This window comes from Micromonospora sp. NBRC 110037 (assembly GCF_001652995.1).
GTDB classification, from domain to species: Bacteria; Actinomycetota; Actinomycetes; order Mycobacteriales; family Micromonosporaceae; genus Micromonospora; species Micromonospora chalcea.
The window spans coordinates 511,493-1,434,238 of record NZ_BBVA01000002.1; the positions used below are offsets into that span (position 1 = coordinate 511,493).

Consider the following 922,746-nt stretch of genomic DNA (forward strand, 5'->3'; position numbering starts at 1 on the left):
TGCCCGCGAACGCGAGCGGGCCGCCCCGCGCGGGGTCGCGCACGACGTACCGGTCCTCGGCGAGGGACGCTCCCGGGTCGTACGCGAGCAGTCCCGCCCGTACCGCGTCGAGCGCGGCGGGGGCGGCATGGAAGCCGAGGCTCAGCCGCCCGGCGGGGGAGTCCTCCGGGTCGAAGAACCAGTCCATGCCGGGATCGGCCCGGCGGGCGGCGGCGACCAGCCCGGTCAGGACGGTGCCGACCAGCTCGGTCAGCCGCGTGCCCGGGCAGCCGCCGGCCGGTACGGCCGAACGGGCGAACAACCAGCAGCGTTCCAACGACGGCACCTCGGCTGACGGGCGGGTGGAGCACGGGATTCGACGGTCCGCGGGGGTCGCCCCATCATCGGCCCGCGGGCCCGTTCCACCACCCGATCGGCGCTCCGAACTGGGGACGACTTAGGGGGTGACAGGGGTAGGACACCGGCAGGGTGCTCGGAAGACTTGGGCCGCTACGGCGAGCGAGGTCTACGCCGCGGATGAGGAGTCTCGCCGACGGATGGATGTGGTGACATGCTTCGGAGCGACCTGATCCAGCCGTTGTCCGATCTGATCGAGGCGCACGCCGCCAGGTCGGGGAACAAGGTCGCATTCCGCGACGACCGCCGGGCGGTCGGATACGCCGATCTGGCGGCGCGGACCCGTCGGCTGGCCGGTCACCTGGCGGCGGCCGGGGTCGCCCGGGGCGACCGGGTGGCCTTCTGCCTCGGCAACCGGGTGGAGACGGTGGAGACCTGGCTGGCCGTCACGCGGGCCGCCGCGGTCGGCGTGCCGGTGAATCCGCACAGCACCGACGCGGAACTGGCCCATCTGCTGGACGACTCCGGCGCGGTGCTGGTGGTCACCGACCCGCGTCACCTCGACCAGATGCTGCGGCTGCGTACCGGCCGGCCGGCCCTGCGGATCGTGGTCACCGGGGACGACCCGGTTCCGGACGGGGTCGTCGCCTGGCGCGACCTGGTCGACACCGAGCCGTCCGTGGGGGCCCGCGACGACCTGGGCCTCGACGAGGTGGCCTGGATGCTCTACACCTCCGGCACCACCGGCCGGCCCAAGGGTGTCCTTTCCACCCAGCGCACCTGCCTCTGGTCGGTCGCCGCCTGTTACGTGCCGATCCCCGGGCTCACCGCCGCCGACCGGGTGGTCTGGCCACTGCCGCTGTTCCACAGCCTCTCGCACATCGGGTGCGTGCTCAGCGTGACGGCGGTCGGGGCCACGGCCCGGCTCATCGACGGCTTCTCCGCCGACGACGTGCTGCGCGCGGTCGACGAGGACGAGGCCACAGTGCTCGCCGGTGTGCCGGCCATGTACCACCACCTGGTCACCGCCGCCCGGGAGACCGGCTTCCGCGCCCCGGCCCTGCGGGTCTGCCTGGTCGGCGGGGCGATCACCACCGGCGCGCTGCGGCGGGCGTTCGACGAGGTCTTCGACGCGCCGCTGCTCGACGCGTACGGCAGCACGGAGACCTGCGGCTCGATCGCCGTCACCCGGCCGGAGCAGCCCCGGGTCGAGGGCTCCTGCGGGCGCCCGGTGCCCGGCGTCGAGGTGCGCCTGGTCAGCCCGCAGACGGGTCTGGACGTGCCGACCGGCGCCGAGGGGGAGGTCTGGGTCAGCGGTCCGAGCGTCATGCTCGGCTACCACGGCCTGCCGGAGGTCACCGCCGCCGCCCTGCGCGACGGCTGGTACCGCACCGGCGACCTGGCCCGCCGCGACGCCGACGGCAACATCTTCGTCACCGGCCGCCACCAGGAGCTGATCATCCGGGGCGGGGAGAAGATCCACCCGGGCGAGGTGGAGGAGGCGCTGCGCGCGGTGCCCGGCGTCGCCGACGTGGCGGTGACCGGCCGGCCGCACGAGGTGCTCGGCGAGGTGCCGGTGGCGTTCGTGGTCCCGGGGCCGGAGGGCTTCGACCCCCGTGCCGGGTACGCGGCCTGCCGGGAGAGGCTCAGCTACCACAAGGTCCCCGAGGCGCTGTACGAGATCGGGCAGGTGCCCCGCACCGCGTCCGGCAAGGTCACCCGCCGGCTCCTGCTCGACGGGCCGGCCCGGCTGCGGGCGGTCAACGGCAGCCACCACGAGGCGCTCAGCCTGCTCGCCTGGCGACCGCTGGACCTGGCGGCCGTACCGCCGGTGGCGGCGCCCGTCCCGGCGGCCGCGCAGGACGCCGCCGCCCCGGCCCGCCGCTGGGCGCTCGTCGGCGCCGGGAGCGAACCGCTGGTGGAGCCGCTGCGCGCGGCGTCGCCGGGGGAGCGGTTCCGGGCCCACCGGGATCTGGCCACCCTGCGCGAGACTCCCGACGCGCCCGACGTGACGGTACTGCTGGCCGGGCCGGCCGACGCCGACGCGGCGGACCTCGCCGACCGGTTGCGTGGCTGGCTCGACGACGACCGCTTCGCCGGCACCCGGCTGATGCTGCTGACCGGCCCGGCCGGCGACGCGGCCAACGGCCCCGGCACGAGCGGTGCCGGCAGCGCGGGCGACGCCCCCGCGCAAGACGCCGCCGCAGGCGAGACCCCTGCGGGAGACGTCGCCGGGGGAGCCGCCGCCGGGGGCGACGCCGCCGGGTGGGCCGGGCCCGATACGGCGGCCGGCGCCGTCTGGGCGGTCGGGCGCAGCCTGCAGGCCGCGTACCCGGACCGGATCGTGCTGGTCGACCACGACGCCGCGGACCGCTCGCTCGCCCTGCTGCCCGCCGTCGTGGACGCCGGCGCCGCGCAGGTCGCCCTGCGGGCCGGGGCGGCCCGGCACGCGGCCCTCGTGCCCGCCCCGGCGACCGTGCCGGGACGGCCGGCGACCGTGGCCGACCCGGAGCGCCCCGTCCTGGTCACCGGCGCCGACGGACCGACCGGCGCCGCGCTGGCCCGGCACCTCGTCGCCGCGCACCGCGCCCGCCGGCTGCGGCTGCTGCACACTGGCGCGACGCCCGCCCCGGCCCTGGCGGACCTGGCCGCCGAACTCACCTCCGCCGGTGCGGAAGCCGTTCCGCTGCCCGCCGAGCGGGCGGGCGACGAGGCGTTCGGCGCCGTCTTCCTCTGCCCGTGCGACGACGACCTGGCCGACGCCGAGGCCGCAGCCCGGCTGCTCGGCCTCGCCGCGACGCTGGACGCCGCGAGCCGGCACCCGGGGGCCGCGTTCACCGTCCTCGCGCCGTCCGCCCTCCTGCTGGGCGCCGCGGGCCGGGAACGGGCCGCCTCGGCCGTCGGCGCCCTGCACGCCCTGGCCACCCGCCGCCGGGCCGCCGGTCACCCGGCCCGGCTCGTCGGCACGACCGGGCCCGCCGAGCGCGGGCCGGCGGCGACCGGACCCGCAGCGGGCACCGCGTCGGCGGCCGTCCGTGCCGACCTCGCCGCGTTCGACGTGGCCCACGACGGCGCCGACCTGGTCGTGCTCGCCCGCCCGGCGGGCCACGCCGACGCCGCGCACCCCGCCTGGCGCGGGCCCGTGGCCGAGCCCGGCGACGCCACGGACGACCGGGACGCCGCCGAGCTGCGCCGCCGGCTGGCCGGGCTCACCACCGCCGAGGGGGACCGGCTCCTGCTCGACCTGGTCCGCGCCGCCACCGCGCAGGTGGCCGGGCTGCCCGGCCCGGCCGCGGTCCGCCCCGGCCGCGCCTTCAAGGAACTCGGCTTCACCTCGGTCGCGGCGGTCGCGTTGCGCGACCGGCTGGCCCGGGCCACCGGGGTACGGCTCTCCGCCACGGCCGCGTTCGACCGGCCCAGCCCCCAGGCCCTCGCCCGGCACCTCGCCGCCCGGCTGCGCGGTGCCGCCGCGCAGGCCGCTCCCACGACGGACCCGGCGGTGGCGCCGTCCACCGGGGACGATCCGGTGGCCGTCGTCGCCATGGCCTGCCGGCTCCCCGGCGGCGTCGCCTCCCCCGAGGAGCTGTGGGAGCTGGTCGACCAGGGCCGGGAAGGGCTCACGGAGTTCCCCACGGACCGGGGCTGGGACCTGGCGAACCTGTTCTCCGACGACCCCGACCGCCCCGGCACCTCGTACGCCCGGGTGGGCGGCTTCCTCACCGGCGCCGCGGACTTCGACGCCACCCTGTTCGCGATCAGCCCGCGCGAGGCGCTCGCCATGGACCCGCAGCAGCGGCTGCTGCTGGAGACGTCCTGGGAACTGTTCGAGCGGGCCGGCATCGACCCCACCTCGCTGCGCGGCAGCGCCACGGGCGTCTTCACCGGCGTCATGCACCACGACTACGCCGCGAACCTGCGCCAGGCGCCGCCCGGCACCGAGGGCTACCTCGGCGTCGGCACCGCCGGCAGCGTCGTCTCCGGCCGGGTCGCGTACGCGCTGGGGCTGGAGGGGCCGGCTGTCACCGTCGACACGGCGTGCTCGTCGTCGCTGGTGGCGCTGCACCTTGCCGCCCAGGCCCTGCGCGCCGGGGACTGCTCGCTCGCCGTGGCCGGCGGCGTGGCGGTGATGGGCACCCCGCAGGCGTTCGTGGAGTTCAGCCGGCAGCGCGGGCTCGCCCCGGACGGCCGGTGCAAGGCGTTCGCCGACGGCGCCGACGGAACCGGCTGGTCCGAGGGCGTCGCCGTGCTGCTGCTGGAACGGCTCTCCGACGCCCGCCGGCACGGGCACCCCGTCCTCGCCGTGCTGCGCGGCTCCGCCGTCAACTCCGACGGCGCGTCCAACGGGCTGACCGCCCCCAACGGGCCCGCCCAGGAGCGGGTCATCCGCCGGGCGCTGGACGCGGCCGGGCTCTCCACCGCCGACGTGGACGCCGTCGAGGCGCACGGCACCGGCACGTCCCTCGGCGACCCGATCGAGGCGCAGGCGCTGCTCGCCACGTACGGGGTGGGCCGCGGTGACGCCGAACCGCTGCGGCTGGGCTCGCTGAAGTCCAACCTCGGCCACACCCAGGCCGCCGCCGGGGCCGCCGGGGTGATCAAGATGGTGCTCGCGATGCGGCACGGGACACTGCCGCGCACCCTGCACGTGGACGCCCCGACGTCCGAGGTGGACTGGTCCGCCGGCGCGGTCGAGGTGCTCACCGAGGCCCGCCCGTGGCCCGACGTACGCCGGCCCCGCCGGGCCGGCGTCTCGTCGTTCGGCATCAGCGGCACCAACGCCCACGTCATCGTCGAGGCCCCCGCCGATCCGCCGACCGCCGCCGGGGACGCCGCCCGGCAGTCGCCGCCCGCCACCGCTCGGCCGCCCGTACCGTGGCTGCTCGCGGCTGCCTCCGGCGAGGCGCTGCGTGACCAGGCGGCCCGCCTGCTGGCCTGGCTCGACGGGCCGGGGGCGCACGCCGACCCGGCCGACACCGGGCACGCCCTCGCCACCACCCGCGCCGCTCTCGAACACCGGGCCGTGGTGCTGGTGGGCGACGCGGAGTCCGCCCGGACCGGGCTCGGCGCGCTGGCCCGCGGCGGACCGGACCCGGACCTGCCGGGCGTGCTGACCGGCCGGGTCGTCGACGGCCGACTCGGCCTGCTCTTCGGTGGGCAGGGCGGCCAGCGCGCCGGCATGGGCCACGAGCTGCACGCGGCGTACCCCGTCTTCGCGGCCGCCTTCGACGCGGCCTGCGCCGAACTCGACCGCTGCCTCGCCGGCCACGCCCCGCTCCCCGTCGCGGACGTCGTCCTCGCGGCCGAGGGCACCGCACCGGCCGAACTGCTCGACGAGACCCTGTACACCCAGCCGGGCCTGTTCGCCTTCGAGGTGGCGCTCTACCGCCTCCTGGAGCACTGGGGGGTCCGCCCCGACGCGGTGCTCGGCCACTCCGTCGGCGAGCTTGCCGCCGCGCACGTGGCCGGGGTGTTCTCCCTCGCCGACGCGGCGGCGCTGGTCGCCGCCCGCGCCCGGCTGATGCAGCAGCTGCCCGCCGGGGGCGCGATGGTCGCCGTCGAGGCCGACGAGGCCGAGGTCGCCGCGCACCTGACCGACCGGGTGGGCCTCGCCGCCGTCAACGGCCCCACCAGCGTCGTCCTGTCCGGCGACACCGACGCGGTGCTGGCCGTCGCGGACACCCTGCGCGCGGCCGGGCGCCGCACCAGCCGGCTGCGGGTGTCGCACGCGTTCCACTCGCCGCGCATGGACCCGATGCTCGACGAGTTCCGCGCGGTCGCGGCCGGCCTCACGTACCGCACCCCGCACCTGCCGGTGGTGTCCAACCTGACCGGCCACCCCGTCGACCCGGCCCGGCTCTGCTCGCCCGAGCACTGGGTGGCGCACGTGCGGGGCACCGTCCGCTTCCACGACGGCGTACGGGCCCTGCACGGGCAGGGCGTCACCACCTTCCTGGAGATCGGCCCGGCCGGTGTGCTCACCGCGATGGCTCAGGACTGCCTCGTCGCCGAGGCCGACGAGCTGGCCTTCGTCCCCGCCGTACGGGGCACCGCGGGCGAGGCCGAGGCGCTGCTCGCCGCCGTGGCGCGGCTGCACGTGCGGGGCGTCGCGGTGGACCGTGCCGCCCTCGCCGGCCCCGGCCCGCACCGCCGCGTCGACCTGCCCACGTACGCCTTCCAGCGCCGGCACTACTGGCTGCCCGCTCCCACCGGCGCCGGCGGTCCCGTCGGCACCGGACTGGCCGACGCAGGGCATCCGCTGCTCGGCGGCCTGCTGGCGGTCGCCGGCACCGGGCAGGTGGTCTGCACCGGGCAGATCGCCACGGCCACCTCGCCGTGGCTGGCCGCGCCCGGCGACGGCACGGCGCCGCTGCTGCCCGCCACCGCCCTGCTGGACATGCTCACCCACCTCGGCGACCGGCTCGGCGCCCCGAGCGTGCGGCGGCTGCGCGTGCCCGAGCCGGTTCCGCTGCCCGCCGAGGCAACCCTCGAGGTGCAGATCGACGTGGGCGCGCCGGACGAGCACGGACGCCGGGTGGCGCACTGTCACGTCCGGGCCGGCGAGGGGCTGCCCTGGCGGGAGGTCGCCGAGGCCCTGCTCGCACCCGTCGACCCGGAGAGCGGCCGGGGCGCCCTCGCCCCCGCCTGGCCACCTGCCGGGGCCCGGCCGGTGGACCTGAGCGCCCCGCCGCACCGCGCGCCGGCCGGGGAGCTGGCCCGTGCCGCGTGGGTCGCCGCCGACCGGCTCTACGTCGACGTACGCCTGCCCGACGACGCCCGGGACCCGGACGCCGAGCGGTACGGCGTGCACCCGCTGGTGCTGGACGCGGCCCTGCGCCTGCTCCCGCTCGCCGGCTTCGCGTCGGTCGCCGACGCCGGGCCCACCGCCCGGCTGCTGCCCACCGAGTGGGCGGGCGTGCGCCGCCACGCCGTCGGGGCGCACGCGCTGCGCGTCTGCCTGGCCCCCGCCGGGGCGGACGCGGTGACGCTGAGCGCCGTCGACGACGCGGGCGGGCCCGTGCTCGACGCCGACCGGGTGGTGCTGCGGCCGGTGGACCTGCCGCCCGCCGACCCGCCGGCGCCGGCGGCCACCCCCGCCGGGCTGTACGCCGTCGACTGGCTGCCCGCCGCGTTCCCGGCGACCCCGGCGCCCTCCTGGACGCTCGCCGACGGCACGCCGCCGGACGGGCCGCTGCCGCCGCTGCTGGTGCTGCGGGTCGGCGACGGCGAGCCGGGCCGGCCGGTGCCCGACCGGGCGCACGCCGTCGGCCTCGCCGTGCTCGACGTGCTCCAGACCTGGCTGGCCGACCCCCGCGCGGAGACCACCCGCCTGGCCCTCGCCGTGCGCGACGGCGACCCGGTGCACGCCCCCGTGGCCGGGCTGCTCCGCGTCGCTCAGGCCGAGCAGCCCGACCGTTTCCTCCTGCTCAGCCTCGACACCACCGACGACGCCGCCATCCGTTCGGCGCTGGCCGCCGCCGACGACGAACCCGAGGTGGCCGTCCGCGACGGCCGCGCACTGCTGCCCCGCCTCCGCCCCGTCGAGCGGCCCCCGGCCGGCGCGCCGCTCGCGGCCCTGGCCGGCGGCACCGTGCTCCTCACCGGCGGCACCGGCGGGATCGGCCGGCACGTCGCCACCCACCTCGCCACCGCGCACGGCGTCACCGAACTGGTGCTGGTCAGCCGCAGCGGCCGGGCCGGCGACTGGACGACCGCGCTGACCGACGTCGGCGTCACGGTGCGGGTGGTCGCGGCCGACGTCGCCGACCGGGCGGCGCTCGCCGAGGTCATCGCCCCGCTGGCCGACCGGCTCGTCGCCGTCGTGCACGCCGCCGGGGCCACCGACGACGCCCTGCTCACCGACCTCGACCCGACCCGCTGGGCCCGGACCCTGCGCGCCAAGGTGCACGGCGCCTGGCACCTGCACGAGCTCACCGCCGGCCTCGACCTGGCCGCGTTCGTGCTCTTCTCCTCGGCCGCCGCCACCTTCGGCAGCCCCGGCCAGGGCAACTACGCGGCCGGCAACGCGTTCCTCGACGCGCTCGCCGCGCACCGCCGTGCCCAGGGCCGGCCGGCGAGCGCCCTGGCCTGGGGGCTGTGGGCCGCCGAGGACGGGATGGCCGGCCGGCTCAGCCCCGCCGACCTGGCCCGGCTCGCCCGCGGCGGCACCCGCCCCCTCGACACGGCCGCCGGGCTGGCGCTGTTCGACGCCGCCCTGCACGTGGACCGGCCGGCGCTCGTGCCGATCGGGCTCGACCTGGCCGCCGTACGGACCTCCGGCGAGGTGCCCGCCCTGCTGCGGGCGCTGCTGCCCCCGCCGCCCCGCCGGGCGGTCAACGCCGCCTCCGCGCCCGCCGCCGCGAAGGGCTTCGCCGACCGGCTGGCCGAACTCGCCGAGCCCGAGCGCGCCGAACTGCTGCTGGACCTCGTACGCGCCCGGTGCGCCACAGTGGTCGGGCACACCGGCCCCGAGCAGGTCGAGCCGCGCCGCCCGTTCAAGGACCTCGGCTTCGACTCGCTGATGGCCGTCGAGCTGAGCAACCGGCTCACCGCCGTCACCGGGGTCCGGCTCGCCCCGCACGCCGTGTTCAACCACCCCACCCCCGAGTTGCTCGCCGCGCACCTGCACGCCCGGCTGCTCGGCACCGCCGCCACCGAGGTCGCCGACGCGAGCACCGTCGCCCTGGACGAGCCGGTCGCCATCGTCGCGATGGCCTGCCGTTTCCCCGGCGGGATCGGTTCCCCGGAGGAGCTGTGGCGGCTGCTCGACGCGGGCGACGACGTCATCGGCGACCTGCCCGACGACCGGGGCTGGCCGCTGGCCGACCTCCACGACCCGGTGCCCGGCACGCCCGGCCGGACGTACGTGCGCTCCGGCGGGTTCCTCACCGGCATCGCCGATTTCGACGCCGAGTTCTTCGGCATCAGCCCCCGCGAGGCCCTCGCCATGGATCCGCAGCACCGGCTGCTGCTGGAGACCTCCTGGGAGGCGCTGGAACGCGGCGGCATCGACCCGGCCACCCTGCGGGGCAGCCGCACCGGCGTCTTCGCCGGCACCCACGGGCAGGACTACGCCGACCGGGTCGCCCCCGGTGTCGTCTCCGACGACGGCGAGGTCACCGCCGACGAGGGGCACCTGCTGACCGGCACCGCCGGCAGCGTCCTCTCCGGCCGGGTCGCGTACGCGCTCGGGCTGGAGGGGCCGGCTGTCACCGTCGACACCGCCTGCTCGGCGTCGCTGGTGGCGCTGCACCTGGCCGTCCAGGCGCTGCGCCAGGGCGACTGCGACCTGGCGCTGGCCGGTGGGGTGTCGGTGATGTCCACCCCGGCCGGGCTGACCGGCTTCAGCCGCCAGCGCGGTCTCGCCGCCGACGGGCGGTGCAAGGCGTTCGCCGAGGACGCCGACGGCTTCGGCATGTCCGAGGGCGTCGGGATGCTGGTGGTGGAGCGGCTCTCCGAGGCCCGCCGCCGGGGCCACCCCGTGCTGGCCGTCGTGCGCGGCTCGGCGGTCAACTCCGACGGCGCGTCGAACGGGCTGACCGCCCCGAACGGGCCGTCGCAGGAACGGGTCATCAAGGCCGCGCTCGCCGCCGCCGGGCTGAGTGCCGCCGACGTGGACGTGGTGGAGGCGCACGGCACCGGCACGTCGCTCGGCGACCCCATCGAGGCGGAGGCGATCCTCGCCACGTACGGGCAGCGCCCGGCCGGCGCCGCGCCGGTGCTGCTCGGCTCAGTCAAGTCCAACCTCGGGCACACCCAGGCCGCGGCCGGCGTCGCCGGCGTGCTCAAGATGGTCCTCGCCATGCGGCACGGGCGGCTGCCCCGCACCCTGCACGCCGAGCGCCGCAGCTCGCGGATCGACTGGGACTCGGGAGCGGTGCAGCTGCTCACCGAGGCCCGCCCGTGGCCGGCGGCGGACCGGCCGGTGCGCGCCGGCGTCTCGTCGTTCGGCATCAGCGGCACCAACGCCCACGTGATCGTCGAGTCGGTCGCCGAGGCGCCGCCGGAGGCCGCCGAATCCGAGCCGCCGCAGGAGCGCGCGCTGCCGTGGCTGCTGTCGGCGCGTACCCCGCAGGCGCTCGCCGGCCAGGCGCGGCGGCTGCGGGAGCACCTCGCCGCCCGCCCCTACCAGCGGCCCCTCGACGTGGCGTGGTCGCTGGCCACCAGCCGGGGCGCCTTCGACTCCCGAGCGGTGCTGGTAGCCGCGTCCGCGCAGCGGGTCGCCGACGCCCTCGACGCGCTCGTCGAGGGCCGGCCCGACCCGGCGGTCACGCGCGGCGAGGCGCGGCCCACCGGCCGGTGCGTCTTCGTCTTCCCCGGGCAGGGCTCCCAGTGGCTCGGCATGGGGTTGGACCTGCTCGACCAGGCCCCCGTGTTCGCCGAACGCATGGCGGCCTGCGACGCGGCGCTGCGGCCGTACCTGGACTGGTCGCTGCTGGACGTGCTGCGCCAGGCGCCGGGCGCGCCCGGCCTCGACGAGGTCGACGTCGTGCAGCCCGCCCTGTTCGCGATGATGGTGTCGCTGGCCGAGCTGTGGCGCTCGTACGGCGTGCAGCCGGCCGCCGTGGTCGGCCACTCCCAGGGCGAGATCGCCGCCGCCTGCGTCGCCGGGGTGCTCTCCCTGCCCGACGCCGCCCGGGTGGTGGCGCTGCGCAGCCGCGCGCTACGGGCTCTGGCCGGGCACGGGGCGATGGCCTCCGTCGCGCTGCCCGCCGACACGGTCCGCGACCGGATCGCCCGCTTCGGTGAGCGGATCTCGGTCGCCGCCGTGAACGGGCCGGTCGCCGTCGTGGTCTCCGGCGAGCCGGAGGCGGTCGAGGAACTGCTCGCCGAGCTGGCCGGCGAGCAGGCCCGGGTGCGGCGCATCGCCGTCGACTACGCCTCCCACTCCGCCCAGGTGGAACGCATCCGCGACGAGCTGGCCGAGGTGCTGGCCGGCATCGCCCCCGGCCCGGCCGCCGTGCCGCTGTTCTCCACCACCGACCTGCGCTGGCTCGACGGCGAGGAGATGGGGCCCGACTACTGGTACCGCAACCTGCGCCGGCCCGTCGAGCTGGAACGGGCGATCCGCGCGCTGGCCGCCGAGGGCCACGACACGTACGTCGAGTGCAGCCCCCACCCGGTGCTCACCGTCGGCGTGGAGGAGACCCTCGCCGACCACGACGGCGATGCCGTGGTGGTCGGCTCGGTGCAACGCGACCAGGGCGGCCGGGAGCGGTTCCTGCTCTCCCTGGCCCAGCTCCACGTGTCCGGGGTCGCGGTGGACTGGCGGCCCGCACTGGCCGGCGGCCGGCGCGTCGACCTGCCCACGTACGCGTTCGCCCACCGCCGCTACTGGCCCCGGGCGGTCTCCGGCCCCGGCGACGTCGGCGCCGCCGGTCTGGACGCCGCCGGTCATCCGCTGCTCGGCGCGTCGGTCGTGCTGGCCGAGACGAGGGGCCACCTGTTCACCGGGCGGCTGTCGGCCGACGCGCAGCCGTGGCTGGCCGACCACCGGGTCACCGGCAGCGCGCTGGTGCCCGGCACCGGCCTGGTGGAGTTCTGCCTGCGCGCCGGCGACGAGGTCGGCCACCCGTTCCTCGACGAGCTGGTCATCGAGGCCCCGCTGACCCTGCCCGCCGACGGCGCGACGCAGGTGCAGGTGGCGGTCGGCGCGGGCGCCGGCGACGGACGCCGGCCGGTGACCGTGCACTCCCGGCCCGCCGACGCGCCGGCGGGACAGCCGTGGACCCGGCACGCCAGCGCCACCCTCCGCGCCGACCAGCCCGCGGTGTCGCCGCAGCTCACCGCCTGGCCGCCGCCCGACACCCGGCCCGTCGACCTGACCGGCTTCTACGCCGGCCTGGAAGCCGACGGGTACGCGTACGGGCCGGCTTTCCAGGGCCTGCGCGCGGTGTGGACCGGCGGCGACGAGGTCTACGCCGAGGTGGAGCTGCCGGCGGCCCAGCGGGTCGACGCCGACCGGTACGGCCTGCACCCCGCCCTGTTCGACGCCGCCCTGCACGCCGCGCACTTCGGCGGTCTCGCCGGGGCCGGGGCCGGCCAGCTCCTGCTGCCGTTCGCCTGGAACGGCGTCAGCCTGCACGCCACCGGGGCCACCGCCCTGCGGGTACGGCTGACCCGGGTCGGGCCGCACGCCATCGCGCTGACCGTCGCCGATCCGACCGGCGCCCCGGTGGCCGAGGTGGCCGCCCTGACGATGCGCCCGATCTCCACCACCGAGCTGGCCGTCACCGACGACCGGGCCACCCGCGACGCCCTGTTCCGCGTCGACTGGACGCCGCTGCCGCCCGTCGAGACGGCCACCCCGGTTGACGCCGTGGCCGTCGCCCCCGGCCTGGACGGGTTCCCGCTGCACCACGGGCTGGACGGGCTCGCCGACGCGGTGGACGCCGGACTGGCCCTGCCCGGGGCGGTGCTCGTGCCGCTCGGCGCGCACCCCGCGCAGCCCACCCCCCGCGCGGCGCGCCACGCCGCCGTGCAGGCCCTCGACCTGGTCCGGCGCTGGCTCACCGAGCCCCGCTGGGCGGCGTCGCGGCTGCTGCTGGTGACCCGGGGCGCGGTGGCCGTGCACCACGCCGGCGAGGTGACCGACCCGGCCGCCGCGGCGGCGTGGGGCCTGGTGCGCTCCGCCCAGTCGGAGAACCCGGGCCAGATCGTCGTCGTCGACGTCGACGGCGACGGGATCGGCCCCGACGAGGTGGCCGCCCTCCTGGCGGCGGACGAGCCGCAGGCCGCGATCCGGGTCGGCGCGGCGTACGTGCCGCGGCTGGCGCGGGCCGGGTCGGCCGGCGAGCTGCCCGCACCGCCCGCCGCCGCGTGGCGGCTGGACGCGCCGGTGCGCGGCAGCCTGGAGAACCTCACCCTGGTCGCCACCGACGCCGCCGACGCCGCGCTCGGCCCCCGCGAGGTCCGGGTCCGCGTCCGCGCCGCCGGCCTCAACTTCCGCGACGTGCTCAACGCGCTCGGTCTCTACCCGGGCGACGCGGGCCCGCTCGGCGGCGAGGGCGCCGGCGAGGTCGTCGAGGTCGGCGCCGAGGTGACCGACCTGCGCCCCGGCGACCGCGTCTTCGGTGTCTTCGTGGGCTGCTTCGGACCCGTCGCGGTCACCGACCGCCGCCTGCTGGCCCCGATGCCGGCCGGCTGGTCGTACGTCGAGGCCGCGTCCGTGCCGGTGGTCTTCCTGACCGCGTACCACGGGCTGGTCAATCTGGCCGGGCTCACCCGGGGCGAGTCGGTGCTGGTGCACGCGGCGGCCGGCGGCGTCGGCATGGCCGCCGTGCAGCTCGCCCGCCACCTCGGGGCCGAGGTGTACGCCACCGCCAGCCCCGCCAAGTGGGACGCCCTGCGCGCGCTCGGTCTCGACGAGGAGCACCTGGCCTCGTCCCGGACCCTCGACTTCGAGACCCGCTTCACCGACGCCACCGGCGGCCGGGGCGTGGACGTCGTGCTGGACTCGCTGGCCCGCGAGTTCGTCGACGCCTCGCTGCGGCTGCTGCCGCGCGGCGGGCGGTTCGTCGAGATGGGCAAGACCGACATCCGCGACGCCGCCCGCGTCGCCGTCGACCATCCGGGGGTGGCCTACACCGCCTTTGACCTGACCCTGCAGGAGCCCGACGAGGTGCAGCGCATGCTGGTCGTTCTGCTGGGGCTCTTCGAACGGGGGACGCTCACCCCGCTGCCCACCCAGGTGTGGGACGTCCGCCAGGCGCCGGAGGCGTTCCGGCACGTCAGCCAGGCCCGGCACGTCGGCAAGGTGGTGCTCACCATGCCCCGGGCGTGGAACTCCGACGGCACGGTGCTGCTGACCGGCGGCACCGGGACCCTGGGCCGGCTGGTCGCCCGGCGGCTGGTCGAGACGCACGGCGTACGGCGGCTGCTGCTGGTCAGCCGCCGCGGCGAGCGGGCCCCCGGCGCGACCGAGGCGCTCGACGAACTGCGGGCCCTGGGGGCCGAGGCCACGGTGGTGGCGGCCGACGTGTCCGACCGCGACAACCTCGCCGGGGTGCTGGCGGCGGTACCGGAGCGGCACCCGTTGACCGCCGTCGTGCACCTCGCCGGGGTGCTCGACGACGGGGTGGTCACCGCCCTCACCCCGCAGCGCGTCGACACGGTCTTCGCGCCGAAGCTCGACGCCGCGTGGCACCTGCACGAGCTCACCCGCCACCTCGACCTCGCCGGGTTCGTGCTCTTCTCCTCCGGCGCCGGAGTCTTCGGCGTCCCCGGTCAGGCCAACTACGCGGCGGCCAACGCGTTCCTCGACGCGCTCGCCCTGGCCCGCCGTGCGCAGGGGCTGCCGGGCCGGTCGTTCGCCTGGGGGCTGTGGGAGCAGGCCAGCGAGATGACCGCCAAGCTGGACCGGACCGATCCCCGGATCACCGCCCGTGACGGGCAGCTCGCCATCCCGTCCGAGCTGGGGATGGCCCTGTTCGACGCGGGCCTGCGGCTGGCCGAGCCGGTGCTGGTGCCGACGAGGATCGACGTCGCCGCGCTCGGCGAGCGGGCCGAGCGGCCCCCGGCGCTGCTGCGCGGGCTGCTGCGCCGGGAGCGGCCGACGGCGCGGGCGGCCACCCCGGCCGGCGGCGGGCGCACGCTCGCCGACGAGCTGGCGGCGCTGGACGGGCCCGAGCGCCACACCCTCGTGGTCGACCTGGTACGCGAGCAGGCGGCGAGCGTGCTCGGGCACGGCAGCCGGGTGGCGGTGGCCCCGGGCCGGGCGTTCAGCCAGATCGGCTTCGACTCGCTGACCGCCGTCGAGCTGCGCAACCGGCTGACCACGGCCACCGGCCTGCGCCTGCCGGCCACGCTGATCTTCGACTACCCGGATCCGAACGAGCTGGCCACGTACCTGGTGTCCGAGCTGGCGCCGGACACCGGACCGGCGGCCCCGCCGGTCCTCGCGGACCTGGAGAACCTGGAGCGCTCGCTGACCGAGGCCACTGTGGAACCGGAGCTGCACGACCAGATCGGGTCGCGCCTGGAGGTGCTGATCGCCAAGTGGCGGACGATGCGCGCCGGCACGGGCGGCGATCCCGACCTCGATCTCGAACTGGCCAGCGACGACGACCTGTTCGACCTCATCGACTCCGAACTCGGCATCTGATGGCCGTCCGGCCGCCCCGCCCGCCGCAAGCCGACCCCGTGTCCGACCGACCCCTGAGGAACCGATACCGATGCTGACGACCGACGTCCTGATCGTGGGCTACGGCCCCGTCGGTGAGATGCTCACGATCCTGCTGGCGCAGCGAGGGCTCACCGTCACGGCGGTCGAGCGGTGGGCCACTCCCTACAACTTCCCCCGCGCGGTGTCGTACGACGGGGAGGCGAGCCGTGTCCTGGCCGCCGCCGGCGTCGCCGACCGCCTCGGGCCGGTGGTGGAGTCGTCCGGCGAGTACACCTTCAAGAACGGCTTCGGCCGGACCCTGCTGCACGTCAAGGTCACCGGCGACGGCCCGATGGGCTGGCCCGACTCGGTCTCGTTCTACCAGCCGGGACTGGAGGCGCTGCTCGCCGAGCGGGGCGCGGAGCTGCCGGGTGTCACGGTGCTGCGCCCGTACCAGGTGACGGGCCTGGTCGAGCACGACGACCGGGTCGAGGTGACCATCGCCGGCCCGGACGGCGAGGAGGTCCGCGCGGCCCGCTGGGTCATCGGCTGCGACGGGGCCAACAGCTTCGTGCGGGAGCACCTGGGCAGCGGCGTCACCGACCTCGGCTTCACGTACGACTGGCTGGTCTGCGACGTGGTCCCGCACGAGGCCCGCGAGTTCAAGCCGAACAACCTGCAGGTCTGCGACCCGGCGCGGCCCCGCACGGCCGTGTCGGCCGGCCCGGGGCACCGGCGGTGGGAGTTCATGCGGGTGCCGGGGGAGAGCCGCGAGGAGTTCGAGAGCGCCGCCAACGTGTGGCGGCTGCTCGGCCTCTTCGACATCACCCCCGACAACGCCACCCTGGAGCGGTACGGCGTCTACACCACCCAGGCATGCTCGGCCGGGCGCTGGCGTTCCGGGCGGATCCTGCTCGCCGGCGACGCGGCGCACGTGATGCCGCCGTTCATGGGGCAGGGGATGAGTTCGGGCTTCCGCGACGCACTCAACCTCGCCTGGAAGCTCGACCTGGTGCACCGCGGCCTCGCCGACGAGGCCCTGCTGGACACCTACCAGGAGGAGCGCTGCGCGCACGTGCAGCACGCCATCCGGATGTCCATGGACTCGGGCACGGTGATCTGCGAGACCGACCGCGCCGCCGCGGCCGGCCGCGACGCCGCGATGCTCGCCGAGCTGCGCCGGCGTACCGCCCGCCCGCGCACCCGGTCCCTGCTGGAGCCCCTGTCCGGCGGGATCCTGCACAGCGGCTGCGAGGCCGCCGGCGCCCCGATGCCGCAGGGCCGCGTCGAGGTCGACGGCCGCGCCGGGCTCTTCGACGAGGTCGTCGGCACCGGCTTCGTCCTGCTCTGCGCCGAGGACCCCGACGACCTGCTCGACGCCGACGCCCGGGCCTTCCTGGACACGCTCGGCACGCGGGTCGTCCGGATCGTTCCCGCCGGCGCGCCCGTACCCGGATCCGGCGCCGCGCCGACGGCCTTCGACCTCGACGACGTGTACCTGCCCCACCTCAAGCGGTACGACGCGGTGGCGGTGCTCGTCCGGCCCGACTTCTACGTCTTCGGCGCCGCCGCCGACCCGGCCGTCGTGCCCGCGCTCGTCGAGGATCTGCGCCGGCAGATCCGGCGCGGCTGATCGGCATCCACCCACCGGAAGGAACCGACATGTTCGAGAACCTGAAGATCGCCGGCCGGGCGATCCGCACGGTCTTCACCGCCGACCCCATCACCCGGGTCCGGCGCTTCTACGAGATCCAGTCACCCGACGTGGAGTTCGCGGCCCGCCGTACCCACTACATGAACGTGGGCTACTGGTCCGACGGGGTCACCGACATCGACACGGCCGCCGACGCGCTGGCCGACAAGCTGGCCGACGCCGCCGGGCTCAAGCCCGACGACACCGTGCTCGACGTCGGCTTCGGCTACGGGGACCAGGACTTCAAGTGGCTGCGGGAGCGCCAGGTCGCCAAGGTGTACGGCCTGAACATCACCCCGCACCACGTCGAGGCGGCACAGCGCCGGGCGCAGGAGGAGGGGCTCGCCGACCGGACCGACTTCCGGCTCGGCAGCGCCACCGAACTGCCCTTCGAGGACAACACCTTCGACCGGGTCGTCGCCCTGGAGTCCGCCTTCCACTTCTACCCGCGCAGCGCGTTCTTCGCCGAGGCGCTGCGGGTGCTGCGCCCGGGCGGCGTGCTCGCCACGGCCGACATCATCCCGGTCAGCGGCGACGTCGTCCGCGCCGCCATCCAGTCCGGCCCGCTGAGTTTCGTCAAGTTCAGCATCCCGAAGGAGAACTGGCACGACCGGGACACGTACCGGCAGCAGTTGGTCGAGGCCGGCTTCGCCAACCCGGAGGTCCGCTCGATCAAGGAGCAGACCTGGGAGGGCTGGCGGGCGTACATGGCCGAGCGGACCAACGACCCCGCGTTCCGGGCCGTCGTCAAGCCGGCCGTCCGCAAGAGCATGGCGGCCCACTGGAAGAACCAGGACCTCATGAAGCGTGAGCTGGCGCAGATGGACTACGTGATCGCGGTCGGCCACAAGCGGTGACACCGCGCACGGACGAGGGGCCCGCCGACCGGTCGTGACGACCGGCGGACGGGCCCCTCGTCCGGTGGGATCAGACCGCCGGCGCCGCGCTCAGTGCCGTCGAGATGGCCCGCAGGATCGCCGGCTGGTGCTCGGCGAGGAAGAAGTGCCCGCCCGGGTAGACCTTCAGGTCGAACGCCGCGGTGGTGTGGTCCGACCACGCCCGGGCCTCCTCGACAGTCGTCTTCGGGTCGTCGTCACCGGTGAGGACGGTGATCGGGCAGCTCAGCGGCGGCCCCGGCCGGTAGGTGTACCGTTCGGCGGCCCGGTAGTCGTTGCGGATCGCCGGCAACGCGGCGCGCAGCATCTCCGGATCCCCGAGGACGGCGGAGTTGGTGCCGCTCAGCTTCCGGACGTCGGCCAGCAGCCCCTCGTCGTCGAGCAGGTGCACCGTCTCGTGCCGTGACTTCGACGGCGCCCGGCGCCCGGAGGCGAACAGGTGCGCGACGCTGCCGCCGTCCTGCTCGATGAGCCGGGCGAGTTCGAAGCCGAGGCTGGCCCCCATGCTGTGCCCGAAGATGGCCAGCGGCTCGTCCCGCCAGGGCCGCAGCACGGTGAACACCTCGCGCGCGAGGTCGTGGATGTCGCCGATGCACTTCTCGTGGCGCCGGTCCTGCCGTCCCGGGTACTGGATCGACAGCACCTCCACGGCGGGGGAGAGAGCGCGGGACACCGGGAAGTAGAAGCTTGCCGACCCGCCGGCGTGGGGCAGGCACACCAACCGCCTCGCGCCGCCCGGAGCGGGGTGGAAGCGTCGCACCCACAAGCCGTTGTCGGTATCTGGCGTCGTCATCCTCTGGTGGTCCTTCCGGCGGCTGCGGTTGCCGACCGGATCGGCGCGGACCCGGTCGAGGCGACGCTAGTGCGACGGGTCGGGACCGGACACCCCTAGCTGGTCGGTTGCCTGGTTAGGGGTTGTCCGCGCTCGCGCGCAACCAATAACTTCTCCCGGCAGATGGGGATCTGCGTGGCTCTCGGCCGAGCGAGCCGAACGACAGATACAGGTGTCGCCTGAGACTTCTGCGCATTCGTACCGTCGCTTACGTCGAGTCTCCGCCGTGAATCGCGATGGGCTGGGTTGATGGACACCGAAGAGAAGCTCCGGGAGTACCTGAAGAGAGTCACCGCCGACCTGCGGCGGACCCGGCAACGGCTCCGGGACGTCGAGGCCGACGCGCAGCAGCCCATCGCGATCGTCGGCATCGGCTGCCGGTTCCCCGGCGGGGTGCGCACCGCCGAGGAACTGTGGGATCTCGTCGCGTCCGGCGGTGACGCGATCGCCTCCTTCCCCACCGACCGCGGCTGGGATCTCGACGCGCTCTACGACCCGGAGCGGTCCCGGCCGGGCACCTCCTCGGTCCGGGAGGGCGGATTCGTGGCCGACGCCGCCGAGTTCGACCCTCGGCTGTTCGGGGTCTCGCCGCGCGAGGCCCTCGCCATGGACCCGCAGCAGCGGCTGCTGCTGCAGACCTCGTGGGAGGCCGTCGAGACGGCGGGGATCGACCCCACAAGCCTGAAGGGCGCCCGGGTCGGGGTCTTCGCCGGCATGACCCACAGCGGGTACGCCCACCCGCCGGAGACCCCGCCGGCGGGCGTGGAGGACTACCTCGGCCTCGGCAACGCGGGCAGCATCGCCTCGGGCCGGGTGGCGTACTCGTTCGGGTTCGAGGGGCCGGCGGTGACTGTGGACACGGCGTGTTCGTCGTCGCTTGTGGCGTTGCACCTGGCGGTGCAGGCGCTGCGGTCGGGGGAGTGCGATCTCGCGCTGGCCGGTGGCGTGACGGTGATGCCCACTCCCGCGGTGTTCGTCGACTTCACCCGGCAGGGCAACCTGTCCCCGGTGGCCCGGTGCCGGGCGTTCGCCGACGCGGCGGACGGCACGGCGCTCGCCGAGGGCGTCGGTGTGCTGCTGGTGCAGCGCTTGTCGGACGCGCGACGCGACGGGCGTCGGGTGCTGGCGGTGGTGCGGGGTTCGGCGGTGAACCAGGACGGTGCGTCGAATGGTTTGACGGCGCCGAACGGCCCCTCCCAGCAGCGGGTCATCCGGCAGGCGCTCGCCAACGCCCGGCTGGGCGTCGCCGACGTGGACGTGGTGGAGGCGCACGGTACGGGTACGACGTTGGGTGATCCGATCGAGGCACAGGCTTTGCTGGCGACGTACGGGCAGGGCCGGGATGTGCCGCTGTTGCTCGGGTCGGTGAAGTCGAACATCGGTCACACGCAGGCCGCTGCGGGGGTGGCGGGCATCATCAAGATGATCTCGGCGATGCGGCACGGGACCGTGCCGGCGACGCTGCACGTGGATGTGCCGTCGTCGCATGTGGATTGGTCGTCGGGTGCGGTGGAGCTGGTGACCCAGGCGCGCGAGTGGCCGGGCGTCGAGCGCCCTCGGCGGGCGGGTGTGTCGTCGTTCGGCATCTCGGGGACCAATGCGCACGTGGTCCTGGAACAGCCGGAGGCCGAAGCCGATCCCGAGCCCGTCGCGGTGCCGGTGGGTGTGCCGGTGCCGTGGGTGGTGTCGGGGCGTTCGGAGCGTGCTCTGGTGGGGCAGGCGTCGAGGTTGGCGTCGTTCGTGCCTGGGTCTGGCGTGTCGTCGTGGGATGTGTCGTGGTCGTTGGTGAGGTCGCGGGCGGCGTTGGAGCACCGCGCGGTGGTGTGGGGCTCGGACGTGGACGAGCTGGTGGCCGGGCTGTCGGCTGTTGCCGAGGGCCGGTCGGTGGTGTCGGGTGTGGTGTCGGCGGGTCGTCGGGCGGTGTTGTTCACCGGTCAGGGTTCGCAGCGTGTGGGTATGGGCCGGGAGCTATACGAGACGTTCCCGGTGTTCGCGCAGGCCTTCGACGGGGTGTGTGCGGGGTTTGAGGGTTTGTTGCCGCGTGCGTTGCGGGATGTGGTGTTCGCGCAGGCGGGGTCGGATGAGGCTGCCCTGGTGGATCAGACCGTCTTTGCCCAGGCGGGGTTGTTCGCTGTTGAGGTGGCGTTGTGGGAGTTGCTCGCGTCGTGGGGTGTGCGGGCTGATTTCCTGGCGGGTCATTCGATCGGTGAGGTGACGGCCGCGTACGTGTCGGGGATGTTGTCCCTGAGGGACGCGTGCACGTTGGTGGCGGCGCGGGGCCGGTTGATGCAGGCTCTGCCGTCGGGTGGGGTGATGGCGGCGGTGGGCGCGGCGGAGGAGGCTGTCGCCGAGCTGATCGCGTCGTCGGGTGTGGACGTGGCGGCGGTGAACGGTCCGGCGTCGGTGGTGGTGTCGGGTGCCGCCGGCGAGGTCGCTTCGGTGGTGGCGGCCTGCCGTGAGCGGGGTTGGCGGGTCAAGGAACTGGCGGTCAGTCACGCGTTCCATTCGCGGTTGATGGATCCGATGCTGGACGAGTTCGCGTCGGTGGTGGCGGGGCTGGACTGGCAGCCGCCGCGGGTGCCGATCGTGTCGAACGTGACCGGCGCGGTCGCGGACGCGGCGGAGCTGACCGACCCGGGCTACTGGGTGCGGCACGTACGCCAGCCGGTACGGTTCGCCGACGCGGTGCGCACCCTCCACCAGCAGGACGTCACCCAGTTCCTGGAGGTCGGCCCCGACGCCGTACTCACCGCCATGGCGCAGGACTGCGTCGAGGCGGCCGGCGAGGTCCGGTTCACCGCCACGATGCGCGCCGGGCACTCCGAGGCCGACACGCTGCGCACCGCCCTCGCCGAGTGGTACGTCACCGGCGGCCACGTCGACTGGACCGGATACCTCGCCGCCCTCGACGGGGCCGGCCCCGAGCGGGCAGCCGAGGCACGCCCCCGCGCCATCGCCCTGCCCACGTACGCCTTCGACCAGCAGCGCTACTGGCTCAACGCCAGCGCGGGGGTCGAGACGGCGCCCGGGCTCGGTGTCCGCCCCGTCGACCACGCGCTGCTCGGCGCCGCCGTACGCGTCGCCGACGACGACGTACGGGTGTTCGGCACCGAACTCTCCGTACTGACACACCCGTGGCTCGCCGAACACGTCGTCTGGGACTCGGTGGTGGTGCCCGGCGCCGCCCTGGTCGAGATGGTCCTGCACGCGGGCGCGCAGGTCGGCTGCGACACCCTCGACGAGCTGACCCTCCAGGCCCCGCTGGCGCTCGCCGAGGACGGCACCCGGGCGGTGCAGGTGAAACTGGGCGCGGCGGACGAGGACGGTCGCCGGACGGTCGCCATCCACTCCCGCGCCGCCGCCGACCCGGACGGCGAGTGGGACCGCCACGCGGCGGGCGTCCTCGCCCCCGCCGTACCGCAGCCCGACCGGTCCGATCCGGCGCCGTGGCCGCCCAGCGCCGCCACCGCCGTCGCGGTCGACGGGATCTACACCGAGCTGTCCCGTCTGGGCGTCGAATACGGCACCCTCTTCCGTGGCCTGCGCGCCGTCTGGCGCACCGGCGACGAGGTGTGCGCCGAGGTGGCGGTGCCCGACGGCGCCGAGGTCGCCGGCTTCGGCCTGCATCCCGCCCTGCTGGACGCTGCGCTGCACGTCGTCGGCCTGCTCGACTCCGACGCGGATGATGCCTCCGGCGTACGCCTGCCCTTCGCCTGGACCGGCGTCACCCTCTCGGCGGTCGGCGCGACCGCGCTGCGGGTACGCGCCCGGCGCAGCGGCGGCGGCGTGGCCCTGACCCTGACCGACCCGGCCGGCGCCCCCGTCGCCCGGATCGACTCCCTGGTCTCCCGCCCCGTCACCGCCGACCAGGTGCGCGGCGGTGACTCCGCAGCCGACCCGCTGTACGCCGTCAACTGGCAGAGCGTGCGGCCGGGTACCCCGGCGACCGTCCGGGTGGTGCTCCTCGGCGACGCGCCGTCCGACCTGTCCGAGATCGCCAGGTACAGGCTCGCCGAGCTGGCGGAGGCGGTCGACTCCGGCCGGATCGACCCGGAACTGGTGCTGCTCGCCGCGTACACCGACGACGAGGACGCCCCGGTTCCCGCCGCGACGCGGAGCCGGCTCACGGCGGTGCTGGCCGCCGTCCAGGGCTGGCTCGCCGACGACCGGCTGGCACAGCGGCGGCTGGTCGTGCTGACCCGCGGGGCCGTCGCCGCCGGCGACACCTGTCGTACGGGCGACCTGCCCGGCGCGGCGGTCTGGGGCCTGCTGCGCTCGGCCCAGGCGGAGCACCCCGACCGCTTCGTGCTCGTGGACCTCGACGAGGCGCGGCAGCCGGAGTCCTGCACCGTGGACCTGGTGGCCCGTGCGGTCGCCACCGGCGAACCCCAACTGGCGGTCCGGGACGAGCAGGTGCTGGCGCCCCGGCTCGCGCCAGCCGTCCTCGACCCGGCGCCGGCCGCCGCCCTCGACCCCGACGGGACGGTCCTGGTCACCGGGGCCACCGGCGCCCTCGGCGGTCTGCTGGCCCGGCACCTGGTCAGTACGCACAAGGTGCGCCACCTGCTGCTGGTCAGCCGCCGCGGAACCGACGCCCCCGGCGCGGCGGAGCTGCTCGCCGAGCTGACCGCGCTGGGTGCGCAGGCCCGCCTGGTCGCCGCCGACGTGGCGGACCGGGACCGCCTGGCCGCGGTGCTGGCCGACGTTCCCGCCGAGCACCCGCTCACCGGCGTGGTGCACGCCGCCGGCGTCCTCGACGACACGGTGATCTCGGCGCTGACCCCCGGCCGGCTGTCAGCCGTTCTCTCCGCCAAGGCCGACGCCGCCTGGCACCTGCACGAGCTGACCCGATCGCGGCCGCTGGCGATGTTCGTCCTCTTCTCGTCGGTCGCCGGTGTCCTCGGCGGCCCGGGGCAGGGCAATTACGCCGCCGCGAACGCGTTCCTCGACGGCCTCGCCGGGCACCGGCACGCCTGCGGCCTCGCCGCCACGTCCCTGTCCTGGGGCCTCTGGGCCGCGGACAGCGGGATGACGGGCGCACTCGACGCCGCACAGCGGCAGCGGATGAGCCGCAACGGCCTCAGCCCGCTCGGCACCGGCCAGGCGTTGCGCCTCTTCGACGCCGGCCTGCACGGTGGACGCCCCCACCTGGTGCCGGCGCTGCTCGACCTCGCCGCGCTGCGCCGCCAGGCCGACGCCGGCCAGCTCCCGGCGCCGCTGCGCGGCCTGGTCCGGGCCCGGCGGCGCGTCGTCGACGGCGGCGGCGACGGCGGCCCGTCCTTCGCGCAGCGCCTCGCCGGCACGCCCGAGGCCGAACGCGGCCGGCTGGTGGAGGACCTGGTCAAGGCGCAGGTCATCGAGGTGCTCGGCTACCCGCCGGCCACCGTCGTGCCGTCCGGGCAGACGTTCACCGGCCTCGGCTTCGACTCGCTGACAGCCGTGGAGCTGCGCAACCGGCTGACCGCCCTCACCGGCATCCGGCTGCCGGCGAGCCTCATCTTCGACTGCCCCACGCCCGCCGCCCTCGCCGACTTCCTGCTGGTCGACGCCGCCCCGCCGAAGCCCGAACCGGGCCTGCTCGCCGAGCTGGACCGGCTGGAGGCCGCGTTCGCCGCGACCGCGCCGGAGGAACTGGAGCGGCTGGCCGCCGACGACGAGACGCGTACCGCCGTGGCGGTCCGCCTCCGGGCGCTGGTCACCCGGTGGAGCGACACCACCGACCGGCCCGACGACGTCGGCCAGGCCCTCGACGACGCCTCGGACGACGAGCTGTTCGACTTCATCGACCAGAAGTTCGGCCGATCCTGACCACGAGTCCGCCGCTTGCCCCTTAGCGACAGGTGATCAACCCGATGGCGAACGAAGCCAAGCTCCGCGAGTACCTCAAGCGCGTCACCGCTGACCTGCACGAGACCAGCGAGCGCCTGCGGGCCGTCGACGAGCAGAATCACGAGCCGATCGCGATCGTGGCGATGGGCTGCCGCTACCCGGGCGGGGTGCGGACTCCGGAGGCGCTGTGGCGGCTGGTCGAGTCCGGCGTCGACGCCGTCACACCCTTCCCGGCGGACCGGGGCTGGGACGTGGAGAGCCTCTACGACCCCGACCCGGACGCGCACGGCAAGTCGTACACCCGCGAGGGCGGCTTCCTGCACGACGCCGGCGAGTTCGACGGCGGCTTCTTCGGCATCTCGCCCCGCGAGGCGCTGGCCATGGACCCGCAGCAGCGCCTCCTGCTGGAGGTCGCCTGGGAGACGGTCGAGCGGGCCGGCATCGCCGCGGACTCGCTCAAGGGCAGCCGCACCGGCGTCTTCACCGGCGTCATGTACCACGACTACGTCTCCCGGCTCAACGGCGTGCCGCAGGAGGTCGAGGCGTTCGTCGGCACGGGCAACCACGGCAGCGTCGTCTCCGGCCGGATCGCGTACACGTTCGGCTTCGAGGGCCCGGCCGTCACCGTCGACACCGCCTGCTCGTCCTCACTGGTGGCGCTGCACCTCGCCGTCCAGGCCCTGCGTTCCGGCGAGTGCACCCTCGCGCTGGCCGGCGGCGTCACCGTCATGTCCAGCCCCGACACGTTCGTCGGCTTCAGCCGCCAGCGTGGCCTGTCCCCGGACGGGCGGTGCAAGTCCTTCGCGGCCACCGCCGACGGCACCGGCTGGAGCGAGGGCGCCGGGCTGCTGCTGCTGGAGCGGCTCTCCGACGCGCAGCGCAACGGCCACCGGGTGCTCGCCGTCGTGCGCGGCAGCGCGGTCAACTCCGACGGCGCCTCCAACGGCCTCACCGCTCCGCACGGCCCGTCGCAGCAACGCGTGATCCGCCAGGCCCTCGCCAACGCCCGGCTCGCCCCGGCCGACGTGGACGCCGTCGAGGCCCACGGCACCGGCACCCGCCTCGGCGACCCCATCGAGGCGCAGGCCCTGCTCGCCACGTACGGCCGGGACCGGGCCGACGACCAGCCCCTGTGGCTCGGGTCGATCAAGTCGAACCTCGGGCACACCCAGGCCGCGGCCGGCGTCGCCGGCGTCATCAAGATGGTCATGGCGATGCGTCACGGCGTCCTGCCGCGCACCCTGCACGTCGACGAGCCGTCCCCGCACGTCGACTGGTCGGCCGGCGCGGTGAGCCTGCTCCGCGAGCCGCGCCCGTGGCCGCGCGCGACGAGGCCCATGCGCGCGGGCGTCTCCTCGTTCGGTGTCAGCGGCACCAACGCCCACGTCATCGTCGAGGCCGCCCCGCCCGCGCCGCAGCCGGCCACCGACGCCGTCACCGGCCCCGACCCGCTGCCGTGGGTCGTCTCCGCGCGCAGCGCCGCAGCGCTCGGCGCCCAGGCCGACCGGCTGCGCTCCTGGCTCGCCGAGCACCCCGACGCCGCACCGGCCGCCGTGGGCCGGGCCCTGGCCACCGGCCGGTCCGTCCTGGAACACCGGGCGGTGCTGCTCGGCGCCGACCGGGACGAACTGCTCGCCGGGCTCGGCGCGCTGGCCGACGGGGTCCCGGCCCCGTCCGTGCGGCGCGGGGTCGCCAGTCCCACCCGCGTCGCCGTGCTCTGCACCGGCCAGGGCGCCCAGCGCGTCGGCATGGGCCAGCGGTTGTACGCCGCCTTCCCGGCCTTCGCCGACGCCTTCGACGCCGCCTGCGCGGAGCTGGACAGGCACCTCGACCGGCCGCTGCGCGGCGTGCTCGACGGCCCCGCCGACGTGCTCGACCGCACCGGGTACGCCCAGGCGGCGCTCTTCGCCATCGAGGTCGCCGCCTACCGGCTCGTCGAGTCCTGGGGTGTCGTGCCGGACTTCGTGGCCGGGCACTCGGTCGGCGAGGTGGCCGCCGCGCACATCGCCGGCGTGCTGTCGCTGCCCGACGCCGCCCGCCTGGTGGCCGCCCGGGGCACGCTGATGCAGGCGCTGCCCACCGGTGGCGCCATGGTGTCGATCCGCGCCACCGAGGCGGAGGTCCGCGCGCACCTGGCCACCGCCGGCGGGACGCCCGGCGCCGGGCTGGCCGCCGTCAACGGCCCGGAGTCCGTCGTCGTCTCCGGCGACGAGGACGCCGTGCTGGCGGTCGCCGCACACTTCGCAGCCCTCGGCCGCAGCACCAGGCGGCTGCGGGTCAGCCACGCGTTCCACTCCGCCCGCATGGACCCGATGCTCGACGCGTTCGGCGACGTGCTCGGGCAACTGACCTTCGCCGCGCCCCGCATCCCCGTGGTCTCCACCGTGACCGGATCGGTGCTCGACCCCGACGAGGTGTGCTCCCCGGCGTACTGGCTGCGCAACGTCCGCGACACGGTCCGCTTCGACGCCGCCGTGACCACGCTGCGTGAGCTGGGTGTCGGCGCGTACGTCGAGGTGGGCCCGGGCGGAGTGCTCTGCGCGCTCACCCAGGAGATCGTCGGCGCGGACCAGGCGGTCTGCGCCCCCGTGCTGCGCGCCGAGCACGACGAGGCGACGACCGCCCTGGCCGCCGCGGCCACCGTGTGGGCCAGGGGCGTGCCGGTGAACTGGGCGGCCCTGTTCGCCGGCCCGCCCGTGCCGGTCGACCTGCCCACGTACGCGTTCCAGCGCGAACGCTACTGGCTGCTGCCCCTGCCGCAGCCCGCCGACGTGACCGCCGCCGGGCTGACCCCGACCGGCCACCCGCTGCTCGGCGCGGTGTTCCGCTCGGCCGACGGCGACGAGGTGACGCTCACCGGCAGGTTGTCCGTGGAGACCCAGCCCTGGCTGGCCGAGCACGCCCTGCGCGACGTCGTGCTCCTGCCCGGCACCGGGTTCGTGGAACTGGCGATGCGGGCCGGCGCGGAGGTCGGCGCCGAACGGCTCGCCGAGCTGACCCTCCAGGCGCCGCTGGTGCTGCCCGAGACCGGCGGCGTCGACGTGCAGGTCGCCGCCGAACGCACCGGCGGCGGAGCGTGGCAGCTCACCGTCCACGCCCGCCGCGCCGGCACCGACGACATCTGGGTACGGCACGCCACCGGCCTGCTCACCGAGGAGCCGGATGAGGACACCGGCACGCTGGCGCAGTGGCCGCCGAGCGACGCCACCTCCCTGGACGTGTCGGAGCTGGCCGGGCGGGCGGCACGGGCCGGGTTCGCGTACGGCCCGGCCTTCTCCGGGCTGCGTGCCGCCTGGCGCGTCGGCGCGGACGTGTACGCCGAGGTGGCGCTGCCCGAGCCGGCGGCCGGCGACGCCGGTGGGTACGGGCTGCACCCGGCGTTGCTCGATGCCGCCGTGCAGGCGGTCGGGCTGGGCGTCGTCGACCCCGGCGAGGCCCGGATGCCGTTCGCCTGGTCCGACGTGACGCTGTCCGCCCACGGCGCCGACACGCTGCGGGTGCGGTTGACCCCCACCGGTCCGGACACGGTGTCCATGCTGGTCGCCGACGCCACCGGGGCGCCGGTCGCCCGGGTCGGCTCCCTGGTACTGCGGCCCCTGCCGGCGGGGGAGCTCACCGCCGGCGGGTCCGCGTGGCGGCGCTCGCTGTTCCGCCTCGACTGGCTCCGGCACCCCGTCGCCGGGGGCGCTGCCGACGGCACGACCTGGGCGGTGCTCGGCGAACGTCCCGCCCCGCTGCCGTCCGGCCCGCCCGCCGCCCGGTACGCCGACCTCGACGCGCTCCGCGACGCCGGGGTACCCGACGCCGTGCTGTACCCGGTGGCCGGCGCGACCGGCCCCGGCGCCGTCCACGACCTGCTCGCCGAGGTCCTCGCCGTGCTCCAGGGCTGGCTCGCCGCCGAACCGCACACCGGCGACTCCCGGCTGGTGGTCCTCACCGGCGGCGCCGTCGCCGTGGACGACGACGCGGAGGTCACCGACCTCGCCGGCGCCGCCGTGTGGGGCCTGCTCCGCTCCGCCCAGGCCGAGCACCCCGGCCGCTTCCTCGTCGTCGACGTCGACGACGAGGAGAACTGCGCGGCCGCCCTCGCCGGCCTGCTGTCGGCCGACGAGCCGCAGGCGGCGGTACGCGACGGGGCGCTCCGCGTGCCCCGGCTCGTCGCCGCCCCGGAACCCGACGCGCCGGCGCCGGCGCTGGACCCGGAGGGCACGGTGCTGGTCACCGGCGGCACCGGTGCCCTCGGCGCACTGACCGCCCGCCACCTGGTCACCCGGTACGGGGCCCGGCACCTGCTGCTCACCAGCCGGCACGGCGCCGACGCCGACGGCGCAGCCGACCTGGTCGCAGCCCTCGCCGACCTGGGCGCCACCGCGACTGTCGAGGCGTGCGACGCCGCCGACCGGGCCGCCCTCGCCGCGCTGCTGGACCGGATCGACCCGGCGCACCCGCTGACCGGCGTGGTGCACACCGCCGGCGTGCTGGCCGACCGCACCCTGACCTCGCTCACCCCCGAGACGCTCGGCGACGTGCTGCGGCCGAAGGTGGACGCCGCCGCGAACCTGCACGAGCTGACCGCCGCCGGCCGCCTCGCGCTCTTCGTCACGTACTCCTCGGCGGCGGGCGTGACGGGCAGCCCCGGCCAGGCCAACTACGCGGCGGCCAACGCCTTCCTGGACGCGCTCGCCCACCGGCGACGGGCCGCGGGCCTGCCGGCGCACTCGCTGGCCTGGGGCCCGTGGGCGGAGTCGGGCGGCGGCATGACCGCCGGCCTCGACCGCGCCGACACCGACCGGCTGGCCCGGGCCGGCGTACGGCCGCTTCCCGCGGCGGACGGCCTCGCGCTCCTCGACGCCGCCCTGCTCACCGGCCTGCCCGCGACGGTGCCGATGGCGCTGGACGGGCCGGCGCTGCGCGCCCAGGCCGAGGCGGGCACCCTGCCGCCGGTCCTGCGCGGCCTGGTCCGGGCGCCCCGTCGCCGCGCCGCGCGGTCCGGCCCGGCGGAGACCGCCGCGCTGACCGGGCGGCTCGCCGGCCTCGACCGCGAGGAGCGCGCCGCGGCCCTGCTGCGGCTCGTCCTCGACCAGGTCGCGACGGTCCTGGGGTACGCCGACGCCGCCGCCGTCGAGGCCGGGCGTCCGTTCACCGAGCTCGGTTTCGACTCGCTCACCGCCGTCGAACTGCGCAACCGGCTGGGCGCGGTCACCGGCCTGCGCCTGCCCGCGACGCTAGTCTTCGACCACCCGACCCCGCTCGCCCTCGCCGACCACCTGGACGCCGAGACCGCAACGGACGCCGGCACCCGGGCGGCTCCGGTAGCCGCCGTCGCGGCGCTCGACGAGCCGATCGCGATCGTCGGCATGAGCTGCCGCTACCCCGGCGGCGTACGCAGCCCCGAGCAACTGTGGGACCTCCTCGTCTCCGGTGGCGACGGCATCACCGGCTTCCCCGCCGACCGCGGCTGGGACGTCGACGACCTGTACGACCCGTCCGGCGCGCGCCGGGGCAGCAGCTACGCCCGCGAGGGCGGCTTCCTGGCCGACGCCGCCGACTTCGACGCCGACCTGTTCAAGATCTCGCCGCACGAGGCCCTCGCCATGGACCCGCAGCAGCGGCTGCTGCTGGAGACCTCGTGGGAGGCCATCGAGGACGCCCGGATCGACCCGCTTGCGCTGCGTGGCCGCCCCGTCGGCGTGTTCGCCGGCATGATGTACCACAACCACGCCGCAGGGCTGGCCGACGTCCCCGAGACCCTCGACGGCTACCTCGGCGTCGGCACCGCCAGCAGCGTGTTGTCGGGTCGCGTGGCGTACTCGTTCGGGTTCGAGGGCCCGGCGGTGACTGTGGACACGGCGTGTTCGTCGTCGCTTGTGGCGTTGCACCTGGCGGTGCAGGCGCTGCGGTCGGGGGAGTGCGACCTGGCGCTGGCCGGCGGCGTCACGGTGATGGCGACGCCCGAGACGTTCATCGACTTCTCCCGGCAGCGGGGCATGGCCCCCGACGGCCGCTGCAAGTCGTTCTCCGACGCGGCGGACGGCACGGGCTGGTCCGAGGGCGTCGGGGTGCTGCTGGTGCAGCGGCTGTCGGACGCGCGGCGTGACGGGCGCCGGGTCCTCGCGGTCGTGCGGGGCACGGCCGTCAACCAGGACGGCGCGTCGAACGGTTTGACGGCGCCGAACGGCCCCTCGCAGCAGCGGGTGATCCGGCAGGCCCTCGCGAACGCCCGGCTGGGCGTCGCCGACGTCGACGTCGTGGAGGCGCACGGCACGGGCACGACGCTGGGCGACCCCATCGAGGCCCAGGCGCTGCTCGCCACGTACGGGCAGGACCGCGACGACCGGGACGCGCTGCTGCTGGGGTCGGTGAAGTCGAACATCGGTCACACGCAGGCGGCTGCGGGGGTGGCGGGTGTCATCAAGATGATCTTGGCGATGCGGTACGGGGTGGTGCCGGCGTCGTTGCACGTGGATGTGCCGTCGTCGCATGTGGACTGGTCGTCGGGTGCGGTGGAGCTGGTGACCGAGTCCCGTGAGTGGCCGGGCGTGGGGCGTCCCCGGCGGGCGGGTGTGTCGTCGTTCGGCATCTCGGGGACGAACGCGCACGTGATCATCGAGCAGGCGGAGCCGGAGCACGCCGCGGGGTCTGCCGCGCCGGTCGGGTTGCCGGTGCCGTGGGTGGTGTCGGGGCGTTCGGAGCGGGGTCTGGTGGGTCAGGCGGCGCGGTTGGCGTCGTTCGTGCGGGAACGGTCCGGCCTTGTGGTGGCGGACGTGTCGTGGTCGTTGGCGACGACTCGGGCGGCGTTGGAGCATCGGGCGGTGGTGTGGGGTTCGTCGGTGGACGAGTTGGTTGCTGGTCTGTCGGCGGTGGCTGAGGGCCGGTCGGTGGTGTCGGGTGTGGTGTCGGCGGGTCGTCGGGCGGTGTTGTTCACGGGTCAGGGTTCGCAGCGTGGGGGTATGGGCCGGGAGTTGTACGAGGCGTTTCCGGTGTTCGCGCAGGCCTTCGACGGGGTGTGTGCGGGGTTTGAGGGTTTGTTGCCGCGTGCGTTGCGGGATGTGGTGTTCGCGCAGGCGGGGTCGGATGAGGCTGCCCTGGTGGATCAGACCGTCTTTGCCCAGGCGGGGTTGTTCGCGGTCGAGGTGGCGTTGTGGGAGTTGCTGTCGTCGTGGGGTGTGCGGGCCGACTACCTGGCGGGTCATTCGATCGGTGAGGTGACGGCCGCGTACGTGTCGGGGATGTTGTCGTTGGCGGACGCCTGTTCCCTGGTGGCGGTGCGGGGTCGGTTGATGCAGGCTTTGCCGTCGGGTGGGGTGATGGCGGCGGTGGGCGCGTCGGAGGAGGCTGTCGCCGAGCTGATCGGCGCGTCGGGCGCGGCCGTGGACATCGCGGCGGTCAACGGCCCCGCGTCGGTGGTCGTCTCGGGCGCGGCCGATGAGGTCGCTTCGGTGGTGGGGGCCTGCCGTGAGCGGGGTTGGCGGGTCAAGGAACTGGCGGTCAGTCACGCGTTCCATTCGCGGTTGATGGATCCGATGCTGGAGGAGTTCCGGTCGGTGGTGGCGGGGCTGGACTGGCGGGTGCCGCGGGTGCCGATCGTGTCGAACGTGACCGGCGCGGTCGCGGAGCCGCTGGAGCTGGTGGATCCGGAGTACTGGGTGCGGCATGTGCGGCAGCCCGTGCGGTTCGCCGATGGGGTGGCGGCGTTGCGGGCACAGGGGGTGGACACGTTCCTGGAGATCGGCCCGGATGCGACGTTGACGGCGATGGTGGCGGAGATCGTCGCGGATGCCGGGGTGCGGCGGGTTCCGGTGTCGCGGCGGGACCAGTCGGAGCTCGCTGCGGTGACGGCGGCCTTGGGGCAGTTGTGGGTGGCGGGTGTGCCGGTCGACTGGGCGGCGTACCACGGTCAGACCGGCGCCCGGCCGGGTGTGGTCGACCTGCCCACGTACGCCTTCGACCATCGACGTTACTGGATCAATGCGACGACGCGGTCCTACCGTCCCCCCGCCGCCCGGCGTACCGCCGCCGACGAGGACTTCTGGCGGGCGATCGAGGCGGAGGACCTGACGACCCTCGCCGAGAGCCTGGCCGTCGACGCCGACGCCCCCCTCGCGGACGTGCTGCCGGCGCTGTCCACCTGGCGACGCCGCCGGGACGCCGAGGCGGCCCTCGACTCCTGGCGCTACCGGGTGGCCTGGCAGCCGCTCACGCACGACGCCGCCCGCGCCGAGGCGACCGACTTCCTGCTCGTCGTACCGGCCGGCGCCGACGCGGCCGTGACGGACTGGGCCGCCGCCCTCGGCGCCGCCGGCGGGCGGATCGTCGAGGTCGACGCCACGTGCGACCGCAAGCGCCTCGCCCACGACCTCGCCGAGGCGTCGACCGGCCGCGACGGGGACGTGCTGCCCGTACTCTCCCTGCTGGCCCTCGACACCCGGCCGTACGCCGGGGCCGCCTCCGTGCCGACGGGCCTCGCCGGCACGGTCGCGCTCGCGCAGGCCCTCGGCGACGCCGGGATCACCGCCCGGCTCTGGATCGCCACCCGCGGCGCGGTCTCGGTCGGATCCCGTGACCGGCACGTCGACCCCGTGCAGGCCATGGCGTGGGGCTTCGGCAGCGTGCTGCGCGCCGAGCACCCGCACCGGTGGGGCGGGCTCGTCGACCTCCCCGAGCAGCCCGACCAGGGCGTCGTGCGGATGCTCCGGACGCTGATCGCCGGCACCGGCCGGGAGGACGAGATCGCCCTGCGCGGCACCGGCGGCCACGCCCGCCGGCTCGTTCGTGCGACGTACGGCGACACCGGTGCGCGCGGTTCCTGGACGCCGCGCGGCACGGTGCTGATCACCGGCGGCACCGGGGCACTCGGGGGACACGTCGCCCGCGCGCTGGCCGCCGACGGAGCCGAACACCTCCTCCTGGTCAGCCGGCGGGGTGGCGAGGCGCCCGGCGCGACCGCCCTCGCCGAGGAACTCGCCGGGCTCGGCGCCCGGGTAACCCTCGCGTCCTGCGACGTGGCCGACCGGGCCGCGCTCGCGACGCTGCTCGACTCGATCCCCGCCGAGCTTCCGCTGAACGCGGTCGTGCACACCGCCGCCGCCCTCGACGACAACGTCGTCGACGCCGTGAGTGTCGACCAGCTGGCCACCGCCCTGCGGGCGAAGGTCGACGCCGCGCGCAACCTGGACGAGCTGACCCGGGGCAGCGACCTCTCCGCCTTCGTCCTCTTCTCCTCCCTCGCCGGCCTCATGGGCGCCGCCGGCCAGGCCACGTACGCGCCCGGCAACGCGTTCCTCGACGCCCTGGCGCAGCGCCGCCGCGCCGAGGGACTGCCGGCGACCTCGCTCGCCTGGGGCCTGTGGGCCGACGGCGGGGTGAGCGCGGGCGACTTCGAACAGCGGCTCAGCCGTACCGGTTTCGGCGCGATGGCACCGGAGACAGCCGTGCGCGCCTTCAGCCGGGCGCTGGACCGCGACGAGACGTACCTCGTCGTGGCCGACATCGACTGGGCCCGGGTGGCCGCCACCGGTCCGCGGCGCGCCCACCCGCTGGTCCGCGACCTGCTGGCCGAGGCCGGCGCGGCGGTGCCCGCCGACGCCCCGGTGCCGGCGGCCGACCTGCGCCTGCGCCTGTCGGGAATGCCCGGCGCGGAGCAGTTGCGCGTCCTCGGTGAGCTGGTACGCGCCGAGGTCGCCGCCGTGCTCGGCCACGATTCCGTCGAGCGGGTGGCGCCGGACCGGGCGTTCCAGGATCTCGGTTTCACCTCGCTGGCAGCTGTCGAGCTGCGCAACCGGCTCGACGCGGCGACCGGCCTCGCGCTGCCGACCACGCTCGCCTTCGACTACCCGAACTCGGCGGCGCTGGCCGGCCACATCCACGCCGAGCTGCTCGGCGGGCAGGCGCTGCCCGTCCCCGCCGCCACCGGCCCCGTCGTGGGCGACGACCCGATCGTCATCGTCGGCATGGGCTGCCGTTTCCCGGCCGGAGCCGAGTCTCCGGAGGGGCTCTGGGACCTGCTGACGGCCGGTGCCGACGCGATGTCGGACTTCCCGGCCAACCGGCACTGGGATCTGGAGTCGCTGACCGGCACCGACTCCTACGTCTCGCGCGGTGCCTTCCTGGCCGACGCGGGTGGCTTCGACGCGGAGTTCTTCGGCATCTCGCCGCGGGAGGCGCTCGCCATGGACCCGCAGCAGCGGCTGCTGCTGGAGGTCTCCTGGGAGGCGTTCGAAGACGCCCGGATCGAACCGCTCGCGCTGCGCGGCAGCCGCGTCGGGGTGTTCGCCGGCACCAACGGCCAGGACTACGAGACCGTCGTGCGCGAGGCCGGTGAGTCGCTCGCCGGGTACGGCGCGACGGGTGCCTCCGCGAGCGTGTTGTCGGGTCGGGTGGCGTACTCGTTCGGTTTCGAGGGGCCGGCGGTGACTGTGGACACGGCGTGTTCGTCGTCGCTTGTGGCGTTGCATCTGGCGGTGCAGGCGCTGCGGTCCGGCGAGTGCGACCTGGCGCTGGCCGGCGGCGTCACCGTGATGTCCACCCCGGGCGCCTTCATCGAGTTCTCCCGCCAGGGTGGGCTGTCGGCGGACGGCCGCTGCAAGGCCTTCGCCGAGTCTGCGGACGGCACCGCGTGGGGCGAGGGTGTCGGTGTGCTGGTGGTGCAGCGGTTGTCGGATGCGCGGCGTGACGGGCGTCGGGTGCTGGCGGTGGTGCGGGGTTCGGCGGTGAATCAGGATGGTGCGTCGAATGGTTTGACGGCGCCGAATGGTCCGTCGCAGCAGCGGGTGATCCGGCAGGCGCTGGCGAGTGCGGGTTTGTCGGCGGTTGATGTGGATGTGGTGGAGGCGCACGGTACGGGTACGTCGTTGGGTGATCCGATCGAGGCGCAGGCGTTGTTGGCGACGTATGGGCAGGGTCGGGATGTGCCGTTGTTGTTGGGGTCGGTGAAGTCGAACATCGGTCACACGCAGGCGGCTGCGGGGGTGGCTGGGATCATCAAGATGATCTTGGCGATGCGGTACGGGACCGTGCCGGCGACGCTGCATGTGGATGTGCCGTCGTCGCATGTGGATTGGTCGTCTGGCGCGGTCGAGTTGGTGACGGCCTCGCGTGAGTGGCCGGGCGTGGAGCGTCCCCGGCGGGCGGGTGTGTCGTCGTTCGGCATCTCGGGCACGAACGCGCACGTGATTTTGGAGCAGCCGGAGCCCGAGGCCGTCCCCGAGGTCGCGGCGGAGCCGGAGTCTGCCCCGGCGTCTGCCGGGGGCGCTTCCGTGGCTTTGCCGGTGCCGTGGGTGCTGTCGGGGCGTTCGGAGCGGGGTCTGTCGGGTCAGGCGGGGCGGCTGGGGTCGTTCGTGCGTGGTCGTGGTCTGTCGCCGGTGGATGTGTCGTGGTCGTTGGCGACGACTCGGGCGGCGTTGGAGTATCGGGCGGTGGTGTGGGGCTCGGACGTGGACGAGCTGGTGGCGGGCCTTGCGGCGGTGGCTGAGGGTCGGTCTGCGGGTGTGGTGTCGGCGGGTCGTCGGGCGGTGTTGTTCACGGGTCAGGGTTCGCAGCGTGCGGGTATGGGCCGGGAGCTGTACGAGGCGTTTCCGGTGTTCGCGTCGGCGTTCGACGAGGTGTGCGTCCGGTTCGATGGTTTGTTGCCGCGTGCGTTGCGGGATGTGGTGTTCGCGCAGGCGGGGTCGGATGAGGCTGCCCTGGTGGATCAGACCGTCTTTGCCCAGGCGGGGTTGTTCGCGGTTGAGGTGGCGTTGTGGGAGTTGTTGTCGTCGTGGGGTGTGCGGGCTGATTTCCTGGCGGGTCATTCGATTGGTGAGGTGACGGCGGCGTACGTGTCGGGGATGTTGTCCCTGAGGGACGCGTGCACGTTGGTGGCGGCGCGGGGCCGGTTGATGCAGGCGTTGCCGGCCGGTGGCGTGATGGCGGCCGTCGGTGCGTCGGAGGAGGCTGTCGCCGAGCTGCTCGGCGTGACCGGCGTGGCGGTGGACGTGGCGGCGGTGAACGGTCCGGCGTCGGTGGTGGTGTCGGGTGCGGCTGACGAGGTCGCCTCGGTGGTGGTGGCTTGCCGTGAGCGGGGTTGGCGGGTCAAGGAACTGGCGGTCAGTCACGCGTTCCATTCGCGGTTGATGGATCCGATGTTGGACGAGTTCCGGTCGGTGGTGGCGGGGCTGGACTGGCGGGTGCCGCGAGTGCCGATCGTGTCGAACGTGACCGGCGCGGTCGCGGAGCCGCTGGAGCTGGTGGATCCGGAGTACTGGGTGCGGCATGTGCGGCAGCCCGTGCGGTTCGCCGACGGGGTGGCGGCGTTGCGGGCACAGGGGGTGGACACCTTCCTGGAGGTGGGCCCGGACGTGACGTTGACGGCGATGGTGGCGGAGATCGTCGCTGATGCCGGGGTGCGGTGTGTCGCGGTGTCGCGGCGGGATCAGCCGGAGGTCGGCGTGTTGACGTCGGCGCTGGGGCAGTTGTGGGTGGCGGGTGTGCCGGTCGACTGGGCGGCGTACCACGGTCAGACCGGCGCCCGGCCGGGCGTGGTCGACCTGCCCACGTACGCCTTCGACCACACCTGGTACTGGCCCGAGGCGGCGCCCGCGGCCCGCCGGGACGTGCACGGCGAAGCTCTCGACGGGCGGTTCTGGGCGGCCGTGGAGTCCGGCGACCCCGACCTGGCCGGCGGCGAGCTGGGTGTCGGCGCGGACGAACCGTTCAGCGCGGTCCTGCCGAAGCTCGCGCAGTGGCGGCGGGCCGCACAGCAGCGGTCGACGGTGGACTCCTGGCGCTACCGCGTGGTGTGGCGGCGCCAGGACGTGACCGGGAACGAGAACCTGACCGGCTCCTGGCTCGTGCTGATGGTGCCCGGCCAGGAGGACCACCCGTTGCTGGCCGGGCTGGCGGAGCGGGGCGCCGAGATGATCCCCGTGGTGCTGGACGAACTGGACCGGGACGGGATCGCGCGTCGGCTGTCCGCCGCCTCGGCGGCCGCAGGACCGGTCGCCGGGATGATCTCGCTGATGTCGCTGGCCGGCGCCGGTGTCGTCGAGGCACTGGCGGTCGCGCAGGCGCTTGCAGTCACTGAGGTCGAGGGTCGGCTGTGGTGGTTGACCAGCGGTGCCGTCTCCGTGGACGACTCCGAGCCTCTGACCGACCTGGACGGTTCTGCGGTGTGGGGTTTGGGTCGGGTGGTGGGTTTGGAGGTGCCGTTGCGGTGGGGTGGTTTGGTGGATTTGCCGGGTGTGTTGGGTGGTGGTGTGTGGGGTTGGTTGTGTGGGGTGTTGTTGTCGGGGGTTGAGGATCAGGTGGCGTTGCGGTCGTCGGGTGTGTTTGTGCGGCGGTTGGTGCGTGCGGGTTGTCCGGCGGGTGCGGGTGCGGGTGCGGGTGCGGGTGCTGGTGGTGGTTTTCGGTTGTCGGGGACGGTGTTGGTGACGGGTGGTACGGGGGCGTTGGGTGCGCGGGTGGCGTTGTGGGCGGTGGGTGTGGGTGCGGAGCATGTGGTGTTGGTGAGTCGGCGTGGTGGTGGTGCGGCGGGTGTGGGTGAGTTGGTGGGGCGGTTGGAGGGTTTGGGTGTGCGGGTGTCGGTGGTGGGTTGTGATGTGGCGGATCGTGGTGCGGTGGCGGGGTTGTTGGGGGATTTGGTGGGTCGGGGTGAGCGGTTGCGGGCGGTGGTGCATGCGGCTGGTGTGGCGCAGTTGACGCCGTTGGGTGAGGTGGGTGTGGGTGAGGTGGAGGAGGTGTTGCGGGCGAAGGTTGGTGGTGCGGTGGTGTTGGATGAGTTGACTGCTGGTTTGGATTTGGATGCGTTTGTGGTGTTTTCGTCGATTGCGGGGGTGTGGGGTTCTGCGGGTCAGGTGGGGTATGCGGCGGCGAATGCGTTTGTGGATGGGTTGGTGGTGTCGCGGCGTGGGCGTGGGTTGGTGGGGACGTCGGTGGCGTGGGGGCCGTGGGCTGAGGCGGGTATGGCGGTGGGGGTGGCGGGGGAGCAGTTGAGTCGGCGTGGTTTGCCGGGGATGGCTCCGGAGTTGGCGGTGGCGGCGTTGCAGCGGGCGCTGGATGGTGGTGAGGGTCAGGTGGTGGTGGCGGATGTGCGGTGGGATCGGTTTGTGCCGTCGTTCACGGCGTTGCGTCCGTCCCGGTTGTTCACCGACATCCCCGAAGCACAGCCCGCACCGGCCGAGGAGGCGCCGAAGGGCGAGGACCGCGGCGCGGCGTCGGCGCTGCGCGAGCGGCTCGCCGCCGCCTCCGGGCCGGAGCGCGACCGCATCCTGCTCGACCTGGTCCGCGGCACCGCCGCGGCGGTGCTGGGACACGCCACGCCGAGCGGGATCAGGCCCGCCCGCGGCTTCCTCGAACTGGGCTTCGACTCGCTCACCGCAGTCGAGCTGCGCAACCGGCTGACCGCCGCAACGGGCATCGGACTGCCCGCCACCCTCGTCTTCGACCATCCCACCCCGAACGCGCTCGCCGGTCACCTGCGGGCCGAGTTGGCGCCCGAGCAGCCGGCGTTGCCGATCGTGGCCGAGATCGAACGCCTCGACAAGCTCCTCGGCGGGCTGCCGGGCGACCAGGTCGACGACGCGGTCGTCGGTCGGCTGGAGGACCTGCTGACCCGGTGGCGGGGCCGACCCGCCGCCACCGCACCGGCGCCGGCCGCCGCAGAGGAGTTGGAGTCGGCCAGCCGGGACGAGCTCTTCGACATCATCCAGCGGGAGTTCGGCAAGTCCTGAGCGGATACTGCCCGACCCGGGCGGGACGGGCCGGGGAAAGGGGCACCCGACGGCGCCGGACGCCTGACCGGCGCTGTCGGGCAGGCGCGGCTGCCTAGGGGTCCACATATCCCGTCTAGGGGTGTGCCGGTGTGGATCCGGCTCCGTAGGGTCGGAGCACGCCAGGCCGTCTCGCCCTGCCCACCGGCAGCCGAGCGGTACGGATGTGGGTGCGTGCGGTACCCCGGATGGACGGGAGGTCCGCATGGCCGGATCCGGCTTGCCTCAACTGCTCGCCATCAGCGACCTGCACGTGGTGCACGCGGAGAACAAGGCCATCGTCGAGCGGCTGCGGCCGGAGCGCGACGGCGACTGGCTCGTCGTCGCCGGCGACGTCGGGGAGTTCGTCGGCGACATCGAGTGGGCGCTGGGACTCCTCAGCCGCCGCTTCGCCAAGGTCATCTGGGCCCCCGGCAACCACGAGCTGTGGACTCCCCGCGAGGACCCGATCCAGCTGCGGGGGGACGCGCGCTACCAGCACCTGGTGGAGCTGTGCCGGGGGCTCGGGGTGGTGACTCCGGAGGACCCGTACCCCGTCTGGGACCCGCAGGGCGACGACCCGGTCCTGATCGCGCCGCTGTTCCTGCTCTACGACTACACCTTCCGGCCCCCGGGGACGTACACGAAGGAGCAGGCCCTGGCACGGGCCCACGAGGTCGGCGTGGTCTGCACCGACGAGATCCTGCTGCACCCGGACCCGTACCCGACGCGGGACGCCTGGTGCCGGGCGCGGCTGGCCCTGACGGAGCGCCGGCTCACCGCCGAGCGCGGCGGGCTGCCCACCGTCCTGGTCAACCACTTCCCGCTCGTACGCGAGCCCACCCGGATCCTGCGGTACCCGGAGTTCGCCCAGTGGTGCGGCACCGAGACCACTGCCGACTGGCACGTCCGCTTCGACGCCCGCGTCGCCGTCTACGGTCACCTGCACATCCCGCGCACCACCTGGTACGACGGGGTCCGGTTCGAAGAGGTCTCGGTCGGCTACCCGCGGGAGTGGCGCCGCCGGTCGACGCCCCCCGGCCGGCTGCGCCGCATCCTGCCGTCGGCCGCCTGAATGGCCCTCGTGGCGCTGGTCACCGCCGCTCCCGGAGCCTGCCGGGACGCCGCCCGCGGGCCGGTCGATCAGGGGTTCTCTAGGGGTTGGGCGGGTGTTGGGCGCTCAGTACCGTCCAGTCACGGTGGCGGGCGTGTGTCGGCGGGACTGTCCGGCGTGGCGGGCGCCTGAGCAGGCACGACGACCGGAATCAGGAACAGGTGTGGGTTTCGTGAGCCGAACGGCCGCGTCTGCACCCACCTGTGCACGAAGCCGGCCCGCCGGCGGTGGTGTGGTCAACGAATCGGCAGATTCCGATCGATAGCAAGCTCTGGGCGGGTGGGTCATGGCGGACGAAGACAAGCTCCTCGAACACCTGAAGTGGGTGACCTCCGAGCTCCGCCTGGCGCGTCGGCGCCTGACCGAGCTGGAGGACGAGGACGCCGAGCCGATCGCGATCGTCGGCATGGCCTGCCGTTTCCCCGGTGGCGTCGCCTCACCTGAAGACCTCTGGGACGTCGTCGCCGGCGGGGTGGACGCCACCGGCGCGTTCCCCGACGACCGGGGCTGGGACCTCGACCGGCTCTACGACCCCGACCCCGACCACCCCGGCACCACGTACAGCAACCGGGGTGGCTTCCTGCGCGACGCGGGTCTGTTCGACCCAACCCTGTTCGGGATCTCGCCGCGCGAGGCGCTGGCCATGGACCCGCAGCAGCGCCTCCTGCTCGAGGTGACCTGGGAGGTCTTCGAGCGGGCCGGCATCGACGCCGCGTCGGTGCGGGGCAGCCGTACCGGGGTGTTCGTCGGCACCGCGGGGCAGGACTACACGTCCGTGCTGCGGCAACTGCCCGAGGGCACGGAGGGCTACGTCCTCACCGGCACCGCCGCGAGCGTCATGTCCGGCCGGCTGGCGTACTCCTTCGGGCTGGAGGGGCCGGCCGTCACCATCGACACCGCCTGCTCCTCGTCGCTGGTCGCCCTGCACCTCGCCGGTCAGGCCCTGCGCGACGGTGAGTGCTCCCTCGCCGTGGCCGGCGGCGTCACCGTGCTGGCCACGCCGGGCGCCTTCGTCGAGTTCTCCCGCCAGCGGGGGCTCGCCTCCGACGGGCGGTGCAAGGCGTTCTCCGCCGACGCCGACGGGACCGGCTGGTCCGAGGGCGTCGCCATGTTGCTCGTCGAGAAGCTCTCCGACGCCCGGCGCAACGGGCACCCCGTCCTGGCGGTGATCCGGGGCAGCGCCGTCAACCAGGACGGCGCCAGCAGTGGGCTGACCGCCCCCAACGGCCCCGCGCAGCAGCGGGTGATCCGGCAGGCGCTGGAGAACGCCCGGCTCAGTCCGTCCGACGTGGACGCCGTCGAGGCGCACGGCACGGGCACCCGGCTCGGCGACCCGATCGAGGCGCAGGCGCTGCTGGCCACGTACGGGCAGGGCCGCACCGCCGACCGCCCGCTGTGGCTGGGCTCGCTGAAGTCGAACATCGGCCACCCGCAGGCCGCGGCCGGCGCCGGCGGCGTCATCAAGATGGTGATGGCGATGCGGCACGGCGTGCTGCCGCCCACCCTGCACGTGGACCGGCCCTCACCGCACGTCGACTGGTCGACCGGCGCCGTGGCCCTGCTCGACGAGGCGCGCCCGTGGGCCGGCGGCGAGCACGTCCGCAGGGCGGGCGTGTCGTCCTTCGGCATGAGCGGCACGAACGCCCACCTGATCCTGGAGCAGGCGCCGGCCCCCGACCCGGCCGGCGACCACGCCACCCCGTCCCGCCGTCCCGCCGTCGTGCCCATGCTGCTCTCCGCCGCGCAGCCGGCCGCGCTCGCCGCGCAGGCGGACCGGCTGGCCCGTTGGCTCAGCGACGACGAGGAGCCGCGCCCGCTCGATGTGGCCTGGTCGTCGGTGGTGTCCCGCTCGACGCTCGACCGGCGTGCGGTGGTGGTCGCCGGGGACCGTGGGGGCCTGCTGGCGGGCCTGGAGTCCCTGGCGGCGGGCGCGCCGTCGGGCACCGTGGTCACGGGCCAGGCCGGGGACCGCGGTCCGCTGGCGGTGCTCTTCTCCGGCCAGGGCGCGCAGCGCGCCGGCATGGGCCGCGAGCTGTACGCCGAGTTCCCCGTCTTCGCCGCCGCCCTCGACGAGGCGTGCGGGCATCTCGACCGGGTGCTGCCGCGCCCGCTCAAGGAGGTGCTGTTCGCGCCGGAGGGCTCCGCCGAGGCGGAGCTGCTGGACCAGACCGCGTTCACCCAGGCCGGGCTCTTCGCCGTCGAGGTGGCGCTGTTCCGCCTCGTGGAGTCGTTCGGCGTGGTGCCGGACTTCGTGGGCGGGCACTCGATCGGTGAGATCGCCGCCGCGCACGTGGCCGGGGTGCTGTCCCTCCAGGACGCCTGCCTGCTGGTGGCGGCGCGGGGCCGGCTCATGCAGTCGCTGCCCGACGGCGGCGGCATGCTCGCCGTGGCCGCCGACGAGGCGGCCGTGACGGAGTCGATCGCCGGGCTGACCGACCGGGTCGGCGTCGCGGCCGTCAACGGCCCGACCTCCGTCGTGGTCTCCGGCGCCGTCGACGCCCTCGACGAGGTGGAGCGCGTCTGGCGCGACCGGGGTGTGCGTACCCGCCGGTTGGCCGTCAGTCACGCGTTCCACAGCCCGCTGATGGAGCCGGTGCTGGAGCGCTTCCGCGGCATCGTCGAGCGGCTGGACCTCGCCGCCCCCACGCTGCCGATCGTGTCGAACCTGACCGGTGCGCTCGCCGACGCCGACGAGATCCGCACCGCCGACTACTGGGTACGGCACGTCCGCGAGGCGGTCCGCTACGCCGACGGGTTCGCCGCGCTGCGCGCCGCCGGGGTCGACACCTTCCTGGAGGTCGGCCCGCAGAGCGTACTGACCGCGATGACGACCGACGTGCTGCCCGACGACGACGTGCTCGCCGTCGCAGCCCAGCGCCGGGACCGGCCCGAGGCGCAGGCGCTGCTGCACGCCCTCGCCGAGCTGCACGTGCACGGGTTGCCGGTGTCCTGGCGGGAGTGGTTCGCCGACACCGGCGCCGCCCGGGTGGACCTGCCCACGTACGCCTTCCAGCGGGAGCGGTTCTGGCCCGAGGTGCTGCCGTGGCGGGTCGGCGACGTGTCGGGCGCCGGCCTCGGCGTCGCGGGGCACCCGCTGCTCGGCGCGGCGGTGCGGCTCGCCGGCGACGACGAGGTGGTGCTGACCGGCCGGCTGTCGACGTCGACGCACCCGTGGCTGGCCGACCACGTGGTCGGCGGCAACGTGGTGGTGCCGGGCACCGCCCTGGTGGAGCTGGCGGTCCGCGCCGGCGACGAGGTGGGCGCGTCGCGGGTACGGGAGCTGACCGTGGCGGCGCCGCTGGTGCTGCCCGACTCCGGGGCGGTACGCGTGCAGGTGCGCGTCGGCGCTGCCGACGACGCCGCCGTCCGGACGGTGTCCGTGTACTCCCAGCCCGAGGAGGACGACGACACCGACTGGGTGCGGCACGCCGACGGCCTGCTCGAACCGGTGTCGGCCGACGAGCCGGGGCTCGGCGAGTGGCCGCCGGCGGGCGCGACCGAGGTGGACCTGACCGGCTGGTATCCGGCGCTGGCCGAGCACGGCCTGTCGTACGGGCCGGTGTTCCAGGGCGTACGGCGGGCCTGGACGGCCGACGGTGGGGCGTACGCCGAGGTGACGCTGCCGGACGGGGCGGCCGGCGAGGCGAGCGCGTTCGGGGTGCACCCGGCGCTGCTGGACGCCGCGCTGCACCCGGTGGCGCTGCTGCTCGAGGCCGAGGCCACGGGCGGGCCGCGCGTGCCGTTCGCGTTCGAGGGCGTGCAGGTGCACGCCTCGGGCGCCCGGACGCTGCGGGTGCGGCTGACCCGGGACGGCTCCGGGGTGCGGCTGGTCGCCTGCGACGGCTCGGGCGCGCCGGTGGTCTCGGTGGACTCGCTGGTGCTGCGGGAGATGACCGCGACGGCGACCCGGGGCGCTGCCGCCCGGTCGCTGTACGAGGTGACCTGGCAGGCCGAGCAGATCGAGAGCGTCGACGACCTTCCGGGGTGGGCGGTGCTGGGCCGGCCGGCACCGGACGCGCTGCCGGAGGTGCCGGTCTTCGCGGACGTGGCGACCCTGGCGGCGGACGGGGCCACGGCCCGGCAGGTGCTGCTGACGGTGCCCGCCGGCGATCCCGGCGTCCCCGTGCCGGAGGCCGTGCGGGCGGCCACCAGCGGTGTGCTGGACGTGCTGCGGTCCTGGCTCGCCGCCGAGCCGCTGGCCGACACGAAGCTCGTGGTGGTGACCCGGGGCGCGGTGGCCAGCGGGGACGACGACCAGGTCACCGACCTCGCCGCCGCCGCCGTCTGGGGCCTGCTGCGCTCGGCGCAGTCGGAGCACCCGGGGCGGATCGTCGTCGCCGACGTCGAGGGCGAACTGACCCCCGCGACCCTCGCCGTGCTGGCCGGGGCCGCCGTCGACCCGTCGGTCTCCGGCGGCCAGCTCGCGGTGCGCGGCGAGCGCACCCTCGTGCCGAGGCTGGCGCGGCCGGTGGGCGACGAACTGACCCCGCCGCCCGGCCCGTGGCACCTCGCCCCCGTCACCGGCGGCACCCTGGACGGGATCGCGCCGGTGCCGGCCACGCCCGCGGAGCTGGGCGAGGGCCAGGTGCGCATCGCCGTGCGCGCGGCCGGCGTGAACTTCCGCGACGTGCTGATCGGCCTGGGCATGTACCCGGATCCGGCGGCCGTGATGGGCAGCGAGGGCGCGGGCGTCGTGGTCCAGGTCGGCCCCGGCGTGACCGACCTGGCGCCCGGCGACCGGGTGATGGGCATGTTCGAACTCGGGTTCAGCCCGCAGGCCGTCGCCCATCGCCGGCGCATCGCCAAGATTCCCGCCGGCTGGTCCTTCACCCAGGCGGCGTCCGTCCCCCTGGTCTTCCTGACGGCGTACTACGCGCTGCGGGACCTCGCCGGGCTGCGGTCCGGCGAGTCGGTGCTGATCCACAACGGCGCCGGTGGCGTCGGGATGGCCGCCATCCAGCTCGCCCACCACCTCGGCGCCACCGTCCACGCGACGGCGAGCCCCGGCAAGTGGGGTGTGCTGCGGGGCCTGGGGGTGGCCGGGGAGCGGATCGCGTCGTCGCGGACCACCGAGTTCGAGCAGGTCTTCGGCGCGGCCACCGGCGGTGCCGGGGTGGACGTGGTGCTCGACGCGTTGGCCGGTGAGTTCGTGGACGCGTCGCTGCGGCTGCTGCCGCGCGGTGGCCGGTTCGTGGAGATGGGCAAGGCCGACGTACGCGACCCGGAGGCGGTCGCCGCCGACCACCCGGGCGTGGCGTACCGCGCGTTCGACCTGAACGAGGCGGGCAGCACCCGCATCGGCGAGATGCTCACCGAGATCCTCGACCTCTTCGCGCGGGGCGCGCTGCGTCCGCTGCCCGTACGGGTGTGGGACGTGCGTCAGGCCCGGCAGGCGCTGCGGCACGTCAGCCAGGCCCGCCACGTCGGCAAGGTGGTGCTGCGCATCCCCGCGCCCGCCGACCCCGACGGCACCGTGCTGCTCACCGGCGCGGCCGGAACCCTGGCCGGCGTACTCGCGCGGCACCTCGTCGCCACCGGCCAGGCCCGCCGCCTGCTGCTGGCCTCCCGCCGCGCACCCGGCCGGGACGACGCGTACGCCACCCTGGTCCGGGAACTGACCGACGCGGGCGCCGACGTCACCGCCGTGGCCGTCGACGTCAGCGACCCCGCGCAGGTCACCGAGCTGGTCGCCGGGATCGACCCGGCGTACCCGCTGACCGCCGTGGTGCACACCGCCGGGGTGATCGCCGACGCGACCATCGGTTCGCTGGACGAGTCCGCCCTGCGTACGGTGCTGGCGCCGAAGGTGGACGCCGGGTGGGCGTTGCACGAGGCGACCGCGCACCTGGACCTGTCGGCGTTCGTGCTGTTCTCGTCGGTGGCGGCCACCCTCGGCTCGCCGGGGCAGGGCAACTACGCGGCGGCGAACGCGTTCCTCGACGCCCTCGCCCGGCACCGGCGTGAGCAGGGGCTGCCCGCCACCAGCCTCGCCTGGGGCATGTGGGCCACCGACAGCACGATGACCGCCCACCTCGACGGCGACGACCAGCAGCGGCTGCGGCGCGTCGGGATGAGCCGGCTCTCCCCGGCCGAGGGCGTCGAACTCTTCGACGCCGCCCTGCCGGCGGCCCGGCCGGTGCTCGTCGCGGCCCGCCTCCACGTCACCGGCGAGGCGAGCGGCGTACCGCCGCTGATGCGGCACCTGCTGCGCGGCGGCGGCCGGCGCCGCACCGCCACCGATCGGCCGAGTGCCGGGGCGTCGTGGCGGGAGCGGCTCGACGGCCTGTCCGAGGCGGACGCCCGGCGGGCGCTCGTCGACCTGGTCTGCGGCCAGGCCGCCACGGTGCTGGGGCACGCCTCGGCACAGGCGGTCCCCGCCGCCCGCGCCTTCAAGGACCTGGGCTTCGACTCGCTGACCTCGGTGGAACTGCGCAACCGCCTCGGTGCGGCCACCGGGCTGCGGCTGACCGCCACGCTGGCCTTCGACCATCCCACCCCGGCCCGGCTGGCCGAGCACCTGTTCGCGCAGCTCGGCCCGGCCACGGGAGCCGGCGCCACCGTCCGTACGGTCGTCACCGCCGACGCCGACGAGCCGATCGCCATCATCGGCATGGCCTGCCGCTACCCCGGCGGCGTCGCCACCCCCGAGCAGCTGTGGCAGCTCGTCACCTCCGGGGCCGACGCCATCGGCGAGTTCCCGGCGGACCGCGGCTGGGACCTCGACCGGCTGTACGGCACGGACGGCGACCAGGCCGGCGGCACCGTCACCCACCAGGGCGGCTTCCTCTACGACGCGGCCGACTTCGACGCCGGCTTCTTCAACATCAGCCCCCGTGAGGCCCTCGCCATGGACCCGCAGCAGCGGCTGCTGCTGGAGACCGCCTGGGAGAGCTTCGAGTACGCCCGCATCGACCCCGCCACCCTCAGCGGCACCGCCACCGGCGTCTTCGTCGGCGCCGCCTCATCCGGCTACGCCACCAGCGGACGCGACGACCTGGACGGCCTCGAGGGGCACCTGCTGACCGGCACGGCGGGCAGCGTCGCCTCCGGGCGGGTCGCCTACATGTTCGGCCTCGAAGGCCCGGCGGTCACCGTCGACACCGCCTGCTCCTCGTCGCTGGTGGCGCTGCACCTCGCCGCCCAGGCGCTGCGCGGCGGCGAGTGCGACATGGCCCTGGCCGGCGGGGTGGCGCTGATGGCGCAGCCCGGCATGTTCTCCGAGTTCTCCCGGCAGGGCGGCCTCGCCCCGGACGGGCGGTGCAAGGCGTTCGCCGCCGGCGCGGACGGCACCGGCTGGTCCGAGGGCGTCGGCATGCTGCTCGTGGAGCGCCTCTCCGACGCCCGGCGCAACGGGCACCGGGTGCTCGCCGTGCTGCGCGGCTCCGCCGTGAACCAGGACGGCGCGTCCAACGGGCTGACCGCGCCGAACGGCCCGTCGCAGCAGCGGGTCATCCGCCAGGCCCTGGAGAACGCGCGGCTCGCCCCGGCCGACGTGGACGCGGTCGAGGCGCACGGCACCGGCACCGTCCTCGGCGACCCGATCGAGGCGCAGGCGGTCCTGGCCACCTACGGCCAGGACCGTGCCGCCGGCGAGCCGCTCTGGCTCGGCTCGATCAAGTCGAACATCGGCCACTCCCAGGCAGCGGCCGGGGTGGCCGGCGTGATCAAGATGGTGCTGGCGATGCGGCACGGCGTGCTGCCGCCGACCCTGCACGTGGACGAGCCCTCGCCCCACGTCGACTGGAGTGCCGGAGCCGTCGCCCTGCTCACCGAGGCCCGGCCGTGGCCCGCCGTCGACCGGCCCCGCCGGGCCGCCGTGTCGTCGTTCGGCATCAGCGGCACCAACGCGCACACCGTCATCGAGCAGGCACCCGGCGAGCCGGCCCCGACGCCCGTGCCGGCGGGGCACGTTCCCGGCCTGGTCGGGCCCGCCGCCGTACCCCTGCCGGTCTCCGGCAGAAGCCCCCGCGCGCTCCGGGCACAGGCTGCCCGCCTCGGCGAACGGCTCGCCGGCGACGCCGACCTCGACCCGCGGGACCTCGGCTTCTCCCTGGCCACCCAGCGGGCGCACCACCCGTACCGCGCGGTCGTCGTGGCCACCGGCCGGGACGACGCGCTCGCCCGGCTGGCCGCCCTCGCCGACGGCGACACCTCCCCGGCGGGCGCGGACGCCGCGTCGAAGGTCGTCTTCGTCTTCCCCGGCCAGGGCTCCCAGTGGACTTCGATGGCGCTGGACCTGATGGAGACCTCGCCGGTCTTCCGGCAGCGGATGGACGAGTGCGCCGAGGAGCTGTCCCGGCTGGTCGACTGGAACCTGGGGGACGTGCTGCGGCAGGCGCCCGGCGCGCCGCCCCTGGACCGGGTGGACGTGGTCCAGCCCGCGCTCTTCTCCGTCATGGTGTCCCTCGCGCATCTCTGGCGCGCGTGCGGCGTCGAACCGGCCGCCGTCATCGGGCATTCGCAGGGGGAACTCGCCGCGGCCTGCGTCGCCGGCGCGTTGACCCTCGCCGAAGCCGCGCGGCTCGTCGTGGCGCGCAGCCACGGCCTGCTGTCGATCGCGGGTCGCGGCGGCATGGTCTCCGTGCCGCTCCCGGCCGCCGACACCGAGCGGCTCATCGCGCCGTGGCGGGGCAGCCTCTCCGTCGCCGCCCTCAACGGCGCCGCCGTGACAGTGGTCGCCGGCGACTCGGCGTCGGTCGCCGAACTGCTCGCGCACTGTGCCGAGCGCGACGTCCGCGCCCGGCAGATCGCCGTCGACTTCGCGGCGCACAGCGGCCACGTCGACCCGATCCGCGACGAGGTGATCGCCCGGTTCGGCACCGTGGACCCCCGCTCCAGCACCGTGCCCTTCCACTCCACAGTCACCGGCGAGCCGATCGACACCGCCGGGCTCGACGCCGACTACTGGTACCGCAACCTGCGGGAGCCGGTCCGGCTCGCGCCGGTCGTGGACCAGCTGATCGAGCGGGGCTTCCGGACGTTCGTCGAGGTCAGCCCGCACCCCGTACTCAAGATCGCCGTGCAGGACGCGCTCGACCGGAAGGCCGACGGCGGCGTGGTGGTGGGCTCGCTGCGCCGCGACGGGCACGGGCCGCGTCAGCTACTGGCCAACCTCGGCGAGCTGCACGTCGCCGGCGTGCCCGTCGACTGGTCGCGCGTCTTCGCCGGCTCCGGCGCCACCCCTGTCGACCTGCCCACGTACGCCTTCCAGCGGGACCGGTTCTGGCCGGTGCTCGACCGCTCCGCCACCGGCGACGTGTCGGGCGCGGGGCTGGGCGCGGCCGGGCACGGGCTGCTCGGCGCGGCGGTGCGCCTCGCCGGCGACGACGAGGTCGTGCTGACCGGCCGGCTGTCGGCGTCCACGCACCCGTGGCTCGCCGACCACGTGGTCGGCGGCGCCGTGGTGCTGCCGGGCACGGCCCTCGTCGAGCTCGCGGTGCGCGCCGGCGACGAGGTCGGCGCCTCCCGGGTGCGGGAACTGACCGTCGCCGCGCCGCTGGTGCTGCCGAACCCGGGCGCGATCCGCGTGCAGGTGCGCGTCGGCGCTGCCGACGGCTCCGGAACCCGGAGCGTGGCGGTGCACTCGCAGCCCGACGGCGACCCCGAGGACCCCTGGACGCGGCACGCCGACGGTCTGCTGGAGCAGGCCACCGACGAGCCGGCGCTGGGCTCCTGGCCGCCGGCCGGAGGCACCGAGGTGGACCTCGCCGGCTGGTACCCGGCGCTCGCGGAGCGCGGCCTGGCCTACGGACCGGCGTTCCGGGGCCTGCGGCGGCTGTGGACCGCCGGCGACGAGGCGTACGCCGAGGTGACCCTGCCGGACGAGGCGGCCGGCGACGCCGACGCCTTCGCCGTGCACCCGGCGCTGCTGGACGCCGCCCTGCACCCCGTCGGGCTGCTGCTGGCCGAGCGCTCCGGCGGACCGCGTGTGCCGTTCGCGTTCGAGGGCGTGCAGGTGCACGCCTCCGGCGCCCGGACGCTGCGGGTGCGGCTGACCCGGGCGGGCTCGCGCGTGCGGCTGGTGGCCGGGGACGAGTCCGGCGTGCCCGTGGTGTCGGTCGAGTCGCTCGCCCTGCGGGAGATGACCGACGCCACCGGTGCGGAGGCCGCGGAGCGGTCGATGTTCGAGGTGACGTGGCAGGCCGAGACGGCCACCCCGGCGCGGGACGTCTCCGGCTGGGTGCTGCTCGGCGACGGACCCGCCCCGGCGGACCTCGTCACGCCGGTGTTCCCGACCGTCGGCGAGCTGACCGCGGCGGTCTCGGCCGGTACGGTCGAGGCGCCCCGCGCGCTCGTGGTCCCCGTGCCCGCCGGCACCCCGGACGGCGACCTGCCCGACGAAGTCCGTACGGCCACCGCCCGCGTCCTGGCCGTGCTGCACTCCTGGCTGGACAGTGAGGCGCTGGCCGACACCACGCTCGTCGTGCTGACCCGGGCGGCGGTGGCCGCCACCCCGGCGGACGCGGTGCGGGACCTGCCCGGCGCGGCGGTCTGGGGTCTGCTGCGCTCGGCCCAGTCCGAGCACCCGGGGCGGATCGTCCTCGCCGACGTCGACGGGGACCTCACCCCGGCCACCCTCGCCGTGCTCGCCGCCGTCGCCGAGAACCCCTCGCCGACCGGCGGCCAGGTGGCCGTACGCGGCAACGAGGTGCGCACGCCCCGCCTGGGCCGGCCCGCCGGCCAGGCCGCCGACGAACTCGTCCCGCCGGACGGACTGTGGCGGGTCGGGGCGGTCAGCCCCGGCACCCTCGACGGCGTCGGCATGGTGCCCGCCGCCACCGCCGCCCTGGACACGGGCCAGGTGCGCATCGCGGTGCGCGCGGCCGGCGTGAACTTCCGCGACGTGCTGATCGGCCTGGGCATGTACCCGGATCCGGCGGCCGTGATGGGCAGCGAGGGCGCGGGCGTCGTGGTCGAGGTCGGCCCCGGCGTGACCGACCTGGCCCCCGGCGACCGCGTGCTCGGCATGTTCGAGCCGGCCTTCGCCCCCGAGGTGATCGCCACCCGCGACCTCGTGGCGAAGATCCCCGCCGGCTGGTCGTTCGCGCAGGCCGCCTCCGTGCCGGTGGTGTTCCTGACGGCGTACTACGCGCTGCGGGACCTCGCCGGGCTGCGGTCCGGCGAGTCGGTGCTGATCCACAACGGCGCCGGTGGCGTCGGCATGGCCGCCATCCAGCTCGCCCGGCACTGGGGCGCGACGGTCCACGCCACCGCCAGCCCCGGCAAGTGGGGCGTGCTGCGGGAACTCGGGGTGGCCGAGGAGCGGATCGCGTCGTCGCGGACCACCGAGTTCGAGCAGACCTTCGGCGCGGCCACCGGAGGTGCCGGCGTCGACGTGGTGCTCGACGCCCTCGCCGGTGAGTTCGTGGACGCGTCGCTGCGGCTGCTGCCGCGCGGTGGCCGGTTCGTGGAGATGGGCAAGGCCGACGTACGCGACCCGGAGGCCGTCGCCGCCGACCACCCGGGCGTCACCTACCGCGCGTTCGACCTCAACGAGGCCGGGCACCGGCGCATCGGGGAGATGCTCACCGAGCTGCTCGACCTGTTCGCACGCGGCGCGCTGCGCCCGCTGCCGCTACGGGCGTGGGACGTGCGCCAGGCCCGGCAGGCGCTGCGCCACATCAGCCAGGCCCGGCACATCGGCAAGGTCGTCCTGCGGGTGCCCGCCCCCGCCGACCCGGACGGCACCGTGCTCGTCACCGGCGCCGGCGGCGCCCTCGCCGGCGTGTTCGCCCGGCACCTCGTCGCCACCGGCCAGGCCCGGCACCTGCTGCTGGCCTCCCGCCGTGGCCCCGAGCACTACCGGGAGCTGGTCGACGAGCTGACCCGCGCGGGCGCCCGGGTCACCGCCGGCACCGCCGACGTGACCGACCCCGTGCAGGTGACCCGGCTGCTGGAACTGGTGGACCCGGCGCACCCACTGACCGCCGTGGTGCACACCGCCGGGGTGATCGCCGACGCGACCATCGGTTCGCTGGACGAGTCCGCCCTGCGTACGGTGCTGGCGCCGAAGGTGGACGCCGGGTGGGCGTTGCACGAGGCGACCGCGCACCTGGACCTGTCGGCGTTCGTGCTGTTCTCGTCGGTGGCGGCCACTCTCGGTTCGCCGGGGCAGGGCAACTACGCGGCGGCGAACGCGTTCCTCGACGCCCTCGCCCGGCACCGGCGTGAGCAGGGGCTGCCCGCCACCAGCCTCGCCTGGGGGCTGTGGGCGACCAGCAGCGCCATGACCGCTCACCTGGGCGGCAACGAGCACCGCAAGGCGATCCGCGCCACCAGCGCCCCGTTGACCGACCGGCAGGGCGTGGCGCTGTACGAGCTGGCGCGACAACGCGGTGCGGCGCACCTCGTCCTCATGAACCTGCCGCCGGCGTCGCGGGCGACCGGCCAGAACGTGCCCAGCCTGCTGCGGGACGTGGTCCGTGCGGGAGGCCCGGCCCGGCGCGCGGTGGGTCGCGGCCTCGCGGACACCGCCTCCGTACGCGACCGGCTGGCGACGCTCGGCCCGGCGGAGCGGCGCTCCCACCTGCTCGACCTGGTGGCCGCCGGCGTGGCGGCAGTGCTCGGGCACCGCTCGGCGGAGACCGTCGACGCCCAGCGCGCCTTCAAGGAGCTGGGCTTCGACTCGCTCACCTCGGTGGAGCTGCGCAACCGGCTCTCCGCCGCCACCGGCCTGCGGCTGCCCGCCACCGTGGCGTTCGACTACCCGAGCCCGGTGGTGCTCGCCGAGTTCCTGGACCGGGAGCTCGGCGGCGCGGCAGTCGTGGACCGGCCCGCCGCGGTCGGCACCGCCGCCGCCCTCGACGAACCGATCGCCATCATCGGCATGGCCTGCCGGTTCCCCGGCGACGTGCAGACCCCCGAGCAGCTCTGGGACGTGGTCACCGCCGGCGCCGACGTCATCTCGCCCTTCCCCACCGACCGGGGCTGGAACCTCGACGACCTGCGCGCCGGCGGCCAGGACCCGGACGCCGTACCACGGCAGGGTGGCTTCCTCCACGACGCCGCCCAGTTCGACGCCGCCTTCTTCGGGATCTCGCCCCGCGAGGCCCTGGCGATGGACCCACAGCAGCGGCTGCTGCTGGAGACCTCCTGGGAGGCCTTCGAGCGGGCCGGGATCGACCCCCACTCGGCGCGGGGCAGCAGCACCGGCGTCTACGTCGGCCTGATCTACCACGACTACGCCTCCCAGGCCGCCGGCGGCACCGACGAACTGGACGGCCACGTCGGCAACGGCAGCGCCGGCAGCGTCGCCTCCGGCCGCATCTCGTACCTGTTCGGCCTGGAGGGCCCTGCCGTCACCGTCGACACCGCCTGCTCGTCGTCGCTGGTGGCGCTGCACCTGGCCACCCAGGCGCTGCGGCAGGACGAGTGCCGCCTCGCCCTCGCCGGCGGGGTGAGCGTCATGTCCACCCCCGGCATGCTCACCGAGTTCTCCCGGCAGCGCGGCCTGTCGCCCGACGGGCGGTGCAAGGCGTTCGGCGCCGGCGCCGACGGCACCGGTTTCGCCGAGGGCGTCGGCATGCTCCTGCTGGAGCGCCTCTCCGACGCGCAGCGCAACGGTCACCGCGTGCTCGCCGTCGTCCGGGGCAGCGCCGTCAACCAGGACGGCGCCAGCAGCGGTCTGACCGCGCCGAACGGCCCCGCACAGCAGCGGGTGATCCGGCAGGCGCTCGCCAACGCCCGGCTCGCCACCACCGATGTGGACGCCGTCGAGGCGCACGGCACCGGCACCGCCCTCGGCGACCCGATCGAGGCGCAGGCGCTGCTGGCCACGTACGGGCAGGGCCGACCGCAGGACCGTCCGCTGTGGCTGGGGTCGGTCAAGTCGAACATCGGCCACGCCCAGGCGGCGGCCGGCGTCGCCGGTGTGATCAAGATGGTGCTGGCGATGCGGCACGGCGTGTTGCCGCCGACCCTGCACGCCGAGAAGCCGTCCCCGCACATCGACTGGACGGCCGGGTCGGTCGCGCTGCTCACCGAGGCCCGGCCGTGGCCCGCCGTCGACCGGCCCCGCCGCGCGGCGGTGTCGTCGTTCGGCATCAGCGGCACCAACGCGCACACCATCGTCGAGCAGGCCCCCGAGCCCGCCCCGGCGCAGGCCGCCCCCGCCACGGGCGTCCCGGGCGACCTCGTCGCCTGCGTCCTGTCGGCCCGCGACGCCGCCGCCCTGCACGAGCAGGCGCGCCGGCTGCGGACCCTGGTCGACGGCGAGCCGGACCTGACCATCGCCGACGTGGGCCGGGCCCTCGCCACCGCCCGCAGCGCCTTCGAGCACCGCGCCGTGCTGCTGCCCGCCGACCGCGCCGGGCTGCTCGCCGCCCTCGGTGCGCTGGCCGACGACGAGCCCTCGGCCGCCGTCGTGCGGGGGATCGCCCGCAGCGGCCGCACCGCCGTCCTCTTCTCCGGCCAGGGCGCGCAGCGCGCCGGTATGGGTCGCGGGTTGTACGGGGCGTTCCCGGTGTTCGCCGCCGCGTTGGACGAGGTGTGTGGTCACCTGGATCCGTTGTTGCCGCGTCCGTTGCGGGAGGTGCTGTTCGCGTCGGAGGGCACGCCCGGGGCGGAGTTGCTGGATCAGACGGTGTTCACCCAGGCGGGGTTGTTCGCGGTCGAGGTGGCGTTGTTCCGCCTGGTGGAGTCGTTCGGTGTGGTGCCGGACCTGGTGGCCGGGCACTCCATCGGCGAGATCGCGGCGGCGCATGTGGCGGGCGTGCTCTCCCTGGCTGACGCGTGTGCGCTGGTCGCCGCGCGGGGCAGGCTCATGCAGGCCCTGCCGGCGGGCGGTGGCATGCTCGCCGTGGCCGCCGACGAGGCCGCGGTGGCCGAGTCGATCGTCCCGTTCGCCGACCGGGTCGGCGTCGCCGCCGTCAACGGGCCCACCGCCGTGGTGGTCTCCGGCGCCGCCGAGGCCCTCGACGAGGTGGAGCGGGCCTGGAAGGACCGGGGTGTGCGTACGCGCCGGCTCACCGTCAGCCACGCGTTCCACAGCCCGCTCATGGAGCCGATGCTGGCCGAGTTCCGGCAGACGCTCGACGGGCTGACGTTCCACTGGCCCGTCCTGCCGATCGTGTCGAACCTGACCGGGCAGGTCGCCGACCCCGACGAGATCGGCACCCCCGACTACTGGGTCCGCCACGTACGCGAGACCGTCCGCTTCGCCGACGGGGTCGCGAGCCTGCGCGAGCGCAACGTCCGTACCTTCCTCGAACTGGGCCCCGACGCGGTGCTCGCCGGCATGGTGGGCGCCTGCCTGCCGGACGACGACGCGGCGGCGGTCGTGGCGACCCTGCGCCCCGGCCGACCGGAGCCGGCGTCGCTGGTCCACGCGCTTGCGGAGCTGTACGCGCACGGCACGCCGGTCACCTGGACCGCCCTCCTGCCGGCCGGAACCCGCCCGGTCGACCTGCCGACGTACCCGTTCCAGCGGCAGCGCTTCTGGCCGGCCGTGGGCCGGCTGCGCGCCGGCGACGTCAGCGGCGCCGGCCTCGGCGTTGCCGAGCACGGTCTGCTCGGCGCGGCCGTGGACCTGGCCGGCGACGACGAGATCGTGCTGACCGGCCGGATCTCCCCGACCACCCACCCCTGGCTGGCCGACCACGTCGTCTCCGGCGTGCCGCTGGTCCCGGGCACGGCCCTCGTGGAGCTTGCCGTCCGCGCCGGCGACGAGGCGGACCTGCCGCGGCTGCGGGACCTGACGGTGCTCGTGCCGCTGGTGCTCCCCGAGTCCGGCGCCGTACGGATCCAGGTGCGGGTGTCCGCGTCGGAGTCGCCGCAGCGTCCCGTCGCCGTCTACTCCCGCCCCGACGACGACCCCGAGGCGGGCTGGACCCGGCACGCGGAGGGCGTGCTGGAACCGGCCACGGCCGACGAACCGCAGCCGACCGCCTGGCCGCCCGTCGGCGCCACCGAGGTGGACCTGACCGGCTGGTACCCGGCGCTCCTCGAACACGGCCTGTCGTACGGGCCGGCGTTCCAGGGGCTGCGCCGGGTGTGGACCGGCGAGGACGACGTCTTCGCCGAGGTGGTCCTGCCGGACGACGCGGCGGCGGAGGCGGCTCGCTTCGGCGTGCACCCGGCGCTGCTGGACGCCGCCCTGCACCCGATCGGGCTGCTGCCCGGCGCCGAGGAGACGGGCGGGCCGCGTGTGCCCTTCGCCTTCGAGGGCGTACAGGTGCACGCCTCCGGCGCGAGGCTGCTGCGGGTGCGGTTGACCCGCAACGGCTCCGCGGTGCGGCTGACCGCCCGCGACGAGGCGGGCGCGCCGGTGGTGTCGGTGGACTCCCTCGTCCTGCGGGAGCTGACCGGGGTGGCCGCCCCGAACGCGGCGTCGCGCTCCCTGTTCGAGGTGGCCTGGCAGGCCGAGGAGGCCGACCCGGTCGACGACGCGTCGGGCTGGGCGGTGCTGGGCGGGCCGGCCCTGCCGGGCGTCCCCGGTGGCCCCTCCGCCGAGACGATCCGGCAGCTGCGCGCCGCCATCGACGCCGGCATCGCCCCGCCGCGCCTGCTGCTCTTCACGCCGGCCGCGTCGCCCGCCGACGACGGCGACCCGGCGGAGGCCGTACGCACTGTCACCGCCGACGTGCTGGGCCTGGTGCAGGAGTGGCTGGCCGTCGACGCGCTGGCCGACTCGAAGCTCGTGGTGGTGACCCGGGGCGCGCTGGCCGTCCGCGACGGGGACCGGGTGAGCGACCTGGCCGCCGCGGCCGTGTGGGGCCTGCTGCGCTCCGCGCAGTCCGAGCACCCCGGTCGCATCGTCCTGGCCGACGTCGACGACGCGATCAACCCCGGCACGCTGGGCGTCCTGGCCCGCTTCGCCGCGGACCCGGCGGGCGGTCAGGTCGCGGTGCGTGCGGGCGCGGTGTTCGTGCCGCGTCTGGTGCGTGCGGTCGCTGCGGCGTTGGTGGAGACGCCGGTTGTGGGTGGCGGTGCGGTGCTGGTGACCGGTGGTACGGGTGCGCTCGGGGCGTTGGTGGCGGAGCATCTGGTGTCGGCGCATGGTGTGCGGTCGCTGGTGCTGGTGTCGCGTCGTGGTCCGGCGGCTGCGGGTGCGGGTGAGTTGTCGGAGCGGTTGTCGGCGCTGGGTGCGTCGGTGCGGGTGGTGGCCTGTGACGTGACCGACCGGGAGCAGGTCGGCGCACTGGTGGCGGAGGTCGTTGCCGGGGGTCGGCTGGCGGGTGTGGTGCATACCGCTGGTGTCCTGGATGACGGGGTGATCGAGCGGGTCACCGAGGAGCGTCTGGCAAGGGTGTTGGCGCCGAAGGTGTCGGCGGGTTGGTTGTTGCACGAGGCGACGGCGTCGCTGGGTCTCGACTTGTTCGTGGTGTTCTCGTCGGTGGCGGGTGTGCTGGGTTCGCCGGGTCAGTCGGCGTACGCGGCGGGTAACGCGTTCCTGGACGGGTTGGCGGTGTGGCGGCGGCAGCTCGGGTTGCCGGCGGTCAGCCTCGCCTGGGGCATGTGGGACACCGCAGGCATGGCCGCCTCGATCGGCGGCAACGACCGGGCCCGTACGGCACGCGCCGGACTCCGACCGATGAACGCCCGCACCGGCCTGGAACTCTTCGACGCCGCCGTGGGGGCACAGCGGGCGGCGCTGGTGCCGGCCGCGATCGACGTACCCGCGCTGCGGGCGGCAGCAGCCGGCGCGGTCGTACCGCCGATGCTGCGCAACCTGGTCGACGTGGCGACGACCCGCCGCCGCGCCGGCCAGGGCGCCCCCGGCGGCTGGGCCGACCGCCTCACCGGCCTCAGCGCAGAGGACGGCCTCGCGCAGGTCGACCAGCTGATCCGGGGCCTGGTCGCGCAGGTCCTCGGGCACGGCGGCGCCGAGGCGGTGCCGGCCGACCGGGCGTTCAAGGACCTGGGCTTCGACTCGCTGACCGCCGTCGAGCTGCGCAACCGGGTGAACGGCGCGACCGGCCTGCGCCTCACCTCGACCCTGGTGTTCGACCACCCGTCCCCGCAGGTCCTGGCGGCCCACGTGTACGCGGAACTCGCCGGCACCCGGCCCGGCACCGTCACGACCGACGAGGCGGCGACCGGCGACGCCGACGAGGCGATCGCGATCGTCGGCATGGCCTGCCGCTACCCCGGCGGAGTGGAGTCTCCCGACGAGCTGTGGAAGCTGGTCAGCACCGGTGGGGAGGGCATCGGGGAGTTCCCGGCCGACCGGGGCTGGGACCTGGAGACGCTGTACGACCCGGACCCCGACCACGCCGGCACCTCGTACACCCGCCACGGCGGTTTCCTGTACGGCGCGGCGGAGTTCGACCCCGGCTTCTTCGGTGTCTCGCCGCGCGAGGCCCTCGCCATGGACCCGCAGCACCGGCTGCTGCTGGAGGCGTCCTGGGAGACGTTCGAGTCGGCGGGCCTGGACCCGTCCGGCCTGCGGGGCAGCCGGACCGGTGTCTTCGCGGGCGTCATCTACCACGACTACTCGACGCGCCTGATGGAGACGCCCGAGGTCGAGGGCTACATCGGCACCGGCAACTCGGGCAGCGTGCTGTCCGGCCGGGTCGCGTACACCTTCGGCCTCGAAGGCCCGGCGGTCACTGTCGACACGGCGTGCTCGTCGTCGCTGGTCGCGCTGCACCTCGCGGTGCAGGCGTTGCGGTCGGGTGAGTGTGATCTGGCGCTCGCCGGTGGTGTGACGGTGATGGCCACGCCCGGCACGTTCGTGGAGTTCTCGCGACAGCGTGGCCTGTCGGCCGACGGCCGGTGCAGGTCGTTCGCGGCGTCGGCCGACGGCACGGGCTGGTCCGAGGGTGTGGGTGTGCTGCTCGTGCAACGGCTCTCCGACGCGCAGCGGGAGGGCCGGCGGATCCTGGCGGTGGTGCGGGGCAGCGCCGTGAACCAGGACGGTGCGTCGAACGGGCTGACGGCGCCGAACGGTCCGTCGCAGCAGCGGGTGATCCGGCAGGCGTTGGCGAACGCGCGGCTCACCACCGCCGAGGTGGATGTGGTGGAGGCGCACGGTACGGGTACGACGCTGGGTGACCCGATCGAGGCGCAGGCTCTGCTGGCGACGTACGGGCAGGAGCGTCCGCAGGATCGGCCGCTGCTGCTCGGGTCGGTGAAGTCGAACATCGGGCATGCGCAGGCGGCTGCGGGTGTGGCTGGTGTGATCAAGATGGTGTTGGCGATGCGGCACGGCGTCGTCCCGGCGACGCTGCATGTGGACGAGGCGTCCCCGCACGTCGATTGGACGGCCGGGGCGGTCGCTCTGGCGACCGAGGCGGTGCCGTGGCCGCGGGTGGGTCGGCCGCGTCGGGCGGGGGTGTCGTCGTTCGGGATTTCCGGCACGAACGCGCACGTGATCATCGAGCAGCCGCCCGCCGAGGTGGTTGAGGGGGAGGTCGTCGTCCGCGAGGTGCCGGTGGTGCCGGTGCTGCTGTCGGCCCGCGACGCCGCGGCACTCGCCGGCCAGGCGGGCCGGTGGGCGCGGTGGCTCGCCGTGGACGAGGCCCCACGCGGCGTGGATGTGGCCTGGTCGTCGGTGGCGTCGCGGTCGGCGTTGGAGCACCGGGCGGTGGTGTCCGGGGCGAGCCGGGACGAGCTGCTGGCGGGTCTCGCGGCAGTGGCGGCCGGCGAGCCGTCGGGGGCCGTCGTGACCGGTTCTGCCGCCGCGCGCGGCCAGTTGGCGCTGTTGTTCTCGGGTCAGGGTGCGCAGCGTGCGGGGATGGGTCGGGAGTTGTCGGCCCTGTTCCCGGTGTTCGCCGTCGCGTTGGACGAGGTGTGTGGGCACCTGGATCCGTTGTTGCCGCGTCCGTTGCGGGAGGTGCTGTTCGCGTCGTCGGGGTCCGCCGAGGCGGAGTTGCTGGATCAGACGGTGTTCACGCAGGCCGGGTTGTTCGCGGTCGAGGTGGCGTTGTTCCGTCTGGTGGAGTCGTTCGGGATCGTTCCCGATGTGGTGGCTGGTCATTCGATCGGTGAGGTGACCGCGGCGCATGTCGCGGGCGTGTTGTCCCTGGCGGATGCGTGTCAGTTGGTGGCGGCGCGGGGCCGGTTGATGCAGGCGCTGCCGACCGGTGGCGGGATGCTGGCCGTGGCGGCCGACGAGGCTGCGGTGGCGGAGTCTCTCGCGGGGCTGACCGGCAGGGTTGGTATCGCGGCGGTTAACGGGCCTGCCGCTGTGGTGGTGTCGGGTGCCGTTGACGCGTTGGATGAGGTGGAGCGGGTTTGGCGGGATCGGGGGGTGCGTACCCGTCGGCTCGCGGTGAGCCACGCGTTCCACAGTCCGTTGATGGAGCCGATGCTCGCTGATTTCCGGGCCGTTCTCGACGGGTTGGAGTTCGCCGCGCCGTTGTTGCCGGTCGTGTCGAACGTGACCGGGGCCCTGGCCGGCGATGAGATCCGTACGCCGGAGTATTGGGTGCGGCACGTGCGCGAGGCGGTGCGCTTCGCCGACGGGATCGCCGCTCTGCGGGCTGCCGGGGTGGACACGTTCCTGGAGGTCGGCCCGCAGAGCGTCCTGACCGCGATGACCGCCGACGTGCTGCCTGATGACGAGGCCGTGCTGGCGGTGGCTGTGCAGCGCCGGGACCGTCCGGAGGTGCAGGCGTTGCTGCACGCGCTGGCGGAGTTGCACGTGCATGGGATGCCGGTGACCTGGGCACAGTGGTTCGCCGAGACCGGCGCGCGGCGGGTGGACCTGCCCACGTACGCCTTCCAGCGGGAGCGGTACTGGCCCGAGCCGGCGAACCGGCCGCGGCAGACGGCGACCGACGGCGGCGACGCCGACTTCTGGAAGGCCGTCGAACGCGGCGACCTGAGCGCCCTCGCCGCCCAGTTCGGCGACGACGGCGCCGCCCTGGACGCCCTCACCCCGGCCCTGCCGGTCCTGTCGACCTGGCACCGGGCGCGCACGCAGCGGGCCGTCCTGGACGCATGGTCGTACCGCGTCGGATGGAAGCGCGCCGACATCACCGCCGGCCCGGCGCGGCCCGGCTCGTGGCTGCTCGTGACGGCCCAGGACGACCTGGCGGACGGCACCCGGGCGGAGGCGGTCACCAAGGCCCTCGCCGAGGTCGGCGCCGACGTGGTCCGGCTCACCGTCGACCCGGCCGGCACCGACCGGGCGGGCCTCGCCCGGCGGCTGGGCGACGCGCTGGCCGACGGTCCCGTCACCGGCGTGCTCTCCCTGCTCGGCCTCCGCGATCAGCCGCACCCCGCCCACCCGGCCGTGCCGGTCGGGACGGCCGCCACGCTGCTGCTGCTCCAGGCGCTGCACGACACCGGGGCGACGACCCGGCTGTGGTGCCTGACGCAGGGCGCGGTCAGCACCGGCGACGGGGACACCGTGCACGCTGCCGTCCAGAGCGGGCTCTGGGGCCTGGGGCTCGTGGCGGGCCTGGAACACCCCCACCTGTGGGGCGGGCTGGTGGATCTGCCCGAGCAGGCCGACGCGACGGCCTGGGACCGGCTGGCGCGGGTGGTGACCGGCGCCGGCGACGAGGACCAGCTTGCCGTACGCCCCTCCGGGGTGTTCGTCCGTCGCCTGGTCCGCTCGGCGCCCGCCGCCCCCGACACGGCGCAGCGGTGGCGGCCGTCCGGCGCCGTGCTCGTCACCGGCGGCACGGGCGCGCTGGGCGCGCACGTGGCCCGCTGGGCGGCGGCCAACGGGGCGGAGCACGTCGTGCTGACCAGCCGCCGCGGCGGGGACGCCCCGGGGGCCGTGGAGCTGCGCGAGGAGCTGACCGCCCAGGGCGTACGGGCGTCGGTCGTCGCCTGCGACGTCGCCGAGCGCGACCAGGTGGCGGAGCTGCTGGCCCGCCTCGACGAGGATCCGGCGCCGCTGACGGCCGTGGTGCACGCGGCGGGCGCCGGCGAGTCCGGGCTGATCGCCGACACCGACCTGGCCGCGTTCGCGGGCGTGCTCGACGGCAAGGTGGCCGGCGCGCTGCACCTGGACGCCCTGCTCGGCGACCGGCCGCTGGACGCGTTCGTGCTCTTCTCCTCCATCGCCGGGGTGTGGGGCAGCGGCGGGCAGTCCGCGTACGCCGCCGGCAACGCCTTCCTCGACGCGCTCGCCGAGCAGCGGCGCGGCCGGGGCCTGGCGGCGACGTCCGTGGCCTGGGGACCGTGGGCCGACGGCGGCATGGCCACCGGCGAAGCCCAGCAGATGCTGGCCCGGCGCGGCCTGACCGCCATGGCGCCGGCCGACGCCGTGCACGCCATGCGGTACGCCGCCGGCCTGCCCAGGGCGGCGCTGACCGTGGTGGACGTCGACTGGGCGGTCTTCGCCCCGGCGTACGCCTCGGCCCGCCCCCGGCCGCTGCTCGACGACATCGCCGAGGCCCGGGAGGCGCTGCACGCCCACGCCGTGGAGCAGCAGCCCGGCGGTGCCGCCGACGCCCTGCGGGAGCACCTGCTCACCCTGCCCCGCCCCGAGCGGGTCCGGCACCTGGTCGACCTGGTCCGCACCCACGCCTCGGCCGTGCTCGGCCACGCGGGAACGGACCGGGTCAAGCCGCAGCGGGCGTTCAAGGAGCTCGGATTCGACTCGCTGACGGCGGTCGAGCTGCGCAACCGACTGACCGGCGTCACCGGCCTGTCGCTGCCCGCGACCCTCGTCTTCGACTACCCGAACCCGGCCGTGCTCGCCGAGAACCTGCTCGACGGTCTGCTGCCCGAGGCGGCGCAGGCGGACGACGGCGACCCGGCGGAGGCGGCCGTCCGGCAGACGCTCGCGGCGATCCCGCTGGCCCGCCTCCGTGAGGCCGGGCTGCTGGACCTGCTGCTCAACCTCGCCGACACCGACGGCGACGACGGTGACGAGTCCACCGACGAGGACCTGGACCTCGACGACCTCGACACCGACGCCCTCGTCAGGCTGGCGCTTGACGGAACCGATTCCTGACCGTTGTCCCCAGTACGGAGCTCATGATGTCTACGTCCGCAGACAAGGTCGTCGAGGCGCTTCGCGCGTCGCTCAAGGAGACGGGCCGCCTCCGTCAGCTCAACCAGCAGCTGACCGCCGCCGCCAGGGAGCCGATCGCCATCGTCGCGATGTCCTGCCGCTATCCGGGTGGCGTCGCCAGCCCCGAGCAGCTCTGGGACCTGGTGGCCTCCGGCGGCGACGCGATCGGCGGCTTCCCGACGGACCGGGGCTGGGACCTGGACAACCTGTACGACCCGGACGCCGACCGGGCCGGCCGCTCCACCACCCGCGAGGGCGGCTTCCTCTACGACGCGGCCGACTTCGACGCGGAGTTCTTCGGCATCTCGCCGCGCGAGGCCGTGGCGATGGACCCCCAGCAGCGGCTGCTGCTGGAGACGTCGTGGGAGGCGTTCGAGCACGCCGGCGTCGCGCCCGCCTCGATGCGGGGGCAGAAGGTCGGCGTCTTCGTCGGCACCGCCGCCAACGGCTACGGCATGGGCCCGCAGAGCGAGGCCGAGGGCGCCGACGAGGGCTACCTGCTGACCGGTACGGCCACCAGCGTCGTCTCCGGGCGGATCGCGTACGCCCTCGGCCTGGAGGGCCCCGCGGTCACCGTGGACACCGCCTGCTCGTCGTCGCTGGTCGCCCTGCACCTGGCGTGCCAGGCGCTGCGGCAGGGCGACTTCGACCTGGCCCTGGCCGGCGGCGTGTGCGTCATGGCCACCCCCGGCCCGTTCGTGGGCTTCTCCCGGCAGCGAGGGCTCGCCCCGGACGGCCGCTGCAAGTCGTTCGCCGCCGCCGCCGACGGCACCGGCTGGTCCGAGGGCGTCGGCATCCTGCTGGTGGAGCGGCTGTCGGACGCGCAGCGCAAGGGGCACCCGATCCTCGCCGTGATCCGCGGCAGCGCCGTCAACCAGGACGGCGCGTCCAACGGTCTCACCGCACCCAACGGGCCGGCCCAGCAGCGGGTGATCCGGCAGGCCCTCGCGAACGCGCGGCTGACCACGGCCGACGTGGACGCCGTCGAGGCGCACGGCACCGGCACCGTCCTCGGTGACCCGATCGAGGCGCAGGCCCTGCTGGCCACGTACGGTCAGGGCCGCCCCGCCGACCGGCCGCTGCTGCTCGGCTCGATCAAGTCGAACATCGGCCACAGCCAGTCGGCCGCCGGTGTGGCCGGTGTGATCAAGATGGTGATGGCGATGCGGCACGGGCTCGTGCCGTCCACCCTGCACGTCGACGAGCCGACGCCGAAGGTGGACTGGTCGGCCGGCGAGGTGTCGCTGGTGACCGAGGCGACGCCGTGGCCCGCGACCGACCGTCCCCGCCGGGCGGCCGTGTCGTCGTTCGGGATCTCCGGCACGAACGCGCACACCATCATCGAGGAACCGCCCGCCCCGGACCCCGCCGACCCCGCCGACACCGGGCCGGCCCCGACCGTCGCCCTGCCGGCGGTGCCCGTGCTGCTCTCCGCCCGCTCCGAGGCAGCGCTCAGCGCGCAGGCGGGTCGCTGGGCCCGGTGGCTGGAGGACGACGAGGCCCTGCGCACCGTGGACGTCGGCTGGTCGTCGGTCGTGTCACGCTCCGCGCTGGAGCACCGCGCGGTGCTCACCGCCACCGACCGCGAGGAGCTGCTGGCCGGGCTGCGCGCCCTCGCCGCCGGCCAGCCGTCCGGCGCGCTGGTCGCCGGGCAGGCCGCCGACCGGGGTCCGCTCGCGGTGCTCTTCTCCGGTCAGGGCGCGCAGCGTGCCGGCATGGGCCGGGAGTTGTACGCGGAGTTCCCGGTCTTCGCCGCCGCGCTGGACGAGGTGTGCGCACAGCTCGACGCGCTGTTGCCGCGCCCACTCAAGGAGGTGCTGTTCGCACCCGAGGGTTCCGCCGAGGCGGAGCTGCTGGACCGGACGGTGTTCACGCAGGCGGGTCTGTTCGCGGTCGAGGTGGCGTTGTTCCGCCTGGTGGAGTCGTTCGGCGTCGCCCCCGACCTGGTCGGCGGTCATTCGATCGGCGAGGTCACGGCCGCGCATGTGGCGGGGGTGTTGTCGCTGGCGGATGCGTGTGTGTTGGTGGCGGCGCGGGGCCGGTTGATGCAGGCGTTGCCGGCCGGTGGTGGGATGTTGGCCGTCGCGGCGGCCGAGGCCGATGTGCTGGCGACGCTGGACGGCTTGACCGGTGTGGGGGTCGCGGCTGTCAACGGGCCGACGTCGGTGGTGGTCTCCGGTGCGGTGGAGGCGCTCGACGAGGTGGAGCGGGTCTGGCGTGGGCGGGGTGTGCGTACGCGCCGGTTGTCGGTGAGTCATGCGTTCCACAGCCCGTTGATGGAGCCGATGCTGGACGAGTTCCGGGTGGTCCTGGACGGGTTGACGTTCGAGGCGCCGGCGTTGCCGGTCGTGTCGAACGTGACCGGTGCGCCGGCTGACGTCGACGAGATCCGTAGTCCCGACTACTGGGTGCGGCACGTGCGGGAGGCTGTGCGTTTCGCCGACGGGGTCGCCGCGCTGCGCGCCGCCGGGGTGGACACGTTCCTGGAGATCGGCCCGCGCAGCGTCCTGACCGCGATGGTCGGCGACATCCTGCCTGCCGACGACGGGGTGCTGGCCGTCGCCGCGCAGCGCGCCGACCGCGCCGAGGCGCGGGCCCTGCTCGCCGGCCTCTCCGAGCTGCACGTCAACGGGGTACCCGTCGACTGGGCGGCCCTCTACGCCGGCGCCGGAGCGACCCCGGTCGCCCTGCCCACGTACGCGTTCCAGCGGCAGCGCTACTGGCCCGAGCAGATGCCGGCCTCGGCCACCGGCCCGGTCAGCCCGGACGTGGTGGACGTCGAGTTCTGGTCGGCCGTCGAGCGCTCCGACGTGGCGGCCCTCGCCGCGCAGCTCGGCACCGACGGGGCGGGCGTCCTGGCCCCGGCCCTGCCGGTCCTGTCGTCCTGGCGCAAGGCGCGGCTGCGGGACGCCGTAGTCGACAGTTGGTCGTACCGGGTGGTGTGGAAGCGGACCACCGTCCCCGCACCGCTCACCCCGCCGGGACGCTGGCTGCTCGTGGAGCCCGCCGACGACGCCGCCACGACCGAGCGGGCCGGGGCGCTCGCGGGGGCGCTGAGCGCCGCCGGCGGCGAGGTGTCCCGGCTGGCGGTGGACCCGCTCGCCGAGCGCGACCAGGTGACGTCGCGGCTGGCCGGCGCCGCGGGGGACACCCCGTTCACCGGGATCGTCTCCCTGCTGGGCCTGCTGGAGCGACCCCACCCCGGCCAGCCGGCGGTGCCGCTCGGCACGGCCGCCACGATGACGCTGGTGCAGGCCCTGCACGCCGCCGACGTCGCGACACCACTGTGGATGCTCACGCGGGGCGCTGTCGGCACCGGCGACACCGACCCGGTGCGCAGCGTCGCCCAGGGCGGGCTGTGGGGCCTGGCCCGGGTCGCCGGGCTGGAACACCCGCAGCTCTGGGGCGGCCTGGTCGACCTGCCGGACGCGCCCGGGCGCGGCGACTGGGACCACGCGGTGGGCGTCCTGACCGGGGGCGGCCACGAGGACCAGGTTGCCGTGCGGCCCTCCGGCGTCTTCGTGCGGCGCCTGGTGCGCGCCACGCCGGCGGCCGTCGGCACCGTCGACCGCTGGCAGCCGTCCGGCACCGTCCTCGTCACCGGCGGCACCGGGGCGCTCGGCGCGCACGTGGCCCGCTGGGCGGCGGCCAACGGCGCCGAGCACCTCGTGCTGACCAGCCGCCGCGGCGAGCACGCCCCCGGGGCGGCCGAGCTGCGCGACGAACTGACCGCGCTCGGCGCCCGGGTGAGCCTGGTCGCCGCCGACATGGCCGACCGCGCCCGCGTCGAGGCGCTGCTGCGCGACGTCGACGCCGACCCGGCGCCCCTGACCGCGGTGGTGCACGCCGCCGGGGTGGGCCAGCTGAACTTGCTCGTCGACACCGACCTCGCCGGCCTGGCCGGGGTGCTCGACGGCAAGATCGCCGGCGCCGTGCACCTGGACGAGCTGCTGGGCGACCGACCGCTCGACGCGTTCGTGCTGTTCTCCTCCATCGCCGGCATCTGGGGCAGCGGCGGCCAGGCCGCGTACGCCGCCGGCAACGCCTTCCTCGACGCCCTCGCCGAGCGGCGCCGCGCCCGCGGCCTGACCGCCACCGCGGTGGCGTGGGGCCCCTGGGCCGACGGCGGCATGGCCAGCGGCGAGGGGCAGGAACTGCTGGCCCGCCGTGGCCTCAGCCCCATGTCGCCGGCCCAGGCCGTGTACGCGCTGCGCAGCGCCGTCGGCCGGGCCGGGCCGGCGGTGACCGTGGCGGACGTCGACTGGTCCCTGTTCACCCCGGCGTTCGCCGCCGCCCGCGCCCGCCCCCTGCTCGACGACATCGCCGAGGCGCGCGACGCCCTGCGCGTGGTCGACGCGGAACCGGAGGGGACCGTCGGCGGCGGGCTGCGGCAGCACCTGCTGACGCTGCCCCGCGCCGAGCAGGACCGCCACCTGACCGAGCTCGTACGCACGCACACCGCCGCCGTGCTCGGCCACTCCGGCACCGAACTGGTCAAGGCCAACCGGGCGTTCAAGGAACTCGGCTTCGACTCGCTGACCGCCGTCGAGCTGCGCAACCGGCTCGGCGCCGCCACCGGCCTCAACCTGCCCACCACCCTGGTCTTCGACTACCCGAACCCGGCCGCCCTCGCCGACCACCTGTCGGCGACGCTGCGCCTGCACGAGGTCGAGACCGTCACCGCCTGGGGCCCCGCCGGGCCGGTCGACGACGACCCGATCGTCATCGTCGGCATGAGCTGCCGCTACCCGGGCGGCGTGGCCAACCCGGACGACCTGTGGGAGCTGGTCGCCACCGGGCGTGACGGCATCAGCGGCTTCCCCGACGACCGCCACTGGGACATGGGCCGGCTGCTGGCCGTCGACGCCGACGGGCAACCCGTCTCACACACCCGCGAGGGCGGCTTCGTCGACGGCGCCACCACATTCGACCCGGGCTTCTTCGGCATCTCGCCGCGCGAGGCCGTCGCCATGGACCCGCAGCAGCGGCTGCTGCTGGAGGCGTCCTGGGAGGCCATGGAGCAGGCCGGCATCGACCCGGAGGAGCTGCGCGGCAGCCGTACCGGCGTCTTCGTGGGCGCCTCCCCGTCGGGCTACGGCACCACCGACACCCCGGCCGAGCTGGCCGGCTACCAGCTCACCGGCGGCGCGCACAGCGTCATCTCGGGCCGGGTGTCGTACACCTTCGGGCTGGAGGGCCCGGCGGTGACGGTCGACACCGCCTGCTCGTCCTCGCTGGTGGCTGTGCACCTGGCCGCCCAGGCGCTGCGCGGCGGCGAATGCGACATGGCGCTGGCAGGCGGCGTCACCGTCATGGTGACGCCCGGCGCCTTCGTCGAGTTCTCCCGCCAGGGCGGCCTCGCCCCGGACGGGCGCTGCAAGTCCTTCGCCGCCGACGCCGACGGCACCGGCTGGTCGGAGGGCGTCGGCGTGCTGCTCGTCCAGCGCCTCTCCGACGCCCGGCGGCAGGGCCGCCAGGTGCTCGCCGTGCTCGCCGGCAGCGCCGTCAACCAGGACGGCGCGTCCAACGGTCTCACCGCCCCCAACGGGCCGGCCCAGCAGCGGGTGATCCGGCAGGCCCTCGCGAACGCGCGGCTGACCACGGCCGACGTGGACGCCGTCGAGGCGCACGGCACCGGCACCGTCCTCGGTGACCCGATCGAGGCGCAGGCCCTGCTGGCCACGTACGGCCAGGGCCGCCCCGCCGACCGGCCGCTGCTGCTCGGCTCGATCAAGTCGAACATCGGCCACAGCCAGGCCGCCGCCGGCGTCGCCGGCATGATCAAAATGGTGCAGGCGATGCGGTACGGCCTGCTCCCACGGACCCTGCACCTCGACGAGCCGACCCCCCACGTGGACTGGTCCGCCGGCGCGGTCTCCCTGCTCACCGAGGCGCGCCCCTGGCCGGCGGTGGACCGGCCCCGCCGGGCCGCCGTGTCGTCGTTCGGCATCAGCGGTACGAACGTGCACCTGATCCTGGAGCAGCCGCCCACGCCGACCGACGCGGACGAGCCGGCCGACGGCGACGAGCCGGTCACCGGTGACGAGCCGTCCCGGGTGCCGGCGGTGCTGCCGCTGCTGCTGTCGGCCCGCGACGCCGCCGGGCTGTCGGCACAGGCCGGCCGCTGGGCGCAGTGGCTCGGCGGCACCGGGGCCCCGCGCCCGCTCGACGTGGCGTGGTCGTCGGTGGCGTCGCGCTCCGTACTGGAGCACCGGGCCGTCGTGTCCGGGGCGAGCCGGGACGAACTGCTGGCGGGCCTCGAAGCCGTGTCGGCGGGCGAGGTCTCGGCCGGCGTGCTCACCGGCCCGGGCGGCCAGCGCGGCCAGTTGGCGCTGTTGTTCTCGGGTCAGGGTGCGCAGCGCGCCGGGATGGGTCGGGAGTTGTCTGCCCTGTTCCCGGTGTTCGCCGCCGCGTTGGACGAGGTGTGCAGTCACCTGGATCCGTTGTTGCCGCGTCCGCTCAAGGAGGTGCTGTTCGCTGAGGCGGGTTCCGCCGAGGCGGGGTTGCTGGACCAGACGGTGTTCACGCAGGCCGGGTTGTTCGCGGTCGAGGTGGCGTTGTTCCGCCTGGTGGAGTCGTTCGGGGTCGTGCCGGACATGCTGGCTGGTCACTCGATCGGTGAGGTGACCGCGGCGCATGTCGCGGGCGTGTTGTCCCTGGCCGACGCGTGTCAGCTCGTCGCCGCGCGGGGTCGGTTGATGCAGGCGCTGCCGACCGGTGGCGGGATGCTGGCCGTTGCCGCCGATGAGGCTGCGGTGGCGGAGTCGATCGTCGGGATGACCGGCCGGGTCGGTGTCGCGGCCGTCAACGGGCCTGCCGCCGTCGTCGTCTCCGGTGCCGTCGAGGCCCTGGACGAGGTGGAGCGGGTCTGGCGGGAGCGGGGCGTGCGCACTCGCCGGCTGACGGTGAGCCATGCGTTCCACAGTCCGTTGATGGAGCCGATGCTTGACGATTTCCGCGCGGTCCTGCACGGCCTCACGTTTGCTACGCCGTTGTTGCCGGTGGTGTCGAACGTGACGGGTGCCCTGGCCGACGCAGGCGAGATCTGCACGCCGGAGTATTGGGTGCGGCATGTGCGCGAGGCGGTGCGGTTCGCCGACGGGATCGCCGCTCTGCGGGCTGCCGGTGTGGACACGTTCCTGGAGGTCGGGCCGCAGAGCGTGCTGACCGCGATGACCGCCGACATGCTGCCTGATGACGAGGCCGTGCTGGCGGTGGCTGTGCAGCGCCGTGACCGTCCGGAGGCGCACGCGCTGCTGCACGCCCTGGCCGAACTGCACGTGCACGGGATGCCGGTGACCTGGACGCAGTGGTTCGCCGAGACCGGCTCACGGCGAGTCGACCTGCCCACGTACGCCTTCCAGCGGGAGCGGTACTGGCTGCCGCCCACCGGCCAGTCCGCCGACGTCTCCGGGGCCGGCCTCGGCGTGGCGCGGCACCCGCTGCTCGGCGCGGCGGTGTCGGTCGCCGGCGAGGACATGGTGGTGCTGACCGGCCGGCTGTCGGTGCCGACGCACCCGTGGCTCGCCGACCACATCGTCTCCGGCGCCGTGGTGGTGCCGGGCACCGCGCTGGTGGACCTCGTCGTCCGCGCGGGCGACGAGGTCGGCGCTTCCCGCGTCCGCGAGCTGACAGTGCTCGCCCCGCTCGTGCTGCCCGCCACCGGCGGCGGGGTACGGGTCCAGGTCCGGGTCGGTCCCGTCGACGGGACCGGCAGCCGCTCGGTGACCGTGCACTCCCAGCCCGAGGACGACTCCGAGTCGGGCTGGACCCGGCACGCCGACGGGCTCGTCGGCGTCCCCACTGCCGACGAGCCCACCCCGGGCGCCTGGCCGCCACCCGGCGCGTCCGAGGTGGACGTCACCGGCTGGTACGCGACGGTCGCCGAGCACGGGCTCGCGTACGGGCCGGTCTTCCGGGGCCTGCGCCGGGCGTGGACCGCCGACGGCGAGGTGTTCGCCGAGGTCGCCCTCCCCGACGAGGTCACCGGTGACCCGGCGGGCTTCGGGGTGCACCCGGCGTTGCTGGACGCCGCCCTGCACCCCGTCGGGCTGCTGCCCGCCGACCAGTCGGGCGGCGGTCCCCGGGTGCCGTTCGCGTTCGAGGGTGTGCAGGTCCACGCCGTCGGCGCCCGGACGCTCCGGGTCCGCCTCACCGCCTCCGGCAACTCGGTGCGGCTGGTCGCCGCCGACGAGACGGGCGTGCCCGTGGTGTCGGTGGACTCGCTGGCACTGCGCGAGATGACCGGCCTGGCGGCCGCGCCGGACGAGGCGTACCGATCCCTGTTCGAGGTCTCCTGGCAGCCCGAGCAGATCGCCGCGCCCGACGGCGCGTACGGCTGGGCCGTGCTCGGTGACCGCCCGCTCGACGGCGCGCCGCAGCTCCCGGCGTACGCCGACGTCGCCGCTCTGACCACGGCGGCGACGGACGGCACCGCCCCGGCGGCGCTGCTGCTACCCGTCACCCCGGCGACCTCCGGGACGGACGTGCCCGACGCGGTGCGCTCCGCCACGACGGACGTCCTCGGCGCGGTGCAGGCGTGGCTGGCGGCCGAGCCGCTGGCGGACTCGCGGCTGGTCGTCGTGACCCGCGGCGCCGTGACCACCGGCGCCGACGACCGCGTCAGCGACCTGGCGGGGGCGGCGGTCTGGGGCCTGCTGCGCTCGGCCCAGTCGGAGCACCCCGGCCGGCTCGTGCTGGCCGACCTGGAACCCGGCGCCGACCTGGACGCCGACCTGCTGGCCCTGCTCGCCGCAGCCGCCGACGACCCCGACCTCGGCGGGCAGGTCGCGGTGCGTTCGGGTACGGCGTACCTGCCGCGGCTGGTCCGCGCCACGGGCGCCGCGCGGACCCCGGCGACCCTCGGCGGGGGAACCGTCCTCGTCACCGGCGGCACCGGATCGCTGGGCGCCCTGGTGTCCGAACACCTCGTCACCGCCTACGGCGTGCGTTCGCTGGTGCTGGCGTCCCGGCAGGGCCCGGCGGCCCCCGGAGCCGACGAGCTGGTGCGGCGGCTGGCCGCGCTGGGCGCGACCGCCCGCGTGGTCGCCACGGACGTGACCGACCGTGAGCGCGTCGGCGAGCTGGTCCGGTCCATCACCGCCGAGGACCGCCTGGCCGGGGTGGTCCACACCGCCGGCGTCCTCGACGACGGCATCGTCAGCGGGATCACCGCCGACCGGCTGGCGGACGTGCTGGCCCCGAAGGTCACGGCGGGCTGGTGGCTGCACGAGGCGACCGCCGAGCTGGACCTCGACCTGTTCGTGCTCTTCTCCTCCGTCGCCGGGGTGCTCGGCTCTCCCGGCCAGGCCGCGTACGCGGCCGGCAACGCCTTCCTGGACGCCCTCGCCGTGCTGCGGGCGCAGCGCGGGCTGCCCGCCGTCAGCCTCGCGTGGGGCATGTGGGACACCGACGGCATGGCCGCGTCGATCAACGACACCGACCGGGCGCGGGTGACCCGGGCCGGTCTGGTCCCGATGACCGCCCCGGTCGGGCTCGGGCTGTGGGACGCCGCCCTGACCCACGGCGGCGCGGCGCTGGTGCCGGCCGTTGTCGACCTGCCCGCCATGCGGGCACGGACCGCCGCCGGCCGGGTGCCGGTGATGCTGCGGGGCCTGGTGGGACCGGCCGCGAAGCGTCGCCGCTCCGGCACCGGCGCGTGGGCCGACCGGCTGGCCGGCCTCGACCCGCAGGAGGCGCGTACGCAGGTGGCCCTGCTGGTGCGCGGGATGATCGCGCAGGTGCTCGGCCACGGCGGCGCCGATGCGGTGCCGGCCGACCGGGCGTTCCGGGAACTGGGCTTCGACTCGCTGACCGCCGTCGAGCTGCGTAACCGGATCAACAGCGCGAGCGGACTGCGGCTCACGTCGACGCTCGTTTTCGACTACCCGACCCCCGCTGCCCTGTCGGAGCACCTGTACGAGCAGCTGTCCGGCCAGGTCGCCGAGCAGCAGCGGGCCGTGCGGGCGACAAACGTCGACGAGCCGATCGCCATCGTGGGCATGGCCTGCCGCTACCCGGGCGGCGTGACGAACCCGCAGCAGCTGTGGGAGCTGGTCGCCGCCGGCGCCGACGGTATCGGCGAGTTCCCCACCGACCGGGGCTGGGACCTCGACCGGCTCTTCCACCCCGACCCGGACAACCCCGGGACGTCGTACACCCGCCACGGTGGCTTCCTGTACGGGGCCGCCGAGTTCGACCCGGACTTCTTCGGCATCTCGCCGCGCGAGGCGATCGCCATGGACCCGCAGCAGCGACTGCTGCTGGAGGCGTCCTGGGAGACGTTCGAGTCGGCCGGCCTCGACCCGTCGCGGCTACGTGGCAGCCGGACCGGCGTCTTCGCCGGGCTGATGTACCACGACTACGCCTCCGGCGTGCAGGACCTGCCCGAGGGCGTGGGCGGCTACCTCGGCACCGGCACCTCCGGCAGCGTGCTGTCCGGCCGGGTCGCGTACACCTTCGGCCTCGAAGGCCCGGCCGTCACTGTCGACACGGCGTGCTCGTCGTCGCTGGTGGCGTTGCACCTCGCGGTGCAGGCACTGCGCGGCGGCGAGTGCGATCTCGCCCTGGCCGGTGGCGTGACGGTCATGGCGACGCCGGGCACGTTCATCGAGTTCTCCCGCCAGCGGGGCCTGTCGCAGGACGGTCGCTGCAAGTCGTTCGCGGCGTCGGCCGACGGCACGGGCTGGTCCGAGGGCGTCGGTGTGCTGCTCGTGCAACGGCTCTCCGACGCGCAGCGGGAGGGCCGGCGGATCCTGGCGGTGGTACGGGGCAGCGCCGTGAACCAGGACGGTGCGTCGAACGGGCTGACGGCCCCCAACGGCCCGTCGCAGCAGCGGGTCATCCGGCAGGCCCTGGCGAACGCCCGGCTCACCACGGCCGACGTGGACGCCGTCGAGGCGCACGGCACCGGCACGACCCTGGGTGACCCGATCGAGGCGCAGGCCCTGCTGGCGACGTACGGGCAGGACCGGCCCGCCGACCGGCCGCTCTGGCTGGGGTCGATCAAGTCGAACATCGGCCACACCCAGGCCGCCGCCGGGGCGGCCGGCATCATCAAGATGATCATGGCGATGCGGCACGGGGTGCTGCCGTCGACGCTGCACGTCGACGAGCCGTCCCCGCACATCGAGTGGAGCGCCGGGGCGGTCTCCCTGCTCACCGAGGCCCGCGACTGGCCCGCGGCGGGCCGGCCCCGTCGCGCCGCGATCTCGTCGTTCGGCGTCAGCGGCACCAACGCGCACGTGATCATCGAGCAGCCCCCCGCCGAAGCGGAGCCCACCCGGGGCGAGCACGCGCCGACGCCCGCGGCCGGGTCGCTGCCGGCCCCCGTGCTGCTCTCGGCCCGCTCCGAGGCCGCCGTCGCGGCGCAGGCCGACCGCTGGGCCCGCTGGATCGCCGACGACGAGAAACTGCGCCCCGCCGACGTCGGCTGGTCGTCGACAGTCAGCCGGGCCGTGCTGGAGCACCGTGCGGTGGTCACCGCGACGGGCCGGGACGAACTGCTGGCCGGGCTGCGGGCGCTCGCCGCCGGTGAGCCGGCCGCCGCCGTGGCAACGGGGACCGGCACGACGCGTACGCAGCTGGCCGTGCTCTTCTCCGGCCAGGGTGCGCAGCGTGCCGGGATGGGCCGGGAGTTGTCCGCCCTGTTCCCCGTGTTCGCGACCGCGCTGGACGAGGTGTCTGCGCAGCTGGATCCGTTGTTGCCGTGTCCGTTGCGGGAGGTGCTGTTCGCTGAGGCGGGTTCCGCTGAGGCGGGGTTGCTGGATCAGACGGTGTTCACGCAGGCGGGGTTGTTCGCGGTCGAGGTGGCGCTGTTCCGTCTGGTGGAGTCGTTCGGGGTCGTGCCCGACGTGGTGGCTGGTCACTCGATCGGTGAGGTGACGGCGGCGTACGTGGCCGGGGTGTTGTCCCTGGCCGACGCGTGCGTTCTCGTGGCCGCGCGGGGTGGGTTGATGCAGGCGCTGCCGACGGGCGGCGGCATGCTGGCCGTGGCCGCCGACGAGGCTGCGGTGGCGGAGTCGATCGTCGGGATAACCGGCCGGGTCGGTGTCGCGGCCGTCAACGGGCCTGCCTCCGTCGTCGTCTCCGGTGCCGTCGAGGCCCTGGACGAGGTGGAGCGGGTCTGGCGCGAGCGGGGCGTGCGGACCCGTCGGCTCACTGTCAGCCATGCGTTCCACAGTCCGCTGATGGAGCCGATGCTCGACGAGTTCCGCGCCGTCCTGGCGGGGCTGGCGTTCCGGGCGCCGCTGCTGCCGGTGGTGTCGAACCTAACCGGCGCGCTCGCCGACCCGCAGGAGATCACCCGCGCCGAGTACTGGGTGCGGCACGTGCGGGAGGCCGTCCGCTACGCCGACGGCATCGCCGCCCTGCGGGCCACCGGGGTCGACACCTTCCTGGAGATCGGCCCGCAGAGCGTCCTGACCGCCATGAACGCCGACCTGCTCGCCGATGACGCGCTGGCGGTGGCCGTCCAGCGTCGGGACCGGCCCGCCCCGCAGGCACTGCTGCACGCCCTCGCCGACCTGCACGTCCACGGTGTCCCGGTGACCTGGACGCAGTGGTTCACCGACGCCGGCGCCGCCCGGGTCGACCTGCCCACGTACGCCTTCCAGCACCAGCGGTACTGGCTCGGCGCGGGCCAGACGCGTACCGCCGACGTGTCCGGGGCGGGCCTCGGCGTCGCCGGGCACCCGCTGCTCGGCGCGGCGGTCTCCGTGGCCGGCGAGGACATGGTGGTGCTGACCGGCCGCCTGTCGACGTCGACGCACGCGTGGCTCGCCGACCACGTCGTCTCCGGCGCGGTGATCGTGCCGGGCGCTGCCCTGGTGGAGTTGGCGGTGCGGGCGGGTGACGAGGTGGGTGCGTCGCGGGTGCGGGAGCTGACCGTGGCCGCGCCGCTGGTGCTGCCGGAGTCCGGCGCGGTGCGGGTGCAGGTGCGCGTCGGCGCGGCCGACGAGACCGGCACCCGGGTCGTGGCGGTGCACTCGCAGTCCGAGGGTGATCCGGAGGCTGACTGGGTGCGGCATGCGGAGGGCGTGCTGGAGCCGGCGTCGGCCGACGAGCCGCGCGTGGGGGAGTGGCCGCCAGTCGGTGCGTCCGAGGTGGACGTGGCGGGCTGGTATCCGGTGCTTGCGGAGCGTGGCCTGGCATACGGGCCGGTGTTCCGGGGGCTGCGCCGGGTGTGGACGGGCGGCGACGAGCTGTTCGCCGAGGTGGCGTTGCCGGATGAGGTGGCGACGGAGGCGGCGCGCTTCGGTGTGCACCCGGCGCTGCTGGATGCGGCGCTGCATCCGATCGGGCTGCTGGTGGGTGCGGAGGGTCCGGGTGGGCCGCGGGTGCCGTTCGCGTTCGAGGGTGTGCAGGTGTATGCCTCGGGCGCGCGGGTGCTGCGGGTGCGGCTCACGCGTGCGGGCTCGGCGGTGCGCCTGGTCGCGTGCGACGAGTCGGGCGCGGCAGTGGTCTCGGTCGACTCCCTCGCCCTGCGCGAGCTGACCGGCGTGACCGCGGCGGGCGCGGCGGCCCGCGCGATGTTCGAACTCACCTGGCAGGCCGAGGAGATCGCCGCCGCCGGGGACCTCTCCGGCTGGGCGCTGGTCGGCTCGCCGGCAACCGCCGACCTGCCGGCGTACGGCGACGTCGAGGCGCTCGTCGCGGCCGTCGACGCCGGCCGGACGATCGCACCGAAGGCGCTGCTGCTGCCGCTCGACGCGGCGGAGAGCGCCGTCCCCGACGCGGTACGCGCGGCGACCACGGCCGTGCTGGCGACCGTGCGGTCCTGGCTGGCGGCGGACGCGCTGGCGGAGTCGCGGCTGGTGGTGGTGACCCGGGGCGCGGTGTCGGTGGCGGCGGACGATCGGGTGTCCGACCTGGCCGGTGCGGCGGTGTGGGGTCTGCTGCGTTCGGCGCAGTCGGAGCACCCGGGCCGCATCGTGCTGGCGGACGTGGACGGCGACGTGGACGCCGGGCTGCTGGGTGTGCTGACCACGGTGGCCGACGAGCCGGTGGCGTTCGGTGGTCAGGTCGCGGTGCGTGCGGGTGAGGTGTTCGTGCCGCGTCTGGTGCGTGCGGTCGCCCCGGTGTCGGTGGAGACGCCGGTCGTGGGTGGCGGTGCGGTGCTGGTGACCGGTGGTACGGGTGCGCTCGGGGCGTTGGTGGCGGAGCATCTGGTGTCGGCGCATGGTGTGCGGTCGCTGGTGCTGGTGTCGCGGCGTGGTCCGGAAGCCGCGGGTGCGGGTGAGTTGTGGGAGCGGTTGTCGGCGCTGGGTGCGTCGGTGCGGGTCGTTGCCTGTGACGTGACGGACCGGGACCAGGTGTTCGGTCTGGTGGCGGAGGTCGTTGCCGGGGGTCGGCTGGCGGGTGTGGTGCACACCGCTGGTGTGTTGGATGACGGTGTCGTGGAGGGGCTGACGGCGGAGCGGCTGGCGGGGGTGTTGGCGCCGAAGGTGTCGGCGGGTTGGTTCCTGCACGAGGCGACGGCGGGTCTGGATCTGGATCTGTTCGTGGTGTTCTCGTCGGTTGCTGGTGTGTTGGGTTCGCCGGGTCAGTCGGCGTATGCGGCGGGTAACGCGTTCCTGGACGGGTTGGCGGTCCACCGGCGGCAGCTCGGGTTGCCTGCGGTGAGTCTGGCGTGGGGGATGTGGGACACGGCCGGCATGGCCGCCTCGATCGACGAGGCGGACCGGGCGCGGTCCGCGCGGGCGGGTCTGACACCGATGAGCGCCGAGATCGGGCTGGAACTCTTCGACGCCGCCCTGGTGGCGGAGCGGCCGGCGTTGGTGCCGGCTGTGATCGACGTACCGGCGATGCGCGCAGCGCTCGGCGCCGGCCCGGCGCCGGCCGTGCTGCGTACCCTGATCGGGTCGACGGCGTCCCGGCGACGGGCCGCGCGGAGCGGCGACTGGGCCAACCAGCTCGCGGGCCTCGCGCCCGACGAGGCGCGCGCCCAGATCGACGTGCTGGTGCGGGGTCTGGTCGCGCAGGTGTTGGGGCACGGTGGTGCGGAGTCGGTGCCGGCGGACCGGGCGTTCCGGGAGCTGGGCTTCGACTCGCTGACGGCGGTGGACCTGCGTAACCGGTTGAACGCGGCCACCGGGCTGCGGCTGGCCTCGACGCTGGTGTTCGACTATCCGACCCCGGCCGTGCTCGCCGACCACCTGCACGAGCAGGTCTCCGGGCAGATCACCGCCCGCCAGACGGCGGTGCTCACCGCCGGTACCGACGAGCCGATCGCGATCGTGGGCATGGCCTGCCGCTACCCCGGTGGCGTCGACAGTCCGGACCAGCTGTGGGCGTTGCTGGCCGGCGGCGGCGACGGGATCTCGGAGTTCCCCACCGATCGCGGCTGGGACCTGGAGAGCCTGTTCGACCCGGACCCGGAGCACAGCGGTACGTCGTACACGCGCCATGGTGGTTTCCTGTACGGGGCGGCGGAGTTCGACCCGGGTTTCTTCGGTATCTCGCCGCGCGAGGCCCTGGCGATGGATCCGCAGCAGCGGTTGCTGTTGGAGGCGTCGTGGGAGTCGTTCGAGTCGGCGGGGCTTGATCCGCAGCGGTTGCGGGGCAGCCGGACGGGTGTGTTCGCCGGTGTCATGTACCACGACTACGCCTCCCGCCTGATGGACCTGCCGCCGGACGCCGAGGGCTTCGTCGGCACGGGCACGTCGGGCAGCGTGCTGTCCGGTCGGGTCGCCTACACCTTCGGGTTGGAGGGCCCGGCGGTCACCGTCGACACCGCTTGTTCTTCCAGCCTCGTCGCGCTGCACCTCGCCGCGCAGGCGTTGCGTTCCGGCGAGTGTGATCTGGCGTTGGCCGGTGGTGTGACGGTGATGGCGACGCCGGGGACGTTCATCGAGTTCTCCCGTCAGCGCGGGCTGTCGCAGGATGGTCGCTGCAAGTCGTTCGCGGCGTCCGCCGACGGCACCGGCTGGTCCGAGGGCGTCGGCGTGCTGCTCGTGGAGCGGCTGTCGGACGCGCGGCGCAACGGGCACCGCGTGCTGGCGGTGGTGCGGGGCACGGCCGTGAACCAGGACGGTGCGTCGAACGGCTTGACGGCGCCGAACGGTCCGTCGCAGCAGCGGGTGATCCGGCAGGCGCTGGCGAACGCCCGGCTCACCACCGCCGAGGTGGATGTGGTGGAGGCGCACGGCACGGGTACGACGCTGGGTGACCCGATCGAGGCGCAGGCTCTGCTGGCGACGTACGGGCAGGAGCGTCCGCAGGATCGGCCGCTGCTGCTCGGGTCGGTGAAGTCGAACATCGGGCACACGCAGGCCGCCGCCGGTGTGGCTGGTGTGATCAAGATGGTCATGGCGATGCGGCACGGTCTGGTGCCGGCGACGTTGCATGTGGACGAGGCGTCGCCGCATGTCGACTGGTCGGTGGGGGCGGTGGCCCTGGCCACCGAGCCCACCCCGTGGCCGGCGGTGGACCGGCCGCGTCGGGCGGCGGTGTCGTCGTTCGGGATCTCCGGCACGAACGCGCATGTGATCATCGAGCAGCCGCCCGCTGAGACGATCGAGGGTGAGGTCGTCGCCCGCGACGTGCCGCCGGTCGTGCCGGTGCTGCTGTCGGCCCGCGACGCCGCCGCGCTGTCGGCGCAGGCGGGCCGGTGGGCGCGCTGGCTGACCGCCGACGAGGCCCCGCGTCCGCTGGACATGGCCTGGTCCTCCGTCACCACCCGGCCCGCGCTGGAACACCGGGCGGTCGTCACCGCCGCCGACCGGGACGACCTGGTCGCGGCGTTGACCGCCCTCGCCGACGGCGACCCCACCGGTACGGTCGTCTCCGGCGCCACCGGCCAGCGCGGCCAGATCGCGCTGCTCTTCTCCGGCCAGGGCGCGCAGCGCGCCGGGATGGGCCGGGAGTTGTACGCCGGGTTCCCGGTGTTCGCCGCCGCGTTGGACGAGGTGTGTGGGCACCTCGATCCGTTGTTGCCGCGTCCGCTCAAGGACGTGCTGTTCGCGTCGGAGGGTTCCGCTGAGGCGGAGTTGCTGGACCAGACGGTGTTCACGCAGGCCGGGTTGTTCGCGGTCGAGGTGGCGCTGTTCCGTCTGGTGGAGTCGTTCGGGGTCGTGCCGGACATGCTGGCTGGTCACTCGATCGGTGAGGTGACGGCGGCGTATGTGGCCGGGGTGTTGTCCCTGGCCGACGCGTGCGTTCTCGTGGCCGCGCGGGGTCGGTTGATGCAGGCGCTGCCGACGGGCGGCGGCATGCTGGCCGTGGCCGCCGACGAGGCTGCGGTGGCGGAGTCTCTCGCCGGGATGACCGACCGTCTCGGTATCGCGGCCGTCAACGGGCCTGCCGCCGTCGTCGTCTCGGGTGCCGTCGAGGCCCTGGACGACGTGGAGCGGGCCTGGCGCGACCGGGGCGTGCGCACTCGCCGGCTGACGGTGAGCCATGCGTTCCACAGTCCGCTGATGGAGCCGATGCTGGCCGAGTTCCGCGCGGTCCTGCACGGCCTCACGTTTGCCACGCCGCTGCTGCCGGTCGTGTCGAACGTGACCGGGGCCCTGGCCGGCGACGAGATCCGCACGGCCGACTACTGGGTGCGGCATGTGCGCGAGGCCGTCCGGTACGCCGACGGGATCGCCGCTCTGCGGGCTGCCGGTGTGGACACGTTCCTGGAGGTCGGCCCGCAGAGCGTCCTGACCGCCATGACCGCCGACGTGCTGCCCGACGACGACGGTGTGCTGGCGGTGGCTGTGCAGCGCCGGGACCGTCCGGAGGCGCACGCGCTGCTGCACGCCCTGGCGGAGCTGCACGTGCACGGGATGCCGGTGACCTGGACGCAGTGGTTCGCCGAGACCGGCGCGCGCCGCGTGGACCTGCCCACGTACGCCTTCCAGCACCAGCGCTACTGGCCCACCGCCGGCCGGGCGCGTACGGGCGACGTGTCCGGGGCCGGACTCGGCCGCACCGGGCACCCGCTGCTCGGCGCGACAGTGGACCTGGCCGGCGACGACGAGATGGTGCTGACCGGCCGGCTCTCCCTGACCACGCACCCGTGGCTGGCCGACCACACGGTCTCCGGGCTGACGCTCGTACCCGGTACGGCCCTGGTCGAGCTGGCCGTACGGGCCGGCGACGAGGTGGGCCTCTCCCGGCTGCGGGAGCTGACCATGGCCGCCCCGCTGATGCTCCCCGAATCCGGCGGCGTACGCATTCAGGTGCGGGTGTCCACGTCGGAGTCGCCGCAACGTCCCGTCGCCGTCTACTCCCGCCCCGACGACGATCCCGAGGCGGGCTGGACCCGGCACGCGGAGGGTGTGCTGGAGGCGTCCACCGCCGACGAGCCCGACACGATCACCTGGCCCCCCGCCCCGACGTCGGAGGTGGACCTCGCGGGGTGGTACGCGACGCTGGCGGAGCACGGCCTGGCGTACGGGCCGGTCTTCCAGGGACTCCAGCGCGCCTGGGTCGGCCGCGACGAACTGTTCGCCGAGGTGGCCCTGCCGGAGGCCGCCGCCACGGAGAGCGCCGGATTCGGCGTGCACCCGGCGCTGCTGGACGCCGCCCTGCACCCGATCGGGCTGCTGCTCGGTGGCGAGGAATCGAGCGGACCACGGGTGCCGTTCGCCTTCGAGGGCGTGCAGGTCCACGCCGCAGGCGCGGGGACGCTGCGGGTGCGCCTGACCCGCGACGGCTCCGGGCTGCGGCTGGCCGCGTACGACGAGGTGGGCGCGCCGGTCGTGTCGATGGACTCCCTCGTCCTGCGAGAGCTGACCGGCGCGGCCGCGCCGGGCGTGGCCTCGCGGTCGCTGTTCGAGCTGCGGTGGCCGGCCGTGCAGGCCGCACCCGCCGGGGAGCTTTCCGGATGGGCGCTGGTGACCGGCGGCCTGGAGCTGCCGGCACCGGTAGGAATGCCCACGTACGCCGACGTGGCGACGGTCACGGGGGAGGAGTCCGTCCCCCGGACGCTGCTGCTGCCGGTGTTCCCCGCGCCCGGCGCGGCGACGCCGGAGTCGGTCCGGGCAGTGACCTCGGACGTGCTGGCGACGGTGCAGTCCTGGCTCGCGGCGGATGCCCTGGCGGACTCGCGGCTCGTGGTCGTGACCCGGGGTGCGGTGTCGATCGGCGACGGCGACCGGGTGACCGACCTGGCGAGCGCTGCGGTATGGGGTCTACTGCGTTCGGCGCAGTCGGAGCACCCGGGCCGCATGGTCCTCGCGGACGTCGACGGCGACCTGGACGCCGCGCTGGTTGCCCTGCTGGACGGCGTCCTGCGGGAACCGGCCACGACCGGCGGCCAGCTCGCCGTCCGCGAGGGCGCGGTGTACTCGCCGCGCCTGGTCCGGGCCGGCGTCACGGCCGCGCAGACGCCCAGCTTGGGTGACGGCGCGGTGCTGGTGACCGGCGGTACGGGTGCGCTCGGGGCGCTGGTCGCGGAGCACCTGGTGTCGGTGCACGGCGTGCGGTCGCTGGTGCTCGTCTCGCGGCGCGGTCCGGAGGCCGCCGGTGCGGGTGAGTTGTCGGAGCGGTTGTCGGCGCTGGGCGCGTCCGTGCGGATCGCCGCCTGTGACGTGACCGACCGGGACCAGGTCGGCGCTTTGGTTGCCGAGGTCACCGCCGAGGGTCGGCTGGCGGGTGTCGTGCACACCGCCGGCGTCCTGGACGACGGTGTCGTGGAGGGGCTGACGGCGGCGCGGCTGGCCGGGGTGTTGGCGCCGAAGGTGTCGGCGGGTTGGTTCCTGCACGAGGCGACGGCGGGTCTGGATCTGGATCTGTTCGTGGTGTTCTCGTCGGTGGCGGGTGTGCTCGGCTCGCCCGGTCAGTCGGCGTACGCGGCGGGCAACGCCTTCCTCGACGGGCTTGCGGTCCACCGGCGGCAGTTGGGTCTGCCGGCCGTCAGTCTCGCGTGGGGCATGTGGGACACCGCCGGCATGGCCGCCTCGATCGACGAGGCGGATCGGGCGCGGTCCGCGCGGGCGGGTCTGACGCCGATGAGCGCCGAGATCGGGTTGGAACTCTTCGACGCCGCCCTGCGTGCCGACCGTCCGGCCCTCGTACCGGCCGTGATCGACGTGCCCGCGCTGCGGGCGGCGACCTCCGGCGGCCCCGTGCCGGCCGTGCTGCGCACCCTGATCGGCGTGACCGGCACCCGCCGCCAGGCGGGGCAGGGCGGTGGCGGCTGGGCCGACCGGCTCGCCGGGCTCACCGAGGACGAGGGCCGCGCCCATATCGACGTGCTGGTACGGGGTCTGGTCGCGCAGGTGCTGGGGCACGGTGGTGCGGAGTCGGTGCCGGCGGACCGGGCGTTCCGGGAGCTGGGCTTCGACTCGCTGACGGCGGTGGACCTGCGTAACCGGTTGAACGCGGCCACCGGGCTGCGGCTGGCCTCGACGCTGGTGTTCGACTACCCGACCCCGGCCGCGCTCGCCGACCACCTGTGGTCGGAGCTGGCCGGCGTCAGCGCGTCGGCCAGCGCACAGGTCGCCGGCACGGTCGTCGGCGCCGACGAGCCGATCGCGATCGTGGGCATGGCCTGCCGTTACCCGGGCGGGGTGGAATCCCCCGACGAACTGTGGGAGTTGCTGGCCGGCGGCGGTGAGGGGATCGGGGAGTTCCCGGCGGATCGCGGTTGGGACCTGGAGTCGCTCTTCGACCCGGACCCGAACCGCAGCGGTACGTCGTACACGCGCCACGGCGGTTTCCTGTACGGCGCGGCAGAGTTCGACCCCGGTTTCTTCGGTATCTCGCCGCGTGAGGCGCTCGCGATGGATCCGCAGCAGCGGTTGCTGTTGGAGGCGTCGTGGGAGTCGTTCGAGTCGGCGGGGCTTGATCCGCAGCGGTTGCGGGGCAGCCGGACGGGTGTGTTCGCCGGTGTCATGTACCACGACTACGCCTCCCGGCTCATGGACCTGCCGACCGAGGTGGAGGGCTACGTCGGGACCGGCACGTCCGGCAGCGTGCTGTCCGGTCGGGTCGCCTACACCTTCGGGTTGGAGGGGCCGGCGGTCACCGTGGACACGGCGTGCTCGTCGTCGCTGGTGGCGCTGCACCTCGCCGCGCAGGCGCTGCGTTCCGGCGAGTGCGATCTGGCGTTGGCCGGTGGTGTGACGGTGATGGCGACGCCGGGCACGTTCATCGAGTTCTCCCGGCAGCGCGGCCTGTCGCAGGATGGTCGCTGCAAGTCGTTCGCGGCGTCCGCCGACGGCACCGGCTGGTCCGAGGGCGTCGGCGTGCTGCTGGTGCAGCGGCTCTCCGACGCCCAGCGCGAGGGCCGGAAGATCTACGCCGTGGTGCGGGGCACGGCCGTGAACCAGGACGGTGCGTCGAACGGGCTGACCGCGCCGAACGGTCCGTCGCAGCAGCGGGTGATCCGGCAGGCGTTGGCGAACGCGCGGCTCACTGCGGCCGACGTGGACGCCGTGGAGGCGCACGGTACGGGTACGACGCTGGGTGACCCGATCGAGGCGCAGGCCGTCCTGGCCACGTACGGGCAGGACCGGCAGGGGCGGGAGCCGTTGTGGCTCGGCTCGGTCAAGTCGAACATCGGGCACACGCAGGCCGCCGCCGGTGTCGCCGGTGTGATCAAGATGGTCATGGCGATGCGCCACGGCGTCGTCCCGCCGACCCTGCACGTGGATGAGCCGTCCCCACACATCGACTGGACGGCCGGGGCGGTGGCCCTCGCGACCGAGCCCACCCCGTGGCCGCGGGTGGACCGGCCGCGTCGGGCGGCGGTGTCGTCGTTCGGGATCTCCGGCACGAACGCGCATGTGATCATCGAGCAGCCGCCCGCCGAGACGATCGAGGGCGAGGTCGTCGCCCGCGACGTGCCGCCGGTCGTACCGGTGCTGCTCTCCGCGCGCTCCGACGCGGCCCTGGCCGGCCAAGCGGGCCGGTGGGCGCGCTGGCTCGCCGCCGACGAGGCCCCGCGTCCGCTGGACGTGGCCTGGTCCTCCGTCACCACCCGACCCGCGCTGGAACAGCGCGCCGTCGCCGTGGTTTCCGACGGCAACGACCTGCTCACCGCGCTTCGAGCCCTCGATGCGGGCGAGCCGTCGGGGGCTGTCGTGACCGGTTCTGCCGCCGCGCGCGGCCAGTTGGCGCTGCTGTTCTCGGGTCAGGGTGCGCAGCGTGCGGGGATGGGCCGGGAGTTGTCCGCTCTGTTCCCGGTGTTCGCCGCCGCGCTGGACGAGGTGTGTGCGCAGCTCGATCCGCTGCTGCCGCGTCCGCTCAAGGACGTGCTGTTCGCGTCGCCGGGGTCCGCCGAGGCGGAGTTGCTGGACCAGACGGTGTTCACGCAGGCCGGGTTGTTCGCGGTCGAGGTGGCGCTGTTCCGCCTGGTGGAGTCGTTCGGGATCGTGCCGGACATGCTGGCCGGTCACTCGATCGGCGAGGTGACCGCGGCGCATGTCGCGGGCGTGTTGTCCCTGGCCGACGCGTGTCAGCTCGTCGCCGCGCGGGGTCGGTTGATGCAGGCGCTGCCCACGGGCGGCGGCATGCTGGCCGTTGCCGCCGACGAGGCTGCGGTGGTCGAGTCGATCGCCGGGCTCGCCGACCGGGTAGGCGTCGCTGCGGTCAACGGACCCACCGCAGTGGTGGTGTCCGGTGCCGTCGAGGCCCTCGACGAGGTGGAGCGGCACTGGCGCGACCGGGGCGTGCGCACTCGCCGGCTGACGGTGAGCCATGCGTTCCACAGTCCGTTGATGGAGCCGATGCTGGCCGAGTTCCGCGCGGTCCTGCACGGCCTCACGTTTGCCACGCCGTTGTTGCCGGTGGTGTCGAACGTGACGGGTGCCCTGGCCGACGCAGGCGAGATCTGCATGCCGGAGTATTGGGTGCGGCATGTGCGTGAGGCGGTGCGGTTCGCCGATGGGATCGCCGCTCTGCGGGCTGCCGGTGTGGACACGTTCCTGGAGGTCGGGCCGCAGAGCGTGCTGACCGCGATGACCGGCGACGTGCTGCCTGATGACGAGGCCGTGCTGGCGGTGGCTGTGCAGCGCCGTGACCGTTCGGAGGCGCAGGCGTTGCTGCACGCCCTGGCCGAACTGCACGTGCACGGGATGCCGGTGACCTGGACGCAGTGGTTCGCCGACACCGGCGCACGGCGGGTCGACCTGCCCACGTACGCCTTCCAGCACCAGCGCTACTGGCCCGAGGGCACGGCCGAGAAGCGGGCCGCCCCGGACGGCGGCGACGTCGAGTTCTGGACCGCCGTCGAGCGTGGCGACCTGGCCGCCCTCGCCGCCGAACTCGGCGACGACCCCGACGCCCTGGACACGCTCGGCCCGGCCCTGCCGGTCCTCTCGCGCTGGCGTCGTCACCGGTCCCGGGACACCGCGCTGGACGGGTGGTCGTACCGGATCGGGTGGGAGCCGGTCCGGCCGAACCCGAAGACCAGGCTGTCCGGGCGGTGGCTGATCGTCACCGTCGACAGCGGCGCCGACGCGGGCGTGGCGAAGACCCTCACCCAGGCCGGCGCCCGGGTGGACACGCTCACCGTGTCGTCCACCCTCGACCGCGCCGACCTGGGCGAGCGGCTGCGCCGGATCAGCGGGGACGGCTGGGCCGGGGTGCTCTGCGTCCTGCCCCGCCAGGACCGGCCCCCGGCGCACACGCCGGCGTTGCCCGCTGGCACGGCCGCCCTGCTCACCCTCGTCCGGGCGCTCACCGACACCGGCCTGGCCGGACGGGTGTGGGCGCTCAGTCGGACCGCGATGCCCGTCACGGCCGGCGAACGGGTCGACGACGTCTGGGCGGCCCTGGCCTGGGGCCTGGGCCGGGTCGTCGCCCTCGAACAGCCGGACCGCTGGGGCGGCCTGGTCGACCTGCCCGCCCGCGCCGACCGCGGCGCCCGCGCCGGGCTCGTCGCGGTCCTCGCCGACGGCACCCTGGACCAGGTGGCCATCCGGCGCAGCGGCATCTTCGGCCGGCGGCTGGTGCCGGCCGTGCCGCCGGTGGGTGTGGGTTGGCGGCCTGCCGGGACGGTGCTGGTGACCGGTGGTACGGGTGCGTTGGGTCGGCATGTGGCGCGGTGGTTGCTGGCGAACGGGGCCGGTGAGGTGGTCCTCGCCTCGCGGCGGGGTCCGGGGGCGCCGGGTGCGGCGGAGTTGGTGGCCGAGTTGGGTGCGGTGCGGGTGGTGGGGTGCGACGTCACCGACCGGGCCGCCGTCGACGCCCTCGTGGCGGACCTGCCGGAGCTGACCGCCGTCGTGCACACCGCCGGGACGTCCGGCGGCACCACCCCGGCGTACGAGGTGACCGACGGCGAGCTGTCGGACACCCTGGCCGGCAAGGTGCTCGGCGCCCTGCACCTCGACGCCGCCTGCCGGGGTCGCGACCTCGACGCGTTCGTGGTCTTCTCCTCGGTCGCCGGTGTCTGGGGCGGCGGCGGGCAGGCCGGCTACGCGGCCGGCAACGCCCTGCTCGACACCCTCGTCGCAGCCCGCCGGGCGAAGGGCCTGCCCGCCACCGCGCTGGCGTACGGCCCGTGGGCGGAGGACGGCATGGCCGCCGGGGAGACCGCCGACGGCCTGCGCCGCCGCGGGTTCAGCCCGCTCGCGCCCGACGCCGCCGTCGCGGCGCTCGGCCGCTGGGTGAACGCCCCCGAGGCGGCCCCGGTGATCGTGGACGTCGACTGGTCCCGGTTCGTCACGGCGTTCACCGCCGCACGGCCGAGCCACCTCTTCGACCGGGTCGCCCCCGCCGTCGCCGAGGAGCGGCAGCGGCCGGAGAGCGCCGCCGCCACCGACGGGCTGCGCAACCGGCTCGCCACGCTGCCGGCGACCGGCCAGGAGGCGCTGCTGGTCGACCTCGTCCGCGCGGAGGCGGCGGCCGTGCTCGGCCACCCCACCACCGACCAGGTGCCCGCCGGCCGGGCGTTCCGGGAACTGGGCTTCGACTCCCTCGCCGCCGTGCAACTGCGGGACCGGCTGGGCCGGGTCACCGGCCTGACCCTGCCGTCGACAGTGGTCTTCGACCACCCGTCGGCGGCGGAACTGGCCCGCTTCCTGCGTACCGAAATCGTCGTCGGCGCGGACGGCGGCCCGGTCACCGGCGGCGTGGCCTCTGCCCGGCCGGCGGCCGACGAGCCGATCGCGATCGTCTCCATGGCCTGCCGCTTCCCGGGCGGCGTGTCGTCGCCGCAGGAGCTGTGGCGCCTGCTGGCCGAGGGGGTGGACGCGGTCACGCCGATGCCGGCCGACCGGGGCTGGGACCTCGACGGCCTGTTCGACAGCGACCCGGAGCGGGTCGGCACCAGCTACACCCGCAGCGGCGGCTTCCTGCACGACGTCGTCGGCTTCGACGCCGCGTTCTTCGGGATCAACCCGCGCGAGGCCCTCGCCATGGACCCGCAGCAGCGGCTGCTGCTGCACACCACCTGGGAGGTCTTCGAACGCGCAGGCATCGACCCGCACCGGGTACGTGGCTCCGCCACCGGCGTCTTCATGGGCACCAACGGGCAGGACTACGCCACGCTGCTGCTGGGCGCCCGCTCGCAGGTGGAGGGCTACCAGGCGACCGGCAACGGCGCGTCCGTGGTCTCGGGCCGCCTGGCGTACTCGTTCGGGCTGCACGGCCCGGCGGTCACCGTCGACACGGCCTGCTCGTCGTCGCTGGTGGCGCTGCACCTGGCCGCGCAGGCGCTGCGCAGCGGCGAGTGCGACCTCGCCCTCGCCGGCGGCGTGACGGTGATGTCGACCCCGGGCGCGTTCCTGGAGTTCTCCCGGCAGCGCGGCCTCGCGGCCGACGGGCGGGTCAAGGCGTTCGCCGAGGCCGCCGACGGCACGGGCTGGGGCGAGGGCGTCGGCGTCCTGCTGCTCCAGCGGCTCTCCGACGCCCAGCGCGACGGCAACCGGATCCTCGCCGTCGTACGGGGCAGCGCCGTCAACTCCGACGGCGCGAGCAACGGCCTCACCGCCCCGAACGGGCCCGCCCAGCAGCGGGTCATCCGGCACGCGCTGGACAACGCCGGCCTCACCCCCGCAGACGTGGACGTCGTCGAGGCACACGGCACCGGCACCACCCTCGGCGACCCGATCGAGGCGCAGGCGCTGCTGGCCACGTACGGCAGGGACCGAACCGCCGAGCGGCCGCTGTGGCTCGGGTCGGTGAAGTCGAACATCGGCCACACCCAGGCCGCGGCGGGCGCGGCGAGCCTGATGAAGATCGTGCTGGCCCTGCAACACGAGGTGCTGCCGAAGACCCTGCACGTCGACGCGCCGACCCCGCACGTCGACTGGTCCTCCGGCACGCTGGCGCTGCTCACCGAAGCACGACCGTGGGCCGCCACGGACGGACCCCGCCGGGCCGGCGTCTCCTCGTTCGGCATCAGCGGCACCAACGCCCACGTGATCATCGAGGAGGCCCCGGCGCCGGTCGCCGCCGCCGACACCGCCGTGTTCGACGTGACCGCGGGGCACGGCGAAGCGCGACGCGACCACCGCGCCGTGGCCCTGCCGTGGCCGGTCTCCGCCGCCGATCTGCCCGCCCTGCGCGAGCAGGCCGGGAGGCTGGCTGACCACGTCGCGACCGGCGACGACCCGGCCGGCCTGGTCGCCTGGGCGCTCGCCGACGGCCGCGCCCACCTCGGCCGGCGGGCCACCGTGATCGCCGCCGACCGGGAGACCCGGCTGGCCGCGCTGCGCGCCCTGGCCGCCGGGGAGGAGCACCCAGCGGTGGTCACCGCCCGGCGACGCGCCGGCAGCCTCGCCGTCCAGTTCTCCGGCCAGGGCGCCCAGCGCCCCGGCGCCGGCCGCCAGCTGTACGACACATTCCCCGTCTTCGCGGCGGCCCTCGACGAGGTCTGCGCGGCCCTGGACCACCAGCTGCCGCAGCCGCTGAAGCCGGTGCTGTTCGCGGCCGAAGGCAGCGCCGAGGCGGCGCTGCTCGACGAGACGGTCTTCACCCAGGCGGGGCTGTTCGCGCTGGAGGTGGCCCTGTTCCGGCTGGTCGAGTCGTTCGGGGTGGTGCCCGGGCACGTCGCCGGGCACTCCATCGGCGAGATCACCGCCGCGCACGTCGCCGGCGTGCTGTCCCTCGCCGACGCCGCCACGCTGGTGGCCGCCCGGGGAAGGCTCATGCAGGCCCTGCCCGCCGGGGGCGGGATGCTCGCCGTCGCCGCCGACGAGGCTGCCGTCGTCGAGTCCCTGGCCGGGCTGGGTGACCGGGTCGGCGTCGCCGCCGTCAACGGCCCCACCGCCGTGGTGCTCGCCGGGGCCGTCGACTCCCTCGACGGGCTGGAGCGGCTCTGGCGGGAACGCGGGGTGCGCACCCGCCGGCTGCGGGTCAGCCACGCCTTCCACAGCCCGCTGATGGAGCCGATGCTGGCCGAGTTCCGGGCCGTCCTCGACGGGCTGGCGTTCGCCGCGCCGCTGCTGCCGATCGTGTCGAACCTGACCGGGCGGCTCGCCGAGCCCGACGAGATCCGTACGCCCGACTACTGGGTGCGCCACGTCCGCGAGGCCGTCCGGTACGCCGACGGGATCGCCGCGCTGCGCGACGCGGGCGTGGACACCTTCCTGGAGCTCGGACCGCAGGCGGTGCTGACGGCGATGGCCGCCGGCCTGCTGCCCGGCGACGAGGACGGCACTGCCGTGGCGGCGCTGCGCGCCGGCGCCGACGAGCCGGCCGCCCTGCTCGCCGCGCTGGCCGTCGTGGACGGCACCGGGCGGGACGTCGACTGGGCGGCGGTGCTCGCCGCGCTGGCCGGCCCCCGCCCGGATCCCCGCCTGCTGCCCGAGCTGCCGACGTACGCGTTCCGGCCGCAGCGCTACTGGCCGACCCTCGACACGTCGCCGGCAACGGTCGCCGACCCGGTCGACGACGCGTTCTGGCGGGCCGTCACCGACGGCGACCTGGGCCGCCTCGGCCTCGACCCGGACCAGCCGATGCGCGAGCTGCTGCCGGAACTGGAGTCGTGGCGGCGTCGCCAGCAGCTCGACGGCACCCTGGCCGGCTGGCGGTACCGGGTCACCTGGGAACGCCGGGCGCTGACCGGCGCCGACCCGGGCACGTGGCTGGTCGTGGCCCCGCCGCACCAGGTCACCGACCGGGTGCTCGCCGCCCTCACGGCCGGCGCCGCGGCGGTGCACCTGCTGACCGTCGACCCGGCCACCGCCACCCGCGACGGTCTGGCCGCCGACCTCGACCGGCTCGCCGCCGCGCACCAGCCGACGGCGCTGCTGTCCCTGCTGGCGTTGGACGAGGCGCCGCACCCGGAGCAGACCGCACTGCCGACCGGCCTGGCGGCGAACCTGCTGCTGGTGCAGGCGCACACCGGCCGCTCCGGCCCGGCCGTACCGCTGTGGCTGGCCACCACCGGCGCCGTCGCCGTCGACGGGGAAGCGGTCGCGCACCCGGCGCAGGCCACCACGTGGGGCCTCGGCCTCGTCGCCGCGCTGGAACACCCCCGGCACGTCGGCGGAGTCGTCGACCTGCCGGCGGGCCCGGCCGAGGCGGCGTACGCGGCCCTGGTCGGGGCGCTGGTCAACGTCGACGGTGAGGACCAGCTCGCCGTCCGGGAGGCCGGCGTGCACACCCGGCGGCTGGTCCGCGACACCGGGCTGCCGGCGGCGGGCGACGGCTACCGGCCGAACGGAACCGTCCTGCTCACCGGCGGGACCGGCGCCCTCGCCCGGCACACCACCGACTGGCTGGGACGCCACGGCGCCGAGGTGCTCCCGCTGGCCGAGCCGGCCACGGGCAAGCTCGGCGACCTGATGGAGCAGCTCGCCGCCGAGGAACGGTCGGTGACCGCGCTCGTGCACGTCCCGGCCGAGACCGGCTCGGTGCCGCTCGCCGAGCTGACCCTCGCCGGCCTGGCCGCCGACCTGGCCGCCACCGTCGGCGACGTCCCCAGGTACGCCGACGAGCTGGCGCACCGCCCGCTCGACGCGTTCGTGCTGTGCACCTCGACCACGGGGGTGTGGGGCGCGGGCGGCCGGGCCGGCCAGTCCGCCGGCGATGCGCTGCTGCACGCGCTCGCGGCGAACCGGCGGCACGGGGGACTGGCGGCCACCGCCGTGGCGTGGGGCCCGTGGAGCGACGACCCCGAGTCGCCCGAGCAGGCGCAGCTGCGTCGGCGGGGCCTGCCGGGGCTGCCCCCGGAGCTGGCCCTCGAGGCGTTCGGTCAGGCGCTGCGGGCGGAGGCGGGGCTGATCGTCGCCGACGTGCGCTGGGACCGGTTCGTGCCGACGTTCGCGTCGATGCGGCCGTGCCCGCTGCTGACGGGGGTCCCGGAGGCGGGCGCGGCGATGCCCGCCGACGACGAGCGCCAGCCGGCGGACGACGAGGCGGCGACCGCGCTGCGGGAGCGGCTGCGGCCGCTGAGCCCCGCCGAACGCGAAGGCGTCCTCGTCGACCTCGTGGGCGGCCTGGCGGCGACCGTGCTCGGCCACGGCGGGGACGCGGGGCTGGAGCCCGACCGGGCGTTCCGCGAGGTCGGGTTCGACTCGATGACGGCCGTGGAGCTGCGCAACCGGCTCCGCGCCGCCACCGGCGTCCAACTGCCCGCCGCCGTGGTGTTCGACTACCCCACGCCGGCGGCCCTCGCCCGGCACCTGCGCGACCGGCTCGCGGAGGACGGCGCCGCCGCGGCGGCCCCGCTGCTCGCCGAGCTGGAACGGCTCGACGGTGTCTTCGCGGCCGGCGCGCCGGACCGGCTGACCCGGCAGAAGCTGCTGGTGCAGCTGCAGGCGTTCGTCGCCCGGTGGGGCGACGACCGTGGTCCCGTCGAGGAGAAATCGGCCACGCACACCCTCGACGACGCCACCGATGCCGAGATCTTCGATTTCATCCACCGCGAGCTGGGTGGCCCCGGCGGCAATTTGCCGGGGATCTAGGAATGGTGTCGTACGACCGTTGTCGACGGTCGTGACACGCTGGGCCGGGCGGGTCCGCGCACCCGCCCGGCCGCACCCCGCGAGGGCGGTGCGCCACACCGGTCGCGGGGCGGGTCGGCCCAGCCTGCGCCCCCGCCACCTAGGGGCACCCGTAGGGGCACGCTAGGGGTTGTGACCGCCGTCCGGCGACAATTACCTTTCGTCCGGCGCGTAAGACCTGGTGGGGGGCTGAAACGCCATTTTGTCTGGCAATTCGTGGTCGGCTGAATGGGTTTGGATCTTCGCGGCTTGTGGCGTCCGTGGACGGTATTGGGTCGCTGTTTCTCTCCGACCCGAAGAGGTGGCGTCAATGGCGACTGAAGATACGCTCCGGGAGTACCTGAAATGGGTGACGGCGGACCTTCACCAGACCCGGAGGAAGCTCGGCGAGCTTGAGGCGGCCAACCGCGAGCCGATCGCCATCGTCGGCATGGCCTGCCGCTTCCCGGGCGGGGTGGCCTCGCCCGAGGAACTGTGGGAGCTCGTCGACTCCCGCCGCGACGCCTACTCCGCGTTCCCCGCCGACCGCGGCTGGGACCTGGCCCGGCTGTTCCACCCGGACCCCGACCACCCCGGCACGTCGTACGTGGCCGAGGGCGGCTTCGTCGACTCCGCCACCGAGTTCGACGCCGCGTTCTTCGGCATCTCGCCGCGCGAGGCGCTGGCCATGGACCCCCAGCAGCGGCTGCTGCTGGAGACGTCGTGGGAGGCGTTCGAGCACGCCGGCATCGACCCCTCGACGCTGCGCGGCCACCAGGTCGGAGTGTTCGCCAGCACCACCGGCCAGGACTATGTGGGGCTGCTCCAGCAGCCGCCGCCCGGCACCGAGGGCTACATCCTCACCGGCACCGCGGCCAGCGTCGTGTCCGGCCGGATCTCGTACGCGCTCGGCATCGAGGGCCCCGCCGTCACCGTCGACACCGCCTGCTCGTCGTCGCTGGTCGCGCTGCACCTGGCCTGCCAGGCGCTGCGGCAGGGCGAGTGCACCCTGGCACTGGCCGGTGGGGCCACCGTCATGTCCACCCCGTCCGCCTTCATCGGCTTCAGCCGCCAGCGTGGCCTGGCCATGGACGGCCGGGTCAAGTCTTTCGCGGCCGCCGCCGACGGCACCGCCTGGGGCGAGGGGGCCGGCCTTCTGCTCGTCGAGCGGCTCTCCGACGCCCGCCGCAACGGCCACCCCGTCCTCGCGGTCGTACGCGGCAGCGCGGTCAATCAGGACGGCGCGAGCAACGGTCTGACCGCTCCCAACGGCCCGTCCCAGCAGCGGGTCGTGCTCCAGGCGCTGGCCAGCGCCCGGCTCGCGCCCGAGCAGGTCGACGTGGTGGAGGCGCACGGCACCGGCACCACCCTCGGCGACCCGATCGAGGCGCAGGCGCTGCTGTCGACGTACGGGCAGGGCCGCCCGGCCGACCGGCCGCTCTGGCTCGGCTCGGTGAAGTCGAACATCGGCCACACCCAGGCCGCCGCCGGCGTGGCCGGCGTGATCAAGATGGTGATGGCGTTGCGGCACGACACCGTGCCCGCCACCCTGCACGTCGACGAGCCGACGCCCAACGTGGACTGGACGGCCGGCGCGGTGTCGCTGGCGACCGAGCCGCAGCCGTGGCCCGCCGGGGAACAGCCCCGCCGCGCGGGCATCTCCTCCTTCGGCATGAGCGGCACCAACGCCCACGTGATCATCGAGGAGGCGCCGGCCGCCGACCCGGCGGACGCCCCGGACGGCCCCGCCGCCGCGACCGACCCGGTCACCGCGCCCGTCACCGCCCCGGTCGACGGTGCCGGCCTGGTGCCGGTGCTGGTCTCCGCCCGCGACGCCGCGTCCCTGACCGTGCAGGCCACCCGCTGGGCCGACTGGCTCGACGAGCGCCCCGAGCCGCGGCTGACCGATGTCGGCTGGTCCTCGGCGAGCACCCGGGCCAGCCTCGAGCACCGCGCCGTGCTGCTCGCCGGCGACCGCGCCGACCTGGCCGCCGCCCTGCGCGCGCTGGCCACCGGCGGCGACGCCCCGGGCCTGGTCACCGGCGCGGGCCCGCGCGGCGGCAAGCTCGCGTTCCTCTTCTCCGGCCAGGGCGCGCAGCGCAGCGGCATGGGCCGCGAGCTGGCCGCCGCGTTCCCCGTCTTCGACCGGGCGCTGACCGAGGTCTGCGCCGAGCTGGACCGGCACCTGCCCCGCCCGCTCGCCCCGGTGCTCTTCGCACCCGAGGGCGACGAGGCGGCCGGGCTGCTCAACCAGACCCTCTACACCCAGGCCGGTCTGTTCGCCGTCGAGGTCGCGCTGTTCCGGCTCCTGGAGAGCTGGGGGATCGTCCCGGACGTGCTGCTCGGCCACTCGATCGGCGAGCTCTCCGCCGCGCACGCGGCCGGTGTGCTGTCGCTTCCCGACGCCGCCACGCTGGTGGCCGCCCGGGGCCGGCTGATGCAGGCCCTGCCGGCCGGCGGCGCGATGCTGGCCGTCCAGCTCCCCGCCGACGCCGTCCGAGCCGCCCTGGCCGGCGTCGAGGACGCCGTCGCCGTGGCCGCCGTCAACGGGCCCACCGCCGTCGTCGTCTCCGGCGCCGCCGACGCCGTCGAGGAACTCGAACGCCGCTGGGCCGACCAGGGCGTACGTACCAGGCCGCTGCGGGTCAGCCACGCCTTCCACAGCCCGCTGATGGAACCGATGCTCGCCGAGTTCGCCGCCGTGGTGCGCCGGCTGGAGCTGCAACCGCCGGCGCTGCCGATCGTGTCGAACCTGACCGGCGCCGTCGCCGACGCCGACGAGATCCGCACCGCCGAGTACTGGGTGCGGCACGTGCGGGAGGCGGTCCGCTTCGCCGACGGCGTCGAGCAGCTGCGGGCCCTGGGCGTGCGTACGTTCCTGGAGGTCGGCCCCAGCGGGGTGCTCACCGCGCTGGCCCGCGACGTCCTGGCCGACGACGAGACCGCCGCCGTGGCGCTGCTGCGCCGCGACCGCCCCGAGCCCACGTCGGCGCTCACCGCCCTCGCCGAGCTGCACGTCGGCGGGGTGGAGGTCGCCTGGACGCGGCTGTACGCGGGCGCCGAGACCGCGCGGGTGCCGCTGCCCGGGTACGCCTTCCACCGCCAGCGCTTCTGGCCCGAGCCGCCGCCCGCCGGCCCCGACACCGCCTCCGCCGACGGCGACGACGAGTTCTGGGCCGCCCTGGAGCAGGCGGACGTCGACACGCTGCGCGGCGAGCTGGGCGACGACGACGAGCAGGTGCGGGCGCTGCTGCCGGCCCTGCCCGTGCTGTCCTCCTGGCGCCGGTCCCGGCGGGAACGCTCCCTCGTGGACGGCTGGTCGTACCAGGTGAGCTGGCAGCCCGTGCCGGTCGGGGACGGCGACGCCCCGGCGGGCCGCTGGCTGGTCGTGCTGCCCGCCGAGGACGCGCCGGCGTGGGCCGACGGCCTGGCCGGGCTCTTCGGCGACGCCGAGCCGCTGGTGCTGCGCGTCGGCGCCGCGGACCTGGACCGCGCGGCGCTCGCCGCCCGGCTCCGGGTGCTGACCGGCGGCCGCGCTGTCGACGGCGTGCTCGCCGTCGTCGCCGGCCAGGACCGGCTGCTGCCCGAGCACCCCGGCGTGACCCTCGCCGCCGCCGGCACCCTCGCCCTCGTCCAGGCGATGACCGACCTGGACCTGGTGGCGCCGCTGTGGTGCGTCACCAGCGGAGCGGTGGCGGCGGCCCCGGGCGACCGGGTCACGCACCCGCTGCAGACCGAGGTCTGGGGCCTCGGCCGCGCGGCGGCCGTCGAGCAACCGCACCGCTGGGGCGGCCTGGTCGACGTGCCGGCCACCGTCGACGCCGCCACCACCCGGCGGCTCGCCGCCGTGCTGGCCGGCCACGGCGGCGAGGACCAGGTGGCCGTGCGCCCCGGCGGCACCTGGGCCCGCAGGCTCACCCCGGCCCCGCCGCCGACCGACGAGAACCCGGCCGGTGACTGGTGGTCCGGCGCCGTCCTGGTCACCGGCGGCACCGGCGCCCTCGGCGGCCACGTCACCCGCTGGCTGCTCGACCGGGGCGCCGGGCGGGTGGTCCTGGCCAGCCGCCGGGGCGCCGCCGCCCCCGCCGTGGCGGACCTGCTCGACCGGTACGGCGCCGACGGGCGGGTCACCGCCGCCACCTGCGACGTCACCGACCGGCGGTCCGTGGCGGACCTGGTCGGCTCGCTGCCCGACCTGACGGCGGTCGTGCACGCCGCCGGCACCGACCAGCTCACCCCGATCACCGACACCACCCTCGACGAGTTCTCCCACGTCGTCGCGGGCAAGGTACTCGGCGCCCTGCACCTCGACGCCTGCCTCGCCGAGCGCGACCTCGCCGCGTTCATCATGTTCTCCTCCATCTCCGGCGTGTGGGGCAGCGCCGGGCAGTGCGCGTACGGCGCCGGCAACTCCCTGCTGGACGCCCTGGCCGTCAACCGGCGCGACCGGGGCCGGCCGGCCACCGCCGTCTCCTGGACGGCCTGGGGCGGCGCGCACGGCATGGCCGCCGAGAACGTCGCCACCGAGCAGCTCAACCGGATGGGCCTGCCGCCCGTCGATCCGGAGAAGGCGCTCGTCGCCCTCGACCGGGCGCTGCGGCGGCCCACGCCCTGCGTGACCGTCGCCGACGTCGACTGGAGCCGGTTCCACCCCGCGTTCACGGTGGCCCGGCCCAGCCCGTTCCTCGGCGACCTGCCGCAGGTGCGGGCGCTCGTCGCGCAGGAGGAGGCCGCCGCGCCGGCGGACGGGGTCGCGGCGCCGCTGCGCCACCTCGCGGCGCTCCCGGCGGCGGAGCAGGAGCGGGAGCTGCTGCGGCTGGTCAACGAGCAGACCGCGGCGGTGCTGGGCCACGCCACCCCCGACGAGCTGCGCGGGCGCCCGTTCAAGGACCTCGGCTTCGACTCGCTGACCGCCGTGGACTTCCGGGGGCGGCTGAACGCGGCCACCGGCCTGCGGCTGCCCACCACGCTGGTCTTCGACTACCCGACCCCTGCCGAGCTGGCCGCGCACCTGCGCGAGCTGGTCTCCGGCGCCGCCCCGGCCGACGCCCCGCAGGCCGTCGTCGTCGACGCCGACGAGCCCGTCGCGATCGTCGGCATGGCCTGCCGCTACCCCGGGGGCGTCGACGGGCCGGAGACGTTCTGGCGGCTGGTCGCCGACGGCGTGGACGCCATCTCGCCGTTCCCCACCGACCGGGGCTGGGAGATCCCCGAGCCGGCCGAGGGGACGCACCCGCCGGCGGGCGGCTTCCTCCACGACGTGGCGGACTTCGACCCCGCGTTCTTCGAGATCTCTCCCCGCGAGGCCCTCGCCATGGACCCGCAGCAGCGGCTCACCCTGGAGACGTCCTGGGAGGCGCTGGAGCGGGCCGGCGTGGACCCGGCGTCGCTGCGGGGCACCCGTACGGGCGTCTTCGTGGGCGCCTCCACCTCCGGCTACGGCACGGGGCTGACCGAGGTACCCGAGGGCGTCGAGGGCTATCTGATGACGGGCGCCGCGCACAGCGTCATCTCCGGCCGGGTCGCGTACGCCCTCGGGCTGGAGGGCCCCGCCGTCACCGTCGACACGGCCTGCTCCTCGTCCCTGGTGGCGCTGCACCTCGCCGGGGCGGCGCTGCGGCGCGGCGAGTGCGACCTGGCGCTGGCCGGCGGCGTGGCCGTGATGGCCACCCCGACGGCGTTCCAGGAGTTCTCCCGCCAGGGCGGACTCGCCTCCGACGGGCGGTGCAAGTCCTTCGCCGCGACGGCGGACGGCACCGGCTGGTCCGAGGGCGTCGGCATGCTGCTCGTGCAGCGGCTCTCCGACGCCCGGCGGCAGGGCCGCCGCGTCCTCGCCGTGGTACGCGGCTCCGCCGTCAACTCCGACGGCGCGTCGAACGGGCTGACCGCCCCCAACGGCCCCTCCCAGCAGCGGGTGATCCGGCAGGCGCTGGCCGGCGCCGGGCTGGCGGTCACCGACGTGGACGTCGTCGAGGCGCACGGTACCGGCACCGTCCTCGGTGACCCGATCGAGGCGCAGGCGCTGCTGGCGACGTACGGGCAGGACCGGGGCGACGCCGGCCCGCTGCTGCTGGGCTCGGTCAAGTCGAACATGGGCCACGCGCAGGCCGCCGCCGGTGTGGCCGGCGTGATCAAGATGGTGCTGGCGATGCGGGAGGGCACCGTACCGGCGACGCTGCACGTGGACGAGCCGTCGCCGCACATCGACTGGTCGGCCGGCGACGTGGAGCTGGTGACCCGGTCCCGGCCGTGGCCGGCCGCCGGCCGGCCCCGCCGCGCGGCGGTCTCCTCGTTCGGTATCTCCGGCACGAACGCCCACGTGGTCGTCGAGCTGCCCGCCGACGCGCCCGCCGGCGCCGAGGCGGCCGACGCGCCGATGCCGCCGCCAGCCGCTGCGGCGGGGGAACGCCCCGCCGGGCTGCTCACCGCCGACGTGGTGGCCTGGCCCGTCTCGGCCCGCTCCGCCTCGGCCCTGGCCGCGCAGGCGTCCCGGCTGGCCCGGCATCTGCGCGCGCACCCCGGCCTCGCCCCGGCAGCGGTCGGCTGGTCGCTCGCCGCGACCCGCTCGGCGTTCGACCGGCGCGCCGCCGTGCTCGGCGCGACCCCCGGCGAGCTGCTGGCCGGCCTGGACGCGCTCGCCGCCGGCACCCCGGCCGGCAACGTCGTGACCGGCACCGTCGCCAACCACGGCGCGGGACCGGTGTTCGTCTTCCCGGGCGCCGCCCCGGCGGGCGCGGTGGCCGAACTGGTGGGCCGCTGCCCGGTCTTCGACGACACCCTCGCCGAGTGCCGGCAGGCCCTCGCGCCCTGGGTCGACGTCGATCCGGCCGCCCTGCTCACCGGCGCGGACGCTGCCTGGGCCGACCGGCCGGAGCTGGCCCGGCCCGTCCGGTTCGCCGTCGGCGTGGCGCTCGCCGCCGTCTGGCGGCACGCCGGTGTCACCCCCGCCGCTGTCGTCGGCACCGGCGACGGCGAGGTCGTGGCCGCGTACGTGGCGGGCCTGCTGTCCCTGCCCGACGCCGCCCGCACGGTGGCGATGCGGGCCCGCGCCGCCGCCGGCGGCCTGGACCACGACGGCCTCCGCGCCGCCCTGGCGGGGCTCGCGCCGCAGCCCGGGACCGCCCGGCTGGCCTCCACTGTCACCGGGGACTGGGCCGACGCGGCGGGCCTCGGCGTCGACCACTGGACCGACCCGGCCACCCCGGGCACCGACCCGGCCGTCCCCGGCGCCGGGGACGGGGGGCCGGAGCGGCTCGACGCCGCCCTGCGTGCCGCCGTCGCGGCCGGCCACCTGACCTTCGTGGAGGTCTCGCCGGAGCCGGCACTGGCTGCCGGGATCGCCGCCGCGCTCGACGCCGCCGGCACCCCCGGACACGTCCTGGACACCCTCGGCGGCTCGGCCGACGCCGCCACCCGGCTGCTGACCGGCCTCGCCACCGCGCACGCCCTCGGCCTGCCGGTGGAGCACCGCCGGCTGCTGCCCGAGTCCGAACCGGTCGACCTGCCCACGTACGCCTTCGACCGGCACCGCTACTGGCTGGAGCGCACCGGCGCGCACCGCTCCGTCCTGCCCGCCGTTGGCCTCGACGTGGTGGACCACCCGCTGCTCAGCGCGGTGGCCGACCTGCCCGGCGACGAGGGCCTGCTGTTCACCGGCCGGATCACCCTCACCACGCACCCCTGGCTCGCCGACCACGCCGTGCTGGGCACGGTGCTGCTGCCCGGGACGGCCCTGGTGGAGCTCGCGTCCTGGACCGGCCGGCAGGCCGGCGCGGCGACCGTCGCCGAGCTGAACCTGGAGGCGCCCCTGGCGATCCCCACCGAGGGAGGAATCGACCTGCGGGTACGCGTCGGCCCGCCGGACGAGACCGGGCACCGGCCCGTCGCCATTCACACCCGGCGCGACGACGACACCGCGGCCGACGGTTCCCGGCCCTGGCAGCGGCACGCCTCCGGGCAACTCGCCGACACCGCCGACCCGGATCCCGCGCCGGCCGCCGTGTGGCCGCCGGCCGCCGCCGAGCCGATCGCGCTCGACGGGCTCTACGCCCGGCTCGCCGCCCAGGGCTACCACTACGGCCCCACCTTCCGGGCGCTGCGTGCCGCCTGGCGCTCGGGCCCGGACATCCTCGCCGAGGTCGCCCTGGACGCCGACGCGTCCACCGACACCACGGCGTTCTCGGTGCACCCGGCCCTGATGGACGCGGCGCTGCACGCCATCGGCGCCAGCGCCACGGCCGACGACCCGGCCGGCGGCGCGTCGGGCACCGAGGGCGGCCCCGGCATCCGCCCGGGCCTGCCGTTCACCTGGTCGGGCGTCACCATCCGGCCCACCCGTGCCCGCGAGCTGCGGATCCGGCTGCGCGCCACCGACGCCGGCTCCGTGGCCCTGACCGTCACCGACACGGGCGCGACCCCGGTCGCCTCCGTCGACGGTCTGGTCCTGCGGCCCATCTCCGGCGAGCAGCTCAGCGCCGCCCGCCGCTCCGCCAGCCGGTCCCTGCACCGCCTCGACTGGCTCGCCCCCACCACCGGCCGCGCGGACACCGCCTCCCGGCTGGTCGTCCTCGGCGCCGACTGGTCCGGCGCCGACCGGCACCCGGACCTGTCGACGCTGGTCGCCGACGTACGCGCCGGTGCCGCCGCGCCCGACGCGGTGGTGGTGACCTGCGCCGGAGCCGCCGCCGACGAGCCGCACCCGGCCGCCCAGGCGCACCGGGTCGCCCACCGGATGCTCGCACTGGCCCAGCAGTGGCTCGCCGAGGAGGCCCTGACCGCCGCCCGGCTGGTGGTGGTCACCCGCGGCGCGGTCCGGGTCGACCCGGACGAGCGGATCGCTGACGTGCCGGCCGCCACCGCCTGGGGCCTGCTGCGCTCCGCCCAGTCGGAGAACCCCGACCGGATCGTGCTCCTCGACGTCGACGACGACGCCCCGGCCGCCGCGCTGCTGCCGGCCGCCCTCGCCACGGGCGAACCCCAGCTCGCCGTACGCGCCGGGCAGCTCCGGGTGCCCCGGCTGACCCGCCTCGGGCCGCCCCCGGCCGAGGCGTCCGGCCCCGACCTGGCCGCCGGCACCGTCCTGGTGACCGGGGCGACCGGCCTGCTCGGGCGGCTCGTGGCACGCCGGCTCGTCACCCGGCACGACGTACGGCACCTGCTGCTGGTCAGCCGCAGCGGAGCGGACGCCCCGGGCGTCGCCGCGCTGGTCGACGAGCTGGCCGGACTGGGCGCCACCGTCCGGGTGGCCGCCTGCGACGTCACCGACCGCGAGGCGCTCGCCCTGCTGGTCGACCAGCTCCCCGCCGACCTGCCACTGACCGGCGTGGTGCACGCCGCCGGGGTGCTCGACGACGGTGTCCTGCCGGCGCTCACCCCGGAGCGCTTCGACACCGTGCTGCGACCCAAGGTGGACGCGGCCTGGCACCTGCACGAGCTGACCGAGAAGCTGGACCTGGCCGCGTTCGTGCTCTTCTCCTCGGCGGCCGGCCTCTTCGGCGGCCCCGGGCAGGCCAACCACGCGGCGGCGAACTGCTTCCTCGACGCCCTCGCCCAGCACCGGCACGACCGGGGACTCCCGGCGCTCTCGCTGGCCTGGGGCCCGTGGGTCAACGACACCGGCGACGGGCAGACCGGGCACGTCGACGAGGCCCGGATGAACCGGGGCGGCTTCGTGCCGCTCGGCGCCGAGGAGGGCATGGACCTGTTCAGCGAGGCCCTGCGCTTCGCCGAGCCGGTGGTCGTACCGGTCGACCTGGACCTCGCGTTGATCGGCCGGCACGGGCCGGCGGCGGTGCCGCCGGTGCTGCGGTCGCTGGTGCGGCCGGCGGCGACCGGCGCGGCCCGGGCCGCCGAGCGGAACCCGGCCGAGGCGCTGCGGGAGACCCTCGCCGCCACGGCGGAGGCCGACCGCGACCAGGTGCTCTCCGACCTGGTGCGGACCCACGCCGCCGCCGTCCTCGGCTACGCGTCGATCCGCTCGATCGACGCCGAGCGCGGCTTCGTCGAGCTGGGCTTCGACTCGCTGACCGCTGTCGAGTTCCGCAACCGGCTCAACGCGGCCACCGGCCTGCGGCTGCCCTCCACGCTGATCTACGACCGGCCGACCACGGCCGCGCTCGTCGAGTACCTGCGCGGCGCGCTGCTGGCGGAGCGCAGCACGTCCGCGCTGACGGTGCTCGGCGAGCTGAACAAGCTGGAGCACGCCATGCGCGCGGTGTCCACCGGCGACACCGACCGGGCCGCCGTCGGCGTCCGGTTGCGCGAACTGCTCTCCCTGTGGACCTACACCGAGGCCGGTGCGGACTCCGCCGCCGACGAGGGCACCAGCCTCGAGTCGGCCTCCGCCGAGGAGATCTTCAGCCTGCTGGACGAAGAGTTCGGCTCGGCCTGATCCGGCATGTCGCACACCTCGAACCCCGATACGGAGTGGCCCGATGCCCACTGAGGCAGAGTTCCTCGACTACCTCCGGCGTGCCACTGCCGACCTGCGCGACGCGCGCCGGCGGGTACGCGAGGTGGAGGCCAAGGACCGCGAGCCGATGGCCGTCATCGGCATGGCGTGCCGGTTCCCGGGCGGGGTGTCCAGCCCGGCCGAGCTGTGGGACCTCGTCGACCGGGGCGGCGACGGGGTGGGCGACTTCCCGACCGACCGGGGCTGGGACCTGGAGCGGCTCTTCAACGTCGACCCGGACAACCCGGGCACGTCGACCAGCAACCAGGGCGGCTTCCTCTACGACGCGCCACAGTTCGACCCGGGCTTCTTCGGCATCAGCCCCCGTGAGGCCCTGGCGATGGACCCGCACCAGCGGCTGCTGCTGGAGACCTCCTGGGAGGCGTTCGAGCACGCCGGCATCGACCCGCAGGCGCTGCGTGGCAGCCGGACCGGCGTCTTCGCCGGGGTCATGTACCACGACTACGCGTCGCGGGTGCTGGACCTGCCCGACGGCGTCGAGGGCTACATCGGCACCGGCAACTCCGGCAGCGTGGTGTCCGGCCGGGTGGCGTACGCCTTCGGGCTGGAGGGCCCGGCCGTCACTGTGGACACGGCATGCTCGTCGTCGCTGGTCGCCGTGCACCTCGCGACGCAGGCGCTGCGCCAGCGGGACTGCGACTTCGCGCTCGCCGGCGGTGTGACGGTCATGTCCACCCCGGGCACGTTCGCCGACTTCTCCCGCCAGCGGGGCCTGGCCTCCGACGGCCGGTGCAAGTCGTTCGCCGCCGCCGCCGACGGCACCGGCTGGTCCGAGGGCGTCGGCGTGCTGCTCCTGCAACGGCTCTCCGACGCCCGCCGCGACGGCCGGCGCATCCTCGCCGTCGTCCGGGGCAGCGCGGTCAACCAGGACGGCGCCAGCAGCGGACTCACCGCCCCCAACGGCCCGTCGCAGGAGCGGGTGATCCGGCAGGCCCTCGCCAACGCCCGGCTCTCGCCGGCCGACGTCGACGTGGTCGAGGCGCACGGTACCGGCACCACCCTCGGCGACCCCATCGAGGCGCAGGCGCTGCTGGCCACGTACGGGCAGGACCGGGGCGACGGCGGGCCGCTCTGGCTGGGCTCGGTCAAGTCGAACCTGGGTCACACCCAGGCCGCCGCGGGCGCCGCCGGCCTGATCAAGATGATCGAGGCGATCCGCCACCGCACCATGCCCGCCACCCTGCACGTCGACGAGCCGTCCCCGCACATCGACTGGTCCGCCGGGCAGGTCTCGCTGCTGACCGAGGCGCGCGCGTGGTCGGCCACCGACCGGCCGCGCCGGGCCGCCGTGTCGTCGTTCGGCATCAGCGGTACGAACGCGCACGTCATCCTGGAGGAGGCGCCCGGCGACGACGCCCCGTCCACCGACGAGGCACCCTCCGCCGTCGACGCGCCGGTCGCGCTCCCGCTCGCCCCGGTGTTCCTCTCCGCCCGTACGCCCGAGGCGCTCGCGGGGCAGGCCGGCCGCTGGGCCGACCACCTCGCCCGCGTCGACGCCCCACGTCCGGTGGATGTCGCGGTCTCCTCGGTCAGCCGCGCGGGGCTCGAACACCGCGCGGTCGTCCTGGCCGGCGACGCGGACGACCTGCTCGCCGGGCTGCGGGCCCTCGCCGCGGGCGAGCCGACCGGCGCCGTCATCACCGGCGCGTCGGCCCCGCGTGGCCGGGTGGCCTTCCTCTTCTCCGGCCAGGGCGCGCAGCGCGCCGGTATGGGTCGCGGGTTGTACGGGGCGTTCCCGGTGTTCGCCGCCGCGTTGGACGAGGTGTGCGGTCACCTGGATCCGTTGTTGCCGCGTCCGTTGCGGGAGGTGCTGTTCGCGTCGGAGGGCACGCCCGGGGCGGAGTTGCTGGATCAGACGGTGTTCACCCAGGCGGGCCTGTTCGCGGTCGAGGTGGCGTTGTTCCGCCTGGTGGAGTCGTTCGGTGTGGTGCCGGACCTGGTGGCCGGGCACTCCATCGGCGAGATCGCGGCGGCGCATGTGGCGGGCGTGCTCTCCCTGGCTGACGCGTGTGCGCTGGTCGCGGCGCGGGGTCGGCTCATGCAGGTCCTGCCGGCGGGCGGCGGCATGCTCGCCGTGGCCGCCGACGAGGCCGCGGTGGCCGCCTCCCTGGCGGGGCTGACCGGCCGGCTGGACCTGGCCGCCGTGAACGGCCCCGCCGCCGTGGTGGTCGCGGGCGACGTCGAGGCGCTCGACGAGGTGCAGCGGGTGTGGTCCGAGCGGGGTGTGCAGACCCGCCGCCTGCGGGTGAGCCACGCCTTCCACAGCGCCCGGATGGACCCGATGCTGGCCGAGTTCGCGGCCGTCGCCGAGGGGCTGACGTTCCGGCCGCCGACGATCCCGGTGGTGTCGAACCTGACCGGCCGCGTCGCCGACGCCGACCAGCTCTGCGACCCGGGCTACTGGGTGCGCCACGTACGCGGCACCGTTCGCTTCGCCGACGCCGTCGACTGCCTGCGCGCCGAGGAGGTCGACACCTACCTGGAGGTGGGACCGAACGGCGTCCTCACCGCCATGACGCAGAACTGCCTCGCCGAGCGCGCGGAGGACGAGCCGGCGCCCCTGCTGGTGCCGGTGTCGCGCCACGACCGGCCTGAGCCGCAGGCCCTCCTGGAGGCCCTCGCGTCGCTGCACGTGCACGGCCGCGCCGTCGGCTGGGCGGGCCTGCTCGACCGGGCCGGCGGCCGGCACGTCGACCTGCCGACGTACGCCTTCGAGCACCAGCGCTACTGGCTGGAGCCGGCGGGCCGCTGGACGGACGTCTCCGGTGCCGGCCTCGGCGCGGCCGGGCACCCGCTGCTCGGCGCGGCGGTCTCCGTGGCCGGTGAGGACATGGTGGTGCTGACCGGCCGGCTCTCGACGTCGACGCACGCGTGGCTCGCCGACCACGTCGTCTCCGGCGCGGTGATCGTGCCGGGCGCTGCCCTGGTGGAGTTGGCGGTGCGGGCGGGTGACGAGGTGGGTGCGTCGCGGGTGCGGGAGTTGACCGTGGCCGCGCCGCTGGTGCTGCCGCAGGCGGGTGCGGTGCGGGTGCAGGTGCGCGTCGGCGCGGCCGACGAGGCGGGCGTGCGTGTGGTGGCCGTGCACTCGCAGCCCGAGGGTGATCCCGAGGCGGAGTGGGTTTCGCACGCGGAGGGTGTGCTGGAGCCGGCGTCGGCCGACGAGCCGGGCGTGGGGGAGTGGCCGCCGGTCGACGGTGTCGAGGTGGACGTGGCGGGCTGGTATCCGGCCCTGGCCGAGCGTGGCCTGTCGTACGGGCCGGTGTTTCGGGGGCTGCGCCGGGTGTGGGCGTGCGGCGACGAGGTGTTCGCCGAGGTGGTGTTGCCGGACGAGGTGGCCGGTGACGCCGCGGGGTTCGGCGTGCACCCGGCGCTGCTGGACGCCGCGCTGCACCCGATCGGGCTGCTGTCCGGCTCGGAGGGCTCGGGCGGGGCGCGGGTGCCTTTCGCGTTCGAGGGTGTGCAGGTGTGGGCCTCGGGTGCGCGGGTGCTGCGGGTGCGGTTGACCCGCAACGGCTCCGCGGTGCGCCTGGTCGCGTGCGACGAGTCGGGCGCGGCCGTGGTGTCGGTGGACACCCTCGCCCTGCGCGAGCTGACCGGGGTGTCGGCGTCCCCGGACGCGTCGGCCCGGTCGCTGTTCGAGGTCGCCTGGCAGGCCCAGGAGGTCGCCCCGGCCGGGGACGCCTCCGGGTGGGCGCTGCTCGGCTCGCCCGCCGCCGGCCTGCCGGCCGTCGCTGAGCTGCCGGTGTACGCCGACGTCGAGGCGGTCGCCGTGGCGTCGGGTGTGGCGCCGCGTCTGTTGCTGGTGCCGGCGGGTGGCCTGCGCCGGGCCCTGCACGCCGAGACGGAACCTGCTTCGGTCTCCGGTGAGATGCCCGCCGCCGTCGACAATGGCCCCGAGTCGGTGCGGGCGGCGACGTCGCAGGTGCTGGCGACGGTGCGGTCCTGGCTGGCGGCGGACGCGCTGGCGGAGTCGCGGTTGGTGGTGGTGACCCGGGGTGCGGTGTCGGTCGGGGACGGAGACCGGGTCACCGACCTGGCCGCAGCGGCGGTCTGGGGTCTGCTGCGATCGGCGCAGTCGGAGCATCCGGGTCGCATCGTCCTGGCGGACGTCGACGGTGACGTGGACGCCGGGCTGCTGGCTGTGCTGACTTCGGTGGCCGACGAGCCGGTGACGTTCGGTGGTCAGGTCGCGGTGCGCTCGGGTGAGGTGTTCGTGCCGCGCCTGGTGCGCGCGGTAGCGTCCTCGTCGGCGGACGGTGCCGTGGTGGGTGACGGTGCGGTGCTGGTGACCGGCGGTACGGGTGCGTTGGGTGCGTTGGTGGCGGAGCATCTGGTGTCGGCGCACGGGGTGCGGTCGCTGGTGCTGGTGTCGCGGCGTGGTCCGGAAGCCGCCGGTGCGGGCGAGCTGTCGGAGCGGTTGTCCGCGTTGGGTGCGTCGGTGCGGGTGGTCGCCTGCGACGTGACGGACCGGGACCAGGTGTTCGGGCTGGTCGGTGAGGTTTCCGCCGAGGGTCGGCTGGCGGGTGTCGTGCACACCGCCGGCGTCCTGGACGACGGTGTCGTGGAGGGGCTGACGGCGGCGCGGCTGGCCGGGGTGTTGGCGCCGAAGGTGTCGGCGGGTTGGTTCCTGCACGAGGCGACGGCGGGTCTGGATCTCGACTTGTTCGTGGTGTTCTCGTCGGTGGCGGGTGTGTTGGGTTCGCCGGGTCAGTCGGCGTACGCGGCGGGTAACGCGTTCCTCGACGGGCTTGCGGTCCACCGGCGGCAGCTCGGGTTGCCTGCGGTCAGCCTCGCCTGGGGCATGTGGGACACCCCCGGCATGGCCGCGTCCCTCGACGAGGCGGACCGGGCGCGATCGACCCGGGGCGGCATCACCGCGATGAGCGCCGAGACCGGGCTGCGGCTGTTCGACGCCGCCCTGACCGCCGGCCGGCCGGCCCTGGTGCCCGCCGTGATCGACCTGGCCGCCCTCCGGGCCGCTGCCGGCGCCGGCCTGGTGCCGCCGATGCTTCGTAACCTGGTCGGTACGACCACGACCCGCCGCCAGGCGGGACAGGGCACCACCTGGGCGACCCGCATCGGCGGCCTGACCGCCGACGAGGCGCGCGCCCAGCTCGACGTGCTGGTACGCGGCCTCGTCGCGCAGGTGCTCGGGCACGGCGGGGCGGAAGCCGTGCCCGCCGACCGGGCGTTCCGGGAGTTGGGCTTCGACTCGCTGACCGCCGTCGACCTGCGTAACCGCGTGAACGCGGCCACCGGCCTGCGGCTGCCCTCGACGCTCGTATTCGACTACCCGACGCCGCAGGCGCTCGCCGCCCATGTGCACGCCGAACTGGCCGGCGCCGCAGGTCGCCCCGCCGCGCCGGGCGCGCGGACCACCACCCGCGCCGACGAGCCGCTCGCGATCGTGGGCATGGCCTGCCGCTACCCGGGCGGCGTCGAGACGCCCGACCAGCTGTGGGCGCTGCTGGCCGCCGGCGGGGAGGGGATCGGGGAGTTCCCCACCGACCGCGGGTGGGACCTGGAGAGCCTGTTCGACCCCGACCCCGACCACCCCGGCACGTCGTACACCCGCCACGGCGGTTTCCTGTACGACGCCGGCGCGTTCGACCCCGCCTTCTTCGGCATCTCGCCCCGCGAGGCCCTCGCCATGGACCCCCAGCAGCGGCTGCTGCTGGAGGCGTCGTGGGAGACGTTCGAGTCGGCCGGGCTGGACCCGCAGCGGCTGCGGGGCAGCCGGACCGGTGTCTTCGCCGGCGTCATGTACCACGACTACGCCTCCCAGCTGATGGAGCTTGCCGACGAGGTCGAGGGCTACGTCGGCACCGGCAACTCCGGCAGCGTCCTGTCCGGCCGGGTCGCCTACACGTTCGGCCTCGAAGGCCCGGCGGTCACCGTCGACACCGCGTGCTCGTCGTCGCTGGTGGCGTTGCACCTCGCGGCGCAGGCGCTGCGGTCGGGTGAGTGTGATCTGGCGTTGGCCGGTGGTGTGACGGTGATGGCCACGCCCGGCACGTTCGTGGAGTTCTCCCGGCAGCGGGGTCTGTCGCAGGACGGCCGCTGCAGGTCGTTCGCCGCGTCGGCCGACGGCACGGGCTGGTCCGAGGGCGTCGGCGTGCTGCTCGTGCAACGACTCTCCGACGCGCAGCGGGAAGGCCGGCGCATCCACGCCGTCCTGCGCGGCACGGCCGTCAACCAGGACGGCGCGTCGAACGGGCTCACCGCCCCGAACGGCCCGTCGCAGCAGCGCGTGATCCACCAAGCCCTCGCGAACGCCCGCCTGACCCCGGCCGACGTGGACGCCGTCGAGGCGCACGGCACCGGCACGACGCTGGGTGATCCGATCGAGGCGCAGGCTCTGCTGGCCACGTACGGGCAGGAGCGTCCCGTCGACCGGCCGCTGCTGTTGGGGTCGGTGAAGTCGAACATCGGGCACACGCAGGCCGCCGCCGGTGTGGCTGGTGTGATCAAGATGGTCATGGCGATGCGGCACGGCCTCGTCCCGCCGACCCTGCACGTGGACGGGCCCTCCCCGCACGTCGACTGGACCGCCGGGGCGGTCGCACTCGCCACCGAGCCCACCCCCTGGCCGGCCGTGGACCGGCCGCGTCGGGCGGCGGTGTCGTCGTTCGGGATCTCCGGCACCAACGCGCACGTCATCATCGAGCAGCCGCCCGCCGAGACAGCCGGCGCGCGGCCCACCGACCGGCCGCGCGCCGACGTCGTACCCCTCGTGCTCTCCGCCGTGGACGCCCCGGCGCTACGCGACCAGGCGGCCCGGCTGAAGGCGCACCTCGCGGCACACCCGGAGCTGGCGCCGGCCGACGTCGCGCACGCCCTGGTCACCACCCGGGCCACGTTCGACCACCGCGCCGTCGTCCTCGGCCGCGACACCGTCGACCTGACGCGGGCCCTGGAGTCGTTCCACCTCGGCGAGGCCACCGCCGCCGTCACCGGCGTCGCGGCGCGCGCCGCCGACCCGGTCCTCGTCTTCCCCGGCCACGGCGACCCGTGGCCCGCCGCGACCGTCGAGCTGCTGGACCGGGCACCGGAGTTCGCCACCGCGATCGCCGCCTGCGAGGCGGCCCTCGCCCCCCACGTGGACTGGTCGCTCGCCGCCGTGCTGCGCGGCGCGGACGGCGCTCCCACCCCGGCCGAACCCGGGGTGGCGCCGGCCGTCCGGTGGGCCGTGGCCGTCTCGCTGGGACGCTGGTGGCGCTCCCTCGGCGTACGACCCGCCGCCGTGCTCGGGCACGCTCACGGCGCGCTCGCGGCCGCCTGCGTGGCCGGCGCGCTGTCGCTGGAGGACGCGGCGAGGACGATCGCCCTCGCCAGCCCAGCGGAGGACGGCCCGGACGCGCTGGCCGGGATCACCCTCCGGGCGGCCGACGTGCCGCTGTACTCGGCGACGACCGGCGGCCCGGTCGACACCGACGGCCTCGACGCCGCCCGGTGGTATCGGGACCTGACCACCGACGCCGACGCCGAACCGGCCGTACGCGCCCTGCTCGACCAGGGCCACCGGGTCCTCCTCGAGGCTGCCCCGGCGACCGTGCTCGCCGCCGGCATCCGCGAGAGCGCGCGGGCCGACGACGCCGTCGTGGTGGCCGCCGACGACACCGTGGCCGGCGGCTGGCAGCGCATGCTGACGGTCCTCGCCGGACTGCACGTGCACGGCGTGCCCGTCGACTGGACGGCGATCCTGGGCGCCCCCACCGGCCCGCCGCCCCCGCTGCCCACGTACGCCTTCCAGCGCCGGCGCTACTGGCCGCAGCCGACGGCGGCGACCGCCCCCGCCCCCGCCGGCACCGACGAGGCGGACCGGCGCTTCTGGGAGGCCGTGGAACGCGCCGACGCGTCTGCGCTGGCCGCCGCCATGCGCATCGACGAGGCCACGGTCAGCTCCCTCGACCCCGCGCTGCCGCTGCTCTCCTCCTGGCGCCGGCGCCGCCGCGACGAGTCCACCGTGGACTCGTGGCGCTACCGGGTGACCTGGAAGCCGCTGGCCGTCAAGCCGGAGGCCACCCTCGCCGGCACGTGGCTGCTGGTCGTGCCGGCCGCCGAAGCCGAGCACCCCCTGGTCGACGGCGTCGCCCGGACGCTGGGCGAGGGCGGGGCCGAGGTCGTCCGGATCGACGTGCCGGAGACGGGCCGGCCGGTGCTGGCCGAGCGGCTGGCGCGTACCGGCGGGCCCGTCGCCGGGGTGCTCTCCCTGCTCGGCCTGGACGACGCGCCGCACCCGGCCCACCCGGTCGTCCCGGCGGGTCTCGCCGCCACGTACGCCCTGGTCCAGGCCCTCGGCGACACCGGCGTCACCGCCCCGCTGTGGTGCGCCACCGCCGGCGCGGTCTCGACCGGCCGCGCCGACCAGCTCGACCGCCCCCGCCAGGCGATGCTCTGGGGGCTCGGCCGGGTGGTCGCCCTGGAGCACCCGGACCGCTGGGGCGGACTGCTGGACCTGCCCGCCGAGCTGGACCCCCGGGACCGGGCCCGGCTCGTGGCGGTGCTGGCCGGCGTCGACGCGGAGGACCAGCTGGCGCTGCGCCCCTCCGGGGTGTTCGCCCGGCGACTGGTCCGCGCCCGCGCCGAGCGCACCGCGACGCAGGACTGGCGTCCCGCCAGCGGCGCCGTCCTGGTCACCGGCGGCCTCGGGTCCATCGGGGCCCAGGTGGCGCGCTGGCTGGCCCGCGAGGGCGTGGGTGAGCTGGTGCTGACCGGCCGCCAGGGCCCCGCCACGCCCGGCGCCGACGAGCTGGCCGACGAACTGCGCGCCGCCGGCGCCACAGTCACCATGGCCGCCTGCGACGTCGCCGACCCGGCCGCCGTACGGGCCCTCGTCGAGCGGCTCGCCGGGCAGGGCACCCACATCGGGGCCGTGTTCCACACCGCCGGCGTCGCCCACGCCGCGCCCGTCGCGGCCACCGACGTCGCCGACCTCGCCGACGCCCTGCGGGCCAAGGTGGCCGGCGCGGTCAACCTCGACGAGGCGTGCGGCGACGAACTGTCGGCGTTCGTGCTCTTCTCCTCCGGCGCGGGCGTCTGGGGCGGCGGGCACCAGGGCGGCTACGCCGCCGCCAACGCCTTCCTCGACGCGCTCGCCGAGGACCGGCGACGGCGCGGACGGGCCGCCACCGCCGTCGCCTGGGGTGCCTGGGACGGCGGCGGCATGGTCGACGCCGAGGGCGCCGCCGACCAGATGTTCCGCTCGGGCGTCCGGGCCATGCGCCCCGACCTCGCGGTCTCCGTCCTGGCCGAGGCGCTCGACCACGGCGACACCACGCTCACCGTGGCGGACATCGCCTGGGACCGGTTCCTGCAGACCTACACGCTGGCCCGCCCCCGGCCGCTGATCGCCGACATCCCCGAGGTGGCCCGGCTGCTCGCGGCCGGGCAGCGCGACGGCGGCACGCCCGACGCGGCGTCCCCGCTCCGCGGCCGGCTGGCCGGCCTCGCCGCACCGGAACGCCGTCGGGTCCTGCTCGACCTCGTACGCGTCCACGCGGCGGCGGTGCTGCGCCTGTCCTCGCCGCAGGCGCTGGCGGCGGACCGGTCGTTCCGGGAGATCGGCTTCGACTCGCTCAGCGCCGTCGAGATGCGCAACCGCCTCGCCGAGGCGGTGGGACTGAACCTGCCGGCGACCCTGGTGTTCGACCGCCCGACGCCCGACGCCCTCGCCGAGCACCTGGCGGGCAGGCTCGCGGGCGACGACACCCCGGCGACCGAGCCCGTGCGGGCCGCCACCGCGCTGGACGAGCCGATCGCCATCGTCTCGATGAGCTGCCGCTACCCCGGCGGCGTCGCCGGCCCCGAGGACCTGTGGCGACTCGTCGCCGAGGGACGCGACGGCATAGCGGAGTTCCCGACCGACCGGGGCTGGGACCTGGCAGCCATCTACGACCCCGATCCCGACCGGCCCGGCACCTCGTACGTGCGCGAGGGCGGCTTCCTCACCGACGCCGCCGGCTTCGACGCCGCCCTGTTCGGCATCTCCCCGCGTGAGGCGATGGTGATGGACCCGCAGCAACGGGTGCTGCTGGAGAGCGCCTGGGAGCTGTTCGAGCGGGCCGGCACCGCGCCCGCCGACATGCGGGAGACCAACACCGGCGTCTTCGTCGGCACCAACGGCCAGGACTACGCGACGCTGCTGATGGCCGCCCGGGTCGAGACCGAGGGCTACCAGGCCACCGGCAACGTCGCCGCCGTCATCAGCGGTCGGCTGGCGTACCACTTCGGGTTGCAGGGGCCCGCCGTCAGCGTCGACACCGCCTGCTCGTCGTCGCTGGTGGCGCTGCACCTGGCCTGCCAGTCCCTGCGGCAGGGCGAGTGCGACGTCGCGGTTGCCGGCGGCGTGACGGTGATGGCCACCCCCGGCCCGTTCCTGGAGTTCGCCCGGCAACGGGGGCTCGCCCTCGACGGCCGGTGCAAGTCGTTCGCCGGGGCCGCCGACGGCACCGGCTGGGGCGAGGGCGTCGGCTTGGTGATGTTGCAGCGGCTCTCCGACGCCCAGCGCGACGGCCGGCGGATCCTCGCCGTCGTGCGCGGCTCGGCGATGAACCAGGACGGCGCCAGCAACGGCCTGACCGCCCCCAACGGGCCCGCGCAGGAGCGGGTGATCAACCAGGCGCTGGCCAACGCGCGGCTGAGCGCCGCCGACGTGGACGCCGTCGACGGGCACGGCACCGGCACCCGGCTCGGCGACCCGATCGAGGCGCAGGCCCTGCTGGCCACGTACGGGCGGCAGCGCCCCGCCGACCGGCCGCTCTGGCTCGGCTCCGTGAAGTCGAACATCGGCCACACCCAGGCCGCCGCCGGCGTCTCCGGCGTGATCAAGATGGTGCTGGCCCTCCAGCACGACCTGCTGCCGCCCACCCTGCACGTGGACGAGCCGTCGCCGCACGTGGACTGGTCGTCCGGTGCCGTCGCGCTGCTGACCGAGGCGCAGCCGTGGCCGGACGTGGACCGGCCGCGCCGCGCCGGCGTGTCGTCGTTCGGGGTCAGCGGCACCAACGTGCACGTGATCCTCGAACAGGCGCCCGCCACGCCCTCGGCCGACACCGCCGCCCCCCGTCCGGCCGGCGCCGCCGCGCCCACGACCAGCTCCAGCCGCGGCACGCTCGGCGCCGCCGACGGGACGCCGCTGCTGCCGTGGGTCGTATCGGCGGACACCGCCGACAGCCTGCGGGCGCAGGCGGCCCGGCTGGCCGACTGGCTGCCGGGCAGCGGAACACCCGCGGCCGACGCGGCCCGGGCACTGGCCACCGGACGGTCCCCGCTGCGGCACCGCGCGGTGCTGCTCGCCGCCGACGCCGACGCCGCCCTCGCCGGCCTGCGGGCCCTGGCGGCCGGGCAGGACCACCCCGGGCTCACCCGGGGCGCCGCCGAGCCCGGCGGCGCGCTGGCGGTGCTCTTCTCCGGCCAGGGCGCGCAGCACGCCGGGATGGGCCGACGCCTGTGGGAGACGTTCCCCGTCTTCGCGGCGACCCTCGACGAGGCGTGCCAGCACCTGGACGCGTACCTGCCGCGGCCGCTGCGCGGGGTGCTGTTCGCCGAGCCCGGCACCGCCGAGGCCGACCTGCTCGACCAGACCGTCTTCACCCAGGCCGGGCTCTTCGCCGTCGAGGTGGCGCTGTTCCGGCTGCTCGAACACTGGGGGGTCCGGCCCGACTTCGTGGCCGGGCACTCCGTCGGGGAGATCAGCGCGGCCCACGTCGCCGGAGTGCTCGACCTGGCCGACGCCTGCGCGCTCGTCGGCAACCGGGGGCGCCTGATGCAGGCCCTGCCACCCGGCGGCGGGATGCTCGCCGTCGCCGCGCCCGAGGTCGACGTGCTGCGGGCCCTGTCCGGCACGCCGGGACAGCCCGCCGTCGCCGCCGTCAACGGGCCGGCCGCCGTCGTCGTCGCCGGCGCCGAGGACGTGCTGACCGAACTGGCCGCCCACTTCGCCGACCTCGGCGTACGCACCAAGCGGCTGCGGGTCAGCCACGCCTTCCACAGCCCGCTGATGGAGCCCATGCTCGCCGAGTTCGCGGCCGTCGCGGCGACCCTGTCGTACGCCCCGCCGACGGTGCCGCTGGTGTCGAACCTGACCGGCACGGTCGTCGACCCCGAGCAGCTCTGCACACCCGACTACTGGGTCCGCCACGTCCGCGAGGCGGTGCGCTTCGCCGACACCGTCACCCACCTGCACTCCCACGGGGTGACCCGGTTCCTGGAGATCGGGCCGGACACCGTGCTGACCGCCCTGACCGCCGACGCGCTGCCGGTGGACGCGCCGGTCGTCGTGACCGGCGTGCAGCGGCCCGGCCAGGACGAGGTGGCCACCCTGCTCGGCGCGGTGGCCCGGCTGCACTGCCACGGCGTGCCCGTACGCTTCCCGGCACTGCTGCCCGGCGCCGCCGCCCCGGTGGACCTGCCCACGTACGCGTTCGCCCACCAGCGGTTCTGGCCGACCCTCGACGCGGCGGCGACCCACACCCCCGCCGCCGCGCACGACGACGTCGACTCGGCGTTCTGGCGGGCCGTGGCGTCCGGCGACGGCGACGCGCTCGCCGGCCGGCTCGGCCTCGACGCGGACCGGCCGCTGCGGGAACTGCTGCCGGAGCTGAACCGGTGGCGGCGCCAGCAGCAGGAGGACACCCTCGCCGGCGGCTGGCGCTACCGGATCACCTGGCGCCCGCGGGCTCTCGTCGCGGGTGCCGTCGACGGCACGTGGACCCTGGTGCACAGCGGTACGGACCAGCCGGTCGTCGACCGGCTCGCCGAACTGCTCACCGCGCGGGGCGGCACCGTGCGGCAGCTCGCCGTCGACCCGGCGACGACCGACCGGAGCACGCTCGCCGGGCAGCTCGCCGCCGCGGCGCCCACCCGGATCGTGTCGCTGCTCGCCCTCGACGAGCGGGCGCACCCCGACCGCTCGGCCGTGCCGCTGGGCCTGACCGCGAACCTGGCCCTGGTGCAGGCGGTCACGGACGCCCTGCCACCGGTGCCGCTTTGGCTGCTCACCCGGCAGGCCGTGGCCACCGGCGCCGACGACCCCGTAGCCCACCCCGCCCAGGCCACCACGTGGGGCCTCGGCCTGGTGACCGCGCTGGAACACCCCCGGCACTGGGGGGGCCTGCTGGACCTGCCCGCCACCCTGGACACCGCCGCCGCCGAGGGAGTCCTGGCGGCCCTCACCGCCGCCGGCGACGAGGACCAGCTCGCGGTGCGTGACTCCGGGACGTACCTGCGGCGGCTGGAGCGCGCGCCCCGCGCCGAGGCGCCGGCCGGCTGGCAGGCGCCGGGCACCGTCCTGGTCACCGGCGGCACCGGCGCCGTCGGCCGGTACGCCGCCGGCTGGTTCGCCCGGCACGGCGCGCGGCGGCTGCTGCTGGTCAGCCGGCGCGGCGCGGCGGCCCCCGGCGCGGACGAGGCGGTGGCGGAACTGGCCGCCCTCGGCGCCGAGGCGCGGGTGCTGGCCTGCGACCTGGCCGACCGGGACGCGGTCGCCGACCTGGTCCGTGGCCTGCGCGCCGACGGTGAGGCCGTGCACGCCGTGGTGCACGCCGCCGGGGTGGGCCGGCTCAACCCGGTCGCCGCCGTGACCGAGGCGGAACTCGCCGACGTCGTCTCCGGCAAGATCGCCGGCGCGCGGCACCTCGACGAGTTCCTCGACCCGGAGGCGCTCGACCTGGTCGTGCACTTCTCCTCCATCGCGGCCGTCTGGGGCGTCGGCGACCACGGGGCGTACGCCGCCGGCAACGCCTTCCTGGACGCCTGGGCGCAGTCCCGGCCGGCCGGGCGGGCCCGGCACCTCTCGGTGAACTGGGGACCGTGGGCCGGCGGCGGCATGGTGACCGACGCGCACGCGGCGGCCATGAGCCGGCGCGGGGTGTCCCTGCTCGACCGGGAACCGGCGATGGCCGCCCTGCGCGCCGGCCTCGACGGCGACGACACCGCCCTCACCGTCGCCGACATCGACTGGGAACGCTTCGCGCCGGTGTTCGCCTCCGCCCGGCCCCGGCCGCTGATCAGCGAGATCGCCGAGGTGGCCGCCCAGGCCGCGGCGGCGCGCGCCGACGCCGAGGACGGCGACCAGGTCGCCGGCGAACTGCGCAAGCGGCTCGGCGAGTTGTCGCAGGCCGAACAGGCACGGCTGCTGGTCGATCTCATCCGCACCGCCGCGGGCGAGGTCATCGGCCACGACAGCCCGTACGCCGTGGAGGCCGGGCGGCCCTTCCGGGACCTCGGCTTCGACTCGCTCACCGCCGTGGAGCTGCGGGGCCGGCTGGCCCGCTCGACCGGCCTCAGCCTGCCCAGCTCGGTGGTGTTCGACCACCCGACCCCGCAGGCGCTGGCCGAGCACCTGCGGGCCGAACTGCTCGACGAAGCGTCGGTCGAGGCGCTACCCACCCTCGCGGAGCTGGACCAGTTGGAGGGCGCCCTCGCGCTGCGCGACCCGGACGACATCGGCCGGGTGCGGATCACGATGCGCCTGCACAGCCTGCTCGAACGGCTCGGCGCCGCCGAGGAACGCCGGGAGGACACCGCCGAGGTGGCCGGCCGGCTGCGGGCGGCCAGCAACCAGGAGCTGTTCGACCTCATCGACCAGGACCTCGGGCTCTCCTGAGCCGCCCGGGGATCTGTGGTGTCACGAGAAAGCGAGATGTCATGGCGGACGAAGATCGGCTGCGCGAATACCTGACGCGCGTCGTCGCCGAGCTGCAGCAGACCCGCCAACGGCTGCGCGAGGTCACCGCCGAGGAGTCCGAGCCGGTGGCGATCGTGGCGATGAGCTGCCGCTACCCGGGCGGCATCAGCTCGCCGGAGGAGCTCTGGGAGTTCGTCTCGTCCGGCGGGGACGCCATCGGCGACTTTCCCACCGACCGCGGCTGGGACCTGGACCGGCTCTACCACGCCGACCCGGACAACGCCGGCACCTCGTACACCACCGCCGGCGGGTTCCTGCGCGACGCGGGGCAGTTCGACGCCGCGCTCTTCGGCATCTCGCCGCGCGAGGCGGTCGCCATGGACCCGCAGCAGCGGCTGCTGCTGGAGGTCACCTGGGAGCTGTTCGAACGCGCCGGCATCGCCCCGCTGTCGCTGCGTGGCAGCCGCTCCGGCGTCTTCGTGGGCACCTCCGGGCAGGACTACGCCGCCGTGCTGCACCGGGCGCCCGGCGTCGAGGGGTACGTGCTGACCGGCACCGCCGCCAGTGTCGTGTCCGGTCGGCTGGCGTACACGTTCGGCCTCGAAGGCCCGTCGGTCACCGTGGACACCGCCTGCTCGTCGGCGTCGGTCGCCATCCATCTCGCCTGCCAGGCGCTGCGCCAGCGCGAGTGCGGCCTCGCCCTGGCCGGCGGCGCGACCGTGCTGGCCACCCCCGGCCCGTTCGTCGAGTTCTCCCGGCAGCGCGGCCTCGCCGCCGACGGCCGGTGCAAGTCGTTCGCCGCCTCCGCCGACGGCACCGGCTGGTCCGAGGGCGTCGGCATGCTGCTGCTGGAACGGCTCAGCGACGCCCGCCGCAACGGCCACCCCGTGCTCGGCGTCATCCGCAGCTCGGCGGTCAACTCCGACGGCGCGTCGAACGGCCTCACCGCCCCCAACGGCCCGTCCCAGCAGCGGGTCATCCGGCAGGCCCTGGCCGGCGCGAAGCTCACCCCCGACCTGGTCGACGTGGTGGAGGCGCACGGCACCGGCACCACCCTCGGCGATCCGATCGAGGCTCAGGCGCTGCTCGCCACGTACGGCCGGGAGCGGGGCGACGCCGCGCCGCTGCTGCTCGGCTCGATCAAGTCCAACATCGGGCACACCCAGGCCGCCGCCGGCATCGCCGGTGTGATCAAGATGGTGCTGGCGATGCGGCACGGCGTCGTGCCGGCCACCCTGCACGTCGACGAGCCCACCCCGCACGTGGACTGGGCCGCCGGCGCGGTCACCCTCGTCACCGAGGCCACGCCGTGGCCGGCCGTGGACCGGCCGCGCCGGGCCGCCGTCTCGTCGTTCGGGATGAGCGGCACCAACACCCACCTCATCCTCGAACAGCCCGAACCGGCCGACGTCGAGGCGGACCACCCGGTGCCGCCCGCGCCCGCGCCGGTGCTGCTCACCGGCCGCACCCGCACCGCGCTGCGCCGCCAGGCCGAGCGCTGGTCGGCCTACGTCGCCGACGACGCGCACCTGCGCCCGGCCGACGTCGCCTGGACCTCGGCAGTCTCCCGCTCGCCCCTGAAGCACCGGGCGGTCGTGCTCGCCGACGACCGCGACGGCCTGCTCGCCGCGCTGCACGCCCTCGCCGACGACCGGCCCGCCCCCGGGCTGGTCACCGGCGCCGCCGCCGAACGCGGCGGGGTCGCGTTCCTGTTCTCCGGCCAGGGCGCCCAGCGCGCCGGTGCCGGCCGGGAGCTGTACGAGGCGTACCCGGTCTTCGCGGAGGCGCTCGACGAGGTCTGCGGCCACCTCGACCACCGGCTGCCCCGGCCGCTGAAGCCGCTGCTGTTCGCCGAGCCCGGCACCGCCGAGGCCGACCTGCTCGACCAGACCGTCTTCACCCAGGCCGCGCTGTTCGCCGTCGAGGTGGCGCTGCACCGGCTGCTCGGCTCCTGGGGCCTGGCCCCCGACATGGTCGCCGGGCACTCCGTCGGCGAGCTGACCGCCGCCCACGTGGCCGGCGTGCTCAGCCTCGACGACGCGTGCGCCCTCGTCGCCGCCCGGGGGCGGCTCATGCAGGACCTGCCCACCGGCGGCGCGATGCTCGCCGTGGCCGCCGACGAGGCCCGGGTCGCCGAGTCGATCGCCGCGCTGACCGGCCGGGTCGCCCTCGCCGCCGTCAACGGCCCCGACGCCGTCGTCGTCTCCGGCGACGCGGCGGCCATCGACGAGCTGGCGGAACTGTGGACCGGCCGGGGGGTGAAGGTGCGGCGGCTGCGGGTCAGCCACGCCTTCCACAGCCCGCTGATGGAGCCGATGCTCGCCGAGTTCGCTGCCGTCGCCGCCCGCCTCGACCTGCGCGCCCCCACCCTGCCGGTGGTGTCCAACGTGACCGGCGAGCTGGCCGACCCGGCGCAGCTCACCGACCCCGGCTACTGGGTGCGCCACGTCCGGGAGGCCGTCCGCTTCGCCGACGGCGTACGCGCCCTGCGCGCCCACGGCGTCGGCACCTTCGTGGAGGTCGGGCCGGACGCCGTGCTCACCGCCAGCGTCCAGGAGACCCTCGCCGGGATCGAGACCGACGCCGCCTCCGCCGTGGTGGTGCCGGTGCTGCGCCGGGACCGCCCGGACCGCCGTGCCCTGCTCGCCGCCCTCTCCCAACTGCACGTCGCCGGCACGCCGCCGCACTGGGCGGACGTCCTCGCCGGCCGGCTCGTCGACCTGCCCACCTACCCGTTCGAGCGGCAGCACTACTGGGTGCCGGCCGAGGCGCCCGCCGACGACACCACGACGGGCGGGGCCGGCGCGCTCGACCGCCGGTTCTGGGCAGCCGTCGAACGCGCCGACCTCGACGCGCTGCGCGACACCCTCGCCGTCACCGACACCGCCGCCGCCGAGTCGCTGCGTACCCTGCTGCCCGTCCTCGCCGACTGGCGGCGGCAGCGGCAGGAACACTCGGTCCTCGACGGCTGGCGGTACCGGGAGGAATGGCAGGTGGCCCCCGAGCCCGCCCCCGCCCGGCTGGCCGGCACCTGGCTGCTGGCGCTGCCCGCCGACGACGCCGACGACCCGGTGGCGCGTGCCGTCCGGGCCGCGCTGACCGGCGCCGGCGCCGACGTGCTGCCGCTGACGGTGGAGCCGGACGCCGACCGGGCCGGCCTCGCGGCGGCCCTCGCCGGCGCCGAGCCCGCCGGCGTCGTGTCCCTGCTCGCCGGGGAACCACGCACCGCCGACGGCACCGTCCTGCCCGGCCTGACCACCACCCTCGCCCTCGTGCAGGCGCTCGGCGACGCCGGCGTGGCAGCGCCGCTGTGGCTGGTCACCCGGGGCGCGGTCGCCGCCGCCTCGTACGACCGGCTCGCCGACCCGGCGCAGGCCGCGATCTGGGGCCTCGGCCGGGTCGTCGGCGTCGAGGCGCCGCACCGCTGGGGCGGCCTGGTCGACCTGCCGTCCGACCCCGACGACCGGGCCGCCTTCCGGCTCGCCGCGATCCTCACCGGCTCGACCGGCGAGGACCAGCTCGCCGTACGCGGCCCCGGCGTCTTCGCCCGCCGCCTCGTCCGCGCCGCCCTCGGCGACCGTCCGCCGGCGCGCCGGTTCACGCCCACCGGCACCGCCCTGGTCACCGGCGGCACCGGCGGGCTCGGGGCGCGCGCCGCCCGCTGGCTCGCCGCCGCCGGAGCCGAGCACGTCGTGCTGGTCAGCCGGCGCGGACCCGACGCCCCCGGCGCCGCCGAGCTGGAGGCCGAGCTGGCCGGCCTCGGGGCCCGGGTCACCGTCGCCGCCTGCGACATCGCCGACCGGGCCGCCCTCGCCGACCTGCTCGACCGGGTCGAGGCCGACGGCCCGCCGGTGCGCACCGTCGTGCACACCGCCGGCGTCGCGCAGGCCACCCCGCTGGCCGAGGTCACCCCCGCCGAGCTGGCCGGGGTGACAGTCGGCAAGACCGCCGGGGCCACCCACCTCGCCGACCTGCTCGCCGACCGGGAGCTGGACGCCTTCGTCGTCTACTCGTCCATCGCCGCCACCTGGGGCAGTGGCGGGCAGGCCGGGTACGCGGCCGGCAACGCCTACCTGGACGCGCTGGTGCGGCGGCGGCGCGCCGACGGCCGGGCCGGCACCGCCATCGCCTGGGGCCCATGGTCCGACGGCGGCATGCACGCCGCCGACGCCGAGCGGAACCTGCGCCGCCGGGGCCTGCCCGCCATGGACCCGGCCGTCGCCATGGCCGCGTTGCAGCAGGCCCTCGACCACGACGACGTCACAGTGACGGTGGCCGACGTGGACTGGACCCGGTTCGCCCCCGCGTACGCCTCCGCGCGCCGCCGGCCGCTGCTGGAGGGCGTACCGGAGGCGCGGGCCGCCCTCGACGGCGGCGCCGCGGCCGACGACGGCGACGACGGCCCGGCGGCCACGCTGCGCCGGCGCCTCGCCGCGCTGACCCCGGCCCGCCGCGAGGAGACCGTCGCCGACCTGGTCCGCGAACTCGCCGCCGACGTGCTCGGCCACGACGGCGGGGCTGCCGCCGTGGGCGCGACCACCGCGTTCCGCGACCTCGGCTTCGACTCGCTGACCGCCGTGGAGCTGCGCAACCGGCTCGTCGCCGCCACCGGGCAGGCGCTGCCCACCACCCTGGTCTTCGACCACCCCACCCCGGTGGTGCTGTCCCGCTTCCTGCTCGCCGGCCTCTTCGGCGCCGACGCCGGGGAGGCTCCCGTCGACGTCCCGGCCGCCGTGGGCGACGACGAGCCGGTGGCCATCGTCGCCATGGCCTGCCGCTACCCCGGCGGCGTCGACGGCCCCGAACGGCTGTGGCGCCTCGTCGCCGACGGCGTCGACGCGATCGGCGACTTCCCGACCGACCGGGGCTGGGACCTCGACCGGCTCTACGACCCCGACCCGGCCAACCCCGGCACCACGTACGCCGACAAGGGCGGCTTCCTGCACGGGGCGGGCGAGTTCGATCCCGGTTTCTTCGGGATCTCGCCGCGCGAGGCGGCGGCGATGGATCCGCAGCAGCGGTTGCTGCTGGAGGTTTCGTGGGAGGCGGTCGAGCGGGCAGGGGTTGCGCCTGGGGTTCTGCGGGGTTCGCGAACAGGGGTGTTCGTGGGCACGAATGGTCAGGACTATGGGGCCCTGCTGATGGCTGCGGGGGAGCAGGCCGAAGGGTTCGGGGCCACGGGCAACGCCGCCAGTGTGGTGTCGGGCCGGGTGGCGTACGCGTTGGGGTTGGAGGGGCCGGCGGTGTCGGTGGACACGGCGTGTTCGTCGTCGCTTGTGGCGTTGCACCTGGCGGTGCAGGCGCTGCGGCGTGGCGAGTGCGACCTCGCCCTCGCCGGTGGCGTCACGGTCATGGCCACCCCCGGCACCTTCTTCGAGTTCTCCCGGCAGCGGGGCCTGGCGGCCGACGGCCGGTGCAAGGCGTTCGCGGCGGGTGCGGATGGCACGGGCTGGGGCGAGGGTGTGGGCGTGCTGCTGGTGGAGCGGTTGTCGGACGCGCGGCGCAACGGGCACCGGGTCCTGGCGGTGGTGCGTGGGTCGGCGGTCAACCAGGACGGTGCCTCGAACGGGCTGACCGCCCCGAACGGCCCGTCGCAGCAGCGGGTGATCCGCCAGGCCCTCGCGGGGGCCCGGCTGGGCAGCGCGGATGTCGACGTGGTCGAGGCGCACGGCACGGGCACGACGCTCGGTGACCCGATCGAGGCGCAGGCCCTGCTGGCGACCTACGGCCAGGGCCGCGAGGGCGGCGAGCCGCTGCTGCTCGGCTCGATCAAGTCCAACATCGGCCACACGCAGGCCGCCTCGGGCGTCGCCGGTGTGATCAAGATGGTGCTGGCGATGCGGGAGGGCGTGGTACCGGCGACGTTGCACGTGGACGAGCCGTCGCCGCACATCGACTGGACCTCCGGCGCGGTGGAACTGGCCACGCAGTCGCGGCCCTGGCCGGTGGTGGACCGGCCGCGCCGGGCGGCGGTGTCGTCGTTCGGCATGTCCGGCACCAACGCCCACGTGATCATCGAGCAGGCCGACGAGCCGCAGGCCGTGGCTGCCGCTCCGGCCGAGCAGAGCCCCGGGCTCGTGGCCTCCGACGTCGTGGTGTGGCCGCTGTCGGGACGGTCGAAGGGTGCCCTGACCGGCCAGGCGGCTCGCCTGGCGGAGTACGTGCGCGAGCACGGCGAGGTGGACGCGGCGGCTGTGGGCTGGTCTCTCGCCGCCACCCGGTCGACGTTCGACCAGCGGGCGGCTGTGGTCGGGTCGGGCGTGGAGGAGTTGCTGGCGGGGCTGGACGCTCTGGCGTCGGGGTCGCCGGCCGGCAACGTGGTCGCGGCGGCGGCTCTGTCGCATGGCGCGGGTGCGGTGTTCGTGTTCCCGGGTCAGGGTGCGCAGTCGGCGCGGATGGCGGCGGGTCTGGTGGGTCGTGCGCCGGTGTTCGACGCGCGTCTGGCGGAGTGTCAGCGGGCCCTGGCCCCGTACCTGGACGTCGATCTGGTGTCGGTGTTGACCGGTGACGACGAGTCGTGGCTGGAGCGGGTCGAGGTCGTGCAGCCGGTGCTGTGGGCCGTGGGTATGGCCCTGGCGGCGGTGTGGCAGCACGCCGGGGTCACCCCGGCGGCGGTGGTCGGTCACTCGCAGGGTGAGATCGGCGCGGCGTGCGTGGCCGGGATCCTCAGCCTGGAGGACGCGGCGAAGGCTGTGGCGTTGCGGTCGCGGGCGCTGACGGTGCTGCGGGGCACCGGGACGATGGCGTCGGTGGACCTGTCGGCGGAGGCGGTGGCCGAGCGGCTGCCGGCGTTCCCGGGTGTCGGGGTGGCGGCGGTCAACGCCCCGTCGACGGTCGTGGTGTCGGGTCCGCCGCAACCGGTCGCGGATCTGGTGGAGGCGTGTCAGGCCGACGGGGTGCGGGCGCGGTTGATCCCGGTGGACTACGCGTCGCACTCCGTGGCGGTGCAGGACGTCGCGGAGCAGTTGCGCGCGGACCTGGCCGACGTGAGCCCGCAGCCGGGGCACACTCGGCTCGTCTCGACGTTGACGGGGGACTGGGTGGACCCGTCCTCGATGGACGCCGGCTACTGGTACGACAACCTGCGGCAGACGGTGCGCTTCGACGCCGCCGTGCGGGTGGCGGTCGAGGCGGGTCACACGACGTTCGTGGAGATCAGCCCCCACCCGGTGCTGACGATGCCGGTGACGGCGATCCTGGACGATGCGGGCGTCACCGGGCACACCCTGGGCAGCCTGCGCCGCGGTGACGACGACGCGACGCGGCTGCTGACGAACCTCGCGACCGCCCACGCGATCGGCCTGCCCGTCGACCTGACGGCCGTCCTCGCCGAGACCGACGTGGTGGCACTGCCCACCTACGCCTTCGAACGGGGACGCTACTGGCTGGACGCGCCCGCGCACCGCGTACGCGACGTCGCCTCGGCCGGCCTCCAGGACACCGGGCACCCGCTGCTCAGCGCGGCCGTACCCGTCGCCGACGACCGGACGGTGGTGCTGACCGGGCGGCTGTCGGTGCGTACCCACCCGTGGCTGGCCGACCACGCCGTCGGCGGGGCGGTGATCGTCCCCGGCACCGGCGTCGTCGACATGGTGGTCCGGGCCGGAGACGAGGTCGACGCCGGCCAGGTGGGCGACCTGACGCTGATCAACCCGCTGGTGCTCCCCGCGACCGGCGCGGTGCAGGTGCAGGTACGAGTGGGCCCGCCCGCCGACACCGGCGAGCGGAGCGTCACCGTGCACTCCCGCCCCGAAGAGGACGCCGACGCCGAGTGGACCCGGCACGCCGAGGGACTCCTGCTGCCGCAGCTGCCCGCCCCGACCGCCGTACCGGGGCAGTGGCCGCCGGCCGACGCCGTCGAGGTCGACGCCGACCTGGACGCCTGGTACGTGCAGACGGCCGAGGGCGGCCTCGGCTACGGCCCCTCCTTCCGGGGGCTGCGCCGGGTGTGGCGCGGCGACGGCGAGGTCTACGCCGAGGTGGCCCTGCCCGAGGAGGCGAGCGCCGACGCGTCCCGCTTCGCGCTGCACCCGGCCCTGTTCGACGCGGCCCTCCAGGCCAGCGGCGTCACCGCCCTGCTCGGCGACGCGGCGGACACCTCGGGGGCGGGCTGGATGCCGTTCGCCTTCCGCTCGGTCGCCCTGCACGCCCACGGCGCCACCCGGCTGCGGGCGCGGCTGCGCCCGCTCGGCCCGGACACCGTCGCGGTCACGCTCGCCGACACCGCCGGCCAGCCGGTCGCCACCGTCGAGTCGCTGACGTTCCGCCCGGTCGCCGCGGGCCGGGCCGACGAGGCCGCCGCCCTGCGCCGCACGTCGGTGTTCCACCTGGACTGGACGCCGTTGACGGACACCGGGGCGGCGGCCGGGGAGGCCCGCTGGGCGCTGCTCGGCGACGACACCCTCGGCCTCGCCGGGACGCTCGCCGCCGCCGGGCACCCGGTGCGGTCCCACGCCGACCTGGCGGCGCTGGTCGCCGAGATCGGGGAGTCCGGGGACGTACCCGATGTGGTGCTGGACCTGCGCTCCGGCGCGGAGCCGGACCCGCAGCGGGCCGGTGAGGCCGCGCACGACGCGGCCCGCGACGCCCTCGCGCTGGTGCGGCAGTGGCTGGGCGAGCCCCGGCTGGAGCGGTCCCGGCTCGTGCTGCACACCCGGGGCGCGGTCGGCGCGGCCCCGGGGGAGGCCCCCTGCGACCTGGCCCGGGCGACCCTGTGGGGGCTGGTCCGCTCGGCGCAGTCCGAGCACCCCGGCCGGTTCACGCTGCTCGACACCGATGACGCCGCCGCCTCCCTGGCGGCCGTCCCGGCGGCCGTCGCCTCCGGCGAGCCGCAGCTCGCGCTGCGCGACGGCGCGCCGCTCGTGCCCCGGCTGGCCCGGGCCCGCGACGCCGGTGTGTTGCCGCTGCCCGCCGACGAGGTGCCGTGGCGCCTCGACGTCACCGAGAAGGGCACGCTGGAGAACCTCGCCCTGCTGCCCGGTCCCGAGGCGGGCGGGGAACTGCCGGCGGGCCACGTCCTGGTCGGGATGCGCGCCTCCGGGCTGAACTTCCGCGACGTGGTGCTGGCCCTCGGCATGGTCCCCGACCAGGAGGTGCTGGGCAACGAGGGCGCCGGAGTGGTGCTCGGCGTGGGGCCGGGCGTCGCCGACCTCGCCCCCGGCGACCGGGTGATGGGCATCTTCTCCGGCTCGTTCGCCTCGGCGGCGGTCACCGACCGCCGGCTGGTCACCCGCATCCCCGACGGCTGGTCCTACACCGACGCCGCCGCCGTGCCCGTGGTCTTCCTGACCGCCTGGTACGGGCTGGTGGAGCTGGCCCGGCTGCGCGCGGGCGAGTCCGTGCTCGTGCACGCGGCGGCCGGCGGCGTGGGCATGGCCGCCGTGCAGATCGCCCGCCACCTCGGCGCGGAGGTCTACGGCACGGCCGGCCCCGGCAAGTGGCCGGCGCTGCGCGACACCGGCTTCGACGACGCGCACCTCGCCTCCTCCCGCAGCCTCGACTTCGCCGACGAGTTCGCCCACCGCACCGGCGGGCGGGGCGTCGACGTGGTGCTCAACGCTCTGCGCGGCGAGTACGTCGACGCGTCGCTGCGGCTGCTCGCCGACGGCGGCCGGTTCGTCGAGATGGGCAAGACCGACAAGCGGGACCCGCGGCGGGTCGCCGCCGACCATCCGGGCGTCAGCTACCAGGTCTTCGATCTCATCGAGGCCGGCCCGGAGAAGATCGGCGCGATGCTGGGCGAGCTGATGGCGCTTTTCGCCGCCGGTGCGCTGCGGCCCCTGCCCCGGCGCACCTGGGACGTCCGGCGCGCCCCCGAGGCGTTCCGCTTCCTCAGCCAGGCCCGGCACGTCGGCAAGCTGGCCCTGAGCATTCCGCAGGCGCCCCGGCTCGACGGCACGGTCCTGGTCTCCGGGGCGACCGGCACCCTCGGCGCGCTGCTCTGCCGGCACCTGGTCACCGCGCACGGCGCCCGGCAGCTGCTGCTGGTCAGCCGGCGCGGCCCGGACGCCGAGGGCGCCGACGAACTGCTCGCCGACCTGAAGGCGCTCGGCGCGGACGTGTCGATCGTCGCCGCCGACCTGGCCGACCCGGACGCCGTGGCGGACGTGCTGTCCATGGTGGACCGGCGGCATCCGCTGCGCGCCGTCGTGCACGCCGCCGGCGTCCTCGACGACGCCACCGTCGAGTCGCTCACCCCCGACCGCCTCGCCGCGGTGCTGCGGCCCAAGGTCGACGTGGCGTGGAACCTGCACCGGGCCACCCTCGGCCACGACCTGAGCGCGTTCGTGCTCTTCTCCGCCGCCGCGGGCGTGTTCGGCGGTCCGGGCCAGGGCAACTACGCCGCCGGCAACGCGTTCCTCGACGCGCTGGCGGAGCACCGGCGGGCCCTCGGCCTGCCGGCGGTCGCGCTGGCGTGGGGCCGCTGGGCACAGGCCAGCGGCATGACGGGCCACCTCGACTCGGCCGACATCCGCCGCCTCGACCGGGGCGGCATGGCGGCGCTCTCCGACGCCGAGGGGCTCGCCCTGTTCGACGCTTTCTGGCGCTCGGAGCGGGCGACAATCATGCCCGCCAAGATCGCCACCGGCGTGGCCGCGCCCGGGTCGCCCGTACACCCGCTGCTGACCAACCTGGTCCGCGCCGCCGGCCGCCGGGCCGCGGCCGGCGAGGCCGCCGACGGGCAGGCGTACGCCGAGACGCTGCGCGCCCTGCCCGACGACAAGCGGGTACGTGCCCTGCGCGACCTGGTGCTGGCGCACGTGGCGGTCGTCCTCGGCCACGGCGACCCGGCCGGCATCGAGCCGACCCGCGCGTTCCGGGAACTCGGCTTCGACTCGCTGACCGCCGTGGAGCTGCGCAACCGGCTCGGCGCGGCCACCGGGCTGCGGCTGCCGGCGACGCTGGTCTTCGACAACCCGACGCCCGAGGCGCTCGCCGTCCACCTGGCCGGGCAGTTCGCCCCGGTGAGCCCGGCCGGTGAGCCGTCGGCGGCGGGCCGGGAACTCGACCGGCTGGAGGCGGCGCTCGTCGGGCTGGACCCGGCCGACGACGAGTTCCGCCGGATCACCGACCGGCTGCACGGCCTGCTGGGCCGGCTGACCGAGCGGCAGGCGGACGCGGACGGCGACGACGACCTGGAGTCGGCCACCGCCGAGAACATCTTCGACCTGATCGACCGCGAGCTGGAGACGTCGTGACCACCAGCCGCAACGACATCGGCATGCCGAGTGAGGTAGGTCCACGGTGAGCAACGAGGACGAGAGGTACGTCGAGTACCTGAAGCGTACGACCTCGGAGCTGCGGCGTACCCGGCGTCGGCTGCGCGAGCTGGAGAGCCGGGACTCCGAGCCCATCGCCATCGTGGCGATGAGCTGCCGCTACCCGGGCGGCGTCGACAGCCCCGAGGCGCTGTGGCAGCTCGTGCACGACGGCGGCGACGGGATCGGGCCGTTCCCCGCCGACCGGGGCTGGGACCTGGAGAACCTCTTCCACCCCGATCCCGACCACCCGGGCACCAGTTACGTGCGCGAGGGCGGCTTCGTCTACTCCGCCGCCGACTTCGACGCCGACCTGTTCGGCATCTCGCCCCGCGAGGCGCTCGCCATGGACCCGCAGCAGCGGCTGCTGCTGGAGACCTCCTGGGAGGCGTTCGAGCGGGCCGGGCTGCCGCTGCCGGCCGTCCGGGGCAGCCGTACCGGCGTCTTCGTCGGGGCCTCGTCGCACGGCTACGACGGCATGATGGCGCAGGCCGAGAACGGCGAGGGCCACCTGCTCACCGGCAACGCCACCAGTGTCATCTCCGGCCGCGTCGCGTACACCCTCGGGCTGGAGGGGCCGGCGGTCACGGTCGACACCGCCTGCTCGTCCTCGCTCGTCGCCATTCACCTGGCCGCGCAGGCCCTGCGCAACGGCGACTGCGAGCTGGCCCTGGCGGGCGGCGTGACGGTGATGCCCACCCCGGCGGTCTTCGTCGGCTTCAGCCGGCAGCGCGGTCTCGCCGCCGACGGGCGGTGCAAGGCGTTCGCCGCCGGCGCGGACGGCACCTCGTGGTCCGAGGGCATCGGCATGCTGCTGCTCACCCGGCTCTCCGACGCGCAGCGGCACGGCTACCCGGTGCTCGCCGTGGTACGCGGCAGCGCGGTCAACTCCGACGGCGCGTCCAACGGGCTCAGCGCCCCGCACGGCCCCTCCCAGGTGCGGGTCATCCGCCAGGCCCTCGGCAACGCCCGGCTCACGCCCGAGCAGGTCGACGTGGTGGAGGCGCACGGCACGGGCACCCGGCTCGGCGACCCGATCGAGGCGCAGGCGCTGCTGGCCACGTACGGGCAGGACCGCGACGAGGCCGCGCCGCTGCTGCTCGGGTCGGTGAAGTCGAACATCGGGCACACCCAGGCAGCCGCCGGCGTGGCCGGTGTGATCAAGATGGTGCTGGCGATGCGGCACGGCGTCGTGCCGCCCACCCTGCACGTCGACGAGCCGTCGCCGCAGATCGACTGGACCGCCGGGGCCGTCACCCTCGCCACCGCCGTCACGCCGTGGCCGGCCGTGGACCGGCCGCGCCGGGCCGCCGTGTCGTCGTTCGGCGTCTCCGGCACCAACGCGCACACCATCATCGAGCAGGCCCCGGCTCCCGCCGAGGTCGAGGCCGAGGCCGAGCCGACCACGCCGCAGGCCCGCACGGTGGCCCCCGTGCTGCTCTCCGCCCGCTCCGACGCCGCGCTCGCCGCGCAGGCCGGCCGCTGGGCCGCCCGGTTCGCCGCCGACGACACCCTGCGCCCGCTCGACGTGGCCTTCTCGTCGGTCACCTCCCGCTCCACCCTGGACCGTCGGGCCGTGCTGTCCGCGACCGGCCGCGACGACCTGCTCGCGGGGCTGCGCGCCCTCGCCGCCGGGGAACCGGCCGGCACCGCCGTGCTCGGTGCCGGCGCGCCGCGCGGCCAGCTCGCGGTGCTCTTCTCCGGCCAGGGCGCGCAGCGCGCCGGCATGGGCCGGGAGCTGTACGCCGAGTTCCCGGTGTTCGCTGCGGCCCTCGACGAGGCGTGCGGGCACCTGGACAGGGCCCTGCCGCGCCCGCTGCGTGAGGTGCTCTTCGCCGCCGAGGGCTCGGCCGACGCCGAGCTGCTGGACCAGACGGTGTTCACGCAGGCGGGGTTGTTCGCCGTCGAGGTGGCGTTGTTCCGGTTGGTCGAGTCCTTCGGGGTCGTGCCGGATTTCGTGGGTGGCCATTCGATCGGTGAGGTCACGGCCGCGTGTGTGGCTGGGGTGTTGTCGCTGGAGCACGCCTGCGCGCTGGTGGCGGCGCGGGGCCGGTTGATGCAGGCGCTGCCCGCCGGGGGTGGGATGCTGGCCGTCGCGGCCACCGAGGCCGACGTGGCGGCCACGCTGGACGGGCTGGCCGGAGTGGGGATCGCGGCGGTCAACGGTCCGCAGGCTGTCGTGGTCTCCGGCGCCGTCGAGGCCCTCGACGAGGTGGAGCGGGTCTGGCGTGAGCGGGGCATACGCGTCCGCCGCCTCACCGTCAGCCACGCGTTCCACAGTCCGCTGATGGAGCCGATGCTCGCCCGGTTCCGCGCGGTGCTCGACAAGCTCACCTTCGCCGCGCCGTCGCTGCCGGTCGTGTCGAACGTGACCGGGGCACTGGCCGACGCCGACGAGATCCGCACGCCCGACTACTGGGTGCGCCACGTCCGCGAGGCCGTCCGCTTCGCCGACGGGGTCGCCGCGCTGCGCGCCGCCGGGGCGGACACGTTCCTGGAGATCGGCCCGCGCAGCGTACTGACCGCGATGGCGGCCGACATCCTGCCCGCCGACGACGCCGTGCTGGCCGTCGCCGCGCAGCGCGCGGACCGGCCCGAGGCGCACGGGCTGCTGGCCGGGCTGGCCGAGTTGCACGTGCGCGGGGTGGCGGTCGACTGGCGGCAGTGGTTCGCCGACACCGGCGCGCGCCGCGTGGACCTCCCCACGTACGCCTTCCAGCACCAGCGCTACTGGCCCGAGGTCGGCGGCACCGCCGCGACGGCCGTGCCGGGTGACGCCGCCGAGGGGGACTTCTGGGCGGCCGTGGAGCGTGGCGACCTGACCGGGGTCGCCGCCCACCTGGCCGTGCAGGACGATCCCGCGGCAGTGGAGGCGCTCGCCCCGGCCGTACCGGTGCTGTCGTCGTGGCGGCGGGCCCGGCAGCGCGACGCCGTGGTGGACGGCTGGACCTACCGGGTCGAGTGGGAACCCGTACGCCCCGCCGCCGTTCCGGCGCCGACCGGCCGCTGGCTCGTCGTCACCGCCGACAACGACGACGCCGGGGTGGCCGGCACGTTGACCGGTGCCGGCGCCCACGTCGACACCCTGACCGTCGCCCCGGGCGTCGATCGCGCCGAGCTGACCGGGCTGCTGCGCGGCCACGGCGAGCAGGGCTGGGCCGGCGTGCTCTGCGTGCTGCCCGCGACCGACCGGGCGCTGCCGGACGCCCCGGCCGTCTCCGTCGGCGCCGCGCTGCTGCTCACCCTCACCCAGGCGCTCGCCGACGCGGGCCTGCCCGGCCGGCTCTGGTGCCTCACCCGGGGCGCCGTGCGCGCCGGGGCCGGCGAGACCCTCACCGACCCGTGGGCCGCCCTGGCCTGGGGCCTCGGGCGGGTCGTCGCCCTCGAACAGCCGGACCGCTGGGGCGGCCTGGTCGACCTGCCCGCCCGCGCCGACCGCGCCACGGCCGACGCGCTGCTCGCCGTCCTCGCCGACGCCGGGCACGACCAGGTGGCGATCCGCCCCCAGGGCGTCCTCGGCCGGCGGCTGGTGCCGGCCGTGCCGCCGGTGGGTGTGGGTTGGCGGCCCGCCGGGACGGTGCTGGTGACCGGTGGTACAGGAGCGTTGGGTCGGCATGTGGCCCGCTGGTTGCTGGCGAACGGGGCCGGTGAGGTGGTCCTCGCCTCGCGGCGGGGTCCGGGGGCGCCGGGTGTGGCGGAGTTGGTGGCCGAGTTGGGTGCGGTGCGGGTGGTGGGGTGCGACGTCACCGACCGGGCTGCCGTCGAGGCTCTGGTCTCCGGGCTGCCGGAGCTGACCGCCGTCGTGCACACCGCCGGCGTGATCGACGACGGCGTCCTCGACGGGCTCGACCTGACCCGGATGCAGGCCGTCCTCGACGGCAAGGTCCGCGCCGCCCGGGTCCTGCACGAGGCCACCGCCCACCGCGACCTCGACGCGTTCGTGCTCTTCTCCTCCCTCGCCGGCGTCATCGGCAGTGCCGGGCAGGGCAACTACGCGGCGGCCAACGCCTATCTCGATGCGTTCGCGGCCTGGCGACGCGACCAGGGCCTGCCCGCCACCGCCATCGCCTGGGGCGCCTGGGCTGAGGACGGCATGGCCGCCGCCCTGACCGCCCGGCTCGCCCGGGGCGGGGTCGACGCGCTCCCCGCCGCCGAGGCCGTCACCGCCCTCGGCCGGCTGGTCAACACCGCCGAGCCGGCGGTCACCGTCGCCGCCGTCGACTGGGGACGCCTCGCCGCGTCCTGGGGCCGGCCCACGCCACTGATCGCCGCCCTGCCCGGGGTGCCCGCCGTGCCCACCGGTCCCGTCCGCGCCGTGGTGGTCGGCCGGTCCCTGCCGCAGCTCGCCGACCTCGTACGCACCCAGGCCGCCGTCGTGCTCGGCTACCCGGCCGGGCGGCCGCTGCCCGAGCGCACCTTCCGTGACCTCGGCTTCGACTCGCTCACCGCCGTCGAGCTGCGCAACCGGCTGACCGCCGAGACCGGTATGACCCTGCCCGCCACGCTGGTCTTCGACCACCCCACGGTCGCCGAACTCGCCGCCCACCTGCACGGCCTCACCGCCGGGCACACCACCGGCGAGGTGGTCGCCGACGGCACCGGCCGTGACCGCGAACCGATCGCCATCGTCGCCATGAGCTGCCGCTTCCCCGGCGGGGTCACCTCGCCCGAGCAGCTCTGGGACCTGCTGGCCACCGGCACCGACGCGCTGAGCCTGATGCCCGGCGAGCGCGGCTGGAACCTCGCCGAGCTGTACCACCCCGACCCCGAGCACCTCGGTACCAGCTACGTCCGGGAGGGCGGCTTCGTCGCCGGTGCCGGCGAGTTCGACCCGGCGTTCTTCGGCATCAGCCCCCGCGAGGCCCTCGCCATGGACCCGCAGCAGCGGCTGCTGCTGGAGACCACCTGGGAGGCGTTCGAGCGGGCCCGGATCGACCCGACCGCCCTGCGCGGCAGCCGCACCGGCGTGTACGTCGGCACCAACGGCCAGGACTACGGCTCGCTGCTGATGGCCACCGGGGATGTCGACGAGAACTACCTCGCCACCGGCACCTCCGCCAGCGTCATCTCCGGCCGGCTGGCGTACACCTTCGGGCTGCACGGCCCGGCCGTCACCGTCGACACGGCCTGCTCGTCGTCGCTGGTCGCGATGCACCTGGCCGCGCAGGCCCTGCAGACGGGGGAGTGCGACCTGGCCCTGGCCGGCGGCGCCACCGTGATGGCCACCCCCGGCATCTTCGTCGGCTTCTCCCGCCAGCGCGGTCTCGCCGCCGACGGCCGGTGCAAGCCGTTCGCCGGAGCCGCGGACGGCACCGGCTGGGGCGAGGGCGTCGGCCTGCTGGTACTCCAGCGGCTCTCCGACGCCCGCCGCGACGGCAACCCGGTCCTCGCCGTGCTGCGCGGCAGCGCCGTCAACCAGGACGGCGCCTCCAACGGCCTCACCGCCCCCAACGGCCCCGCCCAGCAGCGGGTGATCCGGCAGGCCCTCGCGAACGCCGGACTCACCGCCGAGCAGGTGGACGCCGTCGAGGCGCACGGCACCGGCACCACCCTCGGCGACCCGATCGAGGCGCAGGCCCTCATCGCCACGTACGGCCAGGACCGGCCCGCCGACCGGCCGTTGTGGCTCGGCTCGATCAAGTCGAACATCGGGCACACCCAGGCGGCGGCGGGTGTGGCCGGGGTGATGAAGATGGTGCTGGCGATGCGGCACGGGGTGCTGCCGCCCACGCTGCACGTGGACGAGCCCACCCCGCACGTCGACTGGACCGGCGGCAGCGTCGAGCTGCTCACCTCCGCCCGGCCGTGGGAGCCGGCCGACGGGGTACGCCGCGCCGCCGTCTCCTCGTTCGGGATCAGCGGCACCAACGTGCACACCATCCTCGAACAGGCCCCCGCCGACGAGCCGGAGCCCGGACCGGCGGCCGACGTGCCGACCGGGGAGCTGCCCTGGGTGCTCTCCGGGCGCACCGTCGACGCCCTCACCGCCCGCACCCGGGACCTGCGCGAGCACCTCGGCACAGTGGACGACGACGCGCTCGCCGACGTCGGCTGGTCGCTGGCCGCCACCCGCGCCGCCCACGACCACCGGGCCGTCGTCTTCGCCGCCGACCGCGACGACCTGGCCGCGTCCCTCGACGCGCTCGCCGCCGGCCGGCCCGGCCCGCAGACCGTCACCCGCGCCCCCGGCACGCCGGGCGAGGTCGCGTTCGTCTTCCCGGGCCAGGGATCGCAGTGGGCCGGGATGGCCGCCGAGCTGCTCGACACCGCCCCCGTCTTCGCGGAGACGTTCGCCGCCTGCGCCGAGGCGCTGCGCCCGTACGTCGACTGGTCACCGACCGACGTGGTGCGCGGCGCGCCCGACGCCCCGTCGCTGGAGCGCGTCGACGTCGTGCAGCCCACCCTGTTCGCGGTCAGCGTCTCGCTCGCCGCGCTCTGGGAGTCGTACGGGGTGCGCCCCGGAGCCGTCGTCGGCCACTCCCAGGGGGAGATCGCCGCCGCGTACGTCGCCGGTGGCCTCACCCTCGACGACGCGGCGGCCGTGGTCGCGCTGCGCAGCCGGATCATCGCCGGCATCGCCGGGGACGGCGGCATGGTCTCGGTCGCCACCACCGCCGACGAGGCCACCGCGACGATCGCCCGCTGGGCCGGCCGCATCGCCCTGGCCGCCGTCAACGGACCCACCTCCGTCGTGGTCTCCGGCGACGGCACCGCCCTCGACGAGCTCGTCGCCCACTACGAGTCCCACGAGGTGCGGGTGCGCCGCGTCCCCGTGGACTACGCCTCCCACTCCGCGCACGTCGAGCAACTGCGCGAGCAGCTCCTGGAACTGCTCGCCGGGCTGCGGCCCCGCACCGGCGAGGTCCGGTTCCGCTCCACCGTCGAGGGGGACTGGCTTGACACCGCCTCCCTCGACGCCGACTACTGGTACCGCAACCTGCGGCAGACCGTCCGCTTCGACGAAGCGGTACGCAGCCTCGTCGCCGCCGGCTACCAGACCTTCGTCGAGGTCAGCGCCCACCCCGTGCTGACGATGGCCACGCAGGAGAGCGTCGAGCTGGCCGCCGCCGACCCGGACGCGGTCACCGTCACCGGCAGCCTGCGCCGGGGCGAGGGCGGCCTCGGCCGCTTCCTGCGCGCCCTGGCCGAGGTCTGGGCCGGAGGTACGGCCGTGGACTGGCGGCCCGCCTTCGCCGGCCTCGCCGGGCGTCGCCTCGACCTGCCCACGTACCCGTTCCAGCGGCAGCTCTACTGGCCGCAGCCGTCGACCGCGCCCGCCCCCGCGGTCGGGACCGCCGGTGCCGTGGCCGACGACGAGGTCGACGCCCGGTTCTGGGCCGCCGTCGAGGCGGAGGACCTGACCGCGCTCACGGCCGAACTCTCCGCCACGACCGAGCCGGGGCCCGTCCCGGAGACGGCGTTCGCCGACGTGCTGCCGGTGCTCGCCGCCTGGCGTCGCCGGCACCGCGACCAGGCCACCGTGGACTCGTGGCGGTACCGGGACAGTTGGACGCCCGTCGCCCCCGACGCCTCCGGCGAGCCGGCCGTCACCGGCACCTGGTGGCTGCTGACCGGCCCCGACGACACCGGCGCGGCCGAGGCCGGCTTCTGCGCCGAGGCGTTGCGGCGCCACGGCGGTACCGTCGTACCGCTGGCGCTGGACGCCGACCGCACGGACCGCGCGGCGCTCGCCGCCCGGCTGCGCGACCTCGCCGACGGCGGCCCCCGCCCCGCCGGGATCGTGTCGCTGCTGCCGCTCGACGAGACGCCCGCCCCGGCGTACCCGTCCGTGCCGGTCGGTTTCGCCGGCACCGTCACCCTCGTGCAGGCGCTCGGCGACGCCGGCGTCCGCGCGCCCCTGTGGTGCCTCACCCGGGGCGCCGTCGCGACCGGCCCGGCCGACCCGCTGCCGCACCCGCTCCAGCAGCTCACCTGGGGCTTCGGCCGGGTCGCCGCGCTGGAGCACCCGGACCGCTGGGGCGGCCTCGTGGACCTGCCCGACGAGCTCGACGACGCGGCCGGCCGCCGGCTCGTGCGCGTCCTCGCCGGCGCCGACGGGGAGGACCAGGTCGCGCTGCGGTGGGCCGGCGCGTTCGGCCGGCGACTGCTGCACGCCCCGCTCGGCGACACGCCCGCCCCGCGCGCCTGGCGGCCCTCCGGCACCGCCCTGGTCACCGGCGGCACCGGCGCGCTCGGCGGGCACATGGCCCGCTGGCTCGCCGCCAACGGCGCCGCCCACCTGGTGCTGGTGAGCCGGCGCGGCCGGCAGGCCGAGGGCATCGCCGACCTCGAGGCCGAGTTGGTCGCACTGGGCGCCCGGGTGACCGTCGCCGCCTGCGACGCCGCCGACCGCTCGGCGCTCGCCGCCGTCCTCGCCGACCTGCCGTCCGAGCACCCGCTGACCACAGTCGTGCACACCGCAGCCGTGCTCGACGACTCGGTGATCAACTCGCTGACGCTGGACCAGGTCGACTACGCGCTCAGCGCGAAGGTCACCGCCGCACTGAACCTGCACGAGCTGACCCGCGCGCTGGACCTCGACGCGTTCATCCTGTTCTCGTCGATGGCCGGCACCGTCGGCAGCTCCGGCGTGGGCAACTACGCCCCCGGCAACGCGTTCCTCAACGCCCTCGCCGAGCACCGCCGCGCCCTCGGCCTGCCCGCCACCTCCATCGGTTGGGGCGCCTGGGGCGGCGGCGGCATGGCCGACGGCGAGTTCGGCCGGATGCTGCACCGCCACGGCGCACCCGAGATGCCGCCGCGGCTCGCCGTCGCGGCCCTGCACCAGGCCGTCGAGCACGACGAGACGTTCCTGACCATCTCGAACATCGCCTGGGAGCGGTTCTTCGTCGCGTTCACCGCCACCCGGCCCGGCCCGCTGATCTCGGAGATCCCCGAGGCGCAGCGGTTGCAGGCCACCAAGGGACTGGCCGAGACGAAGGAGACCGACGAGGCCGGCCCGGCCGGCGCGTTCACCCGGATGAGCGCCGCCGAGCGCCAGCAGGCGCTGCTCGACCTGGTCCGCGACCAGGCGGCCACGGTCCTCAGGTACGCCGACGGCCAGGCCGTCGACCCGCACCACGCGTTCCGCGACCTCGGCTTCGACTCGGTGACCGCGGTGGAACTGCGCAACCGGCTCGCCACCGCCACCTCGCTGCGGCTGCCGGTGACCCTGGTCTTCGACTACCCGTCGCCGACCGCGCTCGCCCGGCACCTGCACGAGGAACTGGGCGGGGAGGCCGCCGTGGCCGTCGAGGCCGCCCCGGTGGCGTTCGGCGACGACGAGCCGGTGGCCATCGTGGCCATGTCCTGCCGCTTCCCCGGCGGGGCCAACGATCCCGAGCGGTTCTGGCAGATGCTGCACGCCGGCCGCGACGCGGTGTCGGACCTCCCCGGCGATCGGGGTTGGGACGTCGAGCGCCTCTACGACCCCGACCCCTATTCCACCGGCACCTCCTACGTCCGCAGCGGCGCCTTCCTCTACGAGGCGGCGGAGTTTGATGCCGGTTTCTTCGGGATTTCCCCCCGCGAGGCGTTGGCCATGGACCCGCAGCAGCGGTTGTTGCTGGAGGTTTCGTGGGAGGCGGTCGAGCGGGCAGGGGTTGAGCCTGGGGTTCTGCGGGGTTCGCGAACAGGGGTGTTCGTGGGCACGAATGGTCAGGACTATGGGGCCCTGCTGATGGTGGCGGGGGACGAGGTGGAGGGCTTCGCGGGAACGGGCAACGCCGCGAGTGTGGTGTCGGGTCGGGTGGCGTACGCGTTGGGGTTGGAGGGGCCGGCGGTGTCGGTGGACACGGCGTGTTCGTCGTCGCTTGTGGCGTTGCACCTGGCGGTGCAGTCGCTGCGGCGTGGCGAGTGCGACCTGGCCCTCGCCGGCGGCGTGACCGTGATGGCGACGCCCGGGCTGTTCGTGGAGTTCTCCCGGCAGCGGGGCCTGGCGGCTGACGGCCGGTGCAAGGCGTTCGCTGCGGGTGCGGATGGCACGGGCTGGGGCGAGGGTGTGGGCGTGCTGCTGGTGGAGCGGTTGTCGGACGCGCGGCGCAACGGTCACGAGGTGCTGGCGATCGTGCGGGGCAGTGCGGTCAACCAGGATGGTGCGTCGAATGGGCTGACGGCGCCGAACGGTCCGTCGCAGCAGCGGGTGATCCGGCAGGCGCTGGCCTCGGCGCGGCTCTCCGCGGCCGATGTGGACGTGGTCGAGGCGCACGGCACCGGCACCACGCTCGGCGACCCGATCGAGGCGCAGGCCCTGCTCGCCACGTACGGGCAGGAGCGCGACGAGCCGCTGCTGCTCGGCTCCGTGAAGTCGAACATCGGCCACACCCAGGCCGCCGCCGGCGTCGCCGGCGTGATCAAGATGGTGCTGGCGATGCGGGAGGGCGTGGTTCCCGCGACGTTGCACGTGGACGAGCCGTCGCCGCACATCGACTGGACCTCCGGCGCGGTGGAACTGGCCACGGAGTCGCGGCCGTGGCCGGCCGTGGACCGGGCGCGCCGGGCGGCGGTGTCGTCGTTCGGCATCTCCGGCACGAACGCCCACGTGATCATCGAACTGCCCGAGGACCTCCCCGCCGAGAGCGTGGAGCCCGACGGCGAGGCCGCCGAGGATCGCAGCCCGGGGCTCGTGGCCTCCGACGTCGTCGTCTGGACGGTGTCGGGGCGGTCGAAGGGCGCGCTGGCCGGTCAGGCCGCTCGCCTGGCCCGGCACGTCCGCGCGCACGCCGACCTCGACGCGGCGGCTGTGGGCTGGTCTCTCGCCGCCACCAGGTCGACGTTCGACCAGCGGGCGGCTGTGGTCGGGTCGAGCGCGGAGGAGTTGCTGGCGGGGCTGGACGCTCTGGCGTCGGGGTCGCCGGCCGGCAACGTGGTCGCGGCGGCGGCTCTGTCGCATGGCGCGGGTGCGGTGTTCGTGTTCCCGGGTCAGGGTGCGCAGTCGGCGCGGATGGCGGCCGGCTTGGTGGGTCGTGCGCCGGTGTTCGACGCGCGTCTGGCGGAGTGTCAGCGGGCCCTGGCCCCGTACCTCGATGTGGACCTCGTTGCGGTGTTGACGGGTGACGACGAGTCGTGGCTGGAGCGGGTCGAGGTCGTGCAGCCGGTGCTGTGGGCCGTCGGCGTCGCCCTCGCCGCCGTGTGGCAGTACGCGGGTGTGGTTCCGGCTGCGGTGGTTGGTCACTCGCAGGGTGAGATCGGCGCGGCGTGTGTGGCGGGGATTCTCTCCCTGGAGGACGCGGCGAAGGCGGTGGCGTTGCGGTCGCGGGCGCTGACGGTGCTGCGGGGCACGGGGACGATGGCGTCGGTGGACCTGTCGGCGGAGGCGGTGGCTGAGCGGCTGTCGGCGTTCCCGGGTGTCGGGGTGGCGGCGGTGAATGGTCCGTCGACGGTGGTGGTGTCGGGTCCGCCGCAGCCGGTTGCGGATCTGGTGGAGGCGTGTCAGGCCGACGGGGTGCGGGCGCGGTTGATTCCGGTGGACTACGCGTCGCACTCGGCGGCGGTGCAGGAGGTGGCGGAGCGGTTGCGCGCCGACCTGGCCGACGTGACGCCGCGACAGGGCAACGTCCGGCTCGTCTCCACCCTCACCGGGGACTGGGTGGACCCGTCCTCGATGGACGCCGGTTACTGGTACGACAACCTGCGGCAGACCGTCCAGTTCGAGGCCGCCGTGCGGGTGGCCGTCGAGGCGGGTCACACGACGTTCGTCGAGATCTCACCGCATCCGGTGCTGACGATGCCGGTCACGGCGATCCTGGACGACGCCGGCGTGACCGGGCACACGCTGGGCAGCCTGCGGCGCGGTGACGACGACGCGACGCGGCTGCTGACCAACCTGGCTACCGCCCACGCGATCGGCCTGCCCGTCGACCTGACGGCCGTCCTCGCCGAGACCGACGTGGTGGCACTGCCCACCTACGCCTTCGACCGCAGCCGCTACTGGCCCACCGCCGTGACCGGGCAGGACGGCGCCGAGGAGACCCCGAGCGGCGTCGACTCCGCGTTCTGGGCGGCCGTCGAACGCGAGGACCTGGCCGCGCTCGCGGAACTCACCGAGCAGGACGCGACGGAATCCCTCGAACGGCTGGGCGGGGCCCTGCCCGTGCTCGCCTCCTGGCGACGCCGGCAGCGCAACCGGTCCGCCCTGGACGACCTGCGCTACCGCAGCGTCTGGCAGCCGTACACCGGCACGCCCGTCAGCTTCCTCCCCGGCGCCTGGTGGGTGATCGCCGACGCGCGGCACCCGGAGGAGGGCGAAGCCGCCGTCGCCGAACTGTCCCGCCGGGGCGCCGACGTCCGGCTGGTGTCGCTGCCGGAGAACCTGACCGACCGGGCCGCCCTCACCGCGCACCTGAGCGGTGTCACCCGTACCTCCGACGGCGGAACGGCCCCGGTCGACGGGGTGCTGTCCCTGCTCGCCCTCGCCGACGGCGCGGTCGACGACACCCAGCCGGTGCCGCCGTTCCTCGCCCGGTCGCTGGCGCTGATCCACGCGCTCGGGGACCTCGACGTCGCCGCGCCGCTGTGGTGTGTCACCCGGGGCGCCGCCGGCACCACCCGGGGCGGCACCGCCGGCCGCCCGGAGCAGTCGCTGCTCTGGGGCCTCGGCCGGGTCGTGGCCCTCGAACACCCCGAGCGGTGGGGCGGCCTGGTCGACGTACCGGCCACCCTGGACGACCACGGCTGGGACCTGCTCTGCGCCGCCCTCGCCGGCCTCGACGGCGAGGACCAGCTCGCGGTCGACGGCGCCACCATCCTGGTACGCCGGCTGGTACGCGCGCCCGGCGGCGAGGCGCCCGCCGACGACGCCGGCTACCCGGGCACGACGCTGGTCACCGGCGGCACCGGCGCGCTCGGCGCGGAGGTGGCCCGCTGGCTGGCCGCCCGGGGCGCCGAGCACCTGATGCTCGTCAGCCGCCGCGGCGCGGACGCCCCCGGCGCCACGGCACTAGTCCGTGAGCTGACCGGGGCGGGCACCCGGGTGACCGTCGCGGCCTGCGACGTGGCCGACCGGGCCGCGCTGGCCAAGCTGCTCGACGAGGTGCCCGCCGACGCGCCGCTGACCACCGTCGTGCACGCCGCCGGCGTGCTGGAGGACGGGGTGCTCGACGGGCTCACCTCCGACCGGCTCGCCACCGTCCTGCGACCCAAGGTGCTCGGCGCCCTGCACCTGCACGAGCTCACCCTCGGGCGGGAACTGCGCGCGTTCGTGCTGTTCTCCGCGATGGCCGGCCAGCTCGGCGCCGCCGGTCAGGGCAGCTACGCCGCCGCCAACGCCTACCTCGACGCGCTCGCCGAGCAGCGGCACCGCCAGGGCCTGCCGGCCACCTCGGTCGCCTGGGGCCCCTGGGCGGCCGGCGGGATGGCCGCCACCGACCAGGCCGTCGAGGAGCGCCGTCGGCGTACCGGCGTGGCCCGCCTCGACACCGCGCTCGCGCTCACGGCGCTCGCCCAGTGCGTCGCGCGGGGCGAGCCGGCGACGATGGTGACCGAGATCGACTGGGCCCGCTACGTGCCCGGCTTCGTGGCCGTGCGGCCCAGCCCGCTCATCGCGGGTGTGGCCGAGGCACGGCGGGCCGTCGCCGAGCGGGCCGAGGACACCGGCGTCTCCGCGGAGTCCCTGGCCGCCCTGCTCGCCGGGCAGACCGACGCCGAACGACGCAAGACCCTGCTGGAGCTGGTACGCGGGCAGGCCGCCGCGGTGCTCGGGCACGCCTCGATGGACGCCGTCGAGCCGGACCGGGCGTTCCGCGAACTCGGCTTCGACTCGCTGACCGCCGTGGAGCTGCGTAACCGGCTCACCGCGGCGACCGGCGTGCGGCTGCCCGCCACCGTGGTCTTCGACTACCCGACCGCCGCCGGGCTGGCCGAATACGTGCGGGCCGCGATCGTCGACGGCGGCGTGGCCGGGGTCGCACCGGTCTTCGGTGAGCTGGACAGGTTGGAAGCGGCACTCTCCGGCTCGGCGCCGGACCGCAGCGCCCGGATTCGGATCACCGAACGGCTGCGGGCGCTGCTGGCCTCCCTCAACGAGGCCGACGCCCCGGCGGACGGCGACACCGTCGCCGAGAAGCTCCAGGACGCGACGCCGGACGAGGTCTTCGACTTCATCGACCGCGAGCTGGGGATGTCCTGACGTGATCGCTGCTGCGACGACGGGTCAACACAAGGAGTGCGCGGTCCATGGCTGACGAGGCGAAGCTTCTCGACTACCTCAAGCGGGTCACCGCTGACCTGCACCAGGTGCGCCAGCGCCTGCGCGAGGTGGAGGCCGGTGAACAGGAACCGGTCGCCATCGTCTCCATGAGCTGCCGCTTCCCCGGCGGGGTGCGCTCTCCCGAGGACCTGTGGGAGGTGGTCGCGTCCGGCCGGGACGTGGTCACCGACTTCCCCGAGGACCGCGGCTGGGACCTCGGGTCGCTCTACGACAGCGACCCCGAACAGAGCGGCACGTCGTACACGCGGCAGGGCGGCTTCGTCCACGACCTGGCCGACTTCGACCCGGGCTTCTTCGCGATCTCCCCCCGCGAGGCGCTGGCGATGGACCCGCAGCAGCGCTGGCTGCTGGAGACATCGTGGGAGGCCCTGGAGCGGGCCGGCATCGACCCGCACTCGCTGCGCGGCAGCCGCACCGGCGTCTTCGCCGGCAGCACCGGCCAGGACTACGGCACCGTGCTGATGGGCGCCGCGCAGGGCCTGGAGGGGCACCTGATGACCGGCAACGCCGGCAGCGTGGTCTCCGGCCGGATCGCCTACACCTTCGGGCTGGAGGGCCCGGCGGTCACCATCGACACCGCCTGCTCGTCCTCGCTGGTCGCCCTGCACCTGGCGGGGCAGGCGCTGCGGCAGCGGGAGTGCACCCTGGCGATCGTCGCCGGGGTCACCGCCATGTGCACCCCGGCCGCCTTCGTCGAGTTCTCCCGGCAGCGCGGCCTCGCCGCCGACGGCCGCTGCAAGGCGTTCGCCGCCGCCGCCGACGGGACCGGCTGGTCCGAGGGCGTCGGCGTCCTGGTGCTGGAGCGGCTGTCGGACGCGCAGCGCAACGGCCACCCCGTCCTCGCCGTGGTGCGGGGCAGCGCCGTCAACCAGGACGGCGCCTCCAACGGCCTGAGCGCCCCGAACGGGCCGTCGCAGCAGCGGGTGATCCAGCAGGCGCTGGCCAACGCCGGCCTCGCCACCGGCGGCGTGGACGTGGTGGAGGCGCACGGCACCGGCACCCGGCTCGGCGACCCGATCGAGGCGCAGGCGCTGCTCGCCACGTACGGGCAGGACCGGGGGGACTCGGCGCCGCTGCTGCTCGGGTCGGTCAAGTCGAACATCGGTCACGCCCAGGCCGCCGCCGGTGTCGCCGGTGTGATCAAGATGGTCATGGCGATGCGGCACGGCGTCGTACCGCCCACCCTGCACGTGGACGAGCCGACGCCCGAGGTCGACTGGTCGGCCGGCGAGGTGTCGCTGGTGACCGAGGCGACGCCGTGGCCGGCGGTGAGCCGGCCGCGCCGCTCGGCCGTCTCCTCGTTCGGGGTGTCCGGCACGAACGCCCACACCATCCTGGAGCAGGCTCCGGCGCCCCAGCAGTCCCCGTCGGCCGACGCCGCGTTGCCGGTCGAGCGGCCGGTCGTGCCGGTGCCGGTGTCGGCCCGGGACGCGGCCGGCCTCGCCGCGCAGGCGGGCCGCTGGGCGGCCCGGATCGCCGCCGACGAGACCCTGCGGCCCCTGGACGTGGCCTTCTCGTCGGTCACCTCACGCTCCACCCTGGAGCACCGGGCCGTGGTTTCCGCGACCGGCCGTGAGGAGTTGCTGGGCGGGTTGCGTGCCCTGGCCGCCGGGCAGCCGTCGGGTGCGGTTGTCGTGGGCCAGGCCGGCGGCCGGGGTCCGTTGGCGGTGCTGTTCTCCGGCCAGGGTGCGCAGCGCGCCGGCATGGGCCGGGAGCTGTACGTCGAGTTCCCGGTGTTCGCCGCCGCCCTCGACGAGGCGTGCGGGCACCTGGACAGGGCCCTGCCGCGCCCGCTGCGTGAGGTGCTCTTCGCCGAGCCGGGTTCGGCTGAGGCGGAGCTGCTGGACCAGACGGTGTTCACGCAGGCGGGGTTGTTCGCGGTCGAGGTGGCGCTGTTCCGTCTCGTCGAGTCCTTCGGCGTCGCCCCCGACCTGGTCGGCGGCCACTCGATCGGCGAGGTCACGGCCGCGTACGTGGCGGGGGTGCTGTCGCTGGAGCACGCCTGTGCGTTGGTGGCGGCGCGGGGCCGGTTGATGCAGGCGCTGCCGACGGGTGGCGGGATGCTGGCGGTCGCGGCGGCCGAGGCCGATGTGGCGGCGGCGCTGGACGGGCTGGCCGGTGTAGGGATCGCGGCGGTCAATGGTCCGCAGGCTGTTGTGGTCTCCGGTGCCGTTGAGGCCCTCGACGAGGTGGAGCGGGTCTGGAAGGACCGGGGTGTGCGGACGCGTCGGCTCGCGGTCAGCCACGCGTTCCACAGTCCGTTGATGGAGCCGATGCTCGCTGATTTCCGGGCCGTTCTCGACGGGTTGGAGTTCGCCGCGCCGGTGCTGCCGGTCGTGTCGAACGTGACCGGTGCCCTGGCCGGCGATGAGATCCGCACGCCGGAGTACTGGGTGCGGCACGTGCGCGAGGCGGTGCGGTTCGCTGACGGGGTCGCCGCGCTGCGCGCCGCCGGGGCGGACACGTTCCTGGAGGTCGGCCCGCGCAGCGTGCTGACCGCGATGGTCGGCGACATCCTGCCCGCCGACGACGCCGTGCTCGCCGTGCCGGCGCAGCGCGCGGACCGGCCCGAGGCGCACGGGCTGCTGGCCGGGCTGGCCGAGCTGCACGTGCGCGGGGTTGCGGTCGACTGGCGGCAGTGGTTCGCCGAGACCGGCGCGCGGCGCGTCGACCTGCCCACGTACGCCTTCCAGCACCAGCGCTACTGGCCCGAGGCGGGCGCCGGGTGGACCGGCGACGTCACCGCCGTCGGCCTGCGCCCCGCGCAACACCCCCTGCTCGGGGCCGCCATCGGCGTCGCGCACGCCGAGGGGTTCCTGTTCACCGGCCGGCTGGCCCGGCGTACCCACCCGTGGATCTGTGACCACGTCGTCTTCGACACCGTGCTGCTGCCCGGCACGGGCTTCGTCGAACTCGCCCTCCAGGCCGGCGCGCACGTCGGCGCGGACCACGTCCGCGAACTCACCCTGGAGTCGCCGCTGATCCTGCCGGAGACCGGGGGCGTCGACATCCAGCTCTGGATCGGCCCGGCCGACGAGACCGGCTGCCGGTCCGTGTCGCTGCACTCCGCCCAGGACGGCGAGCCGGCCGAGGGCGCGGGCGAGCGGACCTGGACCCGCAACGCCAGCGGTGTGCTGGCCAGCGGCCCCGCCGCCCCGAGCGGCCCCGCCGGCTGGTCCGACCTGACCACCTGGCCGCCGTCGGGCGCCACCGAGGTCGGCACCGACGACCTCTACCTGAACCTCTCCGCCCAGGGCTACGACTACGGTCCGTCCTTCATCGCCCTGCGCTCCGCGTGGCGGCGCGGCGACGACCTCTTCGCCGAGCTGGCGCTGCCCGAGGCCCCCGCCGCCGAGGCCGGCGGGTACGGCCTGCACCCGGCCCTGCTCGACGCGGCGCTGCACACCCTCGGCCTGACCACGTCGGCCGGAGAGCCTTCAGGGGCGGGCATGCCCCCGGGGTACGGCCGGCTGCCGTTCTCCTGGAACGACGTCGCCCTGCACGGCGCCGGGGCCGCGGCGGCCCGCGTCCGGGTCTCGCACACCGGCCCCGACAGCATCTCGCTGCTGCTCACCGACGTCACCGGTGCGCCCGTCATCTCCGTCGGCTCCCTGGTCCTGCGGCCGGTCTCCGCCGACCAGCTCCGCACCGCCTCCGGCGGCGGCACCGAGTCGCTCTTCCAGGTCGATTGGGCGCCGCTCGCGCTGCCCGCCGGCCCGTCCACTGTCGACTGGGCGGTCATCGGCGACGCCGCGGCGCTCACCGACGCGGTCGCGGCCACCGGCACGGCCGTGGCGGCGTACCCCGACCTGACGGCCCTGGCCACGGCGATGGACGACGGGACGGACGCGCCCGGCGTGCTGGTCCTGCCGTTGCTCGACCCGCCCGCGTCGGCGGACGTGCCGCGCGCCGTCGCCGAGGCGACCCACCGGGTGCTTGCCGTGCTCCAGCAGTTCCTCGCCGAGGAGCGCTACGCGGTGTCCCGGCTGGTGGTGCTGACCTCGGGCGCGGTCGCCACCGACCGGGACGCCGACCTGACCGACCTGGCCGGCGCCGCCGTGATCGGCCTGCTCCGCTCCGCCCAGTCGGAGAACCCCGACCGGTTCGTGCTTGTCGACGTCGACGACGTGGCCGGCTGTGCCGCCGCGCTCGTCCCGGCCGTCGCGACCGACGAACCGCAGGTCGTGATCCGCGCGGGTGTCGCCGCCGGCGCCCGGCTCACCCGGGTTCCCGCCCCGGCCGAGCCGCCGGCCGCCCCGTTCGACTCCGACGGCACCGTGCTGATCACCGGCGCCACCGGCACCCTCGGCCAGCTGATGAGCCGGCACCTGGTCAGCACGTACGGCGTCCGGCACCTCATCCTCACCAGCCGGCGCGGCCGCGCCGCCGGGGGCGTCGCGGAGCTCTGCGCCGAGCTGGAGGCGCTCGGCGTGAGCGTCACCGTCGCCGCCTGCGACGTCGCCGACCGCGCCGCCGTGGCCGAGCTGCTGGCCGGCATCCCGGCGGAGCACCCCCTCACCGCTGTCGTCCACGCCGCGGGCGTCCGCGACGACGGCGTCATCTCCTCGCTCACCCCCGAGCGGATGGACGGCGTGCTGCGGCCCAAGGTCGACGCCGCGTGGCACCTGCACGAGCTGACCGCCGACCTCGGCCTGAAGGCGTTCGTCTCGTACTCCTCGCTGGCCGCCACCGCAGGCGGCCCGGGCCAGGGCAACTACGCCGCCGCCAACGCGTTCCTCGACGGGCTGGCCCACCACCGCAAGGCGCGCGGCCTCGCCGCGCTCACCCTCGCCTGGGGCCTCTGGGCCGACCGCAGCGGCATGACCACCGAGCTGGACGACGTCCACCTCAACCGGATCTCCCGCTCCGGCGTCGCCGCCATGGAGGCCGAGGAGGGGCTCGCGCTCTTCGACGTGGCCTGCCGCACCACCGACGCCGCGCTCGTCCCGGCCCGGCTGGACCTCGCCGCGATGAAGGTGCAGTTCGCCGGCGGGAGCATCCCGCCGCTGTACCGGGCGCTGATCCGCACGCCCGCGCGCGCCGCCGCGGCCACCACCGGCGCGTCACTGGTGCAGCAGCTCGCCGGGCTGGGCGACGCCGAGCGGGCCGCCGCGCTGGTCGAGATCGTCCGCGGGCAGGCCGCCGCCGTGCTCGGCTACCCCGACCCGGCGGCCATCGAGCCGCGCCGGGCGTTCAGCGAGTTCGGCTTCGACTCGCTGACCGCCGTCGAGATGCGCAACCGGCTCAACAACGCCTTCGGGATGCGGCTGCCGGCCACCCTCGTCTTCGACTATCCGACCCCGCACGACCTGGCGGGCTTCCTGGGTACGGAGATCGCCGGCACCCCGGTCCCCGTGCGACCCGCGACGACCACCGTGCCGGTCGGCGACGACGAGCCCCTCGCGATCATCGGCATGGCCTGCCGGCTGCCCGGCGGCGTGTGGTCGCCCGACGACCTGTGGCGGCTGGTGGTCGACGGCGTCGACGCGATCAGCGACCTGCCGACCGACCGTGGCTGGGACCTCGACAGCCTCTACAGCCCCGACCCCGACGCCCCCGGCACCTTCTACGCCCGCGGCGGCGGCTTCCTCAGCGGCGTGGACCGGTTCGACCCCGGGTTCTTCGGCATCTCGCCCCGCGAGGCCCTGGCCATGGACCCGCAGCAGCGGCTGCTTCTGGAAACCACCTGGGAGTCCTTCGAGTCCGCCGGCATCGACCCGGCCGACGTACGGGGCAGCAGCACCGGCGTCTTCGTCGGCACCAGCGGCCAGGACTACGGCTCGCTGCTCGCGTACTCGCCGGAGGCCGCCGAGGGCTACATGCTGACCGGGATGACCAGCAGCGTCATCTCCGGCCGGGTGGCGTACACGTTCGGGCTGGAGGGGCCGGCGGTGTCGCTGGACACGGCCTGCTCCTCGTCGCTGGTGGCCCTGCACTGGGCCGGTCAGGCGCTGCGGCGCGGCGAGTGCGACATGGCCCTCGCCGGTGGCGTGATGGTGATGGCCACCCCGACCGCCTTCGTCGAGTTCTCCCGGCAGCGCGGCCTGGCCGCCGACGGCCGGTGCAAGTCGTTCGCCGCGTCCGCCGACGGCACCGGCTGGTCCGAGGGCGTGGGCATGCTGCTCGTGCAGCGGCTCTCCGACGCGCGCCGACAGGGCCGCACCGTGTACGCGGTGGTGCGCGGCTCGGCGATCAACCAGGACGGCGCCTCCAACGGGCTGACCGCCCCGAACGGTCCCTCGCAGCAGCGGGTGATCCGGCAGGCGCTGGCGTCGGCCCGCCTTACCACGGCCGACGTGGACGTGGTCGAGGCGCACGGCACGGGCACGACGCTCGGTGACCCGATCGAGGCGCAGGCCCTGCTGGCCACGTACGGGCGGGAGCGGCCCGCCGACCGGCCGCTGCTGCTCGGCTCGATCAAGTCGAACATCGGCCACGCCCAGGCCGCCGCCGGGGTGGCCGGTGTGATCAAGATGGTGCAGGCCATCCGGCACGGCCTCGTCCCGGCGACGCTGCACGTGGACGAGCCGTCCCCGCACATCGACTGGACCTCCGGCGCCGTCGAGCTGGCCACGGAGTCGCGGCCGTGGCCGGCGGTGGACCGGCCGCGCCGGGCGGCGGTGTCGTCGTTCGGCATCTCCGGCACGAACGCCCACGTGATCATCGAGCAGGGTGACGAGCCGGTCGACGCCGCACGCGTGGACACCCGGCCCGGCCTCGTGGATTCCGGCGTCGTGGCATGGCCGCTGTCGGGGCGGTCGAGGGAAGCCCTGACCGGCCAGGCGGCCCGGCTGGCCCGGCACGTACGCGAGCACGGCGAGGTCGATGCGGCGGCGGTGGGCTGGTCCCTGACGACGACCCGGTCGACGTTCGACCACCGGGCGGCAGTGGTCGGGTCGAGCACGGAAGAGTTGCTGGCGGGGCTGGACGCCCTGGCGGCTGGTGCGCCGGCGGGGAACCTGGTCACGGGTACGGCCGTCGGGACGAGTGCGGTGTTCGTGTTCCCGGGTCAGGGTGCGCAGTCGGCGCGGATGGCGGCCGGTCTGGTGGGTCGTGCGCCGGTGTTCGACGCGCGTCTGGCGGAGTGTCAGCGGGCCCTGGCCCCGTACCTCGATGTGGACCTCGTTGCGGTGTTGACCGGTGACGACGAGTCGTGGCTGGAGCGGGTCGAGGTCGTGCAGCCGGTGCTGTGGGCTGTTGGTGTGGCGCTGGCGGCGGTGTGGCAGTACGCGGGTGTGGTTCCGGCGGCGGTGGTCGGTCACTCGCAGGGTGAGATCGGCGCGGCGTGTGTGGCGGGGATTCTCTCCCTGGAGGACGCGGCGAAGGCGGTGGCGTTGCGGTCGCGGGCGCTGACGGTGCTGCGGGGTACCGGGACGATGGCGTCGGTGGACCTGTCGGCGGAGGCGGTGGCTGAGCGGCTGCCGGCGTTCCCGGGTGTCGGGGTGGCGGCGGTGAACGGCCCGTCGACGGTGGTGGTGTCGGGTCCGCCGCAGCCGGTCGCGGATCTGGTGGAGGCGTGTCAGGCCGACGGGGTGCGGGCGCGGTTGATCCCGGTGGACTACGCGTCGCACTCGGCGGCGGTGCAGGACGTCGCGGAGCAGTTGCGCGCGGACCTGGCCGACGTGAGCCCGCAGCCGGGGCACACTCGGCTCGTCTCGACGTTGACCGGTGACTGGGTCGAACCGTCCTCGATGGACGCCGGCTACTGGTACGACAACCTGCGGCAGACCGTGCAGTTCGACGCCGCCGTGCGCGTCGCTGTCGCCGCCGGGCACACCACGTTCGTCGAGATCAGCCCCCACCCGGTGTTGACGATGCCGGTGACGGCGATCCTGGACGACGCCGGCGTCACCGGGCACACGCTGGGCAGCCTGCGGCGCGGTGACGACGACCCGACGCGGCTGCTGACCAACCTGGCTACCGCCCACGCGATCGGCCTGCCCGTCGACCTGACGGCCGTCCTCGCCGGGACCGACCCTGTCGCCCTGCCCACGTACGCCTTCGACCACCAGCGGTACTGGGTCGAGCCGCCGGCGCACCGGGCGCAGGACGTCAGCTCCGCCGGTCTCCAGGACGCCGGGCACCCGCTGCTCAGCGCCACGCTGACGTTCCCCGACAGCGAGCGGATGGTCTTCACCGGGCGGCTGTCGGTGCGTACCCACCCGTGGCTCGGCGAGCACCGGGTGATGGACAACATCCTGCTGCCCGGCACCGCCTTCGTGGAACTCGCCACATACGCCGGTGCGCAGGCCGGCTGCCCGACGGTGGAGGAGCTGACGCTGCTCGCCCCGCTCGTCCTGCCCGAACTCGGCGCGCTCCAGGTGCAGCTGACGGTCGGCGACCGCGACGACGACGGGCGGCGCACCGTCCAGCTCCACTCCCGGCCCTACCGGGACGGCTCCGACGAGATCCTCGCCGACGTCGCCTGGACCTGCCACGCCACCGGCCTGCTCGGCCCGCAGCCGGCCGACGCCGCGCCTGCCTTCGACCTGGGGGTGTGGCCGCCGCCCGGCGCGACGCGCGTCGAGTCCGACGACTTCTACTCCGGCATCGAGGCGACCGTCTTCGGGTACGGGCCGGCGTTCCGGGGTCTGCGTGCCGCGTGGATCCGCGACGACGAGGTCTTCGCCGAGGTCGAGCTGCCCGCCGGCCACCACGCCGAGGCCGGCCGCTTCGGCGTGCACCCGGCGCTGCTCGACGGCGCGCTGCAGGCCATGTCGATCGGCGGCTTCCTCGGCCGGATGGGCGACGGCGCCGACGCCGGCGTGCCCCGTCTGCCGTTCGCCTGGACCGGGGTCTCCCTGCTCGCCGCCGGGGCCACCGCCCTGCGCGTGCGCGTCGCCGCGGCCGGCGAGGTCGGCGTCTCGTTCCAGGTGGCCGACGCCACCGGCGCCCCGGTGCTGCACGTCGACTCGCTGATCATGCGCCGTGTCTCCGGGGACTCCCTCGGCGCGGCCCGCTCCGGCCGGCACGAGTCGCTGTTCCAGGTGGACTGGCCCGTGCTGCCGGTGCCCACCGGCCCCGTGCCGGCGGCCATCCGCTGGGTGGCGCTCGGCGACGACCTGGTGCTCAGCGCGGCCTGCGAGGCGGCCGGTGCCCGGGTGCGTACCGACGTCGGGCTCGACACCCTCGGCGACCTGCTCGCCGGGGGTGAGCCGGCGCCCGAGCTGGTGATCGTCCCGATCGGCGACGCCGGGAACCCGTCGGACCCGGAGCTCGCCGCGCAGGCGCGCGCCGCCACGCACCGTACGCTCGCCGCGTTGCGGACCTGGCTCGCCGACGACCGGTTCGCCGACTCGCGGCTGGTGCTCGTCACCCGGGACGCGGTCGCGGCGGGGGAGCAGGAGCAGGTGAACCTGCGCCAGGCCCCGGTCTGGGGCCTGCTGCGCGCCGCCCAGCTCGAACACCCGGGCCGGTGCCAGCTCGTCGACCTCGACGACGCCCCGGACAGCGCCGCCGCGCTGGCCGCCGCCATCGCCTCCGGCGAGCCGCAGCTCGCCGTGCGCGACGGGCAGGTCCGCACCCCACGGCTCGGCCGGGTTCCGGCCGGTGTCGAGCCGCTGCCCGGCGGGATCGACCCGGCCGGCACCGTGCTGATCACCGGCGGCACGGGCGTGCTGGGCCGCATCCTGGCCCGCCACCTCGCCACCAGCCACGGCGTACGGCACCTGCTGCTGGCCGGGCGGCGCGGCGCGGCGGCCGAGGGGATCGGCGACCTGGTCGACGAACTCGCCGGCACCGGTACGGAGGTGACCGTCGCGGCCTGCGACGCCGCCGACCCCGAGGCCCTGTCGGCGCTGCTGGCCGGGGTGCCGGCAGCGCACCCGCTCACCGCCGTGGTGCACGCCGCCGGCGTCCTCGACGACAGCGTGCTGGAGTCGATGACCCCCGAACGGGTGGACGCGGTCGCCGTGCCGAAGATCGACGGTGCCTGGCACCTGCACCGCCTCACGGCCGACGCGAACCTCGCGGCCTTCGTCCTGTTCTCGTCGGCGGCGGCCACGCTGGGCAGCGCCGGCCAGTCCAACTACGCGGCGTCGAACGCCTTCCTCGACGCCCTCGCGGCGCACCGCCGGGCACGCGGGCTCGCCGGCATCTCGCTCGCCTGGGGCCTGTGGGCGCAGGCCAGCGGCATGACGGGCCACCTCGGCGGCGACGACGTGCGGCGGATGGCCGAGCAGGGCGCCACCGGCCTGGCCACCGAACAGGCGCTGGATCTCTTCGACGCCGCGTGGCGGCTCGACGCGGCAACCGTCCTGCCGATGCGCCTGGACGTCGGGACGCTGCGCGGGCAGGCGGAGACCGGCACCCTCGCGCCCATGCTCCGGGCCCTGGTCCGGGTGCCGCTGCGACGCTCCATGGACGCCACCGGTGCCCGCTCCGGCGGGGTGCAACTCGGCCGGCGGCTCGCCGGACTGGCCGCCCCGGAGCGGCTCAAGGTGGTGCTCGACGTGGTACGCGCGAACATCGCCGCCGTCCTCGGCCACGCCGGCTCGGACGCGGTCGACCCGAACCGGCTCTTCACCGACCTGGGCTTCGACTCGCTCACCGCCGTCGACCTGCGCAACCGGCTCAACAGCCTGTCCGGTCTGCGGCTGCCGGCGACGCTCGTGTTCGACTACCCGACGCCGACGGCGCTCGCCGAGAAGCTGACGAGCGAGATCGCCGCCGACGCGGCGCCCTCCACCCAGCCGCTCTTCCAGGGCATCGACACGGTGGAGAGCCTGCTCACCGCCATCCCGCTCGACCCGGCGGCCCGCGCCCGGTTCACCGCCCGGATGCAGGACCTGCTCGCCAAGGCGTCCGACCTGGCGGCCGGGCCCGCCGTCGAACCGGACCGGCCAGACCTCGACTCGGCCAGCGACGACGAGATCTTCGACTTCATCAGCAAAGAGTTTGGAATCTCCTGAGATGACCAACCTTCGGACCGAGGCAGGGGCCACCCGATGAGCGACGACAAGCTGCGGTACTTCCTGAAGCGGGTGACAGCCGACCTGCACGACACCAAGCGCAAGCTGCAGACCGTCGAGGCCCGCGACCAGGAACCGCTGGCCATCGTCTCGATGAGCTGCCGCTTCCCGGGTGGCGTGCGGTCGCCGGAGGACCTGTGGGAGCTTGTCGCCGACGGCCGGGACGCGCTGACCGAGTTCCCGGACGACCGGGGCTGGGACCTGGAGGCGCTCTACGACCCCGACCCGAACAAGCCGGGCAAGAGCTACACCCGCATCGGCGGGTTCCTCGACGGCGCCGGTGACTTCGACCCGTCCCTGTTCGGGATCTCGCCGCGTGAGGCCCTCGCCATGGACCCGCAGCAGCGGCTGCTGCTGGAGACGTCCTGGGAGGCCGTCGAGCGGGCCGGCATCGACCCGCTGTCGCTGCGCGGCAGCTCCACCGGTGTCTTCGTCGGGCTGAGCACCTCGAACTACGGCATGGGTCTGCCGAACGTGCCCGAGGGCGTCGACATGTACATCGGCACCGGCAACACCACGAGCGTGGCGTCCGGCCGGATCTCGTTCACCCTCGGCCTCAACGGCCCGGCCGTCACCGTGGACACCGCCTGCTCCTCCTCGCTGGTGGCCCTGCACCTCGCCGTGAACGCCCTGCGCCGCGGCGAGTGCGACCTGGCCATCGCCGGTGGCGTCACCGTCATGGTCACCCCCGGCGTGTTCGTCGTCTTCTCCCGGCAGCGCGGCATGTCCGTCGACGGCCGGTGCCGGGCCTTCGCGGCCGGCGCGGACGGCACCGGCTGGGGCGAGGGCGGCGGCGTGCTCGTCGTGGAGCGGCTGGCCGACGCCGAACGCAACGGCCACCCGGTCCTCGCCGTGATCCGGGGCAGCGCCCTCAACCAGGACGGCGCCTCCAACGGGCTCACCGCCCCCAACGGCCCCTCTCAGCAGCGGGTCATCCGCCAGGCCCTCGCCAACGCCCGGCTCGGCTCCGCCGACGTCGACATGGTCGAGGCGCACGGCACCGGCACCACCCTCGGCGACCCGATCGAGGCGCAGGCGCTCATCGCCACGTACGGGCAGGACCGCCCGGCGGACCGTCCGCTGTGGCTGGGCTCGGTGAAGTCGAACATCGGCCACACCCAGAGCGCCGCCGGCGTCGCCGGGCTGGTCAAGATGGTGATGGCGCTGCGTAACGGCGTCATGCCGGAGACCCTGCACATCGACGAGCCGTCCCCGCACGTGGACTGGACGGCCGGGGCGGTCTCCCTGCTCACCGAGTCCAAGCCGTGGCCGGAACTGGACCGCCCCCGCCGCGGCGGCGTCTCCTCCTTCGGGGTCAGCGGCACCAACGCCCACGTCATCCTGGAGGAGTACCGCCCGCGCGTCGCCGAGGCGGCGACCGTCGACGGCGGGCAGGCGGACGGGACCGGCGCCGTCGAGCCCGCGCGCCGGCCGGGCCTGGTCGCCTCGGACGTGACCCTCTGGCCGGTGTCGGCCCGGTCGAGGACCGCCCTGGGCGGGCAGGCGGCCCGGCTCGCGGACTTCCTGCGCAGGCGCGGCGAGATCGATCCGGCGGCGGTCGGCTGGTCGCTGGCCACCACCCGCTCGACGTTCGACCACCGTGCCGCCGTCGTCGGGTCGACCGCCGACGAGCTGCTGGCCGGGCTGGACGCCCTCGCCGCCGGCCAGCCGGCGGGGAACCTCGTAACCGGTACGGTCACCAGCGCCGGCGCAGGTCCCGTCTTCGTGTTCCCGGGTCAGGGGGCGCAGTCGGCGCGGATGGCGGCCGGGCTCGTCGGTCGTACGCCGGTGTTCGACGCGAAGCTGGCCGAGTGCCAGCGGGCCCTGGCGCCGTACCTCGACGTGGACCTCGTCGCGGTGTTGACCGGTGACGACGAGTCGTGGCTGGAGCGGGTCGAGGTCGTGCAGCCGGTGCTGTGGGCCGTCGGCATCGCCCTGGCGGCCGTGTGGCGCGCGGCGGGCGTCGTCCCGGACGCGGTGATCGGTCACTCCCAGGGCGAGATCGGGGCGGCCTGTGTCGCCGGGATCCTGAGCCTGGAGGACGCCGCGAAGGCAGTGGCGTTGCGGTCGCGGGCGCTGACGGTGCTGCGGGGGACCGGGACGATGGCGTCGATCGACCTGTCCGCCGACGCGGTCACCGAGCGCCTGGGGGAGTTCCCGGGCGTCGGAGTCGCGGCCGTCAACGGGCCGTCCACCGTCGTGGTGTCCGGCCCGCCGCAGCCCGTGGCCGACCTCGTGCAGGCGTGCCAGGCGCAGGGCGTCCGCGCCCGGCTGATCCCCGTGGACTACGCGTCGCACTCCGAGGCCGTGCGGCAGGTGGCCGAGCAGCTCCGCGCGGACCTGGCCGGCGTCACCCCGCGGGCCGGCCACACCCGGCTGGTCTCCACCCTCACGGGCGAGTGGGCCGACCCGCTCACCATGGGCGCGGAGCACTGGTACGACAACCTGCGGCAGACCGTGCAGTTCGACGCCGCGGTCCGTACGGCGGTCGCCGCCGGGCACACCACGTTCGTCGAGATCAGCCCGCACCCGGTGCTGACGATGCCGGTCACCGCGATCCTCGACGACACCGGCGCGAGCGGGCACACCATCGGCAGCCTGCGCCGGGGCGACGACGACGCGACCCGGCTGCTGACCAACCTCGCCACCGCGTACGCCGTCGGCCTGCCCGTCGACCTGGCGGGCGTCCTCGCCGAGACCGAGGTCGCGCCGCTGCCCACGTACGCCTTCGACCACCAGCGGTTCTGGCTCGACGGCAGCGGCGGGCCCGACCTGGAGACCCTGCTGTCGGGCATGAGCGGCGACCCGGGCGACGCGGGCTTCTGGGCCGCCGTCGAGAGCGGGGACGTCACGGCGCTCGCCGAGACCATCGCCACCGAGGAGACCCCGGCACACGAGGTTCTCGACGCGCTGCTGCCGGCCCTGCCGATGCTCACCTCCTGGCGCCGGCAGCGGCGCCGGCAGGCCGACATCGACAGTTGGCGCTACCAGGACACCTGGAAGCCCCTGACCGGCGTCGCCAACCGGGGCATGGACGGCACCTGGGTCGTGGTCATGCCGACCGGCGACATCATCGAGCCCTGGCAGGACGCCTGCGTCGAGGCGATCGCGGCGGCCGGCGCGACGCTCGTGCCGGTGGCCGTCTCCACGCCCGACGTCGACCGCGACCAGTTCGGCAAGCTGCTGCAGGAGGCGCTCGCCGCCGCACCGGGCGGCGACGCCACCGCCGACGCCGCCGGCGTGGTCTCGCTGCTCGCCTTCGACGAGCTGGCCCACCCGCTGTACCCCTCCGTGCCCGGCGGCTTCGCCGCCACCGTCGCGCTCTTCCAGGCCCTCGGCGACATCGGCCTGCGCGCGCCGATGTGGAGCGTCACCTCCGGCGCCGCGTCGGTAGGCATGGCCGACCTGCTGCGCGCCCCGGCGCAGTCGCTGGTCTGGGGCTTCGGCCGGGTCGCCGCGCTGGAGCACCCGCAGCGCTGGGGCGGCCTCGTGGACCTGCCCGAGGCCGTGGAGGACCGCTGTGCCGACCTGCTGGTCGCGGCCCTCACCACCGCCGGGGACGAGGACCAGATCGCGGTACGCCCGAGCGGCCTGCTCGCCCGCCGGCTCACCCGCGTCCCGCTCGGCGACAGTCAGCCCGCCAACCCGTGGCAGCCGTACGGCACGGGGCTCGTCACCGGCGGCACCGGCGCACTCGGTGGGCACGCCGCCCGCTGGCTGGCCCGCAGCGGTGTGGAGAACATCGTCGTCGTCAGCCGGCGGGGCATGGCCGCGCCCGGCGCGCAGCAGCTCGTCGACGACCTCACCGCGCTGGGCGCCCAGGCCACAGTGGTCGAGTGCGACGCCTCCGACCGCGACGCCCTGGCCGAGCTGATCGAGGCGATCCCCGCCGAGTACCCGCTCACCGCGGTCGTGCACGCCTCCGCGGTCCTCGACGACGCCATGATCAACGACATCCGGCCCGAGCAGATCGAACGGGTGCTGCGGGCCAAGGTCGACGTCGCGTACAACCTGCACGAGCTGACCCTCGACCACGAGCTGTCCGCGTTCGTCATGTTCTCGTCCTTCGCCGGCAGCGTGGCCAGCTCCGGCGTCGGCAACTACGCCCCGAGCAACGCGTTCCTCGACGCGCTCGCCCAGCACCGCCGGGGCCTCGGCCTCACCGCCACCTCCGTCGCCTGGGGGGCGTGGGCCGGCGGCGGCATGGCCGACGGGCCGCTCGGCGAGCTGCTGCACCGCCACGGCGTACCCGAGATGACCCCGGAGGCGGCGATCACCGCGCTGCACCAGGCCGTGGACCACGGCGAGGCGTTCCTCACCATCGCCGACATCGCCTGGGAACGGTTCTCCGTCGCGTTCACCGCCACCCGGCCCGGTCCGCTGATCAGCGACCTGCCGGACGTGCGGCGGCTCGCCGCCGCCGAGGCGATGGGCAGCGTGGAGGTCGGCGACGGCCCGGAGTCGTTGCGGGAGCGGCTCGCCGGGCTGCCCGCCGCCGAGCGGTTCGCCGTGCTGCTCGGCCTGGTCCGTGGCCAGGTCGCCGCCGTGCTCAACTACCCGTCCGCCGACTCCGTGGACGAGCATCGGGCGTTCCGGGAGCTGGGCTTCGACTCCGTCACCGCCGTCGAGCTGCGTAACCGGCTCGGCGCGGCCACCGCCGTGGCCCTCCCGGTCACCCTGGTCTTCGACTACCCGACCCCGACGACCCTGGCGGAGTACCTCTACGCCGAGGTCGCCCACGACGACGTGGTCACCCCGAACGCGCTCCTCGACGATCTGGACCGGATCGCCGAGGGCCTCGACGTGGTCGCCCGGGACGAGGCGGCCCGGGTGCGGGCCACCGTACGCCTGCAGGCGATGCTCTCCCGGCTCGGCCAGGACAGCGGTGGCGCCGACATCGGCCGGCACCTCGACGACGCCACCGACGACGAACTGTTCGCGATGGTGGACAAGGACCTCGGCATCTCCTGACCCAGCTCCAGCTCTCTCCCGTCTCTTTCGAGGAAGCGGCACTCCGATGGCCAACGAAGACAAGCTCCGCGACTACCTCAAGCGGGTCATGGCTGATCTCCACGACACCCGCCGCCGACTCAGCGAGGCCCAGTCCCAGGAACTGGAGCCGGTGGCGATCGTGGCGATGAGCTGCCGGTTGCCGGGCGGGGTGCGCAACCCCGACGACCTGTGGGAGCTGTTGCGGGACGGCCGGGACGCCGTCGCGCCCTTCCCCGACGACCGGGGCTGGGACCTGGAGCGCCTCTACCACCCCGACCCCGACCACCCGGGCACCTCGTACGCCCGGGAGGGCGGGTTCGTCGACGGGGCCGGCGACTTCGACTCCGCCTTCTTCGGCATCTCGCCGCGCGAGGCGCTGACCATGGACCCCCAGCAGCGGCTGCTGCTGGAGACCTCCTGGGAGGCGGTAGAGGCCGCCGGCATCGACCCCGCCTCGCTGCGCGGCAGCCGGACCGGGGTGTTCGTCGGCACCAACGGGCAGGACTACGGCACCCTGCTGATGATGTCGCCCGACGGCGACGAAGGGCACTCGATGACCGGGGGCGCGGCGGCCGTCGCGTCGGGCCGGGTGTCGTACGCCCTCGGGCTCGAAGGACCGGCCGTATCCATCGACACGGCCTGCTCGTCGTCGCTGGTGGCGCTGCACCTCGCCGTACAGGCGCTGCGGGCGGGGGAGTGCGACCTGGCGCTGGCCGGCGGGGTGACCGTGATGGCCACCCCGGGCCTCTACATCGGATCCAGCCGGCAGCGCGCACTCTCCACCGACGGGCGCTGCCGGTCGTTCGCCGCCGCCGCCGACGGCGCCGGGTTCTCCGAGGGGGTCGGCTGGCTGCTGGTCGAGCGGCTGTCGGACGCCCGCCGCAACGGCCACCGCGTCCTGGCTGTGGTCCGCGGCACCGCCGTCAACCAGGACGGCGCGTCGAACGGGCTGACCGCGCCCAACGGGCCGGCCCAGCAGCGGGTCATCAGCCAGGCCCTCACCTCCGCCCGGCTCTCCACCGCCGACGTCGACGTGGTGGAGGCGCACGGCACCGGCACCAGGCTGGGCGACCCGATCGAGGCGCAGGCGCTCATCGCCACGTACGGGCAGGACCGTGACGAGGCACCGCCACTGCTGCTCGGCTCGGTGAAGTCGAACATCGGCCATGCCCAGGCCGCCGCGGGCGTGGCCGGCGTGATCAAGCTGGTGCTCGCCATCCGGCACGGCCTCGTGCCGGCGACGCTGCACGTCGACGCGCCGTCGCCGCACGTCGACTGGACGGCCGGCGCGGTGGAACTGGTGACGCAGGCCCGCCCGTGGCCCGAGACGGGCCGGGTACGCCGGGGCGCCGTCTCCTCGTTCGGCATCTCCGGCACCAACGCTCACGTGATCATCGAGCAGTCGGCTGAGCCGGTCGAGTCGGATGCGGGTGGGCGTGGGGCGGGGTTGGTCGCTTCGGATGTGGTGGCCTGGCCGGTGTCGGCGCGGTCGGGGACGGCGTTGGCCGGTCAGGTTGCCCGGCTTGCGCGGCACGTGCGTGAGCGGGGTGGGATCGATCCGGTGGAGGTGGGCTGGTCGTTGGCGGCTACCCGGTCGGCGTTCGATCATCGCGTCGTTGTCGTCGGGTCGTCCGTCGAGGGGTTGCTTGCCGGGCTGGATGCCTTCGCTGCCGGTCAGCCGGCGGGGAACGTGGTCACGGGGGTGGCGTCGAGTCCGGGTGCGGGTCCGGTCTTCGTGTTTCCGGGTCAGGGCGCGCAGTCGGCGCGGATGGCGGCGGGGCTGGTGGGTCGTACGCCGGTGTTCGACGAGTGTCTGGCGGAGTGCCGGCGGGCGTTGGCGCCGTATCTCGATGTGGATCTCGTGTCGGTGCTCACGGGCGAGGACGAGTCGTGGCTGGACCGGGTCGAGGTGGTGCAGCCGGTGCTGTGGGCCGTCGGTGTCGCTCTGGCGGCGGTGTGGCGTGCGGCGGGTGTGGTTCCGGACGCCGTGATCGGCCACTCGCAGGGTGAGATCGGCGCGGCGTGTGTGGCGGGCATTCTGAGCCTGGAGGACGCGGCGCGGACGGTGGCGTTGCGGTCGCGTGCGCTGGCGGTGCTGCGGGGTACCGGGACGATGGCGTCGGTGGACCTGTCGGCGGAGGCGGTGGCCGAGCGGCTGCCGGCGTTCCCGGGTGTCGGGGTCGCGGCGGTCAACGGCCCGTCCACCGTCGTGGTGTCGGGTCCGCCGGAGCACGTCGCCGGCCTTGTCCAGGCGTGCGGGGCCGAGGGTGTTCGTGCCCGGCTGATCCCGGTGGACTACGCGTCGCATTCGCCCGCGGTGCAGGAGGTCGCCGAGCAGCTTCGGGCGGACCTGGCCGGTGTCGGTCCGCGGGCCGGTCACACCCGGCTCGTGTCCACTCTCACCGGGGACTGGGTGGATCCGGCGGTGATGACCGCTGACTACTGGTACGACAACCTGCGGCAGACTGTGCTCTTCGACGCGGCCGTGCGGACGGCTGTTGCTGCCGGGCACACCACGTTCGTCGAGATCAGCCCGCACCCGGTGCTGACGATGCCGGTCACCGCGATCCTCGACGACACCGGCGTGAGCGGGCACACCATCGGCAGTCTGCGTCGTGGTGACGACGACGCGACCCGGCTGCTGACCAACCTCGCCACCGCGTACGCCGTCGGCCTGCCCGTCGACCTGACGAGGGTGCTGCCCGCCGCGGCCACCGTCGACCTGCCCACGTACGCCTTCGACCACCACCGGTACTGGCCCGCGCCGCCGCTCTTCCTCACCGCGGCCGACGCCGCCCCGGACATCGACCGCTGGCGCTACCGGGTCACCTGGCGGGCCCTGCCCGACCTGCCGCTGACCTGGCTCGCCGGCACCTGGCTCGTGCCGGTGCCCGCGGCGCTGGGCGACGACCCGCTGGTCACCGACGTGCTGTCGGCCCTGGGTAACTTCGGCGCGGACGTCGTCCCGGTGGAGTTGGACGTCACACACGACCCGGCGGCGCTGGCCGAGCGGCTGAGCGCCGCGCTCACCGGCCCGGACGGACCCGTCGCCGTGCTCTCGCTGCTGGGTCTGGACGAGCGGGCGCACCCGGAGCACCCGGCCACCTCGCTGGCCGTCTCGGGCACCGCCCTGCTGGTGCAGGCGCTCGGGCTGCTCGGCGTCGAGGCGCCGCTGTGGTGCGCCACCCGGGGAGCCGTCGTGGCCTGCGCCGACGACCCGGCGCCGCGCCCCGCCGCCGCCTCCGTCTGGGGGCTCGGCCGCGCCGTCGCCCTGGAACACCCCGCCCGCTGGGGCGGCCTGCTCGACCTGCCCGACGTGCTCGACGCGCAGGCCGGCGCGCTGCTCTGCGCGGCGCTCGGCGCCAGCGGTGGCGAAGACACCTTCGGCGACGACGGCGCGGAGCAGTCCGGCCGGGGCGAGGACCAGCTCGCCGTCCGCGCCTCCGGCGTCTTCGTCCGCCGCCTCACCCGGATCACCGAACCCGAGCCGGTCGACTCCGGCGACGCGGACGACACCCGGCGGATGCGCGGCACCGTGCTGATCACCGGTGGCACCGGCGGACTGGGCGGGCATCTGGCCCGCTGGGCGGGCCGCTCCGGCGCCGCGCACGTCCTGCTGGCCAGCCGGCGCGGCCCGGACGCGCCGGGCGCCGCCGAGCTGGAGGCGGAGCTGACCGGTCTCGGCGTACGGGTCACAGTGGCCCGCTGCGACGTCGCCGACCGGGCACAGGTGGCCGACCTGCTCGCCGCCGTCCCCGCCGACGCCCCGCTGAGCGCCGTGCTGCACACCGCCGCCGTCCTCGACGACGGCATCGTCGACACCGTCACCGCGCAGCGCCTGCACACCGTCGCCGCGTCGAAGTGCGTCGCCGCGCTGCACCTGGACGAGCTGACCCGCGACCTCGACCTGGACGCCTTCGTGCTCTTCTCCTCGGTGGCCGGAACCACCGGCAACGCCGGGCAGGGCGCGTACGGGGCGGCCAACGCCTTCCTCGACGCCCTCGCCGAGCGGCGCCGGGCCGAGGGACTGCCGGCCCTCTCGGTGGCCTGGGGCGCCTGGCGCGGGGCCGGCCTGCCCGCCGAGAACGAACGCGCCCAGGAACGGCTGCGCCGGGGCGGCATGATCGGCATGGACCCGGAACTGGCCGTCGAGGCCCTCGCCCGGGCGCTGCGCCGCGACGAGCCCACCACAGTCGTCGCCGACATCGACTGGGCCCGTTTCGCCCCCGCGTTCACCCTGGTGCGGCCCAGCCCGCTGATCGGCGACCTCGCCGAGGCCCAGGAGGCGACGCAGCCGGCCGGGCAGCAGGAGGCCGCCGAGGAGGAGACGGGCGTACCATCGGCCCTCGCCCGGCGGCTCGCCGCGCTCGCGCCGGGGGAGCGCACCGCGACACTGCTGGAGCTGGTGCGGCAGTGCGCGGCGACGGCCCTCGGCTACGGCGCCGCCGACGACATCCCGGCCACCCAGCCCTTCCGCGACCTCGGCCTGGATTCGCTGACGGCAGTCGACATGCGCAACTTCCTGGCCGCCGCCACCGACCTGCGGCTGCCCGCGACGCTCGCCTTCGACTATCCGAACCCGACGGTGCTCGCCGCGCACCTCGGCGAACTGCTCACCGGGATCGTCCCCGACGCGACCACCCCCGCCCCGGCCGCCGCGGCCGAGGACGACGACCCGATCGCCATCGTGGCGATGAGCTGCCGCCTGCCCGGTGGGGCGGACACCCCGGAGCAACTGTGGCAGCTCCTCGCCGCCGGCGGCGACGCCATCGGGGAGTTCCCCACCGACCGGGGCTGGGACCTGGACCGGCTCTTCGACTCCGACCCGGAGAAGGAGGGCACCAGCTACGCCCGTGAGGGTGGCTTCGTCACCGGCGCCACCGACTTCGACGCCGGCTTCTTCGGCATCAGCCCCCGCGAGGCCCTCGCCATGGACCCGCAGCAGCGGCTGCTGCTGGAGGCGTCCTGGGAGGCGGTCGAGCGGGCCGGGATCGACCCGCACACGCTGCGCGGCAGCGCCACCGGCGTATTCGTCGGCACCAACTACCAGGACTACCGCAACCTGATGTTCAGCGCCGAGGGCGCCGAGGGGCACCTGATGACCGGCAACGCCGGCAGCGTCCTGTCGGGCCGGGTGTCGTACACCCTCGGGCTGGAGGGCCCCGCCGTCTCGGTCGACACCGCCTGCTCGTCGTCGCTGGTCGCGCTGCACTGGGCCTGCCAGGCGCTGCGCCGCTCGGAGTGCTCACTCGCCCTGGTCGGCGGCGTCACCGTCATGTCCACCCCCGGGGTGTTCGTCGGCTTCAGCCGGCAGCGGGGCCTCGCCCCGGACAGCCGGGTCAAGGCGTTCGCCTCCGCCGCCGACGGCACCGGCTGGGGCGAGGGCCTCGGCCTGCTGCTCGTCGAGCGGCTCTCCGACGCCCGCCGCAACGGTCACCCGGTGCTCGCGGTCATCCGGGGCAGCGCCGTCAACCAGGACGGCGCTTCCAACGGCCTCACCGCCCCGAACGGGCCGTCGCAGCAGCGGGTGATCCGGCAGGCGCTCGCCAACGCCGGCCTCGCCCCGGCCGACGTGGACGCCGTCGAGGCGCACGGCACCGGCACGAAGCTCGGCGACCCGATCGAGGCGCAGGCCCTGCTCGCCACGTACGGCCGGGAGCGGCCCGCCGAGCAGCCGCTCTGGCTCGGCTCGATCAAGTCGAACATCGGTCACACCCAGGCCGCCGCCGGTGTCGCCGGGATCATCAAGATGGTGCTGGCGCTGCGGCACGGCTACCTGCCGCAGACCCTGCACGTGGACGAGCCGACCGACCAGGTGGACTGGAGCGTCGGTGCGGTCGAACTGCTCCGCGAGGGCCGCCCCTGGCCGGTCACCGACCACCCGCGCCGCGCCGCCGTCTCCTCGTTCGGCATCAGCGGCACCAACGCGCACACCATCCTGGAGCAGGCCCCGGAGCCGGTCGAAGCCGAGCAGCCGACCGGTGACCCGGCGCGGCTGCCGGTGGTGCCGGTGCTGCTGTCGGGCCGTTCGGGGCTCGCGCTGGCCGCCCAGGCGCAGCGCTGGTCCGAGCAGCTCACCGGGCTGGAGGCGCCACGTACGGTCGACGTCGGCTGGTCGTCGGCCGTCGCCCGGGCCGCCCTGGAACACCGGGCCGTCGTGCTGGCCACCGACCGGATCGCGCTGGGCGCCGGGCTGCGCGCCCTCGGCGCCGGCGAGGACGCGCCGCTGGTGGTCACCGGCGTGGCGGTGCCCCGGCCGAAGGTGGCGTACCTGTTCTCGGGGCAGGGCGCCCAGCGGGCCGGGATGGGTCGCGAGCTGGCCGAGGCGTTCCCCGTCTTCGCCGCCGCCCTGGACGAGGCCTGCGCCGCCCTCGACGCGCACCTGCCCCGCCCGCTCAGGCCACTGCTCTTCGCCGAGCCCGGCACGCATGAGGCCGAGGCGCTGGACCGCACCGAATTCACCCAGCCGGCGCTGTTCGCCGTGGAGGTGGCGCTGTTCCGGCTGTTCGAGGCGTGGGGGGTCCGCCCCGACGCCGTCGCCGGGCACTCGATCGGCGAGATCGCGGCCGCCCACGCCGCCGGTGTGCTCTCCCTGGCCGACGCCGCCGAGCTGGTCGCCGCCCGGGGCCGGCTGATGCAGGCGCTGCCGGCCGGGGGGGCGATGCTCGCCGTCGCCGCCACCGAGGCCGAGGTGACCGCCACGCTCGGTGAGCGGGCCGACCGGGTCTCCGTCGCGGCCGTCAACGGCCCCGCCGCGGTCGTGGTGTCCGGGGCCGGCGACGCCGTCGAGGAACTGGCCGCCCAGTGGGCCGCCCGGGGTGTCCGGGTCCGGCGCCTGGCGGTCAGCCACGCGTTCCACAGTCCGCTGATGGATCCGGTGCTCGACGACCTCGCCGCCGTCGCCGGACGGCTGCGGTACGCGGCTCCGAGCATCCCGATGGTCTCCACCGTCACCGGCGCGCCGGTCGACGCGGCGGAGATCGGCGCGCCCGGCTACTGGGTGCGCCACGCCCGCGAGGCGGTACGCTTCGCCGACGCCGTCGTGGCACTGCGCGAGCGCAACGTCACCGGCTACGTCGAGATCGGCCCGGACGGGGTGCTCACCGCCCTCGCCCAGGCCGTCCTGGCCGATGCCCCGGCCGGCGGCCGGGCCCCGCTGGTGGTGCCCGCCCTGCGCCGGGACCGCGCCGAGCCGAGCACCCTGCTGCGCGCGCTCGCCGCGCTGCACACCCACGGCGTCTCCCCGGACTGGTCCGCCGTCTACGCCGGTACCGGCGCCCAGCGGGTCGAGCTGCCCACCTACGCGTTCGACCGGCAGCGCTACTGGCCGGAGCCGCCGCCGTGGGCCGCCCTCGTGGCCGCCGACGAGGCCACCGAGGTCGAGCGCCGCTTCTGGGCCGCGGTCGAGGCCGAGGACCTGGAGTCGCTGGCCCGCGACCTCGACGTGCACCGCGACCAGCCGTTCGGCACCGTGCTGCCCGCCCTGTCGGCGTGGCGCCGGCGCGGCCGGGAGCAGGCCCTGGTCGACGGCACCCGCTACCGGGCGGTCTGGGAGCCCATCGCGGAGACCTCGCAGGAGCAGGACCCCGGCCGGTGGCTGGTGCTGCTGCCCGCCGACCGGGCCGACGACCCCGACCTGCACTCCTGCACCTGGGCCCTGGGCGCCGAGGTGAGCATCGTGCCCGTGGACACCGCCGCCGACTCCGAGGAGCTGTGCGGCGGGTTCGCCGACGTGCTCACCGAGGCGCTCGGCGCGGGCGACGGGCCGCTGTCGATCCTGTCCTTCCTCGGCCTGGACGACGCCCCGCACGCCGAGCACCCGGCGCTGCCGCGCGGCCTCGCCGCGACCGTGCACCTGCTCCAGCAGCTCGTCGACCTCGACGCCTCGGTCCGGCTCTGGTGCGTCACCCAGGGCGCCGTCGGCCTCGGCGACGGCGACGCCCCGGCCAACCCGCGGCAGGCGATGCTGTGGGGCCTGGGCCGGGTGGCCGCGCTGGAGCAGCCCGCCCGCTGGGCCGGGCTGGTCGACCTGCCCACTGACCTGGAGCCGTGGACGGCGATGCGTCTCGGCGGCATCCTCACCGGCGGCGGCGTGGAGGACCAGCTCGCCGTCCGCGAGTCCGGGGTGCTGGTGCGGCGGCTCGTACCGGCCACCACCACCGACGGGGAACTCACGCCGTGGCAGCCCCGGGGCACGGTGCTGATCACCGGCGGCGCCGGTGCGCTCGGTGGGCACGTGGCCCGCTGGGTGGCCGCCGAGGGCGCGCAACGGGTGGTGCTGACCAGCCGGCGGGGGACCGGCACCCCGGGCGCCGCCGAGCTGATCTCCGAGCTGGCCGGGCTCGGCGTGGACTGCCGGGTGGTCCGCTGCGACGCCGCCGACCGCGCCGCCGTCACCGACCTCCTGGCCGATCTCCGGCGGGAGGGGCCGCCGCTGCGCGCGGTGGTGCACGCCGCGGGTGTCAGCGAGGTGGTGCCGCTGGCCGACACCACCCTGGAGGACCTGGCGTACGTCATCGCCCCGAAGGTCTGCGGCGCCGAACACCTCGACGAGCTGCTCGGCGACGCCGAACTGGACGCGTTCGTGCTCTTCTCGTCCATCTCGGCGGTGTGGGGCAGCGGCGGACAGGGCGCGTACGCGGCCGGTAACGCCTACCTGGACGCGCTCGCCGAGCGGCGACGCGGCCAGGGCCGGGCGGCCACCTCCATCGCCTGGGGACCGTGGACCGAGTCGGGCATGTACACCGAGGGTGCGGCGGAGCAACTGCGCCGCCGCGGCCTCCAGGTGATGCCGCCCGGCGTGGCGATGGCCGGGCTGCGGCACGCCCTGGCGGTCGGCGACAGCTGCGTCACCGTCGCCGACGTCGACTGGGCCACCTTCCAGCCGCTGTTCACCTCGCTGCGGCCCAGTCCGCTGCTGGCCGACCTGCCGGCCGTACGCGGGCTGGCCGCCGCCCCCGCCGAGGCGCCGGAGGCGGTCGCGCCCGGCGCCCGGGACCTGCTCGCCGGGCTGCGGGCGCTGCCGGACGACGAGCGGCGGGCCGCACTGCTGGAGATGGTGCGGGTCGACGCGGCGAAGGTGCTCGGCCACCCCTCCGCCGACGCGATCGAGACCGACCGGGGCTTCCTGGACCTCGGCTTCGACTCGCTCACCGCCGTGGAACTGCGCAACCTGCTCACCGCGGCGACCGGGCACGACCTGCCCACCACCGTCGTCTTCGACTACCCCACCCCGGACGGCCTGGCCGGCCACCTGTACGAGCAGCTCTTCGCGGGCGCTGCGGGGGAGGACGGCGACGGCGGCGACGAGGAGTCCGTGCGCCGGGCCCTCGCCGCGATCCCGCTCGACGAGCTGCGGCAGGCGGGCCTGCTCGACCAGCTGCTCCAGCTGGCCCGTACGAGTGCCGGCACGCCGGCCGTGGCGTCCGCTGCCCCGGTCACGCCGTCCGCACCCGAGACCCAGATCCGCGAACTCGACGTCGCCGGCCTGGTCCGGATGGCCCTGGAAGGCTCCGACTCGTGACCCGGCCGGCCCTGAGGAGCGCCCGATGAATGTTTCCCTGGACGAGGTCGTCGGCGCGCTGCGTGCGTCCCTGCTCGACAACCAGAAGCTCAAGCAGCAGAACCAGCAGCTCACCGCCGCGCTCAGCGAACCGGTGGCGATCATCGGCATGAGCTGCCGGTTCCCCGGCGGTGTCGGGTCACCCGAGCAACTGTGGGACCTGGTGGCCGCCGGCGGCGACGCGATGTCGGCGTTCCCGGACGACCGGGGCTGGAACCTGGGCGCGCTCTACGACCCGGACCCCGACCCCGACAGCCGGGGCACGTCGTACGTGCGTGAGGGCGGGTTCCTCTACTCCGCCGGGGACTTCGACCCGGCGTTCTTCGGCATCAGTCCCCGCGAGGCCCTCGCCATGGACCCGCAGCAGCGGCTGCTGCTGGAGACCGCCTGGGAGGCGTTCGAGCGGGCCGGCATCGACCCCACCCGGCTGCGCGGCGCGCCCACCGGTGTCTACGCGGCCACCAGCAGCCAGGGTGACTACGCGGCCCTGCTCACCGGGGTCACCGGCGGCGTCGAGGGCTACCTCGGCACCGGCAGCGCCGCAGCCGTGGCGAGCGGCCGGATCTCCTACGCTCTCGGGCTGGAGGGGCCGGCGGTCACCGTGGACACCGCGTGCAGCTCGTCGCTGGTCGCGCTGCACCTCGCCTGCCAGGCGCTGCGGCTGGGCGAATGCACGATGGCGCTGGTCGGCGGGGTGTCGGTGATGGCCACCCCGACCGTCTTCGTGGAGTTCTCCCGGCAGCGGGGCCTGTCCACCGACGGCCGGTGCAAGTCGTTCGCCGCCGCCGCCGACGGCACCGGCTGGTCCGAGGGGGCCGGCATGCTGCTCGTCGAGCGGCTCTCCGACGCCCGCCGCAACGGCCACCCGGTCCTCGCCGTGCTGCGCGGCAGCGCCGTCAACCAGGACGGTGCGAGCAGCGGGCTGACCGCTCCGAACGGCCCGTCGCAGCGCCGGGTGATCCGGCAGGCTCTGGCGAACGCGGGGCTGGGTGCCGACCAGGTCGATGTCGTCGAGGCGCACGGTACGGGCACCACGTTGGGTGATCCGATCGAGGCGCAGGCGCTGATCGCGACGTATGGGCAGGGTCGGTCCGCGGATCGGCCGTTGTGGCTCGGCTCGGTGAAGTCGAACATCGGGCACACCCAGGCGGCGGCGGGTGTGGCCGGGGTGATGAAGATGGTGCTGGCGATGCGGCACGGGGTGCTGCCGCCCACGCTGCACGTGGACGAGCCCACCCCGCACGTCGACTGGTCGGCCGGGGCGGTGTCCCTGCTGACCGGCCCGCAGCCATGGCCGGAGACCGGGCAGCCACGCCGGGCCGCGGTCTCCGCGTTCGGCATCAGCGGCACCAACGCACACGTCGTCATCGAGCAGGCCGCCGCGACGGACACCGACGACGTCCGGCCGGCCGGTACGCCCGCCCCGCCGGTACCGTGGATCGTCTCGGCCCGCTCCGCACCGGCCCTGGCCGGGCAGGCGCGGCGGCTGCTGGCGCATCTGGCCGATCACCCCGATCTGACCCCCGCCGACGTGGCGTACTCGCTGGTCACCACCCGGGCGGCCCTGCCGTACCGGGCAGCGGTGATCGGCGGGGACCGCGACGCGCTGCGGGCCGGCCTGCACGCGGTCGCCGAGGAGCGCGACACCCCCGGCGTGGTGCGAGGCGTGGCCCGCCCGGCCGGCAAGGTCGCGTTCCTCTTCACCGGGCAGGGTGCCCAGCGCCTCGGCATGGGCGCCGAGCTGTGCCGCCGGTTCCCGGTCTTCGCCGCCGCCTTCGACGAGGTGGCCGGGGAGCTGAACCGGCACTTGAGCCGGCCGCTGCGGGAGGTGGTCTTCGCCGAGGCCGACTCGCCCGGCGCGGATCTGCTGGACCGTACCGAGTTCACCCAGCCGGCGCTGTTCGCCTACGAGGTCGCCGCATACCGGCTGGTCACCGCCTGGGGGCTACGCCCGCAGTTCCTGCTCGGCCACTCGGTCGGCGAGCTGGCGGCGGCACACGTCGCCGGGGTGCTGTCGCTGGCCGACGCGGCGACCCTGGTGGCCGCCCGGGCCCGGCTCATGCAGCAGTTGCCGCCCGGCGGGGCGATGCTGGCGGTGCAGGCGTCCGAGGCGGAGGTGGTCCCGCTGCTCGACGAGCGGGTGTCCCTGGCCGCCGTGAACGGCCCCCGGTCGGTGGTGCTCTCCGGCGACGAGGAGGCCGTGCTCGCGGCGGGGCGGCGGCTGTCCGCCGAGGACCGGCGGTCCCGTCGGCTGCGGGTCAGCCACGCCTTCCACTCCGCCCGGATGGACGCCATGCTGGCCGACTTCCGGATCGTCGCGGAGAAGGTCGCGTGGCACCCGCCGAACCTTCCGATCGTCTCCGACCGCACCGGCGAGCCGCTCACCGCCGCCCAGGCCACGGACCCGGGCTACTGGGTCGACCACGTCCGGGACACCGTCCGTTTCCACGCGGGCGTCGCCACCCTCGCCGCCGGCGGCGTCGGAACCTTCGTGGAACTCGGCCCCGACAGCGCCCTGACCGTGCTGGCCCGGGAGTGCCTGCCCGACATGGAACCGGCGGCCTTCGTGCCGCTCGCCCGCCGGGACCAGCCGGAGGCGACCACGCTGCTCGGCGCGCTGGCCGCGGTCGACCTGCGCGGTGCCGGGGTCGACTGGGCGGCTCCCTTCGACGGCAGCGACGCCGCGCGCGTCGAGCTGCCCACCTACGCCTTCCACCGCGAGCGTTTCTGGCCGGACCCGCCCACAGTGGATCTCATCCCGCCCGCCGCGACCGGAGAGGACGAGGAGTTCTGGGCGGCCGTGGCGCAGGGACGACCGGCCGAGCTGGCCGCCGAGCTCGGCCTGCCCGCCGACCGGCAGGACGCGCTCGCCGACGTGCTGCCCGCCCTCGCCTCCTACCGGGACCGGCGGCGTCGCGGATCGGAGCTGGACGGGCTGCGCTACCGCGCCGACTGGGAACGCGTCGACCTGTCCCCGGCCCGTACCACGCCGACCGGCCGATGCCTGCTGGTGGCCGGGGCCGGCACCGACGCCACCGCGGTGCTCACCGTGCTGCGCGCCGAGGGCCTGGAGCCGACGCTGGTCACGGTCGGAGACGACCTGGACGCCGTCGCCCGGGCCTCGCTCGCCGACGGCACCTGGTCGGTCGTGGTCTCGCTGCTGGCGGCGCAGGACCCGGCGGCCGGCGCGGGAACCGGCGCGCTCGCCGGGACGGCCGCGCTGGTGCGGGCCCTCGCCGCTGCGGGGAACGGCACGCCGATGTGGACCGTGACCCGGGGCGCGGTGGCCGTCGACGCGCACGACGCCGCTCCCGGCGTGGCCGGGGCGTACCTCTGGGGCCTGGGCCGGGTGCTGGCGCTGGAGCAGCCGCGCGTGTGGGGCGGGCTGGTCGACCTGCCGGCGGAGCCGGACGACGTCGCGCTCGCCGCGCTCGCCCGGGTCGTCGCGTCCGGCGGCGACGAGGACCAGGTGGCGGTACGCGCCGGCGGGGTGTATGCCCGGCGGCTCCGCCGGGCCCCGGCCGGCGCCACCGATACGGACTGGCGGCCCCGCGGCGCGGTCCTGGTGCACGGGTCCGCGCAGGTGCGTACCCCGCACCTGCTGCGCTGGCTCGCCGAGCGCGGCGCGTCGCACCTCGTCCTCGTGGGGCCGGTGGCGGATGCCGACCCGCCCGGCCCGGACGTCACAGTCACCGCCGTCGGCGACCTGGACGGGCTGCCCGAGGTGCTGGACCGACTGGCCGCCACCGGCAGCGAGATCCGCACCGTCCTGCACGTCGCCGACTCCGACGGGGCCGGCGACCCGGTGGCGGTGCTGGACCCGCACGAGCTGGCCGACGCCGTGGCCGCCCGTACCGCCGCCGTGGAACTGCTCGGGCGGGCCTGCGCCGGCCTGCCGGTCGACGAGTTCGTCGTCTTCGCCTCGACGGCCGCCGTCTGGGGCAGCGGGGGAGCGGCGGTCGCCGCCGCCGTGGGCGCCGGGCTGGCGGCGCTGGCCGCGGGCTGGCGTGCCGCCGGCCGCCCGGCCACCGTCGTCGCGTGGGTGCCCTGGGCGGACGAGATCACCGACGCGGCGCAGTTGCGCCGCCGGGGGGTCCGGCCGCTGCCCGCCGACGTGGCCCTGTCCGCGCTGGGGCAGGCTCTGGTCCGCGGCGACGACCAACTGGCCGTGGCCGACCTCGACTGGCCCGCGTTCGTGCCGGCCTTCACCGCCGTACGGCCCAGCGCGCTACTGCGCGGCGTGCCCGAGGCGACGGCCGGCGCGGAGCCGGGGGCCGGCGACGCCGCGACCGATCCCGCCCGCGCGCTGCGCGAGCGGCTGGCCGGCGTTCCGGCCGGCGACCGGCACCGGATCCTGCTGGACCTGGTCCGGGCGCGGGTGGCCACCGTCCTCGGGCACGCCTCGCCCAACGCGGTCGAGGCCGACCGGGACTTCCTGGAACTCGGCTTCGACTCGCTGACCGCACTGGAACTGCGCGACGCGCTGCGCCAGGAGACCGCGGTGGAGCTGTCGGCGACCCTGCTCTTCGACCACCCCACCCCTACGGAGCTGGCCGTTCACCTGCTCGGCCAGCTCCTCGGCGCGGACGACGCCGGTGGACCTGCCGGGGAGAGTGCCGGCGGCGGACTGCTCGGTGGGTTGTTCAACCAGCCGAAGGCGCGCGAGGACCCGGCCGGGTATGCCGAACTGCTGGTCAAACTCGCCCAGTTCCGCCCCCGCTTCCGCGAGCCGGCGCAGCTCACCCGCCCGGCCGGGATCCTCCGGCTGGCCGAGGGCGGCGCCCGGGCGCAGTTGGTGTGCTGCTGCACGATGTCGCTGCTCTCCGGCGCGCACGAGTACGCCCGGCTGGCCGCCGGCTTCCGGGGCGTACGTGACGTGTGGGCCCTGCCCAACCCCGGGTTCGGCGTGGGCGAGGAGCTTCCCGCCGACCTCGACGCGCTGCTGCGGGTGCACGCCGACACGGTGCTGCGTACCGTCGGTGCCGGCCCGTTCGTGGTGGCTGGTCACTCCGGTGGTGCGATGGTGGCCAACCTGCTCGCCGGGGAGCTGGAACGCCAGGGCCGCCCGCCGGACGCGGTGGTGCTCATGGACACCTACCCGGCCGACAGCGAGGTGCTCGGCGGGTGGGTGCCGCAGCTTCTCGACGGGATGATCGACCGGGACACCGCGTACACGCCGATGGACGACTGGCGGACGACGGCGTGGGCGGGCTACCTGCCGCTGTTCCTGGACTGGCAGCCGACCGAGATGGCGGCGGCGACCCTGCTGGTGCGGGCCACCGAGCCGCTGGGGGAGTGGGACGGCGAACCGGACGGCTGGCGGTCGCGCTGGCCCTACCCGCACGAGGCTGTCGACGCGGCCGGCGACCACTTCAGCATGGTCGCCGACCGGGGGCCGGAACTCGCCGGCACGGTCCAGCGCTGGCTGGCCGCGCGGGGTCTGTGACCGGTTCCGCCCCTGGCGTGCCCCTAGCGCCCCCTATCGGCACACATACATCTATCGGACCGACGTTCCAGGACGGAGCATGACGACGTGGACGAGGCAGTGGTGGTCACGGAGCTGGTCAAGCGGTACCAGCCCAACATGCCACCGGCGGTGGACGGGCTGAGTTTCTCCGTCGCCGCCGGTGAGGTCTTCGGCCTGCTCGGGCCGAACGGTGCGGGCAAGACGACGACGATCGGGGTGCTGACCACACGGGTGCGGGCCACCTCGGGCCGGGCCCGGGTGTGCGGCGCGGACGTGATCGGCTCGCCCGCCGCCGCCCGGCAGTTGCTGGCGGTCGTACCGCAGCGGGTGAACCTGGACCGGGCGCTGACCGTCCGGCAGAACCTGCTGTTCCACGCGGCCTACCACCGGGTGCCCCGGGCGCAGCGCATCCGGCGGGCGGACGAGCTGCTGGACCAGATGGGGCTCAAGGACTTCGCGAACCACCGCACCGACTTCCTGTCGGGCGGCCTCGCCCAGCGGACGATGATCGCCCGCGCGCTGATGCACTCGCCCCGGGTGCTCTTCCTCGACGAGCCGTCGGCGGGCCTCGACCCGCAGTCCCGGCTCTTCGTGCACGACCGGATCGCCGAGCTGAAACGGGACGGCGTGACAGTGGTGGTCACCACGCACGACATGGACGAGGCGGAGAAGCTCTGCGACCGGGTCGGCATCGTCGACCACGGCAAGCTGCTCACCATGGACACGCCGTCCGCGCTGACCCGTACGCTGCCGGGCAGCAGCACCCTGACCCTCGTGGTGACCCCCGGCGCCTCCGCCGAGGAGGTGCGGGCCGCGCTCGATGCGATCCCCGACGTGGAGCAGGTGGAACACTTCAAGATGACCGCCAAGGTGCCCGTCGCCGCGCCGGCGTTTCCCGGCATGCCGGCGATGCCGGTGCCCGCCCCGGTCCCGGACGCGCCCGCCGACTCGGACGCCCCCCTGTCCTTCCGGGTCTACACCAGCGGTCAGCCGGCCAACGCCATCCCGATGGCGATGAAGATCCTCGCCGACCTGGGTTGCGAGGTTCGTGACCTCAACATCGGCCAGCCCAGTCTGGAAGATGTCTTCATCCACCTGACCGGAAGGGAACTTCGGTGAGCGTCACCGCCCCCGCCCCCCCGTCCGCGCCGTCACCGCCCGCGGCGCCGCCGCCGGTGCGCGCGCTGGACCAGCTCGCCACCTTCCGCGCGGTGCTCTCGCGGGACCTGTTCGTCACCGGCCGGGAGCTGATCGGCTTCCTGCTCCAGGTCTTCATCCAGCCGCTGTTCATGCTGCTGATCTTCGGCAAGGTGCTCAGCGACCTGGGCTACGCCAGCGACGACTTCTCCAACGTGCTGCTGCCCGGCGTCATCGCGCTGAACGCCTTCCTGATCGGCCTGGAGAACACCGCGCTGCCGATGATGATGGACTTCTCCTTCACCCGGGAGATCGAGGACCGCCTCCTGGCGCCCATGGCGACCCCGCTGGTGGCGCTGGAGAAGATCGTTTTCGGGGGCATCCGTGGCCTGATCGCCGGTGTGGTGCTGATCCCGGTCGGCATGCTCATGCTCGGCGTCACCTGGCCCTGGGCGGTGGTGCTCAAGGTGGTCGGGGTGTTGGCGATCGGCGCGCTGGTCGGCGCGGCGGTCGGTCTCGCCTTCGGCACCCTGGTGCCCACGCAGCACATCCAGATCATGTTCACCGTGGTGATGACCCCGATCATGTTCACCGGCGCCACCCAGTTCCCGCTGCTCGGCCTGGACTCGCTGCGCTGGTATCAGGTGATCTGTTCGCTGAACCCGCTGACCTACATCAGCGAGGCGACCCGGTCGCTCGTCGGCCCGCCGGGGGTCGAGTCGCTGCCGCTCTGGCTGTGCATGTGTGTCCTCACCGGGGTCTTCGTGGTGTTCTCGGCGATCGGCATGCGTGGCTTCATGCGCCGCGCCATGGACTGACCGCCCGGACGCGATCCGCCGAGGGCCCGAACCGCAGATGCGGTTCGGGCCCTCGCTTTCGCCCCGTGTCGCAGGGGGGCCGGTGGTCACCGCGCCCCTGCGACAGCCGTCAGGACGTGGCGCTCTGTGCCTCGTCGGCCAGCGTCTCGGCATACACGACGAGCCGGGACGGCAGGTCGGTCCGGCGCTTCACGTCGAGCTTGCGGTAGACCCGGGTCAGGTGCTGCTCGACAGTGCTCACCGTGATGAAGAGCTTGCTGGAGATCTGGCGGTTGGTGTGGCCGTGTGCGGCCAGCGCGGCAACGCGCCGCTCGGCGTCGCTCAGCCCGTCGTCCGGTTCCTGGAGTTCGGCGGCGGCCGGGTACGCCGGCAGTCCACTGCCCGGCTCCCGGCGGATCAGCCGCTGAGCCAGCACCGACGCCCCGCAGTCCTGCGCGAGCTGGTAGGCGCGGCGGACGAGCAGCCGGGCGCGGGCGGAGTCTCCGGCGCGCTGCAGCGTCTGACCGGTGTCGCCGAGGGCGCGGACGAGCTCCAACCGGTCGCCGCTGGACTGGAGCAGGTTGACCGCTTCGGAGAGCAGCTTGCGCCGGTGGTCCTGGGCGGCGGTGGTGGCGAGCAGGCGCAGCGTACGGCCCCGGGTCCGGTCGTCGACCCCGTGCGGCACCCGCAGTTGCTCCTGCAGGAGCTGCATGGCCTGCGTCTTGTTGCCGACGCTGAGCTGCACCCGGGCCAGCTCCAGCCGCCACGGCACCAGTCCGGCCGCGTCGATCCCCCACGTGCGCATCAGCTCGCCGCAGCGCCGCAGGTCGGTGGTGGCGGCGTGCGGCCGGCGTACGGCCAGGTGGTGCCGGCCGCGTGCGGCCAGGTAGTGCAGGCCCAATGGGGTGCGGAAGATGCCGGGCGGGGTCGGGTGGGCCAGCCACCGGTCGGCCTCGGCGAACCGGCCCGACTCCGTCGCGGACGCGATCAGGGTGGACAGCGGTCCGGCGATCGCCACTCCCCAGGCGGGGGCTGGCATGTCCTCCAGGGCCGCGCGGGCGTGGTGCTCGGCACCGGGCAGATCGCCGACGCGCAGGGCCGCCTCCGCCCGGATCGCCCGGATCACCGCCCGCCAGCCCGGCGCGTGCTGAACCACCGGCCGGTCGAGCAGCACGTCGCCCCAGACCACGGCCCGGTCCGACCGGCCGGCCCAGAGCAGCGCCAGCAGGGGCGCGGTCAGCAGGCCGAGGGCGCCGTCGTCCGTGTGGTGGCGCTGCAGGATCTGCTCGGCGGTCGGCGCCGTGTCGTTGTCGGCGGTCGGCGTCAGCGCGGTGCCGAGCACCGTGACCGCCTGCAGGAGCGGGCTGACGGTGGTCGGGGCGCCGGCCGCGCGGCTCCAGGTGGCCGGCGTCTGCCGTACGCTCGCCAGGTGGTCCGGGTGGGAGAGGGAGACCAGAAGCTGCATGATCCGCAGGCGGCCGGGCGGGGTGGCCGGAGCCTGCTCCTCGTCCGCCGAGAAGCCGCTGACGGCCTCGGCAGCCTCGTCGACGCGGCCCTGCCAGAGCAGGTACGGCACCGCGGAGAGGCTCGCATCGGTGGACCAGCCGGCGGCGCGCGCCGTCTGCACCAGCTCCGTCAGCTGCCCGTTCACCGTCAACGGGTTTAGCTGCCAGCGGGCATTCACCAGCATCTCGGTGGTGGCGGTGCGTTGCCGCTCGTCCACCGGCGCGCTGGCGAGCAGCCGCAGGCAGGCCGCCGCGACGTCGGGCCGGCCGGACGAGAGCGCGTGACCGGCGGCGTCCTGGAGCACCGGCACCCGCCAGCCGGCCACCGTCGCACCGGCGGCCACGAGGTGCTCGGCTACCACGCTCGCCTCGGCGCCGCGGTCGTGCAGCACCTCGGCGGCCCGCTGGTGCAGGGCGCGCCGCTCGTCGGCCGACATGTCAGCGAGGATCGAGTGCAGGATACGCGAGTGGCGTAGCTGGTCGGACTCCATCAGACCCGAGGTACGCAACACCCGCACCGCCGGGACCGTGGTCGCGGGCATCACGTCGAGGAGGTGGCCGAGCAGTTCGGCCGACGCGGGCCGGTCGAGCACGGCGAGCGCCTGGGCCACCCGGCGTACCCCGGGCTCGTGGCGGTAGAGACACCCGAGGACGGCCTGGTCGAACGCGTCACCGACGGACGGAAGGTCGTGGTCGCTGCCCCCGCCACCGGCCCGTTCGTCGAGCAGCGCCCGGGTGAGCAGTGGATTGCCTCCGGTCATCCGTACGTAGTGTTCCGCGGTCCTGCGGGTGTCGGCGTCGTCGACGGCGCCCTCGACCAGCCGGGCGACGGCGTCGACGGTCAGTGGTGGCAGGCCGATCCGGGAGAAGTGCGGCTGGCTGAGCAGCTCGGCGCGGAACAGCTGGTGCGGCGGGCGCAGCGTCGACGCCTCCGCGAACACGACCATGATCCGGGCGTGGCGCAGCCGCCGGGTCACGTAGAGCAGGCAGTGCAGCGAGGCCGGGTCCGCGTGGTGCACGTCGTCGACGAGGAGGACCAGGGGCCCGTTGGCCGTCAGGTCGATCAGGGTGGTGAAGAGGCCGTGCAGCAGGGGTGCCCAGGCCCGGTCTACGTCGGACGCCTCGCCGCCGACTTCGGGCAACGGCACCGCGGAGGTGGCGTCGCGCAGCAGCTTCCCGACGTGGGCGGCGGCCTCCGGGGCGAGTCGTGCACTGTGGAACAGCTGCCCGACGACTCCCAGGTGGAGACCGCGCTCCGCCCGCGAGCCGGTCGCGCTCATCACCTGCCCGCGGGAGCCGGCCGTCCACTCGCCGAACGACTCCAGCAGGCTGGTCTTGCCGCTGCCCACGGCACCGGTGACCAGCGCGACGTGTCCGCGCTGCTGCTCTTCGCACGCGTGGAACACGCGCCGCAGACGGGTGATCTGTTCCTCTTGCTGAACCAACACCTGCGCGTAAGCCCTCCTTGTACGCGGCGCGGGCCTGGAAACGCCGGTGCGGCCCGACACCGCCACCCCTGCCGGAGACAGCCGCCCCTCCGCCCGCGTCTCGACGGGTAGGGGTGGAGCGCGCCGGGCGGCCACGCCGGGTGGACCTGAAATCCTTCGTCGGACCGGTCTTCTCGCCGTACGGTCCGCGTGTCGAGGCGAGTCTGGCACCGGCATGATGGTGCGACAACGGGCGTGAGACCCCATCGTTTCGCATCCAAACCTGCGGGCCCCGGAAGGCATTTAGGGGTTGCGCGGTTCGGGGTGATGGGTGTTGGAGCCGATCGGCCCGGGGGAGGCGACACGCCGGTGAGCGGCTGGTGTCGGGGCGTACGGCTCGATGGTGCCACACCGCGACTCCCGGCGCACGCCGATGGTACCCACAGTGGTGGTGAGCGAACTCTTCGCGACGGTCGGCGAGGGTGACGGTCGCGTGACGCCCGTCGGCTGTTCCGTGCGGAAGCCCGACCGGGATCAGCGCGGCCGAGGGCCGGACGGACGGCCGCCCGGGGGGTCCGTGCCCCGCGTCAGCGGATCCAGCACCGTCGTGCCGGAGCGGTCGAACCGCAGCCGTCCGGCGAGTTCGCCGCGCGAGTTGACGTCCAGCTTCCGGTAGATGCGCGTCATCCGCTGTTCGATCGCGCTGACCGTCAGGAAGAGCTTCTCGGCGATCTCACGATTGGTGTGACCCTGGGCGGCCAGGGTGGCCATCCTGGATTCGGTGTCCGTCAGGCCCTGGACCAAGACCGCCGCATCCGCCCGGCTGCCGGTGGCGCCGTCCCTGGTGGACAGGGCGCTGGGCCACAACGTCGGGATGCCGCACTCCTCGGCGAGAGCCCGGGCCGACCGGGTCGCGGCGCGGGCCTGCCGCCGGTCGCCGGCCTGCTCGTAGGCGTGACCGAGGTCGGCAAGGTTGTGCGCCAGTTCCATCCGGTCGCCGCACTGCCGCAGCAGCCGTACGGCGCTGCGCAGGTGCGGGATCCGTTCCTGTCCCTCCTCGGTCGCGGCCAGAACCCGCAGGGCCGCGGCCCGGTACCGGACATGGACGGGCCGCAGCCGGGCCAACTCGTCGCGCACCAGCTTGCGCGCCTGCAGACGGCGGCCCATCCGGAGCAGTGCCCGAGCCGACTCGGTGCGCCACGGCACCAGGCCCGAGAAGTCCAGCTGCCACCGCTGCATCAGCTGCCCGCAGAGCTGGAAGTCGGCCAGCGCGGCCTCGGGGCTTCCCGCGGCGAGGGCGTGCGTCCCGCGGGCGTGCAGGTAGTGCAGCCCGAGCGGGGTCTCGAAGATCGCCGGCGGCACCGGCACCTGAAGGCAGGCGGCCGCCGTGTCGAGCTGGTCCATATAGGTCAGGGCCCGTATCCGGACGGCGAGAGGTATCCCGATCACCACCCCCCAGCCTTTCGGCGAGAGCTGCCCCAGTGCCTCGTCGGCCAGCTTGCCGGCGCGGGGGAGGTCGCCGAGCCGGCCGGCGACGGCGGCCCGCAGGGCGGTGAGCGTGGCCGAGGGGGTGGGGTGGTGCGGGGTGGCGAGGTGGCGGTCCAGCCGGTCGCACCAGTCGTCGGCCAGGTCGAGCTGGTCGGCGTAGATCATGGCGATGAGGGCGCAGATGACCCTCCACATGTGCGGTTCGTCGTCCGGCCCGGTGGTCGACAGTGTCCGCTCGGCCTGCTCGACCACGCCCGCGTCACCCCGGGCCAGCACGCCGGACAGCAGGATGACTCCGCTGAGCCCGTGCTTGACCCGGGCCAGCGTGAGCGGATCCCGCGCGGCCACGGCGGGCGCGGGCCGGTCGACCATGACCCCGGGATAGAGCGTCGAGATCCAGCCGGTGATGATGAGCAGCTCGGCCACGGACTGCGGATCTGCGGGATCCGACCGCTCGCTGAGGTGCCTGACCAGGTCGACGGCCTTGTCGATCTCACCGTGCCAGAGGAGGTACTGGATGGGACCGGCGGCCTGTTGGCTGCCGAGGTGCCCGGCCCGGATGGCGGTGGCGACGCTGACCAGGTGGGGGATCGTGGCCTGCGGGTCGAGTCGCCACTCGGCGCGCGCCAGCGCGGAGCGGATCCGCGCCCGCAGACACTCGCCGACGCCACTGCGGTGCGCCCGGCGCAGGTACCGCAGGGCGGTCTCCACCTCGCCGTCGAGCAGCGCCTGCTCGCCGGCGTCCAGCAGGGTCTGCGCCATCCAGGGTTCGGCCAGCTCGCCGATGTCCACCAGGTGCGGCGCGATGCGGGCCGGGGGCGCGCCGTCGTCGTGCAGCAGGCGGGCTGCTCCCAGATGCAGCCGTACGCGTTCCTCGGCGGTCATCCCGTCGATCACGGCCTGGGTCACCGCCGGATGGCGCAACCCCTGTTCGTCGATCAGCCCCGCGCTGGTCGACTTGTCGACAGCGCCCAGCGCGGGGTGCAACCGGGCGTCGACGAGATGCGGCAGCAGGCTGCCGTGCAGCGGCTCGCCGGTCACGGCGAGCACCCGGGCGGCGTTGAGCACCAGGCGGTCGCAGCGGTACAGGCAGCTCAGCACGGCCTCCCGGAACGACTCGCCGACCGCCGGGGCGCCGGCGGACCGTGGCGCGGCTGCCTGGTCATCGGCGAGCGCGTGCACCAGGAGCGGATTCCCGCCGCTGATCCGGTGGCTCTCCTCGGCGATGCTGCGGGCGAGCGGGATGTCGAGCCGCTGGGCGAGCAGATGGAACGTCCCCTCGGCGGTGAGCAGCGGCAGGCGGATGCGGTGCAGCTTCGCCGGTTGCAGCATCTCGGCGTGCACGTCCGCCTGCCACGGCCGGGTGCGTGGCGCCTCCGTCAGGACCATCAGCACGGATAGGCCGGAGAGCCGCCGGGCCACGTAATCGAGACAGCGCAGCGACGGCACGTCCGCGTGGTGGATGTCGTCCACCACGATGACCAGCGGCCCCCGCGAGGTCAGTTCGAGCAGGGCGCGCCCGATGGCGGCGGTGAGCCGGGCGTTCTCCGCGTCCGCCGGATCGGCGTCGCTCCATGCGAGGGCGCCCGCGTCCAGCAGCCGGGCGAGGCGGGCCCGGATGTCGGGGGCGTCCGCGGCGCACGACGGCACCGCGCGGACGAGCTGCCGGACGACCTCCAGCGGTACGCTGCGCTCCGCGCGGGAGGCGCTCGCGCCGATGACCCGTGCTCCGGCGTCGCAGGCGCGCCGGGCGAAGGCCTGTGAGAGCGCGGTCTTGCCGGAGCCGACCGGGCCGGTCAGCACGGTCACCGGCCGGTCGGTCGGCGAGGTGCCGCCGCGGAGCAGGTCTGCGAGTCGGCGCTCCAGCAGGCCGAGCTGGCTCGAACGCTCGGTCAGCTCCATCACCGCCCCCTCCGGGGGAGGGCCGGGTGCCCGGTGCGGCCCGACAGCTCGACCAAATTGGAGACCGGCAATTCTTGACCCATTCCATTATCGGCAAGGATCGACTGGTGTCGAGCTTTGCCGGTGCGCCATCGACCGACTTGACCGGTTGGCTGCTGCGAGCCGTGTTCCCGTGTGCGTCGGCGATAATTCCCCAGCTCTCTCGGGGTCGACACTTCCTATCGACCTGCTTGATGGTGGGAGTATGGCAGTTGGGCAATTGGGCGGCAAGCCGAGTTGTGTAAAGGATGGGCAAACATGGGTTACTTGTCTCGGGTGACCCGACCGGGGGTGGCGACGGAAAGTCGCCGGCTGGTCCCGTACCGTGACAGAGCGCTCTCCTGAGCCGATGGTTCCGCTTATTCGGCCCGCCTGCTGATTGGCGAATGGGCTCTTCCGTGCTAATCCGACGTCCGGGCGTTACCGGTCGCTCTCGCCGCAAGGTTCGAAGCTGCCGCGGTCGCGGCGTGCGGAGGCGTCGAGCTGGGCGTCATCGTCGTTGAACTCGGCGTTCGTGACCCCGCCCGTGCCGATCCCGGCGCGGGCGGGCGTGGTGCCGGAAGCTGCTGTGGAGGTGTCGTCCGTCCCCGGGGCGGGGCCGTGGGGTCCGGTCGGGGCTCCGGCAATTGCCGGAGGCGCTCGATTGTTGCGATGTAAGGCATTGATGCCGGAACTGCGATCGATGCCTGTCCGGCCCTGCCGGCGGTCGAGGCTTGGTGTGCGTCGGCGGGCCACGATTCGGACGTTTGGGAGATTCTGCGATTATGTATGAAAAAGAATTATGAATCCGAGTGTCCCGTTGGTTGCGGAGGCCTGCGGTCCCATCCGGCCCGAAGGCTGGTCTCATGCGGCACACGTCAATGCGATAAAGCCGTGACGGCTAGCTGCCGGGCATCGAGGAGGACGTTTTACGGTCGATTTTCGCTCGCTGAGGACAAATGCGGCCTCTGCATTGTTCGCCGAGCCGGAGTGAGCGCTCGTGTCGGCCGTTGTGTCAGGACGGCCGGGATTCGGTCCTAGCTGGCCAGTAGGCCCGGACAGGGGGATTCGGACTCGGCGGCTAGGGGTTGTGCCCGACGATAGCCCGGCCCTAATTTCGGGGCACCCGGTCTCCACCGTCTGGATAGCCGGACATGGGGCCGTGCAGGCCCGAGACCTGAAGGGTTCTGTGGCCGTCGTGATGTCCCAGCTGCCGCCGCGACTCGTTGCGGCCCCGCGCAGGGGATAGCGGAGATGACACTGCTGCCGGTGCTGCGTGGATTCGGTGCGGATCGGGCCGACGCGGTCACGGTGGCCGGAGAAGCCCTCTCCAGCGAGGCCCTGCTGGGCTGCGTCACCGCCGTCGCTGATCGGATCAGGGGCGCGACCGCGGTCGCGGTCGAGGGCACACCGACGCTGGAAGCGGTGGTCGGAATGCTCGGCGCCCTCCTCGCCGGGGCACCGCTCGTACCGCTGCCTCCCGGCGCCGACGAACGCGAACGCCGCCGTATCCTGCGGCAGTCCGGAGCGACGGTGATCCTCGGCCGTGCCCCGTCCGGGGCCGACGGCCTGTCCACGATCCCGGTCGACCTGCGAGAACACGCCTCGACGCGGCATCCCGAGCCCGCCCCGGGCAGCGACGCCGTCATCCTCTACACAGGTGGCGCATCAGGGCCGCCACGAGGGGTGCGCATCTCGCGCCGCGCCATCGCCGCCGACCTCGACCTTCTGGCCCGTGCGTGGCACTGGAGCGAGGAGGACGTGGTCGTCCAGGGCACCCCGCTGTTCCGGGCGTACGGTCTGGTCGTCGGCCTGCTCGGCGCGCTGCGGGCCGGCAGCCGTTTCGTCCACCTCGACCACGCCGGCACCGGGCCGGTCGGCTCCGTGCACCTGGCGTCGCCCGACCAGTGGGCGAAGATAGCGCTGGACGGCCACCGGGCCCGGCCGCTGTCCGCGGCGCGGATCCTCGTTTCCGCGGACGGCCCGCTGGCCCGCGCCGTGGCCGAACGGCTCCGACTGCTCACCTCGCACCGGCCGGTGCAGGCCTACGGCACCACCGAGACGCTCGTCGCGCTGACCGGGCGCCCCGGCGACCGTACGGTGCCAGGCGCTGTCGGCACCCCCCTGCCCGGCGTCGAGACGCGCGTGCTGGACCGCGAGGACCGGCCGGTGCCGGCCGACGGCCAGTCGGCGGGCGAGCTGAGCGTCTGCGGGCCGATGCTGTTCAGCGGGTACGTCGGCGGGCGGAGCCTCGCCGCCGGTCGCTGGCACGCCACCGGCGACCTGGCCAGCGTGGCCCCCGACGGCACGTACCGGATCATCGGGCGACGCGGGCTCGACGTGGTGCACAGCCGGGGCCGGCGGATGCCCGCCGGGCAGATCGAGGAGGCGTTGCTGAGCCACCCCGGCGTGCGCGACGCCGCCGTCGTCGGCACGCCGCACCACGCGCTCGGCGAGCAGGTCACCGCCTACGTCGTCGCCGAGGGGGTGACCGCGCAGGTGCTCATCGACCACGTCGGCCGGTACCTCTCGGCGGGCCAGCGCCCCCGGCGGGTGCACTTCGTCGACGAGTTGCCGCGCAGCGCCTTCGGGCGGATCAGGAAGTCCCTGCTGATCGCCGGCGGCTGAGCCGGCCGGACAGGGGGCAGCGGTGACCCGCCCCCGCCACGGTCAGCCCTCCACCCAGCCGTGCCGCCGGGCCAGCTCCAGCATCCTCGCACGTACCGCCACGATCTGCGCTCCGGTCAGGTCCGACACGGAGGTCACCAGCGCCTCGGTGGTCTCCGCGGAGAAGGCCCGCTCGGAGAGGACGTCGCACAGGCCCTCGTCGTCCTCCGCGCCGCCCGTGGCCTGTCCGCTGTCCCTGCTGCGCCCGCCGCCGACCGCGACGCCGGACACCCGCACCAGCACGGCCTTGGGCCCGCGCTCGGTCTCCACCGCGTCGTACTCGACCGGGACGCCGGGCGTCAGTGCCCACTTGTCGCCGTCGAGCATGTTCGCGTGCACGAACACGTCGTCGCTGCCGTCGTCCGGGGCGATGAACCCGTAGCCCCGCACCTCGTCGAACCGCACCACTTTGCCAGTGAGCATCGCCATTCCCGCGTCCATCCGCCCCAAATCCAGGTGCCCCGCCCGCAGGACCGGGACGGCGCTCAGAGTGGCACCTGTCCCGTGCAGGCCGGCACCCGTACCCGACCCCTATGGTGCACCTATCGCCGAGGCCCGCCGCGGCGAGGGGTGCCGCAGCGCCTACCATCGGCCAACGTGATCGAGCAGATCCTGCCCTCCACCGTGGCGGTGTCCGAGTCCTTCACCGATCCCGCCGGCGTGACCCTGTTCCCCGAGGAGGAGGCGCTGGTGGCACGGTCGGTGGAGAAACGACGCCGGGAGTTCACCACCGTGCGGCACTGCGCCCGGCTGGCCCTCGGCGAGCTGGGCCTCGCCCCGGCGCCGATCGTCTCCGGCGCACGCGGTGCCCCGCTCTGGCCCGACGGCGTGGTCGGCAGTATGACGCACTGCGATGGCTACCGGGCGGCGGTCGTCGGCCGTACGGCGGCGTTCGCCAGCCTCGGGGTGGACGCCGAGCCGCACGCCCCGCTGCCCGACGGGGTGCTCGGAGCGATCGCCCTGCCGGCCGAACGGTCGCGCACCGTCACGCTGGCCGCGGTCCGCCCCGCCGTCTGCTGGGACCGCCTGTTGTTCAGCGCCAAGGAGGCGGTGTACAAGGCGTGGTTCCCGCTCACCGGCCAGTGGCTGGACTTCTCCGAGGCGGACATCGTGTTCGACCCGGCCGGCACGTTTGAGGCCCGGCTGCTGGTGCCCGGTCCGGTGCTCGGCGGGGCCGAGGTGCGGGCGTTCGCGGGCAGGTTCCTGGTCGAGCGGGGACTGGTGGTCACCGCGATCAGCATCCCGGCGGTCGCGTCCTAACCGTCGGCGCTGAGCCGCGTCTTCTGCACCTTGCCCAGGGCGTTGCGGGGCAGGGCGTCGACCAGGCGCACCTCGCGTGGTCGCTTGTGCGCCGAAAGGTGCCGGGCCACGAAGTCGATCAGCTCGGCCTCGCCCACCCCGTCGCCCACCACGTACGCGGTGACCTGCTGACCGAGGTCGGGGTGCGGTGTGCCCACCACGGCTGCCTCACGGACCCCCGGGTGCGTCAGCAGGGCGTCCTCCACCTCCCCCGCGCCGATCCGGTAGCCACCGCTCTTGATCAGGTCGGTCGACGCCCGGCCGACGATCCGGTGCCAGCCGTCCGGGTCGACGGTGGCGACGTCCCCGGTGCGGAACCAACCGTCCGGGGTACGGCTCGCCGCGTCGGCGTCCGGACGGTTGAGGTAGCCGTCGAACAGCGTGGGGCCGGTGACCTGAAGCTCGCCCATCGTCGCCCCGTCGGCCGGGAGCGGGGTGCCGTCGTCGCCGACCAGCCGCGTACGGACCCCGGGCAGCGCCAGCCCGACGGTGCCGGGCCGGCGTGGGCCGTCCGTCCGGGCGCTCACAGTGATCAGGGTCTCGGTCATCCCGTACCGCTCGACGACCCGGTGACCGGTGAGGGTGGCGAGGTCGGCGAAGACCGCCGCCGGCAGCGCCGCGCTGCCCGAGACCAGCAGCCGCGCCGGACGCAGCGCCCGGGCCGCGTCCGGGTCGGCGGCGATTCGGGACCACATCGTCGGCACCCCGAAGTACATCGTGCCGTTGGCGGCGGCGTACCGGTCGGGGCTGGGGCGGCCCACGTGGTGCAGCCGGCCGCCCAGCCGCAGTGGTCCGAGCACGCCGAGCACCAGCCCGTGCACGTGGAACAGCGGCAGGCCGTGCACCAGCAGGTCGTCCGGCGTCCATGCCCAGGCGTCGGCCAGCCCGTCGAGGCAGGCGGCGATCGCGCGGCGGGAGATCACGGCGCCCTTCGGGGCGCCGGTGGTGCCGCTGGTGTAGAGGATCACCGCGGTGCGGGCCGGATCCGGCTCGGGGTGGACGGTGTCCGACCGGCGGGTCAGGTCGACGGGTACGACGGGCCGGCCGGCGTCACCGACGGTGCGTTCCGCGCCGGCCGGGGCCAGCAGCGCCGTCGCGTCCGAGTCGCGCAGGATGTGATCGCGCTCCATCGGCCCGGCGTCCGGCGGGATCGGCACGACCGCAACCCCGGCCGTCAGCGCGCCCACCACGCCGACCACGGTCTCCAGGGTGGCGGTGGCCTCGATCGCCACCCGGTCGACGCCGCGCAGCTCGTCGGCCACCGCCGTGGCAAGGCGGCGAAGCTCCACCCAGGACGCCGCCCGGCCGCCGACCCGGATCGCGTCCGGGTGCTCGTCGGTTGTCTTCGTCAGCCAGCCCAGCAGCGGCATGGTGCGATCCTCTCAGCGGCCCGGTCCGAGCCCTGCCGGGGGCCGCGACGCCGGTAGGGTCGTGGGGTACCGCCGGATCCGGGCGGGCGAGTGCGCCGCCGGTGGGCCGGGAGAACGGTCCTGACCGTAGTCGGGGGTCTCCGCGGCCTGCCACCCCTACCGGCCGTGGCGGTCGTGCGGGCGGGGAGGTGACATCGATGGTCGCGAGGGCGACGGCGGCACCCGACGGTGTCCGGGCGGTGGTGTTCGACCTCGACGGGGTGCTGGTCGACAGCCTCGCCGTGGCCAGAGAGGCGTTCGCCCTCGCCTACGCCGAGGTGGTCGGCGACGGCCTGGCCCCGGTCGACGAGTACTGCCGCCACCCGGGCCGGTACCTGCCGGAGGTGCTGGAGCTGATGGGTCTGCCGGCGGCGCTCGCCGAGCCGTTCGTGCGGCAGAGCAACCGCCTTGCACACCGGGTCAGCCCGGTCGTCGGCGCGGCGGAGCTGCTGCGCACCCTGCGTCGGCGGGGGATCGGGCTCGCCGTGGCCACCGGCCGCAGCGGTGTACGCGCCCGGGACCTGCTCGGCCGGCTCGACCTGTTGCCGCTCGTCGACCACGTGGTGGGCTCGGACGAGGTGCCCCGCCCGAAGCCCGCGCCCGATATCGTACGGCGGGCGCTGCACCTGCTCGGGGCCCGGCCGGAGGAGGCGCTGATGGTCGGCGACGCGCCCAGCGACCTGGCCAGCGCGCGGGCGGCCGGGGTGACGGCGGTGGCCGCGCTGTGGGGCGAGTCCGACGAGGAGACGCTGCGCGCGGCCGGCCCGGACGTCGTTCTGACCCGGCTCGACGAGCTGCTGCCGCTCTGCCCGGCACGGCGGTGACGAGCCACACCGGATCCGTGGGCGAGAAGCCGCCCGGAGCCGCCGCCCGCCCGGACGGGACGCCCGGACACCTGGCGTGACCGGGCGACACCCCTGTCGCCGGGCGGTACCCCTGTGGAGGATGGTTTCCCGCCTCGACACCCCCGATTCGTCACCTGATCAGTTGATCGGGGCATCGGTTGCGCGGATGATGTCGGGCGTCGGTCGGCCCGGGTCCGGCCCGTTGCCGCGGACCGACGCCGCGATCAGCCGAGTGGTCCGCCCTTCCCGGCGGCAAACCGCACATGAAGGAGGACCATCCCGGATGCCGGTCATCGAGGTCGATCATCTGCAGAAGCGGTACGGCGAGAAGGTCGCGGTCGACGACGTTTCCTTCACCGTCGAGCAGGGCGAGATCTTCGGCGTCCTCGGCCCGAACGGCGCCGGCAAGACGACCACTGTGGAATGCGTGCAGGGGTTGCGCCGTCCCGACGGCGGGACCGTCCGGGTGTTCGGGCTGGACCCGGTGCGCGACCGCACCGAGGTGCGCCAGCGCGTCGGCGCCCAGCTCCAGGAGAGCCAACTGCCGGACAAGGTGCGGGTGCGGGAGGCGCTGGACCTGTACCGGTCCTTCTACCGCAACCGGGCCGACATCGACGAGCTGCTGACCGACCTCGGCCTGGCCGAGCAGCGCAACACCTACTTCCAGAAGCTCTCCGGCGGGCAGAAGCAGCGGCTGTCGGTGGCCCTGGCGCTGGTGGGCAGGCCGGAGATCGCCATCCTCGACGAGCTGACCACGGGCCTCGACCCGCAGGGCCGCCGGGACACCTGGGATCTCGTCGAGCGGATTCGCGACCGCGGCGTCACCGTCGTGCTGGTCACCCACTTCATGGAGGAGGCGCAACGACTCTGTGACCGGATCGCGATCATCGACAAGGGGCGGATGGTGGCCATCGACAGCCCCGCTGGCCTGCTCGCCCGGGTCGGCAGCGAGCACCGGGTGCACTTCCGCCCGGCGGAGCCGGTCGAGGACGCCCTGCTGCTCGCCGCGCCCGACGTGACCGGGGTCAGCCGCTACGGGGCGGAGGTGACGGTGACCGGCACGAAGGACGTGCTCCAGTCGGTCCTGGCAGTGCTCAACGGGCGCGGGACGACCTACACGGACCTGCGGGTCGAGCAGCCCACCCTCGACGACGCCTTCGTCGCCCTGACCGGCCGCGGCGGCCGGGCCGCCGCGCAGTCCCCGACCGACGGGAGGTCGTCGTGAGCGCCCTGTCCAAGCTGATCGCCGTCGAGACGAAGCTGTTCCTCCGGGAGCCCGTGTCGTTGTTCTTCGTCTTCGCCCTGCCGATCGGCCTGATGCTCGTCTTCGGCCTGCCGCAGCGTGCCGGTACCGCCGCCGACACCGGCCAGCACGCCGAGCAGACGTTCCTGCCGTCGCTCGCGCTGGCTCTCACCATCGGCATGCTCGCGCTCTTCACCCTGCCGATGGCGCTGGGCATCTACCGGGAACGCCGGATCCTGCGCCGTCTGGCGACCACCCCGGTGCAGCCCGCGCTGCTGCTGGTCGCCCAGGTCGTGGTCAACCTCGTGATGGGCGTGCTCGGTGCGGTGGTCACCTCGATCGCCGTGCGGTTCCTGCTGGACCAGCCGGCGCCGGCCAACCTGCCCGGGTTCGTACTGGCCTTCCTCCTCGGGGTCGCGTGCCTGTTCGCCGTCGGCCTGCTGATCGCGGCGCTGGCGCCGTCGGCCCGGGCGGCACAGTCGATCGGCCCCGCGCTGTTCTTCCCGCTGCTCTTCCTGGCCGGCGCCTGGCTGCCCCGCGACCGGATGCCGGGTGCCCTGGCGGCCGTGGCCGACTACTCGCCGCTCGGCGCGACTGTCGACACCATCGGCGCGGCGTGGGCGGGGGCCGACCCCGAGCTGCCGCAGCTGATCGCCCTGGCCGTCACGGCCGCCGTCGCCGCCCTGGGGGCGACGCGGTTCTTCCGCTGGGAGTGAGCCCGCCTCCCGACCGGGCTGGTCCGCCGGCATCGTCGCTGCCCAGGGCCGTTTCTAGGGGTGCGCTAAGGGTGCTCACGAAATGTGATCTGCACTACGTTCGGAGCTGAACGGGTGGCCGCTCACCGGACAAGGACGTTCGACCGCGGAGCGTCCGTTCACCCGGCAACGGGTGTCGTTGGACCTGTGTGGACCGAACCGCGTCGCCCCTGCGGCGGCTCGCGGGGTGTGCGGAATGCGACGGAGGTCGTGCCATGAAGGACGTTTCGCAAGCTGATCCGGTCGCCCGGGACGCCGCCGGCGTCATCGATGTCGTCCTGGAGGGCGGCCCGGCCGGCCTGCCGGCCGATCTGCGCAGCCGTCGGGTGTCCAGGGCCGAGAAGAAGATCAAGATCCTGTACTACGGCGGGTACGAGCACTTCGAGCGGGGCACCGCCGCCGCGACGGTCGAGCCGGTGGTCTTCCGCTGGACCGGCCGGACCCGGATCGCCGAGTAGCGAAGGGACGCAGCAGTCTCATGCGGGCACAGGACCAGCGGACGGGACCGCACCTGACGGTCAGCGACACGAGCGAGGCGATCGCCTTCTACACGGACGTCTTCGACGCCGTGGCCATCCAACGGGAGTGCCTGCTCGACGGGCATGTCGTGCACGCGGAACTGGCCGTCGGCGGTCATCGCCTGATCGTGAGCGAGTGGTGGGAGGCGGGCGACCCGTCGGTGGCCGCGAACCGTGACGAGGTGTTGACCATCGAGCGGACGGACCCCGAGTCGGTGCTGCGGCGGGCGGTGGCCGCGGGCGCCCATGTCGAGCCGCCGGCTGCCCCGTCGCACCAGGTCACGTTGCGCGACCCCGCCGGCCTCTGCTGGACCGTCGTCGGCCCGCAGCGGGCGGGGTAGGGCGAGTCCCGGCGGACCCGGGACAGGCCGCGGGAACCCGTGCGTACGGCGCGGGTTCCCGCGGCCTGTCCGGCGGGACGTCGCCGGAGTCCGCGCGGTGCGCGGCGCCTGGGCGCTCCTCCGGTCTCCTGGTCAGCCGCGCGGCGGTCCCGCCGACAGTCCGGCTTCCGCCGTCAGGTCCTGAGTCGTACGCGGGCCGGCGGGGGCGACGATCACCTGATCGTCTGCCGGGCCGACGGTTCCCTCAGCGCCTCCGCCACCAGCGTACGCAGCCGCCCGGCGGTCGCCCCGGCCGGCACACGCGGCGGTGGGCGTGCACCGTTCGCCGTTGGTGTCGGCCGGAGGTGTCGGATCTGGGCAGGGGTGTTCGTAGTCAATGAGCGGGGCAGCCCACGAGGCTGCTGGGTGATGCGCCCGTGCGTCCAGGCTGTTGCGGTTGACCATCGAGAGGTAAGGCATGGCCAAGCTGATCTATGTGAACAACGTGTCGCTCGACGGCTACATGGAGGACGAACGCGGCGCGTTCGCCTGGTTGCCGATGGACGACGAGGTGTTCGTCGTCTACACCGATCTCCTGCGGTCCGTGGGCACGTTCCTCTACGGACGGCGGCTGTACGAGGCGATGGCCGTATGGGAAACCGACGCCGCTCTGGCCGCGCAGTCCGACCTCATGGCCGACTTCGCAAGCGCCTGGCAGGCAGCGGGAAAGGTCGTGTACTCCACGACCCTCGCCGCGGTGTCGACCGCCGACACCCGGCTCGAACGCCGCTTCGACCCCGCCGCGGTACGCGAACTGAAGGCCACGGCCGGCAGCGATCTCACCGTTGGAGGTGCAAACCTCGCGGCGCAGGCTCTTGAGGCCGGGCTGGTCGACGAGTGCCAGCTGTTCGTCTGGCCCGTGGTCGTCGGCGGGGGTAAGCCGGGCCTGCCGACCGGCATGCGCGTCGACCTCGAACTCCTCGACGAGCGCCGATTCCGAAACGGCGTCGTACACCTCCGCTACCGCCCTGTCGGGCAGTGAACGACGGCCCGTCCGATCGCCTGCGCTTGCGTGAAGGTGGGGCGCTGACGGCTGATCCGACCGGATGAGGTCGACCATCACCCACTCCGGTGAACGCATCCCGGGCGCGGCTCAATCCCCGCTCTCGGTGTTCGGTGTTCGGCAGCGGCACCGTGGCAGCTTCTGTGACGCTGTCCTGGTGAGCGCGCCCGGTGACGAGGCTGTCGAGCTGCGTGTTCACGGGGTCTCCGGCGCGTCGGCGGAGACCATCGTCGATCATCCGATCGTGGTGCGGGTGGCGGGGGACCGGCACGCCGGGTTCTACCGGGTCCGGGAGGGACTCGGTCGGGCGGGCGGCGCCACCGCCGGGGTGGTGGTGGAGGCGTACCGGTGGGGGGCCCTGACCGCGGGGGTGGCGGTGCGGACGGCGTCCATGCTGCTGCTGTTGCCGTTCATGCTGGGCAACCTCGCGGTCTGGCTGCGCCCCACCCTGGCGGACCGGTTCGGCCTGCTCGGCGGGTTGTGTCGCCTGCTCGCCGGGTCGCTGACCGTGGCGTTCACGCTCGCGCTGGTCGGGGTGAGCATGAACCTGCCCGGCTGGCAGTGCGTGCCGTACGTGGAGTGCCGGCAGGGGCGGCCGTACCTGTCCTGGCTGGCGGCGTTGCCAATGGGCCCGCGCCTGGCGGTGCTGGCATTGGTGCCGCTGCTGGCGTTGCGGGTGTTCTGGGCCGTCGGCGCGCGCTCGGCGCGTGCCTTCGAAGGCTTCGAGGCCACCCCGCCACACGAGCGGCTGCTGGAGTCGACCGGGAGCCTAGCCGCACCGGGGATCTGGCACGACGAGCGGATGACGTCGTGGCTGCGTCAGATCCATGTCGGGCTGGGCGCCGGCACTGTTTACCTCAGCCTGGTCGTCGCGGTGTCACACGATCGGTGGAACGGCGTAGCCGTCGCGCTGCTCGGCCTCACCGGCGGACTCGTGCTGTTCTGCGCCGCGCTGCTGCTGGTGACAGTGAGCGTGAGGTGGGCCGGCCCGCTGCGACGCCTGCTGTGGATCCTCGTCGCGGTGGCCACCGTGTCGAGTCTCGGATACGCCGTGTCCCGACGGGAGGTGCCGGTGGTGGCCGGGCAGATGCCCGGCTACGAGGGCGCGGCCGCCGGCCTGGTCACCGCGCAGGGACTGCTGCTGGTCCTGATCGCCGCGGTGACGCTGGCGCGGCAGCGCACCCGGCCGGCCGGCTCGCGCGCGCTGCTGCGCGGACTCGGCACGCCGCTGGTGGCGGCGATGTCGGTCACGGTCACCTCCGCCTACACCACCACGTTGGTGTTCCGGACCGCCGACCATCTCGACCGGGGCCGCATCCCCGACCCGATCCGGCCCAGCCCACCTGCGCTGGGCCCACTGGAACCACCGGTGGCGTACTGGTGGGCCGCGCTCGCCGGGCTGGCCGCGTTGCTCGTCGTCACCGCGGCGATTGCCCTCACCCTGCCCGCCGCCCGGCGCCGTCGTCGGGCGTACGCGCAACGCGTGGTCGAGCGGGACTACCCCGACGCGCCCGCTTCGGCGGCGCCGCGGCTGGCCGCGGTCCGCGACACGGTCGCCCGCTCCTTCGTCACCGAGGAACTCGGGCCGACCCTGGTCGCGTTCTTCGTGGTCTCCTCACTCGGGCTCGCCACCGTGGCGCTCGACCTCGTCGGGATCGGCCCCACACAACTCGCCGCCCGCCTCAATCGGCGCCACGACGTCCTCGCCGTGCTCACCGCATATGTCACCGACATCGGTATCTGGATCATCAGCCTCATCGTCGTCGGACTGCTGATCCTGGCCTACCGCGCGTACCGGTCGCCGGAGACCCGCCGGCTCGTCGGCGTGTTGTGGGATCTGGGCACCTTCTGGCCCCGGACGGTGCACCCGTTCGCACCGCCCTGCTACGCGGCGCGGGCCGTGCCCGAACTGACGCGGCGGGTCTGCGCACTGGCCGCGCATGGGCCCGTGGTGATCTCCGGGCACAGCCACGGCTCGGTACTGGCCGCCGCCACCGTCCTGCACCTGCCATCCGAGACTCTGCCACGGATCGCGTTGCTGACCCACGGCAGCCCCCTGTACCGGATCTATGCCCGCCTCTACCCGGCCTACCTCGGCGAACGGGTGCTGTGGGAGCTCGGTGAGCGGATCGACTGGCGGTGGCGCAACCTGTGGCGTGACACCGACCCGATCGGCGCGCCGATCTTCGACCATCCCGACCTCACGCCTGGCGTACCTCGGGAGGCCGCAACTGTCGACGTGCGGCTGCGCGATCCCCGCGGTGTCACCGTGGAGCCGACGGACACCGTTCCGCCCGCGGTGGAACGCCACTGGCCGTATCACACGCAACCGGAGTACCAGGACGCTGTCAGGCTCCTCGTCGGGAGGATCCGTGGCCGTGCGCCGTAGGTGGCGAGGTCAGGTTCGGGGCGCGGCCTGGACGACCACGGGGGGAGTCGCCCAGGCCGCGTCGGTGGTCAGGTGTGACGACGGTGACAGCGGGTACCCGCGCCCGTGAACAACGGGTGGCGGGAGCATCCTCATGCCCGGATCCCTCCCGGAACGTGGCCTGCACCGGATCGCCGGTGTGGCGGCGGAGGGATCGTCGTGGTGTCGGCCGACATCGGCGCGGGCCACGACGCTGCCGCCGCTGAACTGGCTGCCCGGCTCGCCCTCGACGGCGTCGAGGTGCACCACCTCAACTTCTTCACGTCCCTGCCCAAGCCCCTGCACGGGATGATCCGCGAAGGTTACCGGTCGCTGTTGCGCTGGTGCCCGCTCAGCTACGACGCCTTGTTCACGATCACCGACCGTTCGCCACCGCTGGTGGCTATGATCAGGTCCGCCTTACGGTCGGCCCGCCGGCGGATGCTGATGCAAATGCCGCCGGACACCGGCCTGGTCGTGTCGACGTTCCCGTTCGCCAACCAGGTCCTCGGCCCGCTGCGCCACAGCGGGAGGCTGAGCACACCGGTCGTCACCTATGTCACCGACTTCGTCATCCACCCGACCTGGATGGCGACCGGCGTCGACACCTACTGCGTGATCCACGAGGCCACCCAGCAGCAAGCCGCTGTTCGTGGCGCACCGGACGTCCGACTCGTCGACCCGCTTGTAGCCGCCCGCTACCGGCCACCGACGGATGCCGCCAGACGCGCCGCCCGCGCCCAGTTCACGCTGCCCGAAAAGGGAAGACTAGCGCTCATCGTCGCCGGGTCCTGGGGTGCCGGCGACGTGGCCCGTACCGCCAGGGAGGTGCTGGCCGCCGGCTGTGTCACACCGGTGGTGGTATGCGGACGAAACGACAGCCTGCGCCGGCGCCTGGCCGGCTTTCCCGGGCACGTCATGGGCTGGGTCGACGACATGCCCACCCTCATGCAGGCGGTGGACCTGATCGTGGAGAACGCTGGTGGCCTCACCTGCCAGCAGGCACTGGCCGCGGGTCTGCCCACCATCACCTATCGCCCGCTTCCCGGCCACGGCCGAGCCAATGCGCAGGTGCTCGCCGGCGCAGGCCTGACCACCTACGTCCGAAACCCCGCCGACCTGTGCCAGGAGTTGACCCGCACAGCGGCTTCCGCCCTGCCGGCGTTCACCAGCGCCGACGACATGGCCGCGATCGTGTCCGCGACCCTGCGGTCCGGGGCCGGAGTGGATGGGAACCCGCGGTGACGTCCCGGCGCTCACCCGCGGACCACTCCTGCACCCAGCCATGATCTTTTACGCGCTGGCCGGGGCCTTCAGCTTCGCGCTGTCCGCCGCGCTGCATCAGCGCGCCGCGGCCCAGCAGCCGCGCTTCGCAGCGCTCGACCCGCGGCTGTTGCTGCGGCTGTTCCGCAACCGCCTGTGGCTTTCCGGCTGGATCCCGGACACGGCCGGAGTCGTCTTCCAGGTGCTCGCGTTGCGTTCCGGCGCGCTCGCGGTCGTGCAACCCATCATGGCCAGCGGGCTGTTCATGGCAGTGCTGATCGAGGCCGTCATCGCCGGCCAGCGCGTCGCGCGCCGGGACCTGCTCGCGGTTGCGGTGGGCGTGGTGGGCCTGACCGCGTTCCTGCTTCTCGCCGACGTCCGCGCCGGCGTGACCCGCCCTGCGCCGACGGCCTGGACGGTCGCCATGAGCTGCGCGGTGGCGGCCATTACGGCCTGCGTCCTGGCCGCGCGTCGCCGCCATGGCGCCGCGCGGGGCGCGCTGCTGGGCGTGGCCAGCGGCGTCGCGTACAGCTTCGCGGCGGCGCTGGTCAAGGACCTCGCCGGCGGCTCCCCGGGCTCCCTGCTGTCCGCCGTGGTCAGCTGGCGATCCGCGGCGCTGATAGTGGCCGTCGCCATCGGGCTGATCCTGAATCAGGCCGCCTTCCAGCACGGTCGCCTCGCCGCACCCCTGACAGCTCTCACGCTCACCGACCCCGTCGTCAGCGTTCTCGTCGCCATCACCGTCTTCCGGGAAACACTCTCCGACGAGCCCATCCGTATCGTCGGCCTTGTCCTGGCGGCCGTCACGGTCGGCGGCGGCGTGTGGCTCGCTGCTTCCGCCTGCTCGGCGGGATCGGTCGAACACCGCCGACGGTGACCGTCACCCTTCCCGGTGCCTTCGTGGGCGTGCTGCTCGGCGTCGGCACACCCGTCGAGGCGGTCGCCGTCGCGGTGACCATCGAACTGGTCGCCGACGGGCTGCTTCGCCGACCGGAACGCCGCGGATAACCCGATCTCCCCGAGGTCCCGCCACCGAGTCGGCAGGATGACATGGTGAACTACCGCCTGTTCGAACTCATAAACGATCACGCCGGACGCATCGACGGTATCGACGACGTCATGGAGTTCGCCGCGACCAGGCTGCTGTATCTGATCTTCGCAGTCACCGCATTGCTTGCCGTGGTGACACTGCGCCGCCGACGAACACGCCCGGTCGTCGAGCTCGGCGCCGCCCTGGTCCTCGCCTTTGCCGCAGCCACCGTCCTGGCGCATTCGAACAGTCAGCAGCGCCCGTTCCAGAGTCATCACGTGCACCAGCTGATCCCTCACGGTGCGGGAGTTTCGCTGCCCAGCGACCACGCCACCGCCGCGTTCGCGCTGGCGTTCGGCGCTTACGCCTTCCTGAGCCGCCGGTGGGGCGTGGTACTGGCCGGAGCGGCGCTTGTCGTCGGGGTCGCCCGCGTCTGGGTCGGCGTGCACTACCCAGGCGACATCCTCGCCGCGGCAGTCATCGCCGGCCTCGCCGTCGTGGCCGTCAGCCTGGCGGGCCACCGCCGGCGTCGACTCGGCGCACCGAGTCGACGAACATAGCGGGGCACCAGTCAGCCGGACCCTGGCTCCGATCATCACATTCACGAGGCGCCACCGCGTGAAGCCTTCGGTAACGACGAGGCCGTCACCCGTGATGACCGGCGTATGTCCCAGGAAGTGCCTCATGCCGGGCTGCCGCGAGGCAGACCATGCGTTGGGCGCTCTGCTTGTGACGCCCCTGCCATGGCCGCCGCCCCCGTAGGCGAGGTGCGGGGGCGGTGGCTGTGCCTCGGGGAGCGGGCTGCCCGTTGGGCCCTACGAGGCGTCCGCTTGGCCTGGGCGGTCAGGGGACCCAGCAGACGGAGGTTGCCGTGGGCCGGGACGCCGGGGTCGGTGGTGCAGAGGAACAGCGTCTGGTCCGGGGGCACCCGGCATGGCGCCTCGTCAGCATGCTCGGTCCGACCGCCGGGTGGCTCATCCGCTTGATGCCGTGCCCGCGCTCGTACACGTGGTGCCTGTTGCGGCAGGTACCGGACTGCGGATTCCTGATCGGCAGCTCGCTGACGAGCTGGTTGTTCGGGTGCACGGGTCGCCCGGCACGCCTGCACGGCCGGTGCATGTGGTCACGCACCGACCGTTCTCGGCCCGCCGGAGGTCACCCGCAGCGGTGACGCTCCCGCTTCGGTGTCTGGGATCGGCTCGTTTCGGCAAAGATCGGAGGGCGGGGCAGGCGCAGCAAGGGCACGAATGGGTGTCTGCCCGCCACATCGACGCTCCGCCAGCAGGGGCGAGTTCCTACGGAGGGTGTGGTGGCCGACGGGAACGCAAGCGACAGGGGCCTACGGCTGGCGGCTGTCCTGCTGGGCCTGGCCGGGATCTTCGACGCGGTAGCTGGTGCGGCCGACCTGAGCGGCACCCGCTACGTCTCGGTTGCTGACGGTGCCGTGCACGAGCACGACCTCACCGGCTGGGCTTGGCTGCATCTGGCCGTCGGGGTGTTCACGGCGCTGGCCGGAGCCCTCGGACCGCTCCGCCGCCGTTGGTCGACGTCCCTGGCTCTGGCCGCGGTGGTGATCTTCGTCGGGCTCCACCTGTTCTTCCTCACCTATCACCCGATCCGCACGGTGCTGGTGCTCGGACTGGCACTGGCTGCCGCCCGCTTACTGATCATCAATCGATCTCGCGCTGTGGCTTGAGAGCGTCCGGGCGACGGTACCCGCACGCCTTGGCAAGGCGAGCGGCCGGCTCCGCGGTGGGCCGGCGACCAACGAGGACGGATCAGTCGGTTGGCTGACACACCTTCCCCGTGAAGGCGGGATCGGGTTGCCGGAACGCGGACCAGGCCGGGTTGGCCGCGATGGGCAGGGGCGGGGCCTGCCAGGCGGCGCCGAGACGTTGCAGGAGTGGGTACTCCTCGCGTTCCTGCTGGATCGGTTCGCCGGAGAGGAAGGTCAGGAGCCGGTCTTCGACCAGGCTGCGGTTGAGAAGACCCCCGTGTACGCCGGGCATCTGGAAGACGGGGATCCCGCTGTAGTCGCCGGGTGGCGCCTCTGCGGCCGTGGTGGTGGGAATGAAAGCGACCATCCGGATCCCGGGCACCGGACACATGAGTTGGTTACGGTAGAACGGCGCGTCGTCGACCAGGGAGCGGATGAACGGTTCGTCGGGCCCGGCATGTGGGCCACCGAACAGGCGCATCACGCCGAACACGATCCGAAGCTGCGATCCCGTCGCCACGCCCCAGCCGTGGTTCTCGCGCGGGGGCGGGTAGTAGGCGCGACCCGCGTTGATCAGGGGACTGAACATGGCCAGCGTGTCGACGGCGGGGTGCGCTCGCTGCTGAAGGTAGGTTCGGGCGACGATCGCGCCTTCGCTTTCCCCGATCAGGGCGATCGGCCGGCCGGTGCGCTGGTGTAGCCGTCGCACCTGTTCGTCGAGGAGTCCCACGCTGTCCGCCACCGAGATCGTGGTGTCGTGCGGCCGGTAGGGCAGGGGTGTGCCGTCCCGGCTCAACCCCCGGTAGGAGAACCTCTCGACACGATTGTCGAGAGGTTGCTCGCCCCCGTACGACGACCCGTAACCTGCGAGGACGATGACTGCCTGCGGCACGTCGGGCGGCAGCGGGTGGTCGAGGACCACCGCCTCGGCCCGCAGGCTCTTGTCCGGCACGGCATCCACCATCGGCGGGATGAGCAACGGCACCGCAAGGGCGAGAACCGCCGCGACGGGAGTCGCCGGCACCCTCACCCACCGTGTCGATGGATTGATCAGCGCGGTACGGACCGTCCGGTTCCACAGCAGCCCGTTGACCACCCCGGCCACGGCGGCCACCGGCACCGACCACCAGCCCGGCAGACTCCAGCACAACGCGCCGGCCACGGTCAGCACCACGAAGTTGAGCATCGACCATCCCACCAGCGAGATCGACGGCAGGCCTCGCCACCACGGCCCTACCACAGCCGCCCGTTGCAGGAATGGCGCCAGCAGGAACAACGGCACCAGGGAGGCCAGCAGGACCCAGGACAGCGCCACCACCGACGCGGCCACCGAGATCAAGGCCCACGGGGCGACGAAGACCGCCACCAACGCGGCGAGCCCGACATTCCGTTTCAACAGCCACCGCGCCGGTGGCCGAGGCACCTCAGCCGGCCATGCCAACATCACCAGCAGCGTGTGAAAGAGCCCTCGGGCCACCACCAGCAAACTGAGCCAGAATACGAATGACGGCCACGAGTCGTGATAGACATACAGCCACCGCAGGTCGTGGTAGGTGTCGTACGGCCACACCGCCGCCGCCTGCGGCGCGAGGCCCCGCGCCGCGACGAAACCCAGCGAGACCAAGACGACGGCCTCGACCGTCGGAGACACCGCGGTCAGCAGCAGCAGGCCCACCAGTCTGCGGTCCGCGACCAGCACGCTGCCTCCCTTGCCGTTGCCCTCTGCATGGAGATTTCCGCACACCACACCCAAACGACGGCGTATCCCGCAAGGCCGTACCCGATAGGAACAGCACCGCCGCGCCTGCCGGGATGGCCGGACCGCGAAGGCGGCGTTGCTGGCGCCGCCGGCTGCCCTTCTGGGAGCGGGTTCGGACCCTTGTCAGCGAGTCGCCATCCGCGCACCGCGCCGGCTACCCACCACCGGGCGGGCCCTCACCCTCCGGCAACCTGTCCGACATCGACGCCGCCGGCCGCGGTGGCTGCACCTGCGTCCTCGACGTAGGGACGAAGTTCGGCGACGCTCGGTGCGGCAACCTCGTGCCATCGCGGCAGCGCGTTCGAGCACCGCCTGCCGTCGGATCTCCTCGTCTTCGCACCACAGTTGCAGGAATACCCGACGACGGCTTCCCCGACGTGCGCCCGCGTCAGCTCGCGAATGGGGTACTGCGGGAGTCCCTGGCGTGCCCTCCGACCCGGACACCGGCAGGGCTCGATCCCTCACACCGAGCACACTGTTGCCCCCGCCGGTGGCGATCCTCTACGGTCTGCTCAAGCGGTGGGCGGTGCGGTCCGCATCCGACCGACACCGCCGGGTGCCCGTCGAGCGGGCCGGGATGGTGGAGTCCCGGGCCACCCGTAGGCGGCGTCGCGGCGGTCGTGTGACTCCAGCTCGTACTCCGGGTGGTCCTGCCCGGCGCGGCTCCACGCGGAGCCGACGGCGAGCGGGCCACGCCGACCCCACCGGAGAATCCCGTGTTCCTCAGCCCGCACGAGCAGGACCGCCTGCTCGTCCACGTCGCGGCCGACGTCGCTCGCCGCCGCCGCGAGCGCGGCCTGCGACTCAACTATCCCGAAGCCGTCGCGATCATCACCGCTTTCCTTCTCGAAGGGGCCCGTGACGGACGGTCGGTGGTCGACCTCATGTCGGCCGGCCGGAGCGTGCTCGGCCGCGAGGACGTCCAGGACGGCATCCCCGAGCTGCTGAGGGAGGTGCAGGTGGAGGCGACGTTCCCGGACGGTACCAAGCTCGTGACGGTGCACCACCCGATCCCGTGATCCCCGGGGAGATCCTGCCGGCGGCCGGCCCGGTCGAGATCAACGTGGGCCGGCCGGTGACCACTCTGGTCGTGGTCAACACGGCCGACCGTCCGGTGCAGGTCGGCTCGCACTACCACTTCGCCGAGGCCAACCCGGCCCTGATGTTCGACCGGGCGCTCGCCTGGGGTCAGCGTCTCGCCGTTGCGGCGGGCACCTCGGTCCGGTTCGAGCCGGGCGTGAGCCGCACCGTCGAGCTGGTTCCGCTCGGCGGCGCACGCGTCGTGCCCGGCCTGCGCGGCGAGTGCGCCGGGCCGCTGGACGAAGCGCCACCGGCCGCGCCGGGAACAGACGCGCCGACGAGCGGGGCGCCGACGACCGACGGGCCGACGCGGTGACCGCCGTGCGGCGGGACCGCTACATCGATTTGTACGGGCCGACCACCGGCGACCGCATCCGGCTGGCCGACACGAGCCTCCTGATCGAGGTGGAGACCGACCACTGCGCAGGCGGCGACGAGGCGGTCTTCGGCGGCGGCAAGGTGATCCGCGAGTCGATGGGCCAGTCGCGGGCGACCCGCGCCGAGGGCGCCCTCGACACCGTCATCACCGGCGCGGTGGTGCTCGACCACTGGGGGGTGGTCAAGGCCGACGTGGGTCTGCGCGACGGGCGGATCGTGGCGCTGGGCCGGGCCGGCAACCCGGACACCATGCCCGGCGTCCACCCCGAGCTGGTCATCGGCCCGGCCACCGAGGTCATCGCCGGGAACGGCCGGATCCTCACGGCCGGCGCCGTCGACACGCACGTGCACTTCATCTGCCCGGAGATCGTCACCGAGGCGCTCGCCGGCGGCATCACCACACTCGTCGGCGGCGGCACCGGCCCCGCCGAGGGCACCCGGGCCACCACTGTCACCCCGAACGCCTGGCACCTGGCCCGCATGCACGAGGCGCTGGACACGCTGCCGGTCAACGTGCTGCTGCTCGGCAAGGGCAACACCGTCTCACCGGAGGCGCTGTGGGAGCAGCTGCGCGCCGGCGCGGGCGGTTTCAAGCTGCACGAGGACTGGGGCACCACACCGGCGGCGATCGACGCCTGCCTGCGGGTGGCGGACGCCTCCGGGGTGCAGGTCTCCATTCACACCGACACCCTCAACGAGGCCGGTTTCGTGGCCGACACGCTGCGGGCGATCGCCGGCCGGGCCATCCACTCGTACCACACCGAGGGTGCGGGAGGCGGGCACGCGCCGGACATCATCACAGTGGCCGGCGAGCCGAACGTGCTGCCGTCGTCGACCAACCCGACCCGGCCGTACACCGCCAACACCCTCGCCGAGCACCTGGACATGCTGATGGTCTGCCACCATCTCAACCCGTCCGTGCCGGAGGACCTGGCCTTCGCCGAGAGCCGCATCCGGCCGTCCACCATGGCCGCCGAGGACCTGCTGCACGACCTCGGCGCGATCTCCATCATCGGCTCCGACTCGCAGGCGATGGGCCGGGTGGGCGAGGTGATCCTGCGAACCTGGCAGAGCGCGCACGTCATGAAGGAGCGGGTCGGCGCGCTACCCGGCGACGGCGCGGCCGACAACCACCGGGCCCGCCGGTACGTGGCGAAGTACACCATCTGCGCGGCGATGGCGAACGGGCTGGACCGGGAGATCGGTTCGGTCGAGCCGGGCAAGCTGGCCGACCTGGTGCTGTGGGATCCGGCGTTCTTCGGCGTACGACCGCACCTGGTGCTCAAGGGCGGCATGATCGCGTACGCCCAGATGGGTGACGCCAACGCGTCCATCCCGACGCCGCAGCCGGTGCTGCCGCGCCCGATGTTCGGGGCGTACGGCGCCGCGGCGGCTGCGACCAGCCTGGCGTTCGTCGCGCCGGCGGCCCTCGACGCCGGGCTGCGCCTGGACGTGCGGCGACGGGTGGTGCCCGTCGCGGACGTGCGCTCGCGGGGCAAGGCCGACCTGCCGGAGAACGACGCGATGCCCCGGATCGAGGTGGACCCGGACACGTTCACCGTGCGGATCGACGGTCAGGTGGTGGAGCCGGACCCGGTGACACGCCTGCCGATGGCCCAGCGGTACTTCCTGTTCTGATGACGACGTCGAGCCTGTTCCTGCTGCTGGCCGACGGTCGCTTCCCGGCCGGCGCGCACGCCCACTCCGGCGGCCTGGAGGCGGCCGTCGCCGCCGGCCGGGTCACCGACCTGGCCACGTTGGAGGCGTTCCTGGCCGGCCGGCTGGCCACCGCCGGGCTGGTCGGTGCGGCGTTCGCGGCGGCGGCGCACCGGGCGGTGACGTCGGGTTCCGCCGTACGCGGGTCCACGCTGGCGTTGCTCGACGCGGAGCTGGACGCCCGGACGGCGGCGCCGGCGCTGCGTACGGTGTCCCGCCGCCAGGGACGGGCCCTGCTGCGCGCGGGCCGGGCCATCTGGCCGGAGGCGTCCTTCGACGACCTGCCCGCCACACCCGGCGGAGCGCACCAGCCGTTGGTGCTCGGGCTGCTCTGCGCCGCCGCGGGCCTGAGCCGCGCCGAGACCGCCACGGTCGCCGTCCACGGGACGGTGACCGGTGCGGCCAGTGCGGCGGTACGCCTGCTCGGCCTCGACCCGTACCGGGTCCAGGCCCTGCTTGTGGGTCTCGCCGGCCGGTGTGACGGCATCGCCGCGGCGGCGGCCCGGGCCGCCGACGACCCACCCGAGCGGCTGCCCGCGGCGGCCGCCCCGCTTGCCGACATCCATGCCGAAGCTCATGCCACCTGGGAGGTGCGTCTCTTTGCGTCCTGACACCGTTGCGCCCGAGGCCGACCGGAATCCTGCCCCGCACGACGAGACCGTTCCGCACACCCACCCCGAGCCGGGGGTGGACCCGCATCCGCCGCTGGCCCAAGCCGGCCGGGCGCTGCGCGTCGGCATCGGCGGGCCGGTCGGGTCCGGCAAGACCGCCCTGGTGGCGGCCCTGTGCCGGGCGTTCGCCGGGGAGCTGCGACTCGGCGTGGTCACAAACGACATCTACACGACCGAGGACGCCGACTTCCTCAAGCGGGCCGGTGTGCTGGACCCGGCCCGGATCCGCGCCGTGGAGACCGGTTGCTGCCCGCACACCGCCATCCGGGACGACATCGGGGCCAACCTCGACGCCGTGGACGAGCTGGCCGAGGCGGTCGGCCCGCTGGACCTGGTGCTGGTCGAGAGCGGCGGGGACAACCTGACCGCCACGTTCAGCAGAGGGCTGGTGGACCGGCAGATATTCGTGGTCGACGTGGCTGGTGGGGACAAGGTGCCGCGCAAGGGCGGACCCGGGGTGACGTCCGCCGACCTGCTCGTGATCAACAAGACCGACCTGGCCCCCATGGTGGGCGCGGACCTGGCCGTCATGGACCGGGACGCGCGGGCCCGGCGCGGCGACCTGCCGACCGTGTTCCTGTCGATCGTCGGCGACCCGGCGGCGGGACGGGTCGCCGACTGGATCCGCCACGAACTGGCCCACCACGCGGCTCTGCACCCGGTCGCCGCGCGGGGCGGCCCGGCCTGATGCGCGCGTACGCCCGGCTGGTGGCCCGGGCCGACGGCCGGGGCGGCACGGTCCTCGCCGAGCTGCGCGGTGAGACACCGCTGCTGCTGCGGCAGACGCCCGGGCGCGGTCGGGCCGTGACGGTGTACGTGGTCGGCGGGGCGGCCGGCCCGCTCGCCGGCGACGACCTGCGGCTGGAGATCGACGTGGGACCGGGGGCGGCGGTGCGGCTGCACACCGTCGCCGCCTCGGTCGCCCTGCCCGGCCGGCCCGGCGTCGTGTCGCGGATGGTGGTGCGTGCCGTGGTGCGCGACGGCGGCGCGCTGCACTGGCTGCCCGAGCAACTGGTCGCCGCGGCCGGCTGCGCCCACCTCGCCGAGTCCCGGGTCGAGGTGGCCGCCGGGGCGAGGCTGACGTGGCGCGACGAGGTGATCTGCGGCCGGTACGGCGAGGCGCCGGGCAGCGCGGTCGTGCACACCCGGGTCGACTACGACGGCCGTCCGTTGCTGCGCCAGTCGCTTGCCGTGGGACCGGGCGCGCCCGGCTGGGCCGGCCCCGCGGTGCTCGGCGGCGCGCCGGCCACCGGGTCACTGCTGGTGGTGGACCCGTCGCTGCCCCACGAGTCCGCGACGGTCGAGGGCACCGTCGCCCGGCTGCCCCTGGCGGGCGGTCCGGCGACACTGTGGACCGCCACCGCTGCCGACGCGCACACGCTGCGCGCCCACCTCGAAGGCGAGCCGCTGCTCACCGAGGTGTAGTGAGGCGAAGGCCGGCCGTCTCAGCGTCATCGCGCCGAGCCGCCGGGTCGAGGCGGGCGATCAGGTCGGCGAGGTGGTCGAGCAGGGCGGTGTCGGCCGGTACGCCCGCCTCGGCGAGGCTGGTGCGGACCCGCTCGTCGAGGCGGGCGTGCTCGCGGCGGCCTCGGGCGGTCAGGTGGGCCCGGATGCGTCGCCGGTCCAGCGGGTCGATCCGCCGGAACACCAGGTTCCGGTCGACGAGCTGGTCGACCAGCTTGGTGAGGGTCCCCGGCGGCAACGACGCCTCGGCGGACACTTCGCTCATCGGATGGCCCTGCCCGTCGGCGAGCAGGCAGAGCACCCGCCACGCCTCGGTGGTCAGGTCGTCGTCGGCCAGCACGGCGGCCAACCGGCGGGAGAGCAGCCGTTCGGCGCGGGTGAGCGAGCGCAGCAGATCGGCTGGCGCCCCGGGCACGTCTGACATGGAACTCCCTGGGCCGGTGGCCCTGCCATGGTAGCGACTCGTCCCGCTCCATGGAGAGCTATGGTTTTCCCACGTCGGCCGGGCAATCATGGGCTCATGTCCGCGCCGGCCCCGCCGTGGCTCACAGTCGATCGGGCCGTGGTCAGCATCGCGCTGGTGTACCCGATGCGCGGGCCGGCGGGAATGTTCGGCCCGACCTGCGAACTCTGCGCCCAGCTCGCGGTCGAGGAGATCAACGCCGGTGGCGGGGTGCTGGGCCGCGAGGTGCGGCTGGTGCCGGTCGACGGTGGCGCACCGCCGGCCGAGGTGGCCGCCCAGGTGGAGGCGCTGGTGTCGGTGGGCGCCGTGCAGGGCGTGACCGGCTGGCACATCTCCTCGGTGCGGCAGGCGCTCGCGCCCCGGGTCGCGCACCGCGTGCCGTACGTCTACACCGCCCTGTACGAGGGCGGTGAGCGTACCGAAGGGGTCTATCTGACCAGCGAGACGCCGGACGCGCAGCTGTGGCCCGCGATGCGGCTGCTCGCGGGGGAGCAGGGCGCGCGCCGCTGGTTCGTGGTCGGCAACGACTACGTGTGGCCCCGGCGCACCGCGCGGGCGGCCCAGCGGTACGCGCTGCGCGGCGGTGGTCGCGTGGTGGGGCAGGCGTTCCTGCCGTTGGAGACACACGACTTCGACGACGTGTTGCGCCGGATCGAGCGCAGCGAGGCCGACGCGGTGGTGATGCTGCTCGTCGGCGCGGACGCGGTGCGGTTCAACCGGGCGTTCGCGCGTGCCGCGATGGACCAGCGCTGCCTGCGGCTGAGCACCCTGATGGACGAGAACATGCTGCTGGCCAGCGGGGCGGGCGCGACGCGGCGGCTCTACAGCACGGCGGGCTTCTTCGCCGGCCTCGTGACGCCGGAGAACCTCGACTTCCACGGCGAGTTCGCCCGCCGGTTCGGGGTGGAGGCGCCGCCGCTGGGCAGCCTGGGGGAGTCCTGCTACGAGGGCGTGATGCTGCTCGCCGCGCTGATCGGGCAGGCCCGCACCCTGGACGTGCGGGCGATCGAGACGGCTGCCGACACGGTGGCGTACCACGGGCCGCGCGGCCGGCTGCAGCTGCGTCGACGGCACGTGCGCCAGCGGATCTACCTCGCCGAGGCAGACGGTCTCGACTTCACAGTGCTCGCCCAGCTCTGACCGCCCGGTACCGGCCCTTGACACGTCCACCCGGCCCGGCCCTAAGATACTTCCTGCGTGAAGTATCTACCCCAGGGGTGGATACCGCGAATGTCTGTCCACCGTCGGCGGAATCTGTCCGCCGACCATTGTGGTGGCGCAATTCCTCACCGAATTAATCACGGCCGGCACCGCCTCGCACGGGGCGGTGTCAGCCGTTGCGGCGTGCGTTCTCTCTGGGTTTCCGGGAAACAGTCAATTAAGGGCCGGGAAACGTCCGCGCAATCATGCCGGTCAACGCTTTGCGTGCCCAAAGCCGATGCGATGACCACAGGCGACGTCCACCCGTCGACCCCGGCATCGCCAACTCCACCGGACCGCACCGACCGTCCTTTCGCTACTTGAGCGCACCGCAGGGAGATTAGATGTCACTTCTTTGGGGCCGCCGCATCCTGGCGGGGGCCATGACCCTCATCGCCGCGGTCGCCGTGACCGCGTGCGGCAGCAAGACCAGTGACGAGGGCGGCGCGGCCGGCGTCACCGCCGACGTCTCCGGCGACACCGTCAAGGTGGGCCTGCTCAACTCGCTCTCCGGCACCATGGCGATCAGCGAGGTCACCGTCCGCGACTCCATCATGCTCGCCGTCGAGGAGATCAACGCGGCCGGCGGCGTCCTCGGCAAGAAGATCCAGCCGATCGGGGAGGACGGCGCCTCGGACTGGCCCACCTTCGCGGAGAAGGCCGAGAAGCTGATCTCCGAGGACCGGGTCGCGGCCGTTTTCGGGTGCTGGACGTCAGCCAGCCGCAAGGCGGTCAAGCCGGTGTTCGAGAAGAACAAGGCGCTGCTGTTCTACCCGGTGCAGTACGAGGGCCTGGAACAGTCGCCCTACATCTTCTACACGGGCGCGACGACAAACCAGCAGATCGTCCCCGGGCTCGACTACCTCAAGGCCCAGGGAACGAAATCGGTCTACCTGGTCGGCAGCGACTACGTCTTCCCGCGAACGGCGAACAAAATCATCAAGGCGTACGCGGCGGCGAACGGCATGACTGTGGTCGGTGAGGATTACGCGCCGCTCGGGTCCACCGAATTCGGCACGATCGTCAACAAGGTCAGGTCGTCCGGCGCGAAGGCGGTCTTCAACACCCTCAACGGCGACAGCAACGTGGCGTTCTTCAAGGAGTACAAGTCGGCCGGGCTCACCGCCGCCGCGATGCCTGTGGTGTCGGTGTCCATCGCCGAGGAGGAGGTCAAGAGCATCGGCACCCAGTACCTGGAGGGCCAGCTGACCGCCTGGAACTACTACCAGACCACGCCCGGCGCGGCGAACGGCAAGTTCGTGGCCGCGTACAAGGCGAAGTACGGCGCGGACAAGCCGACGAGCGACCCGATGGAGGCCGCCTACGTCAGCGTCTACCTGTGGAAGGCGATGGTCGAGAAGGCCGGCGCGTTCGACGTCGAGAAGGTCCGTGGCGCCTCCGACGGCATCACCTTCGAGGCGCCGGAGGGCCTGGTCACCGTCGACGGCAAGACCCAGCACATCGCCAAGACCGCCCGCATCGGCAAGGTCGGCGCGGACGGCCTGATCACCGAGGTGTGGAACTCCGGCAAGCCGATCGCGCCGGACCCGTACCTCAAGACCTATCCGTGGGCGAGCGGCCTGAGCTGACGACGCCGGCCCCGGGCGGGGTGGCCCCGCCCGGGGCTTCGACCAGCAGTACGGGAGTACCCACCGTGACAGTCCTCTTCGGTCAACTCTTCACCGGCATCAGCATCGGCGCGGTGCTGCTGCTCATCGCGCTCGGGCTGGCGCTGACCTTCGGCCAGATGAACGTCATCAACATGGCGCACGGCGAGTTCATCATGGCCGGCGCGTACACCACGTACGTGCTGCAACAGAGCATCACCGGCGCCGGCCTGTCGCTGCTGGTCGCGCTGCCGGTGGCGTTCGTGGTCGCCGGCACGATGGGGGTGCTGCTGGAGATCCTGCTGATCCGCCGGCTCTACGCCCGTCCGCTGGACACCCTGCTGGTCACCTGGGGCGTGTCCCTGATGCTGCAACAGCTCGCGCGGGACATCTTCGGCAGTCCGAACGTGCAGACCCGCGCGCCGGATCTGCTCACCGGCAACGTGGCGGTGCCCGGCGGGCTGACGGTCGCCAACAACCGGCTGTTCATCCTGGCCCTGGCCCTGGCCGCCGTCGCCGCCCTCACGCTGGCGCTGCGGTTCACCCCGCTCGGACGCCGGATCCGCGCGGTCGTGCAGAACCGCGACCTCGCCGCGGTGTCCGGCATCCCCACCGCGCGGGTCGACCGGACGACCTTCTTCCTCGGCTCGGGCCTGGCCGGGCTCGCCGGGGTGGCGCTCACCCTGCTCGGCCCGATCGGCCCGACCATGGGCACCAACCTGATCATCGACGCCTTCCTGGTCGTCGTGGTCGGCGGGATCGGTCAGCTCAAGGGCAGCGTGATCGTCGCCTTCGCCCTCGGGGTCCTCCAGGCCACCGGGGAGTACCTCACGACCCTCAGCGTCGCAAAGGTGATCGTCTTCGTGGCGATCGTCGCGTTCCTCCAGTGGCGGCCACAGGGCCTGTTCACCCTGCGGACCAGGAGCCTCGCATGACCGCCGTGACACCCGCGCCGCCTAGCACCGCCGGCGCACCGGCCCCGGCCGACGTCGCGCCTGGGAGCCGGCCCGGTGGCCGGTCCCGGCTGCGCGCGGCCGCGGGGTTCGCGTTCGGCGCGGCGCTGCTGTTCGCCGTCGCGCCGCTGGCGCTGTCGGACTTCCGGCTGGCCCTGCTCGCCAAGTACCTGTGCGTCGCCATGGTGGCCGTCGGCATCGGCATCGCCTGGGGGCGCGGCGGCATGCTCACCCTCGGCCAGGGCGTCTTCTTCGGCCTGGGCGGCTACGCGATGGCCATGCACCTCAAGCTCGCCGACGCGGGTCCCGGTGGGATGCCCGACTTCATGCAGCTGTACGGGCAGCTCGACGAACTGCCGGTCTGGTGGCGGCCGTTCGCCAGCCCGTGGTTCGCGCTGCCGGCCACGGTGCTGCTGCCGATGGCCGTCGCGTTCGGGCTCGGCTCACTGGTGTTCCGCCGCCGGGTGCGGGGCGCGTACTTCGCCATCCTCAGCCAGGCGCTCGCCGCCGCCATGGTGATCCTGTTGATCGGCCAGCAGGGGACCACCGGCGGCACCAACGGGCTCACCGACATCCAGGGCTTCTTCGGTTACGACCTGGACGACCCGGTCAACCAGCGGATGGTCTACTTCATCATCGCCGGCGTCCTGCTCGCGCTGCTCGCGCTGGCCCGCCAGATCGTCCACAGCCGCTACGGGGAACTGCTGGTGGCGGTGCGGGACAGCGAGGAGCGGGTCCGCTTCCTCGGCTACGACCCGGCGTCGGTCAAGCTCGTCGCCTACGTGGTGGCGGCGGGTATGGCGGGCCTCGCCGGCGCGCTGTTCGTGCCGGCGGTGGGCATCATCTCGCCCGCCCTCATCGGCATCGTCCCGTCGATCGAGTTCGTCATCGGTGTGGCGGTGGGCGGCCGGGCCACGCTGCTCGGGCCGGTGCTCGGCGCGGTGGCGGTCGCCTGGGCGCGTACCGCCCTCTCCGAACGTTTCCCGGGCACCTGGACGTACCTGCAGGGTCTGCTCTTCGTGGTGGTCGTGGCGTTCCTTCCCGGCGGCCTGGCGTCGCTGTGGGCGCTGGCCCGCCGCCGCGCCGAGCGGGCGGAGGTGCACCCGTGAGCGACGACCGGCTGGACGGGCTGTCCGTCCGTGACGTGCGGGTCAGCTTCGACGGCTTCACCGCCGTCGACGGCGTCTCGCTGGAGGTGCCCGCCGGTGACATCCGGTTCCTGATCGGGCCGAACGGCGCCGGCAAGACCACCCTTGTCGACGCGATCACCGGTCTGGTGCGGGCCACCGGCTCGGTGCGCTTCGGCGACCAGGAGCTGCTGGGTCGCCCGGTGCACCGGATCAGCCGGCTCGGCGTCGGCCGGACGTTCCAGACGTCGACCGTCTTCGAGGAGCTGTCGGTCGTGCAGAACCTCGACATCGCCGCGGGCGCCCGCCGGAGCTGGGCCACCCTGGCCCGGCGCCGGCGGGGGATCCCCGACGAGGTGGCCGCCGCGCTGGAGACCATCGGGCTGGCCGGCCGGGCCGACCAGCTCGCCGGCACGCTCGCGCACGGCCAGAAGCAGTGGCTGGAGATCGGCATGCTGCTGGTGCAGGACGCGCGGCTGCTGCTGCTCGACGAGCCGGTCGCCGGGATGAGCCACGAGGAGCGCGACGCCACGGGCGCCCTGCTGGAGACGGTGAGCCGGGACCGCACGGTGGTGGTGATCGAGCACGACATGGACTTCCTGCGTCGCTTCGCGCGCAGCGTCACCGTGCTGCACGCGGGGAGGGTGCTCAGCGAGGGCACCGTGGCGCAGGTCCAGGCGGACCCGCGCGTGCAGGAGGTCTACCTCGGCCACCCGGTCGACGCCGGGTCGGTCCCCAGCCCTCTGGAGGCATGATGCTGACCCTGCGTGGGGTGCACGCCGGATACGGGCGTTCCCGGGTGCTGCACGGCGTGGACCTCGCCGTCCCGCCCGACGGGGTGGCCGCGGTGCTCGGGCACAACGGCGCCGGCAAGAGCACCCTGCTGCGGGTCGCGGCGGGCCTGCTGCGCCCGAGCGCCGGCACCGTCGAGCTGGACGGCGAGGACGTCACCCGTCTCGCGCCGCACGAGCGGGTGGCGCGTGGCATGGCGTACGTCCCGCAGGGCCAGCAGTGCTTCCCGCACCTGACGGCGGCGGAGAACCTGCGCCTCGTCGCCGACGCCCGGCGCGACGGCGCGGTGGCGACGGCGGAGGCGCTGGACCTGTTCCCGGCGCTGCGTCCGCTGCTGCGGCGGCGGGCCGGGCTCCTCTCCGGCGGCCAGCGTCAGCAACTCGCCATCGCCCGCGCGTTGATCACCCGGCCCCGGCTGCTCATGCTCGACGAGCCGACCGAGGGCATCCAGCCGTCGGTGGTCGCCGAGATCCAGGAGCGGATCGTCGAGCTGACCCGGCAGTCCGGCTTCAGCGTGCTGCTCGTCGAGCAGCATCTCGGGTTCGCGCTGCGGGTGGCGAACCGCTATCACGTCCTCGAATCCGGCCGGGTCACCTCGCACGGCGACGGGGGAGTGACGGCGGAGCGGGAGGTACGGGCGGCTCTCGCGGTCTGATCCGGGACGGGTCCGATTTACATTGACGGCGGTCTTTACTAAGATCGTGGCTGGGAGTCGCCAAGCGCTGCTGGGCAGCAGTGCCGTCCACCTGGTGGGCGGCTTGAATCGATCGGCGTCACCTTCTCCGGGGTGGGCACCCAGCGAGGGCCACTGGGCGTCGGCGCATCCACTGGAGCATCATGAAAATCTCACGGACAGCACGCCGTCTGGGACTGGCCGCGGCCGCAGTTCTCGTCGCCTCGTTCACGATGGTCGTGGTCAACCAGGCCGGTCCGGCCTCGGCGCACGGATCGGTCACCAACCCGCCGTCACGCAACTACGGATGTTACGAGCGCTGGGGTTCCGACCACCTCAACCCCACGATGGCCCAGACCGACCCGATGTGCTGGCAGGCGTGGCAGGCCAACCCGAACACCATGTGGAACTGGAACGGCCTGTACCGCGAGAACGTCGGCGGCAACCACCAGGCCGCCGTGCCGGACGGGCAGCTGTGCAGCGGTGGTCGCACCCAGAACGGCCTGTACGCCTCGCTCGACGCGGTCGGCGCGTGGACCGCGAAGTCGATGCCGAACAACTTCACGCTGACGCTGACCGATGGCGCCAAGCACGGTGCCGACTACATGTTGATCTACATCACCAAGCAGGGTTTCGACCCGACCACCCAGCCCCTCACCTGGAACAGCCTCGAACTGGTGCTGCGCACCGGCAGCTACCCGACCACCGGGCTCTACGAGGCGCAGGTGAACGCGGGCAACCGCACCGGGCGGCACGTCGTCTACACCATCTGGCAGGCGTCCCACCTCGACCAGCCGTACTACCTCTGCAGTGACGTGATCTTCGGCGGCGGCAACAACCCGCCGCCGACGACCCCGCCGCCGACCACGGCGCCGCCCACCACGCCGCCGCCGACCACGGCGCCGCCCACCACGCCGCCGCCGGCCGGCAACGGCGCCTGCACCGCCACCTACCGCAAGACCAGCGAGTGGTCCGGTGGCTTCGGCGCCGATGTCACCGTCCAGGCCGGCAATGCCGCCATCTCCGGATGGACTGTGGCGTGGACCTGGCCCAACGGCCAGAGCATCACCAACGCCTGGAACGCGACGGTCACCTCCAGCGGCTCGTCGGTCTCCGCGTCGAACGTCGCCTACAACGGTTCCCTGAGCGCCAACGCCAGTACCAGCTTCGGCTTCAACGCCTCCTGGAACGGCACCAACTCCGCACCCACCCTCACCTGCACCGCCCGGTAACAGCGTCTGCGGTGGGGTGGCGCGGCACGCGCCACCCCACCGCCGGCAGGGCCCTGCGCCAGCATCAGGAACCGCGACGAGGTGAGGAACGACAATGATTTCCCGGGTAGGCGTCGGCGGCTGGTACCGAAGCGTCTTCGTGTGGATCGAGGTGTGCCTGCTTGCCGCGTCGCTCGGTGTGGCCGCCCTGGTCACCTCGACCACCCCGAGGACGGACCCGGCAGTTCTCCGCCAGGAGATCCTGACCCGGATGCGTACGACCCTCGAGCAGGCGGACCCGAAAGATCATCAGCACGCCGGGCACACCGCCCCACAGGCGCCGGCCGGAGATCAGGCGCCGCCGGCGATCGTCTGCGGAGTCCATGTCTACGGTTACGAGCCCACCGGGGCCGCCACACTGGCCGACGTCGAGACGGTCTACGGCTTCCACCTCTGCGGCGTCGCCGAACAGAAGCGCCACTGGGACGGGGCGGTCAAGCTCGTCGGCCCGGTGATCATGGACATGACCACCCAACCTCCCGGCATTCAGGTGGTCGAGGCGACCGCCGACGTCAGGTTCGTCGACCGGCTACGGGAGATGTTCCCCGACAAGTACGAGGAACTGGCGCTCAGGGAGGCGTTGCCCGCATCGGAGATGGCCGACCTGCGGCGCCGGTACGACGCCGCCGCCGGCCTCTGACCACGCCGGACGGCCGACACCCGCCGGCGGGCAAGCGGCCTGGCCGGCAGCAGATCGTCACCGGCGGGGATGCTCTCCTTCCGCCGTCTGTGGCAGCTGTTGCGCCGGTTCACGCCCGCGGCGGGTCCAAAAAGCGTTGTGCCAGATCGGCGAGGGTGTCGGCGGTGGTGTCGACGGGCGCGGTCGGCAGCACGATGTGGCTGACGACCAGTCGCGCGAGGGATTCGGCGCCGACGGTGACGTCATCGGCCGGCACCCGGGGCAGGTGCGTGCCCGCCCACTCTCTCAGCACCGTGACGGCGGCGGCCAGGGCCAGGTCGGCGCGGGTGGTCAGGTAGGGGAGCAGGGCGTCGGTGCCTCGGGCGCTGTTGAGGACGGTTTTGACCAGCGGGTCGGTGCCGGCCTGCGTCAACACGAACGTGACCGCGGCATGGACGGCGGCCCGTACGTCGCCGCCGTGTGCGGACAACGCCTCCCGTACGCCGTCCGTGAACCGGTCGATCTCGCGGTGTGCGATGGCTTCGCCGAGTCCGGCCTTGTTGGTGAACTCGTTGTAGAGCGTCTGCCTGCTCACGCCCACGCGGGCCGCCACGTCGGCCATTCGTACCGCGTCCCAGCCGCGGTCGATCGCCAGGTCGCGGCCGGCCTTGAGGACCGCGTCGCGCAGGTGGCGGCGCGCGGTGTGGCGATAAGGCGGAGGGTCGACCATGGTGCGCCGAGTCTATCGACTGGACACATGCGCCTTGCATGCCCACCAAATTTACGCGGGGTCAAATATTGTCAAGCATGGGTATCCGTGTGACAGTCGACGCAGCGCTCGACACTCCGGAGGCGGCACATGCAGACCTCGATCGATGCTCCAGCGGTCGCCGCCGGTTGGCATGACGGCAAGAAGCACCTGTGGCCACTGGCTCTTCTCGTACCGGTGCTGCCGTTCCTGGCGTACGCGTTGTGGCAGGCCGGTGCGGGACCCGCTGCCTGGTGGCTCACCCCGGCGGTGGTCTTCGGACTCATCCCGGTCATCGACGTGCTGCTCGGTGACGACGGGGAGAACCCGCCCGACGACGTCGCCCGGCGGTTGCAGGAGGTCCGTTACTACCGCTGGATCACGTTCCTGTTCCTGCCGGTGCAGTACGCCGCCCTGCTGCTCGGAGCATGGGTCTGGACGCGTGGCGGCCTCGGTCTCGCCGGCGCCGCCGGCCTGGTCGCCACCATCGGAATCGTCAACGGACTGGCCATCAACACCGCACACGAGCTCGGCCACAAGCGCGAAACGGTCGAGCGGTGGATGTCGAAGATCGCGCTCGCGCCCACCGGGTACGGCCACTTCTACGTCGAGCACAACCGCGGACACCATGTCCGTGTCGCCACACCGGAGGATCCGGCCAGCGCCAGGCTGGGGGAGAGCTTCTACTCGTTCTGGCCACGTACGGTCTGGGGCAGCCTCATCTCGGCGTGGCGGCTGGAGACCGGCCGCTTCCGGCTGCGGCACAAGAGTCCGTGGACGCTGCGCAACAACCTGCTCAACGCCGGGCTCATGACCGTCGTGCTCTTCGCCCTGCTGATCGCGGTGTTCGGGTGGCGGCTCGGGCCCTTCCTGCTCCTACAGGCGATCGTCGGCTTCTCGCTGCTGGAAGCGGTCAACTATCTCGAGCATTACGGACTGTGTCGCCGGCGCACGGCCACCGGCCGCTTCGAGAAGGTCGACCCACGGCACAGCTGGAACAGCGACCGCGTCGTCACCAACGTGTTCCTCTTCCAGCTGCAACGCCACAGCGACCACCACGCCAACCCGCTGCGCCGCTACCAGACGCTGCGCAGCTTCGACGTCTCGCCGCGGCTGCCCGGAGGCTACGCCTCGATGGTGTTGCTCGCTCTCGTTCCGCCGCTGTGGTACCGGGTGATGAACCCACGGGTTCTGGCGCACTACGGCGGCGACCTGAACCTCGCCAATCGCAACCCCCGCGCCGAGGCCCGGCTGCGGCGCCGCTACTAGACCTCGGCCCTGCGCCGCGAATTGCGAGCACCCTTCTTATTTGCATCGACCGGGATTACGCTCTGGGCCAGTCCTGAGGTGGATCACATCGGAGGTTCCTATGAGGAGAATGACCATCCGTCGCACTTCTGCGCTCCGCCTGGTGTCGGGCGCACGCCGGCTGTGGATCGAGTGGTGCTGGTAACTGCCGGTCCGGCGGGCGCTTCCGGGCGCCCGCCCCTGCGGCGGTGGGCCCTGCGGTGACCGGCGGGCCGGAACGTTACGACTGCCACCGCGACCACGGGCCGTACGCCGGGGTCTCGGTCTTTCTGGGTCGGGTCGCCGCCGACCGGCCCCGCCTGGCGGCCCGGCACGCGGTCGAACTGCGCGCGATCGCCCCCCGGCTCGATCCGGCGGCCCGGCCGGCCGCCGAGGAGGAGCCCATCCGCTTCCACCCCGCCCGCCGTACCGCCTGCCTGGCCTACGGCGCGGCGGAGCTGGTGGCGGCCTGGGCCGGCACGCTCCGGCGGCCCGTGACCGTCCGGTTCGATCACGTCGCCAGCGCCGACGAGACGACCACCGAGCTGCTGGACGCGCTGGCCCGCCGGCTCGGGCCTTCCCCGGTGCGCCTCGACCTGCGCGACGAGGGCGCCCCCGACCCGGCGCCCGACGGGCGCACCCCGCAGGCGCTGCGGCGGGCCCTGGGCGACAGCCTGGCCCGCGGCTACTACCACCACGCGGCCCGGGTCGCCCGGCGCGGGCGGGCGACGGTCACCCCCGACGGCGACCTGCGGCACTGGTGGGCGTTCACCACCGGCCTGGCCACCGCCCTGGCGGCCCTGAACCGGGCCGCCGAGGCGCTCGACCTCTACGACGAGGCGCGGGCAGTCACCGACGATCCGAAGATCACGATGTCGGCGGCGTACGCCACCGCCATGCTGCACGCCCGGCACCTGCCGGTGGCCGAGCAGGACCCGGCGCTGGCCCGGCAGTGGCTGGAGCGGGCGCTGTACCTCGCCGCCGAGCTGGCCGACCCACGCCAGCGGCTGTTGTCGACGGTCTTCTACGAGCAGGGCCTGGCGCTGCTGGACAGCCGGGCCGGCCGGCCCGACCGCGCGCTGCGGCTCGTCGACGACGGACTGGCCCGGCTGACGGCCGCGCTCGGGCCCGGCGAACGCCCGCAGGACCTGGCCCGGCTGCGCCACAACCGGGCGCAGGTTCACCTCGCGCTGGGCGACCCGGCGCGGGCGCTGGCCGACCTGGACACCGTGATCGCGCACGACCCGGACAACTGCGAGTACTACGTGGACCGCGCCGCCCTCTACCGGGCGGCGGGCCGGACCCGGGCCGCGATCAGGGACTACGACGCCGCCATCCGGCTGGGACCGCACCTGCCCGAGGCGTACTACAACCGGGCCGTGCTCCACCAGGAGCGGGGCCGCCCCGAGCGGGCGCGCGCCGACCTGGAGCGGGTGCTCGCCATCGAACCCGGGCACCTCGACGCCCGGATCGCCCTGGTCAACCTGCACGTGGAGCGCGGCGAGCTCGACGCCGCCGAGGCCGGCGCACGGGCCGGGCTGGCCGGCGCTCCGCACGAGCCCGCGCTGCTGTGCACCCTGGGCCTGGTTATCGCCGAGCGCGGCCGGCCCGCCGAGGCCGACGAACTGCTCACCCGGGCCCTGAGCGGGGACCCCGAGCTGGTGGAGGCGTGGACGAACCGGGCCGCCGCCCGGTTCGAGCGCGGCGACGTGGCCGCCGCGCTCGCCGACCTGAACCGGGCGGTGGCGCTGTCGGAGGCCCCCGTGCCGCGCTACAACCGGGGCACGGCCCTGACCCGGCTGGGCCGGTGGGACGAGGCGGCCCGCGACTTCGCCCATGCGCTCGCCCAGCCCGGCCTGGACCGGGCCCTGCGCCGGGATCTGCGCGCGGAACTCGCCCGCTGTCGCCGGGCGCTGGCCGGCTGACCCGGCCGGGCGTAGCTCGGGAGACGGCCGAAGACGCGCGGATCGCCACTGCCGCTCCGGCCCCGCCCACGATCGCCCGCCGTCGCCGGCGTTCACAGCAGCCGGCGCCGGGTCAGGAGCCGGAAGGCCAGATATCCCGGCGGTACCGGGAGCCAGAACGTCGCGAGACGGTAGATCAGGGTGCCCGCGACGGCGGCGTCCAGTGGCACTCCGTAGAGCAGCAGACCGGAGACGAGCGCGGCTTCGGTGGCGCCGAGCCCGCCGGGGGTGGGCGCGGCGGACGAGACACCCTCGCCGACGAGGCAGACCAGGATCACCGGGGGCAGGTGGGCCAGCGGGACCGGGCCGGCGGCGATCAGCGCGACGTAGAGACAGAGGCCATAGGTGAGGGTGAGCGCCGTCGACGCGACGACGAGCCACCGCAGCCCGTGCTGGTGGCGCAGTTCGCGCAGCGCGGTCACGACCTGGCCGGCCGCGGCGCGTCCACGCCGCCGGACCCGGGGTACGGCGAGCACGCCGGCGAGGACCAGCAGCACGGCCAGGGCGCCCAGTAGCAGCGGCAGTGCCCTGGCCGCGTCGTGGGTGAGGATGCGGGCGGGCTGGCGTGCGAACGGCAGCAGCACCGGCAGCAGCAGCACGACGGACACCACGCCGGCGGCGCGGGAGACGGCCACGGCGGTGCCCGCGTCAGCGGCGACGAGTCCCTTCTGGTGCAGGTAACGCAGGCTGAGCGCGGCGCCGCCGAGGCTGCCGGGCGCCAGCCGGTTGGCGAACGACGCGGCCACCTGCACCAGGGTGGCCTCGCCCAGCGGGACCCGGCCGGCCGTGGCCAACCGGAGCACGAGACCGCTGAGCAGGTAGGTCAGGGCGGAGCCGAGCAGCGTCGCGGCGACCGCTACCGGGTTGGCGTGCACGATCAGACCCAGGGCGGTGCGGATCTCGCCGAGCTGGGGGAGCAGCAGGTGCACGACCAACCCCAGGACCAGCAGCTCCAGGACGGTGCGGCGGCTGATCCGGACCACCTTCGCCGCCGGGCGGTCGCGGTCCGGGCTGCGTCGCAGGATCTCCTGGTGAAGGCTGTCGAGCATGCCGGGCCGGGCGCGCAGGGCGGTCCGGCCGGCGCGGGACAGCACCGCGGGTTGCAGGAACGGCACGCTGTCCGCGACCGCCGCGACACCCAGGCGGTCGATCGCCGCATCGACCACGCCGGCCGGGTCGACCCGGCCGGCCAGGGCGACCATCAGCTCGACGACGTCGCGGGCCCGCTGCTCGGCCGAGGCGTCGTCGGCGCCGAAGCCCAGGTCCACCAGGTAGACGTGGTCCCGGCCGACGAGCACATTCGCGGCCCGCAGGTCCCGGTGCGCGATGCCCACCCGGTGCAGACGCGCCACCTGGTCCCAGGCGTCGCGTACGGCGGCAAGCGGGACCGGCCCGACGACGGCGTCCAGCGGGGCGGCGTCGATGAACTCCTGCACCAGCACGGCGTCGCCGCCGGGCGCGGCGGCGGTCGTGACGACGGCCGGTATCCGCACGCCGGCACGCGCGGCGAGCAGGGTCAGACAGGTCTCGTGTTCGCTCTGCTGCCGTGCGCTCAGGTACGGCGGCGCGTCGGCCACGTGGCGGTAGCGCATCCGCCGGTAGAGCTTGTAGACCCAGTCCGCGTCGCGTTGCTCGCCACCGGTCACCTTGACGAACAGTCGCCGACCGCCGGTGGTGACCGCCTGCCACGGCTGCGAGCCACGGGCGTCGCCGTGGATCGGCGCCAACCATGCCACCTCGATCCCGCGCCGCCGCAGCGTCGCCCGCAGTGCGGGCACCGACCGTTGCGGCCCGACCTCGCCGACCACGAGTCGGGCCAGACACACCGCGAGCCAGCCGACGAGGACACCGCCGGCCACATCGATCGGCAGATGCGCTCCGACGTGGATCCGCGCGACGGCGACCAGCCCGATCACCACCCAGGCGGCGCGGCGCCACCGGGGGCCGCCGGCCCGCGCGGCGACGAGCGCCAGGGCGGTGGCGACCGCGACGTGTCCCGACGGGTACCCGAGGCGTCCGGTGATCGTCTCGCGCAGGACCACGTCGGTGAACAGCGCCGCGGGCCGCTGCCGGGCGACCGCGGCCTTGACGGCTGCCGCGAGCCAGTACGCTAGATTCCCGGCCAGCAGGAGAGTCCACGCGGCGCCGATGCGGCGTGCGATGACGGCTGCTGCGGCGGCGACGAACACCGCCGGGTACGAGCCGAGCTGCATGACCAGGACCAGGACCGGGGTCAGCCCGGCCGGAAGGTGGTTGAGCAGGGTGAACAGGTCCTGCTCCCAGCGAGGCACCCGGTGGCTGCGTACGGCCGCGCTGAGCGCCGCCAGAAGGCACGCCGAGACGGTCAGGCTGACCAGCAACGCCGGCGACGGGCGATGCGTACGCGCTCCCACCGGTCCTCGGCCGCCCCTCGTCCGGCACCGTCCCTGCCGTCGACCCGAACCCTACGGTTCGTCCGCCCGCGGGAGGCGCTTCTCTCTCACCGGCCACTCTCCGGGGCGACAATCATCGGGTGGACAGGATCATGGCGGTGCTCGTGGGGCTGCCGCCGCTGCTCGTCCTGACCCTGGTGATCGTCCTGCCGGCCCTGGAGTCCTCGACGCTGCTCGGGCTGGTCGTACCGGGTGAGACAGCGATCCTGATCGGCGGGCTGGTGGCCCACGGTGGCGCGCTGCCGCTGTGGGCGGTGGTGGCCGCCGGGGCGGCCGGGGCCTGTCTCGGTGACCAGGCCGGGTACGCCCTCGGCCGCCGGTACGGCGCGGGTGTGCTCGCCCGCGCCCCGCGAGTGCTGCGCCGGCGCCTCGACATCGCGCGGGCCCGCCGCCTGGTCGCCCGCCGCGGGGCGTGGGCGGTGCTCATCGGACGCTGGGTGGCGGTGCTGCGCGCCGTGGTTCCCATGATCGCCGGCGCCGGTGGGATGCGGTGGCCGGTGTTCCTGCGGGCGAACCTGGCCGGCGGCCTGGTGTGGGCAGCGGCCGTGGCGCTGCTGGGCTACCTGGGCGCCGCCTCCTACCGCTATCTGGAACGGGAACTGGGCATCGGGGAGTGGGCGCTGCTGGCCCTGATCGGCGTCGGCGTGGCGCTGCGGGCGTGGCAGAGGGCACGGCGCGAACCGGCCGACGGTGAGCGGGCAGGCCAATCACCCGCGCGCTGTGGGGCGGATCGGTAGCGTCACTCGTGGGGGTGGCCGGCGACCGCGGAGTGCGCAGTGGGGCGAGCAGACGACGGGCGCGCGGCGTTCTGGGCCGGGCCGCTGCCGCAGGCCGTGGCCGCCGTCGGAGCCTCCACGGCCGGGCTCACCGGTGAACGCGCCGCCGCCCTGCTGCGCGAGCACGGGCCCAACCGGGTCGACGCGGGCGCCAGGCGGGGCTGGCGGCTCCTGCTGTCGCAGTTCACCAGCCCGATCATCCTGATCCTGATTGCCGCGACCCTGCTGTCGATGGCCGTCGGGGATCTGATCGACGGCACCATCATCCTGGCCATCGTCGCGGCCAGCGGTGGCCTCGGCTTCTGGCAGGAACACGCCGCCGGGCGGGCCGTCGACGCGTTGCAGGCCCGGGTCCGGGTGGACACCGAGGTGATCCGCGACGGGCGTGAGGTGTCCGTACCGGTCGAGGAGGTCGTCGTCGGCGACCTCGTGGTGCTGCGCGCCGGGGACGTCGTCCCGGCGGACTGCCGGATCGTTGAGGCGGAACGTCTGCAGGTCGACCAGGCGGTGCTTACCGGTGAGTCGTTCCCCGTACCCAAGTCGGACGACCCGTCGCCGCCGGACGCGGAGCTGACCGCGCGCGGCAACGCGCTGTGGATGGGTACGCACGTGGCCAGCGGCACCGCGCGCGCGGTGGTGATGCGCACCGGCCGCGACAGCACCTTCGGAGCGGTGTCCCGCCGGGTCGCCTCCCGCCCCGCCAGCACCGGCTTCCAGCGCGGGCTGACCCGCTTCGGGCTGCTGCTCGTGCGGATCATGGTGGTCCTGCTGGTCGGCATCTTCGTCGCCAATCTGCTGCTGCACCGCCCGGTCATCGACTCCCTGCTGTTCTCGCTCGCCCTCGCCGTCGGGCTGACCCCGCAGATGCTGCCGGCGATCGTCGCGGTCAGCCTCTCCGCCGGCGCCCGTGCGATGGCCGCGCACCGGGTCATCGTCAAGCGCCTCGAGGTCATCGAGGACTTCGGCGCCATGACCGTGCTGCTGACCGACAAGACCGGCACCCTCACCGCCGGCACGGTCACCCTCACCGGCTGCCTCTCGGTCGACGGTGAGCCGGACGCCGAGGTGGCCCGGCTCGCGAGGCTCAACGCCGGCCTCCAGCGTGGATTTCCCAACCCTGTCGACACGGCGATCATGAGGGGGCAACCACCCGCCGACCCGGGCACCCGCATCGCCGAGGCGCCCTACGACTTCACCCGCCAGCGCCTGTCCCTGCTGGTGCGCGACGGAGACGAACCGATCCTGGTCACCAAGGGTGCGCTACGCGCGGTGCTCGACGTGTGCGCCACCGCACGCACCGCCGCGGGCACGGTACCGCTGGACGAGGTACGCGAGCGGGTCCTGCGACGGTTCGCCGCGCTCAGCGACCAGGGCGACCGGGTGCTGGGCCTCGCCGTGCGAGCCATGCCCGGCGCCACCGCCGTCGCCGTCGCCGACGAACGGGAGATGACGCTGGTCGGGCTGCTCGCCTTCCAGGACCCACCCCGCGCAGACGCCGCCGCCGCCATCCGCCGGCTCGCTGACATGGGCGTCACGGTCCGACTGGTCACCGGCGACAACCGGCACGCCGCCCGGCACGTCGCCGCCAGCGTCGACCTCGCCGGCGAACCGCTCGTCGGCGCCGACCTCGCCGCCTGCCCCGACGACCAGTTGCCGGAGCGGATCACCGACGTCACCGTGTTCGCCGAGGTGGACCCGCTGCAGAAGGAACGCATCCTGACCGCGCTGCGCCAACGCGGCGACGTCGTCGGGTTTCTCGGCGACGGCATCAACGACGCTCCCGCGCTGCACGCCGCCGACGTCGGCATCTCCGTCGACACCGCTGTCGACGTCGCCAAACAGGCCGCGGCGATCGTGCTGCTCGACAAGAACCTCGACGTGATAGCCGACGGCATCCGCCTCGGCCGCCGCACGTTCACCAACACCTTGAAGTACATCCGGGTCAACACCAGCGCGTCCTTCGGCAACGTCGTCAGCATGAGCATCGCCGCGCTCCTGCTGCCCTTCCTGCCGCTGCTGCCCCGTCAGGTCCTGCTGCTCAACTTCCTCTCCGACATCCCCTACACCACCCTGTCCACCGACTACGCCGATGCCGAGCAGATCCAGCATCCGCGTACCGTCGACGTCCGGACCATCCGCAGGTTCATGCTGGTGTACGGCTCGATCAGCATCGCCGTGGACCTCCTCGTACTCGGCGCCCTGCGCTGGTGGTGGCACGTGTCGACCGACGTCTTCCGCGCCGCCTGGTTCGTCCAGTTCACCGCCACCGAGATCATCGCGCTGCTGGTGCTGCGCTCCAATCGGAGTTTCCTGCGCAGCCGCCCCTCCGCCGCGCTCGCCGGCACCGGACTGTTGCTCATCACGGTCACCGTCGCGCTGCCCTTCAGCCCACTGTCCGCGCCACTCGGACTCGCCGCGCTCCCGCCGGTGGTGCTGGCGGCCCTCGCCGCGGTCACCCTGGTCAACGTCGCCGCCAACGAGACCGCCAAGCACGTCGTCCCGCCGGACCCGACCGCTGCACGGCGGGTGCCCCGCCCGTGACGGTCTCGCATCCATCGGTGATCGCCTATTGACAAACAATATTAACAATTGGACCCTGCTGAGAGAGCGCTCTCCCGTCCCTGTCTCCAGCGAGGTGTCGCCATGCGTCTTCGAAGAAAGCTGCTCGCCGCCGCGTCCGCACTGCTCGCCGGGCTCGCGGGCACCGTCGTCGCCACGCCCGCCCACGCGGTCGGACCGGCGTTGCTACCCGTCACCGTCACTAACACCACCGGTCGCACCGACCCGGTCTACCTCTACGTCATCGGCGTCCAGCTCTCCTCCGGCCGGCTCGGCTACGTCACCGCCGGTGGCGCCTTCGTGCCGTGGAGCGGCGGGCAGATCCCGCCGTCGCCCGCGCCGGACGTCTCCATACCGGGCCCCGGCAACGGCGGTAGCACCACGATCCAGTTCCCCCGGGGCTTCTCCGGCCGGGCCTACTTCGCCCTCGGGCAGAAGCTGAAGTTCTTCCTCACCCCGGACGGGCTGGTGCAGCCCGCGCCCTGGGCGGCCGGTGACGCGAACCGCGACATCCTCTTCGACTGGAGCGAGTTCACCTACAACGACTCCGGGCTGTGGCTCAACAGCTCCCAGGTCGACATGTTCGCGATCCCGCACGCGGTCACGGTGACCGGCGCCAACGGCGTCACCAAGCGCACCGGCGACGTGGTGGCCAACGGACGCAACGCGGTCATCGACGGCATCCGGGCGCAGCCGGGCTGGGCCAACACCGTCCACACCCGCTCCGACGGGACCGTGCTGCGCGTCCTGGCTCCGGGGAAGGCGGCCGGGGCCGGCCTGCTGAGCACCACCTATCTGGACTCCTACATCGCCTCCGCGTGGAACGCGTACACCACGAAGACGCTGACCGTGGCGCCCTTCGCCGACCAGCCGGCCATCCGGTACTACGGCCGTACCTCGGGCAACACCATGACCTTCACAAACGGCAGCGGCCAGGTGGTCGCCTCCTTCAACCGGCCCTCCTCGGCCAGCGTCTGGGGATGCGACGGCGACCTGCCCGCGCCGAACGACCAGGTGGTCGGCCCGATCTCGCGCACGCTCTGCGCCGCCCTCAACCGAGGCACGCTCGGCACCATCGACACCCAGCCCAGCACGAACGCCGCCGACTTCTACCGCAGCAACCCCACCAACCAGTACGCCCGCCTGATCCACGCCAACATGACCGACGGCCGGGCGTACGCGTTCGCCTTCGACGACGTCGGCGGATTCGAGTCACTGGTGCACGACGGCGACCCCCGTTCGGCCGGACTGATCCTCAGCCCGTTCACCGGCGGTGGGGGCGGCAACCCGGCCACCGGGGTGCCCGTGGTCAGCAACTGGAGCAACAAGTGCATCGACGTGCCGAGCTCCAACTTCGTCGACCGCGCGCCGCTGCAGATGTGGAACTGCAACAACACCAACGCGCAGAAGTGGACGTTCAGCGGCACGGCGCTGAAGAGCCAGAACAACAAGTGCATGGACGTCGACGCCGGGTCCACCGCCAACGGGGCGGTGGTGCAGCTCTACACCTGCAACGGCACCGGCGCCCAGCAGTTCACCCTGAACTCGGCCGGGGACCTGGTCAACCTTCAGGCCAACAAGTGCGTCGACATCAAGGACCGGAACGGCAACGACGGCGCGAGGCTCCAGCTCTGGGACTGCACGGGCACGGCCGGCCAGAAGTGGCGCAAGGGCTGACCGGCCCTGCGACGGGGGGCGGGGGCGACCGCGAGTCGCTCCCGCCACCCGCCGCGACGGCTCGCCGTCCCGCAGGACGGACGCGCCGACCACGTCGGCTTACCGCCCCATACGATGGACAACGGTGCTGGTTCGCCGTGCCCGTGAAGGGTGTGGCGTCGTAAGAGGGAACCCGGTGTGAGTCCGGGACTGCCCCGCAGCGGTGAGTGGGAACGACAGCCGTCATCGAAGCACTGGACCGTGAGGTCTGGGAAGCGACGGCCAGTAGGTGACCGGGTGGATCCGGTCGCGCCCGCGAGTCCGAAGACCTGCCCGCACCGCGCGCACCGTCCGGTGTGCGCCGCCGACGGTCGCTCGGGACGGCCGGTGCGGAAGCCGGTACGCCGTCTGTACCCCTTCCCTCCCCGCCTCGATCGGCCTCGTGTGCTTCGAGGGAAGGGATCTCCATGAGTACCGCATTCGGTCAGAGCACCGTGCTGGGCTATCCGCGTATCGGGGGCAACCGGCAACTCAAGAGGGCCGTCGAGGCCTACTGGGCGGGCCGGATCGACGCCGAGGAGTTGGCGGCGACCTCTGCCGCGCTACGGGCGAAGGTGTGGCGGACGCTGCGCGACGCGCGCCTGGACGCGATCCCGTCCAACACGTTCTCCTACTACGACCACGTGCTGGACACGGCCGTCGCCGTCGGCGCGATCCCGCGCCGGTTCGCCCGTCTCGGCCTCGGCGACCTCGGCACCTATTTCGCCATGGCCCGGGGCGTCGATGCCGAGCCGGCGCTCGAACTGACGAAGTGGTTCGACACCAACTACCACTATCTGGTTCCCGAGATCGGCTCCGACACCACCTTCGCGGCGAATCCCGACAAGGCGCTGCGCGAGTACCGCGAGGCCCGCGAGCTGGGAATCGACAGCCGGCCGGTGCTGGTCGGGCCGGCGACATTCCTGCTGCTGGCCAAGCCCACCGAGGCCCGCGGCGAACCGTTCGACCGGCTGACCGACCTGGTCGACGTGTACGCCGGCATCCTGCGATCCCTTGCCGCGGCGGGCGTGCGATGGGTGCAGCTGGACGAACCCGCCTACGTCGCCGACCGGAGCGCCGCCGAGATCGACGCGCTGCGGGAGGCGTACACCCGGCTCGGCGCGGTGGAACAGCGGCCGGCGATCTTCGTCGCCACCTATTTCGGCGAGCTCGGTGACGCGCTGCCCGCCCTGCTCGACACGCCGGTCGAAGCGGTCGGCGTGGATCTGGTTGCCGGGCCCGGCAACCTGCGGCGGCTGGCCGGTGCGGGACCGCTGCGCGGCAAGACGATCGTGGCCGGCCTCGTCGACGGCCGCAACGTCTGGCGTACCGACCTGCGGGCCGCCGTGGCGGCCGGTGCCGCCGTCACCGCCCTCGCCGACCACGTCGCCGTGTCCACCTCGTGCTCGCTGCTGCACGTGCCGGAGGACCTGTCCGCCGAGACCGCTCTCGACCCGGCGCTGCGTCAGCGGCTCGCCTTCGCCCGGCAGAAGGTCGATGAGGTCGTCCGGCTCGGCCGCGCGCTGCGCAACGGCACCACGTCCCTGCCCGAGCCGCTGCCGCCCACCCCTGCCGCCTGGCGCGACGACACCGTACGCGGTCGGCTCGCCGCGCTGCGCGCCACGGATCGGCAGCGCGGCGCGTACCCGGAGCGTGCGGCGGCACAGCAGGCCCGGCTGAACCTGCCGCCCCTGCCGACCACGACCATCGGATCGTTCCCGCAGACCGACGAGCTGCGCCGCGCGCGTGCCGAGCACCGGGCCGGGCGTCTCGACGACGCCGCCTACACGCAGCGGATGCGCGCCGAGGTCGAGCACGTCGTCCGGCTCCAGGAGCGGCTGGGCCTGGACGTGCTCGTGCACGGCGAGCCGGAACGAAACGACATGGTCCAGTACTTCGGCGAGCAGCTGGACGGGTTCGCCGCCACCGAACACGGCTGGGTCCAGTCCTACGGCTCCCGATGCGTGCGTCCGCCCGTCATCTACGGCGACGTGGCACGCAGGGCGCCGATGACCGTCAACTGGTCCACCTACGCGCAGTCGCTGACCGACCGGCCGGTCAAGGGCATGCTCACCGGCCCGGTCACGATCCTGGCCTGGTCGTTCGTCCGCAGCGACCAGCCACTGGCAGACACTGCGGACCAGGTCGCGCTCGCCCTGCGCGACGAGTGCCGTGATCTCGAGGCAGCCGGTATCCGGGTCATCCAGGTCGACGAGCCGGCGCTGCGTGAGACGCTGCCACTGCGCAGGGCGGACCAGAAGGCGTACCTGGACTGGGCAGTCGGGGCGTTCCGCCTGGCCACCTGCGGAGTCGCCGACGACACCCAGATCCACACCCACCTGTGCTACTCGGAGTTCGGGGAGGTGATCACGGCCATCGACGCCCTCGACGCCGACGTCACGAGCATCGAGGCATCCCGCTCCCGGATGGAGGTCCTCGACGACCTCGCCGCGATCGGATACCGCCGGGGTGTGGGGCCCGGCGTCTGGGACATCCACTCACCCCGGGTGCCGTCCCACGACGAGGTCGTCGGCGCGCTGCGCCGGGCCGTGGCCGCGGTGCCGGCCGAGCGGCTGTGGGTGAACCCCGACTGCGGCCTCAAGACGCGCGGCTATCCCGAGGTCGAGGCGTCCCTCCAGCACCTGGTCGCCGCCGCGGCCGAGCTGCGCGGACGCTGAGCCGCCGGCCGGGCGGAACGCCGCGCCGTTCCGCCCGGCCCGGGCCCGGTTCAGCCCTTGACAGGCCGTGCCCGGAGCGCCGAGGCTGCATGAAGTGATGTATGTCGATGTTACGGGGGCATGATGCGACGCAGGATCTTCGCGCTGGCTACAGCAGCCGCGGTCGTCGTCGGCGGGGCCATGACGATGGCGCTGCGGCCGGCCTACGCCGCGACGGCGTGCACGGTGGACTACACCATCACCCGGGAGTGGTCCAGCGGCTTCTGGGCCGAGCTCACCGTCACCAACCTGGGCGCTCCCGTCACCGACTGGTGGCTGCGGTTCCGGCAGGCGAACGGTCAGACGATCACCATGGGCCTCGACCGGCTGCCGGACGGATACACGCTGGGCAGCGGCGAGATGTATCCGATGACCATGCTCCGTCCGCCGGCGGGATCCACGCTGCCGACCGGCGCCTCGGTGACGGTGCGGTTCGGCGGCAACTACCAGGGTGCCGACCCCGAGCCGACCGACTGGGTGTTGAGCGGCCAGCCGTGCGACGGGGACGGCGCCGACCCGACCGGCTCGTCGCCGCCGCCGGCCTCGGGGAGCCCGCGGCCCAGCCCACTGCCGGGCGGGCCGTCGGTGGCGCTCACCTCGCCCCTGCCCAATGACTTCTTCGCCGCGCCGGGCGTCATCCCGATCCGTGCCGAGGCCACGGCGGCGCCCGGCCGGCGGATCGAGCGGGTCGAGTTCCGCGAGCGCGGCAGGCTGCTCGCCGTGGACACCACCGCGCCGTACGCGTTCGACTGGCGCGGCGTGGCGGCGAACAGCGGCACCCGCGTCACCGCCACCGCCTACGACAGCAGCGGCGCCCAGGCCACCGCCGAGGTCCGCGGCATCCGGGTGCTCCCGCCGCAGGCGCCCGGCGCCGCGCCTGCGCTGAAGGCGTTCGGCAACCGCATCCTCACGGTCACAGCCAGTCCGAGGCCGTACCGGCCCCGTGGAATCATCCGGTCGGCCGCGCCCGGCGAATGCGCATGGGGACCGATCCACTGGGACGGCCCGGTCGACGACGCGTCGGTAGGCGCGCTGCGGGCCCGCGGCGTCAACGCGGTACGGGTCGTGCTGAGCGACGCCTGCTACGCCTACACCGGCAGCCCTGCCGATCGGCAGAACCGCGTCGGCTACCTCGACGAGGCGGCCCGGTACGTCGACCGGCTCGTCGGGGCCGGCATCACACCCGTCGTGTCGCTGCGGCAGAGCGACATCTCCGCCACCCGCACGTTCTGGAGCGCGGCGGCGGAGGTGTTCGGCGACGACAACGCAGTGGTCTTCGACATCTCGCCGTACGACTTCCCGGCGGCCGGCGGCACCGATCCCGCGGCGGTCTGGACCTGCTGGCGCGACGGCGGATCCGAGTGCGCCGGCGCCGGTCTGCCGAACTTCGGCGTGCAGGAGCAGATCCGCCTGCTTCGCGTCCAGGGCTCGTTCAACCTGGTCCTCGCCGCCGGGATCGACGGCGGCAACGATCTGAGCCGGTGGCTGGAATATCGCCCGGCTGACCCGGACGGCCGCAGCGTGGCCGCCGCCTGGCGCGTCGACGACCGCTCGGCCTGCGCCACGCCGGCCTGCTGGCGGTCCACGCTGCTCCCGGTCGCCGCCCAGGTGCCGCTGGTCGCCACCGACGTCAGCGCCGGCTCGGGGGCGCCGACGTTCGTACCGCGGACTGTCGCCTGGCTCGACCAGCACGGCATCGGCCACCTGCGCCGGTGACCGGGGGAGGGGAGGCCGCGGCCGGAGGGCCGGTCAGACGGCCGCGCGCGCCCACTGCTGGTTGGTGCCGCTGCCTCTCCTACCCGTACGACCCCTCGACCGGGTCGGCGTGGGCGGGACATCGCACATCGAGCCGTCCATCGACGTTCATCCAACAGATCGGCGTGCGTAAGCTCCACACGGTCGGATCCATGGAACCTACGGAGGAGGTTCCATGGATCGTCGAACGATGTTGCGGGCCACCGTTGTCGGTGCGGGCGCCCTCGCCCTGCCGTTCACGGCGTGGTCGGCGGCGTACGGAGCCCCGGCACAGAACGCGGCGGGGCCCTACGGCGGGCTTCAGGCAGCCGACGCCAACGGCATCCAGTTGCCGGCCGGGTTCACCAGCTCGATCGTCGCGCGTTCCCGGCGGACGGTGCCGGGGACGTCGTACACCTGGCACGACGCTCCGGACGGTGGCGCCGTGTTCGCGAACGGCAGCGGCTGGATCTACGTGTCGAACTCCGAGGTGTCGGCCGGTGCGGGTGGCGGCGTCTCGCGACTCGTTTTCAACTCCAGCGGGGCCGTGGTCGGGGCGTCGCGGATCCTCTCCGGCACCAACAACAACTGCGCCGGTGGCAAGACACCGTGGAACACCTGGCTCTCCTGCGAGGAGGTGTCCCTGGGACGTGTCTTCGAGACGTACCCTCTCGGCGGGACCGCGGTGGCGCGTCCCGCGATGGGCCGGTTCAAGCACGAGGCGGCCGCGGCCGACCCGGTCCGCCGCGTGGTCTACCTGACCGAGGACGAGACCGACGGCAAGTTCTACCGCTTCGTGCCGGCCACCTGGGGCGACCTGTCCGCCGGAACCCTCCAGGTCCTCCGCGCCGGTACGGCCACCTCCGGCACGTTCACCTGGGCCACGGTGCCCGATCCGGACGGCTCGCCCACCCCGACCCGGCAGCAGGTGTCCGGCGCGAAGACGTTCAACGGTGGCGAGGGCTGTCACTACGCGGACGACACCGTCTGGTTCACCACGAAGGGCGACAACCGCGTGTGGCAGGTCAACCTGGCCGCCGGCACGTACGAGCTCGCCTACGACGACAACCTGGTCAGTCCGGGCGCCCCTCCGCTGACCGGGGTCGACAACATCACCGGGTCCACGGCCGGGGACCTCTACGTCGCCGAGGACGGCGGGAACATGGAGATCTGCATGATCACGCCGGACGACAAGATCTCGGTCTTCCTGCGGATCACCGGACAGAGCGGTTCGGAGATCACCGGGCCGGCGTTCACCCCGGCGGGGGACCGGCTGTACTTCTCCTCGCAACGCGGCACGACCGGCTCGTCCTCCGGCGGCATCACCTACTGCGTCACCGGTCCGTTCCGCCGTTGACCGGCTCCCGGTCCCGCCGGCAGTGACCACACGGTGAGGGACGCCCGGTCCTCACCGGGCGTCCTTCACCGGCGTGCTCCACGCGGACGCGCCGGGACGACGGCCTCTCGACGTCGGGGTGTGAAACCGCCGATTCCGCCGGCCGTCACGGCACGTGGCCGGTTCCTGGCGCATTGACATCGGCGCACCGGCCACAGCAGACTGTCGCGACAACTCAACCACCGCGTGTACGTGCGGGGGAAGACCGGTCGAAATCCGGCGCTGGCCCGCAACGGTAGGCCGCCCAGAGAACTCTGCGGCGGCGAGCCCGAATACCCGTCGTACGCGTGCAACCGCTCCCCACCCGTCGTGGCCCACGGGTCGGAGTCCCGGACGCCCCCGCGTACTGCGGCCGTCCGGGCTTTCGACGACCGCCGGGCCGGAAAGGCGCTTCCGATGGTCGTCCGCCGAAGCCGGCACCGCCTGCTCGCGCTCCTCTGCGGCGTACTCGCCGCCCTCACCCTCACCACACCGGCCGTCGCCGCCCCCGATCGCGCCGCCCTCACCCGCCCGGAGGCCGCCGCCGGCTGGCTCGCCCGGCAACTCGTCGACGGCGAACGCTTCGAGGCGGTCTTCGACGGTGTCGCCTACCCCGACCAGGGGCTGACCCTCGACGCCGTGTTCGCCTTCGCCGCCGCCGGCGTGGCCGACGACCACGGCGCCGGCGCGCTGGCCTGGGTCACCCGGCCGGACATCCGCGACGGCTATCTCGGCGACGGCGTCTCCGAGGCGTACGCGGGCGCGACCGCCAAGCTCGCCCTCGCCGTGCAGGTGCGCGGCGGCGACCCGGCCGACGTCGCCGGGGTGGACCTGATCGCCCGGCTGCGTTCGCTGCAGACGCCGGCCGGCCGGTTCAGCGACCGGTCCGCGTACGGCGACTACAGCAACGCGTTCAGCCAGTCCTTCGCGCTGCTGGCGCTGGACCGTACGGCGGCCGGGGCGCCACCGGCGGCGGCCGCCTGGCTGGCCGGCACCCGATGCCCGGACGGCGGCTACCCGCTGCTGCCCGCCCAACCGGTCTGCACGTCCGACGTGGACGCCACCGCGCTCGTGACGCAGGCGCTGCGCGCCGCGGACCGTCCGGCCGACGCCGCCGCCGGGCTGCGCTGGCTGGTGTCCGTTCAGCGTGCCGACGGCGGCTTCGCCAACGCGGCCGGCACACCGAACGCCAACAGCACCGGCCTCGCCGCGCAGGCCCTGCGCGACGGTCACCGGCTGCCGGCCTGGGCGCGGTCCCGGGCATTCCTCGCCGGACTCCAGGTCGGCTGCGCCGGGGCGCCCGCCGACCGGGGCGCTGTCGACTTCGACGGTGGCGGCTTCGACCCGGCCACCGCGCCCCGGGCCACCGCCCAGGCCGTCCTCGGTCTCACCGGGATCGGGTACGCCCGTCTGTCCGCCGCCGGCGCCGACCCCGGCGCACCGGTGCTCGCCTGCCCGTGAACCGCCTCGCCGCTCACCCGATCACAGGAGGACCCGTGTTCCGTCACCGTCCCACCGCCCGCACCTGGATGGCCGGCCTGCTGGCCGCCGTCGTGGCCGGCGTCGCGCTGACCGCAGTCGAACCCGCGCCCCGGTCGGCGCACGCCGCCGCCTGCGCCGGCACCTCGGGAGTCACTGTGGTCGTCGACTTCGCCGCGCTCGGCGGCGGCGTCCAGGTCGCCTGTGCGCCGGGCGATCCGGCCACCGGCCTGGCCGCGCTTCAGGCCGCCGGCTTCACCGTCACCGGCACCGCCCGCTGGGGCCTGGCCTTCGTCTGCCGGATCAACGGCAAGCCCACCGCCGCGACCGAGCCGTGCGTCAACACCCCGCCGGCCACCGCGTACTGGTCGTACTGGCACGCGTCCAGCGGCGGCTCCTGGTCCTACAGCACGTCGGGGGCGACCGGCTACAACCCCGCGCCGGGCAGCGTCGAGGGCTGGTCCTTCGGCGCCGGCGCCCCGCCGAGCATCGCCGCTCCCTGACCCGCCGGCTGCGAACGGTGTGACCAGCGGCGCACCGGGTACCGGCAGCTGCTCTGGCGTCGTCGCGCGCCCGGGCGGTACGGTGTCGGCACCCGGTGCGCCGGGCACAACTGCATACGTCCCGTGTGGGGGGAAGCCGGTTCGAAGCCGGCGCTGACCCGCAACCGTGAGCGAGAGTCCCTTTCGCGAGCCGGAATGCCCCGCCCGGGACGAGCGGCTTCCACTGTCGAGGTCTACAGGGTGAAGTCCGGGCGCCGAGGTCCGACCACCCCGCCCACCGCAGCACGCGGAGCGGGGTGTCCGTCTCTCGGGGTGCTTTCCGGAGGTTTCACCGACCGCTCTGCGAAAGGCACCCCTGATGCCCCTGTCCCGGCGTCTCACCACCGCTCTCGGTACAGCCACGGTGACGGCTCTCGCCGCGATCACCGGCGCCCCGCCGGCCGTTGTCGCGGCACCCGCCCCGGCCCACGTCACCGCCGCCCGCGATGCCGCGTCCTGGCTGGCCGGCGAGTTCACCGACGGGGCGCTGCCCGGCCCGTTCGCCCCCGAGGACTGGGGGCTGACCATCGACGGCCTGGTCGCGCTGTCCGCCACCGGCGTCGACGCACCGACCCGGCAGGCGGCGACCGCGCAGGTCGCGACACACGTACGGTCCTACAACAGCTACGACGACTGGGGCATCGAGGGCTTCACCGACGGCGGGGCCACCGCCAAACTGCTCTATGCCGCAGCCGCCGCCGACGCGGACCCCACCGACTTCGGCGGCTACGACCTGCGGGCGGAAACCCTGTCGCTGATCGCCACGGCCGACGCCGGGCACCAGCGGGGACGGATCACCAGCCGTACCACCGCCGACAGCGGCCCGGACGCCAGCAACACCTTCGACCAGTCCTTCGCCGTGCTCGGCCTGGCCCGCAGCGGCGACCTGCCACAGGATCCGGTGGACTTCCTGATCCGGCAGCAGTGCGCGGCGGGCGGCTTCCGGCTCTACCCGGACGCCGCCGACGGGCCGTCGCCGTCCTGCGACGACCAGCCCGGCGCCACCCTCGACGTCGACTCGACCGCGATGGCCGTGCAGGCATTGCTGGCCGCGGCCGAGGACGGCGCCACGGGCGCCGGCGACGCCGCCCGCAAGGGCGCCGACTGGCTGGTCACCCAGCAGCACGCCGACGGTTCCTTCGGCGGCTCGGGACCGACCACCGGCGCGAACTCCAACAGCACCGGCCTGGCCGGGCAGGCCCTCGCCGCCGCCGGCCGCGACGACGAGGCCGCCCGGGCGGCGACGGCCCTGGCCGCGCTGCAGCTCACCGCGGGCAACGGTGGCGCGGCCTCCGCCGACGCCGGCGCGATCGCCTACAACACCGACGGATTCACGGCTGCCGCGGCGGCCGGGATCACCGACACCGACCGGGACCAGTGGCGCCGGGCCACCGCGCAGGCCCTGCTCGGGCTGGCCCAGGTCCCGCTGGGCCGGATCGGCCTCGACCCGCCGCCCACGTCGACTCCCACCCCGACCGGCACGGCCTCGCCCACCGCGCCGTCCACGCCCTCCGCGTCTCCCACGCTCACCACGTCGCCTCCACCGACCGGCACCGCCGGCCCGACGCCGAGCGTGACCAGCCCTCCGGCGACACCCGCGCCCACGACCGCGGCGCCGGCCACCGCCGCGCCGCCGATCACGACCCCGGCCGCGTCCGGGCCGGGCGGGCTGCCGACGACCGGCGTGGCGATCGGTAGCTACCTGCTGATCGCGCTGCTGCTGATCGGTGGCGGAGTGACACTGCTCGTGCTCGGCCGACGGCGGGCGGGATGAGCCTCCGCGCCGCCCGTGGCGCGCTGGCCGTCGCCCTGGTCACCGCCTGCACCACGATCGGACCGGGCAGTCCTGCGGTGGCCGCCGGGTCGGCCGGCTACTGCCCGGACGCCTCCGGGGTCACAGTCGTGGTGGACTTCAACGAACTCGGCGGCGGGACGGTGGTGCGGTGCGCGCCGGGCACCCAGGCCACCGGCCTCGCGGCGCTCAAGAACGCGGGCTTCCCGATCACCGGAACCCTGCGCTGGGGCGAGGGGTTCATCTGCCGGATCGACGGCAAGCCGTCGGCCGCGACGGAGAAGTGCGTCGACACCCCGCCTGCGAGCGCCTACTGGTCGTACTGGCACGCCCCGAACGGCGGCAGCTGGACGTACAGCGACAAGGGCGTGCTCAACCGCAAGCCGGCGGCCGGTAGCTTCGAGGGCTGGTCGTTCTCCCTCAACCGCAACGCCGACGACGCGCCCCGTCCCGGAGTCGTGCCGAAACGCCCCGCCCCTCCACCGCCACCGCCACCACCGCCGCCGCCCACGGGCGGTGAGCCGGCGGCGCCACCACCGGCGGGAGGAACCGTCGCACCGCCGCCGGTCGCCGGTGGCCGGCCCGGCGAGCCCACCCGGCCGGGCGGCACCTCCGGCCCGCCGGTCTCCGTCGGCCCGCCGACCTCCGCCGGCACGTCACCGACGGCCGGTACGCCGACCCTGACGGCGACGCCGGGCGCCGCCACCGGCACGGCACCGCAGGGCTCCTCCGACGAGCCGGTGGTGACGGATGTCGCCGCGTCCCGTGACGACGACGGCCTGCCACTGGGCACGATCGCCGGGGTGCTTCTGCTCGCCCTGCTCGCCACCGGCGCGCTGGTCGCGGCCCGACGACGCCGTGCCGCCGACCCGGATGACTGACGTCACGGTCACCGGGTCGCGGCCGGCCGACGCCCGTCGTCTGCCGGGCCGATGGCCGGTGTGGTGGCTGCCCCGGGGGCTGCACCCGGGCGCATGGTGGCTGTGGGCGCTCGGCCTGGCCACCGCGGCCAGCCACACCACGAATCCGCTGCCGCTGGCCCTGCTCGTCGCCGTCGCCGGTCTGGTGGTGGTGCGCCGCCGGGGCGACGCGTCGTGGGCGTTGGCGTTCCGCATGTACGTCTGGCTCGGCGCGGTGATCGTCACGATGCGGGTGGTGTTCCGGATCGTGTTCGGCGGCGGCCAGGGCGACCACATCCTGGTCCGGCTGCCGGAGATCCCGCTGCCCGCGTGGGCGGCGGGCATCCGCCTGTTCGGACCGGTCGCCGCCGAGCAGATCCTCGGTGGCTTCTACGACGGGCTGCGGCTGGCGACGATGCTGATCTGCCTCGGTGCGGCGAACGCCCTGGCCAACCCGAAGCGGCTGCTCAAGGCCGTACCCGGAGCGCTGTACGCGATCGGCACCGCCGTCGTGGTCGCGTTGTCGGTCGCCCCGCAGCTGGTGGAGAGCGTGCTACGGGTCCGCCGGGCCCGGCGGCTGCGCGGCGCGTCCGCCCGCGGGATGAGGGCGCTGCGCGGGATCGCCCTGCCGGTGCTGGCCGACGCGTTGGACCGGTCCCTGGCCCTCGCGGCCGCGATGGACTCCCGTGGTTACGGCCGCACCGCGGCGGTGCCCGCCGGGCAGCGAACCGTCACCGGGGCGCTCGTCCTCGGCGGGCTGGTCGGCGTCTGCGCCGGCACCTACGGGCTGCTCGACACCGCCGCACCCGGCTACCTGGGGCTGCCGATGCTCCTGGCCGGACTGACCGCCGCCGTGACCGGCATGCTGCTGGCCGGTCGCCGGGTCCGCCGCAGCCGGTACCGACCGGACCGCTGGCGCCCGGCCGAGCTGCTCGTGGCCGGCTGCGGGGTGGCCGCCGCGGCACTGACCATGCTCGCCGGCTCGGTGGACCCGGAACTGCTCTACCCGCCGGTCAGCCCGCTCACCTGGCCCCAGCTGACCCCGCTGATGCTTCTCGCCGTCGGCGTCGCGGCGGCACCCGCCTGGCTGGCGCCGCCACCACCGCCGACGGTACGTGCCGGACGCCCGCCAGCGGTGGACCGGCCCATCCCCGTCACGGACGTGCCGGCAGACGGAGTGCGCGCCGCGAGGGCATCGACACCGGGAGACCGCCCATGATCACTTTCGACCGGGTCACCGTCCACTATGTCGAGGGCGGCCCGCCACCGTTGCGGGATGTGACGTTTCGCGTCGAGGAAGGTGAACTCTGCCTGGTCGCGGGCCGTACCGGTGCCGGAAAGTCGACGCTGCTGCGGGCGATCAACGGTCTCGTCCCACACTTCACCGGCGGCACCCTGCACGGCGCCGTCACCGTCGACGGCAGGGACACCCGCACGCACCCGCCGCGCGATCTCGCCGACGTCGTCGGCGTGGTCGGCCAGGACCCGTTGGCCGGCTTCGTCACCGACACCGTCGAGGAGGAACTGGCGTACGGGATGGAGCAGCTCGCCCTGCCACCCGCGGTGATGCGCAAGCGGGTGGAGGAGACGCTGGACCTGCTCGGCATCGCCGACCTGCGCGACCGGCCCCTGCGGACGCTGTCCGGCGGTCAGCAACAGCGGGTCGCCATCGGCGCGGTGCTCACGGCGCACCCCCGGGTGCTGGTGCTCGACGAACCCACCTCCGCGCTGGACCCCACCGCCGCGGAGGACGTGCTCGCCACCGTCACCCGGCTGGTGCACGACCTCGGAGTGACAGTGGTGCTGGCCGAGCACCGGCTGGAGCGCGTCCTGCAGTACGCCGACCGGCTGCTGTACCTGCCCGGCGACGGCCATGTCCACGACGGGACGCCGGCGACCGGGCTGGCCCACATCGACATCGCGCCACCCCTGATCGAGCTGGGTCGCCTCGCCGGCTGGACACCGCTGCCGTTGTCGGTCCGTGACGCCCGCCGACGGGCGTCCGACCTCCGGCACCGGCTCGCCGGCGTGGCGCCGCCGCCGGTCCCGGCGGGCGCGGACACCGGTCCCACGCTGACCGCGCGGAAGATCGTCGTACGGTATCCGGGCACCGTCGCGGTGGCCGGCGTCGACATCGATCTGCGCGCCGGCCGGGTCGTCGCGTTGATGGGCCGCAACGGATCCGGCAAGTCCAGCCTGCTCTGGGCGGTGCAGGGCAGCGGCCCACGCCACGGCGGCACCGTCGCCGTGACCGGGCCGAAGGGCACCGTCGACCCGAAGGCCCTGCCGGCCGGTCAGGCCCGCCGGCACGTCGGCCTCGTCCCGCAGGACTCCGGTGACCTGCTCTACCTGGAGACAGTCGACGCGGAGTGCGCCCAGGCCGACCGGGAGACCGGCGTGCCGGCCGGCACCTGCCGGGCGCTGGTGGACCAGCTCGTCCCCGGACTGCCCGGTGACCGGCACCCCCGGGACCTGTCCGAGGGACAGCGGCTCGCCCTCGCACTCGCCGTGCAGCTCACCGCCGCTCCGCCGGTGGTCCTGCTCGACGAGCCGACCCGCGGCCTGGACTACCATGCCAAGCGGCAGTTCACCGCCGTCGCCCGGATGCTGGCCGGCAGCGGCCGAGCCGTGGTGGTCGCTACCCACGACGTCGAACTCGTCGCCACCCTCGCCGACCGGGTGATCGTGATGGCCGAAGGGGAGATCGTCTCCGACGGCACCACCGCAGAGGTCATGCTCGCCTCGCCGGCGTTCGCGCCGCAGGTGGCCAAGGTCCTCGCCCCTGCCCCCTGGCTGACAGTGGAACAGGTCGCCGCCGCGCTCGACGAGACCAGGGCACCGGCATGAGCGTGCTGCGGGTCGCCCCGCGTACCGCTGTGGTGCTGACCCTCGCCTCGGCCGCCGCGCTGGCCACCTTCACCTGGCCGTTCTTCGTCCCCGCACACCCGGAGAGCACCGCCCGCACCGGCGAGGCGCCGCTGGTCTTCATCGTCATGCTGCCGGTACTCGTGGCGCTCGTCCTCGCCGAACTCACCTCCGGCGGCATCGACAGCAAAGCCCTGGCGATGCTCGGCGTACTCGCCGCCGTCAACGCCGCCCTGCGCCCCCTGGGTGCGGGGACCGCGGGCATCGAGACCGTGTTCTTCCTGCTCGTCCTGGCCGGCCGGGTCTTCGGACCCGGGTTCGGGTTCCTGCTCGGTGCCACGTCGCTGTTCGCCTCCGCCCTGCTCACCGCAGGCGTCGGGCCGTGGCTGCCGTTCCAGATGCTCTGCGCCTCGTGGATCGGCCTCGGCGCCGGCCTGCTTCCGGCCCGGCTGCGCGGCCGCGCCGAGGTCGCCGTCCTGGCCGGGTACGGGATGCTCGCCGCCTACGGCTACGGCCTGCTGATGAACCTGTGGTTCTGGCCGTTCAGCGTCGGCGCGGACACCCAGCTGTCCTACGTCGCCGGTGCCCCCGTACTGGAGAACCTGCACCGTCTCGCCCTGTTCACCGCCGTCACGTCCACCTTCGGCTGGGACACCGGCCGCGCGATCACCACCGCCGTGGCGATAGTCCTCGCCGGTCCCGCCGTCCTCGCCGCGCTGCGCCGCGCCGTCCGGCGGGCCGCGTTCGGCGCGCCGGTCACCTTCGCCGCGGCGTCCGACAGGCCCGCGGCGAAGGTGACAGGCATCCCGCAGTCCTCCTCGCAGGCGACGTAGGGCGCCGGCCGGAGGGTCGGTCAGACGGTCGTACGCGACCACTGCTGGTTGGCGCCGGTGTTGCACGCGTACTGCTTGAGGACCACACCGTCAGCGGTCGATGCGGCCGGTACGTCCACGCACTTGCCGCTGTGCCGTGCCCGGAGTTGGAAGTAGCTGCCGCCTGTGACCATCTGGAACTGCTGGTTGGTGCCGGTGCCGCAGGTGTACTGGATCAGTTCGGCGCCGTCGGCGGTGGACGCGCTCACGACGTCGAGGCACTTTCCGCTGTTGCGGCTGACGAGTCGCCAGTAGCCGTTGCCGGCGTCCTGGAACTGCCACTGTTGCCACGTGTTGCCGTTGTACGTGTACTGGCCGACGCGCGCGCCGTTGTCGGTGTTCGGTTGCTGGACGTCCATGGCCTTGCCGCTGTGTCGCACGGTGATCCGGTAGAACGTGTCAGTCGACGGCGGGGGCGTCGTGGGGCCGCCGCCGATGGTGTCGCCCCAGGCGTACCGGATCTGGTCGGCGCCGGAGGTGTTGCGGACGGTCAGGTTGAGGTCGGTGCCGCTACCGCTGAGCGAGTACATCGAGTACCAGTCGTAGCCGATGGTGCCGGGCTTGCCGCCGAGCGCGGGCCAGTAGGTGCCGCCCATCCGGTTGTCGCGCATGACCTGGGCCATGGCGCGGATGTGGCGCACGAAGTTGTCGGTGCTGTTCGCGTCGGCGTAGTTGCGGCCGTCGTTCATGGGTGCGCCGAACTCGGTGGCGACCGCCCGCGACGCGCAGTTGCCGAGGCGGGTCTGGATGTGGCTCCGGAAGGCGTCGTAGGTCATCTCGCCGTAGAAGAATGCGTAGTGGTGGAACGACAGCAGCGTCGAGGCGAATCGGTTGTCGTTGCAGATGTCGCGCAGGTCCTGACTGAACCCGGTGCCCCCGATGAGCACCCGGCTGGGCACCGCCGAATAGTGGTAGCTGAGCCAGTTGGCAGCGACGTTGCGCCACTCCGTCGAGCTGTAGCCGTGGGGCTCGTTCATCGGCTCGAAGTAGACGTTGGAGTTCGAGCCGTACGTGTTCGTCACCGTGGACCACATCGCGTTCCAGGCGGCGAGGTTCGTGATCCGGCCGCCGGAGGCGGCGCCGTCCTCCCAGTAGGCGAGGATGACCTTGAACCCGCGGGCGGTGGCGGCGTCGATGGTGCCCCGGTAGGCCTCCCACCACGCCGTCCCCACCGTGTGGGTGTTGATGGGCAGCCGGACGGTGTTGACGCCCATGGTGGAAGCCATGTCGTCGTAGAGGGCGTTGGCCTTGGCTCGCACCGTCGCGTTGCTGTCGGAGGAGCTGAGGCCCTGCACGACGAGGGGACCGGTGCTGAAGTTGTCACCCAGCACGGCCCAGTTCATGCCTCGGAACTGGTTCGTGGCGGCAGCGGCCGGCGACGACATGACGGCGACGCCGCCGACCATCGCCGTCGTCGCGGCCACCAACACGATCAGCAGCCGGCGTAGTGACCTGGTGCTCCGCGACGGGCCCGCTGGGCGGCGCCGCGACAAGGTGGTCCGCGTCGGGAAGTGGTCGATCATCTGATCCAGCCTCTCTGGCTCCGGACATCGGGCCGACCGCCGAATCCGCTGCTGCCCGTAGTGGTCCCGGCCGTCGTGAGGTCCCTCTGGAGATGGACGCTGTTAGCGCTAACGCCGGTGGAGCGGCGTACCTCCGGGCTTCAGCGGCGGGTTGCGTGACACCGAGGCAGGGGTATGCCTTCTGGCTGTTAAATGTGCGTTGCGAACAAGTGTTCGCGATAACATCCGGGGTGTCAACGCATCGACATGTGTCGTCCCCTGTGGCGATCGGGGTGCCGGGGTGGGGCGTGGCCCTGCGTCGACCTCGTGATCCAATGAGGCGCATGGTTCTCCAGTGGATCGCCGCCGGCCTCCTGTTGCTGATCGGGCCGGCGCGCTCGGCGGGCGGGCGCGGCGGAGGCGTCGGATACTGGGTCGATGACCAACCCCGACCTCGATCCCGAGGTGTACCCGCCGATCGACCCGCGTGAGGACGTGCCGGACGACCCCGGCGAACTCCTCCCGGACACGCCCGGTGAACTGCCCGAGGCGCCGGTCGAGCCGATGCCCGACGACGGGGAGCCCGGGGGTGTGCCCGAACCGGCCTGACCGGCCCGGCGCCGGGGTGCCCGATAGATCGACGATGGTGGATAATCTTGCGGTGACCGGCGCGCGGACCGCAGGGGAGACCGGATGAGAATCGTCGACGCCCGGGTGATCGTGACCTGCCCCGGCCGGAACTTCGTGACCCTGAAGGTCGTGACCGACGCCGGCGTCACCGGCGTCGGTGATGCCACCCTCAACGGCCGGGAACTGGCCGTCGCGTCCTACCTGCGCGACCACGTCGTGCCGCTGCTGATCGGGCGTGACCCGGCCCGGATCGAGGACACCTGGCAGTACCTCTACCAGGGGTCGTACTGGCGGCGCGGGCCGGTCACGATGAGCGCCGTCGCCGCCGTGGACACCGCGCTGTGGGACATCAAGGGCAAGGTCGCCGGGCTGCCGGTCTACCAGCTGCTCGGCGGCCGGTCCCGCGAGGGCGTGACCGTGTACGGGCACGCCAACGGCGAGACGGTCGACGAGGTGCTGACCGAGGTCGCCCGTTTCGTCGACCTCGGCTACCGCGCGGTGCGGGTGCAGTGCGGCGTGCCCGGCCTGCCCCGGACGTACGGCGTCAGCGCCGACAAGATGTTCTACGAGCCCGCCGACGCCGCGCTGCCGACCGAGACGACTTGGTCGACGGAGGCGTACCTGGCCCACGTGCCGGGCGTGTTCGCCCGGGTCCGCGAGGAGTTCGGGCCCACCCTCCGGCTGCTGCACGACGTGCACCACCGGCTCACCCCGATCGAGGCGGCGCGGCTCGGCAAGAGCCTGGAGCCGTACGCGCTGACCTGGATGGAGGATCCGGTCCCGGCGGACCTGCAGGAGGGCTTCCGGCTCATCCGCTCGCACACCACCACGCCGATCGCCGTCGGCGAGGTCTTCAGCAGCATCTGGGACGCCGCCCAGCTCATCCGGGAACAGCTCATCGACTACGTCCGTACCACTGTGGTCCACGCCGGCGGGATCACCCACCTGCGACGCATCTTCGACCTCGCCGCGCTGCATCACGTCCGCAGCGGCTCGCACGGAGCCACCGATCTCTCCCCGGTCTGCATGGCCGCCGCGCTGCACCTGGACATCGCCATCCCCAACTTCGGTCTGCAGGAGTACATGCGGCACACCGAGGCGACGGACGAGGTGTTCCCGCACGGCTACCACTACGACGGCGGCTACCTGCATCCGGCCGAGACTCCGGGGCTCGGCGTGGACATCGACGAGCAGGCCGCGGCCCGCTACCCGTACGCGCCGGCCTACCTGCCGGTGAACCGGCTGACGGACGGCACCGTGCACCCCTGGTGAGCGCGCCGGCTCAGTGGATGCGGCGGCCGTGCGCGTCCGGGATCCCGGACTTGCGGAAGAAGTACGTGTTGATCTGGTCCCGCCACTCGACGGCGCTGCGGAGCTGTTCGTCGAGGCGCTCGGCCACCCGGTCGTGGACGGCCGGGTCGACCGCCCCGGCGACGAGCCGCCACCGCTCCCGCATCGCCATCACCTCCTCGACCCCGGCGAAGTGCGTGTCGTAGATGTGCTGGATCACGGTGCGGCCGCTGTGCAGCACGTGCCGGTAGGGCACGTGATGGAAGAACAGCAGCAGTTCGTCGGGGCAGCGGTCGCGGGACTCGTACACCTCGGACCACGGCGGCGGGTACTGGCCGGTGAAGCCGGTCCCGGTCGCCCGGGTCCGGTCCACCCCGACGCCGTCGCGGTCGGCGAAGTGGTAGGTGCCCCACGGGGTGTACTCGTAGCCGTCCACGTCCGGGCCGTAGTGGTGGCCGGGCCGCACCATGAACCCGACGCCGAGCGGGGCGGTGTAGCGCTCGTAGGTGCGCCAGGAATCGTCCATGATCGCGTGCATCGTGCGCCGCAGCGCTTCCGGGTCGCCGGTGGTCACCGGCAGCCACGTCAGGTCGATCCACTCGTCGAGGATCGCGCCGGGATCCAGCAGCGGATCCCAGGCGAGCCGGCCGAAGGCGTACAGGTTCGCCTGGGCCAGCGGGTGCCCGGTCCAGAACGGGTCGTCGCCCACGTTGGACACGGCGACCAGGCCGCCACCGGCGCCCGCCCGTCCGGCCGCAATGTCGGCGATCGTGTCGCCGGCCGCGCCCCGGGGCCGGAACCGCAGCACCTCGCTCCACCAGGGCGCGAGGTAGCAGACGTGCCGCTGCTGGCCGGTGTACTCCTGCGTCGCCTGCACCTCCACCGCCAGCCGGGTAGCAGGCATCGCGGCGAGCACCGGGGACACCGGTTCGCGTGGCTGGAAGTCGATCGGGCCGAACTTCACCTGGACGATCACGTTGTCGGCGAATCGTCCGTCCAGCGGCGCGAAGTGGTCGTGGGCGGCCCGGGCGCGGTCGGTCGACCGGTCCCGCCAGTCCTGGTGGTGGTCGTAGACGAACGCCCGCCAGCGCACCACGCCGCCGTGTGGCGCGAGCGCCTCGGCGAGCAGGTTCGCGCCGTCGGCGTGGTCGCGCCCGTACGCGAACGGGCCGGGCCGGCCCTCGGAGTCGGCCTTCACCAGGTAGCCGCCGAAGTCGGGAATCCGCTGGTACACCCGCCGGGTGGCGGCGGCCCACCAGTCCCGTACGCGCTCGTCCAGCGGATCGGCGGTGGGCAGGCCGCCGAGGACCACCGGGGCGGCGAAGGTCACCGCCAGATGCACCCGGATGCCGTACGGGCGGAACACCTCGGCGATCTCCGCGACGTCACCGAGCCGGTCGGTCAGCAGCAGTGCCTCGGTGTCGTGCACGTTGACGTTGTTCACGCAGATCGCGTTGACACCGCAGGCGGCGAGCAGGCGGGCGTAGTCGCGGAGCCGGGCGGGCTCGTGCCGGGCGGCGCCGTCGCGCCAGAACAGGGAGCCGCCGGCGTAGCCCCGCTCGACCTGGCCCGACACCGGGTGCAGGGCCACGTTGTCCCAGTGGTCGAGCATCCGCCGGTCCAGTGCCGGCCGGTGCCGCCGCGCCGGAAGGTCGTCGTGGAAGGCCGCCGCGCCGAGCCGGATCACGTGGAACATCCCGTACAGCAGGCCGGCCGGCGCGTCGGCGAGGACCACTGTCACGCCGCTGGCCCGCGTCAGCAGGTACCCCTCGTCGCCGAGCGCGCCGTCGCCGGTGCCGTTCACCGCCGGTGTCGCGCCGAGCCGGACCGTCTCCGCCGCCGCGTTCGGCACCGGGCCGGCGCCGCGCAGGGCCAGCACCAGGTCGGCGTCGACAGGCCACGGTGGCCCGTGCCAGAGCCGTCCGCCGTAGCGGGCGCAGGCCCGGCTCACCTCGCCGAGGACGGTGTCGACCAGGAGCCCGTCGCCGTGCACCAGCACCGGCCGGGAACCGAGCTCACGGAACGCCGCAGTCGGTAGCCAGGCGGCATGCCAGGCCGACTCGCCGCTGTCGGCCGACAAGCGGCCGGTGACCGGGACGCTCACGCGGTGAACTCCGCCCGGATGTCGTCGATCATGGGAGCACCGATCCGCAGCAGCGCCAGCACCAGGAGCGCGGCGAGCAGGGCGAGCACCGCCTCGGAGAACACCGCGGTGACGCCGGCGGCGGCGACCAGCAGCGCGACGTTGCCGATTGTGACGCTGGGCTTGCGCGCCACGTAGTACACGGCGAGCCGGAGCACGTCGCGGGTGCGGAAGGTGAACAGCGAAACGATCACCAGCGCGTTGACCCCGACCAGGATCACCCCCGCCCCGACCACGACGAGCGGCACGGCCCACCAGCCGGGGACGGCGGCGGCGGGCAGGTTCGCCAGGTTGACCGCGATGACTGCGAGCCACAGCAGCGTCGGCGCCCAGACGCGCAGCACGCCCGCCAGGTTGGCCCGGTAGGCCCGGCGGAACGCGGCGGCGGGACGGAGATCGGTCAGGTCGGGGCGCTGGTGCCGCAGCGTGTGCAGCGCGGCCGAGACGGCCGGACCGACCGGCAGCGCGGCGGCGGCGACCAGCGGAAGGTTGCTGCTGTCGCGGTCGAGCAGCACGAGCACGGCCAGACCGGGCAGCGTGCTCACCAGGAGCAGCAGTTCGACCACGAGCAGGGTGTGGACCGTCGCGGCGGCCCGCGACAACGGCCCGTCGCCGAACTCCGGCAGCCCGCCGGTCGCGCCGGTCACCGTCGGTCCTCGTGCGGGTCGAGCAACCTGTCGTCCCACCACGGCGGCGTCTCGTCCACTACCGGGGTCAGCTCGGCGAGAGTCACCTCGTGCCGGGCGAGGACGAGGTCGAGGTCCGCCCGCCCGCCCGCGACCGGCACTGCGCGATGGGTACGGGCCGGCTCGGCGGCCTCCCGCAACGCGTCGAGCTGCCGTGGCCGGGGTGAGTGCGGGCTGCCCATCTCCCGCCAGGCCGCGAAGGCGTTGCCGGCGTCCTCACTCACTGCCGAGCGGAGCAGGAACGCCGACGCGGTGCCCGGCGGGCCGATCGGAACCGACAGCGACAGGGTGTGCCGCTCGGGTACCGGCTCGCGGCCGGTGACGTCCACCGGGGCCCAGGCCAGCACCGCGACCCGGCCGTCGGGGTGCCGGGTGACGAGATGGTCCGGCCCGCGCGCGAGCACCTCGTCGCCGAGCCGGGCCATGAACGCGTACAGATGGTAGGTGGGTTTCTTGATCTGCCGGTGGGTGAGCAGGCCGAAGCCGCCGTGCAGCGGCGCGGTCGGCACCCCCTCCTCCTCGAACACGTCGCTGAAGGTCCAGTAGGAGAAGGAGTCGACCAGATCCCCGCCGCCGGCCAGCACCGGAGCGAGGTAGGCGGCGTGGAAGGCCGTGTCGTGGATCGGGTTGTCCGGCCGGTAGGAGGAGTTGAACTCGGTGATGTGCACCGGGTGGTCGGCCAGCGCGGTGCCGGCCAGGTGCCGGCGGGGCGCGGCGAACTGTTCCAGCAGCTCCGTGGCCGGAGCCAGGGTCTGCCGGGTGCCGAACGGCAGGTGCCGGGCCGGGCCGGAGGTGTAGGCGTGCCGGCTGACGAAGTCGACAGGCACGTCGCGGTCGGTGACGAACTCGGCGAACGGCTTCAGCCACTCGTCGGCGCCGGGGGACAGGGCCGGGCCGCCGACCTGGAGCGCCGCGTCGACGTCCTTGACGGCGTGCGCCGAGACCTCGTACAGGCGGTGGTAGGCGTCCTGGTCGGCGCCCTGCCAGAACGCCGGCAGGTTGGGCTCGTTCCACACCTCGATCGGCCAGCCGCGCACCTCGTCGAGGCCGTACCTGTCGACCAGGTGGGCCACCGTGGCGCGCACCAGGTCACCCCATTCGGTGTACGACCGGGGCGGCGTCACGTTTCCCCGCCACCAGAACACGGTCTGGTCGCCGGAGGCGAGCGCCGAGGGCATGAACCCCAGCTCCACGAAGGGTCGGATGCCCAGCGCGAGGTAGGCGTCGACGACCTGGTCCACGTAGGTGAAGGCGTGCCGCACCCGGCGCTCGCCCCGGTATTCGTACGGGCGGTGCACGCCGACGCCGTCGCTGAGCAGCCCGTGGCCGCGGATGTGCCGGAAGCCGATGTCCTGCTGCACCAGCGCCAGCGAGTCCTGATAGTCACGTCGCAGAGCCAGGTCGAACCGGCCGGTGCCCACGCAGGTACGCCAGGCGTCGGTCAGCCGGCCGGCAGGCCGGTCGGGGACGAGGAGCCGCGTCATCCGTGGTTCTTGCGGTACCGGTCGTACGCCTTGTTGACCAGGTCGATGTAGGCCTGCGCGTTCTTGCCCTTCAGCTCCGAGACGTAGGCGTCCCACTCGCTCAGCGGCCGCTGGCCGAGGGCGAACTTCAGCGTGTTCTGGGTGACGTGGTCCTTCAGCGCGGTCGCCCACAGCGTCGTCTGCTCCCGCTCGGAGTCGCTGAGCGGCGCCGGTGGCGGAGTCACCCAGGGCGCGGCCTTGCGGGCGCTCATCTCCTTCTGGAACTCCAGTTCCTCGGGTGAGAAGAACGACTGCACCAGGTCGAGCTTGCCCCCGTAGGCGAAGACGCCGTTGTAGAAGCCGAAGTCCTTCTGCAGGTGCTTGGTGCCCTTGGGGTTGAGGCCGATGACGTTGACGTCCGGGGCGAGGGTGCGCTTGCCCGAGCCGTCCTTGGTGTACGTGGTTCCCTCGACGCCCCACTTGGCGAACTCCTGGCCGGCGTCGGAGTACCAGAGCCAGTCGACGAACTGCATCATGGCCACGAAGTTCTTGCCGTCGCGCGCCTTGCTGGAGATCATCACGCCGTTCTCCAGCCGGGTCGCCGGGTTGACCGCTCCGGCCGGCCCGACCGGGAAGAGGATCTTGCCGAGCCGGGCGTTCGGGTTGATCTTCGCGATGTCCGGGCGGTAGTCGTTCACCAGGGTCTGCGCGTTCGTGCTGATCACGAAGGACTTGCCGCTGGCGAGCTTCTGCCGGGCCTGGTCGTCGGTCTGGGTGAACGTCTCCGGGTCGAGCAGCCCCTCGGCGACCAGCTTGTGGAGGTACTCCACCACCTGCCGGTAGCCGTCCGAGGCGCCGGTGAAGATGTACTTCCCGGCCCCGGAGTCCCAGCTCGTCGGCTGGTAGTTCCAGCCGGCGCCGGGCAGGCCGTGCGCGAGGGCCAGCATGTTCAGCAGGTTGCCGGCCGGGTTGGGCTTGCCGAACCGGTCGGAGAACGGGATGACGTCCGGGTGGGCCGCCTTCATCGCCTTGAGCATGGCGTACACCTCGTCCCAGGTGGTCGGGGACGGGATCTTCAGCTGCTCCAGCACGTCGGTGCGGACCGCGAGCGTGTAGTCCTGCCAGGGCTTCTCGTGCAGGCCGGGCAGCAGGTAGAACTTGCCGTCCTCCTGCCGGAGCGTGTCCATCTCCGGCTGGAGCTTCCACTTCTCGATCTTGTCCTTGAAGTGCGGCATCAGGTCGAGGTAGTCGCTGACCGGCAGGATCGCGCCGGAGGAGACGTACGAGTTCTCCTGCGGGTGGTAGGTCTTCGGGATGATCATCGGGGCGTCACCGGAGCCGACCAGCACGCTGCGCTTCTGCTCGTAGTCGCTCAGCGGGACGGCGACCGGGTCCAGCTTGACGTTCGTCCGCCCGGCCAGCTCGGTCCAGAACAGCCACTCCGGCTTGAGCGGGTAGTTCGGGTGGTTGTTGTAGAGGATCGAGAACGTGACCGGCTCGGTGGCCTTGAACTGGTCGCCGATGCCGTACTTGTCCATCGCGCCCGTACGGTTGCGGTCGAGGTCCTTCTTGTCCGGGGTGTCGTCGCCGCAACCCGCCAGGGCGACGACGGCGGCCGCGCCGCTGGCGAGCAGTACCTGGCGCCGGGACAGCTGGGCCATGGGTTCTTCCTTCCGGTGGTGGGGTGGTGGTGCGGGCGGCGGCTATCCCTTCACGGCGCCGAGCATGATTCCGGAGACGAAATAGCGCTGGATGAAGGGATAGACCGCGAGGATCGGCAGGATCGTCAGCACGATCGTCACGGACTGGATGGTGGCGGCGGACTGGACGACGTCGCCGGCGCTGCCGAGGCCGCCGCCGGTCTGCGTGGCGTCGGTCGCGCCCGCGATGAGGTTGCGCAGATAGACCGTCACCGGGAGCAGGTCCTGCCGGTCCATGTAGAGGAACGCGGCGAACCACGAGTTCCAGAACGAGACGGCGTAGAACAGCACCATCGTGGCGACCATCGCCTTCGACAGCGGCAGGACGATCCGCAGCAGGGTGCCGTACGTGTTCAGCCCGTCGACGGCGGCCGCCTCCTCCAGCTCGACCGGCAGGCTCTCGAAGAACGCCTTCATCACCAGCAGGTTGAACACGTTTATCGCGTTGGGCAGGGCGATCGCCCACACCGTGTTCTTCAGCCCGAGGCTGGTGACCAGGACGTAGTTGGGGATCAGGCCGCCGGTGAAGAACATGGTGAACACGGCGATCCCGACCAGCGCGGTCCGGCCCCGCAGGTGCCGCTTCGACAGCACGTACGCGTAGCAGGTGGTCAGCACGACGGAGACGAGCGTGGCGACCACCGTGTAGAAGACGGTGTTGCGGTAGCTGACCCAGAACGTCGGGTCCGACGTCACCACCCGGTACGCGGTCAGGTTGAACCCCCGCGGCACGAGGTTCACCTCGCCCGCGACGATGTACGCGTTGTCGCTGAGCGAGCGGGCCACGATGGTGAGGAACGGATACAGGGTCACCACCACGACGCCGGTCAGCACGAGGGCGTTCACCACCTGGAAGACCCGGTAGCCGCGGGTGGGCCGGGGGCCACGCGGCCGGGCCACCGGTTTCCGTGTGCGGGCCTGGGCGCGGGCCTGCGTGCTCACCACAGGCTCGTCCCCACCGTGCGCCGGGAGATCGCGTTCGCCGACAGCACCAGCGTCAGCCCGATCACGGACTCGAACAGGCCGATGGCGGCGGCGTAGCTGAGGTTCCCGGAGACGATGCCCACCCGGTACAGATAGGTCGAGATCACGTCCGCCGTCGGGTAGGTGAGCGGGTTGTACAGCAGCAGGATCTTCTCGAAGCCGACGGCCATGAAGGTGCCGATGTTGAGGATCAGCAGCGTCACCATCGTCGGCCGGATCCCCGGCAGCGTCACGTGCCAGGTCTGCCGCCACCTGTTGGCGCCGTCGATGCGGGCCGCCTCGTACAGGTCGCCGTCGACGGTGGTGAGCGCGGCGAGGTAGAGGATGGTGCCCCAGCCGACGGTCTGCCAGACCTCGGAGGAGACGTAGATCGTCCGGAACCATCCGGCCTGCTGCATGAACGCCACCGGCTCGCCGCCCACGGCACGCACCATCTGGTTCACCGTGCCGTCCACCGACAGCAGTTGGAGGACCATGGCGGCCACGATCACTATCGACAGGAAGTGCGGCAGGTAGGACACCGACTGGACGAACCGCTTGAGCGCGCGGTTGCGCACCTCGTTGAGCAGCAGCGCGAGCACGATCGGCAGCGGGAAGCAGAACACCAGCGTCAGCGCGCCCAGCACCAGCGTGTTTGTGAACACGCTCCAGAAGGTCGGGTCGGTGAAGAACAACCGGAAGTACCGCAGCCCGGTCCAGTACTCGCCGAAGAGGCTGCCGCCCGGCTGGAAGCGCCGGAACGCGATCACGTTGCCGAGCATCGGCAGGTAGCGGAACGTCAGGAAGAACAGCAGCGGCAGGACTGCGAGCGAGTAGAGCTGCCAGTCCCGGCGCAGGGCCCGCCGCCAGGGCGTACGGCGACTGCGCGGGGTCGGGGCTGCCAAGCTCGTCCTCCCCCTGACCGTCGGCCGGAACGTTTCCGGTAATACGTCGTAAGCCTTTCGGAAATTTATGGGTATCGTTATCTTCGTGTCAAGAGCGTCGATTGATATCTCCCTAGGCCAGCTCCGCCGCTACACGCCGGCTGTCGTCGAGCCCGCCGACTTCGACCGGTTCTGGCGGGCCACCCTCACCGCCGCCGCGGCCAGCCCGGTGCTCGTCGACGTCCGCCCCGAACCCACCGACCTGCGGCTGCTCGACGTGTGGGACGTGACGTTCGCCGGGTTCGCCGGCGAACCGGTGCGGGCCTGGTACACCCGTCCCGCGGGCGTAGCCACACCGCTGCCGGCAGTGGTGGAGTACCCCGGCTACGGGCGCGGCCGGGGCCTGCCGGGGGAGCGGCTCACCTGGCCGGTGGCGGGCTACGCCCACCTGCTGGTGGACAACCGGGGACAGGCCGGCCTGTACAGCCGCGGTGACACCCCGGACCCGCACGACGCTCCCGGCGGGCCCAGCCCCGCCACGAGGGGAATCCTGTCCCCGGACGACTACCACTACCGCCGCCTGATCACCGACGCGGTCCGCGCGATCGACGCCGTCCGCGTACTGCCCGGGGTGGACCCGGCCCGCGTCGCCGCGGTGGGCAACAGCCAAGGTGGTGGACTCGCGCTCGCGGCGGCGGGCCTCGTCGACGGCCTCGCCGCGCTCCTGGTCACCGCCCCGTTCCTGTGCGACATCCAGCGCGCCATCGAACTGACCGAGGCGTCCCCGTACGGCGAGATCGCCCGCTACCTCGCGGTGCACCGCGAGGCCGAGGAGCCGGTCCGGCGCACGCTGTCCTACGTCGACGGCGTCAGCTTCGCCCGGCGCGCCACCGCCCCGGCGCACTTCGGGATCGGTCTGCGCGACGAGGTCTGCCCACCGAGCACCGGCTTCGCCGCCTACAACCAGTACGCCGCTGCCGCATCGGCCACTCCGCTACGGGAGATGCACACGTACCCGTTCAACGGCCACGAGGGCGGGGAGGCCGTCCACGTCCGGCGGCAGCTGCGCTGGCTGGACGCGGTGATGCGTTCCGCCGGGACGGCAGCCGGCTGACGGACTCACCGGATGTCCGATGCAGGGCGCTAGATCACCCGGCGGCGTACCCGCCACACCACCACGCCGATCAGGATCGCCGCGACCGCGACGAACACCGCCGCCTCGATGAGCTGGAACGTCCAGAACCGGTCGGCCGGGTGGTAGACCCCGAACCGCTGGATGCCGCGTTCGTGCAGGAACTGGCTGAGGTTCGTGCCGGCCTGGTTGGCCGCGTCCTCCAGTTCGTAGTACTCCGTCGAGCTCAGCCTGCGCCCGGCGGCGTCCGCGTAGCCGCGTTCGATCACCCAGTCGGCGACGCCGGCTCCGGCCTGACCCTTCGTGCCGCCGGCGGGGACCGGCTCCATGGTGGTGAGCGGCGTGGCGTACGCGGGACGGGCCAGCAGCGCCACCGACATCCGGGCGGCGAGGAACGCCCCGAACGCGACGCCGAACGCGGGCAGGCTGCGCCGCAGGATCGCCCCCGCGGCGGTGGCGACGCCGAACGCGAACAGCGCGTACGCCAGCGGAACGAGCCCTTCCAGGTCGAAGGCGTCGTACTGGAACCGCCCTTCCCAGGCATCGAACGGCTGCCGGAACCAGGTGAGCACGGCGGTGAACATGCCGGTGAGCGCGACTGTGACGCCGGCCAGCGCGGCGAGCTTGGCCGCCAGCCAGCGCATCCGCGGCACGGCCTGGGTCCAGGCGAGCTGCCAGGTGCCGTCCTCCAGTTCGCGGGCGAGCAGCGGCGCGCCGAGGAACGCGCCGATGACGACGGGCACCAGGTAGAAGGCCGCGAGGAGGTTCTCGACGTATCCGTACTCCTCGTCGAGCCGGCGGAAGGCGGCCGTGCACGTCTCGCCGGCGCCTGCTGTTCCCGCGCACCGGGCGGGGCCGCCGGGGAACAGGTCGTGGGCCTGCGTCCCGAGCACGAGCAGGGCGATGCCGAACACGCCGAGAAGCAGACCGAGGACACAGACCTCGGTGCGGTGCTGGCGCCAGATCAACCACGTCATGCCGCCACCTCCGACGGGACCGCGGCGCCCGGCTCGGACGGCCGGCGCAGGTACGCCAGCACCAGGTCCTCCAGCCCGACCGGCTGGGCCTGCCAGCCCGGCGCGGCCGGGATGCCGCCGTCGCGTACCAGCAGGGTGGTGTGCCGGTCGCTGTGGACGGCGTCCACGACGGCGCCGGCCCGGTCGAGGTCGGTGGCCGTGCGCGGGCCGACGAGCAGCCGGTGCTCGGCGAGGAGGGTGTCGATGTCACCGGTGAGCGTGACCCGGCCGTGGTTGAGCACGACCAGGTGGTCGCAGACACGTTCCAGCTCGTGCACGACGTGGGAGGAGAACAGGACCGTCACCCCGCCGTCGGCCACCGCGCCCATGAGGACCTGCAGGAATTCGCGCCGGGCCAGCGGGTCGAGGCTGGCCACCGGCTCGTCGAGGACCAGCAGGTCCGGCCGTTTCGCCAGGGCCAGGGCCAACGCGACCTGGGCCTGCTGCCCGCCGGAGAGCGAGCCGGCCCGGCGGTCCAGCGGGATGCCCAGCTTCGCCAGCCGGCGCTCGGCCAGCCCTTGGTCGAAGCGGAGGTTGCAGGCCCGGCCGAAGCGGAGCATCTCGGCGACGGTGAAGCGCTTGTACAGCGGGTGGTCCTGGGCCAGGAACCCGATCCGGGACAGGGTCTGCGGGGTGCTGGCGGTGACGTCGTGGCCGAGGACCTCGACGGTGCCGGTGCTCGGCGCCAGCAGTCCGACGATCAGGCGCAGCAGCGTGGTCTTGCCCGCGCCGTTCGGCCCGACCAGGGCGATCACGCCGCCCGCCGGCAGGGTCAGGGTGCAGTCGCGCAGCGCCCAGCCCTTCCGGTACCGCTTGCCCACGCCGTCGGTGCGCAGCGCGATCTCGGTGTCTGTCACGCCACGTCCTCGTTTCTCGTCTGCTGGTGGACGGAGGTGAAGAGCGCGTCGACCGCCTGCTCGTCGAGGCCGGCCTCGTAGGCGCGGCGCAGCCACGTCGCCAGGCCGCGGCGCAGCGACGTGTACGTCGACGGCGACATCGCGGCCGACTGCTGCTCGGTGACGAACGTGCCCTGGCCGGGCCGGCCGGTGACCAGGTTCTCCTGCTCCATCTGCCGGTACGCCTTGGCCACGGTGTTCGGGTTGATGGCCAGGTCCTCGACCACCTCGCGGATGAGCGGGAGGCGGTCGCCGGGTTGGAGGAAGCCCAGCAGCACCGCCTGGCGGACCTGCTGGACGAGTTGCAGGTACGGCGGCACGCCGGAGTGGGTGTCGAGCCGGAAGACGAACACGGTGTCCCTTCGCTGCTTTACTAGTACCGTAGTAAAGCAGCAGGTGGGCGGTCAAGAAGGGCGGGTTGGCCGCGGCTGGGGGATCGACATGATCGCCGATGGCTGTATCGTTGCCGACGCCGCATCCCGCAGGCCGCTTCCAGCAAGGACGACCATGACCGCCTCCACCGTCACCGCCGTCATTGACCTCGACCTGACCGGCCCCACCATCTCCCGCCACGTCTACGGCCACTTCGCGGAGCACCTGGGGCGCTGCGTCTACGGCGGCTTCTGGGTGGGGGAGGGCTCCGCGATCCCGAACGAGGGCGGGATCCGCCTCGACGTGGTGGAGGCGCTGCGCCGCATCGGCATCCCGAACCTGCGCTGGCCGGGCGGCTGCTTCGCCGACGACTACCACTGGCGCGACGGGATCGGCCCGCGCGAGCTGCGGCCCCGCATGGTCAACTCGCACTGGGGCGACGTGGTCGAGGACAACTCCTTCGGCACGCACGAGTTCATGGCGCTGTGCGAGCTGCTGGGCGCGGATCCGTACGTCTCCGGCAACGTCGGCTCGGGCAGCGTGCGGGAGATGTCCGAGTGGGTCGAGTACCTGACCCGCGGCGACGACTCTCCGATGGCCGCCCTGCGGCGGGAGAACGGGCGCGACGAGCCCTGGCGGGTCCCGTTCTGGGGACTGGGCAACGAGGCGTGGGGCTGCGGCGGCAACCTGCGCGTCGAGCAGTTCGCCTCGCTGGCCCGCCAGTACGCCACCTACGTCCGCGACCACGGCGACAACACCGTCTACCGGATCGCCGCGGGCGCGAACAGCGACGACTACCACTGGACCGAGACGTTGATGCGCTCCTTCGACGACCTCGCGGCGCCGGACTCCCGCGCCTGGCCGTTCCAGGCCGTCTCGCTGCACTACTACACGATGACCCGGGGCTGGTCGTCGAAGGGCGCGGCGACCGGCTTCGACGAGGAGGAGTGGTACCTCGCGCTCCGGAACGCGACCCGGATCGAGGAGCTGGTCTCACGCCACGAGGCGGTCATGGACCGCTGGGACCCGCAGCGCAAGGTCGGCCTCGTCGTGGACGAGTGGGGCACCTGGTGGGACGTGGAGCCGGGCACCAACCCCGGCTTCCTCTACCAGCAGAACACGCTGCGCGACGCGCTGGTGGCCGCGGTGCACCTCGACACGTTCCACCGCCACGCGGCGCGCGTCGTGATGGCGAACATCGCGCAGACAGTGAACGTGCTCCAGGCCATGATTCTCACCGACCCGGAGACGGGCGCGCTCGTGCTCACGCCCTCGTACCACGTGTTCGCGATGAACCGGGCCCACCACGACGCGGCGTCGCTCGCGGTGACTGTCAAGGGCGAGGTCCCGGTGCGCGAGGTCGCGGGGGATCACCTGGCGACGCTCTCCGCGTCCGCCTCGACGCGCGGCGACACGGCGCTGGTCTCGCTGTCGAACCTCGACGCGCGGCGTCCGGTGACCGTCGTCCTCGACCTGCGCGGTCGGGACGTCACCTCCCACCGTGCCACCGTCCTGACCGCCGACGCGCTCGACGCGCACAACACGCCGTCGACCACTGGCGTCGCGCCCCGCGAGCACGCCGGGGTCACGGACCACCCGCGTGGCCTGGAGGTCGAACTGCCGCCGCACGCGTACGTCACGGTGGCGCTCGACCTCGCCTGACCGCCGGACACACGGCTCCGCGCACGGCCGCGTGACGACAGCGGTCCGGTGACGCCTGCGTTCCTCTCCTCACTCCGGCGCCTGGGGCCAGTAATCGCCAGTGACCTCGGTCGATCGAGTTCGCCCAGTGGCGCGCTGCTCGGTCCGATAATTTTCGGTGCTGTGCCGGTCGGAACGTCTGCCTCTTGCCCGGTGCTACCGCAGGCAGCGGGGTCGTTGACGGATGGCGGGGCACTTAGTAGCCTCAGCGCACACAATCCTGGCATGTAAATATCTCGATAAGTTTCGGAGACGACGACCTCGCCTGCGGTGCCCACCGCCGGAGGGACCGTCGCGCTGATTCGCCGCGGTCACCCGACCACCGCCGCGCACGATTACCGCATGGAGGGCCGTTGAAACGCGTCCGGAGCACCGTAGCCATCATCGCCACCGCCGCGCTCCTCCTCGGCGGATGTGGCGGATCAGACGGCGAATCCGACTCGAAGACCTTCGAGTTCTGGTCGTTTGCCAACATCAACCAGAAGGCCGACGTCGACGTCTACACCAAGGCGCACCCCGATGTGCGCATCAAGCTCACCGAGGTCGGCAGCACCACCGAGACCGCGCAGGCGCTCACCGCCGCGCTGGCCGGTGGCAAGGTGCCCGACCTGGTGCTCATCCAGGCCGACGACCTGCCGAAGTTCATGCAGTCGCCGGACAACTTCGTCGACCTCACCACGCTGGGCGCCGGCGACATCAAGGGGAACTACCTCGACTGGGTGATGTCGCAGGCGACGACCAAGGACAACAAGATCATCGGGGTGCCGACCGACGTCGGCGGGCTGGCGGTCGCCTACCGTACCGATCTGTTCAAGGCGGCCGGCCTGCCCACCGACCGGGACGAGGTCGCCAAGCTCTGGCCGACGTGGGACGAGTTCATCAACGTCGGTAAGCAGTACGTCCAGAAGACCGGGAAACCGTTCGTGGACAACACGCCGACCAGCGTCTTCTTCCAGGCGGTCAACCAGGGCAGCCAGCGCTACTACAGCGCCGACCGCAAGCTCGACTACGACAACGAGCAGGTCAAGGCGGCGTTCGACGTGACGCTGAAGGCCTTCGAGGCGGGCATCTCCGCCAAGCAGGGGTCGTTCTCCTCCGGCTGGACCGCGGCCATGAAGAAGGGCGACTACGCGGTGGTGTGCTCACCGTCCTGGATGCTCAGCCAGATGAAGACGAACGCCCCCGAGACGAACGGCAAGTGGGACATCGCCACCATTCCCGGGGGTTCGGGGAACTGGGGCGGCAGCTTCCTCGCCATCCCCAAGCGCGCCAAGAACGCGAAAGCGGCGTGGAACTACATCTCCGAGATGCAGTCGCCGAAGGGCCAGCTCGAGCACTTCCTGATGCAGGGGTCGCTGCCCACCACGCCGTCGGTCTACACGGACCCGCAGCTGGTCGGAAAGACCGACCCGTTCTTCAGCAACGCGCCGATCGGCAAGATCTACACCCAGTCGGTGCTGGGGATCAAGCCCTTCTACTTCGGCCCGCAGGACGGCCCGATCGGCACCGAGTTCCTCAACACGCTCACCAGCGTCGAACAGGGCAAGGTGAGCCCGGCGAAGGCCTGGGACACCGCGCTGACAAACGTCAAGAACGCCGTACGCGAATGACCGAGGGCTGACGTGCGGCAGCCGGGCACCGCCCGGCTGCCGCCCATCGCGGAGGTGACGCTTTGACCACCATGCTCAGCCCGGCCACGGCCCCGCCGGACCTCCGGCGGCCCCATCGCAGACGGCGGATCCAGCAGGGCGTACGGGAGTTCTTGGCGCCGTACGCGTACATCGCGCCGTTCTTCGTGCTCTTCCTGATCTTCGGTCTCTTCCCGCTGCTGTTCACCTTCTACATCTCCCTGTTCGACTGGGATCCCATCGGTGAGCACCGTTTCGTGGGGCTGGACAACTTCACCGAACTTCTGCACGACCCGCGCTTCTGGGGCGCGTTGCGGAACACGTTCAGCATCTGGGTGATGTCGACGGTGCCGCAGTTGCTCCTGGCGCTCGGCCTGGCGCATCTGCTCAACCACGCGCGGCTGCGGCTGGCCGCGTTGTTCCGGATGTCGGTGCTCGTCCCCTACGTCACCTCGGTCGCGGCCACGACCATCGTCTTCGCGCAGATGTTCGACCGCGACTACGGCATGATCAACTGGTTCCTCGGGCTGCTGGGCTTCGACCACATCGACTTCACAGCCTCGCTCTGGGGCAGCCACGTCATGATCGCCACGATGATCGCCTGGCGCTGGACCGGGTACAACACGCTGCTGTACCTCGCCGCGCTGCAGTCGGTACCCCGGGAGCTGTACGAGGCCGCCGCCGCCGACGGCGCGAACGGCTGGAAACAGTTCCTGCACATCAGCATCCCGTCGTTGCGGCCGATCATCGCGTTCACCGTCGTGACGTCGACCATCGGCGGGTTGCAGGTCTTCACCGAGCCGCTGCTGGCCAACCCGGTGGGTGGGCTCACGTGCGGGGCGGCACGGCAGTGCCAGACCGTCACCCTCTACCTCTACGAGCAGTCCTTCGGGCAGTTCCACTTCGGCTACGGCGCGGCGGTCGGCGTCGCGCTCTTCGTCATCGTGGTCGCCTTCTCCGGACTCAACTATCTGCTGGCCACCCGCGTCCGCTCGGAGCGCCCATGAAGCCCGCACCCTCGACCGCCGCGCCCGTACGGACCCGGCGGCGCTCGGCCAACCGCGTCTCGATCGCGGTGTACGCGCTGCTCACGCTCGTGGCGCTCGCCAGCGTCTTCCCGCTCTACTGGATGTTCGTGGTGGCGACGACGGACTCCGCCACCGCGACGACCCTCCCGCCGACGATCACACCCGGCGGCAACTTCCTGCACCTGGCGGAGCTGGTCTTCACCATCGTGCCGTTCGTGCAGTCCCTGCTCAACAGCGTCATCGTCGCCGGCACGATCGCCGTGGGCCAGGCGGTGCTCTGCGCGCTGGCCGGGTTCGCCTTCGCCAAGCTGTCCTTCCCCGGCCGCAACACGCTGTTCCTCATCGTCGTGCTGACCATGACGGTGCCGGCGCAGCTGGCGGTGGTGCCGCAGTACCTGATCATGTCCCAGCTGGAGTGGGTCGACACCCTGCAGGCGGTGATCGTTCCCGGTCTGGTCAGCGCGTTCGGCATCTTCTGGATGCGTCAGCACATCGGCAGCACCATCGACGACGAGCTGATGGCCGCGGCACGTGTCGACGGCGCCACCACCTGGCAGATCTTCTGGCGGATCGCGTTCCCGCTGGTCCGCCCGGCGGCGTACGTGCTGGGGCTGTTCACGTTCGTCTACGCGTGGAACGATTTCCTGTGGCCGTTCATCGTCCTGAAGTCGCCGGAGAACTACACCGTCCAGATCGCCATCAAGGCGCTGCAGCAGAACCGGGACATCGACCTGGGGCTGGCCATGTCCGGCTCGTTCCTGGCCACCATTCCGCTGCTGGTGCTGTTCGTGTTCGTCGGACGCCGTCTGGTGCAGGGAATCATGGAAGGCGCATTCAAGGGGTGAGGTCCGTCTCGGTCCCGTCAGCCGGCCGGCCGGTAGTCGAACCAGTCGAAACCGGCGCTTCCCTCGGTGACGTACATGCCGATGACCCGGCCGGTGAACCCGGAGGCGACCTCGGTGGACAGGTAGCGCCCGTCGAGCTCCGCCAGGCACGACCAGCCGTCGCCGGTCTCGACCTCGAAGCTGATCGTGTCACTGCCGGCCGCCGTGACGCCGACGAGGCCCGCCCGCGCCAGGTCGCCGGACGAGGTGACCGTCGGGGGCAGCACGCCGGTGGTCCGGATGGCCAGCGCCACGGTCACCGCCCCCGCGGGCACCGGGCACTCCCCGAACACCTGCCGAAACGGTCCGACCCGGCCGACGACCCGGGCCCGCCCCCGGGCGAGCTCCAGGTCGTAGTGGTGGGCCTCGTCGATCCTGATCGTCAGGCCGGACCGGCCGGAGCCGGGATCGAGGCGGGCGCTGACCCGGCAGTCGTGGTGCTGCTGGCGGCGGCCGACGACGGTGGCGCCACTGCGGTCGAGGCTGTCGCCGGTCGCGTGCAGCGTCAGCCAGCCGGGCCGGTCGGTCAACGACCACGCCGAGTCGGGCCGGCTACGGGGAGAGATCCACTGTGGGCCGAGCCGCTCGTCGTCGAAGTCGTCCCGCTCGGCCCACCGGCTCGTCCCATCCGGGCCGTTGGCGATCGAGACCGGGTCGACCACCGGCCACCCGTCGACCCAGCGCACCGGCGCCAGGAACGTCTCCCGTCCCAGGACGTGGTAGGGCGGCCACTGGCCCTTTGGCCGGATCCCCAGCAGAACCATCCACCAGCTGCCGTCGGCCGCGTCGACCATGTCGGCGTGCCCGGTCGCCTGCACCGGCCGGTCGGTGCCGCGATGCGTCAGGATCGGATTGGCCGGCCCCGGCTGGAACGGCCCGCGTGGCGAGCGGGCGCGAGCGACACTCACCGCGTGGCCGGTGTGGGTGCCGCCCTCCGAGACGAGCAGGTACCACCAGTCGCCGACCCGGTACAGATGCGGCGCCTCCGGGTACTGGCCACCCGTCCCCGACCACATCGCCACCGGCCCTTCCAGGACCTCTCCGGTACGCGGGTCGATCCGGTACGACTCGACCCCGGACACCGTCATCCAGCAGGTGCCGTCGTCGTCCCACGCCAGCGACGGGTCCACGCGGGGCAGATCCAGGTAGACCGGGTCCGACCACGGGCCGGCCGGGTCGGTCGCCGTGACGATCAGGTGCCGGTCGAGCGTGACGTTCGTCGTGACGACCCAGAACCGGCCGTCGTGGTGGCGGATCGTCGGCGCGTAGATGCCCCGCGAGGCGAGCGTGTCGGCCGGCAAACGGAGCTGATCGGCGCGGTCCAGCACGTTGCCGATCTGCTGCCAGCTGACCAGGTCACGACTGTGGAAGATCGGCACACCGGGCGCGTACTCGAAGCTCGAACACACGAGGTAGTAGTCGTCACCGGCGCGGCAGATGCTCGGATCGGGCCAGAAGCCCGGGAGGATCGGGTTGCGGTAGCCGTCGTCCGCAGGCTCCGGTTCCATTTCCGCTCCTTCTCGTACGGGCACAACGCCTCCACGAGTGTCGATGTCGCGAACCGTATCGGACAACCCGCGAGTGGGCGATGACAGTTCTCGGCCGCCTCCTGTCCCGGCGCCCCCGTCGCGACGCGGCCACGGAGTTCCCGTACACCTTCACCGTGCGGCGCGGGCTGCGCGTGCCGATGGACGACGGCGTCGAACTGGTCGCCGACCTCTACCAGCCGGTCGGCGTGGTGGAACCGCCGTTGCCCACGATCGTCGTCCGCTCCCCGTACGGCCGGCACGGCTCGCTGACCCACGCGCCGGCGCTGGCCCGCGCGGGGTTCACGGTGCTGGTGCAGAGCTGCCGCGGCACCGGTGGCTCCGGTGGCAGTTTCCGGCCCCAGCTCGACGAGGAGCGCGACGGCATCGCCACCCACCGGTGGGTACGCCGCCAGCAGTGGTGCACCGGCACCGTCGCGACGTACGGGGAGAGCTACCTCGGCTACACCCAGTGGGCGGTGGCCGGACGGATGTGCCGTGACGACCCCGGCAACGCCCCGGACGCGCTGTGCCTGAACGTCACGATGGCCGACTTCGGCCCGATCACCTGGACCAACGGCGCGTTCTCGCTGGAGGGCTCGCTCGGCTGGTCGCGCCGGATGGACCTGCGGGGCCTGCGCGGCGCCCTGGTCCGGGCGTGGCTCGCGCGGCGGCCGGACCGGAAGCTGGCCGCGGCCTTCGACGTGCTGCCGCTGTCCCGTGGCGACACCGCGGTGGCGGGCCACCCGATCACCTGGTACCAGGACTGGCTGGCCCACGAGAAGCTCACCGACGACTACTGGACCCGGCAGTCGCACACCGCGTCGGTGCCCGACGTCACCGCGCCCGTGTACCTGGCCACCGGCTGGTACGACATCTTCCTGCCGTGGCAGCTGCGCAACTACGCCCAACTCGTCGCGGCCGGCCGCCCGCCCCGGCTGACCATCGGCCCGTGGGGCCACAGCAGCGCGCAGAGCCCGTTCCTCACCGAGTCGATCGCGTTCCTCAGGGAACACTTCGCCGGCGTGCCCACGACCCGGCCGGCGCCGGTGCGCGCCTTCCTCACCGGCGCGGAGCAGTGGCACGATCTGCCCGCGTGGCCACCGCCGGGCACCGTGGCGCAGCGGTGGCACCTGCACCCGTCGGGGCTGCTCGACCCGGCCGTCCCCGGCGCGGGCAGCACCCGCTACACCTACGATCCCGACCGGCCCACGCCCGCGCTCGGCGGCCCCGGCATGGGCCCGTCCCCGGGGCCGGTCGACAACAGCGCCCACGAACGCCGCGCGGACGTGGCCGTCTTCCGCAGTCCACCGCTGGCGCACGCGCTCGTACTCGCCGGGGAGCCGACCGCCCATGTCCGGTTCCGTTCGACGGCGGCCAGCGCGGACGTGTTCGTGCGGATCTGCGACGTGCACCCCGACGGCCGCTCGATGAGCGTGTGCGACGGGATCCGCCGCGTCGGCGGCGTCGGTACCGCGGCTACCGACCCGCAACCGGACGAGGACGGGTTCGTCGAGCTGGAGGTGCCGCTGTGGCCGGCGTTCCACCGCTTCGCCGCCGGCCACCGCGTCGCCGTGCAGGTCAGTTCCGGAGCGCATCCGCGCTACGCCCGCAATCCCGGCACCGGCGAGCCGGCCGCCACCGCGGCCAAAACGGTGCGGGCGGAGCAGGAGATCTCCCACGGCGGCGACCACCCGTCCCGGATCGACCTGCCGGTATGGACCTGAACAGACATCTCCAGAAGGGACCCCCGGATGGCATCCGTATTCCATGTGGCGACAAGCGGTTCCGATCGCGCCGACGGCTGCGCCGAGCGGCCGTTCCGGACGATCAACCGGGCGGCCGGCGTCGCCCAGCCCGGTGACACGGTGGTGGTGCACGCGGGGGAGTACCGCGAGTGGGTGAAGCCACGCCACGGCGGTCTCAGCGACTCCCGCCGCATCACCTACGAGGCCGCGCCCGGCGAGCACGTGGTGATCAAGGGATCGGAGCGCGTCACCGGCTGGGAGCCGCTCGGCGGGACGGTGTGGCGGGCACGAGTCGACAACGCGCTGTTCGGCTCGTTCAATCCGTTCGCCGAGGAGGTGACAGGTGACTGGATCGTCCACCGCACCGGCACGCCACCCAAGCACCTCGGTGAGGTCTACCTGAACGGCCTGAGCTTCTTCGAGGTGGGGAGCCGCGCGGAGGTCGAGGACCCGCCCCGGCGTACCGAGGTCGTCGACGACTGGACCGGGGTGACCCGTCCGGTCGGCGATCCCGACCAGACCCGGCTCGTCTGGTACGCCGAGGTCGGTGAACAGACGACGATCTGGGCCAACTTCCAGGGCGCCGACCCGAACACGGAACTGGTCGAGATCAACGTACGCCGCAGCGTCTTCTACCCGGAACAGCCGCACCTGGACTACATCACCGTCCGTGGCTTCGAGTTGGCGCACGCGGCCAGCCCGTGGGCGCCACCGACCGCCGACCAGCCGGGCCTGATCGGACCCGGCTGGGCGAAGGGCTGGGTCATCGAGGACAACGTGATCCACGACGCCAAGTGCTCGGCGATCTCGATCGGGAAGGAGGGCTCCACCGGGCAGAACTTCTCCGCTCTGCGCGGCGACAAGCCGGGCTACCAGTACCAGCTGGAGTCGGTCTTCGCGGCCCGCCGGATCGGGTGGGACCGGGAGCACATCGGCTCGCACGTGATCCGCCGCAACACGATCTACGACTGCGGCCAGAACGCGATAGTTGGTCACCTCGGGTGTGCGTTCTCCACCATCGAGGACAACCACATCCACCGCATCGGCCTGAAACGCGAGTTCTACGGGTACGAGATCGCCGGCATCAAGCTGCACGCCGCCATCGACGTGGTGATCCGGCACAACCGGATTCACGACTGCTCGCTCGGCACCTGGCTGGACTGGCAGGCGCAGGGCACCCGGGTCTCCCGCAACGTCTACCACGACAACTGCCGGGACCTCTTCGTCGAGGTCAGCCACGGCCCGTACCTGGTCGAACACAACATCTTCGGCTCACCCGCCGCGTTGGAGCTGTTCAGCCAGGGCGGTGCCTTCGTCAACAACCTGATCTGCGGCACGGTGCGGCTGGAGCCGGTGCTGGACCGCGCCACTCCGTACCACCTGCCGCACAGCACGCAGGTCGCCGGGTACGCGGTGATCTACGGTGGGGACGACAGGTACGTGGGCAACCTCTTCCTGGGCGGCGATCCGGGCGCGGCCTACGCGACGGGTGCGGAGGGTCGGGGGACGCCGCTGGGCGGCACCGCCGGATACGACGGCCATCCCGCGTCGTTCGCGGAGTACCTGGCCCGCCTGGACGAGCAGCCGCCCAGCGACCAGAAGAAGTACCTCGACGTGAAACAGCCGGTGTACGCCCGGGCGAACGCCTACGCCGCGGGCGCCCGGCCGTTCGCGGGCGAGCGTGAGCCGTGGGTGCTGGGCGCCGCGACGGTGACGGTCGTCGCGGAGGGGGACGCGGTCTGGCTCGTCACCGATCTGCCCGAGACGTTCGACGAGGCCCGTGTCGGTGTGGTCACCGGCCGGGATCTGGAACGGGTCCGGTGCGCCGACGCGGATTTCGAGGAGGCGGACGGCAGCCCGGCCGTCATGGACGTCGACCTGGTGGGGGAACTCCGGCAACCGGGAGGGGAAGGCGCCGTCGGCCCGATCGCGGGCCTCGCATCCGGGTCGCGCCGCACGCGCGTCCTCTGACGGCGGACCCGCCCGTACGCGAACGGAGACGGTGACGCCGGGCGGCGTCACCGTCTCCGTCTGCCTCAGCCGCGCGCGGCCCAGTCGCCGAGGGCCCAGTCGCGCACCTCGGGCATGTCCTCCAGGTGCTCCACCACGTACGTCTCGTGGCGGTCGAGCTGGCTGCGGCACCACGCCTTGAGGTCGGCGGCGCCGCGTGGGAGGCGCTTGGCGTTGTTGATGGCGTCCATCACGAGGTGGTACCGCGACGCCTTGTTGCGCACCGTCATGTCGAACGGGGTGGTGGTCGTGCCCTGCTCGATGAAGCCACGCACGCGGAACCGGTCCGCGTCCGGGCGGCCGTGGACGAGCTGGTGGATCGCGCCGGGGTAGCCGTGGAAGGAGAAGATCACGTCGACGTCGTCGGTGAACAGCTCGGTGAACAGGGTCTCGCTCATGCCGTGCGGGTGGTCCTTGGGCCGGACCAGGGTCATCAGGTTGACCACGTTGACCACGCGGACCTTGAGCCCGGGCAGCCGCTCGCGCAGGATCTGCGCCGCCGCGACCGTCTCCATGGTGACGACGTCGCCGGCGCAGGCCAGGACGATGTCGGGGTCGCTGGTGCCGTCGTCGGTGCCGGCCCACTCCCAGATCCCCGCGCCGCGGGCGCAGTGTTCGATCGCCTCGTCCATGGACAGGTACTGCAGCTGCGGCTGCTTGTCGATGACGATCAGGTTGATGTACGACCGCGACCGGAAGCAGTGGTCGGCCACCGACAGCAGGGTGTTGGCGTCCGGCGGCAGGTAGACCCGGGCGACGTCGCCCCGCTGGGTGAGCACCACCTGGATCAGGCCCGGCCCCTGGTGGGAGAAGCCGTTGTGGTCGTTGCGCCACGCCGTCGAGGTGAGCAGCACGTTGAGGCTCGGCACCTTCGCCCGCCAGGGCAGGTGCTTGGCCTCCTGCAACCACTTGCCGTGCTGCACGGTCTGCGAGGCGCTGACCATCGCGAACGCCTCGTAGGTGGCGAACATGCCGTGCCGGCCGGTCAGGTTGTAGCCCTCCAGCCAGCCGTGGCAGTTGTGCTCGCTCAGCACCTCCATCACCCGGCCGTCGCGGCCGATCGCCACGTCCTCCGGTGTCACCCGCTCCATGAAGGCACGGTCGGAGACGTCGAAGACGCTGCCGAGGCGGTTGCTGTTGGTCTCGTCCGGACAGAACAACCGGAACCGGTCGGCGTTGCGCGTGTAGATGTCGCGGATCATCTCGCCCAGCTTGCGCGTCGACTCGGCCCGCTGCTGCGCCGGCCGGGGCACCTCGATCGCGTACGACCGGAAGTCCGGCAGGTCCAGGTCCCGGGTCAGCAGTCCGCCGTTGGCGTGCGGGCTGGCGCTCATCCGCAGGTCGCCGCCGGGGGCCTGGTCCCGGATCAGCGCCACCGGCGCGCCGGTGGAATCGAACAGCTCCTCCGGACGGTACGACCTGAGCCAGCGCTCGAGCAGCGCGAGGTGCTCCGGGTTGTCCTTGACGCCGGACAGCGGCACCTGGTGCGAGCGCCACGTGCCGGTGACCGGCGTCCCGTCGACGGTGTCCGGGCCGGTCCAGCCCTTCGGCGACCGCAGGACGATCAGCGGCCAGGTCGGGCGGGTGCCGTCCCAGGAACCGTCACGGGCGGCGGTCTGGATGTCGTGGATCCTCGTCCACGCGGCGGCGAGCGCGGCGGCGAAGCGGTGGTGCATGCCGGGCAGGTCGGAGCCCTCGACCTCGATGACGTCGTAGCCGTGGCCCCGCAGCAGGTGGCGTACCTCCTCGGGGGCCTTGCGCCCGAGTACGGTGGGACCGGAGATCTTGGCGTCGTTGAGGTGCAGGATCGGCAGGACCGCGCCGTCGCGTTCGGGGTTGAGGAAGGACACGCCCTTCCAGGAGCCCTCGAGCGGCCCGGTCTCGGCCTCGCCGTCGCCCACCACCGCGATGGCCAGCAGGTCGGGGTTGTCCATCACCGCGCCGAACGCGTGGACCAGGACGTAGCCCAGCTCGCCACCCTCGTGGATGGAGCCCGGGGTGGTCACCGACACGTGCGACGGGATGCCGCCCGGGCTGGAGAACTGCCGGAACAGGCGCAGCATCCCGGCCTCGTCCTGGCTGACGTCCGGGTAGATCTCGCTGTAGGTGCCCTCCAGATAGCCGGCGGCCACCAGCGCCGGCCCGCCGTGGCCCGGGCCGGCCAGGTAGATCGCCTGCTGACCGGTGTGCCGGATCAGCCGGGAGACATGCGCGTAGATCAGCGACAGGCCGGGGCTGGTTCCCCAGTGGCCGAGCAGGCGCGGCTTGATGTGCTCGGCCGACAGCGGCTCGCGCAGCAGCGGGTTGCCCTGCAGGTAGATCTGCCCGATGGTCAGGTAGTTGTTCGCCCGCCACCACGCGTCCAGACGGGCGAGTTCGGTGTCGTCGAGTTCGGCGAGCGTACGGATTTCGGATTCGACCGCGGTCACCGTGCTTCCTTTCACTGATCTCGTCATGTCCGGACCCAGGTTAGGCCCAGCCGGGCTCGTTCACCGGGGGCCGCAGACCGCAAGCCGCGGGACCTTCGGCCCTCTCGATCCGTAGTACGCGGCGCGCATCAGTTCCCGCATGTCGCCGAGCATCGGCATCCGCGGATTGGCCGGCGCGCACTGGTCCTCGTACGCGTTCAGCGCCTGCTGCGGCAGCGCGGCGAGGAAGGCCCGCTCGTCCACCCCGACGGCCGCGAACGACGGCTCGATGCCGACCTCGTCGCGCAGGCGCTCGATCGCCGTGGCCAGGGCTTCGACCGCTTCGGCGTCGGTGGCCGCGGGCAGCCCGAGGGTACGGGCGATGTCGGCGAAGCGCTGCGGCGCCCGGTACGTCTCGTACCTGGGCCAGCCGGTGAGCTTGCTCGGCACGGTCCCGTTGTACCTGATGACGTGCGGGAGCAGGATCGCGTTGGTGCGCCCGTGTGCGACGTGGAACGTGGCACCCAGGGTGTGCGACATGGCGTGCACGATGCCGAGGAAGGCGCTGCCGAACGCCATGCCGGCGATCGTGCCGGCGTTGTGCATCTTCTCGCGGGCCACCGGGTCCGCGGCGCCCTGGTGCACGGCCCGGGCGAGGTTGCCGAAGATGAGCCGGACGGCGTGCAGAGCCAGACCGTCGGTGAAGTCGTTGGCGTAGACCGACACGTACGACTCGATGGCGTGGGTGAGCGCGTCGAAGCCGCTGTCCGCGGTGACCACCGCCGGCAGGTCGGCGGCCAGGACCGGGTCGACGATCGCCACGCTCGGGGTGAGCGCGTAGTCGGCGAGCGGGTACTTCTTGCCGGAATCGGTGTCGGTGATGACCGCGAACGGGGTGACCTCGGCTCCGGTGCCGGAGGTGGTCGGAACGCAGACGAGCTGGGCCAGCGCGCCGAGGGTGGGGAACTTGAAGGCGCGTTTGCGGATGTCGAAGAACTTCTCCCGCAGATCGGCGAAGACCACCTCGGGGTGCTCGTAGCGCAGCCACATCACCTTGGCGGCGTCCATCGCCGAACCGCCCCCGAGCGCGACGATGGTGTCCGGCCGGAACGAGCGCATCAACTCGGCGCCCCGGTCGACCGTTTGTACGCTGGGCTCCGGCTCGACGTCGTCGATGATCTGCAGGGCGACCTGCTCGCGGCGGCGGTGCAGCACGGACAGCACGCGGTCCACGTACCCCAGTCTGGTCATGGTGTGGTCGGTCACCACGGTGACCCGGCGCACGCCGGGCATGTCGGCGAGGTAGCGGATCGCGTTCGGCTCGAAGTAGATCTTCGGCGGCACCTTGAACCACTGCAGGTTGTTCGTCCGCCGGGCCACCCGCTTGATGTTGATGAGGTCGACCGCTGTGACGTTGTGCGACACCGAGTTGTGGCCGTAGCTTCCGCAGCCCAGCGTCAGCGACGGCAGGAAGGCGTTGTACATGTCGCCGATGCCGCCCTGCGAGGCCGGCGCGTTCCAGATGATCCGGACGGCCTTGACCCGGCGGCCGTACGCCTCGGCCAGGTCGGCGTCGCGCGTGTGGATGACGGCGCTGTGCCCCAGGCCGTCGAACTCGACCATCTGCTCGGCGTACTCGAATCCCTGGTCGTGGCCGGTGGCGGGCAGCAGGGCGAGCACCGGGCAGAGCTTCTCCCGGGTCAGCGGCTCGGCCGGGCCGACCCGGTCGACCGGAACCAGGATGATCGAGGTGTCCGGGTCGACCGGGAATCCGGCGTGTTCGGCGATCCAGGTCACCGGCTGCCCGACCACGTCCGGGTTGAGCTTCCCGGAGCCGAAGAGCAGCTTCTCCAGCAGCGACTTCTCCTCCGGCGTCGCGATGTGGGCGTGCAGTCGCCGGAACTCGGCGAGGGCGGCCGGCCGGATCGCGTCGTCGATGATGACGGCCTGCTCGGAGGCGCAGATCATGCCGTTGTCGAACGCCTTGGACAGCACCACGTCGTTCACCGCGCGGGCCACGTCGGCCGACGCCTCCAGGTACGCGGGGACGTTCCCGGCGCCGACGCCCAGCGCCGGTTTGCCGGTGGAGTAGGCGGCCCGGACCATGGCGTTGCCACCTGTCGCCAGGACCACCGAGACGTCGGGATGGCGCATCAGCTCGTTCGTCGCGGCCACCGACGGCTCGTCGATCCACTGGATGCAGTGCTCCGGCGCGCCGGCGGCGACGGCGGCGTCGCGGACCGTGCGGGCCGCTTCCTGGCTGCACCGTTGCGCCGCCGGGTGGAAGGCGAAGATGACCGGGTTGCGGGTCTTGAGGGCCAGCAGCGCCTTGAAGATGGTGGTCGAGGTCGGGTTCGTCACGGGCGTCACCGCGGCCACCACGCCGACCGGCTCGGCGATCTGGGTGATGCCCGTGATGTCGTCCTGAGCGATCACCCCGACCGTGCGGACGTCGGCCATGTGGTTGGTGACGTGTTCGCAGGCGAAGATGTTCTTCACCGCCTTGTCCTCGAACACGCCGCGACCGGTCTCCTCGACCGCCAGCATCGCGAGTTCGGCGTGCCGGCCGAGCGCCGCCACCGACGCCTTCTTCACGATCCCGTCGATCTGTTCCTGGCCGTAGGAGTCGTAGGCGGCCAACGCCGTGAGACCGTTCTCCACCAGGGTTCCGATCATGCTTCCGCCCTCCATCGGTCGTCACCCCGAACATAGATCCGCGGTGATCGATGCGACTATGGCCGGTGGGCCCGCGAGGACGGGACCACCGGCCCGCGCTTGGCCCGCTGGATCTGCTCGTAGACGTGGGTCCGCAGTTCGGTGAACCGGGGCAGGGCCCGGGTGGTGAGCTGATCGCGTTCCGCCGGGAGGTCGATCACCAGGTCCTCCTGCACCCGGGTCGGTGAGTTCGACAGGACGAGCACGCGCTGGCCCAGGTAGACGGACTCGTCGATGTCGTGCGTCACGAAGACGGTGGAGATCCCCCGGGTCAGGTGCAGTTCGCGGACGAGGTCCTCCAGGTCCGCGCGGGTCTGCGCGTCCACCGCGGCGAACGGCTCGTCCATGATCAGCACGTCCGGCTGGTACGCGATGGCGCGGGCGATCGCCACCCGTTGCTGCATTCCGCCGGAGAGCTGCCACGGGTGGCTGCGCGCCGACTGCGGCAGCCCGACCGCGTCGAGGGCGTCGGCGACCAGCCGGGCGCGTTCGGCGCGGGAGAGCTTCTTGTGGCGGAGCGGAAGCTCCACGTTGCCGCGGACGGTCAGCCACGGGTAGAGGCTGCGGCCGTACTCCTGGAAGACCACGGCCATCGCCGGGCTCGGCCCGGTCACCGGCGAGCCCTCCATCTCGACCAGGCCGCTGGTGGGCCGCAGCAGTCCGGCGAGGCATTTCAGGAGCGTGGTCTTGCCGCAGCCGGAGGGACCGACGACGCACAGCAGCTCACCGGGATCCATGGTGAAGCTGAGATCCCCGATCGCCTCGACCTCGCCCCGGCCGGAGGCGTAGACCTTCCGCAGGTGCTCGACCCGCAACAGGGGGGTCCCGTCAGGCACGGGTGATCTCCTTCATTCCGTGGTACCAGCGCAGGACGCGGCGTTCGACGACACCGAAGGCCACGGCGAGGAAGACGCCGATGAGACCGAGCAGGAGGATGCCGCTCCACATCTCGGCGATGAGGTAGTTCCGCTGGAAGTAGGCGATCCGGTAGCCGAGGCCCGCCGACGACGCGAACATCTCCGAGATGACCATGAGGATCAGGGCCACCGAGAGCGCCTGCCGTACGCCGGTCATGATGCGTGGACTCGCCGCCGGGAGGATCAGCAGCCACAGCCGGTCCCACCGCGAGATCCGGAACGAGCGCGCGGTCTCCAGCATCACGCTGTCGGTCGACCGGACGCCTTCGATCGTGTTCAGCAGGATCGGCCAGATCGCGCCGGAGGTGATGACGACGACCTTCATGGTGTCGGTGATGCCGAGCAGGAGCATCGCGACCGGGATCAGCACCGGCGGCGGAATCGCGCGGAAGAACTCCAGCAGCGGCTCGAGCATCTCGCGTAGCGGGCGGAGCCGGCCGATGACGACGCCGGCGGCGACGCCGAGCAGGATCGACGCGAACAGGCCGATCAGGAGCCGGTACACGCTCGGCAGGACGTCCTCGACGAACGCCGGGCCGATCCAGGTCTGCCGGAACGCGTCGAGGAGCGTGCCGGGGCCGACGAGGAACCGGCTCGTCGACCGGGTGGACCAGACCGCCCAGAGGCCCACGGCCAGGACCGGAAGGCCGACCGCGAACAGGAGGTTCTCGGCGACCCTGACGCCCAGGTCACGAGGGCGGGCCTTTGCCGCGCCGACGGCGGTCATCGGGCCGCCTCGTCCGCGAGCACCGACTGGTGCCAGGCCAGCGAGCGGCGTTCGACGAAGCGGAACACGACGTTCACCAGCAGGCCGAGCATCCCGGTGACCACGACGAGGCCGTACAGGCCGACGGCGTCACCGGCGGAGCGGGACAGCTCGATCATCCGACCGAGGCCGGGGTTGCCGATCACCATCTCGGCGGTGACGGCCAGGATGAGCGCGACCGCCGCGCCGAGGCGCAGGCCGGTCATCAGGTACGGCAGAGCGGTCGGCAGGATGAGGTAGCGCAGCCGCTCGGCGCGGGTGAGGCCGAAACTCCGCGCGGTGTCCCGGGCGACGCTGTCGACGTCGGCGACGCCGTAGATCACCTGCACGAACACCTGCCAGAACGCCGCGTAGACGATGATGACGAGAGCGGCGCGCATCTGCAGGCCGAACATCAGCACGGCCAGCGGGATCAGCGCGACCGACGGCACCGGTCGCAGGAACTCGACTGTCGTGTGGGTCGCGCGACGCAGGAACGGCACCATCCCGACCACGGTGCCCAGCGCGACCGCCGCGAGCGTCGCCACCGTCAGACCGATCGCCCACGACGTCATGGTGAGCCGGACCCGACGCCAGAACGCCAGGTCGCGGACCTCCTGGGCCAGCCGTCCGAACACGTCGGTGGGGTACGGCAGGTAGTCCGGGTCGACCAGCCCCAGCGCCGGGATCAGTTGCCAGACGACGAGGAACCCCAGCAGGCCGACGGCGCCCAGCAGGATCTTGCGCATCGGCCGGCTACTGCTGCTGCTGGATGAGGCGGTCGAAGTCGGGTCGCCGGTCGAGTACGCGGTACTTCTGGGCGAGCGTCGCCAGTTGCTCCAGGCCGGCCCGGTCGAGCTCCCACCCGAACGACGGGAGCCGCACGGAGTCCGCCACCGCCTCCGGCAGTTCGAGGTTGTCCTTGATGGCCTGGCGCAGATCCTTCTCGTTGGCCGGATCCTTGGCCCAGGTGAGCGTCTTCTTCATCGCCGCCGAGAAGTCCGCGACCAGGGCGGCATCGGAGTCCTTCAGCTTGCTCGACGTGATCGTCGTCAGGGTGGTGAGTCCGGGGACGGTGGCCTGGTACGGAGCGACCACGAGGACGTCGCCGCGCTTGCGCATCTGGGTGATGAACGGCTCGGTCACCCAGGCGGCGTCGATGTTGCCGGCGGCGAGCTGGGCGGGCGCGTCCGGGAAGGCCACCTCGACGAACTTGACCTTGGTGGGGTCGCCGCCGTCCTTCTCGACCGCCGCCATGATCGTGACGTCGCCGGCGGCGCCCAGGCTGTTCACCGACACCTTGCGCCCGGCGAGCTGGGACGGCCGGGTGATGCCGGATTTCGCCGACGCCAGCACGGCGTTGATGTCGTCACCGTCGGCGTAGGACGACGCGTAGTTGCCGATGATCACCACGCCGAGGTTCTGCAGGTCGGCCCGGAACGGGCCGAACGGCTGACCGATGGCGAAGTCGATGTCGCCGTTGATCAGGGCCGGGATGGCCTGGGCCCCGCCCTGTGCGGGCACCACTTCCACGTCGAGCCCCTGCTCCCGGAAGATGCCCGCCTTGATGCCGCCCCACAGCGCGGCGGTCTCGCTGATGGGCAGCGCCGCCACGCGGACCTTGCGCAGCTCGCCGCTGGACCCGGGGGACGGATCGGTGGCATCGGAGTCGGTGCAGCCGGTCAGGGCGATCGCGACGCTGGCGAGAACAGCCAGGGCGGTGACCTTCTTCATGGACGAGCCCTTCCGTGCGAAGCGCTGGTGCATCCGGAGGAGTGGGGGCCGGCGAACAGAGGTGAACCATCCGACCGCGTCGATCAGCGTCGTGCAGAGTTGATTGATTGTCAAGAATTCTGATAAGGCGACTCACATTGCGCCCGAAGCGGTCCGACCTCGATGACAATGCGTCTTGACGAATGACGATTTTGTGACCAAACTGTGCGGTGGCGGAGGGGGCGACGACTTGGCGATCGTGATCGTGGGCGCTGGTATCGGTGGCCTCACCACCGCGCTCAGCCTGCACCGGGCCGGCTTCCGTGACATCGCCGTCTATGAGCGCGCCGACGCGCTGCGCCCACTCGGCGTCGGGATCAATCTGCTTCCGCACGCCGTCCGAGAGCTGACCGAATTGGGCCTCGGAGAACGCGTGGAAAGGCTGGGCGCCGCACCCGGCACACTGGCTTACTACAACCGGCACGGTCAGCAGATCTGGAGCGAGCCGCGCGGACTGGACGCCGGATATCGCTGGCCGCAGCTTTCCGTGCACCGCGGCCGGTTCCAGATGGAACTGCTCGCCGTGGTGCGGGAACGGCTGGGCGCCGACGTGGTGCGCACCGGGCACCGGCTCGTCGGCGTCCACGACGGCGTCGCGCGCTTCGCCACGGCAGCGGGAGAGGTGAACGTCGCGGCCGACCTGATCGTCGGCGCGGACGGCATCCACTCCGCGCTGCGCCGGCAACATCAGCCCGACGAGGGTGAGCCGCTCTGGAACGGGCTGACGCTGTGGCGGGGGACGGCCCGGGCACCCGGATTCCTGGACGGGCGAACCATGATCATGGCGGGGGACGCGGAGCAGAAGTTCGTCGCGTACCCGATCGGTCCCGGCGTGATCAACGTCGTGGCCGAGCGGCGCGGCCCCGGCTTCGCCGGGCCCAACGCGGACTGGAACCGGACCGTCGACCCCGCGCCCGTCGTCGCGCTCTTCGCGGACTGGCGTTTCGCGTGGCTCGACGTGCCGGAACTGCTGGCCGCCGCCGACGAGATCCTCGAATACCCCATGGTGGACCGCGACCCCATCGACACGTGGACCCACGGGAACACGACACTGCTCGGAGACGCGGCACACCCGATGTACCCGAACGGCTCCAACGGGGCGTCGCAGGCGATCCTGGACGCGCGTACCCTCGCCTTCCACCTCGCCACCGCGACGACGGTCCCGGCGGCGCTGGACGCCTACGAGGCGGACCGGCGGCCGGCGACCACCGCGCTCGTGCTGAGCAACCGGCGGCAGGGCCCGGAGCAGGTGATGGTGCTCGCCCGCGAGCGCGCGCCGGACGGGTTCGCGCACATCCACGACGTCATCCCGCCGGAGGAGCTCACCGAGATCGCCACCGGCTACAAGAAGGCGGCCGGCTTCCTGCCCGCCGATCTCAACGAACGCGCCTCCCTGACGCCGACGGTCTTCTCCGGTGTCCTGCCGTGACCGGCCCCGAATCGGCCGAACTGGACGCGGCACGCCTGGCCTCGGTCATCTCACCGCTGCGCCGCACGCTGCTCGCCGCGGCCCGGGCCGCCGAGCACCTGCCGGAGATCCCGGACGCGCAGATCGAGATCGTGCGGGCACTGCCCCGCGGCACCGTGTCCGGCCCCGGTGAGCTGGCCGAACGACTCCGCCTGAGCCGCTCGACGGTCAGCAACCTGCTCACCACGATGGAGGGCAACGGCCTGGTCGAGCGCCGCCCCCGTCCCGGCAACCACCGCCACGTCGACGTCCTGGCCACCCCGAAGGCCCTCGACCTGTTCGACCGCTTCGACCTCGCGAGCGGAGACCTGGTCGCCCGCGCCGCGGCCACCCTGTCGGCGGCGGACCGCGCGGCCCTCGCCGCCGCGGTGCCCGCGCTGGAGCACCTGCGCGACGCGCTCGCGGACACCAAGGACACCCCATGAGTACGCGTCGACCCGCGGTCAGCGCCCCGGCGGTGCCCGGACTGGAGGCCGCGTTCGACGTGAAGGTGCGGCTCGGCGCGCTGGAGGACCACGGGGTGACCCGCGCGGGCCACCGGCGCGTGGTGCCTGTCGTCGGCGGCCGGGTCACCGGCCTGTTCGACGCCGACATCCTGCCCGGCGGCGCCGACTGGCAGCTGGTCCGCCCCGACGGCGCGATCGAGATCGACACGCGCTACTCGGCGCGCACCGCCGACGGCGGCCACGTCTACCTCCGGACGTTCGGCGTCCGCAGCGGCCGCCCGGAGGTCCTCGCGGCGTTGTTGCGCGGCGACGCGGTCGACCCCGCCGAGTACTACTTCCGCCTGGGCGTACGACTGGAGACGTCGGTGCCCACGCTGGCCGCGCTGGAGCAGTCGATCTTCGTGGCGTCGGCGATCCGCGAGGCCGACCGGGTGCGCTACACCGCCTACCGCGTCACCTAGGTGGTCCCGGGCGGCGGGTTGTGCGCGATCGCCCTCCCCGTGCCCGGCCCCTGTGCTATCCCATCTACTATGCGCCTGTAGTAGATGCTCGAGCCTGCGGAGGGGGTGGGATGGGACGCACTCACCCCCTGCTGCGGCTGGCGTTGTTCGTCGCCGTGGCGTTCGGGGTGTTCGGCATGCACACCTTCGGCCATCCGGCCGGACCCGACGCCGCCCACGCGAGCGCCGCACACGGGAGCACCGGCCACGGCGTCGGTGCCGCCCACGAGATCGCCGCCGCGCCCGGCGTCGCACACGAACCGGACGGCTCGCCCGGGCATCGCGACGGGGCGCACGCGTTCACCGTGTGCCTGGCGGTGCTGGGTGGCGCCCTGGTCCTCGGCGTCCTGGCCCTGTTGCGCCGACGCCACCGGGGCGCCGGCACACCGACTGGCCCCTGGTCCCGGATGAACCGCCCGGACCGGGGCCCACCCCGCCCGACCATCGGGCTGCGACTGCGAGCCGTAACGGTCCTGCGGACGTGAGGAGAGCACGGTCCGGCGTCTCGCCCGGACCCGACGACTCCGTTCCGGAACACCTCACGACAAGGACCACGTACTGATGAAACCGACCATCCTGCGCCGCGCCGCCCTCGCGGGCGTCGCCCTGTCCGCCCTGCTCGGCACCGCCGCCTGCGGCGGCGCGGACGACACCGGCGGCATGACGCACGGCACCGGCAGCAGTTCCGCAGCGGGCGCCTCGCCCTCGGCCGACGCCACCGTCAACGACGCGGACGTGATGTTCGCCCAGATGATGATCCCGCACCACCAGCAGGCGGTGACGATGGCCGACCTGGCCCCGACGCGCGCGAACGACCCCGAACTGAAGGCCCTGGCTGCCAAGATCAAGGCGGCGCAGGATCCGGAGATCGCCACCATGAAGGGGTGGCTCACGGCCTGGGGCAAGCCCACGGACCTGCCCAGCGACCACAGCATGCCCGGCATGAGCGCCACGCCCGGGCACGGCATGCCGGGGATGGACTCGGGGATGCCCGGCATGATGTCCGAGCAGCAGATGAAGGACCTCGCCGCGGCGAATGGCGCTGCCTTCGACAAGATGTTCGCCGAGATGATGATCGCCCACCACAAGGGTGCCATCGACATGGCCAGGACCGAACAGGCCGACGGGAGCAACCCCGAGGCCAAGGCGCTGGCCGCCAGGATCGCCTCGGATCAGGCCGCCGAGGTGCAGACCCTGCAGAAGATCCTCGACCGCCTGTAGGCGACCGGGTGCGGCCGGCCCTGGCGTCGGGACCGGCCGCACCGCCACGACACCTGACGTACCCTGACCGGCACGAAGGGAGAGCGCGTGGCGGAACTGGGCCGACTCGAATCGGCAGTGATGGACGTCCTGTGGCGTGCGCCCGAGCCCGTGCTCGTGCGCGACGTCCTCGACGCGGTGACCACCGACCGGGTCCTGGCGTACACGACGGTTCTGACCGTGCTGGACAACCTGCACCGCAAGGGCTGGGCCGTACGGGAGAAGGACGGCAAGGCCTACCGCTACCGTGCCGCCGGTACCCGCGAGGAGATCATCGCGCGGACACTGCGCCGGGTCGTCGAGACGAGCACCCACCCCGACCTGGTGCTCCTGCACTTCGCCCGATCCGCCTCCGACCGCGAGCTGCACATCCTGCGGCAGGTCCTGGACGAGCGGGAGTCCGGGAAGTGAGCCTCGCGCTCGCCCTCGTCACCGGCGCGGCGATGGTCGCCTGGTGTGGCCCCGCCGCGTTGCGGCTGTGCTTCCGGCACGTCGCCGACCCCGTCGCGATGCTGCTCGGCTGGCTCGGCCTGATCGTCGCGGTGTTCGCCACCTTCGTCCTCGCCACCGTGATGCTCCTCGCGCCGGGCAGCACCCGGCAGTGGGCGCTGCACGATCTCGCCCGCATCTGCTGGCACTGGGCGCAACCCAGCCGGCCGCCCGCCGTCGACGAGATCGTCGGGGCGACCGGCGCGCTGCTCCTGCTGGCCGTGCTCGCCCGGTTCACGGCGACCTGCACCCGCCGGGCGCTGCGCGCCCGCCGTGCCCGCCGCGCCCACGCCGACCTGCTCACGCTCGCCAGCGACCCGTCGGAGCGCGGCGAGGCGGCGGTGCTGTGGATCCCCCATCCGACCCCGATGGCCTACAGCCTCGGCGGATCCGGCGGGCTGACGGTGCTGGCCAGCGCCGCCGGTGACCTGCCGGCCGAGCAGCTCGCCGCGGTGCTCAGCCATGAGCGGGCACACCTGCGGGAGCGTCACCACCTCCTGGTGGCCGCCGTGGAAGGGCTCGCCGCCGCCGTACCGTGGCTGCCTCTGACCCGCCAGGCGCCCGCGGCCGTGCGCCTGCTCGTCGAACTGCGCGCCGACGCCGCCGCCGTCCGCGAGTGCGGCCCGACCGCCGTCCGCGACGCGCTGCTGACCTTCGCCGGCGCGCCGCACCCGCCGTCCGCGCTGTCGATGGCCGGTGCCGATGTGGCCATCCGGCTGCAGCGCCTCCAGGGGCGCCGCCCGCACCGCCGTAACCTGCTCGCCCGTGCCGTGCTCGCCTCGACCACCCTGGCGGCCCCGCTGGGCGCCGGTGTGGTCACCGGCATCCTGTTCTGCCTGTAGACCCCGGGACCACCCGGGCGTCGCGGCCTACGTGCCGGTGTTGACCAGGATCGCGGTGGCCAGCAGGACAGCCACCATCAACACCGCCTCCGCCAGCACCGTGCGGCGCAGGCGACGCATCCCGTCCGGGGTGGGGTCGTCCAGCCGGGGCACCACCCGCCTGCTGTTGTAAAGCCCGACGACGGCCACGACCGCCACCAACGCGACCTTGACCAGGAGCACCCGTCCCCAACCGGTGCTCACCAGGTGACTGGGTCGATCCAGGATCGCCACTGTCAGTGCGACGCCTGCGACACCCGTCAACGCCACGGCGGCGCTGGCCGGAACGGAGAATCGCACCGCCATCTCGGCGGCGCCCGTCGGCACACCGAGACGCGCACGCCCGAACAGCAACGCCGCCAGGAGCAGAACCCCGCCGACCCACACCGCCGCGGCGAACGTGTGCGCGACGTCCGCCGCCACGACGATCATCCGCGGTCCCGCGGTGACGGTGTGCCCGTCGAACAGGAACGAACCGAGCAGCAGCGCCACTGTGACACCGAGGAGCACCGGCCGGGCCGCTCGCGCGCGTATCCGCTGCGCCTCGCCGCCGCTCACGTCACCGGCGGGCGGCACGACCAGGGGACGAGGGGCGGTCGGGATCGCGGCGACCGTCGCCACGGCGTGCCGCCCGACCGCGTGCCGGCCCCGGATCAGCGCCGCCTCCAGGGAACCGGCCACGAGTAACCCGGCCGCACCGGCGAACCGCAGGCCCAGCCCGGCGGCCACCGGCGTACGGCCGAGCGCGGTCAGCGCCGGTACGCTGACCGCCGAGGTGAGACCGCCCCCGCCGAACACGGCCGCCAGGGCCGCCAGTTCGAGCACCACACCGGCCGCCACAGTCAGCCCGGCGACGCGTACCCAGACCTGGACCAGCCGGATGTCGCTGCGCGTACCCACCAGTGTGGTCAGCGCGAAGACCAGACCACCCACACCGAGCAGGATCGCCCCGTAGGACAGCCACCGCCCCGCCGTGCCGACGAACCGCACCGAACCCTGGTCGGCGTCAGCCGTGTGACCCACCGCGTGCCCAGCGGAATGGGCCGGTGGGGACGCCGACGGAACGGCCGGTCCACCGTGACCGGTGTGCCCGTGCGAACCGGCCGTGGGCCGGGGGGTGGCCGTCGCGCCCGGTGGCGCGTCGGCCGGGACCACGGTGAACGTGACATCGCCGGTCAGGGGATGGGCGTCCGGGGCGGCCACGCTCCAGCGCAGCGTGAACTCCCCGTCGGTCAACGCGGCGGAGGGGTGGACCAGCCAGGTACGGCCCCCGTCGGGGGTGTGAGTGGTCACCGGAACGGCCGCACCCTCGCGGGAGAGCCGGAAGCCGGCCGCGGTGGGCGTGCCGGGGGCGCTGAACGTCAGCCGGATCTCCGCGACCGCGGCGTCCACGCGCGTGCCGTCCGCCGGTACGACCTTGAGCAGCTTGAAGTGCGCGGCGGCGGGCGACGCGAACCCGAGCACCACGAACACGGCGGGACAGCACGCCAGCCACACCAGCAGCACCCACCGTGCCGCGCCGCGCGCCGGTGACCGATGACGCCCCGGGAAAGGCACCGCTGATCCCTTCGTCGAGGAGGCGTGGAGCCGGCGCCCATCGCTCCGACCTGATGCGGTCGCCATCCTAAGGGAACTACTAGCAGTTGGTAGTAGAGAGCTGGCCTGGTCAACGGAGCAGTGCGTCTTCGTGGCGTCGGCGATCCGCGAGGCCGACCGGGTGCGCTACACCGCCTACCGCGTCACCTAGGTGGTTTGCGTTCCGGGCCTCAGGCCTGCGCTCCCGCGTAGATCCACGGCACGATCAGCGCGTACCCGAGCAGGAGCGCGCCGACGGTGACGACCGGTGAAGGTCATGTGGGTGCCGGGTACGCCAGGGCGCGCTTGTCCGGCTTGCCGCTCGCCGCCACCGGAACCCGCTCGATGGCCTGGATCGTCTTCGGTGCCGACGAGTCGCCCAGCGCCTCCGTCACCACGGCACGCAGCCGCCCGGCATCGATGTCGTGACCGGCGGCCGGCACCACGTACGCGTGCACCGCCTCCCCGGTGACGTCGTCGGGACGGCCGACGACGTACGCCTCGGCGACCGTGGGATCGGCGGCGAGGACCCGCTCGATCGGGCCCGCGTACACCAGGTTGGCGTGCACGATGATGACGTCCCGGATCCGGCCGAGCAGGTGCAGGTAGCCGTCGCCGTCCAGCCGGGCCAGGTCGCGGGTGCGCACCCAGCCGTCGACGAACACGTCGGCGGTCTCGTCCGGGTCGTCCCAGTAGGCGGTGGCCTGCGCCGGTGTCCGCACGAACAGTTCCCCCTCGGTGGCGGGCCGGCCGTCGGCGTCCCGGATGGACAGCGCGGTCACCGCCGGTGGGCGGCCGACCGAGGCGAGCGCGGCCGGGGACGCCAGCATCTCGGCCGGCGTCACCATCGTGATCATGCCGGTCTCGGTCTGGCCGTAGCCGTGGAAGACGACGGGGCCGAGCACGTCGAGCGCCTCGGCCAGCCGGCCCGGTGGGAGTGGGGAGCCGGACACCAGCAGGGCCCGCAGGCTGCTCAGGTCGACCGGATCGGCGCGCTGGTCGCGCACGAGCTGGTACAGCTTGCCCACGGTGATGACGCTGGCGGTCGCCCGGTGCCGGGCGATCATGCCGGGGAAGCCCGGGGGCCGGGCCGCGACGAGGGTGCCGCCCGCAGCCAGGGTGAGGATGCCGTACTCCAGCATCACCTGGCTGCTCAGCGAGCCGAAGACCAGGTAACGCTGGAGCCGGGTGGCGAGGTCGGCGATCGCCGGGGGCCACCGGTCCGGGTACGGGGCCCAGGCCGCGCTCATCGCCGCGTACGTCTGCGCGCAGCCCTTCGGGCTGCCGGTGCTGCCGCTGGTCCAGACGATCCGGGCGACGTCGTCCGGGCGACCGGCGGCGATCAGCGGCCTTCCGTCGTCGGGGGTGCCCGCCAACTCGGCGACCCGGGCGTCGTCGACCAGCAGCGTGTTCTCGCCGAGTTGCCAGGCGCGGTGGGCCGGTGTCAGGTCGGGGCGGATTCCGGATACCCGGGCGCCGACCGCGAACGCCGCGATGATCGCCGCGAACGCCTCCGCGGTGACGCCGAGCCGCAGGGCCACCCCGACGCCGGGGCCGGCCCCCGCGGCCCGGAGCCCGGCGGCGATGCGCCGGACCAGCCGGTACATCTGGGCCGTGGTCACGGTCTGGTCGCCGTCCTCGAAGACCGGCCGGTTGTCACCGGTGGCGAGCAGGTCCAGCACGGGCTGCGGCCAGACCTCAGCCGGCATCGGAGAGCACGCCCTTGACGAAGAGCACGAGCGGCTGGTGGTGCACGTCCGGCAGATTCCAGTGGTTCTCCAGGTTCTCCGCGAGGTGGTGCGTCGCGACGACCCGGCCGCCGCGATGGACCCGGACGACCGGGTGCAGGTAGCTGGCGTCGTGCGCGTGCGCGGCGTCGTTCTCGGCGATCCGGGGCACCGTGACGTCGAACGGGTCGACCTGGTCGTGGTCCGGCCCGTACTCCAGGGTGACCACGAACGCGAACGGCTCCGGGCCCAGGCCGCCGTCGTGCACGTACGCGACGGGCACCTCCTCGTGGTAGCGCGCGGTGTCGCCGTCGACGACGACGACGTCGCCGAGGACCGCGAACTGCTGCCACAGCGCGGAGGTGCGGTTGATCCGGGCGATGACCGCGTCGGCGATCGCCTCCGGGGTGGGTTCCAGCGGCGTGGCCGGCCACGGGGTGTCGTGGTGGCGGGCGCCGAGGATGCGGTGCAGGGCCCGCACGCCGTACCGGAAGCCGTGGATGAACCCGTTCGTCGAGCGCTTGAAGTCGCGCTGCTGGGTGAGGGTGCCGGCGAAGTAGAGGCCGGGCACGTTCACCGACTCGTACGCCGGGGTCTGCTCCGGGAAGCGGTCGTTGATGACCAGCCGCGGCCGGGCGGACGGGTCGAAGATGCTCGCGTCGAACCGGAATCCGGTGCAGAGGATGACCCGGTCGTAGTCGATCTGCCGGATCGCCTCGACCGTGCGGGCGTACCGGAAGTCGATCCGGTAGCCGCCGTCGTCGCGCCGGGCGATCCGCTCGACGACGCCGTCGAGGACCGCGTTCTGCGACTTGAGCTGGTACGTGTCGAGGAAGTTGTTGTTCACCGCTCGCAGGTGCCCGACGTAGTGCGACTGCCACGCCAGCTTGATCGAGTGCGGGCCGGCGACGTGGATGACAGCGGCCGTCTCGACCAGGGCGTCAGCGGTCTCGAAGGCCGAGTTGCCCTTGCCGATGATGAGGACGCGCTGGTTCGTGAAGTCGTCCGGGTCGACGCTGACCGTGTCGTACCGCTCGGCGAGCGCGGCGCCCTCGATCGGCGGGACGTACAGCTGGGACACGCCGGTGGCGACGACCACCCGGCGGGCGGTGAGGGTGTCGTCGCCGGTGTCGACGGTGAACAGGTCGCCGTCGCGCGCGATCCGGGTGACCCGGGTGTCGTATCTGACCCGGAGGCCGCGTGCGAAGTCGGCGAGGTAGCGCACCAGGTCGGCCGCGTCCGGGAAGTACCGGCGGCTGTAGTTCTTGAACAGCAGCGCCGGATCGTCGGTGAGCAGCGAGTTCCAGTCCGCGCGCAGGTTGAACTCCGGATCGTCGGACCCGGTCCAGACCTTGTTGATCGAGATGAGTTGCCGGTGCCGGGGGTAGGTGGTGAAGAACGTGCCCGGCGCCGGGCCGGCCTCCAGGACCAGGTAGTCGCGGCCGTCGCGCTCCAGCAGGTGAGCGAGCTGCAACCCGGCCGGTCCGGCTCCGATGATCAGATAGTCGACCGTCATGCGCCGCAACGTAGCGACTCGATCTCAGAGCGTTCTGAGAATTCGTCTCTAGGGTGCGATCGCATGACGACAGAGGTGGACCTCGATGTCCCACTGCGGATCGCCGACCTCCGTGCCGCCCGTGACCCGGTCAAGGTCGTTGTCGGAGCACAGGCCAGGGAGCGCGTCACGGCCGCCCGTACCTTCCTGTCCGCGGTGCTCGGCGACGACCGTGCGGTGTACGGCGCGACCACCGGCTTCGGCGCTCTCGTCGGGTACGCGGGCCGCGCCGACCTGCGCGACCAGGCCGACAACACGCTCGCCCACCTCGGCGCGGGGCAGGGCCCGGAACTCGACCCGGAGGTGGTCCGCGCGACTCTGCTGCTGCGGGCGGCGTCGCTGGCCCGGGGCGCGTCGGGGGTCTCGCCGCACGTCATCGACGCGCTCGCGGCGATGCTCGCGACCACGTTCGTCCCCGTGGTGCCCCGGCTGGGTTCGGTCGGCGCCAGCGGTGACCTGATCCCGCTGGGCGCCGCCGCCCAGGCGTTACGGGGCCGTGGGCACGCCTACCTGGACGGGGTACGGCTACCGGCGGCCGAGGCGCTGCAGCGGGCCGGCCTGGAACCGCTGCCGCTGGACGGGCGGGACGCGCTCGCCCTGGTCAACGGCACGTCGCTGACCACCGCGGCGACGGCGCTGGCGCTGGACGCGGCCCGCTGCGCGCACCGGGCGGTCCAGGTGCTCACCTGCCTGCTCGCCGATCTGCTGGGCAGCGACACGCAGTTCCTCGACGCCCGGCTGCTGGCCGCGTACGGCCATCCGGGCGCGGTCGACGTGGGCGCGCGGATGCGGCGGGTCGGCGCCGGGATCGTCGCGTCCGGGGCGCGCCCGTTGCAGGAGCCGTACAGCATCAGGTGCGCGCCGCAACTGCTCGGCGCGGCCGAGGACGCGCTGCGCTACGTCGACGCCGTCGTCGGGGCCGACCTCGCGAGCGTGACCGACAACCCGCTGTTCTTTCCCGACGAGGACCTCGTCGTGCACGGCGGCAACTTCTTCGGGCAGCCGGCCGCGTTCGCCGCCGACGTGCTGTCGATGGTCGTGGCGCAGGTCGGCAACCTCGCCGAACGGCAACTGGATCTGCTCGTCGACCCGAACCGCAACGGCGGCCTGCCGCCGATGCTGGCCGCCGGCCCGGGACAGCAGCACGGGCTGCAGGGCGTGCAACTGGCGGCGACCGCCCTGATCACCGAGATTCGCCGGGACACCATGCCCGCGAGCATGCAGAGCGTGCCGACCAACCTGCACAACCAGGACGTCGTCCCGCTCGGCACCCAGGCCGCGCTGCGGGCGCTGGACCAGACCCGGCTGCTGCACCTGATCGTCGGATCGCTCGCGGTGGGACTGCGCCAGGCGGCGTACGTCGGCGCGCGTGCGCCGACCGCGCCCGGCTGTGCCGAGGCGCTGGCCGCGGTGGCCGCTGTCGTACCGCCGATCGACCCGGACCGGCCGCTGGACGCCGACGTGCGGCGCGCCGCCGATGTGATCGCCGATTTCTCCGTTTCCTTCTCCTGAGGTGGACGCACATGACGCTTGACTACCTGATCGTCGGAGCCGGACCGGCCGGCCTGCAGCTCGCGGCCCTGCTGGAGGCCGACGGCAAGCGCGACTATCTGGTCCTGGAACAGGCGGGGATACCGGGGGCGTTCTTCGCCACCTTCCCCCGCCACCGGCAACTGATCTCCATCAACAAGCCGCACACCGGCTCCGACGATCCGGAGCTGAACCTGCGGCTGGACTGGAACTCGCTGCTCAGCGACGACCCGGCGCTGCGGTTCACCGGCTACACCGAGCGGTACTTCCCCGACGCCGACGTGATGGTCCGCTACCTGGCCGACTTCGCCGCGAAGACGGGGGCGCGTGTCCGGTACGGCTGCCGCGTGACGTCGGTCGGCAAGGTCGACGGGGTGTTCGAGGTCCGGGCGGGGGAGGAGGTGTTCCGGGCGCGACGGCTCGTCGTCGCCACCGGCGTCTCGCAGCCGTACCGGCCGGAGATCCCGGGCCTGGAACTCGCCGAGCAGTACGCGGAGATGTCCGTCGACCCGCGCGACTACCTGGACCAGAAGGTGCTGATCATCGGCAAGGGGAACTCCGCGTTCGAGACCGCGGACAACCTGATGGAGACCACCACGCTGATCCACGTGGCCGGGCCGAGTTCGATCCGGATGGCCTGGCGCACGCACTACGTGGGACACCTGCGCGCGGTGAACAACAACTTCCTGGACACCTACCAGCTGAAGTCGGCGAACGCGATCCTCGACGGCGACGTCAAGCGCATCGAGCGCGACGGCGACGGCTTCACTGTGACGTTCTCGTTCTCCCGCGCCGACGAGGTGGTCAAGGAGCTGCGGTACGACCGGGTGCTCGCCTGCACCGGGTTCGCCTTCGACGCGTCCATCTTCGACGACACCTGCCGTCCGCAACTCGCCATCCGGGACCGCTTTCCGGCGCAGACCCCGGAGTGGGAGTCGGTGAACGTGCCCGGCCTCTACTTCGCCGGCACGATCAGCCAGGAGCGGGACTTCAAACGCTCGACGAGCGGCTTCATCCACGGTTTCCGGTACGCCGTTCGGGCGCTGCACCGGATCCTGGAACGACGGTACGGGGACACGCCGTGGCCGGCGGAGAAGCTGGACGCCACCGGAGAGCTGATCGCCGACGCCGTCGTCGCGCGGGTCAACCGCACCTCCGCGCTGTGGCAGCAGTTCGGTTTCCTCGCCGACGTGGTCACCGTCGCCGGGTCCGACGCGCGCTACCACGAGGAGGTGCCCGTCGAGTACTTCACCGGCACCGGCCTGCGTACCCCCGACCACGACTACGAGCACGCCTTCGTGGTCACCCTGGAGTACGGTCCCGAGCACGACCAGGTGGACCCGTTCGACGTCACCGTCAACCGGGTCGCCCAGGACGTCGCCGGCCAGGCCCACGACGCCGCCTACCTGCATCCGGTCGTCCGCCATCACCGGGCGGGCCGGCTCGTCGCCACCCACCACCTGGCGGAGAACCTGGAGAACCGGTGGGACCGCCCGGAGACCCACGTCGCGCCGCTCGTCGCGTTCGTCGACAGCTGCCTGAGCAGTGCCGAGAGCTGAGATGCGCCCGCTCGACGCGGCGCTGGACGGTCCGGCGCTGAACCTGGCCGAGCTGGCCGCCGACGCGCGGGGCCGCCTGGACCCGGTGCACTGGGACTTCTTCTCCGGCGGAGCCGGCGAGGAACGTACGGTGCGCGCCAACGAGGCGGCCTTCGCCCGGCGCTACCTGGTGCCCCGCGTCCTGCGCGGCGCCGCCCGGCGCGACCTGCGGGTCTCCCTGTTCGGCAGCCGGATCTCGATGCCGGTGCTGATCGCGCCGACCGCGTTCCACCGGCTGGCCCACCCCGAGGGCGAGGTGGCCACCGCCCGCGCCGCCACCGAGGCGGGCACGATCATGGTGGTCAGCATGGCGGCCACCCGCCCGGTCGAGGAGATCGCCGCCGCGGGCGGGCCGCTCTGGTTCCAGCTGTACCCGCAGCCGGACCTCGACTTCACCGCATCGGTGGTACGGCGGGCGGAGGCGGCCGGGTGCAGCGCTCTGGTCGTCACCGTCGACTCGCCCGTGTTCGGCCGGCGCGAACGCGACCTGCGGCACGGCTTCGTCGACCTGCCGGCCGGGCTGAGCTGCGAGAACATGCGCGACGCGACCGGCCGGGTGCGGGACATCGAGATGGACGCCGGGCTGGACTGGGCCCGGATCGCCCGGCTGCGCGAGATCACCGCGCTGCCGATCCTGCTGAAGGGGGTGCTGCATCCGGCGGACGCGGCGCTGGCCGTCTCGTACGGTCTCGACGGTCTGCTGGTCTCCAACCACGGGGGCCGGCAGCTCGACGGCGCGCTGGCCACCCTGGACGCGCTGCCCGCGGTGGTCGAGGCCGTCGGCGGGCGGCTGCCGGTGCTGCTCGACGGCGGTGTCCGCCGGGGCGCCGACGTCCTGGTGGCGCTGGCGCTCGGCGCGAGCGCGGTGCTGGTCGGCCGCCCGGTGCTGTGGGGGCTCGCGGTGGGCGGCGCCGCCGGGGTACGCCACGTGCTCGACCTGCTCCACGCCGACCTCGACCGGACGCTGACGCTGGCCGGCGTCACCGGGCCGGCCGACCTGCGCGACGACCTGGTCGCCACGGTGGCGTGCGGATGAGCGCCCTGATCGTCCTGCTGGTCCTGGCCGGGATCGGGTGGACCGTGCCGTACTGGCTGCCCCGCACCGTGGTCCGGCTGCGGGAGTGGGTGTTCGTCAGAGTCAACGGTGTCGAAGGCGTTCCGGTGCCGGGCCCCGTCGTCGGCATGGAGCACTTCGAGCGGGTGTACGCCGATCCTGCGGCGGACGGACGCAGCCGCGGGGCCGGGCTGTCGGACCTGTTCTGGTACTGGCTGGCGCCCGGACCGCACATGCACCAGGAACATCTGGAGCCGGGGGAGCGCTACCGCACCGTCGCCGCCACGACCCGGCGGGTGCTCGCGGTACGCCGCGAGCGCTGCGACGCTCTCGCCACCGCCGCCACCCGGCGGGTGCTCGACCGGTTGCCGGCCGACCGGACCAGCCACGTCCGGCTGCGTGACCTGATGATGCCGGTCTGGGCCGAGGTCTACTACGAGCTCGTCTTCGGCGAGGCGTGCCCGCCGCACGCGCGGGCGCTGATCGTCGCCAACGCCGACGACGTGGTCAGCGGGCTGAAGTGCACCGGACTGCGGCACATGCGCCGGCGCGAGCGGCTGACCGGGTATCTGCGCGACCGGATCGAGGCGGGCACCTGCCCGGTGACGCTGCCGCCGCCGTTCACCGCCCAGGAGACGGCCTGGTATCTCCAGGGCGCGTTCTTCAACACCGCCGTGGTGCAGATGTCCGAGGCGATGGCGCACGTGCTGCTCGCCCTCGCCACGCACCCCGACGTGCAGCGCGGGCTGGACGGTGACGACGCGCTGGACCGGGTGATCGACGAGACGCTGCGGGTGCACCCGCTCTTCGGCGTCGCGCACCGGATCACCTCGGCGCCGATCACGCTGCCCACCGGCGTGTCGCTGCCGGCCGGAACGGTGCTGCTCTTCAACTACCTGGCGTTCCACCGCGGTGGGGCTGCCGGTGACGACCGGTTCGACCCGGACCGGTGGCTGACGCTCAAGCGCGGCGACGCGCACTTCATCCCGTACGGGGTCACCGCGAACCGCGCCTGCCCGGCCCGCGGCGTCGCGCCGGTGATGATGCGCGCCGCGACCCGCGAGGTGCTGCGCCGCTACGTGCTGACCTCCTCCGTCTCACACACCCGGTCGCTGCCCAGCCGGGGCCCGGCGTATCTGACACCGGTCGGGAGCCCCCCGCCGGGGCGGCTGCGGCTGGCCGCGATGCGGTCGCGGGACCGGTGGGCCGACGTGGGCCGCAGTATCCGGCAACTGGTGTTCGGCACCTGGATGGTGGTCGACGCCCGCCGGCAGCGGTTGTGCACCGACTACTTCGAGAGGGCTGTCCGATGACACCAACGGAGCTGGCGCCACGGTTCTTCATCGCGGTCACGGTGATCCTGATCTTCTGCAAAGGGGTCGCGTGGCTGCTCGGCAAGGCGGGCCAGCCCGCCGTGGTCAGCGAGATGCTCGCCGGCGTACTGCTCGGCCCGTCGCTGCTCGGGCTCCTCCTGCCGGACGTGCAGAACGCCCTGTTCCCGGCCCCCCTGCTCCCGGTCCTCTACATCGTGGGTCAGGTCGGCCTGGTGCTGTTCATGTTCCAGGCCGGGTACGCGTTCAGCAGCCATCGGGTCACCGGGCTCGCCGGCACCGCCGGCGTGATCTCGCTGGCCGGAGTCACCGCGCCGCTGCTGCTGGGGGCGCTGCTGGTGCTGGTGACGGCGGGCGTTGTGCCGATCCAGGCCGACGGGACGTCACTCGGGGTCTCGGCCGCGTTCGTCGGCGTCGCCCTGGCCATCACCGCGTTCCCGATGCTGGCCCGGATCATCACCGAGAAAGGGCACGCCGGCACCCGGCACGGCACGCTCGCCCTGGCCAGCGGCGCGATCGACGACGTGGTCGCCTGGATCATGCTGGCCGCCGTGCTGGCGGTCGCGTCCGGCCGGGCCGGTCCGGCGATCGTCACCGCGGGCGGAGCGGTCCTGTTCGGGCTGGTGCTCTGGTTCGGCGGGCGTACGGCCGCCGCCACGCTGATGACCCACCGGGCCCTCAACGACCGCGCCCGGCTGCTCGGCACCGTCGCCCTGCTGTTCCTGGTCGCCTGGTACACCGACGAGATCGGGCTGTACGCGGTCTTCGGCGCGTTCGCGGTCGGCGTGGTGATGCCGCGCACCGACAACACCGACAAGGTGGTGGACACGCTCACACCGGTCGCCGCGACGCTCTTCCTGCCGTTGTTCTTCACCTACTCGGGCCTGCGTACGGAGTTCGGCCTGCTCGCCTCGCCGCCGGTGCTGTTGTTCGCGCTGGCCTGCGTGACGGCGGCGATCGCCGGCAAGTTCGGCGCCTGCTGGGCGGCGGCCCGGCTGCGGGGTGAGCCGTCGAGCGTCGCGATGCGGGTCGGCGCGCTGATGAACGCCCGTGGCCTGATGCAGCTCATCGCGCTGAACGTCGGGCTGGAGGCGGGCATCGTGAGCCCCGCCCTGTTCACCGTGCTGGTGCTGGTCGCGCTTGTCACCACGCTGATGACGACGCCGGCGCTGAGCTGGATCGAGCGCCGGGAGGCGCGGCAGCCTGACGGCGTACGGACGCCCGCGCTGGCGGTTTCAGATAGTTGAAGAGGCAAGTACTGACGCTTCCATCGTCAACCATCTATGAGATCGTTAACATATGCGGGGCGGAACATCGAACCGGCTGTTGCTGGTCGAGGACGACGCGGATCTGACCGAGATGCTCACCGAGACGCTCGGCCACGAAGGTTACCTGGTCGACCAGGCCTTCGACGGCCAGCGCGGGCTGCATCTCGGGCTGACCCGTCCGTACGACGTGATGGTCATCGACCGGATGCTGCCGGCGCTCGACGGCCTCGACCTGGTCACCCGCCTGCGCGCCCGGGCGGTCCCGGCCCGGACCCTGATGCTCACCGCCCTCGGCACCGTCGACGACCGGATCGCCGGGCTGGACGCGGGCGCCGACGACTACCTGGTCAAACCGTTCGACCTCGACGAACTGAGCGCCCGGGTCCGGGCGCTGTGCCGGCGCCGGCCCGAGCCGACCGACGTGCTGCGCATCGGCGCCGGGCGACTCGACCTGGGACCGCGCGAGGCGGTGCTGCCCGACGGCACCCGGGTGGCGCTGTCCACCCGCGAGTTCGAGCTGCTGCGGGTGCTGGCGGCCCGGCCGAACGCCGTCCATCCGCGAGCCGTGCTGCGCCGCAAGGTCTTCGAGGAGGCCGCCGGCGCGTCGATAGTGGACACGTACGTCTACTACCTGCGGCGCAAGCTCGGCCGCGCGGTGGTACGCACCGTGCACGGTCTCGGCTACCGCCTCGGGACCCTCTGATGGAGGCGGTCGAGAAGGCGATCGTCAGACGGGCCCGGCTACGGATCGGCCTGCTCGTCGGCCTCACCATCGGCGGCCTGCTCCTGCTGGCCGGCGGCATCTCCTACGCGGTCCTGGTCCGCGGCCAGGAGGCGCAGATCCAGCGTGAGCTGGCGTGGGGCACGGAACACGGGACGATCGCCGGGCCGCCCGCATGCAGTTGGATCTTCCGGTACGACGGCGCCACCGTGCGCACCGGCGCGAACCCGCCGCCACCGGGCTTCCCGTTGCACGACACGCTGGCCACCGTGGCGGCGAACCGGACCACCGAGATCACCACCGTCGCGCGTAACGGCACCACGTACCACGTACGCACCGAGGCGCGCGGCGACACCGTCGTCCAGGCGGTGTTCGACGCCCGCTTCCAGCTCTCCGACCGCCGGCACCTCCTGCTCGCGTTCAGCCTCGCGGCGGCGGCCGGGCTGCTCGCCGCCGTGCTCACCGGTGTGCTCGTCGGCCGCCGTGCCGTCGCGCCGCTCGCGGAGGCGCTGACCCGGCAGCGCCGCTTCGTCGCGGACGCCAGCCACGAGCTGAGGACGCCGATCGCCCAGGTGCACACCCGGGCCCAGCTGATCGCGCGCCGGGCACGCAACGACGGCGCCGCCACGAACCTGGACGACCTGGAACGGCTGATCGGCACCACGCGCCGGCTCGGCGAGATCGTCGACGACCTGCTGCTCTCCGCCCGGCTCGCCGCCGCGCCCGCCGACCGGGAGCCGGACCCGCCGGTCGACCTCACCGCGCTGATCGGTACGACAGTCGCCGCCGAAGGCGACCGGGCAGCCGAGCGCCAGGTCACGCTCGTCCTGGACGTCCCGGGTGACCCGCTGCCGGTGCCGGGCGTCGAGTCGGCCCTGCGCCGGGTCGTCGGCGAACTGCTGGCGAACGCGCTCGCCCACACCCCCGCGGGAGGCCGGATCACCGTGACGCTGCGGGCGGTGGACAACGCCGCGGAGTTCGTGATCGCCGACACCGGCAAGGGCTTCGACCAGGCGGACGCCCGGCGGATCTTCGACCGGTTCCACAGGGGCACGGGCGCCGGAGACCGCCGCTTCGGCCTGGGGCTGTCCCTGCTCCAGGAGGTCGTCACGAGCCACCACGGCACAATCGAGGCCGAGGGTCAACCGGGCCGGGGAGCCCGCTTCACCGTACGTCTTCCGATGCGACGATCGCCGAGCGCCGCAGGCCGGGCAGCGCGGATCAGGAACCTTCGGATGTGGCAGCTCGGCGCCGGTACGTGATCGCCGGAAGTGGAGCGCGTCCTGTCCTGCCGGGCCCGCCAGCCGTCCCGGTGCACAGTAGCGAGCGGTATCTCCACCGACGCGTACCCGTACCGGGTGCTCGGAGGTGCGCTGTTCCCTCGTAGTTTGAGACGTGGTCGAAGCCGGTAGTTATGCGCGCAGCCAGCCACCCCACCGGCCGTCGTCTTTGAGGCGCTCACCCAGCCCGACCGCGGCCCGGCGCGTCCGTGGCTACCCGAGGACGGGCAGCCGCCTCAGATCCTGCCGCCTGTCATCCGGGTGTGGCCGTCTGGTCGTCGCTGTGGGCCAGGCGACCGGATGCGTAGGTGCGTTTCGGGCTGGTGTCCGAGGGTGGGGAAGGCACCTATCTGCGCTGAACACTGCTCGTCGTCGAGCCCCATACCCGACCCGTCGCTCTTGGGACGCCTACGAAGCGCCTCAACCAACTGGTCAACTCGAATTGACCTCGTCGCGCTGACGCCAGTGCTTGGAGTCTTAGCTCGGGTCAGATCTGTCGCAATCTCTTCTCCACCAAGTACCGCAGATGGCAGGAGGACCTGCTCGGCACCCTACGGCCGAGTCGCTGGTCCACCGTTCGGGTGATCGAGCTTCGGTTGATGAGGACTGTCTAGTGTGGTCGATCATCTGTATCTGCATGGTTGCGGGGCCTATTGGCTGCGAACCACGCAGGCGATAGAGTCACGCCCGCGAAGCTTTCGATCAGAAGCGGCGCACTTGCTTGCCTGCGCGGCGAGCTGCGAGTAACAGAAGGGCGACGATGAGTGCGAGCCGGACCCGCACCTGTTCTTGGTGCGGTGAAGAAGGGCACGACAAGCGGTCGTGCGCGGTATCTCCGCACGCTGGGCGGTGCAGCGTGTGTTCCTATCACGGGCACGATAGGCGTAACTGCCCACGTAAGTGACCGCGGTGGCGGTAGCGCCTAATCGTCGGTGGGGACAGTCGGTCGAAGGCCGCAGCATCGGTGTTGTCGCAGGGGTTTCCAGCGGCTGTCGTTGGGCGTGCCGACGGCTCCACTTGCTTCGATTGTGTCGTGTCGACAAGGGTTACCGCGTCGGGCCGGGTTAGCGCGCATCCGCAGCTCGTTGTTTTCCTAAGACGAAAGATCGGAGTGGTTGCCTGCCGTGGCATGTGGTCGGCGCGAATCTAGCTGGTGGCCTTCTGGTGAATAACTAGGCAGTGCGAAGCGGACGCGATCAACCGCGGCTGCTCGTCGGGAGTGAGCCGTTTGGCGTGGTCGGATCGGCCGTTTCAATGAGGACGCGCAGAGGGGACGTCGGCAACGCTATCCATCCCTCGGAGCGGGCGAGTGGCCGTTGTTCGTCATTCGGCCCGTTGACCCTGCCGGTCGCAGCCGCACGAGCCGCCAACGAAGCGATCACCGCGTCGAACGCGTCGTGGCTACGCCGGGCCAGCGCCTCGAACGCGCCGAACTCCAGCCAGGGCGCGGCGTTGCTCAGCGCCGTCACGATATCGCCGGGCTGGACCTTGCGGCGTCGGCCCTTGTAACCGCGATGGGTCAATCCCCAGCGGTTCAGGGCTGCTGCCGGATACACCTCGACGGCACGGCCGTCACCGCAGCGATCGACATCCTGGCCGTCCGCGGCGAGCATCGACAGCAGGCCGGCGCAGCGGAAGGCAGCGTGCCCGATACGGTCCGCAGCTACGCTGAGCGGGACGATCCCGGTTTTGTCACGCACCACCTCGTCGGTCAGGCGATAGGCCAGCTCGCGTCGCCAGGCCCCACCCTCGACGTCGGCGACGGTCGTAACGTGACCGGCCTGGTGCGCTACGACGAAGGCGACGAACGGTGCCGGCCAGCCGAACGGGCAGTCAATCCCTGTCTTGTCCGCGTGCCGGCTCGCCTCGACAATCTGCGCGTCGTTGATGCCGAGGAGCAGGTCGCGCACCACCGCCCGGTCGGGCAGCCATTCGATCGCGGCCATCGCCGTACGCTCGTTCGCGGCTGCTAAGTCGACGCCGAGGGTCCGCACCGCACAACCGTAGTTATGGCCGGGGCTTCGCGGCCATAATCTGAACGACGATTCGATACGAGATGTTCGGGCGGGTGCCAGTCCACAGAACTGAGGGGCCGGTCCGCGGCCGCTAATCGGTTGCCCGTCGCGGTGACGGCTGCCTAGATTGCCGATCATGCACGACATCGACGGGCGTTCCGGATGAGCAGCCGTCTCCGCGAGATCGCCCGGCAGACGGTCGCGATCGCCGAGTCGGGGCGCTACCGCAACAATGCCGGCGAGGACATTACGATCGAAGCGGCGGTACGCGCCGCGGTCGACGGCACCCGCGAGCACCTGCCGGACGAGGCCCTCCACCTGGACGGCACGAAGCCCGGCGCCGACACCGTCGAGGTGACGTACGAGTCGACGTTGCAGGCGGCCCGCCGGCTCGGACCCGGCGCGGCGTGTCTGGTGTTCGCGTCGGCGAAGAACCCGGGTGGCGGGTTCCTGGGCGGGGCGAAGGCGCAGGAGGAGAGCATCGCCCGCTCGTCGGCGCTGTATCCCTGTCTGCTCGCCGCCCCGGACTTCTATGCCTTCCACCGGGGGCAACGGGATCTGCGCTACAGCGACCGCGTCGTCTACTCCCCGGGCGTGCCGGTGTTCCGTGACGACAAGGGGAACCTGCTCGACCGGCCGTACACGACGTCCTTCCTGACCGCGGCGGCGCCGAACCTGGGCGCGATCGTGCGCAACCAGCCGGAGCGCGCGCCGGACGTGCCGGCGGTGCTGGGCCGGCGGGCCCGGCGGGTGCTGGAGGTGGCGGCCGCGCACGGGCATCGGACAGTGGTGCTGGGCGCGTGGGGGTGCGGGGTGTTCCGCAACGACCCGGCCGTGGTGGCCGGCGCGTTCGCCGACGCGCTCCGGGTGGTCGACCGGTTCGGCCTGGTGGTGTTCGCCGTGCGCGACGGGCTGCCGGGCACGCCGGTGTACCGCACGTTCGCGGAGCGCTTTCGGTAGGTTCGTCGCATGAGTGAGGACACGCTCCGGTCGGTGGAGATCGAGCGCACCAGCGTGGGCAGGTACGTCGTGCGCAACGCCCGTGGCGGCGAGCTGTCGATGGGTACGGGGGAGGACGCGACCTTCACGCCCGTGGAACTGCTGCTGGCGGCGCTCGGCGGCTGCACCGCCGTCGACGTCGACCTGGTGACCAGCCGGCGCGCCGAACCGACCCGGTTCGCCGTCACGGTGAGCGGTGACAAGATCCGCGACCCGGAGGCCGGCAACCGGATGGAGAACCTCACCGTCACCTTCGCGGTGGCGTTTCCGGCCGGCGCGGACGGTGACCGGGCCCGCGAGGCGCTGCCCCGATCTCTGCGGCAGTCACACGACCGGCTCTGCACCGTGTCCCGCACGGTGGAGCTGGGCACCCCCGTCACCATGGTGGACGCGAGCGACAGGGGCCCGGCCGAGCCTCGGTGACCGCCGGAGACCCGGTGCCACCCGGGCCGATCCGCCAGGTCTGTTAACGCTAACCATTGCCGAGGCAGTGTCCCGGCATGGGTCGCCATCCGGCCACAGAAAAGCCTTCGGAAAGCTTTGACCCCCCGATTACCTTGACAGCCGTCTATGTTATCGAAAACATGACTGGTAACCCGGACGTAACGCCGCTGCCATGATCGCTCGCCCCGTCTCGTGATCTCGGGAGCGGAAGCGACCAAGCGCGGGAGGTTTCGGTGGCACGAACCGCTCAGACGACGCGGACGGTTGCGGTGGTGGTCTCGGCGACCCTGGCACTCGGCGCGGGGGCGCTGGCCGGGGTGCCGCCCGCGTCGGCGGCGACGGTGGACACGACCGCGTCGTACGTGTTCGTGAACCGGCACAGCGGCAAGGCGATGGACCTGTACGACTGGTCGACGGCGGAGAGCGCGCCGGTGAACCAGTGGACGCGCAACGACCTCGCGGTGCAGCAGTGGCAGTTCGTGGACGCCGGTGGCGGCTTCTACAGGGTGCGGTCGCGGCACAGCGGGAAGGTGCTGGAACTGCCGAGCGGCAGCGACGGCACCCAGCTGGTGCAGTCCACCGACAGGTCGTCGGCCACGCAGCAGTTCCGGTTGCAGGACTCCGCGGGCGGGTTCGTGCGGTTCGTGAACCGCCAGTGGAACAAGGTGATCGACGTGTGGGGCTGGTCGACCGCCGACGGCGGCCGGCTGGCCGGCTACTCCGACCTGGACGGCGGCAACCAGCAGTGGCAGCTGATCCGCCTGGGCGGCGGGACGCCGACCACCCCGGCACCCACCACTCCGGCGCCGGCCTATCCGCAGCCCGGCCGGGTCACCGGCGACATCGGCGTGCACGACCCGACGGTGGTCAGACGACCCGACGGCACCTACCTCGTCGCGCACACAGGTGACGACATCGCGTTGAAGACCTCCACCGACCGGGTGGCCTTCCGCAACGCGGGCACCGTCTTCCCCGGTGGCGCGCCGTGGACCACCACGTACACGGGTGGCGCGCGCAACCTCTGGGCGCCCGACCTGTCGTACCGCAACGGGCGCTATCACCTGTACTACTCGGCGTCGACCTTCGGCTCCAACCGTTCGGCGATCTTCCTGGCCACCAGCGCCACCGGAGCCTCCGGGAGCTGGACCAACGAGGGGCTGGTCGTCGAGTCGCGGACCACCGACGACTTCAACGCCATCGACCCGAACCTCACCGTCGACGACCAGGGCCGCTGGTGGCTCACCTTCGGCTCGTTCTGGTCCGGCATCAAGATGATCCCGATCGACCCGGCCACCGGGCACCGGCTCGGCACCGCCATGTACGGTCTCGCGAACTACGGCCCCGGCATCGAGGCGCCGGTCCTGGTCAAGCGCGGCGCCTGGTACTACCTGTACGTCTCGTTCGACAGATGCTGCCAGGGCGCCGCCAGCACGTACCGGATCATGGTCGGCCGTTCGGCGAGCCCGACCGGGCCGTTCCTGGACCGCGCCGGCCGGGACATGCTCGCCGGGGGCGGCACCCAGATCCTCGCCTCGCACGGCAGCGTGCACGGGCCCGGCCACCAGGCGGTCCTCGCCGACACCGACGGCGACGTCCTCTTCTACCACTACTACGCCGACAACGGCGCGTCGCTGCTCGGCGTCAACCGCATCGGCTACGACGCCGACGCCTGGCCCTACGTCTACTGACCCGGGACCACCGATACCTGGCCCACCTGGGAGGGCACATGCCGCTTCGACACCTGCTCCGCACGGCCCACCGGGCCGGCGCGGCGCCCGCACGCCGTCGCCTGCGGCCGATGCTGGCCGCGGCGCTCGCGGCGATCGCCGTGACCGCCGGCCTGCCGGTGGCCGGACCCGCGCAGGCCGCACCGGCGGTGAACCACACCAACCCGCTGGTCAACCAGCGTGCCGATCCACACATCGTCAAGCACACCGACGGCTACTACTACATGACCGCGACGGTGCCGGAGTACGACCGGATCGTGCTCCGGCGGGCCACCACCCTCCAGGGACTGGCCGGCGCCGCGGAGACGACGATCTGGCGCCGGCACACCAGCGGAGAGATGGGCGCCCACATCTGGGCGCCGGAGATCCACTTCATTGACGGCAAGTGGTACGTCTACTTCGCCGCCGGACGCACCGACGACGTGTGGCGGATCCGGATGTACGTGCTGGAGAACGCGAGCGCGAACCCGCTGTCCGGCTCGTGGACCGAACGCGGCCGGATCACCACGCCGTGGGACACGTTCAGCCTGGACGCCTCCACGTTCGTCGTGAACGGGGTGCGGTACCTGACCTGGGCCCAGCAGGAACCCGGCATCTCCACCAACTCCAACGTCTACCTCGCCCGGATGGGCGCCAACCCGTGGCAGATCACCGGCACGGTGACCCGGCTGGTGGTGCCGACGTACGACTGGGAGACCCGGGGTTACCGGGTGGCCGAGGGCCCGACGGTGATCCAGCGCAACGGCCGGGTGTTCCTCACCTACTCGGCGAGCGCCACCGACGCCAACTACTGCCTCGGCATGCTGACCGCGTCCGCCGGCGCGAACCTGCTCGACGCCGCCGCCTGGAGCAAGAGCCCGACCCCGGTGTTCGCCAGCAGCGCCGCCACCGGCCAGTACGGCCCCGGACACAACTCCTTCACCGTCTCCGAGGACGGGCAGAGCGACATCCTGGTCTACCACGACCGCAACTACCGGGACATCAGCGGCGACCCGCTCAACGACCCGAACCGGCGGACCCGGATCCAGAAGCTGTACTGGAACGCCGACGGCACCCCGAACTTCGGCATCCCCGTGCCCGACGGGGCCACCCCGGTCCGGCTGCGGTCACACGACCTGACGACGAGCTACGTCCGGCACTACGACTACCGCGCCCGCGTCGAGCCGAACGTGACGAAGCTGGCCGACTCGCAGTTCCGCATCGTCCCCGGCCTCGCCGGCGGCGGATCGGTGTCGCTGGAGTCCACGAACTTCCCCGGCTACTACCTGAGGCACCGCGCGTTCGCCCTCTACGTCGAACGCGACGACGGCTCCACCCTGTTCGACAACGACGCGAGCTTCCAGCGCCGTCCCGGCCTGGCCGCGCCCGAGGCGCTCTCGCTGGAGTCGCAGAACTACAGCGGCCGGTACGTCCGCCACCGCGACGGACTGCTCCAGCTCGAAGCGGTGGACACCAGCGCCGACCGGGCCACTGCCACCTTCCACCTGGAGTAGGCGCCCGCAAACCGGCGTACCCCCTTTGGAGGTCCACGATGCTCAACCCCGCAGTGACGTCGCCGCCCGGCGCCCGACGGCCCCGGCGGGCCGGCCTGGTGCTGGCCCTGGTGGCGGCGGTGGCCGGCGCGATCGGCGTGGCGGTGGTGGCCGCGCCGCCGGCGCAGGCCGCCACCATCGACACCAGCGCCTGGTACGTGCTGGTCAACCGCAACAGCGGCAAGGTCCTCGACGTCCGGGACACCTCGACCGCCGACGGCGCGGTGATCCAGCAGTGGTCCCGCAACGACGGCGCGTGGCAGCAGTTCCAGTTCGTCTCCTCCGGCAGCGGCTACTACCGCCTGCGGGCCCGCCACAGCGGCAAGGTGGTCGACCTGTGGGAGTGGAACACCGCCGACGGCGCCGAGTACCGGCAGTGGCCCGACCTCAACGGCACGAACCAGCAGTTCCAGGTCCTCGACTCGGACAGCGGCTACGTCCGCCTGATCAACAGGCACTCCAGCAAGGCCCTGGAGGTCTGGGAGCGGTCGACCGCCGACGGCGCCCGGATCAGCCAGTACGCCGACCTCAACGGGTGGAACCAGCAGTGGCAACTGGTCCCGATCGGTACCGGCACACCCACCACGCCGCCACCGGCCACCGGGTGCGGCAGCGGCTCGTACCAGGCCGAGGCCGCGTTGAACGGTGGAACCTGGACGGCCCGCAACGGATCGTCGACCGTGTACACCGGCTCGGACATGCTCGCCGCGATGCAGGCGGCGGTGAACTCGCTGACGCCGGGACGGACCGCGAAGCAGCGGGTGGTGGTGCGCGGCTCCGGCTCGATGAGCGCGGGCTCGCGGTTGTCGCTGCCGTCGTACACGACGCTGGCGGTCTGCGGCACGATCAACGTGACCGGCTCGGGGTCGGGCGACTACGCGCCGGTCTACTCCCGCGGCACCACCGACGTCGAGGTGCAGAACCTGACGCTCACCGGTGCTCCGCTGTACGGCATCTTCATGCGCAACGTGAACAACCTGACGCTCGGCCAGATCGACATGCGGCTGTCCGGCGGCCTGGGCGTGCGGATCGACAACCACGGTGGCGACCGGGCGGTCAAGGTGCGCAACGTGCGCATCGACACCGTGTACGTGTCGGGGACCGGCGCGCACGGCGTCGAGACGTACGGCGTCGACGGCCTGACGATCGGCACCGTCACTGCGCGCAACACCGGATACTCCGGTCTGCTGCTCAACGACACGATCAACGCCACAGTGGGCACCGTCGACGCGCAGGGCGCCGGCACCGGAACCGGCTACGCGGCGTTCCGGATGGCCAACCGCAACGGCCGGATCGGCAGCTCGTACCCGACGAACATCCGGGTCGGCACCGTGATCGCGTCCGGTGGCGGCCGGGGGGTCTTCTGCGTGTCGGAGTCCGGCGGCGCGGTCATCGACCGGGTGACGATCTCCAACACCGGCAACAACTCGATCCTCGTGGAGAACTGCTACAACGTCACGATCGCCGGGGTGTCCGGCACGGTGACCGGCGGCGGCGAGGTGCGCATCGCCTCCCGGACCGAGTTCCCGATCTCCTCGGGCATCCGCTTCCAGAACCTCACCGTCACCAACACCAACATCACCCAGAGTCCCTGCGGCGGAGCGAACAACACGATCAGCAACGTCACGCGGGTCAACTCGACGCTGACCTGGTGTTGAGCGCCGCAGGCGCACCCCCCCCCGCACCACCCACCCACCACCACCGTCCACCGGAGGAGTCCCCGTGACAACGGCTCTCACCACCACCGAAAGGCGCCGGCGGCACCGCTGGCGGTCAGTGGTCGCCGCCGCCGGCGCCCTCGTCGTCGGCACCGTCGGCGCGGTCGTCGCATCGCCCTCGGCGCAGGCCGCGACCATCGACACCAGCGCCTGGTACGTGCTGGTCAACCGCAACAGCGGCAAGGTCCTCGACGTCCGGGACACCTCGACCGCCGACGGCGCGGTGATCCAGCAGTGGTCCCGCAACGACGGCGCGTGGCAGCAGTTCCAGTTCGTCTCCTCCGGCAGCGGCTACTACCGCCTGCGAGCCCGCCACAGCGGCAAGGTGATCGACCTGTGGGAGTGGAACACCGCCGACGGCGCCGAGTACCGGCAGTGGCCCGACCTCAACGGCACGAACCAGCAGTTCCAGGTCCTCGACTCGGACAGCGGCTACATCCGTCTGATCAACAGGCACTCCAGCAAGGCCCTGGAGGTCTGGGAGCGATCGACCGCCGACGGCGCCCGGATCAGCCAGTACACCGACCTCAACGGGTGGAACCAGCAGTGGCAACTGGTGCCGATCGGCGCTGGCAGCCCCGGCACGCCCCAGACCGGGCTGGTCGGCTGGGCCACCCAGAACGGCGGCACCACCGGCGGCGGCAACGCCGCCGTCACCACGGTGACCAGCGCGTCCGCCCTGTCCAGCGCGCTCGGGTCGTCCAGCGCCGCGGTGATCCGGGTCTCCGGCACGATCTCCTGCTCCGGCATGCTGCGGGTCCGCTCCAACAAGACGATCCTCGGCAACGCCGGCGCGACGATCTCCGGCTGCGGATTCACCGTCAGCGGCGACCGCAACGTCATCGTCCGCAACCTGAACTTCCGCAACTGGAACGATGACGCGATAAACGTCGAGCAGTCGGCCACCAACATCTGGATCGACCACAACAGCTTCACCAACGGGTACGACGGCGCTGTCGACATCAAGCGCGGCTCCGACTTCGTCACCGTGTCCTGGAACCGCGTCTACGGTCACGACAAGTCGATGCTGCTGGGCCACAGCGACGACAACGGCAGCCAGGACGTCGGGCACCTGCGGGTCACCTACCACCACAACTGGTTCGACGGCTCCAACCAGCGCCACCCGCGGGTGCGCTTCGGCAACCCGGTCCACGTCTACAACAACCTCTACAGCAACGTCGGCGGCTACGGGGTGGCGTCGACGATGAACGCCGGGGTGCTCGTGGAGGGCAACTACTTCGAGAACACCGCCGACCCCTACCACCGGGGCGAGGGCTCCTCCGGCCCCGGATCCCTGGTCGCACGCAACAACTGCTTCGTCAACTCGGGGGCCGGGCAGGCCGGAGGCAGCGTCGCCGGCATCCCGTACCCGTACACGATGGACGCCGCCTGCGACGTGAAGTCCGTCGTGACGGCGGGCGCCGGCGCCGGCCGGATCAGCGTCTGACCGCGCGCCGCCTGGCGCCACCACGTCACCGGCTGGGCCGGCCCGGGCTTTCTCGGGCCGGCCCGGCCGTCGGAAGCAGGGCCGGGCCGGGCTCTCATTGCGGGGCCGCCGAGGGGGTGACGGGATGAACTATCGGAAGAAGTTCCGGAAACAGAAAGCGCTAACAGAACACAGATGGACTGGTCGTCGACATTGTCACTAGAACGCTTCAACGGATAGTCTGTGCCGGTCGGGCGATCGAAGTTCGCCGAAACTTTCGACAAGCTACCGCTACGGAGAAGCGACATGACGACCGCAACAAAGAGCCCCGAAACAGCCGGGCCCCACGGCGGCGAGGTGCGCGGCCGTCTGATCCGAAATCCGGTTCTTCCCGGCTTCAACCCCGACCCGTCGATCTTGCGCGTCGGCACCGATTACTACATCGCGACGTCGACCTTCGAGTGGTACCCGGGTGTCCGCCTGCACCACTCGACCGACCTGGTGCACTGGCGCCCGCTCGGCGGCGTCCTCACCGAGCGGCGTCTTCTCGACCTCACCGGAGCGGGTGACTCCTGTGGCGTCTGGGCGCCCGATCTGTCCTATGTGGATGGCGAATTCCATCTCCTCTACGCCGACGTCGCCAGCTTCGCCAGCGGTTACTGGGATCCCCAGAACTACCTGGTGACCGCGTCCGACCTGGCCGGGCCCTGGTCGGATCCGGTGGTGCTGCACGGGCGCGGGTTCGACGCGGCGTTGTTCCACGACGAGGACGGCACGACCTGGATGCTGTCGATGACCGCGGACTGGCGGCCCGGCCGCGACCGGTTCGCCGGCATTCAGATTCAGCAGTACGACCGTGAGGCCCGTCGCCTCGTCGGCGCCGAACGGGTCATCTTCCACGGCACCACGGTCGGCGTCACCGAAGGGCCGCACCTGTACCAGAAGGACGGCTGGTACTACCTGGTGACCGCGGAGGGTGGCACGTCCTGGACGCACCAGGTGACAGTGGCCCGCTCGCGTAGCCTGTTCGGGCCGTACGAGGTCGATCCAGCCGGCCCGATGCTCACCTCGCACGGTCGTCCCGAGCTGGAGCTGCAGAAGGCCGGCCACGGCAGTCTCGTGTCCACGCCGGACGGGCGTTGGTACCTGGCGCACCTGACCGCCCGGCCGTACACCCCACTCGGCCGGTGCGTGCTCGGCCGGGAGACCGCGATCCAGGCCGTGCAGTGGCCGGAGGGGGAGTGGCCGCGCATCGAGGGCGGGGTACCGGCGGTGACGGTGCCGGTGCCAGGCGAAGCCGAGCCGGCAGAGGATCCGACGGAGGACCGGGACGACTTCACCGGGCCGGTGCTCGGCCCGGAGTGGTCGACGCTGCGCCGCCCCGCCACTGCGGACTGGGTGGACCTCACGTCGCGTCCGTCGTACCTGCGGATCCAGGGCGGGCAGTCGCCGGTCGGCCGCCAGCGTCCGAGCCTGGTCGCGCGCCGTGTGACCGCGCAGCAGTGCGAGCTGACCGCGCACATGCGCTTCGAGCCGGCCAACTACCGCCAGCTCGCCGGCGTCACCGCCTACTACAACACCCGCAACTGGCACTTCGCCTACGTGACCGCCGACGACGACGGGCGGCCGGTACTCGAGGTGATGTCGTCCGACAACGGCCGGCGGGCCATGCACGACGCGTGCCGCGTCGAACTGCCGGAAGCGGGGGAGATCACGCTGCGGGTCACCTTCGACGGTCCCCGCGTCACGTTCGCCTATCAACCAGCCGGCGCGGCGCACTGGATCGGGCTGCCGGCGGAACTGGACGCCACCATCCTGTCCGACGAGTACGCGGCGACGCTCGTGGACGGTGAGCCGGAGGGCTGGGGCTTCACCGGCGCGTTCGTCGGCCTGTGGGTACAGGACCTGGGCGCCGAAGGCGGATACGCGGACTTCGACTGGGCCTCGTACCGCTCCTGGTGAGTAGTGGCCGGCCTGATCGCGGCCGGGTGTGTGCGCCGTCCCCGGCGTCCGCGCCCGGCCGCGTCGCGTTGCGCACCCGGTCGGTCGACGTCTCGGCGCGGCACGTGGAAACATGGTCGACGTACGTCGATCGATCGAACGGGGGATCATCGTGACGACGCAATTGTCAAAGGCCGCCGTCGTGCCGGGTCCGGCCGGGCATCCGCTCCTCGGCATGCTGCCGGCGCTGCGCCGCGACCTGCTGGGCACGATTCTGGACGGCTTCCACACGTATGGCGACGTGGTGGCGTACCACGTCGGACTGCCCCAGGGACCGCGCGCCGTCAGCATGGACGTGGTGAACGTGCACCACCCCGACGGCATCCACCAGGTCCTCACCACGCCGCAGGTGTTCAGCCGCCGCGCGAGCGCGTACGAGATCCTCCGCGAGTTCATCGGCGAGGGCCTGCTGACCAGCGACGGAGACCGGTGGCTGCGACAGCGGCGGACGCTGCAACCGCTGTTCACGCCGCGCCGGGTGGCCCGCTACACCGAGCTGATGACCGAGGAGGCAGCCCGCGTCGCCGACGACATGGCGCTCACCACGGGATCCGTCGTGGACCTCTACCAGGTGATGCAGCGCTACACCATGCGTGTCGTCGGCCGGGCGCTGTTCGGCGACGACATCGACGAGGTCGTACCCCGTCTGCAGGAGCTCATGCCGATTCTGGGCGACCTCGCGCTGGCGCGCGCCCTGCAGGTGGTCAAGCTGCCGCTGAGCTGGCCGACGCCGCGGGCACGCCGGATCGGGCAGGTACGCGCGAGTCAGTACGAAATCGTCGACCGCATCATCGCCGATCGACAGGGCCGGGCGGTCGGGGAGGGTAAGGAGGATCTGCTCAGCCGGTTGTTCGCGGCCGAGGATCCGGAGACCGGGCAGGCGCTGTCCATCGAGGAGATCCGGGACCAGGTCCTGGTGTTCCTGCTCGCCGGCCACGAGACGACCTCGGCCGGGCTGGCCTTCACCATGCACCTGCTGGGCCGCCATCCCGACGTGCAGGAGCGGGTCGCGGCCGATGCCGCCACGGGCGACGGGGAACTGGTGCGGGCCGCGGTCCTGGAAGGCATGCGGCTGTACCCGCCCGTGTACAGCATGGAGCGGATGTCCGAGACGGACGTCGTCGTCTCCGGTCACCGGATTCCCGCCAACACCAAGGTGGTACTCGCTCCCTGGGTCACGCACCGGCACCCGGAGTTCTGGCCCGACCCCGAGCGTTTCGAGCCCGACCGGTTCCTCGGCCGGCAGGAGCGACCGCGCTATGCGTATTTCCCCTTCGGTGGCGGGCCGCGTAGCTGCATCGGGGAACACTTCGCGCTGCTGGAGATGACCGTACTGCTGAGCGCGTTGCTCGCCCGCTATCGCGTCGACACGCGCGACGAGAGGCTGGAGCTCGTACCGATGGTCACTCTGCGTCCGGCCGGCGCGGTCCGGGCCACGCTGACCGTCCGGTGAACCGGCGCCCTGGCTGATCCGACGGGGTCAGCCAGGGCGCGTCCGGCTCCGGTGAAGGTCGGTCGCTACGTGACCCGCGACCCTTCGCCCTTCGCGGCGGGCACCGCCTCGACGGCTGGTGGAGCGCCAGTCACCGCGGCGGGCCGGGGATCGGCGGCACGCCTGCGGGGCCTGGCGAACCGGCGCATCATCGGCCGTTCCACGCTGACGTGCAACAGCGACGCGAGGCCGAGCGTCACCAGGTACGCGCCGACCATGACGGCCAGCGCAGCGGCGACACCGAAGCCGTTCGCGGACATGTTGCCGGCGCCGTACAGCACCAGGATGTGGATGAGATAGAAGGCGAAGGACGTGTCGCCCAGCCAGCCGGCGACCGGCCCGCGCAGTGGTGAGCGGTGCCCCTCGACGTCGGCCCGGGCTGCGGCGGCCACCAGCAGCGCGAGCGGGACGACCATCGCCGCGACGACCGAGTAGAGCAGCGGCACGACCTCGGAGACGCCGTAGAAGGCCAGCGTGACAAGTGCGGCGGCGGGCAGGCTCAGCCGGAACCACAGGCCCTGCATGACGAGCCGGGCGATGACGATCCCGAGGAGGAAGTCCAGCATCCGGATCAGCGGAAACTGTTGCACGAACCAGAACTGCGGAAATGCCGCATCCGCATAGGTGTACGTCGGCTCGGCGGGAAGGAACGCCGTGGAGACGACGGGGGCGACGAGCATCGCGGCGACGATGCCACCGGCGATCCACCAGAGCCAGACGGCGGAGAGCCGCCGGAACCCGGCGAGCAGCCACGGGAACGACGCATAGAAGAAGATCTCACAGCTCAGCGACCAGCTCGGCGGATTGATTCCGTTGAAGATGAACTCGTCCGGAATCCAGCTCTGCACCAGCGTGATGTTCGCCAGCGTCGGCCACAGCGGCGCGCCGCCCCGGATCAGGACCATGAGAACGACGACCACGGCGCACACGACCAGATGGTTCGGCAGGATCCGGGCGGCCCGGCGGCGCCAGAACTGGCGCTTCGGCTCGTGCTCCGGAGCCGACCAGGTCAGGACGAAGCCGCTGAGGATGAAGAAGAAGCCGAGGGCGGCAGAGCCGGTCCGGCTGAGGACGGCGAACCACCAGTCGTCGATCCGGCCGTCGGCGAAGAAGCCGAACAACGTCGTGTGGGAGAAGAAGACCGTCACGGCCGCGATCCCCCGCAACCCGTTGAGCGTCGGCAACTGCCGGGCCATGCGGCCCGCCTGCTGTGTCATCGGCGGCCACCCTCCGTGGTGTCGGACAACTCCTGTCGGCGTACCGGCCGGCGCGTCCGGAACGCCTGCTCCGCGATGTCGGCCGCGCGCCGTACGCCGTCCAACTCCGCGATCCTGCGCTTGTAGTGCTGGGCCTTCGCCCGGTAGGCGGGGTCGCCGCTCACCCTGTCGACGGCCGCACGAAGCCGCCCCGGAGTCACCTTGTGCACCGGGATGAACTCGCCCGCGCCGAGGTACTTGAGCCGGGCCGCCACGCCCGGCTGGTCGTTGCCCACGGGTAGCGCGACCATCGGCACGCCGTGGGCGAGGGACTCCAGCGTGGTGTTGATTCCGGCGTGCGTGATGACGAGGGACGCCCGCGCCAGCAGGTCGAGCTGTGGTGCGTACTGCACCACGATCGGGTTGCCGGCCAGGTCGGCCGGCGGCTCGACATCCGTGCTGCCGAGGGAGACGACCAGTTGCGCGTCGAGTCCGGAGCACGCCTGGGCGATCGCCCGGAATATGTGCGGGAGGCGGTTCTGGAGGGTGCCCATCGACGCGTAGATCAACGGGCGACCGTCGAGCTTCTCCCACGGGAAGGACACCGGCTCGGTGCTGTCCTCGTCATGGAACGGCCCGGTGTAGTGGAACGTGTCCGGCAACCGGGTGCGCGGGAAGTCGAAGAACGGCGGCTGCTGGGTGATCTGGGCGAGGTCCGAGCCGTCGTTGACTCCCTTGACCGGCGGCAGGCCCCATGCGGCGCGACGTTCGTTGATCCGTTGCACCACCGGCCGGATGACCCAGGCGATCACCTGGTCGCCCAGCATGTTGCGCACGCGCGCGAGCAGTGAGGGATGGTACGGCCACGCCGTCATGAACGGTGGTACACCCGGCTCGGTGTTCAGCGCCAGCGCGTTGCAGACGTTCACGACCGGAAGGTCGAGGTGTTCCGCGACGGAGTTGCCCGCGCCGTAGACCTGGTCCACCAGCAGCGCGTCAATGCCGTGCCGCTGCACCAGCCCCGGTAGGTCCCGTAGGAGGACCTCGACCTCCCGTACGTAACCGCGGACGATGAAACGGATCGCGGCGAGACCGGTCAGCCGGCCCTGTTCCTCGGAGAAGCGGGCCAGCGTACCGACCGGAAACTCGCGCTCGCCGATCGGTGCGAAGGCGAACCCGGCCGTGAACGACCTCGTCCCGGCGTCCGGCAGGGAGACCAGGGTGACCCGGTGGCCGCGTCGGAGCAGTTCCCTGCCGAGCGTCGCCATCGGGCTGAGCTGACCGGTGTAGTCGGGGACCACCAGTCCGATGTGGAACGTGTTCGGGGCAGGCATGTCTCGCTCCCTCGCTGGGCTCATACCACAGTCGTCAGACGCGACTGATGTATCGAAAACTCGGCCGGGGTACGTCCGACGATCTCGCCGTCCACCTCCACCGGCAGCGGACTGTCCGCGTCGACACGCACGGTGCGCACCTCCTGCCGGTGGATCGCCGGGTGTCCCGCGGCGGCGCCGCGGAACACCCGCCACATCAGCCCGGCCACGCCGGCCCGGCCCACACCGGCCACCCGGACCGCGTCCAGGTAACCCGCCCGCGGCGGCTCGGCGCGGCCGAAGGTCAGCCCGCCGGCGAAGTACGGCACCTTGAGCACGGCCAGATTGGTGATGATCTGGTGCGACGGTTCGCCGTCGAGTTCCAGCCGCACCGCGACGGGCCGCCAGCGGGCCAGCGTCCGGATGCTGGACGCCGTCTCGGCGAGTTGGAGGTTGAGCCGCTTGAGGACCCGGTTGGCGGGTGTCTTCTCGGTGAACCGCTGGCCGATCACGCTGATCAGCCCGACCGTGCAGCTGACGAGGAAGTACCTGTGGCCCCGGGTGCCGTCGGGCCGGGTGAAGGTCACCTCGCCGACATCGGTCTCCCGGTCGCGGGCGCGGTCGAGCAGACCGCCGAGGTCGGCGACCGGCCGCAGGCCGCGGGCGAAGTCGTTGCAGGTGCCGGCCGGCACGTACGCCAGCCGCACCTTCTCCCCGCCCGCCACCAGCACCCCGTTGGCGACCTCGGACAGTGTGCCGTCACCACCGACCGCCACCACCGTGCCGTACCCGTCCTCCACCGCCTGTCGCCCGAGCGCGATGCCGTGCCCGGGGTGGCGGGTGAACCAGCAGTCCGCCTCGGGTAGCTCGGTGGCGATCCGCTGCTCGATCGTGCGCCCGCGCTGGACCCCGGAAGCGGGGTTGACGATGCAGACGGCCGGGCCGCGCTCACCGGCCGCCATGTGCCTGCTCCTTCGTCAGGTCCGCCAGGGAGTGGCTCAGCGCCTCCGCGAAGCCGACCCGTGGTGAATAGCCGATCGACCGGATCCGGCCGACGTCGTACCGCATTCCTCCGGCGACGGACCGGACCGCGTAACGGGTGAGCAACGGCCGGCCCGACCCGGTGCCGATGCCGGCGAGCCCGGCCAGTTCGGACAGCGCGCCCACGGCCAGCGCCGCGCCGAACGGGACCGACGAGGTCGGTGGCCTTGCCCCGATCCGCTCGGCCACCGCGGCGAACAGCCGCCCCAGGGTCAGGCCGTACGAGTCGCCGACGATGAACCGCCCACCCGCGCACCCGGGTGCGGTGCCGGCCAGCACGATCGCGTCGGCCAGGTTCGCGCTGTACGTCAACTCGATCGGGGGCGCGCCGCGGTCGAACTGGACGAGCTTGCCGTCTCGCAGTCCGCGCACGAGCTCGGGCAGGAAATTGCGGTCACCGGGTCCGAAGACCCAGGCGGGGTACACCACAGTGACGTCCAGGCCGTTTCCGTGGTACGACCACGCCACGTCTTCCCCGGCAGCTTTCGACAGCGGGTACGGGTATCGCGGCACCCGCCGCGGTGACGCCTCGTCGATGACCTTCGCGGCGTCGAAACCGAAGACGTCGACGGTGCTCAGGTAGACGAACCGGGAGACGCCGCAGCGTCGCGCCTCGTCCAGCACCGCCCGGGTGCCGTCCCGGTTCACCTGCCAGATGCGAGGGCCGGGCCGCCAGTCGGTCAGATCGGCGGCCGCGTGCACCACGAGGTCGACGCCCGCGCAGGAGCCACGCAGCGACTCCGGATCGGTCAGGTCACCGAGGTGCGCCGCGTACGTCGCGTGGTCCGGTGCGGGCGTCCGCACCAGCCCTCGTACCGACCAGCCGTTCTCCGCGAGCGCGGCCGCGACCGCGCGGCCGACGCAGCCGGTGACACCCGTCACCAGCGCGACACGGGACCCCATCACGAGCCGCCCGTCAGCAGTGCACGCAGGTCGGCGAGCAACGACCCGGCCGGGTCGAGCGCCCGCATGCGCGGCAGCAGGTTGCGCAGGTCCCGGCGCTGGCCTGACTCGTCGATCAGCAGCAGTTCCGGGCCGGCGACGAACTGTCCCACGTGCGCGGGCTGGAGGCCGCGCTCCGACATCGCCCGGGAGCATCGCTCCGCGTCGGCCGGATCGATCGCGTACAGCAGCTCGAATTCGCCCCACTCCGCGGCAGCCGAGCACCACCGGGGCAGGTGGGCCGCCTCCGCGACGGCGGAGGCGATCGGCGCGTACATCTCGTCGTGCAGCACCACCTCGACCCCCAGGCCATTGAGCTCGGCCAGGCTGACCGCCGCGCTCAACAGGCCGTCGCTGGTGTCGATGCACGCCCGGGCGTACCGGCGCAGTGGATCGCCCGCGGCCACCCGCGCCTCGGGCAGCCACGGTTCGCCCGCCGCCGTGCCGCCCAGCGCCAGGGTGCGGAATCCGACCGCGTTGCCGGCGCCGACCGGACCGGTCACGTAGAGCGCGTCACCGGGCCGGGCGCCGAGCCGGCTCAGGACGGAACCGCGGCGCAGCGTACCCAGGGCACACGAGGTGAAGCTCTCCTCGTTGGCCCAGTTCGTGTCACCGCCAACGACGTGGCAGCCGTAGCGTTCGGCGGCCTCGGACGCGCCGCGCCCGAACTCGCGGGCGTCCTCGAGAGTCCATCTGTCCCGGCGCAGCGAGCAGGAGACGAGCACGGCGACCGGGTCGGCGGCCACCGCGGCGAGGTCACTCACGCTGACGGTGGTGGTCAACCACCCCTTCGCGTACGGTGTGGTGGCGGTGGCCAGCTCGGCGCCGTCGTTCAACGTGTCGACGGTCAGTGCCAGGAGCCCGCCGGCGCCCAGATCGAGGAGTTCGGCGTCGGCCTCGAAGGCGTTGTTGAGCTGCCGGGGCGACCGGACCATGCACTCGCGTATCGCGGTGATCAGGCTGCCCTCGGCCGCGTTCAGGGACAGCCGGTTCCAGGCGGTGGAGGTCATGTCATGCCTGCCGGGAAGACTGGGTCGCGCGCAACGTCAGCTCCAGATAGGCCATCATCGGAACGGCGACGACGAGGAAGAGCGTCGGCCGGTGCAGCGCGCCGAGCGACAGGAAGAACAGCGTGGTCGCCCTGATGAACCAGACCAGCGCCTCGTACGCGCGGGTCTCCGGCGCCCTGATGAGCGTCACGAGACTCTGCGTGAACCCGAGCCCGGACGCGACGAGCAGCGCCCAGAAGACGACCTCGGCATAGGCGCCCGCGCGATCGGCGCCCGCCACGGCCGCCGCGCCCGCGGCCACCACCGCCACGACCGGGAACACCACGGCGATCCGGCTGGAGGCCCTGGTCCCGATGGCCACCGGCAGCGTCCGGTAGCCCGCGACCCGGTCGCCTTCGATGTCCTTGAAGTACCCCACGAGGCAGAAGCCACTGAACGCGACCGCGACGAGCGCCGTCTGGAACCAGGTCACCGCCGGGATGTCGAGCCATCCCGCGTCGGGTCGGACGGCCACGGCGCCGAGCACCGTGAACAGCGCCATGTCGACGCCGTTGACGAGGTTGCCCAGCATGGGGATGCGCTTGGTCCAGGAGTAGACCAGGTGACCGCCGATCGCGATGACGCTCCACAGGGCCAGCGTCGGTGCGGCCACGACAGCCACCAGCATCAGCGCGGTGGACAGCGCGAGCGTCAGCCCCAGCCCGACGTGGGGGTTTATCAGCCCGGTGACGAAGGGGCGGTCCGGCGCGTTGACGGCGTCGGCCTTGCGGTCGAACCAGTCGTTCATCACCACGCCGACGCCGTATCCGAGGGTGCAGAACAGCAGCCCGATCACGATGCTCGCGGCGCTGGCCCCGACCGGCGGCGCCGTCATGCCGACCAGACCGGCCGACAGCGAGAAGGGCACGAAGTGGAGCCGCCACATCCGCGCCCAGGCCACCAGCAGGTCCCGGGTGCTGACTGCGGGTTCGAGCCGGCTGACGGTCATCGGTCCTCCAGGTGCATCAGGTCGCGGACTTCGGCGAACGCGGCGACGACGCGCTTGAGCTGCTCCGACGTGTGCGTGGTGGCGAAGCTCGCCCGCAGCCGGGGCGAGGCGGCCGGGGGGACCACGGCGTTGACGTACACGCCGTGGTCCAGCAGGCTGCGCCACGCGAGCAGGGTCTGCTGGACGCCGTCGAGCCGCACCGACACGATCGGCGTCTCACTCGGTATCGGGTCGTAACCCAGGGCGGTGAGCTCGCGACGCACGTACGAGGCGTTCTCGACCGCCTGCCGGCACAGCCATGGTTCCGCCCGCAGGATGCGCAACGCGGCGTAGGCGGCGGCCAGGTTCGCCGGCGGCGCGGATGCGCTGAAGATGAGGCTGCGCGCGTGGTGGCGGAGGTACTCGATGACATCCTCCGGACCGAGCACCGCGCCGCCGATCGACGCCAACGACTTGCTGAAGGTGACCGTGACGAGGTCGACCTGATCGGTGACGCCGAAATGGGCGCTGGTGCCCCGGCCGTCGGCCAGCACGCCGATGCCGTGCGCGTCGTCGACGAGCAGGCGGGCGCCGTACTGCCGGCACAGCCGGACCACCTCGTTCAGCGGGCACAGATCGCCGGCCATCGAGTAGACGCCGTCGACCACGACCAGCCGGCCGGCGTCCGAGGGGCCGGCCGCCAGCTGCCGCTCCAGGTCGGCCATGTCGTTGTGGGCGAACCGGCGGGTCTTCGCACGGCTCATGCCGCAGCCGTCGTAGGCCGAGGCGTGCGCCTCGCGGTCGAGGATGACCTCGTCGTGACGAGACAGCAGCGACGCGATGACTCCGACGTTCGCCTGGTAGCCGGTCGGGAACACCAGAGCGGCCGGCATGCCGAGGAACTCGGCCAGCTCGTGCTCCAGTTCCTCGTGCAGAGGTGTGTTGCCGTTGAGCAGCCGAGAGCCCGTACGCGACGACCCGTACGCCTCGATCGCCGCCTGCGCCGCTGCTTTCACCTGGGGGTGGGAGGTGAGTCCGAGGTAGTTGTTCGAGCCGCACATCAGGATGTCGCCGTCCCCGGTCTGCGCGACGGTCGCGTCCTGCCCCTCGAAAGGAGTGAAGTACGGGTAGAGCTTGGCCGCGCGAGCCTCCCTGCTCTCGGTGTACGACCGGCAGCGGCCGAAGATGTCCACTGTCACCACGTTCGCGTAACCCCTCTCGTCTGGTACCCCGTGTGCATCAGGTCATCGGGCGGACCTGCTGCCCCAGCTGTCGGCGAACTCGCTCCGGACGGCGGCGCACCGCCGACCGGTTCCGGCCGGCACGGAACCGCTGTGCGGAGGGAGGTGGGCGATCGGACGCGGACGGCGTACGGAGGCTCTGCGGGTGGGTGCCCGCCGAGGCGGGCCCGGGCTCTCGCCGCAGGGTGGCCGGACCTGCCCGGCGGCCTGGCGCAACGGCGCGCCGACACGCCGGTGGCGGGTTCGCCCGGGTGAACGACGGCCGCCGGCCGCGGTTCGGCCATTCCGAATGCGAGCGGGTGATCCGGGCACCGCGGCCTGCACTTCGATCCGGGGCCGGCGATATCAGCCGGCATCAGGCCATCAGGCTTGCGAAGGCTCTCGGAAGCCAGGACCAGAACCAGAAGACGCGCTTCTACAGCAGCCCGATGAAAACGGTATTTCGACGGCAACACATAGACCGGTACCTCCCCCGTTCCGCTGTCGACATTCATCAGCGGCGAATCGCTAAGCGATCTCTCTGGGGCAGGATGCTACGCCGGATCCGCAGCGCGAGTCCACCCCGCTTCGGGCGTCGGTTCCTCCCGGGCGCGGGGTCCACGCCGGCTTCCGGTGCGGTGCGCAGGGCGGTGATCGAGGGCTTGAACAGGGGCCATCCGGCCGGTTCGACAAGATCAACGAATAGTCGTCGATGAATAACCCGCATCTTCGTTCCGGCTGCCCGGCTTTGACCGGTCGCGCATCGGGCAGGCGAATCGGCGGGAGAATGTGGATAATGATCGTCGTGGCGCATCGCAGCAGACTCTCGACGATCCTGATCGACGTGCCGGGCGGTGAGGCGCCCGCAGCCGCCGCCTTCTGGTCGACGGCACTCGGCGTTCCGGCACGTACAGTCCCCGACGAGCCGCAGTTCACCTCTCTGCACGGCGCGTTGCCCGGCCTGGTGCTCGCGATCCAGTCCGTGGACGAGCCGGCTCGATATCACGTCGACATCGAGACCGACGACGTCGAGGCCGAAGCGCGCCGGCTGATCGCCCTCGGCGCTGTCGAGGTCGGCCGCTGGCTGGAGTGCATCACCTTACGGGCTCCGGGCGGTCATCTCGTGTGTGTCATCCCGTGCCACAGCGATCCGAAGACCTTCGAGTCCCTCTCCCAGGCGTGGGAGTAGGCGCGCGGCCACGCAGGCGTCCGCATGGCCCGTGTCATGCTCGAAGCGATGAGCACCCAGCGTCCGCGCGACCCACGTCCCCTCCGTCGGCCGCGCCGCCCCCTGGCCCGCGTCGCGTTGGTCGCCGGCGTCCTCGCCGCGTTGGGCGCCGTCGCTGTGGTCGTGGTGCCGCTGCTGCGGCCGCCGGGCCCTCGACCGGCCTTCCAGCTCCCGGTGGCCTGCGGTGAGACGTGGCGCCTGTCGACCTATCCCGGGCACGACGACTACGACATCGACCTGTTCCCGGCCCGGGGCGAGGCGTGGGGACGGCCGGTGCTGGCCTCCGCCGCCGGCACCGTCACCGTGGCCGGGGTCAACGGTTCCCTGGGTGGTCGCACCCCGCAGGACCCGAACGGGCCGAAGGGGCGCGGCGGCGGCTACTGGGTGAAGATCGACCATGGCGGGAAGTGGGAGACGCAGTACCTGCACCTGCTCGAACCGCCGCTGGTCGAGGCCGGTCAGCGGGTGGCCCGCGGCGATCAGCTCGGGCGGGTCGGCAGCACCGGGAACTCCGGCGCCCCGCACCTGCACTACGAGCAGCGCCGGGGCTGGGAGAAGGTGGAGGCCCACTTCGACGGCGTGCCGTCCGGCATCACGTCCGACGACCGCGAGTACACCGTCCGGCTGACCAGCGCGAACTGCGACCAGGGTCGCCGGTAGCCACGGTTCGGCGTACCACCGGGGTCGCGCCGGACGGCGGCGAGAGCGGTCCCGGCGATAGGATCACCGGCACCCGCCGCCCGTACCCGCTGGAGCCCCGCTGTCCCGGCAGCCCGCCACCCGTCCCGCCCGGCGTGCCCGCCGGGCGCTGGCGCTGGTGTGCCTGCTCGTCGTGGCCGGGCTGCCCGCAGGGTCGGCGCCGCTCGGCGAGCCCGGGTCCGGGACGCTGCGGGTGCTCCAGATGAACCTCTGCAACAGCGGCCGGGCCGGCTGCTACACCGGCCGGGCCGTCCGCCAGGCCGCCGACGTGATCGCCGTCGAGCGGCCCGACCTGGTCACGCTCAACGAGATCTGCCGCGACGACGTGGAGACGCTGGAGCGCGCGCTGCGGGCCGCCCGTCCCGGCGGCACGGTGGTGTCCGCGTTCCACGCCGCCGGTGACCGCCCCAACGCCGGGCCCACCTACTGCAACAACGGCCAGCCGTACGGGATCGGGTTGCTGACCCGCCTCGACGCGCGCGGCGCGCGGCCCACAGTGCACCGCGGCACCTACCCGGCGCAGGATTTCGCCGACCCGGAGGAGCGGGTCTGGCTCTGCCTGCGGGCCGCCGGGCTGCTGCACGCCTGCACCACGCACCTGGCGAACACCAGCGGTCAGGTCGCGCTGGCCCAGTGCGCCCAACTGGTCGGCGCGGTGGTGCCGGCGATCCGCCGCGACGGCGGGTACGCGCCCACAGTGCTCGCCGGTGACCTCAACCTGCGCGTCGGCGGCACGCCGGACGTGCGGTCGTGCGTGCCGGCGGGTTACCGGCGGATCGACGACGGCGCCCGGCAGCAGATGGTGACGACGGGCGACGTCACCATCTGCTGCCACCGGCCGGTGGACATGCGCGGGACGACCGACCATCCGGCGCTGCTGGCGACGGTGTCGATCGACGGCGAGCCCGCGACGGACCTACGGTTTGCGGGCGAGTAGCCCGACGAACGTGTGGTAGGTGTCGGTCTGCTGCGGCGCGGGCGCGCCCGGATCCGGACGCCACTCGGCCAGCGGCACCAGCCCCGGCTCCAGCACCGTCAGCCCGTCGGCGAAGGCGAGGATCTCCTCGTCGGTACGCCAGCGGCCGGTGCCCAGCGACTCGTTGAAGACCCGCTCGACCTCGCGCGCCTTGCGGGAGCCCTCCGGGTCGCGCTCGCCGGGGTCGCGGAAGTGCGAGATCGCCACGTAGCTGCCGGACGGCATCGCGTCGATCAGCTCCGCCGCCACCGCGCCCGGGTCCTCGTCGTCGCCGAGGTGGTGCAGGATCGCGAAGAGCAGCAACCCGATCGGCCGGTCGAAGTCGAGGAACCGGCGGACGTCCGGGTCGTTGAGGATCTCCTGCGGTGCCCGGACGTCGGCCTGGATCACCGTCGCGGTGCCCTCCGCGGCGAGCAGCGCCCGCCCGTGGGTCAGCACGATCGGGTCGTTGTCCACGTAGACCACCCGGGCGGCCGGGTTGTGCTCGGTGGCGACCTCGTGCACGTTGCCCTGCGTGGGCAGCCCCGAGCCGAGGTCGAGGAACTGGTCGATGCCCGCCTCGGTGACCAGGAACCGGATGACCCGGCGCAGGAACGCCCGGTTGGCCTGGCCGGCGGCGGGCCCGTCCGGCGTGATCCGCAGCGCGTGCTCGGCGACCTTCCGGTCGACCTCGAAGTTGTCCTTGCCGCCCAGGAAGTAGTCGTAGACCCGGGCGACGCTGGGAACGTTGAGGTCGATGCCGGGGGGTGCCGCCTTGTCGCGGGTCACAGGCGTCTCCATTCGATTCTGATCAGCGCCGCCCGCCGGTGGGGTTACGGGCGTTTTCGGGGAGTGTAGCGACCGGACGGCCCGAATTGTGGCCCCGGCTGGTACCGCTCCCACGGCGTCGGCCCGTCACCAGCACGTTCACCGTGCGACACGCGGAACGCGCCGGGCCGGAACCGGTTCGCCGATGTCCGATGTGGCGTTCACACTGCCATACTCGGCATCGGACAGGTGAACATCGTCGTAAGGGTGATGGCGTGCGGTTCCGGGTGCTGGGTCCGCCCGGCATCGACCGGGACGGGCGAGGCGTGCCGCTCGGCGGGCCGAAGCAGCGGGCCCTGCTGGCCCTGTTCCTGCTGCGGCCGAACCGGTTCGTCGCCGCCGACTGGCTGGTCGAGGCGCTGTGGGACGGGCGACCGCCGGCCAGCGCCCACACGACGCTGCGCACCTACGTCGCCGGACTGCGCCGGGCGGTGGAGCCCGAGCGGTCCCACCGCGAGCCGGCGCGCGTCCTGCGCAGCCGCCCCCGGGGGTACGAGCTGCGGGTCGAGGACGATGCCGTCGACGCGATCCGATTCGGACGCCTGGTGGACCGGGCGGCGGACACGCTCGCGGCCGGGCAGCCGGCGGTCGCCGAGCGGACGTACGCCGAGGCGCTGGCACTGTGGCGGGGCGAACCGCTCGCCGGCGTCGGCGAGCTGAACGCGGTGCGTCCGGAGGTGGCGCGGCTGACCGAGCTGCGGCTCACCGCCGAGGAGGGCCGCCTGACGGCTGCCGTCGCGGCCGGCCGGCACGCGCCGCTGCTGGCGGAACTGCGCCGCTTCGTGTCGGCGAATCCGCTGCGCGAGGGGGCCCGCGCGCAGTTGATGCTGGCGCTGTCCCGGTCCGGCCGGCAGACCGAGGCGCTCGCGGCCTTCGACGAGGGCCGCCGGTTCCTCGCCGCCGAGTACGGCCTCGACCCCGGTGAGCAGATGCGGGCGGCGCACCGGCTGATCCTGGAGCAGGCCGTACCGGCGCAGCCCGGACCCTCGGCGGTGGCCGGCCGGCAGGTCGTGCGGGCGGCCGGGCCCGCGCCGGCGCCGGCCGAACCCGAACCGGGCCCGGCCGCGGAGTCGCCGCGGCGGCACGCGGACCCGCTCGTGGGGCGCGGCGCCGAGCTTGCGCTGCTGCGGGAGACGCTCGACGCGGCCACCCGGCGCGGCGGGCGGGTGCTGGCAGTGGTGGGGGAGGCGGGCATCGGCAAGACCAGCCTCGCCGCGGCGCTCGGCGACCGGGCCGCCACCGGCGGCGTGCCGGTCGTCTGGGGTCGCTGTCCCGACGTCGGGCAGGCGCCACCGTTCTGGCTGTGGAACCAGGTGGTACGCGCGCTCGCGGCGATGCCGGACGCCGGCGCCACCGGCTCGGCGAGCCGCCTGGGCGGGTTCGCCGCCGGATCGCTGCCCGGCCCCGCGGAAGGCGGCGGCCTCGACCCCACGGCGCGGTTCCAGGTGTACGAGGCGGCGTCCGGCCTGGTGCACGCGGCGGCCCGGCGGCACGGCCTGCTGGTCGTGCTGGACGACCTGCACGCCGCCGACCCGGACTCGCTGCTGTTGCTGCGCTACCTCTCCGCCGGGCTGTCCACGTCCCGGGCGCTGGTGGTCGCCACGCTCCGTCCGTACGACCACTACCCGGCCCTGGTGGCGACGGTCGCCGAGCTGGCGCGCGGCCGCGACTTCGGTCAGCTCCGGCTCGCCGGGCTGGACGCCTCCTCGGTCGCCACCCTCGTCCGGCGCCGGACCGGGGTGGCGCCGCCGGAGCCGGTGGTGGCCCGCCTCGTCACCCGCACCGGCGGGAACCCGTTCTTCCTCACCGAGCTGCTGCGGTCCCGCACCGACGCGGCGGCCGACGCGGAACTGCCGCCGAGCATCCGGGACACGGTACGGCTGCGGCTCGTCGGGCTGCCCGAGCCCGCCCGACGCTGCCTCGACCTGCTCAGCGTGGCCGGACACGACCTGGACCTGCAGGTGATGGCGGCGGCGCTGGACACCACCGCACCGGCGCTCGCCGAAGCGCTCGCCCCGGCGTACACGGCCGCGCTGGTCACCGAGGCGGGGCCGGGCACCGTCACGTTCCGCCATCCGCTGATCGCCGAGGTCACCTACGCCGAGCTGGTCCCGCCGCGCCGGGCCGCGTTGCACGCCCGGCTGGCGCGCGCGTACGAGCGGGCCGCCGGTGTCGCGCCGGCCGAGCTGGCCCGCCACTACGGTCAGGCGATCGGCCTCGGACACGGCGAGGACCACCTGCGGTGGTCGCTGCGCGCCGCCGACGACGCGACGCGGCGGGTCGCCTACGAGGACGCGCTCGGCCACCTCGAACGCGCCGCGCACCGGCTGGCCCCGGCCGCGCAGACCTCGCCCGACGCGGCGTCCACCGAACTGACCGTCCAGCTGCGCCGCGCGGCGCTGTTGCAGATGACCGTCGGCGTCGGCAGCGACGCCGTCGACCAGGTCTGCGCCCGCGCCCGGGAGCTGCTGACGCTCGTCGGGCCGGACACCGACCTCCGGCACGCGCTCTGGGCGCTGGGTGAGCTGGCCGCCAACCGGGCCGAGTTCGCGATCTGCGCCGACCTCGCCGGGCGCCTGGTGCGGTCCGCGGACGACGGCAGCGGGCTGATCGCCGTGGCCGGTGAGTACCTGCTCGGCGCGGTCGGCTACTTCACCGGCCGTCAGGCCGAGGCCGAGCGGCGGCTCAGCGCCGGCATCGAACGGCTGCGTACCGTCGACCGGGCGCTGCTGCGCCGGGAGGTCGGCCGGCGGCCGGTGCTGGCCTGCCACAACTTCCGGGCGCTCGTGCGGTCGATGCGCGGCGACCCGGCCGGCGCCCGGGCGGACATCGCCGACGCCGAGGCTCTCGCCGAGGAACTGGACGACCCGTACGGCCGGGCCAACGCGGCGCTCTACGCGGCCTGGCTGGCGATGCAGGAACACGACGTCGACGCGGCCGACGCCGCGGGACGGCGGTGCCGGGACATCGGCCGGGCCACTGGCCTGCCGCACATGACGGCGACCGGCGCGTACTTCCTGGAGTGGGCCGCCGCCCGCGCCGGCGACCACGGCCGGCTCGACGCGATGCGCGCCGCCGCCGACGGGTTCTACCGTCCCGGGTTGCGGTCCACCCGCACCATCACGTGTGCCGCGATGGCCGAGGCGTACCTGACCGCCGGTCGCGCGGAGACCGCCGCGACGCTGGCCGAGGAAGGGCTGGCCGTGGCGGACCGGTTCGGTGAGCGCGTCGTCGTCGCGGAGCTGCACCGGATCCGTGGGGTGGCGCGCCGCGACCGCGCGGAGTGGGACCTCGGCGCCCGGATCGCCGCCGACCAGGGCGCCGCACTGCTGCGGCAGCGGTTCGCGACGTTCTGACCGGTGTGGCGGCCCGCCTCCACGCCTTCTCCACACCCTTTCCACGCCGGGCTGGTGCCCTGGTCGGCGTCGGACGGCCGGAGCCGTCCGGGACCACGTTCCGAAAGGGCATCACGATGGGATCAGTTCAGCCGCCGGATCGCCAGGCCGTCCAGGAGGTCGACGTCGCCGTCATCGGCTGCGGGCCGGTGGGCGCGCTCACCGCGAACCTGCTCGGCGCCCGCGGCGTCCGCACGCTCGTCGTGGAGCGCAGTGCGACGGCGCACGGCCAGCCGCGGGCCTTCTCCTGCGACGACGAGGCGATGCGCATCTACCAGCAGGCCGGCCTGCTCGACGAGATCCGCGACGCCACTGTCGCGCCGCCGCTCGTGGAATACGTCAACGGCGCCGGCCGGGTCTTCGCCCGGATGGCGCTGTCCGAGACGGACTTCGGGTACGGGCACGCGCCGCTGCGCTTCTTCGACCAGCCGCGGCTGGAACACACGCTGCGTACCGGGCTGGACCGGTTCCCGCACGTGCAGCTCTCGCTCGGCACCGAGATGGTCGGCCTCACCCAGGACGAGGACGGGGTCACCGTGCTGCTGTCCGACGTGGCCACCGGGCAGCGGCGGACGGTCCGCGCCCGGTACGTGCTCGGTTGCGACGGCGCGCGCAGCGCCACCCGCGCCGCCGTCCGGATCCCGCTGTCCGGGGCGAGCTACGCCGAGCCGTGGCTGGCCGTCTCCGGCGACGTGCCGCCCGACGCGGTACGGGTCGGGGACACCCGGTTCGTCTGCGACTGGCGGCGTCCGGCGTTCGTGTCCCCGGGCGCGGCAGGCAGCTACCGGATGGAGTTCATGCTGCGCCCGGGGGAGACCGAGGACGAGATGCAGCGGCCCGGGACCGTCGCCGCGCTCGTCTCGCCGTACGTCGACCCGGACCGGTTCACAGTCACCCGCGCGGTGGTCTACACCTTCCACCACCTCATCGCGCGACGGTGGCGGGAGGGACGGGTGTTCCTGCTCGGCGACGCCGCCCACCAGATGCCGCCGTTCATGGGCCAGGGACTGTGCAGCGGCCTGCGCGACGCGGCGAACCTGTCGTGGAAGCTGTCGCTGGTGCTGTCCGGCGTCGCCGACGCCGCAGTGCTCGACACGTACGAGATCGAGCGGCGCCCGCACACGGTGGAGATGGCGCGCACGAGCGTCCGGCTGGGGCACGTCTTCCTGGCCCGCAACCGGGTCACCGCCGGAATGCGCGACGCCGCGCTGCGGGCGGTGCAGACGATCCCCCGGGTGCGGCGGTTCGTGGAGCGCTTCGAGTTCAAGCCGGTGCCGGCGTACCGGCGGGGCCTGATGGCCGGCGGGCGGCGCGCCGGCGTGGTCGGGACGATGTTCCCCCAGCCGCGGGTCCTCGTCCCGGGCGCGCCCGGGGAGCGCCTGCTCGACGAGGTGCTCGGCGACGGTTTCGCCGTGCTCGGCCGCGCCGGCGTGGACAACCCGCTCGGAGCGTGGCGGTCGGCGCGGTTCGTCGCGGTCCACCCGAGCGGTACGTCGCTCGCCGACCTGCCGGATCCGCTTGCCGGCCCTCCGGCACCCGGCGGGCCGGACCAGGTCGACGTGGTGGACGCCGATGGGGTGCTCGGCGGGTGGCTGCGACGGCACGGCGCCGACCTGGTGGTGCTGCGGCCGGACCGGTTCGTGTTCGCCATGGTGGCTGCCGGTGGGATCGAGCAGGCCGGGCGGGACCTGTCCGACGCGCTCGGCGCGGCGCCGCACGGAGGCCGGAGCCGGGCGGACACAGCGGGACTCGCTGCGGCGCCGGGTTCGTGACCTGAGCCCCGGTGCCCGTGGCTCCCGCTCCTATCATCGTTCACTGTGGATGACGCGAAGGTCGACCGGGTGGCTGTCGACGGGGCGGGCTCGATCGCGCACCTGCTGCCCAGGTCACGCGGCCGGTGCGGCATCTACGAGCTGACCTTCGCCGACGGTGAGCGGTACGTGGGGCAGGCCGTCGACGTGGTGGCGCGGTTCGGCATGCACCGCCAGAAGTGGCACGACATCGTCGAGATCGCTTTCCGGCGGGTGCCGCGCGACCGGCTCGACGAGGAGGAGCGGGATCAGATCCGCAGGCGGGAGTCGGCCGGGGTGCGGCTGCGCAACGTCGTACACACCGCCGGCCGGCTCGGCGCCGCCGACCTGGACCGGATACTGCCCCCGCCGCGGCAGCAACGCTGGCTGGCCGGACACGAGCCGTGCCCGATCCCCCTCGCGCTCGGCGAGGGGGATCCCGACCTGCGCCGCCGTACCCGCCACCAGTTCGACCGGCTGCGAGCCGATGCCCGGTTCACCGCCGAGATGGGCCGTCTGGTCGGGGCGTACCTGCGCCTCACGATCCCCGCACCGGAGCAGACCGAGCGTGACTTCTGGACGCTCACCGCGCTGCCCGGCACCAACGCCGCCCGCTACCCGCGCCTGTTCACCGTCTCCGTGCACGCGCTGGAGACGCTGTTCGTCTGCCATGACCGGCGGCGGCCGCAGGCTCCGCACATCCGCCTGAACATCGACGAGACCGTGGCCCGGTCACAGTTCCGCACGCGGCTGCGGCTGCGAGCGATGGGTGCGGCCCGGGCCCCCTACCGCGTCCGACCGGGGGTTTTGGCGCTGGAGTTCGAGTCGGTCGAGAGCGCGCACGACGCGCTGACCCGGCGGCAGATCGTCAAGGCTGCTCGCCGGCTCAACCTGGACCTGATGAGGAAGGGACCCGCGCTCAACTGGAAGACCCACTGCCCGGACCTCGTCCGGCACGTGCTGTCGAGTTGAGCACGGGAAGGTTGGTGCGCTGCCGGGCGCGGCGGCCGCGACGGCGATCCCTTGCCGGGATGCGTGCACGCGCGTAGGAAGAGCACCACCATCCACCACCGTCGTACCACACTCCGATGCCGAAGGAGACGCGCGTGCCCACCCCCAGACGGCTCCGTCTCGCCGTGTCCGCGCTGGTGACCGTATCGGCCGTGTTGCTCGGCTCCGGCGCCGCCGCGGCGCCGCCCGCGCCGGCCGCGAACCGGTCCTGCGACCCGATCGACCCGGCGGCCTGCCTGCTGCCGTTCCCCAACGACTACTTCACCGTGCCGGACCGCAGCACGCCGACCGGCAAGCGGGTGCGGTTCGCCGCCTCCGCGATGCCGGCGAACGTGCTCGGCGTACCGATCGACCCGGCGGAGTGGAACCGGCAGGACGGGTTCAGCCCCGGCTCGCCGATCCTGGCGCGCGTACCCGGTCTCGACGCCACGCGGACCCGGATCGCGCCGGTCACCGACGTGGGCCGCTCGCTGGCGCCGGACGCGCCGATCGTGCTGCTCGACGCCCGCACCGGGCGGCGTACGCCGTACTGGGCCGAACTGGACGCGCACGCCGCCGGCAACCCGGACCGGCAGGTGCTGATCATCCGGCCGGCGGTCGCGCTGACCGAGGGCGCCCGGTACGTCGTCGGCCTGCGCGGCATGCGCGACGGCGACGGCGCGCTGATCCCGGCCCCGAAGGCGTTCCGCAGTTACGTGACCGGCGCGGGCCTGGACCGGCGTGACCCGCGCGCGCCGCAGATGAAACGGATCCTCGCCGACCTGACCCGGGCCGGCGTCAAGCGGCACAGCCTCTACCTGGCCTGGGACTTCACCGTCGCCAGCCGGCACGGTCTGACCGGGCGGATGCTGGCGGTCCGGGACGGCGCGTTCGCCGCGCTCGGCCGCCGCGCCCCCTCGTTCACCGTCACCCAGGTCACCGACTACACGCCCGAGCAGGACCCGCTGATCGCCCGGCAGGTGACCGGCACCGTCGCCGTGCCGTCCTACCTGACCGGTGACGGGGGACCGGGCTCCCGGCTGCACTACGGTCCGCCCGGCGGCGACGGCACGCCGCCGATGCCGAACGCGCTGCCCACACCGTCCGGCACGACGGTGGCGGCCGACTTCGTCTGCAACATCCCGCGCAGCGCGTCCGCCACGAAGCCAGCCCACCTGTCGCTCTACGGCCACGGGCTGCTCGGCCGGCCCACCGAGATCAACGCCGGCAACGTCAAGACGATGTCGCAGACGTACGACTTCACCTTCTGCGCGACCAGCTGGATCGGCATGGCGGCGGCCGACGTCCCGTACGTGGCGGGCGCCTTCACCGACCTCAGCGCCTTCCCGGCGGTGGCCGACCGGCTCCAGCAGAGCTTCCTGAACTTCCTCTTCCTCGGCCGGACGATGATCCATCGCAACGGGTTCGCCGGCCACCCGGCGTTCCGCGACGCCGCTGGACGGCCGCTGATCGACGTGGCCGGCGGGCTGCACTACGACGGCAACAGCCAGGGCGGCATCAACGGCGGCGCGCTGACCGCCATCGCCCAGGACTGGACCCGCTCGGTGCTCGGCGTGCCCGCGATGAACTACTCCACGCTGCTGCAGCGCAGCGTCGACTTCGCCCCGTTCCAGACCGTCCTGGACGGCTACTACCCGGACAAGATCGATCAGCAGCTCGTCTTCGGGTTGTTGCAGATGCTGTGGGACCGGTCCGAGGCCAACGGGTACGCCCAGCACATGACCGACCGGCCGCTGCCGCGTACCCCGGCGCACCGGGTCCTGATGCACGTGGCCTTCGCCGACCAGCAGGTCTCCACCGCGGCGGCGGAGGTGCAGGCCCGCACCATCGGCGCCCGCCTGCACACTCCGGCGCTCGCCGACGGCTGGTCACCGGACGTGCGCCCGTTCTGGGGCATCGCGCCGATCCGCAGGTACCCGTACGCGGGCTCGGCCATGGTGGTCTGGAACAGCGGCGCGGCGTACGCGCCACCGCCGACGAACCTCGCCCCGGCCGGACCGGAGTACGGCGAGGACTCGCACGAGTTCCCCCGCGCGCAGCCCGGCGCGCAGCGGCAGAAGGCCGTCTTCCTGCTCACCGGCAAGGTGATCGACGTCTGCCCGGGCCGGCCCTGCCCGTGACGTACGGACCGGGCGTGCGATGGCGCACGCCCGGTCCGCCGCCGGGGGAGTGGCGCCACCGGCAGCGGCGTGCGGCGTCTGATCGCTGACAGGTGAATCAGCGATTGGATATCCCGCGTCTTTACGGCCAGATCCCGAACAAGACCTCATTATCCGGCTCTTCTCCGCAGTAGGAACTGTCTCCGATAAGGCGCCGATTCCACATGAGACGGACATGTCCCTCCAGTCCGTGATTGCGGCACGGGTGGATGAGGCCGGCCGGCACGGTCTCCTGGGCGAGAAGTCAACCCCGTGGATCAGGGCAATTTTGAGGACTTCTTCCTCTTGTTTTCCCCCACTCCTTTCCTTTGGTCGACGCGCTTATCGCGCGCCCCGATCCGGATGCGGAAGCCATTTCCGCAGGTCGCGTGGAGTGTCGTGAGCATACTGATCTTGGCTGCCCGGATTGGCGGCCCTGATTGGCGTGATCGACGGGCAACGCAGAGCGACGCCTGGTGTTATGCTGCGCTCCGGGGGAGGTAGTCTGGATGATGTCATCGGCTATCAGACGGGCCTTGGCCAGGAGTTTCAGGCCCGTACACGACGGCGTTTATTCCACTCGTCAATATGTGCGGCGAGGACGGCATAGGCGGGGCGGATGACGCCCGCCGACGTGCTTCTTGGCTGAAGCGCACCATCCGTCACAGGCATGGCGCAGCGGGGCATGTAGGCCGCCGTACGCGCGTTCGCCCGCGTTTTCCCTGCGGCAAGGCGCGCCGCTGTGTATGCCATGATGGCCTACGGCCTGCGCTTTTGCGCGCTCCCTGCCGGGCGGGGCGCTGCTCCGGGTCGACTGTCGGGTAAGTGGCGCGCAATTATCCGACAGTGGCAGAGCCGCGTTCACCTGCAGTTATGAAAATCGTTCCCGCCTGTCGGAGAGTTGGCGCTCGGTGCGTTGCTTGCGCCTCCTGGGAAAACCGAGTTACACAAACTTTATCAACGATCAGGGTTGACACTCGCCGATGAACGCCGGGATGCTGGTGCCGCCGCCGTCCTGGTAGTCGGCGGGACGAACGCGGATCATTTCGCGAAGTCCAGAACGTGCTTTCCGGACTATTAACGTGGTGCGAACGCAGCATTAATCATGCATTCGTGCCGGACCTGCTGTGCCTTTACCGGACGTCAGAAGGAATCGGATCGTGGGCATTTCCCTGCCAGGACGAGGCGATGCGGCCGACCCAGTGCGACAGTCGGCCGGGTCCGCCGGTCGCGCTGGTCAACCGCCGAAACCCGGCACCCTGGTCGACCGGTTCCGTGCGGTCCTTCTCGACCGTCCGGACGGCGTGACCTATCGGTTCCTGGCCGACGGCGAGAACGACGAGGTCGCCATTTCCAACGCCGACATGGATCGGCGGGCCCGGGCCATCGCCGCCACGTTGCGAGAGCGCGTGAACGAGGGCGAGCGGGCGCTCATCGTCTGCCCGCCGGGCCTGGACTACCTCGCCGCGTTCCTGGGCTGCCTCTACGCCCGGGTGATCGCCGTACCGGTGTATCCGCCGAACCCGGTGCTGCTCAAGCGGACCCTGCCCCGGCTGATCGGCGTGATCCAGGACGCCCGTCCCGCTGTCGTGCTCGCGCCGGCGGAGATCACCGCGATGGCCGGCCAGATCACCGCGCTGGCGCCCGCGCTGGGCTCGCTCGTCTGGCAGGCCGTCGACCGGATCGACCCGGCCGTGGCCGACGGGTGGCGCGAGCCCGGCCTCGGCGGTGACGACGTGGCGTTCCTCCAGTACACGTCCGGCTCCACCGGGCGGCCGAAGGGCGTGGTGCTCAGCCACGCCAACCTGCTGGCCAACCTCGAGGTCACGAACCAGCGTTTCATCACCGACGTCGGGACCACCCGGCTGGTGAGCTGGCTGCCGCCGTACCACGACATGGGGCTGATCGGCGCCATGCTGCAGCCGCTCTACGCCGGGTTCCCGGCGACCTTCATGTCACCGACGTCGTTCCTCAAGCGCCCGCTCCGCTGGCTGCAGGCCATCTCCACCTACCGGGCCACGCTCAGCGGCAGCCCCAACTTCGGTTACGAGCTGTGCCTGGCGAAGACCACCGCGGACGAACGCGCGGCGCTGGACCTGAGCAGCTGGCGGCTGGCGTTCAGCGGGGCCGAGCCGGTCCGGGCCGAGACCATCGACCGGTTCGTGGCGGCCTTCGGGCCCAGCGGGTTCCGCCGCGAGGCCTTCTACCCCTGCTACGGCCTGGCCGAGGCGGCGCTGTTCGTCGCCGGCGGGCTGGCCGGCACCGAACCGGCAGTACGCCGGGTGCGTGCCGCCGACCTCGCCGACAACCGGGCGGTCGAGGCCGGCCCGGACGAGGAGAGCCGGACGCTCGTCAGCTGCGGAACGGCGGCCGCCGGGCACGAGCTGGTCATCGTCGACCCCGCTACCTGCGAGCGGCTCCCGGCCGGCCGGGTCGGCGAGATCTGGTTCGGCGGCGGCAGCGTCGCCCAGGGCTACTGGGGACGCCCGCAGGAGAGCGAGGAGACCTTCCGGGCCCGGCTCGCCGGCAGCGGCGACGGCCCGTTCCTGCGCACCGGCGACCTGGGCTTCCTGACCGACGACGGGGAGCTGTTCGTCACCGGCCGGCACAAGGACCTGATCATCATCGCCGGGCGGAACCACTACCCGAGCGACATCGAGGTGACGGTCGAGCAGAGCGATCCGACGCTGCGTCCGGGCTGCGGCGTGGCCTGTTCGGTGGAGGTCGACGGCGAGGAGCGGCTCGTCGTCATCCAGGAGGTCGGCGGCAGCCGCGCCCGGCTCGACGCCGAGCGCGTCGTCACGGCGATCCGCGGCGCGGTCGCCCAGGAGCACGGCCTCCAGGTGCACGACGTGGTCCTGATCAAGCAGGGCAGCATCCCGAAGACCTCCAGCGGAAAGCTGCAACGGCGGGCGGCCCGGCAGTCCTTCCTCACCGGCGACCTCACGGTGCTGGCGCGCTGGAGCGCGGCCGACCCGGAACACGTCACCGGCGGTGCGGGCAGCACGCCGGCACCGGCCGTGGCCGCGCCCGGTCGCGCCGAGGTCGAGCAGCGCCTCGTGGCGGAGCTGGCCGCCCGGCTGGGGATCAGCCCGCAGGCGGTGGACCCCACCCGGCCCGTCGCCACGTACGGGCTGCAGTCGGTGGAGATGGTCGGGCTCGTGGGCGAACTGGAGACGTGGCTGGGCCGTACCCTGTCCGCGACCCTGATCTGGGAGTACCCGACCATCGAGGCGCTGGCCGCCCACCTCGGCGACCCGGCCGCCGGCTCCGAACCCGCCGCGCCGGTCGAGCCCACGGCGCCGGCCGATCCGGCCGCGACCACGGCGACCGGCGCCGAGGCGACCGCGGGCCACGCGGACGCGACCGACGAGGCCGTCGCCGTCATCGGCATCGGCTGCCGCCTCCCCGGCGGCGTCGACGGACCGGAGAGCTTCTGGCGCCTGCTGACCGAAGGACGCGACGCGGTCCGCGAGGTGCCGGCCGACCGGTGGGACGCCGACGAGCTGCACACCGACGACGCGTCGACGCCTGGAAGGACGACCACCCGCTGGGGTGGCTTCCTGGACCGGATCGACCAGTTCGACCCGCACTTCTTCGGCATCGCCGCCCACGAGGCCGCCCGGATGGACCCGCAGCAGCGGCTTCTCGCCGAGGTGACCTGGGAGGCGCTGGAGGACGCCGGACTGGCCGCCGACGACCTGGCCGGCTCCCCGACCGGCGTCTTCATCGGTATCGCCACCAGCGACTACGCCCAGCTCACCCTCGCCGACCTCGACCGGGTCGACGCGTACACCGGCACCGGCAACGCGTTCAGCATCGCGGCGAACCGCCTGTCGTACCTGTTCGACCTGCGCGGCCCGAGCATCGCCGTCGACACCGCCTGCTCCTCCTCGCTGGTCGCGGTGCACCAGGCCGTCACCAGCCTGAGCCGGGGAGACTGCACGCTGGCCGTCGCCGGCGGGGTCAACGTGGTCCTGTCACCCGCGCTGGCGATCAACTTCAGCAAGGCCGGCGCGATGGCGGGCGACGGTCGCTGCAAGACCTTCGACGCCCGGGCCGACGGCTACGTCCGCGCCGAGGGCGCCGGCGTGGTGATCCTCAAGCCGCTGTCCCGGGCGCTCGCCGACCAGGACCCGATCTACGGGGTGATCCTCGGCGGGGCGGTCAACCAGGACGGCCGGACCAACGGGCTGATGGCGCCGAACCCGCACGCCCAGGAGGCGGTGCTGCGCAGCGCGTACGAGCGGGCCGGCGTGGCGCCGGAACAGGTCGGCTACGTCGAGGCGCACGGCACCGGCACGCTGCTCGGCGACCCGATCGAGGCCAAGGCGCTCGCCGCCGTGGTCTGCGCCGACCGCGATCCGGCGCGGCCCCTGCTCATCGGATCGGTCAAGTCCAACCTCGGCCACCTGGAGGCCGCCGCCGGGATCGCCGGCCTGATCAAGGCCGCGCTGGTCCTGCGGCACCGGCAGATCCCGCCGACCCTGCACTACCGGCAGCCCAACCCGCACATCCCGTTCGCGCAGCTCGCGCTCCAGGTGGCCGACACCGGCCAGCCGTGGCCGGACGGGTACGCGCGGGCCGTCGCCGGAGTCAGCTCGTTCGGCTTCGGCGGCACCAACGCGCACCTGGTCCTCGCCGAGGCGCCCCGGTCCGACCGGCACGCCTCCTCCGAAACGGCCGCCGCGCCCGGCGACCTCCGCCTCAACGGCAGCGCGCCCGCCGGAGGCGCCCCGGCGGACCCGGCCCGGCTGCTGACCATCTCGGCCCGTACCCCCGAGGCGCTCGGTGAACTCGCCCGGCGGTACGCGGCGAAGCTGGCCCCGCCCGGCGAAGGCGCGGACCTCGCCGCCGTCTGCGCCGCCGCCGCCGTGCGCCGCACCCACCACGAGCACCGGCTGGCCTGCGTCGGTGACTCGCCCGAGCAGGTACGGGACGCGCTCGTCGCGTACGCGGCCGGCACGGAACGGCCCGGGCTGTCGTGGGGCGCCCGGCGCGTCTCCCGGCGCCCGAAGCCCGTCTTCGTGTTCTCCGGCCAGGGGCCCCGGTGGTGGCCGATCACCGAGGACCTGCTCGCCGAGCCGGCGTTCCGCGACACGTTCGCGCAGTGCGACCGGGCGCTGCGGCAGTACGTCGACTTCTCCCTGCTCGACCTGGTCACCGGCCGGGACGACGCGAGTCTGCTGGACGACCCGGCGGTCGCCCAGCCCGCGCTGACCGCCGTGCAGATCGCCCTGGCCGCGCTCTGGTGCTCCTGGGGCGTCGAGCCGGCCGCCGTGGTCGGGCACAGCGTCGGCGAGGTGGCCGCCGCCCAGGTCGCGGGCGCGCTCGGCATCGCCGACGCGATGCGGGTCGCCCGCCAGCGGGGCCGGGTCATCCGCGCCGCCATCGGCAACGGCCGGATGGCGGTGCTCGGCCTCCCGCTCGACCGGACCGAGCAGTTGCTCGCCGAGCGGCGGCCGGGCGCCGTCTCGGTCGCCGCCACCAACGGACCGGAGTCCACTGTGCTCTCCGGCGACGGCGCGGCCCTGGCCGCCCTCGCCGAGACGCTGACGGCCGAGGGGACGTTCTGCCGGATGCTCGAATCGGTCGACTACGCCTCGCACAGCCCACAGATGGAACCGCTGCGCGCCGAGCTCGGCGCGCTGCTCGACGGGCTCACCCCGGGGCCCGCCGCCGTGCCGATGCTCTCCACGGTCACCGCCGGGCCGATCGACGGCGCCGCGCTCGACGCCGCGTACTGGGCCGACAACCTGCGCCGGCCGGTGCTGTTCGACACCGCCGTCACCCGGCTGGTCGACGCCGGGCACGACGTGTTCGTGGAGATCTCCCCGCATCCCATGCTCGGCGGCCCGGTCACCGAACGCATCGCCCGCCAGCAGCGTGACGGCGTCGTCGTCGCCTCGCTGCGGCGCGACGAGCCGAGCCGGGCCACGGTCCTCGGTGAGCTGGGCCGCCTCTGGACCGCCGGCTGCCCGGTCGACTGGCGCCGGATGTACGGGCCGGTCGTGCCGATGGCCGCGCTGCCGGCGTACCCGTGGCAGCGGGAACGGCACTGGCTCACCGACGAGTACCCCCGGACGCGGCGCACCGCCCACCGCGGGCACCCGGTGCTGGAGACGTACGTCCGGTCCGCCGCCGAACCGGGCGGACACCACTTCGGCGTCCGGCTCGACCTGGCCGGGTTCGGCTACCTGCGGGACCACGTCGTCGAGGACAGCCCGGTGCTGCCGGCCAGCCTGCTGCTCGACGCGGCGCTGGCGGCGACCCGGCGGCTCCTCGACGATCCGGCCGCGGTGGTCGAGCGGATCGAACTGACCCGGGTCACCCTCGTCGAGGAGCTGGCCGAGGCGGACACCGTCCAACTCGTCCTGCTCCCGGAGACCGCCACCGGCGGCACGCTGCGGATCTACAGCCGCGGACCGGACGACGCCTGGAACGAGGTGGCGCACGGCCGGTACGGCGCCGCGCAGCAGTTCCCGGCCGGCGCCGTCGAGCCGCTGACCACGGTCCGCTCGCGCTGCGGCGAGCAGCGGGACAGCGCCGAGCACTACGCCCGGCTGGCCCGGTCCGGCCTGCGCTACGGCCCCGCCTTCCAGGGCGTCGCCGCGCTCTGGCAGGGCGAGCGCGAGGCGGTCGCCGAACTGCGCGACCCGGCCGAGCTGACCGGCGACCGGGAGCCGTACCTGGTGCACCCCGCCCTGCTGGACAGCTGCCTGCAGGTGCTGGCGGCGGCCATGACCGGCGCCGACGACGGGACGTACCTGCCGGTGGGGGTGGAGCGTTTCGCCCTCGCCGCCGGCCCGGGCGTACCCCGATGGGCGCACGCCACCGTGGGCGGGGCCGCCACCGACGGCCCGGAGATCGACGGCGCCCGGGTGGTGCTCTACGACGCGGCCGGCGACCCGGTGGGCGAGATCGCCGGCGTGCGGCTGCGCCGGCTGGCCGGCTCCGGCCCGGCCGACCCGGTCGGCGAGGCGCTGCTCGACCTGGCCTGGCAGGAGGCCACCGACGGGGCACAGACGCCGGAGACCGGCGGCTGGTGGCTGCTGCTGGCCGGCGCCGACCCGGTCGGCGGCGACCTGCGGGCCGCGCTGTCCGGCCGGGGCGTGGACACGGTGACCGTCGCACCCGGTGACGCCTACCGGCAGGTTGCCCTGGACCGGTACGAGGTCGACCCGGCCCGGCCGGCGGACTTCGTGACGCTCCTGACCGACCTGCGTGCCGCCCGGCCGGAGCCGTGCGCCGGAGTGCTGCACGCGTGGAGCCTCGACGTGCGCCTCACCGAGCAGAGCCCGGCCGACCTGCCGGACACCCCACTGGACCGGCTCGAACTGCTCGGTCCGGTCGCCGTCACGCATCTGGTGCGGGCGCTCACCGAGGTCGGCGGCCGGTCACCCCGGCTGGTGCTGGCCACCCGGGGCGCGCAGGTGGTCGCCGCCGGCGCGGGCGCGCCGGACCCGGCCCAGGGCGGCCTCTGGGGACTGGCCCGGGTGGTCGCGCTGGAACACGCCGAGCTGCGCCCCACGATCGTCGACCTCGACCCGGCCGACGGGCGGCACGGCGTTCCCGGCCTGGTCGACGAACTGCTGCACCGGCCCGGTGGCGAGCAGGTCGCGCTGCGCGGCGGCCGGCGCTACGTGCCCCGGCTGGTCCCGTGGCGCGCGCCCACGGCCACGCCGGCGCGTCCGCACCCGTTCGACCGGTCCGCCGCCGACGGCAACTACCGGCTGCTGTCGGTGCAGGGACACCTGGGCAGCCTGACGCCGGTGCTCTCCGCACGCGTGCCGCCCGGCCCCGGCCAGGTGCAGATCGAGGTGGCCGCCGCCGGACTCAACTTCAACGACGTGCTCAAGGCGATGGAGATCTGCCCCGGCGTACCCCCGGGCATCGTGCCGCTGGGCGGCGAGTGCGCCGGCCGGGTCACCGCGCTCGGCGCCGGAGTCACCGGCCTGAGCGTCGGCGACGCGGTGATGGCGGTGGCCCCGTCCAGCATGGCCGCGTACACCACCACCCGGGCCGAGCTGGTCGCCCCCGTCCCCGGCGGGCTCACCGACGAGCAGGCCGCCGCGCTGCCGATCGCGTTCCTCACCGTGGTGTACGGCCTGGAGTACCTGGCCCACCTCGGCGAGGGCGACACCCTCCTGATCCACTCGGCCACCGGCGGCGTCGGCCTGGCCGCGCTGCAGGTGGCCCGCCGCAACGGCGCCGAGGTGCTGGCCACCGCCGGCAGTGAGGAAAAGCGGGAACTGCTGCGCCGCCTCGGCGTCAAGCACGTGATGGACTCCCGGTCGCTGCGTTTCGCCGACGAGGTGCTGGCCCTCACCGACGGCCGGGGCGTGGACGTCGTGCTCAACTCGCTCACCGGCGAGGCGCTCACCCGCAGCCTCGGCCTGCTCGCGCCGAACGGGCGGTTCGTCGAGATCGGCAAGCAGGACATCTACGCCAACAGCCACCTCGGCCTGCGGGCGCTGCGGCACAACCGCTCGTTCCTCGCCGTCGACCTGGAACGCGCCTTCGCCGAGCGGCCGAAGCTGATCGCCCGCCTCTTCGCCGAGGTGCTGCGCGGCTTCGACAGCGGCGAGTTCACCGCCCTCCCGGTGACCACCTACGACTACGCCGACGCGGCGGCGGCGTTCGGTCTCATGGCGCAGGCCCGGCACACCGGCAAGATCGTGCTCCGGCCCGGCGGGCACGAGGTGGCCGCCGTACCGCCGGGGGAGGTCCCGGTCCGGCCGGCCGCCACGTACCTGATCACCGGTGGTCTCGGCGCTCTCGGCCTGGAGACCGCCCGCTGGCTGGCCGGTCGCGGCGCGCGGCACCTGGCGCTGCTCGGCCGCAGCCGGCCCTCGGCGTACGCCGGGCAGGTCCTCGACGAGCTGCGCGGGCAGGGCGTCGACGTCCAGGTCCGGCAGGCCGACATCGCCCGCCACGAGGACGTCACGGCGGTGCTGGCGGACCTCGACCGGACGATGCCGCCGCTGGCCGGCGTCGTGCACGCCGCCGGCGTGCTGGACGACGGGCTGATGCTGCAGCTCGACCGGGCCCGGTTCCGGGCCGTGGCCGCGCCCAAGGTGGACGGCGCCTGGCATCTGCACCGGGCCACCCTGGACCGGGACCTCGACTTCTTCGTCCTCTACTCCTCGGCCGCCGCGCTGCTCGGCTCACCGGGCCAGGCCAACTACGCCGCCGCGAACGCGTTCCTGGACACGCTCGCGCAGCGGCGCCGGGCGCAGGGACGGGCCGCGCTGAGCGTCAACTGGGGTCCCTGGTCCGGGTCCGGCCTGGCGGCCCGCCCGGACCGTGGCGGCCAGCTCGCCGGTCAGGGCATCGTCGGCATCGACCCACGCGACGGCATCGAGGCGCTGGACCGGCTGGTGCGGACCCCGGCGGCGCAGGTGGCCGTCCTGCCGCTGGACCTCGACCGGCTCCGCGCGGCTGCGGCCGGCGGGCTCGTGCCCGCGCTGCTGGCCGACCTGGTCGCGGTGGACACCCCGCGCACGGCCGAGGGCCGGGCGCGCTCCGGCGAGGTACGCCGGCGGCTGCTCACCGTCGAGCCGGGCCGCCGCCGGCGCGCCCTGCTCACCGGGCACGTCGCCGGTGAGGTGGCCCGGGTGCTCAAGGTGGACGCCGACCGGGTCGACGTCACCTCGCCGCTGGCGAACATGGGCTTCGACTCGCTGATGTCGCTGGAGCTGCGCAAGCGGCTGGAGACGTCGCTCGACGTCGAACTGTCCGCCACGCTCGCGTGGCGCTTCCCGACCATCGACGCGCTCGTACCGCACCTCGCCGAGCGGATGGACGTGGCGCTGGAGGCCGGGCCGGACGCCGACGTCTCCCCGGCGGGGACGGGCCCGGCGACCGCGCCCGGCGCGACACCGGCCGCCGGGACCGACGACCCGGCCACCGACCTGGAGCAGCTCTCCGACGACGACGTCGAGGCGCTCCTGCTGGCCAAGCTCAACCAGATCGAGGAAGGGCGTCAGGGATGACCACGACCGGGCAGCAGGCGCAGGCGCCGAACTCCACGCTCAAGCGCGCCTACCTGCAGATGGAGCGGATGCAGCGGCAGCTCGCCGAGTACGAGCGCGGCCGGACCGAGCCCGTCGCGGTCGTCGGCATGGGGCTGCGCTTCCCCGGCGGCGCGGTCGACGCGGAGAGCTTCTGGCGGATCCTGCGCGACGGCGTCGACGCGGTCGCGGAGATCCCGGCCGACCGCTGGCCGGTCGACGAGTTCTACGACGAGCAACCGCAGCAGCCCGGCAAGATGCGGACCCGCTGGGGCGGCTTCCTGGACCGCGTCGACCACTTCGACTACGAGTTCTTCGGCATCTCCCGGCGCGAGGCGCTGGCCATGGACCCGCAGCAGCGGCTCGCCCTGGAGGTGTCCTGGGAGGCGCTGGAGAACGCCGGGAAGGCGCCGACCGCGCTGGCCGGCAGCCGTACCGGGGTGTTCCTCGGCGTGTGCAGCAACGACTTCGCCACCGAGAACTTCCCCGGGCTGGAGGACATCACCGCCTACGCCAGCACCGGCACCGCGCACAGCGTGGTGACCGGGCGGATCTCGTACGTCTTCGACTTGCGCGGCCCGAGCGTGGCGGTGGACACCGCCTGCTCCTCCTCGCTGGTGTCGGTGCACATGGCGGTGCAGAGCCTGCGGTCCGGCGAGTGCGACCTGGCCCTCGGCGGCGGGGTGAACGTCGTCCTGTCGCCGCTGCCCAGCGTGGCCTTCTCCCAGTTCCCCGGCATGGTCGCCCCGGACGGCCGGTGCAAGACCTTCGACGCCCGCGCCAACGGCTACGTCCGCAGCGAGGGCTGCGGCATCATCGTGCTCAAGCGTCTGACCGACGCGGTACGCGACGGCGACCAGGTGCTCGCGGTGATCCGCGGCGGCGCGGTCAACCAGGACGGTCGCAGCTCCGGGGTGACCGCCCCGAACGGGGTGGCGCAGCGCGACGTGCTGCGCCGGGCGCTCGCGGCGAGCGGCGTCGCCGCCGAGCAGGTCTCCTACATCGAGGCGCACGGCACCGGCACCACGCTCGGCGACCCGATCGAGGTCGAGGCGCTGGCCGAGGTGTACGGCCGGGAGGAGGGCGCACCGGTCTACCTGGGGTCGTCGAAGACGAACGTCGGCCATGCCGAGGCCGCCTCCGGCATCGTCGGGCTGATCAAGGTGGTGCTCGCCCTGCACAAGGGCGCGATCCCGCCGAACGTGCACTTCACCGAGCTGAATCCGCACATCTCCTTCGCCGGCACCACGTTCGCGGTGCCGACCGAGTTGAGCGAGTGGCCGGCGGTCGCCGAGCGGCCGGTGGCCGGGGTGAGCAGCTTCGGTTTCAGCGGCACCAACGCCCACCTGATCGTGCAGGCCGCGCCCGAGCCGCCGGCCGTACCGTCGGAACCGGCGGTGGAGCGGCCCCGTTCGGTGCTGCCGCTGTCGGCCCGGACGCCGGACGGGCTGCTGGAGCTGGCCCGGCGCTACCAGCAGCGACTGTCCGCCGACCCGGGCGCGGCGCTGGCCGACGTCTGCTTCTCGGCCGGCACCGGACGGGCCCACTTCCCGCACCGGCTGGCCGCCGTCGGCGCGTCCGTCCGGGAGGTCGCCGACCAGCTCGCCGACTTCGTCGACGGGCTGCCCGGCGACCTGCCGGTGGTGGGCGAGGCCGGCAGCGACGACGTGGTCTTCCTCTTCACCGGGCAGGGCCCGCAGCGCGTCGGCATGGCCCGCGCCCTCTATCAGACGCAGCCCACCTTCCGGCAGGCCGTCGACCGCTGCGACGAGATCCTGCGGCCGCTGCTGGACGTCCCGCTGCTGGACGTGATCTACCCGGCCGACCCGGACTCCGACCTGGTCTACCGCACGACCTACTCGCAGCCGGCGCTGTTCGCGGTGCAGTACGCCATGGCGCAGATGTGGCGCTCCTGGGGCGTCGAGCCGGTGGCGGTGCTCGGGCACAGCTTCGGCGAGTACGTGGCCGCCTGCGTGGCCGGCATGATGAGCCTGGAGGACGGGCTGCGGCTGGTCGTCGAACGCGGCCGGCTGATGTGGGAGCTGAACGGCAACGGCGCGATGGTGGCCGTCTTCGCCCCCGAGGCCGAGGTCACCGAGGTGCTCGCCGGGTACGCCGACCGGGTGTCCGTCGCCGCGGTCAACGGCCCCGGCACCACCTCCATCTCCGGTGAGCGGGAGGCGCTGGCGCGGATCTGCGCCGAGTTCGACAGGCGCGGGGTGAAGACCAAGCAGCTGCACATCACCACCTCGTCGCACTCGCCGCTGATCGAGCCGATCCTGCCGGGCCTGCGCGCGGCGGCCGACGCGGTGACGTTCACCCCGCCGCGCATCCCGCTCGTGGCGAACCTGACCGGTGAGCTGTGGCCGTGGGACACCGCCCCGGACGCCGACTACTGGTGCCGGCACGCCCGCCAGCCGGTGCGCTTCGCGGCCAGCATCGACACGCTGCGCGAGCTGGGCTACCGCACCTTCGTCGAGATGGGACCCGCGCCGACGCTGCTCGGCATGATCAGCGACAACCTGCCGGCGGGGGAGGCCCTGCTGGCGCCGAGCCTGCGGCCCAAGCACGACGACTGGGCGGTGCTGCTGCACACCGTCGCCCGGCTCTACACCGCCGGCGTGGACCTGGACTGGGCCGGTTTCGACCGGGACTACCGGCGGGCCCGGGTGCCGCTGCCCACCTACCCGTTCGAGAAGACGCACTGCCGGCAGGAGCCGCGCCGCACGCAGCGGCAGCAGCAGCGGCACACCAGATCATCCACCGTGGACGACACCGGCGAGGACGGCGCCGCCGCGTACGCCGACGACGACCTGCTCTACCGGCTCGACTGGCAACCTGTCGACGCGCCCGCGCCGGCTCCCGACCCGGAAGCAACCCCGGCCCGGACCTGGCTGGTGCTCACCGACTGGACCGGGGTCGGCGCCGGGTTCGCCGACGCCGTCGCCGCCCGGGGCGAGCGGGTGGTACGGGTGTCGCCGGGCCCGGCGTACCGCGTCGACGGCGCGCGGGCCGAGGTGCGCCTGGACGGCCCGGCGGACCTGAGCCGGCTGGTGGACGAGCTGGCGCTCGACGGCGGCGAGCTTCAGGTGCTGCACCTGTGGAGCCTCGACGACACCGACCCGGACGGCGCGGCGGACGCCGCCGCGCTGCTGCGGGCCACCGAGCGGGGCAGCCTCAGCGCGGTCCACACCGCGCAGGCCCTGGCCCGGGCGCGGGGCCCGGAGACGGTACGGCTCTGGCTGGTCACCCGCGGCGCGGTACGGCCGGCCGACGCCCCGGGCGGCCCGGTGTCGCTCGCGGTGGCCCAGTCGGCCCTGTGGGGCCTGGGCCGGTCGTTGCAGCAGGAGCACTCGGCGCTCTGGGGCGGCCTGATCGACCTCGACCCGGCCGCCGACCCGGCCACGCTGGCCACGCGTCTGGTGGGGGAGCTGACCGCCCGCGACGCCGAGGACCAGGTCGCGTTGCACGGCGACCGGCGGTACGTGGCCCGGCTCGTCCGCGAGGCGGTGCCCGAGGCCCACGCCACCGACGGGCCGTGGCGGCCCGACGCGAGCTACCTGATCACCGGCGGCCTCGGCGGCATCGGCCTGGAGGTGGCCCGGTCGATGGTGCGGGCCGGCGCGCGGCGGCTGGTGCTGCTCGGCCGCACCGTGCTGCCGCCCCGCGCCGAGTGGACCGCCCTGCCCGCCGACCATCCGGCGGCGGCACGTGTCGCCGGGGTGCGCGAGCTGGAGGCGCTCGGGGCCGCCGTGCACGTGGCCTCCGTCGACGTCGCCGACGAGGAGGCGGTACGGGCGTTCCTGACCGGCTACGACCGGGAGGGCCGGCCGCCGATCCGGGGCGTCGTGCACGCCGCCGGCACCGGTGAGGTGGCCCCGCTGATGGAGCTGACCCGGGCCGACCTGGAACGCCCGCTGCTGCCCAAGGCCGTCGGCGCCTGGGTGCTGCACCGCCTGTTCGCCGGCCGGGAGCTGGACTTCTTCATCCTGTTCTCCTCGACCAGCTCGCTGCTCAGCTCGCCGTTCGTGGCCGGGTACGCGGCGGCCAACGCCTTCCTCGACGCGCTGGCGGCGCAGCGCCGCGCCGCCGGACTGCCCGGTCTGAGCGTCAACTGGGGTATCTGGGAAGGGGTCGGCCTGGCCAACCGGGGCGCCGACGCCACCCCCGGGCTCAGCAAGGGCATGGGCACGCTGCGGCCCGGCCAGGCGCTGCGGGTCTTCCACCGGCTGCTGCGCCACGACGAGCCGCAGATCGCCGTGGTCCCGGTCGACTGGACCGAGTGGGGGCGCCGCTACCAGGAGGTCTCCGGCTCGGCCCTGCTCGCCCCGCTGCTGCGCGGCGACGGCCCCGCCCGGCCCGCCCGGCGTACGGCCCGGACCAGCCTGCTGCCCAGCCGCGCGCAACTGCTGGCCCTGCCGGCCGACCGGCGCGCCGAGACGCTCACCGGGCAACTGGTGCTCGCCGTCGCGGCCACCCTCGGCTCCGCGACGGCGTCGGTCGGGCTGGACCAGCCGCTGTTCGACCTGGGCCTGGACTCGCTCATGGCGGTGGAGCTGAAGAACGAGATCGAACGCCAGCTCGGCGTCTCGCTGTCCATCGCGGTGTTCCTGGAGGGCGCCACCCTGCGCACCCTCACCGAGCAGATCGTCAGCCGGCTGCCGGCCGGTGCGGACGACGGCGGCGCCGACACGGCGGCCATCGGGCGGGTCGAGCGGTTCGAGGACGTCGCCTCGGAGCTGCTCGCCGAGCTGGAGGGCCTCTCCGACGAGCAGGCGCGGGCCGTACTGGGCCAGGAGGCGTGAGATGACCGACCTCGACGCACGGCTCGCCGCGCTCTCCCCGGAGAAACGGGCGCTGTTCGAGAAGCTGCTGCGCGAGCGGGGCCAGGCGCGGCCCGCCCGGCGGGAGAACGTCTTCCCGATCTCCGTGATGCAGCAGGGCATCTGGTTCCTGGAGCAGCTCCGCCCCGGCAACCCGGCGTACCTGATCCCGGCGGCGGTGCGCATCCGCGGCCCGCTGGACACCGCCCTGCTGCGGCAGGCGGTCGACGGGATCGTCGCCCGGCACGAGTCGCTGCGGACCACGTTCGAGCTGCGCGACGGGCGGCCGGTGCAGGTGGTCCACCCGGCGCTCGCGATCCCGCTGGCCGAGACCGACCTGCGCGGCACGCCGGCCGGCGGCGACGAGCTGGAGGCGCGGATCGTGGCCGCGCTGCGCGAGCCGTTCGACATCACCACCGGCCCGCTGCTGCGGCTGGCCCTGCTCCGGCTCGGTGACGACGACTGCGTGCTCGGCGTGGCGATGCACCACCTCGTCTCCGACGGCTGGTCCGTCGGGGTGCTGCTGGGTGAACTCTCCACCCGGTACGCCGCGCTGGCCACCGGCGACCGGCCGGCGCTGCCCGAGCTGAGTGTCCAGTACGGCGACTACGCCGCCTGGCAGCAGGACTGGCTGCGCGGGGAGGACCTGTCGGCGGACCTGACCCACTGGCGGGAGCACCTCGCCGGGGCGCCGGCCGTGCTCGACCTGCCGACCGACCGGCCCCGCCCGCCGGTGCAGGGCTTCCAGGGCGCCTCCCACCCGTTCACGTTGCCCGAGCCGGTGCTCACCGCGCTCGGCGCGCTCGGCAAGCAGCACGGCGCGACCACGTACATGGCGCTGCTGGCCGCCTTCGGCGTGCTGCTGCGCCGCTACAGCGGGCAGGACGACGTGGTGGTCGGCGTGCCGATGGCCAACCGGGACCGGGCCGAGGTCGAACCGCTCATCGGGTTCTTCGTCAACACCCTGCCGGTCCGCGTGGACCTGACCGGCAACCCGACCTTCACCGAACTGCTGGGCCGGGTCCGGGACGCCTGCCTCGGCGCGTACGCCCACCAGCGGGTGCCGTTCGAGAAGGTGGTGGAGGCGCTGAAGCCGGCCCGCGACCTCAGCCGGCCGCCGATCTTCCAGGTGGGGCTCTCCTACCAGAGTGACCCGCTGCCCACGCTGGCCCTGGCCGGGGTGGAGTTCGAACGGCTGCCGCTGCGCGCCCAGGGCGCCCGCTTCGACCTGGAGCTGCAGCTGTTCAACGACGCCGGTGGGGTCAGCGGCTGGTTCGAGTACGACCGGGACCTGTTCGAACCCGCCACCATGGCCCGGATGGCCGGGCACTACCGGCGGATCGTCGAGCTGGCCGTCGCCGGCCCGCACACGGCTGTCGACGAACTGCCGTTGCTGGACGCCGACGAGCGGGACGCGGTGCTGGCGCTGTCCCGGGGCGAGGCGCGGCGGTGGCCCGGCGCGGGCTGGGCGCACGAGCAGATCGCCGAGCGGGCCCGGCGGACGCCGGAACTGCCGGCGGTGCGGTTCGCCGGCCGCACCGTCGGCTACGGGGAGCTGCTGCGCCGGGCCAACGGGCTGGCCCGGCGGCTGCGTGCCGCCGGGGTCGGCCCCGGCGTGCGGGTCGGCCTGGTGCTGGAACGCTCGGTGGAGCTGGTGGTCGGCCTGCTGGCGATCTGGCAGGCCGGCGGCGCGTACGTGCCCGTCGATCCGGGCCTGCCGGCCGGGCGGGTGGCGCTGATGCTCGACGACGCGGACCCGGCGGTGGTGCTCACCCAGCGGCGGCTCGGCGAGAAGCTGTCCTGGGACGGGCCGCTGTGGTACGCCGACGAGCTGCTCACCGACGACGTGCCCGCGGACGCCGCCGACGACCGGCCCACCCCGGTACGCGGCACCGACGTCGCCTACGTCATCTACACCTCCGGGTCGACCGGCCGGCCCAAGGGCGTGCCGAACACGTTCGCCGGCATCCGCAACCGGCTGCTGTGGATGCAGGACGCCTACGGCCTCGGCCCCGGCGACCGGGTGCTGCAGAAGACGCCGTACTCGTTCGACGTCTCGGTCTGGGAGTTCTTCTGGCCGTTGATGACCGGCGCGACGCTCGTCGTGGCCCGCCCGGACGGGCACCGCGACGGCGCCTACCTGGTCGACACGATCCGCTCTGAACAGGTCACCACCGTGCACTTCGTGCCCTCCATGCTCCAGGCGTTCCTGCGCGAGCCCGACGTCGAGCGGTGCGTGAGCCTGCGTCGGGTGATCTGCAGTGGCGAGGCGCTTCCGCGCGACCTGCAGGACCGCTTCTTCACCCGGTCCGCCGCCGAGCTGCACAACCTGTACGGCCCGACCGAGGCGGCGATCGACGTCACCGCCTGGGCCTGCCGCCGCGACGACCCCCGGCCGGTGCCGATCGGGCGGCCGATCGCGAACACCCAGGTGTACGTGCTGGACCGCCATCTGCAGCCGGTGCCCGTGGGTGTGCCGGGCGAGCTGCACATCGGCGGGGTCAACGTGGCGCTCGGCTACCTGAACCGGCCCGAGCTGACCGCCGAACGGTTCCTCGCCGACCCGTTCGCCACACCGGCGCCGGCCGGCGGCACGGCCGTCACCGGCGACCGCGACGACGACCGGCCGCCCGCCCGGCTCTACAGGACCGGTGACCTGGGCCGGATCCGTGCCGACGGCGCGATCGAGTACCTGGGCCGCCTCGACCACCAGGTGAAGCTGCGCGGCTTCCGGATCGAGCTGGGCGAGATCGAGGCGGCGCTGACCGCCTGCCCCGGCGTCACCGAGGCGGTGGTGGTGGCGCGTGCGCACGGCGGCGACACCCGGCTGGTGGCGTACCTGGTCGGGCCGGCCGTGCCGGCCACCGGTGAGCTGATCGGCCGGTTGAAGGAACGGCTGCCCGACTACATGGTGCCGGCGGTCTTCACCACGCTGGACGCCCTGCCGCTGACCCCGAACGGCAAGGTGGACCGGTCGGCCCTGCCCGAACCCGACCTGGCCCGCCCGGAGCTGCGCAGCCCGTACGTGGCGCCGCGCGACGAGCTGGAGCGCACCGTCGCCGGCATCTGGCGGGAGCTGCTCGGCGTGGAGCAGGTCGGGGTGGACGACAACTTCTTCGAGCTGGGCGGCCACTCCCTGCTGATGGCCGAGGCCCGCCTGCGGCTCGTCGCGGCGGCCGGCCGGGACGTGACGCTCGTCGAGCTGTTCCAGTTCCCGACCGTCGCCGCGCTCGCCGGTTACCTCAACCGGCCCGGCGCGGACGGCGACGGCCTGGGCGACGCCCAGGAACGGGCGGCCACCCGCCGGCAGTCACTGAGTCGACGTCGCCGCCGCTCGTCGGCCGCGCAGGCATGAACGGTAGGTGAGACAGATGTCAGACGACGTCGAGAACCTCGACCAGATAGCCGTCATCGGCATGGCGGGGCGCTTCCCCGGCGCGGCCGACGTGGACGAGTTCTGGGCGAACCTCACGGCCGGCCGGGAGGGGATCGCCCGCCTGTCCGACGAGGAGCTGCGCGCCGACGGCGTCGACCCGCAGGTGGCCGCGCGGGACGACTACGTGCCGGCCAAGGGCGTCCTGGCCGACGCGGACCGCTTCGACGCGGGCTTCTTCGGCTACCACCCCCGCGAGGCCGAGGTGCTCGACCCGCAGCACCGGGTCTTCCTGGAGTGCGTGTGGACGGCGCTGGAGTCGGCCGGCCACGACCCGAAGACCTTCGACGGGCGCATCGGCGTCTTCGCCGGGTCGAGCCTGAACTCGTACCTGCTGTTCAACCTGCTCGCCAACGAGCAGGCGGTGGACGCGGCCGGCAGCTACCAGACGCTGATCTCCAGCGACAAGGACTTCCTGGCCACCCGGGTGTCGTACAAGCTGAACCTGACCGGGCCGAGCATGACCGTGCAGACGGCCTGCTCCACCTCGCTGACCGCGGTGCACCTGGCGGCCCAGAGCCTGCTCAACGGCGAGTGCGACCTGGCCCTGGCCGGCGGCGTGTCGGTGAGCGTGCCGCTGCGCGGCGGCTACCGCTACGAACAGGGCGGCATCCTCTCCCCGGACGGGCACTGCCGGCCCTTCGACGCGCAGGCGCAGGGCACCGTCGCCGGCAACGGTGTGGGCGTGGTGGTGCTGCGGCGGTTGACCGACGCCCACGCGGCCGGGGACACAGTGGACGCGGTCATCCTCGGCACCGCGGTGAACAACGACGGCTCGCTGAAGGTCGGCTACACCGCGCCGAGCGTGGACGGGCAGGCCCGCGTCGTCGCCGAGGCGCTCGCCGTGGCCGACGTGGACCCGGACAGCATCGGCTACGTCGAGACCCACGGCACCGGCACCGCCCTCGGCGACCCGATCGAGATCACCGCGCTGACCCGCGCGTACCGCAAGCACACCGACCGGGTGGGCTACTGCGCGATCGGCTCGGTGAAGAGCAACGTCGGGCACCTCGACGCCGCGGCCGGGGTGACCAGCCTGATCAAGGCGGTGCTGGCGCTGCGCCACGAGGCGATCCCGGCGACCCTGCACCACACCCGGGCCAACCCCGAGCTGGCGTTGCCGACCAGCCCGTTCTTCGTCAACACCGAGCTGCGGCGGTGGCCCCGGCAGGAGACGCCGCGCCGGGCCGGGGTCAGCTCGTTCGGCATCGGCGGCAGCAACGTGCACGTGATCCTGCAGGAGGCACCGGCCCCGGCCGCGCCGGCCGCCGCGCCGCCCGCCGCACCGGCCGTAGCCCGGGTGCTGCCGCTGTCGGCCCGCTCCGCGCCGGCGCTGGCCGCCGCGGCCGGCCGGCTCGCCGACCACCTGGCCGCCCACCCCGACCTGGACCTGGACGACGTCGCGTACACGCTGGCCGCCCGCCGCCGGGCCTTCGAGCACCGTACGGCGGTGACCGGCCGGGACAGCGCCGAACTGGTCGCCGCGCTGCGGCGGGCCGCCGACGCCGGCACGGGCACGCCTGCCGGACGGGACGCGCCGGTGGCGTTCCTCTTCCCCGGCCAGGGCGCGCAGTACGTGGGCATGACGCGGGGCCTGTACCGCAGCGAGCCGGTGTTCGCCGCCGAGCTGGACCGCTGCGCCGACCTGTTCGCCGGCCACCTCGGCGAGAACCTGCGCGTGCCGCTGTTCGCCGCCGACGACGAGACCGGCGACGCGGCGCTGGCGCTGGCGCGTACCGCTGTCACGCAGCCGGTGCTGTTCGCGGTGGAGTACGCGCTGGCCCGCCTGTGGATGTCGTGGGGCGTCCGCCCGGCGGCGATGGTCGGGCACAGCGTCGGCGAGTACGTGGCCGCCTGCCTGGCCGGGGTGTTCTCCCTCGAGGACGCGGCGGCGCTGGTCGCCACGCGGGGGCGCCTGGTGCAGTCGACGCCGGCCGGGTCGATGCTCGCGGTGTTCCTGCCCGAGGCGGAGGTGACCGGCCGGCTGACCGGCGGCCTGTGCGTCGCGGCGGTGAACTCCACCGGCCTGTGCGTGGTGGCCGGCCCGACCGCCGAGGTCGACGCGCTGGCGCAGCGGCTCACGGCGGACGGGGTGGCGTGCCGCCGGCTGCGCACCTCGCACGCCTTCCACTCACCCAGCATGGACGCCGCTGTCGCGCCGTTCGTCGACGCGGTCCGCCGGGTCGCCCTGCGCCCGCCCGCCACCCCGTTCGTCTCCAACGTCACAGGCGCCTGGATCACCGACGAGCAGGCCACCGACCCGGAGTACTGGGGACGACACCTGCGCGCGCCGGTGCGTTTCGCCGACGCCCTGGACGTGCTGCTCGCCGACGAGGAGCTGGTGCTGCTGGAGGTCGGTCCGGGGCAGACGCTGCGCAACTTCGTCCGCCAGCACCGCGCCTGGCACGAGCGGCGGACGGTGGCCGGATCGGTGCGGCACCCGGACGAACCGCGCGACGACCAGGAGTACCTGCTGGCGGGGCTGGGTGAACTCTGGGCCGCCGGGGCGCCGGTGGACTGGGCCGCCCGCGCCGGGGACACGCCGCGGCGGCTGCTGCGCCTGCCCACGTACCCGTTCCAGCGCCAGCGCTACTGGATCGAGCCGCGGCCCGGCCCGGTCCGGCCCGCGCCGGTCGCGGCGACCGGGCCGGACGCGCAGTGGTTCCACGTGCCCGGCTGGCGGCGGCTCACCGCGCCGGCCGCCGGGACCACCGACGGGGCGACCTGGGTGGTGCTCGGCGCCGAGCTGCCGCTGGGCGTGGCGCTGGCCGGGCGGCTGGCCGACGACGGCGCGACAGTGCTGCGGGTCAGCGCCGGCGACGAGCTGCGGGAGACCGGCGAGCGGGCCTGGTCGCTGGACCCGGCCAGCCGGGACCAGCACGCCGCCCTGCTCAAGTCGCTGGAGGTGGACGCCGGCCGGACGATCCGGGTGGTGCACCTGTGGAGCCTGACCGTGGAGCCGGGCGACGGCCCGGATCCGGACCGGATCGACAGCGCCCGGCGGGTCGGGTTCGACAGCCTGCTGGCCCTGGCCCAGGCGATCGGGGACGTGCAGCCCGCCGGCCCGGTGGAGATCGACGTGCTCAGCCGGGGCCTGTTCGCGGTGACCGGCGAGGAGAGCCTGCAGCCGGAGAACGCCCCGCTGCTCGGCGCCACCACGGTCATCCCGCAGGAGGTCCCGGACGTCACCTGCCGCGTGCTGGACCTGCCCGGCGCCGACCTGCCCGCGGCCGACCCGGCGCCCGGCCCCACGACCGTGCTGGCCCGGCTGACCGCGCCCACCGCCGACCGGGAACTGGCGCTGCGCGGCCGGCACTGGTGGGTACGCGACTTCGAGGCCCTGCCCGCCGACGCCGCCGGCGGGACGGGCGGCCGGCTGCGGCCCGGCGGCGTCTACCTGATCACCGGCGGTCTCGGCGGGGTCGGGCTGGCGCTGGCCGAGCAGATCGCCCGCTCGGTCGACGCGCCGGTGCTCGGGCTGCTGCACCGCTCGGCGTTCCCCGACTCGACGCGGTGGCCGGACTGGCTGGCCGAGCACGGCGAGCAGGACGACACCAGCCGGCGGATCCGCGGCGTGCAGCGGCTGCGGGAACTGGGCGCGCGGGTGGTGGTGCTGCACGCCGACGTCACCGACCGGGCCGCCCTGTCCGACGCGGTCGGACGGCTGCGCGCCGAAGGCGGTGGCCTGCACGGTGTCGTCCACGCCGCCGGCCTGCCGTCGCGGGGACTGATCGCGGTCAAGTCCGGCCGGGACGTGACCGACGTGCTGGCCGCCAAGACCGTCGGCACGCTGCACCTGGACGCCGTCTGCGACGCCGACGGACTGGACTTCCTGCTGCTCTGCTCGTCGCTGACCGCGCTGCTCGGCGGGCCGGGGCAGAGCGACTACTGCGCGGCGAACGCCTTCCTGGACGTCTACGCCCAGTGGCGGCGAGCCACCACCGGGGCGCCGGTCGCGGCTGTCGCCTGGGACACCTGGCGCAACACCGGCATGGCCGCCGGCCTGGTCGAGCGGCTGCACGGCGGCGCCGCGCTGACCGGGCACCCGCTGCTGCAACGCCTGGTCTCCTCGACCGGCACGTCCCGGACGTACGCCACCACGCTCAGCACGGCCGACAGCTGGATCGTCGACGAGCACCGGATCATGGGCCACGGCCTCGTTCCCGGCACCACGTACCTGGAGCTGGTCCACGCGGCGGTCGCCGACCGGGCGGCCGGCCGGGTGGTGGAGCTGAACGACGTGCTGTTCCTGATGCCGGTGATCGTGCCGGACGGTCGGAGCCGCGAGCTGTTCACCACGGTGCAGGAGCGCGACGGGCAGCTCCGGTTCAGCGTGCAGAGCCGCGTCGACGGGGAGGCCGGCCGCTGGCAGGAGCACGCGAGCGGCACCGTGGCCTTCCACGAGCGGCCGGCGGACACGGCCCGGGACCTGGACCGGCTGCGCCGCGACTGCGCCGTCACCGAGGTGATCGACACCGAGGACGAACTGAAGCGGCGGCTGAAGCTCGACCGGGTGGAGCAGGGCGGCCGGTTGCAGTTCTCGTTCGGCCCGCGCTGGCGGTGCCTGCGCCGCATCGAGGCCGGCGAGCGGCGGCTGATGGTCACGCTCGAACTGGCCGAGGAGTTCGCCGCCGACCTGGAGCGCTACCCGCTGCACCCGGCGCTGCTGGACGTGGCCGGCGCGTCCGCACGGATCCGCGCGCGGGACGTGTTCTACCTGCCGTTCACCTACCGCAGCCTGCGGGTCTTCGCCCCGCTGACCCGGGTGGTCCACTGCCACGTCGAGGTGGACGAGGCCGGTGACTCCGGCGAGACGCTCACCGTCAGCATCGAGCTGATCTCCCCGCAGGGACAGCTGCTGGCCCGGATCACCGACTTCACCATCAAGCGGATCAACGACATCGACGGCCTGCTGGAACAGGTGCGCGACGGCGCGGTGACCGCCGCCGGCACGGGCGCGGGCGAGGCGACGCCGGGCACCCTGCACGTGCTCAGCGAGGGGATGACCGCCGCCGACGGGATGGCCGCCTTCGACCGGCTGCTCGCCGCGCCCGAGCTGCCGGAGCACGTGGTGGTGACCGGCCGGGACCTTTCCGGGCTGCGCCGGCTCGCCGCCTCGATCACCCCCGCGCTGCTCGCCGGGGAGGTGGAGCAGATCGCCCCGCCCCGGGGCAGCCACCCCCGGCCCGATCTGGACACCCCGTACGTGGCGCCGGGCACCGAGGCCGAGCGGACGGTGGCGGAGATCTGGCAGGAGGTGCTCGGCCTGGACCGCGTCGGCGTGCACGACGACTTCTTCGCCCTCGGTGGACACTCGCTGGCCGCCGTGCAGATCGGCGCGAAGATCCGCGGCCGGTTCGGGGTGGAGCTGAACCTGCGGGGCTTCTTCGACAGCCCGACGGTGGCGCACACGGTGACCGTGCTGGCCGACCCCGGCGGGCCGGGGGATCGGGGCGCCGACCGGATCGAAGTGGTGAGCCGGGACGTGCCCGACGACGAACTGGCCGGCCTCGACGAGCTGTCCGACGAGGAGATCGAGGCACAGCTCGCCGCCCTGCTGGCCGAGGACGACGGCGGGGGACGGGCATGAGCCGGCCGATTCCGCCCGCCCCGGCGCGTGCCCGCCGTACGCGAGCGCCGCACGTCCTGTCCGCAGCCGTGTCAGCTCACCCACACACCGAGGATGATCGCCCGTGACGACCACCGACCTGGGCAGCCTGTCCGCCGCCGAGAAGCGCGCACTGCTGGCCGAGCGGCTGCGGCAGAAGAAGCAGCGGCGGGAGTTCCCGGCCTCCTTCTCCCAGCAACGACTCTGGTTCCTGGAGCAGCTCTCGCCGGGCAGCGCCGCGTACAACATCCCCGGCGCCGTCCGCATCCTGGGCCCGCTGGACCTGGAGGTGTGGCGGCGCTGCTGCAACGAGATCACCCGCCGGCACGAGGCGCTGCGGACCACGTTCACCGAGGTCGACGGCGAGCCCCGGCAGCTGGTCAACGCCGTCTGCGAGCCGGAGTTCACCGTGGTCGACTGCGCCCACCTGCGCGGACCGCAGGGTGAGGCGGGCATCCAGGAGCTGGCCCGGGAGGAGTTCACCCGCCCGTTCGACCTGGCCGGCGGGCCGCTGCTGCGGGTGCGGTTCCTCCGGCTCGGCCCGCAGGAGCACATCCTGCTGCTGACCATGCACCACATCGCGGCCGACCTGTGGTCCATGTCCGTGGCCATCGCCGAGCTGGTCGAGCTGTACGGGGCGTTCGCCGCCGGTCGCGAGTCGACCCTGCCGGACCTGCCGATCCAGTACGTCGACTACACCGTCTGGCAGCGGCAGCGGCTGGAGGGCGACGCGCTCGACGCCGACCTGGAGTACTGGAAGAAGACGCTCGCCGGGGCGCCGGCCGCGCTGGAGCTGCCCATCGACAAGCCCCGCCCGGCGGTGCAGAGCACCCGGGGCGGCTCCCGGCCCTTCGCCCTGCCCGAGCCGGTGATGACCCGGCTGCGCGCGCTGAGCCAGCGGGAGGGCGCCACCCCGTTCATGACCCTGCTCGCGGCCTTCCAGGCGCTGCTGCACCGCTACAGCCGCGAGGACGACATCGTGGTCGGCGTACCGGTGGCCAACCGGAACCGGCCGGAGATCGAACGGCTCGTCGGCTACTTCGTCAACACCCTGGCGCTGCGCACCGACCTGTCCGGCGACCCGAGCTTCCACGAGCTGGTCGGGCGGGTCCGGCAGACCTGCCTCGGCGCGTTCGCCCACCAGGAGGTGCCCTTCGAGCGGCTGGTGGAGGAGCTGGCCCCGCGCCGGGACCTGTCCCGCTCGCCGATCTTCCAGGTGCACTTCATCTTCCAGAACATCCCGATGCCGAAGTTCGACGTGGCCGGGCTGCGGCTGGAGCCGGTCGACGTGGAGAGCTCCACCGCCCGGTTCGACCTGGAGCTGCAGGTCTTCGACCGGCCGGACGGGCTGACCGGCTGGTTCGAGTACAACACCGACCTGTTCGAGCCGGCCACCGTGGAGCGGATGTCCCGGCACCTCGCGCAGCTGGTGGAGAACCTGCTCGCCGACCCGGACCGGCCGATCGACCAGGTTCCGATGCTCGGCGCCGACGAGGAGCGTGACCTGCGGCTGCGGTGGAACGACACCCGCCGGGACTGGCCGCAGCCGGTGTGCGTGCCGCAGCGCTTCGCCGCCCGGGCCGCCGCCACCCCGCACGCCCCGGCGCTGCGCACCGACCGGGAGAGCCTGACCTACGCCGAGCTGGACGGGCGCTCGACCCGGCTGGCCCGCCGGCTGCGGCGGCTCGGGGTGGCCCGGGAGACGATGGTCGGCATCTGCCTGGAGCGTTCGGCCGACATGGTCGTGGCGATGCTCGCCGTGCTCAAGAGCGGCGGCGCGTACGTGCCGCTGGACCCGGGTTTCCCGCCGGACCGGATCGCCTTCATGCTCGCCGACTCCGACCTGTCCGTGCTGCTCACCAGCAGCGACGTGCTGGCGGGCCTGGGCGGGGTGAAGGCGCAGCCGCTCTGCCTGGACCTGCTCGGTGACGAGCTGGCCGCCGAGTCGGCCGAACCGCTGGACGTCGACGTGCGCCCCGACGACCTGGCGTACGTCATCTACACCTCCGGCTCCACCGGCCGGCCCAAGGGCGTGCAGGTGCCGCACGGGGCGCTGGGCAACTTCCTGCTCGCCATGGGCGAACGCCCCGGCGTCACCGCCGACGACGTGCTGCTGGCGGTCACCACGCTCTCCTTCGACATCGCCGGGCTGGAGCTGCTCCTGCCGCTGGTCGAGGGCGCCTGCGTGGCAGTGGTGAGCCGCCAGGTCGCCGCCGACGGGGAACGGCTGGCCGCCGCGCTGGACACCTTCGGCGCGACGGTCATGCAGGCCACCCCGTCCACCTGGCGGATGCTGCTCGACGCCGGCTGGACCGGCGAGGCCGGGCTGCGGGTGCTGGCCGGTGGCGAGGCGCTCCCCGCCGAGCTGGCCCAGCGCCTGCTCGGCCGGTGCGCCGAGCTGTGGAACATGTACGGCCCGACCGAGACGACCATCTGGTCGGCGGTGGCGCGGGTCGACCACGGCCCGATCTCCATCGGCGAGCCGATCGCCAACACCGAACTGCACGTGCTCGACGGCAGCGGCCACCTGGTGCCGCCGGGTGTCCCCGGCGAGCTGCACATCGGCGGCGCCGGCCTGGCGCGGGGCTACCTGGACCGGCCCGAGCTGACCGCCGAGCGGTTCGTCCGGCACCCCTTCCCGATCGGGCTGGGCGACCGGCTCTACCGCACCGGCGACCTGGTCCGCCGTCGCGCCGACGGGAGCATCGAGTTCCTCGGCCGGCTCGACCACCAGGTGAAGCTGCGGGGCTTCCGGATCGAGCTGGGCGAGATCGAGTCGGTGCTGGAGCGGCAGCCGCAGGTCAACCAGGCGGTGGTGACCGTACGCGAGGACACCCCCGGCGACCAGCGGCTGGTGGCGTACGTGGTGGCCGGCGCCGACGCCCGGGCCGAGGCGGCGGCGCAGTGGCCGCACGAGGTGGAGCAGTGGCGCGACGTCTGGGACGCCGCGTACGACGTGACGGACACCGGCGAGGTCGACCCGACGTTCGACACCCGGGGCTGGAACAGCAGCTACACCGGAGCGCCGATCCCGGTGGCGGAGATGCGCGGCTGGGCCGAGGCGACCGCCGAGCGGATCCTCCAGGACGGCCCGCGCTCGGTGCTGGAGATCGGCTGCGGCACCGGCCTGATCCTCTACCGGGTCGCCCCGCACGTGCGCCGCTACTGGGGCACCGACATCTCCGCTGTCGCCCTGGACCGGCTGCGCGCCGACGTGCCGGCGCGGGGACTGTCCGGGGTGGAGCTGTTCGGCTGCGCCGCCGACGAGCTGGACGCACTGCCCGACCAGCTCTTCGACGTGATCGTGCTCAACTCGGTGGCGCAGTACTTCGCCGACGAGGACTACCTGCTGCGGGTGATCGAGGGCGCGCTGCCCCGGCTCGCCCCGGGCGGCTCGCTCTTCCTCGGCGACATCCGCAGCCTGCCGCTGCTGGAGACCTTCCACACCTCGGTGCAGGTGGAGCGGGCCGAGGCGCAGGACAGCGCCGAGCAACTGCGCGAGCGGGTGCGCCGGGCCGTCGCCGACGACCGGGAGCTGGTCTTCGACCCGGGCTTCTTCACCGCGTTGCCGGCCCGCTTCCCCCGGCTGACGGAGGTACGGGTGATGCCGAAGCTCGGCTCGGTGAGCAACGAGCTGACCCGGTTCCGCTACGACGTACGGCTCACCGTCGACGGCGACGTCGTCGACGCCGGGGACGTGACGTGGCTGGACTGGCGCGACAGCGGGCTCACCGCGGCCGGGCTGCGCGAGCGGCTCACCGCCGACCGTCCGGCGCTGCTCGCGCTGCGCGGCGTACCCAACGCCCGCGTCGACCGCTGGGCGCGGGCGGCGACGGCGCTCGCCGGGGCGGCCGGCACGGTCGCCGACCTGCGGGCCGAACTGGCGTCCCCTGTCGACCCGGCCGCCGTCGAGCCGGAACAGCTGCGCCGGCTCGCCGACGAGACCGGCTACCGGCTGGACCTGGACTGGTCCGGTCACGGACCGGCCGGTGACCTGACCGTCGTGCTGCGCCGGCTGGCCGGCGACGGCCGGCCGGAGACGCCGCTGCCCCGGCTCGCCGGGCCGCCCGCCGCCGAGCCGCGCTGGGACTCGTTCGTCAACGACGCCCTCGGCCGCCGGGCGAGGCGGCTGCTGCCGCGGTTGCAGGCCGCGGTCGGCGAGCAGTTGCCCGACTACATGGCGCCCTCGGCGTACGTCTTCCTCGACGCGCTGCCGCTCACCCCGAACAACAAGGTCGACCGCAAGGCGCTGCCCGCGCCCGAGTCGGGCCGGCGGCAGGTGACATCGGCGTACGTGGCGCCGCGCACACCGGTCGAGGAGGTGATCGCCGGCATCTGGGCCGAGACGCTCGGCGTCGACCGGGTCGGCGTGGGCGACGACTTCTTCGCCCTCGGCGGGCACTCGCTGCTCAGCACCCGGATGGTGGCCCGGGTCCGGGAGGCGTTCGGCGTGGACGTGCCGTTGCACAAGGTCTTCACCGACCCGACGGTCGCCGGGCTCACCCGCGCGCTGACCGCCGACCCCGCGCAGCGGACCGTCGTGGAGAAGACCGCCGAGCTGCTGATCCGGCTCAGCGACCTGTCCGACGACGAGGTGCAGCAGGCACTCGACCGCGCCGACGGAAGGACGCAGGCATGAGCACCAGGCGGTTCGCCCTGTCCGCGCAGCGGCTCGCGCTGCTGGGCAACCTGCTCCAGGAGGAGGGCATCGACCGCGCCCCGGCGCGGACCGTGCCACCGCGCGCCGACCGGGACGCCCCGGTGCCGCTGACCTTCTCGCAGAGCCGGATCTGGTTCCTGGAGCAGTTCGCGGCGCACACCTCCGCGTACGTCATCTCCACGGCGATGCGGGTGCACGGCGACTTCCGCGCGGACCTGTTCGCCGGCGCCTGCGCCGAGGTGGTCCGCCGGCACGAGTCGCTGCGGACGGTCTTCTTCGAGCGGGACGGACGGCCGTACCAGCAGGTCCGGGCCGACCTGCCGCCGGACGTGCGGGTCGAGGACGTGCCCGGGGTGGCGCCCGGGGAGGTCGACGCCGAGCTGCGCCGCCGCGAGGAGGAGCTGATCGGCCGGCCGTTCGACCTGGCCGCCGGTTCGCCGGTGCGGGTCCGGCTGCTCCGCTTCGGCCCGCAGGTGACCGGCGTGCTGCTCAACCTGCACCACCTCGTGTCCGACCGCTGGTCGATGGGGGTGCTGCTGCGCGAGCTGATCGACTGCTACCGCGCCCTGCTGACCGGTGGGCCGCACGGCCTGCCCGAGCTGCCGGTGCAGTACGCCGACTTCGCCCTCTGGCAGCAGGAGCCGGACGCTCAGCAGGCGTGGGCGGCGGACCTGGCGTACTGGACGGGCCAGCTCGGCGGCGCGCCACCGGAGATCGGCCTGGTCGGTGACCGGCCCCGGCCGAGGGAGAAGAGCTACCGGGGTGACTCGGTGCCGGTGGAGATCCCGCCGGCCGTGGTGACCCGGCTGCGGGCGCTGTCCCGGCAGGAGAACGCCACGCTGTTCATGGTGCTCCAGGCCGCCTTCGCGGTGCTGCTGCACCGGCTCACCGGCGACGAGGAGGTGGTGGTCGGCTCGCCGGTGGCCAACCGGCGCCTGGTCGAGCTGGAACCGCTGATCGGGCTGTTCATGAACACCGTGGCACTGCGTACCGACCTGCGCGGCGAGCCGTCGTTCCGGGAGCTGCTGCGCCGGGTCGGCGCGGTGTGCCTGGCCGCGTACGACCACCAGGGCATCCCGTTCGAGCGGCTGGTCGAGCAGTTGCAGCCGGAGCGGTCGGCGGCCGGCACCCCGGTCTTCCAGGTGCTGTTCTCGTACCAGAACGTGCCGTTCCCGTCCTGGCACGACGGGCCGCTGCGGGTCGAGCCGGTCTCGCTGGACGCCCGCAAGGCCGAGTTCGACCTGCTGCTTGACCTCTTCGAGGACGGCGACACGATCTGGGGGCGGCTGGAGTACAGCACCGACCTGTTCGACGAGGCGACCGCCCGGCGTCACGTGAGCATGTTCCACCGTCTGCTGCGGGGCCTGCTGGACGACCCGGACACCCCGATCGGCGTGCTGCCGCTCGTCGGCCCGGTCGAGCGGGACGAGCTGCTGGCGCTGGCCACCGGCCCGGCGACCGACGCCGGCCGTCCGCTGGTCGGTGACGCCTTCGCCGCGGCGGTACGCCGTGACCCGGCCGCCCCGGCGGTGCGGTTCGGCTCGCGTACGGTCGGCTACGGCGAGCTGGACGCGCTCGTCGGCGCGCTCGCCGACCGGTTGCGGGCAGCGGGCGTGCGCCGGGGCACCCGCGTCGGCGTGCGGCTGGACCGGTGCGTGGAGCTGGTGGCCGCGCCGCTCGCCGTCTGGCGGGCCGGCGGGGTGGTCGTACCGGTGGACCCGGCGCTGCCCGCGGACCGGGCCGCCGCGCTGCTGACGGCGGCCGAGGTCGCGTTGCTGCTCACCGCGCGCCCGCAGGGCGGCGTCCCGCGCTGGTCCGGGCCGACCTGCCTGGTGGACGACCCGTCCGCCGACCCGCGCGCCGTGCCGGACGCCGCCGTGCCCGGTGCCCTCGTGCCGGACGCCGTGGCGCCGGCCGGCGCGGGCACTGTCACCGGCGGCGACCCGGCCTACGTCACCTGCCCGCCCGACGGTGCGCCGCGCACCACGGTGCACAGCCACGCCGCGCTGCGCGACCGGCTGCGCTGGTTGTCCGAGGCGGCCGGGCTGACCGCCGCCGACCGGGTGCTCCAGCAGGCGCCCCTGGCCGCCCCGGCGGCGGTCTGGGAGCTGTACGCCCCGCTGCTGAGCGGCGCGGCCGTGGTGCTGGCCCGGCCCGGCGGGGACCGCGACGCCCGCCACCTGGTCGGCCTGATCCGGGCGGAGCGGGTCAGCGTGGCCTGCTTCCGGCCCGACCTGCTCGCCGACCTGCTCGACCAGCGCGGGGTGGAGCGCTGCGCCGCGCTGCGGCATGTGTTCTGCGGTGGGGCGCCGCTGTCCCGGGACCTGGTGGCGCGCTTCGCGGAGCGGTCGCCGGCGGCCCTGCACCACGTGCTCGTGCCGCCGGACGTGGCCGCGCCGGTAACCGCCCACCTGTGCGCCGTCGACGGCGAGCCCACCGATCCGGCCACGCCCGACGGCGGGCCCACCGACCCGGCCACGCCCGACGGCGGGCAGCGGCAGTTGATGCCGGTCGGCCGCCCGGTGCCGGGCACCCGGGTGCACGTCCTGGACCGGGCCGGTCAGCCACTCCCGGCCGGCGTGCCGGGGGAGCTGTACGTCGGTGGCGACCCGCTTCCGGCGCCGGCCGGAGACGTGGCGGCGCTGCTGGCGCCGGACCCGTTCGGCACGGCGCGCGGCGCGCGGCTGCTGCGCACCGGCGAGCGGGCCCGGATGCGCGCCGACGGCGTGATCGAGTACCTGGGCCGCCTCGACCACCAGGTACGGCTGCGCGGCTTCCCGGTGGACCTGGACCTGGTCGAGACGACCCTGGCCGGGCATCCCGCCGTGACCGGGGCCGCCGTGGTGGCGCACGACGACCGGCTGGTCGCGTACGTCGTGGGGCAGGCCGGGGCCGGTGAGCTGGCGGCGTACCTGAGGCAGCGGCTGCCGGAGAATCTGCTCCCGGCCGCCTGGGTGGCGCTGCCGGAGCTGCCGCGCACCCCGGCCGGCACCGTCGACCGGTCCGCCCTGCCCGCGCCGCAGCCGCCCGCCGGCGAGCCCGCCGCCGCTGCCGAAGCGCCCCGCGACGAGGTGGAAGCGGCGATCGCCGACATCTGGCGGGAGCTGCTCGGGGTCGACGAGGTCGGCCGGGACGACAACTTCTTCACCCTGGGCGGGCACTCCCTGCTCGCCACCAAACTCGCCGCGCAGATCGACGCCCGGTACGGCGTACGGCTCGCGCTGCGCGACCTCTTCGGCAACCCGACCGTCGGCTGGCTGGCCGGGCAGGTCCGGCGGCACGCGAGCGGCGCGGACACCGGCCCGGCCCCGATCCCGCGCGTCGGCCGCGACGGCGACCTGCCGCTGTCGTTCAGCCAGGAACGGCTGATCCGGCACCACCCGCTCGGCCCGGCCGACCCGATCCACAACGTGGTGACCGCGCTGCGGCTGACCGGACCGCTGGACGAGGCGGCGCTGCGCCGCGCCCTGGACGACGTCGCCGGGCGGCACGAGGCGCTGCGGACCCGGATCGTGGACGGCCCGGACGGGCCGGCGCAGCGGATCGAACCGGCCGGCGGCTGGCCGTTGACGGCGGTGGACCTCCGCGACGCCGACCCGGGCGAACTGCGCGCGCTGATCGAGGAACAGGGACGGCGGCCGTTCCGCATCGACGCGGAGCCGATGGTGCGCGGCCTGCTGGCCCGCCTCGGCGAGGACCGGCACGCGCTGGTGCTCACCATGCATCACCTGGTCACCGACAACTGGTCCTACGGGGTGCTGGTGCGCGACCTGACCGAGTTCTACGGCGCCCACGCCACCGGCCGGGCGCCGCAGCTGCCGGAGCTGGCCGTGCAGTACCCCGACGTGGCGGCGTGGCAGCGCCGGCAACTGGCCGGCGGCGCGCTCGACGCGCACGTGGACCACTGGCGGCGCGCCCTCGCCGGCCTGCCACCGGCACTGACGCTGCGGCCACCGGCCACCGGGACGACCGCCGCCGACGGCTTCACCCGCGCGTTCCGCGTCGACCCGGCGGTCACGGAGAAGCTGCGTGGGCTCGCCCGGCAGGAGGGGGCCAGCCTGTTCATGGCGCTGCTGGCCGCGTACCACCTGCTGCTCGCCGCCTGCTCCGGCCGCGACGACATCCCGGTGGGCTTCCCGGAGGCGGGCCGGGACCGGGCCGAGACGGCCGACCTGATCGGCTGGTTCGTGCACCCGCTCGTGGTACGCGCCGACCTGACCGCCGCGTCGACGTTCGCCGGGCTGGTGCGGCAGGTCCGGGACCGGACGCTCGACGCGTACGCCAACCGGGCCGTGCCGCCGTGGCTGGCGGCGCCGGCCACCGCGGACGGTGACCCGACGCGGACCCTGTTCAACCTGCTCAACGCCGAGGTGCCGGAACTCGCGTTGCCCGGGCTGCGGGTCGATTCGTTGGAAATCGGTGACGACTACGTCTTCTCCGAGGTGCTCGGCACCAACCTCAGACCGGCGGAGGTCGACTTGGCTCTGATCATGCGGGAACAGGGCGCGGAACTGCACGGCACCTGGATCTTCTCCACCGACGTCCACGACGCCCGGGCGCTCCAGGCGCTGATGCGACGCTGGGACCTGCTGCTCGGCCGGCTGGCCGACTCACCGGCGGCGCCGCTGACCACGCTCCGTGCCTGGCTGGACGAGGTGGGCGCATGAGCCTCTTCGCCTACCTGCTGCGCTACAGCCGGGGCCCGTTCCTGCTGGCCATCGCGGCGGGCATCGTCAGCGGCGGCACCGGCGCCGCCTTCATCGCCATGGTCAACCTGGCGCTGGCCGCCGACGCCGCGCCCTCGCAGCGGCTGATCTGGGGATACGTGGCGCTCTGCCTGGCCACGCTGGTCACCAAGTTCGTCTCCCAGAGCATGCTGTACCGGCTGTCTCAGGGCGCCGTCTACCACCTGCGCCGCCGCCTCATCGACGGCATCCTGGACGCCCCGCTGCGGACCGTGGAGCGGACCGGCACGGCGCAGCTCTACTCGGCGCTCGCCGACGACGTGGTGGTGATCGCCGACGCGCTGCCCGGCCTGCCGGGCATCTGCTCGGGCGCGGCGTTCGTGCTGGTGGCCATCGCGTACCTGGTGATCGTCTCACCGGCGGTGGCGCTCGCCACCGGCGCCACGGTCGTCGTGGGCGTGCTGCTCTACCTGCTCGTCTCCGCCTCCGGCCTGGGCGCGCTCAAGGCCGCGCGGCGGGAGCAGGACGCGCTGTTCGGTCACTTCCGCTCGGTCACCGAAGGGCTCAAGGAGCTGAAGCTCAACCGGGAGCGGCGGGCCGCGCTGATCGACGGTGAGCTGACGGCCACGGCGTCCGCCTACCGCCGGCACAGCGTCTTCGGCCTCTCCGTCTACGAGGGCGCCACCGGTGGCGGCCAGGCGGTCTTCTTCGCCTTCATCGGCCTGCTGCTGTTCGCCTTCCCCGCCTGGTTCGCCCTGTCCGACCAGACGCTCACGTCGTGCGTGCTGATCCTGCTCTTCGCCGTCTCCAGCCTTCAGGGCGTCCTCGTCTGGTTCCCCGCGCTGGGCCGGGCGTCGGTGGCCCTGGGGAAGATCAAGGAGCGGCTCGCGGAGCTCGACGCGGGTCTCGGCGGGCCGGGCGCGGGGCGGGCGCCCGCCGTGCCGAACAGCAGGGTCCCGGCCGCCGCGGGCCGGGCGGGCAACGTCTTCGCCGGGTGGCGAAGCATCGCCTTCCGCGGAGTCAGCCACGTCTACCCCGGACCGAAGGGCGAGCAGTTCGTGCTCGGCCCGCTGGACTTCGAGTTCCGGCGCGGCGAGATCCTCTTCGTCGTCGGCGCCAACGGCAGCGGCAAGACCACCCTGGCGAAGGTGCTCACCAGCCTGTACGAGCCGGAGAGCGGCGCGATCCAGGTGGACGGCACCCAGGTCACCGCGGCCAACCGGGAGGACTACCGCAACCTGTTCTCCGCCGTGTTCTCCGACTTCCACCTCTTCGACAGCCTGCTCGGGCTGCCGGCGGGGGAGCAGGCCGCCAAGGCGCAGCGGTACCTGGAGCGCCTGCAACTGGACCACAAGGTACGCGTCGACGGGGACCGGTTCTCCACCACGGCGCTCTCGCTCGGGCAGCGCAAACGGCTGGCGTTGCTGGTGACGTACCTGGAGGACCGCCCCTTCTGCCTGTTCGACGAGTGGGCGGCCGACCAGGACCCGGTCTTCAAGGACTTCTTCTACCGGGAACTGCTGCCGGAGCTGCGGGACCGGGACAAGGCCGTCGTGGTGATCAGCCACGACGACCGCTACTTCGACGCCGCCGACCGGCTCGTCCGGCTCGACTACGGCCAGATCAGGGAGGAGGAGGTTCCCCGTGGACAGTCGGTGGCTGGGCGGTCAGGTGTGGAATCCGGACGCTGACGTCCGCCTGTTCTGCCTGCCGTACGCGGGTGGCGGCGCGGCGTCGTTCCGGGGCTGGCAGCGCGCCGCGCCACCCGGAGTCCAGGTGGTGGCGTTGGAGTTGCCCGGCCGGGGCACCCGGCTGCAGGAGGCGCCCTTCCTGCGCCTCACCCCGCTGATCCGGTCCCTCGCCGACGCGCTGACCGGCGCGCTGGACCGGCCGTACGCGCTGTTCGGGCACAGCATGGGTGGCCTGCTCGCCTTCGAGCTGGCCCGGGCGCTGCGCCGCCGCCCGGTGCGCCAGCCGGAGCACGTGTTCGTCTCCGCCGCCGCGTCGCCGGACTCCCCGTCGTCGCGACCGCTGCTGCACTGCGCCGCCGACGACGAGATCCGCGCGCACCTGGCGAAGCTGGGCGGCACCCCGCCGGAGGTGCTCGACAACGCCGACCTGATGCGGCTGATGCTGCCCGTGCTGCGGGCCGACTTCTCGGTGCTGGAGACGTACGAGCACCGCCCCGAGCCGCCACTGGCGACGCCACTGACGGTGCTGGGCGGCCGGGGGGACCGGATCGTGCCGCCGAGGGCGCTCGACGGGTGGCGGCGGCACACCTCGGCCCGGTCGCGGCTCTGCCTGTTCCCCGGCAACCACTTCTTCCTCCACGGCGCGCGGGCCGAGGTGGTGGCGACGGTGGCGCGGGATCTCGCCGCCGTCGTACCGCCGCCCTGGGTGTCCGGCGCCGCCGACCGGTACCACCACCGACCGCCCCCGACCACAGTCGCCGCCGTACCCGCCCGGAGCGGGCCGCCGGTGGACCGGAACCCAGGAGACGAGACATGACCCCCCTCGACCCGGCGGTGGACGCGGCCGACATCGAGCCGTTCACGCTGCTCAGTCCCCGGGACCGGGCGATCGTCCCGGCCGGCGTCAGCGACGCCTATCCGCTGCCCGACGTACCGGCCGACCTGGTCGCGCAGGCGTCGGCGTTCACCGAGGTCGACCTGGACGGCCGGCGGATCGAGGACCCGGCCCCGTTCGCGCCGGAGCGTTTCGCCTCGGCGGTCGAGGCGGTGGTGCGCGCGCACGAACTGCTCCGTTGCTCGACCGACCCGTCCGGCGGCACCGAGCCGCTGTACCTGGCGCATCCGGACGCCACGGTCCCGCTGGCCCGGCACGACCACCGCAGCGTCGACGCGGACAAGCGCGACGCGATGCTCGCCGCGCTGCTGGAGACCGAACGGGCCACGCCGTTCGACCCGGCCGCCGCCGGGGCGCTGCGGCTGACCGTGATCCTGGAGACCGAACAGAGCTGGACGCTGCTGGTCGCCGCGCCCCGGGCGCTGAGCTGCGTGGCCGACCCGGCGGGCATCCTCGCCGAGCTGCTGCGCGCCTATTACGCCGCGGCGCCGGTCACCGCCACCCGGCACGCGCCCTGCGTCGCGGACGCGCTCGACGCCGCCGCCGACTTCGAAGGCGAGGAGTACTGGACCCGGGCGCTGGCCGGCGGCTCCTGCGCCCTGCCCGGCGGCTGGGGCGGCGCGGCCGGGAGCACCGAGCTCACCGTCGACCTGGCCGGGATGTCCGCCGGGCTGGCCGTGCTCGCCGACGCCGCCGGGGCGCCGCTGTCCACTGTGCTGTTCGCCGCCCACCAGACCGTGCTCGGCATGCTCGGCGCCGAACCGGCCGGGCACACCGACGCCACCCTCACCCCGCACGGCGGCGCCGCGCGCCCGGACTGCGAGCGACTGCTGCACCGCGTGGTGCGGCCCGTGCCGACGGCCGCCCGCGCGGCGACCTGGCGGGCGCTGGTGCGCGACGTGGCCGCCCACGAGCGCGACGCGTGGACCCACCGGCTCGCGTACCGCCCGGTCACCGGCGGGCCGGGGCAGGGGCAGCACGCCCTCTTCGAGTGGGACCCGGCCGCCGGCCTGCCCGGTGAGCCGCTGCCCGGCCTGCCGGCCGACCGGGACGGGTACGGCCTGCGGGTCACCGCCGGGCCGGACCGCCTGCGCCTGCGCGTCGCCGGGGAGACAGTCGACCCCGGGTACGCCCGCCGGCTCGCCGCGCTCTACCGGGAGGTGCTGGTGGCGATGGCCGCCGACCCCGACGGTGACGCCGGGCGCACCTACCTGCCGGCGGACGAGCGCGACGCGGTGCTGCGCGACTGGGCCGTCGCGGAGACGGCGCACCGGGGCGACGTGACCGTGGTCGACCTGATCCGGGCCCAGGCCGACGCCACTCCGGACCGGATCGCCGTCCGGGTCGGCGACAGGCGGCTCACGTACCGGGAGCTGATGCGGCGGGCCAACCGGCTCACCCACCACCTGCTCGACCTCGGCGCCGGCCGGGACACCCTGGTCGGTGTGTGCCTGGGCCGCACACCCGACCTCATCCCCGCCCTGATCGCGGTCTGGCAGTCCGGGGCCGGCTACCTGCCGCTGGATCCGCAGCTGCCGGCGGAACGGCTGCGCTACATGATCGAGGCGGCCGGCAGCCCGGTGGTGGTCACCTCCACCGTCGAGCAGGCCACCCTCACCGGCCTGTACGACGGCGTCCTGGTCCTGGTCGACGCGGACGCGGCGGCCGTCGCGGCCCGGCCCGACACCCCGGCGACCGTGCCGATCGACCCGGCCCAGCTCGCCTACGTCATCTTCACCTCCGGCTCCACCGGGCGGCCCAAGGGCGTGCTGGTGCCGCACGCCGGCCTGGCCAACTATCTGCTCTGGACCGTCGGCGCGTACGCCGCGCACGGCCCCGGCGGCGCCCCGGTCTTCTCCTCGATCTCGTTCGACCTGGGCATCCCGAACATCTTCACCCCGCTGATCACCGGGGAGCCGGCGCACCTGCTGCCCGAGCCGCTGGACACCGCCGACCTCGGGGCGCACCTGCTCACGGGCGCGCCGTACAGCTTCATCAAGATGACCCCGGGCCACCTGGACCTGCTCACCTGGCAGCTCACCGGGGAGCAGGCGCGGGACCTGGCCGGCATGGTCATCGCGGCCGGGGACTCGTTCACCGCGGCGCTGGCCGAGCGCTGGCTGGATCTGGCCGGGCCGGACGGCACGAAGGTCGCCACCGAGTACGGCCCCACCGAGATCACCATCGGCAACTCGGGGCAGCCGATCAGCGAGCCGCCGGCCACCGAGCTGGTGCCGCTCGGAGTGCCGATCGTCAACACCACCATGTACGTGCTGACCGAGCGGCTCGACCCGGTGCCGGTCGGCGTGCCCGGCGAGGTCTGGATCGGCGGCGTCGGGGTGGCGCGCGGCTACCTGGGCCGCCCGGACCTGACCGCGGACCGGTTCCGGCCCGACCCGTACGGCCCGCCGGGCAGCCGCCTCTACCGCAGCGGCGACCTGGCCCGCTGGCTGCCCGACGGCACGCTGGAGTTCCTCGGCCGCATCGACAACCAGGTCAAGATCCGGGGCTACCGGGTGGAACTGGGCGAGATCCAGGCCCGGCTCGCCGCCCATCCGGGCGTCCGTGACGCCGTGGTGCTCGCCCGCGAGCCCAGCCCCGGCGAGAAGCGCCTGGCGGCGTACGTGGTGCTCACCGCCGGCGCGGCGGTGGACGCGGCCGCGTTGCGCGCCCACCTCGCCGTCGACCTGCCCGACTACATGATCCCGGCGGACGTCGTCGCCATCGACCACATTCCGCTCACCACCAACGGGAAGGTGGACAGCCGCGCGTTGCCCGCCCTCTGATCCGCTCCCACGAATCCCCTCCGTGCCGACACCGGCCCCCGTGCGCCGGGACGATCGCGCACGCCGTACGAGAGGACGAATCCATGACCACGACATCTGACCGGTCGACGCGCGGCGCGCAGGGACTGAGGCTGGACCTCGCCGACGACGAACGGACCGCCCTGCGGGCGCTGGCCGAGGAACTCGTCGCCGCGTCGCCGCGCCTGCTGGACGACCTGTCCTGGGTGACGCAGGCCCGGCAGGCGAGCTGCCGGATGCCGCTGCGGCTGATGGAGACGCTGCGCGACTTCCGCAGCGACGCCGGGGCCACCGGCTCACTCGTGCTCGCCGGCCTTCCGGTGGACGAGCGCGACCTGCCGAGCACTCCGACCGTCCGGGAGTCGGTGGAACGGGCGACCACCGTGCCGGCTGTCCTGGCCATGCTCGTCGGCCTGCACCTCGGCGAGGTGATCGCCTACCGCAGCGAGAAGAGCGGCGCCCTGGTGCAGAACGTCGTCCCGGTGCGCGGCCTGGAGGACTCCCAGAGCAACGCCGGGTCGGTGCCGCTGGAGTTCCACGTGGAGAACGCGTTCCACCGGGAACGCCCCGACTACGTCGGCCTGCTGTGCCTGCGCAACGATCACGCCAAGCGGGCCGGCACGCTGGTCACCTGCATCCGGCAGGCCCTGCCGCTGATCGAGGAGACCGACCGGAAGGTGCTGCGCGAGCCCCGGTTCGTCACCGCGCCGCCGCCCTCGTTCCGCCAGGGTGACCGCACCACGCCGCACGCGGTGCTCACCGGCAGCGTGGAGGACTCGAACATCTGCCTCGACCTGAACGCGACCACCGCGCTGGACGAGGAGGCCGGCGAGGTGATGGCGCGGTTGAAGCGGATCCTCACCGACGTCTCCACGCCGCTGGTGCTGCAGACCGGGATGATGGCGCTCATCGACAACCGGCTGGTGCTGCATGGCCGGTCCGAGTTCACTCCCCGCTTCGACGGGCGGGACCGTTGGCTGCACCGGGTCTACGTGCACCTGGACAACCGGCGGAGCCGGGAGTTCCGGGACGACGCCGGCGCCGTACTCAACTGATTTCGACGTTCACAAGGTCCACAAAACGGCCTCTAGTGGACGGTAGGCTGACCGGCGCCGGAAGGGGGCGCCGGCAGCCGTACCGCAGTGGCCGGCGGACATCAGTGCCAACCGTGAAAGGGATTCGATGACCGACACGCTGTCGCGCACCCGCCGAGGTGGCGAACACCGGCCGCTGGAGGAAGGCTTCCTCTACCGCTGGGCCGTCTGGGCGGCGCTCAATCCAGTGAAGGTCATCCTGGTCTGGCTGGTGCTGCTCGCCGGCGCGGCCGTCTCGGCCGGCTACTTCACCTCGCACCTGACCGGCAACACCAACTCCGTGATCGGCTCCGACTCGGAGAAGGCCGCCGAGCTGATCAGCGCCGAGTTCCCCGACACGCCGAGCGAGACCGACTTCGTGGTCCTGCACTCGACCTCGATCGACGCGCAGGACCCGGCGTTCCGCGAGGTCGTCCGCACCGCTGTCGAGCGCTACCGCCAGGCCCCGGACGTGCGCACCGTGGTCAGCCCGTACGACGCGCCGGACCGGCTCATCGCCCCCGGCGGGAAGACCGCGCTCGTGCCGGTCAGTCTCGACGGCGACGACAAGAAACTCCAGGAGCAGGCCGGGCCGCTCGGCGAGATCGCCGAAGGGCTCGGCACCGGCCAGGTGGAGGCGTACTTCACCGGCGTCTCGCCGCTCGCCGCGGCCGCCGTCGAGCAGGGCAACGAGGACCTGTCCATGGCCGAGACGATCGGCTTCCCGGCCGCCGCCATCGTGCTGCTGCTCGCGTTCGGGTCGCTCGTGGCGGCCGCCATCCCGCTCCTGCTCGGTGTCGTCGCCGTGCTCGCCGCGTTCGGCGCGCTCGGCATCGCCACCCACTTCACCACCTTCGACGTGTTCGTGCAGACCGCTGTCAGCATGGTCGGCATCGCGCTCGGCATCGACTACACGCTGTTCATCGTCACCCGGTTCCGCGAGGAACTGGCGAAAGCAGGTGACAGCGGCCGTCCGGAACGGGCCCGGGCCATCGGGCGCACCGTGGCCACCGCCGGGCAGGCCGTCCTGTTCTCCGGCATCACCGTCGTCGTCTCGCTGGCCGGGCTCTGGCTGGTCCGCTCCGCGAAGGTCTATTCGATGGCCGTCGGCATGACAGTCGCCGTGCTGGTCATGATGCTCATCGCGGTCACCCTGCTGCCCGCCCTGCTCGGTCTTCTGGGCCCCCGCATCAACCGCTTCGCGCTGCCCTGGGCCCGCCGGTCGCTGGCCCACCCGGACCCGGAGCACTCCGGCTGGGCCAAGGCCATCGCCGTGGTCATGCGCCGTCCGCTGCTCGTGGCCGCGCTCGGCACCGTCCTGCTCGGCGCCCTGTCCATCCCGGTCTTCCACCTTCAGTACGGCGTCGACCTCGGCGCCGGCGCGGTGGCCGAGTCGCCGCCGGGCAAGGGGTACGGCATCGTCTCCGAGGCGTACGCGCCCGGCGTGCTCGCCCCGATCACAGTTGTCGTCTCGGCCGGCGGCGACCGGTTCACCGACGCGCAGCTCGACGCCGTCGCCCGGTTCAGCGACCAGGCCGCCGGCAACCGGGAGGCCGCTGACGTCGTGAGCGTCACCCGGGTGCTCGACGCCCAGGCCAAGGGGCACACCACCGCCCACCTCGAAGCCGCGACGCGCGCCGCCGGCCCGGCCCTGGCCGAGCTGGTGAGCCGGGACGGGGACACCACTGTGGTCACCGTCCGTCCACGGCACGGCGCGGACACCGACGAGACGGCCGATCTGGTACGCGAGCTGCGCACTCAGGCCGGTGGCGCGTTCGCCGGCACCGGGCTGACCGCTCACGTCGGCGGTGGCCCCGCCGAGATCGTGGACATCACCGACGAGAGCTCCCGGGCCATGCCGCTGGTCATCGGCGCCGTGCTGGCGGCGAGCTGGCTGCTGCTGTTGATCGCCTTCCGCTCGCTGGTCCTGCCGTTCGAGGCGATCTTCATGAACCTGCTCACCTCGGGCGCGGCCTTCGGCGCGGCGGTGCTGGTCTTCCAGGAGGGGCACGGCGCCGACCTCCTCGGCGTCGAGCGGACCGGGTTCATCCAGGTGATCCTGCCGCTGTTCGCGTTCGCCCTGGTCTTCGGGCTCTCCATGGACTACCAGGTGTTCATGCTCTCCCGGATGCGCGAGGAGTGGGACCGTACCGGCGACAACGCCGCCGCCGTCCAGCTCGGACTGACCCGCACCGCGAAGGTGATCACCGCCGCCGCGGCGATCATGGTCGTGGTCTTCGCGTCGTTCATGTTCACCCGCATCCTCGAGATCAAGCAGATGGGCTTCATGCTGGCCCTGGCCGTGCTGATCGACGCGACGATCGTCCGGCTGCTGCTGGTCCCGTCCCTGATGCGGCTCATCGGTCGCGGAAACTGGTGGCTGCCCGGCTGGCTGGACCGGATCCTGCCACGCACCCGGCACTGACCGCGGCGCCGTCGAGGTCCCGCCGGACCGGCACGATCCGGCGGGACCGGCCGTTCGGGGCGGCCGGGCGGCCCGCTCAGGCGGCGGCCGGCTCGACCAGCTCGACCAGGATTCCGCCCGCGTCACGCGGGTGGACGAAGTTGATCCGGGAGCCGGCCGTGCCGCGCTTGGGCTGCTCGTAGAGCAGCCGTACGCCGCGCTCACGCAGCTCGGCGGAGGTCTCCTCGACGTCGTCGACGGTCCAGGCGATCTGCTGCACGCCCGGGCCGGACTGGCTGAGGAAGCGGGCGATCGGCGAGGTCGGGGTCAGCGGGGCGAGCAACTGCAGCCGGCCCTGGGCGGGGTCGGGGCCGATCGACATCATCGCCTCCCGGACTCCCTGCTCGGCGTTCTCCTCCACGTGCACGCACCGCATGCCGAAGACGGTCTCGTACCGCTCGATCGCCTCGTCCAGATCATTCACCGCCAGGCCGATGTGGTCGATGCCGCGCAGGCCGATTCCGGACAGCGCAGACTGCTGCGCCGAAGGTGAAAGCTCGTCAGACATGTCGTCAGCCTAGTGCCGGAAACGGGTTCTTCGAATAGGCGTCCATCGACGGAATGACGACCGGCGAGGGCGTGCGTGGCGTCCGGGCGAGGCGCTTGCCCCGCGTCCGAACCGGCCGTACCTTACATCGATGATCCTCAGTGACGGGTCGTCCCGGGACGTCGGCCACGGCGCTCCGCCGCCCGAGGACCTCGGCGGCATCGCCTACCTGCGCGGACTGTCCAGACGCGGGCTCCTCACCGGCGCCGCGCTGGCCGCGTCCGGGGTGTCGGCCGCCTTCGCCCTGCTGCCCGGCTCCGCCCGGGCCGCCGGCGGCTACCAGCGGCCGTGCGGACGTGTCCGCATCTCCAGCTCCTGGCAGGACCACCGGAACCGGACGCCGCCCTCGGCCGAGCCGGGCACCGACTACGCGGTCGGCGCCGGCACCCCGGTCATGGCGGCGGCGAACGGCACGATCCGGTTCGTGAAGGCCGACACGTCCACGGCCACCGGGCGGGTCGTGGGGATGGCCCACGACGACGGCAACTACACCCGGCACCTGCACCTGTCGGCGGTCGCCGTCTCACCCGGTCAACGTGTGTCGCGTGGCCAGACCATCGCGTACTCCGGCGCCTCGGCCAACGGCAGCGAGTCCGGCGTCGGGCCGCACGTGCACACCAGCCTCTGGCTGAACACCGCCAGTCCGACGGATTTCCGCGCGACAGTCGATTTCGAGAGCTGGGCCGGAGACGTCACCAACCCGAACCCGCCCGACCAGGAGGCAGACGACGTGTTCATCGCGAACGTGAAGGGCAACTGGTATCTCGTGGTCCCCCAGGGCACCGGCAAACCGCGGGCGGTGGTCCTCGGCGGCGACAGCAACGCCGCCGCCTCCGGCATCCCCGTCCTGAACTTCACCTGGGATCCGTCGATCAGCGCGCTGCGGGCCGCGGTCGACGGCATCGGCTGACCCGATCCCGCGTCCGACCGCGGCCCGTGCGCGCGGGACCAGCGGTCAGCGCCGGGCCGGCTCCGCCCGGGCGACGACCGCGCCGTCCACGAGCGTGCCCGCCGCGCCGAGGTAGCCGGCCGGATCACCGATCCGGGCCAGTTCCTCGGCGGTGTAGCGGCCGCGCAGCTCCGGCGTCTCCGCCAGGACGTCGTACAGGGGGCGGTCGGTCGCGTCGGCCTCCGCGGCGGCCCGGGTCAGCACCTCCTTGATCCGGTCCCGGCCGACGACGGGGGTGAGCCGGGCGGCGACCCGTTCGGAGGTGAGCTGGCCCCGGGTCAGCGCCAGGTTGGCCGCCATCCGCTCCGGGCGCACCACGAGCCCCCGCGTCAGCGTCACGGCCGCCTCCGCGGCGCCGCCGGTGAGCCGCAGGCACTCGCGCAGCAGCAGCCACTCGGCGTGCCACACGCCGGCGGACCGCTCGTCCTCGCTGAGCAGCGCCTGGGTGAGCCCGGCCGCCAGCGGCGGCACCTGGAGCGCGGCGCTGCGGATCAGCGTGGCGAAGACCGGGTTCCGCTTGTGCGGCATCGCGGAGGAGGCGCCGCGCCCGCTGGCCGCCGGCTCGGCCACCTCGCCCACCTCGCTGCGCGCCAGCGAGAGCACGTCGACGGCGATCTTGCCGAGCGCGCCCGTCACGAACGCGAGCACCGCGGCGAGGTCGGCCAGCGGCGTACGCAGGGTGTGCCAGGGCAACGCAGGCCGGCTCAGGCCGGTCTCCTCGGCGAACGCCGCCACGAGGCGGTCCACGTAGCCGGGGTCCGGCTCGGCCGCGCCGTCCAGCGCCGCGTACTCCAGATAGCCGGCCAGCGTGCCGGCCGCGCCGCCGAGCGACACCGGCAGGCCCTGGTCGCGTACCCGGCACAGCCGCACCCGGGCGTCGCGCAGCAACTGGTGCCAGCCGGCCGCCTTCAGCCCGAACGTGGTGGGGGCGGCGTGCAGGGCCAGCGTCCGTCCGGCCATCGGCAGGTCGCGGTGGGTCAGCGCCAGCCCGGCGAGCGCGTCGACGGCGGCGGCGAGGTGGTCGTCGATGACGGTGAGCGCCCGGTGCGCGACTGTCATCGCCGCGGTGTCCAGGATGTCCTGGCTGGTGGAGCCACGGTGGACGTACTCGGCGGAGGCCGGGTCCAGTTCGGCGACCGCGCGGGTCAGCTGGGCCACAAGCGCCACCACCGGGTTCGCGGTGTCCCGGGACGCCATCGCGACGCCCCGCAGATCGAACAGCTCGGCCCGGGCGGTCCGGGTGATCACCGCGGCGGCCTGGACGGGCAGCGTGCCCAGCCGCGCCTGGGCGCGGGCGAGCGCCGCCTCGGCGTCCAGCATGGCCTGCAGCCAGGCCCGGTCGCCGACCACCGGCTCGATGCTCGTGCCGGCGCGCACCGGTGAGAGCAGGCCGCTGTCCACCGCCACCTCCAGCGTGTCGATCACACGATCACCCCCGGGAAGCGGGCCGGCCCGGAGGCCGCGCGGTCGGCCACCGCATGTCCGGCCGGCGCGAGCGAGCGCACCTCGGCGGCGATCGCGTCGGCGTCGGCCAGGATCACCGAGTCGTTGCCCGGCCGGATGCCGGCCGCCGTCACCCAGTGCACCGACTCGGTGGGCACACCGAACGCGAACCGGCGCGGGTGCGGCTGATCCTGGGCGTCGACGACCCGGTAGGGACGTTCGGTCACGGCGAGTCCTCCTGTCTCGTACGTGCCGCCGTCGTAGGGGATCCGGTACGGCCGGCACTGTTCGGTGTCGAGCATGTGGCGCAGCAACGGGTCGGCGGTGCCGCGCAGGTCGGGTTCCGGCAGCCGCGCCTCGATGAGGACGCCGGCGCGGACCGGGGGACCGGGCACGGTCCGGGACGTCGCTTCGAACGCGGGTGTCTCGGTGTCGATGACGATCTGGGTGTCCGGCCCGGTCAGTTCCAGCACACCGGCTTCGATCAACGCGATCGTCTCCTCGATGCGCCGGGCCGGCGGGCCGATCGAGAGGAACGCGTTGAACGGGGTGAACCAGCCGGTCAGCTCGTCGCGGTACGAGTCGCCGTCGATCCCGCCGTGATCGACCGCCAGGCGGATCTCGTTGCGCAGGTCACGCAGGACGTCCAGCGCTGCCTTGAGCGGCCCGTCGACGTTGCCGGCCCGCGCGTGCGCAACGTCCCGGGCCAGGTGGTCCAGCGCCCAGGCGCGGAAGTCGTCCCGGTCGCGGAACTCGCGCCCGCGGTACGGGTGGGCCAGCCGGTCCCAGTCCCAGCGCCGCGCCGGCGGTATCGGGTACTCGTCGAGCAGCGCCGGCCGCCGCTCGGCGGGGGTCGCGAGGTAGCGCACGGTGAAACTCTCGGCCAGGCCGGCGTGCCCGGTGCGGCGCAGCAGCGTCGCGTAGTAGACGCTCTCCACCTCGGCGGCGATCAGCGGCCACACGTCGCGGCGGAACCGGATCGACTCGCCGCGGGCGCGGCGGGCGCGCAGCCGCGCCACGGCCTGCGCGGTCAGCAGCCGGGGCAGGTGCCGGCCGGTCACACCCTTCTGGTTGTCGCCCCGGGCGTGCGCCGGGATGCCCCGGCGGGAACTGGCGGACAACCTCGGTTCGGCGCCGCTGGGCCGGTACCGCAGTCGTCCGCCCTCCTCGGTGAAGCTGCCGCCGCGGCCGACGGTGAGCAGGATCAGGTGGTCGAAGAACGTCAGGCCCAGCCCGCGCAGCAGCACCGGCGCGCCCGCCGGGATGTGGCCGAGGTCGACGTCGGCGGGGTTGGCCTGGGGGAGATAGGTGAGTCCGTGCACCCGGGACAGGCTCGCCGTGCGTGCCTGCCGGGGATCCAGCCGGGCGGCGGCGTGTCCCAGGGCCAGCACCACGGCGTCCAGGTGGTGCAGCCGGGTGCCGTCGGCCAGCCGTACGCCCTGCGGACCGCCCGGCACGCCCGACGTGTCGGCGCTGGCCACCGCGCGGGAGCGGTGGCACCGGATCGAGACGTGCGGCGGCGCGCGGCGCACGATCCGGCGGAAGCTGTCCCGCAGGTAGTGGCCGTAGAACGCCCGGGTCGGATAGTCGTCGGGGCCGAGGGCGCGCGCCTCGTCGAGCACGTCGGGGTCGAGCGCGCCCCACGGGCCCGCCGACGCCACGCTCCGGGCCCACTCGTACAGGCTCGGCCCGGGCTCGATCGGCCCGGCCAGCCGGCAGCTCGGATCGGTGTAGACGGTGATCTGTGAGGCGACGGTGTTCGTCAGCAGCAGCCGGGACTGGTCGGTGCGCCACACCGCGCCGGCGCCGGGCGCGGCGGGGTCCACCACGTGCACGGTGAGGCTGGCGCAGGCCCGGTCGTGCCGTTCCTGGGCGCAGAGCCGCTCCAGGACGGACAGTCCGCGCGGGCCCGCGCCGACGATGCAGATCCGCAGATGCCGCGGGCCTGTCATCGCACGGCCTCGCTCGGGCGCTCGCCGCGCACCCGGGCGGCGTGCATCCAGGCCACCGCCGTGTGCAGCTCCTGCGGCGTCATCGCGGCGAGCGCCCGGTTGCGGGCCGTCGCCGCGTCCCCGGCGGCGTGCCAGAGCCGGATGCTGTCGCGGGAGACGGCCTGCACCGCGGCGGTCCGCTCCCGCCGTTGCGCGACGTAGCGGCGGAGCACCTCGGGCACCGGCTCGGCGCCGTCGCCGAGCAGGTCGCCGAGCACCACCGCGTCCTCCAGCGCCTGGCAGGCCCCCTGCGCGGCGTAGTGCAGCATGGGGTGCGCGGCGTCGCCGAGCAGGGCGACCCGGCCGTCGGCCCAGTCGTCGACGGGCGGCCGGTCGACGAGCACCCAGGCCCGCCACTCGTCGCTGAGGCGCAGCAGGTCACCGACCGCGCCGAGGCGCGACATCGCGGCCCGGACCAGTGCGCCGTCGGTGGGCCGGCCGGCGAACAGCGTGGGCGCGCCGTCGGCGTGACTGGCGGCCATGTTCAGGTACGCCCCGCCGCTGATCGGGTAGTGCACGAAGTGGCAGTCCGGTCCGGCCCACCAGGTGACCGCGTCCCGGCGTACCCGGGCCGGCACCTCGGACATGGGGACTATGGCGCGGTACGCGGTGATGCCGGAGTTGCGCGGCTCGCCGTCGCCGACGAGCTGGCGGCGGATGCGGGAGTGGATGCCGTCGGCGCCGACCACCATGTCGGCGGGGATCCGTTCGCCGGAGTCCAGGCGCACGGTGGCCTCGGCCGCGTTCTGGTCGTAGCCGGCCACCGAGGTGGCCGGGCGCAGCGTGATCCGGGGCAGCCGCCGGGCGGCGTCGAGCAGGCGGCGGTGCAACTCGGCGCGGTGCACCACCACGTACGGGCTGCCGAACCGGCGCTGGTAGCGCTCGGTCAACGGCATGCTGGTGACGTGTACGCCGGTCACGCCGTCCATGAACCGCAGTTCCGCCATGGCGACCGCGGTGGCCCGCACCTGCGGTCCCACACCGAGCGCGTCCAGCGCGTACAGGCCGTTGGGGGCGAGCTGGATGCCCGCGCCCAGCTCGGTGAACTCGGGCTGGCGTTCCAGGACCGTCACGTGATGGCCGTGCGCCGCGACCGCCAGCGCCGTGGCGAGCCCGCCGATGCCGCCCCCGGCCACGACCACGCGTACGGGCGTCCGGGTGCTCATCCGGCCGCGCTGTCCCGGTCGAGCAGCTGCCGGGCCAACTCCAACCGTTTGATCTTGGTGGTGGCGGTCTGCGGGAGATCCGCCAGGCGCCGCTGCACCGGACGGGCCATCGGCGGCAGCGTGGCGACCGCGCCGGCCCAGCGGTCGATGTCGATCGGCAGGTCCTCGCTGGTGCAGATCACCGGCACGGGCGGCCCGTCCGGCGCCGGCAGGATGATCACCTCGACGAGTTCGTCCAGCCGGGTGAAGAGCGTGTCCTCGACCGCCAGCGTGCTGCCGAACCCGTCGATCTCGTCGACCTCGCGGTCGAGCAGGTGCAGGCAGCCCAGCCGGGTGCGGTAGCCCAGGTCGCCCATCCGCCACCACGATCCGTGGCGCTGACCCTCGTACCGCTGCTGCTCGCCGAGGTAGGTGACGATGCGCCCGTCGGTGCGTACCTCGATGTAGCCGGGGTTGTCGCGGGTGGGCGGGCGTCCGTTGCGGCTGACCACCCGGATGTCGGTCATGCCGGGGAACGGCATGCCGACGCAGCGCCCGTCGGCGTCCTCGGGCCGGCGGCGGGTGAACGCGCGGGCCGCGACCGGGCCGACCTCGCTCTGCCCGTACAGCTGGCCGAACACCGGCTTGGGATGCGCGGAGGCCCCGAGCATGCGCCGGACCGTGCGCGGGTGGATGGCGTCGAAGGTGCTGCTGAAGTAGCGCACGGTGGCCAGCGGCGCGCGCGGGTCGTCGGCCAGCCGCTCCCACCGCAGGAACGAGTTGGGGTGGGTCTCCAGCACGCCCGGACGATGGGTGAGGAACAGGTCGGTGGCCTGGTCCGGGTCGTTGTCGGCGAGCACCAGCAGCGGGAAGCCGCGCAGCATCGTGATCGCCAGCGCGGTGAACAGGCGCGAGTGCACGAACGAGACGTGGATGGCGACCGGGCAGCGGCGGCGCACCAGCGCGGCGACCGACGCCTGCGGGCGGTAGCGCGCCTGCAGCGTCCGTCCGGTGTGCACGGCCAGCTTCGGCAGCCCGGTGGTGCCGGAGGTGTGGGTGACCAGGGTGGGATGGTCGGGGGACATGACGATCGGCGGGACGCTCGGCACACCGGTCAGGGCGCGCAGCGACGTGGCCGACGGATGCTCTCCGGAGGCGAGCAGCACCCCGGCGACCGCCGGGAACACGGTGTCCGCCAGTTCTCCGTCGAGGGTGGCGCGGTCGGTCAGCAGGTACGGCCGGCCGGCCCGGCGGATCAGGTGCAGCACCGTGGTGGCGTCGAGGTGGGGGGAGAGCAGCACCGGCACGGCCCCGATCCGGGCCAGCGCGCACGCGCTCAGCGTGATGTCGAAGTTGTGCGACTTGTGGACCACCACGCGGTCGCCCGGTCGTACGCCGGCGGCGTGCAGGCGGGCGGCCAGGTCGGCGACCAGGCCGGCGACCGCGCCGACGGTGAGCCGCCGGCCGAGTTCCGGCGCCACGTCGAGGTCGTGGTCGAGGGTGACGCTGTTGTCCGGGTGCCGGGCCGCGGCCCGGTCGAAGAGTGTGCCCAGTCGGATGCCGCGATTGGCGATCGTCTGCAGCAACATGTCCGGCTCCTACCGTTCGGTCTCGATGATCGACTTGAGTCGGCGCAGCGTCTCGTGCAGATCGGCGCCGACCTTGGCGCCCCATTCGGTGACGAAACGCCGGCGCTCGTCGTCGTCCATGTCTCGGGTGATCTTGCGGATGCCCTCGGTGGGCTCGTCCATCCGGAAGTGGTGCGTCAGGCGGCAGCCGGCGCCCTCGGGGCTCATCCGGAAGGCCCACACGCTGCTCTGGGCGCGCCCCCGGCTGTCCCGCATGGCCCAGCTGAACTCGACGCCGGGGATCGCGGTGTGCACCTGCGACTCCGTGGTCCAGACGCCGCGGACGACCGGCGCCCAGGCGACGACGTCCTCGCCGCGGACGTTGTGGCCGCGGAACACCGCCCCGGCGGCGCCGGGACGGCCGCTGATCCACTCGCCTCCGGTGCACTCGGTGCTCCACTCCCGGCACCGGGGAAGGTCACTGACGAGCGCGTAGACCTCGTCCGGAGTGGCGTCGACGACGATTTCCGCCTGCGATTCGAACAGTGGCGTGGTGGTATCGGTTTCGGCCATGCGGAGAATCGTCGTTATCGGCTTCCCGAAGGGTCAAAGTGTTCGACTCTGATTCATCAGGTTCGACGTCTTTCGTGGCCGGGGCGCCTATAATCCGGCGCAGATCCGCGACGCGACTACGGACACGGGAAGAGTCATGGGGGGGAGCACGGAACAAGGCACCGCCGTGCCCGGCTCCGCCGACGACGCCGGGGTGCCGCACGACGAAGGCGGTCTGCTGCGGGACATCGCTCGGCAGGGCCGTCGGCTGCTCGACGCGCCGGCCGCCTTCGTCGCCGTCGTGTCCGAGGACGGACCGACGATCACGGTACGGGCGGCGGACGGCCCCCACGAGGACGGCCGGCTGGACCTGCCCGGTCACCATCCCTCCGGCGCGGCGCTGCTGGACGGATCACCGCTGTGGTGCGGTGACGCGGAATCCGCCCCGGCCGCCGCGCCGGTGTCCGGATCGGACGACGACGGGGCACTGCACGCGGTGGTCGCGGTACGTCTGGGCCACCTGCGCGGATACGCCCCCCGCCGGTCCGTCGCCGCGCTGTACCTCGCCGACCGGCGCCCCCGGACGGTCACCGAGGGGGAGCGCGTCCAGTTGACCTCGTTCGCCCGGCTCGCGGGCGCGGCGATGGAGAAGACGCAACTGCTGGACGTCGCGATCGCCCGGCTCTACGGGCTGGAGCAGCAGTCCGCCCGTACCGCCGCCGACCTGGACCGGATGCGGGCGCTGCGCTCCGCGCACTACGGCTTCATCGACCTGGCCGTGGCCCGCGGCGACGCGCGCGCCTTCGTGGTGGAGGCCGACCGGCGTCTCGGCGCGTCGGTGCGGCTGTGCACCGACGACGGTCTGGTGGTCGCCGCGAGCCGGTCCGCCGCCGCCGGACCGGAGCCGGGCGTGCCGGACGGCCGCCGCATGGTCGTCCCGGTGCTGGCCGGCGACCGGCGGATGGGAGACCTGCTGCTGGAGATGGACAGCCCGCTCGCCGACCCGGACGGGCAGCTCCTGCTCCTGATCGCCCAGGCGGCGGCGGTGATCCTGCGCCAGCTCGACGACAGCCGGGAGAGCCAGGCCCGCCGTGCCCTGCTCAACGAGCTGATCACCACGCCGCAGCCCACCGGCACGCTTGTCGGACGGGCCCGGCGGCTGGGCGTGCGGCTGGACCGGCCGTACGTCGTGGTGGTGTTGCGCCCGGACGGCGTCAGCCCGCACTGGGCGTCGATGTGGAGCGCGGCGTTCGCCGCCCGGGGTGACGGTCTGTCCGCGCTGCACGACGACGACATCGTGCTGCTGCTGCCGGGGGAGGCCGACCCGGCCGAGATCGCCCGGACGGCGGCGGAGGAGTCGGGCGCGCTCTTCGGCCGCCCGGTGACGGCCGCGGCGTCCGACAGCGGTTCCGGGCCGGAGCGGGTGGCGGTGCGCTACCGGCAGGCGCTGCGCTGCCTCGACGTCATGATCTCAATGGAGCTGGCCGGTCGCGGCGTGTCGGTACGGGAGCTGGGTTTCCTGCCGATGCTGCTGGCCGGCCGGGAGGGCATCGACCAGTTCATCGACGCCACCCTCCAGCCGGTGCTCGACTACGACCGGCACCGCGACGGCGACCTCGCCCGCACGCTCGACGCGTACTTCGAGGCCGGCCGCAGCCCGACCAACGCGGCGGAGCTGCTGCACATGCACCCGAACACGGTCACCCGGCGGCTGGACCGGGTGAAGCGCCTGCTCGGCCCGACCTGGCAACTCCCGGCACGGGCGCTGGAGATCCAGCTCGCGCTACGCCTGCACCGCCTGCTCACCGAGCTGTGACGCCGCGCCGTCCGGGACGACCAGGGCCCGCCGCCCGCGCATCTCGCCGTCCTCCACCATCCGGTGCGCCTCCCGCATCGCGGACAGCGGAAGCCGCACCACCTCGCGCGGGCGCAGCCGGCCGGCCGCGAGCAGCCGGTTGATGAAACCGGCCGCCTCCGCCAGTTCCGCGGTCGTGGCGAGCGAGATGACGAAACCGACTATCGACCTGTCGTTCGTGTACAGCTCACCGGCGGGCAGCGCCGGACGGGTCCGCGCGCCCGCGAGCAGCACGATCCGCCCCCGTACGGCGAGTTGCCCGACCGCCAGGTCCAGGTCGTTGGTGCCGGAGGTGTCCAGGTAGACGTGGACGCCCTCCGGGCAGGACGCGGCGAGCCGGTCACCGAGATCCGGTGCGGCGTAGTCGACCACCTCGACCGCGCCGGCGGCCCGGCAGAACGCCTCGTCCCGGGGCGCCGCGGTGGCGACCACGCGCGCGCCCAGCGCCGTCGCCGTCGTGATCAACGCGGAGCCGACGTTGCCGCCGCCACCGCCCACCACCACCGTCTCACCGGGGCGCATGCGGCCGTGCACCGCCAGCGCCAGGTAGGCGGTGGCGGCCGGGTGCAGCACGGTGACCGCCTCCACCGAGGCCGCCGCCGGTAGCGGGTACAGCCGGTCCGCGGGCACCACCACCTGCTCGGCGGCCGCGCCCTGACGTCCGCCGTGGCCCAGGCTGTTGCACCAGACCCGGTCGCCGGGGCGGAAGCCGGCCACGCCGTCACCGGCGTGCGCGACCACGCCCACCACGTCCCGGCCCACCACGAACGGCAGTGGGACCGGCGTACGGTACGTGCCGGCCCGCACGAACGTGTCGACGTGGTTGACGGTGGTGGCGAGCGTGTCGACCAGCACGTCGGTGGGGCCCGGCCGGGGCGCGGGCAACTCGCCGTACCGGATCTCGGTGGCCAGGCCCAGCCGGTCGACGTAGGCGGCCCGCACTGTCGTCATCGGCGGGCCGGCCCGCCGTCGTCGTTCTGGAAGAACGCCATGCGCGACGACTGGTCCGCGTACGGGCTCGGCGTCGGCGGTTTGTCCAGGACGATCCCGAACCACCGCCGGTACGCCTCCAGCAGCGCGTCGTCGTCGGTGAGCGTCTCGACGCTCCGGCGGTCGCCGGCGATAACCGTCAGCACGTCGCCCTGCAGGGTGACCCGGCCGTCGGCGGTGGGCAGCGTGCAGAACATGTTCCGCAGGAACGGCGAGTCCGGGCAGGTGCGGTACCACCACAGGTTCTGCCGGAAGTCGGCCAGGTCGGCCGGCTCGTCGTGGAACCGGTACTGCAGCGCGTCGTTGCGGTACACGTCGACGACCCCCGGCTCGACCCGCCGGGTGGCGAACCGGCCGTGCGGGTCCACGTACGGCTCGGCCGCGTCGAGCCGGAACGGGAACCGGCTGTTCTTGCCGAAGCCGACGTCGACCAGCCAGCGGGAGCCGGTCTCGGGCAGGTCCACGGTCAGCATCAGATGATTGTGCGGGCCGTTGAACCGCCCGGAGAGCCAAACCCGCCCCTGATGCAGCGTCACCGCGAAACCCAGCGCCCGCAACAGGAAGAACAGCGAGGTGTTGATCTCGAAGCAGCCGCCGCCGCGGCGCTGGCGGATCACCTTGTCCAGCACCCGCTCGTCCATGTAGATCTCGTGGCCCAGGTGGTAGTCCAGGTTCTCGAACGGCACCGTGCACGTGTGGCGCTCCTGCAGGTCGCGCAACGCCGCGAGGTCCGGCCGCTCGGGGCGGGCGGCGCCGATCCGGTCCAGGTAGCCCCGCACCTGCTCGTCGGTCAGCACGGCTCAGTCCCGCTCGTACGACATGCGCATCGACTTCTTGACGTGCGGACTCGGCTTCGGCGGCGCGTCCAGCTTGATGCCGAAGTACTTGTCGTACGCCGCCAGCAGGTCGTCGTCGTTGGTGATCCGTTCGATGCGCCGCTCGTCGCCGTCGATCACGACGAGCTTGTTCTCCCGCAGGATGATGCGCCCGTTCTCGGTCGGCAGCGTGCAGGACAGGTTCTGCAGGAAAGGCGAGTCCGGTGAGGTGCGGTACCACCACAGCACCTGCATGCCGTCGGCCGCCACGACCGGCTCGTCGTAGAAGCGATACTGCAGCGCGTCGGCCCGGAAGACGTCGGTGGCGTTGTCGGCGACCCGCTTGGTGGAGAAGGTGCCGTGCGGGTCCTCCTGCGGCTGCGGCGACTCCAGGAGCAGCGGGTAGCGGCTGCTGCGACCCAGGCCGACGTCGCTCAGCCACCGCTGCTCGCCGATGCGCACCGTGGTCACCGAGTGGTTGTACGGCGGCGTGAACTCGTGCCCGAGCCAGACCCGGCCCTGGTGCAGCGTGACGTCGAAGCCCAGCGCCTCCAGCAGGTAGTGGAACGCGTTGTTGATCTCGCCGCAGCCGCCGCCGCGGTTCTGGTACACGATCTTCTCGACCACCCGCTCGTCGATGAAGATCTCCTTGCCGAGGTGGTAGTCGATGGTCTCGAACGGCACCGTCAGCTCGTGCTGCGCGTGCAGCAGCCGCAGCGACTCGGCGTCGAGCCGCTCCGGCCGGGCCACACCGATGCGGTTCAGGTACGCGTCGACAAGCGTGTCGTCGAGCATGTGGTCACTCTCCTGTCGAGGGGAAACGGGCGAACAGCTTCGCCGCGTTGGACCGGTTGACCGCGGCCCACCACCCCGGATCGAGGTCCGCGTGGCGCGCCACTCCCGCACCGATCGAGGCGCCGAAGGACTCCGGCATGAACGGGTAGTCGGAGCCGACCAGGACCCGTTCCGGATCGGCGAACAGCCGCAGCGAGGCGAGCGCGTGCCGGCCGCACATCGCCACGTCGAAGTAGAGGCGGCGGAGCACGGCGAGGGGATCGTCCGGCAGGCGGTCGGCGAGATCGCGGTTGATGACCGGGCCGTAGGTGAGCCGGTCGGCGTAGTAGGTGACCCCGCCGCCGCCGTGCGGCAGGATGATCCGCAGCTCGGGGAACCGCTCCAGCGTGCCGTTGTAGAGCAGCTGCGCCACCAGCCGCACCGTCTCGAACGGGAACTCGTACAGCGACAGCGGCAGCCCGAAGGCGGGCTGGCCGGTGGCCGGCGGCACCGCTGGGTGCACGAAGATCGGCGTACGCCGCCGCTCGGCCTCGGCCAGCAGCGGATCGAGCCGGCGGTCGCCGACGTAGAGCCCGTCGTAGTTGGTGAGCAGCCCGAGCCCGTCCAGGCCGAGCACGTCGATGGCGTGGACGAACTCCGCCACGCAGTCGTCGAGGTGGGGGAAGGGCAGCACCGCGAACGCGCCGAAGCGGCAGTCGCCGGCCGCCACGAACTCGGCCAGGTACTCGTTCAGCCGCCTCGCGAGAGCGCGGCTGCGGGCGCGGTCCAGCGGGGGTACGCCCGGCCACAGGCTGACGATCGCGGCGCGTATTCCCTGCCGATCCATCATGGCGAGGCTGCCCGCCCGGCTCCACGTGGGGCGGTCGACTCCGGAAAGAACAGTGGAACCGCCCAATTCGCGAAGCTCGGCCGCATAGAAGTCGGGAATTATGTGATGGTGCACGTCGATGGCGTCCATCCACGGTGACCCGGCCGGACCGTTTACGGGTTTGGCGTCCACATCCGCATAGTGGTGACCGGATCGCGCCCGGCCAAGGCGGTGCGGGCGAATATGTCACGTCGGCTCCGCCGGTTGCCCTGCCCGCTGCGGTTGCCATACATTGACCGCAGGTCTGGTCTGGAGGACCGTCGACACTATTCGCCGCGAAGTCGGTGCCCGTCCTTATCGCAATTCCGCGTTCGACGGCTGGTGAAGAAATGGACCTGGCGCATGCTCACATATTCGCGTGGCGACCGGCCGATCGGTGTGCTCGGCACCGGCTCCTACCTGCCCGGCCGGGTGGTGACTAACGACGAGGCGGCCGAGCACGCCGGCGTGACCGGCGACTGGGTGTTCGAGAAGACGGCCATCCGGCAGCGGCGGTGGGCCAAGCCGGACGAGGCGACCTCCGACCTGGCGATCGGCGCGGCGCGCGTCGCCCTCGCGGACGCCGGCGTCGACGCGGCCGACCTGGCGCTCGTCGTGGTGGCCACGTCGACGCCGGATTCGCCGCAACCGCCCACGGCCAGCGTCGTCGCCCACGAGATCGGCGCCGGACGGGGTACCGCCGCGTTCGACGTCAACGCGGTGTGCAGCGGCTTCAGCTACGGGCTCGCGGTCGCCGAGCGGCTGGTGACCGCAGCGGGGGACCGGCCGGCGCTGGTGATCGGCGCGGACGTCTACTCGCGCATCCTGTCGCCGCAGGACCGCCGCACAGTGGTGCTGTTCGGCGACGGCGCGGGCGCCGCGGTGATCGGGGTCGGTGGCGCGCACCGGGTCGTGGCCACCCGGCTGCTCAGCTTCGCCGAGGCGCGCGGGCTGATCGGCGTGGCGGCCGGTGGCAGCCGCCTGCCGGCCTCCGAGCAGACGCTCCGCGACGGCTCGCACCACTTCCGGATGGACGGCCGGGGAGTACGCGAGTTCATCGACACGTACGTGGTCGCCGGCATCGCGGAGTTCCTGGCCGAGCACGGTGTGCCGCCGCACCGGCTCGGGCATCTGGTGCCGCACCAGGCAAACGGCCGGATCCTCGCCTCGATGGCGGAGCGGCTCGGGCTGCCCTTCGACCGCGTCGCCAGCACGTACACCGCCTACGGCAACACCGGCGCCGCCGCGGTGCCCATCACCTACGACCAGCTGTGCCGCTCCGGCCGGGTCCGCGCAGGCGACCTCGTGCTGCTCACCGCATTCGGCGGCGGGATGTCCATGGGGATGACCCTGCTCCAGGCCGGCTGAGCCCGCCCGTCGCGCGTCAGGAGGTGCGCCGCAGGGCCGGCTCCGGCCGGCCGTGCGTCGCGAGCACCGTGTGCGCCGCCGACGCCAGCGTCACGTGGCGGTGCCAGCCCCGGTACGAGCGGCCGGTGAAGTCGCGTAGTCCCACCTGGTCGCCGGTGGACTCCAGGTCGTCGGTGACCCGCCGGACCAGCGCCGCCCGGCGGACCAGGTCGGCGAGGCCGATGTCGCCGCGACTGGTCAGCCACAGCTGGCCGGGCTCACCGCGCCCCGGCGCGCTCAGCTCCACCAGGAGCAGGGGATCGTAGCTGCGGGTGCTGGGCAGCCGAACCGCGACGGTGCCGGCCAGCACCGGCGGGCGCGCCGTGAGCCCGAAGACCGGCCGGCGCTGGTGCCGTACGGTCGCCGCCAGGTCGCCGGCCGGCTCGGCGGTGGCGCCGGCGGCCGGGACCAGCCGCAGGCCGGCGGGCACCCGGACCAGCACCGGCGCTCCGGCGGCCCGTAACCGGCGGACCACCGCCTCGACGTCCATCTCCCGCGCGTCCACCACGACCAGCTCGCCGGCCGGCGCCCCCAGTTCCAGGTACGCCTCGACGGTGCAGGCGCCCAGCGACTGGGCGACCAGGTCGTCCGGGATGGCCGCGCGCCGGCGGCGCTTCTCGTCGGACAACCAGTCCTCGTTGAGGTGCAGCCGCCAGTTGACCGGCGTGACGACGCTCGTCGAGGCCGCCCAGAGACCAACCGCGTGCTGCGCGTTGAGGGACTGCCCCAGGCCCGGCGAGTACCGGCGGCCGACGCCCACCGAGTGCGTCCCGGCCTTGCGGATCAGGGTCGGATGCAGCACCCAGGTCCGGGCCCCGCAGAGGCGCGTGACGTGCCGGGCGAGCGCCCGCCGGACCGGCATCCAGTCCCAGGTGGAGTCGCTGACGAAATGGTGCAGCGCCTGCTCCGCGGCGGGTTCCGTGGAGATCGCGGCGATGTTGCGGATCGACTTGCGTCCCCGGGCCAGCAGCAGCCCGCGGACGTACTCCCGGCCGCGCCGTCGCTGATCGCTGCGCGGCAGCCCGGCCAGGATGTCGTCGCACAGATCCGTCAGGTCCTCGTCCAGCAGCATCCTGCCTCCTCGCGGCGCGGCGGCGAATGCACACGAGCTTGGAACCCGCGGCGAGGATGGTCGAGGTGCTGGCGGCACCGCCCTCGGGGCCACAGTGGTTGGCCGAGGCGCAGGTCGCCGGGAGGCCCGCGGGGCGGGCGTCACTTGCCGATGTGCAGCGCCTCCCGGATGAACATCTGCGCGAAGGTCGGCGCGCCGGTGGTGGTGACCACGTCGATGAACTGGTCGACGTGGAGGTCCTCGGTCGCCTCCCGGACGAGCAGGTCGGCCAGGTCGGTGCGGGAGGTGAACCGGCCGGGGAGCCGGCGCGGCTCGGCCCGGTAGTCGGTGACGCCGTCACCGTCGAAGAGACCGGCCGGACGGATGACGGTCCAGTCCAGACCGCTTTCCGACACCACCTTCTCCATCCGCGCCATGTCCTCGTAGACGGTGCGTCCCATCCGCAGCAGGATCGGTGCGATGATCTTCTTGAACGTGAACGTCTCGCCCTCGGCGTGCTCGCCGCTGGTGCCGGTCGACGTCACGCAGACCAGCCGGCGCAGGCCGTGGGCCCGCATCGCGGCGATCATGTTGGCGGCGCCCTCGGAGTAGGTTCGCACCGTCTCCTTCGTGTACGGCACACCCAGCGTCGAGATCACCGCCTGCTGGCCGGCGACGGCGGCGTCGACAGCCGCGGCGTCCAGCACGTCGGCGCCCACCACCCGCAGGTTCTCGCCCCGCACCGGGAAGGACTCCGGACGCCGGGTCACTGCTGTGACGACGTGGCCCCGGGCCATCGCCAGCTCGGTGGCCAGCCGGCCGGTGGGCCCGTTCGCGCCGAACACCACGAGTCTCATCTGGCCCCACCTCTTCGTCGGCGCGAGGGTCGAACGACGGTCCAGCAGTCGAACAACGTTCCGGTGCCCGACCAATGTACTACGCTCACGGGCGGAACAGGCAGATTTCGGGCGAGGCGGGTGACGGGATGGCGGAGCGGAGCCGGAGCCTGTGGCTGCGGACGACGTCGGCCGGGCGGCCCGACCCGCCACTGACCGTCGAGCGCATCACCGCCGCCGCGGTCGAGCTGCTGGACGAGGACGACGTCGGGCAGCTCACCATGCGCCGCCTCGCCGACCGCCTCGGCGTCGGCACCACCACGCTCTACTGGCACGTGGACACCAAGGAAGACGTGATCGACCTCGCGGTCGACGCGGTGTTCGCCGCCACGCCGCCACCGCCACCCGGCGACGACTGGCGGGCGGACGTCACGACGCTGCTGACCGAGCGCCGTGCCGCGCTGCTTCGGCACCCGTGGTCGGCGGTGATGCGACGACGCCCCGCGGTCGGCCCCGGCTTCCTGTCCTGGATGGAGTTCCTCCAGGCCACCCTGACCCGCGCCGGGTTCACCTCCCGGGACGTCACCGCGGCGAGCTGGGTGCTCTACAGCCACGTCCAGGGCTCCGCGGCCAGCCAGGCCACGCTGCGGTGGTCGGCGGCCGAACGCCGGGAGGGCCAGCTGATGCTGGAGCGGCACAGCGCCAGCTATCCCACACTGGCCGCGCAGCGGCACCTGCTCGACGACGACTGGGACACGAACTTCGCGCTCGGGCTGGCGTACGTGCTCGACGGTCTGACCGCCCGCGCCGCAGCCGGCGCCACCTGAGGCCGGACACGCCGAACCGGCCCGCGCCGGGCGGGCCGGTTCACGTCGGAGTCAGAGGCCGAACTTCTCCGCCAGCAGCCGGCGGTCCACGTACCTGATCGCCGACGTGGTCTGCTCGCGGCCGATCTTGTACGCGGTGGCCACCTCGACCAGCCGCAGCGCCTGGTACTCGAGGGCGGCGAGGTTGTCCTCGTGGACGTTGTTCGCCTCGTGCCGGGAGACGCTGCACGTGCCGTACGGCGCGCCGTTGTTCGGCAGGCCGAGCACCTCCACGCTGGAGCCGTTCGGGACGATCAGCGAACCCCAGTGGCAGATGCAGTTGTGCAGCGCCAGGATGGCCGCCTGCTGCCCGGCGTGCGGCATCGAGCCGGACGCGAACACGGACACCACCTTGTTCGCCAGGTCACCCGGAATGGCGACCGGTCCGGAGTGGTCGATGAAGTCGAGGATCTGCGGAGCCGGCAGCCCGTAGTGCACCGGCGTGCCGATCATGATGGCGTCCGCCGCGACCAGGTCCGCGAGCGTGGCCACCGGGACGTCCGCGGTCTCGGCGTTGAGCTCGGCGTACGCCTTGTGGTCGAGCACCATCGGGCTGGGCAGGTCGGGCACCTTGTAGAGCTGCGCCTCCGCGCCCGCCTTCACCGCCGCAGCCGCCGCTGCCACGGCCATCTGGTAGGTATTCCCGCTGCGGGAGTGGAAGATGATTGCCACCTTGATCACAGGAACGCTCCTCACGAGTCGATGCGCCTGGGCATCGCATGGACCATCTACGGGCATCCTGTCGGCCGCGCCCCGCCCGGCAAACGGCGCGGATCTTAGTTAGTCACCTCGATGTCCGCCGGGGCCGCGACCTGACAGAACCGGCCCGTCGTCGTTGACCGGTCCGTCCCGGTCCGGGTGTGCTGCGCCCATGTCGAACGCTTCCGCGGAACCGCCCGCCGCACCCACCGACCCCGCCGCGCTCCTGCCCCTGTTCGAGCGCGCGTTCAACAACCGCGATCTCGACCAGCTGGAGCAGCTCTACGAGCCGGACGCCCTGCTGATCCTCGCCCCCGGCACGGTCCTGACCGGCGACCAGAGGCGCGCGCGCAGCCGGGAGGAGCAGCACTTCCTGCCGATCAAGGTGGCCGTCCGCCACCAGTACGTCACCGGCGACATCGCCCTGGTGATCAACGACTACGTCCACGAGGGAACCGGACCCGACGGCACCCCGATCCGGATCGAGGGCACCGCCGTCGACGTGCTCCGGCGCGGCGCGGACGGCGCCTGGCGCTGCGTCATCAGCAACCCCGCCGGACTGGGCGCCGCCGGTCCCACCGCACCCTGACCACTGTCGACACCGGGCCGCAGCGGCGCCGGTGACCGGCCGGCCGGACGGTCAGCCCGTCAATCGGGCGACGATGCCGGCGGCCGGGCCCGGCGCGGCGGACGCGAAACCGGTCCCGGCCCACAGGTTCAGCGCCTCGGCGTCACCGAGACGTGCCGCCGCGGCCCGGATCGGCGCGGTCAGGTGGTGCACCGCCGGATAGGCGACCGGCGCCGCCGCGGAGTAGGCGTCGGTGAAGCGGTTGGCCAGGGCCCGCGCCGGATGACCGGTGAACGCCCGGGTGACCACGGTCCGGCGGAAGTCGCCGGAGAGCATCGCGGCGCGCTGCGCCGGCCGGGTGCCGGCCTCGTCGGCGAGCAGGAACGCGGTGCCGCTCTGCACCGCCGCCGCGCCGGCCGCGCGCAGCCCCGCGACATCCTCGGCGGACGAGGTTCCGCCGGCCACGACGACCGGCAGGTCCGTGACCGACCGTACGGCGGCGAGCAGGTCCCGCGCCTCGCCGCGCGGCCGGTAGCCGGACGGATCGGTGGTCGAGGCGTGCCCGCCCGCCGTGCCCGCCTGCGCGACGAGTGCGTCCGGTCCGGCGGCGACCGCCCGGCGGGCCTCGTCGGCCGAGGTGACGGTGATCAGCACGTGGCATCCGGCGTCGCGCAGCGCCCGCACCACACCCGCCGGCGGTACGCCGAACGCGAAGCTCACGAGCGGGACCGCGTACGCCACCGCCAGGTCCACCTTCGCGGCGAAGTGGTCGTCGTCGTGCCGGCGCGGCGTCGGCAGGTCCACCCCGTACCGCTGCGCCTCCGGCAGCAACAACCGGCGGTACGCCTCCACCCGCGCCGGGTCCGGCTCGGCCGGGGTCGGCACGAAGATGTTGAGCCCGTACGGCACGCCGGCCGCGCGCGTCGCGCGTACCTGGTCCTCGACGGCCTCGGGGGTCTGGTAGCCGGCGGCGAGGAAGCCGACCGAGCCGGCCCGGGCGGCGGCGGTGACCAGCGCCGGGTTCGACGGACCTCCGGCCATCGGGGCGACCACCAGGGGAGGGAGCAGCTCGGTCATGGCGTGACCCTACGTCGGTTCCGGACGACAGCGAGTGCGGGGAACCCCGTCCAGGGGTCCCCCGCACCCTGTGGGGGAAGGGCTCAGATCCGGGCCGCTTCCTCGACCCCGGCCGGGGGAACCGGGGCCGTCTTCGCCCGCCGTCCGGGCATCCACCAGTTGGCCTTGCCGCACAGCTCCATCACGGCCGGGACGAGGATCATCCGGACGATGGTGGCGTCGACGAACACCGCCACCGCCATGCCCAGGCCGACCTGCTTGACCGAGACGTCGGGGCCGAGCATGCCGGTGGTGAACACGGCGATCATGATGGCGGCCGCCGCCGTGATCACCTTGGCGGTACGGGCCAGACCGCGGGTCACGGCACGGCGGGTGTCGCCGGTGCGCTCGTACTCCTCACGGATCCGCGAGATCAGGAAGACCTCGTAGTCCATGGAGAGGCCGAACAGCAGCGGGAACATCATCATCGGCACCCATGTCGTGATCGGCATGGAGGTGGGGAAGCCGAGGGCGGACCCGAGCCAACCCCACTGCACGATCGCCACCAGCACACCGAACGAGGCGCCGATGGACAGCAGGTTCATCACCGCCGCCTGCAGCGCGATCGTGACCGACCGCACCAGCACGACGAGCAGCAGCAGGGACAGCAGGATGACCACGGTGATCATCACGGGCAGCCGGGAGCTGGTCTCCTCGGCGAGGTCGATCGCGCCGGCGTTCGGGCCGCCGAGATAGACCTCGCGGCCGCCGGACGCCGCGGGGAGCACGTCGTCGCGCAGCTTGTGCACCAGGTCCGCGGTGGCCTCGTCCTGGGCGCCGGTGCGGGGGAAGGCCATGAAGACGGCGGCCTGCCCGTCCTGGCTGATCCGGGGCGGCGTCGCGTACGCCACGCCCTCGGTGCCGCTCACCGCGGCGACGACCGGACCGAGGTCACTGTTTCCGTCGCCGACCTCGGCGGCGAAGATCAGGGGAGCGCCGTAGCCGGGGCCGAAGCCCTCGGACAGGATCTCGTACGAGGTGTAGCTGCTGCGGTCGCGGGGCTGGACGCTGGCGTCGGGCAGGCTCAGCCGCATCGACAGCAGCGGCGCGGTCAGCACCAGCAGGATGGCGGTTGCCCCGAGCGCGGCGATGACCGGGCGGCGCTGCACCACGCCGGCCCAGCGTTCCGCGAGCGTGCGGCGCTCCTGCTTCGGCGCGTCGGAGCCGGCCTGCCGAAGGGGGCCCCGGCGCGGTACGCGCAGACCCTGGATCTTGTAGCCGGCGAAGCCCAGGAAGGCCGGCATCAGCGTGACCGCGGCGATCATCGTCACCAGCACCGTCGCCGAGGCCCCGAGCGCGACGCCGTTCATCATCTTCTGGCCCATGGCGATCAGGCCCAGCAGCGCGATCATCACGGTGGTGCCCGCGAAGAGGACCGCGTGACCGGCGGTGGTGATGGCCTTGACCGTGGCGCTCTCGGGATCGTCCCCCTCCACCAGGCTGTCCTTGAAGCGGGTGAGGATGAACAACGCGTAGTCGATGCCGACGCCGAGGCCGATCAGCACGGCGATGAGCACCGTGAAGTCCGGTGAGGGGACCAGGTGTCCGACGAGCTTCATCAGCGCGACGCCGCCGAGCACCGCCAGCAGCGCGGTGACGATCGGCAGGCCCATCGCCACCAGCGAGCCGAACGCGAGGAACAGGATCACCGCGGCGGTCACCACGCCGACCGCCTCGGCCGGACCCTGCGGGGGTGTCTCCGCCTTCTCCGCCCGCTCGCCGCCCAGCCCCAGCGTCACGCCGTCGCCGGAGGCGTCCTTGACCGTGTCGACGAGTGGCTTGGCCTCGGCCTTCTCCACGTCCATCGAGGTCAGCGGGATCGTCGTCCGGGCGATGCGGCGGTCGGCGGTGACCAGGTTGCGGTCGTCGTAGGGCGAGACGATCGGCCCGGTCACCGGTGAGGCGTCCAGGTCGGAGATGACCTTCTCGATCTTCTGCCGCGCCGCCGGGTCGTCGATGCCCCGCTCGGCCTTGATGGCCAGGGTGAGCGTGTCGCCCCGCTGCTCGGGGAAGTGCTTCTCGATCAGGGCCTGCGCCCGTGCGGAATGGGAGTCCCCGCCGGAGTAGACGTTGTCCGGGGCGGCGCCGTAGCGGAAGCCCAGGAACGCCAGGGCGATGACGCCGACGATCCAGGTCAGGAGCACCAGTCGACGACGCCGGTAACAGAACCGCGCCAATCCCGCCAGAGCTCCGTCTGTGCGGGGAGTCTCGGTAGGCATCATCTTCTCCTCAAGTCAATAAGCGCTCTACCTAATGGTCGTGAACAGGCACTTCTGTGTCGCCGTACGGATGCAGGCACTTCCTGGACGTCGCTACCACGGTTGCGGTACTCCATTTGCAGTACACCTGTCGGTATCCGGTCAGCGCCGTATCCTGCGCTTTCTCTGTCGGCAGAGCGGTGCGGTGACCCGCCGCCGTCGACCGCCCGCGGGAGCGGTCGCGTCCGGACCGGGCAGGAGTGACGCCATGTTCCGGTCGGAGCTTGTTTCACCTGGTCACGATGGTGCTGGACGTTCGGCCGGCCGGTCCGGGACGGTCCGCGGCGAGGGCTGTTTCGGTCATGCGTGCGAGTTCTGCCAATCGTGGCATTGTTTAGGTAAGTCCGATATCAGCGGGATGCTGCCTGATATATGACGGCTGCGCCGGGGCCTGCCGGATAGTTATGATGAGCGACGACGGTGATCGATGGCAAATGTGGTTGCTGTGGGGTAGCGTCATCGACCGAGTCCAGGCTTTTCTTGAGCTGTGTGCGCATATTCCGGGGGGATTATGACAACGGGACGGCCGCGGGAGTACGAGGCGACAGCCGCAGCACGAAATCCGGTGTGCGCCGCCGGGGGGCCGGTGTCCCAGCCGGGGGGCGGAGGGAGCGACGAGCAGGTCCTGCGCGAGATCCTCGGGGTCGACGTGCACCGCGAGCTGATTGACTTCGCGGGCGGTGCCGGCGGAAATCCGCACCTGGTCGCCGAACTGGCGCGCGGGCTCGCCGAAGAGGGATTGATCCGGGAGAGAAATGGTCGGGCGGAATTGGTTTCCCGTCGAATTCCCCGGCGTGTGCTGAGTTTTGTCATGCGGCGATTGAATGACGTGAGCGCCGGCTGCCAGCAGTTTCTTAAGGTTGCCGCCGCATTGGGCAGATCCTTCATGCTGGAGGACGTCTCGAGAATGCTGGGCAGATCGTCGGCGGCCCTGCTCCCGCCGGTGGACGAGGCGATCGCCTCGGGCTTCGTCGTGGCCGCCGAGCATCAGCTCGCCTTTCAGAGCGATTTCCTGCTGCGCGGCATCATCGAGGCCATTCCCGGGCCCGCCCGCGACGCCTTACGACGTGAGGCGATGAGCCTTTCCGGGCGACGCAGCCCGGTGGCCGACCAGAATCGCCGGATGGACGCCGCGACTGCCGCGCCGGTGAGCGCGACCGGAGAGGACGCCACCAGATCCCGTTCCCGCGCGCACCGCCTGATCATGAGCGGGAACGCCGAGGCCGGCGTCCGTGTCGCCGAGGCGGTTCTCGCCGGCCCGGCCGCGTCGCCCGCCGCCCGGCGTGACGCGCAGGCGTGTCTGGTGCTGGCCGATCTCCTGCTCGGCGGCGAGGGCGCCGATCCGCTGACCGAGGCGATCCTGCGGGAACGCGACGCCGAGTCCGGTGACGCCGCGCTGGCGATGGCGCTGACCGCCCGGTCCACCGGGCTGTGGTCGGCGGGAAAGCTGGCGGAGGGCCTGGAGCTGGGACGGGCGGCGGTGCGGGCCGGCGCGGAGGCCGAACCGGTGTGGCGTCTGCACGCCCAGCTCGCGCTCGCCGGCAAACTCGCGAACCTGCGTGAGTTCGACGAGGCCGAGGCGCTGATCAACGAGGCGGAGGCCGGCCTGCGCGGACTGCCCGCGCCGATCTGGACGGCCGCGCCGGCGGTGATGCGGTCCCGGCTGCTGCTGCAGGCCGGGCGGATCGGGGACGCGCGCCGGGAGGCGGCGCTGGCCACCGCCGCCGTGGCCGGGGACGCGGTGCCCATGCTGCGGCCCCTCGCCTACGCGGTGCTCAGCACCTCCTCCTTCTACATGGGCGACGTGCCCGCCGCGATCGAGTACCTCAGGCGGGGGCAGGAGGACGCGGACCGCCACGTGGTCCTCGACTCGGTGCAGTACTCGTGGGCGGAAGTGCTGATCACGGTCAAGCAGGAGGGCCCGCGGGCCGCCGCCCGGCTGCTGGCGGGCAAACACCGCCGCCTGCCGACGCGACGCCGCCTGTACGTCGAGGTGCCGAGCGCCGCCGCCTTCCTGGTCCTGCTCGCCCGCGACGTGGACGACCGTGACCTCGAACGCCGCGTCCTCGCCACGGTGGACGGACTGGCCGCGGACAATCCCGGGATCCAGGTCGTCAGCCTCACCGCCATGCACGCCCACGCGCTGGCGAACAGCGCCCCGGCGGCTCTGGCGCTCATCATCGTGCAGTCACGGGACCCGATCTCGGTGGCGCTGGCCACCGAGGAGCTCGCCAAGCTCTACGCCGCGCAGGCCCAGGCGGGGGGACGGCCGGTGACACCGGCCCGCGCCGAGGAAACCGGCGTCCCACCGGCGAGCTGCTGGTCGACCCTGTCCGACATGGAGCAGCGGATCGCCTACCTGGTGAGCGTGGGCCTGACGAACCGGCAGATCGCCAAGCAGGTCCACCTGTCCGCGCACACCGTCAACTACCACCTGCGGAAGGTCTACCGGAAGCTGGGCTTCAACACCCGGGCCGAGCTGGCGCACGCCGCGGCCACCTACTCCAGCCGTGCGGCGATCTATTCGATGACCGGCGAGCCGGACTGGGACACGGGCTCCGTGACCGGCAAGGCCAGCTGAACCGCGTCTCCGGCGTCCGCCGGCTGAACCGCGCCCGTCCGCCGGACGGCCCGCTCAGCCGGCGGACGCCGGCTGGCGTGGGGTGGCCAGCGCCGGCCGGACCGCCTCGTGCGCGATGAAGCAGCGGGTCAGTTCGACCCGGCTGTTGATGTCGAGCTTGGAGAAGACGCGCCGCAGGTGGCTGTCGACGGTGTGCGGGGACAGGAACAGCGAGCTCGCCGCCTCACGGTTGGTCATCCCGTCCACGATGGCCCGCACGACCCGCAGCTCCGCGCTGGTCAGGCTCTCCCACCCGGACCGGGGCCGGTCCGGGACCAGCGGGCGGACGTTGTGCGCGGGCACACCACGCAGCTCGGCCTCCACGCGGTCCAGGTCGCGTCGCGCGCCGCACTCGCGGTAGGCGTCCGCCGCGGCTTCGAGGAGCCGGATGGCCTCGGCCCGGTCCCGGGTGCCCCCGGCCGCGTCCTCCACCGCGCCGGCCGCGGCCAGCGTACGGCCGGCGAGCCGGTGCAGATCCGCGGCCCGCAGCAGTGCCGCCGGATCGTCGCGCAGCAGACCCGCGGCGTGCTCGGCCGCCGCCGCCAGCGACTGGACGAACGGGTTGCCGCGGGCGACGCGCCGGGCGACCTCCACGGCCCGCTCGGCCTCCGCGTCGAGCCCGGCCCGGCGGGCGTGGCGGACGAGCGCCGCCGCCGCGGCCGGCGCCTCGGTGAACAGCAGCGGATCGGGTACGACCTGCCCGGCGACGTTGATCAACGTCTGCACCATCATCGCCGGACGGCCGCTGGCCGCGTGGAACCGGGCCAGCGCCCAGTCCATCCGCGCCGTGTCGTCGGCGCCGGCCAGCCGCTCGGCCGCCCGTAACTGGTCGCTGGCCGTGGCGAGGTCACCGCGGTGCACGCTCAGGTGGGCCAGGACCAGGCGCGCCGGTACGCAGTCGGCCGGCCGGGCGCGATCGGCGGCTCGCAGCGCCGCCTCCGCCTCGGCGCGCGCCTCCTCCAGCCGTCCCGCCGCCGTCAGCAGCTCGGCCCGGTGGCCGCGCCGGAGCGTCTCCGAGCCGGTGTGGCAGGACTCCCGCGTCGTCGGCCGTACGGTGTCCAGCACCGCCTGCGCCTCGTCGCGCTGATCGGCCGCGGCCAGTGCCCGGACCAGCCAGGTCCACAGCGGCCGCCCGCCGGGCGCGCAGCCCGGCGACGGGGTCCCGGGCTCCGGCCCGGCGGGCGACGCGCCGCCCAGGCGCTTCGTGACGTCCGCGAGCGCCCGGTCCAGCTTGGCCCGGTCCAGCTCGCACACGTCGTGGCGGGCGCGCGTGCGCCGCAGGAAGCCGGCCGCCAGGCGGTGGCTGCCGGCGGCCCGCATGCCGTGGCCCAGTTCGAGCACGAGTTGCGTCTCGACGTCCGCGGGGAGGTCGCGGCGCAGGATCACCTCCGCGAGGCGGCCGGCCTCGGTGGGCCGTCCCGCTCCGGCCAGCAGGCGCAGCGCACGGGCCAGCGCCCGCGGCGCCTCGGCGGACCTGTTCTGCAGGTGGGACACGGCCTCCGCCACCACCTCGTCGCACCCGCACCGGCCGGAGCGCGGCGCCGGCCCGGCCGCCGCGACGGGCACTGCCGCCTCCGGCGCGGAGCGGGCGACACGTACGCCGGCGGGGGAGTGGGGCGGACCGAGCCGCCCGCGCGGGGCCGGGCCGTCCGCCACGTCGCCCGCCGCCGGCGCGGTGGCGGGCTCGGCGCGCTCCGGTCGCGGGTACGCGGCGTGCCGAAGCGCCTCGCCGACGACCTGGTGGGCGAAGGTCAGCTCCGCGCCGTCGCGCCGCAGCAGCCCGACCCGTACCGCCTCGTCGATCGCGGCGGACACGTCGGCGGCCGGCCCGTCGAGCAGGCCCGTCACCCGGTCGGCGGGGAACGTGTGGCCGAGCCGGCCGGCGGCCGCGAGCAGGCGCCGCAGCGGGGGCGGCATCTCCTCCAGCAGCCCGTGGACGGCGGTGAGGACACCGTCGGGCAGCCCGTCGGACACCACCGACGCGGCGCCGTCCACGATGATCATCTGGCCGGCCTTGATGAACGCGCTGAACACGTTCTCCATCACCTTCGGGTTGCCGCCGCAGCGGGCCGCCCAGCGCAGGACGGAGGCGTCCGGCCGGGCGCCGAGGAGGCCGGCGCACAGGTCGGCCACCGCCTCCTCGCCCGGCTCGCGCAGCCGTACCCGTACCGCGACGTGCTCGGCCAGCCAGTCGACGGCGTGCTGGGCGATCGACCCGGCGGCGACCGGCCGTCGGGCCAGCAGCCAGAGCACCGGCGAGGACGCCAGCCGCGGCACGAGTCCGCGCAGGGCGAGGGCGCTGACGTCGTCGATGCGCTGGGCGTCGTCCAGGGCGACCACGAGCGGACGCCGGCGCGCCGCGACCTCGACCAGATCGCCGACCCGGTCGATCAGCCAGAACGGGTTGGCGCCCGGGACGGCGAGCTGCTCGACCGCCGCTTCGCCGGGCATCGCGTGGCGCAGGAAATTGACCAGCAGGTGAACGGGCACCGGCTGGTCCGTGACGCTTGCCCGCCCGGCCACCACTGTCAGCCCGCGGGCTGCCGCCTCCAGGCCGGTGACCTTCAGCAGGTGGGTCTTGCCGATGCCGAACGGCCCGTCGACCACGACGCAGCCGCCGGAACCCCGCACGGTGGCGTCGAGCAGTTCCCCCAATGAGGACAATTCCCGCTCGCGCCCCGCCATGCGATTCATGATGACCATCCCGTTTTTCCTCTGCTGAATCGTCCGACGCGCGCCGCGAGTCGAGGTCCTCGGGCGTTCGACCGTCCGTTCTGGACAGTTGAACGCCGGATCGGTGCGGGCTACTCAGTTATACGGGATCTGCGGCCGTTCGTCGGCGACGTCGCTGGCAGCGCCCACTACTCGCGTGAGTAGTGGGCACGGTGACGGAGCGCGATTACTGTCAGGCCATGCCGGAATCGGCATGCCGGCGCGGACGAAATGGCGGCGCCGATGGGGAGATCGGCGTCGTTTCCGCGCCGGCGCGACCGTCCGGAACGGAATCGACTGATCGCGGCTCGACGTGACTGGTCCAGCGAATCCAGGGGAGTCCGAGATGCGTGAGTGTAATGGTGAATGCCGCCTCGATCGGGAGACCCGGGCATGACCGTCGGACATCTCGGGACGGTCACCGACTCGGCGCCCGTCGACGCCGCGCTGCGGGACTTCTTCGCCGAGCGCCGCGCCGAGGCCCGCGAGCTGGGCGACGACTTCGCGGCCCTGGTCGCCGAGCTGGAGAGCTACGTGCTGCGGGGCGGCAAACGCATCCGGCCCGCCTTCGCCTGGCTGGGCTGGATCGGCGCCGGCGGCGACCCGGAGGACCCGGTGGCCGGCGCGGTGCTGAACGCCTGCGCCGGGTTCGAGCTGCTGCACGCGTCCGGCCTGATCCACGACGACATCATCGACGCGTCCCAGACCCGCCGCGGCCATCCCGCCGCGCATGTCGCGTACGCCGAACGGCACCGGGCGCGGCGCTTCTCCGGTGACCCGGGCACGTTCGGCACCGGCACCGCCATCCTGATCGGCGACCTGGTCCTGATCTGGGCCGACGTCCTGGTCCGCGCCTCCGGCCTGCCGGCCGACGCGCACGTGCGGGTCTCGCCGGTGTGGTCGGCGGTGCGCTCCGAGGTCATGTACGGCCAGCTGCTCGACCTGATCAGCCAGGTCAGCCGGAGCGAGGACGTCGACGCGGCGCTGCGCATCAACCAGTACAAGACCGCGTCGTACACGGTGGAGCGCCCACTGCAGTTCGGCGCCGCGATCGCCGGCGCGGACGACGACCTCTTCGCCGCCTACCGCGCCTTCGGCGCCGACATCGGCATCGCGTTCCAGCTCCGTGACGACCTGCTCGGCGTGTTCGGCGACCCGGTGGTGACGGGCAAGCCGTCCGGCGACGACCTGCGGGAGGGCAAGCGGACGGTCCTGCTCGCCACGGCGCTCAAGCGCGCCGACGAACGGGACCCGGACGCGGCGGCCTACCTGCGGGCAAAGGTCGGCACCGACCTCGCGGACGAGGAGATCGCCCGCATCCGTGGCATCTTCCGCGACGTCGGCGCGGTCGAGGAGATCGAGCGGCAGATCTCGCTGCGCACCGACCGCGCGCTGGCCGCGCTGGAGGCCAGCAGCGCCACCGCCCCCGCGAAACATCAGCTCGCCGACATGGCGATCAAGGCCACCCAGCGGGCCCAGTGATGTCCACGGAACCGGTGACCGTCGTCGCCCGCCGCGTCCTCGACGACAGGGGTGACGGAGCGGTCCGCCTCGGCGCCGGCCGCGCCCACGGCAAGGCCATCCTGCTGGGCGAGCACGCCGTCGTGTACGGCGCGCCGGCGCTCGCCGTCCCGGTGCCGCAACTGACCGCCGTGGCGAAGGCGCGCCGGGTCGGCGGCGACGGCCCGGACGAGATCTCGTTCGCCATCGCCGGGCTGGAGAGCCCGGAGGTGACGTCGCTGCCGACGGACGGTCTGCAGCACCTGGTGACGGAGTTCCGGCAGCGGGCCGCCGTCACCGATCCGATGCGCGTCGACGTGCTCGTGGACTGCGCGATCCCGCAGGGCCGGGGGCTCGGGTCGAGCGCCGCCTGCGCCCGCGCCGCGGTGCTGGCCCTCGCGGACGCGTTCGACCGCCGTCTCGACGCCGGCACGGTGTTCGATCTGGTGCAGGCCTCGGAGAACGTGGCGCACGGCCGGGCCAGCGGCATCGACGCGCTGGCCACCGGCGCGACCGCGCCGCTGATCTTCCGCAACGGCGTCGGCCGGGAACTGCCGGTCGCCATGGCGGGCTCCGCGCGGCTGTCCGACCCGGCCGGGTTCGACGCGGTGCTCGTCATCGCGGACAGCGGCGTCAGCGGCAGCACCAGGGACGCGGTGGAGTTGCTGCGTGGGGCCTTCGAACGCTCCCCGCGCACGCGCGACGAGTTCGTCAGCCGGGTCACCAGCCTGACCGAGGCGGCGGCGCACGACCTGCTCCAGGGCCGGGTCGCCGAATTCGGCGCGCGGCTGACCGAGAACCACCGGCTGTTGCGTGACGTGGGGGTCAGCACCGACCGGATCGACCGGATGGTCGACGCCGCGCTCGCCGCGGGCAGCCCGGGCGCCAAGATCAGTGGCGGTGGGCTGGGCGGCTGCATGATCGCGCTGGCCGGGGACCGCCGGGAGTCCGCGGCGGTGGTGCGCGGCGTCCGGCAGGCGGGCGCCGTCCGCACCTGGGTCGTCCCGATGGGGAGGTTCGCCGGCCATGACGACTGACCACCGGACGCAGCAGTCCACGCCGGCGCTGGACCGGCGGGCGACCGCGGTGGCCCATCCGAACATCGCACTGATCAAGTACTGGGGCAAGCGCGACGAGCAGCTCATGATCCCGTACGCCGACAGCCTGTCGATGACGCTCGACATCTTCCCGACCACCACCACCGTCCGGATCGACAGCGGCGCGCCGGCCGACGAGGTGGTCCTCGACGGCTCACCCGCCGGCGGCGAGCGGCGACAGCGCGTCGTCGCCTTCCTGGACCTGCTGCGGCAACTGGCGGGGCGCACGGAACGGGCCCACGTCGACACCCGCAACTCGGTACCGACCGGCGCCGGCCTGGCGTCCTCGGCGAGCGGATTCGCCGCCCTCGCGCTCGCCGGCGCCGCCGCGTACGGCCTCGACCTGGACGCCACCGCGCTGTCCCGGCTGGCCCGGCGGGGGTCCGTGTCGGCCTCCCGGTCGGTCTTCGGCGGCTTCGCGATCTGCCACGCGGGCCCCGGCGCCGGGGCCGCCGCGGACCTCGGCTCCTACGCCGAGCCGGTGCCGGTCGCGCCGTTCGACGTCGTGCTGGTGGTCGCCATCGTCGACGCCGGGCCGAAGGCGGTGTCGAGCCGTGAGGGGATGCGGCGGACCGTCCGGACCTCGCCGCTCTATCCGTCGTGGGTGGCCTCCGGCCGGGCCGACCTGGCCGAGATGCGGACCGCGCTGCTGCGGGGCGACCTGGACGCCGTCGGCGAGATCGCCGAACGCAACGCCCTCGGCATGCACGCCACCATGCTGGCGGCCCGGCCGGCGGTGCGCTACCTGGCGCCGGTCACGGTGGCCGTGCTCGACAGCGTGCTGCGCCTGCGCGCCGACGGCGTCGGCGCCTACGCCACCATGGACGCGGGACCGAACGTCAAGGTGCTCTGCCGCCGTGCCGACGCCGACCGGGTGGCCGACACCCTGCGCGACGCCGCGCCGGGCTGCGCCGTGGTCGTCGCCGGACCGGGCCCGGCGGCCGCGCCGGACCCGGGCAGCCGGCCGTGACCGGGCCGGGCGCCGTGCGCCACCACGCGCCGGGCAAGCTGTTCATCGCCGGTGAGTACGCGGTGCTGGAGCCGGGTCACCCGGCGCTGCTGGTGGCTGTCGACAGGGGAGTGGACGTCACCGTCTCCGGCGCCGACGCCCACCTCGTGGTCGACTCCGACCTCCGCCCGGACCGGGCGCGCCTGCGGTGGCAGGACGGCCGGCTCGTCGCCGCGGACGACGGGCAGCCGGCGCCCGCCGACCTCGGCGCCGTGACCTCCGCGATCGAGGTGGTCGGCGAACTCCTGGCCGGGCGCGGACTGCGCCCGCTGCCGATGCGGGTGGCGATCACCAGCCGGCTGCACCGGGCCGGGACGAAGTTCGGGCTCGGGTCGAGCGGGGCGGTGAGCGTCGCCACGGTGACCGCCGTGGCCGCGTACCACGGGGTGGAGCTGTCGCTCGAATCGCGGTTCCGGCTGGCGATGCTGGCGACGGTGCGCGACGGCGCCGACGCCTCCGGCGGTGACCTGGCCGCGAGCGTCTGGGGCGGCTGGATCGCCTACCAGGCGCCCGACCGCGCCGCCGTACGCGACATGGCGCGGCGGCGCGGCGTGGAGGAGACGATGCGCGCGCCCTGGCCGGGCCTGCGGGTCCGGCGGCTGCCACCACCGCGTGGCCTCGCGCTGGAGGTGGGCTGGACCGGTGAGCCGGCCAGCAGCAGCGCGCTGACCGGGCGGCTGGCCGCCTCCCGGTGGCGGGGCAGCGCCGCGCGGTGGAGCTTCACCAGCCGCAGCCAGGAGTGCGTACGCACCGCGATCGACGCGCTGGAGCGGGGCGACGACCAGGAACTGCTGCACCAGGTCCGGCGGGCCCGGCACGTGCTCGCCGAGCTGGACGACGAGGTCCGGCTCGGCATCTTCACCCCCCGCCTGACGGCGCTGTGCGACGCCGCCGAGACCGTCGGCGGTGCGGCCAAACCGTCCGGCGCCGGCGGCGGCGACTGCGGCATCGCGTTGCTGGACGCCGCTGCCGCGACGCAGACCGCGCGGCTGCGCGAGCAATGGGCCGCCGCCGGGGTGCTCCCCATGCCGATCCAGGTCCACCAGAGGAACGGGAGCGCGCGATGATCGCCAACCGCAAGGACGACCACGTCCGGCTCGCCGCCGAGCAGCAGGGCCGGCTCGGCGGTCACCACGAGTTCGACGACGTGTCGTTCGTGCACCACGCCCTGGCCGGCATCGACCGGTCCGACGTCTCGCTGGCCACCTCGTTCGGCGGCATCGACTGGCCGGTGCCGCTGTGCATCAACGCGATGACCGGCGGCAGCACCAAGACCGGCCTGATCAACCGGGACCTGGCGATCGCGGCCCGGGAGACCGGGGTACCCATCGCCACCGGGTCGATGAGCGCCTACTTCGCCGACGAGTCGGTGGCCGAGACGTTCAGCGTGATGCGCCAGGAGAACCCGGACGGGTTCATCATGGCCAACGTCAACGCCACCGCCTCCGTCGAGCGGGCCCGGCGGGCCGTCGACCTGATGCGGGCCGACGCGCTGCAGATCCACCTGAACACCATCCAGGAGACGGTGATGCCGGAGGGGGACCGGTCGTTCGCCGCCTGGGGGCCGCGGATCGAACAGATCGTCGCCCGCGTCGGTGTCCCGGTGATCGTCAAGGAGGTCGGCTTCGGGCTCAGCCGCGAGACGCTGCTGCGGCTGCGGGACATGGGCGTCCGGGTGGCCGACGTCGCCGGCCGCGGCGGCACGAACTTCGCCCGGATCGAGAACGACCGGCGCGACGCCGCCGACTACTCCTTTCTCGACGGGTGGGGGCAGTCGACACCCGCCTGCCTGCTCGACGCCCAGGGCGTCGACCTGCCCGTGCTGGCCTCCGGCGGGGTCCGTAACCCGCTCGACGTGGTCCGTGGGCTGGCGCTCGGCGCCGGCGCCGCCGGGGTGTCCGGGCTGTTCCTGCGGACCCTCCTGGACGGCGGCGTGCCGGCGCTGCTGTCGCTGATCTCCACCTGGCTCGACCAGATCGAAGCCCTGATGACCGCCCTCGGCGCGCGCACACCGGCCGACCTGACCCGGTGCGACCTGCTGATCCACGGACGGCTGAGCGCGTTCTGCGCGGCCCGGGGCATCGACACCCACCGCCTCGCCACCCGCTCCGGCGCCACCCACGAGATGATCGGAGGCATTCGATGAACGACGCCATCGCCGGTGTGCCCATGAAATGGGTGGGTCCCGTGCGGATCTCGGGCAACGTGGCACAGGTCGAGACGGAGGTCCCGCTCGCCACGTACGAGTCGCCGCTGTGGCCGTCCGTGGGCCGGGGCGCGAAGATCTCCCGGCTGGTCGAGGCGGGCATCGTCGCCACGCTCGTCGACGAGCGCATGACCCGCTCGGTGTTCGTGCGCGCCAAGGACGCGCAGACCGCCTACCTGGCCTCGCTGGAGGTCGACGCGCGGTTCGACGAGCTGCGCGACATCGTGCGCACCTGCGGCAGGTTCGTCGAGCTGATCGGGTTCCACCACGAGATCACCGCGAATCTGCTGTTCCTGCGGTTCAGTTTCACCACCGGCGACGCGTCCGGGCACAACATGGCGACGCTGGCCGCCGACGCTTTGCTGAAGCACATCCTGGACACCATTCCGGGAATCTCGTACGGCTCGATCTCGGGCAACTACTGCACCGACAAGAAGGCCACCGCGATAAACGGCATTCTCGGCCGGGGCAAGAACGTGGTCACCGAACTGGTGGTGCCACGGGAGATCGTCCACGACAGACTGCACACGACGGCGGCCGCGATCGCCCAGTTGAACGTGCACAAGAACATGATCGGCACATTGCTCGCCGGCGGTGTCCGCTCGGCCAACGCGCACTACGCGAACATGCTGCTCGGGTTCTACCTGGCGACCGGGCAGGACGCCGCGAACATCGTCGAGGGCTCCCAGGGCGTGACGGTCGCCGAGGACCGCGACGGCGACCTCTACTTCTCCTGCACGCTGCCCAACCTGATCGTGGGCACCGTCGGCAACGGCAAGGGTCTCGGCTTCGTGGCGGAGAACCTGGAACGGCTCGGCTGCCGCGCCGCGCGTGATCCGGGCGAGAACGCCCGGCGGCTCGCGGTCATCGCGGCCGCGACGGTGCTCTGCGGCGAACTGTCCCTGCTCGCCGCGCAGACCAACCCGGGCGAGCTGATGCGGGCGCACGTCCGGCTCGAACGCCCGACCGAGACCACGAAGATCGGAGCCTGACGATGGCCGCGAGACCCGCCGTCGGCATCCACGACCTGTCCGCCGCGACGACGCACCACGTGCTGACGCATGCCACGCTGGCCGCTACCAACGGCACCGACGTGGCCAAGTACCACCGGGGCATCGGCCTGCGGGCGATGAGCGTGCCCGCCCCGGACGAGGACATCGTGACCATGGCCGCTGCCGCCGCCGCGCCGGTCGTCGCCCGCCACGGCACCGACCGGATCCGGACCATCGTGTTCGCCACCGAGTCGTCGGTCGACCAGGCGAAGGCGGCCGGGATACACGTCCACTCCCTGCTCGGCTTCCCCTCGGCCACCCGGGTGGTCGAGCTGAAGCAGGCCTGCTACGGCGGTACGGCGGGACTGCAGTTCGCCGTCGGCCTGGTGCACCGCGACCCGTCGCAGCAGGTCCTGGTGATCGCAAGCGACGTGTCGAAGTACGCGCTGGGCGAGCCCGGCGAGGCGACCCAGGGCGCCGCGGCGGTCGCCATGCTCGTCGGCGCGGACCCGGCGCTGGTACGCGTCGAGGACCCGTCGGGCATGTTCACCGCCGACGTCATGGACTTCTGGCGGCCGAACTACCGCACCACCGCCCTGGTCGACGGGCACGAGTCCATCTCCGCCTACCTGCAGGCGGTGGAGGGCTCGTGGAAGGACTACACCGAGCGCGGCGGCCGCGCGCTGGACGAGTTCGGCGCGTTCTGCTACCACCAGCCGTTCCCCAGGATGGCCGACAAGGCGCACCGGCACCTGCTCAACTACTGCGGGCGCGACGTCGACGACGCGCTGGTCGCCGGCGCCATCGGGCACACCACCGGGTACAACGCCGAGATCGGCAACAGCTACACCGCGTCGATGTACCTCGGGCTCGCGGCGCTGCTCGACACCGCCGACGACCTGAGCGGCCGGACCATCGGCTTCCTCAGCTACGGGTCCGGCAGCGTCGCCGAGTTCTTCGCCGGCACCGTCGTGCCCGGGTACCGCGAGCACACGCGACCCGACGAGCACCGCGCGGCGATCGACCGGCGGCAGGAGGTCGACTACGACACGTACCGGGAGCTGCACGAGCACGCCTTCCCGGTCGACGGCGGTCACTATCCCGTGCCGGCGGTGACCACCGGCCCGTACCGGCTGGCCGGGCTCTCCGGCCACAAGCGCGTCTACGAGCCGCGATAGCGACCGGCCAACGCCGGGCGCCCCCGACCGAACGACACATGCTTGGAGGATCGATGTCCGGAACTCCCGAGGTGGCCGAGCTCTACTCGACCATCGAGGAATCGGCCCGGCAGCTGGACGTGCCCTGTTCGCGCGACCGGGTCTGGCCCGTCCTGTCCGCGTACGGCGACGCGTTCGCGCATCCCGAGGCGGTGGTCGCCTTCCGGGTGGCGACCGCGCTGCGTCACGCGGGTGAGCTGGACTGCCGGTTCCGGACGCATCCGGACGACCGGGACCCGTACACCTCGGCGATCGCCCGGGGCCTCACCCCGCGGACCGACCACCCCATCGGCGGCCTGCTCGCCGAGGTGCACCGGCGCTGCCCGGTGGAGAGCCACGGCATCGACTTCGGGGTGGTCGGCGGCTTCAAGAAGATCTACGCGGCCTTCGCCCCGGACGAGCTGCAGGTGGCCTCGGTGCTCGCCGGCATCCCGGCGATGCCCCGCAGTCTCGCCGCGAACGCCGGGTTCTTCACCCGGCACGGTCTCGACGACCGGGTCGGCGTGCTGGGCTTCGACTACCCGGCCCGGACCGTGAACGTCTACTTCAACGACGTACCGCGCGAGTGCTTCGAGCCGGAGACGATCCGGTCGACGCTGCGGCGGACCGGGATGGCCGAGCCGAGCGAGCAGATGCTGCGGCTCGGCGCCGGGGCGTTCGGGCTCTACGTGACGCTGGGCTGGGACTCCCCGGGGATCGAACGGATCTGCTACGCCGCGGCGACAACGGATCTGACCACGCTTCCCGTACCCGTGGAACCGGAGATCGAGAAGTTCGTGAAAAGCGTTCCGTACGGCGGCGGGGACCGCAAGTTCGTCTACGGCGTGGCGCTGACCCCGAAGGGCGAGTACTACAAACTCGAGTCGCACTACAAATGGAAGCCGGGCGCGGTGAACTTCATTTGAACGCCGGCCGGTGCCGCCCGGCCGGCGGCACCGGGATCAATGCCTGTTCGCTCGGGGCTCAACCCTGGCACCCTCCGCTAAAGTGCGATTATGAGGACTGGACTGTCCAGTGTGTGGGCCCGGGTGAAGAACTGGGTCATCGCGGTCGGTGTGGCGGCGGTGCTGTTGATCAGCGCGCTGGCCGGTGACCATCCCGCCCCCGACGGCCTCGGGCTGCTCGGCTACGCGCTGGTGGTGGCGAGCGGCCTGGCGCTGGCCGCCAGTCGCCGGGCTCCGGTCGCCGTGCTGGTCGCCACCGGGCTGTGCGTGGTGGGCTACAACGCGGTCGGCTTCGGGGTGCCGGCCATCGCGTACCTGTTCGCGGTGTACGCGGCGGTCCGGGCCGGGCACCGGCTCGTCACGCTCGGGGTGAGCGCGGCCCTGCTCGTCGTGCTGCCGCTGGCGATCATGGCCTCGCCGGCGGACGGCGCCCTCAAGGAGGCGCTCGCACAGTCGCGGGGCGTGCTCGAACTGGCCTGGCTGGTCGCCGCGGCGGCGGCCGGTGAGGCGTTGCGGCAGGCCGAGCGGCGGGCGGACGAGGCGGAGCGCACCCGCGAGGAGACCGCCCGGCTGCGCGCGACCCAGGAGCGGCTGCACATCGCACGGGAGCTGCACGACTCGCTCACCCACCAGATCTCGATCATCAAGGTGCAGGCGGAGGTCGCGGTCCACCTGGCCCGAAAGCGCGGCGAGCAGGTGCCGGAGTCGCTGCTGGCGATCCAGGAGGCCGGCCGGGCGGCGACCCGGGAGCTGCGCGCGACCCTGGAGACGCTGCGCGACCTGACCAAGTCCCCGTCGCACGGGCTCGACCACCTCCCGGAACTGCTGGCCGGGGCCGAGAAGATCGGCCTGGCCACCACGCTGACGATCGAGGGTGACCAGCGGGACGTGCCGGAGGCGGTGGGCCGCACCGCGTACCGGATCGTCCAGGAGTCGCTCACCAACACGGCCCGGCACGCCTCCGCCGCGGCCGCCGCGGTCCGCATCGACTACCGCCCGGACGCGCTGAGCATCCGGATCGACGACGACGGCACGGCCCGGCCGGGCGCCGCCCCGGTGCCCGGCGTCGGGCTGCTCGGGATGCACGAGCGGGTCCTCGCGCTGGGCGGCCGGCTCCGGGCGGAACCCCGCAGCGGCGGCGGGTTCACCGTCCAGGCAGAACTCCCGGTGGTGCGCGTCCCATGATCAGGATCATGCTGCTCGACGACCAGCCGCTGCTGCGCAGCGGGTTCCGCGCGCTGCTGGACGCCGAGGACGACATCGAGGTGGTGGCCGAGGGCGGGAACGGCCGGGAGGGCCTGGCCCTGGCCCGGCACCACCTGCCCGACCTCGCCCTGATCGACATCCAGATGCCGGTCATGGACGGCGTCGAGACGACCCGGCAGATCGTGGCGGACCCGGCGCTGGCCGGGGTGCGCGTGGTCATCCTGACCAACTACGGCCTCGACGAGTACGTCTTCCACGCGCTGCGCGCCGGCGCCACCGGCTTCCTGGTCAAGGACATCGAGCCGGACGACCTGCTGCACGCCGTGCGGGTAGCCGCGCGCGGGGACGCGCTGCTCGCGCCGTCGATCACCCGGATGCTGATCAACAGGTACGTGTCGGAGCCGCTCTGCGCGGACGTCACGCCCGGCATGGAGGAGCTGACCAACCGGGAACGCGAGGCGGTCGCGCTGGCCGCCCGGGGTCTGTCCAACGACGAGATCGCCGATCGCATGGTGATCAGCCCGCTGACCGCGAAGACCCACGTCAACCGCGCCATGACCAAGCTCCAGGCCCGTGACCGCGCACAGCTGGTGGTGTTCGCCTACGAGTCCGGCCTGGTGTCACCCGGCAATCGCTGACCGGGCGGCACGGCCCGGTCTGTCGCTCGCAGTGCTGCGACTGCGGTATACGGCTGCTCCGCGCGCAGACGCCGCACCGCGGGAATACCGTCACCGCAGTAGATCGATTGTCTCCATCGGCATGACGACCCGTAGCGGCGTCGTTACCTACGCTGGCGCAGATGCCTGTTCCCGCAGCCGAAGGGGCTCCCATGTTCATCCGTCGTCTGCTCACCGCCGCCGCAACCGGCGTCCTCGGTGGGCTCGCACTCGTCGCGCCGGCGGCCGCGCAGGTGACGGCCGCCGACGGTGACGGTGGTTCCGGCCGGGCCGGGTCCGTGCTGGCGCTCGCGCTCGCGTTGCTCGGCCTCGTCCTGGGCGTGTGGGCGTTGCGCTCCGCGGGGCGCGGCGGCGGTCGTGGCAACGCGATCGCCGCGCTGGTGCTCGCGGCGGCCGGCCTGATCGCCGGTGTGGTCGCCCTGGCCGGCTCCGACGGCGGTGTCGGCAGCGGCAACGGCCGTGGCGGCGCCATCGTGTCCGTCGTGCTGGCGCTGATCGGGATCGCCGTCGGCGGTCTGGCATTCACCCGCTCCCGGCGCACCGCCTGACCGGCGCCGCCGACCGAACACCCCGGTGACCCAACCGACCCGAAGGGGAGTCCCATGCGCAAAGTGTTCGCCGGACTGGCAGCGTTCCTGCTGCTCGTGCTCGTGGTGCAGTTCTTCCTGGCCGCCAGCGGCGCGTTCAGCAACGAGGCCAACGAGGAGGCGTTCCGCCCCCACCGGATCCTCGGTCTGGGGAGCATCCTCGTCGCCGTGGTGCTGACGGTGGCCGCCGCGGTGATGCGGATGCCCGGCCGGATCATCGGCCTGTCCGGCCTGGTCGCCGGGCTGGGGATCCTGCAGGCCCTGATCGCGGTCATCGCCAAGGCGTTCGGCGACTCGGCCGGCGACTCGGCCGTCGGCCGGTACGTGTTCGGCCTGCACGCGGTCAACGGGCTGGTGATGGTGGCCGTCGCCCGCGTCATCCTGCGCAGCGTCCGGCCGGGGCCGGACACGACGACCACGCCCGGCGTGGACACCACTGTGACCGGCCCGGCGGCCGACTCGGCGCGAACGGCCTCATGAGCACGCTCCAATGGATCCTCGTGGACCACGTCGTGGCACTGCTCGGTGTCGCGACGTGGTTCGCGGCAGGCGTGACCGCCGCGCTCGGCCGCAACCGCCTCGCGCTGGGCCTGCTCGCCGCCGCGGTGCTCGTGACGATCACCCGGCTGGGCACCGTGGCGCTGCTGGCCGGGCGCGGCTGGTGGTTCGTCCAGGAGAAGGTTCTGCTGGGGCTGCCGCTGCTCTTCGCCGCCGGGGTCGTCGCGGTGCTCCTCGCCGGCCCGCGGCTGCTCGCGGCCCGGCAGTCGCCGGCCACGGGCCTGCCGGCCGGCGGGCTCGTCGCGCTGCTGACCGCCGGTTACGCCGCGCTGGCCGGCCTGGTGGTGACGTTCACCGCCGGCTACCCGTTGACGTTGAGCACCTCGCTGATCGCCGTCGCCGTGGTCTGCGCCGGCGCGCTGCTCACCGCCCGGGTGGTCGGACGACCCGCCGGGCAGGGCGCGGACGCGGGCGCCCCGGAACGCTCGGCGGCGGCTGACGCGGCTTCCGCCGAACGCTCGGCGGCGGCTGACGCGGGCTCTCCCGAACAAGCGCCGGTGGCGGCCGGGGCGTCGGCGCTGTCCCGCCGCCGGTTCCTCGGCGTGGCCGGGGGCGTCGTCGCGGCGGGCGCCGGCGCCACCGGCGTCGGCCTGCTCTTCCGGGAGCCCGAGGCGATGGTCACCGGAGGCGGCCCCGGACACGCCGGTGGCGCCGGCCCGAAGGTTTCCGTGGCGGACCTGCGCGGCCCCGGCGCTCCGGCGGCGGGCGGCACCGCGCGACGCCACGTGCTCACCGCCCGGACGGGCAGCGTCACGCTGCCGGCCGGGCGTTCAATCGACGCCTGGAGCTACGAGGGCCGGCTGCCCGGGCCGGCCATCACCGCGACCGAGGGCGACCTGATCGAGGTGACGCTCCGCAACGCCGACATCGAGAACGGTGTCACCCTGCACTGGCACGGGTACGACGTGCCGTGCGGCGAGGACGGCGCGCCGGGCGCCACGCAGCACGCGGTGCGGCCCGGCGGCGAGTTCGTCTACCGGTTCCAGGCGGACCAGGTGGGAACGTACTGGTACCACACCCACCAGGCGTCGCACCCCGCCGTGCGCAAGGGGCTGTACGGGACGCTCGTCGTGACGCCGCGCGAGGACCGGCCGGACGCGGAGCGCGGGCTGGACCTGACGCTGCCGGTGCACACGTTCGACGACGTCGTGATCCTCGGCGACCAGGAGGGACGCGCCGTCCACGACGTCCGCCCGGGTCAGCCGGTGCGGCTGCGTCTGATCAACACCGACTCGAACCCGCACTGGTTCGCCGTCGCCGGCTCGGCGTTCCGGCTGGTGGCCGTCGACGGCCGCGACCTCAACCAGCCGGGCGAGGTACGCGAGGTCGGCCTCCGCCTGCCCGCCGGTGGCCGGTACGACGTGGTCCTGACCATGCCGGACGCCACTGTCACGCTGCTGCTCGACCACGACCCCGACCAGGGCGTCCTGCTGCGCCCGGCCGGCGCCGGCGGCGGCGACCGCACCCTGCCGGACACCGGCGACTGGCCCGAGCTGGACCTGCTGGAATACGGCGAGCCGGCACCCGTGCCGTTCGACCGCGACGACGCCGACCGGCACTTCACCATCGTCCTCGACCGCGCCCTGGCCATGGTCGACGGCAAGCCCGCCTACGCCCAGGCCGTCGACGGCCGCGCGCACCCCTCCGTCCCGGACCAGCTCGTCCGGGAGGGCGACGTCGTGCGCTTCACGGTGGTCAACCGGAGCCTGGAGACCCACCCGTGGCACCTGCACGGTCATCCGGTGCTGATCCTGTCCCGCGACGGCCGGCGCTACTCCGGCAGCCCGCTGTGGATGGACACGTTCGACGTGCGGCCGGGAGAGGTCTGGGACGTGGCGTTCCGGGCGGACAATCCGGGTGTCTGGATGAACCACTGCCACAACCTGCCGCACCAGGAGCAGGGCATGATGCTGCGGCTCGTCTACGACGGTGTCACCACGCCCTTCGACAGCACGAGCCACGCACACTGAGGGGGACTGCCATGACCGCAGACGTGCACGCCCTGGCCGGCGTCCGTTACGTCGTCGACGACGTGCCGGCGGCGATCGAGTTCTACACCGCCCACCTGGGTTTCACGGTGTCGACCGCGTTCCCGCCGGCCTTCGCGGACGTGGTGCGCGGGCCGCTGCGGCTGCTGCTGTCCGGTCCGGCCAGCTCGGGCGCCCGGGTCACGCCGGCGGACGCGGCCGGGTGCGGGCGCAACCGTATCCACCTGATCGTCGACGACGTCGACGCGGAACGGGAGCGGCTGCAGCGGGCCGGGGTGACGTTGCGCAGTGACATCGTGTCCGGGCCGGGCGGTCGTCAGTTCCTGGTCGCCGACCCGGCCGGCAACCTGGTCGAGATCTTCGAGCCGACGGCCCGCGGCTGAGCCACCGGACCCGACCGCCTCCCGTCTACCCCGGACCGTCCGCGCCGATCTTGCACTTACCGCCCTTCCAGTGCCGGGGATATCCCTTTTGCGGGGGCCGAAAGTGCAAGATCGCGGAGGCCGGGAGGGACGGTGGCGGGATCAGTACCGGTTCGTGGTGGGTGCGGAGAGCCGGGCGGCCAGGATGGGGATGATCACCGCGCCGGCGATCACGTGGGTGCCGGCGAGGACGAGCTGCGTGGACACGGCGGTGTCCTGGGCGAAGGCCGGCGCGGCGAGGGACAGCACTGTGAACGCGACAGTGCCGGCCACGAAGACGCGTACGGGCCGCCGGGCCCGCCGGGCCGCGACCACCGCCAGGACGATCCCGCCGATCGACCAGAGCACGACGCTGCGGGCGATGGCGCCCACCGGGATCGCCTGCGCCTGCTCCTCCCAGACCCCGGCCGCCTCCATCGGCACGCCGAGACCCCGGGCGGCGAGCGTGAACGCCTCCGCGGCCACCGCCCCGGCGAGGGTGGCCAGCACGCCGACCAACCACACCGGGGTGGTGGCCGGCGACCGGTTCGACCGCGCCGCGACGGGGGGTCGGTGAGTGGCCTCATCCACGGCGTCGCCTCCGGTCCGGTGCCTCGATGTGTTCTCGGGAGAATGCGGGGACGCCACGACGGCAGTCAATCGTGGACAGTTGAACGCCGAGGCGTCACGGCCGGGTCCCGCGCCGGCCCGCCGCCTCGGCCGCGGCGGCGGCCGTGCCGTCGGCGAGCAGGGAGACCAGCAGATCGCCCAGGATCCGCGGGCCGTGCTGGGTGAGGACCGACTCCAGGTGGAACTGGACGGAGCGGAATCCCGCGCCGCGCAGCGCGTGCACGTCACCGCTGTCCGGGCTGCGGCTGATCTCGATCGGGCCCCGGCGGCCACCGGCCACCACGTCGTGCGCGGAACGGGCCGTGTAGGTGTTGTAGAACCCCACCAGCTCCGGCCGGCCGAACAGGTCGATCCGCTTCTGCACGCCCTGGTTGGGCACCGCGCGCCGGGCGAGGGGGAACCCCAGCTCGGCGGCGAGCACCTGGTGGCCCAGGCAGATGGACAGGAACGGCACCGTCCCGGCGAGCAGGTCGCGGGTGAGCCCGCGCAGAGTCCGCATCCGCCTGTCGCTCAGGTCGCCCGGGTCGCCGGGGCCGGGACCGACGACGACGAGGTCGTATCCGTCCGGCCGCAGCGGGCTGTCGAACCGGACGATGCTCGACCGCAGCCCGAGGGCCCGCAGCTGGTGGTCGAGCATGGCCATGAAGGTGTCCTCGTTGTCGACGACGAGCACGCGGCGCCCGGCCAGCGCCCGGTTCGGGGTTCTCCGCTCCGCGCCGTCGAGCCAGAACCTCGACAGCGTGGCGTTGCGCTCGCGCAACGCCCGCCGTACCCGGGGGTCGGTGGCCAGGGACGAGCGTGCCCGCACGGGCGTCGCCGGCCCGCCGTCCGGGCCGGCCGGGTCGACGCCGAGGCCGAGCGCCGCGCGCATGCCGCCCGCCTTGGCCCGCGTCTCGGCCACCTCCGACTCCGGCTTGGAGTCGCGTACCAGGGTGGCGCCGACGCCCAGGCGGAGCGTGCCGTCGTGGTCGATCTCGGCGGTGCGGATCATGATGGCCGAGTCGAGCGTACGGCTGCCGGCCGGGTCACTGCCGATCAACGCGAGCACGCCGCCGTAGTAGCCGCGGCCGGTCGTCTCGTGGCGGGTGATGACCCGGAACGCGTTCTCGATCGGGCTGCCGGTGACGGTCGGCGCGAGCAGCGTCTCCCGCAGCACGTCGCGTACGTCCAGGTCGCTGCGCCCGGTCAGGATGTACTCGGAGTGCGTCACCCGCGCCATTTCCTTGAGGAACGGTCCGTGCACCTGGCCGCCGGAGGCGCACATCCGCGCCATCATTTTCAGTTCCTCGTCGACCACCATGTAGAGTTCGTTCGCCTCTTTCGGGTCGTTCAGGAATTCCAGCAACCCGGAAACCGCCGGGCCGTTCGGAGGATGCCGGTACGTCCCGCTGATGGGATTCATCGAGACGGTTCCGTCGATCATGCTGACGTGCCGTTCCGGTGACGCGCCGATGAACGTGCCGGCGCCGGAGTGGAACAGAAACGTCCAGTAGGAACCCAGCTCGCCGGTCAGCAACCGGCGGAAGATCGCCAGTTCGGTGGCGGTCGAGCAGTCGTCCAGCCGCGCGGTGAAGGTGCGCCGGATGACGAAGTTGGATCCGGCGCCCTGCCCGATCTCGTCGCCCACCACCCGCTTGACGATCGCCGCGTAGTCCTCGTCGCTGAGGTCGAAGTCGGCGTCGGTCACCGGTACGCCGCGCTCGGGCAGGCCCGCCAGCGCCTGCTCGCGGTCGAGCCCGAACTGCTCGTTGACGCGCATCGCGAGCAGTGGAACGCCGTCGTCGTGGCAGTCGTACCCCCGCTCGGTGACCTGCCGGTACGGCACCGCGACGAGCAGGTCGTGCCGCCCGCCGGTCGCCGGCTCGGCGGGCAGGGGCAGCTCGGCGAGCGTGTCCACCTGGCACACCTCGCCGGTCAGAACCTCCACGTACGCGCGCCCGGCGGCGCCGGGCCGGTGCAGCAGGGCGAAGGCACGCCCGTCGCCGCCGAGACCGGACAGCAGATCCGGGAATCCGGCCACGTTCGATTCCGTCCCGTCCATGTCGCTCCCTTTGCCCTAGAGATCGCCTGTCGATAGTGCGTCCGGCAAAAGGCGTCGCGCATGACGTGTTGTCGCCGACGGCATCACGTGTTTCCGGTAACGCGCCGACGTTATGGCGTGAACGACTGAATCGGCGGGCTACTACTCGGGCGAGTAGTGCCCACGCAGATCGACCGCGATTACTGTCGACCGCAATGCCGATACGACGAGGGCGGTGAAGACGACTGTGGACGTGCTGGTCCAGAAATACGGGGGCACCTCGCTGCAGACCCTCGACCGCGTACGGCACGCCGCGCTGCGGATCGCCGCGGCTCGGCGGGACGGGTCCGCCGTGACAGTTGTCGTGTCGGCCCGCGGCAGCCGCACCGACGACCTGCTGCGGCTCGCGGCCGACGTCGGCGCCGCCGGCCCGTCCCGGGAACTCGACCAGTTGCTCGCAGTCGGCGAGTCCGAGTCGGCGGCGCTGATGGCGCTGGCGTTGACCGGGCTCGGCGTGCCGGCCGTCTCACTGACCGGGCACCAGGCGGAGATCCACACCACCGACCGGCACGGCGACGCGCTGATCTCGCGGATCGGGGCGGCGCGGGTCGAGGCGGCGCTGGGCCGCGGCGAGGTCGCCGTGGTCACCGGGTTCCAGGGGATCGACCGGGCCGGGGACGTCGCCACGCTCGGACGCGGCGGCTCCGACACGACAGCGGTGGCGCTCGCCGCCCGGCTGCGCGCGTCGGCGTGCGAGATCTACACCGACGTGGACGGCGTGTTCAGCGCCGACCCCCGCATCCTTCCGGCGGCGCGTTGCCTGCCGTGGGTCGAGCCCGGCGTCATGGCGGAGATGGCGTTCGCCGGCGCGCGGGTCCTGCACACCCGATGCATCGAACTGGCCGCCATGGAAGGGGTCGAAGTGCGCGTGCGCAACGCGGCGTCGCAGGCGCCCGGAACGACAGTCGTGGACCGTCCGGACGACCGGCCGCTGGAGACCCGGCGGGCCGTGGTGGCGGTGACCCACGACACCGACGTGGTGCGCGTGCTGGTGCACTGCCGCGACGGCCGGCGGGACATGGCGCCCGACGTGTTCGAGGTGCTGGCCGCCCACGGCGCGGTGGCGGACCTGGTGGCCCGGTCCGGACCGTACGAGAGCGAGTTCCGGATGGGGTTCACCATCCGCCGCAGCCAGGCCGACGCGGTGCGGACCGCGCTGCACGACCTCACCGCGTCCTTCGACGGCGGCGTCCACTTCGACGAGAACGTCGGCAAGGTGTCGGTGGTCGGCATGGGCCTGCTCAGCCGCCCCGAGCACACGGCCCGGCTGATGGCGGCGCTGGCCGAGGCCGGGATCTCGACGAGCTGGATCTCCACCTCCCAGATGCGGCTGTCGGTGATCGTGTCGCGGGACCGCACCGTGGACGCCGTCGAAGCCCTGCACCGCGCGTTCCGCCTCGACCGGTCCGAGCCGGCGGACGCCACGTCCCTGACCTCCCGTCGTTCCGCCACCGCCTGAGAGAGGTAGGAAACCGTGGCCGTACTCAACGCTTCGTTCGCTCGTGGCCTGCGTCTGCGCCGACTGTTCCGGCGCGGCGACGGACGCCTGCTCGTCGTCCCGCTGGATCACTCCGTCACCGACGGGCCACTTCGCCGCGACCTGAACTCGCTGCTCGGTGAGCTGGCCGGCACCGGCGTGGACGCCGTGGTGCTGCACAAGGGCAGCCTGCGGCACGTCGACCACGGCTGGTTCGGCGACATGTCGCTGATCGTGCACCTGAGCGTGAGCACCCGGCACGCGCCGGACCCGGACGCGAAGTACCTGGTCGCGCACGTGGAGGAGGCGCTGCGGCTGGGCGCCGACGCGGTCAGCGTGCACGTCAACCTGGGCTCGCCGCAGGAGGCGCGGCAGATCGCCGACCTGGCGGCGGTGGCGGGGGAGTGCGAACGCTGGAACGTGCCGCTGCTGGCCATGGTGTACGCCCGCGGGCCGCAGATCACCGACTCCCGGGCGCCGGAACTGGTGGCGCACGCCGCGACGCTCGCCGCCGACCTCGGCGCCGACATCGTCAAGACCGACTACGCGGGTACGCCCGAGCAGATGGCCGAGGTGGTGCGTGGCTGCCCGATTCCGCTGATCGTGGCCGGCGGCCCGCGCTCGGCCGACACCGAGACGGTGCTCGCCCACGTCTCGGACGCGCTGCGCGCCGGTGTGGCCGGCATGGCCATGGGCCGCAACGTGTTCCAGGCCGAGCAGCCCGGCCTGATGGCCGCCGCCGTGGCGCGGCTGGTGCACGAACCACGGCACGTCCCGGACCGGTACGACGTCGACGACCGGCTCGCCCTTACGTCCTGAGACTCCCTGACCGTCCACCGAGGAGAAACCCGTGAAGCTGTGCTGGCTGGACATCCGTAACGTCAACGGCGCCAAGGAGGCAATCGTCGAGGAGGCGGTCCACCAGCGGGTGGACGCCGTCGTGGCGGCCGATCCGGCCGACCTGGAGACGCTCCCCCCGACGGTGAGGAAGGTGCTGTTCCCACAGGGCGGGCCGCTGCCGGAGAAGCTGGAACCGGCCGACCTGGTGATCGTCGAACCGGCCCGGCACGGCGAGCCCGCCGAACTGGCGGCCCGGTACCCGGACGTGGAGTTCGGCCGGTACGTCGAGATCGTCGACGCGGACAGCCTGGAGGACGCCTGCCGGTCCGCGCGCCACGACCGGTGGAGCCTGCTGTACTTCCGCGACCCCACCAAGATTCCGCTGGAGATCGTGCTGGCCGCCGCGGCGGGCGCGGCGGGCAGCATCATCACGCAGGTCGCCGACGTCGAGGAGGCGGAGATCGTCTTCGGCGTGCTGGAGCACGGCTCGGACGGCGTGATGCTGGCGCCGCGCGCCGTGGGGGAGGCCACCGAGCTGCGGACCGCGGCGGTGAGCACGGCGGCGGACCTGTCGCTCGTGGAGCTGGAGGTCACCGGCATCCGGCGGGTGGGCATGGGCGAGCGCGCCTGCGTCGACACCTGCACGAACTTCCGCCTGGACGAGGGCATCCTGGTCGGCTCGCACTCCACCGGCATGATCCTGTGCTGCAGCGAGACGCATCCGCTGCCGTACATGCCGACCCGGCCGTTCCGGGTCAACGCCGGCGCGCTGCACTCGTACACGCTGTCCGCCGGCGGGCGGACCAACTACCTCAGCGAGCTGGTCTCCGGCGGCCGGGTGCTGGCCGTCGACTCGCAGGGGAAGTCCCGGGTCGTCACCGTGGGACGGGTCAAGATCGAGACGCGCCCGCTGCTGGCGATCGACGCGGTCTCCCCCTCCGGGACACCTGTCAACCTCATCGTCCAGGACGACTGGCACGTGCGCGTGCTCGGGCCCGGCGGCACGGTCCTCAACGTCACCGAGCTGACCGCCGGCACGAAGGTGCTCGGCTACCTGCCGGTGGAGAAGCGGCACGTCGGCTACCCGATCGACGAGTTCTGCATCGAGAAGTGAGCGGCGGCGGGAAGGGGAGCGGGGCGATGACCGCGCAGCCGGTGCTGGACTTCCACGTACGCCTGGCGCCCCGGCCCGGCGCGCGACAGCGGCTGCTCGCCGCGCTGGGCGAGTGCGGGCTGACACGGGCGGTGGTGTGCGCGGGCGGCACCATCGACCTGGACCGGCTGTCCCGCCAGCTCGTCACCGGCGGCCACGTCGAGACCGACGCCGACAACGACGCGGTGGCGGCGGCCTGCGCGGGCACCGACGGGCGGCTGGTGCCGTTCTTCTTCGCCAACCCGCACCGGCCGGCCGAGGCGTACCGGTCCCGGGCCGCCGAGTTCCGCGGCCTGGAGATCTCACCCGCCGTGCACGGCGTCGCCCTCACCGACCCGCGGGTCGCCGACCTGGTGGCCGTGGCGGCGGAGTTCGACCATCCGGTGTACGTGGTCTGCCTCGACCGTCCCGGCGCGGGCGTGGCCGACCTGGTCGGCCTGAGCCGCCGGTTCCCGCGGGTGAGCTTCGTGCTCGGGCACAGCGGCATCGGCAACATCGACCTCTACGCCCTGACCCTGATCCAGGACGAGCCGAACATCTCGCTGGAGACCTCCGGCGGCTACACCTGCGTGGCCGAGGCGGCGCTGCGCCGCCTCGGCGACGGCCGGGTGGTGTTCGGCTCCGAGTACCCGCTGCAGCACCCGGCCGTGGAGCTGGCCAAGTTCCAGGCGTTGCGACTGCCGCCGGACCAGTGGCGGCGGGTCGCCTGGGACAACGCGCATCGACTGCTAGGAGAGGAGAAGCGGTGAGCGAGCCGAGTTCGACCCTGCCCCGGCTCGGCCAGTGGCACGGCCCCGAGGACCTGCGGCGCCTTCAGGAGAAGCAACTGGCGGAGACGTTCACCTGGGCGGCCCGATCGCCGTTCTACCGGGCGCGGCTGACGTCCGGGGCGCCGCCGGTGACCCCGGCCGACCTGGCCGACCTGCCGCTGACCACCAAGCAGGACCTGCGGGACAACTACCCCTTCGGCATGCTCGCCGTGCCCCGCGAACGGCTGGCGACCTACCACGAGTCGAGCGGCACCGCCGGCAAGCCCACCCCCTCCTACTACACCGCGGAGGACTGGACCGACCTGGCGGAGCGCTTCGCCCGCAAGTGGATCGGCATGTCCGCCGACGACGTGTTCCTGGTCCGCACGCCGTACGCGCTGCTGCTGACCGGGCACCTCGCCCACGCCGCCGCCCGGCTGCGCGGGGCCACCGTGGTGCCCGGCGACAACCGGTCGCTGGCCATGCCGTACGCCCGGGTGGTCCGGGTGATGCACGACCTGGACGTCACACTCACCTGGTCGGTGCCGACGGAGTGCCTGATCTGGGCCGCCGCGGCGATCGCGGCCGGGCGCCGGCCCGACATCGACTTCCCGGCGCTGCGCGCGCTGTTCGTCGGCGGCGAGCCGATGACCGACGCCCGCCGGCGGCGGATCAGCCGCCTGTGGGGGGTGCCGGTCATCGAGGAGTACGGCTCGACGGAGACCGGCAGCCTGGCCGGGGAGTGCCCCGAGGGCCGCCTGCACCTGTGGGCCGACCGGGCGCTGTTCGAGGTGTACGACCCGGCCACCGGGACCGTCCGCGCGGACGGCGACGGCCAGCTCGTGGTCACGCCGCTGTTCCGGGAGGCGATGCCGCTGCTGCGGTACAACCTCGAGGACAACGTGTCGGTCTCCTACGACGACTGCGCGTGCGGCTGGAAGCTGCCCACCGTGCGGGTGCTCGGCCGCTCGGCGTTCGGCTACCGGGTCGGCGGCGCCACCATCACCCAGCACCGGCTGGAGGAGCTGGTCTTCTCCCTCCCCGAGGCGTACCGGGTGATGTTCTGGCGGGCCAAGGCGGAACCGGCGCTGCTGCGGGTCCAGATCGAGGTGGCCGCCGCGCACCGGGTCGCCGCCGAGGCGGAGCTGACCCACGCGATCCGGGCCGCGTTCGGCGTGGACAGCGAGGTCACCGGCCTGGCGCCGGGGAGCCTGATCCCGCTGGACGCGCTGACCAGCATGCCGGACGTGGTGAAGCCACGCAGCCTGTTCGGTCCGGACGAGGACTGGAGCAAAGCGCTCCTCTACTACTGAGGGAACCGACATGCCGCAGATGAGGGTCGCCGTGGCCGGCGCCGGCATCGCCGGGCTCGCCTTCGCCGCCGCCCTGCGCCGGGCCGGGATCGACTGCCACGTGTACGAGCAGGCCGAACAGCTGACGGAGGTGGGCGCGGGTGTGCAGGTGGCGCCGAACGCCACCCGGCTGCTGCACCGGCTGGGCCTGCGTGACCGCCTGCGTACGGTGGCGGTGGCGCCGCAGGCGATCGAGATGCGCCGCTGGGACGACGGCACGCTGCTGCAACGCACCCCGCTGGGCAGCGCGTGCGGACGCCGCTTCGGCGCGCCGTACTACGTGGTGCACCGCGCGGACCTGCACAGCAGCCTGCTGTCGCTGGTGCCGCCCGACCGGGTGCACCTGGGCGCCCGCCTCACCGCCGTGACGCAGACCGCCGACGAGGCGTACCTGCACCTGTCCAACGGCACCACCGTCGCGGCGGATCTCGTGGTGGGCGCCGACGGCATCCACTCGGTCGCGCGCGAGCAGATCGTGGCGGACCGGCCGCGCTTCTCCGGGCAGTCCATCTACCGCGGGCTGGTGCCGGCCGAGCGGGTGCCGTTCCTGCTCACCGAACCCCGGGTGCAGTTGTGGCTCGGGCCGGACCAGCACTGCGTCTGCTACCCGGTGTCCGCCGGCCGGCAGGTGAGCTTCGGCGCGACGGTGCCCGCCACCGACTGGCGGCAGGAGTCGTGGTCGGGCCGGGGCGACGTGTCGCAGCTCGCGGCCGCGTACGCCGGCTGGCACCCGGACGTCACCCGGCTGATCACCGCGGCCGACCGGGTCGGCAGGTGGGCGCTGCACGACCGGGACAGCATCGACCGGCTCAGCGCGGGACGGGTGACGCTGATCGGCGACGCCGCGCACCCGATGCTGCCGTTCCAGGCGCAGGGCGCGAACCAGGCCGTCGAGGACGCGGTGGTGCTCGCGGTCTGCCTGGCCGGCGTGGAGCCGGCGGGCCTGGGCGCCGCGCTGCGCCGCTACGAACGGATCCGCCTGCCCCGGACCACCCGGATCCAGCGCCAGTCCCGGGCCAACGCCGAGACGTTCCACCTGGCCGACGGCGCCGACCAGCGCCGCCGGGACGTCGCCGCGCAGTCCTCGTCCGGCCTGGACCGCCACGAATGGCTCTTCGGGTACGACGCCGAGAAAGCCACCACGACCAGCGGAGGCACCTGATGGAACTGACCGGAATCGAGTCGAGGGTCGCCCTGGTCACCGGCGCGGCGCAGGGCATCGGCGCCGCCGTGGCCGGTGTGCTGGCCCGGGCGGGCGCGCAGGTGGCGGCGGTGGACCGCAACGCCGAGGCGCTGACCACAGTCGTGACGAAGCTCGCCGCCGAGGGCGACTCGGCGCGCGCCTACTGCGTCGACGTGTGCGACAGCGACGCGGTGGACGCGCTGGTGCGGCGGGTCGAGGACGAGATGGGCCCGGTCGGCATCCTGGTGAACGCCGCCGGCGTGCTGCACACCGGACCGGTCGTCGAGCTGTCCGACCGGCAGTGGCGCCGGACCTTCTCGGTGAACGCCGACGGCGTGTTCCACGTGTCCCGGGCGGTGGCGCGGCGGATGGTCGGCCGCCGCCGGGGCGCGATCGTCACCGTGGCGTCCAACGCCGCCGGGGTGCCGCGTACCGAGATGGCCGCGTACGCCGCCTCCAAGGCCGCGTCCGCCCAGTTCACCCGCTGCCTGGGGCTGGAGCTGTCCGGCTACGGCATCCGGTGCAACGTGGTCTCGCCCGGCTCCACCGACACCCCCATGCTGCGGGCGATGCTCGGCGAGGGCGCCGACCCGAGCGCGGTGATCGAGGGCACGCCGGGCGCGTACCGCGTCGGCATCCCGCTGCGCAAGCTGGCCCAGCCGCGCGACGTGGCCGAGGCGGTCGCCTACCTGGTGTCCGACCAGGCGGGCCACGTGACCATGCACGACCTGTACGTCGACGGCGGCGCGGCCCTGCACGTGTGACGCCGTGGCACGGAAACCGGAGGCGAGAACCGATGGCCATGACCCCGATCGCGCCGTACCGCATGCCCGGCGACGGCGACCTGCCCGGCACCACGCTGCCGTGGCGTCCGGACCCGGACCGGGCCGCCGTGCTGGTGCACGACCTGCAGCGCTACTTCCTGCGCCCGTTCGCGGCCGGGGAGTCCCCGATGGCCGAGCTGCTGCCCAACGTCGCGAAGCTGCTCGCCGCGGCGCGGGCGGCCGGCGTGCCGGTGCTGTACACCGCGCAGCCCGGCGGCATGAGCCGGCGGGACCGCGGGTTGCTGCACGACCTGTGGGGCCCCGGCATGAGCAGCGACGAGGACGACCGGGGCATCGTCGACGACGTCGCCCCGCAGCCGGGCGACACGGTGCTGACCAAGTGGCGCTACAGCGCGTTCTTCCGCAGCGACCTGGAGGAGCGACTGCGCGGCGCCCGGCGGGACCAACTCGTGGTCTGCGGCGTGTACGCGCACATGGGGTGCCTGATCACCGCCTGCGACGCGTTCAGCCGCGACATCGAGGCATTCCTGGTGGCGGACGCGCTGGCCGACCTGTCGCGTGCGGACCACCTGATGGCGCTGCGCTACGCCGCGGACCGCTGCGCGGTGCCGTTGTGGACGGCGGACGTGCTGGACGACCTGGCGGGCGCCGCCGGCGCGGCGCGTCCGGATCGGAGCAGCATCAAACGATGAGGAGAGCATCGATGTCGGAACGGACCCGGGTCGTGGTCGTCGGCGGCACCTCGGGGATCGGGCGGCACTTCGCCCGGTTCTGCGCCGAACGCGGAGACGACGTGGTGATCACCGGCCGTTCGGCGGCCCGGACCAAGACCGTCGCGGACGAGATCGGCGGGCGGACCCGGGGACTCGCCCTCGACCTGGCCGAGCCGGAGCGGATCGCGGACGCGCTCGCCGACGTGCCGCACGTCGACCGGCTCGTGATCGCGGCGCTCGACCGCGACCACAACACCGTCCGCGCGTACCGGCCGGGCGACGCGGCGCGGCTGCTGACCGTCAAGCTGGTCGGCTACACGGCGGTCCTGCACGCCCTCGCCCCGCGGATGACCGACGAGAGCGCTGTCGTGCTGCTCGGCGGCCTGGCCAGCCACCGGCCGTACCCCGGCTCCACCACAGTCACCACCGCCAACGGCGGGATCAGCGCGCTGGTCCGGACCCTGGCGGTGGAACTCTCGCCGATCCGGGTCAATGCCCTGCACCCGAGCATCGTCTCCGACACGCCGTTCTGGAGCGACAAGCCCGCCGCGCGGGAGGCCGCCGCGACGCGCGCGCTCACCCGGCGGCCGGTCACCATGCGGGACTGCACCGAGGCGATCGACTTCCTGCTGACGAACCGCGCGATAAACGGGATCAACCTGAACATCGACGGCGGAGACGTGCTCATCTGACGCCTGCGGCCATCCGCCACGGCCCCCACCACCCGGTCGCGCCCTGCCCGTGCTCCCGCTGCTCGCGGGAGTACCGGGCCAGGTCGCGGGCGGAGAACAGCGCCATGCCGGCGTGGAATCCGGTCACCGGCACCGGAACCCGCGCCCAGTAGGCGAGCCGGCCGTCGACGTGGAACTCCACCTCCGACGTCGGCGCCCGGTAGGTGATGGCGTAGCCGTGCGCCCGGCCCGGCTCCGTCGGCACATCCAGGACCACCCGGTGGACGTAGTGCTCGTGCGGCTGGGTGACGCCGGGCAGCGCGAGGCGCTCGACAGTCGCGTACACGGTGTCGTTCGTCGCGGCGGCGTTGAACACGACGCCGGTCTCCAGGTCGAACAGTGCCACCGTGCCGAACGCGTCCAGCAGGTCGTGCGGGATCTGCCGGTACGTCCGCACGCCCATCTCCACCTCGACGGTCAGCGTGCCCTCCGCCGGCACGGCGAAGCGTCGCACCGACCGGTACATCTGCTTGGCGTTGTTCTGCCGGGGATCGGTGTCGTGGAAGCGGGTGAACGGGTCGACGGTCAGCTCCAGCCGCCCGTCGCCGGTGCGGACGCGGGCGTTGCGGTCCTGGTACCTGTGGGTCTGCCCGTCCGCGCCGGTGATCGACATGACCGCCCAGCGGGCGGGGTCCAGCTCGCGGCCGGTGAAGTCGTCGTACGTCCACGCGCTGGTTCTCAGTGCCGACGTCATGCAGTCACCATCGGACGCCGGCCGGGCGCGGGCATCACCCGTTCACGCGGTTCGGCCGGGCCGGGCACGCCAATGCGCCGGCAGCCTCCCGGAAATCCCGTGATTAAGCCATGCCGCAGCGTGAGCGGTCGCCGAGACTGACGCCGCACGCCATCTCCGCATCGTCTGCGACGTTCTCACCAGGGGGAGAGAGCAATGGACACGGCAGCTCCGGCACCGGACGGCGGTCGTTACCTCGCCGTCCATCACAGCGCAGAGTTCAGGGAACTACGGCGACGATCGAGCACGGTCACGCTCTGGGCCAGCGTCGCCTTCTTCGGGTGGTGGTTCCTCGGCAGCCTGCTCGCCACCTACGCTCCGGACTTCTTCCGGGAGAAGGTGGCCGGCCCGGTCAACGTGGGCCTGCTCTTCGTCTTCCTGTCGTTCACCTTCGTGGTGACGCTCGCCGCCTTCTACCTGCGCTACGCCCGCACGCGGCTCGACCCGCTCAGCGAGAAGATCCGCGCCGACCTGGAAGGAGCGTCCCGATGAGCGTCGTCCTCGCCGACCCGCCACCCCCGGTCGACAACACGTGGGCGACGCCCGCGATCGCCGTCCCGGTCACCGTCGTCCTCGCGCTCGCGGTGCTCTACCTGGTCCGCTCGGCGCGCGCCAGCACCACCACCGCGGACGGCTTCCTGCTGGCCGACCGGCGGATCGGGCCGGTGCAGAACGCGCTGGCGGTGGCGTCCGCGCCGCTGATGTACTCGACGATGTACATCATCACCGGCCACATCGCGCTCAGCGGCTACGACGCCATCCTGCTGATGACCGCCTTCACGATGGGCACCATGCTCGCGCTGTTCCTCTTCGCCGGGCCGGTGCGCAACGTCGGCGGCTACACGCTCGGCGACCTGCTCGCGGTGCGCGTCCGGGAACGGCCGGCGCGGATGGCCTCGGCGGTGCTCACGCTGCTGACGTACGTCATGCTGACCGTGATCATGATGGCCGCCATCGCGTTCATCTTCAACCGCTGGTTCGGCGTCGACGCCCTCGTCGGCCTGGTCCTGCCGGTCTTCGTGGTCGGCCTGGTCACCGTCGGGTACGTGTACCTCGGCGGGATGCTCGGGGTCACCCGCATCCTGGTGTTCAAGCTGGTGCTGTCGGTGGTCGTGGTGGGCGTGCTGACCGCCTGGGTGCTGGCCCGCTTCGACCTGAACCTGTTCAGCCTGCTGGAGCGGGCCGAGGCCAACGCGGCGCCGGTGCCCAGCGGCAGCGACCTGCTCGGCCCGGGCCGGCTGTTCGGCGAGGGCGCGACCACGCTCGTGCACCTGTCGAAGCTGTTCGCCATCGCGGTCGGGGTGGCGGCGATCCCGTTCCTGTTCATGCGCAACTTCGCGGTGACCAGCGGGCGGGACGCGCGCCGGTCGACCGGGTGGGCGTCGATGATCATCGTCGGGTTCTACCTGTGCCTGTCCGTGGTCGGGCTGGGCGCGGTCGCGATCCTCGGCCGGGACAACATCGGCGTCATCAAGGCCCACCGCGACATCAGCTTCCCCAAGCTCGCCGACGAGCTGGGCGGGCCGGTGATGGTCGGCTCCCTCGCCGGCGTCGCGGTGCTGACGATCGTCGGGGTCTTCGCGCCGCTGCTGCACAGCGCGGTGACGACGGTGACCAAGGACCTGAACGTGCTGCGGGGCCGCCGGCTGGACCCGGCCGCCGAGCTGAAGGACATCAAGCGCAACACCCTGATCATCGGCGTCGGCTCCGTCCTGCTGGCGGTCGCGATGCTGCCGGTACGGACCCACATCTTCATCCCGACGTCGATCGACGTGGCCGGCGCGGTGGTCCTGCCGATCGTCGTCTACGCGCTGTTCTGGCGCCGATTCAACACCCGCGGCCTCCAGTGGACGGTCTACGGCGGCCTCGCGCTCACCGCGTTCCTGGTGCTGTTCTCCAACGGCGTCTCGGGCGAGCCGGACGCCATCTTCCCGGACCGCAACTTCAAGTTCGTGGACATCGAGCCCGCGCTGATCACGGTGCCGGTCGGCTTCCTGCTCGGCTACCTCGGCTCGCTCACCAGCCGGGAGCGCGACGACGCCGCCTTCGCCGAGATGCAGGTCCGGTCCCTCACCGGCGCGGTGGCCACGGGACCGGCGCGGCCGGCCGCCGTCGACGACGAGGACCGCGACGGCCGCCAGGACCGGGCGCCCAGCCCGGTGAGCTGACCATCCGCCACGGTGTGGGGCGGCCCCCTCCGCCGTCCCACACCCCCTCGGGAGGCAACTGTGGATCCGGTACCGGTTCTGGTCGTGGGCGCGGGCCCGGTCGGCATGGTCACCGCGCTGGCGCTCGCCCGTCACGGCGTCGCCTGCGTCCTCGTCGACCAGGGCTTCGAGACGTCCGTCCATCCCAAGCTGGACTACGTCAACGCCCGCAGCATGGAGTTCTTCCGGCAGTTCGGCCTCGCCGACGACGTGCGTGCCGCCGGGGTCGCGCCCGAGCACCGGTCCGACGTGATCTGGTCGACCGGCCTCGCCGGTGAGCCGATCACCAGGTGGGGCCTGCCCTCGGTCACCGAGGAGTGGCGCCGCATCGCCGAGCACAACGACGGCACCCAGCCGGCCGAGCCGGGCCAGCGGATCTCCCAGATCGACCTGGAGCCGGTCCTGCGGGCGCGCTGCCGGCGGGAACCGCTCGTCGACCTGCGCCTCGGCGTACGGTTCGACTCGCTGACCCAGGACGACGCGGCTGTCACCAGCGTGCTGGCCGACGACACCGGCGGCGAGGTCCGGCTGCGGTCGCGGTACGTCGTCGGGTGCGACGGCGCGTCGAGCCGGGTCCGCCGGGCCGTGGGCATCGGCGAGGAGGGCTTCGACGTGCCCGGCCTGCCGGGCGCGTTCATGGTGCACTTCACCAGCCGGGACCTGGACAGCCTGCACCGGCACGGCCGGTTCTGGCACTACTTCGCGTTCCGGTACGTGATCATCGCGCAGGACGAGGTGGACACCTGGACCGCGCACGTCAACGGGATCGACCCGAACGAGTTCGACGAGCCGCCGGCCGACCCGGAGGCGTTCCTGCTCGACACGATCCGCACCGAGCTGCGGATCGACAAGGTGCTGCTCACCTCGCGCTGGCGTCCCGGCTTCATGCTCGCCGACCGGTACCGCGCCGGCCGGGTGCTCCTCGCCGGGGACTCGGCGCACCGGATGTTCCCCACCGGCGCGTACGGCATGAACACCGGCATCGGTGACGCCATCGACGTGGCCTGGAAGCTCGCCGCGGTGCTCCGGGGCTTCGGCGGTCCCGCGCTGCTCGACAGCTACGACGCCGAACGCCGCCCGGTGGGGCGGCGCAACATGCACACCTCGCACCGGCACCTGGGCGTGCACCTGCGGGCGGGGGAACTGCTGCGCGACGGCGCCCCGCTGCCGTCCGTCGCGGCCTTCCTCGACGCCGAGCGGGGCGAGAACGAGTACCGGGGCATCGAGCTGGGCTACCGCTATGCCGGCTCGCCGGTGCTCCGGCCGGAGGGCCCCGCCGAACCCCCGGACGACCCGCGGGCGTACACCCCGACGACCTGGCCCGGCGCCCGCCCGCCCAGCCTCCTGCTCAGTGGCGGGCAGCAGATCTTCGACCGGTTCGACCCGGCCACGTTCACCCTCGTGGACTTCACCGGCGACGGCGCCGCCGATCCGCTGCTGGCGGCGGCGGCCGCGCGGGGCCTGCCGGTCACCCACACCGTGGTGACCGACGCCCGGGCCCGCGAGCTGTGGGAACGCGACCTCGTCCTGCTGCGGCCGGACCACCACGTCGCCTGGCGGGGCAACACCGCGCCGCCGGACCCCGACGCCGTGGTCCAGCGCGTACGGGGTGGCGGATAGGCGCGACGTGCCGTCACCGGCGGCCGGGTCACGCGCACACGCGACCGGCGGTCCGGCTGACTCTCGACTGGAGGACAGATGCAGCAATCCGGTTCAACGGCGGAACGCAGCCCACTCGGGCCGTGGGAGGGCAAGCCGGCGGTCCAGCAACCGGACTGGCAGGACCACCCGGCGTACGCCCAGACCTGTGCGGCGTTGGCGGCGGCCCCGCCGCTGGTCCCGCCCGGGGAGGTACGGCGGCTCCGGCAGGCGTTGTCGGAGCTGGCGTCGGCCGGCGGGCTCCTGCTGCAGTTGGGCGACTGCGCCGAGAGCCTCTACGAGTGCACCCCCCGGCACACCTCCGACAAGATCGAGGTCATCGACCGGCTGGGGGACCGGCTCAGTGAGCTCACCGGGCGCAACGTGCTGCGGGTGGGCCGGATGGCCGGGCAGTTCGCCAAGCCCCGGTCGCAGGCGACGGAGTGGCACGACGCGCTGAGCATCCCCTCCTTCCGCGGCCACATGATCAATTCCGAGCTGGCCGCGCCCGGTACGCGCAAGGCCGACCCGCGCCGCATGTGGTGGGCGTACGAGGCGAGCGACCGGGTGCAGCGGGTGCTACGCGCCCACCGGGAGGGGGCCGGGCGGGCCGCGCGGACCGAGGGGCCCTGGTCGAGCCACGAGGCCCTCGTTGTCGACTACGAGTCCCGGCTGATCCGCCGGGACCCGGACACGGGTGAGCGCTACCTGGCGTCGACCCACCTGCCGTGGGTGGGGGAGCGGACCCGCCGCTCCGCCGAGGCGCACGTGGCCATGCTGTCCACTGTGGCGAACCCGGTCGGCTGCAAGATCGGGCCGGACGCCGACCCGGACGAGGTTCTGCGGGTGTGCGAGGCGCTCGACCCGCGGCGCGAGCCCGGCCGTCTCGTCCTGATCCCGCGGATGGGCCGGGACCGGATCCGGGAGGCCCTGCCGCCGATCGTCCGCGCGGTGGTGAACGCGGGCCACCCGGTGCTCTGGTTGAGCGACCCCATGCACGGCAACACCGTCAAGGCCTCGGTCGGCCTGAAGACGCGGCACCTCTCCGACGTGGTCACCGAGGCGCTGCGGTTCCGCGACATCCTCGACCGGCAGCGGCAGCACGCCGCCGGGCTGCACGTCGAGGTCGCCGCCACCGACGTGACCGAGTGCGTCGGCGGGTCCGTGGCCGGCGAGGACGACCTGGCGCGTCACTACACCTCGCTGTGCGACCCGCGGCTCAACCCGGGGCAGGCCACCGAGTTGATCGAAGCGTGGGCCAAGGACACCGCGACGGTCGGCCCGGCGCCGCGGCGGCCCTGAGGTCACCGGTCCGCATGCCGACCGTTTTCGAACTGCGGGAAAATTGACAGAAGGAGACCTGCCGGAGCAAATTCGGCCAGGCTAGCCGCGCCGCAGTTCGTCGTCCACTACCTGCGTGGGTAGTGTCTACTACCCGTGCCGGGACCGTCAGTGGTGTTGCCCAGCAGGAATCCCATCGCAATGATGTGTGGGAAGGTGTAATCCTTCGATCGGTGACGCGCGCACCTCATCTTATCCGCACGGAATCCTGTCTCGGCTGAAGCGAGTGTTTCCAATGTGGGGCAACTCAAACACGCTGGAAGTGAAGGGCAACGACGAGAGATTTCCCCTGCCGGACGCAGCTACGGAGGATCGGTCTGTGCTTGGCGAGACGGTTCCGGTTTCCGCGCTGCTGCCCGGCGACTCCCCGCGGCTGGCGGGAGAGAACGTCGAGCACATCCGGCTGCTGGCCGCGATGCACGACCTCCCCCCGATCCTCGTGCAGCGCGGCACGATGCGGGTGATCGACGGCATGCACCGGCTGCGGGCCGCTAAGCTGCGCGGCGACGAGACCGTACGGGTGACGTTCTTCGACGGCGACGACGCCGCGGCGTTCCTGCTCTCGGTCGACGCCAACATCAAACACGGGCTGCCGCTGTCCCGCGCCGACCGGGAGGCCGCCGCCACCCGCATCCTGCGGTTGTATCCGCAGTGGTCGGACCGCGCCGTCGCCGCCGCCGCCGGGCTGTCCCCGACCACGGTCAGCGGCATCCGGCGCCGCCTGCTGCAACCGGCGGCGCGGGAGGGCAGCCGGGTGGGACGGGACGGCCGGGTGCGCCCGCTGGACGGCTCGGCGGGCCGGCGGCGGGCCAGCGCGGTCATCGCGCTCCGGCCGGACGCGCCCCTGCGTGCCATCGCGAAGGAGGCCGGGGTGTCGGTGGGCACGGCGCGGGACGTGCGCGCCCGGCTGCAGGCGGGCCGGGACCCGGTCCTGACCCCGCAGCGGCCGGCGGCCGAGCCCGAGCCGGCCGCCGACGACGGGTCGGAGGCGCGCAGGCGCCGGCCGGGTCAGGCCCCGGCGCCGCCCGTCGACTGGCCGGCGGTACGCGGGAACCTGATCCGCGACCCCGCGGTGAAGTACGCCGAGGTGGGCCGGGCCTTCGTCCGGTGGGCCGACGGGCACGTGGTCGACCCGGCCGCCTGGCGCGAGTTCGTCGACGCCGTGCCGCCGTACTGGCGCACATCGGTGGCCGAGTTGGCCCGCTCGTGCGCCGCCGCCTGGCTGGCGTTCGCCCAGGAACTGGAGGACCGGGCGTGAAAACGGCGGTCCGCATATTTGCGGCGGTTGTCGACGGCGCGTCGAATTCCGTTGCCGTCGCCACTACCCGATCGAGTAGTGGACCGGCGTGAATAACGCGCGTTAATGTTCCTTCGATCCGCTGCCCTCATTTTCGGTGAGCACATTTGTGCGGCGGTCCAATGGAGAGGAGAATTCCCGGTGAAGATTCTGAGGCGGCCGCGGAAACGGCATCTCGGGGGTGCCGCGGCCGTCGCCGCGGCGATCGCCCTGGTGGTGTCGCTGACAAACGGTGTGTCGGCGGCCCCGCAGGCAGCGACCTTCGACCTCGACCACGGGAACGCCCTGACCGACGTCATCTACCCGGCCCTCAACACCGAGCCGCGGGTCGAGTACAGCGGCCGGCCCGGGTCCTGGGCCGCGGACCGGGCCATGCTCATCGAACTGCCGTGGTTCGACGCCCTGGCGGCGTACCACCCCACCGCGGTCGGCATCTTCTCCACCATCGGCCGCCGTCCCGCCGAGGAGCACACGACGCGCAACAAGAACATCGCCGTCATCTACTCGGCCTACACCTCGCTCAGCAAGCTCTACCCGCAGCACGAGGCGACCTGGCAGCGGATGATGGCCACCGCGGGCCTGGACCCGGCGGTCACCGCGGAGGACCGCACCACCGCCAGCGGCATCGGCATCCTCGCCGCGAAGAACGCGATGGCGGCGCGCCGCAACGACGGCACGAACCGGGACGGCGACGCGGGCGGGCGCCGCTACAACCGCGAGCCGTACGCCGACCACACCGGCTACCGGCCGGTCAACAGCCCGTACGAGCTGCGCTTCCCGTCGCGCTGGCAGCCGAACACCATCTCCAAGCGCGAGGTCGTCAACACGCAGGAGTTCGCGACGCCCCAGTTCGGCCGGGTCAAGCCGATCACCTTCGACCGGCCCGAGCAGTTCCGGCTCACCCCGCCGGCGAACCACCACCTGCTGAACCCGAAGGGCTACCGCAAGCAGGCCGACGAGGTGCTGCGCGCCTCGGCCGGCCTGGACGACCGCAAGAAGATGAGCGCGGAGATCTTCAGCGACAACATCACGCCGTACGGCGCCATCGCGCACACGCTGCTGCGGGGCCGGTACAACACCGAGGACTCGGTCCGGTTCATCGTGATGACGGACGTCGCCGGGTTCGACGTGGCGATCGCCTCCTGGTACTACATGCGCAAGTACGACTCGGTGCAGCCGTTCAGCGCGATCCGCCACCTGTACCCGAACAAGAAGCTGACCGCGTGGGGCGGCCCGGGCCGGGGCACCGTCAATGACATCACCGGCACCCAATGGCGCAGCTACCTCAGCTCGGTCGCCATCGCCGCTCCGGAGTACCCGTCGGTAAACGCGGCGGTCTGTGTCGCCTACGCCCAGGTCGCGCGCCGGTTCACCGGCACCGACAAGCTGACCGTGGTGATCCCGGTGCGCAAGGGCTCCTCGATCGTGGAGCCGGGCGTGACCCCGGCCGCCGACATGATGCTGACCTGGAACAGCTACTCGGAGTGGGCCGCCGAGTGCGGGCAGAGCCGGGTCTGGGCCGGCGAGAACTTCCCCGCCTCGGTCGCGGCCGTCGACCAGTACGCGCCGCAGCTCGGTGACCGTGCCTTCGACTTCGTCCAGCGCAAGCTGAACGGGCGCTGATCCCCGCTGTGCCGGTCCGCGCTGCCGGCCATGCCCTCGGGCGTGGCCGGCAGCGCGCGTTCCGACCCCCTCACCACATGTCTTGCATAGCAAGGTATCTTGCGAGGCATGGACGGGGCACGTGAGCGGATCACCACGAACATCCGCAAGGGCGTGCTGGAGTACTGCGTGCTCGCGCTGCTCTCACGGCGCGACATGTACGGCCTGGAACTGGCCGACTGGCTCGCCGTGCGCGGCCTGACCGCCAGCGAGGGCAGCCTGTATCCGCTGCTCGCCCGCATGCGGCAGGCCGGCACCGTGCAGACCCGGTGGGTGGCCCCCGAGCAGGGGCACGCCCGGCGGTACTACGCGATCACCGACCAGGGGCGGGCGCACCTGCGGGTGTTCGCGACGGTGTGGCGGGAGATCCAGCCGCACGTGGACGAGTTGATGGGGGAGGAAGGATGAGCGACGACGGCCTTCCGGAGGCGGCGTGGGCCTACCTGCGGGCGCTGGACGCGGAGTTGTCGGACGTCCCGTCCGGCACGGCGGAGGAGATCGTCGCGGATGTCCGCGCGCACATCGCCGACGCCCTCGACAGCGGGCGGAGCGCCGACGAGGTCCTCGCCGGCCTGGGTGCCGCGCCGGACGTGGCCCGGCAGGCGCGGGAGGAACTGGGGCTACCGGACCAGGACCGCCCGGAGCGGGTCGGCCGGACGCTGTCCCTGGTCGCGTCGGCGGTCGGCGTGCTGATCGCCGTGTGCGTGAGCTTCCTGCTGCCGTCCACAGTGCCGGTCGAGCCGATCCAGGCCGACGCCGGCGAGCCGGGCGTCCTCGGCCGGCTCGGTCCGGGGATCGCGCTGCTCACGCTGCTGCCGGCGCTCGTCGCGGCCGCGCCGCTCGTGGCGCCCGCCCGGGTACGCGCCGGGTCGCGGCTCGCCGGCGCGATCGCGCTGACCATGTTCGCCTGCGCGGCCGGCGAGACGGGCCTGTACTACCTCCCGCTCGCGCTGGTGGCGTGGGCGGCGGCGCTCGTGCCGTGGGCCGTGCGGCGAGGCGCCGGGGGACGGTGGTGGCACGTCCTGGCCGGTGGGATCGTGGCGATGCCCGGCGTGCTCGTGGCGGTCGCGTCGGCCGGCGGCTCGGTCGGTGTCGGCTGGGTGGGCGCGGCGCTGTGGATCGCCGGGCCGGTCGCGGCCGGTGCGCTGTGCGCCTACGGATTCCGGGCCGGGTACGCGGTGACCGCGCTGGCCGGCGCGCTGGTCATGATCCTCGCGATGGCCGAGCGCGGCTTCCTGTTCGCCGCCTTCTGGCTGTTCGGCGGGCTGTACCTGGCGCTCGGTGCCGCCGGGTACGCGGCGGCGCGGCCGGCCGACGGCGACCCCGCCACCGCGCGGGCGGCCGACGGTGACCCCACCTCACCGCCCGTCAACGGCGACCCCGCCGGGGCGCCCGGCGCACCGGCCCGGCCGCGACCTGAGCCGGCCACGGAGGCGGACCCGGAGGCCGCGGCGCCGGCCGGCTAGGCCGGCACGGCCTGCTGATCCGCGGCGGCGTCGTGCGCGGCCATCGCCTCCTGGCGTCCGGGCTCCTCGCGCAGGATCGCGGCGTGCAGCCAGGCGTCCGGGATGGCGAACCCGTCCACGAGCGTGCGCATGTACGGGCGCAGCTCCTTGAGCAGCCCGTTCACCACGCTGGTGATCGTCTTCGAGCGGGCCGGGGTGAGCCGGCCGTGCTCCAGCAGCCAGCCCTTGTTCGCCTCGATCACGGTGAGCGCGTACAGGTCGCAGACCCGGGACAGCAGCTCCTTGACCGCCGGGTCGGCGGTGGCGTCGATCCCGGCGACGAACGCCTCCAGCGTCACCCGGTCGATGTGCGCGGCGGCGACGGCGAGGACGTGGTCCTGGACGTCGTTGAAGATGTCGAAGGGCCGGTCCTTCTTGGTCGACGCGCCACCGCGCAGGCGGCGCACCGCGCTGTCGAGCAGGTGCTCCTCGCGGTCCTCGAAGAGCTTGAGCTGCCAGCCCCGGTCGGTGACCGCGACCTCGTCGTCGCGGCCCGGCACCGCGCTGACCAGACGTGCGATCAGCGCCCGGGCGGCGGTGCGCTCCAGCACCATCTCGCGTACCTGCTCGGCGACGAAGGAGGCGCGTCCCCAGCCGTCGAGCGAGCCGAACTCGTCCCGGTAACCGGTCAGCAACCCCTTGGCGACCAGTTGCAGCAGCACCGTGTTGTCGCCCTCGAACGTGGTGAAGACATCGGTGTCGGCCTTGAGGCTGGGCAGGCGGTTCTCCGACAGGTAGCCGGCGCCGCCACACGCCTCCCGGCACATCTGGATGGTGCGGGTGGCGTGCCAGGTCTGCGCCGCCTTCAGCCCGGCGGCCCGGGACTCCAGCTCCCGCTGCCGGTGTTCGTCGACCGGCCCGTCGCCGCCCTGGATCTCGTCCAGCGCCGCGACCAGCTCCGCCTGGGCGAAGGTCAGCGCGTACGTGGTGGCCAGCGCGGGCAGCAGCTTGCGCTGGTGCGCCAGGTAGTCGTTGAGCAGCACCTCGCGGTCGCCGTCGGCGTCGCTGAACTGCCGGCGGATGTCGCCGTAGCGCACCGCGATGGCCAGCGCCGCCTTGGTGGCCGCCGACGCCGCGCCGCCCACGCTCACCCGGCCCCGGACCAGGGTGCCCAGCATGGTGAAGAAGCGCCGGGAGTCGTTCTCGATCGGGCTGGAGTACGTGCCGTCCTCGGCGACCTGCGCGTACCGGTCCAGCAGCATGTCCCGCGGCACCCGCACGTGGTCGAAGCTGAGCCGCCCGTTGTCCACGCCGAGCAGGCCGGCCTTGGGTCCGGCGTCGCCGATGGTCACGCCGGGCATCGGCCGGCCGTGCTCGTCGCGGATCGGCACCAGCCAGGCGTGCACGCCGTGCCGGCGCCCGCCGGTGACGAGCTGGGCGAAGACCACAGCCATCCGCCCGTCCCGGGCCGCGTTGCCGATGTAGTCCTTGCGCGCCGCCTCGTGCGGCGTGTGCAGGTCGAAGGTCTGGGTCTGCGGGTCGTACACGCAGGTGGTGCGCAGTTGCTGCACGTCCGAGCCGTGGCCGGTCTCGGTCATCGCGAAGCAGCCGAAGAGCCGGCCCGCGACGATGTCGGGCAGGTAGGCGTCGTGGTGCCGCTTCGTGCCGAGCGCGGCGACCGCGCCGCCGAACAGGCCCCACTGGACGCCGGCCTTCACCATCAGTGACAGGTCCACCTGGGCCAGCATCTCGGTGGCGACGATCGAGGCGCCCACGTCGCCGCGGCCGCCGTACTCGACGGGGAAGCCCGAGGCGATGCCCAGTTCGACAGGGAGTTCGGACAGCAGCCGGGTGATGCGCTCGCGAGCCTGGTCACCGGTCTCGCCGTACACCGGGAGGAAGCGTTCGTCGAGGTGTTCGCGGTGCGCCCGGCGGACGTCGGCCCACCGGCCGTCAAGCGTTTCCCGCAGGCGTGCGATGTCGATGCGGCCGGCTGCGTGATCGAACATTGTCACTCCTCGGTGCAGTGGACATTTGCGTACACTCTCGGCCTGATCAACATTACCGGCGGTGATCGCGCGCCGCTGGCGGAGCGCGTGGTGAGCCCGGCCACCCCCCGGCGGTTCGGCTGCCCGCGAAGCTGAGGTTAGGCTGTCCTCACTTCAAGCACTGGAGGCATCCCCTCGTGTCCCCGCTTCCCCCCGGCAGCGCCGTCACCGCCCGGCACGTGCTCCGCCAGGCGCTGCGCCGCCAGCGCCGCCCAGTGCTGATCGGCGTGACCTTGCTCGGGCTGCACCAGGTCACCGAGGCGCTCGTGCCGGTGGCGATCGGCGTCATCATCGACCGGGCCGTGGTGACCGGCGACCCGTGGGCGCTCGCGTACTCCGTCGCCGGCCTCGCCGCCCTGTTCACCGTGCTGGCGTTCGCCTACCGCAACGGCGCCCGCCAGGCGTTCGCGGCCGTGGAGCGGGAGGCGCACCTGCTACGGGTGGAACTGGCCGAGCGCGCGCTCGACCCGCGCGGGCACCGCTCCGGCCTACGCGACGGCGAACTGCTCTCGGTCGCCGCCTCCGACGCCGAACTCTCCGCGTACGTGGTCCGGGTGGCCGGCTTCGGCGTCGCCGCGGTGAGCGCGCTGACCGTCGCGGCCGTCGCGCTGCTGGTCATCGACGTCCCGCTCGGACTCGGCGTGCTCATCGGCGTACCGGTGCTGGTCCTGGCGCTGCAACGGATGGCACCGCTGCTGTCCCGGCGCAGCGCCTCCCAGCAGGAGGCCCTCGCCGAGACCACGGCGCTCGCCGTCGACCTCGTCTCCGGCCTGCGCGTGCTGCGCGGCATCGGCGCCCAGCACCACGCCGCCGGCCGGTACGCCGCCGCCAGCCGGCGCGCCCTCGCCGTGACGCTGCGCGCCGCCAACACCAAGGGCCTGCACCTCGGGCTCACCACCGCCGCGAACGGCCTATTCCTCGCCGCTGTCGCCGGTGCCGCCGGCTGGCTCGCCCTGCGTGGCCGGCTCACCATCGGTGAACTGGTGACAGTGGTCGGGCTCGCGCAGTTCGTCGCCGAGCCGGTGCAGACGCTGGGCTACTGCGTGCAGTTGTTCGCGATGGCCCGCGCCTCCGCGGCCCGGGTCGCGCGCGTGCTCGGCGCCGAGCCGCTGACCCGGCCGGGCGCCGCGTCCCGGCCGGACCGTACGGACGGGCCGCGGCTCGTCCTCGACCACGTCGGGCACGCCGCGCTGGACGGGGTGTGCCTGCGGGTCGACCCGGGGGAGATCGTCGGCGTGCTGGCGTACGACCCGGCCGACGCGGACGCGCTGGTCGCATTGCTGTCCGGACGGGTGCCCGCGGACCGGCGCCGGGGCGCGGTACGCGTCGACGGCGTACCCGCCGACGACCTGGACATCGACGCGATGCGCGGCGCCGTGCTGGTCGAGCCGCACGACGTGACGCTGTTCGAGGGAACCGTGGCCGCCAACCTCGCCGCCGGCCGCAGCACCGACGAGGGACGCCTGCGCGCCGCGGTCCGGGCGGCCGCGGCGGACGACGTGGTGGACGCGCACCCCGGCGGCCTCGGCCACCGGCTCGTCGAGCGCGGCGCCAACCTCTCCGGCGGCCAGCGCCAGCGGCTCGGGCTGGCGCGGGCGTTGCACGCCGACCCGCCGGTGCTCGTGCTGCACGACCCCACGACCGCAGTGGACGCCGCCACCGAGGCCCAACTCGCCGACGGACTCGCCGGCGCGCGCCGCGACGCGCCCCGGGGCACGCTGCTGGTCACCAGCAGCCCCGCCCTGCTGCGGATCACCGACCGGGTGGTGGTGATCGCCGACGGCCGGGTGACCGCCGAAGGGACGCACGAGCACCTGCTGGCCACCGACGCCCGCTACCGCGAGGAGACACTGCGGTGACCGCTGACCCGCGTACCGCCGAACCCGGCCGGGCGTTGCTGCCCACCGCGACCGCCCGGCGGACCTGGACGACGCTCGGCGCGGAGTTCCGGCGGCGGCCCGGCCTCAGCGCCGCCGCGACCGCCGTGCTCGTCGCCGCCGCCACCGGCGGGCTGGTCGCGCCCTGGGTGCTCGGCCGCCTCGTCGACGACGTCATCGCCGATGCCCCGGTCTCCCGGATCGCCGGCCGGGTCGCGGTGATCGCCGGCGCGGCAGTGCTCACCGGGCTGCTCACCGCCGCCGGGGCCGCGCTCGCGTCCCGCCTGGGCGAGACCGTGCTGGCCCGGCTGCGCGAGCGGGTGCTCGACCGGGCGCTGCACCTGCCCTCGGCGACGCTGGAACGGGCCGGCACCGGTGACCTGCTGGCCCGGGTCGGCGACGACGTGGCGGTGGTGACGAACGTGATCGCGGTCAGCGGTCCGGCGTTCGTCGGCGCGCTGCTGTCCGTGGTGCTGACCGTGTTCGGGCTGGTCGCGCTCGACTGGCGGCTCGGCCTCGCCGGGCTGGTGGCAGCGCCCGCGTACGCGCTGGCGCTGCGCTGGTACCTGCGCCGGTCCGCGCCGTACTACGCCCGCGAGCGCGTCGCCACCGGCGAGCGGACACAGGCCATGGCCGGCGCGCTGCGCGGCGCGGCGACAGTGCGCGCGTACCGGACCGAGGACGCGCACGTCGCGGCGATCGCCGAGCGTTCCGGCGTGGCGCGCGACCTGTCGCTGGAGATCTTCAACCTGCACACCCGCTTCGGGCTGCGGATCAACAGGTCGGAGTTCCTCGGCCTGGCCGCGGTGCTCGTCGCCGGGTTCTTCCTGGTCCGCGCCGACCTGGTCACGGTGGGCGCGGCGACCACCGCCGCGCTCTACTTCCACCGGCTGTTCAACCCGATCGGCCTGCTGCTGATGGAGTCCGACTCGGTGCTGCAGGCCGGCGCGAGCCTCGCCCGGCTGGTCGGCGTGGCCACGCTGCCCGACACCGCCCCGTCCGCGCCGTCGGCGGCCGGGCGGCGCGGCCCGGCGGCGCTGGACGTCACGGTCCGCCGGCACCGCTACGACGACGACGGCCCCCTGGTCCTGGCCGACGTCGAGCTGCGCCTGGCCCCGGGTGAGCGGGTCGCGCTCGTGGGCGCCAGCGGCGCGGGCAAGAGCACGCTCGCCGGCATCGCCGCCGGGATCATCGCGCCCACCGACGGGTCGGTACGCCTGGGCGGCGTGCCGCTGACCGAGCGGGGCGAGCACGCCGTGCGGCGCGACGTCGCGCTGGTCAGCCAGGAGGTGCACGTCTTCGCCGGGCCGCTCGCCGAGGACCTGCGCCTGGCCGCCCCGGACGCCACCGACGCGGAACTGCTCGACGCGCTGGACCGGGTCGGCGCCACCACCTGGCTGCGCGCGCTGCCGGACGGGCTGGCCACGGCGGTCGGCGAGGGCGGCCACCGGCTCACCGCCGCGCAGGCCCAGCAGGTCGCCCTGGCCCGGCTGGTGCTGGCCGCGCCCGCCGTCGCCGTGCTGGACGAGGCCACCGCCGAGGCCGGCAGCGCCGGAGCGCGTGACCTGGACCGGGCGGCGCTGGCCGCCACCGAGGGACGGACCACGCTGATCGTGGCGCACCGGCTCAGCCAGGCGGTCGCCGCCGACCGGATCGTCCTGCTCGACCACGGGCGGATCGTGGAGCAGGGCACGCACTCGGAACTGCTCGCCGCCGACGGCCGGTACGGGCGTCTGTGGCGCTCCTGGAGCGTCCCGGTATGACCGCGCACCGCCCATCGACCCAGGTGAGGGGAACATGACCGACGCGCCGGCCCGCTTCGTGCTCTTCCCGGGGCGGCACCACCTGCTGACCCGGTTCCAGGCCGACTACCTGTGCCGGCTGGCCGGGGACGAGGCCACAGTGGTCTGGGCGGTGACGTCGGCCAACCACGAGAACACCAGACGCAACCCGGTGCCGTACCACCGGCGGGAAGCCGCGATCGAGCGGTTCAGCGTGCTGAGCGGGCTGCGCTCGGTGGTGGTGCCGATCTTCGACACCGCGTACACCGACGCGTTCGCCGAGGTGACGCTGAAATCCATCGCGGTGGCCACCGGGCTCGAACTCACCCCCGCCGACACGTTGCTGGCCTGCTCCACGCCGGAGGTCGCGAAACTGTACGAGCGGCTCGGCTTCCGGATCGCGCCGGTCGAGGCGGACCCGGACCTGCCCGAGCCGCCCGAACGGCCGTGGGACGTGCTGCTGCGCCTGGCCGCCGGGGACGAGACCTGGCGCGCGCTCACCCACCCGGCCAGCATCGACGTGTTCGAGCGCTACCGCCTGGTCGAGTCGATCCGATCGGTGGTGAACGACCCGCTCGTCGGCGACGAGGGCGGCCTCACGGTGACCCGCGACTACCGCACCTACGTGGAGGCGTTCGCCACTGCCGCGCAGCGCAAGTGGGACTCGGTGCGCGGGTACGTGCAGCCCGGCCGCATCGTGGACATCGGCTGCGGCGCGGGCGCGGTCCTGGAGCTGGCCGACCGGGAGGCCGCGCTGCGCGAGAGCGACCTGATCGGCGTGGAGGTCGCCCGCCACCTCTACCAGGAGTGCCTGCACAAGAAGGCGCAGGGCGTGTTCCGCAACGCCAACGTCTACTTCTTCCACCGCAACGTCCTCGGCGGCGCGGTGTTCAAGGACCGCTCGGTCGACACCACGCTCACGTTCGCGCTGACCCACGAGATCTGGTCGTACGGGCGGCAGCGGGAGTCGCTGCTGCAGTTCGCCCGCCGCATCCACGACCACACGGTGCCCGGCGGCGTCTGGATCAACAGCGACGTGTGCGGTCCGGACGACCCCGGGCGGCAGGTGCTGCTGCGGCTGTCGGCCGACGACGGCGACAACCCGGCCGCGCCCCGCCGCGATCTCGCCGAGCTGACCTCGGCGGAGGTCCGGCGCTACGTCGGCGGGCTGTCGACGCGGGCGCGGCTGGACCAGTTCGCCGTCGACTTCGCGTTCGACTTCGACCACGAGCCGCTTCCGGACGGCGCGGTACGCCTGTCGCTGGGCGCGGCGATGGACTACCTGACCCGCAAGGACTATACGGACAACTGGCTGTCGGAGACGCAGGAGCAGTTCTGCGGCCTGAGTTTCGCCGACTGGACGGCGCTGCTCACCGAGGCGGGGTTCGAGATCGGCCCGGCGTCGGCGCCGGTGCGCAACGAGTGGGTGATCGACAACCGGATCGCACCGGTCGCGTCCCTCACCGACCTCGACGGCCGGCCGCTGGACTGGCCGACCACCCACGTCCTCACCGTCGCCCACCGCCCCCGCAACCAGTGAGACCGACGGCGCCCGCCGCTGTCGGCGGGCGCCGTCGCCGCTCACCGGCTCAGCGCGATCCGGATCGCCAGGACGATCAGGATGAGCCCGGTCAGCCGTTCGATCACCAGCAGCACTGACGGCCGGGTCAGCCAGGGCTGCAACCTGTCGATGAGCATGATGTAGCAGGCCCACCAGAGCACGGCGAGACCGATGAACGTGGCGGCCAGCACCGCCGTGCGGGCCGCCGCCCCGTCGCCGGGCGTGACGAACTGCGGCACGAACGAGACGTAGAAGACGACCACCTTGACGTTCAACAGCTGGCTGGTGACGCCCATGACGAACGAGCGGCGGGCCACGTGCGGCTCGTCGGCGGCCGGGGCCTCCGGCACCGACGCGGGGCCGGTGTCCGGGTCCGGCCCGGCGCCGCCCGCGCCGACCGGGACCGGCTGCGCCGCCGGGGCCGTCCGGCGCGGCCGGGTGGCCCAGAGGATCGTGCCGCCCAGGTAGAGCAGGTACAGCGCGCCGGCGACGCGCAGCACCGTGTAGAGCGTCGGCGAGGAGACCAGCAGCGCGGACAGGCCGGCGGTGGCGAACGACGCGTGCACCAGCGCGGCGACGAACAGCCCGGCCAGCACCACGAACCCGGCCCGCCGGCCGTACCTGACGGTCTGCCGGGTGACGAGCGCGAAGTCGACGCCCGGCACGATGATGATGAGCAGGCTGGCGGCGACGAAACTGATGATCTGGATGTCAGACACGACGCCGGCTCTCCTGTCCTGCGGCGAGCGCCGGCGCCGCCTCCTCGATGACGGAGACACCGCTGTCCTGGCGTGGCCCGTGCCGGCGCCACTGTTCCCGCAGCCGGGTCCGGCCGTCCGGCAGCCGCTCGGGCCGGGACTCGCACTCGCCGACCACTATGGTGCCGTCGGTGAGCACCTCCAGGTAGGCGAAGCGAACCACGCCCTGGGCGTCGCAGGTTCCCGCGAGCCGGCCGTGCCGGACCGGGCCGCCGGTGATCTCCGCCCAGACCAGGTCGCCGCGCTGGTGGTAGTGCCCCCGCAGCGGCTCGGCGCCGTCACCGGCGTGGTCGACGGAGACGAAGACGCGGCCGTCGTAGTCGAATGTCGTCATCGCGCTCACGCCCACCGGGTGCTCACGTAGTCGTCACGGAACCGGCAGACCGTGCGGCCGGCGATCGAGTTCAGGATCATCGCGCTGCGGATCGGCAGGATGCTCAGGTTGGAGTCGACGAGCCCCTGCACGTACCGCCCCCGGTTCAGCACGAAGATCTTGTGGTCGTCGGCGTGCTTCCACCGGATCGAGTAGTCCGACTCGATCACCGGTTCGCCGCGCTCGTCCACGTCGATCAGCGCGGACAGCTCCGGATCGAAGGGGAGCGGGGCGAGCCGCCGGCCCGCCGCGACGATCACGTTCACCGCCCGGTGCCGTTCCTCACCGCTGCCGGCGGTGAGGCACTCCAGCTCCACCTCCCCGTCGAGCTGCCGGGCGCCGGTCACGGTACGGCTCGGCATGATCGTGACCGGGAACCGCCCGGTCCGCAGCCGCTCCTCGTAGTTGTGCTGGTAGACGCCGCGCAGCGTGCCGGGGGAGATGCCGTCGCTGGTGAGGATCTGCCCGGAGACGAGCCGTTCCCGCACGTCCCGGGACAGGTTGAGGAACGCCTCCTGGTAGGCGGGCCGGTACAGGTCGTTCGCCGAGGGGGAGTCCTCCAGCGGCGCGAACCAGGACCGCCGGCCGATCCACTTGATGTCGCGGCAGCCGCGGGCGAGCAGCGCTGCGACGCACTCCGCGCTGGTCTGGCCGCTGCCGATCACGACCCACGGCACGTCCGGCTCGTCGGGCACGCCGGCCAGGCGCCGGTTCAGCTCGTCGGCGACGAACAGGTGCCGGGGGTCGAGGGCGTCCAGGAAGTCCGGTACGAAGGGGACGGTCCCGCTGCCGAGCACCAGGTGCTGGGAGCGGGCGACCTCGACGCCGCCGCTGCGGGTGACTATCGCGCCGTCGAACTCGACCCGGTCGACGCGGGCACCGTAGGTGATGCGCGGCAACTGCTCCGCCGCCCACACCAGGTACTGCTGGTACTCGATCCGGGGGATGGTGTCGAAACCGGCGCCCAGCAGGGCGTAGACCCGGCCGGTGGTGACCAGGTAGTTGAGGAACGACAGCGGGTGCGTCGGGTCGTAGAGCGAGACCAGGTCCTTGACCCAGCCGGTCTGCATGCGCACGCCGCTGTGCAGCATCCCGTCGTGCCAGCCCGGCTGGTCCCGCGCCTCGAACAGCGCGATGTCGTGCGGCGCGAGCGCGTCGTACATCGCGGCGAGGCTCAGGTTCGCCGGCCCCGCGCCAATTCCCACTGTGTGATAGGTCTGCGTCATCAGTCTGCCTCTGTGTCTAGCCGTGCGGGACACGGATCGCGGATCGGGAGTTCAGCAGGGCGGTGGCGGCGAGTCGGCTGGCGGCCAGGACGGTCTTGGCGGCGCCGCCGCTGCCGCCGGTGAAGGTGTGCACGCCGCCGGCCACTGCGCGCAGGGCCAGGCCGGGCGGGTCGCTGTAGCAGTCGGCGGCGCTGACCGGCGGGCCGTCCGGGCGCGGGTCCAGGCCGGGCAGCCGCCGCGCGGCGACCGCCCGCACCCGAGCCGCCAGGCCGGAGTCCGGCGCGGGCGCGGGCGGGTCGACGTCCCAGCGGTCGCTGGGCAGCCCGAGAAGGACACGCCCCGGACCGGCGGGCCGCCCGTACAGGCCGCTCGTCTCGTCGACGAAACACGGCAGGTCGGCCCGGCCGGTGCGGTGGTGGGCGTACTGGATGTGCTTGGTGCGCAGCGTGCTCGGCAGCCCGGCGGCGCGCAGCAGGCCCGGCGTCCAGGCTCCGGCCGCCACCACGACGAGGTCGCCGGTGAGCCGGCGGCCGTCGCGCAGGTCGACCGCGCCGTCGCCGAGGCGGGCCACCGGCGTGGTCTCGGTCCGGTCCAGGCCCCGCAGGACGCTGCGGCGCAACCGGTCCGGGTCGAGGTGGCCGGCCCGGCGTTCCCAGACCCCCACCGTGCCGTCCGGGAGCCGGTCGAAGCCGAACCGCCGGGAGACCTCGTCGCGGGTCAGCACCTCGGCCCCGGCCACGCCGGCCGCCGCACCGGCGTCGACGGCGTCGAGCAGGTAGAGCGAGCCGGTGGCCCGCCACCCGGCGGCCGCGGCGAGCGCCGGGTCGTCCCGCAGTTCGGCGAGGCTCGCGGTGGCCAGGGCCCGGGCGGCCGGATCGGGCTCGAAGGCGCGTACCAGGCCACCGGAGGCGGCAGTGGCGTCGGCGTGCCCGCCGGCCGGGTCGCCGCCGTGCGGGCCGACCAGCACCGCCTCGGCGCCCGCGTCCCGCAGCCGCCGGGCGAGCAGGACACCGGCGAGGCCCGCGCCGACGACGAGCACGCGGGGCTCACCCACCGGAGGCCGCCGGTTCCGCGCCGCCGACGACGTCGAGCAGGCGGGCCGCCCGGTCCGGGTCACCGGGGTACGCGGCCAGCGCCGCCCGGACGACGGTGGCGCTGTCGAAGTGCGCCGGGCGCAGCGCCTGCTCACCCCGGGTCAGCTCGACGTCGGCGAGCACACCGTCCAGACCGGGTACGGCCCCGGCGCGTGTGGCGGCGTAGCGCGCCTTGAACGCCTCGTACGCCTCGGGCCGGAAGTCCGATTCGTAGCGGTCCGGCCGGTCCCAGCTCAGGAACGCCCGCACCACTGCGGGGTCCTCGTCGGCGAGGAACTCGTGCGCCCAGATCGCGTGCCCCCGGCTGGTGGAGAACTTCGCGCCGGTGAGCCGGTAGAACTCGTTCACCACCAGGCCGGTCGGCCGGTCGGGCAGCCCGGCGGCCAGGTGCAGGGCGGGGATGAGCAGCGCGTAGTAGAAGGCGTTGTCCACCCCGAGGAAGATCCACTGCTCGTCCACGTCCTGCCACGCGTCGAGGTACCCGGCCAGGGTGTCCGCGTCCGGCCGCAGGTGGCGGGCGGGCAGCAGCAGGTTCGCCAGGGCCATCTCGGCCCAGACGTCGATGCGCAGGCCGTCGTCCCACTCGATGCCCCAGTCCGTCGGGTACGCCAGCGGCACCTCCGGCAGCCCACCGTCCAGGTACGACGCGACGAGCCGGCGCAGCCGGGGCGGTAGCACCGCCCCGGACCAGAACCCGGCGAGCCGTTCCCGGTGCTCGTCCAGCCGCAGCACCGGCACCGTGTGGGTGACCGGCTCCGGTGGCGCGTCGCAACAGGTGGACCGCGCGTCGACCAGGTTCGCGGCGCTGCAGAAACCGCCGCACCCCTCGCAGGTGCCGCCGTTCGCGCCTGCCCCGCAGGCCGGGCAGCGCCCGGCGACCCGCACGTGGTGCAGGGTCCGCCGGCAGGCCGTGCAGGCGCGCAGCGACACCGGCGCGACCTCGACCACCTTCGCCTCGACCAGTTCGGTGAGCAGGCCGGCCATCGCCCGGCGGTACGCCTCGTCGGCCAGTGGGTCGGCCATCACGTCGTACCGGATCCGCGCGGCGCGCAACGCGGCGTGGATCAGCGACCCGTAGCGGGCGACCGTGTCGGCCGGCGTCTCGCCGTTCGCCTCCGCCCGGGCGAGCACGTAGTTCTGGTGGGCGTCCAGCCCGCACTGGGTCACCACCCGCCGGCCGGCGGCGCGCAGCGCGCGGGCCGCCACGTCCCCGGCGACGTACGGGCCGCTGAGGTGCCCGAGGTGCAGCGGACCGTTCGGGGTGGGCGGCGGGGTGACCAGGAGCACCGCGCCCCGCCCGGCCGGATCGTCAGCCACGGCCGGTCCCGTCGCCCGCGTCCGTCCGGCCGGTCTCGGGGCGCGGCATCCAGTAGACGCTCAGGATGGTCAGCGGCTGTTCGGGGGAGGGGTTGTGGATGACGTGGCGCTGCTCGGGTTCGAGCAGGATCACCCCGCCGGTCGGCACCTCGACCTTCTCGCCGCCCGCCTCGTAGATGGCGGTCCCGCGGGTCACCACGGCGAACTCCACCTCGGGGTGGACGTCCTCGGTGCTGCTGCCGCCGGGCGGGATCACGCACCACATGGCGTCGAACGGCAACGGGCCGAGATCGCGGTACTGGGTCCAGCGGCCGATCTGGATGCCGTACTCGTCGGTGAGCTCGGCGGTGTCGCTGACGTACCTTCGCATGTTCGTCCTCCTGGTCGGCGCGATGCCCGTCGGGCGCGCCGGACGGATCTGGGTTTGCGGAGAGTGACCGGAAGTGGTGCTTCTGCGACGCAGAGCCAACCGCCTGCCGGAGTGGCAATTCGACTTCGGTCGATAGCGTCGGACCCACTGTGGACCTAACCTCGGCTGGCCAACAGGAGCTACACCGGCAGATCACCGGCAATGGCGCTACTGATTGCCCGCTCAGTGGCCGCGCAGCGGTGGTCCGCCTGTACGAATCCACCAGAACCGGTACGGAGACGACGCTGTGATCGGCTACATGGATACGTTGGGTGACGAAATTGCTACCGCTCGGCGACGAGCCAACCTGACTCAGGAGGAACTGGCCGCCCGCACCGGACTGAGCGTCCGGAGCATCCGCAACCTGGAGTCGTCGCGGGTGACCCGCCCGCGCCCGGCGACAGTGCGGCTGCTGCGCGACGTGCTCGGCCTGCCGGCCCACCCGGCGCCGGCCCGGATCCGCCCCATGCAGTTGCCGCTGGAGATTCCCGGCTTCACCGGCCGTTCGGCACAACTACGGCAACTCGACCGGCTGCTCGACGGCGGACCGCGGCGGATGTCCAGCGTGGTGGTCTGCGTCCTGTCCGGACGCTCCGGGATCGGCAAGACGGCGCTGGCGCTGCGCTGGGCCCACCGGTCCGCCGCACGGTTCGTCGACGGGGTGCTGCACGTCCAGCTCGGCGGAAGCGACTCGCGCCGGCCGGCGGTGGCGCCCGCGGAGGCGCTCGCCGGCCTCATCGAGGCGCTCGACGTGCCCGGCGGCATTCCCTGCGGTCCGGCCGCGCGCACCGGGCTGTACCGCAGCGTGCTCGCCGGGCGCCGGATGCTCATCGTGCTCGACGACGCGCGCGACGCCGAACAGGTCCGGCCGCTGCTACCCGGTGTCCCCGGCTGCATGGTGGTGGTGACCAGCCGGGACCGCCTCACCGGACTGGTCGTCGGCGAGGCCGCGCGTCCGGTCGTGGTGGACGAGCTGGCGGCCGGTGAGGCGTGGGAGCTGCTGGCGGCCCGTCTCGGCGAGCGTCGCCTCACCGCCGAACGCGAGGCGGTACGGCAGATCATCGCCCACTGCGCGGGGGTGCCCCGGGCGCTGGCGGTGGTCGCCGCCCGCGCCGCCGTCGCGCCCCGGCTGCCGCTGGCGGAGGTGGCCCGCCAACTGCGGTAGGGGACCGGTGGACCGGGGCGGTCGCGCGGCGCGGGCACCCCGGTCAGCGCCGGTCGGCGCGGGTGCCGGCACGGGCGGACACGTGGGCCGGCACCGGCGCGGTCGGCGGGAGCGCCGGGTCGGTCACCGGCTGCTCCCAGCGGGCCACGAGCGGAAGCTCGCCGGCCCAGAGTCCGAGCGCCGCGTCCGGGCTGTCGCCGTCGTCCGGCGGGCCGCTGCGCGTCTTCACCGACGCCTCGGCCAGCGGCAGCGCCAGCAGGGCCGTGGCCGCCAGCTCCCGCCGGTTCGGGCGGCGGGCGTGGTCCCACTGGCCAGGGGCGACGTGCTCGGTGAGCAGGCGGAGTCCGTGCAGCTTCTCCTCGGTGCCGGTCACCCACCGGGGCCGGCCGTAGATCATCGCGCTGCGGTAGTTGACGCCGTGCTCGAACACCGAGCGCGCCAGCACCAGGCCGTCGACCACGGTGACCGTGACGCAGACGTCGGTGTCGGTGGTGAGGCTCCGGCTGGCCACCGAGCCGTGCAGGTAGAGGTGGCGGTCGTCGAACCCGTAGACGGTCGGCACCACCATCGGGTGACCGTCCACCAGGACGCCGAGGTGGCAGACGAACCCGGCCCGGAGCACGTCCAACAGGGCGGCGCGGTCGCGGTGCCCCTTCTCCTTCATCCGGCGCAGGCTCGTGCGGGGCGTCGCGGACAACTGCCCGTCGGCATCGGTCATGGCTGATCTCCCGTCGGTCCCGCCGTTTCTACCGGGCCGGACGGCGCTCCTCAAGAGGGCCGGCGGAGACGACCGGTCAGGTCGGCGGGTGCTCGCGGCAGCCCCGCGGTCGCCTGCTCAGCGGACCTTCCTCGTCGGTCGCTTACGAGGCGGCGTCAGCAGTTCGGCGATCGCCGAGATCGCGGACGGCACCAGACGGTAGTACGCCCACACACCCCGCTTCTCCCGCTCGATCAGACCGGCCTCGGTGAGGATCCGAAGGTGATGGCTGACGGTCGGCTGGGAGAGCCCGAGCGGCGCGGTGAGGTCGCTGACGGACGCCTCGCCCTCCGGAGCGGACTGGATCAGGCTGAGCAGGCGCAGCCGGGCCGGGTCGGCCAACGCCTTCAGCACTCCCGCGAGGCGTTCGGCATCGGCACGCTTGATCGGCTCGCCGGTCAGCGGCGAGATGGCAGGGGTGGCAGTTTTCGCAGTTCCCACGCTTGCATCGTTGCATCAACGGCCGCCGCATGCCGGTGCAACCAGGACCGGATCATGGTGAGTCGCACGACAGGGGTGTCAGGCGGTGGGGCGCAGGTCGGCGAGCAGCCGTTCCACCCGGGCGCGGATCTCGTCCCGGATGGGGCGTACCGCGTCGACGCCCTTGCCCGCGGGGTCTTCCAGCTTCCAGTCCTCGTACCGCTTGCCCGGGAAGACGGGGCAGGCGTCACCGCAGCCCATGGTGACGATGACGTCCGAGGACTCCGCCGTCTCGTACTCCAGGCGCTTGGGGGTCTGGTCGGTGATGTCGATGCCGACCTCCCGCATGGCCTCGACGGCGGCGGGGTTGACCTGGTCGGCGGGCGCGCTTCCGGCGGAGCGGACCTCGACGGTGTCGCCGGCGAGGTGGCGCAGCCACCCGGCGGCCATCTGGGAACGGCCGGCGTTGTGCACGCAGACGAACAGGACGCTGGGTTTGTCGCTCATCGGGTCTCCATGATCCTGATGGTTGCCGTGACGTGCCGCGGCGCGGTCGGGGCATCTCATGGCCGGGTTCCCGGCGCGGGGAACAGGCGGGCACGGGCCCACAGCGACACGTAGACCAGGCCGACGAGAACCGGAACCTCGATCAGCGGGCCGACGACGCCGGCGAGGGCCTGGCCGGAGGCGATCCCGAAGGTGCCGATCGCGACCGCGATCGCCAGTTCGAAGTTGTTGCCCGCCGCGGTGAAGGCCAGGGTGGTGGTGCGTTCGTAGTTCAGGCCGATGGCCCGGCCGAGCAGGTAGGAGCCGGCCCACATGAGGGCGAAGTAGGCCAGCAGCGGCAGGGCGATGCGGGCCACGTCGACCGGCCGGTCGGTGATGGCCTCACCCTGCAGGGCGAACAGGACGACGATGGTGAACAGCAGTCCGTACAGGGCGACGGGTCCGACCCTGGGCAGGAATCGCCGCTCGTACCAGTCGCGGCCCCTGGTCCGTTCGCCGAGGCGGCGGGACAGGTAGCCGGCGAGCAGGGGGATGCCGAGGAAGACGAGCACGTTGCCGGCGATCTCCCAGCCGGAGACCTGCAGCGCGGCGCCGTCCAGACCCAGCCAGCCCGGCAGCACCGACAGGTAGAACCAGCCGAGCAGGCCGAACGCGAGGACCTGGAACACCGAGTTGACGGCGACGAGGACCGCTGCCGCCTCCCGGTCGCCGCAGGCCAGGTCGTTCCAGATGATGACCATCGCGATGCAGCGGGCCAGGCCGACGATGATCAGACCGGTGCGGTACTCCGGCTGGTCGGCCAGGAACATCCAGGCCAGGGCGAACATGACGGCGGGACCGACGATCCAGTTGAGGATCAGCGACGAGACCAGGAGGCGCCGGTCACCGGTGACGGTGTCGAGGCGGTCGTAACGGACCTTGGCCAGTACCGGATACATCATGATCAGCAGGCCGAGAGCGATGGGCAGGGAGATGCCACCGACCTCGACGGCGTCGAGAGCGTCGTCCAGGCCGGGAACGATCCGGCCGAGCAGCAGGCCGGCGACCATGGCCAGGCCGATCCAGACCGGCAGGAACCGGTCGAGGCGCGAGAGGCGTGCCACCAACGGTGGGGCGTCTTCGGCTCTGGTGGCGGTGCTCATCGGTCTGCTCCCGTGGATCGTCGGTGCCGGCGCGTGCGCGTCGGGTGAGGTCGCCCTGTGCCGGGCGGCTGCGTCGGGCGCCCGCAGACTGAGGCGGTGATCAGGCCGGCTTCCCGCAGGGTGCGGCGGTGTGCGGGGCGACGCGATCGACGCGGTCGGCGAGGTCGGCGTAGGCCGCCTCGAACGCTTCGTCGGTGTCGACGCGGGCCGGGTCCGGCACGGACCAGTGCAGGCGGGGGCGGACCGGCCCGGTGAGTTCCTCGTGGGCGTTGTCGCAGACGGCGATGACCAGGTCGCCGTCCCGGACGACGTCGTCGACGTGTGCGGTGCCGGCCGGGCCGAGGTCGAGGGCGTGGCGGTGGGCCACGGCGAGCGCGCGGGGATGGACCCGCGGCGCCGGCCTGGTGCCGGCGGATGCGGCGTCGCCGTTGGCGCGCTGCCTCCACAGGGCCGCGGCCAGTTGCGAGCGGGCGGAGTTGTGGGTGCAGACGAAGACGACCCGATGCGCGCCCGCCAGTGGTGGCGGCGTGAGGGCGGAGAGGGCGGCCGGTCGGAGTCGAAGGTAGATGCGTCGCCGATCGCCCTCCGACCGGCCCCGGACGACGAGGCCCGCGTCGGCGAGGACCTTGACGTGATGGGCGACCAGGTTCGTCGGCATGGCGAGGGTGTGTGCGATCTCCCCGGGTGAGGCGTCGCCCAGGGTGAGCGCGTCCACGATGGCCAGGCGGGCCGGGTCGCCCAACGCCGCATGGACCCGCGCGCGCTCGACCAGCGAATAAGACTCAATGTCCATTGACTCAATAATTTCTGATTAATCTGGAGGCGTCAAGCCGGCGCGGCCGGATCCCCCGGGAGCGCGAGTCGCCGCGCGGTGGTCTACCGCTGCGCCGCGGCGGTCGGCTCGATCGACAGCAGGCCGGCGAGCTGGCGCAGGATCTGTGGCCGCGCCCGGTAGTAGACCCACGTGCCCCGCCGTTCGGCGTCCACCAGGCCTGCCTCGCGCAAGGTCTTGAGGTGATGAGAGATCGTCGGCCCGGTCAGGTCGAACGCCGGCGTCAGGTCGCACACGCAGGCCTCGCCGCCGTCGGCGGACGCGATCATCGACATCAGCTGCAGCCGTACCGGATCACCGAGGGCCTTGAACGCGGGCGCGAGGATCGCGGCCGTCTCTGCCGGGACCCGGCGCTGCGCCAGTGGGGGGCAGCACGGCGCGTCGGCGTCGAGGTCGACGAGGGGGATCGGCGCTTGGCGCTTCGGCATGCCTCTAGGTTGACATCCATCTAATCAGCGTGCAACTCTCTGTTTAGACATATGTCAAGACAAGGTGCTCCCAGGAAATGAGGCTCGTCATGTTCGGCTTCCCGCGTCGCCGGCCGTCATCCGTGGCAGGGGTCCGGTTCTGCGACTCCTGCGCCCGGGTGTCCACTCCCGCGCAGAGGATCGCCCGCCTCCGCGACCGCGCCCGCACCACCGCCTACGCGCTGACGGCACCCCGCTGAGAAGCGGGACCGCTGCCCTGCGGATCGCCCGCTCCGGCGCCTGCTAGGCTTCCATCGTCAATCGGCGATTAACGATGGAGGGAGAGATGATGGGGGACCTCCTCGACCGCGACACCGCGCAGACCTATGCCTCGTGGTTCCGGGCCCTCGCGGACCCGACGCGGGTGCAGGTGGTGGAGTACCTGGCCCGCCACGCCCGGCCGATGAGTGTGGGGGAGATCGTCGCCGCCGTCGGGCTCGCCCAGTCCACCGTCTCCCAGCACCTGAAGATCCTCACCGAGGTGCGGTTCGTGCTCGTCGAGCCGGTCGGCACCGCACGCCACTACCGCATCAACGACGCCTGTGTCGGGTGCTTCCCGTCCGCCGCCGACGTCGTCATGGGCCGCCCGGCCCCCGATCCGGTCGGAGCCTGCTGAGGCAGGCGTCACCCGCACCTCTTGATCCGCCATTCTCAACACCGAGGAGTTCCCGATGAGTGTCCTGGACGAGTCGCCCGTCGTGGTGATCGGCGCGGGCCCGGTGGGTCTCGCCGCCGCCGCCCACCTGCACGAGCGTGAGCTGCCCTTCCTCGTCCTGGAGGCCGGGGACACCACCGGCGCGGCGGTGCGGCAGTGGGGGCACGTGCGGCTGTTCTCCCCGTGGCGCTACAACGTCGACCCCGCCGCCCGCCGGCTGCTCGACGACGCCGGCTGGGTCGCCCCGGTCGAGGATGCCCTGCCCACCGGCGCCGAGCTGGTCACCGACTATCTCCAGCCGCTCGCGGACCTGCCGCAGCTCAAGCCCCACCTGCGCTACGGCGCGCGGGTGGAGGCGATCAGCCGGCTCGGCCTGGACCGGCTGCGCACCGCCGGCCGCGAACAGACGCCGTTCCTGATCCGCCTCGCCGACGGCGACGAGTTGCTCGCCCGCGCCGTCATCGACGCCTCCGGCACCTGGGGCACCCCCAACGTCCTCGGCGCCTCCGGCCTGCCCGCCCGCGGCGAGACGGACGCCGCGGCGTTCCTCGAGCACGCCCTGCCCGACGTGCTCGGCAGCGGCCGGGACCGCTTCGCCGGCCGGCACACCCTCGTCGTCGGCGCCGGCCACTCCGCCGCGAACACCCTGCTCTCCCTGGCCGAGCTGGCCACCGCCGAACCCGGCACCGAGGTGACCTGGGCGATCCGCTCGGCCAGCCCCGCCCGCACCTACGGCGGCGGAGACGCCGACGCCCTGCCCGCCCGCGGCGCGCTCGGCGCCCGGCTGCGCGACCACGTCGACGCCGGCCGGATCAAGCTGCTCACCGGATTCTCCGTACACGCCCTCACCCCGGCCGAGGGCCGGGTCACCGTGGCCGTCCGGCACGCCGACGGCACCGACGAGTCCGTCACCGTGGACCGCGTCGTCGCCGCCACCGGCTTCCGCCCCGACCACTCCATCGCGGCCGAGCTGCGCCTGGACCTCGACCCGGTCATGGGAGCCACCCGCGCCCTCGCCCCGCTGATCGACCCGAACGAGCACTCCTGCGGCACCGTCCCGCCGCACGGCGCCGCCGAACTCGCGCACCCCGAGGTCGGCTACTACGCCGTCGGCATGAAGAGCTACGGCCGCGCGCCGACGTTCCTGATGGCCACCGGCTACGAGCAGGTCCGCTCCGTCGTCGCCGCTCTCGCCGGCGACTGGGACGCCGCCCGCGACGTCCAGCTCGACCTGCCCGAGACCGGCGTCTGCAACAGCAACCCCGCCGACTCCACCGGCGCGGACAGCTGCTGCGGCCCCGACCCGGCGGCCACGCCGGCCGCACAAGGGCTGGCGACCGGAATCTCCGGGGGCCTGCTCTCCGCGCCGCTCAGCCTGGTCAGCCTCGACACCCCGACCAACGGCGAGACCGGCGGCTGCTGCACCAGCTGATGACCACCACGACGGCGCCCGCCGGCCCCGCGGCCGGCGGGCGTCACAGGTGGCGCCTCGTCGCCGCCCTCGCCGTCACCAGCACCATCGGGTACGGCACCCTCCACCGCCTGCTGGCCGCGGTCACCACCGCCCGCCTTCTCGCCGCCGCCGCGATGCGCTCGGTAGGGAGCGGACAGCCCTAGCCGAGCAGCGTCCGCAGCGCCCCGGCGAGGCCGGCGCCGGCGGTGACCGGGTGGAGGAAGGACAACCGGATGTCGGCGTGACCGTCCGGCCGCTCCGCGCGCAGCACGATGCCCTCGGCGTCGAGCGCGACCGGGACCATCCGCGTCGCGCCGGCGCTGACGGCGCTGTCGACGAGCGCACCGAGCCGGTCCAGGAGGTCGCCGTGGCACCGGGTCAGGTGCGCGAGGTGGGCGGCCTCGTCGACGGCGATCGGGTCCGGGCGGGCGGCGCGGTACGTGCCGAGGTCCACCGTGACGGGTTCGGTGGCCCGGTCGAGGAGGATCTCGTCCGGCTCGATCGCCCACAGCGCCACCGGCGGCAGGTCGAGCAGCGACATCACGGTGGCCGGGTCGCAGGCGTCGAGCGCGGCCGGGTCGAAGCGGCGGGCGGTGCCCAGGATCCGCAGCCGGTCCCGCACCCGCGAGCGTACGGCGACCGGAGCGAGGTGGGTCACGTCCACGCGTACCGCACCGCGGTGACCGCGCGCGGCCACCAGCAGGCCGCCGGTGCGGCTCATCGCGTCGACCGCGAGGACGATCGTGCCGTCGGGGAGGACTGCGTGGGCGGACAGGAGGTCGGCGGTGGTGTCGCCGAGCGTCAGCCGCAGCGACGAGGCAGCGCTCAGCACGCACCGGGCGGCGACGGCGTCGCGGGGCGTGGAGGTGACCGGAGACGGCCCGGCGGCGACCGGGGTGACGCCGGTCGACGGGGCCGGGCGCCCGGCGGGGTGCAACGCCATGTCTGTCTCCTCGGCCGGAAGGGGTGAAGTCGGCCCAGGTCAGACGGTAGTAGGTAAGGCTTACCTGTGCAACGGCGGGTCGGGTGCCGGAGACGCATACGGGTCACGACGGTGACCGTCGTGACCCGTATGGGCGTGGGTGTCCGCTTTGTTAGGCGGGCTGGTAGGTCAGGCAGTCGCTGACGGTGGCGCCGGGGCCCACCGTGATCGACTCGGCCGTGCAGGCGAGGTTGGTGTTGAACACGCACTCGGCCCGCGCGCACGCGCCCACCGCGCCGGTGACCTCCGCGATCCCGCCGCTCATCGACGACTCGACGAACGTCGCGCAGGACGCCGCGTCGGCGCTCGCCGCCACGGTGATCGCGGGCGCGTGACAACCGTTGTCGTTGAAACTGCACGCCGTGGCGGCGCACTCACGTACCGGCGGAGACTGCAACAGCGTCTTCATGGTGCCTCCAAGTCATGCGGGCCGGCGGTGCGACGGCCGGCCTCGTGGTGCTCGAATGCCATTCGGTATTAGCCCTGCGAGCGGGGCTTCAAACCTGTCCGCCCGAAGTGAGGATCATGCTCACCATAGCAGCGGAATGCGGCGTCGGCGGCGGTAAACCGTCGATCCCGCGCGAACTCCCGGGCGGGCGAAGATGAGGCTTACCTTTGTAAGGAAAGCCTTTGTTTGCCGGTGCGAGGTGGGCGTGCGCTGGCCCCGTCCGCGCTGGTCCGAGCGCAGGGTGCGGTCCGGCGAACGGCCTGGAGCGCGCCGAGGGTCATGCGCCGGATCGGGGAGGTGAATTGATGTGCGGAAATCGGCGCTCCGGAGCCGGGAATTGGTTTCGCCGCCCGGGGCGGAAATCGAATTTCCGCAGCGCCGGTTCCGTACACGGAATTGTGCGCCCGCGCCGGTCGGCGGCGGTGGGTCGGCCGGGGGTCCGCGTCGTGCCCGTGCGCCGGGCTGTCGTCCGCGCGGGCCGCCCGGGGCGGGGGCCCGCGGGGTGGCGGGCAGGATGGCACCCTGAGCGGGCCGGGGCGCCGGTCCGCGCCGGTCGGACCTGGCGGGATCCCCGGGCGGACAGAAGGTGAGGCGGCGTGGTCGAGGGGTGGCACGGCTGGTTCGGCACGATCAACGGGGTCGTGCTCGTCACGGTGGCCGCGCTGCCGTTGGCCGCGCTGGTGGTGTGGCTCCTCGCGCGCCGGCGCGGCGGCGGGCCGGCCTGGCGGCTGTCGCTGGCCGAGGTCGGCATCGTCTACGGGACCGTGCCGTGGGTCTGGATGATCATGCTCCCGGGGGACGGCGTCGGTGTGGTTCCGGGCCGGGTGAGCCTGGTGCCGCTGCGGGACCTGCTGACCGTCCTCGCGAGCGGGCCGCTGACGGTGACGGTCCAGATCGTCGGCAACCTGCTGGTGTTCGCGGCGCTCGGGTTCTTCGGCCCGCTGCGGTTCGCGGCGCTGGCGTCGGTGCCGCGGATCCTGGCGCTCGCGGCCGGTTGCTCGGTCCTGGTCGAGGTCGCGCAGTACGTCCTGCGGCTGGACCGGGTGTCCTCGGTGGACGACGTCCTGCTCAACACCGCCGGCGCCGGACTGGCCGCGCTGGCCTCGCGCCGCTGGTGGCCGGCCCCGGCGTCTCCGGACCGGCCCCTGCCGGTGCCGGCGGCGAAACGCTGAACGGCCCGGATACGGCACGATGGGCCGGACCTCACGGCCCGGCCCATCGCGTCAGCGCGTCAGGTCGACGCGTTCACCGTCCGGTCAGCACAGCTTCTTCGCCAGAGCGGTGGTGGCGCCACCGCTCTCGTACGAGACGAGCAGCGAGGTGCCGGCCGGGAGCGACCCGCTCAGCGGCAGGACGAGCGTGCCGTCCTTCCGCAGGCTGGCCTGGGTCTGCGCCACGACCCGGCTGCCGTCCCAGACGAAGACCCGGGCGGTGCCGGCCTTCTTCACCTGGAGCTGCACCGAGACCTTGTTGGCGGTGCGGGTGACCTTCTTGAGCTTCACCGTGTTGTCCGCCAGCTTGGCGTAACCACCCGGTGCGACCCCGTCCGAGACGGACTGCAGCAGGGTCTGCGGCGAGTCCACGCTCAGCGCCGCGGTGTCGGGCATGATCGGAGCCTTCGGCGCCGACGGCTGCGCCGGCAGGCCCGGCAGGAGCGCGTTGCCCCAGCGCCACGGGTCGGCCCGCACGCCGCTCCAGGTCGACCAGCCGACCCGGGTCTGCGAGCTGAGGTCCTGCGTGTCCGAGTCGTTGACCAGGATGTTCAGGCCCATCCGGCTCGGGTCGATGGTGTCCGGCAGCACGCTGAACGGAATCTTGACCTCGATCCGGTAACCCGTGTACGGGTTGCTGGTCACCACGGAGGCGATCTCCACACCCGGCGCGGTCTCCGGGCCGCCCTGGTGGTTGTCCCGCTCCCGGGCGAAGCACGGCGGGTTCCCGTTGGCCGGGTCGTTCGTGGCCGGGAAGAGCGCCATGTTGAACACCGTGGAGGTGTTCGCCGAGTTGCCGCGCGGGTCGATGCCGAACTCGATGTTGTCGTTACGCCGCGGACGCTTGCAGTCCTCCGGCGGCAGGACGGTGCCGAGCACGTCATCGGTGATGTTGAAGATGGCGTACAGGGCGTCGTCGGTGTGGGTCAGCTGGGCGGTGCCGGAGATGTCCGACGCCGGGGCGGCGGTGCCCTCCCAGCGGGTGGAGATGTCGATGACCTCGCCGGTGTACTCGTGGTCGTGCCCGTGACCGTCAACCGTCGGCGCGGTGGTGGCCTTCGGGATCGTGGTGGTCGGGACCAGGTTGAACGCGCCCGGCTCGGTGGCGCTGCCACCGACGTAGCTGGTCTCGATCTGCACCCGGTAGGCGCCGTTGTCCGGCGCCCGGTTGGCCGTCGGCAGCGACGTGTCGGTGTTGCTGACGGTGAACGTCACCGAGGTGGTGGCGCCCGGCCGCAGGCCGCTGTACGGCACCTGCTGCTCGGCCACCGAGAAGCCGGCGGGAACGTTCAGCTTGACCGAGCCGGACTCGACCCGGGTGCCGTGGTTGGTCAGGTTGACCTTGACGCTGCGGGTGCCGCCGCTGGGGATGTTCAGCAGGGACTCGATGAGCGCGTCGAGCTGCTGGGTCTTGTTCCGCACGGTCCAGGCGCGGAAGTCGGCGATCTCCTCCAGCGGCTCCAGGGTGCCGCGCACCGGAGCGGTGCCCTGCACCTGGGCGCTGCTGGCGCCGCTGCCGTCCTTCTTGCTGGTCAGCGTGGCGTTGAGCCGGAAGCGGGTGCCCACCTCGACCTGCGCGGGCGGGGTGACGGTGAAGGTCTTCACGACCTCCTTGCCCGGGGTCAGCGTGCCGACGTTGCCGTTGCCGCTGACGCTCCAGCCGGCCGGGACGTCCAGGGCGACCTTGGCGCCCGGGATGGCCTTCTCGGCGTACAGGACGGTGTCCACCTTGATGGGCTGGCCGCCGACGGCCTCCCAGGTGCGCGGACGCACGTGGATCTCGGTGCCGAGCGGCAGGCCGCCCGGGGCACGCAGGGTGGCGCCCTGCAGCGCACCGGTGCCGGCGCCCACGTTCGGGTCCGGGTACGGCGTGCGGGTGTCGATCAGCGTCAGCCGGTTACAGCCGATGGCGTCCGGGTTGGTCGTCGGGAAGGAGCTGTTGCCCCAGCCCTGCGACACGTACTCCCGGCGGGCCCAGGTCTGGACCGTGTTCCACCGGTTGCCGTCGTGCCGCGCCGACTCGTAGCCCTGCCAGGTGCCGAAGATGACGTTGCTGGCCTCGGCCGGCGTGAACGTGGTCTCGCAGGCGGGGCCGTTGGTGCCGGTGGTGCCGCTGCCACCGGTCTGGAAGATGCGGGAGACCCGCCAGGGCTTGAGCCCTTCCTTCTTGATCTGCTCCGGGAACGCCTTCGGGTCGGCCGCCGCGTAGAAGGCCTCCACGGCCAGCATGGCCGCCTTCTGGTGGTTGCCGTGGTTGCCCTGCGTCGCCGAGGGGTTCATCGTGAGGATGACCTCGGGCTTGGTTGTCCGCAGGACCCGCACGATCCGGGACAGCGTCTCCTGGTGGCCCCAGACCTCCTCGGTCAGCGGGGCGCTCGCGGTGTACCAGAAGTCGAGCGCGTCCAGGTTGTAGATGTGCTCGACGCCGGCCCAGCCGACGGCCTTGCGCTCCTCGGCCTCCCGCAGGATGCCGAGCTCCGGGCCCTCCTCGAGACCGGTGGCGTTGCCACCGCCCTCGCCGCGGGTGGTGGTGATGACGCCGGCCTTCATGCCGTGATACTCGTTCCAGTATCCGAGCATGCCGAGCTGGCCTGCCTCGTCGTCCGGGTGCGCGCCGATGAACATGATGTCCAGGTCGACGGGCTTGTCGGACTTCTTGGCCTGTGGCTTCGGTGCTGCGTTCTGGGGGTTGGCCTGGGCCGGAGTGGCCAGGCCCAACGACAGAAGACCGCACATGGCGATCGCTGCCGTGGTGCGCCATCTCATGGGCATACCTCTTCGTCTCGAAGCGAGAGTGCTGCGGCTGGGGGACGGGTCACGGGCCCGGCGCGCGCCGGGCCCGTGACGCGGACAGCTGTCCATTGAGGACTGTTGGGTCCTCGCTGGTCGTGGTGCTCGACAACGGGGTGATGGTGTACGCGCACCGTCACGGCGTGAGCGGTGCACACGGTGGCGACGGATCGGTCCACCGGAAGGCCTTCGGGCCGTAACCTAGGGATCTTGCGGAGGCGTCGTCAATAGGCCCGGACGACTTTCTTCCTTATTCGAAGAAACAATCCCCGCAGCTCAGTGGCCCGGCTGCTCGGCCTGCATCAGGCGGAGGGGGAGCTTTGCCCTATTTTGGGCACCCAATGTGGACGCGAGGGCCCGGTTTTGCGCGCCATGTCGGGGTGGCCTGGCGCGTCCGGCTTGCCACTTCCCAAATTTCCGCTGGCCGGAGCTCCGAGATCATCTCGTTACTTGACGTCTCATTTTTTTCACACTAGGAAGAAAGCGTGTCTGACAAAGCCCCGACCAGCCCGGTCAGCCGTGAGCGGTCCCGTGAGATCAAGCGTCTCTCGGTGATCTTGGCCGCCCGGCAGGCCCGGCGGCTGTCCCGAGTGGACCTGGCAGAGATGACCGGCCTCTCGGCGGCCACGGTCACCGCGCTCGTGCGGGAACTCGTCGCCGAGGGCTACCTCATCGAACGCGGGCCCGGCGCGCCCACCACCGGCCGGCCCCGGGAGATGCTCGAGTTCAACCCCCGCGCCGAGCTCGTCGCGGCGGTGTCGCTGGAGCCACCCCGGATCAGTTGCGAGATCGCCGACAGCGAGGGCGCGGTCATCGCGCACCGCGTCGCGCGGCTCGGCGCGAACGTGGTGGAGACCGTCTGCGAGTTCGTCCTCGACCTCGTCGGCGACAACCTGCCCTCGCTGCGCGGCGTCGCGATCGCGGTGCCCGGCGTCTCCACCAACGGCGCGGTACGCCTCGCGCCGTCGGTCGGACTGGTCGAGGCGTGGCCGATCGGCGAGTCCGTGCAACGGCGGCTCGGCGTACCCGTGGTCGTCGACAACGACGTGAACCTCATGGCCGCCGGCGAGTGCGTCGCCGGCGCCGGCGCGGACGTGGCGAACCTGCTGCTGATCCACGTCGCCGAGGGCATCGGCGCCGGCCTCGTGCTCGACGGCAAGGTCCGCCGGGGCGCCAGCGGAGCCGCCGGCGAGGTCGGCTTCCTGCCGCTGGGCGGCACGACCGAGCGTCGCTACAGCGGTGTCGGCGACTTCGAGGCCCGGTGGTCGGTGAACGCCATCGCGGAGCGGGTCGTCGCGCTCAACCCGGGCCGCCGGCCCGAGTCGCCGGTACGGGAGCTGAGCCGGCTCGCCGCGACGTCTGCGCCCGCCCGCGAGTACCTCGACGAGGTCCTCGGCGCCTGGGCCGGGCTCATCCTCTCCTGCGCCTGCGTCGTCGATCCCGGGCTGGTGCTGCTCAGCGGCGCCGCCGCGGAACTGGACGACGCGGCCCTCGACCAGCTTCAGACCCTCGTCTCCGCCCGGACCCCGGCCCCCACCGAGGTGCGCCGGGCCACCCTCGGTGACCAGGCAGTGCTGCACGGAGCTATCAGCTACGCGCTCTCGGCCGCGGTGCCCCGCCCCTCGCTTCCCTGACCACCACCCGACCCCGGCCCCCGACGACCCCGACCCCGACACCCACCCACCCACCACACCCACAGTCACCGTCGCGGCGACCGCGTCCGGATCCCGGACGACAGGTCGCGGCGCGATGCGGCGCGCCCCGGTCCGGGCGCGACCCGCGGACCTTCGACCCCGAGCCCGGGGGGCCGGCGAACCCGCCGGCGTCCCCGGGCCGGCACCGCACACCGTCTTTCTCCGCTCCCGATAGTTCCCCCGCAAAATGGAGGTACCAATGAAACGTCGTTTGGCCCTGGCCGTCGCGTTCAGCGCGCTGCTGGCCGTCAGCGCGTGCGGCAGCAGTGACGACGACAAGGACACCGGCTCCTCCGGCGCCGCGCCGGCCGAGAAGGTCGTCATCTACAGCGCCCGCGACAAGTCGGTCACCGACTACGTCGTGGAGCAGTTCACGACCAAGAACCCCGAGTACAAGGGCAAGGTCGAGGTGCTCAACATGGGCGCCCAGGAGGTGCTCGAGCGGGTCCGCGCCGAGAAGGCCAACCCGCAGGCGTCGGTCTGGTGGGGCGGCACCCAGCAGGGGCTGGCCGCCGGCGCGTCCGAGGGGCTGCTGGAGTCCTGGCAGCCGTCGTTCGCCTCGAAGATCGACGCGCGGTACAAGGACGCCGAGGGCCGCTGGTTCGGCGAGATCCTGCTGCCCGAGGTCATCATGTACAACAACAAGGCGCTGACCCCGGAGACCGCGCCGAAGGACTGGGACGACCTGGTCGACCCGAAGTGGAAAGACAAGATCATCATCCGGGACGTGGCCGCCTCCGGCACCATGCGCTCGATCTACGCCTCGATGATCCAGCGCTACACCCCCGACGGGTCGAACCCGCAGCCCGGCTACGACTGGCTGCGCAAGCTCGACGCCAACACCGTCGAGTACGCCGCCAACCCGAGCGACCTCTACCTGAAGATGTCGCGTGAGCAGGGCGTGGTCAGCGCCTGGAACCTCCAGGACATCCTGCTGCAGGCCAACGAGAAGATGCCGTTCGGCTACGTCATGCCGGCCTCCGGCGCGCCGGTGCTCGTCGACGGCGTGGCCGCGGTCAAGGGCGGCAACACCGAGGGCGCGAAGAAGTTCCTCGAGTTCCTCTTCGACGACTCGCTGCGGGCCAGCCTGGCCAAGGACTACTTCCAGATCCCCGCGGTCGAGATCGCCGAGAAGCCCGAGTGGCTGACCAAGCTCGACCTCAAGCCGATGGACGTCAACTGGGACGTGATCGGCAAGAACGAGACCGCCTGGATCACCCACTGGAACGCCCAGATCAAGGGCAAGGGCTAAGACGCTCGGAACCGGGCCGTGCTGCGGCACGGCCCGGCTTCGTCCTGGAAGGACCCACGAAATGATCGATGTCCGACTGACGGCGGTCAGTAAGCGCTTCGCCAAGTCGAGCGACTCCGCGGCGGTCGATGACGTCACCGTCACCATCGGAGCCGGCGAGTTCTTCACGCTGCTCGGGCCGAGCGGCTGCGGCAAGACGACGACGCTGCGCATGGTGGCCGGCTTCTACTTCCCGACCTCCGGTCACATCCACTTCGGCGACGACGACGTCACCCACTGGACGCCGAACAAGCGGGACACCGGCATGGTGTTCCAGAACTACGCGCTGTTCCCGCACATGACTGTGGCGCAGAACGTCGCGTACGGGCTCAAGGTCCGCCGGGTCTCCCGCGCCGACCAGGCCCGCCGGGTCACCGAGGCGCTCGAACAGGTGCACCTCGCCGGGTACGGCGACCGGCGCATCGACGCGCTCTCCGGCGGCCAGCAGCAGCGGGTCGCGCTGGCGCGGGCCCTGGTCATCCGCCCGCGCACCATGCTGCTCGACGAGCCGCTGTCGAACCTCGACGCGAAGCTGCGCGAGGAGACCCGCGCCGAGATCCGGCGCATCCAGCGGGAGAGCGGCACCACCTCGATCTACGTGACGCACGACCAGGCCGAGGCGATGGCGATGTCGGACCGGATCGCCGTCATGGAGTCCGGCCGGGTCCAGCAGGTCGGCACCCCGCACGAGATCTACTACAAGCCCGCGAACGCGTTCGTGGCCCGGTTCATCGGGCGCAGCAACGTGCTGAGCCTGCCGGTGACCGGCGCGACCGACGACAGCGTCGCGGTGCGCCTGCCCGGCGGCGCCACCATCGACGTCGGCGCGCCCGCCGGGCACGGGCTCGGCGCGGGCGACACCGCGCTCGTCTCCGCGCGCCCCGAGCACATCGCGCTCGGCGGCGACGACGACACGGCGGCCATGCGCGGCCGGATCAGCCACGTCGAGTTCACCGGCATGGCCACCAACATCAGCGTCGACGTGGACGGCAACGAGGTGATGGCGGCGCTGATCGACGCGCCGGCCGGCCTGCAGCTCGGCGACGTGGTGGGACTGCGGCTCGTACCGGAGCGCCTCTGGGTGGTCAAGCCGTGACCGCTGCGACCCGGACCGCCCCCGCCTGGGCGGCGGCCCTCGGCCGGCGTCTGTCCGGCGGGGCCAATTCCCGCTGGTTCCCGTACCTGCTGGTGCTGCCGCTGGTCCTGGTGCTCTGGGGCTTCGTCGTCCAGCCGATGTTCGCCACCTTCCGCGAGAGCGTCAGCGCCAACGGCTCTGACAACTACCTGCAGTTCCTCTCCTCCTCCGGGGTGGCCCGCGAGTCGCTGTTCACCTCGCTGTTCATCTCGGCCGCCAGCGTGCTGCTCTGCGGCATCGTCGGCGTGGCGATGGCGTTCCTGCTCAAGCGGTTCCACTTCCGCGGCCGGCGGCTCATCGAGGCGTTCATCCTGGTGCCGGCGGCCCTGCCGCCGCTGATCGGCGCCGTGTCCTTCCAGCTGCTCTACAGCAACATCGGCATCGTGCCGCGCGGCCTGCAGGCGCTGCTCGGCACCGAGAAGCCGGTCCTGGCCTTCGACGGCATCGCCGGTGTGCTCGTGGTGCACACGTTCACCATGTACCCGTTCTTCTTCCTGGCCGCCTCCGCGGCGCTGGCCGGGATGGACCCGTCGGTCGAGGAGGCGGCGTACAACCTCGGCGCGGGCCGGTTCCGGGTGTGGCGCACGGTCCTGCTGCCGATGCTCACCCCCGCGCTGATCTCGGCGTCGCTGCTGGTCTTCATGACGTCGCTGGCGTCGTACACCGCGCCGCTGCTGTTCAACGTCAGCCAGACCATGACGATGCAGATCTACATCAACCGCACCAACGGCGACCTGCCGATGGCCTCGGCGTACGCCTCGGTGCTCGGCATCGTCTCGATCATCTTCCTGCTGGCGATGCGCTGGTACGAGGGACGGCGCAACTACCAGTCGCAGTCCAAGGGCATCTCGGCGGTCCGGCGGGAGATCACCAACCCGATCGGCCGCTGGCTCGCGCCGCTCGCCTCGGTGCTGGCCACGCTGGTCCTGCTCGCCCCGGTCGCCGCGATCGCGCTCGTCGCCTTCTCCGAGGACCGGTCCTGGACCACCGAGGTGCTGCCGCCGACGTACACGTTCGAGAACTTCGTGACCATCTTCACCGACCCCAAGGCGTTCGAGCCGATCCTCAACTCGGTGCAGATGAGCCTGATCGCGGTCGTGGGCTGTGTGGTGATCGGCGTGCTCATCGCGTACGCGGTGCGGCGGCTGAAGTTCGTCGGGCGCGGCCTGCTCGACGTGGCCGTGATGATCGCCTGGGCGCTGCCCGGCACGGTCGTCGCGATCAACCTGATCTCGGCGTTCAGCACCGGCAACGCGTTCAGCTTCGGGCAGGTGCTGGTCGGCACGTTCTGGATCCTGCCGCTGGCCTACTTCGTGCGGTTCCTGCCGATCGTGTTCCGGTCCAGCTCCGCGACGCTGGCGCTGATCGACCCGTCGCTGGAGGACGCCGCCCGTAACCTCGGCGCCTCCTGGCTGCGCGCGTTCTACACGATCACCGTGCGGCTGATGCTGCCCGGCGTGCTCGCCGGCGCGCTGCTGGCGTTCGTGCACGGCGTCGGCGAGTTCGTCGCCTCGGTGCTCATCTACACCTCGTCGACGGTGCCGATCTCGGTCGCCATCAACAACCGGATGTACAGCTTCGAGCTGGGCACCGCGGCCGCCTACGGCATGCTCCAGGTGCTGCTCATCTTCGTGGTGATGTGGTTCTCCGGTCGGCTGGAGAGCAGCCGGACCGCGACCCGGAGGGCCGAGCAGTGGACGAACTGATCGAGCGGTGGCGGACCGGGGGAGGGCTGCTCCCGGTCACCCGGGTACCCGGGCACGCGTTCGCCGCCGTGACCGAGGCGGCCGACCTGGCGGTGCTGCCGGTCGGCGCGGTCGAGTGGCACGGCCCCCACCTGCCGATCGGAACCGACCTGATCCTGGCCGAGGGCTTCGCCGGGGAACTGGCCACCGGGCCGGCCCGGGCGGTGCTGTTCCCGGCCACGCCGTACGCCGCCTGCCCGGGCCAGACCCGGCCGTGGCCGGGCACGGTGGCGCTGCGACCGGAGATCGCCGTCGGCTACCTCGCCGACGTGCTCGCCGGCATCGTCGAGGCGGGCTTTTCCCGGGTGCTCGTGGTCAACGGGCACGACGCCAACATGTCCACCGTCCGCGCCGCGATGGAGTGGGTCTCCGGCCGGCACCGGGCCAGCATGATGCTGGTGAACTGGTTCCAGCTCGTCGGCCCGGACGAGACCACCGAGATGTTCGGTGAGCTGCCCGCCCGGGGGCACGGCGGCGCGTACGAGAGCTCCGCGGTTCTGGGCTTCGACCCGGACGCGGTGCGCCTGGACGCCGCGCCGGACCTGCCGCCGAAGCCGAAACTGCCCACCCCGTACCCGTACGTGCTCGTGGAGTCGCGGCCCGACCCGTGGCAGGGCTGGTCGGGCCATGTCTCGCTGGCCGGGGAGGAGGCCGGCTGCCGGATCCGCGCCACCGCCGGCGCACGCCTGCGCGAGCTGGTCGGGGCGTGGCTCGCCGCGCCGCTGCCCGGGCCCCCCGGCGCCGACGGGCCGGACCAGACGACCGGATGACCACGCGCGGCACGCCGCACGACAACGCACCACCTCGGGAGGCCACCATGAGCCCGTCACTGACCGTCTATCAACAGCACCACCTCCGGGTGGTGTTCGACCACCACGTCGCCCACCTCTACCCGGCGATGGTCACGGCCAGCAAGGCCCACGTCGTCATGCTCGCCGAGCAGGGACTGATCACCGACGAGGCCGCCGCCACGATGCTGCGCGGCCTGGTCACCCTCACCGGGGACCGGCCCGAGGAACTGGAGTACGACGGCAGCGTCGAGGACGTCTACTACACGCTGGAGAAGCGGCTCGCCGCCGCGGCGGGCATCGAGCCGTCGCAGCTCAGCGTGCAGCTCGCGCGCAGCCGCAACGACCTCGACGCCGGCGTGTTCCGGATGGTGCTGCGCGACCAGCTGCTCCAGGTGCTCGACGCGCTGCTGGCCACCGGCCGTACCGTGCTGGACCGCGCGGACCGGCACGCCGACGTGGTGGTCACCGGCTACACGCACCGCCGCCCGGCCCAGCCGACCAGCATCGGGCACGTCTTCGCCGGCTACGCCGAGGCTCTTGCCGGTGAGGCCGCCGCGTACGCCGACCTGCTGGACGAGATGAACCGCTCGCCGCTGGGCTCCTGCGCGTTCGCCGGCACCGACCTGGACATCTCGCCCCGGCGGCTGGCCGACCTGCTCGGCTTCGACCAGCTGATCGTCAACTCGTACGAGGCGGTGGCCGGCGCGGACCACCTGGTCCGGGTCGCCACGCTCAACGCGCAGGCGCTCGCCACCGGGGCCCGGCTGGCCCGCACGCTGATGGACTGGCTGAGCTGGGGCTGGGTGGTCACGCCCGGCGAGTTCACCCAGGGCAGCAGCATCATGCCGCAGAAGCGCAACCCGGTGGTGCTGGAGCACCTCGTCTCGATGGCCGGCGCCGCCGCGGCCGACGCCGCGAGCGTGCTCAACAACGTCGGCGCCGCCTGGTGGGAGGACTCCAACAACGCCACCACCGACGTGCAGGCCCGGCTCTGGGACGGCGACGACCGGGCGTACCGGTTCTTCTCGCTGCTCGGCGGCCTGATCGAGAAGCTGGACCCGCTGCGCCCGCCGTCCGCTGAGGAAATCGTCGCCTCCGGCGCCACCACCACCGCCGCGGCCGACGCGCTGGCCCGCCACGGCGTGCCGTTCCGGGGCGCCCACTCGCTGCTCGGCCGCCTGGTACGCGGCGGCGCGCCCGCCACCTGGACCGGGGACCTGGTCCGGTCCACCGCCGCCGAGCTGGGTCTGACGCTCGACGACGCCGCGGTGCGGGACCTGCTGGCCGCCGCGGTCCGCCCCGAACTCGTGCTGCGCCGTGCCCAGGCCGACGGGCCCGGCGAGGCGGCCGTCCGGGACCAGGTCAGACGACTGTCTACAATGCTCGACGCGGTGCAGGAGCGGGCGCAGGCGTTGCGCGAGCGGCTGACCCGTGCCGACACGGCTCTCGCCGAGGCGGTCGCGGCGAGGGTAGGCCCGTGACGGGGCGACAGACGCAGCTGGCCGTGGTCGCGGACGTCGTGTCGCGGCGACCACGTGATCTGGACCGACGGCCCGAAGGGCGATCTGACATCACCATGGAACGACCGGCAAATCCGCGCCTGCTCGGCATCGACTTCGGCGGCACCAAGATGGCCATCGGCGTGGGCGACGCCGACGGCCGGCTGCTCGTCTCCGAGCGCCTGCCCACCAATGCCGAGCAGGGCGCGCAGCAGGCCCTCACCCGGGCGCTGGACCGGGCCCGCGAACTCGCCGAGCAGACCGGCGGCACGCTCGTCGCGGCGGGCATCGCCTCGCCCGGCGTGGTCCACGACGAGGGCATCGAACTGGCGCCGAACGTGCCCGGCTGGGAGCAGCTGCGGCTCGCCGACGCGGTCCGCGCCCACCTGAACCTGGCGCACGTGCGGGTCACGAACGACCTGAAGGCAGCCGCCCACGCCGAGCTGCGGCTCGGGGCGCTGCGCGACGCGGACCCGGGACTCGTCGTCGGGCTCGGGACCGGCGTCGCGGCGGCGGTCACCGTCAACGGCGAGGTGCTGCCGGGCCGCCACGGCGCCGCCGGGGAGATCGCCTACGGGCTGACCGACCACAGCTGGCCGCCCCGCCTGGAACCGATGCTGGAGGCGACGTTCTCCGGCCGGGCCCTGGACGAGCTGGCGCAGCGGCTGGGCGTGGACGGCCGGGCGGCCGGCCTGTGCGCGGCCGCGCAACAGCCGGGCGAGGTACGCGAACAGCTCCGCCGACGCGTCGACGAACTCGCCCGCCACCTCGTCACCTGCTGCCTCGTGCTCGACCCGCAGCGGATCGTGCTGGTGGGCAGCGTCGCCGGCAACGACCTGGTGCGGGCGCTGCTGACCGAACGGCTCACCCACACGCTGCCGTATCCGCCGGAGATCGTGCTGTCGGACTTCGCGCAGGACGCCGCGCTGCTCGGTTCGCTCGCCATGGCCGTCGAGGCCCAACCCGCGGTGGTCTGAGCGGGCCGGGCGCCGGGAACGGATCGGGCGGGGCGCGGTGGGGCGCCCCGCCCGGTCGTTTCTCGCGGGTTCAGTCGGTGGACGCCTCGGCGCGGCGTACCACCTCGGCGGCGGCCCGCACCACCGCCCGGTCCAGCAGCCGCCCGTCGGCGTCGGTGGCCACCCCGGAGCCGCCGCGTTCGGCCCGCTCCAGCGCCTCCAGCACGGCCCGCGCCGAGGCCACCTCGGCCTCGGTGGGGGTGAACACCTCGTTGATCGTCGCGATCTGCCCGGGGTGGATGGCGCTGCGGGCCCGGAAGCCCTGCCGCAGCAGCGCCCGGGTGGTCAGCTCCAGCCGTTCCGGGTCGCGCAGCGTCGTCTCCACCGGTCCCACCGGCGGGGTGATGCCGGCCGCCGCCGACGCGACCACGACCTGGGAGCGGATCGGCGCGAACTCCGCCCGCTCCGGTCCCGGCTGCAACCCCAGCTCACCGGCGAGGTCCGCCTCGCCGAGGCCGAGCCGCAGCACCCGTGGCGCCTCGGCCACCCGCGGCGCGGTGAGCACGCCCCGGGCGGTCTCGATCAGCGCCACCACCCGGAACGCCGGGGCGTCCGGGCCGAGCCGCCGCTGCACCCGGGCCAGCGCGGCGTCGACCTCGGCGAGCAGCTCCGGCTCGGCCTTCGGCACCCAGACCCCGGCCGCCGCCGGGGAGAGCACCTCGACGTCCGCCGCGACCTGGTCGCTGTTGATCCGCACCCACAGCTCGGGGCCGGCCGGCGCGGCGGCGCCCAGGTACCCGGCGACCGTCTCCCGGGCGTGCGCCTTGCGGGCCGGCGTGACCGCGTCCTCCAGGTCGAGCACGAGCGCGTCCGCGCCGCGCCCGGCCGCCTTGTCCAGCAGGTCCGCCCGGTCGCCCGGCACGTACAGGTAACTGCGCGCCACCGCCGCCATCAGTCGTTCCCCCTACCGCTGCGGGCGGGCGAGGTAGCGGCCGGCCGGCTCGCCGGTGACCTTGCCGTCGACGAGCACGTGCTGCCCGCGCACGAAGGTGTCGGTGACCCGGGCGGTCAGCTCGAAGCCCTCGAACGGCGTGTACTCCTGCGTCGACTCGGAGTCCTCCGCGCGCACCGTCCAGGTCGAGTTCGGGTCGACCAGGCAGATGTCGGCGTCGTACCCCTGCGCGATCGCGCCCTTGTTGCGCAGGCCGAAGCGCTGGGCCGGATTCCACGAGGTCAGCTCCGCCACCCGCTGGTAGGACAGGCCGCGCCGGTTGCCCTCGGTGACCAGGCCGGGCAGCAGGTACTCGGCGCCGCCGAAGCCGGACTTGGCGACGAAGATGTCGTCGCGCGGCTCACCGAACTTGACCTCGTCCTTGCAGCAGGCGTGGTCGCTGACCACCCAGTCGATCTTGCCGTCCAGGACGTACCCCCAGAGCGCCTCGACGTCGGCGCGCGGGCGCAGCGGCGGGTTGACCTTGCCGCCCAGGCCGTGCGCGGTGTCGATGTCGGCCACCAGGTGGCCGATGGTCACCTCGCGGCGGAAGTCGATGTGCGGGAACGCCCGCGCCATCCGCAGCGCTGCGTCGACCGCCTTCTCCGAGGTCAGGTGCAGCAGGTTGATCTTCGGCAGCCCGGTCTCGTGCGCCAGGTACGACGCGATCGACACGGCCAGTCCCTCGGAGTGCGGCGGCCGCGACGCGTGGTACGCCTCCAGCCCGCGCAGCGTGCCGTCCTGCTCGACCTGCTTGGTGTACGCGCTCATGATCTCGGCGGTCTCGCAGTGCAGCGACAGCGAGATCTCGTCGGCCAACTCGGGGAAACGCTCCCGGGCCGCCTGGACGCCCCGCATCACGAACTCGAAGTGGGCGTAGTCGTACCGCTCGCCCTCCGGGATCATCAGGAACGAGTTCTGGTCGGCGGAGCGGCCGTGCAGGCCGTGGCTGCCGTAGAACATGAAGATCTTGAACGAGGTGACCCCGTGCTCCTCCACCAGCGACGGCACCTCGCCGATGTGCTCCCGCGACATCGGCGCCAGGTGGAAGCCGTAGTCGATGTAGGAGCGGCCCTCGGTCGCGGCCAGGACCTCGGGGAAGAAGTCGGCGTACCGGCCGCCCCGGTTGAGGTAGTACTGCCCGGTGCGCATGTAGTTCAGCGCCGTGGTGACGCCGCCCTGCACCGACGCGCGGCTCTCCGAGACGGCGTCCTCGCTCAGCGGGTTGTAGATGCCCCAGTGCTGGTGCGCGTCGACCACGCCGGGGAAGGCGAGCCGGCCGCCGCCGTCGACGACCTGGGCGGCCTCCGCCCGGTCGATCTGCGGGGCGACGCGGCTGATCCGCCCGTCGGTGACGCCGATGTCCATCAGCTCGGGCTCGGGCCGGTCGTGCCGGACCACGCGGACGTTTGTCAACAGCAGGTCGTAGGTGCTCATGGTGTTGCTCCTCGTGCTCGGTTCAGCGGCGGTTGATCAGGCCCATCAGGCCGTGGACGTCGGGGGCCTGGTCGAGCCGGTGGACCTCGTCGGCGATGCGGGCGGCGGTGGCCTCGGGCAGGGACGCGGCGTTCGTGCGGAACTTCACCGCCAGCTCGGCGTCGCTGAGCGGACGCTGCGGGCCGCCCCGGTTGGCCAGGACCTCCTGCACCCACTCGCGTCCGTCCCGGGTGACGATCCGCAGCACCGCCGGGAACTGGTGCGGGAAGATCTCGTCGCACCGCTCGTCGGCCACCACGTCGACCCGCGCCATCAGCGCCCGCCGTTGCGGGTCGTGCGCCAGGGCGTCGGTGAAGTCGGCCAGCTCCACGCCCAGACCGCCGCCGCCGATCAGGCCAGCGGCGACCGCATACGGGCCGCTGAACTGCGCCTCGTAGCCGGTCTGCGGCGCGCGCTTGCGCTCGATCGGCTGGCCGATGGTACGCACCGTCGGCGTGGGCACGCCGAGCGTGATCGACTCGATCTCGTCCAGCGGCAGCCCGCGCTCGCGCAGCGCGATCGCCGCGTCGATGGCGGCGTGGGTGAAGTGGTTCGCCGGGTACGGCTTGAAGAAGATGCCGGGCACCGCCCACTCGGAGCCGAGCCCGCGGACGATCTCGTCGCCGTCGAACTCGCCGCGCAGGAACGCCTGGAAGAAGCCGAAGCGCCCCTCCAGCACGGTCGGCGGGCCGGTCACGCCGTGCCGGGCCAGCTGCGCGGCGCTGACCGCCGCGTGCGCCGCCCAGCCGCAGTGGATCCGCTTGACGGTGCCGCCGTTGCGGTTGGACTCGATCAGCCCGGCCGCCATCGAGGCGGACACCCCGAGCGCGTCGAGCGTGCCGCCCGCGTCCAGCTTCAGCAGCCGGGCCGCGGCCACCGCCCCGCCCAGCGTGCCGCAGATCGAGGTGGCGTGCTGGCCGTGCTCGAAGAAGACCGAGTTGCCGGCCGCCGGGTCGTAGCCGGCCATGCCGAGGCGTACGCACGCCTCCAGGCCCACCGCGATCGCGGCCACCGTCTCCTGCCCGGAGGCGCCGGACAGCTCGGCGGCGGCGAGCGCGGCCGGCACCACCGTGGCACTGGGGTGCAGCACCGACGGCAGGTGCGTGTCGTCGTAGTCGAGGGAGTGCGCCAGCACGCCGTTGGCGAACGCGGCCAGCGCGGCCGGGACCTTCTCGTCCACGCCGACGGCGGTGGCCTGGCCACGGCCGCCCTGCTCGGCGACGTACGCCAGCGCGGCCTGGCTGGTCGGCAGCGGCTGCGCCGCCACGCAGAGCCCGAGCACGTCCAGCACGCGGGCCCGGACGCTGGCGACCACCTCGTCGGGCAGCGTCGCGGCGGAGGTGTCGGCGGCGAAGGCGGCCAGGTGCCGGCCCAGGGTCGGCTCAGCCACGGCTGACCACCGCCAGCGGACGCACCGGGGAGCCGGTGGCGCCGTACAGCGGCAGCGGGGCCATGACGAAGGTGAACTCGTGCACCCCGTCGCGGGCCAGCTCCTCCAGCGCCATCGTCTCGATCAGGTAGATGCCGTGCTCCACCAGCAGGATCCGGTGCGCCGGCAGCGTGCTGTGGCCCTTGCCCGGCGGCAGGCACTCGAAGGCGATGGTGTCCGCGCCGGCCGCGTGCACGCCCCGCTGCGCCAGCCAGCCGGCGCCGTCCGCGCCGACCCCCGGTACGCCGGAGTCCTTGCCGATGTACTGGTTGCGGTCCTCGTGGTCGAACAGCCGGCCCCAGCCGCTGCGGATGAGCACCACGTCGCCTGCGCCCACCGGCGTGCCCTGCCGGGACACGGTGGCGTCCAGGTCGGCGGGGGTGATCTCGTAGCCGGCCTCGCAGCCCTCCAGGCCCAGCGTGGCGGGCACGTCCAGCAGCACGCCGCGGCGGACCATCGGCGCGACGGTGTGCACGCCCAGCTCGTCGAACCGGCCGCCGACCTGCGCCGCGGCGGCGTCGGCGCCGCCGTGCAGCCGGCCGTCCTGGGACACGTGCGCGAGGGCGTCGACGTGCGTGCCGACGTGTGTGCCCATGACCAGCAGGTCGTTGGCGGCGGAGCCGCCGTCGGCGCGCACCATGTCGCCGTGCCGGCGCGGCAGGGTGAGCCCGAACGCCGGGTGGTTCGGTGACTGCGGCATGCCGACGGTCAGCCGCCGGCCCAGGTCGTAGATCGTGACGCCGGCCTGCACGGCGTCGAGCAGGCGGTCGGCGGTTCTGGCAGTGGTGCCCACGGGGTTCCTCGCGTTTCGGCTGTCGGCGTCGTCAGGCGACGACGCCACGGGCTTTCAGGTCGGCGATCTCGGCCGGGTCGCAGCCGAGCTCCTCGACGAGCAGGGCGTCGGTGTCGGCGCCGGGGGAGCGGCCGGTGAAGCGGATCCGGCCCGGCGTCTCCGACATCCGCCACATGACGTTGTGCATCCGCATCGGGCCCAGGTCCGGGTCGTCGACCTTCGTGATCATCTCGGTGGCCTGCACGTGCGGGTCCTCGACGATGTCCTTGGCGCTGTAGACCGGTGCGACGGCGGCGCCGGCCTCGGCGAAGGCCGCGGCCACCTCGTCGCGGGTCCGCTCGCCGATCCACGACCCGACGTACTCGTCGAGCAGGTCCGCGTGCGCCACCCGGCCGACGCCGGTGCGGAACCACGGCTCGTCGATCACCTCCGGGTGGCCCACCAGCCGCAGCACCCGCTCGGCGATCGCCTGGGCGCTGGTGGAGATGGCGACCCACGAGCCGTCCTTGGTCTGGTACGTGTTGCGGGGCGCGTTGTTCGTCGACCGGTTGCCCTGCCGCTGCTCCACCACGCCGAGCTGGTCGTAGACGGTGGGACCCGGGCCGACGGCGGTCATGATCGGCTCCAGCAGGCTCATGTCGATCACCTGGCCCCGGCCGCCGGAACGCTCCCGGTGCCACAGCGCCATCATCACCGCCGAGGAGGTGGCGATGCCGCAGATGCTGTCGGCCAGCCCGAACGCGGGCAGCGTCGGCGGGCCGTCCGCCGTGCCGGTCAGGTGGGCGAACCCGCTCATCGCCTCGGCCAGCGTGCCGAACCCGGCACGGGAGGCGTACGGGCCGGTCTGCCCGAAGCCGGTGATCCGGGCGATCACCAGGCCGGGGTTGACCCGGTGCAGCTCCTCCGGGCCGATGCCCCAGCGCTCCAGCGTGCCCGGGCGGAAGTTCTCCACCAGCACGTCGGCCCGCTCGGCCAGCCGCAGCAGCAGCGCCGCGCCGTCCGGCGCGGACAGGTTCAGCCCGATCAGCCGCTTGTTGCGGGAGATCTCCTTCCACCACAGGGGATGGCCGTCCTTGGTCTTGCCGTGGCCGCGCATGCTGTCACCCATGGTCGGGTGCTCGATCTTCACCACGTCGGCGCCGTAGTCGCCGAGGATCTGACAGCACAGCGGTCCGGCGAGGATCGTCGAGACGTCCAGCACGCGCAGGCCCGTCAGGGGTCCGTCACTCACCTGTTCCACCTCCCCAGTTCTGTTTCTGACCCGTCCGTCCGGCGGCACGTTGCGCCGGCGGCCGGAAACCCAGTTCGGCGGATATCTCCGCCGCCGCCGCGGCGACCAGCGCGCCGTGCGCGGCGCAGACCTCCGGGGTGAACCGGTTCTGCGGCCCGCACAGCGAGATCGAGCCGAACACCTGCCCGGTCGCGTAGCGCACCGGCGCGGCCACGCTGCCCGCGCCGTTCTGCCGCTCGCCCATGCTCACCGCGTACCCCTGGCGGCGGACCCGGCCCAGCTCGGACCGCAGCTTCGCGGTGGAGGTGATGGTGGCCGAGGTGACCGCGTCCAGCGGGTGGTGGTCGAGGTAGTCCTCGATCTCCGCGTCCGGCAGCGCCGCGAGGATCGCCTTCGACGACGACCCGGAGTGCAGCGCGTGGCTGGTGCCCAGGGACACCGACATGCGTACCTCGTGCGGCGAGAGCACCTGGTCGATGTAGACGCGGGTCCAGCCCTGCCGCACCGACAGCGTCGCGGTCTCGCCGCTGTCGCGCACCAGCCGGACCAGGTACCGGCGGGCGATGTCCGGCACGTCCAGCGCGCGCAGCGCGGCCAGTCCCACCGCCAGCGCGCCGCTGCCCAGCCGGTACCGCTTGGTCTCCTCGTTGAAGGTGAGGAAGCTGTCGGCCACCAGTTCCTTGAGGATCCGGTGCGCGACCGCCTTGGGCAGTCCCAGCTCCCGCGCGATCGTCGACACGCCGAGGGTCTCCGGCGCCCGTTCGGCGATGATGTTGACGATGTCGAGGGCGCGTCCGAGGCCGGAGCGGGTCCGGCCGGCGGTGGCGCTCTCGACAACCGCTGTGGTGATCATCTTCTCTCCTCCACTGTCGACGTAGGGCGGGATCGCCGGGCCTCAGGCGGGCGCGACCGGAGTCTTCCCGGGCGGCAGGCCGTCCGGCTGTCGGGGTCGCTCCCGCGCGATCACCAGTGCCACCGAGGCGAGCACCACGGCGCCGGCGAGCACCTGACGTCCGGACAACGACTCATCCAGCACCATCATGCCGAGCAGGACCGCCACCACCGGGTTGACGTACGCGTAGGTGGACGCGAGCTGGATCGGCGCGTTGCGCAGCAGCCACGTGTAGACGCTGAAGCCGACCACCGTGGACACGAGCATCAGGTAGGTCCACGCCAGCCAGGACCGGCCCGTCACGTCGGACAGGCGGAACCCGCCCAGCTCACCGCTGGCCAGGCTGGCCACCGCCACCGCGAGGCCGCCCACGAGCATCTGCCAGCCGGTGCCGACCAGGTGGTCGGCCGGCATGCGCAGCCGCTGCGACAGCGTCGAGCCCAGCGCCCACACCATCGTGGAGAGCACCACCAGCAGCATCCCGCCGAGGTGCCACCCCTGCGTCGGCACCGCGAACAGCAGCGCCAGCCCGACCACACCGCCGAGTACGCCCACGGCCGCCAGCGGGGACGGCCGCGGACCGACCACCAGCCGCAGCACCAGCACCCACAGCGGCATCCCGGCCACCAGCAGCGAGGTCAGACCCGTCGGCACGTACAGCTGACCCAGCGCCAGCAGCGCGCTGCCGGCGCCGACCATCAGCAGCCCGCTGGCACCCACCCCGGTCCACTGCCGCCGGGGCAGCAGCAGCCCCGCCGGTCCCCGCCACAGCGCCGCCACCGCGAACAGCAGCAGCGCCGCGGCCAGGAACCGGGCCGAGGTGGCCACCAGCGGCGGAATGCTGTCCAGGGCCACCCGGTTGCCCAGGTAGGTCGAGCCCCAGATCAGGTAGACCGCGCCGAGCCCGACGGCCAGGGCCATCGGGCCGGCGGGCCGCGGCGGATCCGCCGGGTGGCGGGCCGCCGCGGGCCGGGTCAGGTCAGCGGTGTCCATTTACCCGGATCGCCACCGCGGTGTTGCCCCGGAGGGCGTTCGAGTACGGACACATCCGGTCGGCCAGCTCCACCGCGCGCTCCAGGTCGGCCTGCGGGCACTGCGGCGCGGACACGTCCAGCACCACGGCGATCGCGTACCGGCCGTCGTCGGTCTGCCCGAGGGAGACCGAGGCGGTGACAGTCGTCGGGCCGGGCTTGACGCCGGCCTGGCGGGCGGCGACGGCGAGCGCGCTGTCGAAGCACGCGGCGTAGCCGGCGGCGAACAGCTCCTCCGGGTCGGTGCCGGGCGCGTCCGGGCCCCGCTGGGCGGGACGGGTCAGGTCGACCCGCAGCGACCCGGTCAGCGACCGGGCGCTTCCGCCCCGGCCGCCGGACACCTCCACCTTCGCGGTGTAGACGGTGTTCGCCGGTACGACCTTCGCCTCGGACGCCGGGGTGCCGACGTTCATGCCGGCACCTCCGTTCCCAGGTCCGCGTGCACCTGCGCGGCGACCGCGTCGGCGAACGCCTCCGGCTGCTCGTCGGCCACGAAGTCGGTGCCGCCGGGGATGGTGACCAGCTCGGCGCTGGGCAGCGCGGCCCGCACCTGGGGCGTCATCCGGTCCAGCAGGTCGTCGGCGCCGTGCAGCAGCACGATGGGCAGCGCGTCCAGGGCGGCCGTGTCGACGTGGTGGTCGAACACCGCCCGGTACGCGGTGGCGTAATCCGGGCCGGTCAGCAGGTACTCGGTGACCTGGCGGTTCGCCTCCTCCGGGGTCAGCGCCGGGTACAGGCCGTACACCCGGTCCCAGATCACCTTCAGGTGCCCGCCGTCGCGGTCCGGGGAGTAGCCGGGCGCGTACGACCGCTTCTTCTCCGCCCGCTCCTGCTCGTCGTAGAGCGGGATGCCCTGCAGGATCAGCCGGTGCACCCGCTCCGGCGCCGACATCATCGCCTGCGCGCCGACGATCGCGCCGGTGTGCTGCCCGAGCAGGTGCACCTTGGACAGCCCGAGGGCGTCGGCGAACTGCCACACGCCGGCCGCGTACTCGGGGATGGACCACGGGCGGGGCGGGGCGTCGGACATCCCGAAGCCCGGCGTGTCCGGGGCGATCACCCGCAGGCCGCGGCGGGCCAGCGGCTCGATGACCGCGTCGTAGGTGGCCGAGGAGAGCGGGGACTGGTGCAGGATCAGCAGCACCGGTGCGTCGGCGTCGCCGCCGTGCCGGTAGTGCACCTGACCCCACGGCACGTCGACGTAGGCGCGGCGGGCCACGCCGCGGGCCCGGGTCACTCGGCCACCGCCAGCGCCGCCATGACCTCGATGACGTGCTTGATGCCGGCCTTGTAGTCGTCCAGCCGGATGTTCTCGTTCGGGCCGTCCACACCGGAGTCGGCCCGAGAGACGCCGACGCCGACGATGGGCCGGTCGGCGATCACGCCCTGGTTGCCGATCCACTGCGTGTACGGCTCGATCACCGGCTCGGTCCCGTACACCCGGCGGGCCGCGTCCGCGACGAGCGCGACGAACGGGTCGCGGTGGTCGGTGAGGTTGGGCCGGCTGGTCGCCATCACCTCGATGCGCAGGTCACCGAAGCCGGTCGCGGCCAGGTGGTCGCGCACGCACCCGAGGACGCGCTCCGGGTCCTGGCCCGGCACCAGCCGGATCTCCAGCTTCGCCGACGCGGTCGACGGGATGCCCAGCGTCACGTCGTCACGCATGTCGCCACCGGCGATGCCGGCCACGGTCAGCGTCGGCACGGTCCGGATGGCCACCGCCGCGGCCTGGTCGTCCAGGTCGCCGGTGAACCGCTCGACCTGGGCCCGCTTGCGCAGGAAGTCCCCGTCGAACGCCACCTTCTCCAGCAGCGCCCGCTCCTCGTCCGTCGGCGGCCGTGCGTCGTCGGCGAAGCCGGGGATCGTCACGGTGCCGTCGGGCCGCTGCAGCTGCGCCAGGGCGGCGGCCAGGCGCGCCGTGGCGGCCGGCAGCAGCGCGGTGTTCTGGCTGGTCAGGTCACGCGGCAGGGTCTGCGCGGTGAGGCGCAGGTAGAGCACGCCCTTCTCGGCCAGCTTGAGCAGCAGCCGGTCCTCGCCGTCGAGCCAGGAGTTCTCCCACAGCGCCGCGTCGCTGGCGAGCCGGTCGGCGTGCGCCTGCACGAACGAGCCCAGACCCGGGCTGTGCAGCCACTTCTTGCCCTCGAAGATGATCCGGTTGGTCACCGGCGGGGTGAGCCCGGCGAGCTTCCAGGCCGCCGCCGCGTGGATGCGGGACATGATGACGCCCTTGTCGTCGGCCACGCCCCGGGCGTAGAGCCGGCCGTCGTGGATCTCCGCCGCGTAGGGCGGGCTGATCCAGTCGGCGTCGTCACCGGCCGGCTCGACCTCCACGTCGTAGTGCGTGAAGTGCAGCAGCGCCTTGTCGCCCTCGCCGGCCACCTCGGCCAGCACGTACGGGTACGACTGCTCCCACGGGATGATCTCGGCCTCGCCGCCCCAGCGGCGGACCGATCCGGCGATGAACTCGGCGGTGGCCTCCATCTGCTCCGGCTCCTGGCGGCGGCTGCGGATGCGGCACAGCTGCTGGAGCTCCTCGACGAACTCGTCGAAGTGGGCGTCGACGGCCGCCAGCGCGGCCGCGGTATCCGGTTTGGGCATGGTGGTCCTCACAGAAGGGGTCGGAGAGGGGAAAGTCAGTGGATGGTGACGCCGCCGTCGACGAAGATCGTCTGGCCGGTGGTCATGGCGGCGGCGTCGCTCAGCAGGTAGGCGACCGCGTTGGCGACGTCCTGCGGCTGCGCCATCCGGCCCAGCGGGATGCTCGCCATCTTGTCCGCGAGGTACGCCTCGTCGCCACGTACGTCGGAGGTCATGTCGGTGGGCACGATGGTCGGTCCGACGGCGTTGACCCGGATCCGGTCGGGCGCCCACTCCAGGGCCAGCACGCGCGCCATGTGCATCACGCCGGCCTTGCTCACGCAGTAGCCGAGCGTGTTCAGCACCGCGATGTGCCCGTTCGTGGAGCCGATGTTCACCACCGCGCCGCTCGTCTGCCGCAGCGCCGGGTACGCGGCCTGGCACATCCGGAACGTGCCGGTGAGGTTGACGTCCAGGACGTCGGTGAAGTCCTGCTCGGACATCGTGGCCGCCGGCCCGCGCCGGACGATCCCGGCGTTGTTCACCAGCAGGTCCAGGCGGCCGTGGGAGTCCAGGACCTCGTCCACCAGCGCGGCGCAGGAGCCGGCCGACCGGACGTCGACCCGGTGCCGGGTGTGCGCGCCGCCGGACAGCTCGGCCTCGCTCCAGTCGTCGAGCAGGTCGGCCTGGGCCACGGTGGCCCCGCGCTGCGCGAGCGTCGCCGCGATGCGGGCCCCGATGCCGCGGGCCGCCCCGGTCACCACTGCCACCCGGCCGTCGAACCGGTTCGGGTCGGTGTTCATGTCGCGTGTCCTGCCTTTCCGGTCCGGCCACCGGCCGGGCGGGCGTTGCGCACGCCCGACCGGTGCCCCCAACACGTGACGGCGGTCCCGTCCACTGCCGTCACGCGCCGATCACCTTCGTGTCCTCGGCCCAGAAGGCCAGCCGCTTCTGCAGCAGCCGGATCACGAAGTGCGCCACCAGACCCATCAGCGACAGCACCACCAGCACGGCGAACATGCCGGCGATGTCGAAGTTGTAGTTGGTCTGCAGCAGCAGGTAGCCCAGGCCCTCCTTGGCGCCGATGAACTCGCCGACGACCGCGCCGAGGATGGCGAAGACGATGCCGATGTCCAGGCCGGCGAAGATGAACGGCAGCGCGCTGGGCAGCCGCACCATCCGGAAGATCTGCGCCTTGCTCGCGCCGAACACCGTCAGCATCTGGATCTTGTCGGCGTCGGCCGCGCGCAGACCCTCGATGACGTTCACCAGCATCGGGAAGAACGAGATCACCGCGGCCATGACCACCTTGCTGGTCAGGCCGAAACCGAACCAGACCACGAACAGCGGGGCCAGGGCGACCTTGGGCACGGTCTGGAAGGCCACGATGTACGGCATCAGCGTGGCTTCGACGATCTTGATCTGGGAGATGAACGTGCCGAGCACCAGGGCGGCGCCGACGCCGATCACGAACCCGAGCAGCGCCTCCTGCGTGGTCACCCAGAAGTGACCCCAGAACTGGTCGTCGCCGAGCTGCTGCCACAGCGACTCGACCACGCTCGACGGCAGCGGCAGGACGTACTCGTCGACGCCGAGGAGCTGGACGCCGTACTCCCAGGCCAGCACGACCACGACGAAGACCGTCGGGACCAGCCAGAGCTGGGGCTTCTCCCGCAGGTCGAACTTGCGCCGGGCGGGCCGGGCGGACGGCGCCGGTGGCTGGGCCGGCTTGCGGACCAGGTTGCTTGTTGCCATGGCTGTCCCTCGTCAGTCGATTACGCCGGCGGCGTTGAAGTGTCGGCGGATCCGTTCCACATAGACCCCGGCCCGGTCGGACGACATGATGCCGAGGTCACGCGGACGCTCCAGGTCGATGTCCATGACCTCGGCGATCCGGCCCGGCCGGGGGCTGAGCACCACCACGCGGTCGGAGAGGAAGACCGCCTCCGGGATGGAGTGCGTGACCAGCACGATCGTCTGGTTGCTCTCCTGCCAGATCCGCAGCAGCTCCACGTTCATGTACTCGCGGGTCATCGCGTCGAGCGCGCCGAACGGCTCGTCCATCAGCAGCACCGCCGGGTCGTGCACGAGCGCCCGGCAGATGCCGGCCCGCTGCTGCATACCGCCGCTGAGCTCGTGCGGGTACTTCTGCTCGAAGCCGTTGAGACCGACCATCTCGAGCAGTTGCTGCGCGCGTTCCCGGTGCCGGCGGGGATCCAGTCGCTGGATCTCCGCCGGCACCATCACGTTGTCGAAGATGGTGCGCCAGGGCAGCAGCGTCGGTGCCTGGAACACCATCCCGACCTCGGGAAGGGGCTTCGTCACGTCCCGCCCGGCGATCCGTACCGCGCCGCCGGTCTTCGGGCTGAGCCCGGCGAGGATCTTCAGCAAAGTGGTCTTGCCGCACCCGGACGGTCCCACGACCGAGATGAACTCGCCGCGACGTACCGTCAGGTTGATGTCGCTCAACGCCAGGGTCGGTGCCGACTTCCGGGGCCGGTACTCCTTGTCCAGCCCGTCGATCTCGATCCAGGAGTCTTCCGACACCGATGCCGGAGCCTGCGTCTGCGCCCGGCGGGCCGTCGCCTTGATGGCCATCGAAATCCCTTCCGCTGTCCGCTGCTAGGCGGTGTAGTTCGCGGCCTTGCTGAGCACCGCGGCCTTGTCGAAGTTGTTCGCGCCGGAGAGCAGGCTCGGGTCCCAGAGCTTCTTCAGGTCGACGTCACCGGAGATCTGGCCGGCCTCCTTGGTGTACGCCTGGGTCTTCGCCCACTCGTCGTCGCTGATCGCGCCCCAGTCACCGAACTGCTCCGGCTCGCCGCTGGCCGGCGTGGCCGTCTTCAGCCACGCGGCGAGGCTCTCGGTGTCCGCCTTGAGCCGCTCGTCGGCGGACTTGCCGGCGAGGATCTGCGGGAAGACCTTGTAGCCGATCTTCATGGCGGCCTCGGGGTTCTTGGCCGAGAAGAGCATCGCCTTGTACGCCGCGCGCAGGAACCGCTCGTACGAGTCCTTCTTGGCGTCGAAGTCACGGGCGCCGACGCTGAAGGTGAGCGACCGGATGCCGGTGAACACGTCCGGGTTGGTCAGGTACTTCAGCTGGGTGCCGGCGTTCTCGATGACCGCGTACGCCTGGGTGTAGAGCGCCAGCATGTCGACCTTGCCGTCGTTGAGCGCGGCGGCGGCCTGCGCGCCGACGCCCACCGGCAGCAGCTCGACGTCCTTGGCCGGGTCCAGGCCGGCGGCCTTGACGTAGGCGCGGGCGTACGGGGCCGAGCCGGAGGCAAGGCTGATCACGCCGATCTTCTTGCCGCGCAGGTCCGCGCCGCCGGTGATCGGGGAGTCCGGCTTCACCGCCATCACCCACGGCCAGTTCTGCACCAGGCCGCCGATGGCCTTGATCGGCACGTTCTTCTCCACCGCGCCGAGCGCCGAGCCGGCGTCGGCCGGGGTGATGTCGCCGCTGCCGGAGGCGACCGCCTGGAGGGCGGCGACCGAGCCGTCGGCGTTGATCGTCTCGACGGTCAGCTTCTCCTCGGCGAAGTAGCCGAGTTCCTTGGCGACCGCGTAGACGGCCACCTCCTCCTTCGGGCCGATCACGGCCGAGGCGATGGCCATGGTCAGCTTCGCCTCCTTGCCCTCGCCGCCGGCCTCGTCGTCGGAGCCGCCGCCGCAGGCGGAGAGAACCAGCGTGGCGGCCAGCGCCGCCGGGAGCAGTGCCCACTTCCGTTTCATATGCACACACCTCGTCGTGAGTCGGGGGAGACCGCCTCCGCCGCCGTGGCGGCGGAGGCGGGGTATCAGGCGTCGCGGCGCGACGCGACAGTTGCCGTCAGGCGTCGCGCGGCGACGCCCCAGTGCCCTCAGGCGTCGCGCAGCGACGCGACCAGTGCCAGGTCGTTGTAGACGTGCTGCTCGACGATCAGCGCGCCGTCGAGCACGAACACGTCCGCGTAGCGGATGTCCTCGAACGGCGTGCCGTCGAGCCACTCCCCGTACAGCCGCCCGAGCGAGGTCACGGTGACCCGCCCGTTGTCGTCACCCACCAGGTAGCGGTCCCGGTGCTTGCGCACCCACCGGTAGGTCCCGGTCGAGGCGGCCGCCATCTCCCGCAGCGAGGAGTACTCCCGGCCGCCCGGGAAGACCAGCCGGGCCTGCGGCGCGAGGAACGCGCCGGCCTCGTCGAGCCGGCGGTCCTCACACAGCTGCAGGTAGCTGTCGATCAGCCCGGGCGCGTCCGGTGCGCTCATCAGCCGGTCTTCTCGCTCAGCGCCGCCTCCCACTGGTCCCGCAGCGGGTGCTCCGCGGGGCCGTGCTCGGTGAGGATGCGCATCAGGCGGGCCAGCAGCGCGTCCCGCTCGCGGTCGAGGACCTGCTGCTCCTCCTCGGTGGAGGCGAACCCGTCGACGGCGCCCTCGGTCAGCACGCCGGAACGGGTCAGCAGCGCCTCGACCACACGTACCCGCTGCCGGGTCACGTGCAGCTCGGTGGAGAGCTGCAGCACCAGGTCGAGCAGCTTGCCGACCTTGGGGTCTCCGAAGTAGTCGAACTCGGTGCTCATCACGCCTCCGGCTTGGTCGCGGCCAGTACGGCCCAGGGGAAGTGCCACTCGGGACGGTCGCCCCAGCCCTGCGGCTGGACGCCGTTGCGGCGCTCGTCGAACGGGGTCCACGACACGTCGGTCAGGCCCGCCTCGGCGCAGACCTCGATCAGGTCCGAGCCGAACAGGTCGTGGAAGAACGGCTCGTTGTTGCGCTCGGCGTGCTCGTAGACGGTGGCGTCGCGCAGCGGGTCGCCGGTGAGCATGAACTCCAGGAAGCGCAGCGAGCCGCCCGGCTTGAGCAGGCGCGCCGCCTCCACGATCGTTTCCCGGATCGCGGTGGCCGGCATCTCGTGCAGCACCATCGTGCCGGTGACCACGTCGCAGCTGCCCGACTCGATGCCGGTGGCCCGGCCGTCGGCCTGCCGGTAGTCGATCGCCAGTCCGGTCGCCTCGGCCTCGGCGTGGGCCAGCCGTAGACCCGGCGCGGCCAGGTCCACGCCGATCACCTGCGCGGTCGGGTACTTCGCGGGCAGCGGCCGGGTGCTCTTGCCGAAGCCGCATCCGATGTCGACGATCCGGGTCGCCGCGGGCAGCTCGGGCAGGGCGGTCTTGGCGAACAGCGTGTGGAACTTGTAGCCGTCGTTGTCGCGCAGCATGACGATGCGCGCCCCGAACTCGTACACGTAGGCCGACATGTCGTCGGAGAAGAAGCTGCCGGGCTGGATGTGGATGTCGTAGTCGGTGTACCAGTCGGGCAGTTCCAGGTCTGGGTTCAGCTCCAGCGAGCCCTTCGGCTGCTCGGGCACCGACGTCAGCTGGTCGGTCAGCTCCTCGCGGCGGCTGAGCACCGCGTCGCCGGCGACCTTCCACAGCATCTTCTGCTGCACCCGCTCCAGGTGGCTGAACCACGGGTAGAGCGGAAGGCCGCGCAGCACCTGGCTCGCGTCGCCGACCGTGGTGGCCGCCGCGCCGGTGGCGCCGTACTCCTCGCGCAGCGCCGGGTAGACGGTGTCCGCCCAGCGCTTGCGCAGGCCGAGGACGAAGTCCACGGCGGAACGCTCATCCAGGGTGAGGCGCTCCTCGATGTCCAGCATGCGTGTCTCCTCTTCAGGTGGGGGAGGACCGGTCCGCGGCGGGCCGCGACCGGGATGGACGGGTCAGTGGGCGTACCGCACGCGATCTGCGGACGCGGTGTCGTAGCGGCCGAGGAACGCTCCCGCCATGCGTCCCTCGTAGACGGCCTCGAAGGCCGTGCGGGGGGCGTTCGCGTCGCCGACGACGTGGATCCGGGGACCGTCGGGCAGCGCGTCGAGCTGCCGGTACAACTCGTCGGCGGCCTGCGGCGAGCCGGCGTCGACGACTGTGGTGACGCCCTCGACGAGGGTGTCGGCGCCGGCGAGCGGACCGCCCAGGGCGACCGCGTCGGCGCCCGCCGGGCGCGCCGTGCGCATCGGGTGCACCGCGATTCCCAGGTCCGCGAAGCGCTTGAGCAGCGCCAGCCGCGAGTACGTGGTGATCTTGGCGCTCACCGAGGCGGTGGGGGAGACCAGGTGGACGCGGGCGCCGCGCCGGGCCAGCCCTTCGGCCACCGAGGCGGCGGCCCAGGTGCCCTCGTCGTCGAGCACGACGACGGCGCCGGTCGGCCGGAAGTCGGGGTCGCTCAGCGCGTCGACGGCCTGCCAGATGTCGATCACCGGCGGGCCGCCGGGCAGCTCCCGCCGGGTGGGCCGGGAGCCGGTGGCCAGGACGACGTCCTGGTAGCCGCCGGCCAGCACGTCCTCGACGCCGATGCGGTGGTCGAGGCGTACCGGGATGCCGGCGGCCTCGACGTCGCGGGCCAGGTCGCGGGTGAGCAGGCCGAGCCGTTCCCGTCCGGGTACGCGCGCGGCCAGTTCCACCTGCCCGCCGAGGTGCCCGCGCGCCTCGACCACCGACACCTGGTGCCCGGCCCGGTGGGCGGAGAGGGCGGCCTCCAGGCCGGCCGGGCCGCCACCGACGACGAGGACCTTCCGCGCGCCGGACGGTCCGGGCAGCTCCGGCCAGGCCTGCGCCCATTCCCGCTCGGCGCCGACCTCCGGGTTGACCACGCAGGAGATCGGCAGGCTGGTCTCCAGCCGGCCGATGCAGCCCTGGTTGCAGGCGAGGCAGGCGCGTACCTCGTGCTGGCGGCCCTGCTCGGCCTTGCGGACCAGGTGCGGGTCGGCGATGTGCGGGCGGGCCAGGCCGACCAGGTCGGCCTCGCCGGCGGCGACGAGCTCGGCGGCCTCCGGCAGGCTGTCCAGCCGGCACACCGCGAGCACCGGCAGGTCCGGGAACTCCTGCTTGAACAGCGCCGCGTGGTGCCGGAACGGGGCGTGGCCGAAGCTCATGTCCGCCATCTGCGTCGCGAGCGACCAGCTGCCGTGGTAGGCGGAGTGGCTGACGTGCACGTAGGCGAGCGGGAAGTCGGCGCGCAGCTTGCCGACGATCTCCAGCACCGCGGCCGGGTCGAGACCGCCGGGCAGGAACTCGTCGGCGCTGACCCGCAGTCCGACGGGCAGGTCCGGCGCGGCGGCCAGCACCGCGGTGAGCACCTCACGGGTCAGCCGCATCCGGTTGTCTAGGCTGCCGCCGTAGGAGTCGGCGCGGGTGTTGGTGTGCGGCGAGAGGAACTGCTGCAGCAGGTGGCCGTGGCCGGCGTGCACCTCCAGGCCGTCGAAGCCGGCATCACGCATCCGCCGGGCGGCGGCGGCGAACGCCTCGACGACGACGGCGATGTCCCGGCGTCCCATCGCGTGCGGCACGTGTGAGCCGGCCGCCCACGGCACCGGTGACGAGGACCAGGCGGCGGTGCGGGTCGCGTCCCCGTTCGCCTGCCGGCCGGCGTGCATGATCTGGGCGAAGATGCGTGCGCCGTGCTCGTGCACGGCCTCGGTCACCGCCGCGTACGCCGGGATCGACGAGTCGTCGAAGCTGCCGAGGCTGATGCTGCGGCCCGCGCTCGTGGGGTGCACGCGGATCGCCTCGGTGATGATCAGGCCGACGCCGCCCCGGGCGCGCTCCGCGTGGTAGGCCACATGGCGCCCGGTGGGCACGTTGTTCAGTCCGAAGTTGGTGGTGTGACCGGGGACGAAGACCCGGTTCCGCAGTGTGAGACGACCGAGCCGGGTGGGGGAGAGAAGAGCGAGAAGCTTGTCGTCAGGCATGCCTCGGACTTCCTGTTTCGGGCCGCACTCGGCATGGCCGAGAGCGTTCGGTTGAACCGTACGCCGTTCGATTGAGTGGAACGGTAGGGGTGACGCCGGTCTCCGTCAACAGGCTACTGATCGGTAACTTACCGAACCGTACTGCCTCTGACCTGCTGTTCCACTAGGCGGAACGCAAGCGGGCAAGGTTCGTCGATTCGTGGCTCGATCGTTCGGGCGGCCACGGGAGATGACAGTGCCGCCGCCCGGCGACCGGCCGGCGGTCCGCTTCGATCGTTCGGTCGGCCGGGTCGGCACTGTCCGGTTCGGAGCGACGCTCGCCGCGAGGCGGCCGGGTGGGACGTGCCGGCGGTGGCGGGGGTCAGGCAGCGGCGGGGCGCACGTACGGCGTGAGCAGCTCGCGAGCGAGGCCGGTGGCCGAGGGAAGGTCGAGGCCGTTCTCGATCATGCGGCTGAGGGCGTAGACGATCGACTGGATGACCTCGGCCATCCGGTTCGGGTCGCTCGCCCCGTGGTCGGCGAGAGCGGCGCGCAGCGGCGCCTCGAGGCTGTCGTGCAGGAGGCGGCTGGAGGTCGCGAGCACCTCGCTGTTGCCGACTGTCGCCATCGCCCGGGCCAGCGCGTGGTCGCCCCGGGCAACCAGTTGCAGGTTGGCCTCGACGTACGCCAGGATCCGCGACCCGGGCGTGCGGGCCTCGGCCATCCGGTTCTCGACGAAGGCCGACCACCGCGGAAAGGTGTCGGCGACGAGCACGTCGAACATGTCGGTGCGTGACTTGAAGTAGGAGTACGCGCTGGACCGGGCCAGGCCGGCGTGCCGCGCCACGTCGGCGAGGCTGGGGATCTGGTCCGGGTGTTGCGAGAGCAGGGCGCGGGCGGCGTCGAGCAGCGCCGCCCGCTGGGCGGCCCGGTGCTCGGCGACGGTTGAGGCCTGGATCTTCGGCACGCCAACCTCCAAGTCTCCGGTGCGCGCACCGGGTCCGCGTCGCGCCCTGCCGTCGCGGTCAGCTGCTCGTGGCGAGCTTGCCGTCGATCATCTCGTAGACGGTGTCACAGTACTGCAGCACGTCGTGATCGTGAGTGACCATGACCACCGCCACCGACCGCTCCCGTGCCTCCTGGGCGAGCAGCTGGACGATGTCGTGGCTGCGGGCCCGGTCCAGCGCCGCTGTCGGTTCGTCCACCAGCAGCACGGACGGCTGTGTCATGAGCGCCCGGGCGATGCCGACGCGCTGGCGCTCGCCGCCGGAGAGCTGGTGCGGCCGGCGGTCGGCCTTACCGGCCAGGCCGACGTGCGCGAGCATCTCCAGCGGGTCGCGTCCGGCGCGGTCCCGCCGCCCGCCCAGTCGCAGCGGCAGGCGCAGCTGGTCGGCAGCGGTCAGCGCGGGCAGCAGGTTGCCCGACTGGAACACGAACCCGACGTGCCGGCGGCGAAGCTCGGTGCGCGCCCGGCGGCTGGACACGGTCATGTCGTGGCCGGCCACTGTGACGGCGCCCTGATCGGGGCGGGCCAGCCCGCCGGCGACGGCGAGCAGGCTGGACTTGCCCGCGCCGGACGGCCCGACGATCGCGGCCAGCTCACCCGGCGCGACGGTCAGGTCCACGTTGTCGAGCGCGTGCACGGTCTCCGCGCCGTCGCCGTGCCGCAGGTGCACGCCGCGCATGACCAGGCCGAGATCGCTCGGGGCGGTGCCCGTCGTCGAGGGGGACGCTGTGGTCCGGCTGCTCATCGGTTGCCTCCCAGGGCGGTCGCCGGGTCGATGGAGGTGAGGCGGACGACGGCGGCTGCCGCGCCGACCAGGCCGAGCACGAGCAGTCCGGCCGCGGCGGCGGCGATGCTCTGCGGGTGCAGCGCGAACGGCACGTTGCCGCCGGAGATCAGCGCGCCGAGGCCGAGTCCGATCCCCATGCCGACGGCGATGGCGAGGGCCAGCAGGATCAGCGCCTGGGTGAGGGCGTCGCGCAGCACCCAGCCGGTCGAGGCGCCCAGCGCCCGCAGCACGGCGACCTCCTGCTTGCGCTGGATCGCCCAGACCGCGAAGAACGCGCCGGCCACGAGCGCCGAGATCGCGTAGAGGAAGCCCTGTATCAGCTGGAGCGTCGTCGTCTCGGCGGTGTAGCCCGGCGAGGCGCCGTAGGACTCCTCCAGCGTCAGGCTCTCCGTGCCGGCGGCCTTGTCGCCCGCGGCCAGGTCCACCGAGTCGCCGTCGGCCGCGCGGACCGCGACGGCGGTGATCTCCGGGGTGGCCTGCGCCGGCACCTGCGTGCCGGCCGGCGTGCCGGACTTGACCGCCTGCCACGTGGCCAGCGGTACGTACGCCACGTCGACGTGGCCGAAGGTGTCCTGCTGCTCGGTGACGCCGACGACCCGCAGCTTCGTGCCGAGCCGGTCCACCGTCACGGTGTCGCCGACGCGCAGGCCCGCGTCGACGGCGGTGGGGCTCACCACGATCCCGTCCGCCGGGCCGAGCCGGTCGCCCTCGCTGACCGCGGGCGACAGGAACGAGTCGGTCTCGACGCCGAACAGCGCCAGGTCGACCTCGGTGCCCCGGTCGGTACGCCCGTTGATGAGCGTGTTGCCGAACGGGGTCGCCTCCGCCACCCCGGGCTGCTCGCGCCAGGTGTCCACCGTCGAGGCGTCCACCACGCTGCGCGAGAACGCCGAGTCGTGCTGCACGCCGTGGGCGAACGCGAACGAGGTGACCGGAAGGTTCTGCAGCCCGGAGACGCCGTCGCGGACCAGCCCGACGGACAGGCCGGACAGCATCACCATCAGCACCGAGATCAGCACGATCACGGCTCCCATCAGGGCGAATCGCAGCCGCGCGAACCCCAGCTCACGAATGGCCAGGAACATCAGCCGCCACCTCTCATGTTTGTCGACACCATGTCGCGATCTTATCAACGCGGTGTCGGCAAAAAGCGGGACGCGGCGATGTCTACCCGACCACAATCCGTGACGGCGCGGCCGGTCAGCCGGGCGAGGGCAGCGTCCCGCGCTCCCGCGTCAGGTACGTCTCGATGCGGGCGAACGCCCCGGTCCACACCTCGGTGGCGAAGAAGTCGCGCAGCTCCGGGGCCGGGAAGCCGCTCTGCGTCACGGTCATCAGCGTGCCGCCGTCCTTCTCCTCGAAGGTGACCTCGACGCGGGTGGTCATCGTCTCGCCGTCCGGGCTGCTGCCGGAGGACTCGGTGACCAGGCGGTGCGGGCGGTCGATCTCCAGGAACGTCTGGGTCTCGCGGAACAGCATGTCGGGGGAGGGCCCCCAGACGGCTGTCTGCTTCCCGCCGACCCGCAGGTCGACGTCGATCTCCACGATGCCCGGCTCCTCGTCCAGGATGCCGAACCAGATCTTCTGTTTGCCGGCGTCGGTGTAGGCGTCGAACGCCTCCTCAGGCGTGCCCGGAAGCTGTCGGGTCAGGTGGATCTGGAGCGTCATGGTCACGGTCCTCCGTGGTGAGAGTGAGATAGGCGTCGAGGCCGTCCAGGCGGCGTGCCCAGAGGCGCCGGTAGAAGCTGATCCAGGCCATCGCCGTGTCCAGCGGGGCCTCGCTGAGCCGGCACTGTCGGGACCGGCCGACCTTCTGCGTCACCACGAGACCGGCGTCCTCCAGCGCGCGGACGTGCTTGCGCATGCCGGTGAGGCTCATCCCGGTGGGCCCGGTGAGCTCGCTGATGGTGGCCGGACCCGTGCCGAGCCGGATCAGGATGTCGCGTCGGGTGGGGTCGGCCAGGCTGGCGAAGACCCGGTCGAGCGTCTCTTGCTGAACCACATGGTTCACCGTACAACACTGAACCCCTTGGTTCACCATTGCCGCGCATTCGGCGTGCATTTCGCCGTCGAGTGGTCTGACCACTGGGGGTGATCGAGGCGCGGTCCGCCGTTCGGCCCGATCGCCTCGTGCATTCGGCCGGGGCCGGCTCAGTTGCTCGGCCCGCTGGCCGGAGCCCGGTCCCGACCTGCGGGAATGTTCCCCGATTCCGGTAACGGAAAGGTCACGAGGTATTCCTGTGCCGTGCTTGCGCTCGGTACGTTCCACGAGGCATGAGGTCAGACCTCACTCCTCATGCCTCTAGCTGACGAGGTGAGTAGACCAGTGCAGGAACCCGCCCCCCGCTACGCCGGATACCGGTCCTTCGACTACCTGGTGCCGCATGTGGACTACAAGGTCTTCGAGCTCGCGCCACAGATCGGCCGGGTGCCGGAACACGACCTTGGCCTGACCGACGACCAGCGTGCCCGCGTCTCCCGGCTGCTGCGCGAGCACATGGCCATCTCGCTGCACGAGCACCCGAAGATCCTGCCGGCCGACGTGACGCAGTTGCGCGACTACAACCGCACCGGCCGCAACTCCTTCGGGTTCGAGGGCCTGGCCCGGTCCGGCATGACCGCGGTCTTCGACAACTTCATGAACGGCACCGGCTGCGTGACCAGCGAGCACGCCTGGAAGTGGGACGACGTCATCTACGACATCGGCCTGCGCTTCGCCGACGTCGCCAAGCAGGACCACGTGGTGGTGGCGACCACGCTCGAACAGATCTTCGAGGCCAAGCGCAACGGGCAGATCGCCCTGGTGGCCGGCCTGGAAGCAGCCACGATGATCGAGAACGAGCTGGACCGGATCGACATCCTCTACGGCTTCGGCGTACGCCAGATGGGCATCGCGTACAGCCAGGCGAACATGCTCGGTTCCGGCCTCTCCGAGGACCGCGACGGCGGGTTGACCCACTTCGGCCGGCGCGCGGTGGACCGGATGAACAAGCTCGGGATCGCCATCGACATCTCGCACTCCGGCGACCAGACGTCGCTGGACGTGATCGAGGCCAGCCGGGTGCCGGTGTTCATCACCCACGCCGGCGCCCGCTCGGTCTGGGACACCTCCCGGATGAAGCCGGACGAGGTGATCCGGGCCTGCGCCGAGCGGGGTGGCGTGATCGGCATCGAGGCCGCCCCGCACACCACGCTCTCGCAGGCGCACCAGCACCACTCGATCGAGTCGGTGATGGACCACTTCACCTACTGCGTGGACCTGGTCGGCATCGACCACGTCACGTTCGGTCCGGACACCATGTTCGGCGACCACGTGGGGGTGCACGACACCTACGCCGGCAACTACGCCCACGACGCCGGCAACCGTCCGCAGCACCCGCGGGTGGAGTACGTGTCCGGGCTGGAGAATCCGGGCGAGGCGTTCGGGAACATCGTGGGCTGGCTGGTGGCGCACGACTACTCCGACGACGAGATCGCCAAGGTGATCGGCGGCAACACCATCCGGGTGCTGGAGCAGGTGTGGTGAGGCCGTGCCGGTGATCGTCCGAGCGGACGTGGACGAACTACACTCCGTACGCCGACGCGGCGGCGGGCAGTGATGAGGTGAGGGCGGATGGCTCGGCGGGAAACCGCGCTACAGGCGGCGCACGGCCGGCTGCGGCAGCTGATCGGCAGCGAGTTCCGGTCGGGTGAGAAGCTGCCCAACGAGCGGGACCTGGCCGATCGTCTGGAGGTCAGCCGCGCGACGGTGCGCGAGGTGCTGGGGCAGCTCGCCGCCGAGGGGGTGGTGACCCGGACCTGGGGGATCGGCACCTTCGTGCACGACGACGCCGAGCGGGTGCCGGTGTCCATCGGTGACGTCACCGCGCTGCGGGACCGGATCACCGCCACGGGTCACCGTCCGACGCTTCAGGACGCGTCGGTCAGCCGGGCGAAGTGCCCGGCCGACTGCGCGCGCGTCCTCGGACTGGAGCCGGGCTCGCCGGTGTGGCGGGTCGACCGGCTCTTCGCCGTGGACGGGGTCCCGGCGGCCTGGATCCGTGATCACCTGCCGCTGCGGTTCGACGGCCGCGACCTCGACCCGTCCGGGCTGCTCAGCATCGACCTGGACATGTTCGAGTTCCTGGCCAGCGCGACCGGCATGCCGGTGCGGCGGGCGGAGATCGAACTCACCGCGGTGCTCGCCGACGACGAGGCCACCGAGCGGCTCGGCGTGGCGGTCGGACATCCGCTGGTCACCGCGACCCAGGTCGGTTACGGGACGGGCGGAGCGGCGCTGTTCCACGGCCACATCACGGTTCGCACCGACGTGTTGACGCTGCGGATCAGCCGCGGCGGGGCTCCGGAACCGGCCCCACCGGCCGGGTAGCCGGCGGCCCCGCGACGCGGGGTCGCGGGGCCGCCGTCCGGACGTCACCGGGGTCGGGGTACGCCGGTCAGGTGAGTGTGCAGGACTGGCCGTTGAGGGTGAACGAGCTGGGCCGCCCGGCGTTGCCGGTGTGCGTGGCCTGGAAGCCGATGGTGGTCGAGCCGCCGGCCGGGATGGCCGCGTTGTAGGAGACGTTGCGCGCCGTCACCTGGCCCGAGGAGGGGGAGTACGAGGCGTTCCAGCCGGAGGTGATGGTCTGGCCGCCGGGCAGCGTGAACGCCAGCGACCAGCCGTTCACCGCGGTCGAGCCGGTGTTGCTGATGGTGATGTTCTCGGTCAGGCCGTTGTTCCAGGCGTTCAGCTCGATGCGCACCGAGCAGGCGCCGGTGCCGGGCGGCGGCGTGGTCGGTCCCGGCGGCGGGGTGGTGGGGCCGGGCGGGGGCGTGGTCGGCCCCGGCGGCGGAGTGGTCGGTCCCGGCGGGGGCGTGGTCGGCCCGGGCGTGCTGGTCAGGCCGAAGAAGGCGATCGCCGCCGCAGCCATGCCGGACGACGGCAGGCTGTGCCCGGCGCCCTGGATGCTGTACGCCTCGACCTGCACGGTGCCGGTGGAGTCGGCGTAGCGCCGCCGGTTCCAGCCGGACTGCGGCGTGTCGGTGGAGGTGGGGTTCTGGCTGAGCCCGAACACGTTCGTCCACTGCTCGATCGTCTCCTGCAGCAGCGAGTACGGCACGAGCGTGTCGTTGGTGCCGTGCCACAGCTGCACGCGGGGACGCGGCCCGGTGTAGCCGGGGTACGCCTGGCGGACCGCGTCACCCCACTGCTGCGGGGTGCGGTTCATGTTCCCGCCGGTGCACTGGCTGGACCCGGGCGGGTAGTCGGAGGCGCCGGCGAAGCAGTTGAACGGCACCCCCATGAACGCCGCGCCCGCCTTGAAGACGTCCGGGTAGAGCGCCAGCATGTGGTTGGTCATCATGCCGCCGGACGAGCTGCCGGTGGCGTAGACCCGGTCCGGGTCGGCGCCGTACTGCTGCTGCACGTAGCGGACCATCGAGATGAGCGACACCGGGTCACTGCCGCCGCCGCGGCGCTTGGCCGCGTCGGACCAGGTGTCGAAGCAGTTGCCGAACCCGGCCTGCTGGGTGGCGCTGGGATAGATCACGATGAAGCCGTACCGGTCGGCCAGCCCGGCGAACTCGCTGCCGGAGTAGAAGCCGGGGCCGGAACCGCCGCAGCCGTGCATGGCCACCACCGTGGCCGGCCGGGACGGGCGGTTGTCCGGCACGTAGACGTGCATGCGCATGCGCCCGGGGTTGTCGCCGAAGCTGGTCACCTCGGCCAGCGACGCCGCGTACGCGGGTTGCACGGTGGGGATCACCAGGCCGGCCGCCACCAGCGACGCGGCCAGGGCCACCACCATCTTGGCTCTGATTCTCACGGAGACTCCTTCGATCGCCTGTGTGCAGGCGGGAATGAGCGGTCACGCGCCGCGCCGGCCGCCCGGACGGCAGCGGTGTCGCGCCTCGCTCACGGAATGTGGCTTGCCCGGCCCGGCTCCGCGCTCATATGGCACATAGTGTTCCCGTCGGGCGGTGAACTGTCAATCGAAGCACGCCGATATGCTGCGGCGGCGTTCGTCTAGAGTCGATGCTCCGTCCCTGAGCCGAGCCCGGAGCGCGTGTGCCAAGCCCGTTCGACATCGAGGAGATCTACCCGGACGAGGCGCCCACGCCACGGCTGCCTCGGCGGCAGGCCGGCACCTCGCCGCAGAGCGTGGCGGTGACCCTCCTGGCCGACTACACGCTGCGTACCCGGGCCCCGCTGCCGTCCGCCGCGATCGTCGAGCTGCTCGCCGAGACCGGGGTGACGAGCGCCGGCGCGCGTACCGCGATCAGCCGGCTGGCCCGGCGCGGCGTGCTGGAGGGCAGCCGGCAGGGCCGCAACAGCTTCTACCGGCTCAGTCGTGGCGCCGCCGCCGACCTCTCCGCCGGCGGGAGCTGGATCGTCGCCTCCACCGCCGACACGCAGGCGTGGGACGGGTGCTGGACGGTGGTCGCGTTCTCGCTGCCGCAGGACCGCGGCACGCAGCGCCGCGCCCTGCGCGGGCAACTGCGCTGGCTCGGCTTCGCGCCGCTGTACGACGGGCTGTGGATCTCCCCGTACGAGCTGGCGGAGCCGGCCCGGTCGCGACTGGCGCAGCTCGCGCCCGGCGCGGTCACCGTGTTCCGGGGCCGGCAGGACGCGCTCGACGTGACCGGCCAGCGCGCCCCCGTCGACGCCTGGGACATCGCCGCGATCAGCGCCCAGTACGAGGATTTCCTGCGCCGGTGGACCCCGCTGGCGTCCCGGCTGGAGTCGGTCGACGGTCCGGCGGCGGTGCGGGCCCGCACCGAGGTGATGGACACCTACCGGCGGTTCCCCACGCTCGACCCGCGGCTGCCGCTGGAGCTGCTTCCGGCCGGATGGCTGCGCCGGCCGGCCCGGGACCTGTTCACCGCCGTCTACGACGGACTGGCCGAACCCGCGCAACGGCACGTGCGGGCGGTCGTCGCGCGGTTCGCCGATCCGGTGCCGCCCGGCATCCAGGCGCACACGACCGCCGACATGCTCGCCGGCGTACGCGAGGACGCCTGCGGGGCGGGCCCGGACTGACCGCCGGACGTCCCGTGGACACATCGGCGCCGGTGAGTCTATGGTCACGGGACTGCGGTGACCGCGAGGAGTGGCCATGAGCGTTCGCGTCTCCCTCGACGAGCTGCTCGGCGACGAGGTGCGGCGCGACCCGTACCCCTTCTACGCCCGGCTGCACGAGGCGGGGGAGGCGGCCCGGCTGCGGCCGGGCGACCCGCACGCGCTCGTCGTGCACGGCTACGAAGCGGTCAACCGGGTGCTGCGCGACCCGGTGTTCCGGGTGCTCGGCGCCGACTACCTGGACCGGGCCGGCGTCCGCTGGCGCCAGCACCAGGTGACCCGGATCCTCCAGTCGTCCATGCTCAACGCCGCCGAACGCGACCACCTCCGGGTCCGGCACCTGTTCTCCCAGGCGCTCACCCCGCGCCGGGTCGCCGCGCTGGAACCGGCCATCGGGCGCATCGCCGACGACCTGCTCGACCGGCTCGCCGAGGCGGGCGCGGCCGGCCGGCCCGTCGACTTCATGGCGCGCTTCGCGCTGCGGCTGCCCAGCGACGTCATCGGCGAGCTGCTGGGCGTGCCGGAGGAGGACCGGGAGTGGTTCCCGCCCCGGGTCCGCGCGTTCGACGCGGTGCTGGAGATCGGCCGCCGGTCCATGCGCGAGGTCCGGGCCGCCAACGTCGCGGCGGCGGAGCTGACCGCGTACTTCACCGACCTGGTCGCCGCGCGCCGGGCGACCCCGCGTGACGACTTCGTCTCCGCGCTGCTGCGCGGCCTGGACGACGAACCCGGCCGGCTGACCGCCGACGAGCTGCTCGCCAACCTGATCATCATGTACAACGCCGGGTTCCGGACCACCGCGAACCTGCTCGGCAACGGGCTGGTGCTGCTCACCGAACGGCCGGACGCGCGGGCCGCGCTGCGCGCCGACCCGTCGGTGGCGGCGTCCTACGTGGAGGAGATCCTGCGGTACGAGCCGCCGGTGCACTTCGCGGTCCGGTACGCCGCGGTGGACACCGAGGTCGCCGGCCTGCCGGTGCCGGCCGGGCGGACGGTGGTCGTGCTGACCGGCGCGGCGAACCGGGATCCGCGCCGCTTCCCCGACCCGGACCGGTTCGACCCGTCCCGCGCCGACAACCGGCACCTGGCGTTCAGCGCCGGGCCGCACTACTGCTTCGGGGCGACGCTGGCCCGGGCCGAGGGGCGGCTGGTGCTGCCCCGCCTGCTGGACCGCTTCCCGGCGCTGACCGCCGAACCGGGGCCGCGCCGCGCGCTGATGCTGCGCGGGTACGACCGGCTGCCGGTACGGCTGACCGATCGGGTGCCTTGTCAAACCAACCTGATCGAGTAAGGTCGATGCTACGCGGAGTGTCCGCTCCGCGCCTCACAGGTTCCGTCGAGCAGGTCGAGCGCGCCGCCAGGCACCGTGGAAGGGAAACACCGGACATGACCGATGAGATCCGCGCGTTCCTCCTCGCCGCACTGACCGAGATGAAGTACGACGTCGGCGACGTCGACGACGACACCGTCTTCGGCCCGGCCGGGCTCGACGTGGACTCCCTCGGCCTGGCCGAGCTCGCGGTGCGGGTGGAGGACCGGTTCGGGGTCGCGTTCGACGACGACGAGGCGGAGGAGCTGGCGATGATGACAGTCGGCGAGTTCAGCCGCGCGGTCGCGGCGCGGATCGCCCCGGCCTCGGCGCACTGACCGATGCCAGGGCACGGCACCCGGCCGCGTCACGCCCCGGCGCGCCGGTTCCGGTGAGCGTGCGCGAACGGGTCACGGTCACCGGCATCGGGCTCGTCAGCCCGGTCGGCGCGACCGCCGCCGAGGTGTTCGACGCGGTCTGCGACGGCCGCTCCGGGCTCACCCGGCCACCGCACGACCATCCGCTGCACGGCGTCGTCGACGTCGCCGCGTTCGCCCCGGCGATCGATCCGGCCACCGTGCTGCCCGGCCCGGAGTCCCGCGTCGTGGACCGGTCGATAGTCATGGTGCTGCGCGCGGCCGAGGACGCGCTCGCCGACGCCGGACTGCGGATCGGCCACGACGTCGACAGCTACCGGGTGGCGGTCGTCGTCTCCGGCGTCGGCGGACTGTCCACGCTGGAGGAACAGGTGCTCGCCCGCGCCGGGCGCGGACGGTTCGGGGTCAGCCCGTACATGCTGCCCGGCACGCTGCCCAACATGGGCGCGGCCCGGATCGCGATCAAGTTCGGCATCCACGGCTACACCTCGTCGATCGGCACGGCGTGCGCGGCCGGCGCGCAGTCGATCGGCGAGGCGCTGCGCATCCTGCGCGCCGGCGACGCGGACGTGGTGCTCGCCGGATGCGCCGAGGCGCCGCTGTTCCCGACGTTCGCCGACGCGTTCGGCAACGCCCGGGCGCTCGCCCGCGGCTGGGCCGACCCGGCCGCCGCGAGCCGCCCCTTCGACCGCCGCCGCAACGGGCTCGTCCTCGGCGAGGGCGCCGGGGTGTTCGTGCTGGAACGCGCCGCGCACGCCGCCGCGCGCGGCGCCCGCCGGCACGCCGACGTGCTCGGCTGGGGCGCCACCAACGACGCCCACCATCCGACCACGCCGCGTCCGGACGGCGCCGGCGCGGCCCGGTGCATGCGCCTGGCCGTCCGCGACGCCGGTCTGGAGCCCGCCGACATCGGGTACGTCAACGCGCACGGCACCAGCACCCGGGCCGGGGACGCCGCCGAGCTGGCCGCGCTCGCCGACGTCTACGGCGCGGAAGCGCCGCCGCTGAGTTCGACGAAGGGCGTCACCGGGCACATGCTCGGCGTCTCCGGCGTGATCGAGGCGGCGATCGCGGTCGAGGCGCTGCGCCGCGGCCTGCTGCCGCCCACCCGCAACCTGGACGAGCCGGAGCGCGACGGCGAGGTCGACCACATCCGTGGGCGGGCACGCGCGACGACGGTGGACGCGGTGCTGTCGAACTCGTTCGGCTTCGGCGGCCACAACGTCAGCCTCGTCCTGGCGCGGCCCGCCTGAGCGGCGGGTCAGCGGAGCGTGATCACCGTGGCCGCGTCGTACGCGGCGACGGCGACGCTGAAGTGCGGGCGCAGCATGTCGGCCACGTAGTCCAGGTCGGCGACGAGCGGCACCGGCAGCAGAGCGCGCTGGTCCAGGCCGGTACGGGTGGCGACCAGCTCGATCCGGTCGGCCTTGAGCAGCCCCCGGGTGAGGAACGCCGGCAGGTCCTCGGGGAGCAGGCAGCGCCACATGTCGACGTTGACGATCAGGTCCAGCGCGCCGGCCTTGAACTGCTGGAGCACGGTGCCGAGCAGGTGGGAGTTCGTCCTGCCGACCGGCGCGTCGTGGTCGAACGTGTGCGACCCGGGGCCCAGGTCGAGCGCGGACACGCCGTTGCCGACGACCAGCGCGGCGCTCGTGGCCAGCTCGTCGCGCAGCGACCCGGGCAGCACGTCCGGCCGGCCCAGCCCACCGGAGCGGTACGCCTCGATCGCCGCGCCGTAGAGCCGGATCCGGCCCAGGTGCCGGCCGAACGTGTTGATCCCGTACAGCACCTCGACGTCGTAGCGCAGGTGCTTGCGCAGCAGGTACTTCATGTTGTCCATCGAGGCGATCCCGTTGGACGTCTTGCGGAAGTGCGGGAGGTGGTAGGAGAGCGCGTCGACGTCCAGCCGGAACAGCTCCGGCGGGGCGCCGTGCAGATGGAACACCCGGTAGAAGAACTCCAGGTCCTCGAAGCCCCACTTGACCATCGCCTCGTCGAAGCCACCGACCCGCCGGAACGACTCGTGGTCCACCGACGCGTTGTGGGTCAGGCCCAGCACCCAGGGCGCGCTCGGGAAATCGCCCATCCGCTGCGGGAGGGCGATGTCCTCCAGCCGCGGGTCGCCGCGCTCGGCGTCCAGCATCGCCGGCACGACCGGCTCGCCGCGGCGCAGCGCGTCCGCGCCGGCCCAGTCCAGGTCGTACCGCTGGCCGAGCAGCACCCCGGGACGGCCGGCGCGCCCGGCGTGGAAGTCGCGGTGCCGCTTGAGCAGCGTGGGATGCGCCACCGTGTCGGCGTCCAGGAACATCAGCGTGGCCGCGCGGGCCCGGGCCGCCGCCGCGTTGCGGTTGGCGCTGCGCCCCCGGTTCCGGTCGCTGCGCACGTACTCGATCCGCAGCCGGCCCCGGTACGCGTCCACCACCGGGCCCAGCGCGACGGCCGACCCGTCGTCGCCGACGACGACCTCGAAGTCGGCGGCCGGCAGCGTCTGCCGGGTCAGCGAGCGCAGCGTGGTGTCGAGCGCGGACGGGTTCTCGTGCGCGGGCACCACCACGCTCAGGCTGGGCCGGTCCGCTGTGGGCATGCTCAGCGCGCGGTGGAGTTGGCGGTGATGTAGTCGGCCAGGTCCCCGAGCGTCGCCATCCGGTCCTCGTCCAGCTCCTCGACGTCGATCTGGATCTCCAGCTCGTCCTCCAGCGCCAGCAGCAACTCCAGGCCGAGCGAGGAGCTGAGGCCGAGCTCGTCCATCAGCTGGGTCTGCTCGGTGACCGGCGCGTCCGGCCGCAGCATCCGGGTCAGCAGCACGGTCAGGCGGTCCACGACCTGGTCCCGGGGCGGCGCGTCGTGTTCTAGCACCGGGGCTCCCACGGGTCGATCACGCGCTCCAGCATGGAGTCATCAGAGCAGGGGAGATCGGTGAGTGTCAACGGGTGCGATGGTGGTCACGGGCAGTCACCGAGGTCGGTGCGACACTCGACGGCGTACGGCTCGTCGCCGGCCAGCGCCACCGCCACCGCGTACCCCTGTGGCGCGACCAGGTCGGCGAGCCGGTGCCGGCCGGCCGGGTCGGCGCACTCGACCACGTCGGCCCGGTCCACCGGCATCCCGAGGTTGGGCCACAGCCGGCCCCCGGCCGCCTTGACGGCCGCCTCCTTGCGGGCCCACAGCCGCACGAACCGCCGCGCCCGGGCGGCCTGGTCGGGGCCGGCGGCGACGTGCCGCGCCTCCCGGGGGTGGAAGAAGCGCGCGGACGCCGGCACCGGGTCCCCGCCCGGCACGACGTGCTGGATGTCCACCCCGACCGGGCGGCCGTCGCTGAGCGCCACCGCGACCAGATCGCCGGAGTAGGACAGGCTGGTGTGCAGGCCGCGCCACGGCCCGGTCAGCGCCGGTTTGCCGTACCGGCCGCGGCGCCAGGTCAGCGCCGCCGGTGGCGCGCCCGTGGCCCGCCCGGCCAGCACGCGCAGCGCGCCGTGCGCCACCGTGAACCGGTCCCGCAGCCCGTCGGCGGCGAGCCGCGCGGCCCGGGCCCGCTCGGCCGGGTCGAGCACCGCCCGGTACCGGGCCAGCACGTCCGGCGGCGCCCCGGCCGCAAGCACCCAGACCCGTACGGTGTCCCGCATGGACGGCAGCGTAACGGTGCGCCGTCGCGTTGACACACACCGATGCCCGTTGCTCTCATTGACCGGTGTTCGCGCAGACGGTCCAGGCCCACGTTCCCGTCGCGTTCGCCGGGCCGGGCGCCGGCGTCGCGCCCCTGACCTGGGGGCAGAAGGCGATCATGCAGGACATGCGGGAGACCGGCTGGACGCACAACGTCAGCGGCGCCCACCCGGTGCCGCCGGGCGTCACGGTCGAGCAGGTGGCGGCCGAGTTCGCCGCGCTGATGGCCCGGCACCCGGCGCTGCGGATGCGGCTGGGCGAGGGCGACGGCGGTCCGTGCCAGGTCGTGTCGGCCACCGGCGAGACGGTCCTGGACGTGGTGGACGTGCCCGACGACGCCGACCCGGCCGACGTGGCCACGTTCGCCTACGACCTGGGCCACGCCCGCCTGCTGAGCCACTACGACCTCTACCACGACTGGTCGGTGAAGATGGCGGTGATCCGGCACCGGGGCGTCCTGGTGCACCGGGTGCTCACGATCGACCACCTCGTGGTCGACGGCACCGCCACGTCGCTGCTCCTGGCCGATCTGGGCCTCGCCGGCCGCCCGGTCCGCCGGGTCGCCGACCCGCGTACCGTGCAGATCCTCGACCTGGGCCGGCGGGAGGAGACGCCGTCGCTGCGCCGGGTCAGCGACCGGGCCGTGCGGCACTGGGCGGAGCACCTGCGGGACATCCCGCCGCTGACGTTCGGCGAGCCGGCCGCCGGTGGGCGCCGGGGGCACCGGTACTGGCACGGCCGGTTCAGCTCACCGGCGGCGTACCTGGCGGTGCGGGCCATCGCGGCGCGGACCCGCACCGACACCTCGCGCGTGCTGCTGGCGGTCATCGCGGTCGCGATCGGCCGGGCCACCGGCGTCAGTCCGCTCACCGCCAAGCTCATCGTCGGCAACCGGTTCCGGCCGGGTTTCGCCGAGGCCATCGCCCCGCTGAGCCAGAACGGCGTGCTGCGCGTCGACACCGCCGACACCACTGTGGACGAGGTGGTGGCGCGTGCCCGCCGGGCCGCGGTGTCGGCCGGGAAGTACGCCTACTACGACCCGGCGCAGCTCGCGGAGGTCTCCGACCGGCTGGACACCGAACGCGGATACCCGGCCCGGATCAGCTGCCGGATCAACGACCGGCGGGTGACCACGCGGCAGGCGGCCGACGTCGGGCTGCACGACGACCCGGTGACCGCCGAGCGGATCCGCCGCCGCGCCGACGAGACGTTCCTGGTCTGGGACGGCCCGCTGGACCACCTGCCCGAGCAGGTGTTCATCACCGTCGAGGACCAGCCGGAGACGGTCTACCTCCAGGTCATCTTCGACTTCGGCTGCTTCACCGAGGAACAGGCGGAACGGCTGCTGCGCGGCGTGGAGGAGGTGGCGGTGGAGGCGGCCCTCGACCCCGCCGCCCCGACCCGGGTGGTCCCGGGATCGGCGGGCGGCTGACCGGTCACAGCGCCGGTCACGCGTCCCAGGTCACCGGCAGCGACTCCAGGCTGCGCACCACCAGACCAGGCCGGAACCGCAGCTGCGACTCGTCGACCGCGAGCCGCAGCCCGGGCAGCCGGCGCAGCAGGCCGCCGAGCGCCTCCTGCAGCTCCATCCGGGCCAGCGCCGCGCCGAGGCAGTGGTGCGGGCCGGCGCCGAAGGCCAGGTGCGGGTTGTGCGCGCGGGTCAGGTCGAGCGTGTCCGCGCCCGGGAACACGGTGGCGTCCCGGTTCGCCGACGCGATCGCCGGCAGCACCGCGGCGCCGGCCGGCAGGCGTACGCCACCCAGCTCCACCTCCTCGGTCGTGACGCGGGGCAGCAGCACCCCGTTGTCGCCGAGCTGGATGAAGCGGGACAGCTCCTCGACCGCCCGGGCCACCGCGACCGGGTCGTCGCCGCGCAGCGCGGCCAGTTGCTCGGGGTGGCGGGCCAGTACGAGCAGGAACAGGTTGAGCTGGTTGGTGGTGGTCTCGTGCCCGCCGACGAAGATGCCGGCGGTGACCGAGACCAGCTCCCGCTCGGTGAGGTCGTCGTGCTCGTCCCAGACCGCGATGAGCGCGCTCATCAGGTCGTCGCCGGGCTCGCGGCGGCGCTGCTCGATCAGCTCGCGGAACGCCTCCAGCGCGGCCCGGGGCGCCTCCGGGTCGGCGTCCCAGTCGCCGACGAGCGCGTCCGACCACTGACGTACCCGCTCCCGGTCCCGCTCGGGGATGCCGAACAGCGTGCTGATCACGGAGATCGGCAGCGGGCCGGAGACGTGCGTGATCAGGTCGGCGGGCGGGCCCGCGGCCACCAGGTCGTCGATCATCGCGTCGACGAGCGCCGCGACCCGCGGGCGCAGCTCCTCCACCCGGCGGACGGTGAACGCGTGCGACACGGCCCGGCGCATCGTGGTGTGCCGCGGCGGGTCCATCCCGATCAGCGAGTCCTCGGCGAGCGAGCCCAGCTCCCGGGTCGGGCGGTTCGGGCCGGCCGCGGCGGCCCGGCTGAACCGCTGGTCGGTGAAGACGCGGCGCACGTCGGCGTGCCGGGTGGCCAGGTACGCGCACGCCCCGTCGGGCAGCTCGACCCGGGCCACCGGGCACGTCTCGCGCATCCGGGTGTAGTCCGGCGACGGGTGGTAGATCGTCGGAGCCGGCGCGAGCGGGTAGGGGATGGCCGGCGGGTCCTGCGTCATCTGCGACTCCTCAGATCGGGCCGCCCCGGGCCAGGGCGGCGAGCGTCGGCACCAGGTCGGCGGGGGCGGGCATGGCGTGGACCCGGTCGCGCATCAGCGCCGCCGCGCGCCGCCACGGGCCGTCGGCGATCAGCTCGCGGACGAGGTCCCGCACCGCGGCGGCGGTGGCCTGCTCGCGGGTCAGCCAGGCGCCCGCGCCGGTGGCCGCCAGCCGTTCGCCGTTGAAGTGCTGGTCGCTGACCTGTGGCAGGACGAGCTGCGGCACGCCGTACGCGAGCGCGGTCATGGTGGTGCCGGCCCCGCCCTGCTGCACCAGCGCGGCGCAGGTCGGCAGCACCAGCCGCATCGCCAGCGGCCCGTCGGCCAGGCGGACCCCGGCCGGCACCGGCCCCAGCGCCTCGCGCTGGCGCGGCTCGACCACGACGACGACCTCCACGTCCGGCCCGGCCACCGCGTGGATCACCCCGGCCAGGTCGAGCCGGTCGTCCAGGCCCGCGCCGGCCATCATGGTGCCCGCCGTGACGCACACCCGGGGCCGGTCCGCCGGGCGGCGCAGCCAGGGCGGCAGCACGGCCGGGCCGTTGTACGGCACGAACCGCACCGGGCGGCCGGGACGCCGCGTCGGCACCTGCATCGGCGGCGGCACCGGGTCGAGCGTGAGCACTCCGTCCAACGCCACCTCGGCGGCGGCGAGCCCGAACCGGGCGGCGAGCGGCCCGACCACCGACTCCGGGTCCAGGCGCAGCGTGGTCGAGGAGTCCGGCCCCCACAGGTTCAGCACGCCGGGTACGCCGAGCGCGGCGGCGGCCACCGGCGCGGCCAGGTTGAACGGCTCCCAGAGGATCAGGTCCGGCCGCCAGGACCGGCCGAAGGAGACCAACTCGTCGAGCACGGCGTCGGCGAAGCGGACCACCCCGCCGTCGGCGGTGATCGCCGGCTCCAGGGCGTCCGCCGTGGCGGGCCCGTCGAGCGGCGCCACCGCGCCGATCCGGCCGGCGAACGCGGCGGCGAAGTCGACGTCGGCGCCCAGCGGCACGGCGGCGAGCCCGGCCGAGCTGATCGCGGCGACCATCGAGGGGTGGCTGGCCACCCGCACCTCGTGGCCGGCGGCCTGGAGCGCCCAGCCGAGCGGGACCAGGCTGTAGAAATGCGACCGCCAGCCCCACGTCGACATCAGAATTCGCAGAGCCGCAGTCAAATCCCACCAATCCGCACGTGAAACGGCAGTCCTGGCCAACCGATGCTAGGTGATGGAAGCGGTACGCGGAAGGTCGCGGACGACCGCAATGAATATTGACGCCGGGCTAACCGATGCTGGAGTCTTAGCCGGTGCCCGAGGTGGACCGCGATCGGCAGGCGGTGGTGCGTTGAGCGTCAATTCCGGGTTGCGTTCCTATCCGTTCGAGCCATTCACCGGCGATCTTCCCGCCGAGCTGCTGGAGATGGTCGTGACCGAGCCGGTCAGCCGGGTGCGGCTGCCCGACGGGCGGGCCGCCTGGCTGGTGCTCGGCTACGAGCAGTGCTGCACCGTGCTGGCCGACCCCCGTTTCTCCCGGCTTCCGCTCGGCGCCACCGCGACGCCGGACGGCGGCGGTCCCCGCGAGTTGAACATGGACGGTCCGCCGCACGCGGCGGTGCGCCGGGTGGCCGCGCGCGCGTTCACCGCCCGCCGCATCGAGACGTTCCGTCCCCGGGTGCAGCGGCTGGTGGACGAGCTGGTCGAGGCGATGCTCGCCGGCCCGCGCCCGGCCGACGTGGTGGCCGGGCTGGTCGCGCCGCTGCCGGTGTTCGTGGTGTGCGACGTGCTCGGCGTGCCGGCCGCCGACCGTCCCCGCTTCTACGCCTGGATCGAGGGGCTGAACTCGGTCACCGCGTACGGCTCGGCCGACGCCGCGACCGCGCAGGCCCAGCTACGGGACTACCTGGCCGGTCAGCTCGCGCGCAAGCGGGCCGAGCCCGGCGACGACCTGCTCTCGGCCTGGGTCCGCGGCACGCACGAGCTGGCCGACGCCGAGCTGGTCGAGCTGGCCATGGGGGTGCTGCTCGGCGGGCTGGAGATCAACTCGACGAGCGCCGGCCTGCTTGCGCTGTTCCGGCACCCGGAGCAGCTGGCCAAGCTGCGCGCGGCGCCGGAGAAGCTCTCCGCGGCCACCGACGAGATCCTGCGCTACACGTCGGTGAGCGCCATGTTCCGGGTGCAGGTGGTCCGGGAGGACCTGGTCCTCGGCGGCGTCGGCATGCGCGCCGGGGACTGCGTGATGGCGGTCCCGTGGGCCGGCAACCGCGACCCCCGGTTCTTCCCCGAGCCGAACGTCTTCGACATCGACCGCAGGCCCGACGCCCCGCACCTGACCTTCGGCTTCGGGCCGCACTTCTGCCTCGGTACGGCGCTGGGCCGGATGCAGGTGGAGCTGTCGCTGGGCGCGCTGCTGACCCGGATGCCGGCGCTCGCGCCGGCGGTGCCGCCGGCCGAGATCCCGTGGCGGCACGACCGGATGAACGGCGGCATCGCCTCGTTCCCGGTGACCTGGTGAGCGGCGGTCAGTAGCTCTCCACCGCGTTGACCCGGCCCGGCCAGTAGCGCTCGCCGGGCGCGGGCGCGTAGTGCTCCCAGCGCGGCGGGTTCCCGGTCGGGTGGTCGCCGAGCACGGTGATCCGCTGCCCGCGGCGCAGTCCCTCGTAGTCGTTCACCGCGTAGTGCTGGGTGACCCGGTTGTCCCAGACCGCGACGTCCCCGGTCCGCCAGCGGTAGCGGCAGGTGAACTGGGGACTCTCGGAGAAGGCGAACAGGTGCTCCAGCAGCGCGTCGCTCTCGTTGCGGGTCAGCTGCGGGATGTGCGAGGTGAACAGCCGGTTGACGTACAGCGATCGACGTCCGGTCTCCGGGTGCACCCGGACCACCGGGTGTTCGGCCCGGCTGGTGAACTCGGTGCCGATCCGGATGACGTGGATGGCGGTCAGCCCGTCGACCAGGTCCCGCATCGGCGCGGAGAGCGCCTCGTAGACCCGGCACTGGTTGGTCCACATGGTGTCGCCGCCGACCTCGGGCAGCTGGACCAGGTGCAGGATCGAGGCGATCGGCGGGCTCTGGTGGAACGTCATGTCGGTGTGCCAGACGTCGACCTTGCCGCCGTCGGCGGAGTCGATGACGACGATCTCCGGGTGCCCGTCCAGCCGTGGCAGATAGGGGTGCAGCTCGACCTCGCCGAAGCGGCGGCCGAACGCCACGTGTGCGGCCGGCGTCAGCCCGGTCTGGCCGGCGAGGAAGACCACCTGGTGCTTGAGCAGCAGGTCGTGGATCAGCGCGAAGCCCTCGTCGGTGAGCGTGTTGAGGTCGATGCCGTGAACCTCGGCGCCCAGCGCGCCGGAGACGAGCCGGACCTCGGCCGCGATGGATGTGGTCATCGATGATCCCTCCGGTCTGCGCGCCACGGCTGGTCCGCGAATTGTTCCACGTCCGTGAATGTCCTCACCAGCCGTCGTCGTTGACTCACCCGGCGTACGCCTGGAACCATTCGGTGCCGGCGGGGGCGGCGAGGCCGGCCCGCGACGTGGAGGAGGCGCGGGTGGCGATCGATGCCCCGATCGAGGGTGACGCGGCGGAGCGGCTCGACCGGCTCACCGACCTGGCCACCCCGTTCGCGGTCCGTACGGCGGTGACCCTGCGCGTGCCGGACCTGATCGCCGACGGCGTCACCGGCCTGGCCGAGCTGGCCGGCGCCACCGGGGCCGACGCCGCCGCGCTGGGCCGCCTGCTGCGCTACCTCGCGCACCGGGGCGTGTTCGTCGAGGTGTCGCCGGACGTCTTCGGCCTGACCGACGTCGGCGAGCTGCTCTGCGACCGCGAGGGCGGTGGCCTCGGCGCCTATCTGGACCTCGGCGGCCTCGGCGCGCGGATGGACCTGGCCTGGGCCGGTCTGCCGCACGCGATCCGCACCGGCGGGCCCGGCTACCGCGAGGTGCACGGGCGGGACTTCTGGGCCGACCTGGACGCGCACCCGGACCACCGGGCCTACTTCGACGCGCTGATGCTCAGCCAGCAGCGGTTCACCGCGCCGGAGGTCGCGGCGCTCTACCCCTGGCGCGAGGCGGGCCACGTAATGGACGTGGCCGGGGGCGCGGGCGGGCTGCTGCGGGAGGTGCTGGGCGCCCATCCGCACCTGCGGGGCACGCTCGTCGACCGCCCCGAGCCGGTGGCCACCGCCGCCGCGACGTTCGCCGAGTGCGGCCTCGCCGACCGGGTCGAGACCGTGGTCGGGGACTTCTTCGCCCCGCTGCCGCCCGGCGCCGACGTGTACGTGGTCTCGCGCGCGCTCACCGACTGGAGCGACGCCCACGCCACGGCGATCCTGCGGCGCTGCGCCGAGGCGGCCGGAGCGGCCGGCCGGGTGCTCGTCATCGAGGTGCTGCCGACGGTGCCGCACGTGCCGCACCTGTCCGCGTACGACCTGCGGATGCTGGTGCTCGTCGGCGGCCGGGAACGCGGGTTGCCCGAGTTCGCCGCGCTGGCCGCCGCCGCGGGCCTGTCGCCCCGGCGCACGTACCACGGCGCCGACGGGCTCACGCTCATGGAGTTCGCCGCCGGCGCCTGAGGGCGCGTCGCACCTGTCCGGTGCCGTCCCGTGCGCCCGATCATTGACGTATATGCATCGACATGGCGGCCCTGGGTGGAAGGGCGGTTTTCTCTGGGCATCGGTCAATGTGCTGAGAAATGCGGTCACGACATTTGCCGCCACCCATATCCGCTCGCATTTATCAATGGTTGTTCGCGGGGAGGGCGGCCGGTAACGTCTCGCGTGGCGACTAGCCGATCCCTCGCGAAAGGGTCGACGCGTCATGACGGTTGCTGGCTCCACGCGATATCCGCCCTTCATCGACGACCTCGCCCGCAGCGAATCGGGACGGCTGCTGCGCGCCGAACTCGGACGGCGGTGGCCCGAGACACCCGACCAGCTCGACGCGATAGTGCGCTACGCGCTGCTGCCGGCGGGCAAGATGCTGCGCCCGATGATGACGCTGCACGCGGCCGAGGCGGTCGGCGGATCTCCCCGCGACGCGCTCGCCGCCGCGCTCGCCACCGAGTACCTGCACGTCGCGACGCTCGTGCACGACGACATCATCGACGCCGACACGCTGCGCCGCGGCCGCCCCGCGGTCCCGGTGGCGTACGGCTTCCCCGGCGCCATCGTGGCCGGCGACCACCTGATCTTCCACGCCTTCCGGGCCGTCGTGGAGGGCGGTCCGGACACCCCCGCCGGCCCCGTCGTCGCCGCGGTCGCCGCGCTGGCCGAGGCGGGACAGGACCTGTGCCGGGGGCAGGCGCTGGAGGCGCGGCTCGTCGGCGACCTGGACGCGGGCGCCCGCTGGTATCCGGAGATGATCCGGCTCAAGACCGGCGCGCTGTTCCGCGCCGTGTGCGAGATCGGCGCGCTGCTCGGCGGCGCGGACCAGCCGGTTGCCGCCGCGCTGGCCCGGTACGGCGAGCACCTCGGGACGGCCTTCCAGATCCGCGACGACCTGCTGTCCTATCTGGCCACCCCGGAACAGACCGGCAAACCGGCGTCCAGCGACCTGAACAACGGCCGCCCCACCCTGCCGCTGCTGCTGGCGTACGACGCGGTCACCGACGCGACCCGGGTGGAGCTGCTGGCGGTGCTGCACCGGCGCGGCGCCGGTCCCGGCGACGTCGAGTGGGTCGCCGCGCTGCTGCGCGACGTCGGCGCGGTCGACGGCGCCCGCCAGCGGATGGTGGGGCACGCCGAGCGGGCCCGCGCCGAGCTGGCCGTGCTCACCCCGTCCGCGGGCGCGGACGTGCTCACCGGCATCGCGGCCTGGATGACGAGCGGGACGGCGTGAGCACGGCCGCCGCCGTGCGGGCACTGCGGGCCCACGTCGAGACCTGGCGGCCCTACACCCTCTGGTACGTGGGGCTGGTCGGCCTGGCCGGCGCCGCCGTGGCCGGCGGCCCGCACCATCCGTGGGTGCTGCTGTCGGCCTGGGCCGCGCCGACCGCCGGCTGGCTCGGCGGCCACTATCTCGGCGACTACTTCGACAGGCACCTGGACGCCGGCAGCAAACCGCACCGGCCGATCCCCTCCCGGCGCCTCGGCGCGGGCACCGCGCTCTGGTGCGGCTGGGCCTGTTTCACGCTGCTCGGCGTCCTGGCCGTGCTGGGCGGGTGGGGCACCACCGCGGCGGCGCTGCTGGCCGGGTGCGGCATCGTCGCGTACAGCAGGTGGTTCAAGGCCCGCGGCATCGCCGGAAACCTGGTCCGGGGCGCGCTCGGCGCGGTCGCGCTCGTCTACGGCGCGCTCGCCGCCGGCCTCGCCCCGGACCGCGCCTCGGCGACGCCGGTGCTGCTCGCGCTCGTCGTCGCGTTCTGGTCGCACGACGCGATGTCCAACCTGGTGGGCGCACTGCGCGACATCGACGGCGACCGCGCGGGCGGTTACCGGACGCTGCCGGTGGGGCGGGGCGTGCCGTTCGCGGTGCGGACCGTGCTGGCGCTCTACGCCGTCGCGATCGCCGCCGCCGTGGCCGCCGGGCTGCTCGCCGGCCGGGACGCGCGGACCGCGTACCTGATCACCGTGCTCGTGGTCCTGCTGACCGGCGTGGTGGCACTGGCCCCACTGGTGCGCCGGCGCGGCGGCATGCCGGTCGTGGTGGCGCTGCGCGCGCACTCGGTCCTGGTGGTGGAGCGGGTCGCGCTGGCCTCCGCGGCGGTCGGGCTGGGCCTCGGCGTCGCCGTGCAGCTCGCGCTCGCGCTGCCGATGGTCGCGCTGACCTGGGTCGCGCAGCGCGCCATGCGTGCCCGGCACGAACTCGGTCCGCCGGTCGCGGGCCTGACCCTCGCCACCCGCAGTCGAGTACCGGTGGAGGACGCGCCATGACCACTGTGACCACGGAGGCCGTCGGGAAGGCCGTCACCGCCGGCGCGGAGGCGCTCCTGCGCCGGCGCCGCCCCGACGGCGCGTTCGGCGACGACCCGCCCGCCTCGGTGCTGGGTACCGCGGGCGCGGTGGCCGCGCTGCACGCCGCCGACCCGTCCGGCTGCGCGGACCTGGTCGGCGCCGGAACCGCGTGGCTGCGCCGGCAGCAGCACGACGACGGCGGCTGGGGCGGCGTGGTGGGCGCCGGCACCGAGGTCGTGCCCACCGCCGTCGCGATCGCGGCGCTGGCCCTGACCGCGCCGGCCGACAGCGCCGGGGCGATCGCGGCGGGCCGGACCCGGCTGGCCGCGCTGGGCGGCGTCGACACCGTCACCGACCCGGCCATCTCCTTGCTCTGCCGCCAGTTGCTCACCATGGCCGGGATGACCGCCGAGGCGGGCCCGCTGCGCCGGCTGCCACTGGAGATCGTCCTGTTCGACCGGGTACGCCGGCAGCGCCTGTCGTTCCGTACCGCGCCGTTCATCGGGCTCGCCCTGATGCAGGCCGACCTGCTGCCCACCGGCCGCCTGCGCCGGGCCACGCTGGGCCGGGCCCGGCCGGTGGCGCTGCGGCTGCTGCGGTCCATCCACGACCACGAGGGCGGCACCGGCGCGCTCAGCGAGGACCCGTGGCCGGCCGCGCTGGTGCTGCTCGGCCTGGCCCGCAGCGGCGAGGCGCCGGACATCGCCCGCGCCGTCGTCGGCTGGCTGCGCCGGGCGGTACGCCCCGACGGCGCCTGGGACGCGGTCACCAACCTGGACCTGACCCGGACCGGGTACGCGGCGACCGGGCTGATCGCGGCCGGCTACGCCGACGACCCCCGGCTGCGCGCCACCCGGGAGTTCCTCCACGCCGGCCGCAAACCGGAGGCGTTCGAGGTGCTGGACGTGCCGCCGGGCGGATGGAGCTATTCGAACGCGCGCGGCTGGCCGGTGACGCTGGAGTCCGCCGAGATCCTCTCCGCGCTGGCCGGCTTTCCCGGGGCCGACGCCGACCCGGTCCTGCGCGACGGACTGGCGTGGCTGGTCGGCCGCCAGGACAGCCGCGGCTCGTGGAGCCTGTGGGTCCGTGACACCCGGCTCGCCAACGACGGTCCGTGCCCGGCCATCACCAGCCAGGCGATCCTCGCGCTGCACGATGCCGGCCACCCGGACGACCATCCGGCGATCGCCCGGGCGGCGGCCTGGCTGCTGACCCGGGCCGCGCCCGACGGCACGTTCGAGAACCTCTGGTACCGCGACCACACCTCCGGCACCGCCGTCGTGGTCGCCGCGCTGTCCCGGGTCGGGCACGCCCGGCACGAGGTGGTGCGCCGGGCGGCCCGGTGGCTGCGCGACACCCAGTTGCCCGACGGCTCGTGGGGGCCGGGCGACGGCACGGCGGGCTCGGTCGAGGAGACGTCCTGGGCCGTCCAGGGTCTGCTCGCCACCGGCGACCCGGACGCCACCGGGGCGGTGGACCGGGGCGTGGCCCGGCTGGTCGCCGCCGCCGGGCCGGACGGGAGCTGGCCGGCGGCCCGGGTGTGCAACTACATCCGCCACCACATGCGCTATCCCAACGCCGTGATCACCCAGGCGCTCGCGCTGCGGGCGCTCGGCGAGTACCGCCGGGCCGCCGCCGCGCGGCCGGACGTGGCGCCGCCGGCGGTGACCCGATGACCCCCGACGTGGTGGTGGCCGGCGCGGGCGCCGGCGGCCTGGCCTGCGCCCGCGCGCTCGTCGCGCTCGGCCTGCGGGTGCTGGTGCTGGACCGGCAGCGCACCTCGGCGTCGATCGCCAAGGGCGAGATCCTGCAGCCCGAGACGGTACGCATCCTCGACTCCTGGGGCCTGCTGGACGCCCTGCGGGCCACCGGCGCGCGCCCGGTCGGGCGGCTGGCCATCCGCGACCCGGCCGGCGAGCCGTTGCTCTGCCTGGACTACGCGGGGCTGCCCGGCGCGTACCGGCAGATCCTCTGCGCCGACTACGGCGACCTGCGCCGCGTGCTCACCGACCGGCTGCCGCCCGCAGCGCGCATCCGGTGGGGAGCGCGGGTCACCGGCGTCCTGCGCGACAGCGACGGGCGCGTCGGCGGCGTCCGGTTCGTCGCCGACGGCGCCGAGCAGGAGATCCACGCGCCGCTGGTGGTCGCCGCCGACGGCATGTCGTCGCCGCTGCGCCGCGGCGCCGGGATCGCGGTCCGGCGCCAGGAGTACCCGCACGGCCTGGTCGCCTTCGACGTGGCCGGCGCCGACGTGGCCGAGGAGGTGTCCGCCTACCGCACCGGCCGGGGACTCTGCCTGGTCTACCCGCTGCCGGGCGGGCGGTGCCGCCTGTACGCGCAGGTGACGCCGGACGAGTTCCGGGGGCGCGTCGACCTGGGCGCGTGGTGCGACCGGCTGCTCGCCGACGTGCCGGCGATCCGCCCGCTGGGCGCGGCGCTGCGCGCGAGCCTGGACCGGCGCCAACTGCTCGCGGTCTACCGGCTGCGCAGCGCGCGCCTGGCCGTGCCGGGGCTCGCGCTCGCCGGCGAGGCCGCCCACGCGGTGCACCCGATGGCGGCGCAGGGCGTCAACAGCTCCCTCGGCGACGCCGAGACGCTCGCCGCCTGCCTGGCGGCCGAGGGCGGCGCGCCGGAACCGGCGGCGGTGGACCGGGCGCTGCTCGCCTTCGAGGCGGCGCGGCGGCCCCGCCTGGACCACGTCGCGACGGTCAGCCACAACGCCTCCCGCATGATCACCGCGGTGTCCGGGCTGCCGAAGCTGCTCGGCGCGCGGATGATGCGCCGCACCGCCGCCAACCCCCGCCTGCTCGGGCTCACCGCCGGCAACCTCTCCGGCACCGACGTCCGGCCGCTGTCCGCGGTCGACCGGCTGTACCAGCTCGGGCTCCTGGCCGACCGGCGAGCGCACACCCCGCCGGTCCCGTCAGAAAGTGAGCGACCATGACGCCTGGCACCGCCGTCGGGACGCACCCGCCGGCCGACCTGTCCATGAACGAGACCCCCTACCCGCCGCTGCCGGGGGTGCGGCGGGTGGTCGCCGACGCCGCCGCGGCGCTGCAGCGCTACCCGGACCGCACGTCGGCGGCGCTCGTGGCCGCGCTGTCGCGGCGGCTCGGCGTGGGACCGGAGGCGATCCTCGTCGGCCCCGGCTCGGCCGGACTGTGCCAGCACCTCGTGCAGTCCCTCGGGCCCCGGCCGGACGTCGTCCACCCGGCCCTGTCGTTCGAGGGCTACCCGCTGATCATCGGCAACGCCGGGGCCCGCGCCGTGCCGGTGCCGATGGACGGGTACGGCCACGACCTGCCCGCGATGGCGGACGCGGTGACCGAGCGGACCCGCTGCGTGCTGCTGTGCAACCCGAACAACCCGACCGGGGCGGCGCTGCGCCGCGACGACGTCGAGGCGTTCCTGGACCGGATCCCGGCCGACGTGCCGGTCATCGTGGACGAGGCGTACCGCGAGTTCGTCACCGACCCCCGCTCGCCGGACGGGATGGACCTGTACCGGGCGTACGGCAACGTCTGCGTGCTGCGCACGTTCTCCAAGGCGTACGGGCTGGCCGCGCTGCGCGTCGGGTACGCCGTCGTGCCGCCCCGGCTCACCCGGGCCGCCGCGCTCACCGGGGCGGTGTTCTTCCCCTCCGCGCTCGCCCAGGCGGCGGCGGTGGCGAGCCTGACGCCGGAGGTGGACGCGGAGCTGACCCGGCGGTGCACGGAGCTGGTGGCGGAGCGTACCCGCCTGGTCGGCGCGCTGCGCGGCCTCGGGCTCACCGTGGCGCCCAGCGAGGCCAACTTCGTGTGGCTACCGCTGGGAGAGCGGGCCGTGCCGTTCGCCGACCGGGCCCGGGAGGCCGGCATCCTGGTCATGGCGCTACCCGGCGCCGGGGTCCGGATCACCGTCGGTTCCCCGGAGGCGAACGAGCGGCTGCTCGCGTTCGTCCGCGCGGCGCTCGCCGACGGGCTCTGACCGGCCGGCCGGCGCCAGCGCGACCACGCTCAGGTAGTTCAGGCCGGGCTCGTAGTCGGCCACCACCACCGGCCGGGGCCGCGCCGCGTCCCCGGCGAGACGGTCCAGCAGCGCCCACCAGACCCCGGTGGACGGCTGCCTGCGCGGCCCGGTCGTCACCGCGGCGCCGCCGTGGCCGGGCCACACGGCGGCCAGGTCCGCGCCGAGCACGACCGCGACATCGGTACGTCCGGCCGTCAGCTCGCCCACCTCGGCCGCCGCGAGCGCGGCCACGTCGCCGGCGTCGACGTCCACGTGCTGGCGCAGCGCGGTCACCCGCGCGCCGCCGCCGAGCCCGATCAGCTCGGGACCGCCGGCCGCACCATCGCTGTCGCCGCCGGTCGCGCCGTCGTCGGCGAGCGCGTCGTAGAGCATGGCCACGGCCCGGTGGCGCGCCGGTACGGGCACCGCCGCGTCGTACGGCAGCACCGCCTGCTCGACGGTGAGCACCAGGGCGCGGCGGCACCCGTACGCGCGGGCGATCCGCAGCCCGGTGAACGCCGCCGCCGAACCCTGGTCGCAGAGCGCGAACGACATCGGCGTGCCCGGGCAGACGTGACTGAGGTACGCCGCGGTGGCCCGCCCGGGCAGCATGTCGTGCACGGCGAACGCCAGCACGAGCAGGTCCACCGGCTCGTCCGGCGGCACGACGGCGGGGATCAGCTCGGCGGCCATCTCCCCGTACGACTGGCCCAGCGCCGCCGCGGGCGCGTCGAACAGGCCGCCGGGCACACGCAGCCCGTACGGCCGGGTCAGGTCGGCCAGGTAGCCGGCGGCGCGCTCGCGCAGCACGGGGTCGCCGAGCAGCGCGGCCGGACCGGTGAACGTGCGCCGCGCGGCCCGCAGCAGGCGGAGTCCGGTCTCCATGGTGGCCTCCGCCGCTCAGTGCTCGAAGACCATGGCGGCGAACGTCGCGCCGTCCCCGGCGCCCACCGCCGCGACCAGATAGCGGTCACCGGGCCGGAGCAGGTCGCGCTGCCGGGCGGTGCGGTAGTTGACGAACGCGTCGGCGCAGAACACGTGCCCGGTCTCGGTGACGTTGTCCAGCAGCACCCGGTCCAGCGGCAGCCCGATCAGCCGGCACAGCCGCTTCCAGGTCATCAGGTTCACGTTGTGCGGCAGCACCAGCCGCAGCTCGGACAGCGTCGTGCCGGACCGCTCCAGCGCCCGGCCGATCACCTCGGCCAGCGCCGGCCGGTACGCCCGCTGGAACCGCGCCGGGGACTCGCCGCCGGCCACGTCGAACTCGCCCCGCTGGTGGCAGGCGTACGCGAGCAGCCGGTCCCGGCCGCCACCGGCGCTGAGCAGGCAGGCCGAGGCGCCCTCGCTGAACACCGACGTCTCCGGGATGAACTGGGCGTCACGGGTGAACGCCTTCTCGCCGGTCAGCACCAGCGCCAGCGGCGGGCCGTCCGGCGTGTCCGGTTCGGACGCGAGCAGCCGCCCGGCCACGTCGATCGCGGCGAGCGCGCTGGCGCAGGACTGCTGGGTGAGCGTGAACGCGAGCGCGTGGCCCAGCCCGAGCGCGCGGCACACCTCGTGCAGCGGGTTGACCGGGTAGGGGGTGACCACCGGGAAGGCCCGCCCGTACACCACGAACCGCACCCGCCGCCGCAGCGTGTGCAGCGCGGTGAGGCCGTGCGCGGCGCGCAGCAGCAGGTCGGTCAGGGACAGCCCGGGGTCGCGGCGGACCTCGGTCAGGCCGTGGAAGCGGCGGAACAGGCGCACCTGCATGTCGCTCAGGCCCAGTGGCGCGGCCAGGCTCTCGACCGGCACCCGGCGCTGCGGCAGGAACACCGAGACGGCCTCGATGGCCGTCATGCGCGAACCGTCACGACACGGATCAGATCAGTGACGCCGATGGATGTCAACGCGCGTGCGATCATATCGACGTGGCTCGCTTCCTGTTCGTCGTCCTGCCGGTGGAGTCCCATCTGAACGCGCCGGTCGCCATCGCCCAGGAGCTGGAGGCGGCCGGGCACGAGGTGGCCTGGGTCGGGCCGCGCAGCGACCTGCGCCCGCTGGTCGGCCCGGACGCCACGCTGTTCCCCACCGGCAAGCGCTACTACCGCCCCGACGACGCGGCCGGGATGGCCTCGGTGCGCAGCCTCTGGGAGGGGCACGTGCTGCCCGCGAACCGGTTCATCCGCGACGCCGCCGACGCCGCCGTCGAGCGGTACCGGCCGGACGTGGTGGTGGCCGACCAGTACGCGCTGGCCGGCGCGCTCGCCGCGCACCGCCGCGGGCTGCCGTGGGCGACGTTCTGCGTCGGCATGCTGGAGCTGACACCGCCGACCGAGGAGATGCCCGAGTTCACCGGCTGGGTGGACGCCCAGGTCCGCCGCGTGTGGGCGATGACCGACCTGCCCGTGGACGAGACGATCGACCTGCGCTTCTCGCCGTACCTCGTGATCGGCCTGACCACGACGGCGCTCACCGGCCCGGCGCCGCTGCCGCCGGGCTGCGTGCTCACCGGGCCGGCGCTGGGACGGCGGCCGAACGCGCCCGCGTTCGCCTGGGAGGCATGGGATCCCGGCCGCCGGCACGTGCTCGTCACGGTCGGCACGATGGCCGAGCACCTCGCCGCCGACTTCTACCGGCGGATGACGGCGGCGACCGCGCCGCTCGCCGACCGGGTCCAGGTGATCCTCACCGCCGGCGCCGGACTGGTGCCCGACCCGCCGCCGCACGTGCTCGTCGCGCCCCGGGTGCCGGTGCTCGCGCTGATGCCCCGGCTCGACGCCCTTGTATCGCACGGCGGGCTGGGCACCGTGTCCGAGGCGCTGGCCCACGGTGTGCCGGTGGTGGTCGCGCCGATCCGGCACGACCATCCGGCGGTGGCGCGGCAGGTGCGCCGGGCCGGCGCCGGACTGGAGGTCTCCTTCGGCTCCGCGACCCCGGCGGAGCTGACCGCCGCGCTGAGCGCGGTGCTCGACGAACCCGCGTACCGGGCGGGAGCGCGCCGGGTGGGGGAGTCGTTCGCGGCGGCCGGCGGCGCCCGCGCGGCGGCGGCACGTCTCGCCGTGTTGGCACGCACGGCTCCCGACACTGACGCATCGACCGTTGTCCAACCGTCGGGGCCGAACTAGCCTGACCTGACGCACCCGCGCCGGCGTCGCGCCGCACGAGGAGGCTCGATGATCGAGGCCACCGGCCTACGCAAGTCCTTCCGGGTCGGACGTGGCCGCGGCGCCACCACTGTCGAGGCGGTACGCGGCGTCGACTTCGCGGTCCGGCGCGGCGAGATCGTCGGATTCCTCGGCCCCAACGGCGCGGGCAAGTCCACCACGCTGCGGATGCTCGCCACGCTGATCCGGCCCAGCGGGGGAGCGGCCACCATCGCCGGGGTCGACCTGCTGCGCGCGCCCGCGCAGGTGCGGCGGCGGATCGGCTTCGTGGCGCAGGCCAGCGGCACCTACGACGACTCGACCGCCCGGCGGGACCTGGTCCTCCAGGCCCGGATGCACGGGCTGTCCAAGTCGGTGGCGCAGGAACTGGCCGCCGGGGCGATCCGCGCGTTCCAGCTCGACGACTTCGCCGACCGCAAAATCAAGACGTACTCGGGCGGGCAGCGCCGCCGCCTCGACGTCGCGCTCGGCGTCATCCACTCGCCGCAGGTGATGTTCCTGGACGAGCCGACGGCGGGGCTCGACCCGCCCAGCCGGGTCCGGATGTGGCAGGAGGTACGGCGGCTGCGCGAGGAGGGCATGACCATCTTCCTCACCACGCACTACCTGGACGAGGCCGACAGCCTCTGCGACCGCGTCTCGATCATCGACGCCGGGCGGATCGTGGCCGAGGGCACCCCGTCGGCGCTCAAGCGCGAGATCTCCGGCGACGTGGTCGCCGTCGACTTCGCCGCCGCCGACGTCGCGGACGAGACCGGCGGCGACCTGCCGGCCGCGACGAAGCTGCTGGCCGAGGCGCCGTACGTGCACGCGGCCGAGCCGGTCGACGGCACGCTGCGGCTCTACGTCGACAGCGCCGCCACGGCCATCCCGCAGGTCATGCGGGCGCTCTACGACCGGGGCATCGAGCCCGGCGCGATCGAGGCCCGCCGGCCCAGCCTCGACGACGTGTTCCTGGCCAAGACCGGCCGGTCGCTCGCCGAGTGACCGGACGCCGAGAGGAGTACGGCGTGAAGCTCGTCCGCGACACCTGGCTGATCTTCCAGCAGGAGGCCGGCCTGATGGTGCGCAACCCGGTGATGGTGGCGTTCAGCCTGGCCCAGCCGATCACCTACCTGATCCTCTTCGCGCCGTTCCTCAAGGTGGTGATGGTCGACCGGGGCGCCTCGACCTACGCCGACGCGTACCGCATCTACGTACCCGGCCTGTTCGTGGCGATGGGCCTGTTCGGCGGCCTGTTCGCCGGTTACGGGCTGCTCAGCGCGCTGCGCGCGGGCATCATCGACAGGTGCCGGGTGACGCCGGTGAGCCGGACCGGCCTGCTGCTGGGCCGGGCGCTGATGCACGTGTGCCTCAACGTGGTGCAGGCCATGGTGGTCACGCTCGTGGCGCTGCCGTTCGGCCTGCGGGTGCACCTGGCGAACCTGCTGGTGTCGTACGCGCTGCTGTCGGTGATGGTGCTGCTGAGCACCTCGATCTCGTACGACATCGCGTTGCTGGTCCGCAACGAGAACAGCCTCGGCGTGCTGGTGAACACCGTCGGGCAGCCGGTGTCGCTGCTGGCCGGCGTGCTCATCCCGCTCGTGCTGGCGCCGATGTGGATCCAGCGGGTCGCGGTGTGGAACCCGTTCGCCTGGGCCACCGACGGCATGCGGGCGTTGTTCGCCGGCCAGATCACCCAGAGCGTGGTCTGGCAGGGCGCGCTCATCATGTCCGGGCTGGCCGCGGCGAGCCTGTTCTGGTCGTCGCGGCTGTTCAACCGCGACGTCTCCTGACCGAGCGTACATCGAGCATTGTCTCAGCGTGGCGGGCGCTCTAGCCTGATCGTGTCCCCGCCCGGCGGCCGGTACGCCGCCGGCGCGGCCGTGACGTGTGTCAGCTGAGGAGGCGACTCGTTTGGGTGCCGACAACTTCCGCGCGACGCTGGCGGCCGACATGGAGCTGGGCGCGGGCAACGTGCTGCTCCGGCTGGCCGAGCACGGCGCCGACATGGACATGCCCCGGGTGACGTTCGACGTCGACGTCGACGGCATCCCCGCCTGGACGCCGCTGTCGCTCGCCACCCTGACCGAGCGGGTCGCGGCGCGGGCGGCGTGGTTCCGGGCGCGCGGCGTCCGCCGGGCCGACCCGATCGCGGTGTACGTGACCTCGGCGCCGGACGTGTTCCTCAACTTCCTGGCGCTGACCTGGCTCGGCGCGATCCCGGCGCTGATGAACGGCAACATGCCGATCGAGCTGGCGGCCGAGTTCGTGCGGCGGCTGCGCGCCGCCGGGGTGGTGGTCGACGCCGACCACGCCGCCCTGGCCGGGCACGACCTCGGCGCGCCGGTCCTCGGCGACGCGGCGCAGACCGGCGCGGGCGACCCGGCGCAGGCCCCGCCGCACCACCGGCACCACCCGCAGGACCCGGTGGTCATCACCCACTCCTCGGGCACCACCCGGGTGCCGGCGGCGATCGTCCACTCGCACCACGGCCTGTTCGCCGCGATCCGCGCGGTCCGGCTCACCGAGTCCCGGCCGTACGGCGAGGTGCGGGAGATGTCCGCGCTGCCGGCCGCGCACGCCGCCGGCATCATCACGCTCAACCAGGCGCTCTGCAACGGCTACCAGCTGCTGTGCCTGTCCGCGCAGGGCGGCCCGTTCGCGCGCAGCGCCGAGACGATCCTCTCCGCGATCGAACGGTGGCGCCCCACCGGCGTCTTCGGCTTCGCGGTGACCTGGTCCGAGCTGGCCCGGGTCGACCTCACCACCCGCGACCTCAGCTCGGTGCGCAACTGGTTCAACACCGGAGACTGCGCGCACGAGTCGCACGTACGCCGGCTGGTCGCGGTCGGCAGCCATCCCACGTACACCCGCGACGGCATGGTGGACGCCCCCGGCTCGAAGTTCGTCGACATGCTCGGCTCCACCGAGATGGGGCACGGCGCGTTCCGGATCACCCACCGGCTGGGCAGCGACCGGTACGACCGCTGTGTCGGCAAGCCGTACCCGTTCGCCGAGATCGCGCTGCTCGACGTGGAGACCGGTGAGGAGGTAGCGCCGGGGCAGGTGGGGCACGTCGGCCTGAAGTCGCCGACGCTGGCGCTCGGGTACTGGAACGACTCGGTCACCACGTACCGCACCCGGCTGGGTGGTTACTACCTCACCGGCGACCTGATGTACCGCGACGAGGCCGGCGACTACCACCACGTCGACCGGGCCAGCGACGCGGTCGACCTGGGCGGCGGGACCTGGCTGTACACCGCGCTGTCCGAGGAGCGCGTCCTGCGGCACTGCCCGGACGTCCGTGACTGCACTGTGGTCGCGGCGGCGGCCGAGGACGGCACGACCGTCACCGACGTGCTGCTCCTGCTCGCCGAGGACGCGGATCCGGCGCGCGACCGCACCGACCGGGTCCGGGCCGCGCTGGGCCCCGCGGTGGCCGCGACGCTGCGCCGGGTGGTGACAGTCCCGGACGGCGACGTGGTCATGGGACCCACCGGCAAGGTCCGCAAGTTCCTGATGCGACAGCGCCTGCTCGCCGGAGCCGCGGCGCCCGGCGCCGGCTGAGCGGGGGAGATCGACACCTGGCGCGGCCGTGCCAGAATCTGGCCGTGTCCTACCTCCCCTCGCAGCCGTACCCGCCGATGCACGGCGTCGTCCCGCTGATCGCCTACCCGCACCCGATCGCCCCGCCGCCGGGCTGCGGAGTGCTCGTGGTCTCGGTGAACCGGGGGCCGTACATGATTCCCGCGCCGGTCACCAGCCGCTTCAAGATCGACCGCCAGCTGGTCGCGATCCCGGGCGAGGGCACGTGGCACGTCGCCGCCCCGGCCGGCGGGCACGACGTCCGCTACACCGACTTCATGGGCGTCCCGCTGATGACCACGTCGCTCATGGTCCAGCCGGGAGCCGCCCACCACCTGGTGTTCCGCTTCGGCGGTTGGCGCAACCGGGTCCACGACGGGTACGGCACCGACGTGACGCGGTTCGGCCTGTGGTCGAACTACTCGGTCGCCCTCGTCACGCTCGTCGTCGGCGGGCTGGCCTGCTGCGGCGTGTTCGGGGTGATGCTGGGCTCGACCGGGTAGCGGCGCCCGGCGCGGGCCCGGCCTTGATCCGGAAAGCCGCCGAAACTTCCGGTCACCATCGCTTACTCGGCTCGTTCAAAAGACCCCCGGCGGGGCTGCGGCAGCCGCACGCGGCGGCGCTAAGCCCTATTTGTGCTACTTCGGGTTTCCACAACATTTCCGGAACTTGTTGACACGGAGAAATGAGCCTCCAATACTGTGGCCATCGGCGTATCTCGATTGACGTCGATGTCCGTCCACCGCCGTGGCGCGCAGTCGCCCGTCCCGCCGTCCACCAGCGGACGGCCACATGCGGCTCGTGCCACCCGGCTGGCCGCGCCAGCCGGTCACAGGGAGGAAACCCGTCCATGAACGACGCCCCCGTCCGCACGGGCAACCGCAGGCGCGGACGCCTCCGGATGCTCTTCGGCGGCGCCTGTGCCGTGGCGCTGATCGCCGCCGGGACGACGGCGGTCACGTCCGGCCCGGCCTACGCCGACACCACCGTCACGTCGAACTCGACCGGCACCAACAACGGCTACTTCTATTCCTTCTGGAAAGACAGTGGCAACGTCTCCATGACCATGGGCAACGGTGGTCAGTACAGCACCCAGTGGAGCAACATCAACAACTTCGTCGCCGGCAAGGGCTGGAACCCGGGCGGCCGCCGCACGGTCAGCTACTCCGGCAGCTTCAACCCGTCCGGCAACGCGTACCTGACGCTCTACGGGTGGACCCGCAACCCGCTCGTCGAGTACTACATCGTCGACAGCTGGGGCAGCTGGCGCCCGCCGGGCAGCGGCTACATGGGCTCGGTGTCCTCCGACGGCGGCACGTACGACATCTACCGCACCCAGCGGGTCAACGCCCCCTCGATCGAGGGCACGCGGACGTTCTACCAGTACTGGAGCGTCCGGCAGTCGAAGCGCGTGGGCGGCACCATCACCGCCGGCAACCACTTCGACGCCTGGTCCCGCTACGGCATGAACCTCGGTTCGCACGACTACCAGATCCTCGCCACCGAGGGCTACCAGAGCAGCGGCAACTCCAACATCACGATCGGCGGGACCAGCGGTAACCCGACCACCCCGCCGCCGAACAACGGTGGCTGCACGGTCAGCGTCAGCCGGGCCGAGGAGTGGGGCGACCGGTTCAACGTGACCTTCTCGGTCAGCGGCACCAGCAACTGGGTCGTCAGCATCCAGACCCAGGGCGGCCAGAGCCTGCAGAACAGCTGGAACGCCTCGGTCAGCGGCACCAGCGGCACGCTCACCGCGCGTCCCAACGGCAACGGCAACAACTTCGGCATCACGCTCTACAAGAACGGCAACAGCAACACGCCCACCGCGAGTTGCTCAGCCGCCTGAACCCTCTTCCGGGGAGGGGGTGCCGCGCCAGGCGCGGCACCCCCGTTTTCGTGTGCGCGGACGGCCGCGGTGGCGGCCGACACACCTGGGCAGAAACTTGATTCATTCCAAAAGACCGGGCTAAGGTCGTCGCATGACGGCCGACTTCGAGACGCAGCTCCGGGCGGTCTCGTTGCGGGTGACCCGGCCCCGGCTGGCGGTGCTCGCGGCGTTGCGCGACCACCCGCACGTCGACACCGACACCGTGATCGCGCTGGTCCGCGCGGAGCAGCCCACCGTGTCCCACCAGGCGGTCTACGATGTGCTGCGGGCCCTCACCGACGCCGGGCTGATCCGGCGCATCCAGCCGGCCGGCGCCACGGCCCGCTACGAGTCTCGGGTGGGAGACAACCACCATCACGTCGTGTGCCGTTCCTGCGGCGCCATCGCCGACGTCGAGTGTGCCGTCGGCAGCGCCCCCTGTCTCACCGCCTCCGACGACCACGGTTTCGTGGTGGACGAGGCGGAGGTCGTCTACTGGGGCGCCTGCCCCGGCTGCGCGGCCGACCGCACCGCCCAGTGATCCGCCAGTTCGGAAGGAAACAGATGAGCGACACCCAGGACAACCGGCCCGTCAGCCCGCAGGGCGTGGACGCGAAGGAGGCGGCCGGCTGCCCGGTCGCGCACGACTCCGTGACCGCGCACGGCAGCGAGAGCGAGAACCCGGCGATCGACTCGCCGACCCCGAAGACCGGCGGTCGTCCGCGCAGCAACCGTGACTGGTGGCCCAACCAGCTCGACCTGTCGGTGCTGCACGCCCACTCGGACAAGGGCAACCCGCTCGGCCCGGACTTCAGCTACGCCCGGGAGTTCGCCAAGCTCGACGTCGAGGCGCTCAAGCGGGACATCACCGAGGTCCTCACCACCTCGCAGGACTGGTGGCCGGCCGACTTCGGCCACTACGGCGGCCTGATGATCCGGATGAGCTGGCACGCCGCGGGCACCTACCGCATCGAGGACGGCCGCGGTGGCGCCGGCGACGGCGGTCAGCGGTTCGCCCCGCTGAACAGCTGGCCGGACAACGCCAACCTGGACAAGGCCCGCCGGCTGCTCTGGCCGGTCAAGCAGAAGTACGGCCAGAAGATCTCCTGGGCCGACCTGCTGGTGCTCGCCGGCAACGTCGCGCTGGAGTCGATGGGCTTCAAGACCTTCGGCTTCGGCTTCGGCCGTGAGGACGTCTGGGAGCCGGAGGAGATCTTCTGGGGCCCCGAGGACGCCTGGCTCGGCGACGAGCGCTACGCCTCCGAGAAGGAGATGGTGGCCGGCGTCGGCGCGACCGAGATGGGTCTGATCTACGTCAACCCGGAGGGCCCGCGCGGCAACGCCGACCCGCTCGCGGCGGCGCACTTCATCCGCGAGACGTTCCGCCGGATGGCGATGAACGACGAGGAGACCGTCGCGCTGATCGCCGGCGGCCACACGTTCGGCAAGACCCACGGCGCGGGCCCCGCCGACCAGCACGTCGGCCCCGAGCCGGAAGCCGCGCCGCTGGAGGCGCAGGGTCTGGGCTGGCTCAGCACGTACGGCGAGGGCAAGGGCGGCGACACGATCACCAGCGGTCTCGAGGTGACGTGGACCGACAAGCCGACGCAGTGGTCCAACCGGTTCTTCGAGATCCTCTTCGGCTACGAGTGGGAGCTGACCACCAGCCCGGGTGGCGCCAAGCAGTGGGTCGCCAAGGACGCCGAGGCGATCATCCCGGACGCCCACGACCCGTCGAAGAAGCACAAGCCGACGATGCTGACGACCGACCTGTCGCTGCGCGTCGACCCGGCGTACGAGAAGATCTCCCGCCGGTTCCTGGAGAACCCGGACGAGTTCGCGCTGGCGTTCGCCAAGGCCTGGTACAAGCTGCTGCACCGTGACATGGGCCCGGTCAGCCGCTTCCTCGGCCCGTGGGTGCCGGAGGCCCAGCTCTGGCAGGACCCGGTGCCGGCCGTCGCGCACGAGCTGGTGAACGACGCCGACGTCGCCGCGCTCAAGGCGAAGGTGCTGGAGTCCGGTCTCACCACCGCCCAGCTGGTCTCCACCGCCTGGGCCTCGGCCGCGAGCTACCGCTCCACCGACAAGCGCGGTGGCGCCAACGGCGCGCGGATCCGCCTGGAGCCGCAGCGCAACTGGGAGGTCAACCAGCCCGAGCAGCTCGCCACCGTGCTGGCCACGCTGGAGGGCATCCAGCAGGAGTTCAACGCCGCCGGCGGCGCCCAGATCTCCCTCGCCGACCTGATCGTGCTGGCCGGCTCGGCCGCTGTCGAGCAGGCGGCGCGCGACGCGGGCGTCGAGCTGACCGTGCCGTTCCACCCGGGGCGTACCGACGCCACCCAGGAGCAGACCGACGTCGAGTCGTTCCGGGTGATGGAGCCGCGCGCCGACGGGTTCCGCAACTACCTGCGGCCGGGCGAGAAGACCCAGCCGGAGGTGCTGCTCGTCGACCGGGCGTACATGCTGAACCTGACCGCGCCGGAGATGACCGTGCTGGTCGGCGGTCTGCGCGCGCTCGGCAACAACGTCGGCGGCGCGTCGCACGGCGTGCTCACCGACCGGCCCGGCGTGCTCACCAACGACTTCTTCGTCAACCTGCTCTCCCCGGGCACCCGGTGGAAGGCGTCGGAGTCCGAGGAGCACGTGTACGAGATCCGGGACCTGGCCACCGACCAGGTCAAGTGGACCGCCACCGCGGTCGACCTGATCTTCGGCTCCAACTCGCAGCTGCGGGCCCTCGCCGAGGTCTACGCCAGCGACGACGCGCGGGAGAAGTTCGTGCGTGACTTCGTCGCCGCCTGGACGAAGGTCATGGAGCTGGACCGCTTCGACCTGGCCTGATCCGCCGTCTCCGAGCGAGCCCCGGTCCGTCGCGCCGCGACGGACCGGGGCTCGTCCCGTGTCCGGCGGGTGTCGGGGATCAGCGGCGCACACCCGGCCCGCAAACGTTGGAAAATCTGCTCAGAAGTTGCGGTCGTCCCGCGAAGCGATTTGTTTCGTCCCGAGCGTCGGGATCCTGGTCGAGCGCCGGATTGCTCGGTCCAGCGTGGATCGCCGCTGGTGGTCGGGGATCTGACCCCGCTCGTGTTGCCTGCGGGTTTCGAAAACTTTGCCGCAAGCTCTTGCAAAGACTTTCATGGATGGCGCATGGTGTTCGCTACCCGGGACGGCCGCCCCACCCCCCGCTCACCCTTTCGAACCCACGGAAGAGGTCCCCCAACCATGCTTTCCGTCAGGCCACACCCCCGTGGCCGTGCCGGTCGCCTGCTGCTCGCCGCCGCGCTCGTCGCGGCGGGCGGCACGGTTGCCGTCGCGGCTGCCACCACCACCGCCGCACCCGCCCGCGCCGCCGTCGTACTCAACGACAGCGAGGTGACCGCCAACCTCTGGGAATGGAACTGGACCTCGGTCGCCGCCGCCTGCACCGACCACCTCGGACCGGCCGGCTACGGCGCGGTGCAGGTGGCACCGCCGCAGGAGTCGGTGAAGCTGCCCGCCAGCGCCGACGGCGCCTACCCGTGGTACGAGGTGTACCAGCCGGTGTCGTACAAGCTGGACAGCCGGTTCGGCAACCGCCAGCAGTTCGCCGCGATGGTCACCGCCTGCCACAACGCCGGTGTGCGCGTCTACGTCGACGCGGTGGTCAACCACATGGCCGGCACCAACAACCCGGCCGGTACGCGCGGCTACGCCGGCACCGAGTTCTCCGGCTACAGCTACCCGGCCGTGCCGTACGGCGACGGCGACTTCCACCGCCCCGGCGACAACTGCCCGACCGGCGGCGCCATCAACGACTGGAACAACGAGGCCCAGGTGACCAGCTGCGAGCTGCTGTCGCTGTCGGACCTGTACACCGAGAAGGAAGCGGTCCGGAACAAGATCGCCGCGTACCTCAACGACCTGATCGGGCTCGGCGTCGACGGCTTCCGGGTCGACGCGGTCAAGCACATCCGCAAGGACGACTTCGCGGCCATCCTCGGCAAGCTGAACAACACGGTCGTCGAGGGCCGGCGTCCGTATGTCGCGCAGGAGATCTTCGACGGGGCGAGCAACTCCGCGCTGCAGGCCCGTGCGTACATCGCCAACGGCGACGTGCTCGACTTCGCGTACGCCAAGGGCATCCGCTCGGCCTTCCAGGGCTCCATCTCGGCGCTGGCCAACGTGCCGAACTGGAACCTCGACGCGCCCGGCGCCAACGTCTTCGCCATGGTCACCAACCACGACCTGGAGCGCGACGGCGTGGTGCTGTCGTACAAGAACGGCACCGACTACGTGCTGGCCAACTACTTCGCGCTGGCCTACCCGCACGGCAAGCCGTCGGTCTACGACAGCTTCACCTGGTCCAACCGCAACCAGTCCCCGCCGCACGACGGCACCGGACGGGTCACCGACACGGTCTGCGGTGCCGCCTGGACCTGCCTGAGCCGCACCACCGGCGTCAAGGGCATGGTCGGCTGGGCCAACGCCGCCCGCCCGGTGAAGACCGTCTCGGACTTCACCACGGTGAACAGCAACGTGATCGGCTTCCACCGGGGCGACCGGGCGTGGATCGGCATCAACGACTCCGGCTCCGCCACCACCGCCACCTTCACCACCGGGCTCGCCGACGGCCGGTACTGCGACGTCATCTCCGGCGTCGCCACCGGCAGCGGCTGCACCGGCTCCACGGTGACCGTGTCCGGCGGCCGGGCCACCGTGACCCTCCCGGCCAACGACGCGGTCGCGATCCACGTGAACGCCCGGCCGGGCGCGAGCCCGTCCCCGTCGGCCTCCCCGACCGTGTCGCCCTCGCCGACCGTGTCCCCCACGGTGAGCCCGGGTGACCGGATCGCCACCACGTTCACCGTCACCGCGAACCTGGCCGCCGGGCAGGACGTCCGCGTCGTCGGCAGCATCCCCGCGCTCGGGTCGTGGACGCCCGCGAGCGGCGTCAAGCTCACCGCGCAGGGCGGCGGCGTCTACCGTGCCACCGTCGACCTGCCCCGGTCCACCGCGGTGGAGTACAAGTTCGTCAAGCTGACCGCCGCCGGCGCGGTCACCTGGGAGTCCGGCGCGAACCGGACGCTCACCACGCCGGCCACCGGCACGTACGCGGTGACCGAGACGTTCCGCGGTGACACCGTCTCCACGGCTGTGGCCACCACGTTCTCCGTCACCGCGACCACCGCCTACGGGCAGAACGTGTTCGTCGTCGGCAACATACCGGCGCTCGGCGGCTGGAACCCGGCCGCCGCCGTCGCGCTCTCCTCGGCCGCGTACCCGGTCTGGCGGGCCACTGTCGACCTGCCCGCGAACACCGCTGTCGAGTACAAGTACGTCAAGAAGAACCCGGACGGGACGGTGACCTGGGAGTCCGGCGCGAACCGGACGCTCACCACGCCGGCCGGCGGCACCCGGGCCGTCACCGACACCTGGCGCTGACGATCGTGCGGCCCGTCCCCCTCACCCCTGGGGACGGGCCGCATCCGCGCCGGTCAGACCGCCGCGAACGACCAGACCTGGGCCGGGTTGCCGAACCCGGTGCAGCGGTAGATCTGGACCGTCGCGCCGTCGGCGTCCGATCCACTCCGCACGTCCATGCACCGGCCACCGACCTGCGACTTGATCTGGTGCACCCCCGCGAACGAGTTCGGGTCGACCGTCCACTTCATGCTCGACGTGCCGGTGCAGGCCCACTGCTGCAACGGCGTGCCGTCGGCGTTCACCCCGTTGCGGACGTCCACGCACATGCCGCTGAACTGGTTGACGAACGTGTAGGTGTCCCTGCCCACCGGCGACCAGCGCTGCACGGCCTGGCCGTCACAGGTGCGCTGCACGACCCGGCCGCCGAGCGACGACGGGGCGCCGGACCGGTCCACCTCCAGGCACTTGCCGCTGCCGTAGTTGACGATGGCGTAGTGGCCGCTGGCGGCCTGTGCCGGCGGGCCGTACGCCACCCCGAACCCGGCGGCGAGCAGTCCCGCCGCCAGCACCCCGGCCGCTCTCTTCCCGATCATGGTGTCTCCCCTCGGAGTCGTGTCGTCGTCCCGGATCCGCCGGTGGTCACCGGCCGGACGACTGGGGAAGACGCTAGGGAGCCGCGACGGCACCCGGATCCGGGTTCCTCCTAGTCGACGAGGCCGCGCGGGCACCCTGTCGGGTTCGCGTCGCGCCCGCCCGGACGGACCACACCGGCGGCTAGCGTGCGGTCATGGGCAGCGGTCCGGCGCCGGCCGGTGCCGTCGGCACGGCCACGGACACCGGTGATGACGCCCTGCTCGGGCGCGCCGACGAGTGCCGGCGGCTCGGCGCGTTGCTGGCCGACGCGGTCGACGGTCACGGCGGCGCCCTGGTGCTGCGCGGTGCGGCAGGCGTGGGCAAGACGGCGCTGCTGGAGCACTGTGCCGCCCGGTCCACCGGGATGCGGGTGCTGCGCGCCACCGGCGCGCCGTTCGAGGCGGACCTGCCGTTCTCCGCGCTGCACCAACTGGCGCGGCCACTGCTGCACCGGCTCGGCGATCTGCCCGCGCAGCAGGCCGACGCGCTGCGTACCGTATTCGCCATCGACGGCAGTTCCCGTCCGGTCAACCGGCTCGCCGCGTACGTGGCGACGCTGAGCCTGCTCACGACGGCGGCCGAGGACACGCCGGTGCTCTGCCTGGTCGACGACGCGCACTGGATCGACCCGGCCTCCGCCGAGGCGTTGCTGTTCACCGCCCGGCGGCTGCTCGCGGACCGGGTCGCCGTCGTCTTCGCGGCCCGCGACGCCCCCGCGTTCCCCGCGCCCGGCCTGCCGGAGCTGCCGCTGACCGGTCTGGCGCGCGACGACGCGATCCGGCTCGCCATGCGCGCCGGCCTGGACCGCCGGGTGGCCGCCGACCTGGCGGCGGCCACCGCCGGCAACCCGCTCGCGCTGACCGAGCTGCCGGCGACGCTGTCCGAGGAGCACCGCAACGGGTGGCTGCCGCTGCGGGAGCCTCTCGTGCTCGTCGAACGCATCGAGACGACCGTCCTGGCGCACGCCCGCGGGCTGCCCGACGACACCTGGCGTGCGCTCGTCGCCTGCGCGGTCACCGAGGTCACCACCCCGGCGCTGCTGGAGCGGATCCTGGTGGCGGACGGGCTGCGTCTGGGCGTGCTGGACCCGGCGGTCGACGCCGGGCTGATCCGGGTGACCGACCGTGAGGTGACGTTCCGCCACCCGCTGACCCGCGCCGCGGTGCACTCGGTCGCCGGCCCCGGCCGGCGGCGGGCCGCCCACCTGGCGGTGGCCGCCGCGCTCACCGGCGACGACACCGCCGACCGCCGGGCCTGGCATCTCGCGGCCGCCACCACCGTGCCCGACGAGGGCGTCGCCGCGTTGCTGGCCGACTCCGCCGAGCGGGCGCAACGCCGGGGCGGCGTGGTGGCCGAGGCACGCGCCTACGAACGGTCCGCCCGTCTCACCCCGGACCCGGACGTACGCGCGTCCCGGCTCGCCGCCGCGTCGCGCGCCTGGGCCAACGCCGGCGCGAGCCGGCACGCGATCACGCTGGGGGAGGAGGCGATCGGACTGACCCGGCGCGCCGACCTGCGCTGCCGGGTCAAGCCGTTGCTCGCCCACCTGGCGCAGCAGCACGGTGACACGGCGGGCGCCGAGGCGTACCTGGCCGACGCGCAGGCGTACGCGCAAGCGGATCCGCTCGGCGCGGCCCGGCTGATGAGCGCCCGCGTCAACCAGTTCTGGGCGCGGCTGGACGTCACCGGCATGGTGCCGCTGTGCGCGCGGGTGGCCGAGCTGGCCGCCGCGGACGCGGGCGCGACCTGGCCGAAGGGCCCGATCCGGCTGGCCGCGGCACAGGTGCTGGCCGGGCTGCCCGAAGGGGTCGCGTCGGCCCGTGCCCTGGTCGCCGCCTGCGCCGGCCACGCCGACGGCTCGGCGGCGGAGCTGGCCGAGGTGTTCTGCTGGCTCGGGGACCACGACACCGCGCGGGCGCTGCTGGAACCGGAGATCGACCGGGCCCGTGCCGCAGACGACGTGTTCCTGCTGGCGTACGCCCTGCCCCGGCTCGCCGGGCTGGAGTGGCGCACCGGCCGGCTGCACGCGGCGTACCAGGCCGCCGCCGAGGCGGTCCGGATCGCCGAGCAGGTGGCGCTTCCGGTGCTGCGGGCGGAGGCGCTGGCCGCGCTGGCCCTGGTGGAGGCGCTGCTCGGCGAGGAGCCGGAGGCGCTCGCGCACGTCGGGGACGCCCGCCGGCTCCTGCCGGGCGAGTTTCGGGAGATCGAGGTCCGGCTCCGCTACGCCACCGGGATCGCGGCGGCGGTGGGGGCGCGCTGGCAGGACGCCGTGACCGAGCTGGAACGGGTCCGCCGGGCCCAGCGCGACGGCGGCATCGCCGAACCGGGGTGGCTGCCCGTCGCGGCCGAGCTGGCCGAGGCGTACGCGCACCTGTCCGACCCGCAGCGGTCGGCGCGGCGGCTGCGCGACCTGGCCGGGGCCGGCGGTGCCGCCGCCCGCGCCGCCGCCGCGCGCGTCGAGGGCCTGCTCGCCGGCGAACCGGACCTGGACGAGGTCTTCGCGGCGGCGCTGGCCCGGTGCGATCCCGCCGTCGTCCCGCTGGAACGGGCCCGGACGCTGCTCAGCTACGGGCAGCGGCTGCGCCGGGCCCGGCGCCGCCGGGACGCGCGGGTCCAGTTGCACGCCGCGCTGCGGTTGTTCGAGGCGCTCGGCGCGCAGGGCTGGGCGCGGCGGTGCCGCACCGAGATCGACGCCACCGGCCGGCGGCCGCCCGAGCCCGGCGACCGGACCGTCGACCGGCTGACCGGCCAGGAACGCCTGATCGCCCTGCACGTGGCGGAGGGCCTGACGAACCGGGAGATCGCGGCCCGGGTCTTCCTGTCGCCGAAGACCGTCGAGTACCACCTCGGCAACGTCTACCGGAAGCTTCGGCTGCGCTCCCGGCCGGAGCTGATCCGCCACCTGTCCGGCCCGCCGGCCGCGGGCTGACGACCCGGCCGGGCGGCCGCCAGTGCCGCGGCCAGGCACGCCACGGCGGCGAGTACCAGCGGCGGCCGGCCGCCGACCGCGACCGCCGCCGACCCGAGCGGGATGGCCAGCGTGATCGGGCCGAACATCACCGTGTTCGCCGTCCCGGCGACCCGCCCGAGCATCTCCCGCGGCGTGTACGTCTGCACGGCGGTGACCGCCGCGACGAGCGTCCACGGCAGACCGACGCCGATCACCACCGAGGCGGCGACCGTGCCCGGCCACCACGGCAGGCAGCGTCCCAGACAGCCGGCCGCGAACAGGACCGCGCCGGCGACCCCCACCGTGATCTCGCCGTGGCGGCGGATGAGCCGGCCGACGACCAGCCCGGCGAGCAGCGATCCGCCACCCTGCGCGCCGGCCAGCACGCCGAGGAAGGTGGACGGCAGCCCGAGGCCGGTCACCACCACGTCGTACAGCGCCGCGGTGGTGAAGCCGGACATCGCGATGGACGCCGCCGCGAGCGCCACCGGCACGCGTACCGCCCGCCGGGCCAGGAGCGCGGCCAGCCCGGCCCGCAGCCCCACCGCGGGTGCGGTCGGGGGAGCGGACGCCGCCCGGGCCAGGCGTAACGCGCCGTACAGGGCGGCCACGAGCAACGGTACGACGGCGGCGAGCACCGCGACGACGTGCCCGCCCCGCCACGCGTACAGGCCCGCCCCGGCCAGCGGCGCGACCAGCTTCACGCCCTCCTGCACGCTCGACCGCCAACCGTTGACGTCGGCCAGCCGGGCCGGGGGGACCGCGGCGGGCAGCAGCGCGGTCTCGCCGGCGTCGACGAGCACGTATCCGATCCCGTAGGCGAGCGAGACGGCGTAGATCAGCCACGCCTGGCCGGGCCCGCGCACCGCCAGCAGGCTCAGCAGCGTGCCGGCGAGAGCGAGGTTGACGCCGACCACCAGAGGACGCCGGGGGACCCGGTCGAGCAGGCCGCCGAGCCAAGGGCCGGCCAGCGTCGGGGCGTAGACGCAGAGACCGGCCAGCGCCGCGAGCCCGGTGGAGCCGGTCAGGTCCAGGATCCAGATGCCGGAGACCAGGGCCATGGCGCTGCCGCCCAGCCCGGACAGCAGCGAGACGGCCACGAACAGGACGGCGTTGCGGCGCATGGGTCCCCCGAGAGTTGAGCCAGGAGGACTCATCCTCGGGACCTGAGCCGGGGCGTGGCAACACTTCGGGGCTACGTCAATGTCTTGTTGACAGTGTCGCCGTGATGCGCCCGGCGGCGTCGCGTACCGGAGGCGGCAGCCGGAGTCCGGCCCCGGCGAGATCGTCGGCGAGGTGCGCGGCCAGCGCGTACAGCGGCCCGGCGGGGGCGTCGAGCGCGAGCGCGCAGGTGCGGCGCGTCAACGCCGCGCGGGGGAAGCGCCCGTCCCACGCGCGGTCCGTCTCGATCCAGCGGCGCAGGTCGGCGACCGCCGTCCGCAGCACGGGCAGGTCGGGGGAGCCGACCGGGTCGAGCCGGGTCACGCGGGCCCGCCGGGCCGCCGCGAGACGCTGCCGGCGCTGCTCGGCGGCCTGCCGGCTGCCCAGGCCCAGCGCCCGCGCGATGTCGGCCCAGGTGGCGCCGTCGTGCCGGGCCCGGTCGATCAGGTCCAGCTCGCGGTCGTCCAGCCGGACCCGGGTCGCGGCGATCTCGGACAGGCCGGCCAGGCTCACTCGTCAACGCTACATTGACATGGGCCCGAGAAGGTCAGTCCTCCGGCCGTCGCGCGGCAAACCGGGCCGGTGTCTCAGCGCGGCGGCGAGACGTACAGGCCCGTCCGGCAGCCGGTCTCGCCCGGCTCCAGCCAGATCCGGTCGTACCCGGGAGCCTCGATCTTCCCGGCCGGGGTGCGGACGAGCAGGAGGCAGTCCCGTTCGGCCGGTACGCCGACGGCGGCGACGAGCGCGCCCTCGTGCACCGTCGTGTCGACGGTGATCCAGTCCTGCGGGAACGCCGCCCGCACCGCGCCGGCAAGGGTGTCCGGGGTGGCGGTACGCAGCACGGCGGTGAGCCGCTGCCGCCCGTCCTCGGGCACCTTCGGCACCGGCGCGGCGGTGGGTGGCGAGGGCGCGGCCCCGCTCGGACAGTCGATCTCGTGGTACGTCGTGTAGCGGTAGAGCTGGAACTCGTACCGGTAGCAGCGGGTGGCGTCGCCGGCGCTGTTGCTCGCGCCGCCGACCGACACCGGCGGTCGTTCCGGCACCGTCACCACGAACCGCACGTCGACGGTGGCCCGCTCGTCTCTGGCGGTGCGGCCGGACCAGGCCAGGGCCTCCCGCCGGACCGTCTCGTCATCGCCCAACGCGGTGCCCTGCGGCTGCTGGACGATCTCGGCCGCCGCGATCGACCCGGCGTCGCGGACCCGGTTGCGGTGCCCGAGCTCCGTGTTGAGCTGCTTCGCCTCCGCCGCCGCGACGTCGCGCGCCAGTTCGTCGCCGCTCTCCTCGCCGAATCCCCTTCCGCATCCGACCGACGCGAGCAGGAGCACCGCGAGCGCCCAGCGGACCGGCCGGTGACGGGACGGGGGTGTCGGGCCGGCGGCGCTGCGTGTCCGGTTCACCGCACGGACGTTACCGACGAGTCGGACGCCGCGCTGCCCCGTACCGCGGGGGCCGTTGGTCCCGGGTCCGACAGGCCCTCGGCCCTGCGAGCCGCGCCCGCGCACCCGGCATGCTGGGAGTGCCCGGCGCGGGCGGCGACGACATGGAGGGCAATGTGGTGATCAACGGCGGGCAGGGCACGGTGACGCCCACCGAGATCTCTCCGGCCCCCGCGACCGGGCTCGGCTCGGCCGAGGCGGCCGCCCGGCTGCGCGCCGACGGGCCGAACACGGTGGCCGCGCCACGCAAGCGCGGGCTGGCCGGCCGGATCTTCCGTCAGCTCACCGACCCGCTGGTGGCGCTGCTGCTGGCCGCCGCCGTGGTGACCACGCTGCTGCGCGACTACCCCGACACCGCGGTGATCGTGCTGGTCGTCCTGATCAACACGGCGATCGGCGTGGTGCAGGAGGTACGCGCCGACCGGGCGGTGGCGGCGCTGGACCGGCTCGCGGCGCCGACCGCGCGGGTGGTCCGCGACGGCCGTGACCTCGTGCTCCCCGCCGCCGACCTGGTCCGGGACGATCTGGTCCGGCTGGAGGCCGGCGACGTGGTGCCCGCCGACCTGGACCTCACCGACGCGGTACGGCTCAGCCTGGACGAGTCGGCGCTCACCGGTGAGTCGGTGGCGGTGACCCGGGTCGCGGGGGAGGAGGCGAGCGCCGGCACGGTGGTCACCACCGGCCGCGCCACCGGGACCGTGGTACGCACCGGCGCGGCGAGCGCGCTGGGCCGCATCAGCGCCCTGGTCGCGGCGACCCGCCCGGCGCCCACCCCGCTGCAACGCCGCCTGTCCTCGCTCGGCCGCGTGCTCGGACTGACCGCCGTGGTGCTCTCCGGGCTGGTCTTCGCACTCGGCGTGTTCGACGGACGCCCGGTCACGCAGATGGCGGTCACCGCGGTGAGCCTCGTGGTGGCGGCCGTACCGGAGTCGCTGCCCGCCGTCGTCACGCTCGCGCTCGCCCTGGGCGCACGCCGGATGGCCGGCAGCCGGGCCATTCCCCGGCGGCTGCACGCGGTGGAGACCCTCGGGTCGGTCACCGTGATCGCCTCCGACAAGACCGGCACGCTCACCGAGGGCCGGATGGCGGTGCAGCACGCGGTCGTGCCCGGCCGCGACCGCTACGCCGTGACCGGCACCGGCTACGCGCCCGACGGCGAGGTGCGCCACCGGGGCGAGCCGGTGAGCGCCCCGGACGAGCTGCGCGCCCTCGCCCGCGCCGGGCTGCTCTGCAACGACGCCACGCTGACCCCGCCGACCGGCGAACGGCCGGAATGGACAGCGATCGGCGACCCGCTGGAGGCCGCGCTCGTCACGTTCGCGGCCCGCTGCGGTCTGGACCCGGAGACCACCCGCGAGGCCTGGCCCCGGGTCGCGGAGGCCCCGTTCGACCAGGACCTGCGCCGGATGACCACCGTGCACCGCCGCTGCGACGGGCGCTACCTCGTGGTCTGCAAGGGCGCGCCGGAGAACCTGCTGGCCCCGCCGCTGATGGACGCCGGCGCCGAGGAGCTGGCCGAGCTGACCGATGCCGCGCACCGGCTCGCCGCCGAAGGGCTGCGGGTGCTGGCGGTGGCCTCGGCCGTGGTCGACACGCTGCCGGACCCGGCCCGGCCGACCGGCCTGCGCCCGCTGGGCCTGGTCGCGGTCGGCGACCCGCTGCGCACGGCGGCACCCGGCATCGCGGCGGGCTTCGAGCAGGCCGGCATCCGGCTGGTCCTGATCACCGGCGACCACCCGGCGACGGCCGCCGCCATCGGCGGCCGGCTCGGGCTCTGGCGCGACGGCGACCCGCTCGCCAACGGCGACGACGGCGACCCGGGCGGCGCCCACCCCGACACCCGGGTGTACGCGCGGACCCAGCCGGAGCAGAAGCTCGACATCATCGCCGGCCTTCAGGACCGGGGACACGTCGTGGCGATGACCGGCGACGGCGTCAACGACGCCCCGGCGCTGCGCCGGGCGGACATCGGCGTGGCGATGGGCGGCGGCACCGAGGTCGCCCGGCAGGCCGCCGACCTGGTGCTCGTCGACGACGACCTGACCACCGTGGCGACCGCCATCGGCGAGGGCCGCCGGATCTACGACAACATCCGCCGGTTCCTGCGCTACGCGCTCGCCGGCGGGGTCGCCGAGATCGCGGTGATGCTGCTCGGACCGCTGGTCGGCCTGCCGGTGCCGCTGCTGCCGGCGCAGATCCTCTGGATCAACCTGCTCACCCACGGCGTACCCGGGGTGGCGCTGGGCGCGGAGCCGGCCGAGCCGGGCACGCTGCGCCGCCGTCCCCGCTCGCCGCAGGAGTCCGTGCTCGGCGGCGGCCTCGGCCGGGACGTGCTGGTCACCGGCGCGCTCATCGCCGCCGCGACGCTCGGCGCCGGCGTGTGGGCCGCCGCGGCGGACCGACCGTGGCAGTCGGTGGTCTTCGTGGTGCTCGGCCTCGCCCAGCTCGGCGTGGCGCTGGCCGTCCGCGCGACCCGGGCGCCCGGCTCGCGGGAGCACAACCGCGCCCTGCCGGTGGCGGTCGCGATCTCCGCGGTCCTCCAGGTCGCCGGCGTGCTGCTGCCGCCGCTGCGCGAGCTGCTCGGCACGTCCCCGCTGAGCGCGCTCGACCTGCTCGCCTGCGCCGCGATCGGCGTCCTGCCCGGGCTGGTGCTGCGGCTGACCCGCCGCTCCGGCACGGCCGACGGGACCGACGGCCCTCGCGCCGGGACCCAGGACCCTGCCCGGCCGGCCGCCGGACGGGCAGGCTGAGGACAGTGAAGGAGGCGTCATGACAATCCACTCGCAGGCCCCCGTCGTGGTGGGCGTGGACGGGTCGGCCACCGCCCTGGACGCGGTCCGGGTCGCCGCCCGCGAGGCCGCCGACCGGAACCGGCCGCTGCAGGTGGTGCACGCGTTCATCTGGCCGCTGACCCGCGCGCCGCTCACCCCGGCCCCGGGCGCGCCCGCCGGCGCCGGCCTGCGCAACCAGGCCGAACGGTGCGTCGCCGAGGCGGTCGCCGAGGCCGGCAAGGTAGCGCCGGACGTACCGGTCACCGGCGTGGTGGTCGACGGCGCGCCGGCCGCGGTGCTGGTCGCCGAGTCCCGCGACGCCGCGCTGATCGTGCTCGGACACCGCGGCCTGGGCGGCTTCGCCGGCCTGCTCATCGGCTCGGTCACGCTCCAGGTGTCCGCCCGCGCCCACTGCCCGGTGCTGGTGACGCGCGGCGAGGCACGCGCCGACGGCCCGGTCGTGGTCGGCGTGGACGGCTCCGAGCTGTCCACCGCGGCGGTCGGGTTCGCGTACGAGGAAGCCGCCCGCCGGGGCGCCTCGCTGATCGTGGTGCACGCCTGGCTGTACCCCACCCCGATGGGCCCCGGCGACATCCTGCCCCTGGTGTACGACCCGGAGGCGCTCGCCGAGGAGTCCCGGCGCGTCGTCGCCGAGTCTGTCGCCGGCTGGTCGCAGCGTTACCCCGACGTGCCGGTGCGGCAGCGGTCGATCCGCGGCGCCCCGGCCCGGGTGCTGGTCGAGGAGTCGAAGGACGCCCAGCTGGTGGTGGTCGGGGCGCACGGCCGTGGCGCGTTGGGCGGGCTGCTGCTCGGCTCGGTCAGCCACGCGGTGCTGCACCACGCCCACTCGCCGCTGGTGATCGTCCGCGACGCCGCCTGACTCCGCGACAGCGCCTGTTTCCGCGACAGCGCCTGACGCCGCGACGGCGTCAGGCGCGGCGGACCGTGGTGAGGTCGGCCAGCCCGGAGATGGTCAGCAGCGGCTCCAGCAGCGGACCGGCGACCAGCGCGATCCGGTCGGCGTGCGGGAACAGCGCGGCCAGCCCGGCGCTGTCCAGGTACTCGACCTTCGTGAGGTCCACGACCAGGGGTTCGCCCTCGGGCCGTACCCCCTCGGCCAGCGCGTCGGCGAACGAGGACGCGTTGCTCATGTCGATCTCGCCGACGGCGGTCAGCACGCGGACGCCGTCGGGACGGTCGCTCGTGGTGAGAGTCAGGGACGCGCTCATGCGGTGATCCTCGCCTGCATGTCGACGGTGGTGCCGGTCGCTCCCGGAGTGACGCTGATGCTGTCCATCAGCGCGCGCATGAGCACGAGCCCCCGGCCGCGGTGCGGATCGGGGGGTTGCTCGCGCTCCCGCCAGTGACCGCTGTCGGTCACGCTCAGGCGCAGGTTGTTCGCGGTGGCGGCGGCGCGCAGCCGGATCCGCCCGCCGGGATTGTCGCGGTGCCCGTGCTCGATCGCGTTGGCGCACGCCTCGCCAGCCGCCACCAGGATGTTGTAGGCGTGGGCCGGGGCCAGCCCGCAACGGTCCAGCCATCCTCGCAGCGCGGTACGCACCTCGGCCAGCCGCGTCGACTCGGCCGGGAACTCCAGCTCCAGCGGCCCGGGATGGCGGTAGAGCAGCAGCGCCACGTCGTCGTGGTAGCCGCCGTCGGGCGTGAGCCGATCCATGATCTCGGTGGCGAGCACCTCCACCGGCGCGTGGTGGCCCTGCTGGATGGCGTCGGTGGCGCGGGCGATGCCGACGGTGATCGGCTGGCGGCGGCGTTCCACCAGACCGTCGGTGTAGAGCATCAGGGTGGCGCGCGGCGGCACCGTGGCCTCCGCCTCCGGTCGTTCCTCACCCGCGCGGACGGCCAGCGGCCGGGACCGGCCGTGCTGCAGGAGCTGGGGAGTGCCGTCGGCGCCGACCACGATGGCCGGCGGGTGACCGGCGCTGGAGTAGCGCATCAGGCCGGTGACCGGGTCGAGGACGCCGCAGAAGACGGTGGCGCAGGACGCGCCGGGAAGCAGCGCGGCGAACCGGTCCAGCGCCGCCAGCGTCCGGGCCGGGCTGGGGTCCTGCAACAGCAGGGCGCGGCACGCGCTGCGCAGCTGCCCCATCACGGTGGCGGCCCGCAGCCCGTGTCCCACGCAGTCGCCGACGACGATGCCGATGCGCCCGTCCGGCAGCTCCACCGTGTCGTACCAGTCGCCGCCGACCTTCAGCGGCACCGCGGCGGGGGCGTACCGCACGGCGAAGCCGGCGGGCAGTTGCGCCGGGCCGAGGATCGCGCGTTGCAGGGCCAGCGCGGTCTCCCGCTGCTGGTCGATCTGGTGCACCCGGTGCAGCCCCTGACCGATGTGGCCGGCCAGCAGCGCCAGCAGGGTCTGGTCCTGCTCGGTGAAGGGCCGCTTCTCGCCCAGGTCGATCCAGAGCGCCATGGTGCCGTGCGGGTGCTCGACTGCGATGCCGGCGCCGTGCCGGCGTGTCGCCACCGGCGTCAGCAGCGGGGTGTCGCGCAGCCCGAGCAACGCCTGCCGGCGTTTGGCGGGCAGCGTCGCCCACCGGGCCGCCGGGTCGGTGCCGGTCACGTCGGGGGTGGGCAGGTCACCGAAGACGGCGGTGAGCACGCCCGCGGCCCGCCACAGCTTGCGCAGCTCGTCCAGCACGCCGTGCAGCGCGTCGGCGAGGTCGTCGGCCCGGGACAGGCGCATGCCGAGCCCGGCCAGGGCGGTCTCCCGCTGGACCGCGTAGTGCTCGGCGGTGACGTCACGGAACGTGCCCACGATCATCCGCCGGCCGCTGTCCGGGTCGTCCACCTGGTTGAACGCGGCAGAGATCCAGATCCGGTGCCCGTCGCGATGGGTCACCGGCACGGTGTAGGTGCCGCGGGACTGGCCGACCAGCCTCGAGAACGCGGCGGCCACCTGACGGTGCGCGTCCGGTTCGGCCTCCTGGTCCGGCCACCACGGCTGTACCGGCGGATAGGGCAGGCCCTCGGTCCCGTAGCCGAGGACGTCGGTGAACGCCGCGTTGATCTCGACCACGGCGCCGTCCTCGTCGCAGACGAAGAACGCCTCCTGCAGCGAGTCGACGAGCGCGGTGCGCCAGCGCGCGTGGTGGTTGCGCAGCCGCGCCAGCTCCACGTTGGCGCGTACGCGGGCCAGCAGCTCGGCGGCCGGGAACGGCTTGACCAGGTAGTCGTCGGCGCCGGCCTCCAGCCCTTCGATCGAGGCCTCCTGGCCGGCGCGGGCGGACAGCAGCAGCACCGGGGTGCCGGCCGTACGGGGATCGGCGCGCAACGCGGCCACCAGTTGCAGGCCGTCGAGCCGGGGCATCATCACGTCGCTGACCACCAGGTCGGGCGTCTGCGCGCGGGCGGCGTCCAGCGCGGCAGGCCCGTCGGCGACCGTGTGCACCTCGTGTCCGGCCGAGCGCAGCAGCCGGGTGAGGTACTCCCGCATGTCGGCGTTGTCGTCGGCCACCAGGACGCGGGCCGGCGCGCCGCCGGGCAGCGGATGCACCGGGCCGTCCGTGGCGGCGGGCCCGTCCTCGCCGACGACGGCGCCCGGGTCGGCGGGCAGCCAGCGCAGCGCCTCCTGCACGAACGGCTCGGCCGACCCGGGCGCCCGGCCGGCGCCGGCCGGGGTGAGCGCGTCGGCGGGCAGGTGGGCGGCGCCGAACGGCAACCGGACGGTGAAGGTGGTGCCGCGACCCACCGTGCTGTCCGCGTCGATGTCGCCGCCGTGCAGCGAGACCAGTTCCTTGACCAGGGCGAGGCCGATGCCGCTGCCCTCGCCGGAGCGGGACCGGGCGTTCTCGATGCGGTGGAACCGCTCGAACAGGCGCGGCATCTCCTCGGCCGGGACGCCGATGCCGGTGTCGGAGATCCGCAGCACGGCCATCCCGTGCTCGGCGTCCATCCGCACCCGCACCGTCCCGTCGAAGGTGAACTTCAGCGCGTTGCTGAGCAGGTTGAGCACCACCTTCTCCCACATGCCCCGATCCACGTGCACCGGCTCGGGCAGGGGCGCGCAGTCGACCTCGAAGGAGAGGCCGGCGCGCTCGATCGCCGACCGGAAGACGCTGGCCAGGTCGGCGGTCACCGCGGCCAGATCCACCGGCTCGTAGCGGGCCTGCATCCGGCCCGCCTCGATGCGGGAGAAGTCGAGCAGGCTGTTGACCAGCTTGCCCAGGCGCAGCCCGTTGCGGCGGATGACGTCCAGCTCCGTGCGGACCCGCTCGTCGGCGTCGTGCAGCCGGCCGCGCAGCTCGTCCACCGGCCCCATGATCAACGTGAGCGGGGTGCGGAACTCGTGACTGATGTTGGAGAAGAAGGCGGTCTTGGCGCGGTCCAGCTCGGCGAGCTCCTCGGCCCGCCGCTGCTGCGCCTGGTAGCTGCGGGCGCTCGCGATTCCGGTCGCCAGGTGCCCGGCGGTCAGCTCCACGAAGCCGCGGTAGCCGTCGTCCAGCGCCCGGTAGCGGTTGAGTCCCGCCACCAGGAACCCGTACGGCGCGCCGCCCTGCTGCCGTAGCGGCACCAGCAGGGCCTCGGCCGGCGGGGCGGGCCAGACACCCGCGGGCAGGTCCGCGAAGGCCGGGCCGTCGAGCGTCACCCGTACCGGGTCGCCCTCGGTGAGGGCGCCGGCCGGCCACGGGGCGGCGGGGTCGGTGAGGGACAGCGTGGCCGGGGCCGCCGGGTGACCGGCCGGCAGCCCGGTCGCCTCCGCCAGCCGGGCGTCGCCGTCGCGGTCGTACAGGTAGGTGAGCGTGAACGGCAGGTCCTGCGGGTTGCGGGCCAGCTGGCGGCTGACGAACGTGAGCGTCTCCTGCTCGGTGCGGATGACGCTCGGGTCCGAGCCGAGGTCGCGCAGCGTGGCCATCCGCCGCTCGCCGATGACCCGCTCGGTGTCCTCGCTGACCACGCAGAGCATCCCGACGAGGCTGCCGTCGTCGTCGCGCAGCGGGCTGTAGGAGAAGGTGTGGTAGGTCTCCTCCCGGTAGCCGGCCCGCTCCAGGAACAGCAGCAGGCCCTCGTCCCAGGTCGCCTCGCCGGTGCGCAGCACGGTGTCGACGCGGGGACCGATGTCGTCCCAGATCTCGGTCCACACCTCGTTCGCCGGGCGGCCCAGCGCCCAGGGGTACTTGCGGCCGAGCGTGTCCCGCCGGTAGGCGGCGTTGCAGAAGAACGTGAGCTGCGGTCCCCAGGCCATCCACATCGGGAACCGGGAGGACAGCAGGATCCGCACCGAGGTCCGCAGGCTCTGCGGCCACGTGTCCGGCGGCCCGAGCGGGTGCGCGGACCAGTCGACGCGCGCCAGGTCCGGCCCGATCTCGCCGTCGACGGCGAAGACGTCGGCGCGCGTATGCGGGTCGGTGTCAGCGCCGCTCATCGCCCGAGTCTCCCCCACCCCGTCCGATCCCGCTCGTCCGGGCCGCGTCGCGGCCTCGTGATCGCTTCTTGCCCCGTCGCGCCCCCGGCACTCCACCCGGGGCGGGGAGATCTGACTCACGTGACGGCAGCGGGTCAGGGCAGGGGTTCGTGGTGCGGCCCAAAACGAAAGGCTGCGGCATAACGAAAGGCAAGGAGACAGATCTCCTTGCCACTATCAATGTATATCGCACCCCCGGTCTTGCCGCAAGGCCCCGGTGATGCCGCAGAATCATCGGCCGATGCGGGTTGAGCTGCGAAAACGGGGGCATGGCATGACCGGACGGTACGTGTGGCAACTGCACGAGGTGGACGAGGCGCGGATCGCCGCGGTCGGCGGCAAGGGCGCGCACCTGGGGGCGCTGACGCGGATCGACGGGGTGCGCGTACCCAGGGGTTTCTGCGTGACGACGGACGCCTTCCGGCTGGTGGCGCGGACGCCGGCGCTGGCCGGCCCGCTGGACCGGCTGGCCCGCGCGGACGCGGACGACCCGGCGGCGCTGCGCACGGCCGCCGCCGAGGTCCGTCGCGCCGTCGAGCGGACCGCCCTGCCCGGCGACGTCGCGGCGGCGGTCACCGCCGCGCTGGCCGCGCTCGGGGCGGACGCCGCGTACGCGGTGCGCTCCAGCGCGACCGCGGAGGACCTGCCGGATGCCTCGTTCGCCGGCCAGCAGGACACCTACCTCAACGTGGTCGGCACGGCCGAGGTGCTGCGGCACGTCAGCCGCTGCTGGGCCTCGCTGTTCACCGACCGGGCGGTGACCTACCGGCGGCGCCACGGCATCGACGACCGCGCCGTGGACATGGCGGTGGTGGTGCAGCGGATGGTCTTCCCGGACGCCGCCGGGGTTCTGTTCACCGCCGACCCGGTCACCGGCGACCGGCGGGTGGTCTCGGTGGAGGCGGGCTTCGGGCTGGGCGAGGCCCTGGTCTCCGGCCTGGTGAATCCGGACGTGTTCACGGTGCGCGACGGCGCTGTCGTCGGCCGGCGGATCGGCGCGAAGTCACGGGCGGCGCACGCGGCGCCCGGCGGCGGCATCCGGCAGGCGCCCGTCGACCCGGCGCGGCAGGCCCAGCCGGCGCTGACCGACGCGCAGGCGGTACGCCTCGCCGCGCTGGGCCGGCGGATCGAGGCGTACTTCGGCTGCCCGCAGGACGTCGAGTGGGCGGTGACCGGGGACGACGTCCACATCCTGCAGAGCCGGCCGATCACCACGCTGTTCCCGGTGCCGGCTGCCGCCGCCGACGGGACGTTCCACGTCTACCTGTCGGTCGGCCACCAGCAGATGATGACCGACGCGATGAAGCCGCTGGGCCTGTCGATGTGGCGGCTGACCGCCATGGCGCCGATGCACGAGGCGGGCGGCCGGCTGTTCGTCGACGCCACACCGCACCTGGCCACCCCGGCGGGCCGTACCGCGTTCCTGGGCATGATCGGCCGGGCCGACCCGCTCACCCGGGACGCGCTGGAGACGGTCCTCGCCCGCGACGTCGTACCGGCCGCGCCGGACCCGGCCCCGGCCGGCCCGCCCGCGGGTGGGCCGCCACCGCCGATCGACACCGATCCGGCGATCGTCGCCGGCCTCGTCGCGCGCAGCCGGGAGTCCCTCGCCGCCCTGCGCCGCGACATCGAGGGCCGCAGCGGACCGGAGCTGTTCGACTTCCTGATCGAGGCGTTCGCCGAGCACAAGCGGGTGCTCACCGATCCGGTGAGCGCCCAGGTGATCATGGCCGGGATGCAGGCCGCCTGGTGGCTCAACGACAAGCTGGGGGAGTGGCTCGGCGAACGCGACGCCGCCGACACGCTCACGCTGTCCGCGCCCGGCAACGTCACCGCCGAGATGGGGCTGGCGCTGCTCGACGTGGCCGACGTGATCCGACCGTACCCCGAGGTGGTGGCGTTCCTGCGCGACCACGCCGACGACGGGTTCCTGGACGAGCTGCCGAAACTCCCCGGCGGCGCGCAGGCGCGGGCGGCCGTCGAGGGCTACCTGGACCGGTACGGCATGCGCTGCGTCGGCGAGATCGACATCACCCGGCCACGGTGGAGCGAGCGCCCGGCCACGCTCGTGCCGCTGATCCTGGACAACGTCCACACCTTCACCCCGGGCGCGGCCGCGCGCCGCTTCGCGCAGGGCCGGGAGCGGGCCGAGGCGAAGGCCCGGGAGGTGCTGGACCGCCTGCGCGCGCTGCCCGACGGTGAGCGCAAGGCCGCCGAGACGCAACGCATGATCGACCGGGTACGCACGTTCGCCGGCTACCGCGAGTACCCGAAGTACGACATCGTGAGCCGCTACGCCGTCTACAAGCAGGCGCTCATGGCCGAGGCGGACCGGCTGGCGCGCGCCGGTGTGCTCGCCGGTCCGGAGGACGTCTTCTTCCTCACCTTCGACGAGTTCCGCGAGGTCGCGGCCACCGGGCGGGCCGACGCCGGGCTGATCCGGCGGCGCCGCGAGGAGTTCCGGGCGCACCAGGCGCTCACCCCGCCCCGGGTGCTCACCTCCGACGGCGAGGCCCTCGACGGCTCGTACCGGCGCGACGACGTGCCTCCGGGCGCCCTGGCCGGGCTGGCGGTCTCGGCCGGCGTGGTCGAGGGGCGGGCGCGGGTCGTGACGGACCTGACCCGGGCCGACGTGGAGCCGGGCGACATCCTCGTCACCGCGTACACCGACCCGAGCTGGACGCCGCTGTTCGTGGCCGTCGCGGGACTGGTGACGGAGATCGGCGGCCTGATGACGCACGGCGCGGTGATCGCCCGCGAGTACGGCCTGCCCGCGGTGGTGGCGGTGCCGGACGCGACCCGGCTGATCCCCGACGGCGGGCGGATCCGCGTGCACGGCACCGACGGGTACGTCGAGCTGCTGTCCTGACCGGCGCGGCATGCTCGATGATGGAGGTCCGGCGAGCGGGGAGGCGCGATGCGGATCGGGGAGCTGTCGGCGCGTACCGGGGTCAGCGCCCGGTCCATCCGGTACTACGAGCAGCAGGGCCTGCTCGCCGCCCTGCGCACACCGAGCGGCCAGCGGGTCTTCGCCGAGTCGGCGGTGGACCGGGTCCGGCTCATCCAGCGGCTGTTCGACGCCGGGCTGAGCAGCCGCCGGATGGCCGAGCTGCTGCCCTGCGTGACCGATCCGGAGATCCGCACCTCGTGGCTGACCGAAAGGCTGCGCGAGGAGCGGGCCCGGATGACCGCCGAGATGGCACGGCTCGCGCACGCCGTCGCGGTGCTCGACGACGTGGTGGCCGACATGACGGTGACCGAGGACACCCGGGATCCGGCCGCCTGAGCGCTTGCAGTTGACACCGGTGTCAACTCCTAGCGTCGGGGCATGAACGCGACACTGGACACCGCATCGCCGGTGACGCCGCTGCTGGAGCCGGTCACCGTCGCCGGCCTGTCGTTGCCGTCCCGCTTCGTGATGGCGCCGATGACCCGCAACCGCGCGCCGGGCGGCGTGCCGACGCCGGAGATGGCCGAGTACTACCGGCGCCGCGCCGCGGCGGGTGTCGGCCTGATCGTCACCGAGGGCGTGCTGGTGGACCATCCCAGCGCCGGCCACGAGGACACCGTGCCACGGATGACTCCCGGCGCGGCCGAGGCCGGCTGGCGCGGCGTGGTCGAGGCGGTGCACGCCGCCGGCGGCCGGATCGCCGCGCAGCTGTGGCACCTGGGCAGCCTGCGCGAGCCGGTGGACGGCGCTCCGGCGTGGACCCCCTCGGGGGTACGCGAGCCGGGCCGCCCCGCGCCGCACGCGATGACCGCCGCCGACGCGGACGTCCTGCTGGCGGCGTACGCGGACGCGGCAGGGGTGGCGGTCCGGGCCGGGTTCGACGCGGTCGAGATCCACGCCGCGCACGGTTACCTGCTGGACGAGTTCCTGTGGCCGTACACGAACCGCCGGACCGACGCGTTCGGTGGCTCCCCGGCGCGGCGGGCGGCGTTCCCGGCGGCCGTGGTCCGCGCGGTGCGCGAGCAGGTCCCGGCACACCGGCCGGTGATCGTGCGGTTCTCCCAGTTCAAGGAGCGCGCGTTCGACGCGCGGATCGCCGAGACCCCGGCCGAGCTGGCGCGGATCCTCGGCGCGTTCGCCGAGGCCGGCGCGGACGTGCTGCACGCCTCGCAGCGTCGCTTCTGGGAGCCGGCGTTCCCCGGCTCGCCGCTGAACCTGGCCGGCTGGGCGAAGCGTCTCACCGGTCTGCCGTCGATCACTGTCGGCTCGGTCGGGCTGCGCCGGGACTTCCTGCGCGCGGGCGGCCCGGAGTCGGTGGCGGGCCTGGCCGCGCGGCTGGCGGACGGGGAGTTCGACCTGGTCGCGCTGGGCCGCGCGCTGCTCGGCAACCCGGCCTGGGTGACGCACGCCGCGGCCGGCCGGCTGGACGAGATCGTCGACTACCGCAAGGCGCACGAGGACGTCTATCCGTAGGCGCCAGGGGTTGACGCCGGGGGATGTTATCGCTCACAGTCGATGGCAGGGCATGAGCGCCGCAAGGCTCACCGGGCGAGCCGCGCTGGTCGTACCCCGACACCGTCACCGGACGCGGAGTCGGGGGAGTCGCACCACCACCATCGCGTAACCCCCGGAAGAGGAATCCGCATGAGACGAAAGAGAGCCTTGCTGACCACCGGCATCCTGGCCGGCGCGCTCGCCGCCGGCATGGCGGTGGCCCTGGCGCCGGCCGCGAGCGCCGGCACCACGCTGCGCGCGGCGGCGGCCGAGAAGGGCCGTTACTTCGGCGCCGCGGTCGCCACCAACAAGCTGTCCGACAACACGTACGCCACGGTGCTGAACCGCGAGTTCAACTCCGTGGTGGCCGAGAACGAGATGAAGTGGGACGCCACCGAGCCGCAGCAGGGGCGGTTCAACTACAGCGGTGGCGACCGGCTGGTCAGTCACGCCCGCGCGAACGGGATGTCGGTGCGCGGGCACGCGCTGCTCTGGCACCAGCAGCAGCCGTCGTGGGCGCAGGGTCTGTCCGGCAGCGCGCTGCGCAACGCCGCGATCAATCACGTCACCCAGGTCGCCACCCACTTCCGGGGGCAGATCTACGCCTGGGACGTGGTGAACGAGGCGTTCGCCGACGGCGGCAGCGGCGGGCGCCGTGACTCGAACCTGCAGCGCACCGGCAACGACTGGATCGAGGCCGCGTTCCGGGCCGCCCGCGCCGCCGACCCGGGCGCGAAGCTCTGCTACAACGACTACAACACCGACGGCATCAACGCGAAGTCGACCGGCATCTACAACATGGTGCGCGACTTCAAGTCGCGTGGCGTGCCGATCGACTGCGTCGGCTTCCAGTCGCACCTGGGCACCACGATCCCCGGTGACTACCAGGCCAATCTTCAGCGCTTCGCGGACCTGGGCGTGGAGGTCCAGATCACCGAGCTGGACGTGATGACCGGCGGCAACCAGGCGAACATCTACGCCGCCGTCACCCGGGCCTGCCTGGCGGTGTCGCGCTGCGCCGGCATCACGGTGTGGGGCGTGCGGGACTGCGACTCGTGGCGCGGCTCGGACAACGCGCTGCTGTTCGACTGTTCCGGCAACAAGAAGGCGGCGTACAACGCGGTGCTCGACGCGCTGAACTCCGGCACCAACAACCCGCCGCCGACCACCACCCCGCCGCCGAACAACCCGACCACCCCGCCGCCCAACAATCCGACCACGCCACCGCCGGGTCAGGGCGGGTGTACGGCCTCGGTGACGCTGAACTCCTGGACCGGTGGCTTCGTCGCCAACGTGAAGGTGACAGCGGGCTCGTCGGGCACCCGGGGATGGACCGTCACCATGACGCTGCCGGGCGGCGCGAGCGTCACAAACACCTGGAGCGCCACCGCGAGCGGTAACAGCGGCACGGTGCGGTTCACGAACGTCGACTACAACGGCCAGCTCGGCGCCGGCCAGAGCGCCGAGTTCGGCTTCCAGGGCAACGGAAGCGGATCGGGCATGACGCCCACCTGCTCCGCCTCCTGAGCGCAGGCGTCGCGGGGGCGGTACGACGTGCCGCCCCCGCGACGTCCGGTCGCGTCCTACCTGGAGCGCCGTCTCTGTTACAAGAAAGAGACATGCACATTTCGCGCGATTGGTTGACGGGGCAACTTGTGAGCGTTAACACTCGCCGTGACGGTTACCTGTGTCACAGGGGCCCACGGAGGGGAGAGGACGCTCGTGCGCAGACGAATCCTGGCCGCAGTCAGCGGCGCCGCGCTCGCGATCAGCCTGGCCGCGTGCAGCGGCGAGGGCGCCGGAGGCGGCTCGGACACCAGCTCCGCCAAGCCCGGCGACCTGACGATCGGCGTCTCGATGCCGACCCAGACCTCGGAACGGTGGATCGCCGACGGCAACTCGGTGAAGGAGAAGTTGCAGGCCAAGGGCTACAAGGTCGACCTGCAGTACGCCGGGGACGACATCCCGACCCAGTCGCAGCAGATCGACCAGATGATCACCCAGGGCGCGGACGTGCTGGTCATCGCCCCGATCGACGGCACCGCGCTCAGCGGCCAGCTCCAGGCCGCCGCGGCCGCGAAGATCCCGGTCATCTCCTACGACCGGCTCATCCGTAACAGCCCCAACGTCAGCTTCTACGTCAGCTTCGACAACTACAAGGTGGGCGTGGCGCAGGCCAACGCGCTCCTGGTCGGCCTCGGCCTGCTGAACAAGGACGGGTCCAAGGGCGCCGCGACCGGCCCGTTCAACGTGGAGCTGTTCGCCGGCTCGCTCGACGACAACAACGCCGGCTTCTTCTTCAACGGCGCGATGGACACGCTCAAGCCGTACTTCGACGCCGGGACGCTGAAGGTCAAGTCGGGGCAGACCAAGATCGAGCAGGCCGCCATCCTGCGCTGGCAGCAGGAGACCGCGCAGAAGCGGATGGAGGACCTGCTCACTTCCAGCTACAACGACGGCAGCAAGGTCGACGGCGTGCTGTCGCCGTTCGACGGCCTCTCCCGGGGCATCATCACCGCCCTGCAGAACGCCGGTTACCGCGGCGGCGCCAAGAAGATGCCGGTGGTGACCGGGCAGGACGCCGAGGTCGCGTCCGTCAAGCTCATCAACGACGGCGTGCAGAGCTCCACCGTGTTCAAGGACACCCGCCTGCTGGCCGAGCAGGCGGTGATCGCCGCCGAGGCGTTCCTGCGCAAGGAGGAGCCGAAGGCCAACGAGACCAAGGCGTACAACAACGGCGTCAAGGTCGTGCCCGCGTTCCTGCTGCCGGTCCAGACGGTTTACAAGGAGGACATCAAGTCCGTCCTGATCGACTCCGGTTACCTGACCGAGCAGGAGGTCGCCGCCGGCCGAGCCGGCTGATCCGGGCGGAGGGCCCGGTGGCGCGCCGCGCCGCCGGGCTCGCCCGCTCCGGACACCACGACCACGAGCAGGACGGATACCCATGAGCGACCACATCCTCGAGATGCGTGGCATCACGAAGACCTTCCCCGGGGTCACCGCGCTGCAGGACGTCTCGCTCGCCGTACGGCGCGGCGAGATCCACGCGATCTGCGGCGAGAACGGCGCCGGCAAGTCCACCCTGATGAAGGTGCTGTCCGGGGTCTACCCGGCGGGCAGCTACGACGGCCAGATCGTCTTGGACGGCGAGCCGGTCGGCTTCCGGGGCATCCAGGACAGCGAAGCGCGCGGCATCGTCATCATCCACCAGGAACTCGCGTTGGTGCCGTACCTGTCGATCGCCGAGAACATCTTCCTCGGTAACGAGCGCCGGGGCCGCGGCGGGCTCATCGACTGGCACCGCACCAACGCCGAGGCCGCGGCGCTGCTGCGGTCGGTCGGGCTGCACGAGAACCCGGTCACCCCGGTCATCCAGCTGGGCGTCGGCAAGCAGCAGCTGGTGGAGATCGCCAAGGCGCTGTCCAAGAAGGTGCGGCTGCTGATCCTCGACGAGCCCACAGCGGCGCTCAACGACGTCGACTCGGCGCACCTGCTGGACCTGATGCGCAGCCTCCGCGACCAGGGCATCACCTGCATCATGATCTCGCACAAGCTCGGTGAGATCACGGCGATCGCCGACTCGACCACCGTCATCCGCGACGGCCGCACCGTCGAGACGCTCGACATGGCCGACGGCGGCGCGACCCAGGACCGGATCATCCGCGGCATGGTCGGGCGCGACCTGGCCACCTTCTACCCGACCCGCGACGTCACCCCCGGCGAGGAGGTGCTGCGGATCGAGGACTGGACGGTGCGGCACCCCACCCAGGACCGCCTGGTGGTCGACCGGGCCTCGCTGCACGTGCGCGCCGGTGAGGTCGTCGGCATCGCCGGCCTGATGGGCGCCGGGCGCACCGAGCTGGCCATGAGCGTGTTCGGCCGCGCCTACGGCCGCGACATCAGCGGCCGCCTGTACGTCAAGGGCCGCGAGGTACGGGCGCGCACGGTGGCCGAGGCGATCGCCAACGGCATCGCGTACGCCACCGAGGACCGCAAGCACTACGGCCTCAACCTCATCGACGACGTCCGGGGCAACATCTCGGCCGCCGCGCTCGACAAGCTCGCCCGCAACGGCTGGATCGACGGCAACCGGGAGATCCAGGTCGCCGAGCGGGGACGGCGCGACATGAACATCAAGGCCCCGACCGTGATGTCGGTGGTGGGCAAGCTCTCCGGCGGCAACCAGCAGAAGGTCGTGCTGGCGAAGTGGCTGTTCACCGACCCGGACGTGCTGATCCTCGACGAGCCGACCCGGGGCATCGACGTCGGCGCGAAGTTCGAGATCTACACGATCGTCAACCGGCTGGTGGCCGAGGGCAAGGCGGTGGTCCTCATCTCCTCCGAACTGCCCGAGCTGCTCGGCATGTGCGACCGCGTCTACACCCTCGCGGCCGGCCGGATCACCGGGGAGATGCCGGTGCGCGAGGCCACCCAGGAGAACCTGATGGAACTCATGACCAAGGACAGGGATCTCGTCCGATGACCAGCACGAAGCCCACGCCCCAGAAGGTCGCCGCGCCCGACACCGGCGCGGCCGCGAGCCTGCACACCGGCACCAGCGACCCGCGCACGCTGATCCTCGGCAACCTGCGGCAGAGCGGCATCTACATCGCCCTGGTGGTGATCGTCGCGCTGTTCGCGGTGCTCACCGACGGTGTCTCGCTCAGCCCCGGCAACCTGACCAACATCGTGCTCCAGTACTCCTACATCCTGGTGCTCGCGATCGGCATGGTCATCGTGATCATCGGCGGCCACATCGACCTGTCCGTGGGATCGGTGGTGGCGCTCACCGGAGCGGTCTCCGCGGTGCTCGTCATCCGGGAGGGCATGCCCTGGTGGGCCGGCGTGCTGGCCGCGCTCGCGGTGGGCGTCGCGGTCGGCGCGTGGCACGGGCTCTGGGTCGCGTACGCCGGGATCCCGGCCTTCATCGTCACCCTGGCCGGCATGCTCCTGTTCCGCGGCCTCACGCTGCGGGTGCTGGACAACATCTCGCTGTCGCCGTTCCCCGAGGAGTACCAGCGGGTCGCCGCCGGCTTCCTCAACGGACTGCTGGGCGGCGAGGGCTACGACGCCTTCACGCTGTTCATCGGCGCGTTCGCCGTCGTCGGGTACGCGGTGGCCGTGTTCCGGACCCGGATCGCCCGGGTGCGCCACGAGCAGCCGGTGGAGTCGTTCCCGCTGTTCGTCCTGCGGATCGTGGTGGTCGGCGCCGTGGTCATGTGGTTCGCCTGGCAGCTCGCCAACGCCCGCGGCCTGCCGATCGTGCTCATCGTGCTGGCCGTGCTGGTGCTGATCTACGGCCTGCTCACCCGCCGTACCGTGTTCGGCCGGCAGGTGTACGCGATCGGCGGCAACCTGCCCGCGGCGATGCTGTCCGGCGTCCGGGTGAAGCGGGTCAACTTCTGGATCTTCGTCAACATGGGCTTCCTGTCCGCCGTGGCGGGCGTGATCTACTCGTCCCGGTCCAACGGCGCCCAGCCGGCCGCCGGCAACATGTTCGAGCTGGACGCGATCGCGGCGGCCTTCATCGGCGGCGCGGCGGTCACCGGCGGGGTCGGCACCGTGGTCGGCGCCATGGTGGGTGGCCTGATCATGGCGGTGATGAGCAACGGGATGCAGCTCATGGGCGTCGACCAGTCCGTCCAGTCGGTGGTGAAGGGTCTCGTCCTGCTCGTGGCGGTGGCGTTCGACATCTGGAACAAGCGCCGGGCGGCCGGCGCCCGGTGACGGCCGGCCGGACGCTCGCCCCTTCGTCCGGCCGACCGCCGTTCACCGGCCGCAGCCGCTCACGCCCGGCTCCACCGTTGGTTGGTGTTGCCGTGGCAGGTCCAGACGATCACCCGGGTGCCGTTGGCGGTGCCCGCGTTGTCGACGTCCAGGCACAGCGACGGGAAGCGTCCGTTGCTCACCGTGCCGTTGCCGTTGATGGTCCACTGCTGGTTGGTCCCGCCGTTGCAGTCCCAGATCTGCACCCGGGTGCCGGCGGTCGCGTTCGTCGGCACGTCCAGGCACTTGCCGAGCACCTGCAACGCCTGCCCGTTGGCGGTGAACTGCTGGTTGGCGTTGTTGTGGCAGTCCCAGATCAGCGTGCCGGTGCCGTTGGCGGTGCCGGCGTTGTCGACGTCCAGGCACCGGCCGGACGACTCGCTGCGCAGCCGGAACGTGGTCGGGACCGGTGGCGGGGTCGTGGTGCCGCCGCCGCTGACCCGGTAGACCACGGTGCCGTGGGCCGGGACGCTGGCGGAGATCGTGCCGCTGGTGCTGGAGGTGGCGTCGGTCCAGGCGTCGCGCAGCGTGAACGAGCTGCCGCTCTTGCCGATCGCCGCCGCCGTGGTGGAGACGGTGGTGGTCGAGCTGCCCTGGTTGAACAGGGCGACCGCCACGTCGCCGTTCGCCAGCGGCTTGGCCAGCACCCGCCGGGTGCCGTCGAAGGACACCTGGACCGCCTGACGGCCGAGCGTGTCCTGGTTGATCGCGACCAGGTTGGCGTTGCGCAGGATCGCCAGTGTGGCCGCGTTCGCCGAGCGTACGTCGTTGCCCATCATCAGCGGCGCCGCCAGCATCGACCAGAGCGCGAAGTGGCTGCGCATCTCGGTGTCGTTCATGCCCCCTCGGCCGACCTCCAGCATGTCCGGGTCGTTGAAACCGCCGGGGGCGGCGTACCCGGCCAGGGGCACCGTGACGTCGACGATGTTCTGGATGCCCATCGGGTAGCCGTTGGTCTGGCCGGTGTTCCACGCGTTGGTGATGTCCTCGGTGGTCCGCCAGAGGTTCGCCACGTCGCTCCAGTTGCGCTGCGGCCCGGTCTTGGCGTGGTAGCTGTTGGGGTTGATGCTGTAGACGATCGGCCGGCCGGTGGAGGCCAGCGCGTCGCGCATGATGCCGAACCGCGCCACCTGGTCGTTTATCGTCCCGGTGCCGGAGCACCAGTCGTACTTGAGGTAGTCCACGCCCCACGCGGCGAACTGCCGCGCGTCCTGGTACTCGTGGTTGAGGCTGCCGGTGGCGCCGGGGAACGCGCCGCCGACCTGGGCGCAGGTCTTGTCCAGCGGTACCTGGTAGATGCCGAACAGCAGGCCACGGGCGTGCAGGTAGTCACCGAGCGCCTTCATCCCGCTGGGAAACCGCTGCGGGTGCGCCTGGAGGTTGCCCTGCGCGTCCCGGTTCGGGTTGAACCAGCAGTCGTCCACGACGACGTACTTGTACCCGAGGTCGCGCAGTCCGTTGGCGACGATCGCGTCGGCGGTCTGCTGGATGAGGGTCTCGTTGATGTTGCAGCCGAACGTGTTCCAGGTGTTCCAACCCATCGGCGGCGTACGGGCGACGCCGTTGTCCAGCGCCCGGGCCGGGCGTGGGGCGACTGCCCCGTCGGTGACGGTGGCTGCGAGCGCCACCGCCGCGACACCCAGGACGGCGAGCGTCCGTCGGGTCCATCTGCGCACTGGGTCCTCCTCGGTGGCCGGGCGCCGTCCGTGCCGGTACCCGGAAGGGAGCGGCCCGCCGGTCGCACGGCGTCGCCCGTGGTCCACGGGGACGGACGCGGCACGGTAGTTCCACCAGGGCCGGTCGGTGCCGGCGGGCGCTCGTGGGTGGTGGGGTTCCGGCGGTCGACGGGGTCGCCGTCCGTCGCCGCCCGGCTGCGGCGCCGGGGTTTCCCGGACAGCGGCGCCACAGTGTGTGGGGATGGCGAAATGTTATCGCTGACATCAAACACTGTAAATAGCCTGGCGACCCTCGGGCGGCTTGCGGCGGCCTGCTGCCGAGGGTGCCGCGGCGAGAAAAAGAGCCGCTGAGCGGCCTTCTGGGCGGCCCCGCGGCGGCATCTGGGCCCTCGGGCCGGGGGAGTCGGGAACGCCGAGAGAATTTCCGGAAGTTCCATCGATTGTTGTCGCTAACAGGCCGTCTACCCGAGGTTCGACCGCGCCGTCGGCGTGGATCTCCCGGCCGGCGGCCGGGCCGGTCCGTGCGGGGCGGAGGACGCCGGTTCCGGGCGCCGCCGCTCGTTACGTAGCTGTTGCCCGGACGTGTCTTGACGGATGTGTATGTGAGCGCTAACACTAACTCCGTGACACGGCGGAGGTGCAAATGAGCGAAGTGGACGCGACCGACCGGTACGTGATCGGGGTCGACTTCGGCACGTTGTCCGGCCGGGCGTTGGTGGTCCGGGTCCGCGACGGCGCTGAACTCGGCACCGCGGTGCACGACTACCGGCACGGGGTCATCGAGACCGCGCTGCCCGACGACGGCCCGGCGTTGCCGCCGGACTGGGCGCTGCAGGACCCCGACGACTACCGCGACGTGCTGCGCCACGCCGTACCGGCAGCGCTCTCGGCGGCCGGCGTGGACCCGGCACTGGTGGTCGGGATCGGCATCGACTTCACCGCCTGCACGGTCCTGCCGACGCTCGCCGACGGCACGCCGCTGTGCGAGATCCCGGAGCTGCGCCACCGGCCGCACGCCTGGGTCAAGCTCTGGAAGCACCACGCCGCGCAGCCGCACGCCGACCGGATCAACGCGCTGGCGCACGAACGCGGCGAGCCGTGGATCGGCCGCTACGGCGGCAAGATCTCCGCGGAGTGGCAGTTCGCCAAGGGGCTGCAGATCCTGGACGAGGACCCGGAGATCTACCGGCGCGCCGATCGCTTCATCGAGGCGGCCGACTGGATCGTCTGGCAGCTGTGCGGCGTCGAGACGCGCAACGTCTGCACCGCCGGCTACAAGGGCATCCGGCAGGACGGCCGGTACCCGTCCCCGGACTACCTGGCCGCGCTCGACCCGGACTTCACCGACTTCGTCACCAAGCTGGACGGTCCGCTGCTGCCGCTGGGCGCGCGGGCCGGCGCGCTCGACGCCCGCGCCGCCGCCTGGACCGGCCTGCCCGCGGGCATCGCGGTCGCGGTCGGCAACGTCGACGCGCACGTCACCGCCGCCGCCGCCCAGGCGCTGCGGCCCGGCCGGCTGGTGGCCATCATGGGCACCTCCACCTGCCACGTGCTCAACGGCACCCACCCGGCCGAGGTGCCGGGCATGTGCGGCGTGGTCGACGGCGGCATCAGCCCCGGCGCCTGGGGCTTCGAGGCCGGGCAGAGCGGCGTGGGGGACATCTTCGGCTGGTTCGTGCGCCACGGCGCCCCGGCCGGATTCGACTCGCACGAGCGGCTCACCGAGGCCGCCGCGGCCCAGCCGGTCGGCGCGCACGGCCTGGTGGCGCTGGACTGGTGGAACGGCAACCGGTCGCTGCTGGTCAACCACGACCTGAGCGGGCTGATCATCGGGCTGACGCTGGCCACCCGGCCGCCGGACGTCTACCGGGCGCTGCTGGAGGCCACCGCGTACGGCACCCGGATGATCGTCGAGGCGTTCGCGCAGGCCGGAGTGCCGGTCGACGACCTGGTGGTGGCCGGCGGGCTCACCTCCAACCGGCTGCTGATGCAGATCTACGCCGACGTCACGAACCGGCCGCTGAGCATCATCGGCTCCGCCCAGGGGCCGGCGCTCGGCTCGGCCATCCACGCCGCGGTCGCGGCCGGCGAGTACCAGTCGATCCACGAGGCGTCCGCCGCGATGGGACGGATCGAGGAGGCGGTCTACCGGCCCGTACCGGAGAACGTCCGGGCGTACGACGCGCTCTACGCCGAGTACCGCGCGCTGCACGACCACTTCGGCCGCGGCGCGAACGACGTCATGCTGCGCCTGCGGGCGATCCGCAACGCGGCGGTCGACGCCCGCGCCGCCGCGCCCTTGGAGGTGGTCGGATGAACAGCCAGGTCGCCGAGCTGCGCGAGACGGTGGCCCGCCTGCACCGCGAGCTGACCCGCTACGGGCTGGTGGCCTGGACCGCCGGCAACGTCTCGGCCCGCGTACCCGGTCAGGACCTGATGGTCATCAAGCCCAGCGGCGTCGACTACGACGACCTGACCGCCGAGTCCATGGTGGTCTGCGACCTGAGCGGCACTGTCGTCGACGGCGGCGGCTCGCCGTCCAGCGACACCGCCGCGCACGCCTACGTCTACCGCGCGATGCCCGAGGTCGGCGGCGTGGTGCACACCCACAGCGGCTACGCCACCGCCTGGGCGGCCCGGGGCGAGGCGATCCCGTGCTGGCTGACCGCGCAGGCCGACGAGTTCGGCGGGGAGATCCCGGTCGGGCCGTTCGCGCTGATCGGCGGCGACGACATCGGCAAGGGGATCGTCAGCACGCTGTCCGGGCACCGCTCGCCCGCGGTGCTCATGCGCAACCACGGCGTGTTCACCATCGGCCGGGACGCCCGGGCGGCGGTCAAGGCCGCCGTGATGTGCGAGGACGTCGCCCGCACCGCGCACCTGGCCCGAGCGCTCGGGCAGCCGCTGCCGATCGCGCCGGCCGACATCGACTCGCTCTACGACCGTTACCAGAACGTCTACGGCCAACGCCCGCCGGCGCCCTGACCCCGGACCGGGCGCCGCGCACCCACCCCACCACCACACCCGGACGCACCGGCTCCCCGCCGCGCGTCCGGAACATCCAACCCCGGAGGAGAACCGATGAGTACCAGGAGCACGGCCCGCAGGGTCATCGCCGCGCTCGCCGGCGTGCTGCTCGCCGGCAGCATGGCGGCCTGCGGCAACAGCGACACCGGCGGCGATTCCGGTGACGGCAACGACAAGATCGTCCTGGGTTTCTCCCAGGTGGGCGCCGAGAGCGGCTGGCGCACCGCGAACACCACCTCGATCAAGGAAGCGGCCGCCGAGGCCGGCATCGAGCTGAAGTTCGACGACGCGCAGCAGAAGCAGGAGAACCAGATCAAGGCGATCCGCAACTTCATCCAGCAGAAGGTCGACGTGATCGCCTTCTCGCCGGTGGTGGAGTCGGGCTGGGACACCGTGCTCAAGGAGGCCAAGGACGCGAAGATCCCGGTCATCCTGACCGACCGCGCGGTCGACTCGGCCGACAAGTCGCTCTACAAGACGTTCCTCGGCTCGGACTTCGTCAAGGAGGGCCGCCTCGCCGGCGAGTGGCTGGTGGAGCAGAAGAAGGCGGCGTCCGGCCCGGTCAACATCGTCGAGCTGCAGGGCACCACCGGCTCGGCCCCGGCCAACGACCGGAAGAAGGGCTTCGCCGAGGCGATCGCCGCCAACCCCAACCTGAAGATCGTCGCGTCGCAGTCGGGTGACTTCACCCGGGCCGGCGGCAAGCAGGTCATGGAGCAGTTCCTCAAGGCCAACCCGAAGATCGACGTGCTCTTCGCGCACAACGACGACATGGGCCTGGGCGCGCTCGAGGCGATCAGCGCGGCGGGCAAGACGCCCGGCAAGGACATCACCATCATCACCGTCGACGCGGTGAAGGACGGCATGCAGGCCCTCGCGGACGGCAAGTTCAACTTCATCGCCGAGTGCAGCCCGCTGCTCGGCCCGCAGCTGATGGAGCTGGTCAAGAAGGTCAAGGCCGGCGAGGAGGTCCCCGCCCGGATCGAGACCGAGGAGACCACCTTCACCCAGGAGCAGGCCAAGGAGGCACTGCCCAACCGCAAGTACTGACCCACCCCGGGGGTCGCCGTCGCGAGACGGCGGCCCCCGTGCCACCACCGTCTAGAAGAGGTCCGATGGGATGACGGGTAACCGTCCGGTCCTGACCATGACCGGCATCAGCAAGACCTTCCCCGGGGTCCGCGCGCTGCACGACGTCGACTTTCGGCTGTTCCCGGGCGAGGTCCACGCCCTGATGGGTGAGAACGGCGCCGGCAAGTCCACCCTGATCAAGGTGCTGACCGGCGTCTACGGGACCGATGCGGGCGTCATCACCCTCGACGGCGAGCAGGTCTCGTTCAGCGGGCCGATGCAGGCCGCCGCGGCCGGCGTCAGCACCGTCTACCAGGAGGTCAACCTCTGCACCAACCTGTCGGTGGCGGAGAACGTCTTCATCGGCCGCGAGCCGCGCCGGCTCGGCGCGGTGCGCTGGGGCGAGATGCGCCGGCGGGCCCGCGACCTGCTGGCCCGGCTCGACCTCGACCTCGACGTCTCCGCGCCGCTGGGCACGTACTCGCTCGCGGTGCAGCAGATGGTCGCCATCGCCCGGGCGATCGACGTGCAGGCCCGGGTGTTGATCCTGGACGAGCCGACGTCCAGCCTGGACGCCGGCGAGGTGGCGCAGCTGTTCCGGATCATGCGCCAGCTCCGTGACGAGGGCATCGCGATCCTGTTCGTCACGCACTTCCTCGACCAGGTCTACGGCATCGCGGACCGCATCACGGTGTTGCGCAACGGCACGCTGGTGGGGGAGTACCGCACCGAGGAGCTGCCGCAGTTCAGCCTGGTCGAGAAGATGATCGGGCAGGAGCTGGACGTGCTGGAGCGGCTCGACGAGCAGCAGAAACGCGCCACCGTCGACACCGCGGACGAGGCCCCGCTGGTGGACGCCGACGGGCTGGGCCGGCGTGGCGCGGTCGCCCCGTTCAGCCTGCGCATCCACGCCGGTGAGGTGGTCGGCCTGGCCGGACTGCTCGGCTCCGGCCGTACCGAGGTGGCGCGGCTGATCTTCGGCGCGGACCGGGCCGACCACGGCCAGGTCCGGCTCGACGGCGGCCGGGCGCCGGTGCGCAACCCGATCCAGGCCATCGGCCAGGGCGTCGGCTTCTGCTCGGAGAACCGGCGGGCCGAGGGCATCGTCCCGGAGCTGACGGTCCGGGAGAACATGATCCTGGCGATGCAGGCCGCGCGCGGCTGGCTGCGTCCGATCCCGCGCCGCCGCCAGGACGAGCTGGTCCGCCGGTACGTCGAGGCGCTGAGCATCCGCCCGGCCAACCCGGAACTGCCGGTGCGCAACCTGTCCGGCGGCAACCAGCAGAAGGTGCTGCTGGCCCGCTGGCTCATCACCGAGCCGCGCCTGCTCATCCTGGACGAGCCGACCCGCGGCATCGACGTCGGCGCGAAGGCCGAGATCCAGAAGCTGGTGGTGCAGCTCTCCGACGGCGGCATGGCGGTGCTGTTCATCTCCGCCGAGCTGGAGGAGGTGCTGCGCCTGAGCCATCGGGTCGCGGTCATGCGCGACCGCGAGATGGTCGCCCAGCTCGACAACGACGACACGCTCGACGCCGACCGCGTCATGCGCACCATCGCCAGCGGCACCACGCGGAAGGAGGTGACCCGATGACCGCCGTCGCCGCCCGCCTCCGCCCGCTCACCGGCCACCGCCTGTTCTGGCCGGCGCTGGTGCTCGTGGTGATGCTCGCCGCGAACACCGTCTACCGTCCCGGCTTCCTCGCCGTCGAGGTCAAGAACGGCCACCTGTACGGCACGCCCATCGACATCCTGCGGCTGAGCGCGCCGCTGATCCTGGTCGCGCTCGGGATGACGCTCGTCATCGCCACCGGCGGCATCGACCTGTCCGTCGGGTCGCTCTGCGCCATCAGCGGCGCGATCGCCTGCCTGCACATCAGCGGGGCGGCCGACCAGAACAGCCCGGCCACGGTGGCCACCGCGCTGGCGCTGGCCTTCGGCGCCGCGCTGGTGCTCGGCGCGTGGAACGGCGTGCTCGTGGCGGTCATCGGCATCCAGCCGATCATCGCCACGCTGATCCTCATGGTGGCCGGCCGGGGCATCGCCCAGCTGGTCACCGAGGGGCAGATCATCACGATCAACTCCGGGCCGTACCGGGCGATCGGGCTCGGGCACTTCCTGACGCTGCCGCTGGCCATCCTGATCGCGCTCGCCGCCGCGCTGCTGGTGGCCGCGTTCACCCGGCGTACCGCGCTCGGCCTGATCGTCGAGTCGGTCGGCGGTAACGCCGAGGCCAGCCGGCTGGCCGGCATCCGGTCGCGGCGCATCGTCTTCCTCGTCTACGTGATCAGCGCCGCCTGCGCCGCGCTCGCCGGCTTCATGGTCACCGCGAACGTGTCCAGCGCCGACGGCAACGCCGCCGGCCTGTGGATCGAGCTCGACGCGATCCTGGCGGTCGTGATCGGCGGCACGTCGCTCGCCGGTGGCCGGTTCTCCCTCGGCGGCACCGTCCTCGGCGCGCTGATCATCCAGACCCTGACCACCACTGTGTACGCCATGAACATCTCGCCGCAGACGTCGCTGCTGTTCAAGGCGGTCGTCGTCATCGCCGTCTGCCTCGTGCAGGCCCCGGCGTTCCGCGCCCGGCTGCGCCGGCGGCGGCGCGGGACCGAGCCCGGGCCGGCGGCGCCGCAGCGGGAGAAGGAGCAGGTGCCGGCATGAGCAGCACGTCGTTGACCACCGGCCGCTCCTGGCGGCCCAGCCTGCCCCGGCGGCACGTCCCGGTGCTGGCGACGCTCGCCCTGCTGCTCGTCATGTACGGCATCGGCGTGTCCCAGTACCGCGCGTTCTCCAACATCCAGGTCGTCTTCAACGTCTTCATCGACAACGGCTTCCTGCTCGTGGTCGCGGTCGGCATGACGTTCGTGATCCTCACCGGCGGCATCGACCTGTCCGTCGGCTCGGTGGTCGCGATGACCGCGATGGTGTCGGCGTCGCTGCTGCGCGACGGCCTGCCCGCGGCGCTGGTGCTGGTCATCGCGCTGCTGATCGGCCCGACGCTGGGCTTCCTGATGGGCTGCGCGATCCACTTCTTCGAGATCCAGCCGTTCATCGTCACACTCGCCGGGATGTTCTTCGCCCGCGGCATGTGCACGTTCATCAGCGACTCCTCGATCTCCATCACCGACGGCTTCTGGACGTCGATGTCGCAGCAGCGCATCGGCGACCCGGCCGGCAACTTCGTCTCGATCAGTGTGCTCATCGCGTTCGCGGTGGTGCTGATCGCGGCGTACGTGCTGGCGTACACCCGGTTCGGCCGCAACGTGTACGCGGTCGGCGGCAACGCGCAGTCGGCGCTGCTGATGGGCCTGCCGGTGGCGCGGACCCGGATCGCCGTCTACACGATCAGCGGGCTCTGCTCGGCCATCGGCGGGATCCTGCTGTCGTTCTACACGCTCTCCGGCGCGCCGCTGATCGCCGTCGGGATGGAGCTGGACGTGATCGCGGCTGTGGTGATCGGCGGCACCGTGCTCACCGGCGGTTCCGGGTACGTCTTCGGCACCGTGCTCGGCGTGCTGGTGCTCGGCGTGATCCAGACCCTGATCACGTTCGACGGCAGCCTCAACTCCTGGTGGACCAAGATCGTGATCGGCGGGCTGCTCTTCGCGTTCATCCTCCTCCAGCGCCTCATCGGCATCCGGTTCAAGTGACGGTTCCTAGCGCGGAAGGCAACAACATGGCAACTCACCCCCAGCCCGAGGTCTGGTTCCTCACCGGCAGCCAGGGCCTCTACGGCGAGGACACCCTGCGGCAGGTCGCCGAGCAGTCCCGGCAGATCGCCGCGCGCCTGGACTCCTCGCCGGACATCCCCGTCCGCGTGGTCTGGAAGCCGGTCCTCACCTCCAGCGCGGACATCCTGGCGGTGTGCCGGGACGCGGCCGTGCAGGGCGCGGTCGGGGTGATCGCCTGGATGCACACGTTCTCCCCGGCCAAGATGTGGATCGCCGGGCTGGACGCGCTACGGACGCCGCTGCTGCACCTGCACACGCAGGCGAACGTGGCGCTGCCGTGGGACGAGATCGACATGGACTTCATGAACCTCAACCAGGCCGCGCACGGCGACCGGGAGTTCGGGTTCGTCCAGACCCGGCTCGGGGTGGCCCGCAAGACCGTCGCCGGCCACGTCACCGACCCGCGCGTCGTCGGCCGGGTCGCGGCCTGGGCCCGGGCCGCCGTCGGCTGGTCGGCGCTGCGGACGCTGCGGCTGGCGCGCTTCGGCGACAACATGCGCGACGTCGCGGTCACCGAGGGGGACAAGGTCGAGGCGGAGCTGCGCTTCGGCGTATCGGTGAACACCTACGGCGTCAACGACCTCGTCGCGGCCGTCGACCAGGTGGCGGACGCGCAGGTGGACGACCTGGTCAAGGAGTACGACGACACCTTCCGGGTGGCGCCGGAGCTGCGGCCCGGCGGGGACCGGCACGACTCGCTGCGGTACGCGGCGCGCCAGGAGCTGGGCCTGCGCGCGTTCCTGGAGGCCGGCGGGTTCCGGGCGTTCACCACGAACTTCGAGGACCTCGGCGGGCTGCGCCAGCTTCCCGGGATCGCGGTGCAGCGCCTGATGGCCGACGGCTACGGCTTCGGCGGCGAGGGCGACTGGAAGACCTCGGTGCTGGTGCACACGCTCAAGGCGATGGCCGTCGGGGTGCCGGGCGGCACCTCGTTCATGGAGGACTACACCTACGACCTGACGTTCGGCCAGGAGCTGATCCTCGGCGCGCACATGCTGGAGGTGTGCCCGAGCATCGCCGCCGACGTGCCGAGCGCGCAGGTGCATCCGCTGAGCATCGGCGGGCGGGAGGACCCGGTGCGCCTGGTCTTCGACGCCGCCCCCGGCCCGGCCGTGGTGCTGGGCATGGCGGACATGGGGGAGCGGTTCCGGCTGGTGGCCAACGCGGTGGACGTGGTGCCGCCGCCGCACCCGCTGCGCCGGCTGCCGGTGGCGCGCGCGGTCTGGCGTCCGCAGCCCGACCTGGCCGGCTCGGCGGAGGCGTGGATCACCGCGGGCGCGCCGCACCACACCGTGCTCTCCCAGGCCGTCGGCGTGGAGGAGCTGCGCGACCTGGCGGCGATGGCCCGGACCGAGCTGGTGGTCATCGACGCGGAGACGCGCCCGCACCGCTTCGCCGACGAGCTGCGCTGGAACCAGGCGTACTACCGGCTCGCCCGGGGCTTCTGAACCCACTCGCCGCCCGCCGCGCCGACCCCGCGTGGCGGGCGGCGTGTTACGCCTTGACGAACGCCATGTTATCGCTCACAGTCGATGGATAGGGTCACCGGCACCGCTCGCGGGCCGTTCCGGGCGCGATCTGCGCCGCAGTTGCCAGGGATCCGACTCCCGCCTGGGTGGGCATCGCTGTTAGCGATAACGCCGACGTCGTCGGCGCGCGTCGCCGTGCCCGGGCTCCGGTCGACGAAGGAGGATCATGGTGACGGCTCGACTGTCCCGTGGACGTGGACGCCTGTCCCGGCTGCTGGCCGGGGTGGTGGCGCTGCTTGTCGGTGGCGTGGTGGTGGGCGCCGTGCCCGCGCCCGTCTCCGCGGCCACCGTGGACACCAGCGCGTACTACGTGCTGGTGAACCGCAACAGCGGCAAGGCGCTGGACCTGTACAACCAGGCGACGAACGACGGCGCGCGAATCACCCAGTGGACGCGCAACGACGGCGCCTGGCAGCAGTGGCAGTTCGTGGACTCCGGCGGTGGCTACTACCGGCTGCGCTCCCGGCACTCGGGCAAGGTGCTGGACGTGACCGGCGCGTCCACCGCCAACGGGGCCGCGGTGGTCCAGTGGACCGACCACGGCGGCACCAACCAGCAGTTCCGGCTGGCCGACTCCGACAGCGGGTACGTCCGGCTGATCAACCGGAACTCGAACAAGGTGATGGAGGTGCAGAACGCCTCCACCGCCGACGGCGGCAACATCGTCCAGTACGACGACTGGAACGGCGCGAACCAGCAGTGGCAGCTGGTGCGGGTCGGCGGCAACCCGGGTGACCCGGGCACGCCGAGCGGCAACTTCACCAACCCGGCGGTCTGGCAGGACTTCGCCGACGTCGACATCATCCGGGTCGGCGACGTCTACTACATGTCCGCCTCCACCATGCACTACTCGCCCGGCGCGCCGGTGCTGCGCTCCTGGGACCTGGTGAACTGGGAGTTCGCCGGGCACTCGGTGCCGCGGCTGGAGTTCGGCACCAAGTACGACCTGAGCGCCAGCGAGCAGGCGTACGTGGACGGCATCTGGGCGTCGACGCTGAACTACCGGCCGAGCAACCGCACGTTCTACTGGGCCGGGTGCATCGATTTCGCGCAGACCCACATCTACACCGCCACCGCCGTGGACGGCGCGTGGAGCCGCCTCGCCACCATACCCAACTGCTACTACGACGCCGGCATGCTGATCGACGACAACGACACCATGTACGTCGCGTACGGCAACGGCACGATCAGCGTGGCCCAGCTCTCCGCCGACGGGCGCAGCCAGGTGCGGGCGCAGCAGGTCTACCAGACGCCGTCGAGCATCGGCACGCTGGAGGGGGCGCGCTTCTACAAGCGCAACGGCGCGTACTACATCTGGCTGACCCGGCCGGCCAACGGCCAGTACGTGCTGAAGTCCACGAACGGCCCGTTCGGCCCGTACGAGCAGCGGCAGGTGCTGCTGAACCTGCCCGGCCCGATCTCCGGTGGCGGCGTGCCGCACCAGGGCGGGCTGGTGCAGACGCAGACCGGCGCCTGGTACTACATGGCGTTCACCGACGCCTACCCGGGCGGCCGGATGCCGACGCTGGCGCCGATCACCTGGACCTCCGACGGCTGGCCGCAGCTGCAGACCGTCAACGGGGCCTGGGGCGCGAGCTACCCCAACCCGCTGCCGACCCGCCCGGTCAAGCCGCTCACCGGCACCGACACGTTCTCCGGCACCACGCTCGGCCCGCAGTACGAGTGGAACCACAACCCGGACAACAGCAGGTGGTCGGTGAACAACGGCCTGCGCCTGCAGACCGCCACCGTCACGAACGACCTGTACCGGGCCCGCAACACGCTCACCCACCGCATCCAGGGTCCGACCTCGACCGGCACCATCGAGCTGGACTACTCGACCATGCGCGACGGTGACCGGGCCGGCCTGGCGATGCTGCGGGACAGTTCGGCCTGGATCGGCGTACGGCGGGACAACGGCGCGACCCGGGTGGTGATGACAAACGGTCTGACCATGGGCTCGAACTGGAACACCACGAGCACCGGGACGGAGATCGCCGGCGCGGCGGTGTCCGGCGGGCGGATCTGGTTGCGGGCCAACGCCGACATCCGGCCCGGCTCCGGACGGCAGGCGCGGTTCTCCTACAGCACCGACGGGGTGAACTTCGTGTCGCTGGGCAACGCGCTGACGCTCAACAACGCGTGGCAGTTCTTCATGGGCTACCGGTTCGGCTTCTTCAACTACGCCACGCAATCGCTTGGCGGCGCGGTGACGGTGCGGCAGTTCTCGCTGACGACACCGTGACAACGGTCACCATTCGCGGCCGTTGACACATCTTCCATAGCCCGGGGTGCGGCTCCGGCAATCGCCGGAAATGCCGCACCCCGGGCCCAATTCCACCCGCTCCGAGCTGCCTGTTCGTGCCGCTGCGCAACGGAAGGGAATGAGCCGCCTGTCGATTCCGCGATAATCGGCGCGCCACGGTGGGAACGGTCGATCTGCGGTAGCGATACCGATGGGACCGCTGGCGTAGACTGTCGCCACCCGGGACGGTCCGGTCGAGATCGACCGGGTGTGGCCGCCGCGGGCAGTGGCGAAAGTGAGGTGGCCGTGCGCGGTCCTGCGATGACGGACGTGGCTCGCCTCGCCGGGGTTTCGCACCAGACGGTCTCCCGGGTGCTCAACGGGCATCCCAACGTGCGTGAACAGACCCGGCTGCGGGTCCAGGCCGCCATCACCGAGCTCGGCTACCGGCCCAACCGCGCGGCCCGCGCGCTGGTGACCGGCCGTTCCCAGGTGATCGGCGTGGTCGCGCAGAACACCACGCTGTACGGCCCGGCGTCGCTGCTGGCCGCGCTGGAGCAGACCGCCGCCGAGGCGGGTTTCGCGGTGAGCGTCGGCAGCGTCCGCGACCTCGACCACCGTTCCATCTCGGCGGCGGTGGAGCGGCACCTGGCGCACCGGGTGGCCGGCATAGTGGTGATCGCGCCCGTCGAGTCGGCCGGGGAGGCGCTGGAACGGCTGCCCCACGACGTGCCGCTGGTGACAGTCGACGGCGATCCCCGGCGGCCGATCCCGCTGGTCACCGTCGACCAGGTCGCCGGCGCCCGGGCCGCCACCGAGCACCTTCTCGCCGCCGGGCACCGCACCGTCTGGCACGTGTCCGGCCCGTCGGACTGGTTCGACAGCGCCGGCCGGATCGAGGGGTGGCGCGAGGCGTTGCGGCAGGCGGGCGCCGAGGTTCCGCCGCTGGTCCCGGCGGACTGGTCCGCTGCCGCGGGTTACCGGTGCGGGCAGATGCTGGCCCGGATGCCGGAGGTCACCGCGGTCTTCACGGCGAACGACCACCTGGCGCTGGGCGTGCTGCGCGCGTTGCACGAGCACGGCCGCCGTGTACCGGACGACATCAGCGTCGTCGGGTTCGACGACGTGCCGGAGGCGGCGTACTTCATTCCGCCGCTGACCACGGTGCGGCCCGACTTCACGGCGGTGGCCGCGGCGAGCCTGGACCTTCTGCTGGCCCAGATCGAGTCGGAGTCGGCAGGCCCGCTGCGCCAGACCATCGCCCCGACGCTGGTCCCGCGCCGAAGCGTGGGCCCACCCCCCACCCGCTGACCCACCCGGCGTCCCACCCGCCCTCGCCGATCTTGCACTTCGCGCCCGCAGGATGTCCGGTTGGCGAACTTCGCGGGGGCCGAAAGCGCAAGATCGGCGAGCTGTGGCGGCGGGGGTGGTTGGGTCAGAGGAAGCGCCAGCGCTGGTGGGCGGCGCCGGTGTCGTCGGCGAGGACAGCCTGCGCGCCCTGGGCGCCGGAGCCGCCGCTGAGACCGAGGACGCGGCCCCCGTTCGCGCCCTGGATCCGGAACCAGCCGCCGCCGCCGTGCCGCAGCCGCCACCTGTGGTCGGCGGCGCCGTTGTCGGCCCACTGGACGATCCGGGCGCCGGCCGCTGTCGAGGCGCCCTCGACGCCCAGCACCTTGCCGCTGTTGCCGTTGCGCAGCCGCAGGTAGCCGCCGGTGTCCACGAGCGCGGTCCAGAGGTGGTCGGCGGTCCCGGTGTCGCCCCACTGGATGACCGGCCCGCCGTCGGCGGTGGACATGTTCTGCACGCCGAGCACCAGCCCGCTGCCGAGGTTCTGGATCCGCCGCGCGCCGTTGGGCAGGAACCGCCACTGGTTGTCCAGGCTGCCGTTGTCCGGGTCCTGCACGGCGAACGCGCCCTGCGCGGTCGAGCCGCCGGAGATGCCGAGCAGCTTGCCGGTGTGCACGTTGCGCAGCTTGTGGCTGCCGTCGCCGACGTCGACGACGGCCCAGAGATGGTCGGCGGTGCCGTTGTCCGCCCACTGCAGGATCCGGGCACCGTCGGCGGTGGACATGTTCTCCACGCCCAGCACCTTGCCGCTGTTGACGTTGCGCAGCCGTAGCGCCGACCCGTCGACCACGAGCTGCCAGTCGTGGTCGGCGGTGCCGGTGTCACCCCACTGCAGCGCGAGCCCGCCGTCTGCGGTGGACATGTTCTGGATCCCGAGCACCAGACCGCTCGCCGCGTTCGCCAGCCGGAAACTCGCCTCGCCGCCGCCACCACTGCCCGTGCCGACCCGCCAGTAGACCGTGTAGTTGTGCCCGTGGGCGTCGTAGAACGGGCCGAGGTTGACGGTGGCGCCGTCGGCCCGGGCGGTGAACGCGAGACTGCCCGTGCCGGTACGGGTGACCGAGGCCGGGTCCAGCGTCGGCAGCGCGCTCAGCGTGGTGTTGCCGTAGTTGCCGGAGAGCACCACCGGCCCGTACGTGATCGCGGCGACCGCGGCGTCGTCGTTGGCGGCCACCGTCGCCACCCGCATCGGCAGCCGGACCGTTACCGTGTCGCCGGAGGTCCAGTCGCGGGTCAGGACGGCGTAGCTCCCGGGCGTGGTGGCGATGCCCGCCGCGACGCCGTTGACGCTGACGCTCGCCCCGGCGGCCCACGCCGGGATCCGGATCCGCATCGTCCACGACCCGCTCACCGAGCCGGTGACGGTCAGCGTCGTGGTGTCGCCGACCGGGTACGAGGTGGCCTGGGTGACGGTGATGCCGCGCTGGCTCCAGGTGAGCACCGAGGGCATGAACAGGTTGACGGTCAGCGTGGTGCCGTTGTGGAAGTAGATCGCGTCGGCGAGCGTGGTGTTGGTCTCCAGCCCGGTGCCCTGACAGCACCAGAAGGAGTTGTAGTCGGTGCTCCAGGTGCCGCCGCCCCACGCCGGGCCGACACCGCGCCGCCCGCCCGGGTTGAGCGGGGTGAAGTACGTGACGTGACCGTGCGCGTCGGCCGGGTTCTGCTGGCCGATCATGTGGTTGAGCAGCGCGCGTTCGTAGAAGTCGACGTACGCGACCCGGTCCGGGTCGAGCTGCCACAGCTCCCGGGTCAGCTTGAGCATGTTGTACGTGTTGCACGCCTCGCACGTGTCGTTGCGCAGGTAGCCGGCGATCGCGTTCGGGGCACGGAAGTGCTCGGCCTGGCTGTTGCCGCCGATGGCGTACGTGTGCGCGCCGACGGTGATGGCCCACGCGTTGGTGGCGATGTCCCGGTAGCGGGTGACGCCTGTGGCCTTGTACTCCCGGGCCGCGCCGATCCACTTGGGCACCTGCGTGTTGGCGTGCAGCCCGTTGAGCTGGTCGGAGTTGGCGGCGAGCGGGTTGAACACGGCGGCGTGGTCGAACCGCTGCGCGACGGTCAGCCACCGCCCGTCGCCGGTCTGCTGGTAGAGGTCGGTCAGCACCGCGTTCATGCCGCCGAACTCGGTGCCGAGCATGGCCTGCATCTGGGCCGAGGTGAGCCGGCCGGTGCGCTGGTCGACCCAGCCGGCCAGCGCCAGCAGCACGTCCCGGGCCTGGGTGCTGCCGATCAGCCGCCACACGTCCAGCAGCCCGGCCAGCGTCTTGTGGATGCAGTAGTAGGGGACGTTGCCGTTGCTGAGCGTCCGGGCCTCCAGCGCGGCGAAGTCGGACTCCGGGAAGCCGGACAGGTAGCCGGCGCTGAACCCGGCCGCGCCGTTGTTGGCCTGGCAGCGGGCCAGCTCGGCGACCATGGTGAGCGCCTTGTCCCGGCAGGTGGTGTCGCCGAGCACCGCCCACGCCTGCGCCCAGGCGGTCAGGAAGTGACCCTGCATGTGGGTGCGGAACGGGAAGTTCGGCGCGTCCCAGCCACCGTTGGCGGCGGCGCCGCCGGTGGACAGGCGGTGGTTGGCCCGGAAGTTGTAGAGCAGCCGGTTGACGTCCACGAAGCGCAGGTACGCCACTGTGCGGTTCTCGTTGTCCTGCCACCGGCTCGCGGTCAGCCGGACCTGGCCCGGGTCGAACGCGTACGCGGACACGCCGATGTCGGGGCGAGCCGGTGGCAGCGCGGCGTGCGCCGTACCGCCTGCGGTGACGGACCCGGCAGCGGCGCCGGCGGTCGCCGCGACGGCGGTGGCGCCGGTGGCGCGGAGCAGGAATCGGCGGTTCACCAGGGGAGCGGGCATGGACGGCCTCCGTGGCGGGGGACGGTGGTGGCGGGGACGGTGGTGGTGGGGAACGGCTACGCGGTGACCCGGAAGGTGGCGTCCTGCCGGTCGACCGCGGGGGAGCCGGCGCCGAGCGGGTCGATGCGCAGCCGGTAGTCGTAGTGCCGCAGGTAACGGGTGGGGTAGTTGTACGAGCGGAACGACGACCAGGTGGCGTCGGCCAGGCCGGCGGTGCGGTGGAAGGTGGCGTCGGCGCGGAACGTGGCGGTGCCGTCGTTCGGGTCCAGCCGGACCGCGTAGTCGTAGTGCCGCAGGTAGTTGCCGGGGTAGTTGACCGACTCGAACGAGAAGCCGGTGGCGTCGGCAAGACCGGGGATCATCCGCCACATCTGGTCCTGGTACGGGTCGAACGGGTACGCGTCGACGCGGGCGATCCGGTCGGCGTGCCGCACGTAGCGGTCGGGGAAGTTCGACGACTTGAGCCGGACCCAGTTCGGCGTGCCCCAGCGGTTGACCAGCCCGGCGTACTCGGCGTCGGTGATGCCGATCATCGAGCCGTGTTTGGAGTTCAGCGGCGGTGTGTAGTCCCGCTGGTTCAGCGGCGTCCACGAGTTGCCGGAGATGGTCGTCGTGGACCAGGCGTAGTAGTCGTTGTTGACCGGGCTGAACGAGTCGCCCCACAGCCGCCAGCCGCCCTCGTTCGTGCGCAGCAGCAGCGGCGCCTCGATCGCGTTGCCCTGCCGCAGCCCGCTGGTGTACGTGGTGAAGCTGTTCGGCGCGGCGGTGGTGGAGCGGGCGCCGTAGAGATATCCGTCGTCGAGGTTCTTGTAGTAGAGGTACGTGGTGCCGCCGTCGACCACCACGTCGCCGTCGAGCACGCCGAAGGCGGGGCTGAAGTAGACCTGCGGTGCGCTGACGGTGCGGAAGTCGCTGGTGTAGTTGACCAGGAACACGTCCCGGCCGTTGTTGGCGGAGTAGACGATGGCGTACTGCCCGCGGGCGGCGTCCCAGAACGCGGTTGGCGCCCAGGTGTGGGTGTCGAGCGTGTGCATGCGGATGCGGCGGTAGCCGGTGAACGCGGTCAGGTCGGCCGAGTCCCACACGTGCAGGTACTGGCTGGTCAGCCCCCAGTTGGTGCCCTTGAGGTCGGTGGCCAGCACCACGAACGTGCCGTCGGTTCTGCGCAGCACGAACGGGTCGCGCAGGCCGAGCTGCCCGGCGGTCGGGGTGACCACCGGGTTGTTCTGGTTCAGCGGAGTCCAGTTCAGCCCGTCCCGGCTGACGGCCAGGTGCAGGCCGTAGTCGGCGCCGAGGCCGTTCGGCGTCTCGGTGAAGTAGGCCATCGCGTAGGCGGTGTTCGCCGCCGCGAACGCGCCGCGGGGCAGGCTGAGCGCGCCGGAGGCGGCGGCAGCCGCGGACAGGGCGCCGACTGTGAACGCGCGTCGGGTCAGGGGCACGACGGGGGCCTTTCTCTGCGGTGGAGATGACGGCCGCGTTAACGCTAACAATGCCCCTTAGCCTGGCGTTCATATAGCTGACTGTCAATCGATTCGCAGCGCTGACGCGAACGCCGCAGGGCGGGCCGCTCGTTCTCGCGGCCCGCCCTGCGGCGGCTGTCCGGCGCCCGGCCGGCGACGGATCAGCGGTTGCGGTAGTGGTCGACGGCAAGCGTCCCACCGCTCAGCAGCGCCAGCGCGCCGAAGGCGGAACCGGCCCACGGGTTGCCGACGACGCTCGACAGCACCACGTTCGCGGCCACGCTCACGATGAGCACCAGCCAGAGCAGCGGGCGCATCCGGGTAATCGACGACGGGGCGGCGGCGGTCTCGGCGGTACGGTCCAGGTCGTTCACGGCTGCCTCCTCGATGATTTCTGCTACCACCGACAGTAGGGACGGGAGCGGCCGGTAACGATCCCGCCAGCACGACAGTCGTGGTACAGCAGGCTGTACTTTCCGCGCCCGGGCCTGCCGGGCGGCGACAGCGGTGACCTATCGTTTCGCCCGGGGGTGGGCCGGGATGGAGTACGTGCGGAGGCGGTTCCGCGTGGCGGTGGCCGCTCTGGAGCACCTCGTCGGCGGGCTGGGCACCGCAGTGCTGGCCCTGGGCACGCTGCTCGGGACGCTCGTCGTCGCGGCGGCGTGCGTCGGCGGGGTCGGGCTGCTGCTCGTACCCGGACTGCTCCAGGCCGTGCGGTCGGTGGCCGACCGCGAGCGCGCCCGGCTGTCCCGGTGGGGGACGCCGATCCCGGCGCCCGGCCCGGTCCCGGCCGGGGTGCGCGCGGCGCTGCGCGACCCGGTGGTACGGCGGGAGCTGCGCTGGGTGGCCGTCCACGGGACGCTCGGCTTCGGGGCCGGGCTGCTCGCGCTGGTGCTGCCGATCTACGCCGTGCAGGACATGACGTTCCCGCTCTGGTACCGGCTGGTGCCGCCGGAGGCCGGCGCGCCCGGCATCGGCTGGTGGCACATCGACGGGCTCGGCGACGCGCTCGCGGTCGCCGTGCTCGGAGTCGGCTGGCTGCTTCTCGCGGTCACGACCGGCCCGGCGCTCGCGCGGATCCAGGCCCGGCCGGGCCGGCGGCTGCTGCCCCCGCCGCCCGGGTTCGACCTGTCGCTGCGCGTCGCCGAACTCACCGCCACCCGGGCCGCGGCGCTCGACGCGCACGCGGTGGAGCTGCGCCGGATCGAGCGTTCGCTGCACGACGGCACCCAGAACCGGCTGGTCGCGGTGAACGTGCTGCTCGGCGCCGCCCGGCGGGCGGTGCGCCGCGATCCGGACCGCGCCGACGAGATCCTGGAACGCGCGCAGGACGCGGCCGAGCAGGCGCTCGGCGAGCTGCGTACGGTGGTGCGCGGCATCCTGCCGCCGGTGCTCGGCGACCGGGGACTGGCCGGGGCGCTCGCCGGACTCGCGGCGGAGTGCGCGGTGCCGTGCCGCCTGTCGGTGGACGTCGACGTGCGCTGCGCGGCCTCGGTGGAGGCCACCGCGTACTTCGTGGTGGCCGAGGCGCTCACGAACGTGGTCCGGCACAGCGGCGCGGACGGCGTCGAGGTCGTCGTGCGCCGGGAACGGGACCGGCTGCTGGTGACCATCACCGACGATGGGCGCGGGGACGCCGACGAGACGCGCGGCTCGGGGCTGACCGGCATCCGCCGGCGGGTCGAGGCGTACGACGGGCGGATGACGCTCACCAGTCCACCGGGAGGACCGACGAGGATGCACGTGGAGCTGCCATGCGGATCGTGATCGCCGAGGACGACGCGCTGCTGCGCGAGGGGCTGGCGCTGCTGCTGCGCGCCGAGGACCTGGACGTGGTGGCCACCGCCGGCACGCCGGGGGAGTTCCTGACCGCTGTCGACGAGCACCGGCCGGACGTGGCGATCGTCGACGTGCGGATGCCACCCACCCACACCGACGAGGGCATCGTCGCCGCGGTCGAGGCCCGCCGCCGCCGTCCCGGTCTCGCGGTGCTGGTCCTGTCCGCGTACGTCGAGCAGGCGTTCGCCACCGAGCTGTTCGCGGTCGGCGCCTCCGGGCTCGGCTACCTGCTCAAGGAGCGGGTGGGCCGGGTCGAGGAGTTCCTCGCCGCGCTGCACCGCGTCGCGGGCGGCGGCAGCGTGATCGACCCCGAGGTGGTCGGGCAACTGCTCGCCCGCAACCGGCGGCCGGACACCGCGCTGGCCGAGCTGTCGCCGCGTGAGCACGAGGTGCTGGCGCTGATGGCCGAAGGGCTGGGCAACGGCGCGATCGCCGAGCGGTTGTTCGTCACCGAGGGCGCTGTGCACAAGCACATCCGCAGCATCTTCGCCAAGCTGAGCCTGCCGCCGGACGACCGCGCCGACCGCCGGGTCACCGCGGTGCTGCGTTACCTCGACGACGGCCGCCGGTAGCGCACACGCACGCGCGCCGCCTCGCGGTGAGGCGGCGCGCGGACGGGTCGGCCGGATCAGCGGCGGGTGCCGCACAGGGCCGCGTCGACGGTGCTGGTGACCGCCTCCAGCATCTCCAGGCTGGTCGGCAGCGCGGTCACCGCGACCACGGCGCTGCGCCCGTCGGTGGTGGACAGGTTGCGCGTCTCGAAGCCCTGGATGTCGCCGCCGTGCCCCCAGGCGTGGCCGCCGCAGGGCAGCTCGTGCCGGGCGATGCCCAGGCCGTACTCCCACACCCCGTTGGGCTCGAAGTCGGGCGCCGGCACCGTGCGCGTCAGCGCCGCCTGCTGGGCCGGCTTGAGCAGCTTGCCCGCCAGCAGCGCCTCGAAGAACGTGCGCAGGTCCGACGGCGTGGAGACGAGCTGACCGGCGGCCCAGCCCAGCGACGGGTCCATCCGGGTCACGTCGACCCACGGCGCGCCCGGCTCCACCGCCACGTATCCGCGCGGCAGGCGGCCCGGCAGGTCCTGCTCGCCGGTCTGCGGCCAGTACGTGTCACGCAGCCGCAGCGGCTCGATGATCCGCCGGGTGATCTCCTCACCCACCGGACGCTTGGCGACCCGCTCGATGATCAGCCCGGCCAGCACGAAGTTGGTGTTGCTGTACTCCCACTTCTGACCCGGCGGGAAGCGCCGCGACTGGGTGAGCGCCTCGTCCAGCAGCCGGCGCGGGTCGAAGTAGTCGCTGCGGCGGTCCACCAGATCCTGCGCCTCGCTGAACACGACCTCGTCGTAGTCGGGCAGGCCGCTGGTCTGCTGCAGCAGCTGGCGTACGGTGATCCGCCGCCCGTCGTTGCCGTTGGCGCGCACCATCCCGGGCAGGTAGCGCTCGACGGTGGCGTCGAGGTCGATGCGGCCCTCGCCGACGAGCTGGAGGACGACCACCGCGGTGAACGTCTTGGTGTTGCTGCCCACGCGCACCCGGGCGTCGCGGGGGATCGCGGCGCCGGTGCGCAGGTCACCCACGCCCGCGGTGTAGTCGCGCACCCGGCCGTCGCGGCGTACGGAGGCCAGCACCCCGGGGAAGCCGTGCTCGGTGACCAGGCCGTCCAGTCGCGTCTGGACGGCGTCGGCGGCGGGACGCCGGGCGTCGGTGGTCGTGGCGGACGCGGCGGGCACACCGAGCGCGGTGACGGTCAGCAGGGCCGTGGCGCCGACGGCCATCGGGAGGGTACGGCGGGTCATGGGAACTCCTCGACGGAGGTGAACGGGTACGGGCTCAAGCCTCGCCAGAACCGGTCCCGCGTTCCATCCCACCAGCTACCGGGCCGGGGTAGCGCTGGCACTACTTGATCGCTCCCGGCGTCGCCGGTTAGGCTCCGCGCAGCGTCGCGTGCCGGTGGCAGACCGTGTCAGGCATGGAGGCGCCGGATCGAAGGGAGCACGACGATGACACTCGTCGTCCCTTCGCCCTCGCCACGTGGCTGAGGGCGAACAGACCAGGCTGGTGGCCTGGAGCCGGGAGATGCGCGCCGTCCACGAGCGGCTGCGCGAGGCGCTTGAGGTGACCCGGCGGGCGCTCGCCGCCGGTGAGCCGGCACGGCCCGCGACACGGGACCTGCTGCTGTTCTGCCACGGGTTCTGCGCGGCGCTGACCGCGCATCACGAGGGCGAGGACCGCAGTCTCTTCCCGGCGGTCGCGACGCGCCATCCGGAGCTGCGCGAGACGCTGGACCGGCTGCGACAGGACCACTCGATGATCGGGTACCTGCTGGCCGGGCTGGGTGCGGCGGTGGCTCGCGACGCCCCGCCCGACGAGCTGGCCCGGCACCTGGAGGGCGTTGCGGCGATCATGGAGTCGCACTTCCGGTACGAGGAGCGGCAGCTTCTTTCGGTGCTGGAGACGCTGGCGCTGGACGCCGACCCGGCCGACGTCCTCGGACCGCTGTGACCCCGGGTCGCGGCCCGGCGGGATGCGCGCCGCCGGGCCGCGACCGGGCGTTCAGTTCAGGCCGCAGGTGGCCAGCGCGTCCAGGTTCGGGCGCTGCGCGCCGACCCGGTTGAACGCGATCTCGATGCGGTCGAGCGCCGCGACGCGCTTGCTGCGCAGCGGCCCGAGGATCGCGTTGTCGATGAAGGCCGGTCCGCCTTCGGGGCGCACCGCGAGCTGGGCGAGGCGGGCGTTCGCCTCGGCGATCTGCTTGTCCAGCGTGGCCAGTTCGGCCTGCACCTGGCTCGCGGCCGCCGCCGGGACGGCAGGCAGCGCGACGCGCGGGCAGTTGACCGTCCGGGCCGATCCGGCCGCGTTGCCGTTCTGGCCGCCGTTGTTCCCGTTCTGGCCCCCGGCGTTGCCGTTCTGACCGCCCGCGTTGCCGTTCTGGCCGCCGGCGTTCTGGCCGGCGCCGCCGTTGACGGCGCTCGGCACGCCCGGGGCGTTGAGCGAGCAGGCCGCCAGCGCGTCCAGGTCCGGGCGCGGCGCGCCGATCCGGTTGAACGCGATCTCGATGCGGTCGAGCACGGCGACGCGCTTGCTGCGCAGCGGGCCGAGGATGGCGTTGTCGATGAACGCCGGTCCGCCCTCGGGGCGTACCGCCTGCCGCGCCAGCCGCTCGTTCTGCCGGGCGATCTCCTGGTCCAGGTTGGCCAGTTCCCGCTCCACCTGGGCCGATGCCGCCGCCGGTACGGCCGGCAGCTTGTCGCGTACCGTCGGGCAGTTCACGGTCTGCGCGGCGGCGGTGGTGGCCGGGCGGTTGTTCTCGCCCGCCGACGCCAGTTGCAGCCCACCGGCGAACAACAGCGCCGCGAGGGCGCCCACCCCGCCGAGCTTCAGGACCGCGGTCTTGCGCGTACCCCTGGCCATGCACCTCTCCTCTGGTTGACCGGGAGGGTGCGGCGGCTGCCGCGCCGTCTCCACGGTGCGAAGTGACGACTGGAGGAATCGTGCTCGTGCCCGCTCCGGCATCGCGGTTCCGGCCGATGTTCCGGTCGGCAGTGGATACGGACGGCGGCGCGAGATCGTTCAGCGCACCCCCGGATGTTTGACCGCATCGACGTCCGTCGTTAGGCTGCGCTGAAAGCGCTTACTGCGCGGGAGACGTGAGCGTTCGGCATGACACGGACGTCCGGGCGACAAGGCCCGCCCCTGACACCGACCGGGCATCGGTGCCGGTAGCGGCGTGGGCACCGCACCACCACCCGGAGGAGACCATCATGATCAACCGACACCGTCGTACGGTGTTGTGGACATCGGCCGCGGCGACGGCGGCGCTCGCCGCGTCCGGCCTGGCCGTCGGCGCGACCGCCGCCCAGGCGGCCGCCGGCTGCCGCGTCGACTACGCCGTCACCGCGCAGTGGGGCGGCGGCTTCACCGCCAACGTCAACCTGACGAACCTCGGCGACCCGCTCAACGGATGGGCCGTCACCTGGACGTTCGCCGCCGGGCAGACCGTCGCCCAGGCGTGGGGCGCCGAGATCACCGCCAGCGGCGCGTCGGTGCGGGCCGCCAACGTCAGCTACAACGGCAGCCTCGGCACCAACGCGAGCACGTCGTTCGGCTTCAACGGCACCTGGAACGACAGCAGCAACCCGGTCCCGGCCGCGTTCGCCGTCAACGGCGTCACCTGCACCGGCGGCGTCACCCCCACCACCGGCACGCCGCCGACCAGCGCCCCGCCGAGCAGCCCGCCCCCGAGCACCCCGCCGCCGACGACGCCGCCACCGACCACGCCGCCGCCGGTCGGCGGGGCGATCTACGCCGCGCCGAACGGCACCGCCGGGGCGGCCGGCACCCAGGCCAGCCCCACCACCATCGCCGCGGCGATCACCCGCGTCGGCGCCGGCGGCACGATCTACCTGCGCGGCGGCACCTACAACCTGTCCCAGACGGTCACCGTCGCCGCCGGCAACAACGGCACGTCGAGCGCCCGCAAGAACCTGTACGCCTACCCGGGCGAGACGCCGATCCTGAACTTCTCGGCGATGAGCGAGGACCCGGCCAACCGGGGGCTGGCGCTGAACGCCTCGTACTGGCACGTGCGCGGGCTCGTGGTGGAGCGCGCCGGTGACAACGGCATCTTCGTCGGCGGCAGCAACAACATCATCGAGCGGACGGTGACCCGCTTCAACCGCGACACCGGGCTGCAACTGTCCCGGATCGCCTCCAGCACGCCCCGCGACCAGTGGCCGGCCAACAACCTGATGGTCAGCGTGGAGTCGCACGACAACGCCGACTCCGACGGCGAGGACGCCGACGGCTTCGCGGCCAAGCTCACAGTGGGCGGTGGCAACGTCTTCCGGTACGCGGTGTCGCACCACAACATCGACGACGGGTGGGACCTCTACACCAAGTCCGACACCGGCGCGATCGGTCCGGTGACCATTGAAGACTCCCTCGCATACAGCAACGGCACGCTCAGCAACGGCACCCAGAACGGCAACGGCGACCGCAACGGCTTCAAGCTCGGCGGTGAGGACATCGCCGTCAACCACACCGTGCGGCGCACCATCGCGTACCGCAACGGCAAGCACGGCTTCACGTACAACCGGAATCCGGGCACGATGACGATCTCGAACAACCTGAGCATCGACAGCACCGAACGGAACTTCTCGTTCGACGCCGGCACCTCGGTCTACCGGAACAACACCTCCTGCCGCTTCGCCGGCAGCGGATCGAACGACAGGACCGTCGGGAACGTGGACGGCTCGAACCAGTTCTGGTCCGGCTCCAACGGTTCCCGCTGCGCCACGTACTCCGGTGCCCTGGCCTGGTCCTTCGCCGGCGACGGCCGCCTCACGGTGACCCTAGGCGGCCGCCAGGTCTCGCTCTGACCCAGGCACCCCACCGGGTTGATCATGAGGTTGGCGGCCGGATCGGAGATCGACAACGCCGTCAACCTCATGATCGACCGGGTCGGGGCCGGGGTGGGGGAGGGGAGATCGGGCCGAAGGACCGGCTTGACAGGATGAAAGAGTCTTAGGTTAGCCTAACCTGCGTGACGAGCGAAGTTGCGCGGGCCGACGGCCTGACGGGCAGTGAGCTGCGGCTGGGCTACCACGGCAAGACGGTGGTGCACGACGCCGCCATCACGCTGCGCCCCGCGGCGGTGACCGCGCTGGTCGGCCCGAACGGCAGCGGCAAGTCGACGCTGCTGCGCGGGCTGGCCCGCCTGCACCCGCTGGAACACGGCGAGGTCGTGCTCGCCGACGGCACCCCGGCCCGGGCGCTGTCCCCCCGGGACTTCGCCCGCCGGGTCACGCTGCTGGCGCAGAGCCGCCCCACCCCGAGCGGGGTCACGGTGCGGGACGTGGTCGGCTACGGCCGGCACCCCTACCGGCAGCGGTGGCGCGCCGGCGACCCCGACGGGCCCGCCGCGATCGACCGGGCCATGACCGTGACAGGTGTCGACGGCATGGCCGGCCGGCCGGTCGACGAGCTGTCCGGCGGCGAGCTGCAACGCGTCTGGCTGGCCACCTGCCTGGCCCAGGACACCGCGATCCTGCTGCTGGACGAGCCCACCACGTTCCTGGACCTGCGCTACCAGGTGGAGATCCTCGACCTGATGCGCGACCTCGCCGACACCGCCGGCGTCGCCGTCGGCGTGGTGCTGCACGACCTCAACCAGGCCGCCGCCGTCGCCGACCAGGTCGTGCTTCTGCACGAGGGCCGGGTCCGCGGCACCGGCACGCCGCACGAGGTGTTCACCGAGGCGGCGCTCACCGAGGCGTACGGCATCCGCGTCGAGGTGATCGTCGACCCGGTCACCAACCTGCTCTCCACACGTCCCGTCGGCCGGCACACGACCCGTATCCCCGCCTGACCGATCCCTGCACACAGAAGAGAAACCGATGCTGCGTACCCGCCTGACCCTGCTCGCCGCCGCCGCGGCGAGCGCGCTGCTGATCGCCGGCTGCGGCACCACCGAGGAGCCCGCCGCCGCACCGTCCTCCTCCGACGCCGCGCCCACCGGCCCGGTCACCGTCACCGACAGCCGGGGCAAGACCATCACGCTCAAGAGCCCCGCCACCAAGGTCGTCGGCCTGGAGTGGGGCGAGGTCGAGATGCTCGTCGGCCTCGGCGTGATGCCGGTCGGCGTGGCCGACCCCAAGGGGTACGCCACCTGGGTGACCGCCGCCCCGCTCGACCCGAGCGTCAAGGACGTCGGCACCCGGGGTGAGCCGAGCGTCGACTCCATCGTCGCCCTCCAGCCGGACCTCGTGGTGATGGAGGCCGAGCGCGGCTCCGCCGTCGTCACCCAGCTGGAGAAGTACGTCCCGGTGCTGGTCACCAAGGGCAGCGACGCCTCCGACAACATCGGCCGGATGCGCTCGGACCTGAAGATGATCGCCACCGCGACCGGGCGCACCGCGCAGGCGGACAAGCTGCTCGCCGACTTCGACGCCGCGCTCGCCGACGGCAAGAAGAAGATCGCCGACGCCGGTGCGGCCGGCAAGCAGTTCGCGATCGCCGACGGCTGGAAGGAAGGCAGCACCGTCTCGATCCGGATGTTCGGCGAGGGCGCGCTCGTCTCCCAGCTCGGCATCCAGCTCGGCCTCAAGAACGCCTGGACCGGCAAGACCGACGAGATGTGGGGCCTGGGCCAGACCGACGTCGAGGGCATGACCGTCCTCAAGAGCCAGGACCTGCACTTCTTCTACAACGCCTCGGACGGCACCGACGTGTTCGCCGACGGCCTCGCCGGCAACGCGATCTGGCGTTCCCTGCCGTTCGTCCAGCAGAACAAGCTGCACAAGATGCCCAACGGCATCTGGACCTTCGGCGGCACGCTCTCCGCCAAGCAGTACATCGACGAGCTGGTCAAGGTCTACACGGCTTGAGCGCGATGACCGCCCCCGCCCCACCGGGGCCGGCCACCCGGCCGGCCCCGGCCGGGCCGCCGCCCGCCCGGCGCAGCCGGGTCGCCGGCGCGTTCGCCCTCGCCGCCGCGCTGCTCGTCGCGATCACCGCGGTGCACCTCACCCAGGGCACCTCCTCGGTCGGGGCGCTGGACCTGCTCCGGCTGCTCACCGGCGGCGACGACGAGACCGCCCGGGTGCTCGTCGCCTCCCGCCTGCCCCGGCTGCTCACCGGCCTGGCCGTCGGCGTCGCGCTCGGCTTCGCCGGCGCGGCGTTGCAGTCGACCACCCGCAACCCGCTCGCCTCGCCGGACACGCTCGCCGTCAACGCGGGCGCGCACCTGGCGATCGTCTCCACCGCCGCGTTCGGGATCGCGCTGCCCGCGCTGCCCGCCGGCGGGCTGGCGTTCTGCGGCGGACTCGCCGCCGCCTCCCTGGTCATGCTGCTCTCGGCCGGCGGCCAGGCCGCCACCACCCGGCTCATCCTCGCCGGCTCGGCCACCGCGATGGCGCTGTCCTCGCTGACCATGCTGCTCATGCTGCTGTTCGAGCAGGCCACCATCGGCCTGTTCGCCTGGGGCAACGGCTCGCTCGTGCAGGGCGACCTGGTCGCGTTCACCCAACTCGCCCCCGTGATCGCTGTCGCCGCACTGGTGCTCGTGGCACTCGGGCACCGGCTGGACCTGCTCGCCCTCGGCGACGACACCGCCACCGTGCTCGGGCTCAACGTGCGTCGTACCCGGCTCACGGTCGTGCTGCTGGCGGTGCTGCTCTCCGCCGCGGCGGTCACCCTGGCCGGCCCGATCGGCTTCGTCGGTCTCGGCGCGCCGGTGATCGTCCGGCTGCTCGGCAAGTGGGTGCCCGAGGTGCACCGGCACCGCGTCCTGATGCCGCTGTCCGGCATCGTCGGCGTGGTCATCGTGCTCGGCTCCGACGTGCTGCTGCGCGCCGTGCTCGGCGGCCAGGCCGGTGTCGACGTGCCGACCGGCGTGGTGACCACGCTCTTCGGCGCGGTGCTGCTGGTGTGGCTGGCCCGCCGCCACCGCGACGCCGGACCGACCCGGCAGGCGCCGGGCGGCCACGCCGCCGTGCGCTCCCGCGGCTTCGTTGCCGCCGTCGTCGCGGTCTGCGCGGTCGTCGCCACCGCCGCGCTGGTGCTCGGCATGCTCGCCGGTGACACCTGGGTGCTGCTGGGCGACATCGTCAACTGGGTGCAGGGCCGCACCGGACCGGCGTACACCTTCGTGCTGGACGCCCGCTGGCCGCGCGTCGCCGCGGCGCTGCTGGCCGGCGCCGCGCTGGCCCTGGCCGGCACCACAGTGCAGGCGGTCTGCCGCAACCCGCTGGCCGAGCCGGGCATCCTCGGCATCACCGGCGGCGCCGGCATCGGCGCGGTGTCGCTGCTGACGTTCGCGCCGATGGCCGGCGTGCTCGCCCTGTCCGGCGCCGCCGGTCTCGGCGCGGTCGTCGCGTTCGCGCTGGTCTACGGCCTGGCCCGGCGGCGGGGACTCAACTCCGACCGGCTGGTGCTGATCGGGTTCGCGGTCTGGCAGGGCGGTACCGCGATCATCACGTTCATCGTGGTGTCCTCCGACCCGTGGAACACCGGCAAGGCGCTGACCTGGCTGTCCGGCTCCACCTACGGGCGCACCGCCCCGCAGGTGCTGCCGGTGGCGATCGCGCTGCTGGTCGCGCTGCCGGTGGTGGCCGCCGTGCGCCGCGAACTGGACCTGCTCGCGCTCGACGACGACACGCCCCGGGTGCTCGGCGTCCGGCTGGAACGCGCCCGGCTCGTCGCGCTCGGCCTGGCGGCGCTGCTCACCGCCACCGCCGTGTCGGCGGTCGGCGTGATCGGCTTCGTCGGCCTGGTCGCGCCGCACGCGGCCCGGGCGCTCGTCGGCGGGCGGCACACCCGCGTCCTGCCGGTCGCGGTGCTGCTCGGCGCCACCCTGGTCAGCCTCGCCGACACGCTCGGCCGCAGCGTCATCGCCCCCGCCCAGGTCCCCGCCGGTCTGGTCACCGCCATGATCGGCACCCCGTACTTCGTCTGGCTGCTGTGGCGTTCCCGCGCCGCCGCGGCCGCCCGTTGACCCGTTCGCCGACGAACCACCCCCCGCACGTGAGAGGAATGACGCATGACCAGCACCCTGGCCGTCGCGCCCTGGCGAGTCTTCACCGTCGAGGTCCGCGCGCTACGCCGGCTCGGCCCGTCGTTCCTGCGCGTGACGCTCACCGGCCCGGACCTGGACCGGTTCGCCGACAACGGGTACGACCAGCGGATCAAGCTGGCCCTGCCACCGGTCGACGGCGCGTCGGGGGAGCTGCCCGACGGGCCGGACTGGTTCCCGCGGTGGCGTGAGCTGCCGGACGCGCTGCGCAGCCCGATCCGCACCTACACGGTCCGCGCGGTCCGGCCGGAGGCGTACGAGGTGGACGTGGACATGGCGCTGCACGGCGACGGCGGCCCGGCCACCCGCTGGGCCCGGCGGGCCCGCCTCGGCGACCGGATCGCCGTGGTCGGCCCGGACGCCGGCTGGGACGGCCCGCACGGCGGTGTCGAGTTCCAGCCGCCCGCCGGGGCGACGCTGCTGCTGGCCGGCGACGAGACCGCCGCGCCGGCGATCTGCGCGATCCTGGAGCGGCTGCCCGCCGACGCGCGTGGGCACGCGCTGGTGGAGGTGCCGGAGACCGGCGACGAGCTGCCCTGCCGGCCCCCGGCCGGCGTCACGGTGACCTGGCTGCCCCGCGACGGCGTCCCGCACGGCAGCCGGCTCACCCCGGCCGTGACGAGCCTGGCCGGCCGGCTGGTGCCGGTACCTGTCGCGGCGGGCGCCGCACCGCTGGCCGAGGTGGACGTGGACCGGGACATCCTCTGGGAGGTGCCGGAGCGGCCCGACGGCGCGGCGCTCTACGCCTGGCTGGCCGGGGAGGCGGCGGTGATCCGCGGCCTGCGGCGGCACCTGGTCACCGAGCGGGGCATGGACCGGCGCGCGGTGGCGTTCATGGGCTACTGGCGGGCCGGTCGCGCGGAGAACTGATCGTCTCGCGGGAGCGGGCCGGCGCACGACGCGCCGGCCCGCTTCGTCATCCGCGCGGCGCGTACGGGGCGAGCGGGTTGACCAGCGTGCCGGCGAACTGCAACGCGGCCGACGGGTCGGACAGGTCCACCATTTGCTGGTTGTTGCGCAGCTGGAGCCGGTTGAGGCAGGACAGCGTGAACTCCGGCGCGAACAGGTCGTGCCGGCGCATCCGGTCGGCCAGGTGCGGCACCGTGGCGGCGTAGTCGGCGGCGCACGCGGCGACGGTGCGCCAGAACTCGGCCTGGTCGAGCACGCCCCGGGTGTGCAGGGTGGCGCTGAGGTGCCGCAGGAAGCAGTCGAAGACGTCGGTGAAGATGGACAGGATCTTCTCGTCCTCGGGTACGGCGGCCCGGATCCGCCGGACCCGCTCCGGCAGGTCCGCGTCCGGGTCCATCACCACGATCTCCTCGGCGATGTCCTTGAACACGACCCGCTCGACGACGCCGTCGCGCAGCACCAGGATGACGTTCTCGCCGTGCGGCATGAACGCCAGGTCGTGGGCGTACAGGCTGTGCAGCAGCGGCACCAGGTAGGCGTCCAGGTAGCGGCGCAGCCAGTCGGCCGGCGCCAGCCCGGACTCGTCGATCAGCGCCGCGGCCAGCGACCGGCCGTCGCGGTCCAGGTGCAGCAGCGAGGCCATGGTGGCCAGCCGCCGCCCGGGTTCCAGCCCGGGCACCGGGCTCTCCCGCCACAGCGCCGCCAGCATCTTCCGGTACGGGGAGTAGCGATCGGTGGCCGCCTCGTACTGCCGGTGCCGGTAACCGATCGCGGCGCGCTCCCGGATGATCGACAGGCCGGTGCGCTTGAGCACCGGGTCGCCCTCGATCAGCCCGGCCAGCCAGTCGTTGATCGCCGGCGTGGCCTCCATGTACGCGGCGGACAGCCCGCGCATGAAGCCCATGTTCAGCACCGACAGCGCGGTCTTCACGTAGTGCTTCGCCGGGTCGCTGACGTTGAAGAAGGTGCGGATGGACTGCTGCGCGAGGTATTCGTCCGGCCCCTCGCCGAGGCAGACCAGCCGGCGCGCGGCCACCTCACCGGCGAACGTGACGGCGAGCTTGTTCCACCACTGCCACGGGTGCACGGGGACGAACAGGTAGTCGGCCGGGTCCAGGCCCAGCCCGGTGAGCGTGCCGGTGAACCCGGCCAGCGTCGCCTCGCCCAGCTCGGCCCGCATCAGCGTGTCGTAGTCCAGGTCGTCGGCGCAGGTGAAGGTGGTGTGGTCGCGGTGCGCGGCGAGCCAGAGCAGCCGTACCGGCGCGGCGGCCTCCGGGGCGTACGCGCGGTACTCGTGCACGCCGAAGCCGAGGCGGCCGTTGTTGGCCACGAAGCAGGGGTGGCCCTCGGTCATGCCGGTCTCGATCGCCTGGAACCCGGCGGCGGCCAGCTCGGCGGCGCTCACCGCGGGCTTGGCGAGCTTGTACGCGGTTCCGGCCAGCGTGGAGGTGATCTCCTCCAGGTAGACCGGCAGGATCGCGTCGGTGAGGCCGAGCGCGCCGCGCAGCTCCACGCACAGATCCACGGCGTCCGGCGGCAGGTCCGCGCCGTCGCGGCGGCGCACGATGCTGTCCGCGTCGACCTCCCAGTGGTCCAGCGCCAGCCGCCGCGCGGCGAACCGGTACTCGACGGCGGCGTCGTCGCTGCGGACCAGCCACTGCCCGGGGCCGGTGGGCTCGGGGGTGATCAGGCGCTCGTGGGCGAACTCGGCGAGCGCCTTGCGCACCAGCAGCCGGTTGGCGGTCGCCCACGCCTCGGGGGTCAGGTGGTCCACTGCTGCGCTGGCGTTCACGCCGGTGCCCCTTCCTCGCCTGCGGGCGCGCCGGTGGCGGCCCGGAACTGGTCCCGGGTGCAGACGCTGAGCAGCGCCTCCTTCTCGGGCTTGCGGATCGGGCCGACGACGGTGAAGCCGACGGCCGCGTTGAGCGCGTGCACGGCGGTGTTGCGCACGTCCGGTTCCACCACCACGCGGCGGGTCGCCGGGTCGGCGAACAGCCAGGCCATCACCGTGGTGATGACGGCGCGGGTGAAGCCGTGCACCGGCGTGTCGGCGGGTGCGCAGAGGAAGTGCATGCCCACGTCGCCGGGCTCCGGGTCGTACAGGCCGACCAGCTCGACGTGCGCCGGGTCGTACCGTTCGGCCAGGAACGCCGGGGTGCCGCGCCACGACCCGAGGTACGCGTCGTGGTGCGGGTGGTCGGCGATGCGCCGGTACTCGGCGGCGACCGCGGCCACGTCGGCGTCCTGCATGAGCCAGAACGCGGACTTGGGATGGGTGACCCAGCGGTGCAGCAGCGCGGCGTCGGCGTCCGGGTCCAGCGGGCGCAGCGCGAACTCGCCCAGCGCGTCGTCGACGCGGGTGAACGCGCTCACGCCGGCGCTCCGAACTCCTGGAAGGCGATGCTCTTCTCCACCGGGTAGTGCTCGCGGCCGGTCATCTCCCGGATCAGCCACGAGTTGCGGTACGGGCCCATGCCCAGGTCCGGCGAGGTGATGCTGTGCGTGTGCGTGCCCCCGTTCTGCAGGAACACCCGGCGGCCGGTGTGGTCGACGCTGTAGTTGCGGGCCACGTCGAAGCGGCCGTGCGCGTCGAAGCGCAGCCGGTCGCGTACTGGCGCGAGGAACTCCGGCACCCGGTAGTGGTAGCCGGTGGCCAGCACCAGTCCTGCGGTGTCCAGCGTGAACGCGCGGTCCTGCTCGGTGTGGCGCAGCCCGAGGCGGTAGCGGCCGTCGGCGTACGCCGCCTCGACCAGTTCGGTGTTCGTCAGCAGGCGGGTGGGCGCCGGTCCGTGCAGGCTCTTGGCGTACAGCAGGTCGTAGATGTCGTTGATCAGGTCGGCGTTGATGCCCTTGAACAGCGGCTTCTGCGCGGCCTCCAGCGCGTAGCGGGTCGGCTCGGGCAGCGCGTGGAAGTAGTCCACGTAGTCCGGCGAGGTCATCTCCAGCGTGAGCTTGGTGTACTCCAGCGGGAAGAACCGGGGCGAGCGGGTCACCCAGGTGAGCTGGTAGCCGTACGTGTCGATGTCGCCGAGCAGGTCGTGGTAGATCTCGGCGGCGCTCTGGCCGCTGCCGACGATGGTGATGCTGTCCTTGGCCCGCAGCGCCTCCCGGTGTTCCATGTAGCGCGAGTTGTGGATCATGTCACCGCCCAGCCCGGCGCAGGCCGGCGGCAGGTACGGCGGCGTGCCGGTGCCGAGCACGAGGTGCCGGGCCCGGTGGGTGACCGGCCCGTCCGGCGTGTCGGCGCGCACCACGTACCGGTCGTCGGTCGCGTCGTACTCGACGGCGGTGACGGCGTGCCGGAAGCGCAGGTTCGGCAGCTTGGCGGCGGCCCAGCGGCAGTAGTCGTTGTACTCGGCGCGCAGCGGGAAGAAGCTCTCCCGGATGTAGAACGGGTAGAGCCGCCCGGTCTCCTTCAGGTAACTCAGGAACGAGTACGGCGAGGTGGGGTCCGCGAGCGTGACCAGGTCGGCGATGAACGGCGTCTGGAGCCGGGTCGATTCGAGCAGCATGCCGGGATGCCAGTCGAAGCTGTCGCGGGCCTCCAGGAACAGCCCGTCGAGGTCGTCGATCGGTGCGGTGAGGCAGGCCAGGCCGAGGTTGTAGGGGCCCAGCCCGACGGCGATGAAGTCGTGGGTCGACATGGGGTTCTCGTTCTCCTCGACGGGGGTCAGCCGACCGGGCAGGACAGCTCGGCGGCAGCGGTCCGGGCGTACCAGGCGGCGTGGTCGGCGATGAGGTCCAGCACGTGGGCGATGTCGTCCACTGTGGTCTCGGGGTTGAGCAGCGTGAGCTTCAGGTGGTGCGCGCCGTCGACCTTGGTGCCGGCGACCAGGGCGGCGCCGGAGGCGGCCAGCGCGTCGCGGGCGTGCAGGTTGGCCTCGTCGGCCAGGTCGGGCGGAAGGCCGGACGGCCGGTAGCGGAAGACCACTGTGCTCAGCTGCGACGGTGCGGCCACCTCGAAGCGCGGGTCGGCGTCGAGCCGCTGCCACGCCTGCGCCGCGAGGTCGACGACCTGGTCGAACAGCTCGCCGACCGCGTCCGGCCCCATGATCCGCAGGGTCAGCCAGAGCTTGCAGGCGTCGAACCGCCGCGTCGTCTGGATGCTCTTGTCGACCTGGTTCGGGATGCCCTGCTCGACCGCGCGGGCCGGGTTGAGGTAGTCGGCGTGCCAGGTGGCGTGGCGCAGCGCCCGGCCGTCGCGCACCAGCAGCGCGCTGGAGCTGACCGGCTGGAAGAAGGACTTGTGGTAGTCGACTGTCACCGAGGTGGCCCGCTCGATGCCGTCGAGCAGGTGGCGGCGGGTGGGGGAGACGAGCAACCCGCAGCCGTACGCGGCGTCGACGTGCATCCAGACGCCCGCATCGGCGCAGATGTCGGCGATCTCGGGCAGCGGGTCGATGCTGCCGAAGTCGGTGGTGCCGGCGGTGGCGACCACTGCCATCACCACCTGACCGTCGCGGTGGCAGCTGTCGATCGTGCGGGCCAGCTCGTCGGCGCGCATCCGGCGGGCCGCGTCGGTGGGCACGGTGAGCACCGCGTCGGCGGCGAGGCCGAGCAGCTTGGCGGCCTTCTGCACACTGAAGTGCCCGGCCGCGGAGGTGATGACGCGCAGCCGGGACAGCACCTGCGGCCGGTCCGGCCGGGTGGCCGCGCCACCCACCGCCCGGCGGTACGCCTCCTCCCGGGCCAGCAGCATGGCCTGGAGGTTCGACTGGGTGCCGCCGCTGGTGAACACCCCGTCGGCGGTCGGACCCAGCCCGATCCGCCCGGCCGTCCACTCGATCAGGCGCCGCTCCATCAGGGTGGCCCCGGTGCTCTGGTCCCAGGTGTCCAGTGAGGAGTTCACCGCGCTGAGCACCGCCTCGCCGAGCAGCGCCGGGATGACCACCGGGCAGTTGAGGTGGGCCAGGTAGCGCGGGTGGTGGAACCACACCGCGTCGCGTAGCCACACGTCGTGCAGCTCGTCCAGGGCGGCGTCGGTGTCGCCGAGCGGGCGGTCGAGGTCGATGCCGCCGATGAGCGGCGCCAGCTGGTCGGGCGTGACGCCGGTGAACGGCGTGTCCACCTCGCCGACCCGCCGGGCGACCCGGTCGACGCCGCGCGCCAGCACGTCCCGGTACCGCGCGAGCGAGCCGGCGTTGAACAGGTGGTCGCGGGCCGTGGCGGCGGCGCGGCCGGTGTCGGTGGGCGCGGCGCCGGTCGGGCTCCCGATCGAACTCATGCGACTTCCCAGCGGTCGTACGGACAGGACGTGCGGCCACAGCCGCGGCGATCAGGTTAGGTTAGGCTCGCCTAACTAGCAAGCGCGACTCGGTGCGCTTTGTCCTGGAACTACCGCCGGTTGGCGCCTGCCGCGTGTCGCGGTAAGGTCGCCCTCGGTTAGGGGAGGTTATCCTAAGTTGACTGTGGAACGGAACCGCCGCCCGGCGCGCCGAGGCGGGCCGAGACGGTGACGCGCGTCGATTGCGATCAGTGGGGCGTGCCGCAACTGTGGGCCGGTGACGCCGACGCGCTGGCCCGTCTGCAGGGGCGTGTCGCCGCGACCGACCGGGCGTGGCAGATCAGCGTCGAACGATGGCGTGCCGAGGGCCGCCTGGCCGCCCACGTCGGACCGTCCGAGCTGGCGTGGGACCGGTTCGCCCGCCGCGTACGGCTGGACGACACCGCCCGGCGCTGCTACGAACGGCTGGACCCGGACACCCGGCGGTGGGTCGAGGCGTACGTGGACGGGGTCAACGCCGGACTCGCCGAGGGCGCCGCCGCCGCGCCCGAGTTCGCCGCCACCGGCGCCGCGCCCGAACCCTGGCGCCCCTGGTCGCCGCTCGGCGTGTTCCTCGTCCAGCACGTGCTGTTCTCCACCTTCCCGAACAAGCTCTGGCACGCGCACGTGGCCCGCACGCTCGGCCCCGATGCGGCCGGACTGTTCGCCGTGGAAGGACCGGCGTCGTCGGGCAGCAACGCCTGGGCGCTGCCCGCCGACCCGGCCACCGGGCGCGGCCCGCTGATCGCCGGCGACCCGCACCGGCTGCTCGAACTGCCCGGCGTCTACCAGCAGGTCCGGCTGGCCTGCCCGGAGTTCGACGTGGTCGGCCTCGCCTTCCCCGGTGTGCCGGGCCTGCCGCACTTCGGCCACACCGGCCACGTGGCCTGGGCCGTCACCAACGCGATGGCCGACTACCAGGACCTCTACCGCGAGCGGCTGCGCCGCGACGGCGACCGGGTGCTGGCGCGCGACGCCGACGGCTGGACCCCGGTCGCGCGTCACGTCGAGGAGATCAAGGTCCGCGGCGGCGACCCGGAGACGGTCGAGGTGATCGAGACGCCGCGCGGGCCGGTGATCGACCACGACCGGGTCACCGGCGAGGCCATCGCGCTGCGCGCCCCGAGCCGGGTGGAGGCCCGGCTCGGCTTCGAGGCGCTGCTGCCGCTGCTGCGCGCCCGGCGCGCCGCCGACGTCGCCGACGCGCTGCGCCACTGGGTCGAGCCGGTCAACAGCGTGCTCACCGCCGACACCGAGGGCGGCGTCCGCCGTCTGGTCGCCGGCCTGGTCCCGGTACGCGACGAACGGTGCCGCCGGGAGCCGGTGCCGGCCTGGGAGCCGGCCTACCGGTGGCGGGGCGACTACGTGCCGCCGGTGGACGAGCGGGTCGACGGCGTGGCGGTGTGCGCCAACGACCGCCGCGACGACGTCGCAGCGCACGGTGTCGACTTCGCCCCGCCGCACCGGGCGCGCCGGATCCGCGCGCTGCTCGCCGAGGGCGCCGAGGCGTCCACAGTGCACACCGACGACCGGCTCCCGGCCGGCCCGCTGTACCGGCTGCTCGACCGGCTCGACCCGGGCCGGCTCGACGAACCCGCCCGCGCGCTGCTGCGGCGGCTGCGCCGATGGGACCGGGCGATGGCGGGCGGGTCGGCCGAGGCGGGCGCGTACGCGGCCTGGCGGGCGGCGCTGGCCCGGCGGCTGCGCGTACACCCGGGGTTGCGTGCGCTCGACGAGCCGTGCGGGTTCGACGAGTTGTTCGCCCCCTGGACCGACCCGGCGGCGCGGATCGGCCTGGCGCTGGATCACCTCGCGGCCGGGTTCGACCTCGCGGAACCGGCGGCCGAGGCGCTGGCCGAGGTGGCCGCCGGCCCGCCGCCCGGTGAGTGGGGCAGCCGGCACCTGCTGCACCCGGTGCACCTGGGCGTCGCCCCGGCGGTCACCGACGCGGTGACCGCGATGCGGGAGCGGGTGGCGCTGGCCGGTGACACCGACTGCGTGCTGGCCACCTCCAGCGTGCCGGGCGTCTCCGACGCCTGCTGGCGCGGCCCGGTGGCCCGCTACGTGTGGGACCTGACCGACCGGGCGGCCAGCGGCTGGATCGTCCCGTTCGGCGCGTCCGGGCGCCCCGGCGACCCGCACTTCGCCGACCAGCTGACCCACTGGGCCGCCGGGACGCTGATCCCGGTGCCCGCCGGCCCACTGACGGGAGACGAGACGACGTGATCCACCTGGAGTCGATTTCCGGCCTCGGCGCGCTGGCGCTGGAGCCGCTCCGCCCCGAGCGGGACGCCGGCCTGCTGCACGGCTGGGTGATCCGGCCCCGCAACCGGTTCTGGGGCATGGGCTCGCACACCGTCGACCAGGTACGCGACATCTACGCGTTCGTCGACGGGCTGGAGACCCACCACGCGTACCTGATCCGGCTCGACGGCGAGCCGATCGGGCTGTTCCAGACGTACCAGCCGGAGGCGGACCCGGTCGGCGAGCGTTACCCGGTGCAGCCCGGCGACGTGGGGATGCACCTGCTGCTCGACCCGCCCCGGCGGTACCCGCGCGGCGTGACCGGCGCGGTCTTCCCGGCCCTGATGCGGTTCCTGCTGCGTGACCCGGCCGCGCGTCGCGTGGTGGCCGAGCCGGACGTGCGCAACGACGCCATGCTGCGCCGCCTGCGCATCGAGGGCTTCACGTTCGGCCCCGACATCGACATGCCGGACAAGCGGGCGAGGCTGGCGTTCCTCACCCGGGAGCGGTTCGAGGCGGAGCACCCGCCCGCGTGAAGCCATGCCCGCGTCACGGCTCGGCGGCGCGCAGCCGCCCGGCCAGGTCCCGCACCGTCTCGGCGTACGCCGGGTCGTCCTCCGACGGGAGGTGACCCTTTATCGGCGGGGGGACGCTGTCCCAGGGCGGGGCGACCAGGCTCTCCGGATCCCGGAGGCGACGGTCCACAGTTGCCTCCGGGCCGGTGACGCGGGCCGGCTCGTCCGGGCGGTGCGGGGAGAAGATCCATCCGCCCAGCGCGTCGGTGTCCCGCCACAGGTTGCGCCAGCGCCAGCCGATCCGGCCGCCGATCCCGCGCAGCATCTCGCCGCCGACGTAGGCGGGGAACAGGCGGGCGTAGAGCCGGCGCAGCGGCGAGCTGTAGGTGAGCAGGGCGACCCGCGCGCTGACCTCCGCCGGTAGCTGCAGGACGGTGGCGGCGACGAGCACCGAGCCGTGGCTGTAGCCGGACAGCAGCACCCCGTTGCCGCTGTGCACCAGGTACGTGATGCGCCGGGCCAGCTCCGGCACGGCCCGCTCGGCGTAGCAGGGCGGTGCGAACGGGTGTGCCGCCCGGGGCCAGAACGTGGCCAGGTCGAAGAGCACGCCGACGTGGTGCCGGAACCCGGGACTGCGGTAGGCGAAGATCCCGGCGAGGATGAGGGCCAGCACCGCCGCCGAGATCGCCACCCCGCCCACCTCGATGCCGAACATGACCAGCTCCGCCGGGACGTGCGTGCGGTGCTCCAGCGTCTCGCCCGGATCGGGACGGACCAGCGCCATCGCGGTGGTCGCCGCGCCCAGTCCGGCCATGACGGCGAACAGCACCGCCAGCGGCACCAGCAGGTCGGTGAACCGGGCCCGCACGATCATCGTCCGGACCTGCCGCAGCCGGGGCGCCGCCTCGGCCGGCGGCGACGGGAAGTCCCGCTCGACGATCGCCCCGGCGGCCCGCATCCGGCCGCGCCGGGACACCAGCGCCACCACTGCCGCGACCACCAGGGTCACCAGCAGCGCGCGGAAGAAGCCGTAGATCGCCCAGGTGTACGCGTGCGCCGGGCCCGGTATGTCGTCCGCCGGGGACACGCCCCGGTCCAGCAGGTCGGCGGTGCGCTGGACCAGCTCGGCGGAGTACGCCACCGCGAGCCCGCCCGCCGCCGCGGCTACCACGAGCGCCCCGAGCCCGTTCGGCGGCTGGTGGCCGCGGACTCGTAGGCGGTGCCAGATCAGCACCGCGGCCAGGCCGCCGAGCAGTACCGCATGCGTGACCAGCAGCCAGGTCAGGATCGAGCCGTAGCCGGGCAGCCCGCCGCCGGCACGCCAGCGGGCCGGGGCGAACAGCAGATACCCGGCCACCACGACGGTGAGCCCGATCGCGGTGCCGCGCAGCACCCGGGCGACCCGGTCACGTCGCGGGTCGGTGGGCGCCCGGTCGACGAGCGGCGGCACGCAGACCAGGACCAGGCAGGCGAGCAGCACCGCGCCGGTGACCGCCAGCAGCACCGCCACCGTGGGCGGGACGCCCTGCGCGGCCCGGGCGGCGAGGAGACAGCCATCGAGGGTGGCGAAGGCCGCCGCGATGTGGATCGAACGCAGCCGGCCCATCAGCGGCTCGGTGTCCCACTGGCCGATCGTGCTCAGCGGAGGCCCGGCCGTCGCCCGCTCCGGCGCCCGGAACGCGGTGAACGAGCGTCCCGGCCGCCGGGAGCCCCACCAGACCAGGCTCACCGCGGCCGCCGGGACCAGCGCCAGCACCACCAGCCGCAGCCCGACCGGCCGCCCGCCCATCCAGGACAGCCACTCCCGGTCGGCGACGCACGCCGGGACGGACAGGCACTGCCAGGCCACCAGGTCCAGCGCGACCCCGGCCCCGGCGAGCACGTACAACGCGGTCAGGCTCAACCCCAGCACGCGGCACAGCGCCCGCACCACCGCGCCGCCGACGGCGTCCCCCGGCCGCATCCACACGGCCACGTTGAGCAGCATGAAGGGCATCAGGAACAGCAGCGAGAGGGTACGCAGCGCGGTGCCGGACGGCAGGTCGTTCCACTGGTACGCCTCCAGCGTCACTCCGCTCGCGCCGCGCCCGTCGGCCAGGTCCGGACGGGGACGGTAAAAGCCGGCGCTGCGGTCGCCCGCGACCTGCCGGACCAGCGGCCGGCCCAGCACCTCGGCGGCCCCGCCCGCGGAGACCCCGTGCACCCGCAGCTCCACCACCTCGCCCGGCGGGGCCTGCGCCCGCCCTGGTCCAGCCGTCATCGACCCTCCGCGACGTCCCGGCCGCCCACGCCGCCTGGCACGGCCCGCCCTCGGGTGGCGCAGCGTCCTACCCCGCCGGGCGGCGGGCAAACGCCCGCGCACCTGCCTCGGGCGGCCGTTCGAAGCCGTGCCGTCCGGGTAACCGCCGACGGTCCGCCGAGGAAGGGGTCCCGCATGACCGGTGCTTCGCGTGACGACCTTGCCGTGGCGACCCGGCTGCCGCCGATCGACGTCCGCCGGTGGGTGAACTCCGCGCCGCTGACGCCGGAGGAGCTGCGCGGGCGCGTGGTTCTGGTCGACGTCTGGGAGTACACCTGCGTGAACTGGATCCGCACCGCCCCGTACGTGCGGGCGTGGCACCGCGACTACCGGGATCTGGGGCTCACGGTGATCGGCGCGCACGCTGGCCGACCGCTGGGTCGGCGAGGGCGGCTACGACCGCACCGAGACGGAGATCCGGCGGCTGGTCGAGTCCGCCGCGCCCGGGACCGCGCTGCCGCCGGTCACCCCGGAGGTGACAGCGTTCGTGACGAGCCGGCAGCCCACGTACGCGGGGATCACCCCGGAGACCTATCTCGGCGCCGAGCGGGGCGTGCCCGGCACGTACGCGCTCACCGGCGACTGGCGGGTCGAGGGCGAGTACGTCGAGGTCGCGGGCGGCGACGCCGAACTGGTCCTGCCGTTCACCGCCGGGGAGGTGAACCTGGTGGCCGACCCCGGACCGGCGGGACCGGCCGGGGTTCGCGTGCTGCTGGACGGGAAACCGGCCGCTGACGCGCGCGGTGCCGACGTGGACCCGGACAGCCGGGTCGTCGTCGACCGGGCGGCCATGATCCGGCTGGTCGACGGCGCGCCGCCGGGGGAGCACCGGCTCACCCTGCGCGCCGAGCGGCCCGGTCTCCGCGCGTACGTCTTCACGTTCGGTCCCTGACCCGACCCGAGGAGGACAACCCGTGGCCGTCAAGACCCTGACGCCGACGCGTACCGGCGCCGACATCCGCGAGTTCCGCGTCGACGTGCCGGAGGCGGACCTGCAGGACCTGCGGACCCGGCTCGCGGCCACCCGGTGGCCAGAGCGCCAGACGGTGGACGACCAGTCCCAGGGTGTGCCGCTGGAGACCAGCCAGGCGCTGGCCCGGTACTGGGCGACCGAGTACGACTGGCGCAAGGTCGAGGCGCGGCTCAACGACCTGCCGAACTTCGTCACCGAGATCGACGGCCTGGACATCCACTTCATCCACGTCCGGTCCCGGCACGACGACGCGCTGCCGCTGATCGTCACTCACGGGTGGCCGGGATCGGTGATCGAGCAGCTGAAGATCATCGGCCCGCTCACCGACCCGACCGCGCACGGCGGCCGCGCCTCGGACGCGTTCCACCTGGTGATCCCGTCGATGCCCGGCTACGGCTTCTCCGGCAAGCCGGACGGGCCCGGCTGGGACCCGCAGCACATCGCCCGCGCCTGGACCGAGCTGATGCGGCGGCTGGGTTACACCCGGTTCGTGGCCCAGGGCGGCGACTGGGGCGCGCTGATCACCGACATGCTCGGCGTGCAGGCGCCGCCGGAGCTGGCCGGCATCCACACGAACATGCCGTGCGTGGTGCCGCCGGACATCGACGCGCTGCTGCAACGCGGCATCACCGGCGTGAACAACCCCCTCGCGGAGCTGCCGGCCGGGCTCTCGAACGAGGAGCGGGCCGCCTGCGAGCGGATCGACTTCTTCTGGAAGCACTCCGCGTACGCGCTGATCATGACGACCCGCCCGGAGACGCTGACGGCGCTCGCCGACTCGCCGGCCGGGCTGGCGACGTTCATGCTCGACCACGACGCAGCCAGCCTGGATCTGATCTGCGCCGCCTTCGCCGGCCGGCCCGGCGGCCTGAGCCGCGACGACATCCTGGACAACGTCACGCTCTACTGGCTGACCAACACCGGCGTGTCCTCGGCCCGGCTGTACGCGCAGAACGCGCTGTCGTTCTTCGCCGCGAAGGGCGTCCGGGTGCCGGCCGCGGTGAGCCAGTTCCCGGACGAGATCCTGCTCGCGCCGCGCAGCTGGGCGGAGCGGGCGTACCCGAACCTGATCCACTACAACCAGCTGGACCGGGGTGGGCACTTCGCCGCCTGGGAGCAGCCGGAGTTGTTCGCGCAGGAGATGCGGGCGGCCTTCCGCTCGCTGCGCTGACTGCCGGGACGGATGCGGCCGGGTGGGATGTCCACCCGGCCGCGTCCGCGGATTCAGACCTCGGTCAGCCGGACCGCGTCGGCGATGACCAGGCCGGCGGCGGCGCTCCACCGGCTGACCGCCACCCGGTTGGCGTCGCCGGCCGGCAGCGTGAACGTGCCGAGTGAGCGCCACTGCCCGCCGGTCGCCCGCTGGTCGACGGTGACCGTCCGGTTGCCGGTGGTGGTGGCGACGATGTACGGCGTGGCCGCGTTGTAGCCCGCGTTCGCCGGCCACCACGCGTCGACCCGGTAGTTGCCGGTACGGGGGACGTTGAACTTGTACCAGGCGGCGTCGCTCGCGGCGACCGGGTCCGCGTACCGGTAGTCGGCGCCGTAGCGCTGCCCGGAGTAGGTCGAGGTGCCCCAGTTGGCGCTGGCGGTGAACCGGCCCGCGGTGGCGTTGTCCACCGTCGACGTCCAGCCGGTGCCGCCGCCGGCCATCTTGGCGGCCACGTCGGCGCGCATCGTGTTCAGGTCGATGAAGGACGGGTCGATCTTGCCGGTGGTGCTGGTCTCCCGGTGCCCCCGGGCGTAGCTGGAGTCCCGGCCGAGCCGCTTGAGCACGGCGGCGGTGGCCGCGATGCTCGCGTTGTACTGGGCGGTGGTCATTCGCTGGTCGACGCCGTTGTAGTCGATCTCCCAGCCGATCATCAGCGTGTTGCCGTCGCCGGCCGGGATCGGGCCGCTGCCGCCGCTGGTGCCGGCGTGGTTGCACCGGCCGGCCGAGATCACGTGGAACACGCCGTGGTAGTCCACGAGCGCCTGGCAGAGCGGGCCGGGCAGGTCGGAGCGGCCGTTGATGCAGATGTTCAGCGCCGGGTGCGGGTTGGTGGCGCTGGACGTGGCGGCGGTGTGGTGCCAGAGCACGCCGATCGGGTCGAACGAGCCGGAGCGCATCCGGTTGAGCCAGTCGCCCTCGACCACCACCTGCACGCCGGCGCCGCGCAGCACGTCAACCAGCCAGGGAATGGTGGCCATCACTGCTCCCGGAGCAGGTCGGCGAGGCACTCGGCCTTCGGCGCGGCGTGCGCCGTACCGGGACGGACGGCCACCACGAGGGCGGCGGCCGCCAGGGCGGGTACGCCGAGCAGACCTCGGCGTCGCAGACGGGGGGATCGTGACGTGGGCATGGCGCTCCTCGGGTGACGGCGCAGTAACGATCGACGCTCGTGAGTGTGGGCACGCTATCCCGGCGTCGGGCGCTCTGTCGATACCCTTCAATGATCGTTTCCATTGTGAAAACTTTCGCCACCGCCATCTGTCGTCGTTCGTCGATGCGTGGTAGAAATCCTGCCCAAGTCTCGCCGTCGAGCGAGGAATCCTTCACAGGAGGGGCGCCGATGAGAGCGTTCGTCACGGCCCTGACACTTCTCGCTGTGGCCGCGGCCGCGGCCCCGGCCATCGCGGCCGCCCCGGCCGCGGCCGCCGCCACTGTCGCCGCGGTCGGCCCGCAGCCCGGCACGTTCACCGGCAAGGGCTTCGACACGTGCACCGCGCCGTCGCAGGCCGCGATGGACGCCTGGCTGACCGCCTCGCCGTACCGCGCGGTCGGCGTCTACATCAGCGGCGCCAGCCGCACGTGCGCCCAGCCCAACCTGACCGCGACCTGGGTCGCCGACCAGACCCGCAAGGGCTGGCGGCTGATCCCGATCGAGCTGGGCTACCAGGCGCCGTGCGGCACCCGTACGCCGAAGATGTCCGCCGACCCGGCCACCGCCCGCGGGCAGGGCCGGACCGCGGCGGACAGCGCGGCCGCCGCCGCGACGGCGCTCGGCATCGGCGCGGGCAGCACGCTCTACAACGACATCGAGCAGTACCCGTCGAACGCGAGCTGCCGGGCCGCCGTGCTCTCCTTCCTCTCCGGCTGGGTCGAGCGGCTGCACACGCGCGGCTACCTCGCCGGCATGTACTCCAGCGGCTCGTCCGGCATCACCGATGTCTGCGCCGCCTACGACGACACCCGGTACCTGCGCCTGGACCAGATCTGGATCGCCTGGTGGAACGGCGTCGCGGACACCGACGGGGGCACGTACTGCGCCGACGACCGCTACGCCGACCAGCAGCGCCTGCACCAGTACGCCGGGGACGTCACCGAGACGTGGGGCGGCGTGACCATGAAGATCGACCGCAACTACCTGGACGTACGGGCCGGCACCCTGCCCGCGTCGTGGAGCGTCACGGTCGACAACGCCACGTCGGGCGGGTTCAGCGCGGGCGCGGCCTGGGGCGCCTCCGCGTACTCCGGGCAGCGCTACGGCGCCGACTACCGCTTCGCCACGCCGGTGGCGGCCAGCGACGTGGCCTGGTTCCGGGCGAGCCTGCCCGCGACCGGCGCCTACGAGGTGTCGGTGTGGTACCCGGCCGACCCCGGCTACAACGACCGCACCCCGTACCTGGTCGCCACCACGACCGGCAACCGGTCGGTGGCGGTCGACCAGCGCACCGGCGGCGGACGCTGGGTCTCGCTCGGCGTGTTCACGCTCGCCGCCGGCGCCGGGGACAAGGTCGGGGTGAGCCGCTGGAGCGCCGGGACCGGGTACGTGGTCGCCGACGCGGTCCGTATCACCCGGGTGTGAGCTCGCGGGCCGTGAGCCGGTTCCGCCTCGGCGGGGCCGGCTCACGGCGTCCGGGTCAGCTCAGGTGCGCCAGCAGGGCGGTGGCCATGCCCTGCTCACCGCGGGCGTTCGGGTGGAACGGCGCGGCCGAGTTCTGCGGCACCAGCCCCTCCACCCAGCGGGTGCCGCTGCTCTTGCACGCGTCCCGGCCGATCGACGGGGTGTAGACGTCGGCGTAGCTGGCCCCGCCCGCCGCCGCGGTGTCGGCGAGCATCGTGTTGAGCGCCTTCTGGACGCCGCGCAGGTACGGCACGTCCTGGTAGGCGATCGGCACCACCGGCCAGCAGCCGTACCCGCTGTCGGGCAGGATCGCCGGATAGCCGAGCACCACCACGCGCGCGTTCGGCGCGGCCTGGCGGACCGCCCGCAGCACGGCCGTCACCTTCGGCGCGGCGGCGGCGATCCGGGCCCGCAACTGGTCGGTGCCGCCCGCGGTGAACCGGTCCTTGCAGGGCGACCCGAGCGGGCTGCTCACGCTCGCCTCGGCGCAGTCGCCGATGATGCCGGAGAAGCCGATGTCGTTGCCGCCGATCTGGACCGTGACCAGCGCCGTGCTGGCGGTGACCGCGTTGACCTGCGGTGGCAGCGCGATGCCCAGCGCGCCGTCGCCGCCGTACAGGATGTCCTCGGTGGTGGCCCCGGAGCAGCTCACGTCGGTGAACGACGACGAACCGGCGGACGCCGCGACCAGGGACGGGTAGTTGCGGTTGGAGCGCAGGCAGTTCAGGTCGACCTGGGTGGGCACGAGCGGGGCGGAGGTGTAGGAGTCGCCGAGCGCCACGTACCGCCCGGTGGGCGCGGCGGCGACGGCGGGCGCGGTGGCCGCGAGCAGCACGCCGGCGGTGGCGGCGGCGACCGCGGCGAGTCTGGTGGCGGTCCGCATCAGCGGCAGGCGGGGACGGTTCATGGGGCCCTCCCGGAGGGGTCCTGGTGGTGGTGCTGGGATTCTGTCCACGCCTGTGGCGCACGTCAATATAGACAGTGCTCACTAAAGCGTGTCCCGGGATGTGGTCCGGCACTGCCTGGGGGAGGGTTGTCGACGCGGCCTCAGGTGTTGTGTGCGTCACACTTTTCGGCGTCCCCGGAGTCGGGTGCCGGGAGCCCGTCGACGGGTCGATTCGTTGCGGCGCAACGCTCCCCGGCACTGTCGCTCCTGGTGGCTGGACCGGGGCCGGATTCGCGGAGGCACGCACCGGAGCCACCCCGGCACGGCTGGTGAGCGACCGATCGAACGTCGGCGATCCCGGATTTGCGGCCGTCATTACGCTGCGAAGTGGTTGATCGCCGGAACCACGGACGACAGGTGGAAGAACCTCAGATGAGTGACAATCACCCTCCCTACGGAGGCTATCCGGACCCGAACGCCGGAGCGTGGGGCAACCAGCCCGACCCGAACGCCCCGTACGGCGCGCAGCCGGCCTCCGGCGCGCCCTACGGCTCGCCGCCGGCGTCAGGTGCCCCCTACGGTTCGCCGCCGGCGTCGGGCGCGCCCTACGGCGCCCAGCCGGCCTCCGGCGCACCGTACGGCGCCCAGCCCGCTTCCGGCGCGCCCTACGGATCGCAGCCGGCCTCCGGCGCGCCGTACGGGGCGCCGCAGCCCGCGGTGTCGTACCCGGGGCAGGCCGGCTTCCCGCCGCCGGCCGCGCCCTACGCGCCCGGCACGCCCCAGGGCGGCGGCGGCAAGAGCAAGGGGCTGATCGTCGGCCTCGCCGCCGGTGCGGTGACGCTGACGCTGCTCTGCTGCGGCGGCGGGCTCGCCTACGTCGCCTTCAACGGCGACGAGGAGGACCCGAAGCCGGTCGCCTCCGGCAGCGCCACCCCCGGGCCGGACGGCAGTCCGTCCGCGACCCCCAGCGCTGACGGGCCGGAGTCGCCCGGGCCGGACGGACCCACCAACAACGACGCGATCACCGCGCGGTACGCCAGCGAGATGTCGGCGGTCTGCGACGGGGGACCGATCCTCAACGCCGCCCCGTACACCGCGCCGGCGGGCTCGAAGGCGTACGTCTTCTCCAACTCCCCGGACCGGCCGACGTTCTGGTCGCAGAAGACGATCAGCTCGGCCAAGCCGTACTACGCCAAGTCGGCGGACTTCGCCACCGTGTCCGTCATCGGCTGCCTCAAGATGGTCGAGGGCAGCGAGGGCACGCCGAAGAAGTGCCAGTACAAGAACAGCGAGGACAAGGTCGTCACCGTCGACTACATCTCCTCGCGGTACACGCTGACGTTCCACGCCGCCAAGACCGCCGAGAAGGTCGGTGACGGCGGCACGGTGAACGCTCCGGCCGCCCGCTGCCCGAGCTTCATCTCCTACAACAAGGTGACGATGAAGTCGTACGCGACGCCGGACAGCGGCACCATCGAGGCCGCGCTGGACCGCTTCCTCAAGTGAGGAGACCCGGATCGGGGTGTGCGCGTCGGCTGACCCGCACACCCCGATCCGGCTGCCGGCGGGGTCAGGTGGCCGGCAACGGGCGGCCGTGCGCGTCCACACACTCGCGGGCGAAGAGCCGCAGCAACTCCGGCAGGTGGAAGTGCTGGCCCGGATCGTCCGAGTCGACGGGCAGCAGCAGATTGTGCTGGACCAGGTGCTCCACCATCCGGTTGGCCTGCTGCCGGGGCAGGCGCAGGATCTCCACCGCGCTGGCCGGGGTGATGAACGAGCCGGCGCGGGCCAGCGCGCGCAGCGCCCGGCGGGCGTCGACGTCCAGCGCCTGGTAGCTGACCGAGAGGCTGCCGCGCACCGAGATGTCCCCGACGGCCAGCTCGGACAGCCGGTTCTCCTCGTCCTCCAGGTGCGCGGCGAAGCCGGGCAGGGCGACGTCGGGCTGGGTGACGAGCCGGCTGCCGACGATCCGCAGCGCCAGTGGCAACAGGTCGCAGGCCGCGGCGATCCGGCCGAACACCTCCGGTTGCTCACGTACCCGGCGCTCACCGGCGATCGTGGCCAGCAGTTCCACCGCGTCGGCGCGGTCGAGCGCGCCGAGCGTCAACCGCCAGCCGACGTCCAGGTCCAGCAGGCGCTGCCGGCTGTTGATCAGCACCAGGCTACGGCCCGCGCCGGGCAGCAGCGGGCGCACCTGCTGCGCGCAGTGGACGTCGTCGATGATGAGCAGCAGCCGTCGGCCGGCGAGCGCGCACCGCAGCGCGGCGGAACGCTCCCGGATGTCCTCGGACACGTCGGACAGCGGTACACCCAGCTCGACGAGCAGCTCCCTGATCAGTTCGCCGCTGCCGCGGGGTCTCTCGTCGCTGCTGTCGAAGCTGACGAAGAGCTGACCGTCGGGAAAGAGGTCGGCCAGGTCGTACCCGCTGGACACCGAGAACGACGACTTGCCGACGCCCGGCGCGCCGGACACGAGCACGACCCCGGCGTGCTCGTCGGCGCCGACCGGGTCGGCGATCCCCTCGGCGATGGTGCGGAGCTGGCTGGCCGTGGTGTCCCGGCCGACCAGGGACGGCGGCTTCATCGGCAGGGCCTGCGGGCTCGGCGGCGGGCCGGGCGGCGCCGCGGGCCCGGCGCCGAGGACCGCCGGCCAGCCGGACGGTGGTCGGACCTCGGCGGAGTCCCCGTCCAGCGCGGCCTGGAGGGCGCCCTGGAGGGTGGGACCGGGGTCGACGCCGAGCTCGTCGACGATGCCGCGCCGGGCCTGCTGGTACACGGCCAGCGCCTCGGCCACACGCCCCTCCAGCGTCAGCGCGGTCACCAGCTGCGCCTGCCGGCGTTCGTCGAGCGGCTCCTCGGCCACCATCCGGCGCAGCGACGGGATGACCCGGGCCGGTTGCCGCAGTCGCAGGCGCAGGTCGAACAGCTCGGTCGTGATCTCCCGGTGCTGCTCCCGCAGCGCCGTGACGGTCGCGCCCAGGTCGGTGCCCGGATCCGCCAGGTCCTCCAGCGGGGGCCCGCCCCACAGCTCGACCGCCTGGTCGAACAGCTCGGCGGCGACCTCCGGCCGGTCCCCCCGCGCGGCCCGGCGGGCGTCGTCGGTGAGACGCCGGAACCGCAGCAGGTCCAGCTCGTCCTCGTCGACCCGCAGGTGGTAGCCGGCGCCGTCGTGGACCAGCCGGTCGGCCGAGTCGCCGCCGCGGTCCAGCGCCTGCCGCAGCCGGTGTACGTACGTCCGCAGGTTGCGTACCGCCGACGCGGGCGGCGCGTCCGGCCACAGGCCGTCGACCAGCCGGGAGGTGGCGACCGTGCGCCCCGGGCTCAGCAGCAGCACGGCGAGCAGAAGGCGGGGCTTGGTGCCGGTGAGCGTGATCGGGTGATCGTCCACGTGAAGGGCCAGCGGGCCGAGGACACTGAACCGCATCGATGAATTCCCCCGCTCCGCAGGACCGTCCACAGTGTGGTGCACGGCTGGAATTCCCACCTTCGGCTGGGGAATACCTCGATCCCAGATGGTGCAAGTTGTCACCGATCGGTGTGTATCTCGTGACCCCGGGTGAGTTGCGCCGTCGCCCGGTGCGCCGCGTCGAGCACCGCCACCGCGTCCGCCACCCCGGCGCCCGCCGACCGGCCCGCGCGGACCAGCTCGGCGAAGTCCTCCGCCTGGCAGGCCAGGGCCGCGTACATGGTGGCGTCCCCGTCGGCCGGGTCGAGGAAGGTCAACCGCTCGTGGTCCCGGGTGCCGAACACCTCCACCGTCGCCATGTCGCCGCCTCGGTGGTGCCGGCCGAGCGAGACCAGCGCGGTACCGCCGCCGGACAGGCCGAGCAACGCCTGCGCGCTGTCCACGTCCCGGCCGCGTACCGCCGGGTCGGTGACCGGACCGGCGGGCTGCGCGGCGACCCGGTCGATCTCCTGCCCGGTCAGCCACCGGATCTGGTCGAACTCGTGCACGCCCATGTCCACGAAGATCCCGCCGCTGCCGGTGCGGAACGCCGCCGCCGGCGGCTCGCCGTCCCACTGCGACGCGGCCACGAACAGGACCTCGCCGAGCGCGCCGCCGGCGATCCGCTCGCGCAGCCGGCGCAGCTGCGGGACGAACCGCCGCCAGTAGGCGACCTGGAACGGGATCCCGGCGGCGGCGGCCACCCGCCCCGCCTGCGCGGCCCCGGCCGGGTCGAGCCCGGCCGGCTTCTCGCACAGCACCGGCAGCCCGGCCTCGGCGGCGGCCGCGACCAGCTCGCCGTGCCGGCCGGTGGGCGCGGTCACCAGGAGACCGTCCGGCGTGGCGTCCGCGAGCAGGTCCGCCACGCTCGGGTACGCGGGCAGCCCGGCCGCGGCGACCTCCGCCCGTGCCGCCGGAACCGGGTCGACCACGTGCCGGATCCGGACCGTCCGGTGGTCGGCCAGGGCCCGCAGGTGGTGGCGGCCCATCCGGCCCGCCCCCACAAGTGCCAGCCGGAACTCATCGCTGCCGGTCATCGTCGGTTCCCTTCTTCTCGTCGGCGTCGTCCGTACGGTCGGGGCTCAGCCAGCCGGCCAGCGCGGCCACGACGGCCGGCGCGCCGGTGGCCAGGACCGCCATCCCGTCGTGGCGCCACCGTCGGGTCACCCCACCGGCGGCCTCGACCAGCGCGGTGCCGGCCGCGACGTCCCACGGCGCGGGGTCGAAGCTGACGAACGCGTCCAGTTCCCCCCGGGCCACCGCCGCCAGGTCGCAGACCGTGGAGCCGGAGTTGCGCAGGTCGGCGACGAGGGGCGCGACGCCGACGAGCGACTGGTACGCCCGCCGCCGCGGGCCGGGCGCGTTCGGCACCGCGAACGCCACCAGGGCGTGCCCCGGCGCGGCCTCCCGGTCGACGGTGACCGGGACGTCGCCGTCGAGCGCGCCGTCGCCGTCGAGCACCAGGCAGGCGCCGGTTGCCGGTTGCAGGATGGTGGCGGCGACCACCTGGCCGTCGCCGTCGTCACAGCCGGTCGCCACCGCGATGCTCACCGCGTAGCGGCTCGCCCCGTGGCTGAAGTTCAGCGTGCCGTCGAGCGGGTCGACGATCCAGCGCAGGCCGGAGCAGCCGGCGCTGAGCCCGGACTCCTCGGCCAGGACGGCGTCCTGCGGCCGGTCGCGGGCGAGCAGGTCGAGGATGGCCCGTTCGCTGGCGTGGTCGGCGGTGGTCACCGGGTCCTGCGCCGCCCCGCCCTTGTGCATGGTCCGGAAACCCTGGCTCCGTGCCTCGCGGATCGCGTCCGCCCCGGCCCGCGCGGCGCGCAGGCTCAGGTGGCGCAGGTCGCCGGGAGCGGCGCCGATGCTCATCGCGCCACCTGCGCTTCCGCCGGTGCGGCGACCCGCGCGTAGTGGCCGTCCACGAACAGCAGCGGTGGGGTCGGCCGGAGCAGGCCGGCGGAGCGGACCGCGCCGATCAGCACGGCGTGGTCACCGGCCGGGTCGGCGGAGACGGCCTCGCAGCCGAAGTACGCCACCCCGTCGGTCAGGCGCGGGCAGCCGGTCGCCCGCTCCGCGTCGTAGGTGACACCGGTGAAGCCGTCGGCGCCGCTGGGCCGTCCCCGGCTGGCGAACCAGGCCGCCTCCGCGCGCTGGTCGTCGGCGAGCACCGTCACCGCGAAGCGCCCGGTACGCCGGACCGCGCCGAGCAGCCGGCAGTCCCGCCGCAGGCAGACCAGCAGCATCCGGGGCGACAGCGACACGGTGGTGAAGGAGTTCACAGTCATGCCCACCGGGCCGTCGGGTCCGACGGCCGTCGCCACCGCCACTCCGGTGGCGAACCGCCCGGCCACCGAACGGAACGCCCCTTCCTGCTCGTGTCCGTCTCCTGTCCCGGTCATCGTCGTTCTCCTCTCGTCGCGCTGCCGACCAGGTCGGCGGTCCGGCGTCGGTCGGTCTTGCCGTTGGCGTTCGTGGGAAGCGCGGCCACGTGGTGGATCCGGGCCGGCACCATGTAGCCGGGCAGCCGGTCCGCGCACCGGCGGGTCAACTCGGCGGTGATCCCGGCGGCGCCGGTGTAGACGGCGCGCAGGGCGACGTCGGCGCCCGCGCCGAACGCCAGCACCACCGCGTCCTGCACCCCCGGGTGGCCGCGCAGAACCATTTCGATCTCGCCGAGTTCGATCCGGTAGCCGCGCAGCTTCACCTGGTCGTCCAGGCGGCCGTGGTGCACGAGCGTGCCGTGCTCGCGGCGGACCCGGTCCCCGGTGCGGTAGTACCGGCGACCGGCGTACGTGACGAACCGGTCCTCGTCGTCGGCCGGGTCGAGGTAGCCGTCGAACCGCTGCGGCCCGTGCACGCACAGCTCGCCGTCGTCACCGCCGACGGTGCCGTCCTCGCCGCGCAGGATCGCGTCGAGCCCGGGGTGCGCGTCACCGATCGGCACGGTGCCGTTCGAGGTGGCCGGCCAGTCCGCCGGATCCGCCGGCAGCCGGTGACCGGTGCAGGTCACGGTCAGCTCGGTGGGACCGTAGAGGTTCTCCACCACGCTGCCCGGCGCCGCCGCCGCCCACGCCCGCGCCTGCTCCAGCGTCAGCGCCTCGCCGGCGAAGAGGCTGTGCCGCAGGCCCGGCATGGCGCCGGGGGAGAGCATCCGCATCCGGCGGGCCAGCGAGACCACCGAGGGCACCGAGAACCAGTGCGTGATCCGTCGTTCGTTGACGAACCGCACCGGCGTCAGCACCTCGTCGGGCTGCGGCACCACGAGCGTGGCGCCGCCGCCCCAGGCGACGAACATGTCGAAGACGGACGGGTCGAAGGTCAGGTCGAAGGTCTGCGACAGCCGGTCGCCCGGGCCGACCGGGTAGCGGTCCCGGCAGCATGTGAGGAACGCGTCGACGTTGCGGTGCCGGATCGGCACGCCCTTGGGCCGCCCGGTCGAGCCGGAGGTGAACAGCAGGTACGCCACGTCGTCCGGCGCCACCGGGGCGGCCGGCGGCGGGACGCCCGGCGCGCCGTCGAGGCGTACCGTCACGGCGTCGCCCGCGACCTGCGCCGCCGTCGCGGCGCCGGCGTCGTCGACCACCAGCGCGTCCACCCCCGCGTCCCGGCACAGCCGGGCGGTGCGGGCCGGTGGGAAGGCCGGGTTGAGCGGCACCACCACCGCTCCGGCGCGCAGCGCGGCCAGATAACCGGCGTACGCGGGCAGGCTGCGGGCGGCCAGCAGGCCGACCGCGCGCGGGCGTCGGCCCACCTCGGTGTGGATCCGGCCGGCGAGGCCGTCGGCGAGGTCGCGCAGCCGGCGGTAGGTCACCGGCTCCCCGCCGACCTCCAGCGCGACCGCCTCCGGCACCCGTGCCGCGGTTCGCTCGAACCACTGGTAGAGACTCACGGCGTTGCTCCCTTCGCTGTGCTGTCGTCGATCGGCGTTCCGCCGCCACCGCGGGACGCCCTCAGGTCACCGCGCCGGCCAGCTCGTCGGCGTGGTCGGCGATGCCGGCGAGCATCGCTCCGGTTGCTCCACCGGCGATGCCGAACATGGCCGCCTCGGTGCGCAGCTGCGCCTCCCCGCCGTCGCGGAACGCGTCCGCGCCGCGCAGGCGCACCGCCTCGGCGGCGACCCGGTCCACGGTCTCGGCGGCGCTGACCTTGAGCAGCATCCCGGTGACCGCGGACGGGACGGCCGCCGGCGCGTCCAGCAGCGGCGCGCACAGCGCGTCGAGCTGGTGCGTGGCGACCAGGCACCGGGCGTAGCGCTCGCGGACGGCCGGGCGGTCCCACAGCGTGCCCGCCCCGGCCGGCCGGCGCCGCAGCCAGTCGCGCAGGCCCGCCAGCATCCGGTGGCACATCGCCCGGGCCCACAGCGCCCCGGCGACCCGTTCGACGCCGACCTGCCGGGCGAACCCGGCCAGCGCCCGGCCGGGGCGGCCCAGTACGGCGTCCGGGGCCAGCGCCACGCCGGCGAAGCGCAGGTGGCCCACGCCGGACCCGGCGAACGCCCGGCCGGCGGATCCGACTGTCACGCCGGGCGCGTCGGCCGGCGCCAGCACCCAGCAGAAGCTGGTGAAGTGCCGCGCCTCGCGGTGCCGGGCCAGCACCAGCGCCGCGTCGCAGCTCGTCGCGTTGGTGATCCAGTCCTTGCCACCGTCCAGGACGGCGCCGTCGTCGCCCAGCTTCACCCGGGTCGTGGCGTCGAGCAGGTCCGATCCCGACCCGGCGGCGTCGGTGACGGCCAGCGCCACCACGGTCTCGCCGCGCAGCATCCCGCGCCGCGCGCGCTCGGCCGGCCCGGTCGCGCCGGCCAGCAGCGGCAGCACCGTGGCGACCTGGACGCAGACCGACAGCGTCACGCCGAGCGGGCACCGGGCGTCCAGCTCGGTGAGCAGGGCCGACAGCCGCCGGGGGTCGGGCTGGACGCCGTCGGCGTAGAGCGCCTCGATGGTCCCGGCGGCGCCCAGCGCGCGCCACACCGCACCCGGGTCGGTGGGGTCCACGCCGGACAGCACGGCGCCCGCCGGGGCGGCGTGGTCCCCGGCCGACGTCGGTGTCGGTGTCGGCTCAGGCAAGACGCACCCCCGGGTCGCGCAGTGACAGCGCCCCGTTCGCCAGGCGCAGCCGGTCGTTCGCGTAGTTCAGCGAGGCGGAGCGCAGATCCCGGAACGTGCGCTCCAGCGCCAGCGGCGAGTCGGTCAGGTAGCCGTGGCGCAGGCCCGCCAGCTCGACCAGTTCGTGCGCGGCGGCGAAGGACTCCTCGGCCGCGCGGATCTTCAGCGTGTTGAGCAGCAGTTGCACCGGCGCCGCCGACATGTCCGGCGCGTCGGTGACCACCGTGACGGTGTGCCGCAGCAGCGCGTGCGCCGCGTCCAGCCGGGCCCGGATCCCGGCCAGCCGCAGCAGCACCAGCTCGGAGGAGGGGGCGAACTGCCGCCGTCCCGCCTCGCTGCGGGCGTGCCGCAGCACCCGGGCGTACGCGCCGGCCGCCGCCCCGATCCAGGCCGCCGCCCAGCCGACGTGCGCCAGCGGCGCGAAGACAGTGGTGGCGATCTCCCGGAACCCGCCGTGTTCGCCGATCACCTGCCACTGCGGCACCGCGCCGCGCAGCCGCATCGGGACGCTGTGCGTGGCCCGCATGCCCAGCGGGCGCCACCCGCCGGTGACCTCGACCTCCACCTGGTCCCGGTCGGCGTAGACCAGGTCCACCTGGGCCGCCGAGCCGGCGCCCGGGGCGCGGGTGGTGATCAGGAAGGCGTCCGCGTACGGGCCGCCGGTGACGATCGGGGCCTGCCGGTCGACGCGCAGCATCTCGCCGTCGTGCTCCAGCGCCGACTCGGCGGTCAGCAGGTGACCGCCCTTGCCGGCCTCGGTGGTGACCGAGCCGAGATACCGCTCGCCCCGGGCCACCGACGGCAGCACCTCGGCGCGCAGCTTCTCCCCGCCGTACGCGGTGATCGCGGCGACCTGCTGGCAGTGCATGGCGAAGACCATCGCCACCGACATGTCCACCCGGCCCAGTGCCAGCGTGACGTCGACCAGGTCCGGCAGCGTCCCGCCGGCGCCGCCCTCGGCTTCGGGGACCAGCAGCCCCAGCAGCCCGCTACGGCGCATGGCGGCCAGCGCCTCGGTGGGGAAGGCCGCGGTCTCGTCGGCCTGGCGGGCGTGCTCCGCCGCGATCTCGGCGACGGTCTCGACGGCCGGGGCGTACCCGGCGACGGCCGTCATCGGGAACCACCGCCGACCGGTGTGCGCAGCTCCTCGACCACGCCCCACAGCCCGCCGGCGGTGGCGAACGTGGAGTCGACCAGCTTGTCGTCGGGCACGGCGACCCCGAACGTCTCCTCGATGGCGAACAGCAGCTCGATCTCGCGCATGGAGTCCAGGCCGAGGTCGCGCAGCCGGGCGTCCTCGGTGATCTCCTCCTTGCCGGCGAACTTGAGGAACGGCCGGAGCAGCTCGGTGAATTCGGTGTTCATGACGTCACCTTTCTTCTCGTGGTTCGTCAGTGGCTCCCGGCGGGTCGACCGGGTGCCGTGTCAGGGTCAGCCGGGACGTCTCGACGACGCGGTCGCCGTCGCAGACGACCTCGACCGGCGCCGGGTGGCCGAGGAAGGCCAGCAGGCTCGCCGAGAGCCCGTACGCCCCGACGTTCGGCACGGCGAGCACGTCGCCGGGCCGTACGTCGGGCAGGCTCGCGGCGCGGGCCCACGTGTCCAGCGGCGTGCACAGCGGCCCGGCGACGATCGCGGCCTCCAGTGGCGCGCCGTCGCGGTCGTCAGCGGCGTGCAGGGCGGGCACGAGCGGCGGCAGCCGGCGCAGGCCGGACATCCCGCCGAGGTGGTTGATGCCGGACTCCAGCACCACCACCGGCGTGCCCTGCGACCGCTTGACGTCCAGCACCCGGGTCAGCAGCGTGCCGGCGGTGGCGGTGAGGAACCGTCCCGACTCGAAGGCCACCGTGGGCGCGCCGTCGCGCCAGCCGGGGAAGAGCCCGTCCAGGGCCGGGCCGACCCGGTCGGCGAGGCCGGTCAGGTCCGCGTTGTGGCCGGGCCGGGCGAACGGCGCGCCGAAGCCGCCGCCGAGGTCGAGCAGGGTCAGGTCGATGCCGAGCAGGTCCCGCAACCGCCGGGCGGTACGCGCCGCGGCGGTGAACTGGGACACCAGCGCGTCCACCGAGTCGACGTTGCTGCCGGTATAGAGGTGGAACCCGCGTACCGGGGCCGACGGGCGGGAGCGGAACCGGTGCGGTTCCCGCTCGATCCAGTCGGCGTCGGCGCCGAACTGGGACGCGACGCCGGTCATGGTGAGCCCCTGACCCGGGTTGGGCACCCGGTCGTTGACCCGCAGCAGGCAGCGCAGTTCGACGCCGTGCGCGGCGGCGATCCGGTCGGCCTGGTCCAGGCCCTCGGGCGAGTCGACGGAGAACCAGCGGACACCGGCACGCACCGCCTCGGCCACCTCGGCGTCGCGCTTGCCCGGTCCGGTGTAGAGCATGCGGTCACCCGGCACGCCGGCCCGCAGCGCCGCGGCCAGCTCGCCCGGCGAGCAGATCTCCGCGTCGCAGCCGGCGGTGTGCAGCGCCGCCACCAGTGCCGGGTGCGGGTTGGCCTTGAGCGAGTAGAACAGCCGGCTCGGCGCGGGCAGCGCGGCGACCAGGGCGGCGTGGCTGGCGCGTACCCGGGCCAGGTCGTAGCGGTAGGCCGGGGTGTCGAAGGGCAGGTCAGCCATCGTGCTCACCCGCCAGCCGGGCCAGCGCCCGCCGGTCCACCTTGCCGTTGCCGGTGAGCGGCAGGTCGGGCAGCACGACGCAGCGCGCCGGCACCTTCATCTCCTCCAGCTGCTCCCGCAGCCGGCGCAGCACGTCGGCGGGGGTGAGCGCGGCCACCACGAACAGCGTCGCGCCGTCGTGGCCGTCGGCCGGCGGCAGCACCCCGGCCGCGGCCACGCCGTCGACCCGGTACGCCGCGGCCTCCACCTCGGTGGCGCTGACCCGGGTGCCCTTCTCCTTGTAGACGTCGTCGCGCCGGCCGGCGAAGTGGACGTACCCGTCGTCGTCCACATGGCCGTGGTCGCCGGTGTGCAGCTGCGGGAAGAGCCCGTGTACACGGCGGAACCGCTGGGCGGTCAGCTCGGGCCGCCGCCAGTAGCCGGCCATCACGTGCGGGCCGCGTACCACCAGCTCGCCGGGAACGCCCGGTGGTTGACGCCGCCCCTCGGCGTCCACTGTGAAGATCTCGGTGCCGGGTAGCGCCCGCCCGCAGGCGCCGGGCCGGCGCAGGTCGGCGTCCGGCGGCATGATCGCCGCGCGTTTGCACTCGGTGAGGCCGAACATGAGCTGGACGCTCAGGCCGGGCAGCAGCCGGCGCAGGCCGGCCAGCACCTCCGGGGGCATGGCGGCGCCGGTGTTGGTGAGCAGGCGCAGCGGCGGGCGCGGCGCGCCCGCCCGGCCGAGCAGCCGCAGCAGGTTGATCGCCAGCGACGGCACGCAGGGCAGCACCGTGGCGCCGGACTCGACCAGGCTCACCAGCAGGCGGCCACCGGTCTCCGCGCTGTCGCCCAGGCGCAGCCGGGCGCCGGCGACGGTGCTGAGGAAGATCTGGTAGAGGCCGTAGTCGAACGACGGCGGCAGCAGGACGTGCACCACGTCGTCGGGCCGGTAGCGCAGCTCCGACTGGATCGCCCGGACCGCGAACGTGACCTGGGCGTGCGTGGAGACCACGGCCTTCGGCATGCCGGTGCTGCCGGAGGTGTAGATCAGGCAGACCGGGTCGACGGCCAGCGGGCCCGGCCCGGCCGGCGCGTCGCCGCCGGCCGCGCCGGATGCCGCGCGCCGCAGCGCGGCGGCCCCTCGCGCCGGGACGCCACGGGCGTGGGACAGGCCGGTCAGGACCGGGTCGTCGGTGAGGACCAGGACCGGTTCGGCGTCGTCCAGCACGTGGGCGAGGGCGACCTCGGGGGCCGGCGTCCGGAGAACGACGAAGACCGCGCCGGTACGGGCGACCGCGTACAGCAGCGCCGGCAGCGTCGCGTCGGCGGGCAGCGCCACCAGCACCCGGTCGCCGCGCCGGACGCCCTGCCCGCGCAGCCAGCCGGCCAGGCGCAGACTGTCGGCCCGCACCTGACGGTACGTGCGCTCGACGGTCCCGTCCCCGGCGGCGGGCGCGTCGGGGCGCGCGCCGGCGGTGCGGTCCAGCAGGTCGTGCAGCAGTTCGGCACTCATCGGGCACCTCCGGTGGCGGCGCCGAACATGGCGCACAGGGAGCCGACGTCGCGCAGGTCGGCCGCGGAGAGCGCGGTGGCCGGAACCTCGACGCCGAGCCGCCGCTCGACCCGGTCGATGACGTCCACCAGCCGGAACGAGTCGAAGCCGGGAAGCTCCCGGAGCACGTCGGTGGTGCGCAGCGTCGAGCCGTCCAGGTCCAGGGTTTCGCCGAGCGCGCCGAGCACCGCGGCGCGTACGCCCTCCCCACCTGCCGGGTCCGGCGCGGGCGGCACGGCGTCGTGGCCGGGCGTGGCGGCCGGTTCGGCGATCGACTCCAGCGCGTCGAGGTGGTCGGAGATCAGCTCGCCGAGCGCGTCCGCCAGTTCCGGCGCGGCCGGCCGGCCCGCCTGGGCCCGCCGCAGCGCCACATAGCTGCGCGTGGCGAGCTGCTGCCAGCGCGCGGCCTGCCCGGCCAGCGCGGCGGCGGCCTCCGGCGCGACCGCCGCGAGCCAGCGCTCGTGCAGGTCGCGTGCGCGGGCCAACAGCCAGACGTCGAGCACGAAGCGGTGCAGCCCGGCCACCGTGTCCAGGGCGGCGCCGGTGCGGTCCAGGTAGCGGGCGATCTCCGGGCGGGCCCGGCGAGCCCGGGCGGCGTTGCCGGCGAGCATGGCGGGCACGTCGATCGCCGGCGCCGGGTGCGCCGTCACCGCCAGCGTGTGCGCGCCGCCGGCCAGCGCCGCGTCGAACGCGGCGGTGGGCAGCCGCCACACGCCGGGCCGCGCGGGGCCCCAGGCGGTGTCGTTGTGGTAAGCGTCGACCACTGTGACCTGATCCGGCCCGGCCTCGGTGGCGAGGAAGCTGTGCCGCATGTGCTCGTGCCCGTGGTAGGGACACCACGGCAGGTCGTACGCGTCGGCGGTGACGTAGAGCGGCTGGCCGGGCGCGCACAGCCGGCGGACCTGCGGGCCGTCGAGCTGCATCCACCGGCCCTCGACGCGCAGGCCCAGCAGGTCGACCGCTTCGGCGGCCCGGTCGTCCGAGGTCGCCTCGACGGAGATCAGAGCGTCCTGATCCCGGGTGCGGAACCCGTACCGGGCGCCGAGGGCGAGATGGCTGCCGGACCCGTTCGCGTAGTCGGCGAGCAGAGCGAAGCTCGTCTGGAGACAGTCCAGCGCGGTCGCGTGCAGACCGGTCAGGATCGGCGTCCACACCGGATCCGTGCTCGGCCGGTCCGGCGCGTTCGGGACGTGTGGGGACATGGGAGGCTCCTCGATGCGGATACGTGGGGCGGGGCCGCCGGCGCGGGAGTCGCCGCGCCGGCGGCCGGTACGAAGGTCAGCTGTCGCCGCGGCCGTCCAGCCCGTTGGCCCAGCTGGCGAGCGCCTGCGCCTGCTCGGCCAGCGCGTGCTCGTCGGTGCCGATCGGGTCCTTGAAGAAGAACCCCAGCTCCTCGATCGGGCCGACGTGCCCGGCGCGGTGCGCCGCGGCGGTCAGCCGGGCCAGGTCGAGCACCAGCGGGGCGGCCAGCGTGGAGTCCACCCCGCTCCAGGTGAGCTGCATGGACATCCGGACGCCGAGGAAGCCCTCGAACGAGACGTGGTCCCAGGCGGTCTTGTGGTCGCCGAGGTCCGGCACGTTGTCGATGTGCAGCGGGGCGGTGACGTCCTCACCGAGCAGCGCGGGCAGCACGCCCGACTTCGAGCTGAGCTTGCTGCGGGCGTTGCGCGGGTCCTCCAGCGTCGCGCCGTCACCGCCGCCGAGCAGGTTCACCCCGGCCCAGGAGAGCACGTGCAGGGCGCGGCTGGTGAACATCGGCGCCAGGGCGGTACGCAGCAGCGTCTCCCCGGTCTTGCCGTCGGAGCCGGCGAACGGCACCCGCTCCCGCTGCGCCAGCATCTCCAGCGCGGGCAGCCGGGCGCCGGTGGACGGGGTGAAGTCGACGAAGCCGCAGCCGGCCCGGAACGCCGCGTACGCGACCACCGAGCTGGCCGGCAGCGCCTTGTCGTCCGGGTCGGCCAGGGCGCGGGTCAGCGCGTCCAGGTCGTCGTGCTCGGGCCGGTGGTCGGCCGGCGGCTCGGTGGAGGACACGTTGATGACGACGACCCGGGACAGCCCGTGGCGGGCGCGGAACTCCTCGATGTCGCCGGCCAGCCGGTCGACCACCTCGGCCAGCGGTCCGGTCTCGGTACGCGCGTCGTAGCCGGTGCGCAGGTTCTGCTCGACCTCGGGCAGGCTGCCCCGCACGGCGGCCAGCACCGGCGCTGGGATGACACCGGAGTCGACGAGCGACTCGGCCTTCTTCTCCAGCGGCGTGTCGACGATGTCGTGCCCGCCGACCACCAGGTCGGTCCAGCTCACCAGCGGCGCGTCGCGCAGCATGCCGGTGTCGGTGACGCAGCCGGTCGAGTCGGCCATGCCGGCGCGCAGCGCCAGCAGACCGGTGATCGCCGTGGTGGCGACCGAACCGCGGGCGCCGTTGAGCCACACGCCGACGGGTGCGTCCGTTTCGGGGGACGGGGCGTGCGAGGTCTCGCGTTGGGTGACGGTCACGGGAAGACTCCTTCTCTGGGTGCGCCGGGACGGCGCGGTTCAGCGGGTGAGCACCTTGGTGACGGCGGCGGCGATGTCCTCCATGTCCTGTTCGGTGCCGAGGAAGGTGCTGTGGTGTGTCTGGACGGTGTGTGCGGCGAGCCACTCGGTGTTGGGGTACGTGCGCTCCCGGTGGATCGCCGCGAAGCGCTCGGCCAGCGGCGCGAGCAGCGGCTTCGTCCACGGCTGCAGCAGCCGGCTGCGGTGCAGCGGCTCGTCGGTGCAGTAGAACCGCCGGCCCAGCTCGGCGGTGAGCGCGGCGGACACGGCGGCGTTGTCCAGGCCGGCCGGCAGCTCGTCGAAGACGATCGTGCCCTCGTAGATCGAGATGCGGGTCTGCCCCGGCGCCGGTTGCAGCAGCCGTACGCCGTCGACACCGTCCAGCAGGTCGCCGAGCAGCCGGTAGTTGTGGTTGCGCACGTCGTGCTGGCCGTCCAGGACGGCCAGTTGCGCGCAGGCCACGGCGGCGGAGAACTCGCTCAGGCAGAAGTTGGCGCCCTGCACACCGGCGCTCTCCTCCAGGTCCAGTTCGCCGGCCGGCGTCCGGTCGCCCCGGTAGCGGCGCGAATCGGCCCGCAGCTCCTCGAGCACCGGCGCGAGCGTGTCGTCGTCGGTGACCACGGCCCCGCCCTCACCGCAGGTGAGGACCTTGCCGTGCTGGAAGCTGAAGCAGCCGAGCCGGCCGAGCGAGCCGGCCTGGCGGCCCTGCCAGGTGGCGCCGTGGGCCTGCGCGCAGTCCTCCACGACGGAGATGCCGCGCGGCCGGGTGACCGCGTCGAGCGCCGGCACGTCGGCCATGTTGGAGGCCCAGTGCACGGCGACCACGGCCCGCGGGTCCACGGACAGGTCGAGGTCGTCCGGCCCGACGCAGCCGGTGTCCCGGTCGACGTCGACGAGCACCGGGACCAGGCCGGCGCGCAGCGCGGCGGTCGCGGAGGCGGTCCAGGTCAGCGCCGGTACGAGCACCGTCTCGCCGTAGCCGAGGCCGAGTGACTCCAGGGCCACCACCAGGGCACTGGACCCGTGGTCGACCGGCACGCAGTGGCGGGTGCCGACGTAGCGGGCGAAATCGGCGGCGAAACGTCGCTCGAACAGGACGGTGTCGCCGACGGACGGGCTGCTGATCGCCCACCGGCCGCCGGTCAGCACCGCGGACAGGTTGGCGGCGGCATCCGGCGCGGGGGTCGGCCAGCGTGGCCATGGGCGGTCCGGCGGGCGGACCGGCCGGCCGCCGTCCACGGCGAGCCGCCGGTCGATGGGGATGGAGGTCGTCATGCCTTCGACCTTGATGGCCATCGATACATCAGCGGTACATGTGCGATGGCCGCAACGGCCGGCGCTGTGTATCGGCGCTGTACCCCGGTGGTCGAACCTCGGGGCATGAGCCGATCCGCATCGCCCGTGGGCGAACCGACCGAACCCCGCGCCGTCACGCGCGGCGTCTCCGTGGTCATCCCGGTCAAGGACCGGGTGGCGGAGATGCGCCGCCAGCTCCGCAGTCTGCGCGACGCCGCCCCGAACTGCCCCGAGCCGGTGGAGGTGGTGGTCGTCGACGACTCGGCGCCCGCCGCGGCCGCCGCCCACCGGGCGGCCTGCGCCGAGTACGGCGCCCGCTACGTGCGCGGGCCCCGGCACGTCGGGGCCAAACGGAACCTGGGCGTCCGGCACGCCCGCCACGACCTGGTGCTGTTCACCGACTCCGACTGCCGGGTGCCGGCCGACCTGATCACCCGGTACGCGGCCCGGCTGCGCGCCTCCGGCGAGGAGGTCGCCGGCGTCACCGGCCCGGTGATCGTCGAGCCCGGCGACAGCGCGTTCTTCCGCGTGATGCGCCGCTCCTACCTGCTGCTCGGCGACCTGACCCGGCCGCTGCACTACGAGCGCGTGTCCTGGGGCGCCGGCGCGAACATGGCCGTCAAGCGCGCCGTCTTCGAGGCGGTCGGCGGGTTCCCGGAGGACTCCCCGATGCCGCTGGGCGGGGAGGACCTGCACCTCGGGCTGCTCCTCACCGACGCCGGCTACGTGCTGCTCACCGACCCGGACGGCGTGGTCACCCACGACACCGGCGTCGCCGACACCTTCCGCGCGGTCGCCTACCGGTTCACCACGTACGGGCGCTCCGAGCAGTGGCTCTGCCTGGCCCACCCGCACCGGCGCCGGTTCGTGCTCAACACCGCCAGCACGCTCGCCGTGACCGCGCTGGCCGGGCTGCTGACCGCCCGGCGCAGCGGGGGACGCAGCCTGCTCGCGGTGCCGGCCGTCGCGGCCGCCGTGATCGCCGCGAAGACGCCCGGCCGGCTCGGCGGCGACCGGGGACCGCGCGCGGTGGCCGAGTCGGCGGCCTGCGCGGCGATCGAGACGCTCTTCGACGGGGCCGCGTTCGTCACCTCGCTGCGGCTCGGCCGTCCCGACCTGCTCTTCACCGGCTTCCGCGCGCCGGACGAGGCGGACTACCAGCCGGACGAGACGGACCACCGGCCGGTCGCGCCGGTGGCCGCGCCGCCGGTGGCGGCCTGACGGGGGGAGTGGCAGTGCCGACGACGTACCCGCTGGCCCCCGGCCAGCAGATGATGTGGGAGTTCATGACCGCGCTCGACCCGGCCCGTCCCGGCGCCTCACGGCTCGTGGTGGTGGAGTTCCGCCGGTTGCGCGGCACGCTGCGGGTCGACGTGCTGCGGCAGGCGATGCAGGACGTGGTGGACCGGCACGACGCGCTGCGGATGCGGTTCGACCGCATCGGCGTGCAGCCCGAGGTGCGGATCCTGCCGCACGTGGAGTCGCCGCTGGAGTACGTCGACCTGTCCGGACTGCCGCCGGCCGAGCAGCAGGCCCGCGTCGAGCAGATCGCGTACGCGCACCGCAACGACGCGTTCGACCCCGGCCGGGCGCCGCTGTGGCGGGCCGCGCTGGTCCGGCTCTCCGCGACCGAGCACGTGCTCGCGCTCTGCTTCTTCCACATGGTCTCCGACGGCTGGTCGTGCCGCGTCGTGGTGGAGGACCTGTGCCACGCGTACGCGGCCCGGCTCGGCGCGGCCGACCCGCAGCCGCCGCTGGGCGTGGACCCGGCCGCGCTCGCCGCGCTCCAGGAGGCGGAGCAGTCCGGCAACGGCGTCGACGCCGCCGCCCGGGCCGCGTACTGGCGGGACCGGCTGCGGCCGGTGGAGCCGTACCAGCTCTTCCCGGCGTCGCCGCCGGCGCCGGACGTCGCGCTCAGCGCCGAGGTGGCCACCCGCTTCGCGTTCCCGCCCGAGATCACCGCGCGGCTGCGCCCGGCCGCACGGCGGGCCCGCACCAGCCCGTACGTGCTGCTGCTCGCCGCGTACCTGGTGCTGCTGTCGCGGCGGGCCGGCCGGTCCCGGGTGGTGCTGGGCACCACCACGCTGGGCCGGGAGAGCCCGCTGTCCCGGCAGCTCGTCGGGCAGTTCACCAACAACGTCTACCTGCCGGTCGACGTCGCGCCGGACGCGCCGATGAGCGCTGTGGTCGACGTCGCGCACGCCTCGCTGGCCGGGGCCGTCGCGCACGCCACCGCGTACCACCGGCTGGCCCGGGCGGTCCGTCCCGGCTTCGCGGCGATCCGCCCCTGGCCGGACAACCACCTGTTCGACGCCTGGTTCCAGTCCGCCGCGTCGGCGTCGCCGGTGCTGCACTGCCCGGATCTGCGGGTGGAGCCGGTCGACATCACCGCCCGGGCCGCGCCCGGCACCCCGCCGCCGGTGGTCGCCGCCGACGTGCCGCCCGAGTGTCTGCCCGTCTGGGTCAAGCGGGGTTCACCGATCGTCGTGGTGGACGACGACCGGGCCGGCGGCGTGGTGATCCGCAACCGGGGTGTCTTCGGCGACGACCTGGTACGCGGGCTGATCGACGACTACGTCGCGGTGGTCTCGGCGCTCGTCACCGACCCCGGCACCACACCGGAACGGGTACGCCTTCCTGACGGTGCGTGCTTCCTCGACCACGCGATCGGGTAGGAGTTCCGACGGACCGATCCCAGAGAGGTACGACGACCATGACGGACACCTCGACGAACCAGCACACGACGGAGCAGCCCGCGCCGCCGGTGCCCCGCTCGGCCGTACGGGCCCGCTGGTCGGTGGCGCTGCTCTTCGTCATCATGGGCCTGGCCATCGGCGGGTGGTCGGCCCGCGTGCCGGAGGTGCGGGACGCGGTAGGGGTCGGCAACACCGGCTGGGGCCTGGCGAACATCGCCACGAACGCGGGGGAGCTGGTCTCCCTGGTCGTGGTGGCGGTGCTGATCAGCCGCATCAACACCCGCCGGCTGGCGCTGGCCGGGGCCGCGCTGATCCTGCTCAACGCGCCGCTGCTGGCCGCGTCCACCACTGTGGTGGCGCTGGTCGGCGGGCTCGCGGTCTGGGGCTTCGCGGCGAACCTGCTGGCCACGCCGATGAACGCCCAGTCGGTCGAGGTGCAGAAGCGGTACGGGCGGCCCATCCTGTCCACGTTCCACGCGGGCTTCAGCATCGGCATGCTGGTCGGCGGCCTCTGCGGCACCGGGGCCGCGGCGATCGGGATGTCGCCGTCGGCGCAGATGGCCGTCACCAGTGTCCTGCTGGGCGCGCTGCTGATCGCCACGCACCGCTGGCTGCCCGACACGCCCCGCCAGGAGACCAAGGACGGCGAGGCGCGGCGCCGGCTGCGTGACCGGTTCACCCCGCAACTGCTGCTGCTCGCGGTGATCGCCTTCCTCGCCTCGTTCATCGAGATGGCCGGCGCCCAGTGGAGCGCGCTGTACGCGACCGAGGTGGCCGGCGCCACGGCGGTGCTCGCCGCGGCCACGTACACCTGTCTCTCGCTGGCCGCGACCGTCGCCCGGCTGTTCGGCGACCGGCTGGCCGGCCGGGTCGGGCGGATCCGCTTCGTCCGGCTGTCCGCGCTGGTCGCGACAGCCGGCGTGGCGCTGCCGGTGGCGTACCCCCATCCGGCGGCGGTGATGGCCGGGTTCGGACTGCTCGGGTTCGGCCTGGCGTGCGTGACCCCGACGGTGCTCGGCTTCGCCGGTGAGCAGCCGGGCCTCACGTCCGGCGAGGGCGTCTCCGTGGTGGCGATGGGCCAGTGGCCGGGCGCGCTGCTCGCGGCGCCGGTGATCGGCCTTCTCGCCGGCGCGCTGGACCTGCGTACCGCGTTCGTGGTGGTGGCCGTGCTGGCGCTCGCCGTGGTGGCGTTGATCGGGCGGGTGCGGGCGGCGGCGCTGCCCGGCGAGAGCCCGGCCCCGCCCCGGCCGTGACGGCCGGGGCGGGGGCGGCGGTCAGAAGTCGTCGTCGAACGTGACGCTGCCGGTCACGCCGACCTGGTACGCCGACACCCGACGCTCGAAGAAGTTGGACAGCTCCTGCACGTCCTGCAACTCCATGAACGCGAACGGGTTGGCGCTGCCGTACATCGGGGCGATGCCGAGCACCGCCAGGCGCCGGTCGGCCACGTGCTGGAGGTACTCGCGCATGTCCGCCAGCGACATCCCCGGCACGCCCTGGCCCAGCAGGTCCGCGGCGAAGCTCACCTCGCACTCCACCGCCTCGGCCAGCATCTCCTTCACCTGCTTCTCCATCTCGGCGTCGAACAGGTCCGGTTCCTCGGCGCGTACGGTCTCCACCACGTCGAAGGCGAACGCCATGTGCATCGACTCGTCCCGGAACACCCAGTTGGTGCCGGAGGCCAGCCCGTTGAGCAGGCCCCGGGAGCGCAGGAAGTAGACGTAGGCGAACGCGCCGTAGAAGAACAGGCCCTCGATGCACGCGGCGAAGCAGATCAGGTTGAGCAGGAACGCCCGCCGGTCGTCGCGGGTCCGCAGCTCGCGCAGCTCGAAGATCGAGTCGATCCACCGGAAGCAGAACTCGGCCTTGCGGGCGATCGACGGGATGTTCTCCACCGCGGCGAACGCGGCGAACCGTTCCTTCTCGTCCGGCACGTACGTGTCGAGCAGGTTCAGGTAGAACTGGACGTGCACCGCCTCCTCGAACAGCTGCCGGGACAGGTAGAGCCGGCCCTCGGGCGAGTTGACGTGCTGGTAGAGGTTGAGCACCAGGTTGTTGGCGACGATCGTGTCGCCGGTGGCGAAGAACGCCACCAGCCGCGACACCAGGTGCCGTTCGGCGGGGGACAGCTTCGCCAGGTCGGCGAGGTCCGAGTGCAGGTCCACCTCCTCGACCGTCCAGGTGTTCTTGATCGCGTCCTTGAACCGGTCGAAGAAGCGCGGGTAGCGCATCGGCCGCAGGGTCAGGTCCATGCCGGGGTCGAGCAGCATGTGCCGGGTCGGTGCGGTGGTGGTCACTGGCATGCCTCGCAGCTCTCGGGGTTCTCCAGGGAACAGGCCAGCGCCTCGTCGTCGCTCACGGCGGAGACCACGCCGGGCACCGGGGCGGGCACCGGGGCGACGGTGGCCTGCTGGATGCGGGTGGCGGGACGGGAACGCAGGTAGTAGGTGGTCTTCAGCCCGGCCTTCCAGGCGTACAGGTACATCGAGGACAGCTTGCCGATGGTCGGCGCGCTCAGGAACAGGTTCAGCGACTGGGACTGGTCGACGAACGGCGCCCGCGCGGCGGCCAGGTCGATCAGCGCCCGCTGCGGCAGCTCCCAGGCGGTGCGGAACAGCTCCCGCACCGGCGCGGGCAGTTCGGTGATGTCCTGCACCGAGCCCTCGGCCCGCTTGATCCGGTCGCGGACCTGCGGCGTCCACAGTCCGCGGGCCTTCAGCTCCCGCACCAGGTACGTGTTGACCTGGAGGAACTCCCCGGACATCGTCTCGCGCTTGAACAGGTTGGACACCTGCGGCTCCACGCACTCGTAGCAGCCGGCGATGGAGGCGATGGTGGCGGTCGGCGCGATCGCCACCAGCAGCGAGTTGCGCAGCCCGCCTGCGGCGATCCGCTCACGCAGCGCCGCCCACCGTCCGGCCTGCGCCGGCTCCGCGCCCCACAGGTCCGGGTGCAGGTCACCCTTCGCGGCCCGGGTCTGCGGGTACGCCGGATGCGGCCCGAACTGCTCGGCCAGCCCGGCGGAGGTCTCCAGCGCGGTCAGCAGGATCTCCTCCTGCACCCGGGTGGACAGCTCCTTCGCCTCGGCGGAGTCGAACGGCAGGCGCAGCGTGAAAAACGCGTCCTGCAACCCCATCAGGCCGAGCCCGACCGGCCGCCAGCGCGGGTTCGACGCCGCCGCCTGCTCGGCCGGGTAGTAGTTGATGTCGATCACCCGGTCGAGGAACACCACAGCGGTGCGGACCGTGGCGCGCAGCCGCTCCCAGTCCACCCCGTCGGCGGTGACGTGGGCGCCGAGGTTCACCGAGCCGAGGTTGCACACCGCCGTCTCGGCGTCGTCGTTCACCTCCAGGATCTCGGTGCACAGGTTGGACAGGTGGATCACGTTGCCCGGCTCACCGGTCTGGTTGGACAGCCGGTTCGCGGCGTCCTTGAACGTCATCCAGCCGTTGCCGGTCTGTGCGAGCGTGCGCATCATCCGCCCGTACAGGTCCCGGGCCCGTACCGTGCGGACCGCGTTCTTCTCGGCCGCCCGGTACGCGGCGTCGAACGCCTCCCCGTACAGGTCGGGCAGCTCCGGGGCGTCCGACGGATCGACGAGCGACCACTCGCCGTCGGCCTCGACCCGGCGCATGAACTCGTCCGGGATCCAGTTGGCCAGGTTGAGGTTGTGCGTACGCCGGGACTCCTCGCCGGTGTTGTCCCGCAGCTCCAGGAACTCCTCCACGTCCGGGTGCCACGGCTCCAGGTAGACGCAGGCCGCGCCCTTGCGCCGGCCGCCCTGGTTGACCGCGGCCACCCCGGCGTCGAGCGTCTTGAGGAACGGCACGATGCCGTTGGACCGGCCGTTCGTGCCCCGGATCAGCGCGCCCCGGCCGCGCACCCGCGACCAGGCGATGCCGATGCCGCCGGAGAACTTCGACAGCTTCGCCACCTGGTGGTAGCGCTCGTAGATCGAGTCAAGCTCGTCGCGCGGCGAGTCGACCAGGAAGCACGACGACATCTGGGTGTGCCGGGTGCCGGAGTTGAACAGCGTGGGGGAGCTGGGCAGATAGGCCAGGCTGGACATCAGCCGGTAGAAGCCGACCGCCTCGCCCGGGGTGCGGGACAGTCCGCAGGCCACCCGCAGCAGCCAGTACTGCGGCGTCTCCACCACCAGCCGCGACTGCGGGTGCCGCAGCAGGTAGCGGTCCGCGACAGTGCGCAGTCCGAAGTACTCGAACCGCCTGTCGCCGTCCGGGTCCACGGCGTCGTCGAGCTTGCGCGCGTGCCGGGCGACGAACGCGGCCGTCTCGTCGCCGATCAGCCCCAGCCCGTGCGCGTACGCGATCGACTGGCTGAAGCTCGCCACGCCCTGACCGCGGACCTCCTTGTCCACGTACGCGGCCAGCAGCCTTGCCGCCAGCTTCGAGTACTGCGGCTCCTCGCCGATCAGCTCCGCCGCGGTCTGGATCGACAGCCGGTCCAGCTCGGCGGTGGTCGCCCCGTCGTAGAGCCCGCTGATCGTCTTGGTGGCCACCCGCAGCGGGTCCACCTCGTCCAGGTCGGCGACCCAGCGTTCGACCGCCCGGACGATCTTGCCGACGTCCACCGGCTCGGTGTCGCCGTCCCGTTTGCGTACCCGCATCGCCGGCCGGCGGGCCTCGGACCCGCCGCCGGTGGCCGGCGGGCTTTCCTGCACGACAGTCATGACCTCTCCTCGCTGTCACCGTCTGGAGACGGCGGGAGACGCCAACGGGCACGGCGCGGCCGGCCCGGCTGCTGGCGTCGGTCGTCCCGCGCGACCTCCGGCCGCCGTACGCGGAGGCGCACGGCGCGCTGGCAGGTCTTCGGACTCGCGGGCCCGACCGGGGTCGCCGGTCGCCTACCGGCCGTCGCTTCCCAGGCCGGTGGCCCAGTGCTGTTGACGGCTGTCGTTCCCACTCACCGCTGCGGGGCAGTCCCGGATTTCCACCGGGTTCCCTCTTGCCTCGGCCCCGCCCCGGAGGGCTCGGCCGAACCAGCTGCGGCACCACCATATATGGCGGTGGGGGCGGTTGGGCAACACCAGATGTCGTGTCGGGCGTGTCGCATGGATCTCACTGTCCACAGTGCCTACCCCCGATGCCGGCGCTCGCCGCCGGGCGCGATACTCGGCGTATGGGGAATACCGGACGCCGCTGGGCGTGGGTGGCGGTCCTGCTCGTCGGCGTCGGGCTTCACCTGCTGGTGCTGGAGACACTGTCCGGCACCGGCACCGTCACGTTCGTACCGGCGCTGATCGTGCTCGGCGCGTGCGTCGCGCCCGCCACGTTCCTGGCCTTCGCCCAGGGGCGGCCGGCCCGCCGCCCGGTCCCCGGCTCCGTCGTCGGCGTCGCCGCGCTTCTCGGCGGCGTGGTCGGCGTGGTCGCCGCCGGCTGGCTGGAGTACGGCACGCTGCACCGCCTCGGCGTCCTGCCGATGGCGCTCGTCGGCCTGGCCGAGGAGACCGCGAAGCTGATCGTGCCGGCCGGCATCCTGCTGCTGTGGCGGCGGCACCGGTCACCGGCGCAGGGCCTGGTGATCGGCGTGGCCTCCGGCGCCGGGTTCGCCGCGCTGGAGACCATGGGGTACGCGTTCGCCGCGTTCGTCGGGTCGGAGGGCAACCTCGGCGCCGTCGAGCGGACGCTGCTGGTTCGCGGTCTCACCGCGCCCGCCGCGCACCTGGCCTGGACCGGGCTGACCGCCGCCGCGTTGTTCACGTTCGCCGCCGCGCCCGGCGGCCGGAGACTGGCGGCGTTCCTGCTCACCTTCGCCGCCGCCGTCACGCTGCACACCTGCTGGGACACGTTCGGCACGCAGCCCGCGTACGTGTTCATCGGCGGTGTGTCGCTGGGCTGGGTGCTGCTGCGCCTGCACCTGGACCGCGAGCGGCCCGCCGCCCCGCCCCGGGCGCCGGAGCGTGATCCTCACCAGCTCGCCGAGGTGGCGGGGTCGGAGCCCTCCTGATGCCGCCATCTCGGCGAGCTGGAGTCGAGCAAGCGTCAGCCGGCGGCCAGCCGGACACCGAGCGCGACGAAGGCGACAGCGCAGAGCCGGTCGACCCGCCGCGACCAGCGGCTGTCGCCCCAGCGGCGGGCGAACCGCCCGGCGCCCACGCCGAGAGCCAGGTCCACGGTGAGCTGCACCGCGACGAACAGCGCGCCGAGCAGCACCAGCTGTGCCGCCACCGGGCCCGCGTCGGGCCGGACGAACTGCGGCAGGAACGCCACGCTGAACAGGATCATCTTCGGGTTGAGCAGGTTCGTGAGCAGCCCGCGCCGGAACGCCCGCCCGGCGCCGCCGCCGTCCGCCCCGTCCGCCGCGACGCCGGGCCGGCCCGTGCCGCGCAGCGCCCGCAGGCCCAGCACGATCAGGTACGCCGCACCGGCCCACCGGATCGCGGTGAACAGCACCGGGGACGCGGCGATCACGGTGGCGAGTCCGGCCACCACGGCGGCGACGTGCACCGCCTCCCCGGCCGCGACCCCGAGCGCCGCCACCGCCCCGGCCCGCGCGCCGTACCGGGTGGCGTTGGCGAGCACGAACATCATGTCCGGCCCGGGGGTGAGCATGAGCACCACGATCGCGGCCAGGTATCCCGCGAGCGTGGCCGCCGACAGTCCGAGCACGCCTCAGCCCTCCTCGGCGCCGTCGAGCAGCGCCCGGCGCAGCGCCAGCCGGTGTTCGCGCCGGATCTGCGCCTCCCGGTAGCGCCGCCGGTCACCGTCGGTGCCGGGCAGCAGCGGCGGCACCGGCCGGGGCTGGCCCTCGTCGTCCACGGCCACCATCACCAGGTGCGCGGTCGCCACGTCCACCGGCGGCACCGCGCGGTCCCAGCGGTCCGCGCTGACCTTCACGGCCACCTCCATCGAGCTGCGGCCGGCCCAGGTGATCCGGGCGTCCACGTGCACCACGTCACCGACGCGGACAGCGCGCAGGAAGGCCGTCTCGTCGATGGCGGCGGTGACGGCCGGTCCGTCGGAGTGGCGGGCGGCGACCACCCCGGCGACCGAGTCGATCAGGTTGAGGATCCGGCCGCCGTGCACCGTGCCCATCAGGTTGGTGTGGTGCTGGTCCATGATCTGCGACAGGGTCAGGTGCGACGCCGACGGTGGTCGGCCGGTGAGGGTGATGGCATCGGTCACGGTGCGGTTCCGTCCTCGCAGAAGCGGACCGCCGACCGGACGGGGGAGTTGCACGTCGAGGCACGCCGACGGCTCCCGCCCGGCGTGTCACCCGCCCGACCCACCCGCGAGGTCGACGGCAGCGCGCACCGGTGGTACGCGCGACGCGGGCAGGTCTTCGGACTCGCGGGCCCGACCGGGGTCGCCGGTCGCCTACCGGCCGTCGCTTCCCAGGCCGGTGGCCCAGTGCTGTTGACGGCTGTCGTTCCCACTCACCGCTGCGGGGCAGTCCCGGACTTCCACCGGGTTCCCTCTTACGACACCCGGCCGTCGCCGACCGGGTGAACCAGCGCTCCCGGCAGCCTAACCCAGCCCCGACCCGCCCTCGCCGCGACCCGCGTTCCGCCCTTCGGCGCACTGCCCCCGGCCGTCCCACAGGCGCGCAGGCTCCGGCACACCCGGTGCCGCCCCGCATGCGCCGTCCGCATGGCGGGACGTCTCTCCCGCTCATCAGGAAGCCGGGCGGACCCGCGTCAGCGGGCGACGGGTCAGGAGGCGCGGCGGCGTCGAAGCAGTAGCGCGGTCACGCCGGCTGCCGCCACCGCGGCGACCGCTCCGCCGACCAGGATTCCCACCGGCAGACCGCCGTCGTCGGCGCCCGTCGAGGCGTCGGCACTCGCCGGAGACGCGTCCGCGCCTGCCGCAGCGCCCGCCGAGACGTCTGCGGAGGCGGCCGGCGAGGGAGTGGCCGGTGACGGGGCGGCCGCCGGGGGAGCGGCCGGGTCGGCGACGGTGAAGCGGTACGAGCCCTGGACCGGGTGGCCGTCGCGCGAGACCACGCGGTAGGCGACGGTGTAGGTGCCGTTGGCCAGCGGCTCCTCGATCGTCACCGTGCCCGTCGCGCCGTCCACGGCGGGCGCGCTCGCGGGCACCTGACGGTCGGTGGAGTCGCGCAGCGTGATGGTGGTGAAGGCCGGGTTGAGCCGTTGCAGGAACCGCAGCGTCACCTGCGTCGGCGCGGTGGTGAGCCGGGCGTCGCGGACCGGCGTGGCCTCCTGCAGCGAGTTGTGCGCCGCCGCGGGCGTGGCCGGGACCAGCAGCGCCGCGGTGAACAGCGCGGCGAGGAGTGCGGAGACGGTACGGGTACGCATGACGCGCCTTCCTGGTCGTGGTCAGCGTCGTGGTCAGCCGAGCAGTTGCTGGCCGATCCAGCCGCCCTCGGGGCAGCCGGGCGGTACGGCGAACACGGCGGAGCCGATCGGGGTGGTCCACTCGTTGAGCAGGTCCCGTTCGGCCAGCCGCCGCTGGATGGGCAGGAACTGCCGGGCGATGTCGGCCTGGTACGCGGCGAAGACGAGCCCGCTGTCCGCGTGTCCCTCGGCGGTCGGCGCGCCGTCGTAGTTGTAGGGCCGGCGCAGGATCTTCTGCCGGTCGTCGGTGACGCGGGCCCGGGTCAGGTGCGAGAAGTCCGGGATCACGGTGAGCCCGTCCGGTCCGAGCGCGGCGAAGTCGGGCTCGTCGTGCTCCGCCTCGCCGGTCAGCGGCGCGCCGGTGTCGAGGCGCCGGCCCACCGCGAGTTCCCGGTCGGCGCGGCCGAGCAGGTCCCAGGTCTCCAGGTTCATGCTGATCCGGCGCACCACCAGGGTGGTGGAGTCGCGCAGCCAGTCCGGCCCGTCGGTCACCCAGACGGCGGTGTCCGCCGACACGCCGGGCTTCGGGTTGGCGGTGCCGTCGAGCTGGCCGAACAGGTTGCGCTGGGTGCGTCCGGGCTCGGCGCCGGCGGCCCGGCGGAAGCCCTGCTGCACCCAGCGGACGGTGGCGAACGGGCGGCTGTCCTTGGTCAGGACCCGTTGGGCGTGCGCGACGGTGAGCGGGTCGTCCGCGCAGATCTGCAGCAGCAGGTCGCCGCCGGACCAGCGGGGCTGCAACCGGTCGATCCGGAACGCCGGCAGGTCGGCCACCGACGTGGGGCGGCGGTCGTCGAGCCCGGCGGCGGCGTAGAGCCCGGGGCCGAAGCCGAACGTGACTGTCAGCCGGGCCGGCAGCAGGCCCAGTTCCGGCTCGGTGTCGGCCAGCGCCGGGCGACCCTGGGTGAGTCGGGCGGCGTCGTCGGAGAGCAGTCGCAGCATCCGCCCGAGCGCGGCCCGGTTCGTGTCCGGGCGCAGCGTGAACGCGACGAACGCGGCGTGCGCCTGGGGCTCGGTGGTGACACCGGACTGGCGCGCGCCGTGGAACGGCTCGACAGCGCTGCCGACCTGGGCCACCGGGACGGCGTCGTCGGGGCGTACCCCGTGGGAACGGAGGGCGGCGAGGGCACCCGCGCCGGCCAGCGCGCCCCCGGCGGCCGCCGCGCCGCCGGTGAGCAGGCCGCGCCGGCTGACCCGGCGCGCGGGCGCGCCGGTTCCGGTCATGACGCGGGGCTCGCGCCGTGTCCGGGCGCGTACGTCTCCTGGGCGCCGGTGAACGGCTTGGCCACCGCGGTGAACGTCTGGGTGCGCCCGTCGGCGAAGGTGAGCGTGACGTCGAGCTGGTCGCCGGGGCGCACCGGGCGGGTCAGGTCCATCAGCATGAGATGGTCGCCGCCGGGCTCCAGCGCGGCCTGGGACCGGGCGGCGACCACGACGCCGCCCTGCTTCTGCCGCATCGCCATCTTCCCGTCGGTCATGGCCATCTCGTGGATCTCGGCCCGGGACACGTCGGTGGTCACCCCGGTGATCGTGACGTCGGCGTCGCCGTCGTTGACGAGCGTGGCGAACGCGGCGGTCATGCCCCTGTCGGCGGCCTTCACCCACGGGTCGCGGATCGTCAGCACGCCCGCTGCCGCGCTCGCCGGGGCCGAGGCGGGCGCCGACGCCGACGGCGCGGTTGTGGGCGTGGCGTCGGCGGAGCCGCAGGCGGCGACGGACGCGGCCAGGACGGCGGCGCCGATCAGGGCCGCCGTGCGTGGGAAGCGGCGGCTGGTGGTGCTGGGCATGCGGTCGTCCCCTCGAAGATCCGGTGTTCGTACCGTTGGTCGGGGCGGCGCCGCGGATAGTTCCGGCCCGGGGAGTCGGTCGCGTCACATGCCACCCGGGCTCACCGCGACCGGGGACCGGGGAGCGCCCGGAAGGCATAATGGTTCCGGGTGTCACGTGGCGCGCCGGGCGCGGCCGTGGCCGGAGAGGGCGCCCGGACGAGGGAGGCGGACGGTGACGGCGACGACCGGGGCGACCCGCAACACCCGGCAGCGCGCCGAGGTGCTGGCGCTGCTGCGGGAGCTGGACGGCTTCCACAGCGCGCAGCAGTTGCACCAGATGCTCGTGCAGCGGCAGGCGAAGGTGGGTCTGACCACCGTCTACCGGACGTTGCAGCTGCTCGTCGACAACGGCGAGATCGACTCGGCGCGGCTGCCTGGCGGCGAGCACCTCTACCGGCGGTGCAGCCAGAGCCGCCATCACCACCACCTGGTCTGCCGCCGCTGCGGCCGTGCGGTGGAGGTGGCCGGCCCGGCCGTGGAGCGGTGGGCCGACCAGGTCGCCGCGCAGCACGGTTTCACCGACGTCGGGCACACCCTGGAGATCTTCGGCACCTGCGACCGCTGCGCCGCCTGAGCCACCGCCGCGGGCGGGCGGTGACCCGCCCGCGCCGGACCGCCGGTCAGCAGTTGCGCAGCGCCGGTGACTGGTTCAGCAACTGGCCGCGGCTGGAGGTGAACCGGCGGTACGCCTCGGAGCCGGCCGCGCCGGGGCGGAACGCGGCCACCCGGTGGCAGTTCTGGAACGCCAGCGTGATCCCGAAGTGCCGCTCCAGGCCGGCGCGGATCGCGTCGCTGGCCATCGCGCGCAGCAGTTGCCCGCGCTCGGCGTCGCCGGGCGGCGGTACGACGTTGTCGGCGAACTCGGCGTCGGTCGCGGCCAGGTCGGCGGCGACCCGGCTGACCGTCTCCCAGGCGTACGGCAGGGAGTCGCGGACACAGGCGACGAACGCCTCCTCGTCGACGGGACCGGTCTCGGCGGCGTGCAGCAGGGCGGGCGGAACGGTGAGCGACATGGGTCCTCCGGCAGCTCTAACGAACACGGTTTCCATTACCATCTGAGCACACCATGTCACCGGACGACCGTCAAGGACCGGCGCACGCGAAACGGCGGACGGACCCGAAGGCCCGTCCGCCGTGGGACGTCGCGGAACGTGTCAGCGCAGGTGCGCCTCGATCGCCTCGATGACCCGGGGCCGCAGCTCGGCGGCGCGGATCACCGCGTCGACCGAGCCGACCTCGACCGCCCGCTGGATGCTGTGCACCCGGTCGAACTCGGCGGCCACCTCGCCCAGCTTCTCCGCCCGCACCGACCCGCGCAGCTCGTCCAGCTCCGCGCTGAGCGTGGCCCGCTCGGTACCGGTGGCGGACGCCACCCGGCCCTCCAGCTCGCGTACCCGGGAATCGGCCGCGGTGCGGGCGGCGACCTCACCGGCGAACACCACGGCGGCGGCCGGCGCGCCACCGAGCACCGAGGCGAACGACCCCTCGATCGCCAGCACCGTCATGTCCGGGTTGAGCGCCTTGGAGAAGACCACGAACGCGCCGCCGTGATAGCGCGAGATCACGCAGAACACGATCGGGCCGCGGAAGTTGACGATCGCCCGGCCGATCTCCGCGCCGTACTCCAGCTGGAGCTTGCGCATCGACTCGGGTGAGCCGTCGAAGCCGGACAGGTTCGCCAGCACGACCAGCGGCCGGTTGCCGCTGGCCGCGTTGATCGCCCGCGCGGCCTTCTTCGACGAGCGCGGGAACAGCGTGCCCGCGGTGTAGGTGTCCGGGCCGTCGGTGGGCGGGAAGCCGTGCCGGGGCACCGACCGCGACTCGATGCCGAGCAGGCACACCGGGATGCCGCCCAGGTGCACGTCCTGCACCACAGCGGTCTCCGCGTCGGCCATGCCCGCCCACCGCTCCAGCACCGGATGGTCCTGGTCGGCGAGGGCCCGCATGACGGTACGGATGTCGAACGGCTTCTTGCGGTCCGGGTTCGCGGTGGCGGAGAAGATCTCGCCCACCGTGGCGAAGTCGCTGCCGGCCACCGCGTGCGGGTAGCCGCAGATGTCCCGGTCCACCGGGTCCATGGTGACGGCCCGGCGCGGCGCGTGCTCGCCCGGCACGACGTACGTGTGGTCGTAGTGCGCCATCAGCACGTCCCGCGCGCCCGGCAGGTCCGGCGCCCAGTACTGCGCCTGCCCGTTCGGGCCCATCACCCGGTCGTAGCCGCCGATGCCGAAGTTGTCCTCGGCGGACACGCCGCCGGAGAAGTCCAGCGACTGCTTGCCGGTGAGCACCATCGCCGAGTCGGGCGTCATGACCAGCACGCCCTTGGTGTGCATGAGCATCGTCGCCTCGGCGTTCCAGTACGGCTGGGCGCCGACGTTGATGCCCGCGACCACGATGTTGATCTCGCCGCCGTCCTGGGTGAACTCGACGATCCGCTTCAGCGCCGCGGCCACCCAGTCCATGTTCTCGGTGCCGGAGGTCATCGAGATCCGGGCGCCGGCGCTCAGCGCGTACCACTCCAGCGGCACGCCCATCCGCTGCGCCAGGTCCAGCGCGGCGATCACCCGCCGGCACTCCGGCTCGGACAGCGCGCCGAGCGACTTGGTCGGATCGCCGAGCAGCACCACCCGGGTCACGCCCTGCGGGTGGCGGGGCGTCGGCGTGGTGACCACGCCGGCCACGATCGCCGCGCTGTTGCGGCCCTTGGGCCGGTCCACCGGCACCAGCTGGTGGTCCGCGTCCAGGTCGTGCTCGACGAAGTCGCCCAGCAGCCCGGTCAGCTCGTACGGGTAGACGGTGTTGCGGCTGGCCGCCCGCAGCACCTTCAGCCGGTACTCGTCCAGCGGCTCGACCGGCTCGCTCGGCGGCTCACCCACGTCCAGCCGGGCGTGCCCGGTGACGTCGAAGGTGATCCGCACGCCGACCTTGGTCAGCTCGCCGGTACGGCGGTCGCGCTGGCGCGCGATGAACAGGATCTCCTCCAGCTCCGCGCCCACCGTGGTGGGGCGTACCCGGCCGGCGATCAGCTCCATCTCCTCGCGGGTCAGCTCGCTGGGCGGCCACACGTAGATGACGATCCGGTTGGTCGGGAACCGCGACTTCGACGGCCGCCGCGACTGCGCCCGGCGGATCGAGTCGATGCAGGCCGCCACCGTGTCCTCGGTGGTGGGCAGCGACACCAGGCGGCCGTCCTGCTCCCGCAGCCCGGTCAGGTCGCGTACCTGCGCGAACGCGACCAGCCGCTGGTCGGACGGGTTCTGCCGGGCCACCGCCTGGAACAGGTAGACCTCCTCGTCCAGCGACGGCAGGCGGGTCAGGTCGAACTCGCGCAGCCGCTCCAGCTGCATCCGCTGCGCGATGTGCGGGTGCAGGCCGCGGATCAGGCGCTCCTCGGCCATCCCGTTTTCGCCGGGCCGGAACGTGAAGTGGTGGTGCATCACCGCGCCGCCGCGCCCGGCGACGGTGGTGGTGATCCGGCGTACCGCCGCCGGCAGCGGGTGCGCGTTCAGCACGTCGAGCAGCGCGGCGGCGGTGGCGTCGAAGTCCTCGGGCTGGTTCTCCCAGGACAGGTAGACGTCCGCGTCGACGGCGTCGCGGTCGCCGGCCACCTCGGCCAGTCCGCGCAGCGCGTCGCCGAGCGCGTCGAACCGCACCGCCGCCGACACGACGCTCGAACCGTCCCGCCCGGCCACCACGAACGTGCAGCCACCGGTGGCCCGGGTGGTGACCTCGGTGAGCGCCTTGTTGCCGTAGTAGCGGCGGGTCAGCACCTCCAGCATCGTCGCGTTGTCCAGGTCGTCGCGGACCAGGCGCTGGCCGAGCAGCCGGACCAGCGGCTCGGTGCTGCGTACCATCTCGGCGACCCGGTCGGCGCGGTCCGGCGCGTCCGGGTGCGTGTCGAGGTGCCGCAGGTGCGCGCGGACCCGCGCGTAGACCCGGGCCCGGTTGCGGCGCAGCAGCGGCTGGGCGAACCAGGCGAACACCACGCCGCGCGCCAGGTCGGCGACGACCGGGAAGCGGACCTGGGTGGCCGCGACGAGACGCTCCAGGGTGAGGCCGGCGGGCTCGCGCAGCGCCTCGTCCGGCGGCGGCTCGCGCAGCCACGAGCGCAGCAGCGCGGCGATCACCGTGGCGTCCGCGGCGGCCCGCTGCAGGGCCAGGAAGATCCGGAAGACCGCGGCCTCCAGCTCGGGGGAGCGGTCCAGCTCGGTGACGCCGTAGTGGGCGAGCGCCTTGGCGAGGCGGGCCCGAAACGAGTCCGGGGAACCGGCCCGCTCGACGTCGAGGCTCTGCAGGTAGGTGTGGAAGTACTCGCGGGCGCTGTGCACGTGCCCGGCCGGCCCGTCGTCGCCGGGACGGTTGCGGCTCAGCTCCGCCAGGTCGGCGAAGACGCCGACCAGTTCCAGCTCCTCGGCCAGCGGCCGGTGCCCGGCCTCGGTGGCCGCCCGTCGCGCGTCCAGGTAGTCGTCGAGCACCCGGCGCTCGTCGTGCGGGTCGACGTCGTAGCCGAGCAGCAGCGCGCACAGGTCCTCCTGGCCGCGCTCGGCCCGGGACCGCGCCGGCACGTCCGCCGCAGGCGCCGGCAGGTCCAGCTCGACAGCGGGACCGGCCGGGCCGTCGGCGGCCTCGGCGCCTTCCTCCACGAGCGGCTCCAGACGCAGCAGCGGCGCACCCGCCTCCACCTGGGTGCCGACCTGAACCGACGACTCCTTGAGGCGGGCCCGGAACGGCGCGCGCAGCACCGTCTCCATCTTCATCGCCTCCAGCACCAGCACCGGCGCGCCGGCCTCGACCTCCGCGCCGACCGCAAGCGGCGTGGCGACCACGAGCGCCGGCATGGGGGAGCGCACCACGCCGCCCTCGTCGCGGCTGATCCGGTGCGTCACGCCGTCGACCTCGACCAGGTGCACCGGGCCGTGGGTGTCGGTGAGCAGGCGGAACCGGGCGCCGTTGACGGCGATCTGGCCGGTGTGCCGGTCGAAGCGGTCCAGCTCGACGTCGGCAGTGCGCACGTCGCCACCGGCCTCGACACCGACCCGGAACCGGTGCGCGCCGACCCGGGCCACCCGCATCCGGTAGGTCACGCCGCGCAGCTTCAGGTCCAGGGGCCGGCCGCTGCGGTGCTGCACCTGCGGGCGTCCACCCGCCGCTGTGGACAGCAACCGCTGCCGCTCGGCGGTCTCGTCCTCCTCGTACGCCTCGATCGCGGCGGCGGCGAGCGCGACGGCGGAGTGCCGGTGCGCGACCAGGCGGCCCTCGCCGCGTACCCGGTCGATCCAGCCGGTGTCCGCGCTGGCGTCGATCACCTCGGGCTGGTCGAGCAGGTCGAGCACGAAGCTCTTGTTCGTCGCGCCGCCGGCGATGACCACTGTGGTGTTCGCCATCGCCCGGCGCAGGCGGCCCAGCGCCTCGTCCCGGTCCCGGCCGTACGCGATGATCTTGGCGATCATGGAGTCGAAGTCGGCCGGGATGGTGTCGCCCTCGCTGACTCCGGTGTCGACCCGGATGCCCGGCCCGGCGGGCAGGTCCAGCCGGGTGATCCGGCCGGGGGAGGGCGCGAAGTCGCGGTCCGGGTCCTCGGCGTTGAGCCGCGCCTCGATCGCGTGCCCGCGCTCGACCGGCGGCTCGCCGGTGAGCCGGCCGCCACCGGCCACGTGCAACTGCGCCTTGACCAGGTCGAACCCGGTGGTCGCCTCCGTGATCGGGTGCTCGACCTGAAGGCGCGTGTTGACCTCCAGGAAGGCGAACAGCCGGTCGCCCGGGTGGTAGAGGAACTCGACAGTGGCCGCGCCCCGGTAGCCGACCGCCACCGCCAGGCGCTCCGCCGAGGCCTTCAGCTCCGCCGCCTGCTCCGGGGCGAGCACCGGCGACGCGGACTCCTCGATCACCTTCTGGTTGCGCCGCTGCACCGAGCAGTCCCGTACCCCGAGCGCCCACGCGGTGCCCTGGCCGTCGGCGATCACCTGCACCTCGACGTGCCGGGCGCCGGTGACCAGGCGCTCCAGGAACACCACGCCGCTGCCGAACGCCCGCGCCGCCTCCTGGCTGGTGCGCTCGTAGGCGTCGGCCAGCTCGGCGTCGCTGCGGATCACCCGGATGCCGCGCCCGCCGCCACCCGCCGTGGCCTTCAGCATCAGCGGGTAGCCGATGTCGGCCGCCGCGCGCAGCGCGTCCTCCAGGCTCTCCACCGCGCCGCGGCTCCACGGCGCGACCGGCACGCCGACCTCCTCGGCGATCAGCTTCGCGCCGATCTTGTCGCCGAGCTTGCGCATGGCGTCCGGGCTCGGCCCGACGAACGTCACGCCGATCTTCTCGCACAGCTCGGCGAACGCCGGGTCCTCGGCCACGAAACCCCAGCCGACCCAGGCGGCGTCCGCGCCGGTCTCCACCAGCGCGCGTTCCAGCGCCTTCAGGTCCAGGTACGGGCGGGCGGACGCGGGGCCCAGGTCGTAGGCGACGTCCGCCTCGCGGACGAAGGTGGCGGTACGGTCGACGTCGGTGTACAGCGCGACGGTCTCGATCCGGCTGCCGGTCTCCGCGGCCAGTTCCCGGACCGCGTGGATGAGCCGCATCGCGGACTCACCACGGTTGACGATGGCGACACGGGTGAACACGTGACCGTCCCCTTCGATAGAACCACGGTGGCGCGCCGGGCGGCGACGATGCCCCCGGCTTGCCTCACCCTTCCGCCTGCGCGCGTACGGCGCCATGTCGTAACGGCCGAAGCCTGAGCGGGAGCCGTTGTAGGAACCGAACAAAACTTTTTAGCCAGCCACTCACTACCCGCCGGTACGCGCTACGGCGCCGGACCCGTGCGGGTCCGGCGCCGTGACGTGCGTGCGGGGCTCAGCCCGGAATGTCCCGGGGGTCGCGCTCGCGGGGGTACGTGTTCTTCTCGCCGATGGTGCCGTCCTGCTTCTTGATCACGTGCTCGGTGCCGCGCTCGACCGCCATCTCCCGGCCGGCCGCCTCCGCCTCCGCCTTGGTGTCGTGGCGGCTGCTCGCGCGCTCGTTGCCCTCCGGGCGGTTCTTCCACTGCCCGTCCTGCTGGTAGGTGTCGATGTCGCCCTTCGCCATGCCGTCAGCTCCCTCGATCGCGTGTCCGATGACAAATGTCTGCCCATGCGAGGGGAGTGCTAATCCTGGCGGCCCGGATCCGTGCCTCACGCCGTGGCGTGCAGGTCCTGCCAGGCGCCGTAGCCGCCGAGCAGATCGGACACGTCGGCGTGACCGGCGTTGCGCAGCAGGCTGGCGGCGACCGAGGAGCGGTAGCCGCCGGCGCAGTGCACGACGATCGGGCGCCCCACGGGCACCTCGCCGAGGCGGTGGGTCAGCTCGGCCAGCGGGATGTGCCGGGAACCGTCCACCGCGCCCTGCTCCCGCTCGCCGGCGTTGCGGACGTCCAGCACCACCGGCGCGTCCGGGCCGTCGAGGGCGTCGCGCAGTTCGGTGGCGGTGATCCGGCTGGCCCGGGTCATCTCGGTGACCATCTCCAGGAAGGCGTTGTCGGGTTCGCGGAGGTAGCCGATCACCCGGTCGAAGCCGATCCGGGCGAGGCGGACGACGATCTCCTCCTCGCGGTCCTGCGGGGCCACCACGAGCACCGGCCGGTCGGGAGCGACGACGCTGCCGGCGGTCTCGGCGAACCTGCCGTCGGCCGGGACGTTGAGCGCGCCGCGCAGGTGCCCGGCGGCGTACTCCTGCGGGTCGCGGGCGTCGACCACGACGGCGCCGTCGGCCCGGGCGGCCAGGAACTCGGCCGGGGGGAGCGGGCGGGCCGGCCGGGCGTGGTCGAACAGCTCCCGCGCCTTGCGGTTGAGCACCGCGTCGAAGGCGAAGTAGCCGGGCGCGGCGGGCTGACCGCCGGTGACCAGGGCGAGGAAGCGCTCCTGGCTCATCGGGGCGCAGGCGTAGTTGGTGCGGCGTTGCTCGCCGATGGTGGACTGCCGTTCGGTGGACAGGTTCTTGCCGCAGGCCGAGCCGGCGCCGTGGGCGGGGAAGACGCGCACCTCGTCGGGTAGGCCCATCAGCTTGTGCTGCACGCTGTGGTAGAGCATGCGGCCGAGTTCCTCGGCGGTCACGCCGAGCGAGGCGAGCAGGTCGGGGCGGCCCACGTCGCCGATGAACAGCGCGTCGCCGGTCAGCACGCCGTACGGGACCGGGTCGTCGGCGCGCTCGTAGACCAGGATGCTGATCGACTCCGGCGTGTGGCCCGGGGTCTCCATGATCTCCAGGGTCACGTCGCCGAGGCTGATCCGTTCGCCGTCGGTGAGCTTGCGGCTCGGGTACTCGGTCTCGGCCCGGTGCCCGTAGCCGATCCACGCGCCGGTCGCGGCGGCCACCTCAAGGTGCCCGGCGAGGAAGTCGGCGTGGAAGTGGGTGTTGATGACGCCCTCGATCGTCAGGCCGTGCGCCTTGGCGTCGGTGAGGTACTCGTCGATGTCCCGGCGGGGGTCGACGAGCACGGCCCGGCCGGTGCGGTCGTCGGCGATCAGGTACGAGGCCTGGGACAGGCAGTCGAGGTAGTACTGGGTGAACAACATGAGCCGCACTCCTTCGCGCAGTGATGTCGGGCGATACGACAACTGTAGCGCATACCCCGGGGGGTATATTCCGAGGCGGCTGCCGCCCGGAAGTATTTGCCGGAACGGCAAGGTTCCTTGCTGCCCGATGGCCCCCGGCGCACGATGGTGGGGCCCGGGCGGCCCGACGCCCGGCGGCGAGGAGGCGGACATGACGGGGCACCACCACGAGCACCCGGCGGCGGACACCGACCCGGCCCGGTTCTGGGACGAGCGATACGGCCAGCGGGACCGGATCTGGAGCGGCCGGGTCAACCCGGTGCTGGCTGAGGTGGCCGGCGCGCTGCCCCCGGGCACCGTGCTCGACCTGGGCTCCGGTGAGGGCGGCGACGCGGTGTGGCTGGCGTCGCGGGGCTGGCGGGTCACCGCCGTGGACATCTCGTCGGTCGCGCTGGACCGCCTCGCGGTGGAGGCCGAACGGGCCGGCGTGGCAGACCGGATCACCACCGTCCGGCACGACCTCACCCAGGGCTTCCCGCCCGGCCGGTACGACCTGGTGTCCGCGCAGTTCTTCCAGTCGCCGCTGGTCCTGCCCCGGGAGAAGGTGCTGCCCCCGGCGGCCGAGGCGGTCGCTCCCGGCGGCCGGCTGCTCGTGGTCGAGCACGGCGCGCCGCCGCCCTGGGCCGGGCCCGACACCGGCCACCACCGGTTCGCCGAACCGGAGGAGATTCTGGCCGCGATGAGCCTCGACCCGGACGGCTGGGACACCGAGCGGCTGGGCGCGGCGCGCCGTACCGCCACCGGCCCGGACGGGCAGACCGGCGAGCTGATCGACCACGTGGTGCTGGTGCGGCGCCACTGACCGGACGCGCGGGATGGGAGCACCGTCGGCCACCTTGTTGCACTATGTTGGCAACAGCAAAGATGCAGCAACAAAGTGGAGGATCGATGGCGCTCTACACCCTGCCCGACATGCCCTACGACTACGGCGCCCTGGAGCCCGCCATGTCCGGCGAGATCCTGGAACTGCACCACAGCAAGCACCACGCGGCGTACGTCAAGGGCGCCAACGACGGGCTGGAGCAGCTCGCGGAGGCGCGTGCGAAGGGCGACTTCGGCCGGCTGGTCGGGCTGGAGAAGACGTTCGCGTTCAACCTGTCCGGGCACGTGCTGCACACCATCTTCTGGGGGAACCTGTCGCCGGACGGCGGTGACCGCCCGGACGGCGAGCTGGCCGCGGCGATCGACGAGCACTTCGGCTCGTTCGACGCGTTCGCCGGCCAGCTGTCGGCGGCAACGAAGAGCGTGCAGGGCTCCGGGTGGGGCGTACTCGCCTGGGAGCCGCTGGGACAGCGACTGATCGTCGAGCAGGTCTACGACCACCACGGCAACGTCGGCCAGGGCACCACGCCGCTGCTGGTCTTCGACGCCTGGGAGCACGCCTACTACCTGCAGTACCGCAACGTGCGTCCGGACTACGTGGACCGGCTGTGGAACCTGGTGAACTGGTCGGACGTGATCGCACGCTTCGACGCCGCCCGCGCCGCGACGCCGAAGATCTGATCCGGTGAGCGGGCCCACCCCCGAGGCGGCGGAACTGGTGCAGCGCGCCGCCGGGGTGATCGCGGCCAAGCACCGGGGTGACCTCGCCGGTGCCGAGGATCTGCTCGCCGCGTTCCCCGGCGAGCAGGCCCGGACCCTCGGCTTCTACCTGCTCGCCGACCTGGCTCTCGGCCTGGTGCGGGCGAGCAGTGGGCAGAGCATGGACGACCTCGTCCGGGAGTTGTCCCTGCTGATCGCGGCCACCGCCGGCCGCCCGCCCGCCCCGAGCTGATCCCGGTGCCCGTGGGTCACCCGCCCACGGGCACCGACCCGGCCGCCCGCGCGGGCGGCCGGGTCAGCACCAGCACCAGCAGCCCGGCCGCGCACAGCGCGGTGCTCATGCCGTACGCCCACCGGTAGCCGACCTGCGCGGAGAGCCCGAGCAGCGGCCCGGCGAGCATCGCGCCGATCGGAAACGTGTTGGTGAACAGCGTGGTGGCCCGGCCCGGCTCGCCCGGCAGCAGATCCTGCACGTAGGCGATCCCGACACCGGACACCGCGGCGATGAACAGCGCGTTCACCGGCTGCGCGAACAGCAGGAACGGCACGCTCGGCGCCAGCGCGGCGGCCGCGTAGTAGGCGACCCCGCAGGCGCCGCCGACCAGGATCAGCGGCCGCAGCCGGACCCGCGCGGTCAGCGCGCCCAGCCCGAGGATCAGCGGGATCTCCAGCGCCGCGCACAGGCCCAGCACCAGCCCGGCGCGGGAGGGGTCGTCGTGCAGTTCGGTGTCGATGAACAGCGGCATCGCCTGCACACCGACCGTCAGCGGACACTGAAGCAGCACGAACGTGAGCGCCGTCAGCGCCAGCCGCAGCCGGGACGCGCCGCGCGGGCCGGGCGCGGCGCCGTCCGGATCGGCCGCGACCGGCCTCGCCGGCAGCGGCAGCTCCTCCAGCCGGAACGCGGCCACCAGCGCGGCCAGCGCGTACATGACGGCGGCCATGCCGTAGACCAGGCGGAAGCCGCCGACGTCGAGCAGCACCGCGGCCAGCGCCGGCCCGGCCACCCAGGCGACCGAGAACACGGTACGCATGAGGCTGACGCCGAACGCCGCCCGCGCCGGATCGTCCCTGTCGAACAGCGCCCGGGTGTACGCGAACGACTGCGGGAACAGCGAGTTCGCCAGCGCGGTGGCGGTCGCGGTCAACCCCAGCAGGATCCAGTAGTCCCGGACGTACGCGGTCAGGCCCGCGCCCAGCACGCCGGCCAGCGCGGCGCCGACCAGCAGCGCGCGCCGGATCGGCAGGCGGTCCGACAGCCGGCCGATCAGCGCGGAGGCGACCACCCCGGACAGCGGCGCGACGACCAGGAACACGGTCACCCGTAACGGACTGGCGTGGACCTCCCGGTCGAGGAACAGCGACAGGAACGGCAGCACCACGGCGGTGGACAGACCGACGGTCAGGAAGACCACACCCAGCGGGAGCAGCCGGAATCGGCCGGCGCGCACCGCCGGCCTCGTGTCCACAGCCATGCGGCGGACTGTACGCCGCGGCGGCGCGGCGGCCGACCGGGTTTCCGCGGCCCGGACGGTCCCGGCGCTCAGCCGGCCGGGCGGGGCGGTACGCCGGCCCGGTCGCAGGCCTCCCGGTACATGCGCACCACCTCCCGGCGGATCTGCGCCCGTTCGGTGAGCCGGTGGGCGAACGGGACGCGCACCGGAACCTCCGTGCCGCCGACGGTGACGGCGAAGTCGATGCCGTCGGCGTCCAGGCCGGTGGTGCGGGCCGCGGTGGCGTCCGGCCGGCCGCCGAGCGTACGGCAGATCAGCAGCGCGTCCCCGGCGTGGTCGTCGTTCATGTGCCGGCTGACGGCGGCGACCACCTCCGGCGGGAAACCGGCGCTCACGCGGCGCCCTCCCGGCTGCCCGCCGCCACCAGGCGACCCAGGTCGGTGAAGACCGCGATGTTGTGCTCGTACGCCACCAGCACCTCGTCGCGCAGCGCCGCCCGGCCGGTCTCGTCCAGCGCGAGCGCGTCCAGCCTCGCCCGGTAGGCGTCCTTGTACGACTTCGGATCGGTGATCCGCGGGAAGCGGTAGAACGACGCCCCGGCCTCGCCGGTCACCCCGTAGTACCGGGCCACGCAGCGCCCGATGTGCCGCCCGCCGGACAGGTCGCCGAGATAGCGGATGTAGTGGTGCGCGATGAACCGCTCGGGCGATCCGGCGCAGGCCGAGGTGATCCGCGCGGCGTACGCGACAGCGGCCGGGACCGGCTCCATCACCTCGCGCCAGCGCGGGCCGAGCAGGAACCGCAGGTCGGCGGCGAGCGCGGGCAGCCGGGTCAGCGCGTCGTCGACGAACGGGCCGGCCAGCGGGTCCTCGCGCATCGTCTCCGCGACGCCCTCCAGCGCCGCGTAGATGCCGTGGTGCGCGACGACGAGCGCGGTGTAGCCGGCCACGTCGAGCTCACCGGCGGTGAGCGCGGAGACGTACCGCTGGGACTCGGCGCTCTGGTGCGCGTCGCGGGTCTCGGCGCGCAGCCGGGCCGCGAACGTCTGTGTATCCATCTGCTATCTCTCCTCGTCGGCTGACGGTCTTGCGGGCCGGCCGCGTCGGGGCACGATCAGCGGCAGCCCGTCACGCGGGTGGGGGACGACGTCGATGTCGTACCGGTAGACCCCGCTGAGCAGCGGGGCGGTCAGCACGTCGCGCGGCGCCCCGGCGGCGCGGACGCGACCGTCGCCGAGCAGGGTCACGGTGTCCGCGTACGCCCCGGTCAGCGTCAGGTCGTGCAGCACCACGACCACGGCGTCCCCGGCGCGGGCCCGCTCCCGGGCGATGTGCATGACCAGTTCCTGGTGCCGCAGGTCGAGCGCGGCGGTCGGCTCGTCGAGCAGCAGCGTGGTGGCCCGCTGCGCCAGGACCCGGGCCAGCGCGGCGCGGGCCTGCTCGCCGCCGGACAGCGCGGGGTACGGCCGGGCCGCGAAGCGGGCGACGTCGCAGCGTTCGAGCACGTCGGCGACGACGGCGTCGTCCTGGTCCCGCTCCGGCCGCCCGGCCCACGGCGCCCGGCCCATCCGCACCACCTCCCCGACGGTGAACGGGAAGCTGAGCGTGTTGCGCTGGGCGAGGACGGCGCGGCGCCAGGCCAGCTCCACCGGGCTCCACGACTCGCGGGGCAGCCCGTCGACCTCGATCCGGCCGGCGGCGGCCGGCACGTCACCGCTGATCGCGCCGAGCAGCGTCGACTTCCCGGCGCCGTTCGGCCCGACCAGGGCGTGCACCTCGCCGGCGCGTACCTGAAGGTCGATCCCGTCGAGCACGGTCCGGCCGGCGCGTTCGACGCGCAGCCCGGCCACCCGGATCCGGACGTGCCCGGCGGGCGCCGGGCGCGGCGGACGGGCGGCGGCGAACCGGCGCGGTGTACGCGGAAGGCTCATCCCCAGCCTCCGGCCCGGTCGCGGGTGCGGCGCAGCAGCCAGAAGAACGCCGGGCCGCCGATGACCGCGGTGAGCACGCCGAGGGGCAGCTCCTGGTGTTCGACGAGGGTACGCGCCGCGAGGTCGGCGCCGATCACCACGACGGCCCCGCCGAGCGCGCTGGCGACCAGCAGCACCCGGTGGCCCGGTCCGGCGACCATCCGGATCAGGTGCGGCACGACCAGTCCGACGAAGCTGATGATGCCGGTGAACGCGACAGCGGCGGCGCCGAGCAGCGCGGTGACGACGATCAGCCGCAGCCGCAGGCGTTCGGTGTTCACGCCGAGGTGCCGGGCGGCGGGTTCGCCGAGCGCGAGCAGGTCGAGCCGGCGCGCGTCGGCGCAGGCGACGGCGAGGCCGACGAGCAGGCACGGCGCGGCGAGACCGACGGCCGTCCAACTGGCCTGGGCGAGGCTGCCGAGGTTCCAGAACGCGATGGCCTGCACGCCGGACTGGTCGGTGACGAACATGAGCAGCCCGATCACCGAGCCGGCGACCGCGTTGACCGCGACGCCGGTCAGCACCAGCGTCACCACCTCGGTCCGGCCGCCGGCGCGGGCCAGCGCGTACACCAGGTAGGTGGTGGCGAGGCCGCCGGCGAAGGCGGCGAGCGGCACGGTCCATCCGCCCAGGACGGTGACGCCGGTGACGATGGCCAGGGCGGCGCCGACGGCGGCGCCGGCCGACACCCCGATGACGCCGGGCTCGGCGAGCGGGTTGCCGAAGACGCCCTGCATGACCGCGCCGGCGCAGCCGAGGGCGGCGCCGACGACGGCCGCCAGCAGCACCCGGGGGAAGCGGACGATCCAGAGCGCGTTCTCGCCCTGCGCCGCCGACGGCAGCGGACCGAGGTCCAGCCCGAGGCGGTGCAGCACGGAGCCGAGCACCTCGGCGGGGGAGATCGCCACCTGGCCGCGCCCGGCGGCCAGCAGGGCAACGAGCACGAGGGCGGCGCCGAGCCCGGCCACCAGGACGGCGCCCCGCCGGCCGGGCGACCGGGGCGCGCCGGTGACTGGCGCCGGGGCGGCGGGTGCGGGCCGCTTCCGTAGCGTGGTCACGACGGGTCCTCGCACGAGTAGACGGCGCGGGCCAGGGCCTGGACGACCCGGCCGGAGCGGACGCCGAAGGTGAGCAGCGTGCCGTCGGCCATGTCGACGACGCGCCGGTTCGCCCCGGCCGGCGTCTGCGCCACGCCGGGCAGCTTCACCAGACCGTCGACGCCGCCGACGGAGGCGAGCCCGGCGCTCATCACCAGGATCACGTCGGGCGCGGCGTTGATGAGGCCCTCGCTGGTCAGCGGACGGAACTTGGACAGCCCGGCGGCGCTGCCGGCGTCGACGCCGCCGACCGCCTCGATCATCGCGTCGGACCCGGCGCCCCGGCCGCCGATCAGGTAGACCCCGGCGGTGCCGCGCAGGTAGAGGAACGCGATCCGTGGCGCGCGGCCCGCCGGGGCGGTACGCCGGGCCTCGGCGATCTCGCTCCGCACGCGGGTCACCAGCCGTTCTCCGGCCTCGGGCACGCCGAGCGCCGCCGCGATCGCGCGGATGTGCGCCGGTACGCCGTCGAGCGTCGGCTCGGCAGGTACCCGCACGACCGGGATGCCGGCGGCGCGGAGCTGGCGCAGCACCTCGGGCGGCCCGACGCCGTCGTCGACGAGCACGACGCTGGGGTCGAGGTCGAGCACCGCCTCGGCGGAGAGGTCGTGCCCGCCCGGGGTGACCACCGGCAGGTGCGCGGCGGCGGGGAACGTGGTCGAGGTGTCCCGCCCGATGACGTTGCCGCCCAGGCCGAGGCCGAAGACGATCTCGGCGATCGAGCCGTGCAGGTTCACCGGGAGGATGCGGCTGACGTCGTCGACGGTCACCGTCGTGCCGTCGCCGGAGCGTACGGTGGCCGGCAGCGCGGGCGTGGGCGCCGGGCGGACCGGCTCGACGTCGGCGTCGTCCACTGTCGCGGTGACCGGGCCGCAGCCGGCGGCGGACGGCGTACCCGATCGGCCCGGCGCGGCGCAGCCGGTCGCCGCCAGGGTCACCGCGAGCAGCGCGACGAGTGGTCCCCGGCCCGGTCGCCGGTGCGGGCGGCTCACCGGCCGGCACCGCGACGGCGCCGCCACCGGCCGAGGCCGAGCAGGACGACCAGGGCCAGCGCGGCGGCCACCACCCCGACGGTCCATCCGCGTCCGGCCCCGGAGGTGTCGCTGACCCGCGTGACGTGGAGGTCGGAGGCCGCGGCCTGCGACGGCGCCCCGGCCCCGGGCGCGGCGCCCGTCACCCCTGCCGCCCCCGCTGCGGCCGGCGGGTTGCCGGAGGCGGCCGGGGCCGGCGCGTCCTGTCCGGTGGTGGTCCGGGGCGTGGCGGCGGGCGTGGTCGCCTTCGGCGCCGGGCCGGCCTTCGGCGGGGCGCTCGTGGCGCCGGCGGCGAACGTGACCGGCACCCGTACGTCCTGGGACCGGTCGGAGGCCCGGGTGTGGTCGGCGCGGGTGACGACCGCGCACCGCCGGACGGTGCAGTCGACGTCGCCGATGGTGGGGGTCACCTTGACCGTCACCGAGAAGGAGCCGCCGGGGCCGTACGGCTCGGGCAGGCCCTCGGCGTAGGCGGGCGGGTTCGACGAGATCCACTGCGAGGCGCCGAGGCTGCCGGTGGTGTCGGCGCCGCCGCCGCACGGGGTGGCCGCCACGCCCGGTCCGTTGTCGACGCAGTACGCGACGTAGATGCCCTTGTCGACGTCGTAGCCGCGCCCGGAGACGGACACGGTGGCGCCGGAGCGGCTCAGGCCGGTGCTCGGGGTGACGGTGAGCTTCTGGCCGCCGCTGCCGGTGGCGGTGCCGGCGTGGGCCGGCGCGGGCGTGGCGACGACGGCGGCGGTGAGCAGAACGGTGGTCCAGATGGTGCGGCGCCGTGCTCGCATCGGGCTCCTCACACGACAGGTCCGGCCGGACGTGCCGGCCGAGCGGATACTTAGGTTTGGCTAACCTAAGTGGCGAACGCGCAGGTGGCAAGGGGTCCGTTCGGCTGAAGATCTTGGGACGCTTCGTGGATCACCCGATCATCTTAGGTTTGCCTAACCTAATGCCTTCGCTTCCCCTCCCGAGAGGAACAGCATGTTCAGATCCAGAGCCGGAGCCCTCCGGTCGATGCGCTGGGCGGCGGTGCTCGCCCTCGGCGTGTCGAGTGCGCTCGTGGGCGCCGGACCCGCCTCGGCGGCCGAGGCCGAGATCGCAAGCGGCAGCCTGACCTGGGGTTTCAAGGCCAGCTTCCGCAACTACGTCAAGGCCGGCAACGGGGACCCGCCGATCGCTGTCAGCAACGGCGCCACCGTCAACGCCGACGGCACGTTCACGTTCCCGTCGACCGGCGGTACGCACGACGCCGCCACCGGTACGACGAACGCCACGTACGGCGGCACCGTGGTGTTCTCGTACCCGGCGCACCTGCTGACCATCACGCTGGCCAACCCGACTGTCGCCGTCTCCGGCGGCACCGCCTCGCTGAAGGCGGACGTCGACCTGGCCACCACGATGACCGAGCCGGTCTCGGTGAAGCAGGCCACCATCGCCACCCTCACCGGCGCTCCCGCCACCAGCGGGAACACGGTGACCGGCAGCAACCTCGCCGCGGCGCTCACCAGCGTGGGAGCCGGCGCGTTCAACGGCTTCTACGCCGCCGGTGAGGCGCTGGACCCGGTGTCGTTCACGTTCACCACGGCAGGCGGCACCGCGCCCGCGACCCCGGCGGTGACCGTCGACCCGGCCCAGGGCCTCGACCCCGCCGGCGCGACTGTCACCGTACGCGGCACCGGCTTCGACCCGGACTTCAACAACGGGGCCGGCATCTACGTCTCGTTCGGACCGAAGGTCGACGAGCACTGGGCCAACGCCGGCGTCCTCCAGGTCACCAAGTGGGTCAACAAGACAAACGAGCCGACCGACGCCCGGGACCGGATGGCCGCCGACGGCAGCTTCACCACGACGCTGCCGATCAGCGCCGTCTACACCGACCGCAACGGCGACGAGGTGGACTGCACCGAGGTGCAGTGCTACGTCATCACCTTCGCCGCCCGCGGCTCGGCCGACCGCCGCCAGGACACGTTCACGCCGATCACCTTCACCCGTACCGGCGCGGGTGGGAACTCGGCCCAGCAGCGGATCACCAGCACGGTGACCGGCGGCCCGCTCAGCCTGAGCGTGGCCGGTGCGAACGTCGCCCTGCCGCCGGTCGGCAAGGGCGAGTACGCCCGGGCGCCGCTGAACACCGCCACGGTGGCCGACCTGCGCGGTGCCGGCACCGGCTGGAGCCTGGTCGGACAGGTGTCCGACTTCACCTCCGCCGCCGGTGGCGTCATCGCCGGGAACTACCTCGGCTGGGCGCCGACCGCGAACGTGGTGGACGACCCGCTGGGCGGCACCACCGGCGCCGTCACCCCGGGCGCGGTGGCCGCTCCCGGCGCCGGTCTCGGCGAGGCCCGTGCGCTGTGCACGGCCGGCGCCGGGACCAGCAACGGCGTCTTCGCCTGCGGCGCCGAGCTCAACCTCGGTGTGCCGGCATCCGCCGCGGCGGGCGACTACGTCGCCACGCTCACCCTGACCCTCTCCTGATTCACCGACCGGGTCGGCCCTGGTGGGGCGCGGGCACGTCGCCCGTGCCCCACCAGCGGCGTCCGTCCGGCGACCACCTCGCAGCGGAGCACGGAATGCCCCTCCTCACGCCCTCCACCCGCACCCCGGCCGCCCGGATCGGCGCCGCGCTCGCCGCCGTGCTGCTCGCGGTGCTGCTCGGGTCACCGTCGCGCGGCGAGGCGGCCCCCCGGCCGGCGCCGTCCGCCGACTCCGGCGCCGCCCGGTGGGCGGTCCAGCCGTCCGGGCCCGGCGGGCCGACCGGGCGCAACTACTTCACCTACGACCTGGCGCCGGGCGCCACGATCACCGACCACGTCGGGGTGACCAACCTCGGTGACCGGCCGCTCACCTTCGCGGTGTACGGCACCGACGCGTACACCACCACCGACGGCGCCTTCGCGCTGCTGCCCTCCGACCGGGCCGCCACCGACGTCGGCGCCTGGATCGGCGTCGAGCGGCGGAACTGGACCGTCCAGCCCGGCCGGCGCGCGGACATCCCGTTCCGCCTCACCGTGCCGCGCGACGCCACGCCGGGCGACCACACCGGTGGCGTGATCGCCGCGGTCGCCCAGGACGGCGTCACCGCCGACGGGCAGCGGGTCCGCCTCGACCAGCGGATCGCCGCCCGGGTCTACCTCCGCGTGGCCGGCGAGGTCCGCCCCGCCGTGACCGTCGAAACGGTACGCGTCGACTACGACACCCCGCTCAACCCGATCGGACGCGCCGACCTCACGGTCACCTACCGGATCCGCAACAGCGGCAACGTCCGCGTCGGCGGCACCGGCGCGGTGGTCGTCGACGGCCCGGGTGGCTGGACGCTGTCCCGGACCAGCCCGGTCGACCTGCCGGAGCTGCTGCCCGGCGCCGAGTTCACCGTCACCGAGCGGGTCACCGGGGTGCCGCCCGCGCTGCGGCTGACCGCGACAGTGGACCTCGCACCCACCACCGTCGACACCGCGCTGCCCCCGGTGCGGCGCACCGCGAGCGTGTGGGCGCCGCCCTGGCTGCTGATCGCCGCTCCGGCGGCCGCGGGAGCCTGGCTCCTCCACCCGCGCCGTCGTCGACGCCGCCCCACCTCGGCCGCGCCCTCCACCACGCCCGGGCCGGCGCCGGTGTCCGAGCCTCCGGCGACGGTTGCACCCGCCGGGCCGGCGTCGGTGTCCGAGCCCTCGGCCGCTCCCGGCGGGCCGGCGGATGCGTCCCGGGCCCCCGTCGCGGGAACGGCCGAACCCCCGGCGGGCGGCACGGCGGCCGGTGCCCGGTGACCCCGGTCCTGCCGGCCGCCGCCGCGATCCTCGCGCTGGCCGTGCCGGTCCCGGCACCGCCGTCCACCCGGGACGGCGCCGCCGTCTCCGCCCCGCCCGCGCCGTCGTCCACTGCGGCCTCCGCGCCGCCGCGGCCCGCTGTCGTCGTGTCGTCCGGCCCGCTGACTGTCGGGCAGCGGGTCACCGTCACGCTGCGCGGCTGGCCGGCCGGCCCGGTCCACCTCACGGTCTGCGGTAACGACGCCCGCCGGGGCGCGCTCGACTGCGCCAACGAGCAGGCCACCACCGTCCAGGTGCCGGCGGGCACGACGGCGGCGCCGATCGCGCTGGCGGCGCCACCCGTCGCCTGTCCCTGCGTGCTGCGCGCGCATGCGCTGACCGGCGCCGTCCAGGCCACCGCCGCGCTGCCGGTCCGGGGCGTGACCGCCGCCCCGGCGCCCGCGCCGGCCGCCACGCCGCGACTGCACCTCGACGAGCTGCGCGTCGCCGGCCGCCGCCCGCTGCGGGAATGGTTCGGGCTGCCCGAGACGCTCACCGTACGCGTCGCGCTGCGCAACCCCGGCCCGGCCGACGTGGTCGACCCGCCGTTCACGCTGCTGCTCGGCCGGCCCGGACGGGCGCACACCATCGTCGCCGCCCCGCCCCTGGGCACCATCGGCGCCGGGCAGGTCCGGACGTACGAGATCCCGGTGCCGGTGGACGTCGCCGTGCTCGGGGCACACGAACTCCACGGCCGCGTCGACCTGCCGGAACGGCCGGTCGCCTTCGTGGTCGAGACCAGCCGCCACCCCTGGGGACTGCTCGGCGCGGCGGCGGTCCTGGTGGTGGCGCCGATCGTGCTCCGCCCGCGCCCGCCGCGCCGCCGGGGGCGGCACCGCACCGGCGAGGGAACCGGCTAGCCGACGGCGGTGGGGGAGGGCGGCGCGCTGCCGCCCTGCGGCGCCTCGGCGGTCATCAGCCGCACGATCTCCGCCCGGTCCGCTGCCGACGGCATCCCCCACTCCGGCCGGTAGCCGAACGCCCGGTCCAGCGGGATCGACGAGGTGCGGCCGTCGAGGATCTCCACCGCGTCGGTGCCGATCAGCCCGGGATGCTCGACGCCGCACGCCTCGGCCACCTTGACCAGGTCGCGGCGCAGCGTACGGATGTAGTTCGCGGCCCGTACCGACTTGCGGGCCGGGTCCAGACCCCGGGCCAGCCACGCGTTCTGCGTGGCGACGCCGGTCGGGCAGGTGTCGGTGTGGCACTTCTGTGCCTGGATGCAGCCGATCGCCAGCATCGCCTCCCGCCCGACGTTGACCATGTCGGCGCCGAGCGCGAACGCCACCACGGCGTTGTCGGGCAGGCCGAGCTTGCCGGCGCCGACGAACACCACCTTCTCGTGCAGGTCGCGTTCGGCGAACGTGCGGTAGACCCGGGAGAAGCCCTGCTGGAACGGCAGCGAGACCGAGTCGCTGAAGATCAGCGGCGCGGCCCCGGTGCCGCCCTCGCCCCCGTCGACGGTCACGAAGTCAACGCCGCGCCCGGTGTCGCGCATCAGCGTGGCCAGATCCTCCCAGAACCCGAGGTCGCCGACGGCGGACTTGATGCCGACCGGCAGGCCGGTCTCGGCGGCGAGCAGCTCCACCCAGTCGAGCAGGCTGTCGCAGTCGGAGAACTCGGCGTGCCGGGACGGGCTGACGCAGTCCTGACCGGCCGGGACGCCCCGGGTGGCGGCGATCTCGGCGGAGACCTTCGCCGCCGGCAGCAGGCCGCCGAGGCTCGGCTTGGCGCCCTGGCTGAGCTTGATCTCCAGCGCGCGTACCGGCGCCGACGCCACCAGGTCCTTGAGCCGCGGCAGGCTGAACCGGCCCTGCTCGTCGCGGCAGCCGAAGTACGCGGTGCCGAGCTGGAAGACCAGCTCACCGCCCATGCGGTGGTACGGCGACAGCCCGCCCTCGCCGGTGTTCTGCAGACAGCCGGCCAGCGCCGCGCCCCGGTTGAGCGCCTCCACCGCGTTGGCGGACAGCGAGCCGAAGCTCATCCCGGAGACGTTCACCACCGACTCCGGGCGGAACGCCCGCGCCCGGCCGCGCGCCGCCCCGAGCACCTTGGCGCAGGGCAGCGTCACGTCGTGCCCGGCGGTCGGCGCCGACGGCGGCACCGCCCGGCCGAACGTGCGGTGCTTGATGATCGGATAGCCGGAGGTGTGCTCGATGTCGTTGTCGGTGCCGAACCCGAAGTAGTTGTTCTCCTGCTTGGCCGAGGCGTACACCCAGCGCCGCTGGTCGCGGGTGAAGGGCCGCTCCTCGTCGTTGCCGGCCACGATGTACTGCCGCAGCTCCGGTCCGATCGACTCGATCAGGTACCGGGCCCGGCCCAGCACCGGGAAGTTGCGGCGCAGCGCGTGGTCGCGTTGCAGCAGGTCCCGCGCCGCCAGCGCGGCGACGGCGGCGACGGCTGCGGGTACGGCTCTTCTCGCCCAGCTCATCCCGCCACTCTTTCCGGCACGGTCACCGGTCAAACGCCTGATGGAACCCGGCCGCCCCGGGCGGTGTCATGGAAGCGGACCGACGGCGGAGGCTGCCCTGGACGACGACGACCTCGTCACCCGCGTACGCGCCGGCGACCGGGAGGCGTACGACGCCCTGGTCGCCCGGCACACCGCGTCCGCGTACCGGACGGCGGTGCTGCTGGGCGCCGGTCCGGACGCCGAGGACGTGGTCCAGGAGGCGTTCGTGAAGGCGTACCGGAAACTGTCCCGCTACCGGGCCGAGGCGTCGTTCCGGTCCTGGCTGCTCGCGATCGTCGCCAACGAGACCCGGAACCTGCACCGGACGCGCAGCCGGCGCGACGGGCTGACGCTGCGCGCGGCGGCGGCGGAACCGGTCGTGGCCGGCGGCGCCGACGACGGGCTCGACGCGGTGCTGGCGGCCGAGCGCCGGGCCGCGCTGGTCGAAGCGCTGCGGCTGCTGCCCGTACGCGACCGCGAGGCGATCGTCTGCCGCTACCTGCTGGACCTCGGCGAGGACGAGACGGCCACGGTGCTGGGGCTGCCCCGGGGCACCGTGAAGTCGCGGACCCACCGGGCGCTGGCGAAGCTGCGTGCCCTGCTGGACCGGGAGGTGGCGCACCGTGGATGACCTGGAGCGGGAGCTGCGTGACCTGACCGGCTGGCTGGAGCCGGCGCGGACGCCCGACGTCACCGCGCGGGTCCGCGCCCGGCTCGACGCGCCCGCGCCGCGCCGCCGCCGGCGGTACGTGCTGGCCACCGTGCTCGCCGCGCTGCTCGTGGTGGCGCTGCCGCCGGGCCGCGCCGCGCTCGCCGACGCGGTGACCGGGCTGCTGCGGTTCTCCGGCGTCGTCATCGACTCCGCGCCCGCCCCGCCGCCGACCGGCACGCCCTCGCCACTGCCCGCGCAGCGGCACGTCGCCCTCGCCGAGGCGCAACGCCAGGTCCGCTTCCCGATCCGGGTGCCGTCCCGCCTGGGCGCGCCGGAACGGGTGCTGGTGGCCGACCCGGACGGCGCCGGCGGCCACCGGGTGGTCAGCCTGCTCTACCGGGGCGGCACGGTACGGCTGGACGCCTTCGACGGCTCGCTCGACATCGTGTTCCACAAGCGGTCCCTCGGCGCGGACGTGACGCTCACCCAGGTGGGTGGCGAGTTCGCGATCTGGGTCGGCGGTCCGCACGCGCTGGCGTACGTGGACCGGTCGGGCACGGAACGGGTCGCCACCGCGCGGTTGTCCGCGGCCACGCTCATCTGGGAGCAGGGCGGGCTGAGTTACCGGCTGGAGGGCGACCTCACCCGTGAGCAGGCGCTGGACGTCGCGGCCTCGCTCCGGTGAGCGACGGGAACCCGGCGGCCCCGGCCGGTGTCCTGTTGACGAGAGCCGTCGACGGGGAGGCCGCGATGTTCGTTGCGAGAAGAGTCCTGCTGGTGCCGGTCCTGCTGCTGGCCGGGTGCTCCGGTCCGGCCACGGTCCCGGCCGGAGCGCCGGTGACCTCGGCGCCGGCGGCCACCGAGCCGGCCGCGCCGGCGGCCTGCGCCGAACGGGTGGAGACCGGCCGGCTGCCGGACTGGGCGGACGCCGGGTTCACCGGCGACACCCGGATGCGGCACGTCTTCGGCGCCCGGGGCGACATCGTGGCGATCCTGTTCGCGTACCCGCTCGTGCACGCCCGGGGCGACGGTGCGAACAACAAGATCCTCTGGGTGGCGCGTCCCGAGGAAGGCCGGTCCGAGCCGGCGCCGCGGACGCCTCTGGTGATCACCGCGACCCGGGACGGGACGGGCGCCCCGGTCGTCCGCGAGGTGACCGGCGGGCCCGGGCCGTCCATCGTCGACCTGCCGGCCGCCGGGTGCTGGCGGCTGCGGCTGGACTGGTCCGGCCGCACCGACACGATGGATCTGGTCTACCGGCCGGGACCCGGCTGACCGGCATGGCCGCCGCCGGCGCGGGTAACGCTGCGTCATGGCGAAGTACACCGAGCCGGAACTGCGCGAGCGCCTCAAGGCCGAGATCCGCGCCTCCGACAAGGGCGGACGGCCGGGGCAGTGGTCGGCCCGCAAGTCGCAGCTGCTGACGAACGAGTACAAGAAGGCCGGCGGGGGATTCGAGGGACCGAAGGACGCACGGCAGCGCTCGCTGCAGCGCTGGGGCGGCGAGAAGTGGCAGACCCGCAGCGGTGACACGCGCGCCCGCAACGGCGGCGAGACCCGTCGTTACCTGCCCGAACAGGCGTGGAAGGAGCTGTCGGAGGAGCAGCGGCGCGACACCGACACGCGCAAGCGTCGCGCGTCGCGCTCCGGCCGCCAGTACGTGCCGAACACCGGCCCGGCGAAGCGGGCCCGCCGGGACGCCACTGCCGCGGAGCAGATGACCGAGCTGCCGGTGACCGAGGCGGTCAAGCTCGTGCGCGACCTCGACACCCGTCAGCTCGACGCGGCGCTGCGCCGGGAACGACGCGGCAAGGCCCGCAAGACGCTCATCGGACGGCTGGAGTCGGAACTGGGCCGCCGCCGGGCGGCGTGAGCGTGATCCCGTGGCGTACCGCGACACAGGGGCCGGCCCGAAGGCCGGCCCCTGCGCGCGACAGTCAGCGGCGCGGGTGCTGCGGGATGCGCGGCAGCACGTAGGGCGGACCGGAGAACATCAGGTCTGCCTTGAGTTCGTGGTAGGCGAGCTTGGGCTGGTAGTTCTCGTCGTACACGGTGGCCAGGCCCTCCGGCGGGTCGGAGAACGCGCCGGGCACCCAGGAGTGCTTGTCGGTGAAACCCCAGAGCGTGAACGACAGGCAGTGCCGCTCGGCCAGGCACGCCTGCATCAGCACGCTGAAGCCCGCCGCGGACGCCTGCAGGCGCGGGTTGATCTCGGCGGAGTCGCCGGCCTCCACCCCGTCGGTGATCTGGCTGCGCACGTCCACCTCGGTGAGCGCCGTGGCCAGCCCGAGCCCGGCGAACTTGCGCAGGGCCGCGACCACCTGGAGCGTGCTGAAGTTGCCGTACTGGGTGCCCAGGTGGCCCTGCGCGCCCACGCCGTCGATCGGCACGCCCTTGGCCCGCAGGTCACGGACCATGTTGTAGACGAACTGCGTCTTGTCGTCGGCCGGGTTGCCGGAGCCGAACGCCTCGATGTTGTAGTCGTTGTAGAACAGCAGCGCCTTCGGGTCGGCGGCGCGGGCCCAGCGGAACGCGTCGGCGAGGTAGCCGGGCCCGAGGTTCTGCGCCCAGAACCCCTTGTAGTGCAGGGTGGACGGGGTGTCCCAGGGGTCGCTGACCGCCTCGTTCACCACGTCCCACTGCCAGATCTTGCCCTTGAAGTGGGTGACCACCGCGGTGATGTGGTTGCGCAGGATCTGGCGCAGCTCGGCCTTGCTGATCGAGCCGTCCGCGACGCCGCTGGTCAGCCACGCCGGCAGCTGGTTGTGCCAGACCAGCACGTGGCCCCGGACCCGCTGGTTGTTCTTGCGGGCGAACTCGATCAGCTCGTCGGCCGGACCCCAGTTGTAGGTGCCGCGGGTGGGCTCCAGGCTCTCCCACTTCATCACGTTCTCGGCGGTGACGGTGGAGAACTCGGACGCGGCCAGCTCGCGGTACCGCGGCTCGGCGGCGTCGTTGAGGGCCGCCATGTCCACTGCGGTGCCCACGTACAGGCCGTGGCGCTTGGCCAGCTCGCGCAGGCTCTGCGCGGCCGGGTCGTACGGGCGTCCCGCCGTCGCGGGGACGACGTTGAGGGCGGTGGCGGTCACGACGGCGACCGCGCCGGCGGCGAGCCAGCGTCTCAGCTTCATCTCGTTCCTTCCGGGCAGGTGCGCTCGGCCCGAGGGCCGGCGGTGGCGGTGCCGGGGCCGCCGCGACGTGGAACGGAGCGGCGGGTGCCCGGGCGGGCGGTGCGGCTTCCGAAACTTCCGGGGAGTCTTCCGGAAGTAGCCCGAAACCTTACGGACCTCGATAGCCGCCCGTCAATCGCCGTTCGGTAGGAGCGGGGCGTATCAGCGCAGGGGCGCGCAGGAGGCCCGCACGACCAGCTCGGTGGGGAGCTGGATGTGGGTCTCCCGCTCGACGCCGGCGATCAGGTCGATCAGCAGGCGCAGTGACTCGGCGCCCATGCGTTGCAGCGGCTGCCGGATCGTGGTGAGCGGCGGGTCGACCAGCGCCGACTCGGGGATGTTGTCGAAGCCGATGACCGACAGGTCGTCCGGTACGCGCAGGCCGAGGTCGCGGGCGACGTCCACGGTGGAGATGGCGGAGAGGTCGTTGCCGGCGAAGATCGCGGTCGGCCGGTCGGGGAGGGCGAGCAGTTCGGCGGCCGTGCTGGCGGCGCTCTCGGTGCGGAAGCCGCCCACCCGCACCAGCCGCTCGTCCACCGGCGTGCCCGCGTCGGCCATCGCCTTGCGGAACCCGGCCTCGCGCAGGCGGGCCGACTCCAGGTCGGGGCGGCCGCTGATGTGCGCGATCCGGCGGTGCCCGAGCGACAGCAGGTAGTCGGTGGCCAGCACCGCGCCGGCGAAGTTGTCGGAGTCGACAGTGGGCAGGCCGGACGGGCCGGTGTGCGGGTCGACGGCCACCACGTGGAAACCGTGCTTGGTCTCGACCACCGTCGGCGTCACGATCACCGCGCCGTCGATGAGCGTGCCGGACAGGCGTGCCAGCGAGCGCCGCTCCCACCCTATGGCCGCGCCCTTGCCGTCCCCGCTGGAGTAGGCGAGCAGTTGGTAGCCGCTGCCGGCGACCTCGCGGGAGGCGCCCTTGAGCAGCTCGGTGGAGAACGGCTCGAACTCGGCGACCAGGATGCCCAGCACGTTCGTCCGGTGGCTGCGCAGGCTCTGCGCCCCCAGGCTGGCCTCGTATCCGAGTTCGTGGATGACCTGCTGGACGCGCTCGACGGTGGCCTGTGCGACGCCGTACCGACCATTGACAACTTTCGATACGGTTGCCACCGAGACGCCGGCTGTACGGGCCACGTCTGACATCTTGACGCGCTGCGGGAACACCACGCCGACGATGATAGAGGGCCTTCCCGGGGTGATCGAAGACGTTTTCGAAAACGTTATCGATACCGATTGACTTCACGTTACGGCCCTGTAAAACTCCCCGGCAGGTAACCCGACTAAGTGGTCGAGGAGACATCTATGGCGATGAAGCGCCGTGCTGGCGCCGTCCTGGCACTGTTTGTGACAAGCGCTCTGCTGGCCTCCGCGTGCAGTGGAGGTGGCGACGACGACAAGGCCGCCGAGAGCGAGCTGTACAAGAACCCGGTGACGCTGACCTGGTGGCACAACGCCTCGCAGGACGGGCCCGGCAAGACGTACTGGGAGAAGGTCGCCAAGGACTTCTCCGCGGCCCACCCGACCGTCAAGATCGAGATCGAGGCGATCGAGACGAACCAGCTCCAGCGCACCCGGCTGCCCGCCGCGCTGCTGAGCAACGACCCGCCGGACATCTTCCAGGCGTGGGGTGGCGGCGAGATGCGCGAGCAGGTCGAGGCCGACTACCTCAAGGACATCACCGACCAGGTGAAGAGCGAGGTCGCCGACATCGGCAGCGCCTCCGAGATCTGGCAGGTGGAGGGCAAGCAGTACGGCCTGCCGTTCCGGATGGGCATCGAAGGCATCTGGTACAACAAGGACATGTTCGCGAAGGCGGGCATCACGGCGCCGCCGACCACCTTCGAGGAACTCAACGCCGCGGTCACCAAGCTCAAGGCCATCAACGTCATCCCGATCGCCCTGGGCGCCGGGGACAAGTGGCCGGCCGCGCACTGGTGGTACAACTTCGCGCTGCGGGCCTGCTCGGTCGACACGCTGAAGAAGGCGACCAAGGACCGGACCTTCGACGACCCGTGTTTCGTCAAGGCCGGCCAGGACCTGAAGAGCTTCATCGACACCAAGCCGTTCCAGAACAACTTCATCGCCACGCCGGGCCAGAACGACCCGACCAGCGCCAACGGTCTGCTCGCCAACGGCAAGGCCGCGATGGAACTGATGGGCGACTGGAACCGTGGCACCCTGGACACCGTCGCCACGGACAAGGCGGCCCTGGGCAAGTTCCTGGGCTGGTTCCCGGTGCCGGCGATCTCCGGCTCCGCCGGTGACCCGAAGGCGGCCCTCGGCGGCGGCGACGGCTTCGCCTGCTCGAAGAACGCCCCGGCCGAGTGCGTCGAGTTCCTCAAGTACATCGTCAGCCCCGAGGTGCAGAAGGGCTACGCCGCCACCGGCACCGGCCTGCCGGTCGCCAAGGGCGCCGCCGACGGCGTCACCGACCCGGCGCTGAAGTCCATCCTGGAGGCCACCTCCTCGGCCACCTACGTGCAGCTCTGGCTGGACACGGCCTTCGGCAGCACCGTCGGCACCGCGATGAACGACGCGATCGTCGCGATCTTCGCCGGCAACGGGACACCTGAGAAGGTCGTCTCGGCCATGAAGGCGGCCGCAAGCAAGTGACGTCCGCATCGCAGACCCGTACGCCCGCCGACGGCGCTCTCGCGCCGCCGGCGGGCCTCCGGCCCGGCGCACGAGCCGCCTCACGCCGCGCCGAGACCCGCCGCAAGTGGTACGAGATCATCGGCCTGACGACGCCGGCGGTCCTCATCTACGTGCTGTTCGTGCTGGTGCCGATGGGCTTCGCGTTCTACTACAGCCTGTTCCGCTGGCGCGGGGTCGGGCCGCCCACCGAGTACGTCGGCTTCCGTAACTACACGCTCGCGTTCCAGGACCCGATCTTCCTCGACGCGCTGCGCAACAACGCCATCATCGTCTTCGGGTCGCTGCTCATCCAGGGGCCCGTCGCGCTCGGCATCGCCCTGCTGCTCAACCGCCGCTTCCGCGGGCGCTCCGCGTTCCGCCTGCTGGTCTTCGTGCCGTACGTGCTCGCCGAGGTCACCGTCGGCATCATGTGGAAGCTGATCCTGACCGACGGCGGCACGCTCGACGCGCTGCTGCGGTCGGTCGGGCTGGGCGGGCTGGTGCAGGCGTGGCTGGCCGACCTCGACGTGGTCATCTGGACCCTGCTGTTCGTGCTCACCTGGAAGTACGTCGGCTTCGCCATCATCCTGCTGCTCGCCGGCCTGTCGAACGTGCCGCCCGAGCTGAACGAGGCCGCCGAGATCGACGGCGCGAGCTGGTGGCAGATCCAGCGTCACGTCACGTTGCCACTGCTCGGCCCGACCATCCGGATCTGGATGTTCCTGTCGATGATCGGCTCGTTGCAGGTCTTCGACATGGTCTGGGTGACCTCCGTGCCCGCGGTGCGGTCGCTCGGCGCCTCGGCCACCATGGCGACGTACATGGTGGACAACGGCTTCTTCGCCCGGCTGTGGGGCTACGGCAACGCGGTCGCCGTGATCCTGTTCGCCATCTCGTTCGTCGCGGCGCTGCTGTTCCAGCGGTTCCTGCTCAGCCGTGACATCGAGGGCGCCATCACCCGGAAGGGGAAGTGACAGTGGCCGTGAACTCCGTACCCGCCCCTTCGCCCGGGCGCCGTCCGGTGCAGTGGAGCTCGCCGCTGACGTACGCGATCGCGCTCGCGGTCGCGGCCGTGTCGATCGCCCCCGTCGTGTACGTCATCGTCGGTGGCTTCCGGACCACGCCGCAGATCGTGAACGACCCGGCCGGCCTGCCCGACCCGTGGGTCTGGGACAACTACTACCGGGTGCTCACGCAGAGCGACTTCTGGCGGCAGGCGTTCAACAGCGCGGTGATCGCTCTGGGCACCACGCTCGGCGTGGTGGTGCTCGGCATGGCCGCCGCGTTCGTGCTCGCCCGGTACTCGTTCCGGGGGCGTGAATGGCTCTACACGTTCTTCACGCTCGGTCTGCTCTTCCCGGCCGGCGCGGCGATCCTGCCGCTGTACCTCCTGCTGCGTGACCTGAGCCTGATCAACTCCTACTACGCGGTGATCCTTCCGCAGGTCGCCTTCTCGCTGCCGCTGACGATCGTCATCCTGCGGCCGTTCCTGTCGGCCATCCCGCGGGAGCTGGAGGACGCGGCCGCCATCGACGGCGCCGGCCGGCTCGGCTTCCTCTGGCGGATCGTGCTGCCGCTGTCGCGGCCCGCGATCGTCACCGTCGGTATCCTCGCGTTCGTGGCGAGCTGGAACGCGTTCCTCCTGCCGCTGCTCGTCCTCGGGGACGTCAACCTGCACACCCTGCCGCTGGGCGTGCAGAACTTCTCCAGCCAGTACACCACCGACACCGCGGGCGTCCTCGCCTTCACCTCACTGGCGATGCTGCCGGCGCTGCTGTTCTTCACCCTCGCGGAGAAGCAGATCGTGGGCGGGCTCCAGGGCGCGGTCAAGGGCTGAGCGGCAGCAGCACCAGCACAACCAATGGAAAGGCACACCATGACAGGGGTCCACGCGGTGGTGGACGGGCCGGTACCGGCCCAGGCAGATTCGGACCACGACCGGTCGGACGGGCACGACGCCGAGACGCGCGTACGGGAACTGCTCGCTCGCATGACGACCGAGGAGAAGATCGCGCAGCTCGTCGGGTTCTGGGAGAAGGAGGACGGTGAGGCGGTCGCGCCCCTGCAGGGCGAGTTCGCCGACAGCGGCCGGCTCGAAGACTTCGCCCGGCACGGGCTGGGTCACCTCACCCGTCCCTACGGCACCCGCCCGGTCGATTCCGCGGCCCGCGCGGCCTGGCTGTGGAAGTTCCAGCGGGACCTGGTGACCGGTACCCGGCTGGGCATCCCGGCCATCGTGCACGAGGAGTGCCTGACCGGCCTGTCGGCCTGGAAGGCGGCCACCTTCCCGACGCCGCTTGCCTGGGGCGCCGCGTTCGACCCCGAGCTGGTCACCGAGATGGCGGCGGCGATCGGGGCCTCGATGCGCGCGCTCGGCATCCACCAGGGACTGTCCCCGGTGCTGGACGTGATCCGGGACCCGCGCTGGGGCCGGGTCGACGAGTGCATCGCCGAGGATCCCTACCTCGTGGGCACCATCGGCACCTCGTACGTGCGGGGACTGCAGTCGCAGGGCGTGCTCGCGACGCTGAAGCACTTCGCCGGCTACTCCGCCTCGCGGGCCGGGCGCAACTTCGGCCCGGTGCACGCCGGTCCCCGGGAACTCGCCGACGTGCTGCTGCCGCCGTTCGAGATGGCGATCCGCGACGGCGACGCGCGCAGCGTCATGCACTCGTACGCCGAGATCGACGGCGTGCCGGTCGCCGCCGACCCGACCATGCTCACCGACCTGCTGCGGGACCGGTGGGGGTTCGACGGCACCGTGGTGGCCGACTACTACGGCGTCGCCTTCCTCAACCTGCTGCACCACGTCGCGGCCGACCACGCGGACGCGGCGGCGCAGGCGCTGGCCGCGGGCCTGGACATCGAGTTGCCCACCGGCGACGCCTTCCTGACGCTGACCGAGTCGGTGCGGGCCGGCACTGTCGACGAGGCGCTGGTCGACCGGGCGGTGTTGCGCGTGCTGCGCCAGAAGCAGGAACTCGGGCTGCTCGACGCCACGTTCGCCGACGAGCCGCCGGGTGCCGTGGACCTCGACTCGCCGGAGCACCGGTCGATCGCGCGCCGGCTCGCCGAGGAGTCGATCGTCCTGGTCGCCAACGAGGGCGTGCTCCCGCTGCCGGCGGGCCGCCGGGTGGCGGTGGTCGGCCCGAACGCCGACCGGCAGGGCGCGTTGTTCGGCTGCTATTCCTTCCTCAACCACGTGCTGGCCCATCACCCGGGCGTGGAGACCGGCTTCGAGGTGCCGACCGTCCTGGAGGCGGTGCGCGCCGAGTTCGGCGCCGACCGGGTCACCTTCGCGGCCGGCTGCGAGGTGGACTCGGCGGACCGGTCCGGCTTCGACGAGGCGGTCGCCGTCGCGTCCGCCGCCGACGTGGCGGTCCTCGTGGTCGGCGACCACGCCAGCCTGTTCGGCCGCGGCACGGTCGGGGAGGGCTGCGACCGGGACGACCTGGAGCTGCCCGGCGTGCAGCGCCAGCTCGTCGAGGCGGTGCTGGACACCGGCACCCCGGTCGTCCTGGTGCTGCTGACCGGCCGGCCGTACGCGCTGGGCTGGGCGCTGACCCGGTGCGCGGCGGTGCTGCAGACGTTCTTCCCGGGCGAGGAGGGCGCCGGGGCGATCGCGGGTGTGCTCTCCGGGCGGGTCAACCCGTCCGGCCGGCTGCCGGTCACCCTGCCCGGCTCGGCCGGCGCGCAGCCGTACTCGTACCTGCACCCGGAGCTGGGGGCGGGCACGAACGGCACCAACCTGCCGGCGACGCCGGTGGCGCCGTTCGGTCACGGGCTGTCCTACACCACGTTCGCGTACACCGACCTGACCGTGCCGGCCGAGGTGCCGGCCGACGGGGCGCTGCGGGTGTCGGTGCGGGTCACGAACACCGGCGCGGTCGCCGGTGACGACGTGGTGCAGCTCTACGGCCGGGACCTGGTCGCCTCGGTGACCCGGCCGGTGGCGCAGCTGCTCGGCTACCGGCGGGTGCGTCTGGAGCCGGGGGCCTCGGTCACCGTCGAGCTGAGCGTGCCGACCACGCGGCTGGCCTTCACCGACCGCACGCTCACCCGCGTGGTGGAGCCCGGGGAGGTCGACGTCTGGGTGGGTACGAGCGCCCGGCGCGACGTCCAGGCGCGGACCACGCTGACCGGCGACACCGTCGAGATCACCGCCGCCTCGCCCCGCTGGACGACCACCGACCTCCGCTGAACGGGATCCGCCGGTCGTCCACGGGGCGGACGGCGGACCCTTTCAACCCATATTGGCGTTATGTCGATTTTGGCTCAGTAGGCTCCAGGATGTCATCCAGCCCCGGCTGGATCCCGGTCGCCGGCACCCACAGGGATGCGTGAGTCACGATGATGGACGCGGACACCATGGTCCTGCCCCGGATCGGGGACGCCGCGGTCGAGGACCCCTGGGGCGAGGACCGTCCGCGCCGCTCCACCGCCCGCGCCGCGACCGCCGCCGTGACCCGGTGGCGGATCGCGGCGTGGCTGCTGCCCGCGGTCCTGACCGGCGCGCTCGGCGCGACCCGGATCGCGACAGCGGGTCCGAGCGCCGGGGAGTCGGCGGCCCGCCGGGCGGCGACGTCGCCCTGGCAGGGGATCGGGCTCACCGGCGACGACATCGCGCTCGGGCCGTACCACCTGCTCCTGCGCGGCTGGGCGGAGCTGTTCGGCGCGACGGACCTCGCGCTGCGCGTACCGTCACTGCTGGCCATGGTCGGGGCCGCGGCGCTCGTCGGCGCGCTCGCCACCCGGATCGCCACGCCCGCCGCCGGCCTGCTGGCCGGCCTGATCTTCGCGGCGCTGCCGACCTCGATCCGGTACGCGCAGCAGGCACAGCCGTACGCCCTGGCGGTGTTCGCCGCCGTGCTCGCCACCTGGCTGCTGGCGTCCGCGCTCGACCGGCCGCGCCCGCGGCGGCTCGTGCCCTACGCGGGCGCGGTGCTGCTGCTCGGTCTGTGCCAGCCGGTGGCGTTGCTGCTGCTCGCCGCGCACGGCTGGGTCGTGCTGGCGTTCCGCCGCCGGGACACCGTCCGGTGGCTGGCCGCAGTGGCCGTCGGGCTGCTGCCGGTCGCCGCGCTGCTCGCCGTCGGCGTGCGTGACGGCGGGCGCCTGGCGTCTGGCGCGTGGCCCGGCGCCACCGTGCTGGCGGCCACGCCCGGAGAGCTGTTCGGCGTCGTCGCGCTCGGCGGCGTGCTGGCCGGGCTGGCCCTGTTCAGCCTCCCGCTGCGGTACCCGGCCGCGATCTGTACCGCCTGGGCGCTGGTGCCGGCGCTCGGGCTGCTGGCGCTGGCGCAGGCCGCGCCGGTCTGGTCGGCGGTGAACCTGCTGTTCACGGTGCCGGCCTGGGCGGTGCTCGGCGGGGTCGCCCTGGCCCGGGCGCGTGCCGCCGGCGCGCTCGCCGTGCTGGCTCTCGTGGCGCTGCTGGCGGCGGCGGCCCAGCTTCCCGCCTGACCGTCGACGAACGGGCGACGTCTGCCTGATTCGCCCTTTTTGTGGTTGATTGTCGGCTTAGCATTCGGTCGGCTCCTGAGCCTGCAGACCATGGGGGAAACGTGGCCGTCGCCGCCGATACACGCCCGTCCCGCGCCACGACGGCCGGGCCGCCGGGTGGCCGCCCGATCGCGCCCGTCCCGCCCGGGACGCCGGCCGATCCGGACCGCCGGCAGCGCAACGTCCGCGCCCGCCTGGCGTACGCCCGGTGCGGCGCCGTCGCCGGTCCGCTGCGCCCGCCGCGCGGCCCGGACGCGGCGGTCGAGTTCCGCCCCACCACCTCGGTGGCCGCGCGGGTCGTGCTGACGCTGCTGGTGCTCGTCAACAGCGCCGCCGGGCTCGTCTTCGTCGGCTGGCTGCTGCTGCCCCAGCACGTGCCCGGCCCCGGCGTGGTCGGGCTCGGCGGGTGGCAGACCGCCGCCGCCCGGCTCGCGTTCTGCGTCGTCGTCGGCGTCGAACTGATCCGCCTGGCGCAGAACGTGGTGGTCTGGGTCTTCGCCTTCCACGCCCGGGACCCGGTGCCGGTCGACCCGCCGGTCGGCCTGCGGGTCGCGCTGCTCACCACCATCGTGCCGAGCAAGGAGCCGCTGGACGTCGCGGAGCGGACGCTGCGCCGGCTCCGGGAGATCGTCTACTGCGGGCACGTCGACGTGTGGATCCTCGACGAGGGCGACGACCCGGCGGTCCGGGCGATGGCCGCGCGGCTGGGCGTACGCCACTTCACCCGCAAGGGCCGGCCCGAGTACAACCGGCCCGACGGCGAGTTCCGGGCCCGGACCAAGTCCGGCAACCACAACGCCTGGCGGGCCGAGCACGAGCACCGCTACGACGTGGTCGCGAACGTCGACCCGGACCACGTGCCGCTGCCGAACTTCCTGGAACGCACGCTCGGCTACTTCCGCGACCCGGATGTGGCGTTCGTGGTGACGCCCCAGGTGTACGGCAACATGCACCAGAACTTCGTCGCCCACGGCGCCTCCGTGCAGCAGTACCTCTACAACGGCCTGATCGCCCGCGGCGGCAACGGCCTGGACGCGCCGCTGCTCACCGGCACCGGGCACCTCTACCGCCCGGCGGCCTGGCGGACCATCGGCGGCTACCAGGACTCGATCATCGAGGACCACCTCACCAGCATCCGCGTGCACGCCGCCGTCAACCCGGCCACCGGCCGCCGCTGGAAGGGCGTCTACACCCCGGACGTGGTGGCGCTCGGCGAGGGGCCGACGTCCTGGGCGGACTACTTCAACCAGCAGAAGCGCTGGGCCGCCGGGATCTGCGAGATCCTGCTCCGCCGCGAGATGCGTACGCCGCGCGACCTGCCGTCGCGCCGTCGCTGGCAGTACCGCCTGCTCCAGTTCTACTACCCGAGCGTCGCGGTGAGCCTGCTGCTGGGCAACGCCGCCACCGCGCTCTACCTGCTGACCGGCGTCGACGCGGGCCGGCTCGACCCGCAGGTGTGGGCGACGCTGTGGGGCGCCACCGTCGGCACCTGGTTCCTGCTCTGGCTCTGGCTGCGGCGCTTCAACATCGCCCCGCACGAACGCGAGGAGGTGGGCATGGCCGGCATGGCGCTCGCCCTGTTCGCCGGGCCGGTCTACGTGGCCGCGGCGGCCGGCGCGCTGCTGCGCCGCCGGCTCGGCTTCGTGGTGACCGCCAAGGGGGCGCTGCGCACTGTGGAGTCCCTGCGCACGTTCCGGCTGCATCTGTGCTGGGCGTTGGCGGCGGCCGGGCTGCTCGCGGCGAGCTTCGCGCTCGGCCACGACTATCCGCTGCTGCGGATCTGGCCGGCGCTGACGCTGCTGACCGGGCTCGCGCCACCGCTGATCGCCTGGGTGGAGGGCCTGCGGGACCGCCGGCGCCGGTCGGCGGAGGCGGCGTGGAAGCAGCCGGCGGCTGAGGGCGGTGTCCCGTGCTGAGGCCGACCGCGCCCCGGGTGGGCCTCGCGCTGGCCGGGTTGCTGCTGCTCGCGTACGCCTTCGTGGTGGCGCCCGGGGCGTGGCGCGACCCGGGCACGGGCGCATCGGCGCACGGGCGCGTCCCGGCGACGCCGCAGGCGAGCGCCGGCGCGCCGGGCGGCGGCCTGTTCCCCCCGGCCGGGCAGGCGTTCTTCGGGGTGATGACCGACAAGGGACCGCACGACTTCGCGCCGGTCGACCGGTTCGTCGAGGCGGCCGGGCGGGCGCCGCAGGTGATGCTCTTCGGCGCCGACTGGGCGTCGGCCGAGTTCGACCGGAGCCTGTTCGACCGGATCGCCGAGCGGGGCATGATGCCCATGCTCGGCTGGGAGCCGTGGGACCACACGGTCGACCTGGCGGCCCGGCGTACCGGCCTGGCGGTCCGGCAGATCGACCGGCTCCGGGCCACCCAGCCGGACTACCGGCTGGACCGGATCGCGCGCGGCGACTTCGACGCCTACCTGCGGTCCTGGGCCGAGGGGGTCCGGTCGCTCGGCTACCCGGTCGCGATCCGCTTCGCGCACGAGATGAACGGCGACTGGTATCCGTGGTGCGAGCGGGCCAACGGCAACCGCCCCGGCGACTACGTGCGGGCCTGGCGGCACGTGCACGACCTCTTCGCCCGGGCCGGCGCCACGAACGTCACCTGGGTGTGGAGCCCGAACGCCCGCTGGGACAAGACGACAGCCGGGCTGACCGGGCTCTACCCGGGTGACGACTACGTCGACTGGGTCGGCGTCACCGGCTACTACGGCACCGGCGCGTTCACCAAGACGTACTGGTCGTTCGACCAGATCTTCGGCCCGACCATCGCCGAGATCCGCAAGGTCACCCGCAGGCCGCTGGTGGTCACCGAGACCGGCGCCGCCGACACCGCCGGACGCAAGGCCCGGTGGATCCGGGAGACGTTCGGCTCCCTGCCCCGGTACCCGGACCTGATCGGGCTGATCTGGTTCGAGGTGGACAAGGAGCAGGACTGGCGCATCGCCGGGTCACCCGCCGCGGCGACCGCGTTCGCCGAGGCGGTGGGCGGCGCGCGCTACGACGTGACCTGGTCGGCGACATCGAGGCCGCGCGCCGGGCCCTGACCCACCCTCCATGTCGGACGGTGCCGCTACTCTCCACGATCATGGATGAGAGAGAGCAGTTCCGGCGGGCGGCGATCGCGCAGGGCGTGCCCGAGGGCGAGGTGGCCCGCTTCGCGGAGCTGATCCGGTTCCGGATCCACGCCTGGCGGCGTGAGGACGGCGTGCACGCCGGGCGGCGGGGCGGGCGGCCGCGGCTGCCGGTGGGCGTGCCGTGGCCCACGTGCCCGGAGGGCTCTCCGTTGCCGTTCCTGCTCCGGCTCGACTGCGCGGCGCTGCCCCGGGTGCCCGACCTCGCCCTGCCGGCCGACGGCACGCTGCTGTTCTTCCTCGACCAGGAGGGCGCACAGGACGTCTGCGGCATCGAGAACGAGAAGGCGTACGCGCGGGTCGTGTACGTCCCGGCCGGCGCCGAGACGGTGGACGGTGTGGACGTCCTACCCGCCGGGACCGACCTGGGCCGTTTCCTCGCCCCCGAGCACGAGATGTACGCCGGGCTCCAGGCGGAACTGCCGGACTGGCTGGACCGCTCGGAGGAGTGGCTGTGCGACACCCAGATCAAGCTGCTGCGCGACCTGCCGCACCGCAAGGAGATGGGCGCGCTGCTCGAGCAGCTCTGGCCGGAGCGGGACGGGTGGATTCAGCACGACGTCTTCGTCGGCGGCTACACCATCTCGGCGCAGGATCCGCCCGAGACGTTCATGACGGACCGGGAGCGGATGCAGCAGGCGAGCTCCCTGCCCCGCGCGGAGCGGCTGGTGGCTCAGTACGAGGAAGAGCAGCGGGTGGTGCGCGAGTGGGTGCCGCTGGCCCAGTTCGGCGTACCGGACGAGGAGTACGTCAACGCGCGGTTCCTGATCCGCCACGAGGACCTCGCCGCCGGGCGGTTCGACGGGGTGCTGTCCTTCTGCGAGTTCACCGAGTGACAGCCGGGCCGGTTCAGCGTGCGGACCGCCCGCAGTGCCGCCTCCACGTCCTGCCCGCCGCCCGCGCGGACCGGTGATTTCGCCGATGCGCGGCGCGCCGAAGGCATCGATGCTGACCCATGTCGATGTAATTCCGGCGCAAGGAGTGACCGACGTGCCCACCACCATCCGTTCCCGTACCCCCGTCCGTGCCCTGGCCCGGTTCGCCGTGGCGGCGCTGCTCGCCACCGGCGGCGCGCTCGCCGCCCCGGTCGCGGCGAGCGCCGCCAGCCCCTACGAGCGCGGCCCGGCGCCCACCAGCGCCATCCTGGAGGCCAGCCGCGGCCCGTTCGCCACCTCGTCGATCAACGTCTCCTCGCTGAGCGTGACCGGCTTCGGCGGCGGCGTCATCTACTACCCGACCAGCACCGCCGAGGGCACCTTCGGCGCGGTCGCCATCTCGCCCGGCTACACCGCCTCCTGGTCCAGCCTGAGCTGGCTCGGTCCGCGGATCGCCTCACACGGCTTCGTGGTGATCGGCATCGAGACCAACACCCGGCTGGACCAGCCGGCCAGCCGGGGCCGGCAGCTCCTGGCCGCGCTGGACTACCTGACCGAGCGCAGCTCGGTGCGCGGCCGGATCGACTCGTCCCGGCTCGCGGTGGCCGGTCACTCGATGGGCGGCGGCGGCAGCCTGGAGGCCGCGGCGGCGCGGCCGTCGCTGCAGGCCGCCGTTCCGCTGGCGCCGTGGAACCTGGACAAGACCTGGTCCGATGTACGGGTGCCGACGCTCATCATCGGCGGCGAGACCGACAGCGTCGCGCCGGTGGCGACCCACTCGATCCCGTTCTACAACAGCATCCCGGCGTCCTCGGAGAAGGCGTACCTGGAGCTGGACGGCGCGAGCCACTTCTTCCCGCAGACGACGAACACGCCGACGGCGAAGCAGATGGTGGCCTGGCTGAAGCGGTTCGTCGACGACGACACCCGCTACGAGCAGTTCCTCTGCCCCGGCCCGAGCGGGTCGGCGATCCAGGAGTACCGCAACACGTGCCCCAGCGCCTGAGCCCGTCCGCTGCCGGGGTGGTCGTCGCGACGACCACCCCGGCAGCATGTCCGCCTCTTTTCCGACGGGTTGCCCATCTGTGACACTGCATGCATGCTTTCTGCATCGACAGTGCATATTGCTCTGCGGGGCCGGGACGACGAGTGCGACGCGATCCGCCGGCTCCTCGACCGGGACTCCGGCGGCGCGCTGCTGTTCCACGGGCCGCCCGGCGCCGGCCGCAGCGCCCTGCTGGCGTACGCCCGCCGGTGGGCGACGGGACGCACGGTGCTCACCGGCGCCGGCCTGGCCGACGAGTCGACGCTGCCCTACGCCGGGCTGCACCGCCTGCTCGACCCGGTGCTGGACGCGGACACCGCGCTGCCGGTGCGGCAGCGCCGGCTGCTGCGCCGCGTGCTCGGCGGCGACGGCTGCCCGGCCGACCAGCGGCTGGCCCTCGCCGCGGCGGTCCGCTCCCTGCTCGCCGCCGTGGCCGCGGACCGGCCGCTGCTGTGCACGGTGGACGACCTCGACATCGGCGACCGGCAGAGCGCCTGGACGCTCGCCGTCGTGGCGCGCCGGCTGCGCCGGCTGCCGGTGGCGGTGCTGCTGACCGCCACCGCCCCGGCCACTGTCGACGGTGTGCCGGCGCACCGGCTGCGCCCGCTGGACGCCGACGAGTGCCACGCGATGCTCACCGACCGGGGGCACCGGCCGTCCGCGCCGGTGGCCGCCGCGCTGGCCACGCTCAGCGGCGGCAGCCCGGCGGCGCTGGCCGACCTGGCCGGCAGCCTCACCCCGGCCCAGTGGCGGGGCGAGGCGCCGTTGCCCGGCACGCCGCCGGTGGACGGCGCGCTCGCCGCCGCGTACCGGGCCCGCCTGGACCGGCTGCCGGCCCCGACCCGGCGGATGGTGCTGCTCGCCGCGCTCGACGACGCCGCCGACCCGGGCACGCTGGTACGCGCCGCCTGGTCCGCCGGTCTGACCGTGGAAGCGCTCGCCCCCGCCGAGGCGGCCGGGCTGCTGCGGACCGGGCCCGGCGGGGTGACGTTCCCGCACCCGCTCGCCCGCACGATGATCACCGCCGTCGCGCCGCTGGCCGACCTGCGCGCGGCGCACCTGCTGCTGGCCGGCACGCTCGCCGGCGGCCCGCTGGGCCGCGCGCTGCGCCACGCCACCGCCCCCGACTGCCCGGCCGACGTGCTCGCCGCCGAACTGACGGCGGCGGTGGACGGGGCGTCCGACCGCGCCGCCGCGGCCGCCGCGCTGCGCCGCGCCGCCGAGCTGACCGCCGATCCCGGGCGGGCCGCCGAACTGACGGTGGCGGCGGCCCGCTGCGCCTGGACCGCCGGCGACCCGGACCAGGCCCGGGGGCTGCTACGGCACCTGACCGCCGCGCCGCCCGCACAGGACCGGGCCGACCTGCTCCGCGGCGAGATGCAGCTGCGCTGCGACGCGCCCGCCGCCGCGGTCGCCACGCTGCTGGCCGCCGCCGACGCGGTCGCGCCGGCCGACCGGCGCTCCGCCCTGCTCGCGCTGGTCCGCGCGGGCGAGGCCATCTGCGTCACCGGCGACCAGTTCCGCTACGCCGAGGTGGCCCGCCGCGCGGAGGCGCTGCGGCGGCCCGGCGACCCGCCCGACCTGGACCTGCTGGCCACCTTCGCGGTGGGCGTCGGGGCGACCCTGCGCGGCGACCACGCCCGTGGCGGTCCGGCGCTGCGCCGGGTCGTCGTCCTCGGCGGCCGGCTGTCCGGGCCCGCGCTCACCCCGGGCGCGCTGGTCTGCGCCGCCGCGGCGGCGCTGCTGGTGGCGGTGGACGGGCCCGCGCACCGGCTCGCCGGCCGGGCGGTCGACGTGGCCCGCTCGCGCGGCGAGCTGTCCCTGCTGCCCCGGGCGCTGGAGCTGCGCGCCGTCGCCGAGTACTGGCTGGGCCGGCACGAGGCGGCGGCGGAGACCGCCCGCGAGGGCGTGCGCGCCGCCCGCGACACCGGCCAGCACGCCTGCGCCCAGGTGCACCTCGGCATCCTCGCGGTGCTGGCCGCGGTACGCGCCGACCGGGCCGGCGCGCTGGCCCGGATCGCCGAGATCGGTGACGGGGCCGCGCCCGGGAGCCGGCCGGACGCGTACGCCAGGTGGGCGCTCGGTGTGCTGGACCTCATCGACGGCCGGTACGCCGACGCGGTCGCCCGGCTGTCCACGCTGGCCCGCACCGGCACCGGGCGGGGGCAGGTGCTGGTGCAGGTGATGGCCACGCCGTACCTGGTGGAGGCCGCCGCCCACGACGGCGGGCGCCCGGCCGCCGCGCTCGCCGTGTTCGACCACTGGGCCAGCAGCACGGCCAGCCCGTCGCGGCGGGCCCTGGCGGCGCGCTGCCGCGCGCTGCTCGCGCCCCGGGGCGGCCCGGAGGCCGAACGGGAGTTCCACGCGGCGCTGCGGCTGCACCCGGCCGACACCGACCGGTTCGAGCGGGCCCGCACCGAACTGCTGTTCGGCCGCGAGCTGCGCCGCCGGCGCCGCCCCCGGGACGCCCGGGCCCACCTGCACCGGGCGCGGGAGACGTTCACAGTGCTCGGCGCGACCGTCTGGGCCGACCGGGCGGGCGAGGAGCTGCGCGCGGCGGGGGAGTCGGTCGGGCCGGCGCCGAACGGCCCGGAGCAGTTGCTGACCGGGCAGCAGCTGCACATCGCCCGGTTGGTCGCGCAGGGGGCGACCAACCGGGAGATCGCCACCCGGATGTCGCTGTCCACCCGGACCGTCGACCACCACCTGCGCAACGTGTTCCACCGGCTGGGTGTGCGCTCCCGCACCGAACTGGCCCGCCTGCTGGCCTGACCACCGGCCGCGCCCCGCCCCGCCCCGCCCCGCCGCGCCGCGCCGCGCCGCGACCGTCGTCGGGCCGGGCCGCAGGCACGTCGCGCCGCGCCGGCCCCGCGACCGGCACGGTGCACGCCGTGACCGTGCACACCCGCCACACCTCCCCACCCCGGTCGCGGAGAGTCGCGGGAGTGTCCGGCGGGACGTGCGCACATGGCCGCCTTTGCTCTGCAGCCGCGTACGCATCGATCACTGACAGTGCTCGTTCGGGATCTTGCCGAAATCGGGCTGACCGACCGAGTTGCAGGTCAGTGCAGTGATGCGCCAATGGCTGCAGAGCAAAGGCGGCCGAAAGGCCTGCCTGCCCGACCTCGACGCTCTCACGCTCGGTGAGGTCGACGCAGAGTGAGGCAGCTGGGGAATCCGTCTGTCGGCTGCGCCGTTCGCACGGCATCAGCACGCTCCCGACCGTCGTGCGCGCCGTCCCGGCGGCGTCACCGGGGCCGGACCTCCGGCGGGTCGACGGTGACGAGGTGGTGACGCGGGCTGCGGCAGGGTCGCGGCACGACGACGGCACGGTTCGAGGGGGCTGCATGATCAGGACGATGCTCCGGCTGCGCGCGCGCCCCGGGTGCGAGCCCGCCGTCGGGCCCGCGTTCGAGACCGTGGCGGGGCAGCTCGGCGCGCTGGCCGGCAACCTGCGGCACGAGCTGCTGCGCGACGCCCTCGACCCGCGCGGCTTCGTCGTCGTCACCGAATGGGCCGACGAGGCGGCGCTGAGCGCGTACCGGCGCGGGCCGGTGGCGGCCCGCCTGGCCGGCCTGCTCCAGCCGCTGACCGAGCCGGCCGACGGCCCCGGCTACCCGCTGCTGCGCGAGACCGGGGACGGCGAGGGCCCGGTCTACGTGGACGTCGAGCTGACCGTGCCGCGCGACCGGCTCGCCGAGTTCCACCGGGGCTACCCCGAGGTGGTACGGCGGATGACCGCGATACCCGGCTACCGCCGCGAGCAGCTGCTGCGCGAACCCGGCTCGGACATCCACCACATCTTCGCCGAGTGGGACGGCGCCGCGCCGTTCCTCGCCTGGATCAGCGACCCGGCCCACGCCTCCGCGCAGGCCGGACCGATCGCACCGTTCCTTCTCGACATCCGGCGCCGCCTGTTCCACGTCGTGCCCGACGCGGACGGCAGCAGTCACCCCACCACGGGCTGGGAGGCCGACGTGCACAGGACAACAGACGTACTCGTCGTCGGGGCGGGGCCCACCGGGCTGACCGCCGCCGTCGAACTGGCCCGGCGGGGCATCGACTGCCTGGTGATCGACAAGCAGGCCACCCCGCCCGGCCACGCCGACAAGGCGATCGGCGTGCACTGCCGCACCATGGAGATCTGGGAGGAGCAGGGCGTCGTCCGGGAGGCCATGGACGCCGGCATCTGGCTCACCGGCAACATGGTGTTCGTCAACGGCGCGCAGACCCACCGGATGAGCTGGGAGCTGCCCGGCCTGCCGTACGCCCACCTCGGCCTGCCGCAGTACGAGACCGAGCGCATCCTCACCGACCGGCTCGCCGCCCTCGGGGTGCGCCCGCGGCGCGGCGCCGAACTCGCCGACCTCACCCAGGACGCCGACGGCGTGACCGCCACCGTCCGCACCGCCGACGGCGGCACCGAGACGGTACGCGCCCGGTACGTCGTCGGCGCCGACGGCGCGCACAGCCGCGTCCGGGAGCAGCTAGGGCTCACCTTCACCGGCGGGCTCGGCCGGTTCCCGCAACTGTTCATGCTGGTCGACGTCGACGTGAACTGGGACATGCCGGACGGGCACCTGCTGCGGTTCCTGCACATGACCGACGGGCAGATGGACGGCATGCTCGTCTGCGTACCGCTGCGCGGCGAGCACCGCTACCGCATAGCCACCCTCGCCCCGCCCCGGTTCTTCGCCCAGACCGGCGGACGCGACGCCCCGCCCGGGTTCAGCGAGGAACTCGACGAGCCCACCATCGAAGACGTGCAGGCCGCGCTGGACCGCCTCGCGCCACCCGGCACCCGGGCGAGCAACCTGCGCTGGTCGTCGGTGTTCCGGATCAGCCACGGCATCGTCGACCGCTACCGCGACGGCCGGATCTTCGTCGCCGGGGACGCCGCCCACCTGCACCCCCCGGCCGGCGGCCAGGGCATGAACACGGGCATCCAGGACGCCTGGAACCTGGCCTGGAAACTCGCGCTCGCGGTACGCGGGCTCGCCGCGCCCGGACTGCTGGACAGCTACGAGACCGAGCGGCGGCCGGAGGGCGAGGAGATCGTCGGCCGGGCGGTACGGATGGCCGGCACCGAGGAGGTGGACCGCGCCGACCTGGAACGGCAGTTCCTCCAGGAGATGTCCATGCTGCTCAGTTACGCCGGCAGCCCGCTGGTCGGGGAGACCGTCGCCGACCCGGCCGCGCTCGGCGACGCGCCCCGCCCCGGCGACATCGCGCCCGACGTCGACGGGCTGCGCCGCCGCGGCGTCGGCCACCCGCTGCGCCTGCGTGACCTGACCCGGGGCACCCGGCACACGCTGCTGCTCTACGCCGACCGCACGGCCGGCGCGGAGGAACTCGCCGCGTTCACCGGCCTGTGCGCCGACGCGCGGCGGCTCGCCGGCGGGGAACTCGACGCGTACCTGCTGCTCGACCCGGACGTCGACGAACCGCGACTGCTGGACCCGCCGGTGGTGCGCGACGCCGAGCGCCGCTTCCGCGCCGGGTACGGGCTGGACGGCACCGGCCTGTACCTGATCCGCCCGGACGGGCACGTCGGCTTCCGGGGCGCGCCGGTCGACCCGGACGCGCTGCGCAAGCACCTGCACCTGGTGTTCGGGAGCGCGCGGTGAGCCGGGTCCGGACCGTGCTGGCGATGCGGACCCGGGAGGGGTGCGCGGAGCGCTTCGAGGCCGAATGGCTCAGCGCCGCCGAACAGATCCGCACCCTGGACGGCTGCCTGCACCAGGACCTGGTCCGTGACGCCGACGACCCGCGCAGCTACCTGGTCATCAGCGACTGGGCCGACCGCGAGCGGCTGGACGCGTTCGGCCGCAGCGAGCAGCGCGACCGGCTGCTGCGCGTCATCCGGGAGCTGCGCGAGTCCGCCGACCGGCACACCTACCAGGTGCTGCACAGCGTGGCCGGCGAGCCGGGGGAGGGGCGATGACCGACGACGTGATGCCGGCGAGCGAGCTGTACACCGACTCGTTCGCGGCCGACCCGTACCCCGCGCTGGCGCGGCTGCGCGCCGAGCGGCCGGTCTGCCCGGTCGGCTCGCCGCGCTTCGACTCCTGGCTGATCACCCGCTTCGACGACGCCCGCACCGCGCTGACCGACCCGCGCCTGTCCAAGGACCTGTACGGCCCGGACCAGCACTACCTGAAGATCTTCGGCCCGAACTCCGAGGGCCTGAACCGCAACATGCTCAACTCCGACCCGCCGGAGCACACCCGGCTGCGTCGCGTGGTGTCGCAGGCGTTCGCGCCGCGGCGGATCGAGGCGCTGCGCCCCCGGGTGGCGTCGATCGTCGACCAGTTGATCGACAAGATGGCGCCGCACGGCGAGGCGGACCTGATGCACGAGTTCGCCATCCCGCTGCCGATGACTGTCATCTGCGAACTGCTCGGCGTGCCGCCGGCCGACCACGACCGGGTGCTCGACTGGACCCAGGTCATCCGCACCTCCGGCTCCACCAGCCGGCCGCCGGCGCAGGAACGGGCCGCGGTGCAGGAGGCCCAGTTGCGGCTGCACCACTACCTGGCCGGGCTGGTCCGGGCCAAACGCGACGACCCGGCCGACGACATCATCGCCGCGTTGATCCGGGCGGTCGACCAGGACGGGACGCTGTCCGAGGCGGAACTGGTCACCACCACGTTCCTGCTGCTGTTCGCCGGGCACCAGACCACCGCCGACTTCCTCGGCAACGCGGTGCTGGCGCTGCTCACCCACCCCGAGCAGATGGAACTGCTGCGCGCCACGCCGCGCCTGCTGCCGGCCGCGATCGAGGAACTGCTCCGGTTCGACGGGCCGCTGCCCGTGGCCAGCCCGCGCATCGCCACCGAGGACGTCGACTACCAGGGCGTACGCATTCCGCGCGGCGCGATCGTCGGAGTCGCGATCAACGCGGCCAACCACGACCCGGCGCACTTCGCCGACCCGGACCGGCTGGACCTGCGCCGCGTCCGGGGCCCGCACCTCGGGTTCGGGCACGGCGTCCACTACTGCCTGGGCGTCTCGCTGGCCCGGATGGAGGCCGAACTCGCGCTCGGCGCGCTGCTGCGCCGGCTGCCCGGACTGCGCCTGGGCGTGCCGCTCGCGCAGGTGCGCCGGCTCCCCGCCGCCTCGCCGTTCCGCGGCCTGCTGGAACTGCCTGTCACCTTCACCGCCTGACGGCGCCGCCGCCTCGCGCCGCAGCCCCCGTCGCAATCATCAAGGAGCAGTCATGGTCTTCCGCAACGTGATCGTCTGTCACATGGTCCCCGGCAGCGAGCAGATCGTCGGCGACGTGTTCGGCCACTACGACCAGGCCACCCGGCCGCAGGACCTGGGCGTCATCGGCCGGTACCTGCTGTCCCACCACGACCTCTACCTGCACGTGATCGAGCGGGAGCAGGACCCGCGGATCTCCGGGCAGACGCGCGGGCTGCCCGCCTTCCAGAAGATCGCCGAGGAGATCGGCCCGTACGTGACCCCGTACCCGCGCTACTGGAAGAACCCGTCGGACTCGGTGGCGAAGGAGTTCTACCACTGGGCGCCCGAGGGCGAGCCGCCCGCCGACACCACGCTCACCGTCATCGTCGGGCGGATCAAGCCCGGCGCCGAGCCGGACGTGGCGCGGGTCTTCGCCGAGTCCGACGCCGGGTCGCTCCCGGCCGACCTCGGGGTCACCGGCCGCTGGCTCTACTCGATCGACGACGTCTACGTGCACCTGCTGGAACAGGAGACGTCGACGGCCGAGGCCACCCGCGACCGGCACGGCGACAAGCCCGCCTTCGGCAAGGTGATGCAGGACCTCGGCCCGTACATCGAGCCGTACCGGCCGGAGAAGTGGCAGGGCCCGCAGGACTCCCTGGCCACCGTCTTCTACCGCTGGCAGGCCCAGGACTGAGCACGCCTCCGCGCACCCGCCCTCCGGGTGGCGGGAGCGCGGAAACGCCGCCCCCGCGACCGGCCGTACGCCAGGCTGGTGCGGGGGTGCCGGGTGCCGACGAAGGAGATCGTCCAGCACGTCGGGGCGCTGCTGGACCTGGCCGGGGTGCTGGTGATCGCGGTCGGCGTCGCGGTCGCCACAGTCGTGTTCGCGGTGCGCTGCGTCCGGACCCGGCAGGTGGTGGCGCACTACCGCGCGTACCGGCAGGGGGTCGGCCGGGCCATCCTGCTCGGCCTGGAGTTCCTGGTCGGCGGCGACATCATCCGGACCGTCGCGGTGTCGCCTACGTTCACCAGCGTCGGCGTGCTGGCGCTGATCGTGCTGGTCCGTACGTTCCTCAGCTTCTCCCTCGAGGTGGAGCTGGACGGCCGGTGGCCCTGGCAGGGCCGCCCTCCGGCGGACCGGCCGAGCGTCGGCGCCCGCCCCCAGCGCTGATCGCCCGTCACGTATTACCCCCAGGGGGTATGGTGGTCGGCGGAGGTGACGCCCGATGGAGCACTCACCCGCTCACCACGGCGACCACGGCACCGATCATGGCGGCGGCGCGCACGCCGGGCACGACCCGGAGCAGTTCCGCCGCCGATTCTGGCTGAGCCTGGCGCTGACCCTGCCGATCGTCGCCACCAGTCACATGGTGATGGACTGGTTCGGCTACTCGATCGACCTTCCCGGCGTGCGCTGGGTCGGCCCGGTGCTCGGCACCGTGGTCTTCCTCTACGGCGGCTGGCCGTTCCTCACCGGCGGCCTGCGTGAGCTGCGCGAACGCAGCCCCGGCATGATGCTGCTGATCTCGATGGCGATAGTCGTCGCGTACCTCGCCTCGGCCGCCACCAGCATCGGCCTGTTCGACCTGGACTTCTGGTGGGAGCTGGCCGCGCTGGTCACCATCATGCTGCTCGGCCACTGGCAGGAGATGCGGGCGGTCGGGCAGGCACGCGGCGCGCTCGGCGCCCTCGCGGCGCTGCTGCCCGACGACGCCGAGCGCCTGGACGACGCCGGGCGGCCGCATCCGGTGCCGGTCGGCGAGCTGCGGGTGGGCGACCTGGTGCTGGTGCGCCCCGGCGGACGGGTGCCGGCCGACGGGCGGATCGTCGAGGGCGCCGCCGAGCTGGACGAGTCGATGATCACCGGCGAGTCGCGGCCGGTGGCCCGCGCCGCCGGGGACCGGGTGGTCGCCGGCACCGTGGCCACCGACTCCACCCTCCGGGTACGCGTCGAGGCGGTCGGCGCGGACACCGCGCTGGCCGGCATCGGGCGGCTCGTCGCCGAGGCGCAGGCCTCCGGCGGGCGCGCGCAGGTGCTCGCCGACCGGTTCGCCGCGCTGCTGTTCTACCTGGCGGCGTTCGCCGGCCTGGCGACGTTCGCGGTGTGGGCGCTGCTCGGCGACCCCGACCAGGCGGTGGTACGCACCGTGACGGTGCTGGTGATCGCCTGCCCGCACGCGCTCGGCCTGGCGATCCCGCTGGTGGTGGCGCTGTCCACAGCGCTGTCGGCGCGCGCCGGCATCCTGGTCAAGGACCGGCTCGCGCTGGAGCGGATGCGCACCGTCGACACCGTCCTGTTCGACAAGACCGGCACGCTCACCACCGGCCGGCACACGGTGACCGGAGTGGCCGCCACCAGCGGGCTGGACTCCACAGCCGCCCTGGCCCTGGCCGGCGCGGTCGAGGCCGACAGCGAGCACCCGCTGGCCCGCGCGCTCGTCGCCGCCGACGACGCGCGGCCGACGTCCGACGCCGGGCCGACGTCTCCCGGGCCGACGTCTCCGACCGGGTCCGACGCCGAGCCCGGCCCGGCGCGTCCGGTCGCGCGCGGCTTCCGGGCGCTGACCGGCCGGGGCGTGCGCGCCACCGTGGACGGCGTGGACTGGGCGGTCGGCGGACCGGCCCTGCTGCGTGAACTCGACGCCCCGGTGCCGGACGACCTGGCCCGGGCCGCGCAGGAGTGGTCGGGCCGGGGCGCCGCGGTGCTGCACCTGGTCCGCCTGCCCGAGGGCGGGCCGCCGGAGGTGACCGCCGCGTTCGGGCTGGAGGACCAGGTCCGCCCGGAGGCGCGGGCCGCCGTGGCCGAGCTGCGCGACCTCGGCGTACGCAAGATCGTGATGATCACCGGCGACGCGCGCCCGGTGGCCGAGGCGGTCGCCGCCGACCTCGGGTTCCGGCCCGGCGTCGACGAGGTCTTCGCCGAGGTGCTCCCGGCCGACAAGGACAAAGCGGTGGCCGAGCTGCGCGGTCGGGGACTGACGGTGGCGATGGTCGGCGACGGCGTGAACGACGCCCCGGCGCTCGCGCGCGCCGACGTCGGGCTGGCCATCGGCGCCGGCACCGACGTGGCGATCGAGTCCGCCGGGGTGGTGCTGGCCGGCTCCGACCCGCGCGGCGTCGGCGGCGTGATCCGGCTGTCCCGCGCGTCGTACCGGAAGATGCGGCAGAACCTGGCCTGGGCGGCCGGCTACAACGTGGTCGCGATCCCGCTGGCCGCCGGTGTCCTCGCCTGGGCCGGGATCGCGCTCAGCCCGGCGCTGGGCGCGGTGCTGATGTCCGCCTCCACCATCGTGGTGGCGCTCAACGCCCAACTGCTGCGCCGGGTCCGGATCACCCCGGCCGACTGACCCGCAGCTCCGGTTCCCGAGCCGCCTTGAGGTTCGCGGATGCGAGCCACCATGCCCCTTCCGGCTTGCATGTGCGGGCCGCTAGGGTGAGCGCGTGACGGTGTTCCGGATCGGTGAGGCAGCCGAACTGCTCGGGGTCAGCGCGGACACGGTCCGCCGCTGGATCGACGCCGGCAAGCTGCCGGCCACCCGCGACGAGCACGGCCACCGGGTGCTCGACGGCGCCGACGTCGCAGCGTTCGTCCGCGCTCCCGGCCACCCCGAGCTGTCCTCGGCCCGCAACCGGCTGCGCGGCATCGTCACCGCCGTGGTCAAGGACACCGTGATGGCCCAGGTGGACATCCAGGCCGGGCCGTTCCGGGTGGTGTCGCTGATGAGCCGCGAGGCCGTCGACGACCTCGACCTCCAGGTCGGCGCCGTCGCCGTCGCCGTGATCAAGTCGACCACCGTCGTGGTCGAGCGAGCCACCCCCAGGGGAAGGACCAGCCCGTGACCGTACGGTGGATTCGCGCCGCCCTCGCCGGCGCGCTGGTGGCGGCGCTCGGCCTGACCGGCTGCGGCGACGCGGACGCCCCGGCCGGACCCGACGGCGCCGGCCCGGTGACGGTGTTCGCCGCCGCCTCGCTCACCGAGTCGTTCACCCGGCTCGGCAAGGACTACGAGACCGCGCACCCGGGCCGTACCGTCCGGTTCAACTTCGGCGGCAGCTCCGGGCTCGCCACCCAGATCACCCAGGGCGCGCCCGCCGACGTGTTCGCCGCCGCGTCCCCGGCCACCATGAAGACGGTCACCGACGCCGGTGACGCCGCGGGCGAACCGGCCGTGCTGGTCCGCAATCAGCTCGTCGTGGCCGTACCCCGGGGTAACCCGGCCCGGGTCGGCGGCCTGGCCGACCTCGCCCGCCCCGGCGTCAAGGTGGCGCTCTGCGCCGAGCAGGTGCCCTGCGGCGCCGCCGCGCGTACCGCGCTGGACGCCGCGGGTGTGCGGCTCACGCCCGCCACGCTCGAACAGGACGTCAAGGGCGCGCTGGCCAAGCTGCGTCTCGGCGAGGTCGACGCGGCACTGGTCTACCGCACCGACGTCCGCGCCGCCCCCGGACTCGACGCGGTCGAGTTCCCCGAGTCGGCGCGTGCGGTGAACGACTACCCGATCGTGGTGCTGCGCGCCGCCGGCAACCCGGCCGGTGCTCGCGCCTTCGTCGACTTCGTCCGCTCCGACGCCGGGCTCGCCGTGCTCACCGCCGCCGGGTTCCAGGCGCCGCCCGGCGCATGAGCCGCACGGTACGCCGGCAGCGGGTGCCGATCGCCCTGCTCGTGCCCGCCGGGCTGGGACTGGCCTTCCTCGTCCTGCCGCTGGCCGGTCTGCTGCTGCGAGCCCCCTGGACGACGCTGCCCGGGCGGCTGACCGAACCGGGTGTGCTCACCGCGCTGCGGCTGTCGCTGGTGACCGCCACCGTCGCCACGCTGCTCTGCGTGGCGCTCGGCGTACCCCTGGCGTGGCTGCTGGCCCGGGTGGAGTTCCCCGGGCGGCGGCTGGTCCGGGCGCTGGTCACGGTGCCGCTGGTGCTGCCGCCGGTGGTAGGCGGCGTGGCGCTGCTGCTGGTCTTCGGCCGGCGCGGGCTGATCGGCTCGTGGCTGGACGAGACGTTCGGCGTGACGCTGCCGTTCACCACCGCCGGGGTGGTGCTGGCCGAGGCGTTCGTGGCCATGCCGTTCCTGGTCATCGCCGTCGAGGGGGCGCTGCGCGGCGCCGACCCCCGGTACGAGGAGGCCGCCGCCACGCTCGGCGCCGGGCGGTTCACCACGTTCACCCGGGTCACGCTGCCGCTGGTCGCCCCGGGCGTGGCGGCCGGGGCGGTGCTCTGCTGGGCCCGCGCGCTCGGCGAGTTCGGCGCCACCATCACGTTCGCCGGCAACTATCCGGGCCGCACCCAGACCATGCCGCTGGCTGTCTACCTGGCGCTGGAGACCGACCTGCAGGCCGCGATCGTGCTGAGCCTGATCCTGCTCACCGTCTCCGTGGTCATCCTCGCCGCCCTGCGCGACAAGTGGGTCGGCAGCACATGACCGCGCTGCTGGACGCGCATCTGGCCGCCGAGCGGGACGGCTTCAGCCTCGACGTGCGGCTGCGCATCGCCGCCGGTGAGGTGGTGGCGCTGCTCGGCCCCAACGGCGCGGGCAAGACCACCGCGCTGCGGGTGCTCGCCGGGCTGCACCCGCTCACCGCCGGGCACCTCACGCTCGACGGCGCCGACCTGGACCGGCCGGACCGCCGGATGTGGACGCCGCCGGAACGGCGGCCGGTCGGCGTGGTGTTCCAGGACTACCTGCTGTTCCCGCACCTGAGCGCGCTGGACAACGTGGCGTTCGGGCCGCGCCGCCGGGGCGCCGACAAGCGGGCCGCCCGCGCCCGTGCCCAGCAGTGGCTGGACCGGGTCGGCCTCGGCGACCAGGCCCGGCGCCGGCCCCGGCAGCTCTCCGGCGGGCAGGCGCAGCGGGTCGCGCTGGCCCGCGCGCTCGCCGTCGACCCGGCCCTGCTGCTGCTCGACGAGCCCCTGGCCGCGCTCGACGCGCGGACCCGGCTGGACACCCGCGCCGAACTCCAGCGCCACCTCGGCGCGCATCCCGGCGCGACGCTGCTCGTCACCCACGACCCCCTCGACGCGCTGGTGCTCGCCGACCGGCTGGTCATCGTGGAGCACGGCCGGGTGGTGCAGGAGGGTGACGCCGCCACCGTCACGGCGCGGCCACGCACCGACTACGTGGCCCGGCTGGTCGGCCTGAACCTGCACCGCGGCCGCGCCGACGGGCACACGGTCACCGTCGGTGAGCTGGCACTCACCACCGCCGACACCGTCCACGGTGACGTGTTCGTCGCCTACCCGCCGGCCGCTGTGGCGCTGCACCCGTCCCGGCCCGAGGGCAGCCCGCGCAACGTGTGGGCGGCCACCGTCACCGGCGTGCAGCGCCACGGCGACAACCTGCGCGTGCAGCTGGCCGGCCCGGTCGAGGTGGCCGCCGACGTCACGCCCGCCGCCGCGGCCCACCTCGGGCTGATCCCCGGCCGGCCGGTCTGGGCGGCGGTCAAGGCAGCGGAGACGCGCGCCTATCCGGCGTGACAAACACCGCTGGTCGCGGCATGTGCGCAGGTGAGAGGTTTGATCTGCGCTCAACCGGTCACTGGGACGGTAGCGACGACGCAAAGGGGGACACGGTGCCCGACATGATCCGCAACAGGTCCAGTCAGGACGCCGACCTGCCACGGGGAGTCACCGACCCGTTGCTCTGGCGGGCCGCGTACGACGTGGCCGTCGCGCACCGGCCCGACGAGTCCGGCCGGTGCGAGAGCCTGCTGTGTGACGGTCAGGTCGCGCCGTGCGACGCGCTGACGGCGGCCCACCGGGCGATGGAGCTGGCCGGGGACCGGCACGCCGACCGGGCCGAGCCGGAAACGTGGCGTACGGAGCAGCGGCGGCGCGCCGCCTGAGCATCGGGTCGCGGGCGGTTCGAACCGTTGACGTCCCGCTTCCGTGTTTATGATCGACAACTCGGTCGGAATGCGGGGAAGAGGAGAGTTCGTGACGGTAGACGCCCAGGCGTTCTGGCTCCGCGCTCCCGGCGAGGGCGAGATCCGGCCGGTGCGCGTCGCCTCGCCCGGCCCGGGTGAGGTGCTGGTGCGTACCCGCTTCTCCGGCGTCAGCCGCGGCACCGAGACGCTCGTGTTCACCGGCCGTGTCCCGGCCGACCAGCACGCCGCCATGCGCGCGCCGTTCCAGGAGGGCGACTTCCCCGCCCCGGTGAAGTACGGCTACCTCAACGTCGGCACGGTCGAGGCTGGCGACGAGCGGCTGCTCGGCCGTACCGTCTTCTGCCTCTACCCGCACCAGAGCGCGTACGTGGTCCCGGCCGACGCCGTGACCGTCGTGCCGGACGGCGTGCCGGCGCAGCGCGCGGTGCTGGCCGGCACCGTGGAGACCGCGGTGAACGCGCTGTGGGACGCCGCGCCGCTGGTCGGCGACCGGGTCACTGTCATCGGCGGCGGGATGGTCGGCTGCGCGGTCACCGCGCTGCTGGCCCGCTTCCCCGGCGTCCGGGTCGAGCTGGTCGACGCCGACCCGGCCCGCGCCGACGTGGCCGCCGCGCTCGGCGCCGACTTCGCCGCGCCCGCCGACGCGGCCGGCGGTCGCGACCTGGTGGTGCACGCCAGCGCCACCGCCGACGGGCTGCAGCGCGGCCTGGAGCTGCTGCGTCCCGAGGGCACCGTGCTGGAGCTGAGCTGGTACGGCGACCGGCCGGTCACGCTCGCGCTCGGCGGCGCGTTCCACTCCCGACGGCTGCGCATCCGCAGCAGCCAGGTCGGCACGGTGTCGCCCCGGCGCGCCGACCGCAGCTACGCCGACCGGCTCGCCCTGGCCCTGGACCTGCTCGCCGACCCGGCGTTCGACGCGCTGCTCACCGGCCGGTCCCGCTTCGACGACCTGCCCGACGTGCTGGACCGGCTCGCCTCGGGCCGTCTGCCGGCGCTGTGCCATCTCATCACCTACGGCGAGGAGTGAACGTGTTCAGCGTGACCGTCCGGGACCACATCATGGTCGCCCACAGCTTCCGCGGCGAGGTGTTCGGCCCGGCCCAGCGGCTGCACGGCGCGACGTTCGTCGTCGACGCCACGTTCCGCCGGCCGGAACTGGACGACGACGGGATCGTGGTCGACATCGGGCTGGCCACCGAGCAGCTCAAGGCCGTGCTCGGCGAGCTGAACTACCGCAATCTCGACGACGAGTCCGCCTTCACCGGGGTGAACACCACCACCGAGGTGCTGGCCCGTACGGTGGCCGACCGGCTCGCCGACGCGGTGACGGCCGGCCGGCTGGGGGAGGGGGCGCGCGGCCTGACCGGGATCACCGTCACCCTGCACGAGTCACACATCGCCTGGGCGAGCTACGAGCGGTCGCTCTGACCGGATGAGCGTCGTCCACGTGGTGCTGCCGGGTGACATCGACGACCCGGCGGACCCCAGCGGCGGCAACGCCTACGACCGTCACGTCTGCCGTGGCCTGGCCGGACGCGGCTGGACGGTCCGGGAACACCAGGTGCCCGGCGGCTGGCCGCACCCGGGGCCACGCGAGCGCGCCGACCTGGCCGGACTGCTCGGCGGGCTCCCCGCCGGCGCGACGGTGCTGCTCGACGGCCTGGTCGCCTCCACCGTGCCGGACGTGCTCGCCCCGCACGCCGCGCGGCTGCGCCTGGTGATCCTGGTGCACCTGCCGATCGAGGGGGAGACCGAGGCACGGGCGCTGGCGGCGGCCACCGCAGTGGTAGCCACCAGCGAGTGGACCCGCGGCCGGCTGCTCGACCGCTACCGGCTGCGCCCCGAACTGGTGACGGCCGCCCCACCCGGCGTCGACCCGGCGTCCGTCGCCCCCGGCACGCCCGGCGGTGGGCGGCTGCTCTGCGTCGCCGCCGTCACGGCGGTCAAGGGCCACGACGTGCTCGCCGCCGCGCTCGCCGACGTGGCGGACCTGAACTGGACCTGCGACTGGGTGGGACCGCTGGAGCGGGACCGGCCCTTCGCCGACCGGATGCGCGGGCGGCTCGCCGCCGAGGGCCTGGGCGCCCGGGTCCGGCTCACCGGCCCCCGTACCCGGCCGGACCTGGCCGCCACCTACGCCGCCGCCGATCTGCTGGTTCAGCTCTCGCGACAGGAGACGTACGGGATGGTGGTCACCGAGGCGCTGGCCCGGGGCGTACCGGTGCTGGCCAGCGACACCGGCGGCCTGCCGGCCACGCTCGGGCACGCGCCCGGCGGCGAGCGGCCCGGCCTGCTGGTGCCACCGGACGACCCGGGCGCGACCGCCGCGGCGCTGCGCCGCTGGCTCACCGACCCCGGCCTGCGGGACCGGCTGCGCCGCGCCGCCCGGCAGCGGCGGGACACCCTCACCGGCTGGCCGGTCACAGTGGACCGGCTGGCGACGGCGCTGAAGGAGGCGACCGCGGCATGACCACCTCACTCCCGCCCGGCTTCGCGGACTGGCTGCGGCTGCGAGAGCCCGCCGACGCGGCGGCCCGCAGCGCCGAGCTGGCCGACGCGGTCCGCGACCGGATGCCCGCCGGCCGGCCGCTCGTCGTGCACGACCTGGGCAGCGGCACCGGTTCGATGGCCCGCTGGCTCGCGCCCCGGCTGCCCGGCCCGCAACGCTGGGTGCTGCACGAACGCGACCGGGACCTGCTGGCGCTGGCCCGCTCGGCGCGGCTCACCGCCGCCGACGGGGCCGAGGTCACCGTGACGACGCTCGACTCGGACATCACCCGGCTGACCGCCGCCGACCTGGCCGGCGCGCACCTGGTCACCGCGTCCGCGCTGCTGGACATGCTCACCGCCGAGGAGGTCGAGCGGATGGCGGCGGCCTGCGCCGGGCACCCGACGCTGTTCGCGCTCACCGTCAGCGGGCGGGCCGAGTTCACCCCGCCGCACCCGCTCGACGCCGAGCTGACCGCCGCGTTCAACGCCCACCAGCGGCGCACCGTCGACGGCCGGGCGCTGCTCGGGCCGGACGCCGTGGACGCCGCCGTGGCCGCGTTCTCCCGTCACGGCGTCGAGGTCGTGGTGCGCCCCACCCCGTGGCGGCTCGGCCCGGAGCAGGCGGAACTGGCCGCCGAGTGGCTCACCGGCTGGGTCGCCGCAGCGGTCGAGGAACTACCGCATCTGTCCGGGCCCGCCGGGACGTATCAGAAGTGGCGGCTCGCCGAGGCCGCCGCCGGCCGGCTCGACGTGGTGCTGCACCACGCCGACCTGCTCGCCGGCTGAACCGTACCGGCTGCTGGCACGTGACAACCGGTGGGAACGAGGGAGGACCGTTTGTCACACGTCGCCGTCGCCGTCGCCGGACCCGTACCGGCTGTCACGCCCGCGCCGCCGCGCCGGGCCCGGACGCGCCGGACCTGGGTACGTCCGCTGCTCGGGCTCGCGGTGCTCGCCGTGCTCGTCGCGTCAGTGGGCACCGGTCCGTTCCTGGCCGGGCTGCGCCTGATCGACGCGCCGGCGCTGGCCGCCGCGCTCGGCATCGGCGTGATCACCACCGTCTGCTGCGCCTGGCGCTGGTCGCTTGTCGCCGGCGGGCTGGGCGTACGGCTGCCGATGCGCGCCGCGGTGGCGCACTGCTACCGGGCGATCTTCCTGAACTCGACGCTGCCCGGTGGCGTGCTCGGCGACGTGCACCGGGCGGTCCGGCACGGCCGCGACGCCGGGGACGTGGCCCGGGGCGTACGGGCGGTGGTCTGGGAGCGCACCGCCGGTCAGGTGGTGCAGGTGGTCATCGCGGTGGCGCTGCTCGCCGCGTTCCCGTCACCGGTGCGCCGGTACCTGCCGTGGCTGGCGGCCGGCCTGGCCGTGGTGGCGCTGGCGCTGGCGCTGGCCGCCCGCGCGGTGCCCCGCTCCGGGGCGTCCCGCTGGGCGCGGGCGGCCCGGACCGTGGTCGCCGACGTGCGCTCCGGCGTGCTGGGCCGCCGGACCTGGGCCGGTGTGGTGATCGCCTCGACTGTGGTGTTCGCCGGCCACCTGGCCACGTTCGTGGTGGCCGCCCGCACCGCCGGGACGGACGCCCCGCTGTCCCGCCTGCTGCCGTTGACGCTGCTCGCCCTGCTGGCCATGGCGGTGCCGCTCAACGTGGGCGGGTTCGGCCCGCGCGAGGGGGTCGCCGCGTGGGCGTTCGCCTCGGCCGGGCTGACCGCCGCGCAGGGTGTGGCGACCGGCACGGTGTACGGCGCGCTGGTGCTGGTGGCCAGCCTGCCCGGCGCCGCGGTGCTGCTGGCGCGGCGGATGCCCCGGCGGGAGCCCGGCAACTGTCGGTGATCCCGCCTACGGTGGGGGAGCGAGGTGTGCGTCGCCGGGTCCGCCCGGCGACCGGACGACAGGAGAACCATGGACGAAACCCTGCCCACCGCGACGGTCCGGACCCGCGTGACGGTCCCGCTACGGTTCCCCGACGGTTACGTGACGACCGCGCGCGTGCACACCTTCCACGGTCTCGTCGACGGGCGCGAGCACCTGGCGTTCGGGCTCGGTGAACACGTCGACGCCGACCCGCCGCTGGTCCGCCCGCACAGCGAGTGCCTCACCGGGGACGTGTTCGGCAGCCAGCGCTGCGACTGCGGGCCGCAGCTGCGCGAGGCGGTCGAGCGCATCGCCGAGGCCGGTGGCTACCTGCTCTACCTGCGGCAGGAGGGGCGGGGCATCGGCCTGTACGCCAAGCTCGACGCGTACGCGCTGCAGGACGACGGCCTCGACACGTACGAGGCGAACCTGGCGCTCGGGCGCGGCGCGGACGAGCGTGACTACACGGTGGCCGCGCAGATGCTCGGCGCGCTGGGCGTGGACCGGGTGGCCCTGCTCAGCAACAACCCGGACAAGGCGGCCCAGCTCGAACGGCTGGGCGTCACGGTGGCCGACCGGGTGTCCACCGGCGTGCACCTGTCGCCGGCGAACGCCGGTTACCTGGCGGCCAAGGTGACCCGCGCCGATCACGCCCTCGACCTGCCGTTCGTGCCGTGACCACCCGCCCGTACGTCCTGCTCAGCTGCGCGATGTCGATCGACGGATACATCGACGACGCGACCACCGACCGGCTGCTGCTGTCGAACGACGACGACCTGGACCGGGTCGACGCGACCCGGGCCGGGTGCGACGCGATCCTGGTGGGCGCGGCCACCGTACGCCGCGACGACCCCCGCCTGCTGGTGCGCAGCGAGCGGCGGCGCGCCGAGCGGGTGGCGCGCGGCCTGCCCCCGTCGCCGGTGAAAGTGACAGTCACCGGCAGCGGCGACCTCGACCCGGGGGCGCGCTTCTTCACCATGGGTGACGGGCTCAAGCTGGTGTACTGCCCGAGCGGAGTGGTGGACAAGGCCCGTGAGCAGGTCGGCGCCGTGTCCACGGTGGTCGACGCGGGCGATCCGGCCACCGCGGAGGCGGTGGTGGCCGACCTGGCCGGGCGCGGCGTGACGCGCCTGATGGTGGAGGGCGGCGGCTCGATGCACCGCCAGTTCCTCACCGCCGGCCTGGCCGACGAGCTGCACTTGGTGGTCGCCCCGTTCTTCGTGGGGGACCGTCGGGCGCCGCGCTTCGTCGGGGACGGCCGCTTCCCGTGGCACCCGGGCCGTCGGGCCCGGGTGGTCGAGGTACGCCAGATCGGCGACGTGGTGCTCACCCGCTACGCGTTGTCCGACCGCTGCCCGGCCTGACCCGTCGTCCCGCCCGGTCCACCCTTGTGCAAGCTCACGGTCGTGATTAGTTTGTTGACCATCCATACGAACTAATCCACTGCGCATCCCTTCCCGAAGGGGGACCGATGACCGCGCACCACCCCGACCCGGGCTCCTCCCGCCGTCGCTTCCTCGGCCTGGTCGGCCTCGGCGTGGCCGCCACCACCGCCGGCCCGCTGCTCGCCGGCTGCTCGGAGAAGCCGGCCGGCACCGGCGCCGCCCAGAACCTCGACGCCGTCTCCGGCCTGCTGCCCAACCACAAGGACCTGCCCGGCGGCATCAAGCCCGACATCGTCGGCACCCGGCCGGTGCCCGACGGCTACACCCGCTACCCGGCCAGCCTCGTCGACGCCGTCACCGACAAGCCTGGCACCAGCGGCAAGCAGGTCACCGCCATGACCCCCGCCTGGGGCCCGGCGCCGCCCGGCGTCGCGCAGAGCGCCTACCTCCAGGCCGTGAACGCCGAGCTGGGCACGCCCGTCAACTTCACCATCCAGGACGGCAACACGTACGCCGACAAGCTCAACGCGATGCTCGGCGCGCGCGACGTGCCGGACCTGCTGTGCGTACCGGGGTGGGAGGTGGAGAAGATCCCGCGCTTCGCCGAGGCCATCAAGGTGCTCTTCGAGGACCTGACCGACCACCTCAGCGGCGACGCCGCCGCCGCGTACCCGATGCTGGCGAGCTTCCCCACCGGGGCCTGGCGGCGGGCGGTCTGGAACGAGCGGCTCATGTCCGTGCCCAACCCCACCGACGGGCCGTTCCCGTGGGCGCTGTTCACCCGCAAGGACGTCCTCGACGCGCGCGGCCTGGCCGTGCCGGCGAACCTGGACGACCTGCTCGCCGTGGCCAAGCAGGTGACCGACCCGGCGCGCAAGGTGTGGGCGTTCAACGACGTCTTCGCCATGATCCAGATGTTCCACAAGGTGCCGGGTCACAAGGGCGGATGGCGGGTCAAGTCCGACGGCACCCCCGAGTTCAAGTACGAGACCCCGGAGTTCCGCCGCGCGCTGGAGGTGATGGCCAAGATCTACGCGGACGGCCTGGTCCACCCGGACATCGTGGCCAGCAGGGGCGCGGACGCCAAGCAGCTGTTCGCCAAGAACGGCGCGATCGTGTTCCTCCAGGACGGCGTCGGCTTCTGGCAGGGCGCCCAGGCCGAGCACCAGAAGACCAACCCCAAGCTGAACATCCAGCCGGTGCCGATCTTCTCCGCCACCGGCGGCGACCCGCTGGTCTGGGGCGACGACGAGCCGATTTCCTACACGTTCGTCAAGAAGGGCCTCGGCAAGGACCGGGTCCAGGAGCTGCTGCGGATCATCAACTGGTGCTCCGCGCCGCTGGGCAGCCAGGAGGCGCAGCTGCGGGACTTCGGCGTCGCGGGCAAGCACCACAACCCGTCGCCGAACGGGCCGGTCAAGACCGACCTGGCGTTCAAGGAGATCGCCAACCAGTACTTCTTCATCAGCGGCCGCAACCCCACCATCGGGCCGTTCCCGGACACCCCGCGCTTCGTGCCGGACGTGCTCGCGTACTCCAACGAGATGGTCAAGCACATGGAGCCCAACCCGTGGGCCGGGGTGAAGCTGGAGATGCCCGCCGCGTACAAGGCCAACCAGGTGCCCACCGAGGACAAGTTCACCGACGTGCTGCGCGGCCGCCGACCGCTGAGCGACGTGGACGCCATCGTCAAGGAGTGGAAGGCCGCCGGCGGCGAAGAGGCCCGGAAGCTGCTCGCCGACGCGCTGCCCAAGGCGGGCCGATGAGCGAGCCGGCCGTCCTGGCCGGGCCCGAGCGGGCCCGGCCGGACGCCCCGGCCTCGCCCGGCCGACCGCCCGGCCGACCTCCCCGCCGCCGCCGGGTGCCGCTACGCACCCGGCTGCGCCGGGACTGGCAACTGCTCGCCATGGTGGCGCCCGGCTTCGGAATCCTGCTGGTCTTCAGCTACCTGCCGATCGCCGGCAACGTGATCGCGTTCCAGGACTACAACCCCTACCTCGGCGACAACCCGTGGCAGGCGTTCGCGCACAGCGACTGGATCGGCTTCGGCCAGTTCCAGCTGCTGTTCTCCGACCCGGCGTTCTGGGACGCGTTCCGCAACACGCTGGCGATCACCGCGTTCCAGCTCGTCTTCTTCTTCCCGCTGCCGATCCTGCTGGCCATCGCGCTGCACAACCTGCTGTCCAGCCGGCTGCGCGGGCTCATCCAGACCATCGTCTACCTGCCGCACTTCTTCAGCTGGGTGCTGGTGGTCACGTTCTTCGTGGCGATGCTCGGCGGCGCAGGGCTGCTCGCCCAGAGCATGCGCGACGCCGGGATGCAGCCGTGGAACGTGATGACCAACCCGGACACGTTCATCGTGCTGGTCACCGTCGAGGCGGTGTGGAAGGACGTCGGCTGGGGCACCATCGTCTTCCTGGCCGCGCTGTCCACCATCGACCAGAACCTCTACGAGGCCGCCGCCGCCGACGGCGCCGGCCGGTGGCGGCGGCTGTGGCACATCACGCTGCCCGGCCTGCGCCCGGTTATCGTGCTGCTGCTCATCCTGCGCCTGGGCGACGCGCTCTCGGTCGGCTTCGAGCAGTTCCTGCTGCAACGCGACGCCGTCGGCCGGCAGGCCGCCGAGGTGCTCGACACCTTCGTCTATCACTTCTCCATCGCCACCGGGAACTACGGGTACGGCGCCGCGGCCGGACTGTTCAAGGCCGTCATCGGGCTGGTGCTGATCCTGGCCGCCAACCGGGTGGCGCACATGCTCGGCGAACGAGGGATCTACTCCAAGTCATGACCACGCTGATCCGCCGGGTCGCCGGCGACCGATCCCGCCGGCCGGTGTGGCAGGAACCGCCCACCCCGGTCGGGCAGGGCCTCAAGGCCGTCGTGCTCACAGTGCTCGTGGCGGGCGTGCTGTTCCCGCTCTGGGTGATCCTGGTGACCAGCCTGTCCTCGCGGGAGACCATCGCGCGGGCCGGCGGCCTGGTGGTCGTGCCCCGGGGCATCGACACGTCCGCGTACGAGACGATCTTCGCCGGGGGTGCTGTCACCCGGGCCCTCTGGATCAGCACGCTCGTCACGGTGATCGGCACCGCCATCGCGCTGACGGTCACCGTGCTCGCCGCGTACGGGCTGTCCCGGCCGGGCTCGCTGGGGCACCGCTGGCTGCTGGCGTACTTCCTGATCCCGTTCCTGGTCTACCCGCCGCTGGTGCCGCGCTACCTGGTGGTCACCGGGCTGGGCCTGAAGGACACCATCTGGGCGCTGGTCCTGCCACCGGCGATCAGCGTGTTCAACCTGGTCGTGGTGCGCGGGTTCTTCCAGGGCATCCCGTCGGAGCTGCTGGACAGCGCCCGCATCGACGGCGCGAGCGACTTCCGTACGCTCGCGCGCATCGTGCTGCCGCTGTCCCGCGCGGTCATCGCCGTGGTCGGCCTGTTCTACGCGGTCAGCTACTGGAACGTCTGGTTCGACGCGCTGCTGTTCATCGACCGCAACGACATGTACCCGATCCAGCGGGTGCTGCAGAGCTACCTGCTGGCCGGGCAGGCCCCGCACACCTCCGGCGGCAGCAGCGGGGTGACCATGCCGCCGACCGAGGCGGTCAAGATGGCGGTCGTGGTGCTGACCGTCGCGCCGATCGTCGCCGTCTACCCGTTCATCCAGCGGCACTTCGTCAAGGGCGTGCTGATCGGCGCGGTGAAGGGCTGAGGCGGCCGGTCACAGAACCTGGGACAGGAAGCGTCGCAGCCGCGGGTGCTCCGGCGCCTCGAACACCGCCTCCGGCGGGCCGGACTCCAGCACCACGCCCGCGTCCATGAACGCCACCGTGTCGGCGACGCTGCGCGCGAACCCCATCTCGTGCGTCACCACGACCATCGTCATGCCGGCCGCGGCCAGGTCCGCCATCACCGCGAGCACGCCCTTGACCAGCTCCGGGTCCAGCGCGCTGGTCGCCTCGTCGAAGAGCATCACCTGCGGGCGCAGCGCCAGCGCCCGCGCGATCGCGACGCGCTGCTGCTGCCCGCCGGAGAGCTGCGCCGGCCGCGCGTCGGCCTTGCCGGCCAGGCCGACCAGGTCGAGCTGGGCGCGGGCGAGCGCCACCGCCTCGTCCTCGTCGAGCTTCTTCAGCTTGCGCAGCGCCAGCGTGATGTTGCGCAGCACGCTCAGGTGCGGGAAGAGGTTGAACTGCTGGAACACCATGCCGATGCGCTGGCGCAGCGCGTCCGGGTCGTCGCGCAGCACGCTGCGGCCGTCCAGCAGCACGTCGCCCCGGTCCGGCTCGATCAGCCGGTTGATGGTGCGCAGCAGCGTCGACTTGCCGGAGCCGGACGGGCCGATCACGCAGGCGGCGCCGCCGCGCGCCACGTCCAGGTCCGCGCCGCGCAGCACCCGGTGCGCGCCGAAGGCCAGGTGCACGTCGCGGACGGCCAGGCTGACCGAGGTGGTGGTGGTCATCGCGGGTCCTTTCCGGACGGGGTGAGGTCGACCGGCTCGGCATCCGGCTCCGGCTCGGGCGGCGGCGCGGCCGGGCGGCCCTGCCGCAGCCGCCGGTCCAGCCAGTTCACCGCGTGGGTCAGCGGCACGGTCAGCAACAGGTAGAACAGCCCGGCCAGCAGCAGCGCGGACTGGTTGCCGGTGTTGGCGGCGTAGTCCTGCCCGATCCGGAACAGCTCCCGCTGGCTGGCCAGCAGGCCGAGGAAGTAGACCAGGCTGGAGTCCTTGATCAGCGAGATGAGCTGGTTGACCCAGGCGGGCAGCACCCGGCGTACGCCCTGCGGGATGATCACCAGGCGCATCGCCTCGCCCCAGGAGAAGCCGAGCGCCCGCGCGCCCTCCAGCTGGGCGGCCTCCACGCTCAGGATGCCGGCCCGGAAGATCTCGCCGAGGTAGGCGGCGGCGATCAGGGACAGCGCCAGCACGCCCAGGGGATAGGGGTTCGGGCCCCAGACCTGCATGCCCAGCGGCGCCAGGCCGACGCCGATGAGCAGGATGGTCGCCGCGGCCGGCAGGCCGCGGAACACGTCGGTGTAGATCCGCGCCGGCCAGCGCAACCACCGGGTACGCGAGATGCCGGCGACGGCCAGCAGCATGCCCAGCACCGAGCCGAGCAGGGCGGCGGAGACCGCCAGGGTGAGCGTGTTCGGCAGCCCGACGGTCAGCATCTCCGGCAGCGCCTCGCGCATCGACTCCCAGTCGAAGAACGTCTCCCAGAGGGTGCTCAGTGGGTCCATGTCCGCTCCGTCCGCCCTGCTCGTGCTCGGTTACCGGCTCAGGAGGCGGCCGACGGCGCCGGCGCCGCCACCGACCCGCTGCCGGGCTTGAAGTCGGCCGGGATCGGCCGCCCCGGGTAGTACTCCGCCTGCAGGCGGCTCCACGTGCCGTCCGCGATCACCTCGTCGAGGCCCTTGTTCAGCGCCTCGCGCAGCTTGTCGTTGCCCTTCGCCACGGCGAACGCGGTCGGGGTGGGGCTGAGCTGCTTCGCCGCGACCTTGATCTTGCCGTTGCTGTCGGCGGCGGACTTGTCGCCGATCTCCGCCGGGGCGATCCAGGCGTCCGCGGTGCCGGCCTTGAGCTGGTTGATCGCGCTGTTGTAGTCGGGCACGCGCACCGGGTCGAGGTTCTGCTTGGTGGCGTAGTCGTCCTGCACGGTGCCCTGCACCACCACCACGCGCTTGCCGGCGAGCTGGTCGAAGCCGGTGAGCGTGGAGCCGGCCGGTACGTCCAGGCCGAAGTAGCCGAAGTCGTAGCCGTTGCCGAAGTCCACTGTCTTCTTGCGCGCCTCGGTGATCGTGATCGAGGAGCTGCCCACGTCGAACTTGCCGCTGTTGACCTGGGAGAGCAGGGCGGAGAAGTCGGTGCCGACGAACTCCACCTTCAGGTCGATCTTGGCGGCCACGGCGCGCAGCAGCTCGTTGTCGAAGCCGGTGAACTTGCCGTCCTTCAGGAAGACGTTCGGCGGCGCGTCGGTGAGCGTTCCGGCGCGGATCACGCCGGGCTGGAGCAGGCCGTACGGGTTGTCGGCCGCGTCGGTGTCGTCGCCGCCGCAGGCGGTGAGCGCGGTGACGGCGAGCAGGGCCGCCGCGCCGACGGCGGCGGCACGGGTCAGGACGGTACGGAAACGCACGATGTCTCTCCAGAGTGGACGGACGCGCGGAGGTGCGCGTCGGCGCCGGCCCGCCGGACAGACGACCGGGCCGGAGAAGGATGGATCGGAAAGAGGGGGGTGGCGTTCGCTCAGCGCGCGGGGCGACAGGCGTCGCTGCACACCCGCATCAGGTCGACGTGGCGGCGCTTGACCAGCGCGAAGCGGGCCGGGTACGCGGCGACGTCGCCGGAGGGGGTGGAGGGTGGTACGGACATCGGTCTCCCTGGTCTGGTGCTGACCTGGGTGCCAGGCCACGCTTGCACCGGCGGCTGCCGGTGCCTGGTCTTCACCCGGGGCACCCCACCGCGGAGGAGGGTTGCCGGCCAGCGAGCCGGGGCTTCGCGCTGGCGCTCATGACCTGCCCAGAAGGCTAGCAGCACCGCCGGGGCGGCCGTCCAGCGGTTATGACCACCCTCACGCGCGGCGCCTTACCGACGGGCCGGGACGACCGGCGCGTCCCGGCCGGTGCCGTGCCGCGACGGGCTGCGCTGCTCGTGGTAGTCCTGTTCCACGTTGACGGTCCAGACGTCGTGCTCCGCGCCGTGCGCGATGTTCTCCGCGGTCAGCATCGCGGTGAGCATCGAATGGTCGGCGTTGTTGTACCGGTGCATGCCGTTGCGCCCGACCGGGTGCACGTTCGGCACGTTCGCGGCAAGCCAGCCCCGGATGACGTCGACGTTGCGCTGGTACCGCTCGTCGTAGACCGGGTACGCCTTCGGCATCCGGACCACGTAACCGGCCTCCACGCAGCCGGGCTTGACCAGGCCCAGCCGCTCCAGCTCGGCGGTGGCGAACGCGACCAGTTCGGCGTCCGGCGTCCGCCACATCTCGTCGCCCTCGAACACGAAGTACTCCAGCCCCAGGCACGTCCGCCCGTCCTTGACCAGGTACGGCGACCAGGAGCCGAAGTTCTGGATCCGGCCCACCCGGGCCGCCGGGTCGTGCACGTAGATCCAGTTGTCCGGGAATGAGAACTCCTCCGGCACCACGAGCGCGACGGTCAGGAAGTCCCGGTACCGCAGGTCGTCGGCGGCGGCCCGCACCTCGGGCGGCGCCTCCGGCCGCATCGCCCGCACCAGCGCGGAGATCGGCATCGAGGAGATCACATGATCGGCCGGCTCGGTCCGCTCACCGTCCGCGTCGACGAGCGTCACCGCTGTCGCCCGCCGGGCCGCCGGGTCCCGCCGTACCTCGGTCACCCAGGCGCCGGTGCGTACCGTGCCGCCGCGTCGGGCGACCTCCTCGGCGCAGCGCTCCCACATCATCCCGGGGCCGTGCTTCGGGTACTGGAACTCCTCGATCAGGCTGGTCACGTCCGTGCGGTCGCGCCGGGGCAGCAGCGCGTTGCGCATCGCGGTGGCCAGCGACAGGTTCTTGATCCGCTGGGCCGCCCAGTCGGCCTGCAACTGGTCCGCCGGCATCCCCCAGACCTTCTCCGTGTACGTCTTGAAGAAGATCGAGTAGAGCCGCCAGCCGAACCGCGCCGACACCCACCCCTCGAAGTGCGACTGGTCCTTCGGCGGGCGCAGCCGGGCCCGGCCGTACGAGGCCAGACAGCGCGCCGCCTCCAGCAGGCCGAGGTTGCGCAGCGCGTTTCCGGCGCTGAGCGGATAGTCGAACAGCGCCCCGCGGTAGTAGATCCGGCTCATCCGCGGCCGGAGCAGGAAGTCCTCGTCCGGCAGGATCTCGTGCCAGAAGTCCTCGACCCGGGACACCTTGGTGAAGAAGCGGTGCCCGCCGATGTCGAAGCGCCAGCCCTCGCGTTCCACGGTCCGGCTGATCCCGCCGACCACGTCGTCGGCCTCGTAGACCCGGACCGGCTCGCCGTGCCGCAGCAGCTCGTACGCGGCGGTCAACCCGGCCGGCCCCGCCCCGATGATAACGGTTCCGTCGCCGTCACCCATGCCGTCCGCGCCCCCCGCCGCCAGCCTCCCGATGCGGCACCGCGCATACCCGTCCTGCCGCCGTCCTCACCTGCGCACCCACCCCGATGCGCCGCCCACCCACCCCGCCCCGACCCGGCCCGACCCGACCCCGTCGATCATGAAGTTGACGGCGTTTGGTGTCTGATTTGTCGCCGCCAACCTCATGATCGACGCGGGCATGGGGGCGTGCCGGACAGGTGTGTGGGCGGGCCGGACGGGGCAGGCCGGAGGGGTGTGGGCCGGACGGGTGCCGGCGGGGACGGGTGTGGGCGGGGACGGACGGGGAATGCGGGCCGGGCTTCCGGCCGGGCCGTCGGCCAGGGGCCGACCGGTGGGAGCGCGATGACGGAGGAGCGGCGGGTCGATCCCGGTGGCGCGGCCGACCCCGAACGCGCGGCCGAATCCTTCCGCGCGGCCGAATCTGAACGCGCGGCCGGCCCTGCCGTCGGGGCGCGCTCCGGGCGTACCCGGTGGTGGTCGCGTGGAATCCGGGTCGCCCGCGGGGTGCCCGAGCCGTGGGGATTCGTGTTCGCCGTCTTCGTCGGCTCGAAGCTCGTGCTCAGCCTGCTCGGCGTGCTGGTGCTGGCCGCCTGGGACGGGGTGCCCGGCGCGCCGCCGGCCGGCGAGACCGGGATGCGGGAGCAGCAGGACGCGATCTCGTCGCACCGCTGGTTCTCGCTCTGGTTCGCCTGGGACTCGTTCCTCTACGAGCACCTGGCCCGGCTGCCACTGGACCGGCCGTGGCCGGACTTCGGCTTCCCGCTGCTCTATCCGTTCCTGGCCCGGCCGCTCGCGCCGCTGCTCGGCGGTCACACCGCCTGGGCTCTGCTGCTGGTCAGCAACGTGGCGCTGGTGGTGCAGCTCTACTTCGCGTACCGGCTGGGGGGCCGGCTGCTCGGCGGCGCCGCACCGGCCGACGGCCGGCGAGCGGTCCGGTACCTGCTGCTCCTGCCGACGGCGTTCCTGTTCCAGGCGGCGCTCACCGAGTCCCTGTTCGTCTGCCTGGCGCTGGCCACCTTCTGGTACGCCGAACGACGCCGCTGGCTGGTCGTCGGCGTGGTCGGCTACTTCCTGGCGATGAGCCGCTCCGTCGGCTTCCTCGTGGTGGCGCCGCTGGCGCTGGTGCTGCTCCGCCAGCACGGCTGGCGGGCCGGCCCGCGCGCGTGGCCGCGACTGCTGCGCGAGGGCTGGCCGCTGGTGCTGGTGCCGGCGGGCTGGCTGACGTTCATGGCGTTCTGCCGCTGGCAGAGCGGGGACTGGTTCGCCTACCAGCACGCGCAGGAGACCGGCTGGGCGATCCGGTTGCAGAACCCCGTCGCGACGGCGGTGTCCGCGCTGACCGGCGGCAACTCGGCCGACGCGCTGCGGGTGTGGATCGCGGTGGCGACGCTGGTGGTGGCGGTCGTCGGGCTGCGCCGCCGGGCCGACTGGCCGTACCTGGTCTACACGCTCGTCGTGGTGCTGGTGCCACTGTCGATGGGGCCGCCGGTGTACAAGAGCCTCCTGCGCTACCTGCTCGCCGCGTTCCCGGTCGCGTTCGTGCTGGCCCGCTGGGCTCGCCGGCCCGGCCTCGACGGCTGGCTCACCGCCGCGCTGGCGCTGCTGCAGGGCGCGTTGTTCGCGGTCTGGCTCACCTACTGGACCCACCTGATCATCTGACGGCCGCCCCGGCCCGCCGCCCCGTCGTCCGGCGCTTCGCCCGGGCGGACCGCAGAATGGGCTGATGACCGATCGGCGGGTGACCCTGGACGACCTCGGCGCCTGGTTGATCAAGGGCAACGCGGACGCGGTGGACCTTACGGCCCGCTTCGCCGCCGACCCGCGCGTCACCGGCTGGTGCGTCCGCCCCGGCTACCGGGTACGCCTGATGCGCGCCGGCCAGCCGGTGGTGTTCTGGGCCAGCGGCAGCCGGGGCCGGACGCCGTACGGCGTCTGGGGCGTCGGGCGGATCGCCGCCCCGCCGCAGCCCGGCGCGCCGGGCGAGCCGTGGACCGCGCCGCTGGACCTGACGATCCTGGACGAGCCACTGCGGGTACGCCGCGAGGTGCTGCGCGCCGACCCGCGGCTGGCCGGGGCCGAGGTGCTCCGGCAGCCGCAGGCGGCGAATCCCTCGTACCTGACCGTGGCGCAGTTCGACGCGCTGTGCGCCTACCTGCCCGGCGACGGGGGCGGCTGACTCAGGCGGCCAGGGCGGCGGCGAGCCGCCGGGCCTCGGCGACCAGCCGGCTGCTGCCGCCCCGGGCCACCACGTCGGCCAGCCCTGGTACCTCGATCCGGACGCCCGTCGCGGTCGCCGCCTCCGCCGCCAGCGCGAGCAGGTCCGGCGTGCCCCGCGGTGGCGTCGGCCCGGCCAGCAGGGGCGGCAACGCCGCGGCGAGCAGCCGCCAGACGCTCAGCCGGGCGCCCGCCGCCAGCGCGTCCCGCAGCGGCGTGACGGCCCGGGTGAGGATCACCTGCCCCTGCGCCCCCATCTCGCCCAGATGCCCGCCCACCGCCGGCGCGTCCAGGTCACCGGCGGCGGCCAGGAGCAGCAGCGCGTCGAGCGCGGCGACCCGGTCCGCCTCGTGCCGGGCACACAGCCCGTACGCCACGGCCAGGTCCAGCGCCGGACCGCCCGCGCCTGTGCACTCGGCGAGCGTCAGCAGGACCGGCCCACGCCCGGCGAAGTCCTCCTGGGCGGCCATGGCCAGCTCGGGAAGGACCTGGGCGGCGACCACGCCCCGGTGGCCGGGCAGGACGGCCGGCCACAGGTGCCCGGCGTCGAAGATCCGGCGGCCGATCGCCGCCGGCCGCACAGTGAGCAGGCCGAACCGGTCGTCCACGTCGGCCGGTGGGGTGAGCGCGACGAGCCGCCGTCGTTCCGGCAACTGGTCGTAGCTCCAGTCGTAGCGGCCGGACCGGTCCCGCCGGCCCACCGTCACCACCTCATGCACCGGCGCCGGCACGCCACCGCCGCGCAGCCAGGCCGCCAGCTCGACGCCGCCCGGCGTGCCGAGCGCCTCGGCGCGGGCCGCAAGCGGCTCGTCGACCCCGGCCGGCAGGCGCAACAACGCCTGCGTGTAGTCCCACCTCCAGTACGGCCGGTCGCCGAGCGCCGCCAGCCGCTCGTAGAGCACCTGCGGTTCGACCGCCCCGGTGGCCGAGGTGGGCGCGGACAACAGCCCTGGATCGTCACGGCCGTCCAGGCGCTGCCCGGCCTCGGCCAGCCGGAGGCGGTATAGCCACATCGGCGCGGGGCGGCCGGAGGCCACCGCGGCAGGCCCGCCACCAGCCGTAGCCAGCGTCGAGGCCCAGCCGTCGCGGCGCCGGGTGGCGTCCCCGATACGCGCGACGAACAGCAGCAGCCGGTCGATCTCGAACGAGGGGTCGGACCGGGCCCAGATGTGCTCGTACTCGGCCACCTCCTCCCGGCGCAGCACCGGCGCCAGCGCGACCTCGAGACGGTCGCGGTCACGGGTGCCCAGCCGCAGCAGCCCGTCCATGACCCGTTCCAGCACCGAGGCCGGCCACAGTCCGCGCAGTGTCGCCGCCACCTCCTCCACCAGCTCGTCCACGTCGGCGATCGGCGGTGGCGCGGCCGCTGCCGGCAGCGGCGGCGGCAGGTCGTCACGAGGCTCGGCCACGGTGGTGACCGCCTCTGGCCGGTGACCGTGCCGCGCCGCCAGCGCCAGCGCGCGCTCGCGCAGTCCGGCGTCCGGGTGACCGGCCGCCACGGCGAGCACCGCGCCGACCTCCGTGGCCTGATCCGGGTGCTGCCGGGCCAGCCGGTCGAGCCAGGTCAACTGTGCCCGGACCAGCGCCTTCTCCGGCCGGGCCAGCACCGTCCGGGCGGTTTCCCACAGCGCCTCCGGCTCGGCGGCGTCACCGGCCTCCCGCAGCGTCCGCTGGGCGGCGCGGGCCACCGGCCCCGGCCCGTCGGCGAGCAGCCGCAGATAGGCGCTCGACCGCACCGCCACCTCGTCGGGGGTCGGCGCCAGCAGGTCGTGCAGCGCCAGGAACGGGCGCAGCGCGCCGGGCCGGTCGCCGCGCAGCAGCCGGCCGAGCACGCCGTTGAGCAGGGCAGCGCGGTCGAGCCGGCCCTCCGCCGCCAGCGCCGCCAGCGCACGGGGCAGGGCATCCGCGTCCGTGCCCGCGCCGTCGCCGCGGGCCAGTTCGGTGCCCACGCCGTCCACCTCGAACAGGCGCGGCAGCAGCGCGTCCAGGAACGGGTCCGCGCGCAGCCGGTCCACAGTGGGTGGGCGCGTCCCGCGTGGGGCCGGGGAGCCCTGTGCGGCCGTCCACCCGCGCACGAAGTCGTCCCCGGTCGGCGGCGGGGCCTTCTCCGCCAGCAGGAGACCGGCGACGAACCGCCAGCCCGCGAGCATCCGGTCCCGGGGCAGCCGGTCGGCCAGCTTGTACGCCACGTCCGCCAGCCAGGTCACCCCGCGTTCCCGGGCCACGTCGACCACCGGCGCGGCGTCGACGCCGCTCAGCCAGACCGAGCGGCGGCCGAGCAGCGCGGCCACCTTCGTCGGCGTGCTCAGCGTCCCCACCGCTGCGACCGCCAGCGTCGCCGCCTCGCCCTGCCACCACCAGGCGTCCCGCCTGCGGCGCACGTCGGCGACCAGTTCGTCGCCGAGCGCCCGCCGGGCCGGCTCGTCCAACCCGGCCAGGGCGGAGCGGACCTCGGACATCCTGCCGCGCACCACCGCCTCGACGAACCCGGTCACGACAGCACCTCCACCGGCGCCGCGACCATCGACACGGCCAGCGCGTGCCGGCACGGCCCCCGCTGCCCGCGGTGCCGCGCCCACCAGCGACAGGTGCAGGAGTATGCGCCGTCCGGGTGGCGGCGCACCCGGTAGACCTCGGCGTCGGTGCGTACCGTCGCGTCCTCGCCGTCGCGCTCGACCGCGCCGCGCTCGACCAGCGCCCGCGCGCCGAGCAGCCGCGGGTTGTCCCGCTCCGCGCGGCCCGCGTCGTAGGGCATCACCCGGTGGAAGTACGCCCCGTCCGCCACGTCGTACCCGACCCGCCCGGCGGTGCCCAGCTGGGCGAGCGCGGCACGCACCCGCCCGTCGGGCAGCGCGGCGGCGTCGGCCAGCGCGGCCACGTCGATCGTCGGATCCCAGTTGAGCAGCGCGCCCACCAGTTCCGCGTCGTCCACCACGTCGTCACCGGCGAGCGCCGCCAGCGCCGCGCCCTCGCCGGAGAACCCCCGGTACGGCTCGGGGGACAGCGTCAGCGACACCCGCAGCGCCCCGGTGTCCAGCTCCCACGTGCTCGGCACGGCCGGCGATCCGGCGCGCACCGCCGGGCCGTACACCCGCAGCGTGCGGGCGTGGCGCAGCACGCCGCGCAGCGCCGCCAGCCGGCCCGCGCCGGCCAGGCAGACCGCGCCCGGCGCCGGCCGGGAGGTCAGCCGCAGCGTACGCCCGGCGGGCACCGCCCACAGCACGCTGCGGTCCGTCGCGGCGGGCAGCCGGCGCAGGAACGCCGCCGCCTCCGTCGCCGGGATCTCGGCGCGCGGCTCGAAGCCGGCGGTGAGCACGTGCACCTCGGCGAAGCCGCGCAGCCAGCGTCCGGGCAGCGGCACCTTCCGCTCGACCACCGAGCCGTCCATGGTGGAGACGGCCAGGTCGTCCGGGCCGACCGCCACGTGCAGCGGCTCGATGCCGCCCACCCGGGCCAGCGCCTCCCGCAGCGGCGGGTTCACGTCCACGTTCGTGGTGCCGTGGCCGCTGATCTCGCCGTCCAGCCCGGCCGGCAGGACGTCCATCCGGGCGTACACCCCGCAGCAGCCGGAGAACGACTCGAACCGCAGGCGGCCCCGGCTGCCGGTGACCACCGGGTCCAGGCTGGCCGGGTTGACCGGCTGGTGGTAGCGGGTGCGGGCCACCTCGGCGACGGCGAGCAGCCCGGCCGCCGCCGCGGCCGGGGCGGTGAGGAACCCGGCGAAGAAGCGCGGGTTGGCCGCCGGGCCGCCGCAGGTCTGCAGATCGAGACCGGCGGCGCGCAGCGCGGACGGCTGAAGGTATCGGTACGTCTGGACGGCGTTCACGGCGCAGACCGTAGAGGGACCGACCGACAAAAGCGCGACGGTCCTGCTAGCTTCCCCTGATGTTCGCCCACGCCCTCACCGACGACGCGGAGCTGCGTCCACTGTCGCCCTGGCACGCCGACGAGTTCCTGGCCAACCTCGACCGCTGCCGCGAGCACATCTCGCCGTGGGTCGGCGCGTCCTTCGTCGCCACCGACGCCGAGTCGGCCCGCAAGGTCCTCCAGGCGTACGCCGACCGGTGGGCCCGCGACGACGGCGGCCTTTGGGGCATCTGGCAGCGCAGCACGCTCGTCGGCGGCGTGCTGTTCGTGTCGCTGAGCACCGCGCGCGGGGTGTGCGAGGCGGGCTGCTGGCTGGAACCGGGCGCCGAGGGGCAGGGCCTGGTCACCCGTGCCGCGCGCGTGATCATCGACTGGGCGGTGCGGGAGCGCGGCATCCACCGGGTCGAGTGGATCACGAAGGCCGGCAACGACCGCAGCATCGCCGTCGCCAAGCGGCTGGGCATGAGCCGCGACGGCGTCCTGCGCGGGGCCGCCGCGACGCCGGAGGGCCGCGCCGACATGGAGGTCTGGTCGGTGCTGGCGCCGGAGTGGACGGCCTGACCGCCGAAACTGTCGTACCCGGACGTGAACATGTGTCCATGGCTGTCCCCGCACTGGCCGACCGGTCCCCGCAGCCGCGCGCCCTGCCGCTGCGCGAGGTCCGCACCCGGCTCACCCAGCTCGTCTCCCTGGCCGAGCTGACCGACACCGTCACCCTCGTCACCCGCGACGGCGATTCCCGCCCGATCGCCGCGATCGTGCCCGCGCCGGCCGCCCGCACCGGGGCCCAGGCGCGCGCCGACGCCGACCGGGTCGCCGCGATCAGCGCCGGCTGGGCCCGCCGCCTGGAGGAGCTGCACCAGCAGTCCGGCCGGCGGCACGCCGCCGAGTTGCGGGCGCTGGCCGACGCGCTGGCCGAGGCGTGGGCCGAACTCGACCGCCGCGCCCCGGCCGGCGACCCGGCGCTGATCCGGCTGCGCGCCGCGCACGCCGACCTGCTGCGCCGCTGACCCGTGGCGTCCCGGCCGGTCGCGCGCGGGACGCCACGGGTACGCGGTCAGCTCCGGCCGCGCTCGGCCCGGTAGCGGCGGATCAGTTCGGCGGTCGAGGTGTCCACGTCGGCCAGGTCCGGGTCCGGCCCGGTCAGCTTCGGCGCGAGCTGGTTGGCCATCACCTTGCCCAGCTCCACACCCCACTGGTCGAAGGCGTTGATGTCCCAGACCGCGGCCTCGGTGAACGTGATGTGCTCGTAGAGCGCGATCAGCTGGCCCAGCGTCGACGGGGTGAGCTTCGGCGCCAGGATCGACGTGGTCGGGTGGTTGCCGGCCATCACCCGGTGCGCCACCACCTCGGGCGCGGTGCCCTCGGCCTCCACCTGCTCCCGGGTCCGCCCGAACGCCAGCGCGGCGGTCTGGGCGAAGAAGTTCGACATGAACAGGTCGTGCATGTCGCCCAGGTCGTGGTTGGGCCGGCTGAACGCGATGAAGTCCGCCGGGATCAGCCGGGTGCCCTGGTGGATGAGCTGGTAGAAGGCGTGCTGGCCGTTGGTGCCCGGCTCACCCCAGAAGATCTCCCCGGTCGGGTACGTCACCGGCGAGCCGTCGACGCGTACCGACTTGCCGTTGCTCTCCATGGTGAGCTGCTGCAGGTAGGCGGGGAAGCGGTGCAGGTACTGCGAGTAGGGCAGCACCGCGTGGGTCTCCGCGCCGAGGAAGTCGGTGTACCAGACGTTGAGCAGGCCGAGCAGCGCCGGCACGTTGCGTTCCACCGGAGCGGACCGGAAGTGCTCGTCGACCGCGTGGTAGCCGGCCAGCATCTCGCGGAACCGGTCCGGCCCGATCGCGAGCATCACCGACAGGCCGACCGCCGACGGCAGCGAGTAGCGTCCGCCCACCCAGTCCCAGAAGCCGAACATGTTCTCCGGGTCGATGCCGAAGTCCCGGACCCGCTGCTCGTTGGTGCTGACCGCGACGAAGTGGCGGGCCACCGCGTCGTCGTCCGCGTCCAGCCCGGCGAGCAGCCAGCGCCGCGCCTGGTCGGCGTTGGCGAGCGTCTCCTGGGTGGAGAACGTCTTGGAGACCACCACGAACAGCGTGCTCGCCGGGTCCAGGTCGGCGGTCTTGTCGTGGATGTCGGTCGGGTCGATGTTCGACACGAACCGGCAGCTGATGCCCGCGTCCCGGTACGCCTTCAGCGCCTCGTACGCCATCACCGGCCCCAGGTCGGAGCCGCCGATGCCGATGTTCACCACAGTGGTGATCCGCTCGCCGGTGTGGCCGCGCCACGAGCCGGAGCGCACCCGCTGCGCGAACGCCGACATGCGGTCCAGCACGGCGTGCACGTCGGCGACCACGTCCTGGCCGTCCACGGTGAGCGAGGCGTCCGCGGGCAGGCGCAGCGCGGTGTGCAGCACGGCCCGGTCCTCGGTCACGTTGATGTGCCGCCCGGCGAACATGGCCGCGATCCGGTCGGCCAGCCCGACCCGCTCGGCGAGCGCGCCGAGCAGCGCGACGGTCTCGTCGGTGATCAGGTTCTTGCTGTAGTCCACGTGCAGGTCGGCGACCTCACCGGTGAGCCGCTCACCCCGCTGCCCGTCGGCGGCGAACAGGTCGCGCAGGTGCGTGCCGCGCATCGCCTCGGCGTGCTTGCGCAGCGCCTGCCATTCGTCGGTGGTGGTGACGTCCACAGCCATCGGGTCGATCTTCTCCTTCACGACGGGCGGTCGGCCGGCCTGCGCCGGCGAACCCCACAAGCCTGCCACCCGGACCGGTCGCGCGCGACGCGACCCGGCGGCGACCACCGTGCGGGCGGTCTTTCGCCCGCCGCCCGGTGGACACGCGGTTGGGACGCCTGTACGACACGCCGAACACGGGGAGACATCTGTCGATTGCGGAACGTAAGCTCCGGAGTCGTCGGCGTACCGGAGGAGACGCGTATGGCAGCGGTTTTCGGTCCTCGGCGCCCCTCGGACGAGCACCCGCCGGACGAGCCCGCCCCGGCCGGGAGCGCGGCGGGCGACGAGACGCCGCTGCCGGAGCTGGCGGACGGGCACTGGATGAACCGCGCCACCGAGTTCGCCCACACCAGCTTCTGGTCGGTGGCGCGCCGGCTGCCCGCCCTCGTCCGCGAGGCCATCGGCCTGGCCTGGGCGACCAGCCGCCGAGACACGCTCGCCTCGATCGGGCTCAACGTGGTCGCCGGCCTGCTCACCACCTTCGGCCTGCTCGCCACCACCGGCGTGCTCCGGCAACTCTTCGCCGACGGGCCCACACCGGACCGGATCCGGGCGGCCCTGCCCGCGCTCCTGCTCGCGGCCGCCGCCGTGACGGCCCGGGGAGCGCTGACTGTCGCCGCCGGCTGGGCGCAGGCGCGGCTCATCCCGCAGATCAACTACCAGGTGGAACTCCGGCTGTTCGAGGCGACCACCGCTGTGGAACTCGCCGCGTTCGACGACGCCGGCTTCGCCGAGGAGATGGATCGTGCCCGGGATCGGGGCATGGCCGAGGCCGCGTCGATCGTGGACCACACCGTGAACCTGGTGACCGGGGTCGTGGGTGTGCTGGCCACCGCCGCCGCGGTCACCGTCATCCAGCCCGTCCTGCTGCCGTGCCTGCTGCTCGCCGCGGTGCCCGAGGCGGTCACCGCGGTCAAACTGGCGCGGCGGCAGTACCTGGCGCTGCTGGCCTGGATCACCCGTCGCCGCCGGATGTACCTGCTGGCCCGTTTGATGGCCGATCGGCACACCGCCGCCGAGATCCGTGCCTACCAGATGCGGGACTTCCTGCTGGCCGAGTACCACCGGATGATGACCGTCGAGACCCAGGCCCAGCTCCGGCTGGCCCGTTCGCAGACCGTCACCCGAGGACTCGGCCTGTCGGTGACCGGCGTGGCCGCGTTCGCGGTCTACGCCGTACTGGGCGGGCTGCTGATGGGCGGCGTGGTCGCGCTGGCGGCGGCGGCCACCGCGCTGCTCGCGCTCCAGGCCGCGCGGACGAGCCTGCGTACGGCGATCTTCGCCACCAACTCGCTCTACGAGGACGCGCTCTACTACCAGGACTACCGCGACTTCCTCGACCGGGCCACCCGGCGGATCCCAGCCGGCGGGCACCTGCCCGTCGACGGGTTCACGCGCATCGACGTCGAGCGGGTCAGCCTGCGCTACCCGGACACCGACACGGCGGCGGTCGACGAGGTAAGCCTCACGTTCCGGCGCGGTGAGGTGATCGCGCTGGTGGGGGAGAACGGCTCCGGCAAGACCACGCTCGCCAAGCTGATCGCCGGCCTCTACCGGCCCACCGGCGGCACGATCCGCTGGGACGGCGTGGACACCGCCGAACTGGACCCACGGCAGACCGCCGCCCAGGTCGCGGTGATGAGCCAGGACTGGTGGAAGTTCCCGTTCACCGCCCGGCAGAACATCCGCGTCGGCCGCCACGACCGCGCCGACGGGCCCGGCCCCAGCGTGGAGACCGCCGCCCGCGACGCCGCCGCGCACGACATGATCAGCGAGCTGCCGTTCGGGTACGACACGCTGCTGGACCGGCAGTTCAAGGACGGCCAGGACCTGTCCGGCGGGCAGTGGCAGCGGCTGGTGGCCGCACGAGGCCTCTACCGCGACGCCCGGCTGCTGATCTGCGACGAGCCGTCCGCAGCGCTGGACGCGCGTGCCGAGCACGCCCTCTTCCAGCATCTGCGGCGGCACCCGGACCGGGCCGTCGTGCTGATCACCCACCGGTTGGCGAACGTGCGGCACGCCGACCGGATCTTCGTGATGGACCACGGCCGGCTCGTGCAGTCCGGCAACCACGACACGTTGATGGCCCAGGGCGGGCTCTACCGCGAGCTGTTCGAGTTGCAGGCGGCCGGCTACCTCGCCGGCAGCGCGGAACCCGCCGCCGACGGTTGACCTCCAGCGCACTCGAACTCCTACCGTGTCCGGACCGCGCGCCATCCGGCCGGCGCGGTGCGAACCAGGGAGCTCACATGCGCTATCGCGTCCTCGGCGGCACCGGCATCGAGGTCAGCGTCCACTGCCTCGGCACCATGATGTTCGGCGCGGTCGGCAACCCCGACCACGACGACTGCGCCCGGATCGTCCACGCGGCACTCGACCGCGGCGTCAACTTCGTGGACACCGCCGATATGTACTCGGCCGGCGAGTCCGAGGAGATCGTCGGCAAGGCCCTGCGTGGCCGCCGCGACGACGTGGTGCTCGCCACGAAGGTCCACTTCCCGATGGGGGAGGGGCCCAACCGGGGCGGCAACTCGCGCCGCTGGATCGTCCGTGCGGTCGAGGACAGCCTGCGCCGGCTGGGCACCGACTGGATCGACCTCTACCAGGTGCACCGCCCCGACCACACCACGGACGTCGAGGAGACGCTCGGCGTGCTCACCGACCTGGTCCGGGCCGGGAAGATCCGCGCGTTCGGCTGCTCGACCTTCCCGGCCGAGGAGATCGTGGAGGCGCACCACGTCGCCGAGCGGCGTGCGCTGGGCCGATTCCGCACCGAGCAGCCGCCGTACTCGATCCTGGCGCGCGGCGTCGAGACGTCGGTGCTGCCGGTGTGCCGCCGCTACCGGATGGGCGTGCTGGTGTGGAGCCCGCTGGCCTCCGGGTTCCTGTCCGGCCGCTACCGGCAGGGGCGGCCCGTCGACCTCGGCGCCGGCCGTCCGGCGCTCACCCCGGCCCGGTTCGACCCGGCGCTGCCGGGCAACGCCGCCAAGTACGCCGCCGTCGAGCAACTGGTCGCGCTCGCCGACGAGGTTGGCTGCACGCTGCCGCAGCTCGCCGTGGCGTTCACCGCCGTGCATCCGGCGGTCACGTCGACCATCATCGGGCCGCGCACGATGGACCAGCTGGACGCGCTGCTCGCCGGGGCGGAGCTGACGCTCGACGACGCGGTCCTGGACCGTATCGACGAGATCGTCCCGCCGGGCACGAACCTCTACCAGCCCGACGGCGCTTGGTCCCCGCCCACGCTGACCGACCCGTCCCACCGCCGCCGCCCCCTCCCAGCCCGAGCCGCTGCCTGACCCCTCGCTCCTCCCGCCCGCCCGTCCCGCCCGCCCTCAGCCCTCCATCTCGCCGATCATGGGGTTCCTGCCCCGGCAAAAGACCGTAAACCGGGCACCCGAGGGGCCGAAACCGCAAGATCGACGAGGCGAGGCGAGGCGAGGCGGGTGCGGTGGGCGGGGCGGAAACGTGGGGCGAGGTGGCGCGGGGAGGCGCTGCGGAAGGGGCGAGGCGGGGCCGGGGAGGGGCGAGGGGGTGCGGGTGGGGAACTGCGTCGACAGGGCAGGGGCGTGGCTCCACACTGGGCGGGTGGAACATCGGGATCTTGTTCGGGTGAGCAAGCGGCTGTCGCTGGCGTTGCGGCACCGGCCCGACGCGTACGGCCTGCGGCTCGACCGGGCGGGCTGGGTGCCGGTCGCGGACGTGCTCACCGGGCTGGGGATCAGCCGCGCCCACCTGGACGCCGTGGTCGCGGGCAACGACAAGCAGCGCTTCGCGGTGGAGACCGGTCCGGACGGGGCCGACCGGATCCGCGCCAACCAGGGGCACTCCGTTCCGGTCGACCTCGGCCTCACCCCGGCCGCGCCGCCGCCCCGGCTGTTCCACGGCACCGGCGAGGCCGTGCTGGACGCGATCCGGGCGCAGGGGCTGCGCCGGGGCGGGCGGCACCACGTACACCTGTCACCTGATGTGGCGACGGCCCGGCGCGTCGGCGCGCGCCGGGGCGGCGCGGTGGTGGTGCTGACGGTGGACGCGGCGGCGATGGCCGAGGCGGGGTACCTGTTCTACCGCTCGGCGAACGGGGTGTGGCTCACCGACACCGTGCCGCCGCCCTACCTCGGCACCACCTGAGCGGGCGTCAGCGGACGGTGACCGGGTGGGCCACCACGGCGTCGAACAGGTACGCGAGGTCGTTCACGGCGGCCCGGTCGGGCTGGACGACGCCGGTGCAGTCGGTGGCCCGGGCACGCAGCGTGTGCCGGCCCGTGGCCGGCGGGCGCCAGCGGACGGTCCAGCGCTGCCAGGCGCCGCCCCGGTCCGCGGTGACCAGGTCGGCCGGGCGCCACCCGTCGCCGGTGTCCACCTCGACGTGCGCGATCGGGCCGTTGCCGGACCAGGAGCGGCCGGTCAGCAGCACCTCCTCACCGGCCGGCAGCCGGGCGTCCCAGGGCAGCTCGAACGCGCTGCGTACCGGCTGGGCGGTGAGCGCGGTGCCGCCGGCGGGGTGGCCGGGGCCGAACATGCGGTAGAACTGCGTGTTCCACGGCGAGAACAGCGGGGTGGTGGAGACCTCGATCGCGCCCACCCACTTGATCGAGGCGATGCCGACCCAGCCGGGCACCACGACCCGCACCGGGAAGCCGTGGTCGGCTGGGAGCGGCTCGCCGTTCATCTCGTACGCCAGCAGCACGTCGTCGAGCGCCTTCGCGATGGGCATCGGACGGCGTACCCGGCCGAGGTTGACCCCGCCGGTGACGTAGTCCGGGTCGAGGCCCTCGGGCATCACGTCGACCGCCTCGTCGCGCAGCCCGGCCAGGCGCAGCACCGTGCCGAGCCGCACGCCCCGCCAGCGGGCCACGCCGACGCTGCCCAGCCCCCACGCCACGCCCGGGGCGGGGTCGCCCTGCTGCTCGGCGAAGTAGCGCCGCCCGTTGCCGGCGCACTCCAGCAGCGCCGCGTGCTCCTCGGCGGGTAGCCGGCGCAGCTCGTCGAGGTCGAACTCGACCGCGTCGTCCCGGGTCGGCGTGCCGCGCAGCCCGTCGCCGAACAGGCGCAGCCGCCAGGTGGCCGCGTCCAGGTGCGGCGTGACCGTGTGGTTGCGGACGAAGAAGCGGTCGATCGGGACCACGTACTCCTGGCCGGCCATCGACGGCCAGCGCATCTCGGCGTTGGTGTCCAGCGGGCGCAGCAGGTCCGCCGGCAGCGGCTTGACGATCGGCGCGCCGGGGTCGACGCCGACCGGCGCGGACGTCACCGCTACCGGCTCGCGTTCCGCGGCGGCGGCGGTCACCGCGGCCATCGCCGCACCCACCTCCAGCAGCCGGTCGCGGTCGACGCCCGGCCCGTGTGCCTGCCCGGCGAGCCACTGCCGGCTCCGGTCGGCGTCGTGGACGGCTTCGGCTGAGGACGGGGACTGACTCACGGCTGACCTCCGGGATGGGCGACGCTGCCTTTCCTATTCAACCAGTAGGACTTCCCGTCGATCCATAGCAGGTCGGCGGCACGGTCACGCCGCGCCGATCAGCGTCACCACCCCGGCCACCACGAGCACGCCGGCCCAGAGCCGGTCGACGTTGAACCAGGCCCGGCGCAGCACACCGACGCCGAGCACCTCGTACACGGCCACGGCCACGGCCAGCGCGACGCCGAGCATGGCGGCGGTGTGCACGGCCGCCGCGAACAGGCCGGTCAGCGCGCCGGCCGGCGCGGCGGCGAGGTGTCCGGCGTGCGGGCCGCCGCCGACCGCCGGTTCGGCGAGCAGCACCGGCAGCAGCATCAGGCCCGCGCCGTGCGCCGCCGACATCAGGAACGACCAGGCGGTGAGCTGCGCGGCCGACAGCCGCATCCCGGCCCACCGGAAGTGCCGGTCGGACAGCAGCCGCCACAGCCCGAACCCGACGAGCAGCACCCCGCCGGTGACCGCGACCGCAGTGCTCGCCGTCACCGACCGGGTGGCGCTGACCAGCGCGGCGACCACCGCCACCGACGCCAGGTGACCGGCCGCGATCGGCGGCAGCGCCGCCAGCAGCGCCGCCCGTCGGCGCTCCTGCAGGCCCCGGGCCACCGCGAACAGCCAGCCCATCGCCGGGTTCAGGCCGTGGAACGCGCCGAGGCCGGCCAGCGCCGCCCAGGTCGCGCCGGTCACGGGAAGCAGTACGAGTCAGATGACGCGTCGCCGCCCTGCAACCGGGTCTGGTGCACGCGCAGGCCGCGGAACTCCTCCCCGCGCGGGAAGAACCGCGGATCCGGCACGAGGCCGCGGCTGCCCGGGTCGACGTCGAGCTTCGCCACCCAGGCGCCCACCCCGTCGGGGTAGAACTGGTCGTCCCAGGCGCCGTAGAGCGAGTTGCTGACGTAGACGCGGCGGCCGTCGCGGCTGATCTCGACCATCTGCGGGCCGCCGGCCAGCGGCTCGTCCGGGTACGCCGGGTGCGGCGTGCGGTTGACGATGCCGCCCAGGCGCACCGAGCCGACGCGTACCGGGTGGAACGGGTCGCTGACGTCGTAGCGGATCAGCTCTCCGGTGCCCCAGCAGGAGACGTGCAGGAACCTGTCGTCCACTGACAGGTCGATGTCGGTGACCAGCGGCGGCACCGCCCCGAACGGCTTGAGCAGGTCCGGCAGGTCGGCCGGGTCGGCCGGCTCGGCCGGGATGTCGATCACCTTGGTCACCGCCCAGGCGTCGCCGTCGCGGTGCCACAGCCAGATCGAGGCGGACAGGTCCTCGACGCTGATCACCACCCCGACGAAGCCGTACGACTTCGTCGGGTCGTGCGCGGGGCGCAGCTCCAGCGGCATCTGGTACTGGTCGCCGAGGTCGACGCGCTGCACGTGCCGGCGCTTCGCCAGGTCCCAGAAGTGGATCGCGTGCCCGTACTTCCGCCCCAGCAGCAGTTCCCCGACGATGCCGTCCTCGATCATCGACGGCGTGCCCCACTCGCTGGTGACCAGCACGTCCTGCGTGTAGTGCCACCAGAAGTCGTACGCCAGGAACTGCGGCCCCCGGTCGGCCTCCCACGCGCCGCGTACCTCGAACGTGGTGTGGTCGAGCACGGCGATGCCGCCGGGCCCCTCCTGTCCGTCCGCGCCGCCGAGCGCGGAGACGTAGATGCCGTCCGGCCCGCAGTGCACGGTGTGCGGGCGGGAGTATCCGGCGCGCTTGCCGAGTTCCTCCGGGCCGATCACCTTCACCAGTTCGGGGCGGCGCGGGTCGGGCTTGGTGTCGAGCACGTGGATCCGGGACGAGCGCAGGCCCGGCACGATCAGGTAGCGGCGTTCCACGTGCGGGTGCGGCGCGGTGGGGCAGAGCGCGCTGCTGCAGGCGTTCCAGCCGAAGTGGTGCAGCTCGTCGCCGGTGTTCGGCAGCTCGGTCCAGCCCACCACCCGGCCGTACGAGTCGGAGTCCGGGTCGGTGTCGAGCACCGCGATGGCGTCGGGGCGCTGCCCGGCGCGGTCGAACGCGGCGACGTACGCGAGTTTCTCGGCCGGCGCGGTGGCGGCGAGCGCGGGGGAGGGGTAGAAGGTCGGGTCGGGGGTCCAGCGGGTCATCGGTTCTCCCTCGCGGTCAGCCGGCGGGTACGCCGAGGCGGTCGAGCAGGTGGCGGCGCAGCGCGCCGAGGGCCGGGTCGTCGGGGCTCGGGGTGGGGCCGAGGCGTACCGGCACCTCTTCGGCGATCACGCCGTCGTCGAGGAGCAGGACGCGATCGGCGAGCAGCAGCGCCTCCTCCACGTCGTGGGTGACGAGCAGCGCGGCGAAGCCGTGCTGGGCGCGCAGCCGCCGCAGCAGCCCCTGCATGCGCAGCCGGGTCAGCGCGTCCAGCGCGCCGAACGGTTCGTCCAGCAGCAGCAGGTCCGGTTCGCGGACCAGCGCGCGGGCCACCGCGACCCGCTGCGCCTGCCCGCCGGACAGCTCGGCGGGCCAGGCCCGGCCCCGGTCGGCGAGCCCGACCTCGGCCAGCGCGCGGCCGACCCGGTCGCCCACGTCCGGCCCGGTCAGGCCGAGCGCCACGTTGTCCGCCACCCGCTTCCACGGCAGCAGTCGATGCTCCTGGAACACCACGGCGGCGGTGCCGTGCACCGTGTGCTCGCCGCCCGCGTCGCCGTCGAGCCCGGCCAGCACGCGCAGCAGCGTGCTCTTGCCGGATCCGCTGCCGCCGAGCAGCGCCACCGTCTCCCCGGCGGCGATGGTCAGGTCGACCCCGGCCAGCACCACCGCCGGGCCGAAGGACCGGGTCACCGCGCGTGCGGTGAGCACCGGCCCGGTCAGGTCGCGCGCAGTCCGCGTCGCCACGCCAGCGTCCTCCTCTCCGCGTACCGGATGAGCAGGTCGGAGGCGAGCCCCAGCAGCGCGTAGATGAGCAGGCCGAGCACCACCACGTCGGTCTGGCTGAACTCGCGTGCCTCCATCATCAGGAAGCCGACGCCGGTCTGCGCGTTCACCTGCTCGCCGACGACCAGGCTGAGCCAGGCCGCGCCGATGGCCAGCCGCAGCCCGAGGAACAGCGACGGCAGCGCGCCGGGCAGCACCACGTGCCGCAGGCGGGCCGCCGCGCCGAGACCGCAGGTGCGCGCCGCCTCGACCAGGCGTTCGTCGATGTCGCGGATGCCGGCGTACGTGTTGAAGTAGATCGGGAAGAACGCGCCGAGCGCGACGAGCGTGACCTTCAGCGACTCGCCGATGCCGACCCAGATGATCAGCAGCGGGACCAGGCCCAGGTGCGGCAGCATCCGGGCCATCTGCACCGGCGGGTCGACCAGGTCGTCACCGAGGCGCAGCAGCCCCGCCGCCGCGCCGAGCACCAGCGCCAGGCCGCCGCCGATGAGCAGGCCGAGCGCGGCGCGGGTGAGCGAGTCGAGCAGGTGCACGCCGAGCGTCCCGTCGCGCGCCAGCCGCCACCCGGTCGCCAGCACCGCGCTGGGCGCGGGCAGCTTCTCCGCGGCGAGCAGGCCGGTGCGCGCGGCGACCTCCCAGGCGAGCACCAGCACGACCGGGCTCACCGCGCGCCGCCACCGCCGCGAGGCGCGGGCCCGGGACCGCCGCGGCGTCGCCCGATCGGGTACGACAGCGGGGATCGCCTCGGCCAGCGCCGGACCGCTCACTGGAACGCCTCGTTGAACCGGCCGTCCACCCGCCCGGCGATGTCGACCGGTCCGGGCACCAGCTTCAGCTCCACGAAGCTGTCCGCGATGGCCTGCAACTCTGCGCCGATCTCCGGGGTGACCGGGGCGAGCGGCTTGGCGCTGCGGGCCAGCGCCCGGGTGGTCACGTCGAGCGGGATCTTCAGCTCCGGGGCGAGGACGGCGGCCCGCTCGGTCGGGTGGGCGATGCCCCAGTCGGTGGTCTGCCGGTACGTGTCCAGGAACGCGCGTACGTCGGCGGTGCGGTTCTTCACCGCGTCCGGCGCGGCCAGCACGTACTCGCGGTTGCCGGCCAGGCCGGTGGCGTCGGCGAGCACCCGTACGCCGGGCTGCTCGGCCAGCGCGAAGTAGGGATCCCAGATGATCCAGGCGTCGACCTGCCCGTTGTCGAACGCGGGCCGCCCCTCGGCGGGCTTGAGGTACTTCACCTTGATGTCGGCGAGCGTCATCCGGTTCGCCTCCAGCAGCTTGACCAGCAGCCAGTGCACGTTGGAGCCCTTGTTCAGCGCGACTGTCTTCCCGCGCAGGTCGGCGAATCCACGATACGGGCTGCCCGCCTTGACCAGAACCGCCTCGCCCTGCGGGATCGGCTGGGACGTGCCGACCACGGAGAACGGGATCTTGCCGGCGGCGGCGAACACGGGTGGGGCCTCGCCGACCTGGCCGATGTCGATCGAGCCGGCCTTGAGCGCCTCGGTCAGCGCCGGGCCGCTCTCGAACAGCGACCAGGTGACGTTCTTCGCGTCGCCGCGCGCCTTGACCAGGCTGAGCCCGCCGAAGCGCTGGTAGCCGATCCGCAGCGGGCCGTCACTGCCGCCGCCGCTGGCGTCGGCCGCCTCGCCGCCGCAGGCCGTCAGCGCCGTCGCGGCCAGCAGCGCGAGGGTGGTGAGCAGCGCGGCCACCGGCCGGCGGCGGGTTCTGGGGGTACGCATGGCGACTCCTCGGGGAGGGGAAGGGCCCGGCATCGACGGGCGACAGCAACCTACCAACCCGATAGGTTTTATGGGTAGTCTGTCGGCGCGGTCGTCCCACCACTCAGGAGACGGCCCGTCCGACGCGCACCGGAGGCCCCCATGTCGCTCACCTTCCACTGGTTCCTGCCGACCTACGGCGACAGCCGGGACATCGTGGGCGGCGGACACGGCGTACCGGTCGGCACGGCCGGTGGCGCGCGACCCGCGAGCGTGGCGTACCTGGGGCAGATCGCCCGCACCGCCGAACAGCTCGGCTTCGCCGGCGCGCTCACCCCCACCGGCGCCTGGTGCGAGGACGCCTGGCTGACCACCGCCATGCTCACCGAGGTCACCGAGCGGCTGAAGTTCCTCGTCGCGTTCCGGCCCGGCCTGCTCTCACCCACCCTCGCCGCGCAGATGGCGTCCACGTTCCAGCGCCTGTCCGGCGGGCGGCTGCTACTGAACGTGGTCACCGGCGGCGAGTCGGCCGAGCAGCGCGCGTACGGCGACTTCCTGGACAAGGACGCCCGCTACGCGCGTACCGACGAGTTCCTGCACGTGGTGCGGGCGCTGTGGCGCGGCGAGACGGTCGACCACGACGGCGCCCACGTGCGGGTCGAGGGCGCCCGGCTCGGCCGGCTGCCCGACCCGGTGCCGCCGGTCTACTTCGGCGGGTCGTCCGGCGCGGCCGGGCCGGTGGCCGTCCGCCACAGCGACGTGTACCTGACCTGGGGCGAACCGCCCGCGCAGGTGGCCGGCAAGCTGGACTGGATCCGCGGGCTCGCCGCCGGGGCCGGTCGCGAGCTGCGGTACGGCATCCGGCTGCACGTGATCAGCCGGGACACCGCCGAGGAGGCGTGGGCCCAGGCCCGCAAGCTGCTCGACGGCATCCCCGGGGCCGACGTGCGCGCCGTGCAGGAAGGGCTGCGACGCAGCGAGTCCGAGGGGCAGCGGCGGATGCTCGACCTGCACGGCGGCTCCCGCGACGGGCTGGAGGTCTCGCCGAACCTGTGGGCCGGATTCGGGCTGGTACGCGGCGGCGCGGGCACCGCACTCGTCGGCAGCCACACCGAGGTCGCCGACCGGATCGCCGAGTACCACGCGCTCGGCCTGGACGAGTTCATCCTCTCCGGCCACCCGCACCTGGAGGAGGCGTACTGGTTCGGCGAGGGCGTGCTGCCGATCCTGCGGCGGCGCGGGCTGTGGCGGCACCCGGCCGGCGAGCCGGAGATCGAGGCGCCGGCCGCCGTGCCGTTCTCACCCCAGCCGGTTCCGGCCCGCGGCTGACCGCGCCGCACGGTGCCGGGGTCGGTCCGGTCAGAGCGGGCGTTGCCCGGCGAGGAAATCGGCGAGCACCCGGGTGTGCGTGGAGAAGGCCAGCTCGACCGGATCGGTGAGCACCAGCCACTCGGTGGCCTCCTCGGTCGGCGCCGACGGCGGCAGGTCACCGATAGCCCGCTCGGGCAGCACCCCGAAGACCATCATGGTGCCGCCAGCCGGAGCGCCGTGCACCGCGAACAGCCGCGCCTCGCCGGCCTCGGCCAGCAGCCCGGTCTCCTCGCGCAGCTCCCGCACGAGCGCCTCGGACCACTCCTCGCCGTACTCGACGAAGCCACCCGGGAGCGCCAGCAGCCCCCGGGCCGGTTCGATGTCGCGGCGCACCACGACCACGCCGAGCCCCTGCGGCGTGCGGACCGGCAGCACCGCCACCGCGACCGGCAGCGGGTTGCGCCACACCGTCTCGCCGCACGAGGAACAGACCCGCGGCCACCCGGCGCCCGCCGGGTAGGCCGCGCCGCAGAAGGAGCAGTGCGAGTACGGGGTCACGCCGCAGCACGTTACCCGCACCTGCCGCCCGAGGTCAGACGTCACCCCCTCTGGCCGGCGAGCTGGGCGCGCGCCTCCATCAGGGCGAAGCCGAGCAGGTTGTCGCCCCGCCAGGTCGCCGGGTCGGCGGCGCGCGGGTCGTCGGCGGTCAGGCCGATGCCCCAGACCCGGTCCGTCGGGCTGGCCTCGACGAGCACCCGGTCGCCGGTGCCGAGCAGGAACCGCCGCAACGGCTCGTGCTGGGCGAACTTGGCCACGCTGCCGGCCACCACGATCTCGTAGCGGCGGGCCGCCCAGGTCGCCTCGTCGAAGTCGCGCACCTGCCGGCCGAGCGCCTTGGCCCGGTGCGGGTGCCCGGCGGCCAGCACCCGCTCGGCGACCGCGTGGTCACCGAAGAGGGTGGCCTTGTGCCACATCATCCAGTGCTCGGCGGTGGCGAACTCCCGGCCGTCCACTGTGAACGCCGCCGGCCACCACTGGCTCAGGCAACCGGCGCCGACACCGCCGTCGCGCTGCGGCCGGTGCCCCCAGAAGCGCAGATACTTGAACGTCGCGCCGGTGTCGAGCGCGGCGGTCAGGTCGGCGACGGAACGGATCGGCATGCCCCGCAGTCTGCCCCACCCCACCGACATCCCACCGCCGCTTTTCGCCCCTGCAACGATCACCCGCATCTCCGCCGGGACAACGACGGATGTCCAGCTTGGAGAGGCCTGCTCCACATCACGAGATGCGAAGAGATCTTGAAAGGAAAAGGCTCCTATGGCGACCCTTTCCTTCCAAGATCTCGAAGAGCTCGACCGAGCCCGTCGATCTTGCGATTTGGTGCCCCGCAAACTCCGTCAAACGGACATTCTGAGGGCCCAAACCGCAAGATCGACGAGGAGAGAGCGGGAGGGGAGAGGGCGGGGAGAGGGAGGGAGAGGAGGGTCAGGGCGTGGGGGCGCCTGTGTAGAACGCGGTGACGCGCTCGCCCGCGGCTTGTGCCTCCTCGGCCGGGGTGCCGGCCTCGATGCTTGCCTCCGTCCAGCTCCTGCTGGACTCGGTGACGAAACGGAGGCCCTCGGGTGAGGCCATCCACTCGGCTGCGGCGGCCGGGTCGACGCCCGTGCCGTCGGCCGCGAAGTGGGAGGCCAGCCCGACCAGCGCCAGGTCCCAGCCGATGCCGACCGCGCCCGGGCCGTACTCGGCCCACCGCTGGTCGTCGACGTGCGCGACGTGTTCCAGCTCGAAGCGGGTACGCCCGGGGCCGGCCTCGCGCAGCCGCACCTCGATCCAGCTCACCTCGTCGCCGAACTCCCAGGTGGCGGCGAAGCCGTGCGGCGGGTCGCAGCGTTCGACGGTGCCACCGGCGTTGCCCTCCAGCTGGTAGCGGCCGCCGAGGCTCAGGTCGCCGGAGACCGGCAGGAACCAGCGCGGTATCCGTTCCGGGTTGGTGCAGGCGTCGAAGACGTCGTCCACCGGCGCGTCGTACGTCTGGGCGATGGTGAGTACCCGCGCCTGCCCGGCGGGGAGCGTGCGGTCGCCGATGCGGCGCTCGACGGCGCTGATCTGTCCGGTCACGTCGATCATGGTTCGGTCCTCTCGTCGTCGGTGTCGTCTGCGCGCAGCCGTCGTTCGCGGCGGCCCCGGGCCAGCTCGGTGGCGAGCGCGGCCAGTGGCGGCGTCCAGAAGCGGCGGAACCCGTCCAGCCACGCGTCGATCTCGCGCAGCGGGCCGGGGTCCACGGCGTAGAGCCGGCGGGTGCCGTCGGCGCGCACCGTGGTGAAGCCGTGTTCGCGCAGCACCTTGAGGTGCTGCGAGACGGCGGGCTGGCTGATGCCGAACTCGCGCCGCACGGTCTCGCCGAGCGCCCCGGCGGGCTGCTCACCGTCGGCGAGCAGTTCCAGGATCCGGCGGCGGACCGGGTCGCCGAGAACGTCGAAGGCGTGCACGACACCTTTGTATCAGACGCGGCTTATATAAGCGAGCACTGACGCGCTGCGGGACGCCCGTCGCACTCGGGCGTCCCGCGTACCCCCGTGGTCAGCCGCCGAGACGGGCGGCGACGGTACGGCGCAGCTCCGGCAGGCGGTCGTGCAGCAGGCCCGGGCACTGCGTGTCGTTGAAGTCCTTGTGTCCGTAGATCTCGGTGGGCGCGATGCCGTACTGCTGGCAGGTGAACGCGCAGAACGTCACCAGGCTGTTCCAGAGCGCCTGGGGCGGCTGCACGTCCAGGTAGATGCCGTCGTTCTCGATGCCGATGGCCTGGCTGTTCTGCCCGACGCAGTGCGCGCCCTGCACCATGGTCTGGCCGTGCAGCAGCGCGTAGAGGCTGCCGTGGCGGCCCTCGGTCAGGTAGCCGCCCCGGCTGTTGGTGAAGTGCTGCCCGGAGTCGAGCCAGCCGTTGCTGTCCATGTGCAGGTCCTGGATGTCGCGGGAGTTCCGGTACGCCTGGGCGAGGCTGTAGTCGGTGGTGTTCGGGAACGCGGTGTGGTGCACGATGATCTTGTTGGGCCGGCTGGACACCACGCTCACCGGCGACGAGGGCGGGCGGGCGCCCCAGGTCGCGCAGTTGGCGATGGTCGGCTGGTCGACCCGGGTGGCAGCGGCCCGCGCGTCGGGGCCGGAGCCGATCTGGGTCAGCGCGCCGACGCCGGCGGCGGCGCCGAGCAGGACCGCGCCGCGCAGCACGGTCCGCCGGTGGACGGGAACAGACATCGCAGCCTCCTCGTGGGGTGAGGTACGGCCGGGCGTGGCGGGACCGGCACCGCCCGCCACGCCCGGGCTGGGGTCAGCAGGGTCCGTTGCAGGCCAGCACGCGCAGCCGGTCCAGCGAGCCGTTCCACACGTTCTGGTCACCGGGGAAGACCCCGGAGGAGGACCACTGCCAGAACGAGTACGTGCCCCAGCCGGCCGGCAGCGTGCCGACGCTGCTTGCGTAGCGGGCGATCCACAGTGGGTTGTTGGCCGCGAACTGCGAGGTGTTGCCGGTGCAGGTGCTCCACCAGTCGGTGGTGGTGTAGATGGTGGCCCACCGTCCGGTGCGGGCGTAGTACTGGTTGACGAACGAGGCGATCCAGCTGCGCATCGACGCCTGGCTCAGGCCGTAGCAGGTCGCGCCGTACGGGTTGTACTCGATGTCCAGCGCGCCGGGCAGCGTCCGCCCGTCCTTCGACCAGCCGCCGCCGTGGTCGACGAAGTAGTTGGCCTGGACGGCGCCGCTGGTGGTGTCGGGGCGGGCGAAGTGGTACGAGCCGCGGATCATCCCGACGTTGTAGGAGCCGTTGTACTGCTGGGCGAAGTACGGGTTGGTGTAGTACGTGCCCTCGGTCGCCTTGACGTAGGCGAACCGGGCGCCGTTGGCCCACGCCCCGGACCAGTTCACGTTGCCCTGGTAGCTGGACACGTCCATGCCGGGTAGTCCGGCCGGGGCGGCGGAGGCGGGTGCCGCTGCGGACAGGGCCGCGGCGGCGACGGTGACGGTGGCGAGCAGCGCGGCTCCGGCCGCGCGCAGCGCCGATCGGATCGATCTGTGCATCTGTCCTCCCTGGGGGTTGCCGCGCTCCGGCGGCGGGAGTATGACGAAAGGAACTGTCGTCATTAGTGCACAGGGCGGAGAAACTTTTCAATAGAGCGCATCGAAGAATCTCACTGAATTGGGTGCTCAGCCGAGCTGGGCGAGCGCCTCGGCGGCGGCGCGCTCGCCGGCGGTCACCGCGCCCTCCAGGTAGCCGCTCCACCGGGTCGCGGTCTCCGTGCCGGCCCAGTGCACCCGGCCCATCGGCGTGCGCAGTTCCGGGCCGTACGCGCACCACGCGCCGGTCGGCAGGACGCCGCAGAAGCAGCCGCGCGTCCACTCGTCGGCAGACCAGTCGTACTCGACGAGGTCGTCGGGGCGCGCGGCGGCCGGGCCGAAGATCGCGGCGAGCGCCTCGCACAGCGCGTCCCGGCGCGCGCCCTCCGGCAGCCGGCGCAGCGCCCGGGCCTGCGCGCCGTAGCTGAACGCGGTGAGGATCCCACCGGGTACGTCCGGCAGCGAGTTGTCCACCGTCTCGGTGAGCGGCCCGGTGTCGGTGCTGGACACGCCGGAGCGGCCGTCGGCCCGCCAGAACGGCTCCGGATAGAGCGCGTGGACCTTGAGCGCCGCGCCCATCGGCATCCGCTGGGTCAGCCCGTCGCGCAGCGGCGGCAGCGGCGGGTCGTACCGGATGCGCCCGGCCAGCGTCGGCGCCAGCGCGACCACCACCGCGTCGCCGCGGTACGTCTCGCCGCCGCAGCGCACCCGCACCCCGTCGCGGTCCTGCGCGACGCCGTCCACCGGCGCGCGCAGGCGCAGGCTCCCCGGAGGCAGCGCGGCGGCCATCCGCTCGGCCAGCGCGGCCGGGCCGCCGGCGATCCGGTCCTGCTGGGCGCCACCCGCCATGCGCAGCAGCGACCGGGTGCCGCCGCCGCTGCGCAGGTAGAACAGCATGTGCAGCAGCGAGACCTCGTCCGGCGAGGCGGCCAGCAGGCCACCGGCGAGCATCCGGCCGGCGTACCCGGCGGTGACCGGGTCGGCCCCGCTCGCGTCGAGCCAGCCGCCGAACGTGACCCGGTCCCACAGTGCCGCCCCGTCCGCCCGCCACGGCGCGGCCGGGTCGAGCCCGGCCGCCATCTCGTCGAGCGTGCCCAGCAGCGCGGACAGCCCCGGCGGTTCCCCGGTGGCCGGGCGTGCGCCGAGCAGCAGCGTCGCCGCGCCGCGCGCGGGGGAGGGGAACGTGGCCAGGCCGTACGCGGCGGCGAGCGCGTACATCCGGTCCTGGGTCGGGCCGATCCACTGCGCGCCGAGATCGAGCCAGCCGCCGCCTGGTAGCGGTCGGCTGAGCGTCCGGCCGCCCACCCGGTCCCGGGCCTCCAGCACCCGCACCTGCGCGCCCGCCGCGTCCAGCGCGAGCGCGCAGGCCAGACCGGAGAACCCGGCGCCCACGACGACGACCCGGTGGCGGCGCACGCGGCGGCGTACCCGGCTCCCGGCCGGATTCACCCGGCCCGGCGTGTCGAAACCGGCGTCAGCCGTTCGTGTGGAGGGTGAAGGGGCGGCGCGGGGCCGTCCGGTGACGAGGAGAAGCCGATGAAGCAGTACCTGATCAGCATGTACCAGCCGGCCGGCCAGGGACGCCCGGACCCGGAGTTCCTGGCCGGGGTGATGCGCGAGGTCGAGGCCATCGGCCGGGACCTGCGGGAGGCGGGGTGCTGGGTGTTCGGCAACGGCCTGCACGACCCGCAGACCGCCACCGTGCTGCGCCCGGCCGGTGACGAGGTGCTGGTCACCGACGGGCCGTTCGCCGAGGGCAAGGAGTACCTGGGCGGCGTCACCATCATCCGGGCGCCCGACCTGGACGCCGCGCTGGACTGGGGCCGCCGGTACGCGCTGGCGACCACGCTGCCGATCGAGGTCCGCCCGTTCCAGGGCGAGGGATGACCGACGTCGAACGGGTCTTCCGGGCCGAGTACGGCCGCGCGGTAGCCGTCCTGGTCCGTCTCCTCGGCGACATCGACCTCGCCGAGGAGGCGGTCCAGGAGGCGTTCGCGATCGCGGTGACGCGCTGGGCCGCCGACGGGCCGCCGCCCAGCCCGGCCGGCTGGATCATCACCACCGCCCGGAACCGGGCGATCGACAGGTTGCGCCGCGAGGCCACCCGGACTGCCCGGCACGCCGAGGCCGCCCTGCTGCACGCCGCCGACCCGCCCGCCGAGGAGGGGCCCGTGCCCGACGACCGCCTGCGCCTGATCTTCACCTGCTGCCACCCGGCGCTCGCCGCGCCCGCCCGGGTGGCGTTGACGCTGCGCCTGCTCGGCGGCCTGAGCACCGCCGAGATCGCGCGCGCCTTCCTGGTGCCGGAGCGGACGATGGCCCAGCGCCTGGTCCGGGCCAAGGCGAAGATCCGCGACGCCGGTATCCCGTACCGGGTGCCGCGCGACGCGGACCTGCCGGACCGGCTGCGCGGGGTCCTCGCGGTGGTCTACCTGATCTTCAACGAGGGGCACACGGCCAGCGCGGGGGAGCGGCTGGGCCGTGCCGAGCTGGGCGCCGAGGCGATCCGGCTGGGCCGGCTGCTGGTGACGTTGATGCCGGACGAGCCGGAGGCGCTCGGCCTGCTCGCGCTGATGCTGCTCACCGAGGCGCGCCGGGACGCCCGGACCGGGCCGGACGGGGCGCCGGTGTCGCTGTCCGAGCAGGACCGTGGCCGGTGGGACCGGGAGCTGATCGCCGAGGGCCAGGATCTGGTCCGCCGGTGCCTGCGGCGGGGCCGGCCCGGCCCGTACCAGCTCCAGGCCGCGATCGGCGCGGTGCACGCGGACGCGCCGACCGCCGCCGCGACCGACTGGGGACAGATCCTCGCGCTCTACGACCAGTTGGCGGCCGTCGCGCCGGGACCGGTGGTGGCGCTGAACCGGGCGGTCGCGCTGGCCGAGGTACGCGGACCGGCGGCCGCTCTGGCCGAAGTGGACCGGCTGGACCTGACCGGATACCACGTGTGGCACGCGATCCGGGCCGACCTGTTGCGCCGCCTCGACCGTCCGGCGCAGGCCCGGATCGCGTACGACGCGGCGATCGCCGGCACCGGCAACGCGGCGGAGCAGACGTTCCTGCGCCGCGCCCGCGACCGGATGGCGGGAGGATCACACCGACAGTGCATGTTGGAGGCCGATAACCCCGGGAAATGAACCGTGATCGTCTGGGCATTGACGCGGCGGCAGAGAAAAGTACACTCCCGGTGTAATTAGTTTTTCCGCGCTCCGTCGACCGGCACGAGGTGACGATGAGCCCACCGGCCACCCCCGCCGACGATCAGGGTCTGGCGCTGCACCACGTCGGCGTACGCTTCGGCGGCCTGGTCGCCCTCGACGACGTCTCGCTGCGCGTACCGCCCGGCCGGGTCGTCGGCGTGATCGGGCCCAACGGCGCCGGCAAGACCACGCTGTTCAACGTGGTCTGCGGCTTCGTCCGGCCGACCGAGGGCTCGCTCACGCTCGACGGCCGGCCGTTCCGGCCCCGCCCGCACGACCTCACCCGGCTCGGCATCGCCCGTACGCTCCAGGGCGTCGGCCTGTTCGCCGGGCTGACCGTGCTGGAGAACGTGGTGGCCGGCGCGAGCCACACCGCACGGGCCGGGTTCGCCGCCGCGCTGTTCGGCCTGCCGCGCAGCGACAGCGACGAGAGCCGGCTGCGCGCCCGGGCCCTGAACCTGCTCGCCGAGCTGGGCATCGACAAGCACGCCGACGCCGCACCCGGCACCCTGCCCTATGCGGTACGCAAGCGGGTCGCGCTGGCCCGCGCGCTGATCGCCCGCCCCCGGCTGCTGCTGCTCGACGAGCCGGCCGGCGGTCTCGGCGCCGACGACGTGGCCGAGCTGGCCGACCTGGTCCGCGCGTTGCCCGACCGGGCCGACGGCTGCGCCGTGCTGCTCGTCGAGCACCACATGGACCTGGTCATGTCCGTCTGCCACGACCTCGTGGTGCTCGACTTCGGCAAGGTGATCGCCGCCGGGGCGCCGGAGAGCATCCGCGACGACCCGAGGGTCACCGAGGCGTACCTGGGCGCCGACGTGCCGGTCGAGGGGAGCACGCCGTGACCGCCGTGCTGGAGGTGGAGGCGCTCAGCAGCGGCTACGGCCCGGTGCCGGTGCTGCGCGACGTCGCGTTCACCGTCCCGGCCGGCACCGTCACCGCCGTGCTCGGCGCCAACGGCGCGGGCAAGACCACGCTGCTGCGTACCCTCTCGGGCCTGCTGCGGCCCACCGGCGGCCGGATCCGGTACGCGGGCGAGGACCTGCGCGGCGTCCGGGTGGAACACCTGGTCCGGCGCGGGCTGGCGCACGTGCCGGAGGGGCGCGGCGTGGTGACCGAGCTGACCGTGGCCGAGAACCTGCGCCTGGGCGGGCTGTGGCGGCGTGACCGGGCCGACGCCCGGCGCGCGCAGGACGAGGTGTACGAGCTGTTCCCGGCGCTGGCCCGCCGCCGCGACCACGCCGGACACCAGCTCTCCGGCGGCGAACGGCAGATGCTCGCGATCGGCCGCGCGCTGATCGCCCGGCCCCGGCTGCTGCTGCTCGACGAGCCGTCGCTCGGGCTGGCGCCCAAGGTCACCGCGCAGATCATGGCGCTGCTGCGGCGGCTGCGCGACGAACGGGGGCTCACCGTGCTGCTGGTCGAGCAGAACGTGCGCTCCGCGCTCTCCGTCGCCGACCAGGGCATCGTCATGTCGCTCGGGCGGGTGGTGACCGCCGCGCCGGCCGCCCGGCTGCGCGACGACGACCAGCTCCGGCACGCGTACCTCGGATTCTAGGAAGGGGTCGCGGATGGAGCGGTTCTGGTTCCTCACCTTCGACGGGCTCGCCGCCGGGGCGGTCTACGCGGCGTTCGCGCTCGCGCTGGTGCTCATCTGGCGGGCCGCCCGGGTGGTCAACTTCGCCCAGGGCGCGATGGCCGTGGCCACCGCCTACGTCGGCTACGCGGTCGTCTCCGCCACCGGCTCGTACTGGCTCGGCCTGGCCGCCGCGATCCTGTCCGGACTGGCCCTGGGCGCGCTGGTGGAGCGGGTGCTGATGCGGTTCGCCGGGCCCGGCGGGCCGCTCAACCAGGTGATCGTCGCGCTCGGCCTGGTGCTCGTCATCCAGGCGGTGCTCGGCATGATCTTCGGCAACGAGTACCGGCCCGCCCCGGCGCCGTTCGACACCGACGCGCTCACCATCGCCGGGGTGGCCGCGCTGTCCCCGTACGACCTCTGGGTGCTCGGCGCGGCGCTCACGGTGGTGGCGCTGCTCGCGGTGCTGTTCACCCGCACCCCGATCGGGTTGCGGATGCGGGCTGCCGCGTTCGCGCCCGAGGTGTCCCGGCTGCTCGGCGTCAGCGTCGGCCGGATGCTCACGCTCGGCTGGGCGCTCGCCGCCGCCGTCGGCGCGCTGGCCGGGATGCTCGTCGTCCCCACCGGACTCGGCCTGCACTCGCACGCCATGGACCTGGTCTTCGTGATCGCGTTCACCGCCGCCGTGGTCGGCGGCCTGGACAGCCCGGTCGGCGCTGTCGTCGGCGGCCTGCTGGTCGGGCTGATCCTGTCCTACGTCACTGGCTACCTCGGACCGGACACCACCCCGCTGGCCGTCCTGGTGCTGCTGCTGGCCGTCCTGCTGGTCCGCCCCGGCGGGCTCTTCTCCGCGGCGAGAGCGAGGCACGTGTGACGACCACCCCGACCGAGACCGCGCCCGCCACGGCGTCCCCGCTGCGCAGGCTGCTGCCCGGCGCGCCGGCCGGACGCGATCCGCGCGGCTCCACGCTGCTGCGCCACCTGGCCGTGGCCGTGTTCGCCGGCACGCTCGTCGTGCTGGTCACCAACCAGCTCGCGCCGTACCAGAACCTCCAGGTGGCGCGCGTCTGCGCGTTCCTCTGCGTCACCGCCGGGCACACCGTGCTGGTCGGGCTCAACGGCCAGCTCTCGCTCGGGCACGGCGCGCTGATGGCCACCGGCGCGTACACCGTGGCGCTGACCCAGCAGGCCCTCGACGAGCGGGCCGTACGCGGGTGGTGGACGCTGCCGGCGTCGCTGCTCGCGGGGGTCGCGGTGACCGCGCTCGGCGGACTCGTCGTCGGGCTGGCCGCGGCCCGGCTGCGCGGCCCCTACCTGGCCGGTGTGACGCTCGCCGTGGCGACGCTCGTCCCGGCGGTCACCACGATCTTCACCGGCGTGTTCAACGGCGAGCAGGGGCTGTCGTTCCCGGCGCAGACGCCACCGGCCGCGCTCGGCGCCTACTTCCAGCCCGAGCGCTGGCTGGCCTGGATCGCGCTGGCCGCCGCGCTGCTCACCATGCTGCTGCTGGCCAACCTGGTGCGCAGCCGCTTCGGCCGGTCGCTGCGGGCGGTACGCGACGACGAGGTCGCGGCCCGGCTCGCCGGCATCCCGGTGGCCCGCACGCAGGTGCTCGCGTTCGTGGTCAGCGCCGCCTGCGCCGGGCTGGGCGGCGGCGTGTACGCCATGCTCACCGCCACCGTCGCGCCCGGCAAGTTCCCGCTGGACCTGTCGCTGTTCCTGCTCATGGCGATCGTCATCGGCGGGCTGGGCAGCCTGGCCGGCGCGGTCTGGGGCGCGGTGCTGCTGGTCGCGCTCCAGGACCTGCCCGGCCTGCTCACCGAACACCTCAGCCTCTCCGCCGGGCTGGCCCAGCGGCTGGAGGGCAACCTCGCGCTGGCCGTGTTCGGCCTGGTCCTCATCGTCGTCATGCTCGCCGCCGCGGGCGGCCTGCAGGGCGGCGTGCGTGCCCTCACCGCCCGCCTACGCGGGGCCGTCCGCCGCCGTCCCGCCACCCCCCGGCCGCCGGACCGCTGACCTCACCGGTTCCACCCACACCGTTCGCACCGTCGCACCGGAATGGAGAACCATGCGCACCACCACCCGCCGCGTTCTCGCGGCCGCCGCCGGCCTGGCCCTGCTGGCCGCGCTGCCGGCCTGCGCCGACGACGAGAAGCAGGCCGCCGAGAATGTTCCCGGCGTCAGCGACTCCGAGGTCGTCATCGGCACCCACCAACCGCTCACCGGACCGGCCGCGCCCGGCTACTCGAAGATCTCCGCCGCCACCAAGGCGTACTTCGAGCACGTCAACGCCAAGGGCGGCGTGCACGGCCGGAAGATCGTCTACAAGGTCATGGACGACGGCTACAACCCCGCCAACACCGAGAACGTGGTCCGCAAGCTGGTGCTCGACGACAAGGTCTTCGCGCTGCTCGGCGGCCTCGGCACGCCCACGCACACGAACGTGCTGGAGTTCGTCAAGACGCAGAAGGTGCCGGACCTGTTCGTCGCCTCCGGCAGCCGCAACTGGAACGAGCCGGACAAGTACCCGACGACGTTCGGCTGGCAGCCCGACTACACGGTCGAGGGCAAGATCCTGGCCAGCTACGTCAAGCGGGAGTTCCCCGGCGCGAAGGTCTGCCACTTCGGGCAGAACGACGACTTCGGGCGGGACTCGCTGGTCGGCGTCGAGCAGGTCCTCGGCCCGGTCGCGGCGAAGCAGACGTACACCACCACCAACCAGCAGGTCGGCCCGGCGATCGGGGCGCTGCGCGCGGCCGGCTGCCAGGTGGTCATCTCGGCGACCATCCCGGGCTTCACCGCGCTGGCCATGGGCCAGGCCGCCGGGCAGGGATTCAAGGCGCAGTGGGTGGTGTCCAACGTGGGCGCCGACTACACCACGCTGGCCGCCCAGCTCGGCGACAAGAAGGTGATCCTCGAGGGCATGGTGGCCGACAACTACCTGCCGAACGTGGCAGACACCGCGAACCCGTGGATCCAGGAGTTCACCAAGATCCACCAGAAGTACAACGCGGGCAACCCGGTCGACGGCAACGCCATCTACGGCTACTCGATGGCGTACACGTTCGTCCAGGCGATGCTCGCCGCCGGGCCCGACCCCACCCGGGAGAAGCTGGTCGAGGCCGTGCGCAAGGGCGGCTTCCGCGGGCCCGGCCTGGTCCCCTTCCGGTACGCCGACGGCGTGCACGCCGGCTACGGCGGCGTCCGGCTCACCAAGGTGAGCAACGGCGTGCAGGAGTACTTCGGTCCCGCGTACACCACGGACGACGGCGACGGCGCGGTCACCGAGTTCACCGAGCCGCCGACGAACCCGCCCGCCGACGCGGTGCCGACCGCCTGAGGCGTCCCGCCGGGCGGCCGGGTGCCGGTCGCCCGGCGGCACGCACGTAGAGTTGCCGCCGGTACCCGAGCAACAGGAGATCCGTACCCATGATCGAGGTGGAGGCCGACCCGCCGGAGCGGGTGGACGGCCGGGCGGCGCGAGCCGAGCGGACCCGGGCCGCGATCGTGGAGGCGCACCTGGCCCTGATCGACTCCGGTGACCTGCGCCCCACCGGGGAACGGATCGCCGAGCGGGCCGGGGTGTCGCTGCGCACGCTCTGGACCAACTTCAAGGACATGGAGACGCTGTTCGCCGCGACCGGGCGGCGGGTCGGCGAGCGGCAGGCCGCGCTCTGGCGGCCGGTGTCGCCGGAACTGCCGCTGACCGCCCGGATCGCCGCGTTCTGCGACCAGCGCGCCCGGCTGCTGGAGGTGCTGGCGCCCTCGGCCCGCGCGTCGGCGCTGCGGGAGCCGTTCTCCCCGCAGTTGCGCCGCAACCGGGAGGCGGCGGTCGCCCGGGTCCGGCACGAGATCGAGGCGGTGTTCGCCCCGGAGCTGGCGCACGCCGGTCCGGGCCGCGCGCAGTTGCTGGACGCGCTGACGGTGGCCGGCACCTGGTCGTCCTGGTCGATGATGCGCGACTCGATGGGTCTCGACGTGGACGCCGCCCGCGCGGTGATGGCCCGGATGCTCGGCGCGCTGCTGGTCGACGCGATCGCCGCCGGCCTGCGCTGAGCGCCCCGGCGGCCGGTCAGGCGATCTCGCCGGTGGTGGCGATCTCGCCGAGCTGGCCCAGCGTGCTCAGGTACGCCTCGTGCAGCTCGTCGGTGGCCGCCGTGCACGCGTCGGAGACGGTGACGATGCGGTACCCGTTGTCGACCGCCTGGTAGGCGGTGGCGGCGACGGCCAGGTTCGTCGCGACGCCGGTGAACACCACGGTCCGCACGCCCCGGCCGCGCAGGATCAGGTCCAGTTCGGTGCCGGAGAATCCGCCGAGCCGGGTGCCGGTGACCACGACGTCGCCGGGCTGTCGCCCGACCTCGTCGACGATGCGGGTCTTCGGGTCGCCCTCCAGGAACGCCCCGCGTTCGGCGATCATCGCGAAGCTCGGGGTGTTGGTGATCAGGTCCGGGTAGCCGGGCCGGTAGGCGACCCGGGTGAAGACCACGAGGCCGCCCGCTGCCCGCGCGGCGGCGGCGACCCGTGCCGCGTTCGCCGCCACGCCGTGCCGGGCCACCTGGTCGGCGAAGAACGGGCCGAAGACGCCGTCGGGGCTGACCACCTCGGGTTGCCAGTGGACGCCCACGACCGCGGTGTGCTCCCAGTCGATGCGCTGCATGTCGATCCCGTCACGGTGCGGAGAGCTGCTGTGGCGCCAGCTCGTAACGGCTCAGGCCGCCGGCGGCGGTGCTCCTGCCGAAGGCGTCCAGCCGCCCCCAACGACCGGGGATGTCGAGCAACGCCACGTAGTCGAGGCTAGCAGGCAGAGCCGGCCGGGCCACGAGATCGTCGCCGACCGGCCGCAGGCCGAGCATCGTCCGCAGGAGCAGCAGCGGCGCTCCGGCCGACCACGCCTGCGGGCTGCACGCGGTCGGATACCGGATCGGGTAGCGGGTCTCGGACCGGTCGTGCCCGGCGAACGCCTCCGGCAGCCGGCCGTCGTAGAAGGCCGCCGCGTCCAGGATGCCGGCCGCGACGCGGGCCGCCTCCTCGGCGTACCCGTAGCGCCGCAGTCCCCAGGCGATGAACGAGTTGTCGAACGGCCAGATGGTCCCGACGTGGTAGCCCACCGGGTTGTAGCGGGCCTCGCCCTCGGCCAGCGTGCGGACACCCCAGCCGCTGAACATCGCCGGTGACATCAGGTGCCGCACCAGGGCCTCGGCCTTCGGCTCCTCGACGATGCCGCTCCACAGCAGGTGGCCGATGTTCGACGACAGGGCGTCCACCTTGCTGCCGTCGCCGTCCAGCGCCAGCGCCATGTACTCGCCGTCGTCGATCCAGAAGTCGTGGTTGAAGCGGCGCTTGAGGTCGGCGGCGTCCCGCTCCAGCCGGTCCGCGTACGCCGCGTCGTGCCAGATCTCGCGGGCCAGCCGGGCGGTGCGCACCTTCGCGTCGTACGCGTACCCCTGGAGTTCGCAGGTGGCGCGCGGGAAGCCCGGCAGCCGGCCGTCGCGGTAGGAGATGCTGTCCCAGGAGTCCTTCCAGCACTGGTTCTCCAGGCCGTTCACCGGGTTGCGCCGCTCGTAGGAGACGTAGCCGTTGCCGGCCCGGTCGGCGTAGTGGTCGATCCAGTCGACGGCCGCCCGCGCCTCCTGCTCCACCGCGCGCACGAGGGCGGCGTCGCCGGTCCACCGCTCGTACTCGTCGAGCAGCACGAGGAACAGGGGAGTGGCGTCCGCGCTGCCGAAGTAGGGGCTGTGCGGCGTCTCGTCGAAGACGGTCAGCTCGCCGTAGCGCATCTCGTGCAGGATCCGGCCCGGCTCCTCCTCCCGGAAGTCGTCGATCCGGCTGCCCTGGCGGAACGCGAGCACGGTGAGCGTGGTGGCGGCGAGCTCCGGTGCGAACGGCAGCGCCTGGAGGCTGGTGAGGATGCTGTCGCGGCCGAACAGGCTCATGAACCAGGGCAGCCCGGCGGCCAGCACGCACCCGGTCCCGGCGAGGAACGGGCTGAACCGCAGCGCGGCCAGGTCGATGAGGCTCTGCCGGTAGGTGTTCTGCAACGGCCCCCAGCTGGTCTCCAGTCGCGGCGCCCGGTCCAGCCACTCCCGTAGCTCGGCGGGCTTGTCCCGGGCGTTGCCCTCGACCCGTCCGGGCAGGCTGAGCCGTTCCAGCCCGCGGGGCAGGGGGAGGTCCGGCTCGGCGGTCAGCCGGGTCTGCCACCGGCCGTGCGGTTCGATGTGCACGCGCAGCGTCAGGCCGTTCTCGTCCACCTCCGCCGGAGCCGTCGCCGACACGATCGTCTCGCGGCGGTAGCGTTCGCGCTGGTAACCCAGGACGAGTCGCGGGCCGTCGACCCGCCGGTAGTGCCGCCCCTCCCGGTTCGTCGTGCCCTCCTTGACCGCGAAGAGGTCCGCGAAGTCCGCGTCCACCTCGATCCGTACGGTCAGGTCGACGGCTCGCCGGTCGTTGTTGACCAGGACCAGTTCCTCGTGGAGTCCGCTGTTCAGCCTGTGGGTGCGGCGCACCTCGAGCGTGCTGTTGACGTAGACGTCCTGCGCGCCCGGGACCAGGTAGAACCGGTTCTCGAAGTACTGGATGTCGTCGATGGACAGCGTGCTGAGCCGCTCGCCGTCAATGGTGAGCTGCCACCGGGACAGCAGGCGGGTGTCGTGGGCGAACAGGCCGTGGGTGCCGTCGGCCGCCGGGACGATGTCGCCGGCCCGGTCGCAGACCAGGAAGATCGTCCCGTCGAAGATGCCGACGTGGTCGTCACCCATGATCGTCTCCCCGGTGTCCTTCCGGGCGCGAGCCGGGCGGGGAGGGGAACAGCCGGCGTACGGTCGCGAACAGCCGGGGGCTGCCCTCCACCTCGGCCTCGCCGCGCAGGACGGTGGTCAGGAAGTACGCCTCGCCCCGGGCGATCCGGTCGAAGACGGCCCGGTCCGCCCGGACGACCGCGTCCCCGCCGGTGGCCTGCCGTGCCGCGGTGACCTCGCCCCGGGCGATGGAGACCAGCCAGTGGTCGACCGACCCGTCACCGGCGATGTCGAACCGGACGCTGCCCTCGTGGAGCGCGGTCAGCCCGCGCTGCCGGCGCTGCCCCAGGCTCCGGAAGAACTCTTCGGTGGCGTCGACCATCGGCCCTCCTCCCGATGGCGCTATTCCCCGCCACGGGGCCTGTCGCCTCACCCGGATCGGGTGAAACCGCTGATCTAGTCCTCGCGCAGGCGGCGCAGGATGCGGGTCAGCTCGTCCCGGTCGTCCGGCGAGAGCGCGCCGAAGAACCGTTCCGCCTCGGTGGCCCGCGCCTGCCGGATCGCGGCGCCCACCCGCTCGCCCTCGGCGGTGGGCGCGACCAGCGTGGCCCGCCGGTCGGCCGGGTCGGGCCGGCGTTCGACCAGCCCGCGCTCCTGCAACCCGTCGATCACCTCGGTGGCCGATCGCGGCGCGATGCGCAGGTGCTCGGCGAGCGCGCCGGGACGCAGCGCGCCGTGACGCATCAGCACGCCCAGCGCCCGCGCCTGCCCGGGGCTGATCTCCCACGGCGCAAGCGCGCGCTTGGTCTGGTGCCGCAGCCGGCGGGTCACCGCCCAGAACGTCTCGGCCAGGCTCTCGTCGCTGCCGTCCACGGGGAATACGGTAACAGGCTTTCGTGTTGTTCCCTCATGTTGAGGTAACCTCAGCATCTCCCCCCACATGAGGAGCACCCTTGGATCGCATCCCCGAAGGCCGTCGCGACGGCCGAACCGTCTCCCCGGCCGAGAAGGCCCAGGCCCGCGACGTGTCCCTGCGCCGGATCGGCGGCCTGTTCACCGCCCACCGCGGCCCGCTCGCCACCGTGGTGGCGATCATCGTGGCGTCCTCGATCATCGCGATGGCCACGCCGTTCCTGCTGCGTACCGTGATCGACAGGGCCCTGCCCGAGCGTGACCTGACCCTGCTGGCCTGGCTGGTCGCGGGCATGGTCGCGGTCGCCGCCGTCACCGCCGTGCTCGGCGTCGCCCAGACCTGGATCTCCACCCGCGTCGGCCAGCAGGTCATGCACCGGCTGCGCGCCGACGTCTTCGCCCACCTCCAGCGGCAGTCGATCGGCTTCTTCGTGCGCACCCGCACCGGCGAGGTCCAGTCGCGCATCACCAACGACATCGGCGGCATGCAGGCGGTGGTCACCTCCACCGCCACCTCGATCGCCGCCAACCTCACCACAGTGGTCGCCACCACCATCGCCATGCTGGCGCTGAGCTGGCGCCTCACGCTCGTCTCGGCGGTCGTGCTGCCGCCCGCGCTGTGGCTCACCCGCCGCGTCGCCCGGCTGCGCCGGGAGATCACCGCCCAGCGCCAGCGCGAGCTGGCCGACCTCACCGTGACCATCGAGGAGGGGCTGTCGGTCAGTGGCGTCCGGCTGGCCAAGACGCTCGGCACCGGCCCGGCCCTGGTCGACCGGTTCACCGCGTCCTCGGCCCGCCTGGTCGACCTGGAACTGCGCTCCGAGCTGGCCGGACGCTGGCGGATGGCCGCCATGAGCATCGTCTTCGCTGCCATCCCCGCGGTGATCTACCTCGGCGCCGGGTTGCCCGGCACCGCCGGCACGCTCACCATCGGCACGCTCGTCGCGTTCACCGCCCTGCAGGGCAACCTGTTCCGGCCGCTGATGGGCCTGCTCAACGTGGGCGTCACGCTCACCGCGTCGCTCGCGCTGTTCGCCCGCATCTTCGAATACCTCGACCTGCCCGTCGAGGTCGCCGAGCCGGCCCGCCCGGTCCCGCTCGACCCGGCCACCGCCCGCGGCCACCTCCGGATCGAGGACGTCACCTTCAGCTACCCGGGCAGCGACACCGCCGCCCTCGCCGGCGTCAGCCTGGACGTCCCGGCCGGCACCAGCCTCGCCCTGGTGGGGGAGACCGGCTCCGGCAAGAGCACGCTCGCCGCGCTGATCAGCCGGCTGCACGACCCGGACGCCGGCCGCATCACCATCGACGGGATCGACCTGCGCGACCTGCGCCCGGCCGATCTGGCCGCCGTCGTGGGCGTGGTCAGCCAGGAGACGTACCTGCTGCACGGCACCGTGCGGGACAACCTCCGGTACGCGCGTCCGGACGCCACCGACGCCGACATCGAGGCCGCCGCCCGCGCCGCCCGCATCCACGACCTCATCGCCGCGCTGCCCGCCGGGTACGACACCATGGTCGGCTCACGCGGCCACCGGTTCTCCGGCGGCGAGCAGCAGCGCCTGGCGATCGCCCGGACCCTGCTGCGCGACCCGCGGATCCTGGTGCTGGACGAGGCGACCAGCGCGCTGGACACCGAGACCGAACGCGCGGTCCAGCGGGCGCTGGACGAGCTGGCCCGGGGCCGCACCGTGGTGACCATCGCGCACCGGCTCTCCACCGTGCGCGACGCCGACCGGATCGCGGTGCTCGACCACGGCCGGATCGTCGAATCAGGCACCCACGACGCGCTGCTGGACCGGCGCGGCCGCTACGCCGCCCTTGTCGGCTGACCGTAGGAAAGTTTTGATCGAGCATTCATCCGTGTAGCTATTTACCCGACCTCCGCGCGGCCCATAGCATCGACCTGGATCACTCGATGCGAGGAGGGGAACGATGTCGCTGACGACCACCGCCGCCCGGTGGCGCGTGCCGGCGCTGCTCACGACCGCCGTCGTCGCGGGCGCGATGCTCGGCGTGCAGCCCGCGCAGGCCGCCCGGCCGGGCTTCCGGATGCCATTCCTGTGCGGCCAGACCTGGCAGGGCAACAACTGGAACGGGCACAGCCCGGCTCACGCCATCGACTGGAACCACTACGACGCCAACGGCAGCCCGGACGACCTCAACCGCCGGACGGTCGCCAGCGCCGCCGGCACCGTGCTGGAGTCGTACTACTCCACCACCTCCGGCTACGGGAACACCATCGTCATCGGGCACGGCGACGGCTGGCGCACCCGGTACGCCCACCTCAACTCGCGCGCCGTGGCCACTGGCGACACCGTGAAGCGCGGCGACGTCATCGGCCGGGTCGGCGCGACCTCGGCGAAGTACGACCTCAGCCCGCACCTGCACTACGAGCAGATCCACAACGGCAGCGTCGTCGTGGCCGTCGTGCAGGGCGTGACCTGGTCGGACGGGCTGAAGCGCAACCAGAAGAGCACCAACGGCTGCTGATCGGCCTCGCCGCGTACCTGACCGCCCACCGGACCCGGCCGGACGAGGCGGCCGTAGCGGGCTGACCACCGCCGTCCGCCCGTGCGGCGCGTCAGACTGCCGGTGGCTGCGGCTCGCCGGGGCGCGGTCGCTGCCCCGGAGCCGGGCGCGGCGCGGGCGGGGGGAGCAGCGGCTCCAACGGGAACAGGTCCGCCGGCCCGTCGGCGTCCGGCGCTCGCGGCGCGGGCCTCGCTCCCGCCGCCTCCGGCTGCCGGTCGCGCCGGTCCCGCTCGTCGGCGTACTCGGCGCGGCGGCGGGCCAGGTCGCGCTCGCACTCCAGCGCGATGCGCTGCTCCCAGTACGGCTGGAGGAGCCGGCGCACCCGCTCGTCCAGATGCACCGTGACGTCCGGCTCGCAGGCGAACGTCACCTCCCCGCGCGCGTACGTCCAGGGCGGTGGATCGTCCTCGGCCAGCGCCGCCGTCAGCGCGGCGTGCAGGTCACGCGGCCGGTGCGGCGGCACCTCCACCGCGTAGCGGACGGCCAGCCGGTGCAGCCGCTGCGTGGCCTGCGCCTGGAAGTAGTCGACGTACCAGCCGAACAGCTCCGGCCGCGCGGTCTCCGACGACCAGGTGTAGGTGGCCCGCACCAGGAACACGTACACCTGGCCCTGCGCCGGCACCACGAGCGGCTCCGGGGCGCGCCGGTCGACTGTGGTCACCGGCGTCTCCGGCTCCTCGGTCCACCAGAGCCGCCGCAGCGTGGGCTGCGCGCCGTCCCAGAAACGCCGGGCCCGCAGGCGCGCCGCGTCGCCGAGCGCCCGCGCCCGTACCCGCCAGCCGTTGCGCGGCGCGGGCCGCTGGTCGGCCGGCCCCGGATCCTCCGGCACCGCGGTCATCGCACCCCCTCCCTGCCGGATCGCGGCACCGCGCCCCGCGGCGTCGCCGGGACGCGCGGGCCGTCGGGTGAGGGGTGGCCGGACCGCCGTGGCGGTCCGCGATCCACGCTAACAACAGCGACCGGTGTACGCGCGCAGCCGCGCGGACGGCTCCGCCCCGCCGGTTGACCGATCGGACGAGCCGTCCCGTAGTCCTATCCGTGGGACTCGGGGCGGGTTCGGTCCCGTTCACGAGACCGACCATCCAAACTCGATCGGCATGCCTTGATCTGTTATCGAAGCGCTTCGTAGCGTGAGGCTCCGCGATGCTTCGGGGGAGGACCAGAACGCATGGGCGTAGACGCTCGCCACGCCGCCGGCCAGACCGTGACGTACGTGCGGTCCCTGGCGGAGCGGCAGTACGACCGGGTCTGGACTCCGGACTTCCTGCACCTCACCCCCGACGTACAGGGCTTCGCCGTCTTCCACCGCGGTGGCCTGGTGCTGGTCTACGGCGCGGTGTCGCCGGAGGACCCGGCCCGCTGGGTCTTCCGGATGGCCTGCGCGGCCGGCGCCGACGTGCCGGACATCTCCGGGGCCATGGCCTGGGCGAACATCCGCAACCGGCTCGCCGAGGAGGGGCGCTACTACTGCGTCGTCAAGGCCGACCAGAGCGCCTGCCACGTGGTGTTCGCGCTGGACGTCCGCAGCCCGCTGCTCGACGACGCCACCGCGCCCGACGCGCAGGCACTGCGCGAACTGCTGCACTTCTCGCTCGCGGTGTGCGTGCACAACGCCGTGGCGGACTTCCGCGATCTGGCGTCCTACCTGCCGGCGCGGCCCCTCGCGCCGACCGAGATCGACGCCTGGACCCTGTTCGCCGGCACCCAGGACTGATCGCGCGGCAACGGTTCGCCGGCCCGGCGCAGCCCGGCGAGCTGCACGAAGATCTCCCGCTTCGCGGTCGCGGTGCCTCGACGGTTGAGCACGTAGCCGGTCAGCCAGATCCAGCCGGTGTGCGGCACCTCGGCGCCGACCGACGCGACCCGGAACGTGAGCGCCCGGTCGCCGCCGAACTGCACGGACGCTCGGCCGTCGACGCGCAGCAGGTCACCGGGTTGCGGGCGCACCGCTACCAGTGGCCGTCGTTCGGCGGGCGGCACTCGCGGGCGTGCATGGTCTGCCAGTCCCGCAGGGCGCGCTTCAGCCTGTCGTTCTCCTGCGCGAGCAGGCGTACCTGTCGGTGCAGCTCGGTCAGCTCGTCGGCGACACGGGCCTGGAACTCGCGTACCTGATCGGGGTCGACGCCGCGCCTGCGGGCGTCGAAGGCGCGGGTGCGCACCTCGTGCGGGGTCAGCCGGGCCGGTGGGGCGGTCAGGTAGAGCCGACCGGATCGATGCGGCGTCATATCGGTCCTTCCAGGAGCGGGGGACAGGTGCGGTGGGTCTGGAGGGGCGGGCCGTCCGCACGCCGGCCGCGGGCGGCCCGCCCGCTCCGCCGCCGCAGCCCGGATCGGCGGTACGGAGGCGGAGCAGTCCGGAGGGTCGGGACGGGTACGCGCACCCGCCCCGACCGGGGAATGAGCCGAACTCGTTGCCACGCGAGGAGCGGCCCGGAATCAACATATCTAGACATGTTAGATGAGTCAACGCTGCTTGTTAGGCGAGTCGCGGTGTGATCGAATCGGATCGCCACGCGAGGAGTGCCATGCGAGAAGTGCCGGATTACTGGCGCATCGCCGATGATGTGATCGCCGACGTCAGAGGAAAGAAGCTGAAGCCGGGGGACAAGCTGCCCTCAATCGCTGAGCTGCGCGATCGCTACGACGTCAGTCATGGGACCGTGCAGATGGCGTATGCGCGGCTGGAAGCGTTGCGGGTGATCCGACGACAGCAGGGCAAGGGCGTCTTCGTGACCGATCCGAAGACCTGGATGCGAGAGCCGTAACCGGCGTCAGCCCAGCAAGCCCTCATCGGCCGGCGCGCGACTCGCCATACTGTCGGCGATGACTGTGGACGTGCGTACCGAAGACGGTTGTCGCCTGTGGGCCGACCAGGGCGGCGCCGGAGCGCCGCTGGTGCTCTGTCACGGCGGCCCCGGCATGTGGGACTACCTCGGCCCGGTCGCCCGGCTGCTCGACCGGCACGCCCGCGTCATCCGGTGGGACCAGCGTGGTTGCGGGCGCTCCGAGCGGCGCGGTCCGTACTCGATCGGCCGCTTCGTCGCGGACCTCGACGCGGTACGCGAACGCCTGGCCGGGCCGCGAACGGCGGTGCTGGGCCACTCGTGGGGCGCGCACCTGGCGCTGCGGTACGCGATCGACCACCCGGAACGGGTCAGTCACCTGATCTACGTGTCCGGCACCGGCATCGACCCCGATCGCGGCTGGCACCCGCACTACGAACGGAATCTCCGGCGGCGGCTCGGGCCGCACCTGGATCGGTGGGAGGCGCTTGGCGTACGGGACCGCACCCCGGCCGAGGATCGGGAGCGGGCGGTCCTGCAGTGGTCGGCCGACTTCGCCGACCCCGACGACGCCGTGCGGCACGCCGAGGAGATGGCCACGCCGTGGCTCGGTGTCAACAGCGACTGCAACCGGGCGATCAACGCCGAGGCCAAGCAGGAACTCCGCATCCGCGACCTCGCGGCGCGGTGCCGGACGCTCGACCTGCCCGTGCTGATCATCGACGGACCCGAGGACATCCGTCCCCGCTGGGGCGTCGACTCGCTGGAGAAGGCGCTGCCGAACTGCGAGCGGGTCAGTCTCCCCGGATCCGGTCATCTGCCGTGGGTCGAGAATCCGGACGGCTTCCGCCGGGCGGTGACCACCTTCCTCGACGCGACGATGTAAGCCGGGGTGCCCCCGTCCGGCACGCTACCGACCTGTGGAGATCTTGGTACGAAAGGGCCCTCATAGGGGCCGTTTCGTACCAAGATCTATTCGCGTCTCGTCTGGTGAGACGTTTGTCTCGAAACTGCTTGGCCAGGGGTGCCGTGGGCGCCATCGAGAAATCGACGCAGCAACATTTATGGATGTTCGGATGGTGTCGGCGCGTCGATCGTCCTGGTCGGATGGCGGAACGGACATCGCCGTTCGACGATGACAGGAGGGACCGTGCGCACACCATCCCGTGCGTTGACGGGGACCACCGCGCTGCTGCTGGCAGCCGGTCTGGTCCTGACCGCCGCTGGCGGCGGCCAGGCGGCACCCCGGGAACAGACCCGTACCCAGGCGCCACCCGACCACCTGCCGGGCGACCGGCACGACACCAAGGCCACCGACAACCGCAAGGGCCGCGTCGCCGCCACCGAGCGGCAACGGGACCGGGCCGCCGCGCTCGGCGCGCGCGTGCGCTGGACCGACTTCGGTACGCCCGCCACGCTCACCTCCACCGGCAAGCCGCTGGCCACCGGCCTGCCCGCCGACCCGGCCGCCGCCGCGCGCGCGTACGTGGCCGCCAACCGGGACGTGCTGGGCCTGACCGCCGAGGGCGCCGCCGCGCTGGAACTGCTGACCGTGGCACCGATGGGGCAGGGCGCGACGGTGCTGCTCCGGCAGCGCTTCGGTGACCTGCCGGCCGCCGTCGACGGCATGCTGTCGGTCGGCGTACGCGACGGAGCGGTGTGGCACGTCAGCTCCTCGCTGGCCCGGGACGCCGGTACGCCGGCCCCGGCCACGATCAGCGCCGAGCAGGCCCGCACGGCGGCGATCGCCGATGCCGGCCGCGCCGACGCGCAGGTCATGCGTACCTCATTGGTCGCGGTGCCCACCGCGGACCGTGGGCCGCGCGCGGCGTGGGAGGTGGTCCTCGGCGCGGACACCACCGGCGCGGACCCGGCCGCCTACTCCACCTACGTGGACGCCCGCGACGGCGCCGTGCTGGTCCGCGAGGACCTGATCGACCACGCCTCGGATCACCCGTCCTGGGAGGTCTTCCCGAACTCGCCCCGGGTCGACAGGTCCTCCGTCGACACCCGTAAGCGGTGGTGCGCCGTCCCGGCGCGCGGTTGCGCCGAGGTCGTCGGCGTGCCCGGGCACCCGGCCTGGGACGTGGACCCGGCGACCGGCGAGTCCACCACCACGACCAAGGGCAACAACGCGATAGCCGTGCAGAACTGGTTCAGCAACGACGCGTTCAGCGTCGGCACGGAGACCGCCACGCCCCGGCCGGACCGCAAATACGCGTACCCGTGGACGAACCAGTGGCAGGAGCAGCGCTGCAACCCGGAGGTGTTCACCTCGCCGCGCGCCAACGACATCGACGCGGCCCGGGCCAACCTGTTCGCGATGCACAACCGGATGCACGACTGGACGTACCACCTCGGGTTCACCGAGGAGACCTGGAACATGCAGCAGGACAACCTCGGCCGCGGCGGTCTCGGTAACGACCCCGAGCAGGGCAACGCCCAGGCCGGTGGCGTCAGCGGCGGCCCGCCGACGTTCCCGGCCCGCAACAACGCCAACCAGATCACCCCGCCGGACGGCGTCGCGCCGACCACCAACATGTACCTGTGGCAGCCCACCGCCGGCTCGTTCTACGCGCCCTGCGTCGACGGCGACTTCGACATGTCGGTGATCGCCCACGAGTACGGTCACGCGGTCACCAACCGCATGATCGCCGGCCCGAGCGCCGGGGTCAGCACGCCGCAGGGCATGAGCGAGAGCTGGTCCGACCAGCTCGCGATGGAGTACCTCTTCGAGCACGGGTACGCCGCGCCCGGCCGGCGCGGTTTCACCATCGGCGAGTACACCACGCAGGACCCGAACGCGGGCATCCGCAACTACAACATGAGCGACAGCCCGCTGAACTACAGCTCGCTGGACTACGACTTCGTCGGCCTGCAGGTGCACGCCTCCGGCGAGGTGTGGAGCGCCACCAACACCGACATCCGCGCGGCCATGATGCGCCGCTGGGGCAGCGGCACCCCGGCGATCCAGAAGGCGTGCGCGACCGGCGCTCGCGACGTGACCGCCTGCCCCGGCAACCGGCGCTGGATCCAGCTGGTCTTCGACTCGTTCCTGCTGATGGCGGTCAGCCAGGTCAGCATGGTCGACGCCCGGGACGCGATGCTCGCCGCCGACCGGATCCGTTTCGGCGGGGCCAACCAGGACCTGCTCTGGAACGCGTTCGCCAAGCGCGGCCTGGGGGAGGGCGCGGTCAGCGTCGGCCACACCGACCCCGACCCCACGCCGGGCTTCACCTCCCCGTACGCCCGGGAGGGCTCGCTGCGGCTCCTGCCGGTGGGCGAGCGCGGGCCGGTGGCCGGTGCGCAGCTGTTCGTCGGGCGCTACCAGGCGCGGGCCGTGCCGGTCGCGGACACCGACGCGGCGACCCCGCTGACCGACCGGGTGGACCTGGTGCCCGGCACGTACGAGTTCGTGGTGCGGGCCCCCGGCTACGGGCACACCCGGATCGGCCCGGTGACGATCAAGGCGGGCCAGAACCGGACGCTGCCGGTGAAGCTGCGACCCAACCTGGCCTCGGCGACCACCGGCGCGACAGTGGCCGGTGACGGGATCAACCTGCCGCAGATCGTCGACGACGACGAGGCCACCAACTGGGCCTCGCTCGGCGCGCCGGTCGCCGGCCGGCAGGTCACCGTCGACCTGGCCGGCGGCGTCCAGCAGGTACGCCGGGTGCAGGTCAGCGCGATGCTGCGCCCGCCGGTGGCCGGTGACGCGGATGCCGGCACCCAGAGCCGGTACTCCGCGCTGCGGCAGTTCCGGGTGCTGGCGTGCACCGCGCAGGGGCCGGTGACGTGCGCCGACGCGGCGGACTTCCGGCCGGTCTACACCAGCAAGCCGGACGCCTTCCCGTCGGTGGCGCCGCGTCCCCGGGTGCCGGAGCTGATCATGCGGTCGTTCGACATCCCGCGCACCACTGCCACGCACCTGCGCGTCGAGGTGCTGACCAACCAGTGCACCGGCGCGCCGGACTACGCCGGTGAGCAGGACGACGACCCGCGGGCGGCGACCGACTGCGCCACCGCCAGCCCGCAGGCGCAGAACGTGCGGATCGCCGAGTTCCAGGCGTTCTCGCACTAGCTCCACTCGGCGGGTGTGGACGGGCGGCCCCTGTCGTCCGTCCGCACCCGCCGCCGTGTGTTCACGCGGGGTTCGGGGCGTCGTCGCCGGATCGGGGCTGTACCGGGGGCAGGATCCCGGACAGACTGAGCGTCGACCGGTTATCAACGCTGGTCGATGCGCTGTCGTCCCGTTCAAGGAGGATCCCTTGACCCCGTTCCGCGCCGCCGTCACCCGCGTACGCCGCGCCCTCGCCGCGTCCGCCCTGGTCGCCGCCGTGGCCGCCGCCGCGCTCGTTGCCCCCGCCACTGTCTCCACCCGGCTCGCCGAACCGGCCGCTGCCGCCGTCTACGGCTCCTGCACCCAGTCCCGCTGCGCCGACGCGCGCACCGCGCGGTCCGGCTGGTCCGCGAAGAGCTTCCCGACCAGCCGCGGCTGGTACTCGTGGAGCGGCGGCCAGTGCAACTTCGCCGGCGGCCGGTTCTACAACTACGAGGAACAGCTGCCCTCCGGCGCCACCTACTACGAGTACGACGTCTACCCGCGCGCCTGCAACGCCTCCCGGGACGCGTACCGGATCGTGGTCAACAAGAGCACCGGGGCGACCTGGTTCTCACCCGACCACTACGCCAACTTCTACCGGCTCTGAGCAGCCTCGACGCCGGCCGGGCTCGCGACGCCCGGCCGGCGCCGTCGGGAAAGGACGGATCATGGGTACGCGGTTGCCGGCCTGGCTCGGGTACGACTTTGCGCCGTCCGAGCCGGACGGTGTGCCGGTCTCCGGCGTGGCCGGCCGCACCCGGGCCGGGCTGCACGAGACGCTGGCCGGTGCGCTGGACCTGCCCGACTGGTACGGCCGTAACTGGGACGCCCTGGCCGACGCGCTCGCCGACCGCCTCGACGCCGGTCCGCTGACAGTGGTCGTGACCGACGCGGCGTACCTGCTCGCCGACGAGCCGCCCGCGCAGCTCGGCACGCTGCTCGACGTGCTCGGCGCGGTCGCCGCCGGTGGCCACGAGACGCTGCGGGTGGTGCTGCACGACCACCCGGACCGGCTGCCCGCCCTGCGCGACCGCGTCGCCGCCGTGCTCGGCGGACGGCTCGCCGGCCCACCCGCCACCGGCTGATCCCACCACCCGCACCCGTCACCCTCACCCGGCCTGCCGACCGGGGCGGTGATCAAGGAGTTTGTGTCCGAATCAGGCCGGCGGAGCGACCCAAACTCCTTGATCAACGCCGCGAGGGCGGGTGGTGATCATGAAGTTGGCGGGGTGGGGAGCGCTCTCCCGGCGGTCAACTTCATGATCGACGGGGCGTGGTGGGGGTCAGGTGGGGTGGTCGAGGATGGCGCTGAAGCGTTCCTCGGCCAGGTCGAGCTGGGCCAGGATGTGCTCCTTGACCGGTGGCGACAACGGTGTGTCCGGGCGGGCGACCAGGTCGCGGAAGACCGGCACCAGCGGGCGGTACTTCGCGGCGGCGCGGGCCACCTTCGGCCCGACCGTGTGGATCACACCCACACCGTTGTCGGTGAAGTCGGACACCTTGATCACCCGAGCCCAGGGCTCCCGTTCCAGGCTGGCCGCCACGTGCTCCCGGTACTGCTCGTCGCGGTCCCGCCCCGGGTCGTACTCGGGGTTGGTGACCGCCGCGACCAGCCGGGCGACCCGCGACCCGAACCGGCCGGACAGCGCGGCGAGCGCCGCCGAGGTCACGTCGGGCCCGGTGGCCGAAGGGTCGAGCCCGGCCAGCTCGGCGGGGTGGTCCTCGACCGCGTCGTGCAGCAGCCCCGCGACGATCACGTCCACGTCCCGCACCTGGTAGTGGTGCATCAGCCGGATCGACACCCGCAGCAGGTGGTTGAGGTACGGCTCGCGTACCCGCCGGTCGTCGCGGTGCAGGTCGGCGGCCAGGTCGAGCGCCTCGGTCAGCCGGTCGCGGTCGGCCTCGTCAAACGCCTCGATCTCCAGCCGGAACCGGGCCAGCAGGCCGGGCTCACCGTGGATCTCGGTGATCGCGTGCATCGGCATGGTGGCGAGGTACGCGGGGAACTCCATGCGTCCCTTATAGCTGATCTTCGCTAGATCCGGTGCCCGCCGGGCCGCTCACGTCGCCGGTCAGGCGCTTGACCAGGCGTACGCAGGTGCCCTCCGGCGTGCCGACGATGGTTGCCTCGTCCATCACCCGCGCCATGATCAGCCGCCCGCGTCCCCGGTCGCCGCTCTCGTCGCCGTCGGCTGGCCGCCAGCCGCCCTGGTCGCGTACCTCGATCTCCAACCGGTCGCCGCGCAGCTCGGCCCGCAGCGTGGTGATCCCCTCCGGTGCGAAGCGGTACCCGTGCTCGATCGCGTTGGCGCACGCCTCGCCGGTGGCGATGAGGACGGTTTCGACGTCCCACTCGCTGACGCCCCGGGCGTGCAGCCAGCCGCGTAGCCGCTCGCGGGTGGCGGCGAGCCGGCCCGGGTCGGCCGGCAGCTCGATGGTGAGGACCGGGCCGACGTCCGCGGATGTCCCACCCGTCACGTCCGGCCCTCCGTCCCGTGCCCGTCCCCGGACCTGGGCGCCCACTCGCGCTGTCACCGCCCGATTCTCACCCTGTTGTCCCCGGTGACCGCCGATTCATTCCCCCGGCGGCGCTGTCCGTCAAACGTGATCATTGCGCATCGGGGGCGGCGTGTCAGCCGGCGGCCCGGCAGGGCGGCAACGGCGGCGGGCCGGCGCCCCCCGGAGGGGACGCCGGCGCGGGATGAGCGGACGGTCACGCCGGCGACGTGGAGGCGGTACGCGAGCGGGTATCGGGGCAGGTCAGAGCGGCAGCCGCCTGGCGCCGGCGAAGGCGTCGACGACGAGCGGGACCAGCGGGGCCGGCATCGGCCGGGCGGCGCGCAGCGTCGGCGTCCATCCGGCGTCGCCGCCGAGGTCCGGGTCGTGGACGGCGTTGTACGCGGCGAGCAGGCTCACCGGCCGGGGCAGGCGGTCGCCCTGGCGCACCCAGCTGCCGCGCTCGGTGAGCGCGGTGCCGCCCCAGTCGTACAGCAGGTCTGCGGGGCCGGCGTCGCCGGTGAGCGTGAAGAAGTTGTTCTCCGCGTACAGCGCGGACTGCACGCCGACGCCGAGGGCGTACTCGAAGCCGGGCCCGCCGAGCCGGTAGTGGTTCTCGTGCACGTCGACCTGGCCGAACCGTACCCGGGGCAGCCGTTGCAGCGTGCCGTCGAACAGGTTGTGCCGCACGGTGACGTTGAGCCGGCCCACGTCCGGCCCGACGGTGTTGGACGAGCCGATCAGCATCACCTTGTCCCGGCCGGTGAACCGGTTCCAGGAGACGGTGACCAGGCTGGCGGTGTGCGTGACGTCCAGCGAACCGTCGTGCACCTGCCAGGGCCGGCCGAAGTAGACGGGCTGCGTGCTGTCCGGGTTGTCGCCGTCGGTGAACGTGTTGTGGTCGATCCAGACGTGTTCGCTGCGCCGTACCGAGATCTGGTCGTACTGGGAGTTCCAGTTGCCGGTGTCGCCGTCGGTGGGGGACCAGGCGGGGAAGCAGTCCCGGGCGTCGACGAATTCGATGTTGCGCACGATCACGTTGTCGACCCGGTCGATCATCAGCGTCAGGCCGGTGAGCCGGGCGCCGCGCAGCCCGATGATCGTGGTGTTGGAGCCGACGTTGATCTGGGTCTGCCGGGTCTGGTTGGCCACCGACCGCACCCGGGCGGCCTCCAGCGGCCCGCTCGGGTTCGTCCGCCCCCAGGTCGCCGGGTCGTACGCGGCCAGGTAGGCGGGCAGCGAGTACTCCGGATCGGCCAGGTCGGCGCAGTCCAGCGGCGTGCCGTCCGGACCCTCGAAACCGTCGATGGTTCCGGCCACGTACACAATCTTGGGGGTGGTGTCGGCGGCGTTCGTGGCGTTGTCGCCGCCGAGCGCGGCGACCAGTTCGGCCCGGGTACGCACGACGCGCACCCGCTCCGGCGTGGCGGCCGACCCGCCGGTGGTGCCGGTGCCGGCGGCGGCCCAGCCGTCGTTCGCGGCGAGGGCCTGGCGGCCGATCAGCTCGGCGGCCCGGGACGGCTCACCAGGTGCGGCCGGCGCGGGCGCGGCGGTGGTGAGGACGAGCGCGGCGGTCAGCGCCGCGACGGCTGCGGTTCGGGTACGCATGACTCGTTCCGTTCTCCTGGAGGGACATTCACTGCGCGGGCAGGTCCACCACGTACGGCGTGACCGCCCACGGCACGCCCGCCTCGGACGGCAGCGCGCCGGTCTGCGCGGCGGTCCGCAGCACCGCGCCGACGCCCCGCACCATCCGCACCCGCTGCGGGCCGTCGCCCGCCACGCGCACCAGGTCCCCGTCGAGCAGCGTCGGAACGGGCGCGTCCCGCAGCGCGTCCAGCACCGCGGTGAACGGTTCGGTACGCGCCAGCGGCGCGATCAGCGGCGTGCCGTCGGCGCGGTGGTCGAGCAGGTTCGCCAGCAGCCCGCGGCGGCCGGGCACCGGGCGTGGCGTGTCGTCGCCGGGTAGCCGCAGCCGGTCGGTGGGGTACTCCAGCACCGCCCGGCCCCGCTCGCCGGTGACCAGCACCTCCCCGGGTACGTGTTCCTCGGCGGCGAGGGTGAGCGCGGCCAGCACGGGCGGCCCGGCGTGCGGGGTCAGTCGCAGCACTGTGGTGTCGTCCACCTCGATCGGGCGCACCCGGTAGCGCTCCACGGCGATCCGGGCGGGGCGGACGGGTGCGCCGGTGACCGATTCGGCGACGGCGAGGCACTGCATGAGCGCGTGGGCGAGCGGGTTGGCGAGCGCTCCGTCCAGCGCCGGGCGGCCGTCGACGGTTCGTCGCCCGGCCCACGGGGAGCGGGCGTAGTAGGCGTCCGGGCGTTGCCAGGCGGCGAGTGTGGCGATGCCGGTGACCGGGCCGAGCCGCCCGAGCGCGCCGGTCAGTTCGGTCAGCGCGGCCGAGCCGAGCGCCTGGAAGTTGACCTGCACGGCCCGGCCGGCGGCGTGCGCGGCGGCGGTGAGCGTCAGGTGTTCGGCGAGGTCGAGCACCGGCGGCTTCTCCAGCAGCAGGTCCGCCCCGGCGGCGAGCGCGTCGAGCGCGATCGGCAGGTGTGTGTGCGGCGGCGTGCAGATCACCACCACGTCGGGCCGGGACTCGGCGAGCATGGCCCGGTGGTCGGTGAAAACGGCCGCCTCCGGCGGGACCGGCACGTCCGGTTCGGCATCCAGCGGCCGCACGTCGACCAGCGCCACCAGGCGCGCCCGCCCGGCCGCGTGCAGTTCCGCGATGGTCCGGCGGTGCCAGCGGCCGTGCCCGTTCGCCCCGATCAACGCCACCCGTGGCGGCCCGCCGGCGCTCACCGGGCGCCGCCCGGCGTGCTCCCGGTCACCGGGCGTCCGCCAGCGTGGCCCGGACGCCGTGGCGTTCCAGCGCGGTGAGCCAGCCGGTCACGTCGGCGCGGAACTCGTCGTCGGCGGCCAGGTCGGGCGGGAACACCTCGCGCAGCGCGAAGACCGCGTCCACCACCCCGGCCGGGGTGTGCGCTCCGGCGGCGAGCGCGGCGCGCAGCCGGTCGGCGAGCGGGTCGTCCAGCGGCAGCGGCCGGCCGTCGTCGGCGTACCCGAGCAGGAACCGCAGCCACGCGGCCACCACGAGCGCGCTCCACCGCGCCGACCGGCCTGCCGCCCGCAGGTCGGCGACGGTCTGCAGGACCCGCTGCGGCAGCTTCTGCGAGCCGTCCATGGCGACCTGCGTCGTCCGGTACCGGATCGCCGGGTTGCCGAAACGGGCCAGTACCTGCTCGCCGTAGTCGGCCACGTCGGCGCCCGGCGGCGGGGTGAAGCTCGGCGCGATCTCCTCGGCGAGCAGCCGCCGCAGCACCGCGTCCAGGTGCGGCAGCGTCAGTGCCTCGGCCACCGTCTCCGCGCCGGCCAGCGCACCGAGGTACGCGGTGGCGGAGTGCACGCCGTTCAGTGCCCGCAGTTTCAGCCGCTCCCACGGGCCGGCGTCGCCGGTGAGGATCGCGCCGGATCGTTCCCAGGCCGGTCGCCCGCCGGGGAAGTCGTCCTCGATCACCCACTGCGACCACGGTTCGGCGGCGACCGCCGCCAGGTCGGTCACGCCCAGCGCCCGCCGGGCGGTGTCCCGGGTCTCGTCGGTGCTGGCCGGCACGATCCGGTCGACCATGGTGCCGGGGCAGGTCACCGCCGCGAGCACCCGTTCGGCGCTCGCGTCCGGCACCCGGGCCAGCGCGAGGCACTGCTCCACCAGCCCGCGCAGCCGGCGCCCGTTGGCGGGCAGGTTGTCGCAGCTCACCAGCGCGATCGGCCCGGCGTCGGCGGCGGCGCGGGCGAGCAGCCCGCGGACCAGCAGACCCGGCACGGTACGCGGGGGACGGCCGGTGGTCAGGTCGGCGGTCAGGTCCGCGTCCACTGTCAGCGCGGCGGTCACCGGATCAAGCCGGTACGCCTTCTCCGTCACCGTCAGCGTGACCACCCGGATCGCCGGGTCGGCGAGCAGGCCGACCACCGCGTCCGGGTCGCTCGCGGCGTGCCGTACCCCGGTGAGCGCGCCGACCACCCGGGTGTCCGCGCCGTCCGCGGCGAGCGTGGTGACGCTGAACAGGCAGTCCTGCGCGGCCAGGGCGTCGACCACGTCGGTGCTGCGCGGCGCGACACCGATGATGCCCCAGTCGCCGCCGGCCGCGCCGACCGCCGCCTCCGTGTGCACGGCCTGGTGGGCGCGGTGGAACGCGCCGACGCCGAGGTGGACGATGCCGGCCGGCACGGTGCCGGGGCGCAGCAGCGGCCGGGACTCCGGCGGCAGGTGGCGCAGCGTGGCCAGGCCGAGCCGGTCGGGGGTCAGCGCCATGCCGGGCCGTCCGGGAAGCGGAACCGCGCGATCGACTCCTGGCGCATGGTGGCGCTGTAGCCGGGCGCGGTGGGCAGCAGGTAGCGCCCGCCGCGGGTGCGGACCGGGTCGGTGAAGTGTTCGTGCAGGTGGTCGACGTACTCGACCATGCGGCCGTCCAGGCTGGTGCCGATCCGCAGGTGGTCGAAGATCGCGAGGTGCTGCACGTACTCGCACAGGCCCACGCCACCGGCGTGCGGGCAGACCGGCACGCCGAACTTCGCGGCCAGCAGCAGTTCGGCGAGCACCTCGTCCACGCCGCCGACGCGGCAGGCGTCGATCTGCATCACGCCGATCGCCTCGGCCTGGAGCAGCTGCTTGAAGATGACCTTGTTGGCGGCGACCTCGCCGGTGGCGACCCGGCAGCGACCGCCGGTCAGCTCGGTGACCGCGCGGGCGATCCGGGCGTGCCCGAGCACGTCGTCGGCGTGCGTGGGCTCCTCGATCCAGTACGGGTCGACAGCGGCGAGCACGCCCATCGCGGCGATCGCCTCGTCCACGTCCCACACCTGGTTGGCGTCCATCATGAGCAGCGCGTCCGGTCCGATCTCGGCCCTGATGATCCGGGCCCGCCGCAGGTCGTCCTCGATCCGCCCGCCGACCTTCATCTTCATCGCGCGCCACCCTTGGGCGTACGCGTCGCGGGTCAGCGCGCGCACCTGCTCGTCCGGGTAGCCGAGCCAGCCGACCGACGTGGTGTACGAGGGGAACCCGTCGCGTTCCAGCCCGGCGAGCCGGTCGGCCAGGCCGTCGCGTCCCTTGTCGAGGATGGCCGCCGCCTCGTCGGGGGTGAGCGCGTCGGTGATGTGGTGGAAGTCGACAGTCGCGACCAGCTCGTCGGTGGGCGCCTCGGCGAGGAAGCGCCACATCGGCTTTCCGGCGAGCTTGGCGCGCAGGTCCCAGACCGCGTTGACGAGCGCGCCGGTGGCCATGTGGATCACGCCCTTCTCCGGGCCGAGCCAGCGCAGTTGCACGTCGGCGGCCAGGGAGCGCCAGAACGCCACGGGCTCGGCGGCGATCTCGGCGACGGTGCGTCCCCGGACGTGGTGGGCGAGCGCGCGGACCGCCGCGCAGGTGATCTCGTTGCCCCGCCCATTGGTGAACGTGAACCCGGTGCCTGTGGGCCCGCCGTCGGTGGTCAGCTCCACGTACGTGGCCGAGTAGTCGCCCCGGTTTATCGCGTCCGAGCCGTCGCCGCTGGCGGCGGTGGGGAAGCGCACGTCGTGCACCTCGACGTCGACGATCGTGGTCATGCGTGCCCGCCTCCGAACTTGAAGACCTGCTTCGGCAGCCGGTACGCCAGGTCGACGATCGTCTCGGCGGCCTCGTCAGCGGTCATCCGGTGCTCGGTGACGAGGCGGGCGAGGAATCCGGCGTCGACCCGGCGGGCCACGTCGTGGCGTACCGGGATGGAGCAGAACGCGCGGGTGTCGTCGACGAACCCGGCGGTGTTGTAGAAGCCGGCCGTCTCGGTGACCGCCTCGCGGAACCGGCGCAGCACCTCGGGGGAGTCCAGGAACCACCAGGGCGCGCCGAGGCGCAGCGCCGCGTAGCCGCCGGCCAGGGGGGCGAGTTCCCTGGTGAACGTGTCCTCGTCGAGCGTGTAGAGCACCACTGTGAGCCGCGGGTCGTTGCCGTGCGCGTCCAGCAGCGGCGCGAGAGCGTGCACGTACTCGGTGGCCTGCGGCACGTCCCCGCCCACGTCGCGGCCGTGCCGGGCGTGCAGCCACCGGTTGTGGTTGCGCACCGCACCGGGGTGCAGCTGCATGACCAGGCCGTCGTCGAGCGACATCCGGGCGAACTCCAGCAGCATGTGCGCCCGGAACGCCTCCGCGTCGCCCGTGTCGGCCAGGCCGCGCCGGCCCCTGTCGAACAGGGCCGCGGCCTGCGCCGGACTGAGATCGAGGGTACGGGCGGTCGGGTGCCCGTGGTCGGTGGAGGTGGCCCCGGCGGCGGCGAACGCCTCCCGCCGGGCCCGCAGCGCGGCCAGGTATCCGGCGTACGTGCCGGTGTCCTCGCCGGAGACCTCGGCGAGCCGGTCCACGTTTGCCGCCCAGTTGCCGAACTCCATGTCCACCACGTCGTCGGGGCGGAACGTGGTGACCACCCGCCCGCCCGGCCCGCCCCAGCCGTCGGCGGCGAGCTTGGCGTGCCGGCCCAGGTCGTCCAGCGGCGACTCGGTGGTGGCGAGCACCTCGATGCCGAAGCGCTCGAACAGCGCCCGGGGCCGGAACCCCGGTTCGGCCAGGCGCGCGGCGAGCGCGTCGTAGACGGTGTCGGCGGTGGCCGGGCCCAGCGGCGTGTCGACGTCGAACACGTTGCGGAACGTCTGCTCCAGCCACAGCCGGGACGGGGTGCCGCGGAACAGGTGCCAGTGCGCGGCGAAGCGCCGCCAGATGGTCCGCCCGTCGGTTTCCACCGGGCTGCCGTCGACGCTGGGCACGCCCAGGTCGGCCGGGGGTACGCCCTGGCTGAGCAGCATCCGGGTCAGGTAGTGGTCGGGTACGACGAGCAGCCGGGCCGGGTCGGGGAACGGCTGGTCGTCGGCCAGCAGCCCGGGGTCGACGTGCCCGTGCGGGGAGATGATCGGCTGCTGTGCGGCGAGCGCGTACAGCTCGCGGGCCAGGGCACGCAGGCCGGGCTCGGCGGGCAGCAGCAGATCGCTGGGGGAGATGATCGGCACGGGGGCGGGCTCCTCGGTCAGGGCAGGGTGAGCAGGTCGGCGACGCGGGTGGGCGCGCCGGTCTCCAGCGAGCGGTTGGCGGCCAGGCCGGTGAGCAGCGCGAGCGCGCCGTCGCGGGCGGTGGCGGCCCGGCCGAGCGGGTCGGGTTCGCCGCCGAGCAGCACCCGGGTCATCCGGGTGTCCGCGCCGCCGTGCCCGCGCCGGGTCCAGCCCTCGACCGGGATCTGGACCGGCGGCGCCCAGAACGGGCGCAGCGTGAGCCGGGCCGCGCCCCGCTCGACGGCGGCCTCGTCGCCGTGCAGCGCCGCGCCTTTCAGTGCACCGGCGACGGACGGGCTGACGTGGTCGCTCTCGGTCACCTCCAGCTCCAGGCGGCCCCGGCTGCCGTTGACCATCACCCGGTAGCCCTCCCAGGGGGCGTACGCGGTCAGGTGGTAGGTCATGGTCGCGCCGGTGTCGTAGCGGGCGAGCACCGCGAGGTCGTCCTCGATGGTCACGCCGGGGGCGAAGACGTTGCGGTCGCGGTGGTAGCCGTCCTCGGCCTCGGCGTCGAGGTACAGCTCGCGCAGTCGCGGGTGGTCGGCCAGGCGCAGCGCGAACGGGTCGCCGTCGGCGGCGGGGGAGCCGTGCGCCCGGTCGTAGTCGCGGGCGTAGCCGTGCCGGCGGCCGTGGGCGCCGTAGAAGAACAACCTGCCGTACGCGTGCACCTCGACCGGGCGCGCGTCCAGCCACCAGTTGACCAGGTCGAAGTGGTGGCCGGACTTGTGCACCAGCAGCCCGCCGGAGACGGACTTGTCGCGGTGCCAGCGGCGGAAGTAGTCGGCGCCGTGGCGCACGTCGAGCAGCCACTCGAAGTGCACCGACCCGATCTCGCCCACCGCGCCGTCGGCGAGCAGCCGCCGGACCTGCTCGTGCAGCGGGTTGTAGCGGTAGTTGAACGCGACTGTGACGCGGCGGCCGGTCTCGGCGACCGCGTCCAGGATGCGCCGGCACCGTTCCGCGTCGACCGTCATGGGCTTCTCGACGATCACGTCGCAGCCGGCGCGCAGCGCCGCCGTCACGTACTCGTCGTGGGTGGCGTCCACGCTGGTCACCAGCGCCACGTCGACGCGCTCCTTGGCGAGCATGGTGGTGAAGTCGGCGGCGGCGTACGTGGGCACCGGCGACCGGCCCAGCTCGGCCAGCCAGCGGTTGTGCGCGTCCATCCTCGTCTGGTTGACGTCGGCGAACGCGACCAGCTCGGCGGTGTCGGCGTGGTCGAGCGCCAGGGCGCGGACGAACATCTCGGCGCGCGCCCCGGCGCCGACCAGGGCGTGGCGGACCCGTTCCCGGGCCGGTGGTGACATGACGTCGGCCTCCCCGGCAGTCGGCTGCAAAGGTTTGCAGCCGAAGAAACCACGACGATGGATACGTCGTCAACGGATGGCGGTCAAGTCGCCCTATCCATCCGCATTGATGAGGTTTCGCGCGCCCACCGGCACCGTCGTCGCAATCGAGCCGCAACAATGGACCGTTGACACGGGCGCAACCGTTTGCATTAATGGGCGGCACCCGTGACCCCCACCACATCGGACGAGGGAGCCCGCCGTGCCAGCCACCATCCGGGACGTCGCCCGCGCCTCCGGTGTGCACATCTCCACCGTGTCCCGGACGTTCTCGGCCCCGCACCTGGTCAACCCGGAGACCCGGGTCCGGGTGCTGGCCTGCGCGGAGGACCTCGGCTACCGGCCCAACCGGGCCGCCCGGGCCCTCATCACCGGCCGTACGCACAACATCGGCCTGATCGTGGCCGACATCGCCAACCCGTTCTTCCCGCCGCTGATCAAGGCGGCGGAGGGGCAGGCCCGGCACCGCGACTACCACGTGTTCGTCGCCGACACCAACGAGGACCCGGTCGCGGAGGAGGACCTGGTCCACGCGCTGGCCAAGCAGGTCGACGGCGTGCTGCTGTGCAGCCCCCGGATGAGCAACAGCCTGATCGAGCAGGTCAGCCGCGAGGTCCCGGTGGTGGTGATAAACCGCCAGGTCGCCGGCCTGCCCTGCGTGATGATGGACGTCGGGCAGGGCGCCCGGGCCGCGATCGAGCACCTGCTCGGGCTCGGCCACCGCCGGATCGCGCTGCTCGGCGGCCCACGCGGCTCGTGGACCGCCCGGGAGATGCGCCGCGCCGCTACCGCCGCCGCCCGCAGCGGCTCAGCGGAGCTGACCGTCCTCGGACCCAACCAGCCCACCGAGACCGGCGGCGGCGCCCTGGCCGAACAGGTGCGCCGCAGCGGCGTCACCGCCGTGCTGGCCTACAACGACCTGATGGCGATCGGCCTGATCGAAGGGCTGGACGCGCTCGGGGCGCGGGTGCCGCACGACGTGAGCGTGGTCGGCGTCGACGACATCGCGCTGAGCCGGCTCACCCGCCCCAAGTTGACGACGGTGGCCACGCCGACCGCGGCCGCCGGCCGGACGGCCGTCGACATGCTGCTGCAACTCGACTCCGACGCGCCACGCGGCGCCCGGGGCCGGGGCGCGGCGGCCGGCGACCGTCGCACCACCGCACAGGTAATGCTCCAGACCGAACTGGTCGTCCGCGACTCGACCGGGCCCGTCCCCGCGCCCGGCCGGGACGGCACCGGGGCCTGAGCAGGTGGCCCGGGCCCGCACAGCACTGCGGACCCGGGCGGCCCGTGGACGGCCGCCGGTGACGTCGTCGCCTCCCACAGCCGAGGAGTGAGCGCAGATGCACCCCGCAACGTCCCCCACCGCCGGCGCACCCGCCGGGCGGCATCACCGTACCCCTCTGACCCGACGCCGACTCGTGCGCGGCCTGGCCGCCGTCGCGCTCGCCGTGCCCCTCGCCCTGGGCGCGGCCGGCTGCGGCGACGACGACGCCGGCGGCGACGGCGGCCCGGTCAAACTCTCCGTCTTCTGGTGGGGCGGTGAGGCCCGGGCCAAGCTCACCGAGGACGCCCTGGCCCTCTACACCAAGAAGCACCCCGACGTGACGTTCGAGAAGACCTGGCAGGCCAACCAGGGCTACTTCGACAAGCTCGCCACGCTCACCGCCGGCGGCAACCCGCCGGACCTGTTCCAGATCGACGACAACTACCTGGCCGAGTACGCCGGCCGCAGCACCACGCTCGACCTGGGCAGCTACCAGGACTCCGGCAAGCTCGACGTGTCGAAGTTCCCCAAGAGCCTGCTGGAGTACGGCGTGGTCGACGGCAAGCTCGCCGGGGTGGCCGCCGGGGAGAACACCCAGGGCCTGGTCTACAACAAGACGCTGCTGCAAAAGAACGGGCTGCCCGAGCCGACCACCGGGATGAGCTGGGAGGAGCACATCGCCTGGGCCGAGCAGGTGGCGAAGAAGACGAAGGTGCCCGGCACTCAGGACCCGAGCGCCGACTACAAGGCGCTCTGGGTGTGGCTGCGCCAGCAGGGCAAGGACCTGTACAACGGCAAGGAGCTCGGCTTCACCGCCGAGGACGTGACGAAGTGGTTCGAGCTGTGGAAGGGCGCGCGGGACCGGGGCGCCACCCCGAAGCCGGATGTCATCCACGAGGGCAACTCCAGCGACATCACCAAGCAGCTGGTGGTCACCGGCAAGTCGGCCACCTCCTGGGTGTGGGTCAACCAGATGCCGGACCTGAAGAAGAACACCAAGGACGAGCTGGGCGTGGTCGCGTACCCGGGTGACCCGAGCGGGCAGTGGGCGCGCGCCTCGATGTACTGGTCGGTGTTCAAGGGCAGCAAGCACAAGGACGTCGCCGTCGACGTGATCAACTTCCTGAACAACGACCCGGAGGCGGTCGCGCTGCTCGGCACCGACCGTGGTCTGCCGTCGAACATGGATCTGCGCGCCAAGGTCAGCGAGACCGCCACCGACCCGGCCATGAAGCAGTCCATCCAGGTCGAGTCCGACCTGGCGCAGAAGTTCGGCGCCTCGCCCCAGGTGCCGATCAAGGGGCACAGCAAGGTCAAGTCCGAGCTGGTCAAGGCCGCCGAGAACGCCCAGTACGGCCGCGCCACCCCGGCTCAGGCGGCCGAGCAGTTCGTCACCGCCTGCAAGTCCGCGATCGCCTGACCCCACGAAAGGACCGGTCCCGTGGCTGTCACCACGGCGCCCGGCCGGACCCCGCGCACCGGACCGGCCGGCCCTCGCCCCACGCGGCGTCGGGCCGGCCGGGCCCGGCTCGGCGAGGGCCTGGCGGGGTACGTCTTCCTCTCGCCCTGGCTCATCGGACTGATGGGCGTCACGGCGATCCCGATGCTGCTGTCGCTCTGGCTGAGCTTCACCGACTACGACATCCTCACGCCGCTGTCCGAGGTGCGGTGGGTGGGGCTGGCCAACTACGAGCGGATGTTCACCGCCGACCCGTCGTACTGGCACGCGGTGCGGGTCACGCTGACGTTCGCGCTGATCGCGGTGCCGCTGAAGCTGGCCGCCGCGCTCGGCGTGGCGCTGCTGCTCAACCGGGCCTGGCGCGGCGTCGGGCTGTTCCGCAGCCTGTTCTACCTGCCGTCGCTGCTCGGCGGCAGCGTCGCGCTGGCCATCGTCTGGGTCAACATGTTCAACCGGGACGGCGCGTTCAACTCGTTCCTCGCCCTGTTCGGCGTCGAGGGGCTGCCCTGGGTCAGCGACCCGGACTGGGCGCTGGAGACGCTGATGGTGCTGGCGATCTGGCAGTTCGGCGCGCCCATGGTGATCTTCCTGGCCGGGCTCAAGCAGGTGCCCACCGAGCTGTACGAGGCGGCGGCGGTGGACGGCGCCGGGGCGTGGCGGCGCTTCCGCGCGGTCACCCTGCCCATGCTCTCCCCGGTGATCTTCTTCAACCTGGTGCTGGAGACCATCAACGGCTTCCAGGGCTTCACCGCCGCGTTCGTGCTCAGCAACGGCACCGGCGGCCCGGTCGACTCCACCCTGATGTACACGCTGAAGCTCTACATCTCCGGCTTCACCGACCTGGAGATGGGCTACGCGTCGGCGATGGCGTGGGTGTTCCTGGTGGCGATCGGCGTGGTCACCGCCGTCTTCTTCAGCACCGGCCGGTTCTGGGTGCACTACTCGGACGGAGACGACTCATGACGGCGCTTCCTGTCGCCCGCCGCCGGCCGGGCGGCGGCCGCAACGTCCTGCGGCTGGTCGTGCTCGTGGCGATCGTCGCGGTGGTGCTCTACCCGCTGTTCTGGATGCTCGGCACGTCGGTCAAGTCGCAGGCCGAGATCGTCAACAACGTCGGCCTGCTGCCGGAGGTGTTCACCCCCGGCAACTACGTCGACGGCTGGACCAACTTCGACATCAGCTTCGGCCGGTTCTTCCTCAACAGTGTGCTGGTCAGCGGCCTCACCGTCGTCGGCAACGCGCTGTCCTGCCTGCTCGCCGCGTACGCTTTGGGCCGGCTGCGGTTCCGGCTGCGCAAGCTGTGGTTCACCGTGATGATCGGAACGCTGCTGCTGCCCGGGCACGTGCTGATCGTGCCGCAGTACATCCTGTTCCGCAGCCTCGGACTGGTCGGCGGCGACTGGCCGTACCTGCCGCTGCTGGTGCCGCAGTTCCTGGCCACCGAGGCGTTCTTCGTCTTCCTCATGGTGCAGTTCATGCGCGGCATCCCGCGCGAGCTGGACGAGGCGGCCACCATCGACGGCGCGTCCCCGTACGGCGTGTTCCGGCACGTCATCCTGCCGCTGAGCCGCCCGGCGCTGGTCACCACCGCGATCTTCTCGTTCATCTGGACCTGGAACGACTTCTTCCGCCAGCTGGTGTTCCTGTCCAGCCTGGAGGACTACACGGTCCCGGTGGCGCTGACGCTGTTCATCGACTCGACGAGCCAGAGCGCCGTCGGCCCGATGTTCGCCATGTCGGTGCTGTCGCTGCTGCCGGTGTTCCTGTTCTTCCTGGCCTTCCAGCGGATGCTCGTCGAGGGCATCAACACCAGCGGGCTGAAGGGATGACCGCCGTGCCCGCCCACCCCGATGCCGTGCCGGCCCGTGGCGACTGGCGGGACACGCTGCGCGAGGCGACCGATCTGGCGCTGCTCGGCTTCGCCGTGGCGCTGGCCGCGCTGCCGGTGCTCACGCTCGCCCCGGCGCTCGCCACCGCCAGCGCCGCGCTGCACGACAGGTCGGTCACCGGTTCCTGGCCCGACGCGCGGACCAGCCTGGCCCGGTTCGGCCGCGCGCTGCCCGCCGGGCTCGCGGTCAGCGCCGTCGCGCTGGCCGCCGTCGCGCTGCTCACCGCCGACCTGCTCGCGCTCGCCACCGGCCGGGTACCCGGCGGCGGGCCCGCGCTCGCGCTCACCGCCGTCGTGGTCGCGGCAGTGCTCGGGTACGCGGGCCTGGTCACCGTCGCGGTCGGGCGCACCGACGGCCGGGGCTGGCGGACGGCGGCGCGTGACGTGGCCCGCACCTGCCCGCAGCGCCCCGGCGTGTGGGCCGCCGCCTCCGGCATCTGTGCCCTCGCGGTGCTGCTGGGCGTGCTGGTCACGCCGGTCGCGGTGCCGATCCTCGGCGGGTACGCCCTCGCGGCGCTGCACGCGCTCGACGCCCGCCGCCCGGTCCCCGCCCCGGACCCGACGTGACCGCCGAACCCCGGCTGGTGGTGGACGGCGCCGAGGTGGCCCGGTACCTGGTCCGGCCGGAGCTGGACCCGCGCCACGGGCCCCGGCCGTACCTGCATCCGGTGCGGACCCTTTCCGGCACGCCGGTCACCGACGCGCTTCCGGCCGACCACGTCTGGCACCTCGGCGCGTCACTGGCCGTGCAGGACGTGGACGGCGTCAACCTGTGGGGCGGCCGGACGTACGTGCGCGGCACCGGCTACACCTGGCGCGACGACCACGGCGTCATCGCGCACACCGGCTGGCGGGAGCGGACCGCCGACCGGCTGGACCACGACCTGGAATGGCGGGACCGGCACGGCCGGGTGCTGCTGCACGAACACCGGCGGATCACCGCCACCCCGGCCGGGGCGGACGCCTGGTGGCTTGACCTGTCCGCCACGCTCACCTCCGCCACCGGCGCCGACGTGCGCCTGGGCAGCCCGGCCACGAACGGCCGCCCGGGCGGCGCCGGCTACGGCGGATTCTTCTGGCGTGCCGTGGCCGACGGGGAAGCGCGGGTGCGCACCGCCGAGGCGGCGGGCGAGGAGGCGGTGAACGGCTCGGCCGCGCCCTGGCTGGCGTTGTCCGCCTCCGCGCCCGGCGGTGGCGCGTACACGCTGGTGTTCACCGGTCTGGGGCCGGGTGACAGGTGGTTCGTGCGCACCGCGATGTACCCGGGCGTCTGCGTCGCGTACGCGTTCGACACCCCGGCGGTGGTCGCGGCCGGGCAGCAGCGGCACAACCGGCACCGGGTGCTGGTCGCCGACGGCCACCTCGACCCGGACGACGTGTCGGCCCGCCCGGGGGTGACGCCGTGAGCCCGGCGGGCGGGCCGGAGGTGGTCTGCGTGGGCGAGACGATGGTGGTGCTCGCCCCTGACGACGGCGGGTCGCTGGAGCGCGCGGCGCGGCTGACCGTCGGCGTGGGCGGCGCGGAGTCGAACGTGGCGGCCGGGCTGGCCCGGCTCGGGCACCGTGCGGCGTGGGTGAGCCGGGTCGGCGACGACCCGTTCGGGCGGCGGGTGGTGGCCGAGGTCGCCGCCGCGGGCGTGGACGTCAGCCTTGTCATCGTGGATCCGGACGCGCCGACCGGGCTCTACCTGAAGGATCCGGGGCCGTACGGCACCCGCGTGCACTACCACCGTGCCGGGTCGGCCGCGAGCCGCCTCGGCGCCGCCGACCTCGCGCGTCCCGGGCTGGCCGGGGCACGCCTGCTGCACCTGTCCGGCATCACCGCGGCGCTCTCCGGCACCTGCCGTGACCTGCTCGTATCCGCGCTGGACGGGCGCGCGCTACCGGGTGCCCGGGTCAGCTTCGACGTGAACCACCGCCCGGCGCTCTGGCCCGCCGACCGGGCCGCCCCGGTCCTGCGCGGCCTGGCCGACCGCGCCGACGTGGTGCTGGTCGGGCTGGACGAGGCGGCCGGGCTCTGGGCTGCGGACGATCCGGCCGACGTTCGTGCCCTGCTGCCCGACCCGGAACTGGTGGTGGTCAAGGACGGGCCGGTCGGCGCGACGGCGCTGCCGCGTACCGGGCCGGCGGTGTTCGTGCCGGCGCTGCCGGTGGACGTGGTGGAGCCGGTCGGCGCGGGTGACGCGTTCGCCGCCGGGTTTCTGTCCGGGCTGCTGCGCGGCCTGGACCTGCGCGCCTGTCTGCGGCTGGGGCACCTGACCGCCGCGCCGGTGCTGGTCGTGCCGGGCGACACCGCGCCGCCGCCGGACCCGGAGACGATCGCGCGGGCGCTGGCGCTGCCGGAGACGATGTGGACCGCGCAGGTCAGGGGAGGGAGTGGGAGATGAGCGGGCACGACTTCGAGGCACTGTTCGGCGACGCGCGGGTGATGGTGATCCTGCGCGACCTGCCGCCCGGGGAGACGGTCCGGCTGGCGGAACTGGCCTGGGATCTCGGCATCGCCGTGGTGGAGGTGCCCATCCGTACCCCGGAAGCGGTGCCGGCGCTGCGCGCCGCCGTGACGGCCGGACGGCGGCGGGACCGGATCGTGGGCGCGGGCACCGTGCGTACCCCGGCGCAGGTCGATCAGGCGGTGGCCGCCGGGGCGGCGTTCACAGTGGCCCCGGGCCTGGATCTGGCGGTGGCCGACGCGGCGGCCGGTCTCGGCGTGCCGCACCTGCCCGGCGTGGCCACCCCGACCGAGGCGCAGCGGGCGCTCGACCACGGCCTGGTGTGGCTCAAGGCGTTCCCGGCGGTCAGCCTCGGCCCGGCCTGGTTCCGGGCGGTGGCCGGGCCGCTGCCGGAGGCCCGGTTCGTCGCCACCGGCGGCGTCGACGCCGGCAACGCGGAAGACTTCCTCGCCGCCGGGGCGCGCGTGGTGGCGGTCGGGTCGGCGCTCACCGACCCGCAGCAACTGCCGCGCCTGGCCACGCTCGCGGCCGGCGGCGCGGTCACCTGACGGTACGACCGGACGTGGTGGCGGTGGTCCGGATCGCCTTCACGATCGCCGGGATCGACCCGATCAGCAGCACCAGCGCCCAGATCAGCGCCACCACCGCGAACACCACGGCGCCCAGGTCGTCCAGGATGCTGACCAGGATCACCGGCACCAGGCCGTGCAGGAACTGCAGCACCACTGTGCACAGCAGCGTGGTCAGCACCAGAGCGACGAGGCCCTTGTTGCGCAGGAACCGGGGCTGGGCGGCGAGCAGCAGCCCGGCCCAGACCAGTTTGAGCAGCAGCGCCAGCCCGAGCAGCACCGCCGCGTCGCCGACCGGGAAGAACCCCCACACCGCGAGGTACGCCAGCGTGCCGAACGGCGGCGCCAGGAACAGCGACACCATCACGGTCAGCTCGACGAACGCGACGACCAGCAGGACCAGCGACACCAGCAGCAGCACGATCGAGAAGACGAGCGTGGCCACGCCCTGCACCCGGCCCTGCACCCGGTCCGGCAGCACCAGGCTCAGGCAGAACAGCCCGGTCGTCCAGAGCGCCACCACGTCGATCAGCGCGAGGTAGCCGATGCCCCGCCCGGACGGCTCGGACACCGCGCCGACGTCGCCCAGCTCGACGCCGAGCCGGCCGGCGCTGTCCCGCAGCGCGCCGCTCGCGTCGCCGCCGCCGGTCAGCGCCGCCGCGCCCAGCTCCACGCCGACCACGAGCGCCACCGCGAGCAGGGCCAGCAGCAGGAACGGCTTGCGCAACTCACCCATGCCGCGTCTCCGTCCGGGTCAGGACCGGGCCAGCGTGACCGAACATCCGCCACCTCCCGGACACCGCAGGAGCACCTCGGTCTCCCGGTCAACAGCCACCTTCGCCACCGCCGGGCCGTCCGCGTCCGGGGCGACCTCGTCGGTGACCGTCACGTCCGCGTCGCCCGGCGCGCGGGCTGTCACCTCGAACGGCGTCGTGCCGCGCAGCACCAGCGTGCGCAGCGCGCCCGGGTCGGCCACCCGCAGCCGGCACACCGTGCCGAAGGTGAGCGTCACCCCGTCGGCGGTGGTGGCCGGTTCCGCGGCCGGCGGCAGGCAGTTCACCGCCACCGTCGCCGGGTCGACCGTCCCGGACCCGCGTCCCAGCCGGGCCAGCGCGCCCGGCCCGGCCGCCGGGTCGCCCCTGTCGTCGCGGCGTCCGGCCACCGCCACCACGTACAGCGCCACCAGCAGCACTGCCACCGCCACCAGCAGCACCTTCTGCCTGGTGGTCATGGCCGGACGACGGGCGTGAAGCGGATCTCGTCCACGCCCGCGAAGTACCTGTCGGTGCCCTGCGTCTTGCTCACCGCCACGAGCGTCAGCTTGTGCGGGCCGCGGGTCAGCTCCAGGGTCCCCACGTCCACCTCGTCGGTGCGGACCACCGTCGGGGTGAACCCGAAGAACGTGTCGCCGACCTGCCGGCCGTCGACCAGCCAGATCGTGTTCGCGTAGTCGAACGACGTGGTCCGCACGGTGGAGAACCGCCAGGTGCCGTCGGACGGCAGATCCACCTGCACGGTGACCCGGTCGCCGACGCCCCGGCCCAGGAAGAACAGCTGGGCGTCGCCGGACCACACCACGTCGCAGCAGTTCTTTTGCGCCACCACGTCCGCCTTCGCGCCGGTGGTGGACTGCACCGTCGCGCCGGAGACCAGCGTCTCCGCCTCCACGGTCACCGCGTCGGCCTGCGGCGGCGCGGGGGTGTCCGGTCCGCGGGTCACCAGCCAGGCCACCACCCCGGCCACGACCAGCACCAGCGCCGCGGCGGCCGCGATCCACGGCCACGGCGCGCGCTTCGGGGGTACGACGGCCCGCACGCCGTACGTGACCCGGCCGCTGGAGCGGGAACTCTCCTCCGGCGCGGTGTTCGCCGAGTACGCGAACCCGGTCATGTCGTAGCGCCGGGGCGGCGTGCCGGGCGGCACGGCGAGGCGTACCAGGAACGACACCGAGCCCTGCCCGGGCACCACCCGCTGCGGCTCGGCCACGGTGAACCAGGCCCGCTGGCTGCCCTCGCCGGGCGCGACGTCGAAGACGACGGTGTCCGGCGCGGTGCCCGGGTTCGACACGGTGAACGTCAGCTCACCGCTGTTGCGGGCGTCCAGGGTGAACTGTTCGGCGGCGGCGACGACTGTCCATTCGGTGGTCATGACGGCTCCTCGGGCGGATCGTGGGGTGCGGGTACGTGCGCCCGGCCGACCGCGCGCACCGTCGCCACCCCGGCGGCGGGCTCGGCGTCGTCCGGCTCGGGCGTGGGCGGCGGGCCCGGGTCGGGCGGGTCCCCGGTGACGACCTCGACGGTGACCGCCGCCGGTTTCTCCGCCTCGACGATGCGGGTGACCAGCGCGAGCCGGTCGGCGGCGGCCGGTGGCACCCGCACCACCAGATGGAACGGCCGCTCGGGCGGTTCGTCCAGCACGAACCCGGTCACGCCGGTGGCCAGCTCCAGCGCGGTCCGCATGCCGTACGGGGTGCCGCGCCACCGGGCCAGCAGCGCGCCGTGCGCCACCAGGTCCCGCAGCCGGCCCGCCGGCAACGGCAGCGGCGCGTCGGCGCGGGGCGCGGCGACCACGTGGTCCATCGCCACCCAGCGGGTCAGGTACGCCACGAACCCGTCCGGCGTCCGGTACGGCCCGAACAGCGCGTCGACGTCGGCGAGCACCGCCTCGTCCGGGGCGTGCAGCGCCTCCATCACGTCCAGCAGCGCGCCCAGCACGCTGCCCGGGCCGGCGGCCCGCTGGTACGCGGCCGGCAGCAGCCGCTCAATCGCCGCTCGGCGCATCCTGCCGCACCACCTCGATGTCGTGCTCGCCGGAGCAGAGCAGCCAGGTGCCGGGGACGGTGACCACGTCGGCGGTGGCCTGGTTGGCGCTCGCCGTCCAGTTCTCGCCGTCGCCGCTGCGGAACACGCCGCGCTCGCCGCCGGCGAGCACCAGCCGCCCGGCGCCGGAGGTGCCGGTGGGCGCGGTGGCGGCGATGGCGTCGACCGGGACGAACCGGGTGCGGTCCCGCAGCGGCAGGCCGCAGTTGACCATCACGGGCGACCACTGCGGCTGCCCGGCGAGCGTGTCCAGGCGGACCACGCCGCCGCTCTGCGTCGCGGCGAGCGCGAGCGGGCCGCTGAACGCCAGGTCGCGGCAGGTGCCGCCGATCCAGCCGGACGCCATCGACTGCCACTTCACGTCCGACTCGAACAGCCGGGTGCGGTGGCAGCCCTGGCCGGGCTTCTTCGGGTCCGGCTCGCCCGCGCCGCACCACAGCAGCGTGGCCGGGCCGTCGTACTGGACGGCGAGGATCCGGTTGTCGACGTTGGCGAGGCCGACGTGGGCGAACGTGCCGGGCCGCCCGGCCGCGGTGGACAGGTAGACGCCGAATCCGGCCTGCGCGGCGACCGCCACCCCCGGCGCGCCGCGCTCGGAGACGAACGCGCGCACCGCGTAGAAGCCCCGGTCGGCGTCGGCCGGGTCGACCAGGATCTGCAACGGCACCGCGCCGGGTAGCAGCGGCACCTCGTACAGGCCCGCGTCGGTGGCCAGCAGCAGCGCGCCGGTGCCGTCCCGGTCGATCCAGGCCAGATCGCGGACGCCGGAGTCGAGGTCGGTCAGCAGCGTCCACGTCTCACCCAGGTCGGTGCTCAGCCGGACCCGGGAGCCGCCGGCGGCGCGGGTGGTCACCACCGCCACCGAACCGGCCCGGGGGACCACGCCGGGGCGTACCGGGGCGGGCGCGGGCACCACCCGCACCACTGTCTCGTCGTCGAACCGGCCGGCCGGTTCCCAGCCCGCCCCGGCGTTGGTGGAGCGGAACAGCACCGGGCCGCCGCCGGCGTACCAGGTGTCGGCCTGGTACTGGTCCACCGCCACGGTCCGTACCTGCGCGTCAGGCGCCTCGTCGACCACGAACCGCACCGACTCGACGTAGCGCACGCCCGGCTCGGCGTGCTCCAGCATCCGGTACACGTTGGAGGCGCGCAGCGGCTCGCCGAACGCCCAGCCGGCCGGGTTCAGCGGCGTGGGCAGCGGGCTGAGCGTCTGGTGCAGCCGCTCGTGGATGCGGCGGCGCACCGCGTCCACGTCCTCCTCGCGGCGCACCACCACCCGCGCCTGGATGGACACCGCCTTGTAGCGCGCCCAGCCGGCCCGCACTGCCGTACCCAGGGCACGGCGGCGTTCCAGGTCGGCCTCGACCCGGCGGCGGGCCTCCTCCACCTCGTGCTCGCGCAGCACCGCCACCGGCAGCCGGCCGCCGGGGCGGGCCGCGTCCGGCACGTACGGCACCAGCACCACCTCGACCTCGCCGGGCCGGGCGAAGCTGTAGACGGCGGCCCTGGTGAACGCCCGCGCCCGCGCCACCGCCCCGGAGCCGGTGGCCAGGATCTCGAAGTCCCGGGCGGTCACCGCGCGCTGCTGGGCGAAGAACTCGTACGGCCCGCGCGCCAGCACCGACTCCAGCGACTCCAGTTCCCGCCCACCGGTGGCCGGCTCCGGGTTGTCCACCCGCACCCCCGGCAGCGGGTCGCGCAGGCTGGTCAGCACGCCCGCCGCGACGTTCCCGGCCGGTCCGCCGCCGCAGCGGTACCAGAGCCGCACCTGCCGCCCGGCCGGCGGCACCGCCGCCACAGTGGTCGCCCCGGCCGCCCCCTCGACGGCCGGGGCGCCACCGTCCGGGCGCAGGTCCAGCGCCGGGGCGAACGTGACCACCCCGGAGGCCCGGTCCACCAGGTAGACCTTCGCCTGCGGGCCGACACCGGCGAAGCTGTCCACCGGCCGCCAGATCTCGTACGTGCGCCCCTCGTGCTCGCGGGCGGCCGCGCCCAGCTCCACCGAACCGGCCGGCACCTCCACGCCGAGCAGCAGATCAAGCGCCTCGGTGGTACGGGTCAGCGGCGCACGGGCCGCCCGCAACACCTGACCGGGCTGCCCGGTGCCGGTGCCCAGCAGCTCCGCCTCGACCGGCTCGCAGTGGTGCACACGTACCGTCGTCGTGGTCTCCCCGGCGGGCAGCACCGCCGGTTCGGTGGTCACGAAGACGACCGGCCGGGGGTCCGCGCCGCGGGCCGCGGCGACCCGGGTGCCGGCCGGCACCCGCACCGGGCCGCGGTCCGGGCCGGTACGGGTCAGGCGCACGTCCGCCCAGGCCGCCGCCGGTGGATGCCGGGTGACGCCGAGCAGGTTCAGGAACGCCACGTACGCCTTCTCCGGCAACTGGTTCAGCCGGTAGATCATCACCTCGGTCAGGTACGCGAACGCCTCCACCAGCGCCATGCCCGGGTCGTGCGCGGACAGGTCGGTCCAGTCCGGGCAGGACCGGGCGATGCGTTCCCGCGCCTCGGTGACCAGGTCGAGGAAGGCGCGGTCGTCCAGGTGCGGCACCGGCAGCGTCATGACGTGCCCTCCTCGTCTCCGGTTTCCTCGTCGGCGGGCAGCAGGTCGACGGAGAACACCAGGTGGCCGGGGGAGAGGCTGGCCCGCACCCGGTAGTCCAGCCGGATCACCAGACGCCACGGGTCGTCCGGGTCGGGGCCGGCGTCCACATCGAGCACCTCGACCCGGGGCTCCCAGCGCCGGATCGCCTGCCGCACGTAGTGGATCGCCAGCCCGGCCGTGGTGTCGTCGTTGGGCGCGAAGACGAGCCGGTGCAGCCGCGACCCGTACCCGGGACGCATCAGCCGCTCCCCGGGCGTGGTGGACAGCAGCAGGTACAGCGCCTGGCGTACCGTCTCGTCGCCGTCGGTCATGGCGAGCGAGCCTGCGGCGGTGAGCGCGAGACCACCGGCGCGGCCGGCGTCGAAGCCGGCGCCGACGAAGCGGAAGGCCCTCATGCGTCCGCCCCCAGGAAGCTCTGCCGCACGTCGCGGACCTGGTGGTGCACGGTGCCCGGCGGGGTGCCGTCGGTCAGACCGTCCAGGTGCGACAGCACCACCGGCTGCCGGTCCACCCGCACCCACGTGCTGTAACCCACTGTCACGGTCAGCGTGTGCAGGCACGGTTTGATCGTCGGGCCGTAGTTGGGGCAGGCGGTGATGTCGCGCCCCTCCGGGTCGGGGCGGATCAGCACCGGCACGGCCTGGACCGTCACCCACTGCTGGGACGGGCGGTTGCTCACCCGCCCGTCGTGTCCGCAGGTGATCAGCGAGTCGCGGTGGATCCAGCGCATCAGCCACCTCCGGCGGAACGGGCGAGCGTACGGGCCTGCGCGGCGGCGGTCTCGGCGTCCTCGGCCGCCGGGGCGTGCAGGAAGTCGACGGTGCGGCCGCGTACCACGACAGCCCGGCCGGGCGCGGAGAGCACCAGGTCACCGGCGGCGTGCACGGTGGTCAGCTCGGGACGCAGCTCGACGAAGCTGCCCGCGTCGGTGGCCAGCCGCAGCGTGCGCCCGTCGTCGTCGATCACGATGGACTGCCCGGTGCCGGTCCGCATCGACCAGCGGCGCGAGCGGCCGGACACGATCCCGGTGTCGTACGGCTCGACCGCGCCGAACAGCGAACCGAGCACCACGCCCGAGGCCGGCTCGCCGCCGGGCAGCGCCACCAGCACGGTGTCGTCGGGGTCGGGCAGCGCGACGATGCCCTTGCCCCGGCCCGCGCCCGGGCAGAGCACCGCGAGCCAGCCGGCGTCCAGATCGCCGTACGCGGGCAGCGTCACCCGGGCCCGGCCCAGCCCGTCCGGGTCGTCGACGTCGGTGACGGTGCCGAGCGTGACAGTCGCCGCCGGGGGCGCGGCCGACGGCGGCGGGCCGGGCGGCGCGGTGGAGAACCGGGTCAGGTGCCCGTCGGCGTCCACGGTGTGCACCACCTCGGTGAGCACGTACACCCCGGCGAGCGGCTCCGGGACGCCGGCGAGGGCGATCCGCCGGCCCGGCCGCAGCGCCGGGTCGCCCTCCGCGGTGCCCTCGGCAGTGACCAGCGCCGCCACCCGGGCGTCCAGCCCGGCTCGGGCCAGCGCGGCCAGCTCGTCGTCGCTGCGGCCCGGCTGGTCCACAGCGGTACGGACGCCGTCCGCGCCCACGTCGCCCGGGTCGGGGCGCAGCGGAATGCGCCGCCCGCTGCGCGCCTCGTCCGCGCGCTGGCTCAGCGGCTCGGCGCGCTGCGGGTGCCAGCCGAGCACTGCGCACTCCGCGCCCGCCCGGTCCAGGTTCTCGGTGATCCGCAGCGCGTGCACCGTCTCGCCGAGCGTCAACGGCAGCGGCTCCCCGTAGCCGTCCAGCGTGCACAGCCGCAACCGGTCACCGTCCACGCCGAGGTGCAGCCCGGCGCGACCGGCCACCTCGCACAGCAGATCCAGGTCGGTGTGCCGGTGCTGGAGCAGCCGGTCCAGGCGCGGCCCGTCGTCCTCGGCCGCCACGCTCAACCCCAGCCCGGCGCACAGGTCGGCGGCCAGCTCGGCGGCGGTCACCGACTCGAACACGCGCAGCTCCTGCCGCTTGCGCAGCCGGTGCAGCGGGTCGTACGCCCGGATCCGGGCCAGCGCGGCGCCGTCACCGGCGTACTCCCGCTCGACTGCTGTCACCTCGCCGGTGAACAGCGCCTCCGCCTGCCCGTCGAGGCGGACGTCGACTGTGGCGCCGGGGCGTACCGGAGGGTCGAGCGGACCCGCGCCGGGAGCGGCGGCGAGGGTCAGCTCGCACTGTGCCGGGCGGTCGAGGCGGGCGGCGACGCGGATGCCGCGCAGCCGGGCTGGATCGGCCAGCGGTCGCCCGTCGACTGTGACCAGGGCGGCCCGGCTCACGGCGCACCCCCGGCGGCCGCTCGCCGCGCCGGGCTGGTCGCGTGGCGGGTCACGGCGTGCCTCCCGCGGTGACGGCGTCCGGCGCGACGGTGGCGGCGCCGGCCGGCGGGACGGCGAGCGCGGTGCCGGCGGGCACGGTGAGCGGGTCGGTGATCCGGTTGTGCTCGGCGAGCAGACGCCAGCGCAGCGGCGAGCCCAGCGCGTCGTGGGCGAGCAGGTCGAAGCGCACCCCGGACCAGCCCGGCTCGGCCGCGCCGTCGGCGGCGGCGACCACCGCCGACCCGGGCGCGACAGCGGGTGTGCTCGCCGCGGCCAGTTCCTCCTCGAACCCGGCGCGCGCCGCCTCCGCGCCCTCCGCGACGCGGACCAGCTTCAGCCGCAGCCAGGAGCGCCGGGGCGTACCGGTGAGGGTGAACGCGTCGAACCGTTCCGCGATCGCCGTGATCACGCCCGGCACGTTCCAGGTCTTGCCCCAGACCAGGCGGACCAGCGGCGGGCGCAGCCAGCCGTGCTCGACCGCCGAGTTCTCCGCCAGCATCCACAACGGCCGGGTCAGCGTGCGGACGTCCTCCGGCCGGGCCGGGGACTCCACGAAGTCGACGTCGAAGAGCAGGTCCAGGACCAGTTCGGTACGCCCGCCGCCGGTGAAGACCAGCGGGTCGTCGGCCAGCCCGGCGCCGGTCAGCGGCCCGTCCGGTCCGCCGCGCGGGCGTACCCCGGCCAGCCGGGTCACCTGCACGGTCTCCGGGTTGAGCAGGCAGTCGACCCGGGTGCCGGACTCGTCCACGAGGAAGGCGACGCGCTCCATCAGTCACCCGCCTGTTCCCGGTCCAGCCGGGCCGTGTCGCTCCACCGCGTGGGCTGCGGGGCGGGCCAGGCCGGTTCGGCCGGGAGCGCCGGCCACGGATCCGCGTGCGTCCCGCCGCCCTCGGCCATCCCGGTCGCCACCTGGCCCGTCGTGCGGGTCGGGTCGGAACCGTCCGGCAGGGCCGGCCACGGGCTGCTGTACGTGGGACGCGCGGGCCACCGACCCTGCCTCTCCCCGGACGCCGGGTCGTGTCCGCCCGGGTACGGCAGGCCGGCGGCGCGCCCCGGGTACTGGGCGACGGATCCGTCCCTTGTCCCGTCGCGACCGTTCGTTGATCCGGTTCGACCGCCCTTGATGCGTGCGGCCGGTCCGTGCGGCAACGACGGTGGCGCAGCCGCGAAGGTGAGCGGGGGCATGTCCCCTCGACCGGACGGCACGTCCGCTCCGGCGATGTCGTCCCTGCGCGTCGGCCGGCCCCGGTCGACCTGTGGGAGGTTGCGGAGCGGGTCCACCCGGTCGGGGCCGGGCCTGCGCTCGGACGGTGACGGCCGGTCCGATTCGCCGGATCCCACGCGACCCGGCGATCCGATCGTGTCCCGGCTGCCGGCGGGGTGTACGGGCCCGGCGGGCACGCCCGGGTCGGTGGGCCGACCGGTGCCGTCGCCGCTCGCGCCCCTCGTGCCGGTGAGGGCCGGCCTGAGGGCGCGAGTCACCACCGGCCGGCGTGCCGGGGGCGCGCCACCGATGGCTTCCGTGGTGCTTGCGGTACCGGTCGGGCCGACGGCGCCCGGTGACCCGGTCGGGTCCGGCATACGCGCCGCTCTCGTCCTCTCCGGTGCCCCGGCCAAGCCGATCGGCTCCGTCACGAACCGGTTCGCGGGTTCACCCGCAGACGCCCCGTCGTCCCACGACCGCGAGGCCCCGTCCGAGCGGGACCGGGCGCCCGGCGTCGGCGTGGAGGGCGCCGCCCCGCTCACTTCCCACCCGGCACTCGTCGCTCCCGGCGACCGCGCACCGCGCCCCGGCTCCGAGTTCCCGCTTCCCGAGATCCCCGTCCCACTTCCCAGGAGCTCCGGGAGATCTTGGTAGGAAACGGCCCCTATAGGGGCCCTTTCGTACCAAGATCTCGGCGGGCTGTTGCGGAAAGCGGCGAGTCCGTTGATCAAACGTGCCATCCAGCGCCACCGGCCCCTCTGGCGCCGCTCGTCGGAGAGCGGGGGAGGAGCGGAAACCGGCGGAAGGTCGCGCAGCAGGCCGGGGGCGTGCGCCGCCACCAGCCGCCGCCAGTGCTCGGGCGGCTGACCGGGGGCGGGCTGCTGGCCGGGGGAGGACGGCGCGTCCTCGGCCGGGGCCGGACCGGACAGGCGATCCGCGGTGACCCGCAGCGCGCGGGCCAGCCGGTCACGCGCCCGCCGGGGCGGCGGCACCGCCGGCCTCCAGTTCCAGGCCCTCGTACGCCAGGGTCAGCGCCTCGATGGCGATCTCCTGCGACAGGGTGTTCAGGTGCGCGCCCCGCCACCGGGTCGGCCAGGCATTGATCATGTTCCAGCGCAGCACCTCGGCGGTGCCGGCCGGGTCGAGCAGCACCACCGACACGTTGCGCCGGTTGACGGTGCCCTTCGCCGCCGCGTTCACCCAGTCCCACAGCTCACGCGAGCTGGTCAGGCCGAAGTGGAGCGTGACCGGGGCGTACTCGACCTGTCCCGGCACGGCCCGGATGCGCTCGTTGCCCGCCTCCCGGTACGACAGCGCGGGAATCGCCACCTCGAAGCCGCTGACCTCGGTGAAGTGCCCGTTGGTGATGCCGTTGATCAGCAGCTTGAAGTGGTAGGCGCGGTACGGGTCGACGGGCGCCCCCGGCTGCGGCGTCGCGGTGGTGGGCATGTCAGCCTCCGATCGTCTCGGTCTCGGTGCCGCCGGCCCACTGGCTCAGCTTGAACACCACGAACTCCGCGGGCTTGACCACCGCGATGCCGATGTGCGCCACCACCATCCCGGCGTCGCGGACGTCGGCCGGGTTGGTCTCCTCGTCGCACTTGACGAAGAACGCCTCCTCGGGCGTACGGCCGAGCAGCGCGCCGTCGCGCCACACCCGGGTGAGGAACGCCCCGATGTCGCGGCGGATCGAGCGCCACAGCGTGAAGTCGTTCGGCTCGAACACCATCCACCGGGTGCCGCCCGCGATGGCCTGCTCGATCGAGATGGACAGCCGCCGTACGTTCAGGTAGCGCCACTCGCTGGCCTCGGCGGCTAGCGTACGGGCGCCCCACAGCCGGATGCCCTCCCCGGCGAAGAACCGGATCACGTTGACGCCCTTGGGGTTGAGCACGTCGTGCTCGGGCCGGGTCACCCGGTACGCGAGGTCGACGGCGCCGCGTACCGGCTCGTTGGCGGGCGCCTTGTGCACGCCGCGCAGCGCGTCGGTGCGGGCCCAGATGCCGGCGACGTGCCCGCTCGGCGGGGTGAGCACCAGGTCGCCGCTGAGCGGGTCACGGACCCGGATCCACGGGAAGTAGAAGGTGGCGTAGTCCGACTGCCGGGGCCGGTCGCCGCCGGGCGGTTCGTCGTCGGCGTCGCCCGGCGTACCCTCGGCGGGTTTGTCGGCCGAGCCGGCCGACGCGGGCTTGGGCGGCTTGCCCGGCGTGGCGACGCGGGTGAGCCGGGAGACGTCGGTGACCTCCGGCGGCGGGTCGCAGATCGCCACCATGGTGCGCAGCCGCTCGGCCATGCTGATCAGGGCCTCGTGCGAGACCGGGTCGTGGTAGCCGGGCGCGGCCACTATGGAGACCTCGTCGATCGCCTCCAGCAGTTCCAGGCCGCCGCGCCGCCCGCCGGTGCCGGTGAGGCGGCCGCCCTCGCCGACGTTCACCACCCAGCAGCGGGTGCCGCCGTTGTCCAGGAAGCCGAACACGGCGCGGGCCAGCGGGGTGCTCTCCAGGTGCTCGCCGTCGGCGTACAGCCGCAGGAACTCGGTCCAGCTGTTCACCGCCAGCGCCTCGCCGACGTGGGCGCCCCGGTCGGGCGCGACCCCGACGAACGCGGCGGTGCTCATGCCGACCGGTCCGATCGGGCGGGCCCCGCTCGGTACCTCCTCGACGTAGATGCCGGGGGAGAAGTAGGTGGGCATCGGTCCTCCTCGGACGTCAGTCGGGCGCGCGGACGACGATCAGGTGGTCGCCGTCCGGATCGAGTTCGGCGGTGTGGACGCGTCCCGCGCCGACCAGCCGGATCCGCACCGGGGCCTCCGGCGCGTCGGGGTCGTGCGGCACGCCGGTCAGCCGGAACCGGCCGGCGGTGTCGGTCTCGGTGGCCTGGGCGGTGCCCACCAGCTCCACCCGGACGGCGGCGAGCGGCTGGTCCTGCGGGCCGACCACCCGGCCGTCGAGCGTGCGCATGCCGAGCTGCCGCAGTCGCAGCGGGTGCCGCACCGGCGGCGCGATCGGGACCGGCCGGTCGATCCGGGCCGGCACGTCCAGCAGCAGCGCCGGCCGGGGCGCCACGCCGAGCGCCCGCCACAGCGCCGGGTCGCCGGTGGCGAGCACCAGTTCCGGCCGGCCCGCCGTGGTGGCGGCGGCGAGCACCCGGTCCAGCGCGGGCAGCGCCGCCGGCCCGCCGCCGGAGACCAGCAGGCGGACCACGAACCGGTACGGCTCGCGCGCCGCGCCGCCGGTGGCGGTCTGCCGGGCCGGCCGCAGCTCCAGCGGCCAGACCGTGAGGCCGCCGCCGGGGTCGTCGCGCGGCGGGCCGACCGGTACGGGCTCACCCGCGGCTCCGGTCAGCCAGCTCGCGACGTCCGCGACGGCCGCCTCGATCGCGCCGGTCATCGCGGTGGCGTCCCCTGGATCCGGTACGCGATGGCCTCGTTCCACACGTGCGGGTAGACGCCGATCTCGAAGTAGCGGGTGAACCGGTTGATCGGCGCGTTGGTGTGGTCGTGCCAGAGCAGCCACACCGGGGCGATGGTGAACAGCACGTAGTTGAGAGCCACGAGCGGCAGGTAGAACGGGCCGAGCAGCCGGGCCTGGAACACGTGCACGTCCTCGTGGCGCTGGATGCCCGGGCTGGAGCCGGCGCACACGGTGCCGATCGTGGTGGCGTACCGGGGGGAGACGCCCTCGATCACGTTGACCCGGCCGCTGCCGGCCGAGACGATCCGGTCGAGCTGGTGGCCGAAGACCAGGTGCAGGGCCAGGAAGAGCGCCCCGGCGAACGTGTTGAGCAGGCTCCAGGTGTGGTCGACCACGAACAGGAAGATCCCCTTCGGGTCGGCGCCGTACGTGCCGGCGGACGCGGACGCCCAGCCGAAGGGCGCGCCGACGAGCAGGCCGACGACCGCGCCGGCCAGCAGGCCGACGGTGCCGGCGGCGAGTTGCCCGAGTACGGCGCCGAAGACGACCTGGACGGCGGCGCTGAGGATGCCGAAGATCATGGGGTCACCTCTCTCAGACCCAGGAGCGGACGTAGCGGGGCTCGTGGCCCTGGGCGAGCTGGGTCGGCGACGCCTGCGTCGCCTGCCGGTTACCAGGGGGGAGCTGGTTGACGCCGAGCGCGGCGGAGAAGATCACCAGCCCGTTGAAGAACGCGATGATCCACTTCTCCGGGCCGGCGTCGGCGGCGAACGCGGCGGTCAGGTAGGACAGCAGGAGCGCGAAGCCCAGCGCGATCCACTTGCGCGCCTTGTCGCCGCTCGGGCCGATCAGCCCGCCGATGACGTTCGCGGCGAGCAGGGTGGCGGCGCTGGCGCCGGTGAGGCTGCCCAGGGCGGCCCAGGTGAAGAGATCGTTCACGGCGATCCCCCTCTTTTCGGTGGTGCGGTGGTGCAGGTCGGGGTGGGATGGTGCGGCGGCGTTCCGGGTCACGTGACCCAGCCTCCGCCCGGTGTGCTGGTGGGCCGCCGGCGCGGACGCCGTCGGTGGTCGGTGGGCTCAGGCCGGCGGACCGGCGGGTCGAGTCGGTGCGTCGGGCGCGGCCGGGGCGCCGGTGGAGGCCGGGGCGGGGCCGGCCGGCACGCCCGGGCCGGTGGTCGCCGTCGCGTCCGGGCCGCCGCGGGAGCGCCGTCGCCGCAGCAGCAGCACGAGCACCACGGCGGCGACCAGCAGCAGGACGACAACGGCGGCCACCACCGGCAGCCACGGGAAGGAACCGTCACCGGTCACCACGGCGGCCGGGCTGGTGGCCGGCGGCGGGGGCGCCTGGGCGACGGCGCGCAGCTCGGACGGCTTGGGCTGGTTGGCGACCACCTTCCAGGTGACCGAGCGCCCGGTGACAGTGCCGTTGGTGTCGAGCACCCGGCCGGGGAACGTCACCGAGATCTCGAACGCCATCAGCGTCATGAACGCCTGCTGCTGGCGCGGATCCTGCTGCCCGAACTTGCCGCCGTATTTCTTCGGGTCCAGCGGGAGCGAGAAGCGATACAGATCATCGTCCCGGACAAGATTCACGCTTTCGCTCGTGAATTGTGCCAGCGGTGTTTTCCGGTACGTGATCTGAATGCCGTACGAGGTGGCATCCTCGTACCGGGTCTCCGCTCCGGGCGGAAGTGAGGGAATGTTCGGCCGCAGTTCCGCGAAGGCCACCGCCGGGTCCGGGTTGCGCTGCTTGAGCACGGACTTCGGCGCGGTGAGCAGGAGCTGACCGGAGACCGTGTCGTCGTCGTTCACGGTCAGCCCGAGGTTGAGCTGCATGCAGCCGCTCAATATCGCCACGAGGGCGAGACACACCGCGAGGCGGAATGCCCGGCTGCGGCGGAGTCTCGTATTCATGCGCTCAGTGTGAGCCGGTGCAGCCCGCCGGGCAGTCCGTGATCGGTCGCCGTTCTGTCGCCGATCTTACCGGCGTCCTCTCCCATTCGGACGACGTCGAAAACGTGAGCGATCGATATTCTGAAGGATTGTCGTGTCGCCGTTCCGCCGGGGTTCCCGGTGACGACCCGGGCGGCGGGTCACCGCGCCGGGGACTCCGCCGCGACGATCCGGAAGACCGGGATGCCGGGGGCGACCCGGGCGAAGTCGGCGAGCGGGGCGTGCCGGTCCACCGGCGCGTGCGGGCGCGCGCCGGGAGCGAGCGCGAGATGCCGGCGCAGGATCGGTGGCCGCTGCGCCACCGGCACCTCGACCAGCCGGACCGGCTCGCGGCGGCGACGGCGCAGCACCACCCGGCCGCCCCGGTACATCCACGTCATGACACCGCCCACCGGAGGCCCTCCTTCGCCGTACCCGTCGACCGTCAGGCGCTCTCGCGGGCCACCAGCGTCGACGGGAACGCGGTGCTCGGGGCGACCGGCGCGCGCGTCAGCACGGCCGTGGCCGCGGCGGCGGCGATCCGGTCCACCGGGTGGGTCGCGGTGGTCAGCGGCGGGCTGCTGATCGCCGCGTACGGCAGGTCGTCGAACCCGGCCACCGCCACGTCGTGCGGCACCCGCACGCCGCGCCCGCGCAGCGCGGCGATCACGCCGAACGCGGTGGCGTCGCTGGCCGCGTAGACCGCGTCGGCGTCCGGCCACCGGCGCAGCGCCTCCAGTGCCGCCCGGCCGCCCCGCGCCGCGGTGAAGTCGCCGGTGACCAGCCGCTCCGGCGACCCGGACTCCCGCATCAGCTCCCGGTACGCGGTCACCGAACGCTCGGCGCAGCTCAACCAGCGCGGCCCGGTGACCATGACGACGCGGCGCCGGCCGGTGGCGTACAGGTGACGCAGCACCTCACCCGCGCCACCGGCGTTGTCGACGTCGAACGACGGCACCGCCGGAGAGCCCTGACCGATCGAGACGACCCGGCCGCGCAGCCTCGGCGGCACCGCGTCCAGCGCGGCCTGGGTCGTGTTGACCAGGATCACCCCGCACACGCCCCGGTCGGCGCCCAGCCGGGTCAGCCCGGACGGGTCGGCCAGCGGCAGCCACTCCAGCGCCACCCCGACGCCGTGCGGCGCGCCCACCCGCGACGCCGCGCCCACCACCCGGTGCACGTACGGGTCGTCCAGCACGGTGTCGTCGCGGCCCACCACGGCCACCACCAGGCGTACGCCCGCTCCGCGCACCAGCGACCGGGCCGCGAGGTCCGGTACGTAGCCGAGGTGCTCGGCGGCGGCGTGCACCCGGGCGCGGGCGTCCGCCGAGGCGAACCCGTAGCCGCCGAGCACCCGGGAGGCGGTGGCCCGGGACACCCCGGCGCCGCGGGCGACGTCGTCGAGCGTGGCGGGACGTGCGGTCGGCGTACCCATGTCCGCATCATGCCTGCTCCGGCGCGGATGGGCGAAGCCATAACGGCGCTTGTGGTGGAAGCGCTCTCAGGTGTGCGATTGTCGTCGGGAACCAGACGGGGGAAGGGACCACCGCACCGTGAGCAGCACCATCGACGCACCGGCCGGAAAGCGGCCACCGGCGCCCCGGGCGGTGCTGACCGCCCGCAACGGCGTCGCCGTCGTCTTCGCCCTCAACGGGCTCGCGGTGGCGAGCTGGTTCTCCCGGGTCCCGGCGGCCCAGGAGGCGCTCGACCTCAACCCGGGGCGGCTCGGCCTGCTGCTGCTCTGCGCGTCGGCGGGTTCGCTGCTGGCCATGCCGACGGCCGGCCTGGTCACCCAGCGGCTCGGGCCCGCGCGCACTGTCGCCGTGTCGGTGGTGCTGGTCTCGCTCGGCCTGACCGTGGCGGGTCTGTCCGCCAGCCTGGTCGGCTCGGTCGTCGGGGTGGGGTTCGGCCTCGCCGCGTTCGGCTTCGGCTCCGGCATGTGCGACGTGGCGATGAACGTCGAGGGCGCGGCCGTGGAGAAGCGCCTCGGCTACACCATCCTGCCCCGGTTCCACGCCGCCTGGAGTCTCGGCTCGGTGGCCGGGGCCGGGCTCGGCGCCGGCGCCGCGCACTTCGGCGTACCCGTGGGCGTGCACCTGCCGGTCCTGTCCGTGCTGATCCTGGCCGGCACGCTGGTCGGCGCCCGGGCATTCCTCGCGGCCACCGCCGAGGCGGCCGGGGCCGGGGAGCCGGCCGCCCGGCGGCAGGCGCTGCTGGCCGCCTGGCGCGAGCCCCGCACCCTGCTGGTCGGCCTGCTCGTGCTGGTCATGGCGTTCACCGAGGGCAGTGCCAACGACTGGCTCGCGGTGGCGTTCGTCGACGGGTACGGGGTCGACGAAGCGGTCGGCGCCGCGGTCTTCGGCGTGTTCGTGGTGGGCATGACGATCGGCCGCACCGTCGGCACCGTCGCCATCGACAGGTGGGGCCGGGTGCCGGTCCTGTTCACCACCATCGCGATGGCGTCCGCCGGCGCGGCGCTCGCCGTACTGGCCGGGAACGGCCCCCTCGCGGTGGTCGGCGTCGCGCTGTGGGGGCTCGGCGCCTCGCTCGGCTTCCCGGTCGGGATGAGCGCCGTCGCCGACGACGAGGACAAGGCCCCGGCCCGGGTGAGCGTGGTCGCGGTGATCGGCTACACCGCCTTCCTGGCCGGGCCGCCGCTGCTCGGCTTCCTCGGCGACCACTTCGGCGTGCTGTCCGCGCTCGGCGTGGTGCCGCTGCTCCTGCTGCCCACGCTCGCGCTGGTGCCGGTGCTGCGGGAGCGCCCCGCCGCGCCGGACACGCCGGCCGGCGCAGCGGCGGCGAAGGTCGGCTGAGCCGGTCCAGCCGACTCCCACCGCGCTCCCAGCCGCCTGCCAGGCCGGCGTGCTGCACTGGAGCGAACGCCGAGGAGAGGAGGCGGGCATGGGCTGGTTCAGCCGCCGGGCCGCCGACCCGACGACGCCCACGAAGCTCGACCGCGAGGCGACCAAGGAGGACCTGGCGCAGCTGGAGGCGTTCGTCACCAGCCGGCGCGGGGGCGAGTTCTACCTGGAACCGGAGACCACCGCCACCGACACCACAGTCGTCGCCATCGCGCACGACGGTGAGTGGATCCGCCGCCGTACCGGCTCGCCCCGCGCCGCCGGCAAGATCGCCCAGAAGCACGCGGTGCCGCTGTACGAGGCGGCCCGCACCGGCTACCCGGAGCGGATGCGGGCGTGGAACCGGGCCCACCCGGAACGCCGGGCCCGCTGACCGGCGCGGTCAGCCGGTCAGCGCGGTGACGAGGGCGTAGCCCAGGAACGCCGCGCCCAGGCCCGCGGCCACGCTGAGCGCCGCATTCGCGTACGCGAGGCGGCGCTTCCCGGTGCGGGCCAGGCGCAGCGTCTCGTAGCTCAGCGTCGACCAGGTGGTCAGCGCGCCGCAGAAACCGGTGCCGACCAGCGCGGTCACCGCCGGGTCGACGGGCGCCGCGAGCAGGCCGCCGAGCAGCAGCGACCCGGCCACGTTCACGGTGAGCGTGCCCCACGGGAACGGTGAGCCGTGCCGGGCCTGCACCGCCCGGTCGGTCAGGTAGCGCAGCGGCGCGCCGAGCGCGGCGCCGAGCGCGATCAGCAGGACGGTCATCGGCCCGCCACCGTCTGGGCGGTCACGGGGCCCGCCCGTGCCGGGCGGCCAGCAGGCGCGCTGTCACCGCGTCCCCGGCCGCGACCGCGGCCAGCGCGCCGAGCACCGTGGCGGCCAGGTAGACGCCCGCCGTCGCCGCCGCGCCGTCGGTCAGCAGCCGCTGCGCGTCGACCGCGTACGCGGAGAACGTGGTGAACCCGCCGAGCACGCCGACGCCGAGGAACGGCCGGGTCAGCGGGTGGGCCGGGCGGGCGGCGAGCATCGCCGTCAGCGCACCGATCAGCAGGCAGCCGGTGACGTTGACGGCGAACGTGGCCCACGGAAACTCGCCGGGCCGGTGCGGCACCGCCGCCTGCGCGCCCGCCCGCGCGAGCGCGCCGAACACGCCACCGGCGGCGATCACGCCGAGCACGGCCGCCGGGTGCGCGGACAGTTCCGACCGGTCCGCCGGTACGCGCAGGTCGACGTCCGGATCAACACGCGGATCCGACACCACACCTCCCACCGCCCCCGCGAGCATAACCCCGCCGCCCGCCCGCGCCCCCGCTCTCGGTGATCTTGCGGTTCCAGCCCCGGCATTGCGCGTAAAGCGGACACCCGAGGGGCGGCAAGTGCAAGATCACGGGGGCGGGGGGTGGGGGAGGGATGAGGGGCGTACGGTGGGCGGCAGCGCCCGGCGCGGCGGTGCCCGGGGCCCGTCGCGCCAGGAGGAAGCCGTGCAGGACCGCACCCCTCGTCCGGACGAGCTGGATCCCGTCGAGCGGATCGGCGTCGACGAGCTGCGCGCCCTGCAGCTGGACCGGCTGCGCCACTCGCTGCGGCACGCGTACGACAACGTGCCGCACTACCGCCGCGCGTTCGACGACGCCGGCGCGCACCCGGGCGACCTGCGCGAGTTGACCGACCTGGCCCGCTTCCCGTTCACCACGAAGGCGGAGCTGCGGGAGAACTACCCGTTCGGCATGTTCGCGGTGCCCCGCGAGCGGATCGCCCGGCTGCACGCGTCCTCCGGCACCACCGGACGCCCGACTGTGGTCGGCTACACCCGCGCCGACCTGGACACCTGGGCGAAGCTGATGGCCCGCTCGATCCGGGCCGCCGGTGGCCGCCGCGGTGACCGGGTGCACGTCGCGTACGGCTACGGGCTGTTCACCGGCGGCCTCGGCGCGCACTACGGCGCCGAGGAGCTGGGCTGCACCGTCGTCCCGGTCTCCGGTGGCATGACCGAGCGCCAGGTCATGCTGATCCGCGACCTGGAACCGGAGGTCATCATGGTGACCCCGAGTTACATGCTCGCCATCGTGGACGAGATGGAACGCCAGGGCGTCGACCCGCGCGCCACCTCGCTGCGGGTGGGCGTCTTCGGCGCCGAGCCGTGGACCGAGGACATGCGCCGTGAGCTGGAGCAGCGCCTGGACATGCACGCGCTGGACATCTACGGCCTGTCCGAGGTGATGGGCCCGGGGGTGGCGGTCGAGTGCGTGGAGACCAAGGACGGCCTGCACCTGTGGGAGGACCACTTCTACCCGGAGATCATCGACCCGGTGACCGGGGAGGTGCTGCCCGACGGACAGCGGGGCGAGCTGGTGCTGACCTCGCTGACCAAGGAGGCCATGCCGGTGGTCCGCTACCGCACCCGGGACCTGACCCGGCTGCTGCCCGGCACAGCCCGCCCGATGCGGCGGATCGAGAAGATCACCGGACGGACCGACGACATGATGATCGTCCGGGGGGTGAACGTCTTCCCGACGCAGATCGAGGAGCTGATCCTGCGTACCCCGGCCCTGTCGCCGCACTTCCAGTGCGTGCTCGACCGGCGGGGGCGGATGGACACGCTCGCCGTCCACGTGGAGCGGCGCGCGGACGCCGCCGCCGACGAGGCCGAACGGGCCGGCGCGGCCCTGGCCGAGCAGGTCAAGAACACCATCGGCGTCTCCGTCGCGGTGCGGGTGATCGAACCGGACGGGGTGGAACGGTCGATGGGCAAGATGCGCCGCATCGTCGACCAGCGGCGGGAGCGCTGACATGGCGGACGACGGCGGCCGCACCGCGGCGCACGACATGTTCGACGCCGACGTGGCGTCCAAGGGGCTCGGCATCGAACTCGTCTCGGCCGGTGACGGCGCGGCCGTGGCGCGGATGCGGGTCACCCCGGCGATGCTCAACGGGCACGCGATCGGGCACGGCGGCTTCGTGTTCCTGCTCGCCGACACCGCGTTCGCGCTGGCCTGCAACAGCCACGGCCCGGCCACCGTCGCGGCCGGCGGCGAGATCAGCTTCCTGCGACCGGTACGCGAGGGCGACGTGCTGGAGGCGTACGCCACCGAGCGGGTCCGGCAGGGCCGCAGCGGCATCTACGACGTCACGGTGCGGCGCGGCGACGAGGTGGTGGCGGAGTTCCGGGGACGCAGCCGCACCATCGCCCGCGGCTGACGGCCACCGCTCGACCCGCCCGACGAGCCGCCCGGGCCGGAGTGGCCCCGTGCCCGCTCCGACCCGGACGTCGCCGTCATGCGGCGAGCCCAGTCGCGTACCCGCCGGGCTCGGCTCTTCGCCGCGCGCGGCCCGCCCTCTCAGGCCGCGCCGCGGCTCCGGGTAACGGGACGGTCCGCCACCCGGGCCACGCCGCGAGATCGCCGGCCGTCGCCGGTCCGGCCCAGGACGGCCCGGGCACCGCCCGGAGCACGCCGCTCCGATCCGGCGGGCCGGGCGCCGGTCGGGCCCCTCCACCCGACCGGCGCGACCGTCCCGCCCCGAGCGGGCAGAGTTCCCGCTCGTCGGGGTCCCGCGCGGGGACACCGGCTCCCGCTCCCGGCGCGAAGCCGGCAGCGGTGTCCTCCGGGACGCGGGCCGGATGCCGACCCGCGCCCACTCCGGCCGTCCGGGCGGCGGCGCGTCCGCCACCGGCCACGCCCGGCGGTACGGCCGCGCCGACGGTCCGGACACCGGCCCGGGCGGCGACGCGCTCGCCGTCCGCCATTGCGCCGATGTCGCCGACTCCGGACGCGGCGCGAAGACGGCGGGCGAAATCCGCTCGCACGGCCCGGGAGAGCCGGTGCGCGGCCACCCGCGCCACCAGCGGCTCGACCGTCCACCCGCCCGGCGCGACGGGCCGCAGCAGTCCGGCCGCGGCCAGGGCGCGCAGCGCCGGCGTGGCCCGGCCGGCGGGCCAGCCGAGCATCGCCTCCACCGTCGCGGCGGCGACCGGGCCGCCGCGGGCGGCGGCGGCCATCAGCACCGCCCGGTGCGTGCCGTCCAGCCGGTCCAGCCGGGCGTCCACCAGCCGCCGCGCGGCCGAGGGCACACCGGCCGGCTCGTCCGCCGGGTCGGTCAGGGCGTACGCGGTCGCGACGGCCGGATTGCCGCCGGCCAGGGGGAGCAGCCGCGCGGCGAGCGCGGCCGGCCGGCCGGTGTGGCCGAGCAGGTGCCGCAGCAGCCGTCCGGTCTCCAGCGGACTCAGCGGGCGCAGCGGGATCCGCCGGGTCCCCGGGGCGGGCAGCGGGTCGGCCGACCCGGAGCCGTACGTGGTGACCACCGCGAGCGGCAGCCCGCGGTCGCTCGCCGCGACGTGGAGCTGGCGCAGGAACCGGCGCAGCGCCGGCGCGGCCCGGTCCAGGTCGTCGACGGCCACCACCACGGGCGCGTCGGCGGCCAGGCCGAGCAGCGCCTCCCGGCAGGCCACCACGGCCCGCGCCGCCGTGGTGTCGTCGTGCGGCGCGGCCAGGAACGCGGCCAGCGCCCCGCCGCCCGGACCGTCGACGGCCACGCCCGGCAGTGGGCGCGGCGCCTCGGCCCGGGTGCGGAGCAGGTCGGCCAGGGGCGCCAGCTCGCCGGCCGGGTACGGCGGGCAGTACGCCACCCGCCGGAGTACCGGGACACCGTCCACCTGGGACACCGCGCGGATCACCTCGTGCAGCAGCCGGCTGCGGCCGCTGCCGGGCGGCCCGACCAGCGAGATCCACCGGGGACGTCGCTGCCGGAGCGCGGCGGTCACCTCCTCGGCCGCGGTGGCCAGCTCACGCCGTCGCCCGACCAGCGGGGCGCGATGCCGCGCCGGCCGGCGCCCGGCGGTCCCGGTCACCCGCCACACGTCCAGCGGCAGCGACTTGCCGGCGAGCGTCATGGTGGCCAGTGGACGCTGCTCGACCAGGCCGGCCACCGCGTCGCGGGTGACCGGGCAGACCACCACGCCACCGGGCGGCGCGTGCTCCTGGAGCCGGGCCGCGGTGGTGATGACCGCGCCGCTCGCCGCGCCGTGGCCGCCGTCGCGGGCGCCGGCCAGGTCGAGCAGCACCTCGCCGGTCGCCACGCCGACCCGCACGCGCAGCCGGACGCCGCCCGGCCGCCGCCGGTCCAGCGCGGCCTGGATGTCCAGCCCGGCCCGCACCGCCCGGTACGCGTCGAAGCCGTCCGAAGTGGACGCGCCGAACAGCGCCATCACCGCGTCGCCGACGTACTTCTCCACCACGCCCCGCCAGCGGCGCAGCACCGACGCGACGGTGCCGAAGTAGGCGCGTTGCAAGGCCCGCAGGTCCTCCGGGTCGAGCCGCTCGACCAGGCGGGTCGAGCCGACGATGTCGACGAAGAGGACGGTCACCGTGCGGCGTTCCTCCGGCACCGGCGGGCAGGCCGCGACGACGGCTTCCCGACTTACCACGGGCGTGGTGATCAACATCGCACCCACCCTTTCCCTGGTCCGGTGCCTGACGACCTCCGAAGACTTTCACCACCGGGTTCTCGGGGGATCGGTAGGACGACGTATGTCGGCCACCCGCAACCATTAGTCGTGTAGTCGACGCGAGGAGTACGAGTCCGACCCCGAGGCCGTAGAACGGTGCGGGGCCCTGTGACTAGGCTGCGTCCCATGGCCAGCGAAGTGGACACCGCACCGCTCGTCGGCCGCACCGGCACCATGGCGACGCTGCGGTCGGCGCTCTACGACGACCTGCGGCCCGGGCAGACCGGGGCGGTGTTCCTCACCGGTGAGAGCGGAGTGGGCAAGACCCGCCTGCTGAGCGAGGTCGGTGACCAGCTGCGGCAGGCCGGGGCCCTGGTGCTGACCGGCGCCTGCCTGGACATCGGCGACGCCTCGCCGCTGCACCCGGTACGCCAGGCGTTGCGCCGGCTCGACGCCGAGCAGGGCGAGGCGCGTACCGCGTCGGCGATCCGCGGGCTGTTGCAGGTCTTCGACGAGGAGACGCCCGGCCCGGACGGCGCCGGGGCGCTGCTGGAGCGCGTCGCCCAGGGCCTGCACCTGGTGGCCGGCGGGCGGCCGCTGGTGCTCGTCCTCGACGATCTGCAGTGGGTCGACCGCAGCACCCGGCAGCTCCTGCTCTACCTGCTCGCCGGTCTGGGCGACCTGCAGCTCTCCGTGCTGGCCGCGATCCGGGCCGAGTCGCTGCGCGGCGCGCACCCGCTGCGCCGGGTCCTCACCGAACTGCGCCGGCTGCGCTCGGTGCAGGTGGTCGATCTGCTGCCGCTGGACCGGGCCGCCACCGACGAGCTGGCCGCCGCCGTGGTCGGGGCGCCGCTGCCGCCGGAGGCCGCCGACCAGCTCTGGCGGCGCAGCGGCGGTAACCCGTTCGTGGCCGAGGAACTGGCCCGCGACCGGCGCGACGGCCGCGACGGCATCTCCGACACCGTGCGCGAGGTGTTCCTGGACCGGGTCGACGCGCTGCCGCAGCCCGCGCACGCCGTGGTGCACGCGGTGGCAGTGGGCGTCGAACCGGTCGAGCACTGGCTGCTGGCCCAGGTGGTCCGGCTGCCCGAGGAGGAGCTGCTCGACGCGGTCCGCGAGGCGGTGGCGCACCGCCTGCTGGTCGGCGCCGACGACGGCTACCGGCTGCGCCATCGGCTGGTCGCCGAGGTGCTGGCGAGCGAGCTGCTGCCGGCCGAGCGGGCCGCGCTGCACCGCCGCTTCGCCGAGGCGCTCACCGCCGCCCCGGGCGAGCTGCACCAGGCGCGGCTGGCCCACCACTGGCGGCACGCCGGTGAGCCGGCCCGGGCGCTGCCCGCCGCGATGGCCGCCGCCCGCGAGGCGGAGCGGCTGCACGGGTACGCCGAGGCGCACCGCCACTGGTCGGCCGCGCTGACGCTCGCCACCGAGCCGCCTGCGGTGCTGCCCGACGGCGGCCGGCCCGAGCCGGTCGAGGTGGACCGGGCCGAGCTGCTCAGCCACGCCGCCGAGGCCGCGCACCACAGCGGGGAACACGCCCGCGCCCTGACCCTGCTGGAGGAGCTGGCCGCCGAGGAGTCCGGGCCGCCGGTCTGCGCGCTGCACATCCGCCGCGCCCGCTACCTGGCCGCGGCGGGCCGGTCCGCGCCGGCCGAGGAGGAGTACCGGCGGGTGCTGGCCTCGCCCGACTGCACGCCGCACGAGCGCTGCACGGCCGCGGCCCGGCTGGCCGAGCTGCTGCTGCACCTGGGCCGCTACGCCGAGGCCGGTGAGCAGGCCCGGGAGGCGCTCGCGCTCGCCGCCGACGTGCCGGGCTCCACCTCCGAGGTGGTGATGGCCAGCGCCGCGCTCGGGTTCAGCGAGGCGTTCCTGGAGGATCCGGCCGCCGGGCTGGCGGTCATGCGCCGCGCTCTGGACACCGCCGAGCGCTCCGGCGGCCCGGAGGACGTGGCGTGCGCGTACCTGCACCTGGCCGACCTGATGACCGGGCCGCTGAACATCCTCGAGGAGGGTGTGGTGGTGGCCCGCCGTGGCGCCGAGCGGGTCGCCGAGCTGGGGCTGGGCCGCACCTGGGAGACCCGGCTGCTGGCGGTGGCGACGAACGGGCTGTTCCGGGTGGGGCAGTGGGCCGAGGCGGAGAAGGTCGTCGCCGCCGCGCTGCGGCACCGCCCCTCCGGCGCCGACGCGGTCGAGCTGCTGCTGGCCCGGTGCCGGCTCTCCGTCGGGTACGGCGACGTCGAGGCGTCCGACCGTGACCTGGAGGCGGTCGCCACCATGCTGGCCGGCGGCGGCGCCCGGCACGTGCTGCCGATGCTCATCCTGCGCGCCGGCCTGTCCATGTGGCAGGGCCGGCACGACCTGGCCCGGCAGGCGGTGCAGCGGGGCCTGACCGAGAGCCGGTCCGACGACGTGATCGTGCTGGCCACGCTGGCCTGGCACGGGCTGCGCGCGGAGGCGGAGGCCGCGGCCGGCCGCACCATCGAGCCGGATCCGAACGCGGTACGCCGGCTGCGCGAGGCGGTCGACCGGGTGACCCGCAAGAGCGCCCGGGCGGGCGCGCCGGTGCGGTACGTCGCCGACGGGTTCCTGGCGCTCTGCGACGCCGAGCTGAGCCGGCTCGACGACGGCCGTGGCGACCCCGCGCTGTGGGAGCGTTCGGCGCTCGAGTGGGACCGGCGCAACCACCCCTATCCGGCGGCGTACTCCCGGTTGCGGCAGGCCGAGGCGCTGCTGGGACGGCGCAGCCGGGTGGCCACCGCGGGCAAGCTGCTGCGCCAGGCGTACGAGATGGCCCAGTCGCTCGGCGCGGTGCCGCTGACCGCGGAGATCCGTACCATCGCCTCGCGGGCCCGGGTGACCGTGGACGCCGCGCCCGGCCCCGCGCCGGTGCCCCGGCCACGGGCGGCGCCGGCCGGGCCCGCGGTGGACGAGCTGGCCACGCTCACCGCGCGGGAGCGGGAGGTGCTCGCGGCGGTCGCCGAGGGGCTGACCAACCGGGAGATCGGCCAGCGGCTGTTCATCAGTGAGCGGACCATCGGCGTCCACGTCTCGCACATCTTCGACAAGCTGCAGGTCCGCACGCGGGTGCAGGCCAGCGCGATCTTCCTGCGCAGCCGTCCGGGATAGACGTACGTCGGTAATACGTCGTTCTACCGATCCGGCGCGCGGGCGCCGGCTGGCACGCTGTGCGCCGGAGCGCCGGTGGCGTCGTGGGGGCGCCGACCATCGTGGAGGAGAAATGACCGAACCGGTCTGGGGTCCTGTGCACCAGGACATCGTCGGGTTGCTCGCCGATCACCCGGCCGACGTGCCGGCGGTCGTGGACCATCTCACCAAGCTGCAGGATCTGCTGGTCCGGCTCCCCCCGCTGGAGGAGAGCTGCCCGCTCGCCGACTTCAACAAGCTCTACCTGGTCATCACCAGCACCGTGCTCGACGGCCTGTACGACGACCGGTTCCGTGACCCGGCGTTCCTGGCCCGCCTGGACGTGGAGTTCGCGGCCCGGTACTTCGACGCGCTGCGGTTCTGGACCGACTCCAGCCCGAGCACGCCGAAGGCGTGGGCGTGCCTGTTCAAGCGGATGCGCGGCCCGGACGCCCGGCCGCTGCCCTCGGCCGCCGCGGGCGTCAACGCGCACATCAACTACGACCTGCCGTTCGCCCTGGTGACGACGTTCGACAGCCTGGACTCCGAGCCGATCGACGGCAGCGACCAGCACCGCGACTACCTGGAGATCAACAACATCTTCGCCGAGCGGATCCCGCAGCTGCGCCGGGGCTACCTGGACAACTGGCAGCTCATGATCGACATGGTGAACGGTGACATCGACGACTGGTACCAGGGCGAACTGGTGGAGTACACCCGGAACGTGGCCTGGCGCAACGCGCAGAAGATCTGGCGCTGCCGCCACGACCCGGAGGCCCGCGAGTGTGAGCGGACGCGGCTGGACGACAACGCCGCGCTGCTCGGCCGGCTGCTGCTGTCGCCCCTCGGGGCGTTCCTGCAGTAGCCGGGACGGGGGGGTTCCCGCGTCCCGCCGTCCGGGCGCGGGACGCGGGAACGCCGCCGGCGGGTGTCGGCCCCGCCGGACCGGGTACGTCGCCGCCGTGCCGCGAGACGAACCGACCCGCCGTTTCCCGTTCCGCTTCGACCCGGTCTTCCGGCTGCCCCTGGCGCTGCTCGGGGTACGTCCCGCCACGGCCTGGGTCGACTGGGGCCCGGACGGTCTGCTCGTCCGGTTCGGCCCCTGGCTGCTGCGCACCACCAGGGACAACGTCACCGGCGCCGAGCTGAGCGGGCCGTACCGCTGGTGGCGGGCGATCGGCCCGCACCTGTCGCTGGCCGACGGCGGGGTGACCTTCGGCGCCGGCCTGGCCGCCGGGGTCTGCCTGCGCTTCGCCGAGCCGGTGCCGGCACTGGCGCCCGGTCCGTGGCTGCGGCACCCGGCGGTCACCGTCACCGTGGCCGACCCGGCCGCGCTGCGCGACGCGGTGACCGCCGCCGCAGCGGATCTTTGACCGGTTCGGCCGGGCCGCGACCGGGACAACCCCTACCGTCTTTGCCAGGGGACGAAGGGGAACAGATGGGGCAGGCGGGGGACGCGGAACAGCCCAGGCGTACGCGGGAGCGGCGCCGGGAGGCGCACGCCGCCGCGGCCGCCCGGGCCGGCCGGCACGGCGACCACGCCGAGCGGTCCGGTCGTCCCGTGCCGGAGCTGCCGGAACGGGTGGCCGCCCCGGCCCGGCCGGCCCCGCCGCCCGGCCGGCTGCACCGGTGGCTGTTCGCCCACCGCGTCGAACCGGTCGGCCCGGAGGTACGGGAGCACCAGACCCGGTCGCACCCGTGGTGGCAGGTGATGTGCCTGACCGGCGTCGACTACTTCTCCACGCTGTCCTACCTGCCGGGCATCGCGGTCGTGGCGGCCGGCGCGCTCAGTCCGCTGGCCACCCTGCTGATCGTGGCGCTGACCCTGCTCGGGATGCTGCCGATGTACCGCCGCGTGGCCCGGGAGAGCCCGCACGGGCAGGGCTCGGTGGCGATGCTGGAGCGGCTGCTGCCGTTCTGGCGCGGCAAGGTCTTCGTGCTGGTGCTGCTGGGCTTCGTCGCCACCTCGTGGATCATCACGATCACGCTCTCCGCCGCCGACGCCAGCGTGCACCTGCTGGAGAACCCGGCCCTGCCCGCCGCGTTCCCGCACGGCCGGACAGCGGCGGTGCTGGTCACCGTGGCGCTGCTGCTCGTGCTCGGCGGCGTGTTCCTGCTCGGGTTCAGCGAGGCGGTGCAGGTGGCCATCCCGCTGGTGGCGGTGTTCCTGGCGCTGAACGCGGTGGTGGTGGTCGCCGGCGTGGCCGAGCTGGCCGCCGACCCGGCGCCGCTGGCCGACTGGACCGGCCGGCTGGCCGACGCCGGCGGACCCGGGGACGTCCTGGCCACCAGCGCGCTCGCGTTCCCGCTGCTGGTGCTCGGCCTGTCCGGCTTCGAGACCGGGGTGAGCATGATGCCGCTGGTGCGCGGCCGCGGCGCCGATCCGGAGCAGCGGCTGGCCGCCCGCATCCGCAACACCCGCCGGCTGCTCACCGCCGCCGCGCTGATCATGTCGGTCTACCTGATCGCCACCACGTTCGTGACCACCGTGCTGATCCCGCCCGAGGCGTTCGCGCCCGGCGGGCCGGCCAACGGCCGGGCGCTCGCGTTCCTCGCCCACGAGCATCTCGGCCAGGCGTTCGGCACCGTCTACGACATCAGCAGCATCCTCATCCTCTGGTTCGCCGGCGCCTCGGCGATGGCCGGGCTGATCAACATCGTGCCGCGCTACCTGCCGTCGTACGGCATGGCGCCGGAGTGGGGCCGCGCGGTCCGCCCGGTGGTGCTGGTCTACACCGCGATCAGCGTCGCCATCACCATCGCGTTCGCCGCCGACGTCAACGCCCAGGCCGGCGCGTACGCCACCGGCATCCTGGCGATGATGGTCTCCGGCGCGATAGCGGTGACCATCGCGGCGCTGCGGGCCGGCAGCCGCGCGGCCGGCGCCGGGTTCGCGCTGCTCACCGCCGTGCTGCTGTACGCGCTGGCGGAGAACGTGGTGGCCAAGCCGGACGGCATCACCATCTCCGGGTTCTTCATCGCCGGGATCGTCGCGGTGTCGCTGATCTCCCGCGTCACCCGGACCACCGAGTTGCGCGCCGAGCGGATCGAGTTCGACGAGGCGGCCCGCCGGTTCGTCGACGAGTCGGTGGCCCGGGACGGGCGGCTGCACCTGATCGCCAACAAGCGGCAGCGCGGGTCGGTCAAGGAGTACCGGGTCAAGGAGCGGGCGCAACGGTCGATGAACCCGGTGCCCGGCGCCGCCGACGTGCTCTTCCTGGAGATCGACGTGAGCGACCCGTCGCAGTTCAGCCAGGTGCTGCGGGTGCACGGGGTGGAGGCCGGCGGCTACCGGATCCTGCGGGCCAGCAGCCCGGCCGCGCCGAACGCGATAGCCGCGATCCTGCTGGCGCTGCGCGACGCCACCGGGGTACGCCCGCACTGCCACTTCGAGTGGTCGGAGGGGAACCCGATCGCGCACCTGCTGCGCTACCTCATCCTCGGCCGGGGCGACACGCCGCCGGTGGTGCGGGAGATCATCCGCAAGTCCGAGCCGGATCCCACCCGCCGTCCCGGCATCCACGTCGGCGGCTGACCCGCCGGGCTACGACCCGAGGGCCCGTACCCGGGCCAGCAGGTCGCGGGCGCAGAAGTCGAGGAAGCCGTCCGGGTCCGGGCCGGCGTTCTGCAGCACGATGTGGTCGAAGCCGGCCTCGACGTACGCGCGCGCCTTCTCCACGTGCGGCCCGGCGTCCGGGCCGACGGAGAACTGGCTGCGGATGTGGTGGTCCTCGACCCAGGTGGTGGCGGCGTCGAAGTTCACCGGGTTCGGCAGCTCGCTCATCACCTTCCAGCCGGTGACCGCCCAGCGGCTGGTCTCCTTCGCCGCGCGTACCGCCGACTCCTCGTCGGTGGCCCAGGCCATCGGCACCTCGGCGTAGCGGGGGCCCCGGCCGCCGGCGTTGCGGTACTGGTCGACGATGGACGCCTTCGGCTCGGTGGCGAACAGGCCCGTGCCCAGCTCGGCGGCCAGGCCGGCGGACTCGCGGCCGCTGGCCGCCACGGCGATCACCGGTAGATCGTCGGGCAGGTCCCAGATCCGCGCGTCCTCCAGCTTCAGGTGCCGGCCCTCGTAGGACCGGTAGCCGCCCTGCCAGAGCAACCGGATGATCTCCAGCGCCTCGCGCAGCCGCTCGTGCCGCCCCCGTACGCTGGGGAACCCCTGCCCGACGACGTGCTCGTTGAGCCGCTCGCCGGCGCCGACGCCGAGCGTGAACCGCCCGTCGGAGATCAGCGCCATGGTCGCCGCGGCCTGCGCGACGATCGCCGGGTGGTAGCGGACGGTGGGGCAGGTGACGCCGGTGGCGAGGCAGAGCGTGCTGGTACGGGCGGCGATCGCGCCGAGCGCGCTCCACGTGAAGCAGGAATGCCCCTGCGACTCCAGCCAGGGGTGGTAGTGGTCGCTCATCTCGACGAAGTCGAAGCCGACCTCCTCGGCCCGGATCGCCTGCCGGATGAGTTCCCGGGGCCCGAACGCCTCCGAGGCGAGCTTGTAGCCGATCCGCATGCCCGGTTCTCCGTTTCCGTCGTCGGCGAACCGCTGCCGTTCCCGCCCCTCCGCCGGGCAAACCCCGGCCACACCCAGCCTCCTAGGACGCCTTAGGGGTGGTGGCGTGCCGCCCCCGGGGCACGGAACGGCCCGCGCTCGCCGGGCGGGCGCGGGCCGGGAGGTGATCTACTTCGAGGGCTCGGGCAGCTTGCAGTCCACCTTCGGGTTGGCGCCGATGTAGTTCAGCGGGCCGGCCACGATGGTGACCAGGATCGTGCCCGCCTCCGCGCAGTTCGTCTCGTCGTTGCCGTAGTAGCCGCGCTGACCGGCGGCGATGGCACCGATGATGAGCCAGATGACGACCAGGACGCCGAATATCGAGGTGCCGCGCATCAGTTGCCTCCACTGGGGTTGTGGTGGATTCGAGGTGGAGGCCATGTACCCCGGGCGGGTGATCCGCCAAACGGCGCGCTGGTGCCCGGCGCGGCCGATTCCGATTACCGGCGGCGCCCGCTCAATGCGGCGGCATCGGCTCCTCCGGCGGGCGGCCCCGGCTGCGGCGGTAGTCGGCGGACGCCACCCCGGCCAGCACCAGCATCGCCCCGGCCGAGGCGTAGACCGGCGCGAGGAACAACCCGGCCGGCGCTATCGTGAGCAGCGCCAGCACCCCGCCCGGCCGGGACGACGACACCCGGCTGAACACCTCGTACTCGAAGGCGGCCCGCCCGGTCAGGAACAGCGCCGGCCCGCCGAGGATCACCGCCAGCCAGGCCGGTGGCGTGTGCCCGGTCGGCTCCAGCAGCACCAGGTCGAAGCCCGCCGCGGTGGTCACCACGCCCGCCACCATCATCAGATGCGTGTACGGCGCGGTGTTGAGGAACCGGCTCGGCTGGGCGGCCCGGGCGATGGCGTGCGGCAGCAGCTCACCGGACTTGTGCACGTAGATGCGCCAGAGCAGCAGCGTGGTGGCGAACGCAACGGTGAAGGCGGCCAGGTTCTCCACCTCGGAGTGGTGCAGGCTGAACACGGTGCCGGCGACCAGCACGGCGTCGCCGAGCGCGATGATGAAGAACTGTTGGTACCGCTCGGACAGGTGCTCGGCGGTCACGTTGCGCTGGGAGTCCGGCACCGCGCCCAGGACCGGCACCGGGTACGCCAGCCGGAATCCGAGGTAGTCGATGGCCAGGGCGCCGAACCAGAGCAAAAGCCGTGCGGTGCCGTGCGCGGCCAGCGCGCCGACCAGCCAGGGCACCGCCGACACGGCGAACCAGACGAAGATGCGCAGGGCCCGCTGGTTGCTCTGCGGGTGCCGCCGTACGGCGGGCATGAGGAACAGGCCGCGTCCGAGATGGATCGCCACGTACGTGCCGGCGAACACCAGCCCTCGGGAGCTGAACGCCTCCGGGATGGCGGTGGTCATCAGCAGCGCGCCGAACATCACCGCCACGATCAGCAGCTTGATCTCGGTGCGCTGCGGATCGTAGATGTCGGTGACCAGCGTGGTGATCGCCCAGGTCCACCAGATCGCCATCAGCATGACCAGGGACTCGGCGGCCCGCTCCCAGGTCACCGACCCGACCAGGTGACGTGAGATCAACGCGAGCGCGGCCACGTAGACCAGGTCGAAGAAGAGTTCGAGCAGCGTCACCCGGCGCGGCGCCTCCGGATCGCGGACCGGCGGTCGCCGGCCGGGCTCCGGCGCTGCGGTGGGCACGACATGCTCCTGCGGGTGGCGGTTCGTGCGGCGGGCCGTGAGGGCCCCTCACCGACCGTAGCGATGCCTGTCCGCAAGCGGTCAGTTTTCCGACATACCGGTCCGGGTGGGGGTTGATGGTCGCGCGGTGATGTCACCACTTCGGGGTTCTGGTGGGGCGGGAAACGCGCCGGGCCGGTGGCGACGATCGTCACCACCGGCCCGGAACACGGAGGAGCGTCTACTCGGCACCGGCCGGGAGCACCCGATCGGCCTCAGCGCCGGCACCCGCCAGCACCTTCGCCTGCTGCGGCCAGGTGGCCAGACCCGGCGCGGAGCGCAGGCCGGCGGCCTTCACCGTCTGCCGCAGTGCAGCCTCGTCCAGCTCGGCGAGCTGCCGGTAGGTGCGGATCCCGGCGTCCTGCAGGGCGGCGGCCAGCTTCGGCCCGATGCCCTGGATTCGCCGGAAGTCGTCCGACGCGTCGGTGTCCGCCGCGGCCGGGACATTCTCGACCGAAGTACGCGGCGCGGGCACGGCGACCGGCTCGATGGCCTCGACCGGCGCGGCCTCGGTGGCCGGCGCGTCGACGGCCGTGCCGACCGCGGGCTGCTTCTCCGTGGCGGGCTTGTCCTCGGCGAGGGTTGCCGAAGCCGCCACCGGCTCGGCGTCAACGATTGCCGGAACCGTCACCGAGTCGGAGTCAACGATGGCCGGAGCCGGCTCGGCGTCGGCCGCGGGCGCGGCAACCGGCCCGGCGTCGGCCGAGGGCGACACCGGCTCGGCGGCGACGGGCTCGGACTCGACCCGCTCGGAGGCAACGGGTGCGGAAACGACGGGCTCGGAAGCGACGGGCTCGGCGGTGGCCGGCTCAGACCCGACCGGCTCGGCGGTGGCTGGCTCAGACACGACCGGGTCGGAGGCGGCGGGCGAGGACTCGGCCGGCTCGTCGGCGGTGCGGGCGGCGGTGGCTACGGCCGGCTCGGCGGTCGCGGACTCGGTGGGGGCGGGCTCGGTCACGGTGGCGGTCGCCGGCGGCTCGTCGACCACGGCGACCGGACGCGGCTCGTCGACGGTGGCGGTCACCGCGGGGGCGCCCTCCACCGTGGGCGTCGCCGGGGCGCCGGGCCGGCGGCCGAAGAGCACCCAGCCGGCGACCAGTCCGATGAGCAGGGCCAGGATCACGAACAGCCACTGCCCGAAGCTCGACGGCATGGCCAACCTCCTTCTATGTACGTGCACGACGGTGGCGAAAGACTCGGGGCAGCTTCGCACACGCGCGCCGACGACGACAGGCAGGCTGGTGCCGGGCCGCGACTGCGGGACGGGTGGTGTCCGCCGGTGGCCGGCGAGTGACCGAGCGTGCGTCGGGAATCGAATGGTGCACGGCCGGGAGGCGCCCCGGAACCTGGGTGCCGTGCGTGGTTCCGGGGCGCCCCGTCCGTCGCCCGTGTCCGGTCAGCGGATCCGGTCGGGCGCAGGGGTGCCGGCGGCGGTCCAGCTGTAGAAGCAGCCGGCCACCGCGTCCCGGGGCGAGTCCCAGGTCGGCAGGTACGGCGAGGTGTGCGCGGACAGCCGCTTGTTCACCTGCTCGTAGAGCGGGTGGTCGCGTAGTTCCGCGGTCAGGTCGGGCGCCACGTCGACGGTCTCCATCAGATGGACGCACAGGTCGTGCAGGTAGTACAGGGACCGGTGCCGCACGCCGGTGAGGTGGGGCAGTTCCGTCGCGTCGGACTCGGCGAAGATCTGCGCCACCCGTCCCTGTGCGCCCGGCACGATCCGGCTGACCACCAACAGTCGACTCATCGTGTGACCCCCTCTGCCGCGCGGTGCTGGGCTCACCGTGCCGGTCGCGCTGTCACCTCGCCGTCACCGCGTACCCCGGGGGATTGATGGCGGTGCCGCCTTGGCGGCCCGGTCCGTGCGGCGCGGCGGCGGCGGTTCCGGGCGGCTGGCCCGCCGGATCGGCGCGAGCGTGTCGTCCAGCAGCGCGGTCATGGCCGGGGACGGTTCCAGGCGCAGTTCGCGCAGGAGCAGGTCACGGTAGACGTAGAAGGAGTGGACCGCCTCGAACGCGTTGCCCTCGGCCAGGTGGATGCGGACCACCAGGCGGTGCGGGGTCTCCCGCAGCGGTTCGGCGGCCATCGCCTCCAGCGCGGCCTCGAGCGCCTCGCCGTGCCGGCCGGCGGTGAGGTGGTTGCCGGCGAGTTCCTCCAGCATGTGCAGGCGCAGCTGGCGCAGCCGTTCGCGTTCCAGCAGCACCCAGTCGTCGTACCAGCCGGGGAGCAGGTCGTGGCGTCCGGCGCCGGCGGCGCCGCGGGGGACTGCGCCTTCGCGTACCCGGGTGGCCGTCTCCACCAGGTCGTCCACGTCGAGGCGGACGGTCGGTCCGAGGCGGACGGTGTCGCCGTCGGTGCGCAGCGGGCAGCACGGGTCCTGCCGCAGCCGCCACAGCGCGGTCCGCAGCGACGACAGCGCTCGCTCCTCGGGGGTCTCGGGCCAGAGCAGACCGGCGAGGTGGCTGCGGGTGGCGGCCGGGCGCAGGCCGATCAGGGCGATGACGCGCTGCAGCCCCCGGGGTACGACCACCGGAGTGTCGTCGTGCAGCAACTGGAAACCGCCGAGCAGGTGCAGTGCCACCCGTGGGGCGGGTTCGCCCGCCGTCGGCATCCTCGATCCACCCGACACGGCGCACCCCCCAGCACCGGAACCCTCGTCCCGACCGTCGTCTCCCGGCCCGTCGCCCGCGACGCCGGTGTCGGAACGCCTCCACCACGGTCCGGAACCTCCACCGTGGCCGGGCTGACCGAGACGGAGAATATCAATGCCTGTTACTCTCAGTCAACGGTCGGTCGGCCACCTGACCGTCCGGCGCGGACCTGTAACACGCCTGTGATCTGCGAAAAAGTGTCGCCGCCCGGAATCCGGAAGGTGATCTTCCCATAGCTCACGCACAGCTCCCGTCAACGCAGCGTCACCATGTTTGTGGCGCGATGGGGTGCGGTTGACGCCCGGTAGACGGCCCTGGCGGCACCGTGTGGCAATCCGTGCGGCGCGACCGGTTCGCCGCGCACCGGGACGTACGCAGGGAGGCCGCGAATGGACCGTTCGCTCATCGTCGCCAAGGTGGTGCCCACGGCCGAGGACCGGGTGGCCGAGATCTTCGCCGAGTCCGACGCGACCGAGCTGCCCGGCCTGGTCGGTGTCCGGCACCGCTCGCTGTACCGGCTGCACGATCTCTACGTCCATCTGCTGGAGACGGAGACGCCGGCGCAGGGCGCGGTGGAGGACAACCGCGGGCACCCGGAGTTCATCCGGATCAGCGAGCGGCTGCGGCCGTACATCTCGCCGTACCTGCCGACCTGGCGCTCGCCCCGCGACGCGATGGCGCACTGCTTCTACCGGTACGACGCCCCGGCCCACCTGCACGACGCCGCCGGGCGGCTTCAGTGACCACCACCGCGCCGCGCGACGAGCAGCTGTGGTCCCGGTGCGACGGCTGCGCGTCGCTGCTCTACCGCAAGCGGCTGCGCCGCAACCTGGACGTGTGCCCGGAGTGCGGCTCGCACGCCCGGCTCGACGCGCCGGACCGGGTGGCGCAGCTCGCCGACCCGGACTCGTTCACGCCGCTGCCGGACCGGGCGGTACGCGTCGACCCGATCGAGTTCGTCGACGCGCTGCCGTACCCGCACCGGCTCGGCGCGGCCCGCGCGGCGACCGGCCTGGACGAGGCGGTGCTCTGCGGCACCGCCCGGGTGGGCGGGCACCCGGTGGCGCTGGCGGTGATGGACTTCCGCTTCCTCGGCGGCAGCCTCGGCTGCGCGGTCGGTGAGCTGATCACCCGGACCGCCGAGCGGGCCCTGGCCGACGACGTCCCGCTGGTGCTGGTGACCGCGTCCGGCGGCGCGCGGATGCAGGAGGGCGCGCTGTCGCTGATGCAGATGGCCACCGTCAGCCAGGCCCTCGCGGGGATGCGCGAGGCGGGTCTGCTGACGGTCAGCGTGGTCACCGATCCCACGTACGGCGGGGTGGCCGCCTCCTTCGCCACAAACACCGACCTGGTGCTCGCCGAGAGCGGCGCCCGGCTGGGCTTCGCCGGCCCCCGGGTGATCCGCCAGGTCACCGGCGCCACGCTGCCGGAGGGCTTCCAGACCGCCGAGTACCTGCTGCGCCACGGCCAGGTGGACATGGTGGTGCCCCGGCACGCGCTGCGCGGCCGGCTCGCCGCGTTGCTCGCCGCCGCCCACTCCGGCCGCCGCGCGCCGGCAGGTGCGCCCGCGCCGCGCCCGGCGCCGGCCGTGAGCACCGTGGCCGCCGCGCCGGACCGCGACCCGTGGGAGACGGTACGCACGGCGCGGCACCCGGGCCGCCCGACCACGCTGGACTATCTGGAGACCGCGTTCGACGGGTTCGTGGAGCTGCACGGGGACCGGCTCGGCGCGGACTGCCCGGCCGTCGTCGGCGGCATCGCCCGTCTCGACGGCCGGCCGGTGATGGTGATCGGCCACCAGAAGGGGCACACCACCGCCGAGCTGGTGACCCGCAACTTCGGCATGGCCAGCCCGGCCGGTCACCGCAAGGCGCTGCGGTTGATGCGTCTCGCGGCGCGGCTGCGGCTGCCGGTGGTGACGCTGGTGGACACGCCCGGCGCGGATCCGGGGGTGACCGCCGAGCAGCAGGGCCAGGCGGCGGCGATCGCGGAGAACATCCTCGCGCTCACCGTGCTGCCCACGCCGGTGGTGGCGGTGGTCACCGGCGAGGGCGGCAGCGGCGGCGCGCTCGCGCTCGCGGTCGCCGACCGGGTGCTCATGCTGGAACACGCGGTCTACTCGGTGATCAGCCCCGAGGGCTGCGCCGCGATCCTCTGGCCGGACAGCTCGGCGGCGCCGCAGGCGGCCCGCGCGTTACGGCTCACCGGCGCCGACCTGTGTCGCCTCGGCGTGGTCGACGAGCTGGTGCCGGAGCCGCGGCCGGCCGCGCACGCCGACCCGGCCGGCGCGGCCGAGCTGCTGCGCCGGGCGGTCGCGGCGAACCTCGCCCCGTTGCTCACCGTGCCTCCCGCCACGCTGGTCCGCCGACGGCGTCAGCGGTTCCGCCGCTTCGGGGCGGCCCGCTCGGCCACCGCCGGTCCCGCCGCGACGGCGCGCGCCGCCGAGCGGCCGGAGGTGGCGTGATGGCCGACGTGGAGTCCGAGCAGGTGCTCGACGGGCTGCGCCGGCAGGCCCGCAAGCTCGTCGCGGACCTGGCCGGGCCGGTGCGCCGGGTGCGGCTGCGCAGCGGCGAGTCGGTGCTGGAGGTCGAGTGGCACGACCCGGCGGCGCCGGCGCCGCGCGCCGGGACCGAACCGGTGGCCGCGCGCATCGAGGATCCCGCCCGGCAGACGGCGCCGCCGGTCGACCGGCCGGCCGTGCGCTCGCCGGTGGTGGGCACGTTCTACCGGGCTCCCGAGCCCGGGGCGATGCCGTTCGTCGCGGTCGGCGACGTGGTCCGGCCGGGCCAGGTGGTCGGCATCGTCGAGGCCATGAAGCTGATGAACGAGGTGACCGCCGGCCAGGCCGGACGGGTGGTCGAGGTGCTTGTCGACGACGGCAAGCCCGTCGAGTACGACCAGCCGCTGATCGCCCTGGAACCGGTCACCGGACAGGACGGCTGATGTTCGACAAGGTGCTGATCGCCAACCGGGGCGAGATCGCGCTGCGGGTGCTGCGCGCCTGCCGGGAGCTGGGTGTGCGCACCGTGGTGGTGCACTCCAGCGCCGACGCCGACTCGCTGCCGGTGCGGCTGGCCGACGAGGCGGTCCGGATCGGCCCCGCGGCCAGCCGGCGCAGCTACCTCAACGCGGCGGCGATCGTGGAGGCGGCCCGGCAGACCGGCGCGCAGGCGGTCCACCCCGGGTACGGCTTCCTGTCCGAGGACGCCGACTTCGCCGAGATCTGCGCGGAGAACGGGTTGGTCTTCGTCGGCCCGCCGCCGCAGGTGATGGCCGCGCTCGCGGACAAGTCGACGGCGCGGGCGCTGATGAGCGCCGCCGGGCTGCCGCTGCCGCCGGGCAGCGTCCGGACACTGCCCACCGTCGCCGAGGCGCAGGAGGTGGCCGCCGACGTGGGCTACCCGGTGATCGTGAAGGCCGCTGCGGGCGGGGGCGGGCGCGGCATGACTGTGGTGCGCTCGGCGGCCGAGCTGCCCCGCGCGTACGCCCGCACCCGCGCCGCCGCGCAGGTCGCGTTCGGCGACGACCGGGTGTACGTCGAGCGGTACCTCGCCGACGCCCGCCACGTCGAGGTTCAGGTGCTCTGCGACGGCCAGGGCAACGGCGTGCACCTGGGCACCCGGGACTGCTCGGTGCAGCGCCGGCACCAGAAGCTGATCGAGGAGGCGCCCGCGCCCGCGCTGCGGCAGGCCACCCTGGACACCGTCGCCGAGGTGGCGCTGCGCGGCGCGCTGTCGGTCGGCTTCACCGGGGCCGGCACCGTGGAGTTCCTGGTGGACGAGGCGGAACGCTGCCACTTCCTGGAGATCAACTGCCGGATCCAGGTGGAACACCCGGTCACCGAGATGGTCACCGGCGTGGACCTGGTGCAGGAGCAGCTGCACATCGCGTACGGCACCCCGCTGCGCCTGCGTCAGTCCGACGTCCGGCTGACCGGCGTGGCGATCGAGTGCCGGGTCAACGTGGAGGACCCGGACCGCGACTTCGCGCCCGCGCCCGGCCGGCTGGACCGGTTCCGGCCGCCCGGCGGCCCGTTCACCCGGGTCGACACCCACGGGCACACCGGCTACCTGGTCAGCCCGCACTACGACTCGCTGCTGGCGAAGGTGGCGGTCTGGGCGCCGGACCGGGACGCCGCGCTGGACCGGCTCGACCGGGCGCTGGCCGAGTTCGACGTGGCCGGTCCGGGTGTGCGTACCACGATTCCGTTCGCCCGGCGGGTGCTGCGCGACCCCGCGTTCCGGGCCGCCCGGCACACCACCGCCCTGGTGGAACGCCTGCTCACCCCGCCCGCCGTGGCCACCGACGGGCCCGTCGGGAGCGCCGACAGCGCCCCGGCCGGCGAGCGGGCCGACGGCGCCCACGCCGGCGCCGTCGTACCGCGGCTGCGGTCGGCGGTGCCCGACCCGCGCGCCGAGGCCGACCCGGCCGGCCGTACCCCCGTTCGCGCCGTGCCCGCCGCCGGCCCGACCACCTGGAGGAACCGATGACAGTCGCCCCCGACCGCCCGCTCGCCCGCGAGATCACCGACATCCTGGTCACGCACTGCGGCCTGGACCCGGACGCCGCCGCCAGCACGCCCGCCGCGAGCCTGGAGGAGCTGGGCATGGACTCGCTGGCGCTGCTCGAACTGTCCGCGGTGGTGGCCGACCGGTGGCGGGTGAAGATCCCGGAACAGGCCGGGCAGCTCAGCATCGCCGGCGTCGCCGACCTGGTCGCCCGCAAGGCCGATCCGCCCGGGCACACCGAGAACGCGGTGGAGATCGACGCGCCGCTGCCGCTGGTCTGGGAGATCACCAACGACGTGGCCCGGTGGCCCGAGCTGTTCACCGAGTACGCGGTCGCCGAGATCCTGCACCGCGACGGCGACACGGTCCGCTTCCGGCTCACCATGCACCCCGACGAGAACGGCGTGGCGTGGAGCTGGGTCAGCGAACGCACCGCCGACCCGGCCACCCGCGAGGTGCACGCCCGGCGCGTCGAGACCGGGCCGTTCGAGTACATGCGCATCCACTGGCGGTACGAGGAGATCCCCGGCGGCACCCGGATGACGTGGACGCAGGACTTCGCGATGAAGCCCGACGCGCCGGTCGACAACGCCGGCATGACCAACCGGATCAACACCAACAGCGCGATCCAGCTCGCCGTGATCAAGGAAAAGATCGAGCGGGCGTACGCGGGAGGCACCCGATGACCGACACCACCACCGCCCGGGTCTCCGTCCACGACGTGCCGGCCGACCGCCGTCGCGGCGGGGAGCTGCGGGTCCTGCTCGGCCCGAAGACGGTCGGCAGCACCTCCGGATTCATGGGCGTGGCCACGCTCGCGCCGGGGGAGCGGATCGCCGAGCACTACCACCCGTACAGCGAGGAGTTCCTCTACGTCGCCCGCGGCGCGATCACCGTCGACCTGGACGACGTGCCGGTGCCGGTGGCCGCCGGGGAGGCGCTCTACGTGCCGAAGGACGTGCGGCACCGGCTGCGCAACACCGGCGACGAGCCCGCCGAGGTGGTGTTCCATCTCGGACCGCTCGCCCCCCGCCCGGAACTCGGCCACGTCGACACCGAGAGCGCGGCCCCGCCGCCACGGGAGCCGTCGTGACCGGCCGGCGCACCGTGGTCACCGGCGTGGGCGTCGTCGCGCCCGGCGGCGCCACCCGGGACCGGTTCTGGAAGACGATCACCGAGGGCCGCACCGCGACCCGGCGGATCAGCTTCTTCGACCCGTCGCCGTTCCGGTCGCAGATCGCCGCCGAGTGCGACTTCGACCCGGACGCCGCCGGGATCACGCTCGCCGAGCGGCAGCGCGCCGACAGGTACGTGCAGTTCGCGCTCGCCTGCTCCGCCGAGGCGCTCGCGGACAGCGGTCTCGTCCTCACCGACGCGGAGCGCGAACGCGCCGGGGTGGTGCTCGGCACCGCCGTCGGCGGGACCATGGCGCTGGAGCAGGAGTACGTGCGGGTCAGCGACTCCGGCCGGCACTGGCTGGTCGACCACGCGCTCGGCGGGCCGTACCTCTATCAGGCGCTGGTGCCCAGCAGCCTGGCCGCCGACGTGGCGTGCCGGCACGGCCTGCACGGCCCCGCGCAGGTCGTCTCCACCGGCTGCACCTCCGGCATCGACGCGATCGGGTACGCCCACCAGCTCGTCGCGGACGGCGAGGCCGACGTGGTGCTGGCCGGGGCGGCCGACTCGCCGATCTCCCCGGTCACCGTCGCCTCGTTCGACGCGATCGGCGCGACCAGCCCGGACAACGACGACCCGGAGCACGCCTCCCGGCCGTTCGACGCCGACCGGCACGGGTTCGTCCTCGCCGAGGGCGCCGCCGTGCTGGTGCTGGAGGAGGCCGAGCACGCCCGACGCCGGGGCGCGCACGTCTACTGCGAGGTCGCCGGGTACGCCAGCCGCAGCAACGGCTTCCACATGACCGGGCTGCGCCCGGACGGCGCGGAGATGGCGGTGGCCATCAGCGACGCGCTGCGGCAGGCCCGGCTCGCCCCGTCGGCCGTGTCGTACGTCAGCGCGCACGGCTCCGGCACCCGGCAGAACGACAGGCACGAGACCGCAGCGTTCAAACGGGCGCTGGGGGAGACCGCGTACCGGGTGCCGATCAGCTCGATCAAGTCGATGGTCGGCCACTCGCTCGGCGCCATCGGCTCGATCGAGATGGCCGCCTGCGCGCTGGCCATCGAGTACGGCGTGGTCCCGCCCACGGCGAACTGGACCACCCGCGACCCGGAGTGCGACCTGGACTACGTGCCGAACGAGGCGCGGGAGGTGCCGGTGGACGTGGCGCTGTCGGTGGGCAGCGGGTTCGGCGGCTTCCAGTCCGCGATGGTGTTCCGCCGGCTGGCGGCGGTGCCGACATGACCGCGCGGGCCGTGGTGACGGGCATCGGTGTGGTCGCGCCCAGCGGGATCGGCGCCGAGGCGCACTGGAACACCGTGCTGGCCGGCACCCGGCGCATCGGGCCGATCACGCTGTTCGACCCGGAGCGCTACCCGACCCGGGTGGCCGGGGAGGTGTCCGACTTCGACCCGGCCGGGTTCAGCGACACCCGGCAGCGGGTGCAGACCGACAGGTGGACCCACCTCGGCTTCGCCGCGACCAGGCTGGCGCTGGCCGACGCCGGGCTGCCCGAGGTGTCGCCCGACCCGTACCAGTGGGCGGTCACGCTCGCCAGTTCCTCCGGCGGCAACCTGTTCGGCCAGCGGGAGCTGCAGCGGCTGTGGGGCGGGCCGACCCGCACCGTCGGGGCGTACCAGTCGATCGCCTGGTTCTACGCGGCCAGTGTGGGCCAGCTGTCGATCCGCCACCAGTTCAAGGGGCCGTCCGGGGTGACCGTGTCCGAGTCGGCCGGCGGGCTGGACAGCCTCGCGCACGCGGTGCGCACCGTCCGCCGGGGCACGCCGGTGGTGATCGCCGGGGCCACCGAGTGCCCGCTGAGCCCGTACGCGCTCGCCTGCCAGCTGCGCTCCGGCCTGCTCAGCGACGTGTCCGACCCGCAGGCCGCGTACCGGCCGTTCGACGTCGCGGCAAGCGGCTACGTGCCGGCCGAGGGCGGCGCGGTCTTCGTGGTCGAGGAGCTGGGACACGCGCTGGCCCGGGGCGCCCGCGTCTACGGGGAGATCACCGGCTGGGCCGCCACCCACGACGCCGCGCCCACCGACCCGGCCACCGGCCCCGACCCGGCGCACTACGCCCGGGCGCTGCGGCTGGCGCTGGAACGCGCCGGGGTACGCCCGCACGACGTGGACGTGGTCTGGCCGGACGCGCTCGGGGTGCCCGCGTACGACCGGGCCGAGGCGACCGCGTTGCGTGCCGTCTTCGGCGACCGGACCCCGCCGGTGACCACCCAGAAGCCGCTGACCGGCCGGGCGCACCAGGGTGGGTCCGCGCTGGACGCGGCCACCGCGCTGCTGGCGTTCCGCCGCGGGATGCTGCCCGTCTCGGCCGGCCCGGACGAGCCCGCGCCCGGCTGCGAGCTGACGTTCCTGCGGCAGCCCCGCCCGCCGCGCAGCCGGATCGCGCTGGTCGGCGCGCGCGGCTTCGACGGGTTCAACAGCGCGCTGGTGCTGCGCGGCGCCGCGCCCCCACCGGCGGGCGAGCGCTGAGCGGGGCCACCCGGGAGCGTCGTCGCCCGCCGTCCGCGCGGGAGCCCGCGCGCACAGCATCCGGCGGCCGGCGGACTACCTTGCCGGCGTGGCCCCGATCCTGCCTGTCCGATCGAGCCTGAGCAATCCACCCAGCCGCTGTTTTGGATCTAGCCATTTGCATCTGGCGATGCAGAAGAGGGTCGTCGTAGGGTTCCGCCATACCCCGAACGACGTACCCGCTGGGCGGATCCGCCCAGTTCCTCATTGGAACGGTGGCTGGTCGTGACTGCACATCCCGTGGCGGAAGATCCTGCCTCGACGACGGTGGACTGGGTGGACGACATCCTGTTCACCGGCCGCGACACCGACGTCTGCCTGCGCCTGCCCGAACCGGTGGACAAGGGCACGCTGCGCCGGCTCGTCGGCGAGGCACAGGACCGGCTCGCCGAGGCCGGGCTGCGCGCCGGAGGCGCCGCCGCGCTGCGTCTGCCGCCCTCACTGGCGTACGTGGCGCACCTGCTCGCCACCTGGCGTACCGGCGCCCAGGCGGTGCTGCTCGACCACCGGCTCACCGACCACGAGGTCGACCAGGCGCTGCGCCGGCTCAGCCCGCAGGTGGTGGTCGCCCCGGTGCGCTCCGGCGGCGGCGCGCTGCGGATCTTCGTCGACGTCACCGCCGGCGTCAGCGCGTACTCCGACCGCCCGGCGGGCAGCCCGCACGCGGTGATCCAGCTCAGCTCCGGCTCCACCGGGCCGTCCAAGGTGATCGGCCGCACCGCCGCCGACCTGGTCGGCGAGGTGCGCCGCTACACCCGCATCGACGGCGTCGCGCTGCCCGGCGAGCGGATCATCCTGCTGCCCAGCATGGTGCACGTGCTCGGCCTGGTCGGCGGCCTGCTCTACGGGCTGCACGCGGGCGTCGAGCTGTGCCCGCCGGAACGGCTCAGCGGCGACGCGATCCTCGCCGCCGTGGCCGCCCAGGACACCCCGGCCACTGTGCTCGGCGTGCCGTTCCACATCGGGCTGCTCGCCTCCACCACACCGGCCGGGCCGCTGCCGCAGCTCAAACGCATGACCACCGGCGGCGAGCTGGTGAGCGCCGCCGTGGCCAATGCCTTCACCGACCGTTACGGCGTGCCGCTGGGCAACATGTACGGGATGACCGAGGTCGGCGTCATCGGCACCGACCTGTACGGGCGGCACCGCCCCGCCATCGCGCCCGCCCCCGGCATCGAGGTGCGCGAGCGTGACGGCGAGCTGTGGGTCAGCTGCCCCGCCAACCCGTACGTCGGACTGGCCGACCCGACCCGGTGGGCCGACGGCTGGCTGCACACCCGCGACGCCGGGGTGGTCGACCCGGACACCGGCCTGGTCACCATCAAGGGCCGGCTGGACTCGCAGGTGTCGGTGGGCGGCCTGAAGGTCGACCTGACCGAGGTGGAGGCCACAGTGGCCGGGCTGCCCGGCGTCGTCGCCGCGGTGGTGGTCTGGGACGACGGCATCACCGCGTACGTCCAGGCCGACGGCTCGCTGACCGAGGAGACGCTGGACAAGCTGATCGCCGAGCGGCTGGCCGGCTTCAAGCGTCCCCGCACGCTGCGGCTGCTCGACCAGATGCCCCGCACCACCACCGGAAAGCTGGTCCGGTCGGTCCCGGCGCTGCGGGACGCGGCGTCGTGACCGGACCGCTGTACGAGCCGCGCAACCGCCGGACTCCCGCCGGACGTCCGATCCACCCCGATTCCCGACCCGCCCCGGCCGAGCGGCGCGCCACCCGCGCGTCCGAGCCGGCCGGTCCACACGCACACGGTGTCCCGACCGGGCACCGTCAGCCGGTACACGGAGAAGAGGTCTGAACCCATGCGAGACCAGGTCCGCACTTTCGTCGTCGAACAGCTCGCCGACATGAACTACGACGTGGACGAGCTCGACGACGACACCACGCTCGGCCCCTCCGGCGTCGACCTGGAGTCGCTGGCCCTGGCCGACCTCGCGGTCCGCGTCGAGGACCGGTACGGCGTGAAGTTCGCCGACGACGAGTCGGAGAAACTGGCGCTGATGACGGTCGGCGAGTTCACCACGATGGTCGCCGACCGGGTGGCCGCGAACAGCGACAAGTCCTGATGTCCGGTCAGCCCGACCTGGGGCGAGCTGACCTGGTGAGCATGCTCGCCGAACTGACCGCGAAACCCGCCGACCAGGTGCCGGACCGGCTCGGCTCGATGGAGCTGGCCTGGCTGGTGCACATGGTCGAGCAGCGCCACGACCGCCGGCTGGACCTGAGCGACGACGAACTCGCCGGCATCCGCACCGTCGACGACGCGCTCGCGGTGTTCCGCGGCGCGCTTACCGCTCCCGCAGATGGCTGAGCGGGAAACCGTACGGATCACCGGCACGTACGCGCTCAGCGCCCTCGGCAGGGGCGCGGACGCGCTGCTGGCCGGGGTGCTCACCGGCGCCCCGGCGTTCGGACCGGTGCGCCGTTTCGACACCACCGGCCGCCGGGTCACGGTGGCGGCCACAGCGCCGGACGTCGGCACGCTCGCCGACGAGCTGGCCGACGCGATCGACGCCGCCGCCGGGGCCGCCGGACTGGACCGGGCCGGGCGCGCCGGGTCGGCGCTGTTCCTGGCCACCCACGGCGGGCCGCACTCGCTGCCCGTACCGCAGGGGCGGGACGCGCCGACGGTGCCGGCGCTGGCCGGTCACCTGGCCGCGCGGTGCGGACTCGGCGGGCGGACCCGGATCTACACCACGGCCTGCGTGTCGGCGAGCAGCGCGGTCGCCGACGCCGCCGCGCTGATCCGCCGGGGTGACCTGGAGCGGGTCGTGGTCGCGGCCGGTTACCTGGTCGAACCGGACCAGTACGCGCTGTTCGACGCCGGGCGGGCGCTCGCCGCCGACGGCGCGGTACGCCCGTTCAGCGCCGGCCGCAAGGGCCTGCTGCTGGGCGACGGGGTGGCCGCTGTGGTGCTGGAGTCGGCGAGTGCCGCCGCCCGGCGGGGCGCCGAGACGGTGGCGACGGTGGCCGGGTGGGGGCGGGCGGGGGACGCCTACCACGCGTGCCAGCCGCACCCGGAGGGGCTGGGGCTGGCCCGGGCGGTCGAGGCGGCGCTGCGCCGCGGCGGGCTGTCCCCGGACGCGGTCGGTTACGTCAACGCCAACGCCACCGGCACCCCGTTCAGCGACGCCTCCGAGGCGGCGGCGCTGACCCGGGTGTTCGGCGACGGCGCCGGGCGGCTGCCGGTCAGCTCCACCAAGTCGGTGCACGGGCACGCGCTGGAGGCGTCCGGGCTGCTGGAACTGCTGGTCACCGTGCTGGCCCTGCGGCACGGCAAGCTGCCGGTCACCGCCGGCTGGCTCGGCCCGGACCCGCAGTGCCCGCTGGACGTCATCCGCGACGCCCCCCGCCCCGCGCGCACCGCACACGCCCTGACCCTCAACGCCGCCTTCGGCGGCGCCAACACCGCACTCCTGGTGAGCACCTCATGACCGCCTCCACCCCCAGCCCTCCGCGATCTTGCACTTCCGGCCCCGGCGAAACGGGCACAACGCCCGCCGAGAGGGCACCAACCGCAAGATCGCGCAACGACGCGGAGGCGCGGTGGCCCGAGGACGGGGACGAGGGGCCGGCGGGGGTGCCGGGGTTTGTGCACTCGGCGTTCGCGCCTCTCGTGGTGGCGGTCGCCGAGCGGTGCCTCGCGCGGCGCTACGGCACCGGGCCGCTGCCGCCGGGCAACGGCACGGCGGTGGTGCTGGTCAGCGCCGGCGGGGACACGGCCAGCGCGGCGCACGTCCGGGCCGCGGTGGACGCCGGTGACCGGATCGGGCCGCTGTTCTTCTTCCAGTCGGTGCCGAACAGCGTGGCCGGGCACGTCGCGGCGCGCTGGGGACTGGACGGGCCGGTGGTGTGCCTGAGCCCGACCGGCGACCCGCGGGCCGAGGGGGAGGCCGAGGCGGACCTGCTGCTGCACGACGGCGACGCCGCACAGGCGTTGCTGATCCTGATCGAACTGGCACCGGACGGTACGCCGGGCGAGGCGACCGCGGTGCTGCTGGGGGAGGGAACACGTCAATGAGGACGAAGGGACTGCGCGGCGCGCTCGCAGCCGACGCGGAACTGGGCGCGGGCAACGTGCTCGCCCGGGTGCTGGCCCACGGCGCCGACCCGGACGGGCCGGGGCTCACATTCGACACCGAGGTCGACGGCCACCCGGCCGAGACCCCGCTGACCCTGGGCCGGCTCGACCGGATGGTCGCCGCCCGGGCGGCCTGGCTGCACGAACGCGGGGTGAAACCCCGCGACCCGGTCGCCGTCTGGGCCGGTAGGGCCGCCGACATGGTGCTGTCGTTCCTGGCGCTGACCCGCCTCGGCGCCATCCCGGCGCTGATGAACGGCAGGCTGCGCCCCGAGATCGCCGCCGAGTACATCCGCCGGCTGCGCGCCGCCGGGGTGCTCGCCGACGCCGCGCACGCGCAGGCGCTGGCCGGGCACGACCTGGGCGCGCCGATGCTCGGCGAGCCCGCGCAGGCCGGGACCGGCGACCCGGACGCGGCGCCCGCGCACTACCGGCACCACCCGGACGACCCGATCGTCATCACCCACACCTCCGGCACCACCGGAGTGCCGAAGGCGGTGCTGCACTCGCACGCCAGCCTGTTCGCCGCGACCCGGCACCTGCTGTCCATGCCGCAGGCGCAGGGCACCACGCGCATCCTCAACGCGCTGCCCGCCCCGCACACCGCCACCGTGCTGATGGTCAACCAGGCGCTCGGCAACCGGGCGGAGATGTTCCTGCTCTCCGAGCAGGGCGGCGAGCGGGTGCTCGACGCGATCCAGCGGTGGCGCCCCGACGGCGTGTTCGGCTTCTCCGTCACCTGGGCCGAGCTGGCCCGCTTCGACCTGTCCGGCTACGACCTGGACTCGGTGCGGCTGTGGTTCAACACCGGCGACTGCTCGCACGAGCCGCACGTACGGCGGCTGGTCGCGGTGGGCTCCCGCGACGTGGTGACCCGTCAGGGCGTGACCCGGGTACCCGGGTCGGTGTTCATCGACGGCCTGGGCTCCAGCGAGATGGGCCACTCGATGTTCCACATCACGCACACCTCCGACACCGACAGGTACGGCCGCTGCGTCGGCCGCCCGTACCGGTTCACCAAGGTCGCGGTGCTCGACACGGACGGCAACGAGCTGCCGCCCGGGCAGGTCGGCTGGCTCGGCATCGACTCGCCGTCGCTGTTCCGCGGCTACTGGAACGACTCGGTCACCACGTACCGGTTCCGGCTGCGCGGCTGGTACCTCACCGGCGACCTGGTGTACGCCGACGAGGACGGCCGCTACTACCACCTGGACCGGGCGGTCGACTCGGTCGAGGCGGGCGACGGCAAACGGTTCTTCACCGCGCTGTCCGAGGAGCGCATCCTGGCCGCCAGCCCCGACGTGACCGACTGCACCGTGGTGATCGTCAAGGCGGACGACGGCACGGTCACCACCGACGTGCTGCTGGAACTGGCCGCCGGCGCCGACCCGGACGCGGACCGCACCGAGCGGATCCGTACCGCGCTCGGCCCGGACGTGGGCGCCACGCTGCGCCGGATCGTCCCGGTACGCGCCGACGACATCCCGGTCACCGTCACCGGCAAGGTACGCAAGGTGGCGCTGCGCGAGCGCTATCTGACCGAGGCGCCGTCGTGACCGCCGTCGTCACCGGCATGGGCCTGTTCACCCCGGCGGGGCGCGGCGTGGCGGACACGTTCGACGCGCTGCTCACCGGCCGCTCCGGACTGCGCCGGCCGCCCGAGGGACACCCGGCGGCGGGCAGCCTGGAGGTGGCCGGCGTGCTGCCGGACATCGACCCGCGCAGCGTCGCCTCCGGACCGGAGACGAAGGTGCTCGACCGGGTGGTGCTGCTCGCCCTGATCACCGCCGCCGAGGCGCTCGCCGACGCCGGCATCGAGGTGGGCCGCGACGTCGACCCGGAGCGCATCGCGGTGATCGTCGGCGGCGTCGGTGGCATGTCCACCCTGGAGGGCCAGGTTCTCGCCCGGGCCGCCCGCGGCCGGGCGGCGGTCAGCCCGTACCTGCTCACCGGCATCCTGCCGAACATGCCCTCGGCGCGGATCGCCATCGCGCACGGCATCCGCGGTTACAGCTCGTCGGTCGGCACCGCCTGCGCCTCCGGCGCCCAGGCCGTCGCCGACGGGGTACGCCTCATCCGCTCCGGCGAGGCCGACGTGGTGGTGTGCGGGGCGAGCGAGGCGCCGCTGTTTCCCACGTTCGCCGACACGTTCGGCAACGCCCGGGCGCTGGCCCGGGGCTGGGACGAACCCACCGAGGCGAGCCGCCCGTTCGACAAGCGGCGCAACGGGTTCGTGCTGGCCGAGGGCGCGGCGCTGCTGGTGCTGGAGCGCGCCGGGCACGCCGACGGTCGGGGCGTGCGCGGCTACGCCGAGGTCGCCGGTTTCGGGGCGAACACCGACGCGTACCACCCGACCGCGCCGCGCCCGGACGGCGCGGGAGCGGCCGCGTGCATGCGCCGGGCGCTGGCCGCCGGCGGGATCGGGCCGGGCGACGTCGGGTACGTCAACGCGCACGGCACCGGCACCAAGCTCGGTGACGTCGCCGAGACGATCGCCCTGGCCGAGGTGTTCGGCCTCGGCGGCGTCCCGGTCAGCTCCACCAAGGCGCTCACCGGGCACCTGCTCGGCGCATCAGGGGTGCTGGAGGCCGCCGCCACCGCGCTGGCGCTCGACAGTGGCCTGCTGCCGCCCACCTACCACCTGGACGACCCGGACCCGGAGTGCGAGGCGGACCACGTCCGCGCCGTGCCCCGGCCCACCCGGGCCGACCACGCGCTGACGAACTCGTTCGGGTTCGGCGGCCAGAACGTCAGTCTGCTCCTGCGCCGGCTCTCCGGGCCGGCCCGCCGGGCCGCCACCCCGGCCGCCGGCTGACCGGACTCCAGTCCCGGGCGTCCGTCCGGGTCGCGATCACGGGGGGGAACAGGGGAAGCCCATGACCATCAACGGGATAGACCATCTCGAACTGTACGTGGGGGACGCCCGGCAGGCGGCCTTCTACTTCGACAACGCCGTCGGTTTCCGGCTGCGCGGGCAGGGCGGGCCGGAGACCGGGCTGGACGGGCAGCGTTCGCTGCTGCTGGCCCAGGCCGGCATCCGGCTGCTGCTGACCACCGGGCTGTCCGCCGAGCACCCGGCGGCCACGTACGTGCACCGGCACGGCGACGGCATCGCCGTGGTGGCGCTCGCCGTCGACGACGCCGCCGGGGCGTACGCGGAACTGGTGGAGCGCGGCGCGACACCGCTGAGCCCGCCGCGCACCTTCACCGGCGCGGACGCCGAGGTCGTGGTCGCCGAGGTCGGCGGTTTCGGCGACGTGGTGCACCGCCTCGTCCAGCGCAGCGGTGACCCGGAGGTGTTCCTGCCCGGCGTGATCGAGCCGGTGGCCGCGCCGGACGGCGACGAGCTGCTGGCCGAGGTGGACCACTTGGCCGTCTGCGTACCGCCGGGGCAGCTCGACGAGATCGTCGCGCACTACGAGAAGGTGTTCGGCTTCGCCGACATCTTCACCGAGCACATCGAGGTCGCCGGTCAGGCGATGAACTCCAAGGTGGTGCAGAGCCCGTCGGGGAAGGTCACGCTGGTGCTGCTGGAGCCGGACACGAGCGCCCGGCCCGGCCAGATCGAGGACTTCCTGCGCTGGCACGCCGGCGCCGGAGTGCAGCACCTGGGGCTGCGCACCGACGACATCGTCACCGCCGTCGGCGCGCTCGCCGGGCGCGGGGTGCGGTTCGCCAGCACGCCCGGCGCCTACTACGACGGCCTGGAGCAGCGGGTCGGCCGCCTCGACGCGCCGGTGGACCGGCTGCGCGAGCTGAGCATCCTGGTCGACTCCGACCACGACGGGCAGCTGCTGCAGATCTTCACCGAGTCGATGCACGTGCGCCGCACCCTCTTCCTCGAACTCATCGAGCGGCGCGGGGCGCGCACCTTCGGCAGCGGCAACATCAAGGCGCTCTACGAGGCCAAGGAACGCGAGCTGGCCGCGGCGGGGGCGACCCCTGCTGCCGCGGCCGGAGGGGTAGGGGCATGACCACCATCGATCCCGGGCTGACCGCCGAGGAGGAGGCGCTGCTTCCCTCCGACGAGGACGTCCGGCACTACGCCGAGCACGGCTGGTACCTGTCGAAGAAGCTGCTCACCGACGACGAGGTGGACGAGCTGGTCGCCGCCACCGACAGCTACTACGCCGGGGAACGCGACCGGCGGCTGCCGGTCCGGCCGCCGAAGCTGGCCTACTGGGAGCCGGCCAAGGGCGACGTGCAGCGGCACAACGACTACGTCCACCACGAACACGACGGCATCGCGCGCATCCTGCGCAAACCGCTGATCGGGGCGGTCGCCGCCCGGCTGGCGCAGGCCACCGAGATCCGCATCTTCCAGTCCACGCTGATCTGGAAGCCGCCGATCGCCGGTGAGCCGTCGAACATCGTGCCCTGGCACTTCGACAAGCACTACTGGGCGTCCTCGTCGTCGGAGAACATGCTCACCGCGTTCATCCCGTTCCACGACTGCGGCGAGGAGATGGGCACCATCACCATGGTCGACGGCTCCCACCGCTGGCGGGAGATCGGCGCCGACGACACGGTGGTGCGGCACTTCGCCGACCGGGACCGCGACCAGCTCGAAGTCATGCTCGCCGAGAACGCGGCGTACAACGGGGCGACGATCCGCAAGATCCCCATGGTGATCCCCAAGGGACACATGAGTTTCCACCACTGCCGCACCTACCACGGCAGCGGTGCGAACGTCAGCGGACGGCCCCGCCGGGCCATCTCGCTGCACCTGCAGGACGGCGACAACGCCTGGCGGGAGTATCCGCTCTCCGACGGCACGCTCGCCGCGTACAACCACGACGTGCTGGTCCGCCGCACCCACGAGGGCCGGCCGGACTACGCGGACCCCGATTACTGCCCGGTCATCTGGCGCGACCGCGCCCAGCAGGGAGGCTGACAATGTCACGGTACGACTGGGGTAAGACGCACCCGGGCATCGAGCGACTCGAGCGGGCGGTGACCGAGCGCCGCGACGTGGTGGTCAAGCACCCGCTCTACGCCAACCTCGACACCCACGACGCGCTCGTCACGTTCATGGAGCACCACGTCTTCGCGGTCTGGGACTTCATGTCCCTGCTGAAGTCGCTGCAGCGGCAGCTCACCTGCGTCACGGTGCCGTGGATCCCGACCGGCCCGACCGGCAGCCGCCGCCTGATCAACGACATCGTCATGGTCGAGGAGAGCGACGAGCTGGGCGACGGCTACATCAGCCACTTCGAGCTGTACGTGCAGGGCATGACCGAGGCCGGCGCCGACACCACGGCCGTGAACAAGCTCGTCGACCTGCTGCGCGACGGCACGCCGGTCACCGAGGCGCTGGGCGCGGCGGGCGTACCCGCGGCGTCGGCCGCGTTCGCCGGCACCACCTGGCGGATCATCGAGACCACCCCGGTGCACTGCCAGGCCGCGGCGTTCGCGTTCGGCCGCGAGGACCTCATCCCGGAGATGTTCACCCAGGTCGTCGCCGTCAACGAGCGCAGCAACCGGCTCAACAAGTTCGTCGACTACCTGGAGCGGCACATCGAGGTCGACGGCGAGCAGCACACCCCGATGGCCATGCAGATGCTGGCCGACCTGTGCGGCGACGACGACACCAAGTGGCAGGAGTGCGCCGACACGGTCAACGCCGCGCTGGCCGCCCGCGCCCGACTCTGGGACGACATCCTCGCCGCCGTCAAGGAGGGCCGTCCGGCGTGACCGGCTCCGACCCGCTCCGGCTCTACCGGGCGGTCCGGCTGATCCGCCGCTTCGAGGAGCGCGCGATCGAGCTGGTCCGCGCCGGACAGATCGTCGGTGGCATCCACCCGTACCTCGGTCAGGAGGGGATCGCCGCCGGCGTCTGCGCGGCGCTGGACCGCGAGGACCTGGTCACCGGCACCCACCGCGGGCACGGGCACGTGCTCGCCAAGGGCGCCGACCCGGCCCGGATGCTGGCCGAGCTGTGCGGCCGGGTCACCGGGCTCAACCGGGGCCGGGGCGGGTCGATGCACGCCGCCGACTTCGGCGTCGGCGTCCTCGGCGCCAACGCCATCGTCGGAGCCGCCGGCGCGATCCTCACCGGAGCGGTGTGGGAGCGCCGGCGGCGCGGCGCCGACATCGTCGGCGTCACCTTCTTCGGCGACGGCGCGGTCAACGAGGGCATGCTGCTGGAGGCGTTCAACCTGGCCGCGCTCTGGCGGGTGCCGGTGCTGTTCGTCTGCGAGAACAACGGCTACGCCACCACCATGCCGGTCGAGGGCGCGGTCGCCGGCACCATCGCCGGGCGGGCTGCCGCCTTCGGCATGCCGGCGGCCGCCGTCGACGGGCAGGACCCCGAAGCGGTACGCGAGGTCACCGCCGCCGCCGTCGCGCGGATGCGCGCCGGCGGCGGCCCCGAGCTGGTCGAGGCCCGCACCTACCGCTTCGACGCCCACCACACGTTCGAACATCAGGTACGCCTCGACTACCGGCCGCCGGAAGAGGTGGCCGAGGGCCGGTCCCGCGATCCCGTCGACATCGCCGGAGCGCGACTCGACCCGGCGGTACGGGCCGAGGTGGACGCCGCCGTCGAGGCGGAACTGGACGCCGCCGTCGAATACGCGCTCGCCGGTCCGCACCCCGACCCGGCGACCGCCCTGGACCACCTGTACGCCAGCGGGCTCACCGCCCGGACCGGAGGTGGCTGATGCCCCGGCTCTCCTACCGCAGGGCGCTCACCCGGGCGCTCGCCGACGAGATGGCCCGCGACGAGTCGGTCGTGGTGCTCGGCGAGGACATCCGGGTGGCCGCCGCGAACGTCACCACCGGCCTGCTGAAGAAGTTCGGCCCGGAACGGGTACGCGACACCCCGCTGTCCGAGCAGGCGTTCACCAGCTTCGCCACCGGCGCGGCGCTGGCCGGGGCCCGCCCGGTGGTGGAGTTCCAGATCCCGTCGCTGCTGTTCCTGGTCTTCGAGCAGATCGTCAACCACGCGCACAAGTTCCCGCTGATGACCGGCGGCCAGTGCGCGGTGCCGGTCACCTACGTGGTGCCCGGCTCCGGCTCCCGCACCGGCTGGGCCGGGCAGCACTCCGACCACCCGTACGCGTTGTTCGCCCACGTCGGGGTGACCACAGTCGTACCGGCCACCCCGGCCGACGCGTACGGGCTGCTGGTCTCCGCGATCCGCTGCGACGACCCGGTGGTGGTCTTCGCCCCGGCCGGCGCGCTGGACCTGCGCGCCGACGTCACCGACCTGACGCCGGTGCCGCTGGGCCGCGGGATCGTCCGCCGCCCCGGCGCCGACGTGACGGTGGTGGCCGTCGGGCACCTGGTGCACGACGCGCTCGCCGTCGCCGAGGAACTCGCCGGGCAGGCGTCGGTGGAGGTCTTCGACCCCCGCACGCTCTACCCCTTCGACTGGGACGGCCTGGTCGAGTCGGTGAGCCGCACCGGGCGGCTGGTGGTAGTCGACGACGGCAACCGCTCCTGCGGCATCGCCGGGGAGATCATCGCCACCGTGGTCGAGCGGGTCCGGCTGGCCGCGCCACCCCGGCGGGTCACCCGCCCCGACGGTGCCGTGCTGCCCTTCGCCCCGGCCCTGGACCGGGCCGTGCAACCCGGCCGCGACCAGCTCACCGCCGCCATCCAACTGACCCTCAAGGACGGATGAACGATGGACCCGAACTACACGTGGCCGCCACTCGGCCAGGCGTGGACCGACCTGCCCGAGTCCACCCGTACCGCGATGGTGACCACCGGCGCCGCGGCCTGGGAGAAGATCTTCCACGGCCGGGCCACGTACAACAAGCAGTGGCGGCTGGCCCGCCCGCCCGTCTTCACCGCCGACGCGTTCGGCGAGCTGAACGAGGTCTGCGACCGCATCGCCCAGCTCATCCTGGAAGCCTGCCGGCGTCGCGCGCGTACCGCCGGTGAGCTGCAACGGCTCCTCGACGTGCCGGAGGGGGAGACCCGGCTGCTCGACCCGGACGAGGAACTGCACGAGGGGCTGCTCGCCGCGTACCGGCCGGACGTGCTGTTCTCCGGCGGCGTGCCGTGCATCGTCGAGTACAACATCGACAGCAGCCTCGGCGGCGGCTTCGACGCCGACACCGTCATCCAGCGGTACGCCGAGCTGTACCGTACCCATGACCTGCTCGACGGCGCGCGGCCCGCGCCGTCCCTGCTGGACCAGCGGTTCGCCGCCATCCGGGACACGCTCGGCCTGGCCGACGGCGCGCGGGTGGCGCTGCTGATGGACTTCGACGCCGACTACCCGGGACTGGACGACCCGGAGACGTTCATCCGGATCCTGTCCCCGCTGATCGACCAGGCCCGCCCGTTCGGCATCGACCTGGTCATCGCCCCGGTCGCCACCGCCGGCCTGGACGCGCAGAGCCGCCTGGTCGTCGGCGGCGCCCCGGTGGACGCCCTGTTCCGGCTGTTCGTGCCGAACCGGGTCACCCCCAGCCCCGGCCTGGACGCGGTCGCCGGCGCGCTCGCCGCCGGCACGCTGCCGATGTTCGTCAGCAGCGCCGCCTGGCTGCTCAGCAACAAGCTCAACTACGCCTGGCTCTGGGAGGACCTGGACCTGCTGCCGGAGGACGACCGGACGCTGATCCGCCGGTACGTGCCGCACACCGTCGCGCTCACCGCCGACCAGCTCGACCGGGCGCTGGCCGAACAGGCCGACCTGGTGGCCAAGCCGGCCGGCGGATCGGCCGGGCACGGGGTGCTGATCGGCCGCGAGATGACGGCTGTCGCGTGGGCGGACGGGGTGCGCGCGGCGATCGCCGAGGGCGGCAACATCCTGCAGCGCTACCACGAGGCGGACCGGGTGGCGATGGACTTCGTGCAGATCGAGACCGGTGAGACGGTCACCGCCGATGTCCCGTACAGCCTCGCCCCGTACCTGTTCGGCCGCACCGGTTCCGGCGCGCTGGCCCGGGTCGGCTACCCGGGCTGCGACGAGGTCCTCAACCTGGCCCGAGGCGTCCTCCTGACCGGCATCCTCCTTACCGACTGACCCCCTCCCCGCCTGCCCGCTTCGTTGATCAAGGAGTTCGTGTCCTCATCGGGGCGCGTTACCGACCCCAAACTCCTTGGTCAACAACGTGGATCCGGGCCGAGGGCGCCGGGCGCGGGTAAGGGGGAGGGGGAGGGGAGGGCGCGGTCAGGGGTGGGGGAGGTGGGTGGCCAGGACTCTCAGGGTTTCGGCTGTGGCTATCGCGTCGCTGCGGGCGCTGCCGTGCCGCCCGTCGCTGCTGTACAGCGACGGGTCGGCCACCAGCGGATGGTCGGTTAGGTGCACGTGCAGCGTCCCCAGCCGCTCGGCCACGCCCCGGGTGTGCCGCGACAGCCGGCGCATCCGCTCGCCCAGGCCCGCGCGCAGCGTCTCCGGCACGGCTGGGCTGTGCGAGACGTCGAACATGCCCACAGTGATCACGTCCGCCCCCGCTTCCCGCAGCGCGGTGATCATGGCGGTCAGCTCGGCGTCGACCGCGTCCGGGTCGTAGGCGGACCGGAACGCGTCGTTGCCGCCGCACACCACCAGGGCCAGGTCCGGTGCGAAGGCCAGCGCGTCGGCCAGCTGGGCCGCCCGCACCTCGTGCGCGCGCAGCCCGCGCCGGCCCAGGTTCAGGTACGCCAGCTCCGGCCGGACGGCGCGCAGCTCGGCGGCGATCCGGTCGGCCCACTGGAGGTCCGGGTAGCCGTCGGCCGGCTCGCACAGTCCTTCCGCGACGCTGTCGCCGAGCACCACGAACCGGTGCCACGGGTGCCCGCGCAGCAGCTCGGTGGCCTCGCCCGGACGCAGGCACCACGGATCAGTCGCCTCGGTCAACGTCGATGCCATGATCGGCAGGCTAGCCGAGCGCCCGGCGCGGGAAAAGGGGCTCAGCTCAGCAGGGCCAGCAGTTCGCCGGGCCGGGTCAGGTTGAGGTCGGCCGGTTCGGCCGGATCGTACTGATGGCCCCACGCGGCGGCCACCGCCACCGCGCCGCTGCTGCGGGCGGCGCGCAGGTCCAGCGGCGAGTCGCCCACGTACGCGGCCCGGCCGGCCGGCACGCCGAGCCGCCGGCAGGCCACCTCGACGCCCTCGGGCGCCGGTTTGGGGCGGGTGACCTGGTCGCCGCCGAGCACGACCCGGAAGTGACCGAGCAGGCCGACCCGGTCGAGCATGATCTCCGCCGCCCGGTGGCTCGCGCCGGTGAACACGCCCACCGGCACCCGGGCGGCGAGGTCGGCGAGCATCTCCGCGACTCCGGGGTAGACGCTCACCCGCCCGGCCGTCGCGGCCAGTTCGGTGTGGTAGCGGTCGAGGTCAGCGGCGGTGGCGGGGCGCCGGAGCAGGTGCGTCAGCAGGTCGGACGGTGAGCCGATCGAGTAGCCGGCGATGACCTCGGCGTCGGTGTACGACGGGCCGCCACCGGCCCGCACCGCCGCCCGGTACGCCGCCGGCACCACTTCGTGCGACTCGATGAGCGTGCCGTCCATGTCGAAGACGACGGCGTCCACCGGGCGGCTCACGCGGCCCCGGCCCGGTGCGCGGCGGCGAGCCGCTTCGGCGCGCGGGCGTGCCACGCCTCGGTGATCAGCTCGGTCAGGTCGTCCACGGCGATCCGGTCGAGCCGGACCAGCACCGCCGGGTAGCCGTCGAGGTGCGGCGTGGTGAAGTAGACCGCCGGGTCGTCGGCGAGCAGCGCCTCCTTGGCGCCCAGGTCGGGCACCCGGGCACCGAGGATCGGGCCGTCCGGCGCAGCGTCGCCGAGCGCTTCGAGGTCGCTGCGGCGCAGCGGCCGGTCCCAGACGAACATCTTGTCGCGCACCCGCCAGGCGGGCAGGTCGTCGTACGAGCCGCGCTCGGTGGTCTCCGGCAGGGCCAGCGCGATGCGCCGCACGTCGTCCCAGGTCGCCATGGCCCCGACCCTACCGCCGCCCACCGACACCCCGGCTCAGACCGGTGTGGGGGTCGCCGGTTCCGGGGCCGGGCGGCGGGACGCGCGGGTCAGCAGCAGCGGTCCCACGGTCAGCACCAGGCAGACCACCGACATCACCAGCAGCGCCGGGGTGAGGTCGAGCAGCGCCACCGACCAGCCGCCGAGCAGCGCGCCGACGGGCAGGCCGAGGAACGCCACCGACCCGGAGATGCCCAGCACCCGGGTCTGCAGCTCGCCCGGCACCCGTTGGTAGAGCGCCGCGCCGAGCAGCGGGTTCACCGCCGCGATGCCGATGCCGGACAGGAACGTCACCACGAGCACCACGACCAGGTCGTCGCTGAGCGCCAGCGCGAGCAGCCGGGGCGCGCCGCTGAGCGTCAGCCCCACCGCGAACGTCGTCCCGGCGGGCAGCCGGGTGCCGAACATCGTGAACAGCACGTTTCCCAGCAGCGCGCCGCCCGAGAACACACCGAGCAGCAGGCCGAAGCCGGCCGGGTCGCCGAGCACCTGGTTGACCCAGAGCGGGATCCAGACCGCGACGCTGGCGTTGGCGAACATGTTCGACACCGAGACCACGATCAGCATGATCATCAGCGTCCGGTCGGTGCGCAGGTACGCGAAGCCGCCGCGCAGCGCCCGCAGGTAGCGCTCCCGGGGTGCGGGTTGCGCCGGCGCGGGCGGCCGGACCAGCACGCCGATGAGCAGCGCGCAGACCGCGAACGTGGCCGCGTCGATCCAGATGGCCCGGGTCAGCCCGACCCAGTCGATGAGCAGTCCGCCGAGCACCGCGCCGAACAGCGTCATGCCCCGGGCCAGGCCGTCGTAGGCGCTGGTGAGCCGGATCAGCGGCACCCCGGCCCGCTCGGCGGCCGGTTTGAACAGTACGTGCTTGACCCGGTCGCCGATGCCGCGCAGCCCGCCGGCGACCGCCACCAGGACCAGCAGCGTGCCGAACCCGAGCCAGGGGGCCAGCGCCACCACCGCCATCGCGACGGCGCTCGCCGCGTCCACGAACACGGAGGTACGGCGTACCCCGAAGCGGTCCGCCCACGGCGTGGCCAGCGCGCTGGAGAGCATGTACGGCAGCGTCTCCGCCGCCGCGACGAGTCCCATCTTGGTGGGGCTGCCGGTGGTCTCCAGCACCAGCCAGGGGATGGCCACCACGGAGATCCGGGTGCCGAGGTTGGACAGCAGGTCGGCGCCGACCAGGGTGTACAACTCCCGGCGCGGGTTCATGCCGAGCTGCCGATCACGGTGCCCAGCGTGTCGGCGTCGGCGGGATGCGCGGCGGCGTACCGGGCCCGAAGCGCCCGTTTGTCCACCTTCGCGGACCGGTTCAGCGGCAGCGCGTCGACGAACTCCACGGCGCCGGGCGCCCACGTCTCGCTCAGCTCCCGCACCACCAGCGCGATCAGCTCCTCGCCGGTCACCGACGCGCCGGGCGCCGGCACCACGTACGCGTACGGCAGCTCACCGGCCACCGGGTCCGGCACGCCGATCACGGCGGCGGCCCGCACCTCGGGGTGGCCGGCGAGCACGTCCTCGATGGGGCGGGAGTAGATCGGCCAGCTGCGCGCCCGGGTGAGGATGCGGTCCTGCAACCGGTCGACCAGGTAGAGGTAGCCGTCGGCGTCGAGGTGGCCGATGTCGCGGGTGCGGACCCAGCCGTCGACGAGCGTCTCCGCGGTCAGCTCCGGCCGGCCGTGGTAGCCGGCGAAGCTCAGCTTCGTCCGGACCCACACCTCGCCGTCGGCGCCGGGCGGCAGCACCTTGCCGTCGGCGTCGCGGATCTCCACCGTCACGTCGCCGTACGGGCGGCCGCAGGAGCGCAGACGCTCCGGGTGCTCCGGGTCCTCGGTGAGCCCGGGCAGCGCGCAGATGACCACCGCCTCGCTGAGGCCGTACACGATGCGCAGGCACGGGCCGAAGCGGGCGATGGCCTGGCGCAGCCGGGCGGGCGCGGCGGGCCCGGCGCCCACGTTGAACATGAACATGGCGGAGAAGTCGGCGCCCGGCAGGTCGGGGTGGTCGAGCACCTCGTAGAGCATCGGCGGGGTGACGAACGTGGAGGTGAGCCGCTCGGCGTCCACTGTCGCGATGAACGCGGCCGGGTCCCACTGGTCGCGCAGGAACAGCACGCCGCCGGTGAACAGGTTGAACAGCGTGGTGATCTGGCCACTGGCCAGCCACATCGGTGAGTGCGACAGGTGCCGCAGCAGCGGGAACCCGGCGCCCCGGAAGTCGGCGGCCAGGGCGAGGATCTGCCGGTAGAAGCTCTCCCGGTGGTGCACCAGCTTCGGCGTGCCGGTGGTGCCGCTGGTCTGCAGGAACGACTCCGGCGCGGGCGCGTCGGCGGGCAGCTCCGCGGCCGGCTCGCCGGCCGTCGCGGTCAGGTCCGGTCCGGCGCCGCCGGGGCCGAGGCAGAGCACCGGTACGCCGGACAGCCCGGCCGCGATCTGGACCGCCTGCGGGTCGCGCGGGTCGTACACGAACGCCTCCGGCGCGGACAGCGCGACGAACTCGTCGACCTCCCGCCGCGAGGTCACCGGGGCGACCCACATGCTCCGGCAGCCCAGCAGGTGCAGCGCCAGTTGCAGCAACGGACCCTCGTCCGTGTTGCCGAGCATCACCAGCACGGCCGCGCCGGGGCGTACCCCGTGCCGGCGCAGCGCGGCGGCCAGGCCGCGCACCCGCGCGGCGACCTGGGGGTAGGTGAGGCGGCGTCCGCCGCCGACGAGCGCCTCCCGGTCGCCGAAGCCGGCGAAGAGCTCCAGCGCCTCGTGCACATAGTTCGGCCGGTCGGTCATCGGGCAGCCCCCATCATGGTCCGCGAGCGGCGTCCGGCCAGGTCAGGGCCGGGACATGACGGCAGGTGCCAGGTCGGCGACCGCACCGCCGCCAGCTTCCGAGCCTAGGCAGCGGCGGTCCACCGCGGACAGAGCCGATCGTCGCTGCGTCCCGCGACGTGGGCATTTGATCATGTCGATCAGGTTGATTGACGCTCGTCACCGCCGGAAGCTAGTTTCCGGTCCATCGCCCGGGCCGGTGCCGCCGACCGCGTCACGCCCGGGGCTGCCGACCATGGAGGATCGATGCCGACCCCGAAGAGATGGCACGTCATAGCTTCCGCCGTAACGCTGCTGATCGCCGCCACCCCGGCGGTCACCGCGAGCGCCGGCCCGACCGACACCGACCGCGCCGGGCACGGGCGCGCCGAGTGGGCCGGGACCTGGGCCGCGGCGGTGACCCGCGGGAACACCGTGGGCCTGACCGAGACCGGCCTGAACAACCAGAGCATCCGGATGACCGTGCAGACCTCGGTGGGCGGGCCGCGCCTGCGGGTGCGGCTGACCAACCTCTACGGCCAGCAGGCCATCCAGGTCGGCCGCGCCACCATCGCCCGGCCGAACACCGCCACCCCCGACGACCTGTCCGACATCGTCCCGGCCAGCGTCCGTCAGCTGACCTTCTCCGGCGCCGGTTCGGCGACCATCAACAAGGGTGCCGAGCTGCTCAGCGACCCGGTGGCCTTCCCGGTGGCCGAGCAGGAGGACCTGGTGGTCACCCTGTACTTCCCGGTGCTCACCGGGCCGGTCACGTTCCACGGCCAGTCCCGGGTCACCAACTTCATCGGCGCCACCGACCTCACCTCGGCGGCCGACGGCGCCGGCTTCACCATCCGGCCCAACTGCTGCTGGATGTTCCTGTCCGGCATCGACGTGGAGCGCAAGGTGACGCCCGGCTCCGTGGTGGTGCTCGGCGACTCCATCAGCGACGGCAACGGCAGCACCGTCAACGCCGACCGCCGCTGGCCGGACCTGCTCGCCAAGCGGCTGATCGACGCCCGCCCGGAGCCGCGTACGCCGGGCGTGCTCAACCTCAGCCTGGCCGGCAACCGGCTCAACCACGAGGGCACCGAGCCCGGCGCGGGCGACTTCCCCGGCTACTACGAGCTGGGCCCGAACGCGCTGGCCCGGCTCAACGAGGACGTGTTCCCACAGACCGGGGTGCGTACCGTCATCACCCACCTGGGCATCAACGACATCTGGATGAACGGTGACAGCCCGGAGGCGATCATCGCCTCGCTGCGCCAGCTCAACCGGCAGGTCCAGGCGCGCGGCCTGACCAGCATCGCCGGCACGCTCATGCCGTACGAGGGCAACGGCGGGCCGGGCGTGTGGACGCCGGAGAAGGACGCCACCCGGCAGGCCGTCAACACCTGGCTGCGCGGGCCCGGCCGGGCCGAGTTCGACGGCGTCGTCGACTTCGACGCGGTGATGCGCGACCCGGCGCAGCCCAGCCGGCTGCTGCCGGCGTACGACTCGGGTGACCACATCCACCCGAACGACACCGGAGCCGCGGCGATGGCGAACGCGGTGCCGTTGAAGCTGCTCGGACTGTGACACCGGGCGGGGGCGGCGGTCGACACGACGCCGCCCCCGCCGCCGTTTTCCTGGGGAGGAAAGACAGTGGACGTCAGCGAGATCCTGACCGGGCTCTACAGCGAACAGGGCCGGCAGAACCCCTATCCCTTCTACGCGGCCCTGCACGAGCACGGGCCGATAAACGCCGTTCCGGCCCGCGCCGAGCACAGCACCGTCAGCGCGGTGGCCGGCGGGTACGACATGGTGGACCAGATCCTGCGCGATCCCGGCTGGTACAAGGGCTTCCCTCCCGGCTGGGAGGAGCAGGAGATCCTGCGGACGTTCCTGACGTCGATGATGTTCGTCAACCCGCCCGACCACACCCGGATGCGCGCGGTGTTCGCGAAGACGTTCACCCCGCGCCGGCTGGTCGCGCTGGAGCCGGTGATCGAGCGGGTCGTCGCCGAACGCCTGGACCACATGGCCGAGGTGGGCGCCGACGGGCACGAGGTGGACTTCGTGGCCGACTTCGCGTACCCGGTCCCGGCGCTGGTGATGGCCGAGTTCATCGGCCTGCCCCCGGCCGACCTGGCCTGGTACCGGCAGCGGGTCGACTGGATCGACGAGTACATGGACGTGTCCGGCAAGACGCCGGAGCGGCTGGCCCGGGCCAACCAGGCCGCCGAGGAGCTGCGCGTCTACTACCGCGACCTGATCGCCCACCGGCGCCGTACGCCCGGCCACGACCTGATCAGCGGGCTGGTCGAGGTGCTCGACGCGGGCGGCGTCGACCTCACCGAGGACGAGCTGATCAGTAACCTGATCGTGCTGTTCAACGCCAGCTTCGTCACCACCGTCTACATGTTCAGCAACGGCCTGCCGCTGCTGCTGGACCACCCGGACGTGACCGCCGCGCTACCCGGTGACGACGCGCTGGCCCGGGGCTGCGTGGAGGAGGTGCTGCGGATGGAGAGCCCGGTGCACTTCCTGGCCCGCTCCGCGCCCGCCGGCGTCGACCTCGGCGGCGTGCCGGTCGACCGGGACGACAACGTGCTGCTGCTGATCGCCGCCGCCAACCGCGACCCGGCCCGCTTCCCCGACCCGGACCGCTTCGACCCGCGCCGTCCCGGCCCGCCGTCACTGGCCTTCGGCGTCGGGCTGCACTTCTGCCTCGGCTCGGCGGTGTCCCGGCTGGAGGGCCGGCTGGCGCTGCCGCGCCTGTTCGCGCGCTTCCCGCGGCTGGCCGTCACCCAGCCGTACACGTACAGCGGGAGTCTGTTCCTGCGCGGCATCGACAAGCTCTTCGTCACCACAGGGGAGGCCGGATGACACTCGATCCGCAGGTGGTCGCGTGGCGGACCGCGCGGGCCGCCGCCGGGACCGTGCCGCTCTACACCCAGACCCTGGCCGAGGCCCGCGCCGCCGACCTCGCCGCGATCCGTGCCGGCTCCGGCGCGGTCGAGCCGGTCGCCGAGGTACGCGACACGACGGTGCCCGGCCCGGCCGGGCCGCTGCCGGTGCGGATCCACCGGCCGGACGGCGACGGCCCGCTGCCGACGCTCGTCTACTTCTTCGGTGGCGGCTGGACCCTCGGCAGCGTCGACACCGCCGACGGAATCTGCCGGCGGCTGGTCAACCTGACCGGCGCGCAGACCGTGACGGTCGGCTACCGGCTCGCCCCGGAGCACCCGTTCCCGGCGGCGGTGGAGGACTGCCACGCCGCGGTGCGGCACCTCGCCGCGCACGCCGCCGAGTTCCGCGTCGACCCGGACCGGCTGGCGGTCGGCGGGGACAGCGCGGGCGGGAACCTGGCCGCCGCGGTCACGCTGCTGGCCCGCGCCGACGGCGGTCCCCGGCTCGCCGCCCAGCTGCTGGTCTATCCGAACACCGACCAGCGGCCCGGGCACCGCCCCGGCGACGACGAGGACCCGATGCTGTTCAACAGGCACTCGGTGGGCTGGTACCGGAGCCACTACCTGGCCGACCCGGGCGACGCGGCGCACCCGCTGGCGTCTCCGCTGCTCGCCGAGGACCTGGGCGGCCTGCCCCCGGCGCTCGTGATCACCGCCGGGTACGACCCGCTGTGCGCCGAGGGCCGGCGGTACGCCGAGCGGCTGGGCGAGGCCGGCGTGCCCACCGAGACGGCCCACTACCCGGGGATGGTGCACGGGTTCTTCGCCATGCCCGGCGTGTTCGACGCCGGACGGCAGGCCCAGGAGCGGGCCGCCGCCTTCCTGCGCCGCACGTTCGGGCTCGACCGCACGCCCGGCGCGGGCGAGTCCGCTGCGGGCGTGGACCCGGCCGGGAACACGGTGGGCGCGGGCGGCCATGGCTGACCCGGCACGCGACACGCAGCCGCCCGCCGACGCGGTGGACGGCTTCGTGCCGCCGGTCAGCCTGGCCGACTTCGCCGCGCTGGCCCGGGCGGTGCTGCCGCCCGACGTGTGGGACTTCGTCGACGGCGGCAGCGGCGCCGAGACCGCCCTGGCCGCGAACCGGGCCGCGCTCGATCGGGTGGCGGTGCTGCCGCGGATGCTGGCCGGCGTGGACGACCCGTCCACCGAGGCGGCGCTGCCCGGCGGCCGGGCCGCGTTGCCGGTGGCTGTCGCGCCGATGGCGTACCAGCGGTTGCTGCACCCCGACGGCGAGCCCGCGCTCGCGGCGGCGGCCCGCGCGGCGGGCGTGCCCTACGTGGCCAGCACGCTGGCCAGCACGCCGATCGAGGAGATCGCGGCGACCGGCGCGACCGTGTGGTTCCAGCTGTACTGGCTGCGCGACCGGGCGCTGGTGGCCGACCTGCTCGACCGGGCGTCGGCGGCCGGCTGCGCGGCGGTGATGGTGACTGTGGACGTGCCGGTGCTCGGGCGGCGCCTGCGCGACGCCCGCAACGGGTTCGCGCTGCCGCCGCATGTCACCGCCGCGAACCTGCCCGGCGGCCGGGACGACCTGGCGCACCAGGGCACCCCCGGCGTGTCGGCGGTGGCGGTGCACACCGGCGCGGTCTTCGCCCCGGCGCTGAGCTGGGCGGACCTGGAGTGGCTGCGGGAGCGTACCCGGGTGCCGTTGCTGGTCAAGGGCATCCTGGACGCGCGCGACGCGGTCCGCGCGGCGGACGCCGGCGTGGACGCCGTGGTGGTCTCCAACCACGGCGGACGGCAGCTCGACGCCGCCCCGGCCAGCGCGGCCGTGCTGCCCGAGGTGGTCGAGGCGGTCGACGAGCGGTGCGCGGTGCTGCTGGACAGCGGCGTCCGCGGCGGCGTCGACGTGCTGCGCGCGCTGGCGCTGGGCGCGGACGGCGTGCTGCTGGGCCGGCCGCTGCTCTGGGCCCTGGCCGCCGGTGGCCGGGTCGGCGCCGAGGCGGCGCTCGCGCTGCTCGCGGCGGAACTGCGCGACGCGCTCATCCTCAGCGGCTGCCCGGACCCGGCCTCGGCCCGGCGGCTGCGCACCCGGATCGGAGGCTGACGTGGAACCGGTCGACCTGGCCGTCACGGCGCTGCACGGCAGTGTCGGCGACCCGGCGCTGAACTCGATGAACTTCCTCAACGAGGTGGCGCAGCACTACCCGGACGCGGTGTCGCTGGCGGCCGGGCGGCCGTACGAGGAGTTCTTCGACTCCGCGGTGCTGCACACGTACCTGGACCGCTTCCGCCGCCACCTCGCCGAGGACGTCGGGCTGGACCGGGCCGGCGTGGACCGGACGCTGTTGCAGTACGGCCGGACCAAGGGCGTCGTGCACCACCTGATCGCCCGGCACCTCGCCGTGGACGAGGGGCTCACCGTCGACCCGGAGTCGATAGTGGTGACAGTCGGCTGCCAGGAGGCGATGTTCCTGGTGCTGCGCGCGCTGCGGACCGGCCCGGCGGACGTGCTGTTCGCTGTCGCGCCCACGTACGTCGGGCTCACCGGCGCGGCCCGTCTGGTCGACCTGCCGGTGCGCCCGGTGGCCGGCGGGCCTGACGGCGTCGACCTGGCCGACCTGCGCGCCGGGGTGCGCCGCGCCCGCGCGGAAGGGCTGACGCCCCGGGCCTGCTACGTGATGCCCGACTTCGCCAACCCGTCCGGCGTCAGCATGGGCACCGGGCAGCGGCGGCGGCTGCTGGAACTGGCCGCCGAGGAGAACCTGCTGCTGATCGAGGACAACCCGTACGGCCTGTTCCCGGCCGACGGCACCGCGCGGCGGCCCACGCTCAAGGCGCTGGACACCGCGCGCCGGGTGGTCTACCTCGGCTCGTTCGCCAAGACCGTGCTGCCCGGAGCCCGGGTCGGCTACGTGGTCGCCGACCAGCGGGTGGGGGAGGCCGACGGCACAGTGGTCCCCTTCGCCGACCACCTCGCGAAGATCAAGAGCATGGTCACGGTGAACACGTCACCGATCAGCCAGGCGGTGATCGGCGGCGCGCTGCTGGCGCACGACTGCTCGCTGGTGGCCGCGAACGTGCGGGAACGGGCCGCGTACGCCCGCAACCTGCGCCACCTGGTCGACGGCCTGGCCCGGCGCTTCCCGGCCGGCGGCCCGGTCACCTGGACCGTCCCGGCGGGTGGCTTCTTCGTGGTGGTGAGCGTCCCGTTCCCGGTCGACGACGCGCTGCTGCACCGCTCGGCCCGCGAGTACGGCGTGCTCTGGACGCCGATGGCCCACTTCTACGACGCGGGCACGCCGGTGAATGCGTTGCGGCTGTCGGTGAGCGCTGTCACACCGGAGTCGATCGATCTCGGGCTGGACCGGCTCGCCGCGCTGGTCACGGACACCATGTCCGGCGGCGTGACGCCGGAGTGTCAGGGTTCCGGCACACTACGTGTTTCCTGACGCCGTTCGTCTGTTGATAATGGACCAATGGTTGCCTGGGAGTACGCGTTGCTCGTTCGTCGGTATCAGGGTCAGGGACGCAATTTCCACGTCTCGTTCGTGTGGTACGGCCCGGACGGGTCACGCACCGACGTGACCGCGTACGGCGACACCGCCATCGCGCACCTGAACCGGGTCGGCCGGGAGGGCTGGGAACTGGTCTCCGCCGCCGAGGACGTGAACAACGTGCAGGGCAGCACCGAGGTCCACCGCTACCACCTGAAGCGCCCGCTGCGCTGACCCCGTAACCGCCGGCACCCCGGGAGACTCCTTCTCCCGGGGTGCCGCTTCGTGTTGTCGGGCGCTCAGCCCAGGTCGACCGAGGGGTAGAGCGGGAACGGCGTGAGCAGGTCGGCGGCCTGCTTGCCGACGGACTCGGCGACCGCCGGGTCCAGCACGTACTTCGCCTTCGACGGCGCGCCGTCCGGGCCGGTGCCGGGCGTGGTCTGGCTGAGCACGGTGTGGATCAGCTCGGCGGTGGCGTCCATCTCGGCGGCGCCGAGGCCCCGGGTGGTCAGCGCCGGGGTGCCGATGCGGATGCCGGAGGTGTACCAGGCGCCGTTCGGGTCCTGCGGCACCGAGTTGCGGTTGGTCACGATGCCCGAGTCCAGCAGCGCCTGCTCGGCCTGCCGGCCGGTCAGGCCGTACCCGGACACGTCGATGAGCACCAGGTGGTTGTCGGTGCCGCCGGTGACCAGCGTCGCGCCCCGGCGCAGCAGCCCGTCGGCGAGCGCCTGCGCGTTGTCCACGATCCGCTGGGCGTAGTCGGCGAAGTCGGGGCGTCGCGCCTCGGCCAGCGCGACCGCCTTGGCTGCCATCACGTGCGGCAGCGGCCCGCCGAGCACCATCGGGCAGCCCCGGTCGACCTGGTCGGCCAGTTCCGGGCCGCAGAGCACCATGCCGCCGCGCGGGCCGCGCAGCGACTTGTGCGTGGTGGTGGTGACGATGTGCGCGTGCGGCACCGGGTCGAAGTCGCCGGTGAAGACCTTGCCGGCGACCAGCCCGGCGAAGTGGGCCATGTCGACCATGAAGGTGGCGCCGACCGAGTCGGCGATCTCCCGCATGATCCGGAAGTTCACCTTACGCGGGTACGCGGAGTAACCGGCGACCAGGATCAGCGGCTTGAACTCGCGGGCCGCCTCGGCCACCCGGTCGTAGTCGATCAGGCCGGTGGCCGGGTCGGTGCCGTAGCTGCGCTGGTCGAACATCTTGCCGGAGATGTTCGGCCGGAAGCCGTGGGTGAGGTGCCCGCCGGCGTCCAGCGACATGCCGAGCATCCGCTGGTTGCCCAGCTCGCGGCGCAGCGCGAACCAGTCGGCCTCGGTGAGGTCGTTGACCTGCCGGGCCTGCGCCTTGCGCAGCGCGGGGGACTCGACCCGGTCGGCCAGGATCGCCCAGAACGCGACCAGGTTGGCGTCGATGCCCGAGTGCGGCTGCACGTAGGCGTGCGACGCGCCGAACAGCTCGCGGGCGTGCTCGGCGGCGAGCGCCTCGACCGTGTCGACGTTCTGGCAGCCGGCGTAGAAGCGGCGCCCGACGGTGCCCTCGGCGTACTTGTCGCTGAACCAGTTGCCCATGGCCAGCAGCGTCGCCGGGGAGGCGTAGTTCTCGCTGGCGATGAGCTTGAGCGACTCGCGCTGGTCGGCCAGTTCCGCGGCGATGGCGTCGGCGACACGCGGCTCGACGCCGCGGACGACCTCCAGCGCGCTGCGGAAGGCGGTGGACTCGGCGTTGCGCGACATGCGACCTCCAGGTGACGTGCGGAAGGCCCAGGCGCTCGGCATGCGTCCTCATGACGAGGCCGCTCCCCGATGGTGCTCCATCTCCACGCGCCAGTCACGGCCCGTGCCGATCCTACCGGCCCGACCCGGACCTGCGGGGTTGGGCCGCCCGTCCCGGCGACTGAACCCCGCGACGCGAGCGGGACCGCCCCTCTGCCTCGGGGCGGTCCCGCTCGCGTCGCGCGGCCGGTGTCAGGCGACCACAGCATCGAGGGACTTCTTCAGCGCCTTCGGGGCGGTCGGCGTCTTCGGGGCCTTCGGGCGCAGGTCGAGCATCCGCTGGCCGATCTCCTGGAGCTGGTTACGGCCGAGCGCCTCCCGGACCTTCGGGAACCACTCCTGCTCCTCCTCCTCGACGTGGTGCAGCACGTTCTCGATCAGCACCGTCGTCTTGGCGTTGAACCGCTCGTCGTCGGCGTCCATGGTGAACAGCTCGAAGCAGAGCACGTCCGCGACGTGGTGCTCCTCGTACGACTCCAGGATGTCGTCCTCGACGTCGGGCACCAGCTTGCGGACCTCCGGGTACATCACCTCGTTCTCCAGGTAGGTGTGCACCGTCAGCGCCTCGAGGATCTGCTCGACGATCTTCCCGCGCTTGCTCGCCGGTCCCTCCTCGGCCTCCTGGAAGGCCTTGAACAGGCGGCGGATCTCCTTGTGGTCCTCCTTGAGCAGGACGATCGCGTCGGTGGACACCGGTTACCTCCTATAGTCGGCTGACGCTGCCCCCCTACCCGGGGCCCGACCAGGACAAACAGACCGGGCCCGGCGCGCTCGCCGGGCCCGGTCCACGCGGGTACGGGTTACTTCACCGCGTTGTACGCGTCCACGACACCGGCGCCGTAGAACCCGTTGCGCTTCCCGCCGGAGCAGGTCGCGTCGTACGAGTTCGGGCCCGCCGGGATCAGCGGCACCGGGTTGTACACGCCCGCCGGGCAGGACTTCGCCACCGCCGTGCGCTCCAGGAACGAGGAGAGCTGGCCCGGCGTCATGCCCGGGTGCGCGGACAGCGCCAGCGCCGCGACGCCCGCGGCGTGCGGGCCGGACATCGAGGTGCCCTGCTTGTAGCCCCACCCGTTGGTACGGGTGGCGGTGTTGAAGGTGGTGGACAGGATGCCGTCGGTGGACGTCGAGCGCGCGCCCTGGGTCCGGAACCGGGTGTCGCCACCGGGTGCGGTCACGTCGATCACACCCTGGCCGTACGAGGAGTAGTAGCTCTTGTCACCGGTCGGGCCGACGGCGGCGACGGTCACCACGCCCGGCGCCTCGGCCGGGAGGACCAGGCAGGCGTTGGTGAGGTTCGCGCGCTCCTCCGGCGTGCCGTTGTTCGGGCTGCCGGTGTCGGTGATCTTGTGGGCCAGGTCGAAGTTCGCGTTGCCGGCCGACGCCACGTGCAGCACGCCCTGCGACTGCGAGTAGCGCAGCGCCCGCTGCACTGCCTGCCACACCGGACGCTGGCGGGCGTCGTTGCGGCAGTTCAGCTGCCACGGGTCGATGTAGTAGCTGTTGTTGGTGAGCTGGAAGCCGTGCTCGGCGGCCCACATGAACCCGCAGACCGCGGCCTCCGGGAAGATGTAGCCGTCGTCGTTGACCACCTTCACGGCGGCGACCTTCACACCCGGGGCGACGCCGGTGACGCCGACGCCGTTGACCGCGGCGGCGATGGTGCCCGCCACGTGGGTGCCGTGGTCGCTGGTGGTCGGGTTCCACGCCGGCTCGGCGGTGTCGGTGACGCCGCCGATGCAGGACGTGCTCTTGTCCTTGGCGATCTGGGTCGCCAGGTCCGGGTGGCTGCTGGAGATGCCGCTGTCCAGCACGCCCACCACGACCGACGGGCTGCCGCCGGTCACCGCGTGGGCCTGCGGGACGCGGATCATGTCCATGTCCCACTGCTGGCCGTACAGCGGCTCGGCGGTCGGGTCGCCCGCGGCGCGGACCACGTCGGCGGCCGGGACCTCGACCGTCTCGCCCTCGTCGAGGGCGGTGCCCAGACCGGCGGTGGAGGCGACCGACTCGACGCCGGCACCGGCCACGCGGGTGGCGAAGTCCGGGGCGGAGGAGCGCGCGACGAGCACGCCGATCTTGTCGTACGCGGCCACGACAGTGCCGTCGGCGGCGGCCACCCGCGCCGCGGCCTTGGCGGTGCCGTTGCCCTGCGGGGCGAGGACCAGGTACGACGTCTCCGGTCCGGCGGCCGCCACCGGCGCCGGGACGCCGATCAGGGCGAGACCGGCGCCGAGCGTCACGGCGGACGCGGCGGCGAGTGTCTTGCGACGGAGATTGTTCACACAGACTCCCAGGGGGTTGGTGCGGCCGGGCCGCTCCCTGGACGGGGGTACGGCCCGGTGGAGACGCGCAGGCTGCACGCCTCGCCGCAACAGCGCCCACCGACGGCGGGGTGTTACACGCCTCACCCCGCCGAGCTGTGGATCGTCAGACCGTGGCGATCGTGTACGGGATCTCGTCGAGCAGTTCCCGGGCGAGGAAGCCGATCCGCCCGTACCGGGGGACCAGCCGCTGCCCGCTCACCGCGTGCGCGAACGCCGCCCAGCAGGCGGCCTGCGCCGGGTCGGCGCCCCGGGAGAGCAGACCCGCGAGCAGCCCGGCCCGCACGTCGCCGCTGCCCGAGGTGCCCAGCCCGGCGTCACCGCTCTCCTCCCGCCAGGCCCGGCCGTCCGGCGTCGCGATGTGCCCGTACAGCGAGACGACCGCGTCGTACCGGCCGGCCAGTTCCACCGCCTCGGCGTCCAGGTCGTCGCCCGGATCGCGGCCCAGCAGGTGCTTCGCCTCGGTCAGGTTGGGGGTGAGCACCGCCTTGCGGCCGGACCCGGCCAGCAGGTCCGGGGCGTGGCTGAGCGCGCCGAGCGCGTACGCGTCGAGCACCAGCGCGGTCTCCCGGCCGGCCGCGTCCAGGACCAGGCGCAGCAGCTCCCCGGTGGTCTCGATGTCGGTCAGGCCGGGTCCGACCGCCACCACGTCCGCCTCGGCGACCAGGCCGCGGAGCAGGTCGCCCGGGTCGCCGCGGACCGCGCCGTCACCGGTCTCCGGCAGGCCGACCACGAGCGCCTCCGGCACCTGGATGCTCAGCGACGCCGCAGTCGACTCGGCCGCGGCGAGCTGGAGCACGCCGGCCCCGGCGCGCAGCGCGGCCACCCCGGCGAGCAGCACCGCGCCGGGGGTGAACCGGGAGCCGCCGACCACCAGCACGGTGCCGCGCGCCTCCTTGCCGCCGGTGGGCACCGGCAGCGCCCAGTCCCGCAGCAGCGCGGGGGTGATCACGTCAGACCGGCTCGGCATTGACCTCGTCCTCCCTGGTGGGCGTCGCCCCCTGCCGGTGCAGGTGGGCGACGTCGTTGAACACGTCCGGCACGAGACGGCCGGTGTCGTCGGCGTGCCAGCCGGTGACCGAGCAGTTGGCGATCACGTGCTCGCGGGTCAGCGCCATCAGCTCGGCCTCGGTGAGCCCCTCCACCAGGTAGCGCAGCAGGAAGACCAGCGCGTCGTGGCCGAACAGCAGTACCCGGCCCCCCTCGTGGTCGCGGCGCAGGTCGCCGAGCAGCGCCCGCAGCCGCAGCGCCACGTCGGTCCAGGACTCGCCGCCGGGCGGGCGGTAGTAGAACTTGCCGAGCCGGGTACGCCGCCGCGCCTCCTCCGGGTAGCGCCGGTTCACGCCGTGGCCGGTGAGCCCGTCGAGGACGCCCAGTTCCCGGTCGCGCAGCCGCTCGTCGACGCTCGCCGGGATCCCGGTGCCGTGCAGCGCCAGCTCGGCCGTGCGCACCGCCCGCAGGTACGGCGACACCACCGCCACGTCCGGGCGCCGCGAGCCCGGCAGCCCGGCCAGCCACCGGCCGGTCGCCCGCGCCTGCTCCTCGCCGGTGGGCGACAGCGGCACGTCCGCGTCCCGGTGGCTGAGGTCGATCAGCTCGGCGCCGGACGTCTCGGCCGCCGTGGCCGCGACGTTCGCCGTGCTCTCGCCGTGCCGGACGACCCAGAGCGATGCCAACTCCGCCATGCGGCTCCCGGTACCCGGGCTCGACCGGGGATAACCGTGCCGGACCGGCCCGGCGCGGGACTGCGCGGCCGTGCATCGACCCGGCACAATGTCCCACGACGCGGGACGGACGGCCCGGGTACGAGGGAGGCGCACATGGCGACTGTGGTGCGGGGGCTGCGGGAGGCGCTGGTGCTCTTCCTGATCGCGGTCCTGGTGATCGCGGCGGCGGTCGGCATCTGGGTGGCCGTCGGCGGCGGCGACTTCACGCACCGGCTCGGCGTCGCGTTCATGATCGTCGGCGCCGTGATCGGGATGACCGGTGACCTCACGTTGAGCCGCATCGGCATGCTGCCGGCCCGGTCGGCGTTCGGCCTCGCGCCGGAGCGGGAGGACGGCGGCGGCGGGCGGGTGCTCACCGGCGTCGGCATCTTCCTGTTCGTCTCGGTGCCGCTGATCGTCGTCGGGGCGCTGCTGATCACCTGAGCGGTTCTCACGCTGTCGGTGCCGCCGGTTATGGTCCCCGCACACTGCGGGCGATCAAGGAGACGGTGTGCGCAGATTCGAGTTCGTGGGCGGCGGTTCGGCCAAGTTCTGGGAGGTCGGGCAGCGCGACGCGACGGTGACGGTCCGCTATGGATCCCTCGGCGCGCAGGGCCGCACCCAGGTCAAGGAGCTGGGTTCGCCGGCCGAGGCCGCCGCGCACGCCGACCGGCTGATCGCGGAGAAACTGCGCAAGGGGTACGCCGAGGCGACCGCCGCGCCCTCCGCCGGGCACACCGGCGCGCCGGCCGTCGGGCCGGCCGGGCCGAGCCACGAACCGGAGGCGACCGTCGCCGATCCGGCCGGCGCTGGTTCGGCCGGCAGCGACCGGGCCGGGACGCCGTCGGCCGCGTCGCCCGCCGGCGACCTGCCGGACGAGGACGCGTTCGAGGTCCCGGCCGGCTGGCGACGGATGCTGGCCCCGCGCCGGGGCGGCGCACCGGGCCCGACCCTGCCGAGCGCCGCGAAGGGCCGGGCCGCCGGGCGGAAGGTGCTGGACTCGGTGGCCGACCAGGTCGCCGCCATCGCCCGGGCCACCACCGACCCGGAGCTGGGTCCGGCGCTGCGCGGCTACCTCGACGGCGAGCCCGGTCCGCTGGGCGGTGCCGCGCTGGTGGCGGCGGTGGCCATGGCGCTCGGCTATCACGGGCGCGACCAGCAAGGGCTGGCCCTCGGCGACCTGCTGGCCGCCGATCTCGGTCCGGCTGGTGCGGCCGTCGCCGCGACCGAGCAGATCACCGTGGCTGCCGCCGGGTCGATGTCCCCGCTGCCGCTGAACCGCATCAGGGCGGAGAAGTCGCAGAACTACGGCCACTGGCGGCTTCGCCAGTCCGTGCTGCGCCGGGTCCGCGCCCATCTCGCGGCGGCCGGCGACGACGACTACGCCGCGGCCCGCGCCGCGCTGGTCCCGTACCGGTCCGGGCCGTTGGCGACGCGGGTGGTCACCTCGTTCCTGCTGCCCACCGAGCGGGAGTGGGTGGCCCGGGACGCCGCCGGCGTGGCGCGCGACGGGGGCCCGCTGCTCGCCGAGCTGCTGCTCGGCGCGGTCGACGAGGTGGACGCGATCCACGCCCTCAGCGGGCACCTGGCGGTCTACCGGCTGATGTACGACCAGGCGCCGATCGTCACCGCCACCGCGGCGGTCGGGTCGCCGATCGCGCCGCTGCTGACCGAATGGTTCGACCACGAGCACGCCGGCGCGGACGCGCGGCAGCGGCTGGCGTCGCTGCTGGCGGCCCTGCCCGGCGACGAGCCGATGGCGGCGCTGCTCGACCGGCTGGACCGTAGGTACGTGCCGCCCGCGGTGACGGAGATGCTGCGCCGCTTCCCGGTGCGCGGCGTGCGCCTGCTGTCCGCCGCCGCCGAGGGGCGCAGCCCGGCTGCGCGGGAGGCAGCGACGTTGCTGCGCGCCCACGTGCTGGCCAACCCGGCCGCTGTCGAGGCGGCGCTGCCGACGCTGGCCCCGGCGCAGCGGGAGCGGATCGAGCGGATCCACGACGACGCCTCCGCGCTGCCGGCCGCCGGGCCGGACCGGCTGCCGCCGGTGCTGGTGTCCCCGCCCTGGTCGGTCCGCCGCCCACGTTCCGCCCCGCCGGTGGTGGACGGGCTGGCCCGTCCCGCCGGGTCCGCCACGGCCTGGCTGCCGGGCGAGCGGGAGCGGTGGGCCGCGGTGGTGCCCCGCTGGTCCGGCTGGTGGCGGGGTGACGACCTGACCGTGCTGGCCGCCGAGGTCGCCGCGGGGCGAGCCGGATCGTCAGCGGCGATCCACTTCTTCGTCCGGGCCACCGAGGAACTGGCCCGGCCGCTGCTGCCGGCCTGGCGGCCCACCGAGTCCTGGGGCGCCGACGAGTGGATGTCCCGCCTCGCCGGGCGCTACGAGCTGGACGCGCTGCCCACCGCGCTGCACCTGGCCCGTACCGCGCCGAAGAGTGTCGGCGAGGTGCTGCTGCCGTACGCCGACGGCGAGGTCGCCGACCTGATGGCCGACTGGCTCGACCGGCTCAAGACGGCCCGCCCGGTCGCCCGGGCCTGGCTGCGGCGGCACCCGGAGTACGCCGTGCGGGCGCTGCTGCCGGCTGCCCTGGGCGCGCCCGGCCCGCGCCGCCGGGCCGCCGAGCGGGCGCTGCGCCTGGTCGCCGCCGAACACCGCGACACGCTCCTCGGCGTGGCCCGCGAGCACGGCGAGGAGGCGCTCGCCGCCGCCACGGCGATGCTCGACGCGGACCCGCTGGCGCAGCTCCCGGCCCGGATGCCGAGCCTGCCGGCGTGGCTGGACCCGGCGGTGCTGCCGCAGGTGCTGCTGCGGGACCGTTCGGCGGCGCTGCCCGCCGAGGCGGTACGCCACCTCTGCACGATGCTCGCCATCTCCGCGCCCGGCGAGCCGTACCCGGGGGTGGAGATCGTCCGCGCGGCGTGCGACAGCGACTCCCTGGCGGAGTTCGGCTGGGCGCTGTTCGAGAGCTGGCAGGCCGCCGGGGCGCCGTCGAGGGACGGCTGGGCGTTCACCGCGCTGGGTCTGCTCGGCGACGACTCGACCGCGCGGCGGCTCGCGCCGTTGGTCCGGGCCTGGCCGGGTGAGAGCCAGCACGCCCGGGCGGTGACCGGCCTGGAGGTGCTGGCGCAGATCGGCACCGACGTGGCGCTGATGCACCTGTACGGCATCTCGCAGAAGGTGAAGTTCCGCGGCCTGCGGGAGCAGGCGGCCCGCAAGGTCACCGAGGTCGCCGACGGGCTGGGGCTGACGCCCGAGCAGCTCGGCGACCGGCTGGTGCCCGACCTCGGGCTGGACGCCGACGGCAGTCTGGTCCTCGACTACGGGCCGCGCCGGTTCACCGTCGGCTTCGACGAGCAGCTCAAGCCGTACGTGGTGGACGGCGCCGGCGCCCGCCGCAAGGACCTGCCCAAGCCCGGCGCCCGGGACGACGCCACGCTCGCGCCCGCCGCGCACAAGCGTTTCGCCGGCCTGAAGAAGGACGTGCGCACGCTCGCCGCCGATCAGATCCGCCGCTTCGAGACGGCCATGGTGACCGGGCGGCGCTGGCCGGCCACGGACTTCCGCCGCTACTTCCTGTCCCACCCGCTGCTGTGGCACGTCGTGCGCCGGCTGGTCTGGGCCACTGTGGACGACGCCGGTCAGGTGGTCACCGCGTTCCGGGTCGCCGAGGACCGCACGCTCGCCGACGCCGACGACGAGACGTACGCGCTGCCGGATGACGCCACCGTCACCATCGCGCACCCGCTGCGCCTCGGCACGGCGGTGCCGGCCTGGGCGGAGGTCTTCGCCGACTACGAGATCCTCCAGCCGTTCCCGCAGCTCAGCCGCGACGTGCACCGGCTGGACGAGGCCGAGCGCGCGGAGAAGCTGCTGCGGCGGCACGCGGGCGTCACGGTCCCGGCGGGGCGGCTGCTCAGCCTGGAGCGGCGAGGCTGGCGGCGCGGCGACCCGCAGGACGCCGGCATCCAGAGCTGGCTGGAACGCGAGGTCCCCGGCGGCGGGGCGGTGGTGATCGACCTCGACCCCGGCATCGCGGTCGGGATCGTCGACATGTTCCCCGACCAGAAGATCGAGGCGATCTGGGTCAACGACGTGCCGTACGGCGGCTGGTTCCAGCGCGACGGCAAGGTCCGCCTCGGCGACCTGGACGACGTCACCGTCTCCGAGGTGCTGCGCGACCTGGCGGAGGTGACCCGGTGACCGCGCTCGACCCGACCGCCGAGCGGGCCCAGCGGCCTCCGGCCGTCGAGCGGGCCCAGCGGCCTCCGGCCGAGGTGCGGTACGCCGACGAGCTGGCCGCGCTGGCCGCGAACGACAGTGACCCGCGCCCGCCGGGCTGGCGGCTGAGTCTGCGCGCCGCGCGCCGGTTCATCCTCGGTGACCCGGCGGCCGGGATCCGGCGCAAGTTCGTCGGCGACCCGTCGCTGATCGACAGGGCGCTGGTGGCGCTGGCGACCAGCCGCGGGCTGATGCTCGTCGGCGAGCCCGGCACCGCCAAGTCGCTGCTGTCCGAGCTGCTCGCGGCCGCGGTCAGCGGCGACTCCACGCTCACCATCCAGGGCGGCGCGGCCACCACCGAGGACCAGATCCGCTACTCGTGGAACTACGCGCTGCTGGTCGCCGACGGTCCGTCGCCGCGCGCGCTGGTGCCGGCGCCGCTGCTGCGCGGCATGGCCGAGGGGCGGGTGGTCCGCTTCGAGGAGATCACCCGCTGCCCGCTGGAGGTGCAGGACTGCCTGCTCTCCCCGCTGTCGGACCGCGTGCTCGCCATTCCGGAGCTGCCCGGCGCCGACGCCATGGTGTTCGCCCGCGAGGGCTTCAACGTGATCGCCACCGCGAACACCCGGGACCGGGGCGTCAACGAGATGAGCGCCGCGCTGAAGCGGCGGTTCAACTTCGAGACCGTCTTCCCGATCCCCGACCTCGGCACCGAGCTGGAACTGGTGGAGGCCGAGGCGGGCGAGTTGCTGCGCCGCTCCGGCGTGACCGCGCCGCCCCGCCGGGACCTGCTGGAGGTGCTGGTCACCACGTTCCGGGAGCTGCGGACCGGGATCACCGAACGCGGCGACGCGATGGAGCGGCTGTCGGCGGTGATGAGCACCGCCGAGGCGGTGTCGGTGGCGCACGCGGTCGGGCTGCGCGGCTGGTTCCTGCGCGGCGAGCCCGGCGACGCCGCCGACCTGGTCGCCTGCCTGGCCGGCACCGCCGCGAAGGACGACGCGGAGGACCTGGCCCGGCTGCGTCGCTACCTGGAACAGCAGGTGTCCCGCCGCTCCGGCGCGCAGTGGCGGGCGGTGCACGACGCCCGGCACCTGCTGCCCGGGTGAGCACCGTCGAGGCGCCCGGCGGCGTCACCTTCCTCGGCGTCCGGCATCACAGCCCGGCCTGCGCCCGGCTGGTCGCGGCCACGGTGGCGCGGCTGCGCCCGGCGTACGTGCTGGTGGAGGGGCCGGCGGACCTGAACGGGCGGATGGACGAGTTGCTGGGAGACCACGAGCTGCCGATCGCCGTGTTCACCGCGCACCGCGACGGCAACCGGCGGCACGTCTCCTGGAGCCCGTTCTGCGCGTACTCGCCGGAGTGGGTGGCGCTGACCGCCGGCCGTGAGGTGGGCGCGCAGCTGCGCTTCATCGACCTGCCCGCGTGGCATCCCGCGCTGTCCGGCCGCGCCAACCGGTACGCCGACGCCGACCAGCGGTACGCCGAGGCGGTACGCCGGCTCTGCGCCACCCTCGCCGTGGACAACGTGGACGCGCTCTGGGACCACCTGTTCGAGATCGGCCCGGACGACGGGCTGGCCGAGCGCCTCGACACGTACTTCGACGTGCTGCGCGGCGAGTCCGCGGCCGGGGCGGACGACACGGCCCGGGAGGCGTACATGGCCCGCTGGGTACGCGCCGCCCGCCGCCGGGCCGCCGGCCGCCCGGTGCTGGTGGTGACCGGCGGCTTCCACCGTCCCGCCCTGGTCCGGCTCACCGCCGGGGCGGGGGACGACGGACCGGAGGACGAGGACTGGCCGGAGGTGCCCGCCCCGGCTCCGGACGCGGTGGCGGGCAGCTACCTCGTGCCGTACTCGTTCCGGCGCCTCGACGCGTTCGTCGGCTACCAGTCCGGGATGCCGTCCCCGGCGTACTACCAGCGGGTCTGGGAGGACGGGCCGCGCCGGGCCGCGGAGGCGCTCACCGAGGCGGTGGCGGCCCGGCTGCGTGCCCGGCGGCAGCCCGTCTCCACCGCCGACCTGATCGCCGCCCGGACCATGGCCGGCGGCCTGGCCCGGCTGCGCGGCCACGCCCACCCGGGCCGGGTCGACGTGCTCGACGCTCTGGTGTCCGCGCTGGTCACCGACGCGCTCGACCAGCCGCTGCCGTGGGCGACCCGGGGCACCCTCGCGCCCGGCGCGCACCCGGTGGTGGTGGAGATGGTCGCAGCGCTCAGCGGCGACCAGGTCGGCCGCCTGCACCCGGACACGCCACTTCCGCCGCTCGTGCACGACGTCGACGCCGAGCTGGCACGGCACCGGATCGATCCGCAGGAGACGGTCGAGCTGGACCTGACAGTCTCCGGCGACCTGGCCCGCAGCCGCCTGCTGCACCGGCTGCGGCTGCTCGACGTACCCGGTCACAGCCGCGAGAGCGGCCCCCGGGTGGGCGCGGACGCGCTGCTCACCGAACGCTGGACGCCCGCGCCGTCGGCGGACCGGCTCGCCCGCATGATCGAGGCCGGTGGGTACGGGCCGACCGTCACCGACGCGGTCACCGCCCGGATCGAGGAGCGGGTGACGCTGCTCGGCGCCGACGTCGACGCGCTCGCCACGACGCTGTTCGACACCGCGCTGGCCGGGCTGCCCGAGCACTCCACCCGCACGCTCACCGCGATCACCCGCGCCACCGGCACGGTCACCGACCTGCGGGCGCTGGGCCGGGCGCTCGCCGTCGCGCTGGCGCTGTGGCGGCACGACCGGCTCCTCGGCAGCGCCGGAACCGCACCACTGGGCGCGCTGATCACCGCCGCCGTACGCCGGGCGCTCTGGCTCGTCGAGGGCGTACGGGCCACGGCCGCGCCGGCCGACCCGGGACGGCTGGCCGCGCTCGTCGCGGTCCGGGACGCGATCCGCCACGCCGGTCCCGCGCTCGGGCTCGACCGGGACGGCGCGCTCGCGGTGGCCGGGCGGGTCGCCGCCGACGCGGCGGCCCCGCCGGACCTGCGCGGCGCGGCGCTGGGCCTGGCCTGGTCGCTGGGCGACGTGCCGGACGCCGCCCGCGCGGTCCGGGCCGTGGCCGCGCCGGACACGCTCGGTGACTGGCTGTCCGGGTTGTTCGCGCTGGCCCGCGAGGAGGTGGTGGCCGGCGACGCCGCGCTGCTCACGGTCGTCGACGAGCTGCTGGCCGGGATGGGCGCGCACAACTTCCTGGTGGCGTTGCCCGCGCTGCGGCAGGCGTTCGGCTGGTTCCCGCCGCGGGAGCGGGCGGAGGTGGCCCGGCACGTGCAGGCGCTGCACGGCGGCGACGCGCCGCCCGGTGACCTGCTGCGGCTGGACGCCGACCCGCTGCTGGTGGCCGCCGCCCGCGCGGTGGAGGAGCGGGTCGACGCGGTGCTGGCCCGGGAAGGGCTGTGGGAGGGGGAGCGGGCGTGACGGACCCGATGCGGGAACGCTGGCGGCTGGTGCTCGGCGACGCCGCGCAGGACAGCCTGGGCGGTCTGTCGGCGGAGGCGGCCGGCCGGGACGCGGCGCTGGACTGGCTCTACGGCCGCGACGCCGACCTCGGCCGCCGCGACGTGCGGCGCGGCGGGTCCGGCCCGTCCGTGCTGACCACTGTGGACTGGCTGGACGGGATCACCCGGCTGTTCCCGAAGGAGACGGTGCAGCGGCTGGAACGCGACGCGGTCGAGCGGTACGGCATCCACGAGGTCGTCACCGACCCGGCGGTGCTGGCCCGGGTCGAGCCGAACCCGGCGCTGCTGCGCGCGGTGCTGCGGACCAAGCACCTGATGGACCCGGAGGTGCTGCGCCTGGCCCGCAAGCTGGTCGAGGCGGTGGTGCGGCAACTGGTCGAGCGGCTGGCCGCCGAGGTGCGGCAGTCGTTCTCCGGGCCCCGGGCGCGACGACCCAGCCGGTTCCGGCAGGCCCGCAACTTCGACGTCCGGCGCACCATTCGGGCGAACCTGGCGCACTGGCGGCCGGACGAGCGCCGGCTGCACGTACGGCAGCCGCACTTCTTCTCCCGTACCCGCCGCCACCTGGACCGCTGGCAGGTGATCCTGCTGGTGGACCAGTCCGGTTCGATGCTCGGCTCGGTGATCCACGCCGCGGTGACCGCCGCCTGCCTGTGGGGGCTGCCGGGCGTACGCACCCACCTGGTCGCGTTCGACACCGACGTGGTCGACCTGACCTCCGACGTCGACGACCCGGTGGAGCTGCTGATGAAGGTGCAGCTCGGCGGCGGCACCGACATCGCCCGCGCGGTCACGTACGGCGCGCAGCTCGTGGAGAACCCGCGCCGGGCCATCGTCGCGCTGGTGTCCGACTTCTACGAGGGCGGGAACGCCGGACGTCTGGTCCGGTCGGTGCAGCAGCTGGTGGAGCAGGGCACGCATGTGCTCGCGCTGGCCGCGCTGGACGAGGAGGCCGACCCGGCGTACGACCGGGCCACCGCCCAGCGGCTGGCCGACGTGGGCGCCGCGGTGGGCGCGATGACGCCGGGCGAGCTGGCCGCGTTCGTGGCCGAGCACGTGGGCCGGTAGGGGGACCGGATGACCCGTGACGACCTGATCGCGCTCACCCCGGACGTGCTGGCCGCGCTGAGCAACAGGGGCCTGGTGAAGCGCGCCACGAAGGAGGTCGACGCCGGTGAGCGGCCGGTGCTCACCGAGGACGCCGACGGCGAGGTGCGCGCCGCGTACCCGGACGGGGTGACGGTGACGCTGCCCGGGGGCGGCGGCCTCGCGGCCGGGATCTGCTCCTGCCCGGCGCCCGGCGTGTGCCGGCACCTGCTCACCGTCGTGCTGACCTACCAGCGCACGCACGCCGACGCCCCCGGCCGCGAGGTCGCGCCGGACCAGCCCGCGGCGCCGGACCGGCAGGCCGTGCCGGGCCACGACGCCGCGTCGAGCCACGACGCCGAGCCGGGCCACGACGTCACGCCGGGCCTGGACGACGCCGGCTCCGGCGGCGAGCCGTGGCGGTGGTCGCCGGGCGACGTCACCGACGAGGAACTGGCCGCCGCGATCGGCGCCCCGGCGCAGGCCGCCGCGAAGCGACGGCTGCGCCGCGGCTACACCGCCGTGGTCCACCGGCCGGACGCCGCCGACCCGGTCCCGCGCGTGGAGCTGCCTACCGGCACGGTCCGGTTCCTCGTGCCCCGCCAGATCGGGTACGCGCGCGGCGACGCCGCCGACGACGGCGGAGAATCGATCGCGCTCGCCGTGTGGGCGTGCCGGGCGGCCGACCGGGAACACCCGGACCGTCCCGAGGCGCAGGTACGCGTCGGCGGACCGGCCACCGTGACGGATCACCCGGCGCTGGACGCGGCGGTGGCGCTGGCCGCCGACGTGCTGCTGACCGGCGTCGCGCACCTGGGCTCCGGCGTGGACGCCCGGCTCGCGGCGGCCCGGCGGGACCTCGACGCGGCCGGTCTGCGCTGGCCGCTGCTGGCGGTGGAGGACCTGGCCGGGCAACTGGAGGCGTACGCCGCGCGCGGCGCCCGGTACCGGCCGGAGACCCTCGCCGACCTGCTCGCCGAGCTGCCCGCGCGGCGGCGCGCGGTGGTCAACGCCGGGGCCACCCCGCCGGAGCGGGTACTCGGCACCCACGAGCCGGCGGAGACGCCGCTGCGGCGGGTACGGCTGACCGGCCTCGGCGCCCGGGTCCGGTCCAGCGGCGGCGAGGTGGGCGTGGACGTGGTGCTCGCCCACCCGGCCGCCGTCTCGGTGCTGGTGCTGCGCCGCGCCTACCCGGTCACCGGCGACGACCCGCCCACCGGGCGCGAGCTGGCCGGGCGGCGGATCACCGGCGCCACGCTCGGCGCGCTCGCCGGCGGCAACGTGGTCTCCGAGTCGGCGGTGCGCAGCGCCGCGCACCAGCTCCGGTTCGCCGCCGGCCGGCTGGCCCGCACCACTGTCACGCCCGGCGCGGGGGACTGGTCCGGTCTGCCGCCGGGCCTGCTCGCCCGCGACCCGGACGCGCTCGCCGCCGAGCTGGCCGGACGGCCGCCCCGGTTGCTGCGCCCCCGGACCGCCGCCGAGTCGGTGCGGGTGCTCGCGCTCGGCGAGGTCCGCGCCATCGGGTACGCGGCCGGCGAACAGCGCCTGCACGCCACGGTGACCGGGGTCGACGGCGGCACGGCGACCGTCACCGCCACTCACCACGCCGCCGCCCCGGGTGCACTCGACGCGCTCGCGGCGGCACTGGACGGCACACACGGGCCGCCGCGCTACGTCAGCGGGACAGTCCGCCGGGGCGCCGACGGACTCGTCGTCGAGCCGCTGGCGGTGGTCGCCGACACTGTGGTCGTACCCGATCTGGCGCCTGGGGTAGGTGACGGGCGGCTGGCCGGCGCGGTCGACGCCCGGCCCGACCCGGTCGCCGCGGCGCTGGGTGCGGCGGCGGCGCTGCTCGCGCAGGCCGCGCACACCGGCCTGCGGCACCTGCCGGCCGCCTTCCCGGAGCGGTTGCGCGCGACGGCGGCCGGGCTCGCCGCGGTCGGCCTGGACCGCTGCGGCGCGACAGTGTCCGGCCTGGCCGGCGCGCTCGGCGCCGACCCCGGCGAACCGGCGGTACGGGCCTGGGTGGACGCCTGGATCCGGCTGTCGGTCACCGGGGAGTCCCGGTGAGCCGGTCCCCACGCCCGGCCAGGATCGCTACGGTGTGACGGTGGCGACCACGGCGGCGCAGGAGATCCAGGTGGGGGAGCGGCTGGTCCGCGTCTCCAGCCCCGACAAGCCCTACTTCCCGGAGCGCGGGCTGACCAAGCTGGACGTGGTCAACTACTTCCTGTCCGTCGGCGACGGCATCCTGCGCGCGCTGCGGGACCGGCCGACCATGCTGGAACGCTGGCCGCGCGGCGTGTTCGAGGGCGCCAAGGTGGCCACCCGGCAGACCAACAAGGGCGACGCGTTCTACCAGAAGCGGCTTCCGGCCGGCGCGCCCGACTGGGTGCGCACCGCGCACATCACGTTCCCCAGCGGCCGTACCGCCGACGAGGTGGCCCCGAGCGAGCTGGCCGTGGTGATCTGGGCGGCCAACCTGGGCACGCTGCGGTTCCACCCGTGGCCGGTGTCGAAGGGCGACGTGGAACGCCCCGACCAGCTGCGCATCGACCTCGACCCGATGCCGGGTGTCGACTTCGCGCAGGTGGTGCCGGTGGCGCACGAGGTACGCGCGTTCCTGACGGAGCTGGGCCTGGAGGGCTACCCGAAGACCACCGGCGGGCGCGGCATCCACGTGTACGTCTCGATCGAGCCGCGCTGGAGCTTCGGCGAGTGCCGGCGTGCGGTGCTCGCGCTGGGCCGGGAGATGCAGCGCCGCCTGCCCGACCTGGTCACCACCACCTGGTGGCGCGACCAGCGGGACCGGCCGGTCTTCGTCGACTACAACCAGATGGCCCGCGACCACACCATGACCTCGGCGTACTCGATCCGGCCGACCCCCGCGGCGCTGGTCTCGGCGCCGCTGGACTGGTCCGAGCTGGACGACGCCCGCCCGGAGGACTTCGACGTGCTCAGCATGCCCGCGCGGTTCGCCGACCGCGGCGACCCGCACGCCGGGCTGGACGGGCGGCGGTACTCGCTGGAACCCCTGCTGGAGCGGGCCGACGCCGAAGGGCTGGAGTCGCCGCCGGAACGCTGAGGCGGTCAGTCCCAGGGGCTCTGCGTGCCGTCGAACTCCTCGAACACCAGCCAGGTGCGCGTCGACAGCACCCCGGCGATGCTCTGCACCCGGTCCAGCACCACGTCCCGCAACGTCGCGTTGTCCGGCGCCCGGACCAGCGCGAGGACGTCGTGCTCGCCGCTGAGCAGCGCCGCGTGCTCGATGTAGCGCACCCGGGCCAGCTCGGCGGAGACCTCCCGCCAGGTGTTCTGCTCGATGGTCAGCGCGATGTACGCCGACGTGCCCAGCCCGGCCGGCTCCGGCGCGACCCGCGCGGTGAACCCGGTCAGCACCCCGTCGCGCAGCAGCCGCTCCACCCGGGCGTACGCGTTGGTACGCGAGACGTGCACCCGTTCGGCCAGCGTACGGATGGACGTGCGGGCGTCGCGGACCAGCTCGCGCAGGATCCGCCGATCCACCTCGTCCAACGGCCCGGCCGAACGTCCCGTTCCGCCCGCCGCGCCCGGTGTGGTGCCGGTCTCCTGGCTCACCGCAGCCGCCTTCCCGTGCCATTCGTCCCGCGTTCATCCCGCATGTTGAGTCAATCATCCACGACCGGGAGCATAGGGCCACCACACGTCCAGGAGGTCCCCGCCGTGACGACCACACCCCAGGCGGTCCGCAGGGCATCCCCGCGCACCCGCCGGAAGACCACCCCGGCCGCACCCGACCCGTCAGCCGGCTTCATGCCGCAGCGGGAACCGGTCCGGCTGCTCGAACCCGACGGGACCCCGCTGCCGGCCCGCGACGACTACCCGGAGCCGCCGGTCGAGACGCTGCGCGAGATGTACCGGCGGATGGTCGTCGGCCGCCGCTTCGACGTGCAGGCCACCGCGCTCACCAAGCAGGGCCGCCTCGCCGTCTACCCGTCCGCGCGCGGCCAGGAGGCGTGCCAGATCGGCGGCGTGCTCGCGCTGCGCGAGGACGACTGGGTGTTCCCCACATACCGCGAGTCGATGGCGCTGACCGCCCGCGGCCTCGACCCGGTCGAGGTGCTCACGCTGCTGCGCGGCGACTGGCACTGCGGGTACGACCCGGCCGCCACCCGCACCGCGCCGCAGTGCACCCCGCTCGCCACCCAGTGCGTGCACGCCGCCGGGCTGGCCTACGGCGAGTCGTACCAGGGCCGCGACACCGTGGCGCTGGCGTTCATCGGCGACGGCGCCACCAGCGAGGGCGACTTCCACGAGGGCATCAACTTCGCCGCCGTGTTCAAGGCGCCCGTCGTCTACCTGGTGCAGAACAACAAGTACGCCATCAGCGTGCCGCTGTCCCGGCAGACCGCCGCGCCGAGCCTCGCGTACAAGGGCGTCGGCTACGGCGTACCCAGCGAGCAGGTCGACGGCAACGACCCGGTCGCCGTCCTCGCGGTGCTGGAGCGCGCCGTCGCGCACGCCCGCGCCGGCAAGGGCCCCTACCTGGTCGAGGCGCACACCTACCGGATGGAACCGCACACCAACGCCGACGACCAGACCCGCTACCGCGACGCCGACGAGGTCGAGGCGTGGCGCGACCGCGACCCGATCGCCCGGCTCGAGGCGTACCTGCGGGCCAAGGGCGTCCTCGACGACGCCGCCGTCGCGGCGATCGCCGAGGAGGCCGAGGAGTACGCCGCCGCGCTGCGCCGCCGGATGGACGACCAGCCCACGGTGGACCCGCTGAGCCTGTTCGACCACGTGTACGCCGAACCGACGCCGCAACTCGTCGAGCAGCGCGAGATGGTCCGGGCCGAGCTGGCCGCCGACGCGGAGGGGGACGCCTGATGGCCACCATGACCATGGCGAAGGCGCTCAACGCGGCGCTCGCCGACGCGATGCTCGAAGACGAGCGGGTCGTCGTCTTCGGTGAGGACGTCGGCCAGCTCGGCGGCGTCTTCCGGATCACCGACGGGCTGCAGGCCCGGTTCGGCGACAAGCGCTGCTTCGACACCCCGCTCGCCGAGGCCGGCATCGTCGGGTTCGCCGTCGGCCTGGCCATGTCCGGGCTGCGGCCGGTCGTGGAGATGCAGTTCGACGCGTTCGCCTACCCGGCGTTCGAGCAGATCGCCTCGCACGTGGCGAAGCTGCGCAACCGCACCCGCGGCGCGTTGAGCGTGCCGATCGTCATCCGCGTGCCGTACGCCGGTGGCATCGGCGGCGTGGAGCACCACTGCGACTCGTCCGAGGCGTACTACGCGCACACGCCCGGCCTGAAGGTGGTCACGCCCGCGACCGTGGACGACGCGTACTCGCTGCTGCGCGCCGCCATCGACGACCCCGACCCGGTGGTGTTCCTGGAGCCCAAGAAGCTCTACTTCACCAGCGCCGAGGCGGAGCTGCCGGCCCGTACCGCGCCGATCGGCAGCGCCGTGGTGCGCCGCCCCGGCACCGACGCGACGCTTATCGCGTACGGGCCGGCGGTGCCTGTGGCGCTGGCCGCCGCCGAGGCCGCCCGCGAGGAGGGCTGGGACCTGGAGGTGGTCGACGTGCGCAGCATCGTGCCGTTCGACGACGCCACGGTCACCGCCTCGGTACGCCGTACCGGCCGGTGCGTGGTGATCCAGGAGGCGCAGGGCTTCGCCGGTGTCGGCGCGGAGATCGCCGCGCGGGTGCAGGAGCGCTGCTTCCATGCCCTGCACGCGCCGGTGCTGCGGGTGTCCGGGCTGGACATCCCGTACCCGGCGCCGATGCTGGAGCACACCCACCTGCCCTCGGTCGACCGGGTGCTGGACACCGTGGCCCGCCTGCAGTGGGACGACCAGCCCGACACGAGGTGGGTGGCGGCATGACCGAACGCACCGAGCGGAGCGAGGGCCGTGAGGGCATGCCCGGCCGGCACGGCATGAGCACGGCTGTTGGGACCCGCGACTTCCTCCTGCCCGACCTCGGGGAGGGGCTGAGCGAGGCGGAGATCGTCGAGTGGCGGGTCGCCGTGGGCGACGTGGTCACCGTGGACCAGAGCGTGGTCGAGGTGGAGACCGCCAAGGCCGTCGTCGACGTGCCGTGCCCGTACGCCGGACGGGTCGTGGCCCTGCACGGCGCGGCCGGTGAGGTACGCCCGGTCGGTCAGCCGCTGATCACCATCGCCCCGCTCGACGACGCCCCCGATCCGCACGCCACCTACCGCGAGGAGGAGCGGGCCGGCTCCGGCAACGTCCTGATCGGCTACGGCACCGGCCACGGCGGCTCGGGCCGGCGGCGGCGTCGGCCGCGTCTGGCGCTCGCTCCCGAGGCCGCGCCGGCGTCGGTCGACCCGGCGCGGACCGGCGGACCGGCGGCGGCGCCGCTTGTCATCTCGCCGATCGTGCGGCGGCTGGCCAAGGAGCACGGCATCGACCTGGCGTCGCTGCGCGGCACCGGGCCGGGCGGCGTGATCCGCCGGGCCGACCTGGACGCCGCCGTGGCCGCTGCTGCTCCGGCGGCCCGGCTGGCCGCGGTGCCGGACGCCCCGGCCGCCCACGTCGGGCTCGCCCCGGCCGGCGACGGTGACACGGTCATCCCGCTCACCGGCATCCGCAAGGTGATCGCCGACAAGCTCTCCCGCAGCCGCCGGGAGATCCCGGAGGTGACCATCTGGGTCGACGTGGACGCCACCGGCCTGCTGGAGACGCGCGCCGCCATCAACGCCGCCACGCCGGAGGCGCCGGTGAGCATCCTGGCCCTGCTGGCCCGGATCTGCCTCAGCGGCCTGCGGAAGTTCCCGCAGCTCAACGCGCATGTCGACACCGAGGGGCAGCGGATCATCCAGTCCGCGGGCGTGCACCTGGGCATCGCCGCGCAGACCGACAGGGGCCTGGTCGTGCCGGTGCTGCGTGACGCGCAGCGGCTGACCACCCGGGAGCTGGCCGCCGCGCTCGCCGAGACCACCGTGGCGGCCCGGGCCGGCACGCTGCCCCCGGCACGGCTGACCGGCGGGACGTTCACGCTCAACAACTACGGCGTGTTCGGCGTCGACGGATCGACGCCGATCATCAACCATCCGGAGGCGGCGCTGCTGGGCGTCGGCCGGATCGTGGACAAGCCGTGGGTGGTGGACGGGCAGCTCGCCGTCCGCAAGGTGACCCAGATCAGCCTCACCTTCGACCACCGGGTCTGCGACGGCGGGGTGGCGGGCGGCTTCCTGCGCCACGTCGCCGACTGCGTCGAGCAGCCCGCCCTCCTGGTCGCCAACGTCTGACCGGTCAGACTCCCGGCCCCGGCCCTCCCCACGGAGGTCCGGGGCCGCGCCGCGTCCCCGCCCTGCGCGTCCCCGCCCCGGGCTCCCCGTCCCCCGCTCGCGATCTTGCACTTGCGGCCCTCGACGTGCCCGATTCGCACCCTTCTCCGGGGCCGCAAGTGCAAGATCGCCGCAGCGGCGCGGGTGACGCGAGCGAGGGAGCCCAGCGCTGGCCGTCTTGCGGGACCCTTGTTCCGGTGGGTGGGATCGGTCGAGATCTTGGTAGCAAAGTGCCCCTATGGAGGCCGTTTCGTACCAAGATCTCGCCGGGTCGGAACCTCACGGCGCCCTCCCTTCGTCGATCATGAGGTTGACGGGGACAAAAAGGACGCCGCGCGCCGTCAACTTCATGATCGACGGACAAGGGGCGGTCAAGAGGTGAGGAGGGCGGTGGTGGGAACCGGGCGGAGGGCGCGTGCGGCGCAAGCGGGGACGGGAATTACCTGTCCGGCACGATTCTCCGCAGCCTTTTCCGAGCAATTCCGCCGAAGGTGCCACGGCGTGATCCCGGGCCTACAGAATGTGGGCGAGAGGGTTCGGAAATGGGGGGCGAAATATGTTTGCGAGGCGCCGACTGACGCTTTTCGCGATGACTGTCGCAGCCGCGCCGCTGGCGGTCGGCGCGTGCACCGCCGGCCCGAAGTCGGTGGCGAAACAGGCCGAGGCGTCGCCGCCGTCGGTCACCGTGACACCCGCCGATCGCACGAAGAACGTGCCGATCAGCGCGGAGGTGGGCACGAAGGTCAGCAACGGCAAGGTGACAGCCGTCAAGCTGACCGACGACAAGGGCAACGCCGTACCGGCCCAGCCGCGCGAGGACGGCTCCGGCTGGGTGCCGGACCGTCCGCTGGCCAATTCCCGGACGTACACGGCGGAGGTGACCGCGACCGGCGATTCGGGGAAGACCGCCACGCAGAAGACGACGTTCACGACGATGGCCAAATCCACCAAACCGGCCGTCACCAGCGAATTGTATTTCCGGCCGAATCAGACGTACGGGACGGCGATGCCGGTGGTGCTCGGATTCGACCCGCCGATCCCGAAGGAGGCCCGCGCGGACGTGCAGCGCCGGCTGTTCGTGAAGACCGACCCGCCGCAGCCCGGCACCTGGTCGTGGGTGGCCGACGGCAAGCAGGCCGAGTACCGGGCGCCGGACCGCTGGAAGCCGGGCACGACGATCAGCGTGCGCAGCGCGTTGCAGGGGCTGCCCATCGGCAAGGAGGCGATCGGCGACTCCGACCGGGTCGCGACCGCCAAGGTCGGCCGGCAGGTGACGCTCGACATCGACAACGGGACCAAGCAGATGACCGTCTACGAGGACGGCAAGGTGCTCAAGAAGATCCCGGTCAGTCTCGGCAAGGAGAGCACGCCGACGTCCAGCGGCACCATGGTGATCATGGAGAAGCACGAGCACACCACGTTCGACACCCGGGGTGAGCCAAACGGCGGCTACGTGGTCGACGTGGACGACGCCCAGCGGCTGACCTGGGGCGGCGAGTTCATCCACTCCGCGCCGTGGTCGGAGGGGGAGCAGGGCTACACCAACACCTCGCACGGCTGCACGAACGTGTCGGCCACGGCCGCGGACTGGCTCATGGGCGTCACGCAGGTCGGTGACCTGGTGACAGTGCGGGGCACCGAGGTGAAGCTCGACCAGGGCAACGGCTTCACCGCCTGGAACGTCAGCTGGGACGAGTTCGCCAAGGGCAGCGCGCTGCCCGTACCGGCGGGGCTGAAGCCCACGCAGAGCGCCACGCCGCACCCGGGCGCGGTGGCCGGCGGGTCGGCGCCGGCGCCGGCCCCGTCGCGGAGCAACAGCGGCGGCTGAACCTGGGGAGGAACGGCCCCGGGGCCGGCCCGCGTCGCGCGGGCCGGCCCCGTGCCGTGCTCAGTCCAGGTCGACGCGGGCCACCCCGGCCGCGGTCAGGCTGCCCAGCCAGAGCCGGCGGCCGTGCTGCCGCACGCCGGTGACCATCGGGTACGCCCCGCTCGGGCCGTGCAGCGTCCGCAGCACCCGCCCCGCGCCGTCGACCAGCGCGACCAGCCCGTAACGGCGCGGCCGGGGCTGCACCGCGCCGGGCAGCAGCGCGACGATCTGGCGTACGCGCGGATGCGGCAGCAGCCGTTCCATCGCCGCCAGCCGAGGGCTGGGCAACGCGACCCAGTACGTCCCGTCACCCACCGCGGAGATGTTGTCCGGGTACGCCGGCAGGTCGGTCAGCACCGTGGCCCGCCCGCCCGGCAGGTCGATCCGGAGCAGCCGGTGGGTGGCGGTCTCGGCGAGCATCAGCGCCGACTCGTCCGGGGTGAGCGCCAGCCCGTTGGGGAAGTAGAGCCCGTCGGCCACCACGTCGGTGCGCCCGGTGCGCCTGTCGTAGGCCAGCACCCGCCCGTTGGGCCGGTGCTCCAGCAGGTCCCGCTTCCAGTGCGACAGCGGGAAGCGGTCGGAGGAGTCGGTGAAGTAGACGGTGCCGTCGCTCGCGACCGCCGCGTTGTCGGCCAGGTGCACCGGCGGGGCGGTCCCGGTCAGTTCGTGCACCGCGCCGGCGGGGTCGACCCGCAGCAGTCCCCGGTACGCGTCGCAGACGAGCAGCCCGCCGTCGACCGGGTCCCGTTCGATGCCCAGCGGCCGTCCGCCGGTCTCGGCCAGAAGCGCGGGCCGGGTGCCGGCCGGCGCGTCGGCGGGCCACCACCAGAGCCGGCCGTCCTCGTCGCCGCTGACCACCCGGCCGTCGGCGTCGACCACCACGTCCTCCGGCCCGTGCCCGCCGGCCGGCAACGGCAGCAGGTCGGCCCGGTCGAGCCGGGTGTCGGCGGGCGCCCAGGGCCCGGTCAGCGGCGGCGGCACGGTCGCCGGCTCGCGGACCGGCCGGATCAGCAGGGGCGCACGCGGGCGGGGGACGGCCATCGGCTCATTGTGGCCCGGCGGCGTCGCGAAGGGCAGTGCCCGACGGCGTTTCGCGCCCGTGGCGCGGCGGCTGCGGGATGACCCTGAGACGGCTCGGGGTCGGTTCCCGGACAGTACCCGGAACCCCCGCCGCGAGGCCCGGAAATGTCGGTGGGGCCGGGTAGGTTTGGCCGCATGGTACACAGCGTTGAGCGCTTCCACGTGGCGATGGACGTGCACGATCACGTGGTCGAGCTGCGTCCGGTCGGCGAGATCGACATCGCCACCGTGACGGCGTTCCGGGCCGCGCTCTGGGCCGCGCCGGCGCGGCCGGTGCTGCGGGTCGACCTGTCGGGTGTGCGGCTGCTGTCCGCCGCCGGGGTCCGCGCGCTCGTCGCCACCCACCTGCGGGTCCGGGCCCGCGGTGGCGAGCTGGTGCTCGTCGACCCGGACCCGGTGGTGGCCCGGGTGCTGCGGGTGACCGGCCTGCACCGGGTGCTCCCGGTGCGCTGCTCCGACCGCTCGCAGGACGTGCCGAGTCGTGTCCACGACCGGTCCGGCCGCACCCACGAGATGGTGGCGTGCGCGGCCTGAACGGGAGCGGGCCGCCGGGCACACGACGGGCCGCCGGCGCGAGTGCCGACGGCCCGACGTGAACGGCGCTGCGCTCAGCGCACGCCGAGCAGGTCCACCACGAAGACGAGCGTCTCGTTCGGCTTGATGACGCCGCCGGCGCCGCGGGCGCCGTAGCCCAGATGCGGCGGGATGGTGAGCTTGCGCCGGCCGCCGACCTTCATGCCGACGACGCCCTGGTCCCAGCCGGCGATGACCTGGCCGCCGCCGAGCGGGAACTCGAACGTCTCACCCCGGTTCCACGAGGCGTCGAACTCGCGGCCGTTCGAGTGGGCCACGCCCACGTAGTGCACGCTCACCAGTTGGCCCGGGCGGGCCTCCGGGCCGTCGCCGACGGTGATGTCCTCGACGACCAGATCCGCGGGCGGCGCGCCCTCGATCGGGCCGACCTGGGGCTTGTCCATGAACGGTCTCCTCGGTGCTGACGGTGTGGTCACCGTCGATCCTGCCGGATCGCGACCGGCCGATACGCGCCGGTCCCCGCACACCGGCGTGGCGGGGACACGAGAAGGGGGCGGGCGCCGCCTGTCGGCGACGCCCGCCCCGCAGCGGGCTGGTTCACTTCAGCCAGGGGAGACGCTGGACCAGGGGGAGCTTCGCCCAGATCCGGCCGAGGCCGAGGGTGTTGCCGGCGCCCACCAGGGCGAGACCGGCCAACAGGCCCGCGTAGATGAGGTGGTCGTCCATGAAGGGGTTGTTCGCCGGGGGCAGCACGGCCGTCCACATCAGGACCAGGAGCAGTCCGCCGGCCACGGCGGCGATCCGGATGCCGATGCCGAGCATCAGCGCGACACCGATGCCGAGCAGGCCGAGCATGAACAGCGTGTCCGCCCAGGCCGCGCCGGCGATGTTCCGGTAGAGGTCCGCGAACGGGCCCTCGACCGCGTTGCCCAGGAAGCCCTTGGTCGGGCTGCCGCCGTTGATCCAGGCGTTCTTCGCCGCGGTCTCGTGGCCGAGGCCGAACATCTTGTCGAGGAAGGCCCAGAGGAAGATCCAGCCCAGCGCGAGCCGCAGGCCGGCCCACACGTACCGGGTGGCCTTCTGCCGGGTGGTCTCGATGTGCGCCGCCGGAGCGGTGGTGGCGGCGGGGGTCCGCTTGACGGCGGGGGTCCGCTCGATTGTCGCGGTCATGGTCTCCACGTCCCTTCCTGTGCCTCGCACCGCGCTTCCCGGTGGCACATTCATTCCACCGCCGAGCCGCCTCCCGGAGCAGGGCCTACCGGTGCCCTGATGACCGGGTCATTGGTCCCGTCCGTACCCGGTCCGGTCGGCCCCTCCCCGCCGGTCCGCCGCCCCTGACCAGGGCGTTTGCGGCGGCCTATCGTCGCCGGTGAAGGCCCGGTACGAGGAGGTCGTGATGAGGACGTGGCAGGTGGCCGACGTGATGACCAGGGACGTCGCGGCGGTGACGGAGCAGACCCCGTACCGCGAGATCGTCGACGTGCTGGTGCGTAAGCGGATCAGCGGCGTGCCGGTGGTCGACTCGTTCCACCGGGTGCTCGGCGTGATCTCCGAGGCGGACCTGCTGCACAAGGTGGAGCGGGCCGGTCACCCGGACGAGCGCCGGGTGTTCGAGGGGCGGCGGCGCCGTACCGCCCGGGAGAAGGCCGACGCGCTGGTGGCCGGGGACCTGATGACCGCACCGGCGGTCACCACCCACGAGCGCGCCTCGCTGGCCGCGACGGCCCGGCTGATGGACCGCGAGGCGGTCAAGCGGGTGCCGGTGCTGGACGACCTGGGCCGGCTGTCCGGCATCGTCACCCGTGGTGACCTGCTCCGGGTGCACCTGCGTACCGACGCGGAGATCCGCGAGGAGGTGGTGCACGAGGTGCTGCGCCGGGTGCTGTCGGTCCGCGACGGCCTGGTCACGGTGCAGGTCCGCGGCGGCGAGGTCACCATGGACGGTCGGCTGGACCGGCGCAGCGCCGTCGAGCTCGCCGGCCGCCTGGCCGGACAGGTCGCGGGCGTGGTCGCCGTACACAACGCGATCGGGTACGACCTGGACGACACCACGCTGATGGAGCTGGACCCGGTGCACGCCACCCCGGTCGCCTGAACGTGCCGGCGCGGTCAGGCGGTGGCGCTCGCGAGCTGGGCGGCGAGCAGCGCCGGCGCCTCGGCCAGCGACGGGCCGTACCAGGTGAGGTGCCGGCCGGACAACAGCGCCGCCGGCACCCCCGGGAACGCCTCCGGCCCGTCGTCGGCGGTGAACCGGTACGGCTCGTCGGGCAGCACCACCAGCTCCGGTGACCGGGCGCGCAGCTCGTCGAGAGTGGGCCGGGGATAGCGTTCCGCGTCCCCGGCCCAGCCGTTGAGCACGCCGAGCCGGGCCAGCACGTCCCCGGCGAACGTGTCCCGGCCGAGCACCACCCACGGGCGCCGCCACACCGGCACCACAGCGGTGCGGACGCGCGCCGGCGTGCCCAGGGCCGCCCAGGCGCGACGGGCTGCCGTCAGCCACGGCGGCTCGGCCGGCGCGCCGAGCGCGACCACCAGCTCGCCGAGCTGGTCGAGCGCCTCCGGCACGGTACGCGGGAACGTGACCCGCACCGGCGCCCCGGCCGCGCGCAACGCCTCGGCGTCGGCCAGCCGGTTCTCCTCCTCGTTGAGCAGCACCAGATCCGGTTTGAGGGCGAGCACCCGGTCCAGGTCCGGATACTTCGTCCCGCCGACCCGGGCGACGTCCAGCCCGGCCGGATGGGTGCACCAGTCGGTCGCCCCGACCAGCACCTCCGGGCGGGTGGCCGCCACCGCCTCGGTCAGCGACGGCACCAGCGACACCACCCGCACGGCGTGTTCTCCCCTCGTACCGCGGATCAGCGGGCCGGCGCGGTCGCGGCGTCGGCCGTCTCCGGCGGCAGGCCCGCCACCGGCAGGCCCTTGCGGGCCGCCCAGTCGACGGCGGCGCGCAGGTCCGCGGTGGGCAGCGGCCGCCGGGTGCTCACCCCGACCGCCGCGTGCATCGTGTAAACCAGGAACGGGTACGACTTGGCGAGCGCGGCGATCGCGTCGTGCAGGCGGCGCACCACCTCGAGCGCGGCCGGCTCGTCCAGCCCGGGCAGCAGGAGCTGGTACTCGTTCTCGGCGACCCGCAGCGCGCGGTCGACCGGGCGCAGCGCGCCGGTGACGGCGGCGAGCACGGCATGGCCCTCCCGGGCGCCGTTGCGCCGGCCGAACCGTTCCGGCGAGCCGGGCGGCTCGTCCACCCGCAGGCCGACCAGCGCCACCGGCAGCGTGCCCGAGGCGGTCACCCCGTCCATGCCGGCCCACCGGCGCAGGCCCGGCTCGTCGAGGAACGCCTCGGCCGGCTGGACCGGCGGCGTGACCCGGTCGGCGCGGCGGGCCAGCAGCCGCAGCGCCGCCTCGGCGCGCGGCTCGCCCGGTCCGGCCGGGATGTCGCGCACCCGGGCGATCGCCTCGTCCAGCGCCGTGCGCGCCTCGGCGGGCAGCCGCTCGGCGAGTTGTTCGCGCAGCCGGATGGCCTCGTGCAGCGCCTCGTCCCGGCGGAATCCCCAGCGGCCGTCGAAGAGCCGGCCGGCTTCCAGCGTCGGCGCGGGCGTCGCCTCGGCGCGGTCGTGGGCCACGAGGGTGGCGCCGAACCGGGGGCTCAGCACCACCACGCTCCACTCGCGGGCCAGCTCCTCCGCCTCGTCGAGCGTCACGCCGTACGTGCGCTCGGGCAGGTCGGGCGGCGGGCCGCCGACCATCGCCACCACCGTCGCCGCGGCGCGGCCGGCGATGCGCCGGTAGACCTCGCGCTCCCGGTCGAAGTACGGCAGCCGCTGGAACAGGGCGAACACGATCAGCGGGCCGTCCTCGGCCTCGGCGAGCGCGGCCCGCTCGATGGCGTGGGAGAGGGCGACGAGACTGCGTTTGGTGAACTGCTCCGGGGTCCGTCCGCTGTGCACGGGCAGAGCCTAGAGGCACGGACGCGGCTGCGCACCGGTCGGCGGGCCCCGGCGTGCTCCACCGCACCGCCGGGGCGGACGCCCGACGCCCTACACTCGGGCGTCGACCGGACGACGGGGGGCGGGGCGAGATGACGAACACCGGCAGCGTGACCGCCTCCTGGCTGCGGCCGGTCCCGTCCGGCGCGACGCCGTGCCTGACCCGCCACGGGCACGTCGGGTACGCCGGTCGGCGGCTCGGCGAGCTGGTGCAGGGCCGTCCGCCGGGGGTCACCGGCAACCAGTGGAGCACGGCCGGACGGGCGCCGCTGGACCTGGTGGTCGGCGCCGCCGACACCGGCCTGCCGCGCTTCGCGGTGCGGTTCACCGCGCCCGCGTCCGACGGGTCGCCCGCCCGCCGGGAGGAACGGCTGACCGACGCGGTGTCCGCCGCCGTCGGCCTGCCGCTGCTGCGGGTCGAGTCACCGACGCTGCGCGGCGCCGATCACGTCCGCCGCTTCGTCGAGTACGTCCTGGACGCGCGGGCCTACGCCGAGGGCACCGACCCGGACGCCGGGGACGCGGTCGGCTTCCGGGACATCATCGGCCGGCTCCCGGACGGCCGGCGTGGACCGGTGAACGACCTCGGGGCGCTCGCGCGGGTCGAGGCGGTCGAGGCGTACGTGGCCGGCCGGCTCGCCGACCCGATCGTGCGCGGGCTGCACGTTCGCTGGACCGGCGGCCCGGCGGAGGGCTGGTGCTGGGTCGAGGTGCGGCCCGGCGGCTGCCTGCTGGAGCGGGTACGGCTGACGTCGCGGGGATTCTCCTGCGGCGTGGACCCGGGCCGGCTCGCCGAGGACCTGGCCGCGATGGCGCTGGGGGAGCGACTGCGCGATCTCGACGCCGCCGGGGCGTCCCTGGTGGACCGGGAGGAGCTTCGCGGTCGGGTGCGCGCGCTCGCGGCCCGGCGGGACTCCTTCGACGGCGGCTTCGCCTTCGACCACCTCTGCGCGGACTGAATCCTTCCTGGCCGCGGCACCGAGCCGACCCCGGCCCGGCACGTCCCGATTTTTTTCGATCTCCGGTTGAACCTTCGCCGACGGCGCTCCGTACCTCATCGGGAATGGACGCAGACTTCCCCGCCGCGCCCGGACGGCGCGGAGACGATGCGGAAAGGGCATCGTCGGCCATCGACGCGCGACCCGAGCGTCGCAGTGATCTCACACCCCGAATTCATCGGTCCGCCGGGATCACCAGTCAACTACCGGATCGAGAAGGAGAGCAATTCGATGCGCAGGTCCACACGGGCGCGCCGGTCATCCGGTAACGCGCGGAGCAAGCGGGTGCTGGCAGTGGTCGGCACGCTCGCGGTCTTCGGCGGCATCGTGGCCGTCACCCAGATCTCGTCCGCCCAGGACCGGCGGACGACCACGCGCGCCGCCTCGGCGTCCTGTGTGCCCGCCAGCCCGGGGGCGACCGCCCCGGACGGCCAGGGCAGCAGCACCCGTACCTGGCAGAACGGCCGCTGGGTCCGTAACCACTGGGGCGACGGCCAGATGTCGCCGGCCGAGTGCCAGCAGACGACCGCGGGTGGCGCCGGCGCCGGCACTCCGACCGTGACCTGCCCGGACGTCCGGGGCCGGCTGCCGCAGGTGCCCGGCCGGGCCCGTGCCGAGGTGGATCGCGAGCTGGCGGCGCTGACGTCCCAGATCGCTGACGCGAACCGGCGGCTCGCGGCGGAGGGCCGCAACGGCGGCGAGTTCATCAACAACGCGATCCTGGGTCCGCTCGCGGACAAGCGGACCGCGGCGCTGAACCGGATCGCCACCGCCATCGGCCGGTTCGGCCAGCGCCCGCAGGGGCTGGACCAGTTCGCCCGGTGCGCGTTGACCGACGTCCCCGGCAACGGTGGGGGTCAGAACGGCGGGGGTCAGAACGGCGGCAACAACAACGGCGGTCAGAACGGGGGCCAGAACGGCGGGAACAACGGCGGCGGGAACAACAACGGCGGCGGCCAGAACAACGGTGGCGGCAACGGGCTGAACGTGCTCGCCAAGGACTGCTCCGGCAGCCAGCTGCAGGGGCACGACGGCTTCCAGAACGGCAACCGGTGCGTCAGCACCGCGTTCGGTGAGGTGGGCGCCGCGGCGAACAACCCGTCGCTGCTGATCACGCAGTTCCCGAACCAGGTGCGGCGCAACCAGCCGTTCACGCTCCGGGTGACCACCAAGAACCTGGTGCGGGACCGCTTCCTCGCGGCCGGGCAGGGCGGCTACTACCTGGAGAGCTCGCTGCTCAACGGTCAGGGCCTGGTGCGCGGCCACTTCCACACCGCCTGCCGGATGCTCGGCAGCACCCGGCAGCCCCCGAACCCGCAGGACGTGCCGGCGTTCTTCGTCGCCACCGAGGACGGCCGCGGCGGCAACCAGCCGGACGACGTGCTGATCCAGATCCCGGGCCTGGCGCAGTCGGGCGTGGCGCAGTGCGCGGTCTGGGCCGGTGACGGCTCGCACCGCATCCCGATGATGGAGCGGGCGAACCAGACTCCCGCCATCGACGTGGTGCGCATCCGGGTCAACTGAGGACACGCGACGGCCGCGGCCGCCCGGGAACCGTCCGGGTGGCCGCGGCCGTGTCGTGTCCGCGTGGTGGGTACGCGAGGCGGGTCCGGCAGGGGAGCGTGGGAATCGTTCCGGGAAGAAGTTTCGTGCCGTCGGACTCCAGCCCGATGAAAGTCACCGACAACACAAAAGGCCGGCCGGGCGCTGCGATTTCTCAGCGTGACCCTGGGATACCCGACGGTGAGTGTTTAGCGCTCAGCGGTTCTTGTACGCCTCGACGACCGACACCGGGATGCGCCCGCGCTCGGAAATCTCGTACCCGTTCTTGGCTGCCCATTCGCGGATGGCGCGGTTCTGCTCGCGGTCCATTCCCGAGGTGCTCGGCCGGCCCGCGCGCCGGGTGGCGCGGGCGACCTCGGTGGCGCCGCGGCCGATCCGCCTGCCAGCGCTGATGTACGGGTCCAGCGCCTTGCGCAGAACGCCCGCGTTCTCGTCGGACACGTCGATCGTGTACGCCACGCCGTCCAGGCTGAACTCGACGGTCCGATCGGCCTTTCCGCCGTCGAGGTCGTCGGTCAGAACGGTGATTACTTTCCTTGCCATCGCCATTACTCCCTGTGTCGGGCGGGGTGTGCTAAGAGTCTGACTTACCTCACGGTAATTTCGCAACAATACCCGCCTCTTTGCATTCGGCGGGTCGTGCCAGGTAAGCGTCGCGGCCAATAGAGGACCGGTGCGCGAACAGGCGTCGGGAAGGCCGGAAGTGGCGTGGGTCACAACCCGGAACAAGGGACACCTTTTGTTACTTGAGCCAGACACGCTCAACCAACGTGATGGCAGGTGTCCGATGGCAACTCTTCCGGTACTTCCCCTGACCGACACCGTCCTGCTGCCCGGGATGGTCATCCCGGTCACCCTCGACCCGACCACCCAGGCCGCCGTCGACGCGGCCCGCGCCACCGGCGACAAGGAACTCCTGGCCGTGCCCCGCCTCGACGGCGAGTACGGCTCCGTCGGCGTGGTCGGCACGATCGAGAAGGTGGGCCGGCTGCCCAGCGGCGAGCCGGCCGCCGTGATCCGCGGTCTCGTCCGGGCCCGTATCGGCTCCGGCGTGCCCGGTCCCGGCGCCGCGCTCTGGGTCGAGGCCGCGACCCTCGACGAGCCCGCCCCGGCGGGCCGCGCCCGGGAACTCGCCCGCGAGTACCGCGCGCTCATGACCTCGGTGCTCCAGCAGCGCGGCGCCTGGCAGGTGATCGACGCGATGGAGCGGATGACGGACCTGTCCGAGCTGGCCGACTCGGCCGGCTACGCGCCCTGGCTCAGCCTGGCGCAGAAGACCGAGCTGCTCGCCGCGCCGGACGTCACCGCCCGGCTGGAGCTGCTGGTCGGCTGGGTGAAGGAGCACCTGGCCGAGCAGGAGGTCACCGAGCAGATCAACAGCGACGTGCGCGAAGGGCTGGAGAAGTCCCAGCGCGAGTTCCTGCTCCGCCAGCAGCTCGCCGCGATCCGCAAGGAACTCGGCGAGGACGAGCCGGACGGCTCCGCCGACTACCGCTCCCGGGTGGAGTCCGCCGACCTGCCGGAGAAGGTACGCGAGGCGGCGCTGCGCGAGGTCGGCAAGCTGGAACGGGCCAGTGACGCCTCACCCGAGGCGGGCTGGATCCGTACCTGGCTGGACACCGTGCTGGAGATGCCGTGGAGCACGCGTACCGCTGACAACACGGACCTGGCCGCGGCGCGGGCCGTGCTCGACGCCGACCACGCCGGCCTGGCCGACGTGAAGGACCGCATCCTGGAGTACCTCGCGGTGCGCAACCGGCGCGCGGAGCGCAACCTCGGCGTGGTCGGCGGACGCGGCTCCGGCGCGGTGCTCGCCCTGGCCGGCCCGCCCGGTGTCGGCAAGACCAGCCTCGGCGAGTCGGTCGCCCGGGCGCTGGGCCGCAACTTCGTCCGCGTCTCCCTCGGCGGCGTCCGGGACGAGGCGGAGATCCGCGGCCACCGGCGCACCTACGTCGGCGCGCTGCCCGGCCGGATCGTGCGGGCGCTGCGCGAGGCCGGCTCGATGAACCCGGTCGTGCTGCTCGACGAGGTCGACAAGCTGGCCGCCGGCTACTCCGGCGACCCGGCGGCGGCTCTGCTGGAGGTGCTCGACCCGGCGCAGAACCACACGTTCCGCGACCACTACCTGGAGGTCGACCTCGACCTGTCCGACGTGCTGTTCCTCGCCACCGCCAACGTGGTGGAGGCGATCCCCGGCCCGCTGCTGGACCGGATGGAGCTGGTCGCGCTGGACGGCTACACCGAGGACGAGAAGGTGGCCATCGCCCGCGACCACCTGCTGCCCCGGCAGCGGGAAAGGGCCGGGCTGACCGGCGAGGAGGTGAGCGTCGCCGACGACGCGCTGGCGCTGATCGCGGGCGAGTACACCCGGGAGGCCGGTGTCCGGCAGCTCGAACGGGCCCTGGCGAAGATCCTGCGCAAGGTGGCCGTCGCGCTCGCCACGGACGCCGCGCCGGTACACGTGGACGCCGGGAACCTGGCCCGCTACCTGGGCCGGCCGAAGTTCACCCCGGAGTCGGCCGAGCGGACCGCCGTGCCCGGCGTGGCGACCGGCCTGGCCGTCACCGGCGCCGGTGGCGACGTGCTGTTCATCGAGGCCACCACCATGGAGGGCGAGCCCGGGCTGACGCTCACCGGGCAGCTCGGCGACGTGATGAAGGAGTCCGCGCACATCGCGTGGTCGTACCTGCGGTCGAACGGGCGGCGCTACGGGCTGGACCCGAACGCGCTGGCCGGGCGGCGGATCCACCTGCACGTCCCGGCGGGCGCGGTACCGAAGGACGGCCCGAGCGCCGGCATCACCATGGTGACCGCGCTGGCCTCACTGGTGACCGGGCGTCCGGTGCGGCCCGAGTTCGGGATGACCGGCGAGGTGACGCTCTCCGGCCGGGTGCTGCCGATCGGCGGGGTGAAGCAGAAGCTGCTCGCCGCGCACCGGGCCGGTCTCACCGAGGTGATCATCCCGAAGCGCAACGAGCCGGACCTGGACGACCTGCCGGCGCAGGTGCGGGAGGCGCTGACCGTGCACACCCTGTCCGACGTGGCGGACGTGCTCGCGCTGGCGCTGCGCCCAGCCGAACTCGACACGCAGGCGCTGGACGGCCCGGCGCTCGCCGCGGCCTGACGGCCGTCGCCCCGGCCACCGTACGCACGGTGGCCGGGGCGACGCCGTGTCCGTCCGCGCTCAGCGCCGGTCGCGCCGCTCGTAACCCCGGTCGCGGCGCTCACCGGAACCGTCGCCGTCCCGGTCCCGGCGTACGGTCGCCTTACGGCCCTTGATCGTGGTGCCCCGCAACCCTGAGATGATCTCGTCGGCCACCGCCTGCGGCACCTCGACCAGCGAGAACCGGTCGGCGATCTCGATCGAGCCGATGTCCCGGCCACTGATCCGGGTCTCCCCGGTGATCGCGCCGACCAGGTCCTGCGGCCGTACCCCGGCACGCCGGCCCAGCCCGATGAAGACCTGGGTGGTCCCCCCGGTACGCGGACGGCCCGGCCCCCGGCGCTCGCCCCGCCCACCGGTCTCCGGGCGGCCCTCGCGCGGGCCCCGGACCGGAACCTGCGGGATCTCCTCCTCGTCGTCCGAGCCGGGCGACGTCGCCTCGTGCGCCAGCTTCACCGCCGCCAGCGCCACCTCGACCAGGTCGAACTCGTCGGTCAGCGACTCGACGATCACCCGGTACGGGTCGAGGTCGTCCTCCAGCAGGCTCTCCCGCAGCGCGCCCTGGGTCAGCTCCAGCCGCCGGGTGCGCATGTCCGCCACCGTGGGGATCTTGTCGATGGTGATCCGCTGGCCGGTGACCCGCTCGATGGTCTTGAGCATCCGGTGCTCGCGCGGCTCGGCGAGCGTGATCGCCACGCCCTCCCGCCCGGCCCGGCCGACCCGCCCGATCCGGTGCACGTACGACTCCGGCGCCGACGGGACGTCGTAGTTGACCACGTGGGTGAGCTGCTCGACGTCCAGCCCCCGGGCGGCCACGTCGGTGGCGACCAGCAGGTCCGCCGTACCGGCGCGCAGCCGGCCCATCACCCGGTCCCGCTGCTCCTGGCTCATCCCGCCGTGCAGCGCCTCGGCCCGGTAGCCCCGGCCGTTCATCGTCTCGGTGAGCCGGTCGACCTCCTCGCGGCTGCGGCAGAACACGATCGCCGCGGTGGGCGACTCCACGTCCAGCACCCGGCCCAGCGCGGCCGGCTTGTGCCCCCGGGCCACGATGTACGCGCTCTGCCGCACCCGGGGCGCCTCCCCGGCGACCGGCCGCTCCCGCTCGATCTGGATCCGGACCGGATCGGTCAGGTGCTGCCGGGCCAGCCCGTCGATGCGGGCTGGCATGGTGGCCGAGAACAGCACCGTCTGCCGGCCGGCCGGCGCGTGCTCCAGGATCGCCTCGATGTCCTCGGCGAAGCCCATGTCGAGCATCTCGTCCGCCTCGTCCAGCACCACCGTGGCCAGCGCGCCCAGCCGCAGCGTGCCCCGGGCGATGTGGTCCAGGGCCCGGCCCGGCGTCGCGACCACCACGTCCACCCCGTGGTCGAGCGCGCGCAGCTGGCGGCCGATCGGCTGCCCGCCGTAGATCGGCAGCACCCGGGCGCCCAGGTCCTTGCCGTAGCGGTGGAACGCCTCGGAGACCTGCACGGCCAGCTCACGGGTGGGCACCAGCACCAGCGACACCGGGTCGCCGTCCGGCCGTCCCACCGGCATCCGCTGCAGCAGCGGCAGCGCGAACGCGGCGGTCTTGCCCGTACCGGTCGCCGCCTGTCCCAGCAGATCCTGCCCGGCCAGCAGCGGGGGGATCGCCTCCCGCTGGATCGGGGTGGGTTCCTCGTAGCCGAGCGCGGCCAGCGCGCCCAGCAACTCGGTGCGCAGCCCGAGATCCGCGAAGGCGGTGGCGTCCTCGGCGTCGGCGGGAATGGCGGGGTCGGTCGGGGTCGGTGCGGCGGTCATGCGACAAGTTTTTCATCACCGCCGCGCGGCGGTCGCGGCGACCGGGCCAAACGTTCGCCGCGCCACCTGCGTGCCGTCCCCTCCGGGTGATCCGGCGTGGCCCCGTGCCCTCGCCGGATCACCGGGACAGGACGGCCAGCAACGTGGTGAAACCGACCGCGACGTCGAACACCGCGCACCACAGCGCGTACCCGCGCGGCACCACCGTTCCGGTGCGGTGGTACCAGGCGTCCCAGGCGGCGTGGACGAGCCAGCCCACCCCGACGAGCACCCCGGCGACGTCGGCGGAGGCGACCGTCGCCACGACCGCCAGGCCGCCCCACCCGGCCGCCCCGGCGAGCTGCGCGGCCAGCGCGCGCCGGTCGCCCCACTGCCGCCGCCAGGTGCCGATCAGCAGGTAGCCGGCCGGCAGGACCAGCAGCGTCCACGGCGCGAAGACGGTCGGCGCGAACCACATGTCCACGGTCATGAGCAGCGCCAGCCCGGCCGGCCACCCGCGCGCCACGGCTGCCGCGACCGGGTGTCGGCGGGGCGGCGCCGCGGACGTGTGCCGGTGCCGCAGCGCCACCAGCAGCATCGCCGGCACCATCAGCAGGTGGCCGCCGAGCAGCAGCGCGTCGTCCCCGGCCCACCCCGCCCACCAGGGCGGGAGCAGCAGCAGGAACGGCACGTACATGGCCGCCGACATCTCCGCGGTGGCGGCCCGCCCGTACCCCCGGTGCCACATCCACGCGGCCATGCCCGCCGCCATGTTCGTCGCCATCACCAGCGCGCCCACGTCCGGCCGCGCCAGCACCGCCGCGCCGCCCAGCACGTCCGCGCCCACCCGCCACAGCGGCCCGAGCAGCACCATCCCGGCCAGCATCGCCACCACCATCGCGGCCAGGTGCCGCGTCCGCGCCCACCCGGCCCACCGCCGGGGTACGACCACAGTCATCTCCGTCATGCCCCGACCCTGCCGCCGCCGGGCGCACCGGAGAAGGCGCGTCAGTCATCGGGAAACCGTGCGGATCGCACGGCCCGGCCGTGACGTTTCTCAGGAGTGGGCGGACCGGTGCACGCCCTAGGATCAGCGGGCATGAGCGTCGATCCGGCGGACCACCGGCTGCGCCGGGCCCGGCGGGTCACGCTGCTGTCGCTGGCCACGAACGTGTGGACGACGGTGCTGCTGCCAGCGGTCGGACTGGCCCGCGAACCCGACCCGGTACGCGTCGCGCTCGGCGCCGCCGGGCTGCTCGTGTTCACCGCCGCCCAGGTCGCGGTGCTGCACGCCGCCGTCACGCCGTGGCTGCCCGTGCCCGCGCGCCGCCGCCGGCACGCCGCGCTGACCGTGGCGGCGCTGCTCAGCCTGCCGCTGCTCGGCCCGGTCGCGGCCGGCTCCTGGCCCACCTGGGCGTGGCTCGGCGCGTCACTGGTCGGCATGACGCCGCTGCTGTTCCGGCCCGTCGTGGCGGCGGTGGCGGCGGCCGGCGTCCTCGCGGCGTCCGCGGCCGTCACCTGGTGGACCGATGGCCCGCTGACCACGGCGCTGCTGGTCACCGGCCTGGTGGGGGCCGGGATAGCCGCGCTCACCTGGGTCCAGGTCTGGTTCTGGGACCTGCTGGTCGAGGCCCGGCAGGGGCAGGCCGCCCAGGCCCGGCTGGCCGCCGCCGAGGAACGGCTGCGCTTCGCCCGGGACGTGCACGACCTGCTCGGCCACGACCTGACGGTGATCGCGCTGAAGGCCGAGCTGGCCGAGCGGCTGGCGCCGACCGACCCGGACCGGGCCGCCCGGGAGGCGGCGCAGGCGCGGCGGCTCGCCGCAACGGCGCTGACTCGGGTACGCGCGGCGGTGCACGGCTACCGCGCCGTCGACCTGGCCGAGCAGGCCGCCGCGGTGGGGGAGGTGCTGCGCTCCAGCGGCGTACGCACGACTGTGGTCCCGCCGTCCGGCGAGGTGCCCGGTCCGGTCGCCGCCGACCTGGCCGCGGTGCTGCGTGAAGCCGGGACGAACGTGCTGCGGCACAGCCGGGCCGGCTGGTGCCGGATCGAGATCACCCGGGAGGACACGGCGGTGACCCTGACCGTACGCAACGACGGCGTGCGTGACGGCGACGGCCCGGACCGGCTCAGCGGCGGCCTGCGCGGCCTGTCCGACCGGCTCGCCCCGGTCGGCGGCCGGGTCCGGGCGGACGCCGCCGACGGCGTGTTCAGCCTGGTCGCGACCGTGCCGGTGGCGCGATGATCCGGGTGCTGCTGGCCGACGACGAGGAGCTGATCCGGCTCGCCCTCGCCGCGCTGCTCGACCTGGAGCCGGACATCGAGGTGGTGGCGCACGCGGGCGACGGGCGCGCGGCCCTGGACGCGGCGCTTGCCCACCGGCCGGACGTCGCGGTGCTCGACCTGGAGATGCCGGCGCCCGGCGGGGTCGAGGTCGCCGCCGAGCTGACCCGGGCGCTGCCCGGCTGCGCCCCGGTGATCCTCACCGGACACGGCCGCCCCGCCCAGCTCCGGCCGGCGCTGGCCGCCGGAGTGCGCGGCTTCCTCGCCAAGGGCGCTCCCGGCGGCGCGCTGGCCGACGTGATCCGCCGGGTGCACTCCGGCGCCCGGTACGTCGATCCGGCGCTCGCGGCCGACGCGCTCACCCTGCCCGAGTGCCCGTTGACACCGCGCGAGCTGGAGACGCTGCGCCTGGCTGAGCTGGGCACCCCGGTCGCGGTGATCGCCCGGCGTACCCACCTGGCCGCCGGGACGGTCCGCAACCATCTGAGCGCCTGCGTGCAGAAGCTCGGCGCCGCGAACCGGGCCGAAGCGGTACGGCTCGCCCGCGAGGCCGGCTGGCTCTGAGGTACGGGACGTCGTGGCGCGGCGCCGGCGACTAGCCTGATCACGTGCGGACGGTCGAACTGCTCTGCTCACCCGAACTGGAAGCGGCGGTTCGCGCTGCCTGGGACCGGCTCGCCGCTGCCGGGCTGCCCAGCCTGGCCCGCAACACGCACCCGACGAACCGGCCGCACCTGACGCTCGCCTCCGTCGAGGAGTTCCCGCCCGGCGCCGAGCAGCGACTGGCCGACCTCTGCGACGCGGCGCTGCCGCTGCCGGTGCGGCTGGACCGGGTGGCGGTGCTCGACGGCACCGCGCCGCTGGTGTGGCTGGTCCGCCCGACACCGCAGCTCGTCGCGCTGCACGGCGCGGTCTGGGACGTGCTAGCCGAGGCGTCCGGCGGGCACTCGTGGCACCAGCCCGGCCGGTGGGTGCCGCACCTGAGCCTGGCGCTGCGGTTCGGCGCGGCGGACCGGCGCCGGGCCCGGGCGGTCGCCGGAGCGGGCCGCCCGGCCGGGGCGTTCGTGGCGGCGCGCAGCTACGACGCCGACACCCGTACGGTCAGCGAGCTGACCGCCGCCTGCCCGCGTTCCGGCGGCTGACCGAGAGGTCATACCCGGCGCTGGTGGGCGTCGGTTCCGCTGACCGGGACCCCCGGCGTGGGCAGATCCGGGTACTCTTCGCCCCATGATCGACAGTGTTCGATTGGCGGTCGTCGGTGTGGGCAACAACACGTCGGCGTTGGTGCAGGGCATCGCCTTCTACCGCAACACCGGCAGCCTGGTAGGGCTCCACCGGCCAGAGATCGCGGGACTGGGCGTCAGCGACATCGACGTCGTCGCCGCTTTCGCCATGTCCGACCGAAAGGTGGGCAAGGATCTCCACGAGGCGATATTCATGCCGCCCAACAACTTCCCGCGCCTCGACACCGAACTTCCGCCCGCCGGCGTGACGGTGCGGCGTGGCCTGGTGGACTCGACGGAAGTCGAACGGGTGGCGCACGCGCTGGAAGGGGCGGAGGTGCTGCTCTACTCCGCTCCGAGCGGCCGGCCGGACACGGCTCGGGCTTACGCCGAGGCGGCTCTGACAGCGGGAGTCGCGTTCGTGAACACCACGTCGGATCCGGTGGCCAGGCACGAGTCACTACTGGCACGTTTCGAGGAAGCCCGTGTGCCGTTGCTCGGCGACGACCTGGCCAGCCAGTTCGGCACCTCCGTGCTGCACCACGCACTACTGCGGCTGATCGAGGAGCGCGGCCTCACCCTGGGCAGCTCCTACCAGGTCAATCTGGGCGGGACCGAAGACTTCCGCAACCTGGTCGAGAACCCGAACACCAAGAAGCAGTCCAAGCTGAACGCCCTGGGGTCGTCCGGCAAGGTCCAGATGGCGCCCCTCGCGTACATGCCGCACCTGCGATCCCACAAGATCGCCCACCTCAACATCGAAGCGCAGGGCTGGGCCGAGACGGCGGTGAGTGTGGAGGTGCGCCTGCAGGTGCATGACCCGAGTGGTGCTGCCGGCGTCAACATCGACCTGATTCGTCTGGCGGCCATCGCCCTGCGGTCGGGTCGTGGCGGCTACCCGGCCGAAGCGGCATCCCTCCTGAAGTCCCCACCCGGAACCGCGATCTGACCCCAACCCCCGGACCGTTCGGCGCGGCCCGAACCGTGCCCGTGTCAGCATGGGCCGATGACCACCGGTGCCGACGGACGCGGACTCGCCGGGTTCGCCGCGCTGCTCGCCGACCCCACCCGGGCCGGCTTCTGTCTGGCCCTGCTCGACGGCCGCGCCTGGACCGCCGGGGAGCTGGCCCGCGCCGCCGGGGTGGCCGCGTCCACCGCGAGCGGCCACCTCACCCGGCTGGTGGCGGGCGGTCTGGTGGTCGAGGAGCGGCAGGGCCGCCACCGGTACGTCCGCCTCGCCGACCCGGGCGTCGCCCAGCTCGTCGAGGACCTGGCCGCGCGGGCGCCCGCACCGGCGGCCCCGCCCCGCACGTTGCGCGCCGCGTCGGCCGGTGCCGCCCTGGCGTACGCGCGCACCTGCTACGACCACCTGGCCGGGCGGCTCGGCGTGCTGCTGCACGACGCCCTGCTCGACCGTGGCGTGCTCGACCGCACCGGCGGCCTCGCGCTGACCGAGGCCGGCATGAGCTGGCTGGACCGTCTCGGCGTACCCGTCGAACCACTGCGCGGCACCCGGCGGCCGCTCGTCCGCGACTGCCTGGACTGGACCGAACGGCGCCCGCACCTGGCCGGCGCGGTCGGGGCGGCGCTATGCGGGCGCTTCCTCGACCTCGGCTGGACCGCGCGCGGCAACGGCCGGGCGGTACGGGTCACCCCGGCGGGGCGGGACGCGCTGGCCGAGGCGCTCGGGCTCGACCCGGTGCTGCTGGCCGCGCCCGCCACCCGCGACACCGGCCCGGCGCGCGCCTGACCCGCCCGTGCCCCGCGGCACCGGTCCCGCCCGCGACTGACCGCCGGGTGTGCCCGGCCGGATCGTTCGGTCCGGGCCGAACTGTCGGCGCCCTACGGTCGGGTGATGGATTCACCGACGATCACGGCTGCTCCGGGCACGCCGCCCTGCGGGCCGCCGACCTCGGACGACGGCGGCTGGGTGGTCACCCGGTACGCGGACGTCGTCTCCGTCCTGACCGATCCCCGCTGCGTGGTTCCGCCCGCCGAGGAGGCGCCGGAGGGTGGCCTGGCATGGCTGCGCGCCTCGGTGAGCCGGTTCAGCCCGCCGGACCGGCATGCCGCGCGGCGAGCCGTCGGGGTGGCGGCGCTCGACACGCTCGACCCACGGGAACTGCGCGTGATCGCGGAACGGCTGACCGGGCGGATCCTCGACCGCGCCGCGAGCGCGGACAACGGCGGCGACCGGGTGGACGTGACCGGTGACCTGGCTCGGCGCGTACCCCTTGTGGTGCTGGCGGAGCGGCTCGGGCTGGCCGACCCGGCGGCGGCCGTAGCGGAGGTGACGGCGGTGGCCGCCGCCTACCACCCGGGCGCCGGCCCGGCGGCGGTGCGGCGGGCGGACCGGGCGGTGGCGGCGCTGCTGGCCATGTCGCCGCCCGCTCCGGCCGAGGTGACAGCGAACCGGCTCGGGCTGCTGGTGCAGGCCGCCGACGCCACCGCCGGGCTGATCGTGGCCGCCGTCCGGCACGGGCTCGACGCGCCGGACGGGCTCGAGACCGACGCGCTGCTCGCCGAGGTGCTGCGCCTCGACCCGCCGGTACGGGTCACCCGCCGGGTCGCCGCCGACCCGCTGACCCTGGGGCGGCCAGCCGGTGCGCGTGGGGGAGCGGCTGCTGCTGCGGTTCGACGCCGCCAACCGCGACCCGGCGGTCTTTCCGGAGCCGGACCGTTTCCGCGCCGGCCGGGCGAACGCCGCGCTGACGTTCGGCGCCGGACCCCGCGGCTGCCCCGGGCAGCGGCACGCGCTCGCCCTGGCCGCCGGCGTGGTCGGCGTGCTGCGCCGCCGCTGCCGTCCCGCCGGCCCTACCCCTGACGTCCCGCCGACCCCACTCGAGGTGATCCTCCGATGACCGACCGGTACCGCGCATTCCGTGACCTGCACCGGCCCGGCGAACCGCTGCTCCTGCCGAACGCCTGGGACCACGCCTCCGCCGCGGCGCTCGCCGCCAGGGGGCATCAGGCGATCGGCACCACCAGCCTGGGCGTGGCGGCGGCCGCCGGCCGACCGGACGCCGTCAGGGCGACCCGCGCCGAGACGCTGGAGCTGGCGTACCGGCTGCGGGACCTGCCGACGCTGCTCACGGTGGACGTCGAGGACGGCTTCCACGACGACCCGGCGGAGGTCGCCGGGTTCGTGGGCGAGCTGGCCGCGCTCGGGGTGGTCGGCGTGAACCTGGAGGACGGGCGCCCGGACGGGCGACTGGCCCCGGCGGACCACGTCGCCTCCGTGATCGCTGCGGTCCGCGCGGCGGTGCCGCGGATGGTCGTCAACGCCCGCACCGACGCCTGGTGGCTGGGCGTGCCGGCGCCGCTGGACGAGGCACGGCGGCGGGCGGCGGCGTTCCGGGCCGCCGGTGCCGACTGCCTGTTCGTGCCGGGCGCGCCGGACGACCTGGTCGGCCTGCTCGCCGCCGAGGTGGGGTTGCCGCTGAACGTGCTGTACCGGCCGGGCGGCCCGGACCTCGCAGCCCTCGGGCGGCTCGGCGTGGCCCGGGTCAGCACCGGATCGCTGCTGTTCCGGGCCGCGCTCGGTGCCGCGCTGCACCTGACCGACGCGATCGGCGCCGGGCGCGACGCGGGCCTGCCGGCGCCGCCCGGATACGAGGAGGTGCAGGCCCTGGTGTCGCCGTCCGCCACCTGATCGGGCACTTCGGGGGAGATGGGAGGAATCGCGCCTTCTCCGGTCTTTACGGTGTGCGCAGGCCCAATCACGCCGTGTCCCGACCGAGAGGGGACGGAGACCATGCGAGTGCCCAGCCGCAGCCCCGGTCGCCAGCCCGGTCCCGCCGCCGCACCCACCGCTCCCGCCCGCCGGGTGCCCGCAGCCGGCCGGCGCGGCGACGCCGTCCCGGACCTGTCCGCGTACCGGGCGGCGGTGGCGGACCTCCTGGTCGAGGTGGGCGCGCTCGCCGACGCGCCGTCGGCCACCGCCCGCCAGGTGCTGCTCGACCAGCGGCTGCGCGAACCCGCCATCGCCGCCGTCCTCGACGCCACGCCCCAGGGGCTGATCGGGGCCCGGGAGACGCTGCTGCTGGAGATGGCCCGCTACCAGCCAAACGCGCGCAGCTCGGCGCAGGACCTCACCGCGCTGGTGCGGATCTACCTGCTCTCCCGCGTCGACGTGCTCTGGTGGCGGGACGCCCCGACGTTCCTCACCGACGACCAGGTCCGCACCAGCGCCGAACTCGTCGACCTGGAGTGGCTGCGCCGGCGCGGGCTGATCGAGTTCCGCTATCAGGAGCAGCCCGCCACGGTCGTGGGCCGGGGCCTGCGCGCGGCGCGCCGCCGGTTGCTTCCGGCCGCTACCCCGCGTACCGCCGGTCTGCTGTTCCGCCGGGCCCGCCGCGAGATGATCGCGTTCCTCAACGACCTGGCCCGGGAGTTCGCGGCCGTCGCGCCGGACGGCACGCCGCCGCTCTGGGTGACCAGCCTGGCCCGCAGCGCCGAGCACCAGTACCGGCTGCGCCGCCTGGGGTACGCCGCGATGGTGCCCAGCGGGCACTGCCTCGGCTGGGCCGCCGATGTCGAGCTGGAATGGTACGAGCGCTTCGGCGCCCGTTCGGCCCTCGCCGGGTTGCTCCTGGCCCGCCAGGACGCCGGCGAGGTGAACGTGGTCGACGAGGGACAGGCCTGGCACGTGTGTCTCGCCCCGGACGCCCGCCGCCGCTACCGGCGGGCGTACGAGGCCGAGATGGGGGTGTGACCCGGTGTGCGGCATCGCGCTGAGCATCGGCCCCGAGGCCGACCCGGCCACGTTCCGCCGGATGCTCACCGCGCTCGCGTCGCGCGGTGAGGTCACCGAGACCCGCCAGGAGAACGGCCTGCTCGCCGGCGTACGGCGCCTGAAGATCGTGGACCGGGAACGGTCCGTCCAGCCGTGGATGTCGCCGGACGAGCGGCACCTGCTCTGCTACAACGGCGAGATCTTCAACCACCACGAGCTGCGCGCCGAGCTGACCCGGCTCGGGCACGAGTTCCGCACCACCGGCGACACCGAGGTCGTGCTGACCGCGTTCCGCCAGTGGGGCGAGAACGCCGTGCGCCGGCTGCGCGGGGAGTACGCGTTCGTGATCGTCGAGCGGGACAGCGGGCGGGCGTACCTGGCCCGGGACCCGCTCGGGGTCAAGCCGCTGTACTGGTCCCGCCTGCCCGGCTGCCTGCACCTCGCCTCCGAGGTCAAGGCGCTCGTCGGGCACGGCGCGCCGATCGGCGAGGTGGCGCCCGGGCACCACGGCTGGGTCGAGCCCGGCGAACCGGTCCGGCCGCGCCCGCACGTCGACCTGCTCACCCTCGGCGACGGCCTGCCGGTGATCGACGACCCGGACGAGGCGGCCCTGCTGGTCCGCGTCGCGCTCACCGACGCGATGCGGGCCCGGCTGGACACCGACCTCACCGTCGGCGTGGTGCTCTCCGGCGGCCTGGACAGCTCGCTGGCGCTGCTGCACGCCCGCGAACTGCACCCGGACTGCGTGGCGGTCACCATCGGCGTGCCGGAGAGCCCGGACGTCGCGTACGCCCGGCGGCTCGCCGCCGACCTCGGCGTGCCGCACGAGGTGATCGAGCTGCGCCCCCGCGACATCCGGCTGGCCGACGTGCGTGAGGCGATCCGGGTCTCCGAGCTGACCGAGTACGGCGACATCATCAACGCTGTCGTCTCGGTGCCGATCTTCCGGCGGTTGCGCGAGCTGGGCGTACGGGTGGTGCTCACCGGCGACGGCTCCGACGAGCTGTTCGGCGGCTATCCGATGTACCACCAGGTCGGGCCGGAGCGGTCCCGCCGGCTGTTCCTGCACAAGATCCGCAACCTGTGCCGGACCGAGCTGCAACGGGTGGACCGGGCCAGCATGGCGCACGGGGTGGAGGCCCGGGTGCCGTTCCTCGACCTCAGCGTCGTCGAGCTGGCCATGCGGCTGCCGCTGGACCTCAAGCTGCGCGACGGGCAGGAGAAGTGGATCGTCCGGCAGGCCTTCGCCGACCTGCTGCCCGGCTACGTCCGGCAGCGGCCGAAGAACCCGATGTCGTACTCGTCGGGCCTGCACGAGCGGGCGCGCCTCTACAAGCCGCTGTTCGCCCGGCTGCACCGCTCCTTCGGCTACGACCTGCTGGAACCGGTCCGCCGGGACTTCGACAGCGTGCTCACCCGCTGCGGCAACGACCTCGACCGGGCCATCGCCGAGGGCATGGCCCGGCCCGACTACACCGTGCTGGAACACGCCCGGGACCTGGTCGGCGCGGCCCGGTGGAACGCCGCGCCGATGGTCCGGCGGCTGGTCAACCCGCGCCGCACCCGAGGCGACGAGGCGCCCCTGCCCGGGTGAGCCCGGTCAGCGTCGCAGGTCCACGTCGGCGGCCACGCCGGAGACCGGGTCCATGCAGTGCACTGTCGGGCCCGGACGCAGCCGGGCGTCCGAGGCGTACCGCCGGGCCAGCTCCCGCCCGGCGGCGGCGTCGCCGCGGTCGGCGGCCACCAGCAGTGCGGCGACCTCGTCGACGAGCGTGAGGTCGGCGCCGGTCAGGTCCTCGGTCATCGCCCCGAACCCGTCCCAGAGCAGCACCTCGTCCTTGTGCCGGTGGGCCAGCTCCAGCAGCACGTAGTCGTGGATGAACCAGTCGCCCCGGATCGGCAGCGACGGGTCCACGCCGTAGGTGTCCGGGTCGAGCCGGCCCGCCCGGTACGCCAGCCACACCCGGGCCGCCGACTCGAAGTGCCCGGCCTCCGGGTCGATGTCGTAGCCGTCGAACGGCCGGTCGCCGGCCGGGTCCAGCTCGGGGTCGGACCAGACCCAGCGCTCGCCGTCCCACCACTCGGCGAGCACGTGGTCGTGGTGCCAGCCGGGCACGAAGTAGCTCGCGAACCCGACCCGGCTGCGGGCCGGGACGCCGTGCTGGCGCAGCGCCGCGACGGTGAGCAGCGTGTGGTCCCGGCAGCACCCGGCGACCCGCTCGGCGGCCGGGCGCTCGGCGGCCAGCGGCAGCGGGAACCGCGACTGGTCGGCGTCGAGGATGCGGTCCAGCCAGCGCAGATTCACCTCGGCCCGGCGGACGTCCGGCAGCTCCACCCCGCCGGCCCGGTAGTGGATGATCACGTTGCGGGCGGTCGCCGCGACGGTGGGCAGGTCAGCCGGCACGGCGTCGAGCAGCGCCGCGTGGTGGCGGGGATCGCTGTACGGGGAGTGGGTCCGGTAGTCGTCAACGTCCATCCGGCCATTGTCGGCGCGGGACGCGGCCGGCGGGTGCCCGCTCGGCGCGCAATCTCGCGGCACCCGGAATGCCAGGTCCGATCACCGCCAGCGCCGCGGTCCGGGCCGCGCCAGGCTGGGACCGTGACGACCACCCGTACCGCGTTCCGGATCCGCCCGCTGCCCGCGGGGACGCTCGCCGAGCTGCGCCGCACCGGCCGCGACGCCACCGGGCAGCCGCCCGAGCACCGGCGCGCCACCGGCGGCGAGCCGCTGCGCTGCTGCCTGCGCGACGCCCGGCCGGACGAAACGCTGCTGCTGTTCGGGTACGCCCCGCCGCTGCCGCCGAGCCCGTACCGCGAGGTGGGACCGGTGTTCGCGCACGCCGCCGAATGCGCCGGCCCGCACGACGTGACGGCGTACCCGGTCCAGTGGCGCGGACGGGAGCAGGTGCTACGCGCGTACGACAGCCGGGGCCGCATCGTGGGCGGACGGCGACACGACGGCGGCGACCCGGAGGCGGTGGTCGCGGAGCTGTTCGCCGACCCGGCGGTGGACCTGCTGCACAGCCGCAACGTCGTGTACGGCTGCTGGATGTTCGCCGTCGCGCGGAGTTGACCGGGTCCCGGATGGACATCGGCGGACGCCTCTTCTAGCGTCGCTGTCATGCGGAGGACCCTCATCGCCGGCGGGCTCGCGTTGCTCCTGCTCGGCACGGCCTGCGGGGAGAGCCGCCGGTCCGACCCGCCGGCCGCGGCCGGCTCGCCCACCGCCTCGCGGCAGGACCCGGGCCAGGTCGAACGGACGCTGGCCAGCCTCCGCAAGATCGACGACCTGCCGATGTACGAGATGACGTACGACGGCGACTACGACCCGACCGCCGGGCTGGCCGGGTCGACGCCGCCGAGCCCGTTCGGCTGCTCGTTGTTCGCCGCGCTCGGCGACCGGGACCAGCCGGTGTTCGCCCGCAACTTCGACTGGGAGCCGAACCCCGCGCTGGTGCTGCGCACCGACCCGCCGGACGGGTACGCCTCGATCTCGCTGGTCGACATCTCCTACCTGGGCGTGGCCGCCGACCCGACGGGGGACCGGCGGCTGCTGGACGCGCCGCTGCTGCCGTTCGACGGCATGAACGAGCGGGGTCTCGCGGTCGGGCTGGCCGCCGACGACGGGGCGCGCGCCGAGCCGGTGCCCGGACTGCCGAAGGTGGGCTCGGTGCGCATCCTGCGCCTGGTGCTCGACTCGGCCGCGACCGTGGACGAGGCGGTCGCCGTGTTCAAGCGCTACAACCTGGACTTCGACGGCGGGCCGCCGCTGCACTACCTGCTGGCCGACGCCACCGGCACGTCGGCGGTGGTGGAGTTCGTCGACGGGAAGATGACTGTGGACCGGCGCAGCGGCCCGTGGCAGGCGCTGACGAACGTGCCGGCCGTCGGTGTGCCGGACCGGGAACTGCGCCAGGACCGCAGGTACGGGGTGCTGGCGAAGGAACTGGACCGTGCCGGTGGGGTGGTCGACACGGCCGGGGCGCTGCGGCTGCTGAACGCGGTACGCCAGTCGCACACCCGCTGGTCGGTCACGTACGGGCTGCGCAGCGGCGAGGTGCGGGTGGTCACGGCCGGTGGCGGCACCCGTGACTACCGCCTGCCGATGAGCTGATCCGGGCCGGGTGGACCGCTCCGGCCGAGGTCGTCGGCGCTGACAACGCACCGGGCCCGGCGGCCCCCGCGAGGGGAGCGCCGGGCCCGGGACGGGTCAGCGGGTCACCAGCTCAGGTAGCCCGCCTGGGTCTGCACGTTCAGCTCGGGAACCAGCAGGAACTGCGCCAGCCAGGTACGCGGGTCACGCAGCTCCAGCACGTCCAGTCCCTTCTGGATGTCGCTCGAGTAGATGTGGCCGTTGTACCAGTACGCCGACCAGGACCCGCCGGTACGCAGCTGCGTGGCGTCCAGCGGACCGCGCTCCCAGTAGGCGATCTCGGTCGGCTTGCGGGAGTTGGTGAAGTCCCACACCGAGATGCCGCCCTGGTACCACGCCTGCACCATGATGTCGCGGCCGGGCACCGGGATCAGCGAGCCGTTGTGGGCCACGCAGTTCTCGGTGTCGGCGTTGACGCGCGGGATCTTGTAGTAGCTGCGGAATTCCAGCTTGCGGGCGTTGCCGCGGCCGGTGATGTCGTAGATGGCGTCCGCGCCACGGTTCGGGCCGACCACCTCGTTGCAGGTGGCCGCGCCGCCGCCGCCCAGCTCGTCGGTGAAGACGACCTTGGTGCCGGAGTTGTTGAACGTGGCCGAGTGCCAGAACGCGAAGTTCTCGGCGTCGGTCACCCGCTCGATCACCCGGGGCGCCTCACGGTCCTTGATGTCCAGCAGGATGCCGTCACCCATGCACGCGCCGGCGGCCAGGTCCTTCGCCGGGTACGCGGTGATGTCGTGGCAGCCGGTGGTGGCCGACGACTGACCGGGGATGCCCGGGTAGCCGCCGTCCGGGAACAGGTTCGGCGTGGCCACCACGGAGGCGGTGGTGGGGTTCTTCACCGGCACCTTGACGATGGAGATGGAGTCGTGCGGCGGCTGGCAGTCCGGGAAGTCGGCGCGCGGGCTGTACGACGAGACGTACAGGTAGACGTTGCGCTTGTCCTTGCCGGGCACGAGCGTGTGGGTGTGCGAGCCGCACGCCGTCTCGACCGACTTGATGTAGCGCGGGTTGCGCTTGTCGCGGATGTCGAAGATCTTGATGCCCTCCCAGGACTCCTTCACCGACGCCGGCTGGCTGGTGCTGGCGCAGGAGTCGTCGCTGCGCGAGGAGTCGGTGGACAGGAAGAGCAGGTCGCCGTGGACCGAGATGTCGTTCTGCGAGCCCGGGCAGAGCACCTGCGACACGATTGTCGGGCGGCTCGGCCGGAGGATGTCGTAGATGACGAACCCGTCGTAGTTGCCGACGAACGCGTACCGCCCCTGGAAGGCGATGTCGGTGCCGAGGGCGGCGGTGGTGTCGAACGGCGCCTGCTTCGGCAGGTTGGCCACCTGCCGCAGGTTGGGGCTGCTGGAGATCTCGTCGACACCGGGGACGGCGCTGTCCACGGTGGCCGGCGCGGCCTGGGCGCGGGGGATCTCCTGGGCGCTGCTCGGCGGCGCGGCGACCACGCCGGCGAGCAGCAGGCCGGCGGCGGCGAGGCTGATGATGCGGGTGCGGGACGTGCGGATGCTGATCACCGGCAACACCCTTCGAAAGGGGATGATGATTGGCCAAACCTTACCGATTGGAGACCATCATCAATGTGACCCCGGTCACACTGGGGAACTTTTATCTATGTATAGGATCGCCTTCACCTTGACCGGAGGAGGCGTCGTATGACCAGCCGGCAGGCGCGCGTGTGGGTGGGCGTCACAGCGCTCGTCATGCTCGTGGTGATCGGCGGGCTGGCGCTCGCCGGGCGCGACGACACCCGGCCCGAGGCGGCGGGCGACGCCGCGACGGGCGCGCCGAGCCCGAGCGTCACCACGTCGGCGCCGCCGCTGCTGGTCCCCGGCCGCCCGGGGGAGTCGGCCGCCACCGGTGCTCCCGAGCAGGTGCGGGCAGCGTCGACGCCCCGGTTCAACAGCCTCGACGTCTGGTACGTCCGGATGATGATCCCGCACCACGAGCAGGCGCTGGAGATGGCGACGCTCGCCCCCGACCGGGCCGCCGATCCCCGCATCCGCGCCGTGGCCGAGCGGATCCGCGCTGCCCAGGGGCCGGAGGTCGGCCTGCTGCGTGCCTGGCTCAGCACCCGCGACCTGCCCGCCGACGTGCCGGGGCACGACCACGGCAGCATGCGCGGGATGCAGTCCGCCGAGGCGATGCGGCAGCTCGCCGACGCAAGGGGCGCGGCGTTCGACCGGATGTTCGTGCGGATGATGACCGATCACCACCAGGGCGCGATCGTGATGTCCACCGACCTGCTGAAGGTCGGCGCCGACCAGGCCATGCAGGAGTTCGCCACCGGCGTGGCCGTCGAGCAGTCCGCCGAGATCACCCGCATGCGAGCCCTCCTGTCCTCCTGACCCCCGCACCCCACCCCACCTCGCGGTGATCATGAGGTTGGCGGCGACAAATCGGACGACGACGCCCGTCAACCTCATGATCATCGCGAGGTGGGGTGGCGGGAGAGGGGTGGGGAGAGCGGGCCTAGGCTGGGGAATCGTGGCTCGCCTCATCCTCGGCCGTCCGCTGCGCGGCATCGCCTTCGACACCGCCGTCTGCGGGCTGGTCGTGTTCTTCGCCGTCTCCGCGTACGTCGCCGGCCAGATCGGCGTACCCGCGTTCGCGGTCGGGCTGGCGGCGGCGGTGGCGGTGTTCTTCCGGCGTGCCCACCCGACGGCGGTCGCCGCCGCGGTGGCCGCGCTCGCGCTGGTCCAGGTGATCGCCGGCTGGGGTCCGCTCGCCTACGACATCGCCGTGCTGATCGCCCTCTACAGCGTGGTCAAGTACGCCGACCGGCTCCGCGACGGCATCGTGGCCGGGGTCGTCGCCGTGCTCGGCGGGGTGCTCGCCGCGCTCCAGACGCCGGGCGCCGGGCCCTGGTGGATGGGCGCGTTCTTCTACGCCCTGATCGTCGGCGCGGTCTGGCTGGCCGGGCTGAACCTGCGGACCCGCCGGCTCTACGTGCTCAGCCTGGAGGACCGGGCCGCGACGCTGGAACGGGAACGGGAGGCGCAGGCGCGGGCCGCGGTCGCCGAGGAGCGCACCCGGATCGCCCGCGAGCTGCACGACGTGGTCGCCCACAGCATGGCCGTGATGATCGTGCAGGCGGACGGGGTGCGGTTCACGCTCGACCGGGATCCGGCCACCGCCCGCGAGGCGGCCAAGGTGGTGGCGGACACCGGCCGGGCGGCGCTGGAGGAGATGCGGCGCCTGGTCGGCGTACTGCGGGAACCCACAGCGACGCAGCCGGACCCGGCGGACGGGCCCGCGCACCGCCGGCCCGCGCTGGTGGAGCTGCCCGCGTTGCTCGACCGGTTCCGCGCCGCCGGGCTGCGGGTCGCCTGCGGCGGCGCCGGCGCGCCGCCGCCGCTGCCCCCCGGCCTGGAGCTGACCGTCTACCGGGTGGTGCAGGAGAGCCTGACCAACACGCTCAAGCACGCGGGCGTCGGCGCGTCGGTGGAGCTGACGCTGGACTGGAGCGCCGACGCCGTCGTGATCCGCGCCGTGGACGACGGGCGCGGCCGTCCGGTCGACGGCCCGGCGCCGTCCGGCGGTCACGGCCTGGTCGGCATGCGGGAACGGGTCGGGGTGTACGACGGCAGCCTCGCCGCCGGACCCACACTTGCCGGTGGCTGGCGGGTGCGGGCGCGGCTGCCGCTGGCCCCGGCGGCCGGCACCGGGGAAGGGAGCGCGGCGGCGTGACGGTACGGGTGATGATCGTCGACGACCAGGCGCTGGTACGCGCCGGGTTCCGGATGGTGCTCGACTCCCAGCCCGACCTGGCGGTGGTCGCCGAGGCCATCGACGGCGCGGACGCGCTGCGGGTGCTGGACCGGGTCGCCGTCGACGTGGTGGTGATGGACCTGCGCATGCCGACCATGGACGGGGTGGAGGCGACCCGGCGGATCTGCGCCCGGCGCGACGACGGGCGCCCCCGCGTGCTGGCGCTGACCACGTTCGACACGGAGGCCGACGCGTTCGCCGCGCTGCGCGCCGGGGCGAGCGGGTTCCTGCTCAAGAACGTGCCGCCGGAGGAGCTCATGGCCGCGATCCGGGTGGTCGCCCAGGGCGACTCGGTGGTGGCCCCGTCGATCACCCGGCGGCTGCTCGACCGGTTCGCCGGGCAGCTCGGCCCCGCGCCGGCCGCCGATCCCCGGCTGGCCCAGCTCACCGAGCGGGAACGGGAGGTGCTGCTGCTGGTGGCGCAGGGGCTCTCCAACGCCGAGATCGCCGCCCGGGTGCACGTCGCGGAGGCGACGGTGAAGACCCACGTCGGCCGCATCCTGGCCAAGCTCCAGCTGCGCGACCGGGTCCAGGCGGTCGTCCTGGCGTACGAGAGCGGCCTGATCACGCCCGGCGGCTGACCCGGCGTACGCCTCAGGTCGTACGGGTTTCCCCGGTGGGGGACGACCTCCGTCGCATCGAGGTCGAGCGCGCAGGTGGAGATCAACCAGGTGGTGCCGCCCCTAGCGTCGGAACTGTCAGAAAGACCGTGTCCGACAGGAGCACCTCAGTGTCCGCACCACCGACCACCGGCGTCACCCTCGCCGCCCGCGCGCTGCGCATGGAGTACGGCGCCGGGCAGTCCCGCGTCGTCGCGCTCGACGGCGTCGACCTCGACCTGGCCGCCGCCCGGTTCACCGCCGTCATGGGCCCGTCCGGCTCCGGCAAGTCCACTCTGCTGCACTGCCTCGCCGGCCTCGACCGGCCGACCGCCGGGGCGGTACACATCGGTGACGCCGACCTGACGCGCCTGGACGACCGGCGGCTCACCCGGCTGCGCCGGGACCGGATCGGCTTCGTCTTCCAGAAGTTCAACCTGCTGCCCACGCTCACCGCGCAGGAGAACATCGTCCTGCCGCTGGCGATCGCCGGCCGTCGCCCGGACCCGGCGTGGCTGGGGCAGGTGGTGGCGGCGGTGGGCCTGACCGACCGCCTCGGGCACCGCCCGGCGGAGCTGTCCGGCGGGCAGCAGCAGCGCGTCGCGGTGGCCCGCGCGCTGATCACCCGACCCTGGGTGATCTTCGCCGACGAGCCGACCGGCAACCTCGACTCGCGCTCCGGCGCCGAGGTGCTGCGGCTGCTGCGCGAGGCGGTGGACATGCTCGGTCAGACCGTCGTCATGGTCACCCACGACCCGGCCGCCGCCGCGTACGCCGACCGGGTGGTCTTCCTCGCCGACGGCCGGCTGGTCGACGAGCTGCACGCGCCCACGGTCGGCGCGGTCCGGGACGCGCTCAGCCGGCTCGACCCGGCCGTGACGCCGGCAGGGCGGTGAGCGGGATGCTGCGCCTGACCCTGCGCCAGGTCCGCGCCGACGGCCTGCGCCTGCTGCTGTCCTCGCTGGCGATCGTGCTCGGCGTCGCGTTCGTCGCCGGCACGCTGATGTTCATCGACGGCATGCGCGCCGGGGCGTACGAGCGGGCCGGTGAGTTCGACAGACACACCGACCTGGCCGCGTACGCCGAGACCGACCCGCTGCCCCCGGCGCTCGTGGACCGGGTACGCGCCCTCGACGGGGTGGCCGCCGCCGCGGGCGAGCTGACCGGCTCCGCCGGGGTGGTGGGCGCCGACGGCCGTCCCGTGCTCGGGTACGCGGTGCTCGCCGCCGTCCCCACCGAGGCGGCCCTGCAGTCCTACGACGTGGTGGCCGGGCGGCTGCCGCAGCGCCCCGGCGAGGTGGTGCTCGACGACGAGACCGTCGCCGAGGAGCGCTTCACCGTCGGCGGCCCGGTGTCGATCGGCGGACGCGACGGCGCGGCCCGGCCGTACACGCTTGTCGGCGCCGTCGACGTGGACGGCAGCTCCCGCGACGTCGGCGGCCCCTACATCGGGCTGACCGGCCCGGACGCGCTGGCCGTCAGCGGCGAGAAGGGTTACGGCCGGATCATGGTGGCGGCCCGTCCCGGGGTGGACACGGCGGCGCTGGCCGACCGGATCCGCGCCGTGGTGGGACCGGACGTGACGGTCCGGGACCGCGACGCCATCCTCGACGCGGCGGTCGACGACGCGGTACGCGACCTGCGGCAGTTCGGCATGCTGCTGGGCACGTTCGCCGCCGTCGCGGTGGTGGTGGCCGGCTTCGTGATCGCCAACACCTTCGCCATCGTGCTCGCCCAGCGCTCCCGGCGTACCGCGCTGCTGCGGCTGGTCGGCGCCACCCGGGGGCAGATCTACCGGGCCACGCTGTCCGAGGCGGCGGTGACCGGCCTGCTCGCCTCCGTCGTGGGGGTGCTGGCCGGCGCGGCGGTGGCCGGTGGCCTCGGCGTGCTGCTCGCCGGCACCGGCGCGCCGCTGGGCGGCGGGCTCACCCTGACCCCGCGTACGCTGCTGCTGTCGCTGGGGCTGGGGACGCTGCTCACCGTGGCGTCGGCGGCGCTGCCGGCCTGGCAGGGCACCCGGGTCGCCCCGGTGGCCGCGCTCACCGACGCGGCGGTCAACCCGGTCCGTCCGGCCGGGCGGATCCGGCTGGCGGTCGGCGCGCTGGCGCTCGCCGCCGGTGTGGCGGCGCTGGCCGGCGCCGGTGCCACCGGCCAGGTGGTGCTGGTCGCGGCCGGCGGGTTGCTGGCCTTCGGCGGCATCGTGGCGTTCGGCCCGGTGCTGGTGCCGGCGCTGGTACGGGTGCTCGGCGGGCCGTTCCGCGCGGCGTTCGGCGCCACCGGCGGGCTGGCCGTGTCGAACGCGGTGCGCAACCCGCGCCGGGTCGCCGCCACCGCGACGGCGATGGTGATCGGCATCGGGCTGGTCTCCGCCTTCGTGGTCGGCGCGGCGAGCGTCAAGTCCGGCATCGAACGCGCGGTGGACGCCCGGATCGGCGTGGACTTCCTGGTCACCGGCATCGGCGGGGACCTGCCGGCCACCGTTGCCGGCGACCTGGCCGCCCGCCCGGAGCTGGGTGTGGTGCACGAGCAGCGCAGCCGGGTGGTCGGCGACGTGCAGCTGCGCGCCGCGCACCCGGCGCTGGTCCGGCGCACGCTGTCCGCCGTCGACGCCGGTGACCCGGCCGGCCTGGGCCCGGGGGCGGTGCTGGTGCACCGCGAGCTGGCCGCGACCAGGGGCTGGACGGCCGGTTCCACGATCACGCTCGCCGGGCGGCCGTTCCGGGTCGCCGCGGTGGTGGCCGACGAGGAGCCGGTCCTGGCCGGGAGCCCGGTGCCCCCAGGGCACCTGGTGGACGTGCTGGACGCCGACTTCACCGCCATGTTCCCGACCGTGCGCGGTTACCTGGCCGAGGTGGATCCGGCCGCCGGGGTGAGCGTCGACGAGGCCCGGACCGCTGTCGAGTCGGTGCTGGCGCGCTACCCGACGGTGAACGTGATGGACCAGGCCGCGTACAAGAAGATGCTCACCGGCACCGTCGACCTGGTGCTGGGGTTCGTCACCGCGCTGCTCGGCCTCGCCGTGGTGATCTCACTCGTGGGGGTCGCCAACACGCTCAGCCTGTCCGTGGTGGAACGCACCCGGGAGACGGCGGTGCTGCGCGCGGTCGGACTGAGCCGGGCCGGGATGCGGGGTGTGCTGGCGGTCGAGGCGGTGCTCACCGCGCTCGTCGGCACGCTGCTCGGCATCGCGCTCGGCACCGGGGCGGCCGCCGGGGCGATGGCAGTGGTGGCCCGCATCGGCGGGGACTTCACGCTCGTCCTGCCCTGGGCGCGGATCGGGCTGATCGTCGCGGTGGCGGTGGTGGCCGCGCTGCTCGCCTCGGTCCTGCCGGCCCGCCGGGCGCTGTCCCGGCCGGTGGTGGCGTCGCTCGGCGCGGACTGAGCACCACCGCCCGGACACGCCACGAGCCGGCTCCGCCGCGGGCGGGGCCGGCTCGTCGTGGGTCAGGGCTCGGTGGCCGGCTGCCCGCCGGCTTCACCGCCCCCTTCGGTCGGCGGCGTGCTCGGTGGGGTCGACGTTGGCGTGACCGGTTCCGTCGTCGCCGGCGTGCTGGGCGGCGTGGTGGTCGGCGCGCCGGTGGGCGCCGGCTCCTCGCTGACGCTCGGCTGCGCCGACGGGACCGTCGAGGCGCTCGGCGTCACCGACGGCGTGGCCGACGGCCGGCCGCCCGGGCCGACCGGCCGGTAGGTGTAGTCGTCGCCGGCCGTCGGCTCGTCGACGACCGGCTCCGCGGCCGGGTCGCTCGGCGCCACCGCGGGCGCCGTCTTGTCGATCTTCGTGGCGGGTTCGGCGGTGTCGTTCGCGGCGGCCACCAGCGCGCCCAACGCGCCCATCGCCACCAGCACCGCGCCCAGCGCCCCGACGAGCGTGCCGCGCCGGCCCCGCCGCCGCGACGTCGCCACCGCGGCGCCCGGCCGGACCGCCGGCTGATCGTCGCGGGACCGCGCCGGGCCCGCCGCGCCGCGCAGCGCCATCGTCGCGGTCGGCGAGTCGGTACGGGCGGCCCGCGCCGCGTCGGCCATCGCCGCGGCGCTCGGGTAGCGGTCGGCCGGGTCCTTGGCCAGCGCCCGGGACACCAGCTCGCGCACCGACGCCGGGATCTCCGCCGGCAGCTCCGGCGGCTCGTCGTCGAGATGGCGTACGGCCACCTGCAGCGGGTTGTCACCGGTGAACGGCGGGCTGCCGGTGAGGCAGCAGTACGCGACCGCGCCGAGCGCGTACACGTCGGTGGCGCCCGAGACCGGCCGGCCGGCGGCCTGCTCCGGCGCCATGTAGAGGGCGGTGCCGGGCACCGCGTTGGTGCTGGTGATGCTCGTGACGTTGGTCGAGCGGGCCACCCCGAAGTCGACGAGCACCACGGTGCCGTCGTCCTGCACCAGCAGATTGCTCGGCTTCACGTCGCGGTGCACGATGCCGCGCCCGTGCGCCGCGTGCAGCGCCTGCGCCACCTGGGCCACGATCGACATGGTCTCGGCGACCTCGAGGCACCCCGCGTCCTCGATCCGCCGCGACAGCGGCTCACCGGCGACGAACTCCATCACCAGGTAGTCGGCCCGGCCGCCGCTGGGCAGCTCGTCCTCGCCGCAGTCGAAGACCTGGACCACGCCGGGGTGGCGCAGCGAGGCCATGATCCGCGCCTCGGAACGGAAACGGGCGATGAAGTCGGGGTCGGACACCAGGGCGGGAAGGAGCACCTTCACCGCGACCGGACGACCGAGGACCAGGTCGGTGGCACGCCAGACGTCGCCCATGCCGCCGGTGGCGACACGGTCTTCCAGGCGGTACCGACCGCTGAGTACGACGTCTGAGGACAGCACCCCCATACCGTACCCACAGCGGGCGCGAAGTATTTCCCGCGATCTCGGCGCGGGATCGAAAGCCTTCAGCGGGGCGTTCCAGCAGCCGGGACGCTGATCGGCGCACCGTGACCGGACCGGCACGATCGGCCAGAATGTGACAGCACGTCGCTGTCCGCCCGCGGGGCCCGGCACGATCGGTTGCGCCGGGGAGCGTCGATTCCGTACGTTGCGTTACCTCGACACGCCGGTGACGGGCGTAGACATTTCTCTCTCTTCCTCCGGCCCTGGCGTCTTGCCGGAGCGCCCCGCGTTCCCAGGCGTCGGCCCGGCTCCCGGCCGCCCCGAGCCGTCGGTACCGTATGTCCGCCGACGCCCGTGCCGCGCGGCAGTGTCCATGGCTCATCGCACCCGTGTGCGAGTGTCAGATCAACTCACCGGGGGGCGGGGTGCGGATGGCGGTGTGGCCACTGGCTCCTCGGCGTGCCCGGTGCCCGCACGCGACCCGGTCCGGACGGCGACCGTGACGGCCGAGTTGAACGAGGCGGTCGCCGCGGCGCAGGCCGGCGACGAGGAGGCGTTCCGGTTCCTCTACCGCAGCCTGCAGCCCGCCCTGCTGCGCTACCTGACCGCTCTCGTCGGCGCCGACGCCGAGGACGTGGCCTCCGAGGCATGGCTCCAGATCTCCCGCGACCTGCCCTCCTTCACCGGTGGCGAGTTCCGCGCCTGGGCGGTCACGATCGCCCGCAACCGGGCCATGGACCATCTGCGCCGGCAGCGGCGGCGTCCGTCGGTACCGGTGCCGGTGCAGGCGCTCAACGACCTGGCCGCCGACGCGGACACCGCCGACCGGGCCGGCGAGGCCATCGCCACCGAGAGCGCGCTGGCCCTGATCCGTACGCTGCCGCCGGCCGAGGCGGAGGCGGTGATGCTGCGGGCCGTCATCGGCCTCGACGCGGAGACCGCCGGGCGGGTGCTGGGACGGCGGGCCGGAGCCGTGCGCACCGCGGCGCACCGGGGCCTTCGCCGGCTGGCTGCCATGCTGGAGCGCTCGGCGGCGGACACTGCCCCGGACGGCTCCCGGGGCGCCCTCGCGCCGCGTCCCCGTACCGACCGCCAGGTGCCGCACGCGCCCGAGGCCGAGCCGGCGGAGGGCTGACGTGAGGAGAGACGGCATGCACCCTCGCCGGTCCGGCGGGCCCGCCGACCGGGCGGAATCCGATCGTCTGCTCGACGCCGCGCGCGCCGGGTCGCCACCGGGGCCGCAGACCGACCCGCTGACCCGGCTGCTGTCGGCCGCGGCCGGCCCGGCCACCGCCGGTGAGATCGCCGGCGAGGACCGGGCGGTCGCCGCCTTCCGGGCCGCCCGCGCCGCGCCCGCGCCGGGGCCCGTGCCCGCGGTCCGGCCGCGCCGGCGCCTGCGGATCGCCGCCGCGCTGTCCGGGCTGGCCGCCACCGCGGTCGCCGGGGTGGCCTTCGCCGCCGTACGCCTGGACCGCCACCCGGACCCGGTGATCCCGCCGGCGCCGGCCACCAGCGGCCCGGGCGTCACCGGCCCCACCGCCACCGGGCCGTCGCGGCCGGCGCCGAGCACACCGGCCGGCGAGGCGTCGGGCGCGGCGTCCCGGCCGGCCCGCGACGTGACGCCGACGCCGACGCCGACGCCGAGCGTCCCGGCCGCGCCGCCCGCGCCCCCGGCGGGGAACAACCGGATCGTCGCCCACTGCCGCGCCTACCTGGTCAAGTCGGAGCGGCAGCGGGAGAAGGCGCTGACCAGGCCCGGCTTCGCCGACCTGGTGGCCGCCGCCGGCGGCCCCGAGCAGGTGGAGAGCTACTGCCGGAATCTGGTGGGGGAGCCTTCGGGGACCCCGCCAGCCGAAGACGACGACCAGGACGAGGACGACTGAGCGCGGGGGGCGCAATCAGATTCCGGACAAAAATTCATCTCTCCGGGCAAGCGGATCACGTCTGCTAGACAGAGGATGGTGTGACGGCGTCCCGCGCCGAACGGGCCGGGCGCGTCGCGGCACCGTGGTCGTCCGTCGCCGAGGAGGAGCCGCCCCATGGTGATGTCGCCGGACCTGGACCGCGCCGTCGTCCTGGGCGACGAGCAGGCGGCCCGGGGCCATCTGGCCCGGATCTGCTTCAAGACCGGACCGCCCACGCTCGTCGGCGTCGAACTGGAATGGACCGTGCACGACGCCGCGGACCCGGCCCGGCCGGTCGACCGCGAGCGACTACGCAGGGCGCTGGGGCGGCACAGCCCCGTGACGCTCGACCCCACCAGCCCGGCCGACGAGCTCCGGCGCGCGAGCGCCGTGACCGTGGAGCCCGGCGGGCAGGTGGAGATCTCCGCCGCGCCGCGACCGACTGTCGGCGCGCTCGTCCTGGCCACCGAGGCCGACGTCGCCGAGCTGCGGGCCCGGTTGGACGCCGCCGGGCTGGTGCTCGGCCGTAGCGGGATCGACCCCTGGCGGCTGCCGCGACCCGTCGTGGAAACCCCCCGCTACCGGGCCATGCGGTGCGCCTTCGACCGGCGCGGCCCGGCGGGGCGGGCGATGATGTACAGCACGGCGGGCCTGCAGGTCTGCCTCGACGCGGGCGAGCCGGAGCACCTCGCGCAGCGGTGGGCCGCCGCGCACGCCGTCGGCCCGCCGCTGCTGGCCGCCTTCGCCACCGCCGACCGGCACGCGGGCCGGGCCACCGGCTGGGCCTCCGCCCGGATGGCCACCTGGCTGGCCATCGACCCGGCCCGGACCCGTCCGGTGTGGTCGCCCGAACGCGCCGACGAGGATCCGGTGGCCGCCTGGACCGGGTACGCGCTCGCCGCGCCGCTGCTCTGCGTACGCGGCGACGGCCCGGACTGGACCGCGCCGCCGGACGTCACGTTCGCCGACTGGCTGGCCGGCGCGCTGCCCCGGCCGCCCACCACCGACGACCTGGAGTACCACGTCAGCACGCTGTTCCCGCCGGTGCGCCCGCGCGGCTACCTGGAGCTGCGCTACCTGGACGCACAGCCCGGGGCGGCGTGGACCGTGCCGCTGACGGTCCTGGCCGCGCTCTTCGCCGACCCGGCGACCACCCGCGACGCGCTGGCGGCGGCCGCGCCGGTCGCCGACCGGTGGCGCGCGGCGGCCCGGTGCGGACTGGCCGAGCGCCCGCTGGCGACCGCCGCGGCGGCGCTGTTCGACCTGGCCCTGACGGCCCTGCCCCGGCTCGATCTGCCGCCCGCCATCCACGAGGAGACCCACCGAGAGATCCGGCGGCGACGTGCCGCCGCGGAGAGGGGACACCGGTGACCACGACCGAGCGACCGGGCACTGACGCCGAACGACTGCGCGACCGGATCGCCGCGGAGCTGGAGCGGACCCGCGCCCGCACCGCGGCGCTCACCGACGCGGTGGACGACGACGACCTGGTCCGGCAGCACTCCACGCTGATGTCGCCGCTGGTCTGGGACCTGGCGCACGTCGGCAACCAGGAGGAGCTGTGGCTGGTCCGCGACGTCGGCGGCCGCGAACCGGTGCGCCACGACATCGACGACCTCTACGACGCGTTCAAGCAGCCCCGCAAGGACCGCCCGGCGCTGCCGCTGCTGCCGCCGGCCGAGGCGCGCGCCTACGTGCGTACGGTCCGCGACAAGGTGTTCGACCTGCTCGACGGCATCCGCTTCACCGAGCGTCCCCTGGTCGCCGACGGGTTCGCGTTCGGCATGATCGTGCAGCACGAGCAGCAGCACGACGAGACCATGCTCGCCACCCACCAGCTGCGCGCCGGCGCTCCGGTGCTGGACGCGCCGCCACCGCCGGAGCCCCGGTCCCGGGTCGGCGGGGAGGTACGGGTGCCGGCCGGGCCGTTCACGATGGGCACCTCCACCGACCCGTGGGCGCTGGACAACGAGCGCCCGGCGCACACCGTCGACCTGCCCGCGTACCTCATCGACGCCGCGCCGGTCACGAACGGGCAGTACCGCGCGTTCATCGCCGACGGCGGATACGACGAGCCGCGCTGGTGGAGCGAGGCCGGCTGGCGGCACCGGATCGACGCGGAGCTGAGCGCGCCGATGCACTGGCGGCGCGACGGCGACGGCTGGGCGTACCGCCGGTTCGGCCGCTGGTCGGCGGTCCGCGACGACGAGCCGGTGGTGCACGTCTGCTGGTACGAGGCGCAGGCGTACGCGGCGTGGGCCGGCAAGCGGCTGCCCACCGAGGCGGAGTGGGAGAAGGCGGCCCGCTGGGACCCGGCGTCCGGCCGGTCCCGCCGCTACCCGTGGGGCGACGAGGATCCGGGCGCCGAGCACGCCAACCTGGGCCAGCGGCACCTGTGGCCGGCGCCGGTGGGCGCGTACCCGGCGGGCGCGTCGCCGCTGGGCGTGCACCAGCTCGTCGGCGATGTGTGGGAGTGGACCTCGTCGCCGTTCCGCGGGCACCCGGGCTTCACCGCGTTCCCGTACCGGGAGTACTCGGAGGTCTTCTTCGGCGACGACCACAGGGTGCTGCGGGGCGGCTCGTTCGGCACCGACCGGTCCGCCTGCCGGGGCACGTTCCGCAACTGGGACTACCCGATCCGGCGGCAGATCTTCAGCGGTTTCCGCTGCGCCCGTGACGCCGGACCGGAGGAGTGAGCCGGCCCGATGTGCCGTCACCTCGCGTACCTCGGTCCACCCGTGCTCCTGGGCAGCCTGCTGTTCGACCCGCCGTACGGCCTGCTGCGCCAGTCGTGGGCGCCGCGTGACATGCGCGGCGGCGGCACCATAAACGCCGACGGCTTCGGCGTCGCCTGGTACCCGGACGACGGCGACCCGGTCCGGTACCGGCGGGCCCAGCCGATGTGGAGCGACACCACGCTGCCGGAGCTGGCCGCCGTGACGCGGGCGCGGGCGGTGCTGGCGGCGGTCCGGTCCGCCACCGTCGGCATGCCGCTGCACGAGACGGCGGCGGCCCCGTTCGCCGAGGGACGGTGGCTGTTCAGCCACAACGGCGTGGTGCGGGGCTGGCCGGACAGCCTGGTCCCGATCGCCGCCGGCCTGCCCGTGCGCGACCTGATCACGCTCGACGTGCCGACCGACTCGGCGCTGCTGTGGGCGCTGGTCCGGCACCGGCTGCGCGCCGGGGCGCCGCCGGACGAGGCGGTCGCCGACACGGTCGCGGCGGTCGCCGCAGCCGCTCCCGGCTCACGGCTGAACCTGCTGCTCACCGACGGTACGACGGTGGTGGCGAGCACGGGCGGCCACGCGCTGTCGGCGCGTCGCGGGCCGGACTCGGTGCTGCTGGCCTCCGAACCGTTCGACGACGACCCGGCCTGGCAGGCGGTGCCGGACGGCCGGCTCGTGGTGGCGTCCACGGGCCGGTTCGACGTGCGGGAGCTGACCGCCGCCTGACGTTCTTCCCATCACCGGCAGGACAGAGAGGACACCTGATGAGCGCGGAGCCGCTGGAGATCCACCTGGAGGAGCGGGACCTCGACCGTGGGTTGCGGGAGGACGTACGGGTGGGGCTGGCCGCGACGCCGAAGTGGCTGCCGCCGAAGTGGTTCTACGACGCCCGGGGCAGCGAGCTGTTCGAGGAGATCACCCGCCTGCCGGAGTACTACCCGACCCGGGCCGAGCGGGCCGTGCTCGCCGCGCACGCCGACGACGTGGCCACCCTGACCGGCGCGAAGACGCTGATCGAGCTGGGGTCGGGCTCGTCGGAGAAGACCCGCCTGCTGCTGGACGCGTTCACCCGGCACGGCGACCTGGGCACGTTCGTGCCGCTGGACGTGTCGGTGAGCGCGTTGCGCTCCTCCACCGAGCAGATCGCCGCCGCGTACCCGGGGCTGCGGGTGCGGGGGATCGTCGGTGACTTCACCCGCCACCTGGACCGGCTGCCCACCGGCGGCCGGCGCCTGGTCGCGTTCCTCGGCGGCACGATCGGTAACCTGCTGCCGGTGGAGCGGTCCGGGTTCCTCACCGCGATGCGCGCGGCGCTGGAGACCGGCGACTGGCTGCTGATCGGCACCGACCTGGTGAAGGACCCGGCGGTGATCGTGCCCGCGTACGACGACGCGGCGGGCGTGACCGCCGAGTTCAACCGCAACGTGCTCCGGGTGATCAACCGGGAGCTGGGCGCGGACTTCGACGTCGACGCGTTCCGGCACGTGGCGGTCTGGGACCCGGAGCGGGAGTGGATCGAGATGCGGCTGCGCGCCGAGCGCCCGGCGACGGTGCGGGTGCTGGACACCGACGTCGTGTTCGCCGCCGGCGAGGAGCTGCGTACCGAGGTGTCGGCCAAGTTCCGGCCGGAGGGGATCGCGGCCGAGCTGACCGCCGCCGGGTTCACCCGGCAGGCGTTCTGGACCGACCCGGGCGGGCTGTTCGGGGTGAGCCTGGCCCGGGCCGACTGAGTGCCTGGGTGGTCCGGGCCACACCCGCTGACGGGCCCGGCGGGTGATCGGCTAGGCTGGCTGCGCGAAGGGGAGTAGCCCCCAATGTCGTGGTCGACACACTGGTGCGTTCCGCATCCGGCCACGCGGCCCCGGTCTCCGGGGCGGGCGAGACCTTCGACTCAGGCTGTCGCAGCCGGGTCGAGGGCGCCCCCGTTCCTCCTCCCGGCTTGATCGGGAAGGTTCACATGGAGGGTTTCCTCGTCGCGCTGGTGGTCAGCTTCGGCGTGATCTTCGTTGCGGAGCTGGGCGACAAATCCCAGCTCATGGCGCTGACATTCGCCACTCGGTTCAAGACGGTGCCGGTGCTCATCGGCATCACGATCGCCACCGCGATCGTGCACCTGGCCTCGGTGGCCATCGGGTACGGCCTGAACGCCGCGCTGCCCACCGGCTGGATCTCGCTCATCGCCGGCCTGGCGTTCCTCGGATTCGGCGCGTGGACGCTGCGCGGCGACAAGCTGACCGAGGAGGAGAAGCGCAAGGCCGAACGCAGCGGCAAGTCGGCGATCCTCGCGGTGGGTGTGGCGTTCTTCCTGGCCGAGCTGGGCGACAAGACCATGCTCGCCACCATCACGCTGGCCACCAAGTACGGCTGGTTCGGCACCTGGCTCGGGTCGACGCTCGGTATGGTCGCCGCGGACGCGCTGGCGATCCTGGTGGGCCGGATGCTCGGCCGGCACCTGCCGGAGCGGGCGATCCGTTACGGCGCGGCAGTGCTGTTCGCCATCTGCGGCCTGTGGCTGATCTTCGAGGCGGTGGCGGAGCTGAACTGATCGGCCCGTGTCGCGCCGGCCGTTCCCGCTCCGGGGACGGCCGGCGCGACGCGGGTCAGGCGGTTCCGCCCTGGTAGACGTCCGGGATGCCGTCACCGTCGGCGTCCCGGTTCTCCCGTTCGCTGATCCGGCGGTAGACCCGGTTGCGGCGGACCAGCACCACCGAGGCGAGCAGGGCGGAGGTCAGCGAGCCGAGCAGCACCGCCACCTTGACGCCGTCCTCCTCCGGGCTGCCCGTGCCGAACGCGAGCTCGCCGATGAGCAGCGACACGGTGAAGCCGATGCCGGCCAGCAGCGCGAGTCCGAGCAGGTCGGCCCAGGTGATCTCCTCGTCCAGTTCGGCCCGGGTGAACCGGGCGAGCAGGTACGTCGAGCCGAACACGCCGACGACCTTGCCCAGCACGAGTCCGGCGGCGACCGCGAGCACCACCGGGTTGCTGAGCACGCCGCCCACGTCCACGCCGACCAGCGTCACCCCGGCGGCGAAGAAGGCGAAGACCGGTACGGCCAGGCCGGCGGAGACCGGCCGCCAGCGGTGCTCCAGCCGCTCGGCCAGGCCGGGCGAGCCGTCGCGTCCGCGTAGCACGGGCACGGTGAAGCCGAGCAGCACGCCCGCCACCGTGGCGTGCACGCCGGAGGCGTGCACGAGCGTCCAGGCGGTCACGGCCAGCGGGATCAGCGCCCACCACCAGGTGCGGCGCCGCTGCACGAGCAACCCGAACACGGCGATCGGCAGCAGCGCGCCGAGCAGCGGCAGCGGGTGGAAGTCGGCGGTGTAGAACACCGCGATGATGGTGATCGCGAAGAGGTCGTCCACCACCGCGAGGGTGAGCAGGAACGCGCGCAGCCCTTGCGGCAGGTGGGAGCTGACCACGGCGAGCACGGCGAGGGCGAACGCGATGTCGGTGGCGGTGGGGATGGCCCATCCGCGCAGTCCGGCGCCGCCGGCGCTGAGCGTCACCGCCAGGTAGATCAGCGCGGGCGCGACCATGCCGCCGATGGCCGCGATCACCGGCAGCGCGGCCCGGCGGGGGTCACGCAGGTCACCGGCGACGAACTCGCGTTTGAGTTCCAGGCCCACCACGAAGAAGAAGATCGCCAGCAACCCGTCGGCGGCCCAGGTGCGCAGGCTGAGGTCGAGGTGCAGCGCCGCGCCGCCGGGCCAGGGCACCCAGTGGCTCAGTTCCGCGTACCCGGCGCGCCACGGCGAGTTGGCCCAGATCAGCGCGATCACGGCGCCGAGCAGCAGCAGAGCGCCGCCGACCGTCTCGGTGCGCAGCACGTCGGCCAGGAACCGGGCCTCCGGCCAGGAGCGGCGGGAGAGCAGGCGCGACGGAGGTGGGGTGTGGGTCATGCGGCGTCCGTTCGGGAGCTGGGGTCGGCGAATCCATCGCCGACCAGGCTTCCCGGCACACCGGTTCCAAGCCTAATGGCCGCCGGGACCGGCGGCGAGCTGGGCCGGTGGGACGCTCGTCCCATCTCGTGGGCGGGCGTCCCACCGGCTCCGGTCAGCGCTGGCCGGGCAGCGCCGGCAGGGCGGCGCCGGCCGGTTCGCAGAACTCCGCCAGTCGCTTGATCAGCTCGTCCGGTTCCGCGTACGGGTCCAGCGTCCGCACCTCGTCCGGGTCCAGTTCCGGCACCGGGACGTGGGAGATCAGCGGGTGCAGCGGGCGGGTGTCCACCTCGTCCGCGCCGAACAGGTGCTCGTGCAGCTTCTCACCGGGCCGCAGCCCGGTGAAGACGATCTCCACGGGCCGGTCCGCCTCGGCGGCGAGCCGGCGCGCCACGTCCGCGATCCGGACCGGCTCGCCCATGTCGAGCACCAGCGCCTCGCCGCCCCGGCCGATGGTCGCGGCCTGGAGCACCAGGTGCACCGCCTCCTGGACGGTCATGAAGTAGCGGGTGACGTCGGGGTGGGTGACGGTGACCGGCACGCCGGCGCGGATCTGCGCCTGGAACGCGGTGAGCACCGACCCGCGGCTGCTGAGCACGTTGCCGAACCGGACGCTGAGGTAGGTGCCGTTGAGCCGCTGCGCGTGGTACGCGGTGAGCCGCTCGGTGATCCGCTTGGAGTAGCCGAGCACGCTCGCCGGGTTGGCCGCCTTGTCGGTGGAGATGTTCACGAACTGGGCGACGTCCCGGCACGCCTCCAGCACGTTCAGCGTACCCAGGATGTTGGTCTTGATCGCCTCACCGGGATGGCGCTGGAGCAGCGTGAGGTGCTTGAGCGCGGCGGCGTGGAACACCACGTCGGGCTGCCGGTCGGCGATCACCCGGGCGATGCCCTCGGCGTCACGGATGTCGGCCAGGATCAGCTCCGGCCCGTCCAGCAGCGCGCGCCCGTGCAGGGACATCTGCAGCGCGTGCAGCGCCGACTCGTCCCGGTCGAGCATCATCAGCTCGTCCGGCTCGCAGCGGGCGATCTGCCGGCACAGCTCCGAGCCGATCGAGCCGCCGGCGCCGGTCACCAGCACCCGCCGGCCGGCCAGCCCACCCCGCTCCACGCTCAGCTCCGCCACCCGGTGCGCCCGGCCCAGCAGATCGGTGAGCTGGACGTCGCGCACGTCGGTGGCGGCGACCGGCCGGTCGAGCAGCTCGCGCACCGGCGGCAGCACCTTGAACGCCGCCCCGGCCTCCAGGGTCCGGGTACGCACGTCGCGCAGCAGCTGCGGGTCCGAGCCGCTCATCGAGAAGATGACGGTGGTCGCCCCGGTCGCCCGAACGGCGTCGCCGACCTGCTCGCGGCCGCCCAGCACGCGCAGCCCCTCCAGCCGCAGGCCGCGGCTGTCGGCCGCGTCGTCGAGCAGGCCGACCGGCCGGTAGCTGCTGTCGGGATCCTGCAGCAGCACCCGGACGAGCCGCTCGCTGGCCGCGTCCACCCCGTAGACCAGGCAGCGCTCGGCGTTCCGTGGGGCGGGTGGCCGGCGGTCGGCGTGGGCACGCCACAGGCCGCGGGCGGTCGCCATCACCACCAGCGCCACCGTGCCGCCGACGAGCGGCGTGCTGGCCGGTACGGGATGCCGCGTCCACTGCATCACGGCGACGGCGCCGACGGCCGCGACGAGCGCGACGGTGACGGCGAGCCCCTGTGCGTCCCCCGAGCTGCCGATCGGGTAGCGGCCGTAGATCCGGGAGCGCAGCAGCGTGAGCGCGGCGTACAGCGCGGCGCAGGCCAGCGCCAGGCCGAGCGTACGGGCGCTGGCTGCGACGGTCAGGTCGAACTCGTACCTCGTCCAGGCGGCGCCGAGAAATCCTCCGCACCACGCGGCCGTGTCCAGCGTTAACAGGGAAAGGGTGGCGGCGCGGTGGGTGATCCGGCGGTGCGGTCGCACTGCTGTGCTGGCTTCACGATCCATGGGCTGCCCTCTGTGTCCTATCCGGATTGAAAGGATTAGACCTTCTGTGCCTGTTCGGTCGTTTACATTCGTCAAGTCACGTAACGTCGTGAATAGGCGATTCGATCCTGGCACGGGTACGGGTGCTTTTAGGGGGCTTTCGTGCAGTTTCATCGGCAGACCGGCGTGTCGCTAGGGAGGGCGTGATGGACGTTCTCGGCTACCTGCGCCTGGTCCGACGCCACTGGTGGATCGTGTTGGTGACGGTGATGCTCGCCCTGGGCACCGCCGCGCTCGTGACGGTCCGGACGGCGCCTCGGTACGAGGCCTCGGTGACGTTCTTCGTCACCACGCCCAGCCAGGGCGTCACCGACGCCTACCAGGGCAGCCTCTTCCTCCAGCAGCGGGTGAAGTCCTACGGTGACCTGCTCACCAGCGACCGGCTGGCGCAGAGCGTGGTGGCCGACGCGCCGCTGGGTCTCACCGCCGACCAGGTGCGCAGCCGGATCCGGACCGCCAGCACGACCGGCACGGTCCTGCTCAAGGCCACGATCACCGACACCGACCAGACCCGGGCGCTGAAGACCACCGAGACGCTCGCGACGAAGTTCACCGAGCTGGTGCGCAAGGTCGAGACGCCGCCGGACGGCAATGCCCCGCCGATCAAGATCGAGGTCGTCAGCGGTCCCCGGGTGACGTCCAGCCCGGTCTCGCCGCAGCCCACGCGCAACCTGGTCATGGGCGGTGTGCTGGGCCTGCTGCTCGGCGCCGCGCTGGCCGTGCTGCGCGGGCTGGCCGACGTCCGGATGCGCGACGGCGCCGCGCTGCAACGGGTGACCGGCAGCCCGCTGCTCGGCGAGATCCCGTACGAGAACGGCGCGAAGGCGGCGCCGCTGATCGTCGGCGCGGCGGCCACCTCCGCCCGGGCCGAGGCAGTCCGCAAACTGCGCACGAACCTGCGCTTCGTGGACGTGCACGAGCCGGCCCGGGTCATCGCGGTCACGAGCGCGTTGCAGGGCGAGGGGAAGACCACCATGGCCTGCAACACCGCCATCGCGCTGGCCGAGGCGGGCTGGCGGGTGCTGCTCATCGACGCCGACCTGCGCCGCCCGAAGGTGGCCGACTACCTGGGCCTCGACGGCGGCGTCGGCCTCACCGACGTGCTGGTCGGCGACGTCCAGGTCGGTGACGTGGTGCAGCGCTGGGGGGAGAAGTCCCTTCTCGTGCTGCCCAGCGGCGCCACCCCGCCCAACCCGAGCGAGCTGCTCGGCTCGAAGTCCATGGCGGACCTGCTGGTGGCGCTGCGGGACTCGGCGGACATCGTGGTGATCGACACCGCGCCGCTGCTGGCCGTCACCGACGGCGTGGTGGTGGCCGTGCAGGCCGACGGCGCGCTCCTGGTCACCCAGCAGGGCCGGACCTCGCGCAGCCAGGTGGCGGCGGCGGCGAACGCGCTCAGCTCGGTCTCGGTGCGCCTGCTCGGCTGCGTGCTCAACATGGCCAAGGTGGCCAAGTCGGACGCCTACCAGTACGAGGCGTACAAGGTGGTCGTGCCGCCGGCCGCGCCCTCGGTGCCGGCCGACCGGGCCGGCAGCCGCCGGGGCGCCAAGGCCGTCGGGGGCGACCGGACGCAGGAACTCACCCGGCTGTCGCGATGAGCGCGAGCACGGGGCGGATCGACCGCTCGATCTCCTCCGCGCACCGCCGGAAGTCGGCCGGCGAGCCGCCGATCGGGTCGCGCAGGTCGTCCACGTCGGGGGCGGCGGGTTGCAGCCGCCCCCGGGCGCGCACGGCGGCCGACACCGCCGCCCGCAACGGCGTGCCCGCCTCCGCCTCGTCCGCCCGGGCCTCGGTGGCCAGCCGGGCGAACTGCCGGAGCGTGAACGTCCGCGCCAGCGTGGCCGGGGCCATCGCGGTGCAGGCCGAGCGCTGGCGGCGGGTCGCGGTCAGCACCAGCGCCGCTCCGGTCAGGTGCTCGGGGCGCAGCCGCCGGGTGCGGAAGGCCGCCGGGTCCGCGCCGGTCCGGGCGGCCACCTCGACCGCGTACGGGTGCATGGCGGCGCCGTCGATCGCGTCGGTGCCCGCGCTGGCGACCGCCAGCGGCAGACCGGCCAGCATCCGGCGGGCGATGAACTCCGCCATCGGTGACCGGCACATGTTCGCGTGGCAGACGAAGAGGACCTCGTCGACCATCTGCACCCCTCTCGTCGGCACGGTCGCGGCGCAGAGTGCCGCGACGGCGTTCTTCCGGCTGTCGCGGCCGGACGCAGAGGGGTTGCCGGAATCGTACGCGCCGCGCCGCGCGCCCGTCCGGCAAGCCGCGCCGGGAGCGTGGACATGAGGATCGGCATCCTGTCGTACCACTTCCCGCCGGAGCCGGCGTTCGTCCCGGGCAGCCTGGCCGAGGAGCTGGTCGCCCGGGGCCACGAGGTACGGGTGCTCACCGGGTTCCCGGACTATCCGGGTGGCCACGTCTATCCGGGCTGGCGGCAGCGCTGGCGGCACCAGACGCACAGCGAGCGGCTGACCGTACGCCGGGTGCCCCGGTACGCCGGCGGCGACGGCACGCCCCGGGCCCGTACCGCGAGCTGGCTCTCCTTCGCCGGCAGCGCCGCGCTCGCCGGGCGGGGCCTGCTGCGGGGCGTCGACGCGCTCTACGTCTTCGGTCACCCGGCGGTCACGTTCGCGGCGTCCGGGCTGCTGCGGCTGCTCGGCCGTACGCCCACCGTCCTGCACGTGCAGGACGTCTGGACGGAGCACGAGCCGGGCCCGGCACAGAGCGACCGGGCGCCGGCCCGGCTGGAGGCCGCCATGCGCCGCCTCTACCGGGAGGCGACGGTGGTGGCGGTCAGCTCGCCGTCCATGGCGGATCTGGTGCGCGCCCGCGGGGCCGATCCGGCGCGGGTGCGTACGGTGCTCAACTGGACCGACGAACGCATCTTCCGTCCGACCCAGGCCGGTCCGGCCGTCCGCCGGCTCATCCGGCGGGACGACCGTTGCGTGGTGATGCACGCCGGGACGATCGGCGTGCGCCAGGGGCTGGAGACGGCGGTCCGCGCGGCGGCGGCGCTCGGCGACCGGATGGACCTGGTGCTGGTCGGCTCCGGTCCGCAGGAGCGGCGGGTGCGGGGGCTCGCCGCCGAGCTCGGCGCGGACAACGTCCGGTTCGTCGAGCGACGGTCCGCCGTGGACATGCCGCAGCTCTACGCGGCCGCCGACTATCAGCTCGTGGCGCAGCGCGACCTGCCCGAGCTGCGGGGGACCGTGCCCGCCAAGCTCCAGGCCGCGCTCTCCTGTGCCGCGCCGGTGGTCGCCTCCGCCGGTGGGGAGACGGCGGAGCTGGTCGAGCGGGCCCGCGCGGGGCTGTCCTGCCCGCCGGAGGACTGGGCGGCGCTCGCCGACCGCTTCTGGCTGGCCGCCGCCATCCCGACGGCCGCCCGGATCGACATGGGTAGGCGGGGCCGGGGCGCGTACCTGCGGGAGATGTCGATGCGGACCGGCGTGGACCGGATCGAGGCCCTGCTGCAGGAGGCGGCGGGTGTGGCGCCGAAGCGAGCAAAACTCGCAGAAGCGGTGCAAGCCGACAGAGCGGCGGAATAGCCAACTAAAGCTTCCTTTTCCATGCTAGAAAGCATCTCGATTGCGAAAAGTGTCTTATTCGTCTCGTAGGAGGATTTTGTGTCCGGACCCGGTCCTTCGCCCGGCCGCCGACGGCGCTCGCGGCGGCGCCGGCGCGCCCGGGTCCGCCGGATCCTGCTGACCGGGCTGGTCGTCGTCTCGGTGCTGCTCAGCGCCGGTGGCTGGGTGGCGTTCCGGGGCTGGCAGGCCCGCGCCCACCTGGTCAACGCCGCCGGGCTGGCCAAGGAGCTCAGCGCCCAGGTGCTCGACGGCGACGTGGCCCGGGCGCAGCGCACGCTCGCCGCGTTGCAGGAGCAGGCGGCCGCCGCGCGCGGCGCTACCGGGGATCCGGTCTGGTGGGCCGGCCAGCAGGCCCCCTACGCGGGGGACAACCTGGCCGCGGTGCGGCAGATCTCGGTGGCGGTGGACGACCTGGCCCGGCTCGCGTTCCCCACGCTGCTGCGGGTCGACCTCGCCTCGCTGGTGCCGAAGCAGGGCCGGCTGGACCTGGCCCGCCTGCGCGGGGTCTCGGCCGAGGTCACGGCGGCCGACCAGGCGGTCCGGGCCACCGCCGAGCGGTTGCGGCAGGTGCCGGTGGACAGCCTCGTGGCGCAGGTGCGCGACGCGGTCACCGCGCTGCGCGCGGAGCTGGACAGACTGGGCGAGCTGACCTCGGCGGCGGATCGGGGCGCGCGGCTGCTGCCGCCGCTGCTCGGTGCGGACGGGCCACGCAGTTATCTGCTCGTCTCGCAGAATCCGGCCGAGCTGCGCGCCACCGGCGGCATGTTCGGCGCGTACGCGGTGCTGCGGGCCGAGGGCGGCCGGGTCCGGTTGGTCAAGCAGGGCAGCTCGTCGGACCTGCGGTCCTTCGACCCACCGCTCAAGATCGGCGCGGAGGCGAAGCGGCTCTGGGGCGACCTGCCGGGCATCTATCCGGCGGATGTGAACCTCAGCCCGGACTTCCCGGCCGCCGCCGCGCTCTACCGGGACATGGTGCGCCGCCGTACCGGCACCACCGTGGACGGCGTGCTGGCGGTGGACCCCGTGGTCCTGTCGTACCTGCTCGGCGTGGTCGGCCCGGTGACCGTGCCGGACGGGCCTTCGCTGGCCGCCGCCACCGCCGTGCGGACGCTGCTCAGTGACTCGTACCGGGACCTGGACACCAAGGACCAGGACGTGTTCTTCGCCCGGGCCGCGTCCGGCGTGTTCGACACGTTGTTCACCAAGACGGTCGACCCTCGGTCGCTTTTGACCGTTTTTAGTCGTTCCATTAGCGAACGTCGGATATTGTTCTGGAGTGTCCGATCCGATGAGCAGCGCGCGCTGGCCGACACCCGGCTGGCGGGTCAGCTCCCGGAGAAGGACACCGTGCCGACTGTCGGCGTGTTCCTCAACGACGGCAGCGGCGCGAAGCTCGGTTACTACCTCAGGTTCTCGGCCACCGTGACGGTCGGCGAATGCCATCCGGACGGGCGCCGCGAGCTGCGGCTGAAGGTGACGGTGAACTCCACCGCCCCGAAGTCGGGCCTGACCAAGTCGGTGACCGGGCTGGCCCTGTCCGGCGACAAGTACACCGCACGCACCTTCGTCTCCGTCCACACGCCCACCGGGGGCGCCGTCCTCACCGGGCGGCTCGACGGGAGGGACACCGCGATGGGCAGCGGCACCGACGGCCGCCGCCAGGTGGCGGTGGCCAACGTGGAGACCCGCCCGGGGCAGACCCGGACGCTCGACGTCACGGTGCTCACCGGCCAGACCGGCGCCGGGACGGCCGAGCTGGTGCACACGCCCACCGTCACCCCATGGACCACCCAAGTAGTCAACGCACCAAGCTGTGAACAGTAGGAGGGAAACCATCATGCGGCTATCCCGCATCATCATGGCGCTCACGGTGGGCCTGGCCGTAGCGGCCGTGCCGACCGCGGCCGGGGCGGCGCAGCCGCAACCCCCGGTCTACCCGCCCGAGGTCGCGTCGCTGACCGTCTCACCGACGACCATCCGGCTCGGCGAGACGTTCACCCTGCGGGGATCGAACTTCGGGCCGAACGAGACGGTCCGAATCGACGTGGCGATCTCGGGCCTGCCCGCGGCCGCCCCGGCCGACGGTTCCGCGCGACGCAGCGACGGCAGCACGGTGGCGATGGCGCCGGTCGCCTACACGCCCAACCGTGCCCAGCCGCAGCCCGCGCCGACCACGTTCACCGTGACGACCGACGCCAGCGGCAACTTCACCGTGACCTACCGGCCGACCCGGCCCGGGCGGTACACGTTCACCGCCACCGGTCTGACGTCCGGTCGGATCGCCAGCGCCACCGGCACCGTCCTGCCGCCGCGGCCGACCAAGTCCCCGCACCACGGCGGGCTGCCGGTCACCGGTGACAGCATCGGCACGCCGCTGAAGCTCGGTGGGGGCCTCGCCGCCGCCGGCGCGGTGCTGCTGCTGGCCTCCATGGCCTGGCGTCGCCGTCGCCTCGGCTGATCCGGGGCGCGCCGGGAAAGACCCGGCTCGATCGTGAGTGCCCGCCGGACGGAGTCCGGCGGGCACTCACGTGTCCGTGCCACACGACACAATGGGCCATGGACGCGACACCGTGGACCGATCAGGCCGGCCTGCTCACGCTGCCCGGGGGCGCCACCGTCCGCGGGCGGCGAGTCGCCGAGCCCGCCTCGCCCGCCGACTTCGCGCTGCTGCTGGCGCCCGGCCCCGAACCGGAGTGGCCCGCCCGGCGCATCCGCTGGCCCGACTTCTGGATCCCGGCCGACCGCGCCGACGCGCTCGACGCGCTCCGGGAGGCGTGGCGGCGCGCGTACGCGGGCGAGCGGGTCGAGGTGGCCTGCCACGGCGGTGTGGGGCGTACCGGAACCGCGCTCGCCGCCTTCGCCGTACTGGACGGGCTGCCGCCCGCCCGGGCGGTGGCCTGGGTCCGCTCCCGCTACCATCGGCGGGCGGTGGAGACGCCCTGGCAACGATGGTGGTTGCGCGGCGTCCGCTGACTCGCCCGGTCACCGAGCGGGGCCGGGCGATCGGCGCCGCGTCACGGCCCCGGTGAGCCACCCGGCCCTGATCAACGGGCTCGGTATGGTGCCTTCTCATGAGAGCCCGGGTCCTGGCCGCCGTCACCGCCGTCACCCTGCTCGCCGCCGGGACACCCGCACCGGCGCCGGCCGCCCCCGGGACGGCCCCCGCGCCCGGCGCCACCGTGCCCTGCCCCCGGCAGCCCGCGCCGAAGGTGAGCCGGCCGCCCCGCCCGACGCCGCCGGCCACGACACCCGAACAGGCGGCGGTGGGCGGGGAGGCGCTGGCCGGCGCCGGACTGGTCGCGCCGCCGGGCAGCCCCGCGCCCCCGGCGGTCACCGCCAGCACCTGGCTCGTGGCGGACCTGGACACCGGCGCCGTTCTGGGCGCGTGCGGGGCGCACGTCCCCGGCACGCCGGCCAGCACCCAGAAACTGCTGCTGGCCGCCACCATGCTGAGCCGGCTCGACCCGAAGCAGGTGGCCGTCGCGACCCGCGCCGACCTCGACATCGAACCGGGCAGCTCGGCCGTCGGGCTGCTCGTCGGTGGCCGCTACAGCGTGGAGACGCTCTGGCTGGGCCTGCTCCTGCAGTCCGGCAACGACGCGGCGAACATGCTGGCCCGTCTCGGCGCCGGCAGCACGCAGGCCGGCGTCGCCGAGATGAACGCGCAGGCCCGCCGGCTCGGCGCCGGGCAGACCCACGCGGTCACCCCGTCCGGACTGGACGGCCCCGGGCAGTTCACCACCGCGTACGACCTGGCGCTGATCGCGCGGGCCTGCTTCGCCGACGCCGCGTTCCGCCGGTACGCGCTCACCGAACGCACACAGATCCCGGCCCAGCCCGCCCTAAAGAAGGGCGGGTTCCAGATCCAGAACGAGAACCAGCTGATCTACCGCTATCCGGGCGCGCTCGGCGGCAAGACCGGTTTCACCGAGCTGGCCCGGCACAGTTACGTCGGCGCCGCGCAACGCGGCGGACGCCGTCTCGTGGTGACGCTGCTCGGCGCCGAGGCCCGGCCGGTACGCGGCTGGCAGCAGGGCGCCCAGCTGCTCGACTGGGGCTTCGGGCTGCCCCGGGACGCCTCGGTCGGCCGGCTGGTGGAGCCGGGTGAGGGGGACGCCGAGGCGGCGGAACCCCGTAACGCTCCCGCAGCCGCGCCGGCCCGTACCGTCTCGCCGCCGTGGCGGGGGCCGGCCGGCACCGCGCTGCGCCGCGTCGGCGAGGGGGACTGGCGGATGATCGTGCCGCTCGCCGGTCTGCTCGCCCTCACCGTCGGCGGGGTGGCGGCGGTGCTCGCCGCCCGCCGGGGCCGGTCCCGCCGCCGCGGACGCCGCCGCGCCTGAACCCGGCGTCCCGGCGGGTCGCGTGGACACCGATTCCGTGGGTATGCGCCCGGCATGGAGCACCCGGGCCGGATCGTGGTGGTCTCGGCGGACATCGGCGCCGGACACGACCGGGCCGCTGACGAGCTGGCGCAACGGCTGCGTGCGCGGGGCTTCGCGGTGGACCGGCTGAACCTTCTGCACCTGCTGCCCCGCCCGCTGCACCGGGCGGTGCGCGAGACGTACCGGGGGGTGCTGCACCGGCTCCCGTGGGGCTACCACGCGCTGTTCCGGCTGACCGGCAGCTCACCGACGGCCGTACGCGCGATCCGCGCGCTGCTGAGGCCGTTGCGCCGTCGCCTGCGCCGCCGCATCCCGTCCGACACCCGGGCCGTGGTCACCACCTATCCGTTCGCCAACCAGCTCCTCGGCCCGTTGCGGCGGCACGGGCGGCTCCGTGTCCCGGTGATCACCTACGTGACCGATTTCGTGGTGCACCCGACCTGGCTCGCGCCGGGCGTGGACGTGTACTGCGCGGTCCGCCACGCCGAGACGCGCCAGGCCGACGCCGCCGACGTCACGGTGGTGCAGCCGCTGGTGTCCCGCGCCTTCGCCCGGCCCGGCCCGGAGGACCGGCAGCGGGCCCGTCAGCGGTTCGGCCTCCCGGCCGACGGTGTGCTCGCGCTTGTCGTCGCGGGCTCCTGGGGCGCCGGCGAGGTGCCGGCGACGGTGGCCGAGGTCGCCGCGGCGGGTGTCCGCCCGGTGGTGGTGTGCGGGCACAACGCGGCGCTGCGCCGCCGGCTGCACGGCGCCGGCCGGTACGTGCTGGGCTGGGTCGACGACATGCCGGCACTGATGCGCGCCGTCGACGTGATGGTGGAGAACGCCGGCGGGCTCACCTGCCAGGAGGCGCTGGCGGCCGGGCTGCCGGTGGTCACGTACCGGCCCATCGCCGGACACGGGCGTGCGAACGCCGCGATCCTGGCCCGCGCCGGCCTGAGCCGGTGGGCGGGCACACCGCAGCAGCTCGGACCGGTGCTCGCGGCGGTGATCGGGACTTCACCGGTGGTCCCGTCCCACGACGACGTGTCCCAGGACCCGGCCGGCCTGGTCGCCGAGGCGGCTCGCCGGGCGCCGCCCGCGGGTTCGGCCGGCACGCGCCGCCCGCTGCTGGACCCGGTCGGCGACGCGGTCGCCGTACTCGCCGCGATGCTGCAGTCCACCGGCGGTCTGCGATGAGAGCGGCGACCCTGGCCCGGGCCGCCGCGCTCGCGCTGCCGGTGCTGCAGGTGGCGCCGTCGGTCACGGCGCTGCCCGCCGTGCGGCGGCGGTGGCTGCCCGGCCTGCACGGAATCGGGGCGCCCGACCGGGTCGCGCTGACCTTCGACGACGGCCCGGACCCGGAGTCCACCGGCCACGTCCTGGACGTGCTGGCGGCGCACCGGGTCCGGGCCACGTTCTTCGTGCTCGGCGCGATGCTGCGGCGCAACCCGGCGCTGGGCCGCCGGCTGGTCGACGACGGCCACGAGGTGGCCGTGCACGGCTGGACGCACGACAACCTGCTGCTGCGCGGCCCGGCCCGCACCGTCCGGGACCTGACCCGCGCGTACGACCTGGTCACGGACGTGACCGGCCGTGCGCCCCGGTTCCTGCGACCGCCGTACGGCGTGCTCACCGCCGCGGCGCTCACGGCCGCCCGGCGGCTGCGTCTGCGGCCGGTGCTGTGGAGCTGCTGGGGGCGGGACTGGACCGCCACGGCCACCGCCGACACGGTCGCGCGAACCGTCCTGTCCGGGCTGGAGGGAGGCGGCACGATCCTGCTGCACGACTCCTCCCGTACCGCCGCGCCGGGCGCCTGGCGGGCCGGTGTCGCCGCGCTTCCGCGCGTGCTGGCCGAGTGCCGTCGCCACGGATGGCACGTCGGCCCGCTCAGCGGTCACGGGCTGCCCGCGCGCTGATCCGGGCACGGGCGGGGGAGCCTACCGCGTGGCCCCGGCGCCGGGGCCCGAATCCCGGAGCCGGTGACCCGTTCGGGTCGGCGTGGCTAGCGTCCGGGTCATGAGGACCTGGGGATCCTTCGTGGCGCTGGCCGCCGCCCTGCTGGTGCCGGTGTCGGCGACGCCCGCGGTGGCGGGCGTCCGCGCGCCCGTACGCCGGATGCCGGCCGCGCCGCCCTGCCCGAACGTGCCGCCCCCGTCGACCCGGCCGCCGCAGCCGCCGCCCGCGCCCGATCCGGCCGCGCGGGCCGTCGGCGGCGCGGCGCTGGACACCGCCGGGCTGGTCGTCCCGCCCGCGTCGACCGCGCCGCCGCCGGTCACCGCCACCTCCTGGGTGGTCGCCGACCTGGACAGCGGCGCGGTGCTCGGCGGCTGCGGGCCGCACGAGTACGCGGTGCCCGCGAGCGTGCAGAAGCTGCTGCTGGCGGCCACGATGCTGCCCCGGCTGGACCCGAACCGGGAGGTCACCGTGACCGCCGGGGATCTGGCCGTGGAACCGGGCAGCTCGGCGGTCGGGCTGGTCGAGGGCGGGCGGTACCGGATCGAGACGATCTGGCTGGGACTGCTGCTGCGTTCCGGCAACGAGGCGGCGAACGCGCTGGCCCGCCTCGGCGGCGGCCCGGACGGGCTGGCCGGCGGGGTGCGGGCGATGAACGAGGAGGCGCACCGGCTCGGCGCGCGGCAGACCCACGCGGTCACCCCGTCCGGGCTGGACGGTCCGGGCCAGTTCACCAGCGCGTACGACCTGGCGCTCATCGCGCGGGCGTGCTTCGCGAACCCGGCCTTCCGCCGGTACGCCGCCACCCGTACGGCGCAGATCCCGGCCCAGCCGGCGCTGCGCAAGAAGGCGTTCGCGATCTCCAACGACAACATGCTGCTGGACCAGTACCCGGGCGCGATCGGCGGCAAGACCGGCTTCACCGACCTGGCCCGGCACACCTACGTCGGCGCCGCCGAGCGCGGCGGGCGGCGGCTCGTGGTCACGCTGCTCGGCGCCGAGGTGACCAGCCAGCGGGGCTGGCAGCAGGGCGCCGCGCTGCTGGACTGGGGATTCGCGCAGCCTCGGGACGCCTCGGTCGGGCGGCTGGTCGAGCCGGGTGAGCTGGACCGGACCGCGCCACCGGCGGGCGGCGGGGCGTCGGCCCTGGCCGGGCACGCCGACCTGCGTGGCGGCGCGCCGGGCCCCGGCGCCGCGCCCAGCGCCGGTGTGACGGTGGCGGTGGGCGCGGTGCTGACGGCCGGGGGAGCGGTGCTGCTGGCACGGCGGCGCCGGCACGCCGCGGCGGCCGCCGCCACCATGTCGACCGGGTCGGTTCTGCGCGAGCCGGAAATTCCGGAACAAGACTGAAAGTGGCGGTCCGGGTCAGCGGCAGGCGGGCGCCGCGGTGCTGTCGCGCACCACCAGTTCGGTGGCCAGTTCGACCCGGGGCGAGTCGATCTCCTCACCCTGGGCCAGCCGCAGCACGGTACGCGCGGCGAGCCGCCCCATCTCGACGAGGGGCTGGCGGACGGTGGTCAGCGGCGGTGAGGCCCACCGTGCCTCGGGCAGGTCGTCGAAGCCCACCACGCTCACGTCGTCGCAGACCCGCAGTCCGCGCCGGCGCACCGCCTCGTACACCCCGAACGCCATCTGGTCGCTCGCCGCGAAGATGGCCGTCGGCGGCTCGTCGAGGTCGAGCAGCGCACCACCGGCGGTGAACCCGGAGGCGTGGTAGAAGTCGCCGGGCTGCACCAGCCGGTCGTCGGCGGCCACACCGGCGGCGGCCAGCGCGGCCCGGTAGCCGTCCAGCCGGGCTCGGCTGCACAGCAGGTGCGGCGGGCCGGCCACGAAACCGATCCGCCGGTGGCCGAGCTTGAGCAGGTGCTCGGTGGCGGCCAGGCCGCCGGTCCAGTTGGTGGCGCCGATCGCCGGCACGTCGGTGGCGGCCACGCCGGCGGCCGGGTCGACCACCACCACCGGCACGTTGAGGCGGCGCAACTGGGCCTGCACGGCCGGGCTCAGGTGCGAGGTCACCACGATCACGCCGTCGGACGCGCGGGCGCGCAGGTTGTGCAGCCACTGCCGGGTGGAGCTGGACTCGCGGTGGATCGCCGAGACGACGGTGCCCACCCCGGCGGCGTGACTGACGTCCTCCACGCCGCGGATGATCTCCACGGCCCAAGGGCTGTCCAGGTCGTTGAAGACCAGGTCGACCAGGTCCGCCCGGCGCACCGTACGGCTGCCCCGGCGCCGGTAGCCGTGGTGGCGCAGCAGCTCCTCGACCCGTTCCCGCGTGTCCGGCGCGACGTCGGACCGCCCGTTGAGCACGCGCGACACGGTCGGGACCGAGACGCCGGCCTCCCGTGCGATCGCGGTGATGGTCACCCTGCGTTCGTCGTCCGCGCTCACCCGTGTTCCCTTCGCCGGCTGCCGGAACCGACCGGTAGACCGTCCCGCCCCACGCACATCTTGCCGTACGCAGAGGGCTTGACGACAGGCCGGACCGGCCCTAGCGTTCGCACGAGTTGCGGAAACGTTCCGGAAATGCGCCAGTCATCTTCCGGCGGCTCGCCGTCCACCCCCGACGAACGACGAGGAAGACCGAGGCGTGCTCACCGACCTGACCGAGGCCGAACTCCGTACCTACCGCAGCGACCTGCACGAGCCTGCCGACTTCGACGCCTTCTGGGCTGACACTCTCGCACAGGCGCGCTCGTGCGGCGACCCCGTGACGGCGACCCCGCTGCCGACGCCGCTGACCGGTGTCGACGTCTTCGACGTGACCTTCCCCGGCTTCGCCGGACAGCCGATCCGCGCGTGGCTGCGGGCACCGCGCGGCGCGTCCGGCCCGCTGCCCACGATCGTGCAGTACGTCGGGTACGGCGGCGGGCGCGGCCACGCGCTGGAGAACCTGCTCTGGTCCGCGGCCGGCTTCGCCCACCTCCAGATGGACACCCGTGGCCAGGGCTCGGGGTGGAGCCGGGGCGACACCCCGGACGTGGCCGCCGCCGGGCCGCAGGCCCCGGGCATGGCCACCCGGGGCATCGAGGACCCGAACAAGTACTACTACCGTCGTTTCCTCACCGACGCGGTCCGCGCCGTGGACGCCGCGCGTGAGCTGCCGGCAGTCGACCCGGACCGGATCGCCGTTCTCGGTCACAGCCAGGGCGGGGCCGCAGCGCTCGCGGCCGCCGCGCTGGCGCCCTCGGTACGCGCGGCGGTGGCGTACGTGCCGTTCCTCTGCGACATCCCGCGCGCGATCACGATCACCGACTCCGCGCCGTTCCGGGAGATCCGGGACTACCTCGCCGTGCACCGCGACCGCGAGGAGCAGACGCTGCGCACGCTCGGCTACGTCGACGGCGTCGCGTTCGCCCGCCGCGCCACCGCGCCGGCCCGGTTCTCCGTCGCGCTGATGGACGAGATCGTCCCGCCGTCCACGGTCTACGCCGCCTACCACGACTACCGGGGCGACAAGGACCTGACGGTGTGGCGGTTCAACGGCCACGAGGCGGGCGGCATCGACGACGACGCCGCCGCTGTGGACTTCCTGCGTACCGTCCTGGGCGCCTGACCACCGGTTCCGCCGATGCCGGCCCGCCCGGGCTGGTAGACACGGCGGATGGGCACCGGCATGCGCGCGACGGCGGGCCTGGCCGTGGCGACCGCGCTGCTCGCCGCCGCCTGCCAGCGGCCCGCGCCGTCGCCGTCGCCGTCCGCGCCGCCGTCAGCCACCCCGACCGGCCCGCGGGCCCCGGCGGACTTCGTGGACCTCAGCACCGTCGACCCCACCGTCCGCACCGACATCCGGTACGCGGGCCCGCACAACTTCGTCGGCCGTCCGATCGACGGGTACGCCGAACCACGCTGCCTGCTCACCCGCCCGGCGGCGCAGGCGCTGCACCGGGTGCAGACCGCCGCGCTCGCCGGCGGGCACAGCCTCAAGGTGTACGACTGCTACCGCCCGCAGCGCGCGGCGGACGACTTCGTCGCCTGGGCGAAACTCCCCGGCGACCAGCTGATGAAGGGCGAGTTCTACCCCGCCGTGCCGAAGGACCGGCTGTTCGCCGACGGTTACATCGGCGCGCCCACCGCGCACAGCCGGGGCAGCACCGTCGACCTGACCCTGGTCCCGGTCTCCGGGCCCCCGCAGGCCGGGTACACGCCCGGCCAGCCGCTGGTGCCCTGCACCGACCCGGCCGGCCGCCGCTTCGCCGACGATTCGATCGACATGGGCACCGGCTTCGACTGCTTCGACCCGCGTGCCCACACCGCCGACGCGCGGATCAGCGACACCGCCCGGAACAACAGGGACCTGCTGCGCCGGCTGATGTCCGCGCAGGGCTTCGAGAACTATCCGCTGGAGTGGTGGCACTACCGCTACGTCGACGAGCCGTACCCGGACACCTGGTTCGACTTCCCGGTGGCCGGTTCGTCGCTGCGGTGACGCGGTCGTTCCACCATGATCGATTGCGGCTAGGGTGGGCGTTCATGGAGACCGAACGGATCGGCCCGCCGCTGCTCGGCGGGGAGCGGGAGTCGCTGCGCGCGTTCCTCGACTTCCACCGGGCCACGCTCGCCCTCAAGTGCGAGGGGCTGACCGACGAGCAGTTGCGCAGGCAGGCGTCGCCGCCGTCCACGCTGTCCCTGCTCGGGCTGGTCCGGCACATGGCGGAGGTGGAGCGCACCTGGTTCCGCCGGGTCATCGCCGCCGAGGACGTGCCGCTGGTGTGGTCGGACACCGGTGACTTCCAGCAGGCGTACGACGCCCGCGACGCCGACGTGGCGGAGGCGTTCGAGGCCTGGCAGCGCGAGATCGAGCACGCCCGGCGCATCGAGCGGGAGGCCGAGTCCCTCGACGTGACAGGTCACCAGGCCCGCTGGGGCGAGGACGTGTCGCTGCGCCTGGTCATGCTGCACATGCTGCACGAGTACGCCCGCCACAACGGGCACGCCGACCTGATCCGCGAGGCGATCGACGGAACCGTCGGCGTCTGAGTCCGGCCGCTCAGCGCGTGCGCAGCGGCAGCCAGGCCAGCACGTCGGAGATGCGTGCGTCCCAGTACGCCCAGTCGTGGTCCCCCGGACCGAAGTCGACGGTGACCGGCACGTCGCGCTCGCGGGCCGCGTCGAGGAACCGCACGTTGTCCTCGTACAGGAAGTCCTCGGTGCCGCACGCGACGTAGAGCGCCGGCCGGTCGTCGCCGGAGCGCTCCAGCAGCCCCACCGTGTCGTCGTCCGCCGGCACCGGGTCGTCGCCCCAGACCGTGTGCCACACCGCCGGGTCGACCGGGTGGGTCGGATGGTGGCGGCGGCGGGTCACGTCCAGCGCGCCGGACAGGCTGGCCGCCGCCGCGAACCGCTCCGGCCGGCGCAACGCCCACTTGAGCGCGCCGTAGCCGCCCATCGACAGGCCCGCGACGAACGTGTCCTCCCGGCGGTCGGACAGCCGGAAGAACGACCGGCACACCTCGGGCAGCTCCTCGCTGAGGAACGTCCAGTAGCGGTTGCCGTGCGCCTCGTCGCAGTAGAAGCTGCGCTGCACCTGCGGCATCACCACGGCCAGCCCCAGCGGTGCCACGTACCGCTCGATCGACGTGCGGCGCGTCCACACCGTGTCGTCGTCGGTCAGCCCGTGCAGCAGGTAGAGCACCGGCGGGTCACCGTCGGCGCCGGAACCCGCCATGCCGATCCCGGCGGCGCCCGGGTCGGGCAGCAGCACCGTCATCGAGGTGCCCACGCCGAGCGCCTCGGAGAAGAAGTCACACCGGATGTGCGCCATGAGGCGGGAGCGTACCTCGCAGGGGTTCGATGAGGGCGTTCCTATTGCCCCCGGACGGTCGTACGGGACAGGATGGCCGTGCGTGCCGGTAACACACCCGTAACCTGCGCGCTGCTGGTCTCTGTCACAAGGAAGTGGGAGTCAGGCATGAGCGACGTGTCGGCCGCACTGGGTGTGCGCCTCTACCCGGACCTGGTCGAGCCGGGTGGTCTCGCCCCCGCGCTCGTGGCGACCGCCGCCGCGCACCAGCTCGACGTCGGCGCGGTCTCCGCGCCCGAGCAGGGGCGCAGCCGCTTCACCTGCGCCGAGATGACCTCCCCCCGGGGCGTGGTCTGCGTCAGCCTCGGCTCCCAGGCCCGCTACTTCATGATCGACCTGAGGGTGGACGGCGACGTCCAGGCCCGCGGCGACGCCACCGACCTGCTCCAGGTCGCGCAGGTGGCGGCCGCCTGGCGGGCGGGGATCACGCTCGCCGAGCTGACCGCGCGCTACCCGTTCATGGAGGAGATGCGGCGCCACCCGGTCGCGCAGGCCGGCTGAGGCCGGGCACCCTGGCCCGGCCCGATCCAGGTCGACCGCCGCTCCCGGACGCGCCGTGTCGATCTAGGGTGATGCGATGACCGCCAGGCGCGTGACGACAGTACTGTTCGACTTCGCCTGGACTCTGTTCGCCAGAGACTCGGAGCGCTGGGTGGGCAACGCGGCGGCATCGATCGACCGGACATTGGCTGTCGGCGAGGCGCACCGTATTGCCGGCGACTTCGCGGAACTGTTGCGGGAGACGGCCACGGATCCGGCCCACATCGCCCGAGATCTGGACCCGCGAGTCTGGGATCGGGCGATCCTCGCTGTGCTGGAACAGATTCCTGGGGTGGACCAGGCGCTGGCATCGGCCATGCACGAAACACACGCCGAAGCAGTCGAGCCGTACGCCGACACCGTCGCCACCCTGTCCGCATTGCGTGACAGCGGTGTTCGCATCGGCGTCGTCAGCAACGTCGGCTGGGACATCCGCACATGCTTTGCGCGGCACGGACTCGACGGCTATGTCGATGCGTTCGTACTGTCCTACGAGGTCGGCTTCGTCAAACCGGACCCTCTGATCTGGGTCGCCGCCCTCGAAGCCCTCCATGCCGCACCGGGCCAGACCCTGATGGTCGGTGATCATCCCGCCGGCGACGGCGGATCGGTTGCCGCCGGCATACCGGCGCTGATCCTGCCAATGGTGGATTCGCCCGCGCAGAAACGCGGATTCGAATACGTGCTCAGGCTTGCCCAGGTTCCGTCCTGACGGGTCTTTCGCTGGTCACTCACGTGAAGCTCCTGGTAATCAGCGCGTGCGCGGAAAGGTTCAGTGCTGTCGCAAATTCGCGTTGCCGCCGGTGCGTGGCGCCCGTACGGTGAGCGGGCAACGTCGATCTGATCCACCAGGGAGTCCACCGTGTCGCAGCAGAACCGCACCCGCGCCGAGCGGCAAGCGCCGCGCGCCGGTGCCCTGCTGCCCGAACCGGGCACGGGCCGGGAACGGCAGTGGCAACCAGGGTGGTGGCGCGTCTAGCGCCGGCGCGACGATCCGCGCGAACCGCCCGCCCCGACACCGGAGCAGGGCGGTTCTCCGTTTCCGGGGTACCTATCTCCGACGGACACGAGCAAGGAGACGACGATGGGTTTCACCCCGCTGGCCGGTACCCGGGCGCCGGTCCGCGTCTGGACCGACCCGTACACGATCGAGGCGCAGGCGGCCCGGCAGCTGCGCAACATCGGCGCGCTGCCGTGGGTGCAGGGCGTCGCGGTGATGCCGGACGTGCACTTCGGCAAGGGCGCCACAGTCGGCTCGGTGATCGCGATGCGGCAGGCCGTGTCGCCGGCCGCGGTCGGCGTGGACATCGGCTGCGGCATGTCCGCGGTGCGGACCTCGCTGACCGCCGCCGACCTGCCCGACGACCTCGCGCCGCTGCGTTCGGCAATCGAGGCGGCGATCCCGGTCGGCTTCGCGATGCGCGACGACGCTGTCGATCCGCGGCGGGTCCGGGGCCTGGAGCAGGCCGGCTGGGACGAGTTCTGGCGGCGGTTCGCCACGCTGGACCGGAAGGTCGCCCAGCTCGAGACGCGGGCGCAGCGGCAGCTCGGCACGCTCGGCGGCGGCAACCACTTCATCGAGGTCTGCCTGGAGCAGGGTGGCCCGGACGACGGCCGGGTCTGGCTGATGCTGCACTCCGGTTCCCGCAACATCGGCAAGGAACTGGCCGAGCGGCACATGTCGGTGGCGCGCGGGCTGCCGCACAACACCGACCTGCCGGACCGGGACCTCGCGGTGTTCCTCGCCGGCACGCCGGAGATGGAGGCGTACCGGCGGGACCTGTGGTGGGCGCAGGAGTACGCCCGGCGTAACCGGGCGGTCATGCTCGCGCTGCTGAGCCAGGTGGTCCGGGAGGCGTTCCCGCACGTGCGCTACGACGAGCCGATCTCCTGCCACCACAACTACGTGGCGGAGGAGAGCTACGACGGGGTGGACGTGCTGGTGACCCGCAAGGGCGCGATCCGGGCCGGTAAGGGGGACCTGGGCATCATCCCCGGCTCGATGGGCACCGGGTCGTACATCGTGCGCGGCAAGGGCAACGTCGACGCGTACTGCTCGGCGTCGCACGGGGCCGGGCGGCGGATGTCGCGGGGGCAGGCGAAGCGCACGTACAGCACGGCGGATCTGGCCGCGCAGACCGCCGGTGTGGAGTGCCGTAAGGATGCCGGTGTGGTGGACGAGATTCCCGGCGCGTACAAGGACATCACCGAGGTGATGGCCCAGCAGGAGGACCTGGTCGAGGTGGTCGCCCACCTCAAGCAGGTCGTCTGCGTGAAGGGCTGAGCGGCAGGGCCGGCGTCGAGGGGGCGCCGGCCCTAACGGGTACGCCGGGCGACACGTACGCCGATGGCTACCGCGCCGATGACGAGCAGCGCGGACAGGAGCTGGAGGCCGGGGGAGTCGTCGGCCTCGCCGTACACGAAGCCGGCGACGCCGAGCACGACGGCGAGCACCGCCACGGCGGCGGCCAGGTGCCTCATCGCTCCTCCTCGTCGGGGACCCATTCGAGCAGGTCGCCGGGCTGGCAGTCGAGCACCCGGCACATGGCCTCCAGGGTGCTGAACCGGACGGCCTTGGCGCGGCCGTTCTTGAGCACGGCGACGTTGGCCGGGGTGAGCCCCACGCGCTCGGCGAACTCGCCGACGCTCATCTTGCGCTTGGCCAGCTCCACGTCGATGCGCACGACGATCGGCATCAGATCACCGCTTCCATGTCGGTGCGCAGCGTGGTGGCCTGGCGCAGCAGCGCGCGCAGCACAACCATCAGCAGCCCCAGCACGGTGACGCCGGTGACCAGCAGGAACAGCAGCAGCGGCAGCCCGGGGTCGTCGGCGTTGAAGCCCACATAGAGGAACACCCCGACGAGCACCACCCAGGCGGCGGCGACCGCCCAGACGATCCCGTCGACCCAGCGCAGGGACGCCTCGGTGAAGATGCGGTCGCGCTTGACCAGGGTGAGCAGGTGCCAGGTGCAGACGATCACCACCTGGACGCAGAGCACCCAGAAGACCGTGACCGCGGTGGCGGGCCATCGCAGGTACGCCATGTCCGGGTCTTCCCGGGCCATGTGGGCGAACTGGCCGGGCAGCGACATGGTCTGGAACAGCACCAGGACCGCGAACAGCAGGACCAGGAAGGCGCGGAGTGGTGTCACCGCGCGTTGCGCCGTAAGCATGCATCGACTATCGCGCGGAACCTATCGAAAGTCAATCGGTATCGCTCGCGCGGCGGGTGACGGCGTAGCGGACGTGCACGGCGTACCGCGAGTGGTGCACGGCGCAGATCTCCAGGTCGACGTCCCGGTCGAAGCCCTCGAAGAGCCGCTTCCCGCCGCCGAGCACCACCGGAGCCGTGGACAGGCCCAGCTCGTCGACCACGCCGGCGGCGAGCGCCTGCCGGATGACGGCGGCGCCCCCGCCGATGATCACCGCACCGTCCCCGGCCGTACGCCGGGCCGCCGCCAGCGCCGCGTCGAACCCGTCGACCATGAGGAAACCCGCGTCCGGATCTGGCTGGTCGGCGGTGCGGTGGGTGAGCACGACCAGGGGCGTCTGGAACGGGTTCCGGCCGCCCCAGGCGCCCGCGGCGTCGTACATGCCCCGGCCGCACAGCGCCGCGCCGGCACCCTCCAGCAGCTCGTCGAAGTACGCGCGGTCCTCGGCGGTCATGCCGGCGCCGGGTTCGCGTGGCGTGTCGTACGTCCACGGCCCGCCCATCACCCAGTAGTGCAGCCGCTCGCCGCCGGCACCGAGCCCCTGACCCGCGTGGTCGTCCGGACCGGTGACGTAGCCGTCCAGGGACACGGTGACGAACGCCCGCACCCGGCCCCGCGCTTCGCTGGTGCTCATGCTTCCTCCCGGAGACTCGGAGAACACCGACTCACCGAAGACCGCGCACCGGCACCGGACTCATCGCCGTCCTCGGTCCGGCGTCAGCCGTACACCGGATGTTCGGCCTGGAACGCCAGCCGGCGGTCCGCGCCGGCGGCCAGCTCGGCGAGCACGTCGTCGAGGTCCAGGAACGTCTGCCAGCGCTCCTGGCCGGTGATGCCGGCGAGCCGGTCGACCACGAGTTGCTCCAGGTCGGCGACCCGGCGGCCCTTCCACACCTTGTCGGCCAGGCTGACCATCAGGTCCTCCAGCTGCACGCCGGGGGAGTGCCAGGCGGCGTGGGTGACGGCGAAGCGGGCCCGCTCCTCCGGCACGCCGAAGCGCAGCAGCAACTGGTAGCCCGCCTCCTCGTGCGCGGACCCCGGGCCGGTCAGCTCGGCCGGATGCTCGACCTTGCCGAGGTCGTGTACCGCGGCGCCGAACAGCACCGCCTGCCTGTCGAACGGCACCGCGGCGAACCGGTCGGCGAACGCGGCGGTCAGGTGCCAGGCGACGTCGTGCACCAGCCGCAGGTGCGCGCCCAGGCGCGGCGGGGCGGCGAGGGCGGCCAGCAGCTCGACCGCCACGCCGGGCAGCGCGAGCAGCGGCGGGTCACCCGGCTCGGTGAGGGCGCGGCGCAGGGCGTCGGAGGTCATCGGGGCGAGCGTACCGGGTCGCTGCGGCCTCACCAGCGGTGATGGACGAGCAGCCGAGCGTGAAGCGGCCGCTCGCCCGATTCCCGTCTATCGATCCACTCGCGAGGGTGAGGGCCACGTCTCTCACGGGGGGTTGTCGAATGACAGCGTTGAATCGTCGTGCCCTGCTGCGTACCGCCGCGTTGACCGGGCTGGCCGCCGCGACCGGGCTGGCCGCCACGTCCCACGGCGCGGCCGCCGCCGAGCCGGTCAACGGGCCGTGGCTGGTCAGCGTCGGCTGGGGTGTGCTCCAGGTCGACCCGGGCCGCACCACGCCGCGGGAGCTGCTGCCGAACGGGGACCACGCCAAGACCTCGCCCGACGGCCGGTACGTGGCCTGGGTCAACACGGCCCGCTCCGGCGACGGCACGCTGGAGCCGTTCGTCGCGGTGTACGACCGGACCACCGGCCAGAAGCGCACGCTGCTCGCTAACCCGTTCGGCGTCCGCTACGGCGCGCCGACCTGGTCGCCGGACGGCACCGAGATCGCGCTGGTCACCGGGCAGGACAACGACCGCCTGATCGCCGTCGACGTGGCGACCGGTGCCACCCGGGTGCTGGTCGAGGGGCACGTTATGGCCGACCCGGACTGGTCCCGGGACGGCTCCTCGATCGCCCTGCGGTGGCGCAGCCGTTCCGAGGGGCCGCAGCTGCGCGTGCTGGACCTGGCGACCGGCAGGGCGCGGCCGATCTACACACCGCTGGCCGGCGAGCGGTTCGGCTCGCCGGTCTTCATGCCCGACTCCGGGCGCGTGGTGTTCTGCACCGACCGCTGGTATCCGGACCTGGAGACGCTCAACCAGTCCCTCGCCTCGGTGCGGATCAACGGGACCGGGCTGAAGAAGCTCACCGACGAACCCCGGTTCTACCTGTCCCCGGTGTTCTCCCCGGACGGCCGCTACTGCGCCGCGCTGTCGATCCCGCCGGAGAACGAGTACCCCGACGGCGGCAACATCATCGTGTCCACCAGCGGTTTCGGCGAGCAGTGGTGGATACCCGGCGACGAGTACGACGACAGCACCCGGCTGGACTGGGCGCGGGCGATCTGACGCACCGGGCGCGCGCATCACGGACCGGATGCGCGCCGCCGGGCGTGACCGGTGCGAGGCTTGGAGCGGACGCCGCCGACGGGGCCGGCGTCCGCTCTGGAGGGGTGATGGCCGAGCCGCCGACCGGGACGTCGTCGCACCGCGCGCAGGCGCACGGCCGGCACGCCAACCACCGCCGCTACCACGACGGCGCGGAGGTCGACGGGTACGTCGACGACCCGTACCACAGGGTGCGCCGCGCGGTCGCGGCCCGGCTGGTGACCGAGGGGGTGACCGGCGGCGGGCCGGTGCTGGAACTGGGCTGCGGACCGCGCGGCATGCTCGACCCGGCGGCGCTGCCCGGCCCGCTCGTGCTCGCCGACATGGCCGAGGCGGCGCTGGGCGCGGCGCGCGCGGTGACCGGCGGCCGGGCGCTGCCGGTCTGCCTGGACGCCACCCGCGGGCTGCCGTTCCGCGCCGGCAGCTTCGCCGGGCTGCTCGCCGGGGAGCTGATCGAGCACGTGTACGACCCGCTGGCGCTGCTGCGGGAGTGTCACCGGGTGCTGGCGCCGGACGGGCTGCTGGTGCTCACCACCCCGAACCTGGCGCCGGTGCAGGACCGGCTGGCGTTCCTCGCCGGCCGCGCGCCACGCCAGGTCGACCCGCTGCACCCCTATCTGTGGCTGCACATCCGCCCGTTCACCGCCTCGCTGCTGCGCCGCACGCTGCGCCGGGCCGGGTTCACGCCGGTGGCCCTGCGCTCCAACGAGGTCGGCTGGCGGCTGCCCGGCGGGCGGTGGGTGGCGTCGCGGCGGCTGGCCCGCGCCGCGCCCGGGCTCGGCGGCTCGCTGATCTGCGCCGCCCGCCGGCAGCCGCCGCCGGCCGGAAACAGGGTGTGATGGTGACATTGACAGCGGGCTATCATGGAGGTTCCGTCGTCGACCGGGGGATGTCATGACGCGCCTGCTCGCCTGGGTCGTGACCAACCTCGACGCGTTCATCGGTCTCGTCCTGGCCCTCACGGTCGCCGTGCTCGGCCTGACCAACGACGCGGTCAGCCAGGAGGTCGTCAACAGCGCGATCCTGCTGGTGCTGGGCCTGCTCGCGCAGGCGGTGCTGCGGGACCGGCTGCGCCGGCGCACCACCGAGCGGGAGATCCGCCAGGTCATCGTGGACACCCGCGACCGGCTCACCGAACTGGTGCCGCAGATGCGGGAGATCACCGGCCCCGAGGGCGCGCTGAACCGGGCCCGCGAGGCCATCGACAGCGTCTCCATGGTGCGGGTGCTGCACGGCAGCGAGGTCGGGCAGGCGCTCGCCGAGGCCCGGCGGCACACCGACCAGTGGAGCTTCAAGGGCGGCACCGGCACCTTCCTGCGCGCGGTCACGCTGCCGGACTGCCTGGAACACGCCCGGCGGCGCAACGCCACGCTCACCGTCGCCATCGAGATCATCGACCCGACCGACGAGGAGGTCTGCGAGCGGTACGCGCGGTTCCGGCGCAGCCTCGACCCGGACGCGCCGGGCGAGCCGTGGACCGTCGACCGCACCCGCAAGGAGTCGTACGCGACCGTGCTGGCCGCCTGCTGGCACCTGCAACGCTCCGGCCTGCTCACTGTCGACGTGCGGCTCTCCGCGCAGATGACCACGTTCCGCTACGACCTCTCCTCCTCCTGCGTCGTCGTCACCCAGGAGAACCCGCAGACGCCCGCGCTGCGCATCGACCGCGGCGAGGTCTACTACAACCGTTTCAACATCGAGCTGGACTACAGCCGCCGGCAGAGCCGGCGCGTGCCGATCGAGGCGGCGGCCCAGGTCAAGCTCGACGACGAGCCGTCGGTCGAGCAGGTACGGCGGTTGTTCACCGCCCTCGGCCTGACGCTGCCCCGGTCCTTCGGCGACCGCGAGGTCGCCGACATCATCGGCAAGGCCGTCCAGGCGAGGAACCCCTACTCATGACCAGTTACGCCGACCTCGAACGGGAGATCGACCGGGGCACCCGGCCGGAGCTCCTACGCGGCTGGGCGCTGGACGTGCTCGACGACGTCGCCGAGGGGCGGCGGTCGCTGCGCGCGGTCCGGCACCCGCTCGGCTTCACCTGCCTGCCAGTGGAACGCGACGGCCCGGACGGCGTCTGCGTGCACGCCTGGCCCGCCGACCCGCCGCCGGTGCGCCCGACCACCTCCACCATGCACTCGCACAGCTGGGACCTGCTCAGCCACGTGCTGCACGGCACCGTCCGCAACGAGCTGATCGAGGTCGACGACGCGCCGGCCGACCCGGCCTGGCGGGTCTACGAGGTGCGCAGCCTCGGCGAGGTGGACGAGATGGCCGCCACCGACCGGCTGGTCACCGCGATGACCGCCACTGTGGAGACGCACTCGGCCGGCGACTCGTACGCGCTGCGCGCCGGCGGCTTCCACACCTCGGAGGTCGACGCCGGTGAGCCGGCGGTGACAGTGGCGCTCGGCCGGACCACTCCCGGCGCGTGCGACCTCAGCCTCGGCGCGGTGGACGGGCGCAGCCACCGGGTGCGCCGGGACCGATGCGACGCGGTGGAGACCGCGCGGATGGCGCGGCAGATCGCGCGACTGGTGGCACGGGGCTGACTGGCTGGAGGAGCCATGGACGTGGAGCCGAGCAGAGGCGGGCCCGACCTGCGCGAGGCGCACCGGTTCGCGGTGGAGGCCGCCCAGGCGGCGGGCCGGCTGCTGCGCCGGGGCACCCGGGGGGAGGTGCGCGCCCGGGCCAAGAACGACACCGGCGACCTCGTCACCGACCTCGACCTGGCCGCCGAGCGGCTGATCGTCGACCGGATCCGGGCCCGCTGGCCGGAGCACGGCGTGATCGCCGAGGAGGGCGGCGAGTACGCCCCGGACACCGCCTTCGCCTGGCTGGTCGACCCGCTCGACGGCACCAACAACGTGGCGATCGGACTGCCCGCGTACGTGGTCGGGATCGCCCTGTGCGACAACGGCTCGCCGGTGCTCGGCGTGGTCCACGACCCGGTCGCCGGCCGTACCTGGTCGGCGGTGCGCGGCCGGGGCGCGTTCGTGCACCCCTCCGGCCCGGCCGCCCGTCCGCTGCGCGCCGCGCACCGGCCGGTGCCGGCCGCGCCGGTGCTGGCCTGGACCCAGGGGCACGAGGTACGCCGGGACGACAGCACCGCCCGGGCGCTGAAGGTGGTGCTCGACACCACCGCGCGGCGGGTGCTGCAACTGTGGGCGCCGCTGCTGTCCTGGGTGATGCTGGCCCGCGGCGACATCGACGGCATCGTCGGCTACCGCCCCGAGGCGGTCGACCTGCCCGCCGGGATGCTGCTGGCCGCCGAGGCCGGCATGGCGGTACGCGCGCTCGACGGCGGCACGTTCGACGACCGGTACGGCTGCCCGGCGGACCGGCGCAGTTTCGTGGCCGGGCCGCCGGAGACCATCGACCGGCTGGTCAAGCTGGTCACCGCGGCACAGTGGATCGAGCCGCAGGTGCGCCGCCTCACCCCGGTCAGTCTCGGCTCGGTCGGCTGGTGAGACGCGATCCGCTGCAGACGAACCTGCGCTACCCCGGCCTTCGGTCGGCCAGGAAGTCGGTCCAGGTCCGCACGCCCCTCGCCGCACCGGGCCGGGCGAGGTTCGCGCCGTCCCGGTACGCCCGGCCCGCCCGCCCGGGGATGCGAACCGGCAGGCGTGCCCGGCGCTTCCCGGTGGCCGCCAGGTAGCCGGTCAGCAGCTCGCCGATGCCGTGGGTGTGCGGCCCGGCCAGGTCCGGCACCAGCCCGGCCGGTGCGCCCAGCGTCAGCTCGGCCAGCCGCGCCGCCACCTCGGCGGCGTCGACCGGCTCCAGCCGCAGCCCGCCCGGCACCGGTGCCACCGGCAGCCGGGTCATCGCCGTCAGCATGGTCAGCACCAGGTCGTGCACCTGCGCGGCGCGCAGCACCGTCCACGGGACGCCGGAGTCCGTCACCGCGCGCTCGGCGTCGAGCTTGGACCGGATCCAGGCCAGCGGCACCCGGTCGGCGCCGGTCACGGAGATGTGCACCAGGTGCGCCACACCGGCCCGGTGCGCGGCGCGGGCCAGGTGGGCGGTGGCGCGGTCGTCGCCCCTCGCGCCGCCGGCCAGGTGCAGCACCGTGGACACCCCGCGCAGCGCGGGGCCGAGGTCGGCGCCGGTGAGCAGGTCGGCGGTCACGTGGGTGACGCCGTCGCCGGACCGTCCGCCGCGCCGGCTGAGCACCCGCACCGGATGCCCGGCGGCGCGCAGCAGCGGTACGACGTGCCGGCCGATCGTGCCGGTGCCGCCGGTGACCAGGATCTGTGGGTTCATCGTCTTTCCCTCCGTCGCCTGTGCTGCCACGTCGACCCGCGCCGACCCGTCGACGTGACAGGTGTGACGGTGGTCACCTCCGGTCACCTCGGCCGGTTGTGGCGGGTCGGGACGACGTGTGGGAGAGGGAGGCTCAGGTGATGGACCACGGGCTGGCGCAGCGGTTCGAGCGGGAGCGGCCGCGTCTGCGCGCTGTGGCGTACCGGCTGCTCGGCTCGCTCACCGACGCCGAGGACGCGGTGCAGGAGACCTGGCTGCGGCTGGCCCGTACCGACCCGGCCGCCGTGGACAACCTGGATGCCTGGCTCACCACAGTGGTCGCCCGGGTCAGCCTCAACGCGCTGCGGTCCCGCGCCGCCCGCCGGGAGGACCCCCTCGACGTACGCCTGCCCGACCCGGTGGTGGACGCCGACGACCCGGCGCATGCCGCGGTCCTCGCCGACTCGGTGGGGCTGGCGTTGCTCGTGGTGCTGGACACGCTGAGCCCGGCCGAGCGGCTCGCGTTCGTGCTGCACGACATGTTCGGCGTGCCGTTCGACGAGATCGGCCCGCTCGTCGACCGCTCACCGGCGGCGGCCCGGCAGCTCGCCAGCCGGGCCCGCCGCCGGGTACGCGGACAGGCGCCCACCCCCGATCCCGACCTCACCCGGCAGCGGGCGGTGGTCGACGCCTTCCTCGCCGCCGCCCGCGACGGCGACCTCGACGCGCTGATCGCGGTGCTGCACCCGGACGTGGTGCTGCGCTCCGACGCGGGGACCGCCCGCGCCCGCCACACGGTCGTGCTCACCGGCGCGACGACGGTGGCCGCGCAGGCCACCACGTTCGGGCGGCTGTTCCCGCACGCCCGGCCGGTGCTGGTCAACGGCGCCGCCGGGGTGCTGGTGAGCGCCGGGGACCGCCCGCTGTCGGTGATGGCGTTCACCGTCACCGGCGGACGGATCGCCGCC

General features: G+C 73.9%; 649 protein-coding genes and 7 riboswitches (2 of these 656 only partly in view). Of the genes, 392 read left to right on the forward strand and 257 right to left on the reverse strand.

The genetic code is table 11. The annotated features are described in order from the left end of the window. Nucleotides 1-325, reverse strand: partial view of a hypothetical protein gene (locus A4R25_RS02280; protein ID WP_231915406.1) — the 5' end (the start) only. 509 nt of this gene lie to the left of the window's left edge; the window shows 325 of its 834 coding nt (coding positions 1-325); it begins with the start codon at nt 323-325; the stop codon falls past the left edge of the window. 225 nt (nt 326-550) lie between these two features. On the opposite strand from A4R25_RS02280, the gene A4R25_RS02285 reads away from it, so the two are divergent. The 3 genes from A4R25_RS02285 (at nt 551) to A4R25_RS02295 (ending at nt 17,986) form a co-directional block, all read left to right on the forward strand. After that, entirely contained in the window at nt 551-15,436 is a 14,886-nt protein-coding gene (locus A4R25_RS02285; RefSeq protein ID WP_064445421.1) for a type I polyketide synthase, read from the forward strand. Nucleotides 15,437-15,506: 70 nt separating this feature from the next. Continuing rightward, complete coding sequence (locus A4R25_RS02290) at nt 15,507-17,069, forward strand: bifunctional 3-(3-hydroxy-phenyl)propionate/3-hydroxycinnamic acid hydroxylase (protein WP_064445422.1); 1,563 nt, start codon at nt 15,507-15,509, stop codon at nt 17,067-17,069. Between the two features lie 29 nt (nt 17,070-17,098). Further along, a complete protein-coding gene (locus A4R25_RS02295) occupies nt 17,099-17,986 on the forward strand; it encodes a class I SAM-dependent methyltransferase (RefSeq protein WP_043329884.1) in 888 nt (295 codons plus the stop codon). Between the two features lie 70 nt (nt 17,987-18,056). Here the strand turns inward: A4R25_RS02295 and A4R25_RS02300 are convergent, their stop codons facing one another. Next, nucleotides 18,057-18,818, reverse strand: a complete 762-nt coding sequence (locus A4R25_RS02300) for a thioesterase II family protein (protein WP_043329886.1) — start codon at nt 18,816-18,818, stop codon at nt 18,057-18,059. 285 nt (nt 18,819-19,103) lie between these two features. Here A4R25_RS02300 and A4R25_RS02305 point away from each other — a divergent pair, with 285 nt between their 5' ends. The 15 genes from A4R25_RS02305 to A4R25_RS02375 all read left to right on the forward strand — a co-directional run bounded on the left by A4R25_RS02305 (nt 19,104) and on the right by A4R25_RS02375 (nt 176,755). Continuing rightward, nucleotides 19,104-24,665, forward strand: a complete 5,562-nt coding sequence (locus A4R25_RS02305) for a type I polyketide synthase (protein ID WP_064445423.1) — start codon at nt 19,104-19,106, stop codon at nt 24,663-24,665. A gap of 32 nt (nt 24,666-24,697) precedes the next feature. Beyond that, nucleotides 24,698-39,391 (forward strand): type I polyketide synthase, encoded by a 14,694-nt coding sequence (locus tag A4R25_RS02310; RefSeq protein ID WP_373887990.1) that lies wholly within the window; start codon nt 24,698-24,700, stop codon nt 39,389-39,391. A 244-nt stretch (nt 39,392-39,635) separates the two neighbouring features. Beyond that, nucleotides 39,636-40,484: a metallophosphoesterase gene (locus tag A4R25_RS02315; protein WP_043331321.1), complete on the forward strand. Its 849-nt coding sequence runs from the start codon at nt 39,636-39,638 to the stop codon at nt 40,482-40,484. A gap of 325 nt (nt 40,485-40,809) precedes the next feature. Then, nucleotides 40,810-63,378 carry a type I polyketide synthase gene (locus A4R25_RS02320; RefSeq protein WP_064445424.1) on the forward strand — a complete coding sequence of 7,523 codons (22,569 nt, stop codon included), beginning with the start codon at nt 40,810-40,812 and terminating at the stop codon, nt 63,376-63,378. 26 nt (nt 63,379-63,404) lie between these two features. Continuing rightward, complete coding sequence (locus A4R25_RS02325) at nt 63,405-93,227, forward strand: type I polyketide synthase (RefSeq protein WP_064446437.1); 29,823 nt, start codon at nt 63,405-63,407, stop codon at nt 93,225-93,227. 349 nt (nt 93,228-93,576) lie between these two features. Next, complete coding sequence (locus A4R25_RS02330) at nt 93,577-103,635, forward strand: type I polyketide synthase (protein WP_064445425.1); 10,059 nt, start codon at nt 93,577-93,579, stop codon at nt 103,633-103,635. Nucleotides 103,636-103,678: 43 nt separating this feature from the next. Further along, nucleotides 103,679-118,324, forward strand: coding sequence for a type I polyketide synthase (locus A4R25_RS02335; protein WP_064445426.1), 14,646 nt, complete (start codon nt 103,679-103,681; stop codon nt 118,322-118,324). A 41-nt stretch (nt 118,325-118,365) separates the two neighbouring features. After that, nucleotides 118,366-129,543, forward strand: coding sequence for a type I polyketide synthase (locus A4R25_RS02340; protein WP_064445427.1), 11,178 nt, complete (start codon nt 118,366-118,368; stop codon nt 129,541-129,543). A 46-nt stretch (nt 129,544-129,589) separates the two neighbouring features. Next, nucleotides 129,590-143,728 carry a type I polyketide synthase gene (locus tag A4R25_RS02345; RefSeq protein ID WP_064445428.1) on the forward strand — a complete coding sequence of 4,713 codons (14,139 nt, stop codon included), beginning with the start codon at nt 129,590-129,592 and terminating at the stop codon, nt 143,726-143,728. A 47-nt stretch (nt 143,729-143,775) separates the two neighbouring features. Then, nucleotides 143,776-154,719 (forward strand): type I polyketide synthase, encoded by a 10,944-nt coding sequence (locus A4R25_RS02350; RefSeq protein WP_064445429.1) that lies wholly within the window; start codon nt 143,776-143,778, stop codon nt 154,717-154,719. Nucleotides 154,720-154,755: 36 nt separating this feature from the next. Next, entirely contained in the window at nt 154,756-159,750 is a 4,995-nt protein-coding gene (locus A4R25_RS02355; protein ID WP_064445430.1) for a type I polyketide synthase, read from the forward strand. Between the two features lie 46 nt (nt 159,751-159,796). Continuing rightward, complete coding sequence (locus A4R25_RS02360; RefSeq protein WP_064445431.1) at nt 159,797-169,294, forward strand: type I polyketide synthase; 9,498 nt, start codon at nt 159,797-159,799, stop codon at nt 169,292-169,294. Nucleotides 169,295-169,319: 25 nt separating this feature from the next. Continuing rightward, complete coding sequence (locus A4R25_RS02365) at nt 169,320-174,779, forward strand: type I polyketide synthase (protein ID WP_064445432.1); 5,460 nt, start codon at nt 169,320-169,322, stop codon at nt 174,777-174,779. Nucleotides 174,780-174,866: 87 nt separating this feature from the next. After that, the gene (locus tag A4R25_RS02370) at nt 174,867-175,919 is read left to right on the forward strand and encodes an ABC transporter ATP-binding protein (protein WP_043322803.1); all 1,053 of its coding nucleotides are present in this window, start codon (nt 174,867-174,869) and stop codon (nt 175,917-175,919) included. Beyond that, on the forward strand, nt 175,916-176,755 hold the full coding sequence (locus A4R25_RS02375) for an ABC transporter permease (protein ID WP_043322806.1): 840 nt from the start codon (nt 175,916-175,918) through the stop codon (nt 176,753-176,755). The genes A4R25_RS02370 and A4R25_RS02375 overlap by 4 nt, the downstream gene beginning before the upstream one ends. A 109-nt stretch (nt 176,756-176,864) precedes the next feature. On the opposite strand, the gene A4R25_RS32085 is transcribed toward A4R25_RS02375, so the two are convergent. Together A4R25_RS32085 and A4R25_RS02385 are read right to left on the reverse strand one after the other, a co-directional pair. Then, entirely contained in the window at nt 176,865-179,687 is a 2,823-nt protein-coding gene (locus A4R25_RS32085; protein WP_043322809.1) for a LuxR family transcriptional regulator, read from the reverse strand. Nucleotides 179,688-180,200: 513 nt separating this feature from the next. Then, the gene (locus A4R25_RS02385) at nt 180,201-183,056 is read right to left on the reverse strand and encodes an AAA family ATPase (protein WP_043322811.1); all 2,856 of its coding nucleotides are present in this window, start codon (nt 183,054-183,056) and stop codon (nt 180,201-180,203) included. Between the two features lie 1,272 nt (nt 183,057-184,328). Between A4R25_RS02385 and A4R25_RS02390 the strand changes: the two genes are divergently transcribed. Continuing rightward, nucleotides 184,329-185,702, forward strand: a complete 1,374-nt coding sequence (locus A4R25_RS02390) for an AMP-binding protein (protein ID WP_064445433.1) — start codon at nt 184,329-184,331, stop codon at nt 185,700-185,702. Nucleotides 185,703-185,744: 42 nt separating this feature from the next. Here A4R25_RS02390 and A4R25_RS02395 read toward each other — a convergent pair whose 3' ends face one another. Beyond that, on the reverse strand, nt 185,745-186,182 hold the full coding sequence (locus tag A4R25_RS02395) for a cold-shock protein (RefSeq protein WP_064445434.1): 438 nt from the start codon (nt 186,180-186,182) through the stop codon (nt 185,745-185,747). A gap of 156 nt (nt 186,183-186,338) precedes the next feature. Here A4R25_RS02395 and A4R25_RS02400 point away from each other — a divergent pair, with 156 nt between their 5' ends. After that, complete coding sequence (locus A4R25_RS02400) at nt 186,339-187,001, forward strand: 4'-phosphopantetheinyl transferase (RefSeq protein ID WP_064445435.1); 663 nt, start codon at nt 186,339-186,341, stop codon at nt 186,999-187,001. Here the strand turns inward: A4R25_RS02400 and A4R25_RS02405 are convergent. Next, nucleotides 186,998-188,410 (reverse strand): acyl-CoA synthetase, encoded by a 1,413-nt coding sequence (locus A4R25_RS02405; protein ID WP_064445436.1) that lies wholly within the window; start codon nt 188,408-188,410, stop codon nt 186,998-187,000. The genes A4R25_RS02400 and A4R25_RS02405 overlap by 4 nt on opposite strands. Nucleotides 188,411-188,607: 197 nt before the next feature. Here A4R25_RS02405 and A4R25_RS02410 point away from each other — a divergent pair, with 197 nt between their 5' ends. The 12 genes from A4R25_RS02410 (at nt 188,608) to A4R25_RS02460 (ending at nt 199,589) form a co-directional block, all read left to right on the forward strand. Beyond that, nucleotides 188,608-189,273, forward strand: coding sequence for an HAD-IA family hydrolase (locus A4R25_RS02410; RefSeq protein ID WP_043322821.1), 666 nt, complete (start codon nt 188,608-188,610; stop codon nt 189,271-189,273). Nucleotides 189,274-189,577: 304 nt separating this feature from the next. Next, nucleotides 189,578-190,519 carry an ABC transporter ATP-binding protein gene (locus tag A4R25_RS02415; RefSeq protein WP_043322824.1) on the forward strand — a complete coding sequence of 314 codons (942 nt, stop codon included), beginning with the start codon at nt 189,578-189,580 and terminating at the stop codon, nt 190,517-190,519. Beyond that, nucleotides 190,516-191,253 (forward strand): ABC transporter permease, encoded by a 738-nt coding sequence (locus tag A4R25_RS02420; protein ID WP_043322827.1) that lies wholly within the window; start codon nt 190,516-190,518, stop codon nt 191,251-191,253. Before A4R25_RS02415 ends, A4R25_RS02420 begins: the two co-directional genes overlap by 4 nt. Before the next feature lie 254 nt (nt 191,254-191,507). Next, nucleotides 191,508-191,750 (forward strand): DUF5988 family protein, encoded by a 243-nt coding sequence (locus A4R25_RS02425; RefSeq protein ID WP_030498879.1) that lies wholly within the window; start codon nt 191,508-191,510, stop codon nt 191,748-191,750. Between the two features lie 20 nt (nt 191,751-191,770). Next, the gene (locus A4R25_RS02430; RefSeq protein ID WP_064445437.1) at nt 191,771-192,151 is read left to right on the forward strand and encodes a glyoxalase/bleomycin resistance/extradiol dioxygenase family protein; all 381 of its coding nucleotides are present in this window, start codon (nt 191,771-191,773) and stop codon (nt 192,149-192,151) included. A gap of 457 nt (nt 192,152-192,608) precedes the next feature. Continuing rightward, the gene (locus tag A4R25_RS02435) at nt 192,609-193,172 is read left to right on the forward strand and encodes a dihydrofolate reductase family protein (RefSeq protein ID WP_064445438.1); all 564 of its coding nucleotides are present in this window, start codon (nt 192,609-192,611) and stop codon (nt 193,170-193,172) included. A gap of 178 nt (nt 193,173-193,350) precedes the next feature. Next, complete coding sequence (locus A4R25_RS02440) at nt 193,351-195,582, forward strand: hypothetical protein (protein ID WP_231915409.1); 2,232 nt, start codon at nt 193,351-193,353, stop codon at nt 195,580-195,582. 141 nt (nt 195,583-195,723) lie between these two features. Beyond that, nucleotides 195,724-196,845, forward strand: a complete 1,122-nt coding sequence (locus tag A4R25_RS02445) for a glycosyltransferase (protein WP_373887997.1) — start codon at nt 195,724-195,726, stop codon at nt 196,843-196,845. Nucleotides 196,846-196,885: 40 nt separating this feature from the next. Further along, nucleotides 196,886-197,740: a DMT family transporter gene (locus tag A4R25_RS02450; RefSeq protein ID WP_043322834.1), complete on the forward strand. Its 855-nt coding sequence runs from the start codon at nt 196,886-196,888 to the stop codon at nt 197,738-197,740. Next, on the forward strand, nt 197,737-197,871 hold the full coding sequence (locus A4R25_RS32005; RefSeq protein WP_255361247.1) for a hypothetical protein: 135 nt from the start codon (nt 197,737-197,739) through the stop codon (nt 197,869-197,871). The genes A4R25_RS02450 and A4R25_RS32005 overlap by 4 nt, the downstream gene beginning before the upstream one ends. Nucleotides 197,872-197,916: 45 nt before the next feature. Continuing rightward, nucleotides 197,917-198,453: a phosphatase PAP2 family protein gene (locus A4R25_RS02455; RefSeq protein WP_167435504.1), complete on the forward strand. Its 537-nt coding sequence runs from the start codon at nt 197,917-197,919 to the stop codon at nt 198,451-198,453. Nucleotides 198,454-199,202: 749 nt separating this feature from the next. Then, a complete protein-coding gene (locus A4R25_RS02460; RefSeq protein WP_146074779.1) occupies nt 199,203-199,589 on the forward strand; it encodes a hypothetical protein in 387 nt (128 codons plus the stop codon). 82 nt (nt 199,590-199,671) lie between these two features. Here A4R25_RS02460 and A4R25_RS02465 read toward each other — a convergent pair whose 3' ends face one another. Continuing rightward, entirely contained in the window at nt 199,672-201,309 is a 1,638-nt protein-coding gene (locus A4R25_RS02465; protein ID WP_064445441.1) for a hypothetical protein, read from the reverse strand. A gap of 776 nt (nt 201,310-202,085) precedes the next feature. On the opposite strand from A4R25_RS02465, the gene A4R25_RS02470 reads away from it, so the two are divergent. The 6 genes from A4R25_RS02470 to A4R25_RS02495 are packed head-to-tail and all read left to right on the forward strand — an operon-like array spanning nt 202,086 to nt 206,639. Continuing rightward, nucleotides 202,086-202,388, forward strand: a complete 303-nt coding sequence (locus tag A4R25_RS02470; RefSeq protein ID WP_043322840.1) for an urease subunit gamma — start codon at nt 202,086-202,088, stop codon at nt 202,386-202,388. Continuing rightward, nucleotides 202,385-202,765, forward strand: coding sequence for an urease subunit beta (locus tag A4R25_RS02475; RefSeq protein ID WP_051610833.1), 381 nt, complete (start codon nt 202,385-202,387; stop codon nt 202,763-202,765). The genes A4R25_RS02470 and A4R25_RS02475 overlap by 4 nt, the downstream gene beginning before the upstream one ends. Beyond that, nucleotides 202,762-204,465, forward strand: a complete 1,704-nt coding sequence (locus tag A4R25_RS02480; protein ID WP_043322842.1) for an urease subunit alpha — start codon at nt 202,762-202,764, stop codon at nt 204,463-204,465. Before A4R25_RS02475 ends, A4R25_RS02480 begins: the two co-directional genes overlap by 4 nt. Beyond that, nucleotides 204,465-205,154, forward strand: coding sequence for an urease accessory protein UreF (locus A4R25_RS02485; RefSeq protein WP_064445442.1), 690 nt, complete (start codon nt 204,465-204,467; stop codon nt 205,152-205,154). The genes A4R25_RS02480 and A4R25_RS02485 overlap by 1 nt, the downstream gene beginning before the upstream one ends. Continuing rightward, nucleotides 205,144-205,902: an urease accessory protein UreG gene (gene ureG, locus A4R25_RS02490; protein WP_197494839.1), complete on the forward strand. Its 759-nt coding sequence runs from the start codon at nt 205,144-205,146 to the stop codon at nt 205,900-205,902. Before A4R25_RS02485 ends, ureG begins: the two co-directional genes overlap by 11 nt. After that, complete coding sequence (locus A4R25_RS02495) at nt 205,902-206,639, forward strand: urease accessory protein UreD (protein WP_064445444.1); 738 nt, start codon at nt 205,902-205,904, stop codon at nt 206,637-206,639. The genes ureG and A4R25_RS02495 overlap by 1 nt, the downstream gene beginning before the upstream one ends. On the opposite strand, the gene A4R25_RS02500 is transcribed toward A4R25_RS02495, so the two are convergent. Continuing rightward, nucleotides 206,626-207,102, reverse strand: coding sequence for a MarR family winged helix-turn-helix transcriptional regulator (locus tag A4R25_RS02500; protein WP_064445445.1), 477 nt, complete (start codon nt 207,100-207,102; stop codon nt 206,626-206,628). The two genes, A4R25_RS02495 and A4R25_RS02500, sit on opposite strands and share 14 nt — an antisense overlap. A 96-nt stretch (nt 207,103-207,198) precedes the next feature. Between A4R25_RS02500 and A4R25_RS02505 the strand changes: the two genes are divergently transcribed. The 8 genes from A4R25_RS02505 (at nt 207,199) to A4R25_RS02540 (ending at nt 215,404) form a co-directional block, all read left to right on the forward strand. Then, nucleotides 207,199-208,281, forward strand: coding sequence for a substrate-binding domain-containing protein (locus A4R25_RS02505; RefSeq protein ID WP_043322855.1), 1,083 nt, complete (start codon nt 207,199-207,201; stop codon nt 208,279-208,281). Nucleotides 208,282-208,685: 404 nt separating this feature from the next. Further along, nucleotides 208,686-209,930: an urea ABC transporter substrate-binding protein gene (gene urtA, locus A4R25_RS02510; protein WP_064445446.1), complete on the forward strand. Its 1,245-nt coding sequence runs from the start codon at nt 208,686-208,688 to the stop codon at nt 209,928-209,930. Between the two features lie 65 nt (nt 209,931-209,995). Then, a complete protein-coding gene (gene urtB / locus A4R25_RS02515) occupies nt 209,996-210,883 on the forward strand; it encodes an urea ABC transporter permease subunit UrtB (protein ID WP_043329910.1) in 888 nt (295 codons plus the stop codon). Beyond that, nucleotides 210,880-212,010: an urea ABC transporter permease subunit UrtC gene (gene urtC, locus A4R25_RS02520; protein WP_064445447.1), complete on the forward strand. Its 1,131-nt coding sequence runs from the start codon at nt 210,880-210,882 to the stop codon at nt 212,008-212,010. The genes urtB and urtC overlap by 4 nt, the downstream gene beginning before the upstream one ends. Then, the gene (gene urtD / locus A4R25_RS02525; protein ID WP_082930887.1) at nt 212,007-212,783 is read left to right on the forward strand and encodes an urea ABC transporter ATP-binding protein UrtD; all 777 of its coding nucleotides are present in this window, start codon (nt 212,007-212,009) and stop codon (nt 212,781-212,783) included. The genes urtC and urtD overlap by 4 nt, the downstream gene beginning before the upstream one ends. After that, on the forward strand, nt 212,783-213,475 hold the full coding sequence (urtE, locus tag A4R25_RS02530) for an urea ABC transporter ATP-binding subunit UrtE (RefSeq protein WP_064446439.1): 693 nt from the start codon (nt 212,783-212,785) through the stop codon (nt 213,473-213,475). Before urtD ends, urtE begins: the two co-directional genes overlap by 1 nt. Before the next feature lie 182 nt (nt 213,476-213,657). Beyond that, complete coding sequence (locus tag A4R25_RS02535; protein ID WP_043322864.1) at nt 213,658-214,725, forward strand: lytic polysaccharide monooxygenase; 1,068 nt, start codon at nt 213,658-213,660, stop codon at nt 214,723-214,725. 94 nt (nt 214,726-214,819) lie between these two features. Continuing rightward, entirely contained in the window at nt 214,820-215,404 is a 585-nt protein-coding gene (locus A4R25_RS02540; RefSeq protein WP_064445448.1) for a hypothetical protein, read from the forward strand. Nucleotides 215,405-215,513: 109 nt separating this feature from the next. Here the strand turns inward: A4R25_RS02540 and A4R25_RS02545 are convergent, their stop codons facing one another. Further along, entirely contained in the window at nt 215,514-216,113 is a 600-nt protein-coding gene (locus A4R25_RS02545; RefSeq protein WP_064445449.1) for a TetR family transcriptional regulator, read from the reverse strand. A gap of 129 nt (nt 216,114-216,242) precedes the next feature. Here A4R25_RS02545 and A4R25_RS02550 point away from each other — a divergent pair, with 129 nt between their 5' ends. Further along, nucleotides 216,243-217,400 carry an alkane 1-monooxygenase gene (locus A4R25_RS02550; protein WP_064445450.1) on the forward strand — a complete coding sequence of 386 codons (1,158 nt, stop codon included), beginning with the start codon at nt 216,243-216,245 and terminating at the stop codon, nt 217,398-217,400. A 227-nt stretch (nt 217,401-217,627) separates the two neighbouring features. Then, nucleotides 217,628-219,343 (forward strand): tetratricopeptide repeat protein, encoded by a 1,716-nt coding sequence (locus A4R25_RS02555; RefSeq protein ID WP_231915410.1) that lies wholly within the window; start codon nt 217,628-217,630, stop codon nt 219,341-219,343. 92 nt (nt 219,344-219,435) lie between these two features. Here the strand turns inward: A4R25_RS02555 and A4R25_RS02560 are convergent, their stop codons facing one another. Continuing rightward, nucleotides 219,436-221,775 carry a lysylphosphatidylglycerol synthase domain-containing protein gene (locus tag A4R25_RS02560; protein ID WP_064445452.1) on the reverse strand — a complete coding sequence of 780 codons (2,340 nt, stop codon included), beginning with the start codon at nt 221,773-221,775 and terminating at the stop codon, nt 219,436-219,438. A gap of 119 nt (nt 221,776-221,894) precedes the next feature. Between A4R25_RS02560 and A4R25_RS02565 the strand changes: the two genes are divergently transcribed. The 13 genes from A4R25_RS02565 (at nt 221,895) to A4R25_RS02625 (ending at nt 241,080) form a co-directional block, all read left to right on the forward strand. Then, a complete protein-coding gene (locus A4R25_RS02565) occupies nt 221,895-222,551 on the forward strand; it encodes a DedA family protein (protein ID WP_157538974.1) in 657 nt (218 codons plus the stop codon). Between the two features lie 39 nt (nt 222,552-222,590). Then, a complete protein-coding gene (gene mgtA, locus A4R25_RS02570; RefSeq protein WP_064445454.1) occupies nt 222,591-225,131 on the forward strand; it encodes a magnesium-translocating P-type ATPase in 2,541 nt (846 codons plus the stop codon). A gap of 102 nt (nt 225,132-225,233) precedes the next feature. Further along, nucleotides 225,234-226,826 carry a beta-1,3-glucanase family protein gene (locus A4R25_RS02575; RefSeq protein WP_064445455.1) on the forward strand — a complete coding sequence of 531 codons (1,593 nt, stop codon included), beginning with the start codon at nt 225,234-225,236 and terminating at the stop codon, nt 226,824-226,826. 111 nt (nt 226,827-226,937) lie between these two features. Beyond that, a riboswitch (cobalamin riboswitch) is annotated at nt 226,938-227,157 on the forward strand. 115 nt (nt 227,158-227,272) lie between these two features. Beyond that, the gene (gene metE / locus A4R25_RS02580) at nt 227,273-229,522 is read left to right on the forward strand and encodes a 5-methyltetrahydropteroyltriglutamate--homocysteine S-methyltransferase (protein ID WP_064445456.1); all 2,250 of its coding nucleotides are present in this window, start codon (nt 227,273-227,275) and stop codon (nt 229,520-229,522) included. Nucleotides 229,523-229,642: 120 nt separating this feature from the next. Continuing rightward, a complete protein-coding gene (locus tag A4R25_RS02585) occupies nt 229,643-231,277 on the forward strand; it encodes an Ig-like domain-containing protein (RefSeq protein WP_064445457.1) in 1,635 nt (544 codons plus the stop codon). Nucleotides 231,278-231,491: 214 nt separating this feature from the next. Further along, a complete protein-coding gene (locus A4R25_RS02590) occupies nt 231,492-232,652 on the forward strand; it encodes an alkaline phosphatase PhoX (RefSeq protein WP_043322890.1) in 1,161 nt (386 codons plus the stop codon). Between the two features lie 201 nt (nt 232,653-232,853). After that, a riboswitch (cobalamin riboswitch) is annotated at nt 232,854-232,990 on the forward strand. Nucleotides 232,991-233,087: 97 nt separating this feature from the next. Continuing rightward, nucleotides 233,088-234,131 (forward strand): hypothetical protein, encoded by a 1,044-nt coding sequence (locus tag A4R25_RS02595; RefSeq protein ID WP_064445458.1) that lies wholly within the window; start codon nt 233,088-233,090, stop codon nt 234,129-234,131. A gap of 68 nt (nt 234,132-234,199) precedes the next feature. Further along, nucleotides 234,200-234,652 (forward strand): hypothetical protein, encoded by a 453-nt coding sequence (locus tag A4R25_RS02600; RefSeq protein ID WP_181373699.1) that lies wholly within the window; start codon nt 234,200-234,202, stop codon nt 234,650-234,652. Nucleotides 234,653-234,737: 85 nt separating this feature from the next. Next, a riboswitch (cobalamin riboswitch) is annotated at nt 234,738-234,875 on the forward strand. 135 nt (nt 234,876-235,010) lie between these two features. Further along, nucleotides 235,011-236,465, forward strand: coding sequence for a prenyltransferase/squalene oxidase repeat-containing protein (locus A4R25_RS02605; protein WP_064445460.1), 1,455 nt, complete (start codon nt 235,011-235,013; stop codon nt 236,463-236,465). Further along, a complete protein-coding gene (locus tag A4R25_RS02610) occupies nt 236,462-237,364 on the forward strand; it encodes a hypothetical protein (RefSeq protein WP_064445461.1) in 903 nt (300 codons plus the stop codon). The genes A4R25_RS02605 and A4R25_RS02610 overlap by 4 nt, the downstream gene beginning before the upstream one ends. Beyond that, on the forward strand, nt 237,357-238,601 hold the full coding sequence (locus A4R25_RS02615; RefSeq protein WP_064446441.1) for a CbiQ family ECF transporter T component: 1,245 nt from the start codon (nt 237,357-237,359) through the stop codon (nt 238,599-238,601). The genes A4R25_RS02610 and A4R25_RS02615 overlap by 8 nt, the downstream gene beginning before the upstream one ends. Further along, a complete protein-coding gene (locus A4R25_RS02620; protein ID WP_064445462.1) occupies nt 238,598-240,229 on the forward strand; it encodes an ABC transporter ATP-binding protein in 1,632 nt (543 codons plus the stop codon). Before A4R25_RS02615 ends, A4R25_RS02620 begins: the two co-directional genes overlap by 4 nt. Continuing rightward, nucleotides 240,226-241,080 carry an ECF transporter S component gene (locus A4R25_RS02625; protein WP_051610840.1) on the forward strand — a complete coding sequence of 285 codons (855 nt, stop codon included), beginning with the start codon at nt 240,226-240,228 and terminating at the stop codon, nt 241,078-241,080. The genes A4R25_RS02620 and A4R25_RS02625 overlap by 4 nt, the downstream gene beginning before the upstream one ends. Before the next feature lie 20 nt (nt 241,081-241,100). On the opposite strand, the gene A4R25_RS02630 is transcribed toward A4R25_RS02625, so the two are convergent. Then, complete coding sequence (locus A4R25_RS02630) at nt 241,101-242,462, reverse strand: RICIN domain-containing protein (protein WP_231915411.1); 1,362 nt, start codon at nt 242,460-242,462, stop codon at nt 241,101-241,103. On the opposite strand from A4R25_RS02630, the gene A4R25_RS31670 reads away from it, so the two are divergent. The 3 genes from A4R25_RS31670 to manD all read left to right on the forward strand — a co-directional run bounded on the left by A4R25_RS31670 (nt 242,461) and on the right by manD (nt 244,523). Beyond that, nucleotides 242,461-242,646: a hypothetical protein gene (locus A4R25_RS31670; protein ID WP_231915412.1), complete on the forward strand. Its 186-nt coding sequence runs from the start codon at nt 242,461-242,463 to the stop codon at nt 242,644-242,646. The two genes, A4R25_RS02630 and A4R25_RS31670, sit on opposite strands and share 2 nt — an antisense overlap. Nucleotides 242,647-243,059: 413 nt before the next feature. After that, nucleotides 243,060-243,230 (forward strand): hypothetical protein, encoded by a 171-nt coding sequence (locus tag A4R25_RS31385; protein WP_013287071.1) that lies wholly within the window; start codon nt 243,060-243,062, stop codon nt 243,228-243,230. An 84-nt stretch (nt 243,231-243,314) separates the two neighbouring features. Continuing rightward, nucleotides 243,315-244,523 (forward strand): D-mannonate dehydratase ManD, encoded by a 1,209-nt coding sequence (manD, locus tag A4R25_RS02635; protein WP_064445464.1) that lies wholly within the window; start codon nt 243,315-243,317, stop codon nt 244,521-244,523. Between the two features lie 10 nt (nt 244,524-244,533). On the opposite strand, the gene A4R25_RS02640 is transcribed toward manD, so the two are convergent. From A4R25_RS02640 to A4R25_RS02665, 6 genes are read right to left on the reverse strand one after another with little or no spacing between them, the layout of a single operon-like run. Further along, nucleotides 244,534-246,645, reverse strand: coding sequence for an alpha-glucuronidase (locus A4R25_RS02640; protein WP_064445465.1), 2,112 nt, complete (start codon nt 246,643-246,645; stop codon nt 244,534-244,536). Beyond that, the gene (locus A4R25_RS02645) at nt 246,642-247,331 is read right to left on the reverse strand and encodes a hypothetical protein (protein ID WP_064445466.1); all 690 of its coding nucleotides are present in this window, start codon (nt 247,329-247,331) and stop codon (nt 246,642-246,644) included. Before A4R25_RS02645 ends, A4R25_RS02640 begins: the two co-directional genes overlap by 4 nt. Further along, entirely contained in the window at nt 247,328-248,854 is a 1,527-nt protein-coding gene (locus tag A4R25_RS02650; RefSeq protein WP_064445467.1) for a xylan 1,4-beta-xylosidase, read from the reverse strand. The genes A4R25_RS02645 and A4R25_RS02650 overlap by 4 nt, the downstream gene beginning before the upstream one ends. Then, complete coding sequence (locus A4R25_RS02655) at nt 248,851-250,494, reverse strand: extracellular solute-binding protein (RefSeq protein ID WP_064445468.1); 1,644 nt, start codon at nt 250,492-250,494, stop codon at nt 248,851-248,853. Before A4R25_RS02655 ends, A4R25_RS02650 begins: the two co-directional genes overlap by 4 nt. Nucleotides 250,495-250,536: 42 nt before the next feature. After that, nucleotides 250,537-251,475: a carbohydrate ABC transporter permease gene (locus A4R25_RS02660; protein WP_231915413.1), complete on the reverse strand. Its 939-nt coding sequence runs from the start codon at nt 251,473-251,475 to the stop codon at nt 250,537-250,539. Next, nucleotides 251,472-252,401 (reverse strand): sugar ABC transporter permease, encoded by a 930-nt coding sequence (locus A4R25_RS02665; protein ID WP_064445469.1) that lies wholly within the window; start codon nt 252,399-252,401, stop codon nt 251,472-251,474. The genes A4R25_RS02660 and A4R25_RS02665 overlap by 4 nt, the downstream gene beginning before the upstream one ends. A 67-nt stretch (nt 252,402-252,468) precedes the next feature. Here A4R25_RS02665 and A4R25_RS02670 point away from each other — a divergent pair, with 67 nt between their 5' ends. Then, nucleotides 252,469-253,494: an acetylxylan esterase gene (locus tag A4R25_RS02670; RefSeq protein WP_064445470.1), complete on the forward strand. Its 1,026-nt coding sequence runs from the start codon at nt 252,469-252,471 to the stop codon at nt 253,492-253,494. Between the two features lie 29 nt (nt 253,495-253,523). On the opposite strand, the gene A4R25_RS02675 is transcribed toward A4R25_RS02670, so the two are convergent. From A4R25_RS02675 to A4R25_RS02685, 3 genes are read right to left on the reverse strand one after another with little or no spacing between them, the layout of a single operon-like run. Then, complete coding sequence (locus A4R25_RS02675) at nt 253,524-254,489, reverse strand: ABC transporter permease subunit (protein ID WP_064445471.1); 966 nt, start codon at nt 254,487-254,489, stop codon at nt 253,524-253,526. Beyond that, on the reverse strand, nt 254,486-255,385 hold the full coding sequence (locus tag A4R25_RS02680) for an ABC transporter ATP-binding protein (protein WP_064445472.1): 900 nt from the start codon (nt 255,383-255,385) through the stop codon (nt 254,486-254,488). The genes A4R25_RS02675 and A4R25_RS02680 overlap by 4 nt, the downstream gene beginning before the upstream one ends. Next, nucleotides 255,382-255,777, reverse strand: a complete 396-nt coding sequence (locus A4R25_RS02685) for a GntR family transcriptional regulator (RefSeq protein ID WP_043322934.1) — start codon at nt 255,775-255,777, stop codon at nt 255,382-255,384. Before A4R25_RS02685 ends, A4R25_RS02680 begins: the two co-directional genes overlap by 4 nt. Nucleotides 255,778-255,931: 154 nt before the next feature. Here A4R25_RS02685 and A4R25_RS02690 point away from each other — a divergent pair, with 154 nt between their 5' ends. From A4R25_RS02690 to A4R25_RS02705, 4 genes are all read left to right on the forward strand, one after another. Continuing rightward, nucleotides 255,932-257,458, forward strand: a complete 1,527-nt coding sequence (locus A4R25_RS02690) for an alpha-N-arabinofuranosidase (RefSeq protein ID WP_064445473.1) — start codon at nt 255,932-255,934, stop codon at nt 257,456-257,458. Nucleotides 257,459-257,850: 392 nt separating this feature from the next. Continuing rightward, complete coding sequence (locus A4R25_RS02695) at nt 257,851-259,107, forward strand: ABC transporter substrate-binding protein (protein ID WP_043322939.1); 1,257 nt, start codon at nt 257,851-257,853, stop codon at nt 259,105-259,107. A 71-nt stretch (nt 259,108-259,178) separates the two neighbouring features. After that, nucleotides 259,179-260,132 (forward strand): carbohydrate ABC transporter permease, encoded by a 954-nt coding sequence (locus tag A4R25_RS02700; protein WP_051611455.1) that lies wholly within the window; start codon nt 259,179-259,181, stop codon nt 260,130-260,132. Beyond that, on the forward strand, nt 260,129-260,998 hold the full coding sequence (locus tag A4R25_RS02705; protein ID WP_043322941.1) for a carbohydrate ABC transporter permease: 870 nt from the start codon (nt 260,129-260,131) through the stop codon (nt 260,996-260,998). Before A4R25_RS02700 ends, A4R25_RS02705 begins: the two co-directional genes overlap by 4 nt. A 17-nt stretch (nt 260,999-261,015) precedes the next feature. Here A4R25_RS02705 and A4R25_RS02710 read toward each other — a convergent pair whose 3' ends face one another. Then, nucleotides 261,016-262,545 (reverse strand): glycoside hydrolase family 43 protein, encoded by a 1,530-nt coding sequence (locus A4R25_RS02710; RefSeq protein WP_082930888.1) that lies wholly within the window; start codon nt 262,543-262,545, stop codon nt 261,016-261,018. An 80-nt stretch (nt 262,546-262,625) separates the two neighbouring features. Here A4R25_RS02710 and A4R25_RS02715 point away from each other — a divergent pair, with 80 nt between their 5' ends. Together A4R25_RS02715 and A4R25_RS02720 are read left to right on the forward strand one after the other, a co-directional pair. Then, nucleotides 262,626-264,290, forward strand: a complete 1,665-nt coding sequence (locus tag A4R25_RS02715) for a CocE/NonD family hydrolase (protein WP_064445474.1) — start codon at nt 262,626-262,628, stop codon at nt 264,288-264,290. 27 nt (nt 264,291-264,317) lie between these two features. Further along, nucleotides 264,318-266,282 carry a right-handed parallel beta-helix repeat-containing protein gene (locus A4R25_RS02720; RefSeq protein ID WP_064445475.1) on the forward strand — a complete coding sequence of 655 codons (1,965 nt, stop codon included), beginning with the start codon at nt 264,318-264,320 and terminating at the stop codon, nt 266,280-266,282. Between the two features lie 65 nt (nt 266,283-266,347). On the opposite strand, the gene A4R25_RS02725 is transcribed toward A4R25_RS02720, so the two are convergent. The 6 genes from A4R25_RS02725 to A4R25_RS02750 are packed head-to-tail and all read right to left on the reverse strand — an operon-like array spanning nt 266,348 to nt 274,840. Beyond that, nucleotides 266,348-268,777: a phosphoketolase gene (locus A4R25_RS02725; RefSeq protein WP_064445476.1), complete on the reverse strand. Its 2,430-nt coding sequence runs from the start codon at nt 268,775-268,777 to the stop codon at nt 266,348-266,350. A 33-nt stretch (nt 268,778-268,810) separates the two neighbouring features. After that, nucleotides 268,811-271,405: a bifunctional acetaldehyde-CoA/alcohol dehydrogenase gene (adhE, locus tag A4R25_RS02730; protein WP_231915415.1), complete on the reverse strand. Its 2,595-nt coding sequence runs from the start codon at nt 271,403-271,405 to the stop codon at nt 268,811-268,813. A 56-nt stretch (nt 271,406-271,461) separates the two neighbouring features. Beyond that, nucleotides 271,462-272,280 carry an ABC transporter ATP-binding protein gene (locus A4R25_RS02735; protein WP_043322950.1) on the reverse strand — a complete coding sequence of 273 codons (819 nt, stop codon included), beginning with the start codon at nt 272,278-272,280 and terminating at the stop codon, nt 271,462-271,464. Continuing rightward, nucleotides 272,273-273,088, reverse strand: coding sequence for an ABC transporter permease (locus tag A4R25_RS02740; RefSeq protein ID WP_064445478.1), 816 nt, complete (start codon nt 273,086-273,088; stop codon nt 272,273-272,275). The genes A4R25_RS02735 and A4R25_RS02740 overlap by 8 nt, the downstream gene beginning before the upstream one ends. Further along, nucleotides 273,085-273,855, reverse strand: a complete 771-nt coding sequence (locus tag A4R25_RS02745; RefSeq protein WP_043322952.1) for an ABC transporter permease — start codon at nt 273,853-273,855, stop codon at nt 273,085-273,087. The genes A4R25_RS02740 and A4R25_RS02745 overlap by 4 nt, the downstream gene beginning before the upstream one ends. A 7-nt stretch (nt 273,856-273,862) precedes the next feature. After that, nucleotides 273,863-274,840: an ABC transporter substrate-binding protein gene (locus A4R25_RS02750; RefSeq protein WP_064446444.1), complete on the reverse strand. Its 978-nt coding sequence runs from the start codon at nt 274,838-274,840 to the stop codon at nt 273,863-273,865. A gap of 238 nt (nt 274,841-275,078) precedes the next feature. On the opposite strand from A4R25_RS02750, the gene A4R25_RS02755 reads away from it, so the two are divergent. The 7 genes from A4R25_RS02755 to A4R25_RS02785 all read left to right on the forward strand — a co-directional run bounded on the left by A4R25_RS02755 (nt 275,079) and on the right by A4R25_RS02785 (nt 279,884). Continuing rightward, the gene (locus tag A4R25_RS02755) at nt 275,079-276,308 is read left to right on the forward strand and encodes a flavin-dependent oxidoreductase (protein ID WP_231915480.1); all 1,230 of its coding nucleotides are present in this window, start codon (nt 275,079-275,081) and stop codon (nt 276,306-276,308) included. After that, nucleotides 276,305-276,772, forward strand: a complete 468-nt coding sequence (locus tag A4R25_RS02760) for a MarR family winged helix-turn-helix transcriptional regulator (RefSeq protein WP_197494841.1) — start codon at nt 276,305-276,307, stop codon at nt 276,770-276,772. The genes A4R25_RS02755 and A4R25_RS02760 overlap by 4 nt, the downstream gene beginning before the upstream one ends. Beyond that, nucleotides 276,769-277,254, forward strand: a complete 486-nt coding sequence (locus A4R25_RS02765) for a DUF3237 domain-containing protein (protein WP_064445480.1) — start codon at nt 276,769-276,771, stop codon at nt 277,252-277,254. The genes A4R25_RS02760 and A4R25_RS02765 overlap by 4 nt, the downstream gene beginning before the upstream one ends. A 110-nt stretch (nt 277,255-277,364) precedes the next feature. Beyond that, complete coding sequence (locus tag A4R25_RS02770) at nt 277,365-277,778, forward strand: DUF6153 family protein (RefSeq protein ID WP_064445481.1); 414 nt, start codon at nt 277,365-277,367, stop codon at nt 277,776-277,778. Between the two features lie 76 nt (nt 277,779-277,854). Next, nucleotides 277,855-278,514, forward strand: a complete 660-nt coding sequence (locus tag A4R25_RS02775) for a DUF305 domain-containing protein (protein ID WP_064445482.1) — start codon at nt 277,855-277,857, stop codon at nt 278,512-278,514. 87 nt (nt 278,515-278,601) lie between these two features. Beyond that, on the forward strand, nt 278,602-278,964 hold the full coding sequence (locus A4R25_RS02780) for a BlaI/MecI/CopY family transcriptional regulator (RefSeq protein WP_082930889.1): 363 nt from the start codon (nt 278,602-278,604) through the stop codon (nt 278,962-278,964). Beyond that, nucleotides 278,961-279,884, forward strand: coding sequence for a M56 family metallopeptidase (locus A4R25_RS02785; RefSeq protein WP_064445484.1), 924 nt, complete (start codon nt 278,961-278,963; stop codon nt 279,882-279,884). The genes A4R25_RS02780 and A4R25_RS02785 overlap by 4 nt, the downstream gene beginning before the upstream one ends. 27 nt (nt 279,885-279,911) lie before the next feature. Here the strand turns inward: A4R25_RS02785 and A4R25_RS02790 are convergent, their stop codons facing one another. The 3 genes from A4R25_RS02790 to A4R25_RS02800 all read right to left on the reverse strand — a co-directional run bounded on the left by A4R25_RS02790 (nt 279,912) and on the right by A4R25_RS02800 (nt 284,741). Next, nucleotides 279,912-281,420 carry a CopD family protein gene (locus tag A4R25_RS02790; RefSeq protein WP_373887998.1) on the reverse strand — a complete coding sequence of 503 codons (1,509 nt, stop codon included), beginning with the start codon at nt 281,418-281,420 and terminating at the stop codon, nt 279,912-279,914. A 353-nt stretch (nt 281,421-281,773) separates the two neighbouring features. Then, nucleotides 281,774-283,207 (reverse strand): class I adenylate-forming enzyme family protein, encoded by a 1,434-nt coding sequence (locus tag A4R25_RS02795; RefSeq protein WP_064445486.1) that lies wholly within the window; start codon nt 283,205-283,207, stop codon nt 281,774-281,776. After that, entirely contained in the window at nt 283,197-284,741 is a 1,545-nt protein-coding gene (locus A4R25_RS02800) for an NAD(P)-binding domain-containing protein (RefSeq protein ID WP_043322960.1), read from the reverse strand. Before A4R25_RS02800 ends, A4R25_RS02795 begins: the two co-directional genes overlap by 11 nt. 63 nt (nt 284,742-284,804) lie before the next feature. Here A4R25_RS02800 and hutH point away from each other — a divergent pair, with 63 nt between their 5' ends. The 7 genes from hutH to A4R25_RS02835 are packed head-to-tail and all read left to right on the forward strand — an operon-like array spanning nt 284,805 to nt 293,544. Then, nucleotides 284,805-286,292 (forward strand): histidine ammonia-lyase, encoded by a 1,488-nt coding sequence (gene hutH / locus A4R25_RS02805; protein ID WP_064445487.1) that lies wholly within the window; start codon nt 284,805-284,807, stop codon nt 286,290-286,292. 11 nt (nt 286,293-286,303) lie between these two features. Continuing rightward, nucleotides 286,304-287,869, forward strand: a complete 1,566-nt coding sequence (locus tag A4R25_RS02810; RefSeq protein WP_064445488.1) for an NAD(P)-binding domain-containing protein — start codon at nt 286,304-286,306, stop codon at nt 287,867-287,869. Nucleotide 287,870: 1 nt separating this feature from the next. Beyond that, entirely contained in the window at nt 287,871-288,944 is a 1,074-nt protein-coding gene (locus A4R25_RS02815) for an alpha-hydroxy acid oxidase (RefSeq protein ID WP_064445489.1), read from the forward strand. After that, nucleotides 288,941-290,275, forward strand: a complete 1,335-nt coding sequence (locus A4R25_RS02820) for a cytochrome P450 (RefSeq protein ID WP_051611456.1) — start codon at nt 288,941-288,943, stop codon at nt 290,273-290,275. Before A4R25_RS02815 ends, A4R25_RS02820 begins: the two co-directional genes overlap by 4 nt. Next, nucleotides 290,272-291,540: a cation:proton antiporter gene (locus A4R25_RS02825; protein WP_064445490.1), complete on the forward strand. Its 1,269-nt coding sequence runs from the start codon at nt 290,272-290,274 to the stop codon at nt 291,538-291,540. Before A4R25_RS02820 ends, A4R25_RS02825 begins: the two co-directional genes overlap by 4 nt. Nucleotides 291,541-291,592: 52 nt before the next feature. Then, on the forward strand, nt 291,593-292,264 hold the full coding sequence (locus tag A4R25_RS02830) for a response regulator transcription factor (protein ID WP_104112254.1): 672 nt from the start codon (nt 291,593-291,595) through the stop codon (nt 292,262-292,264). Next, the gene (locus A4R25_RS02835; protein WP_064445491.1) at nt 292,264-293,544 is read left to right on the forward strand and encodes a HAMP domain-containing sensor histidine kinase; all 1,281 of its coding nucleotides are present in this window, start codon (nt 292,264-292,266) and stop codon (nt 293,542-293,544) included. Before A4R25_RS02830 ends, A4R25_RS02835 begins: the two co-directional genes overlap by 1 nt. Before the next feature lie 1,214 nt (nt 293,545-294,758). On the opposite strand, the gene A4R25_RS02840 is transcribed toward A4R25_RS02835, so the two are convergent. Beyond that, nucleotides 294,759-295,556, reverse strand: a complete 798-nt coding sequence (locus tag A4R25_RS02840) for a DUF429 domain-containing protein (protein ID WP_051610856.1) — start codon at nt 295,554-295,556, stop codon at nt 294,759-294,761. A 183-nt stretch (nt 295,557-295,739) separates the two neighbouring features. Between A4R25_RS02840 and A4R25_RS02845 the strand changes: the two genes are divergently transcribed. From A4R25_RS02845 to A4R25_RS02880, 8 genes are all read left to right on the forward strand, one after another. Next, nucleotides 295,740-296,537 (forward strand): TIGR02452 family protein, encoded by a 798-nt coding sequence (locus A4R25_RS02845; RefSeq protein ID WP_064445492.1) that lies wholly within the window; start codon nt 295,740-295,742, stop codon nt 296,535-296,537. 9 nt (nt 296,538-296,546) lie between these two features. Continuing rightward, on the forward strand, nt 296,547-296,999 hold the full coding sequence (locus A4R25_RS02850) for an OsmC family protein (protein ID WP_064445493.1): 453 nt from the start codon (nt 296,547-296,549) through the stop codon (nt 296,997-296,999). 254 nt (nt 297,000-297,253) lie between these two features. Then, nucleotides 297,254-298,708, forward strand: coding sequence for a family 43 glycosylhydrolase (locus A4R25_RS02855; RefSeq protein WP_064445494.1), 1,455 nt, complete (start codon nt 297,254-297,256; stop codon nt 298,706-298,708). 38 nt (nt 298,709-298,746) lie between these two features. Further along, nucleotides 298,747-300,240: a family 43 glycosylhydrolase gene (locus A4R25_RS02860; RefSeq protein WP_064445495.1), complete on the forward strand. Its 1,494-nt coding sequence runs from the start codon at nt 298,747-298,749 to the stop codon at nt 300,238-300,240. A 38-nt stretch (nt 300,241-300,278) separates the two neighbouring features. Continuing rightward, nucleotides 300,279-301,937 carry an RICIN domain-containing protein gene (locus A4R25_RS02865; RefSeq protein WP_064445496.1) on the forward strand — a complete coding sequence of 553 codons (1,659 nt, stop codon included), beginning with the start codon at nt 300,279-300,281 and terminating at the stop codon, nt 301,935-301,937. 64 nt (nt 301,938-302,001) lie between these two features. Beyond that, nucleotides 302,002-303,444 carry an RICIN domain-containing protein gene (locus A4R25_RS02870; protein WP_082930891.1) on the forward strand — a complete coding sequence of 481 codons (1,443 nt, stop codon included), beginning with the start codon at nt 302,002-302,004 and terminating at the stop codon, nt 303,442-303,444. A 285-nt stretch (nt 303,445-303,729) separates the two neighbouring features. Further along, nucleotides 303,730-305,385, forward strand: coding sequence for a glycoside hydrolase family 43 protein (locus A4R25_RS02875; RefSeq protein ID WP_187692950.1), 1,656 nt, complete (start codon nt 303,730-303,732; stop codon nt 305,383-305,385). A 151-nt stretch (nt 305,386-305,536) separates the two neighbouring features. Beyond that, nucleotides 305,537-306,877: a cytochrome P450 gene (locus tag A4R25_RS02880; RefSeq protein WP_197494842.1), complete on the forward strand. Its 1,341-nt coding sequence runs from the start codon at nt 305,537-305,539 to the stop codon at nt 306,875-306,877. A gap of 65 nt (nt 306,878-306,942) precedes the next feature. Here the strand turns inward: A4R25_RS02880 and A4R25_RS02885 are convergent, their stop codons facing one another. From A4R25_RS02885 to A4R25_RS02915, 7 genes are read right to left on the reverse strand one after another with little or no spacing between them, the layout of a single operon-like run. Next, nucleotides 306,943-308,133, reverse strand: a complete 1,191-nt coding sequence (locus tag A4R25_RS02885; RefSeq protein WP_082930893.1) for an acyltransferase — start codon at nt 308,131-308,133, stop codon at nt 306,943-306,945. Continuing rightward, nucleotides 308,130-309,446 (reverse strand): glycosyltransferase, encoded by a 1,317-nt coding sequence (locus A4R25_RS02890; RefSeq protein ID WP_064445499.1) that lies wholly within the window; start codon nt 309,444-309,446, stop codon nt 308,130-308,132. Before A4R25_RS02890 ends, A4R25_RS02885 begins: the two co-directional genes overlap by 4 nt. 20 nt (nt 309,447-309,466) lie before the next feature. Further along, nucleotides 309,467-310,387 (reverse strand): diacylglycerol kinase family protein, encoded by a 921-nt coding sequence (locus tag A4R25_RS02895; protein WP_043322980.1) that lies wholly within the window; start codon nt 310,385-310,387, stop codon nt 309,467-309,469. Continuing rightward, nucleotides 310,374-311,369 carry an NAD(P)-dependent oxidoreductase gene (locus A4R25_RS02900; protein ID WP_043322983.1) on the reverse strand — a complete coding sequence of 332 codons (996 nt, stop codon included), beginning with the start codon at nt 311,367-311,369 and terminating at the stop codon, nt 310,374-310,376. The genes A4R25_RS02895 and A4R25_RS02900 overlap by 14 nt, the downstream gene beginning before the upstream one ends. Next, on the reverse strand, nt 311,369-312,418 hold the full coding sequence (locus A4R25_RS02905) for a thiamine-monophosphate kinase (RefSeq protein ID WP_064445500.1): 1,050 nt from the start codon (nt 312,416-312,418) through the stop codon (nt 311,369-311,371). Before A4R25_RS02905 ends, A4R25_RS02900 begins: the two co-directional genes overlap by 1 nt. A gap of 1 nt (nt 312,419) precedes the next feature. Then, nucleotides 312,420-313,406: a UbiA family prenyltransferase gene (locus A4R25_RS02910; protein WP_064445501.1), complete on the reverse strand. Its 987-nt coding sequence runs from the start codon at nt 313,404-313,406 to the stop codon at nt 312,420-312,422. Next, nucleotides 313,403-314,584 (reverse strand): aminotransferase class I/II-fold pyridoxal phosphate-dependent enzyme, encoded by a 1,182-nt coding sequence (locus A4R25_RS02915; RefSeq protein ID WP_197494843.1) that lies wholly within the window; start codon nt 314,582-314,584, stop codon nt 313,403-313,405. The genes A4R25_RS02910 and A4R25_RS02915 overlap by 4 nt, the downstream gene beginning before the upstream one ends. Before the next feature lie 817 nt (nt 314,585-315,401). Between A4R25_RS02915 and A4R25_RS02920 the strand changes: the two genes are divergently transcribed. The 3 genes from A4R25_RS02920 (at nt 315,402) to A4R25_RS02930 (ending at nt 317,469) form a co-directional block, all read left to right on the forward strand. Continuing rightward, nucleotides 315,402-315,794: a VOC family protein gene (locus A4R25_RS02920; protein ID WP_043329945.1), complete on the forward strand. Its 393-nt coding sequence runs from the start codon at nt 315,402-315,404 to the stop codon at nt 315,792-315,794. Nucleotides 315,795-315,842: 48 nt separating this feature from the next. After that, the gene (locus A4R25_RS02925; RefSeq protein WP_064445503.1) at nt 315,843-316,493 is read left to right on the forward strand and encodes a M23 family metallopeptidase; all 651 of its coding nucleotides are present in this window, start codon (nt 315,843-315,845) and stop codon (nt 316,491-316,493) included. 157 nt (nt 316,494-316,650) lie between these two features. Next, a complete protein-coding gene (locus A4R25_RS02930) occupies nt 316,651-317,469 on the forward strand; it encodes an endonuclease/exonuclease/phosphatase family protein (protein WP_231915417.1) in 819 nt (272 codons plus the stop codon). On the opposite strand, the gene A4R25_RS02935 is transcribed toward A4R25_RS02930, so the two are convergent. Continuing rightward, complete coding sequence (locus A4R25_RS02935) at nt 317,449-318,276, reverse strand: SAM-dependent methyltransferase (protein ID WP_043322995.1); 828 nt, start codon at nt 318,274-318,276, stop codon at nt 317,449-317,451. The two genes, A4R25_RS02930 and A4R25_RS02935, sit on opposite strands and share 21 nt — an antisense overlap. 254 nt (nt 318,277-318,530) lie before the next feature. On the opposite strand from A4R25_RS02935, the gene A4R25_RS02940 reads away from it, so the two are divergent. From A4R25_RS02940 to A4R25_RS03010, 15 genes are all read left to right on the forward strand, one after another. Continuing rightward, the gene (locus A4R25_RS02940; protein ID WP_064445505.1) at nt 318,531-321,671 is read left to right on the forward strand and encodes a BTAD domain-containing putative transcriptional regulator; all 3,141 of its coding nucleotides are present in this window, start codon (nt 318,531-318,533) and stop codon (nt 321,669-321,671) included. A gap of 116 nt (nt 321,672-321,787) precedes the next feature. Beyond that, complete coding sequence (locus A4R25_RS02945; RefSeq protein ID WP_064445506.1) at nt 321,788-323,482, forward strand: bifunctional 3-(3-hydroxy-phenyl)propionate/3-hydroxycinnamic acid hydroxylase; 1,695 nt, start codon at nt 321,788-321,790, stop codon at nt 323,480-323,482. A 45-nt stretch (nt 323,483-323,527) separates the two neighbouring features. Further along, the gene (locus A4R25_RS02950; protein WP_064445507.1) at nt 323,528-324,472 is read left to right on the forward strand and encodes a GIY-YIG nuclease family protein; all 945 of its coding nucleotides are present in this window, start codon (nt 323,528-323,530) and stop codon (nt 324,470-324,472) included. Nucleotides 324,473-324,606: 134 nt separating this feature from the next. Further along, the gene (locus A4R25_RS02955) at nt 324,607-326,631 is read left to right on the forward strand and encodes a hypothetical protein (protein ID WP_064446448.1); all 2,025 of its coding nucleotides are present in this window, start codon (nt 324,607-324,609) and stop codon (nt 326,629-326,631) included. Nucleotides 326,632-327,953: 1,322 nt separating this feature from the next. Continuing rightward, nucleotides 327,954-336,644 carry a type I polyketide synthase gene (locus A4R25_RS02960; protein WP_197494844.1) on the forward strand — a complete coding sequence of 2,897 codons (8,691 nt, stop codon included), beginning with the start codon at nt 327,954-327,956 and terminating at the stop codon, nt 336,642-336,644. After that, nucleotides 336,641-341,467 (forward strand): type I polyketide synthase, encoded by a 4,827-nt coding sequence (locus tag A4R25_RS32090; RefSeq protein ID WP_064445509.1) that lies wholly within the window; start codon nt 336,641-336,643, stop codon nt 341,465-341,467. The genes A4R25_RS02960 and A4R25_RS32090 overlap by 4 nt, the downstream gene beginning before the upstream one ends. Nucleotide 341,468: 1 nt before the next feature. Continuing rightward, nucleotides 341,469-344,840, forward strand: coding sequence for a non-ribosomal peptide synthetase (locus A4R25_RS02970; protein ID WP_064445510.1), 3,372 nt, complete (start codon nt 341,469-341,471; stop codon nt 344,838-344,840). A 16-nt stretch (nt 344,841-344,856) separates the two neighbouring features. Beyond that, entirely contained in the window at nt 344,857-350,508 is a 5,652-nt protein-coding gene (locus A4R25_RS02975) for a type I polyketide synthase (RefSeq protein WP_064445511.1), read from the forward strand. Nucleotides 350,509-350,611: 103 nt separating this feature from the next. Next, on the forward strand, nt 350,612-355,165 hold the full coding sequence (locus tag A4R25_RS30460; RefSeq protein WP_082930896.1) for a non-ribosomal peptide synthetase: 4,554 nt from the start codon (nt 350,612-350,614) through the stop codon (nt 355,163-355,165). Further along, on the forward strand, nt 355,162-359,853 hold the full coding sequence (locus A4R25_RS02985) for a condensation domain-containing protein (protein WP_064445512.1): 4,692 nt from the start codon (nt 355,162-355,164) through the stop codon (nt 359,851-359,853). Before A4R25_RS30460 ends, A4R25_RS02985 begins: the two co-directional genes overlap by 4 nt. After that, the gene (locus A4R25_RS02990) at nt 359,850-361,562 is read left to right on the forward strand and encodes a cyclic peptide export ABC transporter (protein ID WP_043323008.1); all 1,713 of its coding nucleotides are present in this window, start codon (nt 359,850-359,852) and stop codon (nt 361,560-361,562) included. The genes A4R25_RS02985 and A4R25_RS02990 overlap by 4 nt, the downstream gene beginning before the upstream one ends. Beyond that, on the forward strand, nt 361,516-362,379 hold the full coding sequence (locus A4R25_RS02995) for a thioesterase II family protein (RefSeq protein WP_082930897.1): 864 nt from the start codon (nt 361,516-361,518) through the stop codon (nt 362,377-362,379). The genes A4R25_RS02990 and A4R25_RS02995 overlap by 47 nt, the downstream gene beginning before the upstream one ends. Further along, nucleotides 362,376-365,243, forward strand: coding sequence for an amino acid adenylation domain-containing protein (locus tag A4R25_RS03000; protein ID WP_064445514.1), 2,868 nt, complete (start codon nt 362,376-362,378; stop codon nt 365,241-365,243). Before A4R25_RS02995 ends, A4R25_RS03000 begins: the two co-directional genes overlap by 4 nt. Before the next feature lie 83 nt (nt 365,244-365,326). Then, nucleotides 365,327-366,316 carry a TauD/TfdA family dioxygenase gene (locus tag A4R25_RS03005; protein WP_082930898.1) on the forward strand — a complete coding sequence of 330 codons (990 nt, stop codon included), beginning with the start codon at nt 365,327-365,329 and terminating at the stop codon, nt 366,314-366,316. Between the two features lie 127 nt (nt 366,317-366,443). Next, nucleotides 366,444-368,759 carry an MMPL family transporter gene (locus tag A4R25_RS03010; protein WP_064445515.1) on the forward strand — a complete coding sequence of 772 codons (2,316 nt, stop codon included), beginning with the start codon at nt 366,444-366,446 and terminating at the stop codon, nt 368,757-368,759. Between the two features lie 76 nt (nt 368,760-368,835). On the opposite strand, the gene mce is transcribed toward A4R25_RS03010, so the two are convergent. Then, complete coding sequence (mce, locus tag A4R25_RS03015; protein WP_064445516.1) at nt 368,836-369,306, reverse strand: methylmalonyl-CoA epimerase; 471 nt, start codon at nt 369,304-369,306, stop codon at nt 368,836-368,838. Nucleotides 369,307-369,436: 130 nt separating this feature from the next. Between mce and A4R25_RS03020 the strand changes: the two genes are divergently transcribed. Next, nucleotides 369,437-370,255 (forward strand): M23 family metallopeptidase, encoded by an 819-nt coding sequence (locus tag A4R25_RS03020; protein WP_064445517.1) that lies wholly within the window; start codon nt 369,437-369,439, stop codon nt 370,253-370,255. A gap of 45 nt (nt 370,256-370,300) precedes the next feature. Here the strand turns inward: A4R25_RS03020 and A4R25_RS03025 are convergent, their stop codons facing one another. The 5 genes from A4R25_RS03025 to A4R25_RS03045 are packed head-to-tail and all read right to left on the reverse strand — an operon-like array spanning nt 370,301 to nt 377,014. Further along, on the reverse strand, nt 370,301-371,719 hold the full coding sequence (locus tag A4R25_RS03025) for an adenylosuccinate lyase family protein (protein WP_064445518.1): 1,419 nt from the start codon (nt 371,717-371,719) through the stop codon (nt 370,301-370,303). Beyond that, a complete protein-coding gene (locus A4R25_RS03030; protein ID WP_064445519.1) occupies nt 371,716-373,689 on the reverse strand; it encodes an FAD/NAD(P)-binding domain-containing protein in 1,974 nt (657 codons plus the stop codon). The genes A4R25_RS03025 and A4R25_RS03030 overlap by 4 nt, the downstream gene beginning before the upstream one ends. After that, nucleotides 373,686-374,894 (reverse strand): FAD-dependent monooxygenase, encoded by a 1,209-nt coding sequence (locus A4R25_RS03035; protein ID WP_064445520.1) that lies wholly within the window; start codon nt 374,892-374,894, stop codon nt 373,686-373,688. Before A4R25_RS03035 ends, A4R25_RS03030 begins: the two co-directional genes overlap by 4 nt. Further along, on the reverse strand, nt 374,891-376,462 hold the full coding sequence (locus A4R25_RS03040) for a class I adenylate-forming enzyme family protein (protein WP_064445521.1): 1,572 nt from the start codon (nt 376,460-376,462) through the stop codon (nt 374,891-374,893). Before A4R25_RS03040 ends, A4R25_RS03035 begins: the two co-directional genes overlap by 4 nt. 9 nt (nt 376,463-376,471) lie before the next feature. Continuing rightward, nucleotides 376,472-377,014 carry an SRPBCC family protein gene (locus A4R25_RS03045; protein ID WP_064445522.1) on the reverse strand — a complete coding sequence of 181 codons (543 nt, stop codon included), beginning with the start codon at nt 377,012-377,014 and terminating at the stop codon, nt 376,472-376,474. Between the two features lie 136 nt (nt 377,015-377,150). Between A4R25_RS03045 and A4R25_RS03050 the strand changes: the two genes are divergently transcribed. Continuing rightward, on the forward strand, nt 377,151-378,809 hold the full coding sequence (locus A4R25_RS03050) for a helix-turn-helix domain-containing protein (RefSeq protein ID WP_082930899.1): 1,659 nt from the start codon (nt 377,151-377,153) through the stop codon (nt 378,807-378,809). Here the strand turns inward: A4R25_RS03050 and A4R25_RS03055 are convergent. The 4 genes from A4R25_RS03055 to A4R25_RS03070 are packed head-to-tail and all read right to left on the reverse strand — an operon-like array spanning nt 378,777 to nt 382,406. Then, entirely contained in the window at nt 378,777-379,799 is a 1,023-nt protein-coding gene (locus A4R25_RS03055; protein WP_231915418.1) for an alcohol dehydrogenase catalytic domain-containing protein, read from the reverse strand. The two genes, A4R25_RS03050 and A4R25_RS03055, sit on opposite strands and share 33 nt — an antisense overlap. After that, complete coding sequence (locus tag A4R25_RS03060) at nt 379,796-380,635, reverse strand: arylamine N-acetyltransferase (RefSeq protein WP_064445524.1); 840 nt, start codon at nt 380,633-380,635, stop codon at nt 379,796-379,798. Before A4R25_RS03060 ends, A4R25_RS03055 begins: the two co-directional genes overlap by 4 nt. 3 nt (nt 380,636-380,638) lie before the next feature. Next, entirely contained in the window at nt 380,639-381,448 is an 810-nt protein-coding gene (locus A4R25_RS03065; RefSeq protein WP_064445525.1) for an arylamine N-acetyltransferase, read from the reverse strand. A gap of 4 nt (nt 381,449-381,452) precedes the next feature. After that, the gene (locus A4R25_RS03070) at nt 381,453-382,406 is read right to left on the reverse strand and encodes an amidohydrolase family protein (protein ID WP_082930900.1); all 954 of its coding nucleotides are present in this window, start codon (nt 382,404-382,406) and stop codon (nt 381,453-381,455) included. 252 nt (nt 382,407-382,658) lie between these two features. Between A4R25_RS03070 and A4R25_RS03075 the strand changes: the two genes are divergently transcribed. Further along, nucleotides 382,659-383,663, forward strand: a complete 1,005-nt coding sequence (locus A4R25_RS03075) for a 3-oxoacyl-ACP synthase III family protein (RefSeq protein ID WP_064445526.1) — start codon at nt 382,659-382,661, stop codon at nt 383,661-383,663. A gap of 16 nt (nt 383,664-383,679) precedes the next feature. On the opposite strand, the gene A4R25_RS03080 is transcribed toward A4R25_RS03075, so the two are convergent. Both A4R25_RS03080 and A4R25_RS03085 read right to left on the reverse strand, forming a co-directional pair. Next, a complete protein-coding gene (locus tag A4R25_RS03080) occupies nt 383,680-384,774 on the reverse strand; it encodes a transposase (RefSeq protein ID WP_064445527.1) in 1,095 nt (364 codons plus the stop codon). 140 nt (nt 384,775-384,914) lie between these two features. Then, nucleotides 384,915-385,610, reverse strand: a complete 696-nt coding sequence (locus A4R25_RS03085) for an NAD(P)-dependent oxidoreductase (RefSeq protein ID WP_064445528.1) — start codon at nt 385,608-385,610, stop codon at nt 384,915-384,917. A gap of 128 nt (nt 385,611-385,738) precedes the next feature. On the opposite strand from A4R25_RS03085, the gene A4R25_RS03090 reads away from it, so the two are divergent. After that, on the forward strand, nt 385,739-386,416 hold the full coding sequence (locus A4R25_RS03090) for a TetR/AcrR family transcriptional regulator (RefSeq protein WP_064445529.1): 678 nt from the start codon (nt 385,739-385,741) through the stop codon (nt 386,414-386,416). A 51-nt stretch (nt 386,417-386,467) separates the two neighbouring features. Here A4R25_RS03090 and A4R25_RS03095 read toward each other — a convergent pair whose 3' ends face one another. After that, complete coding sequence (locus tag A4R25_RS03095; RefSeq protein WP_064445530.1) at nt 386,468-387,136, reverse strand: NAD(P)H-dependent oxidoreductase; 669 nt, start codon at nt 387,134-387,136, stop codon at nt 386,468-386,470. Between the two features lie 190 nt (nt 387,137-387,326). Between A4R25_RS03095 and A4R25_RS03100 the strand changes: the two genes are divergently transcribed. Continuing rightward, nucleotides 387,327-387,743: a DUF4440 domain-containing protein gene (locus tag A4R25_RS03100; RefSeq protein WP_064445531.1), complete on the forward strand. Its 417-nt coding sequence runs from the start codon at nt 387,327-387,329 to the stop codon at nt 387,741-387,743. Nucleotides 387,744-387,794: 51 nt separating this feature from the next. Here A4R25_RS03100 and A4R25_RS03105 read toward each other — a convergent pair whose 3' ends face one another. Further along, nucleotides 387,795-388,799 (reverse strand): nitronate monooxygenase, encoded by a 1,005-nt coding sequence (locus A4R25_RS03105; protein ID WP_064445532.1) that lies wholly within the window; start codon nt 388,797-388,799, stop codon nt 387,795-387,797. A gap of 83 nt (nt 388,800-388,882) precedes the next feature. Then, nucleotides 388,883-390,982, reverse strand: a complete 2,100-nt coding sequence (locus A4R25_RS03110) for an MMPL family transporter (protein WP_197494845.1) — start codon at nt 390,980-390,982, stop codon at nt 388,883-388,885. 1,000 nt (nt 390,983-391,982) lie between these two features. Between A4R25_RS03110 and A4R25_RS03115 the strand changes: the two genes are divergently transcribed. Continuing rightward, a complete protein-coding gene (locus tag A4R25_RS03115; RefSeq protein WP_157538976.1) occupies nt 391,983-393,677 on the forward strand; it encodes a LuxR C-terminal-related transcriptional regulator in 1,695 nt (564 codons plus the stop codon). Nucleotides 393,678-393,731: 54 nt separating this feature from the next. Here A4R25_RS03115 and A4R25_RS03120 read toward each other — a convergent pair whose 3' ends face one another. Continuing rightward, nucleotides 393,732-396,401 (reverse strand): helix-turn-helix transcriptional regulator, encoded by a 2,670-nt coding sequence (locus A4R25_RS03120; protein WP_197494846.1) that lies wholly within the window; start codon nt 396,399-396,401, stop codon nt 393,732-393,734. A 420-nt stretch (nt 396,402-396,821) separates the two neighbouring features. Here A4R25_RS03120 and A4R25_RS03125 point away from each other — a divergent pair, with 420 nt between their 5' ends. The 14 genes from A4R25_RS03125 to A4R25_RS03190 all read left to right on the forward strand — a co-directional run bounded on the left by A4R25_RS03125 (nt 396,822) and on the right by A4R25_RS03190 (nt 410,792). Beyond that, nucleotides 396,822-397,910, forward strand: coding sequence for a polyprenyl synthetase family protein (locus A4R25_RS03125; RefSeq protein WP_064445534.1), 1,089 nt, complete (start codon nt 396,822-396,824; stop codon nt 397,908-397,910). After that, on the forward strand, nt 397,910-398,965 hold the full coding sequence (mvk, locus tag A4R25_RS03130) for a mevalonate kinase (RefSeq protein WP_082930901.1): 1,056 nt from the start codon (nt 397,910-397,912) through the stop codon (nt 398,963-398,965). Before A4R25_RS03125 ends, mvk begins: the two co-directional genes overlap by 1 nt. Next, complete coding sequence (gene mvaD / locus A4R25_RS03135; RefSeq protein ID WP_064445535.1) at nt 398,955-399,995, forward strand: diphosphomevalonate decarboxylase; 1,041 nt, start codon at nt 398,955-398,957, stop codon at nt 399,993-399,995. Before mvk ends, mvaD begins: the two co-directional genes overlap by 11 nt. Continuing rightward, nucleotides 399,992-401,101 (forward strand): phosphomevalonate kinase, encoded by a 1,110-nt coding sequence (locus A4R25_RS03140; RefSeq protein ID WP_064445536.1) that lies wholly within the window; start codon nt 399,992-399,994, stop codon nt 401,099-401,101. The genes mvaD and A4R25_RS03140 overlap by 4 nt, the downstream gene beginning before the upstream one ends. Beyond that, on the forward strand, nt 401,098-402,180 hold the full coding sequence (gene fni / locus A4R25_RS03145) for a type 2 isopentenyl-diphosphate Delta-isomerase (protein WP_064445537.1): 1,083 nt from the start codon (nt 401,098-401,100) through the stop codon (nt 402,178-402,180). The genes A4R25_RS03140 and fni overlap by 4 nt, the downstream gene beginning before the upstream one ends. After that, a complete protein-coding gene (locus A4R25_RS03150) occupies nt 402,177-403,232 on the forward strand; it encodes a hydroxymethylglutaryl-CoA reductase (RefSeq protein ID WP_113973015.1) in 1,056 nt (351 codons plus the stop codon). Before fni ends, A4R25_RS03150 begins: the two co-directional genes overlap by 4 nt. Before the next feature lie 2 nt (nt 403,233-403,234). Beyond that, nucleotides 403,235-404,410 (forward strand): hydroxymethylglutaryl-CoA synthase, encoded by a 1,176-nt coding sequence (locus tag A4R25_RS03155; protein WP_064445538.1) that lies wholly within the window; start codon nt 403,235-403,237, stop codon nt 404,408-404,410. A 53-nt stretch (nt 404,411-404,463) separates the two neighbouring features. Beyond that, complete coding sequence (locus tag A4R25_RS03160) at nt 404,464-405,354, forward strand: aromatic prenyltransferase (RefSeq protein ID WP_064445539.1); 891 nt, start codon at nt 404,464-404,466, stop codon at nt 405,352-405,354. 90 nt (nt 405,355-405,444) lie between these two features. Then, the gene (locus A4R25_RS03165; RefSeq protein ID WP_064445540.1) at nt 405,445-406,578 is read left to right on the forward strand and encodes a sensor histidine kinase; all 1,134 of its coding nucleotides are present in this window, start codon (nt 405,445-405,447) and stop codon (nt 406,576-406,578) included. Beyond that, nucleotides 406,575-407,237, forward strand: coding sequence for a response regulator transcription factor (locus A4R25_RS03170; protein WP_030499014.1), 663 nt, complete (start codon nt 406,575-406,577; stop codon nt 407,235-407,237). Before A4R25_RS03165 ends, A4R25_RS03170 begins: the two co-directional genes overlap by 4 nt. Before the next feature lie 191 nt (nt 407,238-407,428). Beyond that, nucleotides 407,429-407,824, forward strand: coding sequence for a DUF6223 family protein (locus A4R25_RS03175; RefSeq protein WP_064445541.1), 396 nt, complete (start codon nt 407,429-407,431; stop codon nt 407,822-407,824). A 54-nt stretch (nt 407,825-407,878) separates the two neighbouring features. After that, a complete protein-coding gene (locus A4R25_RS03180) occupies nt 407,879-408,343 on the forward strand; it encodes a DUF6220 domain-containing protein (RefSeq protein WP_043323072.1) in 465 nt (154 codons plus the stop codon). Beyond that, on the forward strand, nt 408,340-410,391 hold the full coding sequence (locus tag A4R25_RS03185) for a multicopper oxidase family protein (RefSeq protein ID WP_064445542.1): 2,052 nt from the start codon (nt 408,340-408,342) through the stop codon (nt 410,389-410,391). Before A4R25_RS03180 ends, A4R25_RS03185 begins: the two co-directional genes overlap by 4 nt. 11 nt (nt 410,392-410,402) lie before the next feature. Beyond that, nucleotides 410,403-410,792: a VOC family protein gene (locus tag A4R25_RS03190; protein WP_043323075.1), complete on the forward strand. Its 390-nt coding sequence runs from the start codon at nt 410,403-410,405 to the stop codon at nt 410,790-410,792. Between the two features lie 141 nt (nt 410,793-410,933). Here the strand turns inward: A4R25_RS03190 and A4R25_RS03195 are convergent, their stop codons facing one another. Further along, nucleotides 410,934-411,401 carry a DUF6069 family protein gene (locus A4R25_RS03195; protein WP_043323077.1) on the reverse strand — a complete coding sequence of 156 codons (468 nt, stop codon included), beginning with the start codon at nt 411,399-411,401 and terminating at the stop codon, nt 410,934-410,936. Nucleotides 411,402-411,495: 94 nt separating this feature from the next. Further along, a complete protein-coding gene (locus A4R25_RS03200) occupies nt 411,496-413,481 on the reverse strand; it encodes an anthranilate synthase family protein (protein WP_064445543.1) in 1,986 nt (661 codons plus the stop codon). A 214-nt stretch (nt 413,482-413,695) separates the two neighbouring features. On the opposite strand from A4R25_RS03200, the gene A4R25_RS03205 reads away from it, so the two are divergent. From A4R25_RS03205 to A4R25_RS03245, 9 genes are read left to right on the forward strand one after another with little or no spacing between them, the layout of a single operon-like run. After that, nucleotides 413,696-414,979: an aspartate kinase gene (locus tag A4R25_RS03205; RefSeq protein ID WP_197494847.1), complete on the forward strand. Its 1,284-nt coding sequence runs from the start codon at nt 413,696-413,698 to the stop codon at nt 414,977-414,979. A gap of 15 nt (nt 414,980-414,994) precedes the next feature. After that, nucleotides 414,995-415,816 (forward strand): 2-amino-3,7-dideoxy-D-threo-hept-6-ulosonate synthase, encoded by an 822-nt coding sequence (locus A4R25_RS03210; protein ID WP_064445544.1) that lies wholly within the window; start codon nt 414,995-414,997, stop codon nt 415,814-415,816. A 31-nt stretch (nt 415,817-415,847) separates the two neighbouring features. Further along, entirely contained in the window at nt 415,848-416,951 is a 1,104-nt protein-coding gene (locus A4R25_RS03215; RefSeq protein WP_064445545.1) for a 3-dehydroquinate synthase II family protein, read from the forward strand. Nucleotides 416,952-416,977: 26 nt separating this feature from the next. Further along, nucleotides 416,978-417,739 (forward strand): amidohydrolase family protein, encoded by a 762-nt coding sequence (locus A4R25_RS03220; protein WP_064445546.1) that lies wholly within the window; start codon nt 416,978-416,980, stop codon nt 417,737-417,739. Further along, nucleotides 417,736-419,052: a phenylacetate--CoA ligase family protein gene (locus A4R25_RS03225; protein WP_064445547.1), complete on the forward strand. Its 1,317-nt coding sequence runs from the start codon at nt 417,736-417,738 to the stop codon at nt 419,050-419,052. Before A4R25_RS03220 ends, A4R25_RS03225 begins: the two co-directional genes overlap by 4 nt. Nucleotides 419,053-419,062: 10 nt before the next feature. Then, on the forward strand, nt 419,063-420,253 hold the full coding sequence (locus A4R25_RS03230; protein ID WP_064445548.1) for an FAD-dependent monooxygenase: 1,191 nt from the start codon (nt 419,063-419,065) through the stop codon (nt 420,251-420,253). After that, nucleotides 420,253-421,038 carry a 2,3-dihydro-2,3-dihydroxybenzoate dehydrogenase gene (locus tag A4R25_RS03235; protein WP_064445549.1) on the forward strand — a complete coding sequence of 262 codons (786 nt, stop codon included), beginning with the start codon at nt 420,253-420,255 and terminating at the stop codon, nt 421,036-421,038. The genes A4R25_RS03230 and A4R25_RS03235 overlap by 1 nt, the downstream gene beginning before the upstream one ends. 32 nt (nt 421,039-421,070) lie before the next feature. Next, on the forward strand, nt 421,071-421,751 hold the full coding sequence (locus A4R25_RS03240; protein ID WP_064445550.1) for an isochorismatase family protein: 681 nt from the start codon (nt 421,071-421,073) through the stop codon (nt 421,749-421,751). Between the two features lie 11 nt (nt 421,752-421,762). Further along, complete coding sequence (locus A4R25_RS03245) at nt 421,763-422,464, forward strand: SDR family NAD(P)-dependent oxidoreductase (RefSeq protein WP_064445551.1); 702 nt, start codon at nt 421,763-421,765, stop codon at nt 422,462-422,464. Here A4R25_RS03245 and A4R25_RS03250 read toward each other — a convergent pair. Further along, nucleotides 422,457-423,197 (reverse strand): DUF6081 family protein, encoded by a 741-nt coding sequence (locus A4R25_RS03250; RefSeq protein WP_064445552.1) that lies wholly within the window; start codon nt 423,195-423,197, stop codon nt 422,457-422,459. The genes A4R25_RS03245 and A4R25_RS03250 overlap by 8 nt on opposite strands. Nucleotides 423,198-423,392: 195 nt before the next feature. On the opposite strand from A4R25_RS03250, the gene A4R25_RS03255 reads away from it, so the two are divergent. From A4R25_RS03255 to A4R25_RS03290, 8 genes are all read left to right on the forward strand, one after another. Next, entirely contained in the window at nt 423,393-423,728 is a 336-nt protein-coding gene (locus tag A4R25_RS03255; RefSeq protein ID WP_043323102.1) for a DUF485 domain-containing protein, read from the forward strand. Continuing rightward, nucleotides 423,725-425,404: a cation acetate symporter gene (locus A4R25_RS03260; RefSeq protein WP_064445553.1), complete on the forward strand. Its 1,680-nt coding sequence runs from the start codon at nt 423,725-423,727 to the stop codon at nt 425,402-425,404. The genes A4R25_RS03255 and A4R25_RS03260 overlap by 4 nt, the downstream gene beginning before the upstream one ends. Before the next feature lie 60 nt (nt 425,405-425,464). Further along, complete coding sequence (locus A4R25_RS03265; RefSeq protein ID WP_197494848.1) at nt 425,465-427,063, forward strand: FAD-dependent monooxygenase; 1,599 nt, start codon at nt 425,465-425,467, stop codon at nt 427,061-427,063. Between the two features lie 78 nt (nt 427,064-427,141). Next, on the forward strand, nt 427,142-428,383 hold the full coding sequence (locus A4R25_RS03270; RefSeq protein WP_064445555.1) for a 3-deoxy-7-phosphoheptulonate synthase: 1,242 nt from the start codon (nt 427,142-427,144) through the stop codon (nt 428,381-428,383). 358 nt (nt 428,384-428,741) lie between these two features. After that, the gene (locus tag A4R25_RS03275; protein ID WP_197494849.1) at nt 428,742-429,680 is read left to right on the forward strand and encodes a ParB N-terminal domain-containing protein; all 939 of its coding nucleotides are present in this window, start codon (nt 428,742-428,744) and stop codon (nt 429,678-429,680) included. 180 nt (nt 429,681-429,860) lie between these two features. Next, nucleotides 429,861-431,342 (forward strand): vanadium-dependent haloperoxidase, encoded by a 1,482-nt coding sequence (locus A4R25_RS03280; RefSeq protein ID WP_197494850.1) that lies wholly within the window; start codon nt 429,861-429,863, stop codon nt 431,340-431,342. 108 nt (nt 431,343-431,450) lie between these two features. After that, entirely contained in the window at nt 431,451-431,789 is a 339-nt protein-coding gene (locus tag A4R25_RS03285; protein ID WP_043323114.1) for a PadR family transcriptional regulator, read from the forward strand. Next, a complete protein-coding gene (locus A4R25_RS03290; protein WP_064445556.1) occupies nt 431,786-432,847 on the forward strand; it encodes a DUF1700 domain-containing protein in 1,062 nt (353 codons plus the stop codon). The genes A4R25_RS03285 and A4R25_RS03290 overlap by 4 nt, the downstream gene beginning before the upstream one ends. Here the strand turns inward: A4R25_RS03290 and A4R25_RS03295 are convergent. Next, nucleotides 432,844-434,835, reverse strand: a complete 1,992-nt coding sequence (locus A4R25_RS03295) for an acyl-CoA dehydrogenase (protein WP_064445557.1) — start codon at nt 434,833-434,835, stop codon at nt 432,844-432,846. The genes A4R25_RS03290 and A4R25_RS03295 overlap by 4 nt on opposite strands. A gap of 176 nt (nt 434,836-435,011) precedes the next feature. Here A4R25_RS03295 and A4R25_RS03300 point away from each other — a divergent pair, with 176 nt between their 5' ends. The 3 genes from A4R25_RS03300 to A4R25_RS03310 are packed head-to-tail and all read left to right on the forward strand — an operon-like array spanning nt 435,012 to nt 440,072. Beyond that, nucleotides 435,012-436,733: an ABC transporter ATP-binding protein gene (locus tag A4R25_RS03300; protein WP_064445558.1), complete on the forward strand. Its 1,722-nt coding sequence runs from the start codon at nt 435,012-435,014 to the stop codon at nt 436,731-436,733. Further along, complete coding sequence (locus A4R25_RS03305; RefSeq protein WP_064445559.1) at nt 436,730-438,514, forward strand: ABC transporter ATP-binding protein; 1,785 nt, start codon at nt 436,730-436,732, stop codon at nt 438,512-438,514. Before A4R25_RS03300 ends, A4R25_RS03305 begins: the two co-directional genes overlap by 4 nt. Nucleotides 438,515-438,548: 34 nt before the next feature. After that, nucleotides 438,549-440,072 carry a hypothetical protein gene (locus A4R25_RS03310; protein WP_064445560.1) on the forward strand — a complete coding sequence of 508 codons (1,524 nt, stop codon included), beginning with the start codon at nt 438,549-438,551 and terminating at the stop codon, nt 440,070-440,072. Between the two features lie 41 nt (nt 440,073-440,113). Here the strand turns inward: A4R25_RS03310 and A4R25_RS03315 are convergent, their stop codons facing one another. The 6 genes from A4R25_RS03315 to A4R25_RS03340 are packed head-to-tail and all read right to left on the reverse strand — an operon-like array spanning nt 440,114 to nt 445,231. Beyond that, nucleotides 440,114-440,812 (reverse strand): LysE family translocator, encoded by a 699-nt coding sequence (locus A4R25_RS03315; RefSeq protein WP_064445561.1) that lies wholly within the window; start codon nt 440,810-440,812, stop codon nt 440,114-440,116. Next, nucleotides 440,805-441,185, reverse strand: a complete 381-nt coding sequence (locus A4R25_RS03320) for a hypothetical protein (protein WP_231915419.1) — start codon at nt 441,183-441,185, stop codon at nt 440,805-440,807. Before A4R25_RS03320 ends, A4R25_RS03315 begins: the two co-directional genes overlap by 8 nt. A gap of 5 nt (nt 441,186-441,190) precedes the next feature. Further along, on the reverse strand, nt 441,191-442,450 hold the full coding sequence (locus tag A4R25_RS03325) for a lysine N(6)-hydroxylase/L-ornithine N(5)-oxygenase family protein (RefSeq protein ID WP_064445563.1): 1,260 nt from the start codon (nt 442,448-442,450) through the stop codon (nt 441,191-441,193). 16 nt (nt 442,451-442,466) lie between these two features. Then, nucleotides 442,467-443,504, reverse strand: coding sequence for an FAD-binding oxidoreductase (locus tag A4R25_RS03330; RefSeq protein WP_064446456.1), 1,038 nt, complete (start codon nt 443,502-443,504; stop codon nt 442,467-442,469). Next, nucleotides 443,497-444,861, reverse strand: a complete 1,365-nt coding sequence (locus tag A4R25_RS03335; protein ID WP_064445564.1) for a class I tRNA ligase family protein — start codon at nt 444,859-444,861, stop codon at nt 443,497-443,499. Before A4R25_RS03335 ends, A4R25_RS03330 begins: the two co-directional genes overlap by 8 nt. After that, entirely contained in the window at nt 444,854-445,231 is a 378-nt protein-coding gene (locus A4R25_RS03340) for a cupin domain-containing protein (RefSeq protein ID WP_064445565.1), read from the reverse strand. Before A4R25_RS03340 ends, A4R25_RS03335 begins: the two co-directional genes overlap by 8 nt. 298 nt (nt 445,232-445,529) lie before the next feature. Between A4R25_RS03340 and A4R25_RS03345 the strand changes: the two genes are divergently transcribed. Beyond that, complete coding sequence (locus tag A4R25_RS03345) at nt 445,530-446,435, forward strand: helix-turn-helix domain-containing protein (RefSeq protein ID WP_205796698.1); 906 nt, start codon at nt 445,530-445,532, stop codon at nt 446,433-446,435. A gap of 43 nt (nt 446,436-446,478) precedes the next feature. Here A4R25_RS03345 and A4R25_RS03350 read toward each other — a convergent pair whose 3' ends face one another. The 6 genes from A4R25_RS03350 to A4R25_RS03375 form a co-directional block, all read right to left on the reverse strand. Next, the gene (locus tag A4R25_RS03350) at nt 446,479-447,153 is read right to left on the reverse strand and encodes a pyridoxamine 5'-phosphate oxidase family protein (RefSeq protein WP_064445566.1); all 675 of its coding nucleotides are present in this window, start codon (nt 447,151-447,153) and stop codon (nt 446,479-446,481) included. Nucleotides 447,154-447,270: 117 nt separating this feature from the next. Next, complete coding sequence (locus A4R25_RS03355; RefSeq protein WP_043323144.1) at nt 447,271-447,633, reverse strand: helix-turn-helix transcriptional regulator; 363 nt, start codon at nt 447,631-447,633, stop codon at nt 447,271-447,273. 78 nt (nt 447,634-447,711) lie between these two features. Further along, the gene (locus A4R25_RS03360) at nt 447,712-448,119 is read right to left on the reverse strand and encodes an arsenate reductase ArsC (RefSeq protein WP_043323146.1); all 408 of its coding nucleotides are present in this window, start codon (nt 448,117-448,119) and stop codon (nt 447,712-447,714) included. A 56-nt stretch (nt 448,120-448,175) separates the two neighbouring features. Next, nucleotides 448,176-449,261: an ACR3 family arsenite efflux transporter gene (gene arsB / locus A4R25_RS03365; protein ID WP_043323148.1), complete on the reverse strand. Its 1,086-nt coding sequence runs from the start codon at nt 449,259-449,261 to the stop codon at nt 448,176-448,178. 100 nt (nt 449,262-449,361) lie between these two features. Next, the gene (locus A4R25_RS03370) at nt 449,362-450,054 is read right to left on the reverse strand and encodes a helix-turn-helix domain-containing protein (protein WP_064445567.1); all 693 of its coding nucleotides are present in this window, start codon (nt 450,052-450,054) and stop codon (nt 449,362-449,364) included. Nucleotides 450,055-450,137: 83 nt separating this feature from the next. Beyond that, a complete protein-coding gene (locus A4R25_RS03375) occupies nt 450,138-450,521 on the reverse strand; it encodes a metalloregulator ArsR/SmtB family transcription factor (RefSeq protein ID WP_064445568.1) in 384 nt (127 codons plus the stop codon). A 328-nt stretch (nt 450,522-450,849) separates the two neighbouring features. Here A4R25_RS03375 and A4R25_RS03380 point away from each other — a divergent pair, with 328 nt between their 5' ends. The 3 genes from A4R25_RS03380 to A4R25_RS03390 are packed head-to-tail and all read left to right on the forward strand — an operon-like array spanning nt 450,850 to nt 452,832. Next, on the forward strand, nt 450,850-451,176 hold the full coding sequence (locus A4R25_RS03380) for an ArsR/SmtB family transcription factor (protein ID WP_369799347.1): 327 nt from the start codon (nt 450,850-450,852) through the stop codon (nt 451,174-451,176). A 55-nt stretch (nt 451,177-451,231) separates the two neighbouring features. Beyond that, on the forward strand, nt 451,232-452,647 hold the full coding sequence (locus A4R25_RS03385) for an NAD(P)-binding domain-containing protein (protein ID WP_064445569.1): 1,416 nt from the start codon (nt 451,232-451,234) through the stop codon (nt 452,645-452,647). After that, nucleotides 452,647-452,832 carry a hypothetical protein gene (locus A4R25_RS03390; RefSeq protein ID WP_064445570.1) on the forward strand — a complete coding sequence of 62 codons (186 nt, stop codon included), beginning with the start codon at nt 452,647-452,649 and terminating at the stop codon, nt 452,830-452,832. The genes A4R25_RS03385 and A4R25_RS03390 overlap by 1 nt, the downstream gene beginning before the upstream one ends. Here the strand turns inward: A4R25_RS03390 and A4R25_RS03395 are convergent. Continuing rightward, a complete protein-coding gene (locus A4R25_RS03395) occupies nt 452,829-453,611 on the reverse strand; it encodes a hypothetical protein (RefSeq protein WP_064445571.1) in 783 nt (260 codons plus the stop codon). The genes A4R25_RS03390 and A4R25_RS03395 overlap by 4 nt on opposite strands. A gap of 151 nt (nt 453,612-453,762) precedes the next feature. After that, a complete protein-coding gene (locus A4R25_RS03400; RefSeq protein ID WP_064445572.1) occupies nt 453,763-454,059 on the reverse strand; it encodes a DUF1540 domain-containing protein in 297 nt (98 codons plus the stop codon). A gap of 635 nt (nt 454,060-454,694) precedes the next feature. On the opposite strand from A4R25_RS03400, the gene A4R25_RS03405 reads away from it, so the two are divergent. After that, nucleotides 454,695-455,270 (forward strand): VanZ family protein, encoded by a 576-nt coding sequence (locus A4R25_RS03405; protein ID WP_064445573.1) that lies wholly within the window; start codon nt 454,695-454,697, stop codon nt 455,268-455,270. Between the two features lie 84 nt (nt 455,271-455,354). Here A4R25_RS03405 and A4R25_RS03410 read toward each other — a convergent pair whose 3' ends face one another. Continuing rightward, nucleotides 455,355-458,075, reverse strand: coding sequence for a sugar-binding protein (locus A4R25_RS03410; RefSeq protein ID WP_064445574.1), 2,721 nt, complete (start codon nt 458,073-458,075; stop codon nt 455,355-455,357). Nucleotides 458,076-458,584: 509 nt separating this feature from the next. On the opposite strand from A4R25_RS03410, the gene A4R25_RS03415 reads away from it, so the two are divergent. From A4R25_RS03415 to A4R25_RS03445, 7 genes are all read left to right on the forward strand, one after another. After that, complete coding sequence (locus A4R25_RS03415) at nt 458,585-459,733, forward strand: ROK family transcriptional regulator (RefSeq protein WP_043323169.1); 1,149 nt, start codon at nt 458,585-458,587, stop codon at nt 459,731-459,733. A gap of 259 nt (nt 459,734-459,992) precedes the next feature. Then, complete coding sequence (locus tag A4R25_RS03420) at nt 459,993-461,045, forward strand: extracellular solute-binding protein (protein ID WP_064445575.1); 1,053 nt, start codon at nt 459,993-459,995, stop codon at nt 461,043-461,045. 61 nt (nt 461,046-461,106) lie between these two features. Beyond that, nucleotides 461,107-462,180: an ABC transporter ATP-binding protein gene (locus A4R25_RS03425; RefSeq protein ID WP_043323172.1), complete on the forward strand. Its 1,074-nt coding sequence runs from the start codon at nt 461,107-461,109 to the stop codon at nt 462,178-462,180. Further along, the gene (locus A4R25_RS03430; protein ID WP_064445576.1) at nt 462,177-463,925 is read left to right on the forward strand and encodes an iron ABC transporter permease; all 1,749 of its coding nucleotides are present in this window, start codon (nt 462,177-462,179) and stop codon (nt 463,923-463,925) included. The genes A4R25_RS03425 and A4R25_RS03430 overlap by 4 nt, the downstream gene beginning before the upstream one ends. After that, on the forward strand, nt 463,913-464,734 hold the full coding sequence (locus A4R25_RS03435) for a creatininase family protein (RefSeq protein ID WP_064445577.1): 822 nt from the start codon (nt 463,913-463,915) through the stop codon (nt 464,732-464,734). The genes A4R25_RS03430 and A4R25_RS03435 overlap by 13 nt, the downstream gene beginning before the upstream one ends. A gap of 47 nt (nt 464,735-464,781) precedes the next feature. Next, on the forward strand, nt 464,782-466,236 hold the full coding sequence (locus tag A4R25_RS03440) for an argininosuccinate lyase (protein WP_064446457.1): 1,455 nt from the start codon (nt 464,782-464,784) through the stop codon (nt 466,234-466,236). 95 nt (nt 466,237-466,331) lie between these two features. After that, on the forward strand, nt 466,332-467,231 hold the full coding sequence (locus A4R25_RS03445; RefSeq protein WP_043323180.1) for an ROK family protein: 900 nt from the start codon (nt 466,332-466,334) through the stop codon (nt 467,229-467,231). A gap of 70 nt (nt 467,232-467,301) precedes the next feature. Here the strand turns inward: A4R25_RS03445 and A4R25_RS03450 are convergent, their stop codons facing one another. The 23 genes from A4R25_RS03450 to A4R25_RS03560 form a co-directional block, all read right to left on the reverse strand. Further along, nucleotides 467,302-468,162 carry a CoA ester lyase gene (locus A4R25_RS03450; protein WP_064445578.1) on the reverse strand — a complete coding sequence of 287 codons (861 nt, stop codon included), beginning with the start codon at nt 468,160-468,162 and terminating at the stop codon, nt 467,302-467,304. Nucleotides 468,163-468,174: 12 nt separating this feature from the next. Continuing rightward, complete coding sequence (locus tag A4R25_RS03455) at nt 468,175-469,638, reverse strand: dihydroorotase family protein (protein WP_043323186.1); 1,464 nt, start codon at nt 469,636-469,638, stop codon at nt 468,175-468,177. A 22-nt stretch (nt 469,639-469,660) separates the two neighbouring features. Further along, nucleotides 469,661-471,067: an MmgE/PrpD family protein gene (locus A4R25_RS03460; protein WP_064445579.1), complete on the reverse strand. Its 1,407-nt coding sequence runs from the start codon at nt 471,065-471,067 to the stop codon at nt 469,661-469,663. Then, nucleotides 471,060-471,899, reverse strand: a complete 840-nt coding sequence (locus A4R25_RS03465) for a cyclase family protein (protein ID WP_043323192.1) — start codon at nt 471,897-471,899, stop codon at nt 471,060-471,062. The genes A4R25_RS03460 and A4R25_RS03465 overlap by 8 nt, the downstream gene beginning before the upstream one ends. A gap of 31 nt (nt 471,900-471,930) precedes the next feature. Next, nucleotides 471,931-473,130 (reverse strand): CaiB/BaiF CoA-transferase family protein, encoded by a 1,200-nt coding sequence (locus tag A4R25_RS03470; protein ID WP_043330005.1) that lies wholly within the window; start codon nt 473,128-473,130, stop codon nt 471,931-471,933. Next, nucleotides 473,123-473,983: an IclR family transcriptional regulator gene (locus A4R25_RS03475; RefSeq protein WP_064445580.1), complete on the reverse strand. Its 861-nt coding sequence runs from the start codon at nt 473,981-473,983 to the stop codon at nt 473,123-473,125. Before A4R25_RS03475 ends, A4R25_RS03470 begins: the two co-directional genes overlap by 8 nt. 42 nt (nt 473,984-474,025) lie before the next feature. Next, nucleotides 474,026-475,015 (reverse strand): EamA family transporter, encoded by a 990-nt coding sequence (locus tag A4R25_RS03480; protein ID WP_064445581.1) that lies wholly within the window; start codon nt 475,013-475,015, stop codon nt 474,026-474,028. After that, nucleotides 475,002-475,466: an Ohr family peroxiredoxin gene (locus tag A4R25_RS03485; protein ID WP_043323200.1), complete on the reverse strand. Its 465-nt coding sequence runs from the start codon at nt 475,464-475,466 to the stop codon at nt 475,002-475,004. Before A4R25_RS03485 ends, A4R25_RS03480 begins: the two co-directional genes overlap by 14 nt. Beyond that, nucleotides 475,463-476,290 (reverse strand): alpha/beta fold hydrolase, encoded by an 828-nt coding sequence (locus A4R25_RS03490; RefSeq protein WP_064445582.1) that lies wholly within the window; start codon nt 476,288-476,290, stop codon nt 475,463-475,465. The genes A4R25_RS03485 and A4R25_RS03490 overlap by 4 nt, the downstream gene beginning before the upstream one ends. After that, nucleotides 476,287-477,651: a M20/M25/M40 family metallo-hydrolase gene (locus A4R25_RS03495; RefSeq protein WP_043323205.1), complete on the reverse strand. Its 1,365-nt coding sequence runs from the start codon at nt 477,649-477,651 to the stop codon at nt 476,287-476,289. The genes A4R25_RS03490 and A4R25_RS03495 overlap by 4 nt, the downstream gene beginning before the upstream one ends. Before the next feature lie 35 nt (nt 477,652-477,686). After that, nucleotides 477,687-478,433: an SDR family NAD(P)-dependent oxidoreductase gene (locus A4R25_RS03500; protein ID WP_043323206.1), complete on the reverse strand. Its 747-nt coding sequence runs from the start codon at nt 478,431-478,433 to the stop codon at nt 477,687-477,689. A gap of 100 nt (nt 478,434-478,533) precedes the next feature. After that, nucleotides 478,534-479,385, reverse strand: coding sequence for an ABC transporter permease (locus A4R25_RS03505; protein WP_043323208.1), 852 nt, complete (start codon nt 479,383-479,385; stop codon nt 478,534-478,536). 12 nt (nt 479,386-479,397) lie between these two features. After that, on the reverse strand, nt 479,398-480,228 hold the full coding sequence (locus A4R25_RS03510; RefSeq protein ID WP_082930903.1) for an ABC transporter ATP-binding protein: 831 nt from the start codon (nt 480,226-480,228) through the stop codon (nt 479,398-479,400). A 24-nt stretch (nt 480,229-480,252) separates the two neighbouring features. Further along, complete coding sequence (locus tag A4R25_RS03515) at nt 480,253-481,362, reverse strand: ABC transporter substrate-binding protein (RefSeq protein WP_043323209.1); 1,110 nt, start codon at nt 481,360-481,362, stop codon at nt 480,253-480,255. 128 nt (nt 481,363-481,490) lie between these two features. After that, complete coding sequence (locus tag A4R25_RS03520; RefSeq protein ID WP_043323211.1) at nt 481,491-481,877, reverse strand: hypothetical protein; 387 nt, start codon at nt 481,875-481,877, stop codon at nt 481,491-481,493. Beyond that, the gene (locus A4R25_RS03525) at nt 481,877-482,188 is read right to left on the reverse strand and encodes a hypothetical protein (RefSeq protein WP_064445583.1); all 312 of its coding nucleotides are present in this window, start codon (nt 482,186-482,188) and stop codon (nt 481,877-481,879) included. The genes A4R25_RS03520 and A4R25_RS03525 overlap by 1 nt, the downstream gene beginning before the upstream one ends. Further along, on the reverse strand, nt 482,188-483,264 hold the full coding sequence (locus A4R25_RS03530; RefSeq protein ID WP_064445584.1) for a class I SAM-dependent methyltransferase: 1,077 nt from the start codon (nt 483,262-483,264) through the stop codon (nt 482,188-482,190). Before A4R25_RS03530 ends, A4R25_RS03525 begins: the two co-directional genes overlap by 1 nt. A gap of 63 nt (nt 483,265-483,327) precedes the next feature. Further along, the gene (locus A4R25_RS03535) at nt 483,328-485,355 is read right to left on the reverse strand and encodes an FAD-dependent oxidoreductase (RefSeq protein WP_043323219.1); all 2,028 of its coding nucleotides are present in this window, start codon (nt 485,353-485,355) and stop codon (nt 483,328-483,330) included. A gap of 361 nt (nt 485,356-485,716) precedes the next feature. Continuing rightward, nucleotides 485,717-486,301, reverse strand: a complete 585-nt coding sequence (locus tag A4R25_RS03540) for a TetR/AcrR family transcriptional regulator (RefSeq protein WP_043323222.1) — start codon at nt 486,299-486,301, stop codon at nt 485,717-485,719. Nucleotides 486,302-486,359: 58 nt separating this feature from the next. Further along, nucleotides 486,360-487,085 carry an ABC transporter ATP-binding protein gene (locus A4R25_RS03545; protein ID WP_064445585.1) on the reverse strand — a complete coding sequence of 242 codons (726 nt, stop codon included), beginning with the start codon at nt 487,083-487,085 and terminating at the stop codon, nt 486,360-486,362. Beyond that, nucleotides 487,082-488,212 carry an ABC transporter permease gene (locus tag A4R25_RS03550; protein ID WP_064445586.1) on the reverse strand — a complete coding sequence of 377 codons (1,131 nt, stop codon included), beginning with the start codon at nt 488,210-488,212 and terminating at the stop codon, nt 487,082-487,084. Before A4R25_RS03550 ends, A4R25_RS03545 begins: the two co-directional genes overlap by 4 nt. A 115-nt stretch (nt 488,213-488,327) precedes the next feature. Continuing rightward, the gene (locus A4R25_RS03555; protein ID WP_043323230.1) at nt 488,328-488,795 is read right to left on the reverse strand and encodes an SRPBCC domain-containing protein; all 468 of its coding nucleotides are present in this window, start codon (nt 488,793-488,795) and stop codon (nt 488,328-488,330) included. Beyond that, the gene (locus A4R25_RS03560; RefSeq protein ID WP_176722809.1) at nt 488,749-489,129 is read right to left on the reverse strand and encodes a metalloregulator ArsR/SmtB family transcription factor; all 381 of its coding nucleotides are present in this window, start codon (nt 489,127-489,129) and stop codon (nt 488,749-488,751) included. Before A4R25_RS03560 ends, A4R25_RS03555 begins: the two co-directional genes overlap by 47 nt. 324 nt (nt 489,130-489,453) lie before the next feature. Here A4R25_RS03560 and A4R25_RS03565 point away from each other — a divergent pair, with 324 nt between their 5' ends. Next, nucleotides 489,454-490,653, forward strand: a complete 1,200-nt coding sequence (locus A4R25_RS03565) for a dipeptidase (protein WP_064445587.1) — start codon at nt 489,454-489,456, stop codon at nt 490,651-490,653. Nucleotides 490,654-490,740: 87 nt separating this feature from the next. After that, nucleotides 490,741-491,496: a GntR family transcriptional regulator gene (locus A4R25_RS03570; RefSeq protein WP_064445588.1), complete on the forward strand. Its 756-nt coding sequence runs from the start codon at nt 490,741-490,743 to the stop codon at nt 491,494-491,496. 67 nt (nt 491,497-491,563) lie between these two features. On the opposite strand, the gene A4R25_RS03575 is transcribed toward A4R25_RS03570, so the two are convergent. Then, a complete protein-coding gene (locus tag A4R25_RS03575) occupies nt 491,564-492,931 on the reverse strand; it encodes a PHB depolymerase family esterase (RefSeq protein ID WP_082930904.1) in 1,368 nt (455 codons plus the stop codon). Nucleotides 492,932-493,173: 242 nt separating this feature from the next. Here A4R25_RS03575 and A4R25_RS03580 point away from each other — a divergent pair, with 242 nt between their 5' ends. The 4 genes from A4R25_RS03580 (at nt 493,174) to A4R25_RS03595 (ending at nt 497,123) form a co-directional block, all read left to right on the forward strand. Next, a complete protein-coding gene (locus tag A4R25_RS03580) occupies nt 493,174-494,145 on the forward strand; it encodes a PaaX family transcriptional regulator C-terminal domain-containing protein (RefSeq protein ID WP_064445590.1) in 972 nt (323 codons plus the stop codon). A 76-nt stretch (nt 494,146-494,221) separates the two neighbouring features. Next, the gene (locus A4R25_RS03585) at nt 494,222-495,475 is read left to right on the forward strand and encodes a cytochrome P450 (protein WP_064445591.1); all 1,254 of its coding nucleotides are present in this window, start codon (nt 494,222-494,224) and stop codon (nt 495,473-495,475) included. A gap of 95 nt (nt 495,476-495,570) precedes the next feature. After that, nucleotides 495,571-495,831, forward strand: coding sequence for an acyl carrier protein (locus tag A4R25_RS03590; protein WP_030499102.1), 261 nt, complete (start codon nt 495,571-495,573; stop codon nt 495,829-495,831). A 53-nt stretch (nt 495,832-495,884) separates the two neighbouring features. Next, entirely contained in the window at nt 495,885-497,123 is a 1,239-nt protein-coding gene (locus A4R25_RS03595) for a beta-ketoacyl synthase (RefSeq protein ID WP_043323254.1), read from the forward strand. Nucleotides 497,124-497,131: 8 nt separating this feature from the next. Here A4R25_RS03595 and A4R25_RS03600 read toward each other — a convergent pair whose 3' ends face one another. From A4R25_RS03600 to A4R25_RS03610, 3 genes are all read right to left on the reverse strand, one after another. After that, the gene (locus A4R25_RS03600; RefSeq protein WP_064445592.1) at nt 497,132-498,454 is read right to left on the reverse strand and encodes a glycosyltransferase family 2 protein; all 1,323 of its coding nucleotides are present in this window, start codon (nt 498,452-498,454) and stop codon (nt 497,132-497,134) included. 2 nt (nt 498,455-498,456) lie between these two features. Further along, nucleotides 498,457-498,726 carry a phosphopantetheine-binding protein gene (locus A4R25_RS03605; protein WP_030499105.1) on the reverse strand — a complete coding sequence of 90 codons (270 nt, stop codon included), beginning with the start codon at nt 498,724-498,726 and terminating at the stop codon, nt 498,457-498,459. 86 nt (nt 498,727-498,812) lie between these two features. Then, the gene (locus A4R25_RS03610; protein ID WP_064445593.1) at nt 498,813-499,493 is read right to left on the reverse strand and encodes a 4'-phosphopantetheinyl transferase superfamily protein; all 681 of its coding nucleotides are present in this window, start codon (nt 499,491-499,493) and stop codon (nt 498,813-498,815) included. Between the two features lie 65 nt (nt 499,494-499,558). On the opposite strand from A4R25_RS03610, the gene A4R25_RS03615 reads away from it, so the two are divergent. After that, nucleotides 499,559-500,965: a condensation domain-containing protein gene (locus A4R25_RS03615; RefSeq protein ID WP_064445594.1), complete on the forward strand. Its 1,407-nt coding sequence runs from the start codon at nt 499,559-499,561 to the stop codon at nt 500,963-500,965. A 16-nt stretch (nt 500,966-500,981) separates the two neighbouring features. Here the strand turns inward: A4R25_RS03615 and A4R25_RS03620 are convergent, their stop codons facing one another. Together A4R25_RS03620 and A4R25_RS03625 are read right to left on the reverse strand one after the other, a co-directional pair. After that, nucleotides 500,982-502,184 (reverse strand): cytochrome P450, encoded by a 1,203-nt coding sequence (locus A4R25_RS03620; protein ID WP_043323260.1) that lies wholly within the window; start codon nt 502,182-502,184, stop codon nt 500,982-500,984. Between the two features lie 10 nt (nt 502,185-502,194). Then, a complete protein-coding gene (locus A4R25_RS03625) occupies nt 502,195-503,358 on the reverse strand; it encodes a nucleotide disphospho-sugar-binding domain-containing protein (protein ID WP_064445595.1) in 1,164 nt (387 codons plus the stop codon). A 193-nt stretch (nt 503,359-503,551) separates the two neighbouring features. Between A4R25_RS03625 and A4R25_RS03630 the strand changes: the two genes are divergently transcribed. Continuing rightward, nucleotides 503,552-504,718 (forward strand): cytochrome P450, encoded by a 1,167-nt coding sequence (locus tag A4R25_RS03630; RefSeq protein WP_064445596.1) that lies wholly within the window; start codon nt 503,552-503,554, stop codon nt 504,716-504,718. Nucleotides 504,719-504,725: 7 nt separating this feature from the next. Here A4R25_RS03630 and A4R25_RS03635 read toward each other — a convergent pair whose 3' ends face one another. Continuing rightward, a complete protein-coding gene (locus A4R25_RS03635; RefSeq protein WP_064445597.1) occupies nt 504,726-505,589 on the reverse strand; it encodes a TauD/TfdA family dioxygenase in 864 nt (287 codons plus the stop codon). A 161-nt stretch (nt 505,590-505,750) separates the two neighbouring features. On the opposite strand from A4R25_RS03635, the gene A4R25_RS03640 reads away from it, so the two are divergent. The 6 genes from A4R25_RS03640 to A4R25_RS03665 all read left to right on the forward strand — a co-directional run bounded on the left by A4R25_RS03640 (nt 505,751) and on the right by A4R25_RS03665 (nt 513,061). Then, nucleotides 505,751-506,776 carry a methyltransferase gene (locus A4R25_RS03640; protein WP_064446458.1) on the forward strand — a complete coding sequence of 342 codons (1,026 nt, stop codon included), beginning with the start codon at nt 505,751-505,753 and terminating at the stop codon, nt 506,774-506,776. A gap of 244 nt (nt 506,777-507,020) precedes the next feature. Continuing rightward, a complete protein-coding gene (locus tag A4R25_RS03645) occupies nt 507,021-508,040 on the forward strand; it encodes a polyprenyl synthetase family protein (RefSeq protein ID WP_064445598.1) in 1,020 nt (339 codons plus the stop codon). Then, nucleotides 508,037-509,074 carry a UbiA family prenyltransferase gene (locus A4R25_RS03650; RefSeq protein ID WP_064445599.1) on the forward strand — a complete coding sequence of 346 codons (1,038 nt, stop codon included), beginning with the start codon at nt 508,037-508,039 and terminating at the stop codon, nt 509,072-509,074. Before A4R25_RS03645 ends, A4R25_RS03650 begins: the two co-directional genes overlap by 4 nt. Next, nucleotides 509,071-510,771, forward strand: coding sequence for a prenyltransferase/squalene oxidase repeat-containing protein (locus A4R25_RS03655; RefSeq protein WP_064445600.1), 1,701 nt, complete (start codon nt 509,071-509,073; stop codon nt 510,769-510,771). The genes A4R25_RS03650 and A4R25_RS03655 overlap by 4 nt, the downstream gene beginning before the upstream one ends. Next, entirely contained in the window at nt 510,768-512,039 is a 1,272-nt protein-coding gene (locus A4R25_RS03660) for an NAD(P)/FAD-dependent oxidoreductase (protein WP_064445601.1), read from the forward strand. The genes A4R25_RS03655 and A4R25_RS03660 overlap by 4 nt, the downstream gene beginning before the upstream one ends. Continuing rightward, complete coding sequence (locus tag A4R25_RS03665; protein WP_064445602.1) at nt 512,036-513,061, forward strand: histidinol-phosphate transaminase; 1,026 nt, start codon at nt 512,036-512,038, stop codon at nt 513,059-513,061. The genes A4R25_RS03660 and A4R25_RS03665 overlap by 4 nt, the downstream gene beginning before the upstream one ends. On the opposite strand, the gene A4R25_RS03670 is transcribed toward A4R25_RS03665, so the two are convergent. Then, the gene (locus A4R25_RS03670) at nt 512,966-513,967 is read right to left on the reverse strand and encodes a hypothetical protein (RefSeq protein ID WP_064445603.1); all 1,002 of its coding nucleotides are present in this window, start codon (nt 513,965-513,967) and stop codon (nt 512,966-512,968) included. The two genes, A4R25_RS03665 and A4R25_RS03670, sit on opposite strands and share 96 nt — an antisense overlap. Nucleotides 513,968-513,982: 15 nt before the next feature. Beyond that, nucleotides 513,983-514,921, reverse strand: a complete 939-nt coding sequence (locus A4R25_RS03675) for a 3-oxoacyl-[acyl-carrier-protein] synthase III C-terminal domain-containing protein (RefSeq protein ID WP_064445604.1) — start codon at nt 514,919-514,921, stop codon at nt 513,983-513,985. Between the two features lie 71 nt (nt 514,922-514,992). Here A4R25_RS03675 and A4R25_RS03680 point away from each other — a divergent pair, with 71 nt between their 5' ends. The 9 genes from A4R25_RS03680 (at nt 514,993) to A4R25_RS03720 (ending at nt 527,086) form a co-directional block, all read left to right on the forward strand. Beyond that, entirely contained in the window at nt 514,993-516,189 is a 1,197-nt protein-coding gene (locus A4R25_RS03680) for a glycosyltransferase (protein ID WP_064445605.1), read from the forward strand. A 48-nt stretch (nt 516,190-516,237) separates the two neighbouring features. Next, nucleotides 516,238-517,215 carry a daunorubicin resistance protein DrrA family ABC transporter ATP-binding protein gene (locus A4R25_RS03685; RefSeq protein WP_043323273.1) on the forward strand — a complete coding sequence of 326 codons (978 nt, stop codon included), beginning with the start codon at nt 516,238-516,240 and terminating at the stop codon, nt 517,213-517,215. A 23-nt stretch (nt 517,216-517,238) separates the two neighbouring features. Further along, nucleotides 517,239-518,003, forward strand: coding sequence for an ABC transporter permease (locus A4R25_RS03690; protein ID WP_030499122.1), 765 nt, complete (start codon nt 517,239-517,241; stop codon nt 518,001-518,003). 121 nt (nt 518,004-518,124) lie between these two features. Next, nucleotides 518,125-519,777, forward strand: coding sequence for a class I adenylate-forming enzyme family protein (locus A4R25_RS03695; protein WP_082930905.1), 1,653 nt, complete (start codon nt 518,125-518,127; stop codon nt 519,775-519,777). 44 nt (nt 519,778-519,821) lie between these two features. Then, nucleotides 519,822-520,298: a hypothetical protein gene (locus tag A4R25_RS03700; RefSeq protein WP_064445606.1), complete on the forward strand. Its 477-nt coding sequence runs from the start codon at nt 519,822-519,824 to the stop codon at nt 520,296-520,298. 347 nt (nt 520,299-520,645) lie between these two features. Next, complete coding sequence (locus A4R25_RS03705) at nt 520,646-521,644, forward strand: glycoside hydrolase family 11 protein (RefSeq protein ID WP_064445607.1); 999 nt, start codon at nt 520,646-520,648, stop codon at nt 521,642-521,644. Between the two features lie 133 nt (nt 521,645-521,777). Then, nucleotides 521,778-522,206, forward strand: coding sequence for a Fur family transcriptional regulator (locus A4R25_RS03710; protein WP_030499126.1), 429 nt, complete (start codon nt 521,778-521,780; stop codon nt 522,204-522,206). A 23-nt stretch (nt 522,207-522,229) separates the two neighbouring features. Further along, nucleotides 522,230-524,506, forward strand: coding sequence for a catalase/peroxidase HPI (katG, locus tag A4R25_RS03715; RefSeq protein ID WP_064445608.1), 2,277 nt, complete (start codon nt 522,230-522,232; stop codon nt 524,504-524,506). A gap of 381 nt (nt 524,507-524,887) precedes the next feature. Beyond that, nucleotides 524,888-527,086 (forward strand): carbohydrate-binding module family 20 domain-containing protein, encoded by a 2,199-nt coding sequence (locus tag A4R25_RS03720; protein ID WP_064445609.1) that lies wholly within the window; start codon nt 524,888-524,890, stop codon nt 527,084-527,086. 53 nt (nt 527,087-527,139) lie between these two features. On the opposite strand, the gene A4R25_RS03725 is transcribed toward A4R25_RS03720, so the two are convergent. Next, nucleotides 527,140-527,661, reverse strand: coding sequence for an RICIN domain-containing protein (locus tag A4R25_RS03725; protein WP_043323284.1), 522 nt, complete (start codon nt 527,659-527,661; stop codon nt 527,140-527,142). A 194-nt stretch (nt 527,662-527,855) separates the two neighbouring features. On the opposite strand from A4R25_RS03725, the gene A4R25_RS03730 reads away from it, so the two are divergent. Then, nucleotides 527,856-530,630, forward strand: coding sequence for a LuxR family transcriptional regulator (locus A4R25_RS03730; protein ID WP_064445610.1), 2,775 nt, complete (start codon nt 527,856-527,858; stop codon nt 530,628-530,630). On the opposite strand, the gene A4R25_RS03735 is transcribed toward A4R25_RS03730, so the two are convergent. The 3 genes from A4R25_RS03735 to A4R25_RS03745 all read right to left on the reverse strand — a co-directional run bounded on the left by A4R25_RS03735 (nt 530,558) and on the right by A4R25_RS03745 (nt 533,212). Then, entirely contained in the window at nt 530,558-531,775 is a 1,218-nt protein-coding gene (locus tag A4R25_RS03735; protein WP_064445611.1) for an MFS transporter, read from the reverse strand. The two genes, A4R25_RS03730 and A4R25_RS03735, sit on opposite strands and share 73 nt — an antisense overlap. A gap of 76 nt (nt 531,776-531,851) precedes the next feature. After that, nucleotides 531,852-532,325, reverse strand: coding sequence for a hypothetical protein (locus A4R25_RS03740; RefSeq protein WP_082930906.1), 474 nt, complete (start codon nt 532,323-532,325; stop codon nt 531,852-531,854). A gap of 74 nt (nt 532,326-532,399) precedes the next feature. Further along, the gene (locus A4R25_RS03745; protein ID WP_231915420.1) at nt 532,400-533,212 is read right to left on the reverse strand and encodes a hypothetical protein; all 813 of its coding nucleotides are present in this window, start codon (nt 533,210-533,212) and stop codon (nt 532,400-532,402) included. Nucleotides 533,213-533,322: 110 nt separating this feature from the next. Between A4R25_RS03745 and A4R25_RS03750 the strand changes: the two genes are divergently transcribed. Together A4R25_RS03750 and A4R25_RS03755 are read left to right on the forward strand one after the other, a co-directional pair. Further along, nucleotides 533,323-536,001, forward strand: coding sequence for a cation-transporting P-type ATPase (locus A4R25_RS03750; protein ID WP_064445612.1), 2,679 nt, complete (start codon nt 533,323-533,325; stop codon nt 535,999-536,001). A gap of 19 nt (nt 536,002-536,020) precedes the next feature. Then, nucleotides 536,021-536,902 (forward strand): universal stress protein, encoded by an 882-nt coding sequence (locus tag A4R25_RS03755; protein WP_064445613.1) that lies wholly within the window; start codon nt 536,021-536,023, stop codon nt 536,900-536,902. Between the two features lie 49 nt (nt 536,903-536,951). Here A4R25_RS03755 and A4R25_RS03760 read toward each other — a convergent pair whose 3' ends face one another. Together A4R25_RS03760 and A4R25_RS03765 are read right to left on the reverse strand one after the other, a co-directional pair. After that, nucleotides 536,952-537,251, reverse strand: a complete 300-nt coding sequence (locus tag A4R25_RS03760; protein WP_043323291.1) for an STAS domain-containing protein — start codon at nt 537,249-537,251, stop codon at nt 536,952-536,954. Continuing rightward, entirely contained in the window at nt 537,248-541,402 is a 4,155-nt protein-coding gene (locus A4R25_RS03765; protein ID WP_064445614.1) for a SpoIIE family protein phosphatase, read from the reverse strand. Before A4R25_RS03765 ends, A4R25_RS03760 begins: the two co-directional genes overlap by 4 nt. Before the next feature lie 313 nt (nt 541,403-541,715). Between A4R25_RS03765 and rph the strand changes: the two genes are divergently transcribed. The 7 genes from rph (at nt 541,716) to mmsB (ending at nt 551,612) form a co-directional block, all read left to right on the forward strand. Beyond that, nucleotides 541,716-544,310 carry a rifamycin-inactivating phosphotransferase gene (gene rph, locus A4R25_RS03770; RefSeq protein ID WP_064445615.1) on the forward strand — a complete coding sequence of 865 codons (2,595 nt, stop codon included), beginning with the start codon at nt 541,716-541,718 and terminating at the stop codon, nt 544,308-544,310. A gap of 48 nt (nt 544,311-544,358) precedes the next feature. Beyond that, nucleotides 544,359-544,727 carry a MerR family transcriptional regulator gene (locus A4R25_RS03775; RefSeq protein WP_043323294.1) on the forward strand — a complete coding sequence of 123 codons (369 nt, stop codon included), beginning with the start codon at nt 544,359-544,361 and terminating at the stop codon, nt 544,725-544,727. A gap of 42 nt (nt 544,728-544,769) precedes the next feature. After that, a complete protein-coding gene (locus tag A4R25_RS03780; protein WP_064445616.1) occupies nt 544,770-545,864 on the forward strand; it encodes a 12-oxophytodienoate reductase in 1,095 nt (364 codons plus the stop codon). Between the two features lie 171 nt (nt 545,865-546,035). Continuing rightward, the gene (locus A4R25_RS03785; protein ID WP_043323298.1) at nt 546,036-547,412 is read left to right on the forward strand and encodes an endo-1,4-beta-xylanase; all 1,377 of its coding nucleotides are present in this window, start codon (nt 546,036-546,038) and stop codon (nt 547,410-547,412) included. Nucleotides 547,413-547,607: 195 nt separating this feature from the next. Continuing rightward, on the forward strand, nt 547,608-548,747 hold the full coding sequence (gene chvE / locus A4R25_RS03790; protein ID WP_043323299.1) for a multiple monosaccharide ABC transporter substrate-binding protein: 1,140 nt from the start codon (nt 547,608-547,610) through the stop codon (nt 548,745-548,747). An 82-nt stretch (nt 548,748-548,829) separates the two neighbouring features. Beyond that, on the forward strand, nt 548,830-550,368 hold the full coding sequence (mmsA, locus tag A4R25_RS03795) for a multiple monosaccharide ABC transporter ATP-binding protein (protein ID WP_064445617.1): 1,539 nt from the start codon (nt 548,830-548,832) through the stop codon (nt 550,366-550,368). After that, nucleotides 550,365-551,612 (forward strand): multiple monosaccharide ABC transporter permease, encoded by a 1,248-nt coding sequence (mmsB, locus tag A4R25_RS03800; protein WP_064445618.1) that lies wholly within the window; start codon nt 550,365-550,367, stop codon nt 551,610-551,612. Before mmsA ends, mmsB begins: the two co-directional genes overlap by 4 nt. A 59-nt stretch (nt 551,613-551,671) precedes the next feature. Here mmsB and A4R25_RS03805 read toward each other — a convergent pair whose 3' ends face one another. Beyond that, nucleotides 551,672-553,327, reverse strand: a complete 1,656-nt coding sequence (locus tag A4R25_RS03805) for a glycoside hydrolase family 27 protein (protein ID WP_064445619.1) — start codon at nt 553,325-553,327, stop codon at nt 551,672-551,674. Nucleotides 553,328-553,970: 643 nt separating this feature from the next. Here A4R25_RS03805 and araB point away from each other — a divergent pair. The 9 genes from araB (at nt 553,971) to A4R25_RS03850 (ending at nt 566,238) form a co-directional block, all read left to right on the forward strand. After that, a complete protein-coding gene (araB, locus tag A4R25_RS03810) occupies nt 553,971-555,644 on the forward strand; it encodes a ribulokinase (RefSeq protein ID WP_064445620.1) in 1,674 nt (557 codons plus the stop codon). Further along, on the forward strand, nt 555,641-556,312 hold the full coding sequence (locus A4R25_RS03815; RefSeq protein WP_043323308.1) for an L-ribulose-5-phosphate 4-epimerase: 672 nt from the start codon (nt 555,641-555,643) through the stop codon (nt 556,310-556,312). The genes araB and A4R25_RS03815 overlap by 4 nt, the downstream gene beginning before the upstream one ends. 96 nt (nt 556,313-556,408) lie before the next feature. Continuing rightward, nucleotides 556,409-557,404 carry an ABC transporter substrate-binding protein gene (locus tag A4R25_RS03820; protein ID WP_043323310.1) on the forward strand — a complete coding sequence of 332 codons (996 nt, stop codon included), beginning with the start codon at nt 556,409-556,411 and terminating at the stop codon, nt 557,402-557,404. A gap of 70 nt (nt 557,405-557,474) precedes the next feature. Continuing rightward, a complete protein-coding gene (locus A4R25_RS03825; protein ID WP_043323312.1) occupies nt 557,475-559,016 on the forward strand; it encodes a sugar ABC transporter ATP-binding protein in 1,542 nt (513 codons plus the stop codon). Further along, nucleotides 559,013-560,083 carry an ABC transporter permease gene (locus A4R25_RS03830; RefSeq protein ID WP_043323315.1) on the forward strand — a complete coding sequence of 357 codons (1,071 nt, stop codon included), beginning with the start codon at nt 559,013-559,015 and terminating at the stop codon, nt 560,081-560,083. The genes A4R25_RS03825 and A4R25_RS03830 overlap by 4 nt, the downstream gene beginning before the upstream one ends. Then, the gene (yjfF, locus tag A4R25_RS03835) at nt 560,080-561,072 is read left to right on the forward strand and encodes a galactofuranose ABC transporter, permease protein YjfF (protein WP_043323316.1); all 993 of its coding nucleotides are present in this window, start codon (nt 560,080-560,082) and stop codon (nt 561,070-561,072) included. Before A4R25_RS03830 ends, yjfF begins: the two co-directional genes overlap by 4 nt. Nucleotides 561,073-561,098: 26 nt before the next feature. Then, the gene (gene araA / locus A4R25_RS03840; RefSeq protein ID WP_064445621.1) at nt 561,099-562,601 is read left to right on the forward strand and encodes an L-arabinose isomerase; all 1,503 of its coding nucleotides are present in this window, start codon (nt 561,099-561,101) and stop codon (nt 562,599-562,601) included. 247 nt (nt 562,602-562,848) lie between these two features. Continuing rightward, the gene (locus A4R25_RS03845; protein WP_231915421.1) at nt 562,849-564,927 is read left to right on the forward strand and encodes an RICIN domain-containing protein; all 2,079 of its coding nucleotides are present in this window, start codon (nt 562,849-562,851) and stop codon (nt 564,925-564,927) included. A 321-nt stretch (nt 564,928-565,248) separates the two neighbouring features. Continuing rightward, nucleotides 565,249-566,238 (forward strand): LacI family DNA-binding transcriptional regulator, encoded by a 990-nt coding sequence (locus A4R25_RS03850; protein WP_176722811.1) that lies wholly within the window; start codon nt 565,249-565,251, stop codon nt 566,236-566,238. Nucleotides 566,239-566,362: 124 nt separating this feature from the next. Here A4R25_RS03850 and A4R25_RS03855 read toward each other — a convergent pair whose 3' ends face one another. From A4R25_RS03855 to A4R25_RS03865, 3 genes are all read right to left on the reverse strand, one after another. Next, entirely contained in the window at nt 566,363-569,119 is a 2,757-nt protein-coding gene (locus A4R25_RS03855) for a beta-L-arabinofuranosidase domain-containing protein (RefSeq protein ID WP_064445622.1), read from the reverse strand. Between the two features lie 56 nt (nt 569,120-569,175). Further along, nucleotides 569,176-570,558 (reverse strand): glycoside hydrolase family 43 protein, encoded by a 1,383-nt coding sequence (locus A4R25_RS03860; protein WP_064445623.1) that lies wholly within the window; start codon nt 570,556-570,558, stop codon nt 569,176-569,178. Between the two features lie 182 nt (nt 570,559-570,740). Continuing rightward, nucleotides 570,741-570,953 (reverse strand): hypothetical protein, encoded by a 213-nt coding sequence (locus tag A4R25_RS03865; RefSeq protein WP_043323325.1) that lies wholly within the window; start codon nt 570,951-570,953, stop codon nt 570,741-570,743. A gap of 166 nt (nt 570,954-571,119) precedes the next feature. On the opposite strand from A4R25_RS03865, the gene A4R25_RS03870 reads away from it, so the two are divergent. After that, nucleotides 571,120-572,346 (forward strand): sensor histidine kinase, encoded by a 1,227-nt coding sequence (locus tag A4R25_RS03870; RefSeq protein WP_043323327.1) that lies wholly within the window; start codon nt 571,120-571,122, stop codon nt 572,344-572,346. After that, a complete protein-coding gene (locus tag A4R25_RS03875; RefSeq protein ID WP_030499160.1) occupies nt 572,334-572,990 on the forward strand; it encodes a response regulator transcription factor in 657 nt (218 codons plus the stop codon). The genes A4R25_RS03870 and A4R25_RS03875 overlap by 13 nt, the downstream gene beginning before the upstream one ends. 56 nt (nt 572,991-573,046) lie before the next feature. Here the strand turns inward: A4R25_RS03875 and A4R25_RS03880 are convergent, their stop codons facing one another. Further along, nucleotides 573,047-574,213: a serine hydrolase gene (locus tag A4R25_RS03880; protein WP_064445624.1), complete on the reverse strand. Its 1,167-nt coding sequence runs from the start codon at nt 574,211-574,213 to the stop codon at nt 573,047-573,049. A 235-nt stretch (nt 574,214-574,448) separates the two neighbouring features. Between A4R25_RS03880 and A4R25_RS03885 the strand changes: the two genes are divergently transcribed. Next, nucleotides 574,449-574,919 carry a hemerythrin domain-containing protein gene (locus A4R25_RS03885; RefSeq protein ID WP_064445625.1) on the forward strand — a complete coding sequence of 157 codons (471 nt, stop codon included), beginning with the start codon at nt 574,449-574,451 and terminating at the stop codon, nt 574,917-574,919. A 51-nt stretch (nt 574,920-574,970) separates the two neighbouring features. On the opposite strand, the gene A4R25_RS03890 is transcribed toward A4R25_RS03885, so the two are convergent. Next, complete coding sequence (locus tag A4R25_RS03890) at nt 574,971-575,828, reverse strand: hypothetical protein (RefSeq protein WP_064445626.1); 858 nt, start codon at nt 575,826-575,828, stop codon at nt 574,971-574,973. Between the two features lie 350 nt (nt 575,829-576,178). Here A4R25_RS03890 and A4R25_RS03895 point away from each other — a divergent pair, with 350 nt between their 5' ends. From A4R25_RS03895 to A4R25_RS03915, 5 genes are all read left to right on the forward strand, one after another. Continuing rightward, nucleotides 576,179-577,795: a cellulose-binding domain-containing protein gene (locus tag A4R25_RS03895; protein WP_064446463.1), complete on the forward strand. Its 1,617-nt coding sequence runs from the start codon at nt 576,179-576,181 to the stop codon at nt 577,793-577,795. Nucleotides 577,796-577,959: 164 nt separating this feature from the next. Next, the gene (locus A4R25_RS03900; RefSeq protein ID WP_043323336.1) at nt 577,960-578,784 is read left to right on the forward strand and encodes an ABC transporter ATP-binding protein; all 825 of its coding nucleotides are present in this window, start codon (nt 577,960-577,962) and stop codon (nt 578,782-578,784) included. Nucleotides 578,785-578,812: 28 nt separating this feature from the next. Beyond that, a complete protein-coding gene (locus A4R25_RS03905; RefSeq protein ID WP_043323338.1) occupies nt 578,813-579,802 on the forward strand; it encodes an iron-siderophore ABC transporter substrate-binding protein in 990 nt (329 codons plus the stop codon). 5 nt (nt 579,803-579,807) lie between these two features. After that, nucleotides 579,808-581,910 (forward strand): iron ABC transporter permease, encoded by a 2,103-nt coding sequence (locus A4R25_RS03910; protein WP_064445627.1) that lies wholly within the window; start codon nt 579,808-579,810, stop codon nt 581,908-581,910. 45 nt (nt 581,911-581,955) lie between these two features. After that, nucleotides 581,956-582,858, forward strand: a complete 903-nt coding sequence (locus tag A4R25_RS03915; protein ID WP_064445628.1) for a siderophore-interacting protein — start codon at nt 581,956-581,958, stop codon at nt 582,856-582,858. Nucleotides 582,859-582,904: 46 nt separating this feature from the next. Here the strand turns inward: A4R25_RS03915 and A4R25_RS03920 are convergent, their stop codons facing one another. From A4R25_RS03920 to A4R25_RS03935, 4 genes are read right to left on the reverse strand one after another with little or no spacing between them, the layout of a single operon-like run. Next, nucleotides 582,905-584,689 carry an IucA/IucC family siderophore biosynthesis protein gene (locus A4R25_RS03920; RefSeq protein ID WP_064445629.1) on the reverse strand — a complete coding sequence of 595 codons (1,785 nt, stop codon included), beginning with the start codon at nt 584,687-584,689 and terminating at the stop codon, nt 582,905-582,907. Beyond that, a complete protein-coding gene (locus A4R25_RS03925; protein ID WP_064445630.1) occupies nt 584,686-585,270 on the reverse strand; it encodes a GNAT family N-acetyltransferase in 585 nt (194 codons plus the stop codon). The genes A4R25_RS03920 and A4R25_RS03925 overlap by 4 nt, the downstream gene beginning before the upstream one ends. Then, nucleotides 585,267-586,541 (reverse strand): lysine N(6)-hydroxylase/L-ornithine N(5)-oxygenase family protein, encoded by a 1,275-nt coding sequence (locus tag A4R25_RS03930; protein WP_064445631.1) that lies wholly within the window; start codon nt 586,539-586,541, stop codon nt 585,267-585,269. Before A4R25_RS03930 ends, A4R25_RS03925 begins: the two co-directional genes overlap by 4 nt. A gap of 26 nt (nt 586,542-586,567) precedes the next feature. Beyond that, the gene (locus A4R25_RS03935; RefSeq protein WP_064445632.1) at nt 586,568-588,121 is read right to left on the reverse strand and encodes an aspartate aminotransferase family protein; all 1,554 of its coding nucleotides are present in this window, start codon (nt 588,119-588,121) and stop codon (nt 586,568-586,570) included. 228 nt (nt 588,122-588,349) lie between these two features. Between A4R25_RS03935 and A4R25_RS03940 the strand changes: the two genes are divergently transcribed. Together A4R25_RS03940 and A4R25_RS03945 are read left to right on the forward strand one after the other, a co-directional pair. After that, a complete protein-coding gene (locus A4R25_RS03940) occupies nt 588,350-590,386 on the forward strand; it encodes a penicillin acylase family protein (RefSeq protein ID WP_064445633.1) in 2,037 nt (678 codons plus the stop codon). Next, on the forward strand, nt 590,383-590,940 hold the full coding sequence (locus A4R25_RS03945; RefSeq protein ID WP_064445634.1) for a GNAT family N-acetyltransferase: 558 nt from the start codon (nt 590,383-590,385) through the stop codon (nt 590,938-590,940). The genes A4R25_RS03940 and A4R25_RS03945 overlap by 4 nt, the downstream gene beginning before the upstream one ends. Nucleotides 590,941-590,953: 13 nt before the next feature. Here the strand turns inward: A4R25_RS03945 and A4R25_RS03950 are convergent, their stop codons facing one another. After that, a complete protein-coding gene (locus A4R25_RS03950) occupies nt 590,954-593,179 on the reverse strand; it encodes a hypothetical protein (protein ID WP_043323352.1) in 2,226 nt (741 codons plus the stop codon). 526 nt (nt 593,180-593,705) lie between these two features. Between A4R25_RS03950 and A4R25_RS31685 the strand changes: the two genes are divergently transcribed. Both A4R25_RS31685 and A4R25_RS03960 read left to right on the forward strand, forming a co-directional pair. Then, nucleotides 593,706-594,110 carry a hypothetical protein gene (locus A4R25_RS31685; protein ID WP_231915422.1) on the forward strand — a complete coding sequence of 135 codons (405 nt, stop codon included), beginning with the start codon at nt 593,706-593,708 and terminating at the stop codon, nt 594,108-594,110. A 22-nt stretch (nt 594,111-594,132) separates the two neighbouring features. After that, on the forward strand, nt 594,133-595,362 hold the full coding sequence (locus tag A4R25_RS03960; protein WP_064445635.1) for an epoxide hydrolase family protein: 1,230 nt from the start codon (nt 594,133-594,135) through the stop codon (nt 595,360-595,362). 53 nt (nt 595,363-595,415) lie between these two features. Here A4R25_RS03960 and A4R25_RS03965 read toward each other — a convergent pair whose 3' ends face one another. Continuing rightward, nucleotides 595,416-596,381 carry an N-acetylmuramoyl-L-alanine amidase gene (locus tag A4R25_RS03965; RefSeq protein WP_064445636.1) on the reverse strand — a complete coding sequence of 322 codons (966 nt, stop codon included), beginning with the start codon at nt 596,379-596,381 and terminating at the stop codon, nt 595,416-595,418. Next, a complete protein-coding gene (locus A4R25_RS31390; RefSeq protein WP_166456009.1) occupies nt 596,381-596,533 on the reverse strand; it encodes a hypothetical protein in 153 nt (50 codons plus the stop codon). The genes A4R25_RS03965 and A4R25_RS31390 overlap by 1 nt, the downstream gene beginning before the upstream one ends. 210 nt (nt 596,534-596,743) lie before the next feature. Between A4R25_RS31390 and A4R25_RS03970 the strand changes: the two genes are divergently transcribed. After that, nucleotides 596,744-597,979 carry a glycoside hydrolase domain-containing protein gene (locus tag A4R25_RS03970; protein WP_064445637.1) on the forward strand — a complete coding sequence of 412 codons (1,236 nt, stop codon included), beginning with the start codon at nt 596,744-596,746 and terminating at the stop codon, nt 597,977-597,979. Nucleotides 597,980-598,034: 55 nt separating this feature from the next. Here A4R25_RS03970 and A4R25_RS03975 read toward each other — a convergent pair whose 3' ends face one another. Continuing rightward, complete coding sequence (locus tag A4R25_RS03975; protein WP_043323357.1) at nt 598,035-598,925, reverse strand: SGNH/GDSL hydrolase family protein; 891 nt, start codon at nt 598,923-598,925, stop codon at nt 598,035-598,037. Between the two features lie 411 nt (nt 598,926-599,336). Here A4R25_RS03975 and A4R25_RS03980 point away from each other — a divergent pair, with 411 nt between their 5' ends. Beyond that, nucleotides 599,337-600,410 (forward strand): hypothetical protein, encoded by a 1,074-nt coding sequence (locus tag A4R25_RS03980; protein WP_064445638.1) that lies wholly within the window; start codon nt 599,337-599,339, stop codon nt 600,408-600,410. 64 nt (nt 600,411-600,474) lie between these two features. Here the strand turns inward: A4R25_RS03980 and A4R25_RS03985 are convergent, their stop codons facing one another. From A4R25_RS03985 to A4R25_RS04045, 13 genes are all read right to left on the reverse strand, one after another. Beyond that, complete coding sequence (locus A4R25_RS03985; RefSeq protein WP_064445639.1) at nt 600,475-602,328, reverse strand: AfsR/SARP family transcriptional regulator; 1,854 nt, start codon at nt 602,326-602,328, stop codon at nt 600,475-600,477. A gap of 101 nt (nt 602,329-602,429) precedes the next feature. Beyond that, nucleotides 602,430-603,386, reverse strand: coding sequence for a Gfo/Idh/MocA family protein (locus A4R25_RS03990; RefSeq protein ID WP_043323360.1), 957 nt, complete (start codon nt 603,384-603,386; stop codon nt 602,430-602,432). Further along, on the reverse strand, nt 603,370-604,215 hold the full coding sequence (locus A4R25_RS03995) for an inositol monophosphatase family protein (protein WP_064445640.1): 846 nt from the start codon (nt 604,213-604,215) through the stop codon (nt 603,370-603,372). The genes A4R25_RS03990 and A4R25_RS03995 overlap by 17 nt, the downstream gene beginning before the upstream one ends. Further along, on the reverse strand, nt 604,212-604,745 hold the full coding sequence (locus A4R25_RS04000; protein WP_043323361.1) for a flavin reductase family protein: 534 nt from the start codon (nt 604,743-604,745) through the stop codon (nt 604,212-604,214). Before A4R25_RS04000 ends, A4R25_RS03995 begins: the two co-directional genes overlap by 4 nt. Then, entirely contained in the window at nt 604,742-606,235 is a 1,494-nt protein-coding gene (locus A4R25_RS04005; RefSeq protein WP_064445641.1) for an amino acid adenylation domain-containing protein, read from the reverse strand. Before A4R25_RS04005 ends, A4R25_RS04000 begins: the two co-directional genes overlap by 4 nt. A 61-nt stretch (nt 606,236-606,296) precedes the next feature. Next, entirely contained in the window at nt 606,297-607,409 is a 1,113-nt protein-coding gene (locus tag A4R25_RS04010; RefSeq protein ID WP_064445642.1) for an acyl-CoA dehydrogenase family protein, read from the reverse strand. Next, nucleotides 607,402-608,562 (reverse strand): acyl-CoA dehydrogenase family protein, encoded by a 1,161-nt coding sequence (locus A4R25_RS04015; protein ID WP_064445643.1) that lies wholly within the window; start codon nt 608,560-608,562, stop codon nt 607,402-607,404. Before A4R25_RS04015 ends, A4R25_RS04010 begins: the two co-directional genes overlap by 8 nt. Beyond that, nucleotides 608,559-608,813, reverse strand: coding sequence for a phosphopantetheine-binding protein (locus A4R25_RS04020; RefSeq protein WP_064445644.1), 255 nt, complete (start codon nt 608,811-608,813; stop codon nt 608,559-608,561). Before A4R25_RS04020 ends, A4R25_RS04015 begins: the two co-directional genes overlap by 4 nt. A 4-nt stretch (nt 608,814-608,817) precedes the next feature. Beyond that, nucleotides 608,818-610,065, reverse strand: a complete 1,248-nt coding sequence (locus tag A4R25_RS04025; RefSeq protein ID WP_064445645.1) for an alanine racemase — start codon at nt 610,063-610,065, stop codon at nt 608,818-608,820. Next, a complete protein-coding gene (locus A4R25_RS04030) occupies nt 610,058-611,557 on the reverse strand; it encodes a class I adenylate-forming enzyme family protein (RefSeq protein WP_064445646.1) in 1,500 nt (499 codons plus the stop codon). The genes A4R25_RS04025 and A4R25_RS04030 overlap by 8 nt, the downstream gene beginning before the upstream one ends. Beyond that, nucleotides 611,554-612,798 (reverse strand): acyl carrier protein, encoded by a 1,245-nt coding sequence (locus A4R25_RS04035; protein WP_064445647.1) that lies wholly within the window; start codon nt 612,796-612,798, stop codon nt 611,554-611,556. Before A4R25_RS04035 ends, A4R25_RS04030 begins: the two co-directional genes overlap by 4 nt. A gap of 76 nt (nt 612,799-612,874) precedes the next feature. Then, entirely contained in the window at nt 612,875-614,089 is a 1,215-nt protein-coding gene (locus A4R25_RS04040; RefSeq protein WP_051610915.1) for an inositol-3-phosphate synthase, read from the reverse strand. Between the two features lie 39 nt (nt 614,090-614,128). Continuing rightward, a complete protein-coding gene (locus A4R25_RS04045; RefSeq protein ID WP_231915423.1) occupies nt 614,129-615,403 on the reverse strand; it encodes a DegT/DnrJ/EryC1/StrS aminotransferase family protein in 1,275 nt (424 codons plus the stop codon). Nucleotides 615,404-615,508: 105 nt separating this feature from the next. On the opposite strand from A4R25_RS04045, the gene A4R25_RS04050 reads away from it, so the two are divergent. The 3 genes from A4R25_RS04050 to A4R25_RS04060 are packed head-to-tail and all read left to right on the forward strand — an operon-like array spanning nt 615,509 to nt 619,373. Continuing rightward, the gene (locus A4R25_RS04050; protein ID WP_223200994.1) at nt 615,509-616,645 is read left to right on the forward strand and encodes a glycosyltransferase; all 1,137 of its coding nucleotides are present in this window, start codon (nt 615,509-615,511) and stop codon (nt 616,643-616,645) included. Between the two features lie 14 nt (nt 616,646-616,659). Further along, nucleotides 616,660-618,099 carry a condensation domain-containing protein gene (locus A4R25_RS04055; RefSeq protein ID WP_064445649.1) on the forward strand — a complete coding sequence of 480 codons (1,440 nt, stop codon included), beginning with the start codon at nt 616,660-616,662 and terminating at the stop codon, nt 618,097-618,099. A gap of 38 nt (nt 618,100-618,137) precedes the next feature. Then, nucleotides 618,138-619,373: an MFS transporter gene (locus A4R25_RS04060; RefSeq protein WP_064445650.1), complete on the forward strand. Its 1,236-nt coding sequence runs from the start codon at nt 618,138-618,140 to the stop codon at nt 619,371-619,373. Nucleotides 619,374-619,394: 21 nt separating this feature from the next. On the opposite strand, the gene A4R25_RS04065 is transcribed toward A4R25_RS04060, so the two are convergent. Together A4R25_RS04065 and A4R25_RS04070 are read right to left on the reverse strand one after the other, a co-directional pair. Continuing rightward, nucleotides 619,395-620,423, reverse strand: coding sequence for a ribonucleotide-diphosphate reductase subunit beta (locus A4R25_RS04065; RefSeq protein ID WP_064445651.1), 1,029 nt, complete (start codon nt 620,421-620,423; stop codon nt 619,395-619,397). Further along, nucleotides 620,414-622,810 (reverse strand): ribonucleoside-diphosphate reductase subunit alpha, encoded by a 2,397-nt coding sequence (locus tag A4R25_RS04070; protein WP_064445652.1) that lies wholly within the window; start codon nt 622,808-622,810, stop codon nt 620,414-620,416. Before A4R25_RS04070 ends, A4R25_RS04065 begins: the two co-directional genes overlap by 10 nt. A gap of 112 nt (nt 622,811-622,922) precedes the next feature. Beyond that, nucleotides 622,923-623,139, reverse strand: a riboswitch (cobalamin riboswitch). 120 nt (nt 623,140-623,259) lie between these two features. Between A4R25_RS04070 and A4R25_RS04075 the strand changes: the two genes are divergently transcribed. Then, on the forward strand, nt 623,260-624,087 hold the full coding sequence (locus tag A4R25_RS04075; protein WP_043323375.1) for a PrsW family glutamic-type intramembrane protease: 828 nt from the start codon (nt 623,260-623,262) through the stop codon (nt 624,085-624,087). Between the two features lie 35 nt (nt 624,088-624,122). Here A4R25_RS04075 and A4R25_RS04080 read toward each other — a convergent pair whose 3' ends face one another. The 5 genes from A4R25_RS04080 to A4R25_RS04100 form a co-directional block, all read right to left on the reverse strand. After that, nucleotides 624,123-624,749, reverse strand: coding sequence for a LysE family translocator (locus A4R25_RS04080; RefSeq protein ID WP_030499184.1), 627 nt, complete (start codon nt 624,747-624,749; stop codon nt 624,123-624,125). Nucleotides 624,750-624,752: 3 nt separating this feature from the next. Continuing rightward, nucleotides 624,753-625,265: an acyl-CoA thioesterase gene (locus tag A4R25_RS04085; protein ID WP_030499185.1), complete on the reverse strand. Its 513-nt coding sequence runs from the start codon at nt 625,263-625,265 to the stop codon at nt 624,753-624,755. Between the two features lie 130 nt (nt 625,266-625,395). Continuing rightward, nucleotides 625,396-625,597, reverse strand: a riboswitch (cobalamin riboswitch). A gap of 195 nt (nt 625,598-625,792) precedes the next feature. Beyond that, nucleotides 625,793-626,395, reverse strand: a complete 603-nt coding sequence (locus A4R25_RS04090; protein ID WP_064445653.1) for a copper resistance CopC family protein — start codon at nt 626,393-626,395, stop codon at nt 625,793-625,795. 33 nt (nt 626,396-626,428) lie between these two features. Then, nucleotides 626,429-627,655 (reverse strand): Dyp-type peroxidase, encoded by a 1,227-nt coding sequence (locus tag A4R25_RS04095; RefSeq protein ID WP_064445654.1) that lies wholly within the window; start codon nt 627,653-627,655, stop codon nt 626,429-626,431. Continuing rightward, nucleotides 627,652-628,218: a copper chaperone PCu(A)C gene (locus A4R25_RS04100; RefSeq protein ID WP_064445655.1), complete on the reverse strand. Its 567-nt coding sequence runs from the start codon at nt 628,216-628,218 to the stop codon at nt 627,652-627,654. The genes A4R25_RS04095 and A4R25_RS04100 overlap by 4 nt, the downstream gene beginning before the upstream one ends. 214 nt (nt 628,219-628,432) lie before the next feature. On the opposite strand from A4R25_RS04100, the gene A4R25_RS04105 reads away from it, so the two are divergent. Beyond that, entirely contained in the window at nt 628,433-628,834 is a 402-nt protein-coding gene (locus A4R25_RS04105) for a Fur family transcriptional regulator (protein ID WP_043323380.1), read from the forward strand. A gap of 46 nt (nt 628,835-628,880) precedes the next feature. Here A4R25_RS04105 and A4R25_RS04110 read toward each other — a convergent pair whose 3' ends face one another. From A4R25_RS04110 to A4R25_RS04125, 4 genes are all read right to left on the reverse strand, one after another. Continuing rightward, complete coding sequence (locus A4R25_RS04110; RefSeq protein WP_043323383.1) at nt 628,881-629,273, reverse strand: SCO5389 family protein; 393 nt, start codon at nt 629,271-629,273, stop codon at nt 628,881-628,883. A gap of 141 nt (nt 629,274-629,414) precedes the next feature. After that, nucleotides 629,415-634,874, reverse strand: coding sequence for a carboxyl transferase domain-containing protein (locus A4R25_RS04115; RefSeq protein ID WP_064445656.1), 5,460 nt, complete (start codon nt 634,872-634,874; stop codon nt 629,415-629,417). Between the two features lie 232 nt (nt 634,875-635,106). Beyond that, nucleotides 635,107-635,337: a DUF2188 domain-containing protein gene (locus tag A4R25_RS04120; protein ID WP_043323386.1), complete on the reverse strand. Its 231-nt coding sequence runs from the start codon at nt 635,335-635,337 to the stop codon at nt 635,107-635,109. 86 nt (nt 635,338-635,423) lie between these two features. Further along, nucleotides 635,424-636,803, reverse strand: a complete 1,380-nt coding sequence (locus tag A4R25_RS04125) for a rhodanese-like domain-containing protein (protein WP_064446464.1) — start codon at nt 636,801-636,803, stop codon at nt 635,424-635,426. A gap of 190 nt (nt 636,804-636,993) precedes the next feature. On the opposite strand from A4R25_RS04125, the gene A4R25_RS04130 reads away from it, so the two are divergent. The 3 genes from A4R25_RS04130 to A4R25_RS04140 all read left to right on the forward strand — a co-directional run bounded on the left by A4R25_RS04130 (nt 636,994) and on the right by A4R25_RS04140 (nt 638,616). Then, the gene (locus A4R25_RS04130; protein ID WP_064445657.1) at nt 636,994-637,644 is read left to right on the forward strand and encodes a bifunctional 2-polyprenyl-6-hydroxyphenol methylase/3-demethylubiquinol 3-O-methyltransferase UbiG; all 651 of its coding nucleotides are present in this window, start codon (nt 636,994-636,996) and stop codon (nt 637,642-637,644) included. 86 nt (nt 637,645-637,730) lie between these two features. Further along, nucleotides 637,731-638,345 carry a superoxide dismutase gene (locus tag A4R25_RS04135; RefSeq protein ID WP_064445658.1) on the forward strand — a complete coding sequence of 205 codons (615 nt, stop codon included), beginning with the start codon at nt 637,731-637,733 and terminating at the stop codon, nt 638,343-638,345. Between the two features lie 4 nt (nt 638,346-638,349). Further along, on the forward strand, nt 638,350-638,616 hold the full coding sequence (locus tag A4R25_RS04140; RefSeq protein WP_064445659.1) for a hypothetical protein: 267 nt from the start codon (nt 638,350-638,352) through the stop codon (nt 638,614-638,616). Between the two features lie 16 nt (nt 638,617-638,632). Here the strand turns inward: A4R25_RS04140 and A4R25_RS04145 are convergent, their stop codons facing one another. From A4R25_RS04145 to A4R25_RS04175, 7 genes are all read right to left on the reverse strand, one after another. Beyond that, a complete protein-coding gene (locus A4R25_RS04145) occupies nt 638,633-639,859 on the reverse strand; it encodes a sugar efflux transporter (RefSeq protein ID WP_231915424.1) in 1,227 nt (408 codons plus the stop codon). 68 nt (nt 639,860-639,927) lie between these two features. Then, a complete protein-coding gene (locus A4R25_RS04150) occupies nt 639,928-640,233 on the reverse strand; it encodes a DUF2470 domain-containing protein (protein WP_013286808.1) in 306 nt (101 codons plus the stop codon). Beyond that, nucleotides 640,230-640,895 carry a heme oxygenase (biliverdin-producing) gene (locus A4R25_RS31690; protein WP_064445661.1) on the reverse strand — a complete coding sequence of 222 codons (666 nt, stop codon included), beginning with the start codon at nt 640,893-640,895 and terminating at the stop codon, nt 640,230-640,232. Before A4R25_RS31690 ends, A4R25_RS04150 begins: the two co-directional genes overlap by 4 nt. 3 nt (nt 640,896-640,898) lie before the next feature. Continuing rightward, nucleotides 640,899-641,768, reverse strand: coding sequence for a heme ABC transporter ATP-binding protein (locus tag A4R25_RS31695; RefSeq protein WP_064445662.1), 870 nt, complete (start codon nt 641,766-641,768; stop codon nt 640,899-640,901). After that, nucleotides 641,765-642,865, reverse strand: a complete 1,101-nt coding sequence (locus tag A4R25_RS04165; protein WP_043323395.1) for an iron ABC transporter permease — start codon at nt 642,863-642,865, stop codon at nt 641,765-641,767. Before A4R25_RS04165 ends, A4R25_RS31695 begins: the two co-directional genes overlap by 4 nt. Beyond that, nucleotides 642,862-643,896 (reverse strand): hemin ABC transporter substrate-binding protein, encoded by a 1,035-nt coding sequence (locus tag A4R25_RS04170; RefSeq protein ID WP_231915425.1) that lies wholly within the window; start codon nt 643,894-643,896, stop codon nt 642,862-642,864. The genes A4R25_RS04165 and A4R25_RS04170 overlap by 4 nt, the downstream gene beginning before the upstream one ends. Beyond that, nucleotides 643,893-644,720 (reverse strand): neocarzinostatin apoprotein domain-containing protein, encoded by an 828-nt coding sequence (locus A4R25_RS04175; RefSeq protein WP_064445663.1) that lies wholly within the window; start codon nt 644,718-644,720, stop codon nt 643,893-643,895. The genes A4R25_RS04170 and A4R25_RS04175 overlap by 4 nt, the downstream gene beginning before the upstream one ends. Nucleotides 644,721-644,913: 193 nt before the next feature. Between A4R25_RS04175 and A4R25_RS04180 the strand changes: the two genes are divergently transcribed. The 3 genes from A4R25_RS04180 (at nt 644,914) to A4R25_RS04190 (ending at nt 648,592) form a co-directional block, all read left to right on the forward strand. After that, nucleotides 644,914-646,407, forward strand: a complete 1,494-nt coding sequence (locus A4R25_RS04180) for an HtaA domain-containing protein (RefSeq protein ID WP_064445664.1) — start codon at nt 644,914-644,916, stop codon at nt 646,405-646,407. A gap of 95 nt (nt 646,408-646,502) precedes the next feature. Beyond that, nucleotides 646,503-647,693, forward strand: a complete 1,191-nt coding sequence (locus A4R25_RS04185; protein ID WP_064445665.1) for a WxL protein peptidoglycan domain-containing protein — start codon at nt 646,503-646,505, stop codon at nt 647,691-647,693. Beyond that, complete coding sequence (locus A4R25_RS04190; RefSeq protein ID WP_064445666.1) at nt 647,690-648,592, forward strand: hypothetical protein; 903 nt, start codon at nt 647,690-647,692, stop codon at nt 648,590-648,592. The genes A4R25_RS04185 and A4R25_RS04190 overlap by 4 nt, the downstream gene beginning before the upstream one ends. Here A4R25_RS04190 and A4R25_RS04195 read toward each other — a convergent pair. Continuing rightward, on the reverse strand, nt 648,589-650,163 hold the full coding sequence (locus A4R25_RS04195) for an FMN-binding glutamate synthase family protein (protein WP_064445667.1): 1,575 nt from the start codon (nt 650,161-650,163) through the stop codon (nt 648,589-648,591). The genes A4R25_RS04190 and A4R25_RS04195 overlap by 4 nt on opposite strands. A gap of 40 nt (nt 650,164-650,203) precedes the next feature. Here A4R25_RS04195 and A4R25_RS04200 point away from each other — a divergent pair, with 40 nt between their 5' ends. The 4 genes from A4R25_RS04200 (at nt 650,204) to A4R25_RS04215 (ending at nt 652,709) form a co-directional block, all read left to right on the forward strand. After that, the gene (locus A4R25_RS04200) at nt 650,204-650,815 is read left to right on the forward strand and encodes an RNA polymerase sigma factor (protein ID WP_064445668.1); all 612 of its coding nucleotides are present in this window, start codon (nt 650,204-650,206) and stop codon (nt 650,813-650,815) included. Then, the gene (locus A4R25_RS04205) at nt 650,808-651,521 is read left to right on the forward strand and encodes a hypothetical protein (protein ID WP_064445669.1); all 714 of its coding nucleotides are present in this window, start codon (nt 650,808-650,810) and stop codon (nt 651,519-651,521) included. The genes A4R25_RS04200 and A4R25_RS04205 overlap by 8 nt, the downstream gene beginning before the upstream one ends. Nucleotides 651,522-651,586: 65 nt before the next feature. After that, nucleotides 651,587-652,111, forward strand: a complete 525-nt coding sequence (locus A4R25_RS04210) for a hypothetical protein (protein WP_064446466.1) — start codon at nt 651,587-651,589, stop codon at nt 652,109-652,111. Between the two features lie 37 nt (nt 652,112-652,148). Next, nucleotides 652,149-652,709, forward strand: coding sequence for a DUF5872 domain-containing protein (locus A4R25_RS04215; protein WP_043323404.1), 561 nt, complete (start codon nt 652,149-652,151; stop codon nt 652,707-652,709). A 64-nt stretch (nt 652,710-652,773) separates the two neighbouring features. Here the strand turns inward: A4R25_RS04215 and A4R25_RS04220 are convergent, their stop codons facing one another. Beyond that, on the reverse strand, nt 652,774-653,967 hold the full coding sequence (locus A4R25_RS04220; protein WP_043323406.1) for an endo-1,4-beta-xylanase: 1,194 nt from the start codon (nt 653,965-653,967) through the stop codon (nt 652,774-652,776). 201 nt (nt 653,968-654,168) lie between these two features. Beyond that, nucleotides 654,169-655,173, reverse strand: coding sequence for a LacI family DNA-binding transcriptional regulator (locus A4R25_RS04225; protein WP_043323408.1), 1,005 nt, complete (start codon nt 655,171-655,173; stop codon nt 654,169-654,171). Between the two features lie 177 nt (nt 655,174-655,350). Here A4R25_RS04225 and A4R25_RS04230 point away from each other — a divergent pair, with 177 nt between their 5' ends. From A4R25_RS04230 to A4R25_RS04380, 31 genes are all read left to right on the forward strand, one after another. Continuing rightward, nucleotides 655,351-656,619 (forward strand): ABC transporter substrate-binding protein, encoded by a 1,269-nt coding sequence (locus tag A4R25_RS04230; RefSeq protein ID WP_223201002.1) that lies wholly within the window; start codon nt 655,351-655,353, stop codon nt 656,617-656,619. After that, nucleotides 656,616-657,614: a carbohydrate ABC transporter permease gene (locus tag A4R25_RS04235; RefSeq protein WP_043323411.1), complete on the forward strand. Its 999-nt coding sequence runs from the start codon at nt 656,616-656,618 to the stop codon at nt 657,612-657,614. The genes A4R25_RS04230 and A4R25_RS04235 overlap by 4 nt, the downstream gene beginning before the upstream one ends. Then, a complete protein-coding gene (locus A4R25_RS04240; RefSeq protein WP_043323413.1) occupies nt 657,611-658,477 on the forward strand; it encodes a carbohydrate ABC transporter permease in 867 nt (288 codons plus the stop codon). Before A4R25_RS04235 ends, A4R25_RS04240 begins: the two co-directional genes overlap by 4 nt. Nucleotides 658,478-658,516: 39 nt before the next feature. After that, nucleotides 658,517-660,841, forward strand: a complete 2,325-nt coding sequence (locus tag A4R25_RS04245) for a glycoside hydrolase family 3 N-terminal domain-containing protein (RefSeq protein WP_043323415.1) — start codon at nt 658,517-658,519, stop codon at nt 660,839-660,841. A 149-nt stretch (nt 660,842-660,990) separates the two neighbouring features. Further along, nucleotides 660,991-662,094, forward strand: a complete 1,104-nt coding sequence (locus tag A4R25_RS04250) for a glycosyltransferase family 39 protein (protein WP_064445670.1) — start codon at nt 660,991-660,993, stop codon at nt 662,092-662,094. A gap of 101 nt (nt 662,095-662,195) precedes the next feature. After that, nucleotides 662,196-664,049: a glycosyltransferase family 2 protein gene (locus tag A4R25_RS04255; RefSeq protein WP_064445671.1), complete on the forward strand. Its 1,854-nt coding sequence runs from the start codon at nt 662,196-662,198 to the stop codon at nt 664,047-664,049. Next, the gene (locus A4R25_RS04260) at nt 664,043-665,176 is read left to right on the forward strand and encodes a glycoside hydrolase family 26 protein (protein WP_064445672.1); all 1,134 of its coding nucleotides are present in this window, start codon (nt 664,043-664,045) and stop codon (nt 665,174-665,176) included. Before A4R25_RS04255 ends, A4R25_RS04260 begins: the two co-directional genes overlap by 7 nt. Before the next feature lie 41 nt (nt 665,177-665,217). Then, nucleotides 665,218-666,099, forward strand: coding sequence for a DUF1963 domain-containing protein (locus A4R25_RS30465; protein ID WP_082930907.1), 882 nt, complete (start codon nt 665,218-665,220; stop codon nt 666,097-666,099). 154 nt (nt 666,100-666,253) lie between these two features. Beyond that, the gene (locus A4R25_RS04270) at nt 666,254-667,144 is read left to right on the forward strand and encodes a lipase (RefSeq protein ID WP_043330042.1); all 891 of its coding nucleotides are present in this window, start codon (nt 666,254-666,256) and stop codon (nt 667,142-667,144) included. Nucleotides 667,145-667,237: 93 nt separating this feature from the next. Beyond that, nucleotides 667,238-669,955 (forward strand): LuxR family transcriptional regulator, encoded by a 2,718-nt coding sequence (locus A4R25_RS04275; RefSeq protein WP_064445673.1) that lies wholly within the window; start codon nt 667,238-667,240, stop codon nt 669,953-669,955. Nucleotides 669,956-670,530: 575 nt separating this feature from the next. Next, complete coding sequence (locus A4R25_RS04280; RefSeq protein ID WP_064445674.1) at nt 670,531-672,810, forward strand: FAD-dependent oxidoreductase; 2,280 nt, start codon at nt 670,531-670,533, stop codon at nt 672,808-672,810. After that, nucleotides 672,807-673,127, forward strand: coding sequence for a putative quinol monooxygenase (locus A4R25_RS04285; RefSeq protein WP_043323424.1), 321 nt, complete (start codon nt 672,807-672,809; stop codon nt 673,125-673,127). The genes A4R25_RS04280 and A4R25_RS04285 overlap by 4 nt, the downstream gene beginning before the upstream one ends. Beyond that, the gene (locus A4R25_RS04290) at nt 673,124-674,350 is read left to right on the forward strand and encodes a cytochrome P450 (RefSeq protein ID WP_043323426.1); all 1,227 of its coding nucleotides are present in this window, start codon (nt 673,124-673,126) and stop codon (nt 674,348-674,350) included. The genes A4R25_RS04285 and A4R25_RS04290 overlap by 4 nt, the downstream gene beginning before the upstream one ends. Nucleotides 674,351-674,402: 52 nt before the next feature. Then, entirely contained in the window at nt 674,403-675,068 is a 666-nt protein-coding gene (locus A4R25_RS04295; protein WP_064445675.1) for a TcmI family type II polyketide cyclase, read from the forward strand. A 93-nt stretch (nt 675,069-675,161) separates the two neighbouring features. After that, on the forward strand, nt 675,162-675,545 hold the full coding sequence (locus tag A4R25_RS04300) for a DUF1622 domain-containing protein (RefSeq protein WP_043323431.1): 384 nt from the start codon (nt 675,162-675,164) through the stop codon (nt 675,543-675,545). A gap of 55 nt (nt 675,546-675,600) precedes the next feature. Continuing rightward, nucleotides 675,601-677,721 carry a heavy metal translocating P-type ATPase gene (locus A4R25_RS04305; protein ID WP_064445676.1) on the forward strand — a complete coding sequence of 707 codons (2,121 nt, stop codon included), beginning with the start codon at nt 675,601-675,603 and terminating at the stop codon, nt 677,719-677,721. A 94-nt stretch (nt 677,722-677,815) separates the two neighbouring features. Further along, nucleotides 677,816-678,214, forward strand: coding sequence for a molybdopterin-binding protein (locus A4R25_RS04310; RefSeq protein ID WP_043323433.1), 399 nt, complete (start codon nt 677,816-677,818; stop codon nt 678,212-678,214). Next, a complete protein-coding gene (modA, locus tag A4R25_RS04315; protein WP_064445677.1) occupies nt 678,211-678,993 on the forward strand; it encodes a molybdate ABC transporter substrate-binding protein in 783 nt (260 codons plus the stop codon). Before A4R25_RS04310 ends, modA begins: the two co-directional genes overlap by 4 nt. Beyond that, nucleotides 678,990-679,787 (forward strand): ABC transporter permease, encoded by a 798-nt coding sequence (locus A4R25_RS04320; protein WP_064445678.1) that lies wholly within the window; start codon nt 678,990-678,992, stop codon nt 679,785-679,787. Before modA ends, A4R25_RS04320 begins: the two co-directional genes overlap by 4 nt. Beyond that, nucleotides 679,784-680,839, forward strand: coding sequence for an ABC transporter ATP-binding protein (locus tag A4R25_RS04325; protein WP_043330044.1), 1,056 nt, complete (start codon nt 679,784-679,786; stop codon nt 680,837-680,839). Before A4R25_RS04320 ends, A4R25_RS04325 begins: the two co-directional genes overlap by 4 nt. 104 nt (nt 680,840-680,943) lie before the next feature. Continuing rightward, nucleotides 680,944-681,207: a hypothetical protein gene (locus A4R25_RS04330; RefSeq protein ID WP_205796395.1), complete on the forward strand. Its 264-nt coding sequence runs from the start codon at nt 680,944-680,946 to the stop codon at nt 681,205-681,207. Between the two features lie 49 nt (nt 681,208-681,256). Then, nucleotides 681,257-682,276, forward strand: coding sequence for a zinc-binding alcohol dehydrogenase (locus A4R25_RS04335; RefSeq protein ID WP_373887999.1), 1,020 nt, complete (start codon nt 681,257-681,259; stop codon nt 682,274-682,276). Nucleotides 682,277-682,278: 2 nt separating this feature from the next. Further along, nucleotides 682,279-682,677, forward strand: coding sequence for a 6-carboxytetrahydropterin synthase (locus tag A4R25_RS04340; protein ID WP_043323437.1), 399 nt, complete (start codon nt 682,279-682,281; stop codon nt 682,675-682,677). Nucleotides 682,678-682,681: 4 nt separating this feature from the next. Continuing rightward, nucleotides 682,682-683,719: a glycosyltransferase family 4 protein gene (locus tag A4R25_RS04345; protein WP_064445680.1), complete on the forward strand. Its 1,038-nt coding sequence runs from the start codon at nt 682,682-682,684 to the stop codon at nt 683,717-683,719. Next, entirely contained in the window at nt 683,716-684,525 is an 810-nt protein-coding gene (locus A4R25_RS04350; protein WP_064445681.1) for a class I SAM-dependent methyltransferase, read from the forward strand. Before A4R25_RS04345 ends, A4R25_RS04350 begins: the two co-directional genes overlap by 4 nt. 147 nt (nt 684,526-684,672) lie before the next feature. Further along, nucleotides 684,673-685,569, forward strand: a complete 897-nt coding sequence (locus A4R25_RS04355) for a lysylphosphatidylglycerol synthase transmembrane domain-containing protein (RefSeq protein ID WP_231915483.1) — start codon at nt 684,673-684,675, stop codon at nt 685,567-685,569. A gap of 69 nt (nt 685,570-685,638) precedes the next feature. Continuing rightward, nucleotides 685,639-686,268, forward strand: a complete 630-nt coding sequence (gene ribA, locus A4R25_RS04360) for a GTP cyclohydrolase II (protein ID WP_030499246.1) — start codon at nt 685,639-685,641, stop codon at nt 686,266-686,268. Beyond that, nucleotides 686,265-686,954 carry a RibD family protein gene (locus A4R25_RS04365; RefSeq protein ID WP_043323447.1) on the forward strand — a complete coding sequence of 230 codons (690 nt, stop codon included), beginning with the start codon at nt 686,265-686,267 and terminating at the stop codon, nt 686,952-686,954. Before ribA ends, A4R25_RS04365 begins: the two co-directional genes overlap by 4 nt. A gap of 107 nt (nt 686,955-687,061) precedes the next feature. After that, nucleotides 687,062-688,741 (forward strand): extracellular solute-binding protein, encoded by a 1,680-nt coding sequence (locus A4R25_RS04370; RefSeq protein WP_043323449.1) that lies wholly within the window; start codon nt 687,062-687,064, stop codon nt 688,739-688,741. After that, nucleotides 688,738-689,763 carry a sugar ABC transporter permease gene (locus A4R25_RS04375; RefSeq protein ID WP_064445683.1) on the forward strand — a complete coding sequence of 342 codons (1,026 nt, stop codon included), beginning with the start codon at nt 688,738-688,740 and terminating at the stop codon, nt 689,761-689,763. The genes A4R25_RS04370 and A4R25_RS04375 overlap by 4 nt, the downstream gene beginning before the upstream one ends. Further along, a complete protein-coding gene (locus tag A4R25_RS04380) occupies nt 689,760-690,680 on the forward strand; it encodes a carbohydrate ABC transporter permease (RefSeq protein ID WP_043323451.1) in 921 nt (306 codons plus the stop codon). The genes A4R25_RS04375 and A4R25_RS04380 overlap by 4 nt, the downstream gene beginning before the upstream one ends. A 9-nt stretch (nt 690,681-690,689) precedes the next feature. Here the strand turns inward: A4R25_RS04380 and A4R25_RS04385 are convergent, their stop codons facing one another. The 5 genes from A4R25_RS04385 to A4R25_RS04400 form a co-directional block, all read right to left on the reverse strand. After that, entirely contained in the window at nt 690,690-691,427 is a 738-nt protein-coding gene (locus tag A4R25_RS04385) for an amino acid ABC transporter ATP-binding protein (RefSeq protein WP_064445684.1), read from the reverse strand. Next, nucleotides 691,424-692,203 (reverse strand): amino acid ABC transporter permease, encoded by a 780-nt coding sequence (locus A4R25_RS04390; protein ID WP_064445685.1) that lies wholly within the window; start codon nt 692,201-692,203, stop codon nt 691,424-691,426. Before A4R25_RS04390 ends, A4R25_RS04385 begins: the two co-directional genes overlap by 4 nt. A gap of 38 nt (nt 692,204-692,241) precedes the next feature. Beyond that, complete coding sequence (locus A4R25_RS04395; RefSeq protein WP_064445686.1) at nt 692,242-693,096, reverse strand: ABC transporter substrate-binding protein; 855 nt, start codon at nt 693,094-693,096, stop codon at nt 692,242-692,244. A gap of 110 nt (nt 693,097-693,206) precedes the next feature. Beyond that, nucleotides 693,207-693,332 (reverse strand): hypothetical protein, encoded by a 126-nt coding sequence (locus A4R25_RS32010; protein ID WP_255361248.1) that lies wholly within the window; start codon nt 693,330-693,332, stop codon nt 693,207-693,209. A gap of 33 nt (nt 693,333-693,365) precedes the next feature. Beyond that, a riboswitch (SAM riboswitch) is annotated at nt 693,366-693,476 on the reverse strand. A gap of 69 nt (nt 693,477-693,545) precedes the next feature. Further along, nucleotides 693,546-695,021, reverse strand: a complete 1,476-nt coding sequence (locus A4R25_RS04400; RefSeq protein WP_043323460.1) for an NAD(P)/FAD-dependent oxidoreductase — start codon at nt 695,019-695,021, stop codon at nt 693,546-693,548. Nucleotides 695,022-695,384: 363 nt separating this feature from the next. Here A4R25_RS04400 and A4R25_RS04405 point away from each other — a divergent pair, with 363 nt between their 5' ends. Beyond that, the gene (locus A4R25_RS04405) at nt 695,385-696,701 is read left to right on the forward strand and encodes a hypothetical protein (RefSeq protein ID WP_082930908.1); all 1,317 of its coding nucleotides are present in this window, start codon (nt 695,385-695,387) and stop codon (nt 696,699-696,701) included. Between the two features lie 64 nt (nt 696,702-696,765). Further along, nucleotides 696,766-697,218, forward strand: coding sequence for a hypothetical protein (locus A4R25_RS04410; RefSeq protein ID WP_064445687.1), 453 nt, complete (start codon nt 696,766-696,768; stop codon nt 697,216-697,218). 1 nt (nt 697,219) lies between these two features. On the opposite strand, the gene A4R25_RS04415 is transcribed toward A4R25_RS04410, so the two are convergent. Together A4R25_RS04415 and A4R25_RS04420 are read right to left on the reverse strand one after the other, a co-directional pair. After that, on the reverse strand, nt 697,220-699,751 hold the full coding sequence (locus A4R25_RS04415; RefSeq protein WP_064445688.1) for a DUF6493 family protein: 2,532 nt from the start codon (nt 699,749-699,751) through the stop codon (nt 697,220-697,222). Then, nucleotides 699,748-701,082 (reverse strand): SWIM zinc finger family protein, encoded by a 1,335-nt coding sequence (locus tag A4R25_RS04420; RefSeq protein WP_064445689.1) that lies wholly within the window; start codon nt 701,080-701,082, stop codon nt 699,748-699,750. The genes A4R25_RS04415 and A4R25_RS04420 overlap by 4 nt, the downstream gene beginning before the upstream one ends. A 59-nt stretch (nt 701,083-701,141) precedes the next feature. On the opposite strand from A4R25_RS04420, the gene A4R25_RS04425 reads away from it, so the two are divergent. Both A4R25_RS04425 and A4R25_RS04430 read left to right on the forward strand, forming a co-directional pair. Continuing rightward, the gene (locus A4R25_RS04425; protein WP_064445690.1) at nt 701,142-701,684 is read left to right on the forward strand and encodes a GNAT family N-acetyltransferase; all 543 of its coding nucleotides are present in this window, start codon (nt 701,142-701,144) and stop codon (nt 701,682-701,684) included. Nucleotides 701,685-701,722: 38 nt separating this feature from the next. Continuing rightward, nucleotides 701,723-702,133 carry a hypothetical protein gene (locus tag A4R25_RS04430; protein WP_064445691.1) on the forward strand — a complete coding sequence of 137 codons (411 nt, stop codon included), beginning with the start codon at nt 701,723-701,725 and terminating at the stop codon, nt 702,131-702,133. 47 nt (nt 702,134-702,180) lie between these two features. Here the strand turns inward: A4R25_RS04430 and pgi are convergent, their stop codons facing one another. Next, on the reverse strand, nt 702,181-703,815 hold the full coding sequence (gene pgi / locus A4R25_RS04435) for a glucose-6-phosphate isomerase (RefSeq protein WP_064446469.1): 1,635 nt from the start codon (nt 703,813-703,815) through the stop codon (nt 702,181-702,183). Nucleotides 703,816-704,058: 243 nt separating this feature from the next. Between pgi and A4R25_RS04440 the strand changes: the two genes are divergently transcribed. From A4R25_RS04440 to A4R25_RS04450, 3 genes are all read left to right on the forward strand, one after another. Next, nucleotides 704,059-706,029 carry an ABC transporter ATP-binding protein gene (locus A4R25_RS04440; RefSeq protein WP_064445692.1) on the forward strand — a complete coding sequence of 657 codons (1,971 nt, stop codon included), beginning with the start codon at nt 704,059-704,061 and terminating at the stop codon, nt 706,027-706,029. Between the two features lie 77 nt (nt 706,030-706,106). Further along, the gene (locus A4R25_RS04445) at nt 706,107-707,156 is read left to right on the forward strand and encodes an aldo/keto reductase (RefSeq protein WP_064445693.1); all 1,050 of its coding nucleotides are present in this window, start codon (nt 706,107-706,109) and stop codon (nt 707,154-707,156) included. Nucleotides 707,157-707,445: 289 nt separating this feature from the next. Then, a complete protein-coding gene (locus A4R25_RS04450; protein ID WP_064445694.1) occupies nt 707,446-707,988 on the forward strand; it encodes an RNA 2'-phosphotransferase in 543 nt (180 codons plus the stop codon). Nucleotides 707,989-707,995: 7 nt separating this feature from the next. Here the strand turns inward: A4R25_RS04450 and A4R25_RS04455 are convergent, their stop codons facing one another. The 6 genes from A4R25_RS04455 to A4R25_RS04480 all read right to left on the reverse strand — a co-directional run bounded on the left by A4R25_RS04455 (nt 707,996) and on the right by A4R25_RS04480 (nt 713,927). Further along, entirely contained in the window at nt 707,996-709,279 is a 1,284-nt protein-coding gene (locus A4R25_RS04455) for a sulfite oxidase (RefSeq protein WP_064445695.1), read from the reverse strand. Between the two features lie 84 nt (nt 709,280-709,363). Beyond that, complete coding sequence (locus A4R25_RS04460; protein WP_064445696.1) at nt 709,364-710,002, reverse strand: hypothetical protein; 639 nt, start codon at nt 710,000-710,002, stop codon at nt 709,364-709,366. Further along, entirely contained in the window at nt 709,999-711,405 is a 1,407-nt protein-coding gene (locus tag A4R25_RS04465) for a selenium-binding family protein (RefSeq protein ID WP_064445697.1), read from the reverse strand. Before A4R25_RS04465 ends, A4R25_RS04460 begins: the two co-directional genes overlap by 4 nt. 16 nt (nt 711,406-711,421) lie before the next feature. After that, a complete protein-coding gene (locus tag A4R25_RS04470; RefSeq protein WP_064445698.1) occupies nt 711,422-712,147 on the reverse strand; it encodes an ABC transporter ATP-binding protein in 726 nt (241 codons plus the stop codon). Next, the gene (locus A4R25_RS04475) at nt 712,120-712,956 is read right to left on the reverse strand and encodes an ABC transporter permease (RefSeq protein WP_043323484.1); all 837 of its coding nucleotides are present in this window, start codon (nt 712,954-712,956) and stop codon (nt 712,120-712,122) included. The genes A4R25_RS04470 and A4R25_RS04475 overlap by 28 nt, the downstream gene beginning before the upstream one ends. Next, on the reverse strand, nt 712,953-713,927 hold the full coding sequence (locus A4R25_RS04480; RefSeq protein ID WP_064445699.1) for a sulfonate ABC transporter substrate-binding protein: 975 nt from the start codon (nt 713,925-713,927) through the stop codon (nt 712,953-712,955). The genes A4R25_RS04475 and A4R25_RS04480 overlap by 4 nt, the downstream gene beginning before the upstream one ends. Before the next feature lie 141 nt (nt 713,928-714,068). Here A4R25_RS04480 and A4R25_RS04485 point away from each other — a divergent pair, with 141 nt between their 5' ends. Then, a complete protein-coding gene (locus A4R25_RS04485) occupies nt 714,069-715,235 on the forward strand; it encodes an LLM class flavin-dependent oxidoreductase (RefSeq protein WP_064445700.1) in 1,167 nt (388 codons plus the stop codon). A 30-nt stretch (nt 715,236-715,265) separates the two neighbouring features. Here A4R25_RS04485 and A4R25_RS04490 read toward each other — a convergent pair whose 3' ends face one another. The 7 genes from A4R25_RS04490 to A4R25_RS04520 form a co-directional block, all read right to left on the reverse strand. Continuing rightward, a complete protein-coding gene (locus tag A4R25_RS04490) occupies nt 715,266-715,775 on the reverse strand; it encodes an NUDIX domain-containing protein (protein WP_064445701.1) in 510 nt (169 codons plus the stop codon). Nucleotides 715,776-715,816: 41 nt separating this feature from the next. After that, nucleotides 715,817-716,407, reverse strand: a complete 591-nt coding sequence (locus A4R25_RS04495) for an NADAR family protein (protein WP_043323490.1) — start codon at nt 716,405-716,407, stop codon at nt 715,817-715,819. Between the two features lie 295 nt (nt 716,408-716,702). Then, on the reverse strand, nt 716,703-717,344 hold the full coding sequence (locus tag A4R25_RS04500; protein WP_064445702.1) for an SRPBCC family protein: 642 nt from the start codon (nt 717,342-717,344) through the stop codon (nt 716,703-716,705). Further along, on the reverse strand, nt 717,341-717,706 hold the full coding sequence (locus A4R25_RS04505) for a helix-turn-helix transcriptional regulator (RefSeq protein ID WP_064445703.1): 366 nt from the start codon (nt 717,704-717,706) through the stop codon (nt 717,341-717,343). Before A4R25_RS04505 ends, A4R25_RS04500 begins: the two co-directional genes overlap by 4 nt. Before the next feature lie 91 nt (nt 717,707-717,797). Next, nucleotides 717,798-718,472: a peptidoglycan recognition family protein gene (locus A4R25_RS04510; protein ID WP_064445704.1), complete on the reverse strand. Its 675-nt coding sequence runs from the start codon at nt 718,470-718,472 to the stop codon at nt 717,798-717,800. Between the two features lie 73 nt (nt 718,473-718,545). Further along, a complete protein-coding gene (locus A4R25_RS04515) occupies nt 718,546-719,292 on the reverse strand; it encodes a lysozyme (protein WP_064445705.1) in 747 nt (248 codons plus the stop codon). 126 nt (nt 719,293-719,418) lie between these two features. Further along, complete coding sequence (locus A4R25_RS04520) at nt 719,419-720,906, reverse strand: NAD(P)/FAD-dependent oxidoreductase (RefSeq protein WP_231915484.1); 1,488 nt, start codon at nt 720,904-720,906, stop codon at nt 719,419-719,421. Here A4R25_RS04520 and A4R25_RS04525 point away from each other — a divergent pair. The 8 genes from A4R25_RS04525 (at nt 720,865) to A4R25_RS04560 (ending at nt 728,157) form a co-directional block, all read left to right on the forward strand. Further along, nucleotides 720,865-721,215, forward strand: a complete 351-nt coding sequence (locus tag A4R25_RS04525) for a YciI family protein (protein ID WP_064445706.1) — start codon at nt 720,865-720,867, stop codon at nt 721,213-721,215. The genes A4R25_RS04520 and A4R25_RS04525 overlap by 42 nt on opposite strands. Beyond that, a complete protein-coding gene (locus A4R25_RS04530; RefSeq protein ID WP_064445707.1) occupies nt 721,212-722,462 on the forward strand; it encodes an RNA polymerase sigma factor in 1,251 nt (416 codons plus the stop codon). The genes A4R25_RS04525 and A4R25_RS04530 overlap by 4 nt, the downstream gene beginning before the upstream one ends. A 95-nt stretch (nt 722,463-722,557) precedes the next feature. Further along, nucleotides 722,558-723,370 carry an ABC transporter ATP-binding protein gene (locus A4R25_RS04535; RefSeq protein WP_064446471.1) on the forward strand — a complete coding sequence of 271 codons (813 nt, stop codon included), beginning with the start codon at nt 722,558-722,560 and terminating at the stop codon, nt 723,368-723,370. Continuing rightward, nucleotides 723,367-724,083, forward strand: a complete 717-nt coding sequence (locus A4R25_RS04540) for an ABC transporter ATP-binding protein (RefSeq protein WP_043323500.1) — start codon at nt 723,367-723,369, stop codon at nt 724,081-724,083. The genes A4R25_RS04535 and A4R25_RS04540 overlap by 4 nt, the downstream gene beginning before the upstream one ends. 13 nt (nt 724,084-724,096) lie before the next feature. Then, complete coding sequence (locus A4R25_RS04545) at nt 724,097-724,975, forward strand: branched-chain amino acid ABC transporter permease (RefSeq protein WP_043323502.1); 879 nt, start codon at nt 724,097-724,099, stop codon at nt 724,973-724,975. After that, nucleotides 724,972-726,117 (forward strand): branched-chain amino acid ABC transporter permease, encoded by a 1,146-nt coding sequence (locus A4R25_RS04550; protein WP_064445708.1) that lies wholly within the window; start codon nt 724,972-724,974, stop codon nt 726,115-726,117. Before A4R25_RS04545 ends, A4R25_RS04550 begins: the two co-directional genes overlap by 4 nt. Nucleotides 726,118-726,169: 52 nt before the next feature. Next, on the forward strand, nt 726,170-727,441 hold the full coding sequence (locus A4R25_RS04555; RefSeq protein ID WP_064445709.1) for an ABC transporter substrate-binding protein: 1,272 nt from the start codon (nt 726,170-726,172) through the stop codon (nt 727,439-727,441). Nucleotides 727,442-727,530: 89 nt separating this feature from the next. After that, nucleotides 727,531-728,157, forward strand: coding sequence for a TetR/AcrR family transcriptional regulator (locus tag A4R25_RS04560; protein ID WP_064445710.1), 627 nt, complete (start codon nt 727,531-727,533; stop codon nt 728,155-728,157). A 16-nt stretch (nt 728,158-728,173) separates the two neighbouring features. On the opposite strand, the gene A4R25_RS04565 is transcribed toward A4R25_RS04560, so the two are convergent. The 4 genes from A4R25_RS04565 to A4R25_RS04580 all read right to left on the reverse strand — a co-directional run bounded on the left by A4R25_RS04565 (nt 728,174) and on the right by A4R25_RS04580 (nt 731,711). Continuing rightward, complete coding sequence (locus A4R25_RS04565) at nt 728,174-728,761, reverse strand: cysteine hydrolase family protein (protein WP_043323509.1); 588 nt, start codon at nt 728,759-728,761, stop codon at nt 728,174-728,176. A gap of 10 nt (nt 728,762-728,771) precedes the next feature. Beyond that, nucleotides 728,772-730,859: a glycogen debranching N-terminal domain-containing protein gene (locus A4R25_RS04570; protein WP_043323511.1), complete on the reverse strand. Its 2,088-nt coding sequence runs from the start codon at nt 730,857-730,859 to the stop codon at nt 728,772-728,774. Then, complete coding sequence (locus A4R25_RS04575; protein ID WP_064445712.1) at nt 730,852-731,220, reverse strand: SCP2 sterol-binding domain-containing protein; 369 nt, start codon at nt 731,218-731,220, stop codon at nt 730,852-730,854. Before A4R25_RS04575 ends, A4R25_RS04570 begins: the two co-directional genes overlap by 8 nt. A gap of 74 nt (nt 731,221-731,294) precedes the next feature. After that, a complete protein-coding gene (locus tag A4R25_RS04580) occupies nt 731,295-731,711 on the reverse strand; it encodes a MarR family winged helix-turn-helix transcriptional regulator (protein ID WP_064445713.1) in 417 nt (138 codons plus the stop codon). Nucleotides 731,712-731,800: 89 nt separating this feature from the next. On the opposite strand from A4R25_RS04580, the gene A4R25_RS04585 reads away from it, so the two are divergent. Both A4R25_RS04585 and A4R25_RS04590 read left to right on the forward strand, forming a co-directional pair. Then, nucleotides 731,801-733,582, forward strand: coding sequence for an ABC transporter ATP-binding protein (locus A4R25_RS04585; protein ID WP_373888000.1), 1,782 nt, complete (start codon nt 731,801-731,803; stop codon nt 733,580-733,582). A 103-nt stretch (nt 733,583-733,685) separates the two neighbouring features. After that, nucleotides 733,686-734,243: a M23 family metallopeptidase gene (locus tag A4R25_RS04590; RefSeq protein WP_082930909.1), complete on the forward strand. Its 558-nt coding sequence runs from the start codon at nt 733,686-733,688 to the stop codon at nt 734,241-734,243. A 91-nt stretch (nt 734,244-734,334) separates the two neighbouring features. Here A4R25_RS04590 and A4R25_RS31015 read toward each other — a convergent pair whose 3' ends face one another. After that, nucleotides 734,335-735,120, reverse strand: a complete 786-nt coding sequence (locus tag A4R25_RS31015; protein WP_064445715.1) for a hypothetical protein — start codon at nt 735,118-735,120, stop codon at nt 734,335-734,337. A gap of 330 nt (nt 735,121-735,450) precedes the next feature. Here A4R25_RS31015 and A4R25_RS04600 point away from each other — a divergent pair, with 330 nt between their 5' ends. After that, nucleotides 735,451-735,996 carry a hypothetical protein gene (locus A4R25_RS04600; protein WP_043323518.1) on the forward strand — a complete coding sequence of 182 codons (546 nt, stop codon included), beginning with the start codon at nt 735,451-735,453 and terminating at the stop codon, nt 735,994-735,996. On the opposite strand, the gene A4R25_RS04605 is transcribed toward A4R25_RS04600, so the two are convergent. Both A4R25_RS04605 and A4R25_RS04610 read right to left on the reverse strand, forming a co-directional pair. After that, a complete protein-coding gene (locus tag A4R25_RS04605; protein WP_064445716.1) occupies nt 735,924-736,229 on the reverse strand; it encodes a hypothetical protein in 306 nt (101 codons plus the stop codon). The two genes, A4R25_RS04600 and A4R25_RS04605, sit on opposite strands and share 73 nt — an antisense overlap. Before the next feature lie 2 nt (nt 736,230-736,231). Continuing rightward, nucleotides 736,232-736,507: a DivIVA domain-containing protein gene (locus tag A4R25_RS04610; protein ID WP_064445717.1), complete on the reverse strand. Its 276-nt coding sequence runs from the start codon at nt 736,505-736,507 to the stop codon at nt 736,232-736,234. 299 nt (nt 736,508-736,806) lie between these two features. Between A4R25_RS04610 and A4R25_RS04615 the strand changes: the two genes are divergently transcribed. The 5 genes from A4R25_RS04615 to A4R25_RS04635 all read left to right on the forward strand — a co-directional run bounded on the left by A4R25_RS04615 (nt 736,807) and on the right by A4R25_RS04635 (nt 742,251). Then, nucleotides 736,807-737,046, forward strand: a complete 240-nt coding sequence (locus A4R25_RS04615; RefSeq protein ID WP_064445718.1) for a winged helix-turn-helix domain-containing protein — start codon at nt 736,807-736,809, stop codon at nt 737,044-737,046. A 58-nt stretch (nt 737,047-737,104) separates the two neighbouring features. Next, complete coding sequence (locus tag A4R25_RS04620) at nt 737,105-737,950, forward strand: alpha/beta fold hydrolase (RefSeq protein ID WP_064445719.1); 846 nt, start codon at nt 737,105-737,107, stop codon at nt 737,948-737,950. A 285-nt stretch (nt 737,951-738,235) separates the two neighbouring features. Then, nucleotides 738,236-741,145, forward strand: a complete 2,910-nt coding sequence (locus tag A4R25_RS04625; protein ID WP_255361249.1) for a M36 family metallopeptidase — start codon at nt 738,236-738,238, stop codon at nt 741,143-741,145. Between the two features lie 187 nt (nt 741,146-741,332). Next, entirely contained in the window at nt 741,333-741,773 is a 441-nt protein-coding gene (locus A4R25_RS04630; protein WP_064445721.1) for a ribonuclease domain-containing protein, read from the forward strand. Nucleotides 741,774-741,834: 61 nt separating this feature from the next. After that, nucleotides 741,835-742,251, forward strand: a complete 417-nt coding sequence (locus tag A4R25_RS04635) for a barstar family protein (protein ID WP_064445722.1) — start codon at nt 741,835-741,837, stop codon at nt 742,249-742,251. Nucleotides 742,252-742,449: 198 nt separating this feature from the next. Here A4R25_RS04635 and A4R25_RS04640 read toward each other — a convergent pair whose 3' ends face one another. The 8 genes from A4R25_RS04640 to A4R25_RS04675 all read right to left on the reverse strand — a co-directional run bounded on the left by A4R25_RS04640 (nt 742,450) and on the right by A4R25_RS04675 (nt 752,043). Then, nucleotides 742,450-743,178 carry an HD domain-containing protein gene (locus A4R25_RS04640; RefSeq protein WP_064445723.1) on the reverse strand — a complete coding sequence of 243 codons (729 nt, stop codon included), beginning with the start codon at nt 743,176-743,178 and terminating at the stop codon, nt 742,450-742,452. A 7-nt stretch (nt 743,179-743,185) separates the two neighbouring features. Then, the gene (locus A4R25_RS04645; RefSeq protein WP_064445724.1) at nt 743,186-743,644 is read right to left on the reverse strand and encodes an ATP-binding protein; all 459 of its coding nucleotides are present in this window, start codon (nt 743,642-743,644) and stop codon (nt 743,186-743,188) included. 282 nt (nt 743,645-743,926) lie between these two features. Continuing rightward, on the reverse strand, nt 743,927-745,270 hold the full coding sequence (locus A4R25_RS04650) for a polysaccharide lyase family 1 protein (protein WP_064445725.1): 1,344 nt from the start codon (nt 745,268-745,270) through the stop codon (nt 743,927-743,929). A gap of 28 nt (nt 745,271-745,298) precedes the next feature. Next, nucleotides 745,299-746,465 (reverse strand): Gfo/Idh/MocA family protein, encoded by a 1,167-nt coding sequence (locus tag A4R25_RS04655; protein WP_064445726.1) that lies wholly within the window; start codon nt 746,463-746,465, stop codon nt 745,299-745,301. A gap of 25 nt (nt 746,466-746,490) precedes the next feature. Further along, the gene (locus A4R25_RS04660) at nt 746,491-747,975 is read right to left on the reverse strand and encodes a mannitol dehydrogenase family protein (protein ID WP_064445727.1); all 1,485 of its coding nucleotides are present in this window, start codon (nt 747,973-747,975) and stop codon (nt 746,491-746,493) included. Further along, nucleotides 747,966-749,267: an enolase C-terminal domain-like protein gene (locus A4R25_RS04665; RefSeq protein ID WP_064445728.1), complete on the reverse strand. Its 1,302-nt coding sequence runs from the start codon at nt 749,265-749,267 to the stop codon at nt 747,966-747,968. Before A4R25_RS04665 ends, A4R25_RS04660 begins: the two co-directional genes overlap by 10 nt. Continuing rightward, nucleotides 749,264-750,697 carry a glucuronate isomerase gene (uxaC, locus tag A4R25_RS04670; protein WP_064445729.1) on the reverse strand — a complete coding sequence of 478 codons (1,434 nt, stop codon included), beginning with the start codon at nt 750,695-750,697 and terminating at the stop codon, nt 749,264-749,266. Before uxaC ends, A4R25_RS04665 begins: the two co-directional genes overlap by 4 nt. Before the next feature lie 17 nt (nt 750,698-750,714). Continuing rightward, nucleotides 750,715-752,043 carry a Gfo/Idh/MocA family protein gene (locus A4R25_RS04675; protein WP_064445730.1) on the reverse strand — a complete coding sequence of 443 codons (1,329 nt, stop codon included), beginning with the start codon at nt 752,041-752,043 and terminating at the stop codon, nt 750,715-750,717. 241 nt (nt 752,044-752,284) lie between these two features. Here A4R25_RS04675 and A4R25_RS04680 point away from each other — a divergent pair, with 241 nt between their 5' ends. The 8 genes from A4R25_RS04680 to A4R25_RS04715 all read left to right on the forward strand — a co-directional run bounded on the left by A4R25_RS04680 (nt 752,285) and on the right by A4R25_RS04715 (nt 759,696). Continuing rightward, on the forward strand, nt 752,285-753,331 hold the full coding sequence (locus A4R25_RS04680) for a LacI family DNA-binding transcriptional regulator (protein ID WP_064445731.1): 1,047 nt from the start codon (nt 752,285-752,287) through the stop codon (nt 753,329-753,331). A gap of 97 nt (nt 753,332-753,428) precedes the next feature. Then, nucleotides 753,429-754,772 carry an ABC transporter substrate-binding protein gene (locus tag A4R25_RS04685; RefSeq protein WP_043323559.1) on the forward strand — a complete coding sequence of 448 codons (1,344 nt, stop codon included), beginning with the start codon at nt 753,429-753,431 and terminating at the stop codon, nt 754,770-754,772. Nucleotides 754,773-754,793: 21 nt separating this feature from the next. Next, entirely contained in the window at nt 754,794-755,774 is a 981-nt protein-coding gene (locus A4R25_RS04690; RefSeq protein ID WP_064445732.1) for a carbohydrate ABC transporter permease, read from the forward strand. Continuing rightward, on the forward strand, nt 755,771-756,640 hold the full coding sequence (locus tag A4R25_RS04695; protein ID WP_064445733.1) for a carbohydrate ABC transporter permease: 870 nt from the start codon (nt 755,771-755,773) through the stop codon (nt 756,638-756,640). Before A4R25_RS04690 ends, A4R25_RS04695 begins: the two co-directional genes overlap by 4 nt. Continuing rightward, nucleotides 756,637-757,266: a hypothetical protein gene (locus A4R25_RS04700; RefSeq protein ID WP_064445734.1), complete on the forward strand. Its 630-nt coding sequence runs from the start codon at nt 756,637-756,639 to the stop codon at nt 757,264-757,266. The genes A4R25_RS04695 and A4R25_RS04700 overlap by 4 nt, the downstream gene beginning before the upstream one ends. Beyond that, a complete protein-coding gene (locus A4R25_RS04705; RefSeq protein WP_064445735.1) occupies nt 757,263-758,105 on the forward strand; it encodes a PmoA family protein in 843 nt (280 codons plus the stop codon). The genes A4R25_RS04700 and A4R25_RS04705 overlap by 4 nt, the downstream gene beginning before the upstream one ends. Further along, nucleotides 758,102-759,085 carry a sugar kinase gene (locus A4R25_RS04710; protein WP_082930912.1) on the forward strand — a complete coding sequence of 328 codons (984 nt, stop codon included), beginning with the start codon at nt 758,102-758,104 and terminating at the stop codon, nt 759,083-759,085. The genes A4R25_RS04705 and A4R25_RS04710 overlap by 4 nt, the downstream gene beginning before the upstream one ends. After that, nucleotides 759,082-759,696 carry a bifunctional 4-hydroxy-2-oxoglutarate aldolase/2-dehydro-3-deoxy-phosphogluconate aldolase gene (locus A4R25_RS04715; RefSeq protein ID WP_064445736.1) on the forward strand — a complete coding sequence of 205 codons (615 nt, stop codon included), beginning with the start codon at nt 759,082-759,084 and terminating at the stop codon, nt 759,694-759,696. The genes A4R25_RS04710 and A4R25_RS04715 overlap by 4 nt, the downstream gene beginning before the upstream one ends. On the opposite strand, the gene A4R25_RS04720 is transcribed toward A4R25_RS04715, so the two are convergent. The 18 genes from A4R25_RS04720 to A4R25_RS04805 all read right to left on the reverse strand — a co-directional run bounded on the left by A4R25_RS04720 (nt 759,689) and on the right by A4R25_RS04805 (nt 775,465). Continuing rightward, nucleotides 759,689-760,453 (reverse strand): hypothetical protein, encoded by a 765-nt coding sequence (locus tag A4R25_RS04720; RefSeq protein ID WP_064445737.1) that lies wholly within the window; start codon nt 760,451-760,453, stop codon nt 759,689-759,691. The two genes, A4R25_RS04715 and A4R25_RS04720, sit on opposite strands and share 8 nt — an antisense overlap. Nucleotides 760,454-760,471: 18 nt before the next feature. After that, on the reverse strand, nt 760,472-760,948 hold the full coding sequence (locus A4R25_RS04725; protein WP_064445738.1) for a hypothetical protein: 477 nt from the start codon (nt 760,946-760,948) through the stop codon (nt 760,472-760,474). Next, nucleotides 760,945-761,865, reverse strand: a complete 921-nt coding sequence (locus A4R25_RS04730) for a hypothetical protein (protein ID WP_064445739.1) — start codon at nt 761,863-761,865, stop codon at nt 760,945-760,947. The genes A4R25_RS04725 and A4R25_RS04730 overlap by 4 nt, the downstream gene beginning before the upstream one ends. Next, nucleotides 761,862-762,497 carry a phage tail protein gene (locus tag A4R25_RS04735; RefSeq protein WP_064445740.1) on the reverse strand — a complete coding sequence of 212 codons (636 nt, stop codon included), beginning with the start codon at nt 762,495-762,497 and terminating at the stop codon, nt 761,862-761,864. The genes A4R25_RS04730 and A4R25_RS04735 overlap by 4 nt, the downstream gene beginning before the upstream one ends. Next, on the reverse strand, nt 762,478-765,099 hold the full coding sequence (locus A4R25_RS04740; RefSeq protein WP_064445741.1) for a putative baseplate assembly protein: 2,622 nt from the start codon (nt 765,097-765,099) through the stop codon (nt 762,478-762,480). Before A4R25_RS04740 ends, A4R25_RS04735 begins: the two co-directional genes overlap by 20 nt. Continuing rightward, on the reverse strand, nt 765,096-765,536 hold the full coding sequence (locus tag A4R25_RS04745; RefSeq protein ID WP_064445742.1) for a GPW/gp25 family protein: 441 nt from the start codon (nt 765,534-765,536) through the stop codon (nt 765,096-765,098). The genes A4R25_RS04740 and A4R25_RS04745 overlap by 4 nt, the downstream gene beginning before the upstream one ends. Further along, the gene (locus A4R25_RS04750) at nt 765,533-765,871 is read right to left on the reverse strand and encodes a hypothetical protein (protein WP_064445743.1); all 339 of its coding nucleotides are present in this window, start codon (nt 765,869-765,871) and stop codon (nt 765,533-765,535) included. Before A4R25_RS04750 ends, A4R25_RS04745 begins: the two co-directional genes overlap by 4 nt. Beyond that, nucleotides 765,871-767,442, reverse strand: a complete 1,572-nt coding sequence (locus A4R25_RS04755; protein WP_064445744.1) for a phage baseplate assembly protein V — start codon at nt 767,440-767,442, stop codon at nt 765,871-765,873. The genes A4R25_RS04750 and A4R25_RS04755 overlap by 1 nt, the downstream gene beginning before the upstream one ends. A 49-nt stretch (nt 767,443-767,491) precedes the next feature. Continuing rightward, entirely contained in the window at nt 767,492-768,250 is a 759-nt protein-coding gene (locus A4R25_RS04760) for a hypothetical protein (protein ID WP_064445745.1), read from the reverse strand. After that, entirely contained in the window at nt 768,250-768,390 is a 141-nt protein-coding gene (locus A4R25_RS31700) for a hypothetical protein (RefSeq protein ID WP_231915426.1), read from the reverse strand. Before A4R25_RS31700 ends, A4R25_RS04760 begins: the two co-directional genes overlap by 1 nt. Before the next feature lie 1,261 nt (nt 768,391-769,651). Further along, complete coding sequence (locus A4R25_RS04770) at nt 769,652-770,134, reverse strand: phage tail protein (RefSeq protein WP_043323571.1); 483 nt, start codon at nt 770,132-770,134, stop codon at nt 769,652-769,654. A gap of 1 nt (nt 770,135) precedes the next feature. Continuing rightward, complete coding sequence (locus A4R25_RS04775; protein ID WP_064445747.1) at nt 770,136-771,377, reverse strand: phage tail sheath subtilisin-like domain-containing protein; 1,242 nt, start codon at nt 771,375-771,377, stop codon at nt 770,136-770,138. A gap of 16 nt (nt 771,378-771,393) precedes the next feature. Continuing rightward, a complete protein-coding gene (locus A4R25_RS04780) occupies nt 771,394-772,074 on the reverse strand; it encodes a carboxypeptidase-like regulatory domain-containing protein (protein ID WP_064445748.1) in 681 nt (226 codons plus the stop codon). Further along, nucleotides 772,071-772,679 carry a glycine zipper family protein gene (locus A4R25_RS04785; RefSeq protein ID WP_043323578.1) on the reverse strand — a complete coding sequence of 203 codons (609 nt, stop codon included), beginning with the start codon at nt 772,677-772,679 and terminating at the stop codon, nt 772,071-772,073. Before A4R25_RS04785 ends, A4R25_RS04780 begins: the two co-directional genes overlap by 4 nt. A 13-nt stretch (nt 772,680-772,692) precedes the next feature. Beyond that, entirely contained in the window at nt 772,693-773,037 is a 345-nt protein-coding gene (locus tag A4R25_RS04790; protein WP_064445749.1) for a hypothetical protein, read from the reverse strand. Nucleotides 773,038-773,175: 138 nt separating this feature from the next. Beyond that, nucleotides 773,176-774,012: a DUF3153 domain-containing protein gene (locus tag A4R25_RS04795; RefSeq protein WP_231915427.1), complete on the reverse strand. Its 837-nt coding sequence runs from the start codon at nt 774,010-774,012 to the stop codon at nt 773,176-773,178. 179 nt (nt 774,013-774,191) lie between these two features. Then, nucleotides 774,192-774,443, reverse strand: coding sequence for a hypothetical protein (locus A4R25_RS04800; protein ID WP_223201021.1), 252 nt, complete (start codon nt 774,441-774,443; stop codon nt 774,192-774,194). Between the two features lie 32 nt (nt 774,444-774,475). Beyond that, entirely contained in the window at nt 774,476-775,465 is a 990-nt protein-coding gene (locus tag A4R25_RS04805; RefSeq protein WP_064445751.1) for a LacI family DNA-binding transcriptional regulator, read from the reverse strand. Between the two features lie 118 nt (nt 775,466-775,583). On the opposite strand from A4R25_RS04805, the gene A4R25_RS04810 reads away from it, so the two are divergent. Together A4R25_RS04810 and A4R25_RS04815 are read left to right on the forward strand one after the other, a co-directional pair. After that, the gene (locus A4R25_RS04810; protein ID WP_064445752.1) at nt 775,584-776,843 is read left to right on the forward strand and encodes an MFS transporter; all 1,260 of its coding nucleotides are present in this window, start codon (nt 775,584-775,586) and stop codon (nt 776,841-776,843) included. 88 nt (nt 776,844-776,931) lie between these two features. Then, complete coding sequence (locus tag A4R25_RS04815; RefSeq protein ID WP_064445753.1) at nt 776,932-777,264, forward strand: hypothetical protein; 333 nt, start codon at nt 776,932-776,934, stop codon at nt 777,262-777,264. A gap of 9 nt (nt 777,265-777,273) precedes the next feature. On the opposite strand, the gene A4R25_RS04820 is transcribed toward A4R25_RS04815, so the two are convergent. Both A4R25_RS04820 and A4R25_RS04825 read right to left on the reverse strand, forming a co-directional pair. Beyond that, on the reverse strand, nt 777,274-777,636 hold the full coding sequence (locus A4R25_RS04820) for a CrcB family protein (protein ID WP_043323585.1): 363 nt from the start codon (nt 777,634-777,636) through the stop codon (nt 777,274-777,276). 22 nt (nt 777,637-777,658) lie between these two features. Then, nucleotides 777,659-778,129 (reverse strand): CrcB family protein, encoded by a 471-nt coding sequence (locus A4R25_RS04825; RefSeq protein ID WP_043330057.1) that lies wholly within the window; start codon nt 778,127-778,129, stop codon nt 777,659-777,661. A 223-nt stretch (nt 778,130-778,352) separates the two neighbouring features. Between A4R25_RS04825 and paaK the strand changes: the two genes are divergently transcribed. Beyond that, on the forward strand, nt 778,353-779,660 hold the full coding sequence (paaK, locus tag A4R25_RS04830; RefSeq protein WP_064446473.1) for a phenylacetate--CoA ligase PaaK: 1,308 nt from the start codon (nt 778,353-778,355) through the stop codon (nt 779,658-779,660). Between the two features lies 1 nt (nt 779,661). After that, nucleotides 779,662-780,069, forward strand: a complete 408-nt coding sequence (gene paaI / locus A4R25_RS04835) for a hydroxyphenylacetyl-CoA thioesterase PaaI (protein WP_043323587.1) — start codon at nt 779,662-779,664, stop codon at nt 780,067-780,069. A gap of 76 nt (nt 780,070-780,145) precedes the next feature. On the opposite strand, the gene A4R25_RS04840 is transcribed toward paaI, so the two are convergent. Then, nucleotides 780,146-782,311 (reverse strand): adenylate/guanylate cyclase domain-containing protein, encoded by a 2,166-nt coding sequence (locus A4R25_RS04840; protein WP_064445754.1) that lies wholly within the window; start codon nt 782,309-782,311, stop codon nt 780,146-780,148. Nucleotides 782,312-782,500: 189 nt separating this feature from the next. Here A4R25_RS04840 and A4R25_RS04845 point away from each other — a divergent pair, with 189 nt between their 5' ends. The 4 genes from A4R25_RS04845 (at nt 782,501) to A4R25_RS04860 (ending at nt 788,990) form a co-directional block, all read left to right on the forward strand. Then, complete coding sequence (locus A4R25_RS04845; RefSeq protein ID WP_064445755.1) at nt 782,501-785,437, forward strand: LuxR family transcriptional regulator; 2,937 nt, start codon at nt 782,501-782,503, stop codon at nt 785,435-785,437. Nucleotides 785,438-785,549: 112 nt separating this feature from the next. Then, nucleotides 785,550-786,320 carry a DUF5995 family protein gene (locus A4R25_RS04850; RefSeq protein ID WP_043323591.1) on the forward strand — a complete coding sequence of 257 codons (771 nt, stop codon included), beginning with the start codon at nt 785,550-785,552 and terminating at the stop codon, nt 786,318-786,320. Nucleotides 786,321-786,417: 97 nt separating this feature from the next. Further along, nucleotides 786,418-786,828 carry a hypothetical protein gene (locus A4R25_RS04855; protein WP_043323592.1) on the forward strand — a complete coding sequence of 137 codons (411 nt, stop codon included), beginning with the start codon at nt 786,418-786,420 and terminating at the stop codon, nt 786,826-786,828. Between the two features lie 65 nt (nt 786,829-786,893). Then, complete coding sequence (locus A4R25_RS04860; protein ID WP_043323594.1) at nt 786,894-788,990, forward strand: amino acid transporter; 2,097 nt, start codon at nt 786,894-786,896, stop codon at nt 788,988-788,990. A 9-nt stretch (nt 788,991-788,999) separates the two neighbouring features. On the opposite strand, the gene A4R25_RS04865 is transcribed toward A4R25_RS04860, so the two are convergent. The 6 genes from A4R25_RS04865 to A4R25_RS04890 form a co-directional block, all read right to left on the reverse strand. Beyond that, nucleotides 789,000-789,962, reverse strand: a complete 963-nt coding sequence (locus A4R25_RS04865; RefSeq protein WP_064445756.1) for a TIGR03557 family F420-dependent LLM class oxidoreductase — start codon at nt 789,960-789,962, stop codon at nt 789,000-789,002. Between the two features lie 168 nt (nt 789,963-790,130). Then, nucleotides 790,131-790,337, reverse strand: coding sequence for a hypothetical protein (locus A4R25_RS04870; RefSeq protein ID WP_030504423.1), 207 nt, complete (start codon nt 790,335-790,337; stop codon nt 790,131-790,133). 121 nt (nt 790,338-790,458) lie between these two features. Continuing rightward, entirely contained in the window at nt 790,459-791,658 is a 1,200-nt protein-coding gene (locus A4R25_RS04875) for a low temperature requirement protein A (RefSeq protein WP_064445757.1), read from the reverse strand. A 220-nt stretch (nt 791,659-791,878) separates the two neighbouring features. Next, nucleotides 791,879-792,850, reverse strand: a complete 972-nt coding sequence (locus tag A4R25_RS04880) for a helix-hairpin-helix domain-containing protein (RefSeq protein WP_064445758.1) — start codon at nt 792,848-792,850, stop codon at nt 791,879-791,881. 243 nt (nt 792,851-793,093) lie between these two features. After that, nucleotides 793,094-793,441, reverse strand: coding sequence for a TcmI family type II polyketide cyclase (locus A4R25_RS04885; RefSeq protein ID WP_030504426.1), 348 nt, complete (start codon nt 793,439-793,441; stop codon nt 793,094-793,096). A gap of 63 nt (nt 793,442-793,504) precedes the next feature. Continuing rightward, entirely contained in the window at nt 793,505-794,305 is an 801-nt protein-coding gene (locus A4R25_RS04890; RefSeq protein WP_113972844.1) for a BTAD domain-containing putative transcriptional regulator, read from the reverse strand. A gap of 429 nt (nt 794,306-794,734) precedes the next feature. Here A4R25_RS04890 and A4R25_RS04895 point away from each other — a divergent pair, with 429 nt between their 5' ends. The 21 genes from A4R25_RS04895 (at nt 794,735) to A4R25_RS04995 (ending at nt 815,559) form a co-directional block, all read left to right on the forward strand. Then, complete coding sequence (locus A4R25_RS04895) at nt 794,735-795,088, forward strand: TcmI family type II polyketide cyclase (protein ID WP_043323608.1); 354 nt, start codon at nt 794,735-794,737, stop codon at nt 795,086-795,088. Beyond that, on the forward strand, nt 795,085-796,809 hold the full coding sequence (locus tag A4R25_RS04900; protein WP_064445759.1) for an acetyl-CoA carboxylase carboxyltransferase subunit alpha: 1,725 nt from the start codon (nt 795,085-795,087) through the stop codon (nt 796,807-796,809). Before A4R25_RS04895 ends, A4R25_RS04900 begins: the two co-directional genes overlap by 4 nt. Then, a complete protein-coding gene (gene accB, locus A4R25_RS04905; RefSeq protein WP_064445760.1) occupies nt 796,809-797,288 on the forward strand; it encodes an acetyl-CoA carboxylase biotin carboxyl carrier protein in 480 nt (159 codons plus the stop codon). The genes A4R25_RS04900 and accB overlap by 1 nt, the downstream gene beginning before the upstream one ends. Next, entirely contained in the window at nt 797,288-798,835 is a 1,548-nt protein-coding gene (locus A4R25_RS04910) for an acetyl/propionyl/methylcrotonyl-CoA carboxylase subunit alpha (RefSeq protein ID WP_064445761.1), read from the forward strand. Before accB ends, A4R25_RS04910 begins: the two co-directional genes overlap by 1 nt. Then, nucleotides 798,832-799,539, forward strand: coding sequence for an SRPBCC family protein (locus A4R25_RS04915; RefSeq protein WP_064445762.1), 708 nt, complete (start codon nt 798,832-798,834; stop codon nt 799,537-799,539). Before A4R25_RS04910 ends, A4R25_RS04915 begins: the two co-directional genes overlap by 4 nt. Further along, on the forward strand, nt 799,536-799,946 hold the full coding sequence (locus A4R25_RS04920) for a cupin domain-containing protein (RefSeq protein ID WP_018784080.1): 411 nt from the start codon (nt 799,536-799,538) through the stop codon (nt 799,944-799,946). The genes A4R25_RS04915 and A4R25_RS04920 overlap by 4 nt, the downstream gene beginning before the upstream one ends. After that, nucleotides 799,943-801,214 (forward strand): beta-ketoacyl synthase, encoded by a 1,272-nt coding sequence (locus A4R25_RS04925; protein ID WP_064445763.1) that lies wholly within the window; start codon nt 799,943-799,945, stop codon nt 801,212-801,214. Before A4R25_RS04920 ends, A4R25_RS04925 begins: the two co-directional genes overlap by 4 nt. Next, a complete protein-coding gene (locus A4R25_RS04930; protein WP_064445764.1) occupies nt 801,211-802,458 on the forward strand; it encodes a beta-ketoacyl synthase N-terminal-like domain-containing protein in 1,248 nt (415 codons plus the stop codon). The genes A4R25_RS04925 and A4R25_RS04930 overlap by 4 nt, the downstream gene beginning before the upstream one ends. Nucleotides 802,459-802,722: 264 nt before the next feature. Continuing rightward, on the forward strand, nt 802,723-804,120 hold the full coding sequence (locus A4R25_RS04935; protein WP_064446474.1) for a class I adenylate-forming enzyme family protein: 1,398 nt from the start codon (nt 802,723-802,725) through the stop codon (nt 804,118-804,120). A 180-nt stretch (nt 804,121-804,300) separates the two neighbouring features. After that, entirely contained in the window at nt 804,301-804,564 is a 264-nt protein-coding gene (locus tag A4R25_RS04940; protein WP_043323623.1) for an acyl carrier protein, read from the forward strand. Beyond that, entirely contained in the window at nt 804,564-804,809 is a 246-nt protein-coding gene (locus tag A4R25_RS04945; RefSeq protein WP_043323626.1) for a hypothetical protein, read from the forward strand. The genes A4R25_RS04940 and A4R25_RS04945 overlap by 1 nt, the downstream gene beginning before the upstream one ends. Beyond that, nucleotides 804,802-805,932, forward strand: a complete 1,131-nt coding sequence (locus A4R25_RS04950) for a beta-ketoacyl synthase (RefSeq protein WP_064445765.1) — start codon at nt 804,802-804,804, stop codon at nt 805,930-805,932. The genes A4R25_RS04945 and A4R25_RS04950 overlap by 8 nt, the downstream gene beginning before the upstream one ends. Nucleotides 805,933-806,078: 146 nt before the next feature. Beyond that, nucleotides 806,079-806,519: a beta-ketoacyl synthase chain length factor gene (locus tag A4R25_RS04955; protein ID WP_051610923.1), complete on the forward strand. Its 441-nt coding sequence runs from the start codon at nt 806,079-806,081 to the stop codon at nt 806,517-806,519. After that, complete coding sequence (locus A4R25_RS04960) at nt 806,516-808,135, forward strand: class I adenylate-forming enzyme family protein (protein ID WP_064445766.1); 1,620 nt, start codon at nt 806,516-806,518, stop codon at nt 808,133-808,135. The genes A4R25_RS04955 and A4R25_RS04960 overlap by 4 nt, the downstream gene beginning before the upstream one ends. Further along, nucleotides 808,132-809,394: a beta-ketoacyl synthase gene (locus A4R25_RS04965; RefSeq protein WP_043323632.1), complete on the forward strand. Its 1,263-nt coding sequence runs from the start codon at nt 808,132-808,134 to the stop codon at nt 809,392-809,394. The genes A4R25_RS04960 and A4R25_RS04965 overlap by 4 nt, the downstream gene beginning before the upstream one ends. 61 nt (nt 809,395-809,455) lie before the next feature. After that, nucleotides 809,456-810,553 (forward strand): 4-hydroxyphenylpyruvate dioxygenase, encoded by a 1,098-nt coding sequence (gene hppD / locus A4R25_RS04970; RefSeq protein ID WP_043323634.1) that lies wholly within the window; start codon nt 809,456-809,458, stop codon nt 810,551-810,553. After that, a complete protein-coding gene (locus A4R25_RS04975; RefSeq protein WP_043323636.1) occupies nt 810,550-811,473 on the forward strand; it encodes a phytanoyl-CoA dioxygenase family protein in 924 nt (307 codons plus the stop codon). Before hppD ends, A4R25_RS04975 begins: the two co-directional genes overlap by 4 nt. A 2-nt stretch (nt 811,474-811,475) precedes the next feature. Beyond that, nucleotides 811,476-812,273: a DUF3050 domain-containing protein gene (locus tag A4R25_RS04980; protein WP_013286631.1), complete on the forward strand. Its 798-nt coding sequence runs from the start codon at nt 811,476-811,478 to the stop codon at nt 812,271-812,273. After that, nucleotides 812,270-813,241: a thiamine pyrophosphate-dependent dehydrogenase E1 component subunit alpha gene (locus tag A4R25_RS04985; RefSeq protein WP_064445767.1), complete on the forward strand. Its 972-nt coding sequence runs from the start codon at nt 812,270-812,272 to the stop codon at nt 813,239-813,241. The genes A4R25_RS04980 and A4R25_RS04985 overlap by 4 nt, the downstream gene beginning before the upstream one ends. Continuing rightward, complete coding sequence (locus tag A4R25_RS04990) at nt 813,241-814,206, forward strand: alpha-ketoacid dehydrogenase subunit beta (protein WP_064445768.1); 966 nt, start codon at nt 813,241-813,243, stop codon at nt 814,204-814,206. The genes A4R25_RS04985 and A4R25_RS04990 overlap by 1 nt, the downstream gene beginning before the upstream one ends. Nucleotides 814,207-814,209: 3 nt before the next feature. Beyond that, nucleotides 814,210-815,559: a hypothetical protein gene (locus A4R25_RS04995; RefSeq protein WP_064445769.1), complete on the forward strand. Its 1,350-nt coding sequence runs from the start codon at nt 814,210-814,212 to the stop codon at nt 815,557-815,559. A gap of 147 nt (nt 815,560-815,706) precedes the next feature. Here the strand turns inward: A4R25_RS04995 and A4R25_RS05000 are convergent, their stop codons facing one another. Genes A4R25_RS05000 through A4R25_RS05020 form a run of 5 tightly spaced genes read right to left on the reverse strand, consistent with a single transcriptional unit; the run spans nt 815,707 to nt 820,278 of the window. Beyond that, nucleotides 815,707-816,387 carry an SGNH/GDSL hydrolase family protein gene (locus tag A4R25_RS05000; RefSeq protein ID WP_064445770.1) on the reverse strand — a complete coding sequence of 227 codons (681 nt, stop codon included), beginning with the start codon at nt 816,385-816,387 and terminating at the stop codon, nt 815,707-815,709. Nucleotides 816,388-816,428: 41 nt separating this feature from the next. Beyond that, nucleotides 816,429-817,061: an HAD family hydrolase gene (locus A4R25_RS05005; RefSeq protein ID WP_064445771.1), complete on the reverse strand. Its 633-nt coding sequence runs from the start codon at nt 817,059-817,061 to the stop codon at nt 816,429-816,431. Then, nucleotides 817,058-817,450, reverse strand: coding sequence for an MmcQ/YjbR family DNA-binding protein (locus A4R25_RS05010; RefSeq protein ID WP_064445772.1), 393 nt, complete (start codon nt 817,448-817,450; stop codon nt 817,058-817,060). Before A4R25_RS05010 ends, A4R25_RS05005 begins: the two co-directional genes overlap by 4 nt. Before the next feature lie 36 nt (nt 817,451-817,486). Further along, nucleotides 817,487-818,707 (reverse strand): MFS transporter, encoded by a 1,221-nt coding sequence (locus A4R25_RS05015; RefSeq protein WP_064445773.1) that lies wholly within the window; start codon nt 818,705-818,707, stop codon nt 817,487-817,489. Then, the gene (locus A4R25_RS05020) at nt 818,704-820,278 is read right to left on the reverse strand and encodes a class I adenylate-forming enzyme family protein (RefSeq protein ID WP_064445774.1); all 1,575 of its coding nucleotides are present in this window, start codon (nt 820,276-820,278) and stop codon (nt 818,704-818,706) included. The genes A4R25_RS05015 and A4R25_RS05020 overlap by 4 nt, the downstream gene beginning before the upstream one ends. Nucleotides 820,279-820,563: 285 nt before the next feature. On the opposite strand from A4R25_RS05020, the gene A4R25_RS05025 reads away from it, so the two are divergent. The 6 genes from A4R25_RS05025 (at nt 820,564) to A4R25_RS05050 (ending at nt 826,921) form a co-directional block, all read left to right on the forward strand. Continuing rightward, nucleotides 820,564-821,874: an SGNH/GDSL hydrolase family protein gene (locus A4R25_RS05025; protein ID WP_043323654.1), complete on the forward strand. Its 1,311-nt coding sequence runs from the start codon at nt 820,564-820,566 to the stop codon at nt 821,872-821,874. Nucleotides 821,875-821,940: 66 nt separating this feature from the next. Continuing rightward, nucleotides 821,941-823,164, forward strand: coding sequence for a cytochrome P450 (locus tag A4R25_RS05030; protein ID WP_064445775.1), 1,224 nt, complete (start codon nt 821,941-821,943; stop codon nt 823,162-823,164). Continuing rightward, nucleotides 823,161-824,171, forward strand: a complete 1,011-nt coding sequence (locus A4R25_RS05035) for an alpha/beta hydrolase (RefSeq protein ID WP_231915428.1) — start codon at nt 823,161-823,163, stop codon at nt 824,169-824,171. The genes A4R25_RS05030 and A4R25_RS05035 overlap by 4 nt, the downstream gene beginning before the upstream one ends. Continuing rightward, nucleotides 824,164-825,297: an alpha-hydroxy acid oxidase gene (locus A4R25_RS05040; RefSeq protein ID WP_064445776.1), complete on the forward strand. Its 1,134-nt coding sequence runs from the start codon at nt 824,164-824,166 to the stop codon at nt 825,295-825,297. The genes A4R25_RS05035 and A4R25_RS05040 overlap by 8 nt, the downstream gene beginning before the upstream one ends. A 1-nt stretch (nt 825,298) precedes the next feature. Further along, nucleotides 825,299-826,642: a PLP-dependent aminotransferase family protein gene (locus A4R25_RS05045; protein WP_064445777.1), complete on the forward strand. Its 1,344-nt coding sequence runs from the start codon at nt 825,299-825,301 to the stop codon at nt 826,640-826,642. A gap of 27 nt (nt 826,643-826,669) precedes the next feature. Next, the gene (locus A4R25_RS05050; protein ID WP_013286617.1) at nt 826,670-826,921 is read left to right on the forward strand and encodes a hypothetical protein; all 252 of its coding nucleotides are present in this window, start codon (nt 826,670-826,672) and stop codon (nt 826,919-826,921) included. A gap of 65 nt (nt 826,922-826,986) precedes the next feature. On the opposite strand, the gene A4R25_RS05055 is transcribed toward A4R25_RS05050, so the two are convergent. From A4R25_RS05055 to A4R25_RS05075, 5 genes are all read right to left on the reverse strand, one after another. Then, a complete protein-coding gene (locus A4R25_RS05055) occupies nt 826,987-828,423 on the reverse strand; it encodes a glycine hydroxymethyltransferase (RefSeq protein ID WP_030499908.1) in 1,437 nt (478 codons plus the stop codon). Nucleotides 828,424-828,441: 18 nt separating this feature from the next. Next, nucleotides 828,442-828,531: riboswitch (ZMP/ZTP riboswitch) on the reverse strand. A 123-nt stretch (nt 828,532-828,654) separates the two neighbouring features. Continuing rightward, nucleotides 828,655-829,155, reverse strand: coding sequence for a hemerythrin domain-containing protein (locus A4R25_RS05060; protein ID WP_030499909.1), 501 nt, complete (start codon nt 829,153-829,155; stop codon nt 828,655-828,657). A gap of 107 nt (nt 829,156-829,262) precedes the next feature. Further along, complete coding sequence (locus A4R25_RS05065) at nt 829,263-830,747, reverse strand: S8 family serine peptidase (protein WP_064445778.1); 1,485 nt, start codon at nt 830,745-830,747, stop codon at nt 829,263-829,265. A 145-nt stretch (nt 830,748-830,892) separates the two neighbouring features. Beyond that, entirely contained in the window at nt 830,893-831,756 is an 864-nt protein-coding gene (locus tag A4R25_RS05070; RefSeq protein ID WP_064445779.1) for an NAD(P)H-hydrate dehydratase, read from the reverse strand. After that, on the reverse strand, nt 831,740-832,471 hold the full coding sequence (locus A4R25_RS05075; protein WP_064445780.1) for a histidine phosphatase family protein: 732 nt from the start codon (nt 832,469-832,471) through the stop codon (nt 831,740-831,742). Before A4R25_RS05075 ends, A4R25_RS05070 begins: the two co-directional genes overlap by 17 nt. A 135-nt stretch (nt 832,472-832,606) precedes the next feature. Here A4R25_RS05075 and A4R25_RS05080 point away from each other — a divergent pair, with 135 nt between their 5' ends. The 7 genes from A4R25_RS05080 (at nt 832,607) to A4R25_RS05110 (ending at nt 844,332) form a co-directional block, all read left to right on the forward strand. Beyond that, nucleotides 832,607-832,936, forward strand: coding sequence for a hypothetical protein (locus A4R25_RS05080; RefSeq protein WP_043323668.1), 330 nt, complete (start codon nt 832,607-832,609; stop codon nt 832,934-832,936). A gap of 67 nt (nt 832,937-833,003) precedes the next feature. Next, entirely contained in the window at nt 833,004-836,687 is a 3,684-nt protein-coding gene (locus A4R25_RS05085) for a DUF4132 domain-containing protein (protein WP_064445781.1), read from the forward strand. Further along, nucleotides 836,684-837,814 carry an AAA family ATPase gene (locus A4R25_RS05090; RefSeq protein WP_064445782.1) on the forward strand — a complete coding sequence of 377 codons (1,131 nt, stop codon included), beginning with the start codon at nt 836,684-836,686 and terminating at the stop codon, nt 837,812-837,814. Before A4R25_RS05085 ends, A4R25_RS05090 begins: the two co-directional genes overlap by 4 nt. Continuing rightward, the gene (locus A4R25_RS05095) at nt 837,811-840,120 is read left to right on the forward strand and encodes a DUF5682 family protein (RefSeq protein WP_064445783.1); all 2,310 of its coding nucleotides are present in this window, start codon (nt 837,811-837,813) and stop codon (nt 840,118-840,120) included. Before A4R25_RS05090 ends, A4R25_RS05095 begins: the two co-directional genes overlap by 4 nt. Continuing rightward, nucleotides 840,117-841,229, forward strand: coding sequence for a VWA domain-containing protein (locus A4R25_RS05100; RefSeq protein ID WP_064445784.1), 1,113 nt, complete (start codon nt 840,117-840,119; stop codon nt 841,227-841,229). The genes A4R25_RS05095 and A4R25_RS05100 overlap by 4 nt, the downstream gene beginning before the upstream one ends. A 9-nt stretch (nt 841,230-841,238) precedes the next feature. Continuing rightward, nucleotides 841,239-843,317, forward strand: coding sequence for a hypothetical protein (locus A4R25_RS05105; protein WP_064445785.1), 2,079 nt, complete (start codon nt 841,239-841,241; stop codon nt 843,315-843,317). 34 nt (nt 843,318-843,351) lie between these two features. Then, nucleotides 843,352-844,332, forward strand: a complete 981-nt coding sequence (locus A4R25_RS05110) for a DNA polymerase domain-containing protein (RefSeq protein WP_064445786.1) — start codon at nt 843,352-843,354, stop codon at nt 844,330-844,332. A 5-nt stretch (nt 844,333-844,337) separates the two neighbouring features. On the opposite strand, the gene A4R25_RS05115 is transcribed toward A4R25_RS05110, so the two are convergent. After that, a complete protein-coding gene (locus A4R25_RS05115; protein WP_030499924.1) occupies nt 844,338-844,844 on the reverse strand; it encodes an Lrp/AsnC family transcriptional regulator in 507 nt (168 codons plus the stop codon). 72 nt (nt 844,845-844,916) lie between these two features. Between A4R25_RS05115 and pdhA the strand changes: the two genes are divergently transcribed. The 4 genes from pdhA (at nt 844,917) to A4R25_RS05135 (ending at nt 850,375) form a co-directional block, all read left to right on the forward strand. Further along, entirely contained in the window at nt 844,917-846,116 is a 1,200-nt protein-coding gene (gene pdhA, locus A4R25_RS05120; protein ID WP_043330070.1) for a pyruvate dehydrogenase (acetyl-transferring) E1 component subunit alpha, read from the forward strand. Further along, a complete protein-coding gene (locus A4R25_RS05125; protein WP_064445787.1) occupies nt 846,116-847,120 on the forward strand; it encodes an alpha-ketoacid dehydrogenase subunit beta in 1,005 nt (334 codons plus the stop codon). Before pdhA ends, A4R25_RS05125 begins: the two co-directional genes overlap by 1 nt. Nucleotides 847,121-847,173: 53 nt before the next feature. Next, nucleotides 847,174-848,508, forward strand: coding sequence for a dihydrolipoamide acetyltransferase family protein (locus A4R25_RS05130; protein WP_064446475.1), 1,335 nt, complete (start codon nt 847,174-847,176; stop codon nt 848,506-848,508). A gap of 595 nt (nt 848,509-849,103) precedes the next feature. Next, a complete protein-coding gene (locus A4R25_RS05135) occupies nt 849,104-850,375 on the forward strand; it encodes an Ig-like domain-containing protein (RefSeq protein ID WP_064445788.1) in 1,272 nt (423 codons plus the stop codon). A gap of 60 nt (nt 850,376-850,435) precedes the next feature. Here A4R25_RS05135 and A4R25_RS05140 read toward each other — a convergent pair whose 3' ends face one another. Beyond that, nucleotides 850,436-851,455: an SMP-30/gluconolactonase/LRE family protein gene (locus tag A4R25_RS05140; RefSeq protein WP_064445789.1), complete on the reverse strand. Its 1,020-nt coding sequence runs from the start codon at nt 851,453-851,455 to the stop codon at nt 850,436-850,438. Between the two features lie 174 nt (nt 851,456-851,629). On the opposite strand from A4R25_RS05140, the gene A4R25_RS05145 reads away from it, so the two are divergent. Continuing rightward, a complete protein-coding gene (locus tag A4R25_RS05145) occupies nt 851,630-852,028 on the forward strand; it encodes an STAS domain-containing protein (RefSeq protein ID WP_082930915.1) in 399 nt (132 codons plus the stop codon). A gap of 74 nt (nt 852,029-852,102) precedes the next feature. Here A4R25_RS05145 and A4R25_RS05150 read toward each other — a convergent pair whose 3' ends face one another. Together A4R25_RS05150 and A4R25_RS05155 are read right to left on the reverse strand one after the other, a co-directional pair. Next, a complete protein-coding gene (locus A4R25_RS05150; RefSeq protein WP_030499930.1) occupies nt 852,103-852,471 on the reverse strand; it encodes an FKBP-type peptidyl-prolyl cis-trans isomerase in 369 nt (122 codons plus the stop codon). 154 nt (nt 852,472-852,625) lie between these two features. Beyond that, nucleotides 852,626-853,207, reverse strand: a complete 582-nt coding sequence (locus A4R25_RS05155) for a hypothetical protein (protein ID WP_369799256.1) — start codon at nt 853,205-853,207, stop codon at nt 852,626-852,628. Between the two features lie 217 nt (nt 853,208-853,424). Here A4R25_RS05155 and A4R25_RS05160 point away from each other — a divergent pair, with 217 nt between their 5' ends. Continuing rightward, nucleotides 853,425-854,123 carry a CBS domain-containing protein gene (locus A4R25_RS05160; RefSeq protein WP_030499932.1) on the forward strand — a complete coding sequence of 233 codons (699 nt, stop codon included), beginning with the start codon at nt 853,425-853,427 and terminating at the stop codon, nt 854,121-854,123. A 14-nt stretch (nt 854,124-854,137) separates the two neighbouring features. On the opposite strand, the gene A4R25_RS05165 is transcribed toward A4R25_RS05160, so the two are convergent. Then, a complete protein-coding gene (locus A4R25_RS05165; RefSeq protein WP_064445791.1) occupies nt 854,138-854,857 on the reverse strand; it encodes a helical backbone metal receptor in 720 nt (239 codons plus the stop codon). A 26-nt stretch (nt 854,858-854,883) separates the two neighbouring features. After that, nucleotides 854,884-855,975 (reverse strand): DICT sensory domain-containing protein, encoded by a 1,092-nt coding sequence (locus tag A4R25_RS05170; RefSeq protein ID WP_043323680.1) that lies wholly within the window; start codon nt 855,973-855,975, stop codon nt 854,884-854,886. A gap of 131 nt (nt 855,976-856,106) precedes the next feature. Here A4R25_RS05170 and A4R25_RS05175 point away from each other — a divergent pair, with 131 nt between their 5' ends. Continuing rightward, entirely contained in the window at nt 856,107-856,973 is an 867-nt protein-coding gene (locus A4R25_RS05175; RefSeq protein ID WP_064445792.1) for a hypothetical protein, read from the forward strand. A 270-nt stretch (nt 856,974-857,243) separates the two neighbouring features. Further along, complete coding sequence (locus A4R25_RS05180) at nt 857,244-858,536, forward strand: hypothetical protein (protein WP_064446476.1); 1,293 nt, start codon at nt 857,244-857,246, stop codon at nt 858,534-858,536. A 234-nt stretch (nt 858,537-858,770) separates the two neighbouring features. Here A4R25_RS05180 and A4R25_RS05185 read toward each other — a convergent pair whose 3' ends face one another. Next, nucleotides 858,771-859,118: an Lsr2 family protein gene (locus A4R25_RS05185; RefSeq protein WP_043330078.1), complete on the reverse strand. Its 348-nt coding sequence runs from the start codon at nt 859,116-859,118 to the stop codon at nt 858,771-858,773. A 244-nt stretch (nt 859,119-859,362) separates the two neighbouring features. Here A4R25_RS05185 and lon point away from each other — a divergent pair, with 244 nt between their 5' ends. Further along, complete coding sequence (gene lon, locus A4R25_RS05190) at nt 859,363-861,699, forward strand: endopeptidase La (RefSeq protein WP_064445793.1); 2,337 nt, start codon at nt 859,363-859,365, stop codon at nt 861,697-861,699. 60 nt (nt 861,700-861,759) lie between these two features. On the opposite strand, the gene A4R25_RS05195 is transcribed toward lon, so the two are convergent. Both A4R25_RS05195 and A4R25_RS05200 read right to left on the reverse strand, forming a co-directional pair. Further along, a complete protein-coding gene (locus A4R25_RS05195) occupies nt 861,760-863,517 on the reverse strand; it encodes a DEAD/DEAH box helicase (RefSeq protein ID WP_043323686.1) in 1,758 nt (585 codons plus the stop codon). A 118-nt stretch (nt 863,518-863,635) separates the two neighbouring features. Next, nucleotides 863,636-864,463: a hypothetical protein gene (locus tag A4R25_RS05200; RefSeq protein WP_064445794.1), complete on the reverse strand. Its 828-nt coding sequence runs from the start codon at nt 864,461-864,463 to the stop codon at nt 863,636-863,638. Nucleotides 864,464-864,595: 132 nt separating this feature from the next. Here A4R25_RS05200 and A4R25_RS05205 point away from each other — a divergent pair, with 132 nt between their 5' ends. The 5 genes from A4R25_RS05205 to A4R25_RS05225 all read left to right on the forward strand — a co-directional run bounded on the left by A4R25_RS05205 (nt 864,596) and on the right by A4R25_RS05225 (nt 868,752). Further along, complete coding sequence (locus tag A4R25_RS05205) at nt 864,596-865,741, forward strand: sensor histidine kinase (protein ID WP_064445795.1); 1,146 nt, start codon at nt 864,596-864,598, stop codon at nt 865,739-865,741. After that, entirely contained in the window at nt 865,738-866,343 is a 606-nt protein-coding gene (locus A4R25_RS05210) for a response regulator transcription factor (protein WP_064445796.1), read from the forward strand. The genes A4R25_RS05205 and A4R25_RS05210 overlap by 4 nt, the downstream gene beginning before the upstream one ends. 44 nt (nt 866,344-866,387) lie before the next feature. Further along, nucleotides 866,388-866,921: a 2'-5' RNA ligase family protein gene (locus A4R25_RS05215; protein WP_064445797.1), complete on the forward strand. Its 534-nt coding sequence runs from the start codon at nt 866,388-866,390 to the stop codon at nt 866,919-866,921. Nucleotides 866,922-867,006: 85 nt separating this feature from the next. Further along, nucleotides 867,007-867,951 carry an inositol-3-phosphate synthase gene (locus A4R25_RS05220; protein WP_043323695.1) on the forward strand — a complete coding sequence of 315 codons (945 nt, stop codon included), beginning with the start codon at nt 867,007-867,009 and terminating at the stop codon, nt 867,949-867,951. Nucleotides 867,952-868,008: 57 nt separating this feature from the next. After that, the gene (locus tag A4R25_RS05225) at nt 868,009-868,752 is read left to right on the forward strand and encodes a helix-turn-helix transcriptional regulator (protein ID WP_064445798.1); all 744 of its coding nucleotides are present in this window, start codon (nt 868,009-868,011) and stop codon (nt 868,750-868,752) included. Between the two features lie 560 nt (nt 868,753-869,312). Here the strand turns inward: A4R25_RS05225 and A4R25_RS31705 are convergent. Then, entirely contained in the window at nt 869,313-869,561 is a 249-nt protein-coding gene (locus A4R25_RS31705; protein ID WP_231915429.1) for a hypothetical protein, read from the reverse strand. Between the two features lie 50 nt (nt 869,562-869,611). On the opposite strand from A4R25_RS31705, the gene A4R25_RS31710 reads away from it, so the two are divergent. The 4 genes from A4R25_RS31710 to A4R25_RS05245 all read left to right on the forward strand — a co-directional run bounded on the left by A4R25_RS31710 (nt 869,612) and on the right by A4R25_RS05245 (nt 873,331). Beyond that, entirely contained in the window at nt 869,612-869,863 is a 252-nt protein-coding gene (locus A4R25_RS31710) for a cytochrome P450 (protein WP_231915430.1), read from the forward strand. Then, entirely contained in the window at nt 869,860-870,654 is a 795-nt protein-coding gene (locus A4R25_RS05235; protein ID WP_064445799.1) for an isocitrate lyase/phosphoenolpyruvate mutase family protein, read from the forward strand. Before A4R25_RS31710 ends, A4R25_RS05235 begins: the two co-directional genes overlap by 4 nt. 102 nt (nt 870,655-870,756) lie before the next feature. Next, entirely contained in the window at nt 870,757-871,716 is a 960-nt protein-coding gene (locus A4R25_RS05240; RefSeq protein ID WP_064445800.1) for a hypothetical protein, read from the forward strand. A gap of 4 nt (nt 871,717-871,720) precedes the next feature. Beyond that, nucleotides 871,721-873,331: an asparagine synthetase B gene (locus A4R25_RS05245; protein WP_064445801.1), complete on the forward strand. Its 1,611-nt coding sequence runs from the start codon at nt 871,721-871,723 to the stop codon at nt 873,329-873,331. A 6-nt stretch (nt 873,332-873,337) separates the two neighbouring features. Here the strand turns inward: A4R25_RS05245 and A4R25_RS05250 are convergent, their stop codons facing one another. Beyond that, a complete protein-coding gene (locus tag A4R25_RS05250; protein ID WP_064445802.1) occupies nt 873,338-874,213 on the reverse strand; it encodes a transglutaminase domain-containing protein in 876 nt (291 codons plus the stop codon). Between the two features lie 123 nt (nt 874,214-874,336). Here A4R25_RS05250 and A4R25_RS05255 point away from each other — a divergent pair, with 123 nt between their 5' ends. Both A4R25_RS05255 and A4R25_RS05260 read left to right on the forward strand, forming a co-directional pair. Next, on the forward strand, nt 874,337-874,810 hold the full coding sequence (locus A4R25_RS05255) for a DUF1203 domain-containing protein (protein ID WP_064445803.1): 474 nt from the start codon (nt 874,337-874,339) through the stop codon (nt 874,808-874,810). A 48-nt stretch (nt 874,811-874,858) separates the two neighbouring features. After that, a complete protein-coding gene (locus A4R25_RS05260) occupies nt 874,859-875,851 on the forward strand; it encodes a carcinine hydrolase/isopenicillin-N N-acyltransferase family protein (RefSeq protein WP_064445804.1) in 993 nt (330 codons plus the stop codon). Between the two features lie 104 nt (nt 875,852-875,955). On the opposite strand, the gene A4R25_RS05265 is transcribed toward A4R25_RS05260, so the two are convergent. Then, the gene (locus A4R25_RS05265; RefSeq protein WP_369799352.1) at nt 875,956-877,398 is read right to left on the reverse strand and encodes an LVIVD repeat-containing protein; all 1,443 of its coding nucleotides are present in this window, start codon (nt 877,396-877,398) and stop codon (nt 875,956-875,958) included. A gap of 147 nt (nt 877,399-877,545) precedes the next feature. Between A4R25_RS05265 and A4R25_RS05270 the strand changes: the two genes are divergently transcribed. The 5 genes from A4R25_RS05270 (at nt 877,546) to A4R25_RS05290 (ending at nt 883,642) form a co-directional block, all read left to right on the forward strand. Further along, entirely contained in the window at nt 877,546-878,238 is a 693-nt protein-coding gene (locus A4R25_RS05270; protein WP_064445805.1) for a DUF305 domain-containing protein, read from the forward strand. 139 nt (nt 878,239-878,377) lie between these two features. After that, entirely contained in the window at nt 878,378-879,580 is a 1,203-nt protein-coding gene (locus A4R25_RS05275) for a sensor histidine kinase (protein ID WP_373887991.1), read from the forward strand. After that, nucleotides 879,577-880,242 (forward strand): response regulator transcription factor, encoded by a 666-nt coding sequence (locus tag A4R25_RS05280; protein WP_043323707.1) that lies wholly within the window; start codon nt 879,577-879,579, stop codon nt 880,240-880,242. Before A4R25_RS05275 ends, A4R25_RS05280 begins: the two co-directional genes overlap by 4 nt. Nucleotides 880,243-880,442: 200 nt before the next feature. Continuing rightward, nucleotides 880,443-881,156, forward strand: a complete 714-nt coding sequence (locus A4R25_RS05285) for an ABC transporter ATP-binding protein (RefSeq protein ID WP_064446477.1) — start codon at nt 880,443-880,445, stop codon at nt 881,154-881,156. Nucleotides 881,157-881,161: 5 nt separating this feature from the next. Further along, on the forward strand, nt 881,162-883,642 hold the full coding sequence (locus A4R25_RS05290; protein WP_064445807.1) for an ABC transporter permease: 2,481 nt from the start codon (nt 881,162-881,164) through the stop codon (nt 883,640-883,642). Nucleotides 883,643-883,704: 62 nt separating this feature from the next. Here the strand turns inward: A4R25_RS05290 and A4R25_RS05295 are convergent, their stop codons facing one another. After that, on the reverse strand, nt 883,705-885,084 hold the full coding sequence (locus tag A4R25_RS05295) for a serine/threonine-protein kinase (protein WP_082930917.1): 1,380 nt from the start codon (nt 885,082-885,084) through the stop codon (nt 883,705-883,707). 496 nt (nt 885,085-885,580) lie between these two features. Here A4R25_RS05295 and A4R25_RS05300 point away from each other — a divergent pair, with 496 nt between their 5' ends. From A4R25_RS05300 to A4R25_RS05330, 7 genes are all read left to right on the forward strand, one after another. After that, nucleotides 885,581-886,216: an RNA polymerase sigma factor gene (locus A4R25_RS05300; protein WP_064446479.1), complete on the forward strand. Its 636-nt coding sequence runs from the start codon at nt 885,581-885,583 to the stop codon at nt 886,214-886,216. A 16-nt stretch (nt 886,217-886,232) separates the two neighbouring features. Beyond that, nucleotides 886,233-886,964, forward strand: coding sequence for a hypothetical protein (locus A4R25_RS05305; RefSeq protein ID WP_064445808.1), 732 nt, complete (start codon nt 886,233-886,235; stop codon nt 886,962-886,964). Nucleotides 886,965-887,120: 156 nt separating this feature from the next. Further along, nucleotides 887,121-888,356: an ergothioneine biosynthesis glutamate--cysteine ligase EgtA gene (gene egtA, locus A4R25_RS05310; RefSeq protein WP_064445809.1), complete on the forward strand. Its 1,236-nt coding sequence runs from the start codon at nt 887,121-887,123 to the stop codon at nt 888,354-888,356. Further along, nucleotides 888,353-889,681, forward strand: coding sequence for an ergothioneine biosynthesis protein EgtB (gene egtB / locus A4R25_RS05315; protein WP_064445810.1), 1,329 nt, complete (start codon nt 888,353-888,355; stop codon nt 889,679-889,681). The genes egtA and egtB overlap by 4 nt, the downstream gene beginning before the upstream one ends. A gap of 9 nt (nt 889,682-889,690) precedes the next feature. Then, nucleotides 889,691-890,437: an ergothioneine biosynthesis protein EgtC gene (gene egtC, locus A4R25_RS05320; RefSeq protein WP_064445811.1), complete on the forward strand. Its 747-nt coding sequence runs from the start codon at nt 889,691-889,693 to the stop codon at nt 890,435-890,437. Between the two features lie 38 nt (nt 890,438-890,475). Further along, nucleotides 890,476-891,441 (forward strand): L-histidine N(alpha)-methyltransferase, encoded by a 966-nt coding sequence (egtD, locus tag A4R25_RS05325; RefSeq protein ID WP_043323718.1) that lies wholly within the window; start codon nt 890,476-890,478, stop codon nt 891,439-891,441. Nucleotides 891,442-891,668: 227 nt separating this feature from the next. Continuing rightward, nucleotides 891,669-892,256, forward strand: coding sequence for a TMEM165/GDT1 family protein (locus A4R25_RS05330; protein ID WP_043323720.1), 588 nt, complete (start codon nt 891,669-891,671; stop codon nt 892,254-892,256). Nucleotides 892,257-892,311: 55 nt separating this feature from the next. Here A4R25_RS05330 and nhaA read toward each other — a convergent pair whose 3' ends face one another. Both nhaA and A4R25_RS05340 read right to left on the reverse strand, forming a co-directional pair. Continuing rightward, the gene (gene nhaA, locus A4R25_RS05335; RefSeq protein ID WP_064445812.1) at nt 892,312-893,610 is read right to left on the reverse strand and encodes a Na+/H+ antiporter NhaA; all 1,299 of its coding nucleotides are present in this window, start codon (nt 893,608-893,610) and stop codon (nt 892,312-892,314) included. Between the two features lie 154 nt (nt 893,611-893,764). Continuing rightward, nucleotides 893,765-895,612 (reverse strand): nucleoside-diphosphate sugar epimerase/dehydratase, encoded by a 1,848-nt coding sequence (locus A4R25_RS05340; RefSeq protein WP_064445813.1) that lies wholly within the window; start codon nt 895,610-895,612, stop codon nt 893,765-893,767. A 185-nt stretch (nt 895,613-895,797) separates the two neighbouring features. On the opposite strand from A4R25_RS05340, the gene A4R25_RS05345 reads away from it, so the two are divergent. After that, nucleotides 895,798-897,249 (forward strand): polysaccharide biosynthesis tyrosine autokinase, encoded by a 1,452-nt coding sequence (locus A4R25_RS05345; protein ID WP_043323724.1) that lies wholly within the window; start codon nt 895,798-895,800, stop codon nt 897,247-897,249. Here A4R25_RS05345 and A4R25_RS05350 read toward each other — a convergent pair. After that, nucleotides 897,230-897,784 (reverse strand): protein-tyrosine-phosphatase, encoded by a 555-nt coding sequence (locus A4R25_RS05350; protein ID WP_043330096.1) that lies wholly within the window; start codon nt 897,782-897,784, stop codon nt 897,230-897,232. The two genes, A4R25_RS05345 and A4R25_RS05350, sit on opposite strands and share 20 nt — an antisense overlap. 144 nt (nt 897,785-897,928) lie before the next feature. Here A4R25_RS05350 and A4R25_RS05355 point away from each other — a divergent pair, with 144 nt between their 5' ends. From A4R25_RS05355 to A4R25_RS05390, 8 genes are all read left to right on the forward strand, one after another. Then, entirely contained in the window at nt 897,929-899,191 is a 1,263-nt protein-coding gene (locus A4R25_RS05355; RefSeq protein WP_064445814.1) for a glycosyltransferase family 4 protein, read from the forward strand. Nucleotides 899,192-899,269: 78 nt separating this feature from the next. Beyond that, nucleotides 899,270-901,054, forward strand: coding sequence for a DUF4012 domain-containing protein (locus A4R25_RS05360; protein ID WP_064445815.1), 1,785 nt, complete (start codon nt 899,270-899,272; stop codon nt 901,052-901,054). A 13-nt stretch (nt 901,055-901,067) separates the two neighbouring features. Further along, a complete protein-coding gene (locus A4R25_RS05365) occupies nt 901,068-901,688 on the forward strand; it encodes a hypothetical protein (RefSeq protein ID WP_043323730.1) in 621 nt (206 codons plus the stop codon). 98 nt (nt 901,689-901,786) lie between these two features. Then, entirely contained in the window at nt 901,787-902,203 is a 417-nt protein-coding gene (locus A4R25_RS05370) for a protein-tyrosine phosphatase family protein (protein WP_030499976.1), read from the forward strand. 98 nt (nt 902,204-902,301) lie between these two features. Continuing rightward, the gene (locus A4R25_RS05375) at nt 902,302-903,570 is read left to right on the forward strand and encodes a D-alanyl-D-alanine carboxypeptidase family protein (protein WP_064445816.1); all 1,269 of its coding nucleotides are present in this window, start codon (nt 902,302-902,304) and stop codon (nt 903,568-903,570) included. A gap of 54 nt (nt 903,571-903,624) precedes the next feature. After that, complete coding sequence (locus tag A4R25_RS05380; RefSeq protein WP_064445817.1) at nt 903,625-904,788, forward strand: glycosyltransferase; 1,164 nt, start codon at nt 903,625-903,627, stop codon at nt 904,786-904,788. Continuing rightward, a complete protein-coding gene (locus A4R25_RS05385) occupies nt 904,785-905,507 on the forward strand; it encodes a polysaccharide deacetylase family protein (protein ID WP_064445818.1) in 723 nt (240 codons plus the stop codon). The genes A4R25_RS05380 and A4R25_RS05385 overlap by 4 nt, the downstream gene beginning before the upstream one ends. A 100-nt stretch (nt 905,508-905,607) precedes the next feature. After that, nucleotides 905,608-906,894, forward strand: a complete 1,287-nt coding sequence (locus A4R25_RS05390) for a D-alanyl-D-alanine carboxypeptidase family protein (protein WP_064445819.1) — start codon at nt 905,608-905,610, stop codon at nt 906,892-906,894. Nucleotides 906,895-906,909: 15 nt separating this feature from the next. Here A4R25_RS05390 and A4R25_RS05395 read toward each other — a convergent pair whose 3' ends face one another. Next, a complete protein-coding gene (locus A4R25_RS05395; RefSeq protein WP_043323734.1) occupies nt 906,910-907,935 on the reverse strand; it encodes a LacI family DNA-binding transcriptional regulator in 1,026 nt (341 codons plus the stop codon). Between the two features lie 199 nt (nt 907,936-908,134). Here A4R25_RS05395 and A4R25_RS05400 point away from each other — a divergent pair, with 199 nt between their 5' ends. Genes A4R25_RS05400 through A4R25_RS05410 form a run of 3 tightly spaced genes read left to right on the forward strand, consistent with a single transcriptional unit; the run spans nt 908,135 to nt 910,524 of the window. Next, entirely contained in the window at nt 908,135-909,100 is a 966-nt protein-coding gene (locus tag A4R25_RS05400) for an acetylxylan esterase (RefSeq protein WP_043323736.1), read from the forward strand. A 60-nt stretch (nt 909,101-909,160) separates the two neighbouring features. Further along, the gene (locus A4R25_RS05405) at nt 909,161-909,973 is read left to right on the forward strand and encodes a M15 family metallopeptidase (protein ID WP_064446480.1); all 813 of its coding nucleotides are present in this window, start codon (nt 909,161-909,163) and stop codon (nt 909,971-909,973) included. Nucleotides 909,974-910,017: 44 nt separating this feature from the next. Then, complete coding sequence (locus A4R25_RS05410) at nt 910,018-910,524, forward strand: DinB family protein (RefSeq protein WP_064445820.1); 507 nt, start codon at nt 910,018-910,020, stop codon at nt 910,522-910,524. A gap of 10 nt (nt 910,525-910,534) precedes the next feature. Here the strand turns inward: A4R25_RS05410 and A4R25_RS05415 are convergent, their stop codons facing one another. Further along, on the reverse strand, nt 910,535-911,308 hold the full coding sequence (locus tag A4R25_RS05415) for an alpha/beta hydrolase family protein (RefSeq protein WP_064445821.1): 774 nt from the start codon (nt 911,306-911,308) through the stop codon (nt 910,535-910,537). 147 nt (nt 911,309-911,455) lie between these two features. Here A4R25_RS05415 and A4R25_RS05420 point away from each other — a divergent pair, with 147 nt between their 5' ends. From A4R25_RS05420 to A4R25_RS05430, 3 genes are all read left to right on the forward strand, one after another. Further along, nucleotides 911,456-911,848 carry a hypothetical protein gene (locus tag A4R25_RS05420; protein ID WP_043323741.1) on the forward strand — a complete coding sequence of 131 codons (393 nt, stop codon included), beginning with the start codon at nt 911,456-911,458 and terminating at the stop codon, nt 911,846-911,848. A gap of 76 nt (nt 911,849-911,924) precedes the next feature. After that, complete coding sequence (locus A4R25_RS05425; protein WP_064445822.1) at nt 911,925-912,599, forward strand: HAD family hydrolase; 675 nt, start codon at nt 911,925-911,927, stop codon at nt 912,597-912,599. Between the two features lie 372 nt (nt 912,600-912,971). Continuing rightward, the gene (locus A4R25_RS05430; protein ID WP_064445823.1) at nt 912,972-914,171 is read left to right on the forward strand and encodes an RtcB family protein; all 1,200 of its coding nucleotides are present in this window, start codon (nt 912,972-912,974) and stop codon (nt 914,169-914,171) included. Between the two features lie 32 nt (nt 914,172-914,203). On the opposite strand, the gene A4R25_RS31395 is transcribed toward A4R25_RS05430, so the two are convergent. The 5 genes from A4R25_RS31395 to A4R25_RS05450 all read right to left on the reverse strand — a co-directional run bounded on the left by A4R25_RS31395 (nt 914,204) and on the right by A4R25_RS05450 (nt 916,412). Beyond that, complete coding sequence (locus A4R25_RS31395) at nt 914,204-914,368, reverse strand: hypothetical protein (RefSeq protein ID WP_166455878.1); 165 nt, start codon at nt 914,366-914,368, stop codon at nt 914,204-914,206. Further along, nucleotides 914,365-914,583, reverse strand: coding sequence for a helix-turn-helix transcriptional regulator (locus A4R25_RS05435; RefSeq protein WP_030499989.1), 219 nt, complete (start codon nt 914,581-914,583; stop codon nt 914,365-914,367). Before A4R25_RS05435 ends, A4R25_RS31395 begins: the two co-directional genes overlap by 4 nt. Further along, nucleotides 914,583-915,062 (reverse strand): DUF2975 domain-containing protein, encoded by a 480-nt coding sequence (locus A4R25_RS05440; protein ID WP_064445824.1) that lies wholly within the window; start codon nt 915,060-915,062, stop codon nt 914,583-914,585. The genes A4R25_RS05435 and A4R25_RS05440 overlap by 1 nt, the downstream gene beginning before the upstream one ends. A gap of 31 nt (nt 915,063-915,093) precedes the next feature. Then, nucleotides 915,094-915,735, reverse strand: a complete 642-nt coding sequence (locus A4R25_RS05445; RefSeq protein ID WP_064445825.1) for a dihydrofolate reductase family protein — start codon at nt 915,733-915,735, stop codon at nt 915,094-915,096. Nucleotides 915,736-915,818: 83 nt separating this feature from the next. Beyond that, nucleotides 915,819-916,412, reverse strand: coding sequence for an HD domain-containing protein (locus A4R25_RS05450; protein ID WP_064445826.1), 594 nt, complete (start codon nt 916,410-916,412; stop codon nt 915,819-915,821). 140 nt (nt 916,413-916,552) lie between these two features. Between A4R25_RS05450 and A4R25_RS05455 the strand changes: the two genes are divergently transcribed. From A4R25_RS05455 to A4R25_RS05475, 5 genes are all read left to right on the forward strand, one after another. Then, nucleotides 916,553-917,500: an LpqB family beta-propeller domain-containing protein gene (locus tag A4R25_RS05455; protein ID WP_064445827.1), complete on the forward strand. Its 948-nt coding sequence runs from the start codon at nt 916,553-916,555 to the stop codon at nt 917,498-917,500. A gap of 107 nt (nt 917,501-917,607) precedes the next feature. Continuing rightward, nucleotides 917,608-918,378 (forward strand): class I SAM-dependent methyltransferase, encoded by a 771-nt coding sequence (locus A4R25_RS05460; protein WP_064445828.1) that lies wholly within the window; start codon nt 917,608-917,610, stop codon nt 918,376-918,378. A gap of 55 nt (nt 918,379-918,433) precedes the next feature. Then, on the forward strand, nt 918,434-919,438 hold the full coding sequence (locus A4R25_RS05465) for a hypothetical protein (RefSeq protein WP_064445829.1): 1,005 nt from the start codon (nt 918,434-918,436) through the stop codon (nt 919,436-919,438). Further along, on the forward strand, nt 919,435-920,088 hold the full coding sequence (locus A4R25_RS05470) for a hypothetical protein (protein WP_064445830.1): 654 nt from the start codon (nt 919,435-919,437) through the stop codon (nt 920,086-920,088). Before A4R25_RS05465 ends, A4R25_RS05470 begins: the two co-directional genes overlap by 4 nt. Before the next feature lie 15 nt (nt 920,089-920,103). Then, on the forward strand, nt 920,104-921,006 hold the full coding sequence (locus A4R25_RS05475; protein ID WP_064445831.1) for an inositol monophosphatase family protein: 903 nt from the start codon (nt 920,104-920,106) through the stop codon (nt 921,004-921,006). Between the two features lie 28 nt (nt 921,007-921,034). Here the strand turns inward: A4R25_RS05475 and A4R25_RS05480 are convergent, their stop codons facing one another. Then, nucleotides 921,035-921,799 carry an SDR family oxidoreductase gene (locus tag A4R25_RS05480; protein ID WP_064445832.1) on the reverse strand — a complete coding sequence of 255 codons (765 nt, stop codon included), beginning with the start codon at nt 921,797-921,799 and terminating at the stop codon, nt 921,035-921,037. A gap of 140 nt (nt 921,800-921,939) precedes the next feature. Between A4R25_RS05480 and sigJ the strand changes: the two genes are divergently transcribed. Next, a protein-coding gene (gene sigJ, locus A4R25_RS05485; protein WP_064445833.1) for an RNA polymerase sigma factor SigJ crosses the window boundary here: on the forward strand, nt 921,940-922,746 show its 5' portion. Its footprint extends 54 nt past the window's final position; 807 of the gene's 861 nt are visible here — the first part of the coding sequence; it begins with the start codon at nt 921,940-921,942; the stop codon falls past the right edge of the window.

What these genes read in the sequence shown, in the direction of transcription:
- A4R25_RS02285 (WP_064445421.1), top strand. Translation starts at nt 551, where the DNA reads ATGCTTCGGAGCGACCTGATCCAGCCGTTGTCCGATCTGATCGAGGCG.
- A4R25_RS02290 (WP_064445422.1), top strand. Translation starts at nt 15,507, where the DNA reads ATGCTGACGACCGACGTCCTGATCGTGGGCTACGGCCCCGTCGGTGAG.
- A4R25_RS02295 (WP_043329884.1), top strand. Translation starts at nt 17,099, where the DNA reads ATGTTCGAGAACCTGAAGATCGCCGGCCGGGCGATCCGCACGGTCTTC.
- A4R25_RS02300 (WP_043329886.1), bottom strand. Translation starts at nt 18,818, where the DNA reads ATGACGACGCCAGATACCGACAACGGCTTGTGGGTGCGACGCTTCCAC.
- A4R25_RS02315 (WP_043331321.1), top strand. Translation starts at nt 39,636, where the DNA reads ATGGCCGGATCCGGCTTGCCTCAACTGCTCGCCATCAGCGACCTGCAC.
- A4R25_RS02320 (WP_064445424.1), top strand. Translation starts at nt 40,810, where the DNA reads ATGGCGGACGAAGACAAGCTCCTCGAACACCTGAAGTGGGTGACCTCC.
- A4R25_RS02325 (WP_064446437.1), top strand. Translation starts at nt 63,405, where the DNA reads ATGTCTACGTCCGCAGACAAGGTCGTCGAGGCGCTTCGCGCGTCGCTC.
- A4R25_RS02330 (WP_064445425.1), top strand. Translation starts at nt 93,577, where the DNA reads ATGGCGACTGAAGATACGCTCCGGGAGTACCTGAAATGGGTGACGGCG.
- A4R25_RS02335 (WP_064445426.1), top strand. Translation starts at nt 103,679, where the DNA reads ATGCCCACTGAGGCAGAGTTCCTCGACTACCTCCGGCGTGCCACTGCC.
- A4R25_RS02340 (WP_064445427.1), top strand. Translation starts at nt 118,366, where the DNA reads ATGGCGGACGAAGATCGGCTGCGCGAATACCTGACGCGCGTCGTCGCC.
- A4R25_RS02350 (WP_064445429.1), top strand. Translation starts at nt 143,776, where the DNA reads ATGGCTGACGAGGCGAAGCTTCTCGACTACCTCAAGCGGGTCACCGCT.
- A4R25_RS02355 (WP_064445430.1), top strand. Translation starts at nt 154,756, where the DNA reads ATGAGCGACGACAAGCTGCGGTACTTCCTGAAGCGGGTGACAGCCGAC.
- A4R25_RS02360 (WP_064445431.1), top strand. Translation starts at nt 159,797, where the DNA reads ATGGCCAACGAAGACAAGCTCCGCGACTACCTCAAGCGGGTCATGGCT.
- A4R25_RS02365 (WP_064445432.1), top strand. Translation starts at nt 169,320, where the DNA reads ATGAATGTTTCCCTGGACGAGGTCGTCGGCGCGCTGCGTGCGTCCCTG.
- A4R25_RS02385 (WP_043322811.1), bottom strand. Translation starts at nt 183,056, where the DNA reads ATGGAGCTGACCGAGCGTTCGAGCCAGCTCGGCCTGCTGGAGCGCCGA.
- A4R25_RS02390 (WP_064445433.1), top strand. Translation starts at nt 184,329, where the DNA reads ATGACACTGCTGCCGGTGCTGCGTGGATTCGGTGCGGATCGGGCCGAC.
- A4R25_RS02395 (WP_064445434.1), bottom strand. Translation starts at nt 186,182, where the DNA reads ATGGACGCGGGAATGGCGATGCTCACTGGCAAAGTGGTGCGGTTCGAC.
- A4R25_RS02405 (WP_064445436.1), bottom strand. Translation starts at nt 188,410, where the DNA reads ATGCCGCTGCTGGGCTGGCTGACGAAGACAACCGACGAGCACCCGGAC.
- A4R25_RS02410 (WP_043322821.1), top strand. Translation starts at nt 188,608, where the DNA reads ATGGTCGCGAGGGCGACGGCGGCACCCGACGGTGTCCGGGCGGTGGTG.
- A4R25_RS02415 (WP_043322824.1), top strand. Translation starts at nt 189,578, where the DNA reads ATGCCGGTCATCGAGGTCGATCATCTGCAGAAGCGGTACGGCGAGAAG.
- A4R25_RS02425 (WP_030498879.1), top strand. Translation starts at nt 191,508, where the DNA reads ATGAAGGACGTTTCGCAAGCTGATCCGGTCGCCCGGGACGCCGCCGGC.
- A4R25_RS02430 (WP_064445437.1), top strand. Translation starts at nt 191,771, where the DNA reads ATGCGGGCACAGGACCAGCGGACGGGACCGCACCTGACGGTCAGCGAC.
- A4R25_RS02435 (WP_064445438.1), top strand. Translation starts at nt 192,609, where the DNA reads ATGGCCAAGCTGATCTATGTGAACAACGTGTCGCTCGACGGCTACATG.
- A4R25_RS02450 (WP_043322834.1), top strand. Translation starts at nt 196,886, where the DNA reads ATGATCTTTTACGCGCTGGCCGGGGCCTTCAGCTTCGCGCTGTCCGCC.
- A4R25_RS02485 (WP_064445442.1), top strand. Translation starts at nt 204,465, where the DNA reads ATGACGACGTCGAGCCTGTTCCTGCTGCTGGCCGACGGTCGCTTCCCG.
- A4R25_RS02495 (WP_064445444.1), top strand. Translation starts at nt 205,902, where the DNA reads ATGCGCGCGTACGCCCGGCTGGTGGCCCGGGCCGACGGCCGGGGCGGC.
- A4R25_RS02500 (WP_064445445.1), bottom strand. Translation starts at nt 207,102, where the DNA reads ATGTCAGACGTGCCCGGGGCGCCAGCCGATCTGCTGCGCTCGCTCACC.
- A4R25_RS02505 (WP_043322855.1), top strand. Translation starts at nt 207,199, where the DNA reads ATGTCCGCGCCGGCCCCGCCGTGGCTCACAGTCGATCGGGCCGTGGTC.
- urtA (WP_064445446.1), top strand. Translation starts at nt 208,686, where the DNA reads ATGTCACTTCTTTGGGGCCGCCGCATCCTGGCGGGGGCCATGACCCTC.
- urtC (WP_064445447.1), top strand. Translation starts at nt 210,880, where the DNA reads ATGACCGCCGTGACACCCGCGCCGCCTAGCACCGCCGGCGCACCGGCC.
- urtE (WP_064446439.1), top strand. Translation starts at nt 212,783, where the DNA reads ATGCTGACCCTGCGTGGGGTGCACGCCGGATACGGGCGTTCCCGGGTG.
- A4R25_RS02535 (WP_043322864.1), top strand. Translation starts at nt 213,658, where the DNA reads ATGAAAATCTCACGGACAGCACGCCGTCTGGGACTGGCCGCGGCCGCA.
- A4R25_RS02540 (WP_064445448.1), top strand. Translation starts at nt 214,820, where the DNA reads ATGATTTCCCGGGTAGGCGTCGGCGGCTGGTACCGAAGCGTCTTCGTG.
- A4R25_RS02545 (WP_064445449.1), bottom strand. Translation starts at nt 216,113, where the DNA reads ATGGTCGACCCTCCGCCTTATCGCCACACCGCGCGCCGCCACCTGCGC.
- A4R25_RS02550 (WP_064445450.1), top strand. Translation starts at nt 216,243, where the DNA reads ATGCAGACCTCGATCGATGCTCCAGCGGTCGCCGCCGGTTGGCATGAC.
- A4R25_RS02575 (WP_064445455.1), top strand. Translation starts at nt 225,234, where the DNA reads ATGCGTCTTCGAAGAAAGCTGCTCGCCGCCGCGTCCGCACTGCTCGCC.
- metE (WP_064445456.1), top strand. Translation starts at nt 227,273, where the DNA reads ATGAGTACCGCATTCGGTCAGAGCACCGTGCTGGGCTATCCGCGTATC.
- A4R25_RS02585 (WP_064445457.1), top strand. Translation starts at nt 229,643, where the DNA reads ATGATGCGACGCAGGATCTTCGCGCTGGCTACAGCAGCCGCGGTCGTC.
- A4R25_RS02590 (WP_043322890.1), top strand. Translation starts at nt 231,492, where the DNA reads ATGGATCGTCGAACGATGTTGCGGGCCACCGTTGTCGGTGCGGGCGCC.
- A4R25_RS02595 (WP_064445458.1), top strand. Translation starts at nt 233,088, where the DNA reads ATGGTCGTCCGCCGAAGCCGGCACCGCCTGCTCGCGCTCCTCTGCGGC.
- A4R25_RS02600 (WP_181373699.1), top strand. Translation starts at nt 234,200, where the DNA reads ATGGCCGGCCTGCTGGCCGCCGTCGTGGCCGGCGTCGCGCTGACCGCA.
- A4R25_RS02605 (WP_064445460.1), top strand. Translation starts at nt 235,011, where the DNA reads ATGCCCCTGTCCCGGCGTCTCACCACCGCTCTCGGTACAGCCACGGTG.
- A4R25_RS02610 (WP_064445461.1), top strand. Translation starts at nt 236,462, where the DNA reads ATGAGCCTCCGCGCCGCCCGTGGCGCGCTGGCCGTCGCCCTGGTCACC.
- A4R25_RS02615 (WP_064446441.1), top strand. Translation starts at nt 237,357, where the DNA reads ATGACTGACGTCACGGTCACCGGGTCGCGGCCGGCCGACGCCCGTCGT.
- A4R25_RS02620 (WP_064445462.1), top strand. Translation starts at nt 238,598, where the DNA reads ATGATCACTTTCGACCGGGTCACCGTCCACTATGTCGAGGGCGGCCCG.
- A4R25_RS02625 (WP_051610840.1), top strand. Translation starts at nt 240,226, where the DNA reads ATGAGCGTGCTGCGGGTCGCCCCGCGTACCGCTGTGGTGCTGACCCTC.
- A4R25_RS31670 (WP_231915412.1), top strand. Translation starts at nt 242,461, where the DNA reads ATGCCTCGGAACTGGTTCGTGGCGGCAGCGGCCGGCGACGACATGACG.
- A4R25_RS02630 (WP_231915411.1), bottom strand. Translation starts at nt 242,462, where the DNA reads ATGAACTGGGCCGTGCTGGGTGACAACTTCAGCACCGGTCCCCTCGTC.
- A4R25_RS31385 (WP_013287071.1), top strand. Translation starts at nt 243,060, where the DNA reads ATGACCAACCCCGACCTCGATCCCGAGGTGTACCCGCCGATCGACCCG.
- manD (WP_064445464.1), top strand. Translation starts at nt 243,315, where the DNA reads ATGAGAATCGTCGACGCCCGGGTGATCGTGACCTGCCCCGGCCGGAAC.
- A4R25_RS02650 (WP_064445467.1), bottom strand. Translation starts at nt 248,854, where the DNA reads ATGACGCGGCTCCTCGTCCCCGACCGGCCTGCCGGCCGGCTGACCGAC.
- A4R25_RS02655 (WP_064445468.1), bottom strand. Translation starts at nt 250,494, where the DNA reads ATGGCCCAGCTGTCCCGGCGCCAGGTACTGCTCGCCAGCGGCGCGGCC.
- A4R25_RS02670 (WP_064445470.1), top strand. Translation starts at nt 252,469, where the DNA reads ATGGGTATCGTTATCTTCGTGTCAAGAGCGTCGATTGATATCTCCCTA.
- A4R25_RS02675 (WP_064445471.1), bottom strand. Translation starts at nt 254,489, where the DNA reads ATGACGTGGTTGATCTGGCGCCAGCACCGCACCGAGGTCTGTGTCCTC.
- A4R25_RS02690 (WP_064445473.1), top strand. Translation starts at nt 255,932, where the DNA reads ATGACCGCCTCCACCGTCACCGCCGTCATTGACCTCGACCTGACCGGC.
- A4R25_RS02700 (WP_051611455.1), top strand. Translation starts at nt 259,179, where the DNA reads ATGCTCAGCCCGGCCACGGCCCCGCCGGACCTCCGGCGGCCCCATCGC.
- A4R25_RS02705 (WP_043322941.1), top strand. Translation starts at nt 260,129, where the DNA reads ATGAAGCCCGCACCCTCGACCGCCGCGCCCGTACGGACCCGGCGGCGC.
- A4R25_RS02710 (WP_082930888.1), bottom strand. Translation starts at nt 262,545, where the DNA reads ATGGAACCGGAGCCTGCGGACGACGGCTACCGCAACCCGATCCTCCCG.
- A4R25_RS02715 (WP_064445474.1), top strand. Translation starts at nt 262,626, where the DNA reads ATGACAGTTCTCGGCCGCCTCCTGTCCCGGCGCCCCCGTCGCGACGCG.
- A4R25_RS02720 (WP_064445475.1), top strand. Translation starts at nt 264,318, where the DNA reads ATGGCATCCGTATTCCATGTGGCGACAAGCGGTTCCGATCGCGCCGAC.
- A4R25_RS02725 (WP_064445476.1), bottom strand. Translation starts at nt 268,777, where the DNA reads ATGACGAGATCAGTGAAAGGAAGCACGGTGACCGCGGTCGAATCCGAA.
- adhE (WP_231915415.1), bottom strand. Translation starts at nt 271,405, where the DNA reads ATGATCGGAACCCTGGTGGAGAACGGTCTCACGGCGTTGGCCGCCTAC.
- A4R25_RS02740 (WP_064445478.1), bottom strand. Translation starts at nt 273,088, where the DNA reads ATGACCGCCGTCGGCGCGGCAAAGGCCCGCCCTCGTGACCTGGGCGTC.
- A4R25_RS02745 (WP_043322952.1), bottom strand. Translation starts at nt 273,855, where the DNA reads ATGCGCAAGATCCTGCTGGGCGCCGTCGGCCTGCTGGGGTTCCTCGTC.
- A4R25_RS02750 (WP_064446444.1), bottom strand. Translation starts at nt 274,840, where the DNA reads ATGAAGAAGGTCACCGCCCTGGCTGTTCTCGCCAGCGTCGCGATCGCC.
- A4R25_RS02765 (WP_064445480.1), top strand. Translation starts at nt 276,769, where the DNA reads ATGAGTACGCGTCGACCCGCGGTCAGCGCCCCGGCGGTGCCCGGACTG.
- A4R25_RS02770 (WP_064445481.1), top strand. Translation starts at nt 277,365, where the DNA reads ATGGGACGCACTCACCCCCTGCTGCGGCTGGCGTTGTTCGTCGCCGTG.
- A4R25_RS02775 (WP_064445482.1), top strand. Translation starts at nt 277,855, where the DNA reads ATGAAACCGACCATCCTGCGCCGCGCCGCCCTCGCGGGCGTCGCCCTG.
- A4R25_RS02795 (WP_064445486.1), bottom strand. Translation starts at nt 283,207, where the DNA reads ATGCCGGCTGAGGTCTGGCCGCAGCCCGTGCTGGACCTGCTCGCCACC.
- A4R25_RS02800 (WP_043322960.1), bottom strand. Translation starts at nt 284,741, where the DNA reads ATGACGGTCGACTATCTGATCATCGGAGCCGGACCGGCCGGGTTGCAG.
- hutH (WP_064445487.1), top strand. Translation starts at nt 284,805, where the DNA reads ATGACGACAGAGGTGGACCTCGATGTCCCACTGCGGATCGCCGACCTC.
- A4R25_RS02810 (WP_064445488.1), top strand. Translation starts at nt 286,304, where the DNA reads ATGACGCTTGACTACCTGATCGTCGGAGCCGGACCGGCCGGCCTGCAG.
- A4R25_RS02815 (WP_064445489.1), top strand. Translation starts at nt 287,871, where the DNA reads ATGCGCCCGCTCGACGCGGCGCTGGACGGTCCGGCGCTGAACCTGGCC.
- A4R25_RS02820 (WP_051611456.1), top strand. Translation starts at nt 288,941, where the DNA reads ATGAGCGCCCTGATCGTCCTGCTGGTCCTGGCCGGGATCGGGTGGACC.
- A4R25_RS02825 (WP_064445490.1), top strand. Translation starts at nt 290,272, where the DNA reads ATGACACCAACGGAGCTGGCGCCACGGTTCTTCATCGCGGTCACGGTG.
- A4R25_RS02830 (WP_104112254.1), top strand. Translation starts at nt 291,593, where the DNA reads ATGCGGGGCGGAACATCGAACCGGCTGTTGCTGGTCGAGGACGACGCG.
- A4R25_RS02835 (WP_064445491.1), top strand. Translation starts at nt 292,264, where the DNA reads ATGGAGGCGGTCGAGAAGGCGATCGTCAGACGGGCCCGGCTACGGATC.
- A4R25_RS02845 (WP_064445492.1), top strand. Translation starts at nt 295,740, where the DNA reads ATGAGCAGCCGTCTCCGCGAGATCGCCCGGCAGACGGTCGCGATCGCC.
- A4R25_RS02850 (WP_064445493.1), top strand. Translation starts at nt 296,547, where the DNA reads ATGAGTGAGGACACGCTCCGGTCGGTGGAGATCGAGCGCACCAGCGTG.
- A4R25_RS02860 (WP_064445495.1), top strand. Translation starts at nt 298,747, where the DNA reads ATGCCGCTTCGACACCTGCTCCGCACGGCCCACCGGGCCGGCGCGGCG.
- A4R25_RS02865 (WP_064445496.1), top strand. Translation starts at nt 300,279, where the DNA reads ATGCTCAACCCCGCAGTGACGTCGCCGCCCGGCGCCCGACGGCCCCGG.
- A4R25_RS02875 (WP_187692950.1), top strand. Translation starts at nt 303,730, where the DNA reads ATGACGACCGCAACAAAGAGCCCCGAAACAGCCGGGCCCCACGGCGGC.
- A4R25_RS02885 (WP_082930893.1), bottom strand. Translation starts at nt 308,133, where the DNA reads ATGACACAGCAGGCGGGCCGCATGGCCCGGCAGTTGCCGACGCTCAAC.
- A4R25_RS02890 (WP_064445499.1), bottom strand. Translation starts at nt 309,446, where the DNA reads ATGCCTGCCCCGAACACGTTCCACATCGGACTGGTGGTCCCCGACTAC.
- A4R25_RS02895 (WP_043322980.1), bottom strand. Translation starts at nt 310,387, where the DNA reads ATGGCGGCCGGTGAGCGCGGCCCGGCCGTCTGCATCGTCAACCCCGCT.
- A4R25_RS02900 (WP_043322983.1), bottom strand. Translation starts at nt 311,369, where the DNA reads ATGGGGTCCCGTGTCGCGCTGGTGACGGGTGTCACCGGCTGCGTCGGC.
- A4R25_RS02905 (WP_064445500.1), bottom strand. Translation starts at nt 312,418, where the DNA reads ATGACCTCCACCGCCTGGAACCGGCTGTCCCTGAACGCGGCCGAGGGC.
- A4R25_RS02910 (WP_064445501.1), bottom strand. Translation starts at nt 313,406, where the DNA reads ATGACCGTCAGCCGGCTCGAACCCGCAGTCAGCACCCGGGACCTGCTG.
- A4R25_RS02920 (WP_043329945.1), top strand. Translation starts at nt 315,402, where the DNA reads ATGATCGTCGTGGCGCATCGCAGCAGACTCTCGACGATCCTGATCGAC.
- A4R25_RS02925 (WP_064445503.1), top strand. Translation starts at nt 315,843, where the DNA reads ATGAGCACCCAGCGTCCGCGCGACCCACGTCCCCTCCGTCGGCCGCGC.
- A4R25_RS02945 (WP_064445506.1), top strand. Translation starts at nt 321,788, where the DNA reads ATGGGATCAGTTCAGCCGCCGGATCGCCAGGCCGTCCAGGAGGTCGAC.
- A4R25_RS32090 (WP_064445509.1), top strand. Translation starts at nt 336,641, where the DNA reads ATGACCACGACCGGGCAGCAGGCGCAGGCGCCGAACTCCACGCTCAAG.
- A4R25_RS02970 (WP_064445510.1), top strand. Translation starts at nt 341,469, where the DNA reads ATGACCGACCTCGACGCACGGCTCGCCGCGCTCTCCCCGGAGAAACGG.
- A4R25_RS02975 (WP_064445511.1), top strand. Translation starts at nt 344,857, where the DNA reads ATGTCAGACGACGTCGAGAACCTCGACCAGATAGCCGTCATCGGCATG.
- A4R25_RS02985 (WP_064445512.1), top strand. Translation starts at nt 355,162, where the DNA reads ATGAGCACCAGGCGGTTCGCCCTGTCCGCGCAGCGGCTCGCGCTGCTG.
- A4R25_RS02990 (WP_043323008.1), top strand. Translation starts at nt 359,850, where the DNA reads ATGAGCCTCTTCGCCTACCTGCTGCGCTACAGCCGGGGCCCGTTCCTG.
- A4R25_RS03000 (WP_064445514.1), top strand. Translation starts at nt 362,376, where the DNA reads ATGACCCCCCTCGACCCGGCGGTGGACGCGGCCGACATCGAGCCGTTC.
- A4R25_RS03005 (WP_082930898.1), top strand. Translation starts at nt 365,327, where the DNA reads ATGACCACGACATCTGACCGGTCGACGCGCGGCGCGCAGGGACTGAGG.
- A4R25_RS03010 (WP_064445515.1), top strand. Translation starts at nt 366,444, where the DNA reads ATGACCGACACGCTGTCGCGCACCCGCCGAGGTGGCGAACACCGGCCG.
- mce (WP_064445516.1), bottom strand. Translation starts at nt 369,306, where the DNA reads ATGTCTGACGAGCTTTCACCTTCGGCGCAGCAGTCTGCGCTGTCCGGA.
- A4R25_RS03020 (WP_064445517.1), top strand. Translation starts at nt 369,437, where the DNA reads ATGATCCTCAGTGACGGGTCGTCCCGGGACGTCGGCCACGGCGCTCCG.
- A4R25_RS03030 (WP_064445519.1), bottom strand. Translation starts at nt 373,689, where the DNA reads ATGACAGGCCCGCGGCATCTGCGGATCTGCATCGTCGGCGCGGGCCCG.
- A4R25_RS03035 (WP_064445520.1), bottom strand. Translation starts at nt 374,894, where the DNA reads ATGAGCACCCGGACGCCCGTACGCGTGGTCGTGGCCGGGGGCGGCATC.
- A4R25_RS03040 (WP_064445521.1), bottom strand. Translation starts at nt 376,462, where the DNA reads ATGTTGCTGCAGACGATCGCCAATCGCGGCATCCGACTGGGCACACTC.
- A4R25_RS03045 (WP_064445522.1), bottom strand. Translation starts at nt 377,014, where the DNA reads ATGGCCGAAACCGATACCACCACGCCACTGTTCGAATCGCAGGCGGAA.
- A4R25_RS03050 (WP_082930899.1), top strand. Translation starts at nt 377,151, where the DNA reads ATGGGGGGGAGCACGGAACAAGGCACCGCCGTGCCCGGCTCCGCCGAC.
- A4R25_RS03055 (WP_231915418.1), bottom strand. Translation starts at nt 379,799, where the DNA reads ATGACGACAGTGCGGGCCGCCTACGTCGACCGGCTGGGCCTGGCCACC.
- A4R25_RS03065 (WP_064445525.1), bottom strand. Translation starts at nt 381,448, where the DNA reads ATGCTCGACGACACGCTTGTCGACGCGTACCTGAACCGCATCGGTGTG.
- A4R25_RS03070 (WP_082930900.1), bottom strand. Translation starts at nt 382,406, where the DNA reads ATGGACGCCATCGACGTGCACCATCACATAATTCCCGACTTCTATGCG.
- A4R25_RS03075 (WP_064445526.1), top strand. Translation starts at nt 382,659, where the DNA reads ATGCTCACATATTCGCGTGGCGACCGGCCGATCGGTGTGCTCGGCACC.
- A4R25_RS03080 (WP_064445527.1), bottom strand. Translation starts at nt 384,774, where the DNA reads ATGCTGCTGGACGAGGACCTGACGGATCTGTGCGACGACATCCTGGCC.
- A4R25_RS03085 (WP_064445528.1), bottom strand. Translation starts at nt 385,610, where the DNA reads ATGAGACTCGTGGTGTTCGGCGCGAACGGGCCCACCGGCCGGCTGGCC.
- A4R25_RS03090 (WP_064445529.1), top strand. Translation starts at nt 385,739, where the DNA reads ATGGCGGAGCGGAGCCGGAGCCTGTGGCTGCGGACGACGTCGGCCGGG.
- A4R25_RS03100 (WP_064445531.1), top strand. Translation starts at nt 387,327, where the DNA reads ATGTCGAACGCTTCCGCGGAACCGCCCGCCGCACCCACCGACCCCGCC.
- A4R25_RS03105 (WP_064445532.1), bottom strand. Translation starts at nt 388,799, where the DNA reads ATGACCGAGCTGCTCCCTCCCCTGGTGGTCGCCCCGATGGCCGGAGGT.
- A4R25_RS03115 (WP_157538976.1), top strand. Translation starts at nt 391,983, where the DNA reads ATGCTGGAGGACGTCTCGAGAATGCTGGGCAGATCGTCGGCGGCCCTG.
- A4R25_RS03120 (WP_197494846.1), bottom strand. Translation starts at nt 396,401, where the DNA reads ATGGCGGGGCGCGAGCGGGAATTGTCCTCATTGGGGGAACTGCTCGAC.
- A4R25_RS03125 (WP_064445534.1), top strand. Translation starts at nt 396,822, where the DNA reads ATGACCGTCGGACATCTCGGGACGGTCACCGACTCGGCGCCCGTCGAC.
- mvk (WP_082930901.1), top strand. Translation starts at nt 397,910, where the DNA reads ATGTCCACGGAACCGGTGACCGTCGTCGCCCGCCGCGTCCTCGACGAC.
- mvaD (WP_064445535.1), top strand. Translation starts at nt 398,955, where the DNA reads ATGACGACTGACCACCGGACGCAGCAGTCCACGCCGGCGCTGGACCGG.
- fni (WP_064445537.1), top strand. Translation starts at nt 401,098, where the DNA reads ATGATCGCCAACCGCAAGGACGACCACGTCCGGCTCGCCGCCGAGCAG.
- A4R25_RS03150 (WP_113973015.1), top strand. Translation starts at nt 402,177, where the DNA reads ATGAACGACGCCATCGCCGGTGTGCCCATGAAATGGGTGGGTCCCGTG.
- A4R25_RS03155 (WP_064445538.1), top strand. Translation starts at nt 403,235, where the DNA reads ATGGCCGCGAGACCCGCCGTCGGCATCCACGACCTGTCCGCCGCGACG.
- A4R25_RS03160 (WP_064445539.1), top strand. Translation starts at nt 404,464, where the DNA reads ATGTCCGGAACTCCCGAGGTGGCCGAGCTCTACTCGACCATCGAGGAA.
- A4R25_RS03165 (WP_064445540.1), top strand. Translation starts at nt 405,445, where the DNA reads ATGAGGACTGGACTGTCCAGTGTGTGGGCCCGGGTGAAGAACTGGGTC.
- A4R25_RS03170 (WP_030499014.1), top strand. Translation starts at nt 406,575, where the DNA reads ATGATCAGGATCATGCTGCTCGACGACCAGCCGCTGCTGCGCAGCGGG.
- A4R25_RS03175 (WP_064445541.1), top strand. Translation starts at nt 407,429, where the DNA reads ATGTTCATCCGTCGTCTGCTCACCGCCGCCGCAACCGGCGTCCTCGGT.
- A4R25_RS03180 (WP_043323072.1), top strand. Translation starts at nt 407,879, where the DNA reads ATGCGCAAAGTGTTCGCCGGACTGGCAGCGTTCCTGCTGCTCGTGCTC.
- A4R25_RS03185 (WP_064445542.1), top strand. Translation starts at nt 408,340, where the DNA reads ATGAGCACGCTCCAATGGATCCTCGTGGACCACGTCGTGGCACTGCTC.
- A4R25_RS03190 (WP_043323075.1), top strand. Translation starts at nt 410,403, where the DNA reads ATGACCGCAGACGTGCACGCCCTGGCCGGCGTCCGTTACGTCGTCGAC.
- A4R25_RS03200 (WP_064445543.1), bottom strand. Translation starts at nt 413,481, where the DNA reads ATGGACGGGACGGAATCGAACGTGGCCGGATTCCCGGATCTGCTGTCC.
- A4R25_RS03220 (WP_064445546.1), top strand. Translation starts at nt 416,978, where the DNA reads ATGACCGCGCAGCCGGTGCTGGACTTCCACGTACGCCTGGCGCCCCGG.
- A4R25_RS03230 (WP_064445548.1), top strand. Translation starts at nt 419,063, where the DNA reads ATGCCGCAGATGAGGGTCGCCGTGGCCGGCGCCGGCATCGCCGGGCTC.
- A4R25_RS03235 (WP_064445549.1), top strand. Translation starts at nt 420,253, where the DNA reads ATGGAACTGACCGGAATCGAGTCGAGGGTCGCCCTGGTCACCGGCGCG.
- A4R25_RS03240 (WP_064445550.1), top strand. Translation starts at nt 421,071, where the DNA reads ATGGCCATGACCCCGATCGCGCCGTACCGCATGCCCGGCGACGGCGAC.
- A4R25_RS03245 (WP_064445551.1), top strand. Translation starts at nt 421,763, where the DNA reads ATGTCGGAACGGACCCGGGTCGTGGTCGTCGGCGGCACCTCGGGGATC.
- A4R25_RS03250 (WP_064445552.1), bottom strand. Translation starts at nt 423,197, where the DNA reads ATGACGTCGGCACTGAGAACCAGCGCGTGGACGTACGACGACTTCACC.
- A4R25_RS03255 (WP_043323102.1), top strand. Translation starts at nt 423,393, where the DNA reads ATGGACACGGCAGCTCCGGCACCGGACGGCGGTCGTTACCTCGCCGTC.
- A4R25_RS03260 (WP_064445553.1), top strand. Translation starts at nt 423,725, where the DNA reads ATGAGCGTCGTCCTCGCCGACCCGCCACCCCCGGTCGACAACACGTGG.
- A4R25_RS03270 (WP_064445555.1), top strand. Translation starts at nt 427,142, where the DNA reads ATGCAGCAATCCGGTTCAACGGCGGAACGCAGCCCACTCGGGCCGTGG.
- A4R25_RS03285 (WP_043323114.1), top strand. Translation starts at nt 431,451, where the DNA reads ATGGACGGGGCACGTGAGCGGATCACCACGAACATCCGCAAGGGCGTG.
- A4R25_RS03290 (WP_064445556.1), top strand. Translation starts at nt 431,786, where the DNA reads ATGAGCGACGACGGCCTTCCGGAGGCGGCGTGGGCCTACCTGCGGGCG.
- A4R25_RS03295 (WP_064445557.1), bottom strand. Translation starts at nt 434,835, where the DNA reads ATGTTCGATCACGCAGCCGGCCGCATCGACATCGCACGCCTGCGGGAA.
- A4R25_RS03310 (WP_064445560.1), top strand. Translation starts at nt 438,549, where the DNA reads ATGACCGACGCGCCGGCCCGCTTCGTGCTCTTCCCGGGGCGGCACCAC.
- A4R25_RS03320 (WP_231915419.1), bottom strand. Translation starts at nt 441,185, where the DNA reads ATGACGACATTCGACTACGACGGCCGCGTCTTCGTCTCCGTCGACCAC.
- A4R25_RS03325 (WP_064445563.1), bottom strand. Translation starts at nt 442,450, where the DNA reads ATGACGCAGACCTATCACACAGTGGGAATTGGCGCGGGGCCGGCGAAC.
- A4R25_RS03340 (WP_064445565.1), bottom strand. Translation starts at nt 445,231, where the DNA reads ATGCGAAGGTACGTCAGCGACACCGCCGAGCTCACCGACGAGTACGGC.
- A4R25_RS03345 (WP_205796698.1), top strand. Translation starts at nt 445,530, where the DNA reads ATGGATACGTTGGGTGACGAAATTGCTACCGCTCGGCGACGAGCCAAC.
- A4R25_RS03350 (WP_064445566.1), bottom strand. Translation starts at nt 447,153, where the DNA reads ATGACCGATGCCGACGGGCAGTTGTCCGCGACGCCCCGCACGAGCCTG.
- A4R25_RS03360 (WP_043323146.1), bottom strand. Translation starts at nt 448,119, where the DNA reads ATGAGCGACAAACCCAGCGTCCTGTTCGTCTGCGTGCACAACGCCGGC.
- arsB (WP_043323148.1), bottom strand. Translation starts at nt 449,261, where the DNA reads ATGAGCACCGCCACCAGAGCCGAAGACGCCCCACCGTTGGTGGCACGC.
- A4R25_RS03370 (WP_064445567.1), bottom strand. Translation starts at nt 450,054, where the DNA reads ATGGACATTGAGTCTTATTCGCTGGTCGAGCGCGCGCGGGTCCATGCG.
- A4R25_RS03375 (WP_064445568.1), bottom strand. Translation starts at nt 450,521, where the DNA reads ATGCCGAAGCGCCAAGCGCCGATCCCCCTCGTCGACCTCGACGCCGAC.
- A4R25_RS03380 (WP_369799347.1), top strand. Translation starts at nt 450,850, where the DNA reads ATGGGGGACCTCCTCGACCGCGACACCGCGCAGACCTATGCCTCGTGG.
- A4R25_RS03385 (WP_064445569.1), top strand. Translation starts at nt 451,232, where the DNA reads ATGAGTGTCCTGGACGAGTCGCCCGTCGTGGTGATCGGCGCGGGCCCG.
- A4R25_RS03390 (WP_064445570.1), top strand. Translation starts at nt 452,647, where the DNA reads ATGACCACCACGACGGCGCCCGCCGGCCCCGCGGCCGGCGGGCGTCAC.
- A4R25_RS03395 (WP_064445571.1), bottom strand. Translation starts at nt 453,611, where the DNA reads ATGGCGTTGCACCCCGCCGGGCGCCCGGCCCCGTCGACCGGCGTCACC.
- A4R25_RS03400 (WP_064445572.1), bottom strand. Translation starts at nt 454,059, where the DNA reads ATGAAGACGCTGTTGCAGTCTCCGCCGGTACGTGAGTGCGCCGCCACG.
- A4R25_RS03410 (WP_064445574.1), bottom strand. Translation starts at nt 458,075, where the DNA reads ATGAGATGGCGCACCACGGCAGCGATCGCCATGTGCGGTCTTCTGTCG.
- A4R25_RS03420 (WP_064445575.1), top strand. Translation starts at nt 459,993, where the DNA reads ATGAAACGTCGTTTGGCCCTGGCCGTCGCGTTCAGCGCGCTGCTGGCC.
- A4R25_RS03425 (WP_043323172.1), top strand. Translation starts at nt 461,107, where the DNA reads ATGATCGATGTCCGACTGACGGCGGTCAGTAAGCGCTTCGCCAAGTCG.
- A4R25_RS03440 (WP_064446457.1), top strand. Translation starts at nt 464,782, where the DNA reads ATGAGCCCGTCACTGACCGTCTATCAACAGCACCACCTCCGGGTGGTG.
- A4R25_RS03445 (WP_043323180.1), top strand. Translation starts at nt 466,332, where the DNA reads ATGGAACGACCGGCAAATCCGCGCCTGCTCGGCATCGACTTCGGCGGC.
- A4R25_RS03450 (WP_064445578.1), bottom strand. Translation starts at nt 468,162, where the DNA reads ATGGCGGCGGTGGCGCGCAGTTACCTGTACGTGCCGGGCGACCGGGCG.
- A4R25_RS03455 (WP_043323186.1), bottom strand. Translation starts at nt 469,638, where the DNA reads ATGAGCACCTACGACCTGCTGTTGACAAACGTCCGCGTGGTCCGGCAC.
- A4R25_RS03475 (WP_064445580.1), bottom strand. Translation starts at nt 473,983, where the DNA reads ATGATCACCACAGCGGTTGTCGAGAGCGCCACCGCCGGCCGGACCCGC.
- A4R25_RS03480 (WP_064445581.1), bottom strand. Translation starts at nt 475,015, where the DNA reads ATGGACACCGCTGACCTGACCCGGCCCGCGGCGGCCCGCCACCCGGCG.
- A4R25_RS03485 (WP_043323200.1), bottom strand. Translation starts at nt 475,466, where the DNA reads ATGAACGTCGGCACCCCGGCGTCCGAGGCGAAGGTCGTACCGGCGAAC.
- A4R25_RS03495 (WP_043323205.1), bottom strand. Translation starts at nt 477,651, where the DNA reads ATGCCCAAACCGGATACCGCGGCCGCGCTGGCGGCCGTCGACGCCCAC.
- A4R25_RS03500 (WP_043323206.1), bottom strand. Translation starts at nt 478,433, where the DNA reads ATGAACACCGACCCGAACCGGTTCGACGGCCGGGTGGCAGTGGTGACC.
- A4R25_RS03505 (WP_043323208.1), bottom strand. Translation starts at nt 479,385, where the DNA reads ATGGCAACAAGCAACCTGGTCCGCAAGCCGGCCCAGCCACCGGCGCCG.
- A4R25_RS03510 (WP_082930903.1), bottom strand. Translation starts at nt 480,228, where the DNA reads ATGGCCATCAAGGCGACGGCCCGCCGGGCGCAGACGCAGGCTCCGGCA.
- A4R25_RS03515 (WP_043323209.1), bottom strand. Translation starts at nt 481,362, where the DNA reads ATGAAACGGAAGTGGGCACTGCTCCCGGCGGCGCTGGCCGCCACGCTG.
- A4R25_RS03520 (WP_043323211.1), bottom strand. Translation starts at nt 481,877, where the DNA reads ATGAGCGCACCGGACGCGCCCGGGCTGATCGACAGCTACCTGCAGCTG.
- A4R25_RS03525 (WP_064445583.1), bottom strand. Translation starts at nt 482,188, where the DNA reads ATGAGCACCGAGTTCGACTACTTCGGAGACCCCAAGGTCGGCAAGCTG.
- A4R25_RS03530 (WP_064445584.1), bottom strand. Translation starts at nt 483,264, where the DNA reads ATGCTGGACATCGAGGAGCGCCTCACCCTGGATGAGCGTTCCGCCGTG.
- A4R25_RS03535 (WP_043323219.1), bottom strand. Translation starts at nt 485,355, where the DNA reads ATGCCTGACGACAAGCTTCTCGCTCTTCTCTCCCCCACCCGGCTCGGT.
- A4R25_RS03545 (WP_064445585.1), bottom strand. Translation starts at nt 487,085, where the DNA reads ATGAGCAGCCGGACCACAGCGTCCCCCTCGACGACGGGCACCGCCCCG.
- A4R25_RS03550 (WP_064445586.1), bottom strand. Translation starts at nt 488,212, where the DNA reads ATGTTCCTGGCCATTCGTGAGCTGGGGTTCGCGCGGCTGCGATTCGCC.
- A4R25_RS03555 (WP_043323230.1), bottom strand. Translation starts at nt 488,795, where the DNA reads ATGACGCTCCAGATCCACCTGACCCGACAGCTTCCGGGCACGCCTGAG.
- A4R25_RS03570 (WP_064445588.1), top strand. Translation starts at nt 490,741, where the DNA reads ATGGCTCGGCGGGAAACCGCGCTACAGGCGGCGCACGGCCGGCTGCGG.
- A4R25_RS03585 (WP_064445591.1), top strand. Translation starts at nt 494,222, where the DNA reads ATGAGCGTTCGCGTCTCCCTCGACGAGCTGCTCGGCGACGAGGTGCGG.
- A4R25_RS03590 (WP_030499102.1), top strand. Translation starts at nt 495,571, where the DNA reads ATGACCGATGAGATCCGCGCGTTCCTCCTCGCCGCACTGACCGAGATG.
- A4R25_RS03600 (WP_064445592.1), bottom strand. Translation starts at nt 498,454, where the DNA reads ATGCCCACAGCGGACCGGCCCAGCCTGAGCGTGGTGGTGCCCGCGCAC.
- A4R25_RS03610 (WP_064445593.1), bottom strand. Translation starts at nt 499,493, where the DNA reads ATGCGGGACACCGTACGGGTCTGGGTGCTTGCGGCCGGGGCGCCGCCG.
- A4R25_RS03620 (WP_043323260.1), bottom strand. Translation starts at nt 502,184, where the DNA reads ATGACGCAGGACCCGCCGGCCATCCCCTACCCGCTCGCGCCGGCTCCG.
- A4R25_RS03625 (WP_064445595.1), bottom strand. Translation starts at nt 503,358, where the DNA reads ATGTCGACGTGGGGCTGGCGGTCGCATTTCTACAGCCTGGTCCCGCTC.
- A4R25_RS03635 (WP_064445597.1), bottom strand. Translation starts at nt 505,589, where the DNA reads ATGACCACATCCATCGCGGCCGAGGTCCGGCTCGTCTCCGGCGCGCTG.
- A4R25_RS03645 (WP_064445598.1), top strand. Translation starts at nt 507,021, where the DNA reads ATGACGGTTGCTGGCTCCACGCGATATCCGCCCTTCATCGACGACCTC.
- A4R25_RS03655 (WP_064445600.1), top strand. Translation starts at nt 509,071, where the DNA reads ATGACCACTGTGACCACGGAGGCCGTCGGGAAGGCCGTCACCGCCGGC.
- A4R25_RS03660 (WP_064445601.1), top strand. Translation starts at nt 510,768, where the DNA reads ATGACCCCCGACGTGGTGGTGGCCGGCGCGGGCGCCGGCGGCCTGGCC.
- A4R25_RS03665 (WP_064445602.1), top strand. Translation starts at nt 512,036, where the DNA reads ATGACGCCTGGCACCGCCGTCGGGACGCACCCGCCGGCCGACCTGTCC.
- A4R25_RS03670 (WP_064445603.1), bottom strand. Translation starts at nt 513,967, where the DNA reads ATGGAGACCGGACTCCGCCTGCTGCGGGCCGCGCGGCGCACGTTCACC.
- A4R25_RS03675 (WP_064445604.1), bottom strand. Translation starts at nt 514,921, where the DNA reads ATGACGGCCATCGAGGCCGTCTCGGTGTTCCTGCCGCAGCGCCGGGTG.
- A4R25_RS03685 (WP_043323273.1), top strand. Translation starts at nt 516,238, where the DNA reads ATGATCGAGGCCACCGGCCTACGCAAGTCCTTCCGGGTCGGACGTGGC.
- A4R25_RS03705 (WP_064445607.1), top strand. Translation starts at nt 520,646, where the DNA reads ATGAACGACGCCCCCGTCCGCACGGGCAACCGCAGGCGCGGACGCCTC.
- A4R25_RS03710 (WP_030499126.1), top strand. Translation starts at nt 521,778, where the DNA reads ATGACGGCCGACTTCGAGACGCAGCTCCGGGCGGTCTCGTTGCGGGTG.
- katG (WP_064445608.1), top strand. Translation starts at nt 522,230, where the DNA reads ATGAGCGACACCCAGGACAACCGGCCCGTCAGCCCGCAGGGCGTGGAC.
- A4R25_RS03720 (WP_064445609.1), top strand. Translation starts at nt 524,888, where the DNA reads ATGCTTTCCGTCAGGCCACACCCCCGTGGCCGTGCCGGTCGCCTGCTG.
- A4R25_RS03725 (WP_043323284.1), bottom strand. Translation starts at nt 527,661, where the DNA reads ATGATCGGGAAGAGAGCGGCCGGGGTGCTGGCGGCGGGACTGCTCGCC.
- A4R25_RS03730 (WP_064445610.1), top strand. Translation starts at nt 527,856, where the DNA reads ATGGGCAGCGGTCCGGCGCCGGCCGGTGCCGTCGGCACGGCCACGGAC.
- A4R25_RS03735 (WP_064445611.1), bottom strand. Translation starts at nt 531,775, where the DNA reads ATGCGCCGCAACGCCGTCCTGTTCGTGGCCGTCTCGCTGCTGTCCGGG.
- A4R25_RS03750 (WP_064445612.1), top strand. Translation starts at nt 533,323, where the DNA reads ATGCTGGGAGTGCCCGGCGCGGGCGGCGACGACATGGAGGGCAATGTG.
- A4R25_RS03755 (WP_064445613.1), top strand. Translation starts at nt 536,021, where the DNA reads ATGACAATCCACTCGCAGGCCCCCGTCGTGGTGGGCGTGGACGGGTCG.
- A4R25_RS03760 (WP_043323291.1), bottom strand. Translation starts at nt 537,251, where the DNA reads ATGAGCGCGTCCCTGACTCTCACCACGAGCGACCGTCCCGACGGCGTC.
- A4R25_RS03765 (WP_064445614.1), bottom strand. Translation starts at nt 541,402, where the DNA reads ATGAGCGGCGCTGACACCGACCCGCATACGCGCGCCGACGTCTTCGCC.
- rph (WP_064445615.1), top strand. Translation starts at nt 541,716, where the DNA reads ATGACCGGACGGTACGTGTGGCAACTGCACGAGGTGGACGAGGCGCGG.
- A4R25_RS03775 (WP_043323294.1), top strand. Translation starts at nt 544,359, where the DNA reads ATGCGGATCGGGGAGCTGTCGGCGCGTACCGGGGTCAGCGCCCGGTCC.
- A4R25_RS03780 (WP_064445616.1), top strand. Translation starts at nt 544,770, where the DNA reads ATGAACGCGACACTGGACACCGCATCGCCGGTGACGCCGCTGCTGGAG.
- A4R25_RS03785 (WP_043323298.1), top strand. Translation starts at nt 546,036, where the DNA reads ATGAGACGAAAGAGAGCCTTGCTGACCACCGGCATCCTGGCCGGCGCG.
- mmsA (WP_064445617.1), top strand. Translation starts at nt 548,830, where the DNA reads ATGAGCGACCACATCCTCGAGATGCGTGGCATCACGAAGACCTTCCCC.
- mmsB (WP_064445618.1), top strand. Translation starts at nt 550,365, where the DNA reads ATGACCAGCACGAAGCCCACGCCCCAGAAGGTCGCCGCGCCCGACACC.
- araB (WP_064445620.1), top strand. Translation starts at nt 553,971, where the DNA reads ATGAGCGAAGTGGACGCGACCGACCGGTACGTGATCGGGGTCGACTTC.
- A4R25_RS03815 (WP_043323308.1), top strand. Translation starts at nt 555,641, where the DNA reads ATGAACAGCCAGGTCGCCGAGCTGCGCGAGACGGTGGCCCGCCTGCAC.
- A4R25_RS03820 (WP_043323310.1), top strand. Translation starts at nt 556,409, where the DNA reads ATGAGTACCAGGAGCACGGCCCGCAGGGTCATCGCCGCGCTCGCCGGC.
- A4R25_RS03825 (WP_043323312.1), top strand. Translation starts at nt 557,475, where the DNA reads ATGACGGGTAACCGTCCGGTCCTGACCATGACCGGCATCAGCAAGACC.
- A4R25_RS03830 (WP_043323315.1), top strand. Translation starts at nt 559,013, where the DNA reads ATGACCGCCGTCGCCGCCCGCCTCCGCCCGCTCACCGGCCACCGCCTG.
- yjfF (WP_043323316.1), top strand. Translation starts at nt 560,080, where the DNA reads ATGAGCAGCACGTCGTTGACCACCGGCCGCTCCTGGCGGCCCAGCCTG.
- araA (WP_064445621.1), top strand. Translation starts at nt 561,099, where the DNA reads ATGGCAACTCACCCCCAGCCCGAGGTCTGGTTCCTCACCGGCAGCCAG.
- A4R25_RS03845 (WP_231915421.1), top strand. Translation starts at nt 562,849, where the DNA reads ATGGTGACGGCTCGACTGTCCCGTGGACGTGGACGCCTGTCCCGGCTG.
- A4R25_RS03850 (WP_176722811.1), top strand. Translation starts at nt 565,249, where the DNA reads ATGACGGACGTGGCTCGCCTCGCCGGGGTTTCGCACCAGACGGTCTCC.
- A4R25_RS03855 (WP_064445622.1), bottom strand. Translation starts at nt 569,119, where the DNA reads ATGCCCGCTCCCCTGGTGAACCGCCGATTCCTGCTCCGCGCCACCGGC.
- A4R25_RS03870 (WP_043323327.1), top strand. Translation starts at nt 571,120, where the DNA reads ATGGAGTACGTGCGGAGGCGGTTCCGCGTGGCGGTGGCCGCTCTGGAG.
- A4R25_RS03875 (WP_030499160.1), top strand. Translation starts at nt 572,334, where the DNA reads ATGCGGATCGTGATCGCCGAGGACGACGCGCTGCTGCGCGAGGGGCTG.
- A4R25_RS03880 (WP_064445624.1), bottom strand. Translation starts at nt 574,213, where the DNA reads ATGACCCGCCGTACCCTCCCGATGGCCGTCGGCGCCACGGCCCTGCTG.
- A4R25_RS03890 (WP_064445626.1), bottom strand. Translation starts at nt 575,828, where the DNA reads ATGGCCAGGGGTACGCGCAAGACCGCGGTCCTGAAGCTCGGCGGGGTG.
- A4R25_RS03895 (WP_064446463.1), top strand. Translation starts at nt 576,179, where the DNA reads ATGATCAACCGACACCGTCGTACGGTGTTGTGGACATCGGCCGCGGCG.
- A4R25_RS03905 (WP_043323338.1), top strand. Translation starts at nt 578,813, where the DNA reads ATGCTGCGTACCCGCCTGACCCTGCTCGCCGCCGCCGCGGCGAGCGCG.
- A4R25_RS03910 (WP_064445627.1), top strand. Translation starts at nt 579,808, where the DNA reads ATGACCGCCCCCGCCCCACCGGGGCCGGCCACCCGGCCGGCCCCGGCC.
- A4R25_RS03915 (WP_064445628.1), top strand. Translation starts at nt 581,956, where the DNA reads ATGACCAGCACCCTGGCCGTCGCGCCCTGGCGAGTCTTCACCGTCGAG.
- A4R25_RS03930 (WP_064445631.1), bottom strand. Translation starts at nt 586,541, where the DNA reads ATGTCGACCCACGACTTCATCGCCGTCGGGCTGGGCCCCTACAACCTC.
- A4R25_RS03935 (WP_064445632.1), bottom strand. Translation starts at nt 588,121, where the DNA reads ATGAGTTCGATCGGGAGCCCGACCGGCGCCGCGCCCACCGACACCGGC.
- A4R25_RS03950 (WP_043323352.1), bottom strand. Translation starts at nt 593,179, where the DNA reads ATGACGGCTGGACCAGGGCGGGCGCAGGCCCCGCCGGGCGAGGTGGTG.
- A4R25_RS03965 (WP_064445636.1), bottom strand. Translation starts at nt 596,381, where the DNA reads ATGGCCACCATTCCCTGGCTGGTTGACGTGCTGCGCGGCGCCGGCGTG.
- A4R25_RS31390 (WP_166456009.1), bottom strand. Translation starts at nt 596,533, where the DNA reads ATGCCCACGTCACGATCCCCCCGTCTGCGACGCCGAGGTCTGCTCGGC.
- A4R25_RS03970 (WP_064445637.1), top strand. Translation starts at nt 596,744, where the DNA reads ATGAGAGCGTTCGTCACGGCCCTGACACTTCTCGCTGTGGCCGCGGCC.
- A4R25_RS03975 (WP_043323357.1), bottom strand. Translation starts at nt 598,925, where the DNA reads ATGAACCGTCCCCGCCTGCCGCTGATGCGGACCGCCACCAGACTCGCC.
- A4R25_RS03980 (WP_064445638.1), top strand. Translation starts at nt 599,337, where the DNA reads ATGAGTGACAATCACCCTCCCTACGGAGGCTATCCGGACCCGAACGCC.
- A4R25_RS03985 (WP_064445639.1), bottom strand. Translation starts at nt 602,328, where the DNA reads ATGCGGTTCAGTGTCCTCGGCCCGCTGGCCCTTCACGTGGACGATCAC.
- A4R25_RS03990 (WP_043323360.1), bottom strand. Translation starts at nt 603,386, where the DNA reads ATGACCGGCAGCGATGAGTTCCGGCTGGCACTTGTGGGGGCGGGCCGG.
- A4R25_RS03995 (WP_064445640.1), bottom strand. Translation starts at nt 604,215, where the DNA reads ATGAGCATCGGCGCCGCTCCCGGCGACCTGCGCCACCTGAGCCTGCGC.
- A4R25_RS04000 (WP_043323361.1), bottom strand. Translation starts at nt 604,745, where the DNA reads ATGACCGGGACAGGAGACGGACACGAGCAGGAAGGGGCGTTCCGTTCG.
- A4R25_RS04015 (WP_064445643.1), bottom strand. Translation starts at nt 608,562, where the DNA reads ATGACGGCCGTCGCCGGGTACGCCCCGGCCGTCGAGACCGTCGCCGAG.
- A4R25_RS04020 (WP_064445644.1), bottom strand. Translation starts at nt 608,813, where the DNA reads ATGAACACCGAATTCACCGAGCTGCTCCGGCCGTTCCTCAAGTTCGCC.
- A4R25_RS04025 (WP_064445645.1), bottom strand. Translation starts at nt 610,065, where the DNA reads ATGGCTGACCTGCCCTTCGACACCCCGGCCTACCGCTACGACCTGGCC.
- A4R25_RS04030 (WP_064445646.1), bottom strand. Translation starts at nt 611,557, where the DNA reads ATGAGTGCCGAACTGCTGCACGACCTGCTGGACCGCACCGCCGGCGCG.
- A4R25_RS04035 (WP_064445647.1), bottom strand. Translation starts at nt 612,798, where the DNA reads ATGTCCCCACACGTCCCGAACGCGCCGGACCGGCCGAGCACGGATCCG.
- A4R25_RS04045 (WP_231915423.1), bottom strand. Translation starts at nt 615,403, where the DNA reads ATGACGACCTCCATCCCCATCGACCGGCGGCTCGCCGTGGACGGCGGC.
- A4R25_RS04050 (WP_223200994.1), top strand. Translation starts at nt 615,509, where the DNA reads ATGAGCCGATCCGCATCGCCCGTGGGCGAACCGACCGAACCCCGCGCC.
- A4R25_RS04060 (WP_064445650.1), top strand. Translation starts at nt 618,138, where the DNA reads ATGACGGACACCTCGACGAACCAGCACACGACGGAGCAGCCCGCGCCG.
- A4R25_RS04065 (WP_064445651.1), bottom strand. Translation starts at nt 620,423, where the DNA reads ATGCCAGTGACCACCACCGCACCGACCCGGCACATGCTGCTCGACCCC.
- A4R25_RS04070 (WP_064445652.1), bottom strand. Translation starts at nt 622,810, where the DNA reads ATGACTGTCGTGCAGGAAAGCCCGCCGGCCACCGGCGGCGGGTCCGAG.
- A4R25_RS04075 (WP_043323375.1), top strand. Translation starts at nt 623,260, where the DNA reads ATGGGGAATACCGGACGCCGCTGGGCGTGGGTGGCGGTCCTGCTCGTC.
- A4R25_RS04090 (WP_064445653.1), bottom strand. Translation starts at nt 626,395, where the DNA reads ATGCGTACCCGTACCGTCTCCGCACTCCTCGCCGCGCTGTTCACCGCG.
- A4R25_RS04095 (WP_064445654.1), bottom strand. Translation starts at nt 627,655, where the DNA reads ATGACCGGAACCGGCGCGCCCGCGCGCCGGGTCAGCCGGCGCGGCCTG.
- A4R25_RS04100 (WP_064445655.1), bottom strand. Translation starts at nt 628,218, where the DNA reads ATGCCCAGCACCACCAGCCGCCGCTTCCCACGCACGGCGGCCCTGATC.
- A4R25_RS04110 (WP_043323383.1), bottom strand. Translation starts at nt 629,273, where the DNA reads ATGTCGCTCACCGTTCCGCCCGCCCTGCTGCACGCCGCCGAGACCGGT.
- A4R25_RS04120 (WP_043323386.1), bottom strand. Translation starts at nt 635,337, where the DNA reads ATGGCGAAGGGCGACATCGACACCTACCAGCAGGACGGGCAGTGGAAG.
- A4R25_RS04125 (WP_064446464.1), bottom strand. Translation starts at nt 636,803, where the DNA reads ATGTTGTTCACCCAGTACTACCTCGACTGCCTGTCCCAGGCCTCGTAC.
- A4R25_RS04130 (WP_064445657.1), top strand. Translation starts at nt 636,994, where the DNA reads ATGACGGGGCACCACCACGAGCACCCGGCGGCGGACACCGACCCGGCC.
- A4R25_RS04135 (WP_064445658.1), top strand. Translation starts at nt 637,731, where the DNA reads ATGGCGCTCTACACCCTGCCCGACATGCCCTACGACTACGGCGCCCTG.
- A4R25_RS04145 (WP_231915424.1), bottom strand. Translation starts at nt 639,859, where the DNA reads ATGGCTGTGGACACGAGGCCGGCGGTGCGCGCCGGCCGATTCCGGCTG.
- A4R25_RS31690 (WP_064445661.1), bottom strand. Translation starts at nt 640,895, where the DNA reads ATGGATACACAGACGTTCGCGGCCCGGCTGCGCGCCGAGACCCGCGAC.
- A4R25_RS31695 (WP_064445662.1), bottom strand. Translation starts at nt 641,768, where the DNA reads ATGAGCCTTCCGCGTACACCGCGCCGGTTCGCCGCCGCCCGTCCGCCG.
- A4R25_RS04175 (WP_064445663.1), bottom strand. Translation starts at nt 644,720, where the DNA reads ATGCGAGCACGGCGCCGCACCATCTGGACCACCGTTCTGCTCACCGCC.
- A4R25_RS04180 (WP_064445664.1), top strand. Translation starts at nt 644,914, where the DNA reads ATGTTCAGATCCAGAGCCGGAGCCCTCCGGTCGATGCGCTGGGCGGCG.
- A4R25_RS04185 (WP_064445665.1), top strand. Translation starts at nt 646,503, where the DNA reads ATGCCCCTCCTCACGCCCTCCACCCGCACCCCGGCCGCCCGGATCGGC.
- A4R25_RS04195 (WP_064445667.1), bottom strand. Translation starts at nt 650,163, where the DNA reads ATGAGCTGGGCGAGAAGAGCCGTACCCGCAGCCGTCGCCGCCGTCGCC.
- A4R25_RS04200 (WP_064445668.1), top strand. Translation starts at nt 650,204, where the DNA reads ATGGAACCCGGCCGCCCCGGGCGGTGTCATGGAAGCGGACCGACGGCG.
- A4R25_RS04210 (WP_064446466.1), top strand. Translation starts at nt 651,587, where the DNA reads ATGTTCGTTGCGAGAAGAGTCCTGCTGGTGCCGGTCCTGCTGCTGGCC.
- A4R25_RS04215 (WP_043323404.1), top strand. Translation starts at nt 652,149, where the DNA reads ATGGCGAAGTACACCGAGCCGGAACTGCGCGAGCGCCTCAAGGCCGAG.
- A4R25_RS04220 (WP_043323406.1), bottom strand. Translation starts at nt 653,967, where the DNA reads ATGAAGCTGAGACGCTGGCTCGCCGCCGGCGCGGTCGCCGTCGTGACC.
- A4R25_RS04245 (WP_043323415.1), top strand. Translation starts at nt 658,517, where the DNA reads ATGACAGGGGTCCACGCGGTGGTGGACGGGCCGGTACCGGCCCAGGCA.
- A4R25_RS04250 (WP_064445670.1), top strand. Translation starts at nt 660,991, where the DNA reads ATGATGGACGCGGACACCATGGTCCTGCCCCGGATCGGGGACGCCGCG.
- A4R25_RS30465 (WP_082930907.1), top strand. Translation starts at nt 665,218, where the DNA reads ATGGATGAGAGAGAGCAGTTCCGGCGGGCGGCGATCGCGCAGGGCGTG.
- A4R25_RS04275 (WP_064445673.1), top strand. Translation starts at nt 667,238, where the DNA reads ATGCTTTCTGCATCGACAGTGCATATTGCTCTGCGGGGCCGGGACGAC.
- A4R25_RS04280 (WP_064445674.1), top strand. Translation starts at nt 670,531, where the DNA reads ATGATCAGGACGATGCTCCGGCTGCGCGCGCGCCCCGGGTGCGAGCCC.
- A4R25_RS04290 (WP_043323426.1), top strand. Translation starts at nt 673,124, where the DNA reads ATGACCGACGACGTGATGCCGGCGAGCGAGCTGTACACCGACTCGTTC.
- A4R25_RS04295 (WP_064445675.1), top strand. Translation starts at nt 674,403, where the DNA reads ATGGTCTTCCGCAACGTGATCGTCTGTCACATGGTCCCCGGCAGCGAG.
- A4R25_RS04305 (WP_064445676.1), top strand. Translation starts at nt 675,601, where the DNA reads ATGGAGCACTCACCCGCTCACCACGGCGACCACGGCACCGATCATGGC.
- A4R25_RS04320 (WP_064445678.1), top strand. Translation starts at nt 678,990, where the DNA reads ATGAGCCGCACGGTACGCCGGCAGCGGGTGCCGATCGCCCTGCTCGTG.
- A4R25_RS04325 (WP_043330044.1), top strand. Translation starts at nt 679,784, where the DNA reads ATGACCGCGCTGCTGGACGCGCATCTGGCCGCCGAGCGGGACGGCTTC.
- A4R25_RS04330 (WP_205796395.1), top strand. Translation starts at nt 680,944, where the DNA reads ATGATCCGCAACAGGTCCAGTCAGGACGCCGACCTGCCACGGGGAGTC.
- A4R25_RS04335 (WP_373887999.1), top strand. Translation starts at nt 681,257, where the DNA reads ATGATCGACAACTCGGTCGGAATGCGGGGAAGAGGAGAGTTCGTGACG.
- A4R25_RS04345 (WP_064445680.1), top strand. Translation starts at nt 682,682, where the DNA reads ATGAGCGTCGTCCACGTGGTGCTGCCGGGTGACATCGACGACCCGGCG.
- A4R25_RS04350 (WP_064445681.1), top strand. Translation starts at nt 683,716, where the DNA reads ATGACCACCTCACTCCCGCCCGGCTTCGCGGACTGGCTGCGGCTGCGA.
- ribA (WP_030499246.1), top strand. Translation starts at nt 685,639, where the DNA reads ATGGACGAAACCCTGCCCACCGCGACGGTCCGGACCCGCGTGACGGTC.
- A4R25_RS04370 (WP_043323449.1), top strand. Translation starts at nt 687,062, where the DNA reads ATGACCGCGCACCACCCCGACCCGGGCTCCTCCCGCCGTCGCTTCCTC.
- A4R25_RS04375 (WP_064445683.1), top strand. Translation starts at nt 688,738, where the DNA reads ATGAGCGAGCCGGCCGTCCTGGCCGGGCCCGAGCGGGCCCGGCCGGAC.
- A4R25_RS04380 (WP_043323451.1), top strand. Translation starts at nt 689,760, where the DNA reads ATGACCACGCTGATCCGCCGGGTCGCCGGCGACCGATCCCGCCGGCCG.
- A4R25_RS04385 (WP_064445684.1), bottom strand. Translation starts at nt 691,427, where the DNA reads ATGACCACCACCACCTCGGTCAGCCTGGCCGTCCGCGACGTGCACCTG.
- A4R25_RS04390 (WP_064445685.1), bottom strand. Translation starts at nt 692,203, where the DNA reads ATGGACCCACTGAGCACCCTCTGGGAGACGTTCTTCGACTGGGAGTCG.
- A4R25_RS32010 (WP_255361248.1), bottom strand. Translation starts at nt 693,332, where the DNA reads ATGTCCGTACCACCCTCCACCCCCTCCGGCGACGTCGCCGCGTACCCG.
- A4R25_RS04400 (WP_043323460.1), bottom strand. Translation starts at nt 695,021, where the DNA reads ATGGGTGACGGCGACGGAACCGTTATCATCGGGGCGGGGCCGGCCGGG.
- A4R25_RS04405 (WP_082930908.1), top strand. Translation starts at nt 695,385, where the DNA reads ATGACGGAGGAGCGGCGGGTCGATCCCGGTGGCGCGGCCGACCCCGAA.
- A4R25_RS04410 (WP_064445687.1), top strand. Translation starts at nt 696,766, where the DNA reads ATGACCGATCGGCGGGTGACCCTGGACGACCTCGGCGCCTGGTTGATC.
- A4R25_RS04425 (WP_064445690.1), top strand. Translation starts at nt 701,142, where the DNA reads ATGTTCGCCCACGCCCTCACCGACGACGCGGAGCTGCGTCCACTGTCG.
- A4R25_RS04430 (WP_064445691.1), top strand. Translation starts at nt 701,723, where the DNA reads ATGGCTGTCCCCGCACTGGCCGACCGGTCCCCGCAGCCGCGCGCCCTG.
- pgi (WP_064446469.1), bottom strand. Translation starts at nt 703,815, where the DNA reads ATGGCTGTGGACGTCACCACCACCGACGAATGGCAGGCGCTGCGCAAG.
- A4R25_RS04440 (WP_064445692.1), top strand. Translation starts at nt 704,059, where the DNA reads ATGGCAGCGGTTTTCGGTCCTCGGCGCCCCTCGGACGAGCACCCGCCG.
- A4R25_RS04445 (WP_064445693.1), top strand. Translation starts at nt 706,107, where the DNA reads ATGCGCTATCGCGTCCTCGGCGGCACCGGCATCGAGGTCAGCGTCCAC.
- A4R25_RS04465 (WP_064445697.1), bottom strand. Translation starts at nt 711,405, where the DNA reads ATGACCCGCTGGACCCCCGACCCGACCTTCTACCCCTCCCCCGCGCTC.
- A4R25_RS04480 (WP_064445699.1), bottom strand. Translation starts at nt 713,927, where the DNA reads ATGCGTACCCCCAGAACCCGCCGCCGGCCGGTGGCCGCGCTGCTCACC.
- A4R25_RS04485 (WP_064445700.1), top strand. Translation starts at nt 714,069, where the DNA reads ATGTCGCTCACCTTCCACTGGTTCCTGCCGACCTACGGCGACAGCCGG.
- A4R25_RS04495 (WP_043323490.1), bottom strand. Translation starts at nt 716,407, where the DNA reads ATGTCGGTGGGGTGGGGCAGACTGCGGGGCATGCCGATCCGTTCCGTC.
- A4R25_RS04500 (WP_064445702.1), bottom strand. Translation starts at nt 717,344, where the DNA reads ATGATCGACGTGACCGGACAGATCAGCGCCGTCGAGCGCCGCATCGGC.
- A4R25_RS04510 (WP_064445704.1), bottom strand. Translation starts at nt 718,472, where the DNA reads ATGTCTGTTCCCGTCCACCGGCGGACCGTGCTGCGCGGCGCGGTCCTG.
- A4R25_RS04515 (WP_064445705.1), bottom strand. Translation starts at nt 719,292, where the DNA reads ATGCACAGATCGATCCGATCGGCGCTGCGCGCGGCCGGAGCCGCGCTG.
- A4R25_RS04525 (WP_064445706.1), top strand. Translation starts at nt 720,865, where the DNA reads ATGAAGCAGTACCTGATCAGCATGTACCAGCCGGCCGGCCAGGGACGC.
- A4R25_RS04530 (WP_064445707.1), top strand. Translation starts at nt 721,212, where the DNA reads ATGACCGACGTCGAACGGGTCTTCCGGGCCGAGTACGGCCGCGCGGTA.
- A4R25_RS04535 (WP_064446471.1), top strand. Translation starts at nt 722,558, where the DNA reads ATGAGCCCACCGGCCACCCCCGCCGACGATCAGGGTCTGGCGCTGCAC.
- A4R25_RS04545 (WP_043323502.1), top strand. Translation starts at nt 724,097, where the DNA reads ATGGAGCGGTTCTGGTTCCTCACCTTCGACGGGCTCGCCGCCGGGGCG.
- A4R25_RS04555 (WP_064445709.1), top strand. Translation starts at nt 726,170, where the DNA reads ATGCGCACCACCACCCGCCGCGTTCTCGCGGCCGCCGCCGGCCTGGCC.
- A4R25_RS04560 (WP_064445710.1), top strand. Translation starts at nt 727,531, where the DNA reads ATGATCGAGGTGGAGGCCGACCCGCCGGAGCGGGTGGACGGCCGGGCG.
- A4R25_RS04565 (WP_043323509.1), bottom strand. Translation starts at nt 728,761, where the DNA reads ATGCAGCGCATCGACTGGGAGCACACCGCGGTCGTGGGCGTCCACTGG.
- A4R25_RS04570 (WP_043323511.1), bottom strand. Translation starts at nt 730,859, where the DNA reads ATGGGTGACGACCACGTCGGCATCTTCGACGGGACGATCTTCCTGGTC.
- A4R25_RS04575 (WP_064445712.1), bottom strand. Translation starts at nt 731,220, where the DNA reads ATGGTCGACGCCACCGAAGAGTTCTTCCGGAGCCTGGGGCAGCGCCGG.
- A4R25_RS04590 (WP_082930909.1), top strand. Translation starts at nt 733,686, where the DNA reads ATGTCGCTGACGACCACCGCCGCCCGGTGGCGCGTGCCGGCGCTGCTC.
- A4R25_RS31015 (WP_064445715.1), bottom strand. Translation starts at nt 735,120, where the DNA reads ATGACCGCGGTGCCGGAGGATCCGGGGCCGGCCGACCAGCGGCCCGCG.
- A4R25_RS04600 (WP_043323518.1), top strand. Translation starts at nt 735,451, where the DNA reads ATGGGCGTAGACGCTCGCCACGCCGCCGGCCAGACCGTGACGTACGTG.
- A4R25_RS04610 (WP_064445717.1), bottom strand. Translation starts at nt 736,507, where the DNA reads ATGACGCCGCATCGATCCGGTCGGCTCTACCTGACCGCCCCACCGGCC.
- A4R25_RS04615 (WP_064445718.1), top strand. Translation starts at nt 736,807, where the DNA reads ATGCGAGAAGTGCCGGATTACTGGCGCATCGCCGATGATGTGATCGCC.
- A4R25_RS04620 (WP_064445719.1), top strand. Translation starts at nt 737,105, where the DNA reads ATGACTGTGGACGTGCGTACCGAAGACGGTTGTCGCCTGTGGGCCGAC.
- A4R25_RS04635 (WP_064445722.1), top strand. Translation starts at nt 741,835, where the DNA reads ATGGGTACGCGGTTGCCGGCCTGGCTCGGGTACGACTTTGCGCCGTCC.
- A4R25_RS04640 (WP_064445723.1), bottom strand. Translation starts at nt 743,178, where the DNA reads ATGGAGTTCCCCGCGTACCTCGCCACCATGCCGATGCACGCGATCACC.
- A4R25_RS04650 (WP_064445725.1), bottom strand. Translation starts at nt 745,270, where the DNA reads ATGCGTACCCGAACCGCAGCCGTCGCGGCGCTGACCGCCGCGCTCGTC.
- A4R25_RS04660 (WP_064445727.1), bottom strand. Translation starts at nt 747,975, where the DNA reads ATGGCGCTGACCCCCGACCGGCTCGGCCTGGCCACGCTGCGCCACCTG.
- A4R25_RS04665 (WP_064445728.1), bottom strand. Translation starts at nt 749,267, where the DNA reads ATGACCACGATCGTCGACGTCGAGGTGCACGACGTGCGCTTCCCCACC.
- A4R25_RS04675 (WP_064445730.1), bottom strand. Translation starts at nt 752,043, where the DNA reads ATGTCACCACCGGCCCGGGAACGGGTCCGCCACGCCCTGGTCGGCGCC.
- A4R25_RS04685 (WP_043323559.1), top strand. Translation starts at nt 753,429, where the DNA reads ATGCACCCCGCAACGTCCCCCACCGCCGGCGCACCCGCCGGGCGGCAT.
- A4R25_RS04695 (WP_064445733.1), top strand. Translation starts at nt 755,771, where the DNA reads ATGACGGCGCTTCCTGTCGCCCGCCGCCGGCCGGGCGGCGGCCGCAAC.
- A4R25_RS04700 (WP_064445734.1), top strand. Translation starts at nt 756,637, where the DNA reads ATGACCGCCGTGCCCGCCCACCCCGATGCCGTGCCGGCCCGTGGCGAC.
- A4R25_RS04715 (WP_064445736.1), top strand. Translation starts at nt 759,082, where the DNA reads ATGAGCGGGCACGACTTCGAGGCACTGTTCGGCGACGCGCGGGTGATG.
- A4R25_RS04720 (WP_064445737.1), bottom strand. Translation starts at nt 760,453, where the DNA reads ATGGGTGAGTTGCGCAAGCCGTTCCTGCTGCTGGCCCTGCTCGCGGTG.
- A4R25_RS04725 (WP_064445738.1), bottom strand. Translation starts at nt 760,948, where the DNA reads ATGACCACCAGGCAGAAGGTGCTGCTGGTGGCGGTGGCAGTGCTGCTG.
- A4R25_RS04730 (WP_064445739.1), bottom strand. Translation starts at nt 761,865, where the DNA reads ATGACCACCGAATGGACAGTCGTCGCCGCCGCCGAACAGTTCACCCTG.
- A4R25_RS04735 (WP_064445740.1), bottom strand. Translation starts at nt 762,497, where the DNA reads ATGCGCCGAGCGGCGATTGAGCGGCTGCTGCCGGCCGCGTACCAGCGG.
- A4R25_RS04740 (WP_064445741.1), bottom strand. Translation starts at nt 765,099, where the DNA reads ATGACGCTGCCGGTGCCGCACCTGGACGACCGCGCCTTCCTCGACCTG.
- A4R25_RS04745 (WP_064445742.1), bottom strand. Translation starts at nt 765,536, where the DNA reads ATGAGGGCCTTCCGCTTCGTCGGCGCCGGCTTCGACGCCGGCCGCGCC.
- A4R25_RS04750 (WP_064445743.1), bottom strand. Translation starts at nt 765,871, where the DNA reads ATGCGCTGGATCCACCGCGACTCGCTGATCACCTGCGGACACGACGGG.
- A4R25_RS04760 (WP_064445745.1), bottom strand. Translation starts at nt 768,250, where the DNA reads ATGGAGCGCGTCGCCTTCCTCGTGGACGAGTCCGGCACCCGGGTCGAC.
- A4R25_RS04770 (WP_043323571.1), bottom strand. Translation starts at nt 770,134, where the DNA reads ATGCCCACCACCGCGACGCCGCAGCCGGGGGCGCCCGTCGACCCGTAC.
- A4R25_RS04775 (WP_064445747.1), bottom strand. Translation starts at nt 771,377, where the DNA reads ATGCCCACCTACTTCTCCCCCGGCATCTACGTCGAGGAGGTACCGAGC.
- A4R25_RS04780 (WP_064445748.1), bottom strand. Translation starts at nt 772,074, where the DNA reads ATGACCGGCGCGATCGAGGCGGCCGTCGCGGACGTCGCGAGCTGGCTG.
- A4R25_RS04785 (WP_043323578.1), bottom strand. Translation starts at nt 772,679, where the DNA reads ATGATCTTCGGCATCCTCAGCGCCGCCGTCCAGGTCGTCTTCGGCGCC.
- A4R25_RS04795 (WP_231915427.1), bottom strand. Translation starts at nt 774,012, where the DNA reads ATGAATACGAGACTCCGCCGCAGCCGGGCATTCCGCCTCGCGGTGTGT.
- A4R25_RS04805 (WP_064445751.1), bottom strand. Translation starts at nt 775,465, where the DNA reads ATGGGTACGCCGACCGCACGTCCCGCCACGCTCGACGACGTCGCCCGC.
- A4R25_RS04815 (WP_064445753.1), top strand. Translation starts at nt 776,932, where the DNA reads ATGGGCTGGTTCAGCCGCCGGGCCGCCGACCCGACGACGCCCACGAAG.
- A4R25_RS04820 (WP_043323585.1), bottom strand. Translation starts at nt 777,636, where the DNA reads ATGACCGTCCTGCTGATCGCGCTCGGCGCCGCGCTCGGCGCGCCGCTG.
- paaI (WP_043323587.1), top strand. Translation starts at nt 779,662, where the DNA reads ATGGCGGACGACGGCGGCCGCACCGCGGCGCACGACATGTTCGACGCC.
- A4R25_RS04840 (WP_064445754.1), bottom strand. Translation starts at nt 782,311, where the DNA reads ATGTTGATCACCACGCCCGTGGTAAGTCGGGAAGCCGTCGTCGCGGCC.
- A4R25_RS04845 (WP_064445755.1), top strand. Translation starts at nt 782,501, where the DNA reads ATGGCCAGCGAAGTGGACACCGCACCGCTCGTCGGCCGCACCGGCACC.
- A4R25_RS04850 (WP_043323591.1), top strand. Translation starts at nt 785,550, where the DNA reads ATGACCGAACCGGTCTGGGGTCCTGTGCACCAGGACATCGTCGGGTTG.
- A4R25_RS04860 (WP_043323594.1), top strand. Translation starts at nt 786,894, where the DNA reads ATGGGGCAGGCGGGGGACGCGGAACAGCCCAGGCGTACGCGGGAGCGG.
- A4R25_RS04865 (WP_064445756.1), bottom strand. Translation starts at nt 789,962, where the DNA reads ATGCGGATCGGCTACAAGCTCGCCTCGGAGGCGTTCGGGCCCCGGGAA.
- A4R25_RS04870 (WP_030504423.1), bottom strand. Translation starts at nt 790,337, where the DNA reads ATGCGCGGCACCTCGATATTCGGCGTCCTGGTCGTCATCTGGCTCATC.
- A4R25_RS04880 (WP_064445758.1), bottom strand. Translation starts at nt 792,850, where the DNA reads ATGCCGTCGAGCTTCGGGCAGTGGCTGTTCGTGATCCTGGCCCTGCTC.
- A4R25_RS04885 (WP_030504426.1), bottom strand. Translation starts at nt 793,441, where the DNA reads ATGAGTCGACTGTTGGTGGTCAGCCGGATCGTGCCGGGCGCACAGGGA.
- A4R25_RS04890 (WP_113972844.1), bottom strand. Translation starts at nt 794,305, where the DNA reads ATGCCGACGGCGGGCGAACCCGCCCCACGGGTGGCACTGCACCTGCTC.
- A4R25_RS04895 (WP_043323608.1), top strand. Translation starts at nt 794,735, where the DNA reads ATGGACCGTTCGCTCATCGTCGCCAAGGTGGTGCCCACGGCCGAGGAC.
- accB (WP_064445760.1), top strand. Translation starts at nt 796,809, where the DNA reads ATGGCCGACGTGGAGTCCGAGCAGGTGCTCGACGGGCTGCGCCGGCAG.
- A4R25_RS04910 (WP_064445761.1), top strand. Translation starts at nt 797,288, where the DNA reads ATGTTCGACAAGGTGCTGATCGCCAACCGGGGCGAGATCGCGCTGCGG.
- A4R25_RS04915 (WP_064445762.1), top strand. Translation starts at nt 798,832, where the DNA reads ATGACAGTCGCCCCCGACCGCCCGCTCGCCCGCGAGATCACCGACATC.
- A4R25_RS04920 (WP_018784080.1), top strand. Translation starts at nt 799,536, where the DNA reads ATGACCGACACCACCACCGCCCGGGTCTCCGTCCACGACGTGCCGGCC.
- A4R25_RS04930 (WP_064445764.1), top strand. Translation starts at nt 801,211, where the DNA reads ATGACCGCGCGGGCCGTGGTGACGGGCATCGGTGTGGTCGCGCCCAGC.
- A4R25_RS04940 (WP_043323623.1), top strand. Translation starts at nt 804,301, where the DNA reads ATGCGAGACCAGGTCCGCACTTTCGTCGTCGAACAGCTCGCCGACATG.
- A4R25_RS04945 (WP_043323626.1), top strand. Translation starts at nt 804,564, where the DNA reads ATGTCCGGTCAGCCCGACCTGGGGCGAGCTGACCTGGTGAGCATGCTC.
- A4R25_RS04950 (WP_064445765.1), top strand. Translation starts at nt 804,802, where the DNA reads ATGGCTGAGCGGGAAACCGTACGGATCACCGGCACGTACGCGCTCAGC.
- A4R25_RS04960 (WP_064445766.1), top strand. Translation starts at nt 806,516, where the DNA reads ATGAGGACGAAGGGACTGCGCGGCGCGCTCGCAGCCGACGCGGAACTG.
- hppD (WP_043323634.1), top strand. Translation starts at nt 809,456, where the DNA reads ATGACCATCAACGGGATAGACCATCTCGAACTGTACGTGGGGGACGCC.
- A4R25_RS04975 (WP_043323636.1), top strand. Translation starts at nt 810,550, where the DNA reads ATGACCACCATCGATCCCGGGCTGACCGCCGAGGAGGAGGCGCTGCTT.
- A4R25_RS04980 (WP_013286631.1), top strand. Translation starts at nt 811,476, where the DNA reads ATGTCACGGTACGACTGGGGTAAGACGCACCCGGGCATCGAGCGACTC.
- A4R25_RS04990 (WP_064445768.1), top strand. Translation starts at nt 813,241, where the DNA reads ATGCCCCGGCTCTCCTACCGCAGGGCGCTCACCCGGGCGCTCGCCGAC.
- A4R25_RS04995 (WP_064445769.1), top strand. Translation starts at nt 814,210, where the DNA reads ATGGACCCGAACTACACGTGGCCGCCACTCGGCCAGGCGTGGACCGAC.
- A4R25_RS05000 (WP_064445770.1), bottom strand. Translation starts at nt 816,387, where the DNA reads ATGGCATCGACGTTGACCGAGGCGACTGATCCGTGGTGCCTGCGTCCG.
- A4R25_RS05010 (WP_064445772.1), bottom strand. Translation starts at nt 817,450, where the DNA reads ATGGCGACCTGGGACGACGTGCGGCGCATCGCGCTGGCCCTGCCGGAG.
- A4R25_RS05015 (WP_064445773.1), bottom strand. Translation starts at nt 818,707, where the DNA reads ATGAACCCGCGCCGGGAGTTGTACACCCTGGTCGGCGCCGACCTGCTG.
- A4R25_RS05020 (WP_064445774.1), bottom strand. Translation starts at nt 820,278, where the DNA reads ATGACCGACCGGCCGAACTATGTGCACGAGGCGCTGGAGCTCTTCGCC.
- A4R25_RS05025 (WP_043323654.1), top strand. Translation starts at nt 820,564, where the DNA reads ATGCCGACCCCGAAGAGATGGCACGTCATAGCTTCCGCCGTAACGCTG.
- A4R25_RS05035 (WP_231915428.1), top strand. Translation starts at nt 823,161, where the DNA reads ATGACACTCGATCCGCAGGTGGTCGCGTGGCGGACCGCGCGGGCCGCC.
- A4R25_RS05040 (WP_064445776.1), top strand. Translation starts at nt 824,164, where the DNA reads ATGGCTGACCCGGCACGCGACACGCAGCCGCCCGCCGACGCGGTGGAC.
- A4R25_RS05050 (WP_013286617.1), top strand. Translation starts at nt 826,670, where the DNA reads ATGGTTGCCTGGGAGTACGCGTTGCTCGTTCGTCGGTATCAGGGTCAG.
- A4R25_RS05055 (WP_030499908.1), bottom strand. Translation starts at nt 828,423, where the DNA reads ATGTCGCGCAACGCCGAGTCCACCGCCTTCCGCAGCGCGCTGGAGGTC.
- A4R25_RS05070 (WP_064445779.1), bottom strand. Translation starts at nt 831,756, where the DNA reads ATGCCGAGCCGGTCTGACGTGATCACCCCCGCGCTGCTGCGGGACTGG.
- A4R25_RS05075 (WP_064445780.1), bottom strand. Translation starts at nt 832,471, where the DNA reads ATGGCGGAGTTGGCATCGCTCTGGGTCGTCCGGCACGGCGAGAGCACG.
- A4R25_RS05080 (WP_043323668.1), top strand. Translation starts at nt 832,607, where the DNA reads ATGGCGACTGTGGTGCGGGGGCTGCGGGAGGCGCTGGTGCTCTTCCTG.
- A4R25_RS05105 (WP_064445785.1), top strand. Translation starts at nt 841,239, where the DNA reads ATGACCCGTGACGACCTGATCGCGCTCACCCCGGACGTGCTGGCCGCG.
- A4R25_RS05125 (WP_064445787.1), top strand. Translation starts at nt 846,116, where the DNA reads ATGGCCACCATGACCATGGCGAAGGCGCTCAACGCGGCGCTCGCCGAC.
- A4R25_RS05130 (WP_064446475.1), top strand. Translation starts at nt 847,174, where the DNA reads ATGAGCACGGCTGTTGGGACCCGCGACTTCCTCCTGCCCGACCTCGGG.
- A4R25_RS05135 (WP_064445788.1), top strand. Translation starts at nt 849,104, where the DNA reads ATGTTTGCGAGGCGCCGACTGACGCTTTTCGCGATGACTGTCGCAGCC.
- A4R25_RS05140 (WP_064445789.1), bottom strand. Translation starts at nt 851,455, where the DNA reads ATGGCCGTCCCCCGCCCGCGTGCGCCCCTGCTGATCCGGCCGGTCCGC.
- A4R25_RS05145 (WP_082930915.1), top strand. Translation starts at nt 851,630, where the DNA reads ATGGTACACAGCGTTGAGCGCTTCCACGTGGCGATGGACGTGCACGAT.
- A4R25_RS05150 (WP_030499930.1), bottom strand. Translation starts at nt 852,471, where the DNA reads ATGGACAAGCCCCAGGTCGGCCCGATCGAGGGCGCGCCGCCCGCGGAT.
- A4R25_RS05160 (WP_030499932.1), top strand. Translation starts at nt 853,425, where the DNA reads ATGAGGACGTGGCAGGTGGCCGACGTGATGACCAGGGACGTCGCGGCG.
- A4R25_RS05175 (WP_064445792.1), top strand. Translation starts at nt 856,107, where the DNA reads ATGACGAACACCGGCAGCGTGACCGCCTCCTGGCTGCGGCCGGTCCCG.
- A4R25_RS05180 (WP_064446476.1), top strand. Translation starts at nt 857,244, where the DNA reads ATGCGCAGGTCCACACGGGCGCGCCGGTCATCCGGTAACGCGCGGAGC.
- A4R25_RS05185 (WP_043330078.1), bottom strand. Translation starts at nt 859,118, where the DNA reads ATGGCAAGGAAAGTAATCACCGTTCTGACCGACGACCTCGACGGCGGA.
- lon (WP_064445793.1), top strand. Translation starts at nt 859,363, where the DNA reads ATGGCAACTCTTCCGGTACTTCCCCTGACCGACACCGTCCTGCTGCCC.
- A4R25_RS05195 (WP_043323686.1), bottom strand. Translation starts at nt 863,517, where the DNA reads ATGACCGCCGCACCGACCCCGACCGACCCCGCCATTCCCGCCGACGCC.
- A4R25_RS05200 (WP_064445794.1), bottom strand. Translation starts at nt 864,463, where the DNA reads ATGACGGAGATGACTGTGGTCGTACCCCGGCGGTGGGCCGGGTGGGCG.
- A4R25_RS05205 (WP_064445795.1), top strand. Translation starts at nt 864,596, where the DNA reads ATGAGCGTCGATCCGGCGGACCACCGGCTGCGCCGGGCCCGGCGGGTC.
- A4R25_RS05210 (WP_064445796.1), top strand. Translation starts at nt 865,738, where the DNA reads ATGATCCGGGTGCTGCTGGCCGACGACGAGGAGCTGATCCGGCTCGCC.
- A4R25_RS05220 (WP_043323695.1), top strand. Translation starts at nt 867,007, where the DNA reads ATGATCGACAGTGTTCGATTGGCGGTCGTCGGTGTGGGCAACAACACG.
- A4R25_RS05225 (WP_064445798.1), top strand. Translation starts at nt 868,009, where the DNA reads ATGACCACCGGTGCCGACGGACGCGGACTCGCCGGGTTCGCCGCGCTG.
- A4R25_RS05235 (WP_064445799.1), top strand. Translation starts at nt 869,860, where the DNA reads ATGACCGACCGGTACCGCGCATTCCGTGACCTGCACCGGCCCGGCGAA.
- A4R25_RS05240 (WP_064445800.1), top strand. Translation starts at nt 870,757, where the DNA reads ATGCGAGTGCCCAGCCGCAGCCCCGGTCGCCAGCCCGGTCCCGCCGCC.
- A4R25_RS05250 (WP_064445802.1), bottom strand. Translation starts at nt 874,213, where the DNA reads ATGGACGTTGACGACTACCGGACCCACTCCCCGTACAGCGATCCCCGC.
- A4R25_RS05260 (WP_064445804.1), top strand. Translation starts at nt 874,859, where the DNA reads ATGCGGAGGACCCTCATCGCCGGCGGGCTCGCGTTGCTCCTGCTCGGC.
- A4R25_RS05270 (WP_064445805.1), top strand. Translation starts at nt 877,546, where the DNA reads ATGACCAGCCGGCAGGCGCGCGTGTGGGTGGGCGTCACAGCGCTCGTC.
- A4R25_RS05285 (WP_064446477.1), top strand. Translation starts at nt 880,443, where the DNA reads ATGGAGTACGGCGCCGGGCAGTCCCGCGTCGTCGCGCTCGACGGCGTC.
- A4R25_RS05290 (WP_064445807.1), top strand. Translation starts at nt 881,162, where the DNA reads ATGCTGCGCCTGACCCTGCGCCAGGTCCGCGCCGACGGCCTGCGCCTG.
- A4R25_RS05295 (WP_082930917.1), bottom strand. Translation starts at nt 885,084, where the DNA reads ATGGGGGTGCTGTCCTCAGACGTCGTACTCAGCGGTCGGTACCGCCTG.
- A4R25_RS05305 (WP_064445808.1), top strand. Translation starts at nt 886,233, where the DNA reads ATGCACCCTCGCCGGTCCGGCGGGCCCGCCGACCGGGCGGAATCCGAT.
- egtA (WP_064445809.1), top strand. Translation starts at nt 887,121, where the DNA reads ATGGTGATGTCGCCGGACCTGGACCGCGCCGTCGTCCTGGGCGACGAG.
- egtC (WP_064445811.1), top strand. Translation starts at nt 889,691, where the DNA reads ATGTGCCGTCACCTCGCGTACCTCGGTCCACCCGTGCTCCTGGGCAGC.
- egtD (WP_043323718.1), top strand. Translation starts at nt 890,476, where the DNA reads ATGAGCGCGGAGCCGCTGGAGATCCACCTGGAGGAGCGGGACCTCGAC.
- A4R25_RS05330 (WP_043323720.1), top strand. Translation starts at nt 891,669, where the DNA reads ATGGAGGGTTTCCTCGTCGCGCTGGTGGTCAGCTTCGGCGTGATCTTC.
- nhaA (WP_064445812.1), bottom strand. Translation starts at nt 893,610, where the DNA reads ATGACCCACACCCCACCTCCGTCGCGCCTGCTCTCCCGCCGCTCCTGG.
- A4R25_RS05340 (WP_064445813.1), bottom strand. Translation starts at nt 895,612, where the DNA reads ATGGATCGTGAAGCCAGCACAGCAGTGCGACCGCACCGCCGGATCACC.
- A4R25_RS05345 (WP_043323724.1), top strand. Translation starts at nt 895,798, where the DNA reads ATGGACGTTCTCGGCTACCTGCGCCTGGTCCGACGCCACTGGTGGATC.
- A4R25_RS05350 (WP_043330096.1), bottom strand. Translation starts at nt 897,784, where the DNA reads ATGGTCGACGAGGTCCTCTTCGTCTGCCACGCGAACATGTGCCGGTCA.
- A4R25_RS05355 (WP_064445814.1), top strand. Translation starts at nt 897,929, where the DNA reads ATGAGGATCGGCATCCTGTCGTACCACTTCCCGCCGGAGCCGGCGTTC.
- A4R25_RS05365 (WP_043323730.1), top strand. Translation starts at nt 901,068, where the DNA reads ATGCGGCTATCCCGCATCATCATGGCGCTCACGGTGGGCCTGGCCGTA.
- A4R25_RS05370 (WP_030499976.1), top strand. Translation starts at nt 901,787, where the DNA reads ATGGACGCGACACCGTGGACCGATCAGGCCGGCCTGCTCACGCTGCCC.
- A4R25_RS05375 (WP_064445816.1), top strand. Translation starts at nt 902,302, where the DNA reads ATGAGAGCCCGGGTCCTGGCCGCCGTCACCGCCGTCACCCTGCTCGCC.
- A4R25_RS05380 (WP_064445817.1), top strand. Translation starts at nt 903,625, where the DNA reads ATGGAGCACCCGGGCCGGATCGTGGTGGTCTCGGCGGACATCGGCGCC.
- A4R25_RS05385 (WP_064445818.1), top strand. Translation starts at nt 904,785, where the DNA reads ATGAGAGCGGCGACCCTGGCCCGGGCCGCCGCGCTCGCGCTGCCGGTG.
- A4R25_RS05390 (WP_064445819.1), top strand. Translation starts at nt 905,608, where the DNA reads ATGAGGACCTGGGGATCCTTCGTGGCGCTGGCCGCCGCCCTGCTGGTG.
- A4R25_RS05405 (WP_064446480.1), top strand. Translation starts at nt 909,161, where the DNA reads ATGCGCGCGACGGCGGGCCTGGCCGTGGCGACCGCGCTGCTCGCCGCC.
- A4R25_RS05410 (WP_064445820.1), top strand. Translation starts at nt 910,018, where the DNA reads ATGGAGACCGAACGGATCGGCCCGCCGCTGCTCGGCGGGGAGCGGGAG.
- A4R25_RS05415 (WP_064445821.1), bottom strand. Translation starts at nt 911,308, where the DNA reads ATGGCGCACATCCGGTGTGACTTCTTCTCCGAGGCGCTCGGCGTGGGC.
- A4R25_RS05420 (WP_043323741.1), top strand. Translation starts at nt 911,456, where the DNA reads ATGAGCGACGTGTCGGCCGCACTGGGTGTGCGCCTCTACCCGGACCTG.
- A4R25_RS05425 (WP_064445822.1), top strand. Translation starts at nt 911,925, where the DNA reads ATGACCGCCAGGCGCGTGACGACAGTACTGTTCGACTTCGCCTGGACT.
- A4R25_RS05430 (WP_064445823.1), top strand. Translation starts at nt 912,972, where the DNA reads ATGGGTTTCACCCCGCTGGCCGGTACCCGGGCGCCGGTCCGCGTCTGG.
- A4R25_RS31395 (WP_166455878.1), bottom strand. Translation starts at nt 914,368, where the DNA reads ATGAGGCACCTGGCCGCCGCCGTGGCGGTGCTCGCCGTCGTGCTCGGC.
- A4R25_RS05435 (WP_030499989.1), bottom strand. Translation starts at nt 914,583, where the DNA reads ATGCCGATCGTCGTGCGCATCGACGTGGAGCTGGCCAAGCGCAAGATG.
- A4R25_RS05440 (WP_064445824.1), bottom strand. Translation starts at nt 915,062, where the DNA reads ATGCTTACGGCGCAACGCGCGGTGACACCACTCCGCGCCTTCCTGGTC.
- A4R25_RS05445 (WP_064445825.1), bottom strand. Translation starts at nt 915,735, where the DNA reads ATGAGCACCAGCGAAGCGCGGGGCCGGGTGCGGGCGTTCGTCACCGTG.
- A4R25_RS05450 (WP_064445826.1), bottom strand. Translation starts at nt 916,412, where the DNA reads ATGACCTCCGACGCCCTGCGCCGCGCCCTCACCGAGCCGGGTGACCCG.
- A4R25_RS05455 (WP_064445827.1), top strand. Translation starts at nt 916,553, where the DNA reads ATGACAGCGTTGAATCGTCGTGCCCTGCTGCGTACCGCCGCGTTGACC.
- A4R25_RS05460 (WP_064445828.1), top strand. Translation starts at nt 917,608, where the DNA reads ATGGCCGAGCCGCCGACCGGGACGTCGTCGCACCGCGCGCAGGCGCAC.
- A4R25_RS05465 (WP_064445829.1), top strand. Translation starts at nt 918,434, where the DNA reads ATGACGCGCCTGCTCGCCTGGGTCGTGACCAACCTCGACGCGTTCATC.
- A4R25_RS05470 (WP_064445830.1), top strand. Translation starts at nt 919,435, where the DNA reads ATGACCAGTTACGCCGACCTCGAACGGGAGATCGACCGGGGCACCCGG.
- A4R25_RS05475 (WP_064445831.1), top strand. Translation starts at nt 920,104, where the DNA reads ATGGACGTGGAGCCGAGCAGAGGCGGGCCCGACCTGCGCGAGGCGCAC.
- A4R25_RS05480 (WP_064445832.1), bottom strand. Translation starts at nt 921,799, where the DNA reads ATGAACCCACAGATCCTGGTCACCGGCGGCACCGGCACGATCGGCCGG.